We start from the raw sequence: 922,746 nt of genomic DNA on the forward strand, positions 1-922,746 counted from the left end.
GAAATCGGTCAATTGGCAATAAAGCAATATGGCAGTATTGAGAAATATACAAAAGCGATGAAACAGAACCTGATGGATTTCAAAGGTACGATGGACAGAATGAATTCACTTATGGATTCCTCTAAAGATTATGTAGCTAAAAATACGGAACTCCATAAAAAATTGACTTCTGACAGGAGGAAAGACCCCTCTTCAGCAGAAATACAGAGTATCGTAAAAGAGTTGATGGACTTAATGAGGGATACCTTAAACGGAATAGACATGGGCGATAACTACTGGAATCTTGTTTTAGAGGGTTATACTACTGACAAGGCTGTCAGAGAAGCTACCGACAGAATATATGGTGAAGGTGCCTCCACCTTCCTGGCCAATGCTTATAAGACCTATCTTGAAAAGCATCAATTGATATAATCGATTAAATTATTTGGTTGATGAAGATACTAAAATTGCTACATTAGGTAGAATTATGACAAAAGATTTACACCTTATATATGATGATAAACCAACCAGTATCATCATTGTGTACTGATAATATGAATTATTATGTAAGATTTGCTCAATACAATAATATAAACCTTGAGCAACTAAAAACTGGCAAATCACTGAAGGGTATTTACAACAACTCACAGCAAGTTGAAAGGGTTTATACGTGGTTTTAAAGGAGTATCCATATTATTAAAAAAGCAAAGCCTAACGTCAATAGGAGCACAGGCAATTTGCATAAAATAGAAAGAACGAATACGCTTATGGAAAGGCATTAGAAGTTCTTTTCTCTGGAAATTTTGTGCTATATAATAAAGCTGATTGTCTGAGCGCAGCGAGTTATCAGTTTTATTATATGTCCAGCACAAAATATTCAGAGAATTAGAACTTCTTATGCCTTGGAATTGAAGTATGACTCTTTCTGTTTTATGCAAATTGCCGTCCCCTTGCGAAAAACTGTTTTTAATCCTTTAACATTTATTCAATCACAATTTCCTGCTCACGAAAGAGCTTCTCAACTGTTTCTTCATAACTGTCTAACTGCTCTGATTTCTTAATCTTTTTCAGGTACTTCTCATAATCAGTAAAGACCGTACTCATATAAATCCATAGTTCCTTCATCTTAAACAATACATTCCGGTCAGGAGCCAGGACCTTACGGTAATCTTCATATACTCTGTCATGAAATTGCCTGAAGACCTCTTTGTCCGGCTGCTTATTTTCCTTAATGGCAGCAATCAGTCCCGGATAGGCAAGAAGCCCTCTGCCAAGCATTAAGGTATCCACTTCCGGAAATCTTTGATTGAACTCTTTAAAATCCTTAAGGGTAAAGATATCTCCATTGTAGCAGACGGGATTCTTACTGGTCTTCAAGGCATCGGCAAAGACCGTCAGATTTGGTTTGTTCTTATAGAAATCCTTCTGAATTCTTGGATGAATGATCAGCTCTTTCAGAGGATATTTATTATAAATCTGAAGCAGCTCATAGAATTCTTCCGGCTGTTCTTTTCCAATTCTGGTCTTGATTGAAATCTCTGTAACGGACTTTTCAAAGATCTCTTCCAAAAATCTATCCAGTTCTTCTCTGAGTGCCAAAAAGCCGGAGCCTTTATTTTTGGATACAACCGTGCCGGAGGGACAACCCAGGTTTAAATTTATTTCATGATACCCATACTGCTTTATCTTTTCCGAAGCACTGATAAAACTATTGGCGTTATTGGTAAGCAGCTGGGGTATTAAAACCATTCCTTTGTTATTATCCGGATGAATATCCTTAATATCTTTGTTCTTAAAGGCTAGATCCGAATTTGTTGTTATAAAGGGTGAAAAATATTTGTCTACCTGGTCATAATAGGTGTGAAATGCATTTCGGTAGATATATCCGGTTATCCCTTCTAAGGGTGCAAGATAGAATTTCATTGCTTTTTCGTTCTCCTTTTCGACAAATGCCATATGAAGTAGAGTATAACCGAAAAGCAACTTTGATTCAATATCCTTTTACTGGGCTCTCAGATAATCTGCATACCAGTAAGCAACTTCGCTGATTCGATAGAGCTCGGACTCCTTACTGACACTGCGCCATAACTCCTTATATTCCTGATGCCAATATTCAAGCCTTACTGCAAGCTCCTTCCCCTGCTCCTTTGCATCTGCCGTACTGGGACCGCAGGCTGCAAAAGCACCAATCTCATTAAAGAGCTTCATGCCTGCTCCTGCTATGAAATAAGCCTTATAAAGATAGCGCTTCTCCTGTCTGGCAGTGGACAGTATCCGATAAAGAAGGGTTAGACAGTTATCTATATTTACATTGGTTGCGTTAATCTCATCCCAACTGATATCTTTTAACACAGGTGAATAGGGTTCTCCGTTAATGGCATTTTCCGTTAATTCCTTAAAGCATATTACCTCATACCAGGTAACCGCATTCTGTTCTGATAGTGTATTCACGACAGACAGAAAGGTATCTGTTGCATCTCCATATTCAAGCCTCGATATTTTACAATTGATTTCCTCAAACTCCAGACCTTTTGCATTCCAGGAAAAGGCTGCTCCATAGATCAGTCCCGCTAAGGAGAATTCCGGATGATTAATGTGTCCGAAATCACCCCAATCCGTATTTAAAATTCCCTCTGCCTGATATTTGACTGCATAGCTGCTCATTCTCCTGATATTTTCATAAGCAGATCTGTAATTATTAATCAGCCTGTTCCAGCCATTGACCCCGGGACATACATATTGAAGTGCACCTGCCTCTTTCAGTGCTTTGGTATTGTCCTCACTTTCATTGGGTTCATATCCCCAGTTGAGGCAGATTACACCCTCTGGAAGTTTCTTAACAGCTTCCGGAAATCCGCAGATAATATCTCCCCAGAACATCGGCTTTTTTCCTTTGCTGTTAAGAAACTCGCATATTTCTGCGACAAAGTCTATGTACATATTTTCAAGCCCGACCTTATCGGCCATCGCTTTGCTTTTTCCTTTTCCCAGGTCAAAGGTTTCGTCTGCACACAGGTTAAAATATTCAGATGAAAATAAAGGGATAAACTCCTGAAGCATTTCTGTAATAAAGGTAAAACTATCTTTATTCGAAATATCAAGAGTATGATGACCCATTCTTTCATAAAAAGAGAAAGGTTCCTTGTCCGCTCCCTCCAGTTCACAGAGATGAGAATAGGTCTTTGTACGAAGTACTTTATAAAGATGCCCGAAGGTAGCAATAGAGGGCACAAGATCTATGTGCAGGTTGCGGCAGTATTGATCCAGCTCAAGAATTTCCTCAGCTGTAAGTGGCGTATCATCCCGCCAGACTTCACTGAAATTACGAAATAGAAAACTATGTTCAATATATAGCTGCAACTGGTTCATTTTATAATAGGACAGCTTATCCGCAAGTTCCTTCAGACTTTTTAGAGTCGGTATACGTCCTCTGGTTATATCGTGATAGAACCCCCTGTTCGCTATGACCGGATAATCTTCAATGGTAAGGGCCGGAAGTACCGCTCCCTTAAAATTAATTATCTGGCGTAAAGTCTGGATTCCATACAGTATCCCCGCACTGCTGCCACCATATAATTCTATTGCATCTTTGGTAATATTTAACTCATACCCTTCCGGGTGCAAATTTGTCTTTAAGCCAAGAAACAGCTCTCCTGATATTTTTTCTCCCTTGGAAATAAGGTAATGAAAACCCAGCTGTCTGAGGACTTCCTCTTTCAAAATAGCGGCATGAGCTACGGCTTGTCTGTCACATAAGCTGCTTACAGTTATGCGCCCGTTGTATCTTAAGACAAAGCCGGTATCCTCTTCCAATATCATTTTCTGTGGTTCCGGTATTAAATACATAACACTCTCCTTCATTTGTGAATATCTTCTGTTTGTGCTTCTATATAACCTCGATTTATATTCTACCTTTTGATTGTATCCATAATTTAGATATATTACAAGCTTTTATGACATAAAAATGCTTCATTCTCTTATGTGCAATTTGCACTATAAAAGGATGAAGCACTTATTTATTTCATACTAAAACTGTCATTTAAAAGAAGAGTACTATATAGAAACAATACATCCTGCCCATTAAAATCAATATAATCCCCTAAAATCGCACTTGATACATAGCGTATATCCACCAGTGTTATCTTAGAATATCCTTCAGCCAACAAGGGTGTCAGACTGCTGCCAAAGGAATCTCGGAATATTATTAATTCTTTTTTTCCAAGAGCTTTGGGATTTTCAATTGTTAGCAAAGGAACCGAACCCGATAAGAACATTTCATAGGGGTCTCTACTTTTAAGCTTGTCAAAATCATATATCCCGGAGGTACTGTCTTTCTCATAGTTATAGACAATACAGCTGTCCAGGAGCTCATTGGTCAGATACGTAATATACTCCTTTTCCAAAGGCAAAGCAGACTGTCCGTAATAGACTCCATAAAAAAGTGTCTCCGGTGTGATCTCCTGATATGAATGTCCCTGGATATCCTCTGCTCCCATACTGTTTAGCAGTTTCTTTGCCACAGGCTTTAGCATCTCCTGCCTCCAATGTGTATCTGTTTTGTAGTAACTTTTTACATGAAGGAGATTTCTGATATCTATAAAATCAGCATACCTCATTCCTGCTCTTATGGTATCATAGAGGCGGTCATAATCCATATGAGGATAACCGAACTTCTCTGCCAGATAATACCCCTTATCAGGGACAATACAGGTATAAAGATTGCCCATACCTTCGGCCAGATAGTTATCATAAAGGAATTGAAATCTGTTCAGGGCATTGGAAAGAGAAGCCTCCTTTAAGGGATAATTAAGCTTCTCCGCATATCCATCCGCAATATAAATACCGTTATTATCCTTCTCCTGAAGCAGTTTGTAGAGAGTGTAAGCTTTTATTCTTCTGAATATATCTCTGAAAGGAAACTGATCCATGGCATATCCCTCAAAAGCATCTCCCATCTTATTAGAAAGGAGAAGCTCTGCAGACCAGTCCGATTTTAGCTTTAACTTTCTTCTCTCGCTGTCAGAGAATTCTGCCTGAGGTTTCAGACAATTTATAATGGAAAGGGTAAATAAAGCGATAAGCAGTGATGAAATGCCAATTACATATTTGATTCTATCTTTCATTACTTCCTCATTTCTACTATAAATATTGTCAGCATGCCACTTTAGACAATGCTGCTACACGAAGGTAATCCTGCTCTTTCCTTATCTCTATGCTTCTTATTCGTAACCAGAGGAATGCAGGAGTCCGAGGAAGAAATGGCAAGACTTCATAAAAATAGGGATAAGGTAAGAATGTATTTCAAGATTCTATTAAAATCTAAAATACAAAAATGGGTTAAAGGAACCGTCCACCAGATATCCCGTAATCACCAGAAGCAGGCAGACCAATACCGCCGGCTCAATGACCACTGCCACACTGCTCCCCACCTTTCCTTTGATAACACGCCTATATAGCTTGCCAGCAACCGGCGTTGCACTGATTACTCCAATGCTCAGTAATATACTGTAACTTCTGAAATAATACAGCGTCTCCTGTGTAACTGCCTTGATTCCTGTAAGACCAAACATTCCTCTGATATCTTCCATTGCCTGGTTTAAATTTTCTGCGTTGAACAGAACAAAGCTTATCATCACCAGCACCAACACGTAAACGAGAGAGAGGACAGAAGGAATCCATAATTTACTTTTAAACAGGCAGAATTTCTCAAGTATCAGCAGTACAGCAAAATACAGTCCCCACAGTATGAAATTCCAGGCTGCCCCATGCCATAATCCGGTTAACATCCATACCACCAGCAGATTAAATATCTGCCTTTGCTTTGAGACCCTGTTGCCACCCATGGGTATATAAACATAATCTCTGAACCAGGAACTTAAGGATATATGCCAGCGTCTCCAGAACTCGGTAATACTCTTTGCGATATAAGGATATTGAAAATTCTCCAAAAAACGAAATCCAAAAATCTGTCCAAGACCTATTGCCATGTCACTGTAACCGGAAAAATCATAATAAATTTGCAGGGTATATGCCGCTGCATAAATCCAGAAAAATAGTATCGATTTGTCCTCGGAAGCTCTGAAATGAGCAACCAGCAGTCCAAAGGAATTCGCAAGGAGCACCTTTTTTGAAAGGCCCACTAAGAACCTCCGGCTGCCGCAGTATATCTGCTCGAGACTGTGCTTCCTGTTATGAAGCTGTTCTGCTATATCCGCATAACGAACAATAGGACCAGCTACCAACTGAGGAAACAAAGTCGAATAGGCCATAAAATTTATAAGACTTTTCTCTGCTTTAATATCTCCCCGGTGCACATCGATTACGTAACTTATGATATGAAAGGTATAAAAGCTGATTCCCATTGGCAAGGCTATGGAAAGCATCGGCAGAGATAAATGGGCAGCTTCATGAACGCTCTGTATAAAGAAATCATAATACTTAAAGAAGCCTAAAATTACAAGGCTTATCAAGATGGAAGTAATCATCCAGTACTTAGCCTGTTTCCTGCCTGCAAGGCTCTCAATGCGAAGCCCCATAAAATATCCCTGTAAAATGGATGCAACCATTAGTATGCTGTACAATGGTTCTCCCCAGGCGTAAAACAGAAGGCTTGCAAGGAGAATTAGGAAATTCTTGTTCTTATAAGGCACAAGAAAATAAACTATCAATACCGCTGGTAAAAAAAAGTATAGAAACGTTATACTCGAAAATAACATGGCAACTCCATTACTGTTGTTTTTCCAAGGTCAGATCCACTTTACCGCCGCATACGGTTTTGAATGCATCTACAATCTGGTCTGAGGTAACCGTATCTGAAAGGGAACTTTGTACCATCATAAGCATTATCGTGTCACCGGAGGCTGTAACTTTTAAGTCATCCGCACCTACACAAATCCACTTGTTCTGATTAATACCGTCTAACATCTGCTTCGCAACAGCTTCTGTGTCCTTGCTGTCCTTTACCCTTACCAGCGCCATGGAATAGGCCTGCGAGGTAATGAGTGCTTCTGATACTGTTGCTTCCTTGATAAGTGTGGCATCGGTCAAACCTGTATTATACTGGAGAGCATTGGTATCTGTAAGATCAACTTCTCTGGTTTCCAGGTTCAACCCCGGGTCCTTCTGTTCATAAATCTTGTCTATAATTTCACTAAGCGTACCCTCCGGTCCTTTGGAGGCGGCTTCACCGGATGACTTTGAGCAGGCTGCCAGGCTTACGGTTAATAAGGTTACCATCATAATACATAGTAATTTTTTGAACATTTCTTATCCTCCTGTAAGAACGATGAACTTCTTTCACTGTTCAATTGTTCTTTGTTTTTTTCTTTGTTTTTTTCACTGTTTTTTTGTTTTTTATTTTTCTTTGTTATTTTGTTATTTCTCTTAATTATTTTTTGTTTGTTATTTTTTTTTGTTTTTTTTGTCCTTAAAAAAAATATATTTATTTGACTATGCCTTCAAGCCTTTCTTCTGTTAACACATCCCCTGCACTGTTTACATAATCCTTTGTATCTTCTTTTCCGGTAAAAACATCAAGGAGTTGTAGTCCCTCAGTACCCATATTTAAAAATACAATTGCTGTTTCTCCCTCCCCAAGAACAGGCATGAGGTTGGTTAGTTCTTTTGCTATTCTGTCCTCTGTCAGAGAATGCTTATAGAGTTTCACAAGCCGGAAAGTCCCTTTGCTGTTCCCAGCCGTTTGAATTACTGCAATTTCTGTAGCTGTATCCATGAGTTCCTGCGTATAATCCGGCAAATTGATACCACGTGGTTCTATGCTGAACTTCTCTGGTGTTGCTGGTTCTCTGGTCCCTGGTATGTTTTGAAATACATAAGTGGCAGATAGAAATATTAGAAAGGCTGCAGCTGTTAAAGCAAATCCGAGAGATACCCTTCTTTTTCCTTTGATCCGTTCTGGGTTTTCTTCGTTTTTTTTCAGCTGTTCTGCTTTTTGATACACCTCGCTTAAGAATTCCCGGTCAGATTTCATAAGACCATCCCCCCTTTCTCCAAGATTTCTTTCAGTTTTAACTTTGCCCGATGAGATATAACCTTGACAGCACCGATACTTTTATCCATAACAACAGCGATTTCGGCAAGTGAAAAACCGTTAAGATACTGAAGCACAACCACTTTACTGTATTCTGGTTTCAATTCCTTGATTGCCTTTTTAAGTGTTATGGAATCTTCTTTCCTATAAATGATTTCCTCCAGCGTTCTTACATCCTCCAGCTGCAGGTCCTCTATTAATGTCGCTTTTGTTCGATTCCGTTTTCTTATATAGTCAATGGCTCGTCGTTTACCTAACATAAATAAATAGGTTTTAAACTCGTACTCGGAGAAATATCTGTCCGGATGCAGATAAATATAAGCGAATACCTCCTGGGCTATATCTTCGGAACTATGATAATCCTTCAGAAACTGCAGTATAAAATAAACCAAAGGATAGCGATAGCGTATTACCAATTCTTCAAAGGCAGAAATATCCCCCTCAAGAAAGGCTTTATATAATGTTTTATCAGGAATCATTGAAGTGCACCCCGTAAGTAATTCTTTTGTATACATCTCTTATTCGTTGCGTTTGATAATAAGGTTACACCGAAATAGAAAAATATTCGAAAAAGCGAAAAACTCTTTGGCATGTAATAGTTGGACTAGCATATAATTTAGTAATAAAACGATTGGACAAACAATATAGGGACCTTGTTTCTATATGTTTATCACCGGAAGTTGCTGTAAGCTTCCGAATAAATCAATGTAAATTAAGGGGTTTGGAGCTGCAGTTCATAAGCTGTGGCTCCCGTTACGAGGCTTAAAACCGCTTCGTATGACATGCTGCGCAAAGAAGCGCAAGAAAGAGGTGAAGTATGATAAGAAAAAGAAAATCGCTGATTGCAATGCTGCTGGTAATCCTTTTACTGGCAACAGCATTACTGTCACAACCTTTTGCTGCGGATGCGACTACGCTATCCACAGCATTTTCTCAGACTCTGGAGGCTGAAAATGCCGTTATGGCCGGTAACGTAAAGGCTGGCACTGCACGGGCAGGTTTCAGTGGCACCGGATACGCCACAGGGTTTAACCAGGCCAGCAATAACTCCTGGTCCATGCAGCTAACGATTCCTGCATCACAGCATTATACCATTACTGTTCGTACTGCCGCAGACAGCTACAAAGAGAATTTCCTGCTTATTAATGGTGCTTCTGTTGCTACTGTTGTAAGCACGGGTGACGGTGCCTGGCATGATACGGTACTGAACAGCATTTACATTGAAGCCGGTACCATTACCCTCTCCATTAAGGAAAGCTGGGGCTGGTTCGATCTGGATTATGTAAAGATTGAAAATGGTACTGGTATTCCTGCTTCTGTGTATACCAAGGCAACCTCATCTTTGGTTAATCCCAATGCCAATGCAAAAACCAAAGAAATCATGAGCTACTTAAAGAGTATTTATGGAAAGAGCACCTTGGCTGGTCAGACCTGTACCTTAAATACGGATAAAGAATCCGACGCTCTTTATCAATTTACAGGCAAGTACCCTGCACTGCGGTTATTTGACATGATTTTCTGCTCTCCTGCCAGCAGCTGGCAGAATGCTGATGAAGTGCGGCTTGCCAAAGAGTGGAATGCAAAAGGTGGTCTTACCTCCTTCCAATGGCACTGGCATGCACCCAAAGGTGGCGCTGACTTCTATACCAAGGGCACTACCTTTGACCTGTCAAAGGCAGTAACCTCTCTCAACATAAGCAGATTACCTTTAACTGAAATTAAATCCATGTATGAATCCGGTCAGATTTCAGAGGAAACCTATCTTATGGTTCGGGATATCGATGTTATCTCAGGTTACCTGGATTCCCTCCAGCAGGAAGGCGTAACCGTACTCTGGAGACCGCTTCATGAGGCCAGCGGCGGCTGGTTCTGGTGGGGTGCCAAAGGTGCTGAACCTTATTTGTGGCTCTACAGGCTTATGTTCGACCGTCAAACCTATTACCATCATCTGAATAACCTTATCTGGGTATGGAACGGCCAGAATGCTGACTGGTATCCGGGCGATCAGTATTGTGACATCGCAGGCACCGATATTTATGCCGACGCTCATAACTACAGCGTTCAATCCGACCAGTTCGCAAAAACCGTGAACTATTCCAATGGCACTAAAATGGCTACCTTAAGTGAAAACGGAGTCATGATGGACCCCGACCTGATGAAGAGGGACAATGTTTACTGGTTATGGTTTGGTGTGTGGAACGGCGATTTTCTCCTGGACTACAATGGAGGCATCGGAAATACCTATACGGAATCCTCTATGGTTTATAAAGTTTATAACAGTGATGTTGTTACGACCCTGGATGAACTACCGGCATTCACTGGAGGTACACCAACGCCTACTGTGACCACTACTATTACTCCCACCGTGACCCCCACCGTGACCCCTTCTGTGACTCCCACCGTTACTCCCACTGCAACTCCCACCGCTACCCCTACTGTGACTCCTACCGTTACTCCTACTGTAACCCCTATTGTGACTCCTACTGTGACCCCCACCATTACCCCTACTATGACCCCTACCATTACACCTACTGTTACACCAGGGGGTAACTATAACCTGGTACTTACAAATACTGGAGACAGCTCTGCTTCCACAAATACTCTTTATAACAATATCAAACTTACCAACTCAGGTAGTAATGAGCTTGCATTAAATAAACTTACAATACGTTATTATTACACCAAGGATGGCAGCAGCAATGAAACCTTTTATTGTGACACTGCAGCTTTAGCCTTAAACAAAGCTCCCTGGTATAAAGCAATAACCAGCTCTGCTAAAGGAACCTTTAAGACACTTTCTGCTCCAAAAGCTACTGCAGACACTTATCTGGAAATCAGCTTCCAGTCAGATGATACGCTATCGCCGGGTGCTGTCCTCACAGTAAACACAAGACAGAACAAAAATGACTGGAGTGCTTACAACCAGTCCAACGATTATTCTTATAAGACCAATGCCAATGTAACCGTTTATTACGATGGGTTACTGATCCTTGGTACTGAGCCGTAAAAGAAGAAAGGGTTGCCGTATAAGCCAGAGGCTTATACGGCAACCCTTAATCTTAATGAGGAAATATTTAGAACGTGAACTTAGCTTATGTCAATTTCTCAATTTTACGCAGGAATACATATGTATTCTCATCCGATAACTCTTCTGTATAGGAGAAATTCAATTTGTTAAATCCCCTGATTTCTTCCGGCTTTTTCACCTGGCATTCTGCCATATAGCGTACCATCTCGCCTCTTGCCATCTTAGCTATGGTTCCCTTTTCAGTCAGCTTTTTGTTAATCAGCTCTCCAAAAACACAGGTTATCAGTCGTACCTCATCTCTTAAATAACGGGTTATACATTTGCTGTATTCAACGGAAGCCAGATTAATTATCAGGTCTGTTTCCGCAGCCAACTGAACTGCCAGTCTGTCCTTCCAGAATTCATACAGGGAGTGAAATCCCTTCCCCTTCAGCTTCGCCTGCATCTCCAGCCGGTAAGGAATTACACCGTCAAAGGGTTTTAGCACGCCATAAAATCCTGACAGAATACGAAGATGTTCCTTGACATATTCCAGCTCCTTTGTCTGAAATACCAGCGGTGCCATATACTGGTATTGTTAAAATGGTGCAACTTCCATTTTTCCTTGATTTTAAAGGATTTTTACACAATACACGCGTTCCAGAAAACAGTATTTCATTTCTACTGCTACATACCAATGTATATTAAACAGCATGCTCGCTTTAAATAAATGTGCATACTGTAATCATGTTTCTGCAAGTAGTTTTAAATATTGAAGTGTCTGCTTATCTAATGCCTTCTTCAACTTCTCATTTTCTCTCTTCAGCAGCTGGTTTTCTTGTTTTGTTTTTTCCAGTTCCCGCTTGTAGACTTCTAACTGTTTCTCAAGACTGTAGTCAATAATTTCTTTTCTTATAATTCCCAGCTGTTCTTCCTTTTGCTCATTCTTCACTTCATCAAGTGCCTCTCGAACCCGATCATTTTTATAGAAGAAACCCTTGGATAATCCTGTCTTTCTTGATAATTCAGTCACTGATATTATTCTACCGCTGTCTTTGTAATTCTTGATTTCCTGCAATGCAAAATCAACTTTATGCAAACTTTCCAGTTGATTTATTTCTTTCATTTTATCATGCTTAGCCATCAGTAATTTCCCTCCCAGATTGTGCTTCTCATCTTCAAAAAACTCCTGTGTCTTTATTGCAACTTTTTCATCTTTCCAGCCAACAATATCCTTTACCACTTCTTCAGTAGAATACCCCATATATTCTCGTATTGCTTGTAAAGAAGTTCCGCTACGATATAACACCCTGCACAACTCTCTTTGATACATACTACCTTTAAAGATATATTCGCCATCTAAAATTCCCAGTTTACTACATTGCTTTGAAACAGCATCTGCAAAACTGGCTGTTGAATACTTTTTGCCACGCTCATTGTGAAAGAGCTGTGCATCAAATGTTAACTTATTTCGCTTCATATATTGAATGATAATCCAATATAATATACTTGGAATTGGTATACTTCTATTTTCTCCCGGTATACGCAACCAGCTAGTTCCCTCCTCCCAATAGAAATCTGTATCTCTAAATAAAAACATTTTTCCTTTTTCTACCCCTGTGTTAATCAATACCAGACACATAATTCTTAGTGTTTCTGGGAAAAGATATAAGTATTTCTGCAAAATATCTAATTTTTCATCAATGTTATATATATCATTGACCGTATGTATTTCCTTTTCTTTATGGTATAGCACTGGTATCTCAAAACGAGCAATATAATTTCTTGTTTGCAAATATTGAATAACTTCTAAAATAGCATTCAATTTAATATTATAGCTTTGTGACTTCAAATTCTGCGTTCCTAATTTTTTCATATATTTTACTGTAATTTGATAGTCAACATCGAAGATACATAGATTGCATTGTTCAAGATATCTGAAAAAATCTCGTGCATAAGTTTGTCGTATTCTAATGGTATTCATTTTCATACTTGTTACACAAATCAGATAATTTACGTACTCTTGAAGCGCTTTTCTATTATCACTATTTGTAATATCCAGAAAAGAAAAACTTAATATAGGGGTTCCCTGACTCACCCTCTTCGGATTAATATGTAACCCCTCTACATACCAGACATTTGCCGACCAGTCAATTTCCTTATTTGATATGAATAAAATTCGTCTGCAAAACTCTATAAATTTTCGAAGACTTCCACTGTTCTTTTTCACCTCTTTGGGTACAAACAACTCATATTCTTTTTCTTGGCGGATTTCCATTTTTAGAATATCCGTGATATTATTCTTTTTTACATAACGAAATAAATATTGCAACGGAAGCAGATATTTACATCTTCTTTCATCCTTGCTCTTAACATTTTTTACAATATAATTAAGCAGAGATTCAATCTGTAATTTTACAACAAGACTTGCCTCAACAGAGAAATCCCACTGCAAAATGTTTATGTCTTTTTCCCTTTGAAAAGTTTTCGCAATATTTCCAGTGTAGTGGTCTGACAAATAGATTTGTTTATTCAGCGGAGTCTTTTTTCTCATAATCCCCCTAAAAATCCTATAACTTTTTTCATTGTTTTTCAGAATTTTATTTTAAATACTTTCGTCAAGACCCAGTATCCCCTTGGAGGGAGTACATTTTTTTTAAAGTAACTTAGTCTATGGATAAAATCACTCATAAAATGATACTTAAATCATATTTTAATTCCGGACAGTACAAAGCATTCCTCCTTTCTGAAAGCGATTCTCAAACACTGGTCATCATTCTGCAAATATTACCTTTGATATTCGTTCTATCATATGATAATAACGCTGTCCATTCACTCCACTGAGATATGCTTAAATCCGAATTATGGATTTCTTTATCTGCATTTAAAATCCATATAAGCTTCATTCCTTTATAGTTCAAAAATGTATCTAACAGATCTTTTCGGACAACAACACCGCCTTGGTGCTGTGTAATACGTGTGTCAAATGCAGCTAAATTTCCGGCCTCATCGTAATAGAAACCATCGCTCTTTAACTGTCTAAGATGCAGTGTTTCGATTAGTTCCGCACACGGGACACTCCACGATATTGCCTCTACTTTAGACGCATCAAATTCTTCTTCCCATAACAAATCAGATGAAGCATGTAATATCTTTCCGATTTCTTTTTCAACCTCCTTCTCTACGATTAATTCTTTATATACAATCTCAGGAATTTCAAAACAATCAGTCTCATCAAGCATTTTTTCTTCAATTACACTCTCATCTTGAAAATCTAGATTTTCATCTATTTCCTCATCTTCACAATAATCTAATTTTTTCAAAAAGGCATCCAGTGGGGACAAATCCGGTATCATTCTGGTCTCTGTAACAGTTTCTTTATCACCAGTCTTAATATGGACATCAATCCATGCATACTCTTTAAGTGATTTACAACTAGGCGACCATGGATATTCTCGGTTGAATACCACATAAGTCTGATTATGAGAATCCAGTTCTTGAGTTCGCAAATCCACCCCTTTATTCACACTTTCAGCAAATGCCTTTTCCTGTTCTGGTGTGACAAAGTAAGCATATAGCCAACTCCAAACAAGAAGTTTTTCATCCTTTAAGTCATTGCGTCCAGTATCACAATATTTTGTTAGCGAAACCCATTGTGTGCCTGTGTCGTCTGTCAGATGCATTATATCTTTCAGATTTTTAAAAAATACTCCTTCATCTTCCAGCCATACTCTCTGGCTATTCTTATCAGATATGGCTGTTTTTGTATTCTCATTCCGTGCTGCAGATACAAATTCATCAATTTGCTTAAACACGGGGGCCTCCTCACAAAACATAAAATTACAATTCAGCGTTGGGTCAAAATCGCGAATATAAGGTTCCCATGCTCCTTCGAATGGAATCCTTGCATTATTATTTATACTATATCGCTCTCTCATTTCGTTATGATCAGAAACTCTGGCAAGAATGTTGTACATTGCAATCCACGGATATTTCTTGCCAATGCGCTCAACCTTCATGGTATCGTGCCGATTATAATTATATCTCCGCCCATGATGATCAAACCATTCTTCTTTATATCCAAGCTCATTAATTATGAAGGACATCGCATAATTATAAATCTGTCTATGATTAACATCGAAGTTACGTAGTGCACTCTGAAATACATATCTACCAAAATCACCATACATTCCCATGTTTTCAAATTTCATGGACATACTAACGCTTAATAAACCACCATCAAATTTCATCTTTGTATAATCTTCGGAGACAACTGGAACCGGACTTGATTTATAAGGTGGAATACTCCTGTATCTGTCAATAATCCCATCATAGTCAGGCTGCTCCCACAAAAATCTCTCGATTATTAGTCGTGCATAATCCCTAAGTAGAATATCCGGATACACCTGCTCCTGATCAAAGATTGTTATATAAATGTATTCTGAAAGTAATCGGTATACATCGTTCTGGCCATCTTTACGTTTACAGCAAGCACCAAATACAACTCCATATAGACGCTGGAGTACATATGGATCATTCACCCCTTCAAACTTTTTAAGCATGATTTCACACAAGTCAAATTCCTGTTTCATAAACTCAATCATTGCTTTAGACGCATAATCCCGAAGTGATCTATCCGAAGCCGTAAGAAGCCACCCAAAAAGAGTGAGTAAAAGCTCTGTTTGCTTTTTACTCCTCATAATGATGGACTCTCCCTTATTATACATCTGAATCAACTGCATAATTCTATTGGTATCGTCTGAAAAAACAGTGTTAATATAAGTAGTCCAAATATAATCTCTCTTATTAAGCTCATATCCCATCAATAAATTATGTAAAAAATCTGCATTTAGTGGATGTCCAGTCTTTACACTGTTACCGATAAGCAACTTCCATATATCTTTCGGCTCTGAGGGATATTTTCTAATCAGATTTAAAAATCCCTGCTCAGATATAGTGTCCTTATTTCTCCATTGAAATGATTGAATATATCTGCTAAAAAGATCATATTTATCATAGTCATCACTGATATCGTCAATCAAGTTAATACATTCTTCTCCGAACTTATCCATGTAAAGAACACAGACGTTAATGAACAAATCTCTATTTCCATAATTGCCCACCTTTCCATCTTTTATCTGTAATATTTCGGTAAGTATTTTTTCCTTAACGTCATCTTTTGATTCTACTTGGTTAACAATTGCTTTCGCACAGAAATAATCATTCATTTGATCATAAGCAAAATACAGCTCTTCTTTGTCTCCATATACATAGCTATGAAGAATATGTTCCCTGATAATCTGCAGTATAAATGGAGGTGCGACAATTCCATACTTCTTCCAATAATTCAAGCTTAGCAGCTCTTCTTTTGATATAGCTCTGACCCCTCTATCAGCTAACGAACTAGCTAGCTCATTGATAAGCGGGGACAATAAATCCTCTGCTCCTGAATATCCCTGTTGCCTCAAAGAGTTTGCCATCGACTTTTGTATATTTTCGTTTGCATTAGAAATAAATCGCTCATATAGGGTAGGAAGATCAACCTCATCGCCTTTATATGTGCGACAATATAAAGTCAAAAATAGCGGATTTGTCATTTCATATTCAAAATATTCAAATGACGTAAATGGAATTCCATAATAATTAAAAAATTGTTTTGATGCTTCTATACTATTCCTTTCAAATCCCCGATGAGATATATGGCATATACTTTGGCTTTTGATTCTCTCAATCAAATTCTGATTCATAAGCTGTTTTTCATATTCTGAACGGAAAGAGAAGGCCAGCTTCACATAATTACATCCTTCAATCTTGTCAATTATTACTGGAAGATGTTTTTTCCATAAGGCATTATTCCAGGTTTCATTAAGGGCATCGATGAGCACAGGAATAATTTTCCCCTGGGCCTCTCCCATTGCCTCCAGGATATCAATTAAATCATTAAAAGAAAAATCCAGTCCACAGTTTTTCATAATTTGTTCTTGAATTGGATCATCCGTAAAATATAACCCAGCCAGAAATAATAGTGCATTTCTGTTATTTTTAATCAACTTTTCCACTTCATTTGCAAGCATCTGAGATTTCCCAATTCCAGCTTCTCCAGTCACAACAAGGATTTTTCCTGTAATCATTTGACGCTCAAATTTGTGAATTGATAGGATGCCCGGTAAGTTTAAAAGAGTATCTATCGACTCAATTTTTCTTCCTATATCAAAATATTTGTTCTTAGACATTTCTTTTTCTTGTTTTGAAATAAGCTCATCTCTAAAGGCAGCCAAATACAATTCGTTTTGCCTGTTTTCTAATTCTGTCTTTGTGGCTTTAAATTTTTCGATTTCAGCTTCCACAACCGTATTGATATTATTTTCCCACTGAAAAGAATCTTCTATATTAATATATCCAATATCAGCGGTATTCCTAACTGTTTCTTTTATTGTGTTAAGATAACTATGATATTGATTATAATTCCAATTTAACGAATCAATTTGAGAAATAAGCTCTTCCTTTTTTTCATTAATATACTTGATTGCAGCTTCGTCATGTACAAATAAAGACAACTGAAGCGAAAAATCGGTATCCACATTGAACTCGCGATTAAAACGCTCCCCGAGTTCTGCAAACATGTACTTATTGTGGTCTACTATCCAGTCATACGTAATTGAGTGACTGCCAAAGTAATAACTGGAAAGGTATGGATATTTTCTTGCCTGATCTAAAATCGTATCACCTGTTATAAGTTCCAAGGTAATATTATTACTAGCTAAATGATCTACAGCTTTTCTATAATCACTCGCATCTACTGATAAATGCTTGTTACTATACAAGAAGATATGATCTACTTTTCCAACATAATGTTTAACTGTCTTTTCAGCTGAATGCAATATTTGATCATATCCTGGTCTGTCATCAAAGAACTTTGCCTGATAACCAATCCATCTCTGATTCGTTTCATCATATACTGGTTCCGATTCAATTCCTGCATTATTAGGGTTGCTATGGACGCTTCTGTTCTTCTTGTTTACAGAGAGAAATTCATTAGTAAACAATTGACGACACAAGTCTTCAAATTTAAAGCGAACACCTCTGGCATCATTATTCTTTGTAATAAACTGCTCCCATGTAATTATCCCAATAGACATATTTTATCCCCCTTTTGTACTTGCTTGCCTTCTATCATATAGACTGTCAAATCTTATTCAGAAAACCTTATTTAGCTCAGCCATCTTCGTAGATACTCCAATCCACCATTCACACTGCAGGAACACGTCGCGAAATCATGAACCGATTTTGATTTAATCTCATTCCCACACATTTTACACCAAATGTGGTTTTTAAAATTTCCTAATCTTCATTTCCCAACTATTATCCTTTTTCCTCTACACCCTTCCACTGCAAAGGACGACAGACTCGCATTGACTTGAGTAGACAAAAATGTTATGAAGACACCTATTGGTGACTTTACGGATTAGTATTTTTAACATACACAACAAAAATACAACCTTTTTATTCGCTTGAATTAATCTCATTTATTTAATAATTTCATCTCATTTGGCTCGGACTAATATAATTACAATTAAATATACAAGATACTACTTTTGTATTATACAGTTCATCATCTCCAGCATTAATCATTTCAACATGCCAGCACTTTTCAAGATTTGTTGTTTCCCCATTTTTATTAGAAACATCAAGTATAACCAAAAAGCCCAGTCTGTTAATATTTGCATAGCATGCAGTCTGCGATATATTTTTTCTATATTTAGCCGACTCTTCTGCTATTGTCTTTTTCTCCTTATCTTTCCACACTTTTAATTCTAGCGGAATTATATTATCAAACAATAAATCAATTTCACCTTTTGATTTTTCAGGCTTTTTTTGTATTCTCTCTGAATTGAATGAATCACACAGTCGCTCATATATAAAAGGTAGAAAAAACAAATCCTCCATTTGAGAGTATGTAGTTTCTTTTTCATTATTAATATATTCGAAAGCTCTATTTCTTAAGAAAGTTTCTTCTTCTAAACAAAGAGTAACCTTTTTCATTAGCCAGATGATTAATTCTACAAAAGATTTCTTCAAATTGGGTTTCCCTATAAAAATTAATGCATTTGAAAGTTCCTCATATATTCTTTCTAGAATAACAATTTGACTTTCAGATAAGCTCCTCCGAGTATTCACATCAATAAATTCATTTTCTGCATCAAAAATATTCTTAATACACGGAATACTAATATTGTATTGAACATTTGCAGATTCAATAGAATCCACTCTATTAATCAAGCATAAATCATTAATGTCTAAAAGGCCATTTACCTCCAGCAAAATCGGTAACATTGACTTATTGAAGTTATTCATGCTTAAAGGATGTAATAATATATCATTTTCTTCATCGAGAAAAGTTGTCATTCTTCTGGACCATCCATCCATTGAGATCTTTGCACATCGTTGACCTAGTAAACTCATTTGTTTTTTTGCCTGCATAATAAATCTCTCAGCTTGTTTCTCAAATGAAGGGGCATCTCCTTGAATATTTTTACCATATTCTATTAGTTTATTGTTTATTTCGTAAATCTCATTTGTATATTCTTTATATGCCTTTAGCATATTGTTTAGTATTACATCAACTTTAAATTTATAAAGCTTGCCAGTTTTGTCTATTTTAAAACTTTCAATCATTTTTGTTTTCCCAAAATCACCAATTCCTGAATATCCCCTACCGTCTTTTAATCGTTCAAGTCTTCTATATATCAAATCATTATAATAATCTATTAACTCAACCTCATAACTAGATGCAGTAAATTTCTCATTAGTTAGTTTTGATAGCGTCATATTTAGTATTTCATTTAATGAATCTCTTTTTGTAACTACTATATTTATTTGTTGCTCAATCAATTCAAGACCATGACTTTCATATAAATCAGACAGATCAAATTGAATACTTTGTAACTCTGCTCTAATAGAAATATCACATTTATTTATTATCTTTCTGGCGATAATTATTTCATTTAAATCATGTACTCGAAATGTATCTCCAATCATAAGTTATTACTCCTTTAATTTCGATTAATAGTTATCTATAGTAAAAAGTATTTAAATGGGCGTCGTTGTCTTACACTAAGGTTTTCTAATACTGATGTTAGCATCTAATTAGTACAAAACAAAATGAGACAATCCCTTGAAATAATGTATAATAACAAGAGGAGGAACTCATTATGCCAAGAAAATCAAAACAACACACTAAGCAGTTCAAGTTGGATGCTATCAACTATCGCAAGGAACATCCTGATCTTACACAGGTTGAATGTGCCAAGAATCTCGGAATTGGTATAAGTACCTTAGCCAAATGGGAGGCTCAGTTCCGTGACCATGATGGTGACATTCCCGTTAGAGGTTCCGGTAACTACGAATCAGATGAACAAAAGGAAATCGCTCGTCTCAAACGTGAGCTCCGTGACGCTCAGGATGCACTTGATGTGTTAAAAAAAGCCATCGGCATTCTGGGGAAAGATTGACAGAAGCTATCTATACCGAAGTTTCTGCCAAGGTAGAGGCATCTAAAGTCACAAAACGCCGAGTCTCTACTTCCGGAATGCTGAAATTTTTAGGCGTGTCTCGCTCTGGATATCATGCTTTTCTGAACCGAAAAGTCTCTTCCACCAAGCAACGTAAAGAGGCTGTCAAAAAGGAAATCCAGAAGATTTATGATAGTTCAAAACAGAATTACGGCGCTCCTAAAATCACCAAGGAACTTCGCAAATCTGGGGAAACCATTGCCCAGCGCACAGTAGGTAAATACATGCGTGAAATGGGTATCAAAGCTCAGTGGATTAGACCTTGGACCACTACAACCAGAGACTCTGATTTCAGTGATGAACTTCACAACATTCTTGATGAACAGTTTAATCCAGAACGCCCTAATGCTGTCTGGTGTACCGATATCACTTACATTTGGACACAGGACGGATTTGTCTATCTCAACTGCGTTATGGACTTATTTGCGAGAAAGATTATTGCCTGGACTCTTTCTGATACTATGGAAGTGTGTTCCGTTATCGAAACAATCAATAAAGCAAAAGCTTGTCGAGACACCGATTTTCCTTTGATTATACACTCAGACCGTGGTAGCCAGTATGTTTCTAATGCCTGGCGAGAAGCCACTGTAAATATGCAACGAAGTTATTCTCATACTGGCTATCCTTACGACAATGCCTGTATTGAATCTTTCCATTCTCTCATCAAACGAGAATGGTTGAACCGGTTTAGTATTCATAACTACAACCATGCATATAAGCTTGTTTTTGAATATATTGAAGCCTTTTATAACACCGTCAGAATACACAGCTATTGTGATTATTTGTCTCCAGACGAATATGAAAAACTGTATGAGAGGGCTAAGTCTCTGCCTGCTGCTTAACATGCAGAACTTCTCATTTTAATTTGTACTAAATCTTGACATAGGACCATACTATATATTACGCAAATGAACTTTCTTATCGTATCTATAAGTATCACACTATTCAAGTCACTTATTAATAATCTTAATACTACATGAAATTACATAGATCTACCATTATAAATCTGAAAATAAAACTACCAACTATGCTCTGATTTCTTTAATTGACAATTCTACTATAATTCAATATCACATCCATTTCCAAAACAAAGCATACATGGTATTTTACATTTAAGAATTTTCACTGGAAAGCATTTATCAGTTGCTTTGTTATTTTCTCTTCGTTTAAAATTTAAGTAAGTCGCAGAAGCCCCTGCCCTTATAGTAAAGTTGATTCTGCACTTTGTCGAAACGTTTATCTGCCTTAGCCCACCATGGTAGTATGAAGCAGATTACAAAACCCTTATAAGTCCAAAAGCGTAACTACATGTCCCTTCCCCCCCCAAAAAATCCTTCGATTTTATTGTTTTTTTGTCAGAAGAGCCACTGTCTCAGCATTCTTTTAGCAATAATTTATACTACATGGTAAAATATACTGACAAATTCTTAAAGGGATAAAAATTCACATCATTTGAATTAGCTATATTACTAAAAACCCTTCATCCTTAAAACGCCTCTTTAATTCACTTTTGATTATTTTCTCTGTTTTCAAAATTGATAGCCAAGCAAAGATAAATAATCATCTCCCTTGATAATTTGAGAAGTCTGCATGTATTCTCACCTATCCTATATTCACTTGTGTATTTTGTAAAAATTATACCTCCTTGCTTTTTCCCCGTTCGTAAGCAGTTATGCTCCATATCATTTCGCATTTGAAACATAGGTTCAGCATTTGGACTGGTTATATTAGTTTTTTTATCTTCATAGAAGTCTTTTTGAAGCCAGTACATAGCTTTAATCAAAGGATTATTCCCGTGTTTCTTTATTATAGGATTAGGCACCAAAAAATAAGAATTACCATTGCGATCTTTTAATTCTTCTTTCCATATATTTTTAAAATTAATCATGGTGCCTGTAAGACCAATATTAAAATAGTGATTAATGAAAAATCCAATTCTATCAAAAACTGAATAGGCAGTTTTAAAAGCAGTTCGTAGAAGACTCTCCCTTAATGAATGATCTGCATAATCTCCTATATCTGTAAGATCCAGTTCACAATCTGCAAAATGATCTGATGGCTCTAATAATACGGTGGATTTATACCACAAATATCTTGCCAAATTAAATTCTTGTTTAATTTGATTAAATAGACCAATAAATTCTTCATTCTTAGAATCATCTTTCTTATCCAGCGGAAGGTTGATACTATCAACAGCAAAACAATGGTCACCTAATATATCTAAACAAGGCTCAAGAAAAAGGCGAAATGCAAGCATATATTCTCGATACCTAGCTTCTTCAAGATTTCTTATCCCGAACACTGGCAAATCAAGAGGCTTTTTTAAATATCCTTCAATATAATCTGGATGAAACATAGATATGTTTTTTTCAAGTGCCGCTAAATAACCTTGTTCCTCTAAGTTAACTTTATATTTTTGAGTTTGTTGGTAAAAATAATAACAGGCATGATGAAAATAATTTTGCTCATATGATTTTATTTGAAACTGGGCATACTGAAAAAGTGTTAACGAAAGATTCAGACTCGCCATAGCAAAAGCTTTCTCTATCAGTAAGGCGTCATTAAAATAGTCTATTGCAGCAATATATCTCCCTGTTATACGCATTGTATTTCCAATATTAGTATATGTACGCATGGCGATATATCTTGCCACTTTAGTAATTGGCTCATAAAGATTCTGTTCATTCCCCACCTCAAAATGGTACTCATACATATCTAAAACATTACGGAGGTAATAAATTTCTTTCTCAAGGTTTTTTTCCTGTGTAAGTATTCGCAAGTCATGATAACCGTTTGCAATATCATAGCTTATTTGCATTTTGGTTGGAATATTATAATCTGCTTTTAGCATAGTAAGTGCTCGCTTAATCGTATTTGGTATTAATTCTTTTTTCTGCTCACTGAATAATTTATCAAAAGTTTTAGATAATTTTATAACTGCTACATCTATAACCGAGATAAAATCTCGTTCAAACTCTTCTATATATTTTTCATATCCTAACATACTATTTAATCCTTTTACTTCAATTTAAATCACAATAATAACCCTCCGCTCTTTACCGATGAATTATAATGATCTGTATATTGAGTCCTTCCCTTCGCCTCTTTAACAATTCCCTAAACAAGACAGCATCTGTAAACCAGGCAACTGCAATCCAAATAGTATATTCAGCTAATTGTAATTGTTCCAGTATCTGCCTTTGTAAGTCTTCAAAATAAACTTCTTGCTCAATATTAGTTCCTTTACTTATTCCTATTTTTATGACAACATTTCCAATATCATAATCTTCGGTTTCCTCATAAATCTCATACACCATTCTCTTAATTTTACAATATAATTTTCAAGTTCACTTTTATGTTCAGGATTAATTCGTACTTCTACATTTTCATACCATTGCCATGATTTGCGAGTAAAGTTATTGGTCTTATCCAATGTAATGTAGGCTTTCTTTAAAAGTGTTAATACTTTTTCTTTTTCGACGAAATCACTATTTTATTGTACTTATAAGTAAATCACAATATCTTGACTCATTCATTTTTTACCATCCTTGTAATATAATTAATCTTCATTAAATAATTTATCATAACAAAAAGAACAATAATGCAGTTCATCGTCGGTATCATCTGACTCCACTGCTTCAATAGTCTCGTGCTCTATAATTTTATCAATAATTCCATCAGCTTCTAATGATTTTATTATTGATGTATAGTACTTCTCTTAATAAATCTATCTACTTACCTATATCCTTCTGGGAACTTTGTTCCATCATCTTTAATAATCCATTAAATCACTCGTAATATAATGACCAGGAGGATCTTCAATCAACATTTCTCTACAATCTTTAAACAGGGTATCTGAAATTTGTATTATATTTTGTAATTCCAATCTAAAATAACTCCATATGTAATCCACACCGAAATTCACCGATTCCAATCTCTGGAATTTTAATATATAACACCCTCCAGCCATAAGAGATATACATCCATTCTCTGTTGCCTTTTCTGCATATTCTATGTCCATCGCTTGTCCATATATTGTATCTTACTCATCTGCCTTTAACTACTTTGAAAATTACTTCTGACATGGATGTATCACTCCCATGATGATGACCAATTTTCAAATAATTATTACTTTACTCTACCACATTTTTATTTTTTTGACCTATGTTTACTTAAAGCATTTGCTAATATGATTTCTGACTGTGTAACAGTATTAACAATCATATCTATATTACTTATATCTTTTATTTCAATTGGCATAGTTAATATTTCATTTCTATCAACGATTCCAATATAATCAGATTCAAAATCATAATCACTCCACATACCTTTACAGCCTATAATACTAGCTGTAAAATAACCTCGCACATTTCTTTCAAGCTGATTGTACATACGCTGAACCCCATGCAATAGACTTGTTATTTTTTGAACTATTATAGATGAATTTATCCACTCTTCTCCATTTCTAATAATAGGAGTGAGTTTTAAATAAACTTCTGAAATACCATTATCATATGCTTGAAAAAACACCCCATTTTCGTAGTTATAATTAGGATAACATACCCCATCTACATTAGGAATTGCATGTCCAAAACATACCCCCTGAAAAACACCTGTAAAAGATAGTTTCCGTTCCAAGAATAAATCATATAAATTTATATATGTTTCAGAATCTATAAATGTTTCAGGTATTACTTGTAACAACGCATACGATGAATCTCCCATGGTTTCCATGTATTCTTCTACTTTTTTCTTTCTAAACTCTTTTATAGCATCCGCCAACATGCCTGACTGTATGAAACTGTTTTTGATTTCTGAATAGCTCATTGGTTGTTTTCTATTTCCTCTCCTAATAAAAAACTTGTATAATCCTTCATTTTCCATGCAAAGATATGGCGTAAAATGCCCTTTCTTTATCTGTACTATAACGATATATTTTTCCGAATATAAACGTATGAATTTAAATGTTATCACTGGTACTACTGGCAAAATAGATGATAATTCATTTCGCCGATCAAGTTCAAATTTATCGATATTATTATCTTTTATAGATATCCCTGTTATCCTAATAGGAATACCATTTTCTTCTTTTATTCCAAATATCAGATAACCGCCCTCCCCATTTGCAAGAGAACATACATCATGCCTAAATTCATCCTGCTTTTTCTTTTTCATTACTTTATCAGGACAATCTAACATTGCAAATGTTTCCTTATAATCAATATGGTCATTTTCACGATATGTATCTTGCTGCAAAATAGCTTCAATATCAGATTCTATCCAATCGTCAAACTGTTTATTATTAATTATCATTTATATATCATATCCTCCATAAAAGTCTTTATAATCGCGTGTTTCACCCTAACTATTATTCAATAATTCAAAAGAACCTTTTATACCTATTTTTTCTATTATCACCTTTATCAACAAAAGCTTCATAGTTTTCTAGGATAGATATTGCTGGAATCTCCTTTAAAATACTCAAATCTTTACCTAAAACATAATGTATAAAATATTTCAAGTTATCACCTGCAAATTTATAATTGGATTCAAAAACATCCCAATCTAGCCGTATTGCATTCTCATAATATCTAGAAACACTTTCATACGCTGTATCAATAACATACTGCCTTTTCTTTTTGTGACTCGCTATATCATCTGATAAATTTTTTGTAACCTTATAACATAAGTATGTTAATTGCACATAACTTATTTTATCAATAAGCTTTTTAAAATTTTCATCTGCCTCTTCAGTTTTATATAACCTCAATCCTCTTTCTTCTAACAGTTTTTCAAATTTATCTATCGCATCCTTGTATATGTATTCCTTCCATAATTCAAGTAAGTCTTCATCCGAATAATTCCTGATTTTAAAATATGTATTATCATCCAAAGCCTTTATAATCTCATCAGTGAAATTTATATTTATATCAAATGTTGCACGACATAAGTCCACTTTTTTAGGAAACTCTTCAACATCAAAGGCTGATATTTTAGTACGTGGAGAAACAGATATTATATTTTTCTCAAGTAAAATATTATAATTTTCAATAGTTTCATCTGCAGTACCACTAAATCTACCATAATCTTCATCATAAAATGGCAATAACACAGTAAAACTATTTGCTACATTTTTCTTTATTAAAAAAAATAATAATAGCTGTTCCTTCAATGTCAATTCTTTAAATTCCACATTATTATTTTTATTAACATAATATTTGCTTATTATTTCCTTTTTATTTTCCTCAACCTTTCGCCTCTTGGTATTACATCCAATACATTTACAATACTCAAAGCTCCATTTACTTGACTTCATAATATGCCCGCAATTGGCACAATATATATCTTCTTTATCTGAATATTGTGTTCTTTTCTTCACTTTCTGCAACAAGTGATTTCCACAGTGTTCACATACCATATCCAGAGTAATCGATGGTAAAATATTGTATAATCCCTTTGGTGCTATGTCTATTTTATATTCTGAAATAATGTCAGATAATTTATATTCTTTATTTAGATATTTACTAATTATTTCTTTTATCTGATTTTCTGATAAATGTGCTAGCCTTGTATCTATACTTTTAATCATATTAACGTCCTTTTCCATGTGATTATACACAGTTTAACAAAATACTCACATTGCTTTAATAATAAACAGTCTAGTGACTATTATATTAGATCTATTGCATATCATTTAAATTTTGTTTCTATATTTCGAACCATACTAAAGTTATCCAAAGCTATTTTATTAACTTTTTAAATTTATCTTCTATGCTTTTTTTCTTTTTTTCTGTACTTTCGGAATCTATGGAATATACATCTGCATCCCAAATCAGACAATCACCCGACTTGACTTATTGCTGATAGCATCGATGGCGTCACTAAATGTATCTGTTGTCGTTATAACCTCAGGTAAAATCACTGTATCTACATCATAACGGTTAATAACATCATCCAAACTATCAATATGGTCTTCATGTGGATATGTTCCAATGACATAGTCTAAAGATTTTGCTCCTAAATCCTTTAGATAATTAACTACAAAATCTCCATCACCGTTTTCCCCTGCATCAATACCATATAGTGACCTTCAGATTCAATAATGAGGGAATCAGCTTGTCTAACATCTAGAAAATAAACTTTTAATTCAAGCGATTTAGTTGATTCTTTCTTATCAGAAACTGCCTCTATTGATTGTGTATCTTTCTCATTAACTGATTCACTGCCTAGCTTATTAGCAGTATCTATTTTATTTTGCTCATTTGTTTGGGCATTAGTAGTAGTATTATTATTAGAATTGTTAATCGTTTGGATTTCTACTATATTAGATGTACTGTCTATATCTTTAGTTTGTGGCGAGACCATAACAGCAGTAAAGAACACAACAAAGACAGCAGCAACCAAAGCTCCTTTTTTAGGCATCTTTCCAACGCCTTTTAAAACTTTATGTAAGGTTGGACAACTAGATACTACACATAATAAAAATAAGATTCCAGTGAAAGCCCCTCCTGGAGTAGTTAAAAAAACAATTGTACCGAGAAAAAAGAATATGGTTAGAGCCCATAATACTATATTTTTTATCCTCATAATTATCCTCCCTTATTACTCCTCGTATAAAGATATTATATGTCAAAATATTTCCAATTTCAACATTTTGCTATAAATACCCAGATTTTTTTTGCTTATATTTACAATAGTGAGGAAGGATTAATAGATGAGTCTGAGTTATATAGTATTCATAAAGATCAAATCATTTGTAACTAAGGTGGGTTATATTGAGTATTACACTCTCTCCATCCTTATTGAATGATAGCCCCCTGATAATCACAGATAAAAGAAAACTTTTCTTGCATTGTTTTTCCGATTACAATATAACATTCTATAAATGTTCATGATTTATATTCATTACCACAAGCATAGTCTTCATTTCAATGTTGAACAGGCAATTCACCAATAAAAGAACACAATAAGTATGTTTTAGTGAATCAATAAAACGTAACAGTCAAGTAAATCAAGATAGTGCATAGAAAAACCGCTAGCTTTCTGATATGCACGAAAGTTAGCGGTTATTATTATCTAAAGAAAAGTAAGTCTCTTGGGTTTTCGAAGTATATAGCTAATTCCTTTATGTTATTGACCCAAGGAGGAGCTTCCCCATCACCATTAATCTTAATTCTGTTTTCTATATACGTAATAAAACAAAAAATAAAAAGCCACATTTCTCTATGAAATTGAAGAATATGGTTATCTTAAACTCTATTCTATTTTTATTATTGAGATACCTTATCATCATTAAAATTTTTTTCTCGTTAGTATAAATTTACGAAGTTACCAGCTGGCTATCTATTCCTAATGAAGACATATTTTTTTCATCCGATAAAGTCTCGGCATATGTATAGTTTAGCCGGTCGAATTGTTTGATCTCCTCTAGAGCCTCTATCCCATTCTCTGCCATAAAACGAACCATCTCGCCCCGTGCCATTTTTGCATAGGTTCCTTTTTCTATTACTTTTCCATTTTTGATTTCTCCAAAGACACACGTCACAACGGTTGTATCTTTTTTTAAATAAGGCACTATGCATTTAGTATATTCCTTAGATGCCAAGTTTACAATACAGTCACTCTCTGATAAAAGTTTTCTCGCCAAGCTGTCTCCCCAAAAATCATACAAAGAATTGGTATGCCAATTTTTTAGAATAGCCTGCATTTCTAATCTATAAGGGACAACTCCATCAAAAGGACGGAGTATTCCATAAAATCCTGATAATATGCGCAAATGTTCTTCCAAATACTCTATTTGACCGCTCTCAAGTACCTCACCAGCAATATAAGTGAATTGTAATCCTGTATAGGATAAAAGGTACGGGGTCAGATTTTTGTGTAAATTCATCATTTGAACACGACGGTAGTTATGCTCCGCAATACTATCATTACATTTCCAAATAGATTTTAGTTCAGCATAACTTAAAGTTTTAAGATATGCTAAGAGATATTCTGTTTTCTCCACAAAATGAGGCGTTTGATAATACTCTAAAGTATCCAGCTTTTCATCCATTTTTTTAGCCGGAGATATTATAATTCTCATTATTTTTTTCCTTTATTCCTCTTATATGTAGTGTTTACTTAACTCTATGTTTTTTAAGTAACAGTTTAAACTTAACTAAATTATACGATAACGGCATACACATTTCTATCTTTAATTGTGTATGCCGTTCTTATTTTATCAATTTTTAAACTCAATACACACCATACACACCCAATTGCCTGCCCCAGTTGAGTATTGTATCCCTTCATACGCTAAGAGCGCTGGTGTGAGGTTGCTGTATAAATCTGTTTTCTTAAGAAGCTGGTAATTATACGTTGCTATTTTGTCATTGCACTTCCAAAGCTCCCTGGCTTCCTCATAACTTAATTTCTTTAAGAGCTTTGACAGATGCTCCGTATCTTTCATAAATTGAGGAAGTGCCTCAAAAACCAGAGTATCCGTATCTATTCTCATCTTCTTAGCTGGTGATATGATAATTCTCATTTAGACCTTCGCTTCCTAGTAAATTCTGCTGGCAAATGTCCTTGTTACTTCAGATGTCTGGACAAAGCATATACAATAGATTTACTATTTCGTCTCACAGGAGCTTTTAAGCTGCTTTCTATGTTCGTTATAATCCGCTTGCAGCAATCCATAAACCCTTGTGTCTATATATTCGTCATTATACCTGAAATCTTCTCGTTTCACACCCTCCAATACAAAGCCGGCTTTTTGATAAACCCTTTCTGCTCTCGGATTAAAGCTATAAACTTCAAGCCCAATCTTATGCACCTTCAGTACTGTCATTCCATACTGTATAAACAGGGATACAGCCTCAGAGCCAATTCCTCTGTTACAACCGGCCTTCCCCATCAGTATACGAAAGTTCACATTTCCCGTATCTTCATCATAATCATTATAAACAACTTCACCTACAACATTACCGCTTTCCTTTTCTACAATTGCCAGGTCTAATCGGTTTGTCTGCTGATTCCTGGTAAGATACCATTCTCTTGTTCTATCAACTTCTTCCTGTGAAGAAGGTTCCTCTGCTTCTTCATCACTGCAGACAGAACCTGTCAGCTTTCTTAATTCCGGCTCTTCCAGCAAGGCCAGCATTATCTCACAGTCTGCTTCTGTAAAAGGCCTTAAAATAACTTTACTTCCTTCTAATACCGGTTTATTGCTAAAATCTATTTTGTTATACATTTTATTACCTCTCGTTTTTCTTTTTTGATACTTTATTACTGTTTCTATATTTCTGATGCCTTATAATCACATAAAAATCCGTCATATTCTATATCATCTGGTATTCTTAAGAAACATCCGATGGTATTGTCACATTTATGTACTTTAAGTTTCTATATACTTTCTTAGGCTTTCTTCTATTTTAGCCTTCATTTCCTTTAAATCACAATAGCAGACATCTACTGGCAGCTTTTCCATCAATTGAATATCCTGTCTTTTAACAACTGCTCCAAATTTGCGGTAGAATTGGTTCGAGGGTGATGCATGAAAATTATAGATTACCATCTGCTCCCTTCCAAGTTCTAAGTAATGGCCCAGTATGGCGGTTAATAACATAAGTGCTATGCCTCGTCGCCGGTGTTCCTGGTATACCCATAACCCGTTTAATTCTATCCCTTTTTCAGGAATATCCTCCTGCTCAGCAAAACTTGCAAAAGCTACTCCACGGAGTTCTTCCTCTTCAAAGGCTCCTAAGAGTACCCTAATGTCTCCCTGTTCTTCACCTGCATTCATCCATCCTGTCCAGTATTCCAATTCTTTCTCTAAGGACAAATTATGGGCTGACAAACCTGCCAATTCTTCGGGCCAGCATAAAACCTTTAACTCCACTGCTTTCTGCATGTCCTGTACGGTAAGCTGTCTGATTTTGATCATAAGATTTCCTTTCTTAACAAAGAAGAACTATAAGACGCTGCCTCCTTCATTATATCGGTAATTTTTCAGTACTTTTTTCACAGCTTTCTTCTCCTTTCTTAAGTAATAAATTACATGGTAACATTTTTGTAATAAAATAGCAATCAGAACAGCTTGAACTCTACAACCCTATTCTTTTAAGTTCTTCTGGCTCAACCGCAAACTCCGGCTCAAACTCATCAGAGCTTGCATACTCTATCAGACAATACTCAAACCATTTTACATTCGGATGCGTTTTCTTCTTTTCCAGATTGAAGGTGCATACCAGCAGTTTTCCTTCTCCCACCCTTACCTCAAATAAATTGCCGAGCTTATGATTTCTCTCAAAATTATCAATCGTCCATACCATGGGTTCCAGCTGACTATTCTCAAGTATACATGCTCTGGAGTCCTCAATCAGCTGATACCATTGGGGGGTTGTGTAAGCTTCTGTGGGGAAATGTTTAAAGATTCTGTGATTTTTCTTAATATACAAGCCATGGGTTCCTACTGGTACCGCTTTTCCCATACTTTCAGAAATGGACCGGAACATGGGATAACACCAGAAATCAGTACAATAGGTTCCTTCAATTGAATTCTTCTCATTCAAGGAATCCGGATACAGGAGGACGCGTTTTCCCTTATTAAGGTTATCCAAAGCTTCCTCTGGACTCTTTGTAACAATAAGATCCTTATTTACGGCACCTAAATTCTTGTCTGGATAAACCCACAGTTCATAACTATTTTTTATTTCAGAGTCTTCCCAAGTATTCGCTAATTTGTTCTCCCTTAGAGAAACCTTTAGCGTCAGTTTTTTCGGTCCCTCCAATTCCGGTAAAGTTATCGTGATATCACACAGCTGATGCACACCGTTTGTATAGTTACCCTCTAGTCGTATTTCCTTTGAAAGCAGAACTTCTGTACCCTCTGAGAGGCTTAACACAACTGTTGGAGACAAAATGGCACACTGCCGGTAAAGTGCCAGTTTGATTCCTGCTGTTAGTTCTTTTCCCGCAGTATATACAAATCCCGGAAGTTCTGCCAGTATAACTGCGTCAGAACAGAACTCTCTCCATTCTTCAGCCTCAATTATACCTTTGTTTTCCAGAAAAGCATTCAGAATACCTACCAAAGCCGTACCCTGACCGGAAAAGTCCTGAAGATCCAGTAACTGAAAACCTGCCAGCTCCCTGCTTCTTAATGCAGTCTCAATCTCTGCCTTGTAACAAGCCGCCGCAAATCGCCCAGAAGCTTTGAAAAATTCATCCGCCAGGTGAAGCATCCCCTTTCTCTTAAGCCGTTCTCTAAATATCTTGAGATTCTCAGCCTTTAAAACTCCCGTATATTTACCGATTTCTGAAAAGTCCGGGTACATTGCATATTGCCCGATTTCATGAGAAATCACTGGTACTTCCGGTATAATTTCTTCTGCTTCTTCCATTTTTACAGTCTTTACACCTGTGCCATATTGAATAGTAACCTCTCTGTCTTCCCCTTTCTCCGCCAACATCTTTTCAGGACGTATCATTCTGTCATAATGATACACACTATCAGGAACAGCTGTCTGTATATGACCTTGTGGTGCATCACACATAGCATAGGAACCACGAAACAGCCTCTCTCTTGAGAAACGCACACCACAATAGAAATCCTCCTGCTCAAGTATAACTGGCATAAACTGAAAATTATTTGACCCCTGGGTGTATAAGTGTCTTCCATCATAGTTCTTATAATTCTTGAGAATACTATTTAAAACATTCTTGCTGCCCCATAATTCATTCCCCAAAGACATCATCACAAAGGACGGATGATTACCGAATTCATCCAGAATGCGAAAACCCTCTTCGATCAGATATTGCTGGGCAGCTCTATCATGGCCGGCGTCTCCTTCTTCTGTTACAGTACCCCAAAAGGGTAGTTCCGGTTCCAGATAAACCCCTAGCTGATCTGCTGCAACAAAACATGCCTTTGGCGGACAACAGGTATGGAAACGATAATGATTTATGCCATATTCCTTCGCAATACCAAGTACCTTCAGCCACCCCTCCACCTCCATCGGCGGATGTCCGGTCAGCGGGAAAATAAGGCCGTCATGTTTTCCTCTTAAGTAGGTTTGCTGACCGTTAATTTCAAAATAAGGACCTGCTGCTTTAAATTCCCGTAACCCAAAAGTATAACAGTAATCTGCTTCCTGTTGCACCGCAGTATCCTGCTTCTCACATAACAAAGAAAGCTTTAGCTGATATAATTCAGGTGTATGCTCACTCCAGGTATAGGCTTCACCTTCTAACTCTAATGAAAACCAATTCTCACCGCCTGCAATTACATAAGCTTTCACACCCACACTTTCCCCTTTACAAGAAACTTCTGCCCTTATTCGAGTGCTTTCTGCTCCATTCAGCGAAACCTTAACCTGAATACTCCTCTTTGCTACATCAGGATAAATATTGACATTGCTTAGATAAATACTGTTCAATTCTTCTATGTATAGCTCACCGGTTATACCATTCCAATTGGTCTGTGTATCCGCGGAAGTCATATGCCCTCCGTTCACCGGATAAGAGGTATTATCAACCATAATCGTAAGCTTTAACTGCTTTTTAACATAAGGAGTAATACGATATCTGTGTGAGGTACAAAGACTGTTATTGCAGCCTACATATTCCTCCCCAATCCATACATGAGATATTCTGGTTCGTTCCAGCACCAAAAAGAACTCCCGGTCTCGAAACTCACCAATCTCTATGGTTTTGGAATACCAGGTATAACCCTCAAAAAGATAAGGATCGGTGAGTGAACCGGTCTTGATAAGCTCTGCCGGTATATCCTCTGTGGCCTTTCCTTTCTTTGCAGTAGAAACCGTTGCCGGAAGTATAATGCTATCCCCAAAATTCTCCTTATAATACTCTTTTCTGATACCTGCCTTGTCGCCATCCAGACAGAACCCCCAGCTTCCACTTAAATTAATTTTCCCCATAAGAACCCCTTTTCCAAATATCCAATCTTTGATTGGATATTTGATAATTTTTAGTTTTGTTTATTCATAAATAATCCGCAATACCATTTAAAAAAATCCTCCCTCTGATAGAGCAAGCGAAGTTGGTTTTATTATTTCATAACCACAGTAGTATTTTATTTTTTAACCTTAGTTTACTTTATATACATCAATAAAAAGATTTAAAAGCAAGCAGAAAATTAGGGTGTGTCTGAAAACTGCTTGTGCCGGGCTGGATGTTCCACTTTGTGGGAGACAAGGCGTGATTTTGGGTGCGTAGTGGTGCTACGTTCCCAAAATTGCAACGCAGAATACCGCAAAGTGGGGCATTCAGAATGGTGCAATGAGTTTTCAGACACACCCTAGCACAAAACAGAAAGAATGAAGGCTTACGAAAATATTGGAAGTCCTCTTCTCTGAAGCTTTTGCGCTGTCTCCTCAAACAGCTTGTCTGAGCGTAACGAGATATCTGTTTAAGGATATGCCCAGCATAAAAGCTTCAGAGAAATCAAGCCTTCTTATACCTTGAAATGAACATATTAATTTTTTCTATTTTGTGCTAATTTCCGTCCCCTTGCCCCCAAAATAATGTTAGTTATTCCTTAAATTTTTTCCAGTATATCAAATTAATTCATTATTGTGAATCACAAAAATTTTATCTATAACAAAGAGTTTCATTAATATATAAAGAATATATAATTTTTAATATTGAAAAGGTACTGAACTACATAGACATTCATCCTAATGAAGATTTGAAACTTGAGAAAATTGCTGATTTATTCGGTTACAATTCAGGTTATTTAGGCAGGCTGCTCTATTGCCGGATCGGAACCAATTTAAACCTTTATATTGAAAGGAAAGGATGGATAAAACCACAGAGATGCTGATTCATACAGACAGAAAGATTCCAGAAATCTGCAGTCTGGTCGGTTACCAGAATGTCGAATATTTCAACGGAAATTTAAGAAATATATCAGTCTTACACAAGGCAACTAAAGAGTAGGGATTGCAATAAACTTAAGCTGACCCAAGCTAGACAAATCAACAATACCGGAAGAAGCTTCATGGCTTTCACCAGCATGAAGCTGAAAACATTACACTCATGCATTGTTTAAAAAAGAGACATGGAGCTCCTCCGGCTTTTCCTTCCTTTTACAGCAGCCATTTATCATATCATTGACAGCTTTTACCGATAGGAAGCCTTTACTTTTTACTTATTGGAAAGCACACTTCTGTTACAAACTCCTCCGGGTTTTTCGTCTGTCCGGGTCCTACATGATAGATGGTAAACATGTCTTCACTGAAATCATAGCCATTATCTCTTACCCAGTCTGCAACTGCATGGTTTACAGTAGTCAATTGCTCATATCCGCCTTTGTAGGTAGCAGATGCTATTGTAACAGACGGCACAGTCTTGAAAATGACATTTGCAGTGTTCTGATAGCTGCCAAGTACAGATATCTGAATCTCCACATCCGGGTCCTGTTCCTTGTATTCCTTATCGTGAAAAACTGCTAGGCCATTACAAGGATTGGCATACTGAATACTTAAGGGGGTTACTTCTTTCATTAACTGTTCCCAAAGGAGGCCCTCCTTATTATACGCCGGTATTATTTTTCTAAGACTCGCTACATTTCTCTCTGGCATTTCTTTAACGGATACACTATACTGCATCATATTATCATCCTTTCCGATTCGATTAAGAGTTGTTTCAAGAATGCGCAACTGCATACCGGTCTTCTCTGCCTGCTCCTTCAGCTCGGCTTGCTGAAGCAGGAGAAATTCTTTTAAGGACGCCGTGTCATCGTATACTTTAAGAATTCTGTCAATCATATTCAGGCTGAACCCCATTTCTTTCAGTGCAGCAATTCTGCTTGCCAGGGGAAGCTGATTCTCACTGTAATACCGATATCCTGTAAAATCATCGATGCTCTCAGGTACAAGCAGCCCGATAAGATCATAATGGCGAAGCATGCGGATACTGATTCTTGAAAGTTTTGAAAAATCTCCTATTTTTAACATGAAATCCTTTCTATTGATATCATCTGTTGGATATTTCTCTCTCCTGACAGACAATACCACACATATATGTGTTTTCCTGAGCTCAACTTAAGTATAGAGTATACCATAATGTCAAAGTCAACAATAATTTTAAAAGAACAAAGCTCTATGAAAACAGGTTGTGTATCTCCTTGGAAGAAACAGATTTAATTCTGTTTCCACAGTGATATTAGCCGTCATAGAGCTTTTCATCGGTTTCGTTCATACTATCATAAGTATCCTATTGGCTGACAGATTGATAGCTACTGCTGCTTAGGGCAGTATGTTACCTGCTGCCAGATATATCTGATACCATTCCTCACGGGTCAGAGTTATTTCTGCTGCCTTCAGGCATTCCAGCAAACGTCCGAGATTCATGGTTCCGGTTACCGGCTGCATTTTAGCGGGATGACGCAGAAGCCAAGCCATAGCGATTGTTGTATTGCTGACACCATATTTATCGGCAATTTCATCTATCCTTTCATTGAGCTTTGGAAATTTATCATTTCCCAGGAATACCCCTTCAAAAAAACCGTACTGAAAAGGTGACCAGGGCTGTATGGTAATGGAGTTTAATCTGCAAAAATCCAGCACACTTCCGTCACGGTTAACAGATCCCTCCTCCAGCATATTAACCTGAAGTCCCTGGGTTATCATAGTGGCATTGGTTATACTCAGCTGCAGCTGATTTGCTATAATCGGCTGCTTTAAAGAATTCTGAAGCAGCTGAATCTGATTGGGATTCTGATTTGATACACCAAAATTTCGTACCTTCCCGCTTTTCTCCAGCGTATCAAAGGCTTCTGCTACCTCTTCCGGTTCTACAAGGGCATCGGGACGATGCAGCAGCAGAATATCCAGATATTCTGTTTTCAGACGTTTCAGGATGCCGTCCACTGACTTAAGAATATGTTCTTTTGAGAAATCAAACATACGTCCCGGTACGATTCCGCATTTGGACTGTAATATCATCTTCTCACGCAGTTCAGAATTCATGTGGATGGCATCAGAGAATATCTCCTCACAAGCACCGCCTCCGTAAATATCTGCATGGTCAAAAAAATTGGCCCCGTTCTCCATGGCTGTACGGATGAACTTCTCTGCGTCTTCTTTTTCAAGGCCGTTAATGCGCATACACCCTACTGCTACTACAGGTACCTGTAAATTGGATTTGCCTAACTGAATTGTTCTCATTTTATATTTCCTCCTTCAAATAGAATGGTCTAAATCTAAAAATTTATGAATACCAGAAAGTAATTGTTATTATAAACCGTACAGTTAACTCTAGGTCAAGGGTTTACAGGTACATTCTATTTAAATAGACCTTAAATAGACCTTAAACCTTAAATAGAAAAGGTAATGAAAAGGTAAATTCGTGATTCACCTATTAAATTCGTGTTAGAGGATTTAGTCTTGCACAATATATATCCAGGGTTATCTTAAGTCTTCTCAATGACAAGGTACATTTTACTGCTCCTATCATACTATAAAAAAAGGAAAAAATGAAAGAATGTACTAATATGCATACTTTACCTATAGGTTCACATCCATATGAAATCCAGTCCGGTGATTCCTTATGGATGATTTCTCAGCGTCATCATACCAGCATACAAGCAATTACCACTGTAAATCCCGGATTAGATGTGAACAGTTTATACATCGGTGATATCATTCTGGTTCCTCAAAGCTTTGATATCTACCGGATACCGGCACAGGAAATTTCTGAGGAGGACATTACAGAGGAAGTCTTGAGCAATCACTTGCGGATGCTTTGGGAGCAGCATGTTTATTGGACTCGTCTGGTCATTCAAAGCATGGTCTTTCATCTTCCGGATACAGAACTCGTTACCGAACGTCTTCTTCGCAACCCCAAAGATTTTGAAGCCGCCTTAATCCCTTTTTATGGAGAAGATATTGCAGGAGAATTTGAAGAGTTGTTTACAACTCATCTTACAATTGCAGCCGACCTTATCAAAGCAGCTATCGAAAACAACAGTACAGCTGCCTCCGATGCAGAAAAACTCTGGTATGAGAATGCCGACGAAATTGCAGCTTTTCTTGGCAGCATCAATCCCTTTTGGTCAGCTCAGGAATGGCAGAGAATGCTGTATGATCATCTTGCAATGACAAAAGACGAAGCCATTGATATGATTTCCAATAATTTCTCAGACAGCATTACAGAATTTGATGATATAGAAAGTCAAGCACTGGATATGGCGGATATGATGATAGAGGGTATAATTAATCAGTTTCCAGAAAATTTCTAAGGAAAAACCTTTGCTGCCATAGGAAAGGCAGCTCCCTTCCCCATATGAGGGGAAGGAGTATAAGGTAAAACAATGAGCCTTCTTTCCTGCAAGGAAAAGAAACAGAACAAACAAGAGGTTAGAACCTCAAATCAATTTACGTCTATACAATGCCTATTACGTCTTTTAAATACATACCTGTATAGGATTGCTTCACCTTGCAGACTTGCTCCGGTGTCCCCTCAGCCACTACATAACCGCCCTGGCTGCCGCCTTCCGGCCCCATATCAATAATATAGTCTGCTGATTTGATTACATCCATATGATGTTCAATAACAATAACTGAATGCCCTTTGTCTACCAGCTTGTTTAAGCTTAATAAGAGCTTCTGGATATCGGACAAGTGAAGACCGGTGGTTGGCTCATCCAGAATATAGAGATTGTGAGCACCTTTCTTAATCTTTGCCAGTTCATAAGCCAGCTTCACCCTCTGGGCTTCTCCGCCGGAGAGCGTGGTAGAACTCTGCCCCAGACACATATAACCAAGCCCCAGTTCATTCATGATCCCCAGCTTATGCCTCAGGTAATTGTTGTCTGAAAAGAACTCGCAGGCCTCCTCCACAGTCATATCAAGTACATCCGCAATGTTTTTCCCATGGTACTTTATCTCCAGCCCTTCTTCTGAGAACCTGAGACCTTTACAGATTGGGCAGACTGTCTCAATATCCGCCATAAACTGTAGGTTTGTTACAATTACACCATCGCCGGAGCAGTGCTCACAGCGGGTTCCTCCTGCATGGGTCAGGCTGAAATCAATTGCCCGATAGCCTTTCTTAAGGGCTTCTGGTAAAGAAGCAAAAAGTTCTCTGATTTTATCGTAGATACCGATATAGGTAGCCGGATTGGATTTGGAATTTCTCCCGATAGGTGTCTGATCGATATTGATAATATTATTAATAAGGCTGGCACCAAAGAGAAAATCATGCTCTCCGGCAGTTATTCTTGCCCCTGTCATATCTATTTTTAATTGCTTATAGAGAATCTGATTAATCAGGGAGCTCTTTCCTGAACCGGAAACTCCCGTTATACATACAAATACTCCCAAAGGAATGTCAAGATCTACATTTTTCAGATTGTTTTCCCTGGCTCCCTGTATGGAGATATAATCGTCTCCAAGGCTTCGCCGTCTCATAGGTACTTCTATCTTAGCTTCACCAGATAAATACTTTCCGGTTACAGACAGTTTTTCTTTCATGATATCCTTCATTGTACCCTGTGCTACGACATTTCCACCGTGAATACCAGGTCCGGGGCCGATTTCGATAATATGATCCGCACTTTTGATTGTATCAAGATCATGTTCCACTACAATAACCGTATTACCGATATCTCTGAGTTTTTTCATGGTCTCAATTACCTTAAAGGAGTCCCTGGAATGAAGTCCGATGCTGGGCTCGTCCATAACATACAGCATTCCCATCAGCTCACTGCTGATCTGGGTGGACATCTTAATTCTCTGCATTTCACCACCGGATATGCTGTCACTTCTGCGGTTAAGGCTGATATAATGAAGACCGATATCAATCAATAGATTTAGTCTGTTGGTGATTTCTCTTATAATCGTAGCTGCCACATCCTGGATTTCTCTATCAAAGGTAATAGAGTTTAAGAATTCCATCAGCTCCGGCAGCTGTAACCTGCACAGTTCATCAATGTTCTTTCCGCCTACGGTAATTAACAGGCGCTGTTTCTTTAACCTTGCGCCATGGCATTCCGGGCATACCTTTTCTATCATACACTCTTTGATAAAGTTTGGTTCAAAGGCTTCAGTTGTAGAAGTTTTACGGATGTAATGCTTATACCAGCTTTCCAATTCATGTACAAATCCCCAGAACGGCCGTTCTCTACCAGTTATCCAATTCTTCTTGGTGGAAAAAGGAGGCTGCTGCATCTTTACAAGTTCACCTTTTGTACCATAAAAGAGAATGTCACAGATTTCTTTCGGCAGCTCATGAAAGGGAGTATCCAGACTGAAGCCGTATTGCTGTGACAGGCTGTACATAACCACGGATCGGTAGCTATCTTTTCCCGAAGTATTATAGACTGTATTCTTTAATGCTCCTTTGCTGATGCTCTTCTCCGGAGAGACTACCAGAAATCGCGGTTCCACAACATAGGAAAGCCCTACTCCCATACAGGTTCTGCAGGCACTGGCAGGTGTATTGAAGGAAAAGTGGAAGGGCTGCATATCACATAAGAAGAAATGGTGCTCCGTACAGGCAAAGTTCTCATAAAAGGAATCCGCTACTCCGCCGATGACCTCAACCTTTATCATGATATCTTCTTCCAGGGAAAGCATAGCCGCTTCAATGGACTTAGCAATCTGGATGTAATTATCCCCTTTTAAGGTAAAACGGTCGATTACCAGCTCCAGCTGATATTCCTTTCTCTCGTCCAGCTCCTTTTTATCTGCCAGGGAGAAGGGTTCCCCGTCTACCAGCAGATTCTTATACCCCTTTTCCCGCAGCTCATCGATGGTATAACTGTAATCTTCTCCAAAAATCTTATTTATGGGAGCTCTCAGTTCCACAACCGTCCCCGAGGGCAAGGTTGTTATATGCTCTGCTATCTGCGCTGCGGACAGCTGCTTCAGCGGTTTAGAGCATACCGGGCATTTGCCTGCGCCGGCTGTTGCATACAATAGCCTGAGATAATCACTGATATCCGTTACCGTTCCAACTGTTGATCTGGGGTTGTTGTTGGATTTCTTCTGCTCAATGGCAATAACCGGTGACAGGCCTCTTACATAATCAACCTTTGCTTTCTTAAGCTGACTGATACGGCTTTTGGCAAAAGTTGAGATGGAATCCAGAAACCGCCTCTGGCCCTCCCCATACACTACATCAAAAGCAAGAGAGGACTTACCTGACCCGGATACTCCGGTAATGACCGTTAACTTATCCCTTGGAATCTCTACTGAGATATTTTTAAGATTATTCTGTCTGGCTCCGGCTATTTCAATGGTGGTACGTACTGACATAAAATGTCTCCTTTCTCATTCTGATAAACATCAGGGTATATATAGAAATCCCAATTCCTCTACTGCGGGTTTGCTTTTCGGAGTTATTCTTATGGTCTGTGATACCTTCTCCAGGACCCCTTTCTCTGTGAGATATTCGAAGATAGATACAATGAAATGCCCTGTTGTATGAAAATGATTTGTTATCATGGTAAGTGTCTTGATTTCTCCATCCTTCATATAATCTATTACCGGTTCAGCGATTGCCTCCAGATTCGCTTCCAGAAAACTGTCTATCAGGTTAATGCACCGCACGACCTCCTCCTCACTGTAATGGCCTGACATGGCCTCCTGATAAAAGGGAGTAAGCAGCTCCGGAGAAAGGGAAATTGCCTGTAATATCGCTTCTCTGCTTGGCGCTTCACCATTCTTACAAACTTCAATTCTGGCAATAAGTTCTGCGGCTTTTAGTATATAATACTGCGCATAGAGAGGATTCTTCTTCACCTTAATCCACTTCTGACATTTCTCACTGGTTGCCACCAGTTCACAGGCAACTAAGAAGATAAAATAATTGATATCACTTTTGTCCAGCTGTTTCATCTCTTCATAATAACTTTCAAGACTGTCATCTGAGGTATATACCATCCTGCCCCTGGAATAATAAGACTGAAGAAAACTTCCTCCTTTCATTTGCTCAAAACCTCTTTTAAAATCACTGCGGGTAGTCAGATTGATATTGATTAAAATATCATCTTCCGTTATACAATAAGAAGTCGTCTTAAGAATCTGATCCCTGACAATCACAGTAGTATCGATATCACTCTTTTCCCAAACTAAATCATAGGCCAGACTTCCGCAAACAATAACAGCAATTACATTGGGATCACTCTTTACCTTCTTCACAAAGCTGTCTACTGCGGCGTTATACTTGTCCTGCACCTTATTACTTTGATTACTATTTGACATCTGCCCTCCCTCTTTTGCTAAAGAAAACTACTTTAAAACTTTTCCAGCAAAACACTTGTTCTTGTTTTTCCATGTGGTATAATTATACTGAGTCCAGAAGGAAAATAACGGACAAAAATTGCTGGGTTAAGGGGGTCTATGGATAATTATCTTTTATCGATTATTAAAAACACCACAGAATATATTGAAGAGAATCTTCTGGAGGAATTGAATCTGGATAATATCTCAGAGAACGTCAACATCTCAAAATTTCACCTGCTGCGTATCTGGAAAGGTGCTACCGGCACAGGTCTTATGGAGTATGTACGCAGACGAAGGATTGCATGCTCTATCAAGGATTTGATAAGTGAATATAACAGCATAGAATTTATTTCATCAAAATATTCCTTTGGCTGCGCACATACCTACAGCAGACTTTTTAAGGAAGAGTTTGGAACCACTCCCACCAAGTGGCGAAGACAGCCTTTTGCCCTCTCTATTATGGATCGTTTCAATGCAGACTTTATGAGCAAAGCCGGAGAAGGACTTATGTCCTTTCTTTCCATTACCGTATTTCCAGCTTTTAAGATAGCCGGATATGAATTTACGATAGATAGGGAAGAGAACGATAAGAAGCAGCTGGCAACCCAATATGGGGTTGATTTCTTTTATAATCACAGGCTGCAGATAGCAAATCCTGTAAACAAAGATATCTATATTGGCTATACCGCCATCCCAGGTAAAGAGGCTTCTTTCTCCTATTACCAGCCTTCCCTGATGGTGGATCAGAACAGTATACTGCCTCCTGATATGATAACAAAGAAAATAAAGACCCACAAATACGGGGTCTTTAAATACATGGGTCCTCACAGGCCTGAAGAGCTTTCCTCCAGAACCTTAAAGGCGATCTGGGATTACATTTATAGCACCTGGATACCTACAATGGAATTCGAGCTTGAGGAATTGTTTCATTTTGAGTATGTAGACTATTCCAAGTGCAATAAACAATATTGTGAATGTGAACTGTATTATCCGATATCACAGATATAAGGAACTTTCCTGCCGGACCTGTTCGGAATTTGCTATTATCCAGTTATATCTAAGCTAACTTTAAGTTATGAATAACAACAGTTATTCAGCAGCTATATCCGGGCAGGAGAGAGGAGCACTGTCATTATGACATTATATATGAGAAAATATAATGGTTATCAGCCGGTGGTTTGACTCCTGTATCTGAGATTTTTTCAAATTTTCCGTGGAGCTCCTTTTCCAGTGCAGCCACATGAAAATGGCAGGCAGCGATACCGATATCCACTCTTTGGATATCAAGGGACAGCTTGTCACTATACCCCGGAGCTTTTGCTTCATAAAAATGAAAGCCATTGTTCGCTTTTATAATTCTCCAGGGCTGTTTATTACTGGCTGACGGACCCAGACGTACCATTTCTAAAGGAAAAGCAAATTCTTTTGCTTCCTCCTGTGTTAATGGAACTGAAAAATCCTTCAGGAAAAAGAGTTCGTTCCAGTTCTTACGCTGATCCGATTTTGCTATTTTTCTTATAAGTGTATCTGTAAGTCTCTTTTTCTCCAAGGGATAACCTATTGGCGAGATTGCAGGAAACAATTCATTAGCCTTCACCTCCAGGGCATTGGAGAATTGATTCCGGTTAAAGGTTCCCCCAAGCCAGCAGGTTCCGATTCCCAGGTTCGCCAAATACAAAATCAGCTTTTCAAAGGAATAGCCTACAGCCTCCAGATTCAAATCAGCTTCTGATACTGTTGCTCCAATGTAATCCCTGGCACCTTTTATTACACCATATGTGCCCAATTTTTCATTTGAAGATGCTGTTTCCAGAAGCTGGAGTGTGACCTCCACGGAAAAAGGATTTGATAAAGCAGCTATATATTCCTTAATCTGTTGCTTTAACTTGCTATCAAGAGGTTTATCTTCATAGGTTCTAATACTGGAACGCAATTTTACTGTTTTTTCAACAGGAAATTCTAATTTCATATCTTACTCCTTTACTGGCTGCCTTTACTGGCAGGTGCTTTTTCAATAATTTCGTTTACATGCTGAAGTATTTTCATCAGCTTGTTAAGCTCAGTCTTCCTCGAATCAAGGAAATAATAATTCTTAGTTCCTTCACGCCTCATTCCGATAATCCCAGCCTCTTTTAAAATCTGCAGATGATGAGAGACAGCCGGTCTTGACAAATTAGTTTTCTTTGTAATCTCACCAACTCTGACTCCTTTGCAATCACACTCTAATAGGGTTATGATAATATGTTGTCTTGTCTCATCGCCTATTGCACTTAGGGATTTCTGACAATCTTTGAATTCCTTGGTTAATTGCCTAATTTCATTCGTATCAATCATATAACCCCCTTCTATTAATTGGATTAATCCTTTCGACCATTATATCACAAACCAATTAAAAGAAAGTAATGGGAAAGAAAATCGAGACCATTATTTTGTATGACAAATTCTGCTCTCTATTACATTAACCCCAGATTGCCTTCATTTCTTCATTATTCTGCAATAGTTCCTCCAGGGTTCCGATTCCATCAATCCTGCCGTCTTTCATAACGACTATCTGGTCTGCCTGTTTTAAAGCCAGCCTGCGGTTGGATACCACAAGACAGGTGGCAGAACGCTCTGCAAATAATCGCTGCCAGAGTTTGCTTTCTGTCTCTACGTCCAGGGCACTGGATATATCATCAAATACCCTTAGGCTTGATCTTCTTGCAAACATTCTGGCAACGGCCACTCTCTGAATTTGTCCGCCGGATAGTTTAACCCCTCTTGGTCCGATAATGGTCTCAAGCCCCTGTTCCAGCTGCAGAATATCCTCCTCAAATACAGCACGGTGCAGAGCTTCCTTGATATCAGTTTCTTCTTCTCTTAATCCGAATAGGATGTTGTTCCTCACACTGTCACTTACAAGCCTTGGTATCTGCGGGGTATAGGAACAATGGGGATGGATAAGAAAATCTCCAGGAGTTTTTAGTTCCTTCCCGTTCCAGGAGATACTTCCTCTCTGAGCAGGCAGAAGACCTAAGAGCACCTTTAACAAGGAGAAAAAGTTAAATAAGGCATTTACATCTCCATCAATCCGTTCTACCAGCTCACCGGAGGGATGCTCTTTAAAATAATTCATATCCAGGGTCAGGCAGTGTTTTACCAGGTCCCGTCTTAAAGTATTTGTGGTTCTCCAACCGATATTCTGACTGAGGTAAGTGGAAGCAATTGCTAATAATTGCTGCATAAAAGCTGCCAATATAAAGAGGATTGCAGCTTTTATGAGCAGCTCCATGGATTTATTCTTTTCAATACCGTCAATAAAAAAACTGATAATCATCGGATTAACTAGCTGCAATATTATACTTACTGCTAATACCAGCGCCAGCAAAACCAAATGCAGACTGCTGTTCTTCAGGTATTTCGCCAGTAAGGTTCCATATTTTTTAATTGATAATTTCATGTAACTGAAAGGTTCCTTTCTAAAGATGATTTCCGGCCAACAAAAAAGACGCAGTATCTGTTCACTGCGTCTTCTTCCGGCAGATTAACCTTATGGTTAATCTCATATCTGTCTCACAGCTGTGTGCTTTAGCTCTAGCACACAGAAGTTCATACTTATGCCCGAATGATATTAAAAAGCCGCAGTATCTGCACGACCTGCGACTTAAATAGTTTATATGTTCAAAATTATAGAAATCTCTCACACAGGCCGGTCATGCATTTTTTATTCTGTTGAACTGTCATTAACATTGCTATAATCATCTGCCTGACCTCCTTTTCTTTGCTATTTTGTGAACATCACCGTCACAAAGGTTTTTAAGACTGTTCCCTGAACACATTAACATATTATGGCAGCCATTGCAAGAAATTTTTCATAAGGTTTTTACACTAATTGTAATACATGTAAATTTATGTAATTTTAATCAAAAAATTTTTGAAATTTATAAAATTCTTTGTGGAATTCTGACGAAGACCGTGCTATACTTGTCAGGATGAATTTTTATGAGGAGGAAACTTTCTTGGAAACGAAAAAAATTATTCAAGTGGAAGATAAGGTAGGCGTGGATCTATTAATCCCCCTTTCCCTTCAGCACATGTTCGCTATGTTCGGTGCAACCGTATTAGTGCCAATGCTCTTCCAGATCAATCCATCAGTTGTACTGCTTATGAACGGTATCGGTACACTGCTATTTATTCTTATTACCAAAGGCAAAGCTCCCGCATATCTCGGTTCCAGCTTTGCTTTTCTTGGGCCCGCTGGTCTGGTAATTTCCCAATGGGGTTATTCCTATGCACTTGGTGGTTTTATCGCAGTTGGTCTTGCTGCATGTATTATTTCTTTTATTTTCTACAAGTTTGGTATCAAATGGATTGATGTAGTACTCCCCCCCGCCGCTATGGGCCCGGTTGTTGCACTTATTGGACTTGAGTTAGCTCAGACTGCTGCCAAAACCGGAGGTGTTATCGCTACAGAGACTGCTCCGATTGATCCCAAAAATGTCACTGTTTTTCTTGTAACCCTAATCGTAGCTGTTCTTGGTAATGTATTATTCCGTAAATTTTTCGCTGTTATACCTATATTAATAGCTATCATTGCCGGCTATATAACTGCACTTATTACAAAAGTGGTTACTGGAGACCAGTTAATTCATGCTCTTCAATCAAGCTTCATCCATATTCCTAACTTCCAGGCACCTAAATTCAACATTCAGGCTATCCTTATGATCCTGCCCGTTATTCTGGTACTGGCTTCCGAGCATATTGGACATCAGATCGTGACCAGCAAGATTGTTGACAGAGACTTAGTAAAAGATCCCGGTCTGCACCGTTCCTTCTTTGCTGATGGTATTTCAACCATGCTGTCCGGTTTCGTAGGTTCTGTTCCTACTACGACATATGGTGAAAACATCGGTGTTATGGCTATGACAAAGGTATATTCCGTACAGGTTATTGGCGGTGCTGCCGTTCTGTCCATTGTTTCTGCCTTTATCGGACCTATTGCCGCATTGATTCAGACCATCCCAGGTGCTGTTATCGGCGGTATTTCCTTCCTGCTGTACGGTACCATCGGTGCTTCCGGTATCCGTGTTATGGTAGATGCACAAGTGGATTTCAGCCGCAGCCGTAATCTTACACTTACTTCCGTAGTATTTGTAACCGGTCTTTCCGGTGTTGCCTTAAAAATCGGTGAAGTAACCCTAACAGGAATGGTTCTTGCCTGTGTGGTTGCCATGGTAATGTCACTATTGTTCTATGTATTTGATAAGCTGGGTCTTACAAACGATAAGTAATTTTTTAAGGTTCTTATTAGAAGAACGATAACAGCTTTGTATAGAACTGCTGAATAAATATGAAACTGCTAAGGTGCTGTAATATATCAGGTTTCCAGAAATCTGAAATATTACAGCACCTGTTTTTTTACCGTATCTGATATCTTATTGTCCGGAAATGAATTGAACAGATATTGGTTATAGGTAAGAGTAAAAGAATATACTAAATTGATAGATACCATGTGCAGATTCTTTCATTCTTTATTTGTGGCAGTAGCGCAGGCCGGCCAGTGATATTCAATGGGTGGAAAGAATGATAGAAAGAGATGTTTTTTCTATTTTTTGGTCAATAAATATAGTGTTTATATTCTATAACATCTTTTATAATATATTTATTATATTTCTGACAAGGAGACTAATAATATGAATGCACCTGTTGAGACCTTATTAAAGGTACCTGCAAACGGTACCTATAACTTAAAAGTTACAGTTACTGCCGACAAAGATACGGATTATGTCATACTATTTGATAATCGCAGATGGTATCAGGAAGACACGGTAAAAGCCGGGGAGATCAAGGAACATGATTTTACTGTAAATGTTTGTGATACTCATCCATTTGGAAAAGAATATGTACAAGTAGAAATGCTTACGGTTGGTGTAATGGGTGAAGTGAATTACAGCTGTTCCTATAGTTCCTGTGATGCCCCCACCTTATATATCGCTGGTGATTCTACCGTTGCCGATCAGAGAGCAGAATACCCTTATGTACCTTCTGCCACCTATTGCGGCTGGGGACAGATGTTTCCACTATATCTAAAAAAGGGCTTTGGGCTTTCCAATCATGCACAATCAGGGCTTACTACAGAAGATTTTAAGCAGTCCAACTGGCAGGTCGTTAAGAAAAGAATAAGACCAGGCGATTTCCTGATAGTGGAATTTGGTCATAATGATCAGAAAAAACCGGAGCTTTCTGCTAACGGAGGTTACAGAGAGAATCTGATCTACTATGTTACAGAGGCCAGAAGACTTGGTGCAACCCCAATTCTTTGCTCACCAATAAATCGCATCTTATTTGATGAAAACGGCAAGTTAATCAATCTCCTGGGCGCCTATCGAGATACTGTCAAAAAAGTAGCAGAAAAAATGCAGGTTCCTTTTATCGATTTATGGTCCCGGACTACTGAATATATGGAAGCTGCCGGCCCCGAAGATGCCTGGGATTATTTCTGGGGTAATGGTACTTCGAGAGATTATACTCACACCAATGATATTGGCGGTAAGTTAATTGCGAAATTTGTAGCACAGGAAATAAAGAAAGCAGTAGTTCCTGGTATCAGCGATTATATTACGGATGCACCCCTTGATACACCGCTTCCCAAGCCCTCCGGTAAGAAAAATCTGGCAAAAAATCTAAACGATTACCGTACGATTGGTCTTGTCAATCTGCCGGAACTGGACAGGGATATAACCGGGAACTAACTATAGCTTATAGGAAAAGTGTATTTACATATCTATTCTATGGTTATTTCGAAATTAGGCAGAGAAGAGTTCTATTCTTCCTGCCAAATTCGAAAATGTTAACGACATATAAAATGAGCAATCAAATCTTCACTTAGTCTTCTTTCATTTTATTATTTTCTATCAATTGACTAATTTTTCTTTTCAATTGATTATTCATTCAATTAATTATTTACTTTCACTCTTTAACGTCCATGTAAAAATATAATTTTATAATTTAAATTTAGCAATTAAAGAATGTAGTTTTATAGCCAGCTCCGTTAGGTTATCACTTGCACCTGCGATTTCCTCAACAGATGCAGTCTGTTCTTCGGTTGAGGCAGATGCTTCTTCTGATGCAGCTGCATTCTCCTGAGCAATAGCAGAAAGATTCTCTAAGACTTCCAGTATTGTCTGTCTCATATTATTCATTTCATCACCGGCAGTACTTAAGCTAGTCACTGCATCTGTAGAGGTTTCCATGGATTCTGCAATACTTTTATATTGATTCCTGCTGTTTTTCACACTGCCTGACTGTTCTTCGGTTATTGCAGAGACCCTTACAATCGTCTGAACCGCATTCTCCGTATTCTTTTGTAAATCTTCTATAATTTCATTTATAACTTTGGTAGAGACAGAAGATTGTTCCGCTAACTTTCTGATTTCCTCTGCTACCACTGCAAATCCTTTTCCGGCTTCTCCTGCTCTGGCCGCTTCAATAGCAGCATTTAAGGACAACAGGTTGGTCTGTGCTGCAATGGACTCGATAACATTGCTTGCTTCACTGATTTGTCTGGAACTATCATTGGATTTCATTATGACTTCATAGATAGCTTCTACAGCAGCAGTATTTTCTTCGGTTATCCTGCTAAGGGTATCCATTTCCTTTAAGCCCGTCTTAACTACTTCTGTTGCTTTTCCGGTAGAAGTATGTACGTCCAGAATTAAACTTTGAACCTTTTCTATGGTTTCACCAAGCTGTATTGCCTTATGTGATCCTGTTTCCGTATGCTTCGCCTGTTCTGAGGCACCTTGTGCAATTTCTTCTACGGTTTTTGATACTTCTTCCGCAGCAATTGCTGTCTGCTGAGACGTTTCGGTCAGTACATTTGAGGCAAGCGATACCTGTTCTGATGAAGCCGTAATTTCTCTTATGATTACCCTGAAACCATTGGTAATACCAAGCAAAGAATCTGCCAGATCACCGATTTCATCCTTTCTGCTTCTAAACTTCTCGTTTATATTCTCTGACAGGTCCAAGGCAGCAATCTTTCTTGCATAGTTGCTTGTACCTATGATTGGTTTCGCTATCGAAGTACCTATAATAAAAGCAATCACTGCACTGATTACCAGCACCAGGATAACAATCAGGATAATATAAATCTGAAGGGTTTTTATAGGTTGTAATATTTCACTTTTTCCCGCTGCCAGTATGAAGGTCCATTCTGTTCCGGGAATTTCAGCAAATCCAACATACTGATATCCTCCATTGAAACTGTAATAACCATTGCCTTTTTCTTTCGAGATCGCTGACTTTAAGGTCGCTGCCAGGGCTGCCGCACTTTTATCTGTCTTTTCTTCTTCGATGGCATTATAACGATTCGTTACCAGCTCCAGGTCTTTATGTCCAATAATTGTTCCTGTTCCGTCAATGATATATCCATAGCCGGTAGTACCGTAACCTGTATCCTCGGCCAGTTTACTCAGAGTACTTCCATCCAGTCGTCCTAATAAGGCGCCTGTAACCTGACCATTATTTTCGATTGGTACTGCCTGCACCAGCACAAGTTCACCCGTTACCGGGCTAATCGTAAAATTAATCGCCTCTTCCCCTGCTAACGCCTTCCTTAAAGGATCACCTTCCTGAAGTACTATTTTCGTATCCGCGCTGTTAGCATAAGAAATGCTCCCATCAAGCTGAATGATACCAAGCTCCGTAAAATCTGTTTCTTTCAGTACACTTTGAAGCACCGGCTGCTGCTTAACCCAGTCCATGGACCTTAGTTCATCGAAGAAGGAAAGGGTCTTAAGCGTCCCTATTTGTGTCTCAAGCCTGCTGTTCTGCAACTTTGCGGCATCTTCAGCAAGTTCCATCATGTTATTCTCCGCTTCCTTTAAAATAATATCACTAGCAACTTTATTACTGATAAAACCTAATGCACAACATGAGAGTAATATTAAGATAGTAAAATAGAGTATTAATTTTGTCTTCACACTTACATTTTTACTGCTAGGCTTTTTCATATACTACGTCCCTCCACCTGTCTTTTTTCTTTTCATAAATGTCGTTATTTGTTATAATGTATTACATATTGTGGATTATAGCCGAATTATGCAATGATTAAAACTGTTATTAATAAACTGTCATTGTCATTGACATGACAGTATTCGGAATCCTGTAATAATGACACCCTCTAAAGGAGTACCCTGCTATTGTATAATGAAATGACTTTTGGTAAGTGCCTTAAATTCTTACTCGCCACCGTTCACCTTCCAATGAGCCAGTTAGCAAAAGCTATAAATGTGGATAATTCACTTGTCAGCCATTGGGTACATGAGAGAAGATTTCCTTCAAGCCAGTATATCAACAGCATTACAGAATTTCTTTCGAGAAATATAATGGATTCCTTACAGCTTAAGATGGTAGACGAGTTATTTTATAGTCTGAAGGTCAATGAGAAAATTACCGAGATTACGATAAAAGAAAAATTACATATCATGCTGCAGGCATCCTTAAATTATTCCCTTGCCTGTCGGACAGAAAAGAAAAGTGCTTCAGAAAGTAAAAGCGATGCCTCTTTTTTAAACTCCATTGATTTGTCCAGCAGCGATAAATTAATCTATGGTATAACCAATGTATTTACTGCTGGTATTTCCCTGATAGAATCAGCCAGAACCTACTGCCGTAAAGAGAATAATGTCATTTATCTGACCTATCATAATGTTCTTGATAACTCCTTTTTCTCTGATAACCGATTAAGCTATCTAAAAGAGATTTTGTTAGAGGTTATAAAGAATAACTGGCAGGTTACTTTTTTACTTACATTGGACAGCAATGTGGAGCGTGCAGTCAGATTAATCAGTTTTATATTCCCCTTACTTAAAACAGGGAAAGTCAATCTTTATAGCCTGACAAATAACGATAGTTTTATGACCGGTAAAGAATTATATGTTATATCCGGCATAGGTGCCTTGTCATGTTTCCCCACTGATGCCTACACCGGCATCAATTGTGCTTTCTATCTAAAAAGTAAATCAGCAGTTGACGTACTGACCAACTATATAAAATTATTAATCAATAACAATTCCAATAATATTGTCAAGTATTATAATCAGGAAACGAAAGATGCTTTCTTCTTCAAATTAACAGATTCAAATGAACAGCTGGGAAACCATTATTGCTATAACAACAGCTTCAGCAAACTGCTGATACCAATCCGGTTATATCAGAAATTCTTAGAACAGACAGATTTATCACTAGAGGAAAAAAAACTTTCATACTATTACTATGAGAAGCAATTCAAAGGTTTCCTAAAAAACCTGAGTCATCATATATGTACCGAGATATATTTCACCTCAGCTTTTGAAAATTTATGTAAAAATAATATTATATTTCTCTACACCTATACCGGTATAAAAATAATACATGCAAGTAAACGGGATATTATTGACTATCTGGAATATGCCATATCGATTATAAATCAATATGATAACTATCAAATAGCAGTTATTTATCAGAATATGGTTGGCTTAGAGAAAAATATAGCCTTATCCATAAAGGAACGCAAAGAGATATTTTTCTATGTGTATGGAAAGAGCAGGGCAGTTGATACAATTCTCTCACTTGATGACCCTGTCATGGTTAAAGCCTTTGTAGAATATTACAAGTATCTATGGCAGAAGATTTCTCCTCTTAACAAAGACAAGAAAGATATTGTACTCTTGCTTGAAAGCTATATCCAGATGCTTAACAAGGAGCTAAGGTAATCCGTCCATCTTTCTATTGATATAAGTTAAAGTAATTAACCAAAGCTTATTTATCAAAGGATAAAACCTTGAACACCTTTTACAACTGCAGCTGCTTTCTGGAGATACTCACCACGTACCAAACTATTGTCAATACTAATTTTTCTTATTTAGTGAGCTGCTGCAAAGTTCAATTTACACGATTTATCTTTGCAGCAGCAAGAAATTTAAGCAGTATCGTATTATTCTTTCGTCATGAAGATCTTAGCGCCATGGGTGAGATAAGGCTCCAACCTGCAATCTTTATTTCCCAACAGCCAGATTTCCTGAATCTCATAACTGCTGCCAGGGTATATATAGATTTCCTGCTTCCCCAGGTGATAGAAGATTCCTTTTCCAAGCTTTACACCTTGTCCAAATATCTGATTGTATTTTTCTTCATAATGGCTGAGATTATCTACTGCTATTGCAAGTCTTTTTATACCCACTGCACCGTTTTCATGTGTTAATTGCCTTCTGTCTTTCGGCAGTTCCGGTTCATAGGCACTCATAAAAAAGGGCAGGTGCCAGTCCTTTGAAAGTGCCATTTCCCAATGAAGCTCATTCCCTGCAAGGTCAATGCGTTTCAAGGAATAGTTCTTTGAAATTTCATAACCACGGTTTCTTAGTTCCTGTACATTGTTATGAAAGTCTGATTTCGGATTACTGTCAAGGGCATATTCGTTAACCCCCTCCCCAGAAGATGTATAGTTCCGATAACGGTCTGCTCTTGCTTTGTCAAAAAGACCAGCTATATTTAAAATAAAGGGAACCAGTGGTTTAAGCTTCCCCATATTGGCATCGTAGAGTTCAAGAAAAGACTCGTCTGAAAAATAAATAAGGGCATTGGTCGCCTTCTCTTCACAGCTGCCAAAGGTCACTGTAAATCCCAGCTTTTCAAAATCCTTCACAGCCTCTCTAAAATCATTGGTTTTTATTAATACATGGCCTAATGTAAATTTCATCTATACAAACCTCCTGGTATTTATTATTAAGGACAAAGCTTTCAGGTCTCTTTTCATTCCGTATGTGCTTTACAACATGATCCTTACAATAGTTTACCAGAGATGCCTCTTGCTTTGTAACCGGAAAGGTATTTTCAATGACCCAATCGGAAGTTATGTTTTCTAAGAGGTTATCCATTTCTTAGCTCTCCGGGTGTAATCCCATAATATTTCCGAAAATTCTCTATAAAATGACTTACATTAACATAACCGCACCGCCAGGCCGTGTCCTTTACCCTATAATCGCCTGACTGCACCAGTTGATAAGCCAGTTCCATTCGCTTGTGAACAATATATCCATATACTGTATACCCAAAGCACTGCTTAAATCCGGTTTTCAGCTTATACTCATTAATACAGGCCTCTTTTGCAAGACCGGAAATCGTAAGACTTTCCTTAAACGATCTGTCTATTTTTTCTTTTGCTTTTACAAGGCATCGGTAATCCTCCGCAGAAATATTTGCTCTGACAGCGAGCTTATCGGTTTCATATACAGCTTCATTTAAGAATACAGCAAGTAGCTCCAGTATTTTTCCTTCCAGATACAGTGTCCGTAAATTATCCCTGACAGGACAATTCAGAATCTGCTGAATTATCAAATATACCCCTGAGGGTATAATCCCTTTCTTCAGAATCTCATCCTTAACCTTGATTTCGCCGTTTAGAGAAGTTAACAGCTGCAGAACTACCTGCTCTTTAAAGGATATATTTATTCCTCTGCAATGCTGTCCTTTGGCAAAATTGCTGATACTGGAATCAATCATTCCTTTTTGAAGAAACCATTCACCTTCTGATACGGTAAATTCCTTTCTGCTGACTGAGGGATACGACCAGGTCAGATTATCTTTTAGGCAAAATCCCAATTGTATCCTGGAAGCGGGTATATGTGCCTCTTGAATACTGCAAGCCTTTTTAAAAGACATTTCAGTATCACACAGATTTATATCCCTGCCCGCAGGTGTTATGGTAATCGCTCCCCAGGCTAGAGCAGCGGGCAGGCGTATCTCTGAAGACACTTCATAAACTTCCTCTCCGCCTTCCCATAGGCAATGAACCTGTTTTGGCATAGCTTCTTCATTTTTATATTGTATTTTCAGCATAGCCGTCCTGCCTCTCATATTTTTTGGAATTTGTGCATTGGGCTGCTGTTGATAATAATATATTACTTTCAGACAGCCTTCAGAATAAACTCCATATTAGTTAGCTTAAACTAACTCAATGATATAACATTAGCATTCTAATTGCAATATGTTCTGGTTTTCTGTTTCCATTGTATTCAGCTTACGTTTCTCCTCTATCATAAATTTCTGCTGCAATATTCCTAAAACATTTACCTTAGAGTATGGAAAAGCTACTCTCAAAAAAAGATTCCAAAGGCAGCATTATCCGTGAAGATATGCCGCTTTAGGAACCTGTTATTATTAGTCAAGCTTTTTGCTCTTGTTAAATATACCTTCCAATCTATTTATCATTCTGAAATCCTTGCTGCTTCAGTACCGGGTATACCTTGGGATAATAAACATTCTGATAAATATTAGAGGTATACTGGCTCCAGTTACCTTCCTGTTGTCTTCCGATTTCAGAAAGATAACTCTTCATCTCACTGTCATATTGATCAATTGCTTCTTTTAAGCCTTCCACATTGTACTTCTCATCATGTCTGAAGGCCTTCTGAGGAAGCCTTGGTTTTTTATGGGAAGGATCCAAAGGATATCCAATTGCTAAGCCTGCTACCGGAAAGGTATATTCGGGAAGACCGAGGAGCTCTATGATATCCTCGGGGTTTTTGCGCACACCTCCGATGGGTACAATGCCAAGTCCAAGGGATTCAGCTGAAATAATAGCTCCGCCCATATTGAGTCCCGCATCAAAAGTTCCAACCATAGTGCCTTCCACACTTTCCTGTATTACCTGCTTTAATCCGTTTTTCTCTGCTGCCAGCCTGGTCTTATAAAAGTCCATTACAAATACAAGAAAAACCGGTGCATCATCAATCCACTTCTGTCCGCCTGTTAGTTCAGCGATTCTTGCTTTGGTTTCTTTCTTTCTTATAACAATGACAGAGGTCTGCTGTCCATTTATGGAATTGGGCATAGCCTGAGCTGATTGAATTATATCATCCAGTAAATCATCCTCTATGTCTTTGTCAAGAAAACTGCGAATGGATCTATGGTTCTGTATGGTTTTAATCATTTCATTCATAATATAAATTCCTTTCTGTTCAAGCACACTACATGGTCTTACGCTATATGTTCCCTATAAAAATTCGCTTTTAAATAGAATCAGCTCCACTTTTCATAATGTACTCTGTCTTTGTTATATCGATCTACAAATTCATTTTGCTGTCCGTCGGGATAGCCAACTGCAATTAATGCATAGGGTTTGATATTCTCAGGAAGATTATAGAGTTTACGTACACTTTCTACCACACTGTCAGCAGTAGCAACACCAAGCCATACGCCTCCCAGTCCTAAATGAACTGCCTCCAGCAGTAAATTCTGAGTTGCTGCTCCTAAATCCTCTTCCCAGGCGGTTGGAACTCTTAAGATATCAGCATTTGCCATTACAAGGAAAGTTACACCTGAGCCTTCAACGGGTCTGGCATAAGGTGATGCCTGAGACAGTTTTAACAGATTCTCCTTCTCCTGTACAACGATAAATTCCCAGGGCTGCTGATTCGCTGCAGAAGGTGCCTGCATAGCTGCCTTTAACATTAATTCTATCTTCTCAGGCTCAACAGCCTGATCCTTAAACTTACGTATACTTCTTCTGTTGAATATTTCCTTCATTGTTTATGCCCATTTCCTATCGCAGACCTGCCTGCGATACTGCCACCAATAAAAAAGAGTGAAAGATTCTCCATGTGGCATCCTTTCAATTTATTATTTACTTTCACTCTTACTACATACCTCCGATTAGTTCTCTTGATTCTGTAGTTTTTCAATTAACTTACTGCTGATGGTTATAAATTGCAGAACTTCCTCTTCCGTCAGAATATTCTTGTAAGCATCATGCAGCCTGTTCCATGAGCGGATAATTTCGTCTTGCAGCAGCAAACCTTCTTCTGTGGAACAGATAAATACATTTTTGCCTTCTGTTCTTTTAGCAACCAGCTTCTTTCTTACCAGCTTTTCTATAAAACGTGTTATGGTAGACGGAGTCAGGTGCAGCTTCTCACCAATTTCCTTCTGATGGAGTTCTCCTTCCAGATTTACCATATAGAGTATCAGTGCATGGCTTGTGGAAAGCCCAGTCTTACCAAATGCCTCCTCTGCTATCTTACTGAATTCCCTGGCAAGCTTTGTGGTGGAAAAAAACAGGCAGCTATCTAATTTGCAATTACAACTATCGTTATTTATCGTACCTTTCAAAATTATCACCTCATTTGTTTGTACATACAAATATATCACCGAATAATATGTATGTCAATTAAATTTTTCACAATTTATATTCCTGGCTATCGTTCAAGCGTTTTCTTAAATGTTATTTGTTCAATGCCCACCCCCTGGGGATTTCCTTTCCAATGATCATAAACACCTAAACCTGCTAGGGTGTATCTGTTGACCGCTTGTGCCGGACTTTAGATTCCACTTTGGGGAGGCAATTTGCGAAAAACAACAAGGCTTGATTTTGGAAACGTAATGGTGTTACGTTCCTAAAATTGCAACGCAAATTACCGCAATGTGGAGCATTTAGAACGGTACAATGAGTTTTCAGACACACCCTATATTCTAACAGCTTTCACCGACAGGCTTAAGTGCTACTTCAATCGTTAGTCTATTATCTTTTGTACGTGTATACTCTTAAATATTTCCTATTCTTATCTATTTTATTTGACCTGTACTTTAACTTTTAAAGTTTTCGTTTCTCCTGAATACAACCTTATCTTTACAAGAATCAAAGTACTTCCTTTTTTCTTTCCGGTTACCTGCCCCGATTTTTCATTAACCAGTGCTATGGTCTCGTCTTGAGAAGAATATTTTATGGTTACCGCTCCAATTGCATTTGCGGAGGTCTTATCTGTTATTTCATTGGTCTTCTCCAGGGTTACCGGTAAGGTTACTTCCAATTTCAGATTTTTTCCTCTGCTGATACTTAACTTCTCCGGTACGGAAATCTGGCCACTTAATGAATTGGTTATGTTATTGCTTGCTTTTTGAGGCATCAGGATGTAATCGGAGCAGCTTAAGATATTCATGGTAATGTAACCGTTCTTATCTACCTTATAGCTGCCTGTTTTTAAAGAATCTAATATACCCTTCGTTTCGTTGTAATGATATACGTAGACCATATCACCAGCTTTGATTCCCTTTTGATCTGCCACATATACCCTTACCGCAGCCTGCGCAGGCAATACACCACTATGTTTGAATACGACTGCTACCGCCTGTTTATTTTTTGTGTCTTTTGATAATAGTTTGTCGACACCTTTTACGGTATTTGCAGGTACCACTTCCAGCGAGGTATTTACAGCTGTCACAGCCTGTTTGGAATTCTTAAGAGAAGCTGCCTCAAACTTCCACTGGTAAACGACACCTCCCTTTTCATCCTTTACTGTCAGTGACAAGCCTTTCTGATTTTCTTTTGCCATCTCCAAAAGCTTCTTATCCATAATAATATCCTCCAATTTGATTCTGGAGTCTGCTGTTATGGCCTGGGGAAGAAGGATTGATACCTCTACCAGCTTTGTCTTATTGCTCTCTAACTGAGCACCAAGCTCCTTCTCCGGCAGTGTTATTTTTAATAAATACGGTTTTTCTTTACTGGAGGCTTTTAATTCCTCCTGTAATTTCTCTGAAGAAACTGTTAACGCAACCTCTGCTGTCTTATTTTTTACTTTTGTATCCAGGAGCAGATATGGCGGAGTGTTATTCTCCGGAGCTCCTACAGGGGTGGGAGTTGCAGCAGGTGTAGAGGTTGGCTCTGGGGTTGGCGTACTTGTAGGTGTTGCGGTTGGTTCAGCCGTTGGGGTATCTGTTGGGCTCGTGGTTGGTACAATGGTCGGACTTACTTCTGCACCTTCCGCTAAAATGACAATATCCCACTGACGTTGGGCTGTTTCACCGGCCACACTGACAGAAGCAGTTAATTTAACCCTTGCATTGCCGTCTCCTGCTTTTGGACGAATAATGGTACCATTATCCGCAAGAATATCTGCATTACTGGATTTCCACTGGATCTGGGCTCCATGCAAACCACTGGCGGGAAGTGTCAGATTCTTTGTAATGCCCGTAACTTCCCCCAGATTGATGGCCTCTGCCGCTTCCTTTGCCAGCCTTTGATTTTCTTCTTGTTCTTCTGTGGTAGTCTTGCTGCTTCCAAAGACCTTAACTTCGTACAAAGTCGGTGTATACCAATTATTCGGATTATTATGCAGTACCGCATTGGTTACGGAAAGTCTTACATAACGTCCCTTTCCGGTAAGGGTATCAGCAGTAAAACCATAAGTCTTGTTATCTGACTTATCCAATATCTCAGTCCAATTCTCGCCATCCTCACTGATCTCAACTTTATATTGATAGTACCCCTCCGAACCTTTATACATAAACCAGGATACCTGTAGCCCTGACAATCTGTAGGTGCTTCCCAGATCCACCTGCCACCAGAAGGGCCACTGAGATTTTGCCGCTGCATAAGCCGTATCATAATTCCCATCGTTGGCTTTTACTGCTGTTTTGGTCCCATTTGCAGTAACAGATGCAACAGCCGGTTTGTTTTCTGATAACAATACCCCTTTATCTTCCGGTATGATACTTCCGGTAAAGGGATTATAGAGCACTTTATCATAGTAATCATAGGTAGCAATTCCGTTTGCAAAGGCAACAGGCAGGCACACCGCAGCCGCAGTACCTTCTTCTCGTACCCATCTTGGTGCAAGCATAAAATAATTCTTTCCTGCCGCCCCTTCAATAGAAATTACACCGCCGGACTGTGAGGAATAATTAGAACTGTTTCCAATGCTTCGCAACTCACTCCAGGGTCCCTGTAAGGAAAGGGCACTGGCATAAGCTCCCTTGCTGGGATACCAGCCAGCGGCCTGTGAGGTAAAGAGATAGTAGTACCCATCTTTCTTCACAAGACTCGGTGCCTCCCGGTACTGGTTCTCAAATACTTTTGTGACAATACGTTCAATTCCTGTATAGGTATCATTCATCTGAAAGATATACATCGTCGCGTTGGCACCTTCACCAGCTGCATTACCGGCTGTTACCAGGTATCCGGTTCTGGCTTCATTGTCATCTATGTAGAAATTCATATCCCTTACAGCAATTCCTTCCGGATTATAGATCTCATGTACGGTAAAACGCTCACCCGGTGTGGCTGAGGCGACCAGAGCTTTTCCGGAACCGTAACCTTCTTTTAATTCCCAATGGGCCCAGAGGATATTCTTATTGTGAATGCTGTCATAACGAATATTCATAGCCTCCAACTTACAGGAGGCAAGATCTGGATGGCTGTTTCTGTCCATTACGGTTTTTACGTAAGTCCAGTTAAGCGAATCCTTGGAGGTATACTCCTCAAGCTTTGAGAAACCGCTTTCATCACTGACGTAGTCATATCTGTAATAGGTGTCTCCTGCCTTTAGGGTACTTAAAGTGGTCATGGCACCACTGACAGAATTGCTGTATTCCAGAAGTCCTTCGGAAACCGTTGTAGTCTGTGCCTTTACTTCACTGCTTTCTGCAAGAAGAACACCATTGTTCCAGGCTTGAACCTTATAATAATAGTTCTTGCCAATAGCAAGCCCGTAGAGTTTTACGGAAGTACCGGCACCGTGATAAGCCAGACTGTATTCCCCTGTTTCACTCTCCTTGCCGTATACATAATAGCTTAGAGCATTTTCCTTTTGGGACCAGGCAAGGTTTACATTATTAACCTTATTGGAGCTGCTTAGTTTAAAGGGTGTAGCAGTAATACCAAAGGGATTTGAGACATTTTCTGTTCCTTCGCCATAGATATTTACCTCATGAATTCCACGATACCAGGTAGCTGAGTTATTATTATTTACATTTATCTGTCCTGATACGGTAATTCTTATGTAGCGGTAGGTACCTGACAGGGAGTGAGCAGTAAAGGAGGTCGTAGTATTACCGGTAGCGTCTATGATTGTCGTATAATTACTGCTGTCATTGCTTCCTTCCACGATATATTTGTAGCAAACCTCTGAACCATTCCAGGACCTCCAGCTGATATCAATATCACTGAGCTTATACTGTCTACCAAGATCCACTCTCCACCAATAGGGCACACTGTCTTTACCGGTGTCAAAATAAGTATCATAATCACCGTCCACAGCCAATGCAGAGCTATAGCCTTCTGCTTCATTGCTGCCTGCCGTTTCCTTTCCTGCTGACAGATTTATTTTCTTTGCATTGGTAACCTCTCCGGTCTGAGCATTTAGCTTCCACTCTCTCGTATAATCCATGGAAAGTTTACCTGCTTCAAGCTCCAGGGGAAGCCACACATATCTGGAATCACCAAGAGCATTCTGATTCCAGCGGTCACCAACATAGACATAGGTGGCAGTATTTGTTCCGTTTACGGTAAGTATATTGGCAGGCTGAGAGTAGAAAGTTGAAGTATTGCCGAATTTAATCAATTCAGACCAGCCCTCTGCCTGGGTTATATCCTGTGTACTGGTATAATAGCCTTGATTGGGCTGCCAGCCGGACTGACCAGAGGTCAGCATATAATAATACCCATCCTTCTTTACAATAGCCGGAGCTTCACGGCGTTTACCGGCAAAGAGGGTATAAAGCTTCTTCTCCACGTTGGTGTAAGAATCGTTTAGTCTATAAATATCCAGGTCCGCATTGCTGTTGGCTGAGGAAATCAGATATGCTGTTTTATCCTCATCCACAAATACGGTAAAATCTCTGGACTGGTTACCCGGGTCGAAATGGCCGAGATATTCATAATCTCCGGTTATGGTATCACTGACTGCCACCACGACATGACCAAGATTATAATTGCCGGCTTCTTCCCAATGTCCCCATAGTATATATTTTTTCGTTTTCTCATTATAGATAACCTTAGGGCGTTCAACTTTGCAGCTTGCTAACTCAGCCGCTGAATCCGGTTTCAAAATATCCTTTTCATAAGTCCAGTGCATAAGGTCCTTTGAGGAATATACACTGACACCGTTAAAAGTGGCTCCGTTATGGGCTTTGTTTTCTCCAAACCAGTAATAGGTACCATCTTCGTAAAGAAAACTTCCTCCATGGGCCTGCAAGGTATTTCCATCCAGGTCTTTCAGGCTCTCACCATTTACGATGGTAGCCGCTTTGATCTTACTGGTAGAAAGCTGTTCTATGGCAAACCAGCTTAAGACCGGGTCTTGAGAACTTTCGTATCTCGACACCCTTAAAGTAATCTTTGTATCTGCCGGCAAGGTAAAATTTCCTTCCGCATTTTTCGTCTTGTCACTGTCAGGAACATTTCCGTTCACCTGGCTCCAGCCAAAATTCTCTGCAATTTTAGTGGTTACGGGAGTTCCTTTTTCATCGGTGTATTCGATGGTTATATTCATATGGCGTGACTGATTCCACCACTCTTTAAAGCCTGCCGTAAGTTTATAGGTTCCTTCTTCCAACTGCATCTGGTACACAATATCCTTATGATTTTCAGAATACCAGCCATTTTCATAGCGGTCGGTGCTCTGGGTTACTCTCCCCTTCATCTCTGTTGCGGAATTACTGGAATATCCCCAGGAGCTGTCATACTTCTGATCCGGTACAGCATTGACCAAAAGGGGTGAATTTTCTTTCAGTATATTAAATACCTCTGATGAGGTTCTGTTACCTTCTATGTAGTACATCAGTTTTCTGGAGATTACGGTAAGGGTAGTAGAAACCGTCAGATTTACTCCTGTAACCTTTCCTGTTACTTTATAGGTATCACCAATGGTATCCAGCGCACCTTCCGGAAGTGTATCCCAAAGTACTTCACAATCCAACACCTTACCCTGGGATTTCACCTTAACCGCAGCCGGAAGCGACAGTTCTTCCCCCAGCTTTGTTACTGTGGGAAGAACCGTTATTAATTCTGTCCCAAGAATATTCTCCATTTCCTTTGCGGTATAGGCTTTATCGTATATCTCAATATTATCGAAATATCCTTTGAAATAACCATCACCACTGTAAAAGGACTTGCCCAGATAGGTCATTACCTCTGTACCAAAATCTGATATCTTTGTTGTCAGACCGGTTACCTGTTTTACGAGGAGTCCGTTAATATACATCGTCATAGAATTATCCTCAAGCACCATAACGACTTTGGACCATTCACCTGTGGTCATACTGCCGCTTATTTTCTGCTCACCGCCCCAGGTAGCCTTGGTTATAGCACCATAGAGTTCACTTCCTCTGGCACGAAGAAAGAAATATTTCTGATCGCTTTTACCGATTCCAAAAGTAAAGAAATTACCAGAGGTAAGGCTTGACTTCACATCCATTACCAGAGTCAGTTGATTCTTATTGTCCAGTAATCCTTTTGGTATTTCACCATAGGTTCCGGTGGTTCCGTCCAGATATAATACCTGCCCTTTTACCGGGTCTGTTACATAGGTTGCTTTCCCGTAAAGCTTACCTTTATGGCCGGAACCGCTCTTATCTTCTATCACAGTGCCTGACAGGCTTTCGTTAAAATCATACTTTAACAAGGGTATAGCTATAATATCTCCTGCATTCTCATACACCTTATCAAAATTATCCTTTGCTGTCTGAAGTGCGGACCTGACCATTTCAATGGTGGTGGCAGCTTCAATAAGGGCTTTGCCTTCCGATATTGCCGTGTGCAGAGCTGCTGTTTCTTCTGTTGTATAATTTGCTTTTCTTTCAAGGGCTTCTGTTGTATAAGCAGTAAATTCTGTGAGTGCCAGCGTTTTTTCTGCCAATACCTCTCCGCTTGAAGCTTCATTTACTGCCAGCCAGCTTAAGATTACATCCGGTCCTGCCGTATATTCGTATACCTTAATGGTCACATCAGCATCCACCGGCAAATCAAAGAAATAACTGACGGTCTTTTTGCCATTGTTGGTAAAACTGCCAAGTGTCTTTGTTATTACCTGATTATTCTGTGCATAGGAAACCGATAAACCTATGTTTCTTGTAGTTCCCCACCATTCCTGAAAACCTGCCAGCAGCTGGTAACTGCCTGCCTTTAGAGGAAGGATATATTGAATGCTTTTATCAGTCTTTGCCCAGAAACCGCTTTCAAAAGCATCGCGGCTGGTATTATTTTTATAACCAATGTCTGCATTTGTTATACCTTCTCCTTCAAGGATACTGGAATAACCCCAGCTGCCTTGCCCATATGCCTTATCCCAGGTCTCATTTATAAGTGTAACTTTCTCTTTTATCATATCATAGAGATCGGAGCCTGCAGTTGCGCCGGAATCAATATAATACTTTAAGGTATCCGGTATCACCAGGACATTTGCTGCAATTGTCTGGTTATAACCTGCCAAGGTACCTGTAATTTTCGTCTTTACCGCTGGCAGCAGGTTCTGAATCTCCCAGTTGACGGTCACATCTTTCGTTTCTGCGCTGCCATTACTATAAACAGTTATACTTACCTCAGAGGGCAGTTCACTGATACTGTTATAGAGGTCCTTTAACTCTGTATTCACCTGTACCGGAGCAAGTTCCGCAAGATCCGCAAGAGTCCAGTCTGTGTAAGCCTTCAGCTGCAATTCCTTGTTAGCGGTTAGCTCAACTGGCAGCCAGATATACCTGGAATCCCCCAGATTACTGTCATACCAGCGGTCCCCCATATAGATATAGAGGCCTTTTTGTGGATCATAAGGTATTACATTGGTACTCTGAGAATCAAAGGTGGTATATTTGGTATCTCCTACACAGGGGTCACCGGCGTTGGTCCAGGTACCAAGGATGGAATCCGCCACCCAGTACTGTGCCTGATTGGGTGCCCAGCCTGTTGCTCCTGAATTAATCATATAATACTTCCCTGCGTACTTAAATACTGCCGGTGCTTCTCTTTGGGCTCCCGGAAAGAGTCTTACGAAATCAACTCCATAGACAGCTTTTTCAACCGGTGTGGCAAGGTTAGTATAGTCTTCATTCAGCTTTGAGATGAACATGGTTCTGTTCTCTTCACTGGAATAAATGATATACGCTGTACCGTCATCATCGATAAACAGATTCATATCCCTGGCAAACCCCTTACTGCTTTCATACCAGGCACCGGTCAGCTGATCCTCCGGGCATACATTCAGACGGTACCTGTCTATAAACCGGAAGGGACCGGAGGGTGAATCACTGACTGCTACCCCTGCAGCTGCCGCCGCATAATTGGCACCGGGGCTTTCCACTGTTGGACCGTCTGCGTGGAACCACAATACATATTTCCCGGTCTTTTCGTTATAAATCATTTTCGGTCTTTCAATAACCGAGGTGGAGTTATTGATACAAAGATATACGTTATCCTTTTCTTCCGAGGTCAGATTACCATATAATGCAGTAAAATAGGGGTCGTTATCTAATTGCTCTCTGGTTGTGACTGATCGCATGACATACCCTTCAAACCTCCAATTATAAAGATCCTCTGAAGAATAAGCACTGATACCGTTACTTCGGTATCCCTTTGTCTTGTCTTCTCCGTACCACCACCACTTTTCTCCTATCTTTTGTACCTGCCCGCCATGGGCCTGAATAGGAATTCCGTTGATATCCTTCCATACACTGCCACTTGTTCCAGAGAAGCTGGAATAACGCTCGATAGTCCTAAGGGCGGCATACTGGGCATCCAATTCATTACACTTCTCACGAATCTCTAAGCCGGAAGCAGTACCAGAAGCTATCATTGCTTCAGCTTCAGCAATTATTCTTTCCATATCTCCCAAGGTATCTTTTTTGCCACCGCCATCCAGATACAGCTCTGTGCTTAATGCTTCTGTTGCATAGATTGTTCCTGCGGCAGCGGCAGTATTTATTTTGCTCCGGATGTCTTCTATTTTAGCACTTAACACAGCCGTATCATAATCCGGCACTGCTTTTATGATGATATAATTCATTAGCGGGTCCTTATAGCTGTCTGTTCTTGATGGATTATGTACAAACACATTAAGCTGTCCATCTGAAACTCTCAGTTCATTTTTACTCTCGACAACTTTATTCTGATCAAGACTCAAAGCACTGGTATAGGTCGTTCCCTCCAATACAATATCAACAGGCCTCCAGGACCAGGGATTTTTAAAACCCACTGTTACTTCATAATAACCGTCAGGCAATTCAAAGTCATAATAGAATCCACTGACTCCGGCTACATAGGTGATTGCCCCTGTGTAATAGTATGTATCTTCCTTGTTCAGACTGGCAGCCGTTCCACCTGCAACCGCATTGGAGTTCGGCGTATTAGGGAGTCGTCCCCAACTATAACCCGTTGTATCCGAACCATAGACCTTATCCGTAACGGATTGATAAAGCCCCATATGGTCTCCGCTGGCCACTGAACTGACATTACCTGCACCGCAATTCACAAAATACAGCACATAATCATTGGCTGCCAGCTCTTTAGTACCTGGTGTGACTTTTGTTATACTGGATCCGCTGACTACATTTAATACGGTGTTCCCCTCACCTGCAGCCTCATCCATATTTACTTCTGATTGAATTTGCCCTTTCTCTTCTGTGCCGATTAAGGCAGCTGCCTCATTTGCACTTACAGGCAGTGGTTGTATTATCAGTGCGAGCATTAATAGTACAGCCATCATCCTGTGTAAACGTTTTTGCTTTCCCATAACTTATCCTTTCTCTCTCTATTACTGGATAAAAATATTTTGTGCAATTAGTATATTATTATGGATTATTTATCCAGTATTTAAATATTATCATACCATTTAATATAATGCAACCGGTTTCATTGTTATTTTATTTGTGCACATTATACACTTGTAGATTTTTGTTTCGTTTTGTCGTTATACCCATACTTATTTCCCACTTTATATAGCAGGGATATTTTGGTAACATTAATTCTTGAAAATTGATATATAAGGATGGTAAGTGAAATGAAGAGAAGTTTAACAGCACTATTATTGCTGTTCGCATTGTTATTAACTGGCTGCAGTAACGGCACTGGAACGGATTCCAAAACAGAAGCTCCTGCAGAGGTTACGATTACAAAAGAAACTCTATCCGATACATTGCGTTGGTTCAATGCTGCCTATGCAATAATTACAACCCGAAATGGCGGTGACATAAATCTCATCGGAGGTTACGGAACCAAAAATCTCCTAGAGGTTCAAATGATCAAAAGCGGATTGAAGGAATCCTGGGAGGTTACAGACAAAACCACAGCAGATGACACCTTAAACTGGCTATTGGAAGAGGGTGGGCACAATGCCGAGTTGCTGGAAGAATATAAGGAAAACAGCTTGTCAGAATACACTAGGGAAGAGCTGATAGAAGTATTGTCGGTTAGTTCTTATACTGATAATGACAGAGCTTATTACCTGGGACTCTACGATGCTGTGGCTAATTACAGTGACAACGCAATCCTCGCCTGGGATTTATCCAGAGCCATGCAGCTTTCTGCCTGGTATTACCTTGCCGGTTATTATACTTATGAGGAAGCCATGGATAAAAGCCTTGCTATTGCAAAAAGCTTACAGAAAGCCTATGGTTCCTGGGATGAGATGGCTGACAGCTATCTATATGGATATCAATACTGGAGTGGTGATGATATGTCTGATGAAACCTCTGAAAGTTTTGCCCGTTATCAGATATACCAGGAGTTAGTGAAGCAGACAGACAGCCCATATTCCATTGATTGGAACTATGAATTACAAAAAGATTGGCCTTAAGCATATTCCTTGTTATGTTTGGAAAAATATGATAAAATCCTATATATCTCACAAGAAACATGAAGGACAAAAAATAAAGCTCTAGGAGGAAACCATATGGCTTACAAAGAGGTAAAGACCATCAAATGCAATCCGGAACTAAAAGGTATGGCTGTTATGATTCCGGAGGTAATATATTCTACTGCTCAGGGAGTGGATTTAAAAATGCAGATACTGACTCCCTGGAAATCAGATGTATCTTCGATACAAACAGCCTATCCCTTAATCGTATTTGTGCAAGGCAGCGCCTGGACTCACCCCGACGTTTATTATCAGCTTCCTCAGTTGGCTCAATTTGCCAGAGAGGGTTATGTAGTTGCCACTTTAACACACAGAAACAGCCTGGAGGGACACCCCTTCCCGGCATTTCTGGAAGATGTCAAAACAGGAATCCGTTTCTTACGAAAACATGCATCTCAATATCAGATTGACCCTGACAGAGTTGGTATCTGGGGTACTTCCTCCGGCGGTAATACTGCATTATTAACAGGACTTACAGGTGATGCTTCACGTTATAAGACAAAAGAATACGGTGAATATTCAGATTCTGTGAAATTGGTAGTGGATTGCTTTGGACCAACTGACCTAACCTTTGCCCTTAATAACCTCTCAAATCTGGAGGAAGGTATGAAGAAGATCTTTGAAGGTTTGCGTGGTGAGGATACACCGGAGAATCTTGCGAAGCTTATGGAAATTAATCCGGCGAACCATATAAAAGAAGGGCAGTCATATCCTCCTTTCTTCCTCCTTCATGGCAATGCCGATACACTGGTGGATTATTCCCAGAGTGAACTTATGTATCACCGGCTATCTGATGCTGGTGCAGAGGTTTCACTTGTCTGTGTGGAAGGTGCTCCCCATGAAGGTTCTTTCTGGAGCAATGAACTTTTAGATCTCATCAAAGAATTTATAGCTGATAATATATAGCTTTTGATTATAACATTGATAAAGCTCCTTTCCCTTCACAAGTTTTTTCTTGGAAGCAAAGGAGCTTCTTCTTTATCTTATTTCGACATATCTCTAATATAGAAAGCAACCTGGTAAGGAAACAATTCCTCGCTGTCCTTAAGCTCACACTTAAGGATTCGCTTGATGTTCTGTATACGATAATTAACCGTGTTTCTATGGGTGAAAGTATCCTCCGCCACCCTTATAAGGCTTCTGTCATTTTTGATGTAGCTTCTTAAGGTATCCACATAAGCTGAACCATGGGAAAGATCATATTCTTCCAGGGGTCCCAGGATCTCATATGCATAACTTACCAGAATGTCGGTATCTTCAATGGAAAAGAGCAACTTAAAAAATCCCATTTCTTCAAAGTCAACCATCTCCCGTCCGGTTCCCAAAGACATCTTCATTGCTGTTCTGGCTCTCTTATAACTGGTAGGAAGATTCTCAAGCTGAATCACCCTGGGTCCTATGCCAAGATAGAAGCGCTTTTCTCTGGAGAATGCTGCAAAGCTCTGCAAAATCAGTTCCGGCAGTTCCGTGTAGTATTTTTCCTTCCTGTTATTAAGAATCAGAACAAGAAAATCCTCCATTCTTATAAGTCCGTAAGAAGCATTGATTTTATCATTGCCCTTCCATAGGCCGAACAGATTCTCCAGTTTTATTACCGCCTGATTATAGCTTAGTTCATCCTCCATTGTCTTCTTTACGTATATGCAAAAGGCCTGAAAGGTGCCTTCAATATCATACCGCTCTCCTAACACCTGCCTGACATCCGCTTCCTTAAAACGTCCTTGAATAACTTCTCTGAAAGCATTGCTTATTTTCTTCTCAAATTGTTTCTGATCAATTATTCGCATACAGTAATCCTGAATCAGCTCTGTTATGGATATTTCCCAGGGCATTTCAAGTATAGGAAAATTGTGTTCGTTACACCATTCAATAACCTCTTCCGGGATACGCTCCAAATACATTCCTGTATTTATGATGATTCCTGCACAATCCTCCTGGGACATTTCCCTGACGACCTTTAAAAGCCAGTCTGGCTGGTCAGCTTTCATCCCTGTCGTAATTGCCAGCTCTTCCCCGTGAAATCTGGATACTATGGTCTCATCCTCCAGCATATGTACCCAGCTTACGACCGTATCCATACCAGCTTTGCCGGCGACTATATTTAGTTTAAATTGCTCCCTGGTTTCTTCATACATTTCCCAGAAACGGACTGCCATTTATGTATTACCCCCTAGGTCAGTATTCCTTGATATTATGCTTATTCTTTCATTTAGATGACATTATAATTTGTGCTGTGGATACAAATATTGCTCCTTATATTCAGACTAGCAGATTATATACAAAAAGTCAATTTCTATATATAATATACATAGAGTAAAGATTAATACAAAGTCAGGCAAATGAATAAAGGAGGATACCTATATGTATATTGGCAGCACAAATTTATACTTAGATTTAATAGATTACAACACGAAAGCACCTGCAAGCTGGATTACCTCCGAAAGATATGAAAACTGCGAAAACTTCTACCAACATCTGGTGGTAAAACAAGGCAGACCCAAACTGTTTCATAAAAAAAGCGACGCTAATAATAATATGAAATAATCACATACGCTTAAATCTTAATTTATTGAATGTAAATTAAATCCTATATGTTTCGTCATCACAAAAAAAGAGAGCATTTTCCGATGGATGCTCTCTTTTTGAATTCTTCTAACTATTATGGCCTTCCTGTATTTCCGTCTTCCATTTCATCCTTCCACTCATATATGATCTTCCCGTCAATGATTGTATACATTGTATGGGTAAACACCTCCATTGGATTTCCTGTAAATATAGCTATATCTGCATCCTTTCCCGCTTCCAGGCTGCCTACCCGGTCTTCCACCTGACATATTTCTGCTGCATTGATGGTTATAGCTTTTAACCCTTCTTCTATACCAAGTCCCTTTTTGGCAGCAAGCCCCGCACATATGGGGAGATACTGAATCAGCGTAACCGGATGATCTGTCGTTATAGCGACTTTAACACCATTTCGTGCAAGAACTCCCGGCGTCTTAAAATCCACATTCTTAATTTCTAGTTTGTTGCGACAGGACATTCCCGGTCCCACAATGGCAGGATATCCGCTTTTATATATCTCCTCTGCTATCAGATGTCCTTCCGAACAGTGATCAAGGGTAAGCTTAAGATGATATTCCTTTGCAATCCTAATAGCTGTTAATATATCATCTGCCCGGTGTACATGAGCCTTTAGTGGTATATCTCCATTTAATACCGGAATCCAGCTCTCCAGCTTAAAATCCTCCTCCACATCAGCTGCTGGCCCCTGCTCTTTCTTTTTCTTATAACTGCTCGCCTTAAACAGCTCTGCCCGCAGCATGGCTGCTATACTCATTCTGGAGGCCGGAGGTTTATTAAGATCTTTATAAGATCTTTTAGGATTCTCCCCGAAAGCTATCTTCATAGCTGCCGGTTCCTTTACTATCATGTCTTCTATTACTCTGCCTTGTGTCTTTATAAACAGAAATTGGCCACCTACTACATTGCTGCTCCCCGGTCCTACCATAACAGATGTAATTCCAGCCTGTATGGCATTATGAAAGGCGGGATCCATAGGATTCACCGCATCCAGGCCTCTGACATAAGGGGTTACCGGCTGGGTCGTTTCATTGCAGTCATCATCCTCCTCCCCTTCTTTTTCTTCCGTAATTCCAATGTGACAGTGTGCTTCGATTAATCCTGGCATTACCCACAGACCTGTGGCATCTATGACAACCGTATCTTCCTTTTCTTCATACCTGGGATTCTCCCCTACATAAATTATCTTTCCCTCTTCTGCCAGAACACTTCCGCACTCATAAACTTTACCTGTCATAGTGAAAATCTTGCCATTTTTTATAACCAGCATTGAAAATCCCTTTCTATGTGTATCTATCATCATACAAACTTAAGTTTATTCTTTATCCGATTATTGCTGGAATCTAATTCCTTAAAAACGGAATCTTACCACAGGAAAATTATTCAACTCCTGTTCTTAAGTTTTTCTATTTCTGTATAATATATACATCAAGGGCTGATTATTTCTCAGGCCTCAGCAAACTCCGTAAGCTTTGAAGCATCCAGTCCACATTGCACTATCCCTTTTCCCTCCGGCAAGGCAACTCCGGCATATTTAAACAACTTGTTATCGATGTCACGAAAAGCAGCTTTCTGATTGACTTTTAAAGAAGGATTCTTTAACATTCTGGTGAACTCATAGGTCTGAGCGCCTTCTTTGTCACTGAATTGAAAACCGTGGAAACCAGAGGTGCTTAAAACTACCTTTCCAAAGGCATCTGTTATATGAAATTCTGCGAGCTTATAATGTTTCCTCAATTCTTCAAGTTTCTCATCCGAAACTGGCTGATTTTTCTTCTCACCTTCTGTGATAAGTTCAACCAGCTTTTCACAAATTTTTATCATATGCTCTCCAAGGTTATAATCGAAGCGTTCCATTACCTTCTCTAGATTTTCTGAAATATCCAGCAGTTTATGAGTGGCTACATTGGTCTTCTGTACATCTTCTGCCTGGTTCTCCATGACACATGAGATTTCCTGAACAGAGGCTGTTCCGCTGTGCCCTTTCTCTGCAACCTCCTGGGCATTTCTTGATATGACATCTGTCCTTTCTGACTGTTTTCGAACATCCGTTGATATGCTTTCCATATATTCCAGGGTCTTACCAGTAACCGACATAATATTCTTAAGCCTCTCATCCGCGAGTACGGCAACCTCAGCCCCACTGTATACATGATCTTTTGCTGCTTCTATGGAACCAACAACTGCCTGTACTTCATTTTGTACCGTTAAAATAAGTTCATTGATTCTGCCTGCCGCATCTTTGGTTTCATCCGACAGTTTACGTACCTCCTCCGCTACAACAGCAAACCCTTTGCCATATTCACCGGCTCTGGCTGATTCAATGGAGGCATTTAGGGCAAGCATACCGGTTTGCCTGGATATAGAGGAAATAGCTTCTGTTATGCTGCTGATTTCCCTTGAAATCTCCTCTAAATGCAAGATCTTTTCATAAGCTCCCGTAACTTCTGTCTGCATTACTGACATGGATTCAGACATTTTCTCAAGAGCAGCTCCCCCCTCTTTCGCAGCTTCCTTTGCAAGACGCACACTATCAACTACTTCTGTACTGCTTCGGGCAATATCAGCCCCGCTGACAGACAACCCCTCCGCTGCCTTTGAAACATCAAAAAGCATGGCTGAAGTTTCATCAAAAGATTGGCTGATTTCATTCAGTGAAATATTAAGTTCCTCCATGCCTTCGGTTGTATGCTCAGTATCTGCCGTAATCTCAAGGGCTGAGGTCTTTACAGCAACTGCAGAATGCAAAAATCCGTAAATCCATGTATTTAACATATTTCTAAGATTGTCAAAATTGCTGATTATCTGTCTTGTTTCCTGATCCTTTGGGTTTAGACGAATCCTGGCGGTAAAGTCACCACTGTTAAATCTGTTCAGAACCCTCATAATTTCTGCAAACAGTTTATAGCTTCTTTTGTTTATAAAATAAAGTAGGAAACCGGTGTATAGAAATATCAGCAGTGTTGCTGTCAGAACTGCTGCTTCTTTTGAGAAAAAACTCTCTCCCAGAAAAGCAGCACCTGTAATCACTGCATTTCCAACTCCAATCATTAATATCTGCTTTACTAATTTACCCTTATCCATATGGCCTCTTTCTGAACATTTGGTCTTATGCCATCCAAAATATTCCTTTGTATTTACCCGCAAAAAAGGGTACTGCCGGCACCATCGCCACGCCAATACCCTTTTGAAATATGGAATATATATTATCACAATCAGCTTCAATAATCCAGTACTACTTTGCATAAATTTCAGGCAAGACTGTGCTGGCATTTTTCTTAATTACCCAGAAGTTCTCTCAGATAACCGCTAAGTTCTTCCGCAGCTTTCTTATGGGATAATTTCCCCGGATGCCACCTGGAACCAACTGTTTTATCATTGGTATTAGGAAGCTGAAATACTGATACCTGCTTGTCCCCGGTCCTGATTTTATAAGTATCTATTGCCTGATAGATATAGGGCATCATAGGAATGCCTAGCATGCCATATACCCATACTATCTGCGACTTTGGATTGTAAGCTCTGATTTTCTTTAAGAAGCTTATCACTGCTTCTTTGAAGGCCTCCATATCTTCCGCATGATATGTTCCATCACCGTTCATACGCTGCTTATGATGTCTTCCTGTGGTTTCGTCACACCATTCGGGCTGTAAAAATGCGGAACCATCATTGGTACCAAGATTAACGACTACAAGGTCCGGCTGCCAGGCATTAAAATCATTCTCCTTAAAAGCACCTAATTTTTCATTGATTTCTCCCTTTAAAAGACCGCATACTTTATCATAATACTGAGGTATGCTGCAGTCGGGGTTGTTATCCCAACTGGTAAGAACTCCCCAGCCGCTCTGGGATAGAACACGGTAGTCTGCCTGAAGGGCATTTGCAGTAATGGCGGTATAATTGTCAGTTGCACTAAACCACATGGATATCCAATCCTCTTCTTCTTTCGCACCAACTACACCTTCACCGGAGGTTATACTGTCACCAATAAATTCTATTTTATACGGCTTCTCCTCCAGGGTATGGAATTCACCATCTGTCCTGATGGAATGAATTACCAGATAACTGGAAGGATCACCGCTCATGGCCTGTACTTCTCTGATAATACGGATATTTTTGACCTTCTCAGCATTCATACCGCGAAATACACATATCCAGTATCTTTCGCGATTCAGCATCTGTCTGCCAACAGGTATGGAATTCACCCATAATCCCAGCCAGGGTTCATATTCCTTATATCCTGCTTCCACTTCAATCCAGAGCTCGGAACCGCTGACATTTAACTCAATTCCGCTTCCCGTCCAAAACAATGGTAGAGGACTCAATACGCCTGCTGTTCTTCCGTGAACCTTAAGGTTCTCTATTTCATCTAATCGGTATTCTTTCATCCAAGCCTCTTTTCCGGACATCCAATCCTGACTTTTTATACAGTCAAAGTTACAGATATCTCCTGCTTCTTTCTTAACAAATCTCGGCTACTATTATAGCAATTTACCTTTCTCTTTACCAGTGCTTCTTTTCTATTTTTTGATAAATTTCCATTGCTGACAGAGAAACCGGAGCATAAATTGGCTATATAGCTTTTAGAGATATTGTATCATAAAGATATTTACTATCTTGCATCGTTTTCCTTGTTAAGATGCAAAACAAGGCGAGCTAAAGCAAGTTACGGAAAAGAGTTGCAGAAATATTCTCCTTCTCAGTCAAAAAATTTCCCTGTATAAAAATTCTCATTTTCAAGTTTCCTTGCCGTCAGTCTGAACATAACACAGCCATCTGGACATACAAGGTCTTTGCTGTATTGACTGTCTCCTCCGATATTTTCTAAATTTCCGCCACTTCTGACCGCTTCCATAATTGGAAACATCATCATCATTACTTTGGAACAGATACCTTGTCCGTCTGTATTTACGGGACAGCCATAAGTGCAGCTATATTTATCTCCGACCTCCTCACCATTTCGGCAATACCGCTCCGTGTGATCGCTGCGAAGAAATCCTGTTACCTCAATTTCCCATTCATATTCCTCGTTATACCATTTTTTCATATCTTACCTCCATTTTTATTGACAAAGTCAGGTTATACGCTCAAATTGATCCCTTTAAATATGCTTAAACTGTCCAGTGGGGTTTCACCGATCGTACCTTCGTCCCTTCCTCTCGTTTGTCCAGCCTCCTTTGAACCAGCCTCCTTTAAACCAGCCTCCTTTGAACCAGCCTCCTTTGAACTACCCTTCTTCTTATTATAGAGCAATAGAGCGGTTACGGCTTGATTTTACTTGCTGCTATTTTATTCTTGCTGCTATTTTATTTTTGCTGCTATTTTATTTTTGCTGTTATTTTATTTTTGCTGTTATTTTATTTTCACTTCTAATTGCTGCTGCCAATCCACAAAGGGATAACAAAGAATCAAGCTTTGAACGCAAAGGAAAATCAATGAAATAAGCCGGTTGAAAATAAAGTATTTTCAACCGGCTTCTTTTGATAATATTAATAACTTCCGTAAAGGCTTTTTAGTTTAAATTTGCTGACAGATTCTTTCAGTAATTCTGCCTGTGCCGATAGTTCTTCGCTGGAGGCTGCGGTTTCCTCTGAGGTTGAGGAGTTAATCTGTACCACTTCTGATACTTGCATTATGCCCTGATTCACTTGCTCAATACCTGCCGCCTGTTCATCGGAAGCCATTGCGATCTCACTTACCAGGGTCGCTGCTTTTGTTACATCTTCCACTATTTTATTTAAAGCGGAAGCAGTTTCATCTGCTATCTTTGTACCTGCTTCCACTTTTTTGATAGAACCTTCTATCATATCTGTTGTTTCCTTTGCAGCATTTGCTGACCTGGCTGCAAGGTTACGCACCTCCTCTGCAACTACTGCAAAGCCTTTTCCGTGCTGACCTGCTCTTGCAGCCTCAACTGCTGCATTTAAAGCAAGTATATTCGTCTGGAATGCTATTTCATCAATTACTTTGATGATCTTAGAAATATTGGAGGAGGAGATATTTATCTCTTCCATTGCCTTCTGCATTTCCTTCATCTGCTCATTTCCCTGAAGTGCGTTGGTCTTCGCCACCCCTGCCAGATCATTCGCCTGACTTGCATTTTTTGCGTTTAATTTCGTCTGTGCGGCAATTTCCTCTAAGGATGCTGTAAGCTCTTCAATGGTGCTTGCCTGTTCCATAGCTCCCTGAGATAACGCAATACTGGAGTCTGATACCTGCTTGGAACCTGCTGATACTTCATCAGAAGCAACTGCTATCTTATTCAGGACTTCGTTGTTTCTATCAACCATCTCCGCTAACTTTTTGCCAAGCAAGTCGTTTTCAGAGCGAACCTCCACTTCAATTGTCAAATCACCTGCTGCCATTCTTTCTGCCGTAATTGCCTGATTTCTGATATTTGCAATCATTTTATCAAAGGAATCTGCAAGACTTCCTATTTCGTCCTTACTGTGAATCTCGATATTTACATTTACATCTCCCAGAGCCAGTTTATTGGCTGCTTCCACCATTTTATTAACTGGTTTGCTGATTAATCTGGAAACGAAAATACCAAGTGTTACAGCTACTACCATTCCTGCCGCTATAATAGCTAACATAGTATAAATGGCACCACTGGCTGCACGGTCATTAGATTCGGAGGTCTCTTTAGCAAGATTCATCTTTAATTCCAACAGGTTGTCACAGGCATCCTCCACCTCTTTGGTAATACTCTTTCCTTCTGTGGAGATACTTGTCTTTGCTTTCTCAAACTCTCCTGCATTCACAGCTGCTATGACATTATCCCTGTAAGTATAGAATCTTGAAAACACCTCTTCCAGGCTGTCATAGGCTTCAAGCACTTTCTTATCAACGGACTGATTTTTAAAACTTAACATATTCTCTTTAATTGCTTTATCCAGTTCATCAAAATCTGCAACCACCGCTTCTCTTTCAGCTGTTCCTGTATTGATCAGCAATTCACGTACTCCCACACGTTCTGACCCAAAATCTCTCAGGATAGAGGCTATTTCATCCATGGTAGCCGTATGTCTTTCATACATCTGCGTATCCAGCGTATTTATCTGATTTATATAGAAAATTCCAACTGCTCCTACCATACCTGCAACAAGAGCCACCAGCACAAAACTGGTTATTAATTTCACAGCAATCTTTAAGTTGTTAAATAATTTCATTCCTTCACCCTCCGCATGCTTATAATGCCTCATTAATTTCCATAGCTTCTGATTCTGAGATTAATTTCTCGCAATCCAGAAGCAGCTTGACGTCCGTATCGGATTTTCCGATATTCTTTATGTATCTGTTCTGAAAATTCTTATTTAGTTTAGGAGGTTCAACCAGGTTATGCTCCTCAATAGCAAGTACCTCTGCCACACTGTCTACTATCAGCCCAATCGTTATTAAATCAATATCAATAACAATAATGCAGGTTCTGTCATTATATGCTACCGGTTCTTTATGAAATCGAAGCCTGACATCCATAAGCGGGATGATTTTCCCTCGCAGGTTAATAATTCCCTTAATATATTCAGGCAAATCCGGCATTTCCGTTATAACCTGCATGCCTATGATTTCAGTCACATATTTTATTTCTATTCCATAGATTTCTTTTCCCAGCAGAAAAGTCAAATACCTTCCTTTTTGTGTATCCTCCTCCCATTCCATGATTTCATCTGTCACATTTTCCATTTACCCTGCTCCTTTCATGAATAATGCTGCAGGCACACTTAAAAGTTCAGCTGATGCTATATATGAATCAGCCAGGAAACATCCAGTATCAGACTGATGTTTCCATCCCCTAAGAGGGTACACCCCGCAAGTCCCTTTATTCGCTTTAGTCTTCTTATATATTCCGGCATGGCTTTTACGACTACCTGCTGCTGTCCTAAAAGCTCATCTGCAAAAATACCAATAACCTTATCATCGTGCTCAATCATTATCATTATGCCTTCATCGTAGCTACGGTAGCCTTCACTTACTTTAAAATATTCATAAAGCTTTACAATCGGATAACAGTTCCCCCGAAGCATAATCATATCGTTGCCATCGGGATCCATTATGATATCTTTCACATCAGGACGGAAAAACTCTCTGATGCCGATGGTAGGCAGTGTATAATAACTGTTCTTAACCTTGATGTTCATTCCGTCTATAATAGCCAGCGTCAAAGGTATCTTAAGGGTTATGGTTGTCCCGTTGCCTGCAATACTTTCAATGGTAATAGAACCGCCGACCATTTCAATATTCTTTGTTACAACATCCATTCCCACACCTCTGCCTGAGAACTCCGAGATTTCATCCTTTGTGGAAAATCCAGGTAAGGTTATCAAGCCAAATACTTCTTTGTCACTATACTCTTCTCCTGCTTTCGTAAGCAGGTTCTTCTCCCTGGCTTTTCGCAGGATGTTCTCTCTGCTTAAGCCTTTGCCGTCATCTTTAATGATAACCAGTACATCACTGCCTGCATTTTTCGCCTCTAATGAGATTGTGCCGGTGGGATTCTTACCACTGACTATTCTGTCCTCCGGCATTTCTATCCCATGGTCCAGCGCATTTCTTACCAGATGCATCAGTGGGTCAGAAATATGCTCGATAATACTCTTATCCACTTCTGTTTCTTCCCCACTGACGATAAGATTAACTTTTTTATCCAGTTTTTTGCACATATCCCTTACAATACGCTGCATCTTATGAAAAGTAGCTGCCAATGGAACCATCCGTATCGACATAACCATATCCTGTATTTCATCGGTTATTTTACTCAGTTGTCTGGCTGCCTTATAAAAGCTGTTAAGCTCTAATCCCTTCAAATCGGAATTCTCAATAACCATAGCTTCAGCAATTACCATTTCCCCTACCAGATCCATCAGTTTATCCAATTTTCCAACGTTAACACTGATGAGACTTTGTGTATTCCCATTACCGTTTTCTCTTACCGGCTCCTTCGTTGTTCCTCTCACTGCTCCGTTTATTGCTTCTTTTGCTGTAATTATTTCAGGGATGTTATCTTTAATTTTTTTTGCTGCAGCATAATTTTTTTCTTCTATATTGTTAATTTTATCCGTATTATTTATTGTGTCTTTTTCATCCACCACAGTAATATCAACTGTGTTGTTTCTTTCTTCTTTTATTTGAAAAATATCTTCCTTCTCTGTATTTTTTGTTATTTTCCCTGACTCTCCTGCTTCTTCGCTGCTGATATCCGTATTAAAATGTACCTCAGTTCCCAGTTCTACTGCTCTTATGTCATGAAGGAACTCTGACCAGCACGCACTCAGGTCAGAGGTATCAAGAACAAGAATCTCCGATGACTTTTTAAAGGAAACACTGTCGATATAAGCAGCGATTTCCCCAGGTTCCATTGTTGTTCTGACACACATATGAAATCCATTGTCTCTGATTTCCATGACAGTGGCATCATCCTCTATTATCTCTTCCGGATAATAATACAATTCTGATACCAAAGGCTTAAGATGGTGCACCACTCCATATGCACGGATGTTCTCCATTTCACAGCCTTCATCAAAATTAAGTGATATTCGATATGTATATGTATTTTCATAAATTTGGGTATTAATAGAATTTGGAATAGCTTTTTGATCGGTAGCGGTTGCCGCCACCTGTTTTGAATCTTTTTCTTTTAAGCCTAATAGATATGATTGTATACTGGATATTAAGACAGTGGAATTACCATTTGCGGATACTCCCTGCTTAATTTTATCCGTTTCTGACTTAATAAAGTCAATTCCCTCCAATATCAGATCAGTTAGTTTGGAGTGGTTGATGCTGCAATTGCTGTTTCCACGCACATAATAAAATAAATCTTCCATCGAATGAGCCAGAAGTGAGATGCTTTCATACATCATCATGGCTGCGGATCCCTTTATCGTATGCATGATACGGAATACCTCATCTACAAATTCAGCGGAATAGCTGTTCTCTTTCTCACTGGTCAGCATGCTGTCCTCTAATTGTTCAATCAGCTGATCCGTTTCGAATAAGAATATGTCTAACAAAGAATCGTTGTTGTAATCCATAAAAGCCCCTCTTTATGTGATTTTTTGTAATACCTGTATTAATTTTTCTTCTGTAAAAGGCTTTACGATGAAAGATCTGGCACCTGCTATGATTGCTTCTTTTACCAGTTCCTCCTGCCCCATAGCTGTAACCATTATTACTTTTGCAGCCTGATCCAGATTCATAATTTCCTTAAGCGCCATGCTTCCGGACATTTCCGGCATTGTAATATCCAAGGTTACAATATCGGGCTTATGCTCCTTATATTTTTGAATGGCAATTTTTCCATTCTCTGCTTCTCCTACTACTTCATAGCCGTTCTTTTCCAACATTTCTCTAATAACACGTCTCATAAAAATAGCATCATCTACGATTAATACACTGCCTGGCATATGCCCTCCTTAGAAACATTAAATTTTGTCATCCTTCGGCTTTAATTCTTTGCTTATCAAGCAAATTCATGAACCTATTATAATACTTTTTTTTACACTTCTCGACATGTTTCTTATAGGTATTTAGACCTATATTATTTTTTCCCAAAGTTATCCTTTTTCGTGGTTATATCAGTAAATTTCTGTATATATCAGTATTTTTACCAGTTTTTACATAACGGACTGATATAATATTATAGCAAAAATTATCAGCTCATATTATATTGCTGTGATATTTACATTTTTATTTATCCCATAACTCTATCAGGTAAAATAAATTACCTGTTACGAATGGCTGACTCACAGTAAAACAGAGCAGACAAGGCCTTAAAATGGACTTGTCTGCTCTGTTTTACTTACTATTATTATTCCCTATGGATTTACACTTTCTATTCAATGATAACGTTATATCCTTTTTTCGTTACACCTATATTGACATGTTCTTTATAACCCGCAATATAAAAAGGAATATTATCTTCTTTTCCATTCAGCAAACGGCCCTTCACCTTTTGCCAAACTTTAATACTGACGGAATAATCAGCTCCACCAGCAACTAAAACCGGCTGTTCCTCCTTTTCCAGCCAGTGATATTTTCCACCATAATTCCTTCTGGCAGTTTCAAATATGTAACTTCCTACCATTGAGCAAATATTATATATCATTTCTTCCGTTAAATCATACTCTCCCATCTCCTGAATATGTCTGTCAACAATTTCTAAACTTTCGATAGAATAATCATAATTGCCGTAATCCTTGAAGTTTTCTGAATAGCTATATGCGGTATCAATAATATCTTGCTGTAAATGTCTCATATAGGAAATGCACCTTTCTTTTTCTTTACCACTCGCTTGCTTAAAATTATTATCACTCGATTTTACCTGCTGTTTCCGGAATATGAACCAACGTTCCTACACAGTTTATTTAATCTGTGACTCTATATGTTTCATAACCAATTTCTATACGCATAGTAACTATATCGGTTGCATCCTGTCAATGGATAATAGATTTCACACTTGTAAATGATGTAAATAATTTTATTAATTTAACATTTATTGTGTTTTTGTTTACATTAATTTACTGACATTGTAATGGGAAAAGCTGTTACAGCAGCAGAGATTATGGCTTTGTTTGGCTTTCTTGCTGCCACCTATTTTATTATCTGCTTCCTGTTATCTGTCACAGTCCGAGCTTATCAGAGAAGAGTAACTGTCTAGATTAAAAAAAGATAATCCAGTGATAGTTGTCTGCCATCTCCTATAGAGCATTTACATTTCCTTGTTTCATACCAGGAGAGCAGGCAATAATCTCTTTCTAGAATAAATGATTCTTTTTCATAAAAAAATCATGATAGAACCTGATACTCTCAAGTTCCTCCCACTTTCTGATCTCAACAGGCTCCTCATCCAGATTATAGATACGTGCACCTTCAAGGGACAGTACAAAAGGTGAATGGGTGGCTATTACAAACTGTACATCAAAAAATCTGGCCAAATCAAATAAAAGCTTTGTCAGCTCATATTGATACTTAGGGGACAGACTGTTTTCCGGCTCATCCAGAAGATAGACATTCCCTGGGGTCAGCTCCTTGTCAAAGAAACGAAGAGCATTCTCTCCGTTGGAGAACTCTCTGGTCTTTTCTCCTGCGTTCAGCTTAATATATTTGGTTGCTGTTTTTGACCTGGTCTGATTTACTTTTCTCAGTTGATCAAAGTCTGCTATCGAAGTGAACTGAAAAGGTGTGTATTTTAAGTTATTGTATTCTTCGTAGGATTGTTCCTGCTTAATTCCTGTTGATTTATTCTCCTTTCTCTGGGCAAGAATTCCATCTATAATATCTTCGCTGGTAATTATCTTACTTCCGGACGGTATCTTTTTAATCCCTTCTTCCGTATTTAAGCTTACACTGCATTTTCTGGTAAAATCAACAAATTCTCTGGTTCTGTCAACGGCTGTCCGTCTGGGGAGCTCCAGTTTATCGGACAGCAAATTTAACAGTGTGGATTTCCCGCTGCCGTTTCCTCCATAAAATATTGTTATCCTGTCAAAGAATATATGATTTAATTCCTTAAAATACAACACGCCAAAGGGATAGGCTGATGTTAAACCATATAAATCCATATCGTATTGCGTGGGAAGGTTGAACCCTGTCAGGTATTGCATAATGGTATACCTCTCATAAGTTTACTAATTTTATTATCCTTGCGTTTTATGAACCCAAAGAATTACTATCATTCGTAGGTCTCACTTTTATCAGGTATTTTATCATAAAAAGAATCTAAATGAAATATTTTTACAAAAACATTGACAACTTTCACAGACAGGATTATACTGACTCCATAGTCAGTGATTGAGAGGTCATCATTTTGAATAAACCAACTGCAAGACAAATAAAAAAAGAACAGACAAAGACATTGCTTCTCAATACAGCCTTCGATCTTTTCTCCAGCCAGGGTTTTCTGGGTACCCGGATGTCGGATATCGCAAAAGCTGCCGGGGTATCACACGGAACAGTGTTTCTTCATTTCAACACCCAGGAAGAATTTATCGCAGAGGTGGTGAATCATTTCTGCAATAAGATAGCCCTCCGTACCCATAAACTGTCTGAGTCCAGCTCCTCCCTTAAGGATTTGCTGTCAGCCCACCTTGACGCAATTTCTGAATACGAAGCTTTCTACACCCGACTGGTGATTGAGAACCGTATGTTATCCCAGGAGGTCAGAGACACCTTCATTATAGCCCAATCAGCCATTTCCCTGCATTTTAGTAAAGTCCTTGAGAAGATTGATACGTCCTCTTTCTCACCTGCCCTTCTCTTTAATATGTGGATTGGACTTATACACCATTATCTCTTAAATGGAGATATCTTTGCACCGGAAGAAAGTGTTATTGCCGCATATAAAGCTACACTGACAGAAACCTTTTCTTCACTACTGATGCAGCAGAATAACAAAATGTGATATTGATTAAAAAGTTACGTTCTTCCCGCATTCCGCTCTGCAAAGGCTATCGGTTAAACCAGATTGGAATTTAATACGGAAATAAAAAAGATCATGTCAGGAGGGAGGAAGGATATATGACGTCCAAAAAAGAAGAACTGTTGAAAGCCAAATGTTGTTATGAGCATCTTGGTGGGACCCTGGGAAACCGGTTATTTAATCGCTTCGTGGAACTTGGCTGGTTCGAGAAGAGCCTTAGCAACCAGAAAGAATTTGAAATTACAGAGCTTGGTATGAAAGAGCTGATAAAACTGGGAGTCGATCCCTTTGAAAGGAGAAAATAATTATGAATAACGTTAATCCCTTTCAGGTATTCCTGAAAGAATCACCTGAAATAGCAGGTGCTTATAATAACCTTCTTGCTACCATAGGAACAGCGGGGGCCTTAGATGATAAGACCAGACAGCTTATCTTTATCGGTATCAAAGCCTCTCAGGGTGATACAGCCGCTGTAACTGCCCACGTACCAATGGCCAGACAAGCCGGTGCCACCAGAGAAGAAATCCGGGATTCCATCATTATGACACTTGCCATCTCCGGTTTCCAGGGAATCAGTCACTGTCTGGTTCCTGCTTTAGAATGTTTTGATTCAATGAACTAAATTAAGCAAAACGTGCTGGCGCACAGATTGGAGCATATATGAAAATTTGTATTTCCTGCGGAATGCCTATGGAGAAAACAGATGATTTTCCTCTACAGGATGAAAGTAAAGATTACTGTATCTATTGCGCAAGACCAGACGGCACACTTCAATCCTACGAGGAAAAGCTTAAGGGTACCACAGAATTTCTTATACGAACGCAAGGAATTCACGAGAAGGCTGCCCATGAGCTTGCAATACGTACATTAAAGAAACTGCCTGCCTGGAAAGGAAGAGAATAATTCCTTTTTCTTATTCGCTTTCCTCTGATATACCTTCATTTCTAACACTTATTTATGCATAAATTTCACAGCTTTACCAAATAATATTTATAAATGAAAGAATAAAGGAGGTATATTATAAGTGAATTCCATTGAAATTTGAATTTCACTTATAATAAAAGACTATATGTTAAATATTTCAGAGAAAGAGCGCTTTCTTATTAAAGATTTACAGGATCAGGAGAAATTGTGTATTGATAAGTACACCAAAAACGAGAACGCCGCAAAAGATACTGAGTTAAAGAATTTATTTAATACCATCAAAAAAGAAGAACAAAAACATTACGATTCCTTAGATCAGCTTCTTAGCGGAACCGTGCCTTCTGGGAATTCTAAGGATTCAGCAGGCAAAGAATATAATCCTACGGCAACTTATGTCGGAAATTTTAATCAGGCCGACAAAGACAATGACACCTTTTTATGTACAGATGCCATCACTACTGAGAAATATGTTGCATCCGCATATAATTTTGATCTTTTCCAGTTTGGTGATTCGAATGTAAGAAAACTCCTAAATGGTATTGAGACAGAGGAACAAAATCATGCAGAAAGAATCTACAAATATAAAACAGTGAATCAAATGACGAATTAAAATGAAGCTGCTGCAGCGTATGATATGTTTCTCGTATGACGGACATAGATATTTATGCAAGGTATTACGCAGATACACATTTGTAATACAATTATCATTTTAAATCCACTGCCGAAAACACATCTTATTATGTGTTTTCGGTTTTTTTTACCTTTCCATAACCAAATCCGTATATCACGGTTGAGATGAAACTATATCCTAATTCTTTCTTTATTCTTATCTTATTTCTTTATTCTCTCTTGACTTTTTATGAGCTTACTATCATACTATTTTAGGGCTTGAACCAATTTAATTACCGGTGAATGAAAGCCTGATTAAATACAAATGATAAATACCGCAGTATTTATCCCCAAACGATAGGCTAGGTGATATGATACCGTTTCAGGATATACTTCTGGGTATTATTTAAGGAGGACCTTGTGGAACTGAAAAAGAAACTCGTTGACAATTTAAAAGAATATCTGCTGATATCTGCTGGTGTGGAATTAGTGGTTTTGGGAGTATATTTCTTTAAATTTCCCAATAATTTTTCCATTGGCGGTGTTACAGGCTTAGCCATTTTATTAAGCAGCCTCTTAGGACCAAAGATCAGCACCAGTACCGTTGTATTTGTAATTAATATGATCCTGCTGGTTGTAGGGTACTTGGTAATAGGCCGGAGCTTTGGTAATAAAACTGCTTACGGAAGCATCTTGATGTCTGCTTCCCTGAGTTTATTAGAATATCTCTTCCCCTTAAAGGGTCCCTTAACCAATGAACCCATGTTAGAACTGGCATTTGCCGTGCTGTTACCGGCAGTAGGTGCTGCTATTCTCTTTAATATTGGAGCTTCAACCGGTGGTACGGACGTTGTTGCCATGATACTTAAAAAATACTCAAATATTGATATCGGAAGATCACTGTTTATTACCGATCTGTTCCTGACACTGGCCTCCTTCCTGATCTTTGATATCACTACAGGCTTATTATCCCTGCTTGGCCTATTAGTGAAATCAACCATGGTAGATACCATTATTGAGAATCTGAATCTTCATAAATATCTGACGATTATATGCAAAGATCCGAAACCCATTTCGGACTTCATTCTAAATACCCTCCACCGCAGTGCTACCATCAGCGATGCCAAAGGAGCCTTCAGTAATCAGGAGAAAAAAATTATCTTTGCCGTAATGAACCGAAGTCAGGCAGTACAGCTAAGGCGTTTTATCAAAGAAACGGAACCCGATGCTTTTATATTGATAACCAATACCAGTGAAATTGTTGGCCGTGGCTTCCGGGCTTAGGAAACTGATTGATTCTAAAATCGATTAAAGATGCAGATAACGAACAAGCTGCCGAGCTTGTGTGCAGCAAAAGTACCATTATGTACGTTTGCTGTATACAAAATCGGCAGCTTGTCTGCTTCTTCCATTGGCCATATTATATATCTTAAACAATCTTCATTGTGGACTCTCGGTGAGATACTAAGACAACAGTTCTGTCCTCACTTTCTTTCAGCAGAGACTTTAAATAATTGCTTCATTCAGACCAAGCTTTTGTTTATCATCATATCGAATATACCTCTTTCATTCTATAATCAAAGCTCTGTATCCTCTTCTACCTTAGCTGTTTCATAATTTTTTCCCGAACTGATAATGCCTTCTTTTGCTGCTATGGTTCTTATACGGGTAAAAAAGTAGATATACTTGAATACAAAAACAATAGCAATAACTATGCGCCCATATATAACTGGTGTAAAATAGAAAGCTAATATCAGCATGAAAGAAGCCGGTACCAGTATAGAAAGCTTAGCTTTCAGGGTCATTGCCCTGTTCTTTACAAAACCGTCCAGGTGCTTTTTGTAAAGCTTCGTAGAACTGAACCACTGGTGAAATCTCTTGGATCCCTTCGCAAAGCAAAAAGATGCCAGCAATAAAAAAGGTGTGGTCGGAAGTACCGGTAGAAGGATACCGATTATTCCAAGCCCCAATGCAAAAAAGCCAAAAATAATAAATAATAGTTTTATTGGATTATATTTCATTTTGACCTCTATTCTTGCGCACGCTCTTTGCGCATACCAAGTTTGTGGCGCGCAAGCACAAACTTGCGGTTGAAAAATTTATTTTCAGCCTAACTCCTGTCTGTGTGCACCATAAGGGCACAGAATATATTTTGCTGCTGCAAAGGTTTCCGTAAAAAGGACAGCGGTTATATTTTATACTCTTTAATGCGTTTACAAGTCTCAGACATCTGTTGATATTTATTAACAAAAAAGGACTCTGCATTTGCAAAAGTCCCTGTATTGGATTTATTATCTTTCAGTTAATATGGTCAGGAACAGCAGTGCCAGAACCACCAGCATAACTGGTTTTACAATTTTATAACCTTTCTTCAGCACAAGTCCTGAGCCAATATAATGACCGGCTATACTAAAGATCGCAGCCGTAAGGCCTAAGAGGAAAACCACCTTGCCATGAAGCAGAAAAGTTACAACCGCCGCAATATTGGAAGAGAGATTTACGATTTTCGTATTGCCGGAGGCCGTCTTAATATCCATTCTGGCCAAAACCGTATAACACAATAGAAGGAAAGTACCTGTTCCGGGACCGTAAAAGCCGTCATAGACAGCAATCACAAAAGAAGCTGTACAAGCTATCAGAAAAGTCAGCTTATCGGATAAGGGTTTTCTGTTATCGTCCGTTTTTTTATTCTTCAGCACAAAAAAAGCCGTAAAGGGCAATACAAACAGCAGCAGATTCTTAATAACACTTTCGCTTACCATAAGTGCCAGGTTAGCACCGAGAAAAGAGCCTGCCAGTGCAAGAATAACAGATACTGCTCCAATTCGGTAGTTTACGGATTTATTCTTTATGTATCTTGCTGTTGAAGCAAAGGTTCCGATACACGAGGAAAGTTTATTGGTTCCCAGGGCATAATGGGGTGGAATTCCTGCAATTAAATAGGCTGGTAATGAAATGAGGCCTCCGCCCCCGGCGATGGAATCAATAACTCCCGCCAGGAATACCAGCGGACAGACAATCAAAAAGGTTATTAAGCTAATCTCCATAGTGTGTACCTGACTTTCAAGTGATAAACTAAACTATACAAGATTCCTTAAGCAATGTCAATTTCCTGCAGTTTGTATTTTATAGTCGCAGATGGTAAAATAAGCGAAAGTATTATCTTAAGCTTACCTTAGACTGAAAACGCCATACCTTAGACCAGATGTATTGCAAATTTTTGGCGGGTACCTATAATATGATTATGGCGCCTGTATAGAAAGGATAATCAAGAAATACCATGATTAGTATAGCAATCTGTGATGATGAAATGAGTGTACTGCAGCATACAAAAAATTTATTAAAGGAGTATCCGGGGAGAGAACTACAGGTTGAGGTCTTTACCAGCGGGGAGTCCCTTCTTAACAGCACCCTGGAATATGAAATCATTCTGTTAGATATCGATATGCAGAAACTAAACGGTATAGAAACAGCACAGCTGATACGGCAGAAGAACAAAAAGGTCAAATTGATCTATGTAACCAATTACAGTGATTACACCGTATTTGCCTTTGCCGTCCATGCCTTTGCCTATCTTCTTAAGCCTCTAAAGCGTGAGGAGTTATACAGGCAATTGGATGAAGCCTTTGAATACATGCAGCTGCCTGCCGATAAACTGTTGGAATTTCACACCACAGACGGAATTATACGTATAAATCCAAATGATATATTTTTTTTCGAATATCTAAACCGTAAGGTGTACTTAAGGTCAGCCCAGGGAACGCATATACTGAAACGTAAGATCACAGAGCTTGCGCTGGAATTACAGGATAAAGGGTTTTTTATGCCCCATAAGAGTTTTGTTGTTAATCTTTATTCGGTTAAGAGCATCAAAGGATACGATATCTATCTGTCAAACGGGCTTACGATTCCTCTTTCACAGAAAAAATCCATGGAATTTCGCAAAGCACTCAATCATTATCTGTCGGAAGGAATGGGATTACGCTTATGATCGAAACATTACTGTATTTTGTCCTTCCCCTGCTTGGAAGTGTTTTCATACTTACCACTATTTTTAATGGCATGAAAAGCATCGGTACTAATATAACCGTCTCTGCATCTAAGAAAAACCTTATCCTGACTGTATATATGTTGATAACTCTCCTGCTTTCCTTTACAGGCAACGGACTGGTCAACCTTATTACATTGCTGTTTATTCCCTTATTAGGCCACTATCTATACAACAGTCTGCGCTTATATGTCATTTATTATACAGGTTTTGTTGTTGCCTTATATCTGACAGATATTCTTTCCATCTTACTCCTGCAGCTGTTGTTTCAGGCGGGGATTATTTACTTAATCAATAAAACAGCCTATTATATGGTCCTTATCATTACCATACGGTTCGTGGAGTTTATGGTGTTAAAGATACTGGTAAATGTAATACGCAGAAGACAGAAGGAGCAGATTACCAGAAGGCAGATGTTCAACTCCTTTCTGCTTCCCATGTTTAGTATCATTAATTTGTTCAGTATGATGTATTTCATGCAGGTCTATCCATCAGAAAGCTCCATCCTTCTCTTTGAGATCAATATCGCTCTTCTTATTGGACTTAATATATACTTTACCAGTGTATTTGATATCATTACCCGGAATACCCATTTGGAAAATGAATTAAATCTCTACGTACAGCAGCAGGTAATCCAGTCCCGTTATTACGAGAATCTGGAACAGAAATATGATAATACAAGAAAGCTGGTCCATGATATCAGAAATCATATTCTGGCAATGGAGCATCTGTATATGGAACAGCAGAATCTCATAGGCTGCCAATACACCAAAGACGTTCATGAGATACTTAATCAGCTGGGACAGAAATATTACACCAGCTGTAAAATCCTAAATATTATACTCAATGACAAGGTGCAGATAATGCAGGCCCACGGCATCGAGGCTGATATTAAGATCTCGGAGGTGGATTTAAGCTTTATCCGGGAGGTGGATATCACCACGTTATTTGCCAATATTCTGGACAATGCCATTGAAGCTGCCGCAGACAGCCAGGATAAACGAATTATTCTTCGTGTTGTTATGGTACATGATTTTATATCCATTAATTTAAAGAATTCCATGTTAACGGAACCTGTAAAAGCAGGTACGGGTTTCCAGTCCACGAAAATCTCACATGAAGGATTGGGACTTAAAAATGTGGAACGAGTAATAACAAATTATAAAGGAGATGTTCAGTATGAGTGGAGGGAACAATATTTTATTACAAGAATTATGCTTGGGCTTTGATGTTTTCCTGTGTTTTGGTATCCCAATTATCGGATTCCTGCTGCTGCGAAAGAAAGCTGACCGTATGTTGAAACCTTTTCTCCTTGGTATGGCAGCTTTTGTGATCAGTCAGATGTTAATTCGAATCCCTTTGCTTCAATATGTGTTGCCGAATTTTCAATGGTTCCTTATGCTTCAGACACAGCCTTACGCATATGGTATTTTTCTTGGAGTGACTGCAGGCATATTTGAAGAAACGGCAAGACTTCTTTTCCTTCAGAAATTCCTGAAAGGAAACACCCGGCTTTGGGACGGCTTATCCTTTGGACTTGGACATGGAGGGATTGAAGCAATCTTATTGGTAGGTATCAATAATTTAACCGCTCTGATACTCTATCCTTTAGGATACCTAAACCTGTCTGATATGAGTTATTTTTCCATATTGCTGGGCGGGATTGAAAGAATTTTTGCAATAGCCTTTCATACCGGTGCCACCCTGGTAGTGCTGCACGGCATAAGGGTTCAAAAATCCGGGAGATATACTTTGCTGGCAATTCTGCTCCACGGTCTCTTAGACAGTATGCTGGTAATTCTGCCGGCAGCTTTTTCCATAAGTACTGCAGGACTTGAGATCTATATTATGGTCGTATCTTTTCTCGTTTTGTTCTTCGGGCTTCGCCTTTTTAAAACAGGAAATAGAGTACAAAAAGCTATATCTGAAAACTGCTTATAACCATGGATGCATTAAAAGGTTCGAAATATACGTTTGAAAAACACATCGTTAAAAGTTAGATTATAAAAAGCGTTTACACGCAGAAATGAGGAATATTATGAAAAAATTAATCTCTGTATTATTGATATCCTTCTTTGTTACTGTTTTACTCGGAGGCTGTTCTTCCAGTAAGTTATCAGATGCTTTTGATAAGGAAACCGTAGAAAAATCAGCAAAGCAGGTAATTGAATATATGAACAATGCCGAATACGACAAGGTAAACCAACTGTTGCAGGAGGACCTGCAAGAGCAGCTGTCAGCTGATGTCTTAAAAGATGCTGTTGATAAGACCTATAGCAATGCCGGTGCTTTTAAAGAATATAAAAACATAGCAATTTTAGGTCAGAAGCTTAAAGCCACAAAAGAGGACTGTGCAGTGGCAGTTGTAGTTGCCAAATATGAAAATCAAAATGTGACTTTTACCCTCAGCTTTAACACAGATATGGAATTAATCGGTTTATTTATGAAATAATATTTATAGTTAATTTACACTTAATGTTATTCACTATCCCTGCAGAAGAAATAATCTGCAGGGATTTTTGCGTAAAGATACTATAACAGATACAGACCGTTAATTCCTATAATTGAAAATACTCTAATGTTTAAAACTTCACAGAAAAGGAAAACCTATCCTAATAATGGTTTATCACAGAAAGGACAGAAATATGCCAAGTAATCGCTTTACTTCAATTTGGGAAAAGGATGTTTCTTTTGAGGCCAGAGAACAATGGCAGGGAGAAGGAAGTGTGAATACAGTTATAATAGGTGGAGGCTTAACAGGCTTACTCACCGGTTATCTCTTAAAGCAAAAAGGTGTTGACTGCATTATTCTTGAGGCCAATGAAACTGCCTCGGGACAGACAAGAAATACAACCGCCAAGATTACCTCTCTTCATGGGCTTATGTATGATCAGCTGATAAAAGATTTTGGTGAAGAGAAAGCAACTCTTTATGCCAAAGCAAATGAAGAAGCCATATCGAAATACGAAAATCTAATAAAAGAGAATTCCATCTCCTGTAATTTTAGCAGGCTTCCTGCTTATGTGTATTCCACCGGCGATATCTCTTCCCTGGAGAAGGAGATAAAAGCTGCGGCTGCCTGTGGCATCCAGGCAGAATATACAGATAAAACCACTCTTCCCTTTCCGGTAAAAGGAGCAATGAAGTTCCCGGAACAAGCACAGTTTCATCCTCTTAAATTCCTCCAGGCTATAGAAAAACCGCTTACGATATATGTAAACTCCAGAGTCATAGGCATTGATAAAGATACCGTTACAACTCTTAATGGTAAAATAAAAGCAAAACATATAATAATGACTTCACATTATCCTTTCCTGATTACGCCGGGATATTATTTTGCCAGAATGCATCAGGAACGATCTTATTGTCTTGGTCTTAAGACCCCTTACCCACTGGATGGAACCTACAAGGAGGATAAGAAAAACGGGTATTCCTTCCGCCGTTATGAAGATTTCTTAATACTTGGTGGCAGCGGTCACAGAACCGGGGAAAATAAAACCGGCGGTCAGTATGAAGCCTTAAGGAGTTTTGCAAGGGAGCATTTTCCCGAGGCTGAGGAGAAATACTGTTGGTCTGCACAGGATTGCCAGACTCTTGATGGAATTCCTTATATCGGTAAGTTTTCAGAACAGACACCCAACTGGTATGTGGCGACTGGTTTTCATAAATGGGGCATGACCACAGCAATGGTGGCTGCCGAATTACTCAGTGATAGGATAACAGGAATAGAAAGTCCCTATGAGGAAGTCTTTACCCCTCAGCGGTTTAAACTGACGGCTTCCATAACCAGCCTTCTTAATGAAACCGGACACAGTGCTGTGGGACTGGTCTTAAAGAAGTTAAAACCTGTCCCTTCCAGTTTATCTGCGATTGAAGAAGGTACCGGACGTGTCATAGAGCTGGAGGGTGAGAAGGTAGGCATATATAAAGATAAGAATAACCAGCTGTTTGCCGTGGATCCCATGTGTCCCCATCTGGGATGCCAGCTGGAATGGAATGAAGAAGAGCAGACCTGGGACTGCCCCTGTCACGGCTCCCGTTTTAATTACGATGGGCAGTTATTGGATGACCCCTCTAACGACTCCATTACAAGGAGGGAATTTCATGAAGAATCTCCTGAAGCAGAAACCATACTTTGAAGGCTGGTATTTTAAACATCAGATAGGTGACGAAATACTGGCATTTATACCCGGTGTCAACAGAGAGTACGGCAGTGAGGCACGTGCCTTTCTGCAGGTAATTGCAGGAAAGAAAGCTTACTGTATCAATTATTCTCAAGAGGATTGCTATATGGACAGAAAAGCCTGCTATATCCGTTTAGGGAAAAATGTCTTTACAAAAGAAGGTATAATGCTGGATATCGATAGCGAGGAGCTGAAACTAAAAGGCAATCTTTTATACCGCCATCCAAAACCCATTGCTTACAGTATTATGGGCTGCTTCCGATATTTTCCTTTCATGGAATGTAAACACGAGATTATCAGTATGAATCATCATTTATCCGGCAGCCTGCAATTAAACAACGAGACCTATAACCTTAAGAAAGGAATAGGATATATAGAAAAAGATTGGGGGCATTCCTTTCCCAGCTCCTATCTATGGCTGCAGTGCAATAATTTCAATTCAGACAACTGCTCTGTATTTCTTTCGATTGCACATATCCCGTTATGGGGAACGGAGTTTACCGGCTGTATCTGTGCCATACACTACAGAGGCCGTGAATACCGTCTTGCCACCTATCTGGGTGTCCGTATTTTAAAAGCTGCTCCTGACCTAATAATCCTAAGACAAGGTGAATATTTCCTTACGATTAAAATAAAGAATACACCGGATATGAATTCCTACGATCTAAATGCACCAAAGAAAGGCAAGATGAACCGTATCATCAAAGAAGCTCATTTGTGTGAAGGTACTTTTCTATTCAAGCGAAAAGAACAAACAGTCTTTCATCTTAAAAGCAGAAATATCAGTTTGGAAGCAGTATCCGATTATGAACGGACTCCTGTACAGGTGTCTCAATAATTTTATGAAAGCTTATTTGCCTGCAATACCTTCCTGCTCCCAAATAACATACCTTCAGACTGGTATGGAAAATTCCAAAATAATCTTCTGCGGCATTTCTTGCAGAATATATGTAATAAGACCGAATTATACCTTATATCGGAAATGGTTTGTACTGTTTCCGATATTTTTTATTTTCCCTTTTATAAGAGCTTATTCTATTTTTATTTATTTTTTTATACCTATATTATTTCTATTGACTATATGAACATTTATAACCAACTTTCGTTATGAATTTTTTGATTAATTTCAAAAACTCTCTGACAAATTCACTAACGAACTTTTCCGATAGATTTCCTTACGAACTTTTCCGATAGATTTCCTTACGACCATTTCCGATGGATTTCCTTACGACCTTTTCTGATGGATTTCCTATCTAACCTTCACAATAAATTTTCTAATAAACTTCTCTGATAAATTTCCAAATAGCCTTTCATGAACATTATTTTATGAATATTTGCTTCCTAAAAATTTTTATATCTATATATTGACAAAGCATTCGCTCTATTGTATTATTGTATTAATTACTTAATACAGTGATACAAACATTAGGAGAGGAGTAAAGAATGGAATGGAATATTGATTCTGAGAGACCCGTTTATCTTCAAATAATCGAACAGATACAAAGAGGGATCATATCCGGTCAAATTGAACCGGGTTCTAAACTCCCTTCTGTCAGGGATTTAGCCGCAGATGCCGGAGTGAATCCTAATACGATGCAAAAGGCCCTGTCAGAACTTGAGCGAATGGAGCTGATATCAACTTACCGCACAAATGGTAAATTTATTACCAACGATACTGCTCTGATTCAGGCTATGAAAGAGTCCGAAGCAGATAACCGTATAAAAGTCTTTTTAAGAGATATGGAGTTTTTGGGTTTCCTTCCGGAGGATATTATCCTCCGGATGCGTAAATATAAGGAGGAGAAAGAATGAATGCTATCTTAGAATGTAAGGGAGTTAACAAGAGTTACTCCGGCTTACGAGTACTTAAGGATATTAATCTTACTCTCGAAAGAGGTAGGATAACCGGTCTCTTAGGACCGAACGGCAGTGGTAAATCAACATTTATCAAGCTGATTAACGGCCTCTTGGTTCCGGATTCGGGGGATCTGCTGATTAACGGCTTTGCACCGGGAATAGAGACCAAAAGATGTGTTTCGTACCTGCCTGAGAGAAATTATCTGGCAGACTGGATGCATATCAAAAATCTGTTGGATCTGTTCCGTGATTTTTATGCTGACTTTGATATACACAAGGCTTTGGAAATGCTAAAGCGATTAAACATTAACCCGGAACTGAAATTAAAGACTTTATCAAAAGGAACAAAAGAAAAGGTTCAGCTAATACTGGTAATGAGCCGTAAGGCAGACCTCTACTGTCTGGATGAACCCATTGGTGGTGTTGACCCTGCTGCCAGAGATTATATACTAAATACGATTATTACCAACTACAATGAGAATGCCACTGTACTGATCTCAACCCATTTGATAGCAGAGGTGGAAAAGGTATTGGATGACGTTATTTTTATCCAGAACGGAAGTGTATTACTTCATTCACCGGTTGATGAAGTACGGAATGATACTGGAAAATCAATTGATTCCTATTTCAGGGAGGTGTACAAATGTTAGGAAAACTTATTAAACAAGAATGGAAAGCAACTATTCGTATTTTGCTTCCCCTCTATATGATTCTGGGATGTACCACGTTGATGACCAGCTTACTGGCCCATTGGGATAATGATTTTAGTAACCTAATTACCGGATTGTCAACCTTTACCTATGGTATCTCTCTCATAATGATTGCCGCAGGAACTACGATCCTTTTATATGTACGCTTTTACAAAAATCTGCTTACCGATGAGGGCTATCTGATGTTCACCCTCCCAGTAAAAACAAATGATCTGGTATTATCCAAATTAATCATATCCTCTTTCCATACTGTTGCCAGCATATTAGCCGTTATATTATCCTTATTGGTCCTTGCATATGCCAGTGGCCATTATGAAACAGTAAGAGCAGGTATAGGCCTTTTTAGAGAGGAACTTGTTCATGAGTCAGGATTAGCCGAACCTCTTTTTATCATAATAGCTGCTGTACTTGTAATTTTCTCTGTAGTCTCCAGTATTGTGCTGGTATATTTCGCAATAGCCTTAGGACAGCTATTTACCAGTCATCGGATAATAGGTGCTTTTGTTTCTTACGGCGCTATTTATGTAGTAATGGAGCTTTTACTATTTGCTATGATGATGGTATTCGTTCTGATTAACGGTCCTGGGTATATAGATGCACCGGATTTTGCCCTTTTCCTGGGTATGACGCTCTTTATATTTATATTAACTGCAGTCTGCTATGTAGGTACCATCAATGTTCTGAAAAAGAAACTAAATCTGGAATAATGCATCAGCACAAAATATTTCAGATGCATACACAGGAGGCTGTTAATGCAATTGTTTGCAAACATCGCCATTAGTTCAATCGTACAGTTTATATTATTATCAATAATCCCCTTCATTTGGTGGATGATTATAGCCAGAAAAGAAAACACCTTTTTTCAATGGATCGGATATAAAAAACTGCATATCTCAGACAAAAAAGATTTTGGTCCATAATAATTATTATAGAAATCGTTTTTTTCAGTGCTTTCTTTGTGATAATGCCTTTGGTCTATGATAATGCCAGCCTTACAACATCACAATTTTATGGTAAGGGAACATCCGCTCTCATTCCTGTCCTGATTTATGCTTTCTTTCAGACATCCTTTAATGAAGAATTATTTTTCCGAGGTTTTCTTGGAAAACGTCTGATTAAAAGATTTGGATTTGCATTTGGTAATACAATGCAAGGGGTTATATTTGGATCTGTTCATGGTATGATGCTCTACTCTTCTGCCGGACTTTTAAAAGCTGTCATTATTACTTTACTTACCGGTGCAATTGGAGTTTGTATGGGTTATGTGTGCGAAAAGCAGGCAGAAGGTTCCCTTGTTCCAAGTTGGTTGATGCATGGAACCTTTAATACCTTGTCCTCATTCTCCGTATTGTTCTTATAATTATATAAGTTGAATTGAGTTTCCTCTCTTTCCAGCCTATTGATGCCTGTATAATCCGGCCTTTCAGCTAAAAGAAGCGGAAACTTAATCCAACTTTATTTTTTTTATATACAGTTACATCTGTCATCTGTTTTCAGAAATCTCATTTTTAATGACAACTATATTATTTCTAAATCTGCAAGCGTCAATGTGTTCCGTTTTCGTTTTTTTCCTCCGGAAGAAGCAGCTTCTCCAGGACATTCTTATATATCAAAACAATCTGTGCATCAATATAACAGTATTTATTTATGAGATACTCATAGGTTTTTTGCAGGAGCACTAAGATTATCAACAGTATTCCAACAATTGTGAACAGTGGATGAAGCCCTAAGGTAACAAGATAAAAAATTGCAGCTATTACATAAACAAGAAATATCATATAAGTCTTTATTATTCTCACCGCTATTACCAGAGATTCATTTAAGCGAGACTGCATTTTCCGGATATCTCCTTTGTCCTTTCTTTCCACTCGTTTATAAATATCCTGATAGATCTCATTGCTGTCAAAAAATTTATCCTTCAAACTTTTCTGACAAACGTAAAAGTATTTGTAATAAATATTTTCCCCAAACTCTCTGCTTATCAGTTTACGAAATATGCTGGCCACCAAAAATACTCCCTCTACTTTCATTTTCTTTCAATTATTATCTGTAATCAAGCGAAATGTAGCCTTGGTAAATTCTGATATTTCCTCCTAAAAAACCCAGTTCTAATATTCACAAAATGTTCATAAATCATCCATACTATAATCATATATGTCCGATATAATTTAACCATAGCAAAAAGCTATATCACAAATAATATGTTAAACAATAATGCTAACAAGATAATTTTTTTCATAAAACAAAGCCTGGTAGTAACCCTCCCCCCTCTACCGGGCTTCTCCTCTGTCTGAATATGGTCATTTTTACCAGTAAGGAGCCAATTTCCAGCCAAAAAATATAATTTTCTACTTTTCTTGAGGCCGGAAGTTTGATATAATGGCAGGTAGAGCAAACAAGGCCCCTTTGCGGGACAACCTTGTAAATATTAAATTTGGAGGCAAAATTATGTCTAAAGTTGTTGTTATGGATCACCCGTTGATTAAGCATAAAATTGGTATTATGAGACGCAAAGCTACTTCCACCAAGGAATTCCGTGATTTGGTTTCTGAGGTTGCCATGCTAATCTGTTATGAGGCTACGAGAGAACTTCCTTTAACAGATATTGAAATCGATACTCCCCTTGTAAGAACTATCACACAGGAAATCGAAGGTAAGAAACTTTGTATCGTTCCCATCTTAAGAGCCGGCCTTCATATGGCTGACGGTATCTTAAACCTCATCCCTAATGCCAAGGTTGGTCATATTGGTCTGTACCGCAATGAAGAAACCCTTGAGCCTGTTGAATATTTCTGTAAACTTCCCGTTGATGCAAGTGAAAGAGAAATTTTTGTAGTAGACCCCATGTTAGCTACTGGTGGTTCTGCTTCTGCTGCTATTACTCTCTTAAAAGATAAAGGAATCAGCAAAATACACTTCTTATGTCTTATCGCTGCTCCAGAAGGTGTACAGCGCCTTACTCAGGCACATCCGGATGTTGATATTTTTGTGGGTGCCCTTGATGAAAGACTGAACGAACAAGGTTATATTCTTCCCGGTCTCGGTGATGCCGGTGACAGAATATACGGTACGAAATAATTATATTACAGTAAATAAAAAAAGTGCTTATTCCTTTTGTTTTCTCCAAAAAGAATAAGCACTTTTTTTATTACATTATTTTGGTTCTATACTGAATGTTGGGGTGTGCTTGAAAAGCACACTTCCAACATTCTTTTAGTTGTAATAAAATACATCTATAAGAAGCCTCCCAAACGCATTATCCCGACCAAAGTTTAATGTTAACGGAGGTGACCTCTTATAGATGTACCCTAATTATAGCAAGGCATTCTTAGACTTGAAAGATGTTTTTGTAAAAAAAGTGATTCAGGCAGATTCTTTTTTAAAGGTTTTCATTGAAACTAAACCTTCTGAGCAGACCTGTCCTTGTTGTGGCTGTAAAACAAAAAGAGTTCATGACTATCGAATCCAGGAAATTAATGACACTCCTTTCCAAGGTAAAACCGTCATTCTGGTTCTAAGAAAACGACGTTATTTATGTACCTCCTGCGGAAAACGATTTTTGGAACACTATTCTTTTCTTCCTACCTATCACCGCAGAACAAGGAGACTGGCTTTTTATGTTATATCTCTCCTTCGGCAGACTTTTTCTCTCAAGCAGGTTTCAATCCTTACCGGGGTTTCCGTCCCTACAATCTGCAGACTTTTGGATACCATCCATTATGCACCCCCAGATAAACTTCCTGAGGCTGTTTCTATTGATGAATTTAAAGGCAATGCCTCTACTGGGAAATATCAGTGTATCCTCGTTGATCCTAAAAAACACCGGATTCTGGATATTCTTCCAGACCGCACTCAGAGCCATCTGGCTGATTACTGGAGAAACATTACAAGAAAGGAAAGGCTGAAAGTAAAGTTCTTTGTCTGTGACATGTGGCTTCCCTATGTGGAGCTGGCCAGGACCTTCTTTCCAAATGCAAAGATTATAGTGGACAAGTATCATTTCATTCGTCAGGTCACATGGGCTATCGAAAATGTTCGTAAACGGCTCCAAAAATCCATGCCGACTTCTCTTCGAAAATACTATAAACGAAGCCGGAAGCTGATTTTGACCCGCTATAGAAAGCTGAAAGACGAGAACAAACAAGCCTGTGATCTGATGCTCCAGTATAGTGATGACCTACGGTTGGCGCACATGATGAAAGAATGGTTTTATGACATCAGCCAGCTGGAGTCCTATCGTAAGCAACAGCAGGAATTCGATGATTGGATATCTAATGCAAGAGGATGCGGTATTAAAGAATTCGAGAAATGTGCAAAAACGTTCCAGTCTTGGAGAAAAGAAATCTTAAATGCCTTCAAATATGGCATTACAAACGGTGTCACAGAAGGATTTAACAATAAGATTAAAGTATTAAAACGAAGTTCTTATGGAATCCGAAACTTTAACCGGTTCCGTACTCGGATACTTCATTGTACATCATAGGAAAAATGGTCGGGATATGGAGGCTTATTTTGCATGCCCAAAACAGCATACAGTAGAATGAACTATCGAAACAGCTCTAAACGTAAGAAAGGAGCGGGATTCATACGAATCCCACCCCAACTATTGACAAAGAGCCATTATTTTAAACCGAATTTGTATACGGTTACATAATCATATTCATTGCCTGCCTTTAATACACAGGTAGGAAATTCAGGTCTGTTGCAGGAATTAGGGAAGAACTGTGTTTCAAAACATACACCACCATTTTTCTGGTATACGAAATTTTTCTTGCCGGCTTCTGTACCGCTGATGAAATTTCCTGTATATAACTGCATGCCAGGTTTGTTTGTAAAGATTTCCATGGTTCTTCCACTTTCATCACTTACAAGCTCTCCTACCTTCTCAACTTCTGCACCACTGATATTTAACACATAGTTATGATCGTAACCACCTGCAATCTTCAGTGGTTCATAATCTACATTAATATCTTCTCCGAGAGCTTTTAATTTACGGAAATCCATAGGTGTTCCATCAACGCTAATAATCTCACCGGTAGGAATCAAGGCATCATTGGTAGGGGTAAATGTATCTGCATCTATCATAACCTTTTGGCTTAAGACAGAACCGGAAGCTTGTCCGTTAAGGTTAAAATAGGAATGGTTGGTAAGATTACAGATAGTATCTTTATCAGATACCGCCATATATTCTATAACCAGCTCATTATCATCTGTTAAGGTATAGGTTACACTGATATCAAGATTTCCCGGAAAACCTTGTTCCATATGAGGGCTTAACCTGGAGAATTCTACGGAATCCGCATCCTCTTCTTCAAATGTTTCTGTTTCATAGATAAATTTATTGTAACTCTTTGAACCTGCGTGCAGATTGTTGTTACCATCATTTTTCTCTAAGGTATATGTCTTTCCGTTCAGTTCAAAAGATGCGCCGCCTATTCTGTTGGCATGTCTTCCAATGAAAGAACCGTAACCTGCCGGGTTCCCCTCATATCCTTTTACATTATCATAACCAAGGACTACATCATCATATTTGCCGTCTTTATCAGGTACAATAATATTTACGATGTTGGCACCAAAGTCCGTTAAGCTGACTGACATACCTTTCTTGTTGATCAATGTATATAGAGTAGCCTCTTCACCCGCTGAAGTTTTGCCAAAAGAATGTTTTTTAATGCTCATAGTCTTCTCCTTCTGTTCTTTTATACTTTCTAGAATAATCCATAAACCTAAAAAGTGCAAGTGTTTATTTGCTCATTATTGGTGGAATGGGTTGTGGGGGTGGACGCTGGATATGAGGGGAATTTATGCATTTTGCTGTTCGAGAACCCTTATTCTACTAAAATGCCAGCAACTGTTCAAAAGCAGGGTAAACAGCGCCAAACTCGCCTGGTAGCTATGGCTGCGGTAGTTTATTGTGCTCAGACAATGGCACTGCTTACCCTTATCACAGTTTCTGCCATTTAAGTATCCTAAGGAACCTCTCAATGCATCATGCATAAATTCCCCTCATATCCATCTGTTTGTCTACATACGGAACCTGCGTTTCTTTCGTATTGTTAACTCGTATATTTCATAGTAGCTGAATACTATAACGAGGTTGTGAATAATATGAAATTGGCACTTAATGTTGAGATTGATTCTGAGTATTTTCTATTTTTTATCAATAGTGGTGTCTTAGTATAATTATAGTGATATTGGTTCTGCGTATTTTCTATCTCCTAATGAATAGTGGTATTATAGAGTAATTATAGATTAATCCAGTCACCTATTAATTAAAATTAATATATAATATTTTATCGTTATTTATGCTGCTGACTTCAGATTATCAATTTACCATTTAAGGTATGATGAGATACAAATAGCAAATATATGGAATGAAATGTAGTGAATATGCAGATAATTGAGGGTTTTGTTTTAGCGGTTTGTATCGAAAGGCTCCTTATGACACTTAAGCGGCAGCTGTCGTGACTAGCGGGAAAAGTGCCAGTGTTTGAGCAGCTTCACGCTACCGATGCCACAGCGCTGCAGCGAGTTTGGCACTTTTTCCGCTTCTAGGAACGGCAGCTGCCACTTTAGTGTCATAGGGAGCCTTGAGCAACAAACCGAAAAAACAAAACCCTCAATTATCGTCCGTCCCCTAAAACTCTTTCCCTTTAGAACCGGAATACCTGCCTATAAAGTTGACAGGCCATGATACTAATGTTATACTTTATAAGTCTAAAATGGCAGTAAGTGGTCGCTGTTAATGGCGACATAATAGGGAAACAGGTTAAAGTCCTGTGCGGTCCCGCCGCTGTATGTGAGGAGTCTGTAGTTACCGCATGATTTTAGAATTCATGCAATCACTGGGGTATCCCGGGAAGATTAATTGCAGATATAGATTCATGAGCCAGAATACCTGCTTGCTGTCCGTACCGCATAAGATCCACGGAAGATGGAGAAATGGTACTTTTAATTTGCGTGCCCTTCTTTCCTGTTCACCGGATAAGGGTATTTTTTATGTTTAAGGAGGAGAATTATGGATAACAAAAGATCAATCAAAAAGCCCCTTATTGGCGTTATTATTTTCATCGTTGTAATTGCAGCTATGGCTGTTCTATACAATGTCTTTAAACCCGAGACCAGTAAAGGTGCTAAGACCATTACCGCAGAGGTTGTTTTAGCGGATGGCACAAGTAACTCTTATGAAATCAGTACCGACGCGGAATACTTAAGGCAGGCACTGGAGGAAAAGAAACTCATTGAAGGAGAAGAGTCCGAATATGGTTTGTATGTTAAAACAGTTGATGGCGTAACTGCTAATGAAGGCAATCAGGAATGGTGGTGCTTTACCAAAGGCGGTGAGAGCATCAATACTGGTGTTGACACCACTCCCATTGCTGATGGTGACCATTTTGAGATAACACTGGCTGTTGGATATTAGTTAGGCGTGTTATGGTACGCAGGGTAAGTGTGCTATAAAACTTTTACCTAATTTTACAGTGTCGCAAGCTTGCTTGCATTGTGTATGGGTATCCTGTGAATTCCTTATATGCATAATTCACAAATACATAATTTACACCCTGATATTATAGCAGAGCCACATCTGCAGGCAGATACGGCATGCAATAGGAGCTAGTATGAAAATTAAAGATATTGTCATTATCGGTCTGCTTAGTTCTGTACTTTTTGCTGTACAGTATATTCTCCAGGGGATTCCTAACATCGAACTGGTGTCTTTGCTGATCCTGGTTTATACCTCCATCTTAAAGAAAAAAACACTCTTCATTATTGCAGTATTTGTACTGCTGGAGGGTTTCTTTTATGGTTTTGGTATTTGGTTTATCGGCTACCTGTATGTCTGGTTTATTCTTTATCTCATTGGCAGATTGATTACCAGAAGGACACCTCCCCTGGAACAGTCCTCTATCATATGGGCGTTGGTTTCCGGTAGTTTTGGTTTATGCTTTGGTGGTTTTTTTGCCTTTATCAGCTTTTTGATGGGTTTGCAAAGCGGTGGTTTTCAAGGCGGGCTTAACAGCGCTTTTGGTTATTGGGTAAGCGGTCTGACTTTTGATATTATACATGGTATCGCTAATTTTATAGTTGCTCTTGTCTTGTTCAAACCTGTTTATAAGGTGCTAAACAGGCTGATGAAGAATTACTACGATGACGGCTGTCAGTCTATGAGTTCCTGATCATAATGCAATTTATACCAAAATGAAAGCCTTCTCCTTATATCAATTTGGGAGAAGGCTCCATTTTTCTTATTACCGGAAAAGACAATGCTTTTATAAATTCTTCTTCAAAGGATTCTTTGCCTGCAAGCTCCAGATGGTATACCTTCCGGCTGATTTCCTCTGCTTCTTCCATGGTTATTTCCTGCAGTAAGAGTTTTTTAGAACCGGCTAAGGCTCCGTTTCCTATATATTCTATAAGCTCTTCTTTTACATCCGGCAATAAACCTACACCTATGGCTTTGGTAACAGATAGTTTACTGCCAAAGTTTCCAGCAAGATAGATTTTATCAAGTTCCTGTACCTGAAGGCCTGCTTCCTGTAAAAGAAGTGCTATACCTGCTTTTATTGCACCGGTTGCCAGCTGAAACTCCCGAATGTCCTTCTGGGTGAGAGTTATTTCTTTCCGCTCTCTTTTCCATATTCGGAACAGATTCTCATCTCCTGCCACTCCTAAAAGCCGTCCGGTTTCATCGATATCTTGATGTACATAGAGTTCATAGATGCATTCTATAAGACCAGAACCGCAGATACCAGTTGGAGATACCTTCCCGTCTTCTTCCCCGATATAATGAAGCTCCAGCTTTCCATTTACCATTTTTGCTGATGTTATTGCACCGGCTTCTGCTCTCATACCACAAGAGATATTGCCACCTTCAAATGCAGGTCCGGCGGCGGTAGAGCATGCGGTCAGTCTTCCCTTGTTGCATAATACCATCTCTCCATTGGTACCGATATCCATGAGTAGAATCTTCTTCTTTTCCTTTTGGAGTCCCGTACTTACTATACAACCCATGGTATCTCCGCCTACATGTCCCCCAATTCCAGGCATTATAAAGACTGCTCCGTTCTCCTCTATATTAACGCCTGCCTCTTTGGCTGTCAGTGTAACACCGGTATAGCTGTCCATCTGAAAAGGAGCTCTTGAAAGCCTTCTTAAGGATCTGCCCAGAAAGAGTCCTGTCATTGTTGTATTTCCGGCTATCGCTGCTCTTTTTATCATGCTGACGTTTATTCCATACTCGAATGCCAGTTCATTTATGAGTTTGTTGCAGGCTTTTAAGAGTATATTCTTCAGGATTTCCGTATTTTTCTGATCTTCTAAGGAATAGGTAATACGGGACACTACATCTCCTCCATAGATTCTCTGAGGATTCAGCAGTCCTTTCGATAATACAGATTCACCGGTGCCCATATGATAAAGTACAGCTTCTACCGTTGTTGTTCCAATATCCAATACCACACCGAAGTTCTCATCATCCTTAACAGTTATTGGATTTCTTTTTATACCACCCAAAGAATAAATATCTCTTTCATGGGTTGGTTTATTTATAATTACGCAGGTATCATCTTCCGGGAAGAAGCAGCAGGCTAATCGAAACCCTTGTTCCCTTTCTGCTCCCGTCAGATGCTTCAATTCGTCTGCTGTAAAAAGTCCGTTATTCCCTTTTGTAACCAGTACCTTACACTTACCGCAGGTTCCTTTTCCATTGCAGACTGCCCCTGTATCAATACCGGCCTTGCCTGCGGCTTCTTCTAAGCTGATACCGGTAACTGCTTCTATTTTCTTATTTATCGGAAGAAATGTGATTACCATAGATACCTCATTTCGTTTGACTCCCACTTTGGGAAGGCAATTTTTCCTGCACAGCAAAGGCGTTAAAGTGCAGCGTTTCAGAGTAAAACAATAATACCTTAAACACAGGCTGATATTTCTATGTTCAAAAAAAGGTTATCCCGAAGGATAACCTTTAAATCATTCTCGTTGATTACAATATAGCCATTTCTGTATAAAAATTCTTAAAAATAATAATTCTTAAAATTTATATATCAAGAAAAAGGTACACTGAAACTTTGATGATTATAATTTTGTTACGTTAGTGGCCTGAGGTCCTTTAGCTCCCTGAACAACATCGAAAGCAACTTCTTGTCCTTCTTCTAAAGACTTGAAACCATCCATGTTTAAACCTGAGTAATGAACGAAAACATCATTTCCCTGCTCATCGGAGATGAAACCGAAACCTTTTTGATTGTTAAACCATTTTACTGTACCTTTGTTCATGTTATTTCCTCCAAATAAATTAATCTACATTTATAGTTCATTGCATCTTCTGCAACAAATTTATAATAACACTTTCACGAACTTATGTCAATTGGTTTTTTGGAAAATTCTTTACAATTGAGCCCTTTTTTCCTATGTTACAGCCCCTTTTTGCCTGCATTCCTTGATTTTGCGCCTTCCACTATCCTCCAAATATACACAAGACATTCCTGTAAATAGTAAATTTTAACCATCCTGCTATTTGTCTGTTTCTACCAGCCCCTAAAGTCTTACCAGACAGTTATTATAATGAAATTATTAACTTTTTTCCTTTACCTCGGTGCTCTCCTGTATCAAAGTTTAAATTGAGATAATGCGAGAATTGGTATATAATTTTAACAACATCAATTTAGATTGATGTTTACTACACTATTAAGAGGGAGATAAGAAGGGAAAATATACGATTTGGCATTTAAGGTTAGGTTTTATGATTCCGGTAAAAATCCTGCTCTACAATCCATTTTATTTTCTAACAAATATGTGATAAAGGGAGTTTACTATGCCAGAATTATTACTTAAGGACAAATTAAAGGAATTAAGAACCTCCAGGCACTATACGCAGACTAAAGTGGCAGGGTACCTAAACATGACACGGCAGGGTTATGCCCACTACGAAGCCGGTAAACGCACTCCCGATTACAGAACATTACTGAAATTATCCAAACTATATAATGTTGACATAGAGGTTTTCATAAATTCAAAAACTGTTCCTATGTCCGGTGAGCTTCTCCATGAATCTGTGAATTATAATCTAGATATGGAAAAAGATTCACTGCCACAGGGTAAATCTCGGATTATCCAGTTAACACAAGAGGAAAAGCGACTATTTACCCTTTTTCGCAAACTAAACGAAAGTGAAAAAAAGCAAATATTAGCTTTCTTGGAAAACAAAGTCCGAAAGAAACAACAAGATAATATTAAGGAGGATTAGACAAGTTGAATTTACTTAATTTATTATTGATATATTTGATTTTTGCGAATTTACTCTCTTTTCTGCTTATGGGATTGGATAAATACAAAGCCAGAAAACGTTTGTGGAGGATAAAAGAAAGTACACTGTTTCTAACTTCGGTAATTGGGGGCAGTCTGGGTTCACTCCTGGGTATGTTCCTATTTCATCACAAAACAAAGCATACAAAGTTTTTAATTGGAATGCCTGTTATTTTAATTGTTCATATTTCTGTTATGTTCTTATATTTTATGCGTTAGCAAACTGTTGCTATAATAAATGCAGTCTTGTACTGCCGCAACTTATCTATGGCTACAGATACATTACCGTAAGCTGATACACAATACGGTAGAAATAGGTACAAAATACTAAATGCTCAAGCCAGGCGATTACTTGTCACCTGCTTGAGCATTTTTGCATTTTTACGTATTACTTCTATAGGACTTAACGATCGATGATAAAAAAAGCATTTATAGTAGTTTATATGCATTTACAGGATAAAGTAACCTGAAGATAGAACCAGCATTCCGTACAGTGTATAAATATAAACGAATAATTTATTTCTAATAATCTTATAGAAAACATATTGAAAATAAAAGATGTAAGAATATAACTATTAGTATTACAATCAAATAATTAATGCTATCTCATCTTAATACTTTAAAGTACCCAAAACTCTTAATCCCTATTATTATTAATACTTATTCTATAATAAACCCTATAATATGAACCTCTAAAATCTTGTTTCTCATAAGATTTCAGGCAAATAGTACAAACCAGAGAAACGAATGCGCCTATGGAAAGGCATTAGAAGTCCTTTTCTCTGGATACTTTGTGCTATATTACAAAACAGATTGTCTGAGCGAAGCGAGTTATCTGTTTTGTAATATGTCCAGCACAAAATATTCAGAGAATTAGGACTTCTTATGCCTTGGAATCGAAGCATGAGTTTTTCTGGTTTGTGCTATTTGCCGTCCCCCTGTGAAAAACCAATCTTTCTTCCTCACCCAAACCCTCTATTTCTTCTCCGTAATCCCAATCCCCAGCTCATTTAATTGCTTCACTTCCACTACATTGGGAGCCTCTGTCATCAGACAGGAAGCATCTTTCACTTTAGGAAAAGCAATTACATCACGGATACTGTCTTCCTTTGCCATAAGCATAATCAGACGATCCAAACCATAAGCCAGTCCTGCGTGAGGAGGTACACCATATTTGAAGGCATTTAACAGGAAGCCAAAGCGCTCATAGGCTTCTTCCCTGGTAAATCCAAGTACCTCAAACATCTTCTCCTGAACCTGATTTTGATATATTCTAACACTGCCGCCGCCGATTTCTGTTCCGTTTAATACAATATCGTAGGCTTTGGCACGTACCTTACCGGGGTCAGTATTAAGAAGCTCTAAATCTTCCTCCATAGGCATCGTGAAGGGATGGTGTTTCGCTGTATATCTGCCTTCTTCCTTGGAGTACTCTAACAGAGGGAATTCTGTTACCCAAAGGAATTTATACTCGTCCTTTTTCAGCAGATCAAGCCCTCTTGCCAGCTCGAGACGCAGATTACCAAGTACATCAAATACCACATCGTCTTCATCTGCAGCAAAGAACATTAAATCGCCGGGTTTCGCACCCATCTGCTCTGTAAGAAGTTTTAATTCCTCTTCCGTCATAAACTTCGCGAAGGAGGATTTATAAGTTCCATCTGCATTAATACTAAGATAAGCAAGTCCTTTTGCACCGAAGTCCTTGGCAAACTGAACCAGTGCATCTATTTTCTTTCTGGGCATCTCGCCTTGTCCTTCTGCATTGATTCCTCTTACAGAACCACCGTTTTTGATGGCATCGGTAAATACAGAAAAACCACAGTCTTTTACATATTCAGATACGCATTTCAGCTCCATGCCAAAACGAATATCCGGCTTATCGGAACCGAATCGATCCATCGCTTCCTTATAAGTCATTCTGGGAATCGGCAGGCTGACTTCCACACCGATGGTCTCCTTGAACATCTTTGCCAGCAATCTTTCATTTACTGCAATGACATCATCTACATCCACAAAAGAAAGCTCCATATCGATCTGCGTGAATTCGGGCTGACGATCTGCACGTAAATCTTCATCACGGAAGCATTTAACAATCTGAAAGTATCTGTCATAGCCGGAGCACATTAACAGCTGCTTAAAGATCTGGGGTGACTGGGGAAGCGCATAGAAATTCCCTGGATGTACACGGCTTGGCACTAAATAGTCTCTTGCGCCTTCCGGCGTACTCTTAGTCAGCATAGGTGTCTCAATCTCCAAAAAACCTTCTTCTGAGAGAAACTGTCTGGTAAGGGTTGCTACCTTGCTTCTCATAATAAGGTTCTGCTGTAGATCCGGTCTTCTAAGGTCTAAATAACGATATTTCAGACGAAGTTCTTCTTTGGTCTTACTGTTTTCTTCAATTGGAAAAGGAGGGGTATCTGCTTCTGAGAGAATACGAAGGCTTTCAGCCCTTAATTCGATTTCGCCGGTTGCCATGTTCTCATTCACACCGCCGGAACGAAGTTCTACCGTACCTGTTACTGCAATAACGAACTCACTTCTAAGCTTTTCCGCTTTCGCATAGTTCTCGCTACCTACATCTCCTTCTTCAAAAATTATCTGAAGGAGCCCTGAACGGTCCCTGAGATCAACGAATATAATACTTCCTTTGTTTCTGCTTTTTTGTACCCAGCCCATCACCGTAACTTTTTCACCTGCCAGGTTTTTTGTGACTTCCGTACATCTGTGGCTTCTCTGCAAGCCCTTCATAGACTCTGCCATGATATCCTCCTGCTAATTCCTTATAATTCATTTATTAAATATCGTAATCTACACAAATACGATTACTGATTATGCTTCTTACCAGGGAAGCAGCCTTTAAATGTTCCTCATGGTTCTGATAAACAGCCAGTGCCTCCGCATTTTCAAAGATGCTGTCCAACATGAAATCACAATTATCGGTACCGGTGGGCAGAGTTTTTGTTATAACTTCTAAGGAGTGTATGCCCGGAATCTTACCCTTTAAGGCCTCTAACTTTTCCTTTACTTCTTCAACAAGTCTAAGTCTTTCTTCCTCTGTCAGTTCTTCCTTATACTTCCACAAAACAAGATGTCTAACCATTCCTGCCCCTTTCCGTACAGTATATATCTACTGTAGCTTCCAAAATTATTGTTATTGTTTCGATTAATTCTGCCTGTCTGTTATATTTATGGGAACTTACTCTCTGAATTTATTTATTCCGAACAGAATATAAATCTTCTTGTTGTCATTATATTAGATTTCCTTTAAGAAAGCTATATATCCCTTGTAAGTTTCATATATATCGACTTTACTGGTTATCTCCCAGGGTGCATGCATGTTCAGTACCGCTACGCCACTGTCGATGACCTCCATATTGTAGTTGGCCATAATGTAGGCAATGGTTCCGCCGCCACCTTCATCAACTTTACCCAACTCAGCAGTCTGGATGGATACCTGATTATCCTCCATAATCTTACGGAGTCTTGCCATAAATTCGGGATTGGCATCGTTGGAATTTGATTTGCCTCTGGAGCCGGTGTATTTGTTAAATACCATACCTTTCCCGAAATAAGCTGAATTCTTCTTCTCCATTACCGCAGGATAATTGGGATCAAAAGCTGCGCTTACATCAGAGGAGAGCATATGGGAATTGGATAAAGCACGTCTAACCTTTAATTCTGAGTACTCACCAGTTAAGGCAAGCATCTCTGCTACAGTATTCTCAAAAAACTTGGAATGCATACCAGAGGCTCCAACGCTACCGATTTCTTCTTTGTCTACCAGAATGCAGGCACAGGTTCTGTCGGTTTCTTTTACCTCTAAAATTGCAAGCAGTGAGGTATAGGAGCACACTCTGTCATCCTGGCCATAACCCATAACCATACTCTTATCAAGACCATAATCCCTAGCTTTTCCTGCGGGTACTATTTCTAACTCTGCGGATAAGAAGTCATCTTCCTCTACATCGTACTTATCCTTTAAGATATGCAGGATATTTGCTTTAACAGCATCTTTTTCTTCACCCTTTAAAGGCTTGCTTCCGATTAGGATATTTAGATCCTCACCTTCTATGACTTTGGCGCCTTTCTTCTCCAGCTGCGCACCGGATAAATGTATCAGCAGATCTGTAACTCCGATAACCGGATCTTCTTCTGCTTCACCGATTACTATGTTAAGAACTGTTCCGTCCTTTTTAACAACGACACCATGGATAGCTAAGGGAAGTGTTACCCACTGATATTTCTTGATACCGCCATAATAATGGGTATCAAATAAGGCCATCTCTGCGTCTTCGTACAAAGGCACCTGCTTTAAATCCATCCTGGGGGAATCTATATGGGCACCCAGAATCTTTAATCCGTCTTCTAAAGGACGTGATCCGATTACGAAAAGTGCTATTGCTTTCTCCATGTTGGATATGTAAACTTTATCTCCGGGTCTTAATGCTTTTCCGTCGCGGATATATTCTTTTAAGTCTTTAAAGCCCTCTTTTTCCGCTAACTTAATACTTTCCCTGACGCATTCCCTCTCAGTCTTGCAGTCAGTAATAAATTTCTTATAACCTTCACTAAAGGCATTTATATCAGCTAATTGGCTGTCTTCATACTTTAACCATGCATTTTGGCTCATTTTGTTTCCTTTCTGCGATCTATATTTTTGTATTGTATAACTATTCAGCTCCTCCTTCTTACCTTCTGCAAAGTTTCCGTACATGAAGCTTAGAAGTGCAGAATTATATGGATAGAGGCACATGTCACAATTGGTTTTGCTTTCGTACATGCCCAGGAAATGTCATAAAATCTCCTTTTATTTCAAATAGTTACAGCTACATATCTTCTTTCCGTGGTTCATTATAATGCTTTTTGTTTCAAATTTCAACCATTTGGAACCAGGTGTCAGAATCTGTTTTCAGATTTCGTCTGTATAATTCAGTAGGTTCCGTCATGGAGTATATTCTTCCAGCTAAACTTCTTTCGGTTGATATCGCAGGCATATTTATCGATTTCTGCAAAATCCTCTGTATAGACAATACTCAAAAAATTTAGAAAAAGCTTCATATCAAAATTCTTTACTTCTTCAATCATTAATTGAATAGCTGCTTCTTTATGATAAGAGCAGCGATATCTCCTGTCAGATACCAGTGCAGCATAAACATCGCATATTCTGAGTATCCTTGCACCTAGAGGAATCTCACTCCCTTTTAGATTTCTGGGATAACCTGATCCATCGTAATTCTCATGATGATGCAGTATGGCTTCTATTATTCTTTCATGATAGCCATATTTGCGCAAAATCTCATAACCTAAATCAGAATGCATCCGAATATATTTCAGTTCTTCAACAATCAGTGTATTTCGGTCACTGGCATAGAGGTACTTACCAAGGCGTAATTTACCGATATCATGAACAAGACCAGCATCTGCCATATCATAACAGAAACTGTCATCACAGCCGGCTTCTTTTGCAAGTACATAAGCTAACTTGCTGACCAGTATTCCATGGTCTATCGCTTCTTCCAGATCATCCGCCAGGACATTCTCTTGTCTGTAAGCATTGTTCTCAAATTCACTGAAAGCTTCCATAATGGATTCCTCCTTCCTTTCGGGTAGGTCTGCCAGCCGCTTGTGTTATACTGGTTGTTCCGCTTTGTCAAATACAAGCTATGCTTAAAGCAGAGGACCATTTTCAGTCAGAAAAATATTTTTTCGTTCTATCATTTCATCAATTCTGGCGATATAATCCACCAGGCTCTTTACATTTTCCACTCTTTCTATACGGTTTTCCTTGTGAAATACAAACTTTGACTGAGCTCCTGCTCCTAAAGCAAGTATTGTCTGTTTCTCTTCCATAATAAGAACGTTGTAAAGTCCTTCCTTGCCTTCCATGGCATAACCTATGTTCTCCAGGTTTCCCGCCATATTCTTCTGGCGGTAGAGATAATAAGGTCCATAACCCTGTTCTTTAGCAAACTGAGCAGTAGCATCTACCATTTCAGAAGCTTCTTTGTAATTCGCAGACTCATACTCTACATTTTCTGTATTGAGTCTGGACGCTCTCTTTAATGCCAATGTATGAACAGTAAGGCTATCTGGTTTCAGTTTCCTTATTTCTTCCAGGGTATAAGTGACTTCCTTCCTTCTTTCACCAGGCAGTCCAACTATAATATCCATATTGATGTTGTCATGTCCTGTTTTTCTTGCAAGAGCGAAAGCCTCTCTTATCTCATCAACTGTATGCCTTCGGCCAATCAGATCAAGGGTTTTCTGTTCCATGGTCTGAGGATTTATGGAAATTCTCGTTACACCATGGGCTTTTAATATCTTTAGCTTGTCCTCGGTGATACTGTCCGGTCTTCCGGCCTCCACCGTATACTCCATGGTCTGGCTGGGTTTTAGATGTATATCTATATGGGAAAGCAGTCTATCCAACTGCTCTTCATTCAGGGTCGTCGGTGTTCCGCCACCGATATATACTGTAGTGAGTTTCTTATTTTTTAATACTCCTGCGGCATAGCTGATTTCCTTAAAAAGTGCTTCCAGATATGCCTCTGCCATATTTCCGAATTTCTGAATGGAATAAGAGGTGAAGGAGCAATACAGACAGGTACTGGGACAGAAAGGAATACCAATATAAATACTATAACCATTCCGGTAATCCATATCCTGAAGCAGTCTGTTTTCTCTTCCTGCTACCATCAGGCTCAGCTCTGTTTTCTTTTGGGAGCAGTAATATTCCTCGCTCATAAACCTGCGGATATCCGCTTCCTTTTCTCCCGCTTCCAGCTTCTCCAGCACCATTTTGGTAGGACGGATTCCGGTTAAGGTTCCCCAGGGCAGTTCTCTCCCAGTCATTTTGTGCAACAGACGGTAAATCCTTCTCTTTAAGTGATTCCTGATTTCCTTTTTTCTTGCGACCTGCTGGTCATGGGTATCAATCAGGGCAGTCAGAGCGTTATCTGGCTTAGGCGGAAAGACTTCTTCCTCTTCTTTGCAAAGTAATTCCTGGCCTTTTAACCCTTGAACACAAAGATAAGAATCCACGATTTCCACTGATATGGTGATGGATTCTTTCTCTGTCTCAATTCTATCTTCAATGTTTCGAATAACCTTTATTTCCTCTTCCGGGTAAAAGGCTTTGATTAAGGGACAAATATCATTTTCATATTCATCCCCTGTTATTATTATCTGAATCACGATTACCTCCCAATCTTACCACCTTAAAAAAGGATTGTTATTCTTTTCATGTCCAATGGTAGTTGTCATACCGTGACCGGGATAAACCTTTGTTTCTTCCGGTAATTCAAAAAGTTTCTCGCGAAGACTCTTTAAAATTATCACATTGTTACCGGTAGGCAGGTCTGTCCTTCCTACCGATTCAAAAAACAGAGTATCCCCTGAAAAAAGAACATTCTCCTCCGAAAGATAAAAGCAGGCACTTCCAGCAGTATGTCCAGGTGTATGAATAACCTCAACGTTCATTCCTCCAAGGTTCAGTACTTCCTTATCCTGAAATACCTGATCCCGCTTTGCTGAAATATTGCTTCTAAGCATGAAAGCTCCATTTAGATCCGGACTCTCAAGCAATTCCGCTTCCTGCTCATGGACATAATAAGGAATGGTATAGGTTCTGCTAAGTTCTTCCACCGCCATAATATGGTCAAAATGCCCATGGGTCAGTAAAATCGCCACAGGCATTAGCTGTTCCCCTGAGATCTTGGCATTGATTCTTTCCGCTTTATCCGCAGGGTCAACAATTATTGTTTCTTTTGTCTCTTCATTTATTATAAAATAACAGTTAGTACTTACTGGTCCTAATACAAGATTTTCTATCACCATTGGTAGTCATCCTTTCTTTATCAGCCGGTAGTACGCTCGATATCAAGTACACTCTCAATGCTTCTGAGCTTACCGATAATATAACGCAGCTGCTCAACTCCGTTTATTTCAAAACCAACACTTATGGTGGCGGTTCCCTGTTTGCTGGTTCTTACAGTCATTGAAGTCACATCAATCTTATTTTCTGTAAGAATCTTTGATACATCTACCAGAACACCGCTGCGGTTATTGGCGTAAATCTTAATTTCCGCTGCATAAAGTTCACCCTGCGCCTTATCCTGAGGTACATTCCACTCAGCTTCAATAAGTCTTGCCCTATCTTCTTCCGAAAGATTCATAAGATTGACACAGTCTGTACGATGTATGGATACTCCTCTTCCTCTGGTTACAAAACCTACGATTTCATCACCGGGTACCGGCCCGCAGCACTTGGAGAAACGAACTGCAACGTCATGAATACCTTCTACTACGATACCACTCTTTGATTTACGTGAGGGCGGTCTGTTATCCTTAACCTCCGTTATGGAATCAAGTACCTTCTCATCAGTAATCTCTTTCTTATGCTTCTTGTCATACTCATCTTTTAATTTGTTTATGACCTGACCTTCCTTTAAACCGCCATGACCTACAGCAGCATAAATGGAATCCCAGTCTCTAAAGCCATATTTGGACATTACCTTATTCATGTATTCCGGCTTCATAAGATCGCTTAGCACAATACCTTTGGTCTTACAGTAAGCGACAATCATTTCTTTTCCTTTTACTATATTGTCTTCTTTTAACTCTGTCTTAAACCATTGGTTAATCTTGTTCTTTGCCTGGGTACTCTTAACCAGGGACAGCCAATCCCTACTGGGTCCTTTGGAGTTTTGAGAAGTTATGATCTCAATTCTGTCACCGTTTTGTATTACATAATCTATATTGACAAGTTTGCCATTTACTCTGGCTCCTACCATCTTATTTCCTACTGCACTGTGAATACTGTAGGCAAAATCAATGGGTGTAGAACCATTGGGAAGATTCTTCACATCGCCGGTTGGAGTAAAGCAGTATACACTTTCTGAAAACAGATCCAGATCGCTCTTTAACAGGCTCAGGAATTCCTTGTTATCAGACATGTCTCTCTGCCACTCAAGAATCTGCCTTAACCAGGTAAGCTTAGCTTCTTCGGTATCCTGAGAATTCTTTCCATCCTGACCCTCTTTGTATTTCCAATGGGCAGCAATACCATATTCAGCCGTACGGTGCATTTCATAGGTTCTTATCTGAATTTCAAAGGGCTGTCCTCCTGGGCCGATAAGGGTAGTATGAAGAGACTGGTACATATTGGGCTTGGGCATGGCAATATAATCCTTGAATCTGCCAGGAATGGGCTTATACATTTCATGGATTACGCCAAGCGCTGCATAACAGTCTTTCACGGATTCCACGATAATACGTACAGCAAATAAATCAAATATCTGATCCAGCGTCTTATGCTGGTTAACCATTTTCTTATAGATACTGAAGAAATGCTTTACCCTGCCGTCTATTTTGGCTTCAATATCAGCATCCATAACATGAAAGCGTACTTCTTCAACAATTTTACCGATAACTTCTTCTCTTTCACCTTTCCTGGAGTTTATCTTCTCCGTAAGGTCATTATAAACTTCTGGTTCCAGGTATTTTAAGGAGAGATCATCCAGCTCGATCTTAATCTTAGATATACCAAGGCGCTGGGCGATAGGAGCATAGATATCCATGGTCTCCCTTGCTTTTTCCTTCTGTTTAATGGGCGTCTGGTATTGAAGGGTTCTCATATTATGGAGTCTGTCGGCTAATTTAATCAGAATAACACGGATGTCCTTCGCCATGGCAAGAAACATCTTACGCAGATTCTCAGCTTGTATCTCTAACTTATCCTTTGAGTAATTTAACTGGGTAAGCTTCGTAACTCCATCTACCAATAATGCAATCTCGTCATTAAAGTCTTTTGCCAATTCTTCCGCCGTACACACAGTATCTTCTACTACATCATGTAAAAGACCTGCTACAATAGTTTCCTTATCAAGCTCCAGCTCTGCAAGAATTATTGCTACACAGAGAGGGTGAATGATATAGGGTTCTCCCGATTTTCTAAGCTGGTTATGGTGAGCCTTTGCCGCACAGTGATAGGCCTTTTCAATCATGGAAATATCGGCGGAAGGGTGGTAGCTTTCCACGATTTTAATCAACTGTCCGTATAACTCGTCAGGGCTCGTAAAATCTGAGGGAATAACTGTCTCGGTATTCTTTTTTTTATTTAAATTGTCGTCCGTCAGCTTGCTTATTACATTGTTTTCCATGAAATCACCACCAGTTTTAGATTTATCTTTTTATTATAAACATATAATGAGAAAAAATCAATTCCTTTATTGTATTATGGCATATTCTGACCTAAGCTGTCGTTTTTTCCCAGAAATAGCAAAAAGCCTGACAAGTCAGACTTCGTTTTTGAAGTACAGGGATATTGAGCTCCTAAGATGAAAAGAGCCTGTTTTATCAGGCTTTTTACTATTAGTATGCCACGCTGTTCTTTTTTGAAACATGGCATACTATTTCTGGAGAAGGAAAGGTAGTTTTTAATACGAAAAAAGGGCTTTGGCAGTTAGATTCCTACTGCGGCAGCCCTTCATTCGCTATTTATTTGCCTTCATATTTAATAACAGCTTCAACATCATAGCCTTGTAACTTATCACGTCCATGAAGACCTTCCAGTTCCATCAGGAATATGATCTTAACCACGATTCCCCCAAGGCTCTCAATTAATTTCGTAATAGCCTCAATGGTTCCTCCTGTTGCAATCAGATCATCCACAATAGCAACCTTCTGTCCAGGTTTGATGGAATCTTTATGCATCTCGATGGTTGCGGTACCGTATTCCAGTGCATACTCCATTTCAATGGTTTCACAGGGAAGCTTACCCTTTTTACGAACAGGTACAAAAGCTTTGTTGAGATTGTAAGCAATCGGAACTCCGAATATAAATCCTCTTGATTCAGGTCCCACGATTACATCAATATCAAGTCCGTCCAGCAGCGCCTGCATCTGGTCAATTGACAGTTTTAAGCTGTCTTTATCCTGTAAAACACTGGTAACATCTCTGAATACGATTCCTTCCTCCGGGAAATCAGGTATACTCCTAACATATTCTTCTAACTTCTTCATGGTTTCTGCCTCTTTCTTATTATATTACTTCACTATAATAGTTGTTAATCCTTACCGGCGCGATAAGTACTCCGACTTTTATCTAAATGATAAATTCTTCACATTCTCATAACAATCCAGAATAGATTATATCATTTTTTCCTGAATATATCAACAGAAATAAAGCGTAAAGCACTGCCAAAGTGAGCCAGACAGTAATCTTTTCTGTTAAATAATCTGTAGAACAATTTATCGCCTGTTATTCCCGATTTTCATTAGCAGTACAGTATTGAGTTATTGAAATCTTTAACTTTACCGCTGAGTACAGTCATCTATATTAAATATTTATTATTTTATCCAATTATCATGGATTATTTCCAGTATTAATAGAATGCCATTTTAAAGATTAAGATTTATGATACTATTTATTGGAGAGGTGATTTCTATGGATATTGGTAAAAAAATTAAAACTCTGAGGCTTTCCAACCCCCTCACCCAAAATGAACTGGCAGATATACTTGGTGTGAGTAAATCTACGATGTCTAATTATGAAAGAAACATAAGCACTCCGGCTCCTGATATCTTATTAAAATTAGCAGCTTACTTTGAAGTTACCGTTGACTATTTCTTTCAAGAAAAGCAGAATAACTCAATGGACCTTATAAAAGAGAGCTCTGCCTATCATTCCGATAAAATTGTAACCAAAGATGAATGGAATACAATAATTTATTACAGAAGGCTTAGTGACGAACAGAAAGATTATATAAAGGGGCACATGATACAGTTATATCAGAAAAAGATTACCCCTGATATAACCGAAAAAGGCTGAAGCAGCTACTATTTCTATGTCTACCGATTTATACCGAACTTTTTAGCAGCAGCAAAGCCTCTTCCACCATAAAGCGTGCCCCTTCAGGTTATTCTTTCTCAATTAAGTAATTCTGTATAACTATCTGCAGACTTCGATTCCCGTTATATTCATTGATTGTAGGGTAATAGGTTATCGAAAGCTTCATGCTGTTATCTCTGTTTTGATAAGCCTTATCCACTTCTGTTTTGCCGTAAACTCCATTCAGAGCTTCCAGAAACCCTGCTGTATCTCCAAAATACATAGCCTCCATTTCCCTGCCATACGGATTTCTAACCAGTAATTTTATTACCTTCTTATTCTTTCCAAGAACAGTCAGCTTTAAAATCTTAAGATTCCTGTCTGCAAATAAGGGCTTCTCATTCCCTTTACCGAAAGGTTCGAGTAGCTTAAGATCTTCCACCAGTTCCTCTGTCACATAACCCAGAGGCAGAACTACATCTATTACTACCTTGGGAATCAAATCTTCCTCTGTCAGTACTGTATTGCCGTTAAGACCTATCCTTAAGGTCTCTACTGAGGTAAGCTGCAGAGACATTCCGGCGGCCATGGGATGACCTCCGAACTTCACCAGATGCTCCTTACAGCGGGTCAGTTCCTCGTACATATTATATTTCTCAATGGATCGGCCTGATCCTTTCACCATATCATGGGCATCGGTCAGTACAATGGCTGGCTTACAGTAGCGCTCTCTTAATCTGCCAGCAATAATTCCTGCCAGACTCTCGTGGCAGTCCTTCAGATATATTACCAGGACTTTATCCTTCTTCAGTTCGGAGTCTTCTATAAGAGCTATTGCGTTTAGTAAACCTTCCTCCGTCATCTGCTTTCTAAGGTCATTTAAAGCTTTAAGCTCCTCTGCCCTTTTATCTGCTTCCTCTTTGGTCTCAGACAACAAAAGCCGCAATCCCTGTTTCGCTGTATCAAGTCTGCCCCCGGCATTCAGACAGGGCCCGATTACATAACCAAGATGATAGGCGGCGAGATTTCCGGCGGCAATGCTGTTCTTTTCCATTAGTGCACGAAGCCCCAGGTTCTGGGTATTATTAAGCAGTTCCAGCCCTTTTTTCACCAGGATACGGTTCTCTCCGGTCAGTTCCATTACGTCACAAACGGTGGCGATGGCTGTTGCTTCCCTTAGAGGAACCAGCTCTGTCTTTGATATCTGTTTTCTATCAAAGAATGCTTCCATCAGTTTATAAGCAACCGCAGCACCGCAAAGCTGCTTAAAGGGATACAAACAATCCTCCTGCTTGGGATTCACCACGGCATCAGCTTCCGGAAGAATGTGCTTCTTACTCTCTCCCTCAATCAAAAAAGGTATATCATGGTGATCTGTTATAATCACTGTCATTCCAAGCGCTTTGGCCTTTTTCACCTGCTCGGTGGCAGCAATTCCATTGTCACAGGTTAGTATGGTATCAATACCTGCTTCATAGGCTGCATCTATAATCTGTTCGTTTATTCCATAACCGTCTCTGATACGATCCGGTATTTCATAATCGACCTTTGCCCCGCATAAGCTCAATGCCTTATACAGTATGTACGTTGAAGCAACTCCGTCAACATCATAATCCCCTACAATACGAATGCTTTTTCCCTCTGTCATCTTCTCTTCAAGAATATCGCAAGCTTTTGCAAGATCTTTCATTAAGAGCGGATTGTGTGTCCTCTCATAATCCGGGTTCAGATAAAATCTAATATCCTCTTCTTCTGTTAACCCTCTGTTAACCAGGAGCCTTGTAAGGCATTCGCTGATACCGTGTTTTGCCATAATCGTCTGAAAATCTGCTTTTTTATTTTTGAGTACCCATTTTTCTGCCATAGGTGTCTCCTTTCCATTGAAATCGTATAATATTTTCTCCTGTCAATTTAGGGTTACAAGCCTAACTGCCGCAAAGAGTCGGGCAAAACAGAGTAACCCTCCATAAATAAGTCCGAAAACATCTTCGATTTCTTTGTAACTTTAAACAGAGAATGCCCGTACAAGGCAGCTCATTAATGAGTGCCCAACAGGCATTATCCTTCTATCTGTAATCTTTTACGCTTCCTCTGAAAGAGAAGCCTCTGCTGCTTTTATCATAAGTGCACATTCCACACGTTTTTTCTGAAGCTTGCAGCCGATATCATATGTATCATGGATGCTGCCATGGAACTTATAAGAATTAGCCGCACAGCCGCCGCTGCAATAAAATTTGGCAAAACATTCTTTGCACTTATCCTTCGAGTAAACGTTGCAGCACTTGAATTCTTCCTGCATCTCCTTTTGCTTCACACCCTCAAAGACATTTCCCATCAGGTATTTCTCTTCTCCTACAAACTGATGGCAGGGATATAAATCCCCCCAGGGAGTTACCGCCAAATACTCGGTTCCTGAGCCGCAGCCTGACAGCCTCTTGGCAACACAGGGGCCTCCGGATAAATCTATCATGAAATGGAAGAAGTTAAAGCCTTCCCCTTTTTGCTTCTTTTCAAGAATATAAGCTGCCAGCTTATCATATTCTTCATAGATCTTCTCCAGATCTTCTTCCTTTAAGGAATAGTTTTCCTCCGGCAAAGCCACTACCGGCTCAACAGAAATCTGCTTAAAGCCATTCTCTGCCAGATGTATAACGTCTTCTGAGAAGTCCAGATTATTATGAGTAAAGGTTCCTCTCACATAATAGTTTGTCTGGTTTCTGCTTTCAGCAAGTTTCTTGAATTTGGGAATGATAACATCATAGCTTCCTTTACCATTTCTGGAAGGGCGCATCATGTCATTAACCTCTTTACGTCCATCAATGCTCAATACCACATTGCTCATTTCTTTATTAGCAAATTCCATGATATCATCATTTAGCAGAATTCCATTTGTAGTAAGGGTGAAGCGGAACTTCTTGTTATGAATTACTTCCTGCTCTCTTCCGTATTCCACCAGTCTTTTTACTACGTCAAAATTCATCAGCGGCTCACCGCCAAAGAAATCTATCTCAAGGTTCTTTCTGTTACCGGAGCTTGCAATCAGAAAGTCCAGAGCCTGCTTCCCAACCTCATAGCTCATCAGTGCACGTCTTCCCTGGTATTCGCCCTCTTCCGCAAAACAATACTTACAGGCAAGATTACAGTCATGCGCTATATGAAGACAAAGAGCTTTTACTACCGTTGAACGATTCTTAAATTCCGATATGTAATTCTCATAGATATCTTCAGTAAACAGAGCACCTTCCGTTATCAGCTCTTCTACTTCGGATAAGGCTTCGGTTACCGCCGTAACAACCGGGTCAGCTTGTTCCTTATATTCTTCAAATAAAGAGGTATATTCCTCTCCTTTGTATTTATCCGTTATATGATTTATTATGGCTTCCCTGTCTTCCTTGCTTACTTTATGTTTCGCATCTCTGGAAGCCTTGTTGTATCCTTCTATAATATCATAGATTAGATCATCCACCACATGGACCATGCCGCTATTAACGTCCAGCACAATATTATAGCCGTTATTTTTATACTGGTGAACCAAAATTTCCTCCTTCTATGTGCATTTATCCATGCACAAGGAATAAGCAGCGACTGTAAGACGCTGCTTAGTTTACATGATTGATTAATTTTATCAGTAACCTTAGTACTACCTTGCATTACTTATGTATACTGCAGAATACTTATCTATTATCGTTCTCGCAGCTCTGATTTCCTACTGTGCAGGATGTCTTACATGCTGACTGGCAAGAAGTCTGGCACTCGCCGCATCCGCCCTTCTTCATGGACTCTTTAAGATTTCTTGTATTTAAAGTCTTAATACGTTTCATGAGTTTCCTCCTTATATTTTCCCTATGGATGATAATATCCAAAATTCAAAGCTTATTATACCATAGCCTCTAAGATTTGAAAAGAGAAATTTTCAGCTCACCATGCCGCCCAGCATACCTCCAAACAGGCATAATAACATGACTGTAAACACTCTGGCGGGTTCCATTCCCATTACGGAGCCGGTGAGTATTGATGCTAACAGCAGGATGGCAAAATAAAGTCCTCCCATCATAAGTCCCCATAGAAACCTTTTATGCTCTGCACTTTTCCCGAACAGGAAGCCTCCTATGAAAGTCGAGAGGATATAGGTTGCTATGATGCCTCCGCTTAATATTTTATTGGATACGTCCAGCTTTAGCATAAGGAAGGAGAGCAGCAGTATCATAAGTACGGTTATGACATAAGAGAAGAGAAGATTCTTTAACGCGACAGTTACTTTGGAATTCCGGTGAAGTACTTTGTCCATGAAATACCTCCATACATTTATACAGTATTATATTTTTCATGTCCTTGTTATATGACCTGGAATGTGATTTTTTATGAATGATTGTGGGAAAAAGGGGGGGGAGGGGGTCTTTGGAAGGGGACGATGATTGGAGGGGCTGTCTGTCCGTTTTGTTGTTCAAGGACCCTTATTCCACGAAAGCGCCAGTAACTGTTCATGGCAGGTTAAAGAGTGCCAAACTCGCTGTACGGTTATGGCCGTGGCAGGTTATTGTGCTCAGACAGTGGCACTATTTAACCTATTCACAGTTACTGGCGCTTAAGTGTCATAAGGAACCTTTCAATACAAAACTACCAGACAGCCCCTCCAATCATCTGGGTATTGGTAAAGAACTTTTTTCTTAATAATGATTCAAAGTAAGCATTGAACTAATTATGAACTGATGAATTATATAATTTCTTGCGCTAATCATGCGTGAGAACGAACTAGTCATTAATTACGCATCTTAGTACACTTTATGAAAGAGGATGTATAGGAAACAACTAATTTAAAAGTTAAGCTGGCAGTCCTTATGTTCCCAGATATCGAATAAATTACCGTCTAAATCCTCTAATGTAAAGAACTTGCCGTAAATACCCTCATCACTGATGTTACCTACTTTTATATCCTGAGACTTTAAATAATAGTGTAGAAAATCTATATTGTCAGTATAGAAAGTTATAACCCATCTCTTTTTTCTATCTATTTCATATACAGCTCTTGAGTCGTTGTCAGTTTGAATTAAATCTAGTATGGGTCTATTACCTCTGAAAAGGCTCAAATAATTTCCACGATGATTTCTTATGTTAAAACCGAAATGTTTAACAAACCATTCTGCTGAATTATTTATATCACTTACAGGTATAGTGTTGTAGGCTATTCCTAATATTTTACTATCATTATCCATTTTATTATCCTCCACCTATATACTGCCTTTCTTTTAATAACACAACTTTTCATCTGCATAACTGGGAAAATGCTTGTGGTATAATTTTTTTATTTTTATTATCATTAAAAAAGCATCTAAAATTGGTACAATAAAATTACCACATCAAAAAAATCCCTGTAGAGGAGGTGTAATCTTAAGATATCTTAAATGAACCTAAATGTCCATACTCCAAATATGCCAATCACATAACAATCAGCATAACTCTGCAATCAATCATATCCCTCCTGATCTTATAATTTTGTATAAGGGTTATATCCGTATTAATATTAGTGGTTGTAAAAGGTCATTAAAAGGGGTACAATGCTTGTATTAGCTTAATGTCTGTATATTTAAACTATACTTACCTCTGACTGTCATACGTAATAATTATTCGGTAACAGATTTAAGATATACAACAACATTTATTAATTCTACTATCTACGATTCTTGTATCTATATAATTTATCATTATTATCTGATGAATGATTCCTTGCGTTTTGACTGGTACTTTATAGAAAGGTTGTTCTTATGAAATATATTGATCTACACGTGCATTCGAATGCTTCGGATGGGACTCTTACTCCGACGGAGGTGGTCAGCCTTGCCGCTTCTTTGTCTTTATCGGCTATTGCTCTTACAGACCATGATACAGTTGCCGGTGTAGCGGAAGCCCAGGCTGCTGCTCTTGCGAAGTCCGATGCTAGTAATCCTTTAAGAATTATTCCAGGCGCAGAAATCTCTGCTGCTTATAATGGCAGGGATATTCATATTCTGGGACTGTTCCTGGATACGAAGAATAATGCTTTGATTAAGACCCTTCACGAGGCTGTTGCCAAAAGGGAAGAACGTAACGAGAAAATGGCAGCCAATTTAAGGGGCGCCGGGATTGATATCACGGTGGATAAGTTAAAGGCAGCAGAAGGTGAAGCTGTTCTGACACGGGCACATTTTGCCAAGTATATGACAGAGCATGGTTTTACCAAATCCAACAAGGATGCTTTTGACAGATTTCTTAATGATTCTTCTCCTTATTATGTGGCCAGGGATTATCTCTCCCCGGAAGCTACAATTGATTTGATTCATGAAGCAGGAGGCCTTGCGGTGCTTGCTCATCCTTTATTGTATAAGTATAATCTAGAGCAGTTGGATGTACTTATTTCTCTTTTAGCTGGTTTTGGGCTTGATGGTATTGAAGCTATTTATTCCTTGAATACCGGTTTTGATGAGGGCATAATCAGACGTTACGCCAATCGTTACAATCTTGCCCTTACTGGGGGTTCTGATTTTCACGGTATGAACAAGCCTGATATTTCTCTGGGCAGCGGTAAAGGTAATTTGAAAATTCCAGAATCACTCCTTGAATCTTTGGAAAAAAGGTTAAAATAAGGGACGCCGTGGCGTCCCTTTGGTGTTCCTTATTCTTTTGAAGCAATTGCTGACTGAGGTTTCTCAACTTCAACGATTGCTGATTTTTTCATAGGTATACGGCAGTTCTTGTTGTTACCAAATTCAACGATAACTACATCTTCCATTACATCAATGATTACACCGTAAAATCCTCCGGTGGTCACTACACTGTCACCGTTTTCCAAGGTTGACATCATAGCGTCCATTTTCTTCTGTTGTTTCTTCTGGGGACGAATCGCCATAAAATAAAAAATTCCCACCATGAAAACGATCCACATTACTAATGTGGCTAAGTTCAAAGCACCGCTTGGTTGTGTTAAAAGTCCGATTTTCATCTTGTTCCTCCTAAATAATATAATTCTTGTGTTAAATATTCCTTCTTAGGCAAGTTCACCCTGGGCGAAACCCTCCAGCTTGTTTTTCTTATATTCTGCGTACCTTTGTTCTTCAATGGCACTGCGGATTTCTTCCATCATATTGTTATAGAAATAAAGATTATGTGTTACCAAAAATCTTAATCCTAACATTTCTTTTGCTTTTAACAGATGTCTGATGTAAGCCCTGCTGTATTGTCTGCAAACAGGACATCCACAGCCTTTTTCAATTGGCGAATCATCCAGTTCGTATTTGGCATTCATCAGATTCATTTTACCGTGATTGGTATATGCATGACCATGTCTTCCGTTTCTTGCAGGATATACACAGTCAAAGAAGTCTACACCTCTTTCTACCGACTCCAAGATATTCTCCGGTGTACCAACACCCATGAGGTAAGTGGGTTTTTCCAACGGAAGGTAAGGTACAGTTTCCTCCAGAATGTAATACATTTCCGAATGGGTTTCTCCAACTGCAAGCCCTCCCAGTGCATAACCGTCAAGATTTAATTCTGATATGGTTTTTGCATGTTCTATACGAATATCCTTATAGGTACCGCCCTGGTTTATTCCAAATAACATCTGCTGCTTATTTATTGTGTCCGGTAAGGTATTAAGTCTGTCCATTTCAGCCTTACAACGTAACAGCCACCTGGTGGTTCTATCCACTGAATTCTGCATGTAACTTCTTTCTGCCGGATGTGGAGGGCATTCGTCAAATGCCATAGCTATGGTTGATGCAAGGTTTGATTGGATTCTCATACTTTCTTCCGGTCCCATAAATATCTTACGGCCATCAATATGGGAACTAAAATATACGCCTTCCTCTTTTATCTTTCTCAGTCCTGAAAGAGAAAACACCTGAAAGCCTCCTGAATCCGTCAGTATTGGTTTATCCCATACCATGAATTTATGAAGTCCTCCAAGTTTCTTGATTACCTCATCACCGGTTCTGACATGAAGATGATAAGTATTGGACAATTCCACCTGGGTTTTAATCTCTTGAAGATCCTGGGTTGACACCGCACCTTTAATAGCTGCTACCGTTCCAACATTCATAAAAACAGGGGTCTGAATGGTGCCATGAACGGTGTGGAATTCTCCACGCTTGGCTCTTCCGTCTCTTCTTAATAACTTGTACATTTTACTCTCCGATCTGTTCATTCCCTGGGTATATTACAGAATACAGTATTCTGCTAATTCTTGCCCCACCCGTGTTCGCCTGCAAAACAAACGACGCACACTACTGGTACAAGTATACCTGTTACAGGAAGCTTTTTCAACTAAAATTTATAGTATTGTTACCAATTTTATTGCTTTTTTTCTGTATATTTGTTAATATGTTAAATAATTACATATAAATCCGTTTATCATAAAATCCACTCTACATCTTTGCAGAACACTTATCGCAGTTTAATAATCAGTATCTTTGCATGCATGCTCTTTCCCGACAATATTATTTCACCTATCTATTACAACAAGAACCAGCTGGACTGAAGGTGCTAAGCAGCTGGACTTCATGCAAAGCAATACCCACAATTAACTATGTGTAAATATAAATCCTAAATTAAAACATTTTAAACTAAAAATAAAATACACATGAAAGAAGACCATTATGTCTATTCGAAATAATTTACGGATTACTTTATTTATATTAGCCATCCTTCCAATCATCCTCCTGTCTGTACTTTCCTATCATCTAATGACCGGAAAACTGATCAGGACAGAAAAAGCGGACCTTGAGCAACGAGCTGTAACCGGACAACAGGGCCTCCAGATATTTCTTAGCGGTAAACAGTCAGAGACCAGCCTTCTTGCTACAGAAAGTGATATTTACGATTATGCCCTTGCCCTGTCCTCTGATTCCGTTAGGAAAAATGAAGAAAACATTCTCTATGACAACGCTATGGATTTATTAATCCGTCAGAGTAATACTATGCCCTATTATCAGAACATTCAAATATTCAATACGGATAATACTGTTGTACTAAGTACAGAAAAACAAAGAATCAGCACAAGATTATCCGATAACCTTACATTATCCTATATGAAAGCTACTGGTAATCCAGCCTGCGGTATCAGCGGCATCCTTAAGAAAAAGCAGGAGAATGGCTCCAGTCAGTACTTCATTGAAATCGGATCTCCCATAAAATGCCGTACAAATACGAAAATAATTCTGGGTTATCTGGTTAGTACCTTGAACCTGCAAAGCCTCAATGACTATATGAGTACTTTGTCCTCCGGCAGAAAGGATTACGCCTTTTGCCTGGATAAATACGGTAATTATATCTATCATCCTGACAACAGGTATATCGGTACTAATATCAAGGATGATCAGCTGGGCAGACTTGTAACAGAGTTCTACAGTGGTAAGGTGAATGCCTCCGGGAATTTTCAGTATGTCTTTGAAGCGACAGATAACATCTACGGCTATAGCATTTTAAAAAATACCGGCTGGGTCATTATCACGAAGCAGGAGGCAGGAAATGTAACCGGTCTTGCAAGGATTATCTTATATATTTTCCTGATTGGTATAATCGGCTGCTCCCTGTTTATATATCTCGCAGGCAATCGTATAGCTGATATTTACACAGAACCCATTATGGAAATCAAAAATACGCTGCGTATTGCTTCCGAAGGTAACCTAAAAGCACAGAGTAATATAAAATCTAAGAATGAATTTGGTGAACTTTCCAGAAATTTAAATAAAATGCTGCATATTGTCAGAAACAGCTACAACGAACTCTCTGCCATGCACGAAGAGCTTATTACCAAAGAAGAGCAATTGAGACTGAATTATAATCACATTGAGTATCTTGCCTATCACGATGTTTTAACGAACCTCCCGAACAAGATGGCCTTTATTGAAAGAGTTAATCAGACCATTGCATCCTCACCGGGGTCAAATAAGCTGCATGCCGTTTATTTTGTGGACCTGGATGATTTTAAAACAGTGAATGATACCTTAGGTCATGAATACGGAGATAATCTGTTATCACAGACAGCCGCCCATCTGCTCTCCCTTACCTCCGGAGACGATATTCTAGCCAGGGCCGGCGGAGATGAATTCCTTCTCTTTCGCGAGAATCTGGACAGTGATACAGAGGCTCTGGATTTTGCGGCCTCGGTTATTGAATCACTAAAAACTCCTTTTCGTATTAACAATGAGTCCATCTATGTATCCATGAGCATTGGAATTGCTTTATATCCCAAAAACGGGCTTACTCATACCACACTGATTAAAAATGCTGATATTGCCATGTACAAATCAAAAGATACCGGTAAAAACAAATATACACTTTTTGATGTGACCATGGAGGAAGAATTAAACCGCAGTTCCCTTATTACAGAGGTTTTACGCCATGCCATTGCCAATGAAGAGATCTATGTAGTATATCAGCCTCAATATAATATTCGCAAAGAAACGATGACAGGCTTCGAGGCACTTATGCGTATCCGCAACCAGAAACTGGGTGAACTAAAACCTGTGGAATTTATACCGATAGCAGAAGAAAGTGGCATGATTACAGAACTTGGGGAGTGGATTCTAAAAGAAGCTTGTACCTTTAATAAGATCCTTATTGACCATGGATTTCCCTCGCTTATTGTATCTGTCAACATCTCCAGTGTCCAGTTAAGTAAAGCAGATTTTATCGACGTGGTTCGCAATATTCTAGCAGAAACCGGACTTCCTGCCTGCAATCTGGAGCTGGAAGTAACCGAAAGTACTTTGGTATCTTCTCTTACAAATGCCTCTGTACAATTATCCTCTCTGCAGGACTTGGGCGTACGAATATCACTGGATGATTTCGGAACCGGTTATTCCTCCTTGAATTATCTGACGAATATACCAATTAATACCCTTAAAATGGACAAGTCCTTTGTCAATAACATCAGCAGCAATGAAAAAGATGCACAGATAGCTTCCGGAATCATCCATCTGGCTCACAGCATGAAGCTTGAGGTTATCGCAGAAGGTGTTGAGAGGACTGAACAATTGGAGGCTTTAAAGAAAAATAAATGCGATATTATTCAGGGATTTATTTACAGCAAGCCACTTTTACCCCATATTTTATTTGAAACTTTGACACCTTGTCCAATAAGTAATATTTAATAAAAAATTCTTGACAATTGACACAATTTATTGTATTCTATATTAGCAGTCGCGACAAGCGGCTGAGCCTTAGGGGATTGGTCAAATGGTATGACAAGGGTCTCCAAAACCTTTAGCGGGAGTTCGATTCTCTCATCCCCTGTAAACACTATCAGATAATGGTAGTGTTTTTTTTGTTGTGTATATCAGTGTTTTACGGTTATAACCCAGCTTGACAATTTCAGCAACGAAACCAGAACATATTTTTTTATATCTTTTTGTACACTTCATATAGGAAAAACTGATTCATCTTAATATCAAATGCAGACTGAAATTTCGTATCATATCCAACTGAATATGAACATAAAATTTTCCATTGTCCTACTACTATCAGTATGTCCCTACCCTTTCCCAGATGAATGTCGTAATCCATGAATTATTGCATTTTTGTTAATGCTTATCTCTTTAGCTATCCTCTTTAAACATTTCGTAAGTCCCTGTTTTGCAGATAGTTACTATTTCGATTATATACACAATACTATTGGAATAATTAATTTTGTGAGCCTCTTGAAAGTTCTTGATTTATTTCTCAAATCTATCTTTTCCATTACTATCTCTGATTATTTTTCACATCAAAAAAGCACCCTCCGAGTTAAGAGTGCCTGAGTATTATTTTTATATCAAGTTTTTTTATTTAATTTGATTTTTTATACTGTTTATAATAATCGCATAATTCTCATTAATAATATCTATCTTGGTTAAAATATTAGCCTTATCATTTGGTTGATTATACGTTATAAACTGTTTCATTCTTTTTATTGAATCTCTACAAGTTATAAATACATCTAATAAAAATTGCGGATTCATCTCTTGTAAAAAATCTGTATAAGGTTCTCTTTTTTTATTATTAATTTCAAACATTCTCTTATCTTTCATGGCTTGAATAGCTAAGTCATAATAGAATAATGACTCATTCAGATATATATTTCTTATTGTTGAATTTTGACAGTTTTTTATTGCTTTTTGCTCCAAACTTATTCCTAATATTATATCATTTAGAATCTTCTGATAAAAAAATTTCTTTAATTCTAATCTATCTTTATGATTCTTTTTATTATCTCTGATACTTTTCAAAAATTTTATGCATTTTACACTCAAAAATATTACAACGAAAATTAAAATAGATACTAAAATGTAATTTATAAAAACCATGACTAATTTATCTAATAATTTATTTGACATTTCAGTCTCATCATTGATTATATTAGTTAAAAATACAGCTATTAAAGCTTCTAGGAAAACATATATTGCATTAATAATTCTTTCACCATATGTTTTACCTAAGTCTTTTAATTCATTCACAACTTCGATAGATGAAGCTTCATAACTTTTATTTAGTTTATAAAATTTAGGTGCTCCGATAAAATCATCTCCTAATCTATATAACTTATTATATTATTGTTTCTCCATTTATCTAGTAAATCTTTAAATATTTTCTGTTTTCTAGTGACACTCCCATCTAAATATTTAACAACATTAGCATATTGAAAATATAGCATGTTCATTAATCTTTCTAATTCTTCTTCTGTAAATATTCTTTCCTTTGCTATTCTCCATAATATTTCATTGCTATGTATTCGTTCCAATAGTGCATCAAATATTATGGCCATATCAGTATGTGTTATAACAGGAACTTTTACCCAAGTCTCAGAAAAGACCCTAAAAATATGTCTTGGTATTTCAACTTTCCTACATTCTAGGATTTTTTTAATATGTTTCTCACCTATATTTCTATAATGATGATCAGTCTTACCCGCTTCCTCATCATAAATAGTTAGAAAAATTTCATAGTTATCTCTATCTTGACAAGAATAATATATACCTAAAAGCTCAAACATCTTTCCTATACCGTTAATACCATATAGTTCTCTCAAGTCTGTATCTGATAATTTACTAAATAAATACATAATATGCTCCTCCAATTCATTAGTATAATAATCCATTATATACCATTTTAATACAATTGAAAAGAGCATTAATATAATTTAAATTATATTAGTATTATATATAACATCATAATAGATATTATATTATTAGTGTAAAATTCATGTAATATAGGGAATATTTCAATCTCTCACTTTATGATAAATATTTTTTATAGCAAATCCACATTCTTGGCATTCATAAGGAAGATTATACTCTCCATCTTATCTTTTTACATGAAAAAGCGCTTAAAAGTTTTGAACATCGCCGGCGTTTTTCTTATATAATAGAATTTTTCTCATTTTTGTGATAGACTGACTCTATTCGATGATGAAATAGTTAAACATAAATTATGGAGGTGCATATGGTTAAAATTATTGATACTTATTCGCAAATCAATTCATTATTTGAAAATGAAGCTTTCAGTTTAAATAAATGGGAAATATATATAAATTCGATTTTTGATAACTCTGCCCATATTTTCAAGGATGACATAAAAGAATATCTTGATAGCGGGACATATACTTACGAAAAAGATTTTTTTCCAATAATTAATGCTGTGTATAAAAATCCTTCTTTCGAATGTTTACATAACTCTTTTACAAAAGTGACAGAAAATTTGAATGCAAGAATCATCAAATGCTTTGGCAATGAGTTGGAGGTTGATATTGTACTTTATCTTGGTCTTTGCAATGCTGCCGGATGGGTAACTAATATCAATGGAAAAGATACCGTTTTGTTAGGTGTAGAAAAGATAATCGAGCTGAATTGGCAAGGTATAGAATCAATGTATGGTCTTATCTATCATGAATTAGGTCATGTATATCAAAAACAACATGGCATTTTAGACCAATATTGTGATGACAAGAAACAATATTTTGTGTGGAAATTATTCACAGAGGGTATTGCCATGTATTTTGAACAGCTGCTGGTTCATGACCTTAATTTCTATCATCAGGATGGAAAGGGCGGATGGAAGGAATGGTGCGATAATCATTTTCAACAAATAGTAATGGATTTCAATCATGATTTACCGACTATGGACAAATTAAACCAGAGATATTTTGGAGACTGGGTAAATTATCATGATCATGGAGATGTAGGTTATTACCTTGGAACGAAGTTTGTTCATTATCTTATTAAGAAATATAATTTTACTTTATTAATTAATTTAAAGCTTGAAGATATTTACAAATTATATTTGGCTTTTGTACAAGAACAACAAGGAATAATACACAAAGAAAATTTAACTTTATTGTGAACTCTACCATTTTTAATTTATTGTGAGCTCCACCCACAATCCAGTGGGGTTTTTGTGTGCAACCACCAGGGTCAGTGCTTTTTTATCGTCCCTGTATCCAAGTGTATTTTTTCGTATTTATGAATTACAAAAGAAGCCCTTTGTTATTCCTAACAGAAGGCTTCTTTTTGCTGTATTCTTAACTTTATTCATTTATTTCTTTCGCATTCTCTTACTTGTACTCTTACCGCTGCTCTTTGCTATCAGCGCAGTCACTTTTTGTTCTTTATATTTCGAAGGAGTTCAAATGCTCCGGTGCTGGCAAGACCACTTGCCAATCCTCCCAATAAGATTTCCGGAGAGAACGTCCATTTATTCATCCACATATTTAGTATAATACCTATTACCCCCATTATTAAAGGTATAAATTTATTGGGAATTACAGTTATGCTGTGTTTAATAATATACCCAAGGCAGTAACAGATACCAACAATAATCAATATTACATATTGATTTAAGAATTCCATATTTCTCTCCGTTCCTGGGCTAAACATATTTTAAGCTGGATGCTGGTAACAATATCATGTCAAATGACCATAATACTTTTGCATATATACCTCCATTACCTCCATCACTTAAAATATCGGTTTCAAGACAGTTATGATCCGATAATAAGAAGCTGCTATCGAACAGCCTGTTTCTAAACTATTCAATAGCAGTTCTTCTACTATTATATTCAATTCTTTTGTCATATTTACTCATTTTTTGTTATTCAAAAACGATATCTGTTATTTCCTTCATTTTCCTGTGCATTTAATAATGTGTATTGAATGCTGTGTATTATATTCCGTATATTGAATGCTGTATATTGTATTCCGTGTATTGAATGCTGTGTATTGTATTCTGTGTATTGTATTCCGTGTATTGAATGCTGTGTATTGAATGCTGTGTATTGTATTCTGTGTATTGTATTCTATATATCGAATGCTTTATGTTGAATCCTTTTCAACTTCTTAAACAGATACCCTTCCATCCTGTCTGTTCGTATCGATTTTCTCTGTTTCAATCTGAAACTTAATATAAACAGAGCAGCCAATCAGTATAAGAAAACCTAACACATTTAGTATCTGCTGGGGATATATATAAAGTCCATTAATTGTAACCGAATGCCCTTCAAGAAAATTAAGAAGTCTTCCGCCCACTACCGAGACTAAAAATCCCAGTGCACCAGACAAAGAGGATACTAAGGATAACCATATCATTCTCTTTTCGTTCTTAAAGAAGTCCAACTGTACTCCGAATAAACCTATACCTACAAAGGCCCAGGCCGTTGAGGATAACAGTGCTCCCAGGATATGAAAGGGATAGGCATTTGCCGGTACTGTAAAAGCTATCGCTAAGAGGTTTAAACCCAGTATTGCCAGGCTATAGCGCAGAATTTTTGCCATACCGTATTTGTCCGCCATTCTGCCAATCTTAGGCGTTATATAGATACGGTATAGATTACAGAAAAATCCCACCAGCATCATAAAGGTATAAGGAAGCTTTAATACATTTACCTGATAACTGGCTATAAAAGGTATGGATATATAAAAGCCTGTTATATAAAGGCTCTGAAGTATTAATGCTTTGCGAAATTTTTTATCCCTAAAGGCTTCTGCCAGCTCAGGAAGGAGTTTCCCTTTCTCTGTCTTATGCGTTACCGGGTTTGTTTCCTTTGCTCTTTTGACAAGCCTGCCGTGCATTTCCTTACCTTCGGTATTCAGATAGGATACACGGGGCTCCTTCATTTTAGACATCGCTATGACATTGATAATAACCAGCACTAAAATAAGAATTCCTAACACCAGAAATCCCATGCGAATGCTTTTTGATTTAAAAAAGTCAAATATAACACCTGCAATTAGCATAGTACCAGACACAACAAATACAGCTACTGAGTCTTTAATTGAAAAATATTTTCCTCTCAGCCTGCTTGGTACCAGGCTGGCAATCCAGTCCTGGGAAGCAGGTGTTCCTATCTGTACAAATATCTGTGCCAGAAAATAGAACAATACAATCAATAGTGCTTTCAGTTCATCACTTATTGGTAAAAAAGGTACAAAATATATAACAGAAAATAAAACTCTAAAAAAAGAGGTAAAGCATACAAGAAATTTATATTTCTTTATGCGCCCCATATACTGGATTAAAAATATCTGTGCTATGGCAGCCAAACTTGCTAAGGAAGTAATAATACCAATGTTGGCATCAGAAATATTACAATAGGTCATTAAGGTAGCTATAAAGGTTCCACCGGCTAATTGGACAATTGTCTGAGCAGCACTATCCCCGATCGTAAAATTTACTCTGCTTTTTTTATAGTCCGCTTTATTTTCCGGAAGTGCCATAAAGTATATCCTGCGCAGCTTTGCAAGCAGATATTGATTGAAAAATTTTATATTATGTGACATTAAGAATGAAGCCCTCCAAAGCCCATTGTTTTCTGATTAGTAGTAACAGAACACAATTATAGCTTAGGCGAACACATATGTAAATTGATTTCATTTACCAATAGATATACTTCTTTTGTGTTTTCTTATATATTTTCTGATATTTTTTCAAATTTATTCCTTATTTTATTACTGCATATTTACCAGTTGTTTTTATTATCCCTTTTTATTTTCTTGTCATCCTACTCAATTTTGATTTTTCTGCATATTCCAAATACACTTATTCCAATAAGAAGTAGTTGCTATACTTCTTTATACATTGGTATCATATACCTGATAATAGCCTTGAGGGAAACCACAGATTGGGCATATAGCAGGTGCACAAACACCACCCAGAATATTTCCACAGTTTATACAAATCCATAATACCTGACTTCTTTTACAAAATACCTCATTGTTTTCAATATCATTGGCAAAGTTCTCAAAAATCACCTCATGATTCAGCTCAATATTAGCAACGCCATTAAAAAGCGCTTCTATCTGGATATATCCTTCTTCTCTGGCAGTTTCTGCATATTGTCTATAGGTATCGTTTCCTTTCGCTTCTTCTGATGCAGCTGCCAGTCTAAGATTCTCCAGAGTGCTTGGCATTGTTCCCTGATTGATTAATTGAAGCCAGATGGTGGCATGCTCTCTTTCAAATCCGGCAATTATATCAAATACATTACCGATTTGGATATAACCATCCTGTCTTGCTTTAATTCCATCTATCCGATATCTTGTACTGCTCATAAGTTCACCCTCAAAAGCACGCTGCAAGTTCATAAACGTTCTGCTTTGTGTAAAATCCATTGTTTTTCCTTCTTTCTCCGGTATATTACTAAATAATATGTATTTTCCAATGCAAATATGTGACTGGATAATTTTTATCAATTAGTAAATGCATATTTTTTATAAATCAGGAGATAATGTTTTTGGAAGTGAAATGGAGCAAATCCGGAAAAGAGGTTGTCATTATGTCATATGTTGCACCAGCAATTAAAGATAGGTTTGAATCCCTGCCCATAGAACTAAAGGATTCGATTTTAAAAAGAAATGTCACATTGAATAATATACAGGATTTAATACAGGTTCTAGAGCAGATCGTAGCAGAAGGAGAAAGAGCATAACAGCTCTTTCTCCTTCTGTTTTGTCATATATTCCAGCCTTGTGTTTGTCTTTGTATTAGACTCTATTTCTGTCTTGTTTTTGTCTTTTGTCTTGTTTTTGTCTTTTGTCTTGTTTTTATCTTAGTTTTAGACCTATTTCAGTCTTTTTAGTATTGTTTTAAACTCTATTATACTTTTTTTAATGAATTGCTATAGTTCATATTTTCAGTTCATCTGTTCCTTTAACTCAATGAGCATCTGCAGAGTATCTTTTACATTATCAGTGATATCTCTCTGATAGGCGATTTCATGTTCAACGTTTCTGGAAACATCATTTGATATATAGGCTGCTTCAAGAATTTTTTGAAATACCTTCTTAACGTCACTTACCATATCATTTTGCTTCTTTACGATATCATAGATATTGTCCATGGCTTTCACGGTCTCTGTAACAAAGGATTGTATGGATGCAATGGTTTCTGAGATTTCTTTCGATGATTTCGCTGATTGGGAGGCTAGATTTCTGACCTCACCGGCTACTACTGCAAATCCCTTTCCCTGCTCGCCGGCCCTGGCTGCTTCTATGGATGCATTTAAGGATAACATATTGGTTTTATTGGAGATACCGCCAATCACTTCTGCAAATCCTACGATCATATTTGACAGGTTCTTCATTTGATTCATATTTTGGGAAGAGTTCTCTACCACTTCATTCAACGATTTAATTCTGTCCAATAAGTCATCTACACAGGTTATACCATCTTTTACAAGGTTTAAGGATGTATCTGAGCTGTTAATTGCATCAAATGCATTCTTTTCAACTTTTAATTGGGAGGTATCAAGATTTTTTACTATCTCACCTATACTCTTAATAAACTCATCTTGCTTCGCCAATAATCTGTCAATTTCTGCGCAGTCTTTCATACAATCCATATCAATAACCAACCTTTCTCACAGCCTGCATCTAGGAGCCACAGGCACTATTTTGCATGTGAAATATCATTTGCATCACACAATTACCTCGTTTATAAGGAGCTTCCCTGTGAAAATAACCTGTTCAATTCTCTGATATTTTTTACGCCAATCAGCTTCATGCTTGTTTTTTTAATGGAATCAGCATTTGTCTTAGGAAGGATACAGACCTTAAAGCCCATTTTTTCCGCTTCTGCCACCCTTTGGTCTGCCATACTGACACCTCTTACTTCGCCGGTAAGACCAATCTCACCAAAGCAGATGGTATGACTGTCCAAAGCAAGATTGCGGTAACTTGATAATATGGCAAGAACTATACCCAAATCCAATGCAGGTTCATTGATCCTCATTCCGCCGGCAACATTGACATAAGCATCCATGGATGCCATCTGAAGCCCGATTCTTTTCTCAAGCACTGCCATCAGGAGGTTTACCCTGTTGTAATCCGTACCTGCTGCCGTACGTCTTGGCATATTAAAATTCGTCTGGCAGACTAACGCCTGCACTTCTACCAGTATAGGTCTTGTCCCCTCCATGGAAGCTGCGACTACAGAGCCTGGTTCATCCTCAGGTTTTCCTTGAAGCATGTATTCCGAAGGATTTGTTACCTCTCTGAGTCCCTGGTCCATCATCTCAAAGACACCGATTTCATTGGTTGAACCAAATCGATTCTTTACACCACGAAGAATTCTGTAAGAAGCTTTATTCTCTCCTTCAAAATACAGCACAGTATCCACCATATGCTCTAATACTCTGGGGCCTGCTACCACTCCTTCTTTGGTTACATGACCTACAATAAATATTGATATATTAAGGCCTTTCGCCATATGCATCAGCACACTAGTTGTTTCTCTTACCTGGCTTACACTGCCCGGTGCTGCACCAATCTCTTCTTTATACATGGTCTGGATAGAATCGATAATTACAATCTCAGGTTTATTTTTATTTATGATTACTTCAATATTGTCAAGATTCGTCTCGCTTAAGAGAAGTAATTCTCCTTTAAATATACCAAGCCTGTCTGCCCTCATCTTAATCTGATGAAGGGATTCCTCACCTGATATATACAAAACTCTATGCTGTTTATCGGTTAATTCTTTACAAATCTGAAGTAGCAGGGTAGATTTTCCTATTCCGGGGTCTCCTCCTACCAGTACCAAAGAGCCGACTACGATACCCCCGCCTAAAACTCTGTCCATTTCCTGCAGTCCTGTTGTCACCCTGTTATTTTCCGTTGCGCTTACAGCGGATAACAGCTGAGGTTCCGTAAGAATTCCGGTACTTCTGCTTTTTTCACCTTTCTTTAATGGCGGTTCTTCTGCAAAAGTATCCCAGGTCTTGCAGGCAGGGCACTGTCCCATCCATTTTGAACTCTCATATCCGCATTCCGTACAAAAGAATACATTCTTTGATTTGGCCATACAATCCTCCCATTGCGATTACACACACTTTCATACTGATTGGAAATTGTGTATGGAATTAAGGGGATTTCTTACACAATTGCCTTTATTTTACATCCCAAATTGTAACAAAGGAGAGGAATTATCCTCTCCTTTCCAATATTCTTGCTATTCATATTACTTTTTCATTAACTCTTTACTATTTTTACCTCAGCTTTACCACTATTGGTACCCAGCTCCACGCTAAAATTCAGTTTACCGCCAAGATTCGTCTTCACCTTACCTAAGTTGGTATCATCAATATAGATCTTATATTCCTTCTCTGCTTCCAGTTCAAGAGTTATCTGAGAATCCTCATAACCTTCTACTGTAAAACTGATTTCTCTTTCGGTAATATTCATCTCATTTACAGAGGTTCCAGGTACTGATTCGTACACGATCATACCGTTCTTCTCTAATTTTGTAATTTCCTTAAAGGTCTTAACTTTATACAAATCGCCATTATGTTCGAAATCATTGACCTTGGATTTCTCGCTTAATTCATAATTTCCGAAACTTATTGTCCCATTGCTTTCTTTACGAATTAACTCTTTTACAATTGACATGTAAAAATCCTCCCAATAGATAAATGCTTGCTTTTTCCTTTAGTCATATATGCTAATCATCTGGAGAAGGAAGTGCTGCCTTCCTTCTCCGCTTAATGTTACGCTTTATGATTATAGCTCATATTATACTATATTTTCGTGTCAATTTCCACAGGATTATTCACAAGTTTTGAATTATTTTTTGGAAATTTTGATTTCTTTGTCGATTAATTCAACAAAAGCTGTATCTCCGCTCTTAATCTTACCTTCCAATATTTCTTCCGCAAGCTTATCTTCAATATTTGTCTGGATGGCTCTTCTTAAAGGTCTGGCACCATAATTCTGATCGAAGCCAGTTTCAGCTATATGTGCAGTCACCTCTTCACCTATTTCAAGGTTAATGCTCATCTGCTGTTTTGCTCTCTTTGTGATAGTGGCAAGCATGATACCTACAATGCTCTTGATATCCTCTTTGGAAAGGGAATGGAATACGATCATTTCATCAATTCTGTTTATGAATTCCGGCTTAAAGATACGTTTAACTTCCTCCAGTACCCCTTCACGCATTTTCTTGTAATCTTCCTTTTCATCACTGACAGAAGCGAAACCAAGTTTTTTGGGAGAAATAATATTCTGGGCACCTGCATTGGAGGTCATGATAATTATGGTATTTTTAAAGCTTACTTTTCTTCCCTGGGCATCGGTTATATGACCATCATCCAATACCTGTAAAAGGATATTAAATACATCAGGATGGGCTTTTTCCACCTCATCAAAAAGAATAACGGAATAAGGATTCTGCCTTACCTTTTCACTTAACTGACCGCCTTCATCATAACCAACATATCCCGGAGGAGAACCGATGAGCTTGGAGACACTATGCTTCTCCATGTATTCCGACATATCTACTCTAATCATGGAATTTTCACTGCCAAACATAGCTTCTGCCAGGGCTTTTGAAAGTTCAGTCTTACCTACACCAGTAGGCCCGAGAAATAAGAAAGAACCAATAGGTCTTCCCGGATCCTTTAAGCCCACTCTGCCTCTTCGAATTGCCTTGGAAACAGCTGACACTGCATCTTCCTGCCCGATAACCCTTTCATGAAGGATCTTCTCTAAATTCCTTAAACGTTCAGATTCTTCTTCCTCAAGCTTTCTAACAGGAATCTTGGTCCAGCTTGAGATAATATCTGCAATTTCATTTTCACCAACAATCAAGAGATTATCCTGCTTTTCCTTTTCGGTTTTTACCTGCAAGGCATTTAGATTAAGTGTTATTTCTTCCTGCTGTCTCTTTAAATCTCCGGCTTTCTCATATTCTTCGTTTTTGATTGCCTGTTCTTTCTGCTCTTCCAATGTCTGAATCTGCGTTTCCAGCTCTTTTACCTCAGGAGAAGTAATATAAGTACTGAGCCTTACCTTGGAGGCTGCTTCATCCATTAAATCGATGGCTTTATCAGGTAAATAGCGGTCATTGATATATCGGCTGGACATCTTAACTGCCGCTTCCAATGCTTCATCGGTAATCTTAACCTTATGATGTGCTTCGTAACTGTCCCTTAAACCCTTTAAGATAAGGATAGCTTCCTCTTCTGAGGGCTCTTCTACTACAACGGGCTGGAATCTTCTCTCCAATGCGGCGTCTTTCTCGATATATTTACGGTACTCTTCTCTGGTGGTAGCACCAATTAGCTGCAGCTCACCTCTTGCCAGTGAAGGCTTTAATATATTTGAGGCGTCAATGGCACCCTCTGCTCCGCCTGCTCCGATTATTGTATGAATCTCATCGATAAACAGCAGTACATTGCCGTCACCCATTACTTCACTGATTACCTTCTTGATTCTTTCTTCAAATTCACCTCTGTATTTAGAGCCTGCAACCATTCCGGACAGATCCAGGGTAAGTACCCGCTTATCTTTAATCACTTCCGGTATATTTCCTTCAACAATTTTTCTGGCAAGTCCTTCTGCAATGGCAGTCTTACCTACACCTGGTTCACCTACCAGGCAGGGATTATTCTTGGTACGTCTGCTCAATATCTGTATAACTCTCTGGATTTCAGATTCTCTGCCGATTACAGGGTCTAACTTGCCTTCTCTTGCATATTCCGTTAAATCCCTGCTGTACTGATCCAGGGTAGGGGTATTGGATTTTGCTTTTGCTTTGCTTTTATTAGCGGAGTATTCATTCTTGGCAGTATTCATATCTGCTCCGATAGCGGTTAACAGATCCACATATAATTTCTGCAGATTAATACCAAGGGTATTTAACAGTCTTACTGCAATACAATCTGATTCTTTGATAAGTGCGATCAGAATATGTTCAGTTCCTACGGACTGGCTCTTTAACCTTACTGCTTCTTTAAAGCTCTGATCAAGTATCCTCTTTGATCTTGGGGTAAAGCCGTCTACTTCAACTGCTTCCATGGTAGAACTGGGAGCAATCAGCTGATTTACCAGCTCCAATACCTTATTTACTTCCACTCCGTTTTTCTCCAGAACTCTTGCTGCCACACCATCGGATTGTAACAAACCAATGAGAAGGTGTTCTGTACCTACATAATTATGGGATAATTTATAAGCAACTTCTGTGGCATAATTAATAGCACGTTTTGCTTCTTCGGTATATCTCTCATTCATAGTTTACACCTGTTGCGCCACTCGTAAAATCAGTGGAGTAAAAGAATCTGTCAGTGGCATCCTTTCTTTTCAATTTTCTTTTACCCATTTAAAGGTTAAAGGTACTATATAAGTTGAATATTAGTTTTTTCCTTTTCAAAGTGTAAAATGTGCTGCAAAACTTATAATTTTATGCTTTGAAAAGGAAAAAACCATATTCAGCTTATATATACCCTTTTCCTTCTTATTCTTTGAAAACCATCCGGTGCAAGAACTTCTCTTCCGGAAGGCCGTTTTTTATGGTTAAACCATATCCGGCAGCTTCTCTCTTACATAATCTGCTCTGAAAGTGTCTCTTCTTACACTTCCGATTGTTTTATCCAGGATACACTGTAAATTCCCAGGTTGTATTTCCATCATCAACTCATGAACATTGCATTCTTCTTTTAAAGCTATAAGCTCCAGATCAACGCCTAACTTCACCTGTGACAATAACGTCATTGCATCCACAGAAGAAAGCTGCTTTGCATATTTTAGTACACCAAAGGAACGATGAACCTTATCTTCAAATTCATCATAGTTATGCGTCAGGATATATTCTCTATATCTGCGTTCCTGTTTCATTACCTGTTCTACAATACGGTTAAGACGGTCAATAATTTCTCTCTCCATACTGCCTAATGTTTTCTGGTTGGATATTTGATAAAGATTGCCCACACTTTTAGATGCTTCTCCATAGGTTCCTCTTAGAGCGATTCCATACTGGGACAGTTCTTCTGCAAGCTTGGTAATCTTGCCGGTTACAGTCAAAGCAGGCAGAAACATCATATAGGATGCACGAAGTCCTGTTCCAACATTAGTGGGACAAGAGGTGAGATAACCATATTTTTCATGGTAGGCATATTCGAATAATTCACTTGCGATGTCATCAGCAGCATTGGCCTCAGCGAAGGCACCCATTATATTCATACCTCCGGTAATGGACTGTATTCTTAGATGGTCTTCTTCGTTTAACATGATACTGATTCTTTCATCTTCTGACAGGATAAGTCCTGTGCTCTGTTCTCTGTCCAACAAAAGAGGACTTATTATATGCCTCTCTACCATTGCTGTCTTTTCCGAATCTGATAACAAATCAACATTACAGCTGTAATACTTCTTGGTTTCTTTCGCCTCCAGAACAGCTGTTGCTTCCTTTAACTTTTCTACCAGTTCTATTGCCTGGTTATCTGTAAGCTTAGCTGAGAATGGAAAAGACTTTAAATTTCTTGCCAGCCTTACACGGCTTGAAATTACTACATCACTGTTCTTTCCGTTTTCTTTATACCACTTAGGCATTGTTCATCTCCTCCTTCTTTAACTGACGGATTCGATCTCTTATTCTGGCTGCCTCCTCAAATTCTTCTTTTTCCACGGCATCCTGAAGCTTTATGGATAATTTATCTATTTCAGACAGTTCTTTCACCAGCTTTTCTGTCTTTGTTTCAAAGCCTTTTGGTCTCTTGCCGTTATGGGTATCAGCACCCTGAATGCTCTTAAGGCTCTTCTCAAGTACCTTCTGAAAGCTCTCATAACACTCAGCACATCCGAAACGGCTTTCTTTTAAAAACTCTGAATAAGTCATTCCGCAGTTCTTGCAACTGGGCTCCTTTTCCCCTTGCTCCGTTCCATGGAGGCTTCCGGGGGCCTGATAATTGCCAAGTATGGAGGACAACAGGTTACCAAGTGTCATTTCCTTATTAAACATTCCTGAACCCATGGAAAAAGAGGTGTATTCCAAAGCACATTCTTCGCAGAGATGTTGTTCTTTCTTCTCGCCGTTAATGATTTCCGTATAATAAAGTTTTGCTTCGTTTTTCTTACACTTATCGCATAACATAGCTACATCCTCCTGTCCGGATGTGATTTCGGTTACGGCTTTCCTTTCTCTTTGGGGTCGGAACTGAAATCACTAAATATTCGATCCACTATTTCGTGAACTTCTTCACAGCTGATGTTCTTGCAGGCTGCTTTGGCAAGCAGTACTCGCATTTCAAGCGCCAATTCTTCCATGGCTTTGAGTTTATCGACACTTACAGCTATTACTGCCCCTTTTCTGCGATCCAGTTTAACATATCCCTGCTGTCTTAAAATAGTATATGCTTTATTCACAGTGTGCATGTTAATGCCGATATCATCTGCCAGATCACGCACAGAGGGGAGATTATCACCGTCTCTGAACTCAGCGTTGGCTATACCAAATATAATCTGATTACATAGCTGGATGTAAAAAGCTTCATCACTATTAAAATCAATAGTCACTATCAAATTAACCACCTCCCGCAACATTCGTTATATTTGTTATACTGCCAGTATAACAAATATATTCTAAATGTCAAGTAGCAACAACTTAATCTTCGGAACCTTTATTTTTAAGCAGAAGCTTAATTATGCCGATAGCAAGAGCACTGCAGATTCCAGTCAATACAGCTGCTGCGATACCAAGAATCATGATCTGGTTCTGATAATGCTGCGTTTCTCTTGTTTCTTTATTTATAACTAACTTTTCACCTTCTTTGATACTGACAGGATTGAACCTCTGTATGGTATTCTCTCTTCTGTCATACTGATAGAAACCTTTCAGTCCGTGTATATTCTCCCCGTACAATAAGAGAAAGTCACCGTCAATATCCGCTGTATTGGTATATACTGAAACCGATACACCATTTATTATAAGAGATGTCTTTGTATAACCAGTAGGTATTACAACTTCCTCTTCTGGAGTCAATAGATGCAGATAGAAACCTCCTGTAAGGTAAGTCTCTTCCCCTGTCTTCTCAAGCTTTATCTTGCCCGGTTCAGTCTCCTCACTGTCTCCCGGCTCATTATTCTCTTCTTCCGTACCTGCCGCTGTCTCTTCTTTGACAACGTCCAATTTATAGATATTAACCTTCCCCGAAGCAGCTTTCACATTAATTTCAACAGAATTATGCCCAGGTTTGAAATCTTTATTACCGTTTATTGTTACAGTAGCATTACTGTCTTCGGGTAACGCACTGATAACAAGCTGGTTGGTATCCTGATCAATGGTTAAGGAATAATTATTCTCCTTGGGATCAAAATTACCTGTGAGGGTTCCGGGATTTACTTTGAGTTCCTTCAGATTTGCATTCTCTGAGGCCTTATCCTCTGCCGCAACTTCAACTTCCAACTGATTGCTGGAGGCTGACATTTTATCTGCAGATTCAAAGGTATAGATACCGGTTTCTTCATTCAGGGCAAAGGTGGATTTACCAATTCCAACAGCCTTGAACTTCAAAGCATATTTTCTGCTGGAATCCCCCTCCTGCACTCCCATATCCGTAATTTTAATAAGGCCTTCTCCGCCTGCGGCAACACCACCATCATTTTGAAATTCCAATATATCAGCATTATATGACAGATACCCTTCAAAATCTCCTATGAGTTCATCCGACGAAAGATTAATACTAATAATTACCGAATCACCTTTTTTGAGATAATTGTTATCTGCCTTAATATTAACACTTACCCCGGCTGCCATACATACTTTGGCCGGGAAAATTACTATCAGTGCAAATAAAAATAATCCGACCACTATTTTATGTCCGTTTTTCATAAGGATTACCTCTCTTTCGTTTTAAGGGGTTACTGCTGCTCCCTGAAAACATTGATGATATAATTTCTGGTATTGCCATTCTCTGCTGTTACAGTTATGGTAACTATATTATTGCCTGTGTTTAATATTATGTTTCCGGTTCCCTGTACGTTAGCTTTCGTACTTACAGCACTGGCAGATACTTTGATCGCAGCCGCACTGTTAGGTACAATGAGGGAATACTGCTGATCAGCTTTTAAATCAAAGGTAGGGGATAAGCTGTAACCATCTACTGCCAAAGTCTTAAGCCAGTTGTTCGGATTATAGGCTTTAACAGGTACCTGGCTCACAGTTTCCGGCATGTTTAAATATACCGGCACCGAAAACACCAATGGCATGGTACTCATATTGCTGTAAGCTGAATACGTTTTTGCCGCCTCAGCATTAGGTGCTTCGATATTAGCCATATACTGATGTGAGAAAGTTGAAGTAGCAGTCATATTGAATTTCTGCAGATATATTGTATCCTGGCCTCTTTTTATATAAGTACTGCCGATAATATAAGAACCTCCGACAATGGCATCATAAGGGTTGTCCCAGGGAATCAGATACTGGCTGTTCAAGCTGCTGCTGGTTGTTCCGTTCTTTGCATATTTAAGGGCATTGGCTATTGCACCGCCAGCTGCAGTACTGTGGTATGCACCTATGTTAAAGAAATTGTAAAGTCCCTGATAGCCGGAAAAGGTTCCTGATACACTATCGCTCAAGCTAGTTACTCCTGTAACTACCTCCTGCTTGGATCGGCTGGCCAGATGGTACGGACTTACACCGGAATAAACTGCTGCATCCATAAAGCTTTCTCCATAAGATTTTGTTACAGTTGCTCCGGAATCATTTACAAAAGAATAGTTTTTATTATACAAAGGAGTATTATACAGAATGCTTTCCACGCCTACAGTATTCTGGTACTGACTGTTAAATGCCAGGGTCTCAAATTGAAAAATCCCTTTTTCCGTAAGAAAATTTCTTGGATCCATATAATATCGAAGTCCTTCTGTTGACGGTGTTACCCAGGTAGAACCGTCAAAGGGTACAAAGGTATCTGTCTCCCATTTATAAGCACCCGCAGCCAGCGATTTCCACTCAATGCTTTTACCATTGGTTATAAGATTTACACCAAGCACACTTTCTTTTGCTATGGCTGTTTCCCAATCAATTCCTGTATGAAACGCATTGAATACCCAGGTCGGATGAGCTTGATGCAAGGCACGAAGACCAGCCTGGTAGCTCTCCGGAAAGCCCTGTGCCGTTACATAATTTTCAAATTCAGTATTGGTCATTCCCGTTGATGGTGTTACTGTAGGCGTTACCGTGGTAGTTGGCGTTCCATAGTTTAGGAAATCCATAACCGTTCCATCCACATAACTGCCTGTTCCATTAGCAATAAAGGAGGTCTGGACATAACCTTTCGCTTCTTTTCCGCCTTTGGTAAAGCTTACATAATACCATTGAACGGAGTTCTCTGTTACTGTATTCAATATGGTAACTTTCTCATTAATCGCTAAGGTTACTGGCACATATAAGGTTGTAAGCAGAAAATCCTGTGTGCCTTTAATATTTACATACACATAAACGGAACCATTGTATTGTACATACCCGTCAGTTGCACCAGGTGTTGGGGTAACAGTAGGTGTCGGGGTTGCCGTAGGTGTTGTGGTGGGTTTTGGTGTTGTGGTAGGTTCAGGTGTCGCTGTAGGTTTTGGTGTCGCCGTAGGTTTTGGTGTCGCCGTAGGGGTAGGCGTTGTGGTTACAGTCTTTTTCGTAAATAGAATCTGATTGGCAGCTATATAACCCGTGTATTTCACACTGCCCTTCTTATAGGTAATCTTATACCATTTTTTCCCGTTTTTATCCGTACTTTCAGATGCTACAGTAACAGCAGCCTTTTTTGCTACGGTTATATTATTTCCTTTACTGTCCTTTATATAGACAGAACTGTCTGAGGCCAGTTTTCTTATTTTAACTGCTGCCGTTACGGTTCCATTTACCGCCGAAGTAATCGACAACTTGACATAGTCACTGATAACATACCCTTTAATTGTTTTCTTATTCAGGGTATAGGATATGCTATACCATTTTTGAGAATTTTTTATAACCTCATCTGTAATTGTAACTTTTTGATTCTTACCTACCGCAGCAACCTTTTTTGCGGTGGTGCCTGCTGAACTTCTTACATTAACATTGGTAGCTGTGACTACAGCACTGATTTTCAAAGGAACAGTTGTTGTTGTACCGGTTGAAGTCTTATCTGTGGATGTAGGGGTAGGTGTCGGTGTTGCAGTCGGTGTTGCAGTCGGTGTGGCAGTGCCTGTGCTTTTACTTATATAGGTTCCTAGAATATAACCTTCTGATTTAACTCCACTGAAGGTAAAGGATATCTTATACCAATCGCCTTCTTTTTTAACCAGGGTTACTTTTTCACCTTTTTTTAAAAAGGCATTACTGCCTTTTACTTTAACAATTGCATAACTTGTTCCGGGACCGGAACGAACATTAAGACTGGTGGCTGTGACAGTTCCTTGGCTTTCAGCCTGAACTTTAATTGTATATGTAGGTAATATCTGCAATGCAAATAAGCTTAAGCATAACATAAATACAATTATTCTGTGATAATTAGTTCTTTTTTCCATAAATCCCTTCCTCTTTCTAGAAAACTGTTTTTCTTGTGTCCGGTTCTTCTTATGTTAATCAGGAGTCCTATTTGAATTCCATATTATTCCTTGTCCTTCAATATTCTACAAAATACATATGGCACTTCTGTGACATTGTCGTCAGATTACTTAATAATTTATATCGACATAAAAAAAGAAAAGAATGAATGTCAAAATATTCATCCTCTTCTAAGGCTATATACTATATTAATTTATACTTCATCAATTGCTTTACCGATATCACTTCTGGCATACTTATTGGTAAAAGTCACCTTCTCTGCTGCCTGATATGCATTTTCTCTGGCTTCTTTCAAAGTATTTCCCGTGGCTGTGACCCCTAAGACCCGACCGCCTGCCGTTACTATCCTTTCCTGGTCATTGGCTGTACCGGCGTGGAAAATAAAAACACTGTCGTTATCCTTAAATTCATCAAGTCCTTCAATGGGAAAACCTTTCTCATAGGAAAGCGGATAACCCTGGGAAGCCAGTACAACACATACTGCCGCATTGTCTTCAAAATCCAGTCTGATCTCTGAAAGTCTTCCCTCCACACATGCTTCAAAAACCTCTACAATATCGTTCTTAAGCCTTGGTAATACCACCTGCGTCTCAGGGTCACCAAATCTGGCATTATACTCTATTACTATAGGCCCCTTATCCGTTAGCATCAAACCAAAAAAAAGTATACCGGTAAAACTCCTGCCTTCTTTCTTCATGGCAGCCATAGTAGGTCTATAAATATGCTCCATACAGTAGGCATCTATAGCTTTGGTATAAAAAGGACTGGGAGAGAAAGTTCCCATACCGCCGGTGTTGAGGCCCTGATCATTATCCTTCGCTCTCTTATGATCCTGGGCACTGGTCATGACTGCGATATCTGTACCGTCACAGAATGCAAGAACAGAAACCTCCCTGCCAGTCATAAATTCCTCTATTACCATGGTATCTCCGGAGGAACCAAACTGCTTGTCCTCCATTATAAGCTTAACTCCATCACAGGCTTCCTGCCTGGTATTGCAGATAAGTACACCTTTACCCAAGGCAAGACCGTCTGCCTTTAATACAACGGGATAAGTACAGTTATTGAGATAATCATAAGCCTTTGAGGCTTCGGTAAATGTTTCATAACCTGCTGTAGGAATGTTGTATTTCTTCATAAGATCTTTTGAAAACGCCTTTGAACCTTCTATAACAGCCGCTGCTTTGTCCGGCCCAAAGACACGAAGCCCCCTTTGTTTGAAAACATCTACGATTCCTCCAACCAGTGGATCATCGGGTCCGACTACGGTTAAATCAATGCTCTCTTTTTCAGCAAAGTCTGCAAGTCTTTCAAATTCCATTACACCAATAGGTACACAGGCTGCATATTCTTTTATTCCTGCATTTCCAGGAGCGCAGAATAATTCTGTTACTTTTTTACTTTGTGCAATTTTATAAGCTATGGCATGTTCCCTTCCGCCGCCACCGATAATCAGTACTCTCATACCCAAACCTCACCTTCCAATCAATTGCCTATCCGATCATTGTATTGATACATTACCATTTCTTTTAGCGAAAAGACGTTTGAAACTCACTACTGCAAAGAGTTTTCAGCCTTAACTAAGAAAGAATCCTTACTTTATTATTCTCCAGCAAGACCCGGTTGTTCGCGATTAAATTTATGGCTTCAGGTAAAAGCTCCCACTCAGCTTCCTCCATTACGCGCTTTTGCAGTATTTCAGGAGTATCTCCTTCCTGAATTTTTATTGCTTTCTGGAGTATGATCGGTCCGGTATCCGTTCCTTCATCTACAAAATGAACCGTTGCTCCCGTAACCTTGACCCCGCGTTCCAGTGCTGCTTCATGAACCTTGAGTCCATAATAACCGGTTCCGCAAAAGGAGGGGATAAGTGATGGATGAATATTTATAATCCGATCTTTATAGGAACGAATGATATCTTCCGGTAGAACCACAAGATATCCTGCAAGCACCAGTAGATCCACTTCATATTCCTTCAGTTTCCGATGCAGCTCTTTATGAAAAGCAGCTCTATCCGGAAAATTCTTTGGAGCGATTACTTCCGCCGGAATATTATTCTCCTTCGCACGGACGAGAGAATAAACACCGTCCTTATTGCTTATAACAACCTTTATCTTTGCATTGGTAATCTTACCGTTATTGATATTATCGATAATAGCCTGGAGATTGGTTCCACTGCCAGAGACCAGTATTCCTAAGCCTAGCATAAGGTTACTCCTTTATCTCCTGCTTTGATATCCCCAACAATATAGGGGCTTTCTCCAGCTTCCTTTAAAAGTGTAACAGCTCTATCTGCCTCCTCGGCAGCCACAGCTATAAGCATACCGATTCCCATGTTATAGGTATTATACATAACCTTCTCTTCAATAGACCCGTCTTTTGCAAGCATCGCGAAAATAGGAGGAACAGGATAGCTGTCTTTCTTAATATAGGCATGGACACCGTTTCTTAACATTCTGGGTATGTTCTCATAGAAACCGCCTCCGGTTATATGTGAGCAGGCTTTTACTTTTATCTTCCCTTCTTTTAAGGCAGACAAAGCTTTTACATAAATACGTGTAGGCGTTATAAGGGCTTCCCCTAAGGTAGACCCCAGAGACTCATAGTAAGTATTCAAAGACTCTGTATTCATATTAAATACTTTTCGTACAAGAGAATAACCATTGCTGTGAATTCCAGAAGACGCCAATCCAATTAAGACATCTCCTGCTTTCAGCTCTTTGCCGTCAATCATATTCTTACGGTCTACGATACCTACTGCAAATCCCGCCAGGTCATATTCCTCCACCGGATAAAAGCCTGGCATCTCTGCTGTTTCTCCTCCTATTAAGGCTGCGCCTGCTTCCTGACAACCTTTTGCCACACCACTTACGATGGCAGCAATCTTCTCAGGGTCATTCTTACCGCAGGCAACATAATCCAGGAAAAATAAAGGTTCCCCGCCGGCACAGGCAATATCATTTACGCACATGGCAACGCAGTCAATACCAATGGTATCATGTTTGTCCAATAGAAATGCAAGCTTTAATTTGGTTCCTACTCCATCGGTACCTGATACTAAGGTAGGCTCCTCCATATTCATAAAACTCTTTAAGGAAAAGGCTCCGGAAAAACCACCAATACCGGACAGTACTTCCTTCCTCATGGTTTTATCGATATGCTCTTTCATCAGTTCAACCGCTTTATATCCCGCTTCAATATCCACTCCAGCATTCTTATAATCCATATTTGACTCCCATCTGCGTGTTATAGCACGTCTCTTTCCTTTGCTCTGTATTGATTCTTTTCTGTGTAAATTATTTCTCTTTCAGATATTCCTTATAACCTACTTTTTCCAGCTTTTCTGATTTTGCTGCTACGGTATCCTTTAAGTTCTGCGCATAATCTTTGATACGTCCCAGTAATTCCTCATCGGAAGCTGCAAGGATTTTAGCTGCAAGGATTCCAGCGTTTTGTGCACCGTTAATGGCTACTGTTGCAACAGGGATACCTGCGGGCATCTGAACGATGGAATAGAGAGAATCCACACCCCCCAGTGATTTTGTCATAATAGGCACACCAATAACCGGAAGTGAGAATATTGCTGCTGTCATACCGGGTAAATGAGCCGCACCGCCAGCACCTGCAATAATAACCTTATACCCTTTTTCTTCTGCTGATTTGGCGTAATCATAAAATACATCAGGCATTCTGTGAGCAGAGATTACAGTAATGTCATATTCTACTTTTAGTACCTCGAGTACTTCAGCTGCTTTGCTCATGATCTCCAGATCTGAATCACTTCCCATAACTATTCCAACTTTAGCTGCCATATAAAATCCTCTCTTTCTTATCTGTTCATTCTATAAAACCAGTGTAAAAGCAATATTTATTTTTGATGCTTCCATTTTATCATAGCTGCCTGCTTTTGTCTTATGATTTCCTGTTATTAATTTCTTATTGTATTTATTAACACAAATAATAAAAAGGCTTTATTATGAAGAAATACATATAAATACACAAAGAAAGAGCAATTATGATTTCCCTCCTATACCAGAATTTTTTCTGTTATATCAGGTTACATAATTGCCCTCTCTTTTTGCAATATATTAATTTATTTGAAAAGCCTCATTTAAGCTTTCCGTACCTGCCAGTACAAATCTTCCGTCTTTGATAATGGCAGTTTCTTTTCCGCTCTTATTAACCACCGTAATTTCCTCCAGCTCATCATATGGAATGGTAATATCCGTATGACAGTTAAAATAAGCCTTTTCAATCTCCGTTAAACGCAGAATGGATACTTCATTGTCTTTGGCAACAATCTTCTTACCATCCGGATTGCGAAGCGTAAGTTCTTCACTCATTTTATAGCAGGTGTCGCCAACTGCAAAGTGAGGTCCTGTCTTCTCAGCGATGAGTATGGGGAGCTTATCCCAAATTCCATATTTACCAGCCATTACATAAGCGGTAGTATTGGTACCTATGGCAAATTCGCCCATAGGAAGGGTATCCTGATTATAAAGAATATTTTCTTTCATATATCGTTTATTCTCTTCAGGATTGGTGAAATTACCGCAGTTATACTCTGTTATCATACCATCCTTAAAGGTTATGGAAAGGTCCGTGTATTCCAGTCCATTTAAGAATATTCTGGATACATTTAAGACTCCCTCTGTACCTGTGAGTTTTGGCGAAGTAAACACTTCTCCCACAGGAATATTTACATCAGCGGTACAGTTCTCAAAAATAGTTTCGGTAGCAGAATCTTTTATCTCATAAAGCATGACCTTTAAATCCGTACGATTATTTCCGGTACCTTTTATTCTGACATATTCACCGGTATCCAGACAATCAATGATTTTCTGCTGAATACCTTTGTAAATATCATTATCCAGGTTGTTTACCTTTACCGTCTCACGGAAGATTTCCTCAAATTTATCTCCTATTTCAGTAATCGGATATGCAATTATTGTAAAGCTGGTTTCATCCCCTTTGATATATTGATAAAATACCATATTGGAATCACGCTGATAAGCCACCGATAACTTCTGCTGCCTTTTATCCAGCTTAATAACTTCCTCTTTTGCTTTTGGCGCAAAATTCTTCTCACCGAAGACCTGAATAAGAGCCGGTCCTGCAAAATCTGCTGCCTTTTCCTTATACTTCTCAAAAGATGCCTTATAAGCCTGCAGTCTTCGTTCATGAAAAGCTTTGTCCATATATAATCCAATATCAAAACGGTGATCATAGTCATATTGATAGTTCGGGCCTGTTGAATGATAGCCGATTCTTAACTGCTGCTTCTTGTCCATACTGGCAGTAGCAGTACGATACATTATAGGTTTTAAGCCCATTTCTGCAAAATATTCAATCGCATACTTCACCATTCTCTCAAAACCAATGTTATAGCGGATGCATACTGTTTTCTTTTTGCTCAAATCTATTCCGCCTGCCAGGAAACCTCTTCTATATCCGTCTGTATAAGTAAAAGCCATTGCTTTTACTTCATCCTCCGGCAGTTTATTAAGAAACGCAGCTGTTTTTATCTCATTCTCTCCGATATATTCACCGAACTGATACAGATATCTTAAATCCGACAGATCCCAGCTCTCAATGATATCCGCAGCAAAAGAGAGCTCCTCGTCCAACAGCTCTCTGGTACGGTACTCCATTATATCATTGCAATTATCCATATTGAAATCACAAACTGCCCGCTTGATATCCTTATAGGTGAATTCATCTTCTTCTTCAAAATAATTGTATATCTCAATCAGTAATTCCATAAAAATGGTCATAAAATAAAGTCTGGATTCCGCCGCGTATACAATCATTCCTCTGACTTCAGCATAAAGATAGCTTAGGATTTTTCCATATTTCTTCCCCAGCCTTTCAGCTGCATAAGCAGGATTAGCATAAGAGCTTTCATAATTCTCAGGCAGTATATCTTCATATAGGCTTTTATTAAGCGCTTGTAACTCTTCCAGTGACAGATCCTTCAGTTTATTTTGCTCCGTCAGTGCAGAAAAATCAACCGCCTTTTCAATAAATGCAGCTGCTTTCATAAAATAATCTCTGTAGGGCTCTTTCACACTTTCTTCTTTTTTTATCTCTTTTACACGCCAAACAGCAAGCTCGTATCTTTCACGAATGCTATCATTCTGTTCTTTCATAAGTTCCTGGTAATTCAAATAAGAAACCTCCTCTATACTTCAATTAAGTTTTTCAGTTACAATATAGGCAACTTTAGCCCTATTATCTTTTAAACACCTGTTACATGAAGATTCCCATTACATAGAGTATAAATAAAGAAATCGTAAGAATACCGTTTATCGACATCCCAGTAATCGGTGCAGTATAATAGATTTCTTTTTCCATGCAGGCTCTCACCCCTACAACAAAACCTACAAAACATAAAATAAACAATATCATACCTGCGATTCCAAAAATAATGGAGCCGTTCCCTTTGTATATTCCGGACACTATAAACAGTGTCAAAAGCCCGGCTATACTGACACCACCTATGACTGTTGATACCATCCCTTTTACAGAATGACTTTTCCCTGTAAACTTGTAGCTGTCTTTTCTTGTTTTAAACATATACCACCCCTTAAAGCTATATCTATAGGTTGAACTTGTATTTTATATCCGTCTTTATTACATCTGTCTTTTTTTATCCATCTATTATATAATCCTTCTATTGTATAATCCTTCTATTACTTGTCTGATTTGATTCGTTTATTTGATATCAGTTATATTGTTTTCGTTTATCTCATAATCATCTGTTTTGTAGTTCTTTCTATCCTTTTGTTTCGTATTTGATTATTTATATTTTCGACGAAATGATCTTAGCAGCTTCCTTGCCAGAAAAAAGCACAGACCTCCTATAAAGCCTCCTATGGTATTCATCAGAAGATCATCAACATCAAAAATCCCAACTTTAAAAATCAATTGCAGCAGTTCAATTGTAAGACTGAACTCCAGGCTCAAAAGAGTAATATTCAACAATTTTCTGTTGTCCGGGCTAATGATGGGTAATACAAATCCAAAAGGTGCAAATGCCAGAACGTTCCCGAATATATTAACGATAAAAGCCTCCGGTCCGATGACATCCCTGTATTCTATAAATCGCTTTACTTCTTTAAATAATGTTAAATTATATCTATATTCACCAGAACTAATTGTTCTTCCGTAATGTTCACTAAAAAACAAAAAATATGCCAATAAAATAAGATATAACACAAACAGTAAGCGGCTGACAGACATTATTAGTTTGTTACTGAGGTTTTTCACTGACAAAGTCCTCCACTGCAGGTTTTTATATCTCAACTATTATAAATCAAAACCATAGGTACGTAAAGGGGGCATAAGTTGAAAACTAAAAGATGTTTTCAACTTTCTTATTAAATGTGTGCCAAAGCACAGAGGGCATAAGTTGAAAACTAAAAGATGTTTTCAACTTTCTTATTAAATGTGTGCTAAAGCACAGAGGGCATAAGTTGAAAACTAAAAGATGTTTTCAACTTTCTTATTAAATGTGTGCTAAAGCACAGAGGGCATAAGTTGAAAACTAAAAGATGTTTTCAACTTTCTTATTAAATGTGTGCTAAAGCACAGAGAGCATAAGTTGAAAACTAAGAGATGTTTTCAACTTTCTTATTAAATGTGTACTAAAGCACAGAGGGCATAAGTTGAAAACTAAAAGATGTTTTCAACTTTCTTATTAAATGTGTGCTAAAGCACAGGGAGTTTAAGTTATAAACTAAAAGATGTTTTCAGCTTTCTCATTATATGTGTGTGCTAAAGCACGTCATAAAGCGCAGTATATGTTCAAATTTGAAAACAAAAAAGCAATAAGAAAGAGCCTCCGCAAATCTATCCTGCGGAAGCTCTTCCAGCTTAATTCTATAGCTTATAACCTAAGTATGTCTTTCATAAAATATACAAATTAATAATTAGGGACTACTGTTACTTCTGTAAAGGTTGCTGCATTACCGCTGGTATCTGTTACAGAGTTGCTTATTGTAGCCTTAATTGTAATCGGTACACCCTTAACAGGTGTATTATTTAACAGAATCATAACTTTGTTGTCTGCAAAGGAGCAGCTGTAAGCCATATTGATATTATTCTGTAAAGCCTCAAAGCTGGGGTTTCCTTTTACATTCTCGCTGAAAGTCAGAGTGACGATATTAGGATAGGAGTAAGTTGCTCCCGTCAAATAAGGTCCTGAATTTTCAGTTAATGCAATGGTGCTGCTAAAAGGATTCATAGCTGTATACGTATTGTTGTAACCCTTGATATTCGTTATGGTAATCGGATACAAGGTTGTATAGGATATGGAACCTGCTGCTACAGTCAGGGTTATGGTTGCTCCTGTAGTTGTATTAGAGGTAAGCTCAGCCTTAATAATGCTTACGCCTGGTATATAGTAGTTAGAAATCGTCTGCGCGGTTACTTCATCAACTTTATCTGCAAAGGTTACAAATATCTGGCTGGGCGTAACCGGTGACTGGGTTACTGACCTCGGACCTGGTAAGATAGATGATGCAGTGGCTGTCTTTGCAAGCTGTATCGTTTCTGCCGCATTTGTATTATAATACTGATCCTTCACTAATCCAGAAGGTACTACTATGGTGTATTGACCTGCATCACTGAATTGTGAAGCATTCAAGATTAAGGTAACTATATTTCCGCTGACAGAAGCCATATAGGATATGGTTCTGTTGCTATAGATGTCATTATTTGAGGTAACAACTCTGGTAGCTGTAAGGTTACCGGTCTGTGACATAAGCGTAACATCTTTATTATAAGTCAATGTTAACAGATAAGTATCTACTCCGTTTACACTTTCTGTCCTCAGTTCAAACTTACTAATACTAGGTATGTTCGTAGTAATCGTAAAGTCAACGGTATAGGTCAGGAAGGTCCTGCCGGTAGTATCGGAAGGATTAACATTGTAGCTGTCCCACATACCGATAAATACCTTCTGAACACCGGTTAGCAGAGCTCCTGTGGAAGAAATAGTGTAATTAACCTTCTTAGCATCTGTGGCGTCTACTGTACCATTGGTAATATATTCACCGTTACTTAGCTGAAGGACACCGGGAACACGGATATTTCTGCTAAAGGTAGCTGATATGGTATTGTAGCCGGTTCTCTCGATCTTAACAATATTCGCCTGAGGTTTATAGGATGTATCTGTACCAACGATAACAGAAATATTGTATGTTGTAGGATAGTTTCCTGCAAGATCTTTCACACCGGATAAAACCACTGTGAACTGTTTGTCTTTATCATAGCTGGAAATGCTTGACATATCTATGATCAAGGACTTACCATCAGTACTGGGCTTGTAATTGGTCTTGCTCTTAAGCAGAGCCAGAGTTGCAGGTAAAGCCTGTGTTGCTGTTGAAGTCGTATTCAATCTGGCATCCAGGATAGTCAAGCCTGAGAAATCCATACTTTCCGAGAAGTTAATGGATGCCTTATAACCGGAATCATCTACTGTAAAGCCCGTATAATACGGCGGTGTAGTATCAACATAGGTCAAATCAGTATAATAGTTCTGCATTGCTATGCCTTCTGTTGAAAGAATAGCAGATGATACATGTATATTATATTTACCACTGAAAATTTTTGTTGTATTAATGGTTAATACTTTCGCATCAGAGGATAAAGTTCCGGATAAGGTACCTACCCCAGCTGCCAGATTTCCTTTATCGTCTGCTTTTGGAGTAATCTCCACAACATTTAAAAGCTTCTTATTCTTATCAAAAATCGTAGCTGCATCCACTGCACGATCAAACGTAACTGTCAGCGTGGAATTATCCGTAATGACTGCTGACTTAACTCTTGCTGTCTTGCCTGCCACTTCAATATTTATGCTACTGAAAACACTGCTCTTAGAGGCTCCGGCTGCTGTCATGGAAGCAGTTGCCGTAAGAATTACAAATCCAGGTTTGATTCCGGTAACAACACCATCTTTATCAACGGTTGCAAACTCTGGCTTGTTAATGCTGTAGGTTACTACATCATTGGCATTGGAGGGTGTTAAAGTTACATTGAAATCATACTTTTCACCAACCTCAAGCAAATGTCTGCCATTGTTATCTGCAGTATCAGTTGCGTTATTAATTGCAATTTTCGTTGCAGGTATCTTAACAGTTACCTTACAGCTTAAAGTAGTTGTCTTCTTATTCGTATATGTAATCGTTAATTTAATGGTTGCGCTGCCTTTTCCCTTTGCCGTAACATAACCGGTAGTAGCGCCCACTGTTGCAATCTTCTTATTGGATGATGTCCATTTGGTGGATTTTACTTTTGATTTATCCAGATTCTTTACACTTAAGGTAAAAGTTGAGCCAACCCCTACCAGAGTTCTAGCTTTCGTGGAAAGAGCCGGTGCTGCTGCCGCTTTGGCAGTAATGGAACCTATAGAGGTAAGCAGCGGCAATATCATCGCAGTAATCATAAGAACTGCCAGTGCTTTTCTCATTCCTTTTTTCATATTGAACCTCCTCTGTTGTTTATTTGTCTGACTAATGTTATTGTACATCATAATGGCTTAATTTGTCAAAACCTTGTCAGAAAAGTGTCACGGGCGTCAAACGTCGTTTTTATCCTTGGAATGGTTGTTTGCACAAAACTGAAGGGCTCACGCTTCCATAACAATGTATAAGAAGCCCAGATTCTCTGTGGCTTTTGTGCTTGGCATATCCTCAAAGAGAAACCTAACATCGCTCGTACAATCCTTTAGAGGATATATATCCTCTAAAGAGAAATCTAACATCGCTCGTACAATCCTTTGAGGATATAGCACAAATTGAAAGAGAAAAGGACTTCGATACATTTCCATAGTGCACATTCATTTTCTGTTAATGCAAATCTTTTGTATGCTTATTAATACAGGGTCTCCCTGGTTTGTTGCTATTGTCTTAATTCAATTCCCATATTACTGAGATTCTTGAGGATTTTGTTCATAACCTCTGAAATATCCTTCTCCTCCAACGTTCTGTCCTTTGCACGGAAAGAGAGGGAATATGCCATGGATTTAAATCCTGTCTTGATCTGTGATCCTTCATAGATATCAAAGAGTTCACAGTTCTCAAGTATGCTGCCGGAGCTCTTGCGGATAACTTCCTCAACCTGACCGGCTGTTATCTCTTTCTGAACCAGCATGCTTAAATCTCTGGTAACTGCAGGATATTTTGCTATTCCCTGATATTTGATATCAAAGGAAGCTCTTGCTACGATTTCAGGCATATCCAATACTCCGACATAAGCCTTATCCCCGATATCATAACCCTCCAGTACATCCGGATGAATTTCACCCAGGTAACCGATAATCGTGCCGTCATATGTCATTTCAGCCTGTCTTCCCGGATGAAGATAAGGCTTTAAGTCTCCGGGTTCATAGCTTACTCTGTCCTTTAATCCCACTTTCATAAGGATTTCTTCCAGCACACCCTTTAATTCAAAGAAATCTCCCTCACCATAGAAAGCGAGCACTAACTGTACTCTTTCCTCTGGAAGTTCTGTCAGAGGAAGTGCTTTCGGCAGATAGGTATTACATAATTCATAAAGGCGAACATTCTTGTTTCTGCGGTTATAATTCGTGGACAATGACAGAAACATTCCATTAAGAGGAAGCGTTCTCATAATACTATAGTCTTCACCAAGAGGGTTTGATATAACAACTGCCTGTCGTTTCTTATCCTCTTGTGTCAGAAGTAGTTTGTCAAACACCTTGGGGCTTTCAAAGGAGTAGCTCATAGCCTCTGAGAAACCGCATTGCTCTGCAACATTTCTTGCTACATTCTCAATACGAAGCTTAAAAGGAAGGCTTCCTGTTGTAGCTTCTCCTGTAGGAAGGGTTGTGGGTATGTTGTCATACCCAAAGAAACGTGCTACTTCTTCGTCTAAATCAGCCTGAAGATTAACATCCTGTCTCCAGCTTGGTACGATTACTTCACTGGTGGCTTCATCATAGCTTAAACCAATTTTCATAAAGTAAGAAAGCATGGTCTCTTTGGAAAGGTCTGTACCAAGTACTTTATTGGTTCTTTTATAATCAAAAGGAACTCTCTTTTCTGTACGGATTATGGGGTATACATCTGCTGCACCGCCCACAACTTCACCGGCTCCCAGTTCTTCAATCAACTGGCAGGCCCTATTAATTGCTTCCAGTGCCGTATTGGGATCCAAGCCCTTCTCAAACTTAGCTGCCGCATCGGTTCTAAGTCCAAGTTTCTTACCGGAAAGACGAATATTTGTACCGTCAAAGCAAGCAGCTTCAAAGAGCAGAGTAGTTGCTTCTTCTGTAATCTTTGAGTTCTCTCCGCCCATGATTCCGGCGATACCAACAGGCTTTTCACCATCACAGATCATAAGGATGGAGGAATCAATCTTTCTTACCTGCCCATCAAGGGTAGTAAACTCTTCTCCGTCTTTTCCTCTGCGTACTATAATCTCTTTGCCTGCTATCAGATCAAGATCATAGGCATGCATAGGCTGTGCATATTCTTCCATTACGTAATTTGTGATATCAACAATGTTGTTAATCGGCCTGATACCACAAGCTGCCAGTCTTCTCTGCATCCACTGAGGTGAAGGTGCTATCTTGATGTTCTTAACCACTCTTGCTACATATCTGGAGCAAAGATCAGTGTCTTCGATGGAAACCTTGATAAAATCTGAAGCCTTTTCGCTGTTGCCGGTTTCCTTCACAACAGGAGGAACAAACTCCTGCTGAAAGGTTGCTGCCGCTTCTCTGGCAAGACCGATTACACCAAAACAATCCACGCGGTTTGAGGTTATCTCATATTCGAACACTACATCGTTAAGTCCCAGAGCTTCTACTGCACTGGAGCCGATTTTTAAATCCTTGTAGGCGTCGTTATGGCTGAAGATATAAATCCCATTATCTGGAGCATCGGGATACATCTCTTTACTGGAACCCAGTTCTTCAATAGAACACATCATGCCAAAGGATTCCACTCCGCGAAGCTTACCCTTCTTAATCTTGATACCACCAGCTGTTTTATTTCCGTCGTGTCCTCCGGCAACTCTTCCGCCTTCTAATACAACAGGTATAACATCTCCTTCGGATACATTGGGAGCACCTGTTACGATCTGCACCGTCTCTCCTTCCTCTGTAATTTGTACCTGACAGATAATCAGTTTATCTGCATCCGGATGTCTTTCTATCTTTAATATCTTACCTACTACTATTTTCTCAAGATCCCTGTCAAGGGCTTCAAAACCTTCAACCTTACTACCGCTTAAGGTCATTTTATCCGTATATTCCTGAGGGGTAACGTTAAGCCCCGGCACATATGCTTTAATCCATGACAATGGCGTATTCATGTGTCTCCTCCTATTATCTGTTTCTTTCTCTATTAATTGTATTAAGTCTCTTCTGGAAACTTAATGCTGTTAAAATTGCTCTATGGCATACTCTCACTATTGATTCTATCCTGATAAAACAATGCCTTCCTGGCATGGCTTTCTATTAAGACACTCTAGAATTATTTCATAAGTCACTCTAAAATAGTTTCGTAAGTCACTCTAGAATTGTTTCATAAGTCACTCTAAAATAGTTTTTTAAGTCACTCTAGAATTGTTTCATAAGTCACTCTAAAATAGTTTTTAAGTCACTCTAGAATTGTTTCAGGAATCGGATATCATTCTCGTATAAGAGTCTCATATCATCAATTTCATATTTTAGAAGTGTAATACGCTCAAGGCCAACACCGAAAGCAAAACCCGTGTATTCCTCCGGATCGATGCCGCTCATCTTAAGTACATTGGGATGAACCATACCACAGCCTAGAATTTCAATCCAGCCTGTACCTTTACAGAAACGGCAGCCATCTCCGCCACATTTAAAACAGGTTACATCAACCTCAGCACTGGGCTCAGTAAAGGGGAAATGATGGGGTCTGAACTTAACTTTTGTGCCTTCACCAAAAAGCTGTTTTGCAAATTCAGCAAGAGTTCCCTTTAAATCTGCAAAAGTGATATTCTTATCTATGACAAGACCTTCAATCTGATTAAAGCATGGTGAATGAGTGGCATCCACTTCATCAGAACGGAATACTCTTCCCGGTGCAATCATACGAATAGGAAGTTTTCCCTCTTCCATAACCCTTACCTGAACCGGTGAAGTCTGGGTTCTTAACAGAATATTGCTGTTAACATAAAAGGTATCCTGCTCATCCTTGGCTGGATGGTTGGCAGGAATATTAAGCGCTTCAAAGTTGTAGTAATCATACTCTACTTCCGGGCCTTCCACCACTTCATACCCCATACCAACAAAGATTCTTTCCACTTCTTCCAAAGCTATGTTGTTAGGATGGCGGTGTCCCATATGAGGTCTTTTAGCAGGAAGAGTAACATCGATGGTTTCCTTCTTGATCTGTTCTTCTTTTATCTTACTAAGAAAGCCCTTTTTAGCCTCCTCTAATTTCTCTTCCAGTACAGTTCTGGCTTCATTTACCAACTGACCTACTTTAGGTCTGTCTTCGGGAGATACCTCCTTCATAGACTTTAAGATTTCTGTCAGCTCGCCTTTTTTACCCAGATATGCTACTTTTATATCATTCAGAGTATCAAGCTGGTCTGCTGCTTTCATTTTCTCAAGGGCATCATTTACAATTGCTTTTAATTTTTCCTGCATCATTTTTCTCCTTTCCTTCCATAAAGCTTATTAAGCTGCGGTATGCATGGTGTTTATGTGAATTATTGTACTGCATTTTTCACACTCTGATTTGTGACAGTGCCACATCTGCAACAGATTCAACCTGCAATGGGAGCTGGTATACTTATTACCACTCTTACGCAACAAAAAAGCTCCGTCCCAAAAGGGACGGAGCTGTATCAACATTCTAAGACATTTCTTAAAACTGGAACCATTCCGCGGTACCACCCTAATTCCTTCTGATAAGTATTACAAGACTTCGCGATACTTTCATCAGGCACTCAAGTTTAAGCGTAACGTGCTTACTACGTCATCCCCTACTTAGCTTCAGGAACACAGCTCCGGTGTGAAAGTAAATAATTATCTGAACTGAAGGAAGCTTTCAGCCGGTGACTTCCTCTCTCTGACAGAAAACAATTATCCGGTAAGGAGATAGCCTCCTGTCACCTTCATTGCCTTTTACATATGTATATCATTTTAGCACAATATTTTCTCTTGTCAAGGCTGATACTATTGAAAAAGAACCGACTTTTTTATGCCATAGATTTATGTTATAATATCCCAGACATAAAGGAAGTACAGATGTCAGTCAGAAAGGAATTAAAGATGCTGCTAATCAGAGATTTATATAAGGATAATAAGAGTCAATCCATCAAAGGACTTAATATAACAGTAAACCCTGGCAGTTCCGTAAGCCTGGAATGCAATAGTGAGATAAGTGATTTATTATTTCAGTTGATTCTAGGCAAAGAACTTCCCTCCAGAGGTGAAATATTACTGGGTGACATGTCTTCTCAGGACTATATACGTAAAAATCCCAATTCTGTCGGTGTTATTTTAAAAGAAGATGCCTTATATGAGGGGATGACCATCGAGAGTTATCTGAAATTCTTCACAGAGATTTATGGAAACAATGGTGATTATAAAGCTGTTATGTTAAAACTGGCGCTTCTTGATATCGGAAAAGAAGTTATCAGTAAATTAAGCTATTCTCAAAAGAGAAGAGTCAGTCTTGCAAGAGAAATACTGAAAAACCCAACTCTTCTCCTCATTCAGGAACCAATATTAAATCTGGATAACGAAGGTGCCAGTCTGATAATTGAAAACATCCGAAAGCTTTGTGATAGAAATACTGCCCTTCTTCTGACTTCCGTACATTTAAAAGATACTATCCTTGTGGGGGATAAAGCCTACCGTCTTGAAGAAGAAGGTTGTACTGAAATCAATAACAATGAAGTCCCTGTTCAAAGTAAAATCATACCAGAAGATGTTAAGAATACTTATTCCATTGAAAAAATCCCCGCCAAAATTGATGATAAGATTCTCCTCTTTGATCCAATGGAAATTGATTATGTAGAGAGTGGGGAGGGTTCCTGCTACTTATATATCCGGGGCGAAAAATTCCCCTGTGGTCTTTCCTTAACCGAACTGGAAGAGAGACTCAAATATTTTGGATTCTTTCGAAGTCACCGTTCCTATCTTGTCAATCTCCAGAGAGTCAGAGAAGTGGTTACCTGGACCAGGAACAGCTTCAGTCTGAATTTGGATGATAAACTTAAGAGTTCCATTCCCCTTTCCAAAGGACGGCTGGAGGAATTAAAGACTATTTTGAAGCTTTAACCCTGCTCCTTTTGGAGGACAATAAGCAGGTTTCACTCTGAAAAATGCTCCTATCAGGAATTTTTATGCTCCTTTCAGCTCAAATATGTGGCAGTGAACATTAATCTGCGGCATAATACACCCATGATCGACGAAAGGAGCACCAAACATATGAACTACATTATAGACATGGATAATGTCAAAAAAAATTTCAAAGAAACAACAGCTTTAGCAGGACTTAATGTTAAAGTAAAAGAAGGAGAAATATTCGGCTTCTTAGGACCAAGTGGTTCCGGGAAAACTACCACTATTAAATTACTTACCTCTCAGCTCCTCCCTTCTGCAGGAAGTGTCAAAGTATTTGGGAAAGAGGTTTATACAAATAAACAGCATATCTTTGATCAAACTGGTATCTTAAGCGATAACAGCGGTATATATGATAGACTATCCGTATGGGATAACCTGGCACTCTATACAGATATTTATGGAATTTCCGAGAAAAACATCGATGAGATACTTGATAAGGTTGGTCTGGCTGAGAGCAGGAAATTAGAAGCCAGAAAACTCTCAAAAGGTATGAAGCAGCGTTTAATGTTGGCTCGCTCGGTAATTCACAAGCCAAAGCTTCTTTTCCTGGATGAGCCCACCTCGGCTTTGGATCCTGGAACTGCACTGGAAATCCATAAGCTGTTAAGACTGCTAAACAAAGAAGGAACCACCATCTTCCTGACCACTCATAACATGGAAGAAGCGGATAAGTTATGTGACAGAGTTGCCTTCTTAAACAACGGAGAAATCGTTGAACTTGGAAGTCCTTCCCAGTTAAAACTTAAATATATAACCGATGAAATCCAGATTATCTTAAAAGGAAGCCCTGAAAAACTTCTTCTTAAGAACACTCCGGACACCGGCAGAAAAATTATGGAATGGATGAACGACAACAAACTTCTTTCCATCCATTCAACAGAACCTACATTAGAACAAATATTTCTTATGCTTACAGGGAGGGAATTATAATGACAATATCCTTAAGAAGAATAAAAGCTTTAACCAAAAAGGAATTTAAGAGTTTTACCAAAAATTCAAATGTCCTGTTAATGTGCTTGCTGCCAATTATATTCAGTATTCTCTATACTTATATCTATGGTAGTAGCGAGAACGGTATACCAAAGCTTATGGTTTTACTTCTCTGTCTGAATATGAATCTGATTATGTGCTCCAGTTTCACAATTGCCATGCTGATTGCAGAGGAGAAAGAAAAAAACACCTTAAGAACCCTGTTATTATCAGGTGTATCCGCACTAGAATTCCTCTTTGGTAAAGTGGTCCTGACTCTGATACTATCAACCCTTACCAACATCCTCATATATTTTATCTGCGGTATAGAGGTTAAGTACTTAGGCTGGTTTCTGTTAATCACAACTTTGGTTATTATCAGTATGATTATTATAGGAGCGCTAATTGGTATGTTTTCCAAGAATCAAATGTCTACCAGCGTTGTGGGTATGCCGGTTTTACTGGTATTTCTCCTTATACCAATGATGGCGGAATTCAATGAGAATGTCAAAAAAATTGCAAAATTTACACCCAATTATAATATGAATGTTATTCTAAGTAAGGTACTTGACGGAGGAGTTCTTTCCTCTCAGGAAATATTGCCTTTTGTATCAATATTTGTATGGATTGTTCTTACAGGTGTCGGTTTTATTATAACTTATAATAAAGTAGGTATAGATAAATAACCATTAATTAGATTTATCTGTAAGTCCTGAAATTTATTTTAATCTGATGATTGCTTTCTAAGCACCGTTCACCTAAAAACTATATATAAGGGCTTTTTCTTTCGTGTTTTGTTTGTTGTTGTGACATCATTATACAAAAGATAAGGCTCTTTTTCTATGCAATTATGCTTCACTTTTTAAGTGAAAGTATAAAATCAGAATAAAACCAGTAACAATGCGGTACAAGTACTGTTAAAAATATCCAGATAAGTATTCTAGGATAAAGTATATATATTTTTTAGAATCCTCAAAAAAGATAATAAAAACAAAAATAAATGTCATATTGTTTCTGTAAGTAAAAAACATAAATGAAATAAAAAGCTTAAACAAAGTTATGATATATAGAACACAGATAAAAAATATCGTGACTTAGAGTTCTTACTGGAATTCAAACGCAGTTAACGGAAACTGCAACTAAGTTAGAGGAGACAGATAAGGCAATAGCTGACAGGCTGAAATTATAAGAATATAGTTGTAAAGAGGCTGTAGCAGGAAGGGGATGGCAACAAAAATCCTTTCCTACTGCAGCTTTTTTCAGAATTTACAATAAGACTGTATATGCATGGACAAAGCAAAATGCAATAGAGCGGATAATAACCTAGGAAGGAGGTATGGGATGTATTACTGGGATTTGGTTGGTGATTTTTTTCATATATCGGACAATGAACGAAAAAGAGAGGAATACAAAGAGGAATACAGAGAGGAATACAGTAAATTACTCCAATATCGAAATAAGAAGATTCCCAAGGAGGAAGAACTCTATCACAAATTAAAAACAGTCTGTGATATGGCGTTTAAGATAATAAAAGGGACCGAAACGAAGGAAATCCTGGCTGGGAAGTCCATTAACATGTATGATAATAAATTTAGTATCTGCCAGCCGGATACTACAAATTTATTGATATTGCAGCGGGGGGTGGCAAAATGGTAAGACAACTGGGAAGAGAAATAATTGACAAATACACCTGGCTGGAGAGAGCAAATATTACCATGGGTTATTCCACGAACCTCCTCTTTGATTTCGTTGATCTGGATGATCTGTGCAAGGATATCGAAGGCGAACTGGACGCCCAAGCCCTGGGAGCAGGCTTCTCTTCTCAAGGGCAGCGGATCGATGAATTCGTGGAACATAGAAGTGCGTTGTTAAGCTATACCAGTGATGTCTTATATGATATTGATGAATATCTGGAAAATCCACTTTATAAAGGGTTTAATAATGCCATGGATATGATGGCTGCCATTGATATGAGAGATGCAAAGACAGATAATGCCATTGGGTTACAGGAACATACAAGTATGTATATGGGCGCTGGAATGTATGATGAGGTTGGGGGAGAGATGCTCTCTCTTAATCTGGAGGATTTTATAGGCAGCCGTAATAAGAATAAAAGTCTCACCAATTATCAGAAAGTAGATGATTTTGCGGATTTATTTGCAAAAGACTATGAAAAATTGGTAAATAATGATAAAATAGACCCAAATGAGGAGACTTTGCAGGAGTATCTGGACAGCCTGGTATTAAAAGAATTTGCCCATAAAAAGGACTCTCCTTTCTGGAAGGAATTGTTAGAATCGTTAAGCGAGATTACTGTCGTAATTCCTATTATTGAGGCAGTAACAGGTAAAACCCTTATAACGGGAGATTATCTAACGGGTGATGAACAAGCTTTTAAAGTAGTATCAGGGGTAGTAAGTCTGGCGACCTTAGGATATGGAGCGTATGGAGCGCTAGTCACGAAAGGCGGGGGAGCGGCATTCGGCAAGATTTTTGCTGCTGATATACTGGCTGAGGCAGTGTCAGGGTCAACCGTAATCGTTTGTGATAAGGCAGGAGTACCTTCTACGGTGACGGTCGCTTTGGCGATTTTTTTAGGATCTACTACAGGAGTCATTGCGGATAAAGCATTGCTTAAAAATATACCATCGCTTAAGAACAGAATTGAGATTGATGATACTGTAAAATACAAAAAGTATTGGGATGATGTTGCTAATGGGAAGTATGATATACCTTACGGTATGACATCTGAGGAATATACTCAGTATTTGAAAGGTTTAGATAAGATTGATAAGGCCATTAAAGGGTCAGATGATGTGATTAATGGTGGCAGTGATATTGTTATTAAAAATGGTAAGATAACAATAGATGACATAAAGGCTAATCCAGCTACTTTTTCAGGAAAGTCAGCTGATGAAATTGCTCAAATGCTTAAAGATGCAGGTTATGATGTAACTGTTCAAGCTTCACGACGGTCAAGTTCTGGTGCTAAAATTATTAAGATCAATAATCCTGGTGGAGGAAAAAATATTACCCAAGTTCAAGTTTCACCAGGCGGTGGAAGACATGGAGCAAATCCATATGTAAAAATAAGCACTAGTGATCAAGGAATAATTAAGATAGTTGATGGAATTGAAGATATTTATAAAACTGATGGAAAGGAAACTTCAACAATTATATTTAGGAGGTAAGTAAAAATGATTAATTTGGATGCACCTATTATACCATGGATTGGAATGGGTGGAATAAAACTATATAGTCACATAAGTGAATTGAAATCATTGTTAGAAAGTGAAAAAGTTGAGTACTTTTTGTATGATAAATTTCTTGTTCGATATGAAATTAAAGGAAAGATATACTTATTTTTTAATTTAATTAATGGAAAGTTATTTAAGATAACAACTTTAAAAGAATATAGGGGATTATTATTTGATGAAATATATGTAGGGCAAAAAACAGAAGATATGTTAAATGTAGATACTAGTTTTGAATATGATGAATTTGAGGAAGTATATGTAAGTGATAAAGGTGTTTTTATTGAAACGGAGCCTGAAACGGAAACGGTAAAATGGATTTCTGTATATATTAAAGAATTAGAAACAGAAGCGTTTGATAGAGCATTATGGTGAAAATATTTTAACGGTACAGATGATAGATTCTTACTGGAATTCAAACGCAGTTAACAGAAATTGCAACTACGTTAGAGGAGACAATAAGGCAATCGCTGATAGACTAAAATTATGAGAATTAAGTTATAAAGATGCTGCAGCAGGAAGGATATAGCAACAAAATCCTTTCCTACTACAGCTTTTTTCAGAATTTACAATAAGACTGTATATGCTTGGACAAAGCAAAATGCAAAAGAGCGGATAATAACCTAGATAGGAAAGAGGTATAAGATGTATTACTGGGATTCGGTTGGTGATTTTTTCCATGCAGTGGACAATGAACGAAAAAGAGAGGAATACAGAGTGGAATACAGTAAATTACTCAAATATGTAAATAAGAAGATTCCCAAGGAGGAAGAACTCTATAACAATTTAAAACAAGCTGTGATATGGCGTTTAAGATTGATGAGTTTAGTACTGTATATAAGAAGTCAGAAGAATACTTAAACCTGAATTATTCATGATAATCCGTCCAACGGTGCTGCGCACCGCATAGTAACTGTATTTTTTATCTAATTACTGCTTTCACTTAAAAAGTGAAGCCTAAACAATAGAAAAAGAGTTTCAACTTTGTTAGAATGTAGTCACCACAACAAACATTAACACAAAGGAGAAACCCTAATGTCTAGTTTAATGGCACTTCGTTCTGAAAGCAATAGTAAAATTAAAATAAATTTTGATGGAGGTGGAAGATGGATTTAATGCGATTCAAGCATCTGCAAAAATATTAGAGGAAGAATGGAAGCAACTTAATGAAAATGATATAACTAAGAGGGCTTACACAATTTTACTATCTATTGAATGTATAAAAATGGGAGTGCTACCTGATTTTTTATATGATAGGTTAATAGAAGTGTTTGATAGAAAAATAGACATTGTTGAAGAAAGCAATATTTTCTATGTAGAACAATGCAAAACGCTTTTAGATCAAGATGAGTATGAAATTGTTGAAACGGACTTTACAACTAAAACAAGAATTGATTATATATATTCGTTAAAACAGTAATATTTATATATTGGGTAATTTAGATATGTATATTATAGTATAACACCGGAAGAATCCATGATATGAATTAAGAGACTTTAGCGATAAATTTGCCTTGGGTATACAATCGGATTTTCAGGTGTAGTTCCAATACTCTCAGGGGAAATAACTACATTCCATATAAAAAACATATCTGAGTTAATTAAGAAAGCCCCAAGTTTAGGATTTGAAAGGTAGGGAATATAATGCATATTGAGAAAATTGAATGGATAGATAAAGATGGAAAAGAAGCTATTTTAAAAGTCACAAATGATGTAGAAAGTTTGAAATGTTTTTCTTGTCCGTGTAATTATAATATTAGAGATGAATTAACTGATCCACTAGAATGTCTAGATATAGAAAATATTGTATTAAGTGATACTATGGAAGATAGCATTGAAAAAATGGAAGACGAATTTAAATATATTTTTAAAGGAAGATTGAGGGATAAACAAAATGGAATTATTGAAGTAGGTGGTTTTGAGTTACATATCGATGAAGAAAAAATTCCAGGGGATATAACAGATGAAATGTATATACAATTTGTAGTATCTCGAATTGATGTTTGGTAAATAAATTTAATTAAATTAGGGCTAAATTTAATAACATAATGCTTCATCACTTGTAGCCTATGCTGGTATTGATACATCTGTAAAACAGTCTGGTGAATTTAACAGTATTCATATCCACATGTCCAAAAGAGGATCTCCGTATTTACCACATGCAATGGATATACCGATTACAGGACCAAACGGAAAAACGGTAAATGTAAGAACTGGTTGGATTATTAAAACTGATTCGAATGGTCCCCAGAGTTAACAACAATTTTTGTAAAAGATTGAGTGGAGGAAATATAGATGAAATTTAAGGAATGTGACACTGTCAAAATCATGAAAGACTGTGATGAAGGGATTAAAAAGGGGGAAATAGGTGTTGTTATTATGGTATTTGAAAAACCAAATGAAGCCTATGAGGTTGAAGTATTGGATGAGGAAGGCTACGTTAAAACACAATGTACTCTTTTACCAGAAGAATTAGAATTGGTATGACTATAGATGATAACGCATACATGAATTTTAATTATGGTTATATCAAAATCAATTTTCTCCATGGGAGACCGAAGTAAAATTCAAAAAGCGAGAAACACCCGAGAGGTCTAATTTTCCATGAACTTATGTAATAGAAACTCAATTTTGTCTTTATTATCGGCAATAATCCTATCCTGGTTGTACTTACCAGTCACAGATGGTATAATATACCTTAAAATACACATATAATAAACAGTACATAAGCACTTTTTGGTGTTCTTTGCGAGGTAACCAATGAATATTCTCATATCCATATATAAAATAATACGTGCCTTCGGGCGTAAAGTCAAAGATGATAATATTGCAGCTTTCTCTGCGCAGGCTGCTTTTTTTGTAATTATCTCTTTTTTCCCGTTCTTTATGCTGTTTCTGACTTTGATACAATATCTGTCCATTGACCAGAAGGTACTTCTGACAGTAATTGATCAGTTCTTTCCTGACAGCATAGACGAAATGGTTATTGGTGTGATAAAAGAAATCTACCATAATGATTCCGGTACATTAATTTCTGTTACCGCAGCTATATCTGCTCTCTGGGCAGCTTCCAGAGGAATTCTTGGTATTGTGAAAGGTCTGAACGCTGTTTACGGAATAAGAGAAAGCCGCAACAATTTTAAACTGCGGCTTATTTCTGCCTTCTATACTCTGGTTTTTACGATAATTTTGATTGTTACTATTTTCATATTGGTATTTGGTAATCAGCTTTATGACTGGATTATACAGAAAATCCCCGTACTCACCCATTTAGCGCTGGTTATTATAAGCATCCGGACCATTGCAGGTCTGCTTATTCTTACCTGTTTCTTCCTTATGGTCTATATAGCCATACCCAACCGGACCACCAGATTATACCGTGAATTTCCCGGCGCACTTATAGCAGCTGCCGGCTGGATGGGGTTTTCTTACCTGTATTCCTATTATATCGATAACATGAGTAACTATTCCCGTACCTATGGAAGCCTTACAGCTATCGTGCTGTTTATGTTATGGTTCTATTTCATCATGCATATCCTCTTCATTGGCGGTGAAATCAACGTGGTACTGTCCTCCGGTGACCTGGTATTTTATATGAAATACCTCTTTAAGCATCGGAAAGCTTTAAAAGCAAAGGACAGTAAAGCCATTGATAAACTTTATATCCAGGAACAGGGCGAGGAAGAAGAGGACAGCAATGATGGGATTAAAAGCAAGTAATCAATAGATAAATCCAATCTCCGTACCGGTATAAAAGTGTTTTAGAATAAGATCAAAGGTCTTGCCGGAGTCGGCCATTGCCTTCGCTCCATTCTGGCTCATACCAACTCCATGTCCGTAACCTCCGCCTTTTATGGTAATCTTATCTTCTCCTTTGTTAAAGCAGATATAGGCACTGGGCAGCAGCTTCAACGAGCTGACAGTACTATCATCTGCCCTGATAATCTTTGAGGTGATAGGTGATAAAAGGCTTCTTATATTATATTCGCTCTGAATGGAAACCGTTGCTTTGGTTCCTACCAGATATATTTTTGATACCACGCCGCTGGTTTCTCTGGCGGCTATTTTTATGTCTGTCAGGTCCCCGATGGTACTGATATCCTTGCTTTCAAAAATCGGATTTCCTGACAGGGTACCTCCCGTCAGAGTCAGAATATAAGCGGGATTGGCTTTGTAGCGGCTGCTAAGACTCTGATTAATGGCCTTCGTCAATTCGTCTTTTGTCATGGTTACCTTCCAGCGATACCAGGGAAATTCACTGTCATAGGTATCATACTCAGGCTTTTCCAGGAAGCTACGAAATGCAGTCTCATCCGAGTAGTCAATATCCTCCGGATGAAATGATGCTGCATATACCGTCTTTTGATCTACCAGATCATATACAGCCTGTGCTTTTCCTGTTAAATAGGGTGCTGCCACTTCACTGCCCCATACTTCCTTTAAAGATGCTGTATGTCCCCAGGATGTCGAGAAATAATATGCATCTATTACTTTCGCTTCATATTTTATAACCTTGCCGTAGGTATCCTTCACTGCCAATATGGACTGTTCATTTTCCGGAAGGTTATTGTATACCTGATAGCTGACACTATCATCCACCTGGGCACCGTATTCACTTAAAGCACCTGCCAGCAGCTGATTGTAAGCGTAACTTCTGGCACAGACTGCCTGAGCCTTTAATGCCTCCATATTGTAGGAAGTGGGCATTTCACTTGGTATTACAGCGTAGAGATACTCTTCCATGGATAGTTCATTTACGATTGTCAGCCCATCTGTTTCTTTGGCCACTTCAATATTTCCTCTGTATTTCGGATTACCTCCGGATCTGTTTACAGAAAGGATTGTGATCTTTCCGTTTTCTCCCTGGGTCTCAATGAGCAGCCTGCCTTCGCTAAAGAGTTTATTTGTGGCCTTAATCGTTACTTTATCCCCAGCTTTGTGCTTCTTTACTGTTTTGCCTGCCGTTACAGTGAAGTCTTTGTTGGCTGTAAGTACCACCTGATCATGGAATATGCTGTTAAAATTATCCGTCTTAATAAGCACACGTATATTTTCAGCCTTAATCGGTTCTGTAATGAGGGCTGCTGCTATTTTTCCGTCTGCCACAACAAAATCTGTGGTACTGTATCCGACCAGTATACTGTTTGTTACCTCCATGGATAAATCACCATAGATTTTATATATCTTATAGCCATCTTCTAAAGGAACTTTGCCATATCCTTGGATCTCAATGCTGTTTTTACCCGCAGAAAGCACTTTTCCTTTGATGGTATCAGGTTTCATAGTTATTCTGATAATCTTTTTATCTTTCACAGTAACATTACTGATTGTGTTTTCAATTTCCTCCGACAGCGGATATTCTGTCAGAAATTCTTTCGTAAAACCATTTACATAGGTGCTTATCTTATTGTCCTTACCTTTTATAATCCAGAGATTGGAAAGAACCCATTCTTTATCAGAAGTTCCTTTTATATAAATAACATCCTTTCCTTTAAGAAGTACTGTTACTGCCATATCCGTATAGTCTGAAGCTTTTACTGTTCTGGTTGCTGGCAGATTATCGGCGGTTTCTCCTGCATTGCCCCCGGTTATTGTATCTTCAACGTCCGTTAATTTACCGGCTTTATAAAATTCTTCGTAGCTGACTGGATTCCTTAAGTTGAATTCTCCTGCGTCCGTTATAATGACTTCTGAATTATCTTCATCCCTGCTGCCTAATATGTATACTTCTTTTTCTGCTATCGGAAGAGCCTCTTCATCTACACTATCCAGTACTGCCTGATAGAGACCAAGGAATTCCGAAACCCTCATCTTGTTCCCATCCTCCAGGTCTGAGAAGGAATAAGTTAATTTATCCGTTATGTCTTTTTCGGCAAGGTCAAGGGTTTTTGTAATCAGTGCCAGGTAACTGCGTGCTTCTTTGAAGGTCAGCTCATTTTCCTGTTTTGCATCTGCTTCTTCTGTCTTTACACCCAGGGAGGCCAGCAGTCTTTGAGCTTCTGCTGTTTTCATAATCTCTCCGGTTCTTGCAGGTGTATTATTTACTTTCTCTATGTTATTGCTTTCTTTTAACTGTCTGATAACATTTCCTGCAAATATAATTAAGATGGCAGCTATACAGATGCCCAACAGCCACAGTTTCTTTTTCATGTTTGCCTCTTTTCCTGTCCTGCTTGTCTTTGATTTGGCGCGGATATGCCGCTTACGAAAGCGTTCAAAACGGTGCAAGAACTTCCGACACACCCTAACAAGCTTGTATTACATTATATACAGGTTGGACAGGATTATGTCAAACACTTTCAAGGTTATTCTATTGAAATTTTTTTCTCTGATCTTATAAGGAATTATACAAAAAAGATCCATAGGCACTTAGTCCTACAGATCATTTTTTGTAAAATAAACATCTGGATACCTTGAAACTTAGTTCCAGGTGTCACTTAATTCAAACATATCACAAACGGAGAAGCTGGTAAGTTATACCCGTTGTAAAGCAACTCTTCTTCGGGATTGTTGGTATATGCATACCGGATATATTTTGGTTTCAGAGAAGTTTTATAAGTAAGTATTACTGACTCCTCCTGTATTACTGCCTCAGCTTTTGTAGAACTGCCAGCTTCCCCCACAAGCAGAAAATTCCCCGGATGGTTGCTGCCATCACCTGCAGTAAGTCCTCCTCCGGCATGGGAAAAGCTTAGAATTATTTTCTTATTCTCCGTATCAACAACCGTTTCATTTGTTTTAAGCACCGGTCCTGAATACTCTGTCTGCTCTTTTAATACCAGAAATCTGGCTGCCAGTGACAGGCGGTATCCTATCTCCTTTTTGCGAAGAGGATGAAGATCGTTGGCTTCACCCAAGTCAAGGGCAACAACCATAGCCGTTCCCGGAATAGAAAGCCCATACCTTTGTTCCTCTCTTAAAGCCGGCCAGCCATCGTCACCTTCTGCTATATCAATTTCAAAGTTTGGAAGCTGTACATATAGAAAAGGAAGGTCATTCTGCTGCCATTTTCTTCTCCAGGAACTAATGAGTTTCTGAAATAGCACTGAATAACCGGAAGGATTACCGGTATTTGATTCTCCCTGATACCACAAGACACCTGATAAGGAGTATTCATGACAGGGATTTATCATTCCATTGTATAAACCGGCGGGTTTCCAGCTGATAAAATTCGCAGCTGGCTTATTGTCGCACTTTGCTCCAATTTTATATAGCCAGCTTCCTTCTAAGCTGATGCTTCCTTCTAAGCTGATGCTTCCTTTTAAGCTGATGCTTCCTTCTAAGCTGCTGCTTCCTTCTAAATCATTGCTTCTTTCAGCACTGATATACGCATCTTTTCTATTATTATCCTCAGAATTACTTTTTTTCGTTCTATTAATGCTTTCTTCTAATCTGCTTTTTTTCTCGGAAGTTATGTTTTCCTTCTCTGTAAACAGCCTATAGATCTTCCCGGGGGTAAATCTGCCTTTACCATTATCACAGATTACACGTACTGCAATTACATTCTCACCTGCTTTTAAGACTCCTGCCGGTATCTGATACTTCCTCGGCGGATACTGGTAGGGAGTTCCCCCTATATATACACCGTTTACGTATACTGTATCACTGTCGACAATTGTACCAAGCCACAGGGAGGTACTTCTTCCTGCCATGGTTTCAGGCAGTGTTATAGTTTTACGGAACCAGATACTACCAGTAAAGTCCACAATCCCGGCATCCTGAAAATGCCCCGGCAGTTTAATCTCCTTCCAGCCATCTTCCCCGACTGCTTCTGCGTACCAAGGTATCTCTTCCTTTAGGCCTTTATCTGCTTTATCCAGTGCCTGATACCATTCCTCCGATTGCTTCGTATTCCTTTCAAGCTCTGCTTCAATCAGCTGATTGTTTTTGTAGGCATTCAATTCCTCTCTATAGGCAGGGTACTCACTCAGCTCTTCTTCCCCCAGCCAGGCCTGTATGGGGGAGCCGCCAAGACTTGCATTGATTACGCCTACCGGTACAGAAGTACTTTCGTAGAGATACTTCTCAAAGAAATAAGATACCGCTGAGAATTCTGTAATATCAGAAGGGTCAGCACTCTTCCAGTTACCGGATTCCAATTCCTGTAAAGGATAAGGAAAATGGTATTTTTCTTTCACTTTAAAAAGCCTTAGATAGTTGTTCCTGCAATTTATCATTTCCTCCGGATATAAATCCTTCACACGTTCCATTGGGAGTTCCATGTTTGACTGGCCGGAACTTAAGAATACATCCCCTATAAGGATATCTTTCAATTCGATTTCCCCACTGCTTTTTGAGGATATCTTCATGGTATGAGGGCCTCCAGGCGGAAGATTCAGAAAAGATACTTTCCATTTACCGTCTTCACCGGCACTGGTTTCCCTTACTTCTCCCAGAAAGTGGATGCAGATAGTATCTCCGGGTAGTGCATGCCCCCAGATATTCGCTTTGCCATTACGATTTAGTACCATTCCATCACTGATAAGCCTTGGCAATATAAGTTTTCTGATCTGATTCACTTTTCCTCTTCCTTTAGTAGATTTCTCGTTTCATAATATCCGGAATACCAGACTTACGGTAAAAGTAAGAGCAGATAACATCTCTCCATTCCAAGGCGTGATTCTTTTGAAATTCCAGACGTTCCATAACTCTTTTATGTATTTCCTCTGGTACATATCCTGTTAGCTGCTCCCACATAGCGGCCATCTGCTCCGCTTCTTTAGCCCCCTCAAAATGGGTATCATAAATATGCTGTATCAGGGTTTTTCCGCTTTTCAGACAGTAATTGTATTCAATATAATGAAAGAACAGCAGCAGCTCTTCGGGGCAGCTCTCTGCAGTTTCATATAATAATGCATTGGATTCACTGTAGGTCGTTGCATAGCCGGTTCCTTTACTGCTCCTGTCAACTCCCAGACCAAACCGGTCTGCTCTGTGATAGGTTCCCCAGCGGTCATACTCGTAACCGTCAACGTTTGGACCGAAGTGATGGTTTGGATTGACCATCCAGCCGATACCAAGGGGAGAGGTGTATTTTTCATAGGCGGGCCAGGACATCATCAGGATCTCCAAGATGGTATCCACCACTTTCTTCTCTCCTCCAAAGGTAGCACGTATCCACTCTTCTCCAATCTCCTCGGCAGACAGGTTCCGATCAAAGGCAAGTCTTCCAAAACCATAAAAATTGGCAGCTGCAAGGTCATGTCCTGTCCAGTTACTGTCATTACCGGTATTGACAACGGTTGTAATACCACAATTTCTGCTGCCAGAGGCTGTTCCTCCAATAATCTCTCCTACGGTGTCTTTCTCACCATAACCAGTATGATACTCCAGGATTTCCTTAAAAGCTGGTATCAGATAGCACACATGTCTCTGCTGCCCTGTATACTCTTGTGCTATCTGAACCTCCAGCATCTGATTGGTCTGTTCCATTGCACCAAATAAGGAATTTACAGGTTCTCTTACCTGGAAATCCATCGGTCCGTTCTTAATCTGCAGAATTACATTCTCACTAAAACTTCCGTCTAACGGCTTAAAGTTATCATAGCCAGCTCTGGCCCTGTCGGTCTTTTTATCCCTCCAGTCCTGCATGCAGTTATAAACAAAGCACCGCCATATTATAAGTCCGCCATAAGGCCTTACCGCAGCCGCAAGCATATTTGCTCCCTCGCTATGGGTTCGCTTATAGGTAAAGGGTCCGGGTCTGCCTTCTGAATCCGCTTTTATCAGAAAACCGCCAAGGTCCGGTAAGCTGTCATAGACCTTCTGTATTCTGTCCTGCCACCAAGCTTTGACCTCTTCGGATAACGGATCCGCAGTATGCAATTCTCCAAGCTCCATTGGTGCTGCAAAGTTCAGACTCAGGTATAATTTGATTCCATAGCTCTTAAAAATATCCTGCAGACTTTTCAACTTATCAAAATAACGGTCGGTTATCAGCCAGGTTGCTGCTCCCTTGACATTTACATTATTGATTACTACCCCGTTTATTCCGACAGAAGCAGCCAATCTAGCATAGTCTTTTGTACGGCTGTTAATCAGAATCTCGTTATCCTGAAAGAAAAAGGATTCTCCCGAATATCCTCTTTCTATGCTCCCGTCCATATTATCCCAATGATTTAACATACGAAGAGGATTGTCAGGGCTTTTTTCTTCCCTATAACCTGTAAGGTCCGGGTTTTTATGTAATCTTCTCAGAAACGCATAGGTACCGTACAATACACCTCTTGATGTACTGCCTTCAATGAGTACGAAGCTGTCTTTTGCGGTTATGCGATATCCTTCCTCTGAAATACCCGCCCCTTTGTTCACCTTAAGAAAAATACCTTTGTCACCGGTAACTGTATTATCCTTTGACACTGCAAGCTCACAGCCAAACATGCCTTTTGCAGCCAATTTCAACTCCTCTATAGCACTTAAGAGAACCGTGTCCTCTTCGGTGTAATAAAGCTGCCCCATATAATTTGGTAATTCTTCTGTCTTACCTCTATGGTAGTTAAGCCAGCCCATTTCGTAATTCATTGTGTGCTCCTTCCCTTGCCAACTTGGGTTTCTTCCCTGTCGATTAATCTATCCTTTGAAAACTATTTTACAGGCTGCTCTTACCAGGTTATTTCCTTCACTGCTTCCAGGCTGACAGCTTTAGGACTTGTTCCGGTCAAAGCAATGCTTCGTGTATCCGGCTGAGAGGTTCCTATGTAGACCGTATACTTTCCGGGTTCCAGCCGCTTGATACCCTTCTCATCATATAAGGCAAAGGCTTCCGCTGCCAGGTCAAACTGCAGTTCTGCTTTCTCACCGGACTTTAGATGTACCTTTTGAAAAGCCTTCAACTGGGCATTGGGAGTACCTGCTCTCTCGGCCTTTATATATAATTGTACCGTTTCACCACCATCGTATTCTCCCGTATTGGTTAAGCTCACAGATATTTTCACACCTTTATCCGTAATGTTTAAGGTATCTGCCGCCACAGCAGCAATGGAGAAGTTCGTATAGGAAAGTCCGTAACCAAAGGGATATAAGGCCTCCTGCTTCATATATCTATAGGTACGGTTATTCATTGCATAATCCGTAAATTCCGGAAGCTCTTCTGAAGTTTTGTAGAAAGTTACAGGGAGCTTTCCTTCCGGTGAATACTCACCAAAAATTGCTTCTGCTATTGCTTTTCCTCCCCTTGCACCAGGATACCAGCCTTGAAGAACTGCCGCAGCATGTTTATCTGCCCAGCTTACAGCTAGAGCACTTCCACTGAGCAGTACAAGGATTACCGGTTTACCGCTATTGTAAATGGTTTCAAGAATTTCCTGCTGTAAGCCTGGAAGGTTTAAATCAGGCTTATCACCGCTGGCGAACTGATTTCCGGTATCGCCTTCTTCCCCTTCCAGTTCTGCATCAAGTCCGAGGCAGGCAATTACCACATCACTTTCCCTGCACACTCCCTTAACCTCTGCAAGTCTGTCATTCGCCATACCAAGCTTACTCTTTCTGTCCTCATACAGGTGACAGCCCTCAGAATAGTATACTCTTACCTCATCTTTCAGATAATCCTGTAAGCCTTCCAATACGGTAATATATCTGGAAGCTGTTCCCTCATAATTTCCTACCAGTGCTTTACGGCTGTTTGCATTCGGCCCAATGACACCGATGGTTTTTATATCAGACTTCTTAAGAGGCAGGACATGATTCTCATTCTTAAGTAATACGAGACACTCCTTCGCTGCTTTCTCATTAAGCGCCTTCATCTCTGCAGAGTCTACCTGTTGGTAGGTAATATCCCTATAGGGCATTTTATCTTTTTCTTCCATTAATCCTAGTTTTATTCTGGTTGTAAACAGTCTGGTAACCGCCTGATCAATTTCCTCCTCGCTTACCAGGCCTTTTTCCACTGCCTGGAGCAGATGCACGAACATATTACCGCAATTCAAATCACACCCTTGCCTTACAGCCAGTGCTACAGATTCCACCGGTCCGGAAGTAACTTTATGATTCTCATGGAAATCTTTGATAGCCCAGCAGTCAGAAACCACATGACCTTCAAACCCCCATTTCTCTCTTAATATTTTCTTTAACAAATGTTCACTGCCGCAGCAGGGTTCTCCATTGGTCCGGTTATAAGCCCCCATAACTGCTTCCACACCGGCTTCTTTCACACAGGCTTCAAAGGCAGGAAGATAAGTTTCGTACAGGTCCTTCTCAGAAACTGTTGCATTAAATTCATGTCTCAGAGATTCGGGACCTGAATGTACCGCAAAATGTTTGGCACAGGCAGCAGTCTTTAGGAAATTTTCATCCTCCCCCTGAAGTCCGTTTATAAACCGAACACCAAGTCTTGATGTAAGATGGGGATCTTCTCCAAATGTTTCATGGCCTCTGCCCCATCTGGGATCACGGAAGATGTTAACATTCGGTGACCAAAAGGTGAGACCTTTATAAATATCCGTATCCTGAAACTCCTGTTGCATGGCAAATTTACCTCTGGCTTCCGTGGATACAGCATCCGCTATCTCTTCTAGCAGTTCTTCATCAAAGGTTGCTGCAAGACCGATTGCCTGAGGAAAAACTGTTGCCACACCGGCTCTGGCAACACCGTGAAGTCCTTCATTCCACCAATTGTATGCCTTAATATCAAGTCTTTCAATAGCAGGAGCAGAATGCAGCATCTGAAATACCTTCTCCTCCAATGTCATTCTGCCTACAAGTTCTTTTGCCCTTTTTCTATATTCTTCTGTTTTTTCTCTGTTCTTACTTACTTTCATATTTCCTCCGTTTCCGCATATGATGCAAGGGTATATCTGAATCAAAGGGACCGCCCTGACACGTAGCACAGTACAAGCACCATTCAGACACACCTTAAGATTCCATTAAAGCACTTATGGTTACTTTGATGCCTGGATACCCTATGGTATAGTACAATTATAATTATCTGTCTGTATTCCCGCTTATTATATATTGCGAAAAACCAAGCATTTATTGCGTTATTTCGTTTTTGTTGAGATATATTTACAAAAAATAAGAGATGGAAAAGGATAAGAAAAGATGGGTTTGCGAATAGATTTTTTATCTATTCCGCAAACCCATCTCTATGTAAGTCAATTTATGATTTTTGCCCCTGAAGACTCTGCATCTGCAGCTGTGCTGTGACCAGGTTGTAATAAATCCCTTGTTGTTCCATTAATTCATTATGACTTCCTGTCTCTGCTATACTGTGTCCGTCTATCACTATCAGTCTGTCCGCCCTTCTAAGCGTCGACAGACGATGAGCGATTGCCAGGGTGGTTCGTCCTGCTGATAGTCTTTCTAAGGCTTTCTGTATCAGATATTCGCTTTCCGTATCAAGACTGGAGGTTGCTTCATCCAGTATCAATATTCCCGGATTGTTTAAGATTGCTCTTGCAATTGCAATTCTCTGCCGTTCTCCGCCGGAAAGGTTATATCCATGTTCTCCCACATAGGTATTATAGCCGTCAGGTGTCTTGCAGATGAAATCATGGGCATTGGCAGCCTTAGCCGCTTGTATGATTTCTTCCATGGATGCCTCCGGCTTGGCAAAGCGTATATTATTCAGTATGGAGCCTGAGAAGAGAAAAGTCTCCTGCAGAACAACTCCAAGCTGGGAATGATAATGCTCCAGATCCAATTCCTTTATGTTACGGCCGTCTATAAGGATATCTCCGTCATCCGCTTCATAAAGGTGCATAATCAGGTTTATCATCGTAGACTTGCCAGTGCCGGAGGCACCTACCAGTCCTATATATTCCCCCTTCTTAATATGAAGGTCTATGTTTTTAAGTACCGGCTCATAGGATTTATAGCCAAAGCTGACATTTTTAAATTCTATCTCCCCGGATATACTATGCTGTACAGCATCTGATTTGTTAAGAATCAGCGGTTCTTCATCCAGTACATCATAAATTCGTTCAAGACTGGTAACCATTTCCGTAATCATTCTTGGAAGATGGGTCATCCAGCCTAAGGGACCATACAGTATCCAGGCATAGGCATTAAACTGCATCAGGGTTCCCACTGTCATGTTACCATCTAATACCTTTATCCCTCCAAAATACAGTACAAAATAAATTCCCATGCTCATAATAAATGTCAGTACCGGGTAAAGGCTGGCCCAAAATACTTCATTTCTGCTCTGAACTGCTGCATATTCCTCCGTCAGATGGTTAAATTTCTCAGATTCCTCCTTTTCCTTTCCGAAGGATTTCACCACACGAATTCCCGATATTACATCCTGAAGGGAGCTGTTAAGTTTATCACTCTTCACCCACTGGAGGTGGAATCTTCTGTGTATATTCTTTCGAAAAGCTCCTGATATAAAATAGACAAGGGGCAGAAAGACAACCGAAACCAAAGTCATCTTCACATCCAGTGCCAACATGATGCCGATGGCTCCCGTCATGGTTATCAGGCAGGAAAACATATGTCCAAAGCATTCCTGCATAAAGCGTTGTATCTTTCTGGTATCCTGTGCAACCCGGTTCATTAATTCTCCTGGTCTTTTATCCAGAATAAAGGAAAGGGTAAGCTCCTGTATCTTCTCATACATTCTTGCCCTGATATCCATACTGATTCTGGCACCCAGGTATACAAACCACCAGTTCTTTACGACCTGGACCAATATCTGAACCACCGTAAAGAAAAGCATGATTGAAAAGAAGGACAGGATATCTTTCGAGGTTCCATTTTTGGTAACCAATATATTATCTATAAAGGGTTTCTGAAATTGCGGTATGTATAAGCTTAAGGCAGAAGATATGATAGCAACCAATGCCATGAAAACCAGCTGGAGCTTATAATACTTAATCAATCCCCAGAACTTTCCTGCCGTAACCTGTTTTCCGTCACAGTTTGGGCATATCCTGGTACCGGGTAAGGCTCTCCCGCACTTCAGACAGGTTTTTTCCCTTTCATTACTTCTTATTTCCTTATCATTATGCTCCAGCAACCTCTCAATTCCTTTTGCTGCCAGGGATATTCTGACCATATGATGCATGGTAAAGCGTGCAAGATATTTCTCATAATCCTCTGCATATTCCTTGACTACCAGCAGTCCGTTGTTCACCATAGGCTCACATTTGATTTTCTCAAGGGCTGCAAGCTTATTCTGGTAGGTTATCTCCGTTCCCTTGATAATAAAAAGCCTCAGATTTGTTACAATGATATACCCATCCTCTGTCAATCTTCCACTCTCATCAATGTCATAGGGTACACTATATTTTATTTCTTCACCGGCCTTTAGCTGCAAGACTTCCTTTACCTTACCGGTTAACCGAAAGTTTAACTCCATAAGATTTACCTCATTTCTGCCTGCCTTATAAAAACAGATCCAGTTTCTTTAACTCCTTCGCAGACAGTCTTCCTGTATCCGGTATTTCGAAACGGTTACCATCCAGATCCGTTATTATCAATCTGGTATCTGTCAGATGTACTACGGACCCGCCACCCATATGTATGGTAAAACGGCACTGTCCCTGATTGGTAACAACATCAAAATATGCAAATCCGTATTCATCCCTGATGTTGTTGATCTTCTCTATCATGGGGGTAAAATATCGCAGACGCAGCTGACTCATCAGCAGCTCTCTGGTCTGCTCGGACACATCTTTATTCAGATCCTTTATTATACCGATTTCCTTTGCCTTTTCATCGGGTTCCCTGATAGAAATGTAGCTGGTGTTATGTGTTAATGGGAAGGTATAATATACCTGTATCCTATGATAGAATTCCTCCCCCATCCTTAAAGAAACAAAACCTCCTTCTGTCGGTGCAAATTCTGCATTTTCCTCTGTGATAAAGCACAGCTTCATCATAGCTTCTGCTTCCTTCTCCATCACCTCCAGATCAAATTCATCCGATATATGGTTATTTATGTTCTCATCCTGTTTCTTCACAAATATTACCTCCTGCCTCTTACTCTGTCTGATTCAAGTTCTATACTCCCTTTAAAGCCAGAGCTTTGGTCTGTAGCTCCTTTAATTTATAATAGGTACCCTTTTTTGCAACAAGCTCTGTATGAGTACCTTCTTCCGTTACTTCTCCGTTATCAATCACCACCAGCTGGTTTGCATCTCTTAAAGTCGATAGCCTGTGTGCTATGGATATTGTGGTTCTGCCCAATACCAGATACTGAATGGATGCCTGGATGGCTTTCTCTGTCTCCGTATCCACAGAGGCCGTTGCCTCATCCAGAATAAGTATCTTGGGATTGGTAAGTATCGCTCTTGCTATGGAGATTCTCTGTCTTTCCCCGCCTGAAAGCTCTCTTCCCGAAGAACCGATAATGGTATCATAGCCGTCCGGCATCTTACAGATAAAGTCATGGGCACTTGCCAGCACTGCTGCATTAATGATGTCTTCTACGGAAGCGGAAGCATTTCCGTAAGCGATATTTTCAGCCACACTGCCCATAAAGATATATGTTTCCTGCGATACCATGGCTACATTCTGTCGGAGATCCTTAAAAGCTATATCCTTAATATTTATACCATCCAGAAAAATCTCCCCTTCTACAGGGTCATACAGCCTCGAGATAAGATTTACCAGTGTGGATTTGCCTGCACCGGACCTGCCTACAATTCCCAGCATCTTACCAGATTCTATTTTTAGATTTATGTTTTTAAGAACGGGCTTATTGGGTTCATAACCAAATGTCACATTCCTGAGTTCGATATCTCCTTTGATATCAGTAAGTGCTACCGGGTCTGCCTTTTCCGTAATATCTGGCACGGCATCGATAATCTCAAACATACGCTGGGCACTGTTCATACTCTCCGTAAACCACCGGAAAGCATAAGACATAAAATCCAGGGGACCGTTTAACTGCTGGACATAACCTGCAAAGGTCACCAGCAGACCAAAATACAGATTTGGTTCCTTGATCAGCAGATAGGAGCCAAGTCCCCATACCAGCAGGGATGCAATATTTTCAAAAGTACAATATAGTGCGAAGAACTTATTGTCAAACCCCACCAGGGACAATTCCGCATTGCGGACTTTCCCGTTACTCTTTTCAAACCTTGTGATTTCACTTTGCTGTTGTCCAAAGGCCTTCACCACCCTTGCACCGGTAAGATTATCATTCAGACAGGCATTCATGCTTCTTTCTGCCCGGTGGCGTTTTCCATAGAACTGCCAGAGCCTTGGAAGCAGACGAAAGCTTATGGTAAAGATAACCGGAACAAAGATTAAGGCTGTTATGGCCAGTTTCCAATTCAGACAGAACATAACAACAGACGTGGCAATCAACGTCAGAATATTAACAAACAGATACGGAAGTCCGTCAATATAAAAGCCCGTTACCCTTTCCGCATCACTAAGTACCCTGGTCATAAGACTTCCCGTTTGTCTGCTGTTATAAAAGCTCACCGACAGCTTTCCCATGGAATCAAATACCTGGGTCTTCATGCCTTTTACTACCTGAGGTACGATTTTTGCAGTGAGGACACCTTGCAGGATACCAACTGCCTGCAAAGTAATCTTCGTCAGCAGCATGACAAGGGCTACCAGTATCAAGGCAGTTGTATATTTCATAGCCGGATGCCCAAGAAACTGAAGAAAAGCACTGTCTCTTGCCAGAACCTTATCATAAAGAATTGTTCCGCTTAGATAAGGCCAGACCAGATTCAGTCCGGCGGTTATGATATAACAGAATATCATTAATATCATTGGCAGTATATATGGCTTAAAGTAGGCAAGGGAACGGATAAACACAGAATGCTTATCCATACAGCCGGGGCATATTTTCCGCTCACTGTCAGGATACATCCTGCCGCATTTTGGACAGTACTCATCCTTTTCCTCCAGTTTTAAGTCTTCTTCCGAGAGTTCACCCTTTTCCTTGAACACAGAAAAAAGCTTAACAAAATGCATTACCTCAGCCATTCTTAAATTGGTAAAGGCCGCAATTTTAAGCTCCCTGCTCATTTCAGTTTGGTTCTGTGCCGTGTTTGTTTCTGTAATCGTTTCCGCAATTGTTTCTGTTCTTGTTTCTGTGTTTGCTTCTGTGACTGTTTCTGTTCTTGTTTCTGTTATTGCTTCTGTAATTGTTGACGATTTACTTTTTTCGTTCCCAGATGCTTCCTTTTTTTGTTCTCCCTGATTGCCAGTACAGAGAATCCCTCCGCTGACATTCCGAAGAACCTGAAGACTTTCAATGTCCTTAAGCGGCAGCTTTTCCAGTGTATATTTATCCTCACTGCGTAAGAACCTTTCACTTTTCAGACCCGAACCTTTGAAATGAAATATTTCCTTATCAGTCCGTTCTGTAAGAATACAGATTAGCTCTGTCTTTGTAAGTATAACAAGACCTCTGGCAAATTCTCCTGTTAAAGTCATATCCGTCTGGGTATATGCAAGGATTTCATCCTTAACTGAGTTTTCCTTCAGACATTTAAGGATATCCCTCTGAAAATCTTTTATCCTCTCCACGCTATCACCTCTTTGTTTCCATCAGAAAAGCCCTGTCACTTTGTATTTATTATACAAATAATATAAATTTCAAGCTGATTTGATGATTTATTTGCACAGTTTATTACCCAGTTTTAGGGTCTAGACTATAATAGTTCATATCTTTTACAGTGACAATGATTTATAATGTGATAAAATTGACATATTGTTATAATTTTCCTGATTATTTTTCATAGCAAAAAGCCTCTTTTTATAGTGTGGCTTTTCTTACCTCCTTGTTAGGAATGCTGTATATCAGGCATTTTTCGAACTTATGTTTTGTTTTTATGAAAATTTGGAAAAGTTCTAATTCAACTACTAGTTTAATACAATTGCAAAAACTTGACTTATCCTTTCATTATTGACCAGGATATACATAAAAACACTGCAGTGTGACACTCAGAACAAAATAATGGATTTACAGATATTCAAAAAAGCTACCTATAAATTTCAATTACAGAACTGTAAGTGAATTGACTTTTTATTGGAATACCACTATTATAATATCAAAGTATAGTGGTATTGTAAGTACCTTGCAGGTAAAGGATGGAGATATATACAATGCATTTTGAGACAGGTTTTTACGGATTTGTTCATATCGGAAATATAGGGACCGAATCCCTATGTATTCAAGACTTGGGATTGGAAAAGCGGCAGAATGAAACTTATTACTACAACAACAGGAATAGAGATTATCCCGGTTATCTGTTTCAGTATACCTTAGAAGGCTGCGGTATTTATGAAACGTGTGATAACCAGTATCGGCTGACAAAGGGCAAAGCTTTTCTTCTCTCCTTCCCGGATGAAGGCAGTTATTATCTTCCTCCCGCCAGGAACAAGGAGGATAACTGGACTTATTTCTTTATACACTTTTACGGTCCTGCTGTTGAGCCCTTTTTCAGACGGATAAGAGATATAGCAGGACCGGTAATGTCTCTGGATATGGAAAGCACGGCTGTTCGCCTGTTCTTTGAAATATTTCATTCTCTGCAATGCAAAAGGAAGCTAGAGCCCTACGAAGACAGTGAATGGCTCTACCGTTTTCTTGCTGCATTACTCAGAAATATGGAAATGCCTTCCGGCAGCAGTGCCAACTCCCATGTATCTGCCGCTATGGACTGGCTGCAGACACAGTATGCGAAACCTCTGAGTCTTGAGGAAATGAGCAGAGAAGTTGGCGTTTCCTTATCCCATTTAAGCAGACAATTCCGCAAAGAGAAAGGCGTTACCTTAATCCAGTACCTTACGGGAATACGTCTGGAGCATGCCATGAATCTCCTTATAAACAGCGGACTACCAATTAATAAGATTGCAGAAGAATGTGGTTTTACAAATGGTAATTATTTTACCAAGGTATACAAAAAGGTATTTCATATTACACCGGAAGAATACCGGCGCCAGCACCGGGTAATTACAGACGTCAGAGCAGCTGCCAGGGATAATGAATAATTTTATCATCATATTTTACTATATTAATTATAATTCCAGGATTACTTAATATAATGTAACAATAAAAATTTTTGGGGATCTTGTGTATATACATGTTGTACAACCGTCAGAAACAATAGATTCCATTGCTGCCCTTTATGGTGTATCGATTACCAGCTTAATAAGAAGCAACGGACTGGTAAATCCATTTTCTCTGGTACCAGGGCAAACTATAGTTATAGCTAATCCTTCCAGGGTTCATACAGTTACAGAGGGTGAAACTTTGTTAGGCATTGCAGCTGCATATAATATCACACCTCTGCAGCTTTTCAGAAATAATCCATATCTCTCAGACAGTGATACTTTGTATGCGGGAGAAACTCTTATTATCAGTTATGACGTGGGACGTGAAGTGGCAACCAATGGTTTTGCCTATCAATATATTAATCTTGATACCTTGAAGAAAACCCTGCCTTTCCTCACGTATTTATCCATCTATAATTATGTGGCAACGGCAGAAGGCGATATCAGCAGTTATTATGACGATTCGGAAATTATTGCACTTGCAAAAGCATATGGTACCATTCCTCTGATGCTGTTGACAACTTTGACAATACAGGGTACGCCGAATCCCGAGATTGCTTTTCAAATACTAAATAACGAAGAATATCAGACTACCTTTTTAGCTGCTATGATTAGAATCCTGAAGGAAAAGGGATTATACGGTATTAATATTTTCTATAGTTATATGACTGCTGCCAACAAAGATACCTATGACAGGTTTACTGAAAAATTATATAATACATTAAAACAAGAGGGCTACCTGCTCTTAATCACGATAAATCCAATTATTGAATCCAGCGGGCTTTATCAGGAAGATATTGATTATTCCTACATCAGCCAGCACTGTGATTCCATTACCTTTTTAAGACTAATCTGGGGAACGAATAAAGGACCGCCGATACCGGTCATTTCCATAGGCACTCTGCAGCAGTTTGTAGAATATAATCTCACCACCATTCCAACCAGTGAGATTGGATTGGGTCTTCCAGTTATCGGCTACAGTTGGGAACTTCCATATCAGGAGGGAGAGTCCGTGGCAAATTCCCTGACGATCAATGCCGCCTTGACCATTGCCAGCGATGCCGGTGCAACAATACAATACGATGAGCTTTCACAGACACCTTATTACTTCTACGAAGAATACCGCATTACGGAATCCCTGCAGCACATCGTTCGATTCATAGATGCAAGGACAACGAACGGCCTTATGAATTTAATAGCAGGTTATGGTTTATTGGGAATTGGTATCTGGAATATAATGATTTTTTATGATCAGCTTTGGCTTATCATCAATTCTCAATACCAGATTATCAAACGAATGAAAGACATACTACAGGACTAATTAAGGTCCTCCAAAATTATCCCTCCTTTAACTCTAAAAAGACCCACGAAAAGGTAGCCCTGTATAAGACCGTATAAAAACTAAACTTGTTTATGGGTACTGCCAATTATTGATGTCTAAAAACAAGCGTATCGTTCCGAATGGGCGATACGCTTGTTTTTACTTTATAGAATACTCTTAGTCTTCATATGCTTGCACTTTTCATTTTCATGCATTACTATTAAAACCCTCCATTATAACACCAGACTTTGTTTTGGTGTTATTATGATGAAATAGAATGGTGGTGAAAAAATGAATACCAAGCATACCTCTGATTGAAGAACAAATCGTCCTGCAGTGTAAGCAGGTTGCGCAGGCAGAATATTCACACAGTTATGATTTAATTGGGATTCTGCCTGAACTAAATAACCTGATACAGGAAGAAATGGCGTAGCATTTACGCTACGCCATACTTCATTTTAATACTGTTTTACTAAGGACTAACTAAGGCTAATCCATATATGGGTCTTCTTCTCTTAATCATAACACTGAAATGTCCTTACCTGGAGTACTTCAATACATAACTTACCTCTTATGCATTTTTATATACTTTATAAAGCTTTGCTCCGTGAGGTGCTACCTTACTCTCAAAGCTGGCTCCAGCATTCTCAATAAGCTCCTGGCTCCACAGGTCCTCCAGTTGTATTCCTTGTAAAACGAACTGAGGCAGGTCTTCTTGGGTTACTTTAATGCTTTTCTCTACATCACTGAGATTGAAAAGTGCAAGATACCAAGCTTCTTCTGCGATATCTTTTGAGAGCCATACAGCCTGTTCTTTGTTTCTTATAATCTGTCTGGCTCCGGCTGACGCTGTCAACAGGCCCAACACCTTTTCATTGGTAAGGAGGCTTAAGGTCCATTCATCCAGTTTTGTAAGCTCGGCTCCCAGCATCAGCGGTGAACGGAAGATGCACCATAAAGTCATCATGGTTATTTGCTCATCCTTTGTAAAACCGGTATATCTTTCTCCTCCAAAGCCTTTTCCTACATAACCAAGGGGTAACATGTCACAATCCGGATAACAGCCTTCCGAAACGTGGTTCTGCCACAATTCACATCTCTCGAACATATTGGCAAGAAGGGGCCAGTTATCCCAGAAATCGTCGGTAATACGCCACATATTGGCATACTTTTCATAATACCAGGCCTGATTAATTAATGCCGGTCCAGGAGACAGACTCAATACCATAGGTCTCTTGCAATGCTCTATTGCATTGTGGAGCATTTCAATTTCTTTTTTGGCAGAAGGCATATCGTAACGTGCGATGTCATCGCATTTAATGAAGTCTACTCCCCACTCAGCATATAGTTCGAAAAGAGAATTATAATATTCCTGTCCGCCTTCCCGGTTTGTAACTACTCCATACATATCCGGGTTCCAGAAGCAGATGGAGGAAGGATCTGCTATTTCATTTGCAGTAAGCTCAGTCCCAAGAATCTTAGTGTGGTTATGAGCTGCTGCTCTTGGTATTCCTCTCATAATATGAATACCAAATTTTAAACCAAGGCTATGAATATAATCGGCTAAAGGCTTAAATCCCTGTCCATCTCTGGAGGAAGGAAACCGGTCTGGACATGGCAGCAATCTGGAATACTCGTCCATCTCCACTTTCCAAAAGGGGATATACTGATGGCGGTCTCTCTGAGAACCGGCATCGTATGCATACCACTGGATATCTACCACAATATACTCCCAGCCATATTTCTTCAGGTTAGCTGCCATATAATCCGCATTGGCTTTTATCTGCTCTTCGTTCACTGTTGTATCGTAATAATCATAACTGTTCCACCCCATAGGTGGAGTTACGGCAAATTGATTCTTATTCATTGCTGCCTCCCATAGAAATTATTTGATATAAAATAAGTAATCTATTTATATTATAAAACAACAATACAACAGCGACAAGAGTGTTTATCTGATATATATAGGTAATTATTTGATGTGTTTTATAGTGGTTTCTACCGGTGTCCGCTATTTGTGGCTACTGGGCAGTAATATTTATATTATCAATATTTGGTCCTTCTGTTCCTGTTGTAACTACTTTTAAGATATTGGTCCCACTATTCATAGCAGCTTGTACGGTTTTCTCTCCCCAGGAGGTCCAGCTTCCAGTTGCGGAAAAATCGGCATTGCTTATTACCTTCTGTCCGTTCACATAGATATCCAGGTTCCTTGTACCGGACGCCAGTGCGTAACGAAACTTGATATTCTTTGTTCCCGAGGTTGCACAGTAGATATTACTCCACTGTACGGATGCATCGCTGTTGGCAGTAAAATTCACATAACCTGCTCCGGTATAACCTGCGTTCACAGTTTCCGCAACGGCATTCGTCAGTGCAGTACCCGTTTCCGCTTCATAAGTAGTTCCGGTATTGCTGCTGCCGTTTAAATCAGCTACAAAGGTTGTAACACTCTGTGCCGGAAGCTGGGCAGTAAAGGAGCCGGCTGACATATTATAACCGGAACCGGCTGAAAGGTTTCGGGTTCTATCTGTTATCCAGGAGGATACGGTGGTTGCAGTTCCGTTCTGGAGTGTAAATTTTTGATTTATGGAAGAAGTGCTCTTGTTGATAGCAACGATAACAGCTTTATTATCACCTTTATAGGCCGATACAAAAACATTGGTATCAGGATTTTTGGTTGCATCTACCCTTACATATCCGGGTCTTACAAACTTTGAGAAATGAGCCATGTTATAGCCGCGTTTACTGATTGTACCATCCTCTTTCATCGGTCCGTATTGTCTGCGGATATACCACCAAACATAAGCCTGGAAATCTCCTTCTACCATGGAATTATGGATATGATAAGAAACCTCTAATGCTTCGGGCCAGGAATCCGCTGAATTATCATTGCTGTTCGGATAATACACTTCTGTCATCCAAAGCTCTTTACCGGCACCCTTTTGCTTGAAGAGAGGATAAGCAAAATTACTTACCTGTGTACCATATAAATGAGCACCCAGTATATCCATGTTGGCCAGTGCCTGTGAATCGTTTAGAATAGGGTCTGACATATTCTTCAGGTAAGAGAAGGACTCCGGTGCTATTACCCGGCAATTGATTGCTCCGGCATAATTTTTCATGAAGTTAAGCATTTCATCCGGTGTCCACCAGGTCCAGGTATGCGCATAATCGGGCTCATTCTGAACGGATATGGCATACAGCTCCACGCCGTTATTCTTCATATAAGTGACAAAATCGTTCAGATGCTGCGCATATGCGGCATACTTATCATAGCGGAGACGTTTTTGCCCGGCAACGCCATTACGTGTGAAGGTCTCAACCATATCACTGGGTGGATTCCAGGGTGAAGCAAATACGATTGCTCCTTTTTCAATCGCTTTCTTTGCTGTTGCCAATTCTCTGGACCAATTATTCTTATTTTCGTCTACATAGATTCTAAGAACTGTAAAGCCCAGCTGGTTATCTCCATTTCCAAAAGCTGTTTCTCTTTGTGATGCTGTTAAATCTCCAATCCAGGCAGGATGGTTGATTCCTCCAAATCCCCGGATCAATTGTTTTTCTGAGGCTAAATTAATTGTTACATCACTTGCTGCCAATACATTCGTCGGTTCCGGTACTGTAATAAGCAATGACAGTAACATGATACCAACTAGCATCGCACTGATTATTTTTTTTACTGTTTGTTTCATTTATCCATCTCCTTCATAATTTTATTCTCCCTGTTTCGGGTTTTGAGCTTCCCATCTGCTCTACACTTATACAATTGAGTCTTTCAACTCACTCCCCAGTATTAAGCTACTGAGCTGTAACTGTTATACAGTCAATATTTGGTCCCTCTGTACCCGTAGTTACTAGTTTTACTATATTTGTCCCGCTATTCATGTTAACCTGGATTGTTTTCTCCGTCCAGGAGGTCCAGCTTCCGGTTGCCGTAAAAGGGACATTGCTGATTACTTTTGTTCCATTTACATAAACATCCAGATTTCTTGTCCCTGACTCCAAAGCATACCTGATTTTAAGATTTTTCGTTCCTGTAATGGCACAAACTACATTATTCCACTGGACTGCACCACCATTCACCGCCGTAAAATTAACATAGCCGTTACCGTTATATCCGGTGTTAAGTGTTTCGACTATAGCGTCTGTAAGAGTAGTTCCCGTTTCTGCCTCATAAGTAGTTCCGGTGCCTCCGGTATTGCCTCCTGCAGAGGTATAGAAACGAAACCAGTTTACATCCACATATCCGGCGGCAGATGCCGTAGTATTATAGTTGTAGATACCGAACTTGTCTCCCTGGAAGAACCCAAGATCAAAGGGCATATTTAACTGACCGCCAAGCTGTGTAAAATTCACATTATCCGTACTGTAGGAAAATGTTGCTTTGTTGGTAAGAAGATCTGCACTTGCCCTTAAATATACAATATTTGAATTGAGTACTGGTCCAGTGGTAATCGTCCCGGCGGCATCCTCTTTGGCATTTATATTAGCCACTATTCGTTTTGTTCCACCAGCCTTAACAACTCCTATAGACCCATAGGGAATATTTAACAGACAAAGTCCCGCATTGTCACCATCCAGCATATTGGCTGTGTCAAGTTCTATTGTACCCTGGCAATCAGGTCCCTCCACTCTTTGTGTAAGGGTATTGGTTGCCCTCCATAGATTATTGGCATTTTTCCCACGAAGCCTCAGGTAACCCGGCCGTTCACTTAAGGACCATTTGGAATTGTCAGGATAATGATTCCACTGCCATTGTAACCCCAGTACAGAGGAACTGAATTCATCGGTATTGGGAATCGTCAAAATCGGATAGGTTGCACCGACATTTGGCTTTTTGTAGGTAATAGGGACATTTCCTATCGGATAATTTTTCCCTCCGAGGGTCACATTCTTAACCGTCGCCGGATCACCAAGCACAGGCCAATCCTCCTGCCATTGCATTGGTATTAATATATCTCTTCTTCCCAGACCGTTGCCATCCTGAAAGACATAAAACCACCATTCACCGGTAGGTGTATCAATTGGGCCACCCTGATGGATCTGACTGCCTCCCGGAATCCTCGGTCCGTCTAAGAGTATTCGCATTTCATATGGTCCATAAATGCTCCTGGAACGCAGACAGTAAGTATAAGATTCCGGTGGTGTTGAATTTCTGAAGATGTAATAATACCCATTCTTTTTCATTACATGGGTTCCTTCCACCAGATAATTGCCGGTAATTCCTTCTATTCGTGTGGTTACTGTACTGCTTGTCACCGACTTATAATCTGTGCTCAATTTGCTGACTTTCACATCATTTGCTTCAGAAATGATGTACCCCGTCCCATCATCGTCTATAAACAGTGCCGGGTCATGAAAGCCCTGATTAAATACCGTTTTGGTATACGGACCAGCCGGATTCGTAGCGGTACACAGTATAAATCTTCCCTGTGCCTGATAGATTCCCACGTAATAGATACCGTTTCGGTAAGCAATGGTAGGTGCCCAGCTGCCATGTCCGTAATCTTCAAAGGTGTTGGTCAGATTATAAGATTTTCCCGTACCGTTAAAATCCGTAGTTACATATCCTATAATCTCCCAGTTAACAAGATCCTTTGAATGAAGAATGGGTACAGAAGGAAAGGAAACGAAACTGGAACTGACCATATAGAAATCATTGTTTACACGAATTGCTGATATATCAGGGTAATCTGCATTTAAGATAGGATTGGTGTAAGTACCATTTCCGTTATCCGACTGCCAGGCCAGCACAGTATGATTGAACGAAAGAATCATTCCAAATATTATGAGAAGGCATATGGTATTTTTTATTAAGCCTTTCCAGCTTTTATAGCTAATCACGATAATTAATCCTCCTATTATAAATATTGAAAAACCATAAAGTAATTCACTTGATCCTTCGTTTAATATTGAGCTGAAACATTGACAGAATCAATATTTGGTCCTTCCGTACCGGTGGTTACAGCTTTTAAGGTATTTGTTCCACTGTTCATTGTAACCTGTATGGTCTTTTCAGCCCAGGAGGTCCAGCTTCCGGTTGCGTTAAAGGCAGCATTGCTGATGACTTTTACTCCGTTCACATAGATATCCAGATTTCTTGTTCCTGTTTCTAAAGCATACCGGAATTTTATATTTTTTGTCCCACTGACTGCGCAGTAAATGTTGCTCCACTGAACGGAGGCATCACTGTAAGCCGTAAAATTCACATACCCGGAACCGGTGTAACCGCTATTGATAGTTTCAGCAACTGCATTCACCAGAAGTGTTCCAGTCTCTGCTTCATAGGTAGTACCAGTACTGCTGCCAGGGTTGTTCTGTGAAAACTGCCAGTAATCAATATTAAATAAGTTTCCGGTACCGCTGCCGGTAAATACAAAGAAAACTTTGTGAACTCCGGTTGCACCGCTTATAGTTGTTTCTACCTCCCTCCAGGACTGGAGCCCTCCTGTAGAGGGTACACTAAGTGTTCCGACAAGCGATCCTGTTATACTGTCCAGCCGGATTTCAATTTGTCCCCCTGTAACAGAGGCTATGTTTGCTTTAAAGCTTTTAGCGCCACCAGCTCCAAAGTCTGCATCTCCTACTGCAATCCAGTCTCCGCTATGAATGCTGGTAACATTTTGATTGCTTACCGGTCCGCCGGCTGCCTGGCATTTTTCCGTTAAGATACCTCCATTCCAGCCTATGGTTTCTGCTTCTACCCGGTTATAGGGATTCAGATTAATAAGCTGGGAGATTCCTGCATAATTTGCTGATACTTCCTGTATGCTTCCGTTCCCGTTATGTACAAGTTTGTTGATATGGGGGGAACGGTAGCCTTTACCGGCTCCATACAAAGCCAAGCTAACTGTCTGGGCATGGTATGCCACATACCATTGGTTGTTCAGATTAAAAACAGAATGATGGTTGTTTCCGCCGGCTCCAAAAAATACTCCCGGATTTTTAAGGAAATGACCGGCATAGGTAAAGGGTCCCATAGGGCTTTGGCTGGTCATATAACCGATTTCACCTGCCGGTTTATCTGCCGGGTGGGTGCCGGAAAAATTAATGCAATAGGAATAGTAATAGGTTCCGTTATATTTGTGTATACCAGAATCTTCAAACATAAAGGGAGCATCAATTGTTGAAGCACTTCCCACTATGCTGGTCATATCAGAACCCAATTTTAATACCCTTGCCGTTTTGGGATTTGCCCTTTGCTCCTGGGTGGGATTGGAACCTCCTGGAATACCGCCTCCGCAATACAGATAGCCCGTCCCATCATCGTCTACAAATACTGCCGGATCAAATAACCAGACAACCCCTGACATGCCGGGTGTAGCGGTGGTTACCAGTGCCTTTCCCAAAGGATCGGACCATGGACCGATTGGACTGTCTGCCGTCAGAACACCGATACCTCCTGCTCCATTTGCAAAATAAAGAAAAAATTTATCCTTTCCATTGATATTTTTAACAGCTGCTGCAGGCGCCCAGGAAGCTCCTGCCCATTTCGCAATACCCTGTCCGCCGTTAGCACCATTTGCACCTGCTACCGGCACGGCACCATGGTCTGTCCAGTTCACCATATCCTCGGAGGATATAACAAATACACTCTTTAAATTTGCAAAGGAATTTTCTTTGATGGTGCCATCGCTGTTATATTCATAATTATCGCTGGACATATAGAGGTATACTCTGCCGTTGTAAGTCAGCGCAAAAGGGTCTGCGCCCAGATGATGATCAATCAACGGATTCGAATTTCCAACAGATTTGGCTATGGTAGAGCTTGCAGCATAAACAGTCATACCTGGCAAAAGTGTGACAATTAATGCACATACTAACATAACCACCCCAAATTTCTTACTCATAATACATAACCCCCTTTCATTCTTTACACCCATTGCATATCGCAGGCCTGCCTGCGATAGCTGCAAACAAAAAAAGTGTGAAAGAAGCTCCCGTGTCATTCCCTCAATTTATTCGTTTCTCTCACTCTTTTCTCATCGCTTCTTCCCTCTCTTAATTGCACCATTTTAATCCTTTCAAGCTTGTGGCGTGCAAAACACAAACTTTCGTTACACCCCTCTTCTCCCCTCCTTTATATTTTTTGATCCAGTTGTCTGAATATTATTCCGTCGTGTATCATATTGGTAACATTCACAATAACAAACACAAAAATTAATGTTATTTCATTACATTTACTATGTTTTATATATCCATTTTGTAATTATACATTAATTTTCACTACCAATATACACTTATTTTACCATTTATTTGATAATTATGTCAAGTTTATTCGGGTAGTCATTTTTTACGTACACAACAGCTTGTTCCTTTATCATATCAACTCTTTATCATATCAACTCTCTGGTACCATAATATGGCCTATGTATCACAAAAGCAGATACATAGGCCTGTTCTTCTATCAAGGAGCAACAAGCTGCCATTGCTGGTTATAGCCCCCGTTATTGCTCCACTGTAATACATTTCCTCCGTCTGCCAGGGAACCCCTGTCTACATCCAACAGTTTACCACTGTTTACATTTACTACATTATAGTAACCATTCCCTAAGTCTATCAGGTTCCATCTCTGGTTGTTCTGTCCGTTATCGGTCCATTGGATTACATCTGCCCCTTCAGCCGTAGAGCTGTTATAAACATCCAGTGCTTTTTGACTGTTGACGTTTATGAGCTTATAGCCGTTACCCATATTCGTGATTACCCATTTCTGATTATTTCCACTACCTGAACTCCATTGGATAACATCTGCTCCATTGGCGGTGGAACTTTCCTTTACATCCAGAGCTTTGCCGCTATTACGGTTAATCAGTTTATAGGTTCCTCCCGATAGAATACCTCCGCTTCCCGGCGTTATATATATCCGGTATCCCGAACTGTTGTTACAGCCTGATAAGCTTACGGATATCTGTCCATTTACCACGGAATAATTGGAATTTGATATGGTAGTAGTACCGTTTGATACGGTATCCTTACTTATCCAGTCAATCTTTTCAATCTTAACGGACGCCGTAGACCCTATAAAGGATGGAATATTCTTGATGGTTGTATTTATGGTTCCATCATTTGGTCCGCCAAAGATAAAGCTGATATACCTGGCGTTGGAATCTACGCAGGCTGCTCCGTCTACCTGATTGCTGTCGTCGTTAGGCGGTGCAACTGATACCATATTTCCGCTCATATCACCATACCATTTATAGAAATACCAACCGGCTCCTTTTTGAGTATTTGTTGCGAGAAGACTGCCCAGTCTGCCGGGAGTAGGAACGTACCACCAGGTAATACAAGCGCTCTCTACTTTATATCGTTCAAATTTAGCAATATATCGTGCCGAGGATCCGGGTTGCCCCTCCAGGCTGTGGTCCGGGTCACAGTATTCATTGATACTAATTGGCAGGGCATTGATACCAAGGGAAGCTTCCAACGCTCTGTAATCCCTTAAATGGGGTGATACTACTTCCGCACCGCCTCCACCACCAAGTTCATGCCAACTCATAATATCAGGCATACAATTGTTACTCTTGCAAAAGCTTAAAAAACTGCTCAGTCTGGTACGATTGTAATAACTGTCACAGGGACCAATGATCTTGGCTCCGGGATCATTGGCGCGTATAACATCATAGGTCTGCTTCCACATGTCATGAAAGGTTCCGTTCGCGGAATTCCAGGTACCATCCGGTTCGTTCCAGATCTCATAACCATAGAAGTTATCCCTTCCGGAAGCTTTTTTATCGGCTATAAAAGCTTTCACCTGATTCAGCCAGCTCGTCATACCGGGCCATTTATAGGGCCATCCCGGCAGCATGTCCGCCAGATCAATGGATATCTTCGCACCCGGCACCGAGGCTAATTTAGCCGAAACAAGGATAGCATCTCCAAAAGCATGCTGGTTTCCGGCACTTCCTCTGGCTGGATTCCTCAGTACATAAGGGTTTAACGGTGCAATAAGTCCGTTGACATCCGCCGGTATGCTCTCCGTAACTCCATATAGCGAGCCATTCGCACAATGTGTCACACCCCTTAATACATTTGCGCAATCTACCGTCATTGAATTAGCAGCGAGTACCGGAAGCTCCGGGATCATGGTCAATAACAGCAGAATGCCAAGTGTAAAAGCCAATATCCTTTTTACCTTATTCATAGATCTACCTCCTCAATTTTTTACCTTCTCTTTGTTTTACCTTCTGAAATTTTTGTTTACACTCTTTTTACCCCTCAATTACTGCCTCCTTTCCTTCCATATTTCTATAAAAGAGTATAACTCATTTCATTCCGCCAGCTTTTAACTTCCCGTTTTCTTTATCAGCCTCCGAGTTCCTTACCAAAGTGTATATTTTACTGTTATAAGCATAACACCATGCTTCCTTTTCCGGTATGGTTTATTGTAATATTTATATGTTTAAATGTGTTGTTATGGTATTTTTTATACATATTGCACAATTTTTCAATTGGAAATTCGTATGGACAAATTATTCCATATTTGCTACCATTAACGTATCAATACACACCTCTTATGGGGAAAAGAAAGGGTCTTCTATAAATGCCAACAAATGTAAAATATACGGATTCAGCCCGTTATAAATGCCTGGAATATCTGAAAAAAGCATCCATGGATTTGTATCTATGCTATTGTGGCTCACAGATATGCTGTGCTGGGCATGCTTACGGTCCTGAAATAAGGAAGGAGTATTTAATCCACATCGTATTAAAAGGAAGAGGTTATTATACCGTCGGCAGCAAAACCTATGAAATCGGTCCTGACACCGCTTTTCTGATTCTCCCCGGTGCCACAACCTATTACGAGGCAAGTACAGATGACCCCTGGACTTATATATGGGTGGGGTTTAACGGAATCAAAGCAGAAGCAGCTTTAAAGCATGCACATTTCTCGAAAGATAATCTGATTGTACCCATAAAGAATACGGAACCTTTCGTTACCTGTGTTAACGGTATGCTTGCGTCCAGTCAGCTGACCTTTTCCAATGATTTTGCAAGAGAGGGCTATCTTTATCAGTTTATTTCCTATCTGGTCCAGAATCAGCAAAACCTTGAGAACTCGGAGGAGGTTCATGATTACTCCTATCAAGTGTATGTTGAACATACGCTGGAATACATAGAACATAATTTCTCCGGTAACTTAAAAGTTCAAAGTATAGCAGACTATATCGGTATTAACCGTTCCTATCTGACTAATTGCTTTAAAAACGTCCTGAATATGTCCCCTCAGGAATACATTTTGAATTACCGTATGAATCAGGCAAGCATACTCCTAAAAAATACGATGCTGCCGGTGGGAGAAATTGCATATAAGGTTGGATATGATGATGCCTTGAACTTCTCCAAAGCTTTTAAGAAGATTTACGGAATTAATCCGACGAAATATCGCAGTACGACCGAAAGTCTTGATATTTCAGATAAGGACACCCAGAACAGGTTATAAAGGTGCTGTATAGATTGACAGACCGGAGAAATCATGAGCTTTCTCCGGTCTGCCAACCTTTACAGCACCTCTGTCAACGCTTTCGTATTCTTAAATTAGTCTTTTGCTGATAACTATAACCCCCTTGGATCAGCATGTTTTAGATCTCTTCCGTAATTTCATACTGAAAGGCTTGATAGTCTCCCCAGGGATTGGGTAAATCAAATCCGGCATGCATAAGTGCTGCACCGCTGTACCGTTTATCTCTTCCGCTTATTCGATAGAGTGCCATTTCTTTCAGTCCCCGAAGCAAAACCGTATAAAAATTGGGATTGCCGTGGCTTTGGTGGAAAACAACACTGAGAAGACTCCTGGTTCTATCCTTGGAAACGAACTGCCAGGATGTAAATTCGTTGTTTTCATAAGGGCTGGACAAACGGTAGTATTCACCTGTCTGTATTAACTCATAATTCCGCTTGTATATTTCTACCTGCTCCCTGATAGCATTCTTCTCCTCCAGAGACAATACGTTTACATCCAGTTCATAACCAAAGGTGCCTGCCATAGCCACAATTCCTCTGGTATGAAAGGGAGTGAATCGCCCTGTCTGATGATTGGGAACAGCAGATACATGGCTTCCTACTGCGCTGATGGGGTATCCAAAGGAAGTACCGTATTGTATCTTAAGCCTGTCATAAGCATCTGTATTATCGGAACACCAGATCTGAGGCATGTAGTAAAGCATACCTGTATCAAAGCGTCCCCCTCCGCTGGAACAGCCCTCAAACAGAACCTCTTTATAATTTTCAGTCAGCCGTTCCAACACTTTGTACAGACCCAATATATAATCGTGGAATACCTGTCCCTGGTGTTCTTTCTCTTTCAGTGCAGACCAGGCTTCCGCTATGCTTCTGTTAAAATCCCACTTGATATATTCAACCTTCCCACTGTCTATAACAGCTGCAATGGAATCATAAATGTAATCCCTGACATCCTGCCTTGTCAAATCAAGTACCAGCTGGTATCTGCACCTGGTTTTTGGTCTTCCCGGTATCTGCAGGCACCAGTCTGGGTGTTTTCTGAACAGATTGCTCTCTTCATTTACCATTTCCGGCTCAAACCAGATTCCAAATTTTAAACCGGCAGCATTCACCCTGTCAGCAAGTTCCCTTAAGGACGTTCCAAGCTTTTCTGTATTGACCTTCCAGTCTCCCAGTCCTGAATAGTCATCGTTTCGATTGCCAAACCAGCCGTCATCCATAACCAGCATTTCAATTCCAAGCTCTGCTGCTTCCTCTGCAATTTGCACCAGCTTCTCGGTATTAAAATCAAAATAGGTAGCCTCCCAGTTATTAATGAGTATTGGTCTTCTCTTATTCTTAAAGCTGCTCCTGCAGATATTATTTCGAATGAGTTTATGAAAGTTATGGGACAGCTTTTGCAGCCCCTCAAAGGAATAACTCATCGTCGCCTCAGGTGTAACAAATTCATCCCCCGGCCCTATCTCATAACGAAAAAAAACAGGATGAATTCCCATTGCAAAACGGGTCTGCCCAATCTGGTCAACTTCCACCTGTGCCTGAAAATTCCCGCTGTATAGAAAGGAAACGCCGTAGCATTCACCACTTGTCTCCGTTGCCGTCCTGTTAGCCAGTATAACAAAGGGATTATGCTGATGGCTGCTTAACCCGCGCATACTCTCCACCGACAGCTTGGCATGACCTACCGGCGTCCTTTCAAATTCCCTCTCCTGAGAGTGTTTACCATAAAAATGAATGAGATCGAAGTGGTTACTAGGAAACTCTAAACAGGTCGATAATGCTTTCGTCAGCTTTATGCTGTCTCTGCCCTTATTTCGTATTTTGACTGCACGGGTTATAACATCGTACTCCTCTATTACTCCATAATATAACTCTACTTCAAGCTTTGATACCTCATCCTCGCAGGTTATGACAAGGGTATGCGCTGTAATCTCCTCCGTTTCATAAACCGCCGGAAGCCCTGGAAGATGATATTTTCCTTTTCTTATGCTGTGACCTTTATACCGAAGGTCAGCTGCGCAGCTGCCATCCTCATTCAGAACCTCCAGACAGGAGATTCTGTAATCTCCCATTCCAAAGGCAGAATATTCCTGCAGCTGGGTATCCAGCGAAAAAGTTCTGTCCTTTTCAGCTTCATTGGGATTGCCGCAATGGCTTCTGTCCATCTTCCTGATCAGATAATCCAGATTCCCTTCTACCTTTTTTCCGTAATACAGGTGCAGCAAGGTATTATAGGGTCCGACCTTTATATGATAGGAGGTATTCTCCGTGTATAATATAAATCGCTTATCCTGTTCGTAATATGTAATGGCCAAATGATTTTCCTCCCGATTTGGATTGTTCGTGTCACTTTCTTACAATTTGCCGCCGCTGGTCGCAATCCCTTCAATAAACTGCCTTTGGAATATGATGTAGAGCAGCATCATAGGCCAGATAGCCAGTACCGAGGATGCCATCAGTTCAGGATATTTAACAGAATAGGCACTCTGTATCTTTGAAAGCGCTGATGATAAGGTGGCGGAATTCTCCTGATTATTTACGATTAAAGGCCACATTAAATCCTTAAAGGCAAAAAGGGCGGTAAAGATTGCTAGGGCAACTAGACCTGATTTGGTTAAAGGAAGCATAATCCTCCAGAAAGTCTTCCAGATATTGCATCCGTCCAGTCTGGCTGACTCCTCCAGTTCCTTTGGCAATCCAAGAAAAAACTGCCGAAGCAGGAAGGTTCCAAAGGCACTGACAAGCCCAGGAAATACAAGTGCAAAGATGGTATTACGCATATTTAAGAAATCCACCATTAGATATTGCGGAATTACAAAGATCTGTACCGGTACCATCATCTGAAAGAGCACAATACCAAACAGAAAATTCTTCCCGGGAAAATGAAGCCTGGCAAAGGCATAAGCTGCCATAGCAGAAAAAAATACCGCACAAAGAACACGCAGCAGCATCATTGTAAAGGTGTTAAAGTACAGACGGATAAAATTATTATTCATCCATACAGCCTTATAGTTGTCCCATTGTAGCACCTTTGGAAAATACACATAGGGATTCATGGAAGTAGACTCCGTTACAGACTTTAAGGAGGTCAGAACCATCCATAGAAAAGGAAATAACATGATAATAGCACCCGCTGCCAATACGATATGCAGTATGATGCCTGTTCTAATTTTTTTTGATTTCATCAACTCTCCATTCCGTCATCCAAAAGACTTCTGTCTTACATATAGCTGACCCACTTCTTCTGTGCTTTCATCTGCAGCATAGTAATCATCATGATAATTACCAGCAGCAGGACAACAATTGCCGAGCCGTACCCCTTATTGCTGTATTTAAAGGAATTATTGTAAAATAAATAAACCAATGAAACGGTACGGTTATAGGCAGGGTTAGCAACATCTATCATCATAAAGATTACGTCAAACACCTGCATGGAAGATATTATACTGGTAACTGCCACAAAGAATAATGTTGGAGATACCAAAGGCAGGGTAATATGCAGGAACTGATTTACTCTCGATGCCCCATCAATCTCACTTGCTTCATAGAAATCTCCTGGTATCTCCTGAAGCCCCGCCAGTAGAATTACCATACAATAGCCAATGGTACTCCAGATACCGATGACAGCAATTGAAACCAATGCGATATCCGGACCTTCTGTCCATTTTACCTTTCCTATTCCCAGGTTATGAAGTATATGATTGAGAAACCCGAACTGATAATTGTATAACCATCTCCAGACCATTGTCACCGCAGCTGGTGCAGCTACCATTGGTACAAAATATATGGTTCTGTAGATACCCTTCCCTCTGACCCTCCTATTCAGCACAACTGCCGCCAACAGTGCGATTGCCATTGTAATTGGTACCACCAGACCGGTATAGACCAGTGTATTACGAACAGCATACCAGGTCTGTACATCCGAAAACATGTCTCTGTAATTCTTAAGTCCAATAAATATATTTCCTTTTCCAAAGGCCCCGCTCTTAAAAAAGCTTAGATATACCGTCTGCAGGATTGGAATAATATTCAAAATGAATAAACCGATGATTGTAGGCGCAATCATGATATATGCCCACTTCCATTCATTCAGGACATTTCGCGGGATTTTTCTTTTTCTGGCGGTATCTTTCATTACTGCCATTATTATCAGCCTCCTTGGATTAGTGCACAGGTACTCCTCCTGCCGCCTTCGTTCAAGTCCGGCTGCCATCCGGGCAGCCAGACTACTTGTTACGTTTGTTTTTATTTCTGCTCATGCTCTATGGCATTGTTCATCATAGCTGCAACTTCCTTACAGGCAGCCTCCACATCTCCTCCATTTGCATAAACATTCGTTAAAAGTTCATAGGCCTTATCCTCCCATAAGCTGGTCTGATTCGTATAGGGCCTGATCTGAGCATAAGTCACCATGTCTAAATATGCCTGTACCTGAAATCCTGGATATGCCTTGGTCCAGGCATCTGCCGTGCCGTTATAGGCAGAGATTGCAATTCCCAGTTCTGCCTGTTTCTTTTGCCCTGCTTCGTTGCTTAAGTACTCGAGCCATTTCCAGGCTTCCTTTGGATGTTCTGTAGTTGCTGCGATACAGTTGCCCAATCCGTTAAAGATGGAAGCCTGACCGCCATTATTTGATTTCGGAAGTACGGCAACATCACAGTTTTTTGCTATGTATTCATTGGCCGCAAAGCCGGAAAGATTCCAGGAGCCAAAGAATGCCATTGCTGTCAAGCCGTTCTGGAAGGCTTCTGCCCTTTCAGCATCTCCTGTAATTACCGGGGAAAGCCCATTCCTTACAAAGTCAAAGTAATATTTGATTGCATCTATTGTCTTTGGATCATCATAACCGGACTTCTTATCTGGCGTAACAATGGTTCCCCCATTCTGGTATACGAAGTTGTAATAACCCTCCTGATTGTGAAGAGGTGCAAGGATACCATACTGAGAGCCGTCCTTCTTGGTAAGCTTCTCGGCTGCTGCCTTAAGGTCCTCCCAAGTCCAGTCCCCATTAGGGTAAGCCACACCGGCTGCATCAAACATGGTCTTGTTGTACCAGAGTCCGATGGTATCGTAATCCTTGGGGATGGCGTACTGCCTGCCCTCCAGATTGTAAATCTGATTCAGCCCGGCCGGATAGTTTTCTAATTTAATATCGCTGCTGCTATTGATCTCATCTGTCAGATCCAGCAGCTGACCGTTTGAGGCATAATAATATATATTATTGGAATGCATCCAGAAGGTGTCCGGCAAAGACCCGCCGGTTGCTGCTGCTTCCAAAGCAGTCCAATAATCAGACCAGCCATTAACCTGGATATCTACATGAATTCCTGTTTCTGTTTCGAAGGCATCCGCCAGCTGCTGAATTAATTTTGCCTGATTGGAATCCCATACTGCATAACTGATTGTTACCCCTTTGACAGTTTCCGTGGCAACGGGTGTTTCTGATGCTTTCGCATCTTTTGTTGGATCCGGATTGACGGTTTCTTTTGAATTTAAATTTTTACTGCATCCTGCCATGAATGACATTACCAATAAGATACTCAAAAAAATACTCAAAGCTTTCTTTTTCATATAATTAATCTTCCTCCTCTGGTTCGTTCTTCTGGAACTAGTTTCATCTTATCATGAATACAAATTGCAATAAATGGAAATTTGTAATATATTTATGTTTAAATGTGCAATCCGGGGAGTTCTTTGTCTATAATCACGAAAGCCTTAAGACTGGTTCCATTAAAAATTTTCCCCTCCATACTTTTACCTGATGCTGGATTGGTGTTTCCATTATCTATCCTGTTAAAGGCATGAATCCCCATTTCCTTTAACAGCTCCTATCAATGAGAATGAGACAGTTTTCTGATTCAATGCGCTATAGCAATGTAAGTTTGAAACTAAGACGATTAAAGCTAATATATTTAGTGCAAAGTAAGCTTTTTCATGATATAATTTTTTTACAATAAATTACATTTATGGAGGTATTATCTATGTTAAAGAAAATTGGTATAATCCTGCTTGCGATTGTACTGACCGCCATGACTCCAATATTCAGTGTTTCTGCCGCAGAAAGCATAAGCGTACAGTCCTTTAACGGAAATACGGCAGTTAAATCAAACACCATAAGCCCAAATTTCAGGCTGGTCAACACAGGGACAACCCCTTTGCTGCTTTCTACGGTTAAGCTAAAGTACTATTTTACAAATGACGGAAGCCAATCAAACAACTTTTCATGTGACTACTCGACCATAGGTTCACAAAATGTGACCGGTACCTTTGGAGCCATGAACGGAACCAACACCGACAGATACCTGGAGGTAGGTTTTAAAAGCGGTGCAGGAACTCTTGACCCGGGTACAGGTATCGAGATAAAGTCAAGAATCTGGAAATCCGACTGGACTGACTTTCAACAGACCAATGATTATTCCTTTCATACTGCTGCAGCCTATACCGATTTCAGCTCAATAACAGGTTATATCGGAGGTGTACTGGTTTGGGGTCTTGAGCCCACGGGAACAGTTTCACCGACTCCTACTATAACTCTTACGCCTTCGCCTACAATTACACCCACGCCTACCATTTCACCAACTCCTACTGTCAGCCCGACCCTTACTCCTACCTTGACTCCCATACCAACTGTCACTGCCACTCCTACTGTGACCCCTTCCCCTGACTCCAATGTACTTTTTATTGGACGTTTTGACACCAGTGATCCGGCAGGTCCAAAGTTTTCCTGGGGTACTACTACCATCAAAGCTGCTTTTTCCGGAACGGGTATACAGGTAAACCTTAAATCCAGCGGTGATAACTGGTTCGAGGTGATAATCGATGGTAAAGTAAAAGCCCCCATCAATGTTACCGCCAAAAGCACCTCCCCTATTACCCTGGCTTCCGGCCTGACAAGCGGCACTCATACCGTTGAGCTGGTAAAGAGGACAGAAGCCTGGGTAGGTGATGTACAATTTCTTGGATTTACTGTTACGGATGGCAGTCTGCTGGCTGCTCCTTCTCCCTCTTTACGGCGTATAGAATTTATTGGTGATTCTATTACCTGCGGTTATGGTAATGAAGGCACCAGTCAATATGAGTCCTTTACGACAAAGAATGAAAATGCTTACCAGGCATACGGTGCAATAACCGCCCGTCTTCTGGAGGCTGATCCTGTTACTGTCAGCTGGTCGGGCAAGGGTGTAATCCGTAATTACGGAGGAGATACGACTGATCTGATGCCTTCTCTCTATTCCAGGATACTGGCTTATGATTCTGCCCTTCAATGGAATCCCAGCCAGTGGATACCTCAGGTAGTTGTCATAAATCTCTGTACCAATGACTATAGCATCGGTACCCCGGACAGAACTGCTTTTACAGCAGCTTATTCAAATTTAGTAGCAAAAGTCCGTACCCAGTATCCGGATGCACATATATACTGCGCCATGGGCCCTATGTTAAGTGGTGACAGTCAGTCAAGTGCCCGTGATTATATAAGTGGTGTGGTGAATCAGAAGAACACTGCCGGGGACACTAAGGTTCATTATATCGAATTTCCCGTTCAGGAATGGGCGAATGGTTACGGCGAAGATTGGCATCCCAGTCTGGTAACCCACCAACTAATGGCCAACCAGCTGGCAGCCAGAATACGTGTAGATCTGGGCTGGTAATACCTTCAGGATAATCAACCTATGACAAAAAAACTCTATGGCTATCCATTCTTACGTATAATGCGAAAGAATGGAAAACCATAGAGTTTTTAAGCTTATCTTTACTAGATTATTCCTTTACTCTATGCCTTTACTCTATGCCTTTACTCTGATTTCGTACTTAAAATATACCTGATGTAATCCCTTGCACTCTGCTCGACCTCATCGCCACTGATTTGAAAAGACGCGCGGAAAACAGTAAAGTACGAAAGAGCAATTGCTCCTATGTGTGCAGTGGCGGCTTTAAAGGGTATAATAATTTCATCTACTGAAAATCCCACAGAACCGGAGGGAGCATAATTTTCTTCCTTATCCCCAATTGACATTGCAAGGCCGAATTTCTTCCCGACCAGTTTGTTTCCATTTCTGCCATATGCCCACCCATAGGCGAACACATCATCCATCCACTTTTTCAGCAAAGGAGGATAACTGTACCAATACACAGGAAACTGAATTACGATATGATCTGAACGTTCCAACAGCTGCTGCTCTTTTTCAACTTCAATATTCCAGTCCGGATATTCTTCATAAAGCTCATGTATAATAAACTCCTCCGGATATTTCTCCAATTCCTGTTTCCACCTTTTGTTTACAATAGAGTTCTTTATATCAGGGTGTGCCAAAATTATAAGCGTTCTCATTGTATTCACTAATCCTTTCCACTTCAATGGTATTATACAGCCTTTATGAAATCTATGGGTAAGCTGTAACCATTGGTTTTACCTTATTATTATTTAAATCACGTCTAATGTAAATACACACAATAAAGTCAGTAAATACTTACCTGAAAGTATGTATTTCAATCTTGTTAGCTGATATACTATAATAAATTGGAGGTAAGTGTATGAAGCAATATAATCTAGGCATTGAAGCAACCCTTGAAATCCTTGGAGGTAAATGGAAGGCTTTAATAGTTTGTCAGCTTATGCCAGGTCCCAGAAGAACCAGTGAACTGGAACGTCTTATTCCTGATATCTCTCAAAAAGTACTTATTCAACAGTTGCGGGAGCTGGAAAGGGATGGAATTGTAGGCAGGAAGGATTATAATCAAATGCCTCCCTGGGTTGAATACGATGTGACGGAATATGGCAAAACTGCAAATAGGATCATTGATGTAATGTGTTCCTGGGGAAGAGAGAATATACGAATGAGAAAAAGCCGTGGAGAAGATATTTCTCTTTTGGAAGACTAATCCTTAATTTCAGCTTAAACCATGTGACCTGGTTTTTATTTGGTTCAGCCATATATCCTAATCCGTTTAAGTGGCTGTGACTCTCCATGAAAGCAGACCCTCACATATCTCATTTTCGTAGGTACCAGATGGTAGCTCAGCAGAAACTCATCCTTTACAATTCCTGCACTCAGTTCGGTAAATTCATTACCGTTACAGGAATATAACACCCGATAACCTTCCGCTGTTTTTTCAGCGAATTCGATTTCCACCACAGTAACTCTGTTCGTCCCCTCAAGGTCAGCCATTACCCATTGACCGCTGCCTTCCGCTTTCCATATTTCCTCATTTTCCTCGGTCAGACAGCTTGCCGGATGCCCCTCCAGGCAACTGCTGCAGAATACAGGTTTATGGATGGATAAAACCGTTCCCTCCGGCGGCACAGGCATACCGGTCTTGTAAGGGGGTGGCTGCGGCAGAATCCGCTTCTGCCCCTGCCACACTTCTCCTCCCTGCCCTGTTATGATTAGTTCAGCTGTCCCTATACCCTCTGCACTTGCTGTAATGCGATTCTTTCCCTCATAGGCGGTCCGGAACTCCACTGCTCCCTGACCATCCAAGAATCTGCCGTTTTCAGGACTGAATACCATGGATGTTCCAGTGGGAAATAGCCCTCCTCCCTCTTCCACCCGAAGAGTAACTTCTGCTGTATTGCTTAATATCCGTCCCTCCTTGTCTACAAGGGAAATTATAAGAAATGCATCCTCCGTACCGTCGGTCCTTATTGTCTGCCGGTCAGTCGTCAGGCTTAGTCCATAGGGTATCCCTTCCTTGTGTTCTTCCTCCGGTTCAATACCCCGAAGTTCTTTTCTGTACCAGTAATAGGTATTCAAAGGAAGCCTTGCATAATCAATCATTCCCATATGCCCCATGTCTCCAAAAATACTACCGTGATGAAAAGCGCACCATAAAGCCCTGCCTGAGCGCCATTTGTATCTGCATTCTGCCGTATCCCTGAAATTTGGGCTGAATACCCCCGGTCGATCTCCTACTACGCTCCCGTATTCCGTTACCAGATTGGGTACATCGGGGTGGATATAGAGGGAGGCTCCGTCCCCGTTATAACCGGCAACATCTCCAATCAGGTCAAAATCCCCCCTCTGTACCCCGCCCAGACCTGCCGGCCTTGATGGATCCAGTTCATGGCTCTTTTCAACCAGCCTCCGTGCCAAATGGCAGGCTTTGTCCTGAACCTGGGCTGCTGAGAAGAAAGGCTCATTGCACATGCTCCATATAACAATAGAAGGACTGTTGCGATTCTGCCTTATCATTTCTTCCAGGGTATCCATACAGCTCTTTTCAAAACCTGCCTCCTCTTCCTCCTTCACAGGGTACCCAGAGGCTGTCCAATAGCCATCTGCATCGGGTCCGCCGGTACCCCAAAAGCAAAGCTCTGACCAGAAGAGGAGGCCTTTTTCATCACAGGCTTTTGCAAAGCAAGGATGATGGGGATAATGGGAACCCCTAATAAAATTCATGCCACAGTCCTTAATCATCTGCACGTCACGGCCTAACGCTGTCCTGGTAACAGCATCTCCCCAGCCGGCATGGTCCTGGTGTACATTAGCTCCCTGAATTTCATAATGCTCCCCGTTGAGAAAAAAACCCTCTTCCTTATCGAATTTGAAATACCGAATGCCGAACGTAGTCTCATACAGGTCACAGAAGCAGTCGTTCACATAAAGTCGGGTCTTAAGAAGATATAACGCGGGATGCTCCGGATGCCAAAGGCTGGGAGAAGAAATCCAGAAAGCCGATTCCTTTGTAACCTGACTATTAGCCGGAAGCTTCACCAGTTCCACAAGTTTTTCAAGCTCTTCTCCCCCCTGGGAGATAACAGACTCCAGACGGCAGGTCACTTCGGTATCCCTTTTATTTACCAATTCCGTCAGAAGTTTCATAGCTGCTTCCTCCTGACTTATTTCCTCTCCATAGACAAAGGTCCCATTCCAGTTCACATGAATCTGATCGGTTACCAGCAGACTTACCTCTCTATACAGTCCTCCGCTGAATACATGCTCCCCGGCTCTGGGTGCAAGAGCTCCATCCCATAGATTATTCAAGCGGACAAACAACAGATTCTCCCCCTCTCTGACCAGATGGGCAATAGGAATCTGAAAGGCTGTATACCCTCCTTTATGAACGCCTGCCAATACTCCGTTTACATAGACCTCCGCTGCCTGAAAAGCTGCTCCAAAAATCAGGGATATTTCCTTAAATATCCATTTCTTTTGAATTACTATCAGCTTTCGGTAACAGCCATAGCCCACATAGAATTCATTTTCCATAAAGTAGGGCAGAGAAAAAGTATGCGGCAAACAGATATCATACCATTCTGAGTCAATATAATCTGTCTCCTTTGCCTCCAGATAATCACCGAACAGGAATTTCCAACCGTTATTAATCATTTTCTCTTCTCTCATACTCACCTCCGTCTGCAGTCAAAGACTGCCTGGTCTGCCTTTCCATATTATTATCTTACCCTATTATAAAACGCTTATATTATTGTAACAATCATAATATTTTGATATTATATTAATATATTGAACACAAGAAAGGCTATTATAATGGAATGTTTTTTTACCATACAGACAGATCGGGATAAGGAGCTTCCGCTCTGGATTACAGGGATTGGCTGGGATAAATTTCAGACTCATAAAAACAGGGAAGAAGACTTTTCTTCCCATCAACTCGCCTTTTGCGAGAAAGGAACCGGTAAATACCGGATTAGCGGGAAGGAGTATACGATAGAAAAGGGAATGCTTTTCTTTTTCCCGGCTAACATTCCCCATGAGTATTATCCGGTCACGGAACAATGGAGCCTCCGCTGGATTCTCTTCAACTGTCCCAAAATAGAATCACTACTTAAGGCAATTGACTTTCCCTCAGAGGAGGCTTTTCGAATCAGAAATTCAGAGGATTATGTGATATGTTACAATCTGATTTGGAACCTGTTGATTTCCCGCCGTTCAACAGGTATGTCAGAATCCTCCGGTATTTTTTACCGTTTTCTTACGGGATTGACAGCCCAAAAATTCCATTCAGATACAAAAGGTTTACGAAAAAAAGAAAAAATGCTGGAGGATATTCTTCATTATATAAAGAATACCATCCAGCAGGAGGTTACATTAGAAGATATGGCAGCTCAGGTAAGAATATCCCCCTCCTATCTATGCCGTATTTTCAAGGAAAGTTTCGGAATCAGTCCAATAACCTACACCATACGGTATAAAATCAATCTAGCCAAAGAATACCTTATCAGCCACCCTGAAACAACTGTCCGAGAGGTTGCAGAAATATCAGGTTTTCACGATTGCAGTTATTTTTGCGCTGTCTTTAAGAAATACGAATCTCAGACTCCAACCCAATTCCGTGATCTATACCGGTGTTGCTAAGGAACCGTAATGCTATCCGGTTTAAAATTCTCTACAGAGACCTTTTTCTCATAAAACCGGATAGCTTCTTTTTGTATACCTTCAAAAGTGTAGAAGGGGTCATCTTTTTGTAGAGGAAGCACTGTCCATTCTCTTCGACTCCCGGCTTTATAAACTGCCGTTATCAGTTCCACGGTCTTTCTGCCGTCAATACCGGTAATCAGAGGTCTTGTTCCTTCTTCCAGCGCTCTAAGGATATCATCGATTTCACCGGTATGGCCTTCATAAGGAAGATCCGGAAGAGAATCATAGAGGTATTGTATTTCATTGAGAAGAGCCTGATTGCCTCCCGTCACTGGAAATCCATTTTCCTTGGAAATTTCGGCCTGTATCTTCCAGGGTGCGGAGATCTTTGCATTATCGCATTGCAGTTCGATACCCTGTTCTTCTCCATGATGGATTACCGAGCTTGTAATGCTGGCTGCGCTGCCATCTGTATAGGTTAGAATGGCAAGAGAGAGATCCTCGACCTCAGAATTGTCATGACCCGTATTTGTAAGCAAGGCAGTTACAGCTTTAGGCAACTCTCCTTCAAGCCAGTTGAGCATGTCGATATGATGCACAGCATGATTTAGGGTCGGGCCACCACCTTCCTTTTCCCATGTCCCCCTCCACCAAAGGTCATAATAACTGTGCCCTCTCCACCAATGGGAATTGATATGGGCACAACGGATTTTTCCTGCAATTCCGCTTTCTGCAATTTTCTTCAATTTGTAGATTGAATTACGGAAACGGTTTTGGGCAATGCAAGCCATAACCACTCCGTTCTTCTTTTCGGCCTCCAGCATGGCATCACATTCGGCAAGGCAGGTAGCCATTGGTTTTTCCACTACCACATGGCAGCCGGCATTCATGGAATAGATAGCAATCTCACTGTGGACATATGGTGGTGTACAGATATGGACAAGATCAATTTTAACACCGGAGGATAACATCTTCTGGTGGTCATTAAATATTTCACAGTCCAACTTGTATTTTTCTTTCATGCCTTCTGCTTTCTCCGGATAAATATCACAAAGGGCAACAATCCTGCAACGATTTTGAAAGTTCAGCAGACCTTCTATGTGCATAGGTGAGATTCCTCCCGTCCCTACCACCGCAACTCTTATCATTTCGATTCCTCCTGTCATTTTCCTCTACTCGACTACCAGGGCCTGCATTTCTGCTTTGACACAAAGTTCGGCAGCTTTAAAGGCATGGGCCTGGGTCATGGCATGTTCTGTCCGATGGATGCAGTCTTTGATCAGCTGCCCAAAATAGGGATATCCCACCTGTCCCGTTACTTCAAAATGCTGTTCTACCGTTTCATTTACCAGATAAACATGGTTTCCTGTTCCGTCCGGTGTTCCTACATTACAGTACTTGCGCAGCTCTATGTACCCTTTTGTCCCAAGCAGGAAAGTACGTCCGTCTCCCCAGGTACTGAGGCCATCAGGAGTAAACCAGTCTACTCTAAAATGCTGAGTGGCACCATTCTCTCCCAAGAGCACCGCCTCCCCAAAATCCTCTAATTCCGGAAACAGGGGATGTCCATAGTTTCCCACCTGACTGTATTTAACCTCTGCCTCCTTCACATCACAATAATACAGAAACTGCTCAATTTGATGACTTCCGATATCACACAGGATTCCGCCATACTTCTCCTTTTCAAAGAACCATTCCGGGCGGCTCTTTGGATTACCGACTCTATGTGGTCCAAAGCCATCAATATGTATTACCCTGCCGATAGCTCCTTCTTTGATTAACTGCCCGGCAAAGACAGCCGCCTCCACATGGATTCTTTCGCTGTAATATACCATGTATTTTCGTCCTGTACGTTCCGTCATAGCTTTTGCTTTGGCAAGCTGCTCCAAGGTGGTCAGAGGAGCTTTATCCGTAAAATAATCCTTTCCGGCAGCCATTACCCTTAGTCCCAGTGCGCAGCGCAGGTTCGTTACGGCAGCTCCGCAGACCAGCTTTATTTCCGGATCTTGTAGTATTTCCTCTTCACTTTGAGCTGCTTTGGTTCGCGGAAAGGTTTTGATAAAATTTTCCACCTTAACAGGATCTGGGTCATATACCCACTTCAGAGTGGCTCCTGCTTCCTTCAGTCCGTTGCACATACCGTAGATATGCCCGTGGTCCAAAGCAATTGCCGCAACAAAAAATTCTCCCGGCTTTACTACCGGTGCCGGTTTTCCTATAGGCGCATAATTCATACCATCTGCTTTCATCTTAATTCTTTTCCTCTCCTCTCTCAGGCAACCTGAAAATTACCAGCGTAAAAGAAATGCGATTCCTCTTCTGATGGTTCTATTTAGCGGGCTTCTTCCTATTACCAAAGAAGCCCGTTAAGCACTTATTTACTGCCATAAAAATCATTATAATAAACGGTTCTTTCATTAATGATACTCTGTATGCCAGCATCCTCCAGCTTCTTCATGTATTCATCATAGGTCGCATCGAACTGGTCAGAGGGACAGGTTACAGCTGAAACAGTATATTCATCTTTCACAAGATTGATATCCGTAATAAGGTCGGGTGTGGAGGGGGCCGAGTAGGTTGCATCATGGACAACTGTTCCTGTCAGTCCATACTCATAATTCGCCAGTACGTGATCTTCATACCCTGGTGCTTCTTTGGAGGTGCAGGCATTAAAGTCCTCTACTGTCATAAAATATCCTTGATTTCCCACCAGGAACAGATCCGCACGAATCCAGTCCTTGTCTTTTGCATTGTAAGCCGCATCCTTTACAACGGGTACACCATTGTCATCATAAGTAAAATGTTCATTTTCAAAGCCATGGTATATTGCAAAGCCGCCTGCCTCGGTACCTAACCAGTCCAGGTAAGTCATCGCTGCTTCTACTTTCTCCTCGCTGGCTGTCTTGGGGCAGAAAGCTACAAGACCACCAGAAGCATAAGCTGAGCTGTATTGCTTTCCGTCATTTATATTCTTTAAGGGAGGGAGGGATACTAAATCTGCACCGGGTACATTCTCCTGAAGCGTCTTTAGCAGGGAACCTCTCATAACATCCACCGCATAGTTTACATTGGCTTCAAAAAATCCTGCATCTCCGGTAACGATATAGCTGTTAAAATTATCTCCTGTCATGGTGTAATATTCCTGATTTAACAATCCCGCATTATATAACTTGTTCAAAAATCGGTAGTATTCTCTGCTGCCGGGATCATAATAATCCTCACAATCTTCGTTAGCGATAGCTTTTTCTTTCTCATCCCCCGCAAGCTTTGAGAACGCTATCTTGGTATTCCAGCCGTTCCAGATTATTGCGCCGATTGTGGTATTTCTAGCATCGGGATTCTCATACTTCATTTTATAGATCACATCATAAAGTTCATCCGGTGTAGTTGGAATCTGAAGATTCAGCTTATCCAGCCAGTCCTTGCGAAGAAAAAGGTTGGACTTTGCCGTAGTAGCTCTTTTGGCTACGACACCAAACACCTCATTATTTGCTGTTCTGCCAATGTCCAAAACGTCTTCGCCAAGATATTCCTTTAAATTCTGTATCTGGTCGTTTCCATTGATGAACTCTGACAGATCCCAGATGCCCCCGTCCTTTAAATACTGCTCGGCGTAAGCATAGGTATAGGTAATGGTCAGATCCGGTGCGGTACCAGAGGCCATCATAGTCTGCATTTTTGTTACTTCGTCTCCTCTGGGAACCGGAACGAATTCCACATGAATACCGACTTTGTTCATTTCCTGATTTACATATTTTGTCCAGCGGTTATCGGTTATTGTAGAACCCTCCGGTGCGTTGCTTCGGTCAAAGAGTTCCACGGTAATAGTAACATTGTCAAACTGCTTTGACCCATAAGTCGTCTGGTACTTGCTTCCTCCCAAAGCTTCTGTCTTTCCCTTTTCATCGGATGCCGCTTCCGTATTGCTGGTTTCCTTGCTACCATTGTTCTGTGAATTTTTCCCGCATCCGGAAAACAGAATGGCTGTCATGGATAAAATCAGCATACCTGCTATCAGTCTTCTTTTCATAAATAAACCTTCCTCTCCTTTTTTACAGGCCACTTACACTATAACAAAAGCCGCCTTTCGCTTTGCAATATATAAACATTTCTGCTATTGCCTTTTATCATCCTTTTACTGACCCCAACATAACTCCTTTTACGAAATACTTTTGGAGCCAGGGGTAAACAATGAGTATCGGGATGGTGGATACCGCTACCGTAGCCATTTTTAAGGACTGAGTCATAACTCTGGTGCCTCCGCCCTCCAGACCTCCACCGGCATTGTTTAGCTCCTCCCCGAACAAGAGACTTCTGAGCCGTAACTGCAGCGTATACTTATCAGGATTCTGAATATACAACAGTGCATCAAAATAGCTGTTCCAATACCCTACCGCATAAAAAAGACCCATGGTCGCTATAATTGCAAGAGATAAGGGAAGTATGATACGAAACAGCACCTGCACCTCGGAGGCCCCATCTATGAGAGCTGCTTCCTCAAGACTTTCCGGAAGTTCCCGAAAAAAAGTCCTCATAACGATAAAGTTAAATACGTTGATTGCCTGGGGAATAAACAATGCACCTAAGGTGTCATAAAGATTTAATCCCTTTACGACCATAAAGGTCGGTATCATGCCACCACTGAAATACATAGTGAACAGTATCAGTCCGGAAAAGAGCTTTTTGCCGGGAAGCTTTTTTCTCGAAAGCGCGTAAGCAGCCAGAATGGTAAGGGCAAGGCTCAGAGCCGTTCCCATTAGTGTTACCAGTACCGTTGTCCTCATGGAAAACCATATCTGCTTTTTTCCGAGGATTTCCTTATAGGCATCCAGATTAAAGTCAATCGGATAGAAGGTTACCTTCCCGGAGAGCACCGAATTGTATCCACTTAAGGAATATGCCAATACATTCAGGAACGGATAAAGGCATACAAATACCAAAACGATCAAAATCGCATAAAGAATTACGGAACCAGCCGTTATTTTTTTTACACCGTTTATTATCTTAACAGTCATATTTTTATCCCCCTAAATAATTCCTTCTTCACCAATTAACTTGGCAAATCTATCAGCAAAAAATAAAATAATAATGTTCACCACAGACTGAAACAGACCAATTGCTGTAGAATCACTGTATTTAGCCCGCTCTATACCAATGCGGTATACATAGGTGCTAATTACTTCCGATATTGACATTACCTTGGAATTTCCCAGTAGCAGCGGAGCATCCAGTCCAATGGTCATCATTTTGGATACGGACAGAATCAGCATGGTGACAATAACCGGCTTTATGCAGGGGAGAGTTATGTACAGGAGTCTCTGAAATTTGGTAGCACCATCGAGATAAGCTGCCTCATAAAGGCTTTCATCCACACCGGTAAGTGCTGCAAGATAAATAATGGTTCCCCAGCCGATATCCTTCCAGACATTGCATAAAACATAGGTAAACACCCACCAGCCCTGGTGGCTTAGAAAGGGTATGGAAGGAATTCCAATGCTGTTCAGAAGGTTATTAATCGTTCCTCCCTGCTGTGAAAATAAGTTCGTAGCAATTCCTGCAACTACCACCCAGGATACAAAATGGGGCAGATAAAGAATCGACTGGGTTATCTTTTTGAACTTAAGCATCCTGACTTCATTGAGCATTAAAGCAACTATGATTGTTAAAGGAAAACTCACTGCCAGGGTCAGCAGATTCAGGTACAGCGTATTCCGTACGGACAGCCAGAAATTACTGCTCTTAAAAATCTTTTCAAATACCTTAAAACCGCACCAGGGGCTTGCAAATACGCCTTTAAACATATTGTAATCCTTAAAAGCTATGGTAACACCGTACATAGGTACATATTTGAAAATAATATAAAAAGCTATTACTGGTATCAACATGACATAAAGCCATCGATATCTCCATATCTGTCTTGAACTGCATGCATAATTCTGTCTTTGAACTTTTATTTTCCTGCTCTTGCCCATTGCCTTCCTCCTCAGGTTATGTGTTTCCATAAATGTATTGTAAATTCATTAAACTAAGTATAATATAGAATCAACACCACATCTAAGCATAATCATACATTTTTATTGCGTAATGCAACTTTTTATTGTTATTATTTATATAATCTTCTTTTAATATTTTTATTTTTTGTGCAATTCATTTAAATAGCAAAGGGGATATAATATGGAATTAGAAAGAGTAATGGATGCTTTGGACAAGAATATAATCTGTGAACATAAATATGATGATTTTGGAGGGGATTTTTTTCACAACCATGACGGCTTTGAGCTGTTTCTGTTTATCAGCGGTTTCGTAAACTATTATGTAGAGCAGCAGGGAAGACATATGAGTCCAGGTACCTTAATCTGTATCAAACCATACGATTTTCACCGCAGAGAGCTGGTCAGACCGGGATGTTATGAAAGAATTATTATCAATATCAGAAATTCCGTTATGTCCTCTTTATCCTCAGATCTAACCGCACTTTCCACCTGTTTCTACCGCCAGCCCGATGGATGTATCAATCTTATGCATTTAAAGGAGGAGGAAATGGAGGAATATATCTACCTGTCCCACAAACTCAACAAAGAACTAAACAGCAAGGAGTTTGGCGGTGACATTCTGGCAGAAAGCTATCTTAAACAGATTCTGGTCCTGGTAAACCGTTTGACCGGTAACCGGAGAGAGCTTCCTGAAAATATTATGCCCCGTCTGGTCAAGGATGTTATGATTTATGTGGAGTTACATCTCACAGAAGATATCTCTCTTTCACTCCTGGCCGGAGAGCTGCATCATAACGGTACTTATATCAGCCGGCGTTTTAAAGAAATCACAGGGCTTTCCCTGCAGCAGTATATTATAAAGAAAAGGATTACTTTATCCAAGAATTACCTGAATGAGGGGTATTCTCCCCTGGAAGCTTGTTTTTCTTCAGGTTTTAATGATTACTCCAACTTCTACCGAACCTTTACCAAACAGGTAGGCTTATCTCCTAAAAAGTATCAGCTTAACACTATGCTGCCTGGTACTTTGCCCCAATGAGAATTGTAAAAGCCATAAACTCACAGCCGTTTCCGTGTATGTTTATGGCTTTCTTCTTAACTGATATATTAACTTAACAAATTGTCTCTTATTTCCAGCAATAAAAGCTTTCCAACGGCCCCAGATAAGATTGAGGCAGCGTCACATGTTCCGGATGTAATACGATTCGTTCCAGGATAATATTGGGACTTACCGGATAGAAGCGCAGTGTATTTTCACCTTTACGGCAGTTAAATTTTTTATGATAGAGCTTAACCGAATCCTGTGCCTCCCTGCTCCACTGGGGACTTAGAAAGTATGGAATATCCATGTTCCATACCGTATTTTCAACAGAAACGGTCTCTCCGTTCATAGAGGTACCCACATATTGAAATTTCCTGTTATCCACAGGCGTTGACGGCGCCAGATAAAAGCAGGCTTCATAAATCCCATCGTTTCCCGCTACAAAACGGTATTCTAACCAGGGCCGCTCCTGGGCTTTAAGAAAGTCTGCATCGGCTGGATACACCTTCATGGCAGTTCCTGTCCGTCCATAGGGAGCAAGCCTTATAAAATCTGCTCCTTTTACAGAACCTTTGTTATAATAGTGGTCCGCCTCCATAGCAATATAACCATCATATTCAAGAAAGGTCATGGGCTCATACCTTGAAAGATCCGGCTGTTCTGCTTCTACCGATATGATAACCCTGGCATTGTCGTTTCCCTCTACATAAAAGATCCCTTCTTCTTTTCCTTTCAACAAGGAACGTTCAACTGTTACTGTAATCGTATCTTTTAAGCAGGTCTCTCCGCTAGTCTTCGAAAACCGGAGCCAGGGACAATCCGATAAAATACGGTACCAGACAGGTCCTTCACTTCCACAGGCAATATCAAGGGTGAAACAATCCCTGTCCGGTCTGAGGAAATCTTGAAATCTCATATGATTCCCTATCCAGTGTTTACCGATATTGTACTCCCCTGAATCGGATTTGCTTACTATTATTCTGGGATTATTGGCTGGTACTGTATATATTTTCAGAGGGTATTTATTGTCATCTTCGCACCATTTGGTAAATCCAAAATGCTCGGACAGCCCAAAACCATAAAACCTGCCGCCATCCAGGGTATGTAAGATCTCTGTGATGGCTTTATCATAAGAGAGGCAATTCTCTATCTTCTCTGCCAAAAGATTAGCTTCCATCCGGTTCTGTCTTGCATAGAATTCATTTCTTCCTGCCAGTATCCAGGTCTTCATAAGATTGGCCGTTCCCACTGCCGGGTAGAAGATCAGCTCATAAAAACCGGAAGCCAGAAAGTCAGGACACCTTGATTTCAATTCATTGCAGCGGTTGATGATCCATTCGGAATTACGGAGAAGTTCTTCTGCTTCCCCAAAATGTACCGGATGATATATCTTTTCATTCATTATCTCATGTTTGCGCCGCTCGCACATCAGAGTATATTTCTCAAGGATACAGGCTATATCCATAAGCTCCTGTTCCTCAAAACCTTCACCGAACTGCCGTCTTACCCAATGCTCCGTAAAATCTCTTGTATTATTTGGGTTGGTCGAACCCAGCATATCCATATCATAGGCCAGCTCCAGAATATAGGAAAGAGCAAATTCCTGGGTTCCGATATCTCCCACATTGACCACCCAGATATCTCTTACCCCATAATCATATGCCATGGACAGCTGCTCCCACACCTTAGGAAGATAAGTGGAACCAATCCACTGATATGAATGGGCTCCACCATGCATGTCGATATGGTAATACATTCCGTACCCACCTTTATGATCCCGCATCTTTTCCGTCGGCAGGGTTCTGTTATAGCCGTGATTGTTGTCACTTAACATGAGGGTCACTCCCTCAAGCTCCGGATCTTCCATTAGTCCGGGTGTATTCTCATCTCCATAAAAGAAAGCCTCCACCTCGGTAAATAAGACAATTTGTCTCGGCACCTTATGAAGCTCCTTATTCACCTGCTCACGAATCAACCGGTTCTGTTCCCGGAGAACCTCTCTTAAGAGCGCGATATTCTCCGCCAGGGATGCCTTCTGCATGATAGCAGTGTCATTTTCGCCTCGCATTCCAAGGGTAATTACATTTTCGAATTGACTGTTCCGTTTTAGGCCATCCTCCCAGAATTTAAGGATTCCTTCCCGATTACTCTGAAAATCCCAAGCATCACCGTAAACAGAAGCTTTTCCCCTGACCTTTCCATACTCATTTCCACTGCGCATACAGGGTTCATGATGGGAAGTGCTCATTACGACTCCAAGTTCATCGGCCAGGATTGCACTTTCAAGTCCCGGTCCGTCCAGGTTGAAATCAGACCCCCACATGGCAGGCCAAAGATAATTACCTTTATTCCTTAGCAATAATTCAAAGACCTTCTCATAGCATCTTGCATTGATTCCTCCGAAATTTTTCATTGCCCAGTTGCCAAAAGCCGGCCACTCATCATTGATAAATATACCTCGATATTTAACAGAAGGTTCCTTTGAAACCATTTGGCAGCTGTCATACAGTATCATCTCCGGTTTCTTTGCAGGGCAGACACCGCTCCAGTTAACCAACGGAGATACTCCTAACAACTCGGATAAGTGAAACAGTCCGTATATCGTTCCTCTTTTATCACTGCCGGCTATCAGAATTGCTTTCCCTATCCCTGTTACAGGCTTTTCTATCAGTTGGAACTTAAAAACTTCTCTTTTCCCCTGGATTTCCCGGAGGTTTATTCTTCCTTCACGACTCAGCTGTTCCAGTACAGGACTTTTATCAAAGGTTCCGTAAATTACTGCATCGATATCTTGCCCATGATCAATCAATTCTTCTTTTCTGATACAGCCTGGCATTGTACCAGTTATCATCTGAATATCTTCCCTGACTTTTACTGCAATTCTTCGGACTCCTGCAAAGGCTTCCTCTTCTTCGTAGAACCATAGGTTTCTTCCAATAATTATCTGCTCCATATTCTCTCCATTCCTTTTTGTTTTGTAGCTATTCAGTAATTTTAGTACTCCCTGTATTGAATTATAAAGGAATTTCATGATATAATCTTTGCAGATTACGGTATCTTTATTGCGTTAAATTACTATTTGAGAATTATGAACAGGCAGGATACGGTACTTTGATATACCATGTGCAGCCACTAAGTAATACGGACTGCAAGGTTTGCAACTGACAGCTGACACGATAAACGGACTTGTCTGAGATATATAGAATATATAAGAACTAGTACTAGCAGAATAATCTAATATGAGGTATATGGATATGTCATTTGATACAATGGTTCCTATTCAGAGCGACTTGCTCTGTTATCATAACACCACTATTCCGGAAGACCAAAGTACCAGCAATCTTTCATATCATCGGCATAATGCCTATGAGATTTATTTTTTTCTTGGTGGAAATGTAAAGCTTTACATTGAACACTCCTGCTACCAGCTGGTTCCGGGGGATCTTTTTCTGATCAGCCCTGACCAGCTTCACCGGAGTGTATGTCTGGATTCAACTACCTATGACCGGACAATCATCAACCTGAAAGAGCCTGTGCTGCGAAAACTTTCCAGCAGTCGTACAGATCTCTCCTCCTGCTTTCATGCTGGTTCGGCAGAATATGCCAGACATATTCACTTAAACACCACTGCAAAGAAGCAGTTCCTGAATCTTAACGGACTGCTGAACTTTGCTATGAAACAGACGGAATTCGGTCATGACGTTCTGACAAACGCATATCTGACCCAGCTCCTGGTCTTTATAAACGAACATTACTATCACAGTACAAGCGTAAAAGAACGCAATATCATGCCGGAGCTGATCAGCCGGGTCATGGTGTATATTTCCGAGCACCTTACCGAAGAGCTTACCCTTTCCCGCCTGTCTCAGATGTTTTATCTAAACGGAACCTATATCAGTTCCCAATTCAAGCACCACACGGGACTAACCCTCCGCACCTATATTCTTGACCAGAAGATAACTTTTGCCAGGAAATTGCTGCTGGAGGGCTACAGTGTTTCGGAAACCTGCTCACTGGCAGGTTTCTCTGATTATGCAAACTTTATACGTTCCTTTACCAATCTTACCGGTATATCTCCCGGTAAATATTACAAACAATACCGAAATCTGCACTGAACCGGATTGCTTTTCCTATAGCTGAGCTCCTTTTATCAGCTCTTCCCGGAAGCCTCTGTCAGGATTTCTGGTAATCTTTTTCAACTCAAAATAACATATTGCATTGTCTGACAGGATAATCTGTATTTCAGCGGTCTGCTCCTGCACAGTAACTGTTTTTGTTGCTGTGTAAGGCTGGCTGCATTCACGAAGGAGTTCCAGCTGTTCTTTGGAGGGATTGGCTGGATTTCCAAGATTGATCCAGTCTTTTAAAGGGTTACAGGTATTTTCGTCTACCAGCTTTGTCACCAGCAGATATTCACCGTTATCTGTCTCAATACGGAGGTCTAGGATAAGCTCCTCCTTATCGCCCTCTTCTACGGGATTCCAGCAGATTCCTCTGAGATTTCCCTCCCCATCCCTGGTTACCACATACTGCTTTCCTCTTGCAACTGCCTGCCCCTGAAGCTTTTGAAAAAATAAAAACGTATAAAACGTAGGTTTTGGTATCATACCATTTGCCAACAGGCCAAAACCACCGGAAAAAGGTGTATAGGCAACCCCTGCTTCCTCAAAAACATCACCAAAGGTCCAGTAGGAATAGGAAGCACAGACATCACCCATTTCATTTAAGAGCCCGGCAACATATGCTGCATTCAGATTGGTATCATGGATCGGGTTTAAGGGTGTATAGGACGTATTGAATTCCGTAATATGCATTTCCATACCGGCATATTCAGAAAAACTGTCAATAATATCTCTGCTGGTACGGAGTTCAGATAGAAAAACTTCCTGGCTTCTTAATTTTTGGTAATCATAATGCCCTTCTCTGACAGGCATTTCCGTTGCATAAGCATGCCTGGTGACAAAATCCAGTGGGGTCTTGTGCTCTGAGCAAAAAGCAAGGAACAGACTCAGCCAGCGTTCATCATCCACACCGCAGATAGCAGGACCTCCGACTCTTAACTGGACATCACATGCTTTCACGGCCTTACTGGATACTTCATACAAGCGAAAATATTCCTGCATATCTGCACCCTTCCAGAATCCCGGAAGGTTCGGTTCATTCCAGACTTCAAAGAGCCAGGTTCTTACCTCTTCTATACCATAACGGGAAATCCAGTGATTAATGGTAGCCTTTATCAATTCTGCCCATTTACCATAATCGGAGGGTGGCGTAACATTGCCTTTCCAGTAAAATATGGTCTGGCTGCCAGAGGCCAGTTTTTCCGGCATAAATCCCAATTCCACAAAAGGTTTCAATCCCAGGGAAAGATAATCGTCAAATACCATATCCACATAAGTGAAATTATATTCAACCTTTTCCACTCCATCCTCCTCATAGGTCTGATAGATAGCCATATCATCACAGAATAGTCCATGACCTCGGATATAGGAAAAGCCTATTTCTTTTTGTACCTTCTCAAGCTGCTTGTGGTATTCGTGTCTTAAAGCCAGATTCATGCGCCCTGTGCCGATGCAGTAGCAGGCTTTGTTATGAAAGGGTACACTGTCGTCTTTCTTTATTCGTACATCTATCTGTTTATCCATTTTCTACTCCTCAATGTAATACTCACTCTATTAAAGCACCTGATGCTTTCGTATCTCTTATTATTCTTTTACACCTCCGATGGTAAGCCCTGTCACGAAATATCTTTGCAGGAAAGGATACAGGGCAACAATGGGCAGACAGGTCAGAATGGTCGCTGCCGCACGTACGGAAGTAGTGGTAACCTGCGTACTGGTTCCCGCTACTCTGGAAGTATTGGCATCTCCACTTAGCTGGCTGACGGAAGACAACAGCTTCATAAGCTCATACTGAAGGGTGGTAAGGTTCTCATTCATACGATTATAAAGCATAACATCAAACCAGGCATTCCACTGTCCTACGGCAATGAACAATGCTACGGTTGCAAATACCGGCATACATAAGGGAACAATGATTTTTCGAAAAATAGTAAAGTATCCGGCACCATCCATCATAGCCGATTCCTCCAGACTGTCCGGCAGGCCGTTCATATATGTACGGATAACCAGCAGGTTGAAGGCACTAACCATACCTGGAATAATATACACCCAGAAACTGTTGGTAAAGCCCAGGCTCTTATTCAGCAAAAATCCTGGTATCAGACCACCGTTTATATACATGGTCATTACATAGAGCACAGAGATGGGTTTGGCAAAAATAAAATTCTTTCTGCTGATAACAAAGGCAATCAAAGCGGTTACAGAAAGCTGCAATACGGTACCAACCACTGTTCTTAGCACCGATATATACAGACCTGTTACCATACTCTCTTTGTGTAATACGGTCTTATAATTTTCAAGCGTCCATTTACGGGGCAGTAGATGGATTCCTCCACGAAGAGAATCGATGGCATCGTTAAAGGAAATTGCCAGGGTATTAATGATTGGATATATGGTCACAATAACGAATATGGTCAGAATCAGACCGATAATACCTGTATATATAAGGTTCTTTATTTGAAATCTCTTTTTTTTCTGATACATTACTTTTGATGCTCCCATGGTTCTTCCCTCCTAGAAAAGTCTTTCTTCCCCGGCTGCTTTTGACGCCGAATTGGCCAGAACAATCAGAAGGATACTGACAAGACTCCTGAAAATACCAGCTGCCGTACCGAGGGAATAATCCGTCTGGCTGATACCATACCGTAGTACATAGATATCGATTGTCTGGGATACGCTCTGAATCAGTCCGTTGGTGAGCAGATATTGAATTTCAAATCCTGCATTCAATACGTTACCGATATTAATCAGTAATAAGATAAAAATTGTTGGTTTAATGCCTGGAAGGGTAATGTGCCACATCTTCTTTAACCTTCCGGCACCATCTATGGATGCTGCCTCATACAGATCCGGATTAATGGCTGTAATAGCTGCCAGATAGATAATACTGTTCCAGCCTGTTTCTTTCCATACATTGGTAAAACCTACAATCCACCAGAAAAATCCCTTATAAGTGAAAAAGTTAATGGGAGCATTCAGGATATGTAATTTCACCAATACTTCATTGATAATACCATTATCCACGGAAAGCGCATCCTGCAGGATACCGCATACAATAATCCAGGACAGGAAGTGGGGCAGATATGAAACGGTCTGCACAAATTTCTTAGGCCCTTTATGTACTACCTCATTGAGAATCAAAGCGAAACCTATGGCAAATACCAGCTGCAGCACCAGATTTATAATTCCCATTGCAAAGGTATTCCGAATGACTCTGATAAAATCAGGATTATTAATAAAGAGGAACTTAAATTTATCCAGACCGACAAATTTCGAATGGAAGAATCCGTTAACCGGCTTATAATTTTGAAATGCCATAACCCAGCCGATTAAAGGTATATAATTAAATATCAATACATATATGACGAAAGGAAGGGATAACAACACCAGTTCCTTTTGTTTCACGATTTCCTTCCAGGTTATTTTAACCCTGGCCTTTTCGATCGGTCCTTCTTTACTGCGTTTTCTTAAAGCCATTGTTAGTACCATACTTTCTTTTAAAATAGAGCAGGCAGCGCGGATCTACATCCAGCTGCCTGCTCGCAGCTTACAGGTTATTTGGCGGGTCTTACATCTTTACCCTGAACCTTTTCAATACGGTTATATACTTCTTCCTGCATTTCTTTTAAGAAATCTTCCGGTTTGCAGGCATTGTAAGCATCCATGTATTTATTCCAGGATTCATCGAAATCACCTGCGATAACTACCTGGGGCAGATATTCCTGTTTTGTATCGCCCATTTTGGTCCAGGCAAGACCTCCTGGTGTCTCGGTCGTTAAATTGTTGGAGAAAGACCACATAGGATACCAGGGCTGTTCCATACCATCTATTTTATTGTAATCCAGCATTTCCACATAAGTCTTTGCTCCATATGCGGTAAGGCATTCCTGTACCTCTGCCGATAAACCTTCAAAGAATTCAGAGGGCTGAGTATCAGGTGTCATTGCATTCTTTCCGTCAGGGTTCATACCTGAGAAATTAGGGAAATATCCGTAAGCGGAAAGATTAGAAGCCTTGTAGTCTGCATTAACAGCATTATCTCTCATTTCCTGGGTCCTGTAGTAGAGTCCGTCATCTCCTACCAGGTAATCCGTTCCTTCAATACCCCAGCTGCGCAGAGTCACGATTTCAGGATCCAGCAAATCATTGACGAACTGAAGAGCACCTTCCACATCCTTGCAGCTTGTTGTAATACTTAAGCCTCCGGTAAGAGCCATTGCTTCATTGGCAGCATAGTACTGCTCCTGCATACCGGGATCAATGGTAATTCCTAAGGGAACATATGTACAATCATTGAGTTTTTGTGTCTTAATCGCTTCTTCCGCGGTATTAAAATCCCAATGCTGTTCTACCATACAAAGTACACGTCCGGAGGAAACCTTCTCTAAGAACTGGTCGTGGTTCATTGTCATAAATTCCTGATCAATGATACCTTTTTTATATTCCTCGTTCAGCTTCTGGAAATATCTCTTTGCGGTAGGTGTTGTATTGTAATCGATAACTTCAAAGGTGGAAGGATCCACAATAACAGATCCGTTGTTAGGATGTCCGTCCAGGAACTGAGGCGGATTCTCAAGGCAGAAATAATACCAGTCATAAGCCAGGATCTCAAAAGGAATAACAGAGGAACCATCAGCCATGGTAGGATTTGCTGCATAATAATCTCCCAGGAGCTTGAACAGTTCATCCAGGGTTTCGATCTTAGGGTAATTAGCCCATTTTAATACTCTTGTCTGTATCCAGAATGCTTCTCCGTTATTCTGGGTATCCATGAGTTTTTCATTGATCTTGCCAAACTGAGGAATGGAATAGATATGGCCGTCAGGCTGTCTTAAGGAGTTCCACTGGATTTCATTCCAGAAATTCTTGATATTTGGATATTTATCCAGATAATCATCCAGCGCTACCAATGCTCCTGCATCATAAAGCTGCTGTGTATAGTTGATAAAATCCGGATACTCACCGCTGGCAATGAGCATACCCACTGCTTCTTCTGCGGTCTGCCCAGTTAACCAGGTTTCTTTGCATTTCGCCCCAATTTTTTCTGCAATTAAATCCTGTACAACATTGTTCTTATTGAGTTCTGTTCCCTGTCTGTCGAAAAAGGCCGTGAACTCCTTGATTTCTTTTGCTGCCCCACCGGTTTCAGTAGAATTTTTACTGTTTTTGTCATCGTTTTTTCCACATCCTGCAAATAATGCGGTTACCAGCATGACACACATCAAAACTGCTATAAAACGCTTTTTCATAACAATCCTCCTAAGATTTTTTCACTTCCGTGATAACTATATTTTAGCATTTCTGCACAACACATTAATCATACAAACTTCATATAAAACCACCACAAAGTATATATGTACAATTTAAATATACTATTTTATATTTTTCTATGCATTTTTTTAATTTTCAATGAAGCTTTCCTATTTGCTTTTATCATAAGTTTACTGCCGGAATTCAGAATCGGAGCTGTTAAATAAATGCAAAACGGTAAGAAATCTTCTGTCTTTCCTTTCATGCACTGCCTGAAAGATAGGTTGCTGATTTTGTGTGCAGAGAACAGTTTATGTCGTAGCACACGAAATCCGTAATGGTTCTTTCAGCCGGTGTAGAAGAAATACAAAAGGCTTCTTACCGCAAAATTGCCTAAAATGAAACAGCTTCTGTAAGTACTGTTCTTTGTTAGAAATTCATAATCCGATAAAAAGCTTCTTTGGGATTATGATCTTCATCAAAGAGCAGCGGCCAGTTCTTTCTGCCTCTTTCTGGAAAATTATCCAGCCAGGTGCTGTCATCTGCAGCCCCCCATAAGGTTACACTGTCTATGACCTCCCTGTATTCCCTGAATAATTTAAAGTAATTGTCAAAAACAACCGCCAGTTTCTCCAGGATGTCCCCGGAAGGTTTATCAAGCCTGCTTCTGTCGTTAAACTCAAACAGGGATATATCCAGCTCGGTTATGTGCAGCCGGACACCAAGAGAAGCATACATTTCTATGGTTTCTCTTACTTCCTCCAGGGAAGGTCCGTAAATATTCCAATGGCACTGCATTCCAATGCCGTCGACGGGTACTCCCCTTTCCTTCATGCCTTTCACAATTCGAAAGATCTTACTTCGCTTATCCGGATTCGTTTCATTATAATCATTGTAAAATAATTTACAATCCGGAAGTATTTCCCTTGCTGCCATAAAGACCTCATCCATATACCCTTCACCAAGAATCTCAAGCCATTTGCTCTGGCGCAGAATCATATCCTGTTTGTCTTCAATAGCCTCATTAACCACATCCCAGCAGCTGATCTGTTCCTTATACCTTCCGCCAAGCATCGCCATGTGATTTCGAATTCTCTTCAACAACCCGGCCTTGTCCGTGTCCTCAAACACCCAGTGGGGCGTCTGATTGTGCCAGACAAAGGTATGCCCCCGCATTGTCAGATTATTTGCAGCAGCAAATTCTGCTATCATGTCCGCAGACTTAAAATCATAGAAATCCTTCCCAGCTGTTACACTGGCATATTTCATTTCATTTTCACAGGTAATGCTGCTGAAATGTTTCTTGATCAGGTCTCCGTGGCTGACCACTGTTCTTGCACTGACAGCTGTCCCTACTTCAAAATAATCTCTGTACTTTTCTTTTAAGCTCTCCATCATAACCTCTTTTCTGAATAGCCAGTCTTCCTCGGATATTCATTATTTATACTGGTGAGCGTATGTATTACAGACCTATTCGAAACTGCATGCACCGTTCTTACCCTCCATGGGAACCTGCTGCAATTTACTTCACGTTGTACTGCTGCGTTATTAAATATTTCTTTATTCTGAGTGTATCCGATAATTATACTGTACCCTGTGAATGTTCCACTTTGCAGTGTAGCGATGCAAAATACGGCAGGGGAGAATTTAAGGCAATGAGGTTACATTCCCAAAATGTAACGCAGCCCTGCTCCAATACAAAGCCTTTCAAACGGTGTAATATATTTCAGAGGCTCAGAATAAAGTGGAGATTTGGCCGGTGCGAGTTCTTCAAATACTCCTCGTAACTCATACAGCCCATAAACAGCATAATAAAATAAAAACAGAATATCCTCTCATCAATAGCTGCCTGCTAATCATATTTTGCTATTTTAAATATAGGAAGATAGCGATTCTCAAAAGAGTTCCTGCCTGATTCCCGTTTTATCCTATTGTAGAATTGTGATCGTTATGGTGTAGATGTAAGCGTTTTTTTCGATACTCTCTGGGCTGACAGTCACAAAGCAATTTGAATTCCCGGTTAAAGGTTCTTGAATTCTCATAGCCGCACATCAGGCTGATGGTTAAAATATCATGACCGCTGCCCTGTAACAGCAGCTTGGCATAATCAATCCGAAGGGTATTCAGATATCCGGAGAAGGTGGTGTGAAGCTTCTCGCTAAAAATTCGGGATATACTGTATCTGCTGATGCCAAATCTTTTTGCCAGTGAATCCAGAGTGACCTGCTCCGTATAATTTTCCGATAAATAGGTAACAAGCTGTGCCGTTATGTCGGGTGAATTGCTATCCCGGTTCTTAACAAGTTTCAAAGCCGGCAGTGCCCTTGCCAGAATCAGCTGTATATATGCACTGATTACCGGTATATCATCTGCTATATCCGGGCGGGTTTTCAAAAGGGAAACAATCCCATAGACGATATCGGGATGTATGCCACCGGTCAGAAAAGGGATAGCCGGATGATTTGCCATTAAAACAGACATAAAATCCCCACCCATAGCCGCAGGGCATAGAATCAGCGTTCCTTTGGAGGAGCCTGCCGCTCTTACGGTTTCATAACCATGTATCCGGTTAGGAAAAACGATACTCAGTTCCCCTTCCTTAAGCACCTGGCTGGTGTTCCCTACCGTTATCTCCATTTCCCCCTTTTGTACCAGAAACAATTCCAGTCCTCCATGCAAATGTGCCGGAAAAGTAAAGTCATCCAATACCTGGAATAAAAATCTTTCCGAATTGCTTTCATAAAATATTTTCATAGTTTCCCCTTTCCCTTAGTCCCTTTCGGTCTGCCAGACAAAGAAAAATAACAGAACGGCAGGTTTTGTTTAAGGATTCATCCCAGTCAGTTGTAAACCGCAATAATTGTCTAATATTTTATCTCCGTTGGCAAGTATTATATCATATCAAATGCTATAATACTATTAGCTTTTACTTATAGAATCGGGAGGAAAATTACTTATGAAATATAAAATGGCCATAATCGGTTATGGCGGTATGGGTAGCTGGCATGCAGAAAATGTCTCATCCAGAATACCTGATCTAATGGTGAAGGGGGTACTTGACATTCAGCAGAGCGCCTGTGAAAAAGCAGCCGGACAGAACCTGTATGTCTATTCCGATCTCAAGGAGCTCCTTGCAGACGGTGAAATAGATCTGGTCACCATTGCGACCCCAAATAATTTTCACAAGGAATATGCTCTTGCACTTTTGCAGGCAGGAAAGAATGTTATTTGCGAAAAACCGGTTACCATGAATGTCCGGGAATTGGAAGAAATCATGGAAGCAGCAGCGTCCAGCGGTAAAATATTCTCCATCCATCAGAACCGCCGTTGGGACAAGGATTTTGTGATAGTTAAGACCATTCTGGAACAGCAAACCATAGGAAACCCCTATTTCATAGAAAGCCGTGTCCAGGGATCCAGAAGGGCTATGTATGGCTGGAGGGGTCATAAGGTAAACGGAGGGGGTATGGTCCTTGACTGGGGTGTCCATCTTTTAGACCAGTTCCTAATCCTCATAGATTCACCGGTAGTATCCGTACAGGCTCACCTGTTCAATCTATATTCAGACGAAGTAGAGGACAATATCAAGATTCTGCTGCGTTTTCAGAACGGCGTTTCCGCCCTCTGTGAAATGTCCACCAATTGTCTTATCAACAACCCCCGCTGGCACATTTCCTGCATTGACGGTACCGCTGTAATTGAAGACTGGAGCTGTAAGGGTAAGCTGGTCAAGCTGAAGGCGGATTCTGAAATGACCTGGAGCGAGGACATTGTTTACACCGAAGCCGGTCCTACAAGAACAATGGCCCCAAGGCCCGAGTATACCACGGAAGTACTTGCTTTACCAGAGGTAACGTCGGATTGGAGTGATTACTACCAGAACATTGTTGCCGTTATGGAAGGACGGGAAGCTTTGATTGTCAAACCGGAACAGGCTCTGAGAGTCATGAAGGTAATCGAAAAGGTCTTTGAATCAGAAGCCTCCGGTAAAGGCATCAGCTGTCTTATATAGCAGAGGAGATCTTATGAGAGATTAAATAAAATACTTAAAGATTACTGGAGAGTCAAAAGTAATGGTTGACTTTTGACTCTCTAGGAAGATTATTTATGTATAATAAATATCATTATTATGAGATTTCTTTTATTATGAAACATTTTAGAATTACAGTAATCAAGCAACACTGCCGGGACAAGTGGCAGACTGTTGAAAAAAATCCAGAAGAAAGGTTGCCGTTAAAAGCCTGGCAATAATTCGTCAGGCGGCAATACCGCAGGATCTCCTGCGATATGGGTATCATATGAAAAAAGCATTGATTTTCCAGGGTGGCTGGGATGGACATGAGCCGGTTCTGGTCTCCGGTCGTTTTGCAGAACTATTAAAAAAGAACAATTACGAGGTAAGAATAGAAGATAATCTGGATTGTCTGTCCGATGCAGAAGAATTAAAGAAACTCGATTTGATTGTCTCCTGCTGGACCATGGGTGAAATAGACCATAAATACGTCGTAAATCTCTCGGAAGCAGTAGGTTCTGGCGTAGGCCTTGCAGGCTGCCATGGCGGTATGTGTGATTCCTTCCGCCAGAATACAGAGTGGCAGTTTATTACCGGTGGACAGTGGATAAGCCATCCGGGAGGCGACGGAATCGATTATACCGTTAATATCTGTCATGGTTCCAGCCCTATTACAGAGGGACTTACGGATTTTCCTGTTTGCAGTGAGCACTATTATCTCCATATAGATCCTGCTGTTGAGATTCTGGCTACCACCAGATTCCCTCTTGTCAATTATTACCACATTTCCAACAAACCGGTGGATATGCCCGTAGCTTGGACAAAATACTGGGGTAATGGCAGAGTATTCTATACCTCCCTGGGTCATCACGATGATGTATTCGATAAGTCCCCACAGGCCCAGGTCTTAATGGAACGTGGAATGCTATGGGCAGGAGAGGGAAAGCAATATGCACTTGACCACGGTCTTACCACTGAGCGATTTATAAACAATGCCAAAATGTATTAAGGAGGAAGCCATGCTAAAAATCGGAATGGTCGGTGTCGGTGACATAAGCGGCATCTATTTAAAGAATTTAACCCAGCTGTACAAAGAAGTGGAACTGGTTGCCCTTTGCGATCTGGTAAAGGAAAAGGCTGAGAAAGCCAAAGAAGAGTACCACATACCCAAGATCTATGATACCATGTATGAATTATTTGCAGATAAAGAAATCGACATTGTACTGAATCTTACAAGGCCCTATGAGCATTACCAGGTAAGCCTTGAGGCGTTAAAAGCTGGCAAGCATGTTTATTCCGAGAAACCTCTGGCTGCCACCTATGCCGAAGGACTGGAGCTTGTAAGAACAGCACAGGAAAAACAGCTATACCTGGGAGGCGCTCCCGATACCTTCCTGGGAGCAGGAATACAGACCTGCAGAAAGCTCATTGATACCGGTTTTATTGGAAAACCCATCGGAGCAGCAGCGTTTATGATCTGCCGCGGACATGAAAGCTGGCATCCAGATCCTGAATTCTATTACAAGCACGGCGGCGGCCCCATGTTCGATATGGGTCCCTATTATCTCACTGCCTTGACAAACCTCCTGGGAGGTATCCGTTCTGTAACCGGACTTGCAAGAACTTCCTTTACAGAGCGTACAATCACCAGCAAAGCAAAAGCCGGAGAAAAAATCCAGGTGGAGGTTCCCACCTATACCACCGGTATACTGGAATTTGAAAACGGAGCCATCGGAACCCTCTTCACCACCTTTGACGTACATTATAAAGGCCAGGCCAGACTGGAAATCTACGGCTCGGAAGGAACCCTGCTGGTTCCCGATCCGAATACCTTTGGCGGTCCAATCTCCCTCTTAAGACAGGAGGAAGGGGACTATAAAGAAATCCCCCTACTCTTTGACTACGCGCAGAATAGCCGTGGACTTGGGCTTGCCGATATGGCAAAAGCCATTGAAACAGGTCGTGCTCCCAGAGCCAGCTATCACCAGACCCTTCATGTACTGGAGGCCATGGAAGCCTTTGAGACCAGCAGTAAACGCCGTTCAGCCGTTGATCTGGAGTCTGTCTTCAGTCGTGAGAACCCCATGGAAGCCCATCCTGTAACGGGTATTCTACTATAAGTCTCACTTTTAAAGCAACAAAATAGCAGGCTGTACCACTGTAGTTACAGACGAACTGATTACTACTACTGGCTACAGCCTGCTTAGTAAAAGAAAAAGCTCACTTCTTCTCTCCCCAGACGCATACCCTTTCTTCTCTATAATATGGTTAGTGCTTACGAAGTCTGCTTCAACATGAAGTAAGCCCAAATCCATTCCTTAAAATATGGATTCAAGCTTCCAAAAGCCATTCTTCAAACATGATTCAGGTTTACAAAGGCTATTCTTTAAATATAATTCATACTTACAAAAGCCATTCCTTAAGTCATGATTAAGCATATAAAAGCCATTCTTTAATATATAAATCAAGCATACAAAAGCCATTCTTATAAATATGATTCAATCTTCCAAATCCATACTTTGAAATGATTTAACTTCCAACAGCCTTACTTCCAATGATCCAAGTTTCTAAAAGTCTTTCACTAAATACACAGGCAAAAGGTACAAACCAGAAGAACGAATGCGCCTATGGAAAGGTATTAGAAGTCCTTTTCTCTGGAAATATTGTGCTATATTATCAAACAGATTGTCTGAGCGAAGCGAGTTATCTGTTTGATAATATGTCCAGCACAAAATTTCCAGAGAATTAGGACTTCTTATACCTTGGAATTGAAGCATACGTTTTCTGGTTTGTACCTTTTGCCGTCCCCTTGCCATAACCCAGCCTTTTTATACTTTCCTATAGCTTTTCTACGCTTCTTTAAGTGCCTCATAATTCCTCTTCCTAAACCTTGCCGGTGTAACCCCATAAATCCCCTCGAACTTATTAATAAAATACTCCATATTTTTATACCCCACTTTTTCCCCTATCTCATAGACCTTTTCATCCGTTCGCAGCAGCATTTCTGCCGCCTTTCGGATACGGACACCATTAATATATTCCTTAAAGGAACAGCCATAGCTTTTCTTAAAGATCTGCCCAAGATAAGCACTGTTGAGGTAATATTTCTCCCCCAGGGATTTCAGACTTATATTATCAGAATAATTGGTTTCAATTTCAGCTTCGATCTGGCACATGACTCCCCTGGCGGAATTCTGTCTTAATTGTACAAGATAATCTGAGTAATCCTCCGCAAATTTTCGGAATTTATGCTCATTAATCCAAGGCATTCCAGACGAGAAAGCCGCTTCCTGAATATAGCTCATAACCTCTTCCTGGTTAATATCGGTTTCAATCTCGTAAGCTAAACCCAGAAGTCTGTACAGGTAGTACTGAATATTGAGACCGATAAGCTCTGTATCAGTGCATTTATCCATCATCCGTCGGTAAAGGCTTCCGGCATTTTCTCTGATAAAGGTCTTATCACAGGTCTCAATTCCATGAATCAGGCAGTCCAGCTCTTTCCTGTAATACTCCTCCTGAGAATTCTTCTTTTGATTCCTTACCAGATTCTTCGGCTGTGATTTCCTAACACCGCTGCGGTTTACGGCTTCCTTCTCAACCTTCTGGTAGAAACGGAAGAAACGCATCATAGAGGCTTCCTTAAAGGAGTCTGCAAGTCCTTCTATTCCAGAAACCCAGCTGCCCGCGCAGGCAACGATATCATATCCCAATCGCTCCTTTAATTCTTTCACTAACCAGTCAGACCATTCCTCATCCTCTTTACCTCCGGTCATAAAGCTACTGTAGAGTATTCCGATGTCATAACATACGGCATGTTTTGTAGCCCCAAATATTATCCGGTCGGAGTAATTCTTAAGGAGGAGGCCAGCATAGCTGTAAAGCTTCCTGTGCTGTTCCTTTTTCTTATCCTCGGACAGTGCCATAAAATTTTCATCGGATAGACAGATTTCCAGGTGAATATATCGTACTTCTCCTTCCGGCTGCAATCTTGTTCTGGCATAATTCAGGTTGATCTCATCATAATTCCCCCATAATAAAGCCAGGAGATTCCGATCCAGATAGGCTTTTTCACAGATATTACGGTTTCTAAGTCCGCCCGTTTCTTCCTCAATACTGCTTCGTATTCTCCGAAGGATATTCAGCAGTTCTTCCCTCTGAATGGGTTTTAAGACATAGTCGCTGCACCCCCACAATATAGCGGATTTCGCATACTGAAAATCATAGAAACCACTCAGGAATACAAACTTTGCCTGGGATAGCTTCTTTTCCTTCAGATGCCGGATCAGTTCTATCCCCGTCATATCCGGCATCTTGATATCCGAAATAACCAGGTGGTATTCCTCCCTTGAAAGCTTCTCGATTGCTTCAATTCCATTTTGTGCTTCACCAGCTATGATAAAACCTTCTGCTTCCCAATCAATAAGTGCCGCCAGTCCTTTACGGATGAATGGTTCGTCATCCACCAAAAGAACCTTCAGTAACAGATCTTTCTCTTCCTCCATAATGACCTCCCCCTTTTTGGCAAACCAGTACAAAGAATTATAAGTCACTGTAAACGGCTGTCTCTCCAGCCGAATTACCAATTAATTCCTAGTCTTTGTACCAGCCTGGTTTCTGTCCATATAATCCGATGGTATTCGAATAATAATACAGGTTCCTTCTCCCGGTTCACTCTCTATTAAGATACGGGTTCCCTCTCCGCAGAATTTTCTCAGACGGATACTGGCATTCAGCATACCAAGACTCCCTGATTTCTGCAATTCCTGGATTCCAGCTTCATTCAGCCGCTTTTCATATCTCCTTACCTGTACTTCGTCCATTCCGATTCCTGTATCTTCTATTTCCAGATAGAAATATCCATCTTTTTCATATCCTGATAAAAAGATAGAACCGTTATGTCCAGGCCTGTTCAATCCGTGAACGCAGGAATTTTCAACAAAAGTTACCAGCACCAGGCTTGGTATCCTTAAGGAATAGAATTGTTCCTCCAACTTGATTTTATAATGAAACCCTTCACCATAACGATACTTCTGCAGTTCCAGATAATCCCTGGTAAATCCGATTTCCTGTTCCAGGGTAATGTTATCCGTTCCCCAGTCGGCACTTTTTCGCATTAGCTTCGCAAGGCTTTCAATCATACTGGAGGTTTCTTCTTCTCCTTTTAGAACACTGTGCATCCGGATACTCTCCAGCACATTAAACAGAAAATGTGGGTTGATCTGGCTGGAAAGTGCCTGTAATTCTGCTTGCTGTCTTGCCATTACCAATTCCTGCTGCTCTAATTTACTTTTTAATTCATTTTCTATAAAGGTCTTCATTCTAAGTGTCATATGATTGTAATTGACCAATAAGTCTCCAATCTCATCCTTTCCATCTCCGTAAGGTAACAGTTCAAAGCTCTCATTCCTTACCTTTTCCAGATACTCCCCTAAAAGCAGTATTCTTCTGGTTATGGAGTTACTGAACAACGCCAGCATAACAGCAGGTATCAGGGCATCTGCCAGAAAAAGCACCGACATCAGCCAAAGATTTCTTTTCAGATAGGCCATGAAATCCACCTTATAACCGGTAACATATACCTCCCAGTCAATGCCGTAAACATTAAACTTACGGGTAGCCTGGACATCCTTCCTGTCATTAAGGGTGCTCTCCGGATAATCATTCTGAGGATTCCCCGCTTCCGAATCACTGGTAAATATAATTCTGTCCAGATTGCACAGATAAACCTTTGTATCAAAGGCCAAACTGTTAATGGATTCATTGATCTGATTATAATTGAGATCCAGTTTTACAATCTTCTCTCTTTCCTTTACACCAAGATAATTAAGCTTGCGGATAACCGATATCATTCGTTTCTTGCTATTGATATTCTGAGTATTCTGATAATAGGGATAAACATATAGATCCGTGTTTGCCTCTTTGAATTTCTGATACCATTCTTCCTCCTGTATGGTATCTATCCGATAATATTTACCCCCGTTAATCATAGTTGCATTATCGGAATAGAAAGTAATATCATTGACCAAATGCTTGGTACTTGCATAAAAAACATAATTGTCAAAGACTTTTCTGTAATTTTCAAAATAAGCACTGTCCGTTTCGTAATTTCTTTCAAGAAAATCATTTATAGAAGCACTGGTATATAAATCTACCGTTACATAGACTGCACTTTCCAGGGCTTTTACGATGTCATGACTAACGGAATCCGCAATATTGTTAATATTTATATTTCGTTCATTGATATACAACCGGAAGCTGCTCCCTAAAAGGATCAGGTTTGTTACCACTGTGGGCAGAAGAACACACAATATATAAACATAAGTGATTTTTCTCTTTATCTTTTTGTTATTCAGTATTTTCAGAAGGCTCTCAAAAACATTGTGCCGCCATTTCCTGCTCCTGATGGCTAAGCTGACCAGCTTTTCCAAACTCTTCATAAGCGCCTCACATATCTGCTTAAACGACTCTGTTAACAGTGAAAGGTAAACTGTCTGAAATCAGCTGTTCCTCCTGTAAACCTGGTGGAATAGCAGAATAGTCCTACCCTGGCTCCGGTAAAGTGATCCAGTCGGAAATGCAATTTCTGCGTAATACCAAGTCTGCACCACTCCTGCCCCCTTAAATAATAAAAATCAGCTTCATCCTTACCATTTTCAAAATTACTGATAATTTTAAGAGTAGCCTGGCTGCCATTGATAGGAATCCTCTCATATTCCCTTCCGGGATTTTTGTCTCCGCCTTCCGGTCCCCATATGCTTTCATCCCTGGTCAGCTCTTTCCCTGTCATTACCAGATAATAGTTTTCCTTTTCCTTCGTCAGGGCTATGTAACCGTAACATCCCTGTAAGACACAGATTCCTGCAAAGTCACCGTCCTTTAGGCCGCTGCCGCAGACTGTTACACTCGTTTCACTGACAGGTCCCATAAGTCTCTGGGTAAGTGTATTAACAGCAAGTAAAACATTGGGACTGAGCTTGCCGGTACGGATACGATAAGCTTCCGGCTCTTCGGTTACCGACCAAAGACTGTTATCCGGTGTATGATTAAACTGCCATACCTTCTTTAAATGTATCCTCCCGTCTTCCTCTGGCAGATATTTAAAATCATCACTCTCTGCCAGCGGCTTATATCGGTACTCCGGTCTGGTGCTTGGTACTTCTATCTTAAGAGGAACCTTTCCATCTACTCCAAATACCGGAAAATCCTGTTCCCAATACACCGGCACCAGTACGGGTATCCGGCCAATGGCACCATGATCCTGAAAGAGCATTCCATACCATTCTCCCTCCGGTGTATCAACGATACCTCCCTGAGCAACTCCGGCATTGTGGTAGCCCATATCATCATCCAATACATCTCTCCCTGTAAATTCACCCTCAAGGGAATCAGACATAAGGCAGCATTCTGTTCTTCTTTTCGTCCCTTCCGCCAGCCAGTGTATGAGAAATACATAATATTTACCATTGATCTTATAAATATGAGCTCCCTCATAACCCAGATTCACTTTCCCGGTATCGGTGGCAAGAATTCGGTGTAAACCACCTTCTTTCGGGGCAGTCAGTTCCTCATTCAGCTCAGTAAGATAAAGGGTTTTGTTTCCATATACGATATACACTCTGTCATCCTCATCAAACAATAAGGAACAATCATGATAAAATCCATCAATATTCTGCTTGCTCCAGGGTCCCTTAATATCCCTGGCAGTGTATAGATACGTTTTTCCCGTATCATTGGCAACAAAACATACATAAAAGATGCCTTTATGAAAGCGGAGGGAAGCTGCCCACATTCCTTTGCCGTAGATGCTTTTGTTTTCTTCCAGGCATTGTCCCGGTGTATTATCCAGGGACTCATAGACATAACTCTCCATCTCCCAGTGGACCAGATCGTAAGACTTTAATATGGCACCGCCAGGCATAAAGTGCATGGTGGTGCTGATCATGTAATAGGTGTCTTCTACTCTGATAACGTCAAGATCCGGATAATCGGACCATATAATAGGATTCTTATTGAACATCTTCCTGTCCTGCCTTTCCATCCCTGCGGATTCTCTTATTGAAAGTACCAGTAATCCAGCTCATAACCTTCTCCGGTAAATACGAATACCAGATCATGTTTGCCGGTTATCTTTTGAGTAAGCTCTGTACTGATTTCTTTGAACTCTCCCGAAGTATCCGCTTCTATGGGAAGGTATCCGACGATATCACCATTTGGTCTGTCGAGCCTTATCTGAATTCCTCCCTGCTTTCCCTCCTGAGCTCTGACTGCGACAGTAAAGCTCTCAGCTCCTTTTTCTGTGAAGTCGGCTCCGTATACAGCAAGCCAGCTTCCTTCTTTCATATCTGCTACAGCCATGTTTCCAGTGCCGCTCCGCTCTCCGTTTTCCTCCAGGAGAACCGTAGTAATGCCGGCCATGGTTCCAATGGTCTCGGCTTGTGTTCTCTCAAAAGGATTCAAGCTTCCTACCTGCGCAACGCCGCCTTTCGTGGCAGTGATTTTCTCAATCGTTCCATCCTCCCCTACTGTTACCGGATCGATATGAGTACAGCGGTAACCACCCTTTATCTTTAAAAGCTCTTCCAAGATCTGTGTATGGTAAGTTATGTACATCTGATCCTTGAAACGGAACATACAGTGATGGTTGTTGCCGTAACAGCCGAAGAAAATTCCGGGATTCTTAAGGATGGAGCCTTGAAGGGTAAAGGGTCCCAAAGGATTCTTACTAGTCATATATACAATTTCTGCACTGGCAAACCCTAAGGTATCCGTTGCCTCCTGGTCTACGTTCCAATTAGAACAATAAGAATAATAATAGGTATCCCCAATCTTATTGATTCCCGAATCTTCAAACAGATAAGGAATATCAAGGGATACCGGATCACCGGCAAGACTTATCATATCATCTCCCAGTTGTACCGCTCTGCCCGTACCTGGGTTTGCAAAATTCTCTCCGGGAATGCCTCCTCCGAAATAGAGATACGCCTTGTTATCATCATCCACCAGTACAGCCGGATCAAACAACCAGGCAACATTGGCACAATTGGGTGTGGAGCGGGATACAAGGGCATGACCCAGTGGATCTGTAAAAGGCCCAATGGGACTATCCGCCGTCAAAACACCAATACCATTCCCGCCATTGGCAAAATACAAAAAGAATTTTGGTTTACCATCTATTTCTTTATAGGCGGCTGCCGGTGCCCAGGAATTATTTCCCCATTTAGCTGCTCCCAGAGAGCCTGCCGCTTTGATGGCACCATGATCCGTCCAGTTGACCAGATCTGATGAAGAAATAACGTTTATGGTGTTTATTTTGCCGAAGCTGTTATTTTTCGCCTTTTTATCAGCGCCATATTCTATTACATCCCCCGTCATATAGATATAAACCCTGTCCTGATATACAAGGGCATAGGGATCAGCTCCCAGTCTCTGGGTCATTAGCGGATTCTTGTTACCAAAGCTCTTAAGAGCTCCTTTTAATGTGATATCCATTTCTTCAGTCAATTTCTTCTCCTCCGTATTCTGGCTTTTCTCCTCCTCAAGGTCCTTTTCTATGTCTTCTTCTTCATTTTGTCCATCGTTTAAAAGGTCTTTTGATTCGGTCCTGTCTGCGGCCATTTCTCCTCCCTGGTCCAACCTGCCTCCGCTGCAAGCCGTAGTAGCCAGAAGCAGCATAAACAGTGGAATCCAGACTATCAAAGCTTTTCTAATTTTTTTCATTCTAACCTCTTTCGTGAATATCAAATCTATTGATTTGATATTCTTGAATATGTAGTTGAAAAGATCGCGGCACGGCAGTCATACTTTCATTATAAGTACTTGATTGCCATACCTCAATGCTGTATAATTGCATATAGTTGATATATTCTTTGAAACTGTATCATTCAATTATTTTTTTGAGGGAGAAAATAATATGTACATACACCATATAGCTCTGGATTGCATCCATGGCAGCGATTTTGTAATGGAACGCCCCAACGGCCTGATAGATTACCTGTTTTTATATATTCAAACGCCGAGCACATTAGTAATTGACGATCGTGTATATACCATAAACGTTCCTTCTGCCATTTTAATAAACAGCAATACTCCTCACAAATATTTCCCCACAGGACTGACTTATATGGATGATTACCTGCATTTTGCTGTGAAGGATAAAAATGCTTTCATGAACGAATTGCTCTTTCCTTTGAATGTACCGGTTCATATTTCAAAGGATAGTCTTATCCATTCCATCCTCAGCCATATTCAGCAGGAGGATACCCCCAGCAACAAATATTCCAGCCGTATCACTACTCATCTCATTTATATTTTACTTATAAAAGTAGGTGAGCAATGGGACATTATGCAGCAGAAAAATACCGGACTTCCTCATTATAATGACCTCTTATCTGTCCGCAGCCAGATACTGAATTCTCCCGAAAAAGTATGGACTGTTGAAGAACTTGCAGAAATGGCTCATTTATCCCATGCTTATTTTCAAGTAATGTATAAAAAAGCTTTTGGCGTGACTTGTATTACGGATGTAATCAATACCAAGATTGCTCAGGCCAAAGTTCTTCTGACTTCAACGGATCTGTCTGTCAAGCAGATTTCACAGGAATTAAGCTATAATGATGTCTACCATTTTATCCGTCAGTTCAAGAAAAGCACCGGTCTGACTCCGGGGGCTTTTCGCAAGAAATTGTATTGATCCGATGAGGTCAGAAAAAATATTGTTTACAGAAGACCGCTCCCTGTAACATATATGAGCCACTAATACAAACTCAGCAAAAACACCGTTTAGGCAGAAAACTGCAAATGGTGCATTTAAAATGGTGCATTCAGAATGGTTCTGTTTCAATGAAATACAAGCTGTGCAAAATGATAAAAGCCAAGGTACCAGACATTAAAATCATGTCCTCCTCCCTCTACCTCTCTCCACAAGTAATTCTTTCCTTCGGTGAACTTATCTGTCAGTTCCGTAATATGGTCTACTGCAGCGGTTGAACTGGGCCAGGCAATACCGTCTGAGGTACCGCAGATATTATAAAAATAGTTGATGTCAAAATCCTCGAATTTTTCCAGTGCTTTTGCTGTTACTGCCGAGGTATTGGTCGTCGGGCAGGCAGAAAAGGCACCAAAATAACTTATAATATCAGCATTCTCACACAACCCGATGTTGATGGTCTGCATCCCTCCCATGGACAGACCTGCCATTGCACGGTGGTCTCTTGCTTCTGTCAGATCATAACCTTTTGCATCATACTTCCCATAGGTCGCATAATTGGCCTCTATATAGGGTATCAGATCATTCTTAAGTTCCTGACCGAACAGATAAAAAGAGTTATGATCAGAGGCAGTATCCGCAAAATTAACGGAAGAACGTCCATTAGGTACCACCACCAGAAAGGGTTCAATATCCCCATAGCCTATCAGATTATCCATGATGCATTTCACAGTGGAGGTATCTTGAAACATTCCCCATTCCTTCTCATTTCCACCAATACCATGCATCAGATACAAAACATTATATTGCTTTTTCTCATCATACCCCTTCGGCAGATAGACATACGCCGGTTTGGTCACCGGTTCACCATTCCCATAATAATCCTTTGACTCATATGTAATCTGACTTATTGTTCCTCCATTTTTCGATAATGCTGTATATTTTCCTGGTATACGATCGCTGAGAGAAGCTTTTTCATCACTGTCCTCCTCCTGTGCTTTCTTACGCTCTTTTTCTGCTGCCTCGGAGTCCTTGATCGCTGCTGCTTCTGCTGCTATGGCTTCTGGTATTCCTGTTGCCTCCTTGTTATTGTCTTCTTCCTTTGGGGATACAGCCTCTGTAGCCGGTAACTCTGCATTTTTAACCTTATTGGTATGTTTCTCTTCTGCTTTATCGGTACCTTTACCGGAGCAGGAAACTGCCAAAAGGTTGATTATTAGCAGCCCCAAAATAATAATTCCTGATTTTTTCATAGTTGTTCCCTCCTTTTTATTATAGAATAGAATGTTTATTTGAGCAATCAGACTTGAGGTATAAAAATATTCTGTTTATCATCGAAATACAAGCTGTTTTTCTTCTCCTGCCTGTAAATGGATTTCCTCCTTGTACACTCCATAGACTACAATAGTATGAAGCTCTTTGTCTGCCTTAAGACTGCAGCCGGTCAGACAGCCCTCCTGCCACTCCAGGCAAAGGCTGGCACCTCCCTTTACACGCAGGCCTTTTACGCTTCCATCCTTCCAGGCTTTTGGCAATGCCGGCAAAAGTACGATTCTTTCCACCGTACTCTGTACCAGCATTTCAGCTATAGCTGCGGTTCCACCGAAGTTTCCGTCTATCTGGAAAGGAGGATGATTGTCAAAAAGGTTAGGCAGTGTAGATTTGGAAAAGAGCTGCTCCAGATTATAATAGGCCTTTTCCCCGTCCCACAGCCTGGCATAGAGATTGATGATCCAGGCACGACTCCAGCCGGTATGACCCCCTCCATGAGACAACCTTCTCTCCAGGGTCCTGCTGGCAGCTTTTGCCAACTCCGGTGTCCCATCCACCGTTATCTGATCTGAGGGATGAAGCCCATACAAATGAGAGATATGTCTGTGTCCCGGTTCCTGCTCTTCATAATCCTCCGCCCATTCCAGTATCTGTCCATATTTTCCGATTCCTGTTGGCACCAGCTGCATTATGGCTTTTCCAATCTGCTCTGTAATCTCATCCTGAATATGAAGAATTTCTGCTGCCTTCAGACATTGACTGAATAAATCCCTGAGAATCTGGTTATCCATGGTAACACCTGCAGAAACAGCACCTCTGGTACCATCCGGCAGTATATAGATATTCTCCGGTGAAACAGAAGGGCAGGTCTTTAAATACCCCTTATCCTCGATCATATAATCAAGAAAGAATAAAGCTGCTTCCTTCATCACCGGAAAAACCTCTGCCAGAAATTTTTCATCTCCCGTGTATTCATAATGCATCCAATAATGCGTACACAGCCAGGCTGCTCCCATCACCCAGTAGGAACCGGGAATCCAATGATCCTGAACTGCCGTATCCCCCCAGATATCCGTGTTATGGTGGGCAACGAACCCCCGGCAGCCATACATTTTTTCAGCCGTCTTCCTGCCTTTTGGCATCATGCGCTTGATATGGTCAAAGAGCGGCCTGTGGCATTCAGAGAGATTACAGACCTCTGCCGGCCAGTAATTCATTTCTGTGTTGATGTTTATCGTATATTTGGAATCCCAGGCCGGGCGCATGTCTTTGTTCCAGATTCCCTGCAGATTCGCCGGAAGGCTTCCCTCACGGCTGCAGGAAATCAGGAGATAACGTCCGTAATTAAAATAAAGCCGGGCAAAACCCGTATCCGCTTTCCCTTCCTGTAAGGCAGCCAAACGTTTATCCGTGGGCAGCTTATCCGCTTCCACTTCTTCCTTCACTTGAAATTCCACCCTATGAAAAAGCTCTCTGTAGTCCTTTATGTGACGTTTCTTTAATTCCTCATAGGAATATTCTGAACTTTCTTTCAGTATTTCCTCCAGAGCTTTCTTTAAATCTGGGAATCGGAAAGTTGTACCTGCGGTAAATAACAAGGTTACCGCATCTGCCTCTCTAACAATAAGATGTTCTCCGATTACTTCACAGGTCCCGCCTTCTGTGACTGCCTTTGCCATCATGGCAAATTCCAGTCCGCCCTGTCCCAGATTTCCGTCCAGCATGATGGTATCTTTATCTATCCCCAGGGCATGATCATAATAACGTTCCCTTACAAGGAGTGCTGAAAAGGAGATTCCGCCTTTTTTCTCCGCGGTAAGTCTCATTACCATTACATTATCAGGATAGGAGAAAAAAGTCTCCCGGTGATAATTACCGGAATTTGTCTGAAAGCTTACCCTGTGTATGGCATCCGATAAGGAAAGACTCCGTTCATATGCCTCTGTTTCTCCTTCTATTCCAGAAAAACGCAGGTAGAAATCTCCCAGAGACTGATATGGCCTCTGACTCTGAGGAGTCCCTGACAAAGCATATATCATCAGTTCTTCTGCCTCTCTGATTTTTCCTTCCAATATCAGCTTTCTGATTTTGGGAAGATTTTTAAGGGCATCGGGATTGTTCCGGTCAATGTAACCGCCATACCAGACACTATCCTCATTGAGCTGCAGGTGCTCTTCCCTGACACCTCCAAATACCATTCCTCCCATTCTTCCATTTCCCAATGGGAGTGCCTCTTCCCATAAGGCCGCAGGCTTCTCATACCACAATCTGCTCATTTCCTCTGTCTCCTTTCGCTGTGCTGCTTATTCTTCCTTTTACTGAACGAGTAAAACTGCACTTTTTTCTTGGATGTACCAGAACCGGGACAAACCATCAGGTGGAAACCGCCTTAATAATTATCCTGTCCTGATCAAATTCTAAAATCACCTTATTATCCTGTACACCCATCTTCTCCAGCATTTCTGAAGGCAGCTGCAGGCGTCCTGCCCTGTCCAGGATGGTATATTCTTCATGCCCCTCTTCCCAGGCAAGCTCCTTTAGAGCTTCCAGATCATATCTTGCATGAAGTTCACTGCTGATCTTGCCGTCCTGGATGGAAATAACACGGTTTACTTTCCTTGCCAGGGCGTTATCGTGGGTTACAATGAGAACAGTAGTCTTTTTACTTCTGTTCAGTTCTCTGAAAATATCCAAAATATAGTCAGAGGTCTGTTTATCCACCGAACCCGTTGGTTCATCCGCCAATAAAAGCTTTGGAGCATTTGCCAGGGCAATGGCGATTGCAATTCTCTGTTGTTCACCTCCGGATAATTCCGCCAGTTTATTCAATTTGCGATGAGACATACCCACCAGCTCCAGGAGCTCCAGCGCATTTTCCTTTCGCTGCTTTTCTCCGGTAAACAGCATGGGAACCTGTATATTTTCCAATGCATTCAGGTAAGGGAAAAGATTTCTGGCATTATTTTGCCAGACAAATCCCACTGTCCTTTTCTTATATTCCACAAGCTCCTTCTGTGTCATGGTGAACAGATTTTTCCCATCCACCATCAGCTTACCCGCAGAGGGCTTGTCAAGTCCTCCTATCATATTTAGAAAGGTGGATTTTCCGCTGCCGCTTTTACCGACTACTGCTAACAGCTCCCCTGACCGGACTGTCATATCCAGTCCCTGTAGCGCCAGCACTTCGCTGTCTCTGGTCTTATAGATCTTAACCAGGTTATCGCACTGAATCATATAAGCTTCTCTATTCTCTGCCAACAAAACCACCATCCTCCAGCTCATATACCCGGTCACCCATTTCCATCAGATCTGTATCATGGGTTGTCATCAGTACCGTTATCCCTTCCTGTTCCGTCAGGTTCTTGAATATCTTGACAATCTGAAGAGCTGTTTTTGTATCCAGCTCCGCCGTAGGTTCATCTGCAAAGATGATTCTGGGCTTATGGACAATTGCACGGGCAATAGCAGTCCTTTGCTGTTCGCCGCCGGACAGCTCCTGGGGCATATGATCCATTCTGCCTGCCAGCCCTACCAGTTTAAGGCTTTCTCTCACCCTGTCATTCCGGTTCTTTTTTATTCCTGCCATTCGAAGCATGTATTCCACATTTTCATAAGCATTCATGGTGGGTATAAGGGCAACCGACTGGAAAATAAATCCCATTTTTGTTCTCCTGAGCCTGCAGCGGCTCCTTTCCCCCAGTTCCTCCAGACGTACACCGTCAAATATTGTTTCCCCCGAAGTAGCCGTATCAAGGGCACCTAAGATATTCATCAGGGTCGTCTTGCCCGAACCGGAGCGGCCTTTTAAGATTGTAAGCTTTCCCTCCGGAATTTCCATGGTTATATCCTTAAGTACATGAAGACTGTTTCCGCCGGGAATTGCAAAATATCTGTTAATTCCAATGGTTTTCATAATCTGATTCATATCCGACTCAATCCTCTCCTAATTTTAAGGCTTTGGTCACTTTCATATCAGAGATAAGCTTACCGATTATCAGCATACACAAAAGCACCATTGCAGCTACAATTACCAATACCCGTACCCTGTCTGCTCCCTGCTCCATGATTTCAAGAGGAAGAATCTGTTCAGATGACGTATATGCTATCTGAATCAGGGGTACGAACAGCCCGGATACCAGTCTTCCGATAAATATTCCAAAGAAGATAGGCAGTACCGATAAAAAGAATTGTTCTTGCACCAGCATCCCTATAATTTCTCCCAGGGTCATACCCATGGCACGCAGTACACCGAATTGCAGTGTTCGGGTAAAGATAGATAAAATCCAAAAGATCAGGAAGCCAATTGCACAGATCAGAAGGATGATAATAAATCCCAGTGTGAGGATACCATTGGTTCCCTGGTAAAAGGGATCGTTGTTCTTTTCTATGATATTTGCTGACAGATCTTTAAATACCTCAAACTGCAGGTTGTTTTGACTAGCAAAATCATAGATAAAAGAAGAGGAACCGCTGGTCTTTATCCATATCTGGTAAGGTGTTATCCCCCATTCTTTCTGTACTTTTGACAGATTAGCCACAATCAGGAATTGATTTACCTCGGCAGCTTTCCCGTCTTTGCCTTTTTCCAGAGTTACCGGCGCATAAGACGGCCAGTAATCCACAAAGCCCTTAATTATGCCGGTAAGACTGCCTTCCTCGCCGGAACAGGTTATGGTATCACCGGTCTTATAACCCAGCATATCCCTGAAATTAGAAGATACCAGTATCCCATCTTCCGAACTTCCCATTTCGTTGAGGTAGTTATACCAATGGGTCTTTAGCAGTCCGTTCTTAAAGTTTACCGTTTCTCCGAACTCCTTTGTCTGAATCCCCATAAGTGCTGTGCTGATCTTACCACCGTTTCCATTTACCAAAAGCCCTTTATCCATCAATACCTTTGTTACTTTTTCAATTCCCTCAAGTTCCTTATACCTGTCAAAGTCCGGTTCCGTATAGACTACAGTAAACTGGCTCTCATCTACATTCTGTCCCATGGCTTTTAAGGACGCTACATATGCCTGGATATCCTCCCGGTTGCTGACCCATTTCTCCTGCAAGACCAGATCTGCACCTGTGGTATAAACGATGCGTTCCTCTTCATTGCCGTTAATGGTTCTGGCTAAAGTAGCATCGAAAATCCCCAGAGAAACCGTGAGTATAAGGAAAAGCAGAATAAAACCCTGGTTATCAGAAGCTTTGTTAAGCTTCTGGAAGGAGGCATAAGCTGCCGGGTTCCAATGATTTTTTCCGGTACAGAAGATAACCTCCGTCATAAAAGGGAACAATCCCTGCACCAGAAAAGCCATTCCCAGTATAAAGAAAATAGCTCCGCAGAACAACAGCGGATCAAGACCTTTTCCGGCTGCCAGTGTATCTGCATGCAGTCTGAAATTATACAGACTGTAGCCTGCAATACCAAGGAATACAGCACCTGCCACCAGACTTTTGAGCACTGGCTTTCCGGCTTTCTTATTCAGCTTCCTCTTGTAGGATACAATGGTCTCACCGGTGTGCCAAAAAGCCAGTGCCAGGGTTATGACCAGGGAAATCACCCCACAGAGCAAAGACGCAAGAAAAGCCTTTCCTGTAAAATCCACCTTAAGAGCAGTTCTTGATACAAACTCCAGGAAAGCATTGGAGTTTCCAAGGCTGTAACAGAAAAAAAGCCCCAGTGGGATGCCAAGTAACAATCCCAAAATCGAAAAGATGATACCCTGATACAGATATATCCTGATAATATGCCCGCCTGAGGCCCCCCGGCTCTTCAGCATGGCAATGTCTCCACGTTCATTTAACATCATCTGCTTGTTTACCATATAGATAAATACCAGCAGCAATATAAAAATAGGAATTTCCAGCAGAAAAAGTATGTTATTTAATCTGACCTCTTTCACTTGAAAATCCTGTAACAACTCACCAAAGTATTCCTTGTAACTGTAACAGTCCATGGCTTTGACCTTTTCACTGAACCGTTCCAGAACAGATGACATGTTTCCTACCTGCCCCGATTTGATGTTGCTGTAATCCATAAGCACATAAAAGATACTGTTCCATTTATATTCTGGTGCTTCATAATTTACAAATAGCTCCCGGAATAAGTTCTCCTCCATAAAAAACTGCTTGGAATAGGAATCGGGACTTTTTACCCAATAGACATCCTCACTTTCTGCATTCTGAAAGACTCCGGTTATCCTTATCTTATAGGGATTTCCTTCTTTATCCCTGGCATCTGCCAGATAAAGCTCTTCCCCTAACATGAGATCCTGCTCCATCATGGCTTTCCGGCTTACGATAACCTCAATGGCACCGTCTACCAGCTTGTTGCTGTAGGTCTTACCGGAAAGAAAGGTTATATGATCCTCCATACCGGAAAGAAAAGAAAGGTCCAATACCTGGGAATTTACTTCTTTTTCCTCCGGTGCATACAGATAGTTGGTGCGAATATAATAATTTCTGATAATTTCCCTGGCTTTCAGCTGCATATCGGAGGAAAGGCTGTCCGTCAGGTATTCCAGTTCCTTTACCTTACCCGCTACGCTAACATCACTTCTGGTCCTGTCCATTCGGATCTCCACTGCAGTCTGCAAAGGATAAACTCCTGTAGTCTCCATGGCATTATTCAGTTCTTTCACCAGCAGCCTGTTCAATACTGCATTGGAATAGACCACACTTCCTGACACCATACCAATGAGCAGAAGGTTCCCCAATATCAGACTGGCAGCCATCCATTTTTTATTCAATATTTTATGTATTACATATTTAAACATAAGAACCCCCTGCCTAATCCACTACTATGTTCTGTCCCGCAGACAGACCGCTGTACACCCACATATCCGTTCCATTATCTCTGCCGGTAATATACTGTCGTCTGAGGCTGCCGTCACTGTCCTTCTGGTACACGAATTTTCGGTCATTTTCCGTTTTAACTGCCTTAATCGGAATAATCGGAACCTGCTCAACGGCTACAGCTGCCGCTGAAATATTAGCCATTTGGATGGTGTTCATTAGTTCCGGGTCATCCACTGCAACATACAGCATACCTGTTGTTATCTTTCCTTCGAACAAAGAATCACTGGAAAGGACTCTGCCCGTGTGAAGATTATCCTTATCTTCTTTTCGGTTTGTGATACCTGTCACCGAAACTTTCATATCAAACCAAAGGCTTTCATTTCCGCTTACCTCTGTGCCTAATACGGCACTCTTTTTATCCAGAATGGTCAATAACACCTTCCGGTTGTCAATCTCCATAGCTTCCGAAACGCCATCCCCTTTATGGATGATTCCATCATATGGAGCATACAGATATTGGAGTTCTTCATTTGCTTTTATTGTGTTGATATCTTCTTTTTGTATATCCAGGGCTTTTTCTGTCTGGTAACAATATTGCTGAAAAGAAAGTTTCTGCTTCTCCAGGTTCAGCTTTGCTATTTTTTCATCATAGGTCCCCTGTTCCAGAATTTTAAGCCGCTTCTCACTCTCGTTTATCTCCGCTTCTCTTTGCCGGCTGGCCAGCTCATATGCTTCAAGATTCTGCTTCAGCTTCAGTTCCTTCTCCTCCAGACCGATTGGATCAAAAGGAAGCCGATAGGATAGCAGCTTCTCTCCTTTTTTTACCTCTTGTCCTTCCTCCACCAGATAGTTAACAAAGGTGCCGTTGGGATAAGGTATAGACAAGCTGTCATATCTGAGAAATTTCCATTCCAGGTTCTTTAAAGTCCCTTTTTCCTCATAATTACCGATTACGACCTCTTCATAACTTACTTCTATGTCTTGATCAGATTCTGTCTTAAGGCTTTCTCCTCCGTTATTAGATGCTTCTGTCTCTGGGTTTTCTCCTCCGGCCATGCCCGTTTCTGTTTCTGGACTTTCCTCCCCGGTCTTTGCTGTTTCTATTTCAGGGCTTTTCTCCCCGGTCTTTGCCGTTTCTGTTTTTGGGTTTTTCTTCCCGGTCTTTGCTGTTTCTGTTTTTGGGTTATCCTTCCCGGTCTTTGCTGTTTCTGTCTTATGGCTTTCCTCTCCGGTCTTTTGGAAGACGGACTTACCTTCCGCCAGGGTAACTCTGACGGTTATCAGAGAAAGCGCAAGACTGCCTGCTGCTATGAGGCATATTATTTTTCTAGCCTTTGACATATACCACATCTCCTTCCTTCAGTCCGTCTTTTATCTCCACCTGTATGCTGGTCTCTGCTCCCGTCTTAACTACCTGTTTTACCAGGGAACCATCAATTACCAGGTAAACAAAAGTTTCTTCTCCGTCGCTGTTCAGCGCAGTCTTTGGAATACTGAGGACATTGTTTTCCACCTTATTTTTTAGACAGATACAACCATAGTCTCCGGAAGCATAATCACCGCTCTCTTTGAATCGAAAACGACTGCCCATACCGGTGGTGCTGTCCTTCATACGCAGCAGTTCCTCAACCGTATAGGGATCATATTCCAGCGGATACTCCCTGCCCTTTATCAGTGCATACACCATCTCAGTCTTTTCTACCAGAGCTTCTTCCAGATACTCACTCTGGATATAGAGCCCGGAATAATCTGCAAGGTATAAAGCGATATCGCCTTCTTTGACTGGCATACTTAAATGAGTTTCTTTTAAATAAACCACTTTACCGTCAACAGGTGCTGTAATCTGAAAGGAGTTCAGGCTTTTCTCCAACTCCTCTATCTTTACCTGCAGTTTCTTTTCATCAAAATCCTTCACTTTTATGTATTGCTCCAGCAGCAGTTTCTGCCGGTCATAATTTGCCTGAATCTGTGCGATTTCTATAGCCGGCGCCTTCTCTTCCTGCTTCTGCTTCAGTGTAAGTTTTTGAATTTCAAGCTCCAGCTTCTGTATTTCCAATTCATAGTATTTGTTCACTTCAGAATCTCTCAGCTGTTTCTTCAGGGACGCCAGTTCCTCTTCCAGTCCTTCGTTTTTTAAAAGGAACAGAGTTTCTCCCTTTTTCACCGTATCACCCAGGGCTACCTTAACTTCAGCTACTGTACCCTCCGCACCAAAGGTAATCTCCTTCAGCTCCGGAAACACCTTTCCGTCATATGTGCTCATTTCAAACAAAGCACCTCTGGTAACCACCGCGGTTTCCAGCTGTGTTCCTGCTGACTCTGACAGCACCGGCACGGACTGCTCCTTTTTTTCACAACCACTTAGCAGAAGCACCATCAGACATACTACTGCACATTTCACTCCCAATCTATTCCAGTATGACACTGTCGCCCTCCTCAAGACCTGACAGAATCTCAATTTTCCTTTCTGCAATAAATCCGGTCTTTATTTCCTTCACGCTTTTGAAGCCATCTTCATCCTCTACATAAACTACAGATGTTCCGTTTTCTTCATGGACAGCAGATGCAGGCAGATAAAGCACATCCCTGGCTTCCTTTAAAATCAGGGTGATTTCTCCTTTGGCATCCATCTGAAGCCTTTCTGGTTTTTTCACAGCTTTTAGGTAAAGGCCTTCGGCTTCATTTTTCTTTTCATCCAGAGCAAGGACCTCTGCTTCCACCGTTTCTCCAAACATCTTAACCGTTACCTTATCACCCGGTGCGAGATACTTGACATTCTCTCCTTCAGCGTAAAAGAGCATTTCCTCTGGATCATAAATAGTAATCAGAGTCGTCTCTGCCTTGGAAAAGTCACCACTTCTGTAACCGGCGATAAAAGATACCATACCGTTCATTCCTGCCAGGATTCTGTGCTTGTTCAAATCCTCCCTGGCATTCTTAAGTCTTTTCTGAGTGATATAGATACTATCCTCCAGTTTTTCCATATCATTGTCATACCCTGAAATATCTCTTTCATATTGCTCACCGATATTTACGGTATAGCCTTCTGTGGCTTTGAGCTTCTTAAGACTTGAAGCTGCAAGCCCTTTTAATTCCTTCAGATTCGAAAGATTCAGATTCAAGGATTCCAGATTATCGTTATATTCCTCTATCTTACTTCGTGTATCGTCCATAACCAGGTCAGCCAGGATATCTCCTTTTTCTACCTTGTCACCTTCTTTTACATAGATATGGTCAATGACTTTTCCACTGATGGAAAACTTTAAGTCTTCCTTATTAAGCGCCGTATAGGTGCAGTCAATTGACACACTTTCTATGATATCTCCCCTCATGACCTCTGCTTTTTTATACGCTTTCATCTCTTCTGTCTTTATCACAGGGGCCTCCGGCAGTACTTCCTCTTTTGGAAGGCAGCCCTGGAGCAGTACTGCCATTGCAAGCGTAAAGACCAGTCTTCCCCTGAACTTGATTCCATTTCCCATAAAACCTCCGTCTGTTTACAGCTTCCTGTAGAGCATCAAATGTATAATTCCAATAAAGGGAGACACTGCCGGCTAACGGCTCTGTCTCCCTCCTTCTCTAATCAATATATCCGATATCTACCTGCCAGCATCAGCAGGGAGAAGAAATACAGACAGTTATCGTAATATCTTCTCTCACCTTTTCTAAGAGGAGTATTCAAGAAATTTCTGACCCAATCCATTCTGTATTTCCCTTTGGCTGCCAATGACCCCGCCGCATTGGTGGCTATAATAGCTACAGGGTGAAGTGCCGGCTGCCCCAGAGAGGTTCCATCAATGAGATAATTGTCATACTCACCCAGTTTTGTATTTTCAGAGAAAAATGCCTGTAACCGGTCAATAATCTCTCCCAGGGCTTCTTCTTTGTTGAACCAGGCTTTCTCCAATCCGATATTCATGGCAACCCTATAGGCATCGGAATAAAATTGACCGTCATGGAACAGCCTCTTTGGCGTACCATCAAATTCCGCATATTCCGGTGCCATGCCTGTCTGCGGATGGCATGCCAGCAATAGATATCTCCGGCTCTCTTTTGCCGCTTCTTTAAAGAACTCCCGGTCTTCTTCTTCTGCCCATTCCGCAAACAGCTCATAGAAGTGGGGCAGATGATAGGATGGATCGGAAAAAGGGGATTCCGGAACAAATTTGATATAATGGTTCTCAGGCTCCCACATTGGGTTGCCTTCCTCCGTCAGCTCATGCTGATGAATACAATGCTTTAAGATATTCCTTGCCTGCGCCTCGTAATCAAAAGGTGCTTCTCCTTCTCCCCAGCGGTGAGAAGCGAAAAAGAGTGCCAATGCATAATATTCTTCTCCGTCCGGTGCAGGTCCTTCCGCATTTTTCTTCCCATCTGTTGCTACGGACCAGGCAAAATATCCTTCATACTTTCCGCTGCTCTGATACATGTATGTCTTTGAAAAAAGCCATAATTTGTCAAAAATATCCTTCCTGTCCATCTGCACCGCCATCATCATGCCATAGCTCATGCCTTCGGTCCTTGCATCAAAATTTCCGGTATCCATCATATAACCTTTGTCCTGACCCATTTCAAAATAGAACTTTTCCTGCTCATCAAAAAACATGGTGTGAAATGCTTCCTCTATCCTGCGGTTGATTTCCTGCTCCGATAGTCCTGCTTCCGCCAGTAGATTCGGATAGCTTCCTGTATAAAATGCACCGTCCTTCATATACTCTCCCATCTGCGTACCTCCGTACACGTATAACTTAATATACTTCCATTATCTTCCGGTATATCCAAAGGCCATTATGGTAAATTCCTTTTCTTCATTTCCTTTGGCCATTTTTATTTCAATCCTGTGTTCAGCCGCCTGCTCTTCCTTAAGAAGAACCACGGTTATTGGATTGTTCCAGCCGTTTTCCTGATGTCCGTTATAAGTTCCGATTTTTTCTCCGTCTATATAAACTTCCGCTTCTCCAAAGGTATCTCTGCTGCTTACCTTATACGCCATTAAGAGATTCTTACAGTTCAAGGTCATAGAGAAGCTCTCTTTCTCGCCATCCTTTTCATGTTTCCAGTTAGCAGGAAAGCTGCGTCTTTCCGGTGCATAATACAGACCAACCAATTCCTTGTCATTTCCAGAAAAACCACCTTTTTTCAGGATGATTTCTTTTTCCTGTATTTCTGCATCCAGCATTTTCAGCTCCTCGTAAGCATTGCCAAAAAGAGTCTTATCCGTTACCAAAGCATCGGTATCCGATGATATACTTGCAGCCACCGTATCAAAATAAAAGCCTATACAATCCTTCATAATCTGATGACCAAAATCCTTGGGATGGTATTCATCAGAAAAGAACTCGTCCTCTGTAATTTCTCCGGTCTCCAGTTCAGGGACCACTGCATTCTTAATACTTATCATGGGCAGGTCATAGAAATCACCCAGGGGCTGATAAAAATCCTGCATATTCCACTTGCTCTTGAATACACTGAATACCAATACAACTGCCGGCTGATTCGGCTGGTTCAGAACTTTTCTCACCATACTTTCGTATGCTTCTCCATTGGTAGGTTCCTGGTAATCATTCACCGCAAACTCTATAAATACAATATCCGGCACTGTTTTTCCGTAATCCGTAACGTCCCTGTCATAGCGAATAATCCCTAAAGCAGAAGGAGTACCACCCATTCCAGCATTTACAAGCCTTATATTTTCCCCTTTATCTTTCCCGAATTTTTCCGAAAAAGAAAGCCAGGATTGATACGCATAACAGTTTTTATAGGTGGATGCTCCAGCACCTTCTGTAATGGAGCCCCCAATATAGGCAACCGTTACCTCTTCCCCTTTTGCCGCCTTTTCCATAACCTTTTTCATTCTGAAATTGTTTCCTGAAGATAACAAAGATCTCTCTATCATCCTCTCATACGCCTCCTCTTTACCGTCTGCTGCATGTTTTTTTTCATCTGCTGTTTCCTTCTCAACAGGAGCTTCCTCTGAAACCTCCGTTTTATTGCTGCTCTCTTCCTGTTTAGGTTCCCTGGAGGTATTCGAACTATCTTCCAGTGTATTTTCCAATTCCTTTCTTTCGGAATCCGATTTCGCTGCCTCATTCCCTGAACAGCCGCAAACAGAGAGTAGGGTGAGCATTATCAGCAAAATATAGAATCTTCTACACATAATTCACCTTTCTTCTACAACCAGCAGGATTAATTTATACCTTTAGATATCGATAAGAATTAATTCTAATAACGTATGGTAAATTCCAGAATATCCAGGGTATTGTCAGATACTCTCCCATTAGAAGATGCATATACACCTATGGTATTACCAACAAAACCTCCGGCTACCTCCGTACTCATTTCATGTATATCAACATCACCTGCAAGCAGCTCCTCCTTGCCTTCTGTTTCCAGAAGAAAATTAGCCTTCTGCCCTTCTCCCCTGACCTTCAGTGTAAGCTTCACTCCGTTTTTCATATCCTCACCTGGCTGTATTTCTTTTTCCGCCAGCAGACTGTCTTTTCCTCCGGTAACCTTTATTACCTGGACTTTTAAGTGGTCTTGGTTTTCTCCTCCGCTCTTCACACAGAACAGCATATGATACTCATTACTTTGCAGGATAACAAGTCCTGCCTCCTCTCCTTCCTCCAATACAGGAACAGAAAGGGTCTGAACTGCCTCATAATGGTATTCCAGCTGTCTTAGCCCAAGGAAAGCAGGGCTTTTCTTCTCCTTTAAGGTCTCAGGTAGAAATTGCAGGGTAATCTTATTTTCTTCCTCTTTATAAAAGAGGCTCTCAGGATTTCTTAACATTACCCGGTCAAATTTGTTTGTGCTGCCTATGAGCTTTTGCAGGCTTCTGTCCCTGCCTTCTGCCGGAGTAAAAGGCAGCATAACCTTATCCTCCAGTTTACCGACACCGGGATTGACCACCGGCCAGCCGTCCTCCCAGAACACCTTAGCCAGAAAAGTCTCCCGCCCAAGGCCCACGTAGCCCTCGCAGCGTCTGCTCGCAAGCATCACCAGATACCAGTTGCCCAGAGTATCATCTACCAGATCAGCATGGCCAACATATATAACCGGATAATCTTTTCCCAAATGTCTGTGTGTCAGAATGGGGTTATTGGGATTGTTTTCATAGGGCCCAAAAATTTCCTTGCTTCGTGCAACAGTCACCGCATGATTGGGACCGGTTCCGCCTTCTGCTATCATCAGGTAATAATAACCGTCTTTTTTATATAGATGAGGTCCCTCCGGCCAAATGACATCTCTTAAAGCACCTTTCCAGATGGCATGACTTTCCTCCGTCAGTTTCATGGTGTTAAGATCCAGCTTCTGTACCCAGATCTCCCAGTCACCATTGTAACGCACTCCTGACGGGTTGGGTCTGGTTCCTACATAATAACAGGTTCCATCCTCGTCAAAGAAAAGACTGGGATCGATTCCCCCGGCTTCCGGTCCCAGAAGAAAGGGTTCCGACCAGGGACCTTTTGGATCAGTTGCTGTTACGATAAAATTGCCGCCTCCCGATACATTGGTAGTAATCATATAAAAAATACCGTTATGAAAACGTATGGTGGGTGCAAAAATTCCACCGGAGTGACCGCTTTCCTTTAAAGGAATCTGTGACTCTCTGTCCAGAATATTGCCTATCTGCTCCCAGTCTGCCAAATTCCTGCTATGCCAGATGGGTACTCCGGGAAAATAAGCAAAGCTTGAGTTCACCAGGTAGAAATCCTCACCAACCCTGCAGATGGAAGGGTCGGGGTAAAAACCGTTTAATATGGGATTTGATGCAGTTATCATAGGAATGTCCTTTCTTATATTGCCAATATAATTTGTTTTATTTTGTTTTATGAAAGCCTGCTGTTAAACAGCAGGCAATTATTCAATAATTTTTAATGGAAGAATCCTGCAATACTCCAAAATAAGCTTTTTTGGGGTTCAATTCTTTGTCAAATAACAGGGGATAGCTTGCTCCCTCTGCATTATTGAGCCAGGAGCGGTCATCCGTAAGTCCCCAGAAGGTAACACTGGTTATATTCGCCTTTCCTTTTTCAACGGAATGAAGCAATACCGCCATGATATTCTTATATCTGGTTCCAAGCTTTTCCTGGGCTTCTTCACTGTTTTCCTTCATATCTATGTCAAGTTCGGTAACCTGAAGCTCTATTCCCAGTTCTGCATATTTATTGATAGCATACTGATAATCCAGAACATTTGGATTGGATAGCTGGATATGATCCTGCATACCGATTCCATCGACCAGGTTCTTTTCCTTTAATTTCTCCAGCAGCTTATAAACAGCAAACATCTTGGTCTTGTCATAGGTACTGTAATCATTATAGAAAAGCTTCTGTCCCTCTGCCATGTATTTTCTGGCATAGGTAAAGGCCATTTCAACATAATCCTCCCCCAGCACCTCATACCAGAGATTGTTTTTCGTCCGAATACCATTCTCTTGTCCGTCACCTGTTTCTATGGCCTCATTGACCACATCCCAGGCATATACAACACCGGGAAAATGTGTATTTACATACTCCATTTCCTGTTTTATGTAATTCTCCATACGTGCCAGCATAATCTCTCTTGAGACCAGCGGAGCTTTCTCACTATCTTCAAAGCCCACTGTAAAAAGCCATCTGGGAGTCTGTGAATGCCATACCAGAGTATGAGCCCGCATGGTAAGTCCGTTTTCCTTCGCAAAATTAAGGGCTGTTTCCGCCCTTTGCATATTAACTACAGGGTATTTTTCTTCCCCTCTTTTTAAGGTAGCCTCCCTATCCAGGGTAAAATCTGCCTTCATTTCATTTTCACAGGTTATACTGTTAAACTGTGATGCTACCAGCTTTGCTTTCAGGGGGTTTTTGATATCTTCGGCAGAAAGCGCAACTCCTGCTTTAAAGCTGCCTTCAAGAACCTGTGCCAGAACAGGCAGTTCTTTGCTCTCCTGGTATTGTCTATAATAATCCACCGTATTTCCAGCCTTTTCAGATTCCGGCTTACTTTCTTTCTGATTGCCTGCTGCTGCGTCACTTTCAGTTGAATTGCTCTCTGCTGTGTTATTTTCTTCTGTATTGTTTTCTATCTTATTTTCTGTTGTATTACTGTCTATTGCAGTACTATCTTTTTTAGTATTTTCTGTTAAACTGCCCCCTTGACTGACCGGCTCTTCTTTCCTGCTGCAGGACAGTAATAGCAAGGACAGGCATAGCACCAAACCTGCCAATTTAAAATAATCCCTCTTACATCCCATTTACTGCAACCCTCTTCTTCCCAAATTCACATAATCTCAAAATAAAGAGTCTGGCAAGCCAGACTCTGGTGCTGACCCGCTGTCATGACAGGAACCAGCTTCCGTAAGTGAGTCCTGTGTATCCTGCCCGGCAGGGCTTTCTCTATAATAAGCTGCAATTTCCTATTACAAAAAGGAGAGGCGGGTACATACCTCCCCTTTTTTGTCTATCTGTTATTTTTTATTGGCATCATCTATAAGTGCCTGCCAGGAATCTGCTACCTGCTCAATCTTCTCAGCAGGTGTGCTGCCAAGAGCATAGGTATCCCAGATAATAGTTCCAAGATCAAGTCCATATACGAAAGATGCATAATCTGTATTGATTGTTGCAGAGTCATACATCGTTGTAAGTGTTTCATCAACAGCTCTTTCATCACGGAATCTGGTGTAATAGCCGTCTTTCCAGGACTCACTGTCATCTTCATAGCCAGGAGTGGGGTTAGTCCAGAGGTTGTAAGCAAACGCTATTTTTTCTGCTGTTTCCTTATCATAGCTGGAAGGGATAACTGCTACGTTATCACTAAAGTATACTTCGTATCCATTTGCCTTAGGTCCTTTAGGGCAAAGTACAAATCCCCAATCATCTTCCATATCAGCCCAGGTTCCAGTCTTATAAACTTCTGCAAACTGCATTGCAACTTTGGCATCATGGAAGGCAGAAATGAACCAATCCCAGTTAGCATCCGCAGGAGCCGGCATCTCATAATTCTTCTGAATCAAGCTTACAGCCCATTGAAGAGCTTCCAGGAATTTAGGATCTTTGGAACCATTGAAGAACATACCACTGTCATCTTTACCGATGTATCTTGCATCGTTGCTGGTGATAGCACCTTTAAATAAATCTGCTGAAAAACTTGCCATTGCATAACTGTCGATGGTACCATCATTGTTACTGTCGATGGTAAGGGATTTACACAACTCTTCAAATTTGCTCCAGGTCCATTCTCCGCTTGCCTGTAAATCATAAGGCAGGTTCGGGTCAAGACCAGCTTCTTCAAACAGTCTCTTGTTCCAGTACACGCCAAGTTTGGGTTCAGGTTTACCAGCAGCCATACCATATACGGAATCACCATAGGTTAATGTCTTTAATACAGAAGGATTCCATTTACTCTCTGTAAAATCTAAATTTTCCAGAGTGGCCAGATCATATACCAATCCATTAGCCAAAGGCTGTGCTACCCAATCGGGTGCAAGGATAAACACCTGAGCTGCAGGATCTTCTGCCATCGTTGAGGTGGTAAAGGTCTCCTGCATGGTTCCCCATTCAGCAACTGCCACTTGTTTAATTTTAAAATTATATTTTGCCTGTATTTCTTCTCTGTAAGCCTGCGTAGCCTCTTCCTGTGCTGTTGTGGGAGCTGCAGGATCTGCAGAAGACCACCAGTCACCGATAACGATTTCCATACCACCTAAATCCATGGCGGGTTCTTCCGTTGCGGTAGGTGTTGCTTCTTCTGTAGGAGTTGTTGCCTCCACCGTAGGTTCAGAATTATTACTTGTTTCTTTTGCCTTATTCCCTCCGCAAGCTGTAAACATTGACAGACACATAGCGAGAATTAACAATACTGCCAAAAACTTTTGATTCTTTTTCACTGTAATATCCTCCTTTAAATACATTATATAGAAAAGTGATTTTCACTTAACTATCATCTATTTTGTAAATCCGTTATATAACCCCATTAATAACTAATACTTCCAGAGTCCCTGGATTTTTCCCCGATTATTTCATCCAGGAGACCCCTTATTATAAAATATCCTATATTTTAACGTGTGAAAATCTAACGATGATCTGTTTTACATCTTTAATCCGGTTTGACTTAAGCTTTCTACAAATCCCTTTTGCGCAACGATATAAATTAACAGCAGTGGAATAATAGCCATGATCATACCTGTAGAGATCATCATCTGTCCATAAGCTACGGAGGGCTTGCTGGCCGTTCCGCTGATAGAAGTCAGATAATCCCCTAAAAGGCTGCTTATTGCCGTCAATTTATTTGCCAAAAGTGCTGTCTTTCCCAGGAACATTCTTGAATAAAAGGAATCTGTCCATTGCCATACAAAGGCAAACAGAAAGCAGGAGGTAAGTATAGGTCTGGCATCCGGCAGCATAATACGAAGGAAGGTGGAAAAGTTACCACAGCCATCCACATAAGCAGCTTCCTCCAATTCCTTTGGTATTCCCCTGAAATACTGTCGGATCAAAAAGATATATAATCCGCTCTTTAACCCCATACAGGTTATACATAACAACATATAAGGTACAATGGAATTCTGAAGATTCAGGGTACTACCTGTAAAAAGCTTAATAATTCCGAAAACATCAAAAAATCGAAAATTTAAATAAAGCGATGACATAATAGTCTGCGGTGGAATTACGATTACAAGGAGCACACAGCCAAACCAAAAGTTTTTAAGCGGAAACTTAAATCTTGCAAATCCATAACCCACTATGGTACAGGCTGCAACCTGCAGAATACTTGACATTACTGAAATACCGATGGAATTAAATAATGACTTCCAATAATTTATCAGGCTGTTGACCAGTTTGTAATTCTCAAGAGTAAAATTTCTGGGTACTACGATTATTGTCGGGTCATATAAATCCTTTTCCTGCATAAAACTTAAGGATACCTTATTAAATAAAGGCTGCAGTATTAAAAAACACAAACCGAATAACAGTACAGCTCGTAAAATCTGATATACCCTGATGGAAATTTTCTTCTTAAGAAGATATCCTCCGGATTTCCTGTTCCTGATTAGAAACTCTTTCCATTTTGTTTTAATATTCCTATTCATAATAGTACACCCACCTTGAAGTAATTGCGGAAAATATCGCAATAATCAGGATAACTGCTGCAAAATAGATCCATGCCATGGCAGAACTGAAGCCATAATCCATTTTCTGTACCATGGTATCGCTTATCTTCGTCATAACATCACTATCTGTCTTCATAAAGAAATCCACAATGGTATATATAACATTAACAAGGATAACGGAGCTTACCATAGGCAGTGTTATCTTCCAGAAACTCTCCCATGCCGTACATCCCTCAATAGTGGCGGCTTCATACATACTTTTTGATATGGTTTGCAGACCGGACAGGAAGATAATTATCTGTATACCGGAGGCAATAACAACATCATAGACATTGTTAACAATGTCATAAACAACATTCAGGAAACGTTCTCCAAAACCACTGTTGGATAAAATTTTCTCCAACACAGCTGTTATGTCAGAGGTTTGTGTATTATTGCTGATGTATTCCTGCATTCCGGATAAAAGGCTGTTATTATATTCAAGTCCCACTAAAACACCGGAGGAAAGTATAACCGGCAGGAAGAATACGGCACGTACCAGACCTCTTCCCTTAAAAGCCTGATTCAACAATAACGCCATAAAAAAGCTTACAATTAATGTTGTCGGTACCTGTACTGCCATTTTCGTTAATTCATCCGTCAGCATTCTGGTAAATTCAGGATCTACCAGAAGTGCTTTCTTGATATTGCTCAACCCTGTAAACTCCAGTACAAACCCGCCGTTTCCGATACCTACAATTACATTACTGAAGGTCATACGGAAGGATTCAATAAGAGGTATAATCATAAAGGCAACAAAGCCTATAATAAAAGGCAGTATGAACAAATAACCCGTTCTGGCTTTTCTAGCCTGCAAATCCTTATGTTTTTTTCCTGCCATTAGCTTACCTCCTCTCAACCAAGTAATCACTGGCCGGTACCTTAAGGGTACCGTTTACATACTCGGTATTGTTATAATTAACATAGACATTGGTTCCATCTTCGTAAGTAGTAACATAAACGCCTTCACTCAGCTGCCTATGCTCTGTAATATATTGGTTAAAGCAATGTCCTAATTCTTTCTCATAACGGTTATATATTTCAAGAGCCTTAGCCTTCCACCTGTCATAATCAGCGCCAAACAGGAAGGTATAATTGGAATTTTGCAGAGCAGTCGCTTCTTCCTTCATAAAGGTAAAGGATAAACCTGCACCGGCTTCTGCGCTTTTAAGCAACAGCTGCTGAAAATCCCCTGAGACATTTAAGGAAACTCCGGTATAGTCCACAAGTCCATGTATCGCCATCGTATAGAAAGGTACTGTGTAATCAATGATCTGATATCTTCCACCAGTCAGGTCCATATCTGTAATGAAATCTGCATAAGGAAGTGTATAAGCATTACCTCCCTTTAACATAAGATTCGTACCGGCTGAGGTTATCTCTTCCATAGCCTTGACCTGGAGTTCCATGGATTTTTCTCTGTTGATTAGTTTTTTGGGATTATAATCTGCACTTAAGCGGTATCCGGTATCCGCCAATGCCATACCGGTATCCTCAGAGGCATCTGCTATGTAATTTGCAAGATTATGCATGTACTGTACGATCAGCTGAGGTTTCAAGAGGTAATAAGGATCCTTTAATTCATCCTCCCCATAATAAATCGGTGAAAAATCGTACAGCTTTACTACTTCCCTGCTGGCATACTTTGCAGCATCCTTATTAGCAGAGAAACCATCAAACAAACCATCTTCATAAGCATATGCCACTGCACCTTCAAGATACACCGGTACTTCCATAGAAGATGCGCTATTTAAGAATTTCCTGAAGCTGCCTTTACTGCCTAATGCACCAATTCGATCGATGGATTCTGCTGAAGTCTGCTTGATACCTCCATTCATCCAGCCTCTGTAGCGAACCGACAGATTTTTTACTCCCTCTGCTTTCAGTTCCTCAATCATACTTGTTGCTTCTTTGTATTTGGTCAAAGGCACGGGTACGGAAACCGGAAATCCCAAACGTTGTTTTACCTGATCCACAGCACCTATCAGTGTAACATTTACCGGTGTTGATTCTTCCGTCTTCTTTGTCATGTCAGGGTTTTTCTTCATCAGATAGTCCCTATAGGATTTTGCCATATCGGAGTAGGTATCTGTTTCGAGAAAACGATACCGCTGACTGATCTTACCCTCCGGTTTTTTTGCTTCATAAACCATGACAGATTTATCCGTTTTTGCAGACACACTCAGAGAAGCATAATGAAGTGTCACATAGGAGGCTCCCGCAAAATTGTAGCTGTGGTTTCTTCCACTGACATCAGCCTCGATGGAAGCCAACGTCTGATAATCCTCCAGAATGCAGAGCATGGAGCTTCCATTCTTTGAAATACCAAATACGGGGAATGCTGCTCTGTTTTCCGTTATCAAGGAATCTCTTGGAACCGCACTGTCGATACCGTAAATTTCCGTATAATAACTGTTCTGTGCTTTCTTGCCGTTGTTGAAGTCAATAATACCGCCATTTCCTTCGGGTACCAGGATAAAACCTTTATCCTCACTGCTGCCTGCACCAAGATAGGGTAATACCTTAACTTTGGTTAAAGGATAGTTCTTCTTCCAGCCCATATTCTCAAAGGGCAGATCCACAATAAGATCTCCATCTTGCAGACGATATACCACCGTTACGTTAAAATAGGGTTTCTCAGTGGAACCTGTAGCAGAATATCTGGCCTCATCCTCCTCATAATCCTCCCTGGTATAGCCTACCTGGGCGAAGAGTTCTTCAATTTTGACCTTGAGATATTCCTGTGTGCCATCTCTTAACACATAAACATTCTCTGTCTCTAGATCCGGGTATTTTGCCAGCAGTTCTGCTTTGTTATCCGTAGCCCGAAGATTATTGATGTCAATCTTACGGTAATAGGTATTTACTTTTTTCTGTGAACTGCTGTCCATCTGGTTCAGAAATTCATTCATTCTGGATTCCGGCGCTGCTGCAGGAAGCAGATATGCTTTCTGGATATCACCAATGGTATAATTGACCTTGATATAGTCTTCCCCCTGCTCTATGGAGTAGAGTTTTTTCTGTATACTATAGGAAAAATTATCAAAGATAGTTGTAATTCCAGTTTCATTGGTATATTCAATGAGCAACGTGGATTGTAGGTATTTCAGGTTCTGTGCATTTGCTTGTGTATCCTCTGCTCCGTTTTCAGGATTAGAATCCCATACCGTATTATTTTGCTTATCCATTACCTGAAAATAGGTATTTTCACCATTTAAGGTAAACTTGAGCTTTTCATCCTCCAGCGTATAGGTCTTGCTTTCCTCTCCATAGGAATAGGTGTCCATAGACTGCTCTTCTTCCTCTGTCTTGCTGCAGGCAGAGAAGGTCAGGGCCCAGACCAGTATCATGCCCATTAATATTAAACGTTTCATTTTCAGCCCTCCTTATCAGTAAAATCGGAATATAATTTCTTTGTACAAAGAAATAAAATATGCCGCCGCATCTGTTACCAAGCTGAAAAACAAAAGGAAAATAAATATGATCAATATCATACCCAGAACGGTAGCCGCAATGGTTATTAGTGTTTTCCCCAGCGTATAATCGTGTATCATCATTACTGCGCTAATTATAAGCATACCGCACCAGATCTCTGAAAAGATGAGAATATAGGAATAAAATGCTCCTTCTTCCACTGTCATCAGATTACTGATAAATATCATCGGAAACTGTATCAATACATAAGGAGTAAGAGCATAGCCGATCCCCATATGAATCTGTTTCATGGTACCTTTTCCGTCAAAAAGAGTGGTCAGCGCCCAATTTGCCACACAGGCCAATACAATGGGAATCAGAAATCCCAGTAAGATCTCAATAAGATTGACGTGCTCCCATATGACCTTCATGAATAAAAAGCTGGTAAACTGCAGTCTGAAAACCCGGGTAAGCATTGCCATTGCAATAATAATATTTGCGGCTGCAACAGACCCTCTGTTTTCATGGGTCAGGTCCCAAAACCCATCCAGTGGATGTGTAATCACATACAGGGAATAACGCAGGGTTTTAGCCGTATGCTGAAAATCAAACCGTTTTAGAAATGCGGCTGTCTTCATTCTTCCTCTACCTCCCTTTTTATTTTTTTCACAAAACCGATGAGGGAGGGAAGTATGATTATGGTAAAGAATATGCCCACAATCCACCCGATTTTCTCTTCGATCCATTGTTTCCGATATAGCTGGAAAGCTTTCGAATAATTTTCTTCGTCATATTTAAGCTTGAAATATTCCATGGCTTTTTTGTAGTTCCCTTGTCTTAACAGGGAACGGCCGATACCGATATAGGCCAGATCATAATTGCCGTTTTGAGTAAGTACCTCTTCCCAATAAGCAGCGGAAGTATCGTAATTTCCACGTTTGTATTCCATCAGTGCATCATTGATCAGCTGTCCGTATTGTGTAAGACTAAACACCGTAATACTTACGTTTCCGGAATCCAGGACCAGCAGATTGTTTTCCATATGCTCCAGTGCTGTGGGATAATTGAAATATCCCAGTCTGTTACCCAAGCTGCCGAAGGCATAAAGCAGGTTTCCCTGAAAATCGTATCCAAAAATCCTTCCTCTTGTCCTGTCAATTACGAAGTAGGTATCATTGTCCATGGCCGTTGCATCGATGAATTTGGACGCTCCGGATACCCCCGCAGCATTTCCCCACATCAGGTCTCCAATAGGGGGATACTCTCCGTTTCTTACCAATATATCAGTCCCCATGGCGTTGAGCTTACGAATAGGTTTTGCCTTATCGTTCTGCAATTCCCTTTCCTTAAAGACTGAAGTGGTACAATAAATAAATTCATCCTTATCCAGCGCCAGATTATTATATTCCGTAGGAACGAAGGTTTCCATCTGCGCTCTCTGCTCTTTGGTGGCAAATCTCTTCCAGATATAATCAATCATATTGAATTTAACTTCATTGGCTCCGATAAATCCGGAGAATTCACCTGTGTTTTTATATTCTACAAATCCCTTGTTATAATTCTTCACTAAAACCACTGCTCTGCCGGAGCTGTCTACCACAACTTTTTGAGGATAGAAGCTGGATTCCTGGTCAACGGTTTCATCTGCCGGACGAACCAGTTCTTTCACCAGCTCCCGGTTGGCATTCAAATGAACGACTCTCTGATTCTCCGTATCACAGATAAAGAATTCTCCCTTACCGGTAACAAAAATATCCATAGGCCCTGAAAAGGTTTTGATATCCGTCTCACCGGTAAATTCTGTTATAACTTCCTTAAGCCGGTAATCTCCGCCTGCTTTTTCAATCACTACGATCCGGTTATTTCCGGTGTCACAGACATATATCAGATTATCACGGACAAACAATCCCTGGGGGTTTAAGAAATCACCAATTCCCAATTTATCTCCCGTTATGGAAGTATTTGCTTCGTAAGCGTCCGGGGATTCCCTGTTCAGTCCCCACCAATCATATGTATAGGTATAATGTGTATCCTCTGCCAGTGCGGGTACAGACGGAAACAACATAATCACCATAAAGCAGAGAAGCACCAGCAAAATACATTTTCTCTTCATTGTTTCCTCCTTAATCTTTGATGCCGGAGCTTGCCATGGTCTCGATAACATTGCTCTCTACTACGATAAAGGTCGTAATGGGTACAATCATCATAACCAGTGTAACCGCTGCTCCAACACCTGCTCTTGCAATTCCTCCGCTTACTATCTGCTGAAGTGCATAAGGTAAAGTCTTTAGTTCTTCGGAATAGATAAAATTGGAGGCCTTTATGTTCCAGAGCCCCTGTACAGATAAAATCATCAGGGTCAACCAGGCCGGTCTTACCATAGGCATTACAATTGCTCCAAAGATGGACCACTCTTTCGCACCATCAATTTTCGCAGCTTCCAGCAGCGCATCGGGAATACCCTCCATATACTGTTTCATAAGAAAGAGTCCCATAGGAGAAGCCAGGGCAGGAATTATAACCGCCCAGGGAGAATCCACCAACCCGATCTTAGACATTACCAGATAATTAGGGATTGCTGTAACGTAACCGTTGAACATCAGGGCCGTCACGACGATACTGAAAAATACCCTGCTGCCAGGAAATCGATACTTTGCCAGTACATAGGCACCCATGGAAGAGATAATGATATGTCCGGCAGTACCCAGAACCGTTATAAAAAAGGTATTGAACAGGTACCTGGAAAAGGGTACCCAGGATTTGTTCATTATAACGAACAGATCCTGAAAATTGTCCATAGTGGGATTCTGCACAAACAGCCTTGGCGGATAGACAAAGATCTCATCCAGCGGCTTAAAAGCACTGTTTATTGCATAAACCAGAGGGAAGGCCATAAAAAGCCCGAAGAGTACCAGTACGAAATAAATACCGAAATCCCCTCCCTTGGAACGATTAGGTTTTCGTTTAAGATGTTTTTTCATAATCATAGCCCTTTTCTCCGTTATTCATGGTATTAAGTTCCTACTCTTCTAAGCATAGCCTGAATCATTTTATTGCAAAGGATCATTACTATGAAAAGCAGTGTGGCAATTGCTGATGCATAACCCATTTCAAATCGGATGGAACCGTAATCCACAAGGTGCGTTACCACCGTCTGGGTAGCATAATCCGTACTCGGGAATCCCGTAAGCGCAATGGGTACATCCGCCACACCAAAGGACTGGGTAATTGTCATTACAGCTCCGAACATCAACATGGGTTTCATACCGGGAAGGGTTATATACCATAATTCCTGCCAACGGTTCTTAACTCCATCAATATAACCAGCTTCATACTGTGCCTTGTCGATACCCTGGAGACCGGCAACAAAAGCCAGGAATCCAGTTCCAAGACTCATCCAGAGACTTACGATGATAACTACCATCATCATATACTGGGGGTTGGTAAGCCACAGGATAGGGCCGCTGATAAATCCCAGTTCCATCAAAAAGGAATTGATGTAACCATAGGCATCGCCGGAGAACATGATTGCCCAGATCAAATATACCTGCCCGGATATGGTCGGAGCATAAAAGATTACAATCGCAAAAGCTCTTAGGTATCTGGGCAGCTCATTGATGAACCAGGCAAACAGAAACGCTGCCATGTAACCAATGGGGCCGGTAATCGCAGCCAGCAGGAAGGTGTTTTTTACAGCTGTTATAAATACATCATCTGCCAGCAGAAGGTTTATATAATTCTGGAGCCCAATGAATTTTGGGGTCTCCAGAATGTTGTAATACGTAAAGCTCAGAACAAGAGAAGTTATAACCGGTACTACATAGAACAGAATAAATAATATCGCATAGGGTGCCAGAAACAGGTAACAGGTCTTAGACTTTTTGGCCTGCTTCCAGGCTATGGACATATCTCTTTTCTTCTTTCTTAGATATTTCTTTATAAATGTTTTCAAATCTTATCCCCCTATCTGACAGTCAGGCCGAATTCAAGACGTTTTTTCTCAATTTCCTGATTAATGGTTGTCGTATAATCCAGAAGCGTTTCTCTTGGATCTTCATTCTTATTGAGAACCTTACGGATTGCATTGGTTATATGTCTCTGGGTATAATAGCCGCCGGCTACTTCCCTTAGTCCAACGGTCCACTGCCACTGTTCATCCAGTACATCCAGCTGACTCTTGCTCCAGGACAGCTGTTTAAAGGCTTCTACGTTGGCCGTTGCATATCTGGCTGAAGCTCCCATGACACTTTCCATCTCCTGACCAAAGCGCACCTGGGTATCTGCACTGACCCACCATTTCATGAATTCCCAGGAATTATTCTTTGTCACCTCGTCCTCCTGCTTCAACAGCATGGTACAAAGTCCGGTAGTATGACAGGAACGGTCTATGGAGCCGTCTTCTCTTACGGTTCCGGGAATAACTGTAAAATCCCAAAGTCCTCTGATTTCCGGTGCAAATACTACAAGTGTATTAAATGTATTGTAGTCTGCTATACCAATCGGCATCTGACCCGAACGGAACAGATTCGCGAAATCATAGATCGTCGGCAGTTTATACTGGGTAAACAGTTTTGTAAAAGTCTCAAAAGCTTTGGAACCCTGTTCTGAGTCTATCAGCGCTGTCTTGCCCTCTTCATCATAAATTACACCACCATTTTGGTAAAGCAAGGCAAAGAAGGTGGACAAATCCGGATTGGAGGAATTATTGAGTGTTCTCTCTGTTGAAGGAATGGCTACTGACATATTGTTCTGCTGTATGGTTGGCAGCATGGCTATCAGATCCTCCCAGGTATCCGGTACCTGAAGTTCCAGTTCCTCCAGAATATCCTTGCGGTAAAATAACACATTAAAATTCTGGGTCTCCGGCAGAGCATAGATTCCGCCTTCAAAACGGTAAGGTGCATAAGCACTGGGATAAAAATCCTTTAGAACCTCCTGGTAGTCTGTGAACTGACTGATATCCTCCACCGCACTACGAAGAGCATAATTCACGGGTTCTCCCTGGCCTGCCGATATTACCACATCCGGTCCTTTCCCGGCTATTATAGCATTTAACAACGTGCCAGCTTCCACCAGCTTAACATTGACCTTAATTCCTTTTTCCGGAGTAAAGGTATCATCAATCATTGCTTTTAATATTGTACTTTGATCACGACCGGACAGAATCCATACTTGAATGGCATCACTGTCCTTGTATACATCTCCTACCGCGTTGTAATCCGTAGTAAAGGAAGCATAGAAGGATTTCACTTCATGAACTGCTCTGCTGAAAAAGCTTTCTTTTACTTTATCCGGTTTCTCTTTTGTACCGGTTACGGTGATATAATCAATATCCAGAGGAGCCTCACTTAAGGTGAGTATGCTGGTACCCATGGCACTGATATTTAACTTAAAAGCTGCAAATCCTACGGGGATCTTCTCCGGTTTTTTCACAAAATCCTCCAGCTGTTTGGCCAGGGTCTGTATAGAAGCTACCTGATTTGCTTTTTCCCCGGAGTATGCAACGATGTCATCCACCATCTTGTATAGCCTTTTGCTTTCCAGATCCATGGACTCGATAATCTCCGGATATACCTTATCTATCTTATAATCTCTATACTTATCCGGCGTTGTTCCGGTCAGTACCAGGATCTTACGGTACATGCTGTTGAGTCTGTAAACAGAATCCTGCATTTCATTGAGAATATTACCCATGTCTCCCAGGGTAACTTCCATCCGAATCGTGTGTTTTCCTTTATCGAGGTAGAATTGATAAGCATTGTTTTGTGTATCTGAGAGAGTATAGGAATTCCATTTATTACTGTAACGGAAGCCTACCTGCTCCAAATCTTCAAAGGGAATATTACCATCTATGTAGACAGAGCGGTTGGAAACAAATCCCCTGTTATAGTTCTGTCTTGCTTTTAAGGTTATGTTATAGTACCCGTCCGAAGGTACTTCGAAATCCCATTCTATCCATTGTCCCGGCACTCTCCAGGCATTGCCGCCTATCATATTGAGCCTGATCTTCGATACACTGTAGGGCTGTGTAATGGGTGAAGACCGGTCATATAATGGATACAGAGAAGGCGAAGATCTCAGGGTGGATGCTTCTCCCTGAATTATCAGCTTATAGTTTAAGGCTTCCTCTGTTTCCGCTGTTCCGGCAATGTTTTCACTGTACTGTTCATAGGTAAGATCTTCTTTGATCCCCTCCAATGTTATGGATTTAATAACAGCCGGCTCATTTATAGCTTCAAGGCCGATGGTGTTCCTGCCTTTTTCTAAATAAAACTGATAGGGTTTAATGAAATAACCCAGATCATCCTTGAAGTAAGCTCCCGTCCAGGCCTGTTCATCCACCTGAGTGGGCCGGATGTCATTTCCCTGGTTATCTCTCTTTACCTCCTCTTCATTCTTCCATAGCCTGGTAAAGGATAAGGCATCTGCTCCAAGAAAAGGTAACTCCCCGTTGATGTAGAACTTTCTCTCTATATCAACACCACGGGCTTTCACCGTATAATACTCCATGAAGATCTGATACATTCCCGTCTCCGGAACATCAATCTGCCATTCCGTGTAGGAATTCTCACCGGTGTAAAGAACCTCCGGTTCTCCTTCATAATCCTTTAGAACCTCAACATCCTCACCCTTTGTATAATCTGTAATCGCTACCTCCACCTCTTTTTCAGGGTAAGCCGCTTGAGAATGCGCTTCCAGATACTTGGCATAAGTGTTGTCGCGTCCAATTCCGCCCACATCCACATCCAAATTGGGAGTATCGGAATATTTGTCTGCAAAACTGTCTTCTTTTCCCCTTGAAAAGAAAAAGAAAGCTGTTATCACCGCACATGCCGTTACTATTCCCACTACCAACTTCAATTTCCTGCTCATGATTACCTCTCCTGTTTTAAATATGTTTCGTATTGCAGAATATCTTCGATATCAGGCATTTATTTTTTTTGTTCATATTAAATAAGTAAATGCTAAATATCTGTGGTTCTTATATTTATTTATAACACACATCCCGTTTCTCTGCTTCTTAATGATTGCCAAACACCTATCATATATTGCTATTTTTAAGCAATAGGAACTAAATTTAATTAGCATAAATCGGATTTTATATAATAAAATTTATGAAATAATATTGAAATCCCTCCTATCTGATTGTAAAAACTGTACATATATACAACTATACATCTTTGTGTGTCCTGCAGATATTGCCATTTAATGCCTAGCCTATTATGCCCAAATTAAACTTATGAAAACTTTAATATATAGGCAATAAATAATTATGGAAGGCATATTTTGTATTATATAGTAAAAAAACAATTGTGTATTTACATTTTAACCAAATCAAACTATAATGTTAAATACGAAATTGTTTATTATGTATACTAATTATCCTATAAACGCCGTTCTGCTCAATCCTGCATATCTGCCGCAATATTGGATGAGCTCCCAACAGGAGGCTACTATGATTGAAAAATTAACAGGTACCAGAGAAACCGTATTTCATCTGGAAAATTTACAGGTCCGTCTTCATATTAATCGGGAATACGAAGATTATCCTATGCACTGGCATACAGATACGGAGATAATCATGCCTGTTGAAAATACCTATTCTGCAGTGGTGAACAAAGAAAAATACATACTAAATCCCGGCGATATTATTATCATTCCCTCCGGTGAAATACACGAATTATATGCTCCGCCCACAGGACGGCGCTTCATCCTTCAATGTGACAATTCCCTGCTCAATGGCTTGAACGGAATCGATTCCATCAGCAGTGGTTTTTATCCCTGTATCTGTATCAAGTCAGAGGACAGTACCAGCTACCAGAAGCAATTGGTGGACATCATGAACAAGGTCGCGGAGGAATATATCAACCGTCCGCCTCTTTATGAAGCCTCCATAAATGCCCTGCTGACCTCATTTTTTGTAATTGTAGGCAGGAACTGTATCAATCTGGACAGGCAGAATAAAAATTTAATCAAAAAGAAACAGCATCAGTATATTGATAAATTCCTGCATATCTGCCAGTATATCAATGACCACTGTACGGAAAACCTTACCATCGATAAGCTTGCGACCCTGGCAGGCTTTAGCAAATATCATTTCTCCCGGCTGTTTTATAATTTCTCAGGCGTGACTTATTATGACTACCTGATTAAACGCCGCATATTATTTGCTGAGAGCCTTTTAGCAGATCCCAATCTTTCCGTAGTGGAGATTGCCATGCGAAGCGGCTTCAACAGTCTTTCGACCTTTAACCGTAATTTCAGAACCATAAAGAACTGTACCCCTACGGAATACAGAAGTATGCACTGTTCCATGCAGAATCTGGAATTCCCCCAGGCAGAAAGTCAAAAGAAATCGGCACTGTAATTCATAGTTGCGGAAAGGAAGTCATGGCACAGCAGGAACTGTTCAACGCTAATTGGTATTTTCGGAAAATGCCGGTCAACAGCTCATTGGAGGAAGCAACGAAAGCTTCTCTTAGCTGGGAGGCCGTCAGTCTCCCCCACGACTGGCTAATCTATGATACAAGAAATCTTTATAAAGCTGGAGACGGCTGGTATAAGAAGTATTTCAGCTGCTCCCCTCCCAGGGACGGTTCAAGGGTAACCCTTCGTTTTGAAGGTGTCTATATGAACTGTACTATTTTCGTCAACGGACAACCTGCAGGTTCCTGGAAGTATGGTTATACCACTTTTGAAACAGATATAACCGACTTTTTAACCGAAGCCGAGAACGAAGTACTGGTACAGGTTACCTACGAATCACCCAACTCCAGGTGGTACACCGGTGCGGGAATCTACCGCAATGTATATCTTATAACAAGGCCAAAGGTACATATTGCTTCGGATGGAGTCTATGTATCAACTACAGACACCGGTCGCGAATGGGAGGTTTATACGGACAGTACCCTTTGTTTTCCGCGTGATATTTCTCCTGCTGCCGCTTATCGGTTAACGCAGAGTATTTTTGATTCTAAGGGTACCTGTATAGCAGAAAACGAACTCCCTCTTACCCCCGAAAATCTCCATCCCCTCCAGGAAGCTTACAGCTTAGGTGCTGCTTATCAGTGTATCTGTACACTGAAGGTCAAGGCTCCCTTATTATGGGATACGGAACACCCCAACCGATACCGGATACTAACCCGTCTATTTTTCTCCAAGGAGTTACTGGATGAAACAGAGCAGAGCTTCGGATTTCGCACGCTTTCCTTTTCTCCGGATAAAGGCTTTTTTCTGAATGGACGGCAGCTGTCCCTAAAGGGTGTCTGCGAACATCATGACCTTGGCTGCCTTGGGTCGGCAGTTTGGAAAGAAGCACTGAGGAAACGCTTCCTGCTTTTAAAGGAAATGGGGGCAAATGCCATTCGAACCGCTCACAATATGCCCTCGGTAGAATTTATGGATCTTGCGGATGAACTGGGGTTTCTTGTAGTTTCAGAAGCTTTTGATATGTGGGAGAGAAAGAAGACGGAATATGATTATGCCAGATTTTTTTCCGAATGGCACGAGAAGGATATCAGAAACTGGATTTGCCGGGACAGGAACCGCCCCAGTATTATCATGTGGAGCATTGGAAATGAAATATATGACACCCATGCCGGGGAACGGGGGCAGGAACTGACAGAGCACCTTAAGGATCTGGTCACCCGCTATGATTATAAAGGCAATGCCCCGGTTACCATAGGCTCTAATTACATGCCCTGGGAAAATGCCCAGAAATGTGCGGATATTGTAAAACTGGCCGGATACAATTATGGTGATAAATACTATGACAAGCATCACAAAGAACATCCCGACTGGATCATATACGGAAGCGAGACCGCTTCTACCGTTCAGAGCAGAGGAATCTATCATTTCCCACTGTCAAGACCGGTTCTCTCCGACGATGACGAGCAATGCTCCTCTCTAGGAAACAGTTCTACCAGCTGGGGTGCCAGAAGTACGGAAAGCTGTATTATTGCGCACCGGGATACCCCTTATGCCCTGGGCCAGTTTATCTGGACCGGCTTTGATTATATTGGTGAGCCTACTCCTTACCACACAAAGAATTCTTACTTCGGCCAGATAGATACCGCCGGTTTTCCAAAGGATTCTTTCTACCTCTATCAGGCAGAGTGGACGGATTACAAAGTGAAACCCATGGTACATCTCTTTCCATATTGGGACTTCTCTCCGGGTCAGCTGATCGATGTAAGGGTATGCTCCAATGCCCCTTGTGTGGAACTCTTCTTAAACCAGCGTTCTTTGGGCGCCTTTAACATTGACCATCAAAAAGGTGAAAAGCTTCTTGGTGAGTGGCAGATTCCTTACGAAGAAGGAGAGTTAAAAGCCATAGCCTATGATGAAGAGGGAAATCCTATTGCAGAAGACCGGAAAGTCTCTTTTACCGATGCGAAAACCCTGTCCTTAACCGCTTCTAAACCTACTCTCCAAGCCAATGGGAAAGATCTTATCTTCCTGGAGATCAGCACGAGAGACACGGAAGTTAATCCGGTGGAAAATGCCAATAACCGGGTCACGGTTACAGTGGAAGGCCCTGGCATTCTTCTGGGTTTGGACAATGGAGACAGCACCGATTATGATCAGTATAAGGAAAACAGCCGCAGACTCTTTAGCGGCAAGCTTCTTGCAGTTATTTCCAGTACCTTGGCTCCTGGTATGATTAAAATTACAGTAACCTCCAAAGGGCTTTCACCAGCAACACTGTATCTGCCTTCCTTCGCTGCAGATGAAAACTTAGGAGATACCGGCTTTTATGACTATTTAGGAGGACATGCCTGCCAGACAAGCAGCATTTCACCGGAAATTCCCATACGAAAACTGGAAATCCTTGCACCGGACGGTAACTGCCTGTCCCCCCTTACCAAAACCCTGCCAGTGGAAATTCGGATCCATCCCCCTAATGCAGATTATCGTGATATAACGATACGTGCAACAGATGCAGGCGGAGTTCCTACTAATCTTGCCCTTGTAAAAACAGAGGGGTTAAAAGGTGAAATAACCGGTCTGGGTGATGGTATGTTCTATATTCGCTGTTACTGCCGAAACGGTGCAGACCGGATTAAAATGTACTCTCAGCTCGAATTTTACGTACAAGGGCTTGGTGAAGCTACTTTAAATCCCTATGAATTCATTTCAGCTTCTGTCCATACCTGGGGATTAAACCTTACCAATGGAAATGAGAGGGGTATGGCTACTGCAAGAGAGGGAAAAAGCATCCTAAGCTTTGACCGCCTTGATTTCGGTGAATATGGTTCCAATGTAATTACCCTTCCAATTTTTTCTCTGGATGATGAGGCTTTTTCCATCGAAGTTTGGGAAGGTATCCCAGAAGCGGAGAACTCCGGATTTCTAACAACCCTTGATTATCAGAAGCCTTCCCACTGGAATACCTATCAGGAAGAAACCTATCAGCTGCCAAAGCGATTGAAGGGTATAACCTCTTTAAGTTTTGTTCTGTATCGTAAGATTCATTTAAAGGGTTTTATATTCAGAAAACCGATGAAAGCCTACGAAGAAATACAGGCAATTGAAAATTCCAGCATTTATGGTGACAGCTATCTTTTAAGGGAAGATGCCATTGAAGAAATAGGAAATAATGTAACACTTACCTTCCGAGATATGAATTTTACTGACAAAGGTTTTAAACGCCTGCTTCTCTGCGGTCATTCCCCTTTGGATAAAAATACGATTCACTTACATTTTAAAGCTAAGGATGGTTTTCTACTCAGTCGCCAGCTGGTGGAATTCGAATACTCCCCAGATTACGTTATCAAGGAATTCACTCTGGAAAATGTCACTGGAGAAACGGAAGTTTCCTTTCTCTTCCTACCGGGCTGCCGCTTTGACTTTAAGTGGTTTCGCTTTGAAGAGTAGTTTCTTTCCCCAAAAGCCATTGAACAGATAACTCCAGATGTTTATTCCAATATACCCAATTATGTACGCCTTCTCCTTCTTTGTAAATATGAGCAATCTCCTGCTCAACTAAGAAGCTGTGAAGTTTACGGTTCGATTCTATGAGAAAATCCTCTGCTCCGCATACCAAGTAAATATCCGGAATCAGCTTGCCTGCTGCTTTTAAGTTCTCAAGACAGAATCTGGGGTCTTTGTTGCCGTTTCTTAATTGCTCTGCCTCTCCGAATATCCTCCTCTGATACTTCTCATCGGAAACACCGTCAGGTAGATATACACCGGCATCCGCTATATTAAGCGCAATGTAGGCTCCAGAAAGACTGATGATCTTTGAAAAAGTCTCCGAAAATCTGAGACCATTGATCATGGCCCCGTAACCTCCCATGGAAAACCCTCCGATATAGGTATCCTCTCTGTCCTCTGACAAATGGAAAAGGCTTCTTGTATAGGCTACCAGTTCTTCTCCTATAAACCTGCTGAAATCTTCTCCTTTATCCATATCCTCCAGATAAAAAGAGTTCTCTCCGCTAGGAAAAATAACTGCAAGATTATTTATTCCTGCTAAAAAACCGATATTGGAGTTCATGATATAATCATTACAATCACCCGTGTAACCATGCAGCAGATATAATGTCTTCCTCTTTTCTTTTGAAAATTCTCCGGCTTTTCCTGGAGTGTACCCATTTTCATTGGGAATCAGTGCCTTAAAGGTCACCGATCTTTTAAGGGTATAGGACGGAAATGTAACTTCTATTATAGACATAATGTACTGCCTCCTTCTTTATTTTATGCAGCATGTTATAAGTGTCAGTGTTCGATTTATTTTTCCCAAGAGAATCTATACTGCCAAATTAAAATAGAATTCCCTGAATGTTCTCTCTACAACAGTCTATATATTTTAATTTCAACAGATACTCTGCCTTCTCCCGGTTTCAGACTGCCTACATATACACCACGATTCAGCCAGCCATATTTTCCTTTACTGTCTGCGGTAAATTTGGGTGAAGTCTTAATCAGCCTGGTATCCTCTGGTTCCAGTATTCCTTCATTTTCAACAGCGATATACTCTCCATCCTCCGTAAGCAACAGATATTTGGCAAAGGCATGTGCATAATTCCCTGGCTTTTGTGTGTTCCAGTCTGCACCGCCGTTTACGATTGTTCCTTTCATTCTGCCCTCGAAGGTTCCTCCCGTTATGGGAATAACCCTAAGGTATCCGTCAATACCTTCTTTTACCTCCAGCGCTTCTGAACACTCCACCTTTAAATGCATGATTTCTTCTGCTTCTAATTGTATCAACTTACCCTCCCGATTAATTGATTTAGATAATATTAGATTTTATCTATTTCATATTATATAACATTTTTTTGCCAATGGATTAAGATTTTCAAATTATTAGAAATTTTAATTCTACGTTCCATACGAATAAAAAACCTGGAAATCCTTGTACGCCCATATAAACGGCGCGTACAAGGATTATTTCCAGGCTTCTTTTAATAAATTGTACCCCCAATTATACCATTATTTAATTTACATTACCTGATTATTATCGCTTAATCAACATTATCTGATTAACCTTACATCAATATTATCTGATTATCATTATCTAATCAGCATTACCTCATCAACATTATCTGATTATCATAATCTAATCAACATCACCTGATTTTCATAAACTCATAACCATTACCTGATTAATAAGTAATCTAAATAGGCATCCCATTGTCCTATATCCCCTGTCACTACCAGCTGAATCTCCTGGTTGCCAGTACCGTGGGTAATATTATTCAGAGTGTATATAGCAGGCGTACTTCCAGCGATATAGAAAGTTCCCACCGTCACACCGCCGATCTTTAAAGCCACCGTTGCGGTATTGGCATTATTGGAGCAGGCCCTTATAGAAAAACTATGGTTGTTGTTTGCAAAGTATTGTGTGTACTTGCAGAGATCATCATTGGCATACAGAGCAACTCCCTGAAAAGGAGAACTGATCTTGCCGGCATACTGGCCAGCCAGGGTCATATTTTCGCATTCCACCTGTGTTCCATCGGAATAATTTTTGATAAGCCCAAGATCCCAGTTAATCTGCTGATATGCTACTGATATATTGGTAGTCCCCTGAATCAGGAAGTCAACCCGGTTGATATCATTGATCTCCATTTTCTGATTGTAACCCGAGCGGATAATCTCACCATGGGATACATGGGTAGTCCATTTACTTCCCTTATAACTGAGGTTGCCTCTATAAGCCCATTTTTCAGCTACCTGGCTCCAGGGTCCGCCTGCACTGGTCGAGGTCCACAGCTCATAATACCTGCCATCTTTCATGTCCTCGATCACCATATAGTACTGGCCGTCTGCCAGTGACTTATACACATGAGCACCTTCAAAGGAATCTCTTATAGCGACACTTGGAGCTCCCCAACCTTTGGGGAAATTGGAGAGGGTAGTCCTGCGGACATAGAGATTACCGGAACCGTCACTTGGTGTATTATACATATAGGCATAGGTATTATCACAAACTATAAAATAATCCCACCCCATATTCCCGGAGATTCCAAAGGACTTTGGTCCTGACCAGGAGTAAGGATCCGCAATGTTGGAAGTGGTGGCATAAGCTGCTCCATAGGTTCCGTCCTGATAAACCAGATACCATAAACTGCTCGGTTCATAGTAGAACACCTGGGGGGCGCAAAAATAACTCTCACCGATTGAGCTCATATAGGTTCTGGGTGCATTCTTGAGGCCTGATATGGTAGTAGCAGAGGTATAGAGCATCTGCCAGCCTCCGCCTTGATTGGCTCCGGTATAAAACACATGATATTTTCCGCCGTAATAAACAATGGTCGGATCCTTTGCACCATAAAAATCATAGGGTTTAGCCTCTCCATGAAAAATCACCGGTTCCTCCACATACCAGGTCGGATTGGCAACCGCAGCAGCTTCCGCTGTAATATTAAAGGATGGCAGTAGCAATGTGCAAAACACAAAACAAGCGATAACTTTTTTTATATATCCCTTCATAATTATTCACCTCACATAATGAAAGATTAACAGTAAACAGGTTTTCTGCTGTCGCGGGCAGTCCAGGTTCAGACTCTTACAGCAGATGGATATTTATATTCTTAAAGCTGTTCCCCTTTCTTGCCGGGTTTCAGATACCGCCTTACTGAACCGTATAGCCGGCATCGAAATAGGCTTGCAGGGCACTGTTATAGGATGCTTTTGGTGTTGTCAATGCGCTGAACAGAAGCGGATTTGAAGATGACCGCCAGGATACACTGTCATACAATCCCCACCAGGTAATTCCGGTGATATTTCCTCCTGCTTTCTTTAATGACAATAAGGAGGCCATCATATTATAAACATAGGTTGCCTGCTCTGATGCTGAGGTATTTCCAACATCCAACTCTGTAATCTGTACTTCAAGGCCTGCATTGATGTATTTTTGTATATCTGCCTTGAAACTTGCAACAGACGGATAAGAAGTGCTTAAATGAGATTGGGCACCAACACCACTGCATATTTTCGAACCGGAATTGATATAACCAACCAGAGCAAGGATCTTATCGGTTACTTCGTAGGTGTTGTAGTCATTATAGAAAAGCTTAACAGACTGGGTCAGCCCAAAATAACTGAGGCAATCATAGGCATACTGGAAAGCTTTCTTTACATAAGGTGCACTTGTACCAAGATTAGACCCATATACTTTAGCCCAACCACCGGCTGTTCCCGCATGAAGATACTCATTCACCACATCCCATGCATACACTACACTGCCGTAGCTGCCTGCATAAATATGATTCATATAACTCTTAATAAAGAATTCCATTCTTGCATCCATTACGGACTGACTTACATAAGCACCGCTTGTACTGTAACCTGTCCGGAAAAACCAGTCCGGTGTCTGCCCGTGCCATACCAGGGTATGCCCCCTGAGCTTTAAGCCATTGTCATAGCAGATTTTCAGCACCGCATCCAGTGTGGAGAAATTTAAGGTAGGTACGGTGGTTTCTGTATAAGTGGAAGGGATATAATATCCGTTTGAATTCGCCTGGGCTACGGTAATAAGTCTGGGCGATGAGCCTAAAATTGCATCGGGCTTCATTTCATTTTCCATGGTAATACTGTTATACTGGGATTTTATCACGTTAAGGGTTGTGGCATCCCTAAGCTGTGAGGAATTTACTGCCGCACCGGAATAGGAGAGCACCTTTCCATAGGTGTTCTTTAAGTTGGCTCCTGCGGTACTGCCGGACATGGTAAAGGTCACACTGTTGACAACTGCAGAATAACTGCTTGTCCCCTGTGCCATAATACCGATACTGTTGACCTGGGCGGAAGTGTTTGGTGCAAAGGAAACATCCGAGGTAGAGGAATTGAAATTATACAGTACCGCTGCCTGGTTTCCTGCTGTGTCATAGAGCTTAAAAGCAATGGTACCGTTGGGGCTGGACGCATTAAAGGTCACATTGGTACACTGAGACATATCAAGGGTTTCCGGGAGCCGGAATTTGATTTCACGGTATTGGCCTTCAAAGTTAAAGGTTGCAGACCCTCCGTTTATTGTATAAGTTACACCCCAAGTTGACTGATAAGTCAGATTACTAAAATTATAAGACTTTGCAGTTGCCGCTTTGGCCGGCACTGCCTGGAATGCTGTCAAAAACAGCAAAAGAAACACAAAAGCCAGACTTAAGAGCTTTCTTAGTCTGCCATTCCACTTATGTAACATATTTACCCCTCCTAAATAATTTATTAAACAAAAGCAGCGCCCGCAAGTCTGCTATGTTTCGAATTAATAAATCAAAAACCGCTTATTGAAAGCTTTCACTTCTGCCCATTCAGGAAGTCATATATTATGCTGTTATTCAACCAAAATTAGGAATGCTGTCTTAAGAAATTAAGAGAAAAGAAGAATTTTCCGTCACCTTTAGTTTACTGCCAGATTGAAATTGAAGCAATGAAGAATACTTTGATAACACTTACCTATTATTGTAAATTATCCGCATAAGATTCTATCATTTTTTTCTATCTTTTTAATTGCCGTTCATATAAACATCATGTTTTAGGGTATGTCCATTAACCGGTTATTTTACATGTGCATAAAATACAACCTAATTGACTTTTTATATTATTTATTTGAATTTTAATAGCATCAGAACCACAAGCTCTTCCTAATAAAAGCTGCTTTAATGTCCAGTATTCTCCTTTCCATAAACATGTCAGACAGATAATAAACAACACAAAAAATACCGATTTCATGAGAAACCGTACCGTTTTGTACGACTACTACTCATGAAATCGGCAGAATTTGTTAAGACATTTTCGGGAAGTATCTAAAAGAGGCTTTTTCCTGCACTAAATATTATTTACAATGATCCTTACTGTATATTTACTCTTGTTTACTGTAATAATTCTTTCAGCCCGTCAGTGATGGAAGCAGCATTTCTTAAATCCATCAGGAAATACTCCGTTCCATTGGTGTTTATAATATAATAGCTTTCGTCATAAGGTTTGAATTCCACTACAAAAGGTGTGTTGGAAGTATTCAAGTGGTATGTTACGGTCATAACAGGTGCTTCCTCCTCACCTTTCTTTAAATCCGCTTCCGGTATTTCTCTTTCTGTCTTAGGTGCTATCAATACTTGATAGAATTTCTTAAAGACGTCTTCTTCCACGGTTTTCTTATCTACTGTATAAACAGCGGTGGTGGTATCCTTACCGTCTTCTGTGGTAGTCTCTCTTTCAATTGCTAAGGTATGAGAGACTCCTTCGGCCGTAATATCAATACGATCCACTGATTCAATGCTTATGAGATTTACATATTTATAAGTATTGCTGTAAGCATCAATAGCGGTCAACTTCTCTACGGTTGAACTATCCAATATATTAACCGCATTGGAATCTGATGTTTTCGCATAATAATTGCCGTCTTCATTGGTCGCCCCAATCAATAAGGTCAGGCTTTTGTTTACCTTAACGGTTTTCGCAGTATCGGTACTGTCTGTTGTGTCTGTTGCGTCTGAAGCCGTTCCGGTATCGGTACTGTCTGTACTGTCTGTTTCCGCGGCCTGTTCTTCATAATAATCAAGCGATACTGTATAGGCGGGTTCCTCCAGCCCGTATTTGCTCAGGTCCGTTGCATTATAATCTGCACATGAGGAGAAGGAAAGGGAAGCATAATTACCAAACAGTGTTGTCATACTGTCATTATCTGCTGCTACCGGAGTTGCATAAGGCTTATTCATGATATAGTTGCTAAAGCCGGAATAATCATAGGGGGAATCCTCATCATAAACCACCTCAAAGTCCTTGCCATCCTTTGCCGTTACCGAAAGCTTCGTTACATTCTCTGCAGTAACGGCGGGTATAGCTTCTACTGCTGTCAGGTCTGTCCTGGAGTAATGAAAATAACTGTAAAAGGAGGTCCCGATTACATAGACTTCTTTGCTTCCTGCCAATGCCGCATAATATTCACCGCCAAAAGGCGTCTCGTTTCCAATCATTACAGTGGTTTCCTTGCCATCACTGGTAGTCGCCGTTGCCGTTATTACCGGATTCTCCAGGCCAAAAGCAGACAGGTCCTCAATTCCTTCCGTGAGAGTGGAAGTAGGTTTAATCTCTGCAAAAGCATTCTGCATATTGGCAGCATAGGTCTGATTTACCGGAAAAGAGGAATCCTCCTTCTCTTCCCATACCCCTTTATCATTTAAGGATAACGTCATCTCCAGTGAAGGATTTTTAAAATAGATACTCTTTATGGTACCGGTATCCAGTGAAACGATTGCTTTGGTTTCGTCTGCTGCTGTGTCCTGTGCTTCTTTCTTGTCGTTGTATTTCACCAGCCAGAAATATACACCCAGTAAAACAATCATAGCAAGGAGCAGCAGCAATAATCCCAGATGCTTCTTACGCTTACTGCCAGCCATTATTTTTTCCTCCTTCTAAGAACAACAAAACCACCGGTTCCAAGAACAATTACAGGTAATACGATGACCATAAGAACGGACCAGAGATTAGCCTGTGCTGCTGTTACATTTAAGTACTGCTGCTCGGTGCTTACCGTTCTGACTGCAAGGGTATCCGCTTTATCGGTTACATAATTTACGGAATTTAAGAACAGATCAAGATTACCGAGGGAGGAGGAAGATACCATACTCTCGTCAATTAAAGCAGAAGAGCCGTATACCACCAGCTTTGTTTCCGCTTCATTATAGGTTTCTGTAACAGCGATACCAAGGTTAAAAGGACCGTCAATATCACCATCTTCTTTGGAACTATTGGTTGAATTAATATCAGTCTTTGAATATGCTTCGTCAGAGGTAACCAGTATGGGAGCTGTTGTTATGGTACTTCTTGCCGTATCCAGAGTCTGCAGACCGGAAGAGAGAGGCGCTACCACATAAGTGCCGTCGGACTTTAAGTCAGTGGTAATCTCATGGGTACTGTAATCCGGTACGAGATAAGTCATATACTGTCCCATATAATGATTTCTGCTGCCTTCTACTACCAGACCGGTAACCTGGCTTACACCATAATAGTCCAGTAATGACGCGAAATTTTCGAGACTGCTGGTATTATAATCCGTATAGATCAGTGCATCTCCGCCTTTGGACAGATATTCTTTAATCATGGTAACCTCATCGGGTGAATAATCCTTCTGGGGAGCATTGATCAGCAGTACGGAGCAATCCTCGGGAATGCTTTCGCTGGTAAGGGTATTAATGGATTGGGAGGTAACATTAATCTTTCCAAGGGAGGTCGTTATGGTCGTACCAAGCTCTGCCTCTCCATGGCCTGTAACGGTATACATAACCGGAAGATCTTCTGTTGTTACATACTGCAGGGCTGAGGTTACCTGACCCTCTACATCGATACCGGTCTGATAGCTCTGGTAAGTGTTATAATCCACCTCCGAAACAATCATATCACCGGCAGGTATATATTTGGCCCTGTCATTGCTGCTGTTTACAACCAGTACACTATTGTTGGTGATTGCATCGCTGTAATATTTCTGTGCAAAGCTGGGATAAAGCACGGGGTCCTTATATTCCACTTTTATATGTCCTGACAGCTGGGGATATTTTTGAATGATTTCCGTAGTGGTCTTATCCTCCTGACCGGTCTGTGCAAGATAATAGATGGTAATATCATCTTTAATGTTCTTAACATAATCCTTCGTAACATCCGTCAGGGTAAAAGTGCCTTCCTTGCTGATATCTACTTTTAAATCAAGCTCCGTAACAATGATGTTCAATACCAGAATAATGATAATGACAACAGCTGAGACTGCCGTTGCATAAGCGCCTCCCCTGAATTTTCTGGATTTAAAGGAAGCCTTGATCTTATCCGCAATACTTGCTTTTGTTCCTATTGCTTCCTTGTCATCAGCTACGTTTTCCGTTAAGTTATCTATCGTTTCATTGGTTTTGTTATCTGTAATCTGATCCTTCATCTGCTTTTGCTCCCTCCTTAGTTCCATCTATGTTTCTTGATTACCTGAACTGTTAAGAACAGGAATATGAATACAACGCTTAAATAATAGACCACCGAAGACAGGTCAAGGATTCCGGTAGTGAAATTATCAAATCTTGCCATTACGGAAAACCAGCCCAGTACCTTGGTCAGTAAACCGTCAAATAAAGCAGGTTTAACGAAATAGGTCACCGCAAGAGCCGCTTCTCCCATCACACCAATAGTAAGTGCGACCACGTAATTGTGCATCATACTGTACAAAAGCCAGCAGATCAGAAGAATTGCCACAAAAAATACAAGGTAGCAGGTACGATTATCTGTCGGCAAGAAGGATACAAGGCTATCCATCAGTACCGTTACCAGAATAACTACAAAGGAAACTACCGCTGCCACCAACTGACTCTCTGTTAAAGATGAGACAAATAAACCGATGGAGATATAAGCCGCTCCTAAAAGAGTAAAGCCCAGGATGGAACCATAGGCAACCTTAAGGGACAAGCTCCCGAACTGCAGCAGTATCAGAGGATACAGGCAGACAATTACCATTGCAATTAAAAATACGGACAATACGGCAAAATATTTGCCTGATATGATTTTACTGATGGATAAGGGGGAAGTGAATAATAACTGGTCCGTTTTCTGCTTCTTGTCTTCTGCCATCAGCCTCATAGTTAAGATCGGTACTAACAATACGAAGATAAAAGAAATGCCGGACAGCACATATTCAAAGTTAGCCACCATATTCATTAAATTATAAACCGCATAATATATTCCCACAATTACCAGAAAAAAAGCGACAAACACATATCCTGTCATTGAGGTAAAATAGGATTTCAGTTCTTTCTTAAATATTGCCAGCATCTTAATTCTCCTCCTTCTGTTCAGAGTCTGAAACCATTTCCTCTTTTACCGGATGAACGTTCTCAGCAATCTTAACAGTATCCAAAGCTTTCTCGGTTTCAGGTTCCTTCATATTCTCCTGTGCTGCCGCAGCTTTCTTATTCTTGCGGAACAATCTGTTAGAGTTCTGCCCTCCATTTGAGGCAGTTTTGCCTTCCTGGGTAAGCTCAAGGAAGATATCCTCCAGGGACATATTAGAGGTATGCATCTCATAGATAGGGCATCTGGCGTCACTTAAAGCATAGAATACAGCTTCCCTGATATCACTTTCTTCACTGCTGAAGGCAGATAATTTAACCATACCCTCTTTTGAGTTCTTATCAAATTCCACTTTGGTAATTTCAGTGATATTTTCCAGAGCCTTTTTCACTGTGTCTTTCTCACCTTTGACTTCCAGGTGCAAACCGGTAGAACCACCGATATGCCTGGACAGATTTTCAGGGGTATCCGATACGATAAGCCTTCCTTTGTTTATGATCATTACCTGGTCACAGATAGCACTTATTTCAGAAAGGATATGGGAGCTTAAAATAATGGTATGTTTTTTGCTTAATTCTTTAATCAAATCTCTGATCTCAATAATCTGCATGGGATCTAACCCTACCGTGGGCTCATCCAGAATAATCACCTCAGGAAATCCAACGATTGCCTGGGCAAGACCAACTCTTTGCTTGTAGCCTTTCGACAACTGCTTGATTAAACGTTCAGAGACCTCAGTTATCTTGGTCATCCTCATGATTCTGTCAATCATCTGCCGTTTTTCGCTCTTTTTTACGGACTTAATATCCGCAACAAAATTCAAATATTCTCTTACTGTCATATCCTGATAAAGAGGCGGAAGCTCCGGCAGATAACCAATACATTTCTTTGCTTCCTCGGGTTCGTCAAATATGTCATGACCGTTGATTACAACGGTTCCTTCCGTCGCTGATATGTAACCTGTGAGAATATTCATTGTTGTTGATTTACCGGCTCCATTGGGGCCAAGAAATCCGAGAATCTGTCCCTTTTCCAGGGTAAAGCTCAGGTCATCTACTGCCAGATGCTCCCCATACTTTTTTACAAGATTTTTTACTTCAATCAACCTTTTCTCCTCCTTAAATAAAAACATATTTGCTGACTATATAAGCTGCACCTGCAACTCATAACATTCCTGTCAGGCAAACTAACAAGTCTATGTTACTACCTGTTTGCGAAAAATTTGTGAACATTTCCATATTTTTTGGGAAAATTTTTAGGATATTTATATGGGCTGCTTATGGCTCTAAACTACTGGCCTTACTTTAGCCACTTGTACCTTCCAATAATTTATGGCAATTAAAAAGAGAGCATCCCATTTCGATTAAGGGTGCTCCCTAAAGATAGTGCGTCAGATTAGTCTGCTCCATAGGCCTCCTGCTTTCATATGCAAATTATTTTCTGGTGTTTTTTCCATTACTTTTCTCGATTAGATTAAACATTGCAATTAGTAACATGCCGAATTGAAGCATTAGAAACAGGGAATCATAGGTGATCATACTCTCACCACCTTTCCTTTTCGTCTGCCCTTTCCCGTCAATAGTTCTTTGTGACCTGTTTCCTGCATCATCTTTCCCTAGTCCCCCTCTCATAAGGTGAAAAAACGGTTACCAAGATGTTACATTTACATTATATCACCTTGGATATTTTTTACAATACTTCTTGTCTATTCTATCTGTTTTTTGTCTATTCTATCTTATCAAATCAAAAAATCTAACAATTAATATCTCGTCCTATTTATTGCCTGTGTTTTAATAGGATAATAAAAGTTCCCCAGCTTTTAAAACTTGGCAGTTGTTACCGGCCAGGTAATGTGATAGGATTTAATCTGATGAACACTTTTAACCAGCATACCAAACCTGGAACAGTCAGAACGGCTTAATGCTTTATACCTGCTCCAAAACTGGTTCGCACTTGGCAATAAAGTTTGTTGTGGAAGGAGGTTTCTATGGCAGAAGAACATAATTGCAGTTACTGCAATAACCATTTATGCGTACACAAGGTTCCTATTTTTTCTTCCTTGAATCATGAGGATCTGATAAAGATATCCCAGTGGATCGAGCACAGAGAATATAAAAAGGGGGAAATCCTCTTTCATAACGGGGATTCGGTGGACTTTCTCATTATCATGGATGTAGGCAGTGTCAAAGCCTATAAATATACCCAGGATGGACGGGAACAAATATTATACATCTTTTCAGAAGGTGATTTCTTTGGAGAGCAGTATCTTTTAAATAATATAAGTGCCAGCTATACCGTCGAAGCTCTGGAAAATGCGAAGGTATGTATGCTGACAAAAACCCAATTCCGTCATTTATTAGCTGCCTATCCTGATATCGCCGTTAAAGTAATAGAAGAGCTTGGCGGACGTATGGCAACCCTTGAGAACACAATGCAGAGTTTGGGAATACGTAGTATTGATTCCCGTATCAGTTCTCTGTTAATGGACTTTTCCGAGAAATATGGAAGAGCTGTTCCCGAAGGCATTCTCATACGCCTGCCACTAAGCCGGGAAGGAATAGCCAATTATCTTGGCATTGCCAGAGAAACAGTAAGCCGAAAGCTGATGCAGCTTGAAAGTGATGGTATTATACGTTCGGTCAGCAATAAATCTCTTTTGTTGTTAGATATTGAGGTCTTAAAAGAAGCTGCTACTTAAGATTGCATAATCAGCGAATTAATATTGGGAAAAGAACCTTCTTCCGGTACGTCCAGTTTTCTGACACACCCTCGTTTAAAATAACACAGCTGGTTTTTGAAAATTTGACTTAAATCACAGAATTCCTCCTAAGAGTCCGTTATACTTGCAGTATCAGATAAATGCAAACCAACAGGACATCATAAGGAGGAATTTTTTATGAATTATCGTGATATAAACAGAAGCATCGGAGACATAGCAGCAGCCCTTCCAAAAGCACCCCGCATCTTTAAAGAATATGGCATTGATTTCTGCTGCGGCGGGCACAGACCTCTTGCTGCCGTTATAAAAGAACAGGGCCTTTCCCTGGAGGAAATATATGCAAGGCTGGATCAGGCAGTAAGTGAACCTGAAAATAATACAGAAGCTACAGACCTTCCCTTCGACCAGATGAGCTCACCCGTTCTATCCGCCTATATCGAGGATACCCATCACAGCTATTTGAGAAAAGCATTGCCGGAAGCTTCAGAATTGTTAAATACCGTTCTCCGGGTGCACGGCAGCAAACACAGGGAATTATTTGAGATGTATCAGCTTTTTGGCAGACTTAAGACAGATCTGGAACAGCATCTTTTAAAAGAAGAAAATCTTCTTTTTCCTTTGTTGGGGAACTCCTCTGAGGTCTGCAGCTGCAGCAGGGATACGGATTCCAGCTCTGAGACCAAAAGCCTTACAGATGAAATTATCTGCGAGCATGAAGCTGCCGGTGAGATTCTTCGGAAATTACGCAGTATTTCTAATAACTATACCCTGCCTGACGGAGCCTGCGCTACCTATCAGAAGACCTACTCCCTCTTAGAAGCACTGGAACAGGATCTTCATCAGCACATTCATTTAGAAAATAATATTCTGCTGAAAGATTACGCCACCCATTAATATCTGACCTGTAGGTTGCTCCTTTTAAAAACTGGTCAGATTTCAGACACACCCTGGTTTAAAATATCTGTGGCAGGTTATGCTTCTATAGGTAAGCGGAAGGAACTGTGGCAGGTATTCATGAATTGGGAAAGGATAAAGCTATGAGTGATAAAATTCTTGATTTAAGCAAATCAGTGTACGAATTGTGCAGCACAGCACCGGAAACTGCAGAAATTCTTGCAAGCCTTGGTTTTACAGACATCACAAAACCTGGAATGCTACAGACTGCCGGAAGATTTATGACAATACCAAAAGGTGCGGCTATGAAAAAGATCAATCTGGAATCAATTAAAAAAGCATTCGAAGAAAAGGGATTTATAATAAAAGAGTAAAGTCAGCTAAGGAGGTAACAAATAATGAGTGAAAGCATTAATAACAGAGAGTTCCGTCAAAAAGTACTGAAAGATGTAATCAACAGCCTTCATGCCGGTAAATCCGTAGAAGATGTGAAACAACAGTTTGAAGAAGCCTTTCATGGTGTATCCGCCACTGAAATATCAGAAGCAGAGGCTGCATTAATCGCAGAAGGCCTCCCCGTAACAGAAATACAGCGTCTATGCGATGTTCATGCTGCAGTATTTAAGGGCTCCATCGAAGAAATCCACAAAACAGATGACCAGACAAAAATACCGGGACACCCGGCGAATACTCTTATCAGAGAAAACAGAGTTATAGAAAAGATTATGGAGAAGGAGATCAAACCCTGGTTATCAGACCCCGAATCTGTAGAAACCGCGGCTTTAAAGGTTAGCCTGGAGAAACTAAACGGTCTGGATATCCATTATCAGAAAAAGGAGAATCTGTTTTTTCCTTATATGGAGCAATACGGTATTACAGCGCCGCCAAAGGTTATGTGGGGTGTAGACGATGAAATTAGGGCTCTGTTAAAGGAAGCAAAGTCAATCCTTCACCAGAACAATCCAGAACTAAGAACGAAAATTGAAACCCTGATAGATAAAACAACAGAAATGATATTTAAAGAAGAGAACATCCTGCTTCCCATGCTGCTTGAAACCCTTACACAGGATGAATGGAAGAAAATCGCTGATGAGAGCACAGAATTCGGTTATCTGGTAGAGAAGGTTCCGGAGTGGAAACCTTCTCTTGCATATCAGCCAGCTATCAAGGAAGAGAAGAAAGAAACAGGTGTTATTGTTCTTCCTACCGGAGTACTTAGAACAGAAGAATTGATCTGTATGCTAAATACCCTGCCCTTTGATATTACCTTCGTAGACAAAGATGATGTAGTAAAATACTTCTCAGAAGCAGCTGACAGAGTCTTTCCCCGCACCAGGTCAGTAATCGGACGGAATGTATCAAACTGCCATCCACCGGCAAGTGTCCATATTGTGGAACAGCTGGTAGCAGACTTTAAGAGCGGAAAGAAAGACCAGGAGGATTTCTGGATAAAAATGATGGGAAAATATATTCTGATACGTTATTATGCCGTTAGAAATGATATGGGAGTATTTCTGGGAGTTCTTGAGGTTACACAGGATATTAAACCCATTCAGGAAATCACCGGTGAAAAACGTCTGGTTTCACTGGAGTAGCTGCTTCGAGTTGTCAAGTGCATAATCCATTTGTATAATTTTTGAGCAGAGTCATACTCTGCTCAAATTGTTTTGTATATTACTGCCTTAAGCTACTACATCCTGCATGCCATAAAGCCCCGGTTGTTTACCAACTATAAATTTTGCCCCGGCAATAGCACCTTTTGCAAATATTGCTCTGGAATAGGCGGTGTGCTTAATCTCAATTACTTCATCAAGGCCTGCAAAAATTACTTCGTGATCCCCTACGATGCTGCCTCCTCGTACTGCTGAGATACCGATTTCCTTCTCTCCCCGCTTCTCACGAACAGTAGAGCGGTCATATACATAGTTGTACTCACCATTTAACACTTCATTTATGGAATCAGCCAACAGCAAGGCTGTACCGGAAGGTGCATCCACCTTCTGATTGTGATGCTTTTCAACGATTTCTATATCAAAGCCGCCTGCACTCAAAAGGGCTGTTGCCTCTTTCAAAAGCTTTATTACCGTATTGATTCCCAAGGACATATTGGCAGAACGAAGAATGGCAATTTTTGAAGATGTCTCTTTTACCAGCTCTAAATCTTCTTCTGACAGACCCGTGGAACACAGTATAATAGGAGTATTTGTACGGATGCCATACTCAAACATTTCTATAATATTCCTGGGAGATGAAAAGTCAATTATTACATCTGCCTTTTCTGTATATTTTGTAAAGCTATCAAATACAGGGTAGGAATTTTCAAAACGGTTGTTAACGTCGATTCCTGCAACAATCCTTACGGCATCATCTCCGCTGCAGATTCTTGTTAACTCCTGACCCATTCGTCCGTTGCACCCACGCAAAATTATATTAATCATTTCAACCTCGTTTCTGAATACCAACTTCATTGATATCCGTATCCTTTCAGTGCTTTAACATCATGGCTCTTTCACCTGCCGGATACTTAAGAACCATATTCTTTCCTAATTATATTACAAGCAGGAAGCTTTGCCAATTATATCTTCAAAGTTATACCAGTTTCATTCCGCAATCCTTCATTGCTTTGATCAGCTTCTGCGCATTCCCTTCTTCCATTTCTGTCAGAGGGCTTCTTAAGGCCCCTACTTCAAAGCCCATAAGATTTAGGGCCTTCTTAACTGGAATCGGATTAACTTCACAGAATAAGGCTTCTATTAAGGGTATAAGACGTAACTGCTCCTGCAAGCTGGCGTTCGTATCTCCTTTTAAGTAATCAGCAACAATGTTATGGGTTTCCTTTGGCAGTACATTGGATAATACAGATATTACACCAATACCTCCAAGTGATAGCAAGGGTACTATCTGATCATCATTTCCGGAATACAGATCTATATCACCTTGTGTTCTATGCATCAACTCAACTACCTGAGAGATATTTCCACTGGCTTCCTTTATTGCCACAATGTTATCCACGTCTTTAAAAAGTTGTGCTGTAGAGGCAGGCAACAGGTTACAGCCTGTTCTGCCGGGTACATTGTATAATACGACAGGCAGATCTACTGCTTTGGCAATCAGGGTAAAGTGCTGAATCAAACCCTTCTGCGTTGCTTTATTATAATATGGTGTAACAAGAAGCAGACCGTCAGCTCCCGCTCTCTTGGCATCCTCTGAAAGTTCTATAGCAGTCTGGGTGCAATTTGAGCCGGTTCCTGCTATTACAGGGACTCTGCCTGCAACTTTCTGAGCTGTATAACGGATACATTCCATATGTTCTCTCTCTGTAAGAGTGGAGGATTCCCCCGTCGTTCCACAGATTATGATACTGTCCGTTCCGTTTTCAATCTGATAATCAATCAGTTCTCCAAGCTTATCATAGTTTACATTGAGATTCTCATCAAAGGGTGTTACGATTGCAACCCCAGCTCCTTTAAATATTGCCATACGGCACCTCCTGTTATTCGGCCAAGCGGCCATTCTGGTCTAACGTTTCTCGGCTTTTGGCAAAGAAATAGAAGTGAAATAAAAAAAGCCGGCCTATGGGCCGACACCAAAGAATTCCGTTAAAAATTCCTCCCATACATGGAGAAACAAATGTTTATTCTTTAGGCAGCACTCCATCAATTTCTTGATGACAGTCACACAGCTCTTAACTGTATGCCCAACAAAGAAAAAGCAAAATTCTTCTTCATTTCGGCATCTTTTCCTTTCCACAGCGTTCTTCTATGTTCTGCCATATCCTGCTATGTACTATTAAAAAATGCGCCTCTACCAAATCACGTTATTTAATTGATTAAGAAATCAAATATCCTGTCTATCTTATCATTGTGCAGAAAGGTTGTCAACCATATATTTTATGAAACCACGGCAGACGCAGGCGGGTTACTTATACAAAAAGAGATTAACTTACATTTATAGTGCATACATGGAAGATTTCATGCTGACACTTAAATGTAGATGTAAGTCAATCTCCTCCTGGATATCCAAAGTGATCCTTTCTGCGCTTACCGGCTCAGAAGCAGCATTAAAAACAGCTCCTGAATCACTTTTATTCTTCTATTTTAGCTTCAAATCTCCAATAGTCCAATTTAAACAGATTACCGGAGGGAGCACCATGAAAAGTAAAGTAAATTTCATGAATTCCCTGAATATTTTCAACTCTTTCGCTTACCAAACGCCAATTATCCCAGGCACCGGTAGCCGGTATCTCAACTCTTCCAATCAGCGGACCTTCCAAAGTATCCACATGTATTTCTATTGTTCCGCCACCGGAGGCACTGGCTGCACATACATGAAAGGTATCCGGACCAGTTTCTCCAAAATCCACACTGCTTACCCTGATATAATCTCCATCATCAATATGGCATACATTTATGCCGCCCTGGCTGCAGCTTTCCGTCTTGATTCCCTGTGCCCAGGCAATGGTCTCTGCCTCAATTCTGCTGTAAGGATTAAGACATCCAACGGGTGACACACCCTCTTCCGTCATATGGAGCACCGGAAAGGCACCATCTGCTTCATATTGAAACTGCTCTACGCACACCGAACGGGTAAAACCGCTGCCTCCCGGCAATGCTCCGTTATGGTAAAAGAAATAAGAGTTTCCCTTATAATCTATGATACCCGGATGATTCGTAAAGCTCCCCCCTTCTGTGGGCATGATGACTCCTCTGTAGGTCCAGGGGCCAGTAGGATTGGGACTGGTGGAATATGCAATGTTCTCCGGAATTCCACTGGCAGCGTAGATCATATAGTACAACCCGTTCCGTTTATAAAACCAGGGGCCTTCTTCATAGAGGGTTGCCCGTTCCGGATTCCCCGTCCGTTTACCAAAACTCTCCTCCGTTAATGGTACCTGAACAATACCTGTGTTCTCGTCGTAGGATATCATGTCTTCTTTCAGTTTCACATACCAAAGATGAGGATTTCCCCAGTAAAGATAGGCCTGGCCGTCATCGTCTACAAAAACCGTAGGATCGATGTCTCCTGTTCCGGTCTCCACCAGCGGATGACCCAGGGGGTCTGTAAAGGGACCTGTGGGGCTGTCAGAGACAGCGACCCCTACAGCCATTTGTCCTCCTTTTTTATTCATTGGGACATAAAAGTAGAATTTATCGTTTCTTTCAATACACTGACCTGCCCAGGCATCTCCTCTGGCCCAGGTAAAATCCGTAAAAGCCAGTGGTGAACCATGATCCGTCCAGTTAACCATATCTTTTGAGGAAAAGCATCTCCAGTCATTCATCGTAAACCAGGTAGAACCATCTTCATCGTGTCCGGTGTATAAATAAATTGTATCCCCAGAAACCATAGGAGCAGGATCGGAGGTGTACATCGTCTGTATTACCGGATTTCTTTTGACTGCTGTTTCTTTTTCCATATTTCATACCTTCCGTATTCCGGCAAATCCGCAAATACGGTGCCATATATATCAGGCGGCAGCACACCTTGCTGCCTTTCATAAATACTCTTTCAAAGTAACCTGATAGGCATCCTTTCTCTTTTTAAAATAATGTAAAGGACTTTAAGGCTGCACTGCCCTCTCCACGATAGGTAAGATAAATAGCCTGTATACCATCTGGTATTGAAATATCAGCAGAATATTCTTTCCAGATGTTGCTGTATTCAACCGGTATACTTCCAAGACTTTCTCCATCCCAGGAAACCTTTACCTCAAATTCACCTCTGCAGTATCCTCTTACCTTTATTCCAATCTTGTTGACATCCCTGCATATAAAATATTTAAAGCCCGCTGTAGCAGCTTCTCTCATATTCTGTATATAACCCTCTTCTTCATCACCGTCCCTGCCATCCTGGGTAATTTTCGGGAATCGGCTGTCCATCCACATTCCTCCCGGTGCCGTATACATTTCCTCTACACTGCATAACAAATTACAGGCTATGTAAGCCGGATATTCACCTTTTCCTTCCAATGGTCCGCCATTTAAGCCGCAGGAAGTCATTTCCGGCTGGATAATGCTGCCGTCTTCCCTGAATTGGATGGGTTCTGCACAACCCTGTCTGCTAAAGTTCGTCCCATCAGTATGACGATGATAAAATATATACCACTGACCATTGATATCAATTATACTGCCATGGTTGTTTGAACCGTAATACATGGGTTTACCGGCAGGTTTATAGGAAGAAATATGTAAATCACAGTTGCTGCTTACCACTCCCCTATATACAAAATCCCTGGTAGGTGATTTACTGGTGGCATAACACAATTCATGCATTGCAACAGAGGAATAAATGAAATAATAGGTATCTCCCCTCTTTCGAATAGATGGTGCTTCAAAAAAAGCATGCCCTTCAAAGGAACTCCCTTTGCTAAAGGGCTCGCTGGGAGCAACAAATACTGTCTCCTCCACAATGGTGAGCATATCCTGCCCCAGTACCGTAACCATGGAACCGCTTCTGCTTCTATCTCCCCGGAAGCAGAAACCGGTATATAAATAAGTTCTGTCTCCCTCCCTGTGTACTCCAGGATCGAACTGAGGCTCATCCCCTGTTCTTTCACCTAAGCGTGTTCCGTCAGCGTAATGGACGTAACCATAGAATTCATATGTTCCTGCCGGTTCATTGCAGACGGCAACGGAAACTATGCTGACCTTATCCAGTACGTAATACAGATAATATCGTCCATCCGGACCTACCGTAACATCAGGTGCATAAAGGCACATGCTGCCATCCCGGTTCAGGGGATCTGCCTCCTTTTTATATATCACACCTTCGTAACGCCAGTTGCCCAAATCATCGAGTCCTGCAGACCAGCATACATAATCATTCAGACAATAAGCATTTCCACGAAAACGGTCATGGGAACCGTATACATAAACACGGTCACCAAACACATAAGGTTCACCATCCGGTATATATTCCCATGACGGCAGATAGGGATTAAATGCCTGTTTCTTCAATGTCAATTCCCCTTTCCTTCCGGGTTCCTCCCGATACTTTATGATATCACCAGACCAAAAAGCATGATGACTGAAACTAATTATAGAATACTTCCCTATACCAGACAATGATACATAACCTTGAATCATTGACCTATTCTAAGAACTGCTGCCAGGATATCACGAAGGAGAGAAAAAAAGGGTACACCCGGCTCCTCGGTAAAGCCTTCCGGCTTTTCTGCTGCTGGTGTACCCTTTCTATTCTAAGGATTTGAAACTATTATTATTTCACTGCTGCTTGTCTGGCCTCGATCACTTTCTGGAATTTTGCTTTATCGAAATCTACCAGCTGCTTCCAGTCAAGACCTTCCAACATGGTCTTCATTTCCGTCCACATGGATTGAAACTCTTCTTCGCTGCCTGCAAAAACCATTCTCCAGGAGGTATCGCAGATCAGGCTGGCACACTGGCTTCTGATAAGTGCAACATCCGTAGTATCACTGGGAAGGATAATATTTACATTGGGTACTGGCTTTAGCTGTCCGGTGCTTTCCAGCAATGCCACCTGGTTGGCTGCACCGTATTTCTCGCTCCATTCCTTGGTCATAGTGGTCTTATTAGCCTCCAGATAAGAGCTCCAGTAATTGCTGTTATAGGGTTCTTTTGTATTGGGATTGATGGATACGGAATGCAAAGGCCATTGATTAATCTTACTGTTTCCGTCATCAAATCCACCGCCGCCCCATTCATCGGGTACGGTACGATTCTCCATCAGACCATAGAGACCATCCTCTGTAAGCGTGTACTTGCCGTCCTCTCCTTTTGTGTAGCTCCAGTCAGGGATACCGTCATGAATGAACTGAAGACCTTCCGGGCTGATCAGCCAATCCAGAAATTCAATCGCTCTTGCTCTGTCATTCCCTTCCATATGAGCTCCCAGGGCAAATGCTCTGCCATCTCCGTAATATGAATCGGAGGGCTGATAGAAATTCATGTCTTCAACGGGTGTATAGATGTAAGCATTTCTTTCATTTGCACGGTCCGGAGTATTCCAGAAACCTCTCTGCCAGGAATACCAGAACAGCAATACCTGCTTATTCTTCATTTTTGTACAGGCAGTATCCCAGTTCTGGGTACCGGAATCCGGGTCTACAAGACCTCTCTGATTTGCATCAAAGAAGAATTTCAGCATCTTGTAATATGCGCCATCATCGTCGATAACCTCTTTGATATCCCCGTTATTACCAAGCATAATGGAACCGTTGACCTCATAGCCATACATCTTGGTCAGCTGGGTAGCTGTTTCCATGGTTATCTGTGTACCGCCTTTATCCCAGTCAGGCCACAGAGAAAAAGCATAGTTTGCATCGCCTGCATCGTTAGCAGGATGTGCGGTCTGAATCTTCTGCAGAACATCCAGCAAATCCTCCAGGTTCTTCATTTCAGGAGAACCGATTTCCGTATAATAATCCCAAGGCAGCATTGGACTGATATAAACTTCCGTATCACTGTAAGTGGTGGGTGAGGTATTGGTTATCTGGCAGGGCATACCATAGATTTTGCCTTCACTGTTTCCTTCTAGCCCTGCGTTGTAGGTTTTATACTGGTCATAATACTGATTTAAGTTGGTACTGTTCTGGACATCACTGCTGATATCCGCAATCAGCCCCGCTTTAATACAATCCTGAAGGGGGGAGTTATCAAGCAGTATGATGTCTCCCAGCTTTCCTGCAGCTGTCCGGGTCTGGTACAGAGCCTCTCCGTTACCGGAGGCCTGGGGTGCGATGATATTCAGTTCCAGATTGAATTTATCCTTTATGACTTTTGCAAACCATCCGCTTTGCATACCCTGGTAATTGGCGGCCACATCATAGACCTCAAGGGTAAGCGTCTTCGAGTGATCAATCTCTCCCGATACCGGAGTTGTTGAACTGTCTGTTCCCGACTGGCTGTTTGTGCCTGCCGGAGTATTATTAACCGCATTGTTGCCTTTGGAGCAGCCTGTCACGGCTAAGGAAAGCACACACAAAACTGCCAGTAAACCCTTTACAAGCTTTCTCTTCCTCATAGTAAATCCTCCTCTTATTTATTCTATAAAAAGATGTCTTCATCCTCTTATATTCCATTGAAAATTTAACAGTTAAAGCTCTGGCTTTCTTTAACCCTTTACTGCACCTATCATAATACCCTTGACAAAATACCGTTGGAATATTGGATAGATCAGAAGGATTGGTGCGACAACTAGAATGGTGACCGTCATACGAATGGATGTTGCCGTCTGAACGGTGGCTATACTCTGTGCTACAGCAGAACTGCTGGAGGAATTGACCAGCTGCTTTAAGGAGCTTGCCTGATTGATATACTGGTAAAGGATGAACTGAAGGCTGTACAGCTTATCATCGGTCATTAACAGCAGGGTATCCTGAAAAGCATTCCATTGTCCCACCGCTGCGAAGATTGCTACCGTTGCCATAATTGGCTTGATTACAGGCATAATGACCCGCAGAAATATTTTCATGGTTCCTGCTCCGTCGATTTCCGCTGCCTGCTGCAATTCCTTTGGGATAGACTCCACAAAGGTCTTTGCCAGAATGATATAAAAGGGTGATACAACAGCCGGCAGTATATAACCCCAGAAATTATTTGTCAGATGCAGATTTCGCATGGTCAGGAACCAGGGAATGATACCTGCATTAAAGTACATGGTGATGATTACGAAACGATACCAGAATTTTCTGCACCACATGGTTTCTCTGGTAAACATAAATCCCAAAAAAGCAGTCGTTCCTACTGTAAGCAAGGTGCCAATAACGGTCCTGGCTACTGAAATCACCGCAGCATCCAGTAATCCGGGAATTTTTATAGCTTTCAGATAGTTTTGAATGTGCAGTTCCCTTGGCAGGAAAATAATCAATCCTTTCTGGCTCAATTCGTTGGAGCTGATGGTGTTAATAAAGATATAATAAAACGGATAAATACATATAAATGCAAAGGCAGCGAAAAATACGTAGGTAAGGACACTGATAACCGTATCACCAAAACTTTGTTTTTTTAATCTTTTTCTGATTCCCTTCACCACAACATTCCTCCTTGCTATAAAAAGCTCTCGCCTCTTACCAGTTTTGAAATACCATTTGCCACACTAAGCAGTATAAGGCTGATAATACTTTTCAATATGCTCAGGGCCGTTGCCACGGAATAGCTTCCGCTTCCCATTGCCAGGTTGAACACATAAAGATCCAATACCTGTATCTTTTCCTTGTTAAAGGCATTCTGGAAGACATAATACTGTTCCATACCGTTTGAAAGGAAGCTTGCGATGCTCAACATCAGCAGTACAAAATATGTCGGTAATATACTTGGTATGGTGATATAGCGAATCATCTTCATCCTGGTGGCTCCATCCACCCTGGCGGCTTCAAAGAGTTCTTCGTCAATTCCTGTAATAGCCGCTATATACATAATTGCCGCCCACCCAAGATTTTTCCAGGTTAGCCAGAACCACTGGGTAAGCCAGACATGATCGGAGGCCTGGAGAAATTGAACAGGTTTTTCCAGTATTCCTGTGGATACCAGCAGATGATTTACCACACCGGTATTGTTAAAGATGTTAAAGGCAACAGAATACACCAATACCCAGCTGATAAAGTTCGGAATTGTAGTTACCGTCTGTACGGCTTTTCGAAAGGGAATACACTTTATTTCATTTAAGAATACCGCAAAAATCATGGGAAGCCAGGAAGTTCCAACGGTAATTCCGCTCATGACCAGGGTATTTGTCAGAACGTTTAAAATCTGCTTCGTCTTTACCTGGTTGGAGACAAGGGATTTGAACCATTTAAGTCCTACGAAGCTCTCCATGGTAAGCGGCTGGGGGGGCCTGTAATCAAAGAAGGCATATAACCAGCCATAAAGAGGATAATAGGCAAATACAGCAACCAGCAGGATAAAGGGCAGAATATAAAGGAATTCCTTATAGGATCTCAGTTTCTTTTTATTTTGTAATAGCTTCATGATTTCTCTCCTTGTTTTAGAGTATGAAGTAAAGCCTGTCATTACAGTCTGCGGGGATCGATGGATATTACCTGGTTCTCCAGGAGTTTACCAAACGGCCCGGGTAAACAGGTATCCACCTCTGCCGTATTTCCAAAGAAGTCACTGCCGGTTATATATCTGGTTTTCACCTTACGGATATCTGCGAGGTTTTCCAAATAAGATATTTTCCCGGAATGGCGTCCCGGAAAACCTTTTTGTGCCTCTGCTTTACTGAATTCAAGGGTATACTTCTCCGTATCGAGGTCAACCACCAAACGCCCCTCCTGCCCCTCCAGATCGAGACCGTAGAACTCCTGCCAGGCCTGCAGGTCAAGACATGCGGTGGGGGCGGGGTAGAGTACCCGAAGGTATCCTCCCGGCATGTTCAGATAGAGATTTCCCTCCGACTCATTATGCTCCGTTGGGAATTTCACTGCCGCTTCCTTACAGTCATAAAATATATTATTCCAGATTTTTGCATCTCTGGAGGTTCCTCCTCGTTTCCAGGCTATCCGGAAGGCTACCGTCTTGGCATAATAACCAGCGCTCCGGCATTTTCCAATGAAATTATTCACCATATGGATGTGATCCGTGCCCTCACCATATACGGCATAACCATTGACCACACTCGTTTCCTCCATCTTATACCAGCCGGAGGAACCGGGTTCTGCTGGTATCTGCTTCGGGTCAAAGCGCCCCTCTATATTCCAGAAAATATTATGGTCAATCAGGTTGATGCCATCCCTGCTGCATTCTATAAAAATGGCTTCTCTCTGGTTTATTCCATCCAGAAAGAGATTCTGAGTAATTCGGTTGTTCTCATTCCCCATATCCATCCACAGATGGTCTGCCCCGTGGGTCTTGGTAAAAATATTTCGTCTGATCAGGCTGCCGGTACAGTCATGTACCTTGATTCCTCCTGCCTCCCAGGATAGCTCCATCCTCTGCCAGCCCGTTCCCTCAATGAGGTTGTCTTCCATCAGTATATTTTTTGCAAAGAGCCCGGCTATGCCGCACACTCCGGCATTGAAGATCCGGCACCTTCGAATAATTACCGACCCAATGACCTGTTCCTCGGAAAAAGTGTGATGCCAGCATTCATTGCCGATATCGATTCCCACAGCATTTGACCAGTCTATGGTACAATCTTCGATAATCCAATGATGCCCCCTGAAACAGGAGAGAGCTCCTCTTTGGGGTACCGGTGCGCCTGTAGCCCCATGGGCACAAGTAAGGCCTTTTACTTTAATATAAGATAAAAAGGGAATTTCCGGGGCAAAGCACTGTTCTCTGTTTGTAAGCTCTATGGTGTGCTCCTTGGGATCTCCGTCATCCCAAAGTCTGAAATGTACAGTCTGTCCGTTGGCTTCCACCCAGTAGGAGCCAGGATGGTCTGCAAGCTGATTGAACAGAGAGACCTGATAAAGGGGTTTGCCATCGCAGAAGACCATACCTCTTCGGTTCAGGTAGGTGGTCATATCCGTCTTGTCATATTCTATAAATAACCGGTCATGCAGTATATTCACGGCACAGAAAGGATTATAGCCTTTGAAATCTTCCGGATTCAGTTTTATTTCCCAGATTACAGCCGAACCTTCTTCCTTGAAGCCTTCTGGTGAGAAACGCCGGAGGTTCCAGCCTTCGCTTTTCCTGAATTGTTTAACCTCCACAGAAGCTTTGATAAGGACCTCTCCATCTCCATATGCTTCATAGGAAATCATTTTATGTATTCCTTCTCCGCCTCTGGCCGGACGGACACATTCTCTGTAAACTCCTCCATGAATCCATATCCGGGTACCCGGATATGCTCTGGCAGCCGCTGCATTGATTGTCTTCAGAGGCTGCCCTGGACTTCCGTCATTTTCATCCGAGGCAGCAGGATGTTTCTCATCCACATGAAGTTCTGTGTCGTACTCCTGCTCCATTTCCCATAAGTCAAAATAACTTCCGTCCGGTAACTGCAAAGTCCTGTCCTGAGCCATATACTCCTCCCATTCCTGTCACTGATATGCTGTCTTCATATTGTTTGCTATCTTCGTGTTGTTTGCTGTCTCTGTGTAGTTTGCTATCTCCGTTTTGATTGCTGTTTCCGTGTTGATTGCTGTTTCCGTGTTGATTGCTATCTACGTATTAATGCTATCTACGTTTTAATCGCTATCTACGTTTTAATCGCTGTCTACGTTTTAATCGCTGTCTACGTTTAATCGCTGACTACGTTTTAATCGCTGTCTACGTTTTAATCGCTGTCTAATCGCTGTTTTCCTATGCTAATTAAGATATCAGAATTTTATTTTATACATTGTATCCAAATCATTATGTAAAACAGGTAACTTTCTCATCAAATAGCAATAATTAAGAAACTAACCCACAAAACATTTGTGTATTTTGTTTAATAATTATATTATATATAACAAATCATTATGAAACAATGATATATACTCATGTTAATATGAACTATATTAAGGTATAAAAACTTAGGTCACTGTTAGATTTATGTTACTTTAGCCCTACCTCTTTTTACTGTACCATTGCAAGGATAACCAAAACAAAGAGAACAGCCTTATGAACAGGCTGTTCTCTTTGTTATATTATATTATTTTCGCATAGACACTGTTTCGCAAGACCAGTTGGAATCTTCTCCTTCGTCACCTTTACATAACATAAGCTCCTTAGCCCAATCAAAAGAAGACTTTCTGCAGGAAATCAGCAGCACAATGCCGCCAGAAGGTCCAGTCGTGATATCCTTTGTCAAAGAAAGTTACCAATGGTATTCCATAACCCTTCACTTCTTCTGCATTTTTGAGGGTCTCCTCATAAAATCCCTCCTGCTTACCGCAGGCTACATAAAGCAGTTTAAAGACCTCCTGAAAGGCAGCAGGGTCCTGAAGCAGCCGCCTGTAATCCTCCTCCTTGTTCTGAAGAACCAGACCTCCGCTGAAAATGCCAGCCCAGGCAAATTGCTCTGTATTGTGGAACACGGTTCGCTGGGTCTGCATTCCGCCCATGGATAAACCTGCCATGGCCCTATGCTCTCTGTCAGCCAAGGTTCGATAGTGTCTGTCGATAAAGGGTATACAGTCCTTTACCACTTCCTCTCCTACGGAGCCCAAAAGAGGATGACTTGTGCCGTCGGGCCGGAAGCTGTATCCGGTGTTCATGACTACGATCATTTCTTTGGCTTTATTCTCCGCCAGCAGATTATCCAGAATATTGCATATTTTCCCCTGCCAGATCCAGCCGATTTCATTTTCTCCGCCGCCATGCTGCAGATAAAGAACGGGATACCTTTTCTCCGTCTCTTTCTCGTATCCCGGCGGAGTATAAACATAGCACATTTTCATACGGCCAGTTTGGGAGGATCGATAATAATTCATATGTACGCTTCCGTGGGGCACGGACTTTAACAGATACAGGTCAAAGTCCGGCTCCGGCATCTCAAGGAAGTTTATAGGCTTAAAGCAACCGTAACCTACCGGTGCCAAAGGATTGATTACAGGTACTCCGTTTACAAAATATTCATGGTAATGGAATCCCAGTTCAATCCCCTCAGCTCTTCCCTGCCAATAACCTTCTTCTCCCAGGGTACCTTGTGCTTTTTCCAGCAGGACCCGTTCCATTCCAAGGATCTGAACCTCTACTTTTTTCGCTCCGGGTGCTTTAAAATAAAATCCTACCCTTCCCGGTTCCTCAATTACCACCCCGGGCTGCAGATTCTTATAACGTCCCGCCGGTCTTCCCTTTTCATCTACTTCAAAGATTACCCCCTTGTATACCGGGTCAAAGAACAGAGGCTGCATTTCATAGGTCTGTCTGGTAGAAATCTCACTCTCAGTGTTTTCAGGCTCGTATGACATTTGTTTGGAATATAGCAGATCCTCATCCGGTGAATCCGTCCTTTCTTCTCGAAAGATCTTCTGTACGAAAGCAGCAAGGCTTTTTCTCCATACATGCCATTCATGGTAGCCTTGAAAAGCCAAAGTGTCACAGGCAAATCCCTCCGCTCTGAGCTTATCCCGATATAGCTCCTGCTGGGGAAGAAGTCCTGTTTCTCCTTCTCCTGCGGATAAAAGAACATAAAAAGGGTATTTCTCTCCTCTCTCCGAGAGACTGTCCAGTTCCTCAATGGCAACTCCTGAAAATACCCCCAGAGCAGAGAACAGTTCCGGATGTCTGGCTGCTGTAAGAGAAGCCTGGGCGGAACCCAGGGACAAACCGGCAATGGCTCTGTTCTCCCTGCCTCTTTTGACCCTGAATTTCTCCTGAATAAAAGGTATCACATCCTCTGTCAGCTCTCTGTCAAAATCACCTGGATAAAAAACCGGGTCCTCTCCTTCCTTAAAAGCATAACCACTGCACATAACCACCAGCATTTCTCTGCATTTTCCTTCTGCCAGCAGATTATCCAGGATAAAATTCAATTTCCCGTTCCATAGCCAGCCGGTCTCATTTTCACCCACACCATGCTGGACATAGAGCACGGGGTAGGTTCTTTCCGGCTGCTTTTGATAACCCGGCGGAGTGTAGATATAGCAGTTCTTTACATGACCGTTCACACGGGAACGGTACAATTCCAGTCTCACCTCTCCATGGGGAACCTCTTTCAGGAAATAAAAATCCTCTTTCCCTTCCGGCACCTCAAAGAAATTAATGGGCTCAAAGCACCCGTAACAAAATGCTCCCAGAGAATTTCTTACCTGTATGCCGTCCACGAACCAGTTATGATAATGAAATCCCGGCAGGATACCCGAAACCTTCACGGAAAAATAACCGTCTCCTTCTGACTTCAGCTCTACTGGTTCCCGGCTCATGGTACCGCTGATTCCCGCAACTGTGACCTTTTCAGCTCCCGGTGCATAATAACAGAACTCCACCTCTCCGTTTTCATAGACTCTGACCCCTTCTCTGGCAGGTACATAATGCATACTTTCCAAACCATTTCCGCCTTCCCGGAACGCAACCTTTTGATTCAGTGGATCAAAAAATAACTGGTGACAGGATACTGCCTGATTTTCTAATTTCTTCATATCTACCTTCTCCTTTTGATATTAAGAATTTATTTGTATGTTAAAAATAGGCTCTTTCATAAACTGATATTACTTTATCCTTTATGGGTTTATGCAAAAAGCCAGCGTGCTTCTTTCAGTAAAACATCCTAAAGCATAGCAGCCTAAACCATAACAAGCTAAAGTACAGTAGTCTAAAGTTTAACAGCCTAAAGTACAGTAGCTTAAATCCCCGCAGCTTCGCTGACCAACCTTCTGTTCTTTGCCTCATAGAGGTTAAAAACCAGGATTCCTAAAAGCATCAGGACTGCCGTACCAAGATACATCCATCGATAGCTGTAAGCTTCCGAGATTCTTCCCCCCAGTACCGGTCCCAGCCCCTGACCGATATCTGCACCGATAAAGTAGGTACTGGTTGCAATTCCGACCCTTGCAGGCTCTACCTTCCGGATACAGGCCGATTGCAGTGAAATCTGACCGCCCCCCTGACCGGCTGCTTTTAAGACTCCTGCTGCCAGAAATAGCAGAAGCCCCTGGGAAATACCGAGAAAGAACATGGAAACCGCGGTAAGCGCCAGCGAAATATTCACGATAATCCCAAGGCCAATCCTGTCGATCACCCTGCCCATCAGCAGCCGCATCACCAGAAGTACCACCGCATTAACCGTAAAGAAAATGCCGATACCGGAGATATTCCTCTCCTCTCCCACAAGCACCAGAAATGAAGTGGTAACACCATTTCCTAATGAAAACAAGCCTCCAACCAAAGCATATACCAGACACTCCTTCGCCAGAATATTCTTTCTGCTAAAGGGCCTTTTCTCCTTAAAAGCCTTCTCAGTTCCTGGTTTTCTCCTTTTTATCAGAAGCAAGAGTCCCACTGACAATAAGGTTAAACCAGCAATTAGAAAGAACAGGGATTGATATCCCAAACGTCCTTTTATGGCAATACCGGCATTGGGTCCAATAATCTGAGCAACAATCTGACCCAGTCCGAAATATCCAATACCTTCTCCCAGACGCTTTTCCGGCAGGACTTCACTTATCAGTACAAGAATGGCAGTACCATTGATTCCAAAGGCCATACCATGGAGAATACGGAAAAAGAGCATGACAGCGATGTTGGGTGCTATGGCATACCCTGCAAAGGACACTCCCATAAGCAGAGTGGAAAGAAGGCAGATATTTCTTTTGTCCAGAATATCCAGTGCCATTCCGCTAAAAGGTCTGATTACAAGTGCCGACAGGGAAAAAATCCCCGACAGGGTTCCTGCAAGGGTAAGCCCTGCACCCAGTGTTACCGCATAAGGGGATATAATGGTCGCAATCATACTATACCCCAGAGCTGTCAGCAGATTTATACAAGTCAGCAGTATGTAAGTGAGGCTGAACAGCCTTTGATTATCTTTATCCACATTCTCCCCCTTATCTTAGCAGGCCGTAGGCGGCAGCACGTATACGTGGATGATAATATTCCTCTTTGCTTGGAATCAGGTTATGCATATACACAATAGACAGTCCCTCCTCCGGATCGGCCTCACACCAGGTTCCGAAACCTCCTGTCCAGCCAAAAGCCTGTAAGCTTCCGTTATGATGGCCTGCTCCCTGATTTAGCAGCGTCCGCACTCCATATCCATAGCCATAACCGGCATTGTATCCATTGCTGAACTCCTTTAACTGTTCCTGGCTCAGAACATTGGTCCTCATCAGATCTATGGTCTTCCTGCCCATAAGCCGTTTCCCCTTATACTCACCGCCATTGGCAAGCATCTGAGCCATCTTCGAATAATCATTGACTGTAGAGAACAGCCTTGCCCACCCGCATTGATGTTCAGGCCCGGGAATATGCTTCTCATCAAATGGTGTAACCGCAGGAATCAGTTCCCCTTCTTCTGTTCTCTGATATAACGTTACCATCCGCTCCTGTATGTCTCCAAAATAATGAGCTCCTGTATCATTCATATCCAAAGGCTCGAACAACAGCTCACGAAATGCATCTTCAATGGCTTTGCCGCAGACTGCTTCCACAACTCCAGCTGCCAGTTCACTGGAGAAGCCATAGAGCCAATGCTCTCCCGGCTCAAAAGCAAGAGGGACTTCTGCCATTACAGCAATATGTTCCCGGAGGGTATAATGTCCCTTTTCCCATAAGGGCTTCATGCATTTTTCCATTGCCTTAAGCACCGGTTCTTCGGAACCAGAAGGAAAATTACAATAGGGAAGCCCACATCGCATGGTAAGTAAATCACTGATGTTTATGGGTCGGAGAGTGGGCTGTATTGTAAAAGAACCATCCGGATGCCTTACAATCCTTTTGCTGTCCTTCCATTCGGGAAAATAGTCTGAAACGGGGTCTGTCAATAGAAATTTCCCTCTCTCATAGAGCATCATAAGAACGGTATACAAAGGCAGCTTGGACAGAGATGCCTGTCGGAAAACGGATGCTTTGCTGACCTTCTTTCCTGATGTTATATCACTGCAGCCGAAATAACCTTCATACAAGGTTATCCCACGCTGTTTTATTTCCAATCCGCAGCCTGACAGCCCTTTCTCCACGAAGCTTCTGAGCAGGCAGTCGATATCAGTTACATTTGACATAAGCTTCTTCTCCCTTATAAGTAATATTATTTATCTCACTAACTTTTCCATCCTCGATAAATCTCACCCTGAAATCTGTCTGATATGGATAACTCCCCTCTGCTTTTCCAAAGGTCAGCATCCTTTCTTTGTCCCGGTAGGATAAGGGAATGCAGGAGTAGTTACCATTTTCATAGGAATAATTATCTCCTTCATCGTTATACAGTCTGAACGCACCATCCGCTCCCATATACACCAGCAGCTCCGATACCATTCCTCCGTATTCCTCTGCATATTTCCCAGGTACAGACAGTGGGAGAATCGACCCGCTTCTTACAAAGACCGGTATGATATCCAGCTCCGCTGCCGCCACTATGGTCTGCCCGCCCTCATAACTCCTTCCAGTCCAGTAATCATACCAAAGAGCTTTGGCAGGCAGATATACTTCTCGTTCTTTGGGTATAGCCTTTAAGGGTTGGCTGTCGGCCCCGTAATACATAGGCACCGTAACCGGACAGATCAGCAAAGCTCTTCCAAATAAATAGGAATCACTGAGCTCTTTCACATTTTTATCCTCCGGAAAATCAAACAACAGACTGCGTATCATGACTGCATTGTCAAAATGAACTGCCGCTGCCAGAGAGTAAATATAGGGAAGCAGCTGATAACGCAATCGGATAAATTTTACGATTATGTCATAGAACCTTTCTCCCGGAGAACCAAAATTCCAGGGTTCCCTGGGTGTATCGGTGCCGTGCGCACGAAACATCGGCAGGAAGGTCCCATATTGAAACCACCTTATGTATAGTTCCCTGTAGCCCAGATCATGTACACCGTCATTATAGTCTCCGTCCCAGAACCAAAGCTTATTGGGATTTCCACTGCTTCCGCAGCCTCTGTTCTCCCATTTATCCTTCACCGTAAAGAAAGCACCGATATCCAGCGTCCAATATGGGATGCCGGTCATGGAAATCTTTATTCCTTCCGTAATCTGTTTCTTTAAGGTAGACCATTTCGCACTGATGTCTCCGGACCAGAGAATGGTTCCGTACTTCTGACCTGATACACAGGAGGACCTGGTCAGATTAACCACCCGTTTTGCCCCGGTGCAACGACGCCAGTTCTCATAAATTCCTTTTGCATGGAGCAGCCCAAAGCTGTTAAGCCGGGTCCATTCAATGGACTTTTTGGCTTCCTCTGTTACCAGCCTGAAACGCTGTTCCTCTTCCTTTTTCTTCTCTCCGTTCCAATCCGAGTCGGTAAAAGGCTCTGAATTATCACACCACCAGGCATCTGTTCCGGACTGAAACCACTCCTCTTCACACTGTTTCCAATAAATCTCCCTGGCGGTCTCATCATATGCATTGTAAATCGAGGAGTTTGGGAGGAGGAGATTCTTTTCTTTGAATTCCCCCAGGTTCTTACCCCCTTCCGACATATTGGGCCAGATGGAAACCATGAGTTTTACCTGCTGCTTGTGGAGATCGTCAATCAGTTTCCTGGTATCAGGATACCTTCTTTTATCCGTTGTCTTTTCCCCCCACAAACCATTTTCCCAAGTCAGCCAGTCCTGCACAATACAATCCAGGGGTATTCCAAGCTCACGAAAATGCTTTACCACCTCCAGAAGTTCCTCTGCGGATTGATAACGTTCCTTGCTCTGAATATATCCGAAAGCCCACCTTGGCAGCAGGGGTGCTCTGCCTGTAAGCTCACGCAGCGACTTTTGAATTTCTTCCAGATTTTTACCAGTTATAATATAATAAGACAGGTACTTGACCGTATCTATTGTAAAATGGACCCTGTTGTCTTCACTTTCAAAGGTCATAGCACTTTCCGAATCAATAAAAATACCATAATTACGTGAAGAAAGCAGCACAGGCATGCTGATTTTCATATTAGCCTGAAACAGATACTCTTTCTGGTTCCGGTAATTATATATTCCATCCTCGTGCTGCCCGAGCCCATAAAGACACTCCTCTCCTGATATTTCAAAGGTCAGTCTGCCTTCATAGGCCTCTCCTGCATATTCCTCTCCGACCGTATCGAGATAGGTTACCTCTCCGTTTGCTGTATGTTTTTGGCGGAAGGCGGAGGTCTCTGCTTTTTGATATCGATAGATTTTCTTCTCTATAAGACTGTGTCCCACCTCTTTTACTGCAACTTCCCCCTGGTTATTCCAAATAAGCAGGCTGCCATCCTCAGAATACTCCGGTTCATTCACAGGTTCTCTGCCGGTATCTTTTTCTTCTATCTTTTCAACCAGGATACTTTCTATAGGCTCTTCCTGAATACAGGTGTGAACGATATGAAGGATATTTTTGTTCACCCTTTTTATACCGGTAAACAGCTCCCTTTCGCTGCTGCCATTTTTTATTTCTGAATACATAAAGGTCTCTCCTCTACTATCTATATTTAGACGAAATTACTGCATTTTAATATCCAATCTGGAGAGTCAAAAGTTTTGGTTGGCTTAACTTTTGACTCTCCAGTATCCAATAAATAGAATTATAAATTAATGGTAAAAGTCTTACAATGATGTATCAAATCAATTAATTGATGTATCCTATTATTTATGAAACTCCTGCTCTTACTTATTTTGCAGAGGAGGTATTGCATGGGGAAGTTTTCGGAATTGGTTTGGCGTGACTCCGGTAGTCTTCTTGAATTGACGAAAAAAATGTTCAATGTTGCGGTATCCGCATAAGGTTATAATCTCAGCTATTGTGTACTGATCGTATACCAGGTATTTTTTGGCCAGATTGATCCTGCTGTTGATAACATCCTCCATACAGGTAACACCAAAAGTATTCTTATAAATATCCTGCATATAACCAACACTGATATTCAGTTTCTCCGCCATTTTGCTGACAGTCCATTCCTCATAGGGTCTGTGATAGATGTCCATTTTCAGTTCCTTTAGATTCTTTAACAAAGGTGTCACTGTTTTATAATCATAGGATTCCAATAATTTGTTGAACAATATTCGAAAAAGATTGTCAATGGTTATATCCTTAAAGCTGTTATTCAAAATGTGTTCCGTAACCAGCAATTGGTATAACTTATGACAGTAAGAGGGATCGTGTATCTGAAATGGTACCCCGCACTGTATCGGGGTTGTTATGACATAATTTTCATCGGTATAAAAACGGATCCAGTCATTGGCATACCTTTCTCCACAGGCACGGTAGTATATCCTTTGCTTTGGCTTGTACAGTATGGCACAGTTTGAAGGATATTCCCGGCAGGTATTCTCCACCATAAATACAGCAGGAGTCTGGGTCAGCAATAGCAACCAGCAATCATGCCCTTCCGGTATGTCAAAAACAAAATCACTTGTATGAGAAGCATCGTATTCTGTATAATCAATGTGTATCATTTCCTTCCTCCCTATATCATCGGTTAATGACCTCTGATTGCCCTTGCGTTGATATCTCTATTCTAACATAAACAGATAGTGAAATAAAATAGTTAATTTATTGATTAAACAAAATGAACCTCACGTGTAATTCCCCCTCAGCGTCTTAAAAGGAATCTCTTGTACTCTGCTATTAAAGCATTAAGTCCGCAGAAGAAAAAAGAAAGAAGAGCCCTTTGCTTCTCTGTCCAACCTGAGAAATTACCGGATTGTATCAGCAACAGAATACGCTTGCTGATACTGGACAGAAAAGAGAACTCTTCTTTTGTATATTTACTCTACTATTATTTTTATCGATATTTCTTCTAAGTCTTTGCTCAGCTCCCTTTCTCCTGCCAGGTCAAACACGGGACGTCCTTTCCTGTCAAAATGCACCCGGTGCATTGCCGTACATCTCTTTCCAAAGGGAACCAGTTCGGTTTCACCGTGATACAGAATCCAGGTACTTCCATCGTAATCCCGGAAGAAGGAATTATGTCCAGGGCCATACACGCCTTCAATGGAATAATAGGATAAGACAGGAGTGGTAGCCTTCTTCCAGGCTGCTGCATCCAGATAATCGCTTCCCACCGGAATACTCAATAAGCCCAGAGCGTAGGTATACCCACAGGCAGCTCCGCCTGAGTAGGCAATGTAAACCATATCCTCCGTAAGAAGCGGGTATGGTCCTTCGTTATTTATTGTTCCCTGTATGTTTTCCCAGCCATAAAGAGGTCTGGTCAATAACACTGGCTCGCTGGTCAGCACCGTTGGTTTCGACTCATCAACGGACGCAATATAGATCATGGAGCCTGTATCCATAGGTGTTCCGATTCCTTTCCGGTAAGACCAGAGGACGCAGACCTTTCCACCGGCATTGAAGTAAGTCATATCCAGGGTAATACCATCTTCTGCCAGATAGCTGCCGTCTGCTCTTCTTACCCTTACAGGTTCTTCCCAATCCTCTGAACGCAGGATATCTCCGCCCCTTTTCAGCTTCATCATATGACACTGGGGACTCCACTGCTTTCCGCTAACTGCAAAGAGTATATAAAGGTCCTCTCCGATGCAATGGAATTCCGGTGCCCAAAAGGTCTGAACAAAATTCTTCTCTTCGTTTTCGTCCAATATCAATACTTCCTTATAACCCTCTGCGAACAACCCCTCTACGTTCTCCGCTTCCCGTACAAAAATACCGATATCATTTTTATTGTCGTTGGTGGCTACGTAATAATATTTCCCCTTCCAGGGTAAGATTACAGGATCAGCATATCCGCAGGCCAAAGGAAAAGGATATTCCTTCCGGCGGACTTTTCCGGAAAGCTCATAGGTTCCGGGTGTAGAAAAATCAATTTTTTCGTAATCCCAGTCCACCTGTTTTTCGGCAATAGAACCATCGGAATAAACTGCTGACGCTTTTATATCCCTTACTTCATTCAGAGTATTTGCTTTTAAGCAGTCCACAACTTTGATTTCTGTATGCTGCAGGGGACTCCACCTGGAACTTATATGGTTTCCGGTTTCCCAGTCAACCTCTATACTATTTCCGGGATTCACTCCTGGTTGAAAGGCCTCTGGAGATATCCTCTCATCTTCCGTTATTTCCTCCGGTTCTGAGATACTGCCGGGCTCTGATAAATCTGTTAAGGTATTTCGATAGGATTTTCCCTTGCTGTCTTTCCATCTTATTTCATAAATCTTTTCTTCCGGAAGATAGCGGCACTGCACCTCTTTTACATACTCCTCCTTATGCAGCTTAAGCAATTGCTCTTCCCTGAAATCCGTCAGGTCATCGGATTGCCAGAAAAGGACATGTCCTCTGCTTTCCGGATCTGCCTCTCCCTGGCCGGTAACTCTTACTGCCAGAATACCAAAGGAACCCTCTGCCCCTTGAAACAAATAAGGGTTCTTTAAACCTTTTTCCTTTATTACATTGTCCTCATTGATGGTAGCTTTGGCAAAAAGTATGCCATAATTCCTGTTCAGGGGTTGAAACCTCTCCTCCCCTTTCTTACAGGCCAGATGAATGCTGTTACTTAAAGACTCCGTATAATCCTTCTCCGGGTCTCTGGTATAAACCATTATCTCCATAGCTTTCTCATATTGCTTCGTCATGCTTACCTCCAAACTTATTTAAGAATATTCCCTCATTTTTCCCTGCCGTTTTTAACAATTGCGTCTATAGGATATCAAACACAGAAAGAACATCGCTTCCTTCTTTTACAAATGCAATAAACTCATACAATTCAGCCCTGCAGCTTATCTGCTGTTTTCCGCTGTAGACTTTTTTGTCTAGTACCTGAATCCAGTTACCTTCGGGCAGATAAACTTCACGTTCCACCTGTCCCTGATTTACAATAGGTGCAAAAAGTATCTCCTCCCCATACATGTACTGGTCCTCCAGTTTATAACATATCTCATCGTTGTAATAATCGAAGAACATGGGGCGCATAATGGGTTTTCCTGACTCGCTGGCAATGTCCATATATTTCTGGGTATAGGGTTTCATTCGCTCCCTGATTTCAATGAGTTTCTTTAGCTCCGGATAATTCTCCTCTCCAAAGCACCAGATTTCATTATCACCGCCACTTGGCTCAATGATTCCCGGATGACGGGGTTTATGATTCTTTGAGCGGCTGCGTGAACCATGTAGTCTCATAATAGGGCTAAACAGACCAAACTGGAACCAGCGGACAACCAGCTCTCTAAAATAGTCACTTTCAATATCACCGCTAAAGAATCCGCCGATATCCGAATTCCACCAGGGAATCCCGCACATTGCCATGGACAATCCACTCTTGATACTCATTCGGAGAGCTTCAAAGGTGGACATGATATCACCATTCCAGACAGCAGAACCATATTTCTGACTTCCGGGGTAAGCTGCCCTGGTAAGGGAAATGACTTTCTCTTCTCCAACTTCCTTTAAGCCATCGTAGAACATTTTTGAATAATAATAAGGATACAGCATGGCTGTCTGGGCACCGTTTCCAAGATGGAACTTCAGGTGTCCGAACTGCTGGGGATGTACCTCAGGTTCTGCTTCATCCAGCCAGAAATTTCTTATACCATAACTGTAATAATTCTGCTTGACCTTGTCCCATACAAATTTGGCTGTCTTAGGATTCATGGGATCGATGAAGGTTTGCTGCCCGTAGAAATCAAAGGTGCCATATTGTCCGTTTTCTGTACGCACCAGCATATTGCCTTCGCTCATCTCAAGATAATTTTCACTGTTGGGATTGATGGTTGGCCAGATGGAAACAATCGGTTCAATGTTCATTTGTCTTAATTCTTCACACATGGCTTTTGGGTCTGGCCAGTACTTCGGGTCAAATTTCCATTCCCCCTGCTCTGTCCAGTGGAAATAATCGATAACAATAGCATCAATGGGGATACCTCTTTTCTTATATTCCCTTGCTGCCTCCAGTAAATCCTCCTGTGTCTCATAACGAAGCTTACATTGCCAGAAACCGGCTGCCCATTCTGGAAAAGCAGGCGCATAACCGGTCAGATCACAATAGATCTTCATGACCTCTGCGGGGGTATCACCGGCATATACCAGATAATCTGCCTGATAAGCACTATCCGATACCCACAGGGTATGGTTATTGGTAAGCTCACATCTGCCGGGAGATGGGTTGTTCCAGAAAAATCCATATCCCAAAGAGGAATACACCACTGGCAATGTGGATTTTGTATTGTAATGTAAGAGATTACAGGTACTTCCCTTACGGTCGAACTGATCCTCCTGTTCCTGACCCAGTCCGTAAAAATGCTCTCCTTTATTTGCATCGAAAATCACCTTGACCTGATAATGGTCTCCTTCCCGATGCATGTTCCTGGTGGTATAGTCACCTTCATATTTCGTGTGCAGAATCTGCGTTCCGTTACGATAATAAGTGATTACGCCCCCATGCCATATATTCCCTGCTTCAATTTTCGCAGAAACCTTACCATTGGTTATGGTAGCCACACTTTCATCTCCGCTGACCACGCAGCTGTCTGCGGCTGTCTGCGGCAGCAGTGTCCAGGACTCCTCTGAAATCTTTGCATTTTTTGTTGTTCGGCAGCGCAGGCAGTTGTTGCCGTATGCTTCAATAACCGTAAGCTCATCTTTTCTTTCAAATACCAGTTTATCCTTATATAATTCTATTTTACCCATAACTTCCTCCTTGTCGCGAATCCTTCTTGCTGCTTATATGTCCAGTTTAGTATAGACGAAAAGCCAAAAGATTACTTTAGATATCTTCACCTAAGTTGATACTATCTTGACTTTTTTACTCTATATGCTATACTCTGCTCATATCGAACTTGCATCTGTCATTCAGAAGGCTGCACCTTACAGGAGATCTTTATGCTTAAATCATTGTATACCGATTCCCAGTTCAAAGAACTGGTATCCCATGTCATTTCAAACCGGCCCTATTCCTTGCACCGGACCTTCATTCCTGCGGATTGTGATCTGGTACTATATCAGCATCTGCACGATGAAATCGAATTGTTTTACCTGGAATCCGGTGAGATAGAATTTATGATTGAAGACAGACATATTCTGTTAAAAGAAGGGGAAGCGATTCTTATTCCGCCAGGTCTGCTGCATATGGCACTTAATCCCCATAAAAGGAATTGCTGTTTTTATGCCTTTCTCTTCAGTACGGTTCTCTTTACCGAAGCCTACTCCCACTCCTCTTATGCACGTTTTGTCCAGCCCCTTAAGCACAATGGTGCCCTCTACGTCCTGTCGTTTTCTCCGGCTAATGGCTGGCAGGACAAGTTCCTTCAGCTGCTGGTGCAGATTCTTCAATTTTATGACCGAAAGGATATCGAGAACTGGGAACTGGAACTACATGGGCTGCTGTTTCAGCTATGGAATCTTTATTACGCAAATCATATGCTCTCCGTTGATCTTTCCGGTACTTACCAGAAGCTATATGATAAATTGAAAAGTTCCCTGCTCTATCTTCAGGAGAATTACGGTGCGGATCTGACGCTGGAACAGCTGGCCGGACATTCTGGTCTTAGCAAAGGTGCTTTCTGCCGTTACTTTAAAGAGCTTACCGGAACCTCTCCCATTACCTATCTGGTACGGTTTCGAATTAGAAAAAGCTGCGAATTGCTTATAAACAGCGATTTAAAAATAACACAGGTCGCCAATCAGTGCGGTTTTTATAATATCAGCCATTACAACCGGGCTTTTCTTCAATATATGAAATGTACACCGACGGAATATCGCAGACAGTATCCTGAGAGTGAGAATTAATAAAGGTATAAATACTTTTAGATTAAGATTTTGGATTTTGGCGAAAGTTTGTCTTTGGGGGTGGACGAAAACCTGGCCTCCTCTTTGTACGTTTTTGTTCGGAGAAGAACCCTTATTCCACTAGTACTGCAGAATCCGCTTAAGACAGAACCGAATAAGCCAAACTCGCGTAGTAACAGGCTGTGCATCTTTTTTTGTTCTTTGCACGCTCAAACAGTGGCTTATTCGGTTCTTTGCGCGGTTTCCGCAGTACAAGTGTCATAAGGAACCTTTCCGAGACAAAAACTCCCAAAGAGGAGGCCTGGTTTTCTGATTATTGTAAATGACTTTATTTCTTTTTTAGTTATGCTGAGTAGAATTATTTTACGGAGGCAGTTATATGGTTCAATAAGTAGGATGTATATTAGATGATTTATTTTTAGCAATGTATTTATAAGCTTTTACTTAATAGCCAGAATTTATCACATTTATTTGGTATTTGCTTTTCATTTACGTTACATGGGTCTATAAATGAATCCTTTATTTTTTCTGTGAATCCCAGCCTTTTGTATAAGCGTATATTATCTGCTTCAGTTTCATCTACTCCAATAGTTACTGTTTTGAACCCTAAATTTTTTATATGCTCTAAAACCAAAGTTAAGAGTTTTGTAATAAATCTTTTTCATTTGCAATCCCAATTTTCATCTATTTCACTTCCTTATAAAGGATAACATATATATTTTTAACTTTAGAAGCTCAGAACGAATATTTGCAGTACATAAGAATTGACCTTGAACATATCCTGGCTAACAATTATTTAAAATAACGAAGTGCCAGAAGAAGCCTTTATGAGTTGGATTTCCTTAGGCTTCTTCTGGCTTGTAATTTATGATATGGTTAGTTGCTTGTTTATATTATTTTTGTGTTTTAATTGATGTTACTGGACTGCTTTTCTCATCTACTTAATGGTATGATTAAAGCGTCAAAAGCCTTGTTTTTACACAATTTCAGGCAAATCGCACAAAACAGAAGAACGAATGCGCCTATGGAAAGGTATTAGAAGTCCTATTCTCCGGATGCTTTGCGCTATGTTATAAAACAGATTGTTTGAGCGAAGCGAGTTATCTGTTTTATAACATGCCAAGCACAAAGCATCCGGAGAATTAGGACTTCTTATACCTTGGAATCGAAGCATGCGTTTTTCTGTTTTGTGCAATTTGCCGTCCCCTTTTGAAAAACTAATCTTTTGACACTTGAATCATGGTATAGGTAGAACCGGACTTTATCTCGCAGATTGTATCATCGTATTTCAGCCAGAGGTCTGTGGCTGTTGGATTACTTATGCGTTTGCCGTCTGCGCTGAATATTAATTGCTCGTAGGCTTTGGTGTACTCGTATATTTGAATGTTGGTTGCATACCACACATCTTTTCTATTGCTGATATATTCGGCAAATTCTTCTATTACCTGCCAGTTGTCATCGGCTTCAAATTCATAGCTGTGCCCCCATAGGTAGAACAGATAAGGTGCCCAATCGACTTCGTCTTCTATAAACTTTTTGGCAAGCTGCATTAGCTCCGGTGCTTTGTGATGGCAGGTTGCAGTCAACCTAAGCCAGTCGGCAGGCATTCTGAAATCAAAGGTGGAAATTACGGTTCTTGCATAGGCAATTCCGCAATTTTTTAGAATTTCTACTACGCTGTCACTATAGGTACCAAAGGGGTATGCCATTCCACGTACTATAGTATCAAATTGTTTCTCCAGACGTTCTCTGTCTTCTGTAATTTCCTTTATTACCAGATTTCCCGGCAGCTGCTCCAGAAATGGATGGGTAAGGGAATGGACTGCAATTTCCTGACCAGAATTCTGAAAGCATTCATTTATCTGCTTTTCTGTCATTCTTCTATGTATCTGACCGGTCGGATATTCGGTTCCTTCCGCTGCATATAAACCACTGTTTAGGTTAAAGGTTCCTTTTAAACCATATTGCTGCATAATTTCCAGCAGTTTTTTATCCTGCTCCACTCCATCATCGTAACTTAATGTCAGTGCTTTTGCTTTTCCTCCCGGATATCTTAAGTGTATACTTGCCATAACAGGCTCCTTTCTTTATTACCCCAATCTTTTATTTTCAGGGTTATTATACACTTGAAAGATCTTTTTCTCAATGATTTTATCACAAGTATATGTTCACTGGATGAAAGAATACCGTTTTGCCTCTGTTGGACTTATTGCAGCTCTATACTGATATGATGCGTACTTTCTTTTTCCAATTCCATTATTTTTTGTTTCTCAATTCTGTCCGTATTTTCCCCGTACAATACTCCATCTATCCTGATGCTGCCAATTTGATACTCTCCAAACTCCTTTTTGCTTTTATTGAGATATTCCACTTTTAATCTTCTTTCCTGGTAGGTCAATGAGATGGAAGCTGCACCATCTTTGTCAAATTGCTCTTTCAAAAGCCCCGGCTTCAGAACAAGTGTGCCGTATTTCCCTTTTATTCCATACATTTCTGTCAGTACTGTCAGCAGGAGCCAGCTGGCTGCCCCTGTAAGATAATGATAGAGACCGTAACCCCTGGCGTCTATATATTCTGTTATTCCCGGATACACCCTGCTTTTTTCGAAATCACTCAGCTGGCTGTAAAGGGTGTGGATTACCTTATAGGCTTCTTTGGCAAATCCTCTCCGGTATAAGGCGTTGGCATACATCACTGCCATATGGGAGAAGACCGCTCCATTTTCTTTGTGCCCATAAGCAAACCCGAACATTCTGCCAAGGTCTGTTTTGACTTCCCCAAAATCGGTGTTGAGCCTGTAGCCGCCTGCATCCTTTTTGTACAGATAGTTATCTGCCGCCTTTATGATTTCGAGACTCTCGGCTTTTGTTGCCGTACCGGACATTATGGTAAATACCTGACCGGTAAGCATCATTCTCACCCCCAAAGGATGGTCTCCCTCCACCCTGCTGCCTTTGTTATCGTAGTAACCGTTGTACCAGGAATTGCCGTTCTGATCGGTTATCCACTCTTCTTTCCTGATATGGTCTTTAATCCACTGGCTTTTCTTCTTAAGATTCCTGATCAGTTCCTCAAAGGATACCTCCACCTTTTTTCCGCTTACTGTACGCCGGCAGCTTCTATGATATTTCTGAAGAAGTGCTTTTTTTTGTAAAGTGCTGTCATACAGCTCCTGACTATCCTCCAGTAACAGGCTGATTTCTTCTGCCAAAGTCAATACACTGCCATCCTTTTCCTCTTTCAGCTCTTTAAGCAACTCCGCCATATCGGACAGATTTCCGGCATAAGCAGCAGTAAAGGCAACACTTTCCCCTCTTTCACCTGCCATATCCAGGGCATCATTCCAGTCTGCTCCCCTTAAACGAATGTTATTATGCTCTCCTACATCGTAAAATGCCGTCAGATTCTGCAAAAGCAGATGTTCCAGTACTGTTCCCCTATAAATCTCTCCGTTTTCGGTGCGTAGCAGATTTCCCTGCTCCTCGGACCAGTTTTCATCTTTTCCCTCTCCTCTGTCTGCCTGGTTATCTTTAAAATAGACCACCTCCTCCAACAGTAAATCCAGATCTGCGCTTTGTTCGATATAGAGTTTTGTTGTTAATAACGGCCAGAAGCCATGATCCATCCATACACGGGTAATGTTATTCCTGTCTGCGATAAATTCTCCAGGTTTTGAACCGATTATGGTGGCATTGGTTCCGTCTATTCGGACACCTGCAAAATTATTTAATATCATTTCCCTCACTCCCTGAGGGTTCATGATCAACAGTGCCAGACAGTCCTGCCATAAGTCCCGCCAGCCTCTTCCGCCTTTTCCGTAGTCATGATGGGGCAGAAAGGAGCAGCCGTATATGCGACGTAACATAGGCTGGAAATTTACCCAATACATCCAGTTATCAAAGTTCTTATCACCGGTATGACAGGATACGTTTATTTTATGTTTCCAATAGCTTTTGGTCTCTTTCAGCGCTTCTTCAAAAAAAGCTTCGGACAGAAATTTAGCAGCAGTCTCTTTCATTTCACCCTCTTCGTCACCATATGCCAGAGAAAGGATATAAACGCTCTCTTCTCCCGGTTTTAAGACAACCTCGGCAAACCGTAATCCTCCCAATGCTTCGTAACCATCTATGGTATAATCCTGGCTGACTGGTAATAAGGTACCTTTCATTATAGCCTCTGGATTCTCCAAAGAACCTCCGTTTCCGATAAAATCATCAACTACCGGAAAGAAGCCTGCAGGGTCTCCGCTTTTTTCTGATTTTCCAAATACTCCATATACCCAATGATTCTGCTGGTGCCCTCTTTCATCAAAAGCCAGGGTAGGATGGACCAGCACTCCGTTATTTGTGGTTTTGATCCGATGAAGCAAGGAGGTCACATGCCTGTGATCTCTGATATTATCTGCAGAACGTCCGTAAATGGGCACGGCTGCAGTAGGTGTTATTATCATTTCTTCAGCACCTTCATTGCGTATCCGTACTTTCATCAATTCTATTCTTTCACCGGTTGCAGGTACAAAGGAGGTTATGACAGAGCTGATTCCAAGGCTTTTATTACAGCGTGTCACCTGGTGCCACATAATTCCCGCTTCCAGTACAGTCTCTTCTTTTTCTTCCGTAAAAATTTCCGCCTGCTGCCTGACGGATACCCCAGTGGCTGACCAGGCCTCTTTGCAATTGATAAGTACCCAGAAGTTCCTGGTGGATTTGTTGTTATGTAAGTCCTCACTGCTTACAGGCTGAAGCAGAAAATTGTGCTGCCCGGTTTTGGAATCCCCACCTAATAAGGGTGTAATACTACTCATTACCCCCTTTTCATTGGCCAGAGGGAAATACAAATAATTTGTTGTTTCAGGGTCCGGCAGCCGGAAAGTTCCCATCTCATCGATAAACTGATATTGTTTCATTTAAGCTCGGCACCTCTTCTTCCTTATAATTTTATCTTTACTATCTCGGTTCTTTTCACGACACATTGCCGGTTCTGCCTGAGAAACTGTATAATGGATATACAATTTTTCCTGGACAGAATCGGCAACATTCTTGCACTCCTGTATGTATTTGTTTCTTGATATTTTTCTCTTCTAATTCTTTATGAAATCAGATGTTTAAAGCGTCAAAAGCCTTGATTTTTGCAATTTCAGGCAATCACACGTCCCCTTTTGAAAAACTAATCTTTTGACACCTGCATCATCAGATTACTCTGCCAGTGTAATGCGTATCCAGTCATATTCAGCCTGAAGAGGTGTCTTTCCATCAAATGCACCTAACCAGGAATCCACTCCGGTTCCGGGCCAGACATTCATCATAACCTTTCCGGCAGTAACTGGAATGTCAGTCTCCGCGGTATGTACGGCCTTTCCGTCCACATACCAGGTAATCTTATCCTTAAGCCACAAAAAGCCGTAGGTATGGAACTCTTTTGAGGCATCAAACCCAAGCTCATGGACATATTCATGCTCCCCCACACCATTGGTAAAATAATTAAACTGTACCTTCGTCGTATCTTTTCCCAGAAATTCAATATCTATTTCATCCCATGGATTATTATCACTGGGTCCCGTATAGGTGAAAAAAGAGGATACCACTCCATCATTCTTTATGGGTTTCATCTTTACCTCATACTTTCCATAATGATAGAATTCTCTGGTACGGTACTCACCGCCGGACCATTTTGGGGACGCCTCCGGACCATCGGAATCAATGGTTAATTTCAGGATACCATCTTCAAAACTTACATTATCCCCTCTCCAGGTACAATCGAACATACTGCCGTTACTCCAACCGTCGGCTTTTTGCATCTTTTCTTCTTCATAACTGTCAAATTGCTGTTCCAGTGCTACTTCTTTTTTCGATGAACAGCCTGTTAAAATCATTCCTGCCATTAGTAGGAATACCCCCTTTTTTAGTTTTCTCAACATGCACTATCCTCCAACCCGGGCTTTCGCCCATGCTCTGAAAGCCTTTAACTGCTCTCACCATTCTTTCCATTATCAGTATAGCCACCAAAAGTCAAATGTAACAGGGTACAAAATTATGATAGTCCCTGATAAAATTAATAAGTTGAGAGGGAATCCCTCTCAACTTATTATTCTGATAGTCCTTGTATGAACTCTTTATATGATTTTTCACCGAATACCAGTCTGTTCAGCAGATCATAATACTCACCCGACTGCTCCTCTGTCATAATCTGGTCATACGCCGGATATAATACCTTACTTCTGCCGGCTTTCCAGCTCTGATAGAGAATCGGATATTTTTCTTCCTCTACCGTCTGATTTTTATATACCGGCAGACCAGCTCCCATATCATTTACTACGACATTGGAAATGCTCTGCATGACCTCCATATACATCTGGATAAGCTCCTCCTTTTGGGGTATGGCACCGTATTTATTGATAACAAAGGTATCGACGTAACCTCCGATACCCTCCCTTCTGTTACCATTTGGAAAAGGAATTACATCCACTTTCCCTTTGACCTCGGATTTATCTCCCTCCAAAAAGGTGGAGCCCCAGCTTCCATAATAGAGCATTGCCGCTTTTCCCTGCGCAAACTGATACACAGCATTATAGCCGTCACACTCCAGATAATTCCGCTGCCAGATCTTCTTCTCTATCAGCTGCTCCATTTTTTTTGCAGCCAGCTTAAACTGCCCGGTGGAAAATAATGACTGGTCGTTAACAGCACGATAGATGGCATTTCCAGGCCCTTCCTCCTGTACCAGGCTCATATAATAGAGGGAGGACAGCCAACCTTCTTTTGCACCGGTGACAACGGGTATTACCTCTTGTCTTTTACATTCCTCCACAACCTTTAGAAACTGTTCGTAAGTATTAGGATATTCCATACCATACTCCTGAAAAATCTCTCTGTTGCAGAACATGTTCGCTTCCCAGCCATACAGCGGAAGAGCATAGATCCTGCCCTCAAAGGTAAAGGCATCGAGGCCTTTGCTGCGGAGGGCCTCAGATATCTTTTCTTCTTTCACCGTATCCGTAATCTCCTGTATCATACCGGCATCAACAAACCGCTGTAACTTGCTGTATCCCCACATAAAAAACAAATCCGGCAGACTGTCAGTTAACATAGCGTTGTTGACTGCAGTCTGATAAACCTCATTTTTATAAACTGTTACTTCAAAGGTAACCTCCGGGTGATTTTTTCTATATTGCTCCAAGGCAATATCCAGTGCCTTCTCCGTGTCTCCGTGAATGGTCCATATACGAATCACTTCTTTTTTTCCATCCCTGTCCGATTTATTTCCCCATAATAAATCGGAATATATCTGGAGCAGGAACAACCCCAGTAAAATCCCCAGCACAATTATCAGCTGTACAATCTTTTTCCTTCCCATATTATTTTCATCCTCCGGATAACCCTTCTCTTTTATATGATAACTTTGATACTAACATATAAAATCTCCAAAAAGCAACCTTGAACCCAAGATTGCTTTTTGAAATACCTGTTAACCTTTTACTGCACCTGCTGTCATTCCGGTTATAAACTGTTTCTGGAGCCCAAAGAATATTAACAGTACGGGAAGGGTAGTAACACATCCTGCAGCCATTAACAGGTCATACCGATTCTGATAATTTCCCACATAAAGGCGGATTCCCACAGGAATCGTAGCCACCTCTGAGGAGGTCGTAAGCACCCAGGCAAAAAGCAGTTCATCCCAGGCCATTAAGAAGATATAAATTCCTGTCGCTATCAGACCTACCTTTGCCACCGGAAGAATAACCTTTATAAAAGCCCCGAACTTGCTGCAGCCGTCAATGATAGCCGCTTCCTCAAGTTCTATGGGGATACTGGCAAAGAAACCTCTTAAAATCCAGATGCTGAAAGGAATAAAAAATGCAGAATATACGATGACAATACCAGGATAGGTATTGATCAGGCGGATTCCCAGTGTTTCCTGTATCCGTATGAACATCAGATACAGCGGAAGCAGGAACATAATACCCGGAACCATCTGTGTAGCCAGTACCGTTGCCCCAAAGATACCGGCACCCGGAAAGTTAAATCTGGAGACTGCATATCCGGCAAGTGTGGCTATGGTCAACGCAACGATGGTCGTACTTCCGCACACAATGATACTGTTTTTGAAATACTGAAAAAAGTTAACATTTTTCCACATTTCCAAGTAATTTTCAAAATGATTGGGTGCACCTATTTTTCCAGTAGCAATCTGCCCCTGTGTCATTAAAGAGGTTGCAATCATCCAGATAATCGGAGCCACAGCAAAAATCACGAAAATTCCTAATATAAAATTTGCCAGAAAGTTAAGTCTCTTTTTCCTTCTATTGTAGTTTGTTAAGGTTTGTACTCTCATTATTCATCCACCACCAAATCATTTTGAAATATCCTGTACCAGATTGCCACCAGTCCCATTACACAGACCATTACAACGACGGTTGCGGCAGCACCGGTTCCGAACTGCCAGATCTGAAAGGAATTACGGTTAATGTTCGTCATGAGCAGGTCACCATATTTACCGGGAAAACCGGCGCCGTGACCAAACATCATGGAAACAATGTTAAAGGAGTATACATAGCTGATGATTCCATTCAGTATCTGAATGGATAATACGGATCTTAACAGCGGCAGCGTAACATTGCAAAAACTTCTCCAGGCATTGGCACCATCTATCTTGGCTGCTTCATAATATTCTTCTGGGATCTGCTGCAGACCAGCCAGCAGCATCAGCATTACAAATGGTACCTGTCTCCAGATTGTAGGAATAATGATAGCTACCATAACCGCAGGACCCGTAAGCCAGAAGGGTTTGTTTGGGAACAGGTGCAGGATATCTACTAAAATCCTGTTAATGATACCATCCTGCTGCCACATAAATCCCCATAACATACCAACTACAAAGGAGGGAACTACCCAGGGTGTCATCAGCAGTGTTCTGGCAATACCTCTGAATCTAAACTTACGGTTCAGCAGTACCGCTAACAGCATGGCAATGGAAATTACCAGGATACTGCAGATCAGTCCGAAAATAGCCGTATTTCTTAAAGCGTCAAAAAATCCCGAACGTATGGTACTATTTGCATCAAATAATACCGCTTCGTAATTATCCAAGCCGATAAAAGGGGCCTTAAGAAATTTCTTAAGGGTAAACTGATTGAGTTTTAAAAATGACATTATTATTCCGGATACGATCGGAATAAAATGTATCACGATCATAGCAATAATGGCCGGTGCAATCAGACAGTAGGCTAGTTTGTTCTGCCTGATTCTCTCCAGCATCCCTGTTTTTTTCTTCTTAGGGCTTCTTACTTCCCGCTTCTTTCCTGTATGTTTCATCCTTACTCCTCTATTGAAAAACCGCTGCAGTCTGTATTTTCACCATGCAGCGGTTCCTTTCACTCCACTATCTGTTATTGTTGGTTATATATAATGGTACACTCGCTTGCTGTCTGTTTTAAGAATTCTTTCGTCTGTTCCGGCTTATACGCTCCATATACTCCCATAACATTATCCCAGACATTGCTTAAGCCTTTCTGCAACAGGGTTTCAGAAGGTCCCCATCCTGCCACGGAAGGATATGCTTTACCAAAATCAAGCTGTGTCTTGAAAGCTTCCCTTAAAGGTTCTTCGGAAACGAATTCCGTTTCATAAGCTGCTTTAACTGTCGGTAAATTACCGCAGAATCTCTGATAAGCAACCTGTGCATCCGTAGACATTAAATACTCAATTACACGATAAGCAGCTTCTTTGTTCTTGGAGCTCTTGAATACGCTTAATCCGCTGCCGCCAAAAAAGGCATATCTTCCCTTAGGTCCGGCAGGGAACGGAGCTGTTCCGATTTTTTCAGCCAGTTCCGGCTGCTCTCTTCTTAAGGTCGCGATTTCATATGCACCGCTGATGATAACTGCTGCTTCTCCTGCATTAAAGGAGGCTTCCACCTCTGCGGAATTCTTCTCCAGTGCCGCCATGCTCATCAGGCCTTCCGTAGCAAGCTCTGTATAGAATTTAACGCCTTCATAAGCTTCTTCTGAATCCACTACGCTTGTCTTGTTATCTGCCGCTATGAATTCACCGCCGGCACCCCAGATCCAAGGAGCGAAATTATGTATAACATTCCAATCATTTTTACCGGGCATCATCAAAGGCGCAACTTCTTTTCCTTCCACGGTAATACCTTTCATCTTTTCTAACGCTGCTTTGAATTTATCCCAAGTCTCAAAATCGGTCTCAGGGTTTACTCCTGCTGCTTCACAAATGTCTTTACGATAAAACAGTGCTCTTGTATCGATAAACCAGGGAGCGGCATATCTTTCCTCCCCTGCTCCCAGTATCTGAGTGGTCGGAAGTGTAGCAGGTACAAACGCTTCTTCTCCTCCGAATTTATCATAAATTCCAGTCAGATCCTCCAGGGCCCCCATAGCTGCTACAGCTGCGACCTGTGTTGTTCCAAGCTGTGTAATATCCGGGCCTTCTCCACTGGTAGCTGCTGTAGTAATCTTAGTCCAGGCAGAACCCCAGTCTAATACGGTCAGCTGTACATCGATATCCTTATTCTGCTCAAGGAATGGCACCAGAACCTCTTTCAGGTTATTTTCCGGGTCACCACTGTTTGGCATAACCCACATAGTTACGGTTGTCTTGTCTCCGGTTTTATTGGATTCTGTTTCTCCGGCTTCATTTCCGTTTTCCGTTGTCGCTGCTTTATCTGACGATGTATTGGTATCGTTTTTGGAGCTGCACCCAACGAATGATGTGGCTAAAAGCATAACCACAAGTACACATGATAATAATCTTACTTTCATAATGTATCCCCCTTTGTTTTACTTGATAGATAAATTATAAAACAAAGTCCGGGGTTCGATAACTCTATAAAATTACGATATTAAGGGGTAAAATTCTTAATGTGGATCCCTCTGGCCGATTCCTGTTTCATTTTGAAAAGGAACCTTTAAGATAACCTTTGTGAATTCTCCTTCTCTGGATTCAATCCTTATAATATCTGGGATATTCCTGATATCGTGGGAGAGTGAAATCCTCATTACCACTGATCTCAGACCAAAGCCGGATTCAGCTTCCAGGGATTCGCCTTTCATGATTCGCTCAATGATATCCTTTTTCATACCGCTGCCATTATCTTCAACGGAAATTTCTGCATAGCTCTCTTTTAATACTGCTGAAATAGTGATTCTGATAGGTTCCCCCATTTGCTTGATTCCATATTTAATACTATTTTCCACCAAAGTCTGGATGGTCATTTTGGGAATCTGCAAATCTCCTGTTTCCGGATCAATCACATAAGTTACCCTTAAGATATCCGGATTTCGGATCAGGGCGATTTTAATATATTCCTCTACGATTTCAAGCTCATTGTTCAGGGATATCATATCTTTTCCCTGGTTCAGGCATGCTCTGTAGTATTTTGCCACGGATTTAACCAGCTGGTTGGCAGATTCTTTTTCTTCCACACTGATAAGGATACTGACAGCATTTAACGTATTATACAAAAAATGTGGTTTGATCTGATGGTTTATCACGGACAGCTCCAGTTTTTTCTGAAGCTTCTCCCTCCGTTCCACTTCCTGTATAAGACCACGGATCTGTTCCATCATTTCATTCAGCGCCTTGGATATATCGTCTGCTTCTGAATAATACTCTTCTTTTGGAAACAGAATATTCAGGTTACCCTGTATCCCGATTTCTCTGGCCCTCCTGGCAATTTCCTCCAGCGGACTGGTGACCCTTCTTTTAATAATTACAGATGCTATCAGGATAAATTCCATGGTTATAATGAGCAATAAAATCAGAGCAAATTCTACATTGGGTTCATACAAAGATACTCTGGTCATACCGTAGATTTCACCCTGCATACTATTAATTTTTCGGGAACTGTACTGCTTTTTATTAAAAAGCTGCCACCAGCTGTCATTGGCCTCTTCCCGGTAAACCAGCAGATTTTCATACTTTTCAATGCCCGAATCTGCCGGAAAAGAGATGGTATTACCTTGACCGCTTTTAATCAGAACTTCAAAATCCAGTTCCTGAAGATAAAGATTGATTTTTTTCTGCAGCTCATTGGGATCCAAAAAAACGATAAGGTATCCAAGATGCTTCAATGTAGTTTTGGAACGGATACTGCCTACCAGATAAAATGTATTGTCTCTTTGTATTTCCTCATTATCTCTTCCAATTTCCCAGTAAAAACTGCTTTTCTCCTGATGGTTATCAGGATTGATTCCAAGCTCTTTCAGGAACTGACCCGGTTCCTGGTCAAAAACCGGCTGCTTGTATTCTGAAATTACATCCTTTCCCAATACAATATGAATGGATTGTATTTCATTCCTCTCCGCCATCTTATTCATCAGAAAGGTGCTGATTTGCTTGCTTTTTCCTTCTTCTCTGCCATCAATTATATTCTGGAGTTCCTCATCGATAATCAGGTTATAGGAATACCGTTTAATATCTTCCAGCTGCATGTTGATAAAATAAGAGAAGGTAGTCAGTATCCGGCTGTTATTCAGGTTCTGCCGATAGACCATCTCTTTTCCTGTAATGACAAAGAAAAAAAGGAGGCCTAAGAACAGGGAGATAATCATTGTCCTGATATAACTGCCAAGCAATACACTGGTTATGGTCTTGTCCGTCATCTTGACCCTGGGGTGCTTCTTTTTAAAAATCATATTCCTCACACTCTGTTTTCTTATAATCGTTTGGTGTCATTCCAATATATTTCTTGAAGAGTTTCGTAAAGTATGTAGTGTCAGTATACCCAAGATAATTACACACTTCATAAATCCGCATATTCTTCTCTTTTAATAAGTATTTTGCTCTTTGCATCTTAATCTTGGTTACATAGTTCAGAAAATTCTCTCCCGTCTCCTGTTTAAAAAGACTGCAGAAATAATTCTTACTGATATTAAGGTAATTGCTTATGATGGTCAATCCGATTTTCTCATCAACATGATTTACCACGTAACGGCTGGCTTGTCTTACTACATTGTCTTTATACACCAACAGGTATTTATCCAATAGGTCAAACAGCCTTTTAATTTCCAGCTCAAACCGTTCGGTCAACGCTGTTCTTGACATATATTTCTGATGACCGTCCGTGAGATTTACTCCAAGGGCCTCAAGTTTGTTCAAATTAGCGTATTTCTTATTGATTGCCTGTACAATTTCCTCCAAAATATAAGAAAACCGAAGGTTCATCCCGCTGATATCCTCCAGTTCATACTGCCCCTCCTCTTCCAGAATGGCAGCCAGAAGTTCATAGGCCTTAGGGTCTGTCAACAGGACTGCTTCAATTAATTTTTTATCAAGTTCCCTGGCATATTTTCGTTCCACCGGAACGGTAAGGGTCTTTTTGACCTGATTCAGGGTTTCTATTATCTGGTTCTCTGCAATAGGCTTTAAGATATATCCGGCTACACCGTATTCGATTGCTGACTTAGCATACTCAAACTCAGCATAGGCAGTTAAAATTACAATTGACTGTCTGCCTTTTAATTCTTTTACTTTTTTTATATAATCCATCCCATTCATAATGGGCATTTCAATATCCGTTATAATCAGGTCGATATGGTGCTCTTTCAGCTGCAATAGTGCCTCTTCACCATTTTGTGCTTCATAAACTGTATGAAACTCAAGCTCCTCCCATGGTATCAGTTTTTTTAACCCCATTCTGACGATGGGCTCATCATCTACAATCTGTACTGCAAACATCCCTGCGCCTCCTCCTAAACCTTCTCTCTTTACTTTATATAACTTCATTCTAAAACACAAGCCATAAAAGAAACTGCTTTGAGTAATCGCAATTCTTCTATGGCATTTGTTTTCTTATTTTGCAAACTCCAGTTCCAGGCAGTGAACTTTTCCGTCATCGGTCAGAGGAACTGCATTCCCTTCAGCTGTTCTTCCATCCAGAACAAGCCGGTAAGTTCCTTCCTTTATACGGGACAGCCCAACGGGTTTGCGGACTGTTATTTCGTAGTAAGTTTTATTATGTTTTAAAGTAAATCGAAGTTCCTCCTCTTCTTCGGATAACATGGGATTTAGAAGGAGCTGTCCGTCTCTGTACTCAATTCCGAGCATTTCAAACAAAGTCAGGGTCAGCCAGGTGGAGGTTCCGCTTAAGGTAGGCCCTATGTTCTCTCCGGTGTGGCTATTGATATACTGTGTACACCAACGGGGATTACCGCAGGCCGTAAAAGGATCGTCCAGTGTCTTAAAGGGCAATACCAGATTTACCATCCAATAGGCAAGGTCCCTGAGTTTAACCGCCAGTTTTATATCCTCAGCTTCTTTGGATGCCTTCACCATGGCCGCTGCAGCCATCATGGTGGCATGCTTAAAGATACCCCCATTTTCTCTGTCACCGGGAAAATATTCCCCGGTTGCCGTAGCTTGGGCTACCCTGGAAAGATCTGTAGGGCTCATGAGGGGGAATCCGAAGGGACTCATAAGGTATTTCTGAATTCCCTCCAGCATAATACCAATCTGCTCCTCCGTTGCTTCTCCTGACAGTACGGACCAGCTAAAGGAATTTAAGAAGTAAGTTCCCGGTATCTCCTTCTGTCTGGAAAACCCGTCACCGCCAGCACCCAGATATGTTATTTTATCCCCGTAGCGGTTAAATAATACCCTGGCAAAGAAATCTCCCTTCCAGGCATGTTCCTGCAGATTGCTGCTCAGCTTCAGCTTCTGCTTCCTTAGTTCTTCCCGGTATTCCAGATCTCCAAGGTCAGAGGACAGCTCTTCCATGTGATTTATGGCAAGCTTTAGCAGAAATCCGTTCATGACACTTTCAGAATACCCGTCAATTGGTCCTGTAAGGGTTTCTTTTTCTTTTCCTGTCAGATAATGAGGATCAACCTTAAGGCAGTCGTTCCAATCTGCAAAGTCAATCAAAGGCAGACCGTGGTTGCCGATGGATACCGTTCCAGAGTAACGGATAACTGCTTTCAGGGTATCATAAACCTTTCTCTTCTTTCCGCTGCTTTCCGGTATTTCGTATTCCTCCTCCAGAAATTCCATATCTTTGCTGAATTGAACATAACGGTATACAGCCTGAACCAGCCAAAGCCCGTCATCCGACCATTTTCCGGCTTCTTTTCCTTTCCAGAAAAAGTTGTGATAGCAGTAGCCGAATTCAAGTACTTTTTCAATCCATTCTCTTAAAAGGGACTTGGTGTATTCCCCTTCCCCCATTGCCATAAAATAGTACATAGATGCATAAATATCCTGAATTTCCCGGAACCCGATTTCCCGGTATCCCTTTTGTGTCAGATCAAAGGAGCGGGATACAAAGGTCTGATATAATACCTGAAAAGGCAGATTATAATTGACATAGGCATCAAAATCCTTGTTTCCGGTAGAAACTTGTAAATAACATCGGTAATCATCGTACCAGTTCATCTGAGTTGACAGGGCTTCCTCCAAAGCCTCCTTTTTAGCGAACCTGGAATGGAGGTTCTCTATTTCTTTTTGAAGAGTTTCCTGCCTCACCCCGGTATCCTGAAGTTCTGTGATTAGCCCCATATATTGATCCGCAGTTACTTCCTCTCCTCCTGCCAGGGAAAAAAGTTTTCCTAAAGCAAGAAATCCCGGTCCTTTGGTACTGAGGCGGTTGGTAAGCCTGGACAGTCCCTGGGGGCGGTTCAAGCTGCCGCTTCCGATAAAATCACCGTAATGAGTCCCGATTTCACCGGGGTAGGTCTTCTTTCCTTTCTCATAGAACATAGCCGTCCCAAAGCGGACATCCCCCTTGCAGTAATCCGGATAATAATGTGGTACATAAGCAAGAAGCCGACCTTCTGCATTGTTCAGAATACCAGATTCCATGATAACCGTGGAATAGACCACATCCTCCATTAAGGCAGGAGGAACCGCAGAGGCAATCATTCCGGTAAGCACCACCTTTAGCTTTCGCTCCTTTTTCCCGGTATTCTTAATGGTTATTCTCTGAACCTCCGTTGCCATGGGCAGCCCCTGGTACTGGGGCAATAAGAAAATCGTTCTGGTTATGAGAAGACCGCAGGCGGTGGTATATTCTAACCTGGTATGGTTTCTGGAATGACGGCACACAGCCGTTAAAACATTGGAATCCGTCGCATCCGCTGAATAAAAAATCTGTTTTCCTTCTTCCACCAGATAAAATTGACGGTTTGCCGGAAACCCATTTTCCTCCGGCAGCATGTCCCATCGGGTAGCCAGTACCTGATTAGCGGCATGTGCCCTGAAGCTTCCTCCGCCTAAACGGTCCACAACGCTTTTCGGCGTGGATTGCAAAGGAAGAGAATAACCGATACGTTTTCCCAGCAGCATATTGGTGTAAAAATGGGCACCCGGCGAAGGCGCTTTTAAATCAATAACATGATCACCGAATTTGTCCAGGTATCCAGCCCAGGACTTGTAATTCATTAACTTATTCAGTATTTTAGAGGCCAGTGGCTCAGACAGTGGCTTTTCCTGCAGAAGCTTATCTTTTTCTTCCTCTCTGTCATAAATGCAATGAATGATTGACCCACTGTCCCAGGCTATCTGAAATAAATGGGATTGCGCAGTGGATAAGCTGTCAAAAAATACTGCCAGCATCTCATCCTTATACAATTCCTTGAAAGCAGGTACCTGATATGTAAACCTTCCAATAATGAGCAAGTTCTGCAGACTGGCATCCGTAAACTGGTAATCATAACCTTTCGTCTCCGTAATCAGTTCCCCGAAGAACTGTTGTGCCATTTCCTGGGGTTTCCCCAGCACTTCACGAGCAAGTATATGCTTCATAAAATCCCTCCGATAATAAGTTTATTGTCTCAACTGAAAGGTATATCTTATTCTGTGTAATTTTAGTCTTCTGCCTTTATCACTTCCGGTTTCTGACTGCTGCTTATAATAAAATTATTATAATGTATTTATTTAAAAGAAATAACCATACAAAATTACGGTTAAGCAGGTCAAAATTACGGTTTTTTAATGCTTCCAGGGCCTTACTGCCAGCCATAAAACAAGAAAATGCTGCTGCATTTAAAGAAATACCGGAAGGAGTCAATAGAAAAACCTTCCGGTATTATCTTTTTTATGCAACAGCATTTCCTTATTATATAATGTAATCTATGATTAATTCTCTTAATATTCCTCCAGATACTCCAGCTTACTTACCGATACTTCATAGGCTATTCTTTTTTCAAATTCATTTTCACTGATCTTTTTCTGGTACTCTCTGCTCTGAATTCTGCCCCATACCTGGATGTGTCCCCCAACGGTGAAGTTCTCGGCGAATCTGGCATTTCTTCCCCAACAGATGCAGGGTATGTAATCGGATTTTCCATAAGGTCTGTTTACTGCAAGTAGAATATCAGCTATTTCTCTTCCTAAGGGAGTTTTTCGATAAATGGGCTGCTTGCAGACAAAACCATCTAAAAAGATGAAATTTGGGCGAATACCTTCCGTATCCTCTTCACTTACTTTGATTTCTCTGGCAAATACAGACAGAACCAGCCTGTTCTTGTTGTCCTCATGACGGTTATAAGAACGAAATTGTCCATTAACCTCCACATACTTACCTTTTAAATCTGCTTTTACATCCACCAGCCGCTCTGATATCATAATTGGTATGTTATCATAGGAATTACTTAATCGGCTTACAGAAACCTCCAAAATGTAAAAACCCTCCCCAAATACATCGTGACTGAATTCAAAATCAGTCATTACCTCGCCTGCAATACTTACTTGATTGTTATCAAATACTTTATCTGTCATTTCGTATGACTCCCTTCTCTTTACTCGTGTTCTGTACAATTTATAATTGGTATCCCAATTGTATTGTCCTGACCTTCAAGATAAAATTATTCTCCAATACTATATGTATGACAGTAATATTCGTTTTAGAACCAAATTTCAAAAAAAAATTTATAAGTTTTTTTCCATTTGTTGTGAAAGGGTAAGCAAAACGCTGAAAATACGGCCCTCTAAAGAAATACCTTGTAAATTTCCCGTAGTATGTTAAAATGTTTTAGTTAGAGTGTTATTGCTTATATTGAGCTTAATATAGTTTTTTAAATCTATATATTTTATTGAAATAGTATCGCTATTATGACAGTAAAATTAAATTCTGCCGCATCAGCAGTAACAGCTGGTCTAAGATCATATAAACAAATATCCGCACAAAGGTAACTCTGGTAAGCGGATATTAAAACAACAGAAGACTATTTTCTATTCTGATATGTATCCCCATGAGTAAACACAGACCGAAAATAGTCAAATAAGTAAATATCCAATCAGAGATTGGACATTCAAGAAAGAGGTTACGATGAAAATCCAAAGAGAAGACATCAGAAACATTGCAATCATAGCCCATGTTGATCATGGCAAGACTACCCTTGTTGATGAGCTCTTAAAGCAAAGCGGAGTATTCCGCACCAATCAGGCTGTACAGGAAAGAGTCATGGACTCTAATGATATTGAAAGGGAACGTGGTATTACAATCCTTTCCAAGAATACGGCTGTTTCTTATGAAGGCGTAAAGATTAATATTATAGATACACCGGGACATGCTGACTTCGGCGGCGAAGTAGAACGTGTTCTTAAGATGGTTAACGGTGTTGTGTTAGTAGTTGATGCCTTTGAAGGCCCTATGCCCCAGACCAAATTCGTTCTTAAGAAAGCTTTGGAACTGGAACTGCCGGTTATTGTATGTATCAATAAAATCGACCGTCCCGAAGCCAGACCCGCAGAAGTTATTGATGAAGTTCTTGAACTTTTCATTGAGCTGGATGCTACTGACGATCAGCTTGATTGTCCTTTTGTATTTGCTTCCGCCAAATCCGGTGTTGCAATTCTTGAATTAGATGAGTCTCCTGAAAATATGAAACCCCTATTCCAGACTATCATTAACTATATCCCCGCTCCTGAAGGTGATCCTGAGGAAAGTACACAGGTACTTATCAGCACCATTGATTATAACGAATATGTTGGCCGTATCGGTGTAGGTAAAGTTGATAACGGTATCATTAAAGTAAATCAGGATGCAGTTCTTGTAAATGCCCATGATCCGAATAAGAGCCAAAAAGTTAAGATCAGCAAGCTTTATGAATTCGAGGGTCTTAAAAAGGTAGAAGTGAACGAAGCTTCCATCGGTTCCATCGTTGCGATTTCCGGTATTTCTGATATCCATATCGGTGACACCATCTGCTCTCCTGAGAATCCGAAAGCTATTCCTTTTCAGAAAATCTCAGAGCCTACCATCGCAATGCATTTTATTGTTAACGACAGCCCTCTTGCAGGACAGGAAGGAAAATTTGTAACCTCCAGACATTTAAGAGAACGTTTGTTACGAGAACTCAATACAGATGTCAGTCTTCGTGTAGAAGAAACCGAGAATACGGAAAGCTTTAAAGTATCCGGCAGAGGAGAACTCCATTTATCCGTTCTTATTGAAAACATGAGAAGAGAAGGTTATGAATTTGCAGTAAGCAAAGCTGAGGTTCTCTATCGTTACGATGAAAAAGGAAAGCAGTTAGAGCCAATGGAACGAGCTATCATCGACGTACCGGAAGAATTTACGGGAGCAGTTATCGATAAACTAAGCCAGCGTAAAGGTGAGCTTCAGGGAATGTCTAACGGAAACGGCGGATACTCAAGACTTGAGTTCCTGATACCTTCCAGAGGACTCATCGGTTACAGAGGCGAATTCCTAACCGATACAAAAGGTAACGGAATCATCAATACCTTATTTGAAGATTACGGCCCTTACAAGGGAGATATCCAGTATAGAAAGCAGGGTTCCTTAATAGCTTACGAAACCGGTGAGGCAATCACTTATGGTCTATTTAATGCCCAGGAAAGAGGTATTCTCTTTATAACAGCCGGTGTTAAAGTTTACTCTGGTATGGTCGTAGGTCTGAATGCAAAAGCAGAAGATATCGAGGTTAATGTCTGCAAGAGAAAGCAGCTTACAAATACCCGTTCCTCCGGTGCCGACGATGCTCTAAAACTGGTGGCTCCAAAAATCTTAAGCTTAGAGCAGGCTCTGGAGTTCATCGATACGGATGAGTTATTAGAGGTTACTCCACAGAACTTAAGAATCAGAAAGAAATTATTAGATCCTACTCTCAGAATGAGAGCTAAACGTAATTCAAAATAATTGCTATTACCACAAAGGAATTACCTTTACAGGAGAATGCATATGGGAATTGAATTTAACAAACTAACGATAGCAGACTGTCTCAGATTGGAATCCTATTCCAGCCTGAGACCGGTTTACATCTCTGAACGACAGCCGGTAAACCAGTTTATCTGGGAAGAATTCTACAATACCCATTACTACCGGAATGACCAATATATGATGTGCGTTATAATGACGGAAGATAAAACAAGTCCTATGATGCCTTTATGCAAAGAAGCTGACATCCCTGCCGTATTTGAGGAAATCAAAGAACATTGGAACAAAGAGCTAAATAAGCCGTTAAACATGTATCTTATTGATGAAACTTTTATTTCAGCATTAAAGACCATACCGGGATTTGAAGAAGAATTTGAAATCGAGAACTGCAGAGATAATCATGATTATCTATATGATGCAGCAAAATTGCGTACACTCAGCGGTAAAGCCTATCATAAGAAAAAAAACCATCTGAATTCATTCCTTAAGAACTATGCCGGCAGATATGAATACCGTACCCTGGATTGTTCTAATGTGGAAGAAATTCAGAATTTCCACGACAGATGGCTGGATAACAGGGAATACGAAGATAAGCATGGCAGTATGCGAAGTGAAGAAAATGGAATACACCGCTTATTCAAATATTGCGGCTTTGTTGATTGCAGTATCGGAGGTGTTTATGTAGATGGAAATCTTGAAGCCTATACCATCGGCAGCTATGCACCGGATATTAAATGTGCTTTCATCCATATAGAAAAAGCCAATATAAATATCCCTGGTCTGTATAATTTCATAAACCAGCAGTTTCTGATACATGCCTTTCCGGAAGCAGAGATTGTCAACAGAGAAGATGATCTTGGACAGGAAGGTCTGCGTAAAGCCAAACTATCCTATCAGCCCATCAAACTGGAAACAAAATATCACATCTACCAACGTAATTTCAACACGGATAAATAAGGCAAATACCTTTATTACCAAATCCAAATAAATATAAACCTGATCCTGAAAAGAAGCACCCTGTACCCCTTATTCTAAAGGTTACAGAGTGCTTCTTTTTGACATTATTATTGTACGTATGTCCTTTTAATCTCTTATTCTCAACAAGATTTATTAAGTTCTTTTATCAGTATTTCTTATTAATATCTTATTCTCTACAACTTTTATTATTGCCAACTAATATTTTCCAATCTTTCCAACCTTATTTAAGTTCAGCGTCCTATCTTCTAAACGATTTCAGGCGGATTGTGCAAAACAGAAAGAACGAATGCGCCTATGGAAAGGTATTAGAAGTCCTTTTCTCTGAATCGTTTATGCTATAATGTAAAACAGATTGTCTGAGCGAAGCGAGTTATCTGTTTTACATTATGACCAGCACAAACGATTCAGAGAATTAGGACTTCTTATACCTTGGAATCGAAGCATGAGTTCTTTCTGTTTTGTGCAATGCGCCGTCCCCTTGAAAAAAACCAATAACCCTACGATATCCCTCTAATTTCCCTGAATTTCCCATCCGGATATTTATGTATATCATTTAAACTATGTATTCCATATACGCCCAAAATATCTTTGAACTGATTTTTAATCAGCTCTTTCGCTATAATTCTCTTTCCTTCTTTGTCTCTTGAAATTCGATAATTGGCTCTCTCATGAGCTGCCAATACCTTCAGGGTCTTTGGTCCATACCAGCAGAAGGTGTCAAGAACTTTATTTATAAGGTTCTTCTCCATTTCTGTCAACCGGTTAACAGGTACCTCAAAAATATTAATACCATGTTTTTTCATGCTATTGTATAAGGAAATATAGGGAGCATTCTCACCATTAACGCTAAAATCATCTTCAAATAACTCTCTTTCATATAATGCCAGAAAGAAACCCTGAGCATAATACAAAAGCCATTGGGTATAGCCTGGGGACAGATCACCCTGGGTATAATATATCATGTATTGGGCTATTAAGTTAATTTTGCGCTCTGTCATTTTCTCAAGGACCGCCTGCATTGTCTTGCGATAAGCTACATTGGTCAGATTATCCTTGTTCTCAAGCAACAGTTCATAGTAATATACCGGATCTTCAACGATACTTTTTAGCTTACCGGAATACTCCGCAGTAGGTATATCACCTTCAATGTATCTTATTATGGTGGTTTCGCCCCAGCCTAATAATTTAGCAAGAGGTTTTTTTCCTATGCAAAAATCCTGTAAAATCGTTCGTATCTCACCAGAAGTAACAATAGCATTTTCTTGACTTTGCACTTTGTCTTCACTCATAGTTTATCCCCTTTCGTATAAATTTCCCCAAGACTCCTCTCATTTAAGTTCATTTGAAAATGTTATTAGCATACTGATCTATTTGTACCAAACACACCGGAATTTCTTGTCTGTGTCTTTTGTGGAGTTATCTCCGGTGTGTTCATAACCCTTGCATTTTAATAACTTTAATGATTGGATCGCAATACGGAATAAAACATGTGTATATAATTTACAATTTTCTATAATACATACTATAATACAATTTTTTACTACCGGTCAACATATTTCTTGTATTATTTGCTATTTTTTTATACTTATTTACATTTTACGCCTTTTTAGATAAAATTCATAAAAAGAATTTTTAAAATAAAAATTTGAATTATTATTACATTTTTCTGAAGTCGTTAATGTCGTGTATGATAATCCTAAAACCTTTAATAATATTATCAAACATCCCCGCTTTATAAAAATTAATAATAATCATTCCAATGGGTATACCTATAATCATTCCAAGAACACCCAATAAGCGATACCCGATGAACATAAATATCAACGTTGAAAAAGGACTGATACCAACACTGTCACCTACCATTTTAGGTTGCAATACCTGTTTTACGATAAGGCAAACCAAATAGATAATCAACAGCATAACCGCCCTGAAATAATTACCGGACAGGATTTCGATCAGCGCCCAAGGCCAAATTACAGCTCCTGTTCCAAAAAAAGGAAGAAAGTCAAGAAATGCTATCAATAAGGCAAAAAGAAAAGAATATCTTACCTTTATGATTTCAAATCCCACGAACATAATTACGGTAAGCACCAGCATGATCTTAAACTGTGCTTTGAAATATCCGCCTACGGCAGATTTAAAATTGGAAACGATTAGATTGTAGCTCTTTATTAGGGAAACAGGTGTAAAACGATGTACAAGAGCAGCCATATTATCTCTTTCTGCTATAAAGAAATAGGCAGACATGATTGTCACTATGGCATATAACAGTACATCAAGAACGTTCTTGGCATAATTACCGGCTTCACTAATGTTAAGGTCACTACTTTCAGACATAAATTGGGTTGCATAGTTCGTGATGTTGCTTCCTATATTATCCAGCATATTTCTGGCACTCAGAGGCAGCAGATCATAAATTCCGGAAAGCTTGACGGATATGGTATTAAATTGCTGTTCCAGGCTGGTATAAATATTCGGGAAGTCTTGAATCAAGTTGGTAACCTCTTTTACCAATACACTTGCAAGAGCATATATAGCGCCTACAACCGCACCGATTACCAATATTATAATAATAGCAGAACTGTGTTTACGGACTATCTTTACACGCTTTTCAAGAAATTTGACCAAAGGATTTGCAATGACAGATACAACAAATCCAATAACAAAAGGCATAAAGAAACCCAATAGTTTCGGAAGTAAAAATAGGACAGCCAATACTCCCAGAAGAAACAGGAGTACATTAACGAGAATCTTTACATAGATCAAAGGTTTTTTCATTTACTAAACTCCACTGTATTTCATAAAGTGTATGGCTACACTCTTATTATATCTTATTTATCATATCTGTAAATATTATTTCTTAAATAAAAGTATCTAACTTTACTCTTTTTCGACATTTTTCATGATTTTGCACATAGTAATAATTACCTATATACACTTACATAATTACTATATATAATAACCAATTTTTTCAGTCTGATTCATAGTTTATCACACTGTAAAATTAATTCAGGCCGCATACCCCCTTACCAAAAAAAGGATGCACTGCCGAATCCTGCTCTGGGTTCCGGTGGTGCATCTTTTTATTGGTTCATTATTCCCTGCTCTTTTTTAAAATCATATTGATATGCTTCTTATAACGAATAAATTCATCACTTACAAGGAACTCTTCCCCTCGGGGCCGTTCACTGTCAATTATAAGTTCCTCGGAAATATGCCCCGGTTTACCGGTCATAACATATACACGGTCGGATAACAGGATGGCCTCATCAATGTCATGGGTTATAAAAAGCGTTGATAATTTAATGTTTTCCATTACCTGAAGATACCATTCATGCATATTGCTCTTGGTTATGGTATCCAGAGCACTAAAGGGCTCATCCAGCAAAGCTACCTGATCTGAAAACAGATATGTCCGCAGAAGTGCTGCTCTTTGTCTCATACCACCAGATAACTGCCTGGGGTATTTTAACTGGGTACCTTCAAGGCCAAACTCCTCAAAAAGAGCGGAAGCCTTTTCCCTTGCTATTTTCCTCTTCTCCCCTTTAATCACAAGAGGTAATGCTACATTATCAACAATAGTTTTAAAGGGAAGCAACATATCTTTTTGAAGCATATAACTTAGCTTTCCGGTTTTCCCTGTAATATCCTCCCCATCCAGGGTTATACTTCCTTCCTCGGGTACCAAAAGACCGGATAATACATTAAATAAAGTAGTCTTTCCCACACCGCTTACTCCCAGAAGGCTTACTATTTCACCTTGTTCGAGTCTTAAGGATATATTTTGTATAATTTTATTGCTGCCATAGCTTACACTGATGTTGCTGGCTGTTAATTTATCCACGGCTGTTTAACCTCATTTCTGCACCTGCCTTAACGCATATATTTGATTCCACGTACCAGTGCATAACAACTTATTTCTTTAATCAGCTAAATAGTCATTGGAGAAACCTGTACCGGAAGGTATTTCTTTTTCAATCAGGCTGTTGTCAAATAACCATTTATAGAAGCCGTCCCATCTGGTTTCATCTATATATCCCCATTGGGTAACCTCTGCTTTATATTGGTCTGCCAGCCACTTCTGGCTTTCTGTAACAAGTGCTTTATCAAGTTCCGGCACAGCTTCCACAAGAAGATCCGCAGCTTTTTCGGGCTCTGCAATGGCATATTCATAACCTTTTTTGACAGCCGCCAGGAACTTCTTCGTCGTGTCAGGATCTTTTTTTAGAAATTCATCATTGGCTATGATAACCGGGCTGTAATAATCCAGTTCAGTTCCATAATCAGCAAAATTGAGATAATTTGTCTCAAGCCCGGCTACTTTTGTAGCAATACCATCCCATGCATAATATACCCATACAGATTCGATATCTGTCTGAAGTGCTGTAACAACATCAGATACCGTATTGGGAATGAGCTTGATTTTATCATAATTTCCACCGTCATCTTCCACTATCTTCTTGATAATGGCAAGTTCAATAGGGGAATCCCAGGTTGCATAGGAATGGCCCTCCAGCTTCTTGGGGGAATCAATACCCAGTTCCTTGGGTGATATAATTCCGGAGGTATTATGCTGGATAATCGCTGCTACTGCCGTAACCGGAATAGGGCTGTCGGTTGCATAAGCAGGTGCTAAGGTATCCTGAAAGGATATACCAAATTCCGCTCCGCCGGCTCCTACCAAAGAAGTAGTACTTCCTTCCGGTGGCTGCATGATTTCTACGTCCAATCCGGCATCTGTAAAGTATCCAAGTTTATCAGCCACATACAGACCGGTATGATTGGTATTGGGTGTCCAGTCAAGAACGATTCTTACCTTTTTAAGGCTGTCACCGGAGGCATTGGCATCCTTACTGTTATTGCCTGCGTCTTTGCTGCAGGCTGAAAGGCCTGCTGTTAATAAAGACAGGCATAAAGCAACTGCTAGTATTTTCTTTTTCATAAAACTCCCATCTGTGTGCCTGGCACACGTATAATCATAAAGTTGAAGTTGATACAGCTTCCACTTTTTCTGTCTGGTTTAACATTTAAAAGCATAACCTGTACTCTGATTTACCTTTTACGTTTGTTGTATTTTAGATTGCCTCTGAGAATGTTATCCGGCTTCTCTTCTCTGTCCCAGGGGGTAACCGCTTTTTGCAGCATGGTAACTCCAAACATTAACAGAAGACTGATAAATGAGATAAAAAATATTACCGCAAACATTTTGTCGTAGGAATAGGATTTTCTTACCCTTGTCATATATACACCAAGCCCACTGAAACCTCCAAGCCATTCTGCAACAACCGCTCCTATAATGGAATAAGATACGGATATCCGGAGGCTTGAAAAGAAATGGGGTATGGCACCTGGCAGCTTGATATGTAAAAAGCTTTGAAATTTACTTGCTCCCATAGCCCTTAAAAGATTTAGGGCATCCTTATCAGCAGCACGAAAACCATCCAGTAAGCCAATGGTGATGGGGAAAAAGGAAGTTATAATAATCAAAGTAATCTTAGGCAATATTCCATACCCCAGCCATAACACCAAAAGCGGTGCAATCGCTACGGTAGGTACTGTCTGGGTTATAATCAGTACAGGATAGATTGCCTTATAGGCAATCAGGAACCGGTCCATTAAAACCGCAACAAAGAATCCCAGCAGGATTCCGCACGTAAGACCTAAAAAGGCTTCTGCCAGTGTTGTCCTTGCATGAGCCATTAATAGGGTAAAATCTCCTATAAATGCTTCTACCACCTCACTTGGTGAGGGAAGCATAAATTTAGGTATGATTCCGCCGGCAGACAATAACTGCCACAGTAAAAGAATGGCTGCTATTGCAAATGCAGGTGATATTTTATTGATGATGTTTTGTAACTTTCTGGTCAATGGTAAGTACACCACCCTCCGGTGCAAATGTTATTTTTACATAAGCTGCAACTTTAGGGCAGCCTGCCTTTATTGCTATGTACTGACAATTCTTAACGATTTCCATCAGCTCTTCATAATCCCCTTCTATGGCTGTTTCACAGGGCCCAACATAATATTTTAAGCCGGTGCTTCTGATATAATCGATAACCTCGTCTACTACTCTGATAACTTCCTCATCGCTGTTTACGTGAGGCAATACCTGGATTGCTACACTTGCATTCATGATGCTTCCTCCTTTATCTCTGTATAATAAAAAAACTCACCGATTCCGGTGAGGTAATGTATAATGGCATATTCTTTTACGCCGTTTATTTCTATACATCCCTACGCCAGCATTATCCGGATCAGGTACGAAACAGCTCTAGCTGCTTCAGGGTTTAAAACATTTGGTAGTTTCCTCTCAGCCTGATTCATCAGGCACCCCTAGTTCATGGCAAGTGTAGCATAAGCATTGTGGATTTGTCAAGGGGAAGTAAATCCTTCTTCTATTTCTGTACTTCCCCTTTATTACAACTCCTTCAAAAGGAAGCTGCAAATATTATCAGTACATCCTATAATTGCATGACCCTCTCCTTTTAAGTAGTTGATTTCAGCTGCCGGTAACAGCCGATTTATTCGCATTACATAAAAGCTGCCCTTAAACACCTGGTCTAAGAGCAGCTTTTTTATCTTTCCCTATTTATTTATATATCCAAAGCAGCATGATGTCCTTGATAGATTGCCGCTGTTATGTTAGAAACTCTACTACAGTCTCCGACTACAGCTACATTAGGTGCAACATTATAGAGCTCTTCTACCACGGCTCTTCTTGCTTTCTGACCCAGGGCACAGATAACTGTCTCTCCTGCTATCAGAATTTCTTTGCCTGATGCGTCCATACATACCACACCTTCTGTTGATACCTTCATTCCTTTATGTCCGGTATATACGGCTATTCCACTCTTATCAACTTCCTGGAGCAGAAGAGGACGATGTCTGATATTGGCATCGGGAGCCAGCTCGCTATTCATCTCTACCAGACTTACCCGCTTACCTTCTCTTGCAAAATGGATGGCAATCTCAGCACCTGCCAGACCACCGCCCAATACCACGACAGAATCCTTTACCTGGTCCTGCTTTTCGTGATAATCGGTTACTACAATAACATTTTCTCCATCAAGTCCTGGTATTTTCGGTACAATAGGTTCTGAGCCAACCGCTATGATAACGGCATCGGCCCCTTCCTTCTCCGCAGTGGCTCTGTCCACCTCTGTATTCAGCCGGATGGTTACACCAGCTTCTTCTGCCAGTCTTCCAAGTCTTTCCCCCAGCTGATACATTTCGTATTTAAATGGTATCGCCTTTTCACCGATCAGGATACCTCCCACCTGATCATTTTTATCACAAAGAACGACCTCATGTCCCCTTCTGGCTGCCGTATAGGCCGCCTGCAGACCTCCCGGTCCTCCGCCTACTACCAGTACTTTTTTCCTTTGTGCTGCCGGAGTGACCTCCATTCCGTCCATTTCCCGTCCAATCAGAGGATTAACGGTGCATCTTCTAGTTGAGGTTGTGGCTCGTTCTGCCATACAGGTATAGCAACGAAGGCAGGGGATAATATATTCCTCTCTGTTGGTCATGACCTTACGAGGCAATTCCGGATCTGCCAGAAGGGCTCTTGCCATTTCCACTACATCTGCTTTTCCGGAAGCTATGATTTCTTCCATCATTTCCGGATCATTTAAGGCACCAATGGTAGCAACAGGAACCTTAACATGTTTTTTTATCTCTTCTGCCAGATAAACATTGACTCCATGAGGCAGGAACATAGACGGATGGGTTACACCAAAACCTCTTTGATAGGTTCCTGCAGATATATGAAGCAAATCAATCTTATCCTCCAATAACTTGGCTATTTCCACACCTTCTGCCAGTTCATAGCCGCCTTCAAACAATTCTGAACCGCTCATTCTGAATTCTATGGGAAATCCGGGCCCAACGGCTTTTCGTACACTGTCCAGGACTTCCATGGCAAAACGTACACGATTCGTTAGAGAACCGCCGTATCCGTCCGTCCTTTTATTAAAGTAAGGTGATAAGAACTGATTAATAAGCCAGCCATGACCGCCATGCACCATAACCATCTCAAAGCCTGCTTTTTTAGCCAGTGCAGCCTTTTCACCATATGCTGCAACGATTTCCTGAATCAGCTCTTCTGTCAGTTCTTTCACTTCTCTGCCATCAGGACGTATACCTGCACTTGGCCCCCACTGTGAAAGACTTTCCTTCTTCTCCTTATCCACCAGATAAGTTCCCGCATACTGACCGGAATGAGATAATTCCACACTGGGAATCGCTCCATGTCTGCGTATGGCATCTGCGGTATAAGTAAAGCTTGCCAAAGACCCCACTGTCTGCAGATCTAAATGGAACATATGGGAGGCTTCTGTCTTAGGATGCACCACTAGCTCACTGACTGTTACTGTAGCTGCTCCTCCCTTGGCACGCAGCTCATAAAAGGCGGTGGATTTTGGTCCTACGGTACAGTCTGCGGTAATATCCGTTCCCCCCATGGGTGCTCCAAACATACGGTTTCTAAAAAATACATTCCCTATCTGAATTGGTTTACTTAAATTCGGAAATTTACGTTCCATCTTTTCTCTCCTATTGCATATCCCTGAATTTTCCGGGATAACTGCCACAAAGAAGAGTGAAAGAAGCTTGTTGTGGCAGCCATACTTTCTATTATTTTCTTTCACCCTTTTCAAACATGCCGATGCTGCCTTCCTGCATACGGCAAATACTAAAAAGTTACTGCTTATTGTCTTTTCTTTAACATTCTGTATAGGAAGGTCAATACCAAACCTGCTGCAGAAAATATCATAGCTATGAAAAACGCTTTGTTATAGCTGCCGCTGCCTCCATAGATATGATTTAGAATACTGGGACCCACATAGCCTGCCAGCGCAAAACCGATGAACATGATGCCGTAATTGACACTATTGTATCTGGGCCCAAACTGGTCGGCTGTAAAGCCTGGGAATACTCCCATAAATGCTCCAAAGCAGATACCGATAATGGAAATTCCAACATAAAACAAGGCTATATCCCCTTCTTTTGCCATAAATAAAAGCACCAGTCCCAGAACGGAAAATACACAAGCTGCTGCCAGGGTATTAATGCGGCCGATTCTGTCTGATATACTCCCTGCAAATACTCTACCGAAGACATTGAACAATGCAAGAGTAGAAACAGCCGCCGTTGCTGCGGCAGGAGAGATACCTATCATATTCTGGGCAATGGGAGAAATCATAGGAATAAACATCAATGCAGCAAATGCACCACAGGTAAGCATCGTGATCATCACATAAAATTCAGGGGTGGCAAGCATTGCTTTCCAGTCCTTATCCTCTGTCTTCTTACCTCCGGAAACAGCAGCCGGAGGGGTAAAACCTTCCGGTACAAAATCTGCAGGGCATTTTTCGATGAACAAAGAGCTGACACCAATAATTACAATGAAAGCACCACCGATTACTTTAAAAGCGGTTGTGGGTCCCGTTGCGGAAATAATCGCAGCTGCGATTGGCGGAATGATTACAGAGCTGATACCAAAAGTTGAGGTGGTCAATCCTCCCACCAGACCTCTTTTATCCGGGAAGAATTTGATGCAGGTACTGATTGTTGCCCCATATACCATTCCCAGACCAAGCCCTAATAAAAGACTGTAAGTAACAATCAGAAAACCAACACTGTTAGCAAAACCTGACAGGAACATTCCGCCTCCAAACATCATTCCCCCAAGGAGGACAACAATCTTAGGGCCCAGGGTATCATTGATCTTACCACCTGCAATCATGGTAATAGGTCCAACAGAATTGGCCAGAGTAAATACAATTGCCAGATCCTTTGCCGTTAGTGTAACCCCCTTTAATCCCCCTAAATATTCTGCCATTGGTCCTGCCAATACACTCCATGCATACAAGGAGCCAATACACAGGTTGATAAAACAGCTTGCCGTCAATATCAACCATCTTTTCTTTGTGTAACTCATAACCTTCCCTCCAACTTTGTTATTTTTATAACGTTATTTATATCACAATGTTTCATACATGTCAATATTGACATGTATATTTTAATATGTATATTTCTATTTATTTGCTTATCGATTGTGTATCAGTGTTAGAATTTATTCTACAATATTCTTGACGTTAGACGAATTCAATCTGCTTTTAATTAAGGGTAGATCTTAGGGAAATTACAGTATGAGACAGATGTAAGACAAAGCGGATCGTTTAACGGTACCCTGCATTTTCATACATCCTGGCAAAAAAAGAAAAATAGAGTGGAGCTGGTTAAAGATTCCGTTTTTTAGATGCAAAAGACCGCTTATCTTCAACTCCCAAAGAGAATAAGCGATCTTCCTGTACAAAAGATATACCTGTTATAGTTGTTTTTAATTGAACACTTATGTTTCTTGCTTCATTGCCTCTTCGCTATAACGAATGCATTCATTAAGCCAGGCTATAATATTCTCTTCCCGCATGATAGCTCCCCTCAGTACGATAAAATCACCAAAACGGTCAGAGTCATGGGCAGGAGTCTCCGGATACTGCTCCGAGGTTTTTTTCAGATTATTTAGGCGTTTGATGTGCTGCTGCCTTTGATTTTCCAGCAGATAAATCCTTGTCTGTAGATCCAGGTTATTGGAAAAATACATACGAAGGCGGAAGATATCTTTTGGTGTCTGCTGAATCTTTTCATCTTTATGTAGCCACTGGATAAATTCATTCCGGCCTTTATCCGTTATGGTATACCTTTTGGATTCCAGTATATCCCCGCTGATTTCAATATCAAATACGACCAGCTTTTCCTCAAATAATTTCTTTAATTCCGGATATATCTGGCTATGGTTGGCATACCAGAACTCAGCCAGTTCAAAGTTAAATTCTTTCGCAATTTCATAACCGGTCATAGGATGTCTCATTAACAATCCCAGGATGGCATACTTTAAGGCTCTCATAACAGTCTCCTTGGAATAATGTTTCATAAAAGTATTTCATTCTTTAATAACTATAACATATCAGTACCAGTAGTCAAGTTCGTTCTATTTTAAGATACTTGCAAAAGTTAACCCAAAGGTCTTGACATTCCTTTGTTCAGCCGATATACTTGCGGTGTATTCTAAATCAATACGCAAATCTATGTAACTTATCAACCTTAAATCGAAAGGAGGACAATTATGATGTACTTTAAATCTACAACCATCAACTTAACAGCAAGCAACAGAGGTCTGATTGTCCTGGCGTCCATTTAAGGTTCTATATATCTTTATAAGTGAATACAGATTTTCTCCTTTCAGTATAAAAAATGCTAGAAGATATAGCATTTTATATACAGAAGAAATAAACCTGCTTTTGCTTATTTATTCCTTAATTGTTTTCAGGCAGCACGGATATCAGCACCTCTTCTGGTGCTATTTTTGTGTAAATTTTTATAGCACTGCCATAGAAAGGATCAGCAATTGATAACAATTAATGGAGCCTATACCTCTGCTACTCCTTTTGCTGACCGCAGATTTGATGAAATAAGCGAAGTTATACAAGAAACCGTAACCATAAATAAAATAATCCGTCCTGTCTATCATTTTAAAGCCAGCGGAAACTAATATGTGCCTGGGTAAGTTAAACCTCATCAAACCAGACCGTGGATTTCAAAAATCTGAAGAGGAAATAACTTACTCCAGCTCCAGAAAGCAGGTGTCAGAAATGGCTGTATTTAGAGAAACTCCTTGTAAATACTATATCTCTTTTGGTAAATGTACCAAAAACAGAGAAGCATGCCATACAGGTTACTGTCAGCATTGTGACAAATATTATCCTCGTGCCAAGGTCAGACATATGAATAAAAAGAAACAATATAATGAGAAGGCTCGTATGTAGGATATCAGAAATACCTCCTCCCTTTCCAGATAAAAGAACCAATGGCAACTGTTATTTGGTCCTGGAAAGGGATCTGTTTAAGGTTTAAAACTACAAGAGAGAAATAAATTTGTTCGTACATAGGAGAAATCAAACCTGGTCCACCATATAATGAATCAAATAAACTGTTCTGTTCAACCTTCCTTTATCTGAATAGAGAGGAGTCACCCAATGACAACGAACATACAATTTGATATGCAAAGGCGTATTGTTTCACATATGACCACAAAGTCCTGGAACACCATTCCCCATGTATCCTATCTTTACGAACCCGACATAACTGATTTTTATAACGCATATGAGAATTTCAATCACATCTCCTCTAAAAAAATCAGCTTTAATACCATAATGCTGCGGACAATTGTAGAAGGTATAAAAAAGGCTCCATCACTTAATGCTACCTTAGCTTATCACCCGAAGAAAATCCAAGGAATACTAACTCTCCATGAAAATATAAATATCAGCCTTCCGTGGCTGCTGCCGGATGGGAAAATGATTACGCCCGTAATAGTTCATACAGAAGATAAAACCCTCTCCTCACTTTCTTCTTCCATTTCTGAAATGAAGGAAAAAATATCTCATACCAATATAAATGAGCTGCTTTACAAAGCTGCTCTTCAAGATACGATAGCAGAATTGAAAAAAATGCATGTGGGTATTTTAAGGCGTATACTGGCCGCACAGCTTGGTCCTCAGCGCATAAAAGGTCTTTCCGGAAAAGAAAAAGTTAAGTATTATAATTCCGCCGAAATGCACCTTTCATCCAAAAACTTAACCAGCGGAACTGTTACCATCTCAAACATAGGCAGTATTTACAAAGAGCAGACCGGCTGTTTTGCCCTGTTAGAAATCATTCCTCCGCAGGTTTTTGCCGTTGGTCTGGGAGCTATCCAGGAAAAGCCCGGTGTCTATATTAACGATGACGGTGTTAAAACAATCGGAATCCGAAAAACACTCCCTATGTGCCTGGCCTTTGACCATCGAGCCGTGGATTTCTCCTCGTTGCTTCCGTTCTTAAAGACCATGGATCAAATCTTTCAGTCACCGGATATTATTCATTCCTGGTGAACCAAACCTGTATAACATTTAATCGATGACCAGGCATAATACCTTTTGATTATTAGCCAGTCATAAGTAACTTTTGATATTATTGCACCACCCATAACTTAATGTTATAATTATCCCGTTATAAATTTATATCCTAAATCATCAATTAACTAAACTCTTATAATAAATTCACCCAATCAGAAAGAAGGTATACCAATGAAAAAGCAAAGTTTATATTTGGAATGCTACTCAGGCATCAGCGGCGATATGACTGTCGGTGCATTGCTGGATTTAGGAGCAGATAAGGATGTTTTACTGAACGGCTTAAAGAGTCTCAATGTTGACGGTTACAAAATAGAAATTACCAGAAAATTAAAGAACAGTATAGATGCCTGTGACTTTAATGTTATTTTAGAGAAAGACAATCATGACCATGATATGGATTATCTCTTCGGTCACGAGAAAGCTGTTCAACCTGCCAATGCTGTCACTTCAAAATCCTATAAGCTAAAAAGCCCGGCACAAGCTCACAACACCGGGTCACTAAAATTACATGGTACCGTACAAGTACATGACCACAATCATGAGCATACCCATGACCATAATCACTCTAGTGCCTCCGAATCAACGGTACCCCATGCACATAGCCATAAACATGAGCCGCTTCATACCCATGACCATCCCCACAGTCACTCAATTTCCACACCCCATCTGCACTACGGACATCACGAACACAGGAATCTTCAGGATATTTATACCATAATTGATGCTTCCTCTATTACAGACAAGGCCAAAACAATAGCCAAAAGAATCTTTCTCATTATCGCCGAAGCAGAATCCAAAGCCCACGGCAAGTCCCTTGAGGAAGTTCACTTTCATGAAGTAGGTGCTACCGATTCCATCGTAGATATAACGGCAGCCGCCATCTGCCTGGATAATTTGAATATCAGCAAAGTATACGTATCCGAACTTTACGAAGGCCGCGGTCAGATTACCTGCCAGCATGGAGTCCTTCCCATCCCTGTTCCCGCAGTGGTAAATATCTCCTCAAGATACAGCCTCAAGCTTCACCTGACACAGGTAAAAGGAGAGCTGGTCACCCCCACTGGTGCCGCCATTGCTGCAGCCATCAGAACAAAGGAGGACCTGCCCTCTAATTTTACTATCAGTAAAATTGGACTAGGTACCGGAAAAAGAGCCTATGAACAGACCAGCTTCTTAAGAGCTATGTTGATTGAGGAAGCTGAAACTGCATTACCGAATACCATTCCCGATACGGTCTGGGTTTTGGAAGCGAACCTTGACGACTGCTCCGGCGAAGTTCTTGGACATACCATGGATCTCCTGCTAAAAGGCGGTGCCAAAGATGTGTATTACACCCCCATTTATATGAAGAAGAACCGGCCGGCCTATCTGTTAGGTGTTATTTGTGCAGAAAAGGATATTCCTGCAGTGGAAGAACTCATCTTTACACATACCACAACCATTGGCATCCGCAGACAGGAAATGAAACGAACCACCTTAAACAGAAGCTTTACAACCATTCAGACACCCTATGGTGAGGCAACCGTAAAAATCTGCCGCTATTTGGATAAGACTTTCTGTTATCCGGAAGGGGACAGCATAAGAAGTCTATCCTTAAGTTCTGGTTTGGATTATACCACTTTATACAGTCTGGTTCAGACCCTGGCTCTTAAGCTATGACCTGGATTACTTTTGTTATCGAGGGCCTGATAGCTCCTGGCTTATGCATTATTCTTTACAAAGTCTGTTTATCTGGGTTGCCATATAACCTGCACCAAAACCGTTATCTATATTAACCACCGCCAAACCTTCTGCACAGGAATTGAGCATGGTCAATAATGCAGAGACACCTCCAAAGCTTGTACCATAACCTACGGAGGTGGGCACTGCGATAACCGGCTTGTCAACAAGTCCGGCTAATACTCCTCCCAAAGCTCCCTCCATTCCGGCAACTGCAACAATACAGTTTGCTTTCTGGATTTCCTCCAGTTTAGCAAATAACCTGTGAATTCCGGCAACACCTACATCATAGATCCTAACGACATTACTTCCAAAAAATTCTGCTGTTCTGGCTGCTTCCTCTGCTACCGGAATATCTGCCGTACCACCGGTACATACTGCTACCAGGCCTGTCCGCTCTTTCTTCTCTTTTTCAACAGACAATATTCTGGATAAAGGGTCGTAAGTCACGTTGTCCAATACCTTTTTCACTTCCTCATACTGCTCTTTGCTGGCCCTAGTTCCAAGCACGTCCGTATCATGAAGATAGAATCTGCGATAGATCTCTGTCAGATGTTCCTTGCTCTTACCCTGACAGAAAACCACTTCTCCAAACCCGCTTCTAAAATGTCTGTGATGATCTAATTTGGCAAAGTCCAGATCCTCATAAGGCATTTTTTTTAATAAATCTGCTGCTTCCTCAAGTTCTATTTCACCTTTTTTAACCTGCTCCAGAAATTTGTAAACATCCATCCTTCTAACCATACCTTTCTCAGAACCTGCAGACAATAAACTGCAGGCGTATCAAATAAAATATAAAACAATCATACTTTTGCCAGCTTATAAAATAACGGAATAAAAATGTAGAAAAGTCTATCTCTCTTAATTACATATCTCTTTCCTGTGTAAACAGGGTGTAGTTCTGTGTATTTTGAATTATACTAACCGTACTTAATAATAAATTCAAGCCAAATAATCTGGCACTATTAATTTTTTTATTACTGGAACTTTCAATCATGCCAATTTTAGAATAAAGTAACTAAAAAGCAGTTCTTATTCATAAAAAGATGTCCAGCACGGGAGGTATCAACACATGAACACAAAAAATAATAGCCAGATACTTATCTTATCCGCACTTATGGCTGCCTTAACTTGTATTGCAACCATGATAATCAAAGTTCCGACACCTGCACTTGGGTATATTCACTTCGGTGATGGAATGGTCCTTCTGTCCGGTATCTTATTAGGACCAATTTATGGAAGTCTTGCAGCTGGGATCGGTTCCTTGTTTGCAGATATATTATCCGGTTATGCCGGTTTTGCGCCAGCCACTTTAATTATCAAAGCTCTTGCGGCACTTCTCGGTGGATGTATATATCATGCTATTTGCAGACATAACCTTAAACAGAATAATCGTATTCTCGGGGTAATTGCCGGCGGTCTGGGCGCCGGTGCCATCGTGGTGACCGGATATTATCTGTTTTCAGCCTTTATCCTTGGAATGGGTGCAAAAGCAGCACTGATTGATATTCCCTTTAATCTGGTTCAGACTGTATTTGCAATATTAGGAGCGTCCCTCCTGCTGCCGGTACTGGATAAGGTACCTGTAGTCAGAAAAGTAATTTATAAAAGATCATAATTTGTATCGTCCTCTGTGATATATCATAGCACAAGTTCTAATTGCTTTCAATGCAGTGATCTCTACCCCCCTCCCGGTAAACTTGCCAGAGGGGGTTTCATTTTCCTCTTATACAACCAAATAAGCTATAAGCTTATATCCAAGAATCTTGTCCAATCCCGTTAGAATAAGATTTATAACAGTTTTTTTTACACTTTTCTGTCTAATTCTTTAGATTTCCATTTATTGTAAATTGAATTAGTACATGTTATAATGGGTGGGATTTATAATCTAGGAACTACAATGGCGTATTCCTAAATTAACCGGATAAATGATGCACATAAGCTTAACAGTTCCATAGGATTCTAAATCTATATGAGTTAAATTTAGCAGCTTTCAGGCAAACTTTCAATGAATTTCCTGCCTGGAAGTATCTTTTATAATTTGACTTACATACTCCCTCTGCATATGATAAATTTAGCTGTGGTCAACATCATATTATCCTAACATTATATAGAAAGAGGGATGTAAATGAGAAAAAAAGTCACAGCAGCACTCTCTGTCATCGTGTTGACAGTAACTTCCGTACTGGCTAATCCGTTTCTCCAATACCCCCAGGCAGCAGGTTTATCGGCAGCTTCTGGGATCTTGAACAACGGAACTAAGACCGGAGGCAGTTCCAAGCCAGTAAATGCAGGTGAACTTAAGGGGTATGAAGGAAGCATTGGCGCTTTTGCAAAGAACAAACTTGTAACCGTTATAGTAGAGCTTGATAACTCTCCCCTTCTGGAACAGTATCTGAACGGTACCAGTCTAATGCGTTCCGGCGTTTCAAACAGCTTCGAGGAATTTAATAAATCCGCTGAAGCAGACAGAATAACTTCTGATCTTTTGAAACAGCAGGATACTGTCATTCATCAAATTTCGGCTAAGCATTTCGCGGCCGCAACACCACAAGTATTATACCGCTATACCACTGTCATGAATGGTTTTGCCATCAGGACCAATTATGGAGCCATTGAAACCATTAAATCCTTAAAAGGTGTTAAGACGGCTTATGAAGCTCCTGTTTATGACAAGATTGATCCTGTTATGGATTCAAGTACCGAAACAATTGGCGCAACAGCCCTTTGGGATTTAAACTATAAAGGTGACAAAACAGCAGTAGCAATTGTGGATACCGGTTTGGATACCGGTCATCCAGGCTTTGCCGTGATGCCTTCTAATCCTAAATTCAGTGATCCCTCCTCATTGCAGGGAAAAATTTCAGACAGCACGGCAGGACTTCAGTCCGGTATAACTGATGCCTCTAAGACCTTTGTCAATACTAAAATCCCATATGCCTATGACTATGCTGACAGGGACACCAATGTAACCCCCAGTACCGAATCCGTTGTGCAAAACAGCAATGATCATGGTACCCATGTTGCCGGTACCGTTGCTGCTCCGGACGGAGATTCCGATGGTATAACAGGGGTAGCACCCGAAGCACAGCTTATGATCATGAAGGTTTTCAGTGATGTAATAGGAGATACCGGTGCTTATACGGAAGACATTCTGGCAGCCATTGAAGATGCCGTTGTGCTTGGTGCTGATGTCATAAATATGAGTCTTGGCTCTCCCAGTGGTTTTACCGACGAAGGAGAAGCTTCCATATCAGATGTATATGCAAGAGTAGAAAGTGCCGGAATAACCATGGCTGTATCAGCCGGCAACAGCTACAGCAGTTCCTATACCAATGGATTTAAGAATCTGGCACCAAGCGGACTAGCTTTAGCCGCCAACCCAGATACCTCTGTAGTAGGTTCACCGTCTGTATATCGGACTCCGTTGTCTGTAGCAAGCGTTGTAAATACCAACTATCATGCTTATTATTTTGAAGCAGCAGGGAAAAGGATTACCTATACAGAAACAGCAGCCGGAGACCAACCGCTCTTCTCTGCCCTGTCAACTGTTTCAGGCGGAGCAATTCAATATGTTGCTGTTCCCAATGTGGGAAATAATTCAGATTATGCAAATATTGATGTTGCAGGTAAGGTTGCTCTGGTTAACAGAGGTTCCATCTCCTTTAATGACAAATTAATCTTTGCAAGAAATCATGGTGCCATCGGTTTAATCGTTTCAAATAATACGACCGGAACCATCAGTATGCAGCTGACAGATTATGATATTCCCGCGGTTTCCATAACCCAGGAAGATGGATTCTATCTTCGCGGTTTGGCAGAAACTGTGTTACAGGTATCCGGTGAAACGGGTCAGTTTCCTGACAGTCTTGCGAACCAACCTTCTGATTTCTCCTCCTGGGGTATAACACCCGATCTGAAGCTGAAACCAGAAATTGCAGCTCCCGGCGAGAATATCTATTCTACCTTACCAGGCGGCAAATATGGTTCCATGAGCGGTACCTCCATGGCTTCCCCTCATATCGCTGGCACCTATGCTCTGGTGAAACAGTATCTGAACGAAATCTATGGTGACAGTTTAAGTTCAGCGGAAAAAGCAGAATTGGCAACCAATCTGCTTATGAGTACTGCCAGCCCTTCTGTTACAGCGGAGAAGATTCCTTATTCCCCCAGAAAACAAGGCAGTGGTATCGTTAATGTTTATAATGCCGTTAATTCAGGCGCTTATCTCTATACCGACAAAGCGGATGGCGCGGAAGGAAGGCCGAAACTAAATCTCGGTGATGACGTTTCAAAGGCCGGCACTTTTACAAAGTCCTTCCATGTCCGCAGCATTACAGGCTCAGCCATAACATATACACCGCAGTCAGCTGTCTTATCCGAAAACCTCCTGTTATCTGATTATGGTAATTTCCTGGCTGAAAGCCCCTTGGATATCAGTGATTACGCACAGGTTACACTGTCTGTTAACGGAAATACCCTGGTATCCGGCAGTGCCATTACCTTAGACCCCGGTGCAGATGTTCAGGTGGATGTTACCATCCAGCTTGATGATACCATTAAGCAGATACTGGACACCTACTATGAAAACGGAGAATTTATAGACGGCTATATAACTCTTGCATCGGATGGAATAGACCTGTCAGTTCCTTTCCTGGGCTTCTATGGAGACTGGAGCCAGGCACCTCTTTTTGATTCCGGTTCCGCTAGTAATCTGGAGGGCTTCCAGCAGACCATAAACACACTGTATACACAGACCCCGGACGGTTACTGTTATCTTGGCGTTAATCCTTTTGACACCACTGCCTATACCTTAATCGGAGACTATAATCCTTATCTGTACCGTGAATTGTATGAATACTACGATCCCTTTGCTGCAACTGAAAAGATAGCCATATCCCCCAATGCAGACGGTTACTTTGATGGCCTTGATATCGCACAGCTAAGTCTTCTGCGTAATGCCAGAGTCCTGCACTTTGAAATTACTGACCAGGAGGGGAATAAGATTTCTTCCTATACCTCCAATTATGAGAGAAAGACTCATTATGTATCCAGCCAACAGGCAATCGTTCCGACTTATCTGGATGTATATTATACCGGAACGGACAAAAACGGCAATCCTCTTCCCAATAATTCGGTTGTTACCCTCACCGTTACCGGAGAACTGGATTATGACGCACATAGTCAGAATAATGCAAGAGGCAGTCTGGAATTCCCTATCACCATAGACACCGAGAAACCGGCGCTTGTCAATGTGGTATCGGATGAGGATACACTACAGCTTGCCGTAAAGGATAATCAGTATGTTGCTTCCGTAGCTCTCTATGAAAAATCCAACCCGGGAAGTCCCATAACTGTTCTTTTGGCAAATGAAAGTGAAGCAGGCAGACAGACCTCCTTCCTCCTGGATAAGAGTGACCTGGCTATTACAGATATTCCGTTATCAGAGTTAGCCGTAACAGTATACGATTATGCTATGAACAGTGAAAGCTTTGATCTTGACAACCTTCCTTCTCCGGAACCTACAGTGACGGTTATACCTACGGCGACGGTAAGCCCTGAACCTACCATAACGGTATCTCCCGAGCCCACAGTGACTGCTACACCAACACCTACAGCAACGCTGAGTCCTGAACCTACTGTAACGGTGTCCCCCGAACCCACAGTAACTGCTTCGCCGTCTCCTACTGTGACTGCTTCACCTTCTCCTACGGCAACTGCTACACCAACCGCTACTTATTCACCTACCCAGACTCCTTCAACTCCGGAGCCTACCGCAACTGCTACACCAACTGCAACTCCTACCGCGACTCCCACACCAACCAAAGCTCCCGATTATTCCAAGGTAGCTACTGTAGCAATAAGCAGTAAAACTCTGTATCTGAAAGAAACGGCTAAGGTAAATGTAACCTTACCAGAGGAAGTAACAGAAAAAGATACGGTTAAGATTTCTTACACCACCTCCAATTCCAAAGCTGCCACAGTATCCTCCAAAGGTATTGTAACAGCAAAAGCTGCCGGTTCTGCTGTAATTAAGGTAAAGGTAACTGTTAACTCTTACTCCACTACCTACAATTTAAAGGTAACCGTTAAGAAACCTTATATAAGCTTTACCAAAAAGGTAGCCTCCTTAAAGGTTGGCAAGAGTTATACTTATAAAGCCTCCGCTTTCGGAACAAAGGAGAAAGTAACCTATTCTGTCTCTAACACCAAACTAGCCTCCATTAACGCAAGCACTGGCAAATTAACCGCGAAGAAGACTGGTACCGTTTATGTAATTGCAACTTCCGGCAATTATAGCAAGAAATATAAGCTCGTAATTAAATAGACCATTCATTTAACATTCAAGTCCTAAACAACTTAACGAATTAAGAACTGCCTTGCATGAACCACTAAATTGGTAATGCAGGGCAGTTTTTTAATTAATGGCCAGCCATATTGATAATGGAGGATGCTTTACATGAATAGCCCGATATTCTCAAGGTTTAATCAGGAATTCGGCAACAATTAGCTGTTACACCGTTGTTACTGACCGTTGTACTAAGCGTTGTTACCGCGTTGTTACGAAGCAATTGGCAGTCTGATAAAAAAACTTGACATCGAGTTAACTCTATACCTTATAATGAAGCTGTAAAATACATAAGCTACTTATGACCTTATAAAAATACAATTACAGAAAACCAGTCCTTGAAAGGAGTAAAAAATATGAAAACTTTAACAGATACTTATGAATTAAATAATGGGTTAAAAATTCCCTGCATCGGTTTTGGAACCTGGCAGACACCGGATGGCGACGTTGCTTATGAATCCGTTAAGACAGCTTTGGAAAGTGGCTACAGGCATATAGATACAGCAGCAATGTACGGCAACGAACCAAGCGTAGGCCGCGCTGTAAAGGATTCCGGTCTTAAACGTGAGGACATCTTTATCACCAGTAAGCTGAACAATTCCTTCCATGGTTATGAAGCAACAAAAGAAGCATTTCTGACTACCCTTAAGAACCTTGATACTGACTATCTGGATCTCTATCTGATACACTGGCCTAATCCGATAAAATTCAGAGAAATATGGAAAAGTGCCAATGCTGGAAGCTGGAAAGCCATGGAGGAGTTTTACGAGGAGGGTAAGATCAAAGCCATCGGTATCAGTAATTTCCTCCCTCATCATATTGATGCTCTGCTTGAGACTGCCACTGTAAAACCTGCGGTTAATCAGGTACGTTTATGCCCTGGCCTTACCCAGGACGAGCTGGCTGCGTACTGTAAGCGTCATGATATACTGCTGGAGGCCTATAGTCCCTTAGGAACCGGTAAGATATTTTCCGTACCTGCCATGCAGGAACTGTCTCGGAAATATGGTAAGACAATTGCTCAGATCGGTATCCGCTGGAGTCTTCAGAGGGGTTACTTACCCTTACCGAAATCCGTCACCCCTTCCCGTATAAAAGAAAACACAGACGTGTTTGATTTCACACTTTCCGAGGAAGATGTTGCTATCATCGCCGGTTTGACTGATTGCTGCGGAACAGCTACCAATCCGGATACAGCCACTTTCTAATCCGGGAGACATTGACATTTTATCCCTCTCTACTTATAATAAAAGAGCAAAAGACATCCCAAACGGGCTGTGGCAGAGAGCTATAACTTCTGCACCAGCCCTTTCGTGTATGTTGTACAAAAAGAATGGAAACCTTCTTCACGAATGAGGAGCTCTGATCATTTTTAGACGAGAATTGAGACTCCGTTAAGAGTGAAGATAAATCAAAATACGAAAGGATTAATTATGAAAGTACAATCCAGTAATTATCTGAAGCAGGTGAAACCTTGTCTAAAAGAGCTGTTAAACAGACTTCTTGCCAAATACAGTTACGTTTCCATCCTGGCCTCAGACTCCAAAGCCATGACCTATAATGTATCAAAACGCGGAACAATAATTTCTGAAGATACAATTCTAAGCGGTAGGGGATTTGTTGCTAAGGTTTATGATGGCAGCAGTTATGGTGAATATTCCTTTAACGATATCTCTGAGGCTCTCTTAAAGGATATTGAAGAAAAAATAGACTTCAGTTTGATTCCTCTTAAAGACTCCCTGCCTGAAGGCACTGAAGCCATATCTTATGAAGCCTTGGCTGATGAACCTATGACATTCTGTGAAAGCACAGATTATGTTGAAAGCCTTTCTGATCTTGGCAGTGAAAAGATCATATCTTTGCTGACCTCCCTTAGTGAGGAAGGCCGGGAATATCATCCTTCCATCCTTGACTGTTCTGCCGGTCTGAGATATCAGGAATATCATAAACTGTTTCTTTCCCGTAACAAGGACATGGAGCAGAATGTTCTCTGGACTACCGGAACCACCATGGTTATGGTATCAAAAGGCGAAGAAATCAAATATTATTTCAAAGGTTACTCAAACCTTGGAGGCAGTGAAATCCTAAAGGATATGAAAGCAGGGCTGCAAGCAACCGCAGATTCTGCTCTTGCTTTACTTGAAAGCGAGCCCATAACACCAGGAGAATATGAATGCATCTGTACCCCGGAGGTTACCGGTATGATTGTACACGAAGCTTTCGGACATGGTGTTGAGATGGATATGTTCGTTAAGAAACGTGCTCTTGCTGAAAAATACATAGGCGAATATGTTGCCTCCCCCCTTATCACCATGCGCGATGGTGGTGCAGCGGCAAAAGAAACCGCTACCTTTTTCTTTGATGATGAAGGCATACCTGCAAAGGATACCGTAATAATTGAAAAAGGAATCCTAAAGAGAGGCATCAGTGACAGCCAGAGTGCAATGTATCTGGGTACTGACCCTACCGGAAATGGCAGAAGACAAAGTTATGAGAGGAAAGCCTATACCCGTATGACCAACACCTTCTTCGAGGCCGGTAATGATAAAGTGGAAGATATGATTGCCTCCATCAAGGATGGCTTTTTACTGGACAATCCAAGCAGCGGAATGGAAGACCCTAAGAACTGGGGAATCCAGTGTATGGTCAATGTGGCAAAGGAAATCAAAGACGGTAAACTGACCGGCAGGATCTTCTCCCCCATTGTCCTCACAGGTTATGTTCCCGACCTTTTAAAATCCATCACCATGATCTCTGATGAACTGAACTTAGGAGGCGGTGGCTTCTGCGGCAAAGGTTATAAGGAATGGGTTAAGGTATCCGATGGCGGTCCTTATATAAAGGCTAAGATCCGTCTTGGATAATTTCTTAAAGAACAGAATAAATAAGAGAAAGGAAATAAAACTGTGCTTGATAGAATACTTCATGCCTTACAGAAAAATAATATAAGGCATTATTTAATAAATGAAGAAATAACGGAAAGTGTTGAGCTGTTTTTTATCCGCAAGAAACTGGATATCAGAAGAGAAAAAAAGGTTCACGATTATTCCCTCACGGTATACAGGGATTTTGAGAAAGACGGTAAGAAAATGAGAGGCTCCTCCGCTATCGGAATCTATAACGGAATGACAGCAGAAGAAATCGAAGAAGCCATGAAAGAGGCCTATTATGCAGCCTCCTTCGTAAGCAATGCTTACTATGAGCTGCCAGGGGGACAAAAAGAGGATTTCCTTCCTTCCTCCTCAAATTTATCTGCGAAAACGCTTGCAGAAAATGCTAAACTTATGACAGAAGCTCTTTTTGCGGAGGATACAAAAGAAGAGGTATATTTGAATTCCGCAGAGATATTCCTGGAGAAATCCCTTGTACATATCTTAAATTCAGAAGGAGTGGATGCTTCTTACAGCAAATTTACAGCAAAAGGCGAATTCGTAGCTCAGTGCCCTTCCCCCCAGGATGTTGAAACCTACCAAAGCTTCTATTATGATGAACCAGACACAGAGGCCCTAAAGGCTAAGGTCAAATATACACTTGAAACTACCAAAGCAAGAGCTGCAGCTACAACAGCTCCTAAGAGCGGAGAATATAAGGTTATCATATCCGGCTCCTTTGTCAGTACGATTTTTGATTATTATATTGATCGTTCCTCTGCCTCCATGGTATATCCCGGTTATTCCAACTATACCAAAGGTATTAAGGTCCAGGGTGATAAGGTAGCCGGTGATCTCATCTCCATCGATCTTATTGCCAAAGACCCCTACAGCAGTGAAGGCATTAAAATGATTGACCGTGCTTTGATTACCAAAGGTGAATTAAACACTCTCCATGGCAACAGTCGTTTCTCTTATTATCTGAATACAGAGCCTACCGGCATCTATTCACATATAAAAGTAGATAAAGGAAGTAAGAGCTTTGAAGACATGAAACAAGGCAAATACCTTCATGTTGTTAACTTCTCAGACTTTCAGATGGACAGCTTCTCCGGTCACTTTGGCGGTGAAATCCGCTTAGCCTTCCTTTGTGATGGTGATACTGTAACTCCTGTAACGGGTGGTTCCATTAACGGCAGTATCTTGGATACTCAGGGAAATATAACCCTTTCAACTGAATTACAGAAAGAAAAAGGTTATGAAGGTCCCTTTGCTGTAGCTTTCGCCAAAGTAAATGTAGCCGGAATATAGAACTTAGAAAAACAGACGGCTGTAACCCCCTTTGCTTTCCCATACACGACTTCTGGACATAACAAATTCCGTACTGTAATCGTACAAAATTGCTCACGGTTCGCTTAGAATTTGGCAACATGTCTTTCAGGCAGTGCATTGCTGGAAAACAAGGGGGGCCTTACAGCTAAACATTGCTTATTAAGCAGCTCCCTGCATAGCTTTAAAAAAACTTATTATTATTGGTACTTACTTTGAACGACAGGCAATCTCTTTACCTTCAATACTTTTCTGTCATAGGTTAAAAGACCGTTTATCTCCTCTTCCACGTCAGACAATTGAGTGAATACGGCTGCCGAGAGTCCCTCCCTGATAAGATCCGGTACCTCTTTTTTGTATAATTTCCGAATAGCTTTTTCAAAATTTTCTCTGTTACGGTATATTTTATAGCCATAGATTTCCTTGGAATACATGTGGTCAGGAACAGGACAGGCATAGCCTGCGAACTCTGATAAGACAATAGCTCTTTTCTCCGGAACTATTCGTAATCGCCTGAAATAGTTGTGTATACTCTTAAAGTCACCGCCCTTTTGATCGAACCAGCCGCTAGCCTGATCAATTAATCTGGTTGAGTCTATTGCTCTGATTAATTCTACTGCTTCTTCTGCATTAAACTGTCCCCAGCCTTCATTAAAGGGAACCCACACTACCACACTGGGAGAATTGTACAACAGGTCGATGGTTCCAGCGCAATCATTTTTCCAGTCCTGTCTTCCTTTCGCATTGAGTCTTGAGAAGAAAGGATACCAGTCGTCTTTTATTCTTTCCGCCAGTCTTGGAAAAAAGTTAGGCAGATAACCTAAGAGCAGCATATTATATCGCTCACCGCCATTCACCATATCCTGCCACACCAGCATTCCCAATCGGTCACAATGGTAATACCATCTTAAGGGTTCTATTTTAATGTGCTTTCTTAACATGTTAAACCCTAAGTTCTTCATGGTCGTGATATCATAGATCATCGCTTCATCACTAGGTGCCGTATAGAGCCCATCAGGCCAATACCCCTGATCCAGCACTCCATTTTGAAAATATACTTCTCCGTTTAGGAAGATTCTTTGTATTCCTTCTTTATCTTTTTTAACTTCTATTTTTCTCATGGCAAAGTAACTGTCAACTTTATCGTCACCTGCCGTTATGGTTATATCATACAAATGCGGATTCTCCGGAGTCCAGGGCGTAAAACCCTTAATGGGAACCAGGAATTTATTGCCTACTACCTCAAGGTTTGCAATCACCTCACCTCTATCGGCAATCTGAAGCCATACCGGAAAATCCGGTCCTTCCTTTAATTGATTCATCTCAATCTCAATCTGAAGCCTTGCCTCGTCATACAAGGGTGTAAGCTTAAGATTTTTTATATAATATTCAGGTACCCATTCCATCCATACTGTCTGCCAGATACCACTTTGTGCCGTATAGAACATTCCGCCTCTGTGCAGCTTCTGCTTCCCTCTGCTATGATAAGACGTATCACTGGTATCACGAACCATGACGATTATCTGATTTTTCCCTGTCACCAGCAGCTCTGTGATATCAACTGTAAAGGGCAGATAACCACCCAAATGACTGGCTGCTTTTTTCTTATTGACATATACACGGGCATATTGATCTACTGCACCAAAATGAAGCAGTAATCGATGACCTGCCCTTAAATGTTTTATGGTAATTTTTCTTTCATACCAAAGATAATCTTTCGGCATTACTTGTCTGTTAACTCCGGACAGTGCACTTTCCGGCGAGAAAGGAACCAGAATACGCCCGTCATAATGGCTGGGGAATCCCTTATTATCTGTTATCGCATAATTCCATAGTCCATTTAAAATCCTATAATTTTCTCTTTTCAGCTGAGGTCTTGGATACTCCTTAAGAACTTCATTCTTTTTAAGGGCTTTCCCCCAGGTTGTATACAGCTGATTTGCTGTCGTTTTCTTATTTTTTAATAAAAACATCCTTACAAAATCATTAACTGCCATGGCAACCTCACTTTCAGGCGATTCTCTGATATGTATTTTAAATAGAACTGCAGTTAAGTCAGTGCCTTCTTTTATGAAAGACCTCTCATCAACACCGGTTCACTCATACAAATCTTAGTATAGCACATACTTTCCGTTTTTTTCATACTTTTTATATTATACACTTACTAAAAAAAATTAAACTGATGCTTTTAAATTTTGAGGTTTTGTGATAGTGTGGTAATAAGTATTCACACCGTGAGAACATATGACACAGGTGTAAACCACAGGAGGAACCATGAGAAGAAAAGACAGAGAAATAACCGATATAAACGATATTTTTTCCATAATAAAAAAATGTGATGTTATGAGAATTGCTCTATTTAATGAGGAATATCCGTACCTCATTCCTTTAAATTTCGGATGTAACTATGATGCAGAGAAGCTGGAATTCTATTTCCATGGTGCTAAGAAAGGTTTAAAGCTGGACCTGATAGAGAAAAACAACCATGCTGCCTTTGAGATGGACTGTTCCCATAAGTTGATTGTGGATGAAGAAGCCTGCAAATATACCATGGAATATGAAAGCGTATGCGGTAATGGGGAAATGATTCTATTGGAAACAGAAGAAAAACGCGAAGCACTGACACTCCTAATGCGTCAGTATTCCGAGGAATCTACTTTCACTTTCCCTGACAAGGCACTGGAAGGAGTGGCTGTTTTTAAATTAAAGGTACACTCTGTTACCGGAAAAAGATTAACTACAACTACCAATTAATGAAAATCTGCTGTTCCCTTGTTTGTTCCTGGAACAGCAGATTTTATTCTTAGCAGAGCATAAAATTAGCAACACCGATATTTTTAAGAGTAACCTTTGGTTTACAGCAGCTTTGTTTTGTTGCCTTATCAGCCGGGCATACTTCAAGAACATAACAGCCATTATAAGGCACCTCAAATTTAAAGCATCCATAGCGACATATTTTCTCGCAGTAAATAAGGTTTTTACAATCATTGCATACTGAATAGAGTTTGACTTCCCACTCATGTGATTTATGACAATCACAACCCCATACGCAGCCAAAAATAATTCCAGGTGTTATGATACATTCTTTTATTTCAGGGCAAACAGGACACGCCTTTGGTTCCTGAATAATCGGTACGGGTACCGGTACAGGAAATGGTATTATTTCTGGTTCGGTTTCGGGGCAGACAGGGCAGGGTTGTGGTTCAGGGCAAACAGGACAGGTCATTGCTGGCATAGTCTGTGCTGGTGGTGTCGGTCTGGGGCGAGCCGGTGGTGTGGGTCTGGGTTGTGCCGGGGCTGGCTGCGCCGGTGGTGTCGGTCTTGGCTGTACCGGCGGTATGGGTCTGGGTTGTGCCGGGGCTGGCTGCGCCGGTGGTGTGGGCCTTGGCTGTACCGGCGGTGTGGGTCTGGGTTGTGCCGGGGCTGGCTGCGCCGGTGGTGTGGGCCTTGGCTGTACTGGCGGTGTGGGTCTGGGTTGTGCCGGGGCTGTCTGTACCGGCGGTGTGGGCCTTGGCTGTGCCGGAGCTGGCTGTGCTGGTGGTATCGGTCTTGGCTGTACTGGAACAGGAGTCGGGGCTGGCTGTGGTGCACCACATACTAACCCGCCTACGAAAGGATAGAGATGGAATTCAAAACCGCTGTTTGCATTAACGGCAAAACCGCCTAAAGCAGCATTACCGCTGACATGACCACCGGTCTGATGTCCGTGGAACATAGCCTGAGGTGCAAGAATGCTTCCCCAAATATCTGCAGGTGTTTCCATGTGAATCTGCTGTGCATCTTCAAATACATAAATAGTATGATTTGCTTTACTTTCCTCACCCATAACACCATATTGAAGATGGGCATGAGCACCGGATTTAATCCGAACAATAACAAGGCTTCCCTCAGGAACTTCTGCACGAAGACCTTTATTGATAATGCCATTAGGTCCTACATCAACTGAAAAAACATTCTGTACAGGGTCATTTCCTCTTAAAATCCATTCATGGTAATTATCCGTTATCGTACCATTTACCGGAAGGTTCTCGATACAATCCTTATATGCTTCAATGCTTGCTCTTGCATCCTGGAAGAAAGCATTAACATTTGCTTCTATTCTGCTTGCAGGTATGAAACGAGGAACATCATAACTGGATATAAGATAATGATCTTCCTTATCGGATGGTTCCCAGTATCTGCTTCCGTTATTAGCCTGATAAAGAAAGGCAAGTTCCTGTTTTTGATCCGGTGTCCCATCTTTACCAATCAGATAAGTACTTCCTTTTGCTACTTGAAAGCTTCCGTTTCCAACTACATGACCAACAACAACGAGAGGTCCCATAAAAGTCGTGTTACCGCCTACCATAAAGCGAACCAAATCAGGGGAGTATCCTATCTCCACCTGACCGTTTTTTCTTTCGAAACCAATACTCATTCCTCTTGGACTGTAGAAGGTACCTCCAACTGCCACAGCTCCTTCAACATCGATTATATTATTGGCATCACCAAAAACAATAACATTAAAAGCTGTTGCCGAACCAAAGGGAGAACCTTCTATATCGTACCAGTTAATATCATCATAGGGGATACCAACACCTGATATGGCCCCATTGTAATAATACTCATCATTCATATATTCTCCTGTATATTACCTAGCACTGTAACATTCTCAATTCATTTTATTCGCTCCGCAAATATTTGTGCCAGTTTATATAAGAAGAACCTGAATATTGTTAATATTTCTTCTCTATTAAGATACTAACCTTCTTGTCATCTCTTTCTTTTACGATGTAATTCAACCCTCTTTTTTTCATTTCTTCCTCAAACCAAGGCATAACATGGTCACAGATTATTTCCAAATGCCTATATTCTGCAGTGTTTAAAAAAGGGATAATCGTGCTTTTGGAAGAATGATTCGTACCGGTATTTTTAAGCAAGCTAAAGTCAAAAAAGTAATCTCCTTTCACCTCAGTCTCAGAGGGTGCCGCAGGAATTTGCATTGCTTCTTCCCTCTCTCTTTCCATCCCTTTAAGCTGTTCCGCAATCTGGCTATATAAATACTCCAGACCTTCTTCTGTAAATACATTAAGCTCTGATATAATAAACCCTTCACTGTCGAATACATTATACAGGACTCCCGTTATATTTCTCCCTGCAATCACCTTGCAATTACCAAGCTTCTTAACCAGCTCCAAAGCTCTGTTCCGAACACTGGAAATTCCTCCTTCAAATAAGCCGGTTACATCAAGACTTTCTGCCGCCTGCCACTTTCCCCTGTCAAAGCTATATACAGTAAGTTCAGCTGCTTCCGGTATGGAAGCAAGCTTTTTATCCTTATCCCAAAGTACTGCAATCTTTTTCTCCATAATGGCCCCTTTCTCATATGCTGTGGTAAAACTTTAGCTTATCATAATACAAAAGGATATATACAGGCAATTAATAATCGAAGTATTTTATGACGTTTCCTTTTATTAAATAAGTTTTTTATCACTATTGATAAGAGTAGAAAAGGCTGCCATCCGGCAGCCTTTTCTCTATCTATATTTTAACAATCCCCTCAAAGTTAAAAATTAGACCCAACTAAAATTAAAATCACATTTCTTCAATTTGTTACTCAACATTTGTTACAAGCTTAAAAGCACCTACTACAGTGGTACCATCCTCTGCATAAACTGGTATTATTGAATTAGCCTCAGAATAAGCACTTAATGCGATTGCTTCTTCTGGTGTAGCCGGTGTATCCAATAACAGGTCTTTGACATTAAGGTATCCAACCTTGCCGTCAGTTGTCACTGCCTTAACCAAATCAGGCATTTCACCTGTAATGGCTCCCACAAAGGCACTACCATACGTCTGACCATTCTCATTTTCAGCTAAAGCAACTGCAGGTGCTTCTAATGTTGCAGCCCGCAAACTGGAGCTAAGAGATAGTGAAGGTGTCGTAGTAGTAATGTAAGTAGTATACCCACTACCGTTATTATACGTAGTGAAACCCGTACTGGTGTATGATGTAGAGGATGAGTGAGTACCTGTTGATACTGCCAGAGCCGAAGTCGAGGTTGTATTAAACTTAAATGTGGTAGACATTACTATAGCACCGCTAGAATTAATTAATTGTGCGGATGCCCCCATATAACCAACTGGAACATTGGTATAACCAGAGGTATATATTTCAGTAGTTCCCCATGCAGTACCAGAACTAGTATGAACGACAGCTCTGTCATAATATGTATAAGCTCCTATATTATGCTGAATATATGCCGAACTTGCAATGCCTGCTTTGACAACAGAGATATTAATAAGAACAAGTGATAGTGCAATAACTACAGAAAAGCAACTTTTTAATCTTTTGTTGAACATAAAATTCTCCTTATTATGTAAAGATTCCAATTCGTATAACTTTCCCTTTAATTAATCTTATATGTTCCTATAATTGTCTCCCCATCACTTTCATAAATATTACATATTCTTTCATTTCCAGTTTCATTATCCAAAACCACAGATTTACTCTCGTTCTTTAGAGTACTTAGGCTTTCATCCCTAAAACTCAAAAACTCATTCGAGTATACATATCCTTCTTCACCATTTATGGATTCTACATAGAATAAATCAGGAATAATACCCATTTGTGCATCGAATTTGCCATAGGTATATCCGTTCTCATTCACCGGATAATATTTTCTGGCCTCTAGATTCTTGGGATGCTCATCAACGATCTCCCCTTCGTTAAATGAGCCTAATTTTATTACAAACAGGCTATCATCCATAGCCCCCAGTGCAACGGTATTAACAAATACGATCAATGACATCATAATGACTGTCAAGGATACTGTCATACTGGTTTTCGTCTTCTTCCCCAATTTCATAATGGAGACTATTCTTTCTTCCACCGGTTTTTCACCAAATCCATTGTACAAAAATGCAGTTTGTGGTTTCTTTTCCATTAATTGAATAATTGCATAGGCATAATCCGGTTTTGCTTCGTTTCCGAACACTTCTATAACACCTTCGTCACAGGCTGTCTCAATGTCCTTGTTTAACTGTTTGTACATGATCCATACAAATGGATTATACCAGTGTATACACACAGCTATCATGGATAAAAGTTTCCAGACTATATCAAACCGCCTGATATGTATCATTTCATGGAACAGTACATAATTAAGCCGCTTACCCCTGTCCGCTTCCATTGTCTTTGGAAGTATTATCTTGGGACTTAATACTCCGACTGTTACAGGCGAAGTAATTTGGTCAAAAGATAATAAACGGACTTTACGTCTTAATCTTTGATGTCTGAGCCATCTTCTTGCATAAGCATTATTAGAAGGCATTGCTTCATTTACATGTTTCCGGCTTCTCATGTAATTAATCATAAATAGTAAAAATAATACCCCGGTAACTGCTATCCAGATTGAAAATACTACAATTCCTATTGCAGACTTCTTCGCTACCAGCTCACCAGAGTTTACCGTACCCTCCATACCTCTTGTAATAGCAGAAGTAAAAAGAGTATTCTCTGTCAGCTTCATTTTATCCTTTACCGACACCCAGAATTCAGGAACTGGTATCTTTATGGTTACGGGTATAAGGAGCCTTAATAATACAATCTTCCACAGTATTGCAAAAGTTTTTCTAGGAAGCTTATATACAGCTATCTTCCTTAATATCAATATGAATACTATCAGTAAGGAAGAAGCAAGGGATATACGGTAAAGCTCCATACTTATCACCTCATTTAGCTTCGTCTACAATTTTCTTCAGCTTCTCAGTTTCTTCCTGTGATAAATACCCTTCATTTAAAAAGGCTGCAAAGAATTTCTCATAAGATCCTTCAAACATCTTCTCCACCAGCTCAGTGGTCTGTTCCTGCTGAATCTCTTCACGAGTAACCAATGCTTTACACATAAATTTTGAACCGTATCTCTCAACAGCACCTTTATCTATACATTTCTTGACTACAGTATAGGTGGTGTTACGGTTCCAGCCTGTTTCTTCTTTTAATATTTTGGCGAGTTCTCCAGCTGATAAGTCCCCCCTCTTCCATAAAGCATCCATGATTTTTAATTCTGAATCGAAAAGTTTCATTCTTAATCTCCTATAATAACTATTGCAATAGTTTTACACTTAAAACATTATCATACTTGACAGTATTTGTCAACTGACATTTTAATAATATCGCAATATTTTTTTAATATTAATCGATTTTTGTCATATTTTCTTAATATTTGTGCTTTCTTTGAATTGTTTCCGCAATTTATCATTATAATTACAATTTTACTGGAAATACCGTGACTAATTTACTATAATAACCGGCCATATAATATGGTTATTTTTGGAATATCAATACAGAAAAACACTTTCTTTGAAAAAGTATCCGCTTAAGCTATTTTCTTATTTGTATAAACTATAACCACATTTTTTCACAACCTATATATTATTTCATATGCCCATAAAGTTTTCACAGACGACGCATGTAGAATATGTAGTATTATGTAATATTTCACCTGTCACTGTCTTAATATAATAGCAATCTCTTTTCTCCCTAGGGTGTGTCTGAAAACTCATTGCACCATTCTGAATGCCCCACTTTGCGGTATTCTGCGTTGCAATTTTGGGAACGTAGCACCACTACTCACCCAAAATCACGCCTTGTCTCCCACAAAGTGGAACATCCAGCCCGGCACAAGCAGTTTTCAGACACACCCTAGGTAATACTGGAGAATATACATGAAGAATTCTATAGAATTCTTCTGTTTCTTCTGTTAGAATTAGAGATATAATCTTATTGAAATGAGGAAAATAGCATGCATTTTAACTGGTGTACCCTTCATGTGAGCAATCTGGAAGCATCTGTTAAGTTTTACGAAGAAATTGCCGGGCTCTCTATTGACAGACATTATTTTTCAGGCCCTGACAAAGAAATTATTTTTATGGGAACCGGTGAAACAAAGCTGGAACTCATCTATCAAAAAGGACAGAACGAAATCTCAATGGGAGAAGATATCTCAATTGGTTTTGAAGCAGAATCCCTTGAAAAGCTCATGGAGCTGCTGAAAGAAAAGGATGTACCAATTACGGCCGGTCCCATACAGCCTAACCCAAATATCCGTTTTATCTATGTGAAGGATCCCAATGGCCTGACCGTTCAATTTGCCGAACACTTTGCTTAAGCTAACAAATGGATTGAAGCAAGAAAGGAATCAACCTTTTTACTTCAATCCATCTTTTTCAGTCTTCATTATAGAACTTCTGTATTGCGCGGTAGATATCCAGAGTTCCGAATCCCCACCCCTGATCCGGATAGGTGATAGTCGGAAATCGCCTGGCTCCGTTTATTAGGAGTCTTCTAAGTAATATATTATTTAAGTTGGTAATATTGCCTTTTACTATCCCCCACTCCAGCATTAATGCAATCGCACCAGTTGCATGAGCTGTTGCCGCACTGCTTCCCGTTACATTATAAAATCCGTCACCCACGGCTGGTGTCAGTATAGATACCCCTGGCGCTGCTACATCCGGTTTCAGTCCGCCGCTTTTGGTGAAACCTCTTCCGCTGAAATAATAAAGGCTTTGGTTCTGATGATTGTAAGTAGATACCGATATACTGTTTAATGCATTTGCCGGAATCGATAAGGTAGTATCCCGGTTTCCATTAATGAAATAGGTATTTGCTGTAAGAAAATTACTGATAGGAAGCCATATATGATATCGCAGCAGTAAATCTCCGCTACCGGAAACAACTAATCTCCATAATCCCGGTATTGGGTTTACAAATCGAAACATCATAAGCTGATTCCCAGTTCTCTCTTCACTGAACTGATTGTCTATATAGATAGTGGTCTCCCCATGATTGATGGTCTGCGTATTTCTTTGCAGAAATATACCGGAGATCCTGGCAACAAGGGCCGCCTCCGGGGAATACAATTCGACTGCCACTATATTGGGTGCAAACCCCCAAAGTTCCATTGTAAATCCTTCTTCCCCTTCTCCTATATTTAATCCTACAACATCAAAATCTGTACTTGGATTAATTTGCCCATAATAATGATGATTGGTATTTCCTTCATTTCCTCCAGCAACTGCAATGGATTTTCCTGCTATCTTACCTGCTTCGTTGATAAAATGACTGATAACGCCTTCCCCTTCATGTGCCCCTTGTGAAGTACCGACACCGATGCAGATAGCTATTGGCCGATCCAATTGTTCTGCTATGTTAATGAGATATTGTATCCCCATCATGATATCATTTTCCTGGTAGCATATGGTGTTAGGGGGTATACGAAAAAAATCCTTTATATTCTGTTTTGCCTCCTTTAACTTCACAACAACGATTTCTGCATCCGGTGCTATCCCAGTAAACTCTTCTGCTATATCGTCTCCCCCTGCGGCAATACCTGCCAGCATGGTTCCGTGTCCATTCTCGTCTCTGCTTGGAACAATCCGGTAAGGATTATCGAGCAATAAAGCAGTATTAATATCCCATTGGGTATACTCTGTACCATAATAAAAATCTTTCGGATATCTGCCACTGTCTATTCCCTGATCCCAGATAGCTGCTATTCTGCTGGTATTATCTGCATAACGGAACAAAGGATTTGTATAGTCAATTCCGGTATCAATAAAACCTACCAGCACTCCCTGCCCTCTTAGTTCCAAAGCCGGGTTAGTTCTCAATCTCAGTACTCCTGATGCCTCAGCGCTTGAAAAATCCATTAATCCATAGCATTTCGGTAAATACTGGTATCCGAATTTCAAGACACTGTCTACCGTTAATTCAGATACTGGGACATGATATACAGCATAATTGTCATTTATTCTGTTTACTGTATTATTTTCGTCCTTGGTTATTCTATTTATTTTTTCATATCCTTCCGCTAATATATCTGCATAATCGTTACTGGTTATTTTATATCTTTCCGACTCAGTCATATACCTCACCTGCCTGCGATTAATTATTCTAACATCTACTCACTGGTTTCAGAAGCTAAAGTGCCAACAACAGGAAGCTGGGTCAATACACTTTCCATTCCTCTATGACAGCTTGTGAATTGTGCCGTTAAGTCTTTTCCTGCTCTTAAGCCTGCAAAATGCATTCCGCCTGCCCAGGGAGGTCTGTCTGTCACATCATAAACGATACCGTTAACTGCTACATAAGCCGGCCTTCCCTGGCTGCCGTCATAACCGGCAAGCTCACTTACGGTAAACACCTTGTCCGCAGCCTGCCCCTCTGGTGGTGGCTGTTCCGTACTGGTATTTTCACTTTCGGTTCCCTGCTCCTGTGCTGCTGAAATAACTGGATGTTCGTTTTCCTCTTCCCTGATGCTTAATATCTCTGTCAATTCTACTGTCAGACGTTCTGTACGGCTCTGTATGAGATCTTCATAATACTTTTTGTCATATGGGTTGGATGAATATATCTGCATCTGGCTATAATATGTAATTTCTTTCTGGAATTCTCCCAGTTTCTCTTTCAGTCCGTTTGCCTCCATGCTGGTATTCTCCCTTCACTTTAACTCATCATAAAGTGCCTTCTTACTATTTCAGGCAAGCTTTTTCGTTTATTAATCTGCTTAATTATATTAAAGGGATACATAATATATTCTTTCCAACGACAAAAATACAGCAGCTGCATGATAACTTTCGCTGTAAAAAATATCTATCTGATATCATTTACATGGTCATTATCCTGAGCTGCTGCCATTAAGAGGGGATTTATTTAGACAATAAGGAAAGAATAGCATTCTTAGGTTTAACTCCAACAGTACTGTCTACAACCTTTCCATCCTTTATTACAACCAGTGTGGGGATGCTCATAATTCTGAATCTGGCTGCAAGTTCTTCCTCTTCGTCGATATTTATCTTACCAACCTTTATTGAATCTTTCTTTTCTTCTGCTACCTGATCAATAATCGGTGATACCATTTTACAGGGGCCGCACCATGATGCCCAAAAATCCAGCAGAACGGTTTTTTCAGATTCTAAAACCTCTTTATCAAAATTGTCTCTTGTTATTTTTAATACGCTCATACTACACACTCCTTAGATTTTTTTATTTATAAGCTTATTATATTCATTTTCCGGTTTTCGTCTGTGATGAAGTTACATTTGAAAACTTCCGAGATATCTGTACATTTAGACTTTTTTCTCCTGTGAAAAGGGGTTTATAAATTTATTTATTTTTTTTTGTTTTTTATAAGAATAATATGTCACATTATGCTTCCACCACCATATTATAAAGTATGGTAACAGACGACAGACAGTCGGATGACCTAATAATTTTAAGGAGGAATTCATATGGCATGTGGAGGTTTTAATTCAAATCAGTCATTAGTTGCTCATCTTTGTCAGTATATCGGCGAAACCGTAACAATCTTTACCAAAAGCGGCGGTGTTTCCGGATGTGGTTTTACAGGAGTTCTCTTTGCTGTTAACTGCGAATTCGTTCAGATAGTAACAGACTTCGGCAGTGCACCTACGAATCCTATTGGTGGCCCTAACAGTTCTTGCTGCAACAATCTTTACCCTGAAAACAAATGTTCTTATGAGTATCAGAGAACCGGTTCCGTTTGTGATATACCTGTCGATAAAATTGCTGCTTTCTGTCACAATGCAGTTTAATTTAAGAAATATAAGGAGGGTTCAATATGTCATTTAATAACAATAATGGTTTTAACAATGGCTTTTTTGGCGGTAATAATAACCAGAGTTTAGTTAATCATATGTGTAAATATATCGGTCAGACGGTTATTATCTTCACTACAAGCGGCGGTGTTTCCGGATGTGGTTTTACAGGTGTTCTCCTTTCCGTTAACTGTGAATTCGTTCGCCTCGACTCCAGAAGAGGGGCAGCTCCTGATTGTCCTCTTGGAAGTTCCTGCTGTGGCAATTTCGACAACAATGACAACGACTGTGGTCATGGACATCATCACAGACGCGAATCTGTAGGCTCTGTTTGTGACATTCCTATCGAAAGTATCGTAGCCTTCTGCCACAATGCAATTTAAAACCAATCCCTGAAAATAACAGCATAATTTAATAAGGACTGCTTTAAACAGGATGTGGTACTTTGACCTCAACTGTTTTAAAGCAGTCCTTTTCTATGTATTATAATTTTTATACTCGTTGTTTGCTTTATTCCATAATAGCCTTTTTCTTTCTGTTCTTTTCTATTGTCTTTTCTCATCCTCTGTCAGTTCCTTTAAAAGAATACTGTTACGGTATTCATTGGCTGACAATCCTGTCAGCTTCTTAAAGACCTTTGAAAAATGAGCAATATCCATGAATCCTACTTCCCAGGCAATGTCTCCTATACGAAGAGAGGAATTCTTAAGAAGTTTCTTGGCTTCCTTTATTCTGATATTATTCAGAATCTCTGAAAAATTGAGCCCCATATGTTTATTCAACAGCTTACTTAAATGCCATTGGCTGATATAAGTCTTTTCTGCCACCTCAGACAAGGTAATTTTCCGGTTATAATTCTCTTCCATAAACTGTATAGCATGAAATACGATAAAGCTTCCTGCCGCTTTACTTTCCTCGCTGTCTGCTGTATTTCCTTCTGCACATACCTTATCCTCACCTTGGTCAGCGTCTGTAAGCCCCTCCGTCATTACTGCAATTGCTTCTTCTATCTCCGTCAGGCTGGAGGGTTTTAGAAGATACCTGCTGACTCCAAGGTTAATAGCCTTCTGGGCATAATCAAAATCCCGATACCCCGTCAGTATACTAATCTTAATACCCGGAAATTCCGATTTCAGCCCTGCAACCATGCTGAGCCCGTCAAGTCCAGGCATGGAGATATCAGAAAATAAAATATCCGGTTTCAGTTCTCTTATCAATCTGCTGCCTTCAATACCGTCATTGGCTGTTGCTATAATACGACACCTGTATTTTTCCCAGGGAACTATTCTCTTGATTCCCTCTACAATAATAGGCTCATCATCGATAATCATTACCTTGAACATAGTATTCTCCATTTCAAGTATCTGTTTAATTTGATTTTATCCCTTAACCGCTCCTGCTGTCAATCCTTTGATAATGTATTTCTGTAAAATGAAATAGATTATCAGAACCGGTATGATAATCAGAGTGACACAGGAAGCCATCAGCCCGAAATCAGTTCCGTATTTCGAGCTGATATCAAGTAAAAGTGCACTGACCGGCAGGCTGGAATGTTTTCTTATCATGATTAATTGTGTCAGCAGATCATTGTAAGACCATAAAAAGCTAAAGACTGCAACTGTAGCTATGGAAGGTCGTAACAGAGGCAGGATAATTGCAGTAAAGATTCTCACCGCACCAGCTCCCTCCAGATAAGCAGACTCCTCAAAAGTTAATGGCAACCCTTTAAGAAACCCCATCAATACCACAGCAGCAAAACTAAGGTTTCCTGCCGCCTGAGGAAGTATCACGCTGATTGGATGATTTAACAGTCCCAACCCTGCCATATTACGAAACACCGGTATGATAGTAGCGTATACCGGAAACATAAGGCCTGCAAATAGCAGACTATGTATTACAGCCTTTCCCCGAAAACAGTATCTGGTCATTCCGAATGCCACCATAGCACCAAACAGCATACAGACTATCATGACTGTGCCGGAAATTATCAGACTGTTTTTGTAAGCCTTCAAAAGATTCTGTTTCTTAAAAGCATTGGTATAATTGGAAAGTGTCAACTCCTTTGGTAAAGCAAAGGAAGTATTTATTACTTCCTCCGAAGGTTTAAAGGAATTATTGACAACCCAGAGAAAGGGAAAGATCGTTGTTACTGCCCATAAGCTCAGGATTGTCCGAATTACCATACCACCAGGGGAAAGTCTTTTCCGTCTGTTGTTTACTGCCATGAAATCATTTTCCTCCTTAAAGGCTGTCCTCCTCCTTTGACAGCCTGGTAAAAATTCTGTTTATTGTCTGCGCTGCCAACACTCCGATCAATACGATTACAAAAGCAATAGCTGACCCATAATCCACATTCCCTATGGTAAATGTCTGCTCATAAAGAAAAGTTCCCAGAAAGTGGGTCTTTCCCTGAGGAGCTCCTTTGGGTGCTATTGCCCAAGGCAAATCAAAGACCTTTAGCGCACCGGTTACAGCTAGTACAAGGCAGGTACCGATTACATTCTTCATTAACGGCAGAATGATATAATATACCTGCTGCCAGCCCAGACAGCCATCTACTTTGGAAGCATCATACAGTTCTTGTGGTACTTCATTTATTCCCGTCAGAAATATCACAAAATAAAACCCCACATAACTCCAGATTACCGGAATTGATATCATGGTAAAAGCAAGCTCCGGGGACAGCCAGTTAACAGGTTCATGACCCAGCATCTCAAGTAACTGGTTTAGCATGCCTCCGTTAAAGTTATAAAAAAGCTTGAATAGCAAACCGATGGCTGTGGAAGATATAACTATAGGAAAAAAATAGACCGTTCGAAAAAAATTGTGACCCCTTTTCAGAGAACTCACAAAAATAGCAAGGAGCAATGCTATACCTAACTGAAATATTACCGTAAATGCCATTAATTTAATAGTATTAAAAAGTGCTGTTCTAAAATGCTCATCCGCTAACAGCTTCTGATAGTTCGCCATACCAATAAAATGAAGCTCCTGCCCTGGTATCTTTACCAGAAATTGCAGTTCATATAAGCTGTCGATAATATTCTCACCAAAGGGAAGGTAGAGAAACAAGACCATTAAGACCAGCCCCGGCAGCAAAAACAGGAACATGGGCAACTTCTTTTTATATAACATTACTGCCTCCTTGCTAAGGCATGTCTACCTTTAATCTGTGTTTTTCACATGGTTTGGTATTAATGGTACAAAAAAGGCAGCTGCAAGCCTCCGGCTATGAACCCAAAGGCTACGCAGCAGCCCTTTTTCCCTTGCCATACCTAGAAGATTTGAATTAAGATAACATTTTTCCGCTTACTTTGCATTAATAGCCAGTACTTCATTCAGTAATTCCTCCGGCGCTTTTGTTCCGGTTGAGATATCAACAATACCGGCAATTAGGGTATTATACGCTTCCTGAGATATTCTCGAATCGGTGGGCGGTGAGCTGCTGGTTGCCCGGTCGCTGTATTGAAGCCCTGATAAGCCAAGAGGTGTCATGTTGCTGCTGGGGCTTACGGCGGCGGCCGCCTGACCATTTCCTCCCCAATACATGGACACAGCTTCTTTGTTGGTATTTGCCATAACAAATTGTACTGCGGCATCCCTTGTATCCAGGTCCTCCCAGGCTTTCTTGGTGATATAAAACCCGGAAGAGATTCCACCTACCATTGCGCCTGGTTTGGATTTACCTCCCGGTATTACCGGTAATTCTACTACCACTGTATTTATCTGATCTGTTATACCGCTGGCATACCAGGAGCCATCTAGCTGCATGGCTGCTTTTTTTGTCTTGAATAATTCACCGGCCAGATCATTGTCTATTGTGTCTGTATCCACCGGAAAGGCTCCCATATCTCTTAAGGTCTTAAACATGGCAAGTCCCTTGCACCAGTCTGCAGGTGCAGTCTTTGGCACCTTCGTATATTCCTCAGGTCCTGCTGCGGACAGCATCAGATACTCCACCCAATAATGGGGGACATTGTTCAGAGAAACAGCAATGGGAATGATATCCTTCGCCTGAAAGACTTCAATCGCCTTCACCATGTTTTCCCAGGTAGTGGGCAGAGCAAGTCCATAATTGTCAAAAAGGTCTTTGTTACAGAACAATCCTTCCCAATAACCGGTAGTAGGAACTGCACGCCTCACACCATCCGGATTGGCCGCTGCTTCTAAAGCGGAATCCAGGGTATCTCTTGCATAGTCTGGATATTCTGCTTTGATTTCATCAATTGTAACAAATTTCTCTGCTGCCAGGACATCACTTGCGTTAGCATCTGTAAAATACTGAATCACATCCGGTTCATTACCTACTGCAAAATCTGCTGCGATTCTGGTCTTCCAGTCCTGATCAGCAGCCTGAGAATCGTCTTCTACCGTAATATAAGGATAATCCTCCATAAACTGACTGATGACAGCCTGATAATTGGCAGCATTAGGATCTGTTCCGCCATACATGGAAATGGTTGTAAGGGTTACCGGATTCTTCTCCCCCTCAGCTTCTATATTGTCATCTTCCTCTCCGAAAGCATCAATACCATTATATTTATTTCTACTACTACAGGCTGCCAATGAAAGAACCAGAACTACAGTTAATAGCAAGGACAGCCATTTCATCGCTATCTTCATACTCACACCATTGCATATGGCAAATTGATTTGCCATACAGCCACCAACTAAAAAGTGAAAAAATACTTGCGTGGCATCCTTTCATATTTAATTTTCTTTCACTTCTTCCGGCATATTGCCACTGTCGCGGTATATAATCATCTATTATACCGCTTTTAGTGTCTCCCTGCCTTCTCCCATCTTGACATTATTTGCATTATCTTGTTTATTTATAGATTACCTTCTCTTCACCCTTTCCGGCATAATACCCCTTTTCAGCAGCACATTAACCTAGGATATCAAGCTTCTGCCTGTAATTTTTTCTCCTCTTCCCTCTCCCACTTACATGGAATAGTAACCTCTGATACTACCATTTCCCCTTCTGAATAAATTGATAGTCCGTAAGACTCCCCGAATATAAGCTGAATACGTTCGTTCACATTCCTTATTCCCAGGGAGGTATGCCTTCCTCTGCCTTCCGGCAAGGCTGTATTTGCACCCTCCAGCAGATTCTTTATTCTGGTTTCTTCTGCTTTACTCAGCTCCCCGGTGTTGGTTATCTTTAAAACAACCCTTTCCTCCTCTCGGTAAACCACAAGTCGTATGATTCCTCCTTTCACCGTATATACCCCATGTACCACAGCATTTTCAAGAAGCGGCTGCAGTATAAGCTGCGGCAGCTGCACATTCTGCAAAGATTCATCAATCTGCTTTTCAAAACGTATTCGGTCACCAAACCGCATGGCTGTGATATAAATATAAGCATCTGCTCCTTTTAATTCCTCCGCCAGCGTGGTCAGTTTCCGGTTTTCTCTTCCCATACTTTGATTCAGCAGCACCGCCAGGGCCTCTATCATTTTGGATACCGCTTCATCCCCTGCCAGCCTGGCCTGCCAATTCATCATTTCCAGGGTATTGTTCAAAAAATGAGGATTAATCTGGGATTGCAGGGCAAGTATCTTTGCCTCCTTTCTCGCAAGCTGTTCTTTATAGGCATAGTCAAAGAGGTATTTAACCTCAGAGGACATCTTGTTAAAGCCGTCAGAAAGGTAAGTAAACTCCTGATTTGGCATGGTTTCTCCTTTAACCTGCCAGCCAAATTCTCCTCCTTCGATTTTCTTAGCCGCCTTAACCATACGTTCCATGGGTTTTGTAATATTGTGGGAGATAAAATAAAACATATAGATAAATACCGGTACTATTATAAGAACATTAAAGAGTACCAGATTATTTAAGGCTCGTATTTCGCTAAAAAGCACATCCTTATTCGCTATTAGCACCGCACCATAATAATAATCATCAAATTTCTGCTGATACAACACCCCCTGGTATATCTTATCCTCAACCTGAAGCATCTTTCGGTTGTTCCTGGCCGCAAACTTTCCCCTCAGCGTCTTTAAGAGTTCCTTTTCTCCTGTTTCTTTAAACCCGCTGTTATAAACAATCATCTCGCCGGCATTGTCAATAAAAAACCCCAGGTCATAGTCCTTATTGATATTAATGCCTTCAAAGAGCTTATCTTTATTCAGCTCTACCACCAGTGTTCCAAACTTCGTATAATTCCTGGTCGTGTAGAGGTTTCGTATGATATAGATTCTGCCGTTGATGATTTTTACATGGGCATCCGAATTGTCAGCTCTTGTAATATCCTCCGCAAAATGCTTCACTTCCCGGTTGTATATCTGTATATAACTGCTCTGCTCTCTGGTCGTATAATAGAGTCTGTCAGTAGCCTCACTAAGATAGAAAACCGACATTAAAAAACGATTATCATTTATGTATTTGCTTTTCAGATTTCCTATAACCTCTTTGTAAAATCCTGCTTCTGATATTTCGTCAGCCTCCAGCTTTCTCCAGGCTTTTTCCAGTACAAGATCATATGATATCTTCTTGGAACTCTCAATTGCTTCATTTAACTTCTGACTGTGGAAAGAGGTGTAATTCTTTAAACTCTCCGCCATAAGAGTTTCTGTTTTCCGAATTATATTATTTCTGTAATAGGAGAATATAAATACCATAAATACTATGACCGGGACAGTAAAACATATGACTGTCACCAATAAAAGTGCTCTCTTTAAGGATATGGGCGTACCTTTCTTATTAATGGGCAGTATCATATCTGGCTCCCGTCTGTGTGCCCTGGCACACGTACAAAATCAGGAGGAGTGAAAGGACTTCCTTATCGCTCTTTCCTCCTGTAAAATATTATACTTTCATTGTAGCATAGCCAATTTTACCCTGCAATCTTAGTTTGAAAAATACTCACGGCAAACCTGGAAATGTATCATTTTAGGCCAATCTCATCGGCCGCTATCGAATTATCCTTCCTATGCCACTGTGTAAAATGCATTGCATGGTTTGCTTTTAAAAGCGTTTTTATGTTATACTTAACAGGATGCTTACAGGATAAATAATCAGAAAAGAGGTAACTATGAATACGGAAATCTGGCTGGTAAGACACGGAGAGACTGAGTGGAACAAATTAGGGAAATTCCAGGGGAGTACCGATATTGAATTAAGTGAGGAAGGAAGAAATCAGGCGAAGGCGTTAAAGGCTCTTATTTCGGTTGATTTTGATGCAGCCTATGCAAGTCCTCTTGTAAGAGCAGTAGAAACTGCTGAAATATTGTGCAGGGATACCGGTTTAACTGTAATACCCTGTGAAGGAATAAGAGAAATTAATTTTGGAATCTTTGAAGGGCTTACCCTGGAAGAGATTGAACATAAATATCCCAAAGAAATGTCCAAATGGAGAAGTGATGAGACCGAAGGCGCTTTTGTAGGCGGCGACCTATCCATCCTAAATGCAAGTAACAGGGCTGCTGCCACCATAAGAGATATTGCAGACAGACATCCCGGAAAAAGAGTCCTTATTGTTGCTCATGGAGGTATTATAAAAGCTGGCCTTATAGGTCTTTTTGAATGGAAAATGACCATGTACCATCACTTTTATGTGGATAACACTGCTATAACAAAAATCCTGTTCAGAGACGGCGCATACCCTGTTCTTAAGAGTTTTAATGAAACCGGTCATCTAGTATAATTCCAGCACTCATATCCCCAAAGAGCTGACGTATTGTAACAATGTTCCGGCAGGAACCCTCCTGGCTTCCTAAACACACCGGCTGAAAAGACAGAAAGAAGCCGACATAATTTTGTATGCTAAGACCACACAAAATTATGTCGGCTTTCTTTTCGGCAGTATCCTGTCTATTTATTTCTTGAATTTATAAGCAATTTCATATCAGCACTCAAATTATTAAGATCAATAACGGATGAATTCATCTGATTTATCAGGCTGTTCTCATTCTCAAGGGTTGCCAGTATTTCTTCTGCTGAAGCTGTATTATCCTCTGCCCTTTCCGCTACCTTATCGATCTCCCTCTGAACCACCAGGAAATTGTCTGCGGCTACGACGATCATCTCCATATTGTCACCCAGGGTTTTATTGGAAAGGCTATAATCTTCCATGAATTCCTGAAAGCTTTCATTCACACCTTTTAGAAGTGTTTGTATCCTTCCGGCTGCTTCTCCGCCTTCTAAGGATTTCTCATCTGCCTCTTTTGCTTTTTCAGACAGGGATTTGGTTACTTCCGAAATATTTCCGGCAATCTTTGCGCTTTCTTCCGCAAGTTTTCTTATTTCATCCGCGACAACAGCAAATCCCTTCCCTTGCTCTCCTGCTCTTGCTGATTCAATTGCTGCATTTAAAGCCAGCATATTGGTCTGTCCCGCAATTTGTTTGATTCCCTCCAACAAAGAATTTACAACTTCAAGATTATTTCTTAAGTCCGATACGGTTTCTGTGGTAGTGCCCATAACTTCGTTCACTTTTATTGCATAATCTGCTGCCTGGCTGATAGTATCATGGCTGTCCTTTACCTTGCGGTTCATTCCTTCTGTCTTTGATACCACCTCCCGGGATACGGATACAGCATTGTCAATTTCATGAAGGGAACGATCCATCGTTGATTTCATATTACCGACGCTTAAAGCCTCTTCCTGTATGGATTGTGCCATTTGTTTTACGGTATCTACAATACGGTCACTGGATTCATTGATCGTTCCGGTATTCACCGTAAAGCCGGTGATATTATGATCGAGGGTTGCCACTCCCTCTTCCAGAGAAGTACAGGTACTTTCAAGTTCCTTTAACAGCGTAAGTGCGTCCTCTTCCTTTTTTGCAGAAGCATCAATAAGGATTCTTCCCCATTTTGTCATAAGAAAGAGCAGTAAAAGTATTGCATTCAGCGAAGTCATTACAATAAGAAAAGTAGGGAGTCTTAAATCATCTCCCATCACCGTTTGCGGTTTAAAATAAAAGGATATAAACATTCCAATATTGATAAACACCCAAAAAGTTAACAGCAGCTCCTTCTTAAAATAAATAGCCGCCATCATTATTGTTATCAGTAAAATATAATGTTTATTTAATGCATATTTGTCCAGAAAGAACAAAGCGAACATTACCAGCGCAGGGAGAAAAGCGAATATAAAACCTTTTATGTAATCATTCATACGCAGGATATAATTAATACAAGCAACTCCAATAATTCCAATACCTATGAAAAGAAATTTAATGTTTTCTCCTATACCACGATAAATCAGTATCTGACCAACAATCAGCGTAACAAGCGCAATTGTAATAATCAGGTTAATCCGATGCATTTTCTTCAGATCAAAAACCTTCTTAGCTGTATTCTTCATTTGCCATCCCTCTTTCTAACGTTCAATCGCAGTGAATCTGTCACTGCCTTAACTGCCTCCTAACAGGACGCATATTCCATTAATAAAAAAAGTCAGTCTTGTTATAAATTACAACAAGACTAACTTTATTATAATGATATTTCGACAAATTACTATAGTAATATCGATACAGTTTTAGCGTATTTTTATAAGTTATTTTGTCATATCTTTGCATTTTTTAGAGTAATGAATCACTTCTTCTCTCCTCATGGTATTTTGACTAAAAGGAGCTTATGATTACTTCATCAAGAGACCTTTTTGGCACATGGTGCACACCCTTTTCATCTCTCCAGTACTTCACATTTCCATCCTGAATCTCTTCTATCACAACTTCTTCTTTTGGATAACCCAGAGCAATTACCAGTGAAATTTCATAATCCTCCGAAATATCCAATTCCTTTGCAAGGCCCTCACGTTTTACGCTGCCGATAAAGCATCCCTTTATTCCCTGGAAAGCAGCACCCAAAAAAATGCTCTGCGCTGCAATTCCTTCGTCCATTCCAGCCTTACCTGCTATGTTCTTATCCCTTAAAAGGATAATATATCCTCCCGGTCTTTCCCCTTTAACGGGTCCGTCCCATTCCTTTAAGTAACCAGCCCAGGAAAGACAGGGAAATACCTTTTCTCTGCTTTCTTTATTGCTTACCAGTATATATTTTAAGGGCTGTAAATTTGCACCGCTGGGCGACAGTCTTCCCAAATCCGCCAAAGCCCTTAACTGTTCCAGTGTGATCTCTTTCTCTTCTTCAAATCTGCGTACGGTTCTTGCTCCTGTTACAAGATCATTTAATTGTTCTCTCATTTTATTGCCTGTCCTTTCATAGCCTGTTACTCGGTATTACAGGCATAACAAATATATTGATTCATTACGTCCAGATTTCCTTATGTATCTTAAACAAGCACAATTGTTATATCTTCATGGGATTCTACCGTCCTTATTTACCTATGTATCTTACAACTTATATGACATCATGGTACGGCGCCAGTTTTAGATGTACTTATTCGTGTTTTTCGCATCGCTGGTATCCCAGTTCAGCGGTGCATTTCATTTAAAGCTTTCTTTAAGTCTGCTTGAATCTGATATCTTAACTTTTATGATTCAATAAAAATATACCTTGGGAACTAGATTTCTTCTACATAAGAGGGTGCGGGAAAGTCAATGCGTTTTACCACATTTGATAATTTTCCGGTTTCCTCAATGCTATAAATTACCAACTGATCCGATTTCTGATTGGCAATCATCAGATATCTGTCGTCCTTTGTCAATGCAATATGCCTTGGAAATTCCCCCTTTACCGAGACGTCCTGCTTTACGGCAAGGGTTCCGTCAGGATTAATCTCATAAGCTCTTATGGTATCAGCTCCCCTGTTAGCAGCATAAAGGAATCTGCCGTCACTGGATATGGCAAGGCTGGAACCAAAACTCTCTCCCTCAAACTGGTCTTCTAAGGTACTGATCTTTTGAAGGGGTGTAAAGAGAGGGGCTGTGTCCTGTTCTTCATAGCGATAGACATAGATTTCGTTGGAATACTCTGTTATAACATAGAGGCAATTTAAGACAGGATGAAATTTTAAATGTCTGGGTCCTGCGCCTTTATCAAGACTGACAGAAGTCCGAGGTGTTTCTGTTGTAATTCTACCCTCTTTTGTATCATATACAAATATTTTATCCTGGGCTATGGCAGCAAACAACAGCCTGCTGCCCTGGGGCTCCTTCTCACAGCAGTGTGCTCTTGACAGTCCGGTTTCCTGATTTACCGGCAGTTTGATATGATTTAGCACCTCTGTAAAGTGATAATCCTGAACCTTTACTGCCGCAATATCTCCCGTACTATAGAAGGAACAATATAATACGCTTTCCTTCGGTGCATAGAGCAGGTGACACAAATCCCCGCCGGGGAGCTTAAGCTCATGCTGCAGGCTGTAGCCTTCTTCCGTCCTTTTATAGCAAAGGATGCTTCCGCTGTCAGTTTCTTCCCTTATGGTAAATAACATGTCCTTCCAGGCGCAGGCAAAGGAAGGATTCGTCTTATACGCTCTGAAACTTCTCTCATCTTCTGTAAAATCACCGGATAGTTCATACAGCCCCATGGAGGCTTCTCCATTTATCGGCCCATATCCGCTTATCAGTATCTCTCTTGCCTTTTGATTCATCGCTCCCTCATTTCTGCCTGACCTGCCCAGGGCGGATTTGTATAATGCTTTGCCGGCCCGAAAGCTAAGGTATTTGTTTATCTATTACTGTTATTGTAATACTGCTGGTGCCTGATGGCAAGCTATAATCAAAAAAATGACCCAGGAGCAGTTGCATTTCATTTATGTTACGGCAAGAAGCCTCCTGGTTCTCCTCCACACAACAGCTAAAAGACATGTTACCGGTTTTTGTTTGCTATTATCGTACAAAATTGCTCTAAGCACAAAATCGGTAACATGTCTTTCAGGCAGTGCGCTACAGAAAAGCCAGGAGGCTTCTCGCCGCTTCCATCCATTTGCAACAGTCCACAGGTCAAACACCCGTATTACTGCAATAATTCCATAATTTCGCTTACGGTAGCTTTATTTACCGCAGCTTCTGCAAGTTTTCCAGCAGCTTCATAATCTAATCTTCTGATTCTGTATCTGACGCCAGGTATCAGCGAGGCTGTCATACTAAGTTCATCCAGTCCCAGTCCTATGAGGAGCTCCGTGGCTTTCTCATTTCCAGCAAATTCACCGCACATACCAGCCTTCTTTCCATACTTATGAGCACTATCCGTTACATGCCTTATACTTCTTATTACCGCAGGATGAAAAGAATTATATAACGCAGCAATTTTAGTATTCCCTCTGTCCACTGCCAGCAGATATTGGGTCAGATCGTTGGTGCCGATACTGAAAAAGTCAGCTTCCTTTGCCAATTCCTCCGCACAGAGTACACTGGCGGGTGTTTCTATCATAACCCCTGTCTGTATGGAGTCGTCATAGTGTATACCTTCTGCCTTTAATTCCTCCATGCATTCTCTGAGGACTGCCTTCGCAGCTCTTAATTCCTCCAGAGAAATTATCATAGGGAAGAGAATTCTTATTTTACCGAAAGCACTTGCTCTTAGAACAGCTCTTAACTGGGTCTTAAACAGTTCTTTTTCCTGAAGGGAAATACGAATTGCTCTAAAACCGAGAAAGGGATTCTCCTCTCTGTCCATGGGATAGTAGGGAAGCGTCTTATCCCCTCCGATGTCCAGGGTTCTTATGGTTATTTCCCTGCCGCAGATTACCGCAGCTTCCCGGTATGCTTCAAATTGCTCTTCTTCCGTAGGAAAATGGCTGCTGCCAAGATAGAGAAATTCACTTCTGAATAATCCAATGCCATCAATATGATTTGTAACAGCCTTTTTAATGTCCTCTATATTGCCCACATTGGCGCACAGATGAAATTCTTTTCCATCCCGGGTAATACCAGGAAGGTGCTCCTCTGCTTTTATTCTTTCCTCTGCTTCCTTGTGTTTCCCGGTAAGCTCATGATACTTCTGTTTTTCCTCTTCTGTGGGATTGATTCGGAGTTCCCCCGTATATCCATCCAAAATGAGAAAATCTCCGTCTGCCACCTCAGAAAAAATATCCTTTACTCCCACCAAGGCAGGAAGAGAGAGGCTTTTTGCAAGTATTGCCACATGACTGGTAATTCCTCCGTCTCTGGTAATCAACCCTCGTATTTTATCAAGGTCAAGCGCAGCAGTATCAGAAGGTGTCAGATCCGATGCAATCAGAATGGATTCCTCCTCACAGCTGACAGTTTTCTTTTCAAGGCCTGTCAACTGACCTAAAAGTCTTTCTCTGATATCCTTTATGTCCGCTGCCCTTTCTTTCATATAAGCATCCTCCATGGCTTCAAAGAGGAGGATAAGCTCCTCACAGGCAAGGACTACTGCTTTTTCTGCATTATTGCCATCGCCTTTTATCTTACCCGTCACTGCTTCCTGTAAAGCAATATCCTTCACCATTTCCAGATGAGCTGCAAATATGGGGTTCTCTCCGGCAAGTACAAAAAGCTCCTCTGCGGCATTTTTAACTGCAGCTTCAAATCGTTCTATTTCTTTGTTCCTGTCTTCTGCACTTACTCTGTAATCTGCTATTATTCTTTCCTGTGGCTGATACAGATATGCCCATCCCATGGCAATTCCTTCGGAAGCAGGCTGTTTCACCTTCAGTACCTTCATAAAGCTCCCCCTTCTTTGCGATTACTCACCCAAGCCTTGTTCAATGGCTTCTCCCAGACGTTTTAAGTCCTCGGTTTCCGTTTCTCCGTTACACGCAAGCTCAATTTCTGTGCCAAAGCGTATTGCAGCCGCCATGATATTTAAGATACTTTTCGGATTAATCTTTTTCTCCCCGATTTTAAGGGTTATATCCGAACGGCAGGTACTTGCTATTTTCGCCAGTTCACCTGCAGGTCTTGCATGGAGGCCATTTTTATTGTTTATAATAAAAGTCTGAGTAACCATCATTTACCTCCTTAAGACTATGAAATGCCATGATGCTCAAATAATATTTTCTCTGCTTCCACATTCCAGAGCCCTTTATGTTTTTTCACGGACTCATTCAGTCTACGGAACAGTTCCTCCTTTTTACCAAGCTCTTCAAAATCTTCAATAGCAGTAAGAGGCATATCAAACTGAGTATAGGTGAGCTTCTTTCCTCCGGGTATGGTTGGCAGATTTATAGTTGCTTCTGCGATGGAATCAATTCCTCCGATGTGTGTTACCATAACTGCCGGCCTGATTTCCCCCTTCGCCGCCAGGTCAAGTGCTTCCAACAGGTCGTCATTATTACCGCCGGTGGTACCAATAACGTGAGTACTGATATAATGAATATTATACATATTGATTTCTGAGGTAAAATCACCATTTGTCGGACCTGCAAAGAAGTTCATGCAGCCGTCAAATGCCAGCAGGGCATCCGCCATCTCTACTACCGCTTTATTTGGTACATATACAAATACATCATCATATCCATGATCCTCTGTCAGCTCTCTCAAAACACTTACGGGATCTTCCAAGGCAGCTGTATTTATGTAGATAAGCTCTATTCCTTTTTTCTTTGCTTCCTCCGGTGATATCATCTGTCTTGCATTTTCTATCCTGGCTTCGCTGATATCCGTTACCACAATACGTTTGGGTTTATTTTCTGTATAGAGTCCATAGCTTACCGCTCCAAGTCCCATCGGTCCGCAGCCTCCAAGTATTAAGATGCTTCCACCTGTTTTGGTTCCCATGGCATGCTGATAATTCTGCTTGTTGGTATGATAATTGGCATGATAACCACCGATAATACAGCTCATTGGCTCACCCAGGGAAGCCTCAAAGAAACTCTCTCCATTATAGGGCAGCAGACAGCCAAGCTCCATCACTTCCTGCGGCATAATGCAATAAGTGCAGGCACCGCCGCAATATTCATAGGAATATCCCGGTGAATCCAGTCTGCCTTTATAATTTAGGGCTGGCTGAAGGGCAAATTTATCTCCTGCCTTATATTTACCCTCCCACTTCTTTCCCACCTCTACAATAATACCCGCACATTCGTGACCGATAATAATTGGATTGGTATCTATGTTCTGAGGTGATCTCTTATGTTTCTTTCCCTGTTTTACCAGTTTATAGGTAGACATACAGATACTGTCGCTTATTATCTTAACCAGGATTTCATCCTCTTTTATCGGAGGAAGCTGAAACTCCTCCAGGCGTAAATCATCTTCCCCATACATTCTTACTGCTTTTGATTTCATAAATACTCCTATCTGTGTGTGCTGTGACACACCTAAAGCTCAGGAAGTTGTAAAGTAGCTTTATCAACGTTATAACTCCCTGATATCTACCTTTTCTTTTAGTTCTTCTATCAGCTCCCTGTGAGGCGGCTTCGTTCCCTGGGTGGTTACTGCTCCTGCAGAGGCAGCCATGGCAAGCCGAAAGCACTCCTCTTCTTTCTCTCCTTTATGGAGGCTGTATACCAGTGCTGCAACCATTGCATCCCCGGCTCCTACGGTAGAATGTGCTTTTACCTTAAGTCCCTGGCACTTTACCGCTCTGTCCTTTGTTAGAAAGAGCGCTCCCAGCTGTCCCAGGGAGATTGCTACCAGACTGCTGCCTTTCGCTAACAATTCCTTTCCCATAAACAGAAGCTCTTCCTCACCTGCCCTGTAATCTTTCTTAAAATACTCCTCCAGCTCTTTTCTGTTCGGCTTAATATAATCGGGATTTCCTTCAAGCCCTCTTGCAAACAGCTCACCGTCTGCATCCAGAAAAACCTTTGCCCCTCTCTCTTTCACCATAGGAATTAAGGTGCGATAGATATCTTTATCAATCCCTCTTGGGATACTTCCTGCAAATACAAACAAGGTATCTTCACCGGCATACTGAAGCAGCTTTTTTGACAACTCCATCATTTCATCCTCTGTTACCAAAGGTCCCGGTTCGTTTAATTCCGTTACGATCCCTCTTCCTTCAACCAGTTTCAAATTCACTCTGGTCTCATTACCGATACGCACAAAATCATTTCTGATACCGAGCTCTGTCAGATTCTCTTCGATCTGCCTGCCTGTGCTGCCACCGCAAAATCCCGTTGCTATGGTTTCACCGCCCATGGCTTTTATGGTTTTGGATACATTAATCCCTTTACCACCAATATCCCAAAGGCAATTTTGCAGCCTGTTTAAGCTGCCTTTTTCCAGCTGCTCCAATTCGGCTGTTTTATCAATAGCCGGATTCATGGTTACTGTAACTATCATAAGATACTTTTCCTTTCTCTACTCCGACATGATGACAGCTATCGCTGTATAATGACAGCTGCACCTTTTCTACTCACAGAACTTATTATTCTCTGGCGGTAAGTATCTGAAAGATTGCATCTTCCTTACTGTTAATGACCTTGATTACATTTTCCATATCTGACAGCTTTTCTGCTATATTGGAGAGAATTTCAAGATGCTCCTCGCCGACACCGGCTATTCCAATTACAATCTTAACGGGTTCTCCGCCCCAGTCAGTGCCATCCGGAAATACCATTACGGCAATACCAGAGGCTTTGATATCACTCTTAGCCGCTTCTATGCCGTGAGGAAGAGCAATTCCATTACCAATGTTCGTGGAAAAGGATTTTTCTCTTAACAGCATGGCCTCTATATAATTCTCTTCTACGTAACCACTGTCACAAAGCTTTTTACCGATATGACGGATTACCTGCTCCTTGGAAGCTGCTTTACAGTTGATCTCAATATTTTCTTTTCGTAATAATTCCACCATAATCAATCCTTTCTTGTTATGTCCTGTTTTTCTATGTCCTGTTTTCATACTTTAATTATACCTGCTGTCAGGTGGGGGTTCAATCAAAGCAAAATTGACTTTGTCACCATATCCTGAAGACATTTTTTTGTCTTCTTTTACTACATTAAACGGTTTCCAGATACTGTTTGAAATACTGCCTTAATACCTTCTCTACCTTCTCTTTCACCGTTTCTTTCTCTCCTTCAAACATTACCTTTAGAAATTCACTGTTTTCAATCAGCTGACCGCTTAAGCAGCCCATAATGTCACTGTTTATCCCCACCTGATCATCCTCTGGTATAAGCATGATTATCACTGCCTTAATACCTTTAAAATAGGGGTCCAGAAAGGCTGTTCTGTCTTTCGTTACGCAGAGTGAGAAATTCGGTTTAACGACACCGCCTGTTCTGGAATGCAGCAGGGCAAAACCGTACTCCGGTATAATCTGTGAGGAGATTTTCTCTCTTCTTTTAATATCTTCCTGTATCTGCAGCCGGTTGACCTGAAAGGCTGATAATTTTTCTGATACCGCTACCAGAAGTTCACCAAAATTAATATGTTCATCCACCTTCATAAAGCAAAAGTCTTTCATAATACCTTTAATCTGGTTAATACAGATATTGATGTGCTCCAACTGCCTGGAGAACTCACTACTGCCTTCATTTTTCTTCGTAGTCTTGGAGTATGCTCTTACCTTTTCTTCAATTTCTCCAAGCTCCGTATCATTTAACAAAGCACTTACCTTAATCACATCTGCCGGCACTTCCGCAAGATCGATATTTGTAACGATAAAATCCAGATTCTTTAGAACACCGGGGGTTAAATCTTCTTTTCCGTAGGTATAAATTTGTATTCTCTCCTTCAGGAAATTCTTAAGCTTGGAGTGCATCAGCCGGGATATACCAATCCCACTGGCACAGATTATTCCTACATCGACTTTTCTGAAACTTTCTCTTCTATCATCAAGTCTTACACCAGCTGCACCAAAATGCATAGCCAGATAGCCAATTTCAGCAGCAGGCACCTTAAATCCATATTTCTTCTGAATAAATTCTCCTACCTTCAGGCATTTGGTGTAAATCTCCGGATATGCCTCCTGTATCTGCGACAGCAGAGGATTGGTAATATTCAGATGATTCTTAAGACGAATAATAGTAGGCTTTAAGTGTGCCAGCAGTCCTCTGATAAATTCCTCATCCTGCTTAAGTTCATAGGAAATCGTATTGTCATAGATATCCGTTATTTCATTTATCAATCCCAGCAATTCTTCCCTGAAAGCTGTATCTTTTTCTTCTTCATAATCTGCTGACTGGATCTTGGCTCCGCTGATATGAAGCAGTATATAAGCCGTTTCTGCAGCCGGTATCAAGAAGTTAAACTCTTTCTCCAGGGATTCTCCAATAAGGCAGGCCAGCTGATAGTCTTCATGATAGAGGAATTCATCCATGGTTCTGGTGTCTGTTTCGATAAGTTCGTTCTCCTTTATTCTCATAATGGCTATGGTTATATGAACCACCAATGAATAATAGGAGCTGTTGGTCAGTCGATTTAATTTACTGTCTCTGATACTTCCAAGGCATAGGACAACCCTCTTAAGTATCTTATAATCTATTAATGGAAACATTCCTTTGTTTTCTTTTTCATAATACTCCCCTAATACGTTCCACTTCTTCTCCCCTATGGCTAACCTTAATTCCTCCGTATCGGGATTCTCATCAATAAAACGCTTCATGGCCAGGCGGTAGTTCTTCTCAGAGCCTGACAGAGCAACGCCATACCCCTGTTTTCTGATTAATGTCAGATCAAATCTTTCAAACCAGTTTTCGATAGCTTCCATATCATTACTTATGGTTGCTTCACTTACACCGAATATATTTCTATAGTAATATAGTTTCTTGGGTTCTCTGTCCCTTAAGACTTCTAATATAAGGCTGTTTCTTCTTTTTTCCTTGTCAATATAATCAATAACTTCCTTTGATTCCAGTTCCTCAAGCAGTCTGTTCTTACTGCTTCTCTCGCCCTCCATCCAGATACCTGTGCCGGCCTTGGTACTTAGGCTTAAGCCATATTTCCGCAAAAAGCCTTCCGTATTATCAAGCTCTCTTTGTACGGTACGCTTGCTTACCTTTACATCCTCCGCCAGTTTTTTGACAGATACGATGCCTTCTTCTCTTAATAGAATCGTAAATAGCTGAATGAGACGCGGAGATAACATCATGCCTCTCCCTCCTTTCTTTCACTAATTTAGAAGACGCGGAAGAGAGGGTTGACAGAACACCTGCAGTGCCTGCAATCCTCTTTTCCGCAAAGATCATATAATCAGACCTTTAGTTCATTTACCAGCATGTCATATTCCGGTGCCGATAAGAAGTTCTTTATTAAGACCAGTCTGGCTCCGGGACAACTGCTGGCCGCACGTTCTCTTAATTCTTCATGTGTTACTACTACCTGGGCATTATCAGGAATGGAGGATACGGAAGCGTGTACTACGTTAATAGAACCAAGTCCTGCGGCGGCAAGTTTCTTACGCAGGATGGTTGCACCCATGGCACTGGAACCCATTCCTGCATCGCAGGCAAATACGATACTTGAAACATCTTTTGCCACTTTTACATCTACCAGACCTTTGGAGGCATTCTTCATCTCACTTACCATTTCTTTTGCAGCCTCTAAGTCTTCTGTCTTACCAAAGATTTTTAATAGCGGTACTGCTGTCACACAGGATACTGCGCAGGCTATAATTACTGACAGGATTACTCCCAGATAACTGTCTTTGGCAGCCATACCAAGAACTGCAATAATACTTCCGGGTGAAGCAGGACCGGTTAGTCCGGCTCCAAAAATATTAAGTGTCAATATACCGCTTGCACCACCTGCGATTGCTGATAAAAGCAAGATAGGATTCATTAGAATGAAAGGAAAATAGATTTCGTGTATTCCGCCTAAGAAATGGATAATGATAGCTCCGGGTGCGGAACTTTTAGCGTTTCCTTTGCCAACCAGACAGTAAGCCAGCAGAATACCAAGTCCGGGACCAGGATTTGCTTCTAATAAAAAGAAGAGTGACTTTCCGGTCTCTGCTGTCTGCTGCAGCCCCATAGGTGTCAGTATTCCATGGTTTACTGCATTATTTAAGAACAGTACTTTGGCAGGCTCAATAAATATACTTACCAATGGAAGAATTCCGTGATCTACAAAAAATCCTACACCGGCCTCCATTACACTGTTTAAGGAGCTTACCACCGGACTGATTCCCAGGTAACCTATCATTGCAAGAATTGCTCCGAAAATACCTACTGAGAAATTATTGATTAACATCTCAAAACCGGCCGGTATCCTGCCTTCTATTAATTTGTCAAATTTTTTGATTATGTATCCCGCTAAGGGACCCATTAACATGGCTCCAAGAAACATTGGTACATCTGCTCCTACAATAACACCCATGGTTGCAATGGCACCCATAACTCCGCCTCTTGTACCGGCAACCGTCTTACCGCCGGTATAAGCAATCAGCAGGGTCAGCAGGTAGGTGGACATAGGACCTACAAGTTCGGCCATTTTTTCATTGGGAAGCCAACCAGTTGGAATGAATAAAGCTGTTATGATACCCCACGCTATAAAAGCCCCAATATTTGGCATAACCATGCCGCTTAGATATCTTCCGACTCTTTGAATTTTCTCTTTCATATCATACCCTCTCTCTTTCAATCATAATGAATAGCACATATGACATATTAAGAACTGATTGGCCAATCTCTTCTTAAGATAGTTTTATTATAAAGTATGGATAGATGATTTATCAACTTTTTAAAAATACCTTTTGTCACTAATCAATAATGACACAGCTGAAAACCAGTGTATTTTAGTTATTTTCACGGATATAGATACAAAAAAAGGTGTAGCCGATGGGAAATATTATACATTTTACCATAGGATACACCTTATGTGATTTTTTTATAAGATTAATTTATTGAGTTGGTGGCAAAAGGGGTTTTTTGCAAGGGGACGGTGAATTGGACAAAGCAGAAAGACTCATGCTTCAATTCCAAGGTATAAGAAGTCCTAATTCTCTGCGTATTTTGTGCTTGCCATAATGTAAAACAGATAACTCGCTTCGCTCAGACAATCTGTTTTACATTATAGCACAAAATACGCAGAGAAAAGGACTTCTAATACCTTTCCATAGGCGCATTCGTTCTTTCTGCTTTGTCCAATTCACCTGAAATCGTATAGAAACATCATATAGAAACAAGGTTTTGATATATGAATCATTTGATTATTCATTCTATTCATTTTTATACAGTTTGTAGTTTGTAGTTTCATTTTGTGTTTTATATCAAGCTATTATATTGTTTCATTACTGTTTAACTTATTGTTTGATTGTTGGTTTTATAATTTTATTATTATTTCATTTATTTTCGTATTCTTACTCAATAAGAAAATCAGTCCTGTATATAGCGAAAGCCCTGACATTCCTGACAAAGAGACAGCCAGCTGCAATTATGACAGACCTGGTTAAGCTTCCCTTGTTCCAGGATATGTACCTTAACCAGTTTCTTAAATTCCCGCCAGGTCACAATATCGCCAGCAGAAAGATTACATAGTTTCAGTGCCGTAGAATCATACTCTGCCACCTTTTGCCCTGATCTGCAATTTTCCTCTTCCTTATGAGGACAGCTGCTGCAGATAACATCTACCGAGCACACAAGCCTTATGCCTTCATCGGGATTCTTATCAAGTTCCTCAATTACTTTATACATATTGGCTACGAATTCCTCACTGTAGCCCTTCCCCATAAATTGTCCGATGCACATGCCATGATGAGGCCGAAGATTAATCATAATGTGTGGCCTATACAGATAGTTTAAAGGATTCTGTGTATATCTTTACAAGGTCCTTTTCTTCCGGTACAACGGGGCAATTGCCGATATTTTTTGCCTTTATGGCTATGGAGGAATATCTTGCTATTTCCTCTGCTGTTACACCCTCTTTGGCTCCTAAGAGTTCCTCCAGATCTTTTTCGAGTTCTTCCAGTTTTTTATATCCCATTGCAGTTATGATACTCTCGATTACATCCGGTCTTCCGGCTGCTGTAAATTTCATAAATTCCGCCAGTAAGAGACCGTTGGCTCTTCCATGGTCTATATCCATAAAATAGGTAAGGGAATATCCCATTGAATGAACCGCAGTTGTTCCAGTGTGGGCAATTACCACTCCTGCAAGCATGGAGGCATACAAAAGCTGTTCTCTGTGAGCTGCTGTCAGGCTTCCTTTCTTTAAGGCATTAAAGCACTCTCCGATCTGGCGGATGCTTTCCTTCGCAAGTACATCGGATACCGGATTTGCTTTCACAGAAATCATTCCCTCAATGCCATGAGAAAGTGCATCTATTGCAGTATTAATTGTGGTCGTTATACCAAGGTCTTTGGTATATCTGCCATCTAAAAAGGCAAGGGAGGGAAATAAGAGAGGCGTTGCTATACTGGTCTTCGTCTGAGCTTTATCGTTGGTAAGTATGGAATAGGGGGTAACTTCTGAACCAGTGCCTGCTGTGGTTGGTACAAAAGCCATAGGAAGAATTTTATTCTCATACTGTCCCTTAAAAAGGTCATCTTCGGATATGTCCTGGGCTGCCAATAATGCTATTGCTTTACCGGCATCCATTGGTGAACCACCACCGATGGCAATTACAAAATCAGCTCCCGCATCTCGTGCTGCTGCGGCTCCTTCGTAAACACATGCAATAGTCGGATTACTCATTACCCTGTCAAATATTTCATACTCAATATCTGCAAGCTTCAAAGCTTCTGTAACGTCCTTCTCAGAACCGTTTACTTTCGCAGATCTGGCACCAGTAACAATCAGCGCTTTTTTTCCCAATGCTCTGAAAGCATCTTTGTTCTTTCGGATGCAGTCTTCACCTGTGATAACCCTGGTAGGCATATAAAATTGAAATTCCATGATGTCCCTCCTATTTCCTATTCTATAAAGAACCTGCTGTGTCTGAAAACAAATTACAGTTTTTAGCTACCTCTTAGGTAAGTTGAACTTTTATGTTTTTCCTGTTAGTGTATTAAAATACTTGAGAGTTGAGAGTATGGTAAGCCCTATAAATATATAACCTTTTATTTGTATGCTTTATACCGTCGTTTTTATTTTAAAAACATTCTGTAGGATTGCTTTGCCTGTTTCCGTTCTGAAGATATTACGGTATACATTGCGAATTGTCTCCTCAGAAGCCTTATCTTCTTCCAGATTAACTAAAAAATCGGCTTCCACCAGTATCTGATAGTCTTTCTCGGTTATATTATGATATGTATGATGATGCGCTATCAGATAGCAGACTCTCTTAATAAAAGCCCTGTCATATCCCAGCTTCACGAGCATAGGGTCAGCTACCAGCGGTCCTTCGATCTGCTGATAATTACCTGCACTGCTGTTGTATTTACGCTCACTGACTTTGATTCCAATATCATGTACTACCGCCGTTACTTCCAGGATTTCTCTTGCCTCTTTGTCCAACCCCTCTAATTCTGCAATTGTCTTTGCATATGCATATACTTTTAGAAAATGGCTAATCCTTTTGGTATCTCCTGCATAGTACTCTATCATCTCTTGAATAAGTTCACCGATTTGTTTCATAAATTCACCCTTTCACATTTATGATTATGTAATAAATGCCTACTTCCTTTTCTGCAGCGCAAACAAAAGGAATAGGCACTATTGTCTAACTATTGAATAAATTCAGAATCGGAGCATTATAACTGATGGCTTTGGAAAAATAGCTTTCTTTCTCGTCTTCCTTTTTGTTTTTATCATCTTCCATAAATATCTCTAAAAACTTTAAAAAGTCATCATAGGAAAAAAGCTCCTCTAATGTGTCGGTACTGGTTGACACATCCTCTGTATTTATTCCTATTAAATTATTCTTTATCAGTGCTATATTGGGTAAATTACCATATGCAGTTGTATTTGACTTGACGGTTACACTACCGCCAGCTTCTACATCCTGCTGCATATATCCCATAACTTTCTTAACATAATTCTGTGTTTCTTCAAAGGGAGGTATTCCTCCGTACTTGGCTACATTTCCGCTGCCGGCATTATATGCTGCCAATGCAAGTGAAACATTTCCGTCATATTTATCAAGCATTTCTGCTATATACTTCGTTCCGCCCATAATGTTCTGTCTGGCGTCGAAGGAATCGGTAACTCCCAGATAAGCTGCGGTTTTTGGCATTAACTGCATAATTCCCTGTGCACCGCTTCTGGATACCGCATCTGCTTTAAAATTCGATTCCTGCTTACCGATTGCCTTTAACAGGTTAACCGGTACGTTGTATTTTTCTGCTGCTTCATTGAATATAGCGTCCAGACTCACCGTTTCTCCCAGGTAGGAGGAAAAACTTTCAGCGGAAGAAGCCCTCTTCTCGCTTGTGGCAGATGTTCCGGATGTATATGAAAGATTCCTGATTCCTTGAATTTCTGACATAGGCTGCTCCTATTCTTCTTTAGGCGACAAACGTTGTAATATTCTCCAGCATATTATAACTTAAAGCTGTACAAAAAAGCAAGTGCTTTTCTCTGGGAAATCTGTAGGAAAAGCACTTGCATTTATATGGAGCCGACTCCTCTTAAATCCATTAAATCACAGCGGTAACAATGGATGCGGCAGGTACAATGAATTCCGTATTCAAGCCTTGTATCCTCAGAGAAAGAGGCATATCCTCCCCCTGCTTGTTAAGTACGATAAGCACAACCGTCCCGTCCGGATTCTTTAGGGCAGTCATTTCCAGTTTATCCGTATATTTTGTTAGCGCTATACGTTTAGCATCTCTGTCAATGTAATGGCTGAAATGTCTGATATAGTGGAAAGACAGCTTCTCTTCATAGCTTCCGTCTTCTGTATTTACCATAATGGGAGCATCACAGAGATTATTCACATGATTGGGGCCTCCCTTTTCATCCAGCAGGATATTCCAGTCAATAAAACCTGTCATGCCGGCATTCAGATTCCCAATAATATCGTGTGCATACATCTGGGCATTTCTCAACTGACCTGCATCAAATCTGCTGTATTCCACACAACCTTCTGTAAAGAGCAGCTCTTTTCCGGGATATACTTCACCAGTTAATTGAATAGCTTCAAAATGATCTCCGGTATACCAATGGAAGGCTACCCCATCTATCATCTTATCTGTCTCGTCATCGATGATAGCTCTGGCTCTTTCAAACATTCTTTCCTTGTTATGGTCCCATATATTGACCTTAACCCGCGTTAACCCGTTTCTTTCCAGTGCTTTGTATAAATAGTCTCTTAAGAACTCCTTTTCCTCGGTGGGGTTGAAGGTGCAGGAATCCCAGGTCTGTACCGCATCCGGCTCATTCTGCACCGTTATACGGTTTACCGGAAACCCCAATGCTTCATACTCCTTAATATAACGGCAGATATAGTCTGCCCAGAATTCACGGTACTCCTCCTTCAGTTTACCGCCGTTGTTTCTGTCTTCGTTGGTCTTCATAAATGCAGGCGGGGACCAGGGGGTTAGCATCAGGTCGAAATCTTCTCCTTTTGTGCTTCTTGCCTTACGTAAAAAAGGCAGAATATATTCTTCGTCCCTCTTTAAGGAGAAGGAGGTCATCTCTCTATCCCCGGAATCCTCCATTGCTGTATAATTACTGATAGAGAAATCACAGCTGTCTATATGGGTTCTTATAAAATGATACCTTAAACCTTCATTGCTGAAATACTTTTTCAGTATTTCTTCTTTGCCTTTTTCCGTAAGTTTTGAGAAGGAATAACCCGCTGCTTCTGTGATGGCACCGCCAAAGCCATGGAAAGTCTGGTATTCCATATTCGGATACAGGTTAACAACATTCATTGCCGCACCTTTGTCTTCGGCAAGATCAATTCTTTGAACCTGGGTATCTCTTACCTGTTCTTTGTATGTGGTAATAATTAAATCCATAAACGCCTCCCATATAGTGCATTTTATTTATGTTTTATCTTCATTTTGGATTGATTTTACTTGATATCCGTTCTATTTCGGTTTCTGTTATCTGATTTTGTTTCTATTTCTGTGATATGTTATCTGGTTTTGGTTCTATTTTAGCGTTATGTTATCTATTTCAATGCTATTTCGATTTTATGTTATTTAATTTCAATTCTTTTTCAGTATTATGTTATCTGATTTCGATTCTCTTTCAGTGTTATGTTATCTGATTTCGATTCTCTTTTGGTTTTATGTTATCTGATTTCGATTCTCTTTTGGTTTTATGTTATCTGAAATCAGCAGAAATATACTGTTAACTTTTTAATGCTTCCTTCTCTTACTGCATGTGCCAACTCTCCGCTTAAAATATTCCCTTCCATTCTCCTGCCCTCTTCTGTAACCATATGAGAAATTACAGCCCGGTCTTCTCCATAGGTGTTCTTACCAGTGGGGTTCTTATAAACAATGGTACAGTTTGAAAGGAATGTAAAGGATGCCTCCTTCTCCTCGTTAAAAAACCAGGAAGGGAGTTTTGGCTCCAGGTGAAGCTTCAGTCCTTCTTCGTCAGAGGTGAACACCGTATTCCCCATAAACATCAAAGACCACATGGAGATAAGCTCTGTCGTGGAACCGCTAAGCCTTGCCACATAACCTCTGCCATGGATTTCTTCATTGGGATTGGCGGAGGAGGCGAGGAAGGAGGAATTTTCAAGAATACTTCTTCCATACATCTCAGGAGGCAGAAAAGGGATCAGTGTATTGACCATTTCCTCGTAGAAGCTCTCCCAAAGTCCTGCTGTCTGCATTCCGTACAGATATTTGTACTCCATATGCAGGAAGATACTCTCTCTTTCCAGCCATCCGGGAGTGAATGCTCTGATTCTCCCGTTTTCCATGGAGATATCCTCTAAAGGCACACTGGTCTTATACATTTTAAGTTTGGTATCATAAAGCTCGCTTTCCTTTACTTTCTGATGAAGGGCCAGAGCTTCTTCTACCGACTCCGCCTGTGAGAAGTATCTTGCTGGTCCTTCTAAAAAGAAAGGAAGCATTACACGTTCAAAACGCTGTACCTTACCCGCTGGTAATCCGTAAGGCGTAATAATCTCTTTTCCTGCTTCATCGGTAATAGGCAAAAATGCAGCTGCATGATAAGTAAAATAAGTCGGTATGATTCCTTCTCCAATTTCTCTTGCCTTCTCAACACCTTCTCTGACTTTGCCTAGAAATGCAGTGATAATTTCCAAAAGCTCTTCACTGCTTGCCAGAACTTCTTCTCCGTCCAGACCATATCTGACGCTATCCCGGAATTTCTCCCTCTCCGTGGTAACAAGATCCCAATATTCAAACTGTGTTATATTCCCATCTGTAAGCTCTTTCAGCAGATTCCTGGTCTTTATTAAAAGGCTGTATACTTCTGCTGGCAAAAAAATTGCTTTATCAAGGGGTAAAGTCTTAACAACAAATTCCAGCGTTCTTTTTAATTCTAGGGTCTCTGCCATGCCGCTGCCAAATAAGCCGGGAAGCCCGTTCATAGCATCATTCCAGCCGGGTTTTCCACCTTCCATCTCCACTCCCAGTCCTTCCGGATCCAGCATGGTGAATTTTATCAGCGACAGATTCACCAGTTTAGCCATAAGAGAGGACTGGACGTACTCCCCTTTCTTATTCTTCAGCCAGTTGGTACCGTTCTTATGAAAGCTTTCTTGATTTTCCTTCTCATGATCATGTAAAAGTGATCCGTATTGCCTCAATTTTCCCTTTGATATTACGTATTTTTCACTCCTTGGCAGTACTCTTGCAGGGCTGTCATAATATCGGTAGGATTTATCTCCATACAAAAGCTCTTTCTTCTTATCCGGATAGATCTTAAGATAGTTCTCAATTAGATCCAGGTTATAGTCCCAATGATCGCTCCAATATCCTTCGCCGAATCCTGCTTCTATATTCTGCTCACACAGAGCCAGCAGCTTTACCAGGAAATCATCCTCTGATAGTGTAAGTTGTATAGAATAACGGCTTAAGGTACCGGCAATCTTACCAGGTGTAAAGGGCTTACTTGCTATGTCAAACAGAACTTTCCAATTATCAGGTGCTGCTGCCTTTAGGAATACTTCTGCCGCCATACTGTTATCTTTTGACACTTTGAAGGTTGAAGGTCTTACCTCCAGCGGATTGTAACCGTCTATCTGTATCAGCTGGTAGAAGGTCTTTATATTAAAGTCTCCTACCCGATGGTTAAAGAGCAGATCATTTCTTCTATTCTGGTTAACATCTCTGAAATTTCCATTTCCCTGAGAATAATACTCTCCGTTTATGGAAAAGAAATTATAGTCTCGCTCAGGATCTCCATGTTTTCTGCTAAAGAGATGAATGACTGACTTTTTATCCTCTTCGCCAAAAACAAAGGGATAACCGCCTCTTAAGAAATTGTCCAAATAGCAATGCTCAACATAGCTGTCAAAGAGAGGGACTCCTGTCACGGTCTTAACATCCTTTGTTAATTCCTCACAGCACAAAGCGGCAAGACTTTCCTTCTCTGAGAAGTAATTCTCTTGTTTTAAGAGTTCAAGTTTCTGATTGATCTGTTCCGCTGTCTGGGCAAAACCCACCATGGTGTGGAAGCTATAACTGTCACCGGAGGAGAGTCTCGTCTTTAGGGGTGTAAAACCACAAGGTATTTTATTGGCAAAACATTGGCTTTTCTCTTTGATGCCAAGGCCTTCTTTCAGGAATGGAACCGGCGTCATGAAAGTGGTATCATATCCAAAGACCACTTCTGCATCATAAATAACAGGAGTTACTTCACCTTCTGCTATTGTAAGGTAATAATAACCACCTTCCACCTCTACCACCTCAGCTGAATCATCACTGGAGGATCTCATTGCGTAGAAGGGCACATTATTCTCGATATTTTTGATATCCGACCAGCTCTTTAACAGATTGGACATTTCCTTATAAGCACTGTTTCCCATGCCAAAGGGTATAAGCTTAGGCAATCCATCCAGTATCTCAAGCTCTTTTTCTTCTTCTGAAAGATTGGTGATTTCCACTTTTCTGACCAGGGCTCCGATATCCTCCAATGGCAGAACATAATATGTAACCTTTACCTTAAGTCCTGTGTCTGTATCTGTTTCTTCTATTTCGAAACTGTTCTGTCTGATAAGGAACTTTCTTTTGGCTTCTGTTACGCTGGAAAAGAAAGGTTCATAAACTGAACCGTTATTGCGGATAAAGGTACGGAAGCCCTTTATTGCTGTATTTTCATAGGCTGTATTGGCTGGGTTAAATTCCATAATCGCATTGTTTTTATGGTGTACTCCAAAGCTGTTCACACCTTGACCCCTGTTGGTATAATAAACCCACATTGGAATTCCTTTAATACCGGCAAGACCGGGGAGAAAACTTGAGAAAGGCGGCAGTCTGTGATAATCTTCCAGTACATAAGCCTTTCCGTCGAGATAATAATTCTTCATATATAAATCCTTTCCTTTCCCGGGATGTTTTTTCGTAATAATCTGCATTTCTTTGCATTCTTAGGCAGCATTATGAACCTGCATCTTTCCTTATAACGTATCACTTAAGACAGCATTATGAACTGCATCTTTCCTTATAACGCATTACTTAAGACTGCATTATGAATTGCATCTTTCCTTATAACGCATCACTTAAGACTGCATTATGAACTGCATCTTTCCTTATAACATATTGCTTAGACAGCATTATAAACCTTCATCTTTAAAACGCATGACTTTACTGGACAATCCCTTTGAGATATTTAATATACTTGTTTTGATTCTAAATTGATTATAGTACGGATTTTTCAGGATGGCAATATAAAAACATTTTTATTTCTATTCTTATTAATTATTACTGTTTCTTTTGTATATATTATTATTATTTATTTTCATATTTTTATAACATTCGTTATTTCATCAAAAGTAATTTTATTAAATTATATTTTTATCAGAATATGTGTTCTTTTTATTGCAGGTATTCTATATAAAATCGTTTTTATATTCTTGGATTTGGAATTATTAGCAGAAATAATTCCATCTTTCATCGAATCTTTTTAATACTCTTCTTAATAATCACTTGGAGGAATAGATTTTTTCATATCATAATATAAGTGACACATAAACTACTTGGCTTATTTCTTATAAAGAGACTGTTATGTTTGGTTAACGAAAATGCTTAATATTTATGGAAGCAAATCCAATATCAAAAGAACACCAGTATCTCTGGGTTTAGGCTGTTGTAAAAAGTGTTTTTGACAGTTGACAGGAATACTCCGCAAAAGATCTTAGAAGAACCTGAATCAAAAATTAATGCAGACAGTTAAAGTGTTATACATAATAAAAATCCCAATCTTATACAGCTGATAACTCGCTGATTTAAGGTTAGGATTTTTCTTTTACTAATGTCTTAATTTATCATGGATGTAATTTACAAGTATAACGTAAAGTAATTTTACAATAGTATCTCGTAAATGCATTTCTAAATTTAATAATCTTGGGCATTTGAAGTTCATTTAAGAACCACTGGAACCCCCACTGCTGTCCCCGGAAGGTTCTGATTGATTTCCTTCATTGGAGGGCCGATTATTACCGCCCATACCTCCTGGAAAACCATTCTGTCCTCTTCCATTTTCCATTCCTCCCAGCTTACTCAAATCAAGACTATCCGAATTTACAATTGCATCACTTCCAGACTGTGCATCCTGTGTAGAGGGAATGCTGCCGTTTAATTGACCGGATACGCTTTCTGCTCGCAGCTCTGCAAAGGTCTTTAACGCGGTTACCCCTTCTTTGAATGCATCATAACCATCAAAAGATGTAGTATCATTCTTTACATAGCTGTCAATGGAAGCAGTGAGCTGATCCACCTTTTCATCGAATTTGCCCGAGGTTACATATTCTGCAAGTTCTGCCAGATATTTGTGATACAGTTCCTTATATTCCTCATTCTGCAGTAAAAGTCCAATAATCGGTCTTTCTTCTGCGGTAACATTATTAAATACCGTATCAATTGCATAGTTTACTGCCTCGGAGGAGTCGCTCATATTAAAGGTACCAAAGGATAAATTGTAATCCCAGGGCAGCATGCTCAGTATTCCGTTCTCTTCATATAGAACATAGTTATGGCCCATATTAGAGAAATAGCTGTCTAAATTAACCAGGAATACATTGACTGCTGCATAACGAAGTACTTCATCGACATTAATATAGTTTTCCAGCTCCTTGCCTTCACTGATACCCTTTAAGGATGCAATTAATCTGGTGTAATCCGATTCATCAGCCTTTGTTAGAGCATTGTCAGTTATATTGGTATAATTGGATACATCATCTCCATTATACACCAGGTCCACACCAAGACTGCCTCCGTTTTGGCCTCCTTTTCCGCCTGCTTCACCAAAGCCTGGTGCACCGTTCTGCCCGCTGCCTGCCGGCTGCATGTTCTGATTCATACTTAAGGTATAGCCGCTTATGTCAAGGAGATTGCCGCTGTCATCTTTCAATCCAGTAACATTAGAAAGTTCCATTGACATCAATTCTCTAAAATCAAATGCAACGGATGTTCCGTCTTTTAATAGCAATTCCAAAACACTTTGGCTGTTAAAGCCATCTGTTAGCACCTGATTCCATTCAACTGCTTTTCCCTCTTTATCTGCTAGTGCAAAGAGTTTTGTAATGTCCATATTGGGTCCGCCGGTATTAGCCCGTCCCTGGTTCCCTACAGGGTTACTTCCATCTGACTGATTGCCCCTATCGGGAGCTGCGGCTGTATTGTCATTTTCCCCCGTACTACCCTCTGAGTTCTTACCGTCTGTATTATTATTGTTATTATTTTCAGTGGGCAGATTTGCCGAATCAAAATTACCGAAGTTCCCCATTCCTGCATTTCCTGCCATTTCAAAACTTTCCGGTTTATAGGCTGCACCTGAATTATCCTCACCGTAATTACGTGTAAGAAAACTATTGTCCACATCCTCCAGTGCCAGATAAAAACCATAATGTTCATCATTTACATAAATATCAGCAAAAGTATGCAGGGAACTTGGCACCTCCATGTACTGGAACAGCTCATATGACATATATTCTTTTAAATATGTAGAATCTCCGAAGATATTATTAAGTACCAGCTTATCAAGTCCGTAACAGTTCTGATTATCCACATACTTGTCAAAGTTAATCTTAAGACTGTAACGGTCACTGTCTGTTGCGGCCACCTGGGAAAGGGAGGTATTTCCTTTTGTCTTGATACCAACATCCTTATAGGTAACACCATCAATGGTTACGTCTGCTTCTATATACTCTTTTGCTTCTGCATTCTCCATAAGACCGGACCAGTCATCCGTATCCGCAGTAATCTTAATGGTTATGACATCTTTACCAAATAATTTGGAGGCGTATTCACTGCCTGAACTGTTTCCTTCCGTCGAGTTACTGTCTGTTTCGGTTTTGGAATTATCCAAAGACTGTTCCTTTTTTCCTTTTGTGCAACCGGTAACTGCCACAGCTATTACCAGGAACAGTACAAGTGCTAATCGTCTCTTTCTCATTCAAATAATACCCCATTTCCTTTCTATTGATATTTATATTTTGATAGATCTGACAATAAAAGGATACAGGATTTGTATGTTCATTATGTGAATGTAGTGTGAATTAATGAAGTCCAAGCCTTTTCGATGATGTGCAAAAGGATTTCGAGCTTATACGCAAAAAAACAACATCAGCTATGATTTGCTGGGTGTTCTGCCAGAACTGCCCCTTGGTAAATGAAGAAATGGCGTAGCCTTTTACGCTACGCCATACTTCGTTCAAATACTGTAATACTAAGGGGCACTCTAAGGCACCTTATTTTTTATCGATCAACCTTTTACAGCTTCCTTCACCTGTCTCACAAGTTCCTTCAGCTGTATCTCTATCTTTTTAAAGTCTTCCTCGGCAGGAATTCCCTTAAACTCAACAGGCTCCAAGAACTCCCAGCCCATATTCAGCCTGGTATTGATTTCTGCAAGTTCTCTCTCCGCACCGCCTGACCAGCCATAGGAACCAAAACGGAATACCTTCCGGTTTAAAGTCTTCTTCTTTCCAAGCTCTTCAAGGACCGCACCCATAGGAGGGAACATCTTAAATTCATAGGTTGGCATTGCAAGTACAATACCGGTAGAAGTCCAGGCAGAGGTTAATACTGTACCCCATGAATCTTCCGGCACTCTGTGAACATGAACGGTAATGTCTTCCCCTTCCAGAACCTTTATGGCCTCCTTGACAGCCGCTTCTGTCATACCGTACATAGAACCCCAGATGAAGGTTATCTCTTCTCTTGCCGGTCCCTTCTGGTAATCTGCATAGGCATCATAAGCATCCATAACTGCTTTTGTATTCTTCCAGCAGAGTCCATGTCCCGGAGCAATCAGTTTAAGAGGCAGATTGCTGACTTTCTTTATGGCAGTTTTTACCTGAGGAGAGAAAAAGGATACAATATTGGAATAGTATCTTATGGTCTCCTTCTCATATTCTTTTAATTCTGCTTCACTGAATTCTTCGGCAAAGATTCTTCCTTCATATTTGCCAAAGGAACCGAAAGCATCACAGGAAAATAATACACCAGTTAACTGATCAAAGGTACCAATTGTATCCGGCCAGTGTACATTGGGTATTTCTGCAAACTGTAGAACATGTCCCTCACCAAGATCAAAGGTATCATTATCACCTACTACGGTGACATTGTCTGTAAGACCATAAAATGCAGTCAGCAGTTCTTTTCCTTTTTTGGAGCAAAGAATCTGAAAATCATTGTTTATCTTCTTAAAGGCTTCAATCCAGCCGGAATGATCAGGTTCTACATGGTTTACTACGAGATATTTTATGGAAGCAGGGTCTATCTCCAGCTCTTTTAATAGGGAGAATAAATTCTCAGGCACTCCATCCCAACCGCATACACCGTCTACAATAGCTGTTTTTTCACCTTTTATTATATATGAATTTAAAGTAACTCCTTTGGGTATCTCCCATAAGCCTTCAAATAAGATATTTTCCACATCAACCGACAATTGATAGGTTCCTGCAGCTATCTCCGTTGTTTTCATTTTTCGTCCTCCTTCAATATTCCTAGAAACATTTTAGCCGTAAACTCTCTGATAGTCAACTAAAAACCTCTTTATTGGTAAGACAGTCCCACGAACAGACTGTATCTGCATATTTACACGCAATCTAAAAGGTGCTATAGTGTTTGTATATATATTATTAAATTGTATACAACTAATTATACCTGAAATAATTGAACAAATCAACGAAAGAAGGGAACTTCCATGAAAAACATAATTATGTTCGAGACCAGCTGGTGTCCCCACTGCCGCAGAGCTCACGAATTCATAGAAGAGCTGCTGCAAGGCAATCCGGCTTACAAGGATGTGCAGATACAGTATATAGATGAAGAACTTCATCCTGATATTGCAAAACAATATGATTATTACTTCGTTCCGACCTTTTACGTGGATTCCGCTAAGATTCATGAAGGCGCTGTAACGAAAGATTCCATAGAAACAGTATTTACGGAAGCCTTGTCTTAATGGATGGAACACAGAGTGGAACATAGATTATTTTACTAATAAGATAGAATGATAGCTTTAATAATTTTTATTTCATAGGTATCAGCAAGGAAAAAGTAAAATGGTATTATATTTCTGTTTTACTTTTTTGTCCCTGCTGTTCCCTCTATTCATTTTCTGCAACGTAATTGATATTTTCAATATTTTACGAAAGGCAATCATAAACCTACAGTATCAGCTCTCTTAACTTCTTCTTATCAACGACCTTAACTCCTCCGCGATAGAGTTCCACTATTCCTTCCCCTGCAAAGTATTTCATCATACGGGATACTACTTCCCTCGCACTTCCTATATATTTTGCAATCTGTTCATGGGTCAGTTCGATGTTATCTGAGCCGCTTCTTGATGCTTCATCCAGAAGAAAGATTGCCAGTCTTTTGTCAAAGCTCATAAACAGGATTTGCTCCATGGCCCACATAACCTCTGAGAAAGCTTCAATTATCAGTCTGTTAGTGAAATTATCAGCATAAATATTCTGTACACATATCTGCTGATAGGCAGCAGCGTCCACAAGCAGTACTTCGCTGTCACTTTCCGCATCTATATGCACGTCAAACGTAATGTTCTCCAGTATACAGGAGGCAGATAAAATACAGATATTATCCTCTCTCAAACGGAACAAGGTAACTTCTTTTCCCTCCTCCGACAGGATATAGACCCTTAGTTCTCCCTTTTTAATCAACAGGATTCCAATACAGTCATTGCTGCCGCTGTGAATTTTTGCTCCCTTTTCATATTTGACAGGAACGGTACTGTTTAATAACCGGTTTTTTTGTCCTTCAGACAGGTCCTCCCAAAATCCCAGGGAATGGGTTATGTAGTTCATATCCTGCTCATTTACCATAGCTACCTCATTTCTAGAAATCGCCATACCTGCATTTTCTACTGCCGGTAAGATCCTGTTTACATTATACTACTGTTTATTATATAAAATACCGGCCTTTTCGTAAACTACGAAAAGGCCGGTATCTGTTTGGAGATATTCTTACAGTACAGTTTTCCAGAGTCCATGAAGATTACAGTATTCATATGCTGCTACCGGCTCTTCATCCGTCAGGTTAAATACAGCCTTAGGTTTTTCACCAGGCTCTAAGAAACGTGCAAGAATGCCTTTTGTAGTCTCAAGATATACCCACTGGATGTAGTGCTCCTCTGTCATAGGATGCTCTACACTTCCAATACAGACAGTTACGGTATTACCGTCCTTTTCTACTACCGGAAGGTGTTTCTCTGTAGCCGCTTCTGTAGTGTTGGCAACCAACTCATCCATCTTATCGCCGCAGCATGTTAAAGGTGCTCCTGACTCATAAAAAAATGTAACGATGTTTCCGCAATGTTTACATTTATAAAATCTTGCTTCTTTCTTCATAATATCCTGCCTTTCCGTGCCATTGGCACCTATACCTATCTGTTATGTGATTAATAGTTTGTTGCGAGAACACGGAAATATGCCTGTGGATGATCACATACGGGACATTTCTCCGGTGCTTTCTTTCCAACATGTATATGGCCGCAGTTGGCGCATTGCCAAACAGTATCACCCTCTTTGGAAAATACGAGACCCTCTTCTAAGTTCTTTAGGAGTTTTCTGTATCTTTCCTCATGTTCTTTTTCAATCTTGGCAACGCCCGCAAATAGTCTTGCAATCTGGTCAAAGCCTTCCTCTTTTGCTACTTTAGCAAATTCGTCATACATCTGTGTCCATTCGTAATTCTCTCCGGCGGCGGCATCCGCAAGGTTGGTTAATGTATCTGGCATACCGTCATGAAGTAGTTTAAACCACAGTTTTGCATGCTCTTTTTCATTATTTGCAGTTTCAAGAAAAAGTTCTGCTATCTGCTCATAACCTTCTTTTTTCGCTTTTGAAGCATAATATGTATATTTGTTTCTTGCTTCGGATTCTCCTGCAAAAGCTGCCTTTAAATTCGCTTCTGTTTTCGTGCCTTTTAACTCTTTCATCTTAGCTCTATCCTCCACTTTTCGTTTCTTGCAGAATCAGTATGAATAGCTGATTCCCGCTTCTCATTGATTTGATTTGGTATGCACATTGAAAAAAGAGCACGCACTTATTGTAAGTATGAGCTCTTTTTTTATGTCAACTTCAATTAAATCTGTGTAAATGAATCTTTGCTTAATCCGCAAACTGGGCATACCCAATCCTCAGGTATATCCTCCCATGCTGTGCCGGGTGCAATACCGCCATCTGGATCGCCTGTCTCTGGATCATAAATATAACCGCAAGGGCATTCGTATTTCATGTAAAACACCTCCTTAAAGTAGTATTTTTTCTTTATACTCTGTTGTTTCGTCAGGTAATAATATTGGTATATCATTCCTCTATCACATATTATAAAGCAGTTAAATTATAGCATAAAATGAAATTGATTACAACCTTAAAAGCAACGGTTCTTATCAGTTTTCTCACAATTACTTAATTTAATACACTGATAACAGATTTCATTTGCAAGACCTGCATTGCTAAAATATTCTTTTATATTCTGAAGGGTAATCTCAGCAATTTTATTCAGCGCTTCCCTGGTCAGGAAGGCCTGATGGGAGGTCACGATAACATTTGGCATAGAAATCAAACCGGAAAGGATATCATCTTTTATGATTTCTCCCGAAAGGTCCTCATAGAAGAACTCCGTTTCTTCTTCGTAAACATCCAGAACAGCTCCGCCAACCTGCTCTTCCTTGATAGCATTTAATAAAGCTTCGCTGTCAATAAGGGCACCTCTTGAAGTATTGATAATATAGATACCTTTCTTCATCTGTTGAATGGTTTCTTTCTTGATCATATGCTTCGTTTCTTTTGTAAGGGGGCAATGGAGAGAAATAATATCTGATTCCCTGCATAATTCATCCAGGTCCACATAGTGAATACCTACATCTTTCACAGGATATGGATCATAAGCAAGCACCTTCATACCAAAACCTTTACAGATGTCAATAAAGACACGGCCAATCTTACCGGTTCCTATGACACCTATGGTTTTTCCGTATAAATCAAAACCAGTAAGACCATTTAAACTGAAATTATGCTCTTTGGTTCTGTTATAGGCTCTGTGAATCTTACGGTTCAGGGTCAGGAGCAGAGCCATAGCATGCTCTGCAACTGCATAAGGCGAATAAGCTGGAACTCGGACTACATGAATCTTACCGTAAGCCGCCTTGAAGTCTATATTATTATAGCCTGCGCATCTCATTGCTATTAGCCTTACACCTTCATTATAAAGGATATCTATGGTCTTTGCATCGATGGTATCATTTACAAAAGCTACCACCACTTCATAACCTCTCGCCATAATGGCTGTATCTGCATTCAACTTGGGTTCAAAATAATCAATTTCAAAACCAAACTTGTCCTTAAACATATCAAAATAAATCTTATCATAGGGCTTTGTATCAAAAAAACAAATTCTGCTCATTCTGCACCATGCCTTTCTGTATTATCAGACAGTTTCATTGTTACCAATTTCCAAGGTAGCATACATACAAAATAACAAAACCCATAACATGTTTTCTGTAAACGGACTTATTGGGGAGCAGAGAACTTCTCAATTCTCTCTTTCATTGTTTTGTTAAAGTTCTCAACTTTTCTGTCATACTCTTCTTCCATCAGGGAAGACGCGAGCAAAAAGTCAGCCGTCGCCAGATTATTGGCTATGGGAATATCATAAACCACAGCAATACGCAATAATGCCTTAACATCAGGATCATGAGGCTGGGATTCTAAAGGATCCCATAAAAAGATTACAAAATCGATTCCTCCCTCTACGATTCTTGAGCCAATCTGCTGGTCACCTCCTAAAGGTCCGCTGTTGTACCCCTTAACGGGAAGCCCGGTCTGCTCAGAAATGAGTCTTGCCGTTGTACCGGTTCCGCATAGAAAATGGCTTTTCAGTATATCCTTATGTCTATCTGCCCATTTCACCAATTCCTGTTTTTTTCCGTCATGAGCGATCAATGCAATATGCTTTTTCTTACCTATTTTAAAATAAATAAAATCATCAAGTAACATTATGCCTCCTGTTCCTTCTCCAGCCTTTATTTGTTATGTATATTCTTGCCAGTAAAGTATTTATTATTACACTTCTATCATACTTGCTTTACCAGAAAAATGCAACGCAAATATACGCTTTGCCCCTGTCTTCTGTTCTTATATAAAACCTACAGAAAAATGTATAATTATAAGTACTCAGTTTGTATTTTTATCCTTATTACTTGTGAAATGCTCATTTTTATGTTAAACTATATACTATATCGTTTTGCAGGAAAAGTAAATTTGATTAAATAATACTAATAAATGCAAAATAATACATAGTATTACAAAAAAATATACCCCAAAGGAGGCTGTTATGAGTAATATGAACATTTCCAGTATTACACCGGAGATTCTGGCATTGTCTGACCTATGTGCCAAAAATAGTGTGATTGATTCCTCTCTTTACACCAAATATCAGGTAAAAAGAGGTCTTAGGGATGTCAGTGGAGCGGGAGTTTTAACTGGTCTTACAGAAATAGCGGAAGTCCGCTCCCATTTATTTGTCGACTCCGAGTACATTCCCTGTGAAGGACAGCTTTTTTACAGGGGTATCGATGTAAAACAGATCGTTCAGGGTTTTATTGAAGATAATCGCTTTGGTTTTGAAGAGGTTACCTATCTCCTGTTATTCGGCAAGCTCCCAAGTATCGAAGAATTGACGAGTTTCAAGGCATTATTAGGTGAATACCGTTCACTTCCCACCTCTTTCGTCAGAGATATTATTATGAAAGCTCCCAGTAAGGATATGATGAATACATTGGCAAGAAGCGTCCTGACTCTGTACTCCTACGATGATCTGGCGGATGATATTACACTGCCTAATGTCTTAAGGCAATCCCTTCAACTGATATCCTTATTCCCTTTGTTATCCGTTTATGGTTATCAGGCTTACAGTCATTATCATGACGGACAGAGCCTGGTTATACATACGCCGGATCCTAATCTTTCAACTGCTGAATTAATCCTGCATCTATTAAGATCCGACAGTAAATACACTCCTCTGGAAGCTAAAATTCTTGACGTTGCACTGGTTCTCCATGCAGAACATGGCGGCGGTAACAATTCTACTTTCACCACCCATGTAGTAACCTCTACCGGTACGGATACCTATTCCTCTGTGGCAGCTTCTTTGGGCTCTTTAAAAGGACCTAAGCATGGCGGTGCAAATATCAAAGTTATTCAAATGTTCGAGGATATGAAAAATGTCATCCGGGATTGGGAAGACGAAGATGAGGTACGTGCATATCTGGCTGCACTGCTTCAGAAAAATGCCTTTGATAAATCAGGCCTTATTTATGGTATGGGCCATGCGGTATATTCGATTTCTGATCCAAGAGCCGAAATCTTTAAAGGTTTTGTTGAAAAATTATCCCTTGAAAAAGGGCGTGCCAAAGAGTTTAAACTCTATAATCTGGTGGAAACTCTCGCTCCGGAAGTAATTGCAAAGGAACGTCAGATATATAAAGGTGTCAGTGCCAATGTGGATTTCTACAGCGGTTTCGTATATAGCATGTTAGATCTGCCTCTTGAATTATATACCCCTATCTTTGCCATCGCCAGAATATCCGGCTGGAGCGCTCATAGAATGGAGGAGCTCATTAATGCAGGTAAGATAATTCGTCCTGCCTATAAGAATGTAGCGAAGGTAAAACCTTATTCCAAATTAAAGGATCGCACCTGATAATCCTGGAATTAATCCCCCCAGGCGGCGTCATTGCAGTTTCCTGCAGAAAGCAAATCCTTTCGTGATAAACAGCAAAGACAAATTGATATAAATTGAGGCTGCTGCAAATCTGCAGCAGCCTCAACTTGCTTACTTTTTCAGATTAATCCTTCTGTTTAAACAATCCGATAATAAAGAGCAGTATTACTGCACCAACGACGGACACAATAAAACTCCAGATGTTTAATCCTGTTGCAGGACCCCAACCAAAAATACCTGCCAGCCATCCACCGATAAATGCTCCGACGATACCTACAAGGATATTCATACCAACACCCATCTGGCTGTCTTTCTTCATAATCTTACTGGCTATCCAACCAGAAATACCTCCAAGAATTAACCAAACAATAATATTAGTAATCTCCGGCATCTTATTACCATCCTCTCTCGTTTTTAATTTTGTCAATGATTTTGTTTGCTTTTCCGGCAGCTTTCTCTTTTATTTCTTCCCCTTTTTGGCTGATATCACTGCCCACCTGCTGCAGTTTACCTTTTAGCTCCAACTGGTCCGAGTTCACTGCTTTTCCGGCAACCTCTTTGACCTTTCCTGATATATGATTGATCTGGTTATTAAATTTATTGTCCATAATAACACCTCTTTTCTGAATATCCTGAATGATAGAACATTCGTTAATCAGTAGTTTAGATATTAAAGTTTACTTACCTACTCCACTTTATTTTAGTATGTTAAAAGAACAAGTAAAAAATACTGGGAATATGAGTTATATTATGATGTCCGGTATTTTTTAACAGCTTCAATCAATTTTATCAGAAAACTTAATTATTCGAGAGTCCCTGTGCTTTTACAAATTAGCTGGGGAGGTTTCATTTTTAGAAATTTCTTATATTGATATTTTTTCTCTCTAGTTAATTTTTATATAAAATGTGAAATCGCAGTACATTATCTGCTAACAGGAAGGTAACTACTTCTTTTTAGTCCTCTACCATATTCTTAACTTTTTCTGCAATTTTAATTTCATGAAAACCATAAAATTTCATTGCATTTGTTTCGAGAAACATTGTTTTATCTTCTTCTGTGAGCAATTTGGATTTTGTCACAAAGTCCAGACTCATAAGGTAGGTAATAGCTGTCATGGTCCTGGGATAATCACTCCCCCACATCAGCTTATCCATACCGCAGATTTCTCCGGCAGTCAATATGGCACGTACTGCCGATTCATAAGGGTAAAACTCCTTATGGAACAACCAGGTAATACCTCCGCTTTCTATATAGACATTCGGATATCTTGCCAGCTTTATCTGCTCTTCCCAACCCTTCACAGTAACCATTCCAAAATGTCCTATGGCTATTTTAAGCTTTGGAAAGCTTTGAACCAATTCCTCAAGAATTTTAGTTTGAGCATTTCCTTCTGCCAGATCAATGGAGATAAACAGGTTTTCTTTTTCCGCTTTCTGAAATATAGGGCTGCAGGAATACAGATCGTGACTTAAACGTCCTGCACATATTTTGATTCCATCAAATCCCTTTACGCGGTAGTTCTCCTGCTCTTCATAAAGAGAGCAAATTCTGAAACGCTCCGGATAGCCTGACTTTACAGTAAGGAGATACTCATCCTGATTTCCGTCAATGTATTCCTGGGTGATAACACTGCCCCCCACTCCTGCATAATCCATGTTCGCCAAAAAGGCTTCCGCCGTATTCCTTCCATCATACAGATAAGGTGGCAGCATTTGCCGAAGTTCTCCCCCAAAATCACTGCGTCCCCCATAGAGACCGACAACGGGTTTACCATTGACTAATCCCTGCTGCTTGTTCCAAAGGTGTGCATGTGCATCGATTATCATAATTCTACCAATACCTTTTCCAGCGAACCGTCATTTTCTGCAAGTGCCTTAAAGGCCGCATCTGCCTGGTCTATCGGATAAACGCAGCTTACCATCTTCATAATATCAACCTTACCGGAGGCTACAATGTCAATGAGCTCTGTAAAATCTGCTGCAAAGGAATTCCTGCTGCCAAAGATATTTAATTCCTTTTTTAACAGGATTGAATGCAGGAAGGTGGTTTCTTTCTTTCCGTTTCCGATTAATATGATATTTCCTCCAAAGGCAGCACAATCTATACAATTTAAGAAGGTTGCAGAAAGCCCGCAGGCTTCAATGCATACATCAAATCCACCGCCTTTCGTAATTCTATCCGTCTCCTCCTTCAGGGAGGAAGTAATCGTATTAATGACTCCGTCAGCGCCGAATTCCTTCGCTATTTCCAGTCTTCCATCCAGAATATCTGCTATGTAAACTTCTGCCCCCTTAAGTTTGGCAGATATCAGGGCAAAAAGACCGATTGGTCCGGCACCAATCACCAAAATCTTGTCCGTCGGTTTTATGGCAGTTCTTGCTACCGCATGATAACCAATACTAAACGGCTCAATTAAGGCTAATTCCTTTGCAGAAAGGCCTTTACCGGGATAGATCCGCTCTATCGGCATAGTGATAAACTGGCTGAAGCTTCCGTCCCGTTGTACTCCCATTGTCTGGTTATCCATACAGCAGTTAACAAGTCCTCTCTCACAAGAATAACAGCTGTTGCAGTTAAAATAAGGATTAGCCGTTACTACATCCCCTGCTTTCAGTCCTTTCTCATTTTCCGGAATGCTTATGATCTCCGCGCTGAACTCATGTCCGGGTATTCTGGGATAAGTGGTAAAGGGTTGATTTCCCGTGTAGCTTGCAACATCCGCACCACAGATACCGCAGTAGAGGATTTTAAGCAGCGCTTCGCCCGCTTTCGCTTCAGGTTTTTCTGTTTCAACAATCTTAATATTATATGGTTCAGAAATCAGTACCGTTTTCATAAATTAAGTCCTTTCTTTTCCAGGCAGGCATATTACAGAAATTCTCCCAAGGAATTTCCCTGTCAGTATTTATATCTTACCTGTATTTATTTTTGCCCGTTTTATTTTTGTCAGTATTTATTTCTTGCCAGTATTTATTTCTTGCCAGTATTTATTTTTGTCTGTATTATTTTTGTCAGCATTTATTTCTTGCCAGCATTTATTTCTTGCCAACATTTATTTCTTGTCAGCATTTATTTCTTGCCAGTATTTATTTCTTGCCAGCATTTATTTCTTGCCAACATTTATTTCTTGTCAGCATTTATTTCTTGCCGGCATTTATTTCTTACCAGCATTTATTTCTTGCCAGCATTTATTTCTTGTCAGCATTTATTTCTTGCCAGCATTTATTTCTTGCCAGCATTTATTTCTTACCGGCATTTATTTCTTATCAGCATTTATTTTTTACAGTATCTATTACCTTTCATGACTTAACGGTTTTTGTCAATATACTTCTCATTCCAAATAACTGCTGTTTTCATGGGAGATTCCTTACTGTAAATTTTCTCACGGTAGGCCTTTATAGGATCGGCAATGAACTCTTCCTTCTCTATGATACTGACGATTTCATCATATCTGCTCTCTGCCAATATCTGAATGGCCTTCTCCATGTGATCCTGCCTGAAATTAATAGAACCAAATATCAGATGATTCTCAAAACCAAAAGGCATTGTTTTAAAAGAAATCTCTGGTCCAAGAGAAAAGCTGTTAAAAACGCCATTACAACCCAGCACTTTATGTTCAAAAGCAATCTTATGCTCTAATTCACTTCCGCTTACTCCTATAAATGTGGTAGCTCTGCCTCCTGCAGCAGCTATTATGGCAGCCGCTAATTCCTCCGGTGTGCCATAGTTGTTCTGTACATACAGTCCGCCTGCCTGTTCTATGGCAAATTGAACCTTCTGGGAATCTGCGGCACTTCGGCCTACAAAGATAATTTTTGCATTTTTATGATTTCTTCTGATTAAATCGGCAATAAACATTCCGGTTGTACCCAGACCAAATATAACAGTCCTGTCAAAAATTGCTTCTGCAGCATAGCTTCGGGCTTCTGTTTCGCTGCATTTTCTCCGCGCCATTTCCACCCGAAAATTATGAGCACTGCCTAAGTCCTCCATTCTTTCCAACTGGAATACCATACAGGCATAAGGGTCCGGGAATACCATTTTCTTTGCAAAGGAAAGGTCCAGCTTACCCTCTCTTACATAACCTTCCGGTATGGGCAGCAGCATATCCGGATGGAAATAATTCCGGTCACTGAATAATCCATCTGCCTGGTCACAGCCATACTCGAAATAAGTTTCCTCTTCCGTATAGCGGGTGGGATCATAGCTGTCTCCGCCACGGATTAAAACAATTGCAAACCTTTCCTGAGAAGGTACCCACACCACTCCTTCATGCCCATTTATAAGCCGGTTGGTACCCTCCGGGAATTTACTGCTTAAAAGACCTTCTTTTCCCATTCTCATCAATTCGTTATCCGTTCCGCAAAAACCAACAATTACAGGCTCGGCCAGTATGCCTTCCTTTTCTTCCTCTCCCCTGAGTCTCTTACGCGGCGGATTCTTAATCTCCACTTCACCATATACCAATGGTGCGGTTTCACTGTTCTGAAAATATGTTGCATTTACAAGCATAATTACTTTCCCTCCTGTAACTTGAAATTAGTCTGAATGCTGTGTCTTACAGCTGTATAGCTTAATCGGGTATGATTACACCTTTTTGCAGCATCACATTGGCATATAATGCCGTTTCTCCTGTTGCAATGATTGCATAAGCGGTCTTAGCCTCTTCATAGAATCGGAAACGTTCCGTATATTCTATCATTACGTCTCCTCTGGCATCATATTTTTTTAGTATTTCCTTATAGGTATCCCATATTGGTGTCTCGACTCTGTCTCCTGGTACCACCTCCATAAGCTTTACCGGATGCTCCGTATAATTATCCAGTGGAAACAGGCTTAACACGGCTTCCAGGATCTCAGGAATTCCATGACCATCACAACGTATTACAATAGCGTTCTTTCCCATAGATTCTGCCGGAAAATTCCCGTCTGCTATGACTACTCTGTCACTGTGCCCCATTTCGCAAAGTACCTTTAAAAACTCCGGTGACAAGATAGCCGATATGCCTTTTAACATAAATACCTCCTCCTTCTATGTAAACTTGATCGTAACTGTTTCTCTCTTAATCTTACTTCAGAAGACCTGCCTTTATAAGGTCTAAACCTGACTATTCACAAATATATATGTCGTGTTAGCGCATATTTGCAGCTTGACTAACCTGCATCTGTTCGCTAGAATAGATATATAAAATAACTGCCTCAAGTATTGCTTTTCATAAATTACATTTATTATCCCTAGCAGAAATCTGAGCCGAGGCAAGGCGTAGGAATGAGGCGTAGTGGTAGTATCCTGGTCCTAGCCATTGATACCAACCCGGAATCGATGTAAATAGCGAGTGTTGAAGTAAGTGAAATTTATGCAAGGGTGTACTAGGTTCTAATCAGAAAGGATACTGTATGAAGCTCTATTATGATACCGTTAATATTACTTTTTGTATGGAACAGTACAGAATTTCATCGCTTCATTTTGTATACGAGCAATTTCTGCGCTCGATTCCCTGTCACAGTCACAGCGATAACAGTTACGAAATCCATTATATTTCCCATGGTAAGGGAAAAGTCAAAATCAATGGTATTCCCTATCCTATTGTACCCAATACACTGTATATTACCGGTCCTCACGTGGAGCATGAGCAAATTCCAGATGCTCAGGACCCCATGTTTGAATATTGTATCTATCTGAAAACAGAAAAACTAAGCAAAGGAAAACAGCAAAAAAAAGCTGACAATTACATGCAGCTTTTTTTAGAAACGAAATTCTGGTTTGGACAGGACAGTCAGAATATTCATGCCCTGATGCAGCAAATATTTTATGAATTGGAGAAAAAATATGACGGTTACTATAAGCTGGTAGAAACTCTTTTACAGCAGCTTATTATCAAAATGTCAAGAAATTATGTGCGTATACCAATGAATCATGAAAAGACTATTCCTTTTGATCTGGGTTATGGTAAATTCCTTATCATAGAAGAATACTTTTTATATGAGTATAAGAATCTTTCCTTAAACATATTAGCAGAGCGCTTAGGCTTAGGCACAAGACAGACAGAGCGGCTCTTAAAAAAACACTACGGGAAATCCTTTCTTCAAAAGAAAACAGAAGCCAGGATGTCTGCGGCGTTAATCTTTCTTTTGGATCCGAATAATCGTATTACGGATATTGCCCTGGATATCGGATATTCCTCTTCCGAACACTTTTCCAATGCCTTTAAAAGATATTACGGCATGACCGCCAGAGAATACCGAAAAAAATGCTGAAGACCTTGTCTTTCAGAGGAAGAACCAAATACCTTCTTCTCTTTGCACAATCTTCAGCACCATAAGCAGCTACATCTTTCTGAATCTTTCATAACGCTGCTGGGTTATTTCATCCGTGTCTTTCTTTTTATAGGAATGTATAAAGGATAAAATCTCTGTCCTTAAGGCTTCTGCCACACAGCATAAATTCTCCAGGTTCAAAGGCTCCTCCTCCGGAATAATCCGTTCGATAATGCGAAGCTCCAGAAGGTCTTTTGCAGTTATCTTCATGACTTCCGCTGCATCCGATGCTTTTCTGCTGTCTTTCCAGAGTATGGAGGCAAAACCCTCCGGTGATAATATGGAATAGATTGCATTCTCCATCATCCATACCTCATTTGCAACTGCTAAGGCAAGAGCTCCTCCGCTGCCGCCTTCACCGATAATAATACTTAGAACAGGTACCTTAAGCCCGGACATTTCAAAGAGATTCCTGGCTATCGCTTCTCCCTGACCCCTTTCTTCCGCTTCTATTCCCGGATAAGCTCCTGGGGTATCTACAAAGCAGATAACCGGTCTGTTAAATTTCTCTGCCTGCTTCATCAGTCTTAAGGCTTTACGGTATCCGGAAGGATTAGCCATTCCGTAATTACGCCTGGTATTCTCTTTAAGATTACGGCCCTTCTGAAGACCGATTACCGTTACATATTCCCCGTCTATCACAGCAATTCCGCCGATGACCGCACCGTCATCTTTCCCTTGTCTGTCACCATGGAGCTCTGTAAATTTATTAAAGATACCGCTGATAAAATCAAGGCTGGTAGGTCTGCTAATTCCTCTTGCTATTTCAACACGTTCCCACGCTGTTAATTCTGCCGGCATATTACCTCCCATCTGCGTACTTTTGCATGCACATTATAAAAATTTATTCTTCTTTGCTGTCTATACCTGCATCCTGGCTCTTTACCAATAGTGATAAGGTCTGTCTTAACTTATTACGTTTTACCACTTTGTCAACAAAACCGTGTTCCAGTAAAAATTCAGCACTCTGAAAACCTTCCGGTAATTTCTGTCCAATGGTCTGTTCAATTACTCTTGGACCTGCAAATCCAATTAAAGCACCTGGTTCAGCAATTATAACATCACCTAACATAGCAAAGCTTGCCATAACGCCCCCGGTGGTGGGATCTGTCAGTACCGGTATATATAATAATCCTGCCTCATCATGCTTCTTGATTGCCTGTGCTGTTTTCGCCATCTGCATCAGGGATACGATTCCCTCCTGCATTCTGGCTCCTCCGGAACAACAGAACAATACAACCGGAAGCCGTCTTTTTGTTGCTTTTTCCACAAGACGGGTAATCTTCTCCCCAACGGTCTCTCCCATGCTTCCCATTAAAAATGCAGAGGCCATGACACCAATAGCAACCTTTGTGCCATCGATGTTCCCTTCGCCTGTTATCACTGCATCTTCGAGTCCGGTTGCCATACGAAGGTGATTTAATTTATCCTGATATCCGGGGAAATTTAGGGGGTCGCTTACCGGAAGATTCACATCCCATTCCTCAAAACTTCCTTTATCCAGTATCATACTAAGTCTTGCCCTGGGGCTGATTCGGAAATAGCCGCCGCATACAGGGCAGATAAAATAGTTCTGGATCACATCCTCCAGATAGACAATCTCACCGCATTTATCGCATTTGTCAAAGAGGCCCTCGGGAATCTGTGCATCATAGATGGAATCTTTTATTTTCTGTCCCTGGTTCAGGAGTTTTTGCTCCGTACCAGCTGATATATTTTTCTTAAACATTTCCTTAAGCATGGAACTCCCCTCTGTGCGCCTTGCACACTACAAATCGGGATGCCGAAAAACAACGAGTTTTTCAGTCTAACCTCTAATTCGAACCTAAAATACATATTCGTAATCACTACAGCCACATCTGCTTGCAAATGTATTATTGCTACAGATACGATCATATCTTTAACAACTCACACAAACAGCCATTCTCACAGCATCGCATTTCAGCCAAAAGTGGAAATGGCTTTCTTATATCGCTTCCGGCATTTCTTTGTCTTCCTGCATTTCCTTGTCTTCCGGCATTTCCTTGTCTTTTTGTATATCCCGGTCTTTTGATGTTTCCTTTTCTATCTGCATTTTCTTGTCTATCTGTATTTCCTTGTCTTCCATCAACAGTCTTTCCACAAAACCTGTGTCCGTATTACCGTTCTTAAAGTCCTCGTGATTTATGAGCATGTACTGGAAATCCAGATTGGTTGTTATCCCTTCAATGACAAGCTCTCCAAGTACACCTCGCATTTTACGAATTGCCTTCTCTCTGTCCGTATCATGAACCATGAGCTTTACTATAAGAGAATCATATGCCGACGGTATTTTATACCCGGCATATAGGGCGGAATCGATGCGGACACCGTTACCACCGGGGAAATGAAGAGAGGTTACTGTTCCTGGACAGGGCATAAAACCTTTTAAAGGGTTTTCAGCATTAATCCTGCATTCAATGGCGTGACCGTTCATCTTGACATCAGCCTGTGTCAGGTTTAAGGTCTTACCTTCTGCAATACCTATCTGCTCTTTGATCAGGTCAATTCCCGTTATCAGCTCTGTAATTCCATGTTCCACCTGTATTCTTGTATTCATTTCTATAAAATAAAAATTATTCTCTTTATCCAGGATAAATTCAATGGTTCCGGCATTTTGATAACCCGCTGCTTTGGCAGCTTTTACTGCTGCTTCGCCCATGGCTTCCCGTATTTCAGGGGGCATACGATAGGCTGGTGCTTCTTCTATGAGCTTCTGATGTCTTCTCTGCAGTGAGCAATCCCTTTCACCCAGATGAATGACATTGCCATAATTATCTGCTAATATCTGAAATTCAATATGCCTTGCACTTTCAATGTATTTCTCAATATACAGGGTATCATCGCCAAAAGCATTCTTTGCTTCCTGCCCTGCAGTCTCAAAAAGCTTCACAAATTCTTCTTCCGCCCGAACGATACGCATTCCTTTGCCACCGCCGCCGGCACTGGCTTTTACGATAACCGGATAACCGATTTCATTTGCAATCGTAAGGCCTTCCTCAGAGGAAGCTACTGCTTCTTTGGTTCCCGGTACTACCGGAACACCAGCCTCCATCATAGTCTTTCTGGCTTCGGATTTGTTTCCCATCTTATCAATGACCTCACCGGTGGGACCAATGAAAGTAATTCCGCATTTTTCACATAAATCAGAAAATCTGGCATTCTCAGAAAGAAATCCAAAGCCCGGATGTATGGCATCTGCTCCTGCTGCACAGGCTGCGCTTATGATTCTGTCCATCTTTAAATAACTGTCTTTTGAGGATACCGGCCCGATGCAGATGGTCTCATCTGCCAATTGGGCATGAAGGGCTTCCTTATCAATATCCGAGCATATAGCTACGGAAGCAATTCCAAGTTCTCTGCAGGCACGAATTATACGTACTGCGATTTCTCCTCTGTTGGCAATTAGTATCTTATTAATCATAGCTCCCTCTTTCCTAGCCGAGGACAAAAATAAGTTCTGCTTCTGCAAATACCTTCTCTTCGTTAAAGGCCTTCGCTGTGGCAATCCCTATATTTCCTTTCCTTTTTATCAGCTCAACTTCCATTGTGAGAACATCTCCCGGAAAAACTTTGTTGCGAAACCTTGCTTTGTTAATACCTCCAAATAAAGCATTCTTACCCTTGTTTTCTTCAATGGAAAGACAGATTACCGCACCAACCTGTGCCAGTGCTTCTATGATAAGCACTCCCGGCATAACCGGTTCTTCCGGAAAATGACCTTCAAAATAAGGTTCATTGTAGGAAACGCATTTCCTGCCGACAGCACGTTTTCCGGGGTCTAATTCCAGAATCCTGTCTACCATTAAAAAAGGACTTCTCTGAGGTATGATCTTCTTAATTTCATTAATATCCAACATATTATTACTTTTCTCCCTATCCTGCGCTTATCAGGCTTAATCAGCTTATACCTACAGTGGTCTGATATAGATCAACGGCTGTCCGTATTCCACCATATCCTTGTTATATGCAACTATCTTATCAACGATTCCATCGTATTCTGATTCAATTTCATTCATTAGTTTCATGGCTTCAATGATACCAACGGCCTGCCCCTTCTTAACCTTGTCACCTACTTGAACATAGGGTTCACTGTTCTGGGATTTTGCGGTATAAAAGGTACCCACCATGGGGGATTTAATCACTAACAGGTTTTCCTCTGATTCAGAAGTGCTCTCCTCCTTTACCGGATGAATAACCTTCGTCAGGACTTCTCCTGCCTCTTTCTGGATACATTCCAGTTCCAGTGACACCTCTCCGTCTTTGTAACGGAAGGCTGTTAAATTACTGGAAGAGACAGCTTTTATTAATTGAAGAATTTCTTCCTGTTTCACTTCTAATCCTCCTTTCTTACATAAGTTATATTCTGACTGCTCATAGATATAAAATGTATGATTCACTGGTATTTTATACCTTTAGGTTTTCAAAAACTCTTGTATTCTTCTGAGTACTGGTGCAAGCCTCTTTCGACTTACCTGATATCTTGCAGCAATTGAGTTCGCTTATATAAATTTCGTTACTCAAAAAATTTCGTTATTCTAAAGCTTCGTTATTTTAAAGAATTGTTATTTTATGAATTTATTATTTCATGGCTTTGTTATTTTAAAGATTTGTTATTTTATGGTTTTGTTATTTTATGGTTTTGTTATTTTAAGGCTTTTTAAGGCTTCGTTACTCTGTGAATTTCTTAACCAGTAAGCTGCCGTTATGACCGCCAAAACCTAAGGAATTGGATATAGCATAATTTATTACTCTGTCGGTTACAGGTGTCTTTACATAATTTAAGTCCAGCTCCTCATCGGGTATTTCATAACCTACCGTTGCATGAACATAATTCTCCATAACGGATTTTACACATACAATGAACTCAACTGCACCTGCTGCACCCAGCAAATGTCCGGTCATTGACTTGGTGGAATTCACAAGGAGATTATAGGCATGGTCTTTAAAGGCCATCTTTATGGATCTGGTTTCAAACAAATCATTATGGTGGGTGCTGGTTCCGTGAGCATTGACATAATCAACCTCCTCCGGTGTTATTCCAGCTTCTTTTACTGCTGTAAGCATAGCTCTTGCTGCACCTTCTCCGTCTTCGGAAGGAGAAGTAATATGAAAAGCATCACAAGTTGCACCGTAACCGGCTATTTCCGCCAATATGGTTGCTCCTCTCTCCACCGCATGTTCATAGGATTCCAATACTACGATTCCTGCTCCTTCTCCCATAACAAAACCGCTTCTGTCTTTATCAAAAGGGATGGAGGCTCTCTTAGGATCTGTTTCGGTGGTCATGGCTGTCAGCGCGGAAAACCCTGCCACACCAATAGGGCTGATAGCTGCTTCTGTACCGCCTGCTATCATGACATCTGCTTCGTCACACTGTATATAACGAACCGCATCACCAATAGAATGAGTACCCGTTGCACAAGCTGTAACCACATTGGTACATTTACCCTTTAGCCCGTACTGGATTGCCACGTTGCCAGCAGCCATATTCGAGATCATTAAGGGTACCAGCAAAGGAGCAACTCTTTTTGGCCCTTTCTCCACAAGCTTTGAATGCTCCCTTTCAACTGCCTGAAGGCTTCCGATACCGGAACCTACACAAACACCGACTCTGGTTACATCTTCTTTTGTCAAATCCAGTCCTGAATTCTTAATAGCTTCACCTGCTGCAGCTACAGCAAACTGACAGAAGTTCTCCATACGTTTGGCAGTCTTGGCTTCCATATAGTCTTCGGGTTTAAAGTCCTTTACCTGTGCCGCCAGCTTAACCTTATATTCTGTGGTATCAAAGTAAGTAATCGGTGCAAAGGGTACCTTTTGTTCTTTTATACTTTTCCAAAAATCTTCTATATTATTACCAATAGGTGTAATAACTCCTAATCCGGTAACTACTACTCGTTTTTTCATATTCATATCCATGCCTTTCTAACCACCTGCAAATTTATGATCGCAGGCACCAAGTTACCAGTGTAAAATATTACATTTCACACTATTTTCATGTCTTCCTCAACGTATTTCATGTTTTTCGAAATATGCCTTAATTGTGCCAAAAATTTATATTCCCATACCACCATCTACAGACAATACCTGCCCTGTGATGTAAGAGGCCTTATCAGATGCCAGAAATACCACTGCCTCTGCAATGTCCTCTCCTTCACCAAATCTTTTTAGAGGAATTGTTTCAAGGGCTTTTGCTTTGATCTCCTCTTTTAGATGCACCGTCATATCCGTATTGATATACCCAGGAGCAATGGCATTTACGTTAATATTTCTGGAGGATAACTCTCTTGCCAGGGTTTTGGTCATTCCGATTACACCGGCTTTGGCTGCGCTGTAGTTAACCTGGCCGGGATTACCGTGAATACCGGAAATAGAGGAGATATTTATGATTTTTCCGTATCTTTGCTTTAACATCACTCGAGAGGCATGTTTCAAACAATAAAATACACCTTTTAAATTCGTATCGATAACCTGACTATATTCCTCATCCGTCATTTTAAGAATAAGATTATCTCTGGTGATACCTGCATTGTTTACAAGGATATCCAGTCTTTTTACATTTTCAGCAATCCAGGCAAACATTCTTTCCACATCAGAGGAGCTGGCTACATCACCCTGTAGCAGATAGGCCATGCCGCCGTTATTTTTGATGATTTCTTCTGTTTCCTTTGCAGCTTCGAAAGAACCGCAGTAATTTATAATAACAGTAGCACCGTTCTTCGCAAGAGCAACTGCTATTGCTCTTCCGATACCTCTGCTTCCACCGGTAACGAATGCTGTTTTACCCTCTAGCATGAATAACCTCCTTAAGCTTCTCAAGATCCTGTATTTTCTCTATATTAATAACGGTGACGTTTTTATCAATTTTTCTTATAAACCCTGACAGAGTCTTTCCTGGACCGATTTCTACAAACAGATCCACCCCTGCTGCCAGTAAAGTTCTGACGCTGTCTTCCCATCTTACGGAGGAATACACCTGCTTTGATAAACTCTCTCTGATACCTTCTGCCTCTGTGACAGGTTTTCCGTCTACATTTGCCACATAGGGAATTTCAGGCTTTGATACAATAATGGAGTAAAGTTCCTGAAGAAGCTTATCCCCCGCCCCTTTTAACATAGGGGAGTGAAAGGGTCCGCTGACATTTAGCGGAATAACTCTTTTTGCTCCTGCTGCCGATAACTTCTCACCGGCTGCACTTACCGCTTCTTTCTCTCCGGATATTACAATCTGTCCGGGACAATTATAATTAGCAACTACTGCTATGCCATCCACTTCTGTCAGAACCTTCTCTATGGTTTCACCGTCAAGCCCAAGCACGGCAGCCATACCGCCTAAACCTTCCGGCACAGCAGTTTCCATCAGCTCGCCTCGGATCTTGACCAGTTTAATTCCTTCTTCAAAGGATAAGACGCCGGAAGCTATAACTGCCGGATATTCTCCCAGGCTTAAACCTGCAAAGTAATCAGGGGTCAACCCCAATTCCCTTACGCCTTCGTATATGGCTAAACAGGTGACAGCCATTGCCGGCTGTGTATACCTGGTAATAGATAATTTTGTATTTTCTTCAAAGCACAGCTCCTTGATGTCCATTAAAAGGAGCTCTTCGGCTTTGTCATAAATTTCTTTTGAGGTGCTGTAAGTATCATAAAAATCCTTTCCCATGCCTGCGTATTGAGCGCCTTGACCTGGGAATATAAACGCAGTTTTTCCCATATGTTATGCCCATCCTTTTTGGATTACCTGACAGGCTTCTACTGTTATTTCCTCCAGTATTTCCTTACAGGACTGTTCTTTGGAGATGAGACCTGCTATCTGGCCTGCCATAACAGAGCCTTCGGTGATATCTCCTTCCATAACAGCTTTCCTTAAGGATCCCAGGGTTAGAAGCTCTAATTCCTCAAAGCTTCTGCCTTCCTGCTCCAATTTAAGGTAATTTCTGGTCATGTTGTTGCGAAGAGCTCTTACGGGATGCCCAGTGGAGCGGCCGGTTACTACTGAATCTATGTCCTTCGCACTGATTACTCTCTGTTTATAATTGTCATGTACGATGGATTCCTTTGCTACTACAAATCGGGTTCCGACCTGACCGCCTTTGGCTCCAAGCATAAATACCGCCGCGAGACCTCTTCCATCTCCGATACCTCCCGCTGCTATGACAGGAATGGTAACCGCATCTACAATCTGAGGAATCAGTGCCATTGTGGTAAGTTCTCCAATATGGCCGCCAGCTTCACAGCCTTCTGCTATCAAAGCATCAGCACCACTGCGCTCCATTCTCCTGGCTAACGCAACAGAAGCTACTACCGGTATAACGGTTACGCCAGCGGCTTTCCAATCCTTTATGAATTTTTCCGGATTTCCTGCGCCTGTTGTTACTACCGGAACTTTTTCTTCGATGATTACCTTTGCAATCTCCGATGCGTGAGGATTCAACATCATAATATTAACACCAAAGGGCTTATCTGTTAGCTCTTTGCATTTTCTGATTTCATTTCTTACAATTTCGGCAGTTGCACTGGCTGAAGCAATAATACCAAGCCCTCCGGCTTCAGAAACTCCTGCTGCCAGATGATGCTCTGCCACCCAGGCCATTCCGCCTTGTATAATTGGATATTTTATATGAAGCAAATCACAGATCTCTGTGTGTAATGCTTTCTGACCTTCCATTATTCCACACCCTTATTCTTTAAATAGGTTATTAAGTCTCCTACTGATTCCAGTGAATTTAAATCTTCTGAAGGTATTTCGATATCATATTCTTCTTCCATTGCCATAATCAATTCAAAAAGCTCAAGAGAATCTGCTCCTAAATCCTCTTTGAAAGTGGAGGTCTCTGTAATAGTACCTGCATCTACTGCAAGCTGTGCTGCTATGATCTCTTTAATTTTCTCTAACATATAATCTCCTATCTGTGTGCTAATGCTCACTTACATCTTAAGATGTATTTATTTTTTCTTTTTATTTTCCTGCTGTTCAGGCAGCTTGAATTCTTTATTTTTCTTATAGGCTGTTAATAACTGATCTGTACCTTTTTAAAAAGTTTGAAGATATGTTTTCTTCTGATCAGGACAATCACAAGACCTATGATAACAATAAGTGCCGCTACAATAGCTGTTATAATCCTGAACAGATTCCTGATGCTGCGCTTAAAGACATGAATCGTAAATCCTCTATATTGGGCATTCGGTTCCTCTTCTTCTGCTTCCATGACTGCTACCGTATCATTTTCCGTAAAAAACTCCTCGGAAGCCTCCGTATACTCTTCCAGATGATTCTTAAGGATACTTCCCTTTTCCGCATCATCCTTCCGGTTTAAGGATCTTATATAGAAATATGCCCTTTTAAAAACATTTCCATCTTTGTTTCTTAAATCTTTTTCTGTAAAATTTTCTTTTAAGGAACCGGCATCCAGTTCACTTAACATATTTATCAGCGTTTGTTCATTCATTCTGTTACCTCCTGCTAAAGGTATTGGTTCACACCGTGATTCTTAGTTTTTGGTCAAAGGTAAGCTTCATTTTATTCCGTAGTCTTGACAACCTGCTGTCTACTGCTGTTACGGACATCTTCATAGCACCGGCAATGTCCTTGGAGGACTGCAGATAATAGTACCTGCGCAGTACAAGCTCCCTGTCCTTTTTGTCCAGTTCTCTTATAATCTCATTTAAAAGGAGAATATCCTCTTTTCGAAATACCTGATTTTCTACATTCTGGCTTTGATCGATGTAGTACTGGGCAATATCTGAAAAGTCTTCTTTATATTCCATTCCCTCTCTGCGGCTTAGATCACGAAGCTTATTTATTGCTGTGTTTCTGATAATTACTTTTAAATAAGTTTTCAAGGAGGCTTTTTCCATATCATAACGGTCGATATGCTTCCATAGTTTCATATAAGTGTCATTCACACATTCTTCAATATCTTCATTACGTCCGCCAAGGATTGTACCGGCAATATGGATTAAAAGCTTCTCATACTTTTCAGCCAACTTTAATAAACCCATTTCATTTTTTTCAGACAGCAGGTTTATTATTGCCTCATCCTTCAAGTTAACAGCCTCCTTTCGCATGCTCCAATACTTATACACTTTCCTTTTAAAAATCTTGCAAAAAAATTTTTATTTTTTTCTATTTTTTTTAACTTATAAATTTATAGCGAATTCATTACTGGCAGATGTTGATTTGGTATAATTTCAATGCCTGCTATCTGCCCTGTGGAAAAGCAGTAGAATGAGACGTAATGTTATCTGCAGCACTAGCTTAATTCGTCTTAACAAGAGCTGCTTCCGTATAATTATTACTGCCATTCCAAAGAATCCATTCCGTATACCCGGCATCGTATACGGCCTTTATCTGTGCTCTTATTTCCTCCTGACCGTATTCTGTATGGTGTTTAACCCAGGAGGCTGTAAAATCCTGCAACCAGGGTCTTACCTTTGCTGTTGTTGTTTTTATATCAGCTTCTTCTCCTTCAGTGGTTTCATTATTATTCTCTGCTTCCAGCACAAGCTTTGACTCCTTTAATGCTGCCAGTATGGTATCATACGGCCTCCTATCCGGATAATCGATTCCGTAAGAGCCTTCTGCATAATGAGAAGGATATATCATCGGACAAATGAAATCCAGATATTTTGCCATAGCTGCATAGTCCTGTCCCACAATTTCTGCATCTACCGAACTTCTGATAATAGTTCCGTACACATCTGCCGAGACCTTTACTCCAAGAGGTTTCAGATTATCGCAGGCATATTTGGTAAATTCCGTAATGATATCAATCCTGCTCTTATCCTTTGCCTCTGCTCCATAATTAACGTTTTTCATCCCTACATCTGTGGAGAAGCGGATATAATCGAATTGTATTTCGTCAAAACCCGTTTCAGCAGCTTCTTTTCCGATAGCAATAAGATAATCCCATACCTCCTGTTTATAGGGATTTACCCAGCTGTCACCGCTCTTGTCTTTAAATATTACACCATTCTTATCATGTAAGCTTAAATCTTTTCTTTCTTTTGCCAATAAAGGATCTTTAAAGGATACTATTCTGGCTATGAGATAAATATCTTTCTCTTTCAACTGCTCTACAAGTTTCTTTATATCCTTTATATATCTTGTTCCAGCTCCAATCTCTACCGCCAAAGGAAGTTCTGTCTTATAAGTGATTTCACCAAAATCATTTTTGATGTCGATTACCATGGCATTAACTTCGGTATTTTCCGCCAGAGCTATCAACTCCTGCATATATTCATCAATTCCGGCTCTTGCACCGGAAACATATATGCCGCGTACAGGCTCTGAGGTCTTATTGATAAGATCCTCTGTCAGAGGTTTCTGGCTGTTTACTGAGGCTTCCTGCACACTGTTTCCTAAGTCTTCCAGTGATCCCTCCTGGTTCTTAGCAGTATCCCCAGCCGGTTTATTAACAACTGTATCCTGTTCGGGTATATTGGTGGTCGTAGGCTTCTTTCTCTCAGCCTGCTCATCAAGCTCTGCTTTACCTTGTTTTATGATATCATCCGGCTCATTTAGAGACTTCTGATCTTCCTTTACATCTTCTGCTATAACATTTGGTTGTTTCACTCTGTCTATTATTGAGTAGATAAACTTATCGGGTTCTATGATTCGAAACTGCCACAAGGCAAGAAATAAAATAGCGGTTATTAGGGTAACTGAGAGTATGATAATTCCTGGTAGCCTTCTTTTTCTTTTCGTTCTCATACCCCTGTATTTTCCGGGTTTTATATACATATCACGTTTTCTCATTAATTTTATCTGCCCTTCCGCTTTATGAATCTGTATAATTTATATACTTCTGTATCTCGTTTCACCTGGATCATTCAACACATCAGTGCAGGTCAGCCTTTCCAGATGCTCCTCTTTTCTATGTCAGCTTTTGTACGTGTCATATGATATATTCGTTATATGTAAATTAAATTTACCTATATTATACAGTTCCTGGCAGAGTAGTGCATTATATTTTTTGCCTTTCTTGTCAGAATCATGCAACTAAATCAAATATATATTATTTTTCTGATTATCTGATTACTTTTCCTTTCATAATTTCTGAAAACCCATTCTATGAAATATACTTTATAGAACCCTTAAGTTGGGAATTGACACACCCTTTTTACAGTTATATAATTTTTTTGTATTGTTAATTAATATATTTGACCTATATGAATTTTATTATAAAGCATGCATATTATTCTGGTTGTGTTTTATTCTATTATGAATAAGGGGTATAAAAGATGCAGTTAGGGGGAGCAACAAAATGGATTTTAGTGATCGGTTAAAATTTTTAAGACAAAAGCATAAGCTGACGCAAGGGGAATTGGCTGGTGTTATTGGAATCAAATCAAGCGCAATTGCTAATTATGAATCACAGAGGAATGAGCCCTCTTTTAGCAAGCTGATAGCTTTATCCAATTATTTTAAGGTATCATGTGACTATATGCTTGGAGTTTCCGATAATTCACTTCGCATAGGTTATGGAGATTTTGTTAATGAAACTGCGGACTTTATCAAGAAATATAACTTGCTGTCTCCAGCAGGAAAAGAAGATGTCCTGGAATATGTTAATTATCTTTTGTACAAACAAGAGCAATATAAACAGGATTTGAATGGATAATAGTAAGGAACTGAGCATTAAGCCAATGCGGTAAGAAGCCCCCTGGCTTTCCTCTGCAAACCGGCTGAAAGATATCCTGCCAATATTGTGTGCCAGCTTTGAATAATAATTATTCGCTTTTACACACAATATCGGCAGTGTCTTACAGACAATGTATTACAGGAAAGCCACGAGGCTTCTTGCCGCTTAATATTCTATTTTTGTAACAATTATAACTCAAATTTGTCTATGAGACGGGATAACTCTCTGGATATTTCCTGAAGTAATTTTGTAGAACGTGCTATATTTGCAATACCCTCATTCTGGCATTCCAGTGAGGACGCAATCTCTTCTGTTGCTGCACTTGACTGCTGCGCTACCGATGAAATATTCTCCATTAGATGTATGGCATCCTCTTTGCCTGTATGTACTTTCTTAATATCCGTTACAACACTGTCTACATTAGTAATCACATCATAAATTGCTTTTTCAATAAGTTCAAAAGCCTCTCCTGCTTCCTTGGAGGCTGTGGTAGTATCCTGTACAGTATTAGCTCCTCTATCCATAATCTCTACTGTTCTGGTAAAGGACTCCTCGACTTCTTTGCTTAAGTTTTCGATTCCTTCTATGGATTGGGTGGTCTGTTCTGCAAGTTTAGCAATTTCCTGCGCTACGACTGCAAAACCTTTACCCTGCTCACCTGCTCTGGCACTTTCAATTCTTGCATTTACTGCAAGTAAATTCGTCTGGTCGGCAATCGCTCTGATTACAGAGGTCATATTGACAATTGAACCCAATTTGCCTGCAAGGTCATCCACTGTCCTTTTCATTTGAACAAAAACCGCACCGTTGTCATTAACCTGCTCATGAAGTTCCTTCTGGCATCTGTTTCCGTTTAAGCTGGCAGTCTTAATCTGCTCTATGCTACTCTGGATAACCGCAAGACTTACATACAAGGAATTGACACTGTCAGCCAGTAGATTCATCTTAGAAAGGCCTGTTTGTGAATTATCCGCCAAATCTGCAGCTCCTGCGGTCAGTTCTTCCGATACTTTGGATATTTCCATGGCAGACAGAGAACTTTCCTCCATAGCTGTATTCAGACTATTTACACTGTCAAGTACCTGTATGGAATTGTCCTTAATGCCGCTGACCAGCTGTACCATATTTAATCTCATATTATCAAGGGCTTTACTCATGTCACCAAGTTCGTCTTTGCTGTGTACCTCTGTTTGTTTTCTAAAGTCACCTTCTGCGTATAGCTTCAGGTTCTCTGACATACCAAGAATTGGCTTGATAATCTTGCCGGTAGGTATTACAGCAACTAGTACTGAAACTGCCATTATAATGATTCCGATAACAGCCATATCAAAGAATGCCATCCTAACCTCTTCATACATAGAAGCCAGAGATATTCCGAGATTCAAATAGCCCGACTCACCGTTGTATTGAAATCCGGTTGTGATATTATAGACTTTTGTACCATCAGGCATTTTAAGAATATTCCCTGAAATTTCTTCCCTGGATACAGGGGGTACTTTGTCTCCGCCCACTGTAGCCGAAGATACCCCGTCAACCTCATCTGTCTGTCCGAAGATTTTATCATCCGTTAAGAATACACTGGAATTAGCATCGGATAAAGAAACATAGCTGATATTTCCATTGCTTGCCCCTTTTATCTCTTGGAATATTTCCTGCATTCCTGTCAATTCTGTTACATTGTTCTTAATCAATTCTCTTTTAATCGTTGTTATCAGAGTCTGTCCGTCATTTTTCATCTGCACGGTTACTGCTCTTTGTATCATATAAAAAGATAAAGCCATGTATGCAAGACTGCATACCAGTACTATGATAACGATGATAGCCCTGATTTTCCTCCCTAATGAAAATCTCATCGTATTTCCCCCTTAATATTTTTATATATCATACTATAATTCTGCTGAAAATCAAACAAAAATTTTATTGTTCAACATTTTCTGTCATTGTTTTCACTAGTTTGACAGCAAACTCGAAAGTCTCCCTGATTAAACTAACTATTCAATCTGAGGGAGCTTTATATTTTTATACGTATATTTCTGATATAAATTTATCTATAAAAATGTCCACGCATTCGATAATGCGTGGACAAAGAGTGGAAATACCACTATTTATTTATCTAGATTCTACAAACCGCTTATCTTAAGCTTTCCCGCAGCAGAATTTATATTTCTTGCCGCTTCCGCAGGTACAGGGATCGTTTCGTCCTACTTTTTTCTCTTTGACTACGGTTTTCGATTTCTTCTGCTCAAGATAGAGTTCTTTTCTTTTCTCCTCTGGTAACAGGCTGTCCCAGACAGGAAGTTGATAGAGCCATTCTGCTTTCGCCTCTACCATGTTCTTATAAAGCATCTCTTTATCAAATCCGAGATTTACAACTGTTGTCTCTTCCATTTCTTCAATAGGGTTTTCTTTCACAAGGCTCTCGTTGATGCCATCTAAGAATCCTGTCATAAGTGAAATGGTAGTACCGTATTTTGCTGCTAGTTCAGCTACGGTTCCTTCTACAACAACTTCGGGCTCTGCAAGAATCTTCTCATAGATTCCCTGCTCTACATTAAAATAATTAGCCCAAAACAGCTGGCCTTCTTTCTGGTTTGTGTCAAGGGCATACGCAAAGTCCCTCCACTCAGTTAATAAACTCATTGTTCTACCTTCCTTTAATCATCTTTTGATTCTCTATAGATTTTTTACATAATATTTTTTATTTATGTATAATCTTAGAAATATTGCATCATACTATAATTAATCTAATTCGTCGATGATTTAGATTAACCGGTGCCATCTGAAACCGCTGGATCCCCCCTCCAGCATAAAGGATGACCGACTGTACAGTTCTCTGTGCAGCCAATACCAAAGAAAAGTTAAATACTTATCCTCCCCTTTTTAATGCAACCCTCATGGCAAAGGCGTCATGGGGGTTGTGTTTTTTCTGGAATCCTTATGAATCAAGGCTTTCAGGACTTGACACGATGAATGGCACAAGGAGTATTTTAACATAAAAATAGTTTATACGCAACTTATACGCACGTTTAATTTTTTTCTTGCATTTATTCCTTCGAATAGGTATTATTTTATATTCCTAATGCATTGAATTACAGGTTTGTGATTTACTTTAGAAGTTTTCTTGGAGCACTAATTCTTCTTTTTTTAACAGAACGCTATTACATAAAAGAACCACATGATGGGTATATCGCCTTCACGTGGTTCTTCCATTTATTGAACAGTTACTTTAATTTTTAGATATACCCCATTTTGAGCGTATGCATACACATAGCAATTTCCTTTTGACTTTGCTTTTATCATACCATTTTTACTTACAGTTATAATAGCTGCATTTGTTGTTTTGTATCGAATTGCTTCCGTATGATTTTTCATTTTTTTACCTTTTGGCAAAACCGCTTTAAAAGTCACTACCTTTGATTCTCCCACTTCAAGTGTTACTGCAGAAGTTTTTGCAGTTACTTTTACCGGATTTGCAAAAGAGCTGCCTTTCGTAATGGAGTGTGTAATGTTTGAGCTTGCAATTACTACCTTCTGTCCATCGATTACTCGATATGCTTTTACCTGATATTTATAATACGTCGCTTCTTTCAAATTTTTATGGCAGTAACTTTTTATATTTCCGGTTACATCTGCAAGTTTTTTTAGCTTATATTTATTACCACATTTGGCACCATATATGAAGTATCCATCTGCTCCTGAAACTTTTGTATAAGTTAGTGTTTGCGATAGCTTATCCGCTTTTGTTGTCAATAAAAAAGGATATATGTTTCCGGATACTGGTGTCTCATTAATAATTGAGTCCTCATATGCCAGTGCATAGGTGGAAAACTTGTCCGATTCAAAGGTAAATAAATGGGTAGCTGGATCATAAGTTCCCTCAATAATAGCCGCTGCTCCATCGTGGACTCTGACAATTTTATATGTTCTATTCTTTGTCAAATCTGTATTCCATAAATATTCCGGCACTTCAAAGCTGATACATATCATGCCATTGGTATTGGTTACTTTTATTGCTTCTCCATTTCCAATCTGCTTATACAAAGATAAATCAATATATACGGCAGGTGTGTCTTTCTTAAGATTTTCGGTAATCAGTTTCTTATCCGCCTCACTAACAGAGGCACTGATATCCGTTACTTTTAAGATAACCTTCGCATTTTCTCCGGCTGCTATTTTTGAGAGTTCATCTTTTGTGAACACGTGCGTCTTCAGATCCTCGGTGCTGGTATTCAGGCTCGTAGCTGGAGCACCAGCATCTTGCTGTTCGTTCTTTACAATCTTTCCATTATTACTACTACTATTATTTCCAATGTTACCGCTATTTCCTCCCGCACTACCAGTATTATTATTACCTGTATAAGCTGTCGCTGTGATTGTTATGGTTTTCTGGATCGTAGTCTGACTCTGTGAGCCCTTTGATACAGTGATGGTAAAGGAGTAGCTTCCATTGGTACCAGCCAGGTCTGCTGATGTGCCAGACACCGGTGCTGTGTAGCTTACTTTATTTACGGTAACTGTAACATTGCTGTCCTTCACTGCTGCTACGGCGGTGGATTTCAGTGCTGCTTTTATGGCTGCTTCATCCGTTGCGGCTGCCTGGGACATGTTACTGTAGCTTGCATCTTGTGCTGCGGATTTTGCCGCAGCAACTATTGCAATATCCGGATCAGGGGCAACATTCACCGTCGTGGTAAGAATTTTGCTGTCATGTTCGCTTCCTTTGGAAAGTGCAACATCATAGCTTCCTGTGGCACTATTATAAATAACAACTGCGGTTACTCCTGCCGCATCGGCTGCAGTGCAAAGCTGACTATCTACATAGCTTTGTACCGCTGCTGTTTTATCTGCTTGTGTTGCTCCGAAGGCTACCTCGACGGAACCATTTACAAGTGCTGCCTTTGCCGCTGACACTGCCTGTACATCGGTCACTCCTGTATAAGCTGTTGCTGTGATTGTTATGGTTTTCTGGCTGGTGGTCTGACTCTGTAACCCTTTTGATACAGTGATGGTAAAGGTGTAACTTCCATCGGTACCCTGCGGGTTTGACGATGTGCCTGCCTCTGGTAGAGTGTAGGTTTCATAATTTACATCAACTGTAACACGGCTATCATTCACTGCTGTTTCGGCGATGGATTTCAATACTGTTTGAATGGCTGTTTCATCCGTTGCGGCTATCTGGGACATGTTACTGTAGCTTGCATCTTGTGCTGCGGATTTTGCCGCAGAGACTATTGCAATATCCGGATCAGGGGCAACCTTCACCGTCATGGTAAGAATTTTGCTGTCATGTTCGCTTCCTTTGGAAAGTGCAACATCATAGCTTCCTGTCGCACTATTATAAGTAACACCTGCGGTTACTCCTGCCGCATCGGCAGCTGCGCTAAGCCGACTATCTACATAGCTTTGTACCGCTGCTGTTTTATCTGCTTGTGTTGCTCCGAAGGCTACCTCGACGGAACCATTTACAAGTGCTGCCTTTGCCGCTGACACTGCCTGTACATCGGTCACTCCTGTATAAGCTGTTGCTGTGATTGATATGGTTTTCTGGCTGGTGGTTTGACTCTGTAAGCCTTTTGATACAGTGATGGTAAAGGTGTAACTTCCATCGGTACCCTGCGGGTTTGACGATGTGCCTGCCTCTGGTAGAGTGTAGGTTTCATAATTTACATCAACTGAAACACGGCTATCATTCACTGCTGTTTCGGCGATGGATTTCAATACTGTTTGAATGGCTGTTTCATCCGTTGCGGCTATCTGGGACATGTTACTGTAGCTTGCATCTTGTGCTGCGGATTTTGCAGCAGCAACTATTGCAATATCCGGATCAGGGGCAACCTTCACCGTCATGGTAAGACTTTTGCTGTCATGTTCACTTCCTTTGGTAAGTGCAACATCATAGCTTCCTGTGGCACTATTATAAGTAACACCTGCGGTTACTCCTGCCGCATCGGCAGCTGCGCTAAGCTGACTATCTACATAGCTTTGTACCGCTGCTGTTTTATCTGCTTGTGTTGCTCCGAAGGCTACCTCGACGGAACCATTTACAAGTGCTGCCTTTGCCGCTGACACTGCCTGTACATCGGTCACTCCTGTATAAGCTGTTGCTGTAATTGATATGGTTTTCTGGCTGGTGGTCTGACTCTGCAAGCCTTTTGATACTGTAATGGTAAAGGTGTAACTTCCATCAGTACCCTGCGGGTTTGACGATGTGCCTGCCTCCGGTAGAGTGTAGGCTACATAATTAACATCAACTGTAACACTGCTATCATCCACAGCTGTTTCGGCAGTGGATTTCAGTGCTGTTTGGATGGCTGCTTCATCCATTGCGGCTGCTTGGGACATGTTACTGTAGCTTGCGTTCTCTGCCGCTGTCTTAGCAGCGTCTACTATTAAAATATCCGGATTGTTTGGATCAGGAGCAGTTTGAAAGGTTACCATCACGTTCTGGTCCTCCCATGTCCCGACGGTAGCACTCACAATTTTACCGGTGTCGCTGGTGATGGGTTCAATGGAGAGTGCATGAACCGTACCCTGGGCATTTAACCTGGTGGAATCACCGGAAATCGTGATACGGTTGCCTTGTACCCCATATTTACCGCCTGTGGCTTGTACTACAGCACCATCACTTAGTGTCACTTCGTCTGCTGCTGCGTCGTCGGCTCTACCTCCTCCACCGGCACCGATACCGCTGCCAGCAGTAGTAATAGCAGCAACTCCTGAATTGCCTCCACAAGCTGTAACCAATCCACTCTCTATGGTAATTTTACCGCTGTTACCACCTAGCTTATTATAAGCACCTCCACCGCCACCGATGCCGGCGCCGCCTCCGCCCCAATTGCCTGCAGCATTGCCACCTGTGGCTGTTACAGTACCGCTTTTGATGATGACTGTGCCACTGGTTTCCGAAGTTTGACCGCCCGACGTACTGCCATCGCCACCAATACCGGCACCACCTCCGCCATGAGCTTCCGAATCGTTTATGTTAAATCCCTCTGCACCGGTTGAATTTAAAAAGCCATTTCCATTAATCGTCAGTGTCGCGCCAGCCGGTACATGCAATCCGGCTTTCCCGCTGCCCCTTCTAATATTGAGGTGGGCGGCGTCTGGCGTAGATGATTCTGTAAAATCTAAAATATTACTCTTGCCAGCTTCAAGATTAATGGTAACTGTATAAGCACCATTGATGTTAATTGGATTAGGCTCTGATAAATCAGTTACACTTGTTGGAGCTAACGCCTTTATATTGACACCGGCAAGAGTCACAGTGCAATTACTCTCAATGGATATTGTATCGTTAGTCGATGTATCCGGGTCAGTATTGGCAATTGTACAGTCTCCTGTCACCTTTAGAACCTTTGTGCTATTGTCATATGACACCACAGAACCAGGGCTGCCACTGGTCACACTAACTGAGAAATCACCAAAGGTTTCCACCTCTGCTGCAAAAACAGCTGTAGGCAGCATGGTCAGTACCATGCAAACCGTAATCAAAATACATAAAAGTCTTTTTTTCATCTTGTTTCTATCCTCCTATTTTACTATCTTTTTGGGCCAGTAGCACACGCCCACGTCCAGTGAGCGAGGTTTGTCCAAATGAAAATCGGCACACCGGCAGTACCAGCACTGCCTTACACTCTCCGGTGTATCGGCTCTTGGCTCAAAAGCCGGGCATACCTGCCTAGGCCATATATTCCCTTCAATATTGGGTACTGAAAAGGACATGTCCTCCTGCCTGCACCGACGTTCTTTCATACTATCACTCTCCTAAGGGTAAAATTAATGCAGATTTCTTCAAACCTTCTGCTATAAAATACCATATAAACAAAAAAAAGAGCCTTTTACACTTAAAAGACTCATTTTTACACTTAAAAACTTATATTTAATTATAATTTTCAGTTGACAAATGATATTTGATTATTCTTACACCAAGAGTCGAACCCGAAACACTCTATTTTCAATTTGATATATTACCTCACCGTCATATTTCTTTGCAAAAGCAATCACGCTTTTGCTGCCTACGCCATGACCTTCTATATGGGTGAAAGGATAGCCATTTTCGTCAAGTGTAGTATCCTCTGGACAGGGATTTTCCATTTCCAGAAGCAGTCTCCCCACATTCCGGCAAATAAATTTAATAGCTAATGGTTTGCTCCCTGATTGCTTTGAGCAGGCCTTAATGGCATTTTCCAATAGATTTGACACCACCATGGAAAGTTCCAGGGAATCTACGGAAAGGTCATATGGAATATCCAACTCAATCTCTGTGCGAATGTTTGACTGTTCCGCATGCTTAGAATAATGACTGACCGCAGCATTAACCAGAGGGTTTTCACAATAAACCTTGCTCGTCTTAGGCGTAGACTGATTTTGAATCTTCAGCAGGGCGACAGCCTCCTTACTTTCTCCTTGTTCCAAAAACTCTAATAGCATATTATTGAAATGACGACGATCATGGGCAGCACGGCTGTACTGCGCCGATACCTCCTCCATCAGTTTAAGCCGTTCGGACATATTGCCTGTAGCTAATTGCAGATATTCCCGCTCTGCCTGCATTTTTTGATTCTCTTCCTTTACCCGATACTCTTGCTGAAGATTCTTGAGCGAAAGAAAAATGGAACTGTATGTTGCGAGTTCAATAAAAGTTAACAAAAGCAGTGGAACTAACTGTTCAGTGAAGGTAACAATGATATTTTTGGAAAAGAGAACATAATAGCCAAAGGTAATAAAGATGGCTAAGGCTACAGCGAAATATGCCGCCCAATGTTCCACCACCTGCCGATATAAAGGACGGATATAACGTGACATAATTAGTAAAATAGTTCCAAACAGGATCAACCGTAATATTGAGTTTGCATAAATCGGATTTGGTAATCTTCTAGAACCAATAAAGCTTAGAACAATAACGGTAACACTTATATTCTGTACCGTCAGATAACTGAACATCCACTGCATAAAGGTATCTTTGAACAATGGGCGTACTGCAAAACACAGTATAGCGAACAAAAATATATCAATTTTTGCCAGTACGGTTAGATTCCCACTAACATAACAATAAGTTGCTGAGCCCAAATTAAGAGATATAATGCCAAGCATGGTGAGGAAAGTCACTTTCTTGGAGTATTTGGGTTGCAGGAGTGTAATCATCAGCAGGATATTGGCGGTAGCTGTTATGACCCCTCGCAGAAGATTGGGAAATAGCACACTCATCTATTCACCTCCCTGGCCATTAGATAGTCCATGAATTGATCTCTTACTGCCGGATATAGCTTAGCCGCTATGGGTATAACTTTTCCACCCCGAAGAGTAAAGCTATCTTTTGCAAAACGTTCCACCCACTGCATATTAACGTAATACGAGGTATGACATTGCAGAAAACGAGTATCCTTTCGAATGGTCATACTGTATTCTGCAAAACTTTCCCGAATGGTACGAGTGATTACCTCCTCGTAGTTTCTCAGGTTAAAGATGACAGTATGGCGGCGATATTCGCAGCAAAGAATTTCAGACAGATTTAGTACTCGCAAACTGTCTGCGGTTTTAACGGTAAACGTCTTTTCCAAGGACAAATCGATTTTCGAGATAGCAAAGCTTAGCGTATCAAACAGCTGCTGTTTATTAATCGGCTTAATCAAATAGTTGATGGGGCTTGCAACATAAGCCTGCAAAGCAAATTGAGGCTCGGTAGTGGCATAGATAATCTGCGCCTCACGGTCTATGCGGCGAATTTCTTTGCCAAGTTCAATGCCACTAACCATGGGCATGACAATATCCAATAAGTAGAGATGAAAGCTCTCTGCTTCAATAGCAGTTAACAATTGGTCGGGATGAGAGAATAGTTTCATCTCTGCTTCTAATGTATGAGTGGCAATGTATTCGGTTATGTATGCGTTGATGATTTCCAATTCCCTCGGCTGGTCGTCACAAATAGCAATCCGTAGCATGGCTCCCCCTCCTGCAAATCGGCATGTCAATCTTAATTTATGCAAGAACGAATGTCGTAATTATGATGAATAATATTTTCTACAATTATATCATGTCGAATGTTGCAAGTCTATTGTTCCATAAAAATACTAACCGTGGATAATTTATAACAACGGAGGCTGAAAAAACATGACAAAATCATGTCTAATCAACCTCCTCTTTTTAATGCAGCCCCCTGGCAAAGGCATCATGGGGGTAAAGCTGTCGTATCCGGAGTGTCCAAACCCCTGTCTCAATTTACAATGACCTTTTGTCATTTATCTCATGTTAGCTTTTTTGTCTTAATCTTATTTTCCTTGGCATATTTATCAATTACCGAGCCAGGTGTGCAGTAGATAACAAGCTTGTCATTGCTTCCGCTAAAGGTGTAGTTATAGACATAGGTCACACTGGAGGGGATGGTTATCTTTTTTAATGCTTCACATCCCATAAACACCTGAAATTCAATTAACCAGACACTGCTTGGTATCTCAAGAGCTTTTAAGCTTTTACAGTTTACAAACATTCTGGCAGGAACGTAAGGGATTCCTTTTTCCAGAGTCACCTTTTCAAGTTTGGGGCAATCCGTAAATATATAAGAATCCATCGATTTCACAGATCCAGCCACCACTGCCTCCTTTAAATTTTCACAGTATCCAAATGCCATATGTCCTATCTCTTTAACTGTATTCGGTATTTTTACACTGGTTAAACCACTTTTGTTAAAGGCATAATCACCAATATATGTAATGGTTTTAGAAAATACAACCTGTTTTATGGAGGAGTCTACAAACGCATAGTCATCGATTCCCTTTAAACCTTTTGATAAGGTAACCTTCTCAAGAGTATAGGCATCACGAAAAGCTCCAGCTGCAATCCTATGTACATTATCGGGTATTTTTAATTCCTTATCTTCTCCATGATAAGAAAGTAGTATCCCATTTACAATCAGTAGTTCCTCAGGATTTCTGTAAATTGCAGGTACATACTCAAAGGCATATATACCAACGTTTTCAATATGTGTAGGAAGGTTCAGTTCCTCCAACGACGTACAATACCGAAAAGCAAATTCACCGATACTTTTTAGTCCATTCGGCAGAGTAACCTCTTTTAAGGAAGAGCATTCGGTAAACATATTGTCAGGAAGCTCAGTTACACCTTTGGGTATATTAATGCTTTCCAGCTTTTCGCATTTATAAAATGCTTCACTTCCAATTTTTATAATGGATTCTGGGAGCTTAACCGTTTTAATCGTTGTATTTTCTGCAAAGGCACTTCCGGCAATATACTTGATATCGGAAGGAACCGTTACATTTTCCTTCTTACCTTTATAAACAATTAATATCTTTCCGGCTTTTACAAACTCACCTTTGACGTTTTTAATCCATTTGGTATCTTCAAATGCAGAACCACCTATCGCTGTCAAAGAATCAGGTAAAGTCAGAACAGACAGCTTCTTGCTGTTATAAAAGGCTCTTTCTCCAATCTCCTTGGTTCCTTTTTTTATAATTACTGTTTTAAGATCCTTGTTCTCTGAAAAAGCAGAATCGTTAATAATTTTTACGGAACCGGGTATTGTTACCTCTGTCAGTTTTGAGACATAAGAAAATGCCCCTCCTCCAATTTCTTTTATGCCGTTTTTTAGGGTAAGCTTTTTTATGGATTTATGAGCAAAGGCTCCATCACCGATTTTCTTAACATTTCCAGGAATTGTTAAGGATGAAATTTCAGCAGCACTATAGGTAAAAGCCATATCACTGATCTCAGTTACGTTTGATGGTATGGTTATATTTTTACTGGTTCCGATGTATTCTTCTAAAACCCCATTTACTACACTAAAACCATTTTTTACATGTTTTTTCTGCCAGGGGGTTCCACGAAATACAACACCACCTATTTGTTTGATGCCTGCTGGAATGGTAACCTCCGTTAAACTTGAACACCAGATAAACGCACCGTACTGAATCTCCTGAACACCCTTTTTAATGGTTACCTTTTTCAGGTTAGCACAGGCATAGAAGGCATCGGAGCCAATTGTTTTTACGGTAGAAGGTATTACGACTTCTTTCAGACTGTTACAGTGGTCAAAGGCACTGTCCCCTATCACAGTTACATTTGCAGGTATGGTAACTTTGCTTGCGCTGCCAAGATATTGCATCAGGACACCGTTAAGAATCACGAAATCATTTTTCGCAGCTGATACCTGATAGGGCTGAGCACATGATACTATAATCAAAATGGCTAGTAGTACACAGCACCACTTTTTTCGGTAAGTTTTTTTAATGCTTATCATATGAAATCTCCTCATCTTTCGTTTTTCCTTTTAGTTTATACGAGTAATTTATTACAAGTATTATTGTATTGATTCAGTCAAATATACAGCAATCTCTTGCAATAATTCTACTTATAAACCGTGTAAGACCCCAGCATATTATATGCCATATCTTACAATTTTACAATAATACATCCTTTCTTCACCACCACTCCATTCTGTGTACCCACTTTGCAGTATTCAGCGTTGCGATTTTAGGAACTCAACATCACTGCATCCTTAAATTACACCTTGCTGTTTTTCGCAAATTGTCGCCCCAAAGAGGAACCTTCAGTCCTGCACAAGCAGATTTCAGACACCCCCTGGTATAAAGTATTATTCTTTTAACATTATAAAGAAAAGTTCTTCTACATATAAATAGCAGTAACAGGGCTGCTGTAAAAACCAGCAGCCCTGTTACTCTGTTCATTTTTCTCTGTGAAATGTGGATAATTATATTTTTCAAAAATTATCGGAGGTATTAGTGCTTATTAACTATGATATGATTATCTGAAAGGCCATAGTCTTTTCTTATAAAAGGGTGAAGAATCTTTCACCGCACTTTTTCCAAAGGAATCCGCATATGGAACAAAATCAATATACATTCCACCGGCAAATGGTAATGCAATCTTAGCAATATTGGAAAAGAGCTGTTCTTTCTCTCCCGTAAAGTCCACTACTAGCAGATAACTTTTTTCTTCTTCTTTGATGAGAAGCTTAAGATAGACAGCCTTAACATTTTTACAAGTTTTAAGGTACTCTGATATGGCGTTCACCATCTCCTGAGGATAATCTTTGGGTTCGCCAAGTAAAACCTTCGTATCCTCCTTTACAACCTGCTCTTCCATTTTGTTCGGTTGTTTTTTATCCAATACAACTGCTTCTATCTCATCAAGCATATTAGACGTTAAATTTAGATTAACACCAAAAGGGTTAATTACAATCCCGTCTGCTTGTTGAATAAAATGTTTCATATCTTCAAATTGCATGATTGAACCACTATATTTATTCTCCATGTCAAACTTGCGAAGTTCAGTCCAATCCGTAAAAAAGGCATAGAAATGTTTATTGTCTGCATTGGTTATAAGAGGAAATGACATTACACTGTCTTCTTTTATAACACACTCTCCAGTCTCTTCATTGGTCTTTTCCTGCCTCAGTTTGCTTGCATCCATAGCAAGCAGATATTTCCCTTGATAAATCTCATGAAAAAGCTGCTCCTCCAACTCTGGGCTCGCACTTTTTCTTATGAGCTTTTGTATAAAGTCATTTGCTGTTCGGACCAAGGTTGGATTCATGACTGGGCGGTTAATTTCTGGGATTTCTGAGAGATCCGGCTTTTCTATTATGTCAAATAGACTCAAGCCAAGGAATTGCTGACCAATGTCAATTATTATTGTCTCAAATCCGCTGCGGTATAAATCACCAAATAAGCTCATACGGTCTGCTGCTTTATTTTCCAAAAATGTTACCTGTATCATCTGCTGCATCATGTAGTCTTGATACTGATCATAAAAATCCTTTTCTGTGAAAATATAAGCGGTTGGTCTACTGTTTACAAAATCAAGATAATAATTGTTCGTTTGAAGAAAACGGGCTACCCAAAGGAACTCCTGCTGTTTCAGCCTTTCCAAGATAGTCTGATATACTTCAGATGATTTCTCCTTGCTGTATTGGATGATAAGCTGTTGTATTGTCTGCATACTAACCTCCTTAAGCAATAATTATTAGGTTATGTTTTATTTAACCTGCTTCTTGTTTCTTTGAGTCCTTTAAAAAATTTCCAACCATTTTCAGATAATCCCGTTACCAAATCTGCTGGGGCTGAAGGTGACTTGAATGCTAAATTTACTTGTGTTATAAGTTCGTATTTATCTTTTACTTTTATATTTTAAGGCACCTGAAATAATTGATATCATCTTCACCCACAATTACAAAACCCAGCTTCTCATATATCTGTCCTGCAACTGTATTTACTTTTCTATGGCTAATATTTATATTGGTTACGTGGAGGCTATCTATAAGATATTCTATTATTAACCTGATTGCAGACAATGCATATCCCTTTTTCTGATGCTTCTCATCAATCATAAAAGGATTAATAAATCCTGATACTCCGTCTTCATCATAACCAGCTCCAATTAAGCCAATATATTCATCTTTGTATTTTATTGCAAAAAGCTCCGTGTGTTCTTCATATCTGCTGATTCCAATCCAATACACATTTGGAATGGGAAAAAACTCTTTCTGCTCTAAACTCACTGATAATTCACAAATTTGCAGCCAATTGTGTTCATTCAATCCTTCAAGACATACCTCTGTATTTAGCCTTTCCTCTGACATTATACCTCCATTAAATATCACACCGTGTAATATTTTATATCCCATCAATTTCGCGATTTATACAGGAAAAATTTGTAGTAAAAACAAAATAGTTATTCTTTTCCGTTAAATATACTTTGTAAAATCTATTTATATATACCGCCTTACTTTATTCATATAATTTATATACTCCTCACCAAATTTCTGTATACACCATCTTTCCTCCGATAGGATTATCCAATGAGCAGATATTTGAAAAATTATTACAATACCCAATAAGGGCAAAGACCGTGTAAGTATCGCACAGCCTATAAAATATATGAAATAAGCTACATACATGGGATTTCTTGAAATTCCATAGATTCCCCTTGAATTGATGCCACTCTTTGCAGGTTCTGCAAAATGAATTACAGACAGTAAACACAACAGAACACCTAAACCATATATTACTAGTCCCGGATAAATCAGGTAAGTATCTGTTCTGATCTTTAAAAAACAAAGAGCTACGAAAATCAACAGGTTTGATATCTGATAAACCCAGTATGCAGACCTTTCCTTACCAACGAGAGGGGCAAAATGAGCCGCACGTTTTAAAGAGTTCTTATCTAATATTCTTAATACACCAAACCTTATAATCAAAAGAGGTAGGATTGCCAGAAATCCATTCATTATACCACACTTTCTTTAAACCTTTCGTTTAATCCCATTGTCCCGGGAAGCTTTGTTTTTGCAGTTGAGGAAAATTTTTATTGTATTCTTCTACCTCCTCCTTTGGCAGGTTGACAAAAACCTCTGATTCGTAGAATTTTCCTCTTATATCCTTCATACTGCCTTCTGCTAATTCAAAACCCATAAAAGCATTGAAATTCTCCCCTTCAGCTGTTGTAATATTAAAATGATCGCAGGTTTTAAAGCCAACTCGAGGATAATAATCAGGTTCACCAAAGATTACTATCCCTTTATAACCTTTATCAGCTGCCAATGCCATGGTCTCCTTTAATAAGAGTTCACCTACTCCGCTGCCCTGCCATTCAGGTGCCACGCAAAGAGGTCCAAAGGTAACTATATCATGAATTTTGACACCGTCTGCTACCTGAGCTTTTGAATACATGATACAGCCTATAATCTCACCGTCTTTCACAGCAATTCTGCTTAGCTCCGGTAAATAGTCTTTATCCTGACGTAATTTATGTACAAGGTAATGTTCGTCACATCCAAGATGGTGTTTATTCCAGAAAGCCTGCTGTGTCACTAATTCAACCTTGTGCCATTCTTCCTCTGTTTCCTTTCTGATGTCTACTTCCTCTCTGTCTAATCTATTTTTCATTTTAGGAAACCATCCAAACTCCAGTCTTACTTCTTTTCTTTGCAGATCATTGTTCTTATAACAGCAGGTATCCATTCCAATCAGCTGAAAGCCTTCGTGCTGATAGAAATCAATTGCATTGACATTACAGGATTGCGTTTCAAGTATAATAGCCCGCCTGCGTTCTCGTCTCGCCTGTTCCTTTGCCATATCTATCAAGGCATGTCCAATACCCTGTCTGTGATATTCGTCAGCAACCCATAGTTCTGTAATTCTCAGTCGGTTAGACCATACCTCCTGCTCCGTTTCTATTGCAGCAATCAAATTATTATCAGCCAAAACACCCCAGGCATAGGCATGCTCCCAGTGATCTTCGTATAATTTATCGGGATAATCATATTCCTCCGGTGTATGAGTAACAGGTTCAGGAAAGCTTTTCTTTTCTATCTCTATGCTGTATCCCTTATCTGTCTTATTCATGGAAACATCATAATACTTATCTGTTGTGTACTTGATTGGAAGGATTGTTCCTTTCCATTGCTCTTTTGCTAAATGGATAATATCATATTTCATACCTTACTCCTCCACTTTCTGTCCGATACATTTTTATGCTTTTTCTTCCCACATTTTAATAAAGGAAGTAAAGAAATGTAATTGACATTATGATACCCCATCTTTATCCAATATTCCAGTGATAATATAATTATAATGAAATAATCACCATTTATATTTTACTTATTCTTATATGAAAACAGCCCATTATCCTCTATTAACAGGAAACACCAAATCGTAAAATAAAATAACCAGACTGCTCTATTGTGAGTCCAGTCCGGTCATAGGTAACGCTATCCTTCTATTATTACTGCCACCTCAAAGATTACCACAGCACCTGTTTGCTCCGGCTTATTGTAATACTTGATCCCTCCATTATAGCTTTCTGCTATATGATTGGCATAATACATGCCAAGGCCGTAATGCTCCTCTCCTCTGTGAGTCTTTTCCGTATAGAACTGGTTCTTGGCATATCTTAGAGCCTCCTCTGTAAAGCCTTTGCCGTAATCTTCAATCAGAACACGAAAGACTCTCCCTTTTCTTTGAAAGCTTACTTTAACCTTTTTATCCTTCTCTGTATGCTCTGCTGCATTTTTTATGAGATTAATTACGGCTCTTGCTACAGACTCCTTATCCAAAAGGGCTTCTTCCTCTCTAATAGTATCAGAAATCAATAACTCTATATCACCGGCCTTACAGAAGGCTTCGCTTTCTTCACAAATTTCTGCTATCAGTTCTGCAAGTCTTACTTTCTCGGTTCGCCTGTCATATTGTGTGTCCCTGGTCTCATCGATTAATAATTTTATATATCTCTCGATTTTATCGGAGTAAATCCCAATAATACCTGCTGACTGGTAAATCTCCTCCAGCTTATCCTCCTCTAAGATAAGCTCAGCATTCCCTTTTATGATCGTTAGGGGGGTTTTAATGTCATGGGCCAAGGCTGAGATATTCTTCTTTCTTTCTTTTTCCGTTTCCCATTCTTTTTGGAGAGATACCGACAAGGCACTTTTCATCTCATAAAGTAATTGCAGTATATCGTCAAACTCCTTCACTACAGAGTTTTTTTGCTCAATTATTAATTCTTTGGTTTGAATCTGTTCAATTTCTTCCTGAACCGGCTTTAACAGATGTTTTAGTTTCCTGCCCAGTATAAGTGCGTTACCAATAATAAGCGCAATAAATATTAAAATAAAAAATATGAAACCCATTAATTCAGGAGCTGGAAAGAGCCAGCGCAGGGTCGGTGAAGCAAAATAAGCGGCTATTTTGTAGCTTACCAACAGATACCCTTCCCTTCGTTCAACAACCATATAGTAGCCCTTTGAATACCTCTTTTCTATATAAGCTTTCGCCTCTGCCAGTTCCTCTTTTGTAAAATTCCCCAACTGATAAACACCCTCTCTGTCAAAGATCCCATATTTGCAGGAATAGGGAAGCAGCTCTTCAGAGAATGGCTCACTTTCTGCCAGCTTTTCCTTATTCTCCTCTAAATAACGTTCCGAATAATTGGCAGGTAACAGGATACCATTATTTATAACTACAAATAATAAGCAGACAAATAATATTATTTCCAGCAATATGGTGAAAGAGAAAATAATGAACTGCTTTAGAAATAACCAAAAAAGAGTATTGGTCCTTAACTTCTTTATACCCATTTGTATCCGATCCCCCATACTGTCTCAATGGGTTTTTCTTCGTATTTTTTCAGTTTCGCCCTGATATTTTTAATATGCTCCCGTATGATACTGCTGTCACTCTCACATTGAAAGCCAAATACTTTTTCTAAAATCTGCTCCAGTGTAAATACCGTTCCTTTATTTTTTACCATAAATTCACAGATGTCATATTCACTTTTTGTCAGTTCTATTTTGTCCTGTTTATAATACAGAACCTTTTCTGATAGATCAAACCGGTAATCATTCATTACAATACGGCTGTGATATTCCCTTTTCTCTCGTCTTAAATGGGCATTCACTCTTGCCCTTAGCTCTGTTAAACTAAAGGGCTTTCTAATATAATCATCTCCGCCGATGGCAAACCCCTCCATAAGGTCCATATCCATGGTACGGGCTGTAATAAAAAGGATTGGACAGTCCACGCTGTCTCTTATCTCTTTGCAGAAAGCAAAGCCATCCATGTCCGGCATCATTACATCCAGCAGAATCAAATCATAAGCTGTAAGCTTGTCTCTTTCCACCTTATCCACCCTATCCTGTACTTCCACCAGGTGATTATCTTTTTCCAGAGCCCTTTTCACGATATTTAGAATCTGTGCATCATCATCTACTGCAAGAATTTTCGCCATTGTGTCCTCTTTTCCCTGCTAACCATTTCTTTCTAAGAATAGCTGTTAATAAGCCGATAAACTGTTACTGTCAGTATACCCCAACAACTACATCGGCTGCAAGAGTGTTTGCCATGCCTTGTCCTCAAATAGAAAGCCTGGGATTTCATTTATTCAAGAACATCTACTATGAAATCATTTATGCATTCTTACCTTATCTGACACATATAAACAGCACCCGTTATTAATCCGGGTGCTGAAGTTATACGCATCAATATCGTTTTTATCTGCACACTAATGGTTCAGTACAAAATAAAGTCCTATGGATAAACCATATAAGATATAGACATGGGCCGGGTAAAACCAGTAGAATAACTTCTTATTCCCCTTTCCTCTTTCTCCGTTATACAAGAGCATCGGTATTGCCGCAAAGGCTCCCATCCATTCATAAGCAACGGTAAATAACATTTTTACTGTAATCTCAGGAAATAACGCCATCGGATAGACCACGTACAGCAGAAGGGTTGTAAGAAAGAAAACCAACGCCTGCCATTTACGTCTTTTACGAAACAGATACATTAATATACCCTGTAACACAAAGAATGTACCGCCATCTACAATCCAGCTATGTAAAGGAAGCACCGTAAAATGCAGCAGATTTATCATAAACAACGACCCCGGTACCAGGTTTGCTGTAATTATAGCCACAAAGGGCAGTATAATAGGTACGATAATAGCCGCTAAGCCTTTGCCCCACTTCTTTTTTGCACACCAGTCGAATCCCTGCAGGATAACCAGAAGAATCGTAAATGTTGCAAGCATCTGGTTCTGAGGATAAAAACCATCCGGCCGGTTTAACTTAAATACGATAAACAAATATTGCAGAAAGCTCATGACAATGGCAATTGCATATATCTGCAGAAAGTATTTTTTCCGGTTACGGGTATGGGTAAACCCTTCAATGACACAGAATAAAAATAAAGGTGCCGATAAACGTCCAAGCATTGAAAACCATTCCGGTATCTTACCTGTAAACCCCATAAAATAATGAATGTGATCCAGTACCATCAGAAACATGGCTATGTACTTTAGCTGAAATCCGGTTAAGCCTTTTTTCGTTGATTGTTCCATTTCAATTAATCTCCTTTCCTATCAGAGTAAGTCTAGCTTATATTTATAAGAATTCTATAAGGAAATAAAAATGTATCGTAATTTTCATTACATTTATCATTTTTATCCATGACATGCCACACTATAAAAAAACTGGGTTTGGATGAACCCATCGGCAATCTGGATTCCAAAACAGACAAAGAAATTATGGAGTTGTTCAGAAAAATTAATGTAACCTATGGTAAGACTTTGATTCAGGTTACTCACTCCAGCAGTTCCTCTCAATATGGCACTTCCATCATTCGACTGGTAGATGGGGAAATCATTGAACAATCTGACATTGCCTTAAATCCACTTAATGCAGCAATCTAAGCAGTTTTGCATAAAAAACCTGTTTTATTTGAACTAACCTCCCATAAATTAGAGGTTTTAGCCTAACTTATGGGGGCAGTTCAATTAAAACAGGCTTTTTACTTATACTAATTTGTGTACCAGGTAGCAAAGACACAATCCGAGCCTTCTGTCGCAAAGGTCTCAACAATATCCATATGACAGATTTTATCTGGAAATACGAGCTTATAAATACTTAATAATGTACCCTGGCAGCATCTGCACCAAGTCGTCGTGGGCGGTTTCTGCCAGCCTCCCTTGATTACATAACAGACACAGGAACTTCCGTAACTGAAGTGGGAATATATTTTTCCGTTGATATACTCGACTTTCTTCCCACACCTGCCTCTACCATTTAAAAATTCCGCAACTGCCTTTATATAGTCTTCGTCCTCCGCATATTTCTCACGAATCTCCTTAAAGTATTTTACATAAGGAGAATACTTATTTGCCTTGATACAGGCGCTTTCTTCTCTTACATGAATAAGTATTTCCGGACTAACTGTATTTTCAAGCCGCTCATTTACTTTCATTGCCCATTCAGCACTTTGAGCTGGGGTTTCCTGTCCAGTCAATTCATCAAGTCCACTCAGTATTTTATCAGCCTGCCCTTTACCCAGATACTGATCTAATGATTTCTTTAATTTTTCACAATGCTTTTTGGCGTTGTCCATTCTTCCCTCCGTTTTAACTTGATCTATTAACAGGTGCTTTCTTCCTTTATCTTTACCCATAGTTCCATTTTGGTCGCATCCGGGGTAATATCATGATATATTTCTGCCATAAAATATTCAGTGGTTATCGTATGTTTTGGGAGCCAGACACCAAACAGATAATCCCTTGCCTTATTCAGTGCTTCGTTTACAAGCAGCTGAAAATTCTCTGCCTCAAAGGTACAAATGATATAATTTCCCGCTGGCATGTCCCAGTTAATAAAATCTTCCGTAACCTCTTCGTCTTCTACTTCCCCGCCTGTAAAATAAGTAAAGAAACCTGGCTTTTCGCCGGGAGAAGAGACTCCTGCTTCCTGTCCGTTCCTTTTAAGTCCCTGAATGAAAGCTTTGTGCTCATGGAACTTGTCCCATAGCTCACCGAGCAGGTCCACTCCAGGTTCATCACCCATAGGATTCTGGATGCTGTAGCCCGTAAACCGCCTGGACTTAGATAGATAATATCTGGTTACCTCCAGGGTGATTCCTTCGGATATTAATGGAACATTTTCATCTACCATATAATAATTCAACGAAATGTCCGGCATTATAAAATGCGTTAAGGCACGGGGATTGGCTCGGTAATTTTCCGGTGTCATACCATAAATTGCTTTAAAGGCACGGGTAAAGGTTTCATGATTCTCAAATCCAAAACGATAAGCTGTCTCACTAATTCTGCTCTCCTTGTTCCCATTGAGATAATCGGCTGCACCAGCCAGACGGCGAAGCTTTACATATTCCATTACCGGCTTTCCCACCAGCCTGTTAAAAAGCCTCTGAAAATAAAAAGGAGACAAATATGCCACTCCGGCAAGCTCCTCCATATTTATTTTCTGAGATAAATTATTTTCAATATATTGTATCGTATTTTGAATCGAATTCCATGCTTCCATATAAGTACCTCCTCGTATTATAATACATAATTTTCCTTGATATGTAATTGACCTATAATGCTTTTTTAGGAAAGCTCATTTACCAGATTTTATATATTTCACTTAGAAGATTACTTATTTCTTCTAACCCTTTTTTCTCACTAAGTTGTGCTGCTTTTAACAATGACACTGCTTCTTTCCTTAGCTGCTCTGTGATAATACTATTTTTATTACTTACCGGTAACATCTGTGATAACTTAGTCAATGACTTTCCACAGGCTTCATAATGGCTGATTGCATTATCAAATTGATTTTCGAGAATGCCGATCCGCAGCTTACTTTCCTTTAGAAATAATACAGCCATATTCTTGCACTTTGACCAAAAAGAAGCATTGTAAGCAACCCCATAACTATCAGCTTGTCCGCTTAATAAAGCTTCCCACCACATTCTGTAGGCTTCCGTTCCCATTGTATACCCTTCATTCGGTGCATGAACCTCCGGATTACCTACATTAATTGCATATTCAAAAACATCCTTAATAGTCTTTAGATTATCAGAGATACTTCCCGGTCGTATAATATGAATCTCCAAACATCCCCACTCTGTAGCTCCCAACTCCTGATAAGGTTTAGGGCCAGTAACTTTAAGACTGTCCGGTTCTATATAATAGTAGCCTATTTCATCATATCCGGCTATTAAGTAGTACATCGGCTTATCAAGCTCCCAGGCATAGCAGGGAAGTCCCTTGTCTATGGAATCACGAATCATTAGCCAGGCTTCCTGCCGTTTTTCATCTATGTCAGAAACAGATTTGTAAAAGCCATAATTCTTAACAATTCCACCACAGTTACGAATCAATTCATCAAAACAGCCATTATCTCCCCAATACTCCGTCCCCATAAAAGAAACTTCTTCATTGATATTTAGCATAAAGGCATAGGGTGCAGATATCCAGCTTGTAGACACATGTATCCCGATATAATCCAGACTTGATTTTATACAGCCTACCAAAGGAGGTGTACAGGGAAAGTATTTGATCCCCGGTAGCATAACCGCTCCTTTTCCTATCTGCTTTTCAATGTATTTATTCGTATGTAGGCACAGAACTTCATCAACACTGACACAGAAGAGTTCTGCCAGTGCTGGCAATAATCCTGTATCGGGCAAAGTCACACCATTCTCCCATTTTGAAATCGCCTGGGGGGTAATATTTATCTGCTTTGCAAGATAGTCCTGTGTTATACCTTTCTTTTTTCTTAGTTCGAAGATCTTTTTCCCCACTGCCGTTTTATCAACCATATACCTACCTCCGAGTAATCATAAACTCATTATAATCGGCTTGTGTTATAATGTAAATTAACCGGTATTTAAGAAGAATACCAGATTGCTCGATTTTTGTTAACTAACAGGTGTTAGACAACCTCTCAGCTTTGTTATATGCTGTTTTTGTTTCAATAAATCAGGAGAAATTGGCTAGAAACCTAAAGACTTTTTATCAATAGTAAGAAATATCCAATTGAAGATTTTAATTCCTAATTCACGAAAGGAGCTAAAATGAATTTACAGAAAATTTGCAGACATATTGATGAAGGTGCTAACTTCTATCTTAGAACCTTAGGAAACGCAGAACATATGGAATACTTAGATAACGGCCTCTACTCCATTGTCAGACCCAGAGCCGGCCAGGAGGGATGTACTGCTCTTTTTGATATACGGCTGGAACATTTATCCGATGAAGCTATGAAAGTAAAGATTCAGGAAATTAAGAAACTAAATTTGCACACCTGGTGGGGTATTGGAATATCTGAAAAAATGCTAAGAGCCGTATATGGTGAAAACCTTCCCTTACCTGCAACCTTTACCAACGAAGAAGAAGGCTGTATGGCGATGCTCTGTGACGAAATTCCTCCGGCAAAGGAAGAAAATTCTCCCTTTACCGTTAGAAAAGTTACCACTCCGGATGAATTTGAAATATGGGCTGAAATCTGCAACCGTATTCTGCATAACAATTATCCTATGCTCCATCCTGTGAACCATTATGCACTGTGCAAGGAAGGTGTAATGTCTTGCTTTATTGCCCATGATAATGATGTTCCGGCCTCTGTCTGCTCCATTATTTATAACAAGGAAGGTGCCTCTCTGGAATTTGTGTGTACACTTAAAGAATACCGCTTAAAGGGACTTGCTAAAGCAGTATGTATTGCGGCCATACAAGAGGCTTTTTCAAAGAATTCTGAAATTATTACCCTGAGAGCACTGCCTGATGTCAAAGGAATGTATCGCAAACTGGGCTTTCAGCTCTATAATCATCCTGTTTTTTATCAGCCTGGTCAAACAATATAACCATATCCCCAATCCGGGTTAGGATATTCTTTACCAGGATCTCTTCTGGCCAAATAGGTTAAAGCAAACCGCAGCAAGGGCGTATTGATCTCATTTGTAATACTTAAAAGCTCTCCGCCCTCTAATATTGCTGCTAAAATACCAACCGTAAACGCTGTTGCCAGCCCACTGCCGGACAAAGGATAGAATCCTCCCTCCAGAATGGGCACAATCATATTTTCCCCTGGTGCAGCAATATCCGGTTTAGGCGTATTATTGGAAGTAAAACCTCTTCCAGCAGTGTCAGCCACCGTCAGCATAATTGCATTATAGGAAGTAACCGTAATCAACTGGGTTGCGTTTCCAGGTATTGAGATTGTAGTATAGATATTCGGATTCAGAAAATAAATATCGTTCTTCAGGAAATTTCTTATGGGAAGCCAGATATGGCAAAGGGAGACTACCCCCTCTCCTTCTTCTATCCGAAACCGCCACACCCCCTTGGAAGTATTCTTAAAACGCAGCAATATTAATTTCTTCTGAGAATATACCTCGCTGCCAAACAAGTCATAATAAATAATGGTATCTCCATATTCTATTCTGCCATTTCGGCTTGCTGCAAGCAGCGTATCAATACGGGAAACCGCGGTATTATCAGGTGAAAGAATAGTAAGACTCAGCGGATTCTGAATTAAGGTCCACAGCTCCATGGTAAAGTCCGTATTATCGCTTCCTATATTCAGCTCTGCCTGACTGTATTTCTCCTCTGCCGGTTTTATTTCAAGGAAATGAAGGTCTTGGTTGCCTTCATTTCCTACAGCCACTGCCAGCCCAACACCGTTGTTATTGCCGCACTCTGTTAAATACCTGCTCATGATGTCATTACCGTCATGAGCTCCCTGTGAAGAACTTAACCCCATACAGATGGCAATAGGCATATTTAATCTTTGAGCTGTTTCAATTAAGTATTTAACTCCAAGCATTATGTCATTCTGCTGATAGCAGACCGCATCCTCTTTAATACCATAGAAGTCTCTTAGATAATCTTTTGCGGTTTTTAACTTAACGATTACTAATTCTGCATTGATGGCAATTCCTGTAAAGGCTGAGCTCTCTGACCTATTTCCTGCTGCTATGGCAGCCATAGCCGTTCCTTCCCCCACATCATCCACACTTGGTACATAATCATAGGGATTCGCCTGCAAAAGAGCATAATCAATATCCTCCTTGCTGTACTCTGCCCCGTAACCAAAACCCCCAGGCTGATTCCCATACTCGCTTGTCTGATCCCAGATATATCTTATTTTCGTCGTTCTATCATTCTTTCTGAAGGCATCATTTCTATAATCTATTCCGGAGTCTACAATACCTATTAAGATACCATTACCTTTGATTTCCTCCAATTCGAACTGCTGTATGGTATAAGCACTTTCAATCACTTCATTTCGATAAGTTGTGATTCCATAACATGCCGGCATAGCAGAATATCCATATTGCTGCAATATATCATCTGTTATCTCCTCCACCGGTATATGAATTACTCCATATTGACTGTTTATATCCTGAATTACAGAATCCGCGAAATCACTTCTGTTTATGTTAGAAATTGTCCAATCCACTATCAGATCAGCGTAGTTCTGACTGGTTATTTCATTGATATTCTCATTATTCATGGACGTACTCCGTTGATACAGCTGACGAATGCTGTTTTCTTTACAATCCATCAGCTAGAATAGTTACTTTAATCTATGATACAAAAGGACACAATATTATAAAAATATACCGGCTTTGCCTGAGATTCCAAACAAATCCGGTATATTCTGATCTATCCAACAAAATTCATAAGTTCACAGTTAAATTTGTCTTTTTCATCATAAAAAAGTCCGTGTCCGCTTTCTTCGAAGGTTACAAACTTTGAGCCTTTTATACCTTTGTGCTGTGCCACCCCTAAGGGATATTTGCATACCTGATCGTGTATGCCATGCATAATAAGCGTAGGTACATTAATACATTTCATATCATCGAATAAGGTCTCATAAAGCCATGCACAAGCTACATAGGCCGTTGCCCAGCTTGCTGCTACTGCTCCCAGCGAACCAAACCACAGAGAAAAGGCTTCGGTAACCGGTTGATAGAAGAACATTTTTCCGAAATCATCAAGCATCTGAGGGCGGTCTTTATAAGTATTTTGAATAATTTCAATAACATCCTCCTCCTTTAAGCCATAGGGGAAATTCGGTCTTTGTATCAGGCTTGGTGCAGCAGCGGCACAAAGTACCAGCTTGGATACTCCATAGCCATTATGTCTGGCCATATATCTGATGGCTACCGCACCTGCCGTAGAATGCCCAAGCAAGGTCAGATCCTTGAGTTTTAAGGTCTCGATCACACAGCGTATATCATCGGCAGAAGAATCGTAATCATACCCGTAAACCGGCTTGTCAGATTTACCGAATCCTCTGACATCCATACCGATGCAGCGGTACCCCTTCTGTATCAGCTCATTATACTGATACTCAAATAAGTGATGATTAGCAGGCCAGCCATGCATAAAAAGAATTGGTTTGTCTCCCTGGGGATTGATATCATTTACATAAATCCTGACACCGGGTTCAACGGTAATATAGTACTCCATAATATTGCACCATAACGTTTTATTACCACTTTATTCAGGAATGGAATTTATGCCACAGTTTTTTACGTTTTTTTTTATTTATTATAGACAGATGCCAGAAAGGCGCTATACCTTCTATATTAAAAATTCAATATCCTCATTGGTTATTTATGCCTGTCACCACTATACATAAGATTTATCCATAAAATACTTTCGTCTATCTATATGAAAATTAGGACAAAGTATGACTGTGCAATATACTCTAATCGTGTATGATGTTATTCTTTACATAATTATAGGAGCATCCCACATTCAGCCCCTCGGATACCTTATTCATCTTTCGGGTATCACCAATTAAGATTGCCCCGACTAATTTATTCTCTAAGAAATAAAATTTCTCATAATTCCCGTCCAGGTCATTTCTGTATTCCAGAGCCTGATAATCTTTATCGGGAAGCTTACCGTTATCTCCTCCGGCAAATAATGCAGTCTTCATACCATGGAAGGTAAGCGCCGGCGGATAAATGTCATAGTATGTTTCCTCACCGGCGGCATTGGCTCCTGCGGTCTTTCCCATTTCAATTGCCTGAGCCCATACTCCATAATTTACACCCTTACATTCAGCACAGTCACCGCAGGCATAGATACCCTCTATATTCGTTTCCATTTTATCATTTACTTCCACTGCTTTTCCTATCTGTAATCCGGCTTCTTTTGCCAAACCCGTATTAGGAGTGATACCGCAGGAGAAAATAACCAGATCTGCCGCAAAGACTTCTCCGTTATTAAGTGCTACTCCGGTAACCTTCTCCGCTCCTGTTATTTCTGTTATAGCAGCGCCTACCCGGTAATCGATACCCACTTTTGCAATCAGGTTTCCCAACAGCCCACTTGCGGTTTCATCCAGCTGACGAACCATAAGCTGGTCGGCTGCTTCAAGAATAGTCACCTTACACAATTTACTAAGTTCCCAGGCAGTTTCAAGTCCTAATACTCCACCACCTATTACAACTGCCTGCTTTGCATTTTTACTCAGCGCTCTGATATCCTTTACATCCTGAAGATTCCTGATAACCTTAACACCTTTTTTGCCGCATCCTTTTATGGCGGGCACAAAGCTTTCAGCCCCAAGTGCATAGATACATTTATCGTATTTTATCTCTTCGTCATTACTCAAGATAACCGTATTATTAACGGTATCTATTCTTTTAATTTCTCTGTTCAGGCAGTTGGTAATCTGATATTCCTCATACCAGTCTGGCTGATGTATCAGGATCTCTTCTGAGGAATGAAACGTACTGAGTTTTTTGGTAAGCAGCGGTCTGTTATAGCTTAATTCCACTTCCTTTGATATGATAATAATCCGACAGGTATCATTCCGTTCTCGAATTGCTTCTGCGGCGCTGATACCCGCTGCCCCATTCCCAAGAATAATAAAAGTCTCCTGTGTATCTTTGCGATAGAGTATCTCTTCTCCGTCATAAGGTATAAAGTATTCTCTTCCTACTCCGCATACCGGACAGATATCTATTTCTGAATCAAATATTTCACCGCATACAATACATTTCACCAGTTTTCTTTTTCCCTTTGGCATGTTCGTTTCTCCTATTTCCCATTCTAGTATCATTGGATATTATGACCAGTTGTCCCAATTTCTATCATTATAGACTGTAAAAAGCCGGCGGTCAATGTAAGAAAAAGCTGTGTCCCAGAAGCCCTGATTGTATCGGACCTTAGAAGACACAGCTTTTTAATATCATTTATTTCATGTAGGATGACTTATTCATCATAGTAATTATATTCATATGGAACATTTTCAGTATTCTGATTATTATAACCTGATATTTCAAGATAAAAGGCAGCATGGGCAGCTTCCATATAAGGACTTACCCAGAGCAGCCCAATACCGCAGGTAAAGAGACCAACTATTATCCATCCGATAAAACTGACAGACAGGCAAAAGAACTTCCATTTATAACCCACCATCATTTCTTTGGATCTGCTGATGGCTTCCATAATGCCTACATCCGGGTCTTCAGCCATAATATAAGGGGCCATAGCATAACGAAAAGAAGCTATTATTCCTGGAATGATGAATAGCAGTGACCATAACAATACAAATAATTCCATCATAAAAAACAATCCAAAGGTTTTAATAATTATATGAAATCTGGCAAACAGATTCTCGAAACGGTAGTCTATTCCCTTTATAAGATTAATATAAAATAGATAAAAACCCATTCCTAAGGCTCCAGAGATCATAAAAATCAGTAATCTAAGAATCATATAAATCATAGCGCCTGCTGGTGTGGCATATACACTCGGTTCCTTATAGGTAAATATATCCTGAAAGCTGATAAATCCCCCCATAGCCAATATTATCTGGGGTATATAGCTAATTATTAATACAATTACAGCCATAGCAACACCAACGATAACCGCTAATGCCCAGTTTCCTTTCAGAGCTTCTCTTGCCCTGGCCCTGTAATCACTTGCTCTTAACATAAATGTCCTCCCTATTATGCTTTTGTGTTATCTTTATGCCCCAGCATTGATAATATTCCTCTTAAAGCGCTGATAACATTGATATTATAACACAAAAGAAGCAAAAGTCAATTTATGTAATATTATAGAATTTTTAAAAATTATTTCTCCTTTTGGGTATTTTATGACACCTTGGGTTCTTATCCATTACCTTATAAAATCATTTGATAAGTCTGCTAATATCCTCGGCTTCTTTCATCATAATTTTATAGAAATAACGCTGTACCAAAGAATAAATCAAGAAGAAAAACAAGCTGTTTGTAATAAATGCGGCAGGGTTCTCATAATTCGACCATTGAAAGAAATATGATACGGCAAGAAAGAACAAATAAAAAAGAACTCCCTCCACAATAACATACATCCGAAAGTAAAACACCTGCCCATAAGGCAGGTGCTCTGAATATTATCATCGTATATATTATTACAACGAATCAAGTCCTTTACTTCGGTTTTTTATAAAGCTTTCTCACCGCGCTCTTTGGTACGGATTCTGATACAGTCTACAATATCACTAACAAATATCTTTCCATCACCAAACTTTCCGGTCTGTGCAATTTCGATTATGGTATCAATAATCTCTTCCATTCTGTCATCCGGAACTACAAGTGTTATTTCTATCTTAGGAAGTGTGTTCATAATAATGGTATTACCTCTTACGTACTCTGTAAAACCATACTGTTTACCACAGCCAAGAACCTGATTGATCGTAAGACCATTAACCTGTTTTTTTAACAGGGCTTCCTTTAAAGGCTCCAGCTTCTCCGGTCTGACAATTGCTTCGATTTTCTTCATATACTATCTTCCTTTCTGACTGTTACTATCAATAATTAATCTAAACCGTTAAAAGAAGGATATGCAACTTCGCCGTGTTCAACCAAATCAAGTCCCTGTGCTTCTTCTTCCTGTGTTACTTTAATAGGCATTACTTTCTTAATGACAAAAACAATGATAAAGGTAGCGATACCTGCAAAGGCGATTGTAATTACAATACTTAAGACCTGAGCTACAAATAATTTAACCTCTCCAAATAAAAGTCCGTTCCACTGTGCACCGGAATTGATGGAAGTCTGAGTAAATAATCCGGTAGCGATTCCTCCCCAAATACCACCAAGACCATGGCAGCCAAATGCATCAAGGGCATCATCATAGCCAAATTTGGCCTTGATCTTTGTCATACCGAAATAGCAGATAGGGCTTACCAGCAAACCAATGATTAGTGATGCCCAGATAGGCACAAAACCTGCTCCTGGTGTAATCGCTACAAGACCGACAACAGCACCGGTACAAGCTCCTAAAATAGTAGGTTTTCCATGAAGAACCTTTTCAATAAGCATCCAGGACAGAAGAGCCGCTGCCGCTGAAGTATTTGTAGTTACAAATGCATGAGCCGCCAGTCCGTCTGCTGCTAAAGCACTGCCGCCGTTAAAGCCAAACCAGCCAAACCAAAGAAGTGCTGCACCAAGTACTACAAAAGGAATGTTATGGGGTTTGTAAGGTACTACTCCATATTCTCTGCGCTTTCCAAGTAAGATACAAGCTACAAGTCCGGATACGCCGGAGCTTATATGAACTACGTTACCACCGGCAAAATCTACTGCACCCAGCTCTCTTATAAGACCGCCTACGCTCCAAACCATATGAGCCAGAGGATAGTATACCAGTAAAGACCAGGCAGTTACAAAAACAAATAAAGCTGAGAATTTCATTCTTCCTGCTACTGCTCCACAGATTAACGCAGGAGTAATAATTGCGAACATCATCTGAAATGCTGCAAATACTGTCTCTGGAATAGTTCCGGCATAATCACCATTAGGCTCCATACCAACTCCGTTAAAAAATACTTTGCTAAAATCACCGATAATGCCGCCATGATCATTTCCAAAAGCCAGTGAATAACCAACTGCCACCCATAGAACAGCTCCAAGACCTAAAATAAAAAAGCAGGACATTAAAGTATTGATAGCATTCTTTCTTCTTTCCATACCTGCATAGAAAAATGCAAGTCCCGGCGTCATCAGGAGAACCAATGCACTGCTGACAATTATAAAAGCGGTGTTGCCATTATTAATTTCCATAATTTATACCTTCCTTTTGATAGTCTACGTTAATTTTATACGTTAATTCAGTACTTCTATACTTCGATAAAGCGTCCAGGCAATTAAAAAAGCAGCTCACGAAAGCAAAGGTATACGGCCGTCTGATACCAAATCCACTTGCTGCATAAACAAAAAAAGGCAATTACCCTATAAATATAGAATAATCGCCTTCGACTTTAATAAATTATACATCATATTTCTTAAATGTCAAATATAATTTTCTCCATCTTTCATTATCCTGCATTTTGCAGTATAAGATGATAGCTTTCCTAATTTCACTAGTGCAGAATGCACAATACAGATGGACAAATATGTATGATTATACCAAAATCACCATCAGCTGAAAAGTCCCTGGTAATAGCCGAATAAGTCCAATGCAAGGAGCAGACCCATTAGGATCAACAGTACCGCAGATATCTTCTTAATAGTCTCCATATGATTTCTTATGAAGCTGTTTAGAAATTTAAGATGAGGAAATAACATTGTCATTATAAGAAAAGGAATCCCTAACCCCAGTGAAAATAACAGCAGCAGGAATACTCCCTCATATAGTGTTGCTGTCTGAGAGGCTAACAGCAATGCCGAACCTAAGAAAGGACCAAGGCAGGGTGTCCAGCCAAAGGAAAATGCAAACCCAAAAATCATGCTGGAAAAGAACTTCAGGTTATGAGTGTTCACACTTCTTGTACTGGTTCTGTTCAAGAGCTTCAGCTTAAGAATCCCCATAAAATGCAGTCCAAAGATTATCATAATAACTCCACTGACCCGCTGCAGCAGTTCCTGGTATTCCCGCAGCAGCTGTCCAAGGGCAGATGCAGTGGCCCCTAAAATAACAAAGACCGTGGTAAAGCCTGCAATAAAACCCAGGGTATTAAGTAATAATCTTTTATTATTCTTTTTTTCCTCTGCATTCCCTCCAAGATACATGAGATATACAGGCAGCATGGGAAAGATACACGGTGAAATAAAGCTAAGGATTCCTTCTGTGAATACCAACCAGGCCAGGTACGGGGTCAGTTCTTCTGCCGTTTTCAGAAGCATTATTCTGCCTCCTCTATCATCTGGGCTACCTTCGAATATTCCGTTTTGCCAAGAACATAATCGGATAAACGCCCTTCTCTGTCGATTACAACAGTTGTAGGTATACTGTTTATGCCAAATATACCTCCACCAACTTCACCGGTATCATAAAGTATCGGAAAAGTAAGCCCCTCTTTTTCTATATAATTATTCGCTTTCTTTTCTGTTTCACGCTTTCCGTCGGTCTGATTCAACATTAATAGCACAGCATCCTCAGATGCTGCAAGTTCATCATATAACTTTTGAAATTCCGGCATTTCCTCTTTGCAGGGGGGGCACCAGCTGGCCCAGAAGTTAAGTACCACCACTTTCCCGGCATAATCAGAAAGGCTGACTTCTTCGCCTTCTGAGGACTTTAAGGTAAAGTCGGGCACGATAGGTTTTTCTTCTACTGCAGCATTCTCCTCCTTTGTGCCTATATCCTCTCCTTCCTGCTCAGACTGTGTATTGTTGCTATCCTCATTGAAGTCATTTTCTTCTGTGGTTTTATTTCCTTCTGTGGTTTTATTTTCTTCTGTTGCTTTATTTCCTGTCTGATTTTTTTCTGCCTTATCACAGGCAGTAAGCCCTACTGACAATAGCAGAACGGCTACAACCAGCATAAGGATTATGATTGTTTTTTTTACTTTACTCAAATATTGCTCCTTTCACTGAAAAGCCCCGGGAAGAAGGCTTTGTTGCTTGCTTTTACAGTACATTTCCATTATACTGTTTAAAGAAATAATTCATCACTGTTCTTTACAAGTTGAATTAATTTTAACTGTATTATGTGTGTCAAAAACATTTCAAGTACTGAGAAAGGTATGGTTATTACTATGAAGAACCTAAAACGTATTGGTGCAATCTTAATCGTAGTATTGCTGTTGTCCCTATACGGACTCACGCTTTATGCCGGGCTTACCGCTTCTCCCGATTATCAGAGCCTGCTTATGGCATCTATCTACTCAACTACCATGATACCGCTTATGCTGTATGCCTATATGTTAGTCTACAGGCTCCTGAAAAAGCGTGCAGAGGAAGAAGCCAAAAGAAAGTAATTATTCTGCTTCTCTCTTAATTCGATTAAGATGCTCTTTCAGGTCTTTTTCATAACCCTCATCGGATAGTTCATAAAAAGTCCGGTCCTTTAAGGCGTCGGGTAAATACTGCTGTTTGACGTAATGATTCTTAAAGGCATGGGCATACTGGTAATTCAGTCCATGCCCTAATTTATGTGCTCCTTTATAATGCGCATCCATAAGATGAGGCGGAATGGGTGGTGTGCTTTCATTCCTGACTGCTTCCATAGCAGCATCAATAGCCATAATAGCCGAGTTGCTCTTAGGAGCGCAGGCTACATAAGCTGCTGCCTGTGCGAGTATGATTCGCCCTTCCGGCATTCCTATTCTTTCCACCGCCTCCGCAGCCGCATTTGCAACCACAAGGGCATTGGGATCCGCATTGGATACATCCTCTGATGCACAGATAACAATTCTTCTTGCAATAAAAGAAACACTTTCTCCTGCATAAAGCATTCTCGCCAGGTAATAAATGGCGGCATCGGGATCAGAACCTCTCATACTTTTGATAAATGCGGAAATGGTATCGTAATGATTATCTCCTGCCTTATCATATTTAATCGCCCTTTTCTGTACACAATCCTGAGCCACTTCAAGAGTTATGTGTATTTTCCCGTCTTCCCCGCGTTCTGTTGTAAGGATACCAAGTTCGATGGCATTTAGTGCAAGCCTTGCATCTCCTCCGGCAATATCAGCCATAAACTCTAAGGCATCCTCTTCAATGACACCATTAAAGTTACCCATGCCCCTATCCTTGTCATTTACAGCTCTTAGCAGCAATTCCTTGATGTCCTCTTTCTGTAAGGATTTCAGCTCAAATATTACAGAACGAGAGATTAAAGCGCCATTTACCTCAAAATATGGATTCTCCGTTGTCGCTCCTATCAAAGTAACGGTACCATCCTCCACAAAGGGAAGAAGATAATCCTGCTGCCCTTTGTTGAACCGATGTATCTCATCAATGAATAGTATGGTTTTGCGATTGTACATCCCAAGGTTTTCTTTTGCCTTACCAATAACCTCCTCCATATCCTTCTTACCGGCAACAGTTGCATTCAATTGAAGAAAGGCTGAACTTGTGGTATTGGCTATTACTTTGGCAAGGGTTGTCTTACCTGTTCCAGGCGGGCCGTATAAAATAATAGAACTGAGCTTATCCGCTTTTATGGCCCTGTATAACAACTTATCTTTTCCAATTATGTGCTCCTGCCCTACGACCTCATCCAGTGTCTTTGGCCGCAGCCTGCTGGCAAGAGGAGCTTCCTTTTCTTTGTTGGTTTCTCTCATATATTCAAATAGATCCATACATCCCTCTCATTCTGCTGCTTAAAAAATCTTATAAAAGGATTCCTGAAGGAGCACTGCTCATTTTCTGGTGTTTGTTATTTCATAGCGCCCATCCGCTCCATCCGCTCCATCCGCTCCATCCGCCTCTGTTCTTTATGCAAACCTCTGTTCTTTTATTGTAAAGAATATCTCTCCTTCCGTCAACTAAAAGCTTCCTTCCCTATTTTGTTTCATTATGTTCTGTGGTATAATAACAGAAAACACTGCTTAGGAGGACACCATGACACTGCCCAAGGACCCATTTATACTGCTAAGCTATATTAATACTCAATTAAGAGATAAATATAGCAGCTTAGCAGACTTATGCGAATATCTCGAATTCAATGAGCAGGAATTAAGAGACCGGCTGAATGTTATTCATTATGAATATGTTCCGGAATTGAATCAGTTTAAATAAGGAGTCAGCAATGAACGAAAGCTGCCGTACAATATACAGTAAGAGCACAGGTGAAGTAATTGTTAAAAAATCAAGGTTTATAGCCTCCGTTTTTCCCATCTCCTCTGAAGAAGAAGCCCTTCAATTAATCGAGCAGGTGAAAAAAGAGCATTCCGGAGCAAGGCACAACTGTTTTGCATATGTTGCAGGAAGCAAAGATACGATCAAGCGCTTAAGCGACGACGGCGAACCTGCCAAGACTGCCGGCCTTCCTATAATGGATTTGATATTGCTTGAGAAGCTTCACAATATCCTGATCGTGGTGACCAGGTATTTCGGCGGAACCCTTCTTGGAACAGGCGGACTTGTCCATGCATATCAAAGTGCTGCCAAGGAAGGTATTAAGAATGCTGTCATCATAGAAAAAGAAGAAGGCTGGAAGACAGATATCCTGATAGACTATACCTTAGCCGGAAAACTCAAATATAATATCTCGCAAATGGGTATTTACCTCCTTGAAGAGGAATATACCGATAAGGTAAAGCTTTCCTTGCTTATACCGACTAATGCTTTCGATGAATTCGAAAGGAGCCTTTTAGAAGTATCAGCCGGTGCTGTTAAAGTTCCAAAGGAAGAAATACTGGCATATGCTATGGTTAATGGTAACCTTGAAATTTTTAAGTAAAACACATTGAAAACCGATGCCCCCTCTGGAACCTCCCACTTTGCCGCAAAATAAAAAGGAAAAAGAATTCACTCTGTAAATTCTTTTTCCTTTTTATTCAGCTTAGTTTGTTATTATTCTATTATACCGTATTATCGTGTCTAGCATATTCTTCCGATATTCTTATAATGTGTATTCCGAAACTAAATCGTCTACAATTTCTAGCATCGTAATCAGCGTGACTTCATTTTTCCAGAGTTTATGTATCATGTCTTTCACCGTCTCCTTTGAATAAGAAATCGGCTCTGAATATTCTACTAACAGATGATCTTTCATATGTTGAAAAATCTTTATGCCGTATAGTTTCTCATGCTCTGTCTGGCTTCTGCTTTCTTCCACCAGATAGTAATCAAATACCAATTCGTTATTGTCTTCCAGCACTATCTTTTTTGTTCCCTCTAAGAATAATTTTTCCATGGCCCCTCCAAAAATTCTGAAAATTTGTAAATAACACTGCAATAATAGAAATAATAAACTATGGTTATTATAACTTCACCACAATATAAAATAAAGAGATAATTTTTTGATTAAAAGCCGATAAAAGAAGCTTTCAACCTATATTACACGATGTGTAAAAAAATGGGTCTTATAAACATAGTTTACCATAGAGTTTGTGATTTTTCTAACATTTTTAGAGTTTTTTTGAATGCTACATTTTGTTGCCTATGTGCATAAATACATATTTTCTTACATATATCTCAATCATTTTGTATATACTTAACATATTGATTTTATTTTTTATATTGTTTAGTGACATAACTAATAATACTGGATGGATTTTTTAAGATAAATTATAACATTTTTAACAATTTTTATATTTTTTAGCAATCGTTTCCTCTTGTAAATTCTGAGTGTTCTGCTTTGAGAATTCTGATTGTTCCGATTGCTTACCGTAAGAATGGCGTATAGTAAAAAATCCTTTATTTTAAAGGCTTAATTTGATATAATAACGAAAGAAAGAAGGTTATACCCTTTATCGAATAGAGAATATTCAATAGCAGATTGGATATTCAGGAAAGAGGTTATTATGGATTTCAGCAAGAAAGGAACCGCCAGAAAACAGCAGTATATCAGGTCTGTCTCCAGGAAGGTAGCCACCAAGGCAAGTGTTACTGTGTTCCGGTTATTCATGGTAGGTTTGGTTTCCCTCATAATTATCGGCTCCTATTTGGGGTTTGGCGTATTAAAAGGATTGGCAGACAGTGCCCCCAACATAGATCAGATTGAAGTAAAACCCTCCGGTTTCACTACAAATATATATGATAAAGATGGAAATCTGATAGATACTCTTATTGGAGCAGAATCAAATCGTGTTTATGTAGAAATCAGTCAAATACCGAAGGTTTTGCAGGACTGTGTTATCAGCATTGAGGACGAGCGTTTTTATGAACATAACGGAATTGATGTGCAGGGTATTTTCCGTGCTTTTTTCGTTGGTTTAAAATCCGGTGACTTCGGACAAGGTGCCAGTACCATTACCCAGCAGCTGATCAAGAATCAGGTATTTGAGGGAGGCGCTGAAGATAACTTTACCGACAGGTTTATCCGTAAAGTTCAGGAACAATATCTGGCTATACAGCTGGAACAAAAAATGTCAAAAGAACAGATTCTTGAATACTACCTGAATACCATTAATTTTGGGGCAGGTACCTATGGTGTCCAGACGGCCTCCAAACGTTACTTTAACAAAGACGTAGAAGAAATTACATTATCTGAAGCTGCTGTTATCGCCGCTATTGCACAGTCCCCCACCAACATGAACCCTATTAATCATCCGGAGAACAACGCGCAGAGACGTGCTCAGATCCTCGAAAGCATGAAACGTCTTAACCTGTGTACGGAAGAAGAATACGCCCAGGCTCTTTCTGATGATGTCTATTCCAGGATTCAGGTAGTGAATGATGAACAGGATGTTACTTCCTATAATACTTACTTTGTCGACGAGCTCATTGAACAGGTTATTGCAGATCTTCAGGAAGAGAAGGGTTATACCTATACCCAAGCCAGCAAGGCACTCTACAGCGGCGGACTAAATATTTATACGACTCTGGATTCCAAGATTCAATCAGTCCTGGACGATGTATATACCAACGAAGATTACTTCCCGAAGATTGGAACGGATTCTTACTGGGAGTTGACTTATGCTTTATCCATTGAGAAGAAAAACGGTAAGCAAATTCACTATCATACCAATGACTTGCTGGATTTCAGTCACTTGACCACTGCATATTTTTCCTCAAAAGAAGCCGCGGAAGAATTAATTGAGCAATTTAAGGCGGCAAAGGTTGAGACTGATGATATTATCCTCGCAGAAAATAACAGCCTTATCATCCAACCCCAATCCTCCATGGTTATCATGGATCAGCACACCGGATATGTAGTAGGTCTTATAGGCGGAAGGGGCGAAAAGACCGGTAACCGTACCTTAAACAGAGCTACTAATACTACAAGGCAACCCGGTTCCACTTTCAAAATATTATCAACTTACCTCCCGGCACTGGATTCAGCGGGAATGACACTGGCAACAGTAATAGACGATGCTCCTTATCAATATCCAGGAAGCGATAAATATGTAAGCAACTGGAGCGGTGATGATTATGAAGGGTTAACCACTCTGCGCAGAGCAATCCTGCGTTCCAAAAATGTCGTTACCGTTAAGACACTGGAGAAGGTTACACCAAAAGTTGGTTTTGATTATTTGCAAAAGCTTGGTTTTACTACACTAGTAGAGAGCGGCGTATCTGAAAGTGGTAAAACCTATTCAGATATCAATCTCCCCCTGGCTTTAGGTGGTATTACAAAAGGCGTTTCCAATCTGGAACTTACCGCTGCCTATGCTTCTATCGCCAATGGAGGCGTATATTCCAAACCAATCTTTTATACCAAAATACTGGATAGTAATAATAAAGTATTGCTGAATAAAAAGACTTCTGTTCGTCAGGTTATGATGGAATCCACTGCTTTCCTCTTAACAAATGCTATGGAAGACGTTGTGAAAAAAGGTACTGGAACATTAGTAGGGTTTAAGAATCTAAAGATGCCGGTAGCCGGTAAGACAGGTACTACAACCGATGATAAAGATTTATGGTTTGCTGGATATACACCATATTATACTGCCACCATCTGGTCAGGTTATGACAATAACAAGGCTCAGACCAACACCAGTTATCAGAAAATTATATGGCGTGATGTTATGGAGCGTATCCACAAAGAAAACGGTCTGGAGGCTGTTCCCTTTAATAAACCTGATTCAATCGTAGAGCGAACAATCTGTACCAAGAGCGGTAAACTTGCCGTTGAAGGTTTATGTAATAAATACGAAGGCGGTTCAACTGTTAAGACCGAATACTTTGCTAAAAATACTGAGCCTACAGATAAATGTGACATACACGTAGCTGTGAAGATCTGTACTACCTCAGGTAAGATAGCTACTGAATTCTGCCCTCCTTCAACTGTAGTAGAGAAGGTCCTGTTATTTAAAGAAGAGACCGCCAAAACCCTGGATACTCCTTTCCTTCTTCCGGGTAATGAGGACACCTGCACCGTCCACAATGCGAGAAACTCAGGACTGCAGAACCTATTGCCAACACCTGGCGGCACCACACCATCAGTAACAACTGCACCGCCTAATACGAACAATTCCGGTAATGGCAACAGCAACGGAAATAACGGTTCAAATGGCAATGGTAATACCAATGGAAACGGTAACGGTAATGGAAATAGTAACGGTAATAATGGTAATGGAAACAACAGTAATACTGGTGGTGAAGAAGATTATTATGATCCCGAATTCGATTATGATTACGGCGATTAAGTGATAGGAAGAATCAAGAAATGCGGACTTGTTACAGAAACATACAAGTCCGCATTTTTTATTCTCTTTCTTTTACAGCACATTATCTATTACTAGTCTTTCATTTTAGGATTAAAGATCCAGGATGCAATGTAACTAAATATCAAGGCTCCTGAAATACCCGCGGAGGTGGCTGTCAGTCCTCCTTTAAATAAGCCCAGCAGACCGTCTTTATCAATTGCTTCTTTAATTCCTTTAAAAAGCGAGTTTCCGAATCCGCTTAAGGGTACCGTTGCACCAGCTCCTGCCCATTTGGTAAAGGGTTCATATAGACCGACTGAACCAAGAAGAGCTCCGAGGCAGACCAGAATAACCATTATACGGCCCGGCATCAGCTTCGTATTGTCCATTACTATCTGTACAACCACACAGATAGCACCGCCTATTATAAATGCTTTTATATAATCCATTGAGTTCCTTTCCAGAGCCTGTGAACTATTTGCTTCAGGCTCTTATAATCCATTGTAGCTACCTTTTATATCTACCTTTGTATATACCTTTACATCCCTTCTATTATTACTCCATGGGCAATACCAGGAACCGGATTTCCTTCATTAAAGCTTACCGTTGACAGCAGAGCACCTGTAGGGACAAATAATACTCTTTTCCACTCTCTTCTACGCAGTTTTGGTATAATATAGCTGTTTAAGGTAATAGCACTGCATCCGCAACCACTGCCACCGGAATGAGTGTCCTGAGTTTCTTTATCAAACATTTCAATACCACAATCCATGTGATTCCTTGAAATATCGAAGCCTTCCTGTTTTAACAAATCAATTAATATGTCCTTTCCAATATAGCCCAGATCACCGGTAATGATCTTATCGTAATACTCAGGTTTTACACCCAGGTCATTCAGATTAGCGGCAATGGTCTTATAGGCTGAAGGCGCCATACAGGCCCCCATGTTCATGGAATCTTTGACACCGTAATCCACAATACGTCCAATGGTTACTCCCTTGATACAAACTGGTGCTTCTTTCTCAAGTAAATCGTTGCTTCGGTTATCCTCTTTGTCTATGATTACTGCTCCGCTTCCGGTAACCGTCCAGCTGGTAGCCAAAGGTCTCTGACTTCCATAAGCTAAGGGAAAACGGAACTGCTTTTCCGCACCACCAAAATGACTGGAGGTAATAGCCATTATCTTATCTGCAAATCCACCGTCAACCAGTACAGATCCTATCGCCATGGATTCCCCCATGGTAGAGCATGCACCATAAACTCCAAATAAAGGAATTTCCAGTTCCATAATACCAAAGGAAGTCGCAATTAACTGACCCAGGAGGTCACCACCAACCATATATCTTATGTCTTCTTTTGTAATACCTGCTTTTTTTATTGCAAGGTCAGCAGCTCTTCTCATCATTCTGCTTTCTGCATCCTCCCAGGTGGTTCCTCCAAACATAGGATCTTCCTCAACCTGGTCAAAATAACTGCCTAAAGGACCTTCTCCCTCTTTCTTACCGGCAATGGAAGAACCTGCTGTTACGTAGGGTGGATTTGCAAACAACAGACTTTGCTTCCCGCACATTTTACTGCTCTTCTCCATTCTTACCTCTCATTCTGCCGCCTAGCGGCACAAATATATGATGAAAGTAGCTTAACAGAAGCACAACTGCGCTCTCTTAAGTACTTTCACACCGTTCTTTGCTCAGATTATCCCAAGTTTTGTTAACACCAAATATATAACACCCAGCACCCAGGAACTAAAAACACCATATAAGATTACAGGACCAGCAATGGTAAATATCTTACATCCGATACCAAATACTTGTCCTTCTTTTTTAAACTCCACCGCCGGTGCAGCAACAGAATTGGCAAAACCGGTAATAGGAACAACGGTTCCGGCACCACCGAATTTAGCAATTTTGGGATAAATATTAAGTCCTGTCAGAAGAACAGACAACAGTATCAGGGAAAGAGCTGTGTACCCAGATGCCTGATCTTCATTGCATCCAAGAGAGGTGTAGTAATTATTAAAGCCTTGTCCCAGAACACAAATAAGTCCGCCTACCCAAAAGGCATTTAAGATATTAATAAATTTATTATGGACAGGTGTTTTATCTTTCACATACTTATTATATTTCTCTGCTTTCTTTTCCTTATCCTGTTCCTTTACAATATCTGCGGCAGTAACTTTATTTTTATTATCCTGCATGTCATAACCTCCTTATTCACATAAATAAATGCCTTACTATTTTACATAGTTGTCCAAGAATTTATTCTTTATTTTTTGTAGTGTATAAATAGTTGAAAAAAAGCCCCTGCGCCTTTTCCAAAAGCTAAGCACAATACGATTATGGGTATACCGATTTTAAGTTTAAGCCTGTGGGTCATAATAGGGAATATCTGTATTACTTCTTCAAGGGCAACGGCAAGACATCCGACAAAGCACCCCGAAAATAAACCGAAAATTATAAGCCCCACATGCCCGACGGGTAAAGGTGGTTTAAAGATATCCAGTATATTCCCTAAGGTTGTGCCGACTACAACAATATCTTCGTAGAGAAGAATTCGTTTGGCTGTATCAGTCCTTATGGCAAGACGAGTAAGAACCCCGACAATGGTTATAAACGCAACCATACCCGCTGCTATCAATATTCCACCGGTAAGTCCTATAAAAACCAATAATAGATATTTAAGGAACATCAATGGATTTCCCCTCTCTCGATTTATTTTCAATCAATGTCTCGTCCAAATCTGCTTCGTATAACCTTAATTGCACCTGCATTGGTGTGGGGTCCTTGCTGGCTTTTATTTTACTAAAATGATTAAAAAAGATTATGATACCAAGAGGTAATCCAACCGCATAGGAAATCTCCAGCAAAGAACCTTTGACCTGCTTCGTCCCCATTACAGACTTATAGATGATTTCAAAAATAACAGATACATTGGCATCCTCATTGAATGTCATTATGGTAAATGCCGCTCCAAAAAAGACGACACAAGATACAAAACCTACTTTAAAATACTCCCATAACTTCTTCTCCTTCTGCTCCGGTTCATACAGAATGATAAAATCCCGCTCACCCAGATTTATTATTTCTAAATCCGGATACTCCTTATGAATCAGTTCCATAAGCTTAAGCACCGAGAAAACGTAATTACTTTTTTTATCATCTTTTATAATAAAGATTACCTGTTGATACAGATTTTCTGTTATATCTGGGTTGGGGGAAAAGAGTTTTGCAACATCTTTTAAACGTACTATCTTATGGTGTACCAGATTATTTTTGTCAATTTTAATATATAATCGTATATTCTTCATCAGGCACCATTCCTTCTAATCCGGTTGCACTGCAATAACTGCTCTCATATACAAGAGTTCCCTTATGAATCTCCTTTTCCGTATTCTGTGCAAAAATTACAATCACGATCCCTGCAGCAATTAGCAGTAAAGTGGCGGCTGTAATAATCCAGATTCGCTTCTGTCTGAATATCATTTTTAGTTACCTAACCTTTCTAATAATTATATTTTATAAAATCCATTGTCTGATAGCTTAATGCAACCAATAAAAAAGCCGGCTAAAAATTGTAAATAAAAAACAGCAGCAGTGTTTTCTACTGATGCTGTTTTTTCTTGTATTTATGATTCCTACTATCATAAATACCTATATAATTGTTATTATCTGTTAACCGCTTTATTATATACTGGTAATATCAGCCAATGTCAGGACATTTTCTCACGCATTTTCAAGAGTATTTTCTTTTCCAATCGTGATACCTGAACCTGGGAAATTCCCATTTCTTTTGCGATATCGGTCTGTGTTCTATTCATAAAGTATCGAAGCCTGATTAATTCCTGATCCTTCTCATCCAGTGATGCTATGGTCTCTCGTAAAGCAAGCTTGTCAATCATATTTTCACTTTCATCATTGGTTTGTTCCAATTTATCAATCAGATAGATGGCATTTCCGTCTCCCTGATAAATTGTTTTATAGAGTGATTCTACTTCCGCACCTGATTCTAATGCCATTAGTACTTCTTCTTTTGCCAGATTCAATTCTTTACTTATCTCTTCTAAGGTAGGTTCTCTTCCATACAGGCTTCCAAGCCTTTCTCTGATAACACGAATCTTGCCGGCTGTTTCCTTCATGGAACGGCTCACCTTAATTGCACCGTCATCTCTTAAGAATCTCTTTATTTCTCCCATTATCATAGGAACTGCATAGGTGGAGAACTTTACATCATAGCTCATATCAAATTTATCAATTGCTTTTATCAGTCCGATACTCCCTATCTGAAATAAATCCTCCGTCTCATGCCCTCTTGACATAAACCTTCTTACTATACTCCATACCAATCCTACATTCTCCGTTATTACCCTATCCCTTGCCTCCTTATCTCCCTGTTGCGATAAACGGATTAATTCGATTGTATCCACTGTTTCACTTCCTTCCTGCTCATGAGGTTTCCTCAGGATGTAAGCCCTAGTGGATTTTCTTTTTCATTTTTATGATAGTCCCTTTGCCTATTTCCGATTCTACTTCCAAATCATCCATAAAGGCTTCCATAAAAGAAAATCCCATACCGGATCTCTCTTCCTCCGGCTTGGTGGTAAACAGAGGCTCCATTGCCTTCGTTACATCCCCTATCCCTTGACCTTGATCCCGTACCTCTACATATACTTCATGTCCAAATATCCTGCAAAAAACAATCACTTTACCTTTGAGTTTGTCATAGCCATGTATAATGGCATTGGTTACAGCTTCTGAAACAGCAGTTTTGATATCGGATATTTCCTCCAGTGTAGGATCCAGCTGGGCTACAAAACTTGCCACAACTGATCTTGCAAAGCTTTCATTTTCAGATTTGCTGTCAAACTCTAATAACATTTCGTTGGTATCCATACATATCCTCCTGTTTAAACACCTATCTTCCCTTAGCTAACGCCTCTTCTATGGAATCAAATTTCGGAATGATCCGGTAAAGGCCGGACATTCTGAAAATTCTGTCTAAATTATTGTTTATACCGGTTACAAAAATCTTTCCCCCTGAAAGTGCTATTTTCTTGTAACGTCCCATTATTACACCGATTCCGGAACTATCCATAAAATCTGTTCCGCTGAAATCAAATACAATATTCCTAATCTGTCCCTTGTCTAGCAGCTTGTCCGACTGTTCCCGGATTGACAGGGTATTATGATGATCCAGATCCTGCTTCACCTGTATTATCAGACACTTCTCTTTTACATGGTATTCCGCCGCCTCCTTTTTGTTTATTTCTGATTTTCTCTTTAACGGTTCTTTCTTATCCATGCATACCTCTTTTCCGGACATTTAATTTTACCTGTCTCTTAAACAGAGTCAGGTGTAATCCGTTAGGATCGTTTTCATATACCATTTGAAATATCTGAAGTTTAAAATTTCGTTTTTATAGGCTTAAAAGCGTTCAGGCTTCTTCGTCTATAAGAATGAAATAATGTTCAACTCAAATAGTGCTTCAAGTGATATCTTAACTCCCATCTTTGTGCTTTAGCACCCTCAAATCAGGAGATTCGGAAATCTCCTTTCTCTTACAGAAACTCCATAACCTTCATTAATTCGCTATAAAATGGAGCTTTAACAAAAGTTATAAAACCCAGAAGTTTACATTTACATATTTTAACATATATTTTCTCATCCGTCTATAAGAAAAGACAATTCCAAATAATTTTTGGAATTGTCTCTCCTGGTTGATTCTATATTAGATTTTATATTTGATTTTTTGCTTTATCTTTAGGGCAAGGTCTGCAATTTTTCCTGTGCCTGGTTGTAGCGGCGGTTTGTTTCAGGAATCTTCTCAATTATCAGGTTGTAATATTTTTTTGCATTCTCATAATCGCTTTTTTGGTGATAAGACCTGGCAATAAAATAAAGTGCATCCGCGTTGGTATTATCCAGTTCATAGGTTTGAAGCAATACCTCCAGCGCTTCATCATACTTTCTGTTAGAATACAGCCCATAACCTTCATTATACAATGCCGCAGCTGCCTTTTCTCCTACTGCATCTTTAATCTGGTTATAAAGCTCCAGGGCCTGAGGTTTCTCTAATTTATCCGTGTTAACCTTTGCCAGCTGCTCAGCCACAGTAACATAATTAATCTGGGAAGTACCTTTTTGTAGTTCATTTACGTATAAAGCTGCTGTCTTAAAGAGCTGATCATAGATTGTATCATCTACCTGATTGCCGTTTAGTTCCTCAATCTGTTTATTCAGCGCAGCAATTTGGGTATCCAGTTCATCCTTGGCCTTTACTGCAGTGTCATACTTCTGTTCCAATTCATTAATCTGTGCACTGTGTTCCGTCTTTAGCGCATATGATTTGCTCTCGTAATTGTTGACAACAGTTGGTACCAATAGAAAGGCTGCACCCATAATACCAATAGCTATACCAATTATCAGATTTACAAAAGGCCATATATTAGGTCTTTCTTCTTTATAAGGAGTATGACCAAAGACTACCGGCTCCGCAACAACCTTTCTTTCTTCCTTCTTTTCTATCCTGGTATCTTCACCGGCGGTCTGATTAAGCTCATTCAATTCCCTCATGTACTTAAGGGTGGTTGTGTTGGATACATCTATTTTACTTGCTTTGGTCAGATTCTTAAGAGCCTTGTCAAGCTCACCGCTCTTAATGTATAGCAAGGCAAGCAGCTGAAGCGCTTTCACAAAGTGAGGATTCAGATTAACAACCTTCTTCAGTTGTATGATTGCCAGATCCTCATTTCCCTGCTTGGCTGACTGCAAGGCAGCATTATATTTTTTGGTAGTCTGGTTCAGGTTCTCAAGTCTGGTAGGATTAGCCTGGACTAATTCCATGTATCTGTCCGCATCATTATTTTCCTGCTGTAAATGCTTACTGATTACCCATTGACTCAGAGCAGCGACAGGTTCTCCCATCTCATAATAAATAAGGCCCAGAAGATTTCTGGCATCCGTATTTCTCTTGTTCAGCTCCAAGCTCTTTTTTAATATAATGACAGCACCGGACAAATCTCTTACTTTTGCCTTCTGGAGTCCTTCATTATAGTAACGGTTGGACATTAAATTTATTTTTGCATACACGGTTAAGTCTTCCCCGCAGCGTTCACAGCGGTTGTTCTTACCCTGAACGCTTTTATTGCATACCGGACATATCATGTTATCTTCCTGCCACTTGTCATACGAGCAAAGGAATCTCTTGTGGCTTCCTTTCCATTCTTATTTTCCATCGCTCTTCGCTCTGCTAAGAACATCCAGGGTGTATTTAAAAACTTTTGCACCTGCTTGCCAAAAGCGCCGGCAGAAGGGTGCAATGAGCTTTTAAACACACCTTTTAATTCTTGTCTTTGATCTCCTTCAGCATGGTCTTAATAATATCTGTAATATCAGACAGATCATTACTTTTTATTACTTCTTCCACCTGATCTACTTCAAGACTTGGCTGAAATTTAGCGATTTCTTCATCAAAATTAATCATGCTGACTCCTATCTGTGCGCTCCGGTGCACTCGATTTTTTTCTGCAACCCACTATATATACATATCACAATCTTGTATGCAATATGTATCTGTAAGCTGATTTAATTTTTTACTTTCTGTCAGATCTAAAATGCCATATTAAATTAGCTTTTTATTTCCGTTCTTTTCTTTCTATCTTAACCATTATATGGGTAAAAATCAAGTGTAATCTCATACCCTAAGAATTTTTACCTCTTATCTTAACTATTTCGTAAGAGTTTTAAGACGTTCTTCCACCTGTTCCATAAGCTGGGTGTATTTTGCAAGCTTTTCCTTCTCTTCCTGAATCTTGGCTTCCGGTGCTTTGCTTACGAATCTTTCGTTTGCCAGCATGCCATTCACACGGTTTAACTCACCGGCTAAACGAGCCTTTTCCTGATTCAGTCTTTCTATTTCCTTCTCGATATCAACCAGTTCTGCAAAAGGCATATAGATTACAGCCTCCGGTATAAGCGCTGTAACTGCATCCGCAGGTATACCATCGGTATTCTTCTGAATGGTTACTTCTGAAGCATAGGAAAGAGTTGCAAAGAAAGCTCTGCTGTTCTCAAAGATTTCCGTTATTCTGTTATTTTCCGTTACGATAATCACAGAAGCTTTCTTTGAAGGCGGTACATTCATACCGGCACGAACAGCTCTGATACCTTTTACTGCTTCCTTCATTAATTCAACTGCTTCTTCCTCTTTGCTGAAATTGAATTTTTCATCAAATACCGGCCAATCCGATACCATAATGGATTCTGCTTCTCCGTCTTTTCCTTCTGCTTCTAATAAGGTGCAGTAGATTTCCTCTGTGATAAAAGGCATATAAGGGTGAAGAAGCTTTAAGGAAGTTACCAGCACCTGTTTTAAGGTCCAGATAACACCTGCTTTGGTCTCATCAGCATCGTTGTAAAGTCTGGGTTTAACCATTTCGATATACCAGTCGCAGAATTCCTCCCAGATGAAATCATATATTTTCTGTACGGCAATACCAAGCTCAAAGCTTTCCATATTATCCGTTACTTCTTTTACAAGTGTATTGCATTTGGACAGAATCCATTTATCCGCATCTGTTAAGAGAACCTTGTCTCCTTCTGCCGCTTCGGCTTTCTCAAGATTCATCATAATGAAACGGGAAGCATTCCATACCTTATTGGCAAAGTTTCTGCTTGCCTCAACTCTCTCTAAGTAGAAACGCATATCATTTCCTGGTGCATTTCCGGTAATCAATGTCAGACGAAGGGCATCGGCACCATACTTGTCAATTATCTCGAGCGGATCGATACCATTTCCAAGGGACTTACTCATCTTTCTTCCCTGAGAATCTCTAACCAATCCGTGAATCAGTACCTTATGGAAAGGTGCTCTTCCAGTATATTCATAGCCGGAGAATACCATACGTATTACCCAGAAGAAAATTATATCATAACCGGTTACCAGTACGTCGGTAGGATAGAAGTATTCAAGATCTTCTGTGTTCTTAGGCCATCCAAGGGTGGAGAAAGGCCACAGGGCTGAGCTGAACCAGGTATCCAGCGTATCCTCATCCTGCACCAGGTGATTATGTCCGCATTTGGGACAGGTTCCCGGCACTTCTTTTGACACAACCACATCGCCGCATTTGTCACAGTAGTAAGCAGGTATTCTATGTCCCCACCAGAGCTGTCTGGAGATACACCAGTCTCTGATATTGTCCGTCCAGTTAAAGTAGATCTTATCAAAACGCTCCGGTACAAAGGTTATAGCACCGTTTTTTACCGCATCTACTGCGGGTTTGATAAGTTCCTCCATTTTAACGAACCACTGCTGTTTGATTAAGGGTTCGACTGTTGTATTACATCTGTCATGGATACCTACATTGTGAACATGGTCTTCTACTTTCTTTAAGAGTCCCATCTCCTCTAATTCTTGTACCATCTGCTTTCTGGCTGCATAACGGTCCATTCCTGCAAATTTTCCACCCTTTTCATTGATGGTGGCATCATCATTCATAATATTAATCTGTTCCAGGTTATGTCTTTTTCCTACTTCAAAATCGTTCGGATCATGAGCAGGTGTAATCTTTACAACACCGGTACCAAAATCCTTATCTACATAGGTATCCGCAATAATGGGTATCTCTTTGTCCAGGAAAGGAAGAATAACCGTCTTGCCAATCAGGTCCTTATAACGCTCATCCTCGGGGTGTACCGCTACAGCCACATCACCTAACATGGTTTCAGGTCTTGTTGTAGCTACCTCTAAAAACTCTTTTGTTCCTGTAATAGGATAAAGAAGATGCCAGAAATGTCCGTTTTGTTCTTCATGTTCTACCTCTGCATCTGAGATACTGGTCTTGCAGACAGGACACCAGTTAATGATACGGGAACCTTTATAGATAAGTCCTTTCTCATATAATCGGATAAATACTTCCTCTACTGCTTCGGAACAGCCTTCATCCATGGTGAAACGCTCTCTTTCCCAATCACAGGAGGAACCGATCTTCTTAAGCTGGCTGATAATACGGCCGCCGTATTCATCTTTCCATTCCCAGGCTCTCTTTAAGAAACCTTCTCTTCCAAGGTCCTTCTTATCAATTCCTTCTTTCTTAAGCTGTTCGATAATCTTAACCTCTGTTGCGATACTTGCATGGTCTGTGCCGGGCTGCCAAAGCGCATTATACCCCTGCATTCTCTTAAATCTTGTAAGTATATCCTGCATGGTGTTGTCAAGGGCATGTCCCATGTGAAGCTGACCTGTGATATTGGGCGGGGGCATAACAATGGTGAAAGGTTTTTTACGTTTATCCACCTCTGCTTTAAAATATTTCTTATTTATCCACTTTGAATACAGCCTGTCTTCTATATCCATGGGGTTATAGTTCTTTTCCAATTCCTTGTTCATTCTTTCCTCTCATTCCTCCGCTCTTGGCGGCATTTATTTTCTGCTTCCGGGGCAGTTATTTCTTTCTGATTTTTTAGCTTATGGCCTGTTCACTAAAGACAAAAAAAAGGCCCTCCGTCTAAAAGGACGAAGAACCGTGGTACCACCTTTGTTCACAGCTATAATCTGCTGCCTCTTAATCTGTAACGGGACTACCCGGCATTTCCTACTCGGCTTTCAGAAACACAGTTCAGGAGCTACCTTCAACAAGCAGTAAGTAAGACAGCCTCTCAGCCTTGAACTGTCCTCTCTGATACACTTACCCGTCTAATCCTCTCCATCATTACCTTTGTTTTATCTATAATCAATATAAATATCATATGAAAACTTTCTTCTTCTGTCAAGTACGAAATGTTGGTTATTGGGGGGAGAGAAATTTTGGTTGATGGGATGACGGATGTCTTTGGGGGTGTACGATGAGAGTGGCTTACATTTATGCATTTTCCTGTTCAGGGTTCCAAATTCCACTAAAATGGCAGAAGTTGTTCCCTGGGCAGGTAAAAGGATACCAAACTCGCTGAAATTCGCTCAGACAGTGGTATCCTTTCACCTAGGGACAACTGCTGCCATTTAAGTGTCATTAAGGAACCCTTCAATGGAAAATTCCTAAATGTAAGCCACTCTCATCTGGGGTATTCTAATGATAACTTCGTAGTTTTTGGTATGCGATTCTTTATAGATTTATTCCGTGTTTTTTCAGAAGCTCTGATACATATTCTTTGTTCTCTTCTTTTTCTTTGGTGAATTTCTCGATATCCTCAAGACACTTGTCCTTTAGCAGGTTGTTCTGTTCAATTCGGTCTTTTAGTTTCTGCCTTCTGTCAAGGAGCGTGGTAGTTAACTTCTCCATTTCTGCTGAATCCAGCAAGGCTTCCAACTGATATATCCAGATCTTGGCATCTGTGATTTTTGCAGCCTTCAGATGCGTGATAATTTCACTGTTATAGTATTCTGTCTGTTCTTTGCTGACCTTATACTTATTCTCATCTTCCTTTTCCTTCTTATATTCTTCCCAAAGATAAGTAAGCTGGGCATAACTGTCTACCATATACTTCTGATAACAGTAATCCAGTGCGTTGGTATTATTGATATATTTAATCTTTACCTTATTCAGCAGCTGAATTGCACGATTCAGTTTTTTTTCTGCATCGGCCATATCTTTTCTGTTCTCTCTGGCACGTATAAATATATAAGCTGCTGCAGTTGCACCTAATGCTATGGTTAGAAGAAAAGGCAGCTGCATGTTTGCACCGGTTCTTAGGTTTACCCAGATAAATAACAGAAATAAAAGAACGGAGAGTATACTGGTAGTTATCCCGATGGTACCAAGAGTTTTCTGATTGGCTTCTGCATCCTCTTTCTGATGCAGCAAAGCTGCTCTCTCACTGTCCAGATATTTCATATCATTTTCGATATCAAAGCTGTAAGCCTCCCAGGCTTTCATCTTCCTAAGGTCCAGGGGAATGCTTTCTTCAAATTTAGCCAGATTATGATATTGGGTATCTTTAATCTTACGGGTGCCTTTCTTATATCTTTCCCTGTCTTTTGACAATGTCAGAATCTTTCTGGCTAGGTCATTGATTAGCTCTCTGTCTTCTCGGTCCAATGCCTCAATTTTCTGTATATCACTGATATAATGGGTTACTGCCTGCAGCTCTGTCTTCATTTCCTGTGCCTGCAAAGTACTTTCTACGATTTGCTGGCAGCTGTCTTCTATCGCGTATTTGGAATGCTCTGCCTTATCTACTGTCAGGCTTAAAGGTTCTTCTGTCTTGCTCTTCTTATTTTCCTCTGAAGCCTTACGTCTTCTAAATGCCATGTGCCTGATTTCCTTTCCGTAACCGGTTTATGAATTCTCTTTGCGGTACTCTTCTTTATATAGAGCTATTATATCATTAACTTCCCGCTTGAAATCGTTAAGCCTTCCGGTATCTTTTGCTTCCTTAAGAGCCGCTAATTTCATATAATTATCGCTGTCCTTAAAGCGTAACAGGCTCTGCTGTATCTCTTCCTTTAAGGTTTCTATATAGGTTTCATGGACTAATTTCTGATTACCTTCTGTAGCATCTGATAAGTCTGCTTCTTCCATCGTTTCCCCTGAAAGCAGTACACACAGGTAATACTGTCTTTTGGACTCTTCACTGCCATTTAAACGGTAAGCTTCCATAAACTCTGACTTAGCTCTTAATAAGCCTTCCAGATGAAGCCTGCAGATTCCAAGATTATGACGAATTCTGCCTGTAACCTCTGTAGTCAACGTATTGCTGTGATTGTTTATCAGGATTTCATAGATCAATCCTGCATCCGCATACTGCCCATGGGCTAAAAAGGAATCTCCTTTTTTTAATGCCATTTCTGCAGGAGAGATATTCTTTCGTTCCTTTTGCTTATTCAAAAATTCTTCAGCTTCTGTCTTTGTATAATAATCTGTATCCAGCAAGAAAACCGCTGCAGCTTCCAAAAGTGCTTCATAGCCGGATAACATCGTTTTTATCTCTCTTAGCTTCAACGCTTTTTCAACTTGCTTAAGCTCCCGTTCTACCCAAAGAAGAAATTCCTCCTCCAAAAGCTCATCTGTGAGGAGCAGGAAATTATGATGAATATAATAATAAAGTTCTTCTGTATTATGAACAACCGTGCCGGTTATTTTAAATCGGTAAGGAACTTCTGCCTTGACCTTATCGCATAAAATAAGCACTCCAGCACTCTCTTTTTCTGTATTATCTGCATCCTCAAAGAGTTTTATAAGTTTTTCCCATCTTAAGCCGGAAGACTTTCTGAATTGCCCAAAACCAGTATCTCTTACTTTTATTTCCGCTGTTCTATCATCCTGAAAAGTCAGGGATATTTCTACACGTGCTGACTTATCTTTTTTTACCTCTAAGCCTTCCAGAACTATTTGGTGATATTCCTTTTTTAATGTGAATAAATCCTTCACCTGCAAATTTATAACATTGCTTTCTGTTATAATGAATTCCTGGGTGCAGGGTATATCATACCAGGCCTTATAACCGTCCCAAAGCGGAATATCTGCCGCTTCACCCTCCTTGTAACCCGCTGCTGTTATAAGGGCATTTATACGGTCTGAGTCCAGAAAGATATATTCCTTTAGTGCACCGGACTGTTCATTCTCTTTTTCCCTGGAGGTATAGCACGCTCCTTTGGCATATAGATTCTGTCCTTTAAATACTCTCCTGCCGGTACATAGTTCCTTAAGGGCATTGTCGACCCAGTCACCTTCAAAACCTGCTCCGGTTACATAAATAGTAGAAATCAGCTGCTTATGAAGAATTCCTTTGGCAAGATTAAGAAAACAATACTCTGCCCGCTCTCTGTCATCCTTCTCCACTTCTTCCAGGCTTAAGATGTCACTCAAATCTCTTCTGCTTATTCCAACTGGTATGGGACTTAATCTTCTGTTTATGCTTATCTGACTATAATAAAATTCCTCTTCATCCATATGAAATAGCCCTACATCATTAAGCCACAGCTCCTTTTTCTGACTGAGAGCATAGTATTCACAACTAAGGGAATTGCTTTGAAGAACAAGCCTGTCCTCTTTGATTCCCATATTATAAAAAGCTTCTGTAAGTGCTGCTTTTAGATTCTCATTTAACTTTTTTACGGTTATGGTTATTTTACCGATGCTTTCGCCGGGAAATTTCAAGGTAACAAGGGTCAGGCATTTACGAAAGAGTTTTTCCAGAAGGAAGGCTGCCGTGTAAGCCTTATCATATAGCAGAATTTCATCCCCCGCCATAGCTTTTTCAAGCAGATTATCTGCCTTCTGACACAAGCCCTCCTGCTCAAGGCTCAGAACTTCTTCTCCGTAAGCCCATTCCTTACCACCTGTCTTACTTCCTACCAGTGCCGGATAGAGATACTTTCCCTGGCTTAAGGTTATGGATTCCGGTTCCATGGTCTTATGATTATAAAAACATATCTGGATATAATCCTTTCCGAAATCAATCCCTAACAGAAGTTTTTTTCTGTCAGTCATACAGCTCTCCTTTCTGTTCAGCACGGTGGAGTATGTTTTAAATACACACTTTCGTGCAACGCTTCTAAATGGGTTTAAATAAATCTATAATGAGGTGCCTGTTTTTTCCATAATTCCACATACTGTCCAGAACGCTGGTGTTATCGTTCATTTCCAAAGCCGTAAGCATAAAATTAATCTGATCCAGCGGTGTATCTTCTTCCAGCTGCATCTCCTGCTCAGCCTTTATGCTGCCGCTCTCCGTAATATTGGTCTGGTGGCTGTCGCCTTCTGAGATATAATATTGCAGATTCTCATCCTGAAATACGGTAAAGTCCTTTACCCGTATTCCAAGAAACATATCCTTCATTTCCTCCGATGTAAATTCTTCTTCTTTGTTTTCCAGCCGGTAGTGTATGATAACCTTGCTGGAAGGATCCGCGATATATTCCACTAAGTATTTTTCGGTTATTTTTGGATTTAACGGTATAACTCCTTTGAAATTTTTGAAAAATGGAAGGATAATTCCCCGTCTTATAAAACTTTGCAGGTTATAATCCACAAATTCCTTCTCGCTTTCTTCAAAAAACTCTTCTTCCGATAGTTTCTTAAGCAGAGCAAGCATGCAGACATCGTTTTCCTCATAGATCAGTTCCCGTTTCATAACGTCAAATAACTCTGCTTTTAGAATTCTGCCGTTCATCAGATATTTGTAACCATGATAGGATAAAAATGCACGTATCAGTTTACGGTTACTGCCTCTTTGATAATATTTCAGGAATACCTCCGGTGAGTTCAGCAGATACTCCCTGGTTACCAGCATCTGCGCCAGAAGTCTCTCCTCAAGTACATAGGTATTAATCTCAAAGCTTAAGGCTGCTTCCCATAAACTATAGAGCTCGCCGGTGGTTCCTTCATAGTATTCTGCAAGATACCGCAGTATTTCTTCATTGTATTTACCTGCCTTATAAATAAAATGACAGAGCTTTAATAAGAATTCCTTCTTCTCCGTATATTTGCCAAGAAGATTAATTGCTGCCTTTAGCAGCCTGTTGACCTGTATACCCTCAAAGCCAAATTCATAAAGGGCATTTTCCGCTTCCTCATTATAGTTTCTGATTATAAGCAGTTCCATGACCTTTAAGCGGTCGTTTTTATTTAACTTCGTCAGATCTAGCTGCATCAGGTATTCTTCTAACAGCTCTCCCTGAAAATTGTCATAATAAAAGGATACCAGTTCCATTAAAAGCTTACTCCTGTAACTTTCCTTAAGGGAGGGAACCTCTGACAGTTTCCTGCGGATTACAACAGAGGCCTGGTCAAACTTCTGATAAGTGTCAATCTTATCCGCATAATACAGTAACACCATGGTATTCTGGCTGTTATGCAGCAGGCAGTCCTTCAGATAACTATCTTTGTTAAAGAAAGGGTAAAGGGTGTACTCTATGGTATTGGAATATCTGTTATCCTGTGAATCTACCAGCAGTATTTCATAATTCTCCATGTAGATATCTATATTTGCTGTATTTGAGACAAGTGGTGTGTATACCTCTTCACCCGTTTGCCCATGAATGGTTATTACACCTTTTACTGCATTATTACTGCAGCACAGCTCCTGTTTGAACATTACAAAAGGAAGATTTTTTGAAATCTCCTCCGTTAATCCGTTTAAGGTAATAAGCTCCTCATAAATAACTGCGTAATTCCTGTCTATGGCATGCTCTTTCAGCATTCGTCCCGCAAAGTTCTCTATCTTCTTGCTGTAGCTTTTGTATATTGGGCCTAATTCCTCTTTGTTCTGAATCACATAAGCATACAGGAAAGCTTTCTTTTTATCACTTAAACTGCTGTTATAGATAAAATACAAAAGCACCTGCTGCGGAAGCTTATTCTGAGGCAGTTTTGACTGGAGCAGTGTATATTGCTCCTCCTCAAGGGAATAGAGATAATATTCATACAATTCTGTGATCCGAAGCTGTTCCCTGACTCCCAGCTGATACCAGGCAAAATACTTCCTGCCACGTTTATGTCCTTTGATCAGCAAACTGCAAATTGCGGAAAGGATACTGATAAGTACAGATGGAGCCGCTGTATCATCCAATTCAGAAAAATAATTGTACAACAATGAGAGGCATAGATATACACCTCTTGTAAAATCTCTTTTCTTCCCTGCAAGGTAGGCATATTGTCCCGCCAGTTCCTCGCTTATGTATTCTTCCTTCACCCCGAATAAAATAAGTTGGGTTTCAAAGTCCCCAAGTTCCGTTAAATAGACCGGATGCTCACGTAAGATCATGAAGGCCTCCAGATACATATAGGGACTGCGGCAGCCGTTGTAATACTGCTTCTTGATCATATCCAGAGCCAGATTTCTATTGCTCTCATACTTCTTATCCGTATATAAGAGAAACCACAGAATCCGATAGTCTGAGGAATTCATGCGGTAGGCTGCCTGTATTTCCTTTAAGGCTGCCTCTGAGGCCTCGCTGTTTTTGTAAACCAAAGCGGTTAGATACCAGAAGGCGCAGACGATTGCAAGTGAGGTCTGCTTTCCCTCCAGGATTTCAGCTTTCAGGGTGTTTAAAGCTTCCTTTAACTCCTCCTGTCTTTCTTCTGAATCCTTATCCTTTACCTGAAGAAGATGTATCTCCAGAAGCTTATACCACATGATATTCTCTTTGTCCCCTACTTTCAGACCATGTAATTCTACTTCTGTCTTCTCTGTATATTCCTCCGGACTCAGGAGGTTTTTACGAAAATCCAGGTAATTTCTCACGCAGGCAGTGACTTTTCGCCTGATTTGTGGTTTCTTACGAGTATTTTCTTTCTCTTCGGGCTTTTTAACAGCGACTATTTCTACTACAATTGTCTCATGGACAGACGTAAGTATAAGCCTTCCGTAGTTCTTCCCTCTGCGCATCTTTTCCGGCTGTATTACAAACTCCAGGGGGTAGACATTTCCTACAAAATAATCTGACCAGATAATCTTATGCTCCGGAATAATAAAATCTCCATCCCAGGTAACCCTTATCTCCTCATAACCCCAGTTATCCTTCATCAGGGTCACTTTGTCCATAAAGCTCTCTGTGCTGACCTCATATTCTAAAATATTCTTATCAACAATAATATTAACTGGGGTTTTCTTACGAACGGTAACCAGAAATTCTTCCAGGGCCTGACTATAGGATCTGCTCTTTCGTAAGCCGTCATAGAGGGTAAGATATTTTTTATCACGAAATTTTAGGAACTCTCTGAATTCTTCTGATTTGAACAACTTCACTGCTTCTGCCCAGTCTGCTTTGGCAAGATTGGTAAAGTGGAAGAAGTCTTTGATTTTACCCAGAGAGGAGTTAAGATACGGTGGTTCTGCGGATATATAATACGGCAGCTTTGCCTCTCCGCTGGTACTTACAATATGGAGTTCTCCTCGTATCATATCTCCAGGCGTCAGATTCCTGCCCTGAACACTAAAGGTAATCTCGCTCCGTACACCTTCAAATTCCTTATTCTTCAAAGTAAAAAATGTACCGGTAGAATAACACTGCCCCTTAACTATAGTTCCCAGTGAGTTCTCGACAGTGAGAGAGCCTGTATAGCAGCCGCCTGCATCTACCGTTATAATTAACTCTTTCTCAGACAATACTAAAAAAGGTGCTTCGTATTCAAAGATACCTTCAGCCAGCTGTTTTATTTTCTCCTTCAACCATTTCACCTCAGACCTTGATTATTTTTGTATTGTATTGCATTTTTCTTCCTTTATATTATAATTATTATAACACTAATCGACAGGATTTCGCAAGGGAAAGGATAGTTATGATAACCTCGAAAGAACATTTTCACGGAAGTGATTTAGAAAAAATAGAAGCCCTTTATGGGATTAAGAAAGAAGAGCTTGTTAATTTTGCAGGAAACGTTAATCCATTGGGAATATCTCCCCTGCTGCGTCAGTCCTTATCAGAGCGCATCGATGCCATAACTGATTATCCGGACAGGGAATATACCTCCTTAAGGCAGAGTATCACCGATTATCTGAACAAAGACAGAGGAACCGGTTCTCCCATAACCAGAGAAGATGTGCTGGTTGGAAACGGTTCTACGGAACTGATCTCATTAATGATTCAGTTTATTTCCCCCTCAAAGGCTCTGATCCTTAGCCCTACTTACTCTGAGTACGAGCGGGAGCTCACGCTGGCAGGAAGCAGGATTGACTACTTCCCTCTAAAAGAGGAAGAGGATTTTCGCTTAGACTGTGACGCTTTAAAAGCAAAGTTATCCAAAGGGTATGAGCTTCTGGTAATCTGCAACCCAAACAATCCGACCTCCTCTGCTCTTACAAAGGATACCTTGGAGGATATCCTTACTTGCTGTCAGGAGAAAAACATTTACTGTATGGTAGATGAGACCTATGTGGAATTTGCTCCTGTTGTGAATGCCATTACGGCGGTTTCCCTCATCGCAGATTACAGCAGGCTGATTATCATCCGAGGAATCTCTAAGTTTTTTGCCGCTCCGGGACTTCGCCTGGGTTATGCAGTTGTCGGGGATAAGGAGCTCATCGCTAAGGTTAACCGCCGCAAAAATCCCTGGACAATCAACACACTTGCTTCCCTTGCAGGTGAGATCATGTTTGCAGATGAAAAATATATTGGTACAACCAGAGACTTTACCCAGAAAGAACGACAGCGTATAGTGACTGCATTAAAGGACATACCGGATATAAAATTTTACGAACCCTCTGCCAACTTTATCCTACTTCAGGTACAAAAGAGCAGTCCCACCTCTTATGAATTATTCGAAGGCGCAATAAAAAAGGGAATGCTGCTTCGTGACTGCAGCAACTTCCCTTTATTAAACAACCACTTTATACGTTTTTGCTTTATGTCGGAAGAAGCGAATGACAAACTACTGGACTATCTCAAAGAAAGCTTGATCTGAAAGCAGATACTTTCAATAATTTACCAAAATATCACTCACACTCCAATAATGCCGCAGCCTCTTTCTCAGCTATCACATGAAAATCATTGTGCAGCTGTAAGATTGAGGCTGGTACCAAAGGTGTCACCGGACCGTTTATTGCAGCTTTTAATATCTCTGCCTTGTCCCTGCCACTGACAACCAGTACGATTTTTCTGGCCATCATAATACTCTGAATTCCCATGGTATATGCTTCCCCTGGTACCTCTTCCCCTTCTTTGAACAGACGGGAATTGGCTTCTATCGTTGATTGCGCCAAGGCAACACAATGGGTGCCTTTCTCAAAGCTGTCTCCGGGTTCATTAAACCCGATATGCCCGTTATGCCCCAGTCCCAGGAGCTGTATATCGATTCCTCCCAGTTGTTCAATTACTTCATTGAACCGACTGCATTCTTTTTCACCGTCCTTTGCCAGACCATCCGGCAGATAGGTATTGCTTTGATTGATATTCACATGGCGAAAGAGATTCTCCTTCATAAAATAGTGATAACTCTGTGGATTTTCCGGAGAGATTCCCTTGTATTCGTCAAGGTTTACCGTCCTGACTTCCTTAAAATCCAGATCCCCCTTTTGATACCATTCAATCAGCTGTTTGTAAATTCCTATTGGTGTTGATCCAGTTGCCAGCCCCAAAACGCTGTCAGGCTTAAGAATAACCTGGGCCGACAGTATATTAGCCGCCTTTCTGCTCATATCCTCATAATCTGTCGCTCTATATATTCGCATCTTTAATTCTCCTGTGCCTGTCTTTCCTTATATCTCACTGTATTTCTGGTCTTTCTGTCTTTCTGTCTTTCTGTCTTTCTGTCTTTCTGTCTTTCTGTCTTTCCGTCTTTCCGTCTTTCCGTCTTTCTGTCTTTCTGTCTTTCCGTCTTTCTGTCTTTCCGTCTTTCTGTCTTTCTGTCTTTCCGTCTTTCCGTCTTTCTGTCTTTCTGTCTTTATCCTTTAAATCCGTGTCTCAAATCCGGATGAGCCCCTTTCATGAGCTTTACAAAAACCAGATACAATATCCAGAATATCACCAAGCTTGCAGGCAGAATGATAAAAGCAGTACCAAGCCCTATTCTGTCTATTAACTTTCCAAATATCATATTAAAAGTGATATCACAGATTGTTGCAAGGCTGATAATGGCTCCAGTTGCTCTGGCTATTCTGTCTTCTTCATAAAAGTTCCTGATCATAAGTATAAGGGTGGGATATACAATAGAGAGACTAAAACCTGATAAACTCAGCAATAGAAAAGCCCTGCTCCCAAAAGCAATCCCTGCCACATACAAAATCATTCCCGCCGTACTGAAGATACCGATACTTTTTGATACCCCTATTCTTTGTACCACCGGTGCAAATACCAGACGTCCAATTGTCATTCCTGCAAAGAAAACAGACAGATATCCGGCTGCTTTGCCATTTTCAAAATTCAGCTCTTTTGTTCCATACATCATCAGCCAGTTCAAAACACCGTGTTCGGCAATAAAATATGTACCAAAGAGCAGGGTGAGAAACAGGAAGGCGCGTGTTTTCATAATCGCCCCATAGGATACCTTCACTTCTTTTTCTTTCTTTATCTGGGGCAGCTCATTTAAACCAAATAATACTGCTCCTCCAATTGCCAGTAGGAAAAGCAGCAGGTTAACCGTCTTCCAGCTGGTAAAATTCGCGGAATACCTTCCGATTACATTCTGACTGCCACTGGTTCCTATTCCCTGGACAAAAAACAATACATTTACGATCAGCCCCGGGGACGCTGCAAAGACAACGGGAACAAGTATATTAATGGTAGTGTTAAGAAGTGTGGACGCTCCCATACACAGGAACATACCTGCCAGCAGAAATACATAACTCTCCGTAAGCAGGAACAAAAGCGCACCTGACATCCAGATTCCTAATACAGCCAGAAACACTTTCTTCTTTGGGAAGGTATCCAGAAAATACCCCCCGAAGAACAAAAACACAAGGTTTCCCAAATAGCTGACTGTGATTATCATTGACACCTGGGTATTGGTAAGCTGAAAATGTTCCTGAAACACCATACCAAAGAGACCTCGCAGGCTGTCGCTTGCTCCCATAACAATCATGATAAGCATAAAACTGATAAATAGAAGCATCTTTCTATTCTTTTGCATCAACATAGCTCTTATATCCTGAATTATCCCTTTCTCAGTCTTTAAATACTTCTATTGTTACATTATTATCCATGAAACGATAACGGAAGCGCACTACCGTATTATCCTTCTCCACCTTAAAATAACCTTTATTGGAGGAACCACTTCTGGGATAGGTATCATAACAATAAGTAGCTGACAGAGTTCCATAAGTGGAAACGGCATAATCATATTCCCCTGCAAATGGAATTACCAGGGAAAGGGTGTAAGTATTGTCTCCGATATAGTACATTCTCGTAACTTCGCTGTTTGAATCATTATGGGTTGCTCCTACCAAGGGCTGGAAACTTCCATATACAACAATCTTCTCCGGTAATTTATAGCCTGTTTCCGGGTCAAAAACATTCTTGGCTCCATAATCCATAAGATCAGCAGGGTTTCCTGCAAGTATGCGCAGTTTATCACCAGTCTCCCAGAGTTCTTTCACTGTCTCTTCCATGTTAAAACCCATAGGGCAGTCAGCACTTTTTTTGTTTATCTGATAATAATCCTGCATATCCTCTTTACCATTATCAGCTCGCTCCATCTTCACTGCCGCACTTTCCAGGCTTCGGCGGAAGGGGATTTGAAAAGAAGCATTGGAATGAGTGATTGCAGTCCATTTATAGGTATATGCAAGGAAATGTTTCTGTCCAGCCTCATCCTGGTTGGCAAACCATCCGATCTGGTCATAACCCCACCAATCCTTCCAGGCCCTTTCCTCATAGCTGATGCTCTCAAAGTCCTCTATTACTCTACCGCCCCAGTTATCATACTCCATCAGATAAGGCATGGAATCCGCACTCCAGCCATTGGGATTCAGACCCCCTTCACTGTAGCCCTCCTTTACCAGCACCAGCTTCTCACCGGCTCTGTCTGTAACCGGATATCTGGTAAAAGGCATGGCATGATAGTCCAGAAGCAGCCTTCCCTTTATGTTAATGCCGTGACTGTGTGCATCCATCAATACCTTGTGCCTTCTTGCATGCTCTTTTCCATAGCTGCGTATCATCTCCATCAATTCCGACATTTTCACCATACCACGGTCATTGGCAGTGTAAAGGTGAATCTGTCCCATATGAAGGGCTTCATAGCCTGCATCGATGTACCTGGTTGCCCGGTAATAGAACCACAGTCTGGTTTCCAGGCGGTTTATATCCGGAAGTGCTCCGTCTTCTCCCCAGATAAATCCATTGGGGGCCTCCGGAAACCGCATTTCTTCAAATCGGAAACCACGGTCTTCCACGGGTAGTCCAAAGGCTTCAAATACATATGCCGGAACTTTAAAATTTTCGATATGCCTGTATACCGCTTCAAAAACACAAGCCTGGAGAATAATCTCTGAATCAATTTCGTGAACACGGTCTGCCAGATATTTTGACTTCTCAAAATGCTCTTCATCATCAAGGTCCGGATACCATACGCCGGAGGCTCTTCCGATAAACTTAACGCCCAGATTTTTAATGGCTCTTAAGTCATCCTCTAAGGTTTTTGTGTGTATGAAAAAGGCAGCCGTCACGGATCTGTCCAGATAATTCTTAAGGACATCCAGCTCTATGGTAGTATCAAAGGTATAGTTTTTCATGTGTACACCATTCCATACCGCAGACAGGTCTGAGGTATTGCCACTAATAAAACAGGCTGAAAGAAACCTAGTGTGGCATCCTTTCTGTTCATTCGTTTTTCCTTTCAGCCTTTACAGATGAAATAATTCTATTGCTCGTAAAGTGACATTACAAACAGGGCAAACAGGGAGTTGGCCCAGGCAAACCATTCTCTTGTATAAAGCTTTGGTTCATTACAACAGAACCCCTCATGCATTACCATTTTATCCGCATCTGTAGACAAAAGGGTGTTTAGAAGCCTTACTTTCTCTTCCTGCTCTGCTGCTGTAAGTCCCTCCATGGTCAGGGCAATGTGCCAGATATACTGGTCAGGTGTATGCGGGCTGCCAATACCTTTTGCGGCTGTGCCTTCGTAATAATAAGGATTATTTCGGCTTAAAAGGAACCTTCTGGTATTTTCATAAATGGAATCGTCCTTCTCCCGGTATTTCAGCCAGGGAATTGATAATAAACTTGGAACGTTGGCATCATCCATTAAGTTATAGCTGCCAAGACCATCCGTTTCATATGCATATACTTTACCATACTCCTCTGTCTCAACGATGCCGTACTGACGGATGCCCTGCTCTATACTATCCTTAAGCTTTGCCGCCTGCTCTGCCAGCTCAGCATCTTTATAGAATTCTCTAAGGAATTTCTCCATATAACCTAGTACCACCACCGCAAACATATTGGAAGGAATCAAATATCCATAACGGCAGGCATCATCACTGGGACGAAAGCCTGACCAGGTCATCCCCGTATAGGCGGTTGGTTCACCTTTTCCTTCTCTGGTCAGCGTATCAGAAGGCGGGCAGTTAAGACGGACAAAAGAATAATCTGACTGCGTCTCATGGTTTTGCTCTTTGGCCCACAGCCTTATAATCTCCTCAAAGACCAATTTAACTTCAAAGGTAAAGATATGACGATTACCAGTTCTTTCATAATATTCGTGCAGTAGCCAGACAGGATAACATAAAGAATCCACTTCATATTTCCTCTCCCAGTTCCAGGGATTGCTTTTCGTGATATCCACTTCCCAACAGTTGCCGTTAGCTGTTTCATTAAAGGCATTGGCATAAGGATCAATGAGTATATATTTCATCTGCCTCTTAATAAGACCTCTTACAAATTCCTCCAGAATGTCGTACTCCTTCAAAAAAGGAAGATAGTGCACCACCTGCGCAGAAGAATCCCTTAGCCACATAGCTGCAATATCTCCCGTAAATACAAATACCTCATCCTCCTTCAGAAATTTTGTAGTAGTCTTTGCCGTACTCTCAAAACAATTGATAAAGGTCTGGTATAATTTCTGATTGTCCTGAAAGCGAGAAGCAACTTTCTCTGCTATCTCGCTAACCGCCTCGTTCAGGCGTTGCTGTTTCAAATCCGTACTCATATCTACTCCATTCCGCCGCCAAAAGCGGCAACTTCTTACCCTTTTATACCAGGAACGATTCCTCCGCCCTCAAATCCTCCATTAAACTGAACCATTATACTCTTTATTTCGTAAGGTTTTACATCGAATACCACCTCATTCTCGGAAACCTCTCCTACAGGCTCCTCCATAAGGTTGCATTCATACCATTTCTTTACGGTAAGGCTGCCGGTCAGTCTTACCTTACCTCTTCCTCCGGTAAACTCATGGAGACGAATTACATACCAGGAGGAATTTTCAGCTTTTTTGACACAGTCTATCACGACATTCTTCTTGTCAAAGGAAAGCAGACTGCTTTCTCCTGCCCTGCTCCTTCCGTTTATCGGGATGATAGGGACATTTAAGTCAAAGGCTTCCTCCTCCAGTCCGCTGCGGTACCATTCCTCCTTGTGAGGATAGAGGGAATAGGTAAATTCATGCTGTCCCAGGTCTGCGGTATAATCCGGATCCACCGCTGATTTTATCAAGGTCAGACGCAAAGTATCCTCCAGGATATCATAGCCGTACTTACAGTCATTTAACAATGCAACTCCATAACCCGCCTCACTGATATCCGCCCATTTATGGGCTGCAACTTCAAATTTGGCAGCTTCCCAACTGTTGTTTCTGGTAATAGGGCGGCGGATATTTCCAAATTGTATGTCAAACCTTGCATCAACTGCCCGGATGTTAACGGGAAAGGCCACCTTCATAAGCTTCTGACGTTCCTGCCATTCCACCTCTGTTTTAAAATCGATTCTTCTCTTTTCATGATACAGGCACATAGTCTGGCGGATAACAGATTTATGGTATCTCCATTTGAACATAACAAAAATTCCTATGCCATTCTCCTCTGACTCAATTCCCATACAGTCTTTCACCAGTTCCAGCTTATCCTTCAAGGTGGGCTCTAACTCCCAGGCATCAAAGCATCTTGGTTTATCTTCAAATATCTGAAGAACATTACCGCATTTCTCCCCGGAAAGAACCTCCCTGCCTGCTTCTTTGTCAAAGAGCCTTGTAAGCTGTCCCTGTTCATTCCAGCTTATTTCATAATATTTTGTGGCAGCCGTATTCCCTTTTGTTATGCTGCTTTCCTTCTTATTCCTCTCAGTGGGAACAGGCTTTGTAACCCTTCTGATATTGGTAAAGGAAAAGGGTTCCATATCTTTAACAAAAACAAGAGCTCTACCATCTTTTATAATACAGGGCAGGTCATTTCCTTGCTTGTCTGTAAAGCCCTCTGCTTCTGAGCCGGCTGAAAGCTCCACATAAGTGCTTCGCTTCCAGTTCTGGTTATTCCATAGGGTGTAGGTATTTTCTTCGTTGATACATAAGGCAGCATAGGTCTTTTCCAGTACTCTCTTAAGCAGTGCCTGTGCTTTCTCATATTCTGTATGGCTGTCCTCATAAACCTCTTTGATAGCAGACCCCGGAAGAATGTCATGAAACTGCTGGCAGAGGATTATTTTAAGTGCCTCTGAGATAACCTGCTCTTCATATGGAATTCCGGCAGTTTCAGCAGCCAGTACGGAAAGAAGCTCGGTCTGATACAGCATATACTCCAGACGGCGGTTCATCTTTTTATTGTATGCCTGAGAGGTATACGTTCCCCTGTGAAATTCCAGGTAAAGCTCTCCATCCCAAACAGGTAAATAACCCTCCAGAGCATTTTCTCTGATATTGTTATGCAGGCGTTTAAAGTATTCCTTACCCGTTTCTGTTTGCACATAAGGCAGTCCGGGTATTTTATTTAAATGCTTCAGTGTCTCCAGCATATCCCTGTTAGGGCCTCCGCCTCCATCACCATAGCCATAAGAAATCAAAAGGTCACGATTCAGATCCTTATTCTTATAATTGTCCCAAACACCTTTTACCGCATAAGGCCTTGTATCCCCATTATAGGTATAGGAATCAGAATCCAGGTCTGTAGTGGTGATAAAGTGGGCAAGAATCTCTGTTCCGTCTATACCACGCCAGGTAAAAGTGTCATATGGCAGCCTGTTGGTATCATTCCAGCTGATTTTCGTAGTGACAAAAGTATTTATCCCTGATTTTTTTAAGATTTGGGGAAGTGCCCAGGAATAGCCAAAGACATCAGGGAGCCACAGAAAATCATTTTGATAACCGAATTCTTTCTGAAAGAAGTTCTTTCCCATAAGGATCTGCCTTACAATAGACTCACCGCTGGCAAGATTGCAGTCACATTCCACCCACATGGAACCGGAGGGCTCCCATTTGCCTTCTGCAACTCTTTTCTTGATATGAGCATAAACCTCCGGATAATCCTGCTTCATATAATCATATAACTGGGCTTGGGACTGCAAAAAGGAATAATGGTCGTATCGCTCCATCATCCTGTTTACCGTTGAAAAGGAGCGGGCAGCCTTTTCTCTGGTATGGCGGATTCTCCACAGCCAGGCCACATCAATATGGGTATGTCCGAGCATACTGACCTTAACCTCAGGCTTTCCTCTTCCGTCCATCTGCCCATTAAGGTAAGCATATGCCCTCTCAGTGCTTTGGTAAAACTCTATCGAACCAGGCTCCGTATAATCCACCAGCTGGAAAGCCTTTACCAATACATTTAACAGCCATTCCCTGTGCTCATTGCCCTTTTCCAGTAACCCATAGGTTTCCAGTACGCTTCTGGAAAGAAAGTATAAGTCATCCGTTGGATGATCGAGCACACCTATCTGGGCACGTTCCAGCTCCATTACCATTTCCTTTGGCTCTCCTCCGCCATTCAGACCGGACCAAACCCGAAATTTAAGTTCCAGTTCCTGCCCGTTTACCGGTATATCAAGGAATACCTCTTTGTGATTACCGTCCACTCCCTGGTAAGGCTTTCCGTTAAGATACAAAAGGCTTTCAAAATGGCTGTTATTACCAGTTCCCACCGGTACACCAAAATCAAACAGGCCAATGACCTCCTGGGTTATCGGTTCATCCGGAATCCTGATGCTGGTACACAGCCAGTTGTAACGGTCATACCCCTTCCAACGGTGTCCGATACGGACCTCTTCCGGTGTTCCCTTAGGGTCTGCATTCCCAATTCCTCCGTCATCTTCATACCACTGAAATCCCGGAATGTCCTGCAGCTGCCTGTAGCGCAGTTCAGCCAGCTCTTCCACTAGATGTCCTATTCTGTCCTGGTTATGAAAATCAAAGGGCATTTCTGCCTCCTAAGATTCCGCCATAAACCGCATCATACTTCGCTACCAGTTTCTTTGCCAGGGAATAGGAGTTTACCAAGGGGTGCAGCGTAAGAGCCTGAATGGCAATTTCCTTGGAATTACTCTCAATTGCTTTTACTGTCAGCTTCTCATACATCTTAATCATACGGATTAAAAGATAGCAAGGCTCAGGCACTTCACCAATGGGTACAGGCTGAATTCCCTCTGAGGATACCTTGCAGGTAACTTCGATGACATCCTGCTCCTCAAGTCCTGCAATACAACCGTTATTCTCAACGGAGAGCACCAGATAACGTCCTTCCTCGCTTTGCAGCCCTTCGATACAATCCAGCATCACACCGGCATATCCCATACCGTCCGGTACTTCCAGCTCACCTTTCTTAATCTCCTCCTGATGACTGCTTCCGGTTTCGATACTCATGTAAGAACCTTCACGAATTGCCATGTAATATAAGAAAATCTGAAGTGCAGCCTCGGGATCGGCGTCGATATCAATTTCTTTTAATTCCTGCATCATCTGTATATTTACAGCCTCGATGGTCTTTCCTCTGGTAGCTCCCGATTTTATGATATTTTCAAGGGCTTTCTCTCTGTGATAATAGTAATACAGATACTCATTGGGTAAGAAACCGATGGAGCGAAGCAGCGTAGGATCAAACATGGAGAATTCCTGTATACCGGATAAAAAGCTGTCATCCTTTAATAAGTCCTCCAGTATTTCCGTCCCTTTCTTTTTCACGCTCTGAATCCAGGAAAGATGGTTCAGACCGAAGAATTCCACATACAGATCTTTCTCATCAACCTCCAAAGCTTTTGCCATTCTGAATTTAGTACTGCTGGGTGCATCACAGATTCCGATAATGCGGTCATAACCGGCATTTCTAAGAGCCTGTGTCACAAGACCAGAGGGATTGGTGAAATTAAAGATCCAGGCATCAGGCGCATATTTCTTAACCAATTCACAGTACTCCAATAATACCGGAATGGTACGCACTGCCATGGAAAAACCGCCTACTCCTGTGGTTTCCTGTCCAATAACACCTTCCTCCAGTGCAACCTGTTCATCGGTGACCCTGGAGTGATCCCCCCCAACGCGAAGGGTAGTTACTATATAATCTGCTCCACTGATAGCATCTATGGCATTGTCCGCTGTCTCCAGCACCAGATCTCTGTTCTTTCGTTTTATTACATGGCTGCAAAGCTTTCCTATCACTTTTAGCTTCTCCTGATTGATATCATACAAAACAACCTTATCTATGTTTAAGTTTTTATAACGTTCCAGCAGGCCGTTAATAAAGATAACCGTCCTGACACCTGCTCCGCCAATTACTGCAATTTTCATAATTTCCTCCCTTTCGCCATCTGAGGCGACATAAAACTGATAAATGAAGCTTACACAGAGCACTGTAGTACTCCTTATAAAGTCTTCTCTTTGTACATCAGAATCAACTTCTTAAAAATCCTCTCTAAGAGAATAAACTGTAATTCCTGGCACTTTCCCTGGTTTCATTAATAACCTTGTTAATTTTCTTTGAGAAATTTAAGTAATTCTTCCTGCGTAGGAAATGCTGTATTACCACCATAGGCGGTAACAGACCTTGCACCGCAGGCATTTCCGGTTAAAAGGCACTCTCCTACAGGCTTTCCCTTCAGGAAGCCATAGATAAAGCCTGCGTTAAAGGAATCTCCTGCTCCGGTGGTGTCTACGGCAGTTACCCGAAAAGGTGCGGCCTCATAAAACGCTCCCTGCGAAACAGCAATAGACCCTTTCTTTCCAAGCTTTGCCGCTGCAATCCTGCAATGCCTTGAGAAATCTTCTATCGCTTCCTTTGCCTCGGCTTTTCCGGAGTAATGAATTGCTTCTGTTTCATTCATAAACAAAACATCAATATAGGGAAACAGCTCATAAATTCCCTTAAACCATTCTCCGCTGCTGTCCCAGCCCACATCAAAACTAACAGTAATATCCCCTGTCTCTTTTATCTTCTTTAACAGGGAAAGATACTGTTCATGATTTTTACTGCCTGCATATTGGGTAACATGTATATGTCTGGCTTGTGCCAATTTGTTAAAATCAATTGCCTCTAAATTAAGCTCTGCATTGGTTCCCTGATAGGTAAGAAAAGAGCGGTCCTTTTCATTGGTAAAACTAAGGGAGATTCCTGTTTTATTACTCCGGCTGATTGTCAACAGAGAATCATCCACATTATTCTTTCGAAACTCGTCTTTTATCAGCTTTCCGTAACAATCCTCACCAATACTGCCTTGAAATACCGGGTTTAAGCCAAGTTTCCCAAGTCCCAGCGTGAAAAGGGCCGCTCCGCCTCCGACAAAGGTATCCATACAATCAACCAAATCTTCTTCTCCGGGTGCCGGAAACTTCTCCACACCGGGTATTACTATATCTATATTAACATCGCCATAGACGAAAGCATCCCACTTTTTTTCTACCATTTCTTCCTCCTTATGACTTTTTACATAAATTTAAAATCTACATCCTCTGTATTCTATATAAAAACTTTAGCATGAAAATCTATAAAAGAACTTTACCATCAAATTCTATAAAAGAACTTTACCATCAAAATCTATAAAAGAACTTTACTATCAAATTCTATAAAAGAACTTTACCATCAAATTCAATAATAAGAACTTTACCATCAAAAATTCTATAAAACACTTTACCATCAAATTCTATTACAAGAACCTTTACCATCAAATTCTATAATAAGAACTTTACCATTAAATTCTATAATAAGAACTTTACCATTAAAAATTCTATAAAAAAAACTTTACCATCAAATATAATTAATAGCTCATTTATAATCATATTAATTATCAGACAATGGTAAAGAATCTCTATTTCGTATTTTGTTATTCCTTAACAGCTCCAATCAAGGCACCCTGGGCAAAATATTTCTGTACAAAGGGATATACACAGAGGATAGGAACTGTTGTAACTACCACCGCCGCCATTTTCAGGGAATCTGTCGTAACTGTATTAGCATTTTGTGCGATTGCCTGCGCAACCGTAGATACATTCTTTGCTCCCATAGCCTTTGACAGCATCTGCTGTAATACCGTCTGAACAGGCCATAACTCACTGGTTCTCATGTAAAAGGAGCCTGCAAACCAATCATTCCAATGGTTTACTGCAGTATACAGACCAATAACAGCCAGTACGGGTTTACTAAGAGGTAATATGATTCTTGCAAAAGTTCTGAAGTATCCGCAGCCATCCAGCTTCGCCGACTCCTCCAGACTGACAGGTATATTTTCAAAAAAGGTTCTCATCATCAGTAAATAGGTAACGCTCACTAAGCTTGGCACTACATATACCCAAAAGTTATTCACTAACCCCAGTTTATTAAACTGAATATAAGTCGGAATCATACCACCGCTGAATAACATGGTAAAGGTAATTAATATGGTGATAATTTTTCTTCCCGGCAAATCCTTTTCCTTTAATGCATAAGCCGCAAAAGAGGTAACCAATAAACTTGCCAATGTTCCGATAACTGTACGTGCTATGGTTATCTTGTAAGCATTCATAATCTTGCCGTCACGAAAAACCTCTTTATAGTTATCCAAGGTAAAAACTCTGGTCCAAAAATAAATCCCGCCCTTTGCAGCATCCTTACCGTCATTAAAGGACAATGCCACGATGTTGATACAGGGTAGAATTATAATCAGGCAAAGTACGGTTATAATAATATAAATAAGAATCTGAAGAGCCTGTTCTGAACCAGTGGCTTTTATCCTGCTTTTTGTTTTCATACGAACACACCCTGTCCTTTCATTTATTGGGATACCACCTGGAAGTAGCCTGTACTACATAGTGGTATCCCATTAATTATCCTATTTGGTGTAAAAATCAATTGCGCTGCTGTCGCTCTTATAGAGATCTGTTAAATATGCAATAAATTCATCATTACCAGCTACTTTTAACTGAGCTCTGAAGGATTCAACAATATCCTTCACTTCACTGTCAGAGCTTGCATAAATAGCCTGTACCAGCATCTCATTGTAGTTTAATAAGGCCATATTTGCTTTTACTTCTGTAAGTGAATCTGCTGACAAATAGGCTGTAGCATCCAGACCGGGAACTAATTTAAGTTTAACCGGATACTCGGTGGCAATCTCAACGGAACGGTTGAAAGTCTCACTGGAAGCTGCTCCAGGACGGCTCTCACCAAAGTTCACCAGATTATCTACATTTGTCTGTATGAAGTTAAAGAAGTTGAAACCGGCATTTCCAAAACCTGCTCCTATGTTATTAATAAGAGCTTCTTTTTCACCGTTATTGATCATATTAAGAACATCTTCTGTAACCTGTGGTTTACCATCCACCATAGTATAGCTTACGCCTTCCACGCCGTACTCACTCAGGATATGACCTTCAGTTGTTGCAAGGTAATCAAAGAAATCAAGTATCTCTTTGGGGTTTTCAGCCTCTGAGGAGATTGCCCAGGCACCGTTTTGTGTCTTTCCGTGTACAACCCTGGAATTGTCTCCGGTGAAATCATTTAAAGGTCCCAAAGGAATCCATTCATCAGAGGTGTATACAATATCCTGATAGTTGTGAACATCGGCAATAATCGCAGAATTGTGTGATCTGGAAACTTCTTCAGCACGGGTAGGATCCATGGTAAAGAACTCAGGATTCATTAAACCGTCGGCCAGAAGTTTTCTTACATAATTGATTTTATCATATACATAATCTGTGTCGGCTTCGTGTAAGATGGTGCCGTCTTCCTGAATATTGTAGCCATCGCTTACACCCCAGGTATATCCGGGAACAATATATTTTAAGGTATCAACAGAACCTCCCCAGAATTTCGGTCCCAAGGGGTAAACAGGATTTCCATTTTCATCTTTAAAGCCGCCTTCTTTAATCTTAACCAGGAGATCATAGAACTCATCCTGCGTCTTAATCTGAGTAGGGTCGATTCCCAGTGCATCAACAATGGATTTCTGTATATACATACCACCAACAAAAGCATCCTGAGGATTGTATTCCAAGGTTCTGTCTTCGGCAGAAATATATAAAGGAAGAATATAAGCTGCTCCGTTAAATTCATCACGGAAGGTAATGTTCTTCTTAGCATCATCAGGTAAATAACCGTCTTCCAAATAACGTTTATAAACCTTTGTATCAGGCAATAAACCGGAAACATCCGCAAACATCTCTTCTCTGGCAGCTTTCAATAAAATAGGAAACTCAGGTCTGGTGGAATTGTCCAGGTAAGAAATAATTACATCCGGAATAGTTCCTGAAGCCATCTGCGCTGCCATTACACTGGCATCGCTGTCTCCGGGTGTATACTGGATATCCAGTTTAATACCCGTACGTTTTGTAATCTCCTGCATAACCGGTGTGCTGTTAAGATCCTGTGGCAGATTATTACCGATATCATCTACATAAGCCTGAATGGTAATGGTTCTGTCAGCAATCCAGGTATCCGGCCTGTTTTCTGCAGTACTTTCATTTTCTGTGCTGCTTTTCTTATCATCTGCTTTGCTGCTGCAGCCCGCAAGAGCTGAAGCTGCCATCACAACAACCAAAGCTGTGGCTAAAAAGCGCTTCTGAAATATTTTTCTCATAATGTTCCTCCCATAAATTATATATTATCTCTGCTTCCCTTATAGCAGTAGAGAGCATTCAAGTTTACCAGAGGCTGACCTCTGTAAATTTTTTGGACAGTTTATTGCAGATAACCACCAATATCAATCCAACAATACCCTGAATCAATCCGATAGCCGTAGCATAACCAAATTGTCCGTTTAAAAGACCAACCCGAACCACAAAGGTATCCAAAGTATCAGCAACCGTCATATTTCCGGGGGTTCGAAGCAGATAGATCTGCTCAAAACCAGTAGATAACATACCACCCACACCCATAATAAACAACAGACCAATCGTACCGCGAATGCCGGGAATGGTAATATGACGGATTTTCTTTAGCTTAGAACAACCGTCAATGCCGGCAGCTTCATATAAGGACGGATCCACGCCACTGATGGCTGCCAGGAACATAATAGAATCCCATCCGATATTTCTCCATAAGTCCATGGAAAACAACAATTGGAAGAAGTATTTAGGCTCCATCATAAAAAAGGTTCCGGGATCGCCTCCCATACTGCCAATAATCTGGTTTAGAACGCCTGTATTGGGGGCCAGTATTCTCTGTAGCATGGTAACAATAATAACGGTAGATAAAAAATGAGGCAGATAGGTAATAGTCTGGGTAATCTTCTTAAATTTCATATTCTTAATTTCATTCAGCATCAAAGCAAGAATAATCGCAAAAGGAAATTCCAGAATACATTTGATCAGACCAACCGTAAGGGTGTTTTTTAAAAGTCTTGTGAAATCAAAGCTATTGAAAAAGGTCTCAAAATAACGGAATCCCACCCAGGGGCTGCCCCATATTCCTTTTTTGAAGGAATAATCCTTAAACGCTAATACAATTCCACCCATAGGTACATAGCATATTAAAATATAATAAATGATACATGGTACCAGCATCAGGTACAGGGGCCAAAATTTAATTAGCCTTCTACCCAAAGAATTATTATCCATCGACCTTGGTTGTTTCATTCAGCTCACACCTCTTTCTTGATATAACCCAATTATAGAAAAATCTCGATTTTCTCACAATGGACAAAACTTTTTTATTCAGTGCATATTTCTACAGCCGAAACAATGCTGCCGTCTTCTAATCGAAGATAGGTCTCAAAGGAGCCTTTGTTCCTTTCTTCCAGCAGAATAATTCTGGCTCCATGTAAGAATCCTTCTCTGCCATAAGTGTTGTATCCGGTAGCCCTCCCGTATCCAAGCTGTATACCATGTAAATTTCCGATATAGTCGTTAATATGGTCATGTCCGGCAAAGACACCTTTTGTATGACCTTCCTCCAGCAAAGCGGTAAAAAAACCAGAATTAACGGCAGGGCAGCACACCTCCTCCAGTTTATTACCTATACAGCATTTACTTTCCCATACCTCCTTATATTCGGGCAGCGGAATATGCAGAAACAATAACGAAGCAAAATCACCGTAACTAACCCCCAGTTCTTTTATAGCCTTACGGAACCATCTGATCTGCTCCTCCCTGATATAGTCATATCCACCTATGTCCGATAAGACATTGTAGCTACCGCTGTCTAATCCAAACAGAACCCACTCAGTCTCATCAATATCATTTTTGATTTCCAAATAGTGATTCCCGATACCAAATCCGGAATCCTCTGCATGAAACACCATAGAACCAGGCATATCCAGAACCTTCTTAAACAGAACTTCTTTTCCGACCCCTTCCTCCGCATCGTGGTTCCCAAAGACAAAGCTCCAGGGAACCCCAGCCTCCACAAGAGGCTCCAGTACCCTGTCAAGTCCCTGCAGATTATCCACTCCATAAACGGTATCTCCTGTTATCATAACAAAATCAGGCTTTTCAGCTGCAAGAAGACTTCTCATCAGATGAATGGTCTTCTCATCAACACTGCTACCATCGACATAATGTAAATCCGTAAACTGCATGATCTTAAATTTACCATTTTGGAACTTCAGCACTTTTTTCATACTTACACCTTTTTTGCTTAACGCAATCTTTCTATATAATTTTATAATTCTTCCTTATCTATGAGTAATCGCTTATTCATTGGTATACTAATTTAAGGTATTTGTTGTTTATAGGGTATTTGCTTTTTAGAATATTTACATTTTTAGGGGTATTTATTTTTAGGGGTCTTTTTTCCCAGTTACTCTTTTCTTGTCCCATTTACTTGTATCTAACTACCAATAGACCATATATCATACAGGTAACTACTCTGCAAAATCTTCCAATCTTTTCAGCAAACACCGAAAAGCTTTCAAAGCGCAGGCAGTTTGCAGAACATAGAAAGGATGAATGCGCCTATGGAAATATATTAGAAGTCCTTTTCTCTGAAGATTCTGTGCTATATCCACAAACAGATTGTCTGAGCGCAGCGAGTTATCTGTTTGAGGATATGCCAAGCACAGAATCTTCAGAGAAATAGGACTTCTTATATATTGTAATCGAAGCATGAATTCTTTCTATGTTCTGCAAACTGCCGTCCCCTTGTCATCCCTGCTGTCCCTTTGCCATCCCTGTTGTCCCCTTGCCACCCCTGTCATTCCCACAACGCATTAAAATAATACTAAAATGAATCCCCCACCACCACAATGGATAAACATTCAAACTATAGTGGATATTTCTATAACTTACCGCTAACATCTTGTTTCTTATATTTGCCAGTAGTATATTGAAGAGACAGAACCGTGCTCTTCATTCCATGGAATTGAATAAAAGCACACTATAATAAAAGAAAGGATCCAATAATCATGCATACTTACTTTCAAGCCAGCGGCTCCTTGAACAAGGGCTTTGTGGGGCAGATCTCCTATACAGTTTGCCTGGACAAAGAATATAAAGGCATGAATATAGAATTTTCATTTAATAAACAACGCTATACTGAGGTTACCGAGGAATTAAAGTCAGAATTCCTTCACACCTACGGCGGTGAATATGGCATCAGCGATTACTCAGATGAGGAGCTTGATAACACCCTTCGCGAAATGAAAACAGAGATTCATACTCTGGTTACTATGAATGACGAATTTATAGGCGGGGTACACAAACAGCTTACCACCCGCCAAATGACCTTCACACCTGACTTTACCAGCGATGGCTGTCTACCGCAAACAGGTATAGCAGGTGTTCTTAAGATTACTCTGGTTGTATTTAATGTCATTATGGATCAAACCGATTATCAGCTGACCTTAACGGTAGAAGGTTAAAATCAGATATGTACTATTATTATTTTACCAGGGTGTAGCTTAAGACTGCCGGAACCGGCTTAAGGTTCCACTAAGCAGAACGCATGGCGAGATTCCGGAGACACCGTAAAGATAAATTACCGGAATAACAGCGCAGAAGACTGTAAAGAGGAGCATCTTAAACGGCGGGATTTGCTTTAAGCAATCCCTGATATGCCTTAGACAGAGAAAGGAACTATAATGTTTAAACGTTTGGAATTACATAATCATACCACGGAATCAGATGGCAGCATGACTCCCCTGGAATTAATGGAATTTATGATTGCTGACCAGGTCGATGCCTTTGCCATAACAGACCATAATACCATATCCGGGCACAGAAAAGTCGCCACACTGCTGGCAGAGAACAACTTCCCTATAAACTGTATCTACGGAATGGAATATACCACTTATTACGGGCATATCCTGTGTCTTAACCTGAAAGAATACGTATCCTGGGAGAATGTGAATCTCCACAAGCCTGAACTGCTCTTTGGGGCTGCAAAAGAAAAGAATGCCCTGGTAGGAATTGCTCACCCCTTCTCATACGGACATCCTTTTGCCAGAGGATGCCGTTTTGACATGAAAATCACAGACTATTCCTCCATTGATTTCATCGAGATCTTCAACAATCCCGAACCCCTTCATGAGGTAAACGAACGAGGACTTCTATGGTGGGAAGCACTGGTATTGGAGGGCGAGAGGCTTGCCTTTACCTGCGGAATGGATCTTCACGGCAGATGGGATATGAAAAATCAATACGCAACCTTTATAAAAGGAAAACCTGAAGGCGATATCTCAAAGGAACTGGAAACTGCTGTTCTAACGCAGAAAACCTGGATTTCCAAAGGACCGTTAACAGAGTGTGCGATTGATGACAAAAGGAAACGGCTCACCTTTACCATAATCGATACGGATAAGCCTGGTTATATTCATCTGGAGGAGGCTCCTTATTATCTGACCCTGCGAACTAAAAAAGGAGTCCTTACAAAACAGTTCGACCGAAAGACTCCACTAACAGTTGATTATACAGAACTGCAAAACGATACTGTGGTTATACCGAAACTCTATCAACAGAATACGGAGATTGAAAACCTTCTGGCTGTTGCACCTGTAATCTATTTGTAAGCTTAGGGTGTGATTGAAACAAAAAGGCATAAGAAGACCTTTTCATAATATCAGGGCTTCCTATGCCTTAAGAAACACGGCTCTTTTTCAACAGACTGAAGTATTTTGCATCACATAACAGATATGTGATTTACTGATACCTCAATCCGTTATCTCACTTGCGATGCAGTCTTCTATATTCCAGAGGTGTCAGAGAAGTTGATTTTTTAAAGACCCGGAAAAAATACTGACTATCTTCATAACCGACCTCTTTTGAGATTTCCGCAATGCTTTTATCCGATCGTATCAGATATTCACAGGCTTTTTCCAACCTGAGATTTTTGATGTAATTTACAGTTGTCTGCCCGGTTTCTTTCTTAAATATGGTGGAGAAGTAATTGGGGCTAATTGCAAATTTTTCTGCCAGTTCCGTAATGGATATATCACGGTTATAATTATCCTGAATGTATTTGATACCCAGCTTTATCTTGTTTCTGGCATTGATATCAATATCTCCCTTTACAGAGATACTGTCCAATATAAGCAGGTAAAGGTAGTTAATCAATTCCTTTACTGATTGAAAGGTTTCAAAGATCTCAAAATTCAGCACCAGCTTCTCCATATTCTTTGGATCATTGGTAAACAGCGGATTAGATACCGTGATAAGAATCTGTATGATACGCGCCCAAACAATACGAATATAGGCAACATTGTACCGTTTAATCTTATCCTCTGAAAAGATATCATTAAGCAGGAATTCTATGTTCCCGGCATCGTGCCGCTCAATATACTGATGCAGCATATGCAGCTCTGATACCGGAAATTGCTCCGCTGAAAGAATCTTAATATCATCGTAGAAATAAAGATTGAGCTTTCCATGAATCATTCTCTGCAGGAAAGCCTCCTGTGCCTCTTTGCTGCTATCCACAGTAATTTGAGCTGCTATGGAGCTGCTGCCAAAGGTCAAGGAGACTCGCATCTTCTTCCATAAAAGATTCTGAAGTTTGGTAAATACTTTCTCCGCTTCAATCCGCAGCCTGGCTGGATTGGTATTGGTAAAAATAACATAAAGCTGATTCATGTTGGAAAGATTGTTAACAATAAGCCGTCTTCCCTCTCCTTCAATTTCATAAAATACATTTTTTATGGAAAATTTAATAAGGTCAATATCCTTGTAGTCAAAACATTTCTGTTCATAGCTTTCAGAATTAATATGAATTACGGAAACAATACTCCATTGATTTTCCAGAGGAAATTCAATTCCTGCAAGTTTACCTGTTTTGCACAGATTATCAATTTCCAGTTGGTTCCTGAGCAGTTCGTTGACTGCTTTGTCCAGCATATAATCCTTTTTTTCTGCAAGCGAACGTGAACCTTCTCTGATACTAAGTCTCAAAGCTTCCTCTTCCTCAATTTTCTGCAAGGAATCTTCAATTGCCTTTTTTAAGTTCTCGTTTGACACAGGCTTTAACAGATAGGCATTCACCCCCAAATGAATGGCCTGTTCCGCGTATTCAAATTCTGCATACCCGCTTAGTATAATGAACTGCAATTTCGGCAGCTTCGTTTTGGCAGTTCGAATAAACATTAACCCGTCCATCCCCGCCATGCGGATATCTGTTATGATAATATCCACTTTGTGCCGCTCTAAAATCTCAATTGCCTGTTCACCTGAGTCGGCTTCATACAGCACTGCCGGCATCAGATTCAGATACTCCAATCTGGCTTTAATCCCCTGTCTTATCAGTTCCTCATCATCTGCAATCAAAATACTCCTATTCACGCTAATACCCTCCCTATTGAAGAAGTGGCAGGGTAATTGTAAAACAACTTCCCCGTCCCTGCAAACTCTCTATCGTAATTCCATATTCAATTCCACAAGCTAATTGAATTCTCTGGTTAACATTTCTGATACCGATTCCCTGTCTGGTCTGTTCCGCTTGGTGGGTATCATTGATATAATTACTGATTTCTTCAACTTTTTGCTGCGACATGCCGACACCATCATCTTCAATCTTTATGACCAGCATATGATTGACCTCTTTGATGGAAATCTCCAGTGTTCCTTTCCCTTTGTTTTTGCTCAGGCCATGAACAATGGCATTCTCCACAATGGGCTGCAGAATGAACCGCAGCACCAGCTTATCCTCCATTTCTGGATCAACATTGTAAAACACATCAAATTTATTCTCAAATCTGGTTTTCTGTATATAGACATAATTCTGAGTATGCACCAGTTCCTGTTTAACCGTTACAAATTCACCATAGTTTTTTCCAAGGCTGTATCTGAAATTCCCTCCAAGCTTTTCACAAAGATCACAGATGAGAAAGACGCCCTTGACCGCCGCAATGGAACTGATGGTTTCCAGGGTATTGTAAAGAAAATGAGGATTAATCTGCAATTGCAGGTTACGGAATTCACTTTCTTTCTTCTCCAGCTGCTGGATATAATTTTTCTTTATCAGGGTATCAAGCTTTTCAAGCATTGTATTGAACTGCCTGTCCAGAACTGCAATCTCATCATTTCCTTCAATTTTTTCCGTTATGGATAAATCACCGGTTTCCGCCACCTTTATCTTATGAATCAGCTTCTCTACTCTTTTTGAAAAGCTTCTGGTAAAAGCAAACATGGTAACAAAAATAATTCCAATCACCACTGAGAGAACCGGTAAGAAACTGCTTTGTACATCCGCTTTCTTCTTGTTCAACTGGCTGTTGTTGAAAAGAAACAGCAGTTTTAAACCAAAGTTTATTTCATGCTCCGGGCTGATAACCATAGCATCTTTATAATAATTGGTCTTATGAGAGTTAAGCTCCTCATAGGATAAGTCTTTTAGTATGGAATTATAATCCTGGTTGGAGGAATATATGATATCAGAGTTACTGTCTAAAGCGATTACATCATATGAATATACCGATTCACCAAAAGTAACGGTTGGTGCCAACAGCCTTTCCAGATAAATATCCAGTTTAACCATACCAATGAATTCACTGGTATAGTCCGCAGTATTTATATAGATAATATCCTGCTTTAAGGAAAGAATAGCTTCCTTCTTTTTGCCTGCCATATAAATAAAATAATTACCTCTGGCAGACAGGCTTTTGGGAAACCAGCTCTCCCTGGTAGCTCCATCCATCATTGCAACTCTGCTGCCATAGATCTTACCGTTTGAATTATTGGAGTAAATCATACAATTACGCAGCTCCGGGCTTTCCAAATGAAGTGATTTATTTACTTCTGTACTAACATCTGTTCCTTTGCTCCGTGGATTATTATCCTCCGTCTTATTCATCAGGGTATTAACAATAATGGTGTTATTGGTTATCTGCCTTAAGCTGTCATTATACTGATAAAGCTTGCTTTCCAGACTCGACGTATACTGGGCAATCAGCTGATTATGAGAATTCACCAACTCCTCTGTAACCAAATTTGTAATTTTTTGAAATACCAGAGAACTTATGAACAGTATGGGTACAATGCTTACCAGCGCAGTAAAAGCGACCAGCTGAGTAAATATGGTACTGGAATGAAAAACAAATCTGTGCAGTCTCTTTAACTTTTCTTTCATTTCTTCTTCCTCAATTTGCAAAAAACCCAAGAATAAAAGCACCATAGCAGTCATTGCACTTATTCTTGGGTTATAATATTAATCTATAAATTATTCTATAGTGTCTTCTCTAATGCAAGATATCCAAGTCTTATAGCACCCAAGATACCGGGATCCTCCCCAAGTATTGGTGGTATAATATAGTTATCAATATCTTTCATAATGTCCTCATGACGGATATATCCACCCAAATTTTGCAGAACTTTCTCTCTTACAGCGGGGAACAGCTGTGGCTGATGCATAACACCGCCCCATAAAACGATTTTATTGGGTGATAAGGTCAGTATATAATTTGTAACAGCCTGGGCAATATAAAAAGCCTCCAGTTCCCAGACCTCATCCCGTTCTGACAGCTCGTGCCCTTTTTGTCTCCATCTGCCCTCTATTGCCGGTCCGGCAGCAAGGCCTTCCAGACAGTTATCATGATAAGGACAAAATCCTTCATAGGTATCCTGTTGATGGCGGGTAACAAGAATATGACCAGCCTCTGGATGAACCAGTCCATGCAGCGGCAATCCATTGATGCAGACTCCAACTCCCACTCCGGTACCAATCGTAATATAGATTACCGACTCACAATCTTTGCCCGCTCCCCAGACAGCTTCTCCAAGAGCAGCACCATTCACATCCGTATCAAAGCCTATGGGAATCTTCAATGCATCCTGAAAAGCCTTTACAATATTAAAGTTACGCCAGGCTAATTTCGGACTACTGGTAATCGAACCGTAGGTAGGAGATGAAATGTCCAAATCAATAGGACCAAAACATCCGATTCCCAGCGCTTCTATCGATTCATTTTCAAAAAATCTGATTAATGCAGGAATTGTAACTTCAGGTGACTCTGTCGGAATTGTAAATCTCTTATGGATTTCTCCCTTTTCATTACCAATCGCACAAACCATTTTTGTACCGCCGGCTTCAATTCCTCCAATTATCATAATACCCTCCGTCTTTCGTTCCTTTTCTTGTTGCTCCATTCGGAATTCGCAAGCGAGCTTGCAATTCCTCTTTCCGCTTTCATTATAAAATGAACATAATACTTGTTCATTTTCTTGTTGCTCCAGTCGGAATTCGCAAGCGAGCTTGCAATTCCTCTTTCCGCTTTCATTATATCATACAAACTCAAATCAGGCAGTTCACAAATCTTCAAAAAACACTGTATTTTTCTATGATACACACCAAAGCTGCAAGTCTCAAAAACCATTCTTTAATAGGTAAACAGGAAATTTGCGCCAAACAGAAAGAGGAATGCGCCTATGGAAAGGTATTAGAAGTCCTATTCTCTGCAGCTTATGTGCTATATACGAAAACAGATTGTCTGAGCGTAGCGAGTTATCTGTTTTCGTATATGCCAAGCACAAAAGCTTCAGAGAATTAGGACTTCTTATACCTTGGAATGGAAGCATGAGTCTTTCTGTTTGACGCAAATTTCCGTCCCCTTATGGAAACCTTCTCTTTGTCACAAATTTCTATCCCCTTGTAAAAACCTGCACTTTAAAACCACTAAAGAACCCAGCCTTTTAGCGATAAATAATTTCATCCCTGCCAGGTCCATTGGATACCATAGTTACAGGAACACCGATTTCTTTTTCAATAAACTCAATATATTTTCTGCAATTCTCAGGAAGCTCTTCATATTTCGTAATTCCTCTAATTTCCTGATTCCAGCCGGGAAGATTTACATAAACAGGTTTTGCTTTGGCAAGCTTAACAGTAGTGGGGAAATCCTTTGTTACAACACCATCTACCTCATAGCCTACGCATACAGGCAGTTCCTTTAAATACCCCAGAACATCCAGAACAGTAAGTGCAACCTGTGTTGCTCCCTGCATTCTGCAGCCATATCTTGTCGCTACTGCATCAAACCAGCCCATACGTCTGGGTCTGCCGGTAGTAGCACCGAACTCGCCGCCGTCACCGCCTCTTTTTCTTAACTCATCGGCTTCTTCACCAAAAATCTCACTTACGAATTCACCGGCTCCTACAGCACTGGAATAAGCCTTGGCAACTGCAATGATTTCCTTGATTTCATAAGGAGCAATACCTGCACCTATGGCACCGTAGGCTGCCAGTGTGGAGGAGGAAGTTACCATCGGATAAATTCCGAAATCCGGATCTTTCAAAGCACCAAGCTGTCCCTCTAATAAGATATTCTTACCTTCTTTTATAGCCTCATACAGGTAAGCTGAAACATCGCAGACATATGGCTTAACCATTTCTCTGTATTCAATAAGGGTATTGTATAATTCCTCAGTGTTGATGAGAGGCTTGTGATACATATGCTCTAAGATAACATTTTTAGCTTCACATACTCTTTCAACTTTTTCTTTTAAGCTTTCTTCATCGAAAAGCTCGGATACCTGAAAGCCAATTTTTGCATATTTATCGGAATAAAAGGGTGCAATACCGGATTTGGTGGAACCAAAGGATTTGCCGCCCAGTCTTTCTTCTTCATACTGGTCAAAGAGGATATGATATGGCATCATAATCTGTGCTCTGTCAGAAACCAGGAGTTTAGGTTCCGGCACGCCTCTGTCTGTTAAGGATTTTACTTCTTCAAAAAGATAAGGAATATTAAGTGCTACTCCGTTACCGATAATACAGGTAGTGTGCTCATAAAATACACCTGAGGGAAGAAGGTGAAGTGCGAATTTACCATACTTATTAATGATTGTGTGGCCAGCATTACTGCCTCCCTGAAATCTTACAATAATATCAGATTCCTGACCTAACATGTCCGTTATCTTACCCTTGCCTTCATCGCCCCAATTAGCGCCTACTATTGCTTTTACCATAGAATTTCCTCCTTTTGCAACCATGAGTTATCTCTTATACAGTCATCCTTTTTCTGCATAAAAAATGGCATTGTAACAAACCAGTTACCATGCCTTATTACTTTCCTATTATACATACATTCAGGACATAAGTAAAATCAATATTATTTATGTTGTCCATAATCCCTGATTATATTGCTTCCTTATACAGGCAGGCATTGCTATAGTATAGGATGCTGTATTATGTAAAATTTATCCCGGCCTTCCTATTAATCCTCCAGCGCATCTGTTTTTATAGCAGGTTCTTCTGTGTCCATCATTCCTGTTAGCAAATACCATCCTATATTTTCTTTGAATTGCTTTCAGCTTATCCCTCAGGGATTCCTTCTTACTTTTTATATATGCTCCCACGAGAGATAAGCTTTGTATTACGGTGATATCATATTATCTGCCAGTATGAAGGCGTCCATGTGATTTTCGCTATCCGGATTAAGCACCAGCTCTTCAAAATCTTCCGGGTTGATATCTTTCCTATCTGCCAGATAGACAATTCTTCTGTTATCCTTTTCATAGGTATTGATATAGGAATACTCTTTTGTTATAAACTTTTCCTTTGAGGCATAGGCATCTCTGGAAGCATCCGTTACGGCGTAATATTTACTGCCATCATGAATAACATCCGTAATGATAGGATCTCCTTCTATAGTATAGGAAACTTTTCTTAGATATGCCGTAATACCCTGGGTACTGTAATCTAAAAAGCGGTCAACCAGTTCAATATTTGCAGTTTCTTTGAGACCTTCTACATACAATCCGTCTGCTTTTGCTGACTCGTAAGGATACTCCTCAGGAATCTCTTTCGTGGGAGGCCAGTTATCCGCCACCTCCTCTATCACCTTAATTTTCTTTGCCGAAATCTGAGGGGGATAGGATTCCATCACCGTACCATCAAATAATATTTCTATAACCGTACCTAATTGAAGTTTTAACTCTTTTGCATCTTTATAATGAACTGAAACCGGTTCAAACGGTGTCAGGACATCATTTTTACCAGACACCGCTGTCATTATGCTTTCCTCATGGACTGATAATACAATAGCACGCAGCGTCTTATCTGCCGCTACTTCTGATTTACGACAACCAGATGCAGGTATAACCAGGCATAAAAGCAATGTTAGCAAGAATATTTTCTGTAATGATAAAGTTATACTTTTCATAGGACTCCCATCTGTGTGTTTTGACACACAACAATTCAACAGGTTTATCACGCTGTATTAGCTTTACCCAATTTTCCCGGCATATACTTTAAAGTCTTTTAGTCCTTCTTCCGAAAAGATCTTAATCCCTTTTTTCTTAAGGAGCGCTGACGTTAATCCCTCTCCTTCTTTGAGTATACCTTTAAAGGTACCGTCATAAATCTGGCCATATCCGCAGGAAGGACTGTTCGCTTTTAAAATCGCTGTTTTGCATTCAAAATATTCTGCCAGTTTTAAGGTTTCTGCCGCACCCTTTATAAATTGCTCTGTTCGGTCAGTTCCCTCCTGTTCTAAAGCTCTCCCTTCCCTTAATTCCACCGGATTTCTTGGTGTAGGAAGACCTCCCAGCTGTTCTGGACATACCGGAATAAATTGATGTTCCTGACTCAAGCTTTTCAGTTCATGAATGTATTTTCCCGTTCCGCAATATCTGCAATCCAATCCTAAAAGGCAGGCACTGACTAAAACCTTCATCTCATTTCCTTTCTGCTTGACAGAGCCCTGCAATCTGGAACATGATTTAAACAACTGCTGCCCTGTCCTTAGCCTCATGAGGAAGTTACTATTTTGTTGTACTTCCAAATCCGCCGTTACGCTCTTCTTCACACTCATCATCTACGGTTATTCCGTATTCCACAAAGATTCCCTGCATAAAACCTGATCCAGCTTTTACTTCTGCAACTTTTCCTTCATTGGAATCGTTTGTAACCTTGGCAAAGATATGTCCTTCGTTGTCGGAATAATAATAATCACTGTCAATGATTCCAACGGTATTATTCATCTGCAGTCTGAATTTAAAGCCCAGTCCACTTCTGGGATAACATTTCAACACCCAGCCTTCTTCCATCGATACTCTTATACCGGTAGGTATCTTAATGCCAGCTCGGGGGGACAGGCTAAAGTCCAGAGGGCTGTAAAAATCATATCCGGCAGAGCCTTTTGTAGCACGTTTTGGCAGTTCTATGGCTTCATATATAGTAACAACTTCCTCTGTATCCGTATCTGGGAATGTATCAATCCAATCTTTCTTAAATTGCTCAAATGTTACTTTTTCAAATTTTGCTATTCTCTTCATGTTGTCCGCATCAGCCTTCCAAATACTCTCAGCTGAGTTAATCCTTTCTTTTGCTATGTATATGATAAAAATATATTTTTACTCTCCTGATATGAAAGCACATTATTTCCAGCCCTTATACCTTGAGACGATAAAACGAACTTCATTTTAATATAAGTTTTTTACGAATAAAAGCATTGATTCCAGTGGGTATGAATATAAGAATTAATCCCCCATCATATCAAGGAGTCTTCCAGCCGCTATAGACACCGGGTTCTTAGAACTGGTAACGATGCAATAATGTCTTGGTGGCAGCTGCCTTTTCAGGGTAAGCTCAAAGAGCTCACCTTTCTTGATATACTCTTTTGCAAAGTCATTGACCACAGAGCCTATGCCAAGGTTCCTTAAAGAAAACTGCACAATCATATCACTGGTTGCAAGTTCAAATTCCGGTTTTAATATCACACCGTTGTTTTTTAGTATCTGGTCTACATATGTCCTGGTACTGGTAAGTCCCTCCAGGCAGATAATAGGCAGCTCTTCTAAATCCCTGTATTCCAGCTCTTTGCCGGACAGGTGAGAGAATCTGCTGCCTGCTACAAATATGTCCCGTATTTCTTTGACCGGTTTGGTCTTCACCGAAGCTTTCGCAATAAAGGGCTCGCTTACAATACCAAAATCAATCTTACCATTATATAAATATTCCAGAGTCTCAGGGGTTGGTGCATTGGTTACGCTCACCTTAATTCCTGGATATTTGTCATGGAACTCTTCCAGATAGGGCAGCAGGTAGTATTTCAGTGTCATATCACTGGCACCTATTCTGATTTCACCATTTTCCAGGTCAAGTCTCCTTCTTAAAAGTTCCTCCCCCTTTAAAATACTCTCATACCCGGCAGCTATGTAGGAATAGAGCATTTCACCCTCCGGTGTCAGCCTTACTCCTTTTTGTGTTCGCAAAAAAAAGCTTCCGTCGAGCTCTCTTTCCAACAGCTTGACAGCCTGACTGACAGCAGGCTGGGAGATATTCAGTTTCTCAGCTGCTGCCGTAAAGCTTCCGGTCTTTGCCACATAATAAAATATTTTATAGTATTCCAGACTTATATCCATATGTGCCTTTCGTATCCCTTTGATAGCTCATAATCTTACGCCTACACCCAGTCTTTCCAGATATCAGGCTGATACCCCACTGTTGCCTGTCTGCCGTTTCTTACGATAGGGGTCTGAAACATCCCTTGATGCTCCAGGAGTTTTTCTTCTTTATCTACTTCATCTGACAGGTACTTTACATAATTCTCTTCATACTCCCTGGAATGCTCATCCATCAGTCTGCTCATACTGCCCACAGCCGTTTTCACACTTTTATATTCGCCAAGGCTCATACCGTGCTTCCTTAAGTCTATCATCTGATACTTAATTCGTCTTTCCTTGAAATACCTTTCTGCTTTTTTCGTATCAAAACATTTGGATTTCCCGAAAATTTGTATGTTCATCCCATCCTCTTTCCTAAACACAGACAGATTGTTATAAAAACCAGATCTTATTCATACCTTGACAGGCAAAAATATTCCTTAGACTTATATATTTTACAAATCTATCCTAAACAAAACAAATATAAGTTACTATAGCATTTATGTGTTTATACGCTTAATTTATATGCTATAATTCCCGCAATTAAATCAAACCTTCTGAACCAAATCAGTATATTCCGTATTCTTTTCAAACCATTTTACTGCATAGGAACAGGTCAGTACCGCCTTTTTGTTCTCGGCACGAAGCTTTTGTGTCAACTCTTCCATTAATTTTCCGGCAATACCCTGTCCTCTCAGGGAATCATCTACAAAGGTATGATTGACGTTTACCGTTCCTGCATGGATCTCGGGAAAAGTAACTTCTGCAATTGTCTTGCCCTCTCCGTCTTCCAGATAGATACGGTTTGGTTCCTGTTTAAATTCCATACTCCTGCTCCTCGCTTTCCTGTTTTTAACTACCGTAGTAATAACATTACATACATTTCTATTGTAAGGGGTTACTCCGGTAATTGCAAGGCTATTTTGCAGCGGACTGTCAGATGTTTTTTTCGTTTTGGCAGAGCAATTAAAGCCCTCCGGGTATTTCAGCTCACGTCAGGTAATTGTTCCCAATTACATTATAAGGTTATGTATTACTGTACATTTATTTCATTTTTATATGCTACAAATAGAAAGGATTACTTGATACTATTTTATTAACTCCATATATTCTCTAACCACAGCCGAAGCCAGACATTTAGAGGAGTCTATGAAATGTACCGGTGTCGTTAACAAATCCTTCACAGCATTTAAATCCGTACAGGCAACTATGATATAATCTATGAATTCTTGCTTTACTTCATTTATAAGGTTCTCCCAAAGGAGTTTGTTTTGGTTATCATTTTTATTCTTTTTAACACACTGAATCAGATTATTTATTTCGGACTGCCATTCCTGTTTAAAGATAAATTTGTGACCAGCCTTTTGAATACCTTTTTGGTAAATATCTGACTCAAAAGTTGAGCTTGTCGAAAATAAGGTTACTCTTTGAGAAGCAAGAGGCATATTTTTAAGGGTTTCCTCAACGATATTCAATAAGGGCACCTGCACAGAAGCCTTCAGCTCATTATAATAAATGTGTGCTGTATTACAAGGTAGTGCAATAAAATTTACTCCGGTAGTTTCAAGTTCCTGCAATCCTTTTATCAGGGTTTTCTTCATGAGATCATGGTTTATGGGACGGTCAATAAAAAATGGAGTGGGTAAAGAATATATCATCATTTTGGGAAATTCCTCATCATATTCAGCGCCGTATTGTAACTGGCATTCATTTACTACTAAATCGATGAAAGGCGCAGTTGATCTTGGTCCCATACCGGCTAATATCCCAATAGTGCAATCATTCATAGGTTGACTCCTTGTATTTTTAATATGATTTTTACCACATTTGATATTTTTACTAAATAACTCAGACCATAATATGTCAGAGAATATGATAGCAAGCTTTAACGGATACCTTTATTGTGTAACAAAGCTTCCGGTCTTATGTATTGTCTATTTCAGACCTCCATTCCGGAACATACAGTTTTTGGACATACCCTGGCAAAGCTTCCGTTATAAGCGATAAAGAATTGAAAAGGAAAACTAAATAGGCTAAAATAATCGGATAGGAAACAAGCTGAGTTTACACCCAGCCTGCTTCCTATCCGATATCTATCAGACGCAATCTCGATTAAACAGCTTCAAATCAAACCTTAATGTCCGCTGTCATTCCAAGAGTCTCTTTATTCTCTTCTAAAAGTGGATGAATTACCTCATTGATAAATTCCTCCACCTGTTCCTTGGAACGTCCCACATACTTCTTAGGGTCCATGGTCTGTTTCAGTTCTTCCAGGGTCAGGTTAAACGAAGGATCTGCAGCAATTAACTCCAGCAGATTGTTATCAAGTCCCTTTTCCTTTACATTACGTCCGGCTTCCATGGAAAGGGTACGAATCTTTTCATGAAGCTCCTGTCTGTCACCGCCTGCTTTTACAGCATCCATCATAATGTTTTCTGTCGCCATAAAAGGAAGTTCCGCCATAATATGCTTTTCAATGACCTTTGGATAAACCACCAGTCCGTCTACTACATTCAAATAAAGATCAAGAATTCCATCCACTGCCAGAAAACCTTCCGGTACGCTGATACGCTTATTCGCAGAATCATCCAGAGTCCTCTCAAACCATTGGGTGGAGGAGGTTATGGCAGGATTTAAGGCATCACAGATAACATAATTCGCCAGGGATGCAATTCGTTCGCTTCTCATTGGATTTCTCTTGTAGGCCATAGCAGAGGAACCAATCTGGTTCTTCTCAAAGGGCTCTTCAATTTCCTTTAAATGCTGTAACAATCTGATATCATTTGAGAATTTATGTGCACTGGCAGCAATTCCTGCAAGTACATTTAATACTCTGGTATCTACTTTTCTGGAATAAGTCTGACCGGCTACGGGATAACAATCTGCATAGCCCATTTTCTCCGCAATCTTTTTATCCAGTGCTTTTACTTTTTCATGGTCTCCTTCAAACAATTCCAAAAAGCTTGCCTGTGTACCGGTGGTACCTTTTGAGCCAAGCAGTCTCATGGAATCAATCAGATATTCCACATCGTCAAAATCCAGCTTTAATTCCATCAGCCACAGTGCCGCTCTCTTTCCTACTGTAGTAGGCTGAGCCGGCTGAAAATGTGTAAAAGCAAGGGTTGGAAGTTCCCTGTATTCCATGGCAAAGCTCTTAAGCTTGTCCATTACATTTAGAAGCTTTGTGCGAATTAACTTCAAAGCCTCCGTCATAACGATAATGTCTGTATTATCACCAACATAACAGGAGGTTGCACCAAGATGGATAATTCCCTTTGCTTTCTCGCATTGAACACCATAGGCGTAAACATGGGACATAACATCATGGCGGACCAGGGCTTCTCTTTCTTTTGCTACCTCATAGTTAATGTCATCCTGATATTTCTTCAGTTCATCAATCTGTTCCTTGGTCACAGGAAGACCTAGTTCATTTTCTGCCTCAGCCAGTGCTACCCAGAGCTTTCTCCAGGTTCTAAATTTCATATCGGGGGAAAAGATATATTGCATTCTTTTGCTGGCATATCTCTCTGACATAGGGCTTACATATTTATCATTGCTCATTGTTTCCTCCTGTATTGACGGCACTCTTCTTTCAGCCGTTACTGTGCTTGCCATCTGCTTCTTTGCCTATCTTTGACCTGACCGCAGATGTGGGGACTGCCAGTTTTTTCATTCAACTCAAGCACTCCCCTTTTATTCTCTATATCTAATTATCCTTAAAATTATTGTATTTTGCAAGTTCTTTTTCGGAATTTATAAAACCACCACTATAGTTTATTAACTTATAAGCCCTTGCACTACTTTGTTCATCTCATATAAAATTTGTGCCCTCGATTTTCGTAAAACTGTACCAACAGTCTATCTGTCATACTCCCCACGTATATCTTCTGTCGGCGGTTCTATGGGATAATTTCCTGTAAAGCAGGCATCACAATATCCCTTGTCACCTTCTATCAGCTCGCTGAGTCTATCCACACCCAGATACCCAAGAGAGTCTGCACCAATCATATCACATATATTTTCAACGGTGTTGTTGTGGGCAATCAGCTGGTCATCAGAGGGTACATCCACTCCAAAATAACAGGGATAGAGAAAAGGCGGTGAACTGATTCTTACATGAACCTCACTGGCTCCTGCATTCTTTAGCATTCTTACAATACGTTCACTGGTGGTGCCTCTTACAATAGAATCATCTATCATAATGACACGTTTTCCTTTCACTACATCTTTTATGACATTAAGCTTAACACGAACACTGGATTCTCTCATGGACTGTTTGGGTTTGATAAAGGTTCTTCCCACATAGCTGTTTTTTACAAAGGCCGTTGCCAGCTGTATTCCCGACTCCAGGGAATAACCGTAAGCAGCAGCATTGCCGGAATCCGGCACTCCTACAACGATATCTGCTTCCACAGGATGGGTCTGTGCCAGTATTCTTCCCGCCATAATTCTGGAATTGTATACACTGATATTGTCAATATAACTGTCCGGCCTTGCAAAATAAATATATTCAAAGATACATTTTGCTTTCGTAGGCTGTGCCAGTGACATATCAGAATGAATCCCGTCTTTGTTAATCATAACGACTTCACCGGGCTCCACGTCCCTTACAAAATCTGCACCGATGGTGTCAAGGGCCGTACTTTCTGACGCCAGAATGTAGGAATTTCCTCGTTTACCGATACAAAGGGGGTGGAAACCAAAAGGATCTCTTGCACCGATTAGTTTTCTCGGGCTCATGATAACCAGGGAATATGCTCCCTTTAATTTTATCATGGCGTTCTTTACAGCCTCTTCTACACTGCGGGTCTGTAATCTCTCCCGTGCTATGAGATAGGCTATAACTTCTGAATCTATTGTGGTCTGAAAGATTGCTCCCGTATAGGACAGCTTATCTTTTAATTCCATGGCATTGACCAGGTTACCATTATGTGCAAGTGCTAAAGTTCCTTTGACATAATTAAGAACCAGGGGCTGAGTATTCTCTCTGTTGCTGGCTCCTGCGGTAGAATAACGTACATGGCCCACACCGATATTCCCCTGCAGCCCCTCCAGGCTTTCCGGTGTAAACACCTCATTTACCAGTCCCAAACCTTTATAAGACTTTACACTGCCTTTGGGACCATTGGTGTCACTAACTGCAATACCGCAGCTTTCCTGTCCTCTGTGCTGTAAAGCAAATAGTCCGTAATAAATGGTTGAAGCAATATCATTACCGTCAAAATCATAGATACCAAAAACTCCGCATTCTTCATGTAACTCATCTGAATCCCAGGTGTCAAATTGCGCGCTCTTATCCATTTAAATTCCTTTCTGATTGAAACTAATACACGTGTTTTATTCTTATACCAATATCAGTTTATTCATCCTTATTCCAAACCAAATGTTTACTGACTTTCATTAAGAATGGGCTGCTGCAAAATCCGGTACAGTACATACCATTCCTTCTATTTGCAACAACCCAGACTGTAATCTTTAAGCGAGACCGATTCTCTGTAATACTTCCTTGTAAGCATCTTCTACGTTACCCATATCTCTTCTGAAACGGTCCTTATCTAATTTTTCGCGGGTCTTGATATCCCATAGTCTGCAGGTGTCCGGTGAAATCTCATCTGCCAGGATAACTTCTCCCTTATGTCTTCCGAATTCTATCTTAAAATCTATTAATTCAATGCCACACTCCGCAAAATATTTGCTAAGTACTTCGTTTACCTTAAAAGTCATTTCTGTTATCTTATCGATTTCTTCTCTTGTAGCAAGACCTAAGGCAATTGCATAGTAATCATTAATCATAGGATCTCCCAGGTCATCATTCTTATAGCTGAATTCCAATGTGGGAGCAAGTAATTTAATACCTTCTTCCATACCTAATTTCTTGGCAAAGCTTCCGGCGGATACATTACGTATAATTACCTCTAAGGGTACAATTTCAACTTTCTTAACAGCAGTTTCCCTGTCACTTAATTCTTCAATAAAGTGTGTGGTTACGCCTTCTTTTTCCAGTAATTTAAACAGATGATTGGACATCCGGTTGTTAATAACACCTTTTCCGATTATGGTTCCTTTCTTTAAGCCATTAAATGCAGTCGCATCGTCTTTATAATCAACAATATAAACATCTTCCTGTGCTGTTTTAAAAACTTTTTTAGCCTTACCTTCATAAAGCATCTCTAACTTTTCCATATTCGGCTCCTATCTGTGTTCTTATCACATCATGTTATTACTCTACATCCAAAGCTTGTCTTACTCTTCTTATTATATCCTACAAAATTAGAATCGCAATAGATAAATCGTAATTTCCAGCTTTCCGCCCTTAGTTTCTGCTAATCAAATTTATAAGTTTTACTTATATTTTTCAATTTTTTCAGGTTTTTACTTATTAATTCAAGGGATTATATAAAAAAACCAAAAAACCTGTAAGCTGATGATTTCAGATCTCACAGATTCTTTGGTATCAATGTAGCAATTCGTCATAGTGCACATCACTAAGATCCAATGCGGAAAGTTTTGAGGGGCTTCGCACTTCCATTAACACAGGATTTTAGTCTGGGCATATTTATGACCAAAGCTTCTGAACTCAAAGTACTCCTACTACAATTTAACTTTTTAGGCCTGGTCATGTTTACATTTTATGACTTAAAGTCATGTTTGTCAATCCAATTATTTATTTTGGTTATAATAACACCAAACAGTTATGAATTATTATATAATATCAAATCAGGAGGTGCTGTTTTGTTTGATGCAAGATTAAAAGAATTGAGAGAACACAGAGGATTAACCCAGAAGGATCTGGCGCAAAGATTAAATCTGACCCAAAGCACCATTGCATACTATGAAAACGGCAAAAAGCTCCCAACCGTAGAAACCTTATTGTCATTGGCTAAGTTTTTCAATGTCTCCACCGATTTTCTTTTAGGCAGAAGCAATTCTCAAAACCAAAATGAAAATACGATGCAATGCAATGCCAATACAGTACCTAATTATCAGACCCTACCGTTGACAACTGAGCACAAGAAACTCATACGTTATTATGACAGGCTTAATCAGGAAAATAAAGAATTTATGATAGGAAAGATGATCGAAATATACAGGAATCAGTTACCGGACGATGAAATCGCACGGGAACTCGAACGTTACCGTCTTGAACTGCTTAGTAAAAAAAGCTTGAATCATCTGTAAGAATATTTCTTTCAATAAAATATAGGCACAGGCTGTAAGGTAACCGCCTGTGCCTATATTTTTTATTACATTACCAGAATTACTTCATTCTTTTCCTTCATCTGGTTCTCAGGAATATAGTTATCAGAAAGCTTTACTCCGTTTAAATATATTTCCTTGTAACCGCCTTCTGCACCGTTTGGATTCTCTACCTTGATATTTAAGAGCTTTCCTCTGAAAGATTTATTAATGGTTATCTCTTTCCACTCAGAAGGAATGGCAGGTGCAACTCTCAGTCCATACATATCCGGTCTCATACCTAGAATTCCTTCCACACAGCCAACCATAACCGTGGAAGCGGTTCCGGTAAGCCAGTGTACATGTGAACGTCCTTCAAAGGGACTTTCCGTCGCTTCTGTAAACTGTCCGTGAACGTAAGGCTCCAATACCCGGATTTCTGCCTGGTCATTTAAGGAAGCGGGAGAGCTTTCTTTAAAGTATTCGAAGGCTCTGTTTCCGTGTCCCATCAAGCTTTCCGCAAGAATAATCCATCCCTGTGGCTGAGAGAAGATACCGCCATTTTCTTTTGTGGACGGGTTAAAAAGAATGGCAAGGGCTCCGGGGAAGGCATGATCCTTAAAGGAAGGCGCCATTACTCTTGCACCATAAGGGGTATTTAATTCTCTATGAACAGATTCCAGTGCTGCTTCTGCCTGTTCCTTGCTTGCAAGTCCGCTGATTACTGACCAGGACTGGGGATTCAGCCACATACTTGCTTCTTTGTCTTTCTTTGAGCCGATAACCTGGCCGTCTTCTTTGATTCCACGAATATATCTATCCTCTTCCCAGCAAAGCTTTTGAATAATCTCTCCCAGTTCTGCCTGTACCTTATCGATGTATTCAATATAATCACTGTCATTCTGATCTTTCGCAAAATCTTTGATAATACTCATGGCATAATAAAGCTGGAGGGCAACAAAGGTTGATTCACCTTTCTTACCAAGTCTTAGGCAATCGTTCCAGTCAGCATGAAGACCGGCAGGCATATTGTGATCTCCCATTCTTTCCATAGAGAACAAAATAGCACGTTTTAAATGTCCGTATACAGTATCCTCATCTTTGTTGGCATAAGGAACTACTTCTTTCAGGAACTGGGTATCTCCAGTCTCTCCAATGTATTTTAAAATCGTAGGAAATAACCATAGGGCATCATCTGCACGATAAGCCGGATGACCCGTAGCCTGTACATAGGAATAATCATCCGGCGTATCCTCATGACCGGCATTGTGATCATATTTAACCAAAGGCAGACCACCGCCGTTATCTACCTGAGCAGAGAGCATAAAGCGGATTCTTTCCTTTGCCATAGCAGGATCGAGATGGATAATTCCCTGGATATCCTGTACGGTATCACGGTATCCATAACCGTTTCTCTGTCCGCAGTAGACGAAAGAAGCTGCTCTGGACCAGATGAAGGTAATAAAGCACTGATAAGCGTTCCAGGTATTGATCATACTGTTAAATTCTTTGCTGGGGGTGCTTACCTGAAAATTATTCAACTTGCTGTGCCAGTAATCTTTTAATTCCTTAAGCTCTTTTTCGGTTACACTAAGGTCTTCATATTCCTTTAAGATCTTATCGGATTCTTTGTCGTTGTATCTGCCAAGAATATATACGATTTCTTTTGTCTCACCGGGATTTAAGGTAAAGGCTGAATGAAGGGCACCGCAGCCGTTTGAGTTGTAGTTTAACACATTATCGCAGCGTCCCCTTTCTACAGCCACAGGATTGCCGTAGGTATGGTAATTCCCTATAAATGCCCCTTTGTCACCATTGTAGGAGGTAACCTCGGCACCTACACAACCAAAGAAACGCTCTTTGCCGTTGCTGCCTTCTGCATTTTTAAGTTCATTCTCATTAATTGTCTGGAATATTTTATTGTTTTTAAAATATGTTCTGGTTATAAATAAGGTATACTGCAGATTAATCTGATCCTGCTCATAGTTGCTATCATTGGTAAACTCTGCATAACTGAAGGATGACAGCTTTCTTACCACATCAGAATCATTCTTAACTTTCAGTCTCCATACTTCATAGGTCTTATTCAGAGGAACATAATAAAGAGCTTCACTGGTTATACCTGCATATTCTGCGGTCATTCTGGTGTATGCCGTACCATGGCGGCATTCATTCTTATATACCGCTAAGTCCTTACCCACCGGCTGCCAGGATGCAGACCAGTAATCACCGGATTCGTCGTCTCTGATATAAAGATACCTGCCCGGTGTATCATCGCTGTTAAAATGATATCTGAGAATTCTTCCATTAGCACCACTCTTTACAAAACTATATCCTCCCGCATTATTGGATATAATAGCTCCATATTCCGGAGAGCCAAGATAATTCGCCCAAGGTGCAGGCGTATTGGGTTTTGTAATTACATATTCTTTCTGTTCTTCATCGAAATAACCGTAATTCATTTTAACACTCCTTTTCATTTTACGAAATATTTCGCAAGTTGCTCTTGCGATACACTGATATCTTGTCTATGCGCTATTCTTATTTTACTATATATTTCGTAAAACAGCAATGTAAAAGCGAAGGATAATTTGTATATTTTACATAGAAATGTGTTTTTATCTGGAAGTATCACCGTTGTTTTATTCTACGGCAATCTCTTTATTATGCTACAATTCTATATTTTACGAAAGTTTCTTAATACATTTTATATTAGTTTGAATTTCATTTCAATTATTCTAGGGATTATTATTTTCTATAATAAATGAAAGGAGAGTTTCCCCTCCTTTCATAGTTCATGTATGTACTTATTGTCTGATCTGCTTCATTAGCTTATCCCATTTGTCCTTTATACCGATTCCCATTTCAACATCTAAAATGAGTATTAGAACTGTATATATTATTATAGCAACGCCACTTTTTAGTAAATACTTCATCCCCCGTCTCCTTTCATTATCATATTGCTACGTGAAATCAAATCTTTCGATATATCCCATAGCCATTATGAAATAATACTCCCATATCTACTTTCCTCAAAGAGACTTTTCCTGTACTTCTTGTAGAATCAATTATAATAGCTGTATCTTTCTCATCTCTGCTAAATTCAACGAATAACATTACATGATTTCCAATCTTTGCGAGAATATCACCTTTTCTTATATCCTCTGGTGTTTCGATCCTTTTAGCGATATTTGGAATTTCTCTTGTGGATACTCTGTTCGGCAGTTTCCAGCAAACACTTAATAACCCTGAGCAGTCGATTCCCACACAATCATAGCTGCCACGTCGTGACTTATCTTCCGGTACGTTTCCTGCATATTTTCCGTCCAATAACCCTCTGTCAAATTCCTCTATGGTAGAAGCACCTCCCCAGCTATAAGGAATCCCTTTATTCATTTCATCTGCCTTCCACCATCCACAATGGAGCTGGGTACCAGTCCAAGTTACATCTGGCGTATCAACCATGTTATTGCAGGAATCAAGTCCATGCTTTACGTTCTTCTCAGCTGCATACCACTCATGATTTGCATAGGTTAGTGCAATATCAATTACTTCAGTTCCCCATTTATTCGTATAATTCATATACCACCTCGATTATAAATTTTTAGCAAGAATATGCGCTGATATCAGTTTCAATCTCCCTATCCTGTGTAGCATAGGAAGGATTGTGCCGCTCCATGAAAAACGTTCGTTACTTATTTATTATTTTCGTATATAATTTTGCACGGAGTCTTTACATAATTCCAGAAATGTTTCTTCACCAATGGTATTTATCTCCTTTTAGTTTTCGTTCATATTTTGCCATAACGCACCACCTTCGTTTCTATTCAATCCAAACCTTGATGAAAGATTTATTTATCAGTATCTCTTCCCTGCTTTTCTCTGTTCTATTACAACCCTGAAAAGCAATTACTCTTTTTCTGCGCCCATACTTCCACAAATAAAAGAATGAAAGAATCTCCTTGTGGTATCCTTTCGATTTATTACTTTCTTTCACTCATCCTTTCCTCCCAATAGTATAGAACAAGCGTACCACATGAAACATGACAGCAGCAGGCTATATATATGATACCGATAAAAAAATACGAGTTATATTTATAGTTCCTGCATAGTTTTAATATAACATTTAATGGGTAATATTTCAAATTTTATATGTCATACATTAACAGAATTTTATACCTTTTTCTGCATAAATTAATAATACAACAAGTGTTTATTCCCAAGGATAACAAGAAAAAATAACCGGGTACAAAAAAATGTACCCGGTTATTTTTGCTCATATTTATCTTAATTGAATCAGATGCTGAAACAAAATAATTATTACCTAATTGTCTCGTTATTTTCCTAATGTCTCTTCTTGCTAATCTATGTCTTACTATAGCATTTGCCTAATTACTTATTTACTTCTAGTTATGATATCTTTCAAATCCTCTACGTTAAAGTGATAATGAGTGCTGCAGAAGTGACAATTTACTTCAATGGGTTTGTCCTCATCGATCATTTCCTGTATTTCTGTTCTACCAATACTCACAATTGCTTTCTCTACTCTTTCCTTTGTACAGTTACACTCGAACTTTGTATCCATCTTATCCATAATGGAAAGCCCCATATCACCAAGAATAATTTCAAGAATTCTCTCCGGTGTTTCATATTCCACTAATAAAGAAGTAATAGAGGGAAGGCTTGCTAACTTTTCCTCCAGCTTCTGTATTACCTCTTCCTCTGCAAAGGGCAGAAGCTGTATAATAAAGCCGCCGGCTTTTCTGACCGTATTATCTTTATTCATCAGTACTCCCAAGGCTACAGAAGAAGGAATCTGCTCCGATGCTGCAAAATAATAGGTCAGATCCTCCGCGATCTCGCCTGATACCAGCTGCGTCTGGCCTACATAGGGTTCCTTTAATCCCATATCTTTAATTACGCTTAAAATTCCGGGATTTACGGCACCTCCTACATCCAGCTTCCCCGCAGGACTTGGAGGCAGCATAACCTCCGGATGATAGACATATCCCTTCACGTTGGCAGAGGCATCTGCTGTAACCGTAATACCGCCAATTGGTCCATCACTTTTAATCTGAAGAGTCAGCAAATCATCGGTTCCTTTCATCATACTACCCATCATGGCACCTGCTGTCAGCATTCTTCCTAAGGCTGCTGTAGCTACCGGGCTTGTATTATGAACACTTCTTGCATGTTCTACCAATTCTCTTGTTGTTGCTGCAAATGCACGAATCTGATTGTCTGCAGCTGTAGCTCTTATTATATAATCTGCCATTATCTATACCTTACCTTTCTAAAAACCTGTTATGCACACACTAGAAGTTAAACTCAGTCTGCTTTATATTCTTTTCCCTGTTGGTATTTCTCTCTTGCCAGAAAACAGACTCTTTCTGTATTTTCAGCTGGCGCTGCTTCTGAATAGCCATCGTAAACACCGATAAACTCCATACCGGCTTCTATAAGAAGTTCTTTGATACGTTCTATGGAATAAGCTTTCTGGTAATGTGTTTCACTGAATTTCTCATAGAGATTTCCTTCAGCCTTTCGCCTGGCGTTCTCATTCTCATCCGATTCTGACTTTATGAATATTGTTACCTGATATTCGTTTAAATTATCGGTCTCATTATAATAATTTTCCCAGATAAAGCTACAGTCTTCTCTATTCTCTGCAATTACACTGTCCCCCAGAACATTTTTATACTTATACTCTGTATTCATATCGAATAAGAATATACCGCCGGGGTCCAGATAGTTGTTTACCAGTCGAAAAATCTGTTTTAAGTCGTCTTCCTTCAAAATATAATTCATGCTGTCACAGCTGCAGATAACAGCTCCAATGGTTCCATAAAGCTCAAAGCTTCTCATATCCTGGTTAAGATACAGGATATCTTCTCTTTTACTGCCAGGAAGGACTTCACCGACTTCTTCGTATTTATTTTCAATGGCAATACCCAGCATTTCTTCTGATATATCTATGCCAATCATGTCATACCCGTAGTCGGCAAGACGCCTGGTAATATTTCCAGTGCCGCAGCCAAGGTCCAGAACCAAACCATCCTTCACCCCGTATTTGATCAGCATGTTTCTTATATTATCGGCCCATTCTTCGTAAGGCACATTATCCATAAAGATATCATAAACCTGGGCAAACCCCGTATAAGCTTCCATTCTTAAACCTTGTATACCGCAGTATCCTGCGATACCGCCACAAATTACAGATCGGGCAAATCTATTGCGGCGTCCTTTCCATCTTTATATTTTCTTAACTTTATTCTGAGTATTCTCAAACCACTCCACAACTTCCTTGTATTTCATTGGCCCGCCAAATAAATCAAGGGAACTTCCTATGGTCACATCGAGCATACCGCTGCTTATTTCATTTATTAACTCCAGATCTTTAAAACTTCCAACGCCCCCGGCATAGGTTACCGGACATCCCTGCCACTCTTTCAGCAGCTCTATCAGGTCTTTGTCGATACCGGCTGATTTCCCCTCGACATCAACTGCATGTATAAGAAATTCACTGCAATAATCGGATAGTTTCATAAGAAGTCCCACAGAGAGCTTTTCCTCAGTAAATTTCTGCCAGCGATCGGTTACTATATAGTAGTCTTTCCCTTTTTTTCGGCAGCTTAAATCCAGAACCAATCTGTCTCTCCCTGTTTTGGCTGTTATCCTGGTAAGATTATCATAATGAATAAGACCAGCTTGAAATACAAAGGAAGTAACAATTACATGAGAAGCTCCAGCTTCAAGAAACTGACAGGCATTCTTATCTGTTATACCGCCTCCAATCTGTAGTCCTCTCGGATATTCCTTTAAGGCTCTTTCCGCCTGGAGCCTGTCCTGTTCATATTCTTCCGTTCCGGCTGGATTAAGCATAATGATATGTCCGCCTCTAAGACCATCCTTTTTATAAAGGCCGGCATAGTATTCACCGCCTTTTTCAGACACAAAATTCTCTGCTGCTTTTCTGTTTTCATCTGTAAGGCTGCCGCCTACAATCTGTTTGATTTTACCGTTGTGTATGTCGATGCATGGTCTGAAATTCATTGATACCTCCTAAATCCCATCTTCCTGTCCTAAACATAAGCATTCGTACAAGCATTATACCCCAGTTGAGCACAACAATCAATATCTGAGAACATACGCTTCGAAACAAGTAAAAGAAGCTGCCTTTTGCTGACAGCTTCTTTTTTCAACAGGAACAGATTTTTTTCTCTACTTCCTTCTTGCTACCCAGAGCTTACTTCTTCCTTTTCTCTACCCGAGCTACATCCTTTTTTTCTTAAACAGCAAGACTGACAGGAGCAGTGCAACAATCGTCAGGACAGCGGTTATGATAATTGTCAGATAAACTGTCTCAGCATTTCTTGTTCCGTTTAGCAATGCTGTATTTACAGAAACCAGGGTTACAGGATTATATTTTTCAACCTTGTCAGATATATTTCCCATTAACATTGCTGCCAATGCAATTACGGAAAGAATCAAACCCCCGAAAGCCCCCGGTGCTATGGTACTGGATAAAAATATCAATGAAATCAGGAATATACCAAATAGCCATAAACAGAACAGGGAAAGAAATAAATTCGGCAAGTGTTCCTCGCCAAAAAGATATAACGTATAGATATAGTTTATTACTACAGACAGCAGAAATCCTCCTGTCCATATTAAAACGGCTGCTGTAAATTTTGCCAGTATTACAGTTGTTCTGGACAATCCCTTGGCAAGAATCTGTAGCAAGGTTCCTTTTATAAATTCACCGGATAAGCTTCCGCCAAAGACCAGCAATAATACCAAAATCCCCATTTGTGTAAGATTCTTAAAAAATTGGGCGTAGGCATCCATTACCGTTGGATTTGGTAGCTCCAGCTGTATTCCTCCCATGTCCATTGATGAGAGTATATCCGGCATTAATTTAGCAAGCAGCGGACTCATTAATCCGAACACCAAAAATGCTGCAAGGAATATTAGCAGCTTATAAGTACGTATTTGCTCTAACAGCTCCTTTTTGGTAAAGGCAAAGTATCCTCTTATACCCAAAACACCAGGGTTGTAGCTTTCATCAGCCTTCGTAGCTTCGTTTTTGGATAGCGCTTTTATTTCATTCATTATGCACTCCTATCTGCTGCAGCCTCTTGTATTACAATCATTTGCTCTTGTTGGGAACATTCCAGGGGCTGCCTATTTCTGATTTTACCTCAACTCACATGCACCTATCGCAGACCAGCCTGCGATACTATATAATAAGAATTGTGATATGATCGTTTTTTTAAACAATTACTTTCATAAAAATATTTTCCAGCGAAGGTTCTGTGATTTCATAACGGATTATCTGAATTTTTTCTTTTAATAAAAAGCTTAATATTCTGGTTCCTGCTTCTTCGGTATCAGAAACATCCACTTCAATTATCTGATTATCCTGTCGGATATTCGTTATACCGGATATGCTTCTTAATACTTCAGCTGTCTTAGCCGCCGAAGACTGCTGTCCTATCTCAAGACGAACCGTATCCGTTCGGTAACTGTTTCTGATTTCTGCTGTGCTTCCTTCTAATACAAGAGATCCGTCATTTAGAATCCCGATATTGTCACATATACGCTCAACATCTGATAATATGTGAGTGGAAAATAGTATTGTGGTTCTCTCCTTGGCAAGTGCCAGAATACTGAGTATCTCCATTCTGCCAACGGGGTCTAATGCAGAGGTAGGTTCATCACATATCAAAAGTTTGGGTTCATTCAAAAGAGCCTGTGCTATTCCAAGTCTTTGCTTCATGCCTCTTGAGAAATTATGAATCCTTTTATTTACATTCTGCAACCCCACCAGCTCCAGCAGTTCATCGGACCTTACCCGCAGGGTATCTCTTTTCAGTCCTGTAACTTCACCGCAGAGTTTCAGATATTCTCTGGGCGTCATATATCCGTAAAATTCCGGTACATCCGGCAGATATCCGATATAACGGTTGGTTTTCGTATTACCATAGCTTACTTTCTCGCCGCACACCAGAATATCCCCTGCATCGGGCTTGTAAAAACCAAGTATCATTTTCATAGTAGTTGTTTTACCGGCACCATTCTTTCCTATAAAACCAAATACAGAATGCTCCGGAACTTCAAAAGTCAGAGCATTTATTACTCTGGTATCACCAAATTGCTTGTAAACGTTGTTCAGCTTAAGCACTGCCATTAATCCTCACCCTTTCCTATGGTGAAATAAAGAATCGGTCCGATGGTATTTACTACAACGGTTATTATTATCCATACCACACGGTTTCCGATTCGATAATTCTTATGACGGAGAATATGAACCAGTGCAGCTATCATTAATCCAAATTGTACGATTAGAATCGGTATGATAAAAGGAAGAAATTCTTTTATTTGTTCCAGTCCATTCATATTATTTACCTATTTACCTATCGCAGGAAGGCCTGCGATACTGCCACTTACAATAGAACACTATCCTTACAGGTCTTCTATTGTCCGAAATAAAAGAGTGAAAGCTCTCTTTGTGGCTGCCTTTCATTTATTTTTCACTCTTCCTGATATAAGGCCGTTCTTTCGGCCAAATTCTGAAACCGCTCTAACGTAAGAGCATCCCAGTATATATTGGGAGTTTTGTATTAAGCTGCTTCTTCCTCAAAAGCAGCAGCAATACATCGTTACAGCAGCACTTTATATCATTTCTGTTTCCACACTTCCTTCAGACTTCTTACGATCATTTGAAAACGAGGTTCCCCTTCCAAGGGTTTAAAAGCCGGATTCTCAGAAAGAATATTCTTAATATCCCTCCATATCACCTCTGAACTTCTGGGTGCTACCGTTTCTATATCAATGGTTTTTAGATAGCTTTCAAGCCTATCAAATATTTGGTTACCATGTATCTCAAATTCTTTAACTGCATTTCTTTTCGCCAAATCAGCATATTTCTCTAGTACTTCCAGGGCTTTTTCCTTCCTGTCCTGTAAGACATAGATAGCTGCTGCAGTCAGATAGATGGAATACAAACCTCCCGGAGACATCTGTTCCACTTCAAAAATATCTGCAAGCTTAATAAATATCTCATAATATTTATCCATTCGCTCGGGGTCATCGGCGTAGAGCTGAAAGAAATCAGTCGAACAGCCAAGTAGAATATTCAGACAGTTAACAGCACTGCCTTGCAGGTATTCCATGGCTTTATCCCTATCCCCTTTTAACTGGTACGCCTTTACAAGGAGGGATTCTGTTTGAATAATAGATTCATTTAAGCTCTCTAACACCTCAATTGCCTCTGCTGGCTTCTGCTGACAGATATAGCAATAAGCTTTCATCTGCATGGCCTGTTTGGCCAAACTTACTTCTTCACAGGAACGTTCTACCACCAGAAAAATATCCACTGCCCGATCAAGGATTTCCTGGGTCTTCTCCGGGGTACCGGCGAGTGCACAGTGATTCAGATACAGAAGTCCAATGCGGTATTGAAGATACCAGCAGGAAAAATACTTCTTAAGATATCCTTCACATTCTTCATAAACTTCCTCAAATGACTTCTTTGAAAAATCTTCTGCCAACCGGCGGTAAAGCTTTCGCACCTCCTCCTTGCTCATCATTGGTTCATAACCTATCAGCTCATCAACAGAACTATTAAAATAAGAGGCAAGTACTGGAAGAAATAAGATATCCGGATAACTCTGCCCTGATTCCCACTTTGATACGGCAGGTTTAGATATCCCTAAATAATTCGCTAACTCCTCCTGTGTGATACCTTTGGCTTTTCGTTTTTCTGAAATAATTCTTCCGATATTTATGATATCCATAACGCTCCTTTCTGGATAAGATCATCCCAATGGCTGTATATTCTTTGTTCTTATCCTTTTTGCATAGTTACATTTTATTATTCTATTATTAACTTTACAACGGATTTATAGTTAACTTCCGTTAATTATATTAACCTATGGTTAACCTTTAGCCTGACGATACAAGTGCGATAATTAAAAAAGCTGCAAAACATCCTGCACCCGCTGATCTCTCCAAAAATCCACTATCCTACTCATACTGTTTCAATAAATTAGTTCATACAGTGATAGATTAGACTCTGTGAAGGAACAACAAGTGCAGAATACTCTACAGCTTCTCTATATTATATTTCTACTTATATTTATCCTGTTATTTTATTACCTTTTATTTTACTACCTTTTATTTTACTACCTTTTATTTTACTACCTTTTATTTTACTCCCTCTTAATTTTATATTATTTTGCTCGTTACCCCATTAATTGAACAATAGAAATACATCTGGCGTCTCCTTATTAAATGTCGTACTTTATTTTAATTCTGGATACTCCAAAGGGTTCTCATCCCCTTAATTGAATCCCCTTTTCTCCTAATAGAACTAACAGTCTGTCGGTTATTTCGCTTATTTCTTTGCTTTCTAAAGTTCTTTCGTCAGAGCCGAATTCAAATCTGATTGTAACACTCTTTTTACCCATTAGAAGCGTATCATCTTCAAACATATCAATCAGGCTGTAAGACTTCAGATAATCACAATTAAATTCAGAAATGATAGTCTTTAGTTCTTCATACCGGATTCCTTTATCTGTAAGCAAGCTTAAGTCTATGGTAATACCCGGATATCTGGATATTTCTCTATATATAATCGTTTCTTTCTCTATTGCAGTAAGCTCCACCATATCCAGCTCTGCAATTGCAATGTTAAGTTTTTTATCCATTCTATCCTTTACCTTAGGATGAAGACAGGAAAAATATCCGATATTCTTTTCGTTCATCATAATGCTTGCAGCATTTACAGGATGTATATAATTGATTCCCTCTATTTCCTGATCTGTGTTATACGCAAGATAAACCGGTACACTATTTTTTATTGCATCCGTAAGGTTTTCGATTACTTCCTTTAGCTTAAGAAAGGTCTGCTTTTCTGTCATGCTTCTGCTTGCTATTGCGATTCCCAACTTCTTTTTTTCTCTGCATAAGCTGTTTTCATCAAAACCTTCTGCTACCCGGCCTATTTCAAATACCGCTATCTCAGGTATCTGATCCATGTTTTTATATATATTACCAAGGAGAGACGGAATCAAAGTGGCCTTTACCGTATCATTTTCAGCAGTGACAGAGTTGATAATCCTTACATTTGGTTTGGTCTGAATTCCCAGCTCCTTGTTCGCTTTGGTATCATACCAGATGTAGTTATGAACCTCGTTCATTCCGAATCTGTCTGCTAAAAGCAGTTTAATCCTGTATTCCTCTTCTCTCTCCACACTGTGACGTATAGGCGAAATCAATGACTTATTGGATTTCCCCTTGATATTGTCATAACCATAAATTCTTGTAATCTCTTCAATCAGATCAGCCTTTATGGTAACATCCTTCGTAGCACGATACGAGGGTACTGCTGCAGTAAAGCACTTATCCTTGTACTTAACGGCAAATCCGAGTGCTGAAAGCGTATCAATGATTTCTTCCACCGAAATATCAATACCGGTGTATTTATCCACATAAGCTTTATCGAAATTGATGGTTCTGTCCTGATATCGCTTTACATAGTGATCTGTTAAGGAAGAAGTCACCTTTATACCGGGATTAGCTTCCCTTAATAACATCAAGAACCTTTTTATCGATGTTACGGTCATCTCCGGATCCAGTGTTTTTTCGTATCTGGTACTGGCTTCTGTTCGCAGGCCAAGCCTTGCAGCAGCCTTCCTGATAAAAGTACCGTCAAAATTAGCGGCTTCCAATAACAGTTCTGTGGTATGGTCTCCTATTCCGGAGCTTTTTCCACCCATAATCCCTGCAATTGCAGCTGGTTCACCTTGAGCAGTACAGATCATCAGTGTATCTGTATCTACAGTTCTCCTGACACCATCTAAAGTCTCAAAATCTACAGGCACCGGGAAGGTTTTAACCTGTATTCCTTGTATAATGTGATTATCAAACCCATGCATCGGCTGCCCCATCTCAAGCATCAGATAATTCGTCAGATCCGTCAGCAGGTTAAGGGAGCGCACACCACAATAGGTAAGCCTGATTTTCATCTGGGGAGGCGTATGGTTCTTCGTGATATTCTCAATTCTAATAGCAGAATAACGAAAAGTCTGCTCTTTATCTTCAATGGTCACAGGTACCGGAGGCAGTTCTTTAAAGGCTTCTGTATCCATTACCTTGAGAGGTTTTAAAGGACGTTTTGTTAATACTGATATTTCTCTGGCAATACCGTAATGCCCCCATAAGTCCGGACGGTTGGTCAAGGACTTGTTATCCACTTCAAAAACAACATCTCGAAGAGGCAGGAATTCCAGAATATCTGTACCTGGTTCATGTGCCTTATCAAGTATCATAAGCCCCGAATTATCCTCACTGATACCAAGCTCTTTCTCTGAACAGCACATTCCATAGCTGCTTTCTCCCGCAATTACAGTCTCATTTATTACTCTGTCACCTACCCGGCCACCTTTCCTGGCAAATGGTACATAAATCCCAACCGCTGCATTAACCGCTCCGCAGACACAATCTATTATTTCAGTTCCTATATTCACCTTCAGTAACTGAAGTTTCTCTGCACCTGGATGTGCCTTTACTGACATAATTTCTCCAACTACCACTGATCTAATTTCTGTCCCCATTTCATAAACATGCTCCACCTCTGCTGTAGCAAGAGTGAATTTATTGATGAGTTCTTTTAGATTAATACCGGTTAAGTCTGTATAATCAGAAATCCAATTCATTGAAATCAACATATTCTCTGCCTCCTACCTGTCTTTGAACTGTCTTAATATTCTGAGATTTCCGCTGTTAAACACTCGGATATCTTTTATCTCATACTTCATCATTGCAAGTCTCGTCAGTCCAAGTCCGAAAGCAAATCCGGTGTAATGCTCTGCATCTATTCCTCCCATATTTAACACATTAGGGTGAATCATTCCGCAAGGCAGCAGTTCCAGCCAGCCTGCCTGTTTACAGGTTGGACAGCCTTCTCCGCCACATATCTGACAATTGATATCAAGTTCAAAACCCGGCTCCACAAAGGGGAAAAAGCCGGGTCTGAGCCTTACTTTTACCTCCCTTTTAAATACCTCCGATAACAGCACCTTCATAAAGTAGATAATATTCGCGATGGAAATATCCTCACCAATCATCATCCCCTCCATCTGGAAAAAGGTATTCTCATGGCATGCATCAATATTTTCATTGCGAAAACACCTCCCCGGGAATAATACCTTTAAGGTCTCATCCTTACCCGGAGCACCATATTTTCTCATAATATAATTCTGAGCGGCAGTAGTATGCGTCTTAAGCAGTTGCCCGTTCTCGAGATAGTAGGTATCCTGCATATCTCTGGCCGGATGATTCTTTGGGATATTAGCGGCTTCAAAGTTATTGAATTCCGTCTGTATTTCCAACCCATCTTCTATGATAAATCCCATGGTCTTAAAAATGTCTTCAATCTGTTTTTGGACAATCGTTATTGGATGAAGGGTTCCCTGCGTAAGCAATGACGGTATGGTAAAGTCATATTTTTCAGTTTTACTCAGTGTTTCTTCAAATTCCCTTTCCTCCAATATCTTACCGGTCTCGTCAATGATACGAGTAATTTCATTCTTAAGAAGATTTATCTCCTTTCCGGTTAAACGCCGTTCATCCGGGTTTAGCTCTTTCAGCTTATTCAGGATATCTGTTACCTTGCCTTTTTTGCCCAAATAAGATATCCTGATTCTTTCAAGCTCCTCTTTTTTCTCAACTGCTTTCATTTCTTCCTGAAATTGAATTTTCAACATTTGAATCTTCTCCTTCATAAGAGTACCTCCTTCTTATCGTTATACGATTCAGGGGCTGATTTAAAGGAAAAAAAACACAAAAAATCCGTCCCTGTAAAAATAACAGGGACGGATTATAATCCGCGGTACCACCCAGTTTCCCATTGTCTGAATCAATACCTTTCTGGATTACACAGTATACCCCAAAGTTGGGGCAGCAAGAGCATAATTGCTCTAAGCCATATAAACTGCTTCTTCCGGTATCAATGACATTATGGGCACTCATTCCAGCGTAACGTGCATCTACGTCATATCCTACTCTGCATTGCATTTAAGACATGAAGCTCCAGCGTGAAAATTCAATGCTTCCCTAAACTTAAGGAAGCTTTCAGCCGGTGACTCCCTCTCTCTGACAGTGTTTAAGCATCTACTATGCGCCTTCAAAGCCTTTTTTATGAATGAGTCTAAAATAACATATCTGTATATATATGTCAACAGCTAACTTTTTATATTTTATTCGCTCTGTTCTTTTGCCATTTGATCATACACCGGCTTAAGAGCAGGATATATATCCTTAAAGACAGAGTATTTCTTATCATAAAGAATTACAGTCTCAGCTTCGGGTTCCGTGGTTTCCGTTACCTGAATCAGCTTGCCGGAAGCTTCTACTACAGAGGGATACTCCCCACAGCCTACTGCTGCTAAGATAGCAGCACCAAAAGCAGGACCTTCCTCCGAATTGATCTTATCAACCTTGACATTCAGTACATTAGCAAGAATCTTACACCAGAGAGGGCTCTTGGCACCTCCTCCGTTAATGCGGATACGCTCTATGTTAAGACCGGTGTTCTTAATTATTTCAAAGGAATCCCTCAGAGCAAAAGCTACACCTTCCAGAACGGCCTGTGTCATATCAGCTCTTGTGGTATCCATGGTCATGCCGATAAAGGTACCTCTGGCATCCGGATTGTTATGAGGGGTTCTCTCACCCATTAGATAAGGCAGGAAATATACCGTATTCTTTCCAAGCTTATTTATTTCCTGTTGTTCCCTTGCATATTCCTTCGTCTTTAATATCTCATCCATCCACCACTTGTTAGAAGCCGCAGCAGAAAGCATAACTCCCATAAAATGATATCTGCCGTCTGCATGAGCAAAAACATGAAGGGCATTGTCTTCAATTTCTGAGTAATCCTTGCTGGCAACAAACACTACACCTGAGGTTCCAAGGGATACACTGCACATTCCGGAGCCTACGGTTCCGGTACCAACAGCTGCTACTGCCTGGTCACCGCCTCCGGCAATTATCCTGCAATCTACGGGAAGTCCCAATTCCCCAGCAATATCTGCTCTGATATTTCCTGTTACCTCATAACTTTCATATACCTTTGCCATCTGTTCTTCCTTCAGGCCGATAATATCAAGCATTTCCTTGGACCAGCACTTTTCCTTAACATCCAGAAGCAGCATTCCGGAAGCATCGGAAACATCGGTGGAATGCACACCGGATAAACGGTAAGCTATGTAATCCTTGGGCAGCATGACCTTTTTAATCTTCATGAAATTATCCGGTTCATGTTTCTTAACCCATAAGAGTTTGGGTGCGGTAAAACCTGTCAGTGCCATGTTGCCGGTATAGGCAGATATCTTCTCTCTTCCAATATCATAATTCAGATAATCACATTCCGCCTGGGTACGTCCGTCATTCCAAAGAATAGCCGGGCGTATTACCTTATCCTCTTCGTCAAGAATTACCATTCCATGCATCTGTCCGCTGAAGCTGATTCCTTTAACTGTACTCTTATCAGCACCTTCTGTTAATGCTTTCAAGCCTTCCATCAGCCCTTCAAACCAGTCCTCCGGATTCTGTTCCGACCAGCCGGGCTTTGGAAAGCTGATAGGGTATTCCCTGGTTACAATATTCTTGATATCGCCTTTTTCATCCATCAATAACAGCTTTACTGAGGATGTTCCTAAATCAACTCCGATATAGAGCATACCTACCTCTTTCCTGTACAAGTTCCCCTCACTACGCCAATAGGTAATGAGGGGAACTGATTACTGATATTTTAATTTTATCTTTTCGCTTTACTTCGTACCTTAGTTTTATTTATTTCTAATTATTCTATCTCTTATTTCATGTCTCTTTTTTTCATGTCTTATTTTATTTCAACCGATTCTATTCCTGTACGGCCGTGAAATCCGTATAAAATGCGGATACTGGCTATATATTAAGAACCTGCTTGCATCGTTGGTAGATAGGTTCAATTATTTGGTTTCTAATATATACTGATTTAATACAGACTCAAGCATTTCCTGTCTGCCGGATACATTAGGACGAATGCCATTGGCAAGCGCATACGCCTCCAGAGATTTAAAATCAGCTTTTCCATCAATGATGTCTTTACCAAGACCTTCTGAATAGCTGGCATAACGCTTATCCTTAAAGTCTTCGAATACCTTATCCTCCAATAACTTGGCTGCTACCTTAAGTCCTCTTGCAAATGCATCCATTCCCGCAATATAAGCTAAGAATAAATCCTCTTCTTCGAAAGAAGCTCTTCTTACCTTGGAATCGAAATTCAGTCCGCCTTTGGTAAGTCCGCCGGCTAACAGAATCTCATACATTGCAAGTGTTGTATCATAAAGATTGGTAGGGAACTGGTCTGTGTCCCAGCCAAGCATAGGATCACCCATATTGGCATCTACACTGCCTAAAACACCATTTATACGAGACATATTAAGCTCATGCTGGAAAGTGTGCATTGCAAGTGTTGCATGGTTTGCTTCAATGTTTAATTTAAATTTATCCAACAGGTCGTATTTTCTTAAGAAAGAGATAACCGTTGCAGCATCGGTATCATACTGATGTTTTGTAGGCTCCTTGGGTTTTGGCTCAATTAAGAACTGACCAGTAAAACCAATCTGCTCTGCATAATCGCAAGCAAGCTTCAGAAGTCTTGCCATATTATCAAGTTCCAGTTCTGTATTGGTATTAAGAAGTGTTTCATAACCTTCTCTGCCGCCCCAGAATACATAATTCTCTCCGCCTAATTCCTTGGTTATCTCAATGGCTTTCTTTATCTGTGCTGCTGCATAGGCAAATACAGTAGCATTACAGGAAGTTCCGGCACCATGTACGAATCTTGGATTACTGAAAGCATTGGTGGTACCCCAAAGGCATTTGATACCGGTACGTTTCATCTCTTCTTTGATTACTTCTACAATTTCATCCAGTCTTGCATTGGTTTCTGCCAGATCTTTTCCTTCTGGTGCAATATCTCTGTCATGAAAACAGAAGAAAGGAATCTGTGCTTTCTCCATAAATTCAAACGCTGCATGTACTCTTTCTTTTGCAACTTCCATGGAGCACTCATGATTATCCCAAGGTCTGAACATGGTTCCGGAACCGAAGGGATCGCTACCCATATAAGTAAAAGTATGCCAGTATGACATGGCAAAACGCAGCTGCTCCTTCATGGTTTTTCCCATAACAACTTCTTCGGGATTATAATATTTGAAGGCCAGTGGGTTCTTACTCTCCGGTCCTTCATATGTAATTTTCTGTACCTTTTCAAAATAAGCCATACGTAATCCTCCTAGTTTGTTTGTTTAATCAATAAACTAATCTTGCTATATCTAGCATATCAATTATTATTCTGCTTGTCAACAAAATTATGTCATATCTTCTGCCAAAAAAATGAGTATATTTTACGGCATAATTACCATTGCTTGGGCATTCAATACTCTTTTCAAGCTTGACAAAGTGTGATACTATAATAGCCATAGAAATATTTGAAGAAGGAAAGCTTAAGATTTGACTTAACTGCAATCTTTGCTGAATTTTAACTTAAACAGTGAGAAATAAGAGGATAAAGGTTGAAAAATACGTTTTCAGCTTTACGTATTTGGGTCTGGTTCCGCTATTTGTAACCCCAAAAACGAGAAAGGCATTGGTATTAAAACATGATTACAGGAAGTAAAGAACTTATACGAGATATTAACAGCACACTGGTCCTTGAGACTGTCATCAATCAGGGTCCAATTTCAAGAGCCAACATATCAAAGCTCCTTGGCTTAACAAAAGCTACTATTTCTGCTATTGTTGCAGATCTGATCAATCGCAATCTGGTGGAAGAGATTGGCTGTGATAATACAGATTTCGGCAGGAAGCCCATATTATTAAGTTTCCAGAAAAAAGCCGGGCATGTGGTAAGCGTTGATGTAGGTGTAGACACAATATCCGTTATGATGACTGACTTACAGGGTGAAAACTGCCGTTTAAAGCAGATAAGAACCCCAAAACTGAAAAATGATATTTTAGATGCCTTAATTCAAGTCATTGATTCCATGAAAAAAGACAAAGAAGCCTCCCCTTATGGGATGGTAGGAATATCTCTCGGAATTCACGGCGTAGTTCATGAAAACCAGGTCTCATTCACCCCTTACTATGATTTAAAAGGTTATGACCTGGCCGGAAAATTAAATGAATATTACAATACCCCTGTCTATTTAGAAAATGAAGCAAATCTTTCCGTACTTGGTGAGAAGACCTTTAAGCATGATTATCCCAACATTGCCAATATCAGTGTCCATTCCGGAATCGGTCTGGGTCTGTTAATCAACAACGAACTTTATACCGGATATAACGGCAGAGCCGGTGAGTTCGGTCATACCATCATTGAAATAGACGGAAGAGAATGCCCCTGCGGAAATCACGGCTGCCTGGAACAGTATGTCTCAGAGCGGGCATTATTAAAAGAATTTGCAGTCAGAAAAGAGCTTGCATCTGCTTCTTTTGATATTCTCTCTGCTGCTTATCAGGAGGGTGACCCTGATGCTGCCGCAATCATGGATCTTTTTGTAAAGTTTATGGGAATCTTAAGCAATAATGTACTTAACGCCTATAATCCTGATATCATTATAATTAACAGTGCTTTTACGATCTTTTTCCCACAGTTGACCCGACGGATCGAAGAAGCATTAAACAGTAAGATGAATAGTTTTGTCAGAATTGAGTCATCCACTCTTCAGGACTCTTCTATTTTATTGGGAGGTATATGCGTGGTTATCAAGAATTTCCTTGGTATTCGCTCTCTCAACTTAAGCGGTAAAGAAGTTTTTGAATAAGCAATCCTTTTTAATTACTAGTTCACTGAGTGCAACCCCCTTTAACAGTTGCCAATATTTAAGTTTTATCCGATTTTAATCAACTCCGCGGATAATGGAAACGGCCCTGTTCAGATTGCTTATTTCTACTTTTTCATGCTCCCCGCCGAATTCACCATCAATAGACCAAGGCACTTTCTCCTCACATAGTAAGGTGATTTCTTTAACCGGGAATGAATAAATATGATCACTGTTTAAATTACCCTTTAAGAGATCATTGATTACCCCCTGGAACTCCAGAACAGTTTGCGGCATCTTAATAAAAATACCTTCAAAGAGTCCATCATCCAACTGTACATCTTTGCCGGCAAGCCCTTTGAAGCCTCCTACGGAAACAGAATTTGCCACCATACCGTAGATGAAATTATCCTTAATGATACGTTCGCCGCACTGGATTTCCATATGATATGCTTTCCAGTTAGGCAGCCTTTTAATACCCTCCAGAATATAAGCCATTCTGCCGAGGGTGTTTTTATTGGCTTGGGGAGTCTCATATGATGCATCTGTAAATAAGCCAAAAGCAGCCGTATATGTAAAATACTCCCCATTAAAGATTCCGATATCACAAGGAAATACTTCACCCTTAAGAACTACCTCAGCAGCCTTTGGCAGACTCTTTGGAAGCTTCAGATTGTAAGCAAAATCATTGGTAGTGCCTGATGGCAGATAACCAATAACAGGCTTATTGTCAAATTCCATAACGCCACTGATTATTTCATTAAGGGTGCCGTCACCTCCCGAACAGACTACCAGTTCGTATTTATCTCTTTTCAGGCAGTCTGTTACGATTTTCTTGGCGTCCTTCTTCCCCTTGGTGGCATAAATAACAATTTCATAGTTACCTCTTCCAAAGTATTCTACGATACTTGAAAGCCAGTTCTTTATCTTGCTCTTTCCTGCCAGAGGATTATAGATCAATAATAACTTCTTTTTCATGGTTCTTTCTTACCGCCCTCCATCTTCAACTGTTTTTTTCTCTTTGTCATTATGCCCCCTATCCGCCCACTTTCTTTGGCAGACAGTGATTTCCAGCCACTTTCCTTTACTTTATCCATCAGTCCTAATTCGCTGGCTATTTCATATTTTAATCTCTCATCCGGAGTTAACTCTTCAATGGGTTTTATTTCCTTTTTTTCCTTTGCTTTACTCATATAATTATACACCCTTTCTTGATTTTAACAAGGGACTGTTTAAGAATTAACATTTTAGAATTTCATTCCTAAATGTCATTTCTTATAAACAGCCCCTGTTTATTTACATATTAAAGTGTAACCTCATATACAAGTTTCATACCGGAATACCCAAATTACTGTATTTTAAACAGCTGAATGGCTCTCTCCAGATTCTTGGCATCTTCCGCTAATTCTGCAGCAGACTGGCTTAGATTTTCAACGGTGCGAATCTGTGCATTGGCAGTAGCACTTACCTCTTCGGAGGCGGCTGCTGTTTCCTGAGAAACGGCTGAAATGCTTCTTACTGCATCCAGTGTATCTTCTTTCGCAGATTCAATGCTCTTAACACCAATAGAAATATTATCCAGGTTACTTACAAGACTTCCTACATAATTGTTGATCTTCTCAAAAGTAGCAACTGTCTTATTTAAAGCTTCTGTCTGGGAGCCTACGATTTCACCAGCTTTCTTAGCAAAGGATACGGTTCCCTGGGTTTTATTCTGGATATCGTTTACGATATCCTGTATCTGTTTCACTGCGTCTACGGACTGGTCAGCCAGTTTTCTGATTTCATCAGCTACCACTGCAAATCCCTTGCCTGCATCTCCGGCTCTGGCTGCTTCAATGGAAGCATTTAAGGAAAGGAGGTTGGTCTGAGCAGCTATTTCATTGATAATTCCCACAAAACTGCTGATACTTCTGGACTTATATTCCAGTTCCTCAATACTCTTGATAACTGTCTGTGTAACTTCTGTCGTTGCTTTGGCTTTCTCACCAAGTTCATCAATGATTATGATACCATCACCGATAACTCCTTTGGTATCCGTTGCAGTTTTCTCAATTTCATAAGTGTTACTGTATACCTGGCTAATCTGATCGGATAACTTTGCCATCTGTCCAAGGCATTTCTCTGTATCATCAGCCTGCTGAACCACACCACCCTCGATTTCATCAATGGTAAGTGAGATTCCTTTGGTAGCAGTAAGAATCTGATCGGAGGTCTGGGATAATACCTCAGCCGATTGTGTTACCTTGCCTCCCACCTGATAAGCTTCCCCTATGAGCTGCTTCATACTGGCTGTCATATCTGCCAGGCTCTTAGAAAGTATACCAAATTCATCCTTCTTCGTGGTATCGAATTGAACCGTCAGATCACCTTTGGCAGCTTTGGAAATGTTCATCATAAGTTTTCTTATGGTATTTCCGATACCCATGGCAATGAAATAACCAATTAAAATTGCTACGATACTGGATACAAAGATAAATATTATATTAAGATTTTTCAGTGACTCTGCTTTTCTGACAATTTCCGCTTTGGGAATAAGGGCCCACACTGTTCCGCCGGTTTCACCCACATCGTTATAGGTATATAAGTATTCTTCACCCTTGTAGGTTGTATAGCCCAGACCGGTTTTGCTTCCCGCTTCCACTTCTTTCTTATAGAAATCGGAGTCAAGAAATACTGCTTCACCGGTTTCTGTCGTATTGGTCTCATTTCCGTCCCCTGTAATAAAACCAATAACGCTGCCATCCACATCACTGACATTCTGAAGTGTCTTAACCACCTCATCCTTTGAGATATCAAGGATTACAAATCCATCCACAGAAGGCATTTTTGCGACTACCGCCATGGAATATTTGTTGGAATCCAGCCCCAGAGTCTCATCCAGGAAGAGATGCTTACCGATAAACTGATTGGTTCTCTTACTTCCAAGGATAGCTTTACCCTCATCGGATTCAGCATAAACTTCATATAGGTCTTTTGGTGCAGAACCTTTTGTAATAATTGCTTTACCAACATCCGCAAACATAAAGGAGTTGCCGATAAATACGTTTGTCTGGTTAACGACCATAACTTCTGACTGTAATGTCTTAAGGTCCTTATAATCATCAATTGTGTCTTCTTTATTAAGTCTTATGTAATAGTTGGTTACGGACTTACTTAAAATAAGTTCCACTGCCTTATCCTGTACGGCACCAACACCCAGATTCAGATAATCACTGACCGCTACTATCGTCTGTTTGATATTGGATTCATAACTTTCTGTTATGGCCTCCGAAGACTTCATATAGGATACATAACCATAAACAGCCATAAAAATTACCGGCACCAACACTGTTAAGATAATTTGGGTTCTGGTTTCTTTCAGCTTATCCTTAACCCCTCTTTTGCCGACAAGTGCATCCATCGCTGCTTTAAAGTCCTTATCTTTGACTTTCTTTGCTAACTTTGCATGCTTTCTATCATTAGCCTTATTTGTACGTCTTCCCTTCTCTGCTTCTGTACTGCCTACCGCTCCCTTGAGTTCCTCCTCATTCCCAGATTCAGATAACTGTTTCTTTTTTTCTGATTTTAAGAATCTCTTAAAATCTTTCTTTTCCTTTTTCCCCTTTACTAATCTGTCTGTACTCTTCATCTCGTCCTCCTGATAGCATTATTCTAAGTTAATGCCGGTATTTTGGTAGGTGAAACATGCTGTTTATCTACATATTTCATATGAAATACTATTAAAGCATAACTTTTTTTATCTATTTAGCATAATCATAACACAAAATACAACAAAATAAAACAAATTATCTTAAATGAATTTTTATTTATTCAGTTTAACGTAAAACCTCATCATGACTTAGTGCATTTTTCATATATTTACAAAATTTTAACAGATTTCACATAGGACTTTCTTCCTGTTTTTGCATTAAAACTTCTATAACTTAACTTTTGCTGCAAATAGCTTATATTAAAACCTACAATACCAGGTATTGGCTTTTATCTTAATGTCCAATACCTGCTCTATACCGGGCCTCTTCATTTTTTCGTCAGCTTTTTCAAGTACTCCGCCAATTACAAAAAAAGCTGACGAATTCCATGAAATGTCATATTTCTGACTCATTTATGCATTGGCTGAATATAATTCCAGCTCAATACCGTGAAGATCTTACTTTTGATGTTCTGTAATATGCTTCCAATTTGTATAACAGTGCATATTTATTCTATGATGATCTGACGGTTTAACCATACGGAATAGATGATGCTTTCCTTGACTTTCTTACCCGTTAGCTGTTCCAGTGCTTTTTGGTAATGCTTTAGCTGTATGTGATACCGGCTCTTAAGCTTCTCCTCTGTCACATAGGCATCGCTCTTATAATCTACTAAAACAAGCTCATCCTCTTCCATAAAATAAGCATCGATGACTCCCTGGACTAAAACCAATTCTTCACTTTGCAGTTCTTCATTGATGTCTTTTGCCTTCACTCCCATGATAAACTGACGTTCCTTAAACAATCTGCCTTCTGTCTCTGCTATACGAAGCCTTTGCCCAAGTTCACTCTGATACAGCTTACTGATTCTTCCAACATCAAGCAACTTCCGTTCCTCGGGTAACAGCCGCTTCTCTTTCACCAGCCAGTCTAAATGATCTGTGAGATCTTTCTCCTCATATATACTTTCAAAAGGAGTCAATTCCAGCACCTTATGAATCAAGGTACCAAGATCTGCTCCCTTTTCTTCTTTTATTTCCTTTAAAAAAGCTGGAACAGGATATTCCTCCTGCTGTGTTCTGAGTACAGGCAGGGCCTCCGATAAATCCTCCGCTTCCTGCTGACCCATTTTCTTAAGTTCTGAAACTGTTACCTTGGTGTGAATGCCAGCTTCTGCCTGATACGGATATTTATATTCAAAATAAGCCTTAATATCCCTTTTATAGTTCTCGTCATAAACTGCATCTTCGCTTCTGTCAAGCAGTATATCTTCTTTTATTTCTTTAACGACCTGCTGTTCCTTCTCTCTCTCAAGAAGCATCTCATAAGTGTATTCTCTCACCTTAAGCTTATCATCACCGACACAGGAGGCAGGCAAGCCATATGATAACAGTAATTCCTCAAAGCCTTTCTGCTGGATCATGGATAACATGATCCAATCCAGATAAGAGGCTGCTGCTGACAGCTCCAGATAACTTAAGGTATCCCTTGGTGTAATAGCTTTCATGGCATACTTTTCCAGCAGTTTTTTCATATCCTTTACACCAGCCGTCAGGATCAGTTTCTCTTTGGCACGGGTAAGGGCAACATAGAGAACTCGAAGTTCTTCCCCAAGACTTTCTGTAATCAGCTGTTTTTGTATGAATTTCTTTATCAGTGTCGGTTCCTTTATCCGAAGGTCCAAATCGATATAATCCATACCAATGCCATAATCCTGATGCAATAGCAGCTTTGCTCTGGAATCCTGGGTGTTAAAATTCTTTCCCATACCTGCTACAAACACAATAGGGAACTCCAGACCCTTACTCTTATGGATACTCATTATCCTGACACTTCTATCATCTTCCCCGGTGACCTTGGCTTCACCAAAATCCACATCATATCTGTCCAGCCGCTCCATATAACGTATAAAATGAAAAAGCCCGCTAAAGCTTGTCCCCTCAAAACGTATTGCCTGCTGGACCAGCATGTTCAGATTCGCTTTTCGTTTATCTCCTGCCGGCATTGCAGCTGCATAGTTATAATAACCTGTATCTGCAAGGACATGAAGAATCAATTCATGAATCGGCAAATGCACCGCGGCGCTGCGATAGCTTGAAAGTTTCTTAAAAAAATGATCCAGTTTCACAGTAAGTGCATCTTCCTTGGTGCTGCTGTAAAGCCTGGCTGCCTCATACATAGGCACCCTCTTCTTTATCATACGTATGTCCGCCAGTTCCCCATCTGTGAAGCCTGCCATAGGACTTCTCAGTACTGCCGTAAAAGGTATGTCCTGCCTTGGATTATCAATGGTTCGAAGTAGATTAAGCGCTGTTGAGATCTCCAGGGTCTTAAAGTAGCCGGTCTGGGTTTCTGTATGGGCTGTTATGCCTTCTCCACTAAGGGTATCTGAAAAGATATCGGCCCATCCGGTCATGGAACGAAGCAATATTGCGATATCTCCGTACACGGCTCTTCTTAAGGCCCCCGTCTTCTTATCCTGAACAAGGAGTCCCGTCTCCGGGTGAACAAGTTCCTTTATTCTGGCAGCAACAGCCAGAGCTTCAAGCTCTCTGGCAGTGTATTCTTCTGCTTCTTCATCCTTCTTATTTTCTGAAGCTGCTTCTGCTTCCGCCGGCGTAACTACTGCCAACAGCAGCTCTGTGGAATCAGAAATCCCGTCGCCTGAACAGAATTCTGCTCCCGGATAGAGATAGGCACGTTTATCATATTCAATATTTCCCAGCTTTCTGGTCATTATCCTCTGAAAGACACTGTTAATGCTGTTTATAACCACATCCCGGCTTCTGAAATTCTTATGGAGATCGATTCTCAGATTATGATTTTGTTCCATTTGTGAATCCACTTCCAGACTCTTTTCCGTATTAAGTTCCTTCTCTGTTTCTTCCTCTGCCAGTAAGGGATACTTCTCATACTTATCCATAAAAATACTGGGATCAGCCAGTCTGAATTTATAAATACTCTGCTTAACATCTCCCACCATAAACCTGTTGGGATTTCCAAACCTGCTGCCTGAGATGCTTTCAAGAATGATTTCCTGCACCAGGTTACTGTCCTGGTATTCATCTACCATAACCTCTTTATAAAAGCCTGCCAGTTCATCCGCTGCCTGAGTTGGTGTCGTTACCCCATCTTCTTTTTTTACCAATACGGACAAGGCAAGGTGCTCAAGGTCGTTGAAATCAACCATGTTCTTTTCTGCCTTACGCTTTTGATAGGCTGCTGAGAATTCTTTGCAGAGCCTTATGATAACTTCTGCATTTGACCTCATGGCTGCAATATCCGCTGCCATTTCTGCCTCTCCCTGAAAAAAGTAACTGCCCTGGATATCACTGACAGCTTTCTTTATTCTGTCTCGTATGGATTTCACCAGTTCCTTCTTCCCTGGGTCTACCCCTTCTTCTTTCTTACCGGAAAGCCTTACAAAGCTGATGCCTTGAATGCTTTCACCAAACTCGGAATAGTCAGTAATCCCCTTAAGGCCTTCCAGCTGGTTAGAATCACTGATCAGTGCGGCTTGATAAGCAGTGGGGCCATCCGCCTGCTGGCATATCAGAACCGCTTCCTCACACATACTATACAAATCGCTGACAATTCGGTTTAACATTGACATCAGTTCTTTCATCCAGTCAGCGGCTTTCATGTCTTCTGCTGATTCTACCTCAAAATTTTCCTTTAGCCTATCATACCATTCTTCCGGCCAGGGAGCACTCATGGAGAACTGATGGATATTTAAGATCAGGTCTTCAATTCCATCATCCGTCTTCCCTCCGCCAAAGCTTTCCGTAAATGCAAGAAAATCTTCCCTTCCTTCTTCGTAGCAGGCTTCCAGCAAATCCTCCAGCACATCTGATTTAATTAAGGTCAGTTCTGCCTCTTCTGCAATACGAAAGGAGGGGTCAATGGGCAGGGATTGAAAATTATCCCTTATTACAGAAAGACAGAAGCTGTGAATAGTCGTAATCTGAGCACTGTGCACCAGCGCGGCCTGTCTGTGAAGGTTCGCATTATCCGGGTCATGTAAGAGCTTATCCTCTATGGCCTTACGAATTCTCTCTTTCATTTCTGCCGCTGCTGCATTGGTAAAGGTAACGACCAGGAGCCTGTCAATATCAATGCCTTCTTCTGTAATACGGTTAATGATATGTTCAACTAATACTGCTGTCTTTCCGGAGCCTGCTGCTGCTGAGACCAGTAGGTTTTTATTCCTGGTTTCAATTACTTTCTTCTGTTCCCTGGTCCATTCCATCAGCCGCACCTCCTTCTTTCTTCTTAATCCGCTCTATGATATCTTCTTTTTCAAGTGCCTTGAGCTTTCTGTAATCAAAACCGCCAAGTTTGGTGTCAAAGCCACAAACCTCTTTGTAGGGACAGTAATCGCAGGCCGTATTATTTCCAAGCTTATATGGTTTTACCTCTGTATTTCCTTTTAAGATACGGTTTCCCATATCTCCCACCATATTTCTGACATAGGAGATGAACAGCTTTAATTCCTCCGTATCCGCACCGGCAGAGCGTTTGGTAAGCTCTCCGTCCTTGTTGGTCTCTGCAGGTATAACATCCGATTTCACACTGGGACGTATACCCTCCCCTTCTGTCTGAAAACTGTTATCCTGATGCTTTAGCATGTCATGGGAACTGTTAACAATGCCATTCATCTTAAGTGCCTTTAAGATGCTGTTCTCAATCTCCTCCGTCTTACCTACAAAGGGATCCTCCATATTGTAATACAGAATACCTGCCGGCATGACTTCCTTTCCGCTTCGTTCCTTCTGAAACAGCTCCAGGGCAGCCCCCAGATAGAAAGCCAGCTGTATCTGCAGTCCGTAATACAAGGAATTAAAGTCAAAGGAAGTACTTCCTGATTTGTAATCCACTACCCTTAATAAGAGCCTGTCCTCTTCCTCATAGATATCCAGGCGGTCGATACGGCCCGTAAGATTAATGCTATCACCGGAAGGCAGCGGAATATGAAGTGCATCCAATAAAGTTCTGTCGGAGAAAAACAACTCAAAGGCCTCGGGCTCAAAATCTCCTTTTCGAATCTGCCTGCATACTGCCCACAGGGTTCTGTTTAGTATTCTCTTAGCTCTCCTTACCACTGCTTCATAACGCTTCGTACTTACGAATATATGATTGCCATACTCCTTAACCGCTTCTTCCACACATTCGTCGCATAAGGTCTCACGAAAATCATCGGGTATGGTATGCCAGGTATATTGGCTTTGCTTTATCCTCCTGGAAAAGAGCTCCAGGGCTTCATGAAAGATATTACCGATATCCGGCGCACCTATCCGGTATTCTTCTCTTTCCTTTAACTCCAGACCATAAGCTGCAAAGTGAGCAAAGGCACAGGAAGCAAACTTCTCAAACCTGGTTACGCTGCCAAGGAGCTTTTCTCCATATAGCTCTCTGGCTGCCTGCCGCTGTAAACCTTTTTCCTCATTGATATAATAAACTGCTCTGACCAATTGAAGCAGTTCTGCTCTCTTTTTTTGATGACTGAAATAATACTGAAAAAGCTCCTGCCATAACAGGTTGTCATTGCTTTCCGGAAATTGCTTCAGCCCTTTTATGAGATAATCAAATCCCTCATGAATACTTAGTATCTCCCTGACATCCTCCATCTCCCTATATTCTTCCCTTATCGTAAGCTCCGGAAAGATCTTTCTGATATCGCTGATCAGATAGGCGGGCAGAAGCTTCTTTCCGTCTTCACTTAATTTACTGAAGGAAATAAAGAGCATATCTTTGGGTTTCGTAAGATTGATATAGAGATAGAATCTCTCTGTATAAATTTCCTGCTGCCTGGTGGGGGCAAGTTCCAGCTTCTTTTCCTCTAAGACCTCTCTGTCGCTGTCTGTCAGAATAAGGCCCCTAGAGCTTTTCTTTGGAATACTGCCATCATTTACCCCAGCAAAAAACAGAACCTTAATATCCTTTAACCTGGTTCTTTCAATATCTCCGATTACAATCTGGTCGATACCGGGAGGAATTAAACCGACCTTTGCCTCCTTAAGTCCTGCCTCCAGCACCTGGGAAAACTCTCTGGCAGACATCTTCTCATCCCCTAACAGCTCCACCAGCTTATCATATAGTTCGATAACTGTTCCATATATCTGGCGGTATTCCTTTTCTTCGGATAACTGTCCTCTTTCAAGAAATTCTTCTGCAAAGGTCTCCATCTGTCCCGGTACCTCTAAGATTACGCCCAGCTCGTACAGGGCTTTGGTATAATCTTTCACAGTGAGGCTTTTGTCCTTTAAAACCTGATACAGGGGAAGAATATACGCACAGATTTTCTCTCTTGCTTCATTAATCCTTGTAAGTTCACCTTCCTGCATCCCTCTGTAGATTCGTTTGAAGGGTTCCTCCCATCGTTTCTTTCCACGTATTCCAAGGGCGATGACGTAATTTTCCAGCAAATCCGTAGCATCACTGTCAATGCCGGTCAGGCCGGAGCGCAGAAATCCGAATACTCCCTCGTAACTGAAATTGTCGCATACAATTAACAAAGCACAGCGAATAAGCTCTACAAATGGATTGGACATAATACTCCGTTTACTGTCCAAGAAGAAAGGAATTCCCTCCTGTTCAAAACCACGCCGTAATTCTCTGCCATAGGAAGTGATATCTCCTGATACCACGGCTATATCCTGATACCGGTATTGCTTCTCCCTTACAAGTTCTTTGATTTTTCTGATGATTACATTTACTTCTTCCTGTATGTTAACCGCACCCTGAAGGATAATGCTTTCTGTTGCCTGGGTATAAGGTTTTATGCGATAACGAAAGATATTCTCCTCCAATGCGCCTAATGCCGGATTACCAAGATATCTCCTTGGCGTCCGCTCACCAAAGTCCTCCTCCATAAACCTTGGTTCATCTACCGGGATATTTTCTCCCTGAGCTATTTCTTTTAATTTATCTATGGTCTTTCGGCTTAGGTGAAAGAGTTTATACGGTGCATCCTTTTCAAGGTAATCAGCCTTTCCAAGAGTGACGGTAACCACTACACCTTTTGCATATTTCATCAACTGCGTTAACAGGCGGTACTGTGAGGGTGTAAAACCGGTAAAACCATCCAGGCAGACTATACTTCGCTTAATCAGCTCCGATCTTCCAATTGCAGGTATCAGCACCTCCAGAATCTCTTCTGCGGTTATGTAGTTATCTTTTAGATACTCCTGAAAAGCTGCATAGACAAGCTTCACATCATGAAGTTTATCCTTTAGTCTCTCTTTTCCTTCAAGGCCTGCAGAAACCTTTTCCAAATCCTCTATGCTTATGCTGTATTGATATATTTCTGATATCAGGGATTTCAGCTCTTCTGCAAACCCCTGTTTGTTCACATCCTGGGAGAAGAATTTTAGTTCTTCTTTTCTCTGGGCTACCAGCTTTCGAAGTACCATAGTCTTACCGGTATCCTCCAGAACCTTTCTGTCATCACTGCCGGTCTCATCAAAGATTCGGTAGGCCAGACGGTTAAAGCTTAAGATATCGATATTCATAGTACCTTTAAGAGGATGCATGGTTACAATATCCTTTTGTGTCTGCAGGGTAAACTGCTCCGGTACCAAAACCAGATAATTGGTATCCGGATATGCCATGGACTTTTCGATAATCTCATGATTAAGTCGGTAGGATTTGCCGGAACCGGAACGTCCCATTATAAATTTTAACGACATGCTTCTTCCCCTTTCGCACTATTGAAGGTAATGAATGTATTATAACATGACTTTTACTTCAGTTAAATTGTATTCATATTTTTTTCTTGCTTCTAATAAAATATATAAAGGATTTATGGAGGCAGCTAATGTCAAAGTTGCATAACATTAACCAGGAAAGGCACGGTGCTAGGATATGTCGAATACCAAAATAGTTGTTCTTCACTTAAAAGAAATCATATATACAGTTCTGTTTGCAGGCCTGGGGATACTATTGATTATTCTGCTTGTAGTTATGTTTATGAATAAGGGCGGGGACGACACAGATTCAACTACGGATGCCAAATACATACCCGGGGTATATAATTCCACTTTTGTTTTAAGTGATACCTCTCTTAACCTTGAAGTAGTATTGGATAAGGACCATATTAATTCCATCCGGATCGTAAACATTGACGATGCAGTATCTACTTTTTATCCTCTGGTAGAACCTTCTTTGGAAAAAATAGCAGCACAGCTGTATGAAGGAACAGACATTGACAATATTGAAGTGACTGACAGCAGTAAATATACCGAGACATTTTTAGTTAACGCAATCAAAGCTACTTTAGCAAAAGCAGAAATTTCTGATAGTACAGAGCATTCTGATATTCAATGACAGAGTACATAAAGGGGCTAGTGATACCGGACCATATCCGGTGACAGAAGCCCCTCTTTCTGTTATTTATACCGATGCAGTTATACACCTGTTTTTTACTTATTCTTTTTTTCCAGTTCCTTATAGGGAGATACTTCACTTAAGAAGATAATTCCGATAATGCCAGGTCCTGTATGGGCGCCTATAGCGCAGCCTACAAAGCTTTCCAGAAAGTTGGAGCAGCCATACTTTTCGGTAAGGAACTCCTTCACTTCTGCTATGGTCTTTTTATCATCTCCATGTACCAGTCCTATGGTCTGCTCCCTAAGATCTTTTCCACGTTCACCAACAATATCGACTATTCTTTTAATGGATTTACCTCTGCCTCTTACCTTCTCTATCGGTTTTAGGGCACCGCTGTCATCCACTTCAATAATTGGCTTTATATCAAGCAGCCCCCCCGCAATGGCTGAGGTTCTTGACAGTCTTCCACCTTTATACAGATATTCCAGTGTCTCTACCGTGAAGATATGTTCCATATTATTGCAATAGAAATCGATTGCCTCTAAAATAGTATTCTTTGGTACGTTATTTTCTGCCAGTAAAAGAGCTCTTTCTACTACCAGACCAAAACCCAGGGAGGCGCACTTAGAATCCACAATTGTAAGATCAAAATCCGGATATTCCTCTAATAGCTCCTGTTTTGCTATATTGGCAGCATTGAAGGTGCCTGCAATTCCCGTTGAAAAACATATATAGATTACTTCATCACCATTTTTTGCGTAGGTTTCAAAATGTTTATGAAACATAAAAGAATTGATATGATAGGTCTTAACATCTGTTCCGCTCTTTAAGATCTTATAGAACTCCTCCGGAAATATTGTTTCTCCGTCAAAATAATCCTTTTCTTCTATGACCACCGGTGTGGGAATAACATGAAGATTGAATCTTTTTATTAAGGAACCCGGTACATCCGAGGCGGAATCAGTGATTATTCTTAAAGCCATATTGCTGACACCCATTGCTATGGAGTCTACTTAAAAATCCTTATAAAACTTTGATTTAAAGAGTACTCCAGGCCAAAACACAAATGCTTGTCTGTATCCTGGCCTCACTGCCAGAAGCCGGAAGATAGGCAGCTGCAATTATCCTTTATCTTTATTTCTTCCGGTATTTCGCCCCATAAATGCTCCTGCAAGGTTAATTTTAACCAGTTGCCTGCAGTGCCTCAGGGTCTTTTGTAGAATATATTTAAATGATCAGACCATCTCTAATTATGAGTACGATTCTATGAAACTCAATAGTCCTATAATTTAAGTTGTCTGCTCGTCAAAACTCAGAAAACATACAAGAGACCACCATGTCAAATTCTAAGCTCTATTTGTCGAGGCTGTCCAGTTCCTTCATCCACAGGGATACGCTTGCATCACTGGGCATTCTTAAATCCCCTCTTGGTGATACTGCTACGGAACCTACTTTAGGACCGTCGGGCAGGCAGGAGCGTTTGAACTGCTGACTGAAGAAACGTCTGTAAAAGTTCTTCAACCATTTTAATATAATTTCCTCACTGTAATCCTGGTGGAAGGCCAACAGTGCAAGTCTGTATATTTTTCCTGGTGTGTATCCAAAACGAAGAACATAGTATAAAAAGAAATCATGAAGCTCATAAGGTCCCACCAGTTCTTCGGTCTTCTGTGCAATCTCGCCGTCTTTCGGCGGCAGCAGTTCCGGACTAACCGGCGTATCCAGGATATCAAACAGTACCGTTCTTAAGGTTTCATTCTCCAGGGTCTGTGCATAATAAGCCACCAGATAACGAACCAGCGTCTTAGGCACAGAGGAATTAACCCCATACATAGACATATGATCTCCATTGTAGGTAGCCCAGCCCAATGCCAGCTCTGACATATCCCCGGTACCGATAACCAGACCATTGTATTTGTTGGACAGATCCATGATTACCTGGGTTCTTTCCCTTGCCTGCACATTCTCGTAGGTTATATCATGAACAGAGCTGTCATGTCCGATATCCCGAAAATGCAGATTTACTGCTTCCTGGATAGGAATTTCTAAAAATGTTGTTCCCAGTTCCTTTGCAAGGCTTACTGCATTCTGATAGGTTCTGTCAGTGGTACCAAAACAAGGCATGGTAACAGTTATAATCCCCTTTCTGCTAAGGCCTAAAAGATCAAAAGCTTTGCAGACCACTAACAATGCAAGGGTAGAATCAAGTCCGCCGGAAATTGCAAGAACACTGGTTTTAAGACCTGTATGCTCCAGCCTTTTCTTTAACCCATAAGCTTGTATATTAAGTATCTCTTCACAGCGCCTGTCCCTGTCGTCTCTGTTGCTGGGGACAAAAGGAGCTTTATCTATATATCTGGTAAGGAGGGTTTCAGAAGCTGCCAGCTCTTTGCCGAAAGCAAACTCCACATAGGTGTAATCTTTTCTTTCCGCCACCTGATAGGTAGTCATTCTTCTACGCTCACTGATTAATTTCCCCATATCCAGTTCGGTGATGATCATTTCATTTACAAATCTTTTTGATTCTTTTACCATAGCCCCGTTTTCCGCTATCATATTATGCGCGCCGAATACAAGGTCGGTACTGGATTCACCTTCACCGGCAGAGGCATAGACATAGCCGCAGACCAGTTTTGCTGACTGCATCCTTATAAGATCTCTTCGATAGATATCTTTTCCGGTAGTCTCATCACTGGCAGAGGGATTCAGGATCACCGTGGCACCCGCCAGGCAGTGATTTACACTGGGAGCAAGGGGCACCCAAAGATCTTCGCATATTTCAACCCCAACAGTAAGCTGTCTGAAATCAGATGCAGTAAACAGCAGATTGGCACCAAAAGGTACTGCTTCGTCATAAAAAATAAAATTCTCTGCAATATCCTGTCCGGGATTAAAATGTCTGGCTTCATAGAATTCAGAATAACCGGGAAGATTCTTCTTAGGCACTAATCCTAATAACCTGCCATTAAATATCACAGCTGCGGTATTAAAGAGCTTACCATTTCGTAATACCGGAAGTCCCAGGGTTATCAGCATTCTTCTGTTCTTTGTAAAATCAACAATACGTTTCAACTCAATGATTGCGTTATTTATCAAGGTATCCTGGAGAAATAGCTCACCGCAGGTATATCCGGTAAGACAAAGCTCCGGTAGTAATAATATTTTAGCAGAAAGGCCGTCCGCCTCTTCAATTAGCTTACGAATCTGCTGTCCATTGTATTCACAGTCAGCGACCTTAATATGCGGAGTGGCTGCGGCTACTTTCAGAAAACCGTCTTTCATAACTACCTCTCATTTCTGCGTTTTTCGCACTTTATTGTGTCAGATTACCCTGTCAGGCGATTACAAAAATCCACTCACTAAATGGGTTTAAATATATTGTTTCATAAATACATTGTATTAAAAACACTTTTACAATAATATAGCATAATAAATGTATGTCAAAGCTCATCTACTCACATAAACAGAAATGCTTCCTAACCTTCATTCTATCAAAACTTCAGAATTATGTAAACATAAATTGCAATATAAAAGGTACAAAAAAAGGCAGCTTTCGCTGCCCCTTTATCTTTTGTCAATACCCCGAAACGCCGTTTCCCGTATTTTGACTCCTAGCGCTAGCTAGGTGGGTTTCCGCAGGTAAGCCTCTGTCTTCCACTGCAAACGGTGGCCTGACATAATCTTACAAATTAGGAATCCCGTATTATCTGATGTAGGTTCAAAATAACAGGAGTGTCGTACATTCCAGGAATTTCTTATGAGCTTATTATAACCCAGACTTTTATTTTTTTCAAGGCTAAAATTGTGCTAATACTACTAAATATTTAACTCTTCTACATAATTTTCCAAGCTTTGAAAGGAGAACAGGAATTCAGTGCCTTTTCCTTCTTCACTGTTTACGGTTATTACACCATCATGTTTTAAGGCAATCTGCTTTGCAATTGCAAGCCCCAGACCTGAGCCCTGTGCATTTTGTTTTAGCTTGGAACGATAAAATTTATCAAAAATAAAAGGCAATTCTTCTTTTGAGATACCAATACCTTCATCTCTGATTGATATTATTAGTTTATCCTTTTTGCTTAGATTTATGTGTATGGCAGAATTTACATGAGAGAACTTAATGGCATTGTCAAGTATGATTAAAAACATTTGTTTTAAACGATCATAATCTCCCATCATGGTATAGGCAGGCTGATCCCCTGAAAGGATCATCTCTATTTCTTTATTCTGGCATAAAGGATGAAAGCTTTTTAACAGATCTTCGAAAATCTGGTTAACATTAACCGGCTCCTTCTCTACCTCAAAATCCGGATTCTGCATCTTGGACAATAACAAAAGATCTCCTACCAGTCTTTCCATCCCCTTGCATTCACCCAGGATCTTAACATAGTACTGGTATACTTTCTCTTCATCGGTTACCACACCGTCTAATAAGGTTTCGGTATAGGCCCTAATAACAGTAATAGGTGTTCTAAGTTCATGAGATACGTTAGCAAAAAAATCCGTTCTTATCTGCTCCCTGTTAAGCCTTTCTTCTTCATTTTCCTTCAGACGGTCAGCCAGAATATCGATGGTAGTGGCCAGATCCCCTATCTCATCCTTGCGTTTCAGTGCTAATTTACTCTGGTATTTGCCGTCCGCCAATTGAAGGGCTGTGATTCTCATGGAGCTGATAGGCTTCGTAATACCACTGGCAAATAATATGGCAATAATAAAGGAAATGAAAAGAGCAATACCTACACTGGAATAAATCAGGGTCACACTGCTTCTGACTATATCCTCCTGTTTCTTAACATCTGACCGAAGCAGTACTACTCCTACTACTTCCCCGTTAATAATGACTGGGTAACCCTGTATGGCAGAACTGCCCCCGAATTCTTCGTAATAACCGCTCCGGTACAGGGTCTCTCTGTTAAAAGCCCCTTCTATTACGGTTATACAATCTGGTGATAAGACCACATTTTCCAGATTCAGATTCTCAAACTTCTTATCCATTGGATTAGTGGAATTGGGATTTGAAATGGTCCAGATATCCAGTTCGTCAGGGTCTACATCCTGTATGATCTGCTGATTATCCAGATACTCCTCCGATTCGTTATTAATGATAGCCTTGGACAAATCATCTATTATAAAGCTTGCCTGCTTTAACATTTTATTCTGATAGCTTTTTTTCGTTGCGCTTTCATACAGGTTTACAAAGATAAGACCTACCATTATGGCAAACAGAGTCAGAACAAGGGCATAGTTAATATATACTTTAAAAAAAAGCCTGTTAAAAGGCTTCCTCTGCTGCTTTCTATCCATTTATTCCTCTTTTCTGAATATGGAATTTTTCTAACAATCAGTTCTCAATATTCCTTTTATAAATATGACTTAAGTGTCAAATGCCGTGCTACCATCTGTGAAAGACTGACCACTGGCCTTTTGACACTCAAATCAAATAGTTTACTACAAAAAAGGACATTCATAAAGCTTCTCAACGATAAGTAATCTTATTACGAATTCTTATGCTATGCCTCTTCTATCTCAAATTTATATCCTACCCCCCAGATGGTCTTAATATTCCATTCGGGATGAGGAAGCGCATCCAATTTGGCCCGCAGCCTCTTAATGTGAGAATCGACGGTTCTGCTGTCACCAAAATAATCAAAGCCCCAAAGACTATCCAGAAGATTATCCCTGGTAAATACCTTGTTGGGGTTTTTTGCCAGTGTCCACATGGTCTCTATTTCTTTTTTTGTAAGTGACATTCTGTTTCCGTTGATATGCAACGTATATTCATCCAGATTTATTGTCATATTACATACTGTTATTGTATTTTCAGATGTGACTTCCTTCTCAGTCTTGGTCATTCTGCGAAGTACTGCCCTCACTCTTGCCATGACTTCACTTGGGCTGAAGGGTTTAACAATGTAATCATCTGCACCGATATCAAGCCCCATTATTTTCTCGAAGTCCTCACCCCTAGCTGTAATTAAAAGCACCGGGACATTGGATACTGCGCGAATCTTTCTGCATACTTCATAGCCATCTTCTTTTGGCATCATAACATCCAGAAGGACTGCCGCAGGATTATATCTTTCAAATAAACGAAAAGCTTCTTCTCCATCACCAGCTATTACCGGTTCCAAGCCTTCTTTTTTGGAATAGGCTGACAAAACATCTGTTATGTCCTGATTATCATCGGCAATTAGTATGTATTGCATTTCTTTTCCTCCAATATCACTTTTAAGCCTTATTTCAAATATTATATGTTACTTTACATAGAAAAAGGCACATGAAAACTATGAGCAACTCATAAATCCACGAATTCCTCCTATATAAGTTGAATTTTAGCTTTTTCTGTTCCCGTGTATAAGAATGGGTAAATCTTTTGTATTTCTTGTTGGTAAACAGTTAAACCATAATCGAGCTTATATATCTCTGATGTAGCAGTAGCAAATTTGCTTCATATACACCTCATTATATCTGTCTTAGGCCGTAAAAACAAGTGTCTGACGCATATTGGATGAAATTTGTAAGTTCTGTAAGAAAAATTTAAGAAAAACCGCCGCATAGAAAGTCAGAATTCTCCAGAAAAGTATCTGGTTATCCTATTTCTATGCCGCGGTCATCAATTTACCACATTATGGCTGCTATTTTGCAGTTAACGCATAAGCAGCAGCATTTTCTCCCCCAAGACGGCCTGAGGTAAAGGAATAACCGATACCGACACCATTTCCGACATAGGTATCATTAAATAGTACTCCCTCTGATTCCAGTCCTACGGCATATAATCCCTTAATCGGTGTTCTTTCTTCGTTAAGGACTTTGAATTTCGTATTCACAAGCAGTCCGCCTACAGAACCCAGATTGTTGATTTCAGCTACAATTGCGTAATAAGGGCCTTCCTCTCCCATGCTCAGCAGGTAATCAGAGGATTTGCCAAACTCTGTATCCACCCCAGTCTTTGTAGCTTCCACATAATTATTGTACGCTTCCGCAAAGGTGTCTACATCCATTCCTGCATTTTCAGCCAGTTCTTCGATGGTATTTCCCTTATAACCGTCACCGTTGGCAACCATGGAATCAAATACCTTTTCTACCTCCGCCCACGGATTTTCAAGGGTAAACTGGTCTTTAAAGTCCGCGTAAAATTCAGGGGGCAGTCCTGGCAGTTTCGGTGCGTTGACACCACTCATACCTTTTGCCGCCAGTAAATCTAACTGTGCTTTTGATACGATTACCAGATGATAAGCACCATTAAAAGCACTGGTGTTGGCAGCTGCCACAGCTGTCAGGGTGGAGGCCTCGTCCCTAAATCTTGCTCCGGAAGGACCTACATTCATAAAATTCGGCAGGTAAGACAACATAAGAGGATAACTTGCCTGGAAGGAAGTATATTCCTTCTTTAGATTACCTGTTGCTTTCGCAAGGGTCTGATGAAGCATCTGCCCTCCGATATTATCAGGAACCTTTGCTCCGATATCCCAGGCCATCTGAAGTCCTTCTCCGATATTTTGTCCAAGACCACCGTTAACGCCTTCAAAGCCAAATAACTCTTTTACCATTTCAGCATTGGCAGCATATCCGCCGGTTGCCAGCACTACGCTTTTCGCAGTGATATTAAGAATGGTTCCGTCTGCTTTCTCTGCACTGATACCGGTAACTGCACCGGCTTTATCGGTTAACAGCTTTTTACCGGTTGTTTCTGTAAGCACCTGTCCGCCTGCTTTTACAACGGAAGCCTCCAGCATACTGCGAAGGATTTCCTGACGTGTGTTATAGGCAGGAAGAACATGGAGCTGTTCTCCACCAAAATTAAGGAAGGTGGTCTGATAGCCTTTCTTTGCAAGCCAGTCATAGGTTTCTCCGGATTTTGTAACATATTGTCTGATTGCAGCTGCATCCACTCTCCAGTGATTATTAACGATCCAGTCTGATATTTCCTTTTCTACTTCCACTTTCACACCATTCTCAAGAGCAGCAGATGAGTTGTAGAACTTTCCTGCCCAGGATAAGTTACTGGCACCGCCAATTACTGCTGTTTTCTCTATAATAATGACCTTGGCTCCTTTGTCTGCTGCCGAGACTGCTGCTGAGACACCGGAGGCACCTGCGCCAATTACGACCACATCTGCAGTCAGTTCCTCGGTCTTGCCTTCGCCTTCTTTTACTGTTTCTCTGGCTTTTAATGCCTCTACATCACCACCTGCCTGCTTTACCGCGTTCTCAATAGCTGCCAGGATTCCATCACTGGATTCGGTAGCACCTGATACGGCATCCACATCCAAGGTCTGTCCATTTAATACTTTATCCTTTATGGTATTTAAAGCTTCATCCCCAAGACCCTCTGTCTCAGTCTGATTCACAATCTTAATATCTGTTATATCTGTGTCACTGAAGGTCACCTCGATCTGAATAAGGCCATCCTTTCCTTCTGCTTCACCTGTATAGGTACCGGCTTTATAGGTAACCTCTCCCTGCGCTTCACCGGTTACCTCCGCTTTATTATCATTTTCATTTTTCTTATCGTTCTGTTCCTTTTTGTTGCAGCCGGTAAAAACAGCGAACACCAGCATAAAAACAGTTAATAAAATAACATACTTCTTCTTTTTCATGTTTTCCTCTCCCTTGTTGTGTATGACTTTTTCATTGTTTCTGCAGCTTTATCATAAACCCTGGTGTAACACCAATGTCAATAGTTTGTTAAATAACAAACAAGACGCCACAATTTTTCCCAGCAGTGAGGCTAATAACATACCCCTTAATTTCCCACGGGTATGTTAACTTCAATATAAGTACGGCGCTGGATTTCTGAGTTTTCCGTCAAAACAATCTTTCCAAAAATATCTCCGTCTATTTTATATCCTTTTTCCTTTATGTACTCCAGCATAAAGAATATCGAATCCTTTGTAATATAATCGCTGGTGGAAATAATCAGTGAGGATACACAGCTTGCAGGAGGAATATACTCTACTCCTTCATCCGGGGTTAGTTTAAGTCTCCTGGCATCCCCCTCAAATACCGCAAGCCCCCAGTTATAGTTAAAACAGTTGTTTTCGCTTAAAGCCTCCTGTCGATCTATGTGAAACGAAAAAAAGGTAAAGGGCAGGTATTTCATCCATTCCTCCACTATCTCAGTCAGAGAAGAATCTTTACGCAATCTGTTCTTTTCCGTCTGCTTTATTCGATAGACCCCTGGAAGTTCTTTCAGGCTGCACGTTTCCAGTCTGTAATCTATTTCTTCATATTCCAGGGAGATCTCTGACATTTTCTGAAGCAGTATGTTTTTTTGCTTAATCTCTTCCTCCAGCTGCTTTTTCCTATCCTGAACTTTTTCAATAATAACATTAGAATCTGCTCTTCCGGTGAGACTGGCAGCTTCCTGCATGGAGAACTCAAGGCTTCTGTACCAACGGCTCATCAACATGTTTCTGGCATCAAAATCGTTAAAATAACGATAGCTGTTTCTTTTATCTTTTGTCGGATTGATGATGCCGTGTTTTTCATACAACCGCAAGGTATCAACAGTTACTCCCAGCAATTCTGCAAATTCCCTTATCGTATATTTCATTCTGCCCATGCTCCTTCTTACTCACAGTCTTGTAAAATCCATAGTTACACTTTTGTCAGATTCTATTAATCATTAAATGAAACAATAATAATAAACTGACATTTATATATCATATATGAAATATCGTCATTAATCTATAGTCATTCCCTATTACATTGTTTTGACTGCAGAGCTTACATCAATCAAATAATAATCGTAAGATTCGTAAGAAAAAATTAAGAAATTGACATGATTCTGACAAATTAATATATTATTTTAATAAGGTACATAATAAGATACATAACCGTGATGTTACATGAATTTCACGGAAAGTGTTGGAAACAGGCCATATTATTGATATAATAGTATATAGAAAGCCACCTTTACTTTCTGTAATATCAAATGACCTGTCATTAGGAGGATAATGCCATGAAATTTGCTTTATGGAAAAAATGCCTTCTGGCATTTGGCATATGTTTATTCCTGTCTGTATTATTGCCGCCCGTATTTGGCAGTACTGCAGTTGCCAGTGCAACAACTACTGATGAAGAACAAAACAGCATTAAATTAAATGTAAAGAGTAAGTCCCTGGTAAAAGATTCAACTTTCAACTTAAAGCTGTACAATGTTACAGAAAGCCAGAAAGTGTCCTACAAATCCGGTGATACCGCCATTGCAACAGTTGATGACTCCGGTCTTATAACCGCTGTTGACTTTGGAACTGCTTCCATAACTGCTACCATTAAAGATGGCACTAAGACAGTTGCCACTTTGGACTGCAGTATTACCGTTGGTCCTGCGGCCTTAAGTATTAAGCTTACCAAATCAGAACTGACCCTGACAGTTGGTGATAAGACTTCCTTAACAGCGATCTTAAAGCCTAACAACACGGTAGAAGAAGCAAAGTTCTGGAGTAATGATTCCAATATCGCCAGTGTAAGCATTGGCGGAAGAATCACAGCAAAATCTGCTGGTGTTACTTATATCTTCGCTTCTATCGGAAATGGTAAATTTGATTATTGCAAAGTTACAGTAGTCGAAAAATCAGATATTACTCCCACTCCATCGGGAACAGCACAGTAAAACAAGAATATTCAGCTTATGAAAAGCCATAAAAAGGCACCGTAAACATTTAACTTCATGTCTGCGGTGCCTGAATTTATGGCTTTACAGTTTTATATCTTTACAGTTTATACTTCCTTATAATCTGTGGAATCCTGTTCTTCCTTCGTCTGACTGGACAGCTCCTCTTTCTTATCCTTTGACAGATTCTTCTTAATAGAGTCTGTAAGGTTAATTCCAGTAATCGCTTCAATCGTCTCAGGTATCTGAGTTATAATATCTGTTACATAACCGGAAACCTTGGAAGCTCCAGAGCCTTCTCCATTCTTACCACTGTCTATAATAACAATTTTCTCAGTCTTCGTAAGAGGTTCTGAAATAGAGGCAGCAATTTCAGGTAATTTCTCAATAATCATCTGTGTTACCGCGGCATCATTATACTGCTTGTAAGCTTCTGCTTTCTTCACCATGGTCTGAGCTTCCGCTGTACCTTTTGCAAGGATAGAGGCTGCTTCTGCTTCACCAGTAATTCTGATAGCTTCCGCTTCTGCTTCTGCCTTTACCTTTATTGCCATACTGGCTGCTTCTGCTTCTTTTAATTCAGAGTATTTCTTGGCATCAGCTTCTTTGCTGATACGGTAAATATCTGCATCCGCTTCTTTGTTAACAGTAGCAAGTAATTCTTTTTCACGTCTAATAGCTTCTTTATCCTGAATTTCTGCTTCTTTTTCCTTCTTGGTAAGCTCTACCAGCATGGCAGTTTCAGTAACTTCCTTATCCACTTTGTTCTTCTGGATGGCATAAGCAGCATCTGCTTTCGCTTTTACTGTCTCCTGCTCCTGACGATAGCCTTGTATCTTTAATTCCTTTTCCTTATTCGCTTCTGCCACCTGGGTTTCTGCGAGAATCTTTGCTTCTTCTCCCAGTCTCTCGGCTTCTGCTACCTTGATTTTGGTTTCTTTTAAAGCTTCTGCTTCTGCAATTGCAGCATTTTTCTTTACTTCTGCAATACGAGGTTTACCAAGTGCCTCCAGATAGCCATTCTTATCAGAGATATCACGAATGGTAAAGACCTTCAGCTCAAGTCCCATACTGGCAAGACCCATGGCTGCAACTTCCTGAACCTGAGAAGCAAACTTTTCTCTGTCTTTGTAAATCTCTTCAACGGTCATCTTGGAGATAATTTCTCTTAGCTTACCTTCCAATACATCCTTGCCTGTATCTTTTATAACCTCTATGGTCTGCTGTTCTCTGCCTGTATAAAACTGCTCTACAGCATTTAGAATGCTTTCTTTATCGCTTTTAACCTTAACAACAGCAACACCATCGGCACGGATATCAACACCCTGCTCCGTTCTTGCACCCTCTGTACGAATTTCGATTTTCATATTTTCCAATGAAATCTTATCGGCACGTTCCAGCAAAGGGATAACAAAACCACCGCCGCCGGAGATAACCCTTTTCTTAAGACCTGTTACAACTACTGCCTTATCCTGGGGCACTCTCTTCCACATGGTGGTAACCAGCAGGATAACCAGAATAACAGCTCCTACAATACTTCCTGCAATAATAATAGCTTGTAATGGCATACTTTCTTCCTCCTATTAACACGTACTCCCATAGTATAAGTTGATAGCCTTGTATAAAGGGCACTCCTATAACCATGGTTTCCTAATTTATATCAGATACGATATAGGTTTTACCTTATGTATCAGATATTCTCTGTGGATGTAACATAAAATACATACTCTTCAATCCAGCAGATGGCCACACTTCCTCCTGCTTTGATTTCTCCACCGTTTATTGTCTTGGCGGGTGAGGTATAACTGTTTCCATTTATAATATACCTTATCTCTCCAAAGCCATTCTCCATTATGGTCTCCGATACAGTAGCCGGCAGCCCAACAAGATCCTTTACATCCGGTGTGCTGGTACTTTGGGCTTTCTTAAGGGGTGTTATGATGAAATGCTGTATGGCGAAACATACTGCAAAACCGGTAACTGCAGATAGGAACAGCATTAATATCCAGAACAAGCCTGGAACCTTCTCCCACAGAATCCATCCCATACCGCCAAATACTGCTGAAAACAAAACGAAAACAATCGGACTAAAGGGAAGTGCAATGGAACTTCCTCCAAAATCCAGGTCAAAGCCGTCAATCCCAACAATATCAAAGAGGCTTCCCAAAAGAACTGATATAATTATCAATGCAATACCTGCAAAAAAACAAACCTGAAATAGCAATAGCATCTTAACACCTCCTGTGTGGAGTTTTTTTATTTCTTCACGCTTAAGTTGATTTCTATGTCTTTCACCTGTGTAATATAATCATATTCCATCCCGATTAATTCCATATTACACAAATATTAAAATTGGATTAGAATTTTATTCTGCCGATGTGTCTGAAAACTGCCTGTTCTACACTGAACATGCAAAACGGTGTAATGTGTTTCTGGACACACCCTCATTTCTATTGTACTAAGGATAGAACTCATTGTCAATTTTAACCACAGAATTAGTAAATGTTTACTGTTTTTCGCTAATTGTCACAATCATATCAACCTCAAATAAAAAAAACTCTCCGGCAACCAGTTCCATGAAACTGTGCCGGAGAAGTCTTTATGATAAGATAAAAGCAGATTTAATTAGTGCTTGAAATGCCTCATACCAGTGAATACCATAGCTATTCCATATTCATTGCATTTCTTTATGGAATCTTCATCACGGATGGAACCGCCTGGCTGGATAATTGCTGTAATCCCACCTTCATGAGCTGCTTCTACGCAATCATCAAAAGGGAAGAAGGCATCGGAAGCAAGTACAGAACCCGCAGCTGCCCCTTCGCCTATAAGCTCTTTGCTATGTTCTATACTTTGTCTGGCTGCCCATATACGATTTACCTGTCCGGGTCCGATTCCAATGGACTGTTTATCTTTTGCCAGTGCAATTCCATTGGACTTTACAAACTTCACCACCTTCATGGCAAAAAGCATATCCTCCAGCTCTTTCTCCGTCGGTTTTCTGTCCGTAACAACTTTTAGTTCTTCTTCCATCAGAAGTTTGCTGTCAATGGTCTGTACAATAAGTCCACCGTTTACCTTTTTTAAGTCATACGCATTTTCGTTCTGAGGTACTTCAATATCCTCCAGCCTAAGAACCCTTACATTTTTCTTGGCCTTTAATATCTCAAGTGCTTCAGCTTCGTAATCAGGTGCTACAATTACCTCCAGGAATATCTTGCTCATCTCTTCTGCCATATAGGAGGTAACTGTACGGTTGCATACCACGATACCGCCGAAAATGGATACCTTGTCTGCTTGATATGCTTTATCCCAGGCCTTCTCAATATTCTGGGCACTGCCTACTCCACAGGGATTTCCATGCTTGCAGGCAACGACTGTTGGTTCTGTAAATTCCTTTAACAGTTCCAGGGCACCATTGGTGTCATTGATGTTGTTGAAGGAGAGTTCCTTGCCATTTAACTGCAGGGCATCAGCCAGAGAGCCTTTTCGTTTACCGATTTCACGGTAAAAAGCTGCCTTCTGATGAGGATTTTCACCATATCTCATGTCCTGCACCTTCTCATAGGTAAGGGTAAGGGTTTCCGGGAGTTCTGTGTCTTTTCTTTCCGCCTTCAGATAATCTGCAATCATTGTGTCATAATTAGAGGTATGCATAAATACCTTCTGCATCAAATAGAACTTGGTCTCCAGGCTTACCGCTCCGGCTTCTTTCAGTTCTGCGAGCACTTTATTGTAATCGGATGGATCCGTAACCACTGCCACATCCTGATAATTCTTGGCAGCACTGCGCAGCATGGTGGGACCGCCGATATCAATGTTTTCTACCGCTTCTTCTCTGGTTACACCGTCTTTTAATATAGTCGCCTTAAAAGGATAGAGATTAACAATTACAAAGTCTATGGGCTTGATCTGAAGTTCCTCTAACTGCTTCATGTGCTCTTCTCTGCTTCTCATAGCAAGCAGCCCGGCATGGATAGCCGGATGTAGTGTTTTTACTCTTCCATCCAGGCACTCAGGAAATCCGGTAACCTCAGATACTTCAACAGCTTTGATTCCTTCCTCTTTCAGTTTCTTATAGGTTCCTCCGGTAGACAGAATCTCAACTCCTAAACGCTCCAGCTCCTTTGCCATTTCCACTATTCCGGTTTTGTCGGATACGCTGATCAATGCTCTCATTATTATTCTCCTTTTTCCTGTATTATTGACGCCTAGGGATTTTTAATCCCTTAGACAACAAAAAACCGCCCGGGTAACCCGATGTTCTGTATAGGTACAGAGCTACCAGGGCTGCCCAGGCGGTCGGCTTATTCTATTTTTGTACTCCCTATGGGTGAACTCCCATTTCCGCCAGTCATACAAAATCTAAATTAAGTCTACAACATTTTAAGCGCTGTGACAAGTGCCTTTTTAGATATTTTTCTTTTTCGATTAATTCAGTTCTTGTACCGATTTCTTCTAGGATACTTGTATTTTAAATTACCTGTTAATATACTTCCGGCATACTCTCTTATTCTTATATCTTCCTGCCCTTTCCCTTTGTTATAATGGAACAATAACAGAAAAGAGAGCATGCCGTTCGTTCTGCCGCTTCCTTTGATGCTTTTTAATTATGTCCCATTACCTTGACGTCCCACAGAGAATATCCATAGGGCAGTGCTCTTTCAATCCCCTGGAATTTGAGGTATTTGGCATTCACTGGTGAGAAACTCAGCGTTTCAATGCCACCGCTGCCGTTAGACTGCTTATAGATACTGGAATAACTGCTGCCGTTGGCGGATACCAGTATCTCATACTGCTTTCCATAAGCAGCCTCCCAGTTTAGCACCAGCTGGCTGATGTTATAGGTTCCTCCAAGGTCAATGACAAACCAGGCATTATCTGCGAAATTAGAGGACCATCTGGTAGCAGTATTATTGTCAGTCAGATTGCTTTCTCCAAAGCCGGCTCCTTCTGATCCGGAAGAAGTTACAGTCTTTCCGGCTGCTACGTCCGTATTGGTACCTGGATTGCCGGAACCACCATCCACCGGTGTTCCTTGCGTTACTCCGTGTATATAAGTAAGGGTCTGTGTATCCAGTGCACCATTTCCCGGGTTATAGGTAAAGAAATATTCTATCACATCTCCCTGTTTAACGGGATTCACGGTGTAAGTAAAGTTGCCGTTTTCACTTCCGTTCATGGCAACATTTATCTGACCGCCATTATTGATTTTATAATGTAAGTCTGCAAAGGTTGCTCCGTTTACATAAAATTCTAACTTATCTCCAATCTTCTTCAGTCCTTTTACACTGTCACCAACCACATATACTGTAGAGGCTGCCTTAACGGTAATCTGGCAGCTTGCGGTTTTATTGCCGTCAGCCGTTTTAACAGTAATTGTGGTCGTACCTGCAGCAACAGCTGTTATTTTACCGTTCTGATCGACTGCAGCAATAGCCGTGTTAGCACTGGACCAGGTAACCTGCTTATTGGTTGCATTTGAGGGGCTTATTGTCGCATTGAGCGTAACCGTTCCACCCACTGTCAGTTCCGTTTGTGAAGCACTTAAAACTACTCCGGCTACTGGTACAGTCTGATTTCCGCCTGCATTTACCGTTACAAGGCAGGTCGCCGTATATCCTCCATCATTGGTTGTTGCTGTAATTGTTGCTGTACCGTTTGAAACAGCCGTTACCTGACCGGCACTGACAGTAGCTACCGATGGATTGGAGGAGGTCCAGGTTACATTCTTATTGGTCGCATTGCCAGGCGTAATGGTTCTGTTGAGCTGGACCGTTTCACCGATGGTTGTTAAAGCTGCGGTCTGTCTGTCCAGTGTGATTCCTGTTACTGGTACATTACTTGGATTTTCACCGTTTGTATCTTTATATACTCTTACATAATCCACCTGCATGCTTGCCGGAATATCTCCCGGATTCGGCGTTACGCCACCGTCGAACCAACCGCCTACTGCAAGATTCATAATTATATAGAATTCCTGGTCAAAAGGTGCATTGTTATTGGATGGGGCCCCGTTGGAATACCACTGTTCATTGGTAGCTTTAAAGAAGCATTTACCGTCTACATACCATTTAATATTATCCTCTTCCCATACGACACTGTATACATGATAATCAGAATCGATAGTCTGTCCGTCGGGGAAGGAATAATCACCGCCAATATAAGTATTTGCCGGCCACTGTCCGCCGAAGTGAATGGCACCGCTTGAGGCACCCGGCAGACGTCCTCTTGCTTCCATTACGTCTATTTCACCGGAGGCAGCCCAGGTACCATAGGTATCATCATTGGGCAGCATCCAGAGTGCAGGCCATAAACCATTTCCTCTGGGAAGCTTTGCGCGGAAATCAATTCTTCCATACTTAAAGGTAACATTATCTTTTGTAGTAATCTTACCGGAGGAGTAAGGAGCTACACGATTTGGATCCTGCGGAAAGGTCTTGGGATCTTCTAAAGCCGTTATCGTAAGTTTACCATTGCTTACAGAAATGTTTCTTTCACTGTTAGTGTAATGCTCCAGCTCATTATTTCCCCAACCCCAGGTACCGGGATCGTCATTGATATAATAGCCTGTATTATAATTCCAAACACTGGTATCCAAAGAATTTCCGCTGAATTCATCATTCCATACCAGATTCATTCCGGTAACCTCTGGATTTTCAGGTGTTCCAAGTTCTATATCCCCAAGGTCTGATACATCGGGTCTTGGCGCATCAGGGTTACCGATAAAGGTGTAGTTTACATAATTATTTCCAATGCTTCCGCCTTTTTGTCCGTTGAGTGGATACCCGATTCTTATCTCCATATTTACCTGTATCGGCTGGAACCACAGGCCATAGATGTGATCTACCCAATAACCCCACTGGTTCTTATCCGATAAGGTATTATAGCCATTTCCCGAATAGCTGAAGCTGCTCTTACTAAAGTCACTCAGTTCTACCCATATCCCATTCACTTTTATCTCGTAAACAAATTTATCAAGTTCTGAGCTGACCGGTGCACCTCCGTCGATTTTTGGTAAAGGTATACCAATTGCTCCGGTTTCACCAGCCGTGTAAGTTGTCCCGTCATAGGCCGTAATCGTGTAATTATTTCTTACAGGCTGATTGTAGGTAATCGTGTAGATCAGAGCTGCTTTCGAAGTTTTTGATTCCAGTTTGACATTGATGGATTCTGTAACAGTAAACCAATAACCGCCACCTCCATCCGTAAACTGCCCGAAATTCTTGTCATAGATCCATCCACTGGCCGCATTGTTGTCAATATCTATCCAGGTACTGCTTGCCACCGGCTTTACAAATACCTTCAGATCCTCTGCTACTGCAGCATAAGTGACAGCTGCATCTCCATTAAAGATCGGGTATGTAAAGCCTGCTCCCCCAGTGACTCCTGCTGTAATATCAGGTCCCTGAGTTGCAGCCATGGAGGTGATCGTAGTTTTAGGCAAGTTCGTAAATACCAGCGTATAATCCAAGGTAACGCCTGTGGTTTTAGAGGCCAATCTCAGATAAGTAGTCTCTGATACAGTAAACCAATATCCGTTAAAACCGCTGTCACTCCAATTTCCCCAGTTAACATTGTAAGCGAAACTTGTATTATCAATATTTACCCAGCTGCCATTAACCTTTACGTTAACCGTTAAATCACTGGCAACATCTGCCCAAGTGGCTGCCCCGCCGTTAAATATAGGCATTACGAATCCATAGCTCGCCTGTCCTACTCCCGATTTGGTGATAACCGGACCGTCCGCTGCTGAAAAATAAGACATGGATGTAATAGCTGTAGCCGCCTGAACCTGAGTTCTTCCGCCAAAGGGGGTAATCATACTGCAAAGAACCAGCATCATTACCATCATAAGGCCAAGCACTCGTCTGTTGAAGACTTTTCCCTTTTGCTTCGTTTGCTTCATTCATAGCTCCCATCTGCGTGCTATAGCACGCGTGTAAATCAAGTGGAATGAAAGAGGATTCTCTCACTCTTTCCGCCCTTTAAATCTGGTTGACAGTTACCTTAAGTCTATAGAAATAAGCTTGTCTGTTTCTATACGGCTTATTTCCCTCTCTTATTGTTACTTCCATTGTAATTGGCAAATTCATGCAATGAAAAGGGGGATTTTTTTATTTTAGTGTGTATTTTTTATTTTGGCTGATATTTTTAGATATTTTGTATGCTATAACAAGAAAACAAACAGCTTCCTTGTTGATATGTTATAATTTTAACTAAGAAACACCTTCTGGATCTATTTGTGGCAGAAGTATTATTTTACTTTTATGAAGTTAGCTTATGAGGGTAAGACGAGCTAAGGGATGGGCAGAGATGAGACGTTTCCGGAATACTATGATATACTGTCTGGACTTAGGTGCTTTCCGCAGTGTCATAAGTAATTAAACTGAATTAAGAAAGATAAGATAAAAGATGAATACGATTTTATATAAGAAATGGGTGTAACGAAATTTTATATCTATTTAATATAGGAAACGGGTATAACAAAGTTTTATATCTTTTTGATATAGGAAACGGGTAACGGAGTTTTATATCTTTTTAGTATAGGTAACGGGTAACGGAGTTTTATATCTTTTTAGTATAGGTAACGGGTAACGGAGTTTTTATATCTTTTTAATATAGGTAACGGGTAACGGAGTTTTATATCTTTTTAGTATAGGTAACGGGTGTAACGGAGTTTTATATCTTATTAATATAGGAAACAGGTAACGGAGTTTTATATTTTTTTATATAGAAAATGTTTCTTCTTGATGGGGCCCGCATAAGTTAGGGCAAAAAATCAAACTTATGCGGAATTTTTCATATTGCAGCAGGCTTTTTTCGTATTACTTTATCATCTGTTGTTTTTTATCAGCTTCTGGTTTTTTATCAGCTTCTGGTTTTTTATCAGCTTCTGGTTTTTTATCAGCTTCTGGTTTTTTATCAGCTTCTGGTTTTTTATCAGCTTCTGGTTTTTTATCAGCTTCTGGTTTTTTATCAGCTTCTGGTTTTTTATCAGCTTCTGTTTTTTATCAGCTTCTGTTTTAATTTCATGCTGTCATTCAAATGCCCTATCTGATGCCTGGTTATTGGCATGAGTAAAATTCCCGCAACATTCTTCCTCCCCCAAAAATCAAGGAGCCACAATGAATCCGGATGTTGTGTTACGCCACCTTCTTTGAGGATTCTGTCAATACTTTCAGGCTTTACCTTACGTTTTAGATCCTCCGGTGTCAAGCCCTTTATAATACTTCTCGTTCTGGCACCAACTGCTTTGCGGTAATTTTTCAATTCTTCCATATCGATGGAATTGCTTAAATCCAGAATCTCTCCATCCGTCATAGCGTTTCCGGTATCTGTGACAGTCACGAAAAGACGGTTAAGCCATTCTTCATTTAAGACTTGCTCTTCCTCCTTTATGAGGATATTGGAGGTTAAATCTTCAATTCTGGTTATATGCCACAAATTCCAGGCTATGGTTACATCTTTAATCGTTGGCATAGTAGTGAAGGCTTCTTTTGTCAGCCCATTCATAAGTTCATCGTAATAACTCGCTTTTGAATTGTCTGATAGCTCTGAGCTATGCACAATCCCATGCAGATACAGACATAGTTCCATGGCCTCGCTAAACTTTTCTGTTTTTGTGATTAATTCTTTTAATTCCGCCTGTCTTGGATTCCAGCTAATGCCTACCTGAAACATAATTTTCTCCTTCGATTATTTTCCTCTCCCTGATAAAAGCTCTGTATTTTTCAGATACCAACTGTTCCTGTCCCGTAAGCATCAGCCGTATTGCATTTTCCAGCACATCTCCTCTGATACCCTCGGGCAGAGAAAGGTACTCCTCCATCTCCTGACATTCCTTATGGAACTCTTCTGAAAGATTCCCCTGTCTGCTTAATACCAGTTCAGATACCGGTACTTCTTTTCGTATTGTAACAACTTTTCTTACCTTACCGAAATGATTATCAAAATTCTTCTTAAGATATATCCTTTCAGAGGAGGATTCCAGAAAAGCACAGTAGCCCATGGATTTCTGAATAAGACTCTGATACCAGGACAGCTGCTGGTCATTCTTGTTCACCCTGGGATTTAAGATATACACCGGAAGTATTCCCTCTGCACGGTAATAGTCATCTCTTAGATAAAACTCCTCTATACCGGTGCTGTAAAGCCTGTATTCTACTGCCATAGAACCACCATCCGTAAAGCTTATGTAAAAGCTGGCATACAATCCGTTTTTCAGCTTATATCTGGTATGAAGCTCTGCCTGGGGAAAGCTCCTTTTAAGAAGGTTATACAATAAACGTTTCCCTTTCAGCGCTTCTTCCGATTCTCTGTTTCCGGAATATTCGCAGGCAGTCGTATCATAATGGGCAAAGTAAGGTTCCTTGATTAAACCGGCGGCCAGATATACCTTCGCTCCGCATTCACCACAAAGCAGCTCTCCTTTCGAAGCAGCCATTTTCCACCTTTCCACCAAATCCACCCTATAAAAGCCGGCTACATCCTTTAACTCGTATGCACAGATCTCTTCGCCTTTATAGAAACAGTTTTCCATACTCTCTCGTTCCTCCGATTCCTTACCGGGTAATTCTGCACATACCTGGTTTCTGACAGATTAAACAGTAAATTAATCACAAATTTACAGCTCTGTCTTTATTGATTTAAGTCATCTATCCCTTCCAATAAACCACGGTTTGTGTGAATACTGCCTGTGCTGGGCTGGAGGTTCCCCTTTGTGGGAGCGTTATCAGACAACCCTGGCAGCATCATACCAATAAATTTTATATTTTTCATATAGGATTTGCTTAAATTATCCACACAGGATATAATATTTAGTAGTAGTGTACCATATAAAACCTGACATATAAACAAACTGAAAGGAATAATTTATGAAAAAGTTCAAATTTTCCGATTTGGGTATCGGAATATTGTTTACACTGTTCTTTATCTCTGCCGGTGTTATTCTGGCGGTAAATTTCCGCCCTCTTTATTACCTTGATATAAAATTATTAGAAATAGAAAAGACCTCCGGATTGGAGGCCTCAGTTATCAAGAAAAATTATGATGCATTGATAGATTACAACTCTCCCTTTTTTAAGGGAGAGCTTAAATTTCCAACCCTGCCATCCTCAGCTTCCGGATTGGAGCATTTCGTAGAGGTTAAAAATATCTTTGTCAGTTTCTATGCAATATTCGCTGTGACCGCAATAATACTGCTTCTTATACTGATATACAAGAAGAAAAAGAGGGATTACACTTTCCTGCCGGTATCAAGTATTACCATATTGGCCCTGCCGGTTATTGTGGGACTAGCCTGTGCCATCAATTTTGACAAGCTCTTTATTCTCTTCCATAAAATATTTTTCCGTAATGATTACTGGCTGTTCGATCCGGCTACCGATCCAATTATCAACCTGCTGCCGGATACCTTCTTTATGCACTGCCTGTTTATCATACTGGGTATTCTGCTGTTGGGAAGTCTATTTCTATTTCTGATTTCCCGTATTATAAGGAAGCGTGATTATAAATTCCGTTCCAACCCCTAAAGTACTATTTACCTGAATATTACCGTTATAAAGTTCAACGATATGCTTTACAATGGAAAGTCCAAGGCCGGTTCCTCCCTGTTTACGGGATCGGCCTTTGTCGACCCGGTAAAAACGTTCAAATATACGTGACAGATATTCCTTTTCAATACCGATACCGGTATCTTTTACAGAGAGAATCAGATCATTTTCCTCTTCCTTCAGGCTGACTGTTATAGTTCCTTCCTCCGTATACTTTATGGCATTATCAAGAAGGTTAATAAGGAGCTGCTTCATTCTGTCAGGGTTACAATAAAAAGGTTTCAGATACGGCTGAGGCTCAAATACAATCTGAATAGAAGAATCCTGTATCTCCGGATGGAGCAGTTCTATTACCGCATTGACGCATTCGTTCAAGTCACTGGGAACTCTTTCAAATTCTCTTTTGGATTCGATTTCCTGCAGTATAAGAATATCCTGTATCAAAGAGAACAAACGCTCAGCTTCAATATCAATAATATCCAGAAAACGATTTGCTACTGCTTCTTCTTTCATTGCACCGCTTTTCAGCGTATCAATAAAACCTCTGATAGAGGTCAGGGGAGTCTTTAATTCATGGGTTACGTTGGATACGAAATCCCTTCTCATATTCTCAAGCTTCTTTAACTGTGTGATATCTTCGATAATCAGAAGTATCCCAAAAGATTTTTCACCATCCAGCCCCAGGGGTGTGCCTGTTACTCTGATATAACGAAGCCCCTGACCTGAAATGGAACCTTCTTTCATAACGCTGCTTTTCATTTCCTTTACTTCATCAATGGCATCAAAGACCGCAGCATTTCTGAATAAGGTAAAAAGAGACTGCCCTGAGGTTATGGATTTGTTATTGTTACATATCTTTTCAAAGGACCTGTTATAAAAAAGGATGTCACTGCTGTCATCAATAGCAACAACACCTGCCTCCATACTGCTGAGCATTGCTTCCAATTCTGCATTTCTCTGGGTTAGGCTTGAAATATTGCTTTTCAGATTCACTGCCATTATATTAAAAGCACGCGCCAATTTCCCAACTACCGATTTATCTCTGGTATATATCTTTATATTATAATCTCCATCGGATATTCGCTCTGCTGCTTTGGCAACCTCATTAATTGGTTTCGTCAGCAATTTCGTAAAGATTACGGCTGCTGCCATAGCCAGACCAATACAAAGAATAACTGTTATAAACAGCGAATCTGCCAGTTTGTCATAAAGTCCCTGTAAAGTAGAAAAAGGCAGCGATATACGGATTACACCATCAAAATTGTCAGTATGAATAGGTACCGCACTATATGAATATTCTCTTTTCATTGTTTGTGAATATCTGGTTACAGAAATACTCTCACCCTTTAGTGCTCCTATAACTTCTTCCCTGGATTTATGGTTCTCCTGCTTCCCATCAGTTTCAGAATCGGCTACCACGTTGCCCTCCTGATCGATTATGGTAATTCTGCAGTTGTATTTATCCTCATATTTATCTACGAAATCCTCATAATCCTGGGCTGTGTGAAAGGTGCTTAACATAAACATATCTCCGACCATCTCAGCCTGGGTAAGATAACGTTCCTTACTCAGACCATAAAGATAGTCAGAGGTCTCAAACCAAAATAATATACCTGTTATTCCAAGGGCAAGTACAATGGTAATCAGATAGCTTAAATAAAGTTTCTTCTGCATTCTTAACTTCACCCTCCATTATGCAAATTTATATCCCATTCCTCTTACGGTTTTGATATAAACAGGATGGCTTTCATCCTTTTCGATTTTTTTACGCAGGTTACTTACATGAACATCCACCGTTCTGGTCTCTCCGATGTAATCATAACCCCATACTTTTTCTAAAAGATTGTCTCTTGTAAATACAATGCCTCTGTTTTTGGCTAAGAGATACAATAATTCAAATTCTTTAAAGGAAAGCTCGATAGGTCTGCCTTCAAAAGTTACAGTCCTTCTGGAACGGTTGATTTCCATGCTGTCAATGATCAGCTTCTCTTCTCTCTCATCCTCGTTCTCTGTTACCTTTGCTATCCCTTCTGTTCTGCGCAGTACGGCCTTGATTCTGGCAAGGAGCTCATGAATACCAAAAGGTTTCACAAGATAGTCATCTGAGCCTACTTCAAGTCCTACCACTTTACTGATTTCATCACTTTTGGCGGTAAGAAAAATAACAGGTATTCTGTGATTTGATTTATCAGCGCGTATTCTTCTAAGTACTTCTATCCCATCCATTCCAGGCAGCATCCAGTCTAAGAGTACTATGTCAACCTTTTCTGCCGCCAGAATTTCCAGGGCATGCTCTCCGGATTCTGACTTTAATACCTTGTAACTGTCCCGCTCCAGGTTATAGGCCAGCAATTCCAGAATGTGTTCTTCATCATCTACTGCTAATATGGTCTTCATCATAACTCCCGTCTGTGTGACTTTGGCACACCTTTTAATCAGGAGGTTGATAGCAATTTTTGCTTCAACCGGACTCCCGTCTGTGTGCCCTGGCACACCTTTTAATCAGGAGGTTGATAGCAATTTTTGCTTCAACCGAACTCCCGTCTGTGTGCCCTGGCACACCTTTTAATCAGGAGGTTGACAGCAATTTTGCATCAACCAAGCTTCCTGTTAAGATATAGTTATTATCCGATTGTTAAATCACCTGTAACGATATACATAATCCATTCTGCAATGTTCGTAGCATGATCAGCCATACGCTCCAGATATTTAATAATGAAAAGATAACAGATACACTGTGGTACCAATTCGGGCTTGCTCTGCATGGTGGCAGAAAGCTCCTCTGTGATTTTCTCAAAATGATTATCCACTTCATCATCACCATCGATAACAGCCTTTGCTTTCACAAGGTCTGCCTCAACAAAGCTGTCGATGGTATTAATCACCATTTTTTTCATTGCCTCAATCATAAAACCTAAGGACTTGGGAGCTTCCATCTGAGGATATTTGTTAAGTTTGATAATATATTCTGAAATATCCGCACATTGATCTGCGATACGCTCAATATCCGTAATAATCTTCATTATAGAAGTAATTTTTCTCAGATCGGATGCCAGTGGCTGCTGCTTTGCAATAATGTTAATGCATTCTTTTTCGATTTGTTGTTCCAGCATATCAATTTCATCATCTCTGTCTATGATCTTCTTTGCTTTCTCAATGTCCTTATCATGGAGTACATCGATCATTTCATTCATAGACTGTTCCAGTATACTGCCCATTTTTATTACATCATTGTTTAGTTCCTCCAATTGTGCAAGAAATGTCTGTCTCATTAAGTACCAGCTCCTTATCCGCCTTTTTCAGGCATTTTGATTATCCTTATCATAGCATTTTCTATAATAAATGCAAACCTTTTTCACTGTGATTTCCATAGAAACGAAAGGCAAAGATCCCCTTACGCTTTTCGGACATCAGCCAAATCTTCCGGTTATATAATCTTCTGTTTTTTTGTTTAAGGGTTTGTTGAATATCTGTTCCGTATCTCCATATTCTATTACTTCTCCGGTAAGGAAGAAAGCAGTCTTATCAGATATACGTCCTGCCTGCTGCATGTTGTGGGTTACGATAATAATAGAATAATTATTCTTTAGTTCTGTTGCCAGGTCTTCTATCTTTAAGGTTGAAATCGGATCAAGGGCAGAAGTAGGTTCATCCATTAGAATAACCTCAGGCTCTATGGCAAGTGTTCTGGCAATACAGATTCTCTGCTGCTGTCCGCCGGAAACTGCAAGGGCACTTTTCTTAAGCTTATCCTTTACCTCATCCCAGATTGCTGCCTGGCGCAGGGATTTTTCTACGATTTCATCCAATACGCTCTTTTTCTTAACTCCGTGTATTCTGGGACCGTATGCAACATTATCGTAAATACTCATGGGAAAGGGATTTGGCTGCTGAAATACCATGCCAACCCTTGATCTTAACATAATAGCATCGAAATCTTTATAGATATCCACACCGTCAAGTGTGATTTCTCCTGTAATCTTTACCCCTTCCACCAAATCATTCATGCGGTTAAGGGTTTTTAAAAAGGTAGATTTTCCGCAGCCTGAAGGTCCTATAAAAGCAGTTATCTTTCCTTTTTCTATATCCATATTTATTTTCTTAAGGGCCTGAAAATTACCATAAAATAAATCCAGGTCCCTTACTGTAAATTTCACCATATCGTTCAATGCATATCCTCCTGTTTTCATACATTAATCAGTTATCTGCTGCTCCCCGTCTTTTTAAGGAATACCTTCGTAATCATCTTTGATGCGACATTTAAAAGAACTATGAGGATCAATAATATTACTGCAATAGAGCTTGCAGCCGACAGATCACCGGATTCTTTGATCAACCAGTACATTTTGGTTGTCAGGGTAGCTGCTGAGGCTTTTCCGCCTACCAATCCTTCCGGTATCTGCGCGATTGTTCCTGCCGTAAAGATAAGTGCTGCGGATTCTCCTACAATTCTACCGATACTTAATATAACGGCAACCAGAATACCAGGCAACGCACCCGGTAATATGATTCTGGCAATGGTCTGAAGCTTGGTAGCTCCAAGTCCGTAAGAGCCTTCCCTGTAGGTTCTGGGGATTTCTTTTAAGGCTTCTTCCGTAGTTGAGATTATGGTAGGAAGCAATAATATACTTAAGGTTAGGGATCCCGCAAGAATGGAATATTGCATTTTTAATACCTGTACGAATAAAAGCATACCAAAAAGACCGTATATAATGGAGGGAATACCCGCCAGATTCTGAATGGCAAAACGTATACTGTTCAGAATCCTTCCGGGTTTTGCATATTCATTCAGATAAATAGCAGCACCGATTCCGATAGGCCCGGAGATTACCAGGGAAAGAAGGATAATGTAAATTGTGGATACCAGCATAGGTATAATACCGCCTCCTGGTCTTACCACTTTAAGCCGCAGAGTTCCTTCACTTTCTTTTAGCAGCTGTACGGCATCGGCAAAGGATAAATCCTCCGTATTATCGGAACCGATCTTGGTTATCTCATCCGTTTTTTTCAGACGGTAGAGTGAATTCTTCAGGTTAAGGGCATCTTTAACCGGTGAACTTTTATCAATGTTTACAATGACCAGATTCTTCTCGCCTTCCTTCACAGTTATCCCTAGCGAAGGGATATAGCCTTCCTTTCCTGTATCTGCTTTCCCTGCCTGCAGGGCTACATTTACAAAGGTAGTCTTATCATCCCAGCTTCTGGTCAGAAAATCGATGTTAATTCCGGGTGCGCCTTTGTAAACTATGAATCCGACAATTATCAATAAGATACTTACCGTTACGGCTGCTGCGAGATAAATGAATCCTCTTAAAATACCGTCCTGCATTTTTCTATTTTTATAATTCTTATTATTCATGCTGCTGCTCCTATGGATTTATCTTAAAGGGCCTTCATTCCCAAGCTTTTTCGTTATACGGATCAATGTAAAGTTAATCGCCATAATGAAGGTAAACAGTATTACACCAGTAGCAAAAAGCATATCCTGATGCCTTCCGGAGGCATAACCCATTTCCATGGCAATGTTGGTGGTTAAAGGTCTGATCTTTGAAAAAATACTGGTAGGAAGACCACCGATATTATTTCCTGCAATCATCATAACCGCCATGGTCTCACCGATTGCCCTTCCGATACCAAGTACGGTTGCAGTCAGGATACCGGATCGTGCTGCCGGAACAATAGCTTTGAATATGGTCTGTATTTTGGAGGCACCCAGTCCATAGGAAGCTTCTTTATAAGATTTTGGTACTGCCCTTAAGCTGCTCTCGCTTAAGGAAATAATAGTTGGAAGTACCATAATGGTAAGTACACATATAACTGCCAGTAAGGACTGGCCCTGGCCGGTGGGCGATATCTTATTAATCAGGGGGACAATCACGCCAAGACCGAAAGCACCGTAAATAACGGACGGAATGCCGGCTAATAATTCTATTCCCGGCTTCAATATTGCTACTATTCTTTTAGGGGCTATTTCGGCAATAAATACAGCTGTCAATAAACCGATTGGAACCCCGAGCACTATAGCGCCCAGGGTTGCAAGGAGGGATCCTACTATCATGTAGAAAACTCCGAAAACATTATTGTTTGGATCCCACTTCAAACCGGTTATAAAATCGAGAAAGCTGTAAGCATCATTTCCGAAAAAGGGTTTCAGACCTTTTGCGAATACAAAGACGATAATTGCAATTACACTTAAGACACTGACCAGAGCACTTAGCAAAAAGATTATTTTAAACAGTGCTTCTCTGTATTCTATTGCCTTACCTGTCTTATTCTCATTACTTACATTTTTCATCATTAGTCTACCTTTATTCCTCCGTGTTTTTCAACAAATGTCTGTCCGTCTTCGCTAAGAGAGAATTCAATGAATGCCTTTGTAGCAGCAGAAGCTGAAGCCTCTTTGTATACGAAAAGGAAAGGTCTGGATAATACATATTCGCCGGATTTTGAATGTTCAGGAGTACCCTCTACACCATTTACCGTAAGTGCTTTAACGGTGGTATCAATATAAGAGAAGGATACATATCCAATTGCATTTTCATTTCCTGCAACTGCAGTCTGCACGTTACCATTACCTTCTACAACTGTAGCACTTTCAGTAAGGCCACCGGCATCTTCTAATTTCACTAACTCTTCAAATGCACTTCTTGTGCCGGATGCACCTTCTCTGGATACAACTACGATGTCGGCATCTTTTCCGCCAATCTGGCTCCAGTTCGTTACCTGTCCGGAGAAAATCTTCGCAAGATCTTCTGTGCTGATATCTGTTAAAGGATTTGCAGGGTTAACTGCTACTGCAATACCATCATAAGCAAAAGTTACTTCTTTTATATCAGCTGATTTTTCTTCGTCTTTTAAATTTCTGGAAGATGCACCAATGTCATTTGCACCGGATGCTGTATCCGCGATACCAGCGGAAGACCCTGTTCCTGTATAGTTAATGGTTACATCAGGATTTAAAGCTGTAAACTCGTCGATCATATCGTTTAAAATTTTTTCAACTGATGTAGAACCTGTTATGGTTACTGTTCCTGATATGCCTTCAGCAGGAGTTTCTGTTGCTGTGTCTGCCGGTGTATCTGTTGCTGCCTGTGTAGGTTCTGCTGCGTTACCGGATGTATTGTTGTTGGAACTTGCGCATCCTCCAAGAACACCTACCATGGCAACGGTTAAAAGAACTGCCAGAACTTTATTTCTTATTTTCATTTTTTTCTTCCTCCTTGATTTGGGATCCCCCTGAGTTATTTCATATTTGTTTGTCTTACAGGTTGTATTCTACTATTCCTTTGTAATCGGTGTATTTTTGTAATGTAAAGTTTTTGTAAAGTCGTATAATCCTTGAAAATATCATGTTTCAGGCGTTGTGTAATACTATTTTTACCGAAAAACTTAAAATAAATCCTTGAATTTTTATATTTAGAGGCTGTTGTAAACGCTTTTGTAAAGTATTAAGATACTTACGACGAGGGTTGGGTTTATGAATGAAAAAAGCTGGTAAAGTTGTTTAAGGTCAGGTTATATAGGTAGGACGGAAATTTACGCAAAATAGAAAGCTTCATGCTTTCATAGAAATGTATAAGAAGTCCTAATTCTCTGTAGATTTTCTGCTGGACATCTCATCAAACAGATAACTCGCTGCGCTCAAACAATCTGTTTGATGAGATAGCATAAAATCTACAGTGAAAAGGACCTCTAATACATTTCTATAGGTGCATGAAGCTTTCTATTTTGTGTAAATTTCCTGAAATCGTATGAAAACTGGGGCTTTGTTACTTTGCGATATATTTAAATAAACGGATTATAAAACCTGGAACCATCCTGGAAAATGATTACCATGGCAAGGATACTAAAAGGATGACTGCTCCTATGGTGATATAATCGGCTGTTTTAAAAGGTCTTCCAGCGTACCCGGTTCTCTTTTTATGTTTTCCGAAGCCACATAGTTTCATGGCATTGCTGATTGTATCAAATCGTTCCAGGCTGGAAAAGATTTCGTAGAAGAGCTGTTCTTTGGTTAAGGCATAGTAATCTGCTAAATGCATCAGCTCTGTTCTGGTTCCATAGATTTTACTGCCCTGGTAGGGAGCAAAGAGGAATATTGCTATAACGTTGATTAATAGGAAGAAAAAGATGCTTTCAGGACTGTTGAGACCTGATGGTATTCCGTTTTTGACAGAGCGCACAGACTAAACTGCTGACAAACATAAACTGCAAGTATTTTTCTATTATATATTTCCTTTACCGGTTTCTTTTACACTTACAATTTACTTACCCTTCTTCCTATGATAAAATACTTCTAATGATGAGAACAATAGGAGGATAAGGGTATGAAAAAACAAGATTATATCACCTGGGATGAATATTTTATGGGTATTGCGATCTTCTCCGCTGAACGCAGTAAGGATCCCAGTACCAGTGTTGGGGCATGTATCGTTAGTCAGGACAATAAGATTCTTTCCGTAGGTTATAATGGAATGCCCATTGGCTGTTCCGATGATGATTTTCCCTGGGAAAGGGACGGCAATCCACTTGACACCAAATATTTCTATGTATGTCATGCTGAAATGAATGCCATACTTAATTACACCGGTCCTGATATGAAAGGTGCCAAACTCTATGTAACCCTGTTTCCCTGCAACGAATGCACAAAAGCCATCATTCAGAAGGGAATCAGTGAGCTGATCTACCTGTCGGACAAATACGCTGATACGGATGCTACGAAAGCTGCAAAACGAATGTTGGATGCAACTGGGACTACCTATAGACAATATCAGCCAATTAACAGGGATATTACTCTCTCTTTATAAATGTTCTTAAGAAATTAATCATTATTCTTAAGTTATTTTTTCTTGCATTCCGGTTTATATATATGGGATGATGATATAGAAGCAGGATTATCTTATGACTGTAATTCAGCTTATATAGATACTAACTTTCAAAAGAGGATCTCATACAATATGAATGCCAAGGACAAGCGCCGCAGAAAAAGACACAGAAGAAAAATTATTAATATTACTGCTGTTACCAGCCTCTTCATGATTATGGCTGCAATTGTTGTTATTATGATTTTATCGGTACTGAAATACCACCGGGATGCTCCGAATGGTTTTGCCTATTATACCATTGCGCCCCCTCCCATTACGGAGATGTTTCTTACTCCCAATGATTATTCCAGACCGGAAGAACCAATTAAAAAGGTTAAAGGTATCGTAATTCATTATACGGCAAATCCCGGCACCTCAGCAGAAGCAAATAGAAATTATTTTGAGAATCTTAAGTCCCAGACCAAAATCTCAGCCAGCAGTCACTTTGTAATTGGATTAAACGGTGAAATCATACAGTGTATTCCTTTAGATGAAATATCCTTTGCTTCCAATGACAGAAATGTTGATACTATTTCAATAGAATGCTGCCATCCGGATGCCTCGGGGGAATTTAGTAAGAAGACTTATGAATCCTTGATTGCCCTTACTGCCTGGTTATGCAGCAAATACAATCTGGAGGAAGAGGATATCTTAAGACATTATGACATTACCGGGAAACTCTGTCCCTTATATTACGTTGAACAGGAAGATAAATGGGAAACCCTGAAAAAGGATGTTTTCGCATATATACAAGAAAAGGAAGCTTCAGCCGAGCTGGACTAAAGCTTCCTTTTTTTATTTCATTATTCTACACTGTAGTTGGGTGCTTCTTTGGTAATATGGATATCATGAGGATGACTTTCCTTTAAGGAAGCAGCGGAAATCTTAACAAAGCGTCCGTTCTGCTTTAAGTCCTCGATGGTCTTGGTTCCACAGTAGCCCATACCGGAACGAAGACCTCCCATTAACTGGAATACGGTATCTTCTACATTTCCTTTATATGCTACTCGGCCTTCCACACCTTCGGGTACAAGTTTCTTGGCATTGCTCTGGAAATATCTGTCTTTGCTTCCATTTTCCATGGCAGCAATTGAACCCATTCCACGGTATACCTTATATTTTCTTCCCTGGAATAATTCAAATTCTCCGGGACTTTCTTCACAGCCTGCAAAAATGCTTCCCATCATACAAAGATTAGCACCGGCTGCAATAGCTTTCGTAATATCTCCGGAGTATTTGATGCCTCCATCGGCGATTATAGGTATATCATATTTCTTAGCAGCTGCATAAGAGTCCATAATAGCAGTAATCTGCGGAACACCAATACCTGCAACAACTCTGGTCGTACAGATGGAGCCAGGTCCGATACCAACCTTTACCGCATTGACTCCGGCTTTGATAAGATCCTCCGTTGCTTCTTTGGTAGCAACATTTCCTGCTATGATCTGAAGCTCAGGGTAGGCTTCCCTTACCATACGTATAACTCTTAATACATTCGCGGAATGTCCGTGGGCTGTATCAATAACAATCGCGTCTACCTTGGCATTTACCAATGCATCTACTCTCTCAAGAATATTTTCTGTAACACCGACTGCTGCTGCACATAAAAGTCTTCCTTGGGTATCCTTGGCTGATAAAGGATATTTAATCTGTTTCTCGATATCTTTTATCGTAATCAGACCGGATAAGTTACCATCTTTGTCTACAATAGGAAGTTTTTCTTTTCTTGCAGCACCAAGAATTTTTTTTGCTTCTTCAAGTGTAATGCCAACCGGTGCTGTAATAAGGCCTTCTGAGGTCATGCTTTCCTTTATTTTCTTGGAAAAGTCTGTCTCAAATTTAAGATCACGATTGGTAATAATACCAACCAGACGTTTTCCTTCAGTTATAGGAACACCTGATATTCTGTATCTTGCCATTAATTCATTGGCATCTTCTAAAGTATGTTCTGGAGACAAATAAAAGGGATCTGTAATAACACCACTTTCGGATCGCTTAACCTTATCCACCTCTTCTGCTTGCCTGGCAACTGACATATTCTTATGGATTACACCGATTCCACCCTGTCTTGCCATTGCAATGGCCATTCTGTGTTCCGTTACGGTATCCATACCAGCACTCATCATTGGTATGTTTAATTTGATCGTCTTCGTCAGATAAGTTGAAACATCCACTTCATTGGGTATTACTTCTGAAAAGGCTGGTACCAGTAGGACGTCATCAAAGGTAATGCCTTCACCGATTATAGTTCCCATCTTATTTTCCTCACTTTCTTTTCTGTTAGCAATTATTATTTTTAGTTAATTTTTAAAAGTATAACGAATTAAATTATGCTTGTCAACAAGAAAAAAAAGTTTTTGTCTTTGCTACAAATACACCAGAGCACGAATGTCCTCACTATAAACACATTCGTCTTTCTATACTGAACAGATAATTTTTACTTATATTCTTTCTAATTCTGACTTTCAAGATTCGCTTTTTCAAATTACCTTCTTTCAATTACTTCTTCTTAAAAAATAAAACATAATAAATTGTTTATCAGACCTTTTTGCAGAAACCTTTCGGTGCCTTCAGCTATCCATTCCCGCCTTCATCGATATCCATATATTACTCATGCCCTTTCGGTTATCTGAACCTGGAAGCAATTATAGAATGATTTCTTTCGTCACAAAAAAATACCCGAAAGACCTTGTCATAAGACACCGTCCCGGGTACATTTCTTAAGCTTTCGTTATTACCTATATATATCTGTACTTATTTCTCTGTGCAAAATCTTTTTTGTAATGTGTAACGAATACTCCATTGCTTTCGATCAATTAACTGTTAAAGTCAAAGACTAATACTGCACAAGTTTTCTGGGGTTCTTCATCTTGATACAATTTAACATTTTCTCATTCGGCTCAAATAAGATCTTTAAGTTCTTCTCACCCTGACGATAAATGATTACATAAGGGGTAGTTTCCTTATTGCCGGAAGAGAAATCCTTCACATCGCATTTAATATGATTATAGCTATCCAAAGCATGGGAACCCTGAGGAGCCATTACTTCTACCTGCTCGAAATCAATTTTAAGAGCATTCTTTCTCTTGGATTTACCCATGATCTTATCAAAATCCAACTGTCCGTCACAGTATACATACTCATATTCTAAACTAAGTCTCGGAAAGAAATAAAAAATACCTACTATCACGATAGCCGCCACAAATAACATGATCTGGTTGCTTAATGATATAATAAATAACAGAACAGCTGCAAATATCAATAATATTCTTATAGCATATGTCCCAGCAGTTTCCTTTCTCTTGACTCCTGCCTCTGCATATAACTCGTTCATTTTTATGCCTCCTAACCTTATTTTATGCCATAATCCTATTATACATTTTGTCAGAATTATAATAACAGGTTGCTGACCTATCAGCTTTTTTACCGAACGGCATGTCTTTAAGCCCATTATACTAAAAAAACTCACAAAGGAAAAGCCTTAATAGCAAAATAATTCTAATATCTTTATAAAAAGTTATAAAAAATTCAAGAAAAACAGTAACTAAAAAAGCTGTTTGAATTCTTGTATTAAGAAATTCAAACAGCTTTCTGGTAATTATCGTATATTTATTTATTGGAAGAGCTGGAAATTACATCATTCCCATTCCGCCGGCACCTGCAGGCATTGCTGGCTCATTGGATTTTATATTAGCAACTACAGATTCTGTAGTTAACAGAGTTGATGCAACGCTAGTAGCGTTCTGAAGAGCGCTTCTTGTAACCTTGGCAGGATCTAAGATACCAGCAGAAACCATATCTACATAAGCTTCTTTCAGCGCGTCAAAACCAACGCCGGGTTCTTTCTCTTTTACCTTGCTGGTAACAACGGAGCCTTCAAGACCTGCATTGGATACGATGCAGTGAAGAGGCGCTTCCAGAGCTTTCAGTATAATATTAGCACCTGTCTTCTCGTCTCCTTCTAAAGTAGCTGCTAATGCAGCAACATCTTTGGAAGCATGAATGTAAGCAGAACCACCACCTGCTACGATACCTTCTTCAACAGCTGCTCTTGTAGCTGCAAGAGCATCTTCCATACGAAGTTTCTTCTCTTTCATTTCTGTTTCAGTAGCAGCACCTACACGGATAACAGCTACACCACCTGCTAATTTAGCAAGTCTTTCCTGTAATTTCTCTTTATCGAATTCAGAAGTAGTTTCTTCAATCTGAGCTTTGATCTGAGAAATTCTTGCATCGATATTGTTCTTCTGTCCTTCACCATCAACAATGATAGTGTTTTCTTTCTGAACTTTTACGGATTTTGCACGGCCTAACTGATCAAGAGAAGTCTCTTTCAGATCAAGACCTAAATCGTCGGAAATTACTGTACCGCCTGTAAGAACAGCGATATCCTGAAGCATTTCTTTTCTTCTGTCGCCATAGCCAGGAGCTTTTACTGCAACAACGCTGAAAGTTCCTCTTAACTTGTTAACGATTAAGGTTGTTAATGCTTCACCTTCGATATCTTCAGCTATGATTAAAAGTCTAGCACCAGACTGAACGATCTGCTCTAAAACAGGAAGTATATCCTGAATATTGGAGATTTTCTTGTCTGTGATCAAGATATATGGATTGTCTAAATTGGCTTCCATTTTGTCCATGTCAGTTGCCATGTAAGCAGAGATATATCCTCTGTCAAACTGCATACCTTCTACCAGGTCAAGCTCGGTCTTCATAGTCTTGGATTCTTCAATTGTGATAACACCGTCATTGGATACTTTCTCCATAGCGTCTGCTACCATTTCACCAACGGAATCATCACCAGCGGAAATTGCTGCAACTCTTGCAATCTGCTCTTTGCCGTTAAGTTTAGAGCTCATTTTTAAGATAGCGTCAACTGCTGTATCAGTAGCTTTCTGCATACCTTTTCTTAAGATAATAGGATTAGCACCTGCTGCCAGGTTCTTGATGCCTTCATTGATCATAGCCTGTGCAAGAACAGTAGCTGTAGTTGTACCATCACCTGCAACATCATTGGTCTTTGTTGCAACTTCTTTTACTAACTGAGCTCCCATGTTCTCAAAAGCATCTTCTAATTCGATTTCCTTCGCAATGGTAACACCATCGTTTGTAATTAAAGGAGCACCGTAGGATTTATCAAGTACAACGTTTCTTCCCTTAGGTCCTAATGTAACTTTAACTGTATTTGCTAATAAATTAACGCCACTTTCCAGAGCTGCTCTGGCTTCTGCACCATGTTTAATTTCTTTTGCCATTTTAATAACCTCCTAAATTATTCTTAAATAATCGTAAACTTCCTATCTGGTTAGATACAACCATACACCAAACGTACCAAAAATATTTTGGCAATGTGTGATACGAAATCTTTTATAATTAGTCTTCTACAACAGCAACGATATCGTTTTGTTTTACAACAATGTATTCCTGATCCTCTAATTTAACCTCAGTTCCGGAATATTTAGAGAAAATAACCTTATCTCCAACCTTAACCTGCATAGTTACTTCTTTCCCGTCTACAACACCGCCGGGGCCTACTGCAATAACTTCCGCCTGCTGAGGTTTTTCTTTTGCCTGACCAGGTAAAACAATACCTGATTTTGTTGTCTCTTCAGCAACAAGCTGCTTTAAAACCACTTTGTCTCCTAAAGGCACTAATTTCATTTTCATTTCCTCCTTATGATATCAATATTTCATTAAAAAAGGCATATTTTGAGTTTTATTAGCACTCGCTTCTATTGAGTGCTAACCGATAAACATATATTAGTAAATTTGCATTTATAATGCAACTATACTTTCCGCTCAAAAACAGGTAAAATAGGCAAATACATTAATATAACTCTCAAATAATCCTCTTATCTCATTTTTTCTCACTTTTTTAAAATTTTATCAGAGCATTACTACTATTATATAGGAATAATCGTCTCATAGCAATCTTCAATTACATGATTTAACTATTATTTACCACCTATTCAATTCTATTCTATATTTCTTATAGGATAATACAGTCTTATATCAAAAAGTAATCCCAACTTTTTGATATCCTCTTATGACTGACAGAAAAGCACTCGGTTTAGGGCAAAAAATACTTACCTAAATGAAAGACCTCCGTTGACCTCTTAGGTAATTAACAATATAATGTCTTTGTTTCAGCAGGTAATTACTGGGTGATTATTTTAGTGTCAGGCAATAAATGAAATAATAAATCTTAAGGTAATGTTAAGGTTAACCATGTTTAATTGAAAGGTAGGGTTACTATAATGAACTTACAGCTTGAGGGTATGATGAGAAAGAAGAGAGGTGAAACCATGAGCAAAACTATTCTGATTGTAGATGATGAGAAAGAAATTCGTGAGCTTTTGCGATTATATATAGAAAAGGAAGGCTATATTGTAATACAAGCTGAAAATGGATTGGAAGCGCTTAAACAGTCCGCATCCGTGCGAATTGATCTGGCTGTCATTGACATTATGATGCCTGAGCTTGACGGTTATCAGCTAATCAAAGGGTTGAGAGCGCGCAGCAATCTTCCAATTATCGTTGTGAGTGCCAAAACGGAAAATCATGAAAAAATACTGGGACTTGACCTTGGTGCGGACGATTATGTGACAAAGCCCTTTGACCCTTTGGAGGTCACTGCCCGTATCAAAGCTCAATTACGCCGTTATAATGGGGGTACGGGGGATTACGAAACAGATTTACTGACAGCAGGCGAACTGAGCTTGGATATTTCCGCTTGCATCCTTCGCTTTGGCAGTGAGACAATCCCTCTTACCGCCACGGAATTTAATATGATGAAGCTGTTGATGCAAAGTCCCGGCCGCGTATACACCAAACAGCAGATTTATGAAGCTGCATGGCAGGAGGCAACTATTGTGGACGACAATACCGTGATGGTCGCTATCAGCAAGCTGCGCAGCAAACTTCCTGACCATGACTCAGTATCCATTGGAACCGTCAGAGGCTTAGGTTATCGTCTGGAGGTGCGTACTTGAAGAAAAAGCTTAGTTTTAAAAAAGTCATCATGCGAAGATTCGTAAGCTACATCATCGGAATTGCACTGACACTTCTGCTATTGGAGCTTCTATTCAGTCTGTTTACCTTAAGTAACGGGATGAACTTCTCAGAACTAGCATCTTCCCCTCTGGCCGAAGGGACGAAACCCCTTCAAATCATACTTTCCGTTATCTGGATTCTTGTCACTGTCGCAGTTTATTCTATAGGAATTGTCCTTTTTGGGCGCGGAATCAGCAGGAAAATCATGGAGCCCGTTCAAAAAATGGAAGAAGGTTTCAAAGAGGTTACGGCCGGCCGTTTGGACACTAGACTGGAATTTGAAACAGAGACGGAATTTGGCGAAATGCGGGATGCCTTCAATTATATGGTGCAAAAGCTGAAAGACTCGGAAGAAAAACGAATGACAATGGAAAATGAGAGGATGCAACTTTTCTCCCATATCGCACATGATTTGAAAACCCCCATGACAACGATTTCCGGCTATGCAGGGGCCTTGGCAAACGGTATGGTGGATGACCCGGACAAACAACAGGAATACCATCTGGCAATCAAAGCAAAAGCCGGGCAGATGAACCAATTGATTGACCAGCTGCTTTCCTACTCCAAGTTGGGCACACCGCAATACCGCATGAATTTTGAAAAGGTAGACTTAGTCGAGCTACTTCGTGCATCTTGTGCCACTTTGTTTGGCGAAATTGAAAGCAAGCAGATGAACTTGGAACTGCGGCTACCAGACAAACCTGTATATTACCTGGTGGATTCTTTGGAAACTAACCGGGCCATCAGTAATCTGCTGACAAATGCAATCCGCCATAACCCTGTGGGCAGCTTATTGTCCGTGGGGCTAATGGATGAACCAGGCAGTATTCAGATTCAAATTGCCGATACCGGAACAGCTATCCCGAAGGCAATCGCTGGGAATCTGTTCGAGCCTTTTGTTTCCGGCAGTGTTTCAAGAAGTACCAGCAGTGGTACGGGACTTGGGCTTGCCATTGTGAAAAAGGTGATGGAACAGCACTCCGGTGAGGTCTACGTAGTGGATGCCCCCGCTCCTTTTACAAAAAAGTTTGTCCTGAGCTTTCCAAAAGCTTCCGGACACAGATAAACGAAGGGATAAGTGCTAATAGTTTTGTCCTGTGTAATTCTAAAGCAAAACCTGTATACACAAAACATATACAGAAAAGGGGGTATATATGTATTATAAAATGATTAAGAATGATATCCGTAAAAGTAAGCTGATTACCATCACAATAACAGCGTTTATCCTCATTGCTGCCATGCTTACTGCTCTGGCTGCATCACTGACCTTAAACCTGTTCGGCGCTATCGACAATATGCTTCTTTCGTCAAAATCGCTTCATTACATGCAGATGCACACAGGCGACGTAGATATGGAACAGTTACATAGCTTCGCGGATGCCAATGACAGCGTAGAGGATTATCAGGTATTGGAGTTTCTCAACATCGAAGGTGCGGATATTGTCATCGGGGAGGATACCCTTGCCGGAAGCATACAAGACAACGGTCTTTGCGTGCAAAGCGAGAAGTTCGACTTTCTGCTTAACTTAAATGGTGATGTCATACATCCCACAGATGGTGAAATCTATGTCCCCATCTACTACAGGCAGGAAGGAAACGCAATGCTTGGGGATACGGTGACCATCCACGGAATTTCCTTTACCATCGCTGGTTTTTTGCGTGATTCGGTTATGAATGCGGCGCTGGTAAGCTCCAAGCGGTTCCTTGTGAACCAGGCAGATTTTGAAAGAGTCCGTGTATTCGGGCAGTTAGAGAATCTTATTGAATTCCGGCTGAACGCGGACGTTTCCTTCCCGGCTTTTGAGGCTGCCTATCAAGGCGCGGGGCTCCCGGCAAACGGCCCTCCCCCTATCACTTATACGCAGGTGAAGATGATAAATGGTATTACGGACGGCATCATGATTTCCGTGCTGATGCTGATTGGAGCCCTTGTGATCCTAATGGCATTTTTGTGTATTCGCTTTACGTTATTGGCCAAAATAGAAGAGGATTATAAGGAAATAGGTGTCCTTAAAGCGGTTGGAATGCGAATATCACAGATTAAAAAACTCTATCTTATGAAATACGGCGCTATTTCGGGTGCGGCCTGTATGCTGGGTTTTCTGGTTTCCCTTCCACTCCAGGCTCCTTTCATGAAAAATATCCGATTGTACATGGGTGAAAGCGGTAACCCGCTACCCGGCCTGTTTTGCGGACTTTTGGGGGCGGCGCTAATCGGCGGGAGTGTCATGTTGTATGTAAACAGTGTATTGCGACGCTTCCGTAAAATATCCGCGATGCAGGCGATTCGATTCGGTGCACCACAGGAAAAGTCGAAATCATCCAGAAACTTTCAACTGAATAATAACAGGCTTTTTTCCAGGAATATCTTTCTTGGAATCAAGGATATTGTTTCCCGGAAAAAACTGTATGTCACCATGTTGATGGTTCTGGTCGTTTCTTCTTTTCTTATGGCTGTTCCTCAAAATATCAGCAGCACAATTTCTGCGGAGAACTTTATCACCTACATGGGTATGGGCATTTGTGACGTAAATATCGGGGTGATGCGAACACAGGTAGAGGACGTACTGGGAAAAGCGGCGGAAGTTGCTGACATGCTGGCAAAGGATGAGAATGTTGAAAAGTATGCTTTGTTCACCGGTATGATGTTAGACCGAAAAGCAGACAATGGGACGAAAGAGAAACTGCGGGTGACATTTGGTGACTATTCCGCCTTTCCCATAACCTACTCCAGAGGTCGTGCACCACAAGCAGAAACAGAGCTCGCCCTCTCCGTCCTCAATGCCAAAGACCTTAATAAAACCCTCGGGGATGAAATTATTTTAATCGTTAACGGTACAGAAAAACACCTGACGGTCTGTGGAATTTACTCTGATGTCACCAATGGCGGGCGAACAGCACAAGCCACTTTTGCCGCAGAGCATGAAGAGATTTTAAGCGTTGGAATTGCGGTTACCTTTCGCGACCGCCAAAGTGTAAAAGCAGCAATATCACAGTACAGGGAGCAGTTTCTCTTTGCAAAAGTTACCGGCATTAAGGAGAGTATTGGGCAGATGCTCGGCTCTATGCGAGACGCCATCCGGATTGCTTCTGTTGTTGCTGCCATAGTAACTGTCCTGCTAACACTACTGGTCACTGTGCTGTTCTTTAAAATGCTGGTGGCAAAAGACCGGTATCCCATCGCCATTCTGAAATCAATGGGCTTCACCAGTGCAGACATACGCTGTCAGTATCTTACACGCTCCATTACTGTGCTGGCACTGGGCTTAATCATCGGTACCATTCTGGCAAACACGCTGGGAGAGCTTGTCGGCGTGGCAATCATATCTTCCTTTGGTGCAACTACCTTTCATTTTATGGTAAATCCCTGGTTTGTCTACCTCGGTTCACCTCTGCTGCTCACAGGTTGCGTTGTCACTGCTACCATGTTTGGAATTTCCGGTATCCAGGCATTAAAAATTTCACAGCATATGAAGGAGGCTTAACATAATGAATAATATCATTACTGGTAAAAATCTCGTAAAAATCTTTGGCAAGGGTAAAGAACAGGCAAAGGTATTGAACGAAGTAAATGTAGAAATAGCAAAGGGTGAATTTGTTGCTGTAATGGGGCCGTCCGGTTCTGGGAAATCCACACTGCTGTTCGTGCTCAGCGGCATGGATGAGCTAACAAGCGGATCTGTTAAATTTGGAGATACCGAACTAGCGAAGCTTCGTGAAAATACGCTTGCGGATATTCGCAAGACTCAAATGGGTTTTATATTTCAACAGCCCACAATGCTTAAAAACCTGAATCTTTTGGATAATATCCTTCTCCCTGCTACAAATGAAGGCAAAAAAGATAAAGCAAGTCTTACGCGAAAAGCGAAAATCCTAATGAAGAAAACGGGGCTTGACGGACTTGAGAGCAGGGATACCACGGAAGTTTCGGGCGGACAGCTCCAACGGGCCGGAATCTGCCGAGCCCTGATGAATAGTCCTAAGATTCTTTTTGCCGACGAACCGACCGGCGCACTCAACTCAAAATCGGCAGAGGAAATCATGGGATTGTTGGTGGATATCAACAAAGAAGGCACTGCCATATTACTTGTAACCCACGACGCGAAAGTCGCAGCGAAAGCTGACAGGGTTCTGTTTATGAAAGACGGAAATATCGCTGCTGAACTTACGCTTCAAAAGTTCAACGACAGGGATACGGAGAAACGAAGGGAAAAGGTACTCACCAGGATGGCGGCTGTGGGTATATAGGCGCAATGAAATATCATAAAAAGACCTGGACACCAAACTCACCTCGGCTTGTATATTTCCGCCCAAATGAAATAGGATAGAGCTATGGAGGTAATATGTATGAACGATAGAAAGAAAAAAAACCATCAATTGGGGCTCTACATACAGGAAAGGATGATAAACAAAAATGACCATCTGTATATTGGTGAGTCGGACGAGGGGTGAGCTTTCCATCCTCCACAGTGAGATTACAAAATTAATGCTGCGACTCCGCGAGTAAAATGAAGCACTAAAAAAAGAAAATATTATTGGTACGGGCAATTCCTTTTGAATCCTCAGTGCATTGAGTAATCCAGCTTGTACAATTTCTTCCTGCATGCTATACTCTTAATAAGTATTTTAACCCTCTCGGTTTCATGCAACATCTGCAACTTAGAATTGAAAGGAGTACAAAAGCATAGAAATGAAAGAAAAATTATACACCATACCGGTTAACGATGCCTTTGACAGTGAATGTGAATGTCCTGTCTGCTTTATGCGAAAAACCCTGGAAGATAACGCAGTAGAATTTACCATGGGCCCAAGTTATATGGAGGACGATGTTAGAGCAGAAACGGATAAAATCGGTTTCTGTAATTATCACCTGGGCAAGATGTATGAGAATCAGAATCGTCTGGGTCTTGCGCTTATGCTGAAGACTCATATGGATAAAACAATAAAGGATCTGGAGCAGATATCTCTTAAAAAAGTAAAAGGACCCGGGTTATTCAAAAAGAATACAGAAGCCTCTCCTGTAAAAGAATACACAGATAACTTGAAAAACTCCTGCTATATCTGCAATAAAGTCGAGAATACCTTTAAACTGTATATAACCACCTTATTTTCTTTGTATAACAGCGAAGAATCCTTCCGCCAGAAATTCAAAACTTCGAAGGGTTTTTGTAACACCCATTTCGGTCTGCTCCATGAGGCTGCTCCTAATCATTTAAGCGGAGATAAGTTCGATAACTTCCTGAAAGAATTAAATCAGGTGTATTTAGAGAATATGAAACGAGTACGGGATGACCTGGAATGGTTTATTGATAAATTTGATTACCGCTATGTCAATGAACCCTGGAAGAATTCAAAGGATGCATTGCCAAGATCCATGACCAAAACCAATAGCACGCTATAAGATATAAAACAGACCGGCGGCAGGATATCCAGCTATAAGTAATAGCTTAAGATATTCTGCCGCCGGTCTGTTCTGTCAGTCTATATTTAAATAAACCACTATAAATAAACTTCGTAATCTTTTACCTTATTCTTAAAAAGTGTCTTATTTAACCTCTTTACATCTGAAACGATTAATGAAGAAACTTGATTTGATAAATGAATTAAAAATGATCTATGCATTCTCTTCATCCAGTTTGAGCATATCTTTTAATTCCCTTGCCTTAGACTTAATACGCTCATTGGCATCTCTGGAGATAAGAACTCTTGAAATCCATCTGCTGGATTCCTCCAGTCTGCCGCTTCTTCTAGCCAGGTCAGCTATCAGATACATCATGGTATTCTCATCCATACCGCATAAGGGAAAGGATTCCTTTGAGAAAGCTTCCATAAATCCATCACAGGCATTTTTGATAAATTCAAACTCTTCTTCATGAAGATTCTTGATTTCTTTCCTGATTGCCTCTGTCTGCTCCTGTTCTGCTAAAGATTCTGCCTTTCCTCTAAGCAGCCAGGCTGTCTTTAAACAGGTGTAAGCCCTTTCGCTGATTTTTCCTTTTTTTACAATGGTATTTACTAAAGCTAGCTTATGCCTTGCAATTGCTTCATCATAGGAAAGCACTTCTCCTTCAGCAGCCAGGCCTTTGAAGGATGCTGATATATTTTCCTTTATCAGCTTCGCCTGGGGTGAGGTCATATAGTTATAGAACCTGTTAAGCGCTGCATAACCGCAATGAGGGCATGCTATAACATCATATTTAAGAGAATCCATATGCTGATATTTGGGGCGTAAGTCCGTATCAGCGGAGATTAACTTAACCTTACCGGTTTTTACAGTTTTTGTCTTGAAGCTTTTATCACAAACAGGACAGTTAAAGGATTTCTCAAAGATAAAATCAGATTCCACTACCTGAACCTTCTCTTCACCGTTACCCTGCTCTGCCTTTTTCGCTTTTTCATCTGTTGCATATACATCCAGTCCGGACATTTTACCCAGACCAAATTCCTCTAATCCTGAAAATATATTAGCCATACTACTCTCCTCCTTTACTCAGGCTTGTATGAACTCTTTAAAGACACAATTCTGTTAAATACCAGATTTTCTTCTGTCGAATCTTTTGAGTCCACACAAAAATATCCGTTTCTTAAAAACTGGAAACTGTCATAAGCTTGTGCCCCTTTTACACTTTGCTCGATACGGCAGTCTCTTAATACTGTAATAGAGTTGGGGTTTAAATTCAGACTTCCGTCTTCATTATATACCCCTTTCTCTTCATCGACAATATTTTCATATAACCTTACCTCAGCTTTTACAGAAGTTGTTGCCTCCACCCATTGGATGGTCCCCTTCACTTTTCTGCCGCTGAAACCGGACCCGCTTCTGGTCTCCGGGTCGTAGGTTGCATGAACTTCGGTTACGGTTCCATTTTCATCTGTTACATAATCTGTACAGGTAACAAAATAAGCATTCATAAGCCTTACTTCATTGCCCGGGAACAGACGAAAATATTTCTTTGGAGGTTCTATTTTAAAATCTTCTCTATCAATATAAAGCTCCCGGCTAAAAGGAACCATCCTCGTACCCATCTCTTCATTTTCCTGATTATTGGATACTTCCATCTGTTCCACCTGGCCTTCAGGATAATTTGTGATAATTAACTTCACAGGGTCCAGAGCCGCCATAACGCGAGGTCTTTTAAGCTTTAAATCTTCTCTGATACAATACTCTAACATGGAATAGTCCACTGAGCTCTGGCTCTTAGAAACACCGCAAAGCTCCATGAACATCTTAAAGGATTCCGGCGTAAAGCCTCTTCTTCTTAAGGCACTGATGGATACCAGTCTTGGGTCATCCCAGCCATCTACGATTCCATCCTCTACCAGCTTCTTTATGTATCTCTTCCCGGTAATTACGTTGGTAAGATACATTTTTGCAAACTCTATCTGTTTTGGAGGATTCTTATATTCCAGCTCCGTAACCACCCAGTCGTATAATGGTCTGTGGTCTTCAAATTCCAAAGTACAGATTGAATGGGTAACGCCTTCTATGGCATCTTCAATTGGATGTGCGAAATCATACATAGGATAGATACACCATTTGTCTCCGGTGTTATGATGTGTCATTCTGGCAATACGGTATATAATCGGATCTCTCATATTAATATTAGGAGAAGCCATATCTATTTTTGCTCTGAGCACCTTGGAGCCATCTTCATATTTGCCGTCTTTCATCTCTTCAAACAGCTTCATATTCTCTTCAATGGTCCTGTCCCTGTAAGGACTTACCTTGCCCGGCTCCGTTAAGGTTCCTCTGTATTCTCTCATCTCTTCTGCTGTCAGATCACAGACAAAAGCTTTTCCTTTTTTAATCAGCTTAACTGCACCTTCATACATCTGTTCAAAGTAATCTGATGCAAAGAATAATCTGTCTTCATAATCTCCGCCAATCCACTTAACATCTGCTATAATAGACTCTACAAATTCCGTTTTTTCTTTGGTGGGATTGGTATCATCAAAGCGTAGATTGAATTTTCCGCCATATTTCATAGCCAAACCGTAGTTCAGCAAAATGGACTTGGCATGTCCAATATGCAGGTACCCATTAGGTTCAGGAGGAAAACGTGTTACTATATTGGTACAGCGTCCCTCTTTGATGTCTTTTTCGATTATCTGCTCAATAAAATTCTTTGAGACAGTCTCACTTTCAGCCGGATTCATCTCACCGTTTATTTCTGTGGTTTTGATGTCTAACTCCTTATCCATGGCTGTGTTCCTCCTTTTATCTGGTAAAGTAATAGCTAGTTTATAATAACATAACAAGGTTAATTAGTCAAAGTTGTGACCTTAAGTATTTCTGCCAGGGCAGCCAAAAATGTCTCCATCTCCTGGTCCGTTCCTATGGTAATTCTTAGATGGTTATTAATCCTTGCCTTGTTAAAATAACGTACATATATATTCTTTTCCCTCAGTGCCATAAATATTTTTTCGGCGGGAATTTCTTTATGGGAAGCAAATATAAAATTCGTTTTGGAGTCTGGCATGGAAAAACCAAGTTTTATTAATTCCTCCTTTACCCAGGCTCTGGTATTGATTATTTTATCCAGCATCTCCTTGTGATAAGCCTGGTCCTTCACAGCCTCTGCTCCGTACAAAAGAGAGGGCAGGTTCATTGTATAGGAATTGTAGGAATATTTCACATCATTCATGGCCTTTATCAAAGCGGGTGCACCAAAGGCATAACCGATTCGTATACCTGCCATGGAATAGGACTTGGAAAAGGTCTGCACCACCAGCAGGTTTTCAAATTCCTCTAACAGCGACAGCGCACTCACTCCGCCAAAATCGATATAAGCCTCATCTACAATAACGACGGTTTCTCGATTATTTAATAGTATATCCCTTATTGCTTCTAATTCCATACACAAAGAAGTCGGTGCATTAGGGTTGGCTATAACAATCCCACCGTTCCTCCTGTAATAGTCTTCTTTACGAACAGAAAAATCTTCCTGCAAAGGCAGTGTTACATAGGGAATCCGGTATAAGCCTGCCCATACTTCATAGAAAGAATAGGAGATATCCGGAAAAAGAATAGGTTCCTTTGCGTTAAAAAAGGTAAGGAAAGCTGTTCCCAATACATCGTCCGAGCCAACTCCTACAAAAATCTCCTCCTTCTTCCTTCCATAAGCTGCACTTAAGGCTTCCGTCAATTCACTGGAGGTAGGGTCCGGATAAAGCCTTAACTTATCCATATTTAATTCCTCCATCGCTTTCTTAACCTTAGGTGAAGGCGGATAAGGATTCTCGTTGGTGTTTAATTTTATCATTCCTGGTACATTAGGCTGTTCTCCCGGAACATAGGGTACAACCTTTCTGAAATACTGTTCCCACTGGTTCATAGTGACCTCTTTTCTTTCACTGGGTATGCTGTCGGAGCATTCTACAAGGTATTTTACAGGTTATATTCATCGTAAAGCTTCTGAAATCCCGGTAAGGCTCCTTCTATGCTGCTCTTTCCCACACAGTATGCTATGCGGCAATATCCCGGGCAGCCAAAGGCAGAGCCGGGTACTACAAGAATGTTATATTTCTTTGCCCTCTCACAAAAAGCTTTATCATCCTCTTCTAGTGTCTTAACGAACAGGTAAAACGCTCCTTGCGGTTTCACACAGGAATAACCATACTCTATGAGACTATTGTAGAGCAGCTCCCTGTTCTCGTTATATACAGAAACATCTACTTCTGAATCCAGGCATTTTGCAACCACTCTCTGAATAAGAGAAGGAGCGTTAACAAACCCAAGTATTCTATTGGCAACATTGGCTGCTGCAAATACTTCCTCATAATCATCTGCTTCTGTTGGTATTACAAGATATCCGATACGCTCTCCCGGAAGAGACAGTGATTTACTGTAAGAATATCCCACAATCGTATTCCTGTAGTATTTCGTAATATATGGTACCTCTACCTCTCCATAAACAAGCTCCCTGTAAGGCTCATCGGAGATCAGATAGATAGAAGTATTTAACTCTTCCTGTTTCTTTTCCAATACCCTTGCAAGCTCCTTAATGGTTTCCTCGGAGTATACTACACCTGTAGGATTATTCGGTGTATTCACAATAACTGCTTTTGTCTTTGGTGTAATCTTTTCTTCCAACTCTTTCAGATTGGGCATGAAGGTCTGTGTATCAGGGCTGATTACTACCAGCCTGGCATCATAATTATCTGCGTAATTTCTATACTCTCCGAAAAAAGGAGCAAAGGTTATTATTTCTTCCCCTGGATTTATTAGCGTCTTTAATATTACATTTAATCCGCCTGCTGCACCAACGGTCATTAAGATGTTCCCTGCATGAAATGAGGTACCATGGCGTTTGTTTAAGAAGTCTGCAATTTGCTCCCTTACGTCTTCATACCCGGAATTGTTCATGTATCCGTGCACCATGTTGGTATCTTCATGGGTTATAATGTCTATTACTGCCTCTCGTACGGAAGCAGGGGGTACCACACTGGGGTTTCCAAGGCTGAAATCAAATACATTCTCTTTTCCGTGAATCGCTGCCAGTCTTTTTCCTTCTTCGAACATTGCTCTGGTTATTGAGCTGTTCTTTACCATAACACTCATCTTTTCAGAAATCATAGATAACCTCTTTCCTTTTTATGTGTCTCATTGTATTTCTTATCAGTATAGCATACTGATATTCTTGAATACAAGACATGCCATCGAACTATTTTTTATGAAGAAAAATAATTTTTTACACGAAAAAAGGCTGTTGCATTATAAACAATGATGCTGCAAGAAGCCCCCTGACTTTCCCCCTTGTGGCTGAAATACATATACTCAATTTCGTGTGCCGTAATCGTACAAAACTTATTTGCTTTTCGTACACAAAATCTGCAATATGTCTTTCAGGCAATGCATGAAAGGAAATCCAAGGGGCCTCTTGCAGCTTTACATTCGTTTTGCAACAGCCCCTGATATGCTTAATTAAAACGTATATCCAGATAATCTCTGACGATCTTAACGCACTTATCAAAACCCAGCTGCTTGCTGTTCAGGCACAAGTCATAATTCTTTGCATCTTCCCAGTCTCTGCCGGTATAATAGCGGTAGTATGCAGCACGGCGTTTGTCAGTCTCGATTATTTTCTTTTCCAATTCTTTGGCGGGTAAACTAAACATTCCTTCCAGTCTTGTTACACAGTCCTCTAAAGAGGCATGTATAAAGACTTTGATTACATTGTCCATATCCTTTAGGATATAATCCGCACATCTTCCTACGATAACACAGGACTCTTCTTCTGCCAGACGTTTGATAACCTTTGCCTGGTAACTGAACAAGTTATCATTGGAGACAAAATCTTCCCTGTCGGGCTGAATCAGCTCGCCTTTATATTCTCTTCTGGCTATGCGGTATAACAGACTTTGCTTCAACTGCTCATCGGCTCTGCCGAACAGCTCCTCATTTATACCGCTTTCGTCCGAAGCAAGGCGCATCAGCTCCCTGTCATAATAATGGATTCCCAGCTCCTCGGCAAGCATCTTACCCATTGTTCTGCCGCCGCTGCCGTAACCTCTGGCAATGGTAATTACATAATTTTTCATATTGCCCTCTTTTCCGAATATTCAATCCTCAACAGAATATTCTTTAATCTACTAACTTCTGTCTGTATACCTGTCATACCTTAAGACCAGTACCAAATGTATTACTCACCCAGGTAAGCTTTTTTAACAGAATCATCATTAAGCAGATCACTTGCCTTACCTTCCAGTACAATTTTACCGGTCTCTAAAACATATGCTCTGGAAGCGATGGATAATGCTTTTTTTGCATTCTGCTCTACTAACAGAACAGTCGTACCACTTTCACTTATTTCCTTAATTATATCAAAAATCTCAGAAACAAACAAGGGAGACAATCCCATGGAGGGTTCATCCATTAATATGATTTTAGGCTGGGACATAAGGGCGCGTCCCATTGCCAACATCTGCTGTTCTCCACCGCTTAGGGTTCCGGCTATCTGATTTTTACGCTCTTTCAATCTGGGAAATCTGTTGTAAACCTTGTTTAAAGTGTTTTCGATTTCCGTTTTGTCTTTTCTGGTATAAGCACCAAGCTTCAGATTCTCATACACTGTCAGTTCTGCAAATACTCTTCTGCCTTCGGGTACATGGGCCATTCCCATGGTTACTATTTTATGGGCAGGTATCTTTGTAAGATCTTTGCCTTCATACAGTACACGGCCTGCTTTCGTGCCAAGCAGTCCCGTAATGGAATGGAGTATCGTCGTCTTACCTGCACCGTTGGCGCCGATCAATGCGATAACTTCCCCTTCCTTAACTTCAAAGGATACTCCCTTTAATGCCTGAATAACGCCATAATATACGTTCAGGTCTTCTATTTTTAACATTGCCATTGTACCCCTCCTTTATTCTCCCAGATATGCGGTAATAACCTCGGGATCATTTAAGACTTCCTCAGGAGTACCGGATGCAAGTTCCGTGCCGAAATTAAGTACCAGTATCTTCTCACAGATACCTGTTACCAGCTTCATATCATGTTCAATTAATAAGATCGTAATGCCATATAGCTTTCTGACCAGCTGTATGGTATCCATTAACTCAGCGGTTTCATTGGGGTTCATACCAGCTGCTGGTTCATCTAACAGGAGAAGCTTGGGATTTGTAGCAAGTCCTCTGGCAATCTCTAATTTTCTCTGTTTACCGTAAGGAAGATTTCCAGCAAGATAATCAGCCTCGTTGTCCAGATCAAATACTTTCAGGATTTCAAGCGCCTTCTCATCCATCTCTCTTTCTTTTTTGAAATAAGACCCCAGATGAAGAAAACTCTCTGCCAAAGAGTAGGTATATCTGTTATGAAAAGCAGTCTTAACATTATCAAGGACAGTCATTTTCTTGAATAAGCGAATATTCTGAAATGTTCTGGCAATACCGGACTTACAGATCTCAGACGGGGATTTCCCAACCATATCCGTACCGTCTAATTTGATAGTCCCATCCGTAGGTTTATAAACTCCTGTCAATAAATTAAATATCGTTGTTTTACCGGCTCCGTTGGGTCCGATAAGACCATAGAGCTGTCCCTTTTCGATGGAAAGGTTTACACTGTCTACCGCCCTAAGTCCTCCAAAGGAGATACCTAAATTATTTACTTCCAATAAACTCATAATTTTTCTCTCCTTTCTATTTGATCCTTGCCTTTAAGGTTGGAAATTTAGGCAGTTTAGGCAGCTTACCGCTGTCCTCCAGCTTCTGACGAATTTCAGAAGAATTAAAGAGCATGATTATAATTAGTGCCAATGCGTAAAGTAACATTCTATATTCACTGGCATCTCTTAAGAACTCAGGAAGCAGTGTAAGGATAATGGCCGATATAACAGAACCCCGTATGCTGCCCATACCTCCAAGTACTACGATAACCAATATCTCAATGGATTTATTGTAATCAAAATTTGTAGGCTTTAATACACTTAAGTTATGTCCGAAAAGAACCCCTGCAACTCCTGCAAAGAAAGCAGCAATTACAAAAGCCATGATCTTATAATTGCTTACCTTAATACCAATCGATTCTGCAGCGATGGAATTATCCCTGATAGAGCTGATAACTCTTCCGTAACGGGATCTTACCAGATTTGCCAGCACAATCAGCGTAATGACTACCAGTGCATACACCCATTTATAATTCGTATATCTTGGTATACCGCTTAAGCCTCTGGCGCCTCCGGTAAAACCAAGGAAGTTGATGACAGAACGAACAATCTCACCAAAAGCAAGAGTTACAATGGCAAGGTAATCTCCCCGAAGCCTGAGCACCGGGATACCGATTACTACACCAAGTAAAGCTGCCATGATACCACCGATAATGATACCGATAATAAAAGCCAGAGGACCCGGAAGTCCGGTATGATCCTGTGCAAAAATTGTAAAAAGGGAGCCGGAATAAGCGCCGATTGCCATAAAGCCGGCATGTCCCAAGGACAACTCTCCTAAAAATCCAGTCGTAATATTTAAGGATACTGCTAATATTATGTTGATTCCTACAGGTACTAAAAGGGATTTAAAATGCCTGGTAGCAAAATCCCCTTCCATGACCAGCATAAGCAATATATAAATAATAACTATCACTGCCAGTTTTATCAGGTTCTTTCCGTTAAGGATGCTTCCTGTTTTTTTCGCGATTTCTTTCCCCATATGCCACCTACACTTTCTCTATACTGTTCTTGCCAAGAAGACCGGAGGGTTTAACCAGCAGAACGATTACCAATACACCAAATACGATTGCATCAGCTAATTGTGTTGATATATACGCTTTGGAAACACTCTCGATTACACCTAAAAGGAGTCCTCCAAGCATTGCACCTGGTACACTTCCAATACCTCCAAGTACAGCAGCTACGAAAGCCTTGATACCAGGCAAAGCACCCAGAGTCGGTTCAACAGACTGGAACTGACAAATAAATATAATACCTGCCACTGCAGCAAGTGCAGATCCAATAGCGAAAGTCATTGATATGGTACGATTAACATTAATTCCCATTAATTGAGCTGCTGCTTTATCCTCAGAAACTGCCCTCATGGCACTGCCTGCTTTTGTTTTATTGATAAACAAGGTTAGGGCTGCCATACAAATAAAGGTAACCACTAATGTCACCAAAGTTATTCCAGGTATGGTTATACCTGCTATTTTAACTGCCTTCAGGTTAATGATAGATTTAAATGTTATTGGATTAGCCGTAAATATTAGCTGGGCTAAATTTTGTAGTAAGTAACTTACACCAATTGCTGTTATAAGAACTGCTAATGGCGGTGCTTTTCTTAGCGGTTTATAAGCAACCTTTTCAATCACAACACCTATAATTGCACATACTAAAATCGTAAATATAACAGCAGGTACCACTGGCATCTTTAGCCTTGCAATAAAAACATACAAACTATATGCACCAACCATGATAATATCACCATGGGCAAAGTTTATCATTTTGGCTATACCGTATACCATGGTATAACCCAAGGCAATCAAGGCATAGATACTCCCCGACCTTAAGCCGTTTATTAATTGTTCAATAATACTTTCCATATCGACCTCTTTTCTGAATATCCAACCCGCTTGAATATTCCTTCTTCATAAGCTTATTCGCTTGGCCCGGAAGCCTTCTCCCCCAGCTCTTCCGAATAAAGCGAATAGTCTTAAGTTTACCTGATTAAAAGAAAGAATTTGGACCAAAGACAGTTTCCCTGTCTTCCGTCCAAAATTCTTTGATTTACAGTTCTGTAAAATATATTACTCTACTGTTTTAGCAGTATATTCTCCGCCTTTGATTTCTACGAATTTAGCACCTTTATTTGGTTCACCGTCAGCATTAAAGGTAACGGTACCGGTAAGTCCCTTTACTTCAATCTCGGTCATAGCTTTGATTAAATCAGCACTGCTGGTTTTACCGGCTTTTTCAATTGCTGCTTTGATTACATATACGGTATCATAACCATCTGCTGCGAACTGGTCCGGTGTTGCATTGTATTTTTCTTTGTATTTTCCAACGAAAGCCTGTACTGCGGAATCTGAGTCGGTTGCAAGGAAAGGACTTAAGAATACTGCACCTTCCAATACCTTTGTATCTACTACCTTATCAATTACACCATCCCAGCCGTCAGAACCGATAAAAGGAAGAGTGATACCAAGCTCAGAAGCCTGGGTTGTTATATAAGCTGCATCCTGATAGTATACAGGAGCAAAAACGATCTGGGCATCCGTTCCTTTAATGGATGTAAGCTGTGTATTAAAGTCTACCGCATCGGTTACGAAAGCTTCTTTTGCAACGATTTCACCGCCCAGAGCTTTTACTTCGCTTTCAAAAGCATCTGCTACTCCGGTACTGTAATCATCCGCATTGTTATAGATAATTGCTACTTTTTTATTACCTAAGGTCTCAACTGCATATTTTGCCATTGTCTGTCCCTGAAGAGGATCGGTAAAGCAAAGACGGAAGGCATTGGGATTCTTGGTTAAGTCTGCTGCTGAACCAGAAGGAGTAATCTGCAGGATTCCATCTGCACTGGTCTGATCAGAAATTGCAAGGCCTGCACCACTGGTTACGGTTCCTAGTAAAGCCTGGATTCCTTTATCCATTAATGTGTTATAAGCTGCCATAGCAGTATCGCCATCAGCTTCATCATCTTCAAACTGAAGAACTAATTTCAGTGTCTGGTCCCCAGCCTTAACACCGCCTGCATCATTGATTTCCTGAATGGCAATTTCAGCACCCTGTTTTACAGAGATACCATAAGAAGCTGCTGCTCCTGTTAAAGGTCCTAAACCACCGATTAAAAATGTACCATCTCCGGAAGCAGTATCGTCACCGCCAGCTCCTGAACTGTTATTCTTTGTACCGCAGGCTGCTAATGAAGCAACTGCCAAAGTACCCAATAAGCCAAGGCTTACAACTCTCTTAAATAATTTTCTCATAGGTCTCCTCCATCATATTAATATATCTTATACAGCTACAACTTAACCATTGGCATATTAATGCATTAAAGTACTAATGTAAAAACAAAAGCTTATGGTGTATTATAAGCTGTTAAGTAATATATATAGTATATTGAAAAAAGGCGTTCAAAATACACATACCTTGAACGCCTTTGTTCTGTTTTATCTTACTATTGTCATTTTCATTTGTCAACAAAAAATTGATTAATCGATTCATTCAAATATTCGATCAAGTGCCAGACTTCATACCCTTTTCATATCTTGCGGATATTTGTTATGATGCAGTAAGAGAATGTCTCTGCTCAAAAATTCTCATAATTAGCCAGTTCACCGCCGCACTTATCACAGAAATCGAGACCTACAAGCGTAATGCCTCCACAATCAGGACATATCATTTTCTCAGGTAATATCTCCTTCTCAACAATCTCGTATTCCACGGGTTCCGTGCTGGTTTCTGTACCGTTTTCTGATTCTTCCAGGTTTTCTTTTTTTATCGTTTCCTTAACAATGGTCGGAACGCTGGTCTGAGCGGTTTTGTTTGGCTTAGCCGCATTTACCAAACCCATAATTTTCTTCAGGATCACTTCCGGATACCCCCTAAATAATATGGTCTTCTTCTCTATATTTATTCATCAGCCGTTTGAATATCTCTCCATTGGTAGGTGGCGTATAGGTTATTGCATTGGCACCTGCCTCAATGGTTTTTAAGATACTTTCTTCTGTAGGCCCGCCGGTTGCTATAATGGGTATTCTGGGGAATTCCTCCCTGATCTGCTTTACAATTTCATTGGTCCTGCCGGCACCGGAAACATTTAAGATATCCGCACCTGCTTCAATTCTGGCACGAATATCCGTTTTCTCGGAAACTACGGTTATTACAATGGGAATATCAATTTTCTCCTTTAAATAAAGAATTGTTTCATTGGGGGTAGGCGCATTTAATACAACTCCTACTGCACCTTGAAATTCCGCATCTTCTGCCAGATTAAGTACCCTGGGCCCTTTGGTGGTGCCACCTCCGACACCGCAAAAAACCGGAACGTCTGAGCAGTTTATAATAGAGTGGGTGATAATCGGCTGCGGTGTAAAGGGATAGACTGCTATCACTGCATTGGCATTACAGTTTCGTATAATAGCTACATCTGTAGTAAATACAAGGGATTTAATTAGTTTTCCAAAAATGCGTATCCCACTAGCATGATCAATCGCTTTGGGCACACGAATCATATGTTTGCGTAAAACACCATCAATTTCCGGCAGAAATTTCTCCTCCATGTCTTTTTCCACGGGTTTTCATGACTCCTTACACCCGCGAAATACACCTCTCTCCCTTTGTTATTTTATATTTGTCACAAGTACTTTATACGGATTCTTCCAGCAGTGTATTATTATAGTGGCTTCCCCTCATCTCAATCTGGGGAACTCCCTTTTTCTCAATGTAATCTCTGGTAATGGTTACTTTTCCAATGTTGATGTCCTTTGGTATTTCATACATAATATCAAGCATGAACTCTTCAATTATAGCACGCAAAGCTCTGGCACCGGTTTTCTTCTCCAGGGCTTTTTCTGCAATAGCTTCCATTGCGCTTCTGTCAAATTCCAGACGCACCTCGTCTAAAGCAAGAAGTTTCTGGTATTGCTTTAAAATAGCATTTCTTGGCTCCATTAAGATCTTAATAAGCATGTCCTTCGTCAGGCCTTCCAGAGAATATATAATCGGAAGACGTCCTAAGAATTCCGGTATCATCCCAAACTCTCTTAAGTCCTCTACGGCAACCTTTAACAGCAGGTTCGGGTCATCGTCATATTTATCCTTTAAGTCTGCACTAAAACCAATGGAGGATTGTTTGTTCAGTCTGGCTTTGATGATTGCATCCAGATCAGGAAAAGCTCCGCCGCAGATAAAAAGAATATTCTTGGTGTTTACAGTAGTTAATGGAACCATAGCGTTTTTGCTGGTCGCACCTACCGGCACCTCTACTTCGCTGCCCTCTAAGAGTTTCAGCAAGCCCTGCTGAACAGATTCACCACTTACATCTCTGTTATTTGTGTTCTTTTTCTTTGCAATCTTATCGATCTCATCGATGAAAATGATTCCACGTTCCGCCTTCTCCACATCATTATCAGCAGCTGCCAGCAGCTTTGATAAGACACTCTCTACATCATCACCGATATAACCGGCTTCCGTTAGAGAAGTAGCATCTGTAATAGCTAAAGGTACATCCAAAAGCTTAGCCAGGGTCTTTACCAGGAAGGTCTTACCGCTACCCGTAGGTCCGATCATAAGCATATTGGACTTCTCGATCTCAATATCATCCATGGTATCCGTAGCAACTCTTTTATAATGGTTATAAACAGCTACTGAAAGCACCTTTTTGGCATGCTCCTGTCCAACGACGAAATCATCCAGTTTGCCTTTAATAATATGAGGGGAAGGAATATTCCTTATATCCAGTGTCTTAGCACCAGCTTCTTCCGTTTCCTCTTTCTTTTTCTTTAATTTCTGACTTTTTGGTACTTCCTTTTGCACGTTGTTCATATTCATCATATTAGCGGGAAATCCCATCAAATCCATATAAGGCATTCCATTGCTGTTGATGGTGTCAAAGGTCTTTTGCATACAGTCGGAGCAGATACAGATATTATTGGGTATTCTCATCATCTTTCCGGCTTTGCTCTCAGGCCTTCTGCAGATATAGCAGACTGTCTCATAATCCTCTTTGTCCTTTTTCTCTGTATCCTCTATATTTATATCCTTCATTTCATCCTTTAAATTATCATCCCTTACATCGTCTTTCATTCTATCATCTCCTTCTCCTTAAAGCCAGCTTTAAGGTTTTGCCGCTATCACCAGTATGAGGGGGTAAATATTACATAAATTAATCTATTAAATATCATTCATATATTAAATATATTTTTATATTATAACGTAGCAATTTGTTGTATACAATAGAATAATATTGAATTTTTTCTAAAATAATTATAATAAAAAAACAAACAGGCTGCCATAAAACAGCTTTTTTTCAAACAGCTATCTTACCGCAGCCTTTATATTAACTATATTTTTAGTCGTTTTATTGATTGGATCAGACTTCTTAACCTTCCGGAAACCATATGCTCTGAAAAAGAAAGAATCCTTTATTGATTATTGTTTGTTTCAGGATTTCCAGTTAAAGTAACCTCAAAGGTTTTCTCTTCAAATTTACCATTGGAATTTCGTTTCACTGTAATGGATATCTTGGATCCTACACGGTAGGAATTTACCTTTTCCTTCAGCTGAGTTCCTGCAGTTACTTCCGTATCATTCACCTTCGTGATAATATCACCAGCTAAAATACCTGCATTAGCCGCACTGCCGCCATCAAAGGTTGCTTTTACATAAACACCTAACGGCCAGCCGTACATCTGAGAAATCTCTTCCGTAACATCCTTAATACTCACACCTAAGTAGCCTTTCTCTTTCTCCGTCAGTACTTCTCTGCTCATTAGCTCATCGATAATCGGTATGGCTCTGGAAATAGGGATTGCAAATCCCATACCTTCAACTTCACTGGAGGCATACTTAACGGTATTAATACCAATTACATCTCCCTTTAAATTAATCAGGGCACCACCACTATTACCCGGGTTGATAGCAGCATCCGTCTGGAGCAATACCATTTTCTTCTGATCCACCTGGACCTCACGGTCTTTTGCACTGATATATCCTACTGTGGTAGACTGTCCATACCCTAAAGCATTACCGATAGCAACAGCCATCTCCCCTACCTTCACTGCATCTGAGTCACCAAGCTTCGCAATCTTTATCGTCTCTAAGGTGCTGGCTTTTATCTTGCTTAAGTCAATAGAAATAACTGCAAGGTCTGCCGTGGAATCAGTCCCTTTAATAATAGCCTCTGCTTCTGTTCCGTCAGTAAATTTAACATTAATCGGGTTAGCTCCTTCCACCACATGGTTGTTCGTGGCAATCAGAAGTTCCTTATCATTCTTTCCAACGATAATTCCAGAGCCGCCGCCTTCACTTTCCTGGTCATACTGCTGACCAAACCAGTCATTATAGGTCTGGGTATAGGTTGAAGTTATCTGTACGATAGAAGGCATGGTCTTATCAATAACATCGGTAACATCGGTTTTCTGTGAAATCTTACCGTCTGTAACAGCCGTCGAGGATAATAAAGGCCCTTCATTGTCTGTGCTTAAAGAGAAACCGTCATTACCGCCAAAACTCATATAAATTGGTTCTGCATTTGGATTAATCCTATAATAAACCGTGTTAAAGCCTACAAAAGTCAGACCTGCTATTAAACCGAAAGCCACTGCAGATACTGCCAGCTTTCCAACAGTTTTAAAGAATTTGCTTTCTTTCTTTTCCTTTATGTCTGACTGTACATTATAAGCAGACTGATTAAAGTTGTAGGAGCTATAAGTATCATAACTTTTGTTTTCTTTAAACTGTTGATAATTCTCATAATTCTGACTGCTGCCAGTACCTGTTATCTGCTCAGCCCAAAAGCTGTAGGTACCCTGAGCCGGCTTGCTTAACCGATATACACTGTCACTCTCTTCCTTCTTCTCATTTACCGGTTCATTTATAGTACTGTCTGCCGAACTCACGTCAGTACCGGTAGATTCAAAATTATCACCGTTTGAGATTTCTTCATTCTTCTTTTCATTTTCAAAGAATTCATCTGACATAGTTGTTCACCTTCCTTATTTATTACTTTCTTTATTAGATGCCTTATTCCTTCATCTACTTTATTGATTTACGTCATCATTCTATCAGTATTTTGTGTAGAGTCTGTGAAGAATAAAATATAAATTACAATTTTTTTATCAATAAACTGTAAAGATAAATTGTCAAAACAATAACTGGCAAAATCATAATCGGCATAATCATAACTCACATAATAGCTTAATTATCAGATTCTGGAGAGTTTCTTTTTCGATTGCTTGCAGTACAAATCGATGGGTACGCTACTACTTTAATAATGATTCATCAAACATAGAAGAGATAAATTTAACCTCTGGATATTTATGTTCTGTTCTTTCGAACAAACTACTTTTCTCTTCTTCCTTTAGATATCGATTAAAAAAATTCAATACATATTGATTTGTTATATAAGAAACTCGCACCCCATCCACGTTTCCAATCAGCCCTGTAAACCGGAGTAAGGGACTGATCAGCTGTAAATCTGTATAGTTGTAATGAGTGGTATTCTTTATATATAATATGTCTCCTCCCTTTTTAGCCGTTGCCTCTATCTGTTTATTTTCCAGCTCTAGCTCATATTTTGCCTCTTCAAATTCCATTTTTGATATTCCCATGTTCTCTAAATCATGCTTCGTCGGTTTATAATCCGGTGCCGCCATATTATGAATCGATATGGCCTGCTCTGAATACATAAATAAAAATGGCTTTGCCAGAGGTTCTTTATTTCTATATCCATAAAGTGAGCCATCCTCATTAATTCCTGCTTTGATTCTATTATCATAACAGGAATCATAGGCAGCCGCCCCACCAAAAGAATGCCCAATGGTACCTATGTTTGACATATCAATTTTCCCGGTAAATTTATTGCGTATCTCACCCGAATTGAATTTTTCAAACTGATCTATGGTATATAGAATATCTTTTGTCCATTCTTCACCTATTTTACTATTTGAAGCATAGGAATCCTCATCAGACGAAATAAAGTGTGTTGCTTCTCCATCCGGAAATAAGGTTGCAAGCGTATTGTAGGTATGATCGATTGATGCAACAATGTAACCATGGCTGGCGAGTTCTTCGACCTGGGTTACCTGGAAGAAACGAGATGTTCCCATACCATGACTCATTACGATAAAAGGATAGGAATCCTCCATCGAAGATACTTCACAATTATCATAAGAATTACTTTTCGTATATGCTAAATAATCGATTAAGAATGCAGGGATTTTTACCGCCTGAGCGCATTCTTTTAAAAAAGCTTTCCCATCAGCTAACAGATAGGATCGGCTGTTATTTTTAACCTTCTTTGCAGGATACCACACCTGTACTGCCAATTTCCTCTTCTCATTCTTATGATTGGTAAAAATCTCATCCCTGTCCTTATCCGTAAAATAAAAGATCTGGCTGCCTACTTCATATTTCCCGGAAGGCTTCGGTAATTTTGGTACAGGTAGAACTAGTGCTGCAAGGGTTGATAGAAGCATTGCTAAAGTGAATACAACAGCAATGCTTCTGTTTGCAATGTTTACTGTATTTGGAGTCTCTATTTTATTTCTTCTTTTATAAACAGAGACTCCTAGAACAACCAGTGTGCTGCAATAAGGCAAAAACAATTGCCACCGCAAGCCTTCCATCGCATAATGAACCACTAGTATCAATGCAGCTAGGATGCTTACCATGAATATCTTCTGTAATGCTCTTCTTTTGCAGAAGACAAATAAAACAATCATGTAAAAGTTGTTCAATATTAATAATGCTTCCAATAACCTCATAATTATTTACCCCCGCCCAATATCACTGCTCGATTCCGAGAACTATTTTGCGAATAAAATTAGTAAACCAAACAGCCGCTTCTAATTGCCATAATCATAACTGCCATAATCATAACTCATATAATCACAATTGCCATACCAAAACTGCCATAATCATTACTCACATAATCATACATCCAAATGATAACATACGATTTCAGGGGAATTGCACAAAATAGAAAGAGCGAATGCGCCTATGGAAAGGTATTAGAAGCCCTTTTCTCTGAATCTTTTGTGCTATAATGTAAAACAGATTGTCTGAGCGTAGCGAGTTATCTGTTTTGCATTATGCCAAGCACAAAATATTCAGAGAAATTAGGGCTTCTTATACCTTGTAATCGAAGCATGAGTTCTTTCTATTTTGTGTAATTCCCCGTCCCCCTGTTAAAACCCCACCCTTTTGCCTTCAATTACATTTAAACCTATCTGCACTTCACCAACACAATGACTTCCCAATGACTTCCCAAACACTCCCTAAATGAATCTTAAGAATTTCAGTTAAATATTAAGAAAATTTTGTATTGTGGAAATTCTTTCAATCATGTATTATAATAATGTCATTTAAGGACAAAATTAAATTAAAGAAACCAAGAAAAATGCCGTTGGGCAATGGAGTTTTGAATGATAAAAGACAATGAAAAGACTTTAAACCGAATAAATGTTGTAGCTGATGGCATAATCCTGATTTTGGCATATATACTTACCTATTATCTTCGTTTTTTTACTCCGTTGCGGTATCTTGTGCACTTTGATCCCAATGCGGGTTACTATGATATTTTTATTTATATAAGAATACTATATCTGTTAGTACCGGGATATCTGGTAGTTTATTATATTTGCGGGTTGTACAGTGCCAGTCCTATTCAAAGCAAAAGACTTACCATGTGGAATATCTTTAAGGCAAATATATTAGGTACATTATACTTTACCTTCCTTTTATATGCAACCAACGAAAGCCATTATTCCCGATATCTGATTTTTATCTTTTTTGTAGTTAATATACTATTGGATTTGATCTACCGTTTGATAGTCAGTGCCATTCAAAGTGCCGCGAGAAAAAAAGGATACAATCAGAAGAAGGTACTATTGGTCGGCTACAGCAGAGCGGCTCAATCCTACATCGACAGGTTACTTGCCAATCCTCATTGGGGGTATGCCATATATGGTATCCTGGATGACAATGTAGGCAGTGATACAACCTATAAAGGCATAAAAGTTATTGGATCCATTGAAGAGCTGTCAGAATTACTTCAAATGAATAAACTGGATGAGATTGGTATCACTCTGAGTATCGATGAATATTCGAAGCTGTCAAGAATCGTAAATTTATGCGAGAAGTCGGGAGTACATACCAAATTCATTCCGGATTACCAGGACCTTTTACCGACCATTCCTTATACAGAGGACTTAGACGGACTGCCGGTAATCAATATCCGTAATGTACCTCTTACCAATTTTGTTAACCGAATCATGAAAAGGGCCGTGGATATCTTTGGTGGTATCTTTGCATTACTGCTCTTTTCAATACCTATGATTATTGTAGCCCTTATTATCAAAGCAACTTCCAGCGGGCCGATTATCTTTACCCAGGTTCGTATAGGAAAGCACAATAAGGAGTTCAAGATGTATAAATTCCGCTCCATGGAGCTTCAGCACGAATCCAAGGAAAAGAAAGCCTGGACAACCTTTAATGATCCCAGAGTAACAAAGATCGGCAAGTTTATCCGAAAGACCAGCATCGATGAATTACCGCAGTTATTCAATGTACTAAAAGGTGAAATGAGCCTTGTGGGACCCAGGCCAGAACGTCCCTTTTTCGTAGAGAAGTTCAAGGAAGAAATTCCAAGATACATGATAAAGCATCAGGTACAGCCTGGTATAACTGGCTGGGCTCAGATAAATGGTTTCCGCGGAGACACCTCGATTCGTAAGCGAATTGACTGTGACTTGTACTATATAGAGAACTGGACACTTGGACTGGACTTTAAAATATTATTTTTGACCATATTTCATGGTTTTGTAAACAAAAATGCTTATTAAAAAGGTCGTAACCGAAAAATAGGAAGCTTTTCCAATGCGTCCTGTAAAAGAAAGGTAAATATCATGGCTGTAAAAAAGAAAAGAAAACGCTTTAAGACGAAAGTTGTTATTATATTTGATTTGATACTTCTGCTTCTGGTTGTCAGTGTAGGTTATTATTTCTGGAAGGCCTCCAAAATGCAGGTGGATAAATCCGGCGATTCCTCCATCGTTACCAACAATCCGGATAATGAGGATATGGAGGGATATCGTAATATAGCCGTGTTCGGCGTGGACTCCAGAGACAATTCCGTAAAACAGGGTACCCATTCCGATACCATTGTAATCGTAAGCATAAACAATAAGACCAAAGATGTTAAACTGGCTTCCATTTACCGCGATACCTATTCCAAGATTCCGGATGAAGACAATGCTTTCAATAAGATTAATGCCGCATATTTTCGAGGCGGTTATCCATTGGCACTTAATACCATCAATACCAACTTCGATTTGGATGTAAAGGAATATGTAACAGTTAACTTTAAGGCAGTTACTGAGGTAATCGACCTGCTGGGAGGTATCTCTCTTGACATTACAAAAGAAGAATTAAAGTATGTAAATGGTTATACCAAGGAACTGAATAAAATCAATGGCACCAATGTGGGCAAGCTAAAATCAGCCGGAACACAGGTAGTAAACGGTACTCACGCTACAGCCTATGCCAGAATCCGCTACACCAAAGGAGATGACTTTAAGCGTGCTGAAAGACAGCGAATTGTAATCCAGAAAATATTTGAGAAAGCAAAAACCGCTGATCTTATAACCATAAATTCCATTCTGGACAAGATATTACCCATGATTCAAACCAATCTGGACTCCGCAAAGCTGTTACTGCTTGCCAAAGATATCATGTCCTACGATATTGTGGATGAAACCGGCTTCCCTTTTGATAAAAGAGCCTTTACCTATCACAAAGTATCCTATGTATTTCCGGTAGATTTAGTTGCAAATGTAACACAGCTACATCAGTTCCTCTTTGAAACAACCGATTATGCTCCTTCTGATAAAGTAAAAGAAATCAGTGCAGAATTAAAGCAGATTACTGATAACAATTGATAAATTAAATCTATTAATCTCTGATAATTATGTTCACTAAAATCAGGACCACCAGCTAAGCTGGTGGTCCTTAGACTATAGACCTATTGTTGTAGGAAGTTATGATGAATTATGATCTTTACGAAAGATGTTAAGACGTTTTCTATGTCATGATAGAATCCATGCAAAAGCAATGTATAGAACGCCATACGAACTTTTGTAAAAATGATGTTAATAATACTTTTGGATTTCTAGGATAATTTCATTTGAAAGTACAGATTCCAATTACGTAGATTTACTAAAGGCAACCCCCTCCAATATACAGGAAATTAGTACAAAATAGAAAGTACGCATACGCCTATGGAAAGGTATTAGAAGCCCTTTTCTCTGAAAATTTTGTGCTATAAGGTAAAGCAGATTGTCTGAGCGTAGCGAGTTATCTGATTTTCCTTATGTCCAGCACAAAATATTCAGAGAATTAGGGCTTCTTATACCTTGCAATCGAAGTATGCGTCTTTCTATTTTGCACTAATTTCCGTCCCATTGCCAAAGACTCCCGTTTAAAACTAACTATACTAAATCCATATCAACCAATTTCACTTTTGTGCAACCACCACTTCCACAATCTTATCAGCTACCGTTTTAGACGCTAATCCGTCTTCATAAAGCACCAGCCCCCTAAAAAACCCATTGACCCTATCCTCATAATAAGCACTATTGAATTCTAAAATACTATTCTCCAGCTGCTCCATATTTTCAGCTTTGTCATAAGGTAGGGAAGCATAGTCAAAATAAAAGCCTCTGCCATCATCGTATTCTTTCATATCGGATGCATATAAAAATACCGGTTTACCGGTAAAGGAAAATTCAAACATGATATTCGAATAATCCGTAAGAAGAATATCACATTCAGACATCAGCTCGTAGATATCCCGATAATAGGAAGCATTGATAACCCCTTTACCATATTTAAGAGCATTGCTTTGAGCTGCTACAAGAGGATGAAGCCTGACAGCGATCGTCCAACTGCCACCAAATCTCTCCGCAAGAACAGAAAGCAACCGTTCATATTCAAGTGAATATGCTGCCACATTATTTTTACCTTCTCTGTAGGTTGGTGCATAAAGAGCTATCTTTGTCTCTTTTCCTATGCCAAGCTCTTTTCTTAAACGATCTCCGATACCCATTCTGGGTTTGATAAGAATATCATTTCTGGGACTTCCGCATTCTAAGATTGCCCCCTTATACCAGAAGCTTCTGCGGTACATCTTCGTACAGAAATCACTGTTGGAAATATAAAGGTCCGTCATTGCCGAATCCCGTTTCGCATTCTTTATATAAGCTTCTCCAAGATGATCCGCATAGTCTTTTTCAATTTTCTTCAGTGCAATTCCACCATGCCAGGTCTGGATGTAGTATTGCTTCCTTCGCTTCTTTATATAGCTTTCCTTACGGTTATTATCAAGCCATACCCCGGCAGTTGCAAGACTGTAGATTGCTTTTACACTATTGCTCTTATACACAGTGACGTTCTCTGGTGCACCGGCAGCCTCCGGGTGATTGGTAATAAAAATCAGGTCCAGGTCTTTTCTGTGCCTTGCAGCCAGCTCTTCTGTCACATATTTCGCATTGTCACCAAACCCCCAGACATTACAAATAACTACTTTATTTCTCTGTATGGGCAATAAACGAAACAGTCCGAAAAGAGCTGTTATAGACAGATATCTGACTTTCTTATATATTTTAATTCCCCATTCCGGTGAGAACTTTTTTAACTGTTCACGTAAAGCCATCTCTTTAAACCTCTCCTTTTAATTTGAAAAGCTGATTTTATAAGCTCAAACTTCATCAGGCATAAAAATGCTATAAAGTAACATTTTTATGCCTGATTACGAATTAAGCGTATAGGAAGCTCCTGGTGTTGTCCTGGCCGTCATACCTTAGAATATGCTATTTGCATTTCATTTATTGAATGTAACACCACTACACCTTTACAGGCTCGTTTATGTCTCACACAAATTACCTTTCACTCGCGGAACGCCAAATCAGACACATGCATTTTCAGACACCCTCCAGCCTATTCAGAATATCCTCAAATTGTTTTGCTGTTTTAGACCAGCTTAAAGTACTTAAGCAAGAAACTGCATTCTTATCTCTTTCCTTTAAAAGGGAAGGATTTTTAATGGATTCCTTCAGCTTAACATATAAATCCTCCGCATCCAAAGATGTCAGCAAAGCACTATCTTCCGGGAAAAAGTAAGGGAAGGTTCCGTCTTCAAATTCAATAAGGGGTAGTCCTGTTGCAAGCATCTCATAAGGTACCAGGGACACATTACTCATGGAAGCAACCATGCCAAAGTCTGCTCTGCGGTACAAAGAAAGCAATTCTTTCTTCGTCAGCATACCAAGGTTCTCACCGCCTTCGGTACGAAAGCTTTTGTCTTCTCCATAATAAAGAAGCGTTAATTTGATACCATCTGACAGGAACTTCTCCTTCACCTGTTTTAGCATGTGCTGGGTGATATTTGGCAGTCTTTTGCCATAGTATTTTAAGTAAACCGCAACCACGATTTCTTTCTTCTTACCATAACTGTCATAGTCTCTTTTATAATGTGGATATTCAGCGCTTTCATAAGGGAATTCCACAAAATCAACTGGAGATACGGGCTGACAGTTCTTCTCTATCATTTCTTTATTCCAGGCGCCAAGACTTACCATATGAAGTCCCTGCTCATAGGTTTTCTTAGCCATTAAGAACAGCTCACCAAAGGAAAAGAAATATGGTTCATAGTCCTGGATAAAGTACATCTTATAACCGGGTATTCTCTTTGCAAATGCAACGGTGTCCCAGGAAGTTGCTACTACAATATCAGACTTAATATCCTCTAGCTGCTTGTTGGTATACATTTTTCCAAGATATCCCGTAAGATTGCTTGCCGCAATCTCCTCCATGTCCGACTTGCTCTGAGGCTTGTATACCACATACCCCACCTCATGACCAAGCTTTGCAAGCTCCGTTCCCAAACGCAGCATAGAGGTCTGTCCGCCGCTGTACTTAGCCATTCTCTCTACCACAAATAAGATCCGCTTGATCTTTTCCGGTTTATTATTGCTGATAACTGATACATCATAATTTGCTATTCTGTAATTTACAAGTCTTTTCTCCGTCTTAGCCTGTACACTGTGCAAGATACCTTTCACCTTAATCTTTAAGATGCTTTTCCACTTGTTAACCATAGGAAGTTCTACCTTTCTCCCTTAATTATTTTCTCAATTACCTTCACGACTTTAGCGGAAGCTTTTCCGTCATCGGCGTGATTATATTTGTTATAAAAATTATTGAACTTGTCTTCGTACATACTGCTGTCGTAATTTTTAATCGCTGCTGCGAGTTCCTCTGTTGTACCCACAATCGGTCCGGGTGCCTCCTCCAGAAAATCAAAATAAAAGCCCCTTAAATTATTCTTATACTCTTCCAGATCATAGGTATAGAAAAACATAGGCCTTTTTAGCAAGGAATAATCAAACATAACAGAGGAATAGTCTGTTATCAGAATATCTGCTACCAGATAGAGGGTCGATATATCTTCACACATGTTGAACTCATATACAAAACCGCCGTATGTAGACCAGTCGATATTGTCCTTTACCAGGTAATGATATTTCACCACACATACATACTCGTCCCCGAATTCTTCTTTCAACATGGCAAAATCCATCGGTGTATTAAACTTATAGGCACCTTTTGCATAATATTCATTATCACGCCAGGTTGGCGCATACAAAAGAATCTTTTTATTCTCCGGAAGACCCATCTGTTTTTTTAATTTATTGATATAATCCTTATTATTACCGTAAAAAAGGACATCATTTCTCGGATATCCTATTTCCAGCATATTTTTATCAAAAGCAAAAGCTCTTCTGAAGATTTCGGTAGAATAATGATTCTGGGATAACAGATAATCCCAGGTTCTTGTATTGATAAAGAAACTTCTCTTGTATTTATCGATGTCTGTTTCGCCGGCCATGTTAACGGAATCCATGTCAAGGGCTAATTTCTTAAGGGGAGTACCATGCCAGGTCTGGATATACTGGACCCCTTTTCTCTTTTTCAGATAATTAGGCATTCTGGAGTCAGTAACCCATACCCCTGCAATACCCATTATAAAAAAATAACGTGTTCTTGTCCGCTTCAGCTTTTTGGCACTGCCTGGTATTTCTGTAGCAATGTTATCCAGGAAAAAATAGCAGCGGTACTTTTTATCCAGTCCCTGTTTCACCATTTCCTCATAAATGGCCTTCGGATTGCCGGTATAGTTTCGGCCCATGTTACTTTCAAAAATAATAATGTTCTTATTTATAGGAAGAATCGAACTTTCAATACGGTATAGTAGCATAACTGCTTTTTTTCCAAACCGCTTGATCATTTTCTTGCATTTATTCTTAAGTCGTTTAAGTTGGGGCATATATTTACTCCGATATCGTTATTTTTTTACCCCTAAATTCAGGTCATTTTTTATCTTAGTCGTAGATATTCCATCTGTTCTCGGCAAATAGACAACTTCACAGTATTCTTTTAAGAAGTCAAACTGTCCTTCCCAATCATCTCCCATGACAAATACATCTACCTGGTTGTCCACCACATCCTGAATCTTCTGTTCCCATGTGTATTCCGGTATTACTTCATCCACATAAGTTATTGCTTCCAGGATAATCTTCCTGTCCTCATAGCAGTGGTAAGCAGTTTTATGCTTAATTGTATTAAACTCATCTGAGGATAAAACAACGATTAAATAATCTCCAAGCTCTTTTGCTCTTCTCAACAAATTAATATGGCCTACATGTATTAAATCGTAGGTTCCGTAAGTAATGACCTTTTTCATTTTAACCTCTATTCTTGCGCACGCTCTTTGCGCATAGCAAGTTTGTGGTGCGCAAGCACAAACTTGCGGTTGAAAAATTTATTTTTCAACCTAACTCCTATCTATGCACCCTTCGCGCATATTCCGGTACTTTCTTTCAAGGCTTTAAAATCCCTGGTTTGGTTTTTCTTCTTATTATCTTCAAGAAACGGAGGACACATACAAGCAGATATTCTGATTGCGCTGTATCCTCCATTTATTAGCATAACATATCTAATTATATCTTGTCATTAAATATTATTGAAAATTTCTTATGATTTCTTTAATCTGTTAAGACCACTAAAGATCGCTCTGATAGATGCTCTGGTTATATTGGAACTGATACCTACTCCGAATATTGTTTTTCCGGTATCCATGCTGAGTAAATGGATATAAGCCGCAGCCTGAGCACCGGAGCCTTCTCCCAATGCGTGCTCGGAATAATCCAATATCTTTATGTGAATACCAAGTTCTTTCTGAAGCCCTCGAAGTACCGCATCAATGGGACCGTTACCGGTTGCTTCAAAGGTTTTCTCAATACCCTCCTCTGTGTAGGTAACTTTGGCAAGGGTGTCAAAAGGATCACTGGTTTCTGTCAGATCTTCAAAGCGGCTTCTTCTAAAATGAAGCGGTTCCTTCTGCTCCAGATAACTTTTCTTAAATTCTTGCATAATCTGATCCGGTGCTACTTCACCCTGCTTCTCAGAAATATGCTGTATGTTATCCGCAAATTCCTTATGCATTCCTTTGGGAAGTTTAAAGCCATAATAGGTCTCCATAATAAAGGCTACGCCGCCCTTACCGGACTGACTGTTAATACGGACAATGGGCTCATATTTTCTTCCGATGTCTGCCGGATCCACCGGCAGGTAGGGTACTTCCCAAATTTCCTTCTGCTTAACCTGCATGGCGTGCACACCCTTATTGATAGCATCCTGATGTGATCCGGAAAAAGCAGTAAATACAAGCTTACCGCCATAAGGATGACGTACATGTACAGGAATCTTACATAATCTTTCATATACTTCTATGATTTCATTGATATCATCCAGTTCCAATTCCGGATTAATACCTTGTGAAAACATGTTATAGGCAATTGTAAGCACATCTACATTACCGGTTCGTTCGCCGTTACCAAATAATGTTCCTTCAACACGGTCTGCACCTGCAAGAAGTGCCAGTTCACTGGCGGCTACGCCGCAGCCTCTGTCGTTATGAGGATGTACGCTTAATATAATGGAATCTCTGTTGTTAAAATGGGTATGCATCCATTCTATCTGGTCTGCATAGACATTTGGTGTAGTCATTTCTACCGTGTTGGGCAAATTAATAATGATTTTATTATCCGGTGATGGTTCCCAGATATCCTGAACAGCTGTGCAAATATCCAATGCAAAATCAAGCTCTGTTCCACTAAAGCTCTCCGGTGAATACTCCAGTATAATCTTTCCCGGAAAAGACTTGGTGTATTCTTTCACGAGTCTGGTTCCATTTACTGCAATCTCTTTGATTGCTTCTCTGTCCATACCAAATACAACATCCCGCTGAAGAGTGGAGGTTGAATTGTATATATGAACAATGGCTGTCTTAATACCTTCCAAGGCTTCAAAAGTCTTCTGAATCAAGTGATCTCTGCATTGTACCAAAACCTGAATTGTAACGTCATCAGGAATCAGCTTGCGGTCCACTAACTGTCTTAAGAAGTCATACTCAATCTGTGAAGCAGAAGGAAATCCAACTTCAATCTCCTTAAAACCTAATTTTACAAGCAGTTTAAAGAATTCAATCTTCTCTTCTACAACCATAGGCTCAATTAATGCCTGGTTACCATCTCTTAAATCTACACTGCACCATATAGGTGCTTTTGTTATCTGCTTATTTGGCCAGGTTCTTTCTTTAAAATCCACTACCGGTGCGCTCTGATATCTTCTAAAATTCAACATGATCCATCCTCCTATAATTTCCGTGATATAATGATAGTTTATCAATTTACATCATTGCTACGGAGTCGATAGATCACACTGTATTTCTTTACGATAAATAACTTGGCACTGTCTACTCTAGTCCCATCCTTATCATTCCTTTGCTCATATTGTTGCTGGTATTTGTGTATACCTCTGCTCAGTTAATCAATAAAATCAGCGTATTTGTGTTACCAGATACACAAAATGCATCTTTTTTCAGTTTTCTTATGAAAGAATGCTATACAGATAGATTATCTGTATCATTATACTCTCCTGAAAGAACTGCTATAACTGCATAGAAGTTATTGTTAAAGATTATAGCATTGTGACTGGAATATTACAAGGTTTATTTTTAATCAAGAGCAACGAATATTTATACGATAAGTTTACTCCTCTAGGATATCTCCCAAGCCATCCTCTACCGCCTTGGAAAGAACGGAAAGTGCCTTTTCCTCGTCTTCACCTTCACAGGTAATTTCAATCTCATCTCCCGTTTTGATACAGGCCCCTAAAACACTCAGTACACTTTTTCCGTTCACATTGGTATTTTCCATTGAAATGCTTATCTTTGACCGAAACTCTATCGCCAGTTTACAAAACATACCGACGGGTCTTAAGTGTAATCCGTTAGGATTTTTGATTGTCAATTTCCTGCTTACCATCCTTAACCCTCCTTAAAAGCTGATATGTACAGAGAATAGCAGCATTTGTTCTAACTGCTTTATGTACCGGCACCGCTGACGGATACCATCACACTGAGTGGATCCAGTGTGACTCCGTCCGGTAAATCCAGTCCGACATTAAAATAATCCGTTCCGACTTTGGCTCCTTTTAAGTCTATATATGGCTTTAAGTTATATTTATTAAGCATATTCAGATAGTCACTGTTGCCATAGAGCTTCACATGCATGTTTGCGGTTCCTGTTTTTGCTTCCATACCACTGGGTATATTCCTCAGCTCTATCTCACTGCTGTCATAACTTAAATCCTTACTATCCATTTTTTCTATCTTAACCTTGATTGCAGCTGTCTGGTTATCATCAATCAGAATTACATCGTCCTTAATAAAATCTGTTATATTAACCTGATCTTCAAAATCTTCTCTCTTGTTTGTTATATTGTAATCACCAGAAATGTATGGAACCTTGTCAAGTTCGTCCTTTTCTCCGGCAATCACTACCAACTTGGGTTCAAAATCCTTATCCACATACTTATACCCCGGATACGGTTCACCGGTTACTTCAATATAAAGCCTAACCGTCTTCGTCTGAAGCAGATTTACGGTAACCTCCACCTCTTCTGCACTTAACTTAAACTTATCCGAATCCATTAAGGTACCGTTATTATCATAAACCTTTGGTACGGCAGTATCCGTAAAGGATTGCCTTTTACCGGCAACATTAACCTCTACCACAACTTCTTTTATTTTGCTGACTACGGTTTCAGCACCACTGACCTCTATTATATTGGGACTCGCTAACTTTTCCTTTACATAATAGCCAGAGGCTACTTCTCCGTTTGCCACCACATTAATTCGGAATTGCTCTGTCTTCAAATTCTCAAGACTGACTTTCATTGTTGAGATATTTTGCGTTTTCTCAACGATATCTCTTTCATGACCTGGAACAGTCACTTTTATTTCCGCAGCATTTACCACGGACAGCTCTGAAAGGTCTGCTACTGCTTTGATATCAGATTTGCTTAATGACTCCAGCACAGATCTTTTCGCTCTGATGGTAACATTGACGCTATTTCCGGATACCACCTCATAAACCTTGTCTTTTTGGGCCACCGCATTTTCATTAATTATAGAAACTTCTATATCATTAAAGTTTTTTTCTTTCACAGGGTCTGCTATATTTAAAATAATAAGCCAGGTCAATATAGCCATAAACAGGGACAGCAGTTTAAGTCCAAGATTTCTAGTCAGCTTCTCTTTCATTCTTAGACCTCCCCTTCCATAATTTAATTTTCTTTGTATCCACTACTTTATTCTGAAGAGTGAGTATTTTATTTTTCAAATAATCTCCATCCACATTACGGATTAAAGTTCCACCCATCGCAAGGGATACCTTACCGGTTTCTTCTGATACGATAATTGTAAGGCAATCGGTAATTTCACTTACTCCGATACCGGCTCTGTGTCTCGTACCAAGTTCCTTGCTCAGATGCATGTTATCGGATAAAGGTAGATAACAGGTGGCGGCAGCTACTCTGTTGCCTTTTATGATAACCGCTCCGTCATGCAGCGGTGTATTATGCTCAAAGATATTGATCAGCAACTGGCTGCTTACCAGGGAATCAATGGCAATTCCTGTATTTTCGAATTCCATAAGGGATAGTTCTTTCTCTATTACAATCAGAGCACCTGTTTTGGCTTTTGCCAGCTCAAAGGTAGCTTTAACAATATCTGCGACTGTTTTCTCAGAGAATCTGTCCCCTTTGTCCTTGGAGTCGTTAAAATTAAACAGGGGAGTCACAAGATGATTCTGTCCCAATTGCTCCAGTGCTTTTCTGAATTCCGGCTGGAATACAATGATAACTGCAATAATGCCTACATTCAGACTCTTATAGAACAGCCAGAGTATAACGCTTAAGTCCAATACAGATGCAAAAAGCCAGAGAATAAGCAGCACAATAAGTCCCTTAACCAGAATCCATGCTCTGGTCTGTTTTACCCACACAATAACATTGTAGATAACAAAAGCCAGAATAAGGATTTCTATAATATCGGTCAGTCCGATATCCGGCAAAGAATACCAGCTTATATATTCTTTAAAAAAACTTATAATTGTCTGCATTAAAACTCACCCGCTTTACTTTTTACTGATGTTATAAAACTTACGTTAACCTCGTGTATAAATAACTTCTACTCTTCGTCCTCGAATTCATCCTCCTCAAGCATTACATCCTCTTTCAGATGTTTACCGGGTATCTGGGTTTTCTGAGTATTAAATCTCTTTACATTGACCTGAGGCGTTGTAACATTTATCTTAGGTACTGCCTTAACATAGTAATAATAATCGTCGTCTTCAAATTGCACATGTTCCACTGCTGAGTAATCTAAGGATAGGTGAAAGAACTGTATGATTCCTGTTATAATACCAGAGATCAGAGTCCCTACAATCATAGTCCCAATCTCATCCGCGGTATTAAATTTCAGGCTGGATATCAGGAAGCCCAAAATAATAGCAAAGCACCCCGCAACAACAGCAATTTCATGAGAATAGTCAAACTTCATCTTCCACACAACCCAGGTAATCAGGATTGCCAGTGAGAAAACTATCATTGAAGTAAACAGCTGTTTATTATCTTTTAATCCATCGACTACATAAGAATAAACAGTCATGGTATCTTCCAGGCTGACGGTAACTTGTATGGAAGCCGCTTCCTGTATTATACGCAACAGAAAATATATTATAACTCCAAGGCATGTGGGGATTATTGCTACCGGTGTTGCAAAAACACCTAACAATAAGGGTACCACATAAGGTATTTTTAGATAAAACAATATGGGAACTGCAAGCACCACCACACCAAGCTTCGGTGTAAATCGTAAGAAGAGGCAGTACATCACAATAAATATTATTAGTATAATTGCCGACAATATGACTGAAACTGCGTAAATATGCAAAAAAGCTACCACACCTGCAAATAAGAGCAGTACTGCTGAAGGGGTGAATGCACATAATAGCGATAAAGCAAGAAGTATCGGCATCTGCTTTAAGCGGTCATCATACCCTATGGTATTGTTCAGGGTCAGAAAGATAACCAGTGCAATAATAAACTTAAATACGGGCTTCATATAGATATCATGTTTCTGATATAAGCTTTGGAGTCTCGCCCTCAAGACTAACAATGTCATCATTTTTTTGCCTCCCCCTAATCTATGGTACTGTCGTCCTGATAATGCTTATTCAGCTTTTTTAACAGTTTGAAGTACTTAGACAGGTTCTTTCTGGAATAATCATACTTAATGGAGTAACCGATCAAGGCACCGGTTATATAAACAGCCATTATAATAATATAAAAGCCAAGCAGGTACTGCCCTATACGGACGATGTTCAGGGTAACGATCTTACTTATGAGAAATTCAGCATGGTACAAACCAACCAAACACAGAATTAACAAATACCCAATCGTTATACTTACCGCAGTCTTGATAACCTGGTATCTGATATAGTCTGTTTTATAGTATTTGCTGATTTTTATATCCTCCTTGCATTTTCCCTGTTCAAAAGCAGCCAGTTTTGTCATAATCTTTATCTTTTTATTATCTAACATCTGAATCCTCGCTTTCGCTTACCCTATGGAAATTATATCGCCGGGTAAATTCCCGCTGTCCTGTCATGAAACTCTTACTTTACGAAAGTGAGGACAACTGAATAGTTATGGTTATTATATCATAACCACCCGATGTTTTCGAGCCTTATTTTTCAAGTTTTCAGGTTTTTCCTGTATTTTATACCTTTTTTCATGAGATTTTTATTGTTCTTTCCATGGAGCGATATGCTATTATAGAAGGAAAGTACAGAATAGTATGTCATTTTGTGGAGTGGTGAATGCTTTTAAATAAAAAAAGCAGTTAAACAATAACAACAGTTTAACCACTTTTATGATGATTTTCACAGACCTTGTTATTTTATATTGGAATTCCAACGGTAACTTTAAATACAAGATTGTCATAATAAAAATCAATATATCCATCATACTTTTTCACGGTTTCCTTAACGATCTTTATACCTAAGCCATGAATTTTTTTATCCTCTTTATCTGTAAGAAGTTTATTTCTCTTCTTTATGATGGAATTTCCATAATTATTTTCAATTTTAATTATGAACATATCATTTATATTTTTCAAGGATAATCTAACCCAACGATCATCTTCCAGCTTGGTAGCTGCCTCGATGGCATTGTCTATTAAATTGGATAAAATGCAATTTATGTCCCTGTCGCTTAGTTTTATTTCTTTTATCATATGGATATCATAAAGCATTCTTACATTAAGGCTTCTTGCTTCCATGCTTTTACTGTTTACGATAAAATCAATAATATCATTACCTGTCCATACTTCCATATCCTTATCATTGAAGGGTTTTATTATATCTTCCAAATAAGTTAGTGCTTCGCTTTGTCTCTGTTCTCTTACATATTTACGCAATATATTTAAATGGTTTTTAAGATCATGTGCTGTCTTCGATTGTTCCTCGTGTATTAATTTTAAGGAGTCATAATTCTTTTCCAGTACTATATTTTTCAGTTCAATCAGGTCTTTTTTTTCTGTAGTTATTTTATAACCAAGATAGAAAGCCACCGCTATCAGACATAAGATGAGGAATACCAGATAGGAAAGCCAATTAACCACGGTTGAGGAGTTAATTTCTACGATAATATAGTTAGCCAGATATCCCATTGCAATATAGCTAATTATACAGATTAGCAGAATCAAAAGTTTATACTTCTCAAGTACCTTTCGATACTTCAAAATTCCGTGAAATCTTGATATAAGCGTAAACACGATAATAAATTGAACAAGTTTCATCGCTAAGGAATAAAAAACCCTAATCAAAGAATGAGAGCTTGTAATGATATTTCCGTAAAAACTATTTCCAGTAAAGAGACTAATCAATACCAAAAGGTTTAACTCTGAAAAAGCAATGATAAATACTAAATAGATTGCTGATAAGGTCAAAGTATATAAATAATGCTTTTTAAATACAAAACAAGCTGTAATTGAAATATACGCCACACTAACATAAACGATATAACTTGAATATAAGTCATCATTTTGTAGTGCTAATAAAAAAAAGCTATAAACTAAGGAATATGGTATTAATTTTATTATTGAATTTCTTGCCCCCAATAAAAATCCAATAAATTTATAGCCTACATATACCTCTAAAAAATTCACTATTATCTCCGTCGATATAAAAACTATATATTCCATTTACTCTCACTCCAGTAGTTAAATATTTTAAGTTTGACATCCTGGGCATATACTCGTCCAACGTGTAATATTTCTCCATCTCTCATATAAATATCATTAGCCTCTAGTTTGATTACATGAGAAATATTTACGATATACCCTCTTTCTATGAATAAAAACCTCTCTTGATCTAATTCAAGAAAAACATCCTTCAAACTTTTACGGACTCTACTGGTTTTATCATTACATACTAACATGGAGTTTTTTCCGTCCTTGTATATGTAATAAATGTTCTTAAAGGAAACTTTTTCATATCTGCTGCTATTGGAGATCAAATAGAATTTATCATCTATGGTATCAAATGTCGGAACTAAGTCATCCAGCGCTGCTACTAGCTTAAGGGATATCATGGATTTAGGAATATATCGAAATACATTGTATTCATAACCAATTAATGAATATTTAAGATGTGATGTAATAAATATTATAGGGGATGTTGTATCGCCTCTTCTTATTTTCTCTGCTATTTGTATACCGTTATAATTAGGCATCTCAATATCAAGAATATAAATATCATATTTAATTTCTTCACCTAGATCAAACAACAACAATTCACTTTTATCATAACACTGAAGTTTTATTGCTTTATTTTTTTCATTAAAATATCTTACTATAATATCTTTTATTTCCGTAATATATACCTCATTATCGTCGACTACTGCAATTCTAATCATTTGAACCACCCCCTTTACATATTATACCAAATCTCAAATAATATGGAAAGTTATTTCTAGGCTACATTTAAGGACATAATCAAGTATTTTAAGGTCAGCTTATAGTTGGGATTTGTGGAATGCTTATAATGAAGTAAAAGTACAGCTAAAACAGAAAAGGTGGTCAAAGGTGTTAGATTTTATCTCAAACAAAAGTACCTGTTTACTTATGAGAAAGAATTCTATAGAGGAAGAGGATAAAGAGTTATATATGTATGGCTTTTATATTATTTATTCTACTTTATTTATTATTTTAAGTATAACTGCAATATCCTGTTTTATTTTTAATGATATAATCTATAGCTTTCTTTACATAATTGTTTTTATTCCAGTAAGGGCTTTTGCAGGAGGATATCATTCTAATAGTTACTTTGGTTGTTTTTCAATCAGTAATGTACTCTTTATAATTGCTACGTTTTTAACAATTTTTTTAAATAACAAACCCGTGCTTATGCAATTCATCTTGTTACTTTTTTTCTCATTGTATATTTGCTGGAATCAACACTCCGAAAAGAAAGAGGAACCAGAATTTACCCGGGAAGAGCATAATAAATTTCATAGAAATGTTACGATTCTATGCATTTTCTGGTATTTCGTTTTTGGTATCCTACAGTACTTCACAAGAAATAGCGGCATGATAGTCTCGGCTATGCTTATTGTTGCTATAATGATACATATAAAAAATAGAAAGGAGAAAAATCATGACAGCAGTTTCTAAGTTAGTGAATTTACTAGCATCCATGAGCTTAAATACCAAATCAGCTTTTTTCGCTTATCAGCCGAAAAGACCCACTAAAATTATTAAGAAATAGTTTATTCAGTCAGTTTTCTTCCTTAATTGAACCATTTATTTTAAAAAAAGTGGCTGTTACCTTTCCGATTCTTCAATCGTTAAGTGTGACAGCCCCTTGGTATCTTTTCATCAATATATCCTTCTTTATCTTTTCACCTTACTTTTCTCTGTTACTATTATCGAACCTTTTGCTACAATCTTTTGATCGACATATGCGGTCACTTTAGCTTCTATATAGTTATCCCAACTATGTATATTCCTTGATTCTAATATAATCTGGTCCCCCGGTTTGATAATTTTATAGTGACGCATCTTATTCACTCCTGCCAGGTATCCTATCTTTGCTTGTGAATCTTCATCATTTGTGTATGCGTACATAATTCCACTGATTTGAGCTAATGCTTCAATTAATAATGCCCCTGGAAATATATTATTATCAGGAAAGTGACCTTGAAAAAAAGGTTCATTATGACTTACATTTTTAATACCCAGTGCATATTCTTTTGGTTTTACTTCTAAAATTCGATCAACAAGTAAAAACGGATACTTATGCGGTAATATTTCTTTTACATCTCGTAGATTCTCAGTTATGACATCATCTAATCCTGTCTCAACGGCATTATTACCATACATAACCATTAACCTCCTCTTCTAATCTCTCTACAAAATCATCAATAAATCTTGTATCATATAATGCAGCATTATATTTGATCTCAAATTGTATTTTTCGATTCTCTTCTATAACACCAAAATAGAAGCTTCTGTTTGTTATATCCGGGTTAAAATTGATAGAATTGATTTCTTCTATCAGCTCCGGATATTTTTCCAAACAAGACCAATTATTCTGATAATTAAAGCAAATATCAAATATCTCACCATCCTCCAGCTCCTCCATCGGTAAAAGCTGATACAAGCAGCTCTGAGAAATATTTTGATGCATCAACATATTCTGTACTTCTTTTTGAATCGTTTTTAAAATATCCCCATCTTCCCAGGTAAATATCAAAGGTAATACATTTGTAAACATTCCCAGTACTCCGTTATCAATTAATTGATTCCTTCCTGGTAAATAGCATCCAATTCTCATCGTATCAGCATTTGTGTATAGCCTAATTACTTTTATAAAAACCGAAAGTAAAGCTATAAACAGGGAGATATTATTCTGCTTAGACATTTTCATCAAATTACTATACATATCTTTGGAACAATTATAATGATAAAGCTCAAAGCTTATATCCTTATTCGTACTTGTGGCAGCCGGCAATTTTGTTCTTAATGGAGATTTGTCAAGTTGGCCTTTCCAAAAATGAATTGTTTTTTCTTCTAAAAAGTTATTTTTACTCAAATAAGAGATAAAACCCAATCTTTCTTTTCCTTTATCATTACCGTACAAACTAAAAACATCTGAAAGAAAATATTGAACAGAAATGAAGTCTAATAAGATGTGTTTTACATTAAGAATAATTTCTTTATCCTTGACTTTTACAACTTCCACCAACTCATCCCCAAAAAGATCCAGATATGAAATTTGATTTACCAATTCACCTTCCTGGGTTTGTTTGATTTTTAGTGACTGTGGTGTTTCTTTTAGTATACAAAAGCATCTGTTCCTTTTACGTATAAATCGAACTCTAAATGTTTCATTTATGGACATTATCGTGTTTATACATTGTTCCAGTCTATCAATATCAGGTTCCTCTTTGAATTTTATCCTGTATATTAATGAATATCCCAATAACTCAGACTTAGATTTTTGACTGTTAATTGCCTTTCGCTCTAAATCAAATAATTTTTTTTGTGATTCAATGATTGGATATTCTATTTCGACCGGACTACTATTCGTCACCGGGGTCATGCTGCTTTTTAATTGTGGATTAAGTGACTTTAAGTAATGAAGGATTTCCTCTATTGTTTCACTGGCATATACCTTAGATATGTCCAAGTCTATATCATACCTAGTTAAGATATCACTAATAAATGCTAACATTGTAATCGAATCGCCACCTAAGGTGTAAAATGATTTTCTCTTATCGATCCCATTGTATCCAATTAGCTTCTCCAGTAATTGAGAAATGAAATCTTCAATGCTTAGCTCCTGATTATCCTTGATATGATGCAAGAGCAAATGGTAATCAATTTTTCCATTTTGATTGATGGGGAACTCCTTGCAGTACCTGATTTCTTGCGGAATCATATAATATGGAAGTTCTTCTCTTAAACGTTTTTTGATTTCATTTATATTGTATTCTATCTCTCCCACATAAAAAGCATAAAGTCTGGTAAAATCATTTTCGTCTTTCTTGGTTATTACCCTGGCCTCTTTAATATTTGAAATTTTTTCTATTGCATGTTCTATTTCTTCAATTTCAACTCTATATCCATTGATCTTGCACTGTCGGTCTACTCTTCCAACAAATTCAAAAACTCCATTTTCATCTTGTTTTACAAGATCTCCCGTTCTATATGACTTAGGATGCGGCCCGTTAGGAATTGAATCAAAAGGATTAGGCTTTATCTCTCTTTTACTAATATACCCCATACCAACGCAGTCACCGAAAATAACCATTTCACCAACTTCACCAACACTTAAAAATTTATCTCCATCCATAACTCGTAAGATGGAATTACTTGTATTAATTCCGATTGGTATGGACTTCATTTTTTTTATATTTCTCTTGTTTAATTCATAATAAGTGACCAACACCGTACATTCCGCAGGACCATAGGAGTTATATAAAATGAAGTTATCCTTGTCTATCAGGTCTATTACTTCTGCAGCCAGATTATAACTTAATACATCACCAATACAGAAAATTACACTGGTATGTAATCTAAGACCTCTATGGCATTTTAAATGATTGGCTATTAACCGCAGGTAATTGGGGGTAGCATCTATAAGATCAATCCGAAAATTATTCAGATACGTTACTATTTTTTCCCCATTTTGCTTTTCATCCTCAGAAATAATATGTAAATTATGTCCCTTAAACAAACTGGCATAAATCATAAGTACACACATATCAAAACCAAATGGTGCAATAACACTTGTATTGATATTCTCTCGATTTGGCAATGAAATGAATTCCTTCGCCCATTTGTTATACAATTCTATTACATTAAAATGGTTGATTAATAAACCTTTTGGTTTTCCTGTTGAACCGGAGGTATAAATAATATAAGCACCTAATTGCTGGTGAATTATAGGTAATTTAGCAGGATTAAATACATTGTCTGAATCAGAGAAATTTGATTCAAAGATATTACGGTATCTTTTATCATCAATAAAAATACAAGCATCTGAATCTTCCAGCATAAACTGTTTTCTATCTTCCGGATAACTTATGTCAATAAACATGTAAGTGCATCCAGCTTTTAAAACTCCCAGCATAGCAACGATGCAATCTTTGCTTCTTTCCATACTAATGGCTACAACGCTACCCACTGTAATCTTTGAAGATACTATGTAGTATGCCACGGTATTACTTCGTTCCTCTAATTTATTATACGTATAACTGCCCTTTGAATCTGTCAGCGCCGGTAAATCGCTATATCGATCCATGGCATCCTTAAAGTATGTTATTATTGATTTCTCCAATTATAACCGTCCCCCATCCACTACTAATGTTTGTGCTGTGATATAAGATGAACTGTCGCTTCCAAGAAAATACACTGCGTCAGCGACTTCCTCCGGTTTGCCTAGACGCTTTAAAGGAATCTCTCCAATAGATTTTTGGATTTTTACATTGTTAGTGTCAACCATGTCAGTATCTATAAATCCAGGGGCTACTATATTAGCTCTTATATTTTTTCTTGCATATTCTCTCGCCAGACATTCAGTTAAACCAATAAGTCCAGCCTTGGAGGCTGCATAATTCGTCTGCCCCGCATCCGGCCGGATTCCCCCCGTGGAAGAAACTGTAACAATACTTGCCCCTGATTTAAAATTAAGATTTAAAAACAACGATTTAATGACATCCCTGCATCCAATTAGGTTCGTATTTAATACACTGTGAAAGACTTCATCCGTCATTGTTATAAAAGAATCATCTCTGACAATTCCACTGCAATATACAATACAGTCAACAACAGAAAAAGTTTTGTCTACAAAATCACTAAATTTTTCTATAGAGCTCTTATCAGTAACATCTAACTGACACGAATGAATGGATACCGGAAGGTCATCTGTATTTATGATATCTTCCACACTTTTATTCGATTTGTGATAACTATAGATTATATTATAATCATGGGTTGAAAATTTACGTACAATTGCTGTACCTATCCCACCTGAACCTCCAATAATTACTGCACTTTTCATAAATCACCCATTTATCTTTCTAAACGCATTATTGTATAGTTTCCAGTTAAATCAAAGGAACAGATCGTGATACTGTTTACCTGTTCCGGTTTTAGGCTTTGGCTTAAAAGGGTTTTCGGTATATCATTCTTTTCAATCAACAATTTCGATAATAATACCTTTAAGCCCAGATCAGCTCCCAAACAATTACCAAAGTAATCCTGCGCTTGATCAATTATGCAGCTAGAAGGAAAATTAGAAGTTAGTACTTCCTTTTCAAACTTTCCTATTTCTGTTTTGGAGTCATTTATTATAACAACGTCTGTATCAGCGCCTAGATCCATCAGTTTTGATCGTAAATAAGCGTAATTCTCTGTTTCCATATCTTCATAAGGATTACAACCCAGGTTAATTGTATTAATATTCTTAATTGTAATGCCCTCAGTGTATTTAGCGTCTTCTACTAATCCGAAAACGACACATGCTTCTTTCAGATTCTGCTCTCTCCCACTTTGATAAATTAGTGACGCTGCCAGCTCATCGTTATACTCATCCAAACATCCTGCCATTATAAAATCTGCCTTTTCTTCCTTTAAGAGCATATCTGTCAGCATAAATTGATTGGAACCCATCAGCATGGTACTTGGACCTGTAATACCCAAACGAATGGATAAGGTACCAAGACAGGCATTATGTACAGTATTAGAAAACAGAATCGGACTGCAGGCATCCGGATCGTCGGCTATAACCTGCTTCGCAAATTCCATATTTGTTTCTAAAGGCCCATAGGATGTGGTAAAAATGCAACCGCTTTTATTTTTATCAGTTAAATCTATACTGTTTTGTGCTTCAGAATAGCAGTTCACGGTTGCAGTAGTTGCCAAATCAGCAAATCGGTTAATCTTTCTTTTATCTTTTTTGGATAAGCATGACTCAAAATCATTTTTATTGCTTTGTTGAATAATATTTTTATTGAATCTTTCCCATATTACTTCTGAATCATTTCCCATGGGGGTAATAAACCCTGCCGATACGATTTTCATTAGGCGACCGCTCCTTTCAATTCTTGATATCTATTTACTAATTTGTCCGGCAATGACAGCATTAATTGATTATTCATATCAGTTACAACATGAATGGCCTGGCCTGTACAAGAAATTTTATTGCCATAATAAACAATGAAATCAAAAATTATCTTGATATCATCTTCTATGTAAAACTTGAGTACTACCGTTGCAGATTGATTGCATTTGTACTTTATTGCGTTTATATATTTGATTGAAAAATGAGATATCAGGAATTTTATATCCTCTCCGAGTACATCTATACCAAATAAAGCAGGCTCATTCATAAACGAGAATTTTGCTTCTTCCACCAGTAATAAATATCTGCTATGGTGCAAGATACCATAAGCATCCATATCAGAGAAACGAGGAAAAACTTCATATTTATATTCTATCGCACCCTCCTTCATTCAGATATCCCTCCAACGACGATGCTGGCAGCATTACCTGCAAATGCAAAAGAGTTCGATAATGCATAATGAATATTTTTATAAACCAATTCTGACGGGAGCTCAACCTCTTCCAAAGAGTTAATGGGATTGCTTAAATTGATATTTGGATATACATAGCTATTGTTAATACTTAGAACAGTTGCAGCAAATTCTACAGCTCCTGCTGCTGCCAAGCAATGACCAACCTGGGATTTTATGGAATTAACATGACATTTTCCAGTCAATCTTTCAATCGCTTTGATTTCCATGCTGTCATTTATTTCTGTACCAGTTCCATGGGTATTGATGTAATCAATTTTAGCCGGGAGAACATCTGCTTGTTTTAGCGCTTGTGTCATAACCCTATATGCTCCATCACCAGATGGGTCTGGGCTGGTTGCATGATAAGCATCATTCCCAAGTCCGTAGCCTAATACTTCGCAATAAATTTTTGCATTTCTTTTTTGAGCTGACTCATAACTCTCAATAACAAAAAGAGCACCACCTTCGCCTAATGTAATACCATCTCTATCTTTGTCAAATGGTCTGCAAGGAGTGCTGCTTAAATTTTGTAATGAATGAAATCCATAACTCGAGAATTCTGTTAAGGGATCTATTCCTCCTGATATAACCATATCACAAATCCCGGAATTAACCAGTGAATATGCCGTTCCTATTGCAGTTGTTCCAGCGGCACAAGCTGAGGTATTTACAAAAACCGGACCTTTAATTTTTAGCTTTTTAGGTAGTTTATAAATATTACTTTTTGATATGGACTTTTCAATACTTCCTTTCACATGCCCGGAAACATAATCATTGACTCCCACTGAGGTTGCAAATGAAAAGCCAACTTTTTCATTTAATTCTCCAATTATCTCCGGAGTAATACTGGTATCCTCCAGTAATTGCAATATTAAATCCTCATACATGCATTCTAAACGAGATTTATCTTTTAAGCTCTGAACTTCATAAATGTATGTTTTATTTACCTGGCCAAAATAATCTGTTCGAATCTTATCTGTAGGAAATAAGGTGGTTTTTTTAATACCACCTATCCCCCTGACCGCATTCTCATTAAATTCGTCGATATTATTTCCATTGGCCGCCATTACACTGATTCCTGTTACAACAACCCTTTTCTCTGTTGACAATTTACATCACCTCATCTAATTTACTGTTAAGAAATTCTGCAATAGTCTTTACACTATGAAGCGCTTTCTTATCTCCATCTGCAAGTTTTAAATCATATTTTGATTTAATGGCTACCACTATCTCTAACGCATCAACGGAATCCAATTCGAGTCCTTCTCCCAACTCATCCTGGCTTGCAAATAAAGGGGCATCATAGTTCACCTCTTTGGCATTCACATCGTCTAATCCCAAGGCATCAATAATCATTTCTGCTACTTCCAAACATCTTTGCTCCATACTCATCCTACTCATAAACTGTATTTCCTCCTTTAATCAAACTAATTTTCCATCTTCTATGATTAATTGCTGTTCCCCATAATCTAAGATCTTTTTATCATGTGTTACTAAGACAACTGTTGACTGGCTTTCCTTCATGATATCCTTTAAGCATTCCATAAATAAAAGACTATTTTTTTTATCCAGATTACCTGTAGGTTCGTCTGCAAATATATAATCTGCTCCAGAAACAAAAGCTCTTATAATGGCAACTCTTTGTTTTTCTCCCCCAGAAAGCGATTGGATTTCTTTTTTCCGTATGTTACCTAAATTCATAATCTCCAGATATTTATCGATACGGGCTTCCAATTCCTTATTGACTTTTTCGTTGCGCAGCATATAGTTTAGTTTGAGATTATCTTCAACGTTCATAAATCCAAAAAGGTTAAGATGCTGGTATATAAAATTGATGTTATTTAATCTAAAATTATCACGTTGCGTATTCCTCAAATCATAAATTGATCTATCACCATATAAAACTTCTCCTTGAAGGGACTCAATAAGTCCTGCAAGTGCATACATAAAAGTTGTTTTACCTGATCCCGACGGGCCGGAAATAGTAGTTAGTATTCCATGCTGAATCTCACAGCTGATTCCATTTAATATATTTCGTGCCGACTGACCTTCTTTAATCGTATAAACTAAATTATTTGCTCTAATATTTGACTTACTCATATTCTTCTCCTAACTAATCCGATATTGTCAAGTATTTTCTAATATCTGAAGTAAATGCTCGTTTAATGGTTAAATGTAGAATCAATGAACCACCAATTAGTAATAGAACATATACAAAAAGCATTAATGTAATTGGAAAGGTCGTTCTAACAGGTACTGTTATAAATTCCAATGACATATCAACTCCCATTCCAATAAAAGTGATTGCCAGGAGAGTTCCTATTACCGTTGCAATTGTGATGACATTCATCATCTGGAAAAGATATGCTCTTTTAAGGGTCTTGACATTTGCACCCATAGCTCTGAATCTTGTGATATCAAAAACATTTTGATGAGAAACGGATATATAAAAGTGAACTAACATTAAGAACGATACCAGAATAACCATAAATGCAGATATTTCAAATATTTCAACACCATTTATTGCATTATCATAGCTATTGTCAGCAATCTCTTGTTTCGTAACCACATATTTGCCTATAACATTGGAATCGTTGTTTAACACTTCAATAACCTTCTCATTTGCTTTATGGATGTATAAAGCATTTATCATATCGATACCAATCTGACTCTGCATATACCCCTTACTTACAAATCCATATCTTCCTCTGCTTCCATTTGCCACAAAACGTCCTGCTATGGTAAACTCCACCTTGTGATCGTTAATCTGAAGAACATATTTTTCACCAATATCATCGTCTGAAATAAAATAGTTCGGTAAATAAATCCCTGAAAAGGTTGGATCATTTAACTTTGCAGCGGGATCGCTCCCATCTGTAAGCACCATCTTCTCCCCGTATTTTCCATAATCACTGTCAATGGAATAAATCGTGTTTTCATACCCTTCCATATCCATCATTTCTAAATTGATTCCATATGCTATTTGCGCCTCCGGATCCAGCTTAGAAATCAAATCCCTGTACTCATCCTCTGAGCGCTGCTCCACTACATTAGAGTGGATGATCAGATGATTGAAAAACATATTCTGCTCAACTGTATCTTTTGCAATATTTCGCATAGTAGTGAACATACCTATAAGTCCTGCACTCAACATAACTCCAACCACCAGTGTAGAAATAATTGGATTTGTTCTTTTATAGTATCCCATAAAAATTCTTTGGCTCAAGACTAATGATTTAAAACAGAATAAATCCCCAATCTTCAATAAAAGATGCTGAATACCAATGACTATGATATCTAAGATTAAGAAAACTCCGACAATGGGCAAAACCGCTAATGCTCCATCGTCTTCTCCCATACCCAATCCATAAATAATCAAAACCAAACCAATGATTCCTACTACCCAGTCCTTCGTCCCTAACTTCTTTATCGTATCTGTTTTATACGGGCTTCTCATCTCCTCCAGCGGATCAAAGGATGCTATTTTCTTTAAGGTAGCTAGCAAACATAAGGTAATAATAAAAATATGAATGATGAAAGCCCCTAAGATATTGACAAACCCAATCCATTTACTTTGTATGTCTAAGATATTGCTTAAGAGGGTGTAAAGTATTTCCATGAGTACAATAGCAATAGGAACAGCATAAATTTGATAATATATCGATTCTTTCACATAAATGTAAGAAAGTTGCTTTCTTGTAACACCGGAGAGCCTTAATTGGATATTAAACTCTTTTCTGGTTGAAAAGATAGTTTTTATAACAATTCTCAATATCCAAAGTGAAAACAAAATAATCATTACCGATATCGCAATTAACATATAAAAATACATTGTTAATTGTTCGTCTCTTGATATACGTTCTGTTTCTACTTTTATTGTATAAATTTCTCCTATTATCTTAGAAAAAACGCCTACTACTACCATATTTATTACTGATACTATAATAAAAACCACCATTTGTGATTTATTATTTTTATAAAGCTGTTTCAACAAAGAATTCATAATTATCACCTGTTCTGGCAAATACTTCATAAAGAAGTATTTGCCCAATTTAATAAACCAGATTATGGATTTACTAATACAATTAATTACAACAATCAGTACATCCAGTAAAGCCTGCTGTTACAATTTCTTCCACTTCTTCAAAAATCTCGTCTTTCGTATCTACCGTTGTTTCGTTCAGATTAACATTATCGATCAGATTTTTTTTATTATCCATTTGTAGTCTCCTCTTCTATTCATTAGCCGCAGCAACTGGAGCATCCAGTAAAACCTGCAGTTACGATTTCTTCAACTTCCTCGAACATTTCTTCGCTTTCTACAACATGATCCTTCATATCCTCAGCTTTATTTGTGATTACTTTTTTATCTTCCATTATTTAATCCTCCTTTTATTTTTGATTTTAATTGCAACAATTGGAACAACCTGTTAATCCTGCAGTAACAATTTCTTCGATTTCCTCGAAAATTTCTTCTCTTTCATTTGGAACATTCGTTATAACTTCTTCCTTTGTAGAATCGAATTTCTTATCCATTTTTTAACCCTTCCTTTCTTTTGATTTTCTCTCAAATAAATTTGTTACTATACTCAGAAAAGCATTTTTATGTATCTCTCCTCCCTTCTCTTCAAATTGTGAAAATAAATATTTAACAACAAAATTGCAAGAAACAATTTGTGTTATTATCAATTAACTCTTAACTCTGCTTAAAGAATGATAAATTATATTATGCAGACCTAAGGTAATAAAAAAAATAATCCAGGTGACTGACCAGGCTTCGGTCAAAGAACTAATAATCATATAAACGAAAGCGCAGGCAATCCATAAAAGCGCTGCTATTGTTCTAAAGTATTTTGGTCTGACTTCTAACAATTCTTCATCATATTTTAAATCAGAATTACTTTTTGCCAGAAACTGTGAACGATATACTAAAATAGCTGTTGGCGGGATACAGATCAAAGCAGCTATCACTATACCCAACTCATCTTTATCGTAGATATTATCAGCCGCAAGGAGTATAACAGCGGCAAAAATATACATGCTTACCGATATTGCTAATAAGAAAGCTGACTTTTCCTTTTTCATAAACTAGAAACTCCTTTTGATTTTATAGATAAATTTAAAGGTCAAATATATAATTATGACTGTGAATGCAATATATAAAACATAACTACTGATTTCAAATAACCCAAGCCAATAATTTATATTAACAAACATACTTACCAGGCTGGATACAAAGAGACCAAGTAGAATAAGTCCACATATTTGATATCTGTTATTTAATTTCACTTTATTTCCATTGAATAGGTTATTCAGATATTTGAACCCCTTCAGACGTAAATCTAGAATTCCCACCAGCATCGTCATCATAAAATATCCATCTGTCATACCGAACAGCCCTAAATTAGTAATAATTGTACTTATATTTGCTGAGATCCAAATATCTATTACAGCCCCATGAAAAAAATCAGGAAGCAATGCTTTTAATAAGATTCCTATAAAAGCCATAATTAGATTAAAATAGATTCCACCTGCCATAACCAATAGCTTTTTACTCTGTCTTTCCAGATTGAGACCAAAATATTGAACTAATATAATTGGATATATAAAATACCAACCCAGGCTGACATTATCAATTTTTACTCCTACATACCTGGCGATTGTACAATGCCCGATTTCATGGACCACCAATACTGCCCAGGGGAATACCGCAATGGTAAATATAATCTCCCACAACTTCATATTTACATAATCTATGCTTTGCGGCAGAAACATTCTATAATTCCAAAAGAAAAGGCCCATAAGAAGTACGCTTAAAAAAACGAACCCGATGCCTAATTTCGTGGAACCAAAGGTATCTTTGGCTTCGCTTTTTGGAAAAAAACTAAAAAATACTTTTCCTACCTTTTTGAATTCATTAAATGATCCTTTGGGTTCTACCTCGTTTTCCAAATAACCAAGTTTACTAAAGTTATTAAAAATGCGAGTATTGTCCTCATCTAACTCATCAACTTCTATCTCTTCGTTCTTATATTTATCAATGAATTTTGTAACAGCATTTGCATACTTGTAATCAATTTTCACAAAGCTGTTCAGCGACTTGATACCTACTAAGAGCAGCCTGCCTGAGAGGGTATAGTTGATGTTATAGCAAAGATTTTCTTTTACCTTCATCTCTTATATCTCCTTATGATATTTGTTGTACGCGATTAGCTTTTTGTTGATAAGATCCTTATTATCTTTATAATAATCCACTAAAAATCTGATTATTTTTCTGGTATAGATATTCATTAAGATACAACGTTCCTGTAACTCTTTGCTGATGCTTCCTTTTAAATTGTTTTGTAATCCTTTGCACCATACGCCGCATACTTTCTTAGCAATACACTTTTGACAAGCTTCATTGTCATAACGACAACCTTCTCTGACTTCCTTGAATCCTATATTCTCTTCTAAGCTCTGCAGGGAACTTAAGTTGTTGAACTCCACAGCATACTTTTCATGTTCCGTAAAGGTATGGCATGGGTACATTCTTCTATTAGGTGTAATTGAGATCGAATGACCCGCGGAACAATCCCTTTGTTCTACCTGCATAAGAATTCTGATCATCAAACCAATGAACGTTCTGGGGACCTTTGTTATGTCACCATTTAAGATTTTATCAATATAGTAATCTGCGGTTTCTGTACAGAATTGTTCGTACTTCTCCCGCGTGTCCTTGTCTTCAATATCAATACGATATCTGTCATCATCGGAACTAACAGGTATTAATTCATAGGTATTAATTGGCATCTCTTCCATTTCCCTGCACCATTGATTCACAGATCCTGGCTGATAGCTATCCAGGTGTTGTTTCGTGAAGGTATATTGTGCATAGATGTTAGTTCCTCTCTCTTTTAGTGTTTTTAAATTTCTAAATACAATATCGTATGTACTATCAATATAGTCAGCGACTCTATTTCTATCGTGAATCTCTTTCGTACCATCAATACTTGTGCCGATAATGATATTGTATTTGCAGATAAACTCCAAAATTTCATCATTTAGAATTGTTGCATTCGTATTGATCGATAATTGGGGTACTTTCTCTGAGGTCGCAAAAAGATATTCCACAAACTTTTTAATTTGCCGAAAGTTCAAGATTGGTTCACCACCAAAAAAAGAAATTGCCTTTACTCCATTATGGATTTCTTTGATCATCTCGTAGGTAGCCACATAAGCTTCGAAATCAAATTGACGTTTGGAGTCATGAATACCGTAGGTTCCCTCTTCGGCATAGCAATATTTACATTTTAGATTACAGGTCGTTGCAGCCAGATAAATAATAGTCGGCCGCCACCCTTCATCGTGTACGGAGGGAGCTTCAATTTTTTTTGGTACTTTCAAAAACTCTTTTTTGCCTCCATCCCCGTCGATAAAAATCTTTATGGCCTCACTATCAAACCAGATATTATTGTCTACTTTATACATATTCCGAAATCACCCTCTCTTTTAGTATTCTTTCAAATAATGACAGTTCTTCTTTTTCAATACTTGAAACAACAGTGTCTATTCGTTCATAATCTATTGGTTTTTCTTCCACAATGGATTTTTTGATAAGTCTTGCGACTTTTCTCCAAAGGTTACCACTTCTTTCAAGTTCTTCAAAATGCTGATTTATTTGAGTTTTTAATGCTTCGTTATATTCCCTTCTGTAAAAAAAGGAACTGCCGTTTTGAATACTCTGTAATAACACATATTTTGAAACCTTGTTCATTTGCTCCCAATTATTTCGTAATATATTATTAAAGCTGCGATAGAAATCGGAGCCTTTGATCCAACCTCCACGCTCATCTTCATAAAAATCAGACTGAATCAGCTGCCTGATGTTGTTTTCGATGCAATTTCTTTTATTTTCTTCGCTTACTTCTAAGGATTCCAGATATATCAATTTAAAGGGTACACCAAGAGGTTTTATTTTTAGTCCATTCAATTTATTAAGACTGCTTTTTGAAATTGACTTTTCCATGATACCTTCATCGTAGTCACCCTCTAATACTATGGTGTCATCATTCATACCAGCGATTCGGTAAGTTCCATAGGTATGAAAAAATTGTACGACATTTGTTTTTAGATCCTGAATCTTATCAAAATCCATGAATGGAAGGGTTACCATAACCCGGCTATACTGTTCTTGTTTTAAGGAAAATAGCTCCTCAATATCAAGATATCGATAGGCGAGTGACAACTTATCCAGTAATTCATCGATAAAGCAAATACCCCTGCCTTGAAGAATATATAGTGTACTGCCACCATAGGACATATGATTAATTGTGTTACTGAGCCCGCTGCATAAAACAGATTCATAATAATTTAAATTATCTAGTTTTTCTTCCAATAAATACAAATCACAACTTCTCACCTCTTTATTCACGCCTTTCTTTTTCTTAATGATTAATCATATAATATAAATAACTGTAAAAAAAAACGCATATTGACTTCAAACAACATAAAAATGACCTCAAAAAAAGAAGATGATCTCATTTCATAAAATCATCTTCTTATCTTAATTTATAGAACCTATTCCTTTTAAGATCATGCAGATAGGACTCGTATTCATTAATAATTAACTCATACACATCATCTGCCTCTTTTTTTTGTGGGTTCTGATTGCTATGATAATAATAAACACCATACCTCTTGTTATTTACATACTCAATTATCTCCTCGATTACTTCGTTAATACTTTTCGTATGATATTTTGATGCCGACCATCGTTTAATAATTCTTCGCAAATCTGTTTTGCTAAGATAATTTTTTTCAATTGAAATCTGATCAAAAAAGCTGTCCTTATCTACATTGTTTGCAGCCAAAATAAGATCAAAGGTATCCTTCTGCTGTTCATATACAAATCCCAGCTCCAAATATGCCTTTATGTGCAAAAAGGCTACACTGCAATATTCTCTGTCCTGCGTCTGATGAAACAGATTGATAAACTGATTCATCAATATTTCTAAGGTTTTTTCCACAGATATGTTCCTGTATCCAAGGGTACCGTAAAGTAATTTAATAGCTTCAATAATATCTCTTTCATTTTCTATCATTTTATAAACTCCTGAAGAATTCATTTTTTAACCGTTAATAACTAAGTTAAAATCATTCACATCACATTCATTGATTATTTGATAGAATTGTTTATCAATGCAGAGGTATATGCATTCATTCTCTTCATGATATTTACATTCACCAAAACATCTGCTGTTACAGTAATACAATTTATACAATTGCTCTGTGATAAGTCTATATATATATTCCGATGTTACTTGCTCCTCACAAAACTGATAATCCAGAATATCTTTGTTTATTTCTATTATAGAAAATAGATATTTTAAAAAAGGTATACTTACGAATTGATGTATCGGGATGTAAAAATGTCGCTTCTGATGTTTTTTAATCTCTTCAATTAGTGCCAGAACGATTTCCTTTGATATGATTACAAAGGAAGTTGTTGAGAAGTAAAGAACATAATTTTTTCTCATATTCCCTCCATGGATTAACTTACTTTTATATCTGTTTTCTTACGCTCTAAAACCAAATTATTTGTGCAGACAATTGTATAAACAAAGTCCTCTTCAAAAAATGTATACGCATCCAGCGTAGGAAAAAACCGGTAACCGGATTTAAAACCAGTATCTGACCATTCCACTGATGCAATCTGCATGATATCAAAATTAACCGACAGACCAAGTTTTAGAAATTTGACGAGTGCTTCCTTCATTGTCCAGACGGCCAGAACGAAATTGTTATTATCATAGTTCAGTGGGCAAAGCTTTCTTTCCTTGTCTGTCAGAATGGTGTTAATACCTTTCACTTTCCTCCAGTCCAATTTTTCCATATCTAAACCCAGAACCATTTCTTCCGGAAAAACAATAATAGCCGCATAGTCTTCACAATGTGTTATACCAATCCCGTATCCTTGCTCCTTACTTTTGATGATAGGATTATTCAGAAAACCTTTTGCAATCCTGATGTCCGTCAGCTGATGCTCCTCTTTATATGCAGAACATAATATCGTTTTGGCTAAGGTTCTACTCCAATAAAATTCTCTTTTTCGCTTCTCTGATTTCTTTTGCAGATATTCTCTCATTTCTTCTGCTGAAAGAATATTGTGAACTCCTTCAACCAGATATGGTGTATTTGTATTGCATATACCTAGCGTAAGTTCTCCCTGAATCTGCTTCGAGTAATCAGCGTAGGTAAGGATTACCTTATCGTTTCTATACATCTTGCACCTCCTTTCTTTCTAAATCCGTATTGTATTGCTAATTGAATAATATTCAAATAGTAAAATACATTCAATAGACCTTGGGTAACTCAACATTTAAAATGTATAACTAATTTGACGGACTAAAACACAGCAATTGAACCCAGCAAGAAGGTTTTTTCATCACTTCTTTTTGTAGTTTTGTAGCTATTCCGCCGTCAACAAAATAACCGATAGTTCCTTTCACTATCGGCTTTTCTTTTGTATCAGGATAAGTAATCTAATATCCTTGGCAGATCTATTATCATTAATTAAGCATTCACAATATTTGGTTACTCAATCTGTCTTGAAATAGCACCCAATAAAATGTAAAGTGATACCATAATTAATAACGAAAAGGGAGGATGAATAGAATGAAAAAAATTATGAGAACGATCTTAAAGGGAACCAGTTCGATGGCAATCAGCATGGCCGTCAACTCCCTTGCGCAGGCAAGTACTATATTTACACATCAGCCTAAAGTTGATGAAGAATTGAATAACCAGTTACGCTCTCTCAAATAATTTATATAATGCCAGTGCTTATGGGTAGCTCTTATCTACACAGCTCATAAGCCTGGCAGCAAATCTTTATCACTTCTATAAAAATCAATCTCTATCACATTCCAGAATGAAAGTAATGAAGGTAAAAAACTTCCCTTCTCCGCTCTTTATCAGCAGCCGTCTATTTCCTTTCACTAAACATAACATTGAGATTTACAGAAAACATCCTTTTGTCTCAAAAGGCTTCATTCTGTCCGCAAGTTCTTTAAAGACATATCTCTGTTGTTTGGGGACATTCCGTTAAAAAAATGTGATATTTCATTATAATTACGGTTGTAGGAGGGCAGGAATGATAATAATCTTGGCGAAGAAATTGACTGAGCGGGTTATAAAAGACTCGATTATAAGTAAGGAACAACAGAAGTTATATCAGTATAGTTATGAATTATTAATATCTTCCTTTATAAACATTATAATTGTATTATTTCTGGGGGGTATCTTTCATAAAACCATAGAAACGATACTCTTTTTACTGTTTTTTTGTTCCCTTAAAAAATACACAGGCGGATTACATATGTCAACCTATAATCGGTGTATTTGTTTATTTAGCTTCCTTTATACGGTAATTCTTATTTTAGATTATTTTACAGTGTTTCATAATCCCCAGATTATCTTAATCTTAGTTATTGCTTCAAGCTGTATTATAAGCACCCTTTCTCCTATCGTAGATGTTAATAAGCCCTTATCTGCCCAGGAAATTAAAATGCTTAAAAGAAAAGAAATGATAATTTTGCCTGTTCAGCTGGTAGTGTACCTTTCATTCTATTGTATAGTGAGTACATACCTATCAAAATATGTGGGAATTGCAATTATAACAACAGCCTTTTTGGTTCTCACCGGATATATAAATAATAAAATAAAGGAGGGTAAGACGTATGATAAGTATAGTAATCTGTGATGATGAGAATAACTTCCTCGATGTACTTGAAGAATACATGAAAGATTATGCAATAAGTAAAAGCGAAGAAATCTTAATCACGAGATTTACCAGCGGAGAAGAACTGCTAAAAAACTATAAATTGGGATTTGATATAATATTTTTGGACATTTCTATGGCTGAAGTAAGTGGAATAGAAGCTGCAAAGTATATCAGAGATATTGATAAAAATGTAATAATCATTTTCCTGACATCAATTATCAAATACGCTCTGGCCGGATATACTCTCGGAGCCTCCAACTATATCTTAAAACCGATCACCTATAAAAAACTATCACTGGAATTAGACAAGGCGATAAAGAAGTGCAAGGAAATGGAACATCAATATATCACTCTAAAAAATAATGATGGTATCTTTAAACTCTATGTGAGGGAAATAATGTATATAGAAACAGCTCAAAGAAATACCTTAATACACACCTCCGACCAGGATGTGGTCTGCTTCTACAGAATGAAAGCCCTGGAGGAAAAATTAGAATCCTATGGATTTATAAGATGCCATTCTGGGTATATCATAAATATCAGATATGTGAAATCAATCGAGAAATTATTGATTACACTTATCAATGATATTGAAATACCTATAAGTCAACAAAAAAGAAAAGATGCAATGAAAATGATAGCTGTATATTTAGGAGATGAATTATGATAAATTTAATATCAGATATAATTGGAACTACATTAGAAGTTATGATTCTTTATACTCTTCAGAGAAGCAATACAATGCTCTCTAAAAAAAATATTATACTCTTCACTTTCATGGTCCCTTACATCATTGGCATAACCTATCTAGGTCTATCTTTTTTTCCTAAAATTATGTCAATACTCTTAGTAACAATTGTAATAACAAAATATACAATGAAAACCTCCTTTAAAAGAATCCTATTTACTTTTATACTGTATTTATTGTCTATTTCAGTAGGTGAAATAATAGGCTTTGGCATGTTCCGGCTGATATTTAATACATCAATCAAGGTCCTGATGGAGGAACCGGCTAAATTTCTTCTGGTTGTAATTGTTTCGAAAGTATTTATGCTCGCATTTGTTATGTATCTAAAAAACTTTATACACAGGGCGAATGCCTTTTTCGATAAGCATGTATTTCTAACGATTACTCCTTTGATAACATGTTTTATTATTCTTTTTATAGAGACATTCAAAATTTTTAACTCAGTAGAATTTGATACTACCAAAAACATATTTTCAATACTTAGTACGTCATTTGTTTTGGTTTCCGCTTTTTGCATCATTGTTCTTATTGAGAAATATTTACAAACCAAAGAAGTAGAAGCTTATAATCATCTAAACATTAATCAGATCAGTGCTGGGTATCATTATCTGTCACAAAAAGTTGAAAGCCATGAAAAAATCTTAGAGCTTTATCATGATCTAAAGAATCACCTTATTATTTTGCAAAGTAAAAATGAGAATTCAGATTATATTGATGGTCTATTAAATAGAATATCAGACTTTGAACATTTCAATGATACCGGTAACCAAATATTAAATACAATCATCTATGAAAAAACGAAGGTTTCTCTCAAAAACCAAATTGATTTCCAATCCTTTGTGGATCTAAGCAGAGTTTCAGGATTACAGGATTTTGATTTATGTAGTATTTTTGGAAATGCAATTGATAATGCAATCGAAGCATGTATGAAAATTCCCAATGCCAGTTTAAGAAGAATCCTTATCAAAGCTAATAAGATTAATAATTTTTTGTTAATCAAAATTGAGAATTCCGTGGATGATAGCGTTCTAATCAATAAGGAACATCTTGAAACTACAAAGGGTGACTCCTTATTACATGGGCATGGTTTAAAAAGCATACACCGGGCTGTTTACAAGTATAATGGTGAGGTGGAAGTTACTTTAGGGCCAACTTCTTTTCGGTTAAGTATTGCTATTCCACTTTAGGCTCAATCTACGAAATAATGCATTAGTTTGTTACTTTCCAGGTTTATTCATTTACATATATTGCCTAGCACTATTTTACAACATTCTGTAGGTGTAGCATATAGCTATGACCCAAGTACATATTTTAATGTTACAGTAAGTCCTACTTGTTCTGGTACTATCACATCATCCGGAAAAGATATAGTATGTTCAGCAACAGTGACAGTAACCTATAGCTATTATGAAAATAAAATAATTCATACTCAAACTTATGTAAAATATTTATCTGGTATTGTAGCTGCCATCCGTTAGATAATCATCGTATAAACAATTTATAGACAACCAGTAAGTTACCATAGTATTGCAGTAAGTGGCTGCTTCAGTCTTTTCAAACATCAAGTTTTAAAATAGAGTCATTGTATCTCTTAAATATAATGACTCTATACGAATGATGAACTAATTCCGCTATCTGATACAAGTAAAACTCACCTAGCCCGTTTTTTCAGTTAAAGTATTCCGCAGTCCTAAATATCTCTTCTAATGCGTTCAATAAGAGTTATATCTGCCGGTAACCATTCCACCGAATTCAATTCCTCTTTCCTCAACCACTTTGCATCTTTATGTTCGTTCAGGACAATATCACCTGAAATGATCTCTCCCCAGAAACAATCCATAGAGAGGTGAAAGGTCGGATAATCATATTCAATGGTATCAATCAAATCCCCTACTGAAATGTCTGTTTCAAGTTCTTCCTTTATTTCTCTTTGCAATGCTTCCTGCGGTGTTTCCCCTTCTTCGATTTTACCACCAGGAAATTCCCATCCGCCTTGATACTCTCCATAACCACGTTGGGTCGCAAAAATGACTGGTTCTCCTATTTCATTCACAGATCTAATCACTGCAGCTACTACTCGAACTATTTTCATCCTACTTTTACTTCCTCTTTCTTAATCTTACTCTGTAAGTAACGTAATAAATCTTCTCTGACTGCATTGTGCATTTTCATTTGAAATTTAGTTATATCACGTTCTTTCCCATTATTGTCTTTCTTACGTGCCGGTTCAACTTCTGTAACTTCAAACTGGCCCATATAGTAGAAACATGTTTCCGCATCACTTTTCTTCACAAAAAGATGTTTTCTTTGTGCTGTGGTAACATCCTTCACATAAGAACTATTAATTCCTCTTCCTATCTGAGAATCCCATCGAAAGATCATATTATCCTCAAAGGCATCTGCATAATCCGGCTTACCATCCACATAATTCTTATCTTCGCTTTCTTCTTTATGATAAGTTACAAATATAAATGCATCATCCTCTATACGCTTCATTCCATACATAGTAGATGATAAATCCTTTCCACAGTTCATCAAAAGGCTCACATCGCGCCTAGAGTATTTTTCATATAGTACAAATGGAGAATTCTTCGCCTGATCTACAGAATATTTTTCTTTATATCTTCTAAGCCCTACTTCTACGATATCATTTACTTGTTTATAAAATTCCTTGTGTCTCAAACGATCAGCAAAACCTTTAAGTCTCTTAAGCAAGCTATCTTCATCATAATATATAATATCAATATGACTGTACTTTTTAAGCTCGTCTTCGTTGCTCACAAATTTACCCTTAAGTACTTCGATCGCATTTTCAAAGGAATGCATTTCAATTTCATAGCCATAAGACATTCGGAACTCTTGTTTTATTTGATCCAGATTAATCACATCATTATCTAATAAATATTTTAATATTTCAAGCTCATATGGCCTTGCTCCACTGAGAATTGTCTTTGACAAGTACTCCAGAGTAATCAATTCTTGTTCCGTTACTTCTCCTAAATATAGCTCCTTCTCAACCGACTCCAAAAAGCTTTGATACGTCTTATATTCCCGAATAATTAGTAGTGGATCAATCTCTCCATTTTCATAGAAATCAAGGAGATAAGGTACTCTACCTATTTTATTTTTTAAAGAAATATAACTTTCTTTGATGATGGATTTCATACCCTTAATCTTATCAATGGAAGAAAAAATCTTATCCTTTGCAATCTCATCAAAATGAACCGTAGAAGATCCAGGAATTGTACTGTTACCACTAATCACATATTTACGAATAGTATCTGGATTATAAGAACGATCACCGGATAAGGCAATTGGTATCATAAAGTTATTGTTATAATTTCCAATAAAATCAAGAATAACAACATATTCTTTCTCTTCGGCTTTTCTAAGTCCCCTTCCAAGTTGCTGAATAAATACGATTGGCGACTGCGTAGGACGAAGCATAATTACCTGATTCACTTCTACAATATCTACACCTTCATTTAATATTTCAACAGAAAAAATATAATCCAGAGGTTGTCTCACTTCAGAAGACTGGTCCGCGTCCATTGCTAGTCTTTCAAATGCATCCTGACGTTCCTCCTCAGATGCATTTCCATTCAAGGCAATTGTTCTGTATAATTCCCCAGTTGCTGGATTTATTATCTGATTGAATTTTTCAGAGAGAATTTCCGATTCATCTATTCTGGAACAAAATATTAACCCCTTTACACGATCACCACTATATCCATAGTAATTAGCCTTCCTTATAATGTGTCGAACACGTTCATCTCCAACCAATTGATTAAAATCTTTTCCCGATATCTTTTTCGTGTTAATCTGCTTTTCATCCAACATAGAAATATCAGTAATTCCAAAATAATGAAATGTACAAAGCATATTTTCTTCCATCGCCTGTTGAAGACGGATCTCATATGCAATCTGATGATTAAATATCTCATAAATATTCTTCCCATAGGTTGCATCATCTCGTTTATCTGGTGTTGCTGTCATACCAAGCCATAGCTTTGGTTTAAAATAGTTCATCACCTTCTGATAGGTATCAGCAGACGTGTGATGCGCCTCATCCAAAATAATACAATCAAATGTCTTTGAGTCATACTTCAACAAATGTGCGTCTCGATTTAATGTTTGTATGGTAGCAAAAACATAATCACAGTTATATTCACTATATCCAGCTCCAACTAATCCCATGGAAACTGACTTAGCAAATACTTTTTCATAAGATTTTTTAGTCTGACGTGCAAGTTGTCCTCTGTGAACCAAAAACAAGACCTTTTTAAATCCCAACTCACGCATAGCAAATGCGGAGGCATATGTCTTTCCTGTTCCCGTTGCTGAAATCAAAAGTGCTCTTTCTTCGCCAGTTTCAATAATTTTTCTTAGGTTTGCAATAAACCCCACCTGCATATTGTTCGGATGCAATTGATATTTATCTATTGTTGATATTTCATCTTGTTTTGCAATTTTACGCTGATGTTTAATAATTTGATATCGTTCTTTATAGTTCTCGTAAAACTCATCATAGTTGAGTGCATATTTTGAGTTCCAAAGTTCCTTAAATTCTGAAATAACCTCAATCGCAAGCCCACCCTGGTCCGTAGATACCAGTTTTGTATTCCATTCTCTGTTACTTGTCAATGCTGACCTTGTTATATTTGAACTGCCGATAATAATTCGATAGATTTCTTCCTTTTTAAAAATATATCCTTTTGTATGAAAACCTTCTTTTGCAGCTTCAACATCATACATCTTAATTGTAATATTCTTAAGTCTATTTAATTTATCTAATGCCATTGGCTCACTGAAATTCAAGTAGTTGGTTGTAAGTATCTCTCCCGGAATATTTTTCTTCTCGAGTTCCTCTAATGTCTGAAGAAGAGGTGTAAGTCCACCCATCGTAATAAATGCCACACTAATTTGGAACTGATCGCATACCAAAAGCTCATCCTCAATGGATGAGATGACTTTCTTGCCTTCTTTGTAATTATTTGAAACAAATTGCGGCTTATATGCTAGATTAGATGAGAATGTTCCATCTATGTATGCTGTTTCAAATCCATTTCTTATTTCTGCTAATTTTTCATTTGTCATTTAACTAGTCCCCTTTTATTAAATCTGGTTCCCTTGTCTCCTTGATGGATCAATCATAGACTGGCTGTATGTTTTTTTCTAGTATAATATAGAATTCTACTTGGAAATTTTCTTTTCTATAAAGTTCTTTCTACCTTTGATGCGTTGCCAGGTAGATCGTTTAATGCCTAAGATACTGCTAAGATGAAAATGAAATTCTAAAACGGAATAACGTCAGTTTTGATTCAAATAAAAAGTCATCGACTGATTGAACGTCTTTGAATAAATAGTACACCTTTTACCCACTTCCTCAATAATTTCTGGTATTTTATCTCTGACTAGTTTATTATGTACTTTCATTTATGCTATGTTCCAGATTTCGTATCCTTGCCTCTTTGCAGAGTCATAAACTGGTCGCATATTCTTTTCTAAAATTCTATGAAACTCCTCCTTGGAATTCCCCACTCTGTACAGTTCCTGATTCGCCCATATGGAATGTAAATTATCTCTATAACATGCTTCATATAGTTTGTGAACTCCTGGCTTCTCTTGTATCAATGCGTATAAAATATACTGATTATCAGCAAATCTTCCAAAGAATAAATCCCACTGTGGAAGTTTGTTACTTTTCTTGGAATTCCATGATGAATCCATAGGCATCAAATTCCATAATTCATCATTCATCACAAAAGACCATGGAATAAAATGGTCCATATCATAATTCAATCGATCTATTTCTTCATTCTTAAACACATCCACTACTGGATGTAAATGCAATACAGCTTCCCAAAGTTTGCGTACATTATTAAGTTTTCTCATCTTTTCGTCCATTGGTGCCATTTTATACACTAATCCTGGAACATCCGGATTATTATTCTGTAGCCATTTAATTTTTTCTAATTGTATCCACCCCAATATAGCTACTGTACTATCTTGAATCATTTGAATCCAACCACTATTAAATATAATTGTTCGATTTAAGCCATTCTCACCATCAAATACATAAGGTAAAAGAATTTCAGATTGACTTAACTTGTTGTAATATGCCATCATTCTCCCTGCACTACTATTCAAGTCAATTTTCTCTGTTCCACGGTTGGCAAAACCTGACAAAGCTTTATACGGAACATTTTTTGTAAGTTCCATTTTATATACGCGTAATTCTTTATCCTCAGCATATTCTATAAGCTTATTCTTAATTTGAACCTTGTTAGCATTATTAGGCAAATTGCTTAATTTAAAAAGTCTAAGTACCGCCTTCTCAAGATTATCCTTTATGACACCATCTCCAAATAATCCGCTCAAATGAAGATGAAATTCAAGTACTGAATACCATGCATTTATAATCATCTCATCGATAATTTCTTCATATGTTGCTTGCGTCTTATCTTCTGCTATTAGTTGCACAATAGCTTCGAGCCAATAGAACTTATAGCAGAATGATGGATCCTTCATCATTCTTGAGAATCCCTCTATATCAAGAGTATTATAATACTTTTCATCAAGAAACAAATCATCCAACATTTCACCTTCTCTCAAAATAACATGTAATAAACTTAACTTTATTTCATTTTTTCTTTCCTTGGGTCTTCTGGTTTTTTAGAATCAGCAGGTATCAACCAAGTTTTACCCTTTATCATTGCACCGTCTAATCTTCCTTCTTTGCAATAGATGCCAACTCTTCTTTGTGATATTCCCCATTTTTCTGCAAATTCCGCTGTTGTTAAATATTCCATACTTGTCCTCCATAAAATCAACAACAAACAATAATTTATGTCTCTAGTCCTTTTTATCATCTTCATCAAAGATTTCTCTATTTGGATCTTCCAAATAATTCTTTAAATCCTTAATCTGTTTCTTTGTTATACACTCATCAAAATGATTACCATTGTACGTCGGATGAAGCACCGGATATTTTGCCTTTGTCTTTAGCAAATATTGATTGTTTATCATCCACTGAATAACTGCTCTCATGTCGTCTCTACTCATACCAGAATAAATTCCATATTCTGCTACTTCATTTAATTTGTGCTTAATGATCTGTTTACTTTCTCCACCACACAAAACAGTAATTAGTATAGAAATTCCAAAATAGTAGTTTTCACTTATATGACCTAAGCATGAACTAACATTTTTTAAAAGATCATATAAATCCTGTTCTCTATAACACTTATTCTTGTTGCTTATCTCTTCTTCTATTGGTTTTTTAATCTTTTCTATTGATACTGATTGCTCCTTATTTTTTTCTTCTAAAGGAATCTCTCTTACTGCTGAAACGAATGTTTCTGTGAAATTAGTTTCAATATTTTTCAGGGTAAGATATTCATTTGTACCTATTGTGTTATTACATCCAGTTTTATCATTTTTATAGTTTGTGCATCCCATGAAATACCCATTTCCTGCACTTTTTGCAATCAAATATCCATCTCGGCATTTGTCACACTTCATTATTGCAATTTTCCCAGCTTTAATATCATTTGTCATAAATCCGCACATTTCCTGATCATTTGTGCACATATAAAGCTTTAGGCCATATGCATTCTTATATCTGAACTGCAAAGGATAATCGCAGATAGGGCATATCTTTCTTGTGGAATTCTGCTTTATTTCCTCTTCGTTCCACTTCCCCTTCAGTACTACACTCTTATAATCACGCTTAATTTCAAGCAAGAACTCTGACGGATTTTGTTCCGGTGCAATAAAATAAACTCTATTTTTAGTTCTTGTCATAGCAACATAAAACAATCGTCTTTCCTCCGCGTAATCTATGGAGTTATCTCCCTTAATAACGAATGAAAGAACTGGATCATCCTCTATCTTAGATGGGAAGCCATAAGTCTCATTTTTTCCATTAACAACAATAACATTGTCATAACCAAGTCCTTTAGCCATATGAACAGTCATAAAAGTAATATCCAATTGTGGGTACTTTACTGAATTTATCTTATTTCCCCTTGCTTTATATTCAAATAATCCTGAACGTTCCAAATAGTCTCCATCAAAACCATATCGACCCAGTAAAAGAATAGTTCCATTTTCTTTTTTCCCTGCTTGTTGGTTAAATTCTATTATCTGATCAAGTGCAGTTTCAACTGCAGTTGCAGTAGCATACAAAACTCCACCTCTTCTATCCTGACCTCTTTGTTTATATGAATTATCATAGGTATAGATAATAACAGGGTCTTTTATTTTCTTTGGAGAAATAAGCTGCTTCTCAATTTGAACAGGATTCTTTTGAATAAAATTGCCGGCAATATCAATAACATCTTGTGCATTTCTGTAAGTACGGACAATCTTTAAAAGTTTTGCATAACCCATTTTTTCTTGGAATTTTGTAAAAAGAGAGATATCAGATCCACTAAATGCATAAATTGATTGCCAATCATCCCCAACCGCTATAATTTTACCGTCACACACTTCTGAAAGTGCTGTTGTTAAATCAAATCTCTGCCTTGAAATATCCTGGTACTCATCAACGATAATATATTTGAAATGAAGTTTCTCCTTCATCTCCTTAGCTCTTCTTAATACACGGGCAGACTCATTAATCATGTCTTCAAAATCAACTGCATTATTTTCCTTGAGATATCTCTGATACTCGAGATAGCAGTCCTGACAAATATTTATGAATAATCTTGATCTAACGTTTGTTGTAGAATGATACATTCTATCAAACTCATCCGAATCAAATCCATTTGTCTTGAAGTTTGTAATAAATCTACATATAAGATTTACCAACTTTCGTACATATCTTGATTCCTCTGAGGAAATTAGTTTATCCATAATCTCCTTGTTAGATCTTGGTGTTAACTCAAATCCGGCACTTTCAAGATTTTTTTGAAGATGCTTCAACAAACTATGCTTATCCTTATACTCAGAGAACGTGAAAATCAATGTTGTCCCGTGTTCACGATGTAACCTTACCTTATCATTCACACTAAGCTTATATCTCTTTAATTCTTCTTCTGAAAATCTACTATTCTGTCCATCCTCAGTGACTCCAAAATGTTCAATATACGCTACCTTCTTCCCTTGTCGAATAATGAAATCGGGTGTATACGGTTTTCTTGAAAATGTAATGTTATATGGATAGATTGGCTCATATTCATATTCAATATTGTTCAAATACAGAAAATTTGCAATTTGCACTTCCTGATAAGATCTAAGAACTTCATTCTGAATAGTAACCTTCTTCTTTGTTCTGGCATCAACTACTTCACGTCTGAATTCATCCAATTCACTACGCATTGTAGTATAATTTGCCTTAGCTGTTTTGTTAAAAAACTCGTTCAAATCCGCCCCTTCATAAGGAGCCTCAAAATATGATGCAAAGAACATAATAAGATTATTAACTAAACTCTCATTTGTAAGAATAGCTTGTTTAAAATAATCCTGTAACAAGAAGTAAAGTTTAGAACCATCAAAAATATTCAAAGGTTCTGGATCATTTATTCTTAGAATAGCATTGCCAGTTGAATGGAATGTAGCTATTGGGCAATCTATATATAAATCCTTATTTATCTTCTCTCGAAGTTCTCCTACCGCTTTATTTGTAAAGGAAATAACTAGAATATCTCTTGGCTCTATCCCCTTCTTTTCAACCAGAAATTTGACCTTAGCTGCAACTGTAGTTGTTTTTCCAGCACCAGCTCCAGCAATTACAAGGCAGTAGTCTTCATCTGTAAGAATGACTTTTCGCTGATCCTCGTCAAGCATAATTACAGGGTCAACATCCTTCAGGATATTGTCTAAATACTCTTTTTCAGAAACAAGTGTCGTACTAATAAATACATTATTTGCTTCATCTACTTTTCCTTCTATATGATCGTATAATTCAATAGCATTTGTAACATCTCGTTCTGCAATACCATTTTGTGCACAATATTTTTTTAGCATTTTGCTATTCTGCAAAACCCTAAAAAAATCTATAGTTTCCTTATATGCTGGAATAATTGCTGCGTATTCACTTTTTGCAACATATATTATACCACTAAGCAATAGGTTTACTTCTTCATTAAAAGTCTTTATTTTTAAACATTCTTCACTTTGATTAATAGTTGTTTTTATACATCCCAGCTTTTCACCAAAACTAACTATTCGCGAAAAAAAGTCCATACCACCTTGAAAGAAAATGTCCACTCGCCTCCATTATGTTTTTTTATCATTCGAATTTTATTTCTAAAGACAATATATTTCTTAAATTATATTCCCTTATCCGAATATTTACAAGTTGTTTTTTTCAAATAAGAATAATATGGAAACACATATCTTTGATACCATGCCTTAAAATCATTGATGTCTTTTTTACTCCACACCTTCACCACTGTCTGCCATAAATATATTCAAATTTCATCCTCTTCTACTCCCTAAATGCTTCTAGATATTCATCAATCATCCTTGTATCAATCAGTACAATTCTACTTGCATGAATCAATGCATGCGTTTCCTCTGTCATATTACGGAATGTATTTACTCTAACAGAATATCTCTTGGCACCTTCTGCAACACGCAAATATCTTTTGTCTCCAATCATCTCCGGCTTAATGTTATCCGACAACACTCCTTTCTTCTTCATAAAACCATCCTTTCTGATGTTTTCATTGGATGGTGATAGGTCCGATAGGCAATGCTTTCGTGTGAGCATATTAAACAGTCATTCGCAGACGCTTTTTATCTTACTCATGTTGCGCTCGTAGTAATACAAAAAGGACACTTCTCTTCCCATTATCTGGGCTTTGAAATGTCCTAATATTTTTACCACATTTGACCACACGCTATTTCTCACATGTTTGTGATTTTATTTGATTGTTACTGACTTCATAGATTATGGCATCAGCTTTCATATCCTCCATAGAGGTTCATTATACTTCTTTAAAGCACTTAGAGATTCGTTGTAAATAAGAATGCTTTGGCGGTATATTGTACCAATTTGGTTTAATTTTCTTCTTATTTGTCAAGTGCCTTCATCGTCGGGAAATCATTCTTGATACTGTAAATCCATTTATATGTATTCATATCCTTATTTCTTGCATGTTCTGTTTGTTTTGCCAATTCATTATTCTCAACAACTCTTTATAAATGGTCGTAACTTTGTCGTAAGTTGGTCGTAATATTAATCTGTATCTTTTTGCTACCTCTTTTTCTATGCTTTGAATACTACTCGAGGATTGTCTTCATCTGTCCTTTATAATCTCACATAAGTTACCAACCAGTTCTCAGTTCATACACAAAATTGGATTTTCCATACCTCCTATAGCTTCAAAGCAGTGATTTGAGTAACCGATATTTTTCAAACCGTCTTCATCGCCCTGTTCTTCCGTTACTCTCTGAATCTCTTTAATCAAATCCTGTAGAGCAATAATATCAACATCTTTCGAATTTGTATACTTCTCACTTCCACAAATTATTCCATCTTCATCATATCGTATTCTTCCGTATGAAGTGCACTTCGCATCAAACTTATCTGATTTAACAATAACGATGCCTTCAGTTGTTAACCATAAATCTGTGTCATTAACTAATTTACTTAGTCCTCTTTCTTCTATCACTGCCAGAACATCAGATTTGAAATATCTATTACCGCTTATTCTATTTATATAATGTTCAAGTTCAGTGTCATTCAGCCCTCTAACAAACAGTCGAGATTTGTTTTCCCGTTTTATCAGCTTTGTTTCTCGGCAATGTTTTGCTATCATTGAAACAAGTTCGTTTCTTAATGAATTTTTGGCTTTCAGCTTATTATACTCATCATTTCCCATCAACTGCTCCAGAAGAAAATCTGACCTTATCTCACTGTCAGACTCATTGCTCGTAACAAACTTATCAGTAGGCAAAACAATATTGTTTTCATAACAAAACTGAAGCAACAAGGCCTCTGCGCTGCTTATATCATTCATATTGTTCAAGTTTTGTACTTTCTCCGTAATCATTTCAGTGAATGAATCAAGCATTTCCTGAGCAAAAAACATGAAAGTATATTTACCAAACAATTCATTCACAATTTCCTCTGTTTTAGCATTCGGATCTTGAATAGATAATCTAAACTTTTCTATTTCTTCCGCAGACTTGGAAATTGGCGATAGCAAATCCTCTTGCAGGCACTGATAATTAAACTTTAATAGCGGATTGCTTCTATCCTCTAGAAGTTCACACAATTTACTAAAGTATTCTTGAATAACCAAAATGTATTCTACAATTATATCCTGTTGCATCAAGCGTGATATAAACACTTCATTTTTGTCTCTTGCAACAAAGCTAGATATCTGATCTTTCATTTTGCTTCTACTTTCATATGTATCTTCAAAGCTTTTTTCATCATACTTAAATCCATCTATACAAGGAATACACTTATTGAAACGTATTGCATAAACCCTCGTAATCCCATTAAAGACAATTTCATATTTCTTTAAAAGGGAAAACTTCTGTATGTATATAAACTGCTTTTCCAATTCCCCTTTATCCGCATTTACGTCAGAAGGCATCGGAAAAAGATACTCAGCCGGAACTCTTTTTTTGAGTACCGAATAGTTCCATCTCGCATCAGCCCTATTAATATTATTAAAGAATTGATGCACGTAAAGACTACTTAAAATCTGTGCGTTCATAATTCGATTATAGTCTTCATTTACAAGCATCTTAAGATATTTCTCAGCCAGATCAGCTTCTCCAAGTTTCATATAAGCGAATATACATAGTTGCAATACTTCTAAGGAGTTACCCGCCTTTTCTGCAGCTATAGCTAATCTCATCAGTAAATCTTCCTTGTTAAATGTACCCATTTGAAGTAACAACTCAACGTATTCAAGTTCACACATTGAAGCAATTTTATCTTCTCGTAAAAGACCATATTGATTACAAGCTTGATAGTTTTCAAAATGATTTTTTGCTTTTACTCTGTATTCATTTTCTACATTTTTTAGATCTTCTATTTCAAGCCTAATCATAGAAATTTCTTTATAAATATGAGCATCATCATTTTCGGCAGACTTTGTCCTACATGCTTCTATTCTATCCAAATCTGCAGATCTGATAATCGCTTGATTATGGGCACTTATAGCTACCAGATTAGCCGTATGCCCAAATTGGTACCAGAATGGAGGATATGCCATAAAACTATCGCTAATTGCTTCAAGCCTTGCATATCTCCTATCGTCATCCGGATCCATTAATATGGCATTGTACTGATGTATCTGTCGCTCCGATAATCTATATTTATCCTCGAATCTATAGTGTTTTGACAACCTCCAGGCAGTATCAAACAACTCTCTTTTTAGTCCATCAAATTGTTCAATGGCAGACTTTTCAAGTTGCCACATTTCTCTCTCATACACTAATTTATTCTCTGCCTTCTGTTTTCTATAACTCATATAAGCAGTTCCAACAGATGCAGTAATACTAACAGCCATCATTGCAGGACCCTGACTTAATCCCGTAGCAATCAATGCACCAACATTAGGAACCGCGGACCAAACCGCATTTTTCATCTTTTGTTGATAATCACGTTCAACAAACTCCCGCTCTTTTTGATCTATTTTAAAGAATGTAACCGTATTAAGAATCTGCTTAAGGATATCTAGTAGAGCATCATTATCTGGCATATTCTGGAGATTCAGGTTATTTAAAATCATGTCATATTCCTGCTCCATTACATTCAAATCCATATAATCAATTATCTGTGTCACGGAAACTGTGCATAGATTAAGTGCATACGCTGCCATTAAGGGCGTATTTATCTCATCTTCCATTATTATTTCTGATCCACCTACTTTTTCATCGGTGTCTTTAAGCTCGCTTCGCTCAGCTACAACCAACTGTGAATATGTATCTAGATTCTTCTGAGACTGCTCCAAATTATATTGCGTTTTTTGAAGCAAATCAAAGCGTTCCTTTCTATCAAACAATCCCATATTCGTTTCCCTCCATCTTAAATATTTCTTTTTGATATCGATATAGTCATCATTATTGGCAAATGGTCTGATATCTTTTCTCGATACGCCTCATATTCATTACGAAAAGGATTTCCCGCCGAATCTTCCATTGTTTGATAAATTACTTGATAAACATCTGGCGCATCAATTCGTTTACTCTTTATGCCTATACTGTCTTCCATCCTTGCTTCATATGAAAAATGGTCATAGTTATTTGCTAAATTGTTCTCTCCAAAATAAACCGCATCTGGGTCCTTTCGAGATTTGCCTCGAATGGTAGTTTTTTGTTCTTGTATGGTTTTTATTACATGCTTTCCGTATTCAAATCTTTGAACATCTAATGGCATAGTTGCTCTTTGATCTAAGGAATTCGACTCCATTAAACACATATTGTAATCACCAAGAATAAAAGTTAGAACCTGTCTCGTACCAATACCAGAAGAGTAAACTCTCTGATATATTTCATTTGCTAAAACTTTATACTCTCTAATTCTTTCCTCAATATCTGTTGTAGCCGAATCTTTCTCCTCAAAAGAAACATCTTCTATTGGAGTCTTTTTAAAAACTATATGAGTGTTAATTAGCCTGATTTCCGTATTACAGCTTTTAATCACAAATCTTCCATAAAAAGGGGGCCTTATTACTTTTCCCCCATTCAAATATATGTCTGGTTCACTGGTTTCCCCTCTTTTATTAATAGGTAATCCCACCCTGTTTTTTTTCCATATAAATGCATATCCTTCTTCTGCACTTTTACCGCCAACCTGTGAAATAGGTTTTGCCCATCGACTTTCCCAGTTTCTTGTTTCACAGAAATATCGATCTCGTGCGTTATTCGCCGAACTTCCCCCTTCACATATTATCGATCCATCTATACAAATCATTATTTCCTTTAATGCTTCTTTATTTGATATCTCTTGAACAGCTACAATATCTATGCGATTTGATTTAATTAGTTCTCCTATTTTCTTTAAATCCTTTTTTAGCATTGAATTTCGGCCTAATTTTTGGATATTAAATGAACCTACTCTATAATCAGATGCCATGCTATTTTCCTCCAGCATATTTTTGCTTATCATTCCAGAGAATACTCCGTTAGATGTCCATTAACAACACCTGCCTACTTTGCTTTTTCTTTTGACTTAATATAATAAATGTGATCAAAAATCTAAGTCATCAACCACCAGTTCAACTGGTGGTTTGAAATTAGCCCTCAAAAGGGCTATGTTACTGCTCGCCCAAGAGGGCGGTATCGAAAGCACTTATACTGGTCCGCTATAAAGCGGTACTTCTTGAATCTTCTTTTCTAGATTCTTCTGCTTGCTCTTTTATATACTTTTGAACCGCTTCATCTGTTATATTACCAATTGTTTCAACATAATATCCTCTAGCCCAAAAGACTTTATCCCATTTGCTCTGTAACTCTGGATGTCTATCATAACCATTAATGTACTTTTACCTTTTAAGTATCCCATAAAATCGGAAATACTTATCTTTGGTGGTATTGCCACACTTAAATGTACATGGTCTATACATACTGCCCCTGCTATAATATCCACATTTTTGTACTTGCATAATGTGCTTATTATTTCTCTAACGTCATCTCTGACTTTCCCATACAACACTTTCTTTCTATATTTCGGAATAAATACAATATGATATTGGCATTTCCATTTTGTATGTGATAAACTTCTATTGTCCATATGGACCACCTCCTGCGATTAAGTTTGGCTTGCGACACCATTCTTAATATATCACAGGAGGTTTTTTATTGAAATCCTCACCGTCTTCAACTATTCCATTCTCCCCAGCATAGCTGGGGGATTAGCATTTTCATTTATTATCCTCTTTTGTTCGTTTATTAATCAAAACTCTACTCGCATTTTAGTGAACTTTAGTGTTTCAGATATACTTTGGAAATTCATTATAGTATGAACAACCTTTTCAATTTATTTTCTTTGTAATGCCCCTTTCTTTTCAGGCACCGTACTGACGTCAATGTCACTCATATCTGTGAAATAGATTAAGAATTCATTTTCCAATTTTTCATCCTCAGTACCTTGTTTTAACTTTGCAATATCTTGTAGTATTTGAACAGCTTGTTCATCTTCAAAATATCTATGTAATCCCGTACTCCATTTGGGTACATCCGGTTGGTTAGTATTCGCATAGTACTTCCAAAAAAGCATTTTATGAGCTTCTTCTGGCGAAAGTTTAATTCGATACTTTGATCTTGTAGTCACATAACCCTCGTCCAGAGATCTCCTTCATATGTCTGATCAACAAGAAATACCCCAAAATGTATCTATTATTTTCATCAGAATTTGGATCACTAATAAAACAATATCATTATTTGGAATATTTTACAATATTTTATCAAATATCCCATCTGTTACCTCCACCTCATGATGTTCATGAAACATGTCACTGTGTACCTTATGCTTTAATTATACAAATTATCAATATAATCATTCTTTAATACAGAAGCTCTTTCAACTTATCTACTTCTTCCTTCGTCAGCGTAACCCCTTTTCCCATCTTTTCATGACCCGGAGCCCACTCACGAATATCATACTTTGGAGCCGCATCATTCCAGCTGATGAGATTCAATTCTTTTCTCCAACCCTTTGCGTTTTCTGATAAAACTCCGATTTCTTCTATTATTTCATATTTAATGTCAGCCATAATACACCTTCCTTATTCCAATTCACTTTCTTTTACACCGAACTTTGCTCTAAAATGCTCATAGCTATTAACCCAGTCAAAATTCACCGTGTCAGATACCGCTTTGAAATGCAGTTTACCACACTTGATTTTATTAATCTCCATGGTCTGTAATGTATTATCTGCTTTTCCTGCTTTTGTTTCTACTATGAAGTAAATGCCAAGCTCTGGTTGCTTCAATCCTTCTTTGCGACATATAATTGCCCAGTCCGGAGAATAACTACCGTAAGGCGTATCAATTACAAATCCGCCTTTTTTCAACTTAGTGAACATCAGAACATTCTGATTGTTCTCTAATTTCTCAGCGAACTCCTTCTCTCCCTTGCTGTCCATTTTATAATATGCATTCATAGCAGAACTACGGTCATTATTAGCTTGAAACACGCGCCATTCATTCTCAAAATCTTCTTCACTAATAGTATCCAATTCAAATATGTTTCTGGCATCGGTCTCATATCCATTAATCACTTCATACGATGTGATATTTTCAGCCTTTGCATCATTTAGCTTTTTACGGACTTTTTGTGTAACCGCATCCAGGATATCCTGGTTATTTAATAATTCTCTTTTTTCTATTCCTTTAATAATCTTGAAAATTGCCAATCTCGGGAGCATTGTATGAAACATGATATAATTCGCTATTTCAAAATCACTCTTTGTCTCGCATGTAATATCAATCTCCATTCCACCAACTTTATAATTGGTTCCTTCCATCACAAACATCGCAGAATCAGTAAATGTTCCTTTACCTGTCTCTATTTCATAAACATTCTTCGCTCTCATAAAGCGTAAGAAATCATTCAGCTCCCAGATACAGTCATTGATGAATTTATCCTTATCAATTTGGAACTTATATATTGTTTTCTTTGACAAATGACTGCATAAGGTGTAATAGAAGTCCTTAAATTCATCCTGTGAAACAAAAGAGCGCACACGGTTTTCATAAGGTTCGTTATCACCATTACGAACCTCAATCTTTCGGCTGCCTTTTTGAATCATTAGCTCTTTAAACTGCTTCTTAATATTCTCTGTATGCTCTGCGAGGGTTTCGTCATTAAAGTTTAAATTTTCAAAAAGCTTCGTTGTCTGTTCCGGTGTTCCACTTAAAATATTTGATACATTCATAACACCATTAGAAATCAATTCCTGCTTAAATGTATCTACAAGATCTGCAGTAATCTTAGTTACCGGTACACCTGCATTTTTCAAGGTCGAAATCAGAACTTCAGCAGTAACCTCATTCTTATCATAGTTCATGTTATCGTTGAAATCTTTTTGAAGCGCTGATGCAAAATGGTCATAATAGTCATTTGCAATTACAGTCAGCTGATTAATTCCTGCATCAAGGCATCTATTACCTGTAATATCTACCGGTAGTCGTAGTCCTCGTCCAATTTCCTGCTTCTTTGCAATATCCGAACCACTGGCTTTCAAAGTACAAAGGGTAAATACATTCGGATTATCCCATCCTTCGCGTAATGCGGAATGAGAAAAAATAAATGCCAGTGGCTCATCAAAAGAAATTAACTCATCCTTCTTTTCTAATATTAAACTGATTCCTCTATCAATATCTTCCTGTGATTTCGCTTTTACATTGGCATTGGCATCATCTACCGAAGAATCCCAATCCTCAATCTCAACTATATTTTTCTTTGCATCCATCGCAAAATAACCCTCTCGCACCGCCTGAACATTTTTATAGTCAGGAAAAAACTCTTTGTTTTTTTCGATAGCTGAACCATACGTTTTTATAGCTTTTTCATACTCTTCATCAAAAATACGTAGGTATTCACCTCTTCCATCTGGAGCTGTGTTATCACGCACCTTATCAACGGAATCGATAAAGAACAATGTTAGAGCCTTTATTTTCCTTCCCTTTTTGAGAATGGTAAGCTGCTTTTCAAAGTTATTCTTAATTGCTAACCTAATCTGGATGCGAACTGCTTCATTCTTTTCTATCTCATAATTGCTGTGTCCCTGCTCCAGATAAATAATCTTATCCATTGTAGCAATCGCTAAAGGCTTCAGCTTATGTGGTTCTTCTGCTATACGCACATTCTTATATTGTGGCAGATTACCGGATAGTTCATCAAGAGAAGCTCCCCCTCGCACATCCACTGTTTTAAAACGGATGACTCCTCCCTGTTCCTGTTTATATATCTCAATTCTTGCCTTCAAATCAGAAGTAAAAGACACATAACGAATATAAGGATAATCTTTTGGTATTACTCCATGCACCGTCTTAACCTCAATCTTTTTAACAAGGTCCTTCTGATACGCAGCATATGAATCAAGCTTATAAACCTGATTATATAATTGTTTATGTGTTGCAGAATACCTGAGAGTAAATAAGGGCTGTAGCTCTTCAATGGCCTTCAGTGATTTTGATTTATTTTTCTTTGTTCCTTCAATCTTCTGTGGCTCATCAATAATTACAATCGGCTTGATATATTTGATATCTTCCCAGATAATCTGTCCATACTCATCCTCAACACGAATCTTATTGGTGTCCTTATTAAATGCTTGAATATTCATAACGCAGATACTCAAATCATTGCTTTCTACCAACTTGGAGCTAACCTGTTTTGGGTTGCCACTATCATAAATAAAGCTATGTTTAGAAATATCCATATTATACAAACGCTTAAAGTGGTCTTGAAGCTGCTCTATCGATTTCTCTACACCTTTACGAATAGCAATGGATGGAACAACAATTATAAATTTCTTAAACCCATATTCTTGATAAAGCTCTAAAATGGTCCGTAAATACACATAGGTTTTACCTGTACCTGTCTCCATCTCAATAGTAAAATTATTACCATCCGTTAGTGCATTATCTGCAAATAAATCATTAGAGAGCTGTATACCTCTAAGATTCTCTAATAACCTGCTTCCTACTACAATATCATTATTTCTTACAGGGTCTCTTTCACCTGTTTTTCTGATACGATTTGGGCGATAGATACCATCTATCTGCCTGGATAATCCTTTAAATAAATTAACAGTAGAATTAATAGCCTTTAACTGATAATCCAAGTCATCACTGAACTGGAATGCAATACGTTTTCCCATAATTCAATCCTCCTCAGATAAATTCAACAGTATATGATAGCTTAGTAGTTCCAGAGTTTTTCTCGATAAGAGCCTTTAATCTTCGGAATGTCTCATCTTTTAAAGAAATATCATCCTTAAAAGCAGAATCTCTGAATATAAATTTAATAGGTAGTGGGTCAATTGCTGCTAACTTATCAACTATCTCTTCTGTAATGAACGTTTCCAGACATACAAGATAACTGCTGGCATATAAATAGGTTCGTTCTCCAATACCTTCTAGATTTTCTAGTGTTTCTGATAAAGAAACATCACGCTGTCTAAGCATTAACTCATAAACAATATCAATATCATTTGTGTTTGGCATGAAATCTGCAAGGTCAGGCGTAGTCTCTAATTGTGTAATGTCTAGCTGTCCCATATCTAATATAGAATTCCACTTAATATTGGTATCTGCCATTTTGAACAGCTTAAAACCTATATCAATTGAAGAATTAGGATTATCTTCTCTAATTTTTTCTCCAGCTCTTCGAATTCGTTCTTTACCAATTTCACAAATATTTTTAAACCCAAGATTATATGCTTCTGTCTTTTCGTCACATTCCTCTGGCCATTGAATCATAACAAACTTTCTTCTTGTATTCTCAATGCTATTTACTATCATCACCGCATGAGCCATTGAAGCTGAACCTGAGAAGAAATCCATTACTATATCAGAATCGGAAGTCCCCATATAAACTAATTTTGTTAAATAATCTACTGGTTTTGGATAATCAAAAGCTGCATTACCCATAATTTCCTTGAATGTTCTTCTTCCAACATCAGTTGACAACTCTCCTCCTTGCCATACTGATTTTGCTTTCGAACTGCGCTCTTCTATATCTCCATCTTCTTCTTCGTCATCAGAATTGATTGGGTTCATTGCTGGATTTAAATAAACTCTATGTTCAATTCCCCACCTTCCTGCAATGTTAGAGTATCTAGGTTCAAGTATTGCCAAATTAGCTTTAACACGTTCCTTCCCCCATCTCCAACGGCCATCACTTCCATCACCACGCAAAGGTAAAATTTCAATTGTATTTTCTTGCCTTTCTAAAAAACACTCCTTTGTTAACTCATTGTAATATATAGGAAAATACATATTAGGTCTATCTTCTCGTCTATCTGGTCTTCCCCTTTTTCTCAAATCTCTCAGCTGATACTTGTTACCATTTTCATCTTCCTTATCAAACTTATTCCTTTGTTCTTCAGTAAGCGGTAACCCATTGGATTCAAACAATGCTTTCCCATAAATTAATAAATATTCATGGCAAGTTGCGATATTTTTCTTATCATTTCGCCCCTTTAGATTATTTACAATAGAAAGCTGACCCACAAATCCTTCTTCACCAAATATCTCATCACATACTTTTTTTAAATTATGAACTTCATTATCATCAATACTTATAAATATCGCTCCATCTTCAGTTAACAAATCTTTTGCAATTTTTAGTCTAGGATATATATTATCTAACCATCTAGCATGAAATCTATTACTTGACTTACTATTAATTGTATACCTTTCTCCCGATATATTAGCATTACCTTCTTCGAAAGAACTCTTCTTCTCAGAAACAGTAAAATTATCATTATAAACAAAATCATTTCCCGTATTATATGGTGGATCAATATAAATCATTTTGATTGCACCATAATAATTCTGACGGAGCAACTTCAATACTTCAAGATTATCTCCTTCGATATATAAATTTTTTGTAGTAGCAGTATCTTTACTATCTTCCGGAATATATTTTAATGTCTTTCCAATAATATCTTCCTGTGCTATTTTCTTTGCATTTTTCTTTCCCGCCCAAGTCAGTTCATACTTCTCACTACCTGCCTCAGAAAATTGTCCTAACTCTTCTTTTAAAGCCTCAAAATCAACCTCTCCATCTTTTATTGCTGACGGAAATAATTGTGCCAGCTTTTTTACATTATCCCCCACAATGTTGTTTATACCTTGTTGTACTTTTTCATAACCCATTGTATGTAGCCTCCTGTTAATATCTTTCTTCATCCAATAACTTAATTTCTTCTTTAATTCTTTGGTTAATACTAACCTTTTCCGCATTCGTAACGACTCTTGTAAGCATCATCCGCTCATCAACTAACCCTTTATAATATAAGAGCATTCTTCCTGTTCTATTGGCATCATACCAGACATTGCTATCCATTATCTCCACCGTGTTAGCGTATGCCTTTTCATTATTAAGCAGATAAATCTTGGCGTAAATCTCTTTATAGAAATTAATTTTATCTGTTTTATTCTTAACCTTGGTAAAATCGATATAGGAAAACAATCTATCTCTTTTCGAATCCGGTAATCCTACGGGATAACTTTCAGTCATTTCGCTACACTCAACAACAATTTGTGTATTATCCTGCTGATTCAGCCTCTTTAATGATAGGGAATATGCTTCATCCATAGAATCATGTAATCTTATTACACACAAAGGCTTAATCAGCCCTTGGTAGATTCCTGCTAAAAAGGCAGCATCCTTCATACTTCTAATTTCAATATCATAAAACTGAATTACCTGACAACGATATTCATCATTCACAACTGAAGGTATTTCCTCTCCAACAATCTGATAGGTAAGCTGTACCTTCTTAATCGAATCCCTTATTCGCTTCTTCTGTTCAGGTTTTAAATCCTTCGGTATAAAGTCCTTTAATACAATATTGACGCCTGCCTTGTATTGTTCTGGTATTTTAAACATTTATTCCACCACCAAAAATGATATTAATTCAAAATCATCCGCTGTTTCTCCAGCAAAAGCATTGTTAAATCCATTAAAATCAAACATATTCTGAACAGCCTTTGATTCCTCTTCTCCTTTAATTGAGCGAATTGCTTTATTTAAAAGGTCTGAATAGAAACCCATCTTTGTAGCATTCTTCGTTCGTTCAAAGAACTTTCCGAACAAGTCCATAATAGGTTTGTCTTTGCCATAACAAAGCTTTCGGAATTGTTTTACAACCTCTCTTGCTTGTCCATTTCCATATAATACTGTTCCATCATTTTGTATGTAAATTAAATAATATGGATACAAAGAGCTATCTGACTTCGGCTTATCCATAAGATTACTATGCTTGAAGCAGAAAAGAACGCCCGGCTTCTCATCGCCAGTTACAGAATAAATGCCCTTCGGAGTCTTTTTCATCTCTGGATTAGAATTAACGTAATCCGATAGTTCGTACAAATACTCATTCATGTTTAAGTCTGTAAGTGACAGGTTTTCATTTGCGTCCTCAATATCAATAACTTCTTCTTTTAGCCTTTCCAATTGACGCTTTCTGAAGTTAAAATCGTTCATCTCAGGTGTAAGAATATTCTCATCACCGGTAGAAACAAGATTTAATGTTGTCATCTTACCCTTAACCCGCTGTTCCAAACCCAGGTATTCGTTTAATTCCATGTTTGGGAAGAAATTAATCATCTGAATATTACTATTCTTACTACCAATACGGTCAATTCTTCCAAAACGCTGAATCAATGATACCGGATTCCATTGAATGTCAAAGTTTATTACAGTATCACAATCCTGTAAATTTTGACCTTCCGATATACAGTCAGTACCAATAAGCAAATCAATCTGTTCTTCTCCTGGTATTTCCTTCTTCATCTTAGACAACGGTGAAAAAGCGCATAATACAGAATTAAAATCTGCATCCACTTTTCGATTATTACACTTTATGTTTCTACCCGTAATACAGGCTGTGTGAATTCCTAGTCCAAGCATCTCATCAGCTAACGAATCGTACAAGTAATCAGCTGTATCAGCAAAAGCAGTAAATACTATTATTTTTTTATTACCAGCATTGTAAGGCGTTTCTTTTACCTTTTTAATTATTCTTTCCTTTAAATCCCTTAGTTTTTGGTCTCTTTCATTATCAAGTATCTTCTTTGCATTCTTATAGATTGCCTGAAGAATATACTTATCACTGGCCAAATCCTCCAAATAATCATCCACTCTTAAATGGCGAACATCTATCTCATATTTACCCTCTAAATATACTTCCTCATTTTCATATTCGTCGAAGTCATTGTAATTTTCATCAACAGTACCGCCACCTTTTCTAAGAAGATGTTCTGTTCTTTCAATTCTTTCTAATAAACGGCGGAGGGTTTCCTCGAAGGAATATACAGAACTTTCCAATCGTTTAAATAAATTAAAACGATGAAGAACAATCATACCACTGGACTGAATATCAAAGTTCAAGTTACTACCGCGCTTACCTTTAATGTTATATTTATCTATGTAAATCTTCTTGGCATCTTCTTTGATATATTTCGTAGGAGTATATACGCTAAGAATTAAAGCCTCCAGCAATTCATTGGTTTCCTTAAAATTCAGCAAATCCCCCTCTGTATCAATATCGCTTCGAAGTGTATCTGGTTTATTCTTTTCAGGGAACTTTCCTACATCTTTATTACCATAAAAACTCATGATATGCTTACGGCTTCTTGCAATCGTCATCATTTCAAGTAGTTTATAAAATTCTGATGGAAGACTGTCTAGCAATTCATCTTTATTATGCCCGAGTCTTCTTTCCCATACATTAATGCTTGCAGATGTTTTTCTAAGCAAATTATCTATACTCTGAATTCCATCTTCTTCAAATGCAAAATCCTTGTCCCCAGTAATGACACTAATCTGATTCTTCAGGTCTACCAGGCTATTATTTACCGGTGTCGCTGATAGCAAAAGTACTTTTGTATTATTATTTCCACGCTTAATAACATCCTGCATCAGCCTAGCATATCTTGTCATAATAAGCTGGTCATCCTCATCATATCTGTCATTACGATTTCGAAAATTATGAGATTCATCAATAACTACCAAATCGTATAAACCCCAATCAAATTTCTTCAAGTCCTGACCGGAGCGTGACATACCATTATATCTCGATAAATCAGTATGAAACATGATTCGATAATTAAATGATTCATGTAAGAATGAATCTTTATAGTCTCCACGAAATGAATTCCAGTTATCATAGAGCTTTGCCGGTGTGAGAACCAAAACTCTATTCATCCCAATTTCAAAGTATTTAATGATAGCAAGAGCTTCAAATGTCTTACCAAGACCAACTGAATCCGCTATAATACAACCACCATATTTGTTAAGCTTACGAATAGCTGATACGACACAATCTTTCTGAAAGTTGAAGAGAGCATTCCATATTTCAGTTTTCTTAAATCTTTGGCTATCCTTTTCAAATCTCTCTACACCAACATCCAATTGGTTTCCGAACAGTTCATTTAACGTAAAGTAGTATAAGAATTCTGGTGAATGCTCCTTGTATACATATTTCAAGCTTGCTAACAGCTCTTCTTTATAATCCAATGAAACCTGCTCATTAAACCATACCCGCTTAAATGTACTCAACGCATTCACGATTTGCTCTTTATCAGCAATACCACTTAAGATTGTATCAAAATTAATATTATTAAGTCCGTCCCTACTCATCTTCTTAGATACTTCCAATGAAGAGGAACCTTGAATCATAAAATCATCATCAATTATAAGCACGTTGCCATTAATACGAACGCTTGGTCTTACTCTGCGGACATTAACATGCTTCTCGATGAAGTCATGCATATTCCTCGCCTTAGAAAAATGCTGAAGTTTATTTTTCTCCGTTATATCATATGAATTAAATAAAATATCGGTAGGGTTCATTTCAAATTCATGCGATATCTCTGCCTGATGTGGCAAGAGATTAATATCTCTTATGACAATATTGATTTCTTTTACATTATGTAGATTCTTTTCCAATAAGGAAAATACAGAAATAGTCAGCTTATCATTTACAATATTTACCACTGCATTCTTCTTTGTTTGAAGAATTTCATTAATTTTTTCTATCATCTGTTCATTTGAGTTTATAGCGTTAATCATTCTGGTTCCTTTCCGAGTTATCGTACAGTAACGATAACACTAAGAAGTTATAGGATTATCCATTCATTATATTCTCATCATGTTGCCGGTATTAATTTACGTACATGAAACATTCGCTTCATTTTACACAATTAATTCATTCTTCATTATAAATCATGTTACGAGATTTAAAAAGCTATTTTTACAGAATTCAACATAATATCTTCAAGAGCAACTGCATTATTCATTACTTGCTACTCCATCCAGTAAATCAAAAGAATTCGCTCCTGTATTAACGATATTCGGAAAACGAGATAAATATATACTAAACTCATTTGACTCCTCTGATCCAAATTGATTTAGAAGAGTCAGTAACAATGCAATTAAAGTAGTAAAGTGAACTGCATATTGATATTGAAACTTTGAGACCTTCAGGAACATACTAGTCTCAGCCCAAGCCCAAAACAACCGGAGGAAAACACCCTTCGGTTGCAAAAACATTATTATCCCAACACTTGACAAAGAGCAAAAAAAGAATCCCCTGTTTCCAAGAGATCCTTTCAAATATACTTTATTATTTGGTTGTAAGTTGGTCGTAAATTTTGGCCTTTGTTTTCTCAAACCCGCATAAATACAGGCTTTACTTCTCCAATGTCTTCATCGTCGGGAACAAAAGTACATCCCTAATCGCCGCAGAATCCGTCAGCAGCATTACAAGACGGTCAATTCCAATACCAATACCACCAGTTGGCGGCATACCATATTCCAATGCCGTCAGGAAATCTTCATCCATAGAATTGGCTTCTTCATCACCCGCAGCCTTTAAAGCCTCCTGAGCCTCAAAACGGCCTCTCTGATCAATGGGATCATTTAACTCAGAGAATGCATTCGCCATCTCTCTCTTCGTTATAAATAACTCGAATCTCTCAGTAAAGTCAGGTGCTTCCGGCTTTCTCTTGGCAAGGGGTGAAATCTCTACCGGATGATCCATGATAAAGGTCGGCTGTACCAGATTCTCTTCTACGAATTCCTCGAAGAAAAGATTAATGATATCACCCTTCTTATGTCTGTCTTCAAATGCAACATGATGCTCTTTTGCAATTGCTTTTGCCTCTTCCTCTGTTTTTACCTCAGAGAAATCAACACCGGAATATTTCTTAACAGCCTCTAACATGGTCATTCTCTCGAAAGGCTTGCTTAAGTCTATAACAACACCATCATAGGAAATCGTAGTTGTGCCGAGTACATTCTGTGCAACGGTACGGTACAACTCTTCTGCAAGATCCATCATACCATAATAATCTGTATAAGCCTGATAGAGCTCCAACAGTGTAAATTCAGGATTGTGTCTTACGGAAAGCCCCTCATTACGGAATACTCTTCCGATTTCATACACTCTCTCAAGTCCGCCGACAATCAGTCTCTTCAGGTATAACTCTAAAGAAATACGTAAATGGATGTCTTCATCCAGCGCGTTATGGTGAGTGAAGAAAGGTTTTGCGGCTGCTCCGCCTGCATTAGGAACCAGAACAGGTGTCTCTACCTCAATAAAGTTCTTTCCATCCAGATACTTTCTGATTTCTCTGATGATGAGTGAACGTTTGATAAAGGTATCCTTTACTTCCGGATTCACGATCAAGTCAACATATCTCTGACGATATCTGACATCGGTATCCTTCAGTCCGTGATATTTTTCAGGCAGTATCTGAAGGCTCTTTGTTAAAAGAACAATGCTCGTAACCTTTACGGAAATCTCTTCTGTATGAGTCTTAAATACCTCACCGGTAATACCAATGATATCACCCATGTCATATTTTTTGAACTCAGCATAAAGTTCTTCTCCGATTGCGTCTTTTCTTACATACACCTGGATATTTCCTTTGATATCCTGGATATTGCAAAAAGAGGCCTTACCCATTACACGTTTGGACATGATACGTCCGGCAATGGATACTTCCTTGCCTTCCAGGGTTTCAAATTCCGCTTCGATATCTTTCGACTGGTGTGTCACCTGGTATTTCATTATCTGAAAAGGATCCTTGCCGTTTTCCTTTAATTCGGAAAGCTTGTTCCTTCTTACCTTCAAAAGCTCATTTAGCTCCTGTTCTGTCTGCACCTTTTCCTGCGCCTGTATCTTTTCCTCAGCCACTTTTCTTCATCCTTTCCTTTTTACATCAGTTGGATCTGCTTAGTTGGACTTCTGTATTTCCAGTATCTTGTACTCTAGCATACCGGAATGAGTCTCAACATTAACAATATCCCCAACTCTTGCACCAATCAAGGCTCTTCCGACCGGTGATTCATTGGAGATCTTTCCTTTAAGACTATTTGCTTCCGTAGAACCTACGATTTTATATTCCATCTCATCATCAAATTCTATATCAAGTATTCTAACTTTACACCCTATATTAATTACGTCAACCTCAACTTCGTCTTCCACAACGACTTCGGCGTTTTTCAGGATTTTATCTATCTCTTCGATTCTTGCTTCAATCTCTCTCTGCTCGTCTTTTGCTGCATCATATTCTGCATTCTCGGATAAATCACCCTGTTCTCTGGCTTCCTTTATCTTCTGTGCAACCTCTTTACGTTTGTTGACTTTTAAATCTTGTAGTTCGTTCTCTAAAAGTCTTAATCCCTCATAGGTCAAAATGTTCTTTTTTTCTGCCATATTTAAACACCCTTCCTCCGTTTCAATCGTATTAACGATACATTCAAAGTATTATAACTTATCACTAGTATGTTGTCAATAATTTTGCTGATGTCTCTTACGGTACTTTATATATTATCATGGTTGAACAAAAATTATTCCGCAAGTTATGATTAACTTTATTGTGACTTTTATACCAAAATTATTATATTTTTTAATTTGAGGATTTTGCTGTTTTTGTAACAATTTCATAGAACATATTACAGGAATTCCTTCATATATTATGACGATTTTGGTGTTTTTTACTAGTTTTATCGCTGTAAAAAAGAGTAAGGAGTGATTTATTAAAAATTTGAATAAGTACGAATTAACTCTTTACACGACTGTCGAATAGTGTTATTCTCTACTATAGGTATTCCACTGGATTTTCTTATTTTTCAGGTTTGCAGGAAATCGGTTCTTTACCAAATAAAGCTAGTTACATAATTAACAATGTTCAGTAATTGAGGCGCACAATGAGGTGACTCATTATTTTTGTTGTATTCTAAACTCTCTCGATTACTGCATTCATCAAGGAGGATAATATAACATGGCTAGAAAAATGAAAACCATGGATGGAAATAATGCCGCAGCTCATGTCTCCTATGCGTTTACCGATGTTGCAGCTATCTATCCAATCACACCATCTTCAGTTATGGCTGAAGTAACTGACGCATGGTCTGCGCAGGGAAGAAAAAACATTTTCGGACATGAAGTTCAGGTAAGTGAAATGCAATCCGAAGCTGGTGCAGCTGGTACAGTACACGGTTCCTTACAGGCCGGTGCTTTAACTACTACTTTTACTGCATCACAGGGTCTTCTTTTAATGATTCCTAACATGTACAAAATCGCAGGTGAATTACTCCCTTGCGTTATTGACGTTTCTGCCCGTGCATTAGCAAGCCACGCGCTGTCTATCTTCGGTGATCACTCCGACGTTTATGCATGCCGCCAGACAGGTTTTGCAATGCTTTGTTCCGGAAATGTACAGGAAGTTATGGATTTAGGTGCTGTTGCACATCTTTCCACTATTAAATCCCGCGTTCCTTTCCTTCATTTCTTCGACGGTTTCAGAACTTCTCATGAGATTCAGAAGGTTGAGACCTGGGATTATGAAGATTTAAAAGAAATGACTGACTTAGATGCTGTTGCTGCTTTCCGTAAGCGCGCATTAAATCCTGAGCACCCCGTAACACGCGGTACTGCACAGAACCCCGACATTTTCTTCCAGGCTAGAGAAGCAAGTAATCCTTACTATGATGCCGTTCCCGGTATTGTAGAAGAATATATGAATAAAGTAAATGCCAAAATCGGAACAGATTACAAACTGTTCAATTACTATGGCGCTCCTGATGCAGAGCATGTAATCATCGCTATGGGTTCCGTATGTGATACCATTGAAGAGACAATTGATTACTTAGTAGCAGAAGGCGCGAAAGTAGGTTTAATCAAAGTAAGACTTTACAGACCTTTCTCCGTAAAACACTTACTGGATGTTATTCCTGACTCCGTTAAGCAGCTCAGTGTACTTGACAGAACAAAAGAGCCCGGAGCTCTTGGTGAGCCTTTATGGTTAGATATCGTAGCTGCCTTAAAGGATACGAAATTCAAAGACATTCCTGTATTAACAGGTCGTTATGGTTTAGGTTCCAAAGATACTACTCCCGGACAGATTGCTTCTGTTTATAAAAATACAGAGAAAAAGAAATTTACAATCGGTATCGTTGATGATGTTACTCACCTTTCACTTGAAACAACCAAGAAATTCAACACAACTCCTGAAGCAACTATCAGCTGCAAATTCTGGGGTCTTGGTGCGGATGGTACAGTAGGTGCTAACAAGAACTCCATCAAGATTATCGGTGACCATACAGACATGTATGCTCAGGCTTATTTCGATTATGATTCCAAGAAATCAGGTGGTATCACTACTTCCCACTTACGTTTCGGAAAAGCTCCTATCAAATCTACATACCTTGTAAGCCAGGCGAACTTTGTTGCTTGTCATAATCCTTCTTATGTTAGAAAATACAACATGGTTCAGGATTTAAAAGAAGGCGGTTCCTTCTTACTTAACTGTGGTTGGTCCATGGAAGAGATCGAAGCTCACTTACCTGGACAGGTTAAGCGTTATATTGCTGAGCACAACATCAAATTCTACACCATTGACGGTATCAGCATTGGTAAGGAAATCGGTCTTGGCGGACGTATCAACACAGTATTACAGGCAGCTTTCTTCAAATTAGCAAACATCATTCCTGTGGATGATGCAGTTAAATATATGAAAGCAGCTGCTACCGCTTCTTACAGCAAGAAGGGTGACGCTGTTGTTAAGATGAACCATGATGCTATTGATCGTGGTATCACAGATGTAAAAGAAATTCAGGTTCCTGCTTCCTGGGCTAACGCAGAAGATGAAAGCCTCTTAAGCGAAGCAACTGGTTCCAGAAGAGAAATCGTTGACTATGTAAATAAGATTCAGAATGTTGTTAATGCACAGGATGGATACAGCTTACCAGTTTCTACTTTCGTAGACATGGCAGACGGTACTTTCCCCTTAGGTTCTGCTGCATTTGAAAAACGTGGTATTGCAGTTGATGTTCCTATGTGGAATCCTGATAACTGTATACAGTGTAACTTCTGTTCTTATGTTTGCCCTCATGCCTCCATTCGTCCTGTTGCTATGACAGAGGCTCAGGCTGCTAATGCTCCTGAAGGTTCAACTTATGTTGACTTAACAGGTATGGCTGGTTACAAATTTGCGATCTCCGTATCCGCTCTTGATTGCCAGGGTTGCGGATCTTGTGCAAATGTTTGTCCCGGCAAGAAAGGTGAGAAGGCTCTTACAATGGAAAGCCTTGACACTCAGCTGGATGCACAGAAATTATTTGATTACGGCGTTGAAATCGGCTTCCCTAATGAAGTGGTTGCTAAGTTCAAAGAGACAACCGTTAAGGGCAGCCAGTTCAAGAAACCTTTACTTGAGTTCTCCGGTGCCTGCGCAGGCTGCGGTGAAACACCTTATGCAAAACTTGCTACTCAGTTATTCGGAGACAGAATGTATATCTCCAATGCTACCGGATGCTCCTCTATCTGGGGCGGCAGTGCACCTTCCACTCCTTATACAGTAAATAGAGAAGGAAAAGGTCCCGCATGGGCTAACTCCTTATTCGAAGATAATGCAGAGTACGGTTATGGTATGGCACTTGCTCAGAAAGCTTTAAGAAAGCGTCTTATCGCTTCTGCAGAATCTCTGTTAACGACTGTAGAGAACACAGATGTGAAGTCTGCTCTTGAGCAATACCTTGCTACAAAAGATTCCAGTACTTTAAATGCTCCTGCTTCCACAGAATTAATTGCTGCTCTTGAGAGCTGTGAATGTGACAACGAAGACAGAGCAAACATCCTTACCAACAGAGACTTCTTATCCAAGAAATCACAGTGGATCTTCGGTGGTGACGGATGGGCTTACGATATCGGTTTCGGCGGCTTAGACCATGTAATTGCCAGTGGTGAAGATGTAAACATCCTTGTATTTGATACAGAGGTTTACTCCAATACAGGCGGTCAGTCCTCCAAATCCACACCTACCGGTGCGATCGCTCAGTTCGCAGCTGCCGGTAAAGAAGTTAAGAAGAAAGATCTTGCAGCTATCGCTATGAGCTACGGTTATGTATATGTAGCACAGATCGCTCAGGGTGCTGATTACAACCAGTGTGTGAAAGCATTTGTTGAGGCTGAAAGCTATCCCGGTCCTTCTCTTATCATCGCTTATGCTCCTTGTATCAACCATGGTATCAAAGGTGGTATGAAGGGTGCTCAGACAGAAGAGAAACGTGCTGTTGCTGCCGGATACTGGCATACCTTCCGTTTCGATCCTCGTCTTGAAGAACAGGGCAAGAATCCATTCCAGTTAGACTCCAAAGAGCCTACTGCTGATTACCAGGAATTCCTTGCAAGTGAAGTTAGATACAGCTCTCTTGCACGTTCTAATCCTGAAAGAGCGGCAGACCTCTTTGCTAAGGCTGAGGCAAGTGCTAAGGCGAAGTACAAGAAACTTGTACGTTTAGCTTCCTGGGAAGATTAATACAGGTATTTAAGGCAGGAAAGTAAGAGTTTACTTTACTGCTTAGATAAAGATTTGGTAGAAAAAGAATGCGTTTTATTTGACGCATTCTTTTTTTGTTCTGTATGTAAGATAAATAGGAGGTTTTTGTAAAGGGGACGGAAAAATGGACCAAGCAGAAAAACTCATGCTTCAATTCCAAGGTATAAGAAGTCCTAATTCTCTGGATTTTTTGTGCTTGACATATTATAAAACTGATAACTCGCTTCGCTCAAACAATCAGTTTTATAATATAGCACAAAATATCCAGAGAAAAGGACTTCTAATACCTTTCCATAGGCGCATTCATTTTTCTGCTTGGTCCATTTTTCCTGAAACTTTATGGCTATAAGACCTTTGAAACTTTCTTATTTTGCTTTGTGTATGGATGAAGAATTTCGTTCCGCATTGTATATTCTGGTCCTTGCGTTGATAAATCAAACAGGGAGAGAAGTTATTAGACTCTATTGGCTCATATTTCAATATTACATACTATCTGCTACTATTTTAGCCTTTTATTTTATAAAAAAGCCTGCAAAGAACATAAGGATTGGAATAGTCACTAATGAAGTTATGGTGCTTACTGTATATAGTTCCGAAGCATAGAGGTGATTCTTATTAAAACGCAGCGCAAATAACATTCCGGTTGCTGCTACTGGACAAGCTGCTGCTATTACAGTTGTGGTAAGTATCATATGGTCTATGGGAAGCTTATGAAAAAGTACTACCAGGATTGCAGGTATTAATAGCTGCTTCATGATAACCACCAGATAGATCCTGCCCTTTAACAGTACCTTCTTTAGCTGGGATTGCGCCATGGTGGCTCCTGCGATTATCATTGCCAGCGGAGTATTCATAGATGCCACATAGTCCATTGATCGATATAGGACTTCTGGAATTCTGACATTTAATAAGAACAGTACGAGTCCCGCTATAATTGCTATAAAAGTGGGTGATACCAGAGTCTTTCGTATTGCTTTCAAATCCTTTTGTCCTGTTATCAGTATAACGCCATGGGTCCAGATAAGCACATTAAAGACGGTTAAATAAGCAGTTAGATAAAATACACCTTCACCGCCAAATAGGCTGTTAATTAGGGGTATACCGATAAATCCGCAGTTTGAGTATACAGATGAAAACCTCTCCAGTGAAATATCCGGTTTATTCTTACCTCTTATTAATAGTCTGGCTATGCCCATTGCGATCAGATGGCTTACGAAAGCTAGTACAAAGGATATCTCAAGACCTATCAACAGCTCTTTGTTAAATTCCCTCTGATAAGAGTTAACGATCAACAAAGGGTTAACGACTAAAAGCAGAAAATCAGACAGCTTTCTGTTGGTTTCATGATTAATGATCTTTATCTTATAACAGAAAAAACCTAATAACATTATCAGAAACATAATTAGTATTTGATTAAGTGCAATGACTGCTAATGTCATATAGTACCTCTTCTAGATGGTGTTTATTACACACCAAAGTATCATATCAAATTTAATTTTTACTGTCAATCATACTTGTTGACAAATATCTTGTCTTTAACGTAGGGTTCTTTTCTTTTTTGTTCTATAGTAAATGTAGGGTTGTGTAAATAGTACGTTTCTACATTTTATTCTTTATATTTAAATACATTTATAGGAAGTTTTAAATGTCCGTGTGCAAAACAAACATTTGTTTAATAAGGTTTCATATTGCTATTACACTAATCTACATTCGCAGCCTCCCTTATTATTTGTAATTTACTTATAAGACAGCAAAAGACCGGCAGATATCCTCCTGGATTCTTTCTCTGCCGGCCTTTGGTTACATTTATCAACTTTTCGTTCATATTTACAGACTCATTTTGAAACTGCTCTTCTGCTTCTTTAAGCACTTATTCTTTAAGCACTTATCCTTTAAGCACTTATCCTTTTAAGCGCTTATTCTGTCTTTGCCACTCTCTTTGCTCATTAAGATATGTCTGGATTTATCATAGGATACCCTGCAGTACACAATAACAGGAGATACCTTCTGTATGACCAGTCCGGGAATTCTTTCAGCAATCACTACTTCTTCTTCGTCTTTCTTTATTGCTCCAGCTCCTGCCATGATAAAGAGGAATAAGGGCATTGTCTGCACCCACATCAGTGTTACATCGGTTATTCCGTGTACCAGCGCTGCTCCTGCCACTCCTAAGATCAAAGAGGTTATATGGGTATTCTTCTGGTAAAAGCATCTTTTTAAGATGTCCAGTATAAACTTTCCAAAGGCTGCAAACAGCACGATGGTTCCAAGGATTCCGTAATTTAACAGGAACTCAAATAATATGCTGTGGGAATGTACAACCAGTTTGCCGGTCTGAAGTGTGTCGTATGCATAGGCCATGGTTCCTTTTCCAAGTATAGGGGCTTCCTGTATGAAGGACAGCGCATCCTTCCATATCTTGAAACGCATACTGAGGGTCAGACTTGCTTCTGATATTCTTGGAATAATATCAGGGTTGATGAGCAGTATCATGCCAATACCGACTCCTGCCATAGCGACAAAGGTAATCAGCAGCCGTTTATATTTTAATACAAATAACATTACGGCGGTTCCGGCTAATACTTCTACCCAGCCGAACATACTTTGGCTTAAATAGATATTGATCAGGTTCATTGTAACGGCAATCAGGTATATTTTCTTATTTCCCTGGCCTGTCAGCAGTTTGTATACACAAATAAGTATTACTGTTGCAGAGATGGTAGCAAAATAGTTTGGATAGAAGAAAATGCTGCATACTCTCTGATAGCTTAAATAATCCATAGAGATAAGTACCTTTTCCACCAAAGCATATATTGTTGAGAAGCAGCTGAATATACACATTATTGTAAGACTCTTCTCGTAAAGCTCTGCGGTCATAATCCGGTATTGATATATTCCAAGGACTGCTGCAAGTGTAAATACAAAACCTCCCAGTACTCCCATCCAGTTGCCGTAAATTAAGGAAACTGCCTGGAAGAACAGCTGAAAATAAATCACACCTTTAAAGCCCTTATGTACAATTAAGGCTTCTCTTGTCTGTTTGTTGATTATTATATATAAGGCTATTGCAACTAATATAATACCTGATAGCATGTAGGGCAGAAATATAGCCGCTGCTGCTATCATAACCAAATTACTGTCTGTCAGTAACTTTTCCGCCATTGCGGTAAAATCTCTTTGTTGTAACGCTTTTATAATAAATTCTGTATCTTTTGTTTTTTTAGTTATAACTTTATTATCTATGATAACCCGCCTCTTTTCTTTTTGATTGCACCTGAGTTACATTAGCGCTTCTCACAAACAGAAGACCGAAGTTTCCGCAATTAATGTCTATCACGAAAAGGCATTTTATCACATATTAATAAATTTATCAATTTGGTATATCCTTAATGTTTTTTACGAATTTATTAATTTTTACGTAAATTTTATGAAGATTTATCATTTAGCTCTGCTTTTGCCAGGTACAAAAGAGCATTACAGATACCGGCAGCAACGTTGCTTCCACCTTTTCTGCCTCTGGCTACAATGCAAGGTATATTAAGGTCCTCTATCATTTCCTTCGCCTCTACTACATTTACAAATCCAACGGGTACTGCAATTACAAGTGCTGTCCTAAACTGCTTCTCAAGGATTAATTCATGTAGTGTTATAAGAGCCGTAGGGGCATTACCAACTGCAAAGATAAGCTCCCCTTCGAGTATCCCCTCTTCTTTTAACCGAAAAGCTTTCTCCATACTCGCAGCTGCCCTGGTAATTCCTCTTTTTTTTGCTTCCTCCGCTACATCCTTATCTGCCATGAAGCAATGTATCTCACAGCCGAATTGCTCTAGTGCAGCTTTATTGACTCCTGCTTTCCCCATGTTGGTATCCGTAATAATTACCGGCTTCTTTTTCAGGACCTCTAGGGTATGGCCAACAACACCTGGTGAAAAATACAGGTTATCCGCATAATCGAAATCAGCTGAGGTATGTATTACCCTCTTAATGATTGATATGGTTCCAGGTTCCTTCGCCTCAAATCCACGTTTCTTTAGTTCTTCTTCAATAATCTCAAAACTTTTTTTCTCAATCTCCTCCGGGAGAAGATTCTCTATCCTGTATTTCATTCTTCCTCGCCTTCTGCCGTTCATAACGACCCTTTATAAGCTTCCCTGCATTAAAATTCAATTCCTTTTCTTGCGCCGATATGCTGGTCATAGGGATGTTTCAGCTTTTTTATTTCTGAAACATAATCTGCATATTCCAGAAAAAGCGGTGCCGGATCTCTGCCGGTCAGAACAAGCTCCAATTTCTCAGGTTTTTCTCTTATTAGCGTATCGATTATACTTCTATCCAAAAGATTATAATAGTAAGCCGCACAGACTTCATCCAGCACCAATAAGTCACAAGCCTCTTCATAAATGTATTGCAAGGCATTCTTTAGGTTTCTGTTATGAAGTTTTGTTATCTGCAGCTTATCCTCTTCTGTCATTCGTTTATAAAACCCGTAATCCACATCATTTCTGATTACTGTTACATTCTTAAGTTCTCTTAAGACATCAATCTCACCGGAGTCTCTTGCTTTGAGAAATTGAAAAAATACGACCTTTAACCCACTGCCTGCAGCTCTGACGGTTAAACCCACAGCGGCTGTGGTCTTACCTTTACCGTCACCACAATATACATGTATCAAGCCTTTATTCATTGTAATCTCCCTTCGCGCTTTTCTACGCTTAAACAAGGCAGGAATTTGCTTTTTATATCTACACTAATTCCCATGGAATATCTTATCTGTCTGTCCAGATTTTCAAAATCACCAGGTTAATAACCCAGTCGAGTCCTGGTACCTTTCAATCAAGAGTGAAATATGCTTTCTGCTTTCCACACCAGCACCTGATTAACTGAGCTTACAATTACCTGGTGATCTATTATTTTGCACCTTCATCCATAATTTTATAAATCAGCTCCATATCCAAATTCATCCTAACGGTATCAGCAAGGAGATTGTATTGACTTTCTTTATAAGCATTAAAATCAAGAGGTTCAATCCCTTCATATGTAAGACCTTTTCTCTTTAGGAGGAGTTTCATTAATCTTTCACAGAAATCCCCCTGGTCAAAGATACCATGCACATAAGTGCCAAATACATTCCCTTTTGCAAATCCCTCTTGCTTACCCTCGGATTTTTCTGTGAGGGGGGTAACCTCCGAAAAGCTTCCCTCTGCCATATCCGTGAGGACCCTTGAGCGGCCCATATGTATCTCATATCCTTCGAATTCTGCATCACTAAGCTCGGTTAGTTCCTCTTGCATTTTATGAACTCTGCCCCGTACTCTGGTTCGTACTTTCTCTTTTTCAAATATCGTCTCCAGCGGCAGTAAACCAAGTCCCCTTAAGTCGCCTCCCCCTTCGATATGATCAGGGTCTTTCAGCACTTCACCTAACATCTGAAAACCACCGCAGATTCCCATGATAATTACATCTTTCTGGGCCAGCTTCTTGATTGCTGCTTCCATCCCGTTCTGTCTCATCCATAACAGATCACTCAGCGTATTTTTTGTACCGGGTATTATGATAATATCTGCATTCTCAAGGTCACCTGCACCGGTTGCGTATACCAGTGACAGATACTCCAGTGATTCAAGTATGCTAAAGTCAGAAAAATTGGAGATCCTGGGGAGTTTCACTACTGCTGCCTTCAACTGACTTACCTTCCCTTTGTCTTGAAAACGTTCTGTAAGGCTGTCCTCATCATCCAGGTTAAGATACACATAAGGAATAACTCCTGCCGTAGGGCGATTGATCAAATCATCCAGCATGGTAAGACCAGGTTTTAGAATTTCTTTATCCCCTCGGAATTTATTGATTATTACTCCCTTGACCAGTTCTTTCTCTTCTTCCTCTAACAGCATCATGGTACCTGCCAATTGGGCAAAAACTCCTCCCCTGTCAATATCACCCACTAATAAAACCGGGGCTTGAAGCGCTTTCGCCAGCCCCATATTAACGATATCATTTTGTTTAAGGTTAATTTCAGCAGGACTTCCGGCGCCTTCGATAACAATATAGTCATAATCCTTTTCCAGTTCCTGAAATGAGTCCATGATAACCGGCATTAAAGAGCGCTTATATTTAAAATATTCCACCGCCTTCATGTTCCCTATTACTTCTCCTCTGACAATAACCTGAGAACCTACATCGGTAGTGGGTTTTAAAAGTATTGGGTTCATAAGCACGCTGGGCTCAACCATAGCTGCTTCTGCCTGAACCACCTGAGCCCTTCCCATTTCGAGCCCATCCTTTGTTATAAAAGAGTTTAAGGCCATATTCTGTGACTTAAAGGGGGCAACCCTGTATCCGTCCTGGCGCAGGATTCTGCACAACCCAGCCGTTAAAAGACTTTTTCCTACCCCGGACATGGTTCCTTGGATCATTATTTTCTTTGCCATAAAGACCTCTTTTCTGAATGTTAGATTTTTACCTGTTTTATTCATACTTTCTTTTTCTGAGTAAGAAATTAGTAAGGATTTCTTTATTTCTTATGAAAAGCTTCCTATTATATAAGCAACTTCAGGCTATATATGTATTTTAATAATTAATGAACCTTATCTTAACTTTATTACTCCATTCTTACTAACTTTATGTAACTGTTTATACTATCCCATGTCTCTTTTTTACAGTCTCTTTTTACAGTCTCTTTTTCTATTGCTTGTTCTCTTATTTCTTGCATGTTAAATTCTCTTTGTGGCTACAATGCTTCGTGTCCTTTTTTCTCTATTAATTACAGTTCTGTTTATTCTTCTAAGCTATAATTCTCTTTGTACTTCTATTCTTCATATACTTTTTCTCTTAAATTACTTGTTCTGTTTTTCTTCTATGCTATAATTCCTTTGTACTTCTATCCTTCATGTCGTGTTATCTGTTATACTACTTGTTCTGTTTTTCTTTTAAGCTAAATTCTCTTTATGCTTCTATTCTTCATGTCCTTTTTTCTAATAAACTACTTGTTCTGTTTTTCTTCTATGCTAAAATTCCTCTGTACTTCTATCCTTCATGTCGTGTTTTCAGTTATACTACTTGTTCTGTTTACCTTCAGCTCCAACATTCTTCTGCCCTATATGGCATCTTTCCCCAGAATCTCGCCGATTACTTTCAGCAGCTGTTCGTTATCTTCCCTTGCTTTAACGGCAGCCCGGTAGTAGCCAGGTCCTAACTGCCTGTAATTTTTACACTCTCTGATCAGAATCCCTCGCTTTAATAATTCCTCATAAAGCCCTTCTTTCCCATGAAAAAGCAGGAAATTGCCTTGTGAGGGATACACCTTAAATCCCAGGGCAGAAAGCCCCAAACTCAAATATTCTCTCTCCGACTCAATCCATTTGTATGTCTTTTCCCGATATGCCATATCCTTTAGTGCTTCCACACCGGCAAGCTGTGCCGGCAGTGATACATTCCAGGAAGGGGTATGCCGCAATAGCTCCTCCATTAATTCCTTGCCGCTGCAGACACCGTATCCAAGTCTCAGCCCTGCCAAGGCATAGAATTTTGTAAATGCCTTAAGGATAAAAAGCCCCGGATATCTCTTTCTATGGCAGATAAGTGACTCTGCTTCTTTCACAAAGTCGAGAAAGCATTCATCCACAACAAGAACTATCCCAAGTTCCTGGCATTTTTCTGCTACTTTTATCAAAAGCTTCTTATCTACAAGATTGCCTATCGGATTAGAAGGATTACACAAAAAAACCATATGAATATCAGGCGTCAGGTGGATAAGATAATCCTCCTGTAATGCAAAATCATTTTCTTCCTTTAAATTATAATACGCAATTTCGCAGCCAACAGCCTTAAGAGCCTGTTCATATTCTATGAAGGTAGGTGCACAAAGAAGCGCTTTGCCCGGTCTTATTACCTCACATAATCGGTATATCATATCAGAAGCCCCATTAGCACATATAAGCTCATCATCGTCTAAGGAGTGCTCTTTTGCAAGTGCTGTCTTAAGCTCCCTGTAGTAATCATCAGGATAGCGGTCGTATAGGTCCACTGAGTCTATGAGTATTTTTCGGACCCCTTCCGGCATACCAAAAGGATTCGTATTGACGGAAAAGTCCAAGGATACCTTTTTATCGTATATTTCACCACCGTGTGTATAACTGAACATGCTCTATTTTCTTTCCTTTCTTACAATGCTTCCTTACGGCTGCTCCGTTTAGGAAATAAACTTTGTTTCGCTGTATCTTACTTAAGCTCCGGCTCTTATAAATACCTCATTATAAGGGCTCTGCATCCGCCAAACAGAAGCAGTGCAAATAACGAACTGACATACATCAGACGGTTTGCTCTCTTAATATCTTCTCTTTCCACCGGCCTGGTATTATCACCTATGGTCTTTTTATGATGAATTACCCCAAAATAGGAGGCATCACCGCCTAACTGTACCCTCAGGCCTCCGGCACATGCACTTTCCGTCTGAGCAGAATTCGGACTGGAATGGTTTCTGTTATCTCTTCGGTAAATACGAAAAGCTTCTTTCAGGTGTAAACCTGTCAACGGGCAGCTTACTATAAACAGATAGGCTGCTACTCGTGACGGGATATAGTTTAATATATCATCCAGTCTGGCTGCACATCTTCCGAAATAAAGATATTTGCTGTTCTTATAGCCTACCATGGAATCCATAGTATTAACTGCCTTATATAGAAAACCCAGTACCGGTCCTCCCAGCAAAAGATAACACAAAGGAGCTATCACACCGTCAGAGGTATTCTCTGCAACAGTTTCAACGGCTGCCTTTATGATGCCCTCCTCTGTCAGTTCCTTGGTATCTCTGCCGACAATCATGGAAACATTATATCTCGCTTCCTCTATATTCTTCTTACCTAAAGATTTATAGACCTTCATGCTCTCTTTTTTTAAACATCTGGCTGCCAGCAGCTGATAACACATCACAGTCATAATACCAAATCCAAGCCATCGGTTGATCTGATAAGCCAGCTGTATAAGAAAGAAAGGAATCCCACCTGAGAAAGCCAAAACCACCAGTACTAATATAAAACCGCCGATAAGCTCACCTTTCTTTGTTACCGGCAAAAGTTTCCTAAGTATCTTCTCTGTTATTTGTATCAGTTTTCCGATTAATCTTACCGGATGATACAGCCAATAGGGATCACCAAGAATAAAATCCAACAAAAAGCCTGCCAGACACGCCAAAAGAATATCGTATACCATAATCTTACCTCTATCTCCCCATTTTTCCTGAAGTTCTACAGCAAACTAATCTTATACAGCATATAGAATCTGCATATAGAATTAGAATTACGACTTCGTAATTATAGATACTGCCAGAACCTTCGCTATTATAAAAATACTTAACTTAACTTCTGTAATACCTTTAAAGAGTACTCTCCTACCAGTTCACATAAGTAACCTTCACCATTTTTTAGCTGCCAGTCAAAATAACCTTTCTTCTCAAGACTGTATTTATTAAGAATTGCCATAATCGTTCCTCCGTGTACCACGAAGGTTATTGGGCTATCCGTATTAAGAAGGATCTCTTCATAAGCTTTTGTACAGCGTTCCTTAAAGGCTTCATTTCCTTCACCTCCAGGAAAATCCATAGTTCCTCCGCTGTCAATCCAGGCCTGATACTTCGCATTGTCTGCCAGTTCCAGATAATTCTTGTATTCAAATTCACCAAAATTGCATTCCCTGAGTCCCTTATGTAATATTGGCCTTATTGCAGGAAATAGTATCTCCGCAGTTTCCTTACATCTTCTCAGTGGACTTGCATAGATAATTTCTCGTTCTGAAAAAGGGTAAAGATAAGATTTCTCGCTTATCAACTGTTTCCCTGTTTCACACAGACCTTCATCGGTACTTCCAACATAACGCTTCTCAAGGTTTCCGGCTGTTATTCCATGCCGTATAAATCTTATGCTTCTGCCCATTTTACCCTCCTTTTTAAACTTATTTATGTATCCTGCATGTTCATTGTTAACTTACTGGCGATGCTGTACTTCCCTTCCTATTCCTTTTCTATATTTCAGACTCTCCTTTTAACAGGAGTCCCAGTCCACAGGAGATTCGCTCAACATGAACGGCATTAGAGGCAATTTTTAACGTACAGTGACCTACTGCTTCTCTAAAACGTCTGTCTTTCCTGTCCATGGGTACTACACCTGCTCCCACTTCATTGCAGATAATCACTGCCGATGGGTTGTATTTGATCAGTTCCTCTGTAAATTCTTCCGGTTCTTCACCTTCTGTAAGTAACCGCTTTACAAATTCGTGGTAATGGTTAATAAACCGCTTCTTAAATAATTCTTCTTTCGTACATACAGCACCGTCACAAAGTTGGTCACTGTCCTTTGTTATCTTATATTTCGTCAATACATAATCTAACTTGCCCTGATTTAATCCACCGATATACAGTTCCATCAACTGCCCCTTTCTTTTTCCTTCTATAATACTTTGTATCTGTTTACACTTGCTCTCTTTATGTCATAGTACTCTATTGTACTCTGACAGCACCCTTGCAGAACAGTAGTCATCAAAAAGCTGGAACCTGAACTCCTTTATAACAGTACTATACAACGTAGACATACGCATTTATTATCTATACAGCACGGCACAGCTTATTACTACAAACAGCTCACAAAGCTGTAAGAAGAAACCCGCCAGGTCCCCTGTAATTCCCCCAAATTTCTTATCAGACATTCTTCTATAATAGAAAAAAACAACTACTACCGCTGCTGCCGGTACCATTCCTTTCACTCCGCCTATTATAAACATCAGAACAACCATAACGATAACTGTACCAAGGAGTGCCGCTGCTGTAACTTTTTTCTGAGCAGCAGAGGAAAAGGTATGCAGTGTTCCCTCTTTTTTAGCATTTGGAAACCAAATCAGAGAAAGTCCGCTGAATGCTCTGGATAATACGAATCCCAAAGCAATAAGCAGACAAGGTATCAGGTCTTTTATTTCCGTCAAGGCACCGTAAAGAATCAGTATATACATAAGCCCTCCAATAACTGCAAAGGCACCGCAATGAGGATCTTTTAAGATCTTAAGCTTAACTTCCTTTGACTGATAGGAGCTCAGGGCATCTACTGTATCCAGAAAGCCATCCATATGGATTCCTCCTGTAATGATGAAAGGCAGCACAGCCGCTATGGCTGCCGTAAAGCTCTTTCCAAACCCTAAGCTTGCTGAAAGAAAATACCAGCCAAGAAAAACACCACCAATAATCACCCCTATCAGCGGAAAGAAAACCATGGAATATTTCATATCCTCTTCTTTCCATTCAAAGATAGGTACCGGAATCTTGGAATACATCGAAAATGTTATAGCCAGTCCTTTTACAAGTCCCATATTTTTTCCTCCTCTTTGATTGTAAGCTTAAGCCCTGATACAATTTCATATACATTATCAGCCATTACAGTAAGCCGTCTGTTGATTTCACCCAGGTATTTCAGATAGCCCATGGTTTCCTCGTATACAGAACCATAGTCAGAGAATACTTCATTGGTAACAATCACTACATGCTCACATTGTCCTCTTAATACATTCACACCATTGATTATGGCATCACAGAGCCCCTTCCCGCCATATATACTGATATACCCTTTTGGATCATACATTTCATTTGCCAGTAGATTGGACATGCACTCCAAAAGCAATACTGGTCTGTCTGAAAGGGTGACACTTGCAATGTCCGTATACTGCTCCAGGGTTTCATACCCTTTGCCGGCTCTTACAGTGCGGTGCTTCGCTATCTTCTGCCTGCATTCCTCGTCCCAGGGAATCATGGTAGCCAGATAGGTTGCTCTATCCTTTTTTAAGGTTTCAATTACCTTTTCTGCAAAAGCTGATTTACCGCTGGCACTTCCACCGGTCACCAGTACCATCATAGATTATCCCCCTTTTCATAATTGCTATTTTTGCTGTAAATCTTCATAAGCTGCAATCTTCATTCCGCAAAAGGTAGGTGAATTCCGGTACACTGCCTCCGCCATATCTAATAACGGAAACAAAAAAGCGGTACCGCTGCCTTCACCCAAAGCCAGATCACCGTAAATAACCGGTGTAAGCCCCAGTTCCTTTAAGATATAATCACAAGCCTTCTCCCTTCCCTGATGAGAGGCCAGCATGAAATGAACGGCATCCGGATTTATCCTGCTGGCAGTCAGGGCTGCCACAGCAGAGATAATTCCATCGATTACTACCGGAAGACGGTAAAGCATTCCCCCAAGGAATAATCCTGTAATCCCGGCAATATCAAAACCTCCTATTTTAGCAAGCACATCCAGAGGGTCAGAAGCGTCCGGTTTGTTAACTATGATTGCCTGTTCAATGACCTGTATCTTATGGATGATTCCTTCTTTTGATAAACCTGCACCGGGTCCGGTAAGCTCCTTCACCGGAAGCTTTAATAATACACTTGCCATGGCTGAACTGGTAGTGGTATTCCCAATTCCCATTTCTCCGGTTCCAACAAGGGAATATCCTTTTTCCTTCAGCTCTTTCATAAGGTTAATACCGGTCATAACAGCCTGAATTGCCTGTTCTCTGCTCATAGCTGACCCTTTGGCAATATTAAAGGTGCCACTGGCAACTTTTGCATAGATGAAACCCTTCTGCAATGTAGCTCTGTGAATCTCCTGTCTTGCAGTTTCTTCCTCTTGATCCAGTTTCGCTGTCATTACTTTCTCTGTATCCTTGTCCGGTTCTTCCAGCTTCTCTTTTTCTGTATCCCTGTCCAGGTTCTCTGACTCCTCTTCCGCGTTCTCGTCCAGGTTCTCTAGTTTATTTTTCTCTGCATACTTGTCCGGATTCTCTGGATTATTTCTCTCGGCATACTTGTCCGGGTTCTCTGGCTTATTTCTCTCGGCATACTTGTCCGGGTTCTCTGACTTATTTCTCTCGGCATACTTGTCTGGGTTCTCTTTTTCTTCGTGCTTACCCGGATTCTCTGTTTTTGTTTCCTCTGTGTTCATGCCGATGTCTACTGCGATTACCTGTGCGCCGCTAAAGCGGGCAAGGGTATTAATATTTCCTTTTCCTTCGGCGATATGACCGGCAACGATTGCTGTTACACTTTGATCTGTCTGGGTGACACCTTCCTCCACCACTCCATTATCACTGCACATTACCACGATTGCTTTCTTATCCAGATTAATATCCTGACAACCAGTTATACCGGCAATTTTTATAAGATGTTTCTCAAAGGTTCCAAGGCTGTACAGAGGTTTCGCCACTTCATTCCAGCGAAGCTTACAGGCCTCCATGGCTTCCTTATCAAGTTCAAAGCTTCCTTTCGTTAAATCCTCAAACTGTCTCAAGTCCATATCTTGCACCTTTTATCTTCCATATTCTTCTGCTTTCTTAAGATAGCGCCAGGCAGCTTTTACATTGCCAGGAAAATAAAGATGGGGAAATCCGGCATACATTCTATCCGTTGCAATTACTTCTCTCCATTCCTGTCCATTGGAGGCTTTCGTTACCAAATAATCCTCACCGATTATATCGCTATCCCAATAGTGAAATTCATGGGCTCTCAGGCATTCACCTTTTTCAGCCAGCAGACTGTCCTTCTCTGCCTTCAACTCCACATAACCAAAACGTCTTAACCTGCCTGTGGGAAAGGCTTTCCCGGAAAATGTCCCCACCATTTCATATACTTTGCCTTCCTTATCCTCCAATTCCTTTTGAAGATAAAGAAAACCTCCACATTCCGCTATCACAGGTATCCCCTTATGAATACACTCTCTGATTTCTTCTCTTATGGATATATTTTTACTTAACCCCTCTCCATGGAGCTCAGGATAACCCCCTCCCAGGTAAAGCCCTGAAAGCTCCTTCGGAAGCCTGTCATCCCTTAGCGGACTGAAAGGAATAATTTCTCCGCCTAGACTTTCTAACAGCTTTAAATTTTCCCTATAATAAAAGGTAAACGCTTCATCCATGGCTACGCCTATCTTTACAGGTCTGGTTACAGATGTCTGGTAAATGTTTCGGTATAAGGAACTATTTCCTTCGGAATAACCAGATAAATCACTTTCCGTATTAGTTTTTGATGGTTTAGCCGGGTCATGATTTCCACTTCTTTCTATATATGTAGAATATTCTACAGCCGTTGCCTCCGATGCAAGCTCCAGTAAGCCTTCTATATCCACCGTTTTCTCAAGCTCGTTGCTCAATCGGGAAAGAATATCACCCAGGTTCTGGATTTCCTCTGCCATCAGCAATCCCAAATGACGGCTCTCTATGACGATATCCTTAAGTTCCGGTACGTAACCAAAGCATTTCGTCCCCAGTTCCACACATTTATTTTGGGCTGCTTCATAAAGCACAGGAGATAAACGGTTGAAGATTACACCGGCTATCCTACTGTCTTTCTTATATTTTAGAAAGCCCTGCAGCAAAGCTCCGAGGGAGTTTCCCATTCCTTTGGCTTCAATTATCAGTATGACCGGTGTAGCTGTAAGGGAAGCCACCTCATAGGAACTGCTTTGTTCTGTGAACCCAATACCATCGTAATAACCCATAACGCCTTCCATTACTGAGATATCACTATCCTTACTGCCTTCCAGGAATACTTCTTTTACAGCTTCTTCTCCCGAAAGAAAGATATCCAGGTTATAGGACTTTGTTCCAATAACCTTCCTGTGAAACATAGGGTCAATATAATCCGGTCCGCATTTAAAGGAGCTGATTACCATTCCTCTCTCCTTAAGACACCTTAAGATTCCGCAGGTAATAGTGGTTTTTCCAGTTCCGCTTTTGGTTCCGGCAAACATAATTCGGTTTCTTTTCATTTTAACCTCTATTCTTGCGCACGTTCTTTGCGCATACCAAGTTTGTGGTGCTCAAGCACAAACTTGCGGTTGAAAATTTATTATTCAATCGAACCCCCACTCGCGCTTTGGCGTATGCTGGATACCATTCGTTCCTTGGCATCCTCCCGCCATTAGTGGAAATTGACTGTTTCTATGTATTTCCCTTGCCCCTGCCTTTGATGATAAACACTGGATTTTGTGCAGAAAGCATGTGATAAGGCCCGGCGGTTTTGGTTTTTGTAATGGCTGCCTGTAATATTTCCATATCAGTTATTTCGAATCTTTTAAAAGCCTCCAGGGCTTCACTTACGGTTTCCAGCGTTATGGCGTTTAGTACCAGCTTTATGGAAGGATTTCTTTTCAGTAATACCTCCAGTATTTTGCTCAGTTTACCTCTGCTGCCACCGATAAAAGCAGCATCCGGCATCGGTAACTCCTCTAGGCAGTCCGGCGCACTTCCCTTAATCACCGTAAGATTCTTTAGAGAGAATTTATCCCTGTTTCTTTCGATGAGCTGGGCCCCTTCCTCTTTCTCCTCCACAGCATAGACCCAGCCGTTCTTTAACAGCAAAGCTGCTTCCACGCTTAAGGAACCGGTGCCGGCTCCGATGTCATACAGGATATCGTTATCTTTCAGCAAAAGTTTGCTTATTGAAAGAAGCCTGACCTCGCTTTTCGTCATAGGGATATCGCCTCTTATGAATTCTTCATCGGGTATACCAAGGTGATATTGGTTTTGGCAGAAATTATTCCTTATAAACAAGGAAGCTAACGTTTTCTCTCCCATAACCGACAACTCAGCCGGCGTCACCTTTATTACTTCCTCTTCTGCATAAGACAATGCTGTCCCCACATAGATATCAAGCTCTAAAAGACCCGCAGCCATTAGTTCCTTACCGATTTCGGAGAGTCTTCCATCTGTCAGAAGAAAGGTTTTAGAATGCCCTCTTACTGCCCTTGTAAAATCGCAGCTTTTTCCGTGCAGGCTTAAGATACAGGCATCCTCCCAGGAGACTCCAAGAAGAGCACTGAAATAAGAAACTGTGGAAATACCAGGTATAACCTTAACCTTATATTCACCATTTTCCCTTAAGGTTTCTGCTACTTTACCTGCCCCACTATAAAAGCCTGTATCTCCTGAGAAAAGTATCGTATACTGCTCATAAACAGAAGCTTCGATGAACTGCTTGATTTCCTGAGGATTGTAGGATGTAAAACTCTCTCTGCCATCACAGGAGACGGCTTCCAGCATCCGCCTTGCACCAATGAGTACCTGTGCATTTTCAATGGCCTTTTTACCTTCCTGCGTAAGTGTGTCTGGGTTCCCCATTCCAATTCCAACTAAGTTGATTTTTTTCATAACTTCCTCTCTGCAAGTGAATCATATTTTCGTACTACCACTTATGTACCAAGGATTATCCAAACCGATGAAACACGATTTAAGGGAAGGTGTATTCTCCCTCCATGTTCTTTAACCGTTCCACGCTGTCAGTTTCTTAATAATCTCTTCTACTGAAAAACCAGTTTCTTCTTTGGGTCGTTGTATTACGATAACTTTGGCGCCTGCCATTCTTCCGCCTTCTGCTTTTTCTTCATATCCCCCAAGACTTCCGCCTTCTTTGGTAACTAAATACTTTCCATTTATCTGCTTTAGCATGGCATAATTCAACTCCTTATGAAAGGGTCCCTGCATGCATATGATATTCTTTCGCTGATAGCCCAGTTCTAAGCAGTTCCTTAAAGCATCCGGATCCGGAAGTATTCTTATATAGAGCCTGTCCTGGTAAGCCTTTACTCTGGTATATTCTTTTAAATCCTTGCTCCCTGTTGTAATCAGAGCATTTCCTTCATGATTATTTAGGAACCGGATGGTTTCCTCCATATCCTTTACTTCTATTATTCCTTTAACAGACAAGGTTTCCCTTATAACCCTTAGCAGGGGAACTCCTGCTGCTTGTGCAGCCTGTTTGATATTCTCCGTTACATCACAGGCATATGGATGTGTTGCATCTATAATAACTGTACTCTCTTCTTCCCTTATGAGAAGTTCCATCTGCTGACTGTTAAGACGCCCTTCTTGAATACTGCCCCAGTCTCCTTTTTCCAACAGATTCTTTCCATACTCTGTAGCTACGCAGGCGGTAACAGGGAGTTTCTTTTCCACACAGTATTCATACAAGAGCCTTCCTTCTGTGGTCCCTGCAAAAAGTAAGATTTTACTCATGTTTTCCTTTCTTTTGCCATATCCGTTTCCTAAAACTCTGACAAATCCAGCTTTGTTTAACTTCAAATAAGCCAGCCTCTAAAATCTGTGAATACCCTACACCGTGTATTATACGTTATACGGAATAACCCCTTGGTGTAGCCATGGAATTGTCTATGCGAAGGGTATTGGAATTTCCAATAAACACAGTGGTAAACATATCCACCTCCCGCTCCCTTAACTCTGTCAGAGTGAGTACTTCTGCTTCTTCTCCTTCTCTCCCAATATTACGGGTAATACCGCAAACAGTATCTCCCTTCCGGTATTGCAGCAATATATCACAGGCTTTCATGAGATGATCGGCCCGCTTCTTGCTGGAGGGATTATAAAGGCTGATACAGAAATCCCCCAAACCTGCACACTGCAGCCGCTTCTCGATTACTTCCCAGGGTGTGAGGAGATCACTTAAGCTGATGACTGCAAAATCATGGTTTAAGGGGGCACCTAAGAGGGCAGCGCCACTTAAGGCAGCTGTAACACCTGGTATTACCTTGAGCTGAACAGAAGGATATTCTTTTTTCAGTTCAAAGCAGAGGCTTGCCAGTCCATATACCCCTGCGTCTCCGCTGCAGATTAAAGCGATATTTATACCTTTCGCTGCTTCCTCCATCGCCAGGCGGCATCTGCTTACCTCCTGTTTCATAGAGGTGCTGTAGTATTCTTTGTCCGGAAAATAAGGCCTGACAAGTTCTACATATGTAGTGTATCCGGTAATAACCTGGCATTTTTCTAATACCTCGACAGCCTGTTTTGTCATATATTCAAGGGAGCCTGCCCCAAAGCCAACTATATAAAGCATATTATCCTCTTTTCTTCTGATTTACTTAGAATTCAATTCTGAATTCCTTCTCAAAGACTGCCATTGCAATTCCTGCACCAGTAGTCTTTGGCAGCAGCTGTTTTCCATAATGGCTTGCTAGAGCACCGCTTCTTTCACAAACATTTCCTACGCCTGCCGTTTCCTCTACAAAAGGAGAATGTTTAAATTCCCCTGTCACTGCCGATAGTTCTTCTGCTGAATAAAAGGATGTCTGCGCTTTCAATTTGTCTGCCAATTCATGAACTCCGGGTTCTTCCCTTTTTAAATCCACCGAACAGATGGCAGAGATTCTGGTAATATCAATGTCGGCCTGGCTGCAGACCTCCGTCACCCTTTTATACAGCGCCATACTTGTAACACCTTTACGGCAGCCTATGCCAAGTACAAGGTTCTTAGGTACCAGATGCAGGGTGGTTTCAAAAGGTGCAGCGTTTATGTCGCAGCCAATATAGATGCCAACCTTTTTCACTCCCGGCTCCAGGCCAGCCGGCGGTTTGCCAAGCAATGGATACTCACTATAGATTCCTACCGCTTCCCCGGCCAGGAGAGCTGCAGAAATTGATTTTATCCTGGGAATTTCCTTTATTAACAGTTCATGCTGGCCCGCAAATAAATCCACCGCAAATACACCATTTAAATCCGTTGCAGTCGTTATAACCGGTTTCGCTTTTATTAACGCTGCAACCTCCCTGCACATTTCATTGCCTCTGCCAAGGTGGCCTGAGAGCAAAGATATAACGTAATCTCCCTTCTCATCCAGCACCAGGACAAAAGGGTCAACCTCTTTCCCCTGAAGGTAAGGAGCAATACTTCTTACTGCGATACCACAGGCACCTATATAAATGATACCTTCTCTGCTTTCAAAAAGATTACCGGTAAGAACTCCGATATTATCAAAACTTCCGATTTCATCAGCGGGTGTTGTGGAATATCTCTGAAACCTCTCCACATCATGTCCGATATTTCTTAAGGCCTGGCAAAGGCAATGGTTAAGCTTATTTCCGCCTTTGGTAAAGGATATTACTGTTATTTTCATAAGCCCCTCTATTCCTGTCCCTTCCGGTACTCCGTAGTAAAGCTTTTATCATAAAGCTTTGATAATTCATAATCATTTCCCAGAGAGTCGCCTACTACGATTAATGCTGTTTTCTTTATTCCATTATCTTCCGCCAAAGCTGATAACTCTTTTATCGTTCCTCTTGCAATCTTTTCATCCGCCCAGCTGGCTTTATAAACAATGGCACAGGGGGTATCTTCCAGGTAGCCTCCCGCTATCAGTTCTTCGGACAGCTCTTTTGTATAACTGACACTTAAGAATATTACCATGGTCGCTTTATGAGCCGCCAAGGCCTTTATGGATTCTCTTTCCGGTACCGGCGTTCTGCCTGCCATTCTGGTTATGATAACGGTCTGCGTAACTCCCGGTAAGGTATACTCTGTCTTAAGGGCTGCTGCCGCACCAAATAAGCTGCTGACCCCCGGACAGATATCATAGGCTATATTCATACTTTCAAGTGCATCCATCTGCTCACGGATAGCACCATAAATACTCGGATCGCCGGTATGTAGGCGAACAATCTCTTTCTCCCTGTTATTATCAATGACTTCCAATACCTGGGGCAGTGTCATGTAGGCACTATCGTAGAGAACGGCCTCCTCCCTGGCATACGCTAACAGTTCCTTATTAACCAGAGAGCCGGCATATATAATTACACCTGCCTCCCCCAGAAGCCTTGCGCCTCTCACTGTTATCAAATCCGTGGCTCCGCTGCCCGCTCCTACAAAATGGACCATAGTTATCTTTATCCTTTCTATTAAGAAGTTATAACTGCTTGAATCTAAATCTGATTAAATCAAATATCTGGTTGAATCGATATCTGGTTGAACGATAAATAGTTGAATTGATAAATGGTTAAATCGATATCCGATTTAATCTATCTGGCTAAATTTATATCTGGTTAAATCTATATCTGTGTTAAATCTATATCTGTGTTAAATCTATATCTGTGTTAAATCTATATCTGGTTAAATCTATATCTGGTTAAATCTATATCTGGTTAATCTATATCTGACGAAATCGATAGCTGGTTGAATCGATATTACGGCAAAGCAAATTTTACTTTCGAATGGTCAACAAGCTTAACGCAACTGCTTCATCAGCCTCTCTGCATCTGTAGTTTTTCCAAGAAGACCGAATTTATTGGAAAACAGGACAGCACCTATTGTTAATCCATCATACGCTCTCTTCTTTAGATAATACTCTATTTTAACCATTAAGATATCAATGGCTGCTTCCATTTTCCCCTGCTCCTTCAATACTGCTAAGGCTTCCTCTGTGGTAACACAGTCCAGTATTTTGCTTAATACGTCCGTGTCACAGCCCGCCTTTAAAGCACAGCTGCACAGGATTTCCTGTCTGGCATCTCCCCATTTGGAGTGGGTATTCATAATTCCGGCTCCGAGCTTAACCAGCTTACCGATATGTCCAATCAGCAGAAATCCCTTTAATCTAAACTCATATGCCATATCAATAGTATCCCCGATAAAATTACTGCACTTTACCATATTCTCTTCGCCAAAATTCAACTCACTTCCTGCAAAGGCTTCACCATAATTTCCAGGTACTACTGCCAAAGTGGTAACCCCTTTGGCCGAGAGCATTCTTATTTCCGTTCGTATCGTATCCACAAGAGCCTTTTCACTCATAGGCTCAACGATACCGCTGGTTCCGAGAATGGAAATACCACCGGTAATCCCAAGTCTAGGATTAAAGGTCTTTTCTGCAAGGCGCTCTCCTTCCGGAATTTCAATTATTACACGGAGACCACCTTTATAATCCGCTTCCTCACAGATCTCCTTTACTTCCTTTTCAATCATCTGCCTTGGCACCCTGTTAATGGCAGCCTCACCAACCGGCTGATCAAGTCCTGTCCTGGTGACTCTTCCGATTCCCAGCCCTCCGTCAATGGTTATCTCCCTGTCGGTTTTACTGACAGTAGCATAGACCAATACTCCGTGGGTAATGTCTGCATCATCTCCGCCATCCTTTTTAACCGAGCAGGTAACCGAAGATACCGTTTCAGTAAAAAACTGCTTATCATCAAGCTCTGATAGTGGTTTTTTCCTGTAATCTGTACGGTTATGTTCTGTGGTAATGATATCCAGGGTAAGCACGATTCCTTTTGGAGTATCAATGGTTACTCGCCGGGCATCTTTTTGCAACAGCAGCCCTATAGCTGCCGCTTTTGCTGCAGCTGCTGCACAGGAGCCTGTTGTATAACCGCATCGCAGTTTTTTATTATCCTTATAGATATACAATTCCTCCATGCTGCCTCTTTCCGGATTATTTATCCTTGATTTATCTGTCTTATCCTGCTCTATCTGTCCTATTCTTTTATGATAATAAGGGTAAAATAACCTGCTTCAGCCGGGAAATCTTCTATTCTTTCATAGATTCTTTCCTCTGCCATTCCACAATTCTCTGCCATCATGGCTTGTAAGCCCATTTCTTTGATTCGCTGCACCAACTCATTGTATTTCCTGCCTGACTTCATAATAACTTTTGTCCCTGGCTGTCTAAGGGTCTCTTCAACATCATGAAGTCCGGGAATAATATGTATCTTTTCACTTCCGGCAGCAAGGCTTGTCTGCAAGAGAGCTGCTGCATTACAAAAGGAAGTAATTCCATTAATCGTACAGGTGCTTAAGCCCTTTTTCTTAAGGCGTTCCTCCAGATAACCATAGGTGGAATATACCGTTGGATCACCCAGGGTAAGAAAAGCAACACTAATACCTCTTTCCAAATATTCCTCTACCTTAATAGCACAAGCATCATGGCTTTGCTTCTGTAATTCCTTATCCATGGTCATCGGCATGGGCAGATAAAGGATTTCTTTCTCCTTAAGCTCCGGTATGGCTTCTGCTCCTATCCTATAGGATACACAATCTTCTTTCTTTTCGGCAGGTAAGGCGATAACCGGACACTCCTTTATAATTCTTACCGCCTTTAGTGTAAGCAGTTCCGGATCCCCTGGCCCTACACCAATGCCATAAAATACAGCTGTATCTTTCTCCATCTTTTCTGCCTCCTCTTTTATAAACGAATTGCTGCTTTTGCATGTTCTGCAAAGATTTCCTGTATTCCTTTGTATTCACCTAACCCCTTTAAGATACATTCCACTTCAAAACCCTCCTGTAAGAGCATCTCCTTCCAGGAATCCTCCTCACCTGCCATATCGTTGGCGGCATGATCGCCTGATACCACCATAAAGGGAGCAAGACAGACACCTTTATACCCTTTCGCCTTTAATCTTGGAAGAATGGTTTCAAGAGAAGGATACGCCTCTACCGTTCCCACATAAACATGCTCATAGCCTTTGTCCCTAAATACATATTCCAAGGCCGCATAGGAGCTGTTCGTATAATGACTTGTCCCATGCCCCATAAATATCAGGGCTTTCTCTGCACTTCCGGTATCCATTTCTTCTGCTACTTCTTCTACTGCCTTCCGATAATCCTCTGTACTGCTAAGGAGAGGGTTTCCAACCTTTATGGATACAAATTCCTGTGCCTTCGTTCTTATATCCTCAATCATACGGTCATTTTCTACCCCATGGAGAATATGAGTAGGCTGTACGATAACCTCACTGATACCGTCCTCCGCCATCTGTTTTAAGGCCTGGGCTACTGTAAATATCTCCATCCCATCCCTCTCTTTCAGAATTCTGATAATCATTTTGCTGGTAAATGCACGGTAAAGCACATAGCCCGGAAAAGTTTCCGATAATTTTTCTTCTATCTTGACGATTGTTTTTTCCAAAGTGTTTAAATGACTGGTTCCAAAACTTACAACCAGCAAGCCTTTCTTCTGCATAATCTGCTCCTATCTGTGTGATTCATTAATATCTATGTTTCAATAATATCTATATTTCATTAATTTCTATATTTCATTAATATCTATGTTTCAATAATATCTATATATTTCAGTCTGTCAGATAACCTTCCAGTTCTTTCAGATTTCTTGGTACAGGAAGGGTTTCTTTTAGAATTTTTTTCTCAATTAATTTATTGAACAATGTTATGACCTCCGGCTGACTAAGGTTGGTTTCCTTTAGCAGTTCCTCCTCCTGGAAGATATCTGCCGGATTTCCTTCTCTTATGATATTTCCGTCTTTCAGCATTACGATTCTGTCAGCCCATTTCAGGGCAAAGTTCATATCATGGGTTGCCACTATAACAGTTATGCCTTTCTCCGGAAGTTCCTCCAATTTTTCATTTAATAGCTTCGTATGTAATGGATCCAAGGCTGATACCGGTTCATCCATAATCAATATCTCCGGTTCCATGACCAATATGTCAGCTAAAGCTACCTGCTTTTTCTGTCCTCCGCTCAATGCATGGGTTGGTTTGTGGCGAAAAGGCGTTATACCTAACTCCTCAATCACATTATCTACTCTTCGTTTTACCTCCTCCTGGCTTAACTCCAGATTACAGGCACCAAAGGATATCTCCTGATAGACACTGGAGGCAAATAGCTGATTATCCGGATCCTGAAATACAATTCCTACTTTGCTTCGAAGCTCTAAAAGTTCTTTTCTCTTATATATAACCGGCTTCCCTTTATAGTTTATCGTTCCACTCTGGGGTCTTAAAATCCCGTTGAGACATAAAAACAGTGTGGACTTGCCAGACCCGTTCCCACCTACAAAAGCCAGCTTTTCTCCTTGCCTGACTGTAAGACTTAGTCCATTTAAAGCTTTCGTTCCATCGCTGTAAGTATAAGTAATCTTATCGATTTCTAAGACATTCATATGTTTCTCCAATTCCTGGGATTCAACTCTCAAACTATATTTTTTAGAGAATAGCTGCATATACCTAAAACAGTGACTAATAGAATTACCGCTGCTATTTCGCCTTTTCCGGCCTTCTTCTTCTCCCATAAGACCTTTATGGTACCATCGTAACATCTTGCCTCCATCGCATCATAGAGCGAGGAGGATTTCTTCATCGCCCGGATAAAGAGAATAGAAAACAGCCCTGTGCTTCCCTTAAGCGCGGTCCTGAAACTGCGGTTGCCCAGTCTGCTCTCCTGGGCCGTGGTTATCCCTGCCGCTGTCTCATAAAGCACAAAGATAAAGCGGTAAATTAACAACAATAATTCCGATAGAACTGTGGGACAACGAAGCAGCTGAAGTACTCTCAGGATATCCGTAAATGGTGTCGTCAAAGAGAGAAAATACAGACAGGTTACTGCCCCGAAAGCCGAAGTGATCAATTGCAGTCCAAAAATAAGTTTATCACTTTCAAAGTAATAGAATAATCCAAAGATTTTAATAAAGGGTTCCTCAACCTCATGTTGTGATATTCCAAAAAGAATAGTGACAGTACTGAGAAGCAGAAAAGCGAAAGGCACGCACATAAGTCTTATGTAATCAAATACAGGCGTTCCTCCCAGAATTACGGTCAGCCCTGTCATTAACAGGAGAACCAGAAAGGAGAATAAAACTGATCTTGCAGCTACACACATCAACAGGGTAGTAACCGCAAGAAATGCTTTTAAGACCGGACTTTTATCCCTAAGCCTGGACGAATAGGATAATTTATCAATTAACAGCATATTTTGTTCTCCCTTCAGCTCATCACGAATTTTATTCTTTTGTGTACTTCCTTCTTTCCTTCAGTACGCCAATACCATAGCCAAAGATACCGGCACCAAGAGCTGCCTGAAGACAAAATAGCAGGGATTCCGTCTCCCCGCCCGGCGGCTCGTAAACAGGTGAAAACCAGGGGGTATATTCCTCCCCACCGGTAAGCTGGCTGATTGCCTGAGACGCCGCATCATCAGAACCACCGAATTCGGAATCTTTGATTACTATCAGCGGAACCACTGCAATAACAACACACAATAATATTAAGAGAATTGCTTTCTTTCCATTACTGTTCATTTTTGATTCCTCCCTTCATAAAGCCGATTTCCTTCAGCTCATTGCCTGCATAGGAGCTAAGTGTCATTACAACCAGTGCTGTTACAATACCTTCAATAATTGCAATCGGCACCTGGGTAACCGCAAAGATACCCATAAATTTAACCATGGAGGCTCCCACACCACCTACTTCTGCCGGGTAAGCAAGGGCAAGCTGCAGAGAGGTAACGCAATATGTAAGCAAATCACCGAGTGCAGCAGCCAGAAATACTGCCGTGAGCTTTGGCAATTTACATTTCAAGCTGAGCTTATAGACAGCATATGCCACAAAAGGACCGGCAATTGCCATAGAAAAGGTATTGGCCCCAAGGGTTGTAAGTCCGCCGTGAGCCAGTAATAGCGCCTGGAATAGTAAAACGATAACACCAAGGATACTCATTACGCTTGGTCCAAATAATATGGCTCCAAGACCGGTACCGGTAGGATGGGAGCTGCTGCCCGTAACGGAAGGTATTTTAAGAGCGGAAAGCACAAAGGCATAAGCTCCGCACATTGCCAGTACAATCAGAGCTTTTCTGTGTTCTGTAACAATTCGTTTCAAATTAAAATAACCGGCTGCAAAAAAAGGAATGCAAATTATCCCCCAGGCTATACAAAATTTCAGGGGAAGATAACCCTCCATAATGTGCATGGCATTTACTCTGGGTGTAATTGAAGCACCAAGACAGATGATTGCCAAGGCCACCACAAATTTTTTCTGTTTCTTATTCATTTTTTCTCCAATCCTGCACTTTCATTTGTGCACTCAATATGTGCCTGGAATTTTCAGGCACAACTTTGCCGTTGAAAGTTTACTCTTTCAATCTTCTCCCATTCATAAGGCGAATCAGCCTTCCTCATGGTATAACTGATGTAAATAAAAAATACCCTTACACGCTGCTCACATTCGTATACGAACGATTGCAGGGTGAAAGGGTACCCTAAATAGTTTCCTGTTAATACCGGTCAATACAGGAAATGATTGCATACACAGAGCCATCGTCCGTAACTTGTGTATAAAACATACGAAAAGGCAGGTCTTCTGACTCAGGCTTCCTTGCAACAGTTTATCTTCCCATCTTGTGACAGTGATTATGCGGTAACTGTTACTCTTCCTTTACAGCGGCGGGACCGTATGGGCTTTTCACCCATTTCCCTATTATCTTGTCTGCATTTTAAATGCTCCAAGCACCTTTTAGTATTTATATTTCTTTTAAAGTGTATCATTATGGAGGGGTTGTGTCAATCTAAATGGAGGTGAGGTTATAAGACGTGGGGTTGTGGCAGTGGACGAAAACCCGGCTTCCTCTTTGTACGTTTTTGTTCGGATAAGAACCCTTATTCCACTAATACTTCCGTAATTGCTTAGGACAGTTCCGAATAAACCAAACTCGCTAATGAACCATCTATGGTGTTCGTATGGTCTCTTGAAGCTCAAACAGTGGTTTATTCGGAACTTGGCGCAATTACGGAAGTATAAGTGTCATAAGGAACCTTTCCGAGACAAAAACTTCCAAAGAGGAAGCCGGGTTTTCTGACCTTTTTAAGGCTCTTTGCAATAATATTCAATACAAGACTGCTTTTTATATTGGGTTTTTTATTTCTTCTCGGTTTTTATTACGTAGTCTCTGGCTCCTTCTATTCTCTTTACAGTTAAAGAATAACCGCCTTCGAGAATTCCTCTGGTGGTAAAGAAGGGCCTTATCTGCTCTTTTAAAGCTTTAGCCAGTTCCTGGGGAGTCTCGTATTCGGATACATCCAATTCTTCAATTAGTTTTAAGGTTTCTTTGATTCCATAGAGCTGCTTTTCATATATTGTCAGGTTTCCATGATATATAAAACTCTTTATGGTCCGGTTGGCATGGTCTTTGTGGGAGGCTTCTATATATTCTGTAATGTCATTTATCAAATCTTGCAACTCTATTTTTACGATGTCCAAATATTTACTCATTTTTCGTACCATTGCAGCACACTCCTTCTTTTCCTATAAATCCCATTACGATTTATGACGACCAGCAAGTTGCATTTAGTTTAGATGTTTATATTTTAACATATTCTTGCAGTTACAACAATAATTTACTTTCATAGGATATTTGTGTACTTATACAATATACTTATGTTTGGACATTTATTTTTTACTTTTCTTATAAAAAATTACATATATTTCTAATTACAGAATTTTTCCCTTGTGATTTTTATAATCACTAATGTAGTTTCATACTGTCATCAGATCTCTGATAAATACTTAAAATCATTTCTGATGCTCTCCCATACAGGCTTGTCATAATCTTCGTGTTCCAGTACAAAATATGCGGCATAGGTGGCTGCTTCTTGTATTTGCTTCATATCCAGGCAACCTTCTGCCATATCCACATTCTCCAATGCTGCATTCATCTGTTTCATATGGATCAATTCTATTTTACTGCCCCACTTCCTGATATAGGTTACCGGATCAACTCCGGCATATGCTGCCCAGTAGACATCCAGTTCCAATATGACATTCTCACCGGTCTTCTCTGCCAGCAGGTCCAGCGCATATTTTCCGTCAATCTTTTTGAATTCTTCTCCATGGTTGTGATAGCCTACTTTGATACCAAATTCCTTCGCTTTCACGGCTGCGTGATTTAGTACAGCTGCAAGATTTTCGATTGCTTCCAGGGTATCGGTTGGTGCATAGGGGCAGATGAGGTATTTGGAGCCAATTGCCTGATGATATGTCAGCTCTTCTTCCAAAGCTTCTTTCATTTGTTCTATACCGATATGAGCACCTACGGAGTACAGCTTATTTTTCTTTAGAAAGTCTGCCATTTCTTCAGCGGTCAGCCCACCGCAGCCGGCAAATTCCACTCCTTTAAACCCGATTTCTGCTACTCTTTCCACTGCTTTTTTATAGTCCTTTTCCGTTTCTCCGTGAATGGAGAAAAGCTGTAACGATAGTTCCATTGCTACTCCTTTTCTGCCTGATTTTATGGCTTAAATAACGAATACAGTATGATAAGCTAATCCGCGATACTGCTTCCAGGGTGTGTCTGAAAACTGCCTGTGGCTATCACTGCTTTCTTTCCAGTAGTGTGGGATTCATAAGCTGCTTCCATTAGTTTTGTAAGGGTTATGGAGGCTTCGATTCCAAAGGCTTCCATTTCTTCCCCTTGATCTCTTGCCCACATTACCAAAGGAGAGGGAAGAGCAGGGGGGAGTTTATCAGGAGTAATCCATCTGCCTTCTGTTTCTTTTGTTGCATAGCGGATTGTCTCTCCCACAATTAAGGTTCCGTCTGTTCCACTGATTTCCAGTATTGGCGGAGTATAAACGGATACAAAGCCGGTTTCTGCCACTCCAATTGCCTCGCCTTCAAATTCGATGACAGATACAGCATTATCTTCCACTCCATGCCCCGTTATGTCGGTAAATACGGATTGAACCGTAAGAGGTGTTCCAAGCAGCCATGTAAGGAGATACATCGGATGAGCTCCCAAATCGATCATCGCACCGCCGCCGCACTGTTCCTTGTTGTAAAAATGCTCCGGCAGCCAGTTTCCTGTGCTTCCGTTATGAACATTCCTCATACGTGCATAAGTAATTCTGCCAAGACTTCCGCTTTCTACAAGCTCTTTGGCAAAAAGAAATGTGCTTTCACATTTTTTGACCAGAGAAAGTGTTATATCCTTTCCGGAAGCTAGAAGTGCTTCCTTTATTTCAAGGCAATCGGAAAGGGTCAGGGCCAGTACTTTCTCACTGAAAACCTTTTTTCCTTGCTTTATTGCTTTTATTATCAATTCCTTATGCATGGAGGTCGGTGCTGTTATGATAACTCCCTGAATATTTGAATTATGAAGGAGTTCCTCATAATCCTTTATAAAAGGCACAGAAAATTCTTCTGCATATTTTCTGCCTCTTTCCTCCTCTTCATCCCAAACAGCTACTATTTTACTGTCTGTTTTCTCCAATACTTCTTTTGTATAACCTTCAGCATGGACATGCCAATAACTTACAACTGCTATATTCATGTTTATACCCATTGCATATCGCAGGCTGGCCTGCGATACTTGCCACACCTAATAAAGCGTGAAAAAATCACAGTGTGGCATCCTTCCTTTCATCATTTTCTTTTGCTCTTAGCTCCCAGCAACGTGCCTTGCACGTGAACGAACGCAAGGGGCATGAAGGTTCCATTTTTTCACATGCCCCATTTCTGTGTATATATTTACTCTTATTTAATCAAAGTATACTGGCTGACCAGTTCTGGCAGAGGTATAGATCGCCTCCAGGATCTCTGATACCACACAGGCCTGCTCCGGCTTTACAACTACTTCTGTATCTTTCTTCACCGCATCAATCCAACGCCTTGCCTCTACCTCTGCAGGATCACTTGATACTCCCTCATAAAAGGCTACTCCGCCGCTTGCCATATCAGGCTTAAGCTCAACCAATCGATTGAATTCCGCTTTGTTTATAGAGACTCCGCCTTTTATCTGAGCTCCTGCATCCGTTCCGCAAAGAACAGTACTGCCCTCCTGAACCGGTTCTATGGTATTCAAAGCCCAGCTGGATTCTAAAATGATCGTTGCACCGTTCTTCATTACAATAAAACCAAAGGCTGAATCCTCCATGGTATTATCCGCATCCACCCAGCCACCCCAGGGATTGCCGCATTGAGGATTATTCACCATTTTATATTTCGTTCCTACTACCATCTTAGGCTCATAGTTGTTCATCAGATACAAGGTAATATCCAGGGAATGGGTTCCAATATCGATTAACGGACCGCCGCCCTGCTCATACTCATTTAAGAAAACACCCCAGTTGGGTGTACCTCTTCTTCTTACCGCAAATGCTTTGGCAAAATAAATTTCTCCCAGGTCACCTCTCTCAATAACATTCTTTAAATAAATTGCTTCCGGTTTATGTCTGTGCTGATATCCGATTGTCAGCTTCTTACCGGACTCTTTGGCTGCTTCCACCATCTTTCTGGCGTCTTCGGCTGTCTTTGCCATGGGTTTTTCACACATGACATGCTTGCCGGCATGGAGGGAATCAATGGATATTGGCGCATGGGAACGATTAGGGGTGCACACATGCACTACCTCAATATCCTCATCCTTTAATAAATCCTTATAGTCTGTATAAACTTTTGCTTCCGGTATACCATACTGCTCCTTCGCTTTTATGGCTTTTTCCTCCACGATGTCACAAAAGGCAACCATCTCAACATCCTTTAATTTACTTAAAGACGGCATATGCTTTCCATTTGCAATACCGCCGCAGCCAATGATACCAACCTTCACTTTTCTTTCCATCTTAACTTCTCCTTTTTCTTCTTATTTTTATTGCTGTTCTCTTATTCTTGCCCAAGGATGTGTCTGAAAACTGATTACAGTTTTTAGATGCTAAAATAATTATAAACTATAACCATATGGACATTATCTGTCTTATCTGAAATCTGTGCAGCTCATTTCTTATTATTGTTTATTTTCTAAAATATAGCATAAATAATTCGTCCATGATATAATAAATGCATAAAAAAATATCAATTATTTGTCCTCTAAGGAGCTATGATTTGGAACAGAATTATTATATTGAAAAGCGTGATACCTATAATGATCTGCCACTGCAATTCAGCCTTCATATGCAGGTATTGAACGGAACCGGCGAAATGGCCCATGCCCATATGCATGATTACATTGAGATTCTCTATGCCCTCTCGGGAAAGTATCAGATTCTTCTGAACAACAGGGATTATACCTTCAAAGAAGGCGATATGGTTCTGATCAATTCCAACGAAATACATAATGTTTTCTCAGAAAGCGAAGGCTTGAACCAGTATATCTGTATCAAGTTTGAGCCTGAGCTACTCTATACCTCCTGGTCTCTTATTGAGATGAAATATCTGATGCCCTTTATATTAAAGGATTCCTCCCATCAGAAAATATTCACCAGAGAAGAAATAGAAACCACTGTCGTTCCTTCTCTTATCGAAAATATGAACAAGGAATATACCAATGCTGCTTATGGATATGAATTCGCAATCCGGTCAGACCTCTTCCGCTTGTTCTTGTATATTATAAGAAGCTGGCATGTACAGAATATTGATTTAAATATTGGTGTTTCGATCAACAAGGAAATGGAGACTCAGCTCAGAAAGGTCTTTGATTCAATCGACGAGCGGTACAATGAGGATATTACCGCAAAAGAAATGGCAAAATACTGTAATATGAGCTACAGCTATTTTTCCAGAATGTTCAAACGGGTAATGAAGAAAAGTTTCAAGGAATACCTGAACTATGTACGTATTTCCAAAGCAGAAAAACTTCTGATCAATACCAATAATACCATTACAGAAATTGCACTGGAAACAGGCTTTACTACCTCCAGCTATTTTATCAGTCAATTTAGGGCACATAAAAATATCAGTCCCAAGCAATATCGTCTGAACTATAGGAAGCTATAATACTGATATCAGCAAAAAAAGGGCGCTGCTTTACTGGAAATTCAGAAGAATTCTTCTTTGATTCCATTCCTGTGGCAGCGGCCCTTTTTTTAATGCTTATTTCTATGAAGTTATAAATTCCACGTTCTTTTAGAGCTTAGAATCTGTCTTATAGATTCTCTCTAAAAAATTTCTCAATCTCTGTAATCACAGCTTCTTCGTCCTCACCTTCAGCGGTTATGGTTACCTGCGTTCCTTTCGTGATTCCAAGTGCCATTACTGCCATCAGCTTTCTGGCATCGGCAGAAGCTCCCTTGGAAGCTATTAAGACATTGCTCTTAAAATTTTTGACCAGCTTTACCAGCAGACCTGCAGGTCTGGCGTGAATTCCCAGCTCATCTTTTATGGTATATTCAAAATTTTTCATATTACTCCTGTTCTATATCAATGTCAGTAGATCCTGTCCATAGTTAATATTCTTTTCGCTTTCGCTAATAATATCACTGTACTCCTCCATATTTGTTACAATTACCGGAGTAATGACGGAATAACCCGCTTTCTTTATTCCTTCTATATCAAATTCAATAAGTGTCTGTCCTTTTTTAATCTTTTCTCCAATCTTTACCTTCTGCGTGAAGAATTTGCCCTCTAATTTCACGGTATCCGTACCAATATGAATGAGTATTTCCGCACCCAAATCAGACTTTAATCCAATGGCATGACCGGTAGGAAAAAGTGAGAGAACCTCGCCGTCAACTGGTGCAACAAGTTTACCTTCTACAGGAAGAATTGCTACTCCCTTACCAAGTACCTCTGTTGAGAAGGCTTCATCCTCAACCTTTTTAAGCTCCACAATTTCACCTTTCAGAGGGCTTGCGATCACTCCTTTTATACTGGTTTTATGAGCCAGAGCAGTAAGATCTTCTGTTTTATTCTCTTCGTCCTTATAAGTAACAAAGGTGGCCACAAAGGCAATTACAACTGCTACTCCCACGGCTATCAATGCCCATACCATACTGGAAATGTCTTTTGTAGCATTATTGATAAAAGTAGGAATACCAAATACTCCAAGTCCTCCAAAGGTGTAGATCTTCGCTCCGGCAGCTCCAATAATGGCTCCACCTACACCGGCTGCAAAGCAGGAAATGTAAAAGGGTTTCTTCTTTGGTAAGCTGATTCCATAGATTGCCGGCTCTGTTACTCCGAAAACACCGGATATTGCAGCAGGGATACACAGTGCTCTTAATTTCATATTTTTGGTCTTGAATAAAATAGCTGTAACTACTGCTGTCTGAGCAAAGGAAGCAGCAAAATATGGTGCAAGTACAAAATCATAACCAAAATTTGTCAAATTGAGCATCATGATAGGAACAAGTCCCCAGTGAAGACCGAAAATAACCATTACCTGCCAGAATGCACCGACCAGCAAGCCTGCGAACAACGGGCTGAAATCAAAGGCTGCAGAAGTCAGAACACCGATTAAGGAGGTCAGCAGTGAAGCAATTGGTCCTACTACCAGGAAGGTCAGGGGTGTACAGATAATAAGTGTCATCATAGGTACCAGGAAGGTCTTTACCACATCTGGTATGATTTTCTTCCAAAAAGCTTCAACCTTGCTTGCCACCCAAACAGCTAAAATAATTGGTATTACCGTTGAGGCATATCCGCCGGAGGGTATCATTACCGGTATATGAAGGAACGTGGTGTAAACACTGGTTGCAAATTTGGAGCCTTCAAATAACGTGGATACCGGTTCAAAACCTGCAATGTTAATGATGTCACTTGCATATAACAAAGCGGCACCAAGGGCCATACCTACAAATTGGTTTACATTGAACTTTTTAGCAGCTGTGAATCCCAGGAAGATAGGAAGGTAATGGAAAAATCCATCGGCTACCGCATACAGCAAAAGATAGGTTCCACCGGTCTCCGACATCCAGCCAAAATAAGTGAATAAGGCCAGGAGTCCTTTAATCATACCAGTTGCTGCCAGAACACCGAGGGTGGGCTGAAATACTCCTGAAATAATATCGATCAGTGCCGCACCGGGATTTAATTTCGTTTTTTCCCCTTCTGTTACCCCTTCCGTAAGGTTACCAAATTTTCCGATTTCGTTTACTGCAGCAAAGACATCCGGTACATGATTTCCAATAACGACCTGATATTGTCCACCACTCTTAATAACAGTAACGACTCCGTCGGTATTTTTCAGTACCTCTGTATTTGCTTTACTTTCATCCCTTAATTTGAAACGCAATCTGGTGATGCAATGCTCAAGGCTGATTACGTTTGCTTTACCGCCAACATTTTGAATAATAATTCTTGCTAAAGCATCATATTTACTTGCCATACCTATTCTCCTTTTATTTTGTGGTATCAGTTTCTCTTATTGTTTTACGCAACTCCAAAATAGCAGAAGGAGTTACGCTAAGTTCATCAATTCCCATTTTTATAAATTCCTTTGTTAAGGTTGTATCACCACCCAGTTCTCCGCAGATACCAAGCCATATGCCTGCCTTATGGGCACTTTCTGCCGTCAACTTTATAAGTTTCAGCAAAGCAGGATGATGGGAATCATAAAATTCCTCCAACCTCTGGTTTTGTCTGTCGATTGCCAGTGTATACTGGGTGAGGTCATTGGTTCCGATGCTAAAGAAATCCACTTCCTTTGCTAATTCTTCGCTGATTAATGCCGCCGCCGGAGTCTCTATCATGATTCCTGTCTCAAGGTTCTCTAAAAACGGTATTCCTTCTCTCCTCAGTTCTTCTTTGGTTTCCTCCATAATTTCCTTTATTCTTCGTATCTCTGCTGTTGAAATTATCATAGGGAACATAACTGAGATATTACCGTACTTTGCTGCACGCAGGATAGCTCTTAGCTGTGTCTTAAAAATCTCGGTCCTGGTAAGGCATATTCTGATTGCCCTGTAACCCATTGCTGGATTTTCTTCCTTTTCCAGCCCGAAATAATCTGCCTGTTTGTCTGCTCCGATATCCAGTGTTCTTATTATGACTTTTTTACCTGCCATATTTTCTGCTGCTTTTTTATATACCGTGAACTGTTCTTCCTCTGATGGATAATCACTGTTTTCCAGGTATAGGAATTCACTGCGGAATAAACCGATTCCCTCCGCATCGTTGTCCAATGCCGCAGCCACCTCGGATACATTTCCGATATTGGCATATACCTTTATCTTCCTGCCATCAAGGGTAATATTTTCTTTGCCTTTCAACTCCTGAAGCAGCTTCTTTTTATTCATAATCTCCTTATGCTGGTCTGCGGCGCTTTTTCGTTCCTCCTCCCCCGGCTCCAGTATAAGCTTGCCTAAAAGCCCATCCAGTATTGCTGGGTTTCCTTCGTATTTATCCTCAAACGCTTCACCAAGCCCGACCAATGCAGGAATTCCCATGCTCCTCGCCAGTATTGCTGTATGGGAATTTACGGAGCCATATCGGATGGCAAAACCCAGGACCTTACTCTTATCAAGCTTTACCGTTTCACTTGGCAGCAAATCATCTGCAGCTATTATAACCGGTTCTGTAAGCGGGTTGCCTTCTTCTGCATCACCGCTTAATATCTGAAGCAGTCTGTCTGAAATATCTTTGATGTCTACAGCTCTTCCCTGCATATAGGAATCTTCCATAGCAGTGAACATGGCAGAGAAATTATCCGAGGTAACCCCAATGGCGAATTCTGTATTTACCTGCTGGGTCTTGATGATGTTTTTTACGGAATCACAATAGTCCTCATCCTCCAGCAGCATCTGGTGAATCTCAAAGATAGCAGCATTGGCTTCTCCGGTTTCCTTAAGTGCCTTTTGGTAAAGGTCGGCTAATTCCGTTATCCCTTTCTCTCTGGCTTCATGAAACCGCTCTATTTCATTCTCTGTATCCTCAACATGATACCGCATAATATTTCCGGTTTTCTTTCGTAGAAAATGAATTTTTCCATAGCAGATATCCCGGTATACGCTTTTTCCTGTCAATACTTTCATCTCTGTCTCCTCTCCGGCTTTCCAGTTACCTCAAGCTCTTATTTCAGAGTAGCTCCGTTGGAAGCGATAACCTCCTTATACCAGTTAAAAGATTTCTTTTTATATCGATTCAGAGTGCCGCTTCCATCCTCCTTACGATCTACATATATAAAGCCATAACGCTTTTTAAGCTCTGCTGTTGAAGCACTTACCACATCAATACAGCCCCAGGTTGTATACCCCATGACTTCTACGCCGTCTTCAATTGCTTCTGCTACCTGTACCAGATGATCATTAAGATATTGAATTCTGTAATCATCTTCTACGGTTATATTTCCCTCGGAATCCGTTATGGGTTCATCCACTGCACCTAAACCGTTTTCTACGATGAACAAGGGCTTTTCATAACGGTCATACAGTACATTCAGCAGATATCTGAGGCCCTTAGGGTCTATCTGCCATCCCCATTCGCTGGCCTCTAGGTATGGGTTGGGTATACCTCCCATGATATTTCCTTTTCCCCTCTCTGTTACCTCTGCAGATTCACAGATACTCATATAGTAGCTAAAGGAGATAAAATCCACTGTGTTCTTCAGTATTTCTTCGTCTTCCGGCTCCATTTTTATCACAATATTGTTTTCCTTAAACAGCCTTTTGGTATAGGAAGGATACTTTCCTCTTACATGAACGTCGGTAAACAGAAGGTTCGCCCTGTCTGTTTCCATCGTCTTTATAATATCCTCCGGCTTTGGTGACAGCGGATATACGGGCATTCCAAGCACCATACAGCCGATCTTTGCCTCTGGCATAATCTCATGTCCTATTCTGGTTGCAAGAGCACTGGCTACCAGTTCATGATGCATTGCCTGAAACAATTCCTGTTTGGACAATTTCTCTTTAGGCGTAAGGATTCCTCCGGTTAAGGGAAGATGGGCTATGGAATTAATTTCATTGAAAGTCAGCCAGTATTTTACCTTATCTTTGTATCTGTTAAAGATTGTTCTGACATAATTCTCGTAGAAACCAATGAGTCTTCTGTCTGACCAGCCATTATACTCTTTTGCCAGGTGAAGCGGGGTTTCATAATGAGAAATTGTAACCAGTGGTTCAATACCATATTTCAAGCATTCAGCGAAAAGCTCGTCGTAAAATTGAAGTCCTTTCTCATTGGGTTGTTCCTCATCTCCCTTTGGAAAGATTCTTGTCCAGGCGATAGAGGTACGAAAAACTTTAAAACCCATTTCCGCAAATAATTTAATATCCTCCTTATAACGGTGATACATATCGATTGCTACCAGTTTTAAATTATCCGGCGTGGGCTCTTCCGTTATAGGACCCAAAAATCCTTTTGGCGTAACATCCTGAATGCTGAGTCCTTTACCATCTTCATTATAAGCACCTTCGCATTGGTTGGCGGCTACTGCTCCGCCCCATAAAAATCCTTCATTAAATTTTGCTATCATCTTTCTTCCTCCTGTTTTTGTTATACTTATTATTTGTGTTTCCTTCATAAAAAAAACCTAAACGTAAGCAAAGAATATGCTCTTTGCAACAACGTTTAGGTTTTGCCTGTTCACCTCGAAGCCGTAGCCTCTGTACAACAGTAACAATCCTGATTATGAAATTAGCAATAAATGATCTGTTAACTTACAATTCGTTTAATATGGATGGTCAGATATACCATCTCTTCCTTCGGCAGCTCTATGTGATATTCCTGTTCCACATAAGCCTTAATCTTTTCGGTACAGGCATATGCTGCCGGGTATTGATTTTTTACCATCTGATAGAGTTCTTCATCCACCCCTGAATTGTTGTTATTCGTTACAACCCTTTGTGAAAAGAATTTTAAATGTGTTATGAACCTTTCATAATTAATGGTGTCTTCATTTATAACCAGCTGAAAATGGTAGGTAATAATCTTTAGTACATTTTGAATCAGCTTGGTAACATCAATTGTATTGGAAATCTCCATACCAAGCTCTGCATTTACAAAATGTAATGCAATAGAAGCTGCCTCATCCTCCGTCATATCGATTCCGATTCTTTCCCGAATCAATTCAACTGCCTTTTTTCCGGCTTCAAATTCCTCATGATAGAATTTTTTAATCTCCCACTTAAGTGCATTGGTAAAATGGACGCCTTCCTGGTACCGGGTTATGGCATAATTAATATGATCGGTAAGAGTAATGTATATGTTCTTGCTCAACTTGCTCTTGATTACTGTTTTTGCATAACTGATTATCTCATTGCACAGCTGGATATTTTCAATTGGAATATCAGCTAACACTGCTTCCAATAGCTTTGCTTCCTGGTCATTATCCATTCGGAATATTTTCTCTACTTTATCCTGATCAATGGTTTGCCCCGGCTTAACCTTAAATCCCAGCCCCCGTCCCATTACAACAATTTCATTCCCTTTTTCATCAAAGGAGCTTATAATATTATTATTGATAATTTTCTCAACAACCATGACGTTCTCCTTAAGAATGCTGTTATCCTGACGGTTTAATTCATGAAATAAAAAAAACCAATCATCTAAACCATAGCGATACTATGAATTACGAGATTGGTTTTGCCTGCTCTAATTTTCGAGCATATTGCTCGTCAATTCCCAGTAACAATCCTATTAAATTGCAAATACTGTATAAAATATAACTGTTTTATATAGATAAATTACCATACGAATTGTATTACGTCAAGTACATTTGTTATTTTTGTTAAATATAATCAAAATATTGTTTTGTTTTTGTGCATTTTTTATTTATTTCCTGTACATCTCTTTCTTTTCTTATTTTTGTAACCTCTGAAACCTAGAAATCAGTTTTGTGGCCATCCTTCCATTATCACATCACTACTTTTATTTTCAAGCAAAAAGAGATAGCAATTTTACTCCCTTATAAGCCAACTTGCTCTTGAAGAAGCTTTTCTGTATCAGCATGGATTCATGGATGAAGTAAAGGTTCTAAAATATATAGAGAAATTGTAGCCTTGAATTGATAGGTATCTCAAACATTATAAACCCTCCAAACTAAAATTTTCTTATTACTGCTTGGAGGGTTCCCGTTTATATTACTTTTACTTCCCTCAGGACTTTCATTTCATTCAAAGAAATATTTTTTAAAGCAAGTCCCACAATATTATTATTTTCTGCTACTAATATATAGTTAGCTTCAGTCAGAGAATATCCGCAAACACTATTTTTAATACCTGCTTCTAGTATTATCAAATTATTTTCTGAGAAAAAAACTTCAAAATCTTTCGTGAAACTTAAATTAGTGGTATCAATGGTAAAACCCTCAGAAAAAATCAATAAATTATCATCGCTGTATACAATTTCTGATATACCATTCTCAACCCGTATGAGTTCATCTTGTAAAAAAAAGCTAGCATATTCAATACTAAAGTCATTTGGGTTTATCGCAATATCTAATGGTGGTTTCTTTCCATTTCTATAAAACAAATGGTAATTATACCCTGCATTTTTAACTTCTGACTCTACTTTTAATAAAACCAACCCTTCCCCCATTCCCTCAAAATCACGTCGATACTTTTTCTGTTTTTTTATCGTTTTAAGTTGAAACATTAATTTATCTCCTTTAATTCATTAATGCGTGATATACTACACCAGTTTCTGTGTTTATGCCAATTTCCCAGTTACCATAAGCTCCAAAATATCTTCCTGGTGATAATGATGAAACTTCTTTCATCGCTTGATTTAACGCAGCCTGATAACTTTCCAGCATAAGTTGGCTTCTTACTCCCGTACTGGCTGTTTCTCCACCAAACCTTCCAATATATTCACCCATATGTTTGGTAGCATTTGTATTAGTCCATAATGTTCTAGTACCTATCTGGGGATTTACATAATTAATTTTACTATCAAGGTCTATTTTAAATGTTGTTGGTACTTTAGTATTTGGTATGTTATCTGCAGTTCCTGTTATTTTATCCCATACAGTGCCTGTCTTACCCGAACCCTTAATAGCCTTTCCAGCATTCCCCGCCCCCTCAGGTGGAGTACTGAGATATACGAAAAGGGGTGAAATTTCGTATTCGTTTTAAAAAGTATAGCACATCTTCGTGCTATTTTTAAGAAAGAAATTACTGTTCTTTTTCTGGCAGTGGTTCCCGGTATTCCGTCTTATTTTTCATCATTCCGTACACTATGTTCACCAATCGACGCATAATGCAGACCAGTGCCTGAGACTTTGTTCTTTTATTGGTTGTTGATGTTAACTCTGTATGGAATGGATTGCAAGTCATTTCTGGATTTGTTTTCAGGAGAAGAAACAACAGAAAAAAGAACAGAAAAGGGAGCTACAGAAGAAGTGTTTTTACCCCCTGTAACCCCCGGCAGTCCCATTTTACCATAGAACCAGTTTGATGTAAATTCATGGTTCACCATGAACCATAGGGTAGATGATCTGGCTAAGCTTCTGGTGAAATAGAATTAATATACCACTTTTTGTTTGCCCTGTATCGCAAATAATTGCCCCTGTGTGACGTTTAAAACCGATGGTAGAACATATATGCCATTCAGGCACAAAACACCTCGTTGGGCAAATTTGAAAAACATAGGATTTTTCCTTTGCACCTAATAACTGTTTGAATTGCTATTGCCTCCTGTTTGTATTCCGGTTGCTTTTTCAGAAAAATGTCGCATACAGGCCAGTTTTTCATATCCCTCAAGTCGCACAATCGCAATCATTTATAAATTTCTGAACTGGCAAATACTCGCCTTATTTTGCTCCCAAAATAGAGATGAACCATGGGGTAGAAAATGATGCAGGTTAAAGAGCCGGGGTCATGAACGACTCCTTTAAAACCATAGCTAGTGAATTGAGACAATAAGCATTTTGAGAATTCGTTTGAACTATTTAGCCAATACAAAGCATCTGTTTTTAGTAGTTTCTGGTATCGACTTTCTGATATTATTTCGGTATCGTATATTCTCAAAAAAGGGAAGTATTATGACCGATCAGGAATTACTGGATATGTTTATTCAGGAACGCATAAACATGTTAATTGATGTATTTCATAAAAGCCAACCTGATAAATCTGAACAGGAAGAAAAAAGGATTCTACAGTCCGAGATTTTTATTGAAAATTTGCCAGACAAAGAGAAGAAACTGGTTGAAAATTACATTGACTCCTTTATAGACCAACTCGCTTTAGAAGAAGCTTTTCTGTATCAGCATGGATTTATGGTTTCTTCTGAAGCTGCATGGTAGATTTTCTTTAGGTCAGTTGCGAATTCCTTCTTGTCCTTGTCAGCCACGTATTTCAAGGTATTTCTCACCTGATGTACGATGCAGCGTTGGTATTCAGTGTTAGGGAAGGCCACTGCTATGGATTCCTTGATGCCAGTCAGCCCGTCTGCGCAAAGAAGGAGTATATCCTGTACACCTCGGTTTTTAAGCTCGTTAAGGATACTGAGCCAGTATTTACTGCTCTCATTGGCACCTACCTGTATCAATAATACCTCTTTTCTGCCTTCTTCATTTATACCAAGGATTATGTATGCAGCCAGCTTCTTGATGATGCTGTTGTCCCTTACTGAGAAATGTACTGCATCGATGAAAACGATAGGATAAATGCTTGAAAGAGGACGGTTCTGCCACTGTTCAATCTCCGGGAGAAGTTTGTCGGTTATGTCTGATACCATGCCTTCACTGACTTCGAATCCGTAGATATCCTCGATCGTCTCAGAAATCTGACGTGTTGTCTTTCCTTTGGCATACATGGATATGATCTTGTCATCGATCGCCGATATATCTTTCTGCCTTTTCTTAACTACCTTAGGTTCAAAAGAACTTTCGCGGTCCTGAGGGACATTAATTGTTGCTTCGCCGTATTTACTTCTGATCTGCTTTTGTTTATAACCGTTTCGAGAGTTCTGGTTTTCGGATCTTTCATACGGAACATAGCCCAGATGATCGTCCATTTCTACTTCAAGCATTTCCTTGATTGTGCCACCCAACAGGTCTTTAAGTGCATCCTGGATATCTTCAGCAGACTGGATGTCGTATTCCTGTAAAAGAGCAGCGATGATGTTTTTCTTTCCTTCGGTCATTCTGACCGGTTCACGTTTTTTTGCCATAATTAAAGGCCTCCTATAATATATTTATTTTATCATAGAAAGCCTAATCGAAATACTTATTTTACAGACTTTATTTCACAGTCTCACTGTAAAATTTATCTATTAATTATAATAATTTAAAACAAAATCAACTAAACAGACCTTCAAACCAAATAATAACCCTGGTTTAAAGGTCTAAAAAACTTTTAGAATCGTTAAAAAACCCAATTAAAAAAATTCAATTTATTCTCTTGCAATATAAACACAATTGTCATTGTCAAGTGCATTACTCAGAAGATTACAAATTTCATCTGTTACCTTTTTAGAGTTGGGAAATCTAAATTTTGCATTTTCAGTTTGTTTAATCTGCTGAAATGATTTCATAAGATTAGGTATTTGCCATGGACTTTCATCATACCATCCTTCAGCAAGGTTATAATAATACGCCAAGCCAGTCCACCCACTTTCCTCTGGTTCAATTTTTTCCATGATGTCGTCAAAATATCCATCCCATATTCTTATGACATTTCTATTATCATTGTCAAGTGCCTGTATAAATTGAATTTCTCCTTCTCCTTCATACCCTTCATAAAAATCCCATATTATATTATCCATTTTTACCTCCTATGGAGCAACCCAATGTCCGCTTTCTAATAACGTTTTTTGTGCTTCTGTTGCAATATCGTTTTGAAAGGCTGTTATTGCTTGTTGCCAATCATATCTACTTGTCCATACACTATCACCCGTTAATATATGTGTTACTGCCTTTTGTCCTGTTGGAGTGCCTGGAGTAGTACGTTCTACAACCCATGTGTTGCCTTGTCCTGTTGGTGCACCAGGAGTTTTTGTATGCCAGCGAGCTTCATATTTATATGTTCCATCTGACCACTTATAACTTATCTGGTCATATCCTGTTTTAGACTGGACTTTAACCGTTGCATTACTTGGAATAGATGTCGGTGCTGTCTTTGCCAATTCACTTGTTTTTCCACTCCAATCGGCACCAGTAGTTAACTTACCCGAACCCTTAATAGCCTTTCCAGCATTCCCCGCCCCCTCACGAATACCTTTAGCCCCACCACTAGCCTTATTCGTTAGATTCCCAACACCACTACCGGCCACCACACTTTCACTGTATATTATTTCACCGGTCTTAAGATTCTTTATTGCTTGTACACCTTTAACTGTTACTACCGCAAACCCTTCCAGAAGCGTCATTGTTGCAAAATCTCCGTATATCTCTGCCCATTCTGTATCCATTCCTCCAATTATCGCCATTTGCTTCATTTGCTCGGAGTAAAGCCCAGGAAATCTATCCCATAAGTATTTTAATAGATATCTGTATGCTTGTGGTAAATTCCTTGCATATTTTAAATTAATTAAATCCTGTTCATAAGATAATAACTTTTTATCATCTTTATCTTCTGATTTTTTACTTTGTTTGTCATCTGGATTCTTATACCAATTTTTGATTGCATTTTTTAAATTTACATTATCATTTTCCTGATTATTTTTCAAGTCTGGAAATTTTCTTACCTCTTTTCCGTATCCTGACATCCATTCAGACTTACTATATTCTGTCAATGCTTCCTTATACCATTCTATAATAAAATCTTTCGTGAATCTTGAACCGGGCAAAAGATCTTTTATGCTGTCTGCAATCAATTTCATTACTAATTTGTTATCACCAATGCTAACCAATAATTTTAATATTTTGTCTACCCAATTCTCAAGACGACCGGATTCATTATGAACCAACTTATATCTGCTTTGCATTGCAATTGTATCTGCGACTTCCTGATCCCTCTGAATGGCCACTTCAATTAACTCCCTGATTTGATTTGCCAAATGGTTAAAATTTTCAGACTTTCCTTTTAACATTTTGATTTTGTCACTTACCAAATCTCTTGCATTTGTTAAATTTCCTGATGAGGCACCTGTAACATTATCTATTGCCGTTACAATATTCTGCTCCAGCTCCTCCGCATAATCATTCGTTTGTCTTTCCAGATCTTTGGAGTATTCTATGACAGACGCCAGCGCATCATAATCTATTACGAAATCTGACATAACAAACTATCACCTCATTTTCTTTTTCATACATATGTCATTACAATTCAGGTATTTATATTTCAAAACAAACTATAAATTTATTTTGGTTATACATACGACATACATACAATATGATAGATGATATTTATTTCGTTGTAATTTCGATGTATTTTAACTAGTAAGAGTTTTTTATGACAACTAATTTATAGCGATTGCTTTATGGTATACGATTGCTTTGTCGTACTAACTTGTTGTAACTGCATTGCTGTTATTGCCTTGCTGTTATTGCCTTGCTGTTGTTGCCTTGCTGTTGTTGCCTTGCTGTTGTTGCCTTGCTGTTGTTACCTTGTTATAGCTACCTTGTTGCAATTGCAGATTTATCTGATTACAATTAAAAATTATCTTCATAAAATAAGCAGTTGATTAGAATAAAAGTACTTCTCCTTTATCCTAACCAGCTGCTGCCTTTTCTCTTGTTCTGCCCCTTATTAATTCTAAAGAGGCAGGTGATTTCTATTTGTAATGCAATATAATCCTGAAACTTTCAGCCGAAAGAAACATAAACTTTATCACCTTATATTTCATTTGATCAAAACAAGCTACATTTACACCTTAACATATACGAGGGAGCCCTTCTCCATAAAGTACATCCACAATACGGCTGCCGTTATAAATAGTGTTCAGTATTACCTTTGAACCACTTCGAATATTGCCGATTAATGCAGTATTCTCACCATATTTCGAATTTCTCATAATCTGTAAAGCCTTCTCTGCATCCTCTTTTGCAACAACTGCAATAAGCTTGCCTTCGTTGGCCATATATAATGGGTCAAGTCCCAAAATATCACAGAAACCCTTAACCTTTTGGCTTATAGGAAGTGCTTTTTCCTCAAGCAATACCTGACAGGAGGATGCTGCCGCTACTTCATTTAACACGGTAGCCAGTCCACCCCTTGTTACATCCCGCATACAATGAATATCAATTTCCTCCTCCATAAGCTTCGTAACAAGCTCTTTTAGCGGCGCGCAGTCGCTTCGGATGTCATTCTCAATCTCCATTCGATGGGACATTATAGCTGCATGATGTTCACCCAGGTTACCGGAGAGAAGGATAACATCCCCTTCTTTACAGGCAGCTATACTGATTCCTTCTTTCTCTATCTCTCCGATACCTGAAGTATTAATATAAATACCACCATTTCCCTCTATCACCTTCGTATCACCTGCTACGATAAATACGCCTGCTTCCTTGGCTGCTTCTGACATAGAAAAGGCAATTCGCTCAAGATCTTCAAAAGAGGCTCCTTCTTCTATTATGAAACCTGCCGTTAAGTATTTCGGTATGGCTCCCATCATCAGCAGATCGTTTACCGTACCGCACACAGCTACTTTCCCAATGTCACCGCCTTGAAAGAACATAGGGGTTACCACAAAGGAATCTGTCGTAAAGGCTATCCTGTTCTTAACTGTCAGTACAGCACTATCTTCCAGCTTGTTTAACACTTCATTGGTAAAGTGCTTCATAAAAATTTCGTTTATCAGACTGGTGGTCTGTTTACCGCCACTGCCGTAAGACATATCTATCCGCATCTTCTGATTCCTTCCTGCACTCTGTATATTTCCTATTATCTTCTTATTCCTTGAAGGTTTTTACTTCTTTATCATATTGTCTTTCTATTTTATTACTCTTTTATCTTATTACTCATATTACTCTTATCACTTTTTTTATTACTCTTTTTCTATTATTCTTTCTTTATTACCTTTTTATCTTGTTATCCTTTTTCTAATTAACCTTTCTTATTATCCTTTTATCTTCAACTGTTCTTATACCAGATTCCACAGGCTCCTTCTGCTGATACCATACAGGGTCCTAAAGCATCCATAGGAGTACAACGTTTACCAAAGGCCGGGCACTGGGAGGGACTAATTCTGCCCAGGATGACCTCTGTACAGCGACAGCCTGACGGGAGGCTCTCTTCCGCCACAGATAAGTCACTGTGGATACCATAGTCGGCATAATCTGTTTTCAGGGCAAGACCGGAAGATGCTATATTACCGATACCTCTCCACCATGCATCAGAGGGTTCAAAGTATTTCATCACCGCATCCATGGCTTTCCTGTTTCCTTCCTCTTTTACTGCACTGGTATAAAGATTCTTAACCCGGTATTCACCCGCAGAAACTTGTGTCAGAATCTCGTAAACAGCGGCAAGAATATGCTCTCCTTCAAAACCGGCTACCACAAAAGGTTTCTGATATTTTTCCGCCAAGGGTTCGTATATCTTACTGCCTATAATGACACTTACATGCCCCGGACATAAGAATCCATCTATGCCTTCTTCTTTCTCACACAGATAGGACAATGCAGGAATCATGGTCTTTATAGCTGTTAGAAGCTTCAGATTCCTGATACCTTCTCGCTCCATTTCCTCTATAAGTATTGCATACAAAGGAGCTGTGGTCTCAAAACCCACTGCTGCAAATATATAAGTAATACCCGGATTCTCCTTCGCCAGCTTAACAGCCTGCAAAGGGGAGTAAAGGAACCTTACACGCCCTCCCATTGCTTTAGCCTGGGTCAGGGAATACTTGCTGCCTCGCACTTTCATCATATCTCCAAAGGATAAGACTTCATACTTCTCTTTGCCGGCATACTCTATTAATTCATCGATATAACCAGAGGGTGTTACGCATACCGGACAGCCCGGGCCTGATATGAGCTGGATTTCTTCCGGCAGCAAAGAGCGTATGCCCGCCTTAAAAATACTTGCTGTATGGGTTCCGCAGACCTCCATAATCTTAATCTTTCTACCTTTATACTTCTTGATTTCTTCTGTTACTTTCTCAAGTGTCAGCATTTATTACCTCATTTAATTCTGAAAAAATACTTATCATTTCTTCCGCCTGGTCTTTTTGCACCACCTCAATGGCAAAGCCTGCATGGATTAAGATATAATCCCCCACCTTTGCCTCCACCAGACTGATATTGGTCTCACATATATTTCCCAGGATATCCGCTTTGGCGGTGTCCCCCTTTATCTCAGTTATTTTTCCCGGTACTGCTACACACATATTAACCTCTTTTCTACTGCAATGGCCGATAATTCCTGTAATTTTTGAATCAGTTACTATCCGTTAATAATTATACTCTGTATAAACTGAAGTTTTTCTCATTTCTAATGGAAACAACTTAGTTATGGCTGCTTTTGCAAGTAAAAGAATGCAGCGGCTCATCGATTCCCTTAACCTCAAACAAATACTATAATTACTGATAATATCTTATACTTATATTATCTTATATTTATATATCTTGTACTTATATCTTTCGCTGTTATTAACTCAGAATGATAATTTCTTAAAATATATCTATCTCAGCTTGTTATATCTTAGCCTGATATATCCCCGCCTGTTATATCTTAGCCTGTTATATCTCTGCTTGTTATATCTCTGCCTGTTATATCTCTGTCTGTTATATCTCTGTCTGTTATTCTTAGCCTATTATATCTCTACCTGATATTTTCTCATACCTCTTTAATCCTATATATGTCTGACCAAGGCTGATGCCTCCATCCCCCGGGGATACCGCTTCATTACGATATACCTGAAACCCCTGCTCTGACAGACGTTGAGTTACCCTCTCTAGCAGCAAGGAATTTGCAAAGACTCCTCCGCTAAGGGCAACCGCAGAAATATCTTCTTTCCGGCTAAGACTGTTGCAGATACGTAGTACTGCTTCCGCTATAGCATAATGAAATCCAAGGGATAATGCTCCTCTGTCCTCTGTAGCTTTGGAAGCTGCAAGTCTACGAATCACACCACCTGGCTTCATCTGATATATTCCGTTATCCTCTGTTATATCAAATTCCATAAAGACAGGTGCAATTTCCGCCATCAGAGCTTTCCTGCCCTCCTGCTCCAGCAGCACTGCGGCTTCTCCCTCATACCTGCTCTCTGAACAGATCCCAAGCAAAGCCGAAACCCCATCAAAGAGTCTTCCCATACTGGAGGAAAGTACCGTATTTGTACTATGGATTAAAGCTGCTTTGATCATGGCACTCCTGTCATCCTTTATAACCTCTGAAAGCCCCTCTGCCAGAAGATAACAAAGAGCAGTCTTTCCCGCATCCTTCTGAGAAGCATCCCCTCCCATTAAAGGTGTATAACTTAAGTGTCCCACTCTTGTAAATTCTCCACCCTCACAAAGCAGGAATTCCCCACCCCAAACATTCCCGTCCATCCCATAACCGGTTCCATCAAAAGCAATACCAAGTACCTTACCCTTAAGATCATGTTCAGCCATAACAGAAGCTATATGGGCATGATGATGCTGAACTCGCAGCACCGGAAGCGCCAATCCCCTGGCAAATTCTGTGGAATGGTAGCCCGGATGCATGTCACAGACTGCTAGCTTTGGTGAAAGGAAGAGAAGAGCCTTTAAGTCCTCATATGCTTTTTGGTATTCCCTTAAGATATCATATTCCTCTAAATCGCCAAAATATTGAGACATTACTGCTCTTCCACCCTTATAAAGACAAAAGGACGCTTTTAGGTCTCCTCCGGCTGCAAATATTTCTGCATTGCCTTCAGGCAGTAAGACTGGATAAGGGGCATACCCCCTGCTTCTTCGTATGATCTGACGTTTCTTATTTATTACTTTCACCACAGAATCATCCACAGAACGCAGAATCTTACGATCATGATATAATACTCCATTCAGATAAGGAGAGTTAAGGGAGAGTATCTCACTGTTCTCTCGTATGATTGGTTTTCCCGATAAGTTGGCACTGGTCATAATAAGTGGCCCAAGCTCTTTCGTTAATAAGAGCTGAATCGGTGTATACGGAAGAAAGGCTCCAAGATAAATGCTCTCTCCACTGACCCCATCTGAAATTCTTCTCTCCTTCTCATATAAAAGCACAATTGGCCTTGCCTTACTGCGAAGCAGTTTTTCCTCCTCTTTGTTTACCTGAGTATAAGCTTTAAGAGTTTCCATATCCGGAAAACAGAGCGCAAAGGGTTTCTTCTCCCGCCCTTTCAGCAGACGAAGCTTCTGTACTGTTTCATTTAAAAAAGGAGAACATATATAATGAAAACCCCCTATTCCTTTAACTGCTGCTATACCTCCCGACCTGATTACCTTTATTGCCTCAGCCAAAGCAGTTTCTCCCTCAGCCCTGAACGAACTGGCTGATATCTCCCCTGCGTTTTCCTCCCACCGAAGAACAGGTCCGCATTCCATGCAGGATATGGTTTCAGCATGGAACCGCCTGTCAGAAGCTGCCGTATATTCATGGTTACAGGCATCACACATGGAAAATTCCTTCATTACTGTGGTATTTCTGTCATAAGGGGTGTGCTCCAGTATGGTATATCTGGGCCCGCAGGCTGCACAGCTGATAAAGGGATGCCGGTATCTTCTGTTAAGTTTGTCCGCTAATTCAGACGCACAGTTCTCACATAAACCAATATCCGGTGTAAGAGAAAAGCCTTGTATATTATTAGTACTGGCACTAATAACAAATTCACCGCTTTCATACACAGCAAGCTGTTCCCTGGTTAGTTGCTCCTTTGTAATCTTTTCTGCTTCGATGGCATGGATTTCATAGTCTTTTCCTTCTTCGTTCCTTAGTTCCTCCAGAAATTCCTTATGCACTTCTTCCAAAGCAGCCGCGATTATCTCTACAATACCGCCCAGATTACAGACACCACCAACAATTTCAAGCCTCTTTGCCAGAGAATATACAAAAGGGCGGAAACCCACCCCTTGCACAATTCCGTATACCAATATCCTTTTTATAACAATTCCTTTTTTCCTTTTATCCACTGAACTACTTCCTCATAGCCTTCTTTGCTTCTGGCAGATACCTTGATTACAGGGGCTGTCTTATTTAAAGCACGTACTCCTTTTAAGAAAAATTCTTCATCAAAATCCACATAGGGCAGCAAATCACATTTATTCAGCAATATGATATCTGCTTTCTCATAAGCAAGGGGATATTTATAAGGCTTATCGCTTCCTTCGGTTACAGAACCGATTAACAGTTTTACATGCTCTCCAATCTGAAATTCTGCCGGACACACCAGATTTCCGATATTTTCAATAAACAAAACACCAGGTGCCAGGTCAAGTTCTCCTGCTGCCTTTTTTATCAGGGGTGAGTCCAGATGGCAGGCTCCTCCTGTATTTATCTGAATGGCTTCCACTCCTAAGGACTGTAACAGCCTGGTATCAAAATCTGCTTCGATGTCCCCTTCTATTACATAGGAGGTGATATTCTCCAACCCCTTTATAATCTGTACCAGGGAAGAAGTCTTTCCTACTCCCGGAGCTCCCATAACATTCACTGCAAATATACCTTTATTGGTAAAATTCTCTTTGGTTTTAGCAGCTACTTCATCGTTTTTATCATAAACAGACTGCATGATTTCAATTTCTTTTGTCGCTTCCATATATACCTTCTTTCCTGACCTGGTGAACTTTCAGATACTTACATATAGGCTGATTTTAGTTCTTTTGCCATAACAAGTATACCTGAATATAAGGTGTTATTTTGTCTGGACGATAGAAAGAACTATATCCCCTTTAAATAATATATACATCACCATATAACCGTTTAACAAAATGTATTTCCAGTTGCTTCATACCTCAAGCTTTTTATTTATAAATCTAAGCTTTTATTAATTAATTTAAGCTTTTATTAATTAATTTAAGCTTTATTTATGAATCTTGTTTTTTATTACAGATCCTAGCTTTTATTTATGAACCCTAGCTTTTATTTATGAACCCTAGCTTTCATTTATCTTGCTGTATGTCCTATATCCTATCTTAAAAATCCCTCAGGCTCTACCTGATTTCAATGGATTTGAGATAGAATTCTTTTCCTATCTCTGTAGGTTCTCCTGCTCCTTTACAATAGGGGCACTCAAAGGAGAAGGGCTTTCGTTCAAAATACGCCTGACAGGAGGTGCATTTAAGCTTCGGTTTAACCCTTTCGATATTTAATTTCGCATTTTCGCAGGGAGACCCTTCAGCTATGATATCAAAATACAGATTTATGGAATCTGCCACATAACCGGAGTAATCTCCTACTACCAGATTTATCTGTTCCACAGAGGTTCCCTGATTTTTTTTCAGGTACTCCTCTGCCATTTCAATTATTCTTTGTGTTACCGGATATTCATGCATTGGTATATTGATCCTTAGACTCCCCATAGGATGGAGTTGTGTAGTGATTATCCATTGTCAGGCATTTCTTGGGACATACCTCACTGCAGTAACCGCATTGGATGCATTTTAAGCGGTCGATTTCCCAGGAGGCATCTGCTTTGCTTACCAGAATTGCTCCTGTGGGGCAGCGTCTCTGGCACATCCCGCAGTAAATGCACTGGGGCATATTGATTTCTATCTTGCCTCTGGTGCGTTCATATTTATCTTTTTCCTTCAATGGATAAAGACGGGTGTAAGGCCCGTGAAACAAGCTCTTAATAAGGGTTTTCGTCATATTTAGTATCGCCATAAATTCCTCCGTTCCGATACGTGCTTACCTTGAATTATAAAGAACATTTATATAAGTTAAACCAGGGTGTGTCTGAAAACTGCTCGTGCTGGGCTGGAGTTTCACTTTGCAGGAGGCAATTTGCGACAAACAGCAATTTGCGATAAACAGCAAAACGCGATAAACAGCAAAACGCGAATTTGGGAACCTCCTGGTATAGGTGTCACGCTCCCAAAATTGCTAACGCAGAATACTGCAAAGTGGGGCCTTCCAAACGGTACCATGAGTTTTCAGACACCCCCTGACAGCCTCTACCTTTCGGTACAGCTGATACAGGGATCTATGGTCAATATCAGAATAGGTACATCTGCCAGTGAGCAGCCTTTGAGTGTTTCTAACAGTGCCGGGACATTGGCAAAGGTCGGTGTTCTAACCCTTACTCTGTCAAGGAATTTTGTTCCGTTGGCTTTGGTATAATAAATCACCTCTCCTCTTGGCTGTTCTACTCTGGTAAAGTGCTCTCCATTGGGATTTCCGGTTACCTTAACCTTAATATCTCCTTCCGGTATTAAGCTGATAGCCTGCCTTATAAGGTCAATGGACTGAAAGATCTCCTTGATACGGACACTGGTTCTTGCATAGGAATCTCCTTCCGTATCAATTACCGGTGCAAAATTAAGGTGCTTATAGGCTGCATAACCCTGGGTTCTCATATCAAAGTTCAAACCACTGGCTTTTCCCATAGGCCCTACTGCTCCAAGTTCAAAAGCCAACTGTTTTGATAAGACTCCCACACCTTTGGTTCGATATTTTACAGAGGAATCCTTAAAGAACACGGTAGTAAGCTCTGTCAATTCCTTCTCAATAACATACATGGTTTCATTAATCTTCTTTAAGGTCTCTGAACTGATGTCTTTCTTAACCCCACCGATTTCACAGACTGAGAAAATCACTCGTCCGCCGGTGGTCTCTTCGAAAATATCAAGTACCTGCTCTCTTAAACGCCAGGAATGCATAAACAAGCTTTCAAAGCCAAAAGCATCTGCCAATAGTCCCAGCCACAGAAGATGGCTGTGCATTCTGGACAGCTCTGCCCAGATAGTACGCAGAAAATCTGCTCTGTCGGGTATCTTTACGTCCATGATGCTTTCAAGGGACATACAGTAACCCATTCCATGCATAAAAGAACAGATTCCGCAGATTCTTTCCGCTACAAAGGTATATTGCTGAAAATCTTTTTTCTCCACCAGCTTCTCAAGGCCTCTGTGAATATATCCAATCTGAGGAATGGCCTCCACTACGGTCTCATCCTCAAGTACCAGATCCAGATGAATAGGTTCCGGCAGTACCGGATGCTGGGGGCCAAAGGGGATTACAGTACGGTCGCTCATGCTTTTTCCTCCTTTGCGGCAAATGGTGTAGCTATCGGTATACGGTACAGCTGATTGTTGAAATCGATGGAAATATCTTTTATCGGAACTCCGAATAATTCCTTGATCTCATTCTCATATAGAAATGCGTAGGAATAGAGGGAGCTGATACTCTCAATCTCAGTAGTGCTGTCAATGATCAGTCTCAGATGTATAAAGTCATACTCTTTGTCAAAGGAATAGCTTAGCTCTATTCCGTCTTTTGTAGTTGCTGATATTGCTACCAGGCGATACCCTTCATGTTTATAATGTACAACGTGGGTAAGCAGTTCCCCCGGTTGTATTTCCTTAATATTCTGTTCCATTCTTCCTTCTCCTCAATTTTAAGTACATGGGGACATTGCTGTCAGTGAATTATGCTACACTACTTTGCAAGAGCCTTCTTCCCGGATAAAATCTTTTGCTTCTCATCAAGGATTGCAAGAGCTTTCACTACTCCGTCAATAATAGACTCCGGACGGGCCGCACAACCCGGTACATATACATCAACGGGCAGTACTTTGTCTACACCGCCGACAATGTTATAGCATTCAGCAAAGATTCCACCAGAGGTGGCACAGATTCCCACTGCTACCACAACTTTGGGCTCAGGCATCTGCTCATAGAGCTGTTTTACAATGGGTATATTCTGTTCATTTACACTTCCAGTTATCAAAAGGATATCCGCATGTTTGGGATTTCCGGTATTGATTATGCCAAATCGCTCTACGTCATAAAGGGGCGTAAGACAGGCTAACACTTCAATATCACAGCCGTTGCAGCTGGAACCGTCATAATGTAATATCCAGGGTGATTTTTTTATAAAATTCATAGGAACCTCTCTTTTTACGTCAATTCTGTTATTCTATAAACCAACTAAGTTACTTCTCCAGTACTGCAATCCGTTAGCTTCTTGCTATAAGTGCCTGCTATTTCACTGAGAAAAGTCAGAGAACAAGACATAGCGGTCAAATTAGCAGTATACTTCGCCGGCCTGGGACAACACCTCATCTGCTCAATGGCAGGTGGTGCATTATGGGAACTCCCTGAAATGCAGTACCGGTTATTCTCTCGTAACACTGTTCAACTATCTGAAATATGACAATACCATTAAATTAACAGACCCCAAAACAGCCGTAACCAGCCAGGCAGACTTTAAAGCGAAATTCCATTTCATTCTGGCAAAGCCGTTATCAATAAGTATCTCCAGAAAATATACCAGCAGGCACACAATAATGCCAACAATAATACTGGAAATATGGCTGGTAGCAAAGAACAGGAATACGAATACCAAAGCGATAATTTGTTCATACCAGTGTGTAATTTCAATTACTGCCAGATCTTTCCCGGAATACTCTGTGGTGATTCCCTGTACGATTTCCTGATGCCCATGATGGGACATACTGAAATCAAAAGGTGATTTGCGCAATTTAAAAGTGAGTATATATACAAAACCTATAAACATTCCCGGCAGATATACAATTGCTGGTATATTGTTTTTAATAATGTCAGAAATGAAAAAGCTCTTATCTGCCAGATAGAAACCGATTCCGGTAAGCAGTACCATAGGCTCGTAAGCCATCATCTGAAGAAGCTCTCTTTCCGAACCTATCAGACTGTAAGGCGAGTTGGAGGCATATCCGCCAAGTATAAACAGTACCGAACCCAGGGTAAGGGCAAAGACCGCCAGCAGTATATCCCCGCCCAGAAGAAGTATTACTGAGGTCAGTATTACAAAGATCAGGGACAGATACACATAAAAACGGTGCATCAGGTTAACTTCTATGGCTTCTTTCTGAATGAGCTTTAATACATCATAAAAGGGTTGAAGCAGAGGCGGACCTTGTCTTCCCTGCATTCTTGCAGTAATTACCCTGTCCATGCCCGTAAGCAGTCCTCCTGCTATCGGTGTTAATAGAATGATTACAATTATTTTAAGTATCAGCATTATTGAGCAAGCCCCCCGATTAGAAGTATTACGCCGAGCACCAGTATAAGTATTGCGATAATATTACCGATGAACAGCATTTTCTTACTGTCAAAATATTCAGAAAGATACCAGTTACGCATCTCCGCTTTCCTTTTCTCGCCAAGACCTCCATAGAAGGTCTCATTATCTCCGGTATTTTCCCCAGCCATATAAATAGGCACAATTCTTCTTTTATCTCCTTTGTAAAGAGGAATAAAACTAATAGGAATGATAATCAGCATGGCAAGCATCATTATCATAAGGTTGACATCACTTGTACCAATAGGTATTACCGCATCTTTACCAAAAAGCTCTGTCAAATAGGGAACAAGCGCATAATCAGAGATAAGCGGAAAGGCAAAACAGGAAACGATAACAATTATGACATGTATGATAATAGGCAGTTCTTCAAACAGGGAAAACGAATGCTCCTTTTCCTGCTTCCGATTGGAACCGGACACCAGTTTACCCATCCATTTCGTCCAATAGAACAGGGTGATGGCGCTGCCGTAAGCAATCACTATAACAGCCAGTATATGTCTGGAATCAATAAATGCTTTCATTGCCACCCATTTAGAGATAAGCATACCAAAAGGTGCCAGGAACATTCCTGCAATACCAATAAACATAAATAGATTCAGTTTTCTGGATACCAATGCCAGATCTCCCATATCCTCTACATTACGGCTGCCCAGCTGATGCTCGATGGAACCCACGCACAAAAACATCAAAGATTTTGCAGAAGCATGGAAGATAATCAGCAGGATGGCTGCCCAAAGTGCTTCCTGACTTCCGATACTGGCGCAGATAACAATCAGCCCCAGGTTGGCAACGGTGGAATATGCAAGAATCTTCTTGCCATCGCTTTGAGTAACTGCTGCCAGTGAGCTTAACAGGAAGGTAGCACAACCTATTCCCGTTACCGCAATCCCCACCGGTGAATCCCCAAGCATAGGTGCAAGTCTGATAATCAGATATACGCCTGCCTTAACCATAGTCGCGGAATGCAGCAGTGCGGAGGAAGGTGTAGGTGCCACCATAGCTCCAAGGAGCCAGGAGGAAAAGGGAAACTGGGCAGATTTTGTGAGAGCTGCCACAGACATCAGGAAGACCGGCACCATTGCTATGGCTTCAGGTTCAAGAGAAATCAGCGTTGATAACTCAAGGGTATCATAATGTAATCCAATAAATACGATGGCAACGGCAAAAGCAAGTCCGCCACCAAGGTTAATGGTTAACGCACGATAGGAATTGCTCTTTGCCTCTTCTGTTCTTGTATATCCAATTAGCAGGAAAGAGCAAAGAGAAGTAACCTCCCAACAGAAATAAAGCCAGGTCAGATTGTTACTCAGCACCAGTCCGAACATAGCGGAGAGAAATAAAAACAGGATGGACAGGAAAAAGGATTTTCTCTCTGCATATTCCTTATGGTGATGGTGGTAATCCTTCATATAGCCCACTGCATAGATACAGATCAGGCTGCCAATGATACCAATAATAAGTACCATGATACCTGACAGCTTATCATATACAATCTGATTCACTATCTGGATATGATGTCCTGCGGATAATTCAAACCACAGGATCAAAGGTGTCTGTATCGCCGCAAATACAGTCACTAAGTACTTTTTGTCCCTGATGCTCTTCACAAGAACATAACCTGCGATTATAATCTCAAGACACATTATCAGGTATGAAATTCCCTCTTCTTGATGATAAGAATAAGTAATACCGTCTCCGAAATATCTCACGGTTACCAGAACGGTTAGAAGGGCGATACTTGCAGCCCCTAAAGTTACAATAGCATTTCTTATTTTATCCTGTCTTATAACAAAGGAGAGGATTGCTATTGCCAATGGAAATAAAATGAGTGTAGTAATTAAGTTCATATTCGTCACCTTGCCGTCAATTGATATAAAGCCGGTAATAATAAAAAGAAGTCTTCAGACTGCAAGTCGTCATTTGGCTGCTATCTGCATAGGCTGATTTTATAATATCTGCTTATTTTCCAATCACTTTTTACGTGATTCTGTCTAATTATACACCCGTTTTATAAACAACGCAAAACTATTATTTGTTTTTTGCCTAAAAATTTAATATTTTTAATGAATTTTTTAGTGTATTTGTTTATATTTTAACAATCAACTTCGACAAAATTTCCTACCAATACTTTTTTTATGACGTATTTCTATGAAAGTAATTCGTTTAATATGGAAAATGCTTCTATCATCAGGAATGTAATATTTTGTGAAATTAATAAATATTTAACAATCTTTTCCAAGTAAAATCCATGTAATTTTCTGCTCCTGAAGCAAAAAAGCATCCGCTCATATTAATGAGAGCTGATGCTTTAAATGACATGATATTATTTTTCTTCTATATTTATGGTTATGACAGAGGAGATTTCCTTGAGGAGCGGCAATTCCCACTGTACCAGATATACTTCTTGCTGTACCCCTTCATGGTCACTGTGCAGTACAGCTTTGACTTCGATTCTTACATCCTTATCCTCTACTGTAATCCTGCAGTTGGAAGAGCCTTTCTTTAATAAGATATTGTTTTTCTCTATTTCCGGTTTAATACCAGTTATCAGGTTTTCCCTGATTGAAGTAGTACTCTCAGTACATTGAAAATCATCTCTCAGCCACACTGAACCATCCTCTGGATTAAAAGTCACCGATCTTTTGATACTTTTTATATTATTCTCTTCATAAGCCTTTTCCAGATTAATTACAGTTTCAAACGCCTTATCTGTATAAAAGTAAGTGCAGGCATGTTCTCTGCCGCTTAACTGCCCTTTGCCATTTATAATTGGAATACTGTGACCTAAGGAACTGTTACACAGAATGTCATATCTGCCGTTTCCAAAATAATCCTTGGTATATTCTCCAGCTCCCAGCTCCGCCAGGAACATATCTTTCTTATAGACGTAGAGGAAGCTTCCTATATCATTATGATTATGGGGTTCATCATTATGCCCCCCCTTAATAGCAAGGCCTGCTTTATTCTTACTGCGCATGACATTCCACTGGGCATCCTTTAGTGTATCCTGCGCATTCAGGTGCAGGTTCCGTTCTATTATCGCACCTGCCTTAAGGGCTTCGATATACTCTTTTGTCCAAATGTAGTCTCTGTAAATAGCTGCCCACCTGAAGCAGGGGTCTGTGTCATAATCCCCGGCAAGTAAAATTGGCGGGAGGTTAACCGTTTCATATTGCAGCGCAAGCTGCAAGGTAAGTCCCATTTTATATTTGGTATGACTGTCGCTATCGGAGAAATTAACGGAAAGTCCTTCCTCAAAGTAACATTTCTGCTGAAACTCAGCTATACGTCTGACCTTATCATTCTTGAACAGGTTAAGCCTTCCCTTGCTATATTCCGCTAATTGCCCTGCAAAGGTTGTAAAGTAGGTCATTCCATATGTGAAATAACCGATCCCTTCCATACAGGTGCCGTCCTCCGGAAAACCTTTCAGGTAATACGCAAGGGAATCTGTAATACGTGCTATTACAGGTTCTAATTCTTCCGGCTTATTTTTAAGCATATAAAAGGAGGCGCTGCCCAGCGAACCACTGCAGACAGCACACCAGTTATGGGTCGCATGCTCCCAGCTGCTATAAGGTGCAGTACTACGATAGAAAGGTGTTAACACTCTGGTTAAAACATTATCTCTCACACTTTCATAAACTGCTATGTTTATTTCATCCTTTAACAGGTATATGATCTCTGACAAGGCTTGCGCAGTTTCTGCCGCAAATAAATCGATGGTCTTTCTCCATACAGGATTATTGATTCTGTCCACGTGAGGCGGTAGCGCCCAGCATTCCTCCAGGCAGATATCAAGCATAATCTCTTCCAGCTTCCTGATATCCTTTACTCTTCTTTTGATTACAGCAAGCATACCAAATACTGCAAGATATTTTCTGCGTTCAAAATATACTGCTTCAAATTCCAGACGATTGCCCGTTCTTTCATATAAGGAATATAGCTCCTCTGAAATCCAGGGCATTTCTTTTTCTCTTAGCTCTTCCCCTGACAGCTCAAGCTTGTCTATGTATGCTTCTAAGAATTGCTCCAACTCTGTAACCATTTGTGCCTCTCCCCCAAGTTCTCTTTGCACAAACGATGTAATTTCTCGTGCTTTATGGGAACCCGTTTTCTTCACGTCAATATTATTTTTATAACGTTTCCTCTTCTGTATTGGACTTATGATCCTTGAAGATTTCTGGATAGTTTTCTGCTATCGTGCTTTCCAGATCTTCCAGTACTTTAAACTGTTTTGTTATTTTATAAAGACAGATTGTCTGATCGTAAAATTCTTTTGCTTTGTCATACTGCCCTAACTTATATAAAAGTTTAAATTTCATAAACATTAGACCTGGTAGAAACCGCATATAGTTTTCTTGAATAGAATAATCTATTCCTTTTTCTATAAATTTTTCTGCATTTATAAAATCTCCATTATTTAATGAAATATAACTAAGATTGTTTAATATACTCTGATAAAATTTCTTAGCAAACTGGGATGCCTGATACATAGGGTATGGTGCTGGTAATATATTAGTTTCCAAAACATATAATAAGTCTAACAATATTTTATTGGCAATATCTTCTCTTTTTAGAGACATATAATTAGTACTCATACAGTTGATAATCGAAAGCCCAACATTTGAATAGGTATATTTTTTTATGGAATCTAATGTAAAAGATGGATCTTCAACCATAATTGCTTTAAGACAATAATTTAATGAGGTCGTATAATTCTTTTCAGAAGTGGCGTAGATTGCCTTGCCATACAATATATGTTGTAGGTTCGCACCTTTTCCAAAATCTTTATGCTTCTCATACTTTTCTACTAGACTTTTAATTAATTCAATGTCTCCTAAAGCCATTGCACTATTTATAGCCTGAATTCCTTCATATCCAATAACTGTATTTGTTGAGAAATGCATTTTAAAGTATTCATTAAGATCCATGTTAAACTTAATGGATAACTGATTTAATAAATAAAGCGAAGGTTCGAACTCTCCCTTCTCAATACGGTATATCTGCTTCGGTGTACAGATGCCTTTTGCCAGTTGTTCTCTAGTCAGGTTTCGTGCTTCCCTTAATTCTCTCAGGAATATGCCAAAATGCTCATAGCTCATATATTAATCCGCCTTTTTTGATGGACATAAGTGTCCATTTATATGCCCAAAACACAATGGTATAATTTACCCAAAGAATAAATTATTTTCATCTGGGGGTAAATTTATGAAATTATTTTCAAAATTACGTTACTTTGCTGCAGTTTTACTTGTTCTAATATCAGTATCTGGTTTAGTCACACCATCCAGAGGTTCAGGTGTAATAACAACTTTAGCCGAACCCGGAAATATTTATGTGATTGAAACTAATTAATTTTTCTGTTCAAATTATAGCATAATTTTACAAAGTTATCAAACCTTTTGACACTTACTCTAAAAATATACTTTTATAAATCAGAATGTATTATTACAGTAAATACATAGATAATTAGAACCTACTGAAAGAATAATAAACTTAATATCACCATTTATTTCCCGAAAGAAAGGCATAACTGTCTAAAGGCAGTGACGCAAAGCTATAGGGCCTAAACCTGACAGGTATGGCAGCCAGTTGCAATTATTTCCTACGAAATAAAATCAAAAATGTACAAAGAGGCTGATCTACTATGTGATTTGAAAAGCGAGGGATTTTAATGAACAAAAGAGGCAGCAATATCAACATGTTATCTGCAGATACCAATTTTGAAGAAATGTGTGAACGGTATGATGTAATCGCTGAGCAGACGAACTTAGTCATTTTTGACATCAATTTCGAGGAAGATACATTCTATGTATCTGAAAATTTTATGGAGTTAACAGGGATATCCTTATACAACCAGAAGAATTCCTTTAAGCATCTTCTGGGATTAAAGTACATACATCCCAGTGATTTATTGAGATTCAAAGAATTTATAAGAACAGCAAACCCCGACCAGGCTTCCACCTCTATTACATTCCGCAGAAGAACTGAGAACAATGAACTGATGTGGGTGCGTTGTAAGCGTAAATGCTACTTTAACGCAGATGGCCGGTTAACAAGAGTCCTTGGCACTGCCCAGGAAGTCAGTAAAGAAATGGTTGCCTATACAGTAAACGGAAACGATCTTTTAATGGGTGTCAATATTCCTACTTTTAGTCGGTTTGAATATAAAACCAGACGTATAAGAAGAACTAACCCTGACAAAAAATTTGCCGTTATTGTATTTGATATTAAACGTTTTAGCGTTATTAATGACTTATATGGTAACAAAGAGGGAGACGGAGTATTAAAATATATCGGCACTGTCCTATCCTCCAATACATCCAGCTGTTATGCTTATTGCCGGCTGTATTCGGATAATTTCGCAGTATTTACAGAGTATAGAAATGAATCCGAAATTTATGATTTTGCTTTATTTCTAAAAAAACAGATGAAAGAGTATCCTCTAAAAATGGAAATCTCCTTTTCTATCGGTGTCTGTCTTGTTGAGAGCAAAGACCTTTCCATGAATGTATTGTGCGAACGTGCTACTCTCACGAAAAAGACGATCAAAAATGATGTTATGAAGACTCTTGCTTTTTATGAGGATTCTTTACGAAAACGGACTCTTGAAGACAGTGATATTGAGAATGAAATGATTTCCGCATTATCTAACAATCATTTTGAAATGTATCTGCAGCCTAAAATGTCCATCCCTACCACGGAGGTAGTGGGAGCTGAAGCTTTAGCACGTTGGAATCACCCGGAAAAAGGTATCATTCCTCCGGAAAGGTTTATACAGCTTTTTGAGAAGAACGGATTTATAATCTCACTGGACTATTTTATTTGGGAAAAAGCTTTTCAAACGATTGCAAAATGGGTGAAAGAAGAATATCCTGTTATACCAATATCGATTAATGTATCCCGTATCCATTTCAGCAATTCCGACTTTGTAGACAAGCTCATGTATATATCTGAGAAATATCAGGTACCTCCTACCTACATAGAGCTTGAAATAACAGAATCAGCATTCTTTAACTACAAAACGGATTTGCAAAGTAAACTGTATACGCTAAAAGAGAAAGGATTCCGACTTTCTCTGGATGATTTCGGTACCGGATATTCAACTTTGAATTTTCTGAAAGACATTCCATTAGATATTCTTAAGATGGATAAGGCATTTCTTGACGGGACTGGGGAGAACCGTAAGGAAGAAACCGTTCTGGAATATACCATAGCACTTGCCAGAAGCCTTGGTATAGAAGTGGTTGCAGAGGGGGTTGAAAATTTCAGCCAGGCAGAATTTTTATATCGTTCCGGTTGTGAAATCGCGCAAGGATATTTCTATTCGCCGCCACTTCCGGTTGCTTCCTTTGAAAGATATGCCGGATTAACCAAATGAGAAACAAATAAAACCTGCTAATAAATAGAGACTGTATTAACAAAATCTGCTGGTATACCGATAATGATAATACAGTCCCTACTTAATACCTTAACACTTTCACTATCTGTTAGATGACCTTTCTGTTTCTCTATTTCAATAACATCTAGGTCATTCTATTCTTATTATAAGCTATAGTACTTATCTGGTGTCTTAACTTACCACAACATTCCTATCATCTAAAAATCTTAATATTTCTGGATATTCTTCTCTTGCATACTCATCAATTTCTATACATGTATTCATTTGCTTAACAAGTTTAAATAGTCCTTTTGCCTGTACAAAGTATTCTGCTGCTTCCTCAAAATTTCGTTTTTTATAATGAAACTTAAATTTATTATAAATTAGATTCGGCAAACATTTTAGATTGTTCTCTTTTATGGAATACTCAATACTATTCTCAATCATTTCCTCCGCTTTATCTAGTTCATCGTTTGATAGAAATATACAACTTAAATTGTACTGGAGATTTATATACATTTTTTTTGAGAACTGACCTGCCTGATACATTGTATACGGTGCATTTATGTAGTACTTTTCAATAAGAGACAATAAGTCTGATAAAATTTTATATGCAACCTCACTCTTTTTCATTTTTAAATAATTTATACTGATGCAATTTATAATAGCAAGCCCTACATTAGAATACATAAACTCTGATATGGTATCAATTGTAAATAATGTATTTTCTATTAAAATACCTTTCGTACAATATTCTAAGGATTCCTTATAATTTCCTATATCACTTTCGCAAATTGCTTTAGCATAATATATATGTTGTAGATTCTCTCCTTGTCTAAAATCATCATTATCTTCATACTTTTTTATCACTTCTTTCAAACAATTAATATCTGCTAAATTTATTGCATCATTTATTTCCTGTATTCCTATTAATCCATCCGCTGTCTTAACAGTATAATACATCTTGAAATATTCATTTAAGTCAACATTTAGCTTAATAGACAATTTATTCAATAAATACAAAGACGGTTGATACTCTCCTTTTTCAATCCTATAAATCTCTTTTCGCGTACACACACCAGATGCAAGTTGTTCTTTCGTTAGATTTCTTGCCTCTCTGAGTTCTTTTAAAAATGTACCAAAATGCTCATAATTCATCATTCAATCCTCACCTCATTTTTAACAGGGACATAACTGTCCCCTTATTTTTCTTTCTTTCTCAAATTATCAATGTTATAATTATTTCAAACAAAGGTAGTTCTATTTATATTTGTCATTATCACTTATGCTAAATAGTGTATATTTGTAATAAGGCAAAAATAGCTGTTATCTTTTATACCCCTCAATAAAGTTACATCTGTTTTATGCCTTATTACACATATATAGTATTTTATCTACCATATTTTGTCAAGTTTTCCTATTTTACAGTAACACTTTAACTTTTTATCGTAAAGAAACGAATGTTTCTATGAGCTTATAATAATTTACTTATTTTTCAATACCAAGAATATACAAAAGGCTTTGTATTTCACTCACTGAATCAGAAAAGCTCTTGATGTCTGAGCCAGCTAACTTCCCGGCTTCTGCTTTTGTAATTGAATGAATGATTTCCTTTTCACCTTTTCCGGTCTCCGCTGTATATTTCCACGTTACTTCACTTAAGTTGTCAATCATGGCTAACATAATACAAGCATAAGACTTCATAGTAACATCAAATTCCTCGACTTCTTGTTCATTTACCGTATCTTCAAACAGTAAGGTATAGCCATAAGGCTCTGCTTTCGTCTGCAATTCATTTTTAAAATTACCAAGGACCTTCGCAACCTTAAGGTCATTTAAAATCCTGCCGTTGGCAGACATATCTCCCACATAAGGATTGCGATGTTTATAGAGATTTTTTGCTAATAACCCCGGTTCTACATTTCCCCAGGCGGAGTAGGTTTTAATCCAGGTCTCAGCTTCTGTTCCTGCTGCCTTTAGCTCTGTCTCATTACTCCAGATCAGAGTTTTTTCATATTCTCCATTATCGTAATTATCGAGGCTGTCATACAAATAGATGTTCTTTATGCCACTCATACGAGTACTAAATTCCCACCTGCTGTAATTAGCCGTATTCTCTTCAAAACTTTGTAATTCCTTTTTCTTTTTTAACTGTACCTTATCTGTCTTTAATGTTATATATATATTTCCATTCTGCTCAAACCAGTTCATCCCGTCTGCATTGACCTTATCTGAAACCCGCAGTGTAAAATAGATGTTCGTATTCTTTAGTATACTTAATTCCTCCACTGCCACTTCCGCAGGTTTTACCGGACGTTCGGTAAAGGAATAGAGTAGGGCGGATATACCCGCAACAATAAGTACAGCCATAACCAGTATACCGGTTAGTAGTGATGTCCTTTTCGTCTTTCTCCAGTGGCTGGATAACTTTTTGATGACTTCTTCCCCTTCGCTGTCTGCTGCTGAAATATCCGATTTATATGCTTCCAATTCCCTTCTGCAGTCCTCACAAGTTGCAATATGTTCCTCCACAGCCCTTTTACTGTCATCACTGCATACATTGTCCAGATATAACGGCAGTAAGTCTTTTATAATATCACAGGTCTTTTCCATTATCTTTTTCCTCCATAAATGCTCTAATCATCTTCTTGCTGCGATAAAAAGTGACTCTTGCCCAACTTTCGGTCTTATGGAATATCTCTGCTATCTGAAGAAAAGACAGCTCTCCGAATATCCGAAGCGTAAAGACCTCTTTATAAGGCTCCTCCATGTTATGAAGATGCTTGTGAATCTCCAAAACCGTTTCTTTATCCTCTAACCGTATAAATAAATCCGGGCTTTCATACTCCTTGTCATAGTCCCACTGTGACTCCTTCTTATGCTTCCTACAATAATTAAAATAACTGTTCTTTGCAATCTGGCATAACCAGGTACTGATTTTCGCCTCTCCTTTAAACCTGTCTATGTTTTTAAGTGCCTTATAGAAGGTTTCCTGCGTTAGCTCTTCTGCTAGTGTGGGATTGGCACATAACCCCAGCACATAAGCATATACCTGTTTAAAGTACTGTTTGTATATACGGTCAAAGTCTATTTTCTCCACCCTTTATCACCTCATTTCTGTTGTTGCATAAGTTAGACCCGTAAAATTAGTATTCGTTACAAAATAGAAAACTATTTTTATTCTTTCATTTCAACAATGCAAGGAAAACCTGAAAGAAAGGAAAGCTCTGTGTAGTATATTACAGCAGAACTTTCCTTTTCATATATTCTTGTATGTATTTTACTGGGTACTTCTAATTTTTAAATACTTCCTCATTAACTCCATACCCTTCTCTTCCTCTTCCCAGGCCGTTTTCAACAGAGCGCTGATTTCTTCTCGAACTGGTCTTTCCGTTAAATCTTTCCGGGCCTTTACCTGGAAAGCCTTATCCCAGGTTTCATATACCCTCTGATAACAGTCACTTAACGCTTCCAATCCGTACTTTTGGAAGAATTTCCAGGCAAAATATTTTAAACCTCCAAAGGTTCCCAGATAATATTCAAGATTCCAGGCTATCTCCGGGTTAAAGTCTTTGCCAAAAAAAGAGATAAAAGTAGGATAGACCTCTATTCCTTTGATATTATCACACCATTCTTTCCCCTCCAGGTGATCTAAAGCTATTTGAAGCGTATCTCGTATGATTTGATTCTGCTCTTTGTCTGTTCTGCCTTCTATTGTAAGGACAGACAGAATGGGAATCTCACGTTTTCCAAGTAGTTTGTACTCCATGTTCTCTCTTGCTCCGGTTATAGCAAGCGTATCTAAAAGTTGCCTTTCATCATCATATCCAGTTATCAGTCCCCATTCCGGTACTCCGGTATCCCAGGAAATAGCAGGAATCCCTCGGTTAATGGAAGCTTTTATCTGCGCTAATGCTTCTTTTTGCTTCTCTTCTTCGATATCCTCCTGTCCCCAATACCTTCCCGTGTAGTTACAGTGCAACCCGCCGTTTTGAACCCAGGGTTTTTGGTCGTCAAAACTCCAGATACTGGTTCCACTGGGACATAGATCTGGTGCCATCCACATTCTAAATGCGAAGCCGCTGGTTGCCACAATATCTTCTGCTAAGACTTCATAGGGGCTGTTCTTAACAGCCGCTGCCAGGCATTTTGCGAAAGAAAACAAATAACCGGTGTTATCCTGTATTCCTTCAAAGCTTACATTGATACTTTTCATACCTACCTCTCTTCTCCTGCCCATATTGGCATTTTAGTGATAAAATAACTTCATAGTGTTCCAATCATTTCTAAGGTTTGCTTCTCTTTACTACGAATCGGTATAAATATTTTTTCACGAAAGCTTCTGCTGTCTTCTGTATATACTTCGAACTCTGGCTGTGAGAGCCGCTCATAACTGCTGACAGGCAGCCATACCGTATTAATAAATTCCCAGGTACGATGAATCGTATTAACAAAGTTGTTCTGACTTGAAACCGGAGTAGTAAAGACTGCATATAAGCCTTGAGGAATTATAATTTCTACCGTTCCGCTTAAGTTCCCTTTTGCCTGTTCCTTCAAAATCCCTATGTAGTAGTTAAGAGTTCCGTTCCATATACTGACTCCGTAATCTTCACAGGTGATACCACCTGAAAGCTTTTTAGACATCTTTTGGCAATTATACTTGTTCCAGAATTTAGGAGGGTACTTCTCATCACTGGGATATACGACTAGAAGCTTTTCTTTTCTATAAAGTACTTCCGGTATTAGTTGAAAGGCGGGTACTTCAAAGCTTATCTTCTCATAAAGTTTCAGACTGTTCCTCACCTTTTTTAAATCTCCCGGTACTATTCCATGTTCTGTTTTGAAAGCCCTTATAAAATTCTCCGGGGAATTAAACCCGTAATAATACCCGATGTCTGACAGATAAGATGTTTTTTCAAGGATTTTCTTTGCACACTCCGTCAACCTCCTTTTCCTGATATAATCACTTGGAGATATTTTTACAGTTTCCTTGAAAATACGCAGAAAATGGTATTCTGAATAACCGCAGACTTTCGCACAAGCTGCAATATCAAGTTCCTGCGTAAGATTTTCCTCGATATATTCAATTGCTTTCTGCAGATGTTCCTGGTAATTCATATAACCTCACAATATTATTACTGGTGAATTGCTGCCTTCTTTATAATAGCTTACTCTACTTACTAACGATTGATAAATCCTGCTGCTTTTTTAAGTACTGATACCAAAATTTTCATCAGTTATGTTTAATCGTATTATCCCTAATTGTTGAAATGTGATTTAACCTAATATAAATTTCCTGACTTTCTTCGGTATTGCCTCAGGATTTAAGGTTAATATCCTTTGATAGATTTTATCATAGGCAGCCTCAGCTGTAATTTCAGAAACCTTTTCCAGTACATCCTCTGAGAAAAAATCCTCTGTTAAGCAGAACACCCCTGCCGACCAGCCATATTCTTCCCCTGCTCTTGATATTTTTCTTGCCCTGCCGCACATGGTTATATAGAATTTCATCTGCAATTCAGTTACTGCAGCGTCAAATTTGCTTTTATCTTCTGATGAAAAACCTCCGTATTGCTTCAGCAGATGAATAGGCAGCTCTTTATATTCTGTGATAAGCTCATATATTTTCTTTGCAAACAGACTGATATTTCCTGCTTCATATTCCTCATAAAGATCTCTGTCACCTCTTCTGACTGCATAAAAATATGGATACCACTCTTTTGTTATAAATCCGCTTTTCTTAAAGAAGAACTTGCCATATGCTATATCCATTTCTTCACGAAGCACTCGCATTCTCCATTCCCAGGGGTCTGTAGCAATGTCCTCCGTATGCCAGATTATGTTCTCACCATAGTAATCGCAGAGAGAAAATACCCCCTCGTTATTTCCCCCTCCGACACTCATACCTGCCTTATACAGGTTGTCCTTAAATTCCTCATAATTATTTATGATATCTATCATCTTTACAGCCTCTCCCTCTAGGTTTTTCGCCTTTTGCTAATAATTTATTTCTTTATTTTACCATTTCTATAGTTTGTTTACTACTAAAAAAGATTAAAATCCGAACATATACCAATGTTATCTTCGGATCTTAATCTTAGGAATTAAATATTTTATATAGGACCGGCAAATGAGTTTGCCCATCCGCCATGAAACTTAAACTAATGTGTTACTCCTTTAATTCACAGCTTCTGCAAATCTGTTTTTATCCTGTTTCATTTTACTTTACCACAAGCTCACTATCTGAATTTCTGCCATATAACATCCCGCCAGATGACGGATAATACCAATAACCCTATTCCTCCAGCCAGCAGAAGATACTTTTCCTGATAAGAACCAGACTGCATTACAGAAAACAAATAAAAATCTCCCAGATACTTTTTTCCTGATCCGAAGTTCATTACATAATACAGAATCGGCACCATATAACCCAGAACCGGCTGATTGCTTAAGGAAAAGACGAATACACCAAGTCCGCCAAGAAACAGACTGTTTGCCATAAGTACAAAAAACATGAGGGAGAAGGTAAAATCACAGCCTCCTATTGCCATCCAACCTAAATATAATACCCCAGTTACTGCTATCAGAAGTAAGGCACTCATACTACGAAGTACATGATTCACGATCATGGATTCTTTTTTGGAGGATATGATATCTCTTATGTCCCTGTCTATGTCCGGTGTGAATATACTCATCAACATAATAATGCCAAAGAGGCTGATAAAGACTTCTACGACTTTCGCCGTCTGATTCTCATTTAGATTATCCAGTCCAATTACCAGAGGTGACAAAAGAGAGAGAAGCACCACAAGGACATAGGGAATTATTAGGTTATGCTTTAGATTTACGTAAGCTATTTTTTGATATCTTTCCATTTCTTCCATAGATTCCTTTCCTCTTACAGTCATAAAGATAAATTACCGCTAACATAAGTATAAGAGCTAATAAGGTATATAATAAGCGATTCCGAATCAACTGAGACAGATTATTCTGGAAGATCTCATAATTTCCTACGCTGTTGAAACGTGGAACAAGCTTGAATCCAAAAGCTCCAATCAGATTATTTGTACCTTCAAATAAGGTGCCAAACCACCATACTGCCTGCACCAGAATGGGCAATACCTGTTCTGTCAGTTCCCCTATTAAATATCCCAAGGCTGTGACCACCAGTATACTTGGCAAAAGCCATCCGGTACAGTATTTTAGGAACGCAAGATAATCTATCGTAATGCCAGCTGTTTTTCCTGCATAGATTGCCTGCGATAAAGGCATAAGAGACAGTAACAGCACAGGTATAAATAACATAAAACAAACAGCTGTATATCTGGCTGAAATTATCGTAATGGAGGAAATACTCTTTCCATAAAGAACATTTGCAACTTTACTATGTTTATCTTTTAGAATTCTCGCTGTGATAAAAAACACGGGAAATATACCCAGCAGAATCCCCATATAATCACAGAACAACCTGGCATAAGCCCCCGATAAACGGTCTTTATCTATCATATCATTATATTCCTTTAAGGCTTCTTCATAAGTAAGTGGTACTCTTGCATTGCTTACTATCGTATCCTTGCTGTAAGAGCTTCCTTTTCCAATTAAATCCGCCGCCTGAGCCATATAATCCAGGAAATCCTTATAGGTTATACCTTCACTTACTTTTAACTCTGCAGGAGGTTCCTTTACGAGATAGACTATACCAGTTTTCCCTTCAAAATTCATAGAGTCTCTATACTTATCCATAATTGCCTTAAACTCTTCCGCTGGTATACCCGTTAGTTTTTGTAAGAGAATCTCCATTTTTGCTGTTTTTTCCTCATCCAAGCGAACCTCTTTGTAAAATCCGATAGGATAGGTGATATAATGCCCTTCAGAATATTCCTGTATCAGACTGTCTGTAGCAGTACGCATAATATCCGACTCTTTCGTACTGTAATGATAGCCATAGCTCTCCTGCCCGGGTTCTGGTTTTATAGGAATATCCACGGACCCCATTTGAGTCAGATAAAAAAATACGATCATTGTGATATAGCCCAGGAAAAGGATACTTTTGCACCACATCCGGCACTCTTTTAGAAATAACGTTAACCACATAAGTTCTTTCCTCCTTCCTTTCCCATCAGGTAAAGGTAGGCATCTTCCACATTAGGTTCTGCCGGAAGAGCTTTCTCAAAAGGAGCTCCTCCTTCTGCCAGAAAACGTACTTCTGCTTTACTTCCTTTTGACAGAATGGCAGTTACGATATGTCTGGCCTTTAACTCCTCCAGCTCCATTCTGGAAATCTCTGCGGTATATACTTTCCCTTCTGCCATTTCTAAGAGTTCCCTTACTGTCCCCTTAAATATAAGCCTGCCTTCATCCAATACCGCAATATCTTCACAAGTTGCTTCAATATCCCCTACAATATGGGTTGAAAGTATAACAATCCTATCTTGTGCTATTTCACAAAGAAGATTCCGGAAACGTACACGTTCTTCGGGATCCAAACCTGCCGTAGGTTCATCTACGATTAATACCTTGGGATCATGAAGAATTGCCTGGGCAATCCCCAGCCTTCTGCGCATACCACCGGACATGGCTCTTACCTTTGTCCTGTGGTTGGCAGATAGATTCACCTTCTCTAGCAGTACCGGGATCTTTGCCTTTCTCTCCTCCTTTTTCATACCAGAAAGTGTTCCAAGATAATCCATAGCTTCATAAGCACTCATTCCCCCATACATGGAAAAATCCTGTGGAAGATAGCCTGTCATGCTGCGTATTTTCCTGCTTTCCTTAATGTCCGTTCCATTTACCAGTACCTGTCCAACCGTGGGTTCATGTATGGTGGCAAGTATTTTCATCAGAGTTGTTTTACCGGCACCGTTTCGTCCAAGCAGTCCAAACATTCCCTCGCTTATGGTAAAGCTGACGTCGTTTACTGCTTTCTTCTTTCCGTAGGTCTTACTGACATTTTTTAAGATAATCTCCTGACTCATAATAACCTCTCTTACCTGTATTTTGCAGGGTTTGTTTTATGCCCGGCTGCGATTCTGCCAGGAGTTATTCTTAACAATAGCTGTTAACTATTGTCAAAAAAAATCACCCCTGACCGGGATGATTTTATACTAGACTGTAAATATCTATCCTTTCACTACGCTGTAAAAAAACTTGCACAGGATATCGCCCCTCCATGGATTCCATTGGTTAAAGCAAGACTTCCTCCATGCTTCTCGCACAGGAGTTTACAGATGGTAAGCCCCAGTCCAAAATGTCCTTTTTCCGTTGTAAAATATGGTTTTTTTGCGTTCTGAAGAGCCCTTTTATCAAAGCCGGTGCCATCATCTTTTATATATAAATACAGCATTTCCTGTTCCAATTGCAGATTTATACGTATAAGATGACTGGAATATCGCAAGGCATTGCTGATAAGATTGCCGGCAACCTCCAGTATGGCACTGCTGTCACAATAAATATGGCCCTCTGCCAAGTCCTGCTCTATGGTAATATCAATCGTAATTTCCGGAGGAACCATACCGTTTACCAGCTGCTCAAGCTCCATGTATAATCCTTTTTTTGTTTGTTTTTTTCTCTTTAGTTCCAGTTCTTCAAAGGTATTTATTTCTTTCATGGTATCTGCAAACTGTTCCAGCCTGTCTGCCTGTGCATCTATTAAAGCTAAAGTATCCAACAGCTTTTCTTCTGTTATCACACCGTTTGGATGGAACCTGCGCAGGATTTCCGTATGACCTTTCATAACCGTAAGTGGCGTCCTGATATCATGTGCAAAAGCAGCATTTAACTCCCTTTGGTCCTGTACCAGCCTCCAGATGCTCTTCTGATTGTCGATCAGGCGAAGACGCATCTGATTAAATGCCTGACAGATTTCACCCATTTCATCCTTGCTTTGATAACTGCAATCCAGACTGAAATCATTTCGTCCCACTGCTTCCATCTCTTTCTTTAATATCGCAAGGGGTTCCATAAGTTTATTCTTATAATACATATGGCTGACCAGGTATATGGCTATACTGGCATAGACAAAGACGGAAAAGGTCTCTATCAGATTAAATAAGAGCAATTTCTGATTAACTGCTGTTGAAATCTTAGAAGCATCTATGGTATAACTCTTATCGTCCCTATAGATAATTGCATACTCCTTAATCCCTTCCGCAGATAAAATCACATTTTTCCAGCCCTCGCAGAACAGATATGTTGCCAGATAACAGAGTCCGCAGGAAATGATTGCAATTATAATATAAAACCCCAGTGACTTCTTTAGATTGGCATTCTGAAGATAATTTTTTATTTTTTTTATGAGTTCTTCTATATAATCCATCGGTAGCCGACTCCCCATACGGTCTCAATTATATCCGTCTTACAATACTGTCCCAGTTTTGTTCTTATCCTTCTTATATGTTCTGTAATTATACTGCTGCTGCCCTCCTTGTCAAAACCCCAGAGTTTTTCATAGATACTTTCCTTATCGTATATACGGCCTTTGTGAAGGCTTAATATCTCTAAAATATCAAATTCTGTCTTTGTCAGCAGGATTTCCGCTTCTCCCCAGTATACCTTTCTGGTGTCATATTCAATCAGCAATTCCCCGGCTACCCTGATCTTACCGGTTCCCTTGCTTCTTCCTTCTCTACGCAAATGAGCTACCACTCTGGCATGGAGTTCCTCCAGGCTAAAGGGTTTTGTTATATAATCATCCCCTCCAAGCAGCAGTCCGTTGATTCTGTCCTGCTCCGTCACTTTCGCTGTGAGAAATAAAATGGGTGCGTTGATATGACTCCTGATTTTCTGACAGAGGGTAAGTCCATCCATGTCGGGAAGATTGATATCCAGCAGTATGATATCGGGAGCTGCCGAGATTTTCTCTAGTGCTGCTCCACCACAATCTGCCGTATATACCAGATATCCCGTTAATTCAAAATAAGACTTTAACATTTCCAGGATATCTTCTTCATCATCTACAATCAATATTTTATAAGCCATAATCTATTCCTTTTTTAAAATTTTATCATTTTTCTCCAATGATATAATACCGGAAAATTCTCTATAAATTCTCTACTTTTATTTCTAAGGTCCTAAAGCATTTATTTTTTCAGCACTTTCTATCATTACTTTTCTCAATAGCTTTGAATGGAATGCACTCCAGAAGACCACACAGTTCTCTTGGAATGCTAACACCCAATGAAAAGGAGGAACTCTTCTGGAATCAAGCTTAGTAACTGTTTCCAGAAAGTTTTTTCTAATAATCGTGTCTACTTACTTGACTATAGTTCACTTAATTCTCGTTCACTTAACTCTCTGTTATTTATAATAACCACGAATTTCTCTTCCTTTGTCTTCCTTTAATTGTACCACTACAGGGCCATTCAGTACCAGTTGATTTTTACTCTCTGCTGCCGTTATCACTATAAAATGCGTACATAATATAAATTGTTCAGATTTTATCATATTCATTGGATCATACCCTGAAATCCATCCTTCTATTTTGTATTCCTTTCTATTTTCCTGAAAGAATGCTTTTATCTGTTCTTTTTGACGCTCTTTATACTCTTCTATCAGTTTTCTAACTTCATTGGTGCAGACCTCTGTTGTAATTATTGTACTCATGCCACATTCTACTGCTGCCAGCTCCCAGAAGGTATCTGTTGTTTCTCCAATTCCCGGAATCAATGGTATTCTGGCTTGTGACAATACCAATAAAAGAACTGCTCCTGTCACATAAGAAATTCTTCTTATATCCAGCTGCTTTATGGAGCACTCTTCTAATACTGTTAAAAAGTCTTCAAGCCTCTGTAAATATAATCTTTCTTCCCCCATCTCTTTCAATGCAAGAAGAGAGACATATTCTGCTGCTCCCTCAAGAGTCTCAACCCGGTATTCCTGAAAGATATCATCACCTATCAGTTCTTCCCTGAGCCTTCTGCATGCCTTAAAATATGTCAGCAAATTCATTCTTGTATTTATGTCCTGCGTTTTCATCGCAGCAGCCAGAAGCCGGTTTTCATATAGCTTCACCCTTAGATTTCGCTCCTCCCTGGGGTAAGAAAGCAGCTTAAAATCATCAGGATACCGTCTTTCTCCCATCTCCTCCTGATAACAATGAAACATCTCATGGACAACCCCGGCGGCTATAGGTACTGCCAAAGTTCTTAGCTGCTTTCTCAGGTTTAAATCAAGATTATCTGCTATGGGACCATGGAAAGATACTAATTTCTCAAACTCCCTTCCCTCCGCTTCTGTTATCTCCCAGATGGCAAGCAGTTCATTTCTAAAGTGAATGCAGGTATTTGCACAGAACTCTGGTTGATAAGGAATTTCCTCCTTTTTCAGCCAGATTGTTTCACCGTTATATAGTGCAAAGGGATAGGGGTGAAATCCTTTCCACAAAATATTAAAATCTATGCATTTTATTATATCCTCCACTTCTTCATACAACTGTCTCATTTATAATGCCCTCCCTTTTCTCTCCTTTTTTTGGAATCAATAGAATTTACCTAAAGCTATAAAATCATTAAATTCTTTCTTGTTCCAGTTAATTAAATTATAAAAAGAAAAAAGAGGCTCTTCAATTTGAAAATCTCCCGGTTTTTCATAGGATGTATCTGAAAACTGCTTATGCCGGACTGGAGGTTCCACTTTGTGGGAGGCCGTTTGCAAAAAAGCAAGGCACACACATTATTGTCTGTTGCTTTTTAATATCTCCAGAAGCTTCAGTACGTTATCTGCATCACCTGATAAGATAATCCTTGCTGTTTCTTTCTTTGCATCATATCGGTAGGAACAGGTTACCTGCCTGTCTTCTTCTGTATTGATTTCAAGGAGCAGCTTCTCGCAGAGTCGTTTACCTTCCTGTGCCTCTCTTACTTTCATATCATAGATGGTACACAGTGAATCCTCATTTTTTCTATCCGCTTCCAGGAACCGAGCAACAATTCCTTCTGCTTTACCAATAGCTGCCTGTTTTACATAGTCCTCCGTAAAGAATTCACTTAACTCCTCCTCTGTAAAACACCAGGCTCCTCCTTCCAGCTTCCCCTTTAAAAGTCCCCTGCGAATGTAATTACGTATGGTTCTGTCAGAAAGCATAGTCATCTCCGCTACTTCATATATATTATAAGTCTTCGTCCCCTGCTTCTTCATAGCTGGGCATTCTTCCTGCTTTTGTTTTTTCTCCATCCTTGTACCCCTTTTAATGTAGCCGTTATTTTACCTTGAAATATATATCTCATACTAACGGAACTATATTGGAAATACAAATATAATTTTAAATAATAGATACTAAAAAGGTTACTGTAAGCTGATTTTTTTAATCCGCTCACAATAACCCGTATGTTTTACCAGTTATATATTTACTTGGTTTAATCTCCTCTTCCAGAGCTGATAATTGATGTTACTCCCTATTTGGAAGGCCTCCTGACTCCAGGATGTATTGCTGAATTAGAGGAATCTTCACCCAATGTTTCTCTTTCCGATATATGAATTTTTACTTAACCCCATACCGGCATGAGTAAGATTGGCGATACAGGGGAATTATCCTATCCCCACACCTCCCTTGCAATTTCCCCAACTAATTTCAATTTAGCCCACTGCTCTTCTTCCGTTATTTTATTCCCTTCTTCTGTGGAAGCAAATCCACACTGAGGACTCAGGCATAAGCGTTCTATGGGAACATACTTCTCTGCCTCTCTGATTCGTTTAATAATATCCTCTTTCTTCTCCAATACCGGAGATTTTGTCGTAATCAGCCCCAGTACAACCGTTTTATCCTCACTGACATACTGAAGTGGTGCAAAATCCCCGGAACGCTCATCATCAAATTCCAGATAAAAGCCGGTTACATTTTCTTTTGCAAAAAGGTCTTTTGCCACTCTGTCATATCCCCCCTGGCAAGCCCAGGTGGAATGGAAATTACCGCGGCAAATATGGGTGTTAATCACAAGGTCTTCCGGTTTATCTTCTATGGCTAGGTTATTGATACGGATTAATTTATCAATAAACTGCTGTAATCCCGCCTCATCCGTGCCTAAAATAAAGCTGGCATTGGGATCCACGCATACTCCCCAGGTGCAGTCATCAAACTGAATATTTCTGCAGCCTGCTTCATACAGCTCTCTGATTACCTTTTTATAGCCTGCTGCAATATCCTGAAGCAGGTCTTCTTCCTTGGGATAAATAGCTTTGGTACTATCAATATTCCCCCGAATAATCATCTGGAAGAGAAACTGTGCCGGTGACGGTATTGTCTGCCGGGCTACCGTATTCTCATCTTCAAAGAGCTTCACGAATTTAAAGTGCTCTACAAAGGGATGATTATCTACGGATATCTTTCCGGTAAGGAAAGTATCATCGATTAAAGCTGGTTCTCCATGAAAAGGAATACCCTCTTTGGTCTTTTCATGCCCTACACCGTTAAATGCCCACATAAAATCCAAGTGCCAGGAACTTCTTCGAAATTCACCGTCAGTTATAACGGGAAGGCCAATCTCCTTCTGCTTCTCGATTAATGCCTTGATAGCCTTATCCTCCACTGCTTTCAATGCCTCACTGTCTATCTTTCCTTTTACATACTCACTTCTTGCCTGTTTCAAATCCTCAGGTCTTAAAAAACTTCCTACAATATCAAATTTAAAAGGTGCATTCTTTCCCATACTATTCTCCTTCTTTTTTATTACATAGTCACTTGGCTGAGTGTATATAATTGGATTTACTTTTCCCCTCTTCCGGATATCAAACGCTTAATTGTCTTAAATATAAAGTTTTAAGTTTAAGGCCTGTATTTTTAACTGGTCTTATACTTGGTGCTTATCCTGGTTCTTATTCCTGGCACTTATTCCTGGCACTTATTCCTGGCACTTATTCCTGGCCTTATTCCTGGCACTTATTCCTCCTGGTTCTTATTCCTGGTTCTTATTCCTGGTTCTTATTCCTGGTGCTTATGTCTGGTTCTTATACATTAAATATCAGGAGCACTATATACCCCTATAGGATATAAAAATAAAATAATTTATATAGGAACTTCTCTTGAATAGTAGTATAAAATACTTTCTCTTTATTGAAAAATACAAAAAAAAGTAGGTTTGATATAGCTTTTAACTATACCAAACCTACTCTTTCTCAGAAATGTTTAAATCTCAGCAATATAGTTCGTATTGCTTCCTCTGTTAATTCTATAAAAACCCAGGGCAATTACCCGTAACTTTAATCTGTCTCTTTTTTAATAGTATCTTTTTACAATATCTTTTAACAATATCTTTTTACTGTATTTTTTAATCTGTATAATCTATTACGTGTTTTTTTAATGCTTCCATATAAGCTTTACCATATCTGCTATGGGGCATATTCTTCTGTCTGATGGTGCCCACCCTCATATACTCCTCTACGAGAAGTGGTCTGGCAATGATATTCTCTCCATTTAGCTCCTTACTGATGACACCGGTGCTTACAGTATAACCGTTTAACCCGATGGCTAAATTAAAGAGGGTTGCCCTGTCCCTGACCTTAATATTCTTATTCCGGTCAATGGTACTTAGTATCTCTTCTGAAAAATAAAAGGAATTATACTCTCCCTGTTCAAAGGACAGATAGGGATACCCCTCAAGCTCATCTAGGGAAATACCCTCTCTCTCTGACAGAGGATGCCTGGAGCTTATGAATACATGAGGTTTTGCCACAAAAAGCTCCTCAAATTCCAGATTATTCTGCTTGATAAGCTTCATAATCACTTCTTCATTTTTGGAGGATGTATAAAGGATACCGATTTCACTTTTCAGTTTACTGACATCTTCAATAATCTCATAGGTCTGGGTTTCTCTAAGCGTAAAATCATACTGGTTTCCGCCGAATTCACGAATCACATCCACAAAAGCATTTACAGCAAAGGAATAATGCTGGGCAGAGACAGAAAATCTTGGGCTTTGCTTTTTTACATTCAAAAATTTCTCTTCCAGTAAGTTTGCCTGCTCCAGTACCTGTCTGGCATAAGAAAGAAATTCGTCTCCTGCATTGGAAACAATTATCCCTTTATTGGTTCGATTAAAGATCGTTATCTGCATTTCATTTTCCAACTCTTTTATGGCACTGGTAAGGCTGGGCTGAGAGATAAATAATTCTTTTGCAGCATCGCTTATCGTCCCCTTTTCCGCAACTGTTACCACATATCTTAATTGCTGTAATGTCATTTATACCACTTCTCCTTTGGGATATACTTCTGTTATGTAAAATAAACCTTAGCTATTCCTGTCCAAGTATAAAGTGCCTAAAGTTAAGGAATTACTTTCTATCTGTTGAATATACATTTTCACAGCACTTTTTATAGCAAGTGCTGGATAAAAATCTACTTCAACCTATCTGTTTCTGATAGGACAGCTCAAAAAATCTGAATTATCAACCAGAAAAGCTCTTACTACTTATCATAACCATCCTGCCGCTTACATGCAATAACAATTTACCGCCATTTACAATTAAATAGGATGTGTGTATAATAAGTGATGCTGGTAACTTATAATAGCTTTGTTTTAGAAAGAGGTTACAAAATGAAAAAGAACCCAAAAGGTCATTTAATAAAAACTGTTGCACCGGATTCTATCGGTGAAGAAATGGGAATTGAACCCGGTGATTACCTGGTTGCCATAAATAATGAAGAAATCGACGATGTCTTTGATTATCAGTATCTCATCAAAGACGAATATATTGAGATTCTTATCCGTAAAAGTTCTGGAGAGGAATGGATATTGGAGATTGATAAGGATTATGAAGAGGATTTAGGTATAGACTTTGACAATGGTCTGATGAGTGATTACCGTTCCTGTCATAATAAATGTATCTTCTGTTTTATCGACCAGATGCCGGAAGGAATGCGTGATACCCTTTATTTTAAGGATGATGACTCAAGATTATCTTTTCTTCAAGGTAATTATATAACCCTGACAAATATGTCCGAAAAAGATATAAATCGAATCATTCGTTTTAATCTGGCACCAATTAACATATCCGTCCAGACGACCAACCCGGAACTGCGTTGTAAGATGCTTAACAACCGCTTTGCCGGACGTGCTCTTGAAAATCTCGACAAACTATATGAGGGCTGTATTGAAATGAACGGCCAGATTGTGCTGTGCAAGAATGTCAATGATGGTGCTGAATTAGAAAGATCCATTCAGGATCTCTCCAAATACCTGCCCTTTATGAGAAGTGTTTCTATCGTTCCCGCAGGGGTTACCAAATTCCGCAGTAAACTGGAGCCACTTGAGGTCTTTACGAAGGAAGAGGCCGGTGCTGTTATTGATCTGATTGAGAGCTATCAGCAGGGCTTTTACGATAATTTTGGCCTCCATTTTATACATGCCAGTGATGAATTTTATATTACTGCTGAACGGGAATTTCCTGAGGAGGAACGTTATGACGGTTATATCCAGCTGGAAAATGGCGTAGGTATGATGAGATTGTTCATGAATGAATTTAAAGAAGCCTTAAAGAACACCACTGCTTCAAAAGACTATCCGCACCGGAAAGAGGCGGTTCAACGGAATATTACCATAGCTACCGGAAAGCTGGCCTTCCGTACTATCCTTTCCTTTTCCGAAGCCATCATGGAATTATTTCCAAAAATTAAGATAAGGGTGGTCTGCATCCGTAATGATTTCTTCGGGGAGACGATTACCGTTGCCGGATTAATTACAGGACAAGATCTTATAAAGCAATTAAAAGAACTAAAGGATAAGGGAACTGACTTAGGTGACAGCCTCCTTATCCCCTCCAGTATGTTAAGAACCGGTGAAAATGTATTCCTGGACGATGTAACTACAGTAGACGTGGAAAACAAACTGGATATCGAGCTTGTACCCATAGAGTCCGGAGGACAGGAATTTGTGAATGCCATCTTAAGCAAAGATTACCGCATGAACAGGAACAATGAAAACTTTGTTTATGTGAAAGCTTACGAAGATAAATAAGCCATCAGGCATGGGAGAGAGTGGGGAAGCGTAAACCCGCTTCTTCAAATTCCTCCCAGCCATTTCCTAAGACAAAGAGTGTCGTGTCCTCTTCCAGAAGCAATTCCTTGTCATAATTTTCCTTATCCTCCGGCACAAATCCTAGACTTACTTTCTTATTCCCATTTCCAAAAGCAGCTACAATTGCCATTACATCAACCTCTCCGACCCCAAAGATTTCATGAAGAATCAGATTTCCCTCCTCCTCTTCTGCCAACACATAGGCCTGCTGCTCTTCTACATAATAAACGGTATTTTTCATAAAAGAGGACAGATAGAACATATATAACCCCAGATTATTCATTGCCATCTGACCGCTGGGCCTGCTGGTAGCTATGATCTTTTCCATTTCCTTTAAAGCTTTTTTATCAGAAAGAGGAAACGGGCTTACACTACTGCTTCCGGTGAAGGAAAGCTTCCTGCTGTAATGATATTCATTGGCTTTACGAAAACCAAATTGCGGGTAATAATCCAGAACACTATCATTTGCAAATAGATAGATACCATCACATTTATCCTTGTAATCTTCTATGACCTTCTTCAACAAATAGCCATTCAATCCCAGACCACGATAGTCCTTGTCCGACATAACCGTACCAAGCTGTATATATTTCTTTCTGCTGCCTCTCTGGTTAAATTCCATCAGGTTAACAGATACATTTGAGACAATCTTGTCGTCGTCTTTCATGGAGTAGGGTATATATTTTTTTGTCCAGTAGCCAAGCTTATACCAATCCTCAAATTGAATGCCAAAGGTATTTACGGCGAGCTTGTTAAAGCTCCCTCGAAGTATATTGTTTTCTTTATAATCTGCTACAAAATCATAGTGTTGGTTCATATTCTTACCTTTCTCCCTCAAACAAATGCAAGCACCTATGCTTCTATCGTTATCACTTTTACTTGCTGTTAGTATTAGCTTCTATATTAAACTCTTAATAGTTATAGAACAGAATAACATCATAGTAACGAACAAATAGTAAAAATACCACCTTATACTCTTTTAAAATTATTTATGCTATCAGTGGAGTGCTACTGGTTTAATATTATGCAGCATTGAGATTTAACCACTCTTTATAATTCATATTCCTCAATGATACTTCTGGTTCCCACACGTATTGCTGTGAGTATGGTAGTTACCTTCTCACCGATAACTTCAATCTTAGCCGGGGGGGTAGCCAGAATCACTTGTATATCCAAACTGCTAAAGAACTCCATCATGGATGCAATACGTTCATCATCCATTTTATCAAAGGCTTCATCTAACAGCATGATACGAATGGTATTACCAAAACGATACAGCTGATCAAAGGAGGCCGCAATTGCTACATAATAAGGAACCTGGGTTTCACTGCCGCTTTTCTCACCATAGATAGCAGAGAACTTCTGTACCGTACCGCTTTTCTTATGTATCTCAATATCATAGTCCAGATAGGAACGATAATCCGTATATTCCTCGATTACCTTCTCGCCTTTATCATCTTTGGTTATTAGCTTGGCAAAAAGCTCTGCCATCTCTTCTTTGTACTCTTCTTCAAAAGCCTTTGTCCAGAGATTATATCCCTCCATATTTTTTTCAGAGGTGATCATACGGTACAGACTTTCTTTCTTTTTATCATAGGTTATGACAAAACGGTAGCTGTCCTCACCATAATAGATGTTTTCCAGCGCTTTGTTAAGGTTCTTGAATTCATTTCTGGCATTTTCGATATTTTCACGCATCCTTGCCAGGAAGTCGCTGCGAAATACTTCTTCGCAATCGCTTTTCACACGCCTCAGCTGCTCTTCAAAGCGAATCAGTTCCACCGTTTCCAACTGGCGTTTGGCATCAATATAATCCCTTATTCCTTCCATGCCGCGCAGCAAATCCTGATCGAACCTGTGATTGAATTCCTCCTGCAATTCCTTCAGTCCCTTGTTCCCGTTAAGAAGTTCATCTTTGTCTTTTAACAGTATACTCTTACGGTATTGGCACCTTTCCTGTATTGCTTTAGCCGTTCTGCTTTTTCTGTTCAAATGAAACTGTTCTTTTGCCGCTTCCATGGAGGCACCGTCTAAGTCCGCCTTTTCCTCCAGCAAATTATGCTGGGTTTTATAGAATTGCTGCTTTAATAAGAGTTCACTGCTCTTTTGCTCTGTACGGTTTTTTAATCTGCCGTTCTCTCGTTCAAGACCTGTTTTACTCGCATTCAGCTTTGCTTTCTCTATTGTGACTGTTTCAATCTGCTCCATCAATTCAATCAGTGTAGGGTCTTTTCTGGCTGCTTCCAGCTCTGTTTTAAGAACACCTGACTGCTGCTCGTATTTGCGAAGCAGCAAAGGTGCTTCCAGATAGGTATTCAGCAGGTCAATATTGACCTTTTTTTCTGCTTCCAAAACTTCTGCAAGCTTCGTGATCTCAGCTTTTAAGGTTTTCCGTTCACCTGATTTTTCAGAAAGCTCCGTTCTGGTATTTTCAATCTGTACACGGTAAGCATTTTGTCCGATATACGGATTCTTATAGCTTTCCTTGTCCAGATTTCTGATTACATATCCCTGATAGAGGAAACCTTCCGGTGTCATGGCAATCTTATGCTTTTCAAGCTCTGCCCTGTCCTGGCATCGGGTTACACGGCCCAGCAGATAGTTGATATAAGCCTTGGCATAGCTGTTCTCACTATGAACCACATAAGCCAGAGAGGAGAGGTCAGCACTGCTTTTCAACTCGATTTTTCTGGTATTTATAATTCCGGCTGTATGAATCTTTGCCATCTTCTTATGATATACATCCAGAGCAATATGATAGTATTCCGGCTCAACAATCAGATAGAACTTCTGCGTGTTCAGATAACCTTCAACAGCATTCTGCCACAGGGAATCTGTAACCTCAAGCAAGTCCGACAGGATATGTACGGGGCTGTTAATTCCCCTTGTTTTAAATTCTTTCTCTATTTCTTTCTTCAGTTCACTGGTATGGACAGGATAGGAGAGCTTTCTGTTCTCCAGTTCCTTCAATCTGTTCTGAAGTCCCTCTATCTGCCTGTCAAGTTCCTTCTTACGTGCCTTCAGTTCGCCATGGCTCTCTGCAATCCGATTCATATGGCTGTTAAGCTCCGTCTGCAGTTTTCCTGTTATTTCTATTTTCTTTGCTGCCTCAACGGGTTCAGTGAGCAACTCCAGTTCTTCCTTTGACAATATCCTGATGTCATAACCGGCTAATATATTGATAAGACTACGCAGTCCAAGAACTGCCTCAAGGAGTTTCTCCTTCATCTTGTATGCTTCTTTGATATTACGGTTTATTTCTTCTAGCCTTGCATTGGCACCTTCCACCAGCTTGCTGGCTTCATTTTGTCGCATTGCGACATTTAAGTCTATGAGCCTCTTATCAACTCTTGCTATTTCTTCTTCTAATTTTCCCGTTTCTTTTTCATTGGACTCCAGATACTGCTTGTCTTTGTCTGTCTCTTCTGTCAGCTTATCAATCTCTTCTTTCAGATTCTCAACTTCTGCAAAAACAAGCAGCAATTCATTCACGGCTATCTCTTTGTCCTTTTTTCTGATTCCATCATATTTGGAAATAATTTTCCCTAACTGCTCTAACTTGGCTGCTGATTTCTCCATCAGCTCTTCCAGTTCAGACAGGGTCTCTATATTAACCCTGAGACTGCCTACGTCAATACGCTCCTCCGGTAATACAAACTTGTTGATAAAGTCCTTTACATTGTCCATGGGCTTAAAGGCCAGGGATTTGGGGATGATATCAAAGAAACGATCCTCCAGATTTCCCATCCTTCTCTTAAAACGTTCTCTGGCGGCATTTTTCTGTTCTATAAAGCGTACTTTTCTATCCCCTGCAAAGAACTCTTCCGGAAGCGAGGGTTTCGTTCCGCTTAGAAAACTAAGCTCTTCCAGTCTTCCCTCTTCCATATACCATCTGGTGGTTACCGGACTAAGTTCATCGGCTGAGGTCATATGTACACCAAGGACAAAATACTTATCCGTTTTCTCCTCATAAAATTCCAGGGCTACATTTCCGATAACCACGTTCTTACGCAGGTACGTCTCGCCCACGTTACCGACTTTACATCTGACATAACCTCTTAAGTCTCTGCTGCCTTTCTCATTGGCAGCAGTATTGAATCTTCTCGTATTAGTGGTCAAAACTAACTGTATGGCATCTAAGACCGTGGATTTACCTGCGGTATTTTCACCGCTGATTAAGGTGGATCCATATATGCTGACGGTTTCATTCTCAAAATAATGCCAATTAATCAGCCGAATCCTCGTCAGTAATTTCTTCTGTTTCTCCATCCTCTTCTCCTCCGGTATCACTGTAACTGGCTAATCTCTCTTTCATCTGATCGTAGTAAGCACTGACATCCTCCATCTGTACAGCCATAACAATGGAGGGATAAATGATAATCCTTGTATCTGCCTGGGCTATATCACTTTCTAAATTCAGCACCAGGTTGTACTTACGAAATGCCGTTATAATAGTTCGTTCCATGGATTTATCCATTACGGGTTTGCTCTTTATCTTAAGCATGGCATACTTTTCACGGATTTCTTCCATCAGTACCGTTACTTCCTCGGAAAAGGTTCCAAGCTCCCTGCGTTTCTCCAGATAGAGCAATCGCAAAAGCAAGAGCATAATACTCTCATACTTGTTAAGGGACAGTCGCCCTGCTCCGAACTGGTTCACAAGGCCGATGACTCCCTGATCTTCATTTATTTTAAGCTGATAACCCAATAATTCAAAATACGGTATAAAAAGTTCTCTGTTCTGATACACGAACATATAGTCTTTTTTGGTGCTTTCCTTCTTTTTTACCAGAAAACACTGGTTAAGAAGCCTGTTAGCTGCTAACCGGAACCGTTCCTTTTGAACAATGGATTCTTCGAAGATATTAAACATACCTTTTCCTTACCTCTTCCTATGTATCTCTTTTCTATATCAATATAAAATTACCTATTATTCTCCTTATCCAGTTAAAAACATGAACCTATATGATTTTATAGCTGGAAGCAGCAACCCTTTTCAATTTCAATTTGATGTAAGCTTCTGCTCTATTACCGAATCTGTGACCCATTACTTGTTATAGCTATTGATAATACTATTAGTAATTACTGTCACTTGCAGGTAATATAGATCTGTTGATTTTAACGTCCTGTAACATAATAAATTCTGCTCCTTTCAATAAATAAGTTAAATTCTATCTCTATCCTTTGATTTAAAGCCGCCATAAGGATACCAGACAATTGCTAAAAAAGAAAAAACGCGACCTGGAATAAACCCATAAGCTTTTTCTGGATTCTATAAAAGCTGTCTTCTAGTGAAAGACTGACTTTTCATCAATCATACTTTAACAATCTTAAAATCATGAAAATGGAAGCCATTTTTTTGCACAGCAAGATTCAACCGTTCCACCCGATAACAGTTGGACCGGTTATTCCCATACAGGCTGATATATATAATTCTTATCATATCCCTCTTGTTCTCCAGAGGCAGCGCAGAAGCTTTCATACTACCTTGTTCTGTTAGAAGTTCACTGACATATGAATCAATGTTATTTCTTGAAAAACGATTTCTATTTTTTTCTTTAAGTGCTTCCTTATACAGCTCCCGTTCTTCCTCCGTCAGTATCTCACCTTCCTCCAGGTCTTCAACGATGCCTAACTTCTTTGTTACTGACACTGCCCGCAAAGATTCATCATCAATAAAATTCTGGGGATATATCTGAAAGAGTTTTAAGAGATCACCATTGGACTCCTCATAGAGATTCTGATTCTCTGCAGCATTCAGTTCCTGAACCAGATGGTCCAGAATTCTAAGTATCTTTCCCTCCATGTTGTTTCCCGTGGACAAAAGGAATTTGGCTCGCATTACTGCATTTTTTAAGTATCTGGTGTGCTTTCTGTCAATCTCTTCAATTATCTCATCCAACCGGTAGAATACACTTTTAACATCCAGGATTAAGGATAACACCAGGTCATAGGCCTCTTCTCTGTCCGTTATCTGCTCAATCTCCCTATAGCCCGAAACTGCTCCCTCCATAATATCCTGGTTTGAGAGTATTTCCTCCAGTTTACTGATAATGGCACTGCGGAAATATGAAATATTTTCACTGGTCTTCATTCTAAGATATGCTTTTGAGCCAATGTTCTTATGATAGTCAAAAAAATGCTCCAGCACCTGTGCCGCCCCCATTTCACTGGTCTGGCGTTCCATATGCCGCTTAATACTGGCATTTAATTTCTTTAGTTCTGAAATCAGTCGTTCAGTATTCTCACTTACTCCCTTAAGTATTAGCTCATAAGGTCTTGCATACAGTTCCTGATTCTGAAGAGCCGCATGTATCTGGGAGATAATTCCCTGGTACTCGGTTTCTTCTTCTTTCATAATCCGTTGAAAGCTTTCGATTACCGGAACGGTATACTCAAACAATATGACATTAATCTGATGATTATCCCCCTGCTCATATTCGATCCAGCCGGTATCCCTCAGGGTCTTGATTACACCATTGGCTTTTGCTCTGGCATCGAAAAGCACCGTATCCTCATCTTCTAGTACCATCACATGGTCATCGTATTCAAAATATCCTTCTAAAGCAGATACCAGGATTTCTCTGCTGATACCATAGGATATTTCTGCCTTAAACGTATTAAATATCAGTTGTATGCAGTCCGCATACTCCCTTTTGTACTTTCCCGTAAGCGGTTTAAAAAAATCTTCTGGAAGGCACTCAAACAGATTTTTCATATAGTTGTTCCTTACTTGTCATATTCCCCGTATTCACAGCCGGTATGCTTCATCTCTATTTCATCAATGAGTATCCTTCTGCCGTTATATTTTTCATAAAGTTTGATTCTGCCATATCCGGTACCGCCGTTCCATAACTGGTTATGCAGTTTCTTTCCATTAGGAGCTTCATAATTAATCAACAGCATCTCTTCTTTCGGACATTTCAGTACCAGTTCCAGTTCGGAATCTTTATTTACTGCCTTAACTCTCCAGGTATTGATACTTTCACCTTCCTCAAATTTGTAAACGGTCTTAGCTCCTGTCCAGAACCTTGAGAAATTATAGTCATACATTTTTCCTTCATAATAGAAGCCACCAAGAAGTTTTCTTTCCATGGGAATTCCAAATACCTTAGGTCTTCCTCCACCAAATTCCACGGCAGAATTCGTAAGTGTCCTGCCGGATATTCGGCTCTTTAGATCGCAGCTGCTAATCCATAACCAGGGTGATGTAAAGTCCTGTCCCCAGTTCTTATCTGCATAACCAAAGGATCTCTCCGGTATTACATCGTAGATTTCACCATCTAAGATAACTTCACCGCTATATTCTGTTTTGATTCCTTCCGCATGCCAGAACATCTCAAAGGCATTCAGCTCTCTAGAGATTCTGGAGGCCCCATAGCCTACATGATAAGATATCTTTTTATTTATGGACAGATCCCATTCCATGGTTCCGGCATCACACATATATTCGGGATGGGCTTTTGCTTCTTCTTCGGTAACCTTGCATTTGCCATCCATTCTGGTTTCGGTTAGAAGACAATTACCGATTCTTATATTCAGGAACGTTTCAGAAGAGGTAAATTCAGAAATTGGATAGAAATTATGAATCTGCTTTGCACCTGTTCCCCAAACGCCTGCTTTTATCAACGCATAGGAGGGTCTTCTGTTAACAGCCCTGTTCCTTGGCAGCTGTCCTAATATAGGCGTATTTCTGCTCAGTGCCGGGTTACAGACATAATATTCAATAAAGAAGGTCTTTTCCTCCCCTGTTTTCCTGCTGTAACCGGTAAAATTATGCCACCACCAGTCATATCCCTGAGTTGCCAGAGGCCCCTTTAACATATAGAGATTCCTGCGTAAGTCTGATTTGTTCATTACTTCCAATTACCTGTCCCTTTCTTATAAGCTTTTGATTTATAAGTTGAGTCTTTATGTTCAATTTGCTGATTACAACACTGCCTTCTATTATATCATTAATCTTTGAATTTGTCAGTAAAATGCCTAGAATCTCCCCTTGTCCAGATCCTGGTGCTTTTACATTTTTTTTGCACTGTCCAATTCAGGAAAAAGTCTGTAAATACCTGTTTTAACCTGTGGCAAATGACACTACAGCAATTACCATATTGAATATAGATAGAATATTAATTATTTTTAAATAGACAAACAGAACATTTCTTTGTAAGATGCTAAATAGGTATTTACGACACTTGGAGGAACTTATGAAGACACAGATGAAATTTGACTTAAAAGACAAAAAAAGAATACTTGCCGTACTGGCTGCCGTTATCATAATGGGATTTTCACTATCCTTTCTCATCCGTCTGAACTTCGGTACAGACCCCTGCTCCAGCATGAACCTTGGTATCTCTAATAAACTGTCCTTATCCTTTGGAAGCTGGCAGGTTATCTTTAATTCCCTTTTATTTATTATTGTAATCTTATATGACCGTACACAAATAGGCTGGGGGACTTTAGCCAATATGCTTTTAGTAGGATACTGCGCTGACTTTTTCACCTGGCTGTTCAATCAGATTCTTCCGGCAGGTGCATTCCAAAGTCTGCTTATTCGTATAGCGGTTCTGCTTCCGGCACTGATACTCTTTATCCTTTCAGCGGCTGTCTATATGGCTGTGGATCTGGGTTCTGCTCCTTATGATGCAACTGTATTTATATTGGCCTCACGCTTTAGGCGGATTCCTTTTCGTGTAATCCGTATGGCTTGGGACCTAACGGCTTGTATCATTGGTTTCTTAATGGGCACTACTATCGGATTTATCACTGTTGCAATAGCCTTTTTACTTGGACCTGTAATAGCCTGGGTGAAGACCAGGCTGGATAAAGTATTTTTTCAGACAGCTCAGGCCAGCTGACAATACATGGTTTCAGCTATTTTTCATTCCAACTATAAAAGCCGTAGAATGGCATATCCGCTGACTATCGGATATGTCCAACTACGGCTTCTTTTATAAATCCATAACAGAATGCATTGCCATACCAAAAACAAATAATGCTTTGTTTCTTTCGTTTACCGTATTTCCACCTAGGGTGTGTCTGAAAACTGCTTGTGCCGGGCTGTATGTTCCACTTTGTGGGAGACAAGGCGTGATTTTGGGTGCGTAGTGGTGCTACGTTCCCAAAATTGCAACGCAGAATACCGCAAAGTGGGGCATTCAGAATGGTGCAATGAGTTTTCAGACACACCCTAGTAAGGTCGACCAGGATTTTCCGTTAAATTCATACATAAAAAAAATGAGTATCAAGGATACTCATTTCTAAGAGCTGGGCTACAAGGATTCGAACCTTGAGATGCTGGAGTCAGAGTCCAGTGCCTTACCGTTTGGCGATAGCCCAATATTCTTTTTTGTGTTTTTTCTGACAACCACTGTGTCAGCCACGAATGATATTATAACTCATTAAATAACAAAAGGCAAGTACTTTTTTAAAATTTTTTTATTTTTTTTAATTATTCAAATTGTTTATGCGGAATGCATTTTATGCCTGCAATACCTGCTATATTATGCCCCGTTTTCTGTAAATTATTGCTTATACAGGATAAGAGATTATGACAGCTCAATAATCCACCGGCATAATCTCTAAATATGCTCACTCCCCATAAGCATTATCCTGTATCGTTTAACTACTCACCCTCATCAATGTTAGTTAACACAAATTTGCATAAAAAAAGATCTCCTTCGGGAACTGGCTGCCATCTGAATAGGTTTACTCAGGAAGACCCTATAGTTTTGCGTCCCTGCTTTTCAACAGGTTTGCCTTTGTCGTTGAAACCAACGTTTTGCCGTTATCACTTTTTTTACTGTTATAGATTTTATCACATTTTTGCTGAAATGTAAACACTATTCTATTATTACCAAATATTTGTAATTCCAATTTATCTTTATCTAAATATACCACTTCTACTATTATTCCTGGGTCGTTAAGCGATTAAAAAGACATGACTTGTTATTATATATCAACTGTGTTACGATTTACAGAGAAATGAAAAGAAAGGATATTATCAAGCTTATGAGACCTTATGCAAGAAAAGCCCAATATTATGAAACCGACCAGATGGGTATCATTCACCATTCGAATTATCTACGCTGGTTTGAAGAAGCACGCATTGACTTTATGGAGCAGATGGGATTAAGTTATGCTTCCCTTGAGCAATTAGGTATTATGATTCCGGTTTTAAACATATCCTGTATTTATAAACAGCCTGTACGTTTTAACAACAGTATTCTTATACATTCTGTCATAAGCTCTTTTAATGGTATTAAAATGTCAATTACCTATACCATTACAGATGAGGAGGACAAGATTACATATTCTACAGGCGAAACAGAACACTGTTTTCTGAATAATTCCTTTAAACCGGTTTCCCTTAAAAGGGATTATCCTGAGGTCTTTGATATATTCAACAATTGGAAAAAAAGGAAGGCAGACGATTAACCCTCTGCACTTCCTCTATCCTGGTTCTCCTCTAAGGCTTATAAACGTATTATAGATGTCAATAATGCCATATCCCCACTCTCTGTTAGGATAGGTATTATTTGGATCTCTTCTGGCACCTCTTATCAAAAGGTTCTTGATTTCCACACTGTCAAGCTGCGAATAATAACCAGTTTGTATTCCCCACTGAAGTAACATTGCGGTTATACCTGCTGTATGGGCTGCTGCCAAGCTGGTTCCAGATCTTCTTCCATAGGTCCCTCCCGGCTCCGGCCCTACCAGATTTACTCCTGGCGCTGCAAGACTTGGATTTACGGCTCCCAGCCGTGTAAAGCCTCTCCCTGCCGGCAGAAACAGGCTGTTGTTCGTATGATCATAGGCAGTTACTATGATTGGTATAACTGTATTTCCCGGAGAGGTTATGGTAATAAAGGGATCCGGCTGAGTAAAATACGTTTCTGTGCCGATAAAGTCCCTAATCGGAAGCCATATATTGAATTCTGAATTCAAATCTCCACTGGAATATACCTTGAACCGCCAGATTCCTTCAGTGGGCTTGTCAAAATTTACAAGTATAAGCTGATCACCGGTCTGGGTTTCCAGTAAAAAATAGTCGACAAAAATAACCGTTTCTTCAAATATAAAACGGATTTCTCTGGATTCACCAATTCTTGCGGGTATTCTGGGTATGTACTCTCCTGTGGGGGATAAAATATCGATGGAGAAAGTTCCGGGAGCATTCCCCCATAGCTGCATGGAAAATCCTGAAACATTAGGACCTACCCTAAGCTCCACCATATTCGTCTGATCTCCGCCTCTATTTATGACACCTTTAAAATGATGACCCGAATTCCCTTCATTTCCAGCTGCTATGGATATTACAATCCCCGGCAGATCTGCTAATACAGACACATAACTTGGCAATGCTCCTCTTCCGTCATGGGAGCCTTGTGATGTTCCCAGTCCTATGCATATTGCTATCGGTTTAGAAAGTCTTCGTGCTACCTCCACCAGATAACGTATGCCGAACATAATATCATTTTCCTGGTAACTTACTGCATCTGCCGGAACACGGAAAAAACTTTTAGAACTCTGCTTTGCCTGCTTTAATTTGACTACCACAAGATCAGACATCGGTACTACCCCGGAGAAATTATTCTGAAGATTCGGTGTTCCGGCAGCAATCCCAGCCATAAATGTACCATGTCCTAATTCATCCGTTGTCGGTACTATGGACCTTGGATCAGCATTTGCCAGTGCCTCATTTATCTGTTCTCTGCTATATTCTGTTCCGTAATAATAGGTATCCGGATATGCTCCGCTTTGTATTGTCTGATCCCAGATTGATACGATTCTGGTAGTCCCATCTGCATTTCGAAAGGCTTCATGGGTATAATCAATTCCGGTATCGACAATTCCAATAAGAACGCCTTCCCCATTAAGCGCAAGATTAGGAACATTTCTCACCCGCACAACACCGGAGGCTTCCAGACTGCTAACATCCATTAAGCCGTATAGATTGGGAAAGATACCGTAACCATAAGAATGCATCAAATCATTGGTGGATACTGCTGTTGTTGGCATATATACGGCGGCATATGTATCATTTATAATATTATAACAGATATTAGGGAGTGAAGCTAAGGTATTAATATCTCTTCTATATTCAAAAATAAAATCGCTGTATTCTTCCCCTATTATCCAATCCCTGCAAATTTGGTCCAAAGTTATTTTCCCTCTAACTAAACTTATTTAAATATATGATTTGTAATCGGGTTTATTCTTTTTTAGATAAAACCATATAAAAATAACTATTGATAATTCAGCTTTAAATAATTGTAAAATTATTTCTGTTAGGATTGTAGCCTGCCTGATAGGGTGTTATAATATTTGAGACTATTGAATTCTATCAAAATGTTAGTCCTGGAGGAAATTATGTTGATTTATTTATGTCTGATACCGGTAGTGGTGATTCTGTTATACCTAATGGCTATTATGCCAAAATTATTCCGCAGAAAAGACTTCACACCGTTTCAAGGAACATATTATGCCCATAGAGGCCTGCACAATGACCCTGACAAGGTACCGGAAAATTCAATGGCTGCCTTTAAGCTTGCCGTCAAGAACAATTATGGAATAGAAATGGATGTACAATTATCAAAAGATAATATACCTGTGGTATTTCATGATTTTACACTTAAGAGAATGTGCCATATTAACAAGAAAGTCAGAGAATTAACTTTAAAAGAATTAAGGGAGCTCAAACTTCACCAATCCAAGGAAGGAATTCCAACCCTGCAGGAAGTGCTTGATATTGTCCAGGGTAAAGTACCCTTGATTGTTGAATTCAAGGTAGAATTACACGATACCTCAGTGTGTGATATTACAGCTCCTATGTTAGAAAACTACCAGGGAAAATACTGTATCGAATCTTTTAATCCTCTTGTACTGCTCTGGTATAGACGTAAGCGCCCTGACATTATAAGAGGTCAGCTGGCCAGTAATCTGATAAAAGATAAAGAAGTAGGAAGCTTTTCACTGTACTTTGTTCTTCAAAATCTCCTGCTTAATTTTATAACTAAGCCGGATTTTATATCCTACAATTATAAACACAGGAATATGCTTTCTTTGATTTTGTGTAAGCATTTCTACCGAACTCCGGCCTTTGCCTGGACCATTAAGAGTCAGGAAAGCCTGAATTTGAGCCGGAGCCGGTTTGATTACTTTATTTTTGATCAGTTTATTCCTCAATAAATTATTTCTCGTATAAAAATTCTTCCGGAAGTTCTACTTTAAAAGCCTCAGCCAAATCCCTGAAATTATCAGGTGTTATGGTCTGTCGCTTACCGGACATGGAGAATATCTTTACCAGTATTTCTGCTGATTTCTCAACTGTATGCATAAGACCAAAGGTTAAGTCGAAATCTTCACCGGAACAGAACATACCATGGTGTGCCCAGATGGCTACATCATATTTCTTCATTAATTCGCTGGTTGCTACCGCAATGTCCCTTCCGCCAGGAACCATCCAGTGTACCACACCAACACCTCTTGGGAACACTACAGGACACTCTGTAGCTGCTTCCCATAACTCTCTGGTAAACACCTTGTCGCTTAAAGGTAATACAAAAGTCAGGGCAATAATATTGGTAGTATGCGCATGATAAATAACTCTGTGTTTTCCGCCGGTTGCGGCCTTCTTAACTTCATGATTCATTAAATGAGTGGCAAGCTCACTGGTAGGAGTTCCTCCTTCTGCTAATCCCCATCTTATACGGTATCTTTCACCGGTTTCATCAATTTCTATAATAGTGATGCAAACCTCCGGATCTACACTGATATTTCTAAAATACTTCCCGCTTCCTGTTACAAGAAAGAATTCGCCGGCAAGTAAAGGAACACTTGTGCCAATGCTAAGCCACTCATCCTTATTGGAAAGTCTTGGTAATACCTCCATGACTTCTTCTTCTTTCAAGCGGTAAGAAAGATTACCTCCATTTCTTTCGTGCCAGCCCTGTTGAAAGCCGTCATCTGCCATCTTTATAAATCCTTTGACGAATTTCGTATCTAATATTTTCATATATTTATATTGGGATTGTGTTGTTTTCCCTTTCCTTTCCTTTTATTTTGTTGTTTTATGATTACATTATACTGCGTTACTGTTGCTTTGTAAATAAATCTTTTATTTAACAATCCTTCTCACTATAATACATAAAGCCATGCAATCCATATGAATTAGTAAAATTTATCTATTAACCCACTATAGAAAGCGTCAAATGGTTTATTATTTTGTTTCAGATTATAACCTTTAATCGTATTAAGTAAAAAGATATACAAAAATATTATTACATGGATTAGGATATTTGGCTCCCTGAAATTAATCATAGGTCTGTATTCATTATGATCAAGAGTGCGTAATCTCCAATCAGTATTTAATCCAGGTGATGAATGCAAGGTAACAGACACATGCTTTACCAGTATAACTATTATCATAAGGTATATACAAAAAACCTGTGAACTCAACTTTTTAAGCTGACCCACAGGCTCTCTTCTATTTATAAGACTTTCACAGTCTTTCATTCGATTTGTATCTTCAAAACTACACACTTTTTTGATTTCATCTAATCTTTAGGTCAAGCCCTCGACCTATTAGTATTAGTCAGCTGCATGCATTACTGCACTTCCACCTCTAACCTATCCACCTGATCGTCTTTCAGGGGTCTTACTGCATTCGCATGGGATATCTTATCTTAAGGGGGGCTTCACGCTTAGATGCCTTCAGCGTTTATCCCGTCCCGACTTGGCTACTCGGCCATGCACTTGGCAGTGCAACCGATACACCAGAGGTCAGTCCAACCCGGTCCTCTCGTACTAAGGTCAGCTCCTCTCAAATATCCTACGCCCGCGCCGGATAGGGACCGAACTGTCTCACGACGTTCTGAACCCAGCTCGCGTACCGCTTTAATGGGCGAACAGCCCAACCCTTGGGACCTAATACAGCCCCAGGATGCGATGAGCCGACATCGAGGTGCCAAACCACTCCGTCGATGTGAACTCTTGGGAGTGATAAGCCTGTTATCCCCAGGGTAGCTTTTATCCGTTGAGCGATGGCAATCCCACTTTATACCACCGGATCACTAAGTCCTACTTTCGTACCTGCTCCACCCGTCGGTGTCGCAGTCAAGCCCTCTTATGCCTTTGCACTCTGCGGATGGTTTCCGTCCATCCTGAGAGGACCTTTGAGCGCCTCCGATACCCTTTCGGAGGCGACCGCCCCAGTCAAACTCCCCACCTGACATTGTCCACTGCCCGGATCACGGGCACATGTTAGAAACCCAGTACTGCAAGGGTGGTATCCCAACAACGGCTCTGCGGCAACCGGAGTCACCGCTTCATAGCCTCCCACCTATCCTGTGCATGCAATACCGAATCCCAGTATCAAGCTAGAGTAAAGCTCCATGGGGTCTTTCCGTCCTGGCGCAGGTAACCAGCATCTTCACTGGTATTTCAATTTCACCGGGTGCATTGTCGAGACAGTGCCCAAATCATTACGCCTTTCGTGCGGGTCGGAACTTACCCGACAAGGAATTTCGCTACCTTAGGACCGTTATAGTTACGGCCGCCGTTTACTGGGGCTTAAGTTCAACGCTTCGGATTGCTCCTAACATCTCCCCTTAACCTTCCAGCACCGGGCAGGCGTCAGCCCATATACTTCACCTTACGGTTTTGCATAGACCTGTGTTTTTGCTAAACAGTTGCTTGGGCCAATTCTCTGCGGCCTGTATTTCTACAGGCACCCCTTCTCCCGAAGTTACGGGGTCATTTTGCCGAGTTCCTTAACAATGCTTCTCCCGTCGGCCTTAGGATTCTCTCCTCATCCACCTGTGTCGGTTTACGGTACGGGCTTATAAAAAACAATAGCGGCTTTTCTTGGCAGTGCCTCCATCAGCTTCCCTACTTATATTTCGGTCCACATCACGTCTTCCCATTATGGAACGGATTTTCCTGCTCCACTGGTACCTCGCTTGTACCGGGTATTCCTCACCCGGCTCTGACTTTGTCTCTGCGTCCCCACAGTTCTGTTTTTATAAGGTACAGGAATTTCAACCTGTTGTCCATCGACTACGTCTTTCGACCTCGCCTTAGGTCCCGACTTACCCAGAGCAGATCAGCTTTACTCTGGAAACCTTAGATATTCGGCCTGAAAGATTCTCACTTTCATCTCGCTACTCATTCCGGCATTCTCTCTTCTTATCCCTCCACGACTCCTTACGGTATCGCTTCGTCGGTATTAAGAATGCTCCTCTACCACAGTAGTATTCACTACTATCCACAGCTTCGGTGTCGTGTTTTAGCCCCGGACATTTTCGGCGCAGGACCTCTCGACTAGTGAGCTATTACGCACTCTTTTAATGTGTGGCTGCTTCTAAGCCAACATCCTAGTTGTTTTCGAAATCCCACATCCTTTTCCACTTAACACGCACTTTGGGACCTTAGCTGGTGGTCTGGGCTTTTTCCCTTTTGACTACCCAACTTATCTCGTGTAGTCTGACTCCTGGTCATCATCTATATGGCATTCGGAGTTTGATAATCTTCGGTAAGCTTTGACGCCCCCTAGGATATTCAGTGCTCTACCTCCATTAGACTAAACCAAGGCTAGCCCTAAAGCTATTTCGAGGAGAACCAGCTATCTCCGGGTTCGATTGGAATTTCTCCCCTACCCACACCTCATCACCACCCTTTTCAACGGATGTGTGTTCGGTCCTCCACCGCCTTTTACGGCAGCTTCAACCTGGACATGGGTAGATCACCCGGTTTCGGGTCTACTTTTACTGACTTATTCGCCCTATTCAGACTTGGTTTCCCTTCGGCTCCGAGTCTTAAACTCTTAACCTTGCCAGTAAACGTAACTCGCCGGACCGTTCTACAAAAAGTACGCGGTTCACCTGTAAATAGGTGTTCCACAGCTTGTAAACACAGGGTTTCAGGTTCTCTTTCACTCCCCTCCCGGGGTTCTTTTCACCTTTCCTTCACAGTACTATGCACTATCGGTCACTAAGTAGTATTTAGCCTTGGGGGGTGGTCCCCCCTAATTCCCACAAGGTTTCTCGTGTCTCGTGGTACTTCGGATCCCGCTCGCTGACTTCCGGTTTCGCATACGAGGCTTTCACTCTCTTTGGCTGGCTTTCCCAAAACCATTCTGCTACCTTTCATCTCACTTGTTGCGGTCCATAACCCCAGAAGATAAATCCTCTGGTTTAGGCTCTTTCCATTTCGCTCGCCACTACTCTGGAAATCGAGTTTTCTTTCTCTTCCTCCGGGTACTTAGATGTTTCAGTTCCCCGGGTTCCCTCTATTAAGCTATGTATTCACTTAATAGTAACGGAGGTTTGCTCCGTCAGGTTTCCCCATTCAGAAATCTGCGGGTCAAAGGATATTTGCTCCTCACCGCAGCTTATCGCAGCTTATCACGTCTTTCATCGGCTCTTAGTGCCAAGGCATCCACCCTGCGCTCTTATTAGCTTGACCTTCGCAGTCTTTCGACTGTTGTGTCTCAGTTCCACAAACTTGATATAATCTCCTTTGCTTCTTCTGTCTGCATTGTTTTTCCGTCTAGCGTGGCAAAAAAACAAACGCATATTTATTAGATGTCTTCAAATCAAATGTGTAGTTTTCAAGGTACAATTGTTTTGTTTCTCTCTTATATGTACTTTGACAATCTATTGATAGTCTGTACTCAAAGTTAAGAAACAGTGGTCTAATGAGAATTGAACTCATGCCCGCTGTTACCAGCTGCTCTTCCAATTAAGCTATAACCCTTTTATGAAACTCTATAAAGTAGTTTTTTTTATTATTACTTGACTTACTTAACTAGTTTTTATTAAACTCACTATATCTAACCTCATGTAAGTCATTTTAATATTTTATAATCCGGCAGCCACCTGCTCTCCCATACCGTCTCCAGTATAGTACCATCGGCCGCTTACGTCTTAACCATCGTGTTCGGGATGGGAACGGGTGTGTCCCATAAGCGCATCGCCACCGGAAACTTTTTGCTATTCAATTAATATACCGCAACCTCACTAACATCATTGCTATATATTTTGTAGTATCATTCAATACCACTTTGATAACTCAACAGTAAAACAACCCCTACTTACTTCCTTAGAAAGGAGGTGATCCAGCCGCACCTTCCGATACGGCTACCTTGTTACGACTTCACCCCAGTTATTGAACCTGCCTTCGGCTGCTCCCTCCTTACGGTTGGGTCACAGACTTCGGGCATTTCCAACTCCCATGGTGTGACGGGCGGTGTGTACAAGACCCGGGAACGTATTCACCGCGACATTCTGATTCGCGATTACTAGCGATTCCAGCTTCATGTAGTCGAGTTGCAGACTACAATCCGAACTGAGATGACCTTTTTGGGATTTGCTCACTCTCACGAGGCTGCTTCCCTTTGTAGTCACCATTGTAGCACGTGTGTAGCCCAGATCATAAGGGGCATGATGATTTGACGTCATCCCCGCCTTCCTCCAGGTTATCCCTGGCAGTCTCCCTAGAGTGCCCAGCCGAACTGCTGGCTACTAAGGATAAGGGTTGCGCTCGTTGCGGGACTTAACCCAACATCTCACGACACGAGCTGACGACAACCATGCACCACCTGTCTCCTCTGTCCCGAAGGAAAGGACCGGTTAAGATCCGGTCAGAGGGATGTCAAGACCTGGTAAGGTTCTTCGCGTTGCTTCGAATTAAACCACATGCTCCACCGCTTGTGCGGGTCCCCGTCAATTCCTTTGAGTTTCATTCTTGCGAACGTACTCCCCAGGTGGAATACTTAATGCGTTTGCGACGGCACCGAAGGTCTTTTGACCCCCAACACCTAGTATTCATCGTTTACGGCGTGGACTACCAGGGTATCTAATCCTGTTTGCTCCCCACGCTTTCGAGCCTCAACGTCAGTTACAGTCCAGTAAGCCGCCTTCGCCACTGGTGTTCCTCCTAATATCTACGCATTTCACCGCTACACTAGGAATTCCACTTACCTCTCCTGCACTCTAGCAACATAGTTTCAAATGCAGTCCCGGGGTTGAGCCCCGGGCTTTCACATCTGACTTACATCACCGTCTACGCTCCCTTTACACCCAGTAAATCCGGATAACGCTTGCCCCCTACGTATTACCGCGGCTGCTGGCACGTAGTTAGCCGGGGCTTCTTAGTCAGGTACCGTCATTTTTTCGTCCCTGCTGATAGAGCTTTACATACCGAAATACTTCTTCACTCACGCGGCGTCGCTGCATCAGGGTTTCCCCCATTGTGCAATATTCCCCACTGCTGCCTCCCGTAGGAGTTTGGGCCGTGTCTCAGTCCCAATGTGGCCGTTCACTCTCTCAAGCCGGCTACTGATCGTTGCCTTGGTAGGCCGTTACCCCACCAACTAGCTAATCAGACGCGGGTCCATCTTACACCGATAAATCTTTTCACACGATGCCATGCAGCACTGTGCGCTTATGCGGTATTAGCAGCCGTTTCCGGCTGTTATCCCCCTGTGTAAGGCAGGTTACCCACGCGTTACTCACCCGTCCGCCACTAAGTTCATAAGCTTCCATCCGAAGACTTCCGCTTATAAACTCCGTTCGACTTGCATGTGTTAAGCACGCCGCCAGCGTTCATCCTGAGCCAGGATCAAACTCTCAAATTAAAGTTTAATCGTTTTCAGAATTAACATTGGCTTTTCAAATCTAAGATTTGAACAATTGTTATTTCCGGTAGAACAACATAAGTTGTACTACTTTTTTACTGTTTTAAGGTTGTATCATTGCTGATACTGTTCTTTTTCAATCATTAAGACCGGAGTCTTAAATCCTAAATGAAATTTATAAGAAAATTTCAGGGTTGTTTTACTGTTCAGTTATCAATGTTCAATTTGCTCTTCCAAGCAGCTTATCCACTTCTTTTCAGCAGTTGTTCCTGCTTACTCTGTTTCTTTGTGTTAGCAGCTCGTCGGTGCTTTATTACTATATCACAGCGTTTATTGTTTGTCAACTCTTTTTTTTAGTTTTTTTTATCAATTATTTTCTTCAATTGTTTGTCAATATATGGACAATTTTTTGAATTTTCAATCAATTAAACTATCAAATACTAAAGTAAATCGACAACTTCACAACAACTCTTAAATCCTTACGACTTAATCTACTGTATATGCACTCAAGTGAGCTTAGTCATAATAACATATTTATTATTGTGTGTCAACAGTAAATAATTTTTATTATTCTCTAAATATTTAGTGTTGTCTTCCTAACGCAGGTATATAGGATACCACCCTTCAGCAACAATGTCAACTGTTTTCATAATAATAATTATTATAAATTAAAGAATTGCTTCAACCTCCTTTAACAATGTCTATAAGCATCACACCATCTTTAAATAATTACTGGTATTGAATTATTACTACAAATTAAGAACTAACTTTTCAAATGAGCGCTCCAGCAATAATTGGATGGCAGCTTCTACAATTAAATGAATTCTTTAAATAATTCTGAGATTAGCAAAAAATCAGTATAAAAGTTTGGTTTATACAACGCAATCGCAACTTATAACACTTCCGTTTAATTTGATATGCTAGATATGGATTTCTTCTGAAAATTTCAGAGAAAGTGGATTAAATTAAACCATATTGTCTGCATTTCTCATAATCTTAGCAATAAAAATTCTTATACAATATCCTTCAAAAATAAAGAAAGCTTCACTATATTCAGTTGCCTCTAATCGATCAGTAAAGTCTATGAACACAACTTCAGATTCCATAAGGACAATTAAATTAACTGTATACTATATCTATAAATTTCATTACTTAAAAAAAGTTGCATAATAAAGATAGGACAAATCCTTCTTAGCTACTCAACATACTTATGTGATTATTCACTTCCTCTATTTTTGTAAATTTTCTTGTATTGCATATGCTTACTTACGTTCTTCTAACCATATTTATAAGAAGCTGTCTTTTTGTAATTTTATGTTTTTAAAAAACAAATAATTTTACCACCTTAATGGTGGCAAAATTATTTGTTTTTTTATGTTATAATAATTTTACTCTTACAAAAAGGATTCGATAATTATTAGTATAATCGTTAGCATAAAAATAAACATTATATCCAGAATTATTATACCGAAGTAATGTACGATACGGTTTTTATGTTTGCATAAGGGTATTATATTTTGAACATTTAAATAGTTGGTACTTGTAAAAACAATAAATAATAACATCAACAAACAAAAAATTCTTTCGACCCAAAGAACAATACCTGCTACGTTTGGTATTTCTATTGTTAAACATACAAAAAAAATTAATAAATATCCTAGGGTGCCTAACATCATTCGCCAAGGAGAACGGGTACGAAATCCAGGTGGAATAAGCAATTTCCACATTTCAATTTGAAGAAAGTTACCCGCTGGTTTGATCCATAGCTTTTTCAGCAGCTCTGAAACAGACTTAAATCTGTCTGACGGATTAATCTGCATACATTTTACAATTAAATTATCAAATTTATGGGTTTGTATTTTTAATGAAGATGTTAGTTCCTTTAATAGCACACCAATAGCATAAATATCCGTTTGTTGTGTTGAAGAGCCAAAACCATACTGTTCCGGAGCGGCATAGCCTTTGGTCCCTAATAAGACAGTATCGGGTACCTTTATGTCTGTAAAGTACTTGGCTGCATTGAAATCTAAAAGAACAACACGATTATGTGGTGCTATTATAATATTGGATGGCTTAATATCTCTATGTATGATTGGCGGATTCAAGTTATGCAGCTTGCTTAATATTTTGCAAAGTTCTTTGATGTAGTAATTTATGTCACTCTGCACTAAAGAACAGGTATCAATTTTTTCCTGTAATGTTTCTCCCGAAATGTACTCCTCAATCACTGTGAGGGAGGAATCCTCTTCGTAAAGTTCTATGATTTGTGGTATTCCCTCTATGGGTGTTGCTTGTAGTTGCTGATAAATGTTTGCATTGTAGATGTACAGTTTTTTCTTTATAAATACTTTTTTTGTTTCCTGATGCTGTACAACATATACTTGATGTTCATCATTCAGGGTTGCAATATTTTTATAATATGAAATGGATAAGCGTTTTGAGAAATCCATGAAATCATCCTTTCGTCAATAGATAAATATATTATATCAGATTGGAGTCACTTATGAATGAAAAAAATACGCAAGAATTAGAGTCTATCTTAGGAAGTACTCATTCTAGAAATTTTGATATGTTTCGGAAAAATAATAAAGAAAGCTTACTGGATGAAAATGATGCATTTAGTATCTATGTTAAAAACCTCCTTAAAGCGAAGGGTTTAACACAACAAATTGTATTTTTAAAAGCAGATATTCCAGAAAGATATGGATATAAACTTTTATCGGGAGAAAAGCATACAAAACAGCGGGATATCATTTTGAGAATATGTTATGCTGCTGAGTTTACATCTGAGGAAACCCAGCAGGCACTTAAGAAATATAAGATGCCACCACTATATCCCAAACTTCCAAGAGATGCTCTTTTGCTGATTATTTTTAACGAACGGCCAAAAAGCATCATCGATGTGAATAGCTTACTGAAGCAAAATGGCTTTAGCCCATTAAGGACAAGTGGTTTGCAAGAATAAAACAAATATTTAATAGGTAATAATACAGCAAGTTTATTGAAGAGTTTCCTTACTGCTTTTATTTTTCAGTTGCTATGGAATTCCTTCGGATTAACACCTATTGCCAAAGGAACATTTGACTTATGGGATACTTAGGTTGAATTTCTAGCTGAGGTAATTGCTGTTCTTATTATAAAATTACTTTTTACAGGAGAGAAAAAAATATGAAAAAGAAAAGAAAATGGACCGCTATTTTATTATGCCTGGGGTTATTTGCATCAATGGCCACAGGATGCGGCTCCTCTGAACCGAGTGAAACAAAGAATGTTGTTGCTTCTGAAAAACCTGAAGTCTCTGGTGACGAGACAACTAATGATGCGACAGAAGAAGCCAAAGATTCAAGTAATGAAGCTGTTACAATTGAAAAACAGGTTCTTGTTAACCAGGATGATATCGTTATAACAGCGTCTGAGTATACAACAGATGCTATATGGGGAGATGGAATTAAGCTACTCATTGAAAATAATTCTGACAAGAATGTTACTGTAAGCACTAATGCATTAATCGTAAATAATTATATGATTTCAGATATATTTGTAGCGGAAGTTGCAGCCGGTAAGAAATCAAACGAAACAATGTACTTATCTAGCACCACTTTAGAGGCTGCTGGTATTGATTCTGTCGGACAGGTAGAGATTTATTTTCATGTATATGACAGTGCTTCCTATGAAGATATCATAAACACAGATGTTGTGACCATTCAAACATCAAAATATGCAAATATGGACACCACCTCAAATGATGCCGGTACGGAGCTTTACAACGAGGGGGGAATAAGAATTGTAGGTAAGACAGTTGATGAGAATAGCATTTGGGGAACCGCTATTTTGCTATACATGGAGAATACTTCCGGAACTAATGTAGGCATACAATGCACAAATATGTCAATCAATGGATTTATGATGACTCCCTACTTCTCTTGCAATGTATACGATGGTAAGAAATCCATTAATGAAATTACAATTATGTCCAATGAGTTAGAGGAGAATGGAATCGAGAGTATTGATGAGGTTGAATTACAATTTAATATTTTTGATGTAAATACTTTTGAAACAATCGCAGATTCAGATCCTATCACATTTTCTGCAAAATAAATTGCAGGAGATTTGAGATAAATGAAAAGTTAATATAAAATCTCAACAAGTAGTACAATAATTTTGTGTCACGGTAATAAAAACCACCTTCCAAGTAAGCGTTAGATATGAATACTCTCACTTGGAAGGTGGTTTTTATATGAATATTACTGAAAATTCCTTTAAATTATTGGATTATATGGTTGTATAAATAAATATGTCCTTTGATATAGATCTCTTGTAACGACAGTTTGTGAGGATACATTTGCTTTCCTTAATAATATGCATATGGGACAGTGATATTCAATTTAGAAAATCACAAAATTCGATATCCGTGATTTCAGAAATCTAAAAATGCTGAAGAATTTCTAAAACCCTATTCTATCTGGCTATCATTTCCCATAATGGGTCATAGACTCATTCCTCAATGAAAAAAATCATATCCAAATACCATCCAGGTCAATAATCGATTATCTTCTAAAAACTTATCTGAAGCTGTAGAAAAAAATATATATCGTTTATTTCCGCTCCAAGTGGTTTTCGGTTGTTCCATCAACTACAACACAAAATGCAGAAATACAGGTACTTTATTATACAAGGAAGGGATCCGAAAGATACGTTTTGCCAAAAATCGTTCAGTGTAGGATTACAATACATGTGTTACAACTAAAAGAGTAATAAAATACGGAAACGTCTCTCTTGTGTTACATTCTGGTCATCACAGCAATAATAACAACAAGGAGCATTTCCCCATGGCGTTTTGCATAGAAAAACGTTCAGAAGGTCATTCAACTACACTACCACTAGCAGATATTTATCAATTCCAGGAGGCGAAATCCCAGAGTTACAAGAAAATGTATTGAACGGAAAGTATATCTAGCAAATAAAAGGACTAACACCTATACAGTACAAAGCACACAGTACGAAGCTGCTTTAAGAAATATGCTATATTGGGTAAACTATACACTCGCCTAAAATATTTCACAGAATAGTCTTCTCACAAAGAAATAGTGAACTGGATTTATCGATAGACGTAGCGTCTATTTTGCAGGTAGATAAGCTAGATCAGACTATTTATATGGATGTAAAAAGATCTACCTGTCAGATAAATGGCTCTGATTATGAATATATTACTGAATTAGCCAAAGAAAGCGTAAATAAAGTTAGCTTATAATATACTATATGGAAAGAAATGTTTTTTACTACTCAAAGCAAAATTTCTTTTAAAGAAGGATTTTTTAAGAACTAACATTGGAAAAGAACCTATGGTGGGCTTACATTATAAGGTTAGAGCACCTATCAAATTAGTCAAAAGTCAATACCAACTAATTTTCAGGTATATATATTATCATATAAACAGAAAAACAAAAGCCTGTGAACTCAACTTTTTAAGTTGACCCACAGGCTCTCTTCTATTTATAAGACCTTCACAGTCCTTCATTCGATTTGTATCTTCAAAACTACACACTTTTTTGATTTCATCTAATCTTTAGGTCAAGCCCTCGACCTATTAGTATTAGTCAGCTACATGCATTACTGCACTTCCACCTCTAACCTATCCACCTGATCGTCTTTCAGGGGTCTTACTGCATTCGCATGGGATATCTTATCTTAAGGGGGGCTTCACGCTTAGATGCCTTCAGCGTTTATCCCGTCCCGACTTGGCTACTCGGCCATGCACTTGGCAGTGCAACCGATACACCAGAGGTCAGTCCAACCCGGTCCTCTCGTACTAAGGTCAGCTCCTCTCAAATATCCTACGCCCGCGCCGGATAGGGACCGAACTGTCTCACGACGTTCTGAACCCAGCTCGCGTACCGCTTTAATGGGCGAACAGCCCAACCCTTGGGACCTAATACAGCCCCAGGATGCGATGAGCCGACATCGAGGTGCCAAACCACTCCGTCGATGTGAACTCTTGGGAGTGATAAGCCTGTTATCCCCAGGGTAGCTTTTATCCGTTGAGCGATGGCAATCCCACTTTATACCACCGGATCACTAAGTCCTACTTTCGTACCTGCTCCACCCGTCGGTGTCGCAGTCAAGCCCTCTTATGCCTTTGCACTCTGCGGATGGTTTCCGTCCATCCTGAGAGGACCTTTGAGCGCCTCCGATACCCTTTCGGAGGCGACCGCCCCAGTCAAACTCCCCACCTGACATTGTCCACTGCCCGGATCACGGGCACATGTTAGAAACCCAGTACTGCAAGGGTGGTATCCCAACAACGGCTCTGCGGCAACCGGAGTCACCGCTTCATAGCCTCCCACCTATCCTGTGCATGCAATACCGAATCCCAGTATCAAGCTAGAGTAAAGCTCCATGGGGTCTTTCCGTCCTGGCGCAGGTAACCAGCATCTTCACTGGTATTTCAATTTCACCGGGTGCATTGTCGAGACAGTGCCCAAATCATTACGCCTTTCGTGCGGGTCGGAACTTACCCGACAAGGAATTTCGCTACCTTAGGACCGTTATAGTTACGGCCGCCGTTTACTGGGGCTTAAGTTCAACGCTTCGGATTGCTCCTAACATCTCCCCTTAACCTTCCAGCACCGGGCAGGCGTCAGCCCATATACTTCACCTTACGGTTTTGCATAGACCTGTGTTTTTGCTAAACAGTTGCTTGGGCCAATTCTCTGCGGCCTGTATTTCTACAGGCACCCCTTCTCCCGAAGTTACGGGGTCATTTTGCCGAGTTCCTTAACAATGCTTCTCCCGTCGGCCTTAGGATTCTCTCCTCATCCACCTGTGTCGGTTTACGGTACGGGCTTATAAAAAACAATAGCGGCTTTTCTTGGCAGTGCCTCCATCAGCTTCCCTACTTATATTTCGGTCCACATCACGTCTTCCCATTATGGAACGGATTTTCCTGCTCCACTGGTACCTCGCTTGTACCGGGTATTCCTCACCCGGCTCTGACTTTGTCTCTGCGTCCCCACAGTTCTGTTTTTATAAGGTACAGGAATTTCAACCTGTTGTCCATCGACTACGTCTTTCGACCTCGCCTTAGGTCCCGACTTACCCAGAGCAGATCAGCTTTACTCTGGAAACCTTAGATATTCGGCCTGAAAGATTCTCACTTTCATCTCGCTACTCATTCCGGCATTCTCTCTTCTTATCCCTCCACGACTCCTTACGGTATCGCTTCGTCGGTATTAAGAATGCTCCTCTACCACAGTAGTATTCACTACTATCCACAGCTTCGGTGTCGTGTTTTAGCCCCGGACATTTTCGGCGCAGGACCTCTCGACTAGTGAGCTATTACGCACTCTTTTAATGTGTGGCTGCTTCTAAGCCAACATCCTAGTTGTTTTCGAAATCCCACATCCTTTTCCACTTAACACGCACTTTGGGACCTTAGCTGGTGGTCTGGGCTTTTTCCCTTTTGACTACCCAACTTATCTCGTGTAGTCTGACTCCTGGTCATCATCTATATGGCATTCGGAGTTTGATAATCTTCGGTAAGCTTTGACGCCCCCTAGGATATTCAGTGCTCTACCTCCATTAGACTAAACCAAGGCTAGCCCTAAAGCTATTTCGAGGAGAACCAGCTATCTCCGGGTTCGATTGGAATTTCTCCCCTACCCACACCTCATCACCACCCTTTTCAACGGATGTGTGTTCGGTCCTCCACCGCCTTTTACGGCAGCTTCAACCTGGACATGGGTAGATCACCCGGTTTCGGGTCTACTTTTACTGACTTATTCGCCCTATTCAGACTTGGTTTCCCTTCGGCTCCGAGTCTTAAACTCTTAACCTTGCCAGTAAACGTAACTCGCCGGACCGTTCTACAAAAAGTACGCGGTTCACCTGTAAATAGGTGTTCCACAGCTTGTAAACACAGGGTTTCAGGTTCTCTTTCACTCCCCTCCCGGGGTTCTTTTCACCTTTCCTTCACAGTACTATGCACTATCGGTCACTAAGTAGTATTTAGCCTTGGGGGGTGGTCCCCCCTAATTCCCACAAGGTTTCTCGTGTCTCGTGGTACTTCGGATCCCGCTCGCTGACTTCCGGTTTCGCATACGAGGCTTTCACTCTCTTTGGCTGGCTTTCCCAAAACCATTCTGCTACCTTTCATCTCACTTGTTGCGGTCCATAACCCCAGAAGATAAATCCTCTGGTTTAGGCTCTTTCCATTTCGCTCGCCACTACTCTGGAAATCGAGTTTTCTTTCTCTTCCTCCGGGTACTTAGATGTTTCAGTTCCCCGGGTTCCCTCTATTAAGCTATGTATTCACTTAATAGTAACGGAGGTTTGCTCCGTCAGGTTTCCCCATTCAGAAATCTGCGGGTCAAAGGATATTTGCTCCTCACCGCAGCTTATCGCAGCTTATCACGTCTTTCATCGGCTCTTAGTGCCAAGGCATCCACCCTGCGCTCTTATTAGCTTGACCTTCGCAGTCTTTCGACTGTTGTGTCTCAGTTCCACAAACTTGATATAATCTCCTTTGCTTCTTCTGTCTGCATTGTTTTTCCGTCTAGCGTGACAAAAAAACAAACGCATATTTATTAGATGTCTTCAAATCAAATGTGTAGTTTTCAAGGTACAATTGTTTTGTTTCTCTCTTATATGTACTTTGACAATCTATTGATAGTCCGTACTCAAAGTTAAGAAACAGTGGTCTAATGAGAATTGAACTCATGCCCGCTGTTACCAGCTGCTCTTCCAATTAAGCTATAACCCTTTTATGAAGCTAACTACAAGGTAGTTATTTTTTTATAATCCGGCAGCCACCTGCTCTCCCATACCGTCTCCAGTATAGTACCATCGGCCGCTTACGTCTTAACCATCGTGTTCGGGATGGGAACGGGTGTGTCCCATAAGCGCATCGCCACCGGAAATTTTTTGTTATCTTTCCCCGTAGGGCCAGGTTTTATATAGTAGCACATTTATTTTTCAATGTCAACCTGTTTTTTCATTTAATTGTTACTCTTTTTTCAAGTGACAATCTTTAAAGATCTCACATAGTGAAATCAATTTGATAACTCAACAGTAAAACAACCCCTACTTACTTCCTTAGAAAGGAGGTGATCCAGCCGCACCTTCCGATACGGCTACCTTGTTACGACTTCACCCCAGTTATTGAACCTGCCTTCGGCTGCTCCCTCCTTACGGTTGGGTCACAGACTTCGGGCATTTCCAACTCCCATGGTGTGACGGGCGGTGTGTACAAGACCCGGGAACGTATTCACCGCGACATTCTGATTCGCGATTACTAGCGATTCCAGCTTCATGTAGTCGAGTTGCAGACTACAATCCGAACTGAGATGACCTTTTTGGGATTTGCTCACTCTCACGAGGCTGCTTCCCTTTGTAGTCACCATTGTAGCACGTGTGTAGCCCAGATCATAAGGGGCATGATGATTTGACGTCATCCCCGCCTTCCTCCAGGTTATCCCTGGCAGTCTCCCTAGAGTGCCCAGCCGAACTGCTGGCTACTAAGGATAAGGGTTGCGCTCGTTGCGGGACTTAACCCAACATCTCACGACACGAGCTGACGACAACCATGCACCACCTGTCTCCTCTGTCCCGAAGGAAAGGATCGGTTAAGATCCGGTCAGAGGGATGTCAAGACCTGGTAAGGTTCTTCGCGTTGCTTCGAATTAAACCACATGCTCCACCGCTTGTGCGGGTCCCCGTCAATTCCTTTGAGTTTCATTCTTGCGAACGTACTCCCCAGGTGGAATACTTAATGCGTTTGCGACGGCACCGAAGGTCTTTTGACCCCCAACACCTAGTATTCATCGTTTACGGCGTGGACTACCAGGGTATCTAATCCTGTTTGCTCCCCACGCTTTCGAGCCTCAACGTCAGTTACAGTCCAGTAAGCCGCCTTCGCCACTGGTGTTCCTCCTAATATCTACGCATTTCACCGCTACACTAGGAATTCCACTTACCTCTCCTGCACTCTAGCAACATAGTTTCAAATGCAGTCCCGGGGTTGAGCCCCGGGCTTTCACATCTGACTTACATCACCGTCTACGCTCCCTTTACACCCAGTAAATCCGGATAACGCTTGCCCCCTACGTATTACCGCGGCTGCTGGCACGTAGTTAGCCGGGGCTTCTTAGTCAGGTACCGTCATTTTTTCGTCCCTGCTGATAGAGCTTTACATACCGAAATACTTCTTCACTCACGCGGCGTCGCTGCATCAGGGTTTCCCCCATTGTGCAATATTCCCCACTGCTGCCTCCCGTAGGAGTTTGGGCCGTGTCTCAGTCCCAATGTGGCCGTTCACTCTCTCAAGCCGGCTACTGATCGTTGCCTTGGTAGGCCGTTACCCCACCAACTAGCTAATCAGACGCGGGTCCATCTTACACCGATAAAATCTTTTCACACGATGCCATGCAGCACTGTGCGCTTATGCGGTATTAGCAGCCGTTTCCGGCTGTTATCCCCCTGTGTAAGGCAGGTTACCCACGCGTTACTCACCCGTCCGCCACTAAGTTCATAAGCTTCCATCCGAAGACTTCCGCTTATAAACTCCGTTCGACTTGCATGTGTTAAGCACGCCGCCAGCGTTCATCCTGAGCCAGGATCAAACTCTCAAATTAAAGTTTAATCGTTTTCAGAATTAACATTGGCTTTTCAAATCTAAGATTTGAACAATTGTTATTTCCGGTAGAACAACATAAGTTGTACTACTTTTTTACTGTTTTAAGGTTGTATCATTTCTGATACTGTTCTTTTTCAATCATTAAGACCGGAGTCTTAAATCTTGAATGAAATTTATAAGAAAATTTCAGGGTTGTTTTACTGTTCAGTTATCAATGTTCAATTTGCTCTTCCAAGCAGCTTATCCACTTCTTTTCAGCAGTTGTACCTGCTTACTCTGTTTCTTTGTGTTAGCAGCTCGTCGGTGCTTTATTACTATATCACAGCGTTTATTGTTTGTCAACTCTTTTTTAAAAGTTTTTTTATCATTCTTTTCAGTTAATTGTTTATAAAAATTTGACAATTTACAAAAATGTTTTTAAACTTTTTATTTTGTAGACAAATTTATTTTCATTTAATCACAATTACGATTTTAATTCATTATGATTTAATCCACTGTGTTTAGCTCTTCAAGTGAGCTTAACCATACTAACACATTTTTCATTGTGTGTCAACAACAAATAATAAATGTTATTTTCTGATTATTTGGCGTTATTTTTCTAACGCAGATGTATAGGATACCACCCTCCCCCAGAAATGTCAACAGTTTTTATAAACTAAATTAATCTTCTATGATATTGTAATATTTCGCATATGTTATTGCATATTTGCTTATGAAATGTATTATCAAATGTTCATTACAAGCTTTTCATGAGTTAATACTCCTCCCATATCTCTAAACCCTATTACTTATAATAAAAGGTAGTCTGCTTTTCTCACTGTTTCCCTCCTATGTAAAATTTAACATTTTACTTGACAACCCCTTCCTACAAGTGTAATCTGTTAATACAGCACAGACTACATATGTAGGAAGGAGGTACTATATTGAATGACCGTAACTGCAAAATATCTGATGCAGAATGGCTGATTATGAAGGTACTGTGGAGAAACTCACCTCTTACGACTACTAAAATAATAGAAGAAGTAAGCAAAGAAGCCAAATGGAATCCCAAAACCATCCATACACTAATTTCCCGTCTGGTAAAAAAAGAAGCGTTAGGTGTTGATAAAGATTCTGGTCAGTATAAATTCTATCCTATTGTGACCAGGGATGAATGCATACAGGAAGAAACCGGTTCTTTTGTTCGTAAAATTTATGAAGGCTCAATCTATAATTTAGTAGCTAATTTTATTCATGATGAGAAAATGACCGCTGAAGAAATGGAAGAATTAAAAAAACTTCTGGACGAAAAACTGAAATAAGGAGGCAGGTGTTAAAATGGATATTGTAATCTTATTTGAACGTATATTCAGGCTTTCACTTATGGGCACTGTACCTGCCATAGGTATCCTTCTTCTAAAAGGTATCTTAAAGGACCGACTCAGTGCAAGGCTTCATTATTATATCTGGTTACTATTGATAATAAGGCTTGCACTCCCGTTTACCTTTGAAAGCCCTGTTAGCTTATTCCCATATCAGCCTCAAAAGGATATGACCGTCACCAGACAGACTCTTACCAGCAGTGAAGCAGCCTCTCCTGTTTATAATAACCCCACAGAAAATGGCAATTCTTCCTTTACCTCCCCTGTAAGCAATGTGAACAATAACCAGCATATGAATATAACAGGTCTTATTTCCTCCAGTATGGTAAATTTTGCTTATCTATGGCTTGCTGGTGTACTGCTGATATGGGGTTATATAATCCTGGTTAATACTTTTTTCTTTCTAAAGTTAAAGAAATATAATCTCTGTACTCAAACAGAAATATTACTTACACTAGCTTACTGCCAAACAAAGCTTCATATAAAAAGTAACGTTTCTATTGTTTACAGTGAACACATACAATCACCTATGGTGTGGGGGGTCTTTCATCCCCGGATTCTCCTGCCAAAAAGACTGCTGCAAACACTAACGCAGGAGGAGCTTAGCTTTATCCTTCTGCATGAGTTATCTCATATTAAGAGAAGGGATTTGCCGCTTCATCTGTTTGGTATGATTATTCAAGGTATCTATTGGTTTAATCCGGTTATATGGTATTCCATGTATAAAATGAAACAGGATTGTGAAATATCCTGTGATGCCTCTGTCCTTGGGGTGTTGACAGAAGAGGATTATAAGAAATACGGACTTACAATCCTTACTATTATGAAAAGAATAAAAGAGCTGCATCTGGTTCCAGGAACCGCAGGATTCGTCAGCAAACAAAATAAAAGGAGAATAATCATGATTACACAATATAAAAAAACATCAGTAAAATGGGCAGTTATTACCTTATTATGCCTAACTCTGTTAACAGGTTGTGCCAGCCTGACCGGTTCAGCCAATTCCTCTGATAAAGAACGTAATGACAGTACAAAGAGTACCGGTTCAGCAAATACAACCACCCCGGAAGCTCCGACTGAAACCCAGAGCAATGATGCTGCAGAAGACGAAAATATTTCTGTCGTTAATACTGTAAGTTTTCAGAAATATTTCGATTTATTGGGAGTAAGTAAGGATACTTTATTAGAAACTCTTGCGGAAGAACCTTCTAAGATAGATGAAGGAGGGTTAGAATTTAAGGAAAACGGAATTAGAATCTGGTTTAATGCAGAATATACCGCTGTCAGCCAGGTCTTCACCGATCGGACAGATATAGATTTTAATGGAGCCAAAATCGGTGATAAGATAGACAGCTTCAAAGCAGTATTCGGTGAACCTGTCAGTGACAATAACGGTGATATGCATTTTAAATACGATAATGGATTTATTTCAGTAAATTATGATACTCAGACAGAAGCAACCTTTGCCGTATATCTTCTGAGTGAAGATTTCTAATTTATCAGTTATAAAACAACTACCACTATTAATAATAGTAGTAGTTGCTATATATAAAATTCAATATATTTATGTAATTCTCAATGTTTATGACTTCTGATTCAATTAAGAATCAGAAGCCATTTTCATAACGCTACATCTTGTGTTTTCATCTATATTCATAAAATCAAATTTGGGGTAAAAAATCAAATCCAGGAATACAAATGTTATGTTAACATACAGAAAAAGACATCATCCAAACACTTTATCACATTTACTCTGCACCTCTAAATGTTATCATAAACCATTAATGACTTTTACCTTTTAAGTATCCCATAAAATCTGAAATACTTATCTTTTGCGGAAATACAACACTTATTTCTCTAACATCTTCCCTGCCTTTCCCATGCAACACTTTCTTTCTATATCTTGAAATAAATACAAAATGGTAATAGCATTTCCATCTCGTAGTGATAATCTTCTATTATCCAAGGATCTCCTCCTGTAATATATTAAGTTTGGCTTTCGGCACCATTCTTACTATATCAAAGGAGGTTTTCTATTGAAATCCTGACCATCTCCAGCTGTTCTCCCCAGCATAGCGTGGGGATTATTACTTTCATTAAAAAAATGCAAGGACACAGGTAAAATGTACAATTTAGAAAGAACGAATGCGTCTATGGAAAGGTATTAGAAGGCCTTTTCACTGAAGATTTTGTGCTATATTATCAAACAGATTGTTTGAGCATAGCGAGTTATCTGTTTGATAATATGTCAAGCACAAACTCTTCAGTGAATTAGGACTTCTTATGCCTTGGAATTGAAGCATGAGTCTTTCTGAATTGTACATTTTACCGTCCCCTTGTGAAGAACTCTCCCTATGTAAAGAACCTCGCCTTGCAAGGAACTGTCCCCATGCAAAGAACTGCCCCCTGTATAGAACTGCTCCCCTGTATAGAACTGCTCCCCTGTATAGAGCTGCTCCCCTGTATAGAGCTGCTCCCCTGTATAGAGCTGCTCCCCTGTATAGAGCTGCTCCCCTGTATAGAACTGCTCCCCTGCATAGAGCTGCTCCCCTGTATAGAACTGCTCCCTTGTATAGAGCTGCCTTGCATCCCCGAGCTATTCATATACAAAATAATATCTCTTCCAGATCATATGGTTATATCATCATCTTAAACTATCTGTAATATAAACAGATAAGCACCTTCTCTTTTTGATATCTCAAATTCCTTTACTATTCTGAAACTCTTGCGGTTATAGAACTTGTGTACATAATCCTTGTTATGGGAATACATTATAATCACTCCGTCCTGATTAAGATGTTCTCCTGCTTTTGCAAAAAACCGCCGGTACAATTCACAGATTTCATTTTCATCTTTATGACCCTGGGCTCTGGGCATATTGGTAATAATCTCATCAAAGAGATACTCATGTTTAAAATCAAAAAAATTCCGGTTAATATAGTAGATAGTGTCTCCGCTTAGGGCTGTATTCTCCTTTGCCCGCTCAATAGCCTGACCAAATACATCCAGACCATACATTGTCCCTGCTTTTACTTCTTTGTTTCGTTCAATAAGCATCGTACCCACACCGCAGAATGGATCTAACACCTGCCCATCTTCTTTCATATAATCTTTGGCAAGTGCTGCAATAAGTGCTGCCATAGCAGGATTTATGCTGGCAGCGATTACGTTCTTGCGATAACTGAATCTGTCGTCCTTTAAGGTGCACAGCTTTATAAGGACGTTAAATCTCCCGTCTCTATTCTCAATAAGCCTTAATTCCCATTCATAATCAGAGGTACTATTGATAAGTTTTCTGCCTGTATTCCGCTCTAACTCTGAAGCAAATTTCTTCGTAAAACTACTGCGCTTATCCAGTTCCATTTTCGCTTTTAATTCTATTCGAAAATAAAAAGGAGGATTTCCCTGGTGTCTTTGCATCAAAAATTCCATCAGGCTGCTCTCTGCCAATGCTTTTGCTCCTGTTACCACATCCCTGTCTACTGATTTTATATCTTTTAGTATAAACAGGATTTCTGTATAGGTTCTGACAGAAAGTACTTTATCCAGGTCGTCACTTTCCACCATGACACCTGCATTAAACTCTCTTGCGTTGATTCCCTGAAGCTCCTTTAAGGTAGCTCCTATATAATTTCTGTTTGTAAGCAGGATAAGGGAGGAGGGGACTTTGTAACCGGTAAATTCATGCTTTTGGGCTCCTTTTACCTTACGGATCAAAGCAGAAAGATGTCGTAGTTCTTCCTCCACATGTTTCTTGTTTCCTTCGGTTATTTCTGTGCTGCTTAAAATATCATATCGTTTCTCCAGCTTCTCTACATAAGAGGAATAGTCAAAATTCTTTAAAGCTGTTAGATAAGCACTTCTGACAAATAACTGCTCCTCGTTTTCATAGGCTTCAAATAAATCATTAAGGGTTTCCGGTATGTTCAGTTCCCCTAAGATCAATGCGGTATTTTTTCTTATTTTAGGATCTTCTTCCTTTAATAAATTAAGTAGTATCTGATAATCTGCCCCAATATAATACAACAGAGCAGTCTTACTATGGGTTTCTTTTAATTCAGCCTTTAATTTTATCAGATTTTCTCTGATATCTGCTTTATCCCTTATTTTATCGAAAGTATCACGTATCATAGCTGCTCCTTATGTTTACTGGTCCGCTCCTATGCAGACTCAGTTATTTCTATTATAACAAAGTCAACTTAAAATGTCAGCCGAATTCCGAAAATGCAGTGGTTTTTCTTCTTTGCTGCCTGTTGAAAAATGTGGTTTTTTATTGACTTCTCCTTATATTTATGCTACTGTTAAAGCTAATCAGATATAGGGGAGTAGTCAGCATGTTTTGGTACAAACTGTGCTTCGGACATGCAGTTAAACCAACAGCCGAACATTAATGTTCTGGTTTAATTTGAAAAGACAAGACCTGTATCCTTCTTTAGGGTACAGGCTTTTTTTATGTCAGAGACTAACATACCCATTATAAAAAAGCAATTATTCACTAACATCAAAAGCTTTACAAGTACGAAGGGAGATTCACAATGGATTTTTTACTAACGGGTATTACTTCCGTAACTGTTCCACAATTAGTCATGTATGCAGTAGGAATTTTGTTAATCTATCTTGCTATTGCTAAAGGCTATGAGCCCAGCTTACTTCTTCCTATGGGATTTGGTGCTATCCTGGTTAACCTTCCGTTATCAGGTGTTATCGACCAGGTGCTTCCGGGTATTGGTAACACCCACGGTATCATACAGTGGATGTTCGAAACAGGTATCGAAGCATCAGAAGCACTTCCTTTACTGTTGTTTATCGGTATCGGCGCCATGATTGATTTTGGACCTCTGTTATCCAATCCTATCATGTTATTATTCGGTGCTGCTGCACAGTTTGGTATCTTTTTAACCTTAACAGTTGCAATCATCTTAGGCTTTGATCTTCGTGATGCTGCTTCCATCGGTATTATCGGTGCCGCAGACGGCCCTACTGCAATTCTTGTATCACAGATACTGGAATCCAAATACATCGGTCCGATTGCAGTCGCGGCCTACTCGTATATGGCTATGGTGCCTCTGGTTCAGCCAGTTGCCATTAAAGCTGTTACGACAAAAAAAGAACGTCTTATCAGAATGCCTTATAATCCCGTATCAGTATCAAAAAGGATTAAAATAGTATTCCCCATTGCAGTAACAATTATTGCAGGTTTTGTTGCTCCTACTTCCGTTTCTTTGGTTGGTTTCTTAATGTTTGGTAATTTACTAAGAGAGTGCGGTGTTCTTACCACTTTATCCGATGCCGCTCAGAACATACTTGCAAATCTGGTTACTCTGCTATTGGGTATCACCATTTCCTTTAGTATGAGAGCGGAAGCTTTCGTAACCTGGCAGACACTGTTAATCCTTGGTCTTGGTCTTATCGCTTTCGTATTTGATACAATAGGCGGTGTTATGTTCGCCAAATTCGTCAATCTGTTCCGTAAGAACAAGATTAACCCTATGATTGGTGCTGCGGGTATTTCCGCATTCCCTATGTCAGCTCGTGTAGTTCAGAAAATGGCTATTAAGGAAGACCCTACAAACCATCTTCTGATGCATGCTATCGGCGCAAATGTATCCGGTCAGATTGCTTCCGTATTAGCGGGCGGTATTATTCTCAACCTGTTAACTACTATCTTAAAATAGACCGCTGTCATAAATGAACCCACTGTCTTAGGATGAAAGGAGTCAGACATGAATTTTAGTATAGAAGATCTTTTGATATCACTTAATATTATGTGGAAAGGTATGTTTAGTATATTTGTTGTTATTATAATAATTACTTTGCTTGTCATGCTTTTTCAATGGTTTGAGAGAAACTTTCTGGATAAGAAGAAAGATAAACAGTAATTTCTATGTAAACCAAGTATAATATTATATAACATAAAGGCTGTATTCAACCGTTTCGTCCAGGTTTGATACAGCCTTTTATAACAGCTCCTGCTATATTCAAACTATTTAACAGCGTCATTCTCATCCTTTACACAGTCCTCAGGGTTAATCCTTATCTGCTCCCACTCTCCTCCGCCTGCCTTTCGGAATTGGGCAATCTCTATATCCGTATCATTTGTTAATTGATAATATACCAGTAGATAGTCCAAACCATCATTTCCCTTAAAAGATATATTCTTTATATACCCTTCCTGCTTCACTGGATACATTTTTTCTATCAGCTCGCACCATTCTCCATAGCGCACTTTTACAGACATTTCAGCATCATATGCCCAGCCATGATAAGGTGCGCACAAATAGTTTTCACCATGGAATTCAAGATTTGATATCTTATATTCACCCTTCTCCTCTTTAAGGTCTACAAAACCATAATAATATGCGAAACTCCCCTGATTTTTTTCATTTCCCTCTATGGTTTCCAGCTCTACAAAATAACGCTGTAGATTCTCTTTCTTATCATAAACTGGAACACTGTGGTATTTTATTAGATTGATATGCAGGATGTTTTCAAATGTCTTTCGGTACTGTTTATAGCTCAAACGGTCTCTATATTCATCGTCAAGAAAATTATAGGCTATCGGATAGGGGATTTCTGCATTTCCAAGTGTTCCGCAGCCTGCTGATTTCCCTTTTTCAATATTGGCAGCTTCCCGTAAGATGCTGAAGTAATTAAGGATAGTATCTTCCGGAGTCTTAAAAAGGTCAGAGGGCAGTATTATATCTGATGGCTTTTTGTCATAATAATCATCTATAAAATTCCAGTCAAAACGAGTATTTAATACCGGGAGACTGGAAGGCCTGAAATACGCTTCCAAATCCGGTTCTTTCTCCTCTTCTGAACCTCCAGCCCTGACAAGACTCTCCTCTTTTATTTCTTCTGTATTCTCTATATGTACCATATCATAATATTTTCCGCCCATGACCATTGTATTTGCGTGCTTTTTTTCTATCGACCTGCTAATAAAAAAATAGGATATCAAAAGCAGCACCAACAAAAAACATAACAGTATTACCACATGTTTTACTCTGCCTGTGAATGGATTTTTCATTGCATTTAACCTCCGCTATTTGCTTACCTATCTAATACATATGTCTCAGTAGACCCATAAAGACACTTAATAGTAACTTTCTATAGCTCTAATAAACTATCCTCCGACAATTATACTCTCTGTAAACATTCGTATGACATGTGTTCCGAATACTTTCTGAATTGACGTTAAAAAATACACCTTAAATATCAGATGGATCAAATAAGGCAGATAACTTTTACCTTACCACACTGAAAGCTACGAGCTTTTCTATGTGTGGACAAGGAAAATCAAAACCTTCTGATACTCTAATATTTAGGGTGTACTTACTAAGATATTAATTCAATTAATACTGAATTTATTTGCATTATTACTATAATTACAAGCTTAAATTTTTACTCTGGAAACTAATATCACGCCTGCTGTGCAGCTAAAGCTATATAGCTGTAGGGCTGGTTAAAATGCGGAAGGAAAAATAAATCAACCAGTTTTAACTTATCAATGGTCACCTTTTCTTGAATAGCCAGAGAAAACATATGAAGTCCCATGGATATATCATACTCGGAAGTCATCTGCGCTCCTAATACTACTCTGGATTTCTTATCATAGACAATCTTAATCTTAACCTTATGATTATTCTCCTCCATAAATCCAGGCTTCTGGTAATCCTCATAATCAACTGCAGCTGCATTCAGTCCAAGCTTCTCCGCTTTCGCCAGGGTAAGTCCTGTAGAGAGCATATTAACGCCCCAGATGCTGATACCATTAGAGCCTTGAACACCACCTGACTCCAGTTCTTTACCGCAGCTGTTATTTCCGGCAACTATACCTGATCTAACCGCATTAGAGGCAAGTGCAATGTAATTAACCTCCTGTATGGAATTATCATAAACGGTAGCACAATCACCTACGGCATAAACTCCTTTCACACTGGTTTCCTGGTGTTTATCTACCAGAAAAGCACCATTTTTGAACAATGCAAGCTTTGAGTTTCCAAGTGCTGTATTTGGCTTGAAACCTATTGCCATAATAACCATATCTGCTTTATATTCGGATTTATCAGTGATTACCTTTTCAACCTTCTCTTTGCCTTCAATTCTTTGTACTGTTTCTTCAAAAGCAACCTTAACCCCGTGTTTTTTAAGGTTTTCTCTCATAATGTCTGTGAAATCTTTATCATAATATCCGGACAGGCAGGTTTCTGCACAATCCACCAAGGTTACTTCCTTGCCGCAGCGAACGAAGGCTTCTGCAAGTTCAACTCCTATATATCCTGCACCAACAACCACAACCTCTTTCACCGTTTCGTCTTTTAATTTCTCAATTACCTCTTCTGCATTCTGGTACAGTTTGACCAATTGTACATTCTTTAAATGAATGCCTTCAATATTAGGAACAATAGGCACTGAACCGGTAGCCAATATTAGTTTATCATAGCTTTCATGATATTCTGTACCGTCTTCACCTTTTGCATGAACGACTTTGTTCTCATAATCAATAGACTCCACGGGCGTCTCCATGAAGATTCTAGCCCCTTTATTTTCTAGCTTCTCTTTATTGGAATAGAACAATCCTTCTGGTCCGCTAATTTGTTTTCCAATCCATAAAGCCATTCCACAGCCTAAGAAACTTATATTGGAATTGGAATCAAAAGCTGTTACTTCATTGCCTTTAAAATTATCAAGTATTGTATTAAGCGCAGCTGTTCCAGCATGATTTGCTCCTACTACCACTATCTTACTCATAATGTTACCTCCCGAGGATAATTTATTTATTTAATTTTAATACGGCACTTTTCTTGTCTCTTCTGCCGCAGAGATGCTAATCTAACTTACAGCCTCATTGTAATCCAACTTTGTTAATTTTGCAACTAATAATTGTTATTATTATCACAAAATATTTCATTAACACCCTGCCCACCTTCGGAATATGATAATATAGCATATTCTCTATATTATGCATATTTTTACGATATAAGTTGAATTTTTGCCTTAAAAAAGAGTTGTCTCTAACTATCTGGAATTCGTTTGTTAAATTCAACTTAAATATAATCGGAAGGAGTCCTTTTATGAAGAAACTTGATAGAAAGTATTATCCATCTTTCAGCAGATTATTTATAAAGAAAAAAACTTTAAAGAACGAAGTAAAAGAATCCTTATCCCTTCCTAAGGTCAGCGCCGCCAGTTTCGAAACAGAGACTGAGCTGGGGCTACTCCTCGCTGATGCCCAGGCCAATAAACTTATTGATCTCAACAAGGAGCTGGCCCCTTTCGGCTTTGCATATTACCGTCCTCAGAATATGTTCTATTCCCTGATGAATTGCTGGCAGCGTGAATGCGGTTACTGCAGACTTTATGATGAAGGCTGTGCTGCCTTTAGCATGATAATAGACTGTGAACCAATATATTTTGATTATGAAGGTAAGAAGTGGATGATTGAATTCTGGAAAGGTCAGTATGGTATGACTACAGGCTGTGAAATCGGTATTTATAATACCACTGTACCTTATGTTGACATTCCGGGTCTTTTTTACGGACCTTTCTTCGAATGTGCTTCTGATGAAGAGCGTATGCCTCTGGCTTTTACACTTATTAAGAAAGACAAAGTTCTTTTTTATCGCAGCGACCTTCATTGGTGGCTGACCGGTTTCCGTCTTGGTGAGTTTTCTGAGCCGGAAGATCTGGTTATGCATGCCCAGTTAACGCTGAAGAACAAGGAAATGCGGGATATCTTTATTGAAGCCTTAGTAAAAACCGGCTATAAAAGAAATGAAATAGACTATTCAGGCAATACAGTAGGTTTCGTATTTGATAAACCCCGTTCCAAACAGCCGCTTACAAGAAATGCCGTTATGGATTTCATTATGCAAACCAACAATAAACGGAATTGTTATGCATATAATGAAGCAACGAAACGTATTGGAGATCCTCTGGATAAATTCATATTGGTTAAAAATGAAGCCCCTAAAATGTATAACAAGATACTCAATATCAGAAATACACCGGATATCTTTAAGGATTATAAACGCCTGCAGCAATATAACGCTGAAAGCAAAGCTGCAGCTCTTAGTGCAAAAGAGCATAAACAGTAATATATACGGCTGGGATGGGAGGTGTTATATTTGTCTGTGGATAAGAAACTGACTGATGCTTATTTAAATGCAGAAGAACTGGTACTAAAGAAAAATACCAAGATTGTGCTTATCAGTGACTGCCACAGAGGAATCGGTAACTGGGGTGATAATCTGTTTAACAACCAGAATCTGTATTTTGCCGCTCTGTCTTATTATTATGATAAGAACTTCATTTATATTGAATTAGGGGATGGGGATGAGCTTTGGGAAAACAGATCGGAAGAGGATATAATATCTACTCACAGCTATGCATTCTGGCTGATGTCCAAATTCTATGAAAGTAAGCGTTTATATATGCTTTATGGTAATCATGATATTGTAAAAAGAAACCCGTCCTTTGCCAGAGAACACTTTAACACCTTTTATGATGAAAGCTTAAAGAAGCAGGTTGCTTTGCTGCCGGATATCCGTATCAGGGAAGCTCTCGTTCTTCGAATAGCCAATACAAACCACAAAATTTTACTGGTACACGGACATCAGGCCGATTACTTTAATGATACCTTATGGCGCCTTGCCCGATTCCTGGTGCGTTATTTATGGAGACCCTTTGAACTTATTGGAGTAAAAGATCCGACCAGTGCCTCAAAAAATTACAATAAGAAGGAAAAGGTTGAAAATCATCTTATTAATTGGACAAAAAAACACAACAAAATGCTGATTGCAGGTCATACTCACAGACCTTCCTTCCCTGCTGTAGGCGAACCCTTGTATTTCAATGATGGCAGCTGTGTTCATCCCAGATGTATTACCTCCATTGAGATTGAAAATCAATCCATTACCCTGGTTAAATGGTCTGTGAAAACAAGACCTGATCGTACTTTGTATGTTGAACGTACTCCACTTGAAGGCCCTGTTCCGTTAAAAAATTTTTTTTCACCCTGATAAGAGGGTTCCTCTGGCTGAAATGAATATCCTGTCTAGGTAGGTTTATTCATTTCAGCAGTTGTCTATTTAAGTTCCTTTTACTCTTTTGTTTCACTCTTTTTTCACAACTTGTACATATTAGTTACATAATCATCTGTTATTCTTTTTCCACTATTATATATTTTCAGACAGAAAGGGACAAAAAGGGCATCCTGATAAAAACCATGCCCTGGCGTAACAGGTGGTTGAATGAAAGATAACAACAAATCCAGAGAGAAAAGATACCATACTCTCTCAATTAAAGTAAAGATTTCTCTGCTGTGTGCTTTCTTTATCATAATTGCATCTGCAGTGAATTTTACGGCTATTAACAGGGTCTCAAAAAATACGATTACAGATAATACCAGGCTAACAATGAAGAATCTGGCAGACTCTTACAATAAGAATATCAGCGAGTCCGTAAGCTCTATCGGTAACTCTGCTCAATTTCTGATGCAGTCCCAGGAAATCAAAGCACTGCTGCAATCCTCAGGTACCACTGATACGGAAAGCATCGAGAACTATGTTAATATGTTTATGAATATGGATACATATCGTACAGGAATAAGTCTTGTAAATACAGGAGGTACCATTCTATATAGTACCGATGCTTCCTTAAACGGCACAAGTATTTCTGACGAAACCTACTTTCAAAATACCCTTGCCAGTGGTACAAGCTCTCAGAGCAATGTTTTTGTTTCTGATACAGAAAGTACACCGCTTGTTACCTTTATCATTCCTTTTCGTAACGTGGAATTCAGCCAGGGACCGGAAGGCATGCAGCATGAGGGCGATGCTGCGGCTGTTCCCTCAACCGAGATAAAAACAGAAACACCTATGGCTGATAATAACCAGAACAGCAAGAATGACACCAGTCAATCAGAGGCAGAAATTATTGGTTATATCACAGTTACAGTTAAGGTTACAGAATTTAACAACCTGTTAGCTGATATTACTTTATCCGGTATGGATACAGCATATGCATATCTTTTAGATACCGATGGAAACGCTGTTTATTATCCTGATGACGAAGTAGTCGGCACTAATCTGAATATAGATTCAATCACTACACTGACCAAGGACATCCAGTCCGGCAATATCTCTGAGACAGGTACACTTACTTATACTTATGATGGCAAGAGTACCTTCGCTTCCTATAGTATCCTCCAAAACAGCCGTTGGATTCTCGTTCTTGCCGTAGAAGAAGCAGAGATCATGGCTCCCTTACAAAAAGCAACCGTTACTTCATTGGGTATTACTCTGATACTTACAATAATACTCAGCCTGTTAACCTACCTGTTTGCCGGAAGTATTTCAGGCCCCATAAAGAAACTTACAGGTTACATCAACAAAACCGCAGGACTTGATTTTACTGATGACACTGCCTTCCAATCTATTCTTGACAACAAAGATGAAACCGGTGAAATGGGAAGGGCTATTGAAAGTATGAGAATCAGCCTTAGAGGAATGATAGAAAAGATCGGTCTGGCTTCGGATAATATGCTGACTACGGCAGATGGACTTAACAGGATAACCCTATCCGTAAATGACTATGCCTCCGACAACAGTGCTACAGCTCAGGAATTGTCAGCCAGTATGGAGGAGACCGCCGCAACCACAACACTTATCTGCAATAACATCACTAATATTGAGCATCACTCCGAGTCAATTTATTCCAAAGCAAATGATGGAATCGCGAAATCTTCTCATTTAATTGACCGTGCTACAAATCTGAAGGCTGCAACAGAAGATGCGGTTTTCAGAACCAGAGAAATCTATGAACAAGTAAAATCCGATACCTCTCTGGCTATCAAGCAGGCTGAGGCAGTAAATAAAATTAACTCATTAACCAATGTTATAAAAGAAATTGCAGATCAGACTACACTGCTTGCGTTAAATGCTTCTATCGAAGCCGCCAGAGCAGGAGAAGCTGGCAGAGGTTTTTCCGTTGTAGCCGGAGAGATAGGCTCTCTGGCAGATCAGTCTGCAGGTACTGTTAACAGTATTAATGCCATAACTGCAGAGGTTAATCAGGCGGTAAAAGCGTTGACAGAGAGTCTAAACCACTCCCTTTCCTTTCTGGAGGATTATGTTCTTACTGACTATACGGATTTCCTGGAGACCAGTAAAGAATACAGTCATAATGCCAAAGATATCAATGAGGCTCTGGAATCCATACACGGAGGAATTGACCTGTTAAAAGAAGAACTTAAGAATATTAGCACTTCTGTAGGTGAAATCAATAACATGGTAGAGGATTCCTCTGCCGGTGTCAGCGATGTAGCCGCAAGGGATACCGATATCGTCTCACTAACCTCCGACACCAGAAAGATGGTAGAAAGTAATCGACGCAATGCTACTGAACTCGATGCTGTGGTAAAATCCTTTAAATTATACTAGAGTCTGTAAACTCACGATCGTTCTCAATACCTCACTTTGCGTGATTAGCATTACGTAAATTACTCATAATTCAGTATCTGATATATATGCCTGTGAGACGAAGAAAAAACTGGTGATCTAAATAGAGAAGGGTAAAAAATATTCTATTTAATTTACCTTGTTAACAGGCTTTCCTTCCAGGAAGGCCTGTATATTCTCAGCAAGCATATCAATTAGCCGTTGTCTGGTCTCAATGCACTGCCAGCCTATATGAGGTGTCAGGATACAATTAGATAGCTGAAAAAGCGGATTATCCGAAGTGCCTGGCTCCTGTTCGAGTACATCCAGCGCTGCTCCGGCAATTACTCTGTTCTTAAGTGCCACCACAAGGTCCTTTTCTTTGATAATCGCTCCTCTGGAAGTATTGATAAGGTAAGCCGAAGGTTTCATTAGTGCAAGCTTCTCCTGATCCATCAAATATCTGGTGTCCTCATTTAAGGGACAATGTATCGTTACAAAATCACTATTTGTGAGCAGTTCCGTCAGAGAGACAAAGCTCACATTTTCCTCCTGAAAGTCTTTCGGTGTTCTACTGAACACCAATACCTTCATTCCAAAGAAAACAGCTGTCTTAATTACTTCTCCCGCAATCTTCCCAGCTCCGATTACCCCCAGGGTCTTACCGGCTACTTCACTGTGATTCAGCATCATATACTTCGTAAAATTATCATACCTATTCTCTTTCAGCATGTTCTGCTGCGCGGTCAGCGAAGAGCTTAAGGATAGAATAAAGGTAAAGGTAAGCTGTGCGACAGCTTTGGAACTATAAGCAGAAATGTTACATACAGCTATGTTTTTCTTCTTAGCAGCTTCCAGATCTATATTATTATAACCGGTACCAGCCTCACATATCAGTTCCACAGTTGAAGGAAGGTTTTCAATGATCTCCTTTCCCAAGGGCAGCTCTTTTGTAATTAATATATGACTTCCCTCTGCCTTTTTACAGATTTCCTCCGGTGCTGATTTCTCAAAAAAAGTGATTTCTGCTGCTTTTTTTAATTTGCAAAAATCTAATTTTTTGTCATAGTCTACTTTTTCATAGTTTAAGAATACTGCTTTTTTCATATTATCACTCTTGCCTTTCTCATATTCATCTATTTCGTACAGGTTCAGTTATATGTGCTTAACAAGTGCTCTGACATTGCCTTTATGGCTTCTACGCTATCCTGCTGTTCAATTGCATGGATGATATTTTCATGCTGCTTATAAAGTAAGCTTTTATTCTCAGGATTTTTAAACATGATGCTGCGGGTATTAATGATATACTCTTCTACCAAAGCTGAGACTGCATACATAGTGTAGCATACCAGTTTGTTTCCTGATGCTTCTATTACCTTATAATGCAATTGTTTGTCAATGGCTGCACTCACGCTTTCATTCTCCGAAGTTTTCAGCTCACAAAGCAATCTCTTCATTTCCTCCAATTGTTCCTCACTTCTTCTGAGCGCAGCCTCTCCAGCTGCCTGAGGCTCCATCATCTGACGAAATTTAATCACCTCATCGATATTGCTGCCATGAAGGAGAAAAGTCAGGGACAGAGGCTCAAAGAAGCTGTCCTCAAACTGCTCTTTGATATAATTGCCTCCTCCCTGTCTGGCTTCCATAATACCCAGCATCTCAAGGGCACGCAAGGCTTCTCTTATGGAAGTCCTGCTGACCTTTAGCTGTTCACACATCTCTCTCTCGGAAGGCAGCTTATCCCCACACTTTAAATCCCCTTGTCTTATAAGCTCTTTGATCTGCCCGATAACCTGATCAAAAACTTTTGTGTTTTTTATCGCTTCAAACATCACCTTCTCCTTCCGATATAATCCCCAAAGTACTTCTCTAAAACTTAAATAATGTATTCATATCCTATATAAAAAGATTTAACTGTTTCTAATTATTTAAATATTGGTATGCTTGCAATTATTCACAAAAATGTCCAATATGTTTATTCTCTTAGAAATCCTTATTTAAAAACATACTTTCCAACCACATACTCAAATGCCTCTCTTAAAATACGCTCTAAATCATGTTGTTAAATTGTGTTTCTAATTCATGTTCTTGATCCATGCTCATGATTCATCTTCTTGATTCATGTTCTTGGTTCATCTTCTTGGTTCATCTTCTTGATTCATCTTCTTGGTTCATCTTCTTGGTTCATCTTCTTGATTCATCTTCTTGGTTCATCTTCTTGATTCATCTTCTTGGTTCATCTTCTTGGTTCATCTTCTTGGTTCATGTTCTTGGTTCATGTTCTTGGTTCATCTTCTTGATTCATGTTCTTGATTCATCTTCTTGATTCATCTTCTTGGTTCATCTTCTTGATTCATGTTCTTGATTCATCTTCTTGATTCATCTTCTTGATTCAAATCTCAAAAAGTCTTGTTCCAATAGGATTTCAGGCAGATTGTACAAAACAGAAAGAACGAATGCGCCTATGGAAAGGTATTAGAAGTCCTTTTCTCTGGATATTTTATGCTATATTCTAAAACAGATTGTTTGAGCGTTAGCGAGTTATCTGTTTTAGAATATGTCAAGCATAAAATATCCAGAGAATTAGGACTTCTTATACCTTGTAATCGAAGCATGAGTTTTTTCTGTTTTGTGCAATTTGCCGTCCCCTTTCTACCAAACCAAACCAACTATCCCCATACCTATAGAAAAATTAAGAATAACTTCCATATAACAGGAGCTAGAACAACCGTAACAATACCAGACAACGCCATTGTTAACCCGCTCATAGCGCCTTCAATCTCTCCAAGTTCCATAGCCCTTGCCGTTCCCAATGCATGAGAAGAAACCCCCATAGCAATTCCCACAGACACAGGGTCCTTCATTTTAAATAACTTAGCAAGAAATGGACCGATGACTGCTCCCAATATTCCAGTCAATATAATTGCAACTACTGTAACAGCTGGAATTCCTCCAATCTGGCTTGACACCTCCATACCAATCGGTGTCGTAATAGATTTTGGAATCAATGATTTAGTCAATACCTCAGAAAGGCCAAAAACCTTTGACAAAAGGATAATACAGCTGATACCTAATACATTACCGCTTAAAATACTGACAACAATAGGCAGTGCATTTGCTTTTAACAAATGAAATTTACGATAGATTGGTAATGCCAAGGCTACCGTGGCCGGGTACAGGAAAAAAGAGATGAGCTGTCCCCCCTTACTATAATCCTCATAGGATATATTGAAACTCGTAAGAACTAATATTACCAGCAGCATCGCAAGCAATAGCGGATTACATATGGATAATCTGGTCTTCTTCTGAATCAGGCTGGCTACTTCATATGCAGCCAGTGACAGAATAACTCCAAATAAAGGCGACTTAATAATTTCACTCATTGATAGCTTCCTTTCTGAGCAGCTTTGCTATGTGCGCGGTTACAATCCAGATAACCCCCGTTGAAATTACAATAACTGCCAGAAAGCCTGCCAGCTTTCCCCTTATCAGGCCAAAGGAAGTCATCAGCCCAACACTTGCAGGAACAAAAAGAAACGCCATATGTGATAGCAAAAAGTCGCAGACCTCTTCTATCATGTGAACCTTAAGAATTCCGGTATGCAATGCAAAAAACAATATCATTATACCTATCACAGAACCTGGTACCGGCAAATGAAATATCTCCTGTATTACCTGCCCCGCAAAATAGATACCTAAAATAATCAGCAACTGTCTAAGATACTTCATAACATCATCCTGCCTTTCTACTCCGTCAATCAAATTGGTATATTGGTCATACCACTTTAAGTTAGTGTAGCACCAATCCGTCAGAAGCGCAATAGAAAATAAAAGGATAATTTTAGGTTTTTCTAATGTGTTTTTAATTCTTGTATGGTAATATATGTATTGTTGTAAAATTTCAACAGAAAAAGCAGGAGGATATCAAAATGGAATATGTACTGCAAACAAAAGACCTCACAAAGGTGTTTGGTAAAAGAACCGCAGTAAGTGGTCTGAATCTCAACGTTTATAAAGGTGATATTTATGGATTTATCGGCCGAAACGGTGCCGGTAAAACTACATTTATTCGAATGGTAGCTGGTCTTGCCCGTCCCAGCAAAGGATCAATTCAGTTATTTGAAAGTGATGATTTAGATACACAAAGAAGAAAGACAGGCACAATGATAGAGAATCCAGCAGTCTTCCCTCAAATGACTGCAAAGCAGAATCTTCATTATTATTGCAGATTGCTAGGGCTTGACCCCGCAGCAAAAATACCTGAGATGTTAAACCTTGTAGGTTTATCTGATACCGGTAAGAAGAAAGCAAAGAACTTTTCCCTGGGTATGAAACAACGGCTTGCCATAGGTATCTCTTTGCTTGGCGATCCGGAATTTTTAATGTTAGATGAGCCGATTAACGGACTTGACCCTACCGGCATCAAAGAAATCCGTGAGCTGATCCTTCATTTGAACAGGGAAAGAAAGATTACTATACTCATCTCCAGCCATATTCTTGGAGAGCTTTCCAGGATAGCTAACCGTTATGGTGTCATTAATAATGGAGTTATGGTAACAGAGTTTACCAATGAAGAGCTGGAACAGCGCTGTTTAGGAGAACTGGAAATAAAGGTTGATAAAACCGATGAAGCAGTAAATATAATCACCGGAATGCTAGAGAAAGACGCCGTTAAGGTCTTGGATGAGCATACGATACGGGTATCCAAGAATCTGGAAAAGGCGGGTGCCATTAATACTGAACTTGCCAAAAATGGTATAACTGTTAATTCCAGTTCAATTGTCGGTCAGGATTTAGAAGCATATTTTATGCAGCTAATGGAGAGTACTGAGAAAAGTTATGTTTAGAAGGTTATGAACTGCTCTCTCTTTCATTACCAATAACAATTTATCAATTACAGATCAAAGTATAGCAAATCAGAGACTATTACTCTATACTTACTGATTTGCTCCGTGTACAGTAGGTACACAGATGGGAGTTACTATGTCTAATTTATTGCGTTCTGATTTTTATCGTTTGTTTAAAAGCAAGTCCTTTTATATTTGCATGGCCGTGGAGGCCTGTCTCTTTATCCTGGGTATCGTGGTGTTATATCTTATGCAGAACTCAGATCCCACTATGGTAATTACTGATCCCTCAAGCGGAATTGACTACGGTATGAGTGCTTTATTCGGCAGTGATCTTATTATGCTGATTGGGATTGTTGTAGGCATATTCGTAACCGCAGAATTCAGCCATGGAACTATGAAAAATGTAGTATCAAAAGGGTACTCAAAGGTTTACATATACCTTTCCAAACTGATTACTATGATAGTTGCCTCTTATATATTCATTGCTGCCGTTCTATTAGTGGGAACGATCAGTGCAACAATTGTGACCGGTAATCTGGGTGATTTTTCCGGTGATTATGTAATCTGGATGTTTAAGACACTTGGTATAGAAATGCTCTTATATGCAAGTGTTACTTCCTTATTTCTGATGCTTTCTATGGTTGTAAAAAATCTTGGCGGAGTCATTGCAATAAATATTATTTACGCTCTCATGGCAGAACGTTTGATTTTCACCTTACTCCAATATGTTGTTAAAAGCAAAATTAAATTCACAGAATACAGTTTGTTAAACAACATCTCTTTCTACGCTTCAGATGCAGCCACCGGATCAGACTATTTAAGGTCAGCTATCGTTGGCCTCGTAGTATTAGCAGGAACCACCGTGCTGGGAATCTGGGCCTTCAAAAAATCTGATATAAAATAGCAGAAAACGAAAAACAGCCATTTCAGCTATTGGGAGTATATACATAACAGATAATCTATAATCTGTGTACTGCATAACTCCTTGCTGCTATGACTGTTTTTTATTTTACATCCACCCGGTAAATTCCAGAATGGTTGCCTTTGAGGATTTGGCTTCCGATTGCAGCGTGGTGTTTCTCCACACTCTGGGAGACGAACCGGTAAGCTTTGTAAAACATCGGTTAAAACTTGAGATGGAATGAAAGCCAACCTGACCTGATATACTTAAGATACTGTCCTCTGTACTTCTAAGAAGTCTGCAGGCTTCATCAATTCTTGTACTGTTTAAGAAATCCAGGGGTGCTGCACCCATTATGGAGTGAAAGGTTCTTCTGAAATGGCTTACACTCAAATGGCACATATCGGCTAAATCTTCTATTGTTATTGGCTGCATATAATTTCTGTGTATAAAATTTATGGCATCCGCAATAATTACAACACTTTCGTCTTTTGGCTTATTCTTAGCAGTATTCTGATTCTCAGCACTGTGAATACGCAGAAGTTCAGTATACAGTGAAAGCATCAGTCCCTTGACACTTGCCTGGTAGTTGAATTTCTGCTCCTTTAACTCATCCGCGATTGTCTTTGCCAGAAAATACACCTTGGGATATTCCTGCTTATTCATAATATATTTGTAATGCCTGATAGGCGACATGGGACTTTCAAAATTTTCTACGGAATCTCTGAACATATCTCTGAAAAGTTCTTCCGGATCTACAAAGATATATACCCAAAGGCTCTCTTCTCCCGGAGAACTAAAGGTGGTATGGGGGATGTGCCTTGGTATACAGGTTACATCTCCTTCTTTGAAGGTATGGGGAACACCTTCAATATCTATAATTCCGCTTTCCGCCAGACAAATACCAATTTCAAGACAATTATGGAAATGCAGGTTAGAGCTTTTCACCTCTGATATTCTCCAACGTTCGCCGGACAATAGCAATATAGGGAAACTTAGTGGCAAATTGTAGTGGCGGTATTCAACGATCGATCTCTTCTTTCTCGGCATAAGCTGCATCCTTTCTATAATAATCCTGATAGATAATTTATGGCCTGGGGACAGATGTGTATAAAACGTGTTCATGTTCTTGTTGCTCAGGTCGGAATTTCGGAGCAAGCTCCAAATTCCTCTCTACGCTTTCATTATAACATGAACAAAATGCATGTTCATGTTCTTGTTGCTCCGGTCGGAATTTCGGAGCAAGCTCCAAATTCCTCTCTACGCTTTCATTATATCATAAATAATCATATTCATCAATCAAATTCCGCTGAATTGGGTGATTATTTTTGTGCATTATGCTCATTATTTCCATATTTTTTCGTCTATTTCTCAAATTTTATTGATAATTTTATCTTAATTGGCCATATTCATTTGATATTATGATTGATTTTGCATAGTTTTATATGGTGAATGATTAGACAGATACAGATATCTCGACTAAGATATCCTTAGAAGCATTATAACTATCAGAAAATCTATAAGGAGCTGAAAATTAATGAAACCGGTATATGACAAAGAAGAACTTCTAAATAGAATGGACAGTATCGTTCATAAGACCATGTCCATGGATTTAACCTGGGATTGGCCCTGCGGCGTTGCTTATTATGGTGTTTGCAGAGCTTATGAAGCTACCGGCAAAAAAGAGTATTTGGATATGCTCATCCGCTGGACAGATGAGTATATAGAGCTTGGTCTTCCTGCCTGGACAGTTAACACCTGCGCCATGGGACATACCATGCTGACTCTGTACAAAGAAACACAGGAGCAGAAATATCTTGATATCATATTAAGCAAAGCAGAATATCTAACCAAACATGCTCTTCGTTTCGGTGAGAATGTATTGCAGCATACCGTATCTCAAAATAACGATTTCCCCGAACAGGCGTGGGCAGATACCTTATTTATGGCTGCTTTTTTCCTTCTTCGCGCAGGAAACATGTTAAATCGCCAGGACTTTATTGATGATGCGTTAAACCAGTATTACTGGCATATCAAATTTCTTCAGGATCCTTCTACCGGTCTCTGGTATCACGGTTACAGTCACGTGGCTAACAGCCATATGTCAGGCTTCTATTGGGGACGTGCCAATGCCTGGGCCGCTTACACCATGTCAAGGGTGAAGAGAGAGTTGAAAGAATGGTATCTTTATCCTCCCTGCATGGAAATTGAATGTGCTTTAAGAGATCAGCTGGCCGTTCTTAAATCTCTTCAGACAGAGAACGGTTTATGGAGGACTGTACTGGATGTAGAGGAAGCCTATGAAGAAGTGTCTGCTTCCTGTGGTATTGCAGCGGCTATGATCAACAACAATAACCCTTTGCATACAAAATATATTGATAAGGCTTATTATGGAATTCTTGAAAATATTTCAGAAGATGGACGTGTATTAAATGTTTCCGGTGGAACTGCTGTCATGAAAGATAAAGCGGGCTACCTTAATATTCCCAAGTCCTGGATGCAGGGTTGGGGACAGGGGCTTGCACTGGCTTTTTTTGCAGATATGCTGGAAACAAAGGACATTGATTTTAAGTAAAAGTTCGAAATTATAATGCTATGTAAGTTGAGTTACCGTTCTGCTTATTTCGGTGCCTGGTTTTTCACCTCTTTACTTTGACATCACGTAAACATATATACTGACTGAAAAAGTTGTGTTTAGGAATTTACTTTGCACCATTATAAACAATTAGAATTTATATCAACTTATACTGAAATAACGCATATTGAACCCAAGTTTATATGCAGGAAAGAGGTTACTATGAAAAATTCAGACAATTGGGGCAGCTTTACTCTTCCCGGCGAAGCAGGCTTTGAAGATCTTACATTGCAACTGGCAGAGAAATGGGGAGCTGATGTTATTCGTGACAGTGACGGAACTGTTCTTTCCCCTAAAATTACAGATGCTGGCTACGATATCTACTCCACGATCTGTATCATCAGAGATCACAACCAATGGGCCAGCGAAAATAAAGATAAACTTCAGCAGAGCTTTCTTATGACTGCACCTGTGGTCGCTACAACCGACAGTCTGACTATCTGTCTAATGAAAGATTATTTTAAGGAGCAGTTTCAAATTAACAGCCAGGTGGATTCCTTAAGATACTGGCAGGTCTTTGACCGTACAGAGAATAAGGAAGTACCAAGGGAACAATGGTATTATGAGTCCGGTTCAGATTCCGTTGTTATTACCAATATAAAACCAATGCATAAATACACTGTGAATTTCCTTGCCTTCCGAATCTGGGAGGAAATCTCCATGTATAATCACACTACAAATAACTGGAACAAAGAGCATCTGCTGCAGATAGATCCTGTTCACGAAGAGGTACAAAACTACCTTACCGACTGGCTCATAAACTGGTGCAAGGAACATCCAACCACCAATGTAGTGCGTTTTACTTCCCTTTTCTATAATTTTGCATGGATTTGGGGCAGCAGTAAACAGAATCCTTATCTTTTCTCTGACTGGGGTTCTTATGATTTTACCGTAAGTCCTAAGGCCTTGGATGGTTTCAGAGAAAAATACGGATACTCCCTGACCTCTGAAGATTTTATCAATATGGGCAAGCATATGGTTACACATATACCAGGAACCAAAGAGAAAAAAGACTGGATGGAATACATTCATGATTTCGTTATCAGCTTTGGGAAAAAATTAATTGATATCGTTCATTCTTATGGGAAGCTTGCTTATGTCTTCTACGACGACAGCTGGATTGGTTTGGAGCCTTACAGCAAACGTTTTGAAGAATTCGGTTTTGATGGTATCATTAAATGTGTCTTTTCCGGTTATGAATCCAGATTGTGCTCTGATGTAAAGGTTCCGGTACACGAACTGCGTCTTCATCCTTATCTCTTCCCCGTAGGCTTAAACGGAACACCTACCTTTATGGAAGGCGGAGAACCAACAAAGGAAGCTGAAAAATTCTGGATTAATATCCGCCGCGCACTTCTGCGTGCACCAATTGACCGTATCGGTCTTGGGGGATATCTGCATTTAGTTGAACCCTTCCCGGATTTTGTAGATTACATTGAAAAAGTTGCTGGTGAATTCCGTACCATAAAGAAACTTCATAGCGAAGGAACTCCTTTGGTCAAAAACCTTCGTATTGCAGTGCTTCATAGCTGGGGACACTTACGCTCTTGGACCTTGTCAGGACACTTTCACGAGACACATGTCCATGATTTGATACATATCAACGAAGCCTTATCCGGTTTCCCTTTTGCTGTTGACTTTATTGATTTTGAGGATGTAAAAAAAGGTGCTTTACAAAATTACGATGTGATAATCAATGCTGGTTCTGCCGGTTCTGCCTGGAGCGGCGGCGATGCCTGGAAAGATAACGTAGTCGTTGAGTTAATTACCAGGTGGGTATATGAGGGCGGTTCCTTTATTGGTGTAAATGAACCTTCCGCAACAGAAGGATATGATACCTTCTTCCGTCTCTCTCATCTGCTGGGTATTGATAAGGATACCGGTGCCAGAATCTGCCATGGCAAATGGACCTTTACGGAAGAAGCATCTGCACTCTGGCCAGACAATGCATTCCTTAAGTCCAAAGATGGTTTATATCTGACAGATGGTAAAGCGAAGGTATTGAAAGCGCAGGATGGTAATCCTCTGCTTACTACTTATCAATTTGGTGAAGGTAATGGCTTATATCTCTCCTCCTTCTCCATCAGCAGGGAAAACAACAAACTTCTGCTTAATCTCCTCCTTTCTTTGATGAAAGGAACGGATAAAGATACTTATATTTCAGATAACAAGAATACCGAATGTACTTATTTCCCTGCCAGCAAGACTTTATGCTTAATTAATAACAGTGATTCAGCTCAGGTTACTTCCGTGGCTACGGATTTCGGTGTTATTACTGCTGAACTTGGTCCTGCAGATATACAGATCATGACCCTTGCTTAGTCTGGAAGGAGTCGCTGTACGATAATTAAAAGAACCTGATTTCTTATAAGACAAATAGCCTCTGACCATTCCCTTTGATCAGAGGCTATTTTAAGCATCAGCCTATGGAAAGCAGGTTTCATTCACCTCTGGTATTCCTGCTATGCTGTCAGTTTTTGAGATAACAAAATAAACATTATAGGGTTATTAATCGGAAAATAGCTGTGTGCAATATACGGTACCGCTTACTTCATATACACCAATACCGATATGACTAAAATTAGTACTTAAGATATTAGCTCTGTGTCCAGAAGAATTCATCCAGGCATTCATTACTTTCTCTGGTGTATTATAGCCATAAGCAATATTCTCTCCAGCAGCATTTACACTTACATTATACTCTGTAAGAACAGTGCTCCAAGCTGTTCCATCAGGTCTGGTATGAGAGAAGGACTGTTTGATTTCTTTTGCACGTTTGTTAGCTGGCGCAACAAGTTCCTGTGATATAGAAAGAGGAGAAGCTCCTACCTTTGCACGTTCTTCATTCACAAGCTTTAGTACCTGGCTGGCAAAGCTGCTGTCATAATTGGTATCATCAGATGTACCTGTTGGTGTAGGTGTTGCGGTAACAGTACTTTCCTTTACTTTAGCTGATGCGATATCTGAATAAACACTATAATATTTTACATTCTTTAAAGTCTTGATTCCTCGAACTTTATAATAATAGGTTTTTCCAGCGGTCAGAGCTTTGTCCGTATAGCTTGTACCATTTGTAGTAGCTACATATTTATAACTTCCGTTCTGTGAAGCAGCACGGTAAACATTATATTTCTGTGCTCCGCTTATACCTGACCAGGCTACTGCTACCACTTTGTCTGTTTTACTGCTTGCTGTAATAGCTACTGGTTTTCTTAGGGTAGGGGATACCGCCAAAGCTGAAGAAGTTTTGCTATAGTAATTCTCACCGCTGATCTTCTTGTAAGCCTTCGCTTTATAATAGTAGCCAGCAGTTGAAGTAAGACCGGAGTCTTTGTAAGTTCCATTCGTTGTTTTGCCGATATATTTATAAGTTCCATTTGCACTGGCCGCCCTGTATATCTGATAGCCTGTCGCTTTACTAACATTTCCTGCTGTCAAGGTTACTGTAGTTGCAGTTCTGGAAACTGCTTTTAATGTGGGAGTTAATGATTTGATGGGATTAACGACTGCCGCAGAGGCTTCCTTGGGACTACTGGCATTATTTATATTAAAGTCCGGTGTTAATATGGATACCATCATCAGAGTTACTATAAGAATTGTTGATATGAAAAATCTTTTCATATATTTTTGCCCTCCTAATTGTTGTTCACAAGTAAGTTGCTTAATAAGATTAACATAACACACAAAGAGGGTCAACACACAGAATTTGGAAGGCAAAGGCTACAAAATACCCCAGGGGTTACCCCTGGGGTACATAATTACAAGTCTATTCACCTATAAAACTGTTGTCTATGGTGATAACAAGTTCATAGTTTTCGTTGATGGATTTTAGGGTTTCTTCAATCTTATGAAGTAGTTGCTCTTTCTCTTTTTCCCCATATGAATAGGGCAATACCATGTCAAAGATCAGTTTCAATTTGTCCTGTTCGTCTATAATACGGAAATCATGTATGGAAAGATCCGGTTCAATTTCTTTGATTACTGCAATTACTTCCATTTTCCTTGTCTGGCTCTCTTCATCCTCCAGATTTACAGGATCCACGTGAATTACAATAAAAATCTCCATTTCTCTTAAGATATCGCGTTCAATCTTATCAATGATTTCATGTACGCCTTCCAGATTTTCTTTCGACTCAACTTCCACATGAATCGTTGCCATTATATGAGAAGGTCCGTAATTATGAATTATCAGGTCATGACAACCCAGGATTCCTTTATAACTTTCCACTTTCTTTGTTATCCTGTCATAGGTTTCTTTATCGATAGCCTCTCCAAGCAGGGGTTCCAGGGTTTCTTTTGCTATATTAAAACCAGCCCATAATACTACCAATGAAACGATGGTACCCATCCAGCCATCAATTTTTAAACCTGTAAATTTGCCTATCAATATTGATATTATGGTAACCGTGGTTATTAAAACATCCCCAAAGGCATCTGTCCCTGTGGCTTTCAGTACAGAGGAATTAATCTTTTTTGCCATCTTCTGATTAAAAAATGCCAACCAGAGTTTTATAAGCACCGAGACTACCAATAAAATCAGAATACCCATGTGAAATAATACAGATTCAGGCTTTAATATTTTCCCGAATGCGCTTTTTAGACAGGTTAATCCCACCTGTAATACCAGGAAGGCAACTATAAAAGCAGCAATATATTCTGACCTGCCATGTCCGAAGGGATGCTCCTTATCTGCAGGTTTCTGTGAAAGCTTCGTCCCTACAAGGGTAACGATGGCGGAAGCTGCATCAGATAAATTATTAAAAGCATCTGCCGTGACAGATATACTGTTTATCACAAATCCACCGATTAATTTAATTAGAAACAGAAATATATTGCAGATTACCCCAATATAGCCGGAAAGCATGCTATAAGCTCCCCGTACTTTTGCATTGCTGGTATTCTTATAATCTTTCACAAAATGTTTTAAAAGAAATTCGGTCATTCAGATCCTCCAAATCGATATGGTAATATTTTATATATTACCATATTTATAAAGGAAATACCAGTGAGCTGAAATTTTACTGTCTGACCTAGGCTGAAATTTTACTGTCTGACCTAAGTTCACCATCCCCGGTTAAAATGTCGTTAAACTGATATCATCTGCTGTTCAATTCCAATTTACAGCGGTTATTTTAGAGCAGCCTGTGGTTGACAAAAGAGGGACACAGCCTTGCAGGAAGCAAGGCTGTGTCCCTCAAAAGTAATCTATTTGTTATTATTTCTGATTGTCAGGTAATTTTGTACTGTTACCATCCTGATAAGCCTGTAATCTCTGGTTCATTACTTCTTCATATCCGGCTTTTAAATACTCTTCTGCATATTTCTTATAAAGAGCATCGAACTCTTCTGGTTTACACATGGTAAGCTTATCGCGGTACTCTTTGTATTTCTCCTGTAAAACTCCGCTGAATTCAGTTTCTGCTTCAATGGGTACTGAGAAGATTACATCCAAGATACCATAACCTGACTCTGCCAACTCTTTCTGCTGATAGTATACATTAATGATATCCTGTGTGAAATCCTGAGGTAATCCCTGAGGAGCGGAGGTCTTAATGATATCTTCAATGGTACCGGCATTTTTCGTTGCAGTTACGATACACCAGTAGTCAACACTGTTATTGTAACCCTGTTTCTTGTCTCCTGCATAATCTGCAACAGATACAGGAAGATTTGTTGTTGTATCAACAGTGTAATTCTCGCCTTCTATACCCCACTGCATTGTGAAAAGTACATCTTCCTGGCTCATCCATTCCATATACATCCAAGCTGCTTTAATCTCATCTGCAGATGCAGTTGAGGAGAATCCAACGATCATACCAAAGGGATTGTTTGTACGGTATGCAGGAACAGTACCGCCTGCTTCATCAACTACACCCATAGGAGCGACAGCCAGTTCAGCACCAGGATTCTGCTCATAGAAGGATTTTAACCAATCCATGTTTGTAGAAATATAGCCGCCATAGGAATAAGAGGATCCGTTAATAAAGTTTGATTTGTCTGTTTCTGTATCTATAATGTAGTATTCAGGATTTGTAAAGCCTAAATTATAGTCTTCATTTTCTCTCTGAAGTAATTTATAGTTTGCATCTGAACCAAGCTGAGGAATATTTACATCCCCTAATTTTGCCCATTCTTCTTCATTCTGAGGATATGTTCTAAATGCATAGTTCTGATCAGAACCAACACCTGTAATCATAGCGCCACCCTTAGGATTCTTTGCAAGGCCAGCTTCTTTGATCTTTGTCATAGCATCTACATACTCAGCGCGAGTTAAAGGAACATGATCGTATCCAACCTGTTTCAACCAGTCCATACGAACGAAAGTCTGGAAGGAGTAGTTCGTATCATAATAAGGTCTTGCACCTAAAGCAAAATAGGTCTCTCCGTTCATGGAGGAGTAAGCAAGCTGATCACTTTCTACCATTCTGTTGTAGTAATTAGGAGCTACCTTTGCAAAATCGTCCATGCTGAAGGTTGTTAAGTAACCTTCATTTGCCCACTGTGATGTCTTAGGATAATCATACTCCATTAAGATTGTAGGAAGTTCCTCAGATGAAGCTAATAAAGCATAATCTGTCATAACATCAGTACGTGTGATAGGTACATATTCAACTGTTACATTGTATTTGTCACCAAAGTTCTCTTGAATCCATTTTGTCCAATAGTTATCGTTTACAGTAGGTACACCCTCTACACCTCTGTCGTATACGGGTATCTTTAATGTAACATTTTCTGCAAATGCAGTATAACCCTCAATACCAGCTACATCGGTAGTTCCTTCACCTTCACTGCCAGTTGCTTCTGTGGTAGGTGTTGTCTGGTTTACTGTCTCCCCATTTTTGTCATTTGACTTACTGCAGCCTGCCAGTGAACCGAATATCATAGTAGCTGCAAGCATTAAAGCCACAACTTTGTTAAGTTTTTTCACAATAATTCCTCCTTCTTTATTTAGAAAATGTATATATAAATCTGCGAACCGCTCATGAGCCGGTCACAGAATTCATATCCCCAATAAACTAATCAATCATTTATTAGTCTTATCAGCCTTTTACCGCACCAACCATAACACCTTTTACAAAGTACTTCTGTAAAAACGGATAGATACAAATAATTGGTATCGTTACAAACATAATAGCTGCTGCCTGAAGTACCTCAGGCGTACTTGTTACCGCTGCCGCTTCAGAAAGGGTCGTTGTCTGTGCCTCTGTGGCTGACGCTACCATCTGATACAGCTTGTATTGGATAAGTTTTAATGTTTCTGTTTTGATATAGAATTTATTATCCGCATACTGATTCCAGCGTCCTACTGCATAGAAGAGAGACAAGGTAGCCAAAATCGGTTTGGATAAGGGAATAACGATTCTTCCTAATATCTGAAAATTAGTTGCGCCATCCAGGAAAGCAGATTCCTCTAAACTGTCAGGAATATTTGACTGGAAGTAGGTTTTCATAATAAGCATATTGTAAGGTGAATATATCAGGGGCAGAATCAGAACCCACATGGTATTAAGCATATTCAAATCTTTCATAAGCAGGTAGGAAGGAATCAGACCTGCACTGAAATACATAGGAAACATAAGCAGGAAGGTAAAGAAGGTTCTTCCCTTTAATCTTTTCTTGGACAGCGGATAGGCTGCACAGATACAGCAGATCATACCAAGAAGAGTAAACAAAGCTGTTACAAAAATACTATATATCATGGAATATACCATGGAACCATCACGGAAAATGGATGCATATGCGTCTATATTAAATCCTTTTGGCCATAGATAAACCTGCTTTGCTAATACAAAAGAGTTTTCTGAAATCGACTTTGATGCAAGATGTAAAAACGGCAGAATACAGGTTGCACATAGGATAACCAGTACGAACATAATCACTGCATCACTTACTCTGAATTTATTGATTGCCCTGCTGCCGTCAGAGTGTCCTTCTTCTTTATGCATTGACTTTTCTTTTTTCTTAGACATCATACTTTCCTCCTAAATTAATCCGTCTTCACCAAGCTTCTTGGCTACTTTATCTGCCAATAGTACCAGCATAAGACCTACCAGGGACTGGAACAGACCCACCGCCGTTGACTGACTGAATTTACCGCCGCCAAGACCTTTTTCATATATGTAAATCGCAAGCTGGTATTGAAATTCTCGAACCTGTGAATTACCGAATACGTCAAGACGTTCAAAATTACTTCCCATGATACGTCCTAAGTTCATGATTAATAAAGTTACAACCGTGCCTTTAATACCCGGCAGTGTTATATGCCACATTCTTTTCCATCTTCCGGCACCGTCAATCATAGCAGCTTCATATAATTCACCGCTGACACCGGATATGGCAGCAAGATAGATAATGGTACCCCAGCCCATTCCATACCAGACACCAATCATCAGGTAAGTAACTGCCCAATTCCACTTTTCAGTCAGGAATGGTATTCCTTCCTGGATGAGTCCCATATTCTGCATTACTACATTTACGAGACCAGTACTGGGTCTGAACATTGTATAAGCTACACTTCCGATAATTACCCAGGATAAGAAATGGGGAAGGTAAAGTATCGTCTGTGATATTCTCTTAAATTTTGGAAATCTTAATTCATTTAGCATTAATGCCAGAATAATTGGCACTGGGAAACTCACTAAAAGATCCAAGAGGTTAAACGATATGGAATTTCGAAGTGCTCTTATGAAATCCGCATCCTTAAAAATTTTGATAAAAGTCTCAAATCCGACCCACTCACTGCCTGCGTACCCTTTAGCTGGTTTATAATCCATGAAAACCATCCGCAAACCTGGATAAGCTGCATAATTAAAAATAATTACCATTAACAACGGTAACAAAAGCAACAGATATAATTGCCAGTCCCTCTTAAAAGCAGTTTTTAAGGTACCCTTATTTTTAATCTTGGGTATGGCCGATTTATTCTTTTCCATCTTTTTAACCTCCTATGATTTCTGTCAAAGCTTTTCTCGTCATTTTATATATTTTTTTCTAACTTGTAAGTATATTATTATATATTTTGATGTTGATTTCTAATCAATACTTTTTTAAAACAATGCAAAAACGACTTATTATTTTTGCTATTAACGAAAGTTTATGATTATTTTATTTCTTTTCCTGGAATATCTTCTAATCATTCAAGGGAATTTGCACAGAAAAATTTTACACTTTCACATTTTTCCCGACAATATTATTTATACACAACAATTATCTAAAATGTTTTAGATTAAATAATAGTTGATAGTTAGCAATCGTGGCATATATTGATATATTTAAACATAGAATTAACTCACTGCCATATTCTCATGAAAATGAATTTCCTGACAAAAGAGAAATATTGTTGTCAGGGCGATATATATGGCAGAATAGTCTGCCATAACATAAAAGAAGAAGTTTCAGAGTTAGTCTGAAACTTCTAAACATAAAGAAACCGGGCTGCTTCTTAAATAGGCGCCCGGTTTCTTATTTACCGCATTATGGTCTTAGATAAGAGAAATACGGTATATTTCTCAGAATACCAAATGCAATCACTCCCACCAGCATTATCCCTGTGACAATCTGCTCTGTTCTGGTGGTACTTCTCTTTATCCCTTTTATATACCGAATAAGGTATTTTATTAAGATTATGACCAAAAAAGGCAGCATAAGAAACAATGCTTCATTACTCCGAAACGCTGCCGTAAAGCGGCCCTCTATCAAAGCTGCTGCCAAACGTGTGGAGCCGCAGCCCGGACAATAAAAGCCTGTTACCAGTCGAAATACACAGGGTATATAAAGGCCTGTGTATTTTCCAAAAAGATAATATGCCATCCCGATTATACCAAGAAGGGAGCTATAATAAATAACTTTGTGTAATCTTTCTTTCATTTAATTAATCCAATTGATTTAATTCATGCTGAATCAGCGCATATGTTATGATACCACCGAAGAGATATAACAACAGATATAATACACCGCTGTTGGAAGAAATTAAACCTCTCTTCTGCTTTGCAAGGTCAAGTTTCTCACCTCTTCTGTATGCCCAGTAAAGTCCATAGATTCCGCAAGTAATAAGTACAAGTAAATATGCGGCAATACCTGATGTATCCGGTTCATCAGCTGCTTCATTTGTCTCATTTGTAAGACAAATAAACCAATAGATGCCGTAAATACCACAGGTAATTAGAGTAAATATGATGCACAGTGCAATGTTTCTCCTAATCATTTGATTCACCTCCCATTTCTTACCCAATATTATACGCTCCGCAGTCCCTTTTTTATTGAATTGTACTGCAACCAAGCTTTTTTATTATATAAATATTTATAGTTATTGTAAACCCCAAAAATCGTCAAATGATTCCATTTTATTAGTTTTTTTATTTTAACAGCAGTCTACAGGTATAGCCGTTAAAGGAAGGGGAAACCAACTGTTGACACAGTTTAACTTGTCAACTGCAAGACCCGCTGTATAGTCTGTTAATCCGTAGCTGCCTACTTGGGATAATAGTAGTCTGGTTGCTGTAAGTTCTGTCATGGAAAAATCAGCTTCTTTTGAACTCTTATGTACAGAGGGCACACTTCCCTTCACTTTTAACTCATATACACATTCTCCTATTCCTATTCTTAAGACGCCATCTATAAGATGCATAAGATGGGATTTCAGTTCTAAGAAAGCTAGAAGAACCTGCTTCCAGTTAAATATCCTATAGCTTTCACAAGTTGTTATTTGACAGGACTCCGCAATATCTTGCAGATAATTGATCTTATTAAGATCATAAGGAGCAGCCAATAGACGAAACTGCTCTTTTCCTGTATAAGCAAATAATGCTTTTAAAACAGCAGAATAGTGTTTCTTATCGGCAAGCAGCAATTCTGGTATCCAGCCGTCAGAGTTCATTGTCAGATAACCACTAAACTCATAATTAACAATTATCCCATAGGGAACACATTTCCAGGTGCTTAAGATATCGTAAAAATCCTCCCGGCTTCTATGAGCATACACCGGCTGTGCTGTATAGAAGAAATATGCTTTATCCAGCAGTTCTTCCGTTGTCAGGGGCACAATCTTAACAGGGGTACTGTCGGTATGTGTGAGACCATGTCGTGCATTATCTGAAGTCAAACGAAATTCCAGCTGTAATCCTGAGGGTTCAAAACCAAAATATTCATATCGTTGTCTCTGACCACCTAAAAACACATATTGGTAACCTTGATTTTTAATATCTGTCATTACTTCCTTCATGAGCTGCTTCATATAACCTTTGTTCCTGGCATAGGGATGGACTGATACCATACCGATACAGCAGGCTTTGATTCCATTACCGTATATACTATATTCTATGGGCATGGTGCAGATTAAAGCTTTGATTTTATCCTCTTCTTTTACCAGATAATGAATACCTGCATTATTTCTGCTGTCGCCATAAAGTTTGGGGAGTAGTTTCTTAAAGTCATGAGGCCTCTCGTTCTGACTGAATACATAATTAATAAAGTCTATGATCTCTTCATTTTCTTCCGGAATAGCTTTTCTGCATTGAATCATTTGTTTGGCAATCCTTTCTTTTGTACGTTTTACATCCTTATTTTTATAGTTCCCTGCAATAAATACTTCCGATTGTAATATAAATCGGGTGTATTCGTTGTTTTTGCATTGTCTTTCCTCTTTTACCTCTATTACTATATCTTTTTCCCTATATCTTTTCAATTCTTTCTTGTTAAGTTTCCTTATTACTATGTATTTGATATCACTCCAAATAATTTTTCTTTACATTACAGGTATTATATAGTAATCTTAAGTCAAATTTTTGTCCATTAATCTATAGTTATGCTACTATGATTGGGGAATATTAATTAACATCAGAAAAGAATGACGGAGGACTTTAAATTATGAAAACCTATAGAAACCCAGAAAATATTCATGGACCACTCGCTGCTTATACCCATCAGATCGAGGTTACGGGACAGACACGCTGGCTGGTGCTTTCCGGGCAGGTTGGCAAAGACCTGAAAGGAAACATCCCGGAAGACCCTATCCTGCAGATCGAACTTGCGTTAGAGAATATTATAAAGAACCTGAAAGCGGCAGACATGGAGGTAAAGGACCTTGTAAAACTAGTGTTTTATCTGGTAGGTGATACTGATAATACAAGACGGCGAGATACAATTTCTAAAGTGTTAAAGGAGCATATGCCTTGCATGACCGTATTGTACGTCGCAGGATTGGCTTCCCCTTCTTTAAAAGTAGAAATTGATGCCTGGGCATGTGCAGACGTTTAAACCACCTTATAATGTTTAATGACAGTCTCTAAACAAATTCACTCTGTTCAAATGATTGAACATCCCGGCTTTCCTTCCTGCACCGGCTTTGATACACAGTGCCGGTTTCACATGCAATGTAAAACTGCTCGCTTTCACCACACTGTATCAACAGCTAGCATTAAAAGATTTATACAGGAAAGCCAAGGGGTTGTTTTTTTATAGCAGTCGCCCTCCTGAGGCGAAGCCATCATACAGTGCTAAAAACGGCTCTATCCCTTTTTTCATTGCGATGGTAATAGTATTATCCTCAAATGTAAAGCTCATATTTACGCTGGAAAAACATTCGTCTATAATGCTGGTACGAATTTGGAGCGTATTCTCCGTTACCCAGGCAGCAGAAGAAATACAATCATACTCCGTATCCGGAAATTTCTGTTGTTTCATACTTCCAAATCCGAACTCCAGCTGATGGGTTCCGGTAGGATTCGTATAAAGAAAGCTTCCTTCCTTCTCCCCGTTCTGTAACTTAAAGCAGCAACTTGATAGAAGCATGGGATTATCCCCCAGCTCATAAATACTGCCATTGATGTCAGGAACTATGGCACAGGTGCTTAAGCCTTCCACCGTACTGACCTTAAGAGTCCTTAGCGTCTTAAGCAGCTTATCATTATGAAGGGCATCTTCCGTCAAAGGCATCTGTTCTCTGTCTTTTAAATAAGGCAGTATCTGATGCCATAAGGCTTCATAGATACCCTGCACTCCATTTGGTACGGATAAGGTATCCGCTACCGTTACCAGCATAAAATCATACTCTGGAAGGCATATAGCAAGCTGTCCGCCTATACCGTATAAAGCAAAACCGTTGTTTCTGCATCTCCAGAACTGATATCCATAGCCCTGCTGTTCTTCAATAACCGGCTGCAGGCAGGTGCTGATTTGAAAAGAAGTGGCTTCTTTCAGATAATCAGCAGGCAACAGCTGTACTCCCTGGTACACTCCCTTATTCATGCAGGTATAGGCTACTTTGGTGAGGTCCCGTACCGTACAGAGTAATCCAGACCCGCCTTGGCTGACACCTACAGGATCCTTAAGAATCTTAATCCCTTTAGAGCAGCCAAGGGGAATCAGAAGCTTCTCCTTCAGATAATCTAACATCGCCTTGCCGCTCAGACGTTCTACCAGGGCCGCCAGTACATGGGAGGAGGAGGTATCATAACAGAAGCACTTTCCCGGATATCGATTGGGCTCTACCACAAAAAAAGTCTTTACCCAATCATCTATTTCCAGCTGTTTAAAAGTGGTATACCTATGCGGTGTTGCCATTAGGAGCATATCTCTTATGGTAGTCATTGCAAGATAGGGATGGACCTCTCCTTCCGGCAGCTTGTCCGGAAAGTAATCACAGATAGGGTCGCTAAGGGAGAGTTTCCCTTCCTCCTGTAATAATCCTATCGCCAGAGAGGTAAAACTTTTTGTAACGGAGTATACTCTATGCTCAAAATCCACATGAAAAGGTGCATAGTATCCTTCCGTAAAAACTTTACCACTTTTCATCATGGAAAAGCCATGGATGCAAAGGCCTTCCTTTTTAAGCTCATCAATAAATCCCAGCACCGCTTTAGAGGGTATACCAACACTCTCCGGTGTAGCAATTTTATTAAAAATATCATCGCTTAGACAAGTACTTAAATGCTTTGAATTTTTCATGGAACTCCCTTTCTCTTCTCCGTTAAATACATACATACCCTTCCGTTACAGAACCGATATAGCATTCCCTGGTCTTCGTTTTGATGTACACCCTTTGTTTGATGAAACATGACCCGGTCACCAAAAAGCCTGCTTCCTTTTCAAAGAGCAAACACGAAAGAACAAACTTTCCATATTATTTTATAATATTTCTCAACAAATTCCAAGTCCTGGAGATAGGATCGTACTTTCTTATTTATCTGTCATATTACAAACAGATTAGAAACACAAGCACACATCGAAAAAGGAAATGAAAAGGGCCGCCAGTGTTTAAAACAGTCTGGCGGTCCTTTATTCTACCGGGCCTTCTTTTTATCCCGCATTTCTTTGTCTGTTACCAGTTCATGATATTACGGATCTCTTTTGTCAGCTTATCCGCCATCTTTTTATGGGTAGTCTTGGAGGGATGCCAGTCGGAGCCGATACCGTCTTCTTCTTTCTGTACCTCAAAGGCCATGGAATAGATTTCTTCCTCCCCTTCTCTTCTCAGAAGCTCTACCTGACGCTCTACTTCAGGATACAGTTCCTGCCCCATAGCTCCAAGGGTGCACAGTATTCTGGCACCGGGATTATAGCTTCTTACTTCTTTTACGAATCGGTAATATTCTCTTCCAAAGTCTTCTATCCTCTTTGCTGCCCCTTTGGTATAGCTGGAATCATTGGTTCCAAGATTGATTATGATGCAGTGAGGAGTATACTTCTTAAAATTCCAAATTTCCGGTTCCTGCTTCTTAAATGCAAGATCTGCTGCCTTGTCTGTGTAAGGATACATCCCCGGCATCAGCCAGTCCGTATTAGGCTCCTCCTGATCTGTCCAGCTGGATATGATTCCAATACCACTCCAGGATATTAAATGGTAATCTGCCTCCAGGTTTCTTGCAGTTAGTGCTGCATATGCATCCCATGGATTCTCCTGGTCTGTATGAAAGATATCCGTATTCCAGACTCCCTCGTTTCCATAACCGCAGGTAATGGAATCACCTATGAATTCAAGCCTTCTTTCACTTGTATCTGCAGGCTTTGGCAACTCCTCGCTATCAGTTATAATTTCTTTGATACCGACTCTTCCAAAAGCTGCTTCTGAATACTTTACCAGACGTATCCTGGTCTCTTTCACTGTACTTCCTTTATAAAGCATATAAGTTTCTTCTTCCTGTAACAAAGGAAAACGTTTTGAAGGAATATCTTCGTCATCTATGAATACAGCAACCCAGGCTTTCAGCTTATCTTCATAATTTCCGGAGTCTGTCCATAACACTGCTTCTGCACAGGTTCCGGTAAAAATAAATTCTATGGCAGAGCAGGAATAATTCAAATAACGGATATTATCATACCATAAAGTTCGTCCCATAACTTTTACATATTTCTCATCTGCTGTAAACTTCATATTCGGCTCCCATCTGCGTGTAACACGCACTCTTTCATGTTTTTTCCCATATAGACTCTGCCTGCAGACAACGATAACCTGACACCGTCTACAGCTGCAGCTCATACAGCTTTCTATAGATACCATTCTGATTCAGCAATTCCTGATGATTTCCGCTTTCCCGTAATTTCCCCTTATGCATTACCATTATAACGTCAGCATGCTGAATAGTAGAAAGCCTGTGGGCCACCATAATGGTTGTCCTGCCGGTCATAAGCTTTTCAAGGGCTTCCTGAATCAGCTGCTCTGTCTCCGTATCAATGTTCGCGGTGGCTTCATCCATCACCAGAATAGAGGGATCAAAGGCCAGGGTCCTGGCAAAGGATAAAAGCTGCCTCTGTCCGGCAGAGAGAGTACTTCCTCTTTCCGTTACTGCCTCTGCATAGGTATTGTTTAATTCTTCAATGAAATGATCTGCTCCCACATACCGGGCAGCTTCTACAATTTCTTCGTCACTGATATTGTCATTTTTCAATCTTATATTACTCTTGATATCACCGGTAAACAGGAATACATCCTGCTGTACCTGCCCGATGGCACTTCTCAGCTGATCCGTATCCATCTCTTTAATATCTACACCGTCAATGGTAATACGCCCTTTTTGTATATCATAATACCTGCCGATCAGATTCAGGATAGAAGACTTTCCGGCACCGGTAGCACCTACAAAGGCTGCTCTCTGACCGGGTTCAATCACAAAACTTACATCCTTTAGTATCCAGTTCTCTTCTTCATATGCAAACCATACATGTTCGAATTCAATTTTCCCCTTTACTTCTGACAGAACTGCAGGTTTCTCCGGATTTACTATCATAGGTTCCTCATCCAATATGGTGAAGATCTTCTCCGCACTGGCCATGGCAGACTGCAATGTACCAATCTGCTCGGAAAGCTCCTGAATCGGTTCAAAGAAGGAACCGATATACTGTATGAATATATATAAGGTACCGATAGTAAGCATCTCATTGATTACGGAGGAACCTCCCAGACCAATGATAATGACCATAGCAATTACTGAAAGGAAATAAATGGACGGACGAAAGATTGCAAATACCATCATCTCCTTGAAATTAGCCTTCAGCAGATCCTTGCTCTTCGCTTCAAACTCTCTTTGTTTTTCCTTTTCCCTGGCAAATATCTGAATAACCTTCATTCCGGATAAATGCTCTGACAGATAGGTATTAATCGTCGTTAACCTTGTTCTTACCTGACGGTAGGTCTTTCTTGATATGTAAGTAAACAATGAGGTTAGTCCGATAATCAGAGGTATCAGCAGAAAAGCATACAGGGACAGCCTGATATTTAAGCTTAACATGACAATTGCCAGTCCGATGATCTTAATAATGTTCTTTATGAGCTTTACCAGGATATTTGCATACATTTCATTCAGGGCTTCCACGTCATTGGTAACCCTGGTCACAATTCTTCCCACAGGCGTAATATCAAAAAATCTTAAGGACAATTTCTGTATATGTTCAAATACTTCCTGTCTGATATTATAAATAATATTCTGTCCTGTAAGGGATAAGATCCAGGTCTGAAGAAAATTACAGAAAAAGCTTAAAAGCAGTACAATGAAATAAATAAAGGCTATATGCTTTACTCCGTCAAAATTCTTTTTGGCTATAAATTCATCGATAACCTGTCCCACCAGTATGGGACGATATAGTTCCAGGCCTGTAATACATAAAACCAGCACCAGAGAAAAAAGTATCAGATGCCAGTAAGGTTTTGCATAAATCAGCAGTCTCTTAAGGACACTGCCTTTGCTTTTGCTGCTGTATTCCAATGATTCTTCCATGTTCTCCTCCATTCCTGCTCTCGTATTTTGCGCTTATAAATGTGACTTAAAGAGATTCAGCCACAAATTTAAGGCTGATATTCCGATGAGTCAACCTGTCCCCCAGAATTTACCTACTAAGGAGCACAAAATAGGCTTATTGCGACATTATACCGCCTCCAGCTGTTTCTCCAGCTGCTGCTTCTCATACATTCTTGCATAGATACCGTCTAAAGCAAGCAGTTCCTCATGGCTTCCGTACTCAGCCATCTCTCCGTTCTCAAGTACCAGTATCTTATCTGCATTCTGAACAGTGGATATACGATGTGCAATCATGATGGTGGTTTTACCGATACGGTCACGTTTTAAGTTCGATAGAATTTCCTCTTCCGTATTGGTATCTACTGCAGAAAGAGCATCGTCCAGAATAAGGATAGGTGCATCTTTCAGCAGGGCTCTCGCTATGGAACTTCTCTGTTTCTGACCACCGGAAACAGTTACTCCTCTTTCTCCTACCAGCGTATCATACTGCTGGGGAAACTCAATAATATTATCATGAATACAGGCAGCTTTCGCTGCTTCCTGTACCTTATTCAAATCGTTATCCAATGCCCCGAAAGCTATGTTATTACGAAGGGTATCTGAGAACAGGAAATTATCCTGAGGTACATAGGCAATATTTTCACGAAGGGTTTTCAAGGGAATCTTATTTATATCATACCCGTCTAAGGAAATCATCCCCGGCTCTGCATTATATAAACGGAGGAGCAGGTTCGCAATGGTAGATTTCCCCGTTCCGGTTCTTCCAAGGATAGCAAGGGTAGAACCTTTTTCCACCTCAATGCTTATCCCCTTAAGGACCTCAGGTGTTACTGCTGTAAAAGCAAAGGACAAGTCCTGGAACCTTATATTACCTTCAAGTTTATGAATGGGCAGAACTTCCTCCCCGTCAAATACCTCCGGCTTCTCTTTAAAGATCTGCTGAATCCTCTTTGCCGAAGCGATTCCCTGAGAGATAAAGGTTATACTGTCACCGGCTGCCAGCATTGGCCATACCAGCATGCCTACATACTGATTAAAGGCTATAAAGCGTCCCAGGGTAATCTCTCCCTGTATTACCAGATAACCGCCGTAAAGCAGGGTAATAAGGCTGGATACTCCGATAATTATATCCAGCAAAGGATATTCAATTGCCTGAAGCTTCACAACACCAAGATTCTTCTGTTTATTCTCTTTATTGGCTGCCGCAAAGCTCCTGATTTCTTTTCTCTCCTGGACAAAGGCTTTCACCACCCTTACTCCGGAGATGCTTTCCTGAACCATATCAGACAATCCAGAGAAAGCCTCCTGCTTCTCGGTAAACCTTTTCTCAATAGCCCTGCCATAGATTACACCACCAAGGGCAATAAAGACAAGGGGAATGGAAGCAAGTAAGGTCAACTTTAAGTCAACATGCAGTATCATCTTACACAGAACCATAATGGTCATGATGATTGCATCAAAGGCACAGATGACCGCAGGTCCCGTTGCCATTCTGATTGCATTGAGATCATTGGTAAAATGAGCCATCAGATCCCCTGTTTTATTCTTATTATAATAACCCATGGACAGTGTCTCCAAATGGGCAAACATACCGTTTCTCAAATCATATTCTACTTTTCTGGCGGAACCAAAGATAAAATATCTCCAGCCAAACCTTCCAAGCGCCATAATAAAGCCTACACAGAGAATTTTAATGATTCCGGCCAAAAGACCTTCCATTCCCAAAGTTTTCGCTTCCAGTCCGTCTGTAATATCCCCGGTGAACTGGGGAATGTACAGACTGGCTATATCTACAACAAAAAGGGTAATAACCCCAAGAAGATAAGACAGCCAGTATTTTTGTATGTGTTTTATAACTCTGTTACGTTCTTTCATCCCTAATGTCCTCCCTCCGATTCTGCACATCCTTTTATTATGTAGTATTTTCTCAGAGATTTCAAGATGAATTTAAACATCAGGGTGTAGGCAGCTTTAAACCTTTAGGGCGCCTTCAATTTGACTAAGTAATAAATACAAAAAGTTCCTTACATCCTCTTAAAGAATAAGAAAATGACCGGAACCTTGTTAATTTATCTTAAAGTTCTTACCAGAATGCTTCTTGCCGGCGGGAACAGCTTTTGCTTAATGATTAGGTTCCACACAGGCTCCATCTTCTTCCAGGCGCAGGAATACAGAAAATGCTTTTTCTTCATGTGATTTGTTTCATGCTGTTTTGCAGCCTCCAGAATATTTCGGAACCTGTAAAATTCTCTGTAAGCGTTATGATACCCGTCCTCCGCTTCCGCTTTGGTCATATTGGGGTGGTTAAATACCAGGTGTCTGGTGTCATAATCATTCCAATTCTCATTGATTATCCTTCCCTGTTCCTTCATCCTCTTGTGCAGTGAAGTTCCAGGGTAAGGCGTTAGCAAATGAAAAGTAGCTGTAGTAATACCACTTTCAATAGCCCAGTTAGTTGTCGCCTTAAAGGTATCAAGAGTATCATGCTCCATGCCAAAGATAAAGCTTCCATTGATCATGATTCCCAGTTTATCCAGTCTTTTTATAGCTTTCTGATAATCCTGATTCAGATTGGAAGATTTGTTCTCCAGGATAAGATTTTCCTTTCGTATGGACTCAAAACCAATAAAGGCGCTTCGAAACCCGGCTTCATATGCCTCTTCTATCAAATCTCCTTTTAATACGGAGCTTAGTGTAACAGCCCCCTGAAACACCTTCTTCATTCCCCTCATTTCCCGGAACAGTTCTCTGCAAAGCTTTTCGTCAGCAAACAGATTATCATCCAGAAAATAAAGATGCCGCCCCTTTAGGGTATCCAGTTCTTTCAGTATACGATCTATACGGCAGGTATAAAAGGACTTCCCCTTCTCGTAAAAGGAACTAACATAACAAAAGGAACAACCATTCGGACATCCTCTGGAAATAACCATAGAATTGGGGACCAGATAACAATCCTTTTTCAGCAGATCTCTACGCGGCAAAGGGAGCTCATGAAGGGAGACCTTCCCCATTTCATAGAAGGGTTTTGCTCTGTGGTTTCTTAAGTCTTCTAAGAAAATAGGAAAAGAACTCTCTCCCAAGCCCTTAAGCACCGTATCCGCATGAGCTTTTGCTTCGTCCGGCAACGTTGTTGCATGAAGTCCTCCCATCGCTACATAAACACCTCTAGTCCTGTAATAGTCTCCAATTTCATAAGCATGCCTGGCATTTGTTATATAGGTTTGGATACAAACCAGGTCCGGCTGGTCATGATAATCTATCTCTTCAATATGTTCATCCGTTATCGTTATCTCATCTTCTTCCCTGCATAATGCTGCAAGAGTAGCAAGGCCCAGCGGCGGGAAAAGTGAATATTTTATAGGGCGGTAGAATGGGCTTTTGGCTTCTGTTAAGGCAGGTAAAATAAATTTAATTCTCATCAGCAACCTCCTGACAGTTGAATTCCAGGGTCCTTTAGACGTACAATGTGGTAACACCCGGCTTATATTTTCACTATTTGATTTATTGAGTATCGTTTCCATTTTAGCTATTATCAATATATATTTATTGTAATACAATAAATATCATTATGCAATGGTTAATTTTGCCCTTTATAGTAACACAGCAGTAACTCACAGACGAGATACCACTATGCAAATTGAAAAGCCATCTTTGTAAATCCAACTGAATACTTGAAAAAGAAACGCAGTTTTTGTAACCGAGAAGCCATCTTTGTAATCGAGAAGCTACTTTTGTAACTGAAATGCAGTTTGATTTTTTCTCATTTTTAGGTTTATAAATTATTTTTAGGTAAGCAAAAAGGCCAGCTATCAGCCAGTCTTTTGTAAGCCAGAATGCAACCACCTGGCTTAGATATTTTATTTAGGAGCAGCTATCAATCTGGAATCGAAAGGATGCATTTTGATTCCAGATTGAGATGCCTTAATACCTTAATAGTATTATTAGGTTACTTTATGAGAAGGTATAGTTTCAGTAAGATGTTTTCAGCGGCAACTGACAAACAGCCCAGCTTCCTGGCCAGTCCTTCTCCATATTAAAAGCTGAACACTTCATATATATTGTACGATTGTTCAGCTTTTTAAGAGTTATTCGTTTTATTATGTAAGCTATCCGACTGCGTAAATCCATCAGACTTCCTTTGAGGATGAGCAAAGTTTTTTTCTCGATAAGTTAGACAAAGGATGATTGATTATTTCCTATATTTTCTTTATAATTTAAATGTAATTAAAAGGAATTTAACTTTAATACTGCTCCCAATATGTTATATAAGTAATTCCTGTCTATTAAGACGTTATTATAACGGCCGCATCAATAGTTTATTTCAGAATCCCAAACAGTACTATACTAATACAAAGGAGATAGGTTATGCATTTAGGAGAAGTTGGTTTATTAACAAATGATGTTGTCAGACTTGCAGACTTTTACAAATTTCTGCTGGAAGTACAAAATGGAAGCAGCGATGAAGTTCATCAAACAATTATTTCTGAGGAAACCATGCTTACAATCTATAACGACGGCTCAAGAAAAAATAATAACAACAATAACATATGTATTGCTTTTACCGTTGAAGATGTGGATCGGGAATACCAAAGACTGCTGGAAACAGGTGCAAAAATAATGGATAAGCCGGAAACCCGCCCTTGGGGAGCACGAAATATGAGTTTTCTGGATCCAGACGGAAACAGGATTTACTTACGCAGCTTGGCAAAATAATATACCATAAAGCTGGTTGATTTCTTTAATACTCACAAAAAATCCCCTTTCCTCTACTTTGAAAATGCTCGTGCCTGGAAAAGGGGATTATTCATTTGAAATTACGGAATATAGAAGGTATCGATCATTGCTTGTATTCTGGCACCATAACCTTCTTCTGCTTCCAGATAGTATTGTGTTTCAATGAGAAAGATCTTTCCTGCTTCACCAATCACACGATATTTGCGAATCACCGAATCCCAATTATATCCTGTTTGTACTGTAACTTGTGCATCCTTACTGGAATCCTGTTGCTTCTCCGTGTCATTTGACATGGTTACACTCTGATGACCTTCCTTGGATAACCTTTTATAGAGTTCTTTGGAATATTTCTCAACAGTGGTATCCTCTAACCGGCTGATATTAACATAGATATACGGATATATTGTGGGATCCGGATTTACTGCAAGAAAACTGTCTGTATTCTCCTGGCTTTCCCTTTTAAATCTCTCAGAATCGTATACTATTTCATACCCTTGCTTACTTTTATAACGTTTGCCCTGGACCCTTTCCTCTGTACCTTCAATGCGTATGATCATAGCTTCATCGGTTTCAGAAGCTTCCCCGGCTGCTGACCGGGCTTCTGAAGCTCTGTCACCACCAGCTTCCACGCCTTCTGCTCGCCTTGCTTCCGCCATTTTACTGATACGTTCTTCTTCTGCCTTAATGGCTGCTTTCTCTTCGGCTGCTCTGACCTCGGCTTCCTCGTTACTTTTCGCCTCTGCCGCTGCGTCTTCCTTCCCGGTATCCTTTATACCTGAACCTTCCTCCGTCTTTTTATTGTCTTCAACGACAGCTGCAGTCTTATCTTCCGATTCTGCCAATTCTGATGGATCTTCCAGTTTTAACTGAGCGGAATCCTCAATAATAACTGGTTTCTTTTCTACTTCAGCCTTGTTGCAGGCAGACATACTGATGGCAGCTGCCAGAAATAGCGTGGCAGCTATTACTTTCTTCATATTCTTTCCTCCAATCCTTAATAAAGCACCCGGTTCTTATGGAGGTTTATTCCTCCTTCGGTTCCCGGGATTATTTATTATACCTTTATTTTAGGCGTCGGATTTATCAGAGTATTGACCAACTTGTAACAGAGTTGTAAATTATATCTGGCTTTCCCCAGCAGCTGCTTAGGATACCCTCCCCTACAAACCGCCGGGCACCCAGTACAAATCCGTCAAGTGGATGCTGCTGACTCCGGGAACTGTACAGTCACCCGGGTACCTTTCCCATACTCCGATTCAATTATCAGCTTTGCCTGATGCAGGGACACAATTCGTTGAACCAATGCAAGTCCCAGTCCGGCACCGCCGGTCTTTCTGGACCTGGATTTATCTACACGGACAAAAGGTTTAATTATCTCACTAATCTTATCCTTTGGTATGCCACAACCGTTATCTTCTACCATAAAGATTGGTGCAGAACCCTCCATATAAGCCCTAAGTATAACCATACCTCCACTGCCCGTAGCTTGTTGGCTATTATAGAGCAGATTTGTCAGCAGCATTTCCAGAAGGGTCTTATCTCCTTTTATCATTTTCAGCTGATTCTCTGTAATTAATTGAATTCCCTGTTCTTTAAATGATAAAAAAAGGCTCTCCCTGACACTGTTCACAAGTTCATCTACTGAGAATTCCTCTGGTTCCACTGCATGCTCTCGGATAAAGGTCAGGTTCATTAGTTTTGTATACATTTCCCGCATCCGCTTGGCGTCTTTATGAATACTTTGAGCGGCAAGATATCTTTGCTCTTCTGTTGCATTTGCAGTCAGCAAAAATTCAGAATACCCCTGAATGGAGGTTAAGGGTGTATTCATTTCATGGGATAGGTCGTCAATGAACTCCTGCCTCTCTCTTGCACGGTTTTCCAAATCCCTGGTATGCTGTCCGATATTTTCGATCATCTGGTTAAAGGCAGCAGCAACCGGGGCAAATTCCTTGTCTGTTTCCTCAAGCCTTATACTGTAATTGCCCTCTGCTATAACAGCTGCGCTTCCCTGAAGCTTTTTAAACGGCCTGGTTATGAAACGGGTATAGACATAGGAAAAAATACCAAGCAGCAAAGACAGGATCACTGACAGGTATAATGTCAGCCGGATGCTCTGATTTCTGGACTCATATATTTCATTGATATTACGGCTGTAGAGTAATACTGTATTGCTTTTCTCTGACAACAGGTCGGATACCAGTATGTACCTCCCATCTTTACCTGTTAACACTTGAACCATCTTATTATCCGGTTTTACAGATAATAAAGCTTCATACTGGGATGCTTCAAGGCTATTAAGCCGGTTATACAGATATCCCTCCTTCTGGTAAAGCAGCAACCCGATTCCCTTCTGCTCGTAATACTCTCCATATCTGCTGATCAGAGCAGTAATTGCTTCTTTAGAGGACACAGCAAAATCTACATTGCTCTCTAAGGAAACCCTGATTAATTCCAATTCATTTAAGGAACGTTCCTGTTCCCTGCTTAGATTGCTTTCATGATTCTTCCTTATAACAAAGTAGGTACTGATAAATAAACTGGATAGTGACAATATAAGAATACTGAGAAAGATTTTCAGCCATAATTTCATTCTTTGGGAACCTCCAGTCTGTAACCCAGCTTGTAGACGGTCTTAATAACCTCCTCCCATTCGAGCTTCTTACGAAGTCTCTGAATGTGCATGTCCACTGTCCTGCTCTCTCCAATATAATCATACCCCCAGGCAGCAGACAATAGTTGTTCTCTGCTTAATGCGAGGTTCCGGTTCCTGACCAGCGCTTCCAATAAGGCATACTCCTGGGCAGTCAATTCAATTACCCTGTTATCTTTTAGCACCAGATGTTCTCTTAAGCGTATTTCAACGTCTTTGCAGTTGAATACCTCTTTTTCTTTCGGGTTCCTACGAAGCACTACATCAATCCGCGCCAGTAATTCCAAGGTTTCGAAAGGTTTTATTATATAGTCTTCGGCACCAAGCTTCAATCCTTTTACCCGGTCAGCAAGAGCACTCTTTGCTGTTAGAAAGATTACCGGAACCTGGGCCTCTTGAAATTGCCCCAGGAGAGCAAAACCATCAGCTCCCGGAAGCATAACATCCAACAGACATAAATCAAAGGCGTTGCTGTTCAGCGCTGCTATAGCTTCCTTCCCATCAGCCGCACCAACCCAGGTATGCCCTACCATGGTAAGATTCAATCCAATTAAATCCCTGATGCTATCTTCATCTTCTACAACAAGTATATGTCCCAAAATCTTTCCTCCCTTCCACGAATCTCTGTAATACTGCAGTACGACTTTTTTACCTGTCTCTATGTAAACTTCTATATTAGTATTTCTTCTGCGCAGTTCATTATAGCATATTAAATGAAATAGTAACAACCCGATTACTTTATTTACCATTCAAGTCACTTACTTTTTAATCCGTGCAGCTTTCTATGTTCTCGCTCAGTATAACACTATTTTTATACAACTTAATTTGCAGGTATCCTGTTTTAATTCAAGCTCACCCGACAACATCATTTACATTTCTATTTTAACGTGTTAAACTATCAAAAGATAATCCTGCCACCCCTTACAGCACTGCCAGCTTTTGTGTCTGTATACTAACTAGCATAAACAATGCAGTAGCGAAAGAGAAATACGAGGTAATTATGAACGACTTTTACATTGATCCTGTTATGTATACTTGTAAACCTGCTCCTGCCGGACGTTTAGAAAAAGAAATGAGAGTATACGACCTGCTTGAGAAACTGGAGGTTTCTTTTATTCGGTTAGACCATGATGTAACGCCGACCATTGAAGCCTGTAATGACATTGATCATCTTTTAGATATAGAAATCTGCAAGAATTTATTTCTTTGTAATGCACAAAAAAATAAATTTTACCTCTTAATGATGCCCGGAAGCAAAAAATTCCGTACTTCCGAATTGGGAAAGCAGATTAACAGTCCCAGATTGTCATTTGCCCCCCCTTCCTATATGGAAGAGTATTTAGATATTACTCCAGGTTCTGTCAGTGTATTAGGTCTGATGAATGATAAAAAGAACCAGGTACAGCTGTTAATTGATGAGGATGTATTAAAAGATGAGTATTTTGGCTGTCATCCCTGTATTAATACTACCAGTCTTAAGATCAAGACCAGAGATTTAACAGAGAAAATCTTACCTCATATTCATCATTCCATGACAGTGGTTACACTAACGGAGTAAGCACATTGAAGGATTATATTAATAGGTTATGGCAGCTTTCCTATTACCAGAATGAATGCAAGGATGCTTCCTCTTCCCTTTTGGGAAGGGGTTTTTATTTGTATCGTTTAATACTTCTAAACTTGTCATATTGGTAATGCTACCGTGGTATAATATGTAGATAAGAAATGTTCTTAGTATTGGAAACACAGAATACCACAAAGTGGGGCATTCAGAACGTTACAATGAGTTTTCAGACACCTCTGGAAAAGACCGAAGTTAAACTTATATAATTGTTAAAAGAATGGGAGAATATATGAAAATATTAGTTGATGCAGATGCCTGTCCTGTAAAGAATATAATCGTTAAAGTAGCCAAAAGTTATCAGCTTCCGGTATTGATGGTTATTGATACCAGTCATATACTGGAATCCGATTATTGTGAAGTAATCCAGGTAAGTAAGGCTCCGGATGCTGTAGATATAGCCCTGATCAACCGTACTGAGGCCGGTGATATCGTTGTGACGCAGGATTATGGTGTGGCTTCCATGGCTTTAGGCAAAAAGGCATATGCCATCAATCAAAACGGAAAATACTACACGGAAGAAAACATAGATTTAATGATGTTCGAACGCCATCTTGCCAAAAAGCAAAGAAGAGCCGGTGGCCGCATCGGAACCATGAAAAAGCGCTCAAAAGAGGATGACCTCCATTTTGAAGCAGCCTTTTCCTGGCTATGCAACCAGGCTCTTCCTCCTATGCCTGATGTATCTTTTCCTTAAATTGAACCTATAGATTAAACGAAGGCTTACCTCTTCCAGGTAGGATTTCCACGAAAATAATAACTGGAAAAGGACGAAAGGAGCCTTCAACTTACGTTTCAGGTTTACGCTCTGCTGGTAGTTCTGTTAACTGCTCCCAGTGCGGCTGCAATGGCCGTACCAAGAACAAAGCAGGCAGCTGCTTCTACCAAACCGTTAACGCCTACAAAAGCTACCGCAAAAAGGATTACATTTCCCGTTCCAAGGGTATCAGCAATCCCCTGAATAAAATCAGTACGGTAAAAGAAGGCCAGCAGTGTTGTCATAAATAACAAGGTATTTAATAAGGGTCCGGCCAAACTGGCAACAGGATATGCGATAGTTTTTGTCCTGCCTTTCTTTAGTGCAGTAAATAAAAGTCCTGAAAGCCATCCCATGAGGATACGGGGAATAACACATACAATAAAGGTTCCTACTGGGTTGATACTAAGCAGCGCCGCACCAAAAGCGCTCAAGCCGAAACATTGCAGAAAACTCGTGATTCCAAATACTCCGCCAAGGAAGGCTCCTGCGGCAGGTCCAAGTACGATTGCTCCTACTGTTACAGGTATAACAATCAATGCAATCTCAAGTCCTAAGGTTTTAATATATCCAATAGGCGTAAAAGCCATCAGCAGTACGATTGCTGTCAGCAATGCCAACTGTGTCAATTTAAATGTATTTACTCCGTTTTTCTCTCTCATATATCTTCCTCCGATTCTAATGCTTATTATGTGTCTTTTTTAATTGAAATATGTTCCTTGCTGATTGTCCCAGTCCAGTGCATTTTTAATTCCTATTGTTCTTATATAAATTAAAAAAACGCTGTCCGCCAGATCCCTACATGGATTCCTATGGCATAACAGCGCTCACTATATAGATGCTGTCTATGCCAGGGCATAACAGCAGAAACTAAATTCCACAACATTAAAATTCGTTTAGTTCCCGCCGTAGTATTCCGGTCAAGACTGATAGGTTTTCTGATACAATCAGCACAGGCAGCTTCCAGTTCCCTTCTTATCATACCGCCCCTTGTTAAGGGTGCAATTGACACTTTCAGAAAGGAATGCAGGAAAAAAGGAAATGACCATTTTTCCATAATAAAACCTCCTTATGCTTTTGTCTTTTTATTTTATTATTTTTTGATAAAAATAGCAAGAAAAATATAATTCGTATGTGACAGAGGGTGAAAGATATTATCAGACGGACGATGACTGGCGGGATTGTTTTTCCGTTTTGTTGCGAGTAAACCCTTATTCCACTAAAACGGCAGAAATAGTAACTATACAGGAAAAACAGTGCCAAACTCGCTGCAACTGTTTGAGCTGCGTTTATTTCCTGCGCTCAAACACTGGCACTGTTTTTCCTAGTTACTATTCCTGCCGTTTAAGTGTCATAAGGAACTCCTCGAGACAAAACTCCAAAACAATCCCGCCAGTCATCTGTGTACTTAATTATCAGGGTGTTTAAATTGAGACGATGCTTCCCTTACTTTAGCGATGGTGATTTATAGTCTGTTATAGTATCTATAGCATTTATCAACTGATTAAAGGTTACTCTTTAGAAGATTTACCTAATTTAAGCTGTATCTTTTATACTATCTTTTTGAAAAAACTAATTGTTATAACTGTTTAAACAGTTTACGGCAGATATACGGGCAGTAATTCCTGTGTTCTGGCATCTGCCAGCCCTCGGGTGGTTAACTTAAGTCTTGGAATTACGGATAAGGATAAGAATGCGAGGGTCATGAAGGGGTCTATTCCTTCTTTTATTCCGAGTTTATAGGCTTCTTCTTTTAGACTCTCAAGGATTTTATCCACCGTTTCAGCACTTTCTTCGCTCATTAATCCACCAATGGGAAGGGGTAATTCACCGATTATTTTTCCTTCCTTAACTACTACCAGGCCTCCGTTGATCTCTCTTATTCTGTTTGCCGCAAGACACATATCCTCCTCTGTGGCACCGGCTACAATTATATTATGGGCATCATGAGCAATACTGGAAGCTACGGCTCCTGCCTGCAATCCATATCCTTTCATTAAGGCAAGACCGATATGTCCCGTTTCTTTGTGTCTTTCTATCATCGCAAGTTTGACAATATCATCTTTTTGCTCTATTCCAGATTTAAAATTACTTTCGTTACTGCAAGGAAGGATTAATTCCTTTGTGATCAGCTCACCAGGTATGAGCTCCATAATTCTTTTCTGGCTGCCGCTTTCATTAAAGTAGAAATCCGAAGGTGTAAGTTCCTTTAAATGAAAGGATTGAAAGATTCTCTCTTTATCAGAATGTAAATGATTTTCCTTGTCCTTATCTTCTTTTACGGACTCTTTGCTTTTCTGTAAAACGTTCTTTTTATACCCCTTGGCATTATAGAAAGTTTCTGATATCTTCCCGTTTTTTGCTGTAAGTTTTCCGTCCTTATATACCGAATCCACCGTAAATTGAACCAGGTCGTTAAGGATTACCATATCCGCATAATACCCAGGGGCTATTGCTCCTCTGCCTGTGAGACCAAAATACTGCGCAGGATGAAGTGTCACCATTTGAATTGCAGTAATAGGATTCGCTCCGTATTCTGTAGCCTTACGGAGAAGGTAATCCAGATGTCCAAGATGTATAAGCTCTCCTGGATGTCTGTCATCGGTTACCAGCATACATCGTGCAGCATAGGGTGCTTTCAGTAAGTCTTTTAAGCTCTCCATATTTCTGGCTGCAGTACCTTCCCTTATCATGATCCATTGGCCTCTTCTTAGTTTTTCCAGGGCTTCAGCCTTCGTACTGCACTCATGGTCGGAGCTTATTCCGGCAGTGCAATAAGCATTCACTTCTTTCCCTTTAATTCCTGGAGCATGACCATCTGCAATCTTTCCCGAAAGCTTTGTAAGAAGTATTTTTCTTAAAAGCTCTTCTTCTCCCTGAATTACTCCCAGGGAGTTCATAACCTCCGCCAGGCCAAGAACATACTTCTCTCCCATAAACTCCACCAAATCTTCTGCCTTTATTACAGCTCCTGACTCCTCCAGCGGTGTTGCAGGCACACAGGAGGGCAACATCACATATACATCAAGTGGAAGCCCTTCGGATTCTCTCAGCATAAACCGTAGTCCGGCTTTTCCTGCTACATTTACAATCTCATGAGGATCGGTGATAACTGCGGTTGTTCCATGTGGCATAACCGCCTTGGCAAAAGCTCCCGGAGATAACATGGAACTCTCTATATGAATATGTCCATCAATAAAACCCGGCGCAATAAATTTATTCTTACAATCTATGATTTCAATTTCTTGAGAGTGTGCTTTCTCAATATCAGCATATTTTCCGACTCCGACAATCATCCCCTTATATACAGCAATATCGCCGAATTCCAATTCCCCTGTAAAGACATTGACGATTCCCGCATCTTTAAATATCGTATCCGGCTGAAGTTCTCCGGCGGCTGCCTTGATTCGCTCCTGTTGCAGAGAAACTGTCTCCTGGAACTCCTCCGACTCTAGTTTCATGGTTTCTGTTACGTAACCTGCTGCCATATATATCGTCTCCTTCCGTTCTTTCTTAGTCTGTATTCGCTTTCCTTTAATTCCTCTTATAAATTTTTAAATACTATATTACTCAGATTACTATGCAATTGTCAAATAAATTATTATAGCATGAGACAGAAAAATATAAAGCACTTATTTTCTTTCAATGATTTGTGTACATGATAAAGAGATTATTTTCTGTTATTTTCAGTTAAGGTGGTCACTATGATGTTGACTGCAAGTAACTTAATCCTATTTAATTCTTCAGCCGGCAGCTTTTCCTGTATATAGTAGTGGCTTACCTGTTCTATTATACTATAGCCAATACGTACTTTTTCAAGCATATTATCTTTGGAGAATCCTGCCGTTTCTAACAGTTCACAAAATTTTTGCAGTACCGCGTTCTCAAATTCATCAAATAAAGTTTGTATTTCGCTTTCAAGAAGAGACAGGGCTAAAAATTCATTGTGTGCTTCTTTATTCATGATGTGAGACTTGATTGATATGTTAATGAACTCTTCTATTAAAGGCGTTAGTTTCTTTTTACTGACAGGTTCAGTGAGTAGAGGGTTCAGTTTCTCTGACAGCAAAGAGAGATAGTGCTTAATTACTTCTACGAGAATATGTTTTTTATCTTCAAAATAGCTGTATACAATTCCTGTTGATACACCGGCAGCTTGTGCGATTTCTGCCGTGTTTGTTTTATAGTAGCCTTTCTCACTAAACAACTTATAACTTGCTCTTATAATTTTCTGTTTTTTTTCGATTGCTCTTTTTTGCTTTGGTTCTCTTATTTTTTCGTTATTTTGCATCGTTTCCACCTGCCTGTATTATTTAAGTTATTATATTACAAACCTACGGCCAAATCAAGAAACATGAATTATATTTCATATTTGTTGACACAGCAAAGAATTCACGATATACTAAACATGAAATATATTTCACATTTAGGAGGATTATTATGAGAATTTCCAAGAAAAATGTTTCAGTAAAACACTATCAATATTATCTTATATTTATGCTTATTGCTTGCAGCGGCGCATTTATCTGGCAGTTTTTACTTCCAGAAATAGGCGGTCGTTTTACAAGTTGGGGAAATAGCAGAGGTTGGCAGCGCGAAATCGCTTTATGGAATATTGGTATTATCAGTGCGATACTTGTAGCACTTATAAAACAGAACTTAGAATATATGAGAATTTTGACCCTTCAGTCAACTGTACTCTGTTGGGTCTTAGGTATAAACCATTTGTTTTCATTACTACAGAATTTTTCAATTAAGTATATTATTCACATTGCAGGTATATTTGAAGTTATGCTGTTGGGAGGCATTTGGGGGACAATTCTATTATTTAAATTTAATAGAAAAAAGTAAAAATTCAATTATCTGCGTAAGCAATGGACTTTTAAAATTTATTGCCACTATATTGTCATATTAGGAATGAATAATTCATTAAATAAGACAGTACGAAAGAATCTCCTGCTTTCATACTGTCTTATTAATTATATTATTTATTTAACAAAGAAATTCCTGCGAAAAAATCCCTCGAAGATAGCGTTCCGGTTCTTTCATAAAGGTGCCAAAACTGACATTAAAATCACCATACCACATATGTTCCATTTCATAATAAGAAACACATTTCTTTTTTGAATTCCACAGCAGACAGATATCTGGATAGTTTTCCACTTTTCTGGTAAGTAATATCCCTTTTCTTCCTTCAAAATTTACTGCTGCCAAATCTCTGAGAGACAGGAATTCAAGATATTCTATGCCTAGTTTCTCTGGCATATAAACCTTTAAATCACTTTTTTCCAAGAACTCCTGCAGTTCCCTTGGAATCTTTTTTATAAGCTTTTCATCGGGACCGTCTTTATTTGGTTCATATTCTCTTAATAGTTGTGCATTTTTAATTTTTCCTTGTTTTAAAGCTATTAGATATGGTCTCATCCTCGATTTATTTTGGATGCTTGGATCAGCACCATGGTCGATTAGAAACTGAACCATTTTTTCATCACAATAACATGCAGCATGACACAAAGGAGTATTACCTAATGGATTCCATGATGTTACCTTATTGAAGTTAATATCCATTCCATGACAGAGCAACTCTTCAACCATTCTAAAATTATTACGTGGAATTTCTCTAAAAAGAGAATTTGCAGCATATGGTATTATAGGTAACCCCATTTCAATGGCAAGCGGAATATACTTTTCTCTACTAAATTGAGTAATATAATCATAGGCATTATATGTTTTTTCGTAAACTTTAACTTTGGCTCCTTTATTAACCAAATAACGTATCACTTCTTCGTCGGCATATCGCATTGCAAAAATAAATGCATGATCAGGATCAATATCAAGATTTGCCCCCTGCTCAACTAAGAATTGTATTGACTTAAGATTATTATTCTTAATAGCTAGCATCAGAGGTAACATATATTTTCCTTGAATTGCATATATGGATAACGGTTCATTCACATCCCATCCTTTGATAATCTCCCGTCGTAAATGATCAATTTCACCGTTTATGATATCTTCTGACACATCATAGTTCCATAAATCTTCAATTTTTTTCATTTTACCCCCTTATATACTAGATTTAATCTTTAGTATTTTTAATCTAACCACTTCATTAGAAAGGTGCACCATTACTTAATGCTTGAAGGAAAACTCTAATTTCGTTTAATGCTTTAATTATATTAGTCCATTTATCGCTAGTGCTCCCTACATAATAAGCATTAATAATATAAGAATTAACCATATTATAATATAAGCTTGTATGTAAATGTGCATGTATACCTGCTTTAATTGGGACTAAATTATATATGCTATTAACATCTATTTTCACTTCAGGCCTATCTAATATTGCTCTAGCTGGGGCAGCTTCAGCTGCTCTTTCCGCAATAATATGATGAACTTGATACTGTGAACTGAATGATGGTGCAACTGTATATTCTCGTAACTTACTAGCTATATATAATGATACTCCATTAGCCGAATTCCAAATTCCTTGTAAAACTGCAGTCGTTATATTACTACCAATACTTATTAGTCCATTTACTAATTGAGATATATAAGGTGCATAATATTCTTCCCACAATCTCATAAAGTTGGCAGCAACAAGAAATGCCAGCAATAAGGCAAATCCTACGAAAACAAAACTTATAATAAAATAAGTTGCATCCTCACCAGTATAATCCACATAGTTTATTGGATTATTATCACAATAAGCAAAAGCATTGAAAGATGCCAGTTTTCTGTCTGCATTAATGAATCTGCCAGTTTCACTGTCATAATATCTGCTTTGTAAATAATAAAATCCGCTTTCATCGTCATAATAGTATGTTCGATACCTAAACTTATTTATATTTCCAAGCTCTTTATCACCCGAAATATCAATTACATTCCCCCAGTCATCATAGGTGTATTCAACCAGAATATCACCATTGCTTCCATAAATATTTACTACATCATTTTGAATATTTTTACCATAATAATAAACCTTCCCTTTATATTCAAACCCAATAGCAAGATCATTTGAATCATAGGAATACCATATTGTATTGCCGCTTGTCTCTTCTGCTATTATTTTCGTTCCATCTAAAAGATAATTTGTCTGTATCCCGTTTATTTCCTTCTTTATTCTGATTCCATCATAATTATAGGAATATTCAGCCTCAATCCCCGGCTTACTTAGTTTCGAAAGTTCACGTCCATTATCCCAAGTAAGATTCATATTTCGTAAATAGTGCGTAGGATTTCCAATAGCATCATACAAGATTTTCTCGTTATTATAGGCTGTTAATAGGTCTTTCCAGTTTTTATCATTATAAGAATAGTAATTGGCATTTATTAAATTATCACTGGATATATAATTATTAGAAAAATATTTTTCTGAAACAATATTATTATCATCATATTCATATACTATTGTTTCTTTTGTAGTATAATTGTTGGATTGTATTAATTGGTTTTTAGAGTTATATATATAGGTTATATTTTTTTTACCATCTTGTTTTACACCTATAATATTCCCGTTAGAGTCAAATTCATTTACTTCATGAATTTCTCCATTATTTGTATTGGTTATTATCTTGTTATCTTCTTTTGTATAATTAGTTTCATATACTATCTTATTTTTTTCATTTTTTAAGATCAAACTTTGTCTATTCTCATCCACACTATTAGGTTGTTTCAGTTCTCCGCCAATTAGTAAATCTGTTATAATTCCTTCATTAAGATGTTTCGTACTTTGTTTTTTTTCTTCACCTTCAAATACATAATTTGCTGTATCCCCATCTGTTGTACTTAAGTATTTAATGCTTGAGCCATTATCACCTTCTATTTTTGTCAAACGACTGTCAGTATCATATTCATAGGAATAATTAATATCGTTCTTTACATCTTTTTGTACAGTTAGTTTACCATTTTTATCATACTCATTTTGAAAATATAAACTACCATTTACATTAATTTCTTTAATTGCATCTTTGTTATTATTATAACTATACTCAATGACCTGATTATTAGCAAATACAGTTTTTATAGGTGACGAATTAGTGTACTCATGATTAGCAATAATCTGATCACCTATGCGAGTTTCTACTATATCTCCATTTTCATTGTATTTAAAATGATATGATGTTCCTTCATGCCCAATATAAGCTACATTTTTTCCATCATAAGCATAAGTATCTGCTGATATATTGTCTTCCGTTTTATTTATTTGAGCAACTAAATTATTATCCGCATTATAAAAATAGAAAGATTCAATTCTATCTCCGACTCTATAATACTTCACAGATTTCGTCAATGAGTTTATAACAATAGTACAAGAATCATCATCTGCATTAGTATAACGATAAACTTTGTCAAATTCGCCTGAGTATAGTTTTACATCATAATCAACAATTCTATTATGCTTATTTGCTGTTATAAATTTGTCTGTATCCATTGAATCAGACAAACCATCAAAGTCACCATCCGCCAAATATGGATGGGTTCCCAGCCTCATCTCTTCTAAGTTCGTTAACCCATCTCCATCAAAATCAACATCTGCTGTCCACTCCAAAGGAGATGTTACTAAGACGTTAATCTCATAGCCATCTGGGAAACCATCACCATCTGTATCAGGATTAAATGGATCGGTCCCTACATCCCATATCTCATATCCATCTGCTATTCCATCAGCATCACTATCTCTGCTAACCGTTTCAAAACTACCATTGGATTTTTGGATAGTTACAATATCTGATTTTATATTAGCTCCATCATTTGTGTTTAAAACTACTCGTATATCTATAAAATTGTTAAAAGTACTCACAGGAATATCTACATCTCGTGTCTCCGTAGTCTTAAACAAAACAAATTCTAAAGCGTCATCATATCTAACAAAAACATCAGTTGAATTTAAATCATCATGTTCCCACAACCCTTTTATACTTTTTAGCTCATCAATATAAGCCGCAGCAAATATGACTGAATCCCTGGCAAATGGATTTTCTTCTACAGAATCGATAACAGTTTCCCTTTGAGTTGTTACAGCTGCATATGAATTGGTTACATTAATCGAGCTGCTTATAATTGTTACACATAATAAGCATGCTATGATTTTTTTAAATACTCCAATTTTTAACATAACTATATATTCCTCCTTAATTAAACTATTTATAGGTTCCTTATTAGGATAACATATTTTTACATATTATGTCAATAAATATGGGGATAAATTACTGTTTTCTATATTTATAATCAATATTTACCAGATATCTGTAAACAAGTGCAAAAAAGAGTGAGAAATGTCCAAGTCAACATTCTCACTCTTTAAAAATCATAAACTAATTGTTATTTAATAAATTAACCCAAAGTCACAGTAACCTCATGTACCTTACCGTCTCCAACATAAGGGATTACATTGGATGCTATCTCTTTACCATCTAATACCAGCTTTTCCACACCTGTGGATACATGCTTGGGATTATTAATGGTAATCTTATATTCATCACCTCTGAATTTTCTGGTAACCTGATAAGTATCCCAGCCTGAAGGAATTGCAGGATCGATTAAGATTCCATCATAATCAGGTTTAACACCTAAGATAAACTGGGTTATTGCAACAAAGTTCCAGGATGCGGTACCGGTCAGCCAGGAATTCTTAGCTTCACCGAAACGCTTTGCATCTTTACCTGCAACCATCTGTGAATATACATAAGGCTCCATGCGGTGAATCTCACTGTATTCTTCTGTATAAGCAGGTGCAATTCTTGTATAGTAATCAAAGGCTTTATCTCCTCTTCCAACAACTGCCTCGGCACACATGATCCATGCATTGTTATGGCAGAAGATACCGGCATTTTCTTTATAACCGGCAGGGTAAGTGGAAATCTCACCGTACTCGACATAATATTTTGTAAAGGCAGGATTGTTAAGAACAAGACCGTATTTGGTGCCCAGTCTTTCTTCTACGGAATCCAGTGCTTTGATAGCTTTACCGTCTTTCAGACCAAGACCACCCATGATACAAACACCCTGGGACTCGATGAAGATTTTTCCTTCTTCACATTCATTGCTTCCGATTTTTCTTCCATAGTCATCATAAGCTCTTAAGAACCACTCACCATCATAGCCGTGTTCCATAACAATTTCTTCCATCTTCTCAACTTCGCTGATGGCTCGGCTGCTTTCTGCATCATTTCCGACTTTCTTCATAAGTTCTGCATATTCTTTTCCGATATATACGAACATACCTGCAATCATAACGGATTCAGCAACTCTTCCGTCTTTACTTGTGCTAGTCTGGAAGGATTCACCGGGCTCCATGGAGAAGCAGTTCAAGTTCAGGCAGTCATTCCAGTCTGCTCTTCCGATAAGAGGCAGTCCATGTGGTCCTAAATTATTGATAACATGGTCAAAGGATCTCTTTAAGTGGTCTGCTAAAGGAGCTGCTTTGCTCTCATCATTGTCATAAGGAGTGGAAACGTCTAAGATACTGTAATCTCCGGTTTCTTTTACATATGCAACAACTGCAAGGATAAGCCAGAGCGGATCGTCATTAAAGTTACCGCCGATTTCATCGTTACCTCTCTTGGTTAACGGCTGGTACTGGTGATAAGCACCACCATCTTCAAGCTGGGTGGAAGCAAGATCGATGATACGCTCTCTTGCCCTGTCAGGAATCTGGTGCAGGAAACCTAATAAATCCTGATTGGAGTCACGGAAGCCCATTCCTCTGCCGATTCCGGATTCGAAATAGGATGCACTTCTTGAAAGGTTAAAGGTAACCATACATTGGTACTGGTTCCAGATATTAACCATACGGTTTAATTTATCTTCTCCGGATACAAGGGTGTATCTGGACAGTAAGTCCTCCCAGTGAGCATTTAATTTTTTCAAAGCCTCATCTGCTTTTGCTGCTGTCTGGAATTCTTCTATCATTTTTCTGGCTTTTGTCTTATTGATTACATTCTTTGACTCCCATTTGTCTTCCTGCTCATTTTCCACATAACCCAGGATAAATACATACTCCTTGGATTCACCGGGCATAAGGGTAATATCCAGGCTGTGAGATGCGATAGGTGACCAGCCATCTGCCACGGAATTCGTAGATTTGCCTTCAAATACAGCATCCGGATTGTGGAAGCCGTTATAGGTTCCAAGGAAGCTCTCTCTGTCTGAATCAAAGCCTGTAACAGGTGCATTTACGGAGAAGAACGCATAATGATTACGTCTTTCCTTATACTCTGTTTTATGATAAATAACGGAGCCGTCTACTTCTACCTCTCCGGTATTTAAGTTTCTCTGATAATTTGTCTGGTCATCCTGAGCATTCCACAGGCACCATTCAGCGAAAGAGAAGAGAGTAACCTTTTTCTCGGTAGTTCCAGTATTCTTAACCACAACCTTATGAACTTCTCCATTGAAATCAATGGGTACAAAGAATGTGATTTCTGTCTCTACCTTATTTCTCTCACCGGTTATTTTGGTATATCCCATACCATGACGGCACTCATAACGGTCCAGTTCTTTCTTAACCGGTGCGTATCCGGGAGACCATACGTCTTTGTCATCATAGATATAATAATAGCGTCCGCCGCCTAAATCCAAAGGAACGTTGTTATAGCGGTAGCGTGTAATTCTTCTTAATTTTGCGTCTTTATAGAAGCTGTAACCGCCTCCTGTGTTGGATATAAGAGAAAAGAAATCCTGTGAACCCAAGTAGTTAATCCAAGGATAAGGGGTTGCCGGAGTAGTGATAACGTACTCTTTTTTGGCATCATCAAAATAACCGTACTGCATACTGTACTCTCCTTTACATTAATAACATTAACATAACTTACTAAACTTTCGTAATTATATACTTTCGATATATCAAGGCCTTTATTTCCTTACAGTAACTGCTTTGGAGGCATTTGATACATCTGATGTGCATGATAGTATTAACGATTAGTTTTACTGTCATTATAGCCTATGAAAACAATCATTGCAACTGTTTAAAAAGATAAAAATTTATTTTTATCTCTCTTTCTGTTACGAAATTTTCGTAAGTCTTGACTTTTTATCTTTTTCCAAACAGTCTGCAATTTTTTGTTTCATTACAGTCCCTGCTGCCTTAATGGCACCAAACCTGTTAAATATCAGGCAATGTAATCTTTTCTATTACCCCAAATGTATTGTTTTTTCACTAATATTTTAGAATTAATTTCTTTTTTTTCCTAGTCAAATGTGTTAAACTACCCATAGTAAAAAATACTGTGACTTAATTATGGGCAGAATTGACTATAACAATTTCTTTTCTTAATACTACAAGATTGTCACAGAATACAGACTTTAATGGAGAGAATAGCCATGATAAGTGAAGATAAATTAAAAGATTCAGCGCTGGATGATAATGCATCCATTTATGCACCAAGAGATGAAAAAAGCGAGAAAGAAAAACTAAAAGAAATGAATTTTCAGGAGAAAGTCTCTTATTATAAGAGTTATTATCTTTCCAAGACCATTATTGGCCTTATCATTCTCGGTTTTGCGGTCTATTTCATTTATACGATTGTTTCACCGAAACCGGTCACCGTGCTTAATGCAGCGATTTTAAACTATCCCTTCTCTGATGAAGCGATTGATAAGATGACCAGCGATATGGAGAAAAGGCTTATAAGCGACAATGACAGGGAGGAAGTATTTATTGATGCCTCTTATTATCTGGGCTCCGGTAATGATGTCTCGGAGTACACCATGGGCGCGCAGCAAAAGCTTACAACTTATATAGCTGCTGGTGACATCGATGTTATCATTGCTCCTGAATCCGCTTTTCAGTCTTATGCAACCGCAGGCTTTTTCAGCAAACTGACAGATCTGCTGCCTACAGAAATGATTACTGCTCTTTCAGATTCTGTATTTGAATCAAGTACCTCGGACAATCCGGTATCCGGTGCCTATGGTATCTATCTGGACAATGCAGAATTATTCAAAGGAGCCTCCAGTGCCGCTGACCGACCGGTATTTGGAATTGTGGTTAACTCAAAAAATCAGGATAACAGTGTGGATTATCTGAAATATCTGCTTGATTATAAAGAATGAGAATAATTGCCTGATATACTGGATACGACAGGCTCCTGGAGTCCAGTAGTTTTAAAAGCTAAATTAATTGTAGAAATCTACTTTTTGACAATATGAAACAGAGCCTTAAAAAGTTGCCGATATCGTTCGCTTTAACCCCATGTGTATGGTTAAAGCAAACAGTATCGGCAACTTTTATTTGGTTATTTCGCTGTGATGTATTCTTTGGCAGCAAGGAGTTCCGCTATTAATACAGCTCCGCCGGCTGCTCCTCTTAATGTGTTATGTGAAAGTCCTACGAACTTATAATCAAATACGCTGTCTTCTCTAAGACGACCGATGGAAACACCCATCCCGCCTTCATAATCTCTGTCAAGTTTGGTCTGAGGACGATTGTCTTCCTCTAAATACTGAATAAACTGCTTGGGTGCCATAGGAAGCTCTAGTTCCTGGGGAAGACCCTTAAATTCCTTCCAGGCCTTTAAGATCTCTTCCTTTGAGGGCTTCTTCTCAAAGTTAACGAAAATTGCTGCTGTATGCCCGTCTGATACCGGAACTCTAATACATTGAGTGGTAATTAATGGTCCCTTTGCTTTTTCAAGCTTACCCTCTACAACCTTACCGAATATCTTTAAGGGTTCCTGCTCGCTCTTCTCTTCTTCACCGCCAATGTAAGGGATAACATTATCTATCATCTCAGGCCATTCATCAAAATTCTTCCCGGCACCTGATATTGCCTGGTAAGTGGTTGCTACCACTAACTTAGGACCATACTCCTTTAAAGCGTATAATGCAGGGGTGTAGCTTTGAATTGAACAATTGGGTTTTACAACGATAAAACCTCTCTTCGTTCCAAGTCTTTCTCTCTGAAAAGGAATCAGCTCCAGATGCTCTGGATTTAGTTCCGGAACCACCATCGGAACATCTGGGGTCCATCTATGAGCGCTGTTATTAGATACTACAGGAGTTTCAGTTTTTGCATAAGCTTCTTCTATGGCCTTGATCTCCTCTTTGGTCATATCAACTGCACTAAAGACAAAATCAACCTGGCTGCTTATTTCATCCACCTGATTCACATCTTTCACAATAATATGTTTAACTGCCTCCGGCATGGGAGTGCTCATCTTCCATCTGCTTCCTACAGCTTCCTCATAAGTCTTACCTGCACTTCTGGGGCTGGCTGCGATAACAGCAACTTCAAACCAGGGGTGATTTTCCAAAAGGGAAACGAAACGCTGGCCTACCATTCCGGTACCACCAAGGATACCAACTCTTAACTTACTCATACAAACCTCTTTCCGGCTCTCCACTTTACCTTATGTCGCTTGTGAATTCACCTAATCTGCCTAATACATATTTATGCGGCAGATGTGAAAGTGTGTGTTCGTGTCACGCGGACATCTGTCGCTCTAATAAATATATTACTATTAGAGTCTATAAAAATCAACTATTTTCTACTAAATATTCATTTATTGTTTAATTTGTAGAATCTTAACCTACTTTTACCCAGGTCATTGTTACTTATTATCCATCATTTCAACGGATGCCTGATAGACTAAAAGCAGTTCCTCCAGCTGAGAATACGTATCTATCAGATTGACATTCTGTCTGAATCTGGCCGCCATGGGATAACCGGTGGTATACCAGGCAACATGCTTGCGCATCTCACGGATACCAACATACTCTCCCTTATACATGACCTCGAGTTTTGCATGGCGTAACATCATATCCACAGCTTCTTTTATAGTAGGTTTTAAAGGTACTGTTTTATTCCTCAGGGCTTCCTTTATCTGCATAAATATCCATGGATTACCTTGAGCTCCTCTGGCAATCATAACACCATCGCAGCCGGTTTCTTCCTGAATCCTTACCGCATCTTCATAAGTAACCACATCCCCGTTTCCGATAACCGGTATGGAGACCGCTTCCTTAACCTGTCTTATAATCTCCCAGTCAGCTTTGCCGCTGTAGTACTGTTCTCTGGTTCTACCGTGAACGGCAATCGCTGCCGCACCGTTTGCCTCAGCAATTCTGGCAACCTCTACAGCATTTACTTCTGCTTCGTTAAAACCTCTGCGTATTTTAATCGTCAAAGGTTTTGAGATGGCCCTAGATACTGCCGAAACAATCTCTCCAATAAGTTTGGGTTCCTTCATAAGCGCAGAACCTTCGCCGTTATTTACTACCTTAGGTACCGGACAGCCCATATTGATATCCAGAATATCAAAATTCCTGTGTTCGATCTTTTTGGCAGTTTCGCTCAAGATAACCGGGTCTCTGCCAAAAAGCTGCAAAGACACTGGTCTTTCCTCCTCCTTAACCAATAGGAGCTCTTCTGTATTTTTATTATTATATTGTATTCCTTTTGCGCTGACCATCTCCGTGTAGATTAAGTCAGCTCCCTGTTCCTTACATAACAGACGAAAGGGTAAATCCGTCACTCCGGCCATTGGCCCAAGTACCAGATTCCCCTCTGTATTTATATTGCCTATCTGCAAAATGAATTCCTCTTTCTAATAAGTCTTACACTAAGTTAAAGACTGCTTCTATTTCTTGTTTTTGTTGTAAATAACACGAAGACCTTTTAAGGTTAGAAGCTGGTCATATATCTGAATAACATCCGTGGAATCGGCTATTATTTTACCCAAGCCTCCCGTTGCGATAACTTTAACATTTTGAATTTTTGACTCTTCTATGATCTTGCGAACAATATATTCCGTTTGTCCGATATAACCGTACACCAGTCCTGCCTGCATGCTTGAGATTGTCTCGTTTGCAAGGATGGAATCAGGCTTTTTAATCTCTATTTCCGGAAGCTTTGCAGTCTCATTCCATAAAGCATCTGCACAGATCTTGATTCCGGGGCTGGTTATCCCTGCAATGAATTCACCTTTGGCACCAATCAAATCATAGGTAGTGGCAGTGCCGAAGTCAATAACAATAAGAGGACCTCCATAAATATCATACGCAGCCACAGCGTCTACTACACGATCAGCTCCCAGCTCCTTGGGATTTGCCATATTAATCATAAGTCCGGTCTTGGTTCCGATACCGACTTCCATGGGTTTGATATTTAAATACTTCATAATTCCATTTTTAAAGGAATGCATGATTCCAGGAACAACACTGGCAACAATAACAGCCTCTATATCTTTCGGTTCAATCCCTCTGTTTTTAAGCAATCCGCACATGGTAAATCCATATTCGTCTGAGGTACGCTGGAGCTTTGTGGTCATACGAAAGCTGGCTACAAGCTCTTCTTCTTTAAATACACCAAAGGTGATATTGGTATTTCCTACATCTATTACTAATAACATTTTTTCCTCCGTTTCTGTCTCCCTTAATCCGGCATGTCTTCTCCAAGGAAGAATACTCTGTAAAATAACTCAAGGGATTCCAGAAGTTCTTCTTTGCTTCTTTGTAATTCCTTGATTTTTAAAACACTTCCGATTTCATCATAAAGGAGGTCTCCTTCATCACTGCTTACCTGAAAGAGCAGGTTTCCCTCTTCGTCATATTCCAAGGTTAGTACTCCGCCTACATCTTCCGTAAAAAGTACGCACATAATCTTAAGCTCTTCTTTTATGCTGTCCGGCAATCCATTAAAATCCTCATTTAAATAATATTTCTGTTCATATGAGCTGCTTGCACATAGAACCACATTTTCCTGGTACATAAAACCTCTCTTTCGGATATAAAGTTCGCGATAAGCCCGCCTGGTATATTCTAACGTATTTCTATGCCTCCCATAAAGCATGTCCCACGAATATATACCGTAACATTACTATCCTTCTTATTATAATTTCCGTCTATCTTACTCTCCACCCCTCCCATAATAGGGGTGCAGCTTACTGACACAATTACATTTGAAGGCAGAAATATGGTTATCCCCCCCATGATACAGCTGACATCTATCACAATGTCCCTTGTTATAACTGCATTCCTTAAATCCAGCTCAATACCGCCTGCCAGGACTATTAACTCTGCTCCGGTAAACTCCTCTGTAAATATAACGTTTTGTGAGGAAAGAATACTGCTATAATGTTCTTTGCCGGCAACTTTATTTATGGTCTGTCTGAATTCCTCGTCTTGCTTTAAGTTATTCGTTTTACCATTCCCATAATCATAACTTCTATAACCTGTTTCATTTTTATAGCCGTCCTGGTTGATATCCTTCTCATAACCATCACGACTGAAGCTGTCCTCCTTATTACCTTGTTCTGCCTCATGTTCATAATTTGTTTGAGAAAATCCACCTTCATAACCGCTTTGCCTGAATTCACCTTCATAGCTGTCTTCTTTCGAGAAACTCCCGCTCTCATTCTCTTTTGAAGAATAACCTGTATTGCCTGCAGTTCCCTCTCCATCCGTCTTCTCTTGATTTGCATTCTTAAATAGAATCGATACGCCAATCAAAACTAAGATTGACGCAAAGAGAAGTCCGGAAAAGGTTCTGCTCTCAATCAAGCCGGTACTGGTACAAATCCAGAGAAGCCCCATTACTACAAGAAAGGTGCCCCATAAAATTTTTGTTACATCCTTTTTCATGTACAAAACCCCTTTACCTTATGAACCTGGTATTTAAATACAAAGTTCTTCTCTTAATAATATAAAAAAAAGGACAATAATTCAAGGGCAACTTATAAAAGTATTGACCGCAAAAAAGGGAGTGCTGCAACACTCCCACTGATTTTACTGTCAAATTTTTGCCAGGGTTTGATACACTCTAGTCAGCCTCAATGTTCTTCTTGAACAAAATCCAGGTACTGATAAAATAACACCCAAGCAATACAAGGATTATTAACAGCATTTCCGTTAATGATTCAAGGAAATCCTTTCTCCCAATTAAGGTCTCAATGATCAGATTCATCCATTTAATATAGAAGTTGCCAGTTATCAGCGCACTGATACCTGCTGTAAAGATAGGAAGTCCAAACCACAACCCCATCTGCCAGCAAATAATCCGATTAATGGAACGCTCTTCTACCCCTAACTTTTTGATAATTTGAAATCTCTGCTTAAATTCAGAGGAATCCGCCAGCTGTTGCAGTGACAGCACGGCAAAGCTGATTACAAACAATACAATTCCTCCATAGAATAACAGCAGTTTAAAAACCAGAGCTCCGGATATCCCTTCATTTCTTTGCAGCGTGCGCAGGCGAAGAGCTGTGGCATATTGCTCCTTTTCCTCCTGGCTGTTAATTATACTTTTCAACTCACTATTAACCTTTTGCGCAGCCTCAAAAGATAGTTTTTCTTGAGTCATCGCATAATAATTACTCTTTCCGAGAAGCAGCCCTTCACAGATATCATCAGGCACAATAATAACCCTGCCGTTATAATAAGGATAGATTACCTCACCAAGCCTGGCCCGGTGTCTCATCTCATCTGCCTGACTGAGGACTTTTTTATTTATCGTAATAGTTTCATTCTTTTCCAGGAATTTTTTGACTTCCTCTTCCACAACGCTGTACTGCCACTGCATAGTGAATTCTGTATCCTTTAAGTCGATTGTCTTAAGACCTGCCATAGTAAGGAGTTTATTATACTGAGATAAAGGCATTACCATATCCGGTTGCTCCATATTCATATTACCTGCTTTAAAATCTTCCCGTTTTATATAAAAGAAGTCCGCCTTACAGAAACTCTTTCGTTCTATCTCCTGCTCTTTAAAATAGTTGTCCGCATAAGAAAAATCCCCTTTTGGAAGAGTTTCATAGGTAGTATGTGAGTTAGCCTCTGTACTGATCTGTATGTCAAATACAGCTCTTTCCTTAAGATACCCCAGTGCCCATCCCGATAGAATGGGATCAATAATAAAAGTGGTAACAGCCAGCAAAATAGCTGCAGCCAATATAGACATGGTACGAAAATTAGAGGATAACCTTGCATTTAACTGACCTGTTATAAAAAGGATATTTCCTCTGTATTTAAGCTTTTTGGATTTCTCTTTAAATACCTGCATAAGAGCTGACAGGGCATAGAAAACGGTAAAGAGAAGGAATACAAGATACACCATAACAAAAACATAAGCCCTGTTCGTGGTACTGCTGTCAAAGGCCGGATGCCCTGCTACAATAAGCAGATTACAGATAACCAAAAGAGCCGCCAGTCCCGTTAGTAATATAACCGGCTTCTTAAGCGATAATAGTCTTCTCTTACTCACACATGCCATAAGAAAGGCAAGCACTGTGATTACAAACAAGGCAGGAAGCAGCAGATTAGCATAAAACAGAAGTATATCAGGTGGTGCCATTGCCCCGCCTGTTATTGCTTCTTTATATTTTCTGTGTAAATCCACTATATCAATGACTCTCTGCAGGGAGGCAGCACCACCAATCAGAATAAGTACGGGCATCAGATAGTCCTTCTTCAGATCATTCTGCAATTCCTTCTCAGCCCGTAGCATATCTATAATCTTTAATTTTTTGATCTTCCATATATTCAGTCCTCCTATTAATAAAAAGGTGCTTAAAAATCCTATAACCGTTATCGTGAATGTATCCAGGTACAGTGAAAAATGTAAGCGGTATTCTTCTTCAAAAAAATTCATGATATGCATCGTTAAAACCTGAGAAAAAAATACCCCCAGCAGAATGCCAATTACAATAGATATCAGTCCCATCATGAGGGTTTCAGCAAAAAAGAGAAGAGCCGTATGCTTTTGTTCCATACCCAGAAGTGTCTGTATGGCAAATTCCTTTTGTTTTCTTCGAAGCATATAGTTATTTACATATTGAATTAGAAATATCAGCAGTCCAGTAATGCCTATAACCGGAACGCGCATATACTGCTGAAGCATTTCAAGGTTATATTCTACGGGCAGAGAACTTACATAATAACTGCTGCATACCGATAAAAAAGCATAGAACAAACCTACACAGATTGTTAATGTAAGTATATATATGATATAATCCTTCACGGATTTTTTTGCATTGCGTATGGCGAGTTTACCGTACATCCCGTAAATCACCTCCAAGCAGTGTCATAACGTCCAGTATCTCACCAAAGAACTGTTTTCTGGTCTTATCTCCTCGGTTAATCTCATTAAATATTCTTCCGTCCTTTAGAAACAGTATTCTTTTCGCGTAACTGGCAGAGAACGCATCATGAGTTACCATAAGTATAGTTGCCTTAAGCTCTTCATTCATACTGATCAGTGTTTCCATAAGCAGCTGTGCTGATTTAGAGTCCAGGGCACCTGTAGGCTCATCAGCCAAGAGCAGTTTGGGCTTATTCACCACGGCTCTTGCACAGGCACATCTTTGTTTTTGCCCGCCTGATACCTCAGAAGGATATTTCCTCAAGATGTCTCCGATTCCAAGCTTATCAGCTATCTCCTGTACTTTGGCGGCTATTTCAGCTGTTGGTACCCTGTTAATGGTCAGTGCATATGCAATATTCTCTTCCAGGGTAAGCGTATCCAGAAGATTGAATTCCTGAAAGACAAAGCCCAGATTCTTTCTCCTGAATTCTGCCAGCTTTTTGTCAGCAATTTCAGTGATATCGGTTTCCTCCAAAAAAATGTGTCCGGCACTAACGGTATCAATGGTTGAAATGACATTTAAAAGTGTAGTCTTGCCGGAACCGGAAGCCCCCATAACACCAATAAATTCTCCTTCTCCAACAGAAAAGCTGATATCATCAATAGCTTTGGTTACATTGGATTTGTTGCCGTAATATTTCTCAATATTCTTTATTGTAAGTAGTTCTTTCATTTCCGCTCCTTTTGTATTGCTCAGTATCGTAAGCCTTAAGGTTATTTACATTATCCTTTATTTAGGAGGTAAAATATATAGAAATAACTTACTTACTTCTTACAATTTTGTAAGAAGTAAGTAAGTTATTTCAGAAGTACAGTAGCTTTCCAGTCATACCCTCATACAGGCTTTCTGGATCTTTGGTTTTAAGCCGGCATAGTCCTGTCCATTTACTGCTTATACAAGGCAGCGTGCATTAGCCTGCCAGTAGAAAATACCATACGAATAGTAGTTCCGTTGTTCTTTTCAGATTCTGCTTCTATTCCTATATCCAGCTTATCACAGAGCTTTTTACACAAATACAATCCCATTCCGGTAGACTTCTCCGTCTCATGCCCATTTTTTCCGGTAAAACCTTTCTCAAAGATTCGCGGCAGATCCTCCCTTGCTATCCCCACTCCATTGTCGGTAATCTGGAGTGTTGTTTTGCTCCCCTTAACCTCCGTTTTAAATGCAATACTGTCAGCACCGTATTTCACTGAGTTTACGATACACTGATCTAATATAAATACAATCCATTTACTGTCAGTAAAGACACTCTGGTCACATGAAAGATTTATCTGTACCTTTTTCTCCAATAAGAGATGTTTATTGTTTTGTAAAGCTTTCTTTACCACATCTTCCAGACTTACCTCTCTGATCAGGTAGTCCTTCTCCACATTGTTGCTTCTTGCAAAATATAGTACCTGATCCACAAATCGATTAGCACGTTCAAGTTCCTGCTTAATTTTTCTTGTTTCTTCTGTGGGGCTATTTTCACATATCAGTTTTATTGCAGAGATAGGTGTCTTTACTTCATGGACCCACTGCTCAATATATTCCGTATAATTGCTGCTTTCGTGTCGGATACGTGCTATCTCCTCAAGCATTGCTCTATTACTTATCCGTAATACCTTCTGCCACAGGATATCCTCCTGCCTGCGGGGTTTTAACAGGATATCGGAAATAAGGTATTTCTGATCCAGCTCATCAAGGCTTAAAAATAGTATATTATAGTAGTGTTTTCTTATGTGATAATCTATTAGATAATAAAAGAAAACACCAAAACCCCAGCCGCTTAACAGAAGCAATGCAGTATCAGATGAATCCCTTTCCTTCCCAAGAAACATAGAAAATGCTATTGCTCCCAGTATCTGCAGAACTAGGGGTATGCTTTTGTCCTTTATATAATCCGCTAATTTCAAGCTGATAACCATACCTTTCTAATAACTTTTTTCTACTCAATATAATAACCTTGTCTGTGTTTTGTCTCAATGAAATCAAACACCTTGATTTCCTCCAGTTTCTTACGGATACGAGTCATGTTAACACTTAAGGTATTATCATCCACAAATAACTCATTGTCCCAGAGATAATCTATCATATCAGCTCTTGAAACAATTTTTCCTGCATGGCGAAAGAGATATGCCAGAATTCTTGTTTCACTTTTCGTAAAGTCTATGGTATTACCTGCATGTGTTACTTTACCATTTTCCATATTTAGCATAATTCCTTTATGCTCAAGACGCATCTGATTCTCATCTTTGTATACTCTTTTTAACAGCAGCGCTATCCTTGTCAGTAATATAGAAATGTTGTACGGTTTGGTGATATAATCGTCCCCACCCATCATTAGGCTCTGCAGCTCGTCCATATCCGAATCGCGGCTGGTCACAAAAATAATAGGAAGATTTGAAAAGGAACGCAGCTTCATACACACCTGATGTCCGTCTTCTTTCGGCAGATTAATATCCAACAATACAATATGGGGCTGCAGTTCCTTAATCTGCTCCGTTATCCCATTAAATTCCAGGACATCACAAACTTCATAGCCATTATTGGTCAGCAGCAGATGCAGTTCGCTGCGTATCATCCTGTCATCTTCTACTACTGCTATCCTATACATGCGTTTCCTCCTGACTTTATTAACCTTTATCTCTATTGTAGCAAAAGCAGTTAAATTTATCCACCTAAATTAGAACCAGACACCACATTTGCTCCCGCTTCCCAGTAGATCTTTCACGGGCTCTCCTAACAGGTTCTGCAGTTATGGTTCTGCCGTTTACAAAAAGACTGCAGCCAGAATATATATCCGGCTGCAGTCTTTTTTCATAATTAGAAGGTTATAAAATCTATCAAATTATAGTGGTAAGCTTGTGGGAAGGGGAATTATTTAATAAAGGAACCATCTTTGATCTGTTCGATGTATTCAAGATATTTTGTCTTAATATCATCGGTTACCTTATCACTGAAAGTTCCGACACTTAAACTGCCGTTTGAAAGGTTGCCATAAATGGTCTTATTTCCGTAGGTACCATTTTTTAAGTCTTCCATACAGAGTTTTAACATAGTTGCATTATCAGTAACTACACTTCCAATAACTACTTCAGACTTCTGCGTTGCAAGAATGTCACTGGGCTGTCCGATATCAAATCTGTCAGTGTAGTTCGCAAGTGCTTCACGGGCACCGGAGTCTACTGCACTGGCATCACCAAACATAACATCTACATCATTCATGCTGACCATGGAATCAGCAATCTCCTTACCCTTTGCAGAATCGGAGAAAGAACCTGCATAAGCAGAGAATACTTCCACAGCAGGATTAACTGCTTTTGCTCCGGCTTCGTAATTAGCCAACTTGGCTTTTGTTGTATCAAGTTCCATACCACCAATAAAACCCAGTTTTCCAGTCTTTGTCATAAGTCCTGCAAGTGCTCCTGCCATATAACCGATCTGTTGTGCATCAGGAAGGATGGAAACGATATTCTCTGTCTCTACTGTTCCGTTTAATAAAGCAAATTTAACATCGGGATAATCCGCCGCAACTTCTTTTACAGCATCTGTATACTGATTACCGGGTGCAAAGATTAAATCAATTCCAAGATCGCAGTAGCTTCTGATACTGGAAGTAAAATCTGCTGTTGTAAGGCCGTCTGTATAAAGTGTTTCAAAACCGCTGTCTTCTGCCGCTGAAACCATTGCGTTATAACAGGCTGCACCCCAGCCGCCATCTGAGATGGATGAATCCAGTATCATGGCTACCTTATAAGTCTTGTCAGCAGCCGGAGTTGTTTCTGAACCGGAAGTTTCCGTACTTCCTTCAGCAGCTGCTGTAGGGGTTGCAGTATTACTAGAGGTGTTGGTGTTTGCCTTGGAGCCGCAGCCTGCAAGACTTGCGACCATAGCTACAGTCATGGCGATAGCTAATAATTTTTTTCTCATAATGATTTCCTCCTGGTTTTGTAAAAGTAGGTTGTAAAAGGTATATAATTCAGGAAGCCTTGGGGATTAACCTCCTGTAATTAACCAAAACGACTGCAAATTAACGCTCTTCTCTGAAATAAGGCTTTCCGTTAGCCTTCGGGCCAGCTTTCTTGATACCAAAGAAAGCAAGTACAAAGAGGGTACAGATATAAGGAATCATCGCCAGAAGCTGATATGGCGTTTGGGAGCTTAATACCTGAAGACGCAGCTGAAGGGCATCGGTAAATCCAAAAAGCAGTGCAGCGATTAATACACCGCCTGGCATCCACCTGCCGAAGATAACTGCTGAAAGGGCAATAAAGCCACGTCCGGATACTACTCCATCAGTATACGTACTGATATAACAGGTGGTCAGATAGGCTCCGCCTACCCCCGCTAAAGCACCGCAGATGATACAGGCAAGGTACTTTTGCTTTACTACATTAATACCCAGTGATTCTGCTGCTTTGGGATATTCACCAACAGCTCTGAAGTTAAGTCCTGCCTTGGTCTTCTGAAAGAAAATATAAGACAGTGGTACCAACAGATAGGCAATGTAAACGATAATTGTATGCTTAAAGAATACCGGACCGATTAAAGGTATCTTGCTTAAGAATGGTATAGGCATGGGTGTCATTAAGGTCGCCTGAGCCAGGGTCGAGGATATGCCGAAGTAAACCTTATAGATAAAAGAGGCAATTGCCGGAGCAAAGATATTTATAGCCATACCATAAACAATCTGTTCTGCCCCCAAGGTAATGGTACAAAAAGCGTATACCATATTTATAAGGATTCCTCCTGCTGCTCCAGCTAATAAACCCAGATAGGGGTTTCCTGTTATGTAGCAGACCATAAAACCAGCCAGGGCACCAAAAGCCATGATACCATCCAGTCCGATATTAACCTGTCCGGCTCTTTCCGAATAAAGCTCTGCCAGCGCAACGATTAAAATGGGGGTTGCCATACGAACAGTGGACAGGAGCAGCTCCTGTAGAAAGGTCATATTTAAAAAATCCATTATGCTTTACCCTCCTGTGCTTTTTTAGACAGCATGTTGGTAAGTACCTGCCTGATCTTTGGCAGGTTGGTTAAGGCACTGCCGGCTACGGCAAAGACAATAATCAACGCCTGTATAATATCAATAACAGAGGTAGGCATTCCGCTTCCTGCCTGCATGGTAGTTGCTCCTGTGCGCAATACCGCAAAGAGATACGCTACCAGAACTGTCCCGATTGGGTTAAGCTGGCCGATCAAAGCTATCGCTACTCCATCAAAACCATACCCGTCACCAAATCCAGCCATCAGCCTGAACTGTGTCCCATGAAGTTCAACACTTCCGCCTAGTCCGGCTATCGCTCCGGAGATAACAAAGGATACCAGCATAAATTTCTTAACGGAATAACCATTATAACGGGCTGCTGTCTGATTTAACCCTACCGCTCTAAGCTTAAATCCAGCTGCCGTATGGAACAGAAAATAATATAGGAAAAGTGCTAATACAATGGCAAAGATAATTCCTGCATGAAGCCTTGTTCCCTCCATAATCCTTGGAAGCTTAACTGGAACAGCCGCTGTCTGAGGAACACTTCCATCCCTTAAAGGACTGGAGTAGAGATACCCCATAAACAGGATGGCAATATAATTCAGCATAATGCTTACAATCATTTCATTTAAGCCTCTGGAAATTTTTAAGATACCGGGAATGCAGCCCCATAAACCGCCGGCTAAGATACCTGCCAACAGACTGATAATCAGCAAAGGTATACCGGATATTCCAGTCAGTGATGTGGATACCCAGATGCTGGCAACCGCTCCCATTGCAAACTGCCCTTCTGCACCTAGATTGAATACTCCGCACTTATAGGCAAAGGTTGCCGCAAGCCCCGTAAAGATCAATGGTACAGACTTAACAATGGTCTCTCCGAAATTGGCTTTTGTACCAAAAGCTCCTTTTAACAAAAAAGAGAAGGCTTCTCCCGGATTTCCTCCAATTCCAGCAATTAGTATGGCACCCGCAAGAAAGGAAATCAGTATAGATACCAGTGGTACCAGTATCTGTATCAGAAGTCGTTTTATTTTCATTTATACTGCCTCCTTCTTCGTAATCTCTTTTCCGGACATTGCAAGAGATATTTCATTAATAGGCGGATTCTCTCCCGGATAGACACCCGCTATCCTGCCTTCATACATCACTGCTATGCGGTCAGAAAGTTTTAGCACTTCATCAAAATCAGCACTGATAAGTAGGATTGCACAGCCTTTGTCTCTTGCTGCTATCATCAGATCATGGACATATCTCGTAGCTCCGATATCAAGGCCTCTGGTAGGATGTACGGCTATCAAAAGATCCGGCTTTTCTTCCAGTTCTCTGGCAAGCACTACTTTCTGCTGGTTACCACCTGAGAGATTTCGAATTTCCTGCTCTATGGTTGCGCATCGGATATCATATTTTTCTTTCATTTCATTGGCATATTCAGTAATAGCCTTGCGTTTTAGAAACAAGCCCTTTAATACGGATATCTTCTCTTTGTAGAGGCTTTTCATTATCAGGTTTTCTTTCACGCTCATGTTTCCTACAAGCCCCATTTTATTTCTATCTTCCGGTACATGGGACACATTCGCTTTAATAAAGTCTCCCGGTATAAACCGTGCCACTTTCCGTTCATTTACTGCAACACTACCTTCCTGAGGACAGAGTACCCCCGTGACCAACTGGGCCAGCTGGGATTGACCGTTACCGTCAACACCTGCAATGCCAAGTATTTCTCCCTTGTTGATATTTAAGGAGATTTCGCAGACACCGTTATGCTTGGATTCCTTATGATAGCTTACATTATCAAGTTCCAATACCTTCTCAGCCTTTCCTTTGACCTTCTTGTAGACGTTATTCACCAGCTCTTTTCCTATCATGAGGGTTGCAAGTTCTGTTTCGTTGGTGTTTTCCTTTTTAAGACTCTTAATGGTCTGGCCGGTACGGAGAATGGTTATACGGCTGCTGATTTCAAGTACCTCTCTCATCTTATGGGATATAAAGATAACGGATTTTTTCTCAGCGGTTAACTTTCTGATAATTTTAAAAAGTCCTTCTACTTCAATATCCGTGAGTGCTGCTGTTGGCTCATCCAGGATCAGGAGCTCTGCACCTCGGTATAAAGCCTTAAGTATTTCTACACGCTGCTGTGCACCAACAGATATTTCCGTTACCGGCTTATCAATCTCGATATCCAATCCGTAACGGTCTGCCAGTTCAAGAATCTCCTTGCGAAGGACTTCTTTCCTGATGAACATTGATTTATCCTTTGTAATCCCAAGAATAATGTTCTCAAATACCGTAAGGGCTTCCACTAGCATAAAATGCTGATGTACCATTCCAATCCCAAGCTTTACTGCTCTGGAGGGTGTATCAATTTTAACTTTGGCACCCTTAAGATATATTTCACCGCCTGTTGGCTGATACAGACCTGTAAGAATATTCATCAGAGTACTTTTTCCAGCTCCGTTCTCACCAAGAAGTGTATGTACTTCTCCTTCCAGCACCGTAAAGTTTATATCCTTATTGGCATATACCTCTCCGAACTTTTTTGTTATGTTTTCCATCTTGAGATACTCGCTCATTATAATAACCATGCCTTTCTCATAACCTGCAAACATTAGAATGCCGCAAATATTAATTCACACTAATACCATTCATGGATACCAGATTAACAATAAGTCAATTACAAAACAAAAAGTCTGGCTTGCCAGACTCCAGCACTGACGCGTTGTCACCAGAATGACCAAACCCAAATGCGTCATATGCCTCCACCCAGCAGGGCTTTATGCAATGGAACATAACTTCCTAATACATAAAAAAAAGTGCAGATACATCCAGAAGGATTTATCTACACTATTGTATACCTGATTTATTACTATTCATTTTGTCTCACTTAAAGTCAGCAGTAATTTGATAGTTACTATATCATTATTTGATTGAACAGTCAATACTTTTTTTCACCAAAGAATATTCGAATATTTATGCAGAAAACCTTTTAATAATTGATTTTCATTCTCAATTCAATCCACCTGCAAGACTCTTATCTCTTATCTTAACTCTTATCTTAACTCTTATCTCTTATCTTAAATCTTAAATCTTATCTCTTATCTTATCTCTTTACTTAACGCTTATCTTCTTGGGTATCAGCCTTAAACATACCCATGAAGTCCCCTGACCGATACTTCACCGGAGATGATTTCTCTGATTTCTTCTTTACTCTCTACCAAAAGAGCCCCTTGTGCATTAATTCCCAGAGCCGTTCCGGTATATTCCCCGTCTTTTTCCAGTACCTTTACCTGCTTTCCTCTGTTAACCAGATACTCTTCATATTCCGCTTTCAGCTCAGTTAAATCTCTTCTATTAAGGAACTGCTGGTAATATTCCTCCAAGCAGTTTAATATCCTGCCTATCAATAGATTCCTGTTAATCTTACTGCCTTTTTCCAGAGCAAGTGAAGTTGCACTGTCCCTTAAATCCTCCGGAAATTCCATTCGGTTGGCATTTATGCCTATTCCAATTACAATATCCGGTGTTCCCTGGGATAAGCCTGCCATTTCCGTCAGGATACCGCAGACTTTTTTACCATCTATAATAATATCATTGGGCCATTTAATGAAGGAGGAAAGCCCAGTCTGCTGCCTTATGGCACTATTGACTGCAAGAGCTGCAATAATTGTAAGCATGGGGCAGATTTGTGCCGGCAGCTTCGGCTGCAGAGCAAGGGACATCCATATACCGCCTTCATGAGGTGAACTCCAGTCTCTTCCGAGTCTTCCTCTTCCTTTGGTCTGCTCCTCTGCCAAAATGAGTGTCCCATGAAGCTTATTCGCTTCTCCCCTATGCTCTGCCAATAACCTCTTGGCTTCCGTATTGGTTGAGTCTATCTGGTCATGGTAATATATCTTGCTGCCAAATGACTTTCCAGACAATACACCTTTCATCTCCTCTAAGTTCAATTTACCGGTTTCATTCATATATTTCATTGATTTCCTTTTCTGTTTAAATAATATCATTCCCTGCTTCGGTGTAATCAGGTATATCTGTTAGTATTTTATTGATTTCTCATTTATGGCAATAGCGCTTTTAAGCCACCTCTGTAAGCCTAAATACTGAACGGTTTCTTTATATCATGGCCAAAAAAGAAGCTGCTACAAAATATATGATAACTCCTACCGCAAAAAAACCGATACTGTTTTTCTTATTGCTACTCTTTAAACGCTTCACTCCGTTTAATATATTTATGGTACCTGCCAAAAAGAGAACAACTGACATAAGCAGGATGTTATCCTGATCCATAAAATAGAATACTGCTAAAATGATTATTACGCACCCTATTGCAACATTTATAATATCCAGTGCTAGTTTCTGTTCCTTAATTACTGTTATCAGTTTATTCATACTACCGTTCCCATCTGCGTGTTTGGTACGCTTATATAATCAGGGGAAGTGCCAGTGCTCTTAGTTCCTCCCCTGCTGAGAGATGCCGCTTTCAGGCATCAAATCTATCCTTGCCTTTTAATCATATAGAATCATGGTTCCTGCGTCAAGTATCAATACTGCCTTATTAAAAAAGCCAGAATTCATGAATGACCTTAAATCTATTCACAAATCCTGACTATGATAAGTTGAAACTTTATGAAGAATAACTTTTATTCTGAAAGATACTTTCTATTCCGAAAGATACTTTTAATTCCCAAGGGTTGCAACCATTACTGCCTTTATGGTATGCATTCTGTTTTCTGCTTCATCAAATATAACATCTGCATGAGCTTCAAATATTTCTTCCGTAACCTCATAACCCTTTACCGCCGGAAGGCAGTGAAGAAAGATTGTTTTCTCAGTACCCACAGCTTTCATAAGACCGGAATTAACCTGATAAGGCTTTAGCAGCGCAATACGTTCTCCTGCCAGTGCCTCTTCACCCATGGAACACCATACATCAGTATATACGGCATCAGCCCCCTGAACTAAAGCAATATTATCAGTGATTGTTATCGTCCCGCCGGAGGTTTTATTGTATTCCTGGCATTCAGCCACAAGTGCTTCATCCGTCCACAAGGGTTCAGGAGACAGCACAGTAAAGTTAAGTCCCAGTTTGGCACTTCCAATCATGAGACTATTAGCCATATTATTACGTCCGTCACCTACATACACCAGATGAAGCCCTTTTAACGTACCAAACTGCTCTTTTAAGGTCAGGAAATCTGCCAGGATCTGAGTAGGATGATCCAAGTCGGTTAATCCGTTCCAGACAGGAACACCGCTGTATTTCGCCAACTTCTCTACGGTCTCCTGCTTAAAGCCTCTAAACTCAATACCATCAAACATACGCCCAAGTACTCTTGCTGTATCTTCAACACTTTCCTTGTGCCCCAGCTGAATATCATCTTTTCCAAGATATTCAGGATGTCCGCCTTCATCAATACAACCTACAGTAAATGCACATCTGGTTCTGGTGGAAGGTTTTTCAAATATTAATGCGATATTCTTCCCCTTAAGACTGTTTCCGGTAATACCTTGCTTTTTCTTTGTCTTTAGGACTTTGGCAAGGTCTATGAGATATTCAATTTCTTCCGGTGTATAATCTTTTAAGGTTAAAAAACTGCGTCCTTTTAAATTCATTCTCGTCTCTGCTACTTTAACCTTCCTTTACGTATGAAAGATTAAAATCTGTCCTGCCTTACTCACCTGCATAGCCGGACAATGCATACCTCCTTTTTTTGATTTCAGCTTTAATATGTTTATTTATTCATATTACTTTATTTTTATGCACATGTCAAGATTCATTTCCTTTCTTTGCTCATATTACATCTTGTAAAATCTGCTGAAAATTACAGATTTACCGTTAAAAAGAATATAAACAGATTTTCTATCAGCTCCCTTTTTTATTGTTTTTCTAATGAACTGTCCTCTTCGACCCTTGAAAATAAAGGAATAATGCTTAATTCTCAGTTAACAGATATAGAAAGAGCTTCCATCTCTTCCATTAATCTGCATATCAGCCTTAAAACAAACCTGAATTTATTCAATAACTCTTTCTGCTTTTATGAACAGGTATTTACAAAGGTTGCTCTTATAATTATTTATTATTTTATTTATTAATAATTTGTATAAGAAGTTTTATTTTATAAGATCTTAATAAATCAAAAAAGACAAAGAAGAACAGAATCTAATTCTTCTTTGTCTTTTTGCAGGATTTAAACATTCCCCTGCCAACAATCTCCTTATTCAATTTACAGCAGTTAAGTTAAGATACAATGATTTTATGCCACAGGAAGTATTATTAGCTTTATGACCAGGGTAAGAAATAATTCTATTTCATAACCTCTTTTCTGGCTCTTTTCATAATTCTCTCTAATACGTTTTATCAGTTCTTCTTCCGTATAAATTGCAAATTTGGATATATGGACGGTCTTTGCAGCAAGCTCCAGAAGGCTTAAATATAATTCCTGATAGGTCCAGTTCTTTTGGAGTCTTAAGCTACCTGCTAGATTCTGACATACTCCTTCTAAAAAGCGCCGGGTATATACCTCCGCAGCTCCAATATCCAGCTTGTAATATTCCAAAAAAGCCATTTTTACAGCTTCATTTACATGAATGAGCCGCATTACTGCCTCTTCTTCGCTTAAACCAGCTTTAAGATAATAAATTTTTCCGCTTAAACCTCTTATACTACGCATGCCGTCAAAATAGCCAAGATCTATATTTCTTCGACTCTTCTCAGAATTAAATTCCAGCATGCCCCCCAGATTTATTCTGGGCGATATCTGTGTAATAGTAACATCCTCTGGAATTTTTACGCTTTTTAGCAGGCCCATTCCAAAGATACGAATAACAATGATATCCTTATAATTCCTGTTAATAAGCATATCTACAGGAACATTGTTGAACATCCCACCATCCAGGTAGCGCTGTCCATTCAGCTTCTCTCTTTTAAAGGCCGGCAATAGTGCACTTGCAAGGAGGTAATCTTTCAGATTTTCTTCTTCTATTTCCTGAGCCGTTATCTCAAGTTCTTTCAGCTTATCCACAAGAAAGGTTCCAAAGACGAATTCCATCCCCGACTGCTTTATCTTTTCCACATTTATGAATTTATTGATTAATTCTTTTAGCGGTGCTATGTCGATACCCCGGTCTGCGATTACTCTGGTGGTATCTTTCGTAAGAGATTTTAAATCCAGATTTTTTATGTCCTTTTTCATAAGACACTGCATCTGTTTATCATTTACATTCATGATATCCGAATAAGTAATATTCTTCCATAACTCTTCAGCAGCTTCATAATCCCCCATGCACATCAGGGCCCCGTTTAAAGCTCCAACAGATACACCGGATACACCTTTTATCTTAACTCCGCATTCTAAAAGAGCCTTCCAGACACCAATCTGGTAGGCTCCTTTTGCTCCGCCGCCTTCAAGAACAATTCCGTATTCCTTGGTTAAATCAAATTCTTTCGCCATACTTACTCCCATTCAGGTTATTTGCATGTTTGGGTCTGCCTGGTTCATAGTCCTAATACAGATTTGTAATCCAGCATATAAAAGAGCGGATTATCTTAACTCATATTGTTTTAGTTGTTATATTTCAAATTTACGTTGTTTAAATAAGACATTATTTACATCGTATATTTACATTTATAATTACGTCTTATTTACATTGTTTAATTCTACATTTTCTAATTACTTTTATAGCTAATCTCTTATTAAGCTGCTTATGTCTGTTATTAACTTATTGATTTTCCAAATTGTCTTCGGCAACTGGCTCTCTATGAATATAGTTGCTGATTAAATCCTGATTCAAAATCTCTTCTGAGGTCTTTTTGATGGTAATCGCCTTATTATAGTCCTCTTCATAAACAGAGGCATCTACCGGCTCATCTGTACCTATTTTCCAAGCTCTGCTTCCGTCAAATACACCCTCTCTGGATATCTCGAACATGGTATCATTGTGAATAAAGGAACCCTCAAAAAGATATGCCGTAAAAGCAACAAATCCATCTTTGGCATTGCTTAAATCCTGCCCGAGAATATAAGGCTGATTAAACTCCAATCCCATAATATTTGCAATTGTTGGGAGGAAATCAATCTGTCCGCCAGTGGTTGAAATAGTCTCTTTTACTCCGCTTCCCGGTACATGAATCATAAGAGGGATTCTTAGCATCTCATCATAGTCATAAGCTCTTCCCAGGTAGTTTTCCATCATTTCTTTGTTATTATCCATGTTCAGGTTAAGACCATGGTGATCGCCATACAGTGCAATTACAGTGTTATCGTACAGTCCTGCATCTTTTAACTCCTGTAAAAACTCTCCGAAGGCCTCATCAAAATAACGTACGGTCTTTAAATAAGAACCGAATTTAGTATTTTTATCTTCTTCTTTTAACTGTAAGGTTACATCTTTATCTTCTATTACAAAAGGATGATGGCTTGTTAATGATATTATAAAACTGAAAAAGGGCTTTTCTTCCTTAGACAGTATATCTGCAGCCTGTCGGAACATGGATTTATCAGATATACCAAGGCCTATAATATCGCTCTGATCCAAATCCTCCATACTGTAGAAATTCTCAAATCCCTGTCCCGGGTATGCTGCTTCACGATTCCAGAACTCACCTTTGTAGCCGTGAATGGCCAGTGTATCATACCCCTTATCTCTCAGCAGCCAAGGAAGTCCGTTAAAGGTATTGTTCTGATACAAAGTATAGCACTCTCTGTCTATAACCGGGTAAAGGCTGTTTAAGGTAGAGAATTCTGCATCTGCAGTGTTACCTTTACCTATGTTCGTGTAATATCGGTCATAATATAAGGTATCCTTCTGTAAAAATGCATTCAGATTCGGTGTTATTACCTGTCCGTTATACTGTGCACCAATTACAAAGTTCTGTAAAGCTTCTACCTGTAATACAATCAGGTTCTTACCCTCTCCGATATTCTTATATTTGAGTCCGCTGACCTGAGGCGTAACTTCCTTTACCGTATCCAGTACCTGCTCTTCAGGTACTTCCTCTGTAACGATATTATCTGCAATTGCATTATAGATATCGTTAACATGGTTAGAAAAGAATTCTACACTGTTTACCTTATCAATGGCCTTACTGTCAAAAGGATTTACTACTAACAGTAAGAACAGGCCTACAAAACTGATTGCAAGATATTTAAGTTCTCTTTTATAACTCCAGCCGGTACGATTGCTGTCCTGCTTCAAGAGCTTTTTAAAATAGTAATAAATAAATGGTATATCAGCAAACAAAAGGAAGCTTGCAGGTATCAGTGTCGCTACAAAACTTTCCGGAACCGCTGCTACATTGGCTGCCTGCCATAATTGCTTAATGGAAACTGTCTGATTATAATAGTTGTAATACATCGTGTCAGCAAACATTAACAGGCTTAACAAGCTGTAAACCACCAGGAATATTATATTCTTTCTCTTAAGCCTGCTTCGTATAAAGCTTAGGAAAATCAACCCTAAGGCCATTACACTGACCAGTATAAAGGTAATATCAGATATATCCACGTTTATAAGCTGGTAATAAACTACCAATTTGATTGCAAAGAATAATAAAATCATATAGGGAGACTTGATGATCTCCTTCATTTTTTCCACTTACATCCTCTCCTTAACAACAACTTTACATATAATTTAACTCATTTAACTCTAATTTATAATAGCTCATTGCCAAATTTTTATCAAGGAGTGAATTCTTAAGTTTATCTTAACGATTTCAAAAATTTTACTCCTTCTGTTGAATGCTCTCCAAAGGTACCGGTATATTTTCCGCATGCTCCGGTCTTGCATCCCCTCTTTTCACAGGTGCCAGATAACCGGCTGCATTTACTAATACCCTTTGAATATCCTTATTATAGTAGGTAGGATATTCTTCGTGACCCGGACGGAAATAGAAAATCTTACCTCTTCCTCTGTTAAAGCAGCAGCCGCTTCTGCATACTTCCCCGCCTTCAAACCAGCTGATAAAAATCAATTCATCGGGGTTTGGTATCTCAAACTGTTCCCCATACATTTCTTCTTTGGGAAGCTCGATATATTCTCCAATACCTTCTGTAATAGGATGCCCTGGTTCCACTACCCATAATCGTTCTTTCTCATCAGCAACTCTCCATTTTAAATTACAGGAGGTTCCCATTAAACGTCTGAAAATTTTGGAATGATGGCCTGAATGCAATACCACAAGTCCCATACCATTTAAGACTCTGTTCTGTACCTTTTCAACGATTTCATCACTTACTTCATTGTGTGCCATATGTCCCCACCAGAACAGAACATCTGTACTTTCAAGAACCTCATCTGTCAGTCCATGGAATTCTTCATCCAGAGTTGCCGTGCGAACTTCAAAGTTCTCTCCTGTAAAGCAGTCAGCTAAAACCTTATGAATTCCTTCCGGATAGATCTCCTTGATTTTTCCTTCCATTTTCTCATGACGGTATTCATTCCATATTGTTACACGTATCTTATTACTCATGTTTACACCCATTGTATACCCCAGGCAAGCCTGTGATTCTGCCACTCGTTATAATATGCGAAAGAACTTGCTGTGGCAGCCTTTCTTTTTATTTTCTCTCACACCTAGTCTTTAGAGTTAACATTACTATGTTTCATAATTTTATGTTTATTAATTCTATGTTTTCTAAATTTATCTTTTCTAATTTTTTCTTTTCTAATTTTTTCTTTTTAAGCAATTCAAGTATCAAAAGCTTTTCGTAATCAATCTTTTGTTTCTTTAAGCACTAAACCTAATCCTACTTTATTCTTTTCTTATTTAACAAGCATGTCAAAAGATCGCTTCCATACAATTTCAGGCGAAATGTACAAGGCAGAAGGAACGAATGTGCCTATGGAAATGTATTAGAAGTCCTTTTCTCTGAAGATTATGTGCTATAACTTCAAACAGATTGTCTGAGCGCAGCGAGTTATCTGTTTGAGGTTATGTCAAGCACAAAATCTTCAGAGAATTAGGACTTCTTATACATTGGAATTGAAGCATGAGTTCCTTCTGTCTTGTGCAGTTCGCCGTCCCCTTGTAAAAACCCTCACTTTTGACATTCAAATCATATATTATCTAATAACTCTAGTATTACCTTTATCCAAGAAATAACCATACTATTCCTTTACTTTCTTGTCAATCGGTTTTCCGTAATTAATTACAAAATTGAAAGAATAAAGAATATATAACCCGACACACAAAACTGCCCCGCTTCCATCAATCGGACAGAGGCAGGGCAGTTCGTCCATATTACTGTTTATCGGATACTACTTCCGTAATGGATTTTGCAAGACCTGCAATACCCTGAATCTCAGAAGGAATAATAATCTTAGTAGCCTTTCCGTCCGCTGCCTTTTGGAAAGCCTCAAGGCTCTTAATCTGAAGAACAGCCATGCTGGGATTCGCTTCATTTAAGAAACGGATACCGTCAGCATTTGCTTTCTGAACAGTAAGAATAGCTTCTGCTTGACCTTCTGCTTCTCTTATGGTTGCTTCCTTCTGCGCTTCTGCATGAAGAATTGCTGATGCCTTATCTGCTTCCGCTTCCAGAATAGTTGACTGTTTCTTACCCTCTGCCACAAGAATCTGTGAAGTCTTCTCACCTTCTGCACGAAGGATAGCCTCTCTTCGCTCTCGCTCTGCCTTCATCTGTTTCTCCATGGCATCCTGAATAGCTGCAGGAGGAATGATGTTTTTTAATTCTACACGATTTACCTTGATTCCCCAAGGGTCCGTCGCTACGTCCAAAGAAACTCTCATTTTTGTATTGATGATTTCTCTGGAAGTAAGAGTCTGATCCAGCTCCAGATCACCAATAATATTACGAAGTGTGGTTGCTGTCAGGTTCTCAATTGCAAGGATAGGACGCTCCACACCGTATGCAAACAGTTTCGGATCTGTAATCTGGAAGAATACTACCGTATCAATCTTCATGGTTACATTGTCCTTGGTGATAACGGGCTGAGGAGCAAAATCTACTACCTGCTCCTTTAAGAGAACTTTTTTTGCCACCTTATCAATGAAAGGCACCATAAAATGAATACCTACATTCCAGGTTGCCTGATATCCACCCAGACGCTCTACTACATAAGAATAAGCCTGAGGAACAATGCGTACACAGGACGCTACTACTAATAAAAATAGAACTACTATAATAATTAATGCATATGGCACTTTAAACACCCTCTCTTTCTACCTCTACGATTAGTTTCACACCGGAAACTTTTTTTACTATGACTTTCTTTCCTACCTGGATGATTGTATCATCGCTGGATCTTGCTGTCCATTCCAGTCCATTCAGCAGCACCACACCGGTACTGTTAAAATTGTCGATTAACTCAAGGACTTTACCGGAACTTCCCTCCAAGGCCTCATAGTTGGTCTTTTCACGCTTATTATTGAAATATTTCATTGCTATTGGTCTTGTAAAGTACAGTAAGACTAATGATACTGCAACGAATATACCAATCTCTAAGATCAGATTATCTGTGAACAGGGATAGCAGGAATGCGGCTAATGCACCTCCGGCAAACCATATGGATGTCAATCCCAGTGTTATGATTTCGATAATCAGAAGTACTGTCAGAGCAACGAGCCAATAAATTGAGTCCACGGAATATTACCCCCTTCCGTAAATTTGATACTTACATTCTACTTCATAAATGAAGAAATAACAATATCTGCATGACATCTTTTAGCTTTCTTAAAGAAATCTAATCAATCTTTAATCTTTCCTGTCTTTTCTGACGGTAGATCTCATACAGAAGGATGGAAGCAGCAACTCCGGCATTTAAAGACTCCACCTTTCCCTCCATGGGAATAATGATATTACTGGTTGAAAGTCCTGCTGCCTCTTCACTGAGCCCTCTGGCTTCATTTCCGATTAGGATAGCTGTCTTCGCCGGATAAGTAATCCTATCATATTCTAATGCTGCCTGCAAATGTGCAGCATATACGGAAATGCCTGCAGCTTTTATTACCCTTATGGTTTCCGGGAAATCCTCAGCATATACTATGGGCATTCGGTAAATGGCCCCCATTGTGGACCGGATTACCTTCGGATTATAGATATCAACCGAAGCCTGGCTTAAGATAATTCCTGTAACTCCTGCTCCTTCTGCTGTCCTTATTATAGTACCAAGATTTCCCGGGTCACGTATATCCTCCAAAAGCACCAAATTTATGTCATCTTTACGGATAAGCTCTTCTATGGAATATTCCTGTTTTCTTACAATCGCTAATATCCCCTGGGGCGACAAAGTATCACTGGCAGCTTTCATTACCTGCTCTGTCACTATCTCATATGAAGTGCCGATAAAATAATCCGGCTGCAGTCTGATCTTTTCCTCATACAGCTTTTCGGATATATAGGCTTTCATAAGATGTCCTCCTGCTTTTGCTTCCTCAAACATCTTTATACCTTCCACAACAAAAGCTTTCTGCTCCTGGCGTTCCTTGGGCTTGGTCTGTAGCTGTATAAGATTTTTTATCTGTGGATTTGATGTACTACTTATCATGATTTCTCCTGTCCGCTCTGCATCTTTCATTACTTCATGCATTTTAAAATTATTTAAACGTTAACACTTTACTTCTATCGCTCAATCACCAGTTGTTTCCACTTATTGGCTGTAAATTGGTCCGTATTCATTCAACAGGCTTCTCCCTGCCTTATGCATACAATCCATGTAATATTAATTTTTTTATTAAAGCTCTTTTTATTCTAACTTAACAGCAGCTATACTGCAAGAGAACATACTAGTATTTTTCCTGATGAAGTAAAAAAAGCTCTCTCACTCTCAAAAAAATTATTTTCAAGAACGAGAGCCCTCGTTATGCTTCGCGGTACCACCTCAAATTTACCCATACCTCATAATAAGGGTCTTGTCTGCTGCGGATATTAATTCCTTATCCCTGGTATCTTATCCGCTCCACCAGTGAGGCTTTTTTGAGATTTCTGCTTAACAGATAGGATAATGTGATCTGCAGAACTGCTATGGCAGCAACCATTAATCCCATTTCCATCACGGGAAAATGATATTCATATAATCCAAACCAGGAATTTTCTTTACCATAGCGAAATAACAGATAACCAGCCGGCGTACCAACCGCTAATGCTATAAATACTGTTCCTGCCGTAAATAGCAGCCCTTCCATTTGGAGCATCTTGTTAAGCTGACGGTTTGTCATGCCCACTGCCTGTAAGACACCAAGTTCCTGCCGCCTTGTAATAATACGGGTAATGATAGTATTCGCCATATTTAAAAAGCCTATAAGGCCCATGACTCCCAGAAATGTATAAGCCATAAATTTTATCATTTCGGTAGCAATCTTTGATGCTTTTAATTCCTTGGCATAAGAAGTTAAAGTAATCTTGTCTGTATTTTCCAGGAGTTTTTCAAGCTCCTCTTTCACAGATCCTTCTACTTTCTTATCACAGTCAATCCAGAGGTAACCGTTAGTATCCCCTGAGACCTTCAGTTTTTCATAAGTATCTTCAGTTATGACCCAATCCGTATCCATGTTTGAGAAAGAACCGGCAAGGTGAAAGATATGCCTGCCACCCTTCTCTCCAGAGATACTTTCGGCAATTTCCATTGATATATCCTGCCCCAGATAATAACCATAATACTCCACGAAATTAGCCCAGCCATAATATATAAGATTTTCTGAAGAAGCTTTATCATAGTTGAAGTCGCCAGTAGTTGTGCTGTATTTGCTGAACCTTGTAAAGTCTTCTTTGTTTAATACCATTACATCTACCAGGCTTTCTTCTTCGCTGTTTCCCTTTTCTTTATGGACAGCGAGAAGCTTTCTTACCTTTACCTCCGTGACACCAGGTATGGCTTTGATTCTTTCTATTAATTCACTATTAAGTGGATTATTCTTAAGGATTCTATCCAGATTATTCTCCGGATATGCTTTGTCATTTAAGGAGTAGTCCAGGCTGAGATAAAACCTACCATACTCAACCTCTTTTCTGGCATTGTATTCATCGTTTATATTTCCCGCAAGACCTGCAATTCCCACAAAAAGAACGCAGGAAAGTCCCATAGTGCAGATGGTTGATATATTATTCTTAAGACTTCCCTTTAAACCCGCCAGGGTAATACCAATCAGGTGAATAGAGCTCCTTCCTTTTCGGAGGCCTTTATCCTTTTCCTTACTTTCCTGATAAACGATAGCTTCTATGGGCGAAAGAACAGAAACGGTTCTTATAGGTTTTCTTAGAGCAAGCCAGACCGTTGTCAATGCAAGTATTGCTACCAGCAGCAATAGCGGAAGTGAAAAGATTGAAACTTTTGTCATTTCCACATCACCCCTTACGGCATTTCCCTGTTTCATGAATAAATCAAAGAAAATAACAGACACCAAATATCCAAAGCCTAAGCCTAAGGGAACTCCAAGGGCTCCTAAGAGCATTCCTTCTCGGATAACAATTTCTTTCAGCTGTTTTTTCGTAGCTCCCAAAGCTTTTAATTTACCGTATTCCTGAAGTTTTTGTACCAATCCAACCTGATAAATATTATAGATGACTACAATGGAGAAAAGAATGACAATAAATCCAAGAAAAATCACTCCCCATATGGTTTCCGTTCCAGGGTCCAATGCAGCTATAAGGAAATAGACATTTGGCATAATATACTCTTCCTTCAGTCCATATTTAGCCCCCAGTTCCTCTATTTTAGCTTTTGCGGTATCATAATTTAATTTCATGGATTTATTCAATGTGAAATACGCGTGAAACTGCCGGTTACTCTTAGTGATTGCTGCTTCAAAGAAACCTTGTGAGATAAAAGCAGTCATAGTGCTGTTATTGAGGTCTGTATTGCTTTCTTTCATTAGACCGCTGATTCGAAAGTTCTTCTTTTCATATTTACTATTCAGATCCGGCCGGAAAGATACCTGAATAACCTCGCCTACCCTGGGTTCTGTAATCCCAAGCTTTCGAAAGAATTCCGGCTTGGCAGTTATATCCGTTTCTTGAAGAGGATAAGTACCTTCTTCTAACTGCCGGTCCATATTGGTAAGGTTTCTTGCTGTTTCATCTGCAAAAAACAGGCTTAGTTTATCCTTGTTTTCAATTACACCCGCATTTGACATCAGTCCAATTTCGGTAAACTCATTTCGAAGTCTCATGTCTTCTGTTTGTTCATAGGACAAACCTCTGAATACGCCATAGTAGCTTCCATATAAGTTCACTGCATTTACGCGATTGGATTTGACTATACCATAACCCCAGGTAAGGATAACCGTAAGAAGAAGCGTCGTAAGAAATACTGAAATTATTATCAGGATACTTCGGGTTTTATTTCTCCTGTTGTTGTTAATTGCTATATTGGTTAAGGTGCTCATCTTTCTCTGATACCTCCGTCCTCCATGACCAGTATGCGATCGGCGATTTGAGCGATTTCCTCATCATGAGTTATCATAACCAGGGTCTGACCATATTTTAGAGCAGACATTTTCAGCAGGCCTATGACTTCCTCCCCTGTTCTGGAGTCCAGATTCCCTGTAGGTTCATCTGCTAAAATGATATCAGGTTTTACTGACAATGCCCTGGCTATAGCCACTCTCTGCTGCTGTCCTCCGGACAGGGTATAGGGCAGGTTGTGAATCTTACTGTCAATACCCAGTGTAGCTATAATATCCCGTATGAACTCTTTATCAAACTGTCTGTTGTCGAGTCCTATGGGCAAGACAACGTTTTCCCAAACGTTAATGGAAGAGATCAGATTATAGGCCTGAAAAACAAATCCAATCTTTCTTCTTCTGAAAACAGTAAGTTCCTCCTCTTTCAGACCAAAAATATCCTTACCGTTTATTAAAACTTTCCCGCCTGTGGGTGTGTCGAGTCCCCCAAGCATATGTAACAGGGTACTCTTTCCTGAACCTGACTTTCCTAATATCGTAACAAACTCTCCTTGCTTTATGGCAATGGAAGCATTGTGAACTGCTTTTACCACATTTTCTCCCTTACCGTAATACTTACATAAATCTTTACTTTCCAAGACTGTATTCATTTATAATAACCCCTTTCTCATTTTTACCTTAGAGCCTTTACATTTCATATAAAACTACCTAATCAGTACTATGTTATATTATATATTTCAGCAATATCCTCTGCCTGTAAGAATACCAGTCAAAGTAGTTATACAATGGAATCTTAGGTATCTTACTGTCATAACTGATATTATTACTGTGCTTCCACGACAAAGTTTATACTTAATCCTTGAATTATACTATATTCCTAACTATAACAGCCTTCCCTTTCCATACCCTTACAGAACAGGAAAAAAGTCTTACAATTCTGTAAGACTTTCACTTATATATGGTAGTTGTATAATAAAACAGCTTCCTTTACTTCCATTTCCTTTACCGGAGCTAACCGTTACGATTCCCCTTTGTCTGGTTATTATCTCCCTGGTCAGGTAAAGTCCCACCCCTGAACCGTTCTGACTCTTAACCTCACGTGAGTTTCCACGGTAAAAGCGTTTAAATATCTCATGATATTCTTCTTTTGGTATTCCGATTCCTTCATCGGAGATCTCTATTCGTAAGGAAGAGACCCACTTTGCCATCGTTATGGTTATACAACTGCCCGCTTCACTATATTTTATCCCGTTATCCAGAAGATTTACCACAGCTTCACACATCCAGCCAGCATCGTGGGGTATAATAAGGCTCTGCAGTTCTTCCGCTGCTTCCATGGCAATTTCTATCTGCTTTGCTTCTGCCTTCTGGTACACACGATTAACTGCCTCCAGCAGGGTATTAAAGATATTTGCTTCCGCAATCTTTATCTCAATCAAACCGGTTTCTAACCTTGAAATATTGATTAATGCTGCCAGAAGATTTTCAAGCCCTGCTAGCATAGCACCGGAACGGTGTAAGAACTCCTGTCTCTCTTCAAGGCTGATATCTTCTCTTCTTAGTATTTCAAAACAGGCTTTCAAAGCTGCCACCGGAGTTTTAAGCTGGTGGGAGATATCTGTTACCAGGGTCTTGGTTTCATTTTTTTCCCTGTTAATAAGTTCTTCCTTCATTTTAAAATAACTCCCCAAAGATTCCAGTTGGATAAAAATCCTTTTAATAGCAGATTCCTTTTCGCTAAGCGCCTCATAGTCTGTTATTCTATAATCCCCCTTACTGTAATCGGCAAGCAGTCCTTCGAGGTTGTTAAGCCCACTCCGTACCAGCTTTCGGTTGTTCCTCCATAACCAGATTAATATAACAAGAACAGTACAATAAAAGCATAAAGAACATACGCCGATTGTTATCAGTTTAACCTTTAGTTCCTGGCTGTAGACATTATCAATGCCGCTGAAGTATCCATATTCTTTCAGAATATCCTCGCCTATACTTTCATTGCTTATTTTCTGTCCTTTTAGCAGTTCAGAAGCAAGCCTTAAAAAATCTGTATTTTCTGGGTTCTCTGCTGCAATGCTGCTGATTATCTGAATCTTCTCCCTGTAATTCTGATATTCTCCCCAGGATAAACCTGCAGCTGCCAAAAACACCAAAAAAAACAGGAGCACCGCGGCTGTTATATATTTCTTCTGCATTCCTGATTCCATAAATATCCCATTCCTCTTATATTTTTAATATACTCAGGTTTGGTACTGTCTGGTTCTATCTTCTCTCTGAGTCTCCTTATATTGACTGCCACTGTATTCTCATCCGCAAAATTGCCATCCATATCAAAAAGCTGCTCTAATATCTGGTTCTTGGACAAAATCTGCTTTGGGTGCTCTAAGAATAATCGAAGCAGCTTCCATTCATTTTTTGTAAGATCGATATAATTACCTTCTATTTGAACACGCATATCAGATATAGAAAATTTTATTCTGCCAGACTCTATTACATCTGAACATGCCGGACTCTGTTTTCGAAAATAAGCTGCCACCTTCATAGTTAGTACAGACAGACTGAAGGGTTTTGTCACATAGTCATCTGCACCGGCTTCATATCCTATGACCTGGTCCGCTTCTCTGTCCATTGCTGTAAGACATATGATATGTACCTGGCTCACTTTTCGGACTTCACGGATGAATATTAGTCCGTTGCCATCTGGCAGGGTAATATCACAAACAATAAGCTGAGGCTTTACTTTCTGAAATAACCGCCTGGCTTCTCCAAGTGAAAAACAGGAATATACCTGATATCCTTCCTTTTCCAACAGGAAGGCAATACTTCTGTTAACACTGTCTTCGTCCTCAAGGATTAATATCCGGTTCCTGGTTGAAATATTAGGTTGTAGTAAATCTGTATTATTATTGTAATTCATGCCTATGTCCTTTATTGAGTTGTTCAGTAAACGGTACTATATAATTTTACCCGGAACTATTTTCCATTTTTTTGAAACATCACTATATTTTAAAGTTTTATTTTAAGCTATTATTTTAAGTCTTTATTTTTAGACCTTAATTTTAGGCTTTAATCTCAGGCTTTAATCTCAGGCTTTTAATCTCAGGCTTTAATCTTAGGCTTTAATCTCAGGCTTTAATCTTAGGCTTTAATCTCAGGCTTTAATCTCAGGCTTTTAATCTCAGGCTTTAATCTCAGGCTTTAATTTTAACTATATTGTCATATCCTATCTCAAATATAGCTGTAATTTTCATATATTACAACCTTTTTCTGGAATAACATGATGGTAAGTGACTCTGGCAAAAATAAATGAAACATAATACTTTCTGGTCAAATTCATATATTTTCTGGCACAGCTCAATTATTTTATTAAATTTTTTCTCTAACTTTTTCTCTAGCTTTAGCATTTTCTATAATATAATAAACTTTCAAATAATTTAAAGTCATATACTGAATCTACGTTATCTGTTGATCTATTGCCTTGTAAAAGCATTATCCAGAATGAGGGCACAATTTCCTTCTCTTGATTTTCGATTATAAATTATAATAACTATGAATTTTTAACCTTGAACTAAAAGCAACCGTAAAATACATAATAAATCCCAAGGATTTATCTTATCGAAGAATGTATTCGACAGAGTATAGGCCCTTGGGATTTAACATATAAACACTAAATAATATTCAATTTATACACTTCTTCGTCATCTACCACTTCTCCAGTAGTAACAAAACCTGCTTTTTCATATAAACCCTTTGCCATTATATTATCCAATGCAACAGATAAATAAATTTCCTTACATTGAAATTGCTTTTTCATTTCTTCAAGAATCAATGCCAGGGCCTGCTTGCCATAGCCTTTTCCCTGATACCTTCTGTCAAGCATCAGCCTGCATATCTCATAGATATTCTCTTCTTCGCACAAGCCATACATGGCAAAACCTATAAGGTTATCCTCAGCCTCAATTGCTTTGGTTACCCAGCCCTTTTCATATATCGACTGTACGATGGAGTATGCATTAGAAGCCACATATTTTTCGCCAATGGTATGGCTGCCATCTTCGTTTGAAGTAAGCAGGATTACCGCTTCCCAGTTTTCTTTCGTTATATCTGCAAGTCTCATTTATTATCCATCCTTTTTAAAGAGGCGAAACGCTCTCTGTTATTCTTTGCTTTTTATTCTTCATAAATGCTCCTCCTTTCTCAGCTGATTCTATGTAAGATAGTTAACTGCATTATTTATTTTACAATTATAACATTCTTACTTCTAATGAGCCAGGTAAACTTCGTATTTATATATTCTATACAGTAAACTTGCGGAAATGCCATAGGTATGCAATGGAGTTCCTTCGAATGAATTCAAATAGTCCTAACTATAATCCAGCAAAAAACCGGTTCTATAATAAATGTTGGGGTATGTTAAAAACATTGATGTGACCCCAATAAGTTAGACTTTATTGCGTAGTAGTTTATAATTGCTACGCAATTATTTATGCAGCCGTGAGGCTAAGCCTGTATTCCACAGGGCTCATCCATCCTAGTTTCTCTTTAATTCGTTTCTCGTTATAATACTTTATGTATTTGTCTATTGTCCCTTTTAGGTGCTCATAGCTGTAATAAATCATACCATAATACATCTCCTGTTTCATAATTCCAAAGAAATTTTCCATAACAGAATTATCATGACAGTTTCCTTTCCGGGACATACTTTGGAAGACTTTATTTTCTTTCAGAGTATAACTATAAGCCTTCATCTGGTAAGCCCATCCTTGATCCGAATGAAATGTACGCCTGTACTTACAATCGCTTGTAATTTTAATGGCTTCATTTAAAGCATTCATTATATTCTCGGCAGATGGTCGTTGTGAAACACCATAGCTAATTATTTCTCTATTACACATATCCATAAATGGATCCAGATAGAGTTTCTTGATAATTATTCGTCCTTTATCATCTATATCATAATACTTAAATTCAGAGGTGTCTGTTGTAATCTTTTGGTGTGGAATATGAGTTTCAAACCTCCTATGAATTCTATTAGGAGCAACCTTACCCACCTTGCCTTTATAAGAACTGTATTTACGACTTTTCCTGGTAAACGAAGTAACTTGAAGACCTAGCTTCTGAACAATTCGTTGAACACATTTCTTGTTTACAACGAGTCTCTGTTTTCTTAATTCTCCATAAATCCGACGATAGCCGAAATCCTTATTTTCCTTTCTAATTTCAAGGATTCGTTGTTCGAGATCCTTATTTGGCTTTTCTCTATCAAAGCGTTTTTGCCAGTACATATAGGTCGCTTTAGGAAAACCTGTGAATGCGAGAATATCTTTTAGTTTGAAGTCTCCTCGGAGGCTGTGGATGATTCTCGCTGTTTTTTCAGAAGAGCTTCCTCCTCTAAACGCAGCCTCCTCAGTTCTTTTAAATAGGTATTCTCTATTCTTAACTTGAGATTTTCATCTTCAAGTTTTTTTAAATACTCAGAATTATTGCTTGTAGCTTCGATATTTGTAGATTTGCTTTCTTTTGGCTCAGACACTTTGGAACGCCGCCCCTTTCGTTTGGTTCGTAAAGCATCAGGACCAGCAATTCTAAAATCATTTACCCACTTAGTAATTAAAGGTGGATTGTTTAAGCCAACTGATAGAGCCAACTCCTGATAAGAGACCTCTGTTGATAAATATAACTCTACCACATGAAGTTTAAATTCAAAAGCATATGTTTCGTTTTTCCTAGAACGCATTAATCCTCTATTACCTAATTCTTTATACGCATTTACCCATTTACGTATTGGTGTATTTGAAGAAAATCCATATTTCTTAGCTAAAAAATCAACTCCGCCCTGTTGTTTAAGATACTCTTCAACTATTTGTTTCTTAAATTCAAAACTATATTTTGCCATGAAAAAACTGACCTCCCAATCGTTAGATTTTTAGGTCTAACTTTTGGGGGTCAGTTCATATACTTCCAACATTTTTAAGTTTATATTAAAATACATCTATACAAAGCCTCTTATAGAATGAACGTCGTCCAAAACACACATTTTAAAAGGAGGTTTTATATAGATGCACTCTAATTGTACCAAGAATCTTTTAAATTTAGAAGATATTTTTATTAAAAAAATTGTTCATGGTGATCACCATGTTAGGGTATTTATTGAGACTAATCCTTCCTTTCAGACTTGCCCATCCTGCGGTAATCAAACCAAACGCATTCACGATTACCGTTACCAGCATATTAAGGATCTCCCTTTTCAGATGAAAGATACATACTTAGTCCTTAAGAAAAGGCGATATGTTTGTAAGTGTGGAAAAAAGTTTACTGAAAAATATCCTTTTCTTCCTTCTTATCAACGACGTACCTTACGGCTCTCCTATAAGATTATTGACCAGCTCAGAAATCTCGTAAGTATCAAGTCCGTTGCGGAAGCTACGAATGTATCGGTAAGTACTGTTACTAGGCTTTTGGACACCGTTAGTTATCCTGCCCCCTCTCTTCCAGAATGCATATCCATTGATGAATTTAAGGGAAATACGGATGCCGGTAAATATCAATGCATTCTTACAGATGCCAGAAAACATCGTATATTAGACATATTACCAGACAGAACGCAGAGCCACTTAAGTTCCTATTTCAGAGAAATGAATCGGCGGAACGCTACCGCGTAAAATTCTTCGTTTGTGATATGTGGGAACCTTATGTAAATCTGGCAAAGGCATACTTCCCCAACGCAATCATTATCATTGATAAATATCATTTCATAAGATACGTTACATGGGCCATAGAAAACGTCAGAAAAAGGCTCCAAAAAACAATGCCTGCAAACTTAAGAAAGTACTATAAGAGAAGCCGTAGGCTAATTTTAACTCGTTATAAAAAACTAAAGGAAGAGAACAAAAAGGCCTGTGATCTCATGCTACTTTATAATGATGATCTACGGAAAGCCCATTTTCTAAAGGAATGGTTCTATGATATTTGCCAGAACGAGAAATATTCCTATCAGCGAACAGCTTTCTGGGATTGGGTTAAGGCAGCTGAAAAATCAGGAATTCCCGAATTTGAAGAATGTGCAAAGACATACCGAAACTGGTCAGAAGGAATACTAAATGCCCTCAAGTATAAATACACGAATGGCCCCACCGAAGGCTATAATAATAAAATCAAGGTACTCAAGAGAATATCTTTTGGAGTCCGAAACTTCAAACGTTTTCGGACAAGAATAATACACTGCTCTATTTGATTAGATTGGACGACGTAAAATTAAGAGGCTTATTTGGCATGCCCAGAAACATCAATTATAGATGTAATTACCAAAATAGCTCTAAATATAGCAATGGAGCGGGATTCAAAGAATCCCACCCCAACTATTGACACAGAGCCAAAAAACCCGTCTCAGAAAACTGAAACGGGTCTGCTATCTAATATCTTATTTCATTATTCATTCCTAAATAATACCTATCAAATATATATTTAGTTATTCTCACTCATACTTGCCAGCTTGGCAGCCTGGTCTGCTGCTCGCCACATAAATATCCTCTGATATCCGCTTCATATATAAATCTTACTTTCTTCTTTACTATGCAGTTTCTTAGTTCTCTGAGTGCATGATGCCGATTTCTTCCCGGTCTGAAACTATAAGAGAAATCCATAAATTCTTGTTCATACATAGCATCGAGAATTCTTGCGACAGCACGTTGAACCAGTCTGTCTTCTACTGTAGGAATTCCTAAAGGTCGTGTTTTCCCATTCCCTTTTGGAATTTCTACCCGTCTAACTGGTGGTGCTTGGTTTTTCTTTTCTTTCATTCTCTGCCATATATTAGCTACTCTTTCATCAATGTTGCATGCATACCGCTTCCTATATACCGAGGGATTCCTCCGTGCTGCTTTCCAGTCTCTTCACACGTTCCATTCTTTGCCAATATGCACAAGGCTCGACTTCCCTTTGTTCTCCTTTTGGAGACCTTTTTAACGACACGGTAGAATTCACTTAATGTTACGGTCTGCATGATTGCTCGCACTTCTTATCGAAGTTACTTTACCCACTCGCTTAGCACCCTATATTACTGTAACGCACCGAGTTTGGCTACACGGCTCACTGACGATTACCGTGACCGGACTTACACCGGCAAGTGTGGCCCAGCTTCGCTGGACACACTGCATAAAAAAGAGCGGTTCACTATTATTTAGTGTGAACCGACCCTTTTTAATAAAATTCTTCTCCTTGAAGTTCCTTCGTTAGTTTTTCTATTTCTCCTTTTTCCCTTACTTTACACCATTATGCAACTGGGGTTGTAAAGTTCCATGCAATCATTAATATAGTCATTATTATGATACCTAAAGTTGAAAGTATATAGCTTAATTTTATGGACTTTACTTGTTTATTTCTTATAGTTGAAATAAACCTAAAAATTAACAAAATAAAAGAAATTGATAACAAAATTATATTTAGGTAAATAAAAAAATTAGTAGTTACTATTGATGGTGAAGTATTTATCCCTAATAGATACTTCATTAATAAAATCTGATTTAATGTAATTGCAAAGCCCATAAGATTTAAGAATATTGATATTACTCTTTGTTTTTTCTCCTCCTTATTATATGAAATTTTCTTTTTCCTTTTTAATACAGCGCTAATGATAAGAAACAAAGGATACAGGATAAAAGCTAAACTGATTATTAAATATAGAATACCTTCAGTAACTAAAAACAAATTAGTATAGGGAGGTTTGATTCTTAAGTATTCTTTTCCTCCTACGCCCCCCTCATTTATCTTTGAAATATTGCTTTCTTTATCTTTTACAAAAAATATTTTATTACGTACCATTTTCACAACATCTGATACATGCTCATCCTTAAGTTCATATAAATAAGGTTTCGTTTGTACAAAGGTTAAGCCCTTAAACCTAATCGTATTATTATCAATTGCTTTTACTTTATCATTTCCACTTAAAACTCCAAATAATTTCGATATATCAGTATAATTTCTGCGTGAAGTTAAAAATTCCATACCATCTAATTCATGTGAATCCGGTAAATTAATTCCTGTACGAATTTGTTTTGGTTCATTCGCACCTAACAGCTTTTTGGTTAATCCATAAGTAACATTTATCTCTCCTGCATTATTAGTCAAAATAATTAGCCCGGTTTTAGTTGAGGGAGAAAATGACATTAATGATGTAAAACCTGTTTGAGCACCTCCATGTTGGTAATATAATACACCATCTTTATATTCCCAAAATCCGTGAGCACACCCGGTCATATCATTATTTGCTTGATAGGTAGTTGTAAATAATTCATTCTGTATCCCTTGTTTTTCAAAAAGTGGTGTCTTATCTTTCATAAAAGCTATTGCAAAATTTGCAAGGTCAGTAACTGTTCCATTTAAAGAGCCATCCGGGTAATTATCTACATATGTCCATGAACTTTTATTTAAATCACTATCATACCCCGTTGCCTTATTATCAACTATATAGCTTATGTCGTCATATCTTGGATTAGCTGTAGTACTTGTCATCCCAATCGCATGGAATATATTTTTTTCTAAATAATCATATAACTTTTCACCAGCAACACATTCCACAATATATCCAGCTAATGCAGCTCCAAAGTTTGAATAAGCTACTACCGTTCCTGGTATATATACCTGTTTAGGCATTGATCTCAAAAGCGCCTCTTCTAAATTATCAGACAATTCATCTTGACGAAATACATCTCCGCCAAAATACCTCTCTTCAAAGCCTGCAGTATGATTCATTAAATCCAGCATTGTAATTGGCTTTTCAAAGGATAACTTATGTTTTAGCTTTTCTACAAATTCCTGGGGTAAATAATTAAGTATATTTGCATTTAAATCAATTTTACCTTTTTCTACCTGTTGCATAACAGCTGTCCATGTGAAAAGATTTACTGATAGATGCAAATTCAAAAACAGTTGAATTTGCATTAACCTTTTTCTTGTTTTCTTTATCTGCGTATCCATATCCTTTTGATAATGCAATTTTTCCATCTTTGATAACTGCTATGGCTGCCCCCATTGTTGTTTTACCTATATATTGAGACATATAATTGTCTACTGTTTTTTCAATTCGATCATATGACATTGTTTGAACAAATGGAGCTTGGGCAGCATATACCTTTACGCTAGAAGCTAAAAACATATTTATTAATATGCTTATAATTAAAATTCTTATAATGAATAATTTTTTCATTTTATCCTCTGTTCTTGCGCACGCTCTTTGGGCATACCAAGTTTGTGGTGCGCAAGCACAAACTTGTAGTTGAAGTATTAGTTTTTCAATCTATTCCCCTTATTTAAAGTTGTAATCTTATAGTATTATCCTAATGACTGGTTATCACGAGAAAATTGAATTATAAACTCGGTACCCTTCCCCAGCTCCGAATGGACTTTAATATTTCCATTGTGCTTCTCAATAATTCTCTTCGATATAGTTAATCCCAATCCTGACCCACCGTCACTAGGTCTGGTAACATCTCCTCTTATAAACTCACGGAATGCATTTTCTTGAAGTTCTTTTGACATACCGATTCCATTATCTCTGATTTTAATTATGATGGAATTTACCTCTTCTAACAGTTCCACGGATATTATGGTTCCTTTTGGATTATATTTCAAGCTATTACTCAATAGATTTGTAATGGCACGATCCATTTCTATCCTTGAAATCGGGAAGATAATTTCTTTTTCCGGGATATTCAAATCCAAATCAAATCTCTGCTCTTCAATCTCAATAAAGCACGAAGCTATCGTTTCTCTTAGAAATTCAGCTATATCCGTTTCTTGTTTCGCAATTTCATAATTTTCCATATCCAGCTTAGAATAAAGAAATAATTCATTCACCATTTCATTCACCTGTATAGATTTATCAACGATGTACTGAAGGTATTTCTTTTTATCACTATCTTCCATTATCATGTCTTCATTTAAGGCTTTAGCAAAACCATAGATGGTAGTAATTGGTGTCTTTATATCATGGGATATATTCATTATCATTTGTTTTTTTCTTTCGCTTGTTAGATTTTGTTCTGTTTCTAAATCCTGAAGTTTCTCAAGCATTGTATTAAAAGCATCTCGTATCACAAGAAATTCCCGCTCTGCTTCAAAATCCAGTTTTAATCTTGAGTTATCCTCTGTCATTTTCTGAATTCCTTCCGTGATCATTTTCAAAGATTTTATGATTTTACGGTAGGACAACCTGCTGTATAGTATGATGTTAATTATAATTAAAAAGGAAATCACTAGAAGACAAGCAACAACAAAAAACTCTATTGCAGCTTTGGAATTGCCAATTGGGTCGTTTACTGCCATATAGATAAATAAGGATCCCAGCGATTTTTGAGGAATCTTTACGATGCAAAAATAATCTTTCCCTTCCACTCCTTTAAAGCTAGTGATAGAATAACTGTAGCCATTCAGATGATATCCCGGGTTAGCCATATTAAGTAGTTCGCTCTGTGAATAATTGAATTTATCATCTTCCTTGGTTCCAATGACATAGATTACATCCCTTCCACGTACGATTTCAACCCAACCTTTTAAATCTGTGATAGATTCTGAATCAATATTTTTATAATCGGGACGCACAATTCTACTAGCGGATATGATAGACGGTATCTGTCCCTTCCCAAATAGAGACACGCTCAGCATTGATATGAGAATAACTCCGAAGACTAGAGTAATAACTAATGATACAATAAAAATAATATAATTATGAATTAATGTTCCATGTAGACTTTTTGATCGGATTCTCAATTTTACCGTCCTTTGCTGTCAGAACGTCCTTCAAATTTATACCCTAAGCCTCTGACTGTTTTTATATAGTACGGGTTTTTAGGATCATCTTCAATTTTCTCACGAATATTACTCATATGTACCATAATAGTGCTGTCATCTGAATTATAAGGATCCTCCCATACTCGTTCAAAAATTTGTTTCTTTGTAAACACTCTACCGATCTGCTGCATCAACATGGATAAAATTTTGAATTCAGTAGAGGTAAAAGAAAGCTCCTTCCCACACTTTTTAATAACACAACACTCCAAGTCAAGAGTAATGTCCCCAGATGTGATTATTCTCTTCTTTTCCTGAGGTATTGCTTGATTAAGCAGATAAAATCTTCTAATCTGTGATTGAATTCTTGCTGTTAATTCCAGAGGGTCAAAAGGTTTTGTAACATAATCATCTGCTCCTAAACCAAGTCCAAGAATAATATCATTTTTTGTATTTTTTGCTGATAAAACAATAACCGGAATGTGGTACTTTTCTCTAATCCGCCGTACCAGTTGAAAACCATCCATACCCGGCATCATGATATCAATAACCGCAAGATCACTTCCCGACTCCTCAATCAACTTCCATGCGGTAAACCCATCATAAGCTTTTATTACTTCAAATTTCTCTTTTAATAAATAAATTTCAATTAATTCAACAATTTCCTTTTCATCATCTGCAATTAAAATTTTTCTTCCCACAAATTTTCAAATTCTCCTTCCTGCATACCATAAATTTATACTTTCTGATAGTGATTATATATTTAATATGTTAGAAAATAAAGATCACCTTTACTTTCCATCATGTCTTCCATAACCTAATCAAATATTACTGTACCAGCGGCGATAAATATTCTCTAGATTTTTTAGATAAGAGTCGTCCACTATCTTCTGATCTAGATTTATAAGCTTCTTAATAATGTAAATTCAAGTCAGGATGAAGATGATTTATATAAAGGATAACATAGAAACCTGAAGTTATTCTAAACTCAACCTAAAGATTACCTTAAAATGTTCAATTAAAATCTGAGTATCCAATTTTTTTAATTAAAAATCTATACCCCATTTACATTTTCATAGAACATATTTGAAGGTGTGAAGCTATCTAAAATACATCTATACAAAGCCTCTTATAGAATGAACGTCGTCCAAAACACACATTTTAAAAGGAGGTTTTATATAGATGCACTCTAATTGTACCAAGAATCTTCTAAATTTAGAAGATATTTTTATTAAAAAAATTGTTCATGGTGATCACCATGTTAGGGTATTTATTGAGACTAATCCTTCCTTTCAGACTTGCCCATCCTGCGGTAATCAAACCAAACGCATTCACGATTACCGTTACCAGCATATTAAGGATCTCCCTTTTCAGATGAAAGATACATACTTAGTCCTTAAGAAAAGGCGATATATTTGTAAGTGTGGGAAAAAGTTTACTGAAAAATATCCTTTTCTTCCTTCTTATCAACGGCGTACCTTACGGCTCTCCTATAAGATTATTGACCAGCTCAGAAATCTCGTAAGTATCAAGTCCGTTGCGGAAGCTACGAATGTATCGGTAAGTACTGTTACTAGGCTTTTGGACACCGTTAGTTATCCTGCCCCCTCTCTTCCAGAATGCATATCCATTGATGAATTTAAGGGAAATACGGATGCCGGTAAATATCAATGCATTCTTACAGATGCCAGAAAACACCGTATATTAGACATCTTACCAGACAGAACGCAGAGCCACTTAAGTTCCTATTTCAGAGAAATGAATCGCGCGGAACGCTACCGCGTAAAATTCTTCGTTTGTGATATGTGGGAACCTTATGTAAATCTGGCAAAGGCATACTTCCCCAACGCAATCATTATCATTGATAAATATCATTTCATAAGATACGTTACATGGGCCATTGAAAACGTCAGAAAAAGGCTCCAAAAAACAATGCCTGCAAACTTAAGAAAGTACTATAAGAGAAGCCGTAGGCTAATTTTAACTCGTTATAAAAAACTAAAGGAAGAGAACAAAAAGGCCTGTGATCTCATGCTACTTTATAATGATGATCTACGGAAAGCCCATTTTCTAAAGGAATGGTTCTATGATATTTGCCAGAACGAGAAATATTCCTATCAGCGAACAGCTTTCTGGGATTGGGTTAAGGCAGCTGAAAAATCAGGAATTCCCGAATTTGAAGAATGTGCAAAGACATACCGAAACTGGTCAGAAGGAATACTAAATGCCCTCAAGTATAAATACACGAATGGCCCCACCGAAGGCTATAATAATAAAATCAAGGTACTCAAGAGAATATCTTTTGGAGTCCGAAACTTCAAACGTTTTCGGACAAGAATAATACACTGCTCTATTTGATTAGATTGGACGACGTAAAATTAAGAGGCTTATTTGGCATGCCCAGAAACATCAATTATAGATGTAATTACCAAAATAGCTCTAAATATAGCAATGGAGCGGGATTCAAAGAATCCCACCCCAACTATTGACACAGAGCCGCTTTTATTAAGCCAGGTAAATTTCGTATTTACATATTCTATACAGTAACCTACAGAAAAGCCATAGTTTAAAATGATGTTTTTTCGATATTAAGTCAAATAGTCATTACCTTAGTGCAGCAAAAAGACCCGTCTCAGTAAAACTGGAACGGGTCCGTCTATCTAATTTCTTATTTCATGATTATTCCCAAATAACACCTATTGAATATATTTAGTTATTTTCACTCATACTTGCCAGCTTAGCAGCCTGATCGGCTGCTATAAGACTATCCACAACCTCTTCCAGGTCTCCGTTAAGAACATTATCCAACTGATGAAGGGTAAGCTTAATGCGGTGGTCTGTTACACGTCCCTGGGGGAAATTGTAGGTACGGATTTTCTCGGAACGGTCTCCGGTTCCCACCTGGCTTCTTCTGGCTTCTGCCTCTGCATTATGCGCTTTTTCAAGCTCCAGCTCATAAAGCTTGCTTCGTAATACCTTTAATGCCTTATCCCTGTTCTTTAACTGGGATTTTTCATCCTGACAGGAAATTACGATACCAGTAGGAATATGCGTCAGACGAACAGCAGAGTCTGTAGTATTAACGCACTGTCCACCGTTACCGGAGGAGCGGAATACATCAAACTTACAATCTTTCATATCAAGCTCTACGTCTACTTCTTCTGCTTCTGGCATAATTGCAACCGTTGTGGTGGAGGTATGGATACGTCCGCCGGACTCGGTTACCGGTATACGCTGTACACGGTGTACACCGCTTTCGTATTTCATTTTGGAATAAACACCTTTACCATTTATCATGAAAACCACTTCCTTGAAGCCTCCAAGGCCGTTTTCATTTAAGTTCATCATATCTATCTTCCACTTCTGGCTTTCGGCGTATTTGGAATACATGCGGAAGAGCTCGGCTGCAAAGAGAGCTGCTTCATCACCACCGGCACCGCCTCTGATTTCTACGATAACGTTCTTGTCATCATTAGGGTCTTTGGGAAGTAGGAGGATTTTAAGCTCTTTTTCTATTGATTCTATCTTTTCCTTGCAGGAATTCAGTTCTTCTTTGGCAAGCTCACGAAGTTCTTCGTCGCTTTCTTCCTCTAACATCATAAGGCTGTCTTCAATTCCTGCCTTTGTATCCTTATATTCTGTGAATTTCTCAACAAGGGGAGCAAGGTCATTCTGCTCCTTCATAAGCTTACGAAAACGTGCCTGGTCATTTACTACACCTGGGTCATTTAATTCATCCGTTAACTCCTGGTAACGGATTAACAAATCTTCTAATTTATCAAACATTTGGGTTCCTCCATTTTTACATTGGTTGAATTGGGTTTTTTGATACTCGCTGCAATTTATGGTATCAATACCCATATCAAATTATTAGCACTTTAAACTTTCCAGGTTTGAAACGCTAAGTAAAAGGTTCCCCTTTTTTCTGACTCCATGTTCCTGTAACTACTCTGTCAAGTCCTGCCAAATCTTTTATTATATGAATGTTTTTCATTTCTGCTTCCTGTAACAATTTCTTCACTGCCTCTCCCTGATCATATCCAATCTCAAAAAGGACGTGTCCGCCGGGATTAAGATAATCCTTTAACCCCCTACAGATCTTTTTGTAAAAAAACAATCCGTCTTCCTTACCGTCAAGAGCTATAACAGGCTCGTGATCCTTTACCTCTTCCATTAAGGTAGGAATAACTTCTGTTTGAATATATGGTGGATTTGATATTATTATATCATATTTTCCTTCAACCTGTGAATAGATATCACTTTTTACGAGATCAACAGTAACTTGTAATTGCTCCGCATTTTCCCGTGCTATCTCAAGTGCTGCTTCTGATATATCCACACCTGTTCCGTAACTGATACTACCAAGTCTTGCTAAAGACAAAAGAATACATCCGGAACCTGTACATATATCAAGTACACGCTTCCCTTCACTTAATTTCAAAGCTTCCATAACCAGAATCTCTGTATCCTGTCTTGGTATTAATACACCTTCCCGAACCCGGAAATTAAGCCCCATAAATTCCTGTTCACCGGTTATATACTGGAGCGGAATATGTTGGCAGCGTTTCTTAATCCCTTCCTGGTAGACTTCATAATCCTCAAGTGACATTTCTTTCAAAGGATTCATGAGATATTCTGCCTTACTTATACGAAGCAAAGAAGACAATAGCAGCCATGCATCTAATTCACCATTCTCTATATTCCTGTCTGACAGTTCTCTCCTGCCGGTCTGAAAAGCTTCTTGTATGGTTATCATTCTACGATCAATCCTTCTTGGCAGCCTCATCGGTAACAGCCACAAAGTCATCCAACGCTCTTAAGATCTCATCCTCTTCTTCAAAGATATCCCTTGCCTGTAATGGTTCCATTCTCATAGAGGTTGCTGCAGTTTCTCTTACAGCTCTATTATCTTCTGCTTTCTTCTGATTATTGTTTCTTGCTGTATTTGCTCTATCTTTTTTACCAGATGTACTTTTTTTATTATTTCTTGCGGCTGAATTCTGTTTCTGGGTACTTTCCTGCTTCTGGATATCTGTTTGATTCTGGATATCTGCTTGTTTCTGATTACTTTTCTCTGACTTTATACTATCCTCTGACTTGAGATTTTTATTCTCTATGTTCTTGTTATCTCTATTCTGATTATTGTTGCTTTTGATATTGCTTCCCATCTTCTGGACAGATTTAGCCTGAGCTGACTTGGAATTATTTTGTGTGTTCTTAGAAGTGTTTTTATTACCGCTGGAGTTTTTCGTCCGGTTGTTTGATTTTTCTTTTGCTTCATGAACAGCTGACTGTTTTTCGTTTCCTGCCGTCTTGCCTTCCTCTGTTGGAATCTCAGCGGTTTCACTGTCCTCCACTCCTAAAAAGTCTTTCCAGTTAAATACCGCTTCTACCGATTTAATTGCTACTTCTATCATATCATTATCAGGTTCTCTGGTGGTAAGCCCTTGAAGCCACATACCTGGTTTGCTTAACACTCTGACTGCAATAGAATCGTTTCTACCGGCAAAACGGATAAACTCATAGGATATACCGGCAATTACCGGAATCAGTACAATTCTGCTTGCATAACGAAGCCAGGTAATATCTGTACGAATAAACATAAAGAAGATCACACTCACAAACATAACGATAAATAAAAAGCTGGTTCCACATCTTTTATGCTGTCTGGACTGCCATTTAACATTTTCAACAGTAAGTTCAAAGCCATTTTCAATACAATTAATGGTCTTGTGCTCTGCACCATGGTACATAAATACCCGCTTAATATCCTTAAGCTGTGAGATTGCAACTACATACAATACAAAAATGACAATTCTTATAATGCCCTCTACCAGGGCAACCAGGCTGTCCGATTTGATAACCTTACCTAACTGAGTAGCAGCAAATGCAGGCAGAACAATAAAGATTCCCACTGCAAGTACAACGGCAATGATCATAGTAACAGCTGCCAGTATCGCTTCTCCTTTATCTTTAAATACCTTTGATAAAGCCTTGTCCACTTTTGATTCTTTGGCTGTTTCCTCTTCTTCGTAAAAGCTTGCGGAGAAATTAAGCGTCTTGATACCAATTGACATAGATTCCGCAAAAGCCAGTATGCCTCTTAGAATTGGCAGCTTCCACACTTTATATTTATCTGCAATACTGTTAAAAGAGTCTTCTTTTACTATAATTTCGTTGTCCGGCTTTCTTACGGCAATGGCATAACGTTCTTTGTTCTTCATCATTACGCCTTCAATAACTGCCTGTCCTCCGATTCCTGATGGTTTCATATGCTTATCCTTTCTTTGATAAAACATGCCAAAATACTAAAATTTAAATACGAATTTAAAAATAGGCTGAGATAATTATACCTCAACCTGTTTTTAACACATAGTCATTATTGTCATTTATTGTTCCTGATTAAGACCATATCTGCGGTTGAACTTATCAATTGCACCGCGAGCCGCTGCAGCTTTCTGCTGTCCGGTATAGAAAGAATGGCACTTAGAACAGATTTCTACGTGGATATCGCTCTTTGTTGAGCCTGTTACAAATTCATTACCACAGTTACAAACTACCTTTGCCTGATGATAATTAGGATGGATTCCCTCTTTCATGCTTTTCACCTCTTTACAACAAACATAATTTTTTTAAAGTTGACTAATTGTCAAACTAATTTGTTATTTAAAACAGCTTTCTAATTATAACATAGGATTATTTGGTTTGCAAGTCCTAATTAATCAATTTCGTTTTTTTCACAATCTCGATAAATTCTGCATTTGTCTTCGTTTTCAGGAACATATCTATAATCCGTTCAACAGCATCATCAGACTTCAGGCTATTGAAAGCTTTTCTCATTAAATAAGTAGCTTCCAGCTCTGACTGGCTTAATAAGAGGTCGTCTCTTCTGGTGCTGGATCGGGGCAGATCAATGGCAGGGAAGATTCTCTTCTCTGAAAGATTACGGTCCAGGACAAGCTCCATGTTACCGGTTCCCTTAAATTCTTCAAATACTACATCATCCATACGGCTTCCCGTATCTACAAGGGCTGTGGCAAGAATAGTAAGACTGCCGCCTTCTCTCATATTTCTAGCTGCTCCAAAGAAACGCTTTGGCATATGGAGTGCCGCAGGGTCAAGACCACCGGATAACGTCCTTCCGCTTGCCTGAACTGTAAGGTTATATGCCCTTGCAAGTCTTGTTATACTGTCTAAGAGAATTACTACTTCCTGTTTATGCTCAACAAGACGTTTCGCACGTTCAATTACCATTTCAGATACTCTTTTATGATTTTCCGGCAATTCATCAAAAGTAGAGTAGATAACTTCTACATTCTTACCTTCAATGGATTCCTTAATATCCGTTACTTCTTCCGGACGCTCATCAATCAGAAGAATGATTAGCTTGACGCCGGGATGATTTATGGTTATTGCTTTGGCAATCTGCTTTAAAAGCGTAGTCTTACCGGTCTTAGGCTGAGAAACAATCATACCTCTTTGTCCTTTGCCAATAGGAGATACCAGGTCCACCATACGCATGGATACATTTGCTCCAGGTGTTTCAAGGTGGATTCTCTCATTGGGGAATATGGGGGTCAGATCCTCGAACTTCTTTCGTTTCTGTGCTTCCGCAGGATGAAAACCATTGACACCCTTAACAAATAAAAGAGCACTGAATTTCTCTCCCTGACTCTTAATTCTGGTATTACCAGCAACAATATCCCCGGTCTTTAAGCAAAAACGTCTGATCTGAGCAGGTGATACATATACATCATTCTCACCGGGCAGATAATTATCACAGCGGATAAAACCATAACCATCAGGCATAACTTCCAGGATGCCCTCTTTGGTCTCACCACTATCTAAAGCCTCTGTATCTTGGGACAGACTGCTTCTTCTGACTTCATTTTCCGGATTGCCATTCTGCCAATAAGAATTCTTTCTGCCATCTTCCTGTACATTCTGGTTATACGGCGGATTCTGGGGATTTCTGCGGGCATAGGACTCCTGATTTCCATTAGTATTTCTAGTATCGGCAGTATTTCTTATGTCGGAAGTGTTTCTTGTATCGGAAGTGTTTCTTGTGTCCGTATTATTATCGTTTCTGTAGTTTCTTCTTATCTGAGTTGAAGCGGCCTTTTCTTCTTCTTTGTTATCGGTTTCTTTATTGTCCGCTTCTCTATTTGCTTGTTCTTTGCTTATTGTTTCTTTATTCAAGAGTTCTTTACTACTCACTTCTTTACTAACTGCTTCCTTACTATTCACTTCTTTAATAAGTGCTTCTTTATTATTTGCTTCTCTGCTCGTCTCTTCTTTACCAGCCTCTTCTTTTGTTTCACGCTCTAGTTTTGTTATTGTTTCCTTCTCTGCCGGTTTCGTCAGCTCAACTTCTTTTTTCGCCTCCCCTTTCCCAGCAATATTCTTCTTTTCTTCCACTGCCTCTGTACCCGCTCCTAATATATCAATAAGCTCCTGCTTTCGCAGGGTGGATACACTTTTAATGCCTCTGCTCTTTGCTAATGTTCTAAGCTCTGCTAAGGACATTTCACTAATTTGTACTTCCATGAATTCTTGCTCCTTTACAAGTATAAAATTGTTTAAAGTATTTGGGAATGGTTTCGATTTGATCTAGAAGTTCTCATGAATTAAACCAAAAATTACTACTGAGGTATATTATAACCTATTATATACAAAAAATAAAGTGTCTTTTACACAGCTTTATATATTTTTCTTATCTTGCTTTCCCTACTTTTCAGTGATATGATGTCTTTAGCCAAGCGGCATTCATAAGGAAGGCGGTTAATTTATGACAAACAGTGATAAAGCTCTGTTATTGCACGAACAATGGCAGGGAAAGATTTCAACAGAGGCAAAATGCTCCGTTAAAACCAGAGAGGACCTGGCACTTGCCTATACGCCGGGTGTTGCAGAACCCTGTAAGGTGATAGCAGAAGATAAAGATGCAGCCTATAAATATACCTTAAAATCCAATACCGTAGCAGTTGTTTCAGACGGCAGTGCCGTACTGGGTCTGGGTAACATCGGTCCCTATGCTGCCATGCCGGTTATGGAGGGTAAAGCCGTATTATTTAAGGAATTTGGAGATGTTAATGCTTTTCCCATCTGCCTGGACACTCAGGATACAGAAGAGATTATTGAGACCGTAGTCCGAATCGCACCTGCATTTGGTGGTATTAACCTGGAGGATATTTCTGCCCCTCGTTGCTTCGAAATCGAAGAACGACTGAAAGAACTTCTTACTATACCCGTATTTCATGATGATCAGCACGGTACAGCTATAGTTGTACTGGCAGGAGTAATCAATGCTCTCTTAGTAACCGGAAGGAAAAAGGAAACTTCCAAAGTGGTTATCAACGGCGCCGGTTCCGCTGGTATTGCCATTGCCAAACTGCTCTTAAACTACGGTTTTAAGAACCTGACCCTTTGTGACAGAGTTGGTATCCTCTCAGAGAATACACCGGATCTGAACTGGATGCAGAAGCAGCTCACCGCTGTAACCAACCTGGATAAGAAAGAAGGCTCATTAAGCGATGCCTTAAAAGGTGCCGATATCTTTATCGGAGTATCCGCTCCCGGTATTGTATCAAAGGAAATGGTCGCATCTATGAACAAAGATGCCATTTTATTTGCCATGGCCAATCCTGTGCCTGAGATCATGCCGGACCTTGCAAAAGAAGCCGGCGCAAAGGTAATTGGAACCGGAAGATCAGATTTTCCCAATCAGGTTAACAATGTTATTGCTTTTCCCGGTATCTTTAAAGGTGCCCTTGAAAGCAGAGCAAGCCAGATTACGGAAGAGATGAAATTGGCAGCTGCAATTGCAATTGCAGGACTGGTAGCTGAGAATGAGCTGAATGAAGATAATATACTGCCTCAACCATTTGACCCCAGAGTCTGTGAGGCAGTCAGCAATGCCGTGAAATCCCACGTGAAGAAATAAATTTACAGACTTTAAACAGAAGCTTAGGAAGGAGCGGCCTGTTGTCAGAGAAAAGAATAAGGGGTGACAAGCCCTATTACTCCCTGGATTATTACCTGAAAGAAACCTTTGGCAGGAAAATATATAAGCTCTCTTTAAATGCAGGTCTTACCTGCCCTAACAGGGACGGAACCCTTGGCCTTGGCGGCTGTATCTTTTGCAGCAGCGGAGGCAGTGGTGATTTTGGCGCTTCTCCTTTATTATCTGTTACAGAACAGATTGAAGCAGGAAAAGCACTTATATATAAGAAGCTCCCGGCAGCTGTAAAAACTGCTCCGGTCAATTCCGAAGAAAAAGAGGCTTCCTTTATCGCCTATTTTCAGGCTTATACAAATACTTATGGTGAAATAACCTATCTGCGAAAGACCTTTATGGAGGCACTGAATCATAAAGACATTGCTCTTTTATCCATCGCTACCAGACCTGATTGTCTGGGAGAGGATGTACTGGAACTTCTGGCGGAATGTGCCGCTAAAAAGCCCTTATGGGTAGAATTGGGACTTCAGACCATCCACGAGGATACTGCTGAATTTATCCGAAGAGGATATCCTCTTCCCGTCTTTGAGAAAGCTGTTAAGGATCTGAAGGCCATCGGTGCAGAGATTATTACCCACATGATACTGGGACTTCCCGGCGAAGACAGCTCAAAAGTTATGGCCTCCATGAACTATCTTGCTAAACTGCCCATTCAGGGTGTTAAACTGCAGCTCCTCCATGTACTGAAAGATACCGAGCTTGCCCACATACCATATAAAGCCATGGAGCTGGAAGAATATACGGACCTTTTAATAGCCTGTATTGAAAATCTGCCGGATTCCATGGTAGTACACCGGCTTACCGGTGACGGGCCCAAGAAACTGTTACTCTCCCCCTTATGGAGTGGTAATAAGAAACTTGTGTTAAATTACATTCATAAAGAGATGAAGGCCAGGGATTCCTGGCAGGGAAAATCGTTATAAGTTCTTTTTGCGAAAGGAGGCTTTTTATGCAGACAGATGCCTTAACTCTATACAAACTGATTATACTTTTTCTTCTGGATAAAGTAGATTTCCCTTTGACCAATGCTCAAATCTCCAACTTTATCCTGGACAAGGAATATACCAATTATTTCAGCCTGCAACAGTGCATATCCGAATTAACAGAAGAAGAATTCATGACGGTGCAAACCGTCGGCCACAGCTCCCTGTACCAGATAACCCCTTCTGGTGAAGAAACCCTCTCCTTTTTTCAGAATATGATATCCTCCGCAATTCAAGAGGAGATTGTAAGCTATCTAAAGGAAAATAAGTATTCCTTACGAGATGAATCTTCCATTCTTTCTGAATACCATAAAACCGGCAAGGATGAATATACTGTTTCCCTGCGTGTTATGGAAAAAAAGAATCCGATCATAGACATTAATCTAGCCGTACCAACCGAGGAGGATGCCTCCAAAATCTGCAGAAACTGGCGTGGCCAAAGTCAGGAAATATATTCTTATGTCTTAAGCAGTCTTTTGAAGGAATAAAAAATACCTGAAAACTAATAATACCGGCCTTGCTGCAGTGCTTGAATATCCTTCCGCCGCTGCAATAAGACCGGTATTTTAACTATTCCTCTGAACTGTCTGTATTAATATTTTCTTCTATTAGATCCCAGATTTCATCTCTGCCCTGTTTAGACAAAGCTGAAAAAGGAAGTATTCGGGTAGTGCTTTTAGCACCAAGTCCCTGTCTTATCAGCTTAATCTGCTTATCCTTCTGGCTTCGGTTAATCTTATCCAGTTTTGTAGCAATAATGACAGGCTCATAGCCCTGATGTACAATCCAATCGTACATCAGCCTGTCATTGGCTGATGGTTCATGCCTAATATCCAATAGTAAAAAGATTATCTTAAGCTGCTTGGAAGTCTTAAGATAGTTCTCAATCATTTTCCCCCATTTTGCTTTTAATGATTCTGATACTTTAGCATAACCATAGCCTGGTAAGTCTACAAAATACAATTCTTCATTTATATTGTAGAAGTTAATCGTCTGGGTTTTTCCGGGCTGACCGCTGGTCCTCGCATAGGACTTTCGATTCATCAGTCCATTTATCAGTGAGGACTTTCCTACATTTGATTTTCCCGCAAAGGCGATTTCCGGTTTGTCATTTTCCGGTAATGTACTGGTAATACCGCAGACGGTTTCCAGGTTAACGTTCTTTACATGCATATGTTTCTCCTTTCCTGCCGTTTAAGATAACAGCATATAGTTCCTCCAGGTAGCTGATAGCTGCCCTGTGCCAGTCTTGTTGTTCCACACTGTGTAATTTCTGTACGGGGAACAGCAAGTTGTGAATTTGGGACACATGGTGTTACCGTCTGTTCGTTGTATTATGCAAAGGCATATTTTATTACTTCCGCCATGTTATCTACAAATTTGAGATCAATACCTTCCAGTATTTCTGCTGATATTTCCTCAAGGTCTTTCTTATTCTGAAAGGGAACCAAAACCTGCTTCATATGAGCAGTTTTAGCTGCTAATATCTTTTCCTTCAGGCCTCCGATTGGCAGCACTCTGCCTCTAAGAGTAATCTCACCGGTCATTGCAGTATCAGCCTTTACCGGTTTGCCAGTTATAGCTGAGAGCATGGCAGTTGCCATTGTAATACCCGCTGATGGTCCATCCTTTGGTACTGCCCCTTCCGGAATGTGAATATGAATATCATGCTTATCAAAATAATCCACACTGATTTCATATTCATTGCTTACGGAACGAATATAGCTGATGCCCGCTCTGGCAGATTCTTTCATGACATCACCAAGCTGACCAGTAAGTTCGAATTTACCTTTTCCAGGCATTACATTGACTTCTATCTGCAGGGTATCTCCGCCTACGCTTGTCCAGGCAAGCCCTCTTACGATACCAATCTCATCCTTTTCATTAGCCTGTTGGAAGAAGTATCTTTGCTTACCCAGGAATTTCTCCAGGTTTTTATCATTAACACGTACTTTTTCCGTGTTATTGCTTACAATTTCCTTGGCCGCTTTCCGGCAGATTGCACCAAGTCTTCTCTCCAGATTTCGTACACCAGCTTCTTTGGTATAGCCTGTGATGATTTTTGTAATTGCTTTGTCGGATACGGTTATCTGTTTGCCAGTCAGACCATTACGGGTAATCTGCTTTGATAGCAGATGCTTCTTAACAATATGAAATTTCTCATTCTCCGTATAACTGCTGACTTCGATGACTTCCATTCTGTCCAGAAGGGGTTTGGCAATTCCCTGTAGGGAATTAGCGGTGGCAATAAAGAGTACTTCTGATAAATCTACCGGTAGCTCTACATAATGATCCACGAACTTTTTATTCTGCTCAGAATCAAGTACTTCCAATAGTGCAGCAGAAGTATCCCCTTTATAATCGCTGCTAACCTTATCTATTTCATCCAGAAGCATCAGCGGATTCTTAACCCCAGCATTTTTAAGACCTGTAATGATTCTTCCAGGCATCGCTCCCACATAAGTTCTTCTGTGTCCTCTGATTTCGGCTTCATCTCTTACTC

General features: G+C 39.8%; 730 protein-coding genes, 4 tRNA genes, 6 rRNA genes, 1 other RNA gene, 5 pseudogenes, 6 riboswitches and 2 other annotated features (2 of these 754 cut by a window edge). Of the genes and pseudogenes, 159 read left to right on the forward strand and 587 right to left on the reverse strand.

Annotated elements, in window-relative coordinates:
* Both R2R35_RS06165 and R2R35_RS06170 read left to right on the forward strand, forming a co-directional pair.
* A protein-coding gene (locus R2R35_RS06165; RefSeq protein ID WP_317733635.1) for a MerR family transcriptional regulator crosses the window boundary here: on the forward strand, window positions 1-411 show its end. It extends 471 nt beyond the left edge of the window; the window shows 411 of its 882 coding nt (coding positions 472-882); the start codon falls outside the window, past its left edge; the stop codon is at window positions 409-411.
* Between the two features lie 31 nt (window positions 412-442).
* Window positions 443-669 (forward strand): annotated as a pseudogene (locus tag R2R35_RS06170) (IS1595 family transposase); the annotation flags it as partial.
* A 291-nt stretch (window positions 670-960) separates the two neighbouring features.
* On the opposite strand, the gene R2R35_RS06175 reads toward R2R35_RS06170, so the two are convergent.
* The 7 genes from R2R35_RS06175 to R2R35_RS06205 all read right to left on the reverse strand — a co-directional run bounded on the left by R2R35_RS06175 (window position 961) and on the right by R2R35_RS06205 (window position 8,508).
* On the reverse strand, window positions 961-1,902 hold the full coding sequence (locus tag R2R35_RS06175; RefSeq protein ID WP_317733636.1) for a tRNA dihydrouridine synthase: 942 nt from the start codon (window positions 1,900-1,902) through the stop codon (window positions 961-963).
* Window positions 1,903-1,980: 78 nt separating this feature from the next.
* Complete coding sequence (locus R2R35_RS06180) at window positions 1,981-3,825, reverse strand: glycoside hydrolase family 20 zincin-like fold domain-containing protein (protein WP_317733637.1); 1,845 nt, start codon at window positions 3,823-3,825, stop codon at window positions 1,981-1,983.
* A gap of 170 nt (window positions 3,826-3,995) precedes the next feature.
* On the reverse strand, window positions 3,996-5,102 hold the full coding sequence (locus tag R2R35_RS06185; RefSeq protein WP_317733638.1) for a DHHW family protein: 1,107 nt from the start codon (window positions 5,100-5,102) through the stop codon (window positions 3,996-3,998).
* Between the two features lie 189 nt (window positions 5,103-5,291).
* A complete protein-coding gene (locus R2R35_RS06190) occupies window positions 5,292-6,560 on the reverse strand; it encodes an MBOAT family O-acyltransferase (protein WP_331670238.1) in 1,269 nt (422 codons plus the stop codon).
* Window positions 6,561-6,705: 145 nt separating this feature from the next.
* A complete protein-coding gene (locus tag R2R35_RS06195; RefSeq protein WP_317733640.1) occupies window positions 6,706-7,242 on the reverse strand; it encodes a hypothetical protein in 537 nt (178 codons plus the stop codon).
* 178 nt (window positions 7,243-7,420) lie between these two features.
* Complete coding sequence (locus R2R35_RS06200) at window positions 7,421-7,969, reverse strand: hypothetical protein (protein WP_317733641.1); 549 nt, start codon at window positions 7,967-7,969, stop codon at window positions 7,421-7,423.
* Window positions 7,966-8,508 (reverse strand): RNA polymerase sigma factor, encoded by a 543-nt coding sequence (locus R2R35_RS06205; RefSeq protein WP_317733642.1) that lies wholly within the window; start codon window positions 8,506-8,508, stop codon window positions 7,966-7,968. Before R2R35_RS06205 ends, R2R35_RS06200 begins: the two co-directional genes overlap by 4 nt.
* Window positions 8,509-8,846: 338 nt before the next feature.
* Here R2R35_RS06205 and R2R35_RS06210 point away from each other — a divergent pair, with 338 nt between their 5' ends.
* Entirely contained in the window at window positions 8,847-11,036 is a 2,190-nt protein-coding gene (locus tag R2R35_RS06210) for a glycosyl hydrolase (protein ID WP_317733643.1), read from the forward strand.
* A gap of 85 nt (window positions 11,037-11,121) precedes the next feature.
* Here the strand turns inward: R2R35_RS06210 and R2R35_RS06215 are convergent, their stop codons facing one another.
* The 5 genes from R2R35_RS06215 to R2R35_RS06230 form a co-directional block, all read right to left on the reverse strand.
* Window positions 11,122-11,622, reverse strand: a complete 501-nt coding sequence (locus R2R35_RS06215) for a YaaA family protein (RefSeq protein WP_317733644.1) — start codon at window positions 11,620-11,622, stop codon at window positions 11,122-11,124.
* A 159-nt stretch (window positions 11,623-11,781) separates the two neighbouring features.
* Complete coding sequence (locus tag R2R35_RS06220; protein ID WP_317733645.1) at window positions 11,782-13,590, reverse strand: DUF6262 family protein; 1,809 nt, start codon at window positions 13,588-13,590, stop codon at window positions 11,782-11,784.
* Between the two features lie 205 nt (window positions 13,591-13,795).
* Window positions 13,796-18,175 carry a hypothetical protein gene (locus tag R2R35_RS06225; RefSeq protein WP_317733646.1) on the reverse strand — a complete coding sequence of 1,460 codons (4,380 nt, stop codon included), beginning with the start codon at window positions 18,173-18,175 and terminating at the stop codon, window positions 13,796-13,798.
* Between the two features lie 71 nt (window positions 18,176-18,246).
* Complete coding sequence (locus tag R2R35_RS24655; RefSeq protein WP_442872271.1) at window positions 18,247-18,348, reverse strand: DUF7695 domain-containing protein; 102 nt, start codon at window positions 18,346-18,348, stop codon at window positions 18,247-18,249.
* Between the two features lie 227 nt (window positions 18,349-18,575).
* Window positions 18,576-20,075, reverse strand: a complete 1,500-nt coding sequence (locus tag R2R35_RS06230; RefSeq protein ID WP_317733647.1) for a hypothetical protein — start codon at window positions 20,073-20,075, stop codon at window positions 18,576-18,578.
* Between the two features lie 173 nt (window positions 20,076-20,248).
* Between R2R35_RS06230 and R2R35_RS06235 the strand changes: the two genes are divergently transcribed.
* Both R2R35_RS06235 and R2R35_RS06240 read left to right on the forward strand, forming a co-directional pair.
* Complete coding sequence (locus tag R2R35_RS06235; protein WP_317731048.1) at window positions 20,249-20,548, forward strand: transposase; 300 nt, start codon at window positions 20,249-20,251, stop codon at window positions 20,546-20,548.
* A complete protein-coding gene (locus R2R35_RS06240; protein WP_317731047.1) occupies window positions 20,545-21,450 on the forward strand; it encodes an IS3 family transposase in 906 nt (301 codons plus the stop codon). The genes R2R35_RS06235 and R2R35_RS06240 overlap by 4 nt, the downstream gene beginning before the upstream one ends.
* 662 nt (window positions 21,451-22,112) lie before the next feature.
* Here the strand turns inward: R2R35_RS06240 and R2R35_RS06245 are convergent.
* The 11 genes from R2R35_RS06245 to R2R35_RS24660 form a co-directional block, all read right to left on the reverse strand.
* A complete protein-coding gene (locus R2R35_RS06245; protein ID WP_317733648.1) occupies window positions 22,113-23,612 on the reverse strand; it encodes an LA2681 family HEPN domain-containing protein in 1,500 nt (499 codons plus the stop codon).
* 52 nt (window positions 23,613-23,664) lie between these two features.
* Window positions 23,665-23,922: a hypothetical protein gene (locus tag R2R35_RS06250; RefSeq protein ID WP_317733649.1), complete on the reverse strand. Its 258-nt coding sequence runs from the start codon at window positions 23,920-23,922 to the stop codon at window positions 23,665-23,667.
* Between the two features lie 835 nt (window positions 23,923-24,757).
* A complete protein-coding gene (locus R2R35_RS06255; RefSeq protein ID WP_317733650.1) occupies window positions 24,758-25,921 on the reverse strand; it encodes an AlbA family DNA-binding domain-containing protein in 1,164 nt (387 codons plus the stop codon).
* A 67-nt stretch (window positions 25,922-25,988) separates the two neighbouring features.
* Window positions 25,989-27,197 (reverse strand): hypothetical protein, encoded by a 1,209-nt coding sequence (locus R2R35_RS06260; RefSeq protein ID WP_317733651.1) that lies wholly within the window; start codon window positions 27,195-27,197, stop codon window positions 25,989-25,991.
* Window positions 27,198-27,646: 449 nt separating this feature from the next.
* Entirely contained in the window at window positions 27,647-28,195 is a 549-nt protein-coding gene (locus R2R35_RS06265) for a hypothetical protein (protein ID WP_317733652.1), read from the reverse strand.
* Between the two features lie 733 nt (window positions 28,196-28,928).
* On the reverse strand, window positions 28,929-29,693 hold the full coding sequence (gene yaaA / locus R2R35_RS06270; RefSeq protein ID WP_317733653.1) for a peroxide stress protein YaaA: 765 nt from the start codon (window positions 29,691-29,693) through the stop codon (window positions 28,929-28,931).
* Between the two features lie 138 nt (window positions 29,694-29,831).
* Window positions 29,832-30,137, reverse strand: a complete 306-nt coding sequence (gene yaaA / locus R2R35_RS06275) for a peroxide stress protein YaaA (protein WP_317733654.1) — start codon at window positions 30,135-30,137, stop codon at window positions 29,832-29,834.
* 84 nt (window positions 30,138-30,221) lie between these two features.
* Window positions 30,222-30,842, reverse strand: a complete 621-nt coding sequence (locus R2R35_RS06280; RefSeq protein ID WP_317733655.1) for a GNAT family N-acetyltransferase — start codon at window positions 30,840-30,842, stop codon at window positions 30,222-30,224.
* 144 nt (window positions 30,843-30,986) lie between these two features.
* Window positions 30,987-31,535 (reverse strand): GNAT family N-acetyltransferase, encoded by a 549-nt coding sequence (locus R2R35_RS06285; protein ID WP_317733656.1) that lies wholly within the window; start codon window positions 31,533-31,535, stop codon window positions 30,987-30,989.
* 160 nt (window positions 31,536-31,695) lie between these two features.
* Window positions 31,696-34,530, reverse strand: coding sequence for a beta-glucuronidase (locus R2R35_RS06290; protein ID WP_317733657.1), 2,835 nt, complete (start codon window positions 34,528-34,530; stop codon window positions 31,696-31,698).
* A gap of 187 nt (window positions 34,531-34,717) precedes the next feature.
* Window positions 34,718-34,909: a DUF6783 domain-containing protein gene (locus R2R35_RS24660; RefSeq protein ID WP_442872285.1), complete on the reverse strand. Its 192-nt coding sequence runs from the start codon at window positions 34,907-34,909 to the stop codon at window positions 34,718-34,720.
* A gap of 501 nt (window positions 34,910-35,410) precedes the next feature.
* Here R2R35_RS24660 and R2R35_RS06295 point away from each other — a divergent pair.
* Window positions 35,411-35,551 carry a hypothetical protein gene (locus R2R35_RS06295; RefSeq protein WP_317733658.1) on the forward strand — a complete coding sequence of 47 codons (141 nt, stop codon included), beginning with the start codon at window positions 35,411-35,413 and terminating at the stop codon, window positions 35,549-35,551.
* 200 nt (window positions 35,552-35,751) lie between these two features.
* On the opposite strand, the gene R2R35_RS06300 is transcribed toward R2R35_RS06295, so the two are convergent.
* Complete coding sequence (locus R2R35_RS06300) at window positions 35,752-36,570, reverse strand: MerR family transcriptional regulator (protein ID WP_317733659.1); 819 nt, start codon at window positions 36,568-36,570, stop codon at window positions 35,752-35,754.
* Between the two features lie 291 nt (window positions 36,571-36,861).
* Complete coding sequence (locus R2R35_RS06305; RefSeq protein ID WP_317733660.1) at window positions 36,862-37,782, reverse strand: aldo/keto reductase; 921 nt, start codon at window positions 37,780-37,782, stop codon at window positions 36,862-36,864.
* 308 nt (window positions 37,783-38,090) lie between these two features.
* Between R2R35_RS06305 and R2R35_RS06310 the strand changes: the two genes are divergently transcribed.
* On the forward strand, window positions 38,091-38,855 hold the full coding sequence (locus tag R2R35_RS06310; RefSeq protein ID WP_317733661.1) for a LysM peptidoglycan-binding domain-containing protein: 765 nt from the start codon (window positions 38,091-38,093) through the stop codon (window positions 38,853-38,855).
* A 142-nt stretch (window positions 38,856-38,997) separates the two neighbouring features.
* Here R2R35_RS06310 and uvrA read toward each other — a convergent pair whose 3' ends face one another.
* Window positions 38,998-41,874, reverse strand: coding sequence for an excinuclease ABC subunit UvrA (gene uvrA / locus R2R35_RS06315; protein ID WP_317733662.1), 2,877 nt, complete (start codon window positions 41,872-41,874; stop codon window positions 38,998-39,000).
* Between the two features lie 30 nt (window positions 41,875-41,904).
* Window positions 41,905-42,822: a nucleotidyltransferase gene (locus R2R35_RS06320; RefSeq protein WP_317733663.1), complete on the reverse strand. Its 918-nt coding sequence runs from the start codon at window positions 42,820-42,822 to the stop codon at window positions 41,905-41,907.
* Window positions 42,823-42,960: 138 nt separating this feature from the next.
* Between R2R35_RS06320 and R2R35_RS06325 the strand changes: the two genes are divergently transcribed.
* Window positions 42,961-43,851, forward strand: a complete 891-nt coding sequence (locus R2R35_RS06325; protein WP_317733664.1) for an effector binding domain-containing protein — start codon at window positions 42,961-42,963, stop codon at window positions 43,849-43,851.
* Window positions 43,852-43,975: 124 nt separating this feature from the next.
* Here the strand turns inward: R2R35_RS06325 and R2R35_RS06330 are convergent, their stop codons facing one another.
* The 3 genes from R2R35_RS06330 to R2R35_RS06340 all read right to left on the reverse strand — a co-directional run bounded on the left by R2R35_RS06330 (window position 43,976) and on the right by R2R35_RS06340 (window position 46,282).
* A complete protein-coding gene (locus tag R2R35_RS06330) occupies window positions 43,976-44,812 on the reverse strand; it encodes a nitroreductase family protein (protein ID WP_317733665.1) in 837 nt (278 codons plus the stop codon).
* An 11-nt stretch (window positions 44,813-44,823) separates the two neighbouring features.
* Window positions 44,824-45,177, reverse strand: a complete 354-nt coding sequence (locus R2R35_RS06335) for an ArsR/SmtB family transcription factor (RefSeq protein ID WP_317733666.1) — start codon at window positions 45,175-45,177, stop codon at window positions 44,824-44,826.
* 124 nt (window positions 45,178-45,301) lie between these two features.
* A complete protein-coding gene (locus R2R35_RS06340) occupies window positions 45,302-46,282 on the reverse strand; it encodes an ABC transporter ATP-binding protein (protein ID WP_317733667.1) in 981 nt (326 codons plus the stop codon).
* 559 nt (window positions 46,283-46,841) lie between these two features.
* Here R2R35_RS06340 and uraA point away from each other — a divergent pair.
* The gene (gene uraA, locus R2R35_RS06345; RefSeq protein ID WP_317733668.1) at window positions 46,842-48,113 is read left to right on the forward strand and encodes a uracil permease; all 1,272 of its coding nucleotides are present in this window, start codon (window positions 46,842-46,844) and stop codon (window positions 48,111-48,113) included.
* A gap of 402 nt (window positions 48,114-48,515) precedes the next feature.
* On the forward strand, window positions 48,516-49,574 hold the full coding sequence (locus R2R35_RS06350; RefSeq protein WP_317733669.1) for a rhamnogalacturonan acetylesterase: 1,059 nt from the start codon (window positions 48,516-48,518) through the stop codon (window positions 49,572-49,574).
* 249 nt (window positions 49,575-49,823) lie between these two features.
* Here the strand turns inward: R2R35_RS06350 and R2R35_RS06355 are convergent, their stop codons facing one another.
* Window positions 49,824-51,836: a methyl-accepting chemotaxis protein gene (locus R2R35_RS06355; RefSeq protein WP_317733670.1), complete on the reverse strand. Its 2,013-nt coding sequence runs from the start codon at window positions 51,834-51,836 to the stop codon at window positions 49,824-49,826.
* Window positions 51,837-52,025: 189 nt separating this feature from the next.
* On the opposite strand from R2R35_RS06355, the gene R2R35_RS06360 reads away from it, so the two are divergent.
* The gene (locus R2R35_RS06360) at window positions 52,026-53,579 is read left to right on the forward strand and encodes a helix-turn-helix transcriptional regulator (RefSeq protein WP_317733671.1); all 1,554 of its coding nucleotides are present in this window, start codon (window positions 52,026-52,028) and stop codon (window positions 53,577-53,579) included.
* A 221-nt stretch (window positions 53,580-53,800) separates the two neighbouring features.
* Here R2R35_RS06360 and R2R35_RS06365 read toward each other — a convergent pair whose 3' ends face one another.
* The 6 genes from R2R35_RS06365 to R2R35_RS06390 all read right to left on the reverse strand — a co-directional run bounded on the left by R2R35_RS06365 (window position 53,801) and on the right by R2R35_RS06390 (window position 67,361).
* The gene (locus R2R35_RS06365; RefSeq protein WP_317733672.1) at window positions 53,801-54,562 is read right to left on the reverse strand and encodes a VOC family protein; all 762 of its coding nucleotides are present in this window, start codon (window positions 54,560-54,562) and stop codon (window positions 53,801-53,803) included.
* Window positions 54,563-54,732: 170 nt separating this feature from the next.
* Window positions 54,733-55,701 carry a helix-turn-helix transcriptional regulator gene (locus R2R35_RS06370; protein WP_317733673.1) on the reverse strand — a complete coding sequence of 323 codons (969 nt, stop codon included), beginning with the start codon at window positions 55,699-55,701 and terminating at the stop codon, window positions 54,733-54,735.
* A gap of 361 nt (window positions 55,702-56,062) precedes the next feature.
* The gene (locus tag R2R35_RS06375; protein WP_317733674.1) at window positions 56,063-56,803 is read right to left on the reverse strand and encodes an NADPH-dependent oxidoreductase; all 741 of its coding nucleotides are present in this window, start codon (window positions 56,801-56,803) and stop codon (window positions 56,063-56,065) included.
* An 80-nt stretch (window positions 56,804-56,883) separates the two neighbouring features.
* A complete protein-coding gene (locus R2R35_RS06380) occupies window positions 56,884-57,390 on the reverse strand; it encodes a nitroreductase family protein (protein WP_317733675.1) in 507 nt (168 codons plus the stop codon).
* A gap of 126 nt (window positions 57,391-57,516) precedes the next feature.
* Window positions 57,517-57,972 carry a MarR family winged helix-turn-helix transcriptional regulator gene (locus R2R35_RS06385; RefSeq protein WP_317733676.1) on the reverse strand — a complete coding sequence of 152 codons (456 nt, stop codon included), beginning with the start codon at window positions 57,970-57,972 and terminating at the stop codon, window positions 57,517-57,519.
* 458 nt (window positions 57,973-58,430) lie between these two features.
* On the reverse strand, window positions 58,431-67,361 hold the full coding sequence (locus R2R35_RS06390; RefSeq protein ID WP_317733677.1) for a family 43 glycosylhydrolase: 8,931 nt from the start codon (window positions 67,359-67,361) through the stop codon (window positions 58,431-58,433).
* A 267-nt stretch (window positions 67,362-67,628) separates the two neighbouring features.
* On the opposite strand from R2R35_RS06390, the gene R2R35_RS06395 reads away from it, so the two are divergent.
* Together R2R35_RS06395 and R2R35_RS06400 are read left to right on the forward strand one after the other, a co-directional pair.
* On the forward strand, window positions 67,629-68,423 hold the full coding sequence (locus R2R35_RS06395) for a DUF1266 domain-containing protein (RefSeq protein ID WP_317733678.1): 795 nt from the start codon (window positions 67,629-67,631) through the stop codon (window positions 68,421-68,423).
* Window positions 68,424-68,519: 96 nt separating this feature from the next.
* Window positions 68,520-69,389, forward strand: a complete 870-nt coding sequence (locus tag R2R35_RS06400; RefSeq protein WP_317733679.1) for an alpha/beta hydrolase — start codon at window positions 68,520-68,522, stop codon at window positions 69,387-69,389.
* Window positions 69,390-69,466: 77 nt separating this feature from the next.
* Here R2R35_RS06400 and R2R35_RS06405 read toward each other — a convergent pair whose 3' ends face one another.
* Window positions 69,467-70,639 (reverse strand): PucR family transcriptional regulator, encoded by a 1,173-nt coding sequence (locus tag R2R35_RS06405; RefSeq protein WP_317733680.1) that lies wholly within the window; start codon window positions 70,637-70,639, stop codon window positions 69,467-69,469.
* 205 nt (window positions 70,640-70,844) lie between these two features.
* On the opposite strand from R2R35_RS06405, the gene R2R35_RS06410 reads away from it, so the two are divergent.
* The gene (locus R2R35_RS06410; RefSeq protein WP_033165127.1) at window positions 70,845-71,027 is read left to right on the forward strand and encodes a hypothetical protein; all 183 of its coding nucleotides are present in this window, start codon (window positions 70,845-70,847) and stop codon (window positions 71,025-71,027) included.
* A 115-nt stretch (window positions 71,028-71,142) separates the two neighbouring features.
* Here the strand turns inward: R2R35_RS06410 and R2R35_RS06415 are convergent, their stop codons facing one another.
* From R2R35_RS06415 to R2R35_RS06460, 10 genes are all read right to left on the reverse strand, one after another.
* The gene (locus R2R35_RS06415; protein ID WP_317733681.1) at window positions 71,143-72,333 is read right to left on the reverse strand and encodes an amidohydrolase; all 1,191 of its coding nucleotides are present in this window, start codon (window positions 72,331-72,333) and stop codon (window positions 71,143-71,145) included.
* A 176-nt stretch (window positions 72,334-72,509) separates the two neighbouring features.
* A complete protein-coding gene (locus R2R35_RS06420; RefSeq protein ID WP_317733682.1) occupies window positions 72,510-74,147 on the reverse strand; it encodes a methyl-accepting chemotaxis protein in 1,638 nt (545 codons plus the stop codon).
* A gap of 194 nt (window positions 74,148-74,341) precedes the next feature.
* Entirely contained in the window at window positions 74,342-75,451 is a 1,110-nt protein-coding gene (locus tag R2R35_RS06425; RefSeq protein WP_317733683.1) for an SGNH/GDSL hydrolase family protein, read from the reverse strand.
* Between the two features lie 311 nt (window positions 75,452-75,762).
* Window positions 75,763-76,110, reverse strand: coding sequence for a TIGR04076 family protein (locus tag R2R35_RS06430; protein ID WP_317733684.1), 348 nt, complete (start codon window positions 76,108-76,110; stop codon window positions 75,763-75,765).
* Between the two features lie 442 nt (window positions 76,111-76,552).
* On the reverse strand, window positions 76,553-78,235 hold the full coding sequence (locus tag R2R35_RS06435) for a methyl-accepting chemotaxis protein (RefSeq protein WP_317733685.1): 1,683 nt from the start codon (window positions 78,233-78,235) through the stop codon (window positions 76,553-76,555).
* A gap of 19 nt (window positions 78,236-78,254) precedes the next feature.
* The gene (locus tag R2R35_RS06440; RefSeq protein ID WP_317733686.1) at window positions 78,255-78,749 is read right to left on the reverse strand and encodes a chemotaxis protein CheW; all 495 of its coding nucleotides are present in this window, start codon (window positions 78,747-78,749) and stop codon (window positions 78,255-78,257) included.
* A 56-nt stretch (window positions 78,750-78,805) separates the two neighbouring features.
* Window positions 78,806-81,097 (reverse strand): chemotaxis protein CheA, encoded by a 2,292-nt coding sequence (locus R2R35_RS06445; RefSeq protein WP_317733687.1) that lies wholly within the window; start codon window positions 81,095-81,097, stop codon window positions 78,806-78,808.
* Between the two features lie 12 nt (window positions 81,098-81,109).
* Window positions 81,110-81,469, reverse strand: coding sequence for a response regulator (locus R2R35_RS06450; RefSeq protein WP_317733688.1), 360 nt, complete (start codon window positions 81,467-81,469; stop codon window positions 81,110-81,112).
* 428 nt (window positions 81,470-81,897) lie between these two features.
* Window positions 81,898-82,320 (reverse strand): hypothetical protein, encoded by a 423-nt coding sequence (locus tag R2R35_RS06455; RefSeq protein ID WP_317733689.1) that lies wholly within the window; start codon window positions 82,318-82,320, stop codon window positions 81,898-81,900.
* Between the two features lie 499 nt (window positions 82,321-82,819).
* Window positions 82,820-83,668 (reverse strand): AAA family ATPase, encoded by an 849-nt coding sequence (locus R2R35_RS06460; RefSeq protein ID WP_317733690.1) that lies wholly within the window; start codon window positions 83,666-83,668, stop codon window positions 82,820-82,822.
* Window positions 83,669-83,871: 203 nt separating this feature from the next.
* On the opposite strand from R2R35_RS06460, the gene R2R35_RS06465 reads away from it, so the two are divergent.
* From R2R35_RS06465 to R2R35_RS06490, 6 genes are all read left to right on the forward strand, one after another.
* The gene (locus R2R35_RS06465; protein ID WP_317733691.1) at window positions 83,872-84,465 is read left to right on the forward strand and encodes a TetR/AcrR family transcriptional regulator; all 594 of its coding nucleotides are present in this window, start codon (window positions 83,872-83,874) and stop codon (window positions 84,463-84,465) included.
* A gap of 116 nt (window positions 84,466-84,581) precedes the next feature.
* A complete protein-coding gene (locus R2R35_RS06470) occupies window positions 84,582-84,788 on the forward strand; it encodes a hypothetical protein (protein WP_317733692.1) in 207 nt (68 codons plus the stop codon).
* Window positions 84,789-84,790: 2 nt separating this feature from the next.
* A complete protein-coding gene (locus R2R35_RS06475; RefSeq protein WP_317733693.1) occupies window positions 84,791-85,105 on the forward strand; it encodes a carboxymuconolactone decarboxylase family protein in 315 nt (104 codons plus the stop codon).
* Window positions 85,106-85,143: 38 nt separating this feature from the next.
* Window positions 85,144-85,386: a zinc ribbon domain-containing protein gene (locus R2R35_RS06480; protein ID WP_317733694.1), complete on the forward strand. Its 243-nt coding sequence runs from the start codon at window positions 85,144-85,146 to the stop codon at window positions 85,384-85,386.
* Between the two features lie 166 nt (window positions 85,387-85,552).
* Window positions 85,553-86,017: a ferritin-like domain-containing protein gene (locus R2R35_RS06485; RefSeq protein WP_317733695.1), complete on the forward strand. Its 465-nt coding sequence runs from the start codon at window positions 85,553-85,555 to the stop codon at window positions 86,015-86,017.
* Between the two features lie 425 nt (window positions 86,018-86,442).
* Complete coding sequence (locus R2R35_RS06490) at window positions 86,443-87,300, forward strand: YitT family protein (RefSeq protein WP_317734754.1); 858 nt, start codon at window positions 86,443-86,445, stop codon at window positions 87,298-87,300.
* 293 nt (window positions 87,301-87,593) lie between these two features.
* Here the strand turns inward: R2R35_RS06490 and R2R35_RS06495 are convergent, their stop codons facing one another.
* Both R2R35_RS06495 and R2R35_RS06500 read right to left on the reverse strand, forming a co-directional pair.
* The gene (locus R2R35_RS06495; protein WP_317733696.1) at window positions 87,594-88,037 is read right to left on the reverse strand and encodes a YbaN family protein; all 444 of its coding nucleotides are present in this window, start codon (window positions 88,035-88,037) and stop codon (window positions 87,594-87,596) included.
* Window positions 88,038-88,307: 270 nt separating this feature from the next.
* Window positions 88,308-89,063, reverse strand: a complete 756-nt coding sequence (locus R2R35_RS06500) for a sulfite exporter TauE/SafE family protein (RefSeq protein ID WP_317733697.1) — start codon at window positions 89,061-89,063, stop codon at window positions 88,308-88,310.
* 233 nt (window positions 89,064-89,296) lie between these two features.
* On the opposite strand from R2R35_RS06500, the gene R2R35_RS06505 reads away from it, so the two are divergent.
* From R2R35_RS06505 to R2R35_RS06550, 10 genes are all read left to right on the forward strand, one after another.
* Entirely contained in the window at window positions 89,297-90,007 is a 711-nt protein-coding gene (locus tag R2R35_RS06505) for a LytR/AlgR family response regulator transcription factor (RefSeq protein WP_317733698.1), read from the forward strand.
* Window positions 90,004-91,293, forward strand: a complete 1,290-nt coding sequence (locus R2R35_RS06510; protein WP_317733699.1) for an ATP-binding protein — start codon at window positions 90,004-90,006, stop codon at window positions 91,291-91,293. The genes R2R35_RS06505 and R2R35_RS06510 overlap by 4 nt, the downstream gene beginning before the upstream one ends.
* Window positions 91,244-92,005 carry a YhfC family glutamic-type intramembrane protease gene (locus R2R35_RS06515; RefSeq protein WP_317733700.1) on the forward strand — a complete coding sequence of 254 codons (762 nt, stop codon included), beginning with the start codon at window positions 91,244-91,246 and terminating at the stop codon, window positions 92,003-92,005. The genes R2R35_RS06510 and R2R35_RS06515 overlap by 50 nt, the downstream gene beginning before the upstream one ends.
* A 97-nt stretch (window positions 92,006-92,102) precedes the next feature.
* On the forward strand, window positions 92,103-92,516 hold the full coding sequence (locus R2R35_RS06520; RefSeq protein WP_317733701.1) for a DUF3887 domain-containing protein: 414 nt from the start codon (window positions 92,103-92,105) through the stop codon (window positions 92,514-92,516).
* A 193-nt stretch (window positions 92,517-92,709) separates the two neighbouring features.
* A complete protein-coding gene (locus R2R35_RS06525) occupies window positions 92,710-94,203 on the forward strand; it encodes an FAD-dependent oxidoreductase (RefSeq protein WP_317733702.1) in 1,494 nt (497 codons plus the stop codon).
* A complete protein-coding gene (locus R2R35_RS06530; RefSeq protein ID WP_317733703.1) occupies window positions 94,169-95,086 on the forward strand; it encodes a tocopherol cyclase family protein in 918 nt (305 codons plus the stop codon). The genes R2R35_RS06525 and R2R35_RS06530 overlap by 35 nt, the downstream gene beginning before the upstream one ends.
* A 605-nt stretch (window positions 95,087-95,691) precedes the next feature.
* A complete protein-coding gene (locus R2R35_RS06535; protein WP_317733704.1) occupies window positions 95,692-96,060 on the forward strand; it encodes a GntR family transcriptional regulator in 369 nt (122 codons plus the stop codon).
* Window positions 96,057-96,755, forward strand: coding sequence for an ABC transporter ATP-binding protein (locus R2R35_RS06540; protein ID WP_317733705.1), 699 nt, complete (start codon window positions 96,057-96,059; stop codon window positions 96,753-96,755). Before R2R35_RS06535 ends, R2R35_RS06540 begins: the two co-directional genes overlap by 4 nt.
* Window positions 96,749-97,522: a hypothetical protein gene (locus R2R35_RS06545; RefSeq protein ID WP_317733706.1), complete on the forward strand. Its 774-nt coding sequence runs from the start codon at window positions 96,749-96,751 to the stop codon at window positions 97,520-97,522. Before R2R35_RS06540 ends, R2R35_RS06545 begins: the two co-directional genes overlap by 7 nt.
* A 257-nt stretch (window positions 97,523-97,779) precedes the next feature.
* Entirely contained in the window at window positions 97,780-98,175 is a 396-nt protein-coding gene (locus R2R35_RS06550) for a CPBP family intramembrane glutamic endopeptidase (protein WP_317734756.1), read from the forward strand.
* 184 nt (window positions 98,176-98,359) lie between these two features.
* Here R2R35_RS06550 and R2R35_RS06555 read toward each other — a convergent pair whose 3' ends face one another.
* Window positions 98,360-98,821 carry a hypothetical protein gene (locus tag R2R35_RS06555; RefSeq protein WP_317733707.1) on the reverse strand — a complete coding sequence of 154 codons (462 nt, stop codon included), beginning with the start codon at window positions 98,819-98,821 and terminating at the stop codon, window positions 98,360-98,362.
* A gap of 442 nt (window positions 98,822-99,263) precedes the next feature.
* Here R2R35_RS06555 and upp point away from each other — a divergent pair, with 442 nt between their 5' ends.
* Window positions 99,264-99,893, forward strand: coding sequence for a uracil phosphoribosyltransferase (gene upp, locus R2R35_RS06560; protein WP_317733708.1), 630 nt, complete (start codon window positions 99,264-99,266; stop codon window positions 99,891-99,893).
* Window positions 99,894-100,116: 223 nt separating this feature from the next.
* Window positions 100,117-101,298: an ISL3 family transposase gene (locus R2R35_RS06565; protein WP_317730199.1), complete on the forward strand. Its 1,182-nt coding sequence runs from the start codon at window positions 100,117-100,119 to the stop codon at window positions 101,296-101,298.
* Window positions 101,299-101,435: 137 nt separating this feature from the next.
* Here R2R35_RS06565 and R2R35_RS06570 read toward each other — a convergent pair whose 3' ends face one another.
* Complete coding sequence (locus R2R35_RS06570) at window positions 101,436-102,494, reverse strand: aldose epimerase family protein (protein ID WP_317733709.1); 1,059 nt, start codon at window positions 102,492-102,494, stop codon at window positions 101,436-101,438.
* A 93-nt stretch (window positions 102,495-102,587) separates the two neighbouring features.
* Here R2R35_RS06570 and R2R35_RS06575 point away from each other — a divergent pair, with 93 nt between their 5' ends.
* From R2R35_RS06575 to R2R35_RS06585, 3 genes are all read left to right on the forward strand, one after another.
* Window positions 102,588-102,779: a hypothetical protein gene (locus tag R2R35_RS06575; RefSeq protein WP_317733710.1), complete on the forward strand. Its 192-nt coding sequence runs from the start codon at window positions 102,588-102,590 to the stop codon at window positions 102,777-102,779.
* Window positions 102,780-103,528: 749 nt separating this feature from the next.
* Window positions 103,529-103,735: riboswitch (cobalamin riboswitch) on the forward strand.
* A gap of 98 nt (window positions 103,736-103,833) precedes the next feature.
* Window positions 103,834-104,238, forward strand: a complete 405-nt coding sequence (locus R2R35_RS06580) for a DUF4430 domain-containing protein (RefSeq protein WP_317733711.1) — start codon at window positions 103,834-103,836, stop codon at window positions 104,236-104,238.
* 196 nt (window positions 104,239-104,434) lie between these two features.
* A complete protein-coding gene (locus R2R35_RS06585) occupies window positions 104,435-104,992 on the forward strand; it encodes a hypothetical protein (RefSeq protein WP_317733712.1) in 558 nt (185 codons plus the stop codon).
* Between the two features lie 37 nt (window positions 104,993-105,029).
* Here R2R35_RS06585 and R2R35_RS06590 read toward each other — a convergent pair whose 3' ends face one another.
* Together R2R35_RS06590 and R2R35_RS06595 are read right to left on the reverse strand one after the other, a co-directional pair.
* The gene (locus R2R35_RS06590; protein WP_317733713.1) at window positions 105,030-106,628 is read right to left on the reverse strand and encodes an ASKHA domain-containing protein; all 1,599 of its coding nucleotides are present in this window, start codon (window positions 106,626-106,628) and stop codon (window positions 105,030-105,032) included.
* A 264-nt stretch (window positions 106,629-106,892) separates the two neighbouring features.
* Complete coding sequence (locus R2R35_RS06595) at window positions 106,893-107,093, reverse strand: cold-shock protein (protein ID WP_033165096.1); 201 nt, start codon at window positions 107,091-107,093, stop codon at window positions 106,893-106,895.
* 538 nt (window positions 107,094-107,631) lie between these two features.
* Here R2R35_RS06595 and R2R35_RS06600 point away from each other — a divergent pair.
* A complete protein-coding gene (locus R2R35_RS06600) occupies window positions 107,632-108,063 on the forward strand; it encodes a helix-turn-helix domain-containing protein (protein ID WP_317733714.1) in 432 nt (143 codons plus the stop codon).
* A gap of 68 nt (window positions 108,064-108,131) precedes the next feature.
* A complete protein-coding gene (locus R2R35_RS24555; protein ID WP_442872286.1) occupies window positions 108,132-108,341 on the forward strand; it encodes a DUF1294 domain-containing protein in 210 nt (69 codons plus the stop codon).
* A 756-nt stretch (window positions 108,342-109,097) separates the two neighbouring features.
* Here R2R35_RS24555 and aspS read toward each other — a convergent pair.
* The 8 genes from aspS to R2R35_RS06645 all read right to left on the reverse strand — a co-directional run bounded on the left by aspS (window position 109,098) and on the right by R2R35_RS06645 (window position 119,147).
* A complete protein-coding gene (gene aspS / locus R2R35_RS06610) occupies window positions 109,098-110,885 on the reverse strand; it encodes an aspartate--tRNA ligase (protein WP_317733715.1) in 1,788 nt (595 codons plus the stop codon).
* A 34-nt stretch (window positions 110,886-110,919) separates the two neighbouring features.
* Window positions 110,920-111,225 carry a Dabb family protein gene (locus R2R35_RS06615; protein ID WP_317733716.1) on the reverse strand — a complete coding sequence of 102 codons (306 nt, stop codon included), beginning with the start codon at window positions 111,223-111,225 and terminating at the stop codon, window positions 110,920-110,922.
* A 153-nt stretch (window positions 111,226-111,378) separates the two neighbouring features.
* Entirely contained in the window at window positions 111,379-112,755 is a 1,377-nt protein-coding gene (locus R2R35_RS06620) for an aminopeptidase (protein WP_317733717.1), read from the reverse strand.
* Window positions 112,756-113,054: 299 nt separating this feature from the next.
* The gene (locus tag R2R35_RS06625) at window positions 113,055-113,708 is read right to left on the reverse strand and encodes an HD-GYP domain-containing protein (RefSeq protein WP_317733718.1); all 654 of its coding nucleotides are present in this window, start codon (window positions 113,706-113,708) and stop codon (window positions 113,055-113,057) included.
* Between the two features lie 84 nt (window positions 113,709-113,792).
* Window positions 113,793-115,319, reverse strand: coding sequence for a coproporphyrinogen dehydrogenase HemZ (gene hemZ / locus R2R35_RS06630; protein ID WP_317733719.1), 1,527 nt, complete (start codon window positions 115,317-115,319; stop codon window positions 113,793-113,795).
* A gap of 15 nt (window positions 115,320-115,334) precedes the next feature.
* Complete coding sequence (locus R2R35_RS06635; RefSeq protein WP_317733720.1) at window positions 115,335-115,961, reverse strand: MBL fold metallo-hydrolase; 627 nt, start codon at window positions 115,959-115,961, stop codon at window positions 115,335-115,337.
* Between the two features lie 20 nt (window positions 115,962-115,981).
* The gene (locus R2R35_RS06640) at window positions 115,982-118,285 is read right to left on the reverse strand and encodes a RelA/SpoT family protein (RefSeq protein WP_317733721.1); all 2,304 of its coding nucleotides are present in this window, start codon (window positions 118,283-118,285) and stop codon (window positions 115,982-115,984) included.
* A 337-nt stretch (window positions 118,286-118,622) separates the two neighbouring features.
* Complete coding sequence (locus R2R35_RS06645) at window positions 118,623-119,147, reverse strand: adenine phosphoribosyltransferase (RefSeq protein ID WP_317733722.1); 525 nt, start codon at window positions 119,145-119,147, stop codon at window positions 118,623-118,625.
* A gap of 424 nt (window positions 119,148-119,571) precedes the next feature.
* Between R2R35_RS06645 and R2R35_RS06650 the strand changes: the two genes are divergently transcribed.
* The gene (locus R2R35_RS06650; RefSeq protein WP_317733723.1) at window positions 119,572-119,955 is read left to right on the forward strand and encodes a helix-turn-helix domain-containing protein; all 384 of its coding nucleotides are present in this window, start codon (window positions 119,572-119,574) and stop codon (window positions 119,953-119,955) included.
* 88 nt (window positions 119,956-120,043) lie between these two features.
* Here R2R35_RS06650 and recJ read toward each other — a convergent pair whose 3' ends face one another.
* The 4 genes from recJ to R2R35_RS06670 all read right to left on the reverse strand — a co-directional run bounded on the left by recJ (window position 120,044) and on the right by R2R35_RS06670 (window position 124,243).
* Window positions 120,044-121,819: a single-stranded-DNA-specific exonuclease RecJ gene (recJ, locus tag R2R35_RS06655; protein ID WP_317733724.1), complete on the reverse strand. Its 1,776-nt coding sequence runs from the start codon at window positions 121,817-121,819 to the stop codon at window positions 120,044-120,046.
* A 216-nt stretch (window positions 121,820-122,035) separates the two neighbouring features.
* Window positions 122,036-123,490, reverse strand: a complete 1,455-nt coding sequence (gene scfB / locus R2R35_RS06660; RefSeq protein ID WP_317733725.1) for a thioether cross-link-forming SCIFF peptide maturase — start codon at window positions 123,488-123,490, stop codon at window positions 122,036-122,038.
* Window positions 123,491-123,629: 139 nt separating this feature from the next.
* Entirely contained in the window at window positions 123,630-123,776 is a 147-nt protein-coding gene (scfA, locus tag R2R35_RS06665) for a six-cysteine ranthipeptide SCIFF (RefSeq protein WP_033165083.1), read from the reverse strand.
* Between the two features lie 92 nt (window positions 123,777-123,868).
* Window positions 123,869-124,243, reverse strand: coding sequence for a TIGR04086 family membrane protein (locus tag R2R35_RS06670; RefSeq protein ID WP_317733726.1), 375 nt, complete (start codon window positions 124,241-124,243; stop codon window positions 123,869-123,871).
* A 110-nt stretch (window positions 124,244-124,353) separates the two neighbouring features.
* Between R2R35_RS06670 and R2R35_RS06675 the strand changes: the two genes are divergently transcribed.
* Window positions 124,354-124,626 (forward strand): hypothetical protein, encoded by a 273-nt coding sequence (locus tag R2R35_RS06675; protein ID WP_317733727.1) that lies wholly within the window; start codon window positions 124,354-124,356, stop codon window positions 124,624-124,626.
* Window positions 124,627-124,769: 143 nt separating this feature from the next.
* Here R2R35_RS06675 and R2R35_RS06680 read toward each other — a convergent pair whose 3' ends face one another.
* A complete protein-coding gene (locus R2R35_RS06680) occupies window positions 124,770-125,168 on the reverse strand; it encodes a VOC family protein (RefSeq protein WP_317733728.1) in 399 nt (132 codons plus the stop codon).
* 549 nt (window positions 125,169-125,717) lie between these two features.
* Here R2R35_RS06680 and R2R35_RS06685 point away from each other — a divergent pair.
* A complete protein-coding gene (locus R2R35_RS06685) occupies window positions 125,718-126,575 on the forward strand; it encodes a PHP domain-containing protein (RefSeq protein WP_317733729.1) in 858 nt (285 codons plus the stop codon).
* 29 nt (window positions 126,576-126,604) lie between these two features.
* Here the strand turns inward: R2R35_RS06685 and yajC are convergent, their stop codons facing one another.
* Together yajC and tgt are read right to left on the reverse strand one after the other, a co-directional pair.
* Window positions 126,605-126,931 carry a preprotein translocase subunit YajC gene (gene yajC, locus R2R35_RS06690; protein ID WP_317733730.1) on the reverse strand — a complete coding sequence of 109 codons (327 nt, stop codon included), beginning with the start codon at window positions 126,929-126,931 and terminating at the stop codon, window positions 126,605-126,607.
* A gap of 45 nt (window positions 126,932-126,976) precedes the next feature.
* Window positions 126,977-128,113 (reverse strand): tRNA guanosine(34) transglycosylase Tgt, encoded by a 1,137-nt coding sequence (tgt, locus tag R2R35_RS06695; RefSeq protein ID WP_317733731.1) that lies wholly within the window; start codon window positions 128,111-128,113, stop codon window positions 126,977-126,979.
* Window positions 128,114-128,585: 472 nt separating this feature from the next.
* Between tgt and R2R35_RS06700 the strand changes: the two genes are divergently transcribed.
* Both R2R35_RS06700 and R2R35_RS06705 read left to right on the forward strand, forming a co-directional pair.
* Window positions 128,586-131,084, forward strand: coding sequence for an EAL domain-containing protein (locus R2R35_RS06700; RefSeq protein WP_317733732.1), 2,499 nt, complete (start codon window positions 128,586-128,588; stop codon window positions 131,082-131,084).
* A gap of 71 nt (window positions 131,085-131,155) precedes the next feature.
* Window positions 131,156-131,226 (forward strand) — tRNA-Trp (locus R2R35_RS06705).
* 527 nt (window positions 131,227-131,753) lie between these two features.
* On the opposite strand, the gene R2R35_RS06710 is transcribed toward R2R35_RS06705, so the two are convergent.
* Together R2R35_RS06710 and R2R35_RS06715 are read right to left on the reverse strand one after the other, a co-directional pair.
* Window positions 131,754-132,425, reverse strand: a complete 672-nt coding sequence (locus R2R35_RS06710; protein ID WP_317733733.1) for a hypothetical protein — start codon at window positions 132,423-132,425, stop codon at window positions 131,754-131,756.
* A 71-nt stretch (window positions 132,426-132,496) separates the two neighbouring features.
* Complete coding sequence (locus R2R35_RS06715) at window positions 132,497-133,030, reverse strand: hypothetical protein (protein ID WP_317733734.1); 534 nt, start codon at window positions 133,028-133,030, stop codon at window positions 132,497-132,499.
* A gap of 380 nt (window positions 133,031-133,410) precedes the next feature.
* Between R2R35_RS06715 and R2R35_RS06720 the strand changes: the two genes are divergently transcribed.
* A complete protein-coding gene (locus R2R35_RS06720) occupies window positions 133,411-134,307 on the forward strand; it encodes a hypothetical protein (RefSeq protein ID WP_317733735.1) in 897 nt (298 codons plus the stop codon).
* A gap of 251 nt (window positions 134,308-134,558) precedes the next feature.
* On the opposite strand, the gene R2R35_RS06725 is transcribed toward R2R35_RS06720, so the two are convergent.
* The 3 genes from R2R35_RS06725 to R2R35_RS06735 all read right to left on the reverse strand — a co-directional run bounded on the left by R2R35_RS06725 (window position 134,559) and on the right by R2R35_RS06735 (window position 137,570).
* The gene (locus R2R35_RS06725; protein ID WP_317733736.1) at window positions 134,559-134,813 is read right to left on the reverse strand and encodes a phage holin family protein; all 255 of its coding nucleotides are present in this window, start codon (window positions 134,811-134,813) and stop codon (window positions 134,559-134,561) included.
* A gap of 486 nt (window positions 134,814-135,299) precedes the next feature.
* The gene (locus R2R35_RS06730; RefSeq protein ID WP_317733737.1) at window positions 135,300-136,739 is read right to left on the reverse strand and encodes an MFS transporter; all 1,440 of its coding nucleotides are present in this window, start codon (window positions 136,737-136,739) and stop codon (window positions 135,300-135,302) included.
* A 291-nt stretch (window positions 136,740-137,030) separates the two neighbouring features.
* The gene (locus R2R35_RS06735; RefSeq protein ID WP_317733738.1) at window positions 137,031-137,570 is read right to left on the reverse strand and encodes a rubrerythrin family protein; all 540 of its coding nucleotides are present in this window, start codon (window positions 137,568-137,570) and stop codon (window positions 137,031-137,033) included.
* A gap of 164 nt (window positions 137,571-137,734) precedes the next feature.
* Here R2R35_RS06735 and R2R35_RS06740 point away from each other — a divergent pair, with 164 nt between their 5' ends.
* Window positions 137,735-137,887: a hypothetical protein gene (locus R2R35_RS06740; RefSeq protein ID WP_197032632.1), complete on the forward strand. Its 153-nt coding sequence runs from the start codon at window positions 137,735-137,737 to the stop codon at window positions 137,885-137,887.
* A gap of 204 nt (window positions 137,888-138,091) precedes the next feature.
* Here the strand turns inward: R2R35_RS06740 and R2R35_RS06745 are convergent, their stop codons facing one another.
* The 19 genes from R2R35_RS06745 to pheS (R2R35_RS06835) form a co-directional block, all read right to left on the reverse strand.
* On the reverse strand, window positions 138,092-138,799 hold the full coding sequence (locus R2R35_RS06745) for a methyl-accepting chemotaxis protein (RefSeq protein WP_317733739.1): 708 nt from the start codon (window positions 138,797-138,799) through the stop codon (window positions 138,092-138,094).
* Window positions 138,800-138,891: 92 nt separating this feature from the next.
* A complete protein-coding gene (gene radA, locus R2R35_RS06750; protein ID WP_317733740.1) occupies window positions 138,892-140,259 on the reverse strand; it encodes a DNA repair protein RadA in 1,368 nt (455 codons plus the stop codon).
* A 167-nt stretch (window positions 140,260-140,426) separates the two neighbouring features.
* The gene (locus R2R35_RS06755) at window positions 140,427-140,843 is read right to left on the reverse strand and encodes an endosialidase (protein ID WP_317733741.1); all 417 of its coding nucleotides are present in this window, start codon (window positions 140,841-140,843) and stop codon (window positions 140,427-140,429) included.
* A gap of 174 nt (window positions 140,844-141,017) precedes the next feature.
* Window positions 141,018-143,462 (reverse strand): ATP-dependent Clp protease ATP-binding subunit, encoded by a 2,445-nt coding sequence (locus tag R2R35_RS06760; protein WP_317733742.1) that lies wholly within the window; start codon window positions 143,460-143,462, stop codon window positions 141,018-141,020.
* Window positions 143,463-143,744: 282 nt separating this feature from the next.
* Window positions 143,745-144,779 (reverse strand): protein arginine kinase, encoded by a 1,035-nt coding sequence (locus tag R2R35_RS06765; RefSeq protein ID WP_317733743.1) that lies wholly within the window; start codon window positions 144,777-144,779, stop codon window positions 143,745-143,747.
* The gene (locus R2R35_RS06770) at window positions 144,772-145,320 is read right to left on the reverse strand and encodes a UvrB/UvrC motif-containing protein (protein WP_317733744.1); all 549 of its coding nucleotides are present in this window, start codon (window positions 145,318-145,320) and stop codon (window positions 144,772-144,774) included. Before R2R35_RS06770 ends, R2R35_RS06765 begins: the two co-directional genes overlap by 8 nt.
* A 32-nt stretch (window positions 145,321-145,352) precedes the next feature.
* Window positions 145,353-145,748, reverse strand: a complete 396-nt coding sequence (locus R2R35_RS06775; protein ID WP_317733745.1) for a GntR family transcriptional regulator — start codon at window positions 145,746-145,748, stop codon at window positions 145,353-145,355.
* Between the two features lie 82 nt (window positions 145,749-145,830).
* Window positions 145,831-147,057 carry a cadherin-like beta sandwich domain-containing protein gene (locus tag R2R35_RS06780; RefSeq protein WP_317733746.1) on the reverse strand — a complete coding sequence of 409 codons (1,227 nt, stop codon included), beginning with the start codon at window positions 147,055-147,057 and terminating at the stop codon, window positions 145,831-145,833.
* A 29-nt stretch (window positions 147,058-147,086) separates the two neighbouring features.
* Window positions 147,087-149,726 (reverse strand): SH3 domain-containing protein, encoded by a 2,640-nt coding sequence (locus R2R35_RS06785; RefSeq protein WP_317733747.1) that lies wholly within the window; start codon window positions 149,724-149,726, stop codon window positions 147,087-147,089.
* Between the two features lie 233 nt (window positions 149,727-149,959).
* Entirely contained in the window at window positions 149,960-151,231 is a 1,272-nt protein-coding gene (purD, locus tag R2R35_RS06790) for a phosphoribosylamine--glycine ligase (protein WP_317733748.1), read from the reverse strand.
* A 115-nt stretch (window positions 151,232-151,346) separates the two neighbouring features.
* A complete protein-coding gene (purN, locus tag R2R35_RS06795; protein ID WP_317733749.1) occupies window positions 151,347-151,973 on the reverse strand; it encodes a phosphoribosylglycinamide formyltransferase in 627 nt (208 codons plus the stop codon).
* Entirely contained in the window at window positions 151,967-152,992 is a 1,026-nt protein-coding gene (gene purM, locus R2R35_RS06800; RefSeq protein WP_317733750.1) for a phosphoribosylformylglycinamidine cyclo-ligase, read from the reverse strand. Before purM ends, purN begins: the two co-directional genes overlap by 7 nt.
* 70 nt (window positions 152,993-153,062) lie before the next feature.
* Complete coding sequence (gene purE / locus R2R35_RS06805; RefSeq protein WP_317733751.1) at window positions 153,063-153,578, reverse strand: 5-(carboxyamino)imidazole ribonucleotide mutase; 516 nt, start codon at window positions 153,576-153,578, stop codon at window positions 153,063-153,065.
* A 276-nt stretch (window positions 153,579-153,854) separates the two neighbouring features.
* Window positions 153,855-155,915, reverse strand: a complete 2,061-nt coding sequence (locus tag R2R35_RS06810; protein WP_317734758.1) for an aminopeptidase — start codon at window positions 155,913-155,915, stop codon at window positions 153,855-153,857.
* Between the two features lie 100 nt (window positions 155,916-156,015).
* Window positions 156,016-156,342 carry a DUF6142 family protein gene (locus R2R35_RS06815; RefSeq protein ID WP_317733752.1) on the reverse strand — a complete coding sequence of 109 codons (327 nt, stop codon included), beginning with the start codon at window positions 156,340-156,342 and terminating at the stop codon, window positions 156,016-156,018.
* A 222-nt stretch (window positions 156,343-156,564) separates the two neighbouring features.
* Entirely contained in the window at window positions 156,565-157,035 is a 471-nt protein-coding gene (locus R2R35_RS06820) for a VanZ family protein (protein WP_317733753.1), read from the reverse strand.
* Between the two features lie 655 nt (window positions 157,036-157,690).
* Window positions 157,691-160,249 carry an Ig-like domain-containing protein gene (locus R2R35_RS06825; RefSeq protein WP_317733754.1) on the reverse strand — a complete coding sequence of 853 codons (2,559 nt, stop codon included), beginning with the start codon at window positions 160,247-160,249 and terminating at the stop codon, window positions 157,691-157,693.
* A gap of 419 nt (window positions 160,250-160,668) precedes the next feature.
* Window positions 160,669-163,107 (reverse strand): phenylalanine--tRNA ligase subunit beta, encoded by a 2,439-nt coding sequence (gene pheT / locus R2R35_RS06830; RefSeq protein ID WP_317733755.1) that lies wholly within the window; start codon window positions 163,105-163,107, stop codon window positions 160,669-160,671.
* Between the two features lie 292 nt (window positions 163,108-163,399).
* A complete protein-coding gene (gene pheS, locus R2R35_RS06835) occupies window positions 163,400-164,419 on the reverse strand; it encodes a phenylalanine--tRNA ligase subunit alpha (protein ID WP_317733756.1) in 1,020 nt (339 codons plus the stop codon).
* Window positions 164,420-165,022: 603 nt separating this feature from the next.
* Here pheS (R2R35_RS06835) and R2R35_RS06840 point away from each other — a divergent pair.
* The 12 genes from R2R35_RS06840 (at window position 165,023) to R2R35_RS06895 (ending at window position 174,069) form a co-directional block, all read left to right on the forward strand.
* Window positions 165,023-166,060 (forward strand): LytTR family transcriptional regulator DNA-binding domain-containing protein, encoded by a 1,038-nt coding sequence (locus tag R2R35_RS06840; RefSeq protein WP_317733757.1) that lies wholly within the window; start codon window positions 165,023-165,025, stop codon window positions 166,058-166,060.
* Window positions 166,061-166,210: 150 nt separating this feature from the next.
* Window positions 166,211-167,056 (forward strand): ABC transporter ATP-binding protein, encoded by an 846-nt coding sequence (locus R2R35_RS06845; protein WP_317733758.1) that lies wholly within the window; start codon window positions 166,211-166,213, stop codon window positions 167,054-167,056.
* Entirely contained in the window at window positions 167,056-167,781 is a 726-nt protein-coding gene (locus R2R35_RS06850) for an ABC transporter permease (RefSeq protein WP_317733759.1), read from the forward strand. The genes R2R35_RS06845 and R2R35_RS06850 overlap by 1 nt, the downstream gene beginning before the upstream one ends.
* A gap of 655 nt (window positions 167,782-168,436) precedes the next feature.
* On the forward strand, window positions 168,437-168,751 hold the full coding sequence (locus tag R2R35_RS06855; RefSeq protein WP_317733760.1) for a hypothetical protein: 315 nt from the start codon (window positions 168,437-168,439) through the stop codon (window positions 168,749-168,751).
* Window positions 168,745-170,286 carry a pre-toxin TG domain-containing protein gene (locus tag R2R35_RS06860; RefSeq protein WP_317733761.1) on the forward strand — a complete coding sequence of 514 codons (1,542 nt, stop codon included), beginning with the start codon at window positions 168,745-168,747 and terminating at the stop codon, window positions 170,284-170,286. Before R2R35_RS06855 ends, R2R35_RS06860 begins: the two co-directional genes overlap by 7 nt.
* A gap of 6 nt (window positions 170,287-170,292) precedes the next feature.
* The gene (locus R2R35_RS06865; RefSeq protein WP_317733762.1) at window positions 170,293-170,724 is read left to right on the forward strand and encodes a hypothetical protein; all 432 of its coding nucleotides are present in this window, start codon (window positions 170,293-170,295) and stop codon (window positions 170,722-170,724) included.
* Window positions 170,725-170,994: 270 nt separating this feature from the next.
* Complete coding sequence (locus tag R2R35_RS06870) at window positions 170,995-171,210, forward strand: hypothetical protein (protein WP_317733763.1); 216 nt, start codon at window positions 170,995-170,997, stop codon at window positions 171,208-171,210.
* 232 nt (window positions 171,211-171,442) lie between these two features.
* Window positions 171,443-171,769 (forward strand): hypothetical protein, encoded by a 327-nt coding sequence (locus tag R2R35_RS06875; RefSeq protein ID WP_317733764.1) that lies wholly within the window; start codon window positions 171,443-171,445, stop codon window positions 171,767-171,769.
* A 224-nt stretch (window positions 171,770-171,993) separates the two neighbouring features.
* The gene (locus R2R35_RS06880; protein ID WP_317733765.1) at window positions 171,994-172,359 is read left to right on the forward strand and encodes a hypothetical protein; all 366 of its coding nucleotides are present in this window, start codon (window positions 171,994-171,996) and stop codon (window positions 172,357-172,359) included.
* A 67-nt stretch (window positions 172,360-172,426) separates the two neighbouring features.
* A complete protein-coding gene (locus R2R35_RS24665; protein ID WP_442872287.1) occupies window positions 172,427-172,606 on the forward strand; it encodes a hypothetical protein in 180 nt (59 codons plus the stop codon).
* A gap of 38 nt (window positions 172,607-172,644) precedes the next feature.
* On the forward strand, window positions 172,645-172,836 hold the full coding sequence (locus R2R35_RS06890) for a DUF4926 domain-containing protein (protein ID WP_317733766.1): 192 nt from the start codon (window positions 172,645-172,647) through the stop codon (window positions 172,834-172,836).
* 273 nt (window positions 172,837-173,109) lie between these two features.
* Window positions 173,110-174,069, forward strand: a complete 960-nt coding sequence (locus R2R35_RS06895) for a YihY/virulence factor BrkB family protein (protein ID WP_317733767.1) — start codon at window positions 173,110-173,112, stop codon at window positions 174,067-174,069.
* Here R2R35_RS06895 and R2R35_RS06900 read toward each other — a convergent pair whose 3' ends face one another.
* From R2R35_RS06900 to R2R35_RS06930, 7 genes are all read right to left on the reverse strand, one after another.
* Window positions 174,070-176,499 carry a SpoIID/LytB domain-containing protein gene (locus tag R2R35_RS06900; RefSeq protein WP_317733768.1) on the reverse strand — a complete coding sequence of 810 codons (2,430 nt, stop codon included), beginning with the start codon at window positions 176,497-176,499 and terminating at the stop codon, window positions 174,070-174,072.
* 287 nt (window positions 176,500-176,786) lie between these two features.
* Entirely contained in the window at window positions 176,787-178,868 is a 2,082-nt protein-coding gene (locus tag R2R35_RS06905) for a sialate O-acetylesterase (RefSeq protein ID WP_317733769.1), read from the reverse strand.
* A gap of 13 nt (window positions 178,869-178,881) precedes the next feature.
* Window positions 178,882-180,870 (reverse strand): alpha-glucuronidase family glycosyl hydrolase, encoded by a 1,989-nt coding sequence (locus tag R2R35_RS06910; RefSeq protein WP_317733770.1) that lies wholly within the window; start codon window positions 180,868-180,870, stop codon window positions 178,882-178,884.
* 80 nt (window positions 180,871-180,950) lie between these two features.
* A complete protein-coding gene (locus R2R35_RS06915; protein WP_317733771.1) occupies window positions 180,951-183,104 on the reverse strand; it encodes a glycoside hydrolase family 3 C-terminal domain-containing protein in 2,154 nt (717 codons plus the stop codon).
* Window positions 183,105-183,442: 338 nt separating this feature from the next.
* Entirely contained in the window at window positions 183,443-185,644 is a 2,202-nt protein-coding gene (locus R2R35_RS06920) for an ABC transporter ATP-binding protein (RefSeq protein ID WP_317733772.1), read from the reverse strand.
* Window positions 185,645-185,669: 25 nt separating this feature from the next.
* A complete protein-coding gene (locus R2R35_RS06925) occupies window positions 185,670-186,248 on the reverse strand; it encodes a DUF1854 domain-containing protein (protein ID WP_317733773.1) in 579 nt (192 codons plus the stop codon).
* A gap of 40 nt (window positions 186,249-186,288) precedes the next feature.
* Window positions 186,289-188,784, reverse strand: a complete 2,496-nt coding sequence (locus R2R35_RS06930; RefSeq protein WP_317733774.1) for an ABC transporter ATP-binding protein — start codon at window positions 188,782-188,784, stop codon at window positions 186,289-186,291.
* 564 nt (window positions 188,785-189,348) lie between these two features.
* Between R2R35_RS06930 and R2R35_RS06935 the strand changes: the two genes are divergently transcribed.
* Complete coding sequence (locus R2R35_RS06935) at window positions 189,349-190,251, forward strand: AraC family transcriptional regulator (RefSeq protein ID WP_317733775.1); 903 nt, start codon at window positions 189,349-189,351, stop codon at window positions 190,249-190,251.
* An 82-nt stretch (window positions 190,252-190,333) separates the two neighbouring features.
* Window positions 190,334-191,635, forward strand: coding sequence for a LysM peptidoglycan-binding domain-containing protein (locus R2R35_RS06940; RefSeq protein ID WP_317733776.1), 1,302 nt, complete (start codon window positions 190,334-190,336; stop codon window positions 191,633-191,635).
* 571 nt (window positions 191,636-192,206) lie between these two features.
* Here R2R35_RS06940 and R2R35_RS06945 read toward each other — a convergent pair.
* From R2R35_RS06945 to R2R35_RS06965, 5 genes are all read right to left on the reverse strand, one after another.
* Window positions 192,207-193,502 (reverse strand): glycoside hydrolase family 27 protein, encoded by a 1,296-nt coding sequence (locus R2R35_RS06945; RefSeq protein WP_317733777.1) that lies wholly within the window; start codon window positions 193,500-193,502, stop codon window positions 192,207-192,209.
* A 154-nt stretch (window positions 193,503-193,656) separates the two neighbouring features.
* Window positions 193,657-195,330 carry a carbohydrate-binding protein gene (locus tag R2R35_RS06950; RefSeq protein WP_317733778.1) on the reverse strand — a complete coding sequence of 558 codons (1,674 nt, stop codon included), beginning with the start codon at window positions 195,328-195,330 and terminating at the stop codon, window positions 193,657-193,659.
* A gap of 106 nt (window positions 195,331-195,436) precedes the next feature.
* Window positions 195,437-197,482, reverse strand: coding sequence for a family 43 glycosylhydrolase (locus tag R2R35_RS06955; RefSeq protein WP_317733779.1), 2,046 nt, complete (start codon window positions 197,480-197,482; stop codon window positions 195,437-195,439).
* Window positions 197,483-197,544: 62 nt separating this feature from the next.
* Entirely contained in the window at window positions 197,545-199,488 is a 1,944-nt protein-coding gene (locus R2R35_RS06960; protein WP_317733780.1) for a carbohydrate-binding protein, read from the reverse strand.
* Window positions 199,489-200,045: 557 nt separating this feature from the next.
* On the reverse strand, window positions 200,046-201,779 hold the full coding sequence (locus R2R35_RS06965; RefSeq protein WP_317733781.1) for an RICIN domain-containing protein: 1,734 nt from the start codon (window positions 201,777-201,779) through the stop codon (window positions 200,046-200,048).
* 399 nt (window positions 201,780-202,178) lie between these two features.
* Here R2R35_RS06965 and R2R35_RS06970 point away from each other — a divergent pair, with 399 nt between their 5' ends.
* The gene (locus R2R35_RS06970; RefSeq protein ID WP_317733782.1) at window positions 202,179-203,078 is read left to right on the forward strand and encodes an AraC family transcriptional regulator; all 900 of its coding nucleotides are present in this window, start codon (window positions 202,179-202,181) and stop codon (window positions 203,076-203,078) included.
* A 139-nt stretch (window positions 203,079-203,217) separates the two neighbouring features.
* Here the strand turns inward: R2R35_RS06970 and R2R35_RS06975 are convergent, their stop codons facing one another.
* The 5 genes from R2R35_RS06975 to R2R35_RS06995 form a co-directional block, all read right to left on the reverse strand.
* Complete coding sequence (locus R2R35_RS06975; RefSeq protein ID WP_317733783.1) at window positions 203,218-205,413, reverse strand: alpha-galactosidase; 2,196 nt, start codon at window positions 205,411-205,413, stop codon at window positions 203,218-203,220.
* Window positions 205,414-205,452: 39 nt separating this feature from the next.
* Window positions 205,453-206,283, reverse strand: coding sequence for a carbohydrate ABC transporter permease (locus R2R35_RS06980; RefSeq protein WP_317733784.1), 831 nt, complete (start codon window positions 206,281-206,283; stop codon window positions 205,453-205,455).
* 35 nt (window positions 206,284-206,318) lie between these two features.
* Complete coding sequence (locus R2R35_RS06985; protein WP_317733785.1) at window positions 206,319-207,242, reverse strand: carbohydrate ABC transporter permease; 924 nt, start codon at window positions 207,240-207,242, stop codon at window positions 206,319-206,321.
* A 101-nt stretch (window positions 207,243-207,343) separates the two neighbouring features.
* Window positions 207,344-208,669 (reverse strand): ABC transporter substrate-binding protein, encoded by a 1,326-nt coding sequence (locus R2R35_RS06990; RefSeq protein WP_317733786.1) that lies wholly within the window; start codon window positions 208,667-208,669, stop codon window positions 207,344-207,346.
* A 98-nt stretch (window positions 208,670-208,767) separates the two neighbouring features.
* Window positions 208,768-208,911, reverse strand: coding sequence for a hypothetical protein (locus tag R2R35_RS06995; protein ID WP_317733787.1), 144 nt, complete (start codon window positions 208,909-208,911; stop codon window positions 208,768-208,770).
* A 168-nt stretch (window positions 208,912-209,079) separates the two neighbouring features.
* Between R2R35_RS06995 and R2R35_RS07000 the strand changes: the two genes are divergently transcribed.
* A complete protein-coding gene (locus R2R35_RS07000; protein WP_317733788.1) occupies window positions 209,080-210,747 on the forward strand; it encodes a cellulose binding domain-containing protein in 1,668 nt (555 codons plus the stop codon).
* 143 nt (window positions 210,748-210,890) lie between these two features.
* On the opposite strand, the gene R2R35_RS07005 is transcribed toward R2R35_RS07000, so the two are convergent.
* Window positions 210,891-211,427: an NAD(P)H-dependent oxidoreductase gene (locus R2R35_RS07005; RefSeq protein WP_317733789.1), complete on the reverse strand. Its 537-nt coding sequence runs from the start codon at window positions 211,425-211,427 to the stop codon at window positions 210,891-210,893.
* 203 nt (window positions 211,428-211,630) lie between these two features.
* On the opposite strand from R2R35_RS07005, the gene R2R35_RS07010 reads away from it, so the two are divergent.
* On the forward strand, window positions 211,631-211,978 hold the full coding sequence (locus R2R35_RS07010; protein WP_317733790.1) for a winged helix-turn-helix transcriptional regulator: 348 nt from the start codon (window positions 211,631-211,633) through the stop codon (window positions 211,976-211,978).
* A gap of 44 nt (window positions 211,979-212,022) precedes the next feature.
* Here the strand turns inward: R2R35_RS07010 and R2R35_RS07015 are convergent, their stop codons facing one another.
* Window positions 212,023-214,440 carry a glycoside hydrolase family 2 protein gene (locus R2R35_RS07015; RefSeq protein ID WP_317733791.1) on the reverse strand — a complete coding sequence of 806 codons (2,418 nt, stop codon included), beginning with the start codon at window positions 214,438-214,440 and terminating at the stop codon, window positions 212,023-212,025.
* 144 nt (window positions 214,441-214,584) lie between these two features.
* Between R2R35_RS07015 and R2R35_RS07020 the strand changes: the two genes are divergently transcribed.
* The gene (locus R2R35_RS07020) at window positions 214,585-215,412 is read left to right on the forward strand and encodes an AraC family transcriptional regulator (RefSeq protein ID WP_317733792.1); all 828 of its coding nucleotides are present in this window, start codon (window positions 214,585-214,587) and stop codon (window positions 215,410-215,412) included.
* Here the strand turns inward: R2R35_RS07020 and R2R35_RS07025 are convergent.
* The 5 genes from R2R35_RS07025 to R2R35_RS07045 form a co-directional block, all read right to left on the reverse strand.
* Window positions 215,409-216,563: a Gfo/Idh/MocA family protein gene (locus R2R35_RS07025; RefSeq protein WP_317733793.1), complete on the reverse strand. Its 1,155-nt coding sequence runs from the start codon at window positions 216,561-216,563 to the stop codon at window positions 215,409-215,411. The genes R2R35_RS07020 and R2R35_RS07025 overlap by 4 nt on opposite strands.
* Before the next feature lie 24 nt (window positions 216,564-216,587).
* The gene (locus tag R2R35_RS07030) at window positions 216,588-217,664 is read right to left on the reverse strand and encodes a Gfo/Idh/MocA family protein (protein ID WP_317733794.1); all 1,077 of its coding nucleotides are present in this window, start codon (window positions 217,662-217,664) and stop codon (window positions 216,588-216,590) included.
* 125 nt (window positions 217,665-217,789) lie between these two features.
* Complete coding sequence (locus R2R35_RS07035; RefSeq protein WP_317733795.1) at window positions 217,790-219,445, reverse strand: extracellular solute-binding protein; 1,656 nt, start codon at window positions 219,443-219,445, stop codon at window positions 217,790-217,792.
* A 97-nt stretch (window positions 219,446-219,542) separates the two neighbouring features.
* Window positions 219,543-220,430 (reverse strand): carbohydrate ABC transporter permease, encoded by an 888-nt coding sequence (locus R2R35_RS07040; RefSeq protein ID WP_317733796.1) that lies wholly within the window; start codon window positions 220,428-220,430, stop codon window positions 219,543-219,545.
* Between the two features lie 12 nt (window positions 220,431-220,442).
* Window positions 220,443-221,387 (reverse strand): ABC transporter permease, encoded by a 945-nt coding sequence (locus R2R35_RS07045; protein ID WP_317733797.1) that lies wholly within the window; start codon window positions 221,385-221,387, stop codon window positions 220,443-220,445.
* Between the two features lie 202 nt (window positions 221,388-221,589).
* Between R2R35_RS07045 and R2R35_RS07050 the strand changes: the two genes are divergently transcribed.
* Entirely contained in the window at window positions 221,590-222,447 is an 858-nt protein-coding gene (locus R2R35_RS07050; protein ID WP_317733798.1) for a helix-turn-helix domain-containing protein, read from the forward strand.
* 88 nt (window positions 222,448-222,535) lie between these two features.
* Here the strand turns inward: R2R35_RS07050 and R2R35_RS07055 are convergent, their stop codons facing one another.
* The gene (locus R2R35_RS07055) at window positions 222,536-225,403 is read right to left on the reverse strand and encodes a glycosyl hydrolase 115 family protein (protein ID WP_317733799.1); all 2,868 of its coding nucleotides are present in this window, start codon (window positions 225,401-225,403) and stop codon (window positions 222,536-222,538) included.
* A gap of 301 nt (window positions 225,404-225,704) precedes the next feature.
* On the opposite strand from R2R35_RS07055, the gene R2R35_RS07060 reads away from it, so the two are divergent.
* Window positions 225,705-226,565, forward strand: a complete 861-nt coding sequence (locus R2R35_RS07060) for a helix-turn-helix domain-containing protein (RefSeq protein ID WP_317733800.1) — start codon at window positions 225,705-225,707, stop codon at window positions 226,563-226,565.
* A 15-nt stretch (window positions 226,566-226,580) separates the two neighbouring features.
* On the opposite strand, the gene R2R35_RS07065 is transcribed toward R2R35_RS07060, so the two are convergent.
* From R2R35_RS07065 to R2R35_RS07090, 6 genes are all read right to left on the reverse strand, one after another.
* A complete protein-coding gene (locus tag R2R35_RS07065) occupies window positions 226,581-228,095 on the reverse strand; it encodes a GH39 family glycosyl hydrolase (RefSeq protein WP_317733801.1) in 1,515 nt (504 codons plus the stop codon).
* A 60-nt stretch (window positions 228,096-228,155) separates the two neighbouring features.
* Window positions 228,156-229,073 carry a carbohydrate ABC transporter permease gene (locus R2R35_RS07070; RefSeq protein ID WP_331670250.1) on the reverse strand — a complete coding sequence of 306 codons (918 nt, stop codon included), beginning with the start codon at window positions 229,071-229,073 and terminating at the stop codon, window positions 228,156-228,158.
* Between the two features lie 12 nt (window positions 229,074-229,085).
* Window positions 229,086-230,048 (reverse strand): ABC transporter permease, encoded by a 963-nt coding sequence (locus tag R2R35_RS07075; RefSeq protein WP_033167189.1) that lies wholly within the window; start codon window positions 230,046-230,048, stop codon window positions 229,086-229,088.
* A gap of 77 nt (window positions 230,049-230,125) precedes the next feature.
* On the reverse strand, window positions 230,126-231,820 hold the full coding sequence (locus R2R35_RS07080; RefSeq protein WP_317733802.1) for an extracellular solute-binding protein: 1,695 nt from the start codon (window positions 231,818-231,820) through the stop codon (window positions 230,126-230,128).
* Between the two features lie 430 nt (window positions 231,821-232,250).
* The gene (locus tag R2R35_RS07085; RefSeq protein WP_317733803.1) at window positions 232,251-233,216 is read right to left on the reverse strand and encodes an endo-1,4-beta-xylanase; all 966 of its coding nucleotides are present in this window, start codon (window positions 233,214-233,216) and stop codon (window positions 232,251-232,253) included.
* 528 nt (window positions 233,217-233,744) lie between these two features.
* Window positions 233,745-234,575, reverse strand: coding sequence for a helix-turn-helix domain-containing protein (locus tag R2R35_RS07090; protein WP_317733804.1), 831 nt, complete (start codon window positions 234,573-234,575; stop codon window positions 233,745-233,747).
* 202 nt (window positions 234,576-234,777) lie between these two features.
* Here R2R35_RS07090 and R2R35_RS07095 point away from each other — a divergent pair, with 202 nt between their 5' ends.
* The 3 genes from R2R35_RS07095 (at window position 234,778) to R2R35_RS07105 (ending at window position 237,953) form a co-directional block, all read left to right on the forward strand.
* A complete protein-coding gene (locus tag R2R35_RS07095; RefSeq protein WP_317733805.1) occupies window positions 234,778-235,833 on the forward strand; it encodes a Gfo/Idh/MocA family protein in 1,056 nt (351 codons plus the stop codon).
* A gap of 286 nt (window positions 235,834-236,119) precedes the next feature.
* A complete protein-coding gene (locus R2R35_RS07100; RefSeq protein WP_317733806.1) occupies window positions 236,120-236,842 on the forward strand; it encodes a ThuA domain-containing protein in 723 nt (240 codons plus the stop codon).
* Between the two features lie 10 nt (window positions 236,843-236,852).
* Complete coding sequence (locus R2R35_RS07105) at window positions 236,853-237,953, forward strand: Gfo/Idh/MocA family protein (protein WP_317733807.1); 1,101 nt, start codon at window positions 236,853-236,855, stop codon at window positions 237,951-237,953.
* A gap of 729 nt (window positions 237,954-238,682) precedes the next feature.
* Here the strand turns inward: R2R35_RS07105 and R2R35_RS07110 are convergent.
* From R2R35_RS07110 to R2R35_RS07125, 4 genes are all read right to left on the reverse strand, one after another.
* Complete coding sequence (locus R2R35_RS07110; protein WP_317733808.1) at window positions 238,683-240,338, reverse strand: response regulator transcription factor; 1,656 nt, start codon at window positions 240,336-240,338, stop codon at window positions 238,683-238,685.
* 81 nt (window positions 240,339-240,419) lie between these two features.
* Window positions 240,420-242,273, reverse strand: a complete 1,854-nt coding sequence (locus tag R2R35_RS07115; RefSeq protein ID WP_317733809.1) for a sensor histidine kinase — start codon at window positions 242,271-242,273, stop codon at window positions 240,420-240,422.
* A gap of 32 nt (window positions 242,274-242,305) precedes the next feature.
* Complete coding sequence (locus R2R35_RS07120) at window positions 242,306-243,853, reverse strand: glycoside hydrolase family 43 protein (RefSeq protein ID WP_317733810.1); 1,548 nt, start codon at window positions 243,851-243,853, stop codon at window positions 242,306-242,308.
* Window positions 243,854-243,888: 35 nt separating this feature from the next.
* Window positions 243,889-245,553 carry a glycoside hydrolase family 43 protein gene (locus tag R2R35_RS07125; RefSeq protein ID WP_317733811.1) on the reverse strand — a complete coding sequence of 555 codons (1,665 nt, stop codon included), beginning with the start codon at window positions 245,551-245,553 and terminating at the stop codon, window positions 243,889-243,891.
* Between the two features lie 193 nt (window positions 245,554-245,746).
* On the opposite strand from R2R35_RS07125, the gene R2R35_RS07130 reads away from it, so the two are divergent.
* Window positions 245,747-246,526 carry a helix-turn-helix transcriptional regulator gene (locus R2R35_RS07130; RefSeq protein WP_317733812.1) on the forward strand — a complete coding sequence of 260 codons (780 nt, stop codon included), beginning with the start codon at window positions 245,747-245,749 and terminating at the stop codon, window positions 246,524-246,526.
* 146 nt (window positions 246,527-246,672) lie between these two features.
* Here R2R35_RS07130 and R2R35_RS07135 read toward each other — a convergent pair whose 3' ends face one another.
* The 21 genes from R2R35_RS07135 to R2R35_RS07235 form a co-directional block, all read right to left on the reverse strand.
* Window positions 246,673-247,794, reverse strand: coding sequence for an alpha/beta hydrolase (locus R2R35_RS07135; RefSeq protein ID WP_317733813.1), 1,122 nt, complete (start codon window positions 247,792-247,794; stop codon window positions 246,673-246,675).
* A 78-nt stretch (window positions 247,795-247,872) separates the two neighbouring features.
* Window positions 247,873-250,089 carry a glycoside hydrolase family 95 protein gene (locus R2R35_RS07140; protein WP_317733815.1) on the reverse strand — a complete coding sequence of 739 codons (2,217 nt, stop codon included), beginning with the start codon at window positions 250,087-250,089 and terminating at the stop codon, window positions 247,873-247,875.
* Window positions 250,090-250,186: 97 nt separating this feature from the next.
* Complete coding sequence (locus tag R2R35_RS07145) at window positions 250,187-251,095, reverse strand: ABC transporter ATP-binding protein (RefSeq protein WP_317733816.1); 909 nt, start codon at window positions 251,093-251,095, stop codon at window positions 250,187-250,189.
* The gene (locus R2R35_RS07150) at window positions 251,058-251,738 is read right to left on the reverse strand and encodes an ABC transporter ATP-binding protein (protein ID WP_317733817.1); all 681 of its coding nucleotides are present in this window, start codon (window positions 251,736-251,738) and stop codon (window positions 251,058-251,060) included. The genes R2R35_RS07145 and R2R35_RS07150 overlap by 38 nt, the downstream gene beginning before the upstream one ends.
* A gap of 7 nt (window positions 251,739-251,745) precedes the next feature.
* The gene (locus tag R2R35_RS07155) at window positions 251,746-254,580 is read right to left on the reverse strand and encodes an ABC transporter permease (RefSeq protein ID WP_317733818.1); all 2,835 of its coding nucleotides are present in this window, start codon (window positions 254,578-254,580) and stop codon (window positions 251,746-251,748) included.
* A gap of 13 nt (window positions 254,581-254,593) precedes the next feature.
* Window positions 254,594-255,943: an efflux RND transporter periplasmic adaptor subunit gene (locus R2R35_RS07160; protein ID WP_317733819.1), complete on the reverse strand. Its 1,350-nt coding sequence runs from the start codon at window positions 255,941-255,943 to the stop codon at window positions 254,594-254,596.
* Window positions 255,930-257,027: an efflux RND transporter periplasmic adaptor subunit gene (locus tag R2R35_RS07165; protein WP_317733820.1), complete on the reverse strand. Its 1,098-nt coding sequence runs from the start codon at window positions 257,025-257,027 to the stop codon at window positions 255,930-255,932. Before R2R35_RS07165 ends, R2R35_RS07160 begins: the two co-directional genes overlap by 14 nt.
* The gene (locus tag R2R35_RS07170; RefSeq protein WP_317733821.1) at window positions 257,011-258,084 is read right to left on the reverse strand and encodes an efflux RND transporter periplasmic adaptor subunit; all 1,074 of its coding nucleotides are present in this window, start codon (window positions 258,082-258,084) and stop codon (window positions 257,011-257,013) included. Before R2R35_RS07170 ends, R2R35_RS07165 begins: the two co-directional genes overlap by 17 nt.
* 101 nt (window positions 258,085-258,185) lie before the next feature.
* A complete protein-coding gene (locus R2R35_RS07175; RefSeq protein ID WP_331670254.1) occupies window positions 258,186-259,325 on the reverse strand; it encodes a glycosyl hydrolase family 8 in 1,140 nt (379 codons plus the stop codon).
* 39 nt (window positions 259,326-259,364) lie between these two features.
* Window positions 259,365-260,759 carry an SGNH/GDSL hydrolase family protein gene (locus R2R35_RS07180; RefSeq protein WP_317733822.1) on the reverse strand — a complete coding sequence of 465 codons (1,395 nt, stop codon included), beginning with the start codon at window positions 260,757-260,759 and terminating at the stop codon, window positions 259,365-259,367.
* 65 nt (window positions 260,760-260,824) lie between these two features.
* Window positions 260,825-262,387, reverse strand: a complete 1,563-nt coding sequence (locus tag R2R35_RS07185) for a glycoside hydrolase family 43 protein (protein ID WP_317733823.1) — start codon at window positions 262,385-262,387, stop codon at window positions 260,825-260,827.
* An 82-nt stretch (window positions 262,388-262,469) separates the two neighbouring features.
* Window positions 262,470-263,837: an endo-1,4-beta-xylanase gene (locus R2R35_RS07190; RefSeq protein WP_317733824.1), complete on the reverse strand. Its 1,368-nt coding sequence runs from the start codon at window positions 263,835-263,837 to the stop codon at window positions 262,470-262,472.
* Between the two features lie 213 nt (window positions 263,838-264,050).
* Window positions 264,051-265,469 (reverse strand): ABC transporter substrate-binding protein, encoded by a 1,419-nt coding sequence (locus R2R35_RS07195; RefSeq protein WP_317733825.1) that lies wholly within the window; start codon window positions 265,467-265,469, stop codon window positions 264,051-264,053.
* Between the two features lie 201 nt (window positions 265,470-265,670).
* Window positions 265,671-266,672 carry a carbohydrate ABC transporter permease gene (locus tag R2R35_RS07200; RefSeq protein ID WP_317733826.1) on the reverse strand — a complete coding sequence of 334 codons (1,002 nt, stop codon included), beginning with the start codon at window positions 266,670-266,672 and terminating at the stop codon, window positions 265,671-265,673.
* Window positions 266,665-267,573, reverse strand: a complete 909-nt coding sequence (locus R2R35_RS07205; RefSeq protein WP_317733827.1) for a carbohydrate ABC transporter permease — start codon at window positions 267,571-267,573, stop codon at window positions 266,665-266,667. Before R2R35_RS07205 ends, R2R35_RS07200 begins: the two co-directional genes overlap by 8 nt.
* Window positions 267,574-267,577: 4 nt before the next feature.
* Complete coding sequence (locus R2R35_RS07210) at window positions 267,578-270,106, reverse strand: DUF5696 domain-containing protein (RefSeq protein ID WP_317733828.1); 2,529 nt, start codon at window positions 270,104-270,106, stop codon at window positions 267,578-267,580.
* 15 nt (window positions 270,107-270,121) lie between these two features.
* Complete coding sequence (locus R2R35_RS07215; protein ID WP_317733829.1) at window positions 270,122-270,784, reverse strand: YIP1 family protein; 663 nt, start codon at window positions 270,782-270,784, stop codon at window positions 270,122-270,124.
* Complete coding sequence (locus R2R35_RS07220) at window positions 270,781-272,259, reverse strand: hypothetical protein (protein ID WP_317733830.1); 1,479 nt, start codon at window positions 272,257-272,259, stop codon at window positions 270,781-270,783. The genes R2R35_RS07215 and R2R35_RS07220 overlap by 4 nt, the downstream gene beginning before the upstream one ends.
* 10 nt (window positions 272,260-272,269) lie before the next feature.
* Complete coding sequence (locus R2R35_RS07225) at window positions 272,270-273,127, reverse strand: carbohydrate ABC transporter permease (RefSeq protein WP_317733831.1); 858 nt, start codon at window positions 273,125-273,127, stop codon at window positions 272,270-272,272.
* Between the two features lie 32 nt (window positions 273,128-273,159).
* The gene (locus R2R35_RS07230; protein WP_317733832.1) at window positions 273,160-274,098 is read right to left on the reverse strand and encodes a carbohydrate ABC transporter permease; all 939 of its coding nucleotides are present in this window, start codon (window positions 274,096-274,098) and stop codon (window positions 273,160-273,162) included.
* Window positions 274,099-274,109: 11 nt separating this feature from the next.
* A complete protein-coding gene (locus R2R35_RS07235; protein WP_317733833.1) occupies window positions 274,110-277,019 on the reverse strand; it encodes an extracellular solute-binding protein in 2,910 nt (969 codons plus the stop codon).
* A gap of 583 nt (window positions 277,020-277,602) precedes the next feature.
* On the opposite strand from R2R35_RS07235, the gene R2R35_RS07240 reads away from it, so the two are divergent.
* Together R2R35_RS07240 and R2R35_RS07245 are read left to right on the forward strand one after the other, a co-directional pair.
* The gene (locus R2R35_RS07240) at window positions 277,603-278,514 is read left to right on the forward strand and encodes an AraC family transcriptional regulator (RefSeq protein WP_317733834.1); all 912 of its coding nucleotides are present in this window, start codon (window positions 277,603-277,605) and stop codon (window positions 278,512-278,514) included.
* A gap of 23 nt (window positions 278,515-278,537) precedes the next feature.
* Window positions 278,538-282,023, forward strand: a complete 3,486-nt coding sequence (locus tag R2R35_RS07245; RefSeq protein WP_317733835.1) for a glycoside hydrolase family 2 TIM barrel-domain containing protein — start codon at window positions 278,538-278,540, stop codon at window positions 282,021-282,023.
* Here R2R35_RS07245 and R2R35_RS07250 read toward each other — a convergent pair.
* The 9 genes from R2R35_RS07250 to R2R35_RS24670 form a co-directional block, all read right to left on the reverse strand.
* A complete protein-coding gene (locus tag R2R35_RS07250; protein ID WP_317733836.1) occupies window positions 281,998-282,822 on the reverse strand; it encodes an alpha/beta hydrolase in 825 nt (274 codons plus the stop codon). The two genes, R2R35_RS07245 and R2R35_RS07250, sit on opposite strands and share 26 nt — an antisense overlap.
* A gap of 116 nt (window positions 282,823-282,938) precedes the next feature.
* Window positions 282,939-283,358 (reverse strand): DUF3237 domain-containing protein, encoded by a 420-nt coding sequence (locus tag R2R35_RS07255; RefSeq protein WP_317733837.1) that lies wholly within the window; start codon window positions 283,356-283,358, stop codon window positions 282,939-282,941.
* A gap of 387 nt (window positions 283,359-283,745) precedes the next feature.
* Window positions 283,746-285,083, reverse strand: coding sequence for a non-reducing end alpha-L-arabinofuranosidase family hydrolase (locus tag R2R35_RS07260; RefSeq protein ID WP_317733838.1), 1,338 nt, complete (start codon window positions 285,081-285,083; stop codon window positions 283,746-283,748).
* A gap of 142 nt (window positions 285,084-285,225) precedes the next feature.
* Window positions 285,226-286,794: an endo-1,4-beta-xylanase gene (locus R2R35_RS07265; RefSeq protein ID WP_317733839.1), complete on the reverse strand. Its 1,569-nt coding sequence runs from the start codon at window positions 286,792-286,794 to the stop codon at window positions 285,226-285,228.
* A 670-nt stretch (window positions 286,795-287,464) separates the two neighbouring features.
* On the reverse strand, window positions 287,465-288,991 hold the full coding sequence (locus R2R35_RS07270; protein WP_317733840.1) for a DUF4340 domain-containing protein: 1,527 nt from the start codon (window positions 288,989-288,991) through the stop codon (window positions 287,465-287,467).
* On the reverse strand, window positions 288,991-290,517 hold the full coding sequence (locus tag R2R35_RS07275) for a GldG family protein (protein ID WP_317733841.1): 1,527 nt from the start codon (window positions 290,515-290,517) through the stop codon (window positions 288,991-288,993). The genes R2R35_RS07270 and R2R35_RS07275 overlap by 1 nt, the downstream gene beginning before the upstream one ends.
* A gap of 17 nt (window positions 290,518-290,534) precedes the next feature.
* Window positions 290,535-291,398, reverse strand: coding sequence for an ABC transporter permease (locus R2R35_RS07280; protein WP_317733842.1), 864 nt, complete (start codon window positions 291,396-291,398; stop codon window positions 290,535-290,537).
* A gap of 1 nt (window position 291,399) precedes the next feature.
* Window positions 291,400-292,521, reverse strand: a complete 1,122-nt coding sequence (locus tag R2R35_RS07285) for an ABC transporter ATP-binding protein (protein WP_317733843.1) — start codon at window positions 292,519-292,521, stop codon at window positions 291,400-291,402.
* 328 nt (window positions 292,522-292,849) lie between these two features.
* Window positions 292,850-293,047, reverse strand: coding sequence for a putative holin-like toxin (locus R2R35_RS24670; RefSeq protein ID WP_442872273.1), 198 nt, complete (start codon window positions 293,045-293,047; stop codon window positions 292,850-292,852).
* A 356-nt stretch (window positions 293,048-293,403) separates the two neighbouring features.
* On the opposite strand from R2R35_RS24670, the gene R2R35_RS07290 reads away from it, so the two are divergent.
* The 4 genes from R2R35_RS07290 to R2R35_RS07305 all read left to right on the forward strand — a co-directional run bounded on the left by R2R35_RS07290 (window position 293,404) and on the right by R2R35_RS07305 (window position 296,624).
* A complete protein-coding gene (locus R2R35_RS07290) occupies window positions 293,404-294,114 on the forward strand; it encodes a Crp/Fnr family transcriptional regulator (RefSeq protein WP_317733844.1) in 711 nt (236 codons plus the stop codon).
* 198 nt (window positions 294,115-294,312) lie between these two features.
* Window positions 294,313-295,029 (forward strand): iron-sulfur cluster repair di-iron protein, encoded by a 717-nt coding sequence (gene ric, locus R2R35_RS07295; protein WP_317733845.1) that lies wholly within the window; start codon window positions 294,313-294,315, stop codon window positions 295,027-295,029.
* 107 nt (window positions 295,030-295,136) lie between these two features.
* Entirely contained in the window at window positions 295,137-295,403 is a 267-nt protein-coding gene (locus R2R35_RS07300) for a DUF1858 domain-containing protein (RefSeq protein WP_331670258.1), read from the forward strand.
* Between the two features lie 24 nt (window positions 295,404-295,427).
* On the forward strand, window positions 295,428-296,624 hold the full coding sequence (locus tag R2R35_RS07305) for a DUF438 domain-containing protein (protein WP_317733846.1): 1,197 nt from the start codon (window positions 295,428-295,430) through the stop codon (window positions 296,622-296,624).
* An 87-nt stretch (window positions 296,625-296,711) separates the two neighbouring features.
* On the opposite strand, the gene dapB is transcribed toward R2R35_RS07305, so the two are convergent.
* The 15 genes from dapB to R2R35_RS07380 all read right to left on the reverse strand — a co-directional run bounded on the left by dapB (window position 296,712) and on the right by R2R35_RS07380 (window position 321,141).
* Window positions 296,712-297,467, reverse strand: a complete 756-nt coding sequence (gene dapB, locus R2R35_RS07310; protein ID WP_317733847.1) for a 4-hydroxy-tetrahydrodipicolinate reductase — start codon at window positions 297,465-297,467, stop codon at window positions 296,712-296,714.
* Between the two features lie 151 nt (window positions 297,468-297,618).
* Window positions 297,619-298,509 (reverse strand): 4-hydroxy-tetrahydrodipicolinate synthase, encoded by an 891-nt coding sequence (gene dapA / locus R2R35_RS07315; RefSeq protein ID WP_317733848.1) that lies wholly within the window; start codon window positions 298,507-298,509, stop codon window positions 297,619-297,621.
* A 158-nt stretch (window positions 298,510-298,667) separates the two neighbouring features.
* Window positions 298,668-298,844, reverse strand: a riboswitch (Lysine riboswitch).
* A gap of 269 nt (window positions 298,845-299,113) precedes the next feature.
* Window positions 299,114-300,445 (reverse strand): glycoside hydrolase family 43 protein, encoded by a 1,332-nt coding sequence (locus R2R35_RS07320; RefSeq protein ID WP_317733849.1) that lies wholly within the window; start codon window positions 300,443-300,445, stop codon window positions 299,114-299,116.
* Window positions 300,446-300,569: 124 nt separating this feature from the next.
* Complete coding sequence (locus R2R35_RS07325) at window positions 300,570-301,985, reverse strand: family 43 glycosylhydrolase (protein WP_317733850.1); 1,416 nt, start codon at window positions 301,983-301,985, stop codon at window positions 300,570-300,572.
* A 262-nt stretch (window positions 301,986-302,247) separates the two neighbouring features.
* Window positions 302,248-304,032 (reverse strand): sugar ABC transporter substrate-binding protein, encoded by a 1,785-nt coding sequence (locus tag R2R35_RS07330; RefSeq protein WP_317733851.1) that lies wholly within the window; start codon window positions 304,030-304,032, stop codon window positions 302,248-302,250.
* 90 nt (window positions 304,033-304,122) lie between these two features.
* Complete coding sequence (locus tag R2R35_RS07335) at window positions 304,123-305,040, reverse strand: carbohydrate ABC transporter permease (protein ID WP_317733852.1); 918 nt, start codon at window positions 305,038-305,040, stop codon at window positions 304,123-304,125.
* Between the two features lie 17 nt (window positions 305,041-305,057).
* On the reverse strand, window positions 305,058-305,978 hold the full coding sequence (locus R2R35_RS07340; protein WP_317733853.1) for an ABC transporter permease subunit: 921 nt from the start codon (window positions 305,976-305,978) through the stop codon (window positions 305,058-305,060).
* 41 nt (window positions 305,979-306,019) lie between these two features.
* Window positions 306,020-307,981 carry a right-handed parallel beta-helix repeat-containing protein gene (locus R2R35_RS07345; protein WP_317733854.1) on the reverse strand — a complete coding sequence of 654 codons (1,962 nt, stop codon included), beginning with the start codon at window positions 307,979-307,981 and terminating at the stop codon, window positions 306,020-306,022.
* Window positions 307,982-308,677: 696 nt separating this feature from the next.
* Window positions 308,678-311,023, reverse strand: coding sequence for an alpha/beta hydrolase-fold protein (locus R2R35_RS07350; RefSeq protein WP_317733855.1), 2,346 nt, complete (start codon window positions 311,021-311,023; stop codon window positions 308,678-308,680).
* Between the two features lie 203 nt (window positions 311,024-311,226).
* Window positions 311,227-312,417 (reverse strand): MFS transporter, encoded by a 1,191-nt coding sequence (locus tag R2R35_RS07355; protein ID WP_317733856.1) that lies wholly within the window; start codon window positions 312,415-312,417, stop codon window positions 311,227-311,229.
* A 10-nt stretch (window positions 312,418-312,427) separates the two neighbouring features.
* Entirely contained in the window at window positions 312,428-313,600 is a 1,173-nt protein-coding gene (locus R2R35_RS07360) for a serine hydrolase domain-containing protein (RefSeq protein ID WP_317733857.1), read from the reverse strand.
* Window positions 313,584-315,968 (reverse strand): glycoside hydrolase family 31 protein, encoded by a 2,385-nt coding sequence (locus R2R35_RS07365; protein WP_317733858.1) that lies wholly within the window; start codon window positions 315,966-315,968, stop codon window positions 313,584-313,586. The genes R2R35_RS07360 and R2R35_RS07365 overlap by 17 nt, the downstream gene beginning before the upstream one ends.
* Window positions 315,969-316,169: 201 nt before the next feature.
* A complete protein-coding gene (locus R2R35_RS07370) occupies window positions 316,170-316,958 on the reverse strand; it encodes a helix-turn-helix domain-containing protein (RefSeq protein WP_317733859.1) in 789 nt (262 codons plus the stop codon).
* 312 nt (window positions 316,959-317,270) lie between these two features.
* Window positions 317,271-319,091 carry a family 43 glycosylhydrolase gene (locus tag R2R35_RS07375; RefSeq protein ID WP_317733860.1) on the reverse strand — a complete coding sequence of 607 codons (1,821 nt, stop codon included), beginning with the start codon at window positions 319,089-319,091 and terminating at the stop codon, window positions 317,271-317,273.
* 64 nt (window positions 319,092-319,155) lie between these two features.
* On the reverse strand, window positions 319,156-321,141 hold the full coding sequence (locus R2R35_RS07380; protein WP_317733861.1) for a glycoside hydrolase family 31 protein: 1,986 nt from the start codon (window positions 321,139-321,141) through the stop codon (window positions 319,156-319,158).
* Between the two features lie 192 nt (window positions 321,142-321,333).
* Between R2R35_RS07380 and R2R35_RS07385 the strand changes: the two genes are divergently transcribed.
* The gene (locus tag R2R35_RS07385; protein WP_317733862.1) at window positions 321,334-322,239 is read left to right on the forward strand and encodes an AraC family transcriptional regulator; all 906 of its coding nucleotides are present in this window, start codon (window positions 321,334-321,336) and stop codon (window positions 322,237-322,239) included.
* A gap of 430 nt (window positions 322,240-322,669) precedes the next feature.
* Here the strand turns inward: R2R35_RS07385 and R2R35_RS24675 are convergent, their stop codons facing one another.
* The 12 genes from R2R35_RS24675 to R2R35_RS07440 all read right to left on the reverse strand — a co-directional run bounded on the left by R2R35_RS24675 (window position 322,670) and on the right by R2R35_RS07440 (window position 339,968).
* Window positions 322,670-322,873, reverse strand: coding sequence for a hypothetical protein (locus R2R35_RS24675; RefSeq protein ID WP_442872274.1), 204 nt, complete (start codon window positions 322,871-322,873; stop codon window positions 322,670-322,672).
* A 583-nt stretch (window positions 322,874-323,456) separates the two neighbouring features.
* Window positions 323,457-324,311, reverse strand: coding sequence for a polysaccharide deacetylase family protein (locus R2R35_RS07390; protein WP_317733863.1), 855 nt, complete (start codon window positions 324,309-324,311; stop codon window positions 323,457-323,459).
* A 134-nt stretch (window positions 324,312-324,445) separates the two neighbouring features.
* Entirely contained in the window at window positions 324,446-327,145 is a 2,700-nt protein-coding gene (locus tag R2R35_RS07395; protein ID WP_317733864.1) for a GH36-type glycosyl hydrolase domain-containing protein, read from the reverse strand.
* A gap of 288 nt (window positions 327,146-327,433) precedes the next feature.
* Window positions 327,434-328,156 carry a beta-glucanase gene (gene bglS / locus R2R35_RS07400; protein WP_317733865.1) on the reverse strand — a complete coding sequence of 241 codons (723 nt, stop codon included), beginning with the start codon at window positions 328,154-328,156 and terminating at the stop codon, window positions 327,434-327,436.
* A 167-nt stretch (window positions 328,157-328,323) separates the two neighbouring features.
* Window positions 328,324-329,592, reverse strand: coding sequence for an ABC transporter substrate-binding protein (locus R2R35_RS07405; protein WP_317733866.1), 1,269 nt, complete (start codon window positions 329,590-329,592; stop codon window positions 328,324-328,326).
* Window positions 329,593-329,703: 111 nt separating this feature from the next.
* Window positions 329,704-330,570 carry a carbohydrate ABC transporter permease gene (locus R2R35_RS07410; RefSeq protein WP_317733867.1) on the reverse strand — a complete coding sequence of 289 codons (867 nt, stop codon included), beginning with the start codon at window positions 330,568-330,570 and terminating at the stop codon, window positions 329,704-329,706.
* Entirely contained in the window at window positions 330,570-331,550 is a 981-nt protein-coding gene (locus R2R35_RS07415; RefSeq protein ID WP_317733868.1) for a carbohydrate ABC transporter permease, read from the reverse strand. The genes R2R35_RS07410 and R2R35_RS07415 overlap by 1 nt, the downstream gene beginning before the upstream one ends.
* A gap of 74 nt (window positions 331,551-331,624) precedes the next feature.
* Window positions 331,625-333,016 (reverse strand): sugar ABC transporter substrate-binding protein, encoded by a 1,392-nt coding sequence (locus R2R35_RS07420; RefSeq protein ID WP_317733869.1) that lies wholly within the window; start codon window positions 333,014-333,016, stop codon window positions 331,625-331,627.
* A gap of 96 nt (window positions 333,017-333,112) precedes the next feature.
* Entirely contained in the window at window positions 333,113-334,891 is a 1,779-nt protein-coding gene (locus tag R2R35_RS07425) for a sensor histidine kinase (protein WP_317733870.1), read from the reverse strand.
* A complete protein-coding gene (locus tag R2R35_RS07430) occupies window positions 334,881-335,933 on the reverse strand; it encodes a response regulator transcription factor (protein WP_317733871.1) in 1,053 nt (350 codons plus the stop codon). The genes R2R35_RS07425 and R2R35_RS07430 overlap by 11 nt, the downstream gene beginning before the upstream one ends.
* Window positions 335,934-336,047: 114 nt before the next feature.
* The gene (locus tag R2R35_RS07435; RefSeq protein WP_317733872.1) at window positions 336,048-338,993 is read right to left on the reverse strand and encodes a GH36-type glycosyl hydrolase domain-containing protein; all 2,946 of its coding nucleotides are present in this window, start codon (window positions 338,991-338,993) and stop codon (window positions 336,048-336,050) included.
* A 342-nt stretch (window positions 338,994-339,335) separates the two neighbouring features.
* A complete protein-coding gene (locus R2R35_RS07440) occupies window positions 339,336-339,968 on the reverse strand; it encodes a single-stranded DNA-binding protein (protein WP_317733873.1) in 633 nt (210 codons plus the stop codon).
* A gap of 550 nt (window positions 339,969-340,518) precedes the next feature.
* On the opposite strand from R2R35_RS07440, the gene typA reads away from it, so the two are divergent.
* Both typA and R2R35_RS07450 read left to right on the forward strand, forming a co-directional pair.
* The gene (gene typA / locus R2R35_RS07445) at window positions 340,519-342,351 is read left to right on the forward strand and encodes a translational GTPase TypA (protein ID WP_317733874.1); all 1,833 of its coding nucleotides are present in this window, start codon (window positions 340,519-340,521) and stop codon (window positions 342,349-342,351) included.
* 42 nt (window positions 342,352-342,393) lie between these two features.
* Window positions 342,394-343,326, forward strand: a complete 933-nt coding sequence (locus R2R35_RS07450; protein WP_317733875.1) for a DUF2156 domain-containing protein — start codon at window positions 342,394-342,396, stop codon at window positions 343,324-343,326.
* 518 nt (window positions 343,327-343,844) lie between these two features.
* On the opposite strand, the gene R2R35_RS07455 is transcribed toward R2R35_RS07450, so the two are convergent.
* The 9 genes from R2R35_RS07455 to R2R35_RS07495 form a co-directional block, all read right to left on the reverse strand.
* On the reverse strand, window positions 343,845-344,636 hold the full coding sequence (locus R2R35_RS07455; protein WP_317733876.1) for a Panacea domain-containing protein: 792 nt from the start codon (window positions 344,634-344,636) through the stop codon (window positions 343,845-343,847).
* Window positions 344,637-345,003: 367 nt separating this feature from the next.
* The gene (gene ytvI / locus R2R35_RS07460) at window positions 345,004-346,125 is read right to left on the reverse strand and encodes a sporulation integral membrane protein YtvI (protein WP_317733877.1); all 1,122 of its coding nucleotides are present in this window, start codon (window positions 346,123-346,125) and stop codon (window positions 345,004-345,006) included.
* 316 nt (window positions 346,126-346,441) lie between these two features.
* Window positions 346,442-347,191 carry an ABC transporter ATP-binding protein gene (locus R2R35_RS07465; protein ID WP_317733878.1) on the reverse strand — a complete coding sequence of 250 codons (750 nt, stop codon included), beginning with the start codon at window positions 347,189-347,191 and terminating at the stop codon, window positions 346,442-346,444.
* A gap of 78 nt (window positions 347,192-347,269) precedes the next feature.
* A complete protein-coding gene (locus tag R2R35_RS07470) occupies window positions 347,270-348,289 on the reverse strand; it encodes an ABC transporter substrate-binding protein (protein WP_317733879.1) in 1,020 nt (339 codons plus the stop codon).
* A gap of 110 nt (window positions 348,290-348,399) precedes the next feature.
* On the reverse strand, window positions 348,400-349,215 hold the full coding sequence (locus tag R2R35_RS07475) for an ABC transporter permease (protein ID WP_317733880.1): 816 nt from the start codon (window positions 349,213-349,215) through the stop codon (window positions 348,400-348,402).
* Window positions 349,184-349,480 (reverse strand): thiamine-binding protein, encoded by a 297-nt coding sequence (locus tag R2R35_RS07480; protein WP_317733881.1) that lies wholly within the window; start codon window positions 349,478-349,480, stop codon window positions 349,184-349,186. Before R2R35_RS07480 ends, R2R35_RS07475 begins: the two co-directional genes overlap by 32 nt.
* Before the next feature lie 460 nt (window positions 349,481-349,940).
* Entirely contained in the window at window positions 349,941-351,890 is a 1,950-nt protein-coding gene (locus R2R35_RS07485; protein ID WP_317733882.1) for an oxidoreductase, read from the reverse strand.
* A 164-nt stretch (window positions 351,891-352,054) separates the two neighbouring features.
* On the reverse strand, window positions 352,055-353,287 hold the full coding sequence (locus R2R35_RS07490; RefSeq protein ID WP_317733883.1) for an L-lactate MFS transporter: 1,233 nt from the start codon (window positions 353,285-353,287) through the stop codon (window positions 352,055-352,057).
* 414 nt (window positions 353,288-353,701) lie between these two features.
* A complete protein-coding gene (locus tag R2R35_RS07495) occupies window positions 353,702-354,256 on the reverse strand; it encodes a PadR family transcriptional regulator (protein ID WP_317733884.1) in 555 nt (184 codons plus the stop codon).
* Between the two features lie 501 nt (window positions 354,257-354,757).
* On the opposite strand from R2R35_RS07495, the gene R2R35_RS07500 reads away from it, so the two are divergent.
* The 4 genes from R2R35_RS07500 to larC all read left to right on the forward strand — a co-directional run bounded on the left by R2R35_RS07500 (window position 354,758) and on the right by larC (window position 357,965).
* The gene (locus tag R2R35_RS07500; protein WP_317733885.1) at window positions 354,758-354,901 is read left to right on the forward strand and encodes a hypothetical protein; all 144 of its coding nucleotides are present in this window, start codon (window positions 354,758-354,760) and stop codon (window positions 354,899-354,901) included.
* Between the two features lie 100 nt (window positions 354,902-355,001).
* A complete protein-coding gene (locus tag R2R35_RS07505) occupies window positions 355,002-355,175 on the forward strand; it encodes a hypothetical protein (protein ID WP_317733886.1) in 174 nt (57 codons plus the stop codon).
* A 210-nt stretch (window positions 355,176-355,385) separates the two neighbouring features.
* Complete coding sequence (locus R2R35_RS07510; RefSeq protein WP_317733887.1) at window positions 355,386-356,282, forward strand: 2-oxo acid dehydrogenase subunit E2; 897 nt, start codon at window positions 355,386-355,388, stop codon at window positions 356,280-356,282.
* Window positions 356,283-356,477: 195 nt separating this feature from the next.
* A complete protein-coding gene (gene larC, locus R2R35_RS07515) occupies window positions 356,478-357,965 on the forward strand; it encodes a nickel pincer cofactor biosynthesis protein LarC (RefSeq protein WP_317733888.1) in 1,488 nt (495 codons plus the stop codon).
* A gap of 48 nt (window positions 357,966-358,013) precedes the next feature.
* On the opposite strand, the gene larB is transcribed toward larC, so the two are convergent.
* Window positions 358,014-358,757, reverse strand: coding sequence for a nickel pincer cofactor biosynthesis protein LarB (gene larB / locus R2R35_RS07520; protein WP_317734762.1), 744 nt, complete (start codon window positions 358,755-358,757; stop codon window positions 358,014-358,016).
* Window positions 358,758-359,097: 340 nt separating this feature from the next.
* On the opposite strand from larB, the gene R2R35_RS07525 reads away from it, so the two are divergent.
* The 5 genes from R2R35_RS07525 (at window position 359,098) to R2R35_RS07545 (ending at window position 368,555) form a co-directional block, all read left to right on the forward strand.
* A complete protein-coding gene (locus tag R2R35_RS07525; protein WP_317733889.1) occupies window positions 359,098-359,643 on the forward strand; it encodes an ECF transporter S component in 546 nt (181 codons plus the stop codon).
* A 510-nt stretch (window positions 359,644-360,153) separates the two neighbouring features.
* The gene (locus tag R2R35_RS07530) at window positions 360,154-364,353 is read left to right on the forward strand and encodes a S8 family serine peptidase (protein ID WP_317733890.1); all 4,200 of its coding nucleotides are present in this window, start codon (window positions 360,154-360,156) and stop codon (window positions 364,351-364,353) included.
* Between the two features lie 377 nt (window positions 364,354-364,730).
* A complete protein-coding gene (locus R2R35_RS07535) occupies window positions 364,731-365,582 on the forward strand; it encodes an aldo/keto reductase (RefSeq protein ID WP_317733891.1) in 852 nt (283 codons plus the stop codon).
* Window positions 365,583-365,807: 225 nt separating this feature from the next.
* Window positions 365,808-367,238 carry a TldD/PmbA family protein gene (locus R2R35_RS07540; RefSeq protein WP_317733892.1) on the forward strand — a complete coding sequence of 477 codons (1,431 nt, stop codon included), beginning with the start codon at window positions 365,808-365,810 and terminating at the stop codon, window positions 367,236-367,238.
* 42 nt (window positions 367,239-367,280) lie between these two features.
* The gene (locus tag R2R35_RS07545) at window positions 367,281-368,555 is read left to right on the forward strand and encodes a metallopeptidase TldD-related protein (RefSeq protein ID WP_317733893.1); all 1,275 of its coding nucleotides are present in this window, start codon (window positions 367,281-367,283) and stop codon (window positions 368,553-368,555) included.
* Window positions 368,556-368,773: 218 nt separating this feature from the next.
* Here R2R35_RS07545 and R2R35_RS07550 read toward each other — a convergent pair whose 3' ends face one another.
* Window positions 368,774-370,570: a glycoside hydrolase family 2 protein gene (locus R2R35_RS07550; RefSeq protein ID WP_317733894.1), complete on the reverse strand. Its 1,797-nt coding sequence runs from the start codon at window positions 370,568-370,570 to the stop codon at window positions 368,774-368,776.
* A 277-nt stretch (window positions 370,571-370,847) separates the two neighbouring features.
* On the opposite strand from R2R35_RS07550, the gene R2R35_RS07555 reads away from it, so the two are divergent.
* Complete coding sequence (locus R2R35_RS07555) at window positions 370,848-371,327, forward strand: pyridoxamine 5'-phosphate oxidase family protein (RefSeq protein WP_317733895.1); 480 nt, start codon at window positions 370,848-370,850, stop codon at window positions 371,325-371,327.
* Window positions 371,328-371,376: 49 nt separating this feature from the next.
* On the opposite strand, the gene R2R35_RS07560 is transcribed toward R2R35_RS07555, so the two are convergent.
* The 5 genes from R2R35_RS07560 to R2R35_RS07580 form a co-directional block, all read right to left on the reverse strand.
* Complete coding sequence (locus R2R35_RS07560) at window positions 371,377-373,188, reverse strand: choice-of-anchor A family protein (RefSeq protein WP_317733896.1); 1,812 nt, start codon at window positions 373,186-373,188, stop codon at window positions 371,377-371,379.
* A gap of 100 nt (window positions 373,189-373,288) precedes the next feature.
* Window positions 373,289-373,921 (reverse strand): Fe-only nitrogenase accessory AnfO family protein, encoded by a 633-nt coding sequence (locus tag R2R35_RS07565; RefSeq protein WP_317733897.1) that lies wholly within the window; start codon window positions 373,919-373,921, stop codon window positions 373,289-373,291.
* A gap of 244 nt (window positions 373,922-374,165) precedes the next feature.
* Window positions 374,166-374,915 carry a hypothetical protein gene (locus R2R35_RS07570; RefSeq protein ID WP_317733898.1) on the reverse strand — a complete coding sequence of 250 codons (750 nt, stop codon included), beginning with the start codon at window positions 374,913-374,915 and terminating at the stop codon, window positions 374,166-374,168.
* Between the two features lie 47 nt (window positions 374,916-374,962).
* A complete protein-coding gene (locus R2R35_RS07575; protein WP_317733899.1) occupies window positions 374,963-376,276 on the reverse strand; it encodes a M56 family metallopeptidase in 1,314 nt (437 codons plus the stop codon).
* A 10-nt stretch (window positions 376,277-376,286) separates the two neighbouring features.
* On the reverse strand, window positions 376,287-376,640 hold the full coding sequence (locus tag R2R35_RS07580; RefSeq protein WP_033164951.1) for a BlaI/MecI/CopY family transcriptional regulator: 354 nt from the start codon (window positions 376,638-376,640) through the stop codon (window positions 376,287-376,289).
* A gap of 462 nt (window positions 376,641-377,102) precedes the next feature.
* Between R2R35_RS07580 and R2R35_RS24680 the strand changes: the two genes are divergently transcribed.
* Window positions 377,103-377,267 (forward strand): DUF6783 domain-containing protein, encoded by a 165-nt coding sequence (locus R2R35_RS24680; RefSeq protein ID WP_442872275.1) that lies wholly within the window; start codon window positions 377,103-377,105, stop codon window positions 377,265-377,267.
* A 92-nt stretch (window positions 377,268-377,359) separates the two neighbouring features.
* Window positions 377,360-377,725, forward strand: coding sequence for a VOC family protein (locus R2R35_RS07585; protein WP_317733900.1), 366 nt, complete (start codon window positions 377,360-377,362; stop codon window positions 377,723-377,725).
* Window positions 377,726-377,783: 58 nt separating this feature from the next.
* Here R2R35_RS07585 and R2R35_RS07590 read toward each other — a convergent pair whose 3' ends face one another.
* The 3 genes from R2R35_RS07590 to trxA form a co-directional block, all read right to left on the reverse strand.
* Window positions 377,784-379,484 (reverse strand): S8 family peptidase, encoded by a 1,701-nt coding sequence (locus R2R35_RS07590; RefSeq protein ID WP_317733901.1) that lies wholly within the window; start codon window positions 379,482-379,484, stop codon window positions 377,784-377,786.
* A 35-nt stretch (window positions 379,485-379,519) separates the two neighbouring features.
* The gene (locus R2R35_RS07595; RefSeq protein WP_317733902.1) at window positions 379,520-380,044 is read right to left on the reverse strand and encodes a cytochrome b5 domain-containing protein; all 525 of its coding nucleotides are present in this window, start codon (window positions 380,042-380,044) and stop codon (window positions 379,520-379,522) included.
* Between the two features lie 223 nt (window positions 380,045-380,267).
* The gene (gene trxA / locus R2R35_RS07600; RefSeq protein ID WP_317733903.1) at window positions 380,268-380,582 is read right to left on the reverse strand and encodes a thioredoxin; all 315 of its coding nucleotides are present in this window, start codon (window positions 380,580-380,582) and stop codon (window positions 380,268-380,270) included.
* 267 nt (window positions 380,583-380,849) lie between these two features.
* Between trxA and R2R35_RS07605 the strand changes: the two genes are divergently transcribed.
* Window positions 380,850-381,173 (forward strand): hypothetical protein, encoded by a 324-nt coding sequence (locus R2R35_RS07605; RefSeq protein ID WP_317733904.1) that lies wholly within the window; start codon window positions 380,850-380,852, stop codon window positions 381,171-381,173.
* A 26-nt stretch (window positions 381,174-381,199) separates the two neighbouring features.
* Window positions 381,200-381,559, forward strand: a complete 360-nt coding sequence (locus tag R2R35_RS07610; RefSeq protein WP_317733905.1) for a hypothetical protein — start codon at window positions 381,200-381,202, stop codon at window positions 381,557-381,559.
* A 162-nt stretch (window positions 381,560-381,721) separates the two neighbouring features.
* Here R2R35_RS07610 and R2R35_RS07615 read toward each other — a convergent pair whose 3' ends face one another.
* From R2R35_RS07615 to R2R35_RS07635, 5 genes are all read right to left on the reverse strand, one after another.
* On the reverse strand, window positions 381,722-382,519 hold the full coding sequence (locus R2R35_RS07615) for a response regulator transcription factor (protein ID WP_317733906.1): 798 nt from the start codon (window positions 382,517-382,519) through the stop codon (window positions 381,722-381,724).
* Between the two features lie 36 nt (window positions 382,520-382,555).
* The gene (locus R2R35_RS07620; RefSeq protein WP_317733907.1) at window positions 382,556-383,401 is read right to left on the reverse strand and encodes a carbohydrate ABC transporter permease; all 846 of its coding nucleotides are present in this window, start codon (window positions 383,399-383,401) and stop codon (window positions 382,556-382,558) included.
* Window positions 383,402-383,417: 16 nt separating this feature from the next.
* On the reverse strand, window positions 383,418-384,311 hold the full coding sequence (locus tag R2R35_RS07625; protein WP_317733908.1) for a carbohydrate ABC transporter permease: 894 nt from the start codon (window positions 384,309-384,311) through the stop codon (window positions 383,418-383,420).
* Between the two features lie 174 nt (window positions 384,312-384,485).
* Entirely contained in the window at window positions 384,486-385,835 is a 1,350-nt protein-coding gene (locus R2R35_RS07630) for an ABC transporter substrate-binding protein (protein ID WP_317733909.1), read from the reverse strand.
* Between the two features lie 242 nt (window positions 385,836-386,077).
* Window positions 386,078-387,895 (reverse strand): sensor histidine kinase, encoded by a 1,818-nt coding sequence (locus R2R35_RS07635; protein ID WP_317733910.1) that lies wholly within the window; start codon window positions 387,893-387,895, stop codon window positions 386,078-386,080.
* Between the two features lie 314 nt (window positions 387,896-388,209).
* On the opposite strand from R2R35_RS07635, the gene R2R35_RS07640 reads away from it, so the two are divergent.
* A complete protein-coding gene (locus R2R35_RS07640) occupies window positions 388,210-388,821 on the forward strand; it encodes a histidine phosphatase family protein (RefSeq protein WP_317733911.1) in 612 nt (203 codons plus the stop codon).
* Window positions 388,822-388,988: 167 nt separating this feature from the next.
* On the opposite strand, the gene R2R35_RS07645 is transcribed toward R2R35_RS07640, so the two are convergent.
* The 18 genes from R2R35_RS07645 to R2R35_RS07730 form a co-directional block, all read right to left on the reverse strand.
* Window positions 388,989-390,485 (reverse strand): methyl-accepting chemotaxis protein, encoded by a 1,497-nt coding sequence (locus R2R35_RS07645; RefSeq protein WP_317733912.1) that lies wholly within the window; start codon window positions 390,483-390,485, stop codon window positions 388,989-388,991.
* Window positions 390,486-390,744: 259 nt separating this feature from the next.
* Window positions 390,745-391,326, reverse strand: coding sequence for a nitroreductase family protein (locus tag R2R35_RS07650; protein WP_317733913.1), 582 nt, complete (start codon window positions 391,324-391,326; stop codon window positions 390,745-390,747).
* Between the two features lie 320 nt (window positions 391,327-391,646).
* Window positions 391,647-392,678, reverse strand: a complete 1,032-nt coding sequence (locus tag R2R35_RS07655) for a lactonase family protein (protein WP_317733914.1) — start codon at window positions 392,676-392,678, stop codon at window positions 391,647-391,649.
* A 365-nt stretch (window positions 392,679-393,043) separates the two neighbouring features.
* A complete protein-coding gene (gene ptsP, locus R2R35_RS07660; protein ID WP_317733915.1) occupies window positions 393,044-394,720 on the reverse strand; it encodes a phosphoenolpyruvate--protein phosphotransferase in 1,677 nt (558 codons plus the stop codon).
* 21 nt (window positions 394,721-394,741) lie between these two features.
* Complete coding sequence (locus tag R2R35_RS07665; RefSeq protein WP_317733916.1) at window positions 394,742-395,005, reverse strand: HPr family phosphocarrier protein; 264 nt, start codon at window positions 395,003-395,005, stop codon at window positions 394,742-394,744.
* 17 nt (window positions 395,006-395,022) lie between these two features.
* The gene (locus tag R2R35_RS07670; protein ID WP_317733917.1) at window positions 395,023-396,285 is read right to left on the reverse strand and encodes a zinc-binding dehydrogenase; all 1,263 of its coding nucleotides are present in this window, start codon (window positions 396,283-396,285) and stop codon (window positions 395,023-395,025) included.
* A gap of 69 nt (window positions 396,286-396,354) precedes the next feature.
* Window positions 396,355-397,284, reverse strand: coding sequence for a 1-phosphofructokinase (gene pfkB, locus R2R35_RS07675; protein ID WP_317733918.1), 930 nt, complete (start codon window positions 397,282-397,284; stop codon window positions 396,355-396,357).
* 85 nt (window positions 397,285-397,369) lie between these two features.
* Window positions 397,370-397,846 carry a PTS sugar transporter subunit IIA gene (locus R2R35_RS07680; protein WP_317733919.1) on the reverse strand — a complete coding sequence of 159 codons (477 nt, stop codon included), beginning with the start codon at window positions 397,844-397,846 and terminating at the stop codon, window positions 397,370-397,372.
* 97 nt (window positions 397,847-397,943) lie between these two features.
* The gene (locus R2R35_RS07685) at window positions 397,944-400,037 is read right to left on the reverse strand and encodes a BglG family transcription antiterminator (RefSeq protein WP_317733920.1); all 2,094 of its coding nucleotides are present in this window, start codon (window positions 400,035-400,037) and stop codon (window positions 397,944-397,946) included.
* Between the two features lie 101 nt (window positions 400,038-400,138).
* Window positions 400,139-401,506, reverse strand: coding sequence for a PTS mannitol transporter subunit IICB (locus tag R2R35_RS07690; RefSeq protein WP_317733921.1), 1,368 nt, complete (start codon window positions 401,504-401,506; stop codon window positions 400,139-400,141).
* 755 nt (window positions 401,507-402,261) lie between these two features.
* Window positions 402,262-402,660 (reverse strand): DUF1284 domain-containing protein, encoded by a 399-nt coding sequence (locus tag R2R35_RS07695; RefSeq protein WP_317733922.1) that lies wholly within the window; start codon window positions 402,658-402,660, stop codon window positions 402,262-402,264.
* Window positions 402,661-402,670: 10 nt separating this feature from the next.
* On the reverse strand, window positions 402,671-403,780 hold the full coding sequence (locus tag R2R35_RS07700) for an iron-containing alcohol dehydrogenase family protein (protein ID WP_317733923.1): 1,110 nt from the start codon (window positions 403,778-403,780) through the stop codon (window positions 402,671-402,673).
* 177 nt (window positions 403,781-403,957) lie between these two features.
* Window positions 403,958-404,461, reverse strand: coding sequence for an HD domain-containing protein (locus R2R35_RS07705; protein WP_317733924.1), 504 nt, complete (start codon window positions 404,459-404,461; stop codon window positions 403,958-403,960).
* Window positions 404,462-404,546: 85 nt separating this feature from the next.
* On the reverse strand, window positions 404,547-405,311 hold the full coding sequence (locus R2R35_RS07710; RefSeq protein ID WP_317733925.1) for a lytic transglycosylase domain-containing protein: 765 nt from the start codon (window positions 405,309-405,311) through the stop codon (window positions 404,547-404,549).
* A 151-nt stretch (window positions 405,312-405,462) separates the two neighbouring features.
* Window positions 405,463-406,788: a glycoside hydrolase family 30 protein gene (locus tag R2R35_RS07715; RefSeq protein WP_317733926.1), complete on the reverse strand. Its 1,326-nt coding sequence runs from the start codon at window positions 406,786-406,788 to the stop codon at window positions 405,463-405,465.
* 320 nt (window positions 406,789-407,108) lie between these two features.
* Window positions 407,109-410,288: a cellobiose phosphorylase gene (locus R2R35_RS07720; protein ID WP_317733927.1), complete on the reverse strand. Its 3,180-nt coding sequence runs from the start codon at window positions 410,286-410,288 to the stop codon at window positions 407,109-407,111.
* A gap of 1,055 nt (window positions 410,289-411,343) precedes the next feature.
* On the reverse strand, window positions 411,344-413,374 hold the full coding sequence (locus R2R35_RS07725) for a CotH kinase family protein (RefSeq protein ID WP_317733928.1): 2,031 nt from the start codon (window positions 413,372-413,374) through the stop codon (window positions 411,344-411,346).
* Between the two features lie 309 nt (window positions 413,375-413,683).
* Window positions 413,684-414,907 carry an FprA family A-type flavoprotein gene (locus tag R2R35_RS07730; RefSeq protein WP_317733929.1) on the reverse strand — a complete coding sequence of 408 codons (1,224 nt, stop codon included), beginning with the start codon at window positions 414,905-414,907 and terminating at the stop codon, window positions 413,684-413,686.
* A 222-nt stretch (window positions 414,908-415,129) separates the two neighbouring features.
* On the opposite strand from R2R35_RS07730, the gene R2R35_RS07735 reads away from it, so the two are divergent.
* The gene (locus R2R35_RS07735) at window positions 415,130-415,390 is read left to right on the forward strand and encodes a thioredoxin family protein (protein WP_317733930.1); all 261 of its coding nucleotides are present in this window, start codon (window positions 415,130-415,132) and stop codon (window positions 415,388-415,390) included.
* 205 nt (window positions 415,391-415,595) lie between these two features.
* On the opposite strand, the gene R2R35_RS07740 is transcribed toward R2R35_RS07735, so the two are convergent.
* The 6 genes from R2R35_RS07740 to R2R35_RS07765 all read right to left on the reverse strand — a co-directional run bounded on the left by R2R35_RS07740 (window position 415,596) and on the right by R2R35_RS07765 (window position 419,450).
* A complete protein-coding gene (locus tag R2R35_RS07740) occupies window positions 415,596-416,273 on the reverse strand; it encodes a Crp/Fnr family transcriptional regulator (protein ID WP_317733931.1) in 678 nt (225 codons plus the stop codon).
* 141 nt (window positions 416,274-416,414) lie between these two features.
* Window positions 416,415-416,798 carry a desulfoferrodoxin family protein gene (locus R2R35_RS07745; RefSeq protein ID WP_033164921.1) on the reverse strand — a complete coding sequence of 128 codons (384 nt, stop codon included), beginning with the start codon at window positions 416,796-416,798 and terminating at the stop codon, window positions 416,415-416,417.
* Window positions 416,799-416,848: 50 nt separating this feature from the next.
* Window positions 416,849-417,388 (reverse strand): rubrerythrin, encoded by a 540-nt coding sequence (rbr, locus tag R2R35_RS07750; RefSeq protein ID WP_317733932.1) that lies wholly within the window; start codon window positions 417,386-417,388, stop codon window positions 416,849-416,851.
* Between the two features lie 146 nt (window positions 417,389-417,534).
* A complete protein-coding gene (locus R2R35_RS07755) occupies window positions 417,535-417,687 on the reverse strand; it encodes a rubredoxin (protein ID WP_081848559.1) in 153 nt (50 codons plus the stop codon).
* 135 nt (window positions 417,688-417,822) lie between these two features.
* Window positions 417,823-418,857 carry a 2-hydroxyacid dehydrogenase gene (locus R2R35_RS07760; protein WP_317733933.1) on the reverse strand — a complete coding sequence of 345 codons (1,035 nt, stop codon included), beginning with the start codon at window positions 418,855-418,857 and terminating at the stop codon, window positions 417,823-417,825.
* 107 nt (window positions 418,858-418,964) lie between these two features.
* Window positions 418,965-419,450, reverse strand: coding sequence for a methylglyoxal synthase (locus tag R2R35_RS07765; RefSeq protein ID WP_033164918.1), 486 nt, complete (start codon window positions 419,448-419,450; stop codon window positions 418,965-418,967).
* Window positions 419,451-419,787: 337 nt separating this feature from the next.
* On the opposite strand from R2R35_RS07765, the gene R2R35_RS07770 reads away from it, so the two are divergent.
* A complete protein-coding gene (locus tag R2R35_RS07770) occupies window positions 419,788-421,155 on the forward strand; it encodes a citrate/2-methylcitrate synthase (RefSeq protein WP_317733934.1) in 1,368 nt (455 codons plus the stop codon).
* A gap of 145 nt (window positions 421,156-421,300) precedes the next feature.
* Here R2R35_RS07770 and R2R35_RS07775 read toward each other — a convergent pair whose 3' ends face one another.
* The 6 genes from R2R35_RS07775 to R2R35_RS07800 form a co-directional block, all read right to left on the reverse strand.
* Window positions 421,301-421,567 carry a GlsB/YeaQ/YmgE family stress response membrane protein gene (locus R2R35_RS07775; RefSeq protein ID WP_033164916.1) on the reverse strand — a complete coding sequence of 89 codons (267 nt, stop codon included), beginning with the start codon at window positions 421,565-421,567 and terminating at the stop codon, window positions 421,301-421,303.
* A gap of 4 nt (window positions 421,568-421,571) precedes the next feature.
* Entirely contained in the window at window positions 421,572-421,784 is a 213-nt protein-coding gene (locus tag R2R35_RS07780) for a CsbD family protein (RefSeq protein WP_317733935.1), read from the reverse strand.
* A gap of 346 nt (window positions 421,785-422,130) precedes the next feature.
* On the reverse strand, window positions 422,131-423,003 hold the full coding sequence (locus R2R35_RS07785) for an amidohydrolase family protein (protein ID WP_317733936.1): 873 nt from the start codon (window positions 423,001-423,003) through the stop codon (window positions 422,131-422,133).
* Window positions 423,000-424,013, reverse strand: a complete 1,014-nt coding sequence (locus R2R35_RS07790) for a zinc-binding alcohol dehydrogenase family protein (protein WP_317733937.1) — start codon at window positions 424,011-424,013, stop codon at window positions 423,000-423,002. Before R2R35_RS07790 ends, R2R35_RS07785 begins: the two co-directional genes overlap by 4 nt.
* A 470-nt stretch (window positions 424,014-424,483) precedes the next feature.
* Window positions 424,484-425,689, reverse strand: coding sequence for a hypothetical protein (locus R2R35_RS07795; protein WP_317733938.1), 1,206 nt, complete (start codon window positions 425,687-425,689; stop codon window positions 424,484-424,486).
* A gap of 61 nt (window positions 425,690-425,750) precedes the next feature.
* The gene (locus tag R2R35_RS07800) at window positions 425,751-426,194 is read right to left on the reverse strand and encodes an RbsD/FucU family protein (RefSeq protein ID WP_317733939.1); all 444 of its coding nucleotides are present in this window, start codon (window positions 426,192-426,194) and stop codon (window positions 425,751-425,753) included.
* Window positions 426,195-426,574: 380 nt separating this feature from the next.
* On the opposite strand from R2R35_RS07800, the gene R2R35_RS07805 reads away from it, so the two are divergent.
* Window positions 426,575-427,435, forward strand: a complete 861-nt coding sequence (locus R2R35_RS07805) for an AraC family transcriptional regulator (RefSeq protein WP_317733940.1) — start codon at window positions 426,575-426,577, stop codon at window positions 427,433-427,435.
* Between the two features lie 69 nt (window positions 427,436-427,504).
* Here R2R35_RS07805 and R2R35_RS07810 read toward each other — a convergent pair whose 3' ends face one another.
* The 13 genes and pseudogenes from R2R35_RS07810 to R2R35_RS07870 form a co-directional block, all read right to left on the reverse strand.
* Window positions 427,505-428,296 (reverse strand): acetyl-CoA carboxylase carboxyltransferase subunit alpha, encoded by a 792-nt coding sequence (locus tag R2R35_RS07810; protein WP_317733941.1) that lies wholly within the window; start codon window positions 428,294-428,296, stop codon window positions 427,505-427,507.
* Window positions 428,297-428,339: 43 nt separating this feature from the next.
* Complete coding sequence (gene accD, locus R2R35_RS07815) at window positions 428,340-429,236, reverse strand: acetyl-CoA carboxylase, carboxyltransferase subunit beta (RefSeq protein WP_317733942.1); 897 nt, start codon at window positions 429,234-429,236, stop codon at window positions 428,340-428,342.
* A 372-nt stretch (window positions 429,237-429,608) separates the two neighbouring features.
* Window positions 429,609-430,937: pseudogene (locus tag R2R35_RS07820) on the reverse strand (acetyl-CoA carboxylase biotin carboxylase subunit); the annotation flags it as partial.
* 13 nt (window positions 430,938-430,950) lie between these two features.
* Window positions 430,951-431,373 (reverse strand): 3-hydroxyacyl-ACP dehydratase FabZ, encoded by a 423-nt coding sequence (gene fabZ, locus R2R35_RS07825; RefSeq protein ID WP_317733943.1) that lies wholly within the window; start codon window positions 431,371-431,373, stop codon window positions 430,951-430,953.
* A 51-nt stretch (window positions 431,374-431,424) separates the two neighbouring features.
* Entirely contained in the window at window positions 431,425-431,847 is a 423-nt protein-coding gene (gene accB, locus R2R35_RS07830) for an acetyl-CoA carboxylase biotin carboxyl carrier protein (RefSeq protein WP_317733944.1), read from the reverse strand.
* Between the two features lie 337 nt (window positions 431,848-432,184).
* Window positions 432,185-433,423 carry a beta-ketoacyl-ACP synthase II gene (gene fabF, locus R2R35_RS07835; RefSeq protein ID WP_317734764.1) on the reverse strand — a complete coding sequence of 413 codons (1,239 nt, stop codon included), beginning with the start codon at window positions 433,421-433,423 and terminating at the stop codon, window positions 432,185-432,187.
* Between the two features lie 147 nt (window positions 433,424-433,570).
* A complete protein-coding gene (fabG, locus tag R2R35_RS07840; RefSeq protein ID WP_317733945.1) occupies window positions 433,571-434,311 on the reverse strand; it encodes a 3-oxoacyl-[acyl-carrier-protein] reductase in 741 nt (246 codons plus the stop codon).
* Entirely contained in the window at window positions 434,298-435,230 is a 933-nt protein-coding gene (gene fabD, locus R2R35_RS07845; RefSeq protein ID WP_317733946.1) for an ACP S-malonyltransferase, read from the reverse strand. Before fabD ends, fabG begins: the two co-directional genes overlap by 14 nt.
* A gap of 3 nt (window positions 435,231-435,233) precedes the next feature.
* A complete protein-coding gene (gene fabK / locus R2R35_RS07850) occupies window positions 435,234-436,184 on the reverse strand; it encodes an enoyl-[acyl-carrier-protein] reductase FabK (protein ID WP_317733947.1) in 951 nt (316 codons plus the stop codon).
* Window positions 436,184-436,414, reverse strand: a complete 231-nt coding sequence (acpP, locus tag R2R35_RS07855; protein ID WP_033164902.1) for an acyl carrier protein — start codon at window positions 436,412-436,414, stop codon at window positions 436,184-436,186. Before acpP ends, fabK begins: the two co-directional genes overlap by 1 nt.
* 113 nt (window positions 436,415-436,527) lie before the next feature.
* Window positions 436,528-436,965, reverse strand: coding sequence for a hypothetical protein (locus tag R2R35_RS07860; protein WP_317733948.1), 438 nt, complete (start codon window positions 436,963-436,965; stop codon window positions 436,528-436,530).
* A 28-nt stretch (window positions 436,966-436,993) separates the two neighbouring features.
* Entirely contained in the window at window positions 436,994-437,563 is a 570-nt protein-coding gene (locus R2R35_RS07865; RefSeq protein WP_317733949.1) for an RNA polymerase sigma factor, read from the reverse strand.
* Window positions 437,564-437,774: 211 nt separating this feature from the next.
* Window positions 437,775-439,274 (reverse strand): putative glycoside hydrolase, encoded by a 1,500-nt coding sequence (locus R2R35_RS07870; protein WP_317733950.1) that lies wholly within the window; start codon window positions 439,272-439,274, stop codon window positions 437,775-437,777.
* A 508-nt stretch (window positions 439,275-439,782) separates the two neighbouring features.
* On the opposite strand from R2R35_RS07870, the gene R2R35_RS07875 reads away from it, so the two are divergent.
* Window positions 439,783-440,139 (forward strand): helix-turn-helix domain-containing protein, encoded by a 357-nt coding sequence (locus R2R35_RS07875; RefSeq protein ID WP_317733951.1) that lies wholly within the window; start codon window positions 439,783-439,785, stop codon window positions 440,137-440,139.
* Window positions 440,140-440,348: 209 nt separating this feature from the next.
* Here R2R35_RS07875 and R2R35_RS07880 read toward each other — a convergent pair whose 3' ends face one another.
* The 14 genes from R2R35_RS07880 to R2R35_RS07945 form a co-directional block, all read right to left on the reverse strand.
* Window positions 440,349-442,013, reverse strand: coding sequence for a methyl-accepting chemotaxis protein (locus tag R2R35_RS07880; RefSeq protein WP_317733952.1), 1,665 nt, complete (start codon window positions 442,011-442,013; stop codon window positions 440,349-440,351).
* 283 nt (window positions 442,014-442,296) lie between these two features.
* The gene (locus R2R35_RS07885; protein ID WP_317733953.1) at window positions 442,297-442,800 is read right to left on the reverse strand and encodes an SEC-C metal-binding domain-containing protein; all 504 of its coding nucleotides are present in this window, start codon (window positions 442,798-442,800) and stop codon (window positions 442,297-442,299) included.
* Window positions 442,801-443,370: 570 nt separating this feature from the next.
* Window positions 443,371-447,675: a beta strand repeat-containing protein gene (locus tag R2R35_RS07890; RefSeq protein WP_317733954.1), complete on the reverse strand. Its 4,305-nt coding sequence runs from the start codon at window positions 447,673-447,675 to the stop codon at window positions 443,371-443,373.
* A 15-nt stretch (window positions 447,676-447,690) separates the two neighbouring features.
* On the reverse strand, window positions 447,691-447,912 hold the full coding sequence (locus R2R35_RS07895) for a hypothetical protein (protein ID WP_317733955.1): 222 nt from the start codon (window positions 447,910-447,912) through the stop codon (window positions 447,691-447,693).
* Window positions 447,913-448,080: 168 nt separating this feature from the next.
* Window positions 448,081-449,367, reverse strand: a complete 1,287-nt coding sequence (locus R2R35_RS07900) for a GHKL domain-containing protein (RefSeq protein WP_317733956.1) — start codon at window positions 449,365-449,367, stop codon at window positions 448,081-448,083.
* Window positions 449,364-450,101 (reverse strand): LytR/AlgR family response regulator transcription factor, encoded by a 738-nt coding sequence (locus tag R2R35_RS07905; RefSeq protein ID WP_317733957.1) that lies wholly within the window; start codon window positions 450,099-450,101, stop codon window positions 449,364-449,366. The genes R2R35_RS07900 and R2R35_RS07905 overlap by 4 nt, the downstream gene beginning before the upstream one ends.
* A 302-nt stretch (window positions 450,102-450,403) precedes the next feature.
* Window positions 450,404-452,413 (reverse strand): leucine-rich repeat domain-containing protein, encoded by a 2,010-nt coding sequence (locus R2R35_RS07910; RefSeq protein WP_317733958.1) that lies wholly within the window; start codon window positions 452,411-452,413, stop codon window positions 450,404-450,406.
* A gap of 524 nt (window positions 452,414-452,937) precedes the next feature.
* Window positions 452,938-454,134 (reverse strand): enhanced serine sensitivity protein SseB, encoded by a 1,197-nt coding sequence (locus R2R35_RS07915; RefSeq protein WP_317733959.1) that lies wholly within the window; start codon window positions 454,132-454,134, stop codon window positions 452,938-452,940.
* A gap of 181 nt (window positions 454,135-454,315) precedes the next feature.
* A complete protein-coding gene (locus R2R35_RS07920) occupies window positions 454,316-454,774 on the reverse strand; it encodes a GNAT family N-acetyltransferase (RefSeq protein WP_317733960.1) in 459 nt (152 codons plus the stop codon).
* Between the two features lie 129 nt (window positions 454,775-454,903).
* Window positions 454,904-455,422: a methyltransferase family protein gene (locus R2R35_RS07925; protein WP_317733961.1), complete on the reverse strand. Its 519-nt coding sequence runs from the start codon at window positions 455,420-455,422 to the stop codon at window positions 454,904-454,906.
* Window positions 455,423-455,450: 28 nt separating this feature from the next.
* Complete coding sequence (locus tag R2R35_RS07930; RefSeq protein WP_317733962.1) at window positions 455,451-456,632, reverse strand: GNAT family N-acetyltransferase; 1,182 nt, start codon at window positions 456,630-456,632, stop codon at window positions 455,451-455,453.
* Window positions 456,633-456,904: 272 nt separating this feature from the next.
* Window positions 456,905-458,269, reverse strand: a complete 1,365-nt coding sequence (locus tag R2R35_RS07935) for a sensor histidine kinase (RefSeq protein WP_317733963.1) — start codon at window positions 458,267-458,269, stop codon at window positions 456,905-456,907.
* Window positions 458,260-458,919, reverse strand: coding sequence for a response regulator transcription factor (locus tag R2R35_RS07940; protein WP_317733964.1), 660 nt, complete (start codon window positions 458,917-458,919; stop codon window positions 458,260-458,262). Before R2R35_RS07940 ends, R2R35_RS07935 begins: the two co-directional genes overlap by 10 nt.
* 273 nt (window positions 458,920-459,192) lie before the next feature.
* On the reverse strand, window positions 459,193-460,029 hold the full coding sequence (locus R2R35_RS07945; RefSeq protein ID WP_317733965.1) for a TraX family protein: 837 nt from the start codon (window positions 460,027-460,029) through the stop codon (window positions 459,193-459,195).
* Between the two features lie 138 nt (window positions 460,030-460,167).
* On the opposite strand from R2R35_RS07945, the gene R2R35_RS07950 reads away from it, so the two are divergent.
* Window positions 460,168-460,380, forward strand: a complete 213-nt coding sequence (locus R2R35_RS07950) for a hypothetical protein (RefSeq protein WP_331670263.1) — start codon at window positions 460,168-460,170, stop codon at window positions 460,378-460,380.
* Between the two features lie 107 nt (window positions 460,381-460,487).
* Here the strand turns inward: R2R35_RS07950 and R2R35_RS07955 are convergent, their stop codons facing one another.
* From R2R35_RS07955 to R2R35_RS07965, 3 genes are all read right to left on the reverse strand, one after another.
* The gene (locus tag R2R35_RS07955; RefSeq protein WP_317733966.1) at window positions 460,488-461,072 is read right to left on the reverse strand and encodes a hypothetical protein; all 585 of its coding nucleotides are present in this window, start codon (window positions 461,070-461,072) and stop codon (window positions 460,488-460,490) included.
* 26 nt (window positions 461,073-461,098) lie between these two features.
* The gene (locus R2R35_RS07960; protein ID WP_317733967.1) at window positions 461,099-462,001 is read right to left on the reverse strand and encodes an AraC family transcriptional regulator; all 903 of its coding nucleotides are present in this window, start codon (window positions 461,999-462,001) and stop codon (window positions 461,099-461,101) included.
* A gap of 79 nt (window positions 462,002-462,080) precedes the next feature.
* Window positions 462,081-463,280 carry a helix-turn-helix transcriptional regulator gene (locus R2R35_RS07965; RefSeq protein ID WP_317733968.1) on the reverse strand — a complete coding sequence of 400 codons (1,200 nt, stop codon included), beginning with the start codon at window positions 463,278-463,280 and terminating at the stop codon, window positions 462,081-462,083.
* 255 nt (window positions 463,281-463,535) lie between these two features.
* On the opposite strand from R2R35_RS07965, the gene R2R35_RS07970 reads away from it, so the two are divergent.
* Window positions 463,536-464,324 (forward strand): GNAT family N-acetyltransferase, encoded by a 789-nt coding sequence (locus R2R35_RS07970; protein WP_317733969.1) that lies wholly within the window; start codon window positions 463,536-463,538, stop codon window positions 464,322-464,324.
* Here R2R35_RS07970 and R2R35_RS07975 read toward each other — a convergent pair.
* The 8 genes from R2R35_RS07975 to R2R35_RS08010 form a co-directional block, all read right to left on the reverse strand.
* A complete protein-coding gene (locus tag R2R35_RS07975) occupies window positions 464,312-465,976 on the reverse strand; it encodes a S8 family peptidase (RefSeq protein ID WP_317733970.1) in 1,665 nt (554 codons plus the stop codon). The two genes, R2R35_RS07970 and R2R35_RS07975, sit on opposite strands and share 13 nt — an antisense overlap.
* A gap of 152 nt (window positions 465,977-466,128) precedes the next feature.
* Window positions 466,129-466,938: an alpha/beta fold hydrolase gene (locus tag R2R35_RS07980; protein WP_317733971.1), complete on the reverse strand. Its 810-nt coding sequence runs from the start codon at window positions 466,936-466,938 to the stop codon at window positions 466,129-466,131.
* A gap of 241 nt (window positions 466,939-467,179) precedes the next feature.
* Window positions 467,180-468,511: an FAD-dependent oxidoreductase gene (locus R2R35_RS07985; protein WP_317733972.1), complete on the reverse strand. Its 1,332-nt coding sequence runs from the start codon at window positions 468,509-468,511 to the stop codon at window positions 467,180-467,182.
* Between the two features lie 185 nt (window positions 468,512-468,696).
* The gene (locus R2R35_RS07990) at window positions 468,697-469,422 is read right to left on the reverse strand and encodes a DUF975 family protein (protein ID WP_317733973.1); all 726 of its coding nucleotides are present in this window, start codon (window positions 469,420-469,422) and stop codon (window positions 468,697-468,699) included.
* 492 nt (window positions 469,423-469,914) lie between these two features.
* A complete protein-coding gene (locus R2R35_RS07995; protein WP_033164880.1) occupies window positions 469,915-470,253 on the reverse strand; it encodes a P-II family nitrogen regulator in 339 nt (112 codons plus the stop codon).
* A gap of 35 nt (window positions 470,254-470,288) precedes the next feature.
* Window positions 470,289-471,530, reverse strand: a complete 1,242-nt coding sequence (locus R2R35_RS08000) for an ammonium transporter (protein WP_334309126.1) — start codon at window positions 471,528-471,530, stop codon at window positions 470,289-470,291.
* Window positions 471,531-471,893: 363 nt separating this feature from the next.
* Complete coding sequence (locus R2R35_RS08005; RefSeq protein ID WP_317733975.1) at window positions 471,894-472,598, reverse strand: cytochrome c biogenesis CcdA family protein; 705 nt, start codon at window positions 472,596-472,598, stop codon at window positions 471,894-471,896.
* Window positions 472,598-473,272: a peroxiredoxin family protein gene (locus tag R2R35_RS08010; RefSeq protein WP_317733976.1), complete on the reverse strand. Its 675-nt coding sequence runs from the start codon at window positions 473,270-473,272 to the stop codon at window positions 472,598-472,600. The genes R2R35_RS08005 and R2R35_RS08010 overlap by 1 nt, the downstream gene beginning before the upstream one ends.
* 180 nt (window positions 473,273-473,452) lie before the next feature.
* On the opposite strand from R2R35_RS08010, the gene R2R35_RS08015 reads away from it, so the two are divergent.
* Window positions 473,453-473,674, forward strand: coding sequence for a hypothetical protein (locus R2R35_RS08015; RefSeq protein ID WP_033164878.1), 222 nt, complete (start codon window positions 473,453-473,455; stop codon window positions 473,672-473,674).
* Here the strand turns inward: R2R35_RS08015 and R2R35_RS08020 are convergent, their stop codons facing one another.
* Entirely contained in the window at window positions 473,675-475,000 is a 1,326-nt protein-coding gene (locus R2R35_RS08020; protein ID WP_317733977.1) for a replication-associated recombination protein A, read from the reverse strand. It abuts the gene before it with no gap.
* 262 nt (window positions 475,001-475,262) lie between these two features.
* Here R2R35_RS08020 and R2R35_RS08025 point away from each other — a divergent pair, with 262 nt between their 5' ends.
* The gene (locus R2R35_RS08025) at window positions 475,263-475,439 is read left to right on the forward strand and encodes a DUF4250 domain-containing protein (RefSeq protein WP_317733978.1); all 177 of its coding nucleotides are present in this window, start codon (window positions 475,263-475,265) and stop codon (window positions 475,437-475,439) included.
* A 10-nt stretch (window positions 475,440-475,449) separates the two neighbouring features.
* The gene (locus tag R2R35_RS08030) at window positions 475,450-476,103 is read left to right on the forward strand and encodes a YigZ family protein (RefSeq protein WP_317733979.1); all 654 of its coding nucleotides are present in this window, start codon (window positions 475,450-475,452) and stop codon (window positions 476,101-476,103) included.
* 162 nt (window positions 476,104-476,265) lie between these two features.
* Here the strand turns inward: R2R35_RS08030 and R2R35_RS08035 are convergent, their stop codons facing one another.
* The gene (locus tag R2R35_RS08035) at window positions 476,266-476,559 is read right to left on the reverse strand and encodes a DUF6514 family protein (protein ID WP_317733980.1); all 294 of its coding nucleotides are present in this window, start codon (window positions 476,557-476,559) and stop codon (window positions 476,266-476,268) included.
* A gap of 610 nt (window positions 476,560-477,169) precedes the next feature.
* On the opposite strand from R2R35_RS08035, the gene R2R35_RS08040 reads away from it, so the two are divergent.
* Complete coding sequence (locus tag R2R35_RS08040) at window positions 477,170-479,956, forward strand: transglycosylase domain-containing protein (RefSeq protein WP_317733981.1); 2,787 nt, start codon at window positions 477,170-477,172, stop codon at window positions 479,954-479,956.
* A gap of 92 nt (window positions 479,957-480,048) precedes the next feature.
* On the opposite strand, the gene spoVAE is transcribed toward R2R35_RS08040, so the two are convergent.
* From spoVAE to R2R35_RS08115, 15 genes are all read right to left on the reverse strand, one after another.
* Window positions 480,049-480,405, reverse strand: a complete 357-nt coding sequence (gene spoVAE / locus R2R35_RS08045; protein ID WP_317733982.1) for a stage V sporulation protein AE — start codon at window positions 480,403-480,405, stop codon at window positions 480,049-480,051.
* A gap of 89 nt (window positions 480,406-480,494) precedes the next feature.
* A complete protein-coding gene (locus tag R2R35_RS08050; protein ID WP_317733983.1) occupies window positions 480,495-481,544 on the reverse strand; it encodes a stage V sporulation protein AD in 1,050 nt (349 codons plus the stop codon).
* A gap of 102 nt (window positions 481,545-481,646) precedes the next feature.
* Window positions 481,647-482,153: a stage V sporulation protein AC gene (gene spoVAC / locus R2R35_RS08055; RefSeq protein ID WP_317733984.1), complete on the reverse strand. Its 507-nt coding sequence runs from the start codon at window positions 482,151-482,153 to the stop codon at window positions 481,647-481,649.
* A gap of 68 nt (window positions 482,154-482,221) precedes the next feature.
* A complete protein-coding gene (locus R2R35_RS08060; protein ID WP_317734765.1) occupies window positions 482,222-482,644 on the reverse strand; it encodes a stage V sporulation protein AB in 423 nt (140 codons plus the stop codon).
* Window positions 482,634-483,263, reverse strand: a complete 630-nt coding sequence (locus R2R35_RS08065) for a stage V sporulation protein AA (protein ID WP_317733985.1) — start codon at window positions 483,261-483,263, stop codon at window positions 482,634-482,636. Before R2R35_RS08065 ends, R2R35_RS08060 begins: the two co-directional genes overlap by 11 nt.
* Window positions 483,238-483,438: a hypothetical protein gene (locus R2R35_RS08070; protein ID WP_317733986.1), complete on the reverse strand. Its 201-nt coding sequence runs from the start codon at window positions 483,436-483,438 to the stop codon at window positions 483,238-483,240. Before R2R35_RS08070 ends, R2R35_RS08065 begins: the two co-directional genes overlap by 26 nt.
* A gap of 227 nt (window positions 483,439-483,665) precedes the next feature.
* On the reverse strand, window positions 483,666-484,379 hold the full coding sequence (sigF, locus tag R2R35_RS08075) for an RNA polymerase sporulation sigma factor SigF (protein WP_442872276.1): 714 nt from the start codon (window positions 484,377-484,379) through the stop codon (window positions 483,666-483,668).
* 46 nt (window positions 484,380-484,425) lie between these two features.
* Window positions 484,426-484,845, reverse strand: coding sequence for an anti-sigma F factor (spoIIAB, locus tag R2R35_RS08080; protein ID WP_033164866.1), 420 nt, complete (start codon window positions 484,843-484,845; stop codon window positions 484,426-484,428).
* 22 nt (window positions 484,846-484,867) lie between these two features.
* Complete coding sequence (locus tag R2R35_RS08085) at window positions 484,868-485,254, reverse strand: STAS domain-containing protein (RefSeq protein WP_317733987.1); 387 nt, start codon at window positions 485,252-485,254, stop codon at window positions 484,868-484,870.
* Window positions 485,255-485,713: 459 nt separating this feature from the next.
* Window positions 485,714-487,117, reverse strand: coding sequence for a tetratricopeptide repeat protein (locus R2R35_RS08090; RefSeq protein WP_317733988.1), 1,404 nt, complete (start codon window positions 487,115-487,117; stop codon window positions 485,714-485,716).
* 175 nt (window positions 487,118-487,292) lie between these two features.
* Window positions 487,293-487,436 (reverse strand): hypothetical protein, encoded by a 144-nt coding sequence (locus R2R35_RS08095; RefSeq protein WP_197032622.1) that lies wholly within the window; start codon window positions 487,434-487,436, stop codon window positions 487,293-487,295.
* A 243-nt stretch (window positions 487,437-487,679) separates the two neighbouring features.
* Window positions 487,680-490,340 (reverse strand): valine--tRNA ligase, encoded by a 2,661-nt coding sequence (locus tag R2R35_RS08100; protein ID WP_317733989.1) that lies wholly within the window; start codon window positions 490,338-490,340, stop codon window positions 487,680-487,682.
* 119 nt (window positions 490,341-490,459) lie between these two features.
* Window positions 490,460-490,672, reverse strand: a binding site (T-box leader).
* Window positions 490,673-491,052: 380 nt separating this feature from the next.
* Window positions 491,053-492,198, reverse strand: a complete 1,146-nt coding sequence (locus tag R2R35_RS08105; protein WP_317733990.1) for a hypothetical protein — start codon at window positions 492,196-492,198, stop codon at window positions 491,053-491,055.
* 27 nt (window positions 492,199-492,225) lie between these two features.
* Window positions 492,226-494,379 (reverse strand): DUF5716 family protein, encoded by a 2,154-nt coding sequence (locus tag R2R35_RS08110; protein ID WP_317733991.1) that lies wholly within the window; start codon window positions 494,377-494,379, stop codon window positions 492,226-492,228.
* A gap of 64 nt (window positions 494,380-494,443) precedes the next feature.
* Window positions 494,444-498,061, reverse strand: a complete 3,618-nt coding sequence (locus R2R35_RS08115; RefSeq protein WP_317733992.1) for a DUF5717 family protein — start codon at window positions 498,059-498,061, stop codon at window positions 494,444-494,446.
* A 110-nt stretch (window positions 498,062-498,171) separates the two neighbouring features.
* Here R2R35_RS08115 and R2R35_RS08120 point away from each other — a divergent pair, with 110 nt between their 5' ends.
* Window positions 498,172-499,293 carry a pyridoxal phosphate-dependent aminotransferase gene (locus R2R35_RS08120; RefSeq protein WP_317733993.1) on the forward strand — a complete coding sequence of 374 codons (1,122 nt, stop codon included), beginning with the start codon at window positions 498,172-498,174 and terminating at the stop codon, window positions 499,291-499,293.
* A 31-nt stretch (window positions 499,294-499,324) separates the two neighbouring features.
* Here the strand turns inward: R2R35_RS08120 and nagB are convergent, their stop codons facing one another.
* The 11 genes from nagB to R2R35_RS08175 all read right to left on the reverse strand — a co-directional run bounded on the left by nagB (window position 499,325) and on the right by R2R35_RS08175 (window position 515,273).
* A complete protein-coding gene (gene nagB / locus R2R35_RS08125) occupies window positions 499,325-500,059 on the reverse strand; it encodes a glucosamine-6-phosphate deaminase (protein ID WP_317733994.1) in 735 nt (244 codons plus the stop codon).
* Between the two features lie 212 nt (window positions 500,060-500,271).
* Window positions 500,272-501,456 (reverse strand): MFS transporter, encoded by a 1,185-nt coding sequence (locus tag R2R35_RS08130; RefSeq protein ID WP_317733995.1) that lies wholly within the window; start codon window positions 501,454-501,456, stop codon window positions 500,272-500,274.
* 34 nt (window positions 501,457-501,490) lie between these two features.
* On the reverse strand, window positions 501,491-503,059 hold the full coding sequence (locus tag R2R35_RS08135; RefSeq protein WP_317733996.1) for a hypothetical protein: 1,569 nt from the start codon (window positions 503,057-503,059) through the stop codon (window positions 501,491-501,493).
* A gap of 128 nt (window positions 503,060-503,187) precedes the next feature.
* Window positions 503,188-504,477 carry a glycoside hydrolase family 125 protein gene (locus R2R35_RS08140; RefSeq protein WP_317733997.1) on the reverse strand — a complete coding sequence of 430 codons (1,290 nt, stop codon included), beginning with the start codon at window positions 504,475-504,477 and terminating at the stop codon, window positions 503,188-503,190.
* A gap of 35 nt (window positions 504,478-504,512) precedes the next feature.
* The gene (locus tag R2R35_RS08145) at window positions 504,513-507,671 is read right to left on the reverse strand and encodes an alpha-mannosidase (RefSeq protein WP_317733998.1); all 3,159 of its coding nucleotides are present in this window, start codon (window positions 507,669-507,671) and stop codon (window positions 504,513-504,515) included.
* The gene (locus R2R35_RS08150; protein WP_317733999.1) at window positions 507,661-509,034 is read right to left on the reverse strand and encodes a family 4 glycosyl hydrolase; all 1,374 of its coding nucleotides are present in this window, start codon (window positions 509,032-509,034) and stop codon (window positions 507,661-507,663) included. Before R2R35_RS08150 ends, R2R35_RS08145 begins: the two co-directional genes overlap by 11 nt.
* Before the next feature lie 179 nt (window positions 509,035-509,213).
* Window positions 509,214-510,146, reverse strand: a complete 933-nt coding sequence (locus R2R35_RS08155; RefSeq protein WP_317734000.1) for a carbohydrate kinase family protein — start codon at window positions 510,144-510,146, stop codon at window positions 509,214-509,216.
* Window positions 510,147-510,563: 417 nt separating this feature from the next.
* Window positions 510,564-511,466: a carbohydrate ABC transporter permease gene (locus R2R35_RS08160; RefSeq protein WP_317734001.1), complete on the reverse strand. Its 903-nt coding sequence runs from the start codon at window positions 511,464-511,466 to the stop codon at window positions 510,564-510,566.
* Between the two features lie 81 nt (window positions 511,467-511,547).
* Window positions 511,548-513,293 carry an extracellular solute-binding protein gene (locus R2R35_RS08165; protein ID WP_317734002.1) on the reverse strand — a complete coding sequence of 582 codons (1,746 nt, stop codon included), beginning with the start codon at window positions 513,291-513,293 and terminating at the stop codon, window positions 511,548-511,550.
* Between the two features lie 64 nt (window positions 513,294-513,357).
* On the reverse strand, window positions 513,358-514,290 hold the full coding sequence (locus tag R2R35_RS08170; protein ID WP_317734003.1) for an ABC transporter permease: 933 nt from the start codon (window positions 514,288-514,290) through the stop codon (window positions 513,358-513,360).
* A gap of 74 nt (window positions 514,291-514,364) precedes the next feature.
* The gene (locus tag R2R35_RS08175; protein ID WP_317734004.1) at window positions 514,365-515,273 is read right to left on the reverse strand and encodes a metallophosphoesterase family protein; all 909 of its coding nucleotides are present in this window, start codon (window positions 515,271-515,273) and stop codon (window positions 514,365-514,367) included.
* Window positions 515,274-516,056: 783 nt separating this feature from the next.
* Here R2R35_RS08175 and R2R35_RS08180 point away from each other — a divergent pair.
* Both R2R35_RS08180 and R2R35_RS08185 read left to right on the forward strand, forming a co-directional pair.
* Window positions 516,057-516,512, forward strand: a complete 456-nt coding sequence (locus tag R2R35_RS08180) for a DUF6669 family protein (RefSeq protein ID WP_317734005.1) — start codon at window positions 516,057-516,059, stop codon at window positions 516,510-516,512.
* 219 nt (window positions 516,513-516,731) lie between these two features.
* Window positions 516,732-517,658, forward strand: coding sequence for a CehA/McbA family metallohydrolase (locus R2R35_RS08185; protein WP_317734006.1), 927 nt, complete (start codon window positions 516,732-516,734; stop codon window positions 517,656-517,658).
* Window positions 517,659-517,812: 154 nt separating this feature from the next.
* Here the strand turns inward: R2R35_RS08185 and R2R35_RS08190 are convergent, their stop codons facing one another.
* The 14 genes from R2R35_RS08190 to purC form a co-directional block, all read right to left on the reverse strand.
* A complete protein-coding gene (locus R2R35_RS08190) occupies window positions 517,813-519,420 on the reverse strand; it encodes a response regulator transcription factor (protein WP_317734007.1) in 1,608 nt (535 codons plus the stop codon).
* Window positions 519,421-519,433: 13 nt separating this feature from the next.
* Complete coding sequence (locus R2R35_RS08195; protein ID WP_317734008.1) at window positions 519,434-521,206, reverse strand: sensor histidine kinase; 1,773 nt, start codon at window positions 521,204-521,206, stop codon at window positions 519,434-519,436.
* A 95-nt stretch (window positions 521,207-521,301) separates the two neighbouring features.
* A complete protein-coding gene (locus tag R2R35_RS08200) occupies window positions 521,302-522,183 on the reverse strand; it encodes an ROK family protein (protein WP_317734009.1) in 882 nt (293 codons plus the stop codon).
* A gap of 582 nt (window positions 522,184-522,765) precedes the next feature.
* Complete coding sequence (locus R2R35_RS08205) at window positions 522,766-524,040, reverse strand: adenylosuccinate synthase (protein WP_317734010.1); 1,275 nt, start codon at window positions 524,038-524,040, stop codon at window positions 522,766-522,768.
* 407 nt (window positions 524,041-524,447) lie between these two features.
* On the reverse strand, window positions 524,448-525,236 hold the full coding sequence (locus R2R35_RS08210; RefSeq protein ID WP_317734011.1) for a DUF4362 domain-containing protein: 789 nt from the start codon (window positions 525,234-525,236) through the stop codon (window positions 524,448-524,450).
* 63 nt (window positions 525,237-525,299) lie between these two features.
* Complete coding sequence (locus tag R2R35_RS08215) at window positions 525,300-525,749, reverse strand: DUF523 domain-containing protein (RefSeq protein WP_317734012.1); 450 nt, start codon at window positions 525,747-525,749, stop codon at window positions 525,300-525,302.
* Window positions 525,750-525,837: 88 nt separating this feature from the next.
* Complete coding sequence (locus R2R35_RS08220) at window positions 525,838-526,350, reverse strand: deoxyuridine 5'-triphosphate nucleotidohydrolase (protein WP_317734013.1); 513 nt, start codon at window positions 526,348-526,350, stop codon at window positions 525,838-525,840.
* A 204-nt stretch (window positions 526,351-526,554) separates the two neighbouring features.
* The gene (locus R2R35_RS08225) at window positions 526,555-527,439 is read right to left on the reverse strand and encodes a LysR family transcriptional regulator (RefSeq protein WP_317734014.1); all 885 of its coding nucleotides are present in this window, start codon (window positions 527,437-527,439) and stop codon (window positions 526,555-526,557) included.
* Window positions 527,440-527,480: 41 nt separating this feature from the next.
* Window positions 527,481-527,822, reverse strand: a complete 342-nt coding sequence (locus R2R35_RS08230; RefSeq protein WP_197032621.1) for an arsenate reductase family protein — start codon at window positions 527,820-527,822, stop codon at window positions 527,481-527,483.
* 186 nt (window positions 527,823-528,008) lie between these two features.
* Complete coding sequence (locus tag R2R35_RS08235) at window positions 528,009-528,287, reverse strand: GNAT family N-acetyltransferase (protein WP_317734015.1); 279 nt, start codon at window positions 528,285-528,287, stop codon at window positions 528,009-528,011.
* 261 nt (window positions 528,288-528,548) lie between these two features.
* Window positions 528,549-529,247: an aspartate/glutamate racemase family protein gene (locus R2R35_RS08240; RefSeq protein WP_317734016.1), complete on the reverse strand. Its 699-nt coding sequence runs from the start codon at window positions 529,245-529,247 to the stop codon at window positions 528,549-528,551.
* 340 nt (window positions 529,248-529,587) lie between these two features.
* Complete coding sequence (gene purB, locus R2R35_RS08245) at window positions 529,588-531,021, reverse strand: adenylosuccinate lyase (protein ID WP_317734017.1); 1,434 nt, start codon at window positions 531,019-531,021, stop codon at window positions 529,588-529,590.
* Window positions 531,022-531,318: 297 nt separating this feature from the next.
* Window positions 531,319-532,761 carry an amidophosphoribosyltransferase gene (purF, locus tag R2R35_RS08250; RefSeq protein ID WP_317734018.1) on the reverse strand — a complete coding sequence of 481 codons (1,443 nt, stop codon included), beginning with the start codon at window positions 532,759-532,761 and terminating at the stop codon, window positions 531,319-531,321.
* A 174-nt stretch (window positions 532,762-532,935) separates the two neighbouring features.
* Window positions 532,936-533,643, reverse strand: a complete 708-nt coding sequence (gene purC, locus R2R35_RS08255; protein WP_317734019.1) for a phosphoribosylaminoimidazolesuccinocarboxamide synthase — start codon at window positions 533,641-533,643, stop codon at window positions 532,936-532,938.
* A 549-nt stretch (window positions 533,644-534,192) separates the two neighbouring features.
* Between purC and R2R35_RS08260 the strand changes: the two genes are divergently transcribed.
* Window positions 534,193-534,639, forward strand: a complete 447-nt coding sequence (locus R2R35_RS08260) for a helix-turn-helix domain-containing protein (protein ID WP_317734020.1) — start codon at window positions 534,193-534,195, stop codon at window positions 534,637-534,639.
* Between the two features lie 65 nt (window positions 534,640-534,704).
* On the opposite strand, the gene R2R35_RS08265 is transcribed toward R2R35_RS08260, so the two are convergent.
* The 15 genes from R2R35_RS08265 to xylA all read right to left on the reverse strand — a co-directional run bounded on the left by R2R35_RS08265 (window position 534,705) and on the right by xylA (window position 552,974).
* Window positions 534,705-537,098, reverse strand: coding sequence for a GH36-type glycosyl hydrolase domain-containing protein (locus R2R35_RS08265; protein ID WP_317734021.1), 2,394 nt, complete (start codon window positions 537,096-537,098; stop codon window positions 534,705-534,707).
* A gap of 345 nt (window positions 537,099-537,443) precedes the next feature.
* Window positions 537,444-537,572, reverse strand: coding sequence for a hypothetical protein (locus R2R35_RS08270; protein WP_317734022.1), 129 nt, complete (start codon window positions 537,570-537,572; stop codon window positions 537,444-537,446).
* A 37-nt stretch (window positions 537,573-537,609) separates the two neighbouring features.
* Complete coding sequence (locus R2R35_RS08275) at window positions 537,610-538,218, reverse strand: hypothetical protein (protein ID WP_317734023.1); 609 nt, start codon at window positions 538,216-538,218, stop codon at window positions 537,610-537,612.
* A 241-nt stretch (window positions 538,219-538,459) separates the two neighbouring features.
* Complete coding sequence (locus R2R35_RS08280) at window positions 538,460-538,633, reverse strand: hypothetical protein (RefSeq protein WP_317734024.1); 174 nt, start codon at window positions 538,631-538,633, stop codon at window positions 538,460-538,462.
* 399 nt (window positions 538,634-539,032) lie between these two features.
* Window positions 539,033-539,911 (reverse strand): Hsp33 family molecular chaperone HslO, encoded by an 879-nt coding sequence (gene hslO, locus R2R35_RS08285; protein ID WP_317734025.1) that lies wholly within the window; start codon window positions 539,909-539,911, stop codon window positions 539,033-539,035.
* A gap of 53 nt (window positions 539,912-539,964) precedes the next feature.
* Complete coding sequence (locus R2R35_RS08290) at window positions 539,965-540,804, reverse strand: class I SAM-dependent DNA methyltransferase (RefSeq protein WP_317734026.1); 840 nt, start codon at window positions 540,802-540,804, stop codon at window positions 539,965-539,967.
* A gap of 84 nt (window positions 540,805-540,888) precedes the next feature.
* The gene (hisA, locus tag R2R35_RS08295) at window positions 540,889-541,689 is read right to left on the reverse strand and encodes a phosphoribosylformimino-5-aminoimidazole carboxamide ribotide isomerase (protein ID WP_317734027.1); all 801 of its coding nucleotides are present in this window, start codon (window positions 541,687-541,689) and stop codon (window positions 540,889-540,891) included.
* Window positions 541,690-541,908: 219 nt separating this feature from the next.
* Window positions 541,909-542,748 (reverse strand): ABC transporter permease, encoded by an 840-nt coding sequence (locus tag R2R35_RS08300; RefSeq protein WP_317734028.1) that lies wholly within the window; start codon window positions 542,746-542,748, stop codon window positions 541,909-541,911.
* Window positions 542,749-542,908: 160 nt separating this feature from the next.
* Window positions 542,909-543,826 (reverse strand): ABC transporter ATP-binding protein, encoded by a 918-nt coding sequence (locus tag R2R35_RS08305; RefSeq protein WP_317734029.1) that lies wholly within the window; start codon window positions 543,824-543,826, stop codon window positions 542,909-542,911.
* Entirely contained in the window at window positions 543,826-544,035 is a 210-nt protein-coding gene (locus tag R2R35_RS08310) for a PLDc N-terminal domain-containing protein (RefSeq protein WP_331670265.1), read from the reverse strand. The genes R2R35_RS08305 and R2R35_RS08310 overlap by 1 nt, the downstream gene beginning before the upstream one ends.
* A 281-nt stretch (window positions 544,036-544,316) precedes the next feature.
* Entirely contained in the window at window positions 544,317-545,435 is a 1,119-nt protein-coding gene (locus tag R2R35_RS08315) for a helix-turn-helix domain-containing protein (RefSeq protein WP_317734030.1), read from the reverse strand.
* 537 nt (window positions 545,436-545,972) lie between these two features.
* Window positions 545,973-548,369, reverse strand: coding sequence for a phenylalanine--tRNA ligase subunit beta (gene pheT, locus R2R35_RS08320; protein WP_317734031.1), 2,397 nt, complete (start codon window positions 548,367-548,369; stop codon window positions 545,973-545,975).
* A 12-nt stretch (window positions 548,370-548,381) separates the two neighbouring features.
* A complete protein-coding gene (gene pheS, locus R2R35_RS08325; protein WP_317734032.1) occupies window positions 548,382-549,425 on the reverse strand; it encodes a phenylalanine--tRNA ligase subunit alpha in 1,044 nt (347 codons plus the stop codon).
* A gap of 83 nt (window positions 549,426-549,508) precedes the next feature.
* Window positions 549,509-549,839: a binding site (T-box leader), on the reverse strand.
* Window positions 549,840-549,899: 60 nt separating this feature from the next.
* Window positions 549,900-551,384 (reverse strand): xylulokinase, encoded by a 1,485-nt coding sequence (gene xylB, locus R2R35_RS08330; RefSeq protein WP_317734033.1) that lies wholly within the window; start codon window positions 551,382-551,384, stop codon window positions 549,900-549,902.
* A gap of 270 nt (window positions 551,385-551,654) precedes the next feature.
* Window positions 551,655-552,974, reverse strand: a complete 1,320-nt coding sequence (xylA, locus tag R2R35_RS08335) for a xylose isomerase (protein ID WP_317734034.1) — start codon at window positions 552,972-552,974, stop codon at window positions 551,655-551,657.
* Window positions 552,975-553,352: 378 nt separating this feature from the next.
* Between xylA and R2R35_RS08340 the strand changes: the two genes are divergently transcribed.
* Complete coding sequence (locus R2R35_RS08340; protein ID WP_317734035.1) at window positions 553,353-554,516, forward strand: ROK family transcriptional regulator; 1,164 nt, start codon at window positions 553,353-553,355, stop codon at window positions 554,514-554,516.
* A gap of 75 nt (window positions 554,517-554,591) precedes the next feature.
* On the opposite strand, the gene R2R35_RS08345 is transcribed toward R2R35_RS08340, so the two are convergent.
* The 5 genes from R2R35_RS08345 to addB all read right to left on the reverse strand — a co-directional run bounded on the left by R2R35_RS08345 (window position 554,592) and on the right by addB (window position 565,893).
* Window positions 554,592-555,491 (reverse strand): diacylglycerol/lipid kinase family protein, encoded by a 900-nt coding sequence (locus R2R35_RS08345; protein WP_317734036.1) that lies wholly within the window; start codon window positions 555,489-555,491, stop codon window positions 554,592-554,594.
* Window positions 555,488-555,706 (reverse strand): small, acid-soluble spore protein, alpha/beta type, encoded by a 219-nt coding sequence (locus R2R35_RS08350; RefSeq protein ID WP_317734037.1) that lies wholly within the window; start codon window positions 555,704-555,706, stop codon window positions 555,488-555,490. The genes R2R35_RS08345 and R2R35_RS08350 overlap by 4 nt, the downstream gene beginning before the upstream one ends.
* A 155-nt stretch (window positions 555,707-555,861) precedes the next feature.
* The gene (locus tag R2R35_RS08355; RefSeq protein WP_317734038.1) at window positions 555,862-558,144 is read right to left on the reverse strand and encodes a methyl-accepting chemotaxis protein; all 2,283 of its coding nucleotides are present in this window, start codon (window positions 558,142-558,144) and stop codon (window positions 555,862-555,864) included.
* 569 nt (window positions 558,145-558,713) lie between these two features.
* Window positions 558,714-562,454, reverse strand: a complete 3,741-nt coding sequence (addA, locus tag R2R35_RS08360) for a helicase-exonuclease AddAB subunit AddA (protein WP_317734039.1) — start codon at window positions 562,452-562,454, stop codon at window positions 558,714-558,716.
* Window positions 562,420-565,893, reverse strand: coding sequence for a helicase-exonuclease AddAB subunit AddB (addB, locus tag R2R35_RS08365; protein WP_317734040.1), 3,474 nt, complete (start codon window positions 565,891-565,893; stop codon window positions 562,420-562,422). The genes addA and addB overlap by 35 nt, the downstream gene beginning before the upstream one ends.
* A gap of 175 nt (window positions 565,894-566,068) precedes the next feature.
* Here addB and R2R35_RS08370 point away from each other — a divergent pair, with 175 nt between their 5' ends.
* Window positions 566,069-566,530 carry a hypothetical protein gene (locus R2R35_RS08370; protein WP_317734041.1) on the forward strand — a complete coding sequence of 154 codons (462 nt, stop codon included), beginning with the start codon at window positions 566,069-566,071 and terminating at the stop codon, window positions 566,528-566,530.
* A 95-nt stretch (window positions 566,531-566,625) separates the two neighbouring features.
* Here R2R35_RS08370 and R2R35_RS08375 read toward each other — a convergent pair whose 3' ends face one another.
* The 7 genes from R2R35_RS08375 to R2R35_RS08405 form a co-directional block, all read right to left on the reverse strand.
* Window positions 566,626-567,516 carry a DegV family protein gene (locus tag R2R35_RS08375; protein WP_317734042.1) on the reverse strand — a complete coding sequence of 297 codons (891 nt, stop codon included), beginning with the start codon at window positions 567,514-567,516 and terminating at the stop codon, window positions 566,626-566,628.
* A 370-nt stretch (window positions 567,517-567,886) separates the two neighbouring features.
* Window positions 567,887-569,815 carry an NAD(+) synthase gene (locus R2R35_RS08380; RefSeq protein ID WP_317734043.1) on the reverse strand — a complete coding sequence of 643 codons (1,929 nt, stop codon included), beginning with the start codon at window positions 569,813-569,815 and terminating at the stop codon, window positions 567,887-567,889.
* Between the two features lie 293 nt (window positions 569,816-570,108).
* Window positions 570,109-570,287, reverse strand: a non-coding RNA gene (gene ssrS / locus R2R35_RS08385) — 6S RNA.
* 62 nt (window positions 570,288-570,349) lie between these two features.
* Complete coding sequence (locus tag R2R35_RS08390) at window positions 570,350-571,837, reverse strand: sensor histidine kinase (protein ID WP_317734044.1); 1,488 nt, start codon at window positions 571,835-571,837, stop codon at window positions 570,350-570,352.
* A 206-nt stretch (window positions 571,838-572,043) separates the two neighbouring features.
* Window positions 572,044-572,739 (reverse strand): response regulator transcription factor, encoded by a 696-nt coding sequence (locus tag R2R35_RS08395; RefSeq protein ID WP_033164808.1) that lies wholly within the window; start codon window positions 572,737-572,739, stop codon window positions 572,044-572,046.
* 429 nt (window positions 572,740-573,168) lie between these two features.
* Window positions 573,169-575,133: an FAD-dependent oxidoreductase gene (locus R2R35_RS08400; RefSeq protein ID WP_317734045.1), complete on the reverse strand. Its 1,965-nt coding sequence runs from the start codon at window positions 575,131-575,133 to the stop codon at window positions 573,169-573,171.
* 146 nt (window positions 575,134-575,279) lie between these two features.
* Window positions 575,280-576,089 (reverse strand): MerR family transcriptional regulator, encoded by an 810-nt coding sequence (locus R2R35_RS08405; RefSeq protein ID WP_317734046.1) that lies wholly within the window; start codon window positions 576,087-576,089, stop codon window positions 575,280-575,282.
* 408 nt (window positions 576,090-576,497) lie between these two features.
* On the opposite strand from R2R35_RS08405, the gene R2R35_RS08410 reads away from it, so the two are divergent.
* Complete coding sequence (locus R2R35_RS08410) at window positions 576,498-577,151, forward strand: Ig-like domain-containing protein (RefSeq protein WP_317734047.1); 654 nt, start codon at window positions 576,498-576,500, stop codon at window positions 577,149-577,151.
* 107 nt (window positions 577,152-577,258) lie between these two features.
* On the opposite strand, the gene R2R35_RS08415 is transcribed toward R2R35_RS08410, so the two are convergent.
* From R2R35_RS08415 to R2R35_RS08445, 7 genes are all read right to left on the reverse strand, one after another.
* Entirely contained in the window at window positions 577,259-578,719 is a 1,461-nt protein-coding gene (locus tag R2R35_RS08415; protein ID WP_317734048.1) for a flotillin family protein, read from the reverse strand.
* 122 nt (window positions 578,720-578,841) lie between these two features.
* Window positions 578,842-579,381, reverse strand: coding sequence for a hypothetical protein (locus R2R35_RS08420; RefSeq protein WP_317734049.1), 540 nt, complete (start codon window positions 579,379-579,381; stop codon window positions 578,842-578,844).
* Between the two features lie 395 nt (window positions 579,382-579,776).
* Window positions 579,777-581,330 carry a bifunctional phosphoribosylaminoimidazolecarboxamide formyltransferase/IMP cyclohydrolase gene (gene purH / locus R2R35_RS08425; protein WP_331670266.1) on the reverse strand — a complete coding sequence of 518 codons (1,554 nt, stop codon included), beginning with the start codon at window positions 581,328-581,330 and terminating at the stop codon, window positions 579,777-579,779.
* Between the two features lie 106 nt (window positions 581,331-581,436).
* Window positions 581,437-581,519: riboswitch (ZMP/ZTP riboswitch) on the reverse strand.
* Window positions 581,520-581,757: 238 nt separating this feature from the next.
* Complete coding sequence (locus R2R35_RS08430) at window positions 581,758-585,060, reverse strand: Ig-like domain-containing protein (protein WP_317734050.1); 3,303 nt, start codon at window positions 585,058-585,060, stop codon at window positions 581,758-581,760.
* Between the two features lie 1,088 nt (window positions 585,061-586,148).
* The gene (locus R2R35_RS08435; protein WP_317734051.1) at window positions 586,149-586,835 is read right to left on the reverse strand and encodes a DinB family protein; all 687 of its coding nucleotides are present in this window, start codon (window positions 586,833-586,835) and stop codon (window positions 586,149-586,151) included.
* Complete coding sequence (locus R2R35_RS08440; RefSeq protein ID WP_317734052.1) at window positions 586,816-587,694, reverse strand: competence protein CoiA family protein; 879 nt, start codon at window positions 587,692-587,694, stop codon at window positions 586,816-586,818. Before R2R35_RS08440 ends, R2R35_RS08435 begins: the two co-directional genes overlap by 20 nt.
* 98 nt (window positions 587,695-587,792) lie before the next feature.
* Window positions 587,793-587,933: a hypothetical protein gene (locus R2R35_RS08445; RefSeq protein ID WP_317734053.1), complete on the reverse strand. Its 141-nt coding sequence runs from the start codon at window positions 587,931-587,933 to the stop codon at window positions 587,793-587,795.
* A 95-nt stretch (window positions 587,934-588,028) separates the two neighbouring features.
* On the opposite strand from R2R35_RS08445, the gene R2R35_RS08450 reads away from it, so the two are divergent.
* Window positions 588,029-588,685 carry a TIGR01906 family membrane protein gene (locus R2R35_RS08450; protein WP_317734054.1) on the forward strand — a complete coding sequence of 219 codons (657 nt, stop codon included), beginning with the start codon at window positions 588,029-588,031 and terminating at the stop codon, window positions 588,683-588,685.
* On the opposite strand, the gene pnpS is transcribed toward R2R35_RS08450, so the two are convergent.
* The 8 genes from pnpS to R2R35_RS08490 form a co-directional block, all read right to left on the reverse strand.
* Entirely contained in the window at window positions 588,626-590,380 is a 1,755-nt protein-coding gene (gene pnpS / locus R2R35_RS08455; protein ID WP_317734055.1) for a two-component system histidine kinase PnpS, read from the reverse strand. The two genes, R2R35_RS08450 and pnpS, sit on opposite strands and share 60 nt — an antisense overlap.
* A gap of 18 nt (window positions 590,381-590,398) precedes the next feature.
* Window positions 590,399-591,103, reverse strand: a complete 705-nt coding sequence (locus R2R35_RS08460) for a response regulator transcription factor (RefSeq protein ID WP_317734056.1) — start codon at window positions 591,101-591,103, stop codon at window positions 590,399-590,401.
* Between the two features lie 227 nt (window positions 591,104-591,330).
* Window positions 591,331-591,978, reverse strand: a complete 648-nt coding sequence (gene phoU / locus R2R35_RS08465) for a phosphate signaling complex protein PhoU (RefSeq protein ID WP_317734057.1) — start codon at window positions 591,976-591,978, stop codon at window positions 591,331-591,333.
* A gap of 138 nt (window positions 591,979-592,116) precedes the next feature.
* Window positions 592,117-592,866: a phosphate ABC transporter ATP-binding protein PstB gene (pstB, locus tag R2R35_RS08470; protein ID WP_317734769.1), complete on the reverse strand. Its 750-nt coding sequence runs from the start codon at window positions 592,864-592,866 to the stop codon at window positions 592,117-592,119.
* A 41-nt stretch (window positions 592,867-592,907) separates the two neighbouring features.
* Window positions 592,908-594,065, reverse strand: coding sequence for a phosphate ABC transporter permease PstA (gene pstA / locus R2R35_RS08475; RefSeq protein WP_317734058.1), 1,158 nt, complete (start codon window positions 594,063-594,065; stop codon window positions 592,908-592,910).
* Window positions 594,066-594,083: 18 nt separating this feature from the next.
* The gene (gene pstC, locus R2R35_RS08480; RefSeq protein ID WP_317734059.1) at window positions 594,084-595,004 is read right to left on the reverse strand and encodes a phosphate ABC transporter permease subunit PstC; all 921 of its coding nucleotides are present in this window, start codon (window positions 595,002-595,004) and stop codon (window positions 594,084-594,086) included.
* Window positions 595,004-595,912, reverse strand: a complete 909-nt coding sequence (locus R2R35_RS08485) for a phosphate ABC transporter substrate-binding protein (RefSeq protein WP_317734060.1) — start codon at window positions 595,910-595,912, stop codon at window positions 595,004-595,006. Before R2R35_RS08485 ends, pstC begins: the two co-directional genes overlap by 1 nt.
* A 623-nt stretch (window positions 595,913-596,535) precedes the next feature.
* Window positions 596,536-596,889 (reverse strand): hypothetical protein, encoded by a 354-nt coding sequence (locus R2R35_RS08490; RefSeq protein WP_317734061.1) that lies wholly within the window; start codon window positions 596,887-596,889, stop codon window positions 596,536-596,538.
* A gap of 144 nt (window positions 596,890-597,033) precedes the next feature.
* On the opposite strand from R2R35_RS08490, the gene R2R35_RS08495 reads away from it, so the two are divergent.
* Together R2R35_RS08495 and R2R35_RS08500 are read left to right on the forward strand one after the other, a co-directional pair.
* Window positions 597,034-597,513, forward strand: coding sequence for a deoxycytidylate deaminase (locus R2R35_RS08495; protein ID WP_317734062.1), 480 nt, complete (start codon window positions 597,034-597,036; stop codon window positions 597,511-597,513).
* A gap of 150 nt (window positions 597,514-597,663) precedes the next feature.
* Window positions 597,664-598,353, forward strand: a complete 690-nt coding sequence (locus R2R35_RS08500; RefSeq protein WP_317734063.1) for a peptidoglycan recognition protein family protein — start codon at window positions 597,664-597,666, stop codon at window positions 598,351-598,353.
* 20 nt (window positions 598,354-598,373) lie between these two features.
* Here R2R35_RS08500 and guaB read toward each other — a convergent pair whose 3' ends face one another.
* From guaB to R2R35_RS08520, 4 genes are all read right to left on the reverse strand, one after another.
* Entirely contained in the window at window positions 598,374-599,825 is a 1,452-nt protein-coding gene (gene guaB, locus R2R35_RS08505; RefSeq protein ID WP_317734064.1) for an IMP dehydrogenase, read from the reverse strand.
* A 581-nt stretch (window positions 599,826-600,406) separates the two neighbouring features.
* The gene (locus tag R2R35_RS08510) at window positions 600,407-600,904 is read right to left on the reverse strand and encodes a DUF6106 family protein (protein ID WP_317734065.1); all 498 of its coding nucleotides are present in this window, start codon (window positions 600,902-600,904) and stop codon (window positions 600,407-600,409) included.
* Window positions 600,905-601,202: 298 nt separating this feature from the next.
* Entirely contained in the window at window positions 601,203-602,825 is a 1,623-nt protein-coding gene (gene groL, locus R2R35_RS08515) for a chaperonin GroEL (RefSeq protein WP_317734066.1), read from the reverse strand.
* Between the two features lie 118 nt (window positions 602,826-602,943).
* The gene (locus tag R2R35_RS08520) at window positions 602,944-603,231 is read right to left on the reverse strand and encodes a co-chaperone GroES (protein ID WP_317734067.1); all 288 of its coding nucleotides are present in this window, start codon (window positions 603,229-603,231) and stop codon (window positions 602,944-602,946) included.
* Between the two features lie 644 nt (window positions 603,232-603,875).
* On the opposite strand from R2R35_RS08520, the gene R2R35_RS08525 reads away from it, so the two are divergent.
* The 5 genes from R2R35_RS08525 to R2R35_RS08545 all read left to right on the forward strand — a co-directional run bounded on the left by R2R35_RS08525 (window position 603,876) and on the right by R2R35_RS08545 (window position 610,024).
* Complete coding sequence (locus tag R2R35_RS08525) at window positions 603,876-604,562, forward strand: response regulator transcription factor (RefSeq protein ID WP_317734068.1); 687 nt, start codon at window positions 603,876-603,878, stop codon at window positions 604,560-604,562.
* A complete protein-coding gene (locus R2R35_RS08530) occupies window positions 604,559-605,689 on the forward strand; it encodes a HAMP domain-containing sensor histidine kinase (RefSeq protein ID WP_317734069.1) in 1,131 nt (376 codons plus the stop codon). Before R2R35_RS08525 ends, R2R35_RS08530 begins: the two co-directional genes overlap by 4 nt.
* Before the next feature lie 88 nt (window positions 605,690-605,777).
* A complete protein-coding gene (locus tag R2R35_RS08535) occupies window positions 605,778-608,108 on the forward strand; it encodes an ABC transporter permease (protein WP_317734070.1) in 2,331 nt (776 codons plus the stop codon).
* 4 nt (window positions 608,109-608,112) lie between these two features.
* Window positions 608,113-608,871: an ABC transporter ATP-binding protein gene (locus R2R35_RS08540; protein ID WP_317734071.1), complete on the forward strand. Its 759-nt coding sequence runs from the start codon at window positions 608,113-608,115 to the stop codon at window positions 608,869-608,871.
* A gap of 442 nt (window positions 608,872-609,313) precedes the next feature.
* Window positions 609,314-610,024, forward strand: coding sequence for a DUF6062 family protein (locus tag R2R35_RS08545; protein ID WP_317734072.1), 711 nt, complete (start codon window positions 609,314-609,316; stop codon window positions 610,022-610,024).
* A gap of 213 nt (window positions 610,025-610,237) precedes the next feature.
* Here R2R35_RS08545 and R2R35_RS08550 read toward each other — a convergent pair whose 3' ends face one another.
* The 15 genes from R2R35_RS08550 to R2R35_RS08620 all read right to left on the reverse strand — a co-directional run bounded on the left by R2R35_RS08550 (window position 610,238) and on the right by R2R35_RS08620 (window position 627,451).
* Window positions 610,238-611,095 carry a DUF2225 domain-containing protein gene (locus R2R35_RS08550; protein ID WP_317734073.1) on the reverse strand — a complete coding sequence of 286 codons (858 nt, stop codon included), beginning with the start codon at window positions 611,093-611,095 and terminating at the stop codon, window positions 610,238-610,240.
* Window positions 611,096-611,109: 14 nt separating this feature from the next.
* On the reverse strand, window positions 611,110-612,825 hold the full coding sequence (locus R2R35_RS08555; RefSeq protein WP_331670267.1) for a glutamine--tRNA ligase/YqeY domain fusion protein: 1,716 nt from the start codon (window positions 612,823-612,825) through the stop codon (window positions 611,110-611,112).
* Between the two features lie 59 nt (window positions 612,826-612,884).
* The gene (gene hisC, locus R2R35_RS08560) at window positions 612,885-613,958 is read right to left on the reverse strand and encodes a histidinol-phosphate transaminase (RefSeq protein WP_317734075.1); all 1,074 of its coding nucleotides are present in this window, start codon (window positions 613,956-613,958) and stop codon (window positions 612,885-612,887) included.
* A gap of 53 nt (window positions 613,959-614,011) precedes the next feature.
* Window positions 614,012-615,199: a pyridoxal phosphate-dependent aminotransferase gene (locus tag R2R35_RS08565; RefSeq protein ID WP_317734076.1), complete on the reverse strand. Its 1,188-nt coding sequence runs from the start codon at window positions 615,197-615,199 to the stop codon at window positions 614,012-614,014.
* Between the two features lie 344 nt (window positions 615,200-615,543).
* Entirely contained in the window at window positions 615,544-616,164 is a 621-nt protein-coding gene (locus R2R35_RS08570; protein ID WP_317734077.1) for a cytidylate kinase-like family protein, read from the reverse strand.
* Window positions 616,165-616,265: 101 nt separating this feature from the next.
* Entirely contained in the window at window positions 616,266-616,976 is a 711-nt protein-coding gene (locus R2R35_RS08575; protein ID WP_317734078.1) for an ABC transporter ATP-binding protein, read from the reverse strand.
* Between the two features lie 12 nt (window positions 616,977-616,988).
* The gene (locus R2R35_RS08580; RefSeq protein WP_317734080.1) at window positions 616,989-617,747 is read right to left on the reverse strand and encodes an ABC transporter ATP-binding protein; all 759 of its coding nucleotides are present in this window, start codon (window positions 617,745-617,747) and stop codon (window positions 616,989-616,991) included.
* A 16-nt stretch (window positions 617,748-617,763) separates the two neighbouring features.
* The gene (locus R2R35_RS08585) at window positions 617,764-618,771 is read right to left on the reverse strand and encodes a branched-chain amino acid ABC transporter permease (protein WP_317734081.1); all 1,008 of its coding nucleotides are present in this window, start codon (window positions 618,769-618,771) and stop codon (window positions 617,764-617,766) included.
* Between the two features lie 7 nt (window positions 618,772-618,778).
* Complete coding sequence (locus R2R35_RS08590) at window positions 618,779-619,657, reverse strand: branched-chain amino acid ABC transporter permease (RefSeq protein ID WP_317734082.1); 879 nt, start codon at window positions 619,655-619,657, stop codon at window positions 618,779-618,781.
* A gap of 204 nt (window positions 619,658-619,861) precedes the next feature.
* Complete coding sequence (locus tag R2R35_RS08595; protein ID WP_317734083.1) at window positions 619,862-621,043, reverse strand: ABC transporter substrate-binding protein; 1,182 nt, start codon at window positions 621,041-621,043, stop codon at window positions 619,862-619,864.
* A gap of 323 nt (window positions 621,044-621,366) precedes the next feature.
* The gene (locus R2R35_RS08600) at window positions 621,367-621,630 is read right to left on the reverse strand and encodes a hypothetical protein (RefSeq protein ID WP_317734085.1); all 264 of its coding nucleotides are present in this window, start codon (window positions 621,628-621,630) and stop codon (window positions 621,367-621,369) included.
* A gap of 31 nt (window positions 621,631-621,661) precedes the next feature.
* Window positions 621,662-622,351, reverse strand: a complete 690-nt coding sequence (locus R2R35_RS08605; RefSeq protein WP_331670268.1) for a hydrolase — start codon at window positions 622,349-622,351, stop codon at window positions 621,662-621,664.
* Window positions 622,352-622,424: 73 nt separating this feature from the next.
* Window positions 622,425-623,864, reverse strand: coding sequence for an ATP-dependent Clp protease ATP-binding subunit ClpX (clpX, locus tag R2R35_RS08610; protein ID WP_317734087.1), 1,440 nt, complete (start codon window positions 623,862-623,864; stop codon window positions 622,425-622,427).
* A 338-nt stretch (window positions 623,865-624,202) separates the two neighbouring features.
* A complete protein-coding gene (locus R2R35_RS08615) occupies window positions 624,203-625,759 on the reverse strand; it encodes a S1C family serine protease (RefSeq protein ID WP_317734089.1) in 1,557 nt (518 codons plus the stop codon).
* A 282-nt stretch (window positions 625,760-626,041) separates the two neighbouring features.
* Window positions 626,042-627,451 carry an alpha/beta hydrolase family protein gene (locus R2R35_RS08620; protein WP_317734090.1) on the reverse strand — a complete coding sequence of 470 codons (1,410 nt, stop codon included), beginning with the start codon at window positions 627,449-627,451 and terminating at the stop codon, window positions 626,042-626,044.
* Between the two features lie 753 nt (window positions 627,452-628,204).
* Here R2R35_RS08620 and R2R35_RS08625 point away from each other — a divergent pair.
* Together R2R35_RS08625 and R2R35_RS08630 are read left to right on the forward strand one after the other, a co-directional pair.
* The gene (locus tag R2R35_RS08625; protein WP_317734092.1) at window positions 628,205-629,623 is read left to right on the forward strand and encodes an undecaprenyl-phosphate glucose phosphotransferase; all 1,419 of its coding nucleotides are present in this window, start codon (window positions 628,205-628,207) and stop codon (window positions 629,621-629,623) included.
* 63 nt (window positions 629,624-629,686) lie between these two features.
* Window positions 629,687-630,718 carry an LCP family protein gene (locus R2R35_RS08630; protein ID WP_317734093.1) on the forward strand — a complete coding sequence of 344 codons (1,032 nt, stop codon included), beginning with the start codon at window positions 629,687-629,689 and terminating at the stop codon, window positions 630,716-630,718.
* Window positions 630,719-631,293: 575 nt separating this feature from the next.
* On the opposite strand, the gene R2R35_RS08635 is transcribed toward R2R35_RS08630, so the two are convergent.
* The 12 genes from R2R35_RS08635 to R2R35_RS08690 form a co-directional block, all read right to left on the reverse strand.
* Complete coding sequence (locus tag R2R35_RS08635; protein ID WP_317734095.1) at window positions 631,294-632,490, reverse strand: CDP-glycerol glycerophosphotransferase family protein; 1,197 nt, start codon at window positions 632,488-632,490, stop codon at window positions 631,294-631,296.
* A 268-nt stretch (window positions 632,491-632,758) separates the two neighbouring features.
* Window positions 632,759-633,934, reverse strand: a complete 1,176-nt coding sequence (locus R2R35_RS08640) for a glycosyltransferase family 1 protein (protein ID WP_317734096.1) — start codon at window positions 633,932-633,934, stop codon at window positions 632,759-632,761.
* A gap of 8 nt (window positions 633,935-633,942) precedes the next feature.
* The gene (locus R2R35_RS08645) at window positions 633,943-635,163 is read right to left on the reverse strand and encodes a CDP-glycerol glycerophosphotransferase family protein (RefSeq protein WP_317734097.1); all 1,221 of its coding nucleotides are present in this window, start codon (window positions 635,161-635,163) and stop codon (window positions 633,943-633,945) included.
* Window positions 635,164-635,181: 18 nt separating this feature from the next.
* Complete coding sequence (gene tagD, locus R2R35_RS08650) at window positions 635,182-635,580, reverse strand: glycerol-3-phosphate cytidylyltransferase (protein WP_317734098.1); 399 nt, start codon at window positions 635,578-635,580, stop codon at window positions 635,182-635,184.
* Between the two features lie 290 nt (window positions 635,581-635,870).
* Window positions 635,871-637,541: a 2-isopropylmalate synthase gene (leuA, locus tag R2R35_RS08655; protein WP_317734099.1), complete on the reverse strand. Its 1,671-nt coding sequence runs from the start codon at window positions 637,539-637,541 to the stop codon at window positions 635,871-635,873.
* Between the two features lie 407 nt (window positions 637,542-637,948).
* Window positions 637,949-638,224, reverse strand: coding sequence for an HPr family phosphocarrier protein (locus R2R35_RS08660; protein WP_317734100.1), 276 nt, complete (start codon window positions 638,222-638,224; stop codon window positions 637,949-637,951).
* Between the two features lie 59 nt (window positions 638,225-638,283).
* The gene (locus R2R35_RS08665; protein WP_317734101.1) at window positions 638,284-639,504 is read right to left on the reverse strand and encodes a CdaR family protein; all 1,221 of its coding nucleotides are present in this window, start codon (window positions 639,502-639,504) and stop codon (window positions 638,284-638,286) included.
* Window positions 639,485-640,363: a diadenylate cyclase CdaA gene (gene cdaA, locus R2R35_RS08670; RefSeq protein ID WP_317734102.1), complete on the reverse strand. Its 879-nt coding sequence runs from the start codon at window positions 640,361-640,363 to the stop codon at window positions 639,485-639,487. The genes R2R35_RS08665 and cdaA overlap by 20 nt, the downstream gene beginning before the upstream one ends.
* A gap of 68 nt (window positions 640,364-640,431) precedes the next feature.
* Complete coding sequence (locus R2R35_RS08675) at window positions 640,432-641,430, reverse strand: hypothetical protein (protein WP_317734103.1); 999 nt, start codon at window positions 641,428-641,430, stop codon at window positions 640,432-640,434.
* 14 nt (window positions 641,431-641,444) lie between these two features.
* The gene (locus R2R35_RS08680; protein ID WP_317734105.1) at window positions 641,445-641,846 is read right to left on the reverse strand and encodes a hypothetical protein; all 402 of its coding nucleotides are present in this window, start codon (window positions 641,844-641,846) and stop codon (window positions 641,445-641,447) included.
* 358 nt (window positions 641,847-642,204) lie between these two features.
* The gene (locus R2R35_RS08685; protein WP_317734106.1) at window positions 642,205-643,509 is read right to left on the reverse strand and encodes a sensor histidine kinase; all 1,305 of its coding nucleotides are present in this window, start codon (window positions 643,507-643,509) and stop codon (window positions 642,205-642,207) included.
* Entirely contained in the window at window positions 643,497-644,222 is a 726-nt protein-coding gene (locus R2R35_RS08690) for a LytR/AlgR family response regulator transcription factor (protein ID WP_317734108.1), read from the reverse strand. Before R2R35_RS08690 ends, R2R35_RS08685 begins: the two co-directional genes overlap by 13 nt.
* Window positions 644,223-644,391: 169 nt before the next feature.
* Between R2R35_RS08690 and R2R35_RS24685 the strand changes: the two genes are divergently transcribed.
* Together R2R35_RS24685 and R2R35_RS24690 are read left to right on the forward strand one after the other, a co-directional pair.
* Entirely contained in the window at window positions 644,392-644,979 is a 588-nt protein-coding gene (locus R2R35_RS24685; RefSeq protein ID WP_442872277.1) for an accessory gene regulator B family protein, read from the forward strand.
* A gap of 22 nt (window positions 644,980-645,001) precedes the next feature.
* Complete coding sequence (locus tag R2R35_RS24690; RefSeq protein ID WP_442872288.1) at window positions 645,002-645,073, forward strand: AgrD family cyclic lactone autoinducer peptide; 72 nt, start codon at window positions 645,002-645,004, stop codon at window positions 645,071-645,073.
* Window positions 645,074-645,198: 125 nt separating this feature from the next.
* Here the strand turns inward: R2R35_RS24690 and fabZ (R2R35_RS08695) are convergent, their stop codons facing one another.
* The 19 genes from fabZ (R2R35_RS08695) to R2R35_RS08785 form a co-directional block, all read right to left on the reverse strand.
* Window positions 645,199-645,687, reverse strand: coding sequence for a 3-hydroxyacyl-ACP dehydratase FabZ (fabZ, locus tag R2R35_RS08695; protein WP_317734109.1), 489 nt, complete (start codon window positions 645,685-645,687; stop codon window positions 645,199-645,201).
* The gene (locus R2R35_RS08700; protein ID WP_317734111.1) at window positions 645,677-648,649 is read right to left on the reverse strand and encodes a non-ribosomal peptide synthetase; all 2,973 of its coding nucleotides are present in this window, start codon (window positions 648,647-648,649) and stop codon (window positions 645,677-645,679) included. Before R2R35_RS08700 ends, fabZ (R2R35_RS08695) begins: the two co-directional genes overlap by 11 nt.
* Window positions 648,650-649,372 carry an SDR family oxidoreductase gene (locus R2R35_RS08705; protein WP_317734112.1) on the reverse strand — a complete coding sequence of 241 codons (723 nt, stop codon included), beginning with the start codon at window positions 649,370-649,372 and terminating at the stop codon, window positions 648,650-648,652.
* An 11-nt stretch (window positions 649,373-649,383) separates the two neighbouring features.
* Window positions 649,384-650,394 (reverse strand): beta-ketoacyl synthase chain length factor, encoded by a 1,011-nt coding sequence (locus tag R2R35_RS08710; protein ID WP_317734113.1) that lies wholly within the window; start codon window positions 650,392-650,394, stop codon window positions 649,384-649,386.
* A complete protein-coding gene (locus tag R2R35_RS08715) occupies window positions 650,394-650,825 on the reverse strand; it encodes an acyl-CoA thioesterase (RefSeq protein ID WP_317734114.1) in 432 nt (143 codons plus the stop codon). Before R2R35_RS08715 ends, R2R35_RS08710 begins: the two co-directional genes overlap by 1 nt.
* The gene (locus R2R35_RS08720) at window positions 650,822-651,997 is read right to left on the reverse strand and encodes a beta-ketoacyl-[acyl-carrier-protein] synthase family protein (protein ID WP_317734115.1); all 1,176 of its coding nucleotides are present in this window, start codon (window positions 651,995-651,997) and stop codon (window positions 650,822-650,824) included. Before R2R35_RS08720 ends, R2R35_RS08715 begins: the two co-directional genes overlap by 4 nt.
* Window position 651,998: 1 nt before the next feature.
* Complete coding sequence (locus R2R35_RS08725; RefSeq protein ID WP_317734116.1) at window positions 651,999-652,289, reverse strand: phosphopantetheine-binding protein; 291 nt, start codon at window positions 652,287-652,289, stop codon at window positions 651,999-652,001.
* Between the two features lie 21 nt (window positions 652,290-652,310).
* Window positions 652,311-652,988 carry an ABC transporter ATP-binding protein gene (locus R2R35_RS08730; RefSeq protein WP_317734117.1) on the reverse strand — a complete coding sequence of 226 codons (678 nt, stop codon included), beginning with the start codon at window positions 652,986-652,988 and terminating at the stop codon, window positions 652,311-652,313.
* Between the two features lie 13 nt (window positions 652,989-653,001).
* Entirely contained in the window at window positions 653,002-654,891 is a 1,890-nt protein-coding gene (locus tag R2R35_RS08735) for an FtsX-like permease family protein (protein ID WP_317734118.1), read from the reverse strand.
* 82 nt (window positions 654,892-654,973) lie between these two features.
* Window positions 654,974-655,108, reverse strand: a complete 135-nt coding sequence (locus R2R35_RS08740) for a hypothetical protein (RefSeq protein WP_317734119.1) — start codon at window positions 655,106-655,108, stop codon at window positions 654,974-654,976.
* Window positions 655,109-655,130: 22 nt separating this feature from the next.
* Window positions 655,131-655,265, reverse strand: coding sequence for a hypothetical protein (locus tag R2R35_RS08745; protein WP_317734120.1), 135 nt, complete (start codon window positions 655,263-655,265; stop codon window positions 655,131-655,133).
* Between the two features lie 27 nt (window positions 655,266-655,292).
* On the reverse strand, window positions 655,293-655,424 hold the full coding sequence (locus tag R2R35_RS08750) for a hypothetical protein (protein WP_317734121.1): 132 nt from the start codon (window positions 655,422-655,424) through the stop codon (window positions 655,293-655,295).
* Between the two features lie 153 nt (window positions 655,425-655,577).
* Complete coding sequence (locus R2R35_RS08755; protein ID WP_317734122.1) at window positions 655,578-655,973, reverse strand: hypothetical protein; 396 nt, start codon at window positions 655,971-655,973, stop codon at window positions 655,578-655,580.
* A gap of 3 nt (window positions 655,974-655,976) precedes the next feature.
* Window positions 655,977-657,062, reverse strand: a complete 1,086-nt coding sequence (locus R2R35_RS08760; protein WP_317734123.1) for a site-2 protease family protein — start codon at window positions 657,060-657,062, stop codon at window positions 655,977-655,979.
* Window positions 657,063-657,065: 3 nt separating this feature from the next.
* The gene (locus R2R35_RS08765; RefSeq protein WP_317734124.1) at window positions 657,066-658,358 is read right to left on the reverse strand and encodes a radical SAM/SPASM domain-containing protein; all 1,293 of its coding nucleotides are present in this window, start codon (window positions 658,356-658,358) and stop codon (window positions 657,066-657,068) included.
* Entirely contained in the window at window positions 658,351-659,301 is a 951-nt protein-coding gene (locus tag R2R35_RS08770) for a hypothetical protein (RefSeq protein ID WP_317734125.1), read from the reverse strand. The genes R2R35_RS08765 and R2R35_RS08770 overlap by 8 nt, the downstream gene beginning before the upstream one ends.
* A 127-nt stretch (window positions 659,302-659,428) precedes the next feature.
* Complete coding sequence (locus tag R2R35_RS08775) at window positions 659,429-659,971, reverse strand: hypothetical protein (RefSeq protein ID WP_317734126.1); 543 nt, start codon at window positions 659,969-659,971, stop codon at window positions 659,429-659,431.
* Between the two features lie 27 nt (window positions 659,972-659,998).
* Window positions 659,999-660,406 (reverse strand): hypothetical protein, encoded by a 408-nt coding sequence (locus R2R35_RS08780; protein WP_317734127.1) that lies wholly within the window; start codon window positions 660,404-660,406, stop codon window positions 659,999-660,001.
* Window positions 660,407-660,420: 14 nt separating this feature from the next.
* Window positions 660,421-661,152: a 4'-phosphopantetheinyl transferase family protein gene (locus R2R35_RS08785; RefSeq protein WP_317734128.1), complete on the reverse strand. Its 732-nt coding sequence runs from the start codon at window positions 661,150-661,152 to the stop codon at window positions 660,421-660,423.
* Between the two features lie 392 nt (window positions 661,153-661,544).
* On the opposite strand from R2R35_RS08785, the gene R2R35_RS08790 reads away from it, so the two are divergent.
* From R2R35_RS08790 to R2R35_RS08805, 4 genes are all read left to right on the forward strand, one after another.
* Window positions 661,545-661,694 carry a cyclic lactone autoinducer peptide gene (locus R2R35_RS08790; protein WP_317734129.1) on the forward strand — a complete coding sequence of 50 codons (150 nt, stop codon included), beginning with the start codon at window positions 661,545-661,547 and terminating at the stop codon, window positions 661,692-661,694.
* Window positions 661,695-662,022: 328 nt separating this feature from the next.
* Window positions 662,023-662,631 (forward strand): accessory gene regulator B family protein, encoded by a 609-nt coding sequence (locus tag R2R35_RS08795; protein WP_317734130.1) that lies wholly within the window; start codon window positions 662,023-662,025, stop codon window positions 662,629-662,631.
* Complete coding sequence (locus R2R35_RS08800; RefSeq protein ID WP_317734132.1) at window positions 662,609-663,319, forward strand: LytR/AlgR family response regulator transcription factor; 711 nt, start codon at window positions 662,609-662,611, stop codon at window positions 663,317-663,319. The genes R2R35_RS08795 and R2R35_RS08800 overlap by 23 nt, the downstream gene beginning before the upstream one ends.
* Window positions 663,316-664,587, forward strand: coding sequence for an ATP-binding protein (locus R2R35_RS08805; protein ID WP_317734133.1), 1,272 nt, complete (start codon window positions 663,316-663,318; stop codon window positions 664,585-664,587). The genes R2R35_RS08800 and R2R35_RS08805 overlap by 4 nt, the downstream gene beginning before the upstream one ends.
* Window positions 664,588-665,090: 503 nt before the next feature.
* Here the strand turns inward: R2R35_RS08805 and R2R35_RS08810 are convergent.
* The 17 genes and pseudogenes from R2R35_RS08810 to greA all read right to left on the reverse strand — a co-directional run bounded on the left by R2R35_RS08810 (window position 665,091) and on the right by greA (window position 691,773).
* On the reverse strand, window positions 665,091-665,492 hold the full coding sequence (locus R2R35_RS08810; protein WP_317734134.1) for a (deoxy)nucleoside triphosphate pyrophosphohydrolase: 402 nt from the start codon (window positions 665,490-665,492) through the stop codon (window positions 665,091-665,093).
* Window positions 665,489-668,497 (reverse strand): DEAD/DEAH box helicase, encoded by a 3,009-nt coding sequence (locus tag R2R35_RS08815; RefSeq protein WP_317734135.1) that lies wholly within the window; start codon window positions 668,495-668,497, stop codon window positions 665,489-665,491. Before R2R35_RS08815 ends, R2R35_RS08810 begins: the two co-directional genes overlap by 4 nt.
* Before the next feature lie 339 nt (window positions 668,498-668,836).
* Window positions 668,837-670,000: an HNH endonuclease domain-containing protein gene (locus R2R35_RS08820; RefSeq protein WP_317734136.1), complete on the reverse strand. Its 1,164-nt coding sequence runs from the start codon at window positions 669,998-670,000 to the stop codon at window positions 668,837-668,839.
* A gap of 38 nt (window positions 670,001-670,038) precedes the next feature.
* A complete protein-coding gene (locus tag R2R35_RS08825; RefSeq protein ID WP_317734137.1) occupies window positions 670,039-670,212 on the reverse strand; it encodes a helix-turn-helix domain-containing protein in 174 nt (57 codons plus the stop codon).
* 43 nt (window positions 670,213-670,255) lie between these two features.
* Window positions 670,256-673,615: a UvrD-helicase domain-containing protein gene (locus R2R35_RS08830; RefSeq protein WP_317734138.1), complete on the reverse strand. Its 3,360-nt coding sequence runs from the start codon at window positions 673,613-673,615 to the stop codon at window positions 670,256-670,258.
* 220 nt (window positions 673,616-673,835) lie between these two features.
* A complete protein-coding gene (locus tag R2R35_RS08835; protein WP_317734139.1) occupies window positions 673,836-674,051 on the reverse strand; it encodes a DUF6462 family protein in 216 nt (71 codons plus the stop codon).
* Window positions 674,052-674,691: 640 nt separating this feature from the next.
* Entirely contained in the window at window positions 674,692-677,382 is a 2,691-nt protein-coding gene (locus tag R2R35_RS08840; protein WP_317734140.1) for a hypothetical protein, read from the reverse strand.
* A gap of 17 nt (window positions 677,383-677,399) precedes the next feature.
* Entirely contained in the window at window positions 677,400-678,449 is a 1,050-nt protein-coding gene (locus tag R2R35_RS08845) for a hypothetical protein (RefSeq protein WP_317734141.1), read from the reverse strand.
* Between the two features lie 229 nt (window positions 678,450-678,678).
* Window positions 678,679-679,106, reverse strand: a pseudogene (gene tnpA, locus R2R35_RS08850) (IS200/IS605 family transposase).
* A gap of 246 nt (window positions 679,107-679,352) precedes the next feature.
* Complete coding sequence (locus R2R35_RS08855; protein ID WP_317734142.1) at window positions 679,353-679,646, reverse strand: hypothetical protein; 294 nt, start codon at window positions 679,644-679,646, stop codon at window positions 679,353-679,355.
* 232 nt (window positions 679,647-679,878) lie between these two features.
* Complete coding sequence (locus tag R2R35_RS08860) at window positions 679,879-680,088, reverse strand: YdbC family protein (protein ID WP_317734143.1); 210 nt, start codon at window positions 680,086-680,088, stop codon at window positions 679,879-679,881.
* Between the two features lie 12 nt (window positions 680,089-680,100).
* On the reverse strand, window positions 680,101-683,199 hold the full coding sequence (locus R2R35_RS08865) for a restriction endonuclease (protein ID WP_317734145.1): 3,099 nt from the start codon (window positions 683,197-683,199) through the stop codon (window positions 680,101-680,103).
* A 13-nt stretch (window positions 683,200-683,212) separates the two neighbouring features.
* On the reverse strand, window positions 683,213-685,201 hold the full coding sequence (locus R2R35_RS08870; protein WP_317734146.1) for a site-specific DNA-methyltransferase: 1,989 nt from the start codon (window positions 685,199-685,201) through the stop codon (window positions 683,213-683,215).
* Window positions 685,202-685,217: 16 nt separating this feature from the next.
* Entirely contained in the window at window positions 685,218-685,937 is a 720-nt protein-coding gene (locus R2R35_RS08875; RefSeq protein WP_317734147.1) for a DUF4391 domain-containing protein, read from the reverse strand.
* On the reverse strand, window positions 685,938-689,123 hold the full coding sequence (locus tag R2R35_RS08880) for a helicase-related protein (RefSeq protein ID WP_317734148.1): 3,186 nt from the start codon (window positions 689,121-689,123) through the stop codon (window positions 685,938-685,940).
* A gap of 619 nt (window positions 689,124-689,742) precedes the next feature.
* On the reverse strand, window positions 689,743-691,251 hold the full coding sequence (lysS, locus tag R2R35_RS08885) for a lysine--tRNA ligase (RefSeq protein WP_317734149.1): 1,509 nt from the start codon (window positions 691,249-691,251) through the stop codon (window positions 689,743-689,745).
* A gap of 39 nt (window positions 691,252-691,290) precedes the next feature.
* The gene (greA, locus tag R2R35_RS08890; protein ID WP_033164717.1) at window positions 691,291-691,773 is read right to left on the reverse strand and encodes a transcription elongation factor GreA; all 483 of its coding nucleotides are present in this window, start codon (window positions 691,771-691,773) and stop codon (window positions 691,291-691,293) included.
* 568 nt (window positions 691,774-692,341) lie between these two features.
* On the opposite strand from greA, the gene nifJ reads away from it, so the two are divergent.
* The gene (gene nifJ, locus R2R35_RS08895; protein ID WP_317734150.1) at window positions 692,342-695,878 is read left to right on the forward strand and encodes a pyruvate:ferredoxin (flavodoxin) oxidoreductase; all 3,537 of its coding nucleotides are present in this window, start codon (window positions 692,342-692,344) and stop codon (window positions 695,876-695,878) included.
* Between the two features lie 533 nt (window positions 695,879-696,411).
* On the opposite strand, the gene R2R35_RS08900 is transcribed toward nifJ, so the two are convergent.
* From R2R35_RS08900 to R2R35_RS09045, 30 genes are all read right to left on the reverse strand, one after another.
* A complete protein-coding gene (locus R2R35_RS08900; RefSeq protein WP_317734151.1) occupies window positions 696,412-697,338 on the reverse strand; it encodes an AEC family transporter in 927 nt (308 codons plus the stop codon).
* 260 nt (window positions 697,339-697,598) lie between these two features.
* Complete coding sequence (locus R2R35_RS08905) at window positions 697,599-697,724, reverse strand: hypothetical protein (RefSeq protein WP_317734152.1); 126 nt, start codon at window positions 697,722-697,724, stop codon at window positions 697,599-697,601.
* An 83-nt stretch (window positions 697,725-697,807) separates the two neighbouring features.
* On the reverse strand, window positions 697,808-699,061 hold the full coding sequence (locus R2R35_RS08910; RefSeq protein ID WP_317734153.1) for an O-antigen ligase family protein: 1,254 nt from the start codon (window positions 699,059-699,061) through the stop codon (window positions 697,808-697,810).
* Window positions 699,062-699,324: 263 nt separating this feature from the next.
* Window positions 699,325-700,005, reverse strand: a complete 681-nt coding sequence (locus tag R2R35_RS08915; RefSeq protein WP_317734155.1) for a precorrin-8X methylmutase — start codon at window positions 700,003-700,005, stop codon at window positions 699,325-699,327.
* A 50-nt stretch (window positions 700,006-700,055) separates the two neighbouring features.
* Entirely contained in the window at window positions 700,056-700,583 is a 528-nt protein-coding gene (locus R2R35_RS08920) for a cob(I)yrinic acid a,c-diamide adenosyltransferase (RefSeq protein ID WP_317734156.1), read from the reverse strand.
* 223 nt (window positions 700,584-700,806) lie between these two features.
* Entirely contained in the window at window positions 700,807-702,327 is a 1,521-nt protein-coding gene (locus tag R2R35_RS08925; RefSeq protein ID WP_317734157.1) for a cobyric acid synthase, read from the reverse strand.
* A 665-nt stretch (window positions 702,328-702,992) separates the two neighbouring features.
* A complete protein-coding gene (gene cobD, locus R2R35_RS08930; protein ID WP_317734158.1) occupies window positions 702,993-704,039 on the reverse strand; it encodes a threonine-phosphate decarboxylase CobD in 1,047 nt (348 codons plus the stop codon).
* A gap of 95 nt (window positions 704,040-704,134) precedes the next feature.
* Entirely contained in the window at window positions 704,135-705,106 is a 972-nt protein-coding gene (cbiB, locus tag R2R35_RS08935) for an adenosylcobinamide-phosphate synthase CbiB (protein WP_317734159.1), read from the reverse strand.
* A gap of 140 nt (window positions 705,107-705,246) precedes the next feature.
* On the reverse strand, window positions 705,247-705,825 hold the full coding sequence (locus R2R35_RS08940) for a histidine phosphatase family protein (RefSeq protein WP_317734160.1): 579 nt from the start codon (window positions 705,823-705,825) through the stop codon (window positions 705,247-705,249).
* An 88-nt stretch (window positions 705,826-705,913) separates the two neighbouring features.
* Window positions 705,914-706,315: a bifunctional adenosylcobinamide kinase/adenosylcobinamide-phosphate guanylyltransferase gene (locus tag R2R35_RS08945; protein WP_317734161.1), complete on the reverse strand. Its 402-nt coding sequence runs from the start codon at window positions 706,313-706,315 to the stop codon at window positions 705,914-705,916.
* Window positions 706,316-706,489: 174 nt separating this feature from the next.
* A complete protein-coding gene (locus R2R35_RS08950; protein WP_317734162.1) occupies window positions 706,490-707,248 on the reverse strand; it encodes an adenosylcobinamide-GDP ribazoletransferase in 759 nt (252 codons plus the stop codon).
* Window positions 707,236-707,787, reverse strand: a complete 552-nt coding sequence (locus R2R35_RS08955) for a bifunctional adenosylcobinamide kinase/adenosylcobinamide-phosphate guanylyltransferase (protein WP_317734163.1) — start codon at window positions 707,785-707,787, stop codon at window positions 707,236-707,238. Before R2R35_RS08955 ends, R2R35_RS08950 begins: the two co-directional genes overlap by 13 nt.
* A 24-nt stretch (window positions 707,788-707,811) precedes the next feature.
* On the reverse strand, window positions 707,812-709,224 hold the full coding sequence (locus R2R35_RS08960) for a nicotinate-nucleotide--dimethylbenzimidazole phosphoribosyltransferase (protein ID WP_317734164.1): 1,413 nt from the start codon (window positions 709,222-709,224) through the stop codon (window positions 707,812-707,814).
* A 12-nt stretch (window positions 709,225-709,236) separates the two neighbouring features.
* Entirely contained in the window at window positions 709,237-710,694 is a 1,458-nt protein-coding gene (locus R2R35_RS08965; RefSeq protein ID WP_317734165.1) for a cobyrinate a,c-diamide synthase, read from the reverse strand.
* Between the two features lie 172 nt (window positions 710,695-710,866).
* Window positions 710,867-712,075 (reverse strand): precorrin-6y C5,15-methyltransferase (decarboxylating) subunit CbiE, encoded by a 1,209-nt coding sequence (gene cbiE, locus R2R35_RS08970; protein ID WP_317734166.1) that lies wholly within the window; start codon window positions 712,073-712,075, stop codon window positions 710,867-710,869.
* 111 nt (window positions 712,076-712,186) lie between these two features.
* A complete protein-coding gene (cobK, locus tag R2R35_RS08975) occupies window positions 712,187-712,939 on the reverse strand; it encodes a precorrin-6A reductase (protein ID WP_317734167.1) in 753 nt (250 codons plus the stop codon).
* Window positions 712,940-713,054: 115 nt separating this feature from the next.
* Complete coding sequence (cobJ, locus tag R2R35_RS08980; RefSeq protein WP_317734168.1) at window positions 713,055-713,777, reverse strand: precorrin-3B C(17)-methyltransferase; 723 nt, start codon at window positions 713,775-713,777, stop codon at window positions 713,055-713,057.
* Between the two features lie 25 nt (window positions 713,778-713,802).
* Window positions 713,803-714,834 (reverse strand): cobalt-precorrin 5A hydrolase, encoded by a 1,032-nt coding sequence (locus R2R35_RS08985; protein ID WP_317734169.1) that lies wholly within the window; start codon window positions 714,832-714,834, stop codon window positions 713,803-713,805.
* An 8-nt stretch (window positions 714,835-714,842) separates the two neighbouring features.
* A complete protein-coding gene (gene cobM / locus R2R35_RS08990) occupies window positions 714,843-715,592 on the reverse strand; it encodes a precorrin-4 C(11)-methyltransferase (protein WP_317734170.1) in 750 nt (249 codons plus the stop codon).
* A gap of 345 nt (window positions 715,593-715,937) precedes the next feature.
* A complete protein-coding gene (gene cbiD, locus R2R35_RS08995; protein ID WP_317734171.1) occupies window positions 715,938-717,125 on the reverse strand; it encodes a cobalt-precorrin-5B (C(1))-methyltransferase CbiD in 1,188 nt (395 codons plus the stop codon).
* A 59-nt stretch (window positions 717,126-717,184) separates the two neighbouring features.
* Window positions 717,185-717,874, reverse strand: a complete 690-nt coding sequence (cobI, locus tag R2R35_RS09000) for a precorrin-2 C(20)-methyltransferase (protein ID WP_317734172.1) — start codon at window positions 717,872-717,874, stop codon at window positions 717,185-717,187.
* 17 nt (window positions 717,875-717,891) lie between these two features.
* The gene (locus R2R35_RS09005) at window positions 717,892-718,671 is read right to left on the reverse strand and encodes a sirohydrochlorin cobaltochelatase (RefSeq protein ID WP_317734173.1); all 780 of its coding nucleotides are present in this window, start codon (window positions 718,669-718,671) and stop codon (window positions 717,892-717,894) included.
* Between the two features lie 109 nt (window positions 718,672-718,780).
* A complete protein-coding gene (locus R2R35_RS09010; protein WP_317734174.1) occupies window positions 718,781-719,608 on the reverse strand; it encodes an energy-coupling factor ABC transporter ATP-binding protein in 828 nt (275 codons plus the stop codon).
* Window positions 719,609-719,637: 29 nt separating this feature from the next.
* Window positions 719,638-720,414, reverse strand: coding sequence for a cobalt ECF transporter T component CbiQ (gene cbiQ, locus R2R35_RS09015; protein ID WP_317734176.1), 777 nt, complete (start codon window positions 720,412-720,414; stop codon window positions 719,638-719,640).
* 31 nt (window positions 720,415-720,445) lie between these two features.
* On the reverse strand, window positions 720,446-720,742 hold the full coding sequence (locus R2R35_RS09020; RefSeq protein ID WP_317734177.1) for an energy-coupling factor ABC transporter substrate-binding protein: 297 nt from the start codon (window positions 720,740-720,742) through the stop codon (window positions 720,446-720,448).
* Window positions 720,732-721,493, reverse strand: a complete 762-nt coding sequence (locus tag R2R35_RS09025; RefSeq protein ID WP_317734178.1) for an energy-coupling factor ABC transporter permease — start codon at window positions 721,491-721,493, stop codon at window positions 720,732-720,734. The genes R2R35_RS09020 and R2R35_RS09025 overlap by 11 nt, the downstream gene beginning before the upstream one ends.
* Before the next feature lie 282 nt (window positions 721,494-721,775).
* Window positions 721,776-721,971, reverse strand: a riboswitch (cobalamin riboswitch).
* 386 nt (window positions 721,972-722,357) lie between these two features.
* Entirely contained in the window at window positions 722,358-722,723 is a 366-nt protein-coding gene (locus tag R2R35_RS09030) for a hypothetical protein (protein WP_317734179.1), read from the reverse strand.
* A 263-nt stretch (window positions 722,724-722,986) separates the two neighbouring features.
* Window positions 722,987-723,703, reverse strand: a complete 717-nt coding sequence (locus R2R35_RS09035) for a sugar phosphate isomerase/epimerase family protein (protein WP_317734180.1) — start codon at window positions 723,701-723,703, stop codon at window positions 722,987-722,989.
* 56 nt (window positions 723,704-723,759) lie between these two features.
* Entirely contained in the window at window positions 723,760-724,767 is a 1,008-nt protein-coding gene (locus R2R35_RS09040; RefSeq protein WP_317734181.1) for a Gfo/Idh/MocA family protein, read from the reverse strand.
* 207 nt (window positions 724,768-724,974) lie between these two features.
* Entirely contained in the window at window positions 724,975-726,057 is a 1,083-nt protein-coding gene (locus R2R35_RS09045) for a Gfo/Idh/MocA family protein (RefSeq protein WP_317734182.1), read from the reverse strand.
* Window positions 726,058-726,317: 260 nt separating this feature from the next.
* On the opposite strand from R2R35_RS09045, the gene R2R35_RS09050 reads away from it, so the two are divergent.
* Window positions 726,318-727,208 (forward strand): AraC family transcriptional regulator, encoded by an 891-nt coding sequence (locus tag R2R35_RS09050; protein WP_317734183.1) that lies wholly within the window; start codon window positions 726,318-726,320, stop codon window positions 727,206-727,208.
* 148 nt (window positions 727,209-727,356) lie between these two features.
* Here R2R35_RS09050 and R2R35_RS09055 read toward each other — a convergent pair whose 3' ends face one another.
* The 7 genes from R2R35_RS09055 to R2R35_RS09085 form a co-directional block, all read right to left on the reverse strand.
* The gene (locus tag R2R35_RS09055; RefSeq protein WP_317734184.1) at window positions 727,357-727,614 is read right to left on the reverse strand and encodes an HPr family phosphocarrier protein; all 258 of its coding nucleotides are present in this window, start codon (window positions 727,612-727,614) and stop codon (window positions 727,357-727,359) included.
* 12 nt (window positions 727,615-727,626) lie between these two features.
* A complete protein-coding gene (locus R2R35_RS09060; protein ID WP_317734185.1) occupies window positions 727,627-729,537 on the reverse strand; it encodes a beta-glucoside-specific PTS transporter subunit IIABC in 1,911 nt (636 codons plus the stop codon).
* A gap of 13 nt (window positions 729,538-729,550) precedes the next feature.
* On the reverse strand, window positions 729,551-731,182 hold the full coding sequence (gene ptsP, locus R2R35_RS09065) for a phosphoenolpyruvate--protein phosphotransferase (protein WP_317734186.1): 1,632 nt from the start codon (window positions 731,180-731,182) through the stop codon (window positions 729,551-729,553).
* A gap of 38 nt (window positions 731,183-731,220) precedes the next feature.
* Window positions 731,221-732,621 (reverse strand): glycoside hydrolase family 1 protein, encoded by a 1,401-nt coding sequence (locus R2R35_RS09070; protein WP_334309127.1) that lies wholly within the window; start codon window positions 732,619-732,621, stop codon window positions 731,221-731,223.
* A gap of 182 nt (window positions 732,622-732,803) precedes the next feature.
* Window positions 732,804-733,631, reverse strand: coding sequence for a BglG family transcription antiterminator LicT (licT, locus tag R2R35_RS09075; protein WP_317734188.1), 828 nt, complete (start codon window positions 733,629-733,631; stop codon window positions 732,804-732,806).
* 594 nt (window positions 733,632-734,225) lie between these two features.
* Window positions 734,226-734,744, reverse strand: coding sequence for a hypothetical protein (locus tag R2R35_RS09080; protein ID WP_317734189.1), 519 nt, complete (start codon window positions 734,742-734,744; stop codon window positions 734,226-734,228).
* 13 nt (window positions 734,745-734,757) lie between these two features.
* Window positions 734,758-734,904: a hypothetical protein gene (locus R2R35_RS09085; protein ID WP_317734190.1), complete on the reverse strand. Its 147-nt coding sequence runs from the start codon at window positions 734,902-734,904 to the stop codon at window positions 734,758-734,760.
* 1,227 nt (window positions 734,905-736,131) lie between these two features.
* On the opposite strand from R2R35_RS09085, the gene R2R35_RS09090 reads away from it, so the two are divergent.
* On the forward strand, window positions 736,132-736,392 hold the full coding sequence (locus R2R35_RS09090; protein ID WP_317734191.1) for a hypothetical protein: 261 nt from the start codon (window positions 736,132-736,134) through the stop codon (window positions 736,390-736,392).
* Here the strand turns inward: R2R35_RS09090 and R2R35_RS09095 are convergent.
* The 17 genes and pseudogenes from R2R35_RS09095 to R2R35_RS09175 form a co-directional block, all read right to left on the reverse strand.
* Window positions 736,371-737,261 (reverse strand): annotated as a pseudogene (locus tag R2R35_RS09095) (IS256 family transposase); the annotation flags it as partial. The gene R2R35_RS09090 and the pseudogene R2R35_RS09095 sit on opposite strands and share 22 nt — an antisense overlap.
* A 222-nt stretch (window positions 737,262-737,483) precedes the next feature.
* Window positions 737,484-737,855: a hypothetical protein gene (locus R2R35_RS09100; protein WP_317734192.1), complete on the reverse strand. Its 372-nt coding sequence runs from the start codon at window positions 737,853-737,855 to the stop codon at window positions 737,484-737,486.
* Between the two features lie 9 nt (window positions 737,856-737,864).
* Complete coding sequence (locus R2R35_RS09105) at window positions 737,865-739,310, reverse strand: hypothetical protein (RefSeq protein ID WP_317734193.1); 1,446 nt, start codon at window positions 739,308-739,310, stop codon at window positions 737,865-737,867.
* Between the two features lie 594 nt (window positions 739,311-739,904).
* Window positions 739,905-740,882 carry a hydrogenase expression/formation protein HypE gene (gene hypE / locus R2R35_RS09110; protein WP_317734194.1) on the reverse strand — a complete coding sequence of 326 codons (978 nt, stop codon included), beginning with the start codon at window positions 740,880-740,882 and terminating at the stop codon, window positions 739,905-739,907.
* A gap of 224 nt (window positions 740,883-741,106) precedes the next feature.
* Entirely contained in the window at window positions 741,107-742,150 is a 1,044-nt protein-coding gene (hypD, locus tag R2R35_RS09115) for a hydrogenase formation protein HypD (protein WP_317734196.1), read from the reverse strand.
* Complete coding sequence (locus tag R2R35_RS09120) at window positions 742,137-742,364, reverse strand: HypC/HybG/HupF family hydrogenase formation chaperone (protein ID WP_317734197.1); 228 nt, start codon at window positions 742,362-742,364, stop codon at window positions 742,137-742,139. Before R2R35_RS09120 ends, hypD begins: the two co-directional genes overlap by 14 nt.
* Before the next feature lie 418 nt (window positions 742,365-742,782).
* On the reverse strand, window positions 742,783-745,116 hold the full coding sequence (hypF, locus tag R2R35_RS09125; RefSeq protein WP_317734198.1) for a carbamoyltransferase HypF: 2,334 nt from the start codon (window positions 745,114-745,116) through the stop codon (window positions 742,783-742,785).
* A complete protein-coding gene (gene hypB, locus R2R35_RS09130; RefSeq protein ID WP_317734199.1) occupies window positions 745,086-745,742 on the reverse strand; it encodes a hydrogenase nickel incorporation protein HypB in 657 nt (218 codons plus the stop codon). The genes hypF and hypB overlap by 31 nt, the downstream gene beginning before the upstream one ends.
* 394 nt (window positions 745,743-746,136) lie before the next feature.
* The gene (locus tag R2R35_RS09135) at window positions 746,137-746,478 is read right to left on the reverse strand and encodes a hydrogenase maturation nickel metallochaperone HypA/HybF (RefSeq protein WP_317734200.1); all 342 of its coding nucleotides are present in this window, start codon (window positions 746,476-746,478) and stop codon (window positions 746,137-746,139) included.
* Window positions 746,471-746,809 (reverse strand): 4Fe-4S binding protein, encoded by a 339-nt coding sequence (locus tag R2R35_RS09140; protein WP_317734201.1) that lies wholly within the window; start codon window positions 746,807-746,809, stop codon window positions 746,471-746,473. The genes R2R35_RS09135 and R2R35_RS09140 overlap by 8 nt, the downstream gene beginning before the upstream one ends.
* A 290-nt stretch (window positions 746,810-747,099) precedes the next feature.
* Complete coding sequence (locus R2R35_RS09145; RefSeq protein ID WP_317734202.1) at window positions 747,100-748,179, reverse strand: hydrogenase large subunit; 1,080 nt, start codon at window positions 748,177-748,179, stop codon at window positions 747,100-747,102.
* The gene (locus R2R35_RS09150) at window positions 748,176-748,523 is read right to left on the reverse strand and encodes an NADH-quinone oxidoreductase subunit C (protein WP_317734203.1); all 348 of its coding nucleotides are present in this window, start codon (window positions 748,521-748,523) and stop codon (window positions 748,176-748,178) included. Before R2R35_RS09150 ends, R2R35_RS09145 begins: the two co-directional genes overlap by 4 nt.
* A gap of 59 nt (window positions 748,524-748,582) precedes the next feature.
* On the reverse strand, window positions 748,583-749,029 hold the full coding sequence (locus tag R2R35_RS09155; RefSeq protein WP_317734204.1) for an NADH-quinone oxidoreductase subunit B family protein: 447 nt from the start codon (window positions 749,027-749,029) through the stop codon (window positions 748,583-748,585).
* Window positions 749,030-749,284: 255 nt separating this feature from the next.
* The gene (locus R2R35_RS09160) at window positions 749,285-750,145 is read right to left on the reverse strand and encodes a respiratory chain complex I subunit 1 family protein (protein WP_317734205.1); all 861 of its coding nucleotides are present in this window, start codon (window positions 750,143-750,145) and stop codon (window positions 749,285-749,287) included.
* Window positions 750,145-752,055, reverse strand: coding sequence for an NADH-quinone oxidoreductase subunit 5 family protein (locus R2R35_RS09165; protein WP_317734206.1), 1,911 nt, complete (start codon window positions 752,053-752,055; stop codon window positions 750,145-750,147). The genes R2R35_RS09160 and R2R35_RS09165 overlap by 1 nt, the downstream gene beginning before the upstream one ends.
* Before the next feature lie 476 nt (window positions 752,056-752,531).
* Window positions 752,532-754,256, reverse strand: coding sequence for a heparinase II/III family protein (locus tag R2R35_RS09170; protein ID WP_317734207.1), 1,725 nt, complete (start codon window positions 754,254-754,256; stop codon window positions 752,532-752,534).
* Window positions 754,257-754,344: 88 nt separating this feature from the next.
* Window positions 754,345-755,313 (reverse strand): helix-turn-helix domain-containing protein, encoded by a 969-nt coding sequence (locus R2R35_RS09175; RefSeq protein WP_317734208.1) that lies wholly within the window; start codon window positions 755,311-755,313, stop codon window positions 754,345-754,347.
* 106 nt (window positions 755,314-755,419) lie between these two features.
* On the opposite strand from R2R35_RS09175, the gene R2R35_RS09180 reads away from it, so the two are divergent.
* Both R2R35_RS09180 and R2R35_RS09185 read left to right on the forward strand, forming a co-directional pair.
* Complete coding sequence (locus tag R2R35_RS09180; RefSeq protein WP_317734209.1) at window positions 755,420-755,566, forward strand: hypothetical protein; 147 nt, start codon at window positions 755,420-755,422, stop codon at window positions 755,564-755,566.
* A 161-nt stretch (window positions 755,567-755,727) separates the two neighbouring features.
* Window positions 755,728-755,811: riboswitch (cyclic di-GMP riboswitch) on the forward strand.
* A gap of 74 nt (window positions 755,812-755,885) precedes the next feature.
* Window positions 755,886-757,592: a bifunctional diguanylate cyclase/phosphodiesterase gene (locus R2R35_RS09185; protein ID WP_317734210.1), complete on the forward strand. Its 1,707-nt coding sequence runs from the start codon at window positions 755,886-755,888 to the stop codon at window positions 757,590-757,592.
* Between the two features lie 192 nt (window positions 757,593-757,784).
* Here R2R35_RS09185 and R2R35_RS09190 read toward each other — a convergent pair whose 3' ends face one another.
* The 15 genes from R2R35_RS09190 to R2R35_RS09260 form a co-directional block, all read right to left on the reverse strand.
* The gene (locus R2R35_RS09190) at window positions 757,785-758,753 is read right to left on the reverse strand and encodes a helix-turn-helix transcriptional regulator (RefSeq protein WP_317734211.1); all 969 of its coding nucleotides are present in this window, start codon (window positions 758,751-758,753) and stop codon (window positions 757,785-757,787) included.
* Between the two features lie 327 nt (window positions 758,754-759,080).
* Window positions 759,081-760,205, reverse strand: coding sequence for a DUF4825 domain-containing protein (locus tag R2R35_RS09195; RefSeq protein ID WP_317734212.1), 1,125 nt, complete (start codon window positions 760,203-760,205; stop codon window positions 759,081-759,083).
* Window positions 760,189-760,692 (reverse strand): RNA polymerase sigma factor, encoded by a 504-nt coding sequence (locus R2R35_RS09200; protein ID WP_317734213.1) that lies wholly within the window; start codon window positions 760,690-760,692, stop codon window positions 760,189-760,191. The genes R2R35_RS09195 and R2R35_RS09200 overlap by 17 nt, the downstream gene beginning before the upstream one ends.
* A 180-nt stretch (window positions 760,693-760,872) precedes the next feature.
* Entirely contained in the window at window positions 760,873-761,808 is a 936-nt protein-coding gene (locus R2R35_RS09205) for a hypothetical protein (RefSeq protein ID WP_317734214.1), read from the reverse strand.
* 50 nt (window positions 761,809-761,858) lie between these two features.
* Window positions 761,859-762,710 carry an AraC family transcriptional regulator gene (locus tag R2R35_RS09210; RefSeq protein WP_317734216.1) on the reverse strand — a complete coding sequence of 284 codons (852 nt, stop codon included), beginning with the start codon at window positions 762,708-762,710 and terminating at the stop codon, window positions 761,859-761,861.
* Between the two features lie 159 nt (window positions 762,711-762,869).
* Window positions 762,870-763,553: an AlkZ-related protein gene (locus tag R2R35_RS09215; RefSeq protein WP_317734217.1), complete on the reverse strand. Its 684-nt coding sequence runs from the start codon at window positions 763,551-763,553 to the stop codon at window positions 762,870-762,872.
* A 278-nt stretch (window positions 763,554-763,831) separates the two neighbouring features.
* Complete coding sequence (locus R2R35_RS09220; protein ID WP_317734219.1) at window positions 763,832-764,476, reverse strand: hypothetical protein; 645 nt, start codon at window positions 764,474-764,476, stop codon at window positions 763,832-763,834.
* Entirely contained in the window at window positions 764,424-765,686 is a 1,263-nt protein-coding gene (locus R2R35_RS09225) for an ABC transporter permease (protein WP_317734221.1), read from the reverse strand. Before R2R35_RS09225 ends, R2R35_RS09220 begins: the two co-directional genes overlap by 53 nt.
* The gene (locus R2R35_RS09230) at window positions 765,677-766,567 is read right to left on the reverse strand and encodes an ABC transporter ATP-binding protein (RefSeq protein ID WP_317734222.1); all 891 of its coding nucleotides are present in this window, start codon (window positions 766,565-766,567) and stop codon (window positions 765,677-765,679) included. Before R2R35_RS09230 ends, R2R35_RS09225 begins: the two co-directional genes overlap by 10 nt.
* 155 nt (window positions 766,568-766,722) lie before the next feature.
* The gene (locus tag R2R35_RS09235; protein WP_317734223.1) at window positions 766,723-767,907 is read right to left on the reverse strand and encodes a HAMP domain-containing sensor histidine kinase; all 1,185 of its coding nucleotides are present in this window, start codon (window positions 767,905-767,907) and stop codon (window positions 766,723-766,725) included.
* The gene (locus tag R2R35_RS09240) at window positions 767,895-768,569 is read right to left on the reverse strand and encodes a response regulator transcription factor (protein WP_317734224.1); all 675 of its coding nucleotides are present in this window, start codon (window positions 768,567-768,569) and stop codon (window positions 767,895-767,897) included. Before R2R35_RS09240 ends, R2R35_RS09235 begins: the two co-directional genes overlap by 13 nt.
* A gap of 318 nt (window positions 768,570-768,887) precedes the next feature.
* Entirely contained in the window at window positions 768,888-770,030 is a 1,143-nt protein-coding gene (locus R2R35_RS09245; protein ID WP_317734225.1) for a hypothetical protein, read from the reverse strand.
* Between the two features lie 231 nt (window positions 770,031-770,261).
* Complete coding sequence (locus tag R2R35_RS09250; RefSeq protein ID WP_317734227.1) at window positions 770,262-770,762, reverse strand: helix-turn-helix domain-containing protein; 501 nt, start codon at window positions 770,760-770,762, stop codon at window positions 770,262-770,264.
* 359 nt (window positions 770,763-771,121) lie between these two features.
* Entirely contained in the window at window positions 771,122-772,234 is a 1,113-nt protein-coding gene (locus R2R35_RS09255; RefSeq protein WP_317734228.1) for a 5-methyltetrahydropteroyltriglutamate--homocysteine S-methyltransferase, read from the reverse strand.
* Between the two features lie 618 nt (window positions 772,235-772,852).
* Window positions 772,853-773,764, reverse strand: a complete 912-nt coding sequence (locus R2R35_RS09260) for a LysR family transcriptional regulator (protein WP_317734230.1) — start codon at window positions 773,762-773,764, stop codon at window positions 772,853-772,855.
* A 354-nt stretch (window positions 773,765-774,118) separates the two neighbouring features.
* Between R2R35_RS09260 and R2R35_RS09265 the strand changes: the two genes are divergently transcribed.
* Complete coding sequence (locus R2R35_RS09265) at window positions 774,119-775,537, forward strand: DUF512 domain-containing protein (RefSeq protein ID WP_317734231.1); 1,419 nt, start codon at window positions 774,119-774,121, stop codon at window positions 775,535-775,537.
* Window positions 775,538-775,541: 4 nt separating this feature from the next.
* Here the strand turns inward: R2R35_RS09265 and R2R35_RS09270 are convergent, their stop codons facing one another.
* From R2R35_RS09270 to R2R35_RS09290, 5 genes are all read right to left on the reverse strand, one after another.
* On the reverse strand, window positions 775,542-776,414 hold the full coding sequence (locus R2R35_RS09270) for a GNAT family N-acetyltransferase (protein WP_317734232.1): 873 nt from the start codon (window positions 776,412-776,414) through the stop codon (window positions 775,542-775,544).
* A gap of 233 nt (window positions 776,415-776,647) precedes the next feature.
* Window positions 776,648-779,866 (reverse strand): ATP-binding protein, encoded by a 3,219-nt coding sequence (locus R2R35_RS09275; RefSeq protein ID WP_317734233.1) that lies wholly within the window; start codon window positions 779,864-779,866, stop codon window positions 776,648-776,650.
* Entirely contained in the window at window positions 779,823-780,470 is a 648-nt protein-coding gene (locus tag R2R35_RS09280; protein ID WP_317734234.1) for a DUF4194 domain-containing protein, read from the reverse strand. Before R2R35_RS09280 ends, R2R35_RS09275 begins: the two co-directional genes overlap by 44 nt.
* 441 nt (window positions 780,471-780,911) lie before the next feature.
* Window positions 780,912-782,315 carry a Wadjet anti-phage system protein JetA family protein gene (locus tag R2R35_RS09285; protein WP_317734235.1) on the reverse strand — a complete coding sequence of 468 codons (1,404 nt, stop codon included), beginning with the start codon at window positions 782,313-782,315 and terminating at the stop codon, window positions 780,912-780,914.
* 11 nt (window positions 782,316-782,326) lie between these two features.
* Window positions 782,327-783,454 carry a tocopherol cyclase family protein gene (locus tag R2R35_RS09290; protein ID WP_317734236.1) on the reverse strand — a complete coding sequence of 376 codons (1,128 nt, stop codon included), beginning with the start codon at window positions 783,452-783,454 and terminating at the stop codon, window positions 782,327-782,329.
* Between the two features lie 344 nt (window positions 783,455-783,798).
* On the opposite strand from R2R35_RS09290, the gene R2R35_RS09295 reads away from it, so the two are divergent.
* Window positions 783,799-784,449 carry a YczE/YyaS/YitT family protein gene (locus R2R35_RS09295; RefSeq protein ID WP_317734238.1) on the forward strand — a complete coding sequence of 217 codons (651 nt, stop codon included), beginning with the start codon at window positions 783,799-783,801 and terminating at the stop codon, window positions 784,447-784,449.
* 64 nt (window positions 784,450-784,513) lie between these two features.
* On the opposite strand, the gene R2R35_RS24695 is transcribed toward R2R35_RS09295, so the two are convergent.
* Window positions 784,514-784,780: a DUF6783 domain-containing protein gene (locus R2R35_RS24695; RefSeq protein WP_442872278.1), complete on the reverse strand. Its 267-nt coding sequence runs from the start codon at window positions 784,778-784,780 to the stop codon at window positions 784,514-784,516.
* A gap of 78 nt (window positions 784,781-784,858) precedes the next feature.
* Window positions 784,859-784,930 (reverse strand) — tRNA-Gln (locus R2R35_RS09300).
* Window positions 784,931-785,270: 340 nt separating this feature from the next.
* A riboswitch (cyclic di-GMP riboswitch) is annotated at window positions 785,271-785,361 on the reverse strand.
* A gap of 214 nt (window positions 785,362-785,575) precedes the next feature.
* On the opposite strand from R2R35_RS09300, the gene R2R35_RS09305 reads away from it, so the two are divergent.
* Window positions 785,576-786,028 (forward strand): acyl-CoA thioesterase, encoded by a 453-nt coding sequence (locus tag R2R35_RS09305; protein WP_317734239.1) that lies wholly within the window; start codon window positions 785,576-785,578, stop codon window positions 786,026-786,028.
* A 15-nt stretch (window positions 786,029-786,043) separates the two neighbouring features.
* Here the strand turns inward: R2R35_RS09305 and R2R35_RS09310 are convergent, their stop codons facing one another.
* The gene (locus R2R35_RS09310; RefSeq protein ID WP_317734240.1) at window positions 786,044-787,753 is read right to left on the reverse strand and encodes a S8 family peptidase; all 1,710 of its coding nucleotides are present in this window, start codon (window positions 787,751-787,753) and stop codon (window positions 786,044-786,046) included.
* Between the two features lie 210 nt (window positions 787,754-787,963).
* On the opposite strand from R2R35_RS09310, the gene R2R35_RS09315 reads away from it, so the two are divergent.
* The gene (locus R2R35_RS09315; RefSeq protein ID WP_317734241.1) at window positions 787,964-788,782 is read left to right on the forward strand and encodes a glycerophosphodiester phosphodiesterase family protein; all 819 of its coding nucleotides are present in this window, start codon (window positions 787,964-787,966) and stop codon (window positions 788,780-788,782) included.
* A gap of 1 nt (window position 788,783) precedes the next feature.
* Here R2R35_RS09315 and rhaD read toward each other — a convergent pair whose 3' ends face one another.
* The 6 genes from rhaD to R2R35_RS09345 form a co-directional block, all read right to left on the reverse strand.
* Entirely contained in the window at window positions 788,784-789,608 is an 825-nt protein-coding gene (gene rhaD, locus R2R35_RS09320) for a rhamnulose-1-phosphate aldolase (RefSeq protein ID WP_317734242.1), read from the reverse strand.
* 549 nt (window positions 789,609-790,157) lie between these two features.
* Window positions 790,158-793,057 (reverse strand): 23S ribosomal RNA (locus tag R2R35_RS09325).
* A 222-nt stretch (window positions 793,058-793,279) separates the two neighbouring features.
* A tRNA-OTHER gene (locus tag R2R35_RS09330) sits at window positions 793,280-793,348 on the reverse strand.
* Between the two features lie 109 nt (window positions 793,349-793,457).
* Window positions 793,458-793,575 (reverse strand): 5S ribosomal RNA (rrf, locus tag R2R35_RS09335).
* 122 nt (window positions 793,576-793,697) lie between these two features.
* Window positions 793,698-795,230: ribosomal RNA gene (locus tag R2R35_RS09340) — 16S ribosomal RNA — on the reverse strand.
* Together the 16S, 23S and 5S rRNA genes with 1 tRNA gene alongside form the textbook arrangement of a ribosomal RNA operon.
* 1,394 nt (window positions 795,231-796,624) lie before the next feature.
* Window positions 796,625-797,680, reverse strand: coding sequence for a serine/threonine protein kinase (locus R2R35_RS09345; RefSeq protein ID WP_317734243.1), 1,056 nt, complete (start codon window positions 797,678-797,680; stop codon window positions 796,625-796,627).
* Window positions 797,681-797,733: 53 nt separating this feature from the next.
* Here R2R35_RS09345 and R2R35_RS09350 point away from each other — a divergent pair, with 53 nt between their 5' ends.
* Both R2R35_RS09350 and R2R35_RS09355 read left to right on the forward strand, forming a co-directional pair.
* A complete protein-coding gene (locus R2R35_RS09350) occupies window positions 797,734-798,195 on the forward strand; it encodes a hypothetical protein (protein WP_317734244.1) in 462 nt (153 codons plus the stop codon).
* A 203-nt stretch (window positions 798,196-798,398) separates the two neighbouring features.
* Window positions 798,399-799,328, forward strand: coding sequence for a hypothetical protein (locus R2R35_RS09355; protein ID WP_317734245.1), 930 nt, complete (start codon window positions 798,399-798,401; stop codon window positions 799,326-799,328).
* A gap of 1,469 nt (window positions 799,329-800,797) precedes the next feature.
* Here the strand turns inward: R2R35_RS09355 and R2R35_RS09360 are convergent.
* The 4 genes from R2R35_RS09360 to R2R35_RS09375 all read right to left on the reverse strand — a co-directional run bounded on the left by R2R35_RS09360 (window position 800,798) and on the right by R2R35_RS09375 (window position 805,858).
* Window positions 800,798-803,697, reverse strand: a 23S ribosomal RNA gene (locus R2R35_RS09360).
* A gap of 222 nt (window positions 803,698-803,919) precedes the next feature.
* Window positions 803,920-803,988: transfer RNA gene (locus R2R35_RS09365), tRNA-OTHER, on the reverse strand.
* Between the two features lie 37 nt (window positions 803,989-804,025).
* Window positions 804,026-804,143 (reverse strand): 5S ribosomal RNA (gene rrf, locus R2R35_RS09370).
* A gap of 181 nt (window positions 804,144-804,324) precedes the next feature.
* A 16S ribosomal RNA gene (locus tag R2R35_RS09375) occupies window positions 804,325-805,858 on the reverse strand.
* Window positions 805,859-806,783: 925 nt separating this feature from the next.
* On the opposite strand from R2R35_RS09375, the gene R2R35_RS09380 reads away from it, so the two are divergent.
* Together R2R35_RS09380 and R2R35_RS09385 are read left to right on the forward strand one after the other, a co-directional pair.
* A complete protein-coding gene (locus tag R2R35_RS09380) occupies window positions 806,784-807,161 on the forward strand; it encodes a BlaI/MecI/CopY family transcriptional regulator (RefSeq protein ID WP_317734246.1) in 378 nt (125 codons plus the stop codon).
* Between the two features lie 16 nt (window positions 807,162-807,177).
* On the forward strand, window positions 807,178-808,716 hold the full coding sequence (locus R2R35_RS09385) for a M56 family metallopeptidase (RefSeq protein WP_317734248.1): 1,539 nt from the start codon (window positions 807,178-807,180) through the stop codon (window positions 808,714-808,716).
* 286 nt (window positions 808,717-809,002) lie between these two features.
* On the opposite strand, the gene R2R35_RS24560 is transcribed toward R2R35_RS09385, so the two are convergent.
* A complete protein-coding gene (locus R2R35_RS24560) occupies window positions 809,003-809,173 on the reverse strand; it encodes a transposase (protein WP_334309128.1) in 171 nt (56 codons plus the stop codon).
* 697 nt (window positions 809,174-809,870) lie between these two features.
* Window positions 809,871-811,352, reverse strand: coding sequence for a methyltransferase (locus R2R35_RS09390; protein WP_317734249.1), 1,482 nt, complete (start codon window positions 811,350-811,352; stop codon window positions 809,871-809,873).
* Between the two features lie 404 nt (window positions 811,353-811,756).
* Between R2R35_RS09390 and R2R35_RS09395 the strand changes: the two genes are divergently transcribed.
* Together R2R35_RS09395 and R2R35_RS09400 are read left to right on the forward strand one after the other, a co-directional pair.
* A complete protein-coding gene (locus tag R2R35_RS09395) occupies window positions 811,757-812,896 on the forward strand; it encodes a sodium ion-translocating decarboxylase subunit beta (protein ID WP_317734250.1) in 1,140 nt (379 codons plus the stop codon).
* Window positions 812,897-812,944: 48 nt separating this feature from the next.
* Window positions 812,945-813,100 (forward strand): hypothetical protein, encoded by a 156-nt coding sequence (locus R2R35_RS09400; RefSeq protein WP_317734251.1) that lies wholly within the window; start codon window positions 812,945-812,947, stop codon window positions 813,098-813,100.
* Window positions 813,101-813,204: 104 nt separating this feature from the next.
* Here R2R35_RS09400 and R2R35_RS09405 read toward each other — a convergent pair whose 3' ends face one another.
* On the reverse strand, window positions 813,205-814,251 hold the full coding sequence (locus R2R35_RS09405) for a hypothetical protein (RefSeq protein WP_317734252.1): 1,047 nt from the start codon (window positions 814,249-814,251) through the stop codon (window positions 813,205-813,207).
* 392 nt (window positions 814,252-814,643) lie between these two features.
* Window positions 814,644-815,978, reverse strand: a complete 1,335-nt coding sequence (gene nox / locus R2R35_RS09410; RefSeq protein ID WP_317734774.1) for a H2O-forming NADH oxidase — start codon at window positions 815,976-815,978, stop codon at window positions 814,644-814,646.
* 320 nt (window positions 815,979-816,298) lie between these two features.
* Between nox and R2R35_RS09415 the strand changes: the two genes are divergently transcribed.
* The 3 genes from R2R35_RS09415 to R2R35_RS09425 all read left to right on the forward strand — a co-directional run bounded on the left by R2R35_RS09415 (window position 816,299) and on the right by R2R35_RS09425 (window position 820,666).
* On the forward strand, window positions 816,299-817,321 hold the full coding sequence (locus tag R2R35_RS09415) for a DUF4474 domain-containing protein (RefSeq protein ID WP_317734253.1): 1,023 nt from the start codon (window positions 816,299-816,301) through the stop codon (window positions 817,319-817,321).
* A gap of 36 nt (window positions 817,322-817,357) precedes the next feature.
* Window positions 817,358-818,245, forward strand: coding sequence for a metallophosphoesterase (locus R2R35_RS09420; protein ID WP_317734775.1), 888 nt, complete (start codon window positions 817,358-817,360; stop codon window positions 818,243-818,245).
* A 231-nt stretch (window positions 818,246-818,476) separates the two neighbouring features.
* Window positions 818,477-820,666, forward strand: a complete 2,190-nt coding sequence (locus tag R2R35_RS09425; protein ID WP_317734254.1) for a methyl-accepting chemotaxis protein — start codon at window positions 818,477-818,479, stop codon at window positions 820,664-820,666.
* A 147-nt stretch (window positions 820,667-820,813) separates the two neighbouring features.
* Here the strand turns inward: R2R35_RS09425 and R2R35_RS09430 are convergent, their stop codons facing one another.
* The 4 genes from R2R35_RS09430 to R2R35_RS09445 form a co-directional block, all read right to left on the reverse strand.
* Window positions 820,814-821,770, reverse strand: a complete 957-nt coding sequence (locus R2R35_RS09430) for a 2-hydroxyacid dehydrogenase (protein WP_317734255.1) — start codon at window positions 821,768-821,770, stop codon at window positions 820,814-820,816.
* A gap of 44 nt (window positions 821,771-821,814) precedes the next feature.
* Entirely contained in the window at window positions 821,815-822,495 is a 681-nt protein-coding gene (locus R2R35_RS09435; RefSeq protein ID WP_317734256.1) for a FadR/GntR family transcriptional regulator, read from the reverse strand.
* 849 nt (window positions 822,496-823,344) lie between these two features.
* Window positions 823,345-824,046: an LrgB family protein gene (locus tag R2R35_RS09440; protein WP_317734258.1), complete on the reverse strand. Its 702-nt coding sequence runs from the start codon at window positions 824,044-824,046 to the stop codon at window positions 823,345-823,347.
* Window positions 824,039-824,392, reverse strand: a complete 354-nt coding sequence (locus R2R35_RS09445; protein WP_317734260.1) for a CidA/LrgA family protein — start codon at window positions 824,390-824,392, stop codon at window positions 824,039-824,041. Before R2R35_RS09445 ends, R2R35_RS09440 begins: the two co-directional genes overlap by 8 nt.
* Before the next feature lie 200 nt (window positions 824,393-824,592).
* On the opposite strand from R2R35_RS09445, the gene R2R35_RS09450 reads away from it, so the two are divergent.
* Together R2R35_RS09450 and R2R35_RS09455 are read left to right on the forward strand one after the other, a co-directional pair.
* Window positions 824,593-825,510 carry an ATP-binding cassette domain-containing protein gene (locus R2R35_RS09450; protein ID WP_317734262.1) on the forward strand — a complete coding sequence of 306 codons (918 nt, stop codon included), beginning with the start codon at window positions 824,593-824,595 and terminating at the stop codon, window positions 825,508-825,510.
* A 136-nt stretch (window positions 825,511-825,646) separates the two neighbouring features.
* Window positions 825,647-826,417: an ABC transporter permease gene (locus tag R2R35_RS09455; RefSeq protein ID WP_317734263.1), complete on the forward strand. Its 771-nt coding sequence runs from the start codon at window positions 825,647-825,649 to the stop codon at window positions 826,415-826,417.
* Between the two features lie 105 nt (window positions 826,418-826,522).
* On the opposite strand, the gene R2R35_RS09460 is transcribed toward R2R35_RS09455, so the two are convergent.
* On the reverse strand, window positions 826,523-827,464 hold the full coding sequence (locus tag R2R35_RS09460; protein ID WP_317734265.1) for an AraC family transcriptional regulator: 942 nt from the start codon (window positions 827,462-827,464) through the stop codon (window positions 826,523-826,525).
* Window positions 827,465-827,951: 487 nt separating this feature from the next.
* Here R2R35_RS09460 and R2R35_RS09465 point away from each other — a divergent pair, with 487 nt between their 5' ends.
* Window positions 827,952-828,989, forward strand: a complete 1,038-nt coding sequence (locus R2R35_RS09465; RefSeq protein ID WP_317734267.1) for a glycoside hydrolase family 88/105 protein — start codon at window positions 827,952-827,954, stop codon at window positions 828,987-828,989.
* 222 nt (window positions 828,990-829,211) lie between these two features.
* The gene (gene gnpA / locus R2R35_RS09470) at window positions 829,212-831,371 is read left to right on the forward strand and encodes a 1,3-beta-galactosyl-N-acetylhexosamine phosphorylase (RefSeq protein WP_317734269.1); all 2,160 of its coding nucleotides are present in this window, start codon (window positions 829,212-829,214) and stop codon (window positions 831,369-831,371) included.
* A 186-nt stretch (window positions 831,372-831,557) separates the two neighbouring features.
* Here gnpA and R2R35_RS09475 read toward each other — a convergent pair whose 3' ends face one another.
* From R2R35_RS09475 to R2R35_RS09510, 8 genes are all read right to left on the reverse strand, one after another.
* Complete coding sequence (locus R2R35_RS09475) at window positions 831,558-832,670, reverse strand: CAP domain-containing protein (RefSeq protein ID WP_317734271.1); 1,113 nt, start codon at window positions 832,668-832,670, stop codon at window positions 831,558-831,560.
* Between the two features lie 145 nt (window positions 832,671-832,815).
* On the reverse strand, window positions 832,816-833,991 hold the full coding sequence (locus tag R2R35_RS09480) for a cation diffusion facilitator family transporter (protein ID WP_317734272.1): 1,176 nt from the start codon (window positions 833,989-833,991) through the stop codon (window positions 832,816-832,818).
* Window positions 833,992-834,264: 273 nt separating this feature from the next.
* A complete protein-coding gene (locus R2R35_RS09485; RefSeq protein WP_317734273.1) occupies window positions 834,265-835,977 on the reverse strand; it encodes a sugar ABC transporter substrate-binding protein in 1,713 nt (570 codons plus the stop codon).
* Between the two features lie 112 nt (window positions 835,978-836,089).
* Window positions 836,090-837,022 (reverse strand): carbohydrate ABC transporter permease, encoded by a 933-nt coding sequence (locus R2R35_RS09490; RefSeq protein WP_317734274.1) that lies wholly within the window; start codon window positions 837,020-837,022, stop codon window positions 836,090-836,092.
* A 9-nt stretch (window positions 837,023-837,031) separates the two neighbouring features.
* Entirely contained in the window at window positions 837,032-837,982 is a 951-nt protein-coding gene (locus R2R35_RS09495; protein ID WP_033164621.1) for an ABC transporter permease, read from the reverse strand.
* A 541-nt stretch (window positions 837,983-838,523) separates the two neighbouring features.
* The gene (locus tag R2R35_RS09500) at window positions 838,524-838,916 is read right to left on the reverse strand and encodes a DUF2752 domain-containing protein (RefSeq protein ID WP_317734275.1); all 393 of its coding nucleotides are present in this window, start codon (window positions 838,914-838,916) and stop codon (window positions 838,524-838,526) included.
* A 4-nt stretch (window positions 838,917-838,920) separates the two neighbouring features.
* On the reverse strand, window positions 838,921-839,253 hold the full coding sequence (locus R2R35_RS09505; RefSeq protein WP_317734276.1) for a DUF4234 domain-containing protein: 333 nt from the start codon (window positions 839,251-839,253) through the stop codon (window positions 838,921-838,923).
* 156 nt (window positions 839,254-839,409) lie between these two features.
* Window positions 839,410-840,732: a GNAT family N-acetyltransferase gene (locus R2R35_RS09510; RefSeq protein WP_317734277.1), complete on the reverse strand. Its 1,323-nt coding sequence runs from the start codon at window positions 840,730-840,732 to the stop codon at window positions 839,410-839,412.
* A 182-nt stretch (window positions 840,733-840,914) separates the two neighbouring features.
* Here R2R35_RS09510 and R2R35_RS09515 point away from each other — a divergent pair, with 182 nt between their 5' ends.
* Window positions 840,915-841,304, forward strand: a complete 390-nt coding sequence (locus R2R35_RS09515; RefSeq protein WP_317734278.1) for a RidA family protein — start codon at window positions 840,915-840,917, stop codon at window positions 841,302-841,304.
* 198 nt (window positions 841,305-841,502) lie between these two features.
* Here the strand turns inward: R2R35_RS09515 and R2R35_RS09520 are convergent, their stop codons facing one another.
* The 5 genes from R2R35_RS09520 to R2R35_RS09540 all read right to left on the reverse strand — a co-directional run bounded on the left by R2R35_RS09520 (window position 841,503) and on the right by R2R35_RS09540 (window position 849,699).
* Window positions 841,503-842,993 (reverse strand): serine hydrolase domain-containing protein, encoded by a 1,491-nt coding sequence (locus R2R35_RS09520; protein ID WP_317734279.1) that lies wholly within the window; start codon window positions 842,991-842,993, stop codon window positions 841,503-841,505.
* Window positions 842,994-843,366: 373 nt separating this feature from the next.
* The gene (locus R2R35_RS09525; protein ID WP_317734281.1) at window positions 843,367-844,419 is read right to left on the reverse strand and encodes an SGNH/GDSL hydrolase family protein; all 1,053 of its coding nucleotides are present in this window, start codon (window positions 844,417-844,419) and stop codon (window positions 843,367-843,369) included.
* An 88-nt stretch (window positions 844,420-844,507) separates the two neighbouring features.
* Complete coding sequence (locus R2R35_RS09530; protein ID WP_317734282.1) at window positions 844,508-846,259, reverse strand: ABC transporter ATP-binding protein; 1,752 nt, start codon at window positions 846,257-846,259, stop codon at window positions 844,508-844,510.
* A 147-nt stretch (window positions 846,260-846,406) separates the two neighbouring features.
* The gene (locus tag R2R35_RS09535; protein WP_317734283.1) at window positions 846,407-848,155 is read right to left on the reverse strand and encodes an ABC transporter ATP-binding protein; all 1,749 of its coding nucleotides are present in this window, start codon (window positions 848,153-848,155) and stop codon (window positions 846,407-846,409) included.
* Between the two features lie 194 nt (window positions 848,156-848,349).
* Window positions 848,350-849,699 carry a B12-binding domain-containing radical SAM protein gene (locus R2R35_RS09540; protein ID WP_317734284.1) on the reverse strand — a complete coding sequence of 450 codons (1,350 nt, stop codon included), beginning with the start codon at window positions 849,697-849,699 and terminating at the stop codon, window positions 848,350-848,352.
* A 762-nt stretch (window positions 849,700-850,461) separates the two neighbouring features.
* Between R2R35_RS09540 and R2R35_RS24700 the strand changes: the two genes are divergently transcribed.
* Together R2R35_RS24700 and R2R35_RS09545 are read left to right on the forward strand one after the other, a co-directional pair.
* The gene (locus R2R35_RS24700; RefSeq protein WP_442872279.1) at window positions 850,462-850,680 is read left to right on the forward strand and encodes a hypothetical protein; all 219 of its coding nucleotides are present in this window, start codon (window positions 850,462-850,464) and stop codon (window positions 850,678-850,680) included.
* Window positions 850,646-850,993, forward strand: a complete 348-nt coding sequence (locus tag R2R35_RS09545) for a VOC family protein (RefSeq protein ID WP_317734285.1) — start codon at window positions 850,646-850,648, stop codon at window positions 850,991-850,993. Before R2R35_RS24700 ends, R2R35_RS09545 begins: the two co-directional genes overlap by 35 nt.
* A 101-nt stretch (window positions 850,994-851,094) precedes the next feature.
* Here the strand turns inward: R2R35_RS09545 and R2R35_RS09550 are convergent, their stop codons facing one another.
* From R2R35_RS09550 to R2R35_RS09560, 3 genes are all read right to left on the reverse strand, one after another.
* A complete protein-coding gene (locus R2R35_RS09550) occupies window positions 851,095-851,991 on the reverse strand; it encodes a hypothetical protein (protein ID WP_317734286.1) in 897 nt (298 codons plus the stop codon).
* 215 nt (window positions 851,992-852,206) lie between these two features.
* Complete coding sequence (locus R2R35_RS09555) at window positions 852,207-853,607, reverse strand: sensor histidine kinase (protein ID WP_317734287.1); 1,401 nt, start codon at window positions 853,605-853,607, stop codon at window positions 852,207-852,209.
* Window positions 853,604-854,266: a response regulator transcription factor gene (locus R2R35_RS09560; RefSeq protein ID WP_317734288.1), complete on the reverse strand. Its 663-nt coding sequence runs from the start codon at window positions 854,264-854,266 to the stop codon at window positions 853,604-853,606. The genes R2R35_RS09555 and R2R35_RS09560 overlap by 4 nt, the downstream gene beginning before the upstream one ends.
* 401 nt (window positions 854,267-854,667) lie before the next feature.
* Between R2R35_RS09560 and R2R35_RS09565 the strand changes: the two genes are divergently transcribed.
* Window positions 854,668-855,225, forward strand: coding sequence for a prolyl-tRNA synthetase associated domain-containing protein (locus R2R35_RS09565; RefSeq protein ID WP_317734290.1), 558 nt, complete (start codon window positions 854,668-854,670; stop codon window positions 855,223-855,225).
* Window positions 855,226-855,520: 295 nt separating this feature from the next.
* Window positions 855,521-855,985: a YaiI/YqxD family protein gene (locus R2R35_RS09570; protein WP_317734291.1), complete on the forward strand. Its 465-nt coding sequence runs from the start codon at window positions 855,521-855,523 to the stop codon at window positions 855,983-855,985.
* Between the two features lie 104 nt (window positions 855,986-856,089).
* Here the strand turns inward: R2R35_RS09570 and R2R35_RS09575 are convergent, their stop codons facing one another.
* From R2R35_RS09575 to R2R35_RS09590, 4 genes are all read right to left on the reverse strand, one after another.
* Entirely contained in the window at window positions 856,090-856,707 is a 618-nt protein-coding gene (locus R2R35_RS09575) for an ECF transporter S component (RefSeq protein ID WP_317734292.1), read from the reverse strand.
* Window positions 856,708-856,817: 110 nt separating this feature from the next.
* Window positions 856,818-857,102, reverse strand: a complete 285-nt coding sequence (locus tag R2R35_RS09580) for a hypothetical protein (RefSeq protein ID WP_317734293.1) — start codon at window positions 857,100-857,102, stop codon at window positions 856,818-856,820.
* A 541-nt stretch (window positions 857,103-857,643) separates the two neighbouring features.
* Window positions 857,644-859,533 carry an adenine deaminase gene (gene ade, locus R2R35_RS09585; protein WP_317734294.1) on the reverse strand — a complete coding sequence of 630 codons (1,890 nt, stop codon included), beginning with the start codon at window positions 859,531-859,533 and terminating at the stop codon, window positions 857,644-857,646.
* Between the two features lie 182 nt (window positions 859,534-859,715).
* Window positions 859,716-860,336, reverse strand: a complete 621-nt coding sequence (locus R2R35_RS09590; RefSeq protein WP_317734295.1) for a TetR/AcrR family transcriptional regulator — start codon at window positions 860,334-860,336, stop codon at window positions 859,716-859,718.
* Between the two features lie 149 nt (window positions 860,337-860,485).
* Between R2R35_RS09590 and R2R35_RS09595 the strand changes: the two genes are divergently transcribed.
* Window positions 860,486-860,896 (forward strand): hypothetical protein, encoded by a 411-nt coding sequence (locus R2R35_RS09595; protein ID WP_317734296.1) that lies wholly within the window; start codon window positions 860,486-860,488, stop codon window positions 860,894-860,896.
* Between the two features lie 141 nt (window positions 860,897-861,037).
* Here R2R35_RS09595 and R2R35_RS09600 read toward each other — a convergent pair whose 3' ends face one another.
* The 3 genes from R2R35_RS09600 to R2R35_RS09610 form a co-directional block, all read right to left on the reverse strand.
* On the reverse strand, window positions 861,038-862,099 hold the full coding sequence (locus R2R35_RS09600) for an ankyrin repeat domain-containing protein (protein ID WP_317734297.1): 1,062 nt from the start codon (window positions 862,097-862,099) through the stop codon (window positions 861,038-861,040).
* A 55-nt stretch (window positions 862,100-862,154) separates the two neighbouring features.
* Window positions 862,155-865,160, reverse strand: coding sequence for an RHS repeat domain-containing protein (locus tag R2R35_RS09605; RefSeq protein WP_317734299.1), 3,006 nt, complete (start codon window positions 865,158-865,160; stop codon window positions 862,155-862,157).
* Window positions 865,161-865,378: 218 nt separating this feature from the next.
* Complete coding sequence (locus tag R2R35_RS09610; protein ID WP_317734300.1) at window positions 865,379-867,817, reverse strand: GH36-type glycosyl hydrolase domain-containing protein; 2,439 nt, start codon at window positions 867,815-867,817, stop codon at window positions 865,379-865,381.
* A gap of 549 nt (window positions 867,818-868,366) precedes the next feature.
* Here R2R35_RS09610 and R2R35_RS09615 point away from each other — a divergent pair.
* Entirely contained in the window at window positions 868,367-869,098 is a 732-nt protein-coding gene (locus tag R2R35_RS09615) for a hypothetical protein (RefSeq protein WP_317734301.1), read from the forward strand.
* A 182-nt stretch (window positions 869,099-869,280) separates the two neighbouring features.
* Here R2R35_RS09615 and asd read toward each other — a convergent pair whose 3' ends face one another.
* From asd to R2R35_RS09755, 28 genes are all read right to left on the reverse strand, one after another.
* Entirely contained in the window at window positions 869,281-870,363 is a 1,083-nt protein-coding gene (asd, locus tag R2R35_RS09620; protein WP_317734303.1) for an aspartate-semialdehyde dehydrogenase, read from the reverse strand.
* Window positions 870,364-870,594: 231 nt separating this feature from the next.
* Window positions 870,595-871,527 carry a tRNA dihydrouridine synthase DusB gene (gene dusB / locus R2R35_RS09625; RefSeq protein ID WP_442872289.1) on the reverse strand — a complete coding sequence of 311 codons (933 nt, stop codon included), beginning with the start codon at window positions 871,525-871,527 and terminating at the stop codon, window positions 870,595-870,597.
* 96 nt (window positions 871,528-871,623) lie between these two features.
* A complete protein-coding gene (locus R2R35_RS09630) occupies window positions 871,624-872,394 on the reverse strand; it encodes a type III pantothenate kinase (protein ID WP_317734307.1) in 771 nt (256 codons plus the stop codon).
* Between the two features lie 23 nt (window positions 872,395-872,417).
* Window positions 872,418-872,753, reverse strand: coding sequence for a DUF6145 family protein (locus R2R35_RS09635; RefSeq protein WP_317734308.1), 336 nt, complete (start codon window positions 872,751-872,753; stop codon window positions 872,418-872,420).
* Window positions 872,754-872,803: 50 nt separating this feature from the next.
* Complete coding sequence (locus R2R35_RS09640; RefSeq protein WP_317734310.1) at window positions 872,804-873,625, reverse strand: LiaF domain-containing protein; 822 nt, start codon at window positions 873,623-873,625, stop codon at window positions 872,804-872,806.
* Window positions 873,626-873,803: 178 nt separating this feature from the next.
* Window positions 873,804-876,038 carry an FtsX-like permease family protein gene (locus tag R2R35_RS09645; protein WP_317734312.1) on the reverse strand — a complete coding sequence of 745 codons (2,235 nt, stop codon included), beginning with the start codon at window positions 876,036-876,038 and terminating at the stop codon, window positions 873,804-873,806.
* Window positions 876,028-876,795 carry an ABC transporter ATP-binding protein gene (locus R2R35_RS09650; protein WP_317734314.1) on the reverse strand — a complete coding sequence of 256 codons (768 nt, stop codon included), beginning with the start codon at window positions 876,793-876,795 and terminating at the stop codon, window positions 876,028-876,030. Before R2R35_RS09650 ends, R2R35_RS09645 begins: the two co-directional genes overlap by 11 nt.
* Before the next feature lie 212 nt (window positions 876,796-877,007).
* On the reverse strand, window positions 877,008-878,033 hold the full coding sequence (locus tag R2R35_RS09655) for a sensor histidine kinase (RefSeq protein WP_317734315.1): 1,026 nt from the start codon (window positions 878,031-878,033) through the stop codon (window positions 877,008-877,010).
* A 20-nt stretch (window positions 878,034-878,053) separates the two neighbouring features.
* Window positions 878,054-878,722, reverse strand: coding sequence for a response regulator transcription factor (locus R2R35_RS09660; protein WP_317734317.1), 669 nt, complete (start codon window positions 878,720-878,722; stop codon window positions 878,054-878,056).
* A gap of 263 nt (window positions 878,723-878,985) precedes the next feature.
* A complete protein-coding gene (locus R2R35_RS09665) occupies window positions 878,986-880,038 on the reverse strand; it encodes a BMP family protein (protein ID WP_317734318.1) in 1,053 nt (350 codons plus the stop codon).
* A gap of 100 nt (window positions 880,039-880,138) precedes the next feature.
* Window positions 880,139-881,077, reverse strand: coding sequence for an ABC transporter permease (locus tag R2R35_RS09670; protein WP_317734320.1), 939 nt, complete (start codon window positions 881,075-881,077; stop codon window positions 880,139-880,141).
* Complete coding sequence (locus R2R35_RS09675) at window positions 881,077-882,141, reverse strand: ABC transporter permease (RefSeq protein WP_317734322.1); 1,065 nt, start codon at window positions 882,139-882,141, stop codon at window positions 881,077-881,079. Before R2R35_RS09675 ends, R2R35_RS09670 begins: the two co-directional genes overlap by 1 nt.
* Window positions 882,142-883,686: an ABC transporter ATP-binding protein gene (locus tag R2R35_RS09680; protein WP_317734324.1), complete on the reverse strand. Its 1,545-nt coding sequence runs from the start codon at window positions 883,684-883,686 to the stop codon at window positions 882,142-882,144. It abuts the gene before it with no gap.
* Between the two features lie 555 nt (window positions 883,687-884,241).
* Window positions 884,242-885,075, reverse strand: a complete 834-nt coding sequence (locus tag R2R35_RS09685; RefSeq protein ID WP_317734326.1) for a biotin--[acetyl-CoA-carboxylase] ligase — start codon at window positions 885,073-885,075, stop codon at window positions 884,242-884,244.
* A 139-nt stretch (window positions 885,076-885,214) separates the two neighbouring features.
* Window positions 885,215-885,490: a DUF6637 family protein gene (locus R2R35_RS09690; RefSeq protein WP_317734327.1), complete on the reverse strand. Its 276-nt coding sequence runs from the start codon at window positions 885,488-885,490 to the stop codon at window positions 885,215-885,217.
* A gap of 288 nt (window positions 885,491-885,778) precedes the next feature.
* Window positions 885,779-886,714 carry an ornithine carbamoyltransferase gene (gene argF / locus R2R35_RS09695; protein WP_317734328.1) on the reverse strand — a complete coding sequence of 312 codons (936 nt, stop codon included), beginning with the start codon at window positions 886,712-886,714 and terminating at the stop codon, window positions 885,779-885,781.
* 641 nt (window positions 886,715-887,355) lie between these two features.
* Entirely contained in the window at window positions 887,356-888,552 is a 1,197-nt protein-coding gene (locus R2R35_RS09700; protein ID WP_317734329.1) for a patatin-like phospholipase family protein, read from the reverse strand.
* A 268-nt stretch (window positions 888,553-888,820) separates the two neighbouring features.
* A complete protein-coding gene (locus R2R35_RS09705; protein WP_317734776.1) occupies window positions 888,821-890,686 on the reverse strand; it encodes an LTA synthase family protein in 1,866 nt (621 codons plus the stop codon).
* A 136-nt stretch (window positions 890,687-890,822) separates the two neighbouring features.
* Entirely contained in the window at window positions 890,823-891,569 is a 747-nt protein-coding gene (locus tag R2R35_RS09710; RefSeq protein ID WP_317734330.1) for a ThuA domain-containing protein, read from the reverse strand.
* Between the two features lie 771 nt (window positions 891,570-892,340).
* Window positions 892,341-893,264 (reverse strand): SPFH domain-containing protein, encoded by a 924-nt coding sequence (locus R2R35_RS09715; protein WP_317734331.1) that lies wholly within the window; start codon window positions 893,262-893,264, stop codon window positions 892,341-892,343.
* 1 nt (window position 893,265) lies between these two features.
* Window positions 893,266-893,703 carry an NfeD family protein gene (locus R2R35_RS09720; RefSeq protein WP_317734332.1) on the reverse strand — a complete coding sequence of 146 codons (438 nt, stop codon included), beginning with the start codon at window positions 893,701-893,703 and terminating at the stop codon, window positions 893,266-893,268.
* A 100-nt stretch (window positions 893,704-893,803) separates the two neighbouring features.
* Complete coding sequence (locus R2R35_RS09725; RefSeq protein WP_317734334.1) at window positions 893,804-894,607, reverse strand: TrmH family RNA methyltransferase; 804 nt, start codon at window positions 894,605-894,607, stop codon at window positions 893,804-893,806.
* A gap of 388 nt (window positions 894,608-894,995) precedes the next feature.
* Window positions 894,996-897,443 (reverse strand): ABC transporter permease, encoded by a 2,448-nt coding sequence (locus R2R35_RS09730; protein WP_317734336.1) that lies wholly within the window; start codon window positions 897,441-897,443, stop codon window positions 894,996-894,998.
* Window positions 897,440-898,111: an ABC transporter ATP-binding protein gene (locus R2R35_RS09735; protein ID WP_317734338.1), complete on the reverse strand. Its 672-nt coding sequence runs from the start codon at window positions 898,109-898,111 to the stop codon at window positions 897,440-897,442. Before R2R35_RS09735 ends, R2R35_RS09730 begins: the two co-directional genes overlap by 4 nt.
* 279 nt (window positions 898,112-898,390) lie before the next feature.
* Complete coding sequence (locus tag R2R35_RS09740; RefSeq protein WP_317734340.1) at window positions 898,391-899,665, reverse strand: sensor histidine kinase; 1,275 nt, start codon at window positions 899,663-899,665, stop codon at window positions 898,391-898,393.
* A complete protein-coding gene (locus R2R35_RS09745; RefSeq protein ID WP_317734341.1) occupies window positions 899,635-900,375 on the reverse strand; it encodes a response regulator transcription factor in 741 nt (246 codons plus the stop codon). Before R2R35_RS09745 ends, R2R35_RS09740 begins: the two co-directional genes overlap by 31 nt.
* Window positions 900,376-901,125: 750 nt before the next feature.
* Window positions 901,126-901,575 carry a GNAT family N-acetyltransferase gene (locus tag R2R35_RS09750; protein WP_317734342.1) on the reverse strand — a complete coding sequence of 150 codons (450 nt, stop codon included), beginning with the start codon at window positions 901,573-901,575 and terminating at the stop codon, window positions 901,126-901,128.
* A gap of 367 nt (window positions 901,576-901,942) precedes the next feature.
* A protein-coding gene (locus tag R2R35_RS09755; protein ID WP_317730922.1) for an IS3 family transposase occupies window positions 901,943-903,354 on the reverse strand; the annotation gives its coding sequence in 2 pieces (ribosomal slippage) (window positions 901,943-902,877 and window positions 902,877-903,354; 1,413 coding nt in all).
* 163 nt (window positions 903,355-903,517) lie between these two features.
* Between R2R35_RS09755 and R2R35_RS09760 the strand changes: the two are divergent.
* A pseudogene (locus R2R35_RS09760) lies at window positions 903,518-904,692 on the forward strand (ISL3 family transposase).
* A 244-nt stretch (window positions 904,693-904,936) separates the two neighbouring features.
* On the opposite strand, the gene R2R35_RS09765 reads toward R2R35_RS09760, so the two are convergent.
* The 5 genes from R2R35_RS09765 to R2R35_RS09785 all read right to left on the reverse strand — a co-directional run bounded on the left by R2R35_RS09765 (window position 904,937) and on the right by R2R35_RS09785 (window position 909,943).
* Window positions 904,937-905,257 (reverse strand): reverse transcriptase domain-containing protein, encoded by a 321-nt coding sequence (locus R2R35_RS09765; RefSeq protein ID WP_317734343.1) that lies wholly within the window; start codon window positions 905,255-905,257, stop codon window positions 904,937-904,939.
* Between the two features lie 472 nt (window positions 905,258-905,729).
* On the reverse strand, window positions 905,730-907,334 hold the full coding sequence (locus R2R35_RS09770) for a serine hydrolase (RefSeq protein WP_317734344.1): 1,605 nt from the start codon (window positions 907,332-907,334) through the stop codon (window positions 905,730-905,732).
* Complete coding sequence (locus tag R2R35_RS09775; protein WP_317734345.1) at window positions 907,312-907,662, reverse strand: serine hydrolase domain-containing protein; 351 nt, start codon at window positions 907,660-907,662, stop codon at window positions 907,312-907,314. The genes R2R35_RS09770 and R2R35_RS09775 overlap by 23 nt, the downstream gene beginning before the upstream one ends.
* A gap of 125 nt (window positions 907,663-907,787) precedes the next feature.
* Window positions 907,788-909,119, reverse strand: coding sequence for a HAMP domain-containing sensor histidine kinase (locus tag R2R35_RS09780; RefSeq protein ID WP_317734346.1), 1,332 nt, complete (start codon window positions 909,117-909,119; stop codon window positions 907,788-907,790).
* A gap of 107 nt (window positions 909,120-909,226) precedes the next feature.
* Window positions 909,227-909,943 (reverse strand): response regulator transcription factor, encoded by a 717-nt coding sequence (locus R2R35_RS09785; protein WP_317734347.1) that lies wholly within the window; start codon window positions 909,941-909,943, stop codon window positions 909,227-909,229.
* A gap of 481 nt (window positions 909,944-910,424) precedes the next feature.
* On the opposite strand from R2R35_RS09785, the gene R2R35_RS09790 reads away from it, so the two are divergent.
* A complete protein-coding gene (locus R2R35_RS09790) occupies window positions 910,425-911,600 on the forward strand; it encodes an ISL3 family transposase (RefSeq protein ID WP_317734348.1) in 1,176 nt (391 codons plus the stop codon).
* A 351-nt stretch (window positions 911,601-911,951) separates the two neighbouring features.
* Here R2R35_RS09790 and prfA read toward each other — a convergent pair whose 3' ends face one another.
* From prfA to rho, 5 genes are all read right to left on the reverse strand, one after another.
* Complete coding sequence (prfA, locus tag R2R35_RS09795) at window positions 911,952-913,028, reverse strand: peptide chain release factor 1 (protein ID WP_317734349.1); 1,077 nt, start codon at window positions 913,026-913,028, stop codon at window positions 911,952-911,954.
* Window positions 913,029-913,143: 115 nt separating this feature from the next.
* The gene (gene prmC, locus R2R35_RS09800; protein ID WP_317734350.1) at window positions 913,144-913,998 is read right to left on the reverse strand and encodes a peptide chain release factor N(5)-glutamine methyltransferase; all 855 of its coding nucleotides are present in this window, start codon (window positions 913,996-913,998) and stop codon (window positions 913,144-913,146) included.
* 7 nt (window positions 913,999-914,005) lie between these two features.
* A complete protein-coding gene (locus tag R2R35_RS09805; RefSeq protein ID WP_317734351.1) occupies window positions 914,006-915,514 on the reverse strand; it encodes a DUF1385 domain-containing protein in 1,509 nt (502 codons plus the stop codon).
* 117 nt (window positions 915,515-915,631) lie between these two features.
* On the reverse strand, window positions 915,632-915,841 hold the full coding sequence (gene rpmE, locus R2R35_RS09810) for a 50S ribosomal protein L31 (protein ID WP_033164568.1): 210 nt from the start codon (window positions 915,839-915,841) through the stop codon (window positions 915,632-915,634).
* Window positions 915,842-915,956: 115 nt separating this feature from the next.
* Window positions 915,957-917,789, reverse strand: a complete 1,833-nt coding sequence (gene rho, locus R2R35_RS09815) for a transcription termination factor Rho (RefSeq protein ID WP_317734352.1) — start codon at window positions 917,787-917,789, stop codon at window positions 915,957-915,959.
* A gap of 241 nt (window positions 917,790-918,030) precedes the next feature.
* On the opposite strand from rho, the gene R2R35_RS09820 reads away from it, so the two are divergent.
* The 3 genes from R2R35_RS09820 to R2R35_RS09830 are packed head-to-tail and all read left to right on the forward strand — an operon-like array spanning window position 918,031 to window position 920,731.
* Window positions 918,031-919,185: an NAD(P)-dependent malic enzyme gene (locus R2R35_RS09820; protein ID WP_317734353.1), complete on the forward strand. Its 1,155-nt coding sequence runs from the start codon at window positions 918,031-918,033 to the stop codon at window positions 919,183-919,185.
* A gap of 41 nt (window positions 919,186-919,226) precedes the next feature.
* Complete coding sequence (locus tag R2R35_RS09825; protein WP_317734355.1) at window positions 919,227-920,183, forward strand: TIGR01212 family radical SAM protein; 957 nt, start codon at window positions 919,227-919,229, stop codon at window positions 920,181-920,183.
* 26 nt (window positions 920,184-920,209) lie between these two features.
* Window positions 920,210-920,731, forward strand: a complete 522-nt coding sequence (locus R2R35_RS09830) for a DUF4364 family protein (protein ID WP_317734356.1) — start codon at window positions 920,210-920,212, stop codon at window positions 920,729-920,731.
* Window positions 920,732-920,813: 82 nt separating this feature from the next.
* Here the strand turns inward: R2R35_RS09830 and yihA are convergent, their stop codons facing one another.
* Entirely contained in the window at window positions 920,814-921,416 is a 603-nt protein-coding gene (yihA, locus tag R2R35_RS09835; RefSeq protein ID WP_317734357.1) for a ribosome biogenesis GTP-binding protein YihA/YsxC, read from the reverse strand.
* 161 nt (window positions 921,417-921,577) lie between these two features.
* Window positions 921,578-922,746, reverse strand: the 3' portion of a protein-coding gene (gene lon / locus R2R35_RS09840; RefSeq protein ID WP_317734777.1) for an endopeptidase La. 1,144 nt of this gene lie beyond the right edge of the window; 1,169 of the gene's 2,313 nt are visible here — the last part of the coding sequence; its start codon lies beyond the right edge, outside the window — the gene reads right to left on this strand; the stop codon is at window positions 921,578-921,580.

Source organism: Anaerocolumna sp. AGMB13020 (genome assembly GCF_033100115.1).
In the GTDB taxonomy this organism is placed as follows: Bacteria; Bacillota; Clostridia; order Lachnospirales; family Lachnospiraceae; genus Anaerocolumna.

Bases quoted from the DNA above. Each gene is read 5' to 3' on its own strand.
- R2R35_RS06890 (WP_317733766.1), top strand. From the start codon at position 172,645: ATGAAATTTAAGGAATGTGACACTGTCAAAATCATGAAAGACTGTGAT.
- R2R35_RS08870 (WP_317734146.1), bottom strand. From the start codon at position 685,201: ATGGGTTATGAAAAAGTACAACAAGGTATAAACAACATTGTGGGGGAT.
- R2R35_RS07360 (WP_317733857.1), bottom strand. From the start codon at position 313,600: ATGTCAAATGTAACTGATATCGACTGCCTGCTCAGAAGCTTCGTGGAG.
- R2R35_RS07490 (WP_317733883.1), bottom strand. From the start codon at position 353,287: ATGAGTTACACAAAGAAAAGATGGTTGATATTGACGGCAAGCTGTTTT.
- R2R35_RS07770 (WP_317733934.1), top strand. From the start codon at position 419,788: ATGAGTAATATGAACATTTCCAGTATTACACCGGAGATTCTGGCATTG.
- R2R35_RS06640 (WP_317733721.1), bottom strand. From the start codon at position 118,285: ATGGAAAACAATGTAATAAGCAAGCTGACGGACGACAATTTAAATAAA.
- R2R35_RS09570 (WP_317734291.1), top strand. From the start codon at position 855,521: ATGAAAATATTAGTTGATGCAGATGCCTGTCCTGTAAAGAATATAATC.
- R2R35_RS08860 (WP_317734143.1), bottom strand. From the start codon at position 680,088: ATGGCTGACATTAAATATGAAATAATAGAAGAAATCGGAGTTTTATCA.
- fabK (WP_317733947.1), bottom strand. From the start codon at position 436,184: ATGGAAGGTCAGAAAGCATTACACACAGAGATCTGTGATTTGCTTCAT.
- purB (WP_317734017.1), bottom strand. From the start codon at position 531,021: ATGAGCAATGATAAATATGTAAGCCCTATGTCAGAGAGATATGCCAGC.
- pheS (WP_317734032.1), bottom strand. From the start codon at position 549,425: ATGAAGGAGAAGATTCAAATGTTGAAAATTCAATTTCAGGAAGAAATG.
- cbiB (WP_317734159.1), bottom strand. From the start codon at position 705,106: ATGGTATACGATATTCTTTTGGCGTGTCTGGCAGGCTTTTTGTTGGAT.
- hypE (WP_317734194.1), bottom strand. From the start codon at position 740,882: ATGCGGATAGATATGTCTTACGGCAGTGGCGGTAAACAGACCACCAGT.
- R2R35_RS09505 (WP_317734276.1), bottom strand. From the start codon at position 839,253: ATGATTAGGAGAAACATTGCACTGTGCATCATATTTACTCTAATTACC.
- R2R35_RS07340 (WP_317733853.1), bottom strand. From the start codon at position 305,978: ATGAAGCTATTACAAAATAAAAAGAAACTGAGATCCTATAAGGAATTC.
- R2R35_RS07975 (WP_317733970.1), bottom strand. From the start codon at position 465,976: ATGAATAATGAGAATATCAATGAAATAACCAGTCAGAACTACGCTGAT.
- R2R35_RS06625 (WP_317733718.1), bottom strand. From the start codon at position 113,708: ATGGAAGCTTTCAGTGAATTTGAGAACAATGCTTACAGACAAGAGAAT.
- R2R35_RS09005 (WP_317734173.1), bottom strand. From the start codon at position 718,671: ATGCAGAAGAAAGGCTTGCTGGTTGTAAGTTTTGGAACCAGTCATTTA.
- R2R35_RS07105 (WP_317733807.1), top strand. From the start codon at position 236,853: ATGCTAAAAATCGGAATGGTCGGTGTCGGTGACATAAGCGGCATCTAT.
- R2R35_RS06845 (WP_317733758.1), top strand. From the start codon at position 166,211: ATGAACTACATTATAGACATGGATAATGTCAAAAAAAATTTCAAAGAA.
- R2R35_RS06450 (WP_317733688.1), bottom strand. From the start codon at position 81,469: ATGCCAGGCAGTGTATTAATCGTAGATGATGCTATTTTTATGAGACGT.
- rbr (WP_317733932.1), bottom strand. From the start codon at position 417,388: ATGAAAGAGTTAAAAGGCACGAAAACAGAAGCGAATTTAAAGGCAGCT.
- R2R35_RS07560 (WP_317733896.1), bottom strand. From the start codon at position 373,188: ATGAATGATGAGTATTATTACAATGGGGCCATATCAGGTGTTGGTATC.
- R2R35_RS09165 (WP_317734206.1), bottom strand. From the start codon at position 752,055: ATGAACTTAATTACTACACTCATTTTATTTCCATTGGCAATAGCAATC.
- R2R35_RS07730 (WP_317733929.1), bottom strand. From the start codon at position 414,907: ATGAAAACAACGGAGATAGCTGCAGGAACCTATCAATTGTCGGTTGAT.
- R2R35_RS07290 (WP_317733844.1), top strand. From the start codon at position 293,404: ATGGCAGAAGAACATAATTGCAGTTACTGCAATAACCATTTATGCGTA.
- R2R35_RS09180 (WP_317734209.1), top strand. From the start codon at position 755,420: ATGAAATTATTTTCAAAATTACGTTACTTTGCTGCAGTTTTACTTGTT.
- R2R35_RS09745 (WP_317734341.1), bottom strand. From the start codon at position 900,375: ATGAATTACAATAATAATACAGATTTACTACAACCTAATATTTCAACC.
- ptsP (WP_317734186.1), bottom strand. From the start codon at position 731,182: ATGAAAGTATTGACAGGAAAAAGCGTATACCGGGATATCTGCTATGGA.
- R2R35_RS09415 (WP_317734253.1), top strand. From the start codon at position 816,299: ATGAAGAAACTTGATAGAAAGTATTATCCATCTTTCAGCAGATTATTT.
- R2R35_RS08550 (WP_317734073.1), bottom strand. From the start codon at position 611,095: ATGGCTAATATATTTTCAGGATTAGAGGAATTTGGTCTGGGTAAAATG.
- R2R35_RS06745 (WP_317733739.1), bottom strand. From the start codon at position 138,799: ATGGATTGTATGAAAGACTGCGCAGAAATTGACAGATTATTGGCGAAG.
- R2R35_RS07620 (WP_317733907.1), bottom strand. From the start codon at position 383,401: ATGGCAGTAAACAACAGACGGAAAAGACTTTCCCCTGGTGGTATGGTA.
- R2R35_RS06350 (WP_317733669.1), top strand. From the start codon at position 48,516: ATGAATGCACCTGTTGAGACCTTATTAAAGGTACCTGCAAACGGTACC.
- R2R35_RS08375 (WP_317734042.1), bottom strand. From the start codon at position 567,516: ATGGCTTTAAGAATAATCACTGATTCCGCCTCGGATGTACCGGGTTCC.
- R2R35_RS07015 (WP_317733791.1), bottom strand. From the start codon at position 214,440: ATGAGAGAAGAGAAAATGATTAATAACGGTTGGAAATTCCTGTTCGGT.
- R2R35_RS07005 (WP_317733789.1), bottom strand. From the start codon at position 211,427: ATGAGAACGCTTATAATTTTGGCACACCCTGATATAAAGAACTCTATT.
- R2R35_RS06410 (WP_033165127.1), top strand. From the start codon at position 70,845: ATGTATATTGGCAGCACAAATTTATACTTAGATTTAATAGATTACAAC.
- R2R35_RS06615 (WP_317733716.1), bottom strand. From the start codon at position 111,225: ATGGTTAGACATCTTGTTTTGTGGAAGTATAAGGAAGAACTGACAGAG.
- R2R35_RS07540 (WP_317733892.1), top strand. From the start codon at position 365,808: ATGAAAGTACAATCCAGTAATTATCTGAAGCAGGTGAAACCTTGTCTA.
- R2R35_RS08200 (WP_317734009.1), bottom strand. From the start codon at position 522,183: ATGATAATTGGAGGAATTGAAGCCGGCGGTACAAAAATGGTTTGTGCG.
- R2R35_RS06230 (WP_317733647.1), bottom strand. From the start codon at position 20,075: ATGATTGGAGATACATTTCGAGTACATGATTTAAATGAAATAATTATC.
- R2R35_RS06580 (WP_317733711.1), top strand. From the start codon at position 103,834: ATGGATAACAAAAGATCAATCAAAAAGCCCCTTATTGGCGTTATTATT.
- cobM (WP_317734170.1), bottom strand. From the start codon at position 715,592: ATGGTCCATTTTGTAGGAGCGGGCAGCGGAGCCACGGATTTGATAACA.
- uvrA (WP_317733662.1), bottom strand. From the start codon at position 41,874: ATGTCAGTACGTACCACCATTGAAATAGCCGGAGCCAGACAGAATAAT.
- R2R35_RS09090 (WP_317734191.1), top strand. From the start codon at position 736,132: ATGACCGATCAGGAATTACTGGATATGTTTATTCAGGAACGCATAAAC.
- R2R35_RS09515 (WP_317734278.1), top strand. From the start codon at position 840,915: ATGAAAACCTATAGAAACCCAGAAAATATTCATGGACCACTCGCTGCT.
- R2R35_RS08005 (WP_317733975.1), bottom strand. From the start codon at position 472,598: ATGCTTCTGAAAACGGCAGAAGAACTGACCCCGTACCTGGCCTGGTTG.
- R2R35_RS07775 (WP_033164916.1), bottom strand. From the start codon at position 421,567: ATGCCGGAGATTACTAATATTATTGTTTGGTTAATTCTTGGAGGTATT.
- R2R35_RS07250 (WP_317733836.1), bottom strand. From the start codon at position 282,822: ATGTCTATAATAGAAGTTACATTTCCGTCCTATACCCTTAAAAGATCG.
- R2R35_RS07215 (WP_317733829.1), bottom strand. From the start codon at position 270,784: ATGAAGACAGCCGCATTTCTAAAACGGTTTGATTTTCAGCATACGGCT.
- R2R35_RS09750 (WP_317734342.1), bottom strand. From the start codon at position 901,575: ATGAGACTTGCAGATATAACGAAAGAAAACTGGGAAGCGGTAATCCTG.
- R2R35_RS07875 (WP_317733951.1), top strand. From the start codon at position 439,783: ATGGATTTTAGTGATCGGTTAAAATTTTTAAGACAAAAGCATAAGCTG.
- R2R35_RS09105 (WP_317734193.1), bottom strand. From the start codon at position 739,310: ATGTCAGATTTCGTAATAGATTATGATGCGCTGGCGTCTGTCATAGAA.
- R2R35_RS07095 (WP_317733805.1), top strand. From the start codon at position 234,778: ATGAAATATAAAATGGCCATAATCGGTTATGGCGGTATGGGTAGCTGG.
- R2R35_RS08915 (WP_317734155.1), bottom strand. From the start codon at position 700,005: ATGAAATACAGGATAGAGAATCTTCTCCCGGAGGAGATTGAGAAAAAA.
- R2R35_RS09610 (WP_317734300.1), bottom strand. From the start codon at position 867,817: ATGCAGTACGGTTATTTTGATGATGCCAAAAAAGAGTACGTTATCACT.
- R2R35_RS06720 (WP_317733735.1), top strand. From the start codon at position 133,411: ATGGTTAAAATTATTGATACTTATTCGCAAATCAATTCATTATTTGAA.
- R2R35_RS09440 (WP_317734258.1), bottom strand. From the start codon at position 824,046: ATGAGTGAAATTATTAAGTCGCCTTTATTTGGAGTTATTCTGTCACTG.
- R2R35_RS08175 (WP_317734004.1), bottom strand. From the start codon at position 515,273: ATGAAAAAAGTGCTGAAGTTCCAAAATGGTAAATTTAAGATCATGCAG.
- R2R35_RS07035 (WP_317733795.1), bottom strand. From the start codon at position 219,445: ATGAAAAGAAGACTGATAGCAGGTATGCTGATTTTATCCATGACAGCC.
- R2R35_RS06895 (WP_317733767.1), top strand. From the start codon at position 173,110: ATGAATATTCTCATATCCATATATAAAATAATACGTGCCTTCGGGCGT.
- R2R35_RS08535 (WP_317734070.1), top strand. From the start codon at position 605,778: ATGTATTATAAAATGATTAAGAATGATATCCGTAAAAGTAAGCTGATT.
- R2R35_RS06880 (WP_317733765.1), top strand. From the start codon at position 171,994: ATGCATATTGAGAAAATTGAATGGATAGATAAAGATGGAAAAGAAGCT.
- R2R35_RS06855 (WP_317733760.1), top strand. From the start codon at position 168,437: ATGTATTACTGGGATTTGGTTGGTGATTTTTTTCATATATCGGACAAT.
- R2R35_RS07265 (WP_317733839.1), bottom strand. From the start codon at position 286,794: ATGTTACATAAGTGGAATGGCAGACTAAGAAAGCTCTTAAGTCTGGCT.
- R2R35_RS09085 (WP_317734190.1), bottom strand. From the start codon at position 734,904: ATGCTGGAAAGTTATCAGGCTGCGTTAAATCAAGCGATGAAAGAAGTT.
- R2R35_RS08165 (WP_317734002.1), bottom strand. From the start codon at position 513,293: ATGAGAAAAATATTTCAGAAGCGCTTTTTAGCCACAGCTTTGGTTGTT.
- R2R35_RS07235 (WP_317733833.1), bottom strand. From the start codon at position 277,019: ATGAGCAGGAAATTGAAGTTGGTAGTGGGAATAGTAACGGCATGTGCG.
- R2R35_RS06600 (WP_317733714.1), top strand. From the start codon at position 107,632: ATGCCAGAATTATTACTTAAGGACAAATTAAAGGAATTAAGAACCTCC.
- R2R35_RS06920 (WP_317733772.1), bottom strand. From the start codon at position 185,644: ATGGAGTTAAACTTTCGGTTAACCGGTAAGGTAAAGGAAGTCTTGCAG.
- dusB (WP_442872289.1), bottom strand. From the start codon at position 871,527: ATGGCCGGAGTGACGGATTTACCCTTTCGTCTGTTATGTAAGGAACAG.
- R2R35_RS06910 (WP_317733770.1), bottom strand. From the start codon at position 180,870: ATGAATTACGAAATGGGCTGGCTTAACTACCATAGAGGTAAGACAGAA.
- R2R35_RS09445 (WP_317734260.1), bottom strand. From the start codon at position 824,392: ATGAAGTATCTTAGACAGTTGCTGATTATTTTAGGTATCTATTTTGCG.
- R2R35_RS09830 (WP_317734356.1), top strand. From the start codon at position 920,210: ATGCAGACAGATGCCTTAACTCTATACAAACTGATTATACTTTTTCTT.
- R2R35_RS08875 (WP_317734147.1), bottom strand. From the start codon at position 685,937: ATGTTTAAAATACCAGAACAATACAAGGCAGGCGTCAATATTGTATTA.
- R2R35_RS07060 (WP_317733800.1), top strand. From the start codon at position 225,705: ATGTCATTTGATACAATGGTTCCTATTCAGAGCGACTTGCTCTGTTAT.
- R2R35_RS08015 (WP_033164878.1), top strand. From the start codon at position 473,453: ATGAAGAACCTAAAACGTATTGGTGCAATCTTAATCGTAGTATTGCTG.
- R2R35_RS07450 (WP_317733875.1), top strand. From the start codon at position 342,394: ATGGGAATTGAATTTAACAAACTAACGATAGCAGACTGTCTCAGATTG.
- R2R35_RS08825 (WP_317734137.1), bottom strand. From the start codon at position 670,212: ATGGAATATTTAACAACAGCGGAATTTGCAGAAAAATGGGGAATATCA.
- R2R35_RS08755 (WP_317734122.1), bottom strand. From the start codon at position 655,973: ATGAAAAAGGAAAAGTCAGCTTTCTTATTAGCAATATCGGTAAGCATG.
- R2R35_RS08565 (WP_317734076.1), bottom strand. From the start codon at position 615,199: ATGATTTCTGAAAAGATGAGTGTTATGGTAAAGAACAGCTCAATAACC.
- groL (WP_317734066.1), bottom strand. From the start codon at position 602,825: ATGGCAAAAGAAATTAAACATGGTGCAGAAGCCAGAGCAGCTCTGGAA.
- R2R35_RS08035 (WP_317733980.1), bottom strand. From the start codon at position 476,559: ATGGAAAAATTATTCTTAGAGGGAACAAAAAAGATAGTGCTGGAAGAC.
- R2R35_RS08965 (WP_317734165.1), bottom strand. From the start codon at position 710,694: ATGAAAAGAAACCGAATTATGTTTGCCGGAACCAAAAGCGGAACTGGA.
- R2R35_RS06185 (WP_317733638.1), bottom strand. From the start codon at position 5,102: ATGAAAGATAGAATCAAATATGTAATTGGCATTTCATCACTGCTTATC.
- R2R35_RS09395 (WP_317734250.1), top strand. From the start codon at position 811,757: ATGGATTTTTTACTAACGGGTATTACTTCCGTAACTGTTCCACAATTA.
- R2R35_RS07595 (WP_317733902.1), bottom strand. From the start codon at position 380,044: ATGGAGGCAAACGGACTGAAAGAGAAACTGGGAGAATTCCAGAAAGAA.
- R2R35_RS07100 (WP_317733806.1), top strand. From the start codon at position 236,120: ATGAAAAAAGCATTGATTTTCCAGGGTGGCTGGGATGGACATGAGCCG.
- R2R35_RS06390 (WP_317733677.1), bottom strand. From the start codon at position 67,361: ATGGGAAAGCAAAAACGTTTACACAGGATGATGGCTGTACTATTAATG.
- R2R35_RS07030 (WP_317733794.1), bottom strand. From the start codon at position 217,664: ATGAAAGCAGATGGTATGAATTATGCGCCTATAGGAAAACCGGCACCG.
- R2R35_RS08140 (WP_317733997.1), bottom strand. From the start codon at position 504,477: ATGAGTACGGATTTGAAACAGCAACGCCTGAACGAGGCGGTTAGCGAG.
- R2R35_RS06205 (WP_317733642.1), bottom strand. From the start codon at position 8,508: ATGATTCCTGATAAAACATTATATAAAGCCTTTCTTGAGGGGGATATT.
- hypB (WP_317734199.1), bottom strand. From the start codon at position 745,742: ATGGAAGCGACAAAAGAAATTGAAATCATGCAGTCTGTTTATGATAAA.
- R2R35_RS08540 (WP_317734071.1), top strand. From the start codon at position 608,113: ATGAATAATATCATTACTGGTAAAAATCTCGTAAAAATCTTTGGCAAG.
- R2R35_RS07415 (WP_317733868.1), bottom strand. From the start codon at position 331,550: ATGAAACATACAGGAAAGAAGCGGGAAGTAAGAAGCCCTAAGAAGAAA.
- R2R35_RS07645 (WP_317733912.1), bottom strand. From the start codon at position 390,485: ATGAAGAATACAGCTAAGAAGGTTTTTGATCTGAAGAAAATGCATCGG.
- R2R35_RS08085 (WP_317733987.1), bottom strand. From the start codon at position 485,254: ATGGATAAGAAAGAACCGTTAAAGAGAAAATCAGAAATAAACAAAAAG.
- nagB (WP_317733994.1), bottom strand. From the start codon at position 500,059: ATGCGAATATATAGAGCGACAGATTATGAGGATATGAGCAGAAAGGCG.
- R2R35_RS08400 (WP_317734045.1), bottom strand. From the start codon at position 575,133: ATGAAAAAGAAGAAGTATGTTATTTTATTAACTGTTTTTATGCTGGTG.
- R2R35_RS07185 (WP_317733823.1), bottom strand. From the start codon at position 262,387: ATGATAACTGCATCAAATCCCATATTAAACGGTTTTTACCCCGACCCT.
- R2R35_RS06175 (WP_317733636.1), bottom strand. From the start codon at position 1,902: ATGAAATTCTATCTTGCACCCTTAGAAGGGATAACCGGATATATCTAC.
- typA (WP_317733874.1), top strand. From the start codon at position 340,519: ATGAAAATCCAAAGAGAAGACATCAGAAACATTGCAATCATAGCCCAT.
- R2R35_RS09590 (WP_317734295.1), bottom strand. From the start codon at position 860,336: ATGCAAAATAACGAAAAAATAAGAGAACCAAAGCAAAAAAGAGCAATC.
- R2R35_RS08220 (WP_317734013.1), bottom strand. From the start codon at position 526,350: ATGAAGAGAATAGCAAAATTTGAAAAAGTAACATTTGAGCAATTTAAG.
- R2R35_RS09155 (WP_317734204.1), bottom strand. From the start codon at position 749,029: ATGAATTTTATAAAAAAATCACCCTGGATATTACATTATGACGGTTCC.
- R2R35_RS07685 (WP_317733920.1), bottom strand. From the start codon at position 400,037: ATGATGTTATCTCCGCGTCTCATTCAGCTATTTACGATTCTATTAAGA.
- R2R35_RS08315 (WP_317734030.1), bottom strand. From the start codon at position 545,435: ATGGATATCATAAATATCGGAAGAATTATTTCAGAAAAACGAAAAGCC.
- R2R35_RS08440 (WP_317734052.1), bottom strand. From the start codon at position 587,694: ATGGAAAACTGTTTCTATAAAGGCGAAGAGATCTGTGCATACGAGTTA.
- R2R35_RS06585 (WP_317733712.1), top strand. From the start codon at position 104,435: ATGAAAATTAAAGATATTGTCATTATCGGTCTGCTTAGTTCTGTACTT.
- R2R35_RS07890 (WP_317733954.1), bottom strand. From the start codon at position 447,675: ATGAAAAAAAGACTTTTATGTATTTTGATTACGGTTTGCATGGTACTG.
- R2R35_RS09230 (WP_317734222.1), bottom strand. From the start codon at position 766,567: ATGAGTCAGGAGATTATCTTAAAAAATGTCAGTAAGACCTACGGAAAG.
- R2R35_RS09725 (WP_317734334.1), bottom strand. From the start codon at position 894,607: ATGATAAGTAGTACATCAAATCCACAGATAAAAAATCTTATACAGCTA.
- R2R35_RS06860 (WP_317733761.1), top strand. From the start codon at position 168,745: ATGGTAAGACAACTGGGAAGAGAAATAATTGACAAATACACCTGGCTG.
- spoVAE (WP_317733982.1), bottom strand. From the start codon at position 480,405: ATGGATTATATAAAAGCATTTATAATAGGCGGTGCTATCTGTGTGGTT.
- R2R35_RS07710 (WP_317733925.1), bottom strand. From the start codon at position 405,311: ATGTCAGAAATTCAAGGAATCAGGAATCTTTCATATACATCCGGAACA.
- R2R35_RS07330 (WP_317733851.1), bottom strand. From the start codon at position 304,032: ATGAGGAAGAGAAAGCTTGTAAAGGGTTTACTGGCAGTTTTGTGTGTG.
- R2R35_RS07745 (WP_033164921.1), bottom strand. From the start codon at position 416,798: ATGAAGAAAGAAGCAAGATTTTATAAATGTAAACATTGCGGAAACATC.
- R2R35_RS08130 (WP_317733995.1), bottom strand. From the start codon at position 501,456: ATGCAAAAGAATAGAAAGATGCTTCTATTTATCAGTTTTATGCTTATC.
- purN (WP_317733749.1), bottom strand. From the start codon at position 151,973: ATGCTAGGCTTAGGAATACTGGTCTCTGGCAGTGGAACCAATCTCCAG.
- R2R35_RS08275 (WP_317734023.1), bottom strand. From the start codon at position 538,218: ATGAATTATACGAATAAATGGGGAACTGAAGTAATTGATATTGCACTA.
- R2R35_RS06570 (WP_317733709.1), bottom strand. From the start codon at position 102,494: ATGAGCATTAAAAAACATTCTTTTGGCAAAACTTCAGCGGGTGAAGAG.
- R2R35_RS09225 (WP_317734221.1), bottom strand. From the start codon at position 765,686: ATGTGGTTAACGTTATTTCTAAAAGAGTGCCGGATGTGGTGCAAAAGT.
- R2R35_RS08525 (WP_317734068.1), top strand. From the start codon at position 603,876: ATGAGCAAAACTATTCTGATTGTAGATGATGAGAAAGAAATTCGTGAG.
- R2R35_RS06365 (WP_317733672.1), bottom strand. From the start codon at position 54,562: ATGAAATTTACATTAGGCCATGTATTAATAAAAACCAATGATTTTAGA.
- R2R35_RS08800 (WP_317734132.1), top strand. From the start codon at position 662,609: ATGATAAGTATAGTAATCTGTGATGATGAGAATAACTTCCTCGATGTA.
- cobD (WP_317734158.1), bottom strand. From the start codon at position 704,039: ATGTTCAGTTATACACACGGTGGTGAAATATACGATAAAAAGGTATCC.
- R2R35_RS06245 (WP_317733648.1), bottom strand. From the start codon at position 23,612: ATGTTAGGATATGAAAAATATATAGAAGAGTTTGAACGAGATTTTATC.
- R2R35_RS08040 (WP_317733981.1), top strand. From the start codon at position 477,170: ATGGATTTCAGCAAGAAAGGAACCGCCAGAAAACAGCAGTATATCAGG.
- R2R35_RS07085 (WP_317733803.1), bottom strand. From the start codon at position 233,216: ATGGAGAGCTTAAAAGAAAAGTACAGAGATTATTTTGAAGTAGGGACA.
- spoIIAB (WP_033164866.1), bottom strand. From the start codon at position 484,845: ATGGATACCAACGAAATGTTATTAGAGTTTGACAGCAAATCTGAAAAT.
- R2R35_RS07570 (WP_317733898.1), bottom strand. From the start codon at position 374,915: ATGTTCAACAAAAGATTAAAAAGTTGCTTTTCTGTAGTTATTGCACTA.
- R2R35_RS06970 (WP_317733782.1), top strand. From the start codon at position 202,179: ATGCCAACAAATGTAAAATATACGGATTCAGCCCGTTATAAATGCCTG.
- R2R35_RS07995 (WP_033164880.1), bottom strand. From the start codon at position 470,253: ATGAAGAAAATCGAAGCAATTGTCAGACCGGAGAAGCTGGAGCCTTTA.
- rhaD (WP_317734242.1), bottom strand. From the start codon at position 789,608: ATGAAAATATTAGATACGAAATTCGTCAAAGGATTTATAAAGATGGCA.
- R2R35_RS07155 (WP_317733818.1), bottom strand. From the start codon at position 254,580: ATGTTTAAATATGTAATACATAAAATATTGAATAAAAAATGGATGGCT.
- R2R35_RS09035 (WP_317734180.1), bottom strand. From the start codon at position 723,703: ATGGAACTATCGTTACAGCTTTTCTCCATTCACGGAGAAACGGAAAAG.
- R2R35_RS09535 (WP_317734283.1), bottom strand. From the start codon at position 848,155: ATGAAAGAACGTAACAGAGTTATAAAACACATACAAAAATACTGGCTG.
- R2R35_RS09040 (WP_317734181.1), bottom strand. From the start codon at position 724,767: ATGAATATAGCAGTTGTAAGTTATTGGCATGTCCATGCTGAAGGTTAT.
- R2R35_RS08025 (WP_317733978.1), top strand. From the start codon at position 475,263: ATGACACTGCCCAAGGACCCATTTATACTGCTAAGCTATATTAATACT.
- R2R35_RS06445 (WP_317733687.1), bottom strand. From the start codon at position 81,097: ATGGATTACAACAACGATTCTTTGTTAGACATATTCTTATTCGAAACG.
- leuA (WP_317734099.1), bottom strand. From the start codon at position 637,541: ATGTTGAATTTTAGAAGATATCAGAGCGCACCGGTAGTGGATTTTAAA.
- R2R35_RS06990 (WP_317733786.1), bottom strand. From the start codon at position 208,669: ATGAAAAAGAAAGCTTTGAGTATTTTTTTGAGTATCTTATTGGTAATG.
- R2R35_RS08520 (WP_317734067.1), bottom strand. From the start codon at position 603,231: ATGAAATTAGTGCCTTTAGGAGACAAAGTGGTTTTAAAGCAGCTTGTT.
- R2R35_RS07630 (WP_317733909.1), bottom strand. From the start codon at position 385,835: ATGGCAAATCAATTTGCCATATGCAATGGTGTGAGTATGAAGATAGCG.
- R2R35_RS09650 (WP_317734314.1), bottom strand. From the start codon at position 876,795: ATGAAAGAACTACTTACAATAAAGAATATTGAGAAATATTACGGCAAC.
- R2R35_RS08050 (WP_317733983.1), bottom strand. From the start codon at position 481,544: ATGGAGAAGAGCAGTAAAATGTGCGGGAAGCAAAGTCTGTTGTTTGCA.
- R2R35_RS07960 (WP_317733967.1), bottom strand. From the start codon at position 462,001: ATGGAAGCATGGAATTCGATTCAAAATACGATACAATATATTGAAAAT.
- R2R35_RS09595 (WP_317734296.1), top strand. From the start codon at position 860,486: ATGAGAATTTCCAAGAAAAATGTTTCAGTAAAACACTATCAATATTAT.
- R2R35_RS06965 (WP_317733781.1), bottom strand. From the start codon at position 201,779: ATGAATAAGGTAAAAAGGATATTGGCTTTTACACTTGGCATTCTGCTG.
- R2R35_RS08705 (WP_317734112.1), bottom strand. From the start codon at position 649,372: ATGAAAAGTGCAGTAATTATTGGAGGTTCAGGTGGGATAGGTACAGCA.
- R2R35_RS09665 (WP_317734318.1), bottom strand. From the start codon at position 880,038: ATGAGAAAAAAATTATTAGCTATCGCCATGACTGTAGCTATGGTCGCA.
- addB (WP_317734040.1), bottom strand. From the start codon at position 565,893: ATGTCGTTAAAATTTATAATGGGACGTTCCGGTTCCGGCAAATCCTAC.
- R2R35_RS09680 (WP_317734324.1), bottom strand. From the start codon at position 883,686: ATGGTTATTATAATGAGCGAGTATCTCAAGATGGAAAACATAACAAAA.
- R2R35_RS06650 (WP_317733723.1), top strand. From the start codon at position 119,572: ATGGATATTGGTAAAAAAATTAAAACTCTGAGGCTTTCCAACCCCCTC.
- pstB (WP_317734769.1), bottom strand. From the start codon at position 592,866: ATGGTGAAATTTACAGTAAGGGACCTGGATTTATTTTATGGTAATTTT.
- R2R35_RS07900 (WP_317733956.1), bottom strand. From the start codon at position 449,367: ATGAGTGTGCTATTTCCCAATCTTCTGCGAGGGGTCATAACAGCTACC.
- R2R35_RS09355 (WP_317734245.1), top strand. From the start codon at position 798,399: ATGAAAAAGAAAAGAAAATGGACCGCTATTTTATTATGCCTGGGGTTA.
- R2R35_RS07365 (WP_317733858.1), bottom strand. From the start codon at position 315,968: ATGTATTCAGAAATAAAAAATGGCAGCAGCGAAAGGGAGCTGTTTACC.
- R2R35_RS08585 (WP_317734081.1), bottom strand. From the start codon at position 618,771: ATGGGGAAAGAAATCGCGAAAAAAACAGGAAGCATCCTTAACGGAAAG.
- R2R35_RS07870 (WP_317733950.1), bottom strand. From the start codon at position 439,274: ATGAGAAAACGTGATATGTATATAAAACCCGGAAAATACAGGGGTATG.
- R2R35_RS06985 (WP_317733785.1), bottom strand. From the start codon at position 207,242: ATGGCAGTAATGAAAGATACCGCCAGAAAAAGAAAAATCCCGCGAAAT.
- R2R35_RS08265 (WP_317734021.1), bottom strand. From the start codon at position 537,098: ATGAATTACGGTTATTTCGATGAAGAACAGAAAGAATATGTAATTACA.
- R2R35_RS09120 (WP_317734197.1), bottom strand. From the start codon at position 742,364: ATGTGTGTAGCAGTACCGGGAAAAATAACTGAGATAAAGGGGGACACC.
- bglS (WP_317733865.1), bottom strand. From the start codon at position 328,156: ATGTTGAGAAAACTAAAAAAGGGGGTATTCCTACTAATGGCAGGAATG.
- spoVAC (WP_317733984.1), bottom strand. From the start codon at position 482,153: ATGCAGGATAATAAAAATAAAGTTACTGCCGCAGATATTGTAAAGGAA.
- R2R35_RS06455 (WP_317733689.1), bottom strand. From the start codon at position 82,320: ATGAGACATTTACAGCAAGATATTATTGATACCGCATATAGCTATTCA.
- R2R35_RS07270 (WP_317733840.1), bottom strand. From the start codon at position 288,991: ATGGCTGGCAGTAAGCGTAAGAAGCATCTGGGATTATTGCTGCTGCTC.
- R2R35_RS08840 (WP_317734140.1), bottom strand. From the start codon at position 677,382: ATGGGATTGTTTGATAGAAAGGAACGCTTTGATTTGCTTCAAAAAACG.
- dapA (WP_317733848.1), bottom strand. From the start codon at position 298,509: ATGGCAATATTTAAAGGAGCTGGGGTTGCAATCGTAACACCCTTTGAT.
- prmC (WP_317734350.1), bottom strand. From the start codon at position 913,998: ATGATAACCATACAAGAAGCTTTTCAGACCGGCAGGAGAGAACTGTCA.
- R2R35_RS07045 (WP_317733797.1), bottom strand. From the start codon at position 221,387: ATGGGCAAGAGCAGGAAAATAAAAGTTCAAAGACAGAATTATGCATGC.
- R2R35_RS08725 (WP_317734116.1), bottom strand. From the start codon at position 652,289: ATGAGTAGGATGAGTATGGAGCAAAGATGTTTGGAAGTAGCAGAAATG.
- R2R35_RS07910 (WP_317733958.1), bottom strand. From the start codon at position 452,413: ATGATAAGCATTAAAAAAACTTACCGAAAAAAGTGGTGCTGTGTACTA.
- pfkB (WP_317733918.1), bottom strand. From the start codon at position 397,284: ATGATAGTTACAGTAACCATGAATCCGGCTATTGATAAAACAGCCGAA.
- R2R35_RS07075 (WP_033167189.1), bottom strand. From the start codon at position 230,048: ATGGCTTTAAGAAAACGCAGTAAAGAAGGACCGATCGAAAAGGCCAGG.
- R2R35_RS07935 (WP_317733963.1), bottom strand. From the start codon at position 458,269: ATGGGTATAAAGAAGTTAAGGACCAATACTCTTTTTTGGTTATTTCTA.
- R2R35_RS06520 (WP_317733701.1), top strand. From the start codon at position 92,103: ATGAAAAAATTAATCTCTGTATTATTGATATCCTTCTTTGTTACTGTT.
- R2R35_RS07000 (WP_317733788.1), top strand. From the start codon at position 209,080: ATGTTAAAGAAAATTGGTATAATCCTGCTTGCGATTGTACTGACCGCC.
- R2R35_RS08620 (WP_317734090.1), bottom strand. From the start codon at position 627,451: ATGGTAAGCATCCTAGCTGCATTGATACTAGTGGTTCATTATGCGATG.
- R2R35_RS07080 (WP_317733802.1), bottom strand. From the start codon at position 231,820: ATGAAAAAGCGTTTTATAGCAGTTTTGATGTGTGTCATGCTGGTAACC.
- R2R35_RS08410 (WP_317734047.1), top strand. From the start codon at position 576,498: ATGAAATTTGCTTTATGGAAAAAATGCCTTCTGGCATTTGGCATATGT.
- pheT (WP_317733755.1), bottom strand. From the start codon at position 163,107: ATGAATACGCCATTGTCATGGATTAAAGCATATGTGCCGGGGCTTAAC.
- R2R35_RS08205 (WP_317734010.1), bottom strand. From the start codon at position 524,040: ATGGTAAAAGCAATAGTAGGCGCTAATTGGGGCGATGAAGGCAAGGGT.
- R2R35_RS07720 (WP_317733927.1), bottom strand. From the start codon at position 410,288: ATGAAGAATTATTATCTCGACGGAAAGGCTTATGTACTGGAAGATTAT.
- R2R35_RS08950 (WP_317734162.1), bottom strand. From the start codon at position 707,248: ATGGGACTTGTAAAAGGACTGGCTATAACATTTTCGATGTATTCCAAG.
- cobI (WP_317734172.1), bottom strand. From the start codon at position 717,874: ATGGAGAAAGATACAGCTGTATTTTATGGCATTGGTGTAGGGCCAGGG.
- R2R35_RS07795 (WP_317733938.1), bottom strand. From the start codon at position 425,689: ATGCTTGTAAATGCAACATATTTTCAGAACAGTGAAACCGCACCATTG.
- R2R35_RS06420 (WP_317733682.1), bottom strand. From the start codon at position 74,147: ATGGATAAGGGTAAATTAGTAAAGCAGATATTAATGATTGGAGTTGGA.
- R2R35_RS06310 (WP_317733661.1), top strand. From the start codon at position 38,091: ATGAAAGAATGTACTAATATGCATACTTTACCTATAGGTTCACATCCA.
- R2R35_RS09170 (WP_317734207.1), bottom strand. From the start codon at position 754,256: ATGGTTACAGAGTTGGAGCAATTCTTAGAAGCATACATAGACAAGCTT.
- R2R35_RS09240 (WP_317734224.1), bottom strand. From the start codon at position 768,569: ATGGCTTATAAAATATTGATTGTAGATGATGAAGAAGATATCCTGGAA.
- R2R35_RS09285 (WP_317734235.1), bottom strand. From the start codon at position 782,315: ATGAAAAATCTGTTTGAGTGCCTTCCAGAAGATTTTTTTAAACCGCTT.
- R2R35_RS07420 (WP_317733869.1), bottom strand. From the start codon at position 333,016: ATGAAAGTAAGATTATTATCATGTGTACTTGTGGTTATGCTTTTAGCC.
- R2R35_RS07755 (WP_081848559.1), bottom strand. From the start codon at position 417,687: ATGAAATACGAATGCCCTTGCGGTTATATTTATGATCCAGAGACAGGC.
- R2R35_RS06995 (WP_317733787.1), bottom strand. From the start codon at position 208,911: ATGGGGATTCATGCCTTTAACAGGATAGATAATGGAAACACCAATCCA.
- R2R35_RS09275 (WP_317734233.1), bottom strand. From the start codon at position 779,866: ATGGAGAAACAGAAGAAATTACTGACGAGGATTCGGCTGATTAATTGG.
- R2R35_RS06480 (WP_317733694.1), top strand. From the start codon at position 85,144: ATGAAAATTTGTATTTCCTGCGGAATGCCTATGGAGAAAACAGATGAT.
- R2R35_RS07380 (WP_317733861.1), bottom strand. From the start codon at position 321,141: ATGGGTAAAATAGAATTATATAAGGATAAACTGGTATTTGAAAGAAAA.
- cbiD (WP_317734171.1), bottom strand. From the start codon at position 717,125: ATGGAGGAATTGTATATCTATAAGGATAATAAAAAACTGCGATGCGGT.
- R2R35_RS07170 (WP_317733821.1), bottom strand. From the start codon at position 258,084: ATGGGAAATGGAATCAAGTTCAGGGGAAGACTGGTCTTTACGCTTGCA.
- R2R35_RS08095 (WP_197032622.1), bottom strand. From the start codon at position 487,436: ATGATTAATTTTGATGAAGAAATCGCTAAATTTCAGCCAAGTCTTGAA.
- R2R35_RS06515 (WP_317733700.1), top strand. From the start codon at position 91,244: ATGAGTGGAGGGAACAATATTTTATTACAAGAATTATGCTTGGGCTTT.
- R2R35_RS07410 (WP_317733867.1), bottom strand. From the start codon at position 330,570: ATGAGAGTACAAACCTTAACAAACTACAATAGAAGGAAAAAGAGACTT.
- yajC (WP_317733730.1), bottom strand. From the start codon at position 126,931: ATGAAAATCGGACTTTTAACACAACCAAGCGGTGCTTTGAACTTAGCC.
- ric (WP_317733845.1), top strand. From the start codon at position 294,313: ATGAATTATCGTGATATAAACAGAAGCATCGGAGACATAGCAGCAGCC.
- fabD (WP_317733946.1), bottom strand. From the start codon at position 435,230: ATGGGAAAAACTGCGTTTATATTCCCAGGTCAAGGCGCTCAATACGCA.
- R2R35_RS09710 (WP_317734330.1), bottom strand. From the start codon at position 891,569: ATGAGTAATAAGATACGTGTAACAATATGGAATGAATACCGTCATGAG.
- R2R35_RS07635 (WP_317733910.1), bottom strand. From the start codon at position 387,895: ATGATACTGCCCATTAATAAGAAAGGTACGCCCATATCCTTAAAGAGA.
- R2R35_RS07955 (WP_317733966.1), bottom strand. From the start codon at position 461,072: ATGGACAACGCCAAAAAGCATTGTGAAAAATTAAAGAAATCATTAGAT.
- cbiE (WP_317734166.1), bottom strand. From the start codon at position 712,075: ATGAAAAAAATCAACTTAGTTGGAATTGGAATGGGGAACCCAGACACA.
- R2R35_RS06825 (WP_317733754.1), bottom strand. From the start codon at position 160,249: ATGAAAAAAGGAATGAGAAAAGCACTGGCAGTTCTTATGATTACTGCG.
- R2R35_RS06810 (WP_317734758.1), bottom strand. From the start codon at position 155,915: ATGAAAGAACAGAATGATAGCATTCGTGAAAGATACGAGCTTGCTGTT.
- R2R35_RS07350 (WP_317733855.1), bottom strand. From the start codon at position 311,023: ATGAAGAAATTAGAAAATCAGGCAGTATCCTGTCACCAGTTATTTTTT.
- R2R35_RS07280 (WP_317733842.1), bottom strand. From the start codon at position 291,398: ATGCTGGCAATATTTAAGAAAGAACTGAAATCCTATTTTACCTCAATG.
- R2R35_RS07945 (WP_317733965.1), bottom strand. From the start codon at position 460,029: ATGGAACAATCAACGAAAAAAGGCTTAACCGGATTTCAGCTAAAGTAC.
- R2R35_RS06330 (WP_317733665.1), bottom strand. From the start codon at position 44,812: ATGAAATTAGAATTTCCTGTTGAAAAAACAGTAAAATTGCGTTCCAGT.
- R2R35_RS06760 (WP_317733742.1), bottom strand. From the start codon at position 143,462: ATGAATGAGAGATATACCGAAGAAGCAAAACGTGCTATTAATTATGCC.
- R2R35_RS06380 (WP_317733675.1), bottom strand. From the start codon at position 57,390: ATGAAGGAAATATTCAACAGAAGAAGTATACGTAAGTTTAAGGATCAG.
- R2R35_RS08750 (WP_317734121.1), bottom strand. From the start codon at position 655,424: ATGGATAAGAAATTCGATTCTACAAAGGAAGAAGTTATAACGAATGTT.
- R2R35_RS08500 (WP_317734063.1), top strand. From the start codon at position 597,664: ATGAATGCCAAGGACAAGCGCCGCAGAAAAAGACACAGAAGAAAAATT.
- R2R35_RS06725 (WP_317733736.1), bottom strand. From the start codon at position 134,813: ATGGAATTCTTAAATCAATATGTAATATTGATTATTGTTGGTATCTGT.
- nifJ (WP_317734150.1), top strand. From the start codon at position 692,342: ATGGCTAGAAAAATGAAAACCATGGATGGAAATAATGCCGCAGCTCAT.
- R2R35_RS09580 (WP_317734293.1), bottom strand. From the start codon at position 857,102: ATGGAAAAATGGTCATTTCCTTTTTTCCTGCATTCCTTTCTGAAAGTG.
- R2R35_RS08835 (WP_317734139.1), bottom strand. From the start codon at position 674,051: ATGAAGAAGAAAGGAGTGTTGTCGGATAACATTAAGCCGGAGATGATT.
- R2R35_RS07200 (WP_317733826.1), bottom strand. From the start codon at position 266,672: ATGAATAGGAATATTAAAACAAAATGGAAAGAGTTTCTAATCAGGAAC.
- R2R35_RS06595 (WP_033165096.1), bottom strand. From the start codon at position 107,093: ATGAACAAAGGTACAGTAAAATGGTTTAACAATCAAAAAGGTTTCGGT.
- R2R35_RS08805 (WP_317734133.1), top strand. From the start codon at position 663,316: ATGATAAATTTAATATCAGATATAATTGGAACTACATTAGAAGTTATG.
- R2R35_RS09555 (WP_317734287.1), bottom strand. From the start codon at position 853,607: ATGAAATTATGGCTGAAAATCTTTCTCAGTATTCTTATATTGTCACTA.
- R2R35_RS08760 (WP_317734123.1), bottom strand. From the start codon at position 657,062: ATGAAGGTAAAAGAAAATCTTTGCTATAACATCAACTATACCCTCTCA.
- R2R35_RS07120 (WP_317733810.1), bottom strand. From the start codon at position 243,853: ATGTTCAATAAGAATCCTATTATATGGTCCGATTATCCGGATCTTGAC.
- R2R35_RS07140 (WP_317733815.1), bottom strand. From the start codon at position 250,089: ATGAGCAGATTGTGGTATGAGAAGCCTGCGGCCTTATGGGAAGAGGCA.
- R2R35_RS09175 (WP_317734208.1), bottom strand. From the start codon at position 755,313: ATGAGCTATGAGCATTTTGGCATATTCCTGAGAGAATTAAGGGAAGCA.
- R2R35_RS09460 (WP_317734265.1), bottom strand. From the start codon at position 827,464: ATGCCGAGAAAGAAGAGATCGATCGTTGAATACCGCCACTACAATTTG.
- R2R35_RS08955 (WP_317734163.1), bottom strand. From the start codon at position 707,787: ATGATGGTACTGGTGACCGGTGGAAGTGCCAGCGGTAAATCAGCTTTT.
- R2R35_RS07705 (WP_317733924.1), bottom strand. From the start codon at position 404,461: ATGAAACAAATCGGTGAACTTATTCAAGAGATGATAGAGTACTATGCA.
- R2R35_RS08675 (WP_317734103.1), bottom strand. From the start codon at position 641,430: ATGATGACATTGTTAGTCTTGAGGGCGAGACTCCAAAGCTTATATCAG.
- R2R35_RS07125 (WP_317733811.1), bottom strand. From the start codon at position 245,553: ATGAAAAAAATTAGAAAAGCTTTGATAGTCTGGATTCCACTGTTTATG.
- R2R35_RS09245 (WP_317734225.1), bottom strand. From the start codon at position 770,030: ATGAGACAGTTGTATGAAGAAGTGGAGGATATAATAAAATGCATAGAT.
- prfA (WP_317734349.1), bottom strand. From the start codon at position 913,028: ATGTTTGATAAATTAGAAGATTTGTTAATCCGTTACCAGGAGTTAACG.
- R2R35_RS08685 (WP_317734106.1), bottom strand. From the start codon at position 643,509: ATGGAATATATAGTTTTTATATCGACGGAGATAATAGTGAATTTTTTA.
- gnpA (WP_317734269.1), top strand. From the start codon at position 829,212: ATGAAAAATTCAGACAATTGGGGCAGCTTTACTCTTCCCGGCGAAGCA.
- R2R35_RS06220 (WP_317733645.1), bottom strand. From the start codon at position 13,590: ATGAGAAAAAAGACTCCGCTGAATAAACAAATCTATTTGTCAGACCAC.
- R2R35_RS06755 (WP_317733741.1), bottom strand. From the start codon at position 140,843: ATGTCAATTGTAAAAGAGTTAATTCGTAAAGAAAGCAATGGGACAATA.
- R2R35_RS08680 (WP_317734105.1), bottom strand. From the start codon at position 641,846: ATGTTAGATAATAAAAAGATAAAGATTATGACAAAACTGGCTGCTTTT.
- R2R35_RS07990 (WP_317733973.1), bottom strand. From the start codon at position 469,422: ATGTTAAGAGCAAGTGATTACAGGGCCAGGGCAAGAGAAGCTCTGAAA.
- R2R35_RS08100 (WP_317733989.1), bottom strand. From the start codon at position 490,340: ATGAACAAGGAATTGGAAAAGAACTATAACCCCATGGATATAGAAGAC.
- R2R35_RS07440 (WP_317733873.1), bottom strand. From the start codon at position 339,968: ATGACAGATAAAGTATTTGATAACAATCAAGTAAGTATTGCAGGCGAG.
- R2R35_RS08070 (WP_317733986.1), bottom strand. From the start codon at position 483,438: ATGATATTCAGACAGAAGCGAATCTGGATTATTACAGCCGCCACTTTA.
- R2R35_RS08060 (WP_317734765.1), bottom strand. From the start codon at position 482,644: ATGTTCCTTAAATATCTATTATTGGTTTTTATAGGACTTACCGGTGGA.
- R2R35_RS07275 (WP_317733841.1), bottom strand. From the start codon at position 290,517: ATGAAGGATCAGATTACAGATAACAAAACCAATGAAACGATAGATAAC.
- R2R35_RS24670 (WP_442872273.1), bottom strand. From the start codon at position 293,047: ATGAGAGGGGGACTAGGGAAAGATGATGCAGGAAACAGGTCACAAAGA.
- R2R35_RS09600 (WP_317734297.1), bottom strand. From the start codon at position 862,099: ATGAAAAAAATTGAAGATTTATGGAACTATGATGTGTCAGAAGATATC.
- R2R35_RS09565 (WP_317734290.1), top strand. From the start codon at position 854,668: ATGAACGACTTTTACATTGATCCTGTTATGTATACTTGTAAACCTGCT.
- R2R35_RS08555 (WP_331670267.1), bottom strand. From the start codon at position 612,825: ATGGATAAGGAGTTAGACATCAAAACCACAGAAATAAACGGTGAGATG.
- R2R35_RS08710 (WP_317734113.1), bottom strand. From the start codon at position 650,394: ATGAAAATCGTATCGGCAGGGTTTATTACCCCCATGGGAAATGATTCA.
- R2R35_RS08570 (WP_317734077.1), bottom strand. From the start codon at position 616,164: ATGAAAAATTATGTAATTACCATTGCCAGAGGTTACGGCAGCGGCGGC.
- R2R35_RS07805 (WP_317733940.1), top strand. From the start codon at position 426,575: ATGAAGCTCTATTATGATACCGTTAATATTACTTTTTGTATGGAACAG.
- R2R35_RS09400 (WP_317734251.1), top strand. From the start codon at position 812,945: ATGAATTTTAGTATAGAAGATCTTTTGATATCACTTAATATTATGTGG.
- R2R35_RS09550 (WP_317734286.1), bottom strand. From the start codon at position 851,991: ATGAAGAAAGTAATAGCTGCCACGCTATTTCTGGCAGCTGCCATCAGT.
- R2R35_RS07885 (WP_317733953.1), bottom strand. From the start codon at position 442,800: ATGAGTTTATTAACTGAGTGGAGGGACTTTGCGTATGCCCTTGACACA.
- R2R35_RS07150 (WP_317733817.1), bottom strand. From the start codon at position 251,738: ATGAATCAGATTATGAAAACCATTGGAATTAACAGATATTTTGCAATT.
- R2R35_RS24655 (WP_442872271.1), bottom strand. From the start codon at position 18,348: ATGTGTGGGAATGAGATTAAATCAAAATCGGTTCATGATTTCGCGACG.
- R2R35_RS09705 (WP_317734776.1), bottom strand. From the start codon at position 890,686: ATGAAGGAGATCATCAAGTCTCCCTATATGATTTTATTATTCTTTGCA.
- R2R35_RS07495 (WP_317733884.1), bottom strand. From the start codon at position 354,256: ATGAGAGCCTTAAAGTATGCCATCCTGGGATTGTTAATGAGACATCCT.
- R2R35_RS09140 (WP_317734201.1), bottom strand. From the start codon at position 746,809: ATGGCGATACTAAATATGACGAAAACCCTTATTAAGAGCTTGTTTCAC.
- R2R35_RS09670 (WP_317734320.1), bottom strand. From the start codon at position 881,077: ATGGATTTTTTAAATATGACCTTTCTACAGGAGCTGCTCCTGTCCACT.
- R2R35_RS07905 (WP_317733957.1), bottom strand. From the start codon at position 450,101: ATGCTACGGATTGCTATTTGTGACGACCAGCCGAGGGAATTGGAAATC.
- R2R35_RS06460 (WP_317733690.1), bottom strand. From the start codon at position 83,668: ATGCAATACCTGACAGGGTTCAACCTTCCCACGCAATACGATATGGAT.
- R2R35_RS08960 (WP_317734164.1), bottom strand. From the start codon at position 709,224: ATGGACTTGAGACAGTTTGAGGATTTAACGAAAGGAAGCTTTGAACTT.
- R2R35_RS08625 (WP_317734092.1), top strand. From the start codon at position 628,205: ATGATAAAAGACAATGAAAAGACTTTAAACCGAATAAATGTTGTAGCT.
- R2R35_RS09295 (WP_317734238.1), top strand. From the start codon at position 783,799: ATGAAGACACAGATGAAATTTGACTTAAAAGACAAAAAAAGAATACTT.
- R2R35_RS09265 (WP_317734231.1), top strand. From the start codon at position 774,119: ATGAAAAAGAACCCAAAAGGTCATTTAATAAAAACTGTTGCACCGGAT.
- R2R35_RS06540 (WP_317733705.1), top strand. From the start codon at position 96,057: ATGAATGCTATCTTAGAATGTAAGGGAGTTAACAAGAGTTACTCCGGC.
- R2R35_RS24700 (WP_442872279.1), top strand. From the start codon at position 850,462: ATGATTGATTATTTCCTATATTTTCTTTATAATTTAAATGTAATTAAA.
- R2R35_RS09100 (WP_317734192.1), bottom strand. From the start codon at position 737,855: ATGGATAATATAATATGGGATTTTTATGAAGGGTATGAAGGAGAAGGA.
- cbiQ (WP_317734176.1), bottom strand. From the start codon at position 720,414: ATGCTGTTAATTGATAAATTATCCTATTCGTCCAGGCTTAGGGATAAA.
- R2R35_RS09770 (WP_317734344.1), bottom strand. From the start codon at position 907,334: ATGCAACAGGTAGAAAAAGGTAAAATTGATTTAAATGCAAATATACTT.
- R2R35_RS07760 (WP_317733933.1), bottom strand. From the start codon at position 418,857: ATGAGCAGAATTTGTTTTTTTGATACAAAGCCCTATGATAAGATTTAT.
- R2R35_RS07190 (WP_317733824.1), bottom strand. From the start codon at position 263,837: ATGGGATGTAAGAGGGATTATTTTAAATTGGCAGGTTTGGTGCTATGC.
- R2R35_RS07480 (WP_317733881.1), bottom strand. From the start codon at position 349,480: ATGAATGCAAGTGTAGCAATCCAGGTATTGCCTCACGTAAACAGCGAT.
- R2R35_RS24555 (WP_442872286.1), top strand. From the start codon at position 108,132: ATGGGATTGGATAAATACAAAGCCAGAAAACGTTTGTGGAGGATAAAA.
- R2R35_RS06785 (WP_317733747.1), bottom strand. From the start codon at position 149,726: ATGGAAAAAAGAACTAATTATCACAGAATAATTGTATTTATGTTATGC.
- R2R35_RS09635 (WP_317734308.1), bottom strand. From the start codon at position 872,753: ATGTACCAGGAAAATGTGGTTCTATGTGCAAGCAGCTCATATGAACAG.
- pstC (WP_317734059.1), bottom strand. From the start codon at position 595,004: ATGATGAAAAATGTAAGTAATGAGAATAAGACAGGTAAGGCAATAGAA.
- R2R35_RS09465 (WP_317734267.1), top strand. From the start codon at position 827,952: ATGAAACCGGTATATGACAAAGAAGAACTTCTAAATAGAATGGACAGT.
- R2R35_RS08415 (WP_317734048.1), bottom strand. From the start codon at position 578,719: ATGCCATTACAAGCTATTATTATTGCAGGAAGTATTGTAGGAGCTGTT.
- cobJ (WP_317734168.1), bottom strand. From the start codon at position 713,777: ATGCTTTATATAGTTGGCTTTGGGGCAGGCTCCCTTGAATATATGACA.
- R2R35_RS07395 (WP_317733864.1), bottom strand. From the start codon at position 327,145: ATGAAACAATATCAGTTTATCGATGAGATGGGAACTTTCCGGCTGCCG.
- R2R35_RS07590 (WP_317733901.1), bottom strand. From the start codon at position 379,484: ATGACTGAGTCGGAAAGATATAAAATAACCAGTAACGATTATGCAGAT.
- R2R35_RS08580 (WP_317734080.1), bottom strand. From the start codon at position 617,747: ATGAGTTTATTGGAAGTAAATAATTTAGGTATCTCCTTTGGAGGACTT.
- R2R35_RS08795 (WP_317734130.1), top strand. From the start codon at position 662,023: ATGATAATAATCTTGGCGAAGAAATTGACTGAGCGGGTTATAAAAGAC.
- R2R35_RS07430 (WP_317733871.1), bottom strand. From the start codon at position 335,933: ATGTTTGCAGTACAGATTGTAGATGATGAGCCCATCGTCAGAATGGGG.
- R2R35_RS06525 (WP_317733702.1), top strand. From the start codon at position 92,710: ATGCCAAGTAATCGCTTTACTTCAATTTGGGAAAAGGATGTTTCTTTT.
- R2R35_RS08420 (WP_317734049.1), bottom strand. From the start codon at position 579,381: ATGCTATTGCTATTTCAGGTTTGTTTTTTTGCAGGTATTGCATTGATA.
- R2R35_RS07930 (WP_317733962.1), bottom strand. From the start codon at position 456,632: ATGAAATATGATATTATCCATTTAGCAAAAGAGCAATGGAAAGGAACA.
- R2R35_RS08945 (WP_317734161.1), bottom strand. From the start codon at position 706,315: ATGGAACTGTATATCGGTGGATTAAATCAGGGCAAGTTAGATTATGTA.
- R2R35_RS09495 (WP_033164621.1), bottom strand. From the start codon at position 837,982: ATGGAAAAGAATAAATCGGCCATACCCAAGATTAAAAATAAGGGTACC.
- R2R35_RS08300 (WP_317734028.1), bottom strand. From the start codon at position 542,748: ATGAATGAAATAAAAGCGCTATCCAAAAACGAAGCTACGAAGGCTGAT.
- R2R35_RS07135 (WP_317733813.1), bottom strand. From the start codon at position 247,794: ATGAAAAAATCAGGAATTATTATTTTGGGGCTGCTAATAATCAACCTT.
- R2R35_RS07920 (WP_317733960.1), bottom strand. From the start codon at position 454,774: ATGTCAGAGGAAAGGCTAAATACAGAGGTATGTCTTGAAGGATTGAAT.
- R2R35_RS07615 (WP_317733906.1), bottom strand. From the start codon at position 382,519: ATGTTCAAGGTAATGATTATCGATGATGAGCCTATTATTGTAGAGGGA.
- R2R35_RS09055 (WP_317734184.1), bottom strand. From the start codon at position 727,614: ATGAAAAATTTTGAATATACCATAAAAGATGAGCTGGGAATTCACGCC.
- R2R35_RS09215 (WP_317734217.1), bottom strand. From the start codon at position 763,553: ATGATAGATATCATAAATAATTATGAGGAATTTAAGGACAACCTGTAT.
- R2R35_RS08120 (WP_317733993.1), top strand. From the start codon at position 498,172: ATGATAACCTCGAAAGAACATTTTCACGGAAGTGATTTAGAAAAAATA.
- tagD (WP_317734098.1), bottom strand. From the start codon at position 635,580: ATGAAAAAGGTCATTACTTACGGAACCTACGATTTAATACATGTAGGC.
- R2R35_RS06780 (WP_317733746.1), bottom strand. From the start codon at position 147,057: ATGAAAAACGGACATAAAATAGTGGTCGGATTATTTTTATTTGCACTG.
- R2R35_RS06355 (WP_317733670.1), bottom strand. From the start codon at position 51,836: ATGAAAAAGCCTAGCAGTAAAAATGTAAGTGTGAAGACAAAATTAATA.
- licT (WP_317734188.1), bottom strand. From the start codon at position 733,631: ATGGTTGTTGAGAAAATTATCAATAATAATATTATAAGCTCCTTTGAT.
- hisA (WP_317734027.1), bottom strand. From the start codon at position 541,689: ATGAATTTCAGACCATGCATCGACATACACAACGGTAAAATCAAACAG.
- R2R35_RS09450 (WP_317734262.1), top strand. From the start codon at position 824,593: ATGGAATATGTACTGCAAACAAAAGACCTCACAAAGGTGTTTGGTAAA.
- R2R35_RS07680 (WP_317733919.1), bottom strand. From the start codon at position 397,846: ATGAAAACAGGACATAGAAAAACAGGACATAACAAGAAAGGATTGATT.
- R2R35_RS06935 (WP_317733775.1), top strand. From the start codon at position 189,349: ATGGAGATATATACAATGCATTTTGAGACAGGTTTTTACGGATTTGTT.
- R2R35_RS06685 (WP_317733729.1), top strand. From the start codon at position 125,718: ATGAAATATATTGATCTACACGTGCATTCGAATGCTTCGGATGGGACT.
- ytvI (WP_317733877.1), bottom strand. From the start codon at position 346,125: ATGAAAAAACCTTTGATCTATGTAAAGATTCTCGTTAATGTACTCCTG.
- R2R35_RS07860 (WP_317733948.1), bottom strand. From the start codon at position 436,965: ATGAATGAACAAACGCTGATAAATATGTTAAGTGAACTGGATGCCGGT.
- purE (WP_317733751.1), bottom strand. From the start codon at position 153,578: ATGGCAGCTAAAGTTGGAATAGTTATGGGAAGTGATTCAGATCTGGAG.
- R2R35_RS07925 (WP_317733961.1), bottom strand. From the start codon at position 455,422: ATGAATGGATTTCTGGCAATCCTACCTCTTTTGATTATAAGGTTTGGT.
- R2R35_RS06870 (WP_317733763.1), top strand. From the start codon at position 170,995: ATGTATTACTGGGATTCGGTTGGTGATTTTTTCCATGCAGTGGACAAT.
- R2R35_RS08405 (WP_317734046.1), bottom strand. From the start codon at position 576,089: ATGAAATATACGATAAGGGAATTTGCAGAATTGCTGGGAGTAACTGTT.
- R2R35_RS09805 (WP_317734351.1), bottom strand. From the start codon at position 915,514: ATGAAACCATCAGGAATCGGAGGACAGGCAGTTATTGAAGGCGTAATG.
- R2R35_RS06715 (WP_317733734.1), bottom strand. From the start codon at position 133,030: ATGTATTTATTTAGTAAATTATCAGATACAGACTTGAGAGAACTATAT.
- R2R35_RS06375 (WP_317733674.1), bottom strand. From the start codon at position 56,803: ATGAATGAAATGATTAAAACCATACAGAACCATAGATCCATTCGCAGT.
- R2R35_RS07780 (WP_317733935.1), bottom strand. From the start codon at position 421,784: ATGGACAATAAATTTAATAACCAGATCAATCATATATCAGGAAAGGTC.
- R2R35_RS09025 (WP_317734178.1), bottom strand. From the start codon at position 721,493: ATGAATAAGAAACAGAAAAAATTTGTGGTGGCCTTGGCAATCATCTGT.
- R2R35_RS08065 (WP_317733985.1), bottom strand. From the start codon at position 483,263: ATGAAGAATATACGATTATATATTAAAATTGACAAAAATAATCTGGTA.
- yaaA (WP_317733653.1), bottom strand. From the start codon at position 29,693: ATGAGAATTATAATATCTCCGGCTAAAAAAATGGATGAAAAGCTGGAT.
- R2R35_RS08775 (WP_317734126.1), bottom strand. From the start codon at position 659,971: ATGATAGAAAATGAAAGAGATATTATTGAAGCTATTAAATTACTTTAC.
- larB (WP_317734762.1), bottom strand. From the start codon at position 358,757: ATGGATGTTTACAAATTTCTGGAGCAGGTTAAAAAAGGTGAAATAGAA.
- R2R35_RS06850 (WP_317733759.1), top strand. From the start codon at position 167,056: ATGACAATATCCTTAAGAAGAATAAAAGCTTTAACCAAAAAGGAATTT.
- R2R35_RS06740 (WP_197032632.1), top strand. From the start codon at position 137,735: ATGTCATATGTTGCACCAGCAATTAAAGATAGGTTTGAATCCCTGCCC.
- R2R35_RS06400 (WP_317733679.1), top strand. From the start codon at position 68,520: ATGGCTTACAAAGAGGTAAAGACCATCAAATGCAATCCGGAACTAAAA.
- R2R35_RS08150 (WP_317733999.1), bottom strand. From the start codon at position 509,034: ATGAAAATTGCAGTAATTGGCGGAGCAGGTGTCAGGACGGTTATCTTT.
- R2R35_RS06470 (WP_317733692.1), top strand. From the start codon at position 84,582: ATGACGTCCAAAAAAGAAGAACTGTTGAAAGCCAAATGTTGTTATGAG.
- R2R35_RS08225 (WP_317734014.1), bottom strand. From the start codon at position 527,439: ATGGATATAAGTCTGGAATACTATAAAATATTTTATTATGTGGCAAAG.
- R2R35_RS07320 (WP_317733849.1), bottom strand. From the start codon at position 300,445: ATGGAAAAAGAAACAGCAGTCAAAAGAAATCCGGTAATACAGACGATG.
- R2R35_RS06305 (WP_317733660.1), bottom strand. From the start codon at position 37,782: ATGAGAACAATTCAGTTAGGCAAATCCAATTTACAGGTACCTGTAGTA.
- R2R35_RS08900 (WP_317734151.1), bottom strand. From the start codon at position 697,338: ATGACATTAGCAGTCATTGCACTTAATCAAATACTAATTATGTTTCTG.
- R2R35_RS09765 (WP_317734343.1), bottom strand. From the start codon at position 905,257: ATGAAAGAAAAGAAAAACCAAGCACCACCAGTTAGACGGGTAGAAATT.
- R2R35_RS07010 (WP_317733790.1), top strand. From the start codon at position 211,631: ATGAAGCAATATAATCTAGGCATTGAAGCAACCCTTGAAATCCTTGGA.
- R2R35_RS06500 (WP_317733697.1), bottom strand. From the start codon at position 89,063: ATGGAGATTAGCTTAATAACCTTTTTGATTGTCTGTCCGCTGGTATTC.
- R2R35_RS09255 (WP_317734228.1), bottom strand. From the start codon at position 772,234: ATGGGAAAGAATGCACCTTTTAAATTTGATATTGTAGGAAGTTTTTTA.
- rpmE (WP_033164568.1), bottom strand. From the start codon at position 915,841: ATGAAAGAGGGAATCCATCCTAATTATCATCAGGCAAAGGTAGTTTGT.
- R2R35_RS06545 (WP_317733706.1), top strand. From the start codon at position 96,749: ATGTTAGGAAAACTTATTAAACAAGAATGGAAAGCAACTATTCGTATT.
- xylA (WP_317734034.1), bottom strand. From the start codon at position 552,974: ATGGCTTATTTTGAAAAGGTACAGAAAATTACATATGAAGGACCGGAG.
- R2R35_RS06765 (WP_317733743.1), bottom strand. From the start codon at position 144,779: ATGCCTAAGTGGTATAAAGAAAACGGAAAGAACAGTGATGTAGTAATT.
- R2R35_RS06335 (WP_317733666.1), bottom strand. From the start codon at position 45,177: ATGATTGATACGAATGAAATTAGGCAATTAACCAAGGAATTCAAAGAT.
- R2R35_RS09530 (WP_317734282.1), bottom strand. From the start codon at position 846,259: ATGGAAGAATCATTGGAATACAGCAGCAAAAGCAAAGGCAGTGTCCTT.
- R2R35_RS09685 (WP_317734326.1), bottom strand. From the start codon at position 885,075: ATGAAATATATGAATGAAACCGGTAAATTGAACTTAGAGGAGATGAAA.
- R2R35_RS06200 (WP_317733641.1), bottom strand. From the start codon at position 7,969: ATGAAATCTGACCGGGAATTCTTAAGCGAGGTGTATCAAAAAGCAGAA.
- R2R35_RS08445 (WP_317734053.1), bottom strand. From the start codon at position 587,933: ATGAAAAATATAAAATTTATTGGTATGATGCTGCCAGGGTTGTCTGAT.
- R2R35_RS07895 (WP_317733955.1), bottom strand. From the start codon at position 447,912: ATGAAAGAACGTCGGTGCAGGCAGGAGGACATGTCCTTTTCAGTACCC.
- R2R35_RS06285 (WP_317733656.1), bottom strand. From the start codon at position 31,535: ATGATCAAAATCAGACAGCTTACCGTACAGGACATGCAGAAAGCAGTG.
- R2R35_RS08640 (WP_317734096.1), bottom strand. From the start codon at position 633,934: ATGGTTAACAAGTGGAAAAGCATCTTAAAGATTAAGGTGAAAGGTATC.
- R2R35_RS06405 (WP_317733680.1), bottom strand. From the start codon at position 70,639: ATGGCAGTCCGTTTCTGGGAAATGTATGAAGAAACCAGGGAGCAATTT.
- guaB (WP_317734064.1), bottom strand. From the start codon at position 599,825: ATGGGAACTATAATCGGTGAAGGCATTACCTTTGATGACGTCCTACTG.
- fabZ (WP_317733943.1), bottom strand. From the start codon at position 431,373: ATGTTGGATATTAATGAAATTAAGAAGATCATACCTCAGAGAAGTCCT.
- R2R35_RS08435 (WP_317734051.1), bottom strand. From the start codon at position 586,835: ATGTTTCAGGTAGGCATTAGCTGGAATCCAAGACAGGCGGAATTAAAA.
- R2R35_RS09775 (WP_317734345.1), bottom strand. From the start codon at position 907,662: ATGAAAAAATTATTCATTATAAGAATTTTAATTATAAGCATATTAATA.
- R2R35_RS09080 (WP_317734189.1), bottom strand. From the start codon at position 734,744: ATGTTTCAACTTAAAACGATAAAAAAACAGAAAAAGTATCGACGTGAT.
- purH (WP_331670266.1), bottom strand. From the start codon at position 581,330: ATGAGAGCATTGATCAGCGTATCCGACAAAACCGGAATAGTGGAAATG.
- R2R35_RS07470 (WP_317733879.1), bottom strand. From the start codon at position 348,289: ATGAAAAAGAAAATACTAGCAGTTGCTTTATGCCTGTCTTTATTAACA.
- R2R35_RS08600 (WP_317734085.1), bottom strand. From the start codon at position 621,630: ATGGGTTTGGTAAATGCGGCTAAGCCAAACAAAACCGCTCAGACCAGC.
- pheT (WP_317734031.1), bottom strand. From the start codon at position 548,369: ATGTTGATTTCAATGAATTGGATTTCTGATTATACAGACTTAACCGGT.
- pnpS (WP_317734055.1), bottom strand. From the start codon at position 590,380: ATGCAGAAGAAACTTTATTTAAGCTATCTGATTACCATTGTACTTGCC.
- R2R35_RS09455 (WP_317734263.1), top strand. From the start codon at position 825,647: ATGTCTAATTTATTGCGTTCTGATTTTTATCGTTTGTTTAAAAGCAAG.
- R2R35_RS07810 (WP_317733941.1), bottom strand. From the start codon at position 428,296: ATGCCGGCAGAATTAACAGCGTGGGAACGTGTTGAAATAGCAAGAGGA.
- R2R35_RS06590 (WP_317733713.1), bottom strand. From the start codon at position 106,628: ATGGTAATCACATTTCTTCCGATAAATAAGAAAATAGAAGCAGTTACC.
- scfA (WP_033165083.1), bottom strand. From the start codon at position 123,776: ATGAAACGTATTAAGACTTTAAATACAAGAAATCTTAAAGAGTCCATG.
- R2R35_RS08690 (WP_317734108.1), bottom strand. From the start codon at position 644,222: ATGATTAGAATTGCAGTAGTCGACGATAATGAGGTATATATTACGGAA.
- R2R35_RS08395 (WP_033164808.1), bottom strand. From the start codon at position 572,739: ATGCAATACATACTAATTGCCGATGATAATCAGGACATAACAGATGTT.
- trxA (WP_317733903.1), bottom strand. From the start codon at position 380,582: ATGAGCGTATTAAAAATAACAAGAGACAATTTTGATAAAGAGGTTTTA.
- R2R35_RS08110 (WP_317733991.1), bottom strand. From the start codon at position 494,379: ATGACTGACAGAAAAAAACTTCTGTTAGGGATTGATTTCGGAAAGGAT.
- R2R35_RS06265 (WP_317733652.1), bottom strand. From the start codon at position 28,195: ATGAGGATAAAAAATATAGTATTATGGGCTCTAACCATATTCTTTTTT.
- R2R35_RS06225 (WP_317733646.1), bottom strand. From the start codon at position 18,175: ATGTCTATTGGGATAATTACATGGGAGCAGTTTATTACAAAGAATAAT.
- R2R35_RS08660 (WP_317734100.1), bottom strand. From the start codon at position 638,224: ATGGTAAGCAGGAAATTGACAATCAAAAATCCTAACGGATTACACTTA.
- R2R35_RS09210 (WP_317734216.1), bottom strand. From the start codon at position 762,710: ATGAATTACCAGGAACATCTGCAGAAAGCAATTGAATATATCGAGGAA.
- R2R35_RS09575 (WP_317734292.1), bottom strand. From the start codon at position 856,707: ATGAGAGAGAAAAACGGAGTAAATACATTTAAATTGACACAGTTGGCA.
- R2R35_RS09385 (WP_317734248.1), top strand. From the start codon at position 807,178: ATGGATATTGTAATCTTATTTGAACGTATATTCAGGCTTTCACTTATG.
- R2R35_RS08370 (WP_317734041.1), top strand. From the start codon at position 566,069: ATGTCGAATACCAAAATAGTTGTTCTTCACTTAAAAGAAATCATATAT.
- R2R35_RS07525 (WP_317733889.1), top strand. From the start codon at position 359,098: ATGAACACAAAAAATAATAGCCAGATACTTATCTTATCCGCACTTATG.
- R2R35_RS07205 (WP_317733827.1), bottom strand. From the start codon at position 267,573: ATGGCAGGAAAAAAACATAAGGATTTGCAGGCTAGAAAAGCCAGAACG.
- R2R35_RS08785 (WP_317734128.1), bottom strand. From the start codon at position 661,152: ATGTATAGAAACGATAAGGTAATCCTTACCTACGCTGATTACTCGAAG.
- R2R35_RS09605 (WP_317734299.1), bottom strand. From the start codon at position 865,160: ATGTTAAAAATTGGAGTATTTAAAAAAATCATAGCATGCTTATTATGT.
- R2R35_RS08355 (WP_317734038.1), bottom strand. From the start codon at position 558,144: ATGAAGAGTACAGACAGATTAGTAAAGGGGAAAAAGGAAAAGAAAGAT.
- R2R35_RS07700 (WP_317733923.1), bottom strand. From the start codon at position 403,780: ATGGAATTTCAATTTTATATGCCTACCAGGGTTATCACAGGTGAAGAC.
- R2R35_RS08135 (WP_317733996.1), bottom strand. From the start codon at position 503,059: ATGAAAAACTATACCTTTGATACTACCATAGAGCTGGATGTCCTTAAG.
- R2R35_RS08240 (WP_317734016.1), bottom strand. From the start codon at position 529,247: ATGAATGATTGCACTATTGGGATATTAGCCGGTATGGGACCAAGATCA.
- R2R35_RS08160 (WP_317734001.1), bottom strand. From the start codon at position 511,466: ATGAAAACAAAAAGCAGGATAAAAGCCACTGGTTCAGAACAGGCTCTT.
- R2R35_RS07785 (WP_317733936.1), bottom strand. From the start codon at position 423,003: ATGATAATCGATGCACATGCACACCTTTGGAACAAGCAGCAGGGATTA.
- R2R35_RS07225 (WP_317733831.1), bottom strand. From the start codon at position 273,127: ATGAAAAAACATCTTAAACGAAAACCTAATCGTTCCAAGGGAGGGGAT.
- R2R35_RS07650 (WP_317733913.1), bottom strand. From the start codon at position 391,326: ATGAGAGAACAATTAAATGATCTTGTAACAGGAGCAAGAACCGTACGC.
- R2R35_RS06635 (WP_317733720.1), bottom strand. From the start codon at position 115,961: ATGGTGATAGAAAATCTTGTATTAGGACCAGTAAGTACTAACTGTTAT.
- R2R35_RS07115 (WP_317733809.1), bottom strand. From the start codon at position 242,273: ATGAAGAGTTTGGAAAAGCTGGTCAGCTTAGCCATCAGGAGCAGGAAA.
- R2R35_RS08450 (WP_317734054.1), top strand. From the start codon at position 588,029: ATGAAAAAGTTCAAATTTTCCGATTTGGGTATCGGAATATTGTTTACA.
- R2R35_RS06370 (WP_317733673.1), bottom strand. From the start codon at position 55,701: ATGCTGAAAATACAATATAAAAATGAAGAAGCTATGCCAAAACAGGTT.
- R2R35_RS08630 (WP_317734093.1), top strand. From the start codon at position 629,687: ATGGCTGTAAAAAAGAAAAGAAAACGCTTTAAGACGAAAGTTGTTATT.
- R2R35_RS09820 (WP_317734353.1), top strand. From the start codon at position 918,031: ATGACAAACAGTGATAAAGCTCTGTTATTGCACGAACAATGGCAGGGA.
- R2R35_RS08905 (WP_317734152.1), bottom strand. From the start codon at position 697,724: ATGAACGAAAAGTTGATAAATGTAACCAAAGGCCGGCAGAGAAAGAAT.
- R2R35_RS09430 (WP_317734255.1), bottom strand. From the start codon at position 821,770: ATGAAAAAAGCAGTATTCTTAAACTATGAAAAAGTAGACTATGACAAA.
- R2R35_RS09220 (WP_317734219.1), bottom strand. From the start codon at position 764,476: ATGGAAGAAATGGAAAGATATCAAAAAATAGCTTACGTAAATCTAAAG.
- R2R35_RS08845 (WP_317734141.1), bottom strand. From the start codon at position 678,449: ATGGCATCTGATTATAGAGTAGGTTCATTTAATATCCAAAAATTAGGC.
- R2R35_RS07050 (WP_317733798.1), top strand. From the start codon at position 221,590: ATGGAATTAGAAAGAGTAATGGATGCTTTGGACAAGAATATAATCTGT.
- R2R35_RS09270 (WP_317734232.1), bottom strand. From the start codon at position 776,414: ATGAACCAACACTATGATTTTGTAGCAGATTATAAAGAAAACAATATA.
- R2R35_RS07405 (WP_317733866.1), bottom strand. From the start codon at position 329,592: ATGGGAAGGAAAAAGATTGTACAGCTGATAATTGTGCTGGGGATTTTA.
- R2R35_RS09630 (WP_317734307.1), bottom strand. From the start codon at position 872,394: ATGTTATTAGTAATAGATGTAGGAAATACCAATATCACCTTTGGTGTA.
- R2R35_RS07610 (WP_317733905.1), top strand. From the start codon at position 381,200: ATGTCATTTAATAACAATAATGGTTTTAACAATGGCTTTTTTGGCGGT.
- R2R35_RS07670 (WP_317733917.1), bottom strand. From the start codon at position 396,285: ATGAAATCAAAAGCAGTAAGAATGTATGGGGAAGATGATTTACGCCTG.
- R2R35_RS08880 (WP_317734148.1), bottom strand. From the start codon at position 689,123: ATGATTAACGCTATAAACTCAAATGAACAGATGATAGAAAAAATTAAT.
- R2R35_RS09030 (WP_317734179.1), bottom strand. From the start codon at position 722,723: ATGGTACGAAAAATGAGTAAATATTTGGACATCGTAAAAATAGAGTTG.
- hisC (WP_317734075.1), bottom strand. From the start codon at position 613,958: ATGAACCAGTGGGAACAGTATTTCAGAAAGGTTGTACCCTATGTTCCG.
- R2R35_RS06215 (WP_317733644.1), bottom strand. From the start codon at position 11,622: ATGGCACCGCTGGTATTTCAGACAAAGGAGCTGGAATATGTCAAGGAA.
- R2R35_RS08615 (WP_317734089.1), bottom strand. From the start codon at position 625,759: ATGTCAGATGAATTCTTTGAAAATGAAAAGAAGAATGAAGAAATCTCA.
- clpX (WP_317734087.1), bottom strand. From the start codon at position 623,864: ATGAAAGACGATGTAAGGGATGATAATTTAAAGGATGAAATGAAGGAT.
- R2R35_RS07485 (WP_317733882.1), bottom strand. From the start codon at position 351,890: ATGGAACGTAAATTTCCGAATTTAAGTAAACCAATTCAGATAGGGAAT.
- R2R35_RS07390 (WP_317733863.1), bottom strand. From the start codon at position 324,311: ATGGCAAGTATACACTTAAGATATCCGGGAGGAAAAGCAAAAGCACTG.
- R2R35_RS07375 (WP_317733860.1), bottom strand. From the start codon at position 319,091: ATGACGAAGCAATATGAGAAAGCTATGGAGATAATGGTTTATACCAGA.
- R2R35_RS08635 (WP_317734095.1), bottom strand. From the start codon at position 632,490: ATGGCTTTACGTGAACAGTTAAAAAAGTTCTCACCGGAATGGGGAATT.
- R2R35_RS07305 (WP_317733846.1), top strand. From the start codon at position 295,428: ATGAGTGAAAGCATTAATAACAGAGAGTTCCGTCAAAAAGTACTGAAA.
- R2R35_RS06950 (WP_317733778.1), bottom strand. From the start codon at position 195,330: ATGAAACAAACAGTAAAAAAAATAATCAGTGCGATGCTAGTTGGTATC.
- R2R35_RS09425 (WP_317734254.1), top strand. From the start codon at position 818,477: ATGAAAGATAACAACAAATCCAGAGAGAAAAGATACCATACTCTCTCA.
- R2R35_RS06510 (WP_317733699.1), top strand. From the start codon at position 90,004: ATGATCGAAACATTACTGTATTTTGTCCTTCCCCTGCTTGGAAGTGTT.
- hypD (WP_317734196.1), bottom strand. From the start codon at position 742,150: ATGCTGACACTTGAGAAAGTAACAGAAGAAATCAAGAAGTATAAAGGT.
- R2R35_RS06195 (WP_317733640.1), bottom strand. From the start codon at position 7,242: ATGTTCAAAAAATTACTATGTATTATGATGGTAACCTTATTAACCGTA.
- R2R35_RS09645 (WP_317734312.1), bottom strand. From the start codon at position 876,038: ATGTACGGTAAACTCGCCATACGCAATGCAAAAAAATCCGTGAAGGAT.
- R2R35_RS07980 (WP_317733971.1), bottom strand. From the start codon at position 466,938: ATGGAGTACTATATTACCGTTGAACCCGGTGTCAGGATTTATGTAAAT.
- R2R35_RS08145 (WP_317733998.1), bottom strand. From the start codon at position 507,671: ATGCCCTTTGATTTTCATAACCAGGACAGAATAGGACATCTAGTGGAA.
- R2R35_RS09060 (WP_317734185.1), bottom strand. From the start codon at position 729,537: ATGGCAAGTAAATATGATGCTTTAGCAAGAATTATTATTCAAAATGTT.
- R2R35_RS09520 (WP_317734279.1), bottom strand. From the start codon at position 842,993: ATGAAAAATTCAAAGCATTTAAGTACTTGTCTAAGCGATGATATTTTT.
- R2R35_RS08645 (WP_317734097.1), bottom strand. From the start codon at position 635,163: ATGCCCCAACTTAAACGACTTAAGAATAAATGCAAGAAAATGATCAAG.
- R2R35_RS07640 (WP_317733911.1), top strand. From the start codon at position 388,210: ATGAATACGGAAATCTGGCTGGTAAGACACGGAGAGACTGAGTGGAAC.
- R2R35_RS06435 (WP_317733685.1), bottom strand. From the start codon at position 78,235: ATGAAATTATTTAACAACTTAAAGATTGCTGTGAAATTAATAACCAGT.
- hslO (WP_317734025.1), bottom strand. From the start codon at position 539,911: ATGGCAGATTATATAATAAGAGCTACAGCTGCAGACAATCAGATTCGT.
- cobK (WP_317734167.1), bottom strand. From the start codon at position 712,939: ATGAGTAAAATCTTACTTTTTGCAGGGACCACAGAAGGAAGGCTCTTG.
- R2R35_RS07725 (WP_317733928.1), bottom strand. From the start codon at position 413,374: ATGAGAAAGAGACGATTAGCACTTGTACTGTTCCTGGTAATAGCTGTG.
- xylB (WP_317734033.1), bottom strand. From the start codon at position 551,384: ATGCTCTATATCGGAGTTGATTTAGGAACATCCTCAGTAAAGCTGTTA.
- R2R35_RS09480 (WP_317734272.1), bottom strand. From the start codon at position 833,991: ATGACCGAATTTCTTTTAAAACATTTTGTGAAAGATTATAAGAATACC.
- R2R35_RS09525 (WP_317734281.1), bottom strand. From the start codon at position 844,419: ATGAAGTTTACAGCAGATGAGAAATATGTAAAAGTTATGGGACGAACT.
- R2R35_RS06430 (WP_317733684.1), bottom strand. From the start codon at position 76,110: ATGAAAAAATGGTATAACGAGGAATATGAATGGGAAATTGAGGTAACA.
- R2R35_RS06680 (WP_317733728.1), bottom strand. From the start codon at position 125,168: ATGGATAATGATAGTAAAATATTAGGAATAGCCTACAACACTATACCT.
- R2R35_RS06260 (WP_317733651.1), bottom strand. From the start codon at position 27,197: ATGATTAAAAGTATAGATACAAGGCTAGCACATTTATCAGAAAATCAG.
- R2R35_RS07965 (WP_317733968.1), bottom strand. From the start codon at position 463,280: ATGGTTGATAAAACGGCAGTGGGGAAAAAGATCTTCGAACTAAGAAAA.
- R2R35_RS06815 (WP_317733752.1), bottom strand. From the start codon at position 156,342: ATGTTTAAAACAAGAAAAGACAGCTACAAGTTTACAGGGAAAAGTCAT.
- R2R35_RS09740 (WP_317734340.1), bottom strand. From the start codon at position 899,665: ATGGAATCAGGAATGCAGAAGAAATATATAACAGCCGCGGTGCTCCTG.
- R2R35_RS07715 (WP_317733926.1), bottom strand. From the start codon at position 406,788: ATGGATTTAATTATTACCACATACAAAGAACAGGTAAGAGATACCCAG.
- R2R35_RS08730 (WP_317734117.1), bottom strand. From the start codon at position 652,988: ATGAGTAAGTCAAATATTAGAGCAAATAATTTAGTTTATACGATTAAA.
- addA (WP_317734039.1), bottom strand. From the start codon at position 562,454: ATGGAATGGACCAGGGAACAGAAGAAAGTAATTGAAACCAGGAATAAA.
- R2R35_RS07940 (WP_317733964.1), bottom strand. From the start codon at position 458,919: ATGGCGAAAATTCTTGCAGTAGATGATGATGCACAGATTCTAAATATC.
- R2R35_RS06645 (WP_317733722.1), bottom strand. From the start codon at position 119,147: ATGAAGAAGTTAGAAGAATATGTTAGGAGTATACCTGATTTCCCGGAG.
- purC (WP_317734019.1), bottom strand. From the start codon at position 533,643: ATGGAAAAGTTAGAGATGCTTTATGAAGGTAAGGCTAAAAAAGTTTTT.
- aspS (WP_317733715.1), bottom strand. From the start codon at position 110,885: ATGGCAGAGTCTATGAAGGGCTTGCAGAGAAGCCACAGATGTACGGAA.
- R2R35_RS07240 (WP_317733834.1), top strand. From the start codon at position 277,603: ATGATTGAAAAATTAACAGGTACCAGAGAAACCGTATTTCATCTGGAA.
- R2R35_RS09545 (WP_317734285.1), top strand. From the start codon at position 850,646: ATGCATTTAGGAGAAGTTGGTTTATTAACAAATGATGTTGTCAGACTT.
- R2R35_RS09190 (WP_317734211.1), bottom strand. From the start codon at position 758,753: ATGATGAATTATGAGCATTTTGGTACATTTTTAAAAGAACTCAGAGAG.
- R2R35_RS09700 (WP_317734329.1), bottom strand. From the start codon at position 888,552: ATGGCGAAAGAATTTGATTTAACCAAGGAATACGGAATTGTTCTTGAA.
- R2R35_RS08510 (WP_317734065.1), bottom strand. From the start codon at position 600,904: ATGAACGAGTTATATGCAGAGGCAGGAGTCAAGAGAAAGGAAACTGCT.
- dapB (WP_317733847.1), bottom strand. From the start codon at position 297,467: ATGATTAATATAATTTTGCGTGGGTGCAACGGACGAATGGGTCAGGAG.
- R2R35_RS07090 (WP_317733804.1), bottom strand. From the start codon at position 234,575: ATGAAAATATTTTATGAAAGCAATTCGGAAAGATTTTTATTCCAGGTA.
- R2R35_RS09160 (WP_317734205.1), bottom strand. From the start codon at position 750,145: ATGCTGATACTTAAAATAATTGTAATCATTCTATTAACACCGATAGCA.
- R2R35_RS09655 (WP_317734315.1), bottom strand. From the start codon at position 878,033: ATGGTTATCAGCTTGAAATTAGCGGATTATATAAAGGACAAAAGCATA.
- R2R35_RS07575 (WP_317733899.1), bottom strand. From the start codon at position 376,276: ATGGAGCTTTACCGTATATCCCTTGCTTCTTCCTTACTGATAGTATTC.
- R2R35_RS06440 (WP_317733686.1), bottom strand. From the start codon at position 78,749: ATGGAAAATGTGACAGATGAAATCATGGAATGGGAGGAGGATACACAA.
- larC (WP_317733888.1), top strand. From the start codon at position 356,478: ATGAAAAAGCAAAGTTTATATTTGGAATGCTACTCAGGCATCAGCGGC.
- R2R35_RS09790 (WP_317734348.1), top strand. From the start codon at position 910,425: ATGCACTCTAATTGTACCAAGAATCTTCTAAATTTAGAAGATATTTTT.
- R2R35_RS08715 (WP_317734114.1), bottom strand. From the start codon at position 650,825: ATGAAGGAGGGTGCGATAGAATATAAATATGAAGTTTTTCCTCGTTTC.
- R2R35_RS08020 (WP_317733977.1), bottom strand. From the start codon at position 475,000: ATGGATCTATTTGAATATATGAGAGAAACCAACAAAGAAAAGGAAGCT.
- R2R35_RS09185 (WP_317734210.1), top strand. From the start codon at position 755,886: ATGAACAAAAGAGGCAGCAATATCAACATGTTATCTGCAGATACCAAT.
- R2R35_RS06495 (WP_317733696.1), bottom strand. From the start codon at position 88,037: ATGAAATATAATCCAATAAAACTATTATTTATTATTTTTGGCTTTTTT.
- R2R35_RS06980 (WP_317733784.1), bottom strand. From the start codon at position 206,283: ATGAAATCAAAAAAAATTAGAACAGGCATCATACTGCATATCGTATTG.
- R2R35_RS06300 (WP_317733659.1), bottom strand. From the start codon at position 36,570: ATGTTAAAAATAGGAGATTTTTCAAAACTTTCAAGAATCAGTATCCGC.
- R2R35_RS09010 (WP_317734174.1), bottom strand. From the start codon at position 719,608: ATGAATGTCTTAGAAATCGATAAGATTACTTATACTTACAGCGATGGA.
- R2R35_RS08230 (WP_197032621.1), bottom strand. From the start codon at position 527,822: ATGAACATACAAATTTTCGGGAAATCCAAATGTTTTGATACGAAAAAA.
- R2R35_RS07505 (WP_317733886.1), top strand. From the start codon at position 355,002: ATGGCTGTATTTAGAGAAACTCCTTGTAAATACTATATCTCTTTTGGT.
- purM (WP_317733750.1), bottom strand. From the start codon at position 152,992: ATGGATTATAAGAATGCTGGAGTGGATATTGAAGCGGGATATAAAGCG.
- ade (WP_317734294.1), bottom strand. From the start codon at position 859,533: ATGGCAGCAGGTTACGTAACAGAAACCATGAAACTAGAGTCGGAGGAG.
- R2R35_RS06900 (WP_317733768.1), bottom strand. From the start codon at position 176,499: ATGAAAAAGAAACTGTGGCTGTTGGGCATCTGTATAGCTGCCATCTTA.
- R2R35_RS09145 (WP_317734202.1), bottom strand. From the start codon at position 748,179: ATGAGCGACCGTACTGTAATCCCCTTTGGCCCCCAGCATCCGGTACTG.
- R2R35_RS08910 (WP_317734153.1), bottom strand. From the start codon at position 699,061: ATGGCGGAAAAGTTACTGACAGACAGTAATTTGGTTATGATAGCAGCA.
- R2R35_RS07585 (WP_317733900.1), top strand. From the start codon at position 377,360: ATGCATTTTAACTGGTGTACCCTTCATGTGAGCAATCTGGAAGCATCT.
- R2R35_RS06425 (WP_317733683.1), bottom strand. From the start codon at position 75,451: ATGAAAGAATACCGATTAGATGAAATAGAGAACCTTAAGGTTCACGGA.
- R2R35_RS09260 (WP_317734230.1), bottom strand. From the start codon at position 773,764: ATGACATTACAGCAATTAAGATATGTGGTAACAGTTGCGGAAAAGGGG.
- R2R35_RS08290 (WP_317734026.1), bottom strand. From the start codon at position 540,804: ATGGAAGCTTATACGGGGTTTGCCCAGGTTTATGATATCTTTATGGAT.
- R2R35_RS07550 (WP_317733894.1), bottom strand. From the start codon at position 370,570: ATGGCAGTTAATGATTTTGTAAGGATGTTTTTATTAAAAAATAAGAAA.
- R2R35_RS09350 (WP_317734244.1), top strand. From the start codon at position 797,734: ATGAATGAAAAAAATACGCAAGAATTAGAGTCTATCTTAGGAAGTACT.
- R2R35_RS08925 (WP_317734157.1), bottom strand. From the start codon at position 702,327: ATGGCAAAGAAAATAATGATCCAAGGAACCATGTCCGGGGTAGGAAAA.
- R2R35_RS06535 (WP_317733704.1), top strand. From the start codon at position 95,692: ATGGAATGGAATATTGATTCTGAGAGACCCGTTTATCTTCAAATAATC.
- R2R35_RS09205 (WP_317734214.1), bottom strand. From the start codon at position 761,808: ATGAAAAGTATCAATGTAAGCTTTGAAGGAATACAGGATAACACCGGT.
- R2R35_RS06840 (WP_317733757.1), top strand. From the start codon at position 165,023: ATGTCAGTCAGAAAGGAATTAAAGATGCTGCTAATCAGAGATTTATAT.
- R2R35_RS07665 (WP_317733916.1), bottom strand. From the start codon at position 395,005: ATGGTTACTCAGACTTTTATTATAAACAATAAAAATGGCCTCCATGCA.
- R2R35_RS07040 (WP_317733796.1), bottom strand. From the start codon at position 220,430: ATGACTGTTAAGATAATAAACGGTGTAAAAAAAATAACGGCTGGTTCC.
- R2R35_RS07655 (WP_317733914.1), bottom strand. From the start codon at position 392,678: ATGAATCAAAAGGCAAGAGAGATACTGATAAGCGGATATGGGCCGATA.
- R2R35_RS07985 (WP_317733972.1), bottom strand. From the start codon at position 468,511: ATGCCAAAGGGAAAAAGAAAACTGGTGAAATGTATTGTATGCGGTGAA.
- R2R35_RS07915 (WP_317733959.1), bottom strand. From the start codon at position 454,134: ATGCAGACAATACAACAGCTTATCATCCAATACAGCAAGGAGAAATCA.
- R2R35_RS07245 (WP_317733835.1), top strand. From the start codon at position 278,538: ATGGCACAGCAGGAACTGTTCAACGCTAATTGGTATTTTCGGAAAATG.
- R2R35_RS06280 (WP_317733655.1), bottom strand. From the start codon at position 30,842: ATGTATAACAAAATAGATTTTAGCAATAAACCGGTATTAGAAGGAAGT.
- R2R35_RS08790 (WP_317734129.1), top strand. From the start codon at position 661,545: ATGAAAAAAATTATGAGAACGATCTTAAAGGGAACCAGTTCGATGGCA.
- R2R35_RS06210 (WP_317733643.1), top strand. From the start codon at position 8,847: ATGATAAGAAAAAGAAAATCGCTGATTGCAATGCTGCTGGTAATCCTT.
- R2R35_RS08780 (WP_317734127.1), bottom strand. From the start codon at position 660,406: ATGAGAAAAAATTATGTTCTTTACTTCTCAACAACTTCCTTTGTAATC.
- R2R35_RS07695 (WP_317733922.1), bottom strand. From the start codon at position 402,660: ATGATTAATCTTCGGCCTCATCATGGCATGTGCATCGGACAATTTATG.
- R2R35_RS09675 (WP_317734322.1), bottom strand. From the start codon at position 882,141: ATGAAAATAAAACGACTTCTGATACAGATACTGGTACCACTGGTATCT.
- R2R35_RS06340 (WP_317733667.1), bottom strand. From the start codon at position 46,282: ATGAAATTATCAATTAAAAAATATGGAACCTTACTGGCGAAATACCTG.
- R2R35_RS07740 (WP_317733931.1), bottom strand. From the start codon at position 416,273: ATGGTAAATGAGCAGGATATGAACTACATAACCCATTCCCTGGGATTT.
- R2R35_RS06865 (WP_317733762.1), top strand. From the start codon at position 170,293: ATGATTAATTTGGATGCACCTATTATACCATGGATTGGAATGGGTGGA.
- R2R35_RS08390 (WP_317734044.1), bottom strand. From the start codon at position 571,837: ATGGATAGAAAGCAGCAGAGGAAGCCTTTTAACAGGCTTTTTTTTAAA.
- R2R35_RS08215 (WP_317734012.1), bottom strand. From the start codon at position 525,749: ATGAAGGTTTTAGTCAGTGCCTGCCTTTTAGGATTGGATTGCAGATAT.
- purF (WP_317734018.1), bottom strand. From the start codon at position 532,761: ATGGATAAGAGCGCGCAATTTGACACCTGGGATTCAGATGAGTTACAT.
- fabZ (WP_317734109.1), bottom strand. From the start codon at position 645,687: ATGTATGGTAATAATGCCGTTGAGACAGGATTAGATGATGTCATAACT.
- R2R35_RS07530 (WP_317733890.1), top strand. From the start codon at position 360,154: ATGAGAAAAAAAGTCACAGCAGCACTCTCTGTCATCGTGTTGACAGTA.
- R2R35_RS06565 (WP_317730199.1), top strand. From the start codon at position 100,117: ATGTACCCTAATTATAGCAAGGCATTCTTAGACTTGAAAGATGTTTTT.
- recJ (WP_317733724.1), bottom strand. From the start codon at position 121,819: ATGGCAGAAAAATGGGTACTCAAAAATAAAAAAGCAGATTTTCAGACG.
- R2R35_RS08940 (WP_317734160.1), bottom strand. From the start codon at position 705,825: ATGGGCAGAAGCATAAGATTTATACGGCATGGAATAACAGCCGGAAAC.
- R2R35_RS06960 (WP_317733780.1), bottom strand. From the start codon at position 199,488: ATGAGTAAGAAATTTGGGGTGGTTATGTTAGTATGTGCATTAATTGTC.
- R2R35_RS07220 (WP_317733830.1), bottom strand. From the start codon at position 272,259: ATGAAGAGAAAATGTATTTTGCTGGTGCTTCTCTGCTTTATGGTGATT.
- R2R35_RS09390 (WP_317734249.1), bottom strand. From the start codon at position 811,352: ATGATACGTGATACTTTCGATAAAATAAGGGATAAAGCAGATATCAGA.
- R2R35_RS08595 (WP_317734083.1), bottom strand. From the start codon at position 621,043: ATGAGAAAATTATTTAAGAGAGTTGTAAGCCTTGGCTTATTGGGTACT.
- R2R35_RS08590 (WP_317734082.1), bottom strand. From the start codon at position 619,657: ATGGAAAGTATTATTGAACAATTAATAAACGGCTTAAGGTCGGGGAGT.
- R2R35_RS07055 (WP_317733799.1), bottom strand. From the start codon at position 225,403: ATGGAGCAGATAATTATTGGAAGAAACCTATGGTTCTACGAAGAAGAG.
- R2R35_RS07735 (WP_317733930.1), top strand. From the start codon at position 415,130: ATGAAAAACATAATTATGTTCGAGACCAGCTGGTGTCCCCACTGCCGC.
- R2R35_RS06730 (WP_317733737.1), bottom strand. From the start codon at position 136,739: ATGTCACATAATATAAAATTTTTCAATCAATATCTGCTTGCAAAGCTG.
- R2R35_RS09475 (WP_317734271.1), bottom strand. From the start codon at position 832,670: ATGAAAAGATTTTTCATATCAACAATTCTTATAGTAACTCTGATGATG.
- R2R35_RS07535 (WP_317733891.1), top strand. From the start codon at position 364,731: ATGAAAACTTTAACAGATACTTATGAATTAAATAATGGGTTAAAAATT.
- ptsP (WP_317733915.1), bottom strand. From the start codon at position 394,720: ATGAAGGTACTGAAGGTGAAACAGCCTGCTTCCGAAGGAATTGCCATG.
- R2R35_RS09730 (WP_317734336.1), bottom strand. From the start codon at position 897,443: ATGAGCACCTTAACCAATATAGCAATTAACAACAACAGGAGAAATAAA.
- R2R35_RS09735 (WP_317734338.1), bottom strand. From the start codon at position 898,111: ATGAATACAGTCTTGGAAAGTAAAGATTTATGTAAGTATTACGGTAAG.
- R2R35_RS06290 (WP_317733657.1), bottom strand. From the start codon at position 34,530: ATGGGGAAAATTAATTTAAGTGGAAGCTGGGGGTTCTGTCTGGATGGC.
- R2R35_RS08270 (WP_317734022.1), bottom strand. From the start codon at position 537,572: ATGAAGTATTTACTAAAAAGTGGCGTTGCTATAATAATATATACAGTT.
- R2R35_RS06505 (WP_317733698.1), top strand. From the start codon at position 89,297: ATGATTAGTATAGCAATCTGTGATGATGAAATGAGTGTACTGCAGCAT.
- purD (WP_317733748.1), bottom strand. From the start codon at position 151,231: ATGAGAGTACTGATTATCGGTGGCGGCGGAAGGGAACATGCCATAGCT.
- R2R35_RS06945 (WP_317733777.1), bottom strand. From the start codon at position 193,502: ATGAATAAGAATCAATTTGCCGTAACTCCACCTATGGGGTGGAACAGT.
- R2R35_RS08235 (WP_317734015.1), bottom strand. From the start codon at position 528,287: ATGGAATTTAAACAGGAACCAAACCGTATCTATCTGGAAGACGGAGAG.
- R2R35_RS09780 (WP_317734346.1), bottom strand. From the start codon at position 909,119: ATGCTGAGCGTGTCTCTATTTGGGAAGGGACAGATACCGTCTATCATA.
- R2R35_RS07025 (WP_317733793.1), bottom strand. From the start codon at position 216,563: ATGATAAGAGTTGCGGTGGTAGGGACGGGAGGAATCTCACCTATGCAC.
- R2R35_RS07880 (WP_317733952.1), bottom strand. From the start codon at position 442,013: ATGAGATTTTCATTAGGGAGGAAAATCAGGGCTATCATCGTTATCATA.
- R2R35_RS08740 (WP_317734119.1), bottom strand. From the start codon at position 655,108: ATGGATAATAAAAAAAATCTGATCGATAATGTTAATCTGAACGAAACA.
- R2R35_RS06700 (WP_317733732.1), top strand. From the start codon at position 128,586: ATGTCTATTCGAAATAATTTACGGATTACTTTATTTATATTAGCCATC.
- R2R35_RS07790 (WP_317733937.1), bottom strand. From the start codon at position 424,013: ATGAAAACGGTACTGATTTCTGAACCATATAATATTAAGATTGTTGAA.
- R2R35_RS09250 (WP_317734227.1), bottom strand. From the start codon at position 770,762: ATGGAGAAAAAACAAAAGCAGGAAGAATGCCCAGCTATGAAGAAGCAG.
- R2R35_RS07425 (WP_317733870.1), bottom strand. From the start codon at position 334,891: ATGATTTTTAAAAAGAAGCACCCCAGGGTCAAGATGACGGACAAGACC.
- accD (WP_317733942.1), bottom strand. From the start codon at position 429,236: ATGCTTAAGGAAATGTTTAAGAAAAATATATCAGCTGGTACGGAGCAA.
- R2R35_RS08575 (WP_317734078.1), bottom strand. From the start codon at position 616,976: ATGGCAATGTTAAAAATAGAAGACCTGAACGTATATTATGGCGTTATT.
- R2R35_RS06530 (WP_317733703.1), top strand. From the start codon at position 94,169: ATGAAGAATCTCCTGAAGCAGAAACCATACTTTGAAGGCTGGTATTTT.
- R2R35_RS06180 (WP_317733637.1), bottom strand. From the start codon at position 3,825: ATGTATTTAATACCGGAACCACAGAAAATGATATTGGAAGAGGATACC.
- R2R35_RS06475 (WP_317733693.1), top strand. From the start codon at position 84,791: ATGAATAACGTTAATCCCTTTCAGGTATTCCTGAAAGAATCACCTGAA.
- R2R35_RS07110 (WP_317733808.1), bottom strand. From the start codon at position 240,338: ATGGAGGAAGAGAAAGATCTGTTACTGAAGGTTCTTTTGGTGGATGAC.
- R2R35_RS07800 (WP_317733939.1), bottom strand. From the start codon at position 426,194: ATGTTAAAAGGCATATCGGCTATCTTGTCACCGGAGTTTTTAAAGGTA.
- R2R35_RS09290 (WP_317734236.1), bottom strand. From the start codon at position 783,454: ATGAACAAATCAGACTTACGCAGGAATCTCTATATGTTAAAGGGGCCT.
- yihA (WP_317734357.1), bottom strand. From the start codon at position 921,416: ATGCATGTAAAGAACGTTAACCTGGAAACCGTCTGCGGTATTACCAGT.
- cdaA (WP_317734102.1), bottom strand. From the start codon at position 640,363: ATGCAGACAATTATAAGTTTTTTTAAAGAATATATAAGCTGGTATTCT.
- R2R35_RS07385 (WP_317733862.1), top strand. From the start codon at position 321,334: ATGCTTAAATCATTGTATACCGATTCCCAGTTCAAAGAACTGGTATCC.
- R2R35_RS07555 (WP_317733895.1), top strand. From the start codon at position 370,848: ATGAGAAGAAAAGACAGAGAAATAACCGATATAAACGATATTTTTTCC.
- rho (WP_317734352.1), bottom strand. From the start codon at position 917,789: ATGGAAGTACAAATTAGTGAAATGTCCTTAGCAGAGCTTAGAACATTA.
- R2R35_RS09280 (WP_317734234.1), bottom strand. From the start codon at position 780,470: ATGTTTAATATCTTCGAAGAATCCATTGTTCAAAAGGAACGGTTCCGG.
- R2R35_RS09195 (WP_317734212.1), bottom strand. From the start codon at position 760,205: ATGGAAAAGACCTGTGATATTATAAAAGACTTACTGCCGTTATATCTG.
- R2R35_RS07065 (WP_317733801.1), bottom strand. From the start codon at position 228,095: ATGGATAAACAGATAGATGTACGAATAAAGAAAGACGACAGTGTACCC.
- R2R35_RS08305 (WP_317734029.1), bottom strand. From the start codon at position 543,826: ATGGCAGTGCTTAAGCTGAACAACGTTTACAAGCAATTTGGTGATACC.
- R2R35_RS09235 (WP_317734223.1), bottom strand. From the start codon at position 767,907: ATGGATTATATAGAAGAACTCATAAAAAAAATAAAAAATTATCTTCAG.
- R2R35_RS06875 (WP_317733764.1), top strand. From the start codon at position 171,443: ATGGAGGTGGAAGATGGATTTAATGCGATTCAAGCATCTGCAAAAATA.
- R2R35_RS08485 (WP_317734060.1), bottom strand. From the start codon at position 595,912: ATGAAAATAAGAAATAAAGTTCTGGCAGTTCTTTTAACCGTTGCCATG.
- R2R35_RS08920 (WP_317734156.1), bottom strand. From the start codon at position 700,583: ATGAATAAAGGCTTGATACATGTATATTGTGGTGACGGTAAAGGTAAG.
- R2R35_RS08380 (WP_317734043.1), bottom strand. From the start codon at position 569,815: ATGAAAGACGGTTTTCTGAAAGTAGCCGCAGCCACTCCGCATATTAAG.
- R2R35_RS07455 (WP_317733876.1), bottom strand. From the start codon at position 344,636: ATGAGTGAAGACAAAGTGCAAAGTCAAGAAAATGCTATTGTTACTTCT.
- R2R35_RS09405 (WP_317734252.1), bottom strand. From the start codon at position 814,251: ATGAAAAATCCATTCACAGGCAGAGTAAAACATGTGGTAATACTGTTA.
- R2R35_RS06255 (WP_317733650.1), bottom strand. From the start codon at position 25,921: ATGATAATTAATAATAAACAGTTTGACGATTGGATAGAATCTGATATT.
- acpP (WP_033164902.1), bottom strand. From the start codon at position 436,414: ATGTTAGAGAAAATTAAAGAGATCATAGCAGCACAGCTTGCAGTAGAT.
- R2R35_RS07160 (WP_317733819.1), bottom strand. From the start codon at position 255,943: ATGTCAAAGGCTAGAAAAATAATATGCCTCATAGCAGCAGGCAGTCTT.
- pheS (WP_317733756.1), bottom strand. From the start codon at position 164,419: ATGCAGGAAAAATTAAAAGCAATTGTAAATGATGCCCTTGAGAAAATG.
- fabF (WP_317734764.1), bottom strand. From the start codon at position 433,423: ATGAAAAAACGAGTAGTAGTTACCGGATTAGGAGTTATTACACCTATT.
- R2R35_RS07690 (WP_317733921.1), bottom strand. From the start codon at position 401,506: ATGAAAGAGAAAATTCAAAGAGTCGGAAGATATCTAAGCGGCATGGTT.
- R2R35_RS07145 (WP_317733816.1), bottom strand. From the start codon at position 251,095: ATGAGCTGGAGGATGGTGGTTTTGTTGGCAGAGAATAGAGAAGCTTAT.
- greA (WP_033164717.1), bottom strand. From the start codon at position 691,773: ATGGCAGAAAAAAAGAACATTTTGACCTATGAGGGATTAAGACTTTTA.
- R2R35_RS07435 (WP_317733872.1), bottom strand. From the start codon at position 338,993: ATGAAGCATATACTTGCTCGTGAAGTGCTGGGGAAACCCCAGGAAATG.
- R2R35_RS08985 (WP_317734169.1), bottom strand. From the start codon at position 714,834: ATGAAAATAACAGTAATATCCTTTACCAAAGGCGGAAATAAGCTTAAC.
- R2R35_RS07565 (WP_317733897.1), bottom strand. From the start codon at position 373,921: ATGGAGAAAAAGATTGCAGTACTTTGGGATAAGGATAAAAAGCTTGCT.
- R2R35_RS08210 (WP_317734011.1), bottom strand. From the start codon at position 525,236: ATGAAAAGTATAACTTTATCATTACAGAAAATATTCTTGCTAACATTG.
- R2R35_RS07130 (WP_317733812.1), top strand. From the start codon at position 245,747: ATGTACATACACCATATAGCTCTGGATTGCATCCATGGCAGCGATTTT.
- yaaA (WP_317733654.1), bottom strand. From the start codon at position 30,137: ATGAGAATTATCATATCACCAGCTAAGAAGATGAGAATAGATACGGAT.
- R2R35_RS08180 (WP_317734005.1), top strand. From the start codon at position 516,057: ATGCATACTTACTTTCAAGCCAGCGGCTCCTTGAACAAGGGCTTTGTG.
- R2R35_RS06915 (WP_317733771.1), bottom strand. From the start codon at position 183,104: ATGAAAGTAAGTAAGAACAGAGAAAAAACAGAAGAATATAGAAAAAGG.
- R2R35_RS07260 (WP_317733838.1), bottom strand. From the start codon at position 285,083: ATGAAGGGATATATAAAAAAAGTTATCGCTTGTTTTGTGTTTTGCACA.
- R2R35_RS07070 (WP_331670250.1), bottom strand. From the start codon at position 229,073: ATGGGAGCATCAAAAGTAATGTATCAGAAAAAAAAGAGATTTCAAATA.
- R2R35_RS09690 (WP_317734327.1), bottom strand. From the start codon at position 885,490: ATGAATAAACTGATAACAGTAATTAAGGAACAGAAACTAGCACTGGAT.
- R2R35_RS08745 (WP_317734120.1), bottom strand. From the start codon at position 655,265: ATGGAAGATAAAAAAGTAATCACAAATAAAGCTGAGGATATGAAGGAT.
- R2R35_RS09540 (WP_317734284.1), bottom strand. From the start codon at position 849,699: ATGAGAATTAAATTTATTTTACCTGCCTTAACAGAAGCCAAAAGCCCA.
- R2R35_RS08310 (WP_331670265.1), bottom strand. From the start codon at position 544,035: ATGAATGGACTGGAACAAATAAAAGAATTTCTTCCTTTTATCATACCG.
- tgt (WP_317733731.1), bottom strand. From the start codon at position 128,113: ATGTACAAGTTATTAAGAAGAGACGGAAGAGCCAAGCGTGGAGAATTC.
- R2R35_RS08815 (WP_317734135.1), bottom strand. From the start codon at position 668,497: ATGACAAATGAAAAATTAGCAGAAATAAGAAATGGATTTGAAACAGCA.
- R2R35_RS09045 (WP_317734182.1), bottom strand. From the start codon at position 726,057: ATGGAAAGAAAAGTGAAGGTTGGTATCATTGGCTGCGGCGGTATTGCA.
- R2R35_RS08865 (WP_317734145.1), bottom strand. From the start codon at position 683,199: ATGGGAAAACGTATTGCATTCCAGTTCAGTGATGACTTGGATTATCAG.
- R2R35_RS07605 (WP_317733904.1), top strand. From the start codon at position 380,850: ATGGCATGTGGAGGTTTTAATTCAAATCAGTCATTAGTTGCTCATCTT.
- R2R35_RS08170 (WP_317734003.1), bottom strand. From the start codon at position 514,290: ATGAAACAACCAAGGTCGATGGATAATAATTCTTTGGGTAGAAGGCTA.
- R2R35_RS08105 (WP_317733990.1), bottom strand. From the start codon at position 492,198: ATGGCATTTAGAAGACGTAAGGCTTCAGAGGAAAATAAGAAGAGCAAG.
- R2R35_RS08665 (WP_317734101.1), bottom strand. From the start codon at position 639,504: ATGAAAGAGAAGCTGACTAGAAATCTTGGACTTAAACTGCTGTCCCTG.
- R2R35_RS09490 (WP_317734274.1), bottom strand. From the start codon at position 837,022: ATGATGTCTAAGAAAAAAGAAAAGTCAATGCATAAAGAAGAAGGACAC.
- R2R35_RS08185 (WP_317734006.1), top strand. From the start codon at position 516,732: ATGTTTAAACGTTTGGAATTACATAATCATACCACGGAATCAGATGGC.
- R2R35_RS08545 (WP_317734072.1), top strand. From the start codon at position 609,314: ATGAAAGAAAAATTATACACCATACCGGTTAACGATGCCTTTGACAGT.
- phoU (WP_317734057.1), bottom strand. From the start codon at position 591,978: ATGAGACAGACATTTCTTGCACAATTGGAGGAACTAAACAATGATGTA.
- asd (WP_317734303.1), bottom strand. From the start codon at position 870,363: ATGAGTAAGTTAAGAGTTGGTATCCTTGGTGGTACCGGAATGGTAGGC.
- R2R35_RS06550 (WP_317734756.1), top strand. From the start codon at position 97,780: ATGCCTTTGGTCTATGATAATGCCAGCCTTACAACATCACAATTTTAT.
- R2R35_RS08765 (WP_317734124.1), bottom strand. From the start codon at position 658,358: ATGTATAAAGTAGACAATAATATCTGGTTTGATAGTGAGGCCATAAAG.
- R2R35_RS07510 (WP_317733887.1), top strand. From the start codon at position 355,386: ATGACAACGAACATACAATTTGATATGCAAAGGCGTATTGTTTCACAT.
- R2R35_RS06235 (WP_317731048.1), top strand. From the start codon at position 20,249: ATGCCAAGAAAATCAAAACAACACACTAAGCAGTTCAAGTTGGATGCT.
- R2R35_RS07210 (WP_317733828.1), bottom strand. From the start codon at position 270,106: ATGAAACGTTTAATATTAATGGGCATGATACTGGTCTGGGCCCTGACC.
- R2R35_RS07580 (WP_033164951.1), bottom strand. From the start codon at position 376,640: ATGAAACTTTTCGATTCAGAATTAAAAATCATGGATGCTTTATGGAAG.
- R2R35_RS09135 (WP_317734200.1), bottom strand. From the start codon at position 746,478: ATGCATGAATATCCGGTAACACAAAGAATAATTGAAATGGCAGAGGAG.
- pstA (WP_317734058.1), bottom strand. From the start codon at position 594,065: ATGAATAATAAGAATTATAAAAATAGAAAAATGCAGGACGGTATTTTA.
- fabG (WP_317733945.1), bottom strand. From the start codon at position 434,311: ATGCTAGAGGGTAAAACAGCATTCGTTACCGGTGGAAGCAGAGGTATC.
- R2R35_RS09615 (WP_317734301.1), top strand. From the start codon at position 868,367: ATGATAAGTGAAGATAAATTAAAAGATTCAGCGCTGGATGATAATGCA.
- R2R35_RS07625 (WP_317733908.1), bottom strand. From the start codon at position 384,311: ATGTTATATAAAAAGAAGTTGCCCATGTTCCTGTTTTTGCTGCCGGGG.
- R2R35_RS09660 (WP_317734317.1), bottom strand. From the start codon at position 878,722: ATGTATAGGATAGCAGTAGTAGAAGATGACAGGATGATACGCAGCGAA.
- upp (WP_317733708.1), top strand. From the start codon at position 99,264: ATGTCTAAAGTTGTTGTTATGGATCACCCGTTGATTAAGCATAAAATT.
- R2R35_RS08495 (WP_317734062.1), top strand. From the start codon at position 597,034: ATGAAAAAACAAGATTATATCACCTGGGATGAATATTTTATGGGTATT.
- R2R35_RS08155 (WP_317734000.1), bottom strand. From the start codon at position 510,146: ATGGTAGAAAAAAAGTGGGATGCTTTCGTCTATGGCGATGTTAATATA.
- R2R35_RS07370 (WP_317733859.1), bottom strand. From the start codon at position 316,958: ATGATACACATTGATTATACAGAATACGATGCTTCTCATACAAGTGAT.
- R2R35_RS06670 (WP_317733726.1), bottom strand. From the start codon at position 124,243: ATGGACAAAGTACTTCACCGGAATTCCAAAGTAACTGTCGCGTTAAAG.
- R2R35_RS08350 (WP_317734037.1), bottom strand. From the start codon at position 555,706: ATGAGTAAAGCAAAGGAAAAAAAGGAAATAAAACCCATTGAAGAGTTA.
- R2R35_RS07180 (WP_317733822.1), bottom strand. From the start codon at position 260,759: ATGTGTAGAAGATTCTATATTTTGCTGATAATGCTCACCCTACTCTCT.
- R2R35_RS06735 (WP_317733738.1), bottom strand. From the start codon at position 137,570: ATGGATTTTACACAAAGCAGAACGTTTATGAACTTGCAGCGTGCTTTT.
- R2R35_RS07765 (WP_033164918.1), bottom strand. From the start codon at position 419,450: ATGTTACTTGATGATTTTATTTATTTTAAAATAGGTAAGAAAAAGCAT.
- R2R35_RS07020 (WP_317733792.1), top strand. From the start codon at position 214,585: ATGGAATGTTTTTTTACCATACAGACAGATCGGGATAAGGAGCTTCCG.
- R2R35_RS07175 (WP_331670254.1), bottom strand. From the start codon at position 259,325: ATGGGAGAGTATATGAAGGACGGTGCATTTTATACAGGAAGCTATCCG.
- R2R35_RS06325 (WP_317733664.1), top strand. From the start codon at position 42,961: ATGGATAATTATCTTTTATCGATTATTAAAAACACCACAGAATATATT.
- R2R35_RS08810 (WP_317734134.1), bottom strand. From the start codon at position 665,492: ATGAAAATAGTTCGAGTAGTAGCTGCAGTGATTAGATCTGTGAATGAA.
- R2R35_RS06770 (WP_317733744.1), bottom strand. From the start codon at position 145,320: ATGTTATGCGATAAGTGTAAGAAAAACGAAGCAAAACTTTATTATACG.
- argF (WP_317734328.1), bottom strand. From the start codon at position 886,714: ATGAATTTAAAAGGACGCAGTTTTTTAACCTTAAAAGATTATACACCG.
- R2R35_RS09315 (WP_317734241.1), top strand. From the start codon at position 787,964: ATGTTGATTTATTTATGTCTGATACCGGTAGTGGTGATTCTGTTATAC.
- R2R35_RS09640 (WP_317734310.1), bottom strand. From the start codon at position 873,625: ATGAAAAAGGATGTAACAAAAATTTTATGGGGCACCTTTCTTGTAGTA.
- R2R35_RS06395 (WP_317733678.1), top strand. From the start codon at position 67,629: ATGAAGAGAAGTTTAACAGCACTATTATTGCTGTTCGCATTGTTATTA.
- R2R35_RS06620 (WP_317733717.1), bottom strand. From the start codon at position 112,755: ATGAGCCAAAATGCATGGTTAAAGTATGAAGACAGCCAATTAGCTGAT.
- R2R35_RS07345 (WP_317733854.1), bottom strand. From the start codon at position 307,981: ATGGCTCAGGACAGGACTTTGCAGTTACCGGACGGAAGTTATTTTGAC.
- R2R35_RS06295 (WP_317733658.1), top strand. From the start codon at position 35,411: ATGGATAAAACCACAGAGATGCTGATTCATACAGACAGAAAGATTCCA.
- R2R35_RS09435 (WP_317734256.1), bottom strand. From the start codon at position 822,495: ATGTTTGAAGCGATAAAAAACACAAAAGTTTTTGATCAGGTTATCGGG.
- R2R35_RS08430 (WP_317734050.1), bottom strand. From the start codon at position 585,060: ATGAAGCAAACGAAGCAAAAGGGAAAAGTCTTCAACAGACGAGTGCTT.
- R2R35_RS08820 (WP_317734136.1), bottom strand. From the start codon at position 670,000: ATGTTGGATGATTTGTTTCTTGATGAAAAGTATTATAATACTCTTGAT.
- R2R35_RS09345 (WP_317734243.1), bottom strand. From the start codon at position 797,680: ATGGATTTCTCAAAACGCTTATCCATTTCATATTATAAAAATATTGCA.
- R2R35_RS09150 (WP_317734203.1), bottom strand. From the start codon at position 748,523: ATGGAACAGAATATTAAGGAAATACAACCGGGGGAACTGCTTACCCAC.
- R2R35_RS09305 (WP_317734239.1), top strand. From the start codon at position 785,576: ATGAAAAGAAAGGATATTATCAAGCTTATGAGACCTTATGCAAGAAAA.
- R2R35_RS06415 (WP_317733681.1), bottom strand. From the start codon at position 72,333: ATGCTGGTTATAAAAAATGGCAAGATTTTCACTATGACAGGTAAAGTT.
- R2R35_RS09500 (WP_317734275.1), bottom strand. From the start codon at position 838,916: ATGAAAGAAAGATTACACAAAGTTATTTATTATAGCTCCCTTCTTGGT.
- R2R35_RS08195 (WP_317734008.1), bottom strand. From the start codon at position 521,206: ATGAAAGAAAAGTTAAAGAGACTGCACAGATTTGTTTTTCATTCCAGT.
- R2R35_RS08460 (WP_317734056.1), bottom strand. From the start codon at position 591,103: ATGAAGACCATATTAGCAGTAGATGATGAAGAACACATTCTGGAATTG.
- R2R35_RS08030 (WP_317733979.1), top strand. From the start codon at position 475,450: ATGAACGAAAGCTGCCGTACAATATACAGTAAGAGCACAGGTGAAGTA.
- R2R35_RS08340 (WP_317734035.1), top strand. From the start codon at position 553,353: ATGATTACAGGAAGTAAAGAACTTATACGAGATATTAACAGCACACTG.
- R2R35_RS09020 (WP_317734177.1), bottom strand. From the start codon at position 720,742: ATGAACAGTAATGGAAAGAAAGCAATTCTCTTAATATTATTGTGTGTT.
- R2R35_RS08090 (WP_317733988.1), bottom strand. From the start codon at position 487,117: ATGATATGTCCGGTATGCAATAAAAGCGTTCAGGGTAAGAACAACCGC.
- R2R35_RS08735 (WP_317734118.1), bottom strand. From the start codon at position 654,891: ATGAATTCTTTGTTGAAACAGCTTTATAAAAATAATAAATCACAAATG.
- radA (WP_317733740.1), bottom strand. From the start codon at position 140,259: ATGGCCAAATCAAAGAATGTATTCTTTTGTACGGAATGCGGATATGAG.
- R2R35_RS06485 (WP_317733695.1), top strand. From the start codon at position 85,553: ATGTTAAATATTTCAGAGAAAGAGCGCTTTCTTATTAAAGATTTACAG.
- R2R35_RS06320 (WP_317733663.1), bottom strand. From the start codon at position 42,822: ATGTCAAATAGTAATCAAAGTAATAAGGTGCAGGACAAGTATAACGCC.
- R2R35_RS07970 (WP_317733969.1), top strand. From the start codon at position 463,536: ATGAATTTACAGAAAATTTGCAGACATATTGATGAAGGTGCTAACTTC.
- R2R35_RS08345 (WP_317734036.1), bottom strand. From the start codon at position 555,491: ATGAAAAAGAAGTTATTATTGATCTATAATCCTCTGGCAGGAAAGAGC.